At 69.8% G+C, this 911,278-nt stretch carries 865 protein-coding genes, 15 tRNA genes, 1 other RNA gene, 4 pseudogenes and 3 riboswitches (2 of these 888 running past the window's edge); of the genes and pseudogenes, 422 read left to right on the top strand and 463 right to left on the bottom strand.

What is annotated here, in order from left to right; translation table 11 throughout:
• Positions 1-162: the 5' end (the start) of a hypothetical protein gene (locus tag QRN40_RS17790; RefSeq protein WP_285117272.1), read on the bottom strand. Its footprint begins 969 nt before the window's first position; 162 of the gene's 1,131 nt are visible here — the first part of the coding sequence; the start codon lies at positions 160-162; its stop codon lies off the left edge, out of view.
• Between the two features lie 186 nt (positions 163-348).
• Between QRN40_RS17790 and QRN40_RS17785 the strand changes: the two genes are divergently transcribed.
• Both QRN40_RS17785 and QRN40_RS17780 read left to right on the top strand, forming a co-directional pair.
• Positions 349-951, top strand: a complete 603-nt coding sequence (locus tag QRN40_RS17785; protein WP_285117271.1) for a hypothetical protein — start codon at positions 349-351, stop codon at positions 949-951.
• Between the two features lie 243 nt (positions 952-1,194).
• Positions 1,195-3,030: a competence protein CoiA family protein gene (locus QRN40_RS17780; protein ID WP_285117270.1), complete on the top strand. Its 1,836-nt coding sequence runs from the start codon at positions 1,195-1,197 to the stop codon at positions 3,028-3,030.
• 377 nt (positions 3,031-3,407) lie between these two features.
• Here QRN40_RS17780 and QRN40_RS17775 read toward each other — a convergent pair whose 3' ends face one another.
• The 3 genes from QRN40_RS17775 to QRN40_RS17765 form a co-directional block, all read right to left on the bottom strand.
• On the bottom strand, positions 3,408-4,127 hold the full coding sequence (locus QRN40_RS17775) for a hypothetical protein (protein ID WP_285117269.1): 720 nt from the start codon (positions 4,125-4,127) through the stop codon (positions 3,408-3,410).
• A gap of 244 nt (positions 4,128-4,371) precedes the next feature.
• Positions 4,372-5,226 carry a PHP domain-containing protein gene (locus tag QRN40_RS17770; protein WP_285117268.1) on the bottom strand — a complete coding sequence of 285 codons (855 nt, stop codon included), beginning with the start codon at positions 5,224-5,226 and terminating at the stop codon, positions 4,372-4,374.
• Positions 5,227-5,269: 43 nt separating this feature from the next.
• Positions 5,270-5,644 carry a hypothetical protein gene (locus QRN40_RS17765; protein WP_285117267.1) on the bottom strand — a complete coding sequence of 125 codons (375 nt, stop codon included), beginning with the start codon at positions 5,642-5,644 and terminating at the stop codon, positions 5,270-5,272.
• Positions 5,645-7,003: 1,359 nt separating this feature from the next.
• On the opposite strand from QRN40_RS17765, the gene QRN40_RS17760 reads away from it, so the two are divergent.
• Together QRN40_RS17760 and QRN40_RS17755 are read left to right on the top strand one after the other, a co-directional pair.
• A complete protein-coding gene (locus QRN40_RS17760; protein WP_285117266.1) occupies positions 7,004-7,318 on the top strand; it encodes a putative quinol monooxygenase in 315 nt (104 codons plus the stop codon).
• Between the two features lie 33 nt (positions 7,319-7,351).
• A complete protein-coding gene (locus QRN40_RS17755; RefSeq protein ID WP_285117265.1) occupies positions 7,352-8,227 on the top strand; it encodes a LysM domain-containing protein in 876 nt (291 codons plus the stop codon).
• Positions 8,228-8,240: 13 nt separating this feature from the next.
• On the opposite strand, the gene QRN40_RS17750 is transcribed toward QRN40_RS17755, so the two are convergent.
• The 3 genes from QRN40_RS17750 to QRN40_RS17740 all read right to left on the bottom strand — a co-directional run bounded on the left by QRN40_RS17750 (position 8,241) and on the right by QRN40_RS17740 (position 11,361).
• Positions 8,241-8,882 carry a DUF1345 domain-containing protein gene (locus QRN40_RS17750; protein WP_285117264.1) on the bottom strand — a complete coding sequence of 214 codons (642 nt, stop codon included), beginning with the start codon at positions 8,880-8,882 and terminating at the stop codon, positions 8,241-8,243.
• Between the two features lie 89 nt (positions 8,883-8,971).
• Complete coding sequence (locus tag QRN40_RS17745; RefSeq protein ID WP_285117263.1) at positions 8,972-10,126, bottom strand: glutathione-independent formaldehyde dehydrogenase; 1,155 nt, start codon at positions 10,124-10,126, stop codon at positions 8,972-8,974.
• 158 nt (positions 10,127-10,284) lie between these two features.
• On the bottom strand, positions 10,285-11,361 hold the full coding sequence (locus QRN40_RS17740; RefSeq protein WP_285117262.1) for an ABC-2 transporter permease: 1,077 nt from the start codon (positions 11,359-11,361) through the stop codon (positions 10,285-10,287).
• Positions 11,362-11,452: 91 nt separating this feature from the next.
• Here QRN40_RS17740 and QRN40_RS17735 point away from each other — a divergent pair, with 91 nt between their 5' ends.
• From QRN40_RS17735 to QRN40_RS17725, 3 genes are all read left to right on the top strand, one after another.
• Positions 11,453-11,893, top strand: a complete 441-nt coding sequence (locus tag QRN40_RS17735; protein WP_285117261.1) for a MarR family winged helix-turn-helix transcriptional regulator — start codon at positions 11,453-11,455, stop codon at positions 11,891-11,893.
• A 72-nt stretch (positions 11,894-11,965) separates the two neighbouring features.
• On the top strand, positions 11,966-12,355 hold the full coding sequence (locus QRN40_RS17730) for a VOC family protein (RefSeq protein ID WP_285117260.1): 390 nt from the start codon (positions 11,966-11,968) through the stop codon (positions 12,353-12,355).
• Between the two features lie 69 nt (positions 12,356-12,424).
• The gene (locus QRN40_RS17725) at positions 12,425-12,751 is read left to right on the top strand and encodes a hypothetical protein (protein ID WP_285117259.1); all 327 of its coding nucleotides are present in this window, start codon (positions 12,425-12,427) and stop codon (positions 12,749-12,751) included.
• Between the two features lie 31 nt (positions 12,752-12,782).
• On the opposite strand, the gene QRN40_RS17720 is transcribed toward QRN40_RS17725, so the two are convergent.
• From QRN40_RS17720 to QRN40_RS17675, 10 genes are all read right to left on the bottom strand, one after another.
• Positions 12,783-13,610, bottom strand: a complete 828-nt coding sequence (locus QRN40_RS17720) for a hypothetical protein (RefSeq protein ID WP_285117258.1) — start codon at positions 13,608-13,610, stop codon at positions 12,783-12,785.
• Between the two features lie 46 nt (positions 13,611-13,656).
• Positions 13,657-14,796 carry a 3,4-dihydroxyphenylacetate 2,3-dioxygenase gene (hpaD, locus tag QRN40_RS17715; RefSeq protein WP_285117257.1) on the bottom strand — a complete coding sequence of 380 codons (1,140 nt, stop codon included), beginning with the start codon at positions 14,794-14,796 and terminating at the stop codon, positions 13,657-13,659.
• A 48-nt stretch (positions 14,797-14,844) separates the two neighbouring features.
• Positions 14,845-16,407, bottom strand: coding sequence for a 5-carboxymethyl-2-hydroxymuconate semialdehyde dehydrogenase (gene hpaE, locus QRN40_RS17710; RefSeq protein WP_285117256.1), 1,563 nt, complete (start codon positions 16,405-16,407; stop codon positions 14,845-14,847).
• Positions 16,408-16,433: 26 nt separating this feature from the next.
• Positions 16,434-17,111, bottom strand: a complete 678-nt coding sequence (locus QRN40_RS17705) for a GntR family transcriptional regulator (RefSeq protein WP_285117255.1) — start codon at positions 17,109-17,111, stop codon at positions 16,434-16,436.
• Positions 17,093-18,526 carry a fumarylacetoacetate hydrolase family protein gene (locus tag QRN40_RS17700; RefSeq protein ID WP_285117254.1) on the bottom strand — a complete coding sequence of 478 codons (1,434 nt, stop codon included), beginning with the start codon at positions 18,524-18,526 and terminating at the stop codon, positions 17,093-17,095. Before QRN40_RS17700 ends, QRN40_RS17705 begins: the two co-directional genes overlap by 19 nt.
• Before the next feature lie 85 nt (positions 18,527-18,611).
• Positions 18,612-19,424 carry an HpcH/HpaI aldolase family protein gene (locus QRN40_RS17695; protein ID WP_285117253.1) on the bottom strand — a complete coding sequence of 271 codons (813 nt, stop codon included), beginning with the start codon at positions 19,422-19,424 and terminating at the stop codon, positions 18,612-18,614.
• Positions 19,409-20,194 carry a 2-oxo-hept-4-ene-1,7-dioate hydratase gene (hpaH, locus tag QRN40_RS17690; protein ID WP_285117524.1) on the bottom strand — a complete coding sequence of 262 codons (786 nt, stop codon included), beginning with the start codon at positions 20,192-20,194 and terminating at the stop codon, positions 19,409-19,411. The genes QRN40_RS17695 and hpaH overlap by 16 nt, the downstream gene beginning before the upstream one ends.
• A gap of 114 nt (positions 20,195-20,308) precedes the next feature.
• Positions 20,309-21,133 (bottom strand): hypothetical protein, encoded by an 825-nt coding sequence (locus QRN40_RS17685; RefSeq protein ID WP_285117252.1) that lies wholly within the window; start codon positions 21,131-21,133, stop codon positions 20,309-20,311.
• On the bottom strand, positions 21,130-23,709 hold the full coding sequence (locus QRN40_RS17680; protein WP_285117251.1) for a DUF4062 domain-containing protein: 2,580 nt from the start codon (positions 23,707-23,709) through the stop codon (positions 21,130-21,132). The genes QRN40_RS17685 and QRN40_RS17680 overlap by 4 nt, the downstream gene beginning before the upstream one ends.
• A gap of 86 nt (positions 23,710-23,795) precedes the next feature.
• On the bottom strand, positions 23,796-24,662 hold the full coding sequence (locus QRN40_RS17675; protein ID WP_285117250.1) for a helix-turn-helix domain-containing protein: 867 nt from the start codon (positions 24,660-24,662) through the stop codon (positions 23,796-23,798).
• Between the two features lie 102 nt (positions 24,663-24,764).
• On the opposite strand from QRN40_RS17675, the gene QRN40_RS17670 reads away from it, so the two are divergent.
• The gene (locus tag QRN40_RS17670) at positions 24,765-25,646 is read left to right on the top strand and encodes an oxidoreductase (protein ID WP_285117249.1); all 882 of its coding nucleotides are present in this window, start codon (positions 24,765-24,767) and stop codon (positions 25,644-25,646) included.
• Positions 25,647-25,756: 110 nt separating this feature from the next.
• A complete protein-coding gene (locus QRN40_RS17665; protein WP_285117248.1) occupies positions 25,757-27,157 on the top strand; it encodes an MFS transporter in 1,401 nt (466 codons plus the stop codon).
• A gap of 97 nt (positions 27,158-27,254) precedes the next feature.
• Here QRN40_RS17665 and QRN40_RS17660 read toward each other — a convergent pair whose 3' ends face one another.
• The 3 genes from QRN40_RS17660 to QRN40_RS17650 are packed head-to-tail and all read right to left on the bottom strand — an operon-like array spanning position 27,255 to position 29,978.
• A complete protein-coding gene (locus QRN40_RS17660) occupies positions 27,255-28,058 on the bottom strand; it encodes an alpha/beta fold hydrolase (RefSeq protein ID WP_285117247.1) in 804 nt (267 codons plus the stop codon).
• A 26-nt stretch (positions 28,059-28,084) separates the two neighbouring features.
• Positions 28,085-28,282, bottom strand: a complete 198-nt coding sequence (locus tag QRN40_RS17655) for a hypothetical protein (RefSeq protein ID WP_285117246.1) — start codon at positions 28,280-28,282, stop codon at positions 28,085-28,087.
• A 40-nt stretch (positions 28,283-28,322) separates the two neighbouring features.
• Positions 28,323-29,978: an HAD family acid phosphatase gene (locus QRN40_RS17650; RefSeq protein ID WP_285117245.1), complete on the bottom strand. Its 1,656-nt coding sequence runs from the start codon at positions 29,976-29,978 to the stop codon at positions 28,323-28,325.
• A gap of 146 nt (positions 29,979-30,124) precedes the next feature.
• On the opposite strand from QRN40_RS17650, the gene QRN40_RS17645 reads away from it, so the two are divergent.
• On the top strand, positions 30,125-31,414 hold the full coding sequence (locus QRN40_RS17645) for a SufS family cysteine desulfurase (RefSeq protein ID WP_285117244.1): 1,290 nt from the start codon (positions 30,125-30,127) through the stop codon (positions 31,412-31,414).
• Positions 31,411-31,848: a Fe-S cluster assembly sulfur transfer protein SufU gene (gene sufU, locus QRN40_RS17640; RefSeq protein WP_285117243.1), complete on the top strand. Its 438-nt coding sequence runs from the start codon at positions 31,411-31,413 to the stop codon at positions 31,846-31,848. The genes QRN40_RS17645 and sufU overlap by 4 nt, the downstream gene beginning before the upstream one ends.
• A gap of 455 nt (positions 31,849-32,303) precedes the next feature.
• Here the strand turns inward: sufU and QRN40_RS17635 are convergent, their stop codons facing one another.
• The 5 genes from QRN40_RS17635 to QRN40_RS17615 all read right to left on the bottom strand — a co-directional run bounded on the left by QRN40_RS17635 (position 32,304) and on the right by QRN40_RS17615 (position 35,727).
• Positions 32,304-32,585 (bottom strand): hypothetical protein, encoded by a 282-nt coding sequence (locus tag QRN40_RS17635; RefSeq protein WP_285117242.1) that lies wholly within the window; start codon positions 32,583-32,585, stop codon positions 32,304-32,306.
• 75 nt (positions 32,586-32,660) lie between these two features.
• On the bottom strand, positions 32,661-33,407 hold the full coding sequence (locus QRN40_RS17630) for an amino acid ABC transporter ATP-binding protein (protein ID WP_285117241.1): 747 nt from the start codon (positions 33,405-33,407) through the stop codon (positions 32,661-32,663).
• Positions 33,404-34,279 (bottom strand): amino acid ABC transporter permease, encoded by an 876-nt coding sequence (locus QRN40_RS17625; RefSeq protein WP_285117240.1) that lies wholly within the window; start codon positions 34,277-34,279, stop codon positions 33,404-33,406. Before QRN40_RS17625 ends, QRN40_RS17630 begins: the two co-directional genes overlap by 4 nt.
• A gap of 9 nt (positions 34,280-34,288) precedes the next feature.
• The gene (locus tag QRN40_RS17620; protein WP_285117239.1) at positions 34,289-35,131 is read right to left on the bottom strand and encodes an ABC transporter substrate-binding protein; all 843 of its coding nucleotides are present in this window, start codon (positions 35,129-35,131) and stop codon (positions 34,289-34,291) included.
• 98 nt (positions 35,132-35,229) lie between these two features.
• Complete coding sequence (locus QRN40_RS17615; protein WP_285117238.1) at positions 35,230-35,727, bottom strand: MarR family winged helix-turn-helix transcriptional regulator; 498 nt, start codon at positions 35,725-35,727, stop codon at positions 35,230-35,232.
• Positions 35,728-35,802: 75 nt separating this feature from the next.
• Here QRN40_RS17615 and QRN40_RS17610 point away from each other — a divergent pair, with 75 nt between their 5' ends.
• On the top strand, positions 35,803-36,720 hold the full coding sequence (locus QRN40_RS17610) for a DMT family transporter (RefSeq protein WP_285117523.1): 918 nt from the start codon (positions 35,803-35,805) through the stop codon (positions 36,718-36,720).
• Here QRN40_RS17610 and QRN40_RS17605 read toward each other — a convergent pair.
• Positions 36,630-37,595, bottom strand: a complete 966-nt coding sequence (locus tag QRN40_RS17605; RefSeq protein ID WP_285117237.1) for a Dyp-type peroxidase — start codon at positions 37,593-37,595, stop codon at positions 36,630-36,632. The genes QRN40_RS17610 and QRN40_RS17605 overlap by 91 nt on opposite strands.
• Before the next feature lie 96 nt (positions 37,596-37,691).
• Here QRN40_RS17605 and QRN40_RS17600 point away from each other — a divergent pair, with 96 nt between their 5' ends.
• Positions 37,692-38,570 (top strand): alanyl-tRNA editing protein, encoded by an 879-nt coding sequence (locus tag QRN40_RS17600; RefSeq protein ID WP_285117236.1) that lies wholly within the window; start codon positions 37,692-37,694, stop codon positions 38,568-38,570.
• Between the two features lie 30 nt (positions 38,571-38,600).
• Here QRN40_RS17600 and QRN40_RS17595 read toward each other — a convergent pair whose 3' ends face one another.
• Both QRN40_RS17595 and QRN40_RS17590 read right to left on the bottom strand, forming a co-directional pair.
• Positions 38,601-39,347, bottom strand: coding sequence for a nuclease-related domain-containing protein (locus QRN40_RS17595; RefSeq protein WP_285117235.1), 747 nt, complete (start codon positions 39,345-39,347; stop codon positions 38,601-38,603).
• Positions 39,348-39,425: 78 nt separating this feature from the next.
• Positions 39,426-39,614 carry a hypothetical protein gene (locus tag QRN40_RS17590; protein ID WP_285117234.1) on the bottom strand — a complete coding sequence of 63 codons (189 nt, stop codon included), beginning with the start codon at positions 39,612-39,614 and terminating at the stop codon, positions 39,426-39,428.
• A gap of 67 nt (positions 39,615-39,681) precedes the next feature.
• On the opposite strand from QRN40_RS17590, the gene QRN40_RS17585 reads away from it, so the two are divergent.
• Positions 39,682-39,945: a hypothetical protein gene (locus QRN40_RS17585; RefSeq protein WP_285117233.1), complete on the top strand. Its 264-nt coding sequence runs from the start codon at positions 39,682-39,684 to the stop codon at positions 39,943-39,945.
• Between the two features lie 31 nt (positions 39,946-39,976).
• On the opposite strand, the gene QRN40_RS17580 is transcribed toward QRN40_RS17585, so the two are convergent.
• A complete protein-coding gene (locus QRN40_RS17580) occupies positions 39,977-41,407 on the bottom strand; it encodes a cryptochrome/photolyase family protein (protein WP_285117232.1) in 1,431 nt (476 codons plus the stop codon).
• 10 nt (positions 41,408-41,417) lie between these two features.
• Positions 41,418-42,056, bottom strand: a complete 639-nt coding sequence (locus QRN40_RS17575; protein ID WP_285117231.1) for an MBL fold metallo-hydrolase — start codon at positions 42,054-42,056, stop codon at positions 41,418-41,420.
• Between the two features lie 86 nt (positions 42,057-42,142).
• On the opposite strand from QRN40_RS17575, the gene QRN40_RS17570 reads away from it, so the two are divergent.
• The 3 genes from QRN40_RS17570 (at position 42,143) to QRN40_RS17560 (ending at position 45,400) form a co-directional block, all read left to right on the top strand.
• Positions 42,143-44,308 carry a copper-translocating P-type ATPase gene (locus QRN40_RS17570; RefSeq protein WP_285117230.1) on the top strand — a complete coding sequence of 722 codons (2,166 nt, stop codon included), beginning with the start codon at positions 42,143-42,145 and terminating at the stop codon, positions 44,306-44,308.
• 38 nt (positions 44,309-44,346) lie between these two features.
• Positions 44,347-45,249, top strand: a complete 903-nt coding sequence (locus QRN40_RS17565) for a diacylglycerol kinase family protein (protein ID WP_285117229.1) — start codon at positions 44,347-44,349, stop codon at positions 45,247-45,249.
• Positions 45,250-45,324: 75 nt separating this feature from the next.
• Positions 45,325-45,400: transfer RNA gene (locus QRN40_RS17560), tRNA-Glu, on the top strand.
• An 86-nt stretch (positions 45,401-45,486) separates the two neighbouring features.
• Here the strand turns inward: QRN40_RS17560 and QRN40_RS17555 are convergent.
• The 4 genes from QRN40_RS17555 to QRN40_RS17540 all read right to left on the bottom strand — a co-directional run bounded on the left by QRN40_RS17555 (position 45,487) and on the right by QRN40_RS17540 (position 48,759).
• Positions 45,487-46,056, bottom strand: coding sequence for a hypothetical protein (locus QRN40_RS17555; RefSeq protein ID WP_285117228.1), 570 nt, complete (start codon positions 46,054-46,056; stop codon positions 45,487-45,489).
• Positions 46,057-46,242: 186 nt separating this feature from the next.
• Positions 46,243-47,637, bottom strand: a complete 1,395-nt coding sequence (locus QRN40_RS17550; protein WP_285117227.1) for a sensor domain-containing protein — start codon at positions 47,635-47,637, stop codon at positions 46,243-46,245.
• Complete coding sequence (locus tag QRN40_RS17545) at positions 47,634-48,464, bottom strand: alpha/beta fold hydrolase (RefSeq protein WP_285117226.1); 831 nt, start codon at positions 48,462-48,464, stop codon at positions 47,634-47,636. The genes QRN40_RS17550 and QRN40_RS17545 overlap by 4 nt, the downstream gene beginning before the upstream one ends.
• 61 nt (positions 48,465-48,525) lie before the next feature.
• On the bottom strand, positions 48,526-48,759 hold the full coding sequence (locus QRN40_RS17540) for a KTSC domain-containing protein (protein WP_285117225.1): 234 nt from the start codon (positions 48,757-48,759) through the stop codon (positions 48,526-48,528).
• A 208-nt stretch (positions 48,760-48,967) separates the two neighbouring features.
• Between QRN40_RS17540 and QRN40_RS17535 the strand changes: the two genes are divergently transcribed.
• The 8 genes from QRN40_RS17535 to QRN40_RS17500 all read left to right on the top strand — a co-directional run bounded on the left by QRN40_RS17535 (position 48,968) and on the right by QRN40_RS17500 (position 57,460).
• Positions 48,968-50,035, top strand: coding sequence for a TerC family protein (locus tag QRN40_RS17535; protein ID WP_285117224.1), 1,068 nt, complete (start codon positions 48,968-48,970; stop codon positions 50,033-50,035).
• The gene (locus tag QRN40_RS17530; RefSeq protein WP_285117223.1) at positions 50,032-50,787 is read left to right on the top strand and encodes a PP2C family protein-serine/threonine phosphatase; all 756 of its coding nucleotides are present in this window, start codon (positions 50,032-50,034) and stop codon (positions 50,785-50,787) included. The genes QRN40_RS17535 and QRN40_RS17530 overlap by 4 nt, the downstream gene beginning before the upstream one ends.
• A 175-nt stretch (positions 50,788-50,962) precedes the next feature.
• Positions 50,963-52,447, top strand: coding sequence for a 3-isopropylmalate dehydratase large subunit (gene leuC, locus QRN40_RS17525; RefSeq protein WP_285117222.1), 1,485 nt, complete (start codon positions 50,963-50,965; stop codon positions 52,445-52,447).
• Positions 52,447-53,046, top strand: a complete 600-nt coding sequence (gene leuD, locus QRN40_RS17520; protein WP_285117221.1) for a 3-isopropylmalate dehydratase small subunit — start codon at positions 52,447-52,449, stop codon at positions 53,044-53,046. Before leuC ends, leuD begins: the two co-directional genes overlap by 1 nt.
• 38 nt (positions 53,047-53,084) lie before the next feature.
• Positions 53,085-54,413, top strand: a complete 1,329-nt coding sequence (murA, locus tag QRN40_RS17515; protein ID WP_285117220.1) for a UDP-N-acetylglucosamine 1-carboxyvinyltransferase — start codon at positions 53,085-53,087, stop codon at positions 54,411-54,413.
• A 120-nt stretch (positions 54,414-54,533) separates the two neighbouring features.
• Positions 54,534-55,328 (top strand): lysophospholipid acyltransferase family protein, encoded by a 795-nt coding sequence (locus QRN40_RS17510; protein ID WP_502878927.1) that lies wholly within the window; start codon positions 54,534-54,536, stop codon positions 55,326-55,328.
• Entirely contained in the window at positions 55,321-56,451 is a 1,131-nt protein-coding gene (locus QRN40_RS17505; RefSeq protein ID WP_285117218.1) for an NAD(P)H-dependent glycerol-3-phosphate dehydrogenase, read from the top strand. The genes QRN40_RS17510 and QRN40_RS17505 overlap by 8 nt, the downstream gene beginning before the upstream one ends.
• Positions 56,363-57,460, top strand: coding sequence for a D-alanine--D-alanine ligase family protein (locus QRN40_RS17500; RefSeq protein WP_285117217.1), 1,098 nt, complete (start codon positions 56,363-56,365; stop codon positions 57,458-57,460). The genes QRN40_RS17505 and QRN40_RS17500 overlap by 89 nt, the downstream gene beginning before the upstream one ends.
• 268 nt (positions 57,461-57,728) lie before the next feature.
• Here the strand turns inward: QRN40_RS17500 and QRN40_RS17495 are convergent, their stop codons facing one another.
• Complete coding sequence (locus QRN40_RS17495) at positions 57,729-58,226, bottom strand: DUF3515 family protein (RefSeq protein ID WP_285117216.1); 498 nt, start codon at positions 58,224-58,226, stop codon at positions 57,729-57,731.
• Positions 58,227-58,251: 25 nt separating this feature from the next.
• Here QRN40_RS17495 and thiL point away from each other — a divergent pair, with 25 nt between their 5' ends.
• Positions 58,252-59,253 carry a thiamine-phosphate kinase gene (thiL, locus tag QRN40_RS17490; protein WP_285117214.1) on the top strand — a complete coding sequence of 334 codons (1,002 nt, stop codon included), beginning with the start codon at positions 58,252-58,254 and terminating at the stop codon, positions 59,251-59,253.
• Between the two features lie 23 nt (positions 59,254-59,276).
• On the opposite strand, the gene rsmD is transcribed toward thiL, so the two are convergent.
• The gene (gene rsmD / locus QRN40_RS17485) at positions 59,277-59,855 is read right to left on the bottom strand and encodes a 16S rRNA (guanine(966)-N(2))-methyltransferase RsmD (protein WP_285117211.1); all 579 of its coding nucleotides are present in this window, start codon (positions 59,853-59,855) and stop codon (positions 59,277-59,279) included.
• A 49-nt stretch (positions 59,856-59,904) separates the two neighbouring features.
• On the opposite strand from rsmD, the gene QRN40_RS17480 reads away from it, so the two are divergent.
• Both QRN40_RS17480 and QRN40_RS17475 read left to right on the top strand, forming a co-directional pair.
• The gene (locus QRN40_RS17480) at positions 59,905-60,654 is read left to right on the top strand and encodes a tetratricopeptide repeat protein (protein ID WP_285117208.1); all 750 of its coding nucleotides are present in this window, start codon (positions 59,905-59,907) and stop codon (positions 60,652-60,654) included.
• The gene (locus tag QRN40_RS17475; protein ID WP_285117205.1) at positions 60,651-62,882 is read left to right on the top strand and encodes an ATP-dependent DNA helicase RecG; all 2,232 of its coding nucleotides are present in this window, start codon (positions 60,651-60,653) and stop codon (positions 62,880-62,882) included. The genes QRN40_RS17480 and QRN40_RS17475 overlap by 4 nt, the downstream gene beginning before the upstream one ends.
• A gap of 24 nt (positions 62,883-62,906) precedes the next feature.
• On the opposite strand, the gene proS is transcribed toward QRN40_RS17475, so the two are convergent.
• Positions 62,907-64,325 carry a proline--tRNA ligase gene (gene proS, locus QRN40_RS17470; RefSeq protein WP_285117204.1) on the bottom strand — a complete coding sequence of 473 codons (1,419 nt, stop codon included), beginning with the start codon at positions 64,323-64,325 and terminating at the stop codon, positions 62,907-62,909.
• Between the two features lie 144 nt (positions 64,326-64,469).
• Here proS and coaD point away from each other — a divergent pair, with 144 nt between their 5' ends.
• From coaD to mutM, 8 genes are read left to right on the top strand one after another with little or no spacing between them, the layout of a single operon-like run.
• A complete protein-coding gene (gene coaD, locus QRN40_RS17465) occupies positions 64,470-64,952 on the top strand; it encodes a pantetheine-phosphate adenylyltransferase (RefSeq protein ID WP_285117200.1) in 483 nt (160 codons plus the stop codon).
• A 10-nt stretch (positions 64,953-64,962) separates the two neighbouring features.
• The gene (locus QRN40_RS17460; protein WP_285117198.1) at positions 64,963-66,054 is read left to right on the top strand and encodes an AAA family ATPase; all 1,092 of its coding nucleotides are present in this window, start codon (positions 64,963-64,965) and stop codon (positions 66,052-66,054) included.
• Position 66,055: 1 nt separating this feature from the next.
• Positions 66,056-67,387 carry a DUF58 domain-containing protein gene (locus tag QRN40_RS17455; RefSeq protein WP_285117195.1) on the top strand — a complete coding sequence of 444 codons (1,332 nt, stop codon included), beginning with the start codon at positions 66,056-66,058 and terminating at the stop codon, positions 67,385-67,387.
• Positions 67,377-69,644, top strand: a complete 2,268-nt coding sequence (locus QRN40_RS17450) for a transglutaminase TgpA family protein (protein WP_285117194.1) — start codon at positions 67,377-67,379, stop codon at positions 69,642-69,644. Before QRN40_RS17455 ends, QRN40_RS17450 begins: the two co-directional genes overlap by 11 nt.
• Positions 69,645-69,655: 11 nt before the next feature.
• A complete protein-coding gene (locus QRN40_RS17445) occupies positions 69,656-70,252 on the top strand; it encodes a YceD family protein (RefSeq protein ID WP_285117193.1) in 597 nt (198 codons plus the stop codon).
• A 2-nt stretch (positions 70,253-70,254) separates the two neighbouring features.
• A complete protein-coding gene (gene rpmF, locus QRN40_RS17440; protein WP_018190667.1) occupies positions 70,255-70,458 on the top strand; it encodes a 50S ribosomal protein L32 in 204 nt (67 codons plus the stop codon).
• 19 nt (positions 70,459-70,477) lie between these two features.
• Positions 70,478-71,191, top strand: coding sequence for a ribonuclease III (gene rnc / locus QRN40_RS17435; RefSeq protein WP_285117522.1), 714 nt, complete (start codon positions 70,478-70,480; stop codon positions 71,189-71,191).
• Positions 71,169-72,098, top strand: coding sequence for a bifunctional DNA-formamidopyrimidine glycosylase/DNA-(apurinic or apyrimidinic site) lyase (mutM, locus tag QRN40_RS17430; RefSeq protein WP_285117192.1), 930 nt, complete (start codon positions 71,169-71,171; stop codon positions 72,096-72,098). The genes rnc and mutM overlap by 23 nt, the downstream gene beginning before the upstream one ends.
• A gap of 131 nt (positions 72,099-72,229) precedes the next feature.
• Here mutM and QRN40_RS17425 read toward each other — a convergent pair whose 3' ends face one another.
• Entirely contained in the window at positions 72,230-73,291 is a 1,062-nt protein-coding gene (locus tag QRN40_RS17425; RefSeq protein ID WP_285117190.1) for a GNAT family N-acetyltransferase, read from the bottom strand.
• A 333-nt stretch (positions 73,292-73,624) separates the two neighbouring features.
• Between QRN40_RS17425 and QRN40_RS17420 the strand changes: the two genes are divergently transcribed.
• From QRN40_RS17420 to smc, 6 genes are all read left to right on the top strand, one after another.
• The gene (locus QRN40_RS17420; RefSeq protein ID WP_285117188.1) at positions 73,625-74,731 is read left to right on the top strand and encodes a branched-chain amino acid ABC transporter substrate-binding protein; all 1,107 of its coding nucleotides are present in this window, start codon (positions 73,625-73,627) and stop codon (positions 74,729-74,731) included.
• A 116-nt stretch (positions 74,732-74,847) separates the two neighbouring features.
• Positions 74,848-75,855: a branched-chain amino acid ABC transporter permease gene (locus QRN40_RS17415; RefSeq protein ID WP_285117187.1), complete on the top strand. Its 1,008-nt coding sequence runs from the start codon at positions 74,848-74,850 to the stop codon at positions 75,853-75,855.
• A complete protein-coding gene (locus tag QRN40_RS17410) occupies positions 75,852-77,084 on the top strand; it encodes a branched-chain amino acid ABC transporter permease (protein WP_285117186.1) in 1,233 nt (410 codons plus the stop codon). The genes QRN40_RS17415 and QRN40_RS17410 overlap by 4 nt, the downstream gene beginning before the upstream one ends.
• Complete coding sequence (locus QRN40_RS17405) at positions 77,081-77,992, top strand: ABC transporter ATP-binding protein (RefSeq protein ID WP_285117185.1); 912 nt, start codon at positions 77,081-77,083, stop codon at positions 77,990-77,992. Before QRN40_RS17410 ends, QRN40_RS17405 begins: the two co-directional genes overlap by 4 nt.
• Positions 77,979-78,692 carry an ABC transporter ATP-binding protein gene (locus tag QRN40_RS17400; RefSeq protein WP_285117184.1) on the top strand — a complete coding sequence of 238 codons (714 nt, stop codon included), beginning with the start codon at positions 77,979-77,981 and terminating at the stop codon, positions 78,690-78,692. The genes QRN40_RS17405 and QRN40_RS17400 overlap by 14 nt, the downstream gene beginning before the upstream one ends.
• 175 nt (positions 78,693-78,867) lie before the next feature.
• Positions 78,868-82,464 (top strand): chromosome segregation protein SMC, encoded by a 3,597-nt coding sequence (smc, locus tag QRN40_RS17395; protein ID WP_285117183.1) that lies wholly within the window; start codon positions 78,868-78,870, stop codon positions 82,462-82,464.
• A 52-nt stretch (positions 82,465-82,516) separates the two neighbouring features.
• Here smc and QRN40_RS17390 read toward each other — a convergent pair whose 3' ends face one another.
• Positions 82,517-83,323 carry a CHAD domain-containing protein gene (locus tag QRN40_RS17390; protein ID WP_285117182.1) on the bottom strand — a complete coding sequence of 269 codons (807 nt, stop codon included), beginning with the start codon at positions 83,321-83,323 and terminating at the stop codon, positions 82,517-82,519.
• 35 nt (positions 83,324-83,358) lie between these two features.
• Between QRN40_RS17390 and ftsY the strand changes: the two genes are divergently transcribed.
• The 3 genes from ftsY to ffh are packed head-to-tail and all read left to right on the top strand — an operon-like array spanning position 83,359 to position 86,377.
• Positions 83,359-84,234: a signal recognition particle-docking protein FtsY gene (ftsY, locus tag QRN40_RS17385; RefSeq protein WP_018190678.1), complete on the top strand. Its 876-nt coding sequence runs from the start codon at positions 83,359-83,361 to the stop codon at positions 84,232-84,234.
• Between the two features lie 9 nt (positions 84,235-84,243).
• Entirely contained in the window at positions 84,244-84,747 is a 504-nt protein-coding gene (locus tag QRN40_RS17380) for a DUF2004 domain-containing protein (RefSeq protein ID WP_285117178.1), read from the top strand.
• 49 nt (positions 84,748-84,796) lie between these two features.
• Positions 84,797-86,377, top strand: coding sequence for a signal recognition particle protein (gene ffh / locus QRN40_RS17375; protein ID WP_285117177.1), 1,581 nt, complete (start codon positions 84,797-84,799; stop codon positions 86,375-86,377).
• A 14-nt stretch (positions 86,378-86,391) separates the two neighbouring features.
• Here ffh and QRN40_RS17370 read toward each other — a convergent pair whose 3' ends face one another.
• From QRN40_RS17370 to QRN40_RS17355, 4 genes are all read right to left on the bottom strand, one after another.
• The gene (locus tag QRN40_RS17370) at positions 86,392-87,138 is read right to left on the bottom strand and encodes an SGNH/GDSL hydrolase family protein (protein ID WP_285117176.1); all 747 of its coding nucleotides are present in this window, start codon (positions 87,136-87,138) and stop codon (positions 86,392-86,394) included.
• Between the two features lie 82 nt (positions 87,139-87,220).
• Entirely contained in the window at positions 87,221-87,913 is a 693-nt protein-coding gene (locus tag QRN40_RS17365; RefSeq protein WP_285117175.1) for an SGNH/GDSL hydrolase family protein, read from the bottom strand.
• A gap of 35 nt (positions 87,914-87,948) precedes the next feature.
• Complete coding sequence (locus tag QRN40_RS17360; RefSeq protein ID WP_285117174.1) at positions 87,949-88,629, bottom strand: SGNH/GDSL hydrolase family protein; 681 nt, start codon at positions 88,627-88,629, stop codon at positions 87,949-87,951.
• Between the two features lie 72 nt (positions 88,630-88,701).
• Positions 88,702-89,838, bottom strand: a complete 1,137-nt coding sequence (locus QRN40_RS17355) for a glutamate--cysteine ligase (protein WP_285117173.1) — start codon at positions 89,836-89,838, stop codon at positions 88,702-88,704.
• A 181-nt stretch (positions 89,839-90,019) separates the two neighbouring features.
• On the opposite strand from QRN40_RS17355, the gene rpsP reads away from it, so the two are divergent.
• The 3 genes from rpsP to rimM are packed head-to-tail and all read left to right on the top strand — an operon-like array spanning position 90,020 to position 91,368.
• The gene (gene rpsP, locus QRN40_RS17350) at positions 90,020-90,502 is read left to right on the top strand and encodes a 30S ribosomal protein S16 (RefSeq protein WP_285117172.1); all 483 of its coding nucleotides are present in this window, start codon (positions 90,020-90,022) and stop codon (positions 90,500-90,502) included.
• A 4-nt stretch (positions 90,503-90,506) separates the two neighbouring features.
• Complete coding sequence (locus tag QRN40_RS17345; protein ID WP_090042196.1) at positions 90,507-90,737, top strand: RNA-binding protein; 231 nt, start codon at positions 90,507-90,509, stop codon at positions 90,735-90,737.
• A 1-nt stretch (position 90,738) separates the two neighbouring features.
• Positions 90,739-91,368, top strand: coding sequence for a ribosome maturation factor RimM (rimM, locus tag QRN40_RS17340; RefSeq protein ID WP_285117169.1), 630 nt, complete (start codon positions 90,739-90,741; stop codon positions 91,366-91,368).
• A 73-nt stretch (positions 91,369-91,441) separates the two neighbouring features.
• Here the strand turns inward: rimM and QRN40_RS17335 are convergent, their stop codons facing one another.
• The gene (locus QRN40_RS17335) at positions 91,442-92,110 is read right to left on the bottom strand and encodes a GntR family transcriptional regulator (protein ID WP_285117168.1); all 669 of its coding nucleotides are present in this window, start codon (positions 92,108-92,110) and stop codon (positions 91,442-91,444) included.
• A gap of 46 nt (positions 92,111-92,156) precedes the next feature.
• Between QRN40_RS17335 and QRN40_RS17330 the strand changes: the two genes are divergently transcribed.
• Together QRN40_RS17330 and trmD are read left to right on the top strand one after the other, a co-directional pair.
• Positions 92,157-93,368 (top strand): MFS transporter, encoded by a 1,212-nt coding sequence (locus tag QRN40_RS17330; protein WP_285117167.1) that lies wholly within the window; start codon positions 92,157-92,159, stop codon positions 93,366-93,368.
• A gap of 20 nt (positions 93,369-93,388) precedes the next feature.
• Positions 93,389-94,072, top strand: a complete 684-nt coding sequence (gene trmD / locus QRN40_RS17325) for a tRNA (guanosine(37)-N1)-methyltransferase TrmD (RefSeq protein WP_285117165.1) — start codon at positions 93,389-93,391, stop codon at positions 94,070-94,072.
• Between the two features lie 19 nt (positions 94,073-94,091).
• On the opposite strand, the gene map (QRN40_RS17320) is transcribed toward trmD, so the two are convergent.
• Positions 94,092-94,856: a type I methionyl aminopeptidase gene (gene map, locus QRN40_RS17320; protein ID WP_285117163.1), complete on the bottom strand. Its 765-nt coding sequence runs from the start codon at positions 94,854-94,856 to the stop codon at positions 94,092-94,094.
• A 96-nt stretch (positions 94,857-94,952) separates the two neighbouring features.
• Between map (QRN40_RS17320) and QRN40_RS17315 the strand changes: the two genes are divergently transcribed.
• The 4 genes from QRN40_RS17315 to QRN40_RS17300 all read left to right on the top strand — a co-directional run bounded on the left by QRN40_RS17315 (position 94,953) and on the right by QRN40_RS17300 (position 97,218).
• Positions 94,953-95,453: a hypothetical protein gene (locus tag QRN40_RS17315; RefSeq protein WP_285117160.1), complete on the top strand. Its 501-nt coding sequence runs from the start codon at positions 94,953-94,955 to the stop codon at positions 95,451-95,453.
• A 203-nt stretch (positions 95,454-95,656) separates the two neighbouring features.
• Positions 95,657-96,004 (top strand): 50S ribosomal protein L19, encoded by a 348-nt coding sequence (gene rplS / locus QRN40_RS17310; RefSeq protein WP_285117159.1) that lies wholly within the window; start codon positions 95,657-95,659, stop codon positions 96,002-96,004.
• Between the two features lie 142 nt (positions 96,005-96,146).
• Positions 96,147-96,809: a ribonuclease HII gene (rnhB, locus tag QRN40_RS17305; protein WP_285117156.1), complete on the top strand. Its 663-nt coding sequence runs from the start codon at positions 96,147-96,149 to the stop codon at positions 96,807-96,809.
• Positions 96,810-96,894: 85 nt separating this feature from the next.
• Positions 96,895-97,218, top strand: coding sequence for a DUF2469 family protein (locus QRN40_RS17300; RefSeq protein ID WP_018190696.1), 324 nt, complete (start codon positions 96,895-96,897; stop codon positions 97,216-97,218).
• Positions 97,219-97,258: 40 nt separating this feature from the next.
• On the opposite strand, the gene QRN40_RS17295 is transcribed toward QRN40_RS17300, so the two are convergent.
• Complete coding sequence (locus tag QRN40_RS17295; protein ID WP_285117153.1) at positions 97,259-97,804, bottom strand: YbhB/YbcL family Raf kinase inhibitor-like protein; 546 nt, start codon at positions 97,802-97,804, stop codon at positions 97,259-97,261.
• A gap of 148 nt (positions 97,805-97,952) precedes the next feature.
• Between QRN40_RS17295 and QRN40_RS17290 the strand changes: the two genes are divergently transcribed.
• The 4 genes from QRN40_RS17290 to QRN40_RS17275 all read left to right on the top strand — a co-directional run bounded on the left by QRN40_RS17290 (position 97,953) and on the right by QRN40_RS17275 (position 102,317).
• The gene (locus QRN40_RS17290; RefSeq protein WP_285117152.1) at positions 97,953-98,309 is read left to right on the top strand and encodes a YraN family protein; all 357 of its coding nucleotides are present in this window, start codon (positions 97,953-97,955) and stop codon (positions 98,307-98,309) included.
• Positions 98,309-99,856, top strand: a complete 1,548-nt coding sequence (locus tag QRN40_RS17285; protein ID WP_285117151.1) for a YifB family Mg chelatase-like AAA ATPase — start codon at positions 98,309-98,311, stop codon at positions 99,854-99,856. Before QRN40_RS17290 ends, QRN40_RS17285 begins: the two co-directional genes overlap by 1 nt.
• Positions 99,853-101,250 (top strand): DNA-processing protein DprA, encoded by a 1,398-nt coding sequence (gene dprA / locus QRN40_RS17280; protein WP_285117150.1) that lies wholly within the window; start codon positions 99,853-99,855, stop codon positions 101,248-101,250. Before QRN40_RS17285 ends, dprA begins: the two co-directional genes overlap by 4 nt.
• Before the next feature lie 137 nt (positions 101,251-101,387).
• Positions 101,388-102,317 (top strand): tyrosine recombinase XerC, encoded by a 930-nt coding sequence (locus QRN40_RS17275; protein ID WP_285117521.1) that lies wholly within the window; start codon positions 101,388-101,390, stop codon positions 102,315-102,317.
• Between the two features lie 42 nt (positions 102,318-102,359).
• Here QRN40_RS17275 and QRN40_RS17270 read toward each other — a convergent pair whose 3' ends face one another.
• Positions 102,360-102,905 carry a murein hydrolase activator EnvC family protein gene (locus QRN40_RS17270; RefSeq protein ID WP_285117149.1) on the bottom strand — a complete coding sequence of 182 codons (546 nt, stop codon included), beginning with the start codon at positions 102,903-102,905 and terminating at the stop codon, positions 102,360-102,362.
• 326 nt (positions 102,906-103,231) lie between these two features.
• Between QRN40_RS17270 and QRN40_RS17265 the strand changes: the two genes are divergently transcribed.
• The 10 genes from QRN40_RS17265 (at position 103,232) to QRN40_RS17220 (ending at position 111,547) form a co-directional block, all read left to right on the top strand.
• Positions 103,232-104,668, top strand: a complete 1,437-nt coding sequence (locus QRN40_RS17265) for a sugar porter family MFS transporter (RefSeq protein ID WP_502878942.1) — start codon at positions 103,232-103,234, stop codon at positions 104,666-104,668.
• A 221-nt stretch (positions 104,669-104,889) separates the two neighbouring features.
• Positions 104,890-105,834: a 30S ribosomal protein S2 gene (rpsB, locus tag QRN40_RS17260; protein ID WP_285117147.1), complete on the top strand. Its 945-nt coding sequence runs from the start codon at positions 104,890-104,892 to the stop codon at positions 105,832-105,834.
• A 45-nt stretch (positions 105,835-105,879) separates the two neighbouring features.
• The gene (gene tsf, locus QRN40_RS17255) at positions 105,880-106,710 is read left to right on the top strand and encodes a translation elongation factor Ts (RefSeq protein WP_285117146.1); all 831 of its coding nucleotides are present in this window, start codon (positions 105,880-105,882) and stop codon (positions 106,708-106,710) included.
• Between the two features lie 128 nt (positions 106,711-106,838).
• Positions 106,839-107,552: a UMP kinase gene (gene pyrH / locus QRN40_RS17250; RefSeq protein WP_285117145.1), complete on the top strand. Its 714-nt coding sequence runs from the start codon at positions 106,839-106,841 to the stop codon at positions 107,550-107,552.
• Between the two features lie 56 nt (positions 107,553-107,608).
• A complete protein-coding gene (frr, locus tag QRN40_RS17245) occupies positions 107,609-108,163 on the top strand; it encodes a ribosome recycling factor (RefSeq protein ID WP_285117144.1) in 555 nt (184 codons plus the stop codon).
• 3 nt (positions 108,164-108,166) lie between these two features.
• A complete protein-coding gene (locus QRN40_RS17240) occupies positions 108,167-109,159 on the top strand; it encodes a phosphatidate cytidylyltransferase (protein ID WP_285117143.1) in 993 nt (330 codons plus the stop codon).
• Between the two features lie 12 nt (positions 109,160-109,171).
• On the top strand, positions 109,172-109,717 hold the full coding sequence (locus QRN40_RS17235; protein ID WP_285117142.1) for a DivIVA domain-containing protein: 546 nt from the start codon (positions 109,172-109,174) through the stop codon (positions 109,715-109,717).
• 54 nt (positions 109,718-109,771) lie between these two features.
• On the top strand, positions 109,772-110,479 hold the full coding sequence (locus tag QRN40_RS17230) for an aggregation-promoting factor C-terminal-like domain-containing protein (RefSeq protein WP_285117141.1): 708 nt from the start codon (positions 109,772-109,774) through the stop codon (positions 110,477-110,479).
• Positions 110,480-110,513: 34 nt separating this feature from the next.
• The gene (locus tag QRN40_RS17225; RefSeq protein ID WP_285117140.1) at positions 110,514-110,813 is read left to right on the top strand and encodes an Rv1322 family protein; all 300 of its coding nucleotides are present in this window, start codon (positions 110,514-110,516) and stop codon (positions 110,811-110,813) included.
• Positions 110,810-111,547, top strand: a complete 738-nt coding sequence (locus QRN40_RS17220; protein ID WP_285117139.1) for an alpha/beta hydrolase — start codon at positions 110,810-110,812, stop codon at positions 111,545-111,547. The genes QRN40_RS17225 and QRN40_RS17220 overlap by 4 nt, the downstream gene beginning before the upstream one ends.
• Before the next feature lie 27 nt (positions 111,548-111,574).
• Here QRN40_RS17220 and QRN40_RS17215 read toward each other — a convergent pair whose 3' ends face one another.
• Positions 111,575-112,612, bottom strand: coding sequence for an AI-2E family transporter (locus tag QRN40_RS17215; RefSeq protein WP_285117138.1), 1,038 nt, complete (start codon positions 112,610-112,612; stop codon positions 111,575-111,577).
• Between the two features lie 29 nt (positions 112,613-112,641).
• Positions 112,642-115,476: a DivIVA domain-containing protein gene (locus tag QRN40_RS17210; RefSeq protein ID WP_285117137.1), complete on the bottom strand. Its 2,835-nt coding sequence runs from the start codon at positions 115,474-115,476 to the stop codon at positions 112,642-112,644.
• Between the two features lie 190 nt (positions 115,477-115,666).
• Here QRN40_RS17210 and QRN40_RS17205 point away from each other — a divergent pair, with 190 nt between their 5' ends.
• The 3 genes from QRN40_RS17205 to QRN40_RS17195 all read left to right on the top strand — a co-directional run bounded on the left by QRN40_RS17205 (position 115,667) and on the right by QRN40_RS17195 (position 119,492).
• Positions 115,667-117,568 (top strand): hypothetical protein, encoded by a 1,902-nt coding sequence (locus QRN40_RS17205; protein WP_285117134.1) that lies wholly within the window; start codon positions 115,667-115,669, stop codon positions 117,566-117,568.
• 90 nt (positions 117,569-117,658) lie between these two features.
• Positions 117,659-118,621, top strand: coding sequence for a tetratricopeptide repeat protein (locus QRN40_RS17200; protein ID WP_285117133.1), 963 nt, complete (start codon positions 117,659-117,661; stop codon positions 118,619-118,621).
• 85 nt (positions 118,622-118,706) lie between these two features.
• Positions 118,707-119,492: an SDR family oxidoreductase gene (locus QRN40_RS17195; protein WP_285117132.1), complete on the top strand. Its 786-nt coding sequence runs from the start codon at positions 118,707-118,709 to the stop codon at positions 119,490-119,492.
• Between the two features lie 50 nt (positions 119,493-119,542).
• Here QRN40_RS17195 and glgB read toward each other — a convergent pair whose 3' ends face one another.
• On the bottom strand, positions 119,543-121,750 hold the full coding sequence (gene glgB / locus QRN40_RS17190; protein WP_285117131.1) for a 1,4-alpha-glucan branching protein GlgB: 2,208 nt from the start codon (positions 121,748-121,750) through the stop codon (positions 119,543-119,545).
• A 30-nt stretch (positions 121,751-121,780) separates the two neighbouring features.
• Positions 121,781-123,808, bottom strand: a complete 2,028-nt coding sequence (locus QRN40_RS17185; RefSeq protein WP_285117129.1) for an alpha-1,4-glucan--maltose-1-phosphate maltosyltransferase — start codon at positions 123,806-123,808, stop codon at positions 121,781-121,783.
• A gap of 163 nt (positions 123,809-123,971) precedes the next feature.
• Between QRN40_RS17185 and glgP the strand changes: the two genes are divergently transcribed.
• Entirely contained in the window at positions 123,972-126,542 is a 2,571-nt protein-coding gene (gene glgP, locus QRN40_RS17180; protein WP_285117128.1) for an alpha-glucan family phosphorylase, read from the top strand.
• A gap of 22 nt (positions 126,543-126,564) precedes the next feature.
• Here glgP and QRN40_RS17175 read toward each other — a convergent pair whose 3' ends face one another.
• Genes QRN40_RS17175 through glgX form a run of 3 tightly spaced genes read right to left on the bottom strand, consistent with a single transcriptional unit; the run spans position 126,565 to position 129,657 of the window.
• Positions 126,565-127,050, bottom strand: coding sequence for a GNAT family N-acetyltransferase (locus tag QRN40_RS17175; RefSeq protein ID WP_285117127.1), 486 nt, complete (start codon positions 127,048-127,050; stop codon positions 126,565-126,567).
• Between the two features lie 7 nt (positions 127,051-127,057).
• Positions 127,058-127,546, bottom strand: coding sequence for a Cys-tRNA(Pro) deacylase (gene ybaK / locus QRN40_RS17170; RefSeq protein ID WP_285117125.1), 489 nt, complete (start codon positions 127,544-127,546; stop codon positions 127,058-127,060).
• Positions 127,546-129,657, bottom strand: a complete 2,112-nt coding sequence (gene glgX / locus QRN40_RS17165; RefSeq protein ID WP_285117123.1) for a glycogen debranching protein GlgX — start codon at positions 129,655-129,657, stop codon at positions 127,546-127,548. The genes ybaK and glgX overlap by 1 nt, the downstream gene beginning before the upstream one ends.
• Before the next feature lie 48 nt (positions 129,658-129,705).
• Between glgX and QRN40_RS17160 the strand changes: the two genes are divergently transcribed.
• From QRN40_RS17160 to QRN40_RS17105, 12 genes are all read left to right on the top strand, one after another.
• On the top strand, positions 129,706-130,896 hold the full coding sequence (locus QRN40_RS17160) for a cysteine desulfurase family protein (protein ID WP_285117122.1): 1,191 nt from the start codon (positions 129,706-129,708) through the stop codon (positions 130,894-130,896).
• Between the two features lie 45 nt (positions 130,897-130,941).
• Positions 130,942-132,042 carry a tRNA 2-thiouridine(34) synthase MnmA gene (mnmA, locus tag QRN40_RS17155; protein WP_285117121.1) on the top strand — a complete coding sequence of 367 codons (1,101 nt, stop codon included), beginning with the start codon at positions 130,942-130,944 and terminating at the stop codon, positions 132,040-132,042.
• Positions 132,043-132,085: 43 nt separating this feature from the next.
• Entirely contained in the window at positions 132,086-132,775 is a 690-nt protein-coding gene (locus QRN40_RS17150; RefSeq protein ID WP_285117120.1) for a YrhK family protein, read from the top strand.
• Between the two features lie 9 nt (positions 132,776-132,784).
• Positions 132,785-135,043 carry an NAD-dependent DNA ligase LigA gene (gene ligA / locus QRN40_RS17145; protein WP_285117119.1) on the top strand — a complete coding sequence of 753 codons (2,259 nt, stop codon included), beginning with the start codon at positions 132,785-132,787 and terminating at the stop codon, positions 135,041-135,043.
• Positions 135,044-135,288: 245 nt separating this feature from the next.
• Positions 135,289-136,644, top strand: coding sequence for an alpha/beta hydrolase (locus QRN40_RS17140; RefSeq protein WP_285117117.1), 1,356 nt, complete (start codon positions 135,289-135,291; stop codon positions 136,642-136,644).
• 57 nt (positions 136,645-136,701) lie between these two features.
• Entirely contained in the window at positions 136,702-138,531 is a 1,830-nt protein-coding gene (locus QRN40_RS17135) for an alkaline phosphatase family protein (RefSeq protein WP_285117116.1), read from the top strand.
• A gap of 69 nt (positions 138,532-138,600) precedes the next feature.
• Positions 138,601-138,912, top strand: a complete 312-nt coding sequence (gene gatC, locus QRN40_RS17130) for an Asp-tRNA(Asn)/Glu-tRNA(Gln) amidotransferase subunit GatC (RefSeq protein ID WP_285117115.1) — start codon at positions 138,601-138,603, stop codon at positions 138,910-138,912.
• 4 nt (positions 138,913-138,916) lie between these two features.
• Complete coding sequence (gene gatA, locus QRN40_RS17125) at positions 138,917-140,464, top strand: Asp-tRNA(Asn)/Glu-tRNA(Gln) amidotransferase subunit GatA (RefSeq protein ID WP_285117114.1); 1,548 nt, start codon at positions 138,917-138,919, stop codon at positions 140,462-140,464.
• Complete coding sequence (gene gatB, locus QRN40_RS17120; protein ID WP_285117113.1) at positions 140,464-141,978, top strand: Asp-tRNA(Asn)/Glu-tRNA(Gln) amidotransferase subunit GatB; 1,515 nt, start codon at positions 140,464-140,466, stop codon at positions 141,976-141,978. The genes gatA and gatB overlap by 1 nt, the downstream gene beginning before the upstream one ends.
• Before the next feature lie 95 nt (positions 141,979-142,073).
• Complete coding sequence (locus QRN40_RS17115; protein WP_285117112.1) at positions 142,074-142,631, top strand: YbaK/EbsC family protein; 558 nt, start codon at positions 142,074-142,076, stop codon at positions 142,629-142,631.
• Between the two features lie 10 nt (positions 142,632-142,641).
• On the top strand, positions 142,642-143,562 hold the full coding sequence (locus tag QRN40_RS17110) for an oxygenase MpaB family protein (RefSeq protein ID WP_285117111.1): 921 nt from the start codon (positions 142,642-142,644) through the stop codon (positions 143,560-143,562).
• 27 nt (positions 143,563-143,589) lie between these two features.
• Positions 143,590-144,108: a PaaI family thioesterase gene (locus QRN40_RS17105; RefSeq protein WP_285117110.1), complete on the top strand. Its 519-nt coding sequence runs from the start codon at positions 143,590-143,592 to the stop codon at positions 144,106-144,108.
• A gap of 14 nt (positions 144,109-144,122) precedes the next feature.
• On the opposite strand, the gene QRN40_RS17100 is transcribed toward QRN40_RS17105, so the two are convergent.
• Entirely contained in the window at positions 144,123-145,868 is a 1,746-nt protein-coding gene (locus QRN40_RS17100; RefSeq protein ID WP_285117108.1) for a long-chain-fatty-acid--CoA ligase, read from the bottom strand.
• Between the two features lie 10 nt (positions 145,869-145,878).
• Positions 145,879-146,541: an SDR family oxidoreductase gene (locus tag QRN40_RS17095; protein WP_285117107.1), complete on the bottom strand. Its 663-nt coding sequence runs from the start codon at positions 146,539-146,541 to the stop codon at positions 145,879-145,881.
• 98 nt (positions 146,542-146,639) lie between these two features.
• On the opposite strand from QRN40_RS17095, the gene QRN40_RS17090 reads away from it, so the two are divergent.
• The 4 genes from QRN40_RS17090 to QRN40_RS17075 all read left to right on the top strand — a co-directional run bounded on the left by QRN40_RS17090 (position 146,640) and on the right by QRN40_RS17075 (position 148,923).
• Positions 146,640-146,954 carry a DUF6412 domain-containing protein gene (locus tag QRN40_RS17090; RefSeq protein ID WP_285117105.1) on the top strand — a complete coding sequence of 105 codons (315 nt, stop codon included), beginning with the start codon at positions 146,640-146,642 and terminating at the stop codon, positions 146,952-146,954.
• 81 nt (positions 146,955-147,035) lie between these two features.
• On the top strand, positions 147,036-147,809 hold the full coding sequence (locus QRN40_RS17085) for a YidC/Oxa1 family membrane protein insertase (protein WP_285117104.1): 774 nt from the start codon (positions 147,036-147,038) through the stop codon (positions 147,807-147,809).
• 35 nt (positions 147,810-147,844) lie between these two features.
• A complete protein-coding gene (locus QRN40_RS17080; protein ID WP_285117103.1) occupies positions 147,845-148,159 on the top strand; it encodes a hypothetical protein in 315 nt (104 codons plus the stop codon).
• Positions 148,160-148,227: 68 nt separating this feature from the next.
• A complete protein-coding gene (locus QRN40_RS17075) occupies positions 148,228-148,923 on the top strand; it encodes a hypothetical protein (protein ID WP_285117102.1) in 696 nt (231 codons plus the stop codon).
• Between the two features lie 131 nt (positions 148,924-149,054).
• Here the strand turns inward: QRN40_RS17075 and QRN40_RS17070 are convergent, their stop codons facing one another.
• The gene (locus QRN40_RS17070) at positions 149,055-150,059 is read right to left on the bottom strand and encodes an aldo/keto reductase family protein (protein ID WP_285117101.1); all 1,005 of its coding nucleotides are present in this window, start codon (positions 150,057-150,059) and stop codon (positions 149,055-149,057) included.
• Between the two features lie 57 nt (positions 150,060-150,116).
• On the opposite strand from QRN40_RS17070, the gene QRN40_RS17065 reads away from it, so the two are divergent.
• Positions 150,117-151,391 carry a DNA polymerase IV gene (locus QRN40_RS17065; RefSeq protein ID WP_285117100.1) on the top strand — a complete coding sequence of 425 codons (1,275 nt, stop codon included), beginning with the start codon at positions 150,117-150,119 and terminating at the stop codon, positions 151,389-151,391.
• A 12-nt stretch (positions 151,392-151,403) separates the two neighbouring features.
• On the opposite strand, the gene QRN40_RS17060 is transcribed toward QRN40_RS17065, so the two are convergent.
• Positions 151,404-152,318 (bottom strand): endonuclease/exonuclease/phosphatase family protein, encoded by a 915-nt coding sequence (locus tag QRN40_RS17060; protein ID WP_285117099.1) that lies wholly within the window; start codon positions 152,316-152,318, stop codon positions 151,404-151,406.
• A 115-nt stretch (positions 152,319-152,433) separates the two neighbouring features.
• On the opposite strand from QRN40_RS17060, the gene QRN40_RS17055 reads away from it, so the two are divergent.
• From QRN40_RS17055 to QRN40_RS17030, 6 genes are all read left to right on the top strand, one after another.
• Positions 152,434-152,766, top strand: coding sequence for a spore germination protein GerW family protein (locus QRN40_RS17055; protein ID WP_285117098.1), 333 nt, complete (start codon positions 152,434-152,436; stop codon positions 152,764-152,766).
• Positions 152,767-152,791: 25 nt separating this feature from the next.
• Positions 152,792-152,902, top strand: a riboswitch (TPP riboswitch).
• Between the two features lie 33 nt (positions 152,903-152,935).
• Positions 152,936-153,571: an ECF transporter S component gene (locus QRN40_RS17050; protein ID WP_285117097.1), complete on the top strand. Its 636-nt coding sequence runs from the start codon at positions 152,936-152,938 to the stop codon at positions 153,569-153,571.
• 5 nt (positions 153,572-153,576) lie between these two features.
• Entirely contained in the window at positions 153,577-155,088 is a 1,512-nt protein-coding gene (locus QRN40_RS17045; RefSeq protein ID WP_285117096.1) for an ABC transporter ATP-binding protein, read from the top strand.
• Complete coding sequence (locus QRN40_RS17040) at positions 155,085-155,864, top strand: energy-coupling factor transporter transmembrane component T family protein (RefSeq protein ID WP_285117095.1); 780 nt, start codon at positions 155,085-155,087, stop codon at positions 155,862-155,864. Before QRN40_RS17045 ends, QRN40_RS17040 begins: the two co-directional genes overlap by 4 nt.
• Positions 155,848-156,501, top strand: coding sequence for a nucleoside/nucleotide kinase family protein (locus QRN40_RS17035; protein ID WP_285117094.1), 654 nt, complete (start codon positions 155,848-155,850; stop codon positions 156,499-156,501). The genes QRN40_RS17040 and QRN40_RS17035 overlap by 17 nt, the downstream gene beginning before the upstream one ends.
• Positions 156,498-156,776, top strand: a complete 279-nt coding sequence (locus QRN40_RS17030; RefSeq protein ID WP_285117093.1) for a hypothetical protein — start codon at positions 156,498-156,500, stop codon at positions 156,774-156,776. The genes QRN40_RS17035 and QRN40_RS17030 overlap by 4 nt, the downstream gene beginning before the upstream one ends.
• Before the next feature lie 48 nt (positions 156,777-156,824).
• Here the strand turns inward: QRN40_RS17030 and QRN40_RS17025 are convergent, their stop codons facing one another.
• The 4 genes from QRN40_RS17025 to QRN40_RS17010 all read right to left on the bottom strand — a co-directional run bounded on the left by QRN40_RS17025 (position 156,825) and on the right by QRN40_RS17010 (position 160,682).
• On the bottom strand, positions 156,825-157,106 hold the full coding sequence (locus QRN40_RS17025) for a metallopeptidase family protein (protein ID WP_285117520.1): 282 nt from the start codon (positions 157,104-157,106) through the stop codon (positions 156,825-156,827).
• A 79-nt stretch (positions 157,107-157,185) separates the two neighbouring features.
• Positions 157,186-158,244: a hypothetical protein gene (locus tag QRN40_RS17020; RefSeq protein ID WP_285117519.1), complete on the bottom strand. Its 1,059-nt coding sequence runs from the start codon at positions 158,242-158,244 to the stop codon at positions 157,186-157,188.
• A gap of 48 nt (positions 158,245-158,292) precedes the next feature.
• Positions 158,293-159,096, bottom strand: a complete 804-nt coding sequence (locus QRN40_RS17015; protein ID WP_285117092.1) for an aggregation-promoting factor C-terminal-like domain-containing protein — start codon at positions 159,094-159,096, stop codon at positions 158,293-158,295.
• Between the two features lie 338 nt (positions 159,097-159,434).
• Entirely contained in the window at positions 159,435-160,682 is a 1,248-nt protein-coding gene (locus QRN40_RS17010) for an MFS transporter (protein WP_285117091.1), read from the bottom strand.
• 73 nt (positions 160,683-160,755) lie between these two features.
• On the opposite strand from QRN40_RS17010, the gene QRN40_RS17005 reads away from it, so the two are divergent.
• Complete coding sequence (locus QRN40_RS17005; RefSeq protein WP_285117090.1) at positions 160,756-161,361, top strand: ArsR/SmtB family transcription factor; 606 nt, start codon at positions 160,756-160,758, stop codon at positions 161,359-161,361.
• A gap of 18 nt (positions 161,362-161,379) precedes the next feature.
• On the opposite strand, the gene QRN40_RS17000 is transcribed toward QRN40_RS17005, so the two are convergent.
• Positions 161,380-161,682 carry a thioredoxin domain-containing protein gene (locus QRN40_RS17000; RefSeq protein WP_285117089.1) on the bottom strand — a complete coding sequence of 101 codons (303 nt, stop codon included), beginning with the start codon at positions 161,680-161,682 and terminating at the stop codon, positions 161,380-161,382.
• A 95-nt stretch (positions 161,683-161,777) separates the two neighbouring features.
• Between QRN40_RS17000 and QRN40_RS16995 the strand changes: the two genes are divergently transcribed.
• The 3 genes from QRN40_RS16995 (at position 161,778) to QRN40_RS16985 (ending at position 163,357) form a co-directional block, all read left to right on the top strand.
• Positions 161,778-162,602: an SGNH/GDSL hydrolase family protein gene (locus QRN40_RS16995; protein ID WP_285117088.1), complete on the top strand. Its 825-nt coding sequence runs from the start codon at positions 161,778-161,780 to the stop codon at positions 162,600-162,602.
• A gap of 9 nt (positions 162,603-162,611) precedes the next feature.
• Positions 162,612-163,235 carry an oligoribonuclease gene (orn, locus tag QRN40_RS16990; RefSeq protein ID WP_285117087.1) on the top strand — a complete coding sequence of 208 codons (624 nt, stop codon included), beginning with the start codon at positions 162,612-162,614 and terminating at the stop codon, positions 163,233-163,235.
• 46 nt (positions 163,236-163,281) lie between these two features.
• A tRNA-His gene (locus QRN40_RS16985) sits at positions 163,282-163,357 on the top strand.
• A gap of 132 nt (positions 163,358-163,489) precedes the next feature.
• Here QRN40_RS16985 and QRN40_RS16980 read toward each other — a convergent pair.
• Together QRN40_RS16980 and QRN40_RS16975 are read right to left on the bottom strand one after the other, a co-directional pair.
• Positions 163,490-163,565 (bottom strand) — tRNA-Arg (locus tag QRN40_RS16980).
• 38 nt (positions 163,566-163,603) lie between these two features.
• Positions 163,604-164,908, bottom strand: a complete 1,305-nt coding sequence (locus QRN40_RS16975; protein WP_350224772.1) for an MFS transporter — start codon at positions 164,906-164,908, stop codon at positions 163,604-163,606.
• Positions 164,909-165,073: 165 nt separating this feature from the next.
• On the opposite strand from QRN40_RS16975, the gene QRN40_RS16970 reads away from it, so the two are divergent.
• A complete protein-coding gene (locus tag QRN40_RS16970) occupies positions 165,074-165,928 on the top strand; it encodes a LysR substrate-binding domain-containing protein (protein WP_285117085.1) in 855 nt (284 codons plus the stop codon).
• Between the two features lie 15 nt (positions 165,929-165,943).
• On the opposite strand, the gene QRN40_RS16965 is transcribed toward QRN40_RS16970, so the two are convergent.
• Positions 165,944-167,164, bottom strand: coding sequence for a cation:proton antiporter (locus QRN40_RS16965; protein WP_285117084.1), 1,221 nt, complete (start codon positions 167,162-167,164; stop codon positions 165,944-165,946).
• 94 nt (positions 167,165-167,258) lie between these two features.
• On the opposite strand from QRN40_RS16965, the gene nadE reads away from it, so the two are divergent.
• On the top strand, positions 167,259-168,098 hold the full coding sequence (gene nadE, locus QRN40_RS16960) for an NAD(+) synthase (RefSeq protein ID WP_285117083.1): 840 nt from the start codon (positions 167,259-167,261) through the stop codon (positions 168,096-168,098).
• 117 nt (positions 168,099-168,215) lie between these two features.
• Here the strand turns inward: nadE and QRN40_RS16955 are convergent, their stop codons facing one another.
• Positions 168,216-168,962, bottom strand: coding sequence for a hypothetical protein (locus tag QRN40_RS16955; RefSeq protein ID WP_285117082.1), 747 nt, complete (start codon positions 168,960-168,962; stop codon positions 168,216-168,218).
• Positions 168,963-169,089: 127 nt separating this feature from the next.
• On the opposite strand from QRN40_RS16955, the gene msrA reads away from it, so the two are divergent.
• Positions 169,090-169,614 (top strand): peptide-methionine (S)-S-oxide reductase MsrA, encoded by a 525-nt coding sequence (gene msrA, locus QRN40_RS16950; protein WP_285117080.1) that lies wholly within the window; start codon positions 169,090-169,092, stop codon positions 169,612-169,614.
• 15 nt (positions 169,615-169,629) lie between these two features.
• Here msrA and QRN40_RS16945 read toward each other — a convergent pair whose 3' ends face one another.
• Positions 169,630-171,429 (bottom strand): cell wall-binding repeat-containing protein, encoded by a 1,800-nt coding sequence (locus QRN40_RS16945; RefSeq protein WP_285117079.1) that lies wholly within the window; start codon positions 171,427-171,429, stop codon positions 169,630-169,632.
• Between the two features lie 194 nt (positions 171,430-171,623).
• On the opposite strand from QRN40_RS16945, the gene QRN40_RS16940 reads away from it, so the two are divergent.
• From QRN40_RS16940 to QRN40_RS16925, 4 genes are all read left to right on the top strand, one after another.
• On the top strand, positions 171,624-172,046 hold the full coding sequence (locus QRN40_RS16940) for a single-stranded DNA-binding protein (RefSeq protein ID WP_285117078.1): 423 nt from the start codon (positions 171,624-171,626) through the stop codon (positions 172,044-172,046).
• Positions 172,047-172,056: 10 nt separating this feature from the next.
• Positions 172,057-172,575 carry a DUF6993 domain-containing protein gene (locus QRN40_RS16935; protein WP_350224764.1) on the top strand — a complete coding sequence of 173 codons (519 nt, stop codon included), beginning with the start codon at positions 172,057-172,059 and terminating at the stop codon, positions 172,573-172,575.
• Between the two features lie 81 nt (positions 172,576-172,656).
• Positions 172,657-174,339, top strand: a complete 1,683-nt coding sequence (gene ettA, locus QRN40_RS16930; RefSeq protein ID WP_285117076.1) for an energy-dependent translational throttle protein EttA — start codon at positions 172,657-172,659, stop codon at positions 174,337-174,339.
• A gap of 11 nt (positions 174,340-174,350) precedes the next feature.
• Positions 174,351-174,839: an acyl-CoA thioesterase gene (locus QRN40_RS16925; protein ID WP_285117074.1), complete on the top strand. Its 489-nt coding sequence runs from the start codon at positions 174,351-174,353 to the stop codon at positions 174,837-174,839.
• 3 nt (positions 174,840-174,842) lie between these two features.
• Here QRN40_RS16925 and QRN40_RS16920 read toward each other — a convergent pair whose 3' ends face one another.
• A complete protein-coding gene (locus tag QRN40_RS16920) occupies positions 174,843-175,364 on the bottom strand; it encodes a hypothetical protein (protein WP_285117073.1) in 522 nt (173 codons plus the stop codon).
• Positions 175,365-175,372: 8 nt separating this feature from the next.
• A complete protein-coding gene (locus QRN40_RS16915; protein ID WP_285117071.1) occupies positions 175,373-175,825 on the bottom strand; it encodes a QcrA and Rieske domain-containing protein in 453 nt (150 codons plus the stop codon).
• A 78-nt stretch (positions 175,826-175,903) separates the two neighbouring features.
• Here QRN40_RS16915 and QRN40_RS16910 point away from each other — a divergent pair, with 78 nt between their 5' ends.
• Positions 175,904-176,461: a sigma-70 family RNA polymerase sigma factor gene (locus QRN40_RS16910; protein WP_285117070.1), complete on the top strand. Its 558-nt coding sequence runs from the start codon at positions 175,904-175,906 to the stop codon at positions 176,459-176,461.
• Positions 176,458-177,180: a zf-HC2 domain-containing protein gene (locus QRN40_RS16905; RefSeq protein ID WP_285117069.1), complete on the top strand. Its 723-nt coding sequence runs from the start codon at positions 176,458-176,460 to the stop codon at positions 177,178-177,180. Before QRN40_RS16910 ends, QRN40_RS16905 begins: the two co-directional genes overlap by 4 nt.
• A gap of 13 nt (positions 177,181-177,193) precedes the next feature.
• Here the strand turns inward: QRN40_RS16905 and QRN40_RS16900 are convergent, their stop codons facing one another.
• The gene (locus QRN40_RS16900; RefSeq protein ID WP_285117068.1) at positions 177,194-178,069 is read right to left on the bottom strand and encodes an acyl-CoA thioesterase; all 876 of its coding nucleotides are present in this window, start codon (positions 178,067-178,069) and stop codon (positions 177,194-177,196) included.
• Positions 178,070-178,111: 42 nt separating this feature from the next.
• Here QRN40_RS16900 and QRN40_RS16895 point away from each other — a divergent pair, with 42 nt between their 5' ends.
• Positions 178,112-178,798: a DUF8185 domain-containing protein gene (locus QRN40_RS16895; RefSeq protein ID WP_285117067.1), complete on the top strand. Its 687-nt coding sequence runs from the start codon at positions 178,112-178,114 to the stop codon at positions 178,796-178,798.
• Between the two features lie 45 nt (positions 178,799-178,843).
• Here the strand turns inward: QRN40_RS16895 and QRN40_RS16890 are convergent, their stop codons facing one another.
• The 8 genes from QRN40_RS16890 to pepN form a co-directional block, all read right to left on the bottom strand.
• Positions 178,844-180,490 (bottom strand): FAD-binding dehydrogenase, encoded by a 1,647-nt coding sequence (locus QRN40_RS16890; RefSeq protein WP_285117065.1) that lies wholly within the window; start codon positions 180,488-180,490, stop codon positions 178,844-178,846.
• Positions 180,491-180,524: 34 nt separating this feature from the next.
• Positions 180,525-180,932, bottom strand: coding sequence for a globin (locus QRN40_RS16885; protein ID WP_285117064.1), 408 nt, complete (start codon positions 180,930-180,932; stop codon positions 180,525-180,527).
• Positions 180,929-182,074 carry a mechanosensitive ion channel family protein gene (locus QRN40_RS16880; protein WP_285117063.1) on the bottom strand — a complete coding sequence of 382 codons (1,146 nt, stop codon included), beginning with the start codon at positions 182,072-182,074 and terminating at the stop codon, positions 180,929-180,931. The genes QRN40_RS16885 and QRN40_RS16880 overlap by 4 nt, the downstream gene beginning before the upstream one ends.
• A gap of 55 nt (positions 182,075-182,129) precedes the next feature.
• A complete protein-coding gene (locus QRN40_RS16875; RefSeq protein ID WP_285117062.1) occupies positions 182,130-182,804 on the bottom strand; it encodes a response regulator in 675 nt (224 codons plus the stop codon).
• Complete coding sequence (locus QRN40_RS16870) at positions 182,801-184,141, bottom strand: sensor histidine kinase (protein ID WP_285117061.1); 1,341 nt, start codon at positions 184,139-184,141, stop codon at positions 182,801-182,803. Before QRN40_RS16870 ends, QRN40_RS16875 begins: the two co-directional genes overlap by 4 nt.
• Positions 184,142-184,148: 7 nt before the next feature.
• Positions 184,149-185,015, bottom strand: a complete 867-nt coding sequence (locus tag QRN40_RS16865) for an ABC-2 transporter permease (protein WP_285117060.1) — start codon at positions 185,013-185,015, stop codon at positions 184,149-184,151.
• On the bottom strand, positions 185,012-185,923 hold the full coding sequence (locus tag QRN40_RS16860) for an ATP-binding cassette domain-containing protein (RefSeq protein WP_285117059.1): 912 nt from the start codon (positions 185,921-185,923) through the stop codon (positions 185,012-185,014). Before QRN40_RS16860 ends, QRN40_RS16865 begins: the two co-directional genes overlap by 4 nt.
• A gap of 126 nt (positions 185,924-186,049) precedes the next feature.
• Positions 186,050-188,596 (bottom strand): aminopeptidase N, encoded by a 2,547-nt coding sequence (pepN, locus tag QRN40_RS16855; RefSeq protein WP_285117058.1) that lies wholly within the window; start codon positions 188,594-188,596, stop codon positions 186,050-186,052.
• Between the two features lie 100 nt (positions 188,597-188,696).
• Here pepN and QRN40_RS16850 point away from each other — a divergent pair, with 100 nt between their 5' ends.
• From QRN40_RS16850 to QRN40_RS16835, 4 genes are read left to right on the top strand one after another with little or no spacing between them, the layout of a single operon-like run.
• Positions 188,697-189,185, top strand: coding sequence for a ribose-5-phosphate isomerase (locus QRN40_RS16850; RefSeq protein ID WP_285117057.1), 489 nt, complete (start codon positions 188,697-188,699; stop codon positions 189,183-189,185).
• The gene (locus QRN40_RS16845; protein ID WP_285117056.1) at positions 189,185-190,165 is read left to right on the top strand and encodes an Fpg/Nei family DNA glycosylase; all 981 of its coding nucleotides are present in this window, start codon (positions 189,185-189,187) and stop codon (positions 190,163-190,165) included. Before QRN40_RS16850 ends, QRN40_RS16845 begins: the two co-directional genes overlap by 1 nt.
• 8 nt (positions 190,166-190,173) lie before the next feature.
• Positions 190,174-190,812, top strand: coding sequence for an FMN-binding negative transcriptional regulator (locus QRN40_RS16840; RefSeq protein ID WP_285117055.1), 639 nt, complete (start codon positions 190,174-190,176; stop codon positions 190,810-190,812).
• On the top strand, positions 190,809-192,263 hold the full coding sequence (locus tag QRN40_RS16835; protein ID WP_285117054.1) for an amidohydrolase: 1,455 nt from the start codon (positions 190,809-190,811) through the stop codon (positions 192,261-192,263). The genes QRN40_RS16840 and QRN40_RS16835 overlap by 4 nt, the downstream gene beginning before the upstream one ends.
• A 202-nt stretch (positions 192,264-192,465) precedes the next feature.
• Here QRN40_RS16835 and QRN40_RS16830 read toward each other — a convergent pair whose 3' ends face one another.
• Together QRN40_RS16830 and QRN40_RS16825 are read right to left on the bottom strand one after the other, a co-directional pair.
• Positions 192,466-193,743: an alpha/beta hydrolase gene (locus QRN40_RS16830; protein WP_285117053.1), complete on the bottom strand. Its 1,278-nt coding sequence runs from the start codon at positions 193,741-193,743 to the stop codon at positions 192,466-192,468.
• A 154-nt stretch (positions 193,744-193,897) separates the two neighbouring features.
• A complete protein-coding gene (locus QRN40_RS16825; RefSeq protein ID WP_285117052.1) occupies positions 193,898-194,380 on the bottom strand; it encodes a Dps family protein in 483 nt (160 codons plus the stop codon).
• Positions 194,381-194,537: 157 nt separating this feature from the next.
• On the opposite strand from QRN40_RS16825, the gene QRN40_RS16820 reads away from it, so the two are divergent.
• The 3 genes from QRN40_RS16820 (at position 194,538) to QRN40_RS16810 (ending at position 196,945) form a co-directional block, all read left to right on the top strand.
• Positions 194,538-195,959: a sensor histidine kinase gene (locus QRN40_RS16820; RefSeq protein ID WP_285117051.1), complete on the top strand. Its 1,422-nt coding sequence runs from the start codon at positions 194,538-194,540 to the stop codon at positions 195,957-195,959.
• 92 nt (positions 195,960-196,051) lie between these two features.
• Complete coding sequence (locus QRN40_RS16815; RefSeq protein WP_285117050.1) at positions 196,052-196,717, top strand: response regulator transcription factor; 666 nt, start codon at positions 196,052-196,054, stop codon at positions 196,715-196,717.
• Positions 196,718-196,732: 15 nt separating this feature from the next.
• Positions 196,733-196,945 (top strand): Rv0909 family putative TA system antitoxin, encoded by a 213-nt coding sequence (locus QRN40_RS16810; protein WP_285117049.1) that lies wholly within the window; start codon positions 196,733-196,735, stop codon positions 196,943-196,945.
• Here the strand turns inward: QRN40_RS16810 and QRN40_RS16805 are convergent.
• On the bottom strand, positions 196,942-197,613 hold the full coding sequence (locus QRN40_RS16805) for a hypothetical protein (RefSeq protein WP_285117048.1): 672 nt from the start codon (positions 197,611-197,613) through the stop codon (positions 196,942-196,944). The two genes, QRN40_RS16810 and QRN40_RS16805, sit on opposite strands and share 4 nt — an antisense overlap.
• Before the next feature lie 324 nt (positions 197,614-197,937).
• Positions 197,938-198,756, bottom strand: coding sequence for a hypothetical protein (locus tag QRN40_RS16800; protein WP_285117047.1), 819 nt, complete (start codon positions 198,754-198,756; stop codon positions 197,938-197,940).
• 179 nt (positions 198,757-198,935) lie between these two features.
• Here QRN40_RS16800 and QRN40_RS16795 point away from each other — a divergent pair, with 179 nt between their 5' ends.
• The 4 genes from QRN40_RS16795 (at position 198,936) to QRN40_RS16780 (ending at position 201,744) form a co-directional block, all read left to right on the top strand.
• The gene (locus tag QRN40_RS16795) at positions 198,936-199,337 is read left to right on the top strand and encodes a hypothetical protein (protein ID WP_285117046.1); all 402 of its coding nucleotides are present in this window, start codon (positions 198,936-198,938) and stop codon (positions 199,335-199,337) included.
• A 193-nt stretch (positions 199,338-199,530) separates the two neighbouring features.
• Complete coding sequence (locus tag QRN40_RS16790; protein ID WP_285117045.1) at positions 199,531-200,175, top strand: recombinase family protein; 645 nt, start codon at positions 199,531-199,533, stop codon at positions 200,173-200,175.
• A gap of 144 nt (positions 200,176-200,319) precedes the next feature.
• The gene (locus QRN40_RS16785; RefSeq protein ID WP_285117044.1) at positions 200,320-200,532 is read left to right on the top strand and encodes a hypothetical protein; all 213 of its coding nucleotides are present in this window, start codon (positions 200,320-200,322) and stop codon (positions 200,530-200,532) included.
• Positions 200,533-200,979: 447 nt separating this feature from the next.
• Positions 200,980-201,744: a tyrosine-type recombinase/integrase gene (locus QRN40_RS16780; RefSeq protein ID WP_285117043.1), complete on the top strand. Its 765-nt coding sequence runs from the start codon at positions 200,980-200,982 to the stop codon at positions 201,742-201,744.
• A gap of 64 nt (positions 201,745-201,808) precedes the next feature.
• On the opposite strand, the gene QRN40_RS16775 is transcribed toward QRN40_RS16780, so the two are convergent.
• Positions 201,809-202,090: a DUF3892 domain-containing protein gene (locus tag QRN40_RS16775; protein ID WP_285117041.1), complete on the bottom strand. Its 282-nt coding sequence runs from the start codon at positions 202,088-202,090 to the stop codon at positions 201,809-201,811.
• A gap of 194 nt (positions 202,091-202,284) precedes the next feature.
• Here QRN40_RS16775 and QRN40_RS16770 point away from each other — a divergent pair, with 194 nt between their 5' ends.
• Complete coding sequence (locus QRN40_RS16770) at positions 202,285-203,196, top strand: AbiTii domain-containing protein (protein ID WP_285117040.1); 912 nt, start codon at positions 202,285-202,287, stop codon at positions 203,194-203,196.
• A 27-nt stretch (positions 203,197-203,223) separates the two neighbouring features.
• Here QRN40_RS16770 and QRN40_RS16765 read toward each other — a convergent pair whose 3' ends face one another.
• Together QRN40_RS16765 and QRN40_RS16760 are read right to left on the bottom strand one after the other, a co-directional pair.
• Entirely contained in the window at positions 203,224-204,354 is a 1,131-nt protein-coding gene (locus tag QRN40_RS16765; RefSeq protein ID WP_285117039.1) for a hypothetical protein, read from the bottom strand.
• Between the two features lie 156 nt (positions 204,355-204,510).
• A tRNA-Gly gene (locus QRN40_RS16760) sits at positions 204,511-204,581 on the bottom strand.
• Between the two features lie 119 nt (positions 204,582-204,700).
• Here QRN40_RS16760 and QRN40_RS16755 point away from each other — a divergent pair.
• The 8 genes from QRN40_RS16755 (at position 204,701) to clpX (ending at position 211,422) form a co-directional block, all read left to right on the top strand.
• Positions 204,701-204,775 (top strand) — tRNA-Pro (locus QRN40_RS16755).
• A 62-nt stretch (positions 204,776-204,837) separates the two neighbouring features.
• Positions 204,838-206,250: a trigger factor gene (gene tig, locus QRN40_RS16750; protein ID WP_285117037.1), complete on the top strand. Its 1,413-nt coding sequence runs from the start codon at positions 204,838-204,840 to the stop codon at positions 206,248-206,250.
• Between the two features lie 132 nt (positions 206,251-206,382).
• Entirely contained in the window at positions 206,383-206,868 is a 486-nt protein-coding gene (locus QRN40_RS16745) for a tetratricopeptide repeat protein (protein ID WP_285117036.1), read from the top strand.
• 155 nt (positions 206,869-207,023) lie between these two features.
• On the top strand, positions 207,024-207,896 hold the full coding sequence (locus QRN40_RS16740; protein WP_285117035.1) for an EamA family transporter: 873 nt from the start codon (positions 207,024-207,026) through the stop codon (positions 207,894-207,896).
• A 101-nt stretch (positions 207,897-207,997) separates the two neighbouring features.
• On the top strand, positions 207,998-208,591 hold the full coding sequence (locus QRN40_RS16735) for an ATP-dependent Clp protease proteolytic subunit (protein ID WP_285117034.1): 594 nt from the start codon (positions 207,998-208,000) through the stop codon (positions 208,589-208,591).
• A 29-nt stretch (positions 208,592-208,620) separates the two neighbouring features.
• Positions 208,621-209,289, top strand: coding sequence for an ATP-dependent Clp protease proteolytic subunit (locus QRN40_RS16730; RefSeq protein WP_285117033.1), 669 nt, complete (start codon positions 208,621-208,623; stop codon positions 209,287-209,289).
• 13 nt (positions 209,290-209,302) lie between these two features.
• A complete protein-coding gene (locus QRN40_RS16725; protein ID WP_285117032.1) occupies positions 209,303-210,046 on the top strand; it encodes an AAA family ATPase in 744 nt (247 codons plus the stop codon).
• 101 nt (positions 210,047-210,147) lie between these two features.
• Positions 210,148-211,422, top strand: coding sequence for an ATP-dependent Clp protease ATP-binding subunit ClpX (gene clpX, locus QRN40_RS16720; RefSeq protein WP_285117031.1), 1,275 nt, complete (start codon positions 210,148-210,150; stop codon positions 211,420-211,422).
• On the opposite strand, the gene QRN40_RS16715 is transcribed toward clpX, so the two are convergent.
• Together QRN40_RS16715 and QRN40_RS16710 are read right to left on the bottom strand one after the other, a co-directional pair.
• Positions 211,379-212,680 (bottom strand): ion channel protein, encoded by a 1,302-nt coding sequence (locus QRN40_RS16715; protein ID WP_285117030.1) that lies wholly within the window; start codon positions 212,678-212,680, stop codon positions 211,379-211,381. The two genes, clpX and QRN40_RS16715, sit on opposite strands and share 44 nt — an antisense overlap.
• A 106-nt stretch (positions 212,681-212,786) precedes the next feature.
• Positions 212,787-214,826: a M3 family metallopeptidase gene (locus tag QRN40_RS16710; protein ID WP_285117029.1), complete on the bottom strand. Its 2,040-nt coding sequence runs from the start codon at positions 214,824-214,826 to the stop codon at positions 212,787-212,789.
• Positions 214,827-214,932: 106 nt separating this feature from the next.
• Between QRN40_RS16710 and QRN40_RS16705 the strand changes: the two genes are divergently transcribed.
• The 3 genes from QRN40_RS16705 to QRN40_RS16695 are packed head-to-tail and all read left to right on the top strand — an operon-like array spanning position 214,933 to position 217,024.
• Positions 214,933-215,586 carry an ArsR/SmtB family transcription factor gene (locus QRN40_RS16705; RefSeq protein WP_285117028.1) on the top strand — a complete coding sequence of 218 codons (654 nt, stop codon included), beginning with the start codon at positions 214,933-214,935 and terminating at the stop codon, positions 215,584-215,586.
• The gene (locus QRN40_RS16700) at positions 215,586-216,842 is read left to right on the top strand and encodes an MFS transporter (RefSeq protein WP_285117026.1); all 1,257 of its coding nucleotides are present in this window, start codon (positions 215,586-215,588) and stop codon (positions 216,840-216,842) included. The genes QRN40_RS16705 and QRN40_RS16700 overlap by 1 nt, the downstream gene beginning before the upstream one ends.
• Positions 216,839-217,024: a hypothetical protein gene (locus tag QRN40_RS16695; protein ID WP_285117025.1), complete on the top strand. Its 186-nt coding sequence runs from the start codon at positions 216,839-216,841 to the stop codon at positions 217,022-217,024. The genes QRN40_RS16700 and QRN40_RS16695 overlap by 4 nt, the downstream gene beginning before the upstream one ends.
• A 161-nt stretch (positions 217,025-217,185) precedes the next feature.
• Here QRN40_RS16695 and QRN40_RS16690 read toward each other — a convergent pair whose 3' ends face one another.
• The 5 genes from QRN40_RS16690 to QRN40_RS16670 all read right to left on the bottom strand — a co-directional run bounded on the left by QRN40_RS16690 (position 217,186) and on the right by QRN40_RS16670 (position 222,480).
• Positions 217,186-217,458: a hypothetical protein gene (locus QRN40_RS16690; RefSeq protein ID WP_285117024.1), complete on the bottom strand. Its 273-nt coding sequence runs from the start codon at positions 217,456-217,458 to the stop codon at positions 217,186-217,188.
• Positions 217,458-217,931 carry a GNAT family N-acetyltransferase gene (locus QRN40_RS16685; protein WP_285117023.1) on the bottom strand — a complete coding sequence of 158 codons (474 nt, stop codon included), beginning with the start codon at positions 217,929-217,931 and terminating at the stop codon, positions 217,458-217,460. The genes QRN40_RS16690 and QRN40_RS16685 overlap by 1 nt, the downstream gene beginning before the upstream one ends.
• A 70-nt stretch (positions 217,932-218,001) precedes the next feature.
• A complete protein-coding gene (locus QRN40_RS16680) occupies positions 218,002-218,448 on the bottom strand; it encodes a GNAT family N-acetyltransferase (protein ID WP_285117022.1) in 447 nt (148 codons plus the stop codon).
• A complete protein-coding gene (valS, locus tag QRN40_RS16675; protein WP_285117021.1) occupies positions 218,445-221,057 on the bottom strand; it encodes a valine--tRNA ligase in 2,613 nt (870 codons plus the stop codon). Before valS ends, QRN40_RS16680 begins: the two co-directional genes overlap by 4 nt.
• Positions 221,058-221,157: 100 nt before the next feature.
• A complete protein-coding gene (locus QRN40_RS16670) occupies positions 221,158-222,480 on the bottom strand; it encodes an MFS transporter (protein WP_285117020.1) in 1,323 nt (440 codons plus the stop codon).
• Between the two features lie 64 nt (positions 222,481-222,544).
• Here QRN40_RS16670 and QRN40_RS16665 point away from each other — a divergent pair, with 64 nt between their 5' ends.
• From QRN40_RS16665 to ndk, 5 genes are all read left to right on the top strand, one after another.
• Positions 222,545-223,183: a TetR/AcrR family transcriptional regulator gene (locus QRN40_RS16665; protein WP_285117019.1), complete on the top strand. Its 639-nt coding sequence runs from the start codon at positions 222,545-222,547 to the stop codon at positions 223,181-223,183.
• Positions 223,184-223,406: 223 nt separating this feature from the next.
• Positions 223,407-226,811 (top strand): isoleucine--tRNA ligase, encoded by a 3,405-nt coding sequence (ileS, locus tag QRN40_RS16660; RefSeq protein WP_285117018.1) that lies wholly within the window; start codon positions 223,407-223,409, stop codon positions 226,809-226,811.
• The gene (locus QRN40_RS16655; protein WP_285117017.1) at positions 226,808-228,175 is read left to right on the top strand and encodes a bifunctional folylpolyglutamate synthase/dihydrofolate synthase; all 1,368 of its coding nucleotides are present in this window, start codon (positions 226,808-226,810) and stop codon (positions 228,173-228,175) included. Before ileS ends, QRN40_RS16655 begins: the two co-directional genes overlap by 4 nt.
• Positions 228,172-228,570, top strand: coding sequence for a DUF4233 domain-containing protein (locus QRN40_RS16650; RefSeq protein ID WP_285117016.1), 399 nt, complete (start codon positions 228,172-228,174; stop codon positions 228,568-228,570). Before QRN40_RS16655 ends, QRN40_RS16650 begins: the two co-directional genes overlap by 4 nt.
• Entirely contained in the window at positions 228,567-228,989 is a 423-nt protein-coding gene (gene ndk / locus QRN40_RS16645; RefSeq protein WP_285117015.1) for a nucleoside-diphosphate kinase, read from the top strand. The genes QRN40_RS16650 and ndk overlap by 4 nt, the downstream gene beginning before the upstream one ends.
• A 300-nt stretch (positions 228,990-229,289) precedes the next feature.
• On the opposite strand, the gene QRN40_RS16640 is transcribed toward ndk, so the two are convergent.
• Positions 229,290-229,907 (bottom strand): vitamin K epoxide reductase family protein, encoded by a 618-nt coding sequence (locus QRN40_RS16640; protein ID WP_285117014.1) that lies wholly within the window; start codon positions 229,905-229,907, stop codon positions 229,290-229,292.
• A gap of 306 nt (positions 229,908-230,213) precedes the next feature.
• On the opposite strand from QRN40_RS16640, the gene QRN40_RS16635 reads away from it, so the two are divergent.
• Entirely contained in the window at positions 230,214-232,808 is a 2,595-nt protein-coding gene (locus QRN40_RS16635) for an Rne/Rng family ribonuclease (protein ID WP_285117009.1), read from the top strand.
• A gap of 75 nt (positions 232,809-232,883) precedes the next feature.
• On the opposite strand, the gene QRN40_RS16630 is transcribed toward QRN40_RS16635, so the two are convergent.
• A complete protein-coding gene (locus tag QRN40_RS16630; protein WP_285117007.1) occupies positions 232,884-233,159 on the bottom strand; it encodes a DUF4031 domain-containing protein in 276 nt (91 codons plus the stop codon).
• 302 nt (positions 233,160-233,461) lie between these two features.
• Here QRN40_RS16630 and rplU point away from each other — a divergent pair, with 302 nt between their 5' ends.
• From rplU to QRN40_RS16575, 11 genes are all read left to right on the top strand, one after another.
• Complete coding sequence (rplU, locus tag QRN40_RS16625; protein ID WP_285117005.1) at positions 233,462-233,770, top strand: 50S ribosomal protein L21; 309 nt, start codon at positions 233,462-233,464, stop codon at positions 233,768-233,770.
• 19 nt (positions 233,771-233,789) lie between these two features.
• Complete coding sequence (gene rpmA / locus QRN40_RS16620) at positions 233,790-234,047, top strand: 50S ribosomal protein L27 (RefSeq protein WP_285117004.1); 258 nt, start codon at positions 233,790-233,792, stop codon at positions 234,045-234,047.
• Positions 234,048-234,144: 97 nt separating this feature from the next.
• Positions 234,145-235,713, top strand: coding sequence for a GTPase ObgE (gene obgE, locus QRN40_RS16615; protein ID WP_285117003.1), 1,569 nt, complete (start codon positions 234,145-234,147; stop codon positions 235,711-235,713).
• Positions 235,710-236,573: a glutamate 5-kinase gene (gene proB / locus QRN40_RS16610; protein ID WP_285117000.1), complete on the top strand. Its 864-nt coding sequence runs from the start codon at positions 235,710-235,712 to the stop codon at positions 236,571-236,573. Before obgE ends, proB begins: the two co-directional genes overlap by 4 nt.
• A 9-nt stretch (positions 236,574-236,582) precedes the next feature.
• Complete coding sequence (locus tag QRN40_RS16605; protein WP_285116999.1) at positions 236,583-237,881, top strand: glutamate-5-semialdehyde dehydrogenase; 1,299 nt, start codon at positions 236,583-236,585, stop codon at positions 237,879-237,881.
• Positions 237,882-237,934: 53 nt separating this feature from the next.
• A complete protein-coding gene (locus tag QRN40_RS16600; protein ID WP_285116998.1) occupies positions 237,935-238,171 on the top strand; it encodes a hypothetical protein in 237 nt (78 codons plus the stop codon).
• A gap of 12 nt (positions 238,172-238,183) precedes the next feature.
• Positions 238,184-238,786: a nicotinate-nucleotide adenylyltransferase gene (nadD, locus tag QRN40_RS16595; protein WP_285116997.1), complete on the top strand. Its 603-nt coding sequence runs from the start codon at positions 238,184-238,186 to the stop codon at positions 238,784-238,786.
• 125 nt (positions 238,787-238,911) lie between these two features.
• The gene (locus QRN40_RS16590) at positions 238,912-240,213 is read left to right on the top strand and encodes a hypothetical protein (protein WP_285116995.1); all 1,302 of its coding nucleotides are present in this window, start codon (positions 238,912-238,914) and stop codon (positions 240,211-240,213) included.
• Positions 240,214-240,277: 64 nt separating this feature from the next.
• Positions 240,278-240,655, top strand: coding sequence for a ribosome silencing factor (gene rsfS / locus QRN40_RS16585; RefSeq protein ID WP_285116993.1), 378 nt, complete (start codon positions 240,278-240,280; stop codon positions 240,653-240,655).
• A 64-nt stretch (positions 240,656-240,719) separates the two neighbouring features.
• Complete coding sequence (locus tag QRN40_RS16580; protein ID WP_285116991.1) at positions 240,720-240,983, top strand: TFIIB-type zinc ribbon-containing protein; 264 nt, start codon at positions 240,720-240,722, stop codon at positions 240,981-240,983.
• 95 nt (positions 240,984-241,078) lie between these two features.
• Positions 241,079-241,151 (top strand) — tRNA-Ala (locus QRN40_RS16575).
• A 61-nt stretch (positions 241,152-241,212) separates the two neighbouring features.
• Here QRN40_RS16575 and QRN40_RS16570 read toward each other — a convergent pair.
• A complete protein-coding gene (locus tag QRN40_RS16570; RefSeq protein WP_285116990.1) occupies positions 241,213-242,067 on the bottom strand; it encodes a PHP domain-containing protein in 855 nt (284 codons plus the stop codon).
• A gap of 56 nt (positions 242,068-242,123) precedes the next feature.
• Between QRN40_RS16570 and QRN40_RS16565 the strand changes: the two genes are divergently transcribed.
• From QRN40_RS16565 to QRN40_RS16555, 3 genes are all read left to right on the top strand, one after another.
• Entirely contained in the window at positions 242,124-242,738 is a 615-nt protein-coding gene (locus QRN40_RS16565; RefSeq protein ID WP_285116989.1) for a GNAT family N-acetyltransferase, read from the top strand.
• A 109-nt stretch (positions 242,739-242,847) separates the two neighbouring features.
• The gene (locus QRN40_RS16560) at positions 242,848-243,480 is read left to right on the top strand and encodes an MEDS domain-containing protein (RefSeq protein WP_285116987.1); all 633 of its coding nucleotides are present in this window, start codon (positions 242,848-242,850) and stop codon (positions 243,478-243,480) included.
• Between the two features lie 12 nt (positions 243,481-243,492).
• On the top strand, positions 243,493-244,443 hold the full coding sequence (locus QRN40_RS16555; RefSeq protein WP_285116985.1) for a helix-turn-helix transcriptional regulator: 951 nt from the start codon (positions 243,493-243,495) through the stop codon (positions 244,441-244,443).
• 6 nt (positions 244,444-244,449) lie between these two features.
• On the opposite strand, the gene QRN40_RS16550 is transcribed toward QRN40_RS16555, so the two are convergent.
• The 3 genes from QRN40_RS16550 to QRN40_RS16540 are packed head-to-tail and all read right to left on the bottom strand — an operon-like array spanning position 244,450 to position 247,651.
• Positions 244,450-245,487 (bottom strand): thioredoxin family protein, encoded by a 1,038-nt coding sequence (locus QRN40_RS16550; RefSeq protein WP_285116983.1) that lies wholly within the window; start codon positions 245,485-245,487, stop codon positions 244,450-244,452.
• Positions 245,477-246,418, bottom strand: a complete 942-nt coding sequence (locus QRN40_RS16545; RefSeq protein WP_285116981.1) for an alpha/beta hydrolase — start codon at positions 246,416-246,418, stop codon at positions 245,477-245,479. The genes QRN40_RS16550 and QRN40_RS16545 overlap by 11 nt, the downstream gene beginning before the upstream one ends.
• 12 nt (positions 246,419-246,430) lie before the next feature.
• Entirely contained in the window at positions 246,431-247,651 is a 1,221-nt protein-coding gene (locus QRN40_RS16540; RefSeq protein WP_285116979.1) for an epoxide hydrolase family protein, read from the bottom strand.
• A gap of 241 nt (positions 247,652-247,892) precedes the next feature.
• On the opposite strand from QRN40_RS16540, the gene QRN40_RS16535 reads away from it, so the two are divergent.
• Together QRN40_RS16535 and QRN40_RS16530 are read left to right on the top strand one after the other, a co-directional pair.
• A complete protein-coding gene (locus QRN40_RS16535) occupies positions 247,893-249,233 on the top strand; it encodes an LCP family protein (RefSeq protein WP_285116978.1) in 1,341 nt (446 codons plus the stop codon).
• Positions 249,234-249,278: 45 nt separating this feature from the next.
• A complete protein-coding gene (locus QRN40_RS16530; protein ID WP_285116976.1) occupies positions 249,279-250,676 on the top strand; it encodes an MFS transporter in 1,398 nt (465 codons plus the stop codon).
• Here QRN40_RS16530 and QRN40_RS16525 read toward each other — a convergent pair.
• Complete coding sequence (locus tag QRN40_RS16525) at positions 250,658-251,491, bottom strand: UbiA family prenyltransferase (RefSeq protein WP_285116975.1); 834 nt, start codon at positions 251,489-251,491, stop codon at positions 250,658-250,660. The genes QRN40_RS16530 and QRN40_RS16525 overlap by 19 nt on opposite strands.
• Before the next feature lie 73 nt (positions 251,492-251,564).
• Here QRN40_RS16525 and QRN40_RS16520 point away from each other — a divergent pair, with 73 nt between their 5' ends.
• From QRN40_RS16520 to QRN40_RS16490, 7 genes are all read left to right on the top strand, one after another.
• Positions 251,565-252,578, top strand: a complete 1,014-nt coding sequence (locus QRN40_RS16520) for a LacI family DNA-binding transcriptional regulator (protein WP_285116973.1) — start codon at positions 251,565-251,567, stop codon at positions 252,576-252,578.
• Positions 252,579-252,735: 157 nt separating this feature from the next.
• A complete protein-coding gene (locus QRN40_RS16515; RefSeq protein WP_285117518.1) occupies positions 252,736-254,466 on the top strand; it encodes a glycoside hydrolase family 13 protein in 1,731 nt (576 codons plus the stop codon).
• A 44-nt stretch (positions 254,467-254,510) separates the two neighbouring features.
• Positions 254,511-255,884, top strand: a complete 1,374-nt coding sequence (locus QRN40_RS16510; RefSeq protein WP_285116972.1) for an ABC transporter substrate-binding protein — start codon at positions 254,511-254,513, stop codon at positions 255,882-255,884.
• Entirely contained in the window at positions 255,881-256,810 is a 930-nt protein-coding gene (locus QRN40_RS16505; RefSeq protein WP_285116971.1) for a carbohydrate ABC transporter permease, read from the top strand. Before QRN40_RS16510 ends, QRN40_RS16505 begins: the two co-directional genes overlap by 4 nt.
• Positions 256,807-257,802: a carbohydrate ABC transporter permease gene (locus tag QRN40_RS16500; RefSeq protein WP_502878926.1), complete on the top strand. Its 996-nt coding sequence runs from the start codon at positions 256,807-256,809 to the stop codon at positions 257,800-257,802. The genes QRN40_RS16505 and QRN40_RS16500 overlap by 4 nt, the downstream gene beginning before the upstream one ends.
• Positions 257,803-257,825: 23 nt before the next feature.
• Positions 257,826-259,028: a glycoside hydrolase family 3 N-terminal domain-containing protein gene (locus QRN40_RS16495; protein WP_285116969.1), complete on the top strand. Its 1,203-nt coding sequence runs from the start codon at positions 257,826-257,828 to the stop codon at positions 259,026-259,028.
• A 110-nt stretch (positions 259,029-259,138) separates the two neighbouring features.
• The gene (locus tag QRN40_RS16490; RefSeq protein ID WP_502878925.1) at positions 259,139-259,690 is read left to right on the top strand and encodes a YceI family protein; all 552 of its coding nucleotides are present in this window, start codon (positions 259,139-259,141) and stop codon (positions 259,688-259,690) included.
• A 228-nt stretch (positions 259,691-259,918) separates the two neighbouring features.
• Here QRN40_RS16490 and QRN40_RS16485 read toward each other — a convergent pair whose 3' ends face one another.
• From QRN40_RS16485 to QRN40_RS16475, 3 genes are all read right to left on the bottom strand, one after another.
• Positions 259,919-261,307: an NAD(P)/FAD-dependent oxidoreductase gene (locus QRN40_RS16485; protein WP_285116966.1), complete on the bottom strand. Its 1,389-nt coding sequence runs from the start codon at positions 261,305-261,307 to the stop codon at positions 259,919-259,921.
• Positions 261,308-261,386: 79 nt separating this feature from the next.
• Positions 261,387-262,802, bottom strand: a complete 1,416-nt coding sequence (locus QRN40_RS16480; RefSeq protein ID WP_285116964.1) for an aspartate aminotransferase family protein — start codon at positions 262,800-262,802, stop codon at positions 261,387-261,389.
• Between the two features lie 2 nt (positions 262,803-262,804).
• Complete coding sequence (locus tag QRN40_RS16475) at positions 262,805-263,287, bottom strand: Lrp/AsnC family transcriptional regulator (RefSeq protein WP_285116963.1); 483 nt, start codon at positions 263,285-263,287, stop codon at positions 262,805-262,807.
• A gap of 212 nt (positions 263,288-263,499) precedes the next feature.
• On the opposite strand from QRN40_RS16475, the gene QRN40_RS16470 reads away from it, so the two are divergent.
• Complete coding sequence (locus tag QRN40_RS16470; RefSeq protein ID WP_285116960.1) at positions 263,500-265,041, top strand: APC family permease; 1,542 nt, start codon at positions 263,500-263,502, stop codon at positions 265,039-265,041.
• A gap of 193 nt (positions 265,042-265,234) precedes the next feature.
• Here QRN40_RS16470 and QRN40_RS16465 read toward each other — a convergent pair whose 3' ends face one another.
• From QRN40_RS16465 to QRN40_RS16455, 3 genes are read right to left on the bottom strand one after another with little or no spacing between them, the layout of a single operon-like run.
• The gene (locus QRN40_RS16465) at positions 265,235-266,623 is read right to left on the bottom strand and encodes an aldehyde dehydrogenase family protein (protein WP_285116958.1); all 1,389 of its coding nucleotides are present in this window, start codon (positions 266,621-266,623) and stop codon (positions 265,235-265,237) included.
• Positions 266,620-267,783, bottom strand: a complete 1,164-nt coding sequence (locus QRN40_RS16460; protein ID WP_285116956.1) for an acyl-CoA dehydrogenase family protein — start codon at positions 267,781-267,783, stop codon at positions 266,620-266,622. The genes QRN40_RS16465 and QRN40_RS16460 overlap by 4 nt, the downstream gene beginning before the upstream one ends.
• Positions 267,780-269,000, bottom strand: coding sequence for a CaiB/BaiF CoA transferase family protein (locus tag QRN40_RS16455; protein ID WP_285116954.1), 1,221 nt, complete (start codon positions 268,998-269,000; stop codon positions 267,780-267,782). The genes QRN40_RS16460 and QRN40_RS16455 overlap by 4 nt, the downstream gene beginning before the upstream one ends.
• 67 nt (positions 269,001-269,067) lie before the next feature.
• Between QRN40_RS16455 and QRN40_RS16450 the strand changes: the two genes are divergently transcribed.
• The 10 genes from QRN40_RS16450 (at position 269,068) to QRN40_RS16405 (ending at position 285,501) form a co-directional block, all read left to right on the top strand.
• The gene (locus QRN40_RS16450) at positions 269,068-269,853 is read left to right on the top strand and encodes a FadR/GntR family transcriptional regulator (protein ID WP_285116953.1); all 786 of its coding nucleotides are present in this window, start codon (positions 269,068-269,070) and stop codon (positions 269,851-269,853) included.
• Positions 269,846-270,577 carry a cache domain-containing protein gene (locus QRN40_RS16445; RefSeq protein WP_285116951.1) on the top strand — a complete coding sequence of 244 codons (732 nt, stop codon included), beginning with the start codon at positions 269,846-269,848 and terminating at the stop codon, positions 270,575-270,577. The genes QRN40_RS16450 and QRN40_RS16445 overlap by 8 nt, the downstream gene beginning before the upstream one ends.
• 94 nt (positions 270,578-270,671) lie before the next feature.
• A complete protein-coding gene (locus tag QRN40_RS16440) occupies positions 270,672-271,874 on the top strand; it encodes an FHA domain-containing protein (protein ID WP_285116948.1) in 1,203 nt (400 codons plus the stop codon).
• Positions 271,871-272,707: a PP2C family protein-serine/threonine phosphatase gene (locus tag QRN40_RS16435; RefSeq protein WP_285116946.1), complete on the top strand. Its 837-nt coding sequence runs from the start codon at positions 271,871-271,873 to the stop codon at positions 272,705-272,707. Before QRN40_RS16440 ends, QRN40_RS16435 begins: the two co-directional genes overlap by 4 nt.
• A gap of 137 nt (positions 272,708-272,844) precedes the next feature.
• Positions 272,845-274,272 (top strand): serine/threonine-protein kinase, encoded by a 1,428-nt coding sequence (locus QRN40_RS16430; RefSeq protein ID WP_285116945.1) that lies wholly within the window; start codon positions 272,845-272,847, stop codon positions 274,270-274,272.
• Complete coding sequence (locus QRN40_RS16425) at positions 274,269-280,181, top strand: Ig-like domain-containing protein (protein ID WP_285116944.1); 5,913 nt, start codon at positions 274,269-274,271, stop codon at positions 280,179-280,181. The genes QRN40_RS16430 and QRN40_RS16425 overlap by 4 nt, the downstream gene beginning before the upstream one ends.
• Before the next feature lie 97 nt (positions 280,182-280,278).
• A complete protein-coding gene (locus QRN40_RS16420; RefSeq protein WP_285116942.1) occupies positions 280,279-281,250 on the top strand; it encodes an AAA family ATPase in 972 nt (323 codons plus the stop codon).
• Positions 281,247-282,590: a DUF58 domain-containing protein gene (locus QRN40_RS16415; RefSeq protein ID WP_285116940.1), complete on the top strand. Its 1,344-nt coding sequence runs from the start codon at positions 281,247-281,249 to the stop codon at positions 282,588-282,590. Before QRN40_RS16420 ends, QRN40_RS16415 begins: the two co-directional genes overlap by 4 nt.
• Positions 282,590-284,896 carry a transglutaminase TgpA family protein gene (locus QRN40_RS16410; protein ID WP_285116938.1) on the top strand — a complete coding sequence of 769 codons (2,307 nt, stop codon included), beginning with the start codon at positions 282,590-282,592 and terminating at the stop codon, positions 284,894-284,896. Before QRN40_RS16415 ends, QRN40_RS16410 begins: the two co-directional genes overlap by 1 nt.
• A complete protein-coding gene (locus QRN40_RS16405; RefSeq protein ID WP_285116936.1) occupies positions 284,893-285,501 on the top strand; it encodes a zinc-ribbon domain-containing protein in 609 nt (202 codons plus the stop codon). Before QRN40_RS16410 ends, QRN40_RS16405 begins: the two co-directional genes overlap by 4 nt.
• Positions 285,502-285,615: 114 nt before the next feature.
• Here QRN40_RS16405 and ald read toward each other — a convergent pair whose 3' ends face one another.
• Positions 285,616-286,731: an alanine dehydrogenase gene (ald, locus tag QRN40_RS16400; RefSeq protein ID WP_285116935.1), complete on the bottom strand. Its 1,116-nt coding sequence runs from the start codon at positions 286,729-286,731 to the stop codon at positions 285,616-285,618.
• Between the two features lie 382 nt (positions 286,732-287,113).
• On the opposite strand from ald, the gene QRN40_RS16395 reads away from it, so the two are divergent.
• The 4 genes from QRN40_RS16395 (at position 287,114) to QRN40_RS16380 (ending at position 291,323) form a co-directional block, all read left to right on the top strand.
• Positions 287,114-288,328 carry an ABC transporter substrate-binding protein gene (locus tag QRN40_RS16395; protein WP_285116933.1) on the top strand — a complete coding sequence of 405 codons (1,215 nt, stop codon included), beginning with the start codon at positions 287,114-287,116 and terminating at the stop codon, positions 288,326-288,328.
• Complete coding sequence (locus tag QRN40_RS16390) at positions 288,328-289,527, top strand: ABC transporter ATP-binding protein (RefSeq protein ID WP_285116932.1); 1,200 nt, start codon at positions 288,328-288,330, stop codon at positions 289,525-289,527. The genes QRN40_RS16395 and QRN40_RS16390 overlap by 1 nt, the downstream gene beginning before the upstream one ends.
• A complete protein-coding gene (locus QRN40_RS16385; protein WP_285116931.1) occupies positions 289,528-290,448 on the top strand; it encodes an ABC transporter permease in 921 nt (306 codons plus the stop codon).
• Positions 290,449-290,516: 68 nt separating this feature from the next.
• Entirely contained in the window at positions 290,517-291,323 is an 807-nt protein-coding gene (locus tag QRN40_RS16380; protein ID WP_285117516.1) for an ABC transporter permease, read from the top strand.
• Positions 291,324-291,395: 72 nt separating this feature from the next.
• On the opposite strand, the gene QRN40_RS16375 is transcribed toward QRN40_RS16380, so the two are convergent.
• Both QRN40_RS16375 and gabT read right to left on the bottom strand, forming a co-directional pair.
• Positions 291,396-292,406 carry an asparaginase gene (locus QRN40_RS16375; RefSeq protein WP_285116928.1) on the bottom strand — a complete coding sequence of 337 codons (1,011 nt, stop codon included), beginning with the start codon at positions 292,404-292,406 and terminating at the stop codon, positions 291,396-291,398.
• Positions 292,403-293,764: a 4-aminobutyrate--2-oxoglutarate transaminase gene (gene gabT / locus QRN40_RS16370; RefSeq protein WP_285116927.1), complete on the bottom strand. Its 1,362-nt coding sequence runs from the start codon at positions 293,762-293,764 to the stop codon at positions 292,403-292,405. Before gabT ends, QRN40_RS16375 begins: the two co-directional genes overlap by 4 nt.
• 37 nt (positions 293,765-293,801) lie before the next feature.
• Between gabT and QRN40_RS16365 the strand changes: the two genes are divergently transcribed.
• Positions 293,802-294,275, top strand: coding sequence for an OsmC family protein (locus tag QRN40_RS16365; RefSeq protein WP_285116925.1), 474 nt, complete (start codon positions 293,802-293,804; stop codon positions 294,273-294,275).
• A 43-nt stretch (positions 294,276-294,318) separates the two neighbouring features.
• On the opposite strand, the gene QRN40_RS16360 is transcribed toward QRN40_RS16365, so the two are convergent.
• Positions 294,319-294,546 carry a hypothetical protein gene (locus QRN40_RS16360; protein ID WP_285116923.1) on the bottom strand — a complete coding sequence of 76 codons (228 nt, stop codon included), beginning with the start codon at positions 294,544-294,546 and terminating at the stop codon, positions 294,319-294,321.
• Positions 294,547-294,613: 67 nt separating this feature from the next.
• Here QRN40_RS16360 and QRN40_RS16355 point away from each other — a divergent pair, with 67 nt between their 5' ends.
• On the top strand, positions 294,614-295,084 hold the full coding sequence (locus tag QRN40_RS16355; protein ID WP_285116921.1) for a CGNR zinc finger domain-containing protein: 471 nt from the start codon (positions 294,614-294,616) through the stop codon (positions 295,082-295,084).
• 18 nt (positions 295,085-295,102) lie between these two features.
• Here QRN40_RS16355 and QRN40_RS16350 read toward each other — a convergent pair whose 3' ends face one another.
• From QRN40_RS16350 to QRN40_RS16340, 3 genes are all read right to left on the bottom strand, one after another.
• On the bottom strand, positions 295,103-295,864 hold the full coding sequence (locus QRN40_RS16350; RefSeq protein WP_285116920.1) for a lysophospholipid acyltransferase family protein: 762 nt from the start codon (positions 295,862-295,864) through the stop codon (positions 295,103-295,105).
• A 65-nt stretch (positions 295,865-295,929) separates the two neighbouring features.
• On the bottom strand, positions 295,930-296,784 hold the full coding sequence (locus tag QRN40_RS16345; RefSeq protein WP_285116919.1) for a LasA N-terminal domain-containing protein: 855 nt from the start codon (positions 296,782-296,784) through the stop codon (positions 295,930-295,932).
• A gap of 7 nt (positions 296,785-296,791) precedes the next feature.
• Positions 296,792-297,772: an FKBP-type peptidyl-prolyl cis-trans isomerase gene (locus QRN40_RS16340; protein ID WP_285116918.1), complete on the bottom strand. Its 981-nt coding sequence runs from the start codon at positions 297,770-297,772 to the stop codon at positions 296,792-296,794.
• 75 nt (positions 297,773-297,847) lie between these two features.
• Here QRN40_RS16340 and QRN40_RS16335 point away from each other — a divergent pair, with 75 nt between their 5' ends.
• The 4 genes from QRN40_RS16335 (at position 297,848) to ispG (ending at position 303,078) form a co-directional block, all read left to right on the top strand.
• On the top strand, positions 297,848-299,194 hold the full coding sequence (locus QRN40_RS16335; protein WP_285116917.1) for an aminotransferase class III-fold pyridoxal phosphate-dependent enzyme: 1,347 nt from the start codon (positions 297,848-297,850) through the stop codon (positions 299,192-299,194).
• Between the two features lie 175 nt (positions 299,195-299,369).
• Positions 299,370-300,449 (top strand): 1-deoxy-D-xylulose-5-phosphate reductoisomerase, encoded by a 1,080-nt coding sequence (locus QRN40_RS16330; protein ID WP_285116916.1) that lies wholly within the window; start codon positions 299,370-299,372, stop codon positions 300,447-300,449.
• Between the two features lie 76 nt (positions 300,450-300,525).
• Positions 300,526-301,857 (top strand): M50 family metallopeptidase, encoded by a 1,332-nt coding sequence (locus QRN40_RS16325; protein ID WP_502878924.1) that lies wholly within the window; start codon positions 300,526-300,528, stop codon positions 301,855-301,857.
• Positions 301,858-301,944: 87 nt separating this feature from the next.
• Positions 301,945-303,078: a flavodoxin-dependent (E)-4-hydroxy-3-methylbut-2-enyl-diphosphate synthase gene (gene ispG / locus QRN40_RS16320; protein ID WP_285117514.1), complete on the top strand. Its 1,134-nt coding sequence runs from the start codon at positions 301,945-301,947 to the stop codon at positions 303,076-303,078.
• 49 nt (positions 303,079-303,127) lie between these two features.
• Here ispG and QRN40_RS16315 read toward each other — a convergent pair whose 3' ends face one another.
• Positions 303,128-304,561: an RNB domain-containing ribonuclease gene (locus QRN40_RS16315; RefSeq protein ID WP_285116914.1), complete on the bottom strand. Its 1,434-nt coding sequence runs from the start codon at positions 304,559-304,561 to the stop codon at positions 303,128-303,130.
• 71 nt (positions 304,562-304,632) lie between these two features.
• Between QRN40_RS16315 and QRN40_RS16310 the strand changes: the two genes are divergently transcribed.
• A complete protein-coding gene (locus QRN40_RS16310; protein ID WP_285116912.1) occupies positions 304,633-306,399 on the top strand; it encodes a proline--tRNA ligase in 1,767 nt (588 codons plus the stop codon).
• A 3-nt stretch (positions 306,400-306,402) separates the two neighbouring features.
• Here QRN40_RS16310 and QRN40_RS16305 read toward each other — a convergent pair whose 3' ends face one another.
• From QRN40_RS16305 to QRN40_RS16295, 3 genes are all read right to left on the bottom strand, one after another.
• Positions 306,403-307,494, bottom strand: a complete 1,092-nt coding sequence (locus tag QRN40_RS16305) for an FUSC family protein (RefSeq protein WP_285116911.1) — start codon at positions 307,492-307,494, stop codon at positions 306,403-306,405.
• A 66-nt stretch (positions 307,495-307,560) separates the two neighbouring features.
• Positions 307,561-308,673 (bottom strand): winged helix DNA-binding domain-containing protein, encoded by a 1,113-nt coding sequence (locus tag QRN40_RS16300; RefSeq protein WP_285116910.1) that lies wholly within the window; start codon positions 308,671-308,673, stop codon positions 307,561-307,563.
• Between the two features lie 56 nt (positions 308,674-308,729).
• Positions 308,730-309,830 (bottom strand): App1 family protein phosphatidate phosphatase, encoded by a 1,101-nt coding sequence (locus QRN40_RS16295; protein WP_285116909.1) that lies wholly within the window; start codon positions 309,828-309,830, stop codon positions 308,730-308,732.
• 201 nt (positions 309,831-310,031) lie between these two features.
• Between QRN40_RS16295 and QRN40_RS16290 the strand changes: the two genes are divergently transcribed.
• The 5 genes from QRN40_RS16290 (at position 310,032) to QRN40_RS16270 (ending at position 314,250) form a co-directional block, all read left to right on the top strand.
• Entirely contained in the window at positions 310,032-310,688 is a 657-nt protein-coding gene (locus QRN40_RS16290; RefSeq protein WP_285116907.1) for a TetR/AcrR family transcriptional regulator, read from the top strand.
• A 259-nt stretch (positions 310,689-310,947) separates the two neighbouring features.
• Positions 310,948-311,847 (top strand): ABC transporter ATP-binding protein, encoded by a 900-nt coding sequence (locus tag QRN40_RS16285; protein WP_285116905.1) that lies wholly within the window; start codon positions 310,948-310,950, stop codon positions 311,845-311,847.
• Positions 311,844-312,533, top strand: a complete 690-nt coding sequence (locus QRN40_RS16280) for an ABC transporter permease (protein ID WP_285116904.1) — start codon at positions 311,844-311,846, stop codon at positions 312,531-312,533. Before QRN40_RS16285 ends, QRN40_RS16280 begins: the two co-directional genes overlap by 4 nt.
• Positions 312,530-313,273, top strand: a complete 744-nt coding sequence (locus QRN40_RS16275; RefSeq protein ID WP_285116903.1) for an ABC transporter permease — start codon at positions 312,530-312,532, stop codon at positions 313,271-313,273. Before QRN40_RS16280 ends, QRN40_RS16275 begins: the two co-directional genes overlap by 4 nt.
• 50 nt (positions 313,274-313,323) lie before the next feature.
• Positions 313,324-314,250 carry an ABC transporter substrate-binding protein gene (locus QRN40_RS16270; protein WP_285116902.1) on the top strand — a complete coding sequence of 309 codons (927 nt, stop codon included), beginning with the start codon at positions 313,324-313,326 and terminating at the stop codon, positions 314,248-314,250.
• Between the two features lie 3 nt (positions 314,251-314,253).
• Here QRN40_RS16270 and QRN40_RS16265 read toward each other — a convergent pair whose 3' ends face one another.
• The 3 genes from QRN40_RS16265 to QRN40_RS16255 form a co-directional block, all read right to left on the bottom strand.
• Entirely contained in the window at positions 314,254-314,931 is a 678-nt protein-coding gene (locus QRN40_RS16265; RefSeq protein WP_285116901.1) for a DedA family protein, read from the bottom strand.
• A 155-nt stretch (positions 314,932-315,086) separates the two neighbouring features.
• A complete protein-coding gene (locus tag QRN40_RS16260) occupies positions 315,087-316,043 on the bottom strand; it encodes a M56 family metallopeptidase (protein WP_285116900.1) in 957 nt (318 codons plus the stop codon).
• Positions 316,040-316,408 (bottom strand): BlaI/MecI/CopY family transcriptional regulator, encoded by a 369-nt coding sequence (locus QRN40_RS16255; protein WP_285116899.1) that lies wholly within the window; start codon positions 316,406-316,408, stop codon positions 316,040-316,042. The genes QRN40_RS16260 and QRN40_RS16255 overlap by 4 nt, the downstream gene beginning before the upstream one ends.
• Before the next feature lie 90 nt (positions 316,409-316,498).
• Here QRN40_RS16255 and QRN40_RS16250 point away from each other — a divergent pair, with 90 nt between their 5' ends.
• The 4 genes from QRN40_RS16250 to cydC are packed head-to-tail and all read left to right on the top strand — an operon-like array spanning position 316,499 to position 322,355.
• Complete coding sequence (locus QRN40_RS16250; protein ID WP_285116898.1) at positions 316,499-317,908, top strand: cytochrome ubiquinol oxidase subunit I; 1,410 nt, start codon at positions 316,499-316,501, stop codon at positions 317,906-317,908.
• Between the two features lie 11 nt (positions 317,909-317,919).
• Positions 317,920-318,969, top strand: coding sequence for a cytochrome d ubiquinol oxidase subunit II (cydB, locus tag QRN40_RS16245; RefSeq protein ID WP_285116896.1), 1,050 nt, complete (start codon positions 317,920-317,922; stop codon positions 318,967-318,969).
• Between the two features lies 1 nt (position 318,970).
• On the top strand, positions 318,971-320,647 hold the full coding sequence (cydD, locus tag QRN40_RS16240) for a thiol reductant ABC exporter subunit CydD (RefSeq protein WP_285116895.1): 1,677 nt from the start codon (positions 318,971-318,973) through the stop codon (positions 320,645-320,647).
• Between the two features lie 4 nt (positions 320,648-320,651).
• Positions 320,652-322,355, top strand: a complete 1,704-nt coding sequence (gene cydC / locus QRN40_RS16235; RefSeq protein ID WP_285116894.1) for a thiol reductant ABC exporter subunit CydC — start codon at positions 320,652-320,654, stop codon at positions 322,353-322,355.
• A 37-nt stretch (positions 322,356-322,392) separates the two neighbouring features.
• On the opposite strand, the gene QRN40_RS16230 is transcribed toward cydC, so the two are convergent.
• Positions 322,393-323,193: an aminotransferase class IV gene (locus QRN40_RS16230; RefSeq protein WP_285116893.1), complete on the bottom strand. Its 801-nt coding sequence runs from the start codon at positions 323,191-323,193 to the stop codon at positions 322,393-322,395.
• 17 nt (positions 323,194-323,210) lie between these two features.
• Here QRN40_RS16230 and pabB point away from each other — a divergent pair, with 17 nt between their 5' ends.
• Complete coding sequence (gene pabB, locus QRN40_RS16225) at positions 323,211-324,581, top strand: aminodeoxychorismate synthase component I (RefSeq protein WP_285116891.1); 1,371 nt, start codon at positions 323,211-323,213, stop codon at positions 324,579-324,581.
• Positions 324,582-324,775: 194 nt separating this feature from the next.
• A complete protein-coding gene (gene leuS / locus QRN40_RS16220; RefSeq protein WP_285116890.1) occupies positions 324,776-327,397 on the top strand; it encodes a leucine--tRNA ligase in 2,622 nt (873 codons plus the stop codon).
• 97 nt (positions 327,398-327,494) lie between these two features.
• Here the strand turns inward: leuS and QRN40_RS16215 are convergent, their stop codons facing one another.
• On the bottom strand, positions 327,495-327,896 hold the full coding sequence (locus QRN40_RS16215; RefSeq protein WP_285116889.1) for a hypothetical protein: 402 nt from the start codon (positions 327,894-327,896) through the stop codon (positions 327,495-327,497).
• A gap of 93 nt (positions 327,897-327,989) precedes the next feature.
• Here QRN40_RS16215 and QRN40_RS16210 point away from each other — a divergent pair, with 93 nt between their 5' ends.
• On the top strand, positions 327,990-328,433 hold the full coding sequence (locus tag QRN40_RS16210) for an NUDIX hydrolase (RefSeq protein ID WP_285116888.1): 444 nt from the start codon (positions 327,990-327,992) through the stop codon (positions 328,431-328,433).
• Between the two features lie 248 nt (positions 328,434-328,681).
• Here the strand turns inward: QRN40_RS16210 and QRN40_RS16205 are convergent, their stop codons facing one another.
• The 4 genes and pseudogenes from QRN40_RS16205 to QRN40_RS16190 form a co-directional block, all read right to left on the bottom strand.
• Positions 328,682-329,458 (bottom strand): hypothetical protein, encoded by a 777-nt coding sequence (locus QRN40_RS16205; protein WP_285116887.1) that lies wholly within the window; start codon positions 329,456-329,458, stop codon positions 328,682-328,684.
• Positions 329,459-329,615: 157 nt separating this feature from the next.
• Positions 329,616-330,224, bottom strand: a complete 609-nt coding sequence (locus QRN40_RS16200; RefSeq protein ID WP_285116885.1) for a hypothetical protein — start codon at positions 330,222-330,224, stop codon at positions 329,616-329,618.
• A complete protein-coding gene (locus tag QRN40_RS16195) occupies positions 330,221-330,811 on the bottom strand; it encodes an RNA polymerase sigma factor (RefSeq protein WP_285116884.1) in 591 nt (196 codons plus the stop codon). The genes QRN40_RS16200 and QRN40_RS16195 overlap by 4 nt, the downstream gene beginning before the upstream one ends.
• A gap of 149 nt (positions 330,812-330,960) precedes the next feature.
• Positions 330,961-331,149: pseudogene (locus tag QRN40_RS16190) on the bottom strand (N-acetyltransferase); the annotation flags it as partial.
• Positions 331,150-331,170: 21 nt separating this feature from the next.
• Between QRN40_RS16190 and QRN40_RS16185 the strand changes: the two are divergent.
• Positions 331,171-331,866, top strand: a complete 696-nt coding sequence (locus QRN40_RS16185) for an alpha/beta fold hydrolase (RefSeq protein ID WP_285116883.1) — start codon at positions 331,171-331,173, stop codon at positions 331,864-331,866.
• 122 nt (positions 331,867-331,988) lie between these two features.
• On the opposite strand, the gene QRN40_RS16180 is transcribed toward QRN40_RS16185, so the two are convergent.
• Positions 331,989-332,345, bottom strand: a complete 357-nt coding sequence (locus QRN40_RS16180) for an iron chaperone (protein WP_285116882.1) — start codon at positions 332,343-332,345, stop codon at positions 331,989-331,991.
• Between the two features lie 411 nt (positions 332,346-332,756).
• Between QRN40_RS16180 and QRN40_RS16175 the strand changes: the two are divergent.
• The 6 genes and pseudogenes from QRN40_RS16175 to holA form a co-directional block, all read left to right on the top strand.
• A pseudogene (locus QRN40_RS16175) lies at positions 332,757-332,918 on the top strand (recombinase family protein); the annotation flags it as partial.
• 44 nt (positions 332,919-332,962) lie between these two features.
• Positions 332,963-333,706 carry a DUF2071 domain-containing protein gene (locus tag QRN40_RS16170; RefSeq protein ID WP_285116881.1) on the top strand — a complete coding sequence of 248 codons (744 nt, stop codon included), beginning with the start codon at positions 332,963-332,965 and terminating at the stop codon, positions 333,704-333,706.
• A 117-nt stretch (positions 333,707-333,823) separates the two neighbouring features.
• Positions 333,824-333,976, top strand: a complete 153-nt coding sequence (locus QRN40_RS16165; RefSeq protein WP_285116880.1) for a hypothetical protein — start codon at positions 333,824-333,826, stop codon at positions 333,974-333,976.
• A gap of 110 nt (positions 333,977-334,086) precedes the next feature.
• On the top strand, positions 334,087-334,830 hold the full coding sequence (locus QRN40_RS16160; protein WP_285116879.1) for a ComEA family DNA-binding protein: 744 nt from the start codon (positions 334,087-334,089) through the stop codon (positions 334,828-334,830).
• Positions 334,830-336,638: pseudogene (locus QRN40_RS16155) on the top strand (ComEC/Rec2 family competence protein); the annotation flags it as partial. The gene QRN40_RS16160 and the pseudogene QRN40_RS16155, both read left to right, overlap by 1 nt.
• A gap of 662 nt (positions 336,639-337,300) precedes the next feature.
• Complete coding sequence (holA, locus tag QRN40_RS16150) at positions 337,301-338,341, top strand: DNA polymerase III subunit delta (RefSeq protein WP_285116878.1); 1,041 nt, start codon at positions 337,301-337,303, stop codon at positions 338,339-338,341.
• 105 nt (positions 338,342-338,446) lie between these two features.
• Here holA and rpsT read toward each other — a convergent pair whose 3' ends face one another.
• Both rpsT and QRN40_RS16140 read right to left on the bottom strand, forming a co-directional pair.
• Positions 338,447-338,707 carry a 30S ribosomal protein S20 gene (gene rpsT / locus QRN40_RS16145; RefSeq protein WP_285116877.1) on the bottom strand — a complete coding sequence of 87 codons (261 nt, stop codon included), beginning with the start codon at positions 338,705-338,707 and terminating at the stop codon, positions 338,447-338,449.
• Between the two features lie 166 nt (positions 338,708-338,873).
• Entirely contained in the window at positions 338,874-339,755 is an 882-nt protein-coding gene (locus QRN40_RS16140; RefSeq protein ID WP_285116876.1) for an NAD-dependent epimerase/dehydratase family protein, read from the bottom strand.
• Between the two features lie 86 nt (positions 339,756-339,841).
• Between QRN40_RS16140 and QRN40_RS16135 the strand changes: the two genes are divergently transcribed.
• The 3 genes from QRN40_RS16135 (at position 339,842) to QRN40_RS16125 (ending at position 343,374) form a co-directional block, all read left to right on the top strand.
• Positions 339,842-341,062 (top strand): amidohydrolase, encoded by a 1,221-nt coding sequence (locus QRN40_RS16135; RefSeq protein WP_285116875.1) that lies wholly within the window; start codon positions 339,842-339,844, stop codon positions 341,060-341,062.
• Positions 341,063-341,127: 65 nt separating this feature from the next.
• On the top strand, positions 341,128-342,978 hold the full coding sequence (gene lepA, locus QRN40_RS16130; RefSeq protein WP_285116873.1) for a translation elongation factor 4: 1,851 nt from the start codon (positions 341,128-341,130) through the stop codon (positions 342,976-342,978).
• Positions 342,979-343,014: 36 nt separating this feature from the next.
• Complete coding sequence (locus QRN40_RS16125) at positions 343,015-343,374, top strand: hypothetical protein (RefSeq protein ID WP_285116872.1); 360 nt, start codon at positions 343,015-343,017, stop codon at positions 343,372-343,374.
• Position 343,375: 1 nt separating this feature from the next.
• Here QRN40_RS16125 and QRN40_RS16120 read toward each other — a convergent pair whose 3' ends face one another.
• Complete coding sequence (locus QRN40_RS16120) at positions 343,376-343,990, bottom strand: dihydrofolate reductase family protein (RefSeq protein ID WP_285116871.1); 615 nt, start codon at positions 343,988-343,990, stop codon at positions 343,376-343,378.
• A 79-nt stretch (positions 343,991-344,069) separates the two neighbouring features.
• Between QRN40_RS16120 and QRN40_RS16115 the strand changes: the two genes are divergently transcribed.
• Together QRN40_RS16115 and hemW are read left to right on the top strand one after the other, a co-directional pair.
• Complete coding sequence (locus tag QRN40_RS16115) at positions 344,070-344,735, top strand: DUF1990 domain-containing protein (RefSeq protein ID WP_285116870.1); 666 nt, start codon at positions 344,070-344,072, stop codon at positions 344,733-344,735.
• Positions 344,735-345,970 (top strand): radical SAM family heme chaperone HemW, encoded by a 1,236-nt coding sequence (gene hemW / locus QRN40_RS16110; RefSeq protein WP_285116869.1) that lies wholly within the window; start codon positions 344,735-344,737, stop codon positions 345,968-345,970. The genes QRN40_RS16115 and hemW overlap by 1 nt, the downstream gene beginning before the upstream one ends.
• 33 nt (positions 345,971-346,003) lie before the next feature.
• Here hemW and QRN40_RS16105 read toward each other — a convergent pair whose 3' ends face one another.
• A complete protein-coding gene (locus QRN40_RS16105) occupies positions 346,004-346,390 on the bottom strand; it encodes a DUF4870 domain-containing protein (protein WP_285116868.1) in 387 nt (128 codons plus the stop codon).
• 124 nt (positions 346,391-346,514) lie between these two features.
• Positions 346,515-347,057, bottom strand: coding sequence for a DUF4870 domain-containing protein (locus QRN40_RS16100; RefSeq protein ID WP_285116867.1), 543 nt, complete (start codon positions 347,055-347,057; stop codon positions 346,515-346,517).
• Positions 347,058-347,215: 158 nt separating this feature from the next.
• Here QRN40_RS16100 and hrcA point away from each other — a divergent pair, with 158 nt between their 5' ends.
• The 15 genes from hrcA (at position 347,216) to leuA (ending at position 365,448) form a co-directional block, all read left to right on the top strand.
• A complete protein-coding gene (gene hrcA, locus QRN40_RS16095; protein WP_285116865.1) occupies positions 347,216-348,238 on the top strand; it encodes a heat-inducible transcriptional repressor HrcA in 1,023 nt (340 codons plus the stop codon).
• Between the two features lie 61 nt (positions 348,239-348,299).
• Positions 348,300-349,415, top strand: a complete 1,116-nt coding sequence (gene dnaJ, locus QRN40_RS16090) for a molecular chaperone DnaJ (protein ID WP_285116863.1) — start codon at positions 348,300-348,302, stop codon at positions 349,413-349,415.
• A gap of 5 nt (positions 349,416-349,420) precedes the next feature.
• A complete protein-coding gene (locus QRN40_RS16085; RefSeq protein ID WP_285116862.1) occupies positions 349,421-350,149 on the top strand; it encodes a 16S rRNA (uracil(1498)-N(3))-methyltransferase in 729 nt (242 codons plus the stop codon).
• A 53-nt stretch (positions 350,150-350,202) separates the two neighbouring features.
• A complete protein-coding gene (locus tag QRN40_RS16080; protein ID WP_285116861.1) occupies positions 350,203-350,571 on the top strand; it encodes a histidine triad nucleotide-binding protein in 369 nt (122 codons plus the stop codon).
• Positions 350,561-351,643 carry a PhoH family protein gene (locus QRN40_RS16075; protein WP_285116860.1) on the top strand — a complete coding sequence of 361 codons (1,083 nt, stop codon included), beginning with the start codon at positions 350,561-350,563 and terminating at the stop codon, positions 351,641-351,643. The genes QRN40_RS16080 and QRN40_RS16075 overlap by 11 nt, the downstream gene beginning before the upstream one ends.
• Before the next feature lie 18 nt (positions 351,644-351,661).
• Entirely contained in the window at positions 351,662-352,123 is a 462-nt protein-coding gene (ybeY, locus tag QRN40_RS16070; RefSeq protein WP_285116858.1) for an rRNA maturation RNase YbeY, read from the top strand.
• Positions 352,124-352,131: 8 nt separating this feature from the next.
• Complete coding sequence (locus tag QRN40_RS16065; protein WP_285116856.1) at positions 352,132-353,505, top strand: hemolysin family protein; 1,374 nt, start codon at positions 352,132-352,134, stop codon at positions 353,503-353,505.
• Positions 353,502-354,395 (top strand): GTPase Era, encoded by an 894-nt coding sequence (gene era / locus QRN40_RS16060; RefSeq protein ID WP_285116855.1) that lies wholly within the window; start codon positions 353,502-353,504, stop codon positions 354,393-354,395. Before QRN40_RS16065 ends, era begins: the two co-directional genes overlap by 4 nt.
• Before the next feature lie 117 nt (positions 354,396-354,512).
• Complete coding sequence (locus QRN40_RS16055; RefSeq protein WP_285116854.1) at positions 354,513-356,384, top strand: sensor histidine kinase; 1,872 nt, start codon at positions 354,513-354,515, stop codon at positions 356,382-356,384.
• Positions 356,381-357,097: a response regulator gene (locus tag QRN40_RS16050; RefSeq protein ID WP_285116852.1), complete on the top strand. Its 717-nt coding sequence runs from the start codon at positions 356,381-356,383 to the stop codon at positions 357,095-357,097. Before QRN40_RS16055 ends, QRN40_RS16050 begins: the two co-directional genes overlap by 4 nt.
• 245 nt (positions 357,098-357,342) lie before the next feature.
• On the top strand, positions 357,343-358,098 hold the full coding sequence (locus QRN40_RS16045; protein WP_285116850.1) for an ABC transporter ATP-binding protein: 756 nt from the start codon (positions 357,343-357,345) through the stop codon (positions 358,096-358,098).
• Positions 358,095-359,540, top strand: a complete 1,446-nt coding sequence (locus tag QRN40_RS16040; RefSeq protein WP_285116847.1) for an ABC transporter permease — start codon at positions 358,095-358,097, stop codon at positions 359,538-359,540. The genes QRN40_RS16045 and QRN40_RS16040 overlap by 4 nt, the downstream gene beginning before the upstream one ends.
• A 28-nt stretch (positions 359,541-359,568) precedes the next feature.
• Positions 359,569-360,981, top strand: a complete 1,413-nt coding sequence (locus QRN40_RS16035; RefSeq protein WP_285116846.1) for an alpha/beta hydrolase — start codon at positions 359,569-359,571, stop codon at positions 360,979-360,981.
• Positions 360,978-363,461: a bifunctional lysylphosphatidylglycerol flippase/synthetase MprF gene (locus tag QRN40_RS16030; RefSeq protein WP_285116845.1), complete on the top strand. Its 2,484-nt coding sequence runs from the start codon at positions 360,978-360,980 to the stop codon at positions 363,459-363,461. The genes QRN40_RS16035 and QRN40_RS16030 overlap by 4 nt, the downstream gene beginning before the upstream one ends.
• A 214-nt stretch (positions 363,462-363,675) precedes the next feature.
• Entirely contained in the window at positions 363,676-365,448 is a 1,773-nt protein-coding gene (leuA, locus tag QRN40_RS16025; protein WP_285116844.1) for a 2-isopropylmalate synthase, read from the top strand.
• 69 nt (positions 365,449-365,517) lie between these two features.
• Here leuA and QRN40_RS16020 read toward each other — a convergent pair whose 3' ends face one another.
• Positions 365,518-366,282: a trimeric intracellular cation channel family protein gene (locus QRN40_RS16020; protein ID WP_285116843.1), complete on the bottom strand. Its 765-nt coding sequence runs from the start codon at positions 366,280-366,282 to the stop codon at positions 365,518-365,520.
• 89 nt (positions 366,283-366,371) lie between these two features.
• On the opposite strand from QRN40_RS16020, the gene recO reads away from it, so the two are divergent.
• Genes recO through QRN40_RS16005 form a run of 3 tightly spaced genes read left to right on the top strand, consistent with a single transcriptional unit; the run spans position 366,372 to position 368,659 of the window.
• Positions 366,372-367,130: a DNA repair protein RecO gene (gene recO / locus QRN40_RS16015; protein ID WP_285116841.1), complete on the top strand. Its 759-nt coding sequence runs from the start codon at positions 366,372-366,374 to the stop codon at positions 367,128-367,130.
• Positions 367,127-367,960: an isoprenyl transferase gene (locus QRN40_RS16010; protein WP_285116839.1), complete on the top strand. Its 834-nt coding sequence runs from the start codon at positions 367,127-367,129 to the stop codon at positions 367,958-367,960. Before recO ends, QRN40_RS16010 begins: the two co-directional genes overlap by 4 nt.
• A gap of 27 nt (positions 367,961-367,987) precedes the next feature.
• Positions 367,988-368,659 carry a DsbA family oxidoreductase gene (locus tag QRN40_RS16005; RefSeq protein ID WP_285116838.1) on the top strand — a complete coding sequence of 224 codons (672 nt, stop codon included), beginning with the start codon at positions 367,988-367,990 and terminating at the stop codon, positions 368,657-368,659.
• 148 nt (positions 368,660-368,807) lie between these two features.
• Here the strand turns inward: QRN40_RS16005 and QRN40_RS16000 are convergent, their stop codons facing one another.
• A complete protein-coding gene (locus QRN40_RS16000) occupies positions 368,808-369,767 on the bottom strand; it encodes an endonuclease domain-containing protein (protein ID WP_285116836.1) in 960 nt (319 codons plus the stop codon).
• 75 nt (positions 369,768-369,842) lie between these two features.
• Positions 369,843-370,361 carry an aminoacyl-tRNA deacylase gene (locus QRN40_RS15995; RefSeq protein WP_285116835.1) on the bottom strand — a complete coding sequence of 173 codons (519 nt, stop codon included), beginning with the start codon at positions 370,359-370,361 and terminating at the stop codon, positions 369,843-369,845.
• Positions 370,362-370,394: 33 nt separating this feature from the next.
• Here QRN40_RS15995 and dusB point away from each other — a divergent pair, with 33 nt between their 5' ends.
• The 11 genes from dusB to QRN40_RS15940 all read left to right on the top strand — a co-directional run bounded on the left by dusB (position 370,395) and on the right by QRN40_RS15940 (position 384,107).
• Complete coding sequence (dusB, locus tag QRN40_RS15990) at positions 370,395-371,585, top strand: tRNA dihydrouridine synthase DusB (protein WP_285116833.1); 1,191 nt, start codon at positions 370,395-370,397, stop codon at positions 371,583-371,585.
• Positions 371,575-372,867 (top strand): deoxyguanosinetriphosphate triphosphohydrolase, encoded by a 1,293-nt coding sequence (locus QRN40_RS15985; RefSeq protein WP_285116830.1) that lies wholly within the window; start codon positions 371,575-371,577, stop codon positions 372,865-372,867. The genes dusB and QRN40_RS15985 overlap by 11 nt, the downstream gene beginning before the upstream one ends.
• A 91-nt stretch (positions 372,868-372,958) precedes the next feature.
• Complete coding sequence (locus QRN40_RS15980; RefSeq protein WP_285116827.1) at positions 372,959-374,257, top strand: DUF4282 domain-containing protein; 1,299 nt, start codon at positions 372,959-372,961, stop codon at positions 374,255-374,257.
• An 85-nt stretch (positions 374,258-374,342) separates the two neighbouring features.
• Complete coding sequence (dnaG, locus tag QRN40_RS15975; protein ID WP_285116825.1) at positions 374,343-376,214, top strand: DNA primase; 1,872 nt, start codon at positions 374,343-374,345, stop codon at positions 376,212-376,214.
• Positions 376,215-376,420: 206 nt separating this feature from the next.
• Positions 376,421-378,049: an ABC transporter substrate-binding protein gene (locus QRN40_RS15970; RefSeq protein WP_285116823.1), complete on the top strand. Its 1,629-nt coding sequence runs from the start codon at positions 376,421-376,423 to the stop codon at positions 378,047-378,049.
• Between the two features lie 94 nt (positions 378,050-378,143).
• Positions 378,144-379,241 carry an ABC transporter permease gene (locus tag QRN40_RS15965; RefSeq protein WP_285116822.1) on the top strand — a complete coding sequence of 366 codons (1,098 nt, stop codon included), beginning with the start codon at positions 378,144-378,146 and terminating at the stop codon, positions 379,239-379,241.
• A gap of 1 nt (position 379,242) precedes the next feature.
• On the top strand, positions 379,243-380,313 hold the full coding sequence (locus tag QRN40_RS15960) for an ABC transporter permease (RefSeq protein WP_285116820.1): 1,071 nt from the start codon (positions 379,243-379,245) through the stop codon (positions 380,311-380,313).
• Entirely contained in the window at positions 380,310-381,998 is a 1,689-nt protein-coding gene (locus QRN40_RS15955; protein WP_285116818.1) for an ABC transporter ATP-binding protein, read from the top strand. The genes QRN40_RS15960 and QRN40_RS15955 overlap by 4 nt, the downstream gene beginning before the upstream one ends.
• Positions 381,999-382,008: 10 nt before the next feature.
• Positions 382,009-382,881: an ATP-binding cassette domain-containing protein gene (locus QRN40_RS15950; RefSeq protein WP_285116815.1), complete on the top strand. Its 873-nt coding sequence runs from the start codon at positions 382,009-382,011 to the stop codon at positions 382,879-382,881.
• Positions 382,878-383,900, top strand: coding sequence for a D-isomer specific 2-hydroxyacid dehydrogenase family protein (locus tag QRN40_RS15945; protein ID WP_285116814.1), 1,023 nt, complete (start codon positions 382,878-382,880; stop codon positions 383,898-383,900). The genes QRN40_RS15950 and QRN40_RS15945 overlap by 4 nt, the downstream gene beginning before the upstream one ends.
• A 134-nt stretch (positions 383,901-384,034) precedes the next feature.
• A tRNA-Asn gene (locus QRN40_RS15940) sits at positions 384,035-384,107 on the top strand.
• A gap of 65 nt (positions 384,108-384,172) precedes the next feature.
• Here QRN40_RS15940 and QRN40_RS15935 read toward each other — a convergent pair.
• The 3 genes from QRN40_RS15935 to QRN40_RS15925 form a co-directional block, all read right to left on the bottom strand.
• Positions 384,173-384,835, bottom strand: coding sequence for a response regulator (locus QRN40_RS15935; RefSeq protein ID WP_285116813.1), 663 nt, complete (start codon positions 384,833-384,835; stop codon positions 384,173-384,175).
• Positions 384,832-386,115 carry a sensor histidine kinase gene (locus QRN40_RS15930; protein ID WP_285116812.1) on the bottom strand — a complete coding sequence of 428 codons (1,284 nt, stop codon included), beginning with the start codon at positions 386,113-386,115 and terminating at the stop codon, positions 384,832-384,834. Before QRN40_RS15930 ends, QRN40_RS15935 begins: the two co-directional genes overlap by 4 nt.
• Positions 386,116-386,224: 109 nt before the next feature.
• Positions 386,225-386,437 carry a hypothetical protein gene (locus QRN40_RS15925; protein ID WP_285116811.1) on the bottom strand — a complete coding sequence of 71 codons (213 nt, stop codon included), beginning with the start codon at positions 386,435-386,437 and terminating at the stop codon, positions 386,225-386,227.
• Between the two features lie 246 nt (positions 386,438-386,683).
• Between QRN40_RS15925 and QRN40_RS15920 the strand changes: the two genes are divergently transcribed.
• Both QRN40_RS15920 and QRN40_RS15915 read left to right on the top strand, forming a co-directional pair.
• Positions 386,684-386,995 carry an SHOCT domain-containing protein gene (locus QRN40_RS15920; protein ID WP_285116808.1) on the top strand — a complete coding sequence of 104 codons (312 nt, stop codon included), beginning with the start codon at positions 386,684-386,686 and terminating at the stop codon, positions 386,993-386,995.
• 120 nt (positions 386,996-387,115) lie between these two features.
• On the top strand, positions 387,116-387,991 hold the full coding sequence (locus tag QRN40_RS15915; RefSeq protein WP_285116807.1) for a sensor histidine kinase: 876 nt from the start codon (positions 387,116-387,118) through the stop codon (positions 387,989-387,991).
• Positions 387,992-388,027: 36 nt separating this feature from the next.
• Here QRN40_RS15915 and def (QRN40_RS15910) read toward each other — a convergent pair whose 3' ends face one another.
• Complete coding sequence (gene def / locus QRN40_RS15910; protein WP_285116805.1) at positions 388,028-388,594, bottom strand: peptide deformylase; 567 nt, start codon at positions 388,592-388,594, stop codon at positions 388,028-388,030.
• A gap of 40 nt (positions 388,595-388,634) precedes the next feature.
• On the opposite strand from def (QRN40_RS15910), the gene QRN40_RS15905 reads away from it, so the two are divergent.
• The 3 genes from QRN40_RS15905 to QRN40_RS15895 all read left to right on the top strand — a co-directional run bounded on the left by QRN40_RS15905 (position 388,635) and on the right by QRN40_RS15895 (position 391,044).
• Positions 388,635-389,600: a DMT family protein gene (locus tag QRN40_RS15905; protein WP_285116803.1), complete on the top strand. Its 966-nt coding sequence runs from the start codon at positions 388,635-388,637 to the stop codon at positions 389,598-389,600.
• A gap of 97 nt (positions 389,601-389,697) precedes the next feature.
• The gene (locus QRN40_RS15900) at positions 389,698-390,951 is read left to right on the top strand and encodes a glycosyltransferase (RefSeq protein ID WP_285116801.1); all 1,254 of its coding nucleotides are present in this window, start codon (positions 389,698-389,700) and stop codon (positions 390,949-390,951) included.
• Positions 390,952-390,970: 19 nt separating this feature from the next.
• Positions 390,971-391,044 (top strand) — tRNA-Ile (locus tag QRN40_RS15895).
• A 116-nt stretch (positions 391,045-391,160) separates the two neighbouring features.
• Here QRN40_RS15895 and QRN40_RS15890 read toward each other — a convergent pair.
• On the bottom strand, positions 391,161-391,658 hold the full coding sequence (locus QRN40_RS15890) for a DUF427 domain-containing protein (RefSeq protein WP_285116799.1): 498 nt from the start codon (positions 391,656-391,658) through the stop codon (positions 391,161-391,163).
• A 35-nt stretch (positions 391,659-391,693) separates the two neighbouring features.
• Here QRN40_RS15890 and QRN40_RS15885 point away from each other — a divergent pair, with 35 nt between their 5' ends.
• The 3 genes from QRN40_RS15885 to QRN40_RS15875 all read left to right on the top strand — a co-directional run bounded on the left by QRN40_RS15885 (position 391,694) and on the right by QRN40_RS15875 (position 393,635).
• Positions 391,694-392,305: an LON peptidase substrate-binding domain-containing protein gene (locus tag QRN40_RS15885; protein WP_285116796.1), complete on the top strand. Its 612-nt coding sequence runs from the start codon at positions 391,694-391,696 to the stop codon at positions 392,303-392,305.
• A 64-nt stretch (positions 392,306-392,369) separates the two neighbouring features.
• Positions 392,370-392,891 (top strand): hypothetical protein, encoded by a 522-nt coding sequence (locus tag QRN40_RS15880; RefSeq protein ID WP_285116795.1) that lies wholly within the window; start codon positions 392,370-392,372, stop codon positions 392,889-392,891.
• A gap of 138 nt (positions 392,892-393,029) precedes the next feature.
• Entirely contained in the window at positions 393,030-393,635 is a 606-nt protein-coding gene (locus tag QRN40_RS15875) for a 4'-phosphopantetheinyl transferase family protein (RefSeq protein WP_285116794.1), read from the top strand.
• Here the strand turns inward: QRN40_RS15875 and QRN40_RS15870 are convergent.
• From QRN40_RS15870 to QRN40_RS15850, 5 genes are all read right to left on the bottom strand, one after another.
• Positions 393,605-394,909, bottom strand: a complete 1,305-nt coding sequence (locus QRN40_RS15870; protein WP_285116791.1) for a M1 family metallopeptidase — start codon at positions 394,907-394,909, stop codon at positions 393,605-393,607. The genes QRN40_RS15875 and QRN40_RS15870 overlap by 31 nt on opposite strands.
• Entirely contained in the window at positions 394,906-398,853 is a 3,948-nt protein-coding gene (locus QRN40_RS15865) for a Pls/PosA family non-ribosomal peptide synthetase (RefSeq protein WP_285116788.1), read from the bottom strand. The genes QRN40_RS15870 and QRN40_RS15865 overlap by 4 nt, the downstream gene beginning before the upstream one ends.
• 59 nt (positions 398,854-398,912) lie before the next feature.
• A complete protein-coding gene (locus QRN40_RS15860) occupies positions 398,913-399,302 on the bottom strand; it encodes a hypothetical protein (RefSeq protein ID WP_285116785.1) in 390 nt (129 codons plus the stop codon).
• A 62-nt stretch (positions 399,303-399,364) separates the two neighbouring features.
• On the bottom strand, positions 399,365-399,844 hold the full coding sequence (locus QRN40_RS15855; protein WP_285116783.1) for an NUDIX hydrolase: 480 nt from the start codon (positions 399,842-399,844) through the stop codon (positions 399,365-399,367).
• A complete protein-coding gene (locus tag QRN40_RS15850; protein WP_285116782.1) occupies positions 399,841-400,554 on the bottom strand; it encodes a potassium channel family protein in 714 nt (237 codons plus the stop codon). Before QRN40_RS15850 ends, QRN40_RS15855 begins: the two co-directional genes overlap by 4 nt.
• A 79-nt stretch (positions 400,555-400,633) precedes the next feature.
• Between QRN40_RS15850 and QRN40_RS15845 the strand changes: the two genes are divergently transcribed.
• Positions 400,634-401,092 (top strand): NUDIX domain-containing protein, encoded by a 459-nt coding sequence (locus tag QRN40_RS15845; protein ID WP_285116781.1) that lies wholly within the window; start codon positions 400,634-400,636, stop codon positions 401,090-401,092.
• A 29-nt stretch (positions 401,093-401,121) separates the two neighbouring features.
• Here the strand turns inward: QRN40_RS15845 and QRN40_RS15840 are convergent, their stop codons facing one another.
• Entirely contained in the window at positions 401,122-401,457 is a 336-nt protein-coding gene (locus tag QRN40_RS15840) for a hypothetical protein (protein ID WP_285116779.1), read from the bottom strand.
• A gap of 108 nt (positions 401,458-401,565) precedes the next feature.
• Between QRN40_RS15840 and QRN40_RS15835 the strand changes: the two genes are divergently transcribed.
• Both QRN40_RS15835 and QRN40_RS15830 read left to right on the top strand, forming a co-directional pair.
• Complete coding sequence (locus tag QRN40_RS15835) at positions 401,566-403,245, top strand: bifunctional 3'-5' exonuclease/DNA polymerase (RefSeq protein WP_285116777.1); 1,680 nt, start codon at positions 401,566-401,568, stop codon at positions 403,243-403,245.
• A 67-nt stretch (positions 403,246-403,312) separates the two neighbouring features.
• Positions 403,313-404,188 carry a DUF1684 domain-containing protein gene (locus tag QRN40_RS15830; RefSeq protein ID WP_285116776.1) on the top strand — a complete coding sequence of 292 codons (876 nt, stop codon included), beginning with the start codon at positions 403,313-403,315 and terminating at the stop codon, positions 404,186-404,188.
• Here the strand turns inward: QRN40_RS15830 and QRN40_RS15825 are convergent.
• On the bottom strand, positions 404,185-404,781 hold the full coding sequence (locus QRN40_RS15825) for a PadR family transcriptional regulator (RefSeq protein ID WP_285116773.1): 597 nt from the start codon (positions 404,779-404,781) through the stop codon (positions 404,185-404,187). The two genes, QRN40_RS15830 and QRN40_RS15825, sit on opposite strands and share 4 nt — an antisense overlap.
• Before the next feature lie 185 nt (positions 404,782-404,966).
• Here QRN40_RS15825 and QRN40_RS15820 point away from each other — a divergent pair, with 185 nt between their 5' ends.
• Positions 404,967-405,470, top strand: coding sequence for a DUF3145 domain-containing protein (locus QRN40_RS15820; protein ID WP_285116772.1), 504 nt, complete (start codon positions 404,967-404,969; stop codon positions 405,468-405,470).
• 122 nt (positions 405,471-405,592) lie between these two features.
• Here the strand turns inward: QRN40_RS15820 and QRN40_RS15815 are convergent, their stop codons facing one another.
• The 6 genes from QRN40_RS15815 to aceE all read right to left on the bottom strand — a co-directional run bounded on the left by QRN40_RS15815 (position 405,593) and on the right by aceE (position 413,195).
• Complete coding sequence (locus tag QRN40_RS15815) at positions 405,593-406,828, bottom strand: beta-ketoacyl-[acyl-carrier-protein] synthase family protein (protein ID WP_285116770.1); 1,236 nt, start codon at positions 406,826-406,828, stop codon at positions 405,593-405,595.
• 110 nt (positions 406,829-406,938) lie between these two features.
• Positions 406,939-407,190: an acyl carrier protein gene (locus QRN40_RS15810; RefSeq protein ID WP_021765217.1), complete on the bottom strand. Its 252-nt coding sequence runs from the start codon at positions 407,188-407,190 to the stop codon at positions 406,939-406,941.
• A 46-nt stretch (positions 407,191-407,236) separates the two neighbouring features.
• Positions 407,237-408,241 carry a beta-ketoacyl-ACP synthase III gene (locus tag QRN40_RS15805; RefSeq protein ID WP_285116762.1) on the bottom strand — a complete coding sequence of 335 codons (1,005 nt, stop codon included), beginning with the start codon at positions 408,239-408,241 and terminating at the stop codon, positions 407,237-407,239.
• On the bottom strand, positions 408,241-409,161 hold the full coding sequence (locus QRN40_RS15800) for an ACP S-malonyltransferase (protein WP_285116760.1): 921 nt from the start codon (positions 409,159-409,161) through the stop codon (positions 408,241-408,243). Before QRN40_RS15800 ends, QRN40_RS15805 begins: the two co-directional genes overlap by 1 nt.
• An 84-nt stretch (positions 409,162-409,245) precedes the next feature.
• The gene (locus QRN40_RS15795) at positions 409,246-410,460 is read right to left on the bottom strand and encodes a PucR family transcriptional regulator (RefSeq protein WP_285116759.1); all 1,215 of its coding nucleotides are present in this window, start codon (positions 410,458-410,460) and stop codon (positions 409,246-409,248) included.
• A gap of 8 nt (positions 410,461-410,468) precedes the next feature.
• Positions 410,469-413,195 (bottom strand): pyruvate dehydrogenase (acetyl-transferring), homodimeric type, encoded by a 2,727-nt coding sequence (gene aceE, locus QRN40_RS15790; RefSeq protein ID WP_285116758.1) that lies wholly within the window; start codon positions 413,193-413,195, stop codon positions 410,469-410,471.
• A 201-nt stretch (positions 413,196-413,396) separates the two neighbouring features.
• Between aceE and QRN40_RS15785 the strand changes: the two genes are divergently transcribed.
• Positions 413,397-413,867 carry a peroxiredoxin gene (locus QRN40_RS15785; RefSeq protein ID WP_285116756.1) on the top strand — a complete coding sequence of 157 codons (471 nt, stop codon included), beginning with the start codon at positions 413,397-413,399 and terminating at the stop codon, positions 413,865-413,867.
• Between the two features lie 127 nt (positions 413,868-413,994).
• Positions 413,995-414,067: transfer RNA gene (locus QRN40_RS15780), tRNA-Val, on the top strand.
• On the opposite strand, the gene QRN40_RS15775 is transcribed toward QRN40_RS15780, so the two are convergent.
• Positions 414,027-414,662, bottom strand: coding sequence for a TetR/AcrR family transcriptional regulator (locus QRN40_RS15775; RefSeq protein ID WP_285117513.1), 636 nt, complete (start codon positions 414,660-414,662; stop codon positions 414,027-414,029). The two genes, QRN40_RS15780 and QRN40_RS15775, sit on opposite strands and share 41 nt — an antisense overlap.
• A gap of 99 nt (positions 414,663-414,761) precedes the next feature.
• On the opposite strand from QRN40_RS15775, the gene QRN40_RS15770 reads away from it, so the two are divergent.
• From QRN40_RS15770 to QRN40_RS15745, 6 genes are all read left to right on the top strand, one after another.
• Entirely contained in the window at positions 414,762-416,081 is a 1,320-nt protein-coding gene (locus tag QRN40_RS15770) for an MFS transporter (protein WP_285116755.1), read from the top strand.
• A 37-nt stretch (positions 416,082-416,118) separates the two neighbouring features.
• Positions 416,119-418,401: a glycoside hydrolase family 3 C-terminal domain-containing protein gene (locus QRN40_RS15765; protein ID WP_285116754.1), complete on the top strand. Its 2,283-nt coding sequence runs from the start codon at positions 416,119-416,121 to the stop codon at positions 418,399-418,401.
• An 82-nt stretch (positions 418,402-418,483) separates the two neighbouring features.
• Entirely contained in the window at positions 418,484-419,236 is a 753-nt protein-coding gene (locus QRN40_RS15760) for a methyltransferase (RefSeq protein ID WP_285116752.1), read from the top strand.
• Positions 419,237-419,302: 66 nt separating this feature from the next.
• Positions 419,303-420,370 (top strand): zinc-ribbon domain-containing protein, encoded by a 1,068-nt coding sequence (locus QRN40_RS15755; protein WP_285116751.1) that lies wholly within the window; start codon positions 419,303-419,305, stop codon positions 420,368-420,370.
• 104 nt (positions 420,371-420,474) lie between these two features.
• On the top strand, positions 420,475-420,903 hold the full coding sequence (locus QRN40_RS15750) for a VOC family protein (RefSeq protein ID WP_285116750.1): 429 nt from the start codon (positions 420,475-420,477) through the stop codon (positions 420,901-420,903).
• Positions 420,904-420,919: 16 nt separating this feature from the next.
• Positions 420,920-421,474 carry a universal stress protein gene (locus QRN40_RS15745; RefSeq protein ID WP_285116749.1) on the top strand — a complete coding sequence of 185 codons (555 nt, stop codon included), beginning with the start codon at positions 420,920-420,922 and terminating at the stop codon, positions 421,472-421,474.
• 47 nt (positions 421,475-421,521) lie between these two features.
• On the opposite strand, the gene QRN40_RS15740 is transcribed toward QRN40_RS15745, so the two are convergent.
• Positions 421,522-421,746: a hypothetical protein gene (locus QRN40_RS15740; protein ID WP_285116748.1), complete on the bottom strand. Its 225-nt coding sequence runs from the start codon at positions 421,744-421,746 to the stop codon at positions 421,522-421,524.
• A 158-nt stretch (positions 421,747-421,904) separates the two neighbouring features.
• On the opposite strand from QRN40_RS15740, the gene QRN40_RS15735 reads away from it, so the two are divergent.
• Positions 421,905-422,747, top strand: a complete 843-nt coding sequence (locus tag QRN40_RS15735; protein WP_285116747.1) for a class II glutamine amidotransferase — start codon at positions 421,905-421,907, stop codon at positions 422,745-422,747.
• Between the two features lie 46 nt (positions 422,748-422,793).
• Here the strand turns inward: QRN40_RS15735 and QRN40_RS15730 are convergent, their stop codons facing one another.
• Positions 422,794-423,282, bottom strand: a complete 489-nt coding sequence (locus QRN40_RS15730) for an FBP domain-containing protein (RefSeq protein ID WP_285116746.1) — start codon at positions 423,280-423,282, stop codon at positions 422,794-422,796.
• A 318-nt stretch (positions 423,283-423,600) separates the two neighbouring features.
• Between QRN40_RS15730 and QRN40_RS15725 the strand changes: the two genes are divergently transcribed.
• Entirely contained in the window at positions 423,601-423,990 is a 390-nt protein-coding gene (locus QRN40_RS15725; RefSeq protein ID WP_285116745.1) for a RidA family protein, read from the top strand.
• A 26-nt stretch (positions 423,991-424,016) separates the two neighbouring features.
• Here the strand turns inward: QRN40_RS15725 and QRN40_RS15720 are convergent, their stop codons facing one another.
• Positions 424,017-424,247, bottom strand: coding sequence for a hypothetical protein (locus QRN40_RS15720; protein WP_285116744.1), 231 nt, complete (start codon positions 424,245-424,247; stop codon positions 424,017-424,019).
• A gap of 141 nt (positions 424,248-424,388) precedes the next feature.
• Between QRN40_RS15720 and QRN40_RS15715 the strand changes: the two genes are divergently transcribed.
• The 7 genes from QRN40_RS15715 to QRN40_RS15685 all read left to right on the top strand — a co-directional run bounded on the left by QRN40_RS15715 (position 424,389) and on the right by QRN40_RS15685 (position 429,710).
• Entirely contained in the window at positions 424,389-426,314 is a 1,926-nt protein-coding gene (locus QRN40_RS15715; RefSeq protein ID WP_350224763.1) for a bifunctional diguanylate cyclase/phosphodiesterase, read from the top strand.
• A 21-nt stretch (positions 426,315-426,335) separates the two neighbouring features.
• Positions 426,336-427,079 carry a class I SAM-dependent methyltransferase gene (locus tag QRN40_RS15710; protein WP_285116740.1) on the top strand — a complete coding sequence of 248 codons (744 nt, stop codon included), beginning with the start codon at positions 426,336-426,338 and terminating at the stop codon, positions 427,077-427,079.
• Positions 427,080-427,173: 94 nt separating this feature from the next.
• Positions 427,174-427,536, top strand: a complete 363-nt coding sequence (locus tag QRN40_RS15705; protein WP_285116739.1) for a YciI family protein — start codon at positions 427,174-427,176, stop codon at positions 427,534-427,536.
• 293 nt (positions 427,537-427,829) lie between these two features.
• Positions 427,830-428,177, top strand: a complete 348-nt coding sequence (locus QRN40_RS15700) for a VOC family protein (protein WP_285116738.1) — start codon at positions 427,830-427,832, stop codon at positions 428,175-428,177.
• A 62-nt stretch (positions 428,178-428,239) separates the two neighbouring features.
• Positions 428,240-428,623, top strand: coding sequence for an ArsR/SmtB family transcription factor (locus QRN40_RS15695; protein ID WP_285116737.1), 384 nt, complete (start codon positions 428,240-428,242; stop codon positions 428,621-428,623).
• The gene (locus QRN40_RS15690) at positions 428,620-429,102 is read left to right on the top strand and encodes an SRPBCC family protein (protein WP_285116736.1); all 483 of its coding nucleotides are present in this window, start codon (positions 428,620-428,622) and stop codon (positions 429,100-429,102) included. Before QRN40_RS15695 ends, QRN40_RS15690 begins: the two co-directional genes overlap by 4 nt.
• Positions 429,099-429,710, top strand: coding sequence for a dihydrofolate reductase family protein (locus QRN40_RS15685; protein WP_285116734.1), 612 nt, complete (start codon positions 429,099-429,101; stop codon positions 429,708-429,710). Before QRN40_RS15690 ends, QRN40_RS15685 begins: the two co-directional genes overlap by 4 nt.
• Here the strand turns inward: QRN40_RS15685 and QRN40_RS15680 are convergent.
• Entirely contained in the window at positions 429,698-430,159 is a 462-nt protein-coding gene (locus QRN40_RS15680) for an ester cyclase (RefSeq protein ID WP_285116733.1), read from the bottom strand. The two genes, QRN40_RS15685 and QRN40_RS15680, sit on opposite strands and share 13 nt — an antisense overlap.
• Before the next feature lie 76 nt (positions 430,160-430,235).
• On the opposite strand from QRN40_RS15680, the gene QRN40_RS15675 reads away from it, so the two are divergent.
• Complete coding sequence (locus QRN40_RS15675; RefSeq protein WP_285116732.1) at positions 430,236-430,844, top strand: TetR/AcrR family transcriptional regulator; 609 nt, start codon at positions 430,236-430,238, stop codon at positions 430,842-430,844.
• Positions 430,845-430,854: 10 nt separating this feature from the next.
• On the opposite strand, the gene QRN40_RS15670 is transcribed toward QRN40_RS15675, so the two are convergent.
• Together QRN40_RS15670 and QRN40_RS15665 are read right to left on the bottom strand one after the other, a co-directional pair.
• Complete coding sequence (locus QRN40_RS15670; protein ID WP_285116730.1) at positions 430,855-431,451, bottom strand: hypothetical protein; 597 nt, start codon at positions 431,449-431,451, stop codon at positions 430,855-430,857.
• Positions 431,452-431,503: 52 nt separating this feature from the next.
• Positions 431,504-431,680: a hypothetical protein gene (locus tag QRN40_RS15665; RefSeq protein ID WP_285116728.1), complete on the bottom strand. Its 177-nt coding sequence runs from the start codon at positions 431,678-431,680 to the stop codon at positions 431,504-431,506.
• A gap of 216 nt (positions 431,681-431,896) precedes the next feature.
• On the opposite strand from QRN40_RS15665, the gene QRN40_RS15660 reads away from it, so the two are divergent.
• Together QRN40_RS15660 and QRN40_RS15655 are read left to right on the top strand one after the other, a co-directional pair.
• Positions 431,897-432,493, top strand: a complete 597-nt coding sequence (locus tag QRN40_RS15660) for a hypothetical protein (protein ID WP_285116727.1) — start codon at positions 431,897-431,899, stop codon at positions 432,491-432,493.
• 49 nt (positions 432,494-432,542) lie between these two features.
• A complete protein-coding gene (locus tag QRN40_RS15655) occupies positions 432,543-433,079 on the top strand; it encodes an MOSC domain-containing protein (protein WP_285116726.1) in 537 nt (178 codons plus the stop codon).
• A 27-nt stretch (positions 433,080-433,106) separates the two neighbouring features.
• Here QRN40_RS15655 and cls read toward each other — a convergent pair whose 3' ends face one another.
• The 4 genes from cls to QRN40_RS15635 all read right to left on the bottom strand — a co-directional run bounded on the left by cls (position 433,107) and on the right by QRN40_RS15635 (position 436,480).
• Positions 433,107-434,579 carry a cardiolipin synthase gene (gene cls, locus QRN40_RS15650; protein WP_285116724.1) on the bottom strand — a complete coding sequence of 491 codons (1,473 nt, stop codon included), beginning with the start codon at positions 434,577-434,579 and terminating at the stop codon, positions 433,107-433,109.
• A gap of 166 nt (positions 434,580-434,745) precedes the next feature.
• Positions 434,746-434,868: a type B 50S ribosomal protein L36 gene (ykgO, locus tag QRN40_RS15645; protein WP_089907341.1), complete on the bottom strand. Its 123-nt coding sequence runs from the start codon at positions 434,866-434,868 to the stop codon at positions 434,746-434,748.
• Positions 434,869-434,972: 104 nt separating this feature from the next.
• Positions 434,973-435,740: an ABC transporter permease gene (locus tag QRN40_RS15640; protein WP_285116722.1), complete on the bottom strand. Its 768-nt coding sequence runs from the start codon at positions 435,738-435,740 to the stop codon at positions 434,973-434,975.
• Positions 435,737-436,480 (bottom strand): ABC transporter ATP-binding protein, encoded by a 744-nt coding sequence (locus QRN40_RS15635; protein WP_285116721.1) that lies wholly within the window; start codon positions 436,478-436,480, stop codon positions 435,737-435,739. Before QRN40_RS15635 ends, QRN40_RS15640 begins: the two co-directional genes overlap by 4 nt.
• Positions 436,481-436,684: 204 nt before the next feature.
• Here QRN40_RS15635 and QRN40_RS15630 point away from each other — a divergent pair, with 204 nt between their 5' ends.
• Positions 436,685-437,881: a Na+/H+ antiporter NhaA gene (locus tag QRN40_RS15630; RefSeq protein WP_285116720.1), complete on the top strand. Its 1,197-nt coding sequence runs from the start codon at positions 436,685-436,687 to the stop codon at positions 437,879-437,881.
• 130 nt (positions 437,882-438,011) lie between these two features.
• Here the strand turns inward: QRN40_RS15630 and QRN40_RS15625 are convergent, their stop codons facing one another.
• Positions 438,012-439,940 (bottom strand): acyltransferase family protein, encoded by a 1,929-nt coding sequence (locus QRN40_RS15625; protein WP_285116719.1) that lies wholly within the window; start codon positions 439,938-439,940, stop codon positions 438,012-438,014.
• Positions 439,941-440,212: 272 nt separating this feature from the next.
• Between QRN40_RS15625 and QRN40_RS15620 the strand changes: the two genes are divergently transcribed.
• Entirely contained in the window at positions 440,213-440,554 is a 342-nt protein-coding gene (locus QRN40_RS15620; protein ID WP_285116718.1) for a hypothetical protein, read from the top strand.
• A 75-nt stretch (positions 440,555-440,629) separates the two neighbouring features.
• Here the strand turns inward: QRN40_RS15620 and QRN40_RS15615 are convergent, their stop codons facing one another.
• Complete coding sequence (locus tag QRN40_RS15615) at positions 440,630-440,872, bottom strand: hypothetical protein (RefSeq protein ID WP_285116717.1); 243 nt, start codon at positions 440,870-440,872, stop codon at positions 440,630-440,632.
• A gap of 395 nt (positions 440,873-441,267) precedes the next feature.
• On the opposite strand from QRN40_RS15615, the gene QRN40_RS15610 reads away from it, so the two are divergent.
• Positions 441,268-441,909, top strand: coding sequence for an HdeD family acid-resistance protein (locus QRN40_RS15610; RefSeq protein ID WP_285116716.1), 642 nt, complete (start codon positions 441,268-441,270; stop codon positions 441,907-441,909).
• A gap of 62 nt (positions 441,910-441,971) precedes the next feature.
• Here QRN40_RS15610 and QRN40_RS15605 read toward each other — a convergent pair whose 3' ends face one another.
• Together QRN40_RS15605 and QRN40_RS15600 are read right to left on the bottom strand one after the other, a co-directional pair.
• Positions 441,972-443,966, bottom strand: coding sequence for a S9 family peptidase (locus QRN40_RS15605; protein WP_285116714.1), 1,995 nt, complete (start codon positions 443,964-443,966; stop codon positions 441,972-441,974).
• Entirely contained in the window at positions 443,963-444,733 is a 771-nt protein-coding gene (locus QRN40_RS15600) for an SDR family oxidoreductase (protein ID WP_285116712.1), read from the bottom strand. The genes QRN40_RS15605 and QRN40_RS15600 overlap by 4 nt, the downstream gene beginning before the upstream one ends.
• Before the next feature lie 108 nt (positions 444,734-444,841).
• Between QRN40_RS15600 and QRN40_RS15595 the strand changes: the two genes are divergently transcribed.
• From QRN40_RS15595 to QRN40_RS15580, 4 genes are all read left to right on the top strand, one after another.
• Entirely contained in the window at positions 444,842-445,342 is a 501-nt protein-coding gene (locus QRN40_RS15595; RefSeq protein ID WP_285116710.1) for an NfeD family protein, read from the top strand.
• Entirely contained in the window at positions 445,339-446,364 is a 1,026-nt protein-coding gene (locus tag QRN40_RS15590; protein WP_285116709.1) for an SPFH domain-containing protein, read from the top strand. Before QRN40_RS15595 ends, QRN40_RS15590 begins: the two co-directional genes overlap by 4 nt.
• Entirely contained in the window at positions 446,361-447,110 is a 750-nt protein-coding gene (locus tag QRN40_RS15585; RefSeq protein WP_285116708.1) for a glycerophosphodiester phosphodiesterase family protein, read from the top strand. Before QRN40_RS15590 ends, QRN40_RS15585 begins: the two co-directional genes overlap by 4 nt.
• 110 nt (positions 447,111-447,220) lie before the next feature.
• On the top strand, positions 447,221-447,592 hold the full coding sequence (locus QRN40_RS15580; protein ID WP_285116707.1) for an RNA polymerase-binding protein RbpA: 372 nt from the start codon (positions 447,221-447,223) through the stop codon (positions 447,590-447,592).
• 26 nt (positions 447,593-447,618) lie between these two features.
• Here the strand turns inward: QRN40_RS15580 and lnt are convergent, their stop codons facing one another.
• From lnt to QRN40_RS15530, 10 genes are all read right to left on the bottom strand, one after another.
• Complete coding sequence (gene lnt, locus QRN40_RS15575) at positions 447,619-449,199, bottom strand: apolipoprotein N-acyltransferase (protein ID WP_285116706.1); 1,581 nt, start codon at positions 449,197-449,199, stop codon at positions 447,619-447,621.
• 37 nt (positions 449,200-449,236) lie between these two features.
• On the bottom strand, positions 449,237-451,669 hold the full coding sequence (locus tag QRN40_RS15570) for a DEAD/DEAH box helicase (RefSeq protein ID WP_285116696.1): 2,433 nt from the start codon (positions 451,667-451,669) through the stop codon (positions 449,237-449,239).
• Positions 451,670-451,703: 34 nt separating this feature from the next.
• The gene (gene tatC / locus QRN40_RS15565; RefSeq protein WP_285117512.1) at positions 451,704-452,456 is read right to left on the bottom strand and encodes a twin-arginine translocase subunit TatC; all 753 of its coding nucleotides are present in this window, start codon (positions 452,454-452,456) and stop codon (positions 451,704-451,706) included.
• Positions 452,457-452,499: 43 nt separating this feature from the next.
• Positions 452,500-452,787, bottom strand: a complete 288-nt coding sequence (tatA, locus tag QRN40_RS15560) for a Sec-independent protein translocase subunit TatA (protein ID WP_285116695.1) — start codon at positions 452,785-452,787, stop codon at positions 452,500-452,502.
• A gap of 4 nt (positions 452,788-452,791) precedes the next feature.
• Positions 452,792-453,151, bottom strand: a complete 360-nt coding sequence (locus QRN40_RS15555; RefSeq protein WP_285116694.1) for a hypothetical protein — start codon at positions 453,149-453,151, stop codon at positions 452,792-452,794.
• A 41-nt stretch (positions 453,152-453,192) separates the two neighbouring features.
• Complete coding sequence (locus QRN40_RS15550) at positions 453,193-454,167, bottom strand: helix-turn-helix transcriptional regulator (protein ID WP_285116693.1); 975 nt, start codon at positions 454,165-454,167, stop codon at positions 453,193-453,195.
• Complete coding sequence (locus tag QRN40_RS15545; protein ID WP_285116691.1) at positions 454,160-455,218, bottom strand: helix-turn-helix transcriptional regulator; 1,059 nt, start codon at positions 455,216-455,218, stop codon at positions 454,160-454,162. The genes QRN40_RS15550 and QRN40_RS15545 overlap by 8 nt, the downstream gene beginning before the upstream one ends.
• A 21-nt stretch (positions 455,219-455,239) precedes the next feature.
• On the bottom strand, positions 455,240-456,175 hold the full coding sequence (locus QRN40_RS15540; RefSeq protein ID WP_285116689.1) for an FKBP-type peptidyl-prolyl cis-trans isomerase: 936 nt from the start codon (positions 456,173-456,175) through the stop codon (positions 455,240-455,242).
• A gap of 72 nt (positions 456,176-456,247) precedes the next feature.
• Complete coding sequence (locus QRN40_RS15535; RefSeq protein ID WP_285116688.1) at positions 456,248-457,291, bottom strand: tRNA (adenine-N1)-methyltransferase; 1,044 nt, start codon at positions 457,289-457,291, stop codon at positions 456,248-456,250.
• Entirely contained in the window at positions 457,288-458,013 is a 726-nt protein-coding gene (locus tag QRN40_RS15530) for an HAD family hydrolase (protein WP_285116686.1), read from the bottom strand. The genes QRN40_RS15535 and QRN40_RS15530 overlap by 4 nt, the downstream gene beginning before the upstream one ends.
• 88 nt (positions 458,014-458,101) lie before the next feature.
• Between QRN40_RS15530 and QRN40_RS15525 the strand changes: the two genes are divergently transcribed.
• Positions 458,102-459,037 carry a proteasome assembly chaperone family protein gene (locus QRN40_RS15525; RefSeq protein WP_285116685.1) on the top strand — a complete coding sequence of 312 codons (936 nt, stop codon included), beginning with the start codon at positions 458,102-458,104 and terminating at the stop codon, positions 459,035-459,037.
• Between the two features lie 23 nt (positions 459,038-459,060).
• Here the strand turns inward: QRN40_RS15525 and QRN40_RS15520 are convergent, their stop codons facing one another.
• Complete coding sequence (locus QRN40_RS15520; RefSeq protein WP_285116684.1) at positions 459,061-459,924, bottom strand: undecaprenyl-diphosphate phosphatase; 864 nt, start codon at positions 459,922-459,924, stop codon at positions 459,061-459,063.
• Between the two features lie 37 nt (positions 459,925-459,961).
• A complete protein-coding gene (locus QRN40_RS15515) occupies positions 459,962-461,281 on the bottom strand; it encodes a M20/M25/M40 family metallo-hydrolase (RefSeq protein ID WP_285116683.1) in 1,320 nt (439 codons plus the stop codon).
• 132 nt (positions 461,282-461,413) lie between these two features.
• Here QRN40_RS15515 and QRN40_RS15510 point away from each other — a divergent pair.
• The 7 genes from QRN40_RS15510 (at position 461,414) to QRN40_RS15480 (ending at position 469,154) form a co-directional block, all read left to right on the top strand.
• Positions 461,414-461,498, top strand: a tRNA-Leu gene (locus QRN40_RS15510).
• Between the two features lie 99 nt (positions 461,499-461,597).
• Positions 461,598-462,554 carry a cation diffusion facilitator family transporter gene (locus QRN40_RS15505; protein ID WP_285116682.1) on the top strand — a complete coding sequence of 319 codons (957 nt, stop codon included), beginning with the start codon at positions 461,598-461,600 and terminating at the stop codon, positions 462,552-462,554.
• Positions 462,555-462,605: 51 nt separating this feature from the next.
• Positions 462,606-463,607: a helix-turn-helix transcriptional regulator gene (locus QRN40_RS15500; protein WP_285116680.1), complete on the top strand. Its 1,002-nt coding sequence runs from the start codon at positions 462,606-462,608 to the stop codon at positions 463,605-463,607.
• A gap of 10 nt (positions 463,608-463,617) precedes the next feature.
• Positions 463,618-464,706, top strand: coding sequence for a VIT1/CCC1 transporter family protein (locus QRN40_RS15495; RefSeq protein ID WP_285116679.1), 1,089 nt, complete (start codon positions 463,618-463,620; stop codon positions 464,704-464,706).
• A 150-nt stretch (positions 464,707-464,856) separates the two neighbouring features.
• Entirely contained in the window at positions 464,857-467,847 is a 2,991-nt protein-coding gene (locus tag QRN40_RS15490) for a DUF7927 domain-containing protein (protein WP_285116677.1), read from the top strand.
• 107 nt (positions 467,848-467,954) lie between these two features.
• Positions 467,955-468,245: a DUF6504 family protein gene (locus tag QRN40_RS15485; protein ID WP_285116676.1), complete on the top strand. Its 291-nt coding sequence runs from the start codon at positions 467,955-467,957 to the stop codon at positions 468,243-468,245.
• 66 nt (positions 468,246-468,311) lie between these two features.
• A complete protein-coding gene (locus QRN40_RS15480) occupies positions 468,312-469,154 on the top strand; it encodes a DUF3097 domain-containing protein (protein WP_285117511.1) in 843 nt (280 codons plus the stop codon).
• A 34-nt stretch (positions 469,155-469,188) separates the two neighbouring features.
• Here QRN40_RS15480 and QRN40_RS15475 read toward each other — a convergent pair whose 3' ends face one another.
• Positions 469,189-469,620, bottom strand: a complete 432-nt coding sequence (locus QRN40_RS15475) for an NUDIX hydrolase (RefSeq protein WP_285116674.1) — start codon at positions 469,618-469,620, stop codon at positions 469,189-469,191.
• 145 nt (positions 469,621-469,765) lie between these two features.
• Between QRN40_RS15475 and imuA' the strand changes: the two genes are divergently transcribed.
• The 3 genes from imuA' to QRN40_RS15460 are packed head-to-tail and all read left to right on the top strand — an operon-like array spanning position 469,766 to position 475,413.
• Positions 469,766-470,458 carry a DnaE2-dependent mutagenesis accessory factor ImuA' gene (gene imuA', locus QRN40_RS15470; RefSeq protein ID WP_285116672.1) on the top strand — a complete coding sequence of 231 codons (693 nt, stop codon included), beginning with the start codon at positions 469,766-469,768 and terminating at the stop codon, positions 470,456-470,458.
• Complete coding sequence (locus QRN40_RS15465; protein WP_285116670.1) at positions 470,459-472,027, top strand: DNA polymerase Y family protein; 1,569 nt, start codon at positions 470,459-470,461, stop codon at positions 472,025-472,027.
• Entirely contained in the window at positions 472,027-475,413 is a 3,387-nt protein-coding gene (locus QRN40_RS15460; protein WP_285116669.1) for an error-prone DNA polymerase, read from the top strand. The genes QRN40_RS15465 and QRN40_RS15460 overlap by 1 nt, the downstream gene beginning before the upstream one ends.
• A gap of 13 nt (positions 475,414-475,426) precedes the next feature.
• Here the strand turns inward: QRN40_RS15460 and QRN40_RS15455 are convergent, their stop codons facing one another.
• The 3 genes from QRN40_RS15455 to QRN40_RS15445 form a co-directional block, all read right to left on the bottom strand.
• Entirely contained in the window at positions 475,427-476,263 is an 837-nt protein-coding gene (locus QRN40_RS15455; protein ID WP_285116668.1) for an AMP nucleosidase, read from the bottom strand.
• A 28-nt stretch (positions 476,264-476,291) separates the two neighbouring features.
• On the bottom strand, positions 476,292-477,032 hold the full coding sequence (locus QRN40_RS15450; protein WP_502878923.1) for a VIT1/CCC1 transporter family protein: 741 nt from the start codon (positions 477,030-477,032) through the stop codon (positions 476,292-476,294).
• Between the two features lie 69 nt (positions 477,033-477,101).
• Entirely contained in the window at positions 477,102-478,877 is a 1,776-nt protein-coding gene (locus tag QRN40_RS15445) for a DEAD/DEAH box helicase (RefSeq protein ID WP_285117509.1), read from the bottom strand.
• Positions 478,878-478,992: 115 nt separating this feature from the next.
• Here QRN40_RS15445 and QRN40_RS15440 point away from each other — a divergent pair, with 115 nt between their 5' ends.
• Positions 478,993-479,781, top strand: coding sequence for an SGNH/GDSL hydrolase family protein (locus QRN40_RS15440; protein WP_285116667.1), 789 nt, complete (start codon positions 478,993-478,995; stop codon positions 479,779-479,781).
• Between the two features lie 22 nt (positions 479,782-479,803).
• On the opposite strand, the gene QRN40_RS15435 is transcribed toward QRN40_RS15440, so the two are convergent.
• Positions 479,804-480,403 (bottom strand): histidine phosphatase family protein, encoded by a 600-nt coding sequence (locus QRN40_RS15435; protein ID WP_285116666.1) that lies wholly within the window; start codon positions 480,401-480,403, stop codon positions 479,804-479,806.
• A gap of 40 nt (positions 480,404-480,443) precedes the next feature.
• Complete coding sequence (locus QRN40_RS15430) at positions 480,444-481,280, bottom strand: Sir2 family NAD-dependent protein deacetylase (protein WP_502878941.1); 837 nt, start codon at positions 481,278-481,280, stop codon at positions 480,444-480,446.
• A gap of 85 nt (positions 481,281-481,365) precedes the next feature.
• Between QRN40_RS15430 and QRN40_RS15425 the strand changes: the two genes are divergently transcribed.
• A complete protein-coding gene (locus QRN40_RS15425; protein ID WP_285116664.1) occupies positions 481,366-482,190 on the top strand; it encodes a TrmH family RNA methyltransferase in 825 nt (274 codons plus the stop codon).
• Between the two features lie 20 nt (positions 482,191-482,210).
• Entirely contained in the window at positions 482,211-483,467 is a 1,257-nt protein-coding gene (locus QRN40_RS15420; RefSeq protein ID WP_285116662.1) for a D-alanyl-D-alanine carboxypeptidase family protein, read from the top strand.
• 66 nt (positions 483,468-483,533) lie between these two features.
• On the opposite strand, the gene QRN40_RS15415 is transcribed toward QRN40_RS15420, so the two are convergent.
• Together QRN40_RS15415 and QRN40_RS15410 are read right to left on the bottom strand one after the other, a co-directional pair.
• Positions 483,534-484,616, bottom strand: coding sequence for a glycosyltransferase family 4 protein (locus QRN40_RS15415; protein ID WP_285116661.1), 1,083 nt, complete (start codon positions 484,614-484,616; stop codon positions 483,534-483,536).
• On the bottom strand, positions 484,613-485,515 hold the full coding sequence (locus tag QRN40_RS15410; protein ID WP_285116660.1) for an alpha/beta fold hydrolase: 903 nt from the start codon (positions 485,513-485,515) through the stop codon (positions 484,613-484,615). The genes QRN40_RS15415 and QRN40_RS15410 overlap by 4 nt, the downstream gene beginning before the upstream one ends.
• Before the next feature lie 99 nt (positions 485,516-485,614).
• On the opposite strand from QRN40_RS15410, the gene treS reads away from it, so the two are divergent.
• The 3 genes from treS to QRN40_RS15395 all read left to right on the top strand — a co-directional run bounded on the left by treS (position 485,615) and on the right by QRN40_RS15395 (position 488,511).
• Positions 485,615-487,324, top strand: a complete 1,710-nt coding sequence (gene treS, locus QRN40_RS15405) for a maltose alpha-D-glucosyltransferase (protein ID WP_285116659.1) — start codon at positions 485,615-485,617, stop codon at positions 487,322-487,324.
• Positions 487,325-487,444: 120 nt separating this feature from the next.
• Entirely contained in the window at positions 487,445-488,131 is a 687-nt protein-coding gene (locus QRN40_RS15400) for an exonuclease domain-containing protein (protein ID WP_285116658.1), read from the top strand.
• A 62-nt stretch (positions 488,132-488,193) separates the two neighbouring features.
• Positions 488,194-488,511: a DUF4190 domain-containing protein gene (locus tag QRN40_RS15395; RefSeq protein WP_285116656.1), complete on the top strand. Its 318-nt coding sequence runs from the start codon at positions 488,194-488,196 to the stop codon at positions 488,509-488,511.
• 122 nt (positions 488,512-488,633) lie between these two features.
• Here the strand turns inward: QRN40_RS15395 and QRN40_RS15390 are convergent, their stop codons facing one another.
• From QRN40_RS15390 to glgA, 3 genes are all read right to left on the bottom strand, one after another.
• A complete protein-coding gene (locus tag QRN40_RS15390; protein ID WP_018191113.1) occupies positions 488,634-488,885 on the bottom strand; it encodes a type B 50S ribosomal protein L31 in 252 nt (83 codons plus the stop codon).
• Between the two features lie 152 nt (positions 488,886-489,037).
• Entirely contained in the window at positions 489,038-489,838 is an 801-nt protein-coding gene (locus tag QRN40_RS15385; RefSeq protein WP_285116655.1) for an ABC transporter ATP-binding protein, read from the bottom strand.
• A 10-nt stretch (positions 489,839-489,848) separates the two neighbouring features.
• On the bottom strand, positions 489,849-491,051 hold the full coding sequence (gene glgA, locus QRN40_RS15380) for a glycogen synthase (RefSeq protein WP_285116654.1): 1,203 nt from the start codon (positions 491,049-491,051) through the stop codon (positions 489,849-489,851).
• 47 nt (positions 491,052-491,098) lie between these two features.
• Between glgA and QRN40_RS15375 the strand changes: the two genes are divergently transcribed.
• Both QRN40_RS15375 and serB read left to right on the top strand, forming a co-directional pair.
• Positions 491,099-492,343, top strand: coding sequence for a glucose-1-phosphate adenylyltransferase (locus QRN40_RS15375; RefSeq protein WP_285116653.1), 1,245 nt, complete (start codon positions 491,099-491,101; stop codon positions 492,341-492,343).
• Positions 492,340-492,999: a phosphoserine phosphatase SerB gene (gene serB / locus QRN40_RS15370; RefSeq protein WP_285116652.1), complete on the top strand. Its 660-nt coding sequence runs from the start codon at positions 492,340-492,342 to the stop codon at positions 492,997-492,999. Before QRN40_RS15375 ends, serB begins: the two co-directional genes overlap by 4 nt.
• Positions 493,000-493,028: 29 nt before the next feature.
• On the opposite strand, the gene fabG is transcribed toward serB, so the two are convergent.
• The gene (gene fabG / locus QRN40_RS15365) at positions 493,029-493,739 is read right to left on the bottom strand and encodes a 3-oxoacyl-ACP reductase FabG (RefSeq protein ID WP_285116651.1); all 711 of its coding nucleotides are present in this window, start codon (positions 493,737-493,739) and stop codon (positions 493,029-493,031) included.
• 73 nt (positions 493,740-493,812) lie between these two features.
• Between fabG and QRN40_RS15360 the strand changes: the two genes are divergently transcribed.
• From QRN40_RS15360 to QRN40_RS15350, 3 genes are read left to right on the top strand one after another with little or no spacing between them, the layout of a single operon-like run.
• Entirely contained in the window at positions 493,813-494,121 is a 309-nt protein-coding gene (locus tag QRN40_RS15360; protein ID WP_285116650.1) for a DUF3099 domain-containing protein, read from the top strand.
• Positions 494,118-494,378 carry a hypothetical protein gene (locus QRN40_RS15355; protein ID WP_285116649.1) on the top strand — a complete coding sequence of 87 codons (261 nt, stop codon included), beginning with the start codon at positions 494,118-494,120 and terminating at the stop codon, positions 494,376-494,378. The genes QRN40_RS15360 and QRN40_RS15355 overlap by 4 nt, the downstream gene beginning before the upstream one ends.
• Positions 494,375-495,238 (top strand): SURF1 family cytochrome oxidase biogenesis protein, encoded by an 864-nt coding sequence (locus QRN40_RS15350; protein WP_285116648.1) that lies wholly within the window; start codon positions 494,375-494,377, stop codon positions 495,236-495,238. The genes QRN40_RS15355 and QRN40_RS15350 overlap by 4 nt, the downstream gene beginning before the upstream one ends.
• 31 nt (positions 495,239-495,269) lie before the next feature.
• On the opposite strand, the gene QRN40_RS15345 is transcribed toward QRN40_RS15350, so the two are convergent.
• The 6 genes from QRN40_RS15345 to sufB form a co-directional block, all read right to left on the bottom strand.
• On the bottom strand, positions 495,270-496,868 hold the full coding sequence (locus QRN40_RS15345) for an ABC-F family ATP-binding cassette domain-containing protein (protein ID WP_285116647.1): 1,599 nt from the start codon (positions 496,866-496,868) through the stop codon (positions 495,270-495,272).
• A 103-nt stretch (positions 496,869-496,971) separates the two neighbouring features.
• The gene (locus QRN40_RS15340; protein WP_285116646.1) at positions 496,972-497,301 is read right to left on the bottom strand and encodes a metal-sulfur cluster assembly factor; all 330 of its coding nucleotides are present in this window, start codon (positions 497,299-497,301) and stop codon (positions 496,972-496,974) included.
• Positions 497,302-497,340: 39 nt separating this feature from the next.
• The gene (gene sufC / locus QRN40_RS15335; RefSeq protein WP_285116645.1) at positions 497,341-498,135 is read right to left on the bottom strand and encodes a Fe-S cluster assembly ATPase SufC; all 795 of its coding nucleotides are present in this window, start codon (positions 498,133-498,135) and stop codon (positions 497,341-497,343) included.
• A gap of 2 nt (positions 498,136-498,137) precedes the next feature.
• Positions 498,138-498,467, bottom strand: a complete 330-nt coding sequence (locus QRN40_RS15330) for a non-heme iron oxygenase ferredoxin subunit (RefSeq protein WP_285116643.1) — start codon at positions 498,465-498,467, stop codon at positions 498,138-498,140.
• The gene (gene sufD / locus QRN40_RS15325; protein WP_285116641.1) at positions 498,467-499,672 is read right to left on the bottom strand and encodes a Fe-S cluster assembly protein SufD; all 1,206 of its coding nucleotides are present in this window, start codon (positions 499,670-499,672) and stop codon (positions 498,467-498,469) included. The genes QRN40_RS15330 and sufD overlap by 1 nt, the downstream gene beginning before the upstream one ends.
• Positions 499,669-501,087 carry a Fe-S cluster assembly protein SufB gene (gene sufB, locus QRN40_RS15320; RefSeq protein WP_285116640.1) on the bottom strand — a complete coding sequence of 473 codons (1,419 nt, stop codon included), beginning with the start codon at positions 501,085-501,087 and terminating at the stop codon, positions 499,669-499,671. The genes sufD and sufB overlap by 4 nt, the downstream gene beginning before the upstream one ends.
• Before the next feature lie 319 nt (positions 501,088-501,406).
• Here sufB and QRN40_RS15315 point away from each other — a divergent pair, with 319 nt between their 5' ends.
• A complete protein-coding gene (locus QRN40_RS15315) occupies positions 501,407-502,348 on the top strand; it encodes a COX15/CtaA family protein (protein ID WP_285116638.1) in 942 nt (313 codons plus the stop codon).
• On the opposite strand, the gene QRN40_RS15310 is transcribed toward QRN40_RS15315, so the two are convergent.
• Together QRN40_RS15310 and QRN40_RS15305 are read right to left on the bottom strand one after the other, a co-directional pair.
• Positions 502,322-502,882, bottom strand: coding sequence for a GNAT family N-acetyltransferase (locus QRN40_RS15310; RefSeq protein WP_285116636.1), 561 nt, complete (start codon positions 502,880-502,882; stop codon positions 502,322-502,324). The genes QRN40_RS15315 and QRN40_RS15310 overlap by 27 nt on opposite strands.
• Positions 502,883-502,934: 52 nt before the next feature.
• Positions 502,935-503,855 (bottom strand): heme o synthase, encoded by a 921-nt coding sequence (locus tag QRN40_RS15305; RefSeq protein WP_285116635.1) that lies wholly within the window; start codon positions 503,853-503,855, stop codon positions 502,935-502,937.
• Between the two features lie 272 nt (positions 503,856-504,127).
• Here QRN40_RS15305 and tkt point away from each other — a divergent pair, with 272 nt between their 5' ends.
• The 6 genes from tkt to pgl are packed head-to-tail and all read left to right on the top strand — an operon-like array spanning position 504,128 to position 512,281.
• A complete protein-coding gene (gene tkt / locus QRN40_RS15300) occupies positions 504,128-506,218 on the top strand; it encodes a transketolase (RefSeq protein WP_285116633.1) in 2,091 nt (696 codons plus the stop codon).
• Positions 506,219-506,246: 28 nt separating this feature from the next.
• Positions 506,247-507,377 carry a transaldolase gene (tal, locus tag QRN40_RS15295; RefSeq protein WP_285116632.1) on the top strand — a complete coding sequence of 377 codons (1,131 nt, stop codon included), beginning with the start codon at positions 506,247-506,249 and terminating at the stop codon, positions 507,375-507,377.
• Positions 507,374-508,984, top strand: a complete 1,611-nt coding sequence (locus QRN40_RS15290) for a phosphoglucose isomerase-related protein (protein WP_285116631.1) — start codon at positions 507,374-507,376, stop codon at positions 508,982-508,984. The genes tal and QRN40_RS15290 overlap by 4 nt, the downstream gene beginning before the upstream one ends.
• A 26-nt stretch (positions 508,985-509,010) precedes the next feature.
• The gene (gene zwf, locus QRN40_RS15285; protein ID WP_285116629.1) at positions 509,011-510,552 is read left to right on the top strand and encodes a glucose-6-phosphate dehydrogenase; all 1,542 of its coding nucleotides are present in this window, start codon (positions 509,011-509,013) and stop codon (positions 510,550-510,552) included.
• On the top strand, positions 510,549-511,514 hold the full coding sequence (locus QRN40_RS15280; protein WP_285116627.1) for a glucose-6-phosphate dehydrogenase assembly protein OpcA: 966 nt from the start codon (positions 510,549-510,551) through the stop codon (positions 511,512-511,514). The genes zwf and QRN40_RS15280 overlap by 4 nt, the downstream gene beginning before the upstream one ends.
• On the top strand, positions 511,511-512,281 hold the full coding sequence (gene pgl, locus QRN40_RS15275) for a 6-phosphogluconolactonase (RefSeq protein ID WP_285116626.1): 771 nt from the start codon (positions 511,511-511,513) through the stop codon (positions 512,279-512,281). The genes QRN40_RS15280 and pgl overlap by 4 nt, the downstream gene beginning before the upstream one ends.
• 64 nt (positions 512,282-512,345) lie before the next feature.
• On the opposite strand, the gene QRN40_RS15270 is transcribed toward pgl, so the two are convergent.
• The 24 genes from QRN40_RS15270 to polA form a co-directional block, all read right to left on the bottom strand.
• Complete coding sequence (locus QRN40_RS15270; protein ID WP_285116625.1) at positions 512,346-512,777, bottom strand: hypothetical protein; 432 nt, start codon at positions 512,775-512,777, stop codon at positions 512,346-512,348.
• Between the two features lie 174 nt (positions 512,778-512,951).
• Entirely contained in the window at positions 512,952-513,317 is a 366-nt protein-coding gene (locus tag QRN40_RS15265) for an RNA polymerase-binding protein RbpA (RefSeq protein ID WP_285116624.1), read from the bottom strand.
• Between the two features lie 26 nt (positions 513,318-513,343).
• Positions 513,344-513,589: a preprotein translocase subunit SecG gene (gene secG, locus QRN40_RS15260; protein ID WP_018191139.1), complete on the bottom strand. Its 246-nt coding sequence runs from the start codon at positions 513,587-513,589 to the stop codon at positions 513,344-513,346.
• Positions 513,590-513,663: 74 nt separating this feature from the next.
• Positions 513,664-514,467: a triose-phosphate isomerase gene (gene tpiA / locus QRN40_RS15255; RefSeq protein ID WP_285116619.1), complete on the bottom strand. Its 804-nt coding sequence runs from the start codon at positions 514,465-514,467 to the stop codon at positions 513,664-513,666.
• On the bottom strand, positions 514,455-515,672 hold the full coding sequence (locus QRN40_RS15250; RefSeq protein WP_285116617.1) for a phosphoglycerate kinase: 1,218 nt from the start codon (positions 515,670-515,672) through the stop codon (positions 514,455-514,457). Before QRN40_RS15250 ends, tpiA begins: the two co-directional genes overlap by 13 nt.
• 14 nt (positions 515,673-515,686) lie before the next feature.
• Positions 515,687-516,691, bottom strand: a complete 1,005-nt coding sequence (gene gap / locus QRN40_RS15245) for a type I glyceraldehyde-3-phosphate dehydrogenase (protein WP_285116615.1) — start codon at positions 516,689-516,691, stop codon at positions 515,687-515,689.
• Positions 516,692-516,795: 104 nt separating this feature from the next.
• Positions 516,796-517,422: a superoxide dismutase gene (locus QRN40_RS15240; protein ID WP_285116613.1), complete on the bottom strand. Its 627-nt coding sequence runs from the start codon at positions 517,420-517,422 to the stop codon at positions 516,796-516,798.
• Between the two features lie 120 nt (positions 517,423-517,542).
• Positions 517,543-518,523: a DNA-binding protein WhiA gene (gene whiA / locus QRN40_RS15235; protein ID WP_285116611.1), complete on the bottom strand. Its 981-nt coding sequence runs from the start codon at positions 518,521-518,523 to the stop codon at positions 517,543-517,545.
• Between the two features lie 59 nt (positions 518,524-518,582).
• Entirely contained in the window at positions 518,583-519,476 is an 894-nt protein-coding gene (gene rapZ, locus QRN40_RS15230) for an RNase adapter RapZ (protein ID WP_285116608.1), read from the bottom strand.
• Positions 519,477-519,510: 34 nt separating this feature from the next.
• A complete protein-coding gene (uvrC, locus tag QRN40_RS15225; RefSeq protein WP_285116606.1) occupies positions 519,511-521,547 on the bottom strand; it encodes an excinuclease ABC subunit UvrC in 2,037 nt (678 codons plus the stop codon).
• An 8-nt stretch (positions 521,548-521,555) separates the two neighbouring features.
• Entirely contained in the window at positions 521,556-524,525 is a 2,970-nt protein-coding gene (uvrA, locus tag QRN40_RS15220; protein ID WP_502878922.1) for an excinuclease ABC subunit UvrA, read from the bottom strand.
• A gap of 113 nt (positions 524,526-524,638) precedes the next feature.
• Positions 524,639-525,166: a hypothetical protein gene (locus tag QRN40_RS15215; protein WP_285116603.1), complete on the bottom strand. Its 528-nt coding sequence runs from the start codon at positions 525,164-525,166 to the stop codon at positions 524,639-524,641.
• Positions 525,163-526,497 (bottom strand): DUF58 domain-containing protein, encoded by a 1,335-nt coding sequence (locus QRN40_RS15210; protein WP_285116602.1) that lies wholly within the window; start codon positions 526,495-526,497, stop codon positions 525,163-525,165. The genes QRN40_RS15215 and QRN40_RS15210 overlap by 4 nt, the downstream gene beginning before the upstream one ends.
• 46 nt (positions 526,498-526,543) lie before the next feature.
• Positions 526,544-527,578 (bottom strand): AAA family ATPase, encoded by a 1,035-nt coding sequence (locus QRN40_RS15205; protein WP_285116600.1) that lies wholly within the window; start codon positions 527,576-527,578, stop codon positions 526,544-526,546.
• Positions 527,568-528,152, bottom strand: coding sequence for a hypothetical protein (locus tag QRN40_RS15200; RefSeq protein ID WP_285116599.1), 585 nt, complete (start codon positions 528,150-528,152; stop codon positions 527,568-527,570). Before QRN40_RS15200 ends, QRN40_RS15205 begins: the two co-directional genes overlap by 11 nt.
• The gene (locus tag QRN40_RS15195; protein ID WP_285116597.1) at positions 528,149-528,901 is read right to left on the bottom strand and encodes a DUF4129 domain-containing protein; all 753 of its coding nucleotides are present in this window, start codon (positions 528,899-528,901) and stop codon (positions 528,149-528,151) included. Before QRN40_RS15195 ends, QRN40_RS15200 begins: the two co-directional genes overlap by 4 nt.
• A 79-nt stretch (positions 528,902-528,980) precedes the next feature.
• The gene (uvrB, locus tag QRN40_RS15190; protein ID WP_285116596.1) at positions 528,981-531,047 is read right to left on the bottom strand and encodes an excinuclease ABC subunit UvrB; all 2,067 of its coding nucleotides are present in this window, start codon (positions 531,045-531,047) and stop codon (positions 528,981-528,983) included.
• Between the two features lie 99 nt (positions 531,048-531,146).
• Positions 531,147-531,749, bottom strand: coding sequence for a dephospho-CoA kinase (gene coaE, locus QRN40_RS15185; protein WP_285116595.1), 603 nt, complete (start codon positions 531,747-531,749; stop codon positions 531,147-531,149).
• 97 nt (positions 531,750-531,846) lie between these two features.
• Complete coding sequence (rpsA, locus tag QRN40_RS15180; RefSeq protein ID WP_285116593.1) at positions 531,847-533,289, bottom strand: 30S ribosomal protein S1; 1,443 nt, start codon at positions 533,287-533,289, stop codon at positions 531,847-531,849.
• Positions 533,290-533,397: 108 nt separating this feature from the next.
• Entirely contained in the window at positions 533,398-534,381 is a 984-nt protein-coding gene (locus QRN40_RS15175) for an epimerase (protein ID WP_285116592.1), read from the bottom strand.
• The gene (locus QRN40_RS15170; protein WP_285116591.1) at positions 534,378-535,007 is read right to left on the bottom strand and encodes a DUF4166 domain-containing protein; all 630 of its coding nucleotides are present in this window, start codon (positions 535,005-535,007) and stop codon (positions 534,378-534,380) included. Before QRN40_RS15170 ends, QRN40_RS15175 begins: the two co-directional genes overlap by 4 nt.
• Positions 535,008-535,029: 22 nt before the next feature.
• A complete protein-coding gene (locus QRN40_RS15165) occupies positions 535,030-536,703 on the bottom strand; it encodes a DUF885 domain-containing protein (RefSeq protein ID WP_285116589.1) in 1,674 nt (557 codons plus the stop codon).
• A gap of 87 nt (positions 536,704-536,790) precedes the next feature.
• On the bottom strand, positions 536,791-537,135 hold the full coding sequence (locus QRN40_RS15160) for a hypothetical protein (RefSeq protein ID WP_285116587.1): 345 nt from the start codon (positions 537,133-537,135) through the stop codon (positions 536,791-536,793).
• Positions 537,136-537,160: 25 nt separating this feature from the next.
• Positions 537,161-539,833: a DNA polymerase I gene (gene polA, locus QRN40_RS15155; protein WP_285116586.1), complete on the bottom strand. Its 2,673-nt coding sequence runs from the start codon at positions 539,831-539,833 to the stop codon at positions 537,161-537,163.
• A 57-nt stretch (positions 539,834-539,890) separates the two neighbouring features.
• On the opposite strand from polA, the gene QRN40_RS15150 reads away from it, so the two are divergent.
• The gene (locus QRN40_RS15150) at positions 539,891-540,295 is read left to right on the top strand and encodes a hotdog fold thioesterase (protein WP_285116584.1); all 405 of its coding nucleotides are present in this window, start codon (positions 539,891-539,893) and stop codon (positions 540,293-540,295) included.
• A gap of 81 nt (positions 540,296-540,376) precedes the next feature.
• Here the strand turns inward: QRN40_RS15150 and QRN40_RS15145 are convergent, their stop codons facing one another.
• The gene (locus tag QRN40_RS15145) at positions 540,377-540,985 is read right to left on the bottom strand and encodes an ANTAR domain-containing response regulator (protein ID WP_285116583.1); all 609 of its coding nucleotides are present in this window, start codon (positions 540,983-540,985) and stop codon (positions 540,377-540,379) included.
• A 38-nt stretch (positions 540,986-541,023) separates the two neighbouring features.
• Between QRN40_RS15145 and QRN40_RS15140 the strand changes: the two genes are divergently transcribed.
• Both QRN40_RS15140 and QRN40_RS15135 read left to right on the top strand, forming a co-directional pair.
• Positions 541,024-541,106: transfer RNA gene (locus QRN40_RS15140), tRNA-Leu, on the top strand.
• 107 nt (positions 541,107-541,213) lie between these two features.
• Positions 541,214-543,085, top strand: a complete 1,872-nt coding sequence (locus QRN40_RS15135) for a cell wall-binding repeat-containing protein (protein ID WP_285116582.1) — start codon at positions 541,214-541,216, stop codon at positions 543,083-543,085.
• 29 nt (positions 543,086-543,114) lie between these two features.
• Here QRN40_RS15135 and QRN40_RS15130 read toward each other — a convergent pair whose 3' ends face one another.
• Positions 543,115-543,615 carry an FBP domain-containing protein gene (locus QRN40_RS15130; protein ID WP_285116581.1) on the bottom strand — a complete coding sequence of 167 codons (501 nt, stop codon included), beginning with the start codon at positions 543,613-543,615 and terminating at the stop codon, positions 543,115-543,117.
• Positions 543,616-543,699: 84 nt separating this feature from the next.
• On the opposite strand from QRN40_RS15130, the gene QRN40_RS15125 reads away from it, so the two are divergent.
• Positions 543,700-544,023 carry a thioredoxin family protein gene (locus tag QRN40_RS15125; RefSeq protein WP_285116580.1) on the top strand — a complete coding sequence of 108 codons (324 nt, stop codon included), beginning with the start codon at positions 543,700-543,702 and terminating at the stop codon, positions 544,021-544,023.
• Positions 544,024-544,053: 30 nt separating this feature from the next.
• On the opposite strand, the gene QRN40_RS15120 is transcribed toward QRN40_RS15125, so the two are convergent.
• Positions 544,054-544,863, bottom strand: coding sequence for an MBL fold metallo-hydrolase (locus tag QRN40_RS15120; protein WP_285116579.1), 810 nt, complete (start codon positions 544,861-544,863; stop codon positions 544,054-544,056).
• Between the two features lie 48 nt (positions 544,864-544,911).
• Here QRN40_RS15120 and QRN40_RS15115 point away from each other — a divergent pair, with 48 nt between their 5' ends.
• Entirely contained in the window at positions 544,912-545,943 is a 1,032-nt protein-coding gene (locus QRN40_RS15115) for an LLM class flavin-dependent oxidoreductase (RefSeq protein ID WP_285116578.1), read from the top strand.
• Positions 545,944-546,066: 123 nt separating this feature from the next.
• Complete coding sequence (locus QRN40_RS15110; RefSeq protein WP_285116577.1) at positions 546,067-547,008, top strand: hypothetical protein; 942 nt, start codon at positions 546,067-546,069, stop codon at positions 547,006-547,008.
• 93 nt (positions 547,009-547,101) lie between these two features.
• Here the strand turns inward: QRN40_RS15110 and QRN40_RS15105 are convergent, their stop codons facing one another.
• The gene (locus QRN40_RS15105; protein WP_285116574.1) at positions 547,102-547,569 is read right to left on the bottom strand and encodes a VOC family protein; all 468 of its coding nucleotides are present in this window, start codon (positions 547,567-547,569) and stop codon (positions 547,102-547,104) included.
• A gap of 68 nt (positions 547,570-547,637) precedes the next feature.
• Here QRN40_RS15105 and QRN40_RS15100 point away from each other — a divergent pair, with 68 nt between their 5' ends.
• Positions 547,638-548,426, top strand: a complete 789-nt coding sequence (locus QRN40_RS15100; protein WP_285116573.1) for an SGNH/GDSL hydrolase family protein — start codon at positions 547,638-547,640, stop codon at positions 548,424-548,426.
• Between the two features lie 7 nt (positions 548,427-548,433).
• Here QRN40_RS15100 and QRN40_RS15095 read toward each other — a convergent pair whose 3' ends face one another.
• Positions 548,434-550,878, bottom strand: coding sequence for a phosphoketolase family protein (locus QRN40_RS15095; RefSeq protein ID WP_285116571.1), 2,445 nt, complete (start codon positions 550,876-550,878; stop codon positions 548,434-548,436).
• A gap of 101 nt (positions 550,879-550,979) precedes the next feature.
• Between QRN40_RS15095 and QRN40_RS15090 the strand changes: the two genes are divergently transcribed.
• Genes QRN40_RS15090 through QRN40_RS15080 form a run of 3 tightly spaced genes read left to right on the top strand, consistent with a single transcriptional unit; the run spans position 550,980 to position 553,351 of the window.
• A complete protein-coding gene (locus tag QRN40_RS15090) occupies positions 550,980-551,873 on the top strand; it encodes an alpha/beta fold hydrolase (protein WP_285116569.1) in 894 nt (297 codons plus the stop codon).
• Positions 551,870-552,439 (top strand): GNAT family N-acetyltransferase, encoded by a 570-nt coding sequence (locus QRN40_RS15085; protein WP_285116567.1) that lies wholly within the window; start codon positions 551,870-551,872, stop codon positions 552,437-552,439. The genes QRN40_RS15090 and QRN40_RS15085 overlap by 4 nt, the downstream gene beginning before the upstream one ends.
• Before the next feature lie 24 nt (positions 552,440-552,463).
• Entirely contained in the window at positions 552,464-553,351 is an 888-nt protein-coding gene (locus QRN40_RS15080) for an EamA family transporter (RefSeq protein WP_285116566.1), read from the top strand.
• 30 nt (positions 553,352-553,381) lie between these two features.
• On the opposite strand, the gene QRN40_RS15075 is transcribed toward QRN40_RS15080, so the two are convergent.
• The 48 genes from QRN40_RS15075 to QRN40_RS14840 all read right to left on the bottom strand — a co-directional run bounded on the left by QRN40_RS15075 (position 553,382) and on the right by QRN40_RS14840 (position 605,657).
• Entirely contained in the window at positions 553,382-554,269 is an 888-nt protein-coding gene (locus QRN40_RS15075) for an ABC transporter permease (RefSeq protein ID WP_285116565.1), read from the bottom strand.
• Complete coding sequence (locus QRN40_RS15070; protein WP_285116564.1) at positions 554,256-555,191, bottom strand: ABC transporter ATP-binding protein; 936 nt, start codon at positions 555,189-555,191, stop codon at positions 554,256-554,258. Before QRN40_RS15070 ends, QRN40_RS15075 begins: the two co-directional genes overlap by 14 nt.
• Positions 555,188-556,249: a LolA family protein gene (locus QRN40_RS15065; protein ID WP_285116562.1), complete on the bottom strand. Its 1,062-nt coding sequence runs from the start codon at positions 556,247-556,249 to the stop codon at positions 555,188-555,190. The genes QRN40_RS15070 and QRN40_RS15065 overlap by 4 nt, the downstream gene beginning before the upstream one ends.
• Positions 556,250-556,591: 342 nt before the next feature.
• The gene (gene pyk / locus QRN40_RS15060; RefSeq protein WP_285116559.1) at positions 556,592-558,007 is read right to left on the bottom strand and encodes a pyruvate kinase; all 1,416 of its coding nucleotides are present in this window, start codon (positions 558,005-558,007) and stop codon (positions 556,592-556,594) included.
• 82 nt (positions 558,008-558,089) lie between these two features.
• Positions 558,090-559,547, bottom strand: a complete 1,458-nt coding sequence (locus tag QRN40_RS15055) for a glutamate synthase subunit beta (RefSeq protein ID WP_285116557.1) — start codon at positions 559,545-559,547, stop codon at positions 558,090-558,092.
• Positions 559,540-564,117: a glutamate synthase large subunit gene (gene gltB, locus QRN40_RS15050; RefSeq protein WP_285116555.1), complete on the bottom strand. Its 4,578-nt coding sequence runs from the start codon at positions 564,115-564,117 to the stop codon at positions 559,540-559,542. The genes QRN40_RS15055 and gltB overlap by 8 nt, the downstream gene beginning before the upstream one ends.
• 196 nt (positions 564,118-564,313) lie before the next feature.
• A complete protein-coding gene (gene lgt / locus QRN40_RS15045) occupies positions 564,314-565,303 on the bottom strand; it encodes a prolipoprotein diacylglyceryl transferase (RefSeq protein WP_285116553.1) in 990 nt (329 codons plus the stop codon).
• A gap of 68 nt (positions 565,304-565,371) precedes the next feature.
• Positions 565,372-566,172: a tryptophan synthase subunit alpha gene (gene trpA / locus QRN40_RS15040; RefSeq protein ID WP_285116552.1), complete on the bottom strand. Its 801-nt coding sequence runs from the start codon at positions 566,170-566,172 to the stop codon at positions 565,372-565,374.
• Positions 566,169-567,380 carry a tryptophan synthase subunit beta gene (gene trpB, locus QRN40_RS15035; RefSeq protein ID WP_285116550.1) on the bottom strand — a complete coding sequence of 404 codons (1,212 nt, stop codon included), beginning with the start codon at positions 567,378-567,380 and terminating at the stop codon, positions 566,169-566,171. The genes trpA and trpB overlap by 4 nt, the downstream gene beginning before the upstream one ends.
• Positions 567,380-568,150: an indole-3-glycerol phosphate synthase TrpC gene (trpC, locus tag QRN40_RS15030; RefSeq protein ID WP_285116548.1), complete on the bottom strand. Its 771-nt coding sequence runs from the start codon at positions 568,148-568,150 to the stop codon at positions 567,380-567,382. The genes trpB and trpC overlap by 1 nt, the downstream gene beginning before the upstream one ends.
• A 3-nt stretch (positions 568,151-568,153) precedes the next feature.
• The gene (locus tag QRN40_RS15025) at positions 568,154-568,384 is read right to left on the bottom strand and encodes a DUF6704 family protein (protein WP_285116547.1); all 231 of its coding nucleotides are present in this window, start codon (positions 568,382-568,384) and stop codon (positions 568,154-568,156) included.
• Positions 568,385-568,513: 129 nt separating this feature from the next.
• The gene (locus QRN40_RS15020; protein ID WP_285116546.1) at positions 568,514-569,236 is read right to left on the bottom strand and encodes a Trp biosynthesis-associated membrane protein; all 723 of its coding nucleotides are present in this window, start codon (positions 569,234-569,236) and stop codon (positions 568,514-568,516) included.
• On the bottom strand, positions 569,233-570,765 hold the full coding sequence (locus QRN40_RS15015) for an anthranilate synthase component I (RefSeq protein ID WP_285116545.1): 1,533 nt from the start codon (positions 570,763-570,765) through the stop codon (positions 569,233-569,235). The genes QRN40_RS15020 and QRN40_RS15015 overlap by 4 nt, the downstream gene beginning before the upstream one ends.
• A complete protein-coding gene (hisI, locus tag QRN40_RS15010) occupies positions 570,762-571,145 on the bottom strand; it encodes a phosphoribosyl-AMP cyclohydrolase (RefSeq protein ID WP_285116544.1) in 384 nt (127 codons plus the stop codon). Before hisI ends, QRN40_RS15015 begins: the two co-directional genes overlap by 4 nt.
• Positions 571,142-571,906: an imidazole glycerol phosphate synthase subunit HisF gene (gene hisF / locus QRN40_RS15005; protein ID WP_285116542.1), complete on the bottom strand. Its 765-nt coding sequence runs from the start codon at positions 571,904-571,906 to the stop codon at positions 571,142-571,144. The genes hisI and hisF overlap by 4 nt, the downstream gene beginning before the upstream one ends.
• A complete protein-coding gene (hisG, locus tag QRN40_RS15000; protein WP_285116541.1) occupies positions 571,906-572,745 on the bottom strand; it encodes an ATP phosphoribosyltransferase in 840 nt (279 codons plus the stop codon). Before hisG ends, hisF begins: the two co-directional genes overlap by 1 nt.
• Before the next feature lie 58 nt (positions 572,746-572,803).
• Complete coding sequence (locus QRN40_RS14995; RefSeq protein WP_285116538.1) at positions 572,804-573,067, bottom strand: phosphoribosyl-ATP diphosphatase; 264 nt, start codon at positions 573,065-573,067, stop codon at positions 572,804-572,806.
• A 20-nt stretch (positions 573,068-573,087) separates the two neighbouring features.
• Entirely contained in the window at positions 573,088-573,783 is a 696-nt protein-coding gene (gene rpe / locus QRN40_RS14990; RefSeq protein ID WP_285116537.1) for a ribulose-phosphate 3-epimerase, read from the bottom strand.
• A gap of 9 nt (positions 573,784-573,792) precedes the next feature.
• The gene (locus QRN40_RS14985; protein WP_285116536.1) at positions 573,793-575,214 is read right to left on the bottom strand and encodes an RsmB/NOP family class I SAM-dependent RNA methyltransferase; all 1,422 of its coding nucleotides are present in this window, start codon (positions 575,212-575,214) and stop codon (positions 573,793-573,795) included.
• Positions 575,211-576,131, bottom strand: a complete 921-nt coding sequence (gene fmt / locus QRN40_RS14980) for a methionyl-tRNA formyltransferase (RefSeq protein WP_285116534.1) — start codon at positions 576,129-576,131, stop codon at positions 575,211-575,213. The genes QRN40_RS14985 and fmt overlap by 4 nt, the downstream gene beginning before the upstream one ends.
• Positions 576,132-576,298: 167 nt before the next feature.
• Positions 576,299-578,410 carry a primosomal protein N' family DNA-binding protein gene (locus tag QRN40_RS14975; protein WP_285116533.1) on the bottom strand — a complete coding sequence of 704 codons (2,112 nt, stop codon included), beginning with the start codon at positions 578,408-578,410 and terminating at the stop codon, positions 576,299-576,301.
• 2 nt (positions 578,411-578,412) lie between these two features.
• Positions 578,413-579,606, bottom strand: a complete 1,194-nt coding sequence (metK, locus tag QRN40_RS14970) for a methionine adenosyltransferase (RefSeq protein WP_285116532.1) — start codon at positions 579,604-579,606, stop codon at positions 578,413-578,415.
• A 56-nt stretch (positions 579,607-579,662) separates the two neighbouring features.
• Positions 579,663-580,964, bottom strand: coding sequence for a bifunctional phosphopantothenoylcysteine decarboxylase/phosphopantothenate synthase (locus QRN40_RS14965; RefSeq protein WP_285117508.1), 1,302 nt, complete (start codon positions 580,962-580,964; stop codon positions 579,663-579,665).
• Positions 580,965-581,054: 90 nt separating this feature from the next.
• Positions 581,055-581,318: a DNA-directed RNA polymerase subunit omega gene (gene rpoZ / locus QRN40_RS14960; protein ID WP_285116531.1), complete on the bottom strand. Its 264-nt coding sequence runs from the start codon at positions 581,316-581,318 to the stop codon at positions 581,055-581,057.
• A 106-nt stretch (positions 581,319-581,424) separates the two neighbouring features.
• Entirely contained in the window at positions 581,425-582,360 is a 936-nt protein-coding gene (gene gmk, locus QRN40_RS14955) for a guanylate kinase (protein ID WP_285116530.1), read from the bottom strand.
• On the bottom strand, positions 582,353-583,249 hold the full coding sequence (pyrF, locus tag QRN40_RS14950; RefSeq protein WP_285116529.1) for an orotidine-5'-phosphate decarboxylase: 897 nt from the start codon (positions 583,247-583,249) through the stop codon (positions 582,353-582,355). The genes gmk and pyrF overlap by 8 nt, the downstream gene beginning before the upstream one ends.
• Positions 583,246-586,533 (bottom strand): carbamoyl-phosphate synthase large subunit, encoded by a 3,288-nt coding sequence (carB, locus tag QRN40_RS14945; protein ID WP_285116527.1) that lies wholly within the window; start codon positions 586,531-586,533, stop codon positions 583,246-583,248. Before carB ends, pyrF begins: the two co-directional genes overlap by 4 nt.
• A complete protein-coding gene (gene carA, locus QRN40_RS14940) occupies positions 586,533-587,690 on the bottom strand; it encodes a glutamine-hydrolyzing carbamoyl-phosphate synthase small subunit (RefSeq protein WP_285116525.1) in 1,158 nt (385 codons plus the stop codon). Before carA ends, carB begins: the two co-directional genes overlap by 1 nt.
• A gap of 1 nt (position 587,691) precedes the next feature.
• Complete coding sequence (locus QRN40_RS14935; protein ID WP_285116524.1) at positions 587,692-588,234, bottom strand: PH-like domain-containing protein; 543 nt, start codon at positions 588,232-588,234, stop codon at positions 587,692-587,694.
• Positions 588,227-589,549 (bottom strand): dihydroorotase, encoded by a 1,323-nt coding sequence (locus QRN40_RS14930; RefSeq protein WP_285117507.1) that lies wholly within the window; start codon positions 589,547-589,549, stop codon positions 588,227-588,229. The genes QRN40_RS14935 and QRN40_RS14930 overlap by 8 nt, the downstream gene beginning before the upstream one ends.
• A 7-nt stretch (positions 589,550-589,556) precedes the next feature.
• A complete protein-coding gene (locus QRN40_RS14925) occupies positions 589,557-590,510 on the bottom strand; it encodes an aspartate carbamoyltransferase catalytic subunit (RefSeq protein WP_285116523.1) in 954 nt (317 codons plus the stop codon).
• Positions 590,507-591,076, bottom strand: coding sequence for a bifunctional pyr operon transcriptional regulator/uracil phosphoribosyltransferase PyrR (gene pyrR / locus QRN40_RS14920; RefSeq protein WP_285116522.1), 570 nt, complete (start codon positions 591,074-591,076; stop codon positions 590,507-590,509). The genes QRN40_RS14925 and pyrR overlap by 4 nt, the downstream gene beginning before the upstream one ends.
• A 222-nt stretch (positions 591,077-591,298) precedes the next feature.
• Positions 591,299-592,012, bottom strand: coding sequence for a DsbA family protein (locus QRN40_RS14915; protein ID WP_285116521.1), 714 nt, complete (start codon positions 592,010-592,012; stop codon positions 591,299-591,301).
• Positions 592,009-592,425 carry a transcription antitermination factor NusB gene (nusB, locus tag QRN40_RS14910; RefSeq protein ID WP_285116519.1) on the bottom strand — a complete coding sequence of 139 codons (417 nt, stop codon included), beginning with the start codon at positions 592,423-592,425 and terminating at the stop codon, positions 592,009-592,011. The genes QRN40_RS14915 and nusB overlap by 4 nt, the downstream gene beginning before the upstream one ends.
• Entirely contained in the window at positions 592,426-592,989 is a 564-nt protein-coding gene (efp, locus tag QRN40_RS14905) for an elongation factor P (RefSeq protein WP_285116518.1), read from the bottom strand.
• Positions 592,990-593,091: 102 nt separating this feature from the next.
• Entirely contained in the window at positions 593,092-593,529 is a 438-nt protein-coding gene (locus QRN40_RS14900) for a type II 3-dehydroquinate dehydratase (RefSeq protein ID WP_285116516.1), read from the bottom strand.
• A gap of 1 nt (position 593,530) precedes the next feature.
• Positions 593,531-593,914, bottom strand: a complete 384-nt coding sequence (locus tag QRN40_RS14895; RefSeq protein WP_285116514.1) for a hypothetical protein — start codon at positions 593,912-593,914, stop codon at positions 593,531-593,533.
• Complete coding sequence (gene aroB / locus QRN40_RS14890) at positions 593,911-594,990, bottom strand: 3-dehydroquinate synthase (protein ID WP_285116512.1); 1,080 nt, start codon at positions 594,988-594,990, stop codon at positions 593,911-593,913. The genes QRN40_RS14895 and aroB overlap by 4 nt, the downstream gene beginning before the upstream one ends.
• Positions 594,987-595,511 carry a shikimate kinase gene (locus tag QRN40_RS14885; protein ID WP_285116511.1) on the bottom strand — a complete coding sequence of 175 codons (525 nt, stop codon included), beginning with the start codon at positions 595,509-595,511 and terminating at the stop codon, positions 594,987-594,989. The genes aroB and QRN40_RS14885 overlap by 4 nt, the downstream gene beginning before the upstream one ends.
• 4 nt (positions 595,512-595,515) lie before the next feature.
• On the bottom strand, positions 595,516-596,724 hold the full coding sequence (aroC, locus tag QRN40_RS14880) for a chorismate synthase (protein WP_285116509.1): 1,209 nt from the start codon (positions 596,722-596,724) through the stop codon (positions 595,516-595,518).
• Positions 596,725-596,763: 39 nt separating this feature from the next.
• Entirely contained in the window at positions 596,764-597,990 is a 1,227-nt protein-coding gene (locus QRN40_RS14875; RefSeq protein ID WP_285116508.1) for a shikimate dehydrogenase, read from the bottom strand.
• Entirely contained in the window at positions 597,983-599,425 is a 1,443-nt protein-coding gene (gene mltG / locus QRN40_RS14870; RefSeq protein ID WP_285116507.1) for an endolytic transglycosylase MltG, read from the bottom strand. Before mltG ends, QRN40_RS14875 begins: the two co-directional genes overlap by 8 nt.
• 118 nt (positions 599,426-599,543) lie before the next feature.
• Positions 599,544-600,011, bottom strand: a complete 468-nt coding sequence (ruvX, locus tag QRN40_RS14865) for a Holliday junction resolvase RuvX (protein WP_285116506.1) — start codon at positions 600,009-600,011, stop codon at positions 599,544-599,546.
• Positions 600,012-600,017: 6 nt separating this feature from the next.
• Entirely contained in the window at positions 600,018-602,675 is a 2,658-nt protein-coding gene (alaS, locus tag QRN40_RS14860; protein ID WP_285116505.1) for an alanine--tRNA ligase, read from the bottom strand.
• Positions 602,676-602,717: 42 nt separating this feature from the next.
• The gene (locus QRN40_RS14855; protein ID WP_285116503.1) at positions 602,718-602,909 is read right to left on the bottom strand and encodes a YtxH domain-containing protein; all 192 of its coding nucleotides are present in this window, start codon (positions 602,907-602,909) and stop codon (positions 602,718-602,720) included.
• A 79-nt stretch (positions 602,910-602,988) separates the two neighbouring features.
• Positions 602,989-603,381: a DUF948 domain-containing protein gene (locus QRN40_RS14850; RefSeq protein WP_285116502.1), complete on the bottom strand. Its 393-nt coding sequence runs from the start codon at positions 603,379-603,381 to the stop codon at positions 602,989-602,991.
• Positions 603,382-603,504: 123 nt separating this feature from the next.
• Positions 603,505-604,128, bottom strand: coding sequence for a 30S ribosomal protein S4 (gene rpsD / locus QRN40_RS14845; RefSeq protein ID WP_285116500.1), 624 nt, complete (start codon positions 604,126-604,128; stop codon positions 603,505-603,507).
• 188 nt (positions 604,129-604,316) lie between these two features.
• Complete coding sequence (locus QRN40_RS14840; RefSeq protein WP_285116498.1) at positions 604,317-605,657, bottom strand: replication-associated recombination protein A; 1,341 nt, start codon at positions 605,655-605,657, stop codon at positions 604,317-604,319.
• A 142-nt stretch (positions 605,658-605,799) separates the two neighbouring features.
• On the opposite strand from QRN40_RS14840, the gene QRN40_RS14835 reads away from it, so the two are divergent.
• The 3 genes from QRN40_RS14835 (at position 605,800) to QRN40_RS14825 (ending at position 608,565) form a co-directional block, all read left to right on the top strand.
• Positions 605,800-606,573: a peptidylprolyl isomerase gene (locus QRN40_RS14835; RefSeq protein ID WP_285116497.1), complete on the top strand. Its 774-nt coding sequence runs from the start codon at positions 605,800-605,802 to the stop codon at positions 606,571-606,573.
• A 78-nt stretch (positions 606,574-606,651) separates the two neighbouring features.
• The gene (locus QRN40_RS14830; protein WP_285116496.1) at positions 606,652-607,881 is read left to right on the top strand and encodes a DUF349 domain-containing protein; all 1,230 of its coding nucleotides are present in this window, start codon (positions 606,652-606,654) and stop codon (positions 607,879-607,881) included.
• 96 nt (positions 607,882-607,977) lie between these two features.
• Positions 607,978-608,565: a type IV toxin-antitoxin system AbiEi family antitoxin gene (locus tag QRN40_RS14825; RefSeq protein ID WP_285116494.1), complete on the top strand. Its 588-nt coding sequence runs from the start codon at positions 607,978-607,980 to the stop codon at positions 608,563-608,565.
• Here QRN40_RS14825 and QRN40_RS14820 read toward each other — a convergent pair.
• From QRN40_RS14820 to pdxS, 12 genes are all read right to left on the bottom strand, one after another.
• Complete coding sequence (locus tag QRN40_RS14820) at positions 608,552-610,798, bottom strand: RelA/SpoT family protein (RefSeq protein WP_285116492.1); 2,247 nt, start codon at positions 610,796-610,798, stop codon at positions 608,552-608,554. The two genes, QRN40_RS14825 and QRN40_RS14820, sit on opposite strands and share 14 nt — an antisense overlap.
• A gap of 69 nt (positions 610,799-610,867) precedes the next feature.
• Positions 610,868-611,236, bottom strand: coding sequence for a rhodanese-like domain-containing protein (locus QRN40_RS14815; protein WP_285116490.1), 369 nt, complete (start codon positions 611,234-611,236; stop codon positions 610,868-610,870).
• 9 nt (positions 611,237-611,245) lie between these two features.
• Positions 611,246-612,265 carry a protein translocase subunit SecF gene (gene secF / locus QRN40_RS14810; protein ID WP_285116489.1) on the bottom strand — a complete coding sequence of 340 codons (1,020 nt, stop codon included), beginning with the start codon at positions 612,263-612,265 and terminating at the stop codon, positions 611,246-611,248.
• Entirely contained in the window at positions 612,265-613,995 is a 1,731-nt protein-coding gene (gene secD, locus QRN40_RS14805; protein WP_285116488.1) for a protein translocase subunit SecD, read from the bottom strand. Before secD ends, secF begins: the two co-directional genes overlap by 1 nt.
• Positions 613,996-614,057: 62 nt before the next feature.
• Positions 614,058-614,489 carry a preprotein translocase subunit YajC gene (gene yajC / locus QRN40_RS14800; protein WP_285116487.1) on the bottom strand — a complete coding sequence of 144 codons (432 nt, stop codon included), beginning with the start codon at positions 614,487-614,489 and terminating at the stop codon, positions 614,058-614,060.
• 57 nt (positions 614,490-614,546) lie between these two features.
• Positions 614,547-615,587 carry a Holliday junction branch migration DNA helicase RuvB gene (gene ruvB, locus QRN40_RS14795; RefSeq protein ID WP_285116486.1) on the bottom strand — a complete coding sequence of 347 codons (1,041 nt, stop codon included), beginning with the start codon at positions 615,585-615,587 and terminating at the stop codon, positions 614,547-614,549.
• Positions 615,584-616,204, bottom strand: a complete 621-nt coding sequence (gene ruvA, locus QRN40_RS14790) for a Holliday junction branch migration protein RuvA (RefSeq protein ID WP_285116485.1) — start codon at positions 616,202-616,204, stop codon at positions 615,584-615,586. The genes ruvB and ruvA overlap by 4 nt, the downstream gene beginning before the upstream one ends.
• On the bottom strand, positions 616,201-616,788 hold the full coding sequence (gene ruvC, locus QRN40_RS14785) for a crossover junction endodeoxyribonuclease RuvC (protein WP_285117506.1): 588 nt from the start codon (positions 616,786-616,788) through the stop codon (positions 616,201-616,203). The genes ruvA and ruvC overlap by 4 nt, the downstream gene beginning before the upstream one ends.
• Positions 616,789-616,815: 27 nt before the next feature.
• Complete coding sequence (locus tag QRN40_RS14780; protein ID WP_285116484.1) at positions 616,816-617,580, bottom strand: YebC/PmpR family DNA-binding transcriptional regulator; 765 nt, start codon at positions 617,578-617,580, stop codon at positions 616,816-616,818.
• A 105-nt stretch (positions 617,581-617,685) separates the two neighbouring features.
• Positions 617,686-619,335, bottom strand: coding sequence for an FAD-dependent oxidoreductase (locus QRN40_RS14775; protein ID WP_285116483.1), 1,650 nt, complete (start codon positions 619,333-619,335; stop codon positions 617,686-617,688).
• A gap of 83 nt (positions 619,336-619,418) precedes the next feature.
• Positions 619,419-620,018: a pyridoxal 5'-phosphate synthase glutaminase subunit PdxT gene (gene pdxT / locus QRN40_RS14770; protein WP_285117505.1), complete on the bottom strand. Its 600-nt coding sequence runs from the start codon at positions 620,016-620,018 to the stop codon at positions 619,419-619,421.
• 3 nt (positions 620,019-620,021) lie between these two features.
• Entirely contained in the window at positions 620,022-620,924 is a 903-nt protein-coding gene (gene pdxS, locus QRN40_RS14765) for a pyridoxal 5'-phosphate synthase lyase subunit PdxS (protein WP_285116481.1), read from the bottom strand.
• Positions 620,925-621,026: 102 nt separating this feature from the next.
• Between pdxS and QRN40_RS14760 the strand changes: the two genes are divergently transcribed.
• Both QRN40_RS14760 and pdxY read left to right on the top strand, forming a co-directional pair.
• Positions 621,027-622,337 (top strand): aminotransferase class I/II-fold pyridoxal phosphate-dependent enzyme, encoded by a 1,311-nt coding sequence (locus QRN40_RS14760; protein ID WP_285116480.1) that lies wholly within the window; start codon positions 621,027-621,029, stop codon positions 622,335-622,337.
• A 29-nt stretch (positions 622,338-622,366) separates the two neighbouring features.
• On the top strand, positions 622,367-623,218 hold the full coding sequence (pdxY, locus tag QRN40_RS14755; RefSeq protein WP_285116479.1) for a pyridoxal kinase PdxY: 852 nt from the start codon (positions 622,367-622,369) through the stop codon (positions 623,216-623,218).
• A 27-nt stretch (positions 623,219-623,245) separates the two neighbouring features.
• Here the strand turns inward: pdxY and QRN40_RS14750 are convergent, their stop codons facing one another.
• Both QRN40_RS14750 and thrS read right to left on the bottom strand, forming a co-directional pair.
• Positions 623,246-623,836: an HIT family protein gene (locus QRN40_RS14750; protein ID WP_285116477.1), complete on the bottom strand. Its 591-nt coding sequence runs from the start codon at positions 623,834-623,836 to the stop codon at positions 623,246-623,248.
• A complete protein-coding gene (gene thrS, locus QRN40_RS14745; RefSeq protein ID WP_285116476.1) occupies positions 623,824-625,806 on the bottom strand; it encodes a threonine--tRNA ligase in 1,983 nt (660 codons plus the stop codon). Before thrS ends, QRN40_RS14750 begins: the two co-directional genes overlap by 13 nt.
• Positions 625,807-625,999: 193 nt before the next feature.
• Between thrS and QRN40_RS14740 the strand changes: the two genes are divergently transcribed.
• Positions 626,000-628,279 carry a cell wall-binding repeat-containing protein gene (locus QRN40_RS14740; protein WP_285116475.1) on the top strand — a complete coding sequence of 760 codons (2,280 nt, stop codon included), beginning with the start codon at positions 626,000-626,002 and terminating at the stop codon, positions 628,277-628,279.
• Positions 628,280-628,322: 43 nt separating this feature from the next.
• On the top strand, positions 628,323-628,826 hold the full coding sequence (locus QRN40_RS14735) for a DUF2127 domain-containing protein (RefSeq protein WP_285116474.1): 504 nt from the start codon (positions 628,323-628,325) through the stop codon (positions 628,824-628,826).
• Positions 628,827-628,856: 30 nt separating this feature from the next.
• Here the strand turns inward: QRN40_RS14735 and QRN40_RS14730 are convergent, their stop codons facing one another.
• The 4 genes and pseudogenes from QRN40_RS14730 to QRN40_RS14715 all read right to left on the bottom strand — a co-directional run bounded on the left by QRN40_RS14730 (position 628,857) and on the right by QRN40_RS14715 (position 630,946).
• Positions 628,857-629,411: a DUF6036 family nucleotidyltransferase gene (locus tag QRN40_RS14730; protein ID WP_350224762.1), complete on the bottom strand. Its 555-nt coding sequence runs from the start codon at positions 629,409-629,411 to the stop codon at positions 628,857-628,859.
• Complete coding sequence (locus QRN40_RS14725; protein WP_285116472.1) at positions 629,408-629,983, bottom strand: helix-turn-helix domain-containing protein; 576 nt, start codon at positions 629,981-629,983, stop codon at positions 629,408-629,410. Before QRN40_RS14725 ends, QRN40_RS14730 begins: the two co-directional genes overlap by 4 nt.
• A 74-nt stretch (positions 629,984-630,057) precedes the next feature.
• Positions 630,058-630,588: pseudogene (locus QRN40_RS14720) on the bottom strand (alpha/beta fold hydrolase); the annotation flags it as partial.
• Positions 630,589-630,808: 220 nt separating this feature from the next.
• A complete protein-coding gene (locus tag QRN40_RS14715; protein ID WP_285116470.1) occupies positions 630,809-630,946 on the bottom strand; it encodes a hypothetical protein in 138 nt (45 codons plus the stop codon).
• 195 nt (positions 630,947-631,141) lie between these two features.
• Between QRN40_RS14715 and QRN40_RS14710 the strand changes: the two genes are divergently transcribed.
• Entirely contained in the window at positions 631,142-631,588 is a 447-nt protein-coding gene (locus tag QRN40_RS14710; protein ID WP_285116468.1) for a GNAT family N-acetyltransferase, read from the top strand.
• Positions 631,589-631,675: 87 nt separating this feature from the next.
• Here QRN40_RS14710 and QRN40_RS14705 read toward each other — a convergent pair whose 3' ends face one another.
• Complete coding sequence (locus tag QRN40_RS14705) at positions 631,676-632,125, bottom strand: DUF1931 family protein (RefSeq protein ID WP_285116467.1); 450 nt, start codon at positions 632,123-632,125, stop codon at positions 631,676-631,678.
• Positions 632,126-632,324: 199 nt separating this feature from the next.
• Between QRN40_RS14705 and QRN40_RS14700 the strand changes: the two genes are divergently transcribed.
• Complete coding sequence (locus QRN40_RS14700; protein WP_285116466.1) at positions 632,325-632,810, top strand: GyrI-like domain-containing protein; 486 nt, start codon at positions 632,325-632,327, stop codon at positions 632,808-632,810.
• Between the two features lie 83 nt (positions 632,811-632,893).
• Here the strand turns inward: QRN40_RS14700 and QRN40_RS14695 are convergent.
• From QRN40_RS14695 to QRN40_RS14685, 3 genes are all read right to left on the bottom strand, one after another.
• A tRNA-Val gene (locus tag QRN40_RS14695) sits at positions 632,894-632,965 on the bottom strand.
• A gap of 26 nt (positions 632,966-632,991) precedes the next feature.
• Positions 632,992-633,062, bottom strand: a tRNA-Cys gene (locus QRN40_RS14690).
• A gap of 68 nt (positions 633,063-633,130) precedes the next feature.
• Positions 633,131-633,203, bottom strand: a tRNA-Gly gene (locus QRN40_RS14685).
• Positions 633,204-633,372: 169 nt separating this feature from the next.
• Here QRN40_RS14685 and QRN40_RS14680 point away from each other — a divergent pair.
• A tRNA-Val gene (locus QRN40_RS14680) sits at positions 633,373-633,448 on the top strand.
• 50 nt (positions 633,449-633,498) lie between these two features.
• On the opposite strand, the gene QRN40_RS14675 is transcribed toward QRN40_RS14680, so the two are convergent.
• Positions 633,499-633,834 (bottom strand): hypothetical protein, encoded by a 336-nt coding sequence (locus tag QRN40_RS14675; protein WP_285116465.1) that lies wholly within the window; start codon positions 633,832-633,834, stop codon positions 633,499-633,501.
• Here QRN40_RS14675 and QRN40_RS18555 point away from each other — a divergent pair.
• A complete protein-coding gene (locus QRN40_RS18555) occupies positions 633,781-633,912 on the top strand; it encodes a LuxR C-terminal-related transcriptional regulator (RefSeq protein WP_350224771.1) in 132 nt (43 codons plus the stop codon). The genes QRN40_RS14675 and QRN40_RS18555 overlap by 54 nt on opposite strands.
• A 216-nt stretch (positions 633,913-634,128) precedes the next feature.
• The gene (locus QRN40_RS14670; RefSeq protein WP_285116463.1) at positions 634,129-634,356 is read left to right on the top strand and encodes a hypothetical protein; all 228 of its coding nucleotides are present in this window, start codon (positions 634,129-634,131) and stop codon (positions 634,354-634,356) included.
• 77 nt (positions 634,357-634,433) lie between these two features.
• Here QRN40_RS14670 and QRN40_RS14665 read toward each other — a convergent pair whose 3' ends face one another.
• From QRN40_RS14665 to QRN40_RS14640, 6 genes are all read right to left on the bottom strand, one after another.
• Positions 634,434-634,781 (bottom strand): hypothetical protein, encoded by a 348-nt coding sequence (locus QRN40_RS14665; RefSeq protein ID WP_285116462.1) that lies wholly within the window; start codon positions 634,779-634,781, stop codon positions 634,434-634,436.
• A gap of 113 nt (positions 634,782-634,894) precedes the next feature.
• Positions 634,895-635,392, bottom strand: a complete 498-nt coding sequence (locus QRN40_RS14660; RefSeq protein WP_285117504.1) for a type II toxin-antitoxin system PemK/MazF family toxin — start codon at positions 635,390-635,392, stop codon at positions 634,895-634,897.
• Positions 635,316-636,560, bottom strand: a complete 1,245-nt coding sequence (locus QRN40_RS14655; protein WP_285116459.1) for an ammonium transporter — start codon at positions 636,558-636,560, stop codon at positions 635,316-635,318. The genes QRN40_RS14660 and QRN40_RS14655 overlap by 77 nt, the downstream gene beginning before the upstream one ends.
• Positions 636,561-636,672: 112 nt before the next feature.
• Complete coding sequence (locus QRN40_RS14650; RefSeq protein WP_285116458.1) at positions 636,673-637,956, bottom strand: ammonium transporter; 1,284 nt, start codon at positions 637,954-637,956, stop codon at positions 636,673-636,675.
• Positions 637,957-638,200: 244 nt separating this feature from the next.
• Positions 638,201-638,635, bottom strand: coding sequence for a SufE family protein (locus tag QRN40_RS14645; RefSeq protein ID WP_285116457.1), 435 nt, complete (start codon positions 638,633-638,635; stop codon positions 638,201-638,203).
• Between the two features lie 34 nt (positions 638,636-638,669).
• Positions 638,670-639,569, bottom strand: a complete 900-nt coding sequence (locus tag QRN40_RS14640; RefSeq protein WP_285116456.1) for a sulfurtransferase — start codon at positions 639,567-639,569, stop codon at positions 638,670-638,672.
• 137 nt (positions 639,570-639,706) lie between these two features.
• Between QRN40_RS14640 and zapE the strand changes: the two genes are divergently transcribed.
• Positions 639,707-640,762, top strand: coding sequence for a cell division protein ZapE (zapE, locus tag QRN40_RS14635; protein ID WP_285116455.1), 1,056 nt, complete (start codon positions 639,707-639,709; stop codon positions 640,760-640,762).
• Positions 640,763-640,839: 77 nt separating this feature from the next.
• Here the strand turns inward: zapE and QRN40_RS14630 are convergent, their stop codons facing one another.
• Positions 640,840-642,108 carry an alpha/beta hydrolase family protein gene (locus tag QRN40_RS14630; RefSeq protein WP_285116454.1) on the bottom strand — a complete coding sequence of 423 codons (1,269 nt, stop codon included), beginning with the start codon at positions 642,106-642,108 and terminating at the stop codon, positions 640,840-640,842.
• A gap of 101 nt (positions 642,109-642,209) precedes the next feature.
• On the opposite strand from QRN40_RS14630, the gene QRN40_RS14625 reads away from it, so the two are divergent.
• The 4 genes from QRN40_RS14625 to QRN40_RS14610 all read left to right on the top strand — a co-directional run bounded on the left by QRN40_RS14625 (position 642,210) and on the right by QRN40_RS14610 (position 647,437).
• Positions 642,210-642,821 (top strand): DUF3000 domain-containing protein, encoded by a 612-nt coding sequence (locus QRN40_RS14625; RefSeq protein ID WP_285116453.1) that lies wholly within the window; start codon positions 642,210-642,212, stop codon positions 642,819-642,821.
• Positions 642,814-644,010 carry an HRDC domain-containing protein gene (locus QRN40_RS14620; protein WP_285116452.1) on the top strand — a complete coding sequence of 399 codons (1,197 nt, stop codon included), beginning with the start codon at positions 642,814-642,816 and terminating at the stop codon, positions 644,008-644,010. Before QRN40_RS14625 ends, QRN40_RS14620 begins: the two co-directional genes overlap by 8 nt.
• 73 nt (positions 644,011-644,083) lie before the next feature.
• Positions 644,084-645,292 (top strand): thiolase family protein, encoded by a 1,209-nt coding sequence (locus QRN40_RS14615; protein WP_285116451.1) that lies wholly within the window; start codon positions 644,084-644,086, stop codon positions 645,290-645,292.
• Between the two features lie 6 nt (positions 645,293-645,298).
• Positions 645,299-647,437, top strand: a complete 2,139-nt coding sequence (locus QRN40_RS14610; protein ID WP_285116450.1) for a 3-hydroxyacyl-CoA dehydrogenase NAD-binding domain-containing protein — start codon at positions 645,299-645,301, stop codon at positions 647,435-647,437.
• A gap of 71 nt (positions 647,438-647,508) precedes the next feature.
• Here QRN40_RS14610 and QRN40_RS14605 read toward each other — a convergent pair whose 3' ends face one another.
• The 8 genes from QRN40_RS14605 to dut all read right to left on the bottom strand — a co-directional run bounded on the left by QRN40_RS14605 (position 647,509) and on the right by dut (position 658,355).
• Positions 647,509-648,489 (bottom strand): aldo/keto reductase, encoded by a 981-nt coding sequence (locus QRN40_RS14605; protein ID WP_285116449.1) that lies wholly within the window; start codon positions 648,487-648,489, stop codon positions 647,509-647,511.
• 179 nt (positions 648,490-648,668) lie between these two features.
• The gene (locus tag QRN40_RS14600; protein ID WP_285116448.1) at positions 648,669-648,887 is read right to left on the bottom strand and encodes a MerR family transcriptional regulator; all 219 of its coding nucleotides are present in this window, start codon (positions 648,885-648,887) and stop codon (positions 648,669-648,671) included.
• Positions 648,888-649,025: 138 nt separating this feature from the next.
• Positions 649,026-650,978 carry a 1-deoxy-D-xylulose-5-phosphate synthase gene (gene dxs / locus QRN40_RS14595; RefSeq protein WP_285116447.1) on the bottom strand — a complete coding sequence of 651 codons (1,953 nt, stop codon included), beginning with the start codon at positions 650,976-650,978 and terminating at the stop codon, positions 649,026-649,028.
• 78 nt (positions 650,979-651,056) lie between these two features.
• Positions 651,057-653,870 (bottom strand): aconitate hydratase AcnA, encoded by a 2,814-nt coding sequence (acnA, locus tag QRN40_RS14590; RefSeq protein WP_285116446.1) that lies wholly within the window; start codon positions 653,868-653,870, stop codon positions 651,057-651,059.
• Between the two features lie 163 nt (positions 653,871-654,033).
• On the bottom strand, positions 654,034-656,403 hold the full coding sequence (locus QRN40_RS14585; RefSeq protein WP_285116445.1) for an HAD-IC family P-type ATPase: 2,370 nt from the start codon (positions 656,401-656,403) through the stop codon (positions 654,034-654,036).
• 21 nt (positions 656,404-656,424) lie between these two features.
• Positions 656,425-657,216 carry a DUF3159 domain-containing protein gene (locus tag QRN40_RS14580; RefSeq protein ID WP_285116444.1) on the bottom strand — a complete coding sequence of 264 codons (792 nt, stop codon included), beginning with the start codon at positions 657,214-657,216 and terminating at the stop codon, positions 656,425-656,427.
• 9 nt (positions 657,217-657,225) lie between these two features.
• Positions 657,226-657,900, bottom strand: a complete 675-nt coding sequence (locus QRN40_RS14575) for a DUF3710 domain-containing protein (RefSeq protein ID WP_285116443.1) — start codon at positions 657,898-657,900, stop codon at positions 657,226-657,228.
• The gene (gene dut / locus QRN40_RS14570; protein WP_285116442.1) at positions 657,897-658,355 is read right to left on the bottom strand and encodes a dUTP diphosphatase; all 459 of its coding nucleotides are present in this window, start codon (positions 658,353-658,355) and stop codon (positions 657,897-657,899) included. Before dut ends, QRN40_RS14575 begins: the two co-directional genes overlap by 4 nt.
• A gap of 40 nt (positions 658,356-658,395) precedes the next feature.
• Here dut and QRN40_RS14565 point away from each other — a divergent pair, with 40 nt between their 5' ends.
• A complete protein-coding gene (locus QRN40_RS14565) occupies positions 658,396-658,842 on the top strand; it encodes a DUF3093 domain-containing protein (protein ID WP_285116441.1) in 447 nt (148 codons plus the stop codon).
• 8 nt (positions 658,843-658,850) lie between these two features.
• Here QRN40_RS14565 and QRN40_RS14560 read toward each other — a convergent pair whose 3' ends face one another.
• Complete coding sequence (locus tag QRN40_RS14560) at positions 658,851-659,144, bottom strand: DUF4193 domain-containing protein (RefSeq protein ID WP_285116440.1); 294 nt, start codon at positions 659,142-659,144, stop codon at positions 658,851-658,853.
• Positions 659,145-659,348: 204 nt separating this feature from the next.
• Between QRN40_RS14560 and sepH the strand changes: the two genes are divergently transcribed.
• Positions 659,349-660,521: a septation protein SepH gene (sepH, locus tag QRN40_RS14555; RefSeq protein ID WP_285116439.1), complete on the top strand. Its 1,173-nt coding sequence runs from the start codon at positions 659,349-659,351 to the stop codon at positions 660,519-660,521.
• Positions 660,522-660,608: 87 nt separating this feature from the next.
• On the top strand, positions 660,609-661,928 hold the full coding sequence (locus tag QRN40_RS14550) for an acyltransferase family protein (protein ID WP_285116438.1): 1,320 nt from the start codon (positions 660,609-660,611) through the stop codon (positions 661,926-661,928).
• Here QRN40_RS14550 and QRN40_RS14545 read toward each other — a convergent pair.
• Positions 661,876-663,000: an alkaline phosphatase family protein gene (locus QRN40_RS14545; RefSeq protein ID WP_285117503.1), complete on the bottom strand. Its 1,125-nt coding sequence runs from the start codon at positions 662,998-663,000 to the stop codon at positions 661,876-661,878. The genes QRN40_RS14550 and QRN40_RS14545 overlap by 53 nt on opposite strands.
• 87 nt (positions 663,001-663,087) lie before the next feature.
• Between QRN40_RS14545 and QRN40_RS14540 the strand changes: the two genes are divergently transcribed.
• Entirely contained in the window at positions 663,088-665,583 is a 2,496-nt protein-coding gene (locus QRN40_RS14540; RefSeq protein ID WP_285116437.1) for a DNA gyrase/topoisomerase IV subunit A, read from the top strand.
• Between the two features lie 278 nt (positions 665,584-665,861).
• Here QRN40_RS14540 and QRN40_RS14535 read toward each other — a convergent pair whose 3' ends face one another.
• A complete protein-coding gene (locus QRN40_RS14535) occupies positions 665,862-667,961 on the bottom strand; it encodes a DNA gyrase/topoisomerase IV subunit B (protein ID WP_285116436.1) in 2,100 nt (699 codons plus the stop codon).
• A 214-nt stretch (positions 667,962-668,175) separates the two neighbouring features.
• Between QRN40_RS14535 and QRN40_RS14530 the strand changes: the two genes are divergently transcribed.
• Genes QRN40_RS14530 through alr form a run of 3 tightly spaced genes read left to right on the top strand, consistent with a single transcriptional unit; the run spans position 668,176 to position 670,235 of the window.
• Positions 668,176-668,412 (top strand): DUF7455 domain-containing protein, encoded by a 237-nt coding sequence (locus QRN40_RS14530; protein WP_018191296.1) that lies wholly within the window; start codon positions 668,176-668,178, stop codon positions 668,410-668,412.
• A 36-nt stretch (positions 668,413-668,448) separates the two neighbouring features.
• Positions 668,449-669,162: an alanine racemase gene (locus QRN40_RS14525; RefSeq protein WP_285116435.1), complete on the top strand. Its 714-nt coding sequence runs from the start codon at positions 668,449-668,451 to the stop codon at positions 669,160-669,162.
• Positions 669,159-670,235 (top strand): alanine racemase, encoded by a 1,077-nt coding sequence (gene alr / locus QRN40_RS14520; RefSeq protein WP_285116434.1) that lies wholly within the window; start codon positions 669,159-669,161, stop codon positions 670,233-670,235. Before QRN40_RS14525 ends, alr begins: the two co-directional genes overlap by 4 nt.
• An 83-nt stretch (positions 670,236-670,318) precedes the next feature.
• On the opposite strand, the gene QRN40_RS14515 is transcribed toward alr, so the two are convergent.
• The 5 genes from QRN40_RS14515 to QRN40_RS14495 all read right to left on the bottom strand — a co-directional run bounded on the left by QRN40_RS14515 (position 670,319) and on the right by QRN40_RS14495 (position 676,237).
• Positions 670,319-671,035, bottom strand: a complete 717-nt coding sequence (locus QRN40_RS14515) for a type 1 glutamine amidotransferase (RefSeq protein ID WP_285116433.1) — start codon at positions 671,033-671,035, stop codon at positions 670,319-670,321.
• Positions 671,032-672,306: a MurT ligase domain-containing protein gene (locus QRN40_RS14510; protein WP_285116432.1), complete on the bottom strand. Its 1,275-nt coding sequence runs from the start codon at positions 672,304-672,306 to the stop codon at positions 671,032-671,034. The genes QRN40_RS14515 and QRN40_RS14510 overlap by 4 nt, the downstream gene beginning before the upstream one ends.
• A 4-nt stretch (positions 672,307-672,310) precedes the next feature.
• On the bottom strand, positions 672,311-673,666 hold the full coding sequence (locus QRN40_RS14505) for an RNA polymerase sigma factor (RefSeq protein WP_285116431.1): 1,356 nt from the start codon (positions 673,664-673,666) through the stop codon (positions 672,311-672,313).
• 239 nt (positions 673,667-673,905) lie between these two features.
• Positions 673,906-675,237: an MFS transporter gene (locus QRN40_RS14500; protein ID WP_285116430.1), complete on the bottom strand. Its 1,332-nt coding sequence runs from the start codon at positions 675,235-675,237 to the stop codon at positions 673,906-673,908.
• A gap of 70 nt (positions 675,238-675,307) precedes the next feature.
• Positions 675,308-676,237 (bottom strand): proteasome assembly chaperone family protein, encoded by a 930-nt coding sequence (locus QRN40_RS14495; RefSeq protein WP_285116428.1) that lies wholly within the window; start codon positions 676,235-676,237, stop codon positions 675,308-675,310.
• A 129-nt stretch (positions 676,238-676,366) separates the two neighbouring features.
• Between QRN40_RS14495 and QRN40_RS14490 the strand changes: the two genes are divergently transcribed.
• The 3 genes from QRN40_RS14490 to sucB all read left to right on the top strand — a co-directional run bounded on the left by QRN40_RS14490 (position 676,367) and on the right by sucB (position 680,949).
• Entirely contained in the window at positions 676,367-677,854 is a 1,488-nt protein-coding gene (locus QRN40_RS14490) for a leucyl aminopeptidase (protein WP_285116427.1), read from the top strand.
• 106 nt (positions 677,855-677,960) lie between these two features.
• Positions 677,961-679,334, top strand: a complete 1,374-nt coding sequence (lpdA, locus tag QRN40_RS14485) for a dihydrolipoyl dehydrogenase (protein ID WP_285116426.1) — start codon at positions 677,961-677,963, stop codon at positions 679,332-679,334.
• Between the two features lie 79 nt (positions 679,335-679,413).
• The gene (gene sucB, locus QRN40_RS14480) at positions 679,414-680,949 is read left to right on the top strand and encodes a 2-oxoglutarate dehydrogenase, E2 component, dihydrolipoamide succinyltransferase (RefSeq protein WP_285116424.1); all 1,536 of its coding nucleotides are present in this window, start codon (positions 679,414-679,416) and stop codon (positions 680,947-680,949) included.
• Positions 680,950-680,954: 5 nt separating this feature from the next.
• On the opposite strand, the gene QRN40_RS14475 is transcribed toward sucB, so the two are convergent.
• Positions 680,955-682,463, bottom strand: coding sequence for a serine/threonine-protein kinase (locus tag QRN40_RS14475; RefSeq protein ID WP_285116423.1), 1,509 nt, complete (start codon positions 682,461-682,463; stop codon positions 680,955-680,957).
• A gap of 131 nt (positions 682,464-682,594) precedes the next feature.
• On the opposite strand from QRN40_RS14475, the gene lipB reads away from it, so the two are divergent.
• The 3 genes from lipB to QRN40_RS14460 all read left to right on the top strand — a co-directional run bounded on the left by lipB (position 682,595) and on the right by QRN40_RS14460 (position 684,998).
• Positions 682,595-683,254, top strand: a complete 660-nt coding sequence (lipB, locus tag QRN40_RS14470) for a lipoyl(octanoyl) transferase LipB (RefSeq protein ID WP_285116422.1) — start codon at positions 682,595-682,597, stop codon at positions 683,252-683,254.
• Positions 683,251-684,240: a lipoyl synthase gene (gene lipA, locus QRN40_RS14465; protein WP_285116421.1), complete on the top strand. Its 990-nt coding sequence runs from the start codon at positions 683,251-683,253 to the stop codon at positions 684,238-684,240. The genes lipB and lipA overlap by 4 nt, the downstream gene beginning before the upstream one ends.
• 62 nt (positions 684,241-684,302) lie before the next feature.
• Entirely contained in the window at positions 684,303-684,998 is a 696-nt protein-coding gene (locus QRN40_RS14460) for a DUF4191 domain-containing protein (protein ID WP_285116418.1), read from the top strand.
• 18 nt (positions 684,999-685,016) lie between these two features.
• Here the strand turns inward: QRN40_RS14460 and QRN40_RS14455 are convergent, their stop codons facing one another.
• Positions 685,017-685,439, bottom strand: a complete 423-nt coding sequence (locus QRN40_RS14455; RefSeq protein WP_285116417.1) for an RDD family protein — start codon at positions 685,437-685,439, stop codon at positions 685,017-685,019.
• A gap of 156 nt (positions 685,440-685,595) precedes the next feature.
• Between QRN40_RS14455 and glnA (QRN40_RS14450) the strand changes: the two genes are divergently transcribed.
• From glnA (QRN40_RS14450) to QRN40_RS14440, 3 genes are all read left to right on the top strand, one after another.
• Positions 685,596-687,020 carry a type I glutamate--ammonia ligase gene (gene glnA / locus QRN40_RS14450; protein ID WP_285116416.1) on the top strand — a complete coding sequence of 475 codons (1,425 nt, stop codon included), beginning with the start codon at positions 685,596-685,598 and terminating at the stop codon, positions 687,018-687,020.
• Positions 687,021-687,193: 173 nt separating this feature from the next.
• Positions 687,194-687,622, top strand: a complete 429-nt coding sequence (locus QRN40_RS14445; protein ID WP_285116415.1) for a YciI family protein — start codon at positions 687,194-687,196, stop codon at positions 687,620-687,622.
• A 23-nt stretch (positions 687,623-687,645) separates the two neighbouring features.
• Positions 687,646-688,887 carry an RNA polymerase sigma factor gene (locus tag QRN40_RS14440; RefSeq protein WP_285116414.1) on the top strand — a complete coding sequence of 414 codons (1,242 nt, stop codon included), beginning with the start codon at positions 687,646-687,648 and terminating at the stop codon, positions 688,885-688,887.
• A gap of 3 nt (positions 688,888-688,890) precedes the next feature.
• Here the strand turns inward: QRN40_RS14440 and QRN40_RS14435 are convergent, their stop codons facing one another.
• The 3 genes from QRN40_RS14435 to glnA (QRN40_RS14425) form a co-directional block, all read right to left on the bottom strand.
• On the bottom strand, positions 688,891-690,099 hold the full coding sequence (locus QRN40_RS14435; RefSeq protein ID WP_285116413.1) for an acyltransferase family protein: 1,209 nt from the start codon (positions 690,097-690,099) through the stop codon (positions 688,891-688,893).
• Between the two features lie 65 nt (positions 690,100-690,164).
• Complete coding sequence (locus tag QRN40_RS14430) at positions 690,165-693,188, bottom strand: bifunctional [glutamine synthetase] adenylyltransferase/[glutamine synthetase]-adenylyl-L-tyrosine phosphorylase (protein WP_285116412.1); 3,024 nt, start codon at positions 693,186-693,188, stop codon at positions 690,165-690,167.
• A 10-nt stretch (positions 693,189-693,198) separates the two neighbouring features.
• The gene (glnA, locus tag QRN40_RS14425; RefSeq protein ID WP_285116411.1) at positions 693,199-694,536 is read right to left on the bottom strand and encodes a type I glutamate--ammonia ligase; all 1,338 of its coding nucleotides are present in this window, start codon (positions 694,534-694,536) and stop codon (positions 693,199-693,201) included.
• 100 nt (positions 694,537-694,636) lie between these two features.
• Between glnA (QRN40_RS14425) and QRN40_RS14420 the strand changes: the two genes are divergently transcribed.
• From QRN40_RS14420 to panB, 3 genes are read left to right on the top strand one after another with little or no spacing between them, the layout of a single operon-like run.
• Entirely contained in the window at positions 694,637-694,897 is a 261-nt protein-coding gene (locus tag QRN40_RS14420; protein WP_285116409.1) for a hypothetical protein, read from the top strand.
• On the top strand, positions 694,894-695,280 hold the full coding sequence (locus QRN40_RS14415) for a type II toxin-antitoxin system VapC family toxin (RefSeq protein WP_285116408.1): 387 nt from the start codon (positions 694,894-694,896) through the stop codon (positions 695,278-695,280). The genes QRN40_RS14420 and QRN40_RS14415 overlap by 4 nt, the downstream gene beginning before the upstream one ends.
• 34 nt (positions 695,281-695,314) lie before the next feature.
• The gene (gene panB / locus QRN40_RS14410; protein WP_285116407.1) at positions 695,315-696,166 is read left to right on the top strand and encodes a 3-methyl-2-oxobutanoate hydroxymethyltransferase; all 852 of its coding nucleotides are present in this window, start codon (positions 695,315-695,317) and stop codon (positions 696,164-696,166) included.
• 66 nt (positions 696,167-696,232) lie between these two features.
• On the opposite strand, the gene QRN40_RS14405 is transcribed toward panB, so the two are convergent.
• Positions 696,233-696,442, bottom strand: coding sequence for an SPOR domain-containing protein (locus QRN40_RS14405; protein WP_285116406.1), 210 nt, complete (start codon positions 696,440-696,442; stop codon positions 696,233-696,235).
• Between the two features lie 12 nt (positions 696,443-696,454).
• On the opposite strand from QRN40_RS14405, the gene map (QRN40_RS14400) reads away from it, so the two are divergent.
• From map (QRN40_RS14400) to QRN40_RS14360, 9 genes are all read left to right on the top strand, one after another.
• Positions 696,455-697,321 (top strand): type I methionyl aminopeptidase, encoded by an 867-nt coding sequence (map, locus tag QRN40_RS14400; protein WP_285116405.1) that lies wholly within the window; start codon positions 696,455-696,457, stop codon positions 697,319-697,321.
• Between the two features lie 72 nt (positions 697,322-697,393).
• Positions 697,394-698,227, top strand: coding sequence for a polyphosphate--glucose phosphotransferase (gene ppgK / locus QRN40_RS14395; RefSeq protein ID WP_285116404.1), 834 nt, complete (start codon positions 697,394-697,396; stop codon positions 698,225-698,227).
• A 74-nt stretch (positions 698,228-698,301) separates the two neighbouring features.
• Positions 698,302-698,445, top strand: coding sequence for a hypothetical protein (locus QRN40_RS14390; protein WP_285116403.1), 144 nt, complete (start codon positions 698,302-698,304; stop codon positions 698,443-698,445).
• Positions 698,442-698,531 carry a potassium-transporting ATPase subunit F gene (locus tag QRN40_RS14385; protein ID WP_285116402.1) on the top strand — a complete coding sequence of 30 codons (90 nt, stop codon included), beginning with the start codon at positions 698,442-698,444 and terminating at the stop codon, positions 698,529-698,531. The genes QRN40_RS14390 and QRN40_RS14385 overlap by 4 nt, the downstream gene beginning before the upstream one ends.
• Positions 698,532-700,211 (top strand): potassium-transporting ATPase subunit KdpA, encoded by a 1,680-nt coding sequence (kdpA, locus tag QRN40_RS14380; protein WP_285116401.1) that lies wholly within the window; start codon positions 698,532-698,534, stop codon positions 700,209-700,211. It begins immediately after the preceding gene.
• 1 nt (position 700,212) lies between these two features.
• The gene (gene kdpB / locus QRN40_RS14375) at positions 700,213-702,363 is read left to right on the top strand and encodes a potassium-transporting ATPase subunit KdpB (RefSeq protein WP_285116400.1); all 2,151 of its coding nucleotides are present in this window, start codon (positions 700,213-700,215) and stop codon (positions 702,361-702,363) included.
• A 25-nt stretch (positions 702,364-702,388) separates the two neighbouring features.
• Complete coding sequence (gene kdpC / locus QRN40_RS14370; protein WP_285116398.1) at positions 702,389-703,009, top strand: potassium-transporting ATPase subunit KdpC; 621 nt, start codon at positions 702,389-702,391, stop codon at positions 703,007-703,009.
• 18 nt (positions 703,010-703,027) lie between these two features.
• Complete coding sequence (locus QRN40_RS14365) at positions 703,028-705,577, top strand: DUF4118 domain-containing protein (RefSeq protein WP_285116396.1); 2,550 nt, start codon at positions 703,028-703,030, stop codon at positions 705,575-705,577.
• Complete coding sequence (locus QRN40_RS14360) at positions 705,574-706,266, top strand: response regulator (protein ID WP_285116394.1); 693 nt, start codon at positions 705,574-705,576, stop codon at positions 706,264-706,266. Before QRN40_RS14365 ends, QRN40_RS14360 begins: the two co-directional genes overlap by 4 nt.
• A gap of 66 nt (positions 706,267-706,332) precedes the next feature.
• Here the strand turns inward: QRN40_RS14360 and QRN40_RS14355 are convergent, their stop codons facing one another.
• From QRN40_RS14355 to QRN40_RS14335, 5 genes are all read right to left on the bottom strand, one after another.
• Entirely contained in the window at positions 706,333-707,508 is a 1,176-nt protein-coding gene (locus QRN40_RS14355; protein WP_285116392.1) for an MFS transporter, read from the bottom strand.
• 245 nt (positions 707,509-707,753) lie between these two features.
• An RNA gene (rnpB, locus tag QRN40_RS14350) (RNase P RNA component class A) lies at positions 707,754-708,121 on the bottom strand.
• Positions 708,122-708,169: 48 nt separating this feature from the next.
• On the bottom strand, positions 708,170-708,904 hold the full coding sequence (locus tag QRN40_RS14345; protein ID WP_285116391.1) for a zinc ribbon domain-containing protein: 735 nt from the start codon (positions 708,902-708,904) through the stop codon (positions 708,170-708,172).
• Between the two features lie 49 nt (positions 708,905-708,953).
• The gene (locus QRN40_RS14340) at positions 708,954-709,772 is read right to left on the bottom strand and encodes a Nif3-like dinuclear metal center hexameric protein (RefSeq protein ID WP_285116389.1); all 819 of its coding nucleotides are present in this window, start codon (positions 709,770-709,772) and stop codon (positions 708,954-708,956) included.
• 39 nt (positions 709,773-709,811) lie between these two features.
• A complete protein-coding gene (locus QRN40_RS14335) occupies positions 709,812-711,875 on the bottom strand; it encodes a cytosine permease (protein ID WP_285116388.1) in 2,064 nt (687 codons plus the stop codon).
• Between the two features lie 80 nt (positions 711,876-711,955).
• On the opposite strand from QRN40_RS14335, the gene QRN40_RS14330 reads away from it, so the two are divergent.
• Positions 711,956-712,762 (top strand): thymidylate synthase, encoded by an 807-nt coding sequence (locus QRN40_RS14330; RefSeq protein ID WP_285116387.1) that lies wholly within the window; start codon positions 711,956-711,958, stop codon positions 712,760-712,762.
• The gene (locus QRN40_RS14325) at positions 712,759-713,241 is read left to right on the top strand and encodes a dihydrofolate reductase (protein ID WP_285116386.1); all 483 of its coding nucleotides are present in this window, start codon (positions 712,759-712,761) and stop codon (positions 713,239-713,241) included. Before QRN40_RS14330 ends, QRN40_RS14325 begins: the two co-directional genes overlap by 4 nt.
• A gap of 10 nt (positions 713,242-713,251) precedes the next feature.
• Here QRN40_RS14325 and QRN40_RS14320 read toward each other — a convergent pair whose 3' ends face one another.
• Complete coding sequence (locus QRN40_RS14320) at positions 713,252-713,896, bottom strand: DUF1345 domain-containing protein (RefSeq protein ID WP_285116385.1); 645 nt, start codon at positions 713,894-713,896, stop codon at positions 713,252-713,254.
• Positions 713,897-713,959: 63 nt separating this feature from the next.
• Here QRN40_RS14320 and QRN40_RS14315 point away from each other — a divergent pair, with 63 nt between their 5' ends.
• Both QRN40_RS14315 and QRN40_RS14310 read left to right on the top strand, forming a co-directional pair.
• Positions 713,960-715,258 carry an aspartate aminotransferase type Ic gene (locus QRN40_RS14315; protein ID WP_285116383.1) on the top strand — a complete coding sequence of 433 codons (1,299 nt, stop codon included), beginning with the start codon at positions 713,960-713,962 and terminating at the stop codon, positions 715,256-715,258.
• Positions 715,259-715,262: 4 nt separating this feature from the next.
• Positions 715,263-715,781 (top strand): GNAT family N-acetyltransferase, encoded by a 519-nt coding sequence (locus QRN40_RS14310; protein ID WP_285116382.1) that lies wholly within the window; start codon positions 715,263-715,265, stop codon positions 715,779-715,781.
• Between the two features lie 67 nt (positions 715,782-715,848).
• Here QRN40_RS14310 and dhaM read toward each other — a convergent pair whose 3' ends face one another.
• Genes dhaM through trpD form a run of 4 tightly spaced genes read right to left on the bottom strand, consistent with a single transcriptional unit; the run spans position 715,849 to position 719,282 of the window.
• Positions 715,849-716,550, bottom strand: a complete 702-nt coding sequence (dhaM, locus tag QRN40_RS14305) for a dihydroxyacetone kinase phosphoryl donor subunit DhaM (RefSeq protein ID WP_285116380.1) — start codon at positions 716,548-716,550, stop codon at positions 715,849-715,851.
• Positions 716,547-717,179, bottom strand: a complete 633-nt coding sequence (gene dhaL, locus QRN40_RS14300; RefSeq protein WP_285116379.1) for a dihydroxyacetone kinase subunit DhaL — start codon at positions 717,177-717,179, stop codon at positions 716,547-716,549. Before dhaL ends, dhaM begins: the two co-directional genes overlap by 4 nt.
• Positions 717,180-717,210: 31 nt before the next feature.
• A complete protein-coding gene (dhaK, locus tag QRN40_RS14295; protein WP_285116378.1) occupies positions 717,211-718,209 on the bottom strand; it encodes a dihydroxyacetone kinase subunit DhaK in 999 nt (332 codons plus the stop codon).
• Between the two features lie 23 nt (positions 718,210-718,232).
• A complete protein-coding gene (trpD, locus tag QRN40_RS14290) occupies positions 718,233-719,282 on the bottom strand; it encodes an anthranilate phosphoribosyltransferase (RefSeq protein WP_285116375.1) in 1,050 nt (349 codons plus the stop codon).
• A 132-nt stretch (positions 719,283-719,414) separates the two neighbouring features.
• Between trpD and ctaE the strand changes: the two genes are divergently transcribed.
• The 5 genes from ctaE (at position 719,415) to QRN40_RS14265 (ending at position 724,582) form a co-directional block, all read left to right on the top strand.
• On the top strand, positions 719,415-720,053 hold the full coding sequence (gene ctaE, locus QRN40_RS14285; RefSeq protein WP_285116373.1) for an aa3-type cytochrome oxidase subunit III: 639 nt from the start codon (positions 719,415-719,417) through the stop codon (positions 720,051-720,053).
• 23 nt (positions 720,054-720,076) lie between these two features.
• Positions 720,077-720,913, top strand: coding sequence for a cytochrome bc1 complex diheme cytochrome c subunit (gene qcrC, locus QRN40_RS14280; protein WP_285116371.1), 837 nt, complete (start codon positions 720,077-720,079; stop codon positions 720,911-720,913).
• Positions 720,914-720,955: 42 nt separating this feature from the next.
• The gene (qcrA, locus tag QRN40_RS14275) at positions 720,956-722,023 is read left to right on the top strand and encodes a cytochrome bc1 complex Rieske iron-sulfur subunit (protein WP_285116370.1); all 1,068 of its coding nucleotides are present in this window, start codon (positions 720,956-720,958) and stop codon (positions 722,021-722,023) included.
• Positions 722,020-723,639 carry a cytochrome bc1 complex cytochrome b subunit gene (qcrB, locus tag QRN40_RS14270; protein WP_285116369.1) on the top strand — a complete coding sequence of 540 codons (1,620 nt, stop codon included), beginning with the start codon at positions 722,020-722,022 and terminating at the stop codon, positions 723,637-723,639. The genes qcrA and qcrB overlap by 4 nt, the downstream gene beginning before the upstream one ends.
• 115 nt (positions 723,640-723,754) lie before the next feature.
• Positions 723,755-724,582: a methyltransferase domain-containing protein gene (locus QRN40_RS14265; RefSeq protein ID WP_285116368.1), complete on the top strand. Its 828-nt coding sequence runs from the start codon at positions 723,755-723,757 to the stop codon at positions 724,580-724,582.
• Between the two features lie 480 nt (positions 724,583-725,062).
• Here the strand turns inward: QRN40_RS14265 and QRN40_RS14260 are convergent, their stop codons facing one another.
• The 5 genes from QRN40_RS14260 to QRN40_RS14240 all read right to left on the bottom strand — a co-directional run bounded on the left by QRN40_RS14260 (position 725,063) and on the right by QRN40_RS14240 (position 730,237).
• A complete protein-coding gene (locus tag QRN40_RS14260; protein ID WP_285116367.1) occupies positions 725,063-725,485 on the bottom strand; it encodes a cytochrome c oxidase subunit 4 in 423 nt (140 codons plus the stop codon).
• A gap of 2 nt (positions 725,486-725,487) precedes the next feature.
• Entirely contained in the window at positions 725,488-727,239 is a 1,752-nt protein-coding gene (ctaD, locus tag QRN40_RS14255) for an aa3-type cytochrome oxidase subunit I (protein ID WP_285116366.1), read from the bottom strand.
• Positions 727,240-727,247: 8 nt separating this feature from the next.
• Positions 727,248-728,144, bottom strand: a complete 897-nt coding sequence (gene ctaC / locus QRN40_RS14250; protein WP_285116365.1) for an aa3-type cytochrome oxidase subunit II — start codon at positions 728,142-728,144, stop codon at positions 727,248-727,250.
• Between the two features lie 142 nt (positions 728,145-728,286).
• A complete protein-coding gene (gene erpA / locus QRN40_RS14245) occupies positions 728,287-728,643 on the bottom strand; it encodes an iron-sulfur cluster insertion protein ErpA (RefSeq protein ID WP_285116364.1) in 357 nt (118 codons plus the stop codon).
• Between the two features lie 94 nt (positions 728,644-728,737).
• Positions 728,738-730,237, bottom strand: coding sequence for a dipeptidase (locus tag QRN40_RS14240; RefSeq protein WP_285116363.1), 1,500 nt, complete (start codon positions 730,235-730,237; stop codon positions 728,738-728,740).
• Between the two features lie 41 nt (positions 730,238-730,278).
• On the opposite strand from QRN40_RS14240, the gene QRN40_RS14235 reads away from it, so the two are divergent.
• Entirely contained in the window at positions 730,279-730,875 is a 597-nt protein-coding gene (locus tag QRN40_RS14235) for a DUF3043 domain-containing protein (RefSeq protein WP_285116362.1), read from the top strand.
• 1 nt (position 730,876) lies between these two features.
• Positions 730,877-731,824 carry a ribonuclease HI family protein gene (locus QRN40_RS14230; protein WP_285116361.1) on the top strand — a complete coding sequence of 316 codons (948 nt, stop codon included), beginning with the start codon at positions 730,877-730,879 and terminating at the stop codon, positions 731,822-731,824.
• On the opposite strand, the gene QRN40_RS14225 is transcribed toward QRN40_RS14230, so the two are convergent.
• The 3 genes from QRN40_RS14225 to hisD are packed head-to-tail and all read right to left on the bottom strand — an operon-like array spanning position 731,792 to position 734,686.
• A complete protein-coding gene (locus tag QRN40_RS14225) occupies positions 731,792-732,835 on the bottom strand; it encodes a quinone-dependent dihydroorotate dehydrogenase (RefSeq protein WP_285116359.1) in 1,044 nt (347 codons plus the stop codon). The two genes, QRN40_RS14230 and QRN40_RS14225, sit on opposite strands and share 33 nt — an antisense overlap.
• A gap of 53 nt (positions 732,836-732,888) precedes the next feature.
• Complete coding sequence (nrdR, locus tag QRN40_RS14220; RefSeq protein ID WP_285116358.1) at positions 732,889-733,359, bottom strand: transcriptional regulator NrdR; 471 nt, start codon at positions 733,357-733,359, stop codon at positions 732,889-732,891.
• 16 nt (positions 733,360-733,375) lie between these two features.
• Entirely contained in the window at positions 733,376-734,686 is a 1,311-nt protein-coding gene (gene hisD / locus QRN40_RS14215) for a histidinol dehydrogenase (RefSeq protein ID WP_285116357.1), read from the bottom strand.
• Positions 734,687-734,799: 113 nt separating this feature from the next.
• On the opposite strand from hisD, the gene QRN40_RS14210 reads away from it, so the two are divergent.
• The gene (locus tag QRN40_RS14210) at positions 734,800-735,330 is read left to right on the top strand and encodes a flavin reductase family protein (protein WP_285116356.1); all 531 of its coding nucleotides are present in this window, start codon (positions 734,800-734,802) and stop codon (positions 735,328-735,330) included.
• 7 nt (positions 735,331-735,337) lie between these two features.
• Here the strand turns inward: QRN40_RS14210 and dnaE are convergent, their stop codons facing one another.
• From dnaE to QRN40_RS14105, 21 genes are all read right to left on the bottom strand, one after another.
• Entirely contained in the window at positions 735,338-738,853 is a 3,516-nt protein-coding gene (gene dnaE, locus QRN40_RS14205; RefSeq protein ID WP_285116355.1) for a DNA polymerase III subunit alpha, read from the bottom strand.
• Between the two features lie 169 nt (positions 738,854-739,022).
• Positions 739,023-739,943 carry an RluA family pseudouridine synthase gene (locus tag QRN40_RS14200; protein WP_285116354.1) on the bottom strand — a complete coding sequence of 307 codons (921 nt, stop codon included), beginning with the start codon at positions 739,941-739,943 and terminating at the stop codon, positions 739,023-739,025.
• A complete protein-coding gene (gene lspA / locus QRN40_RS14195; RefSeq protein ID WP_285116353.1) occupies positions 739,943-740,536 on the bottom strand; it encodes a signal peptidase II in 594 nt (197 codons plus the stop codon). The genes QRN40_RS14200 and lspA overlap by 1 nt, the downstream gene beginning before the upstream one ends.
• Before the next feature lie 31 nt (positions 740,537-740,567).
• Positions 740,568-741,404, bottom strand: coding sequence for a DivIVA domain-containing protein (locus QRN40_RS14190; protein ID WP_285116352.1), 837 nt, complete (start codon positions 741,402-741,404; stop codon positions 740,568-740,570).
• A gap of 144 nt (positions 741,405-741,548) precedes the next feature.
• Positions 741,549-741,845 (bottom strand): YggT family protein, encoded by a 297-nt coding sequence (locus tag QRN40_RS14185; RefSeq protein WP_285116351.1) that lies wholly within the window; start codon positions 741,843-741,845, stop codon positions 741,549-741,551.
• Between the two features lie 74 nt (positions 741,846-741,919).
• Complete coding sequence (locus tag QRN40_RS14180; protein ID WP_285116350.1) at positions 741,920-742,450, bottom strand: cell division protein SepF; 531 nt, start codon at positions 742,448-742,450, stop codon at positions 741,920-741,922.
• A gap of 65 nt (positions 742,451-742,515) precedes the next feature.
• A complete protein-coding gene (locus tag QRN40_RS14175; RefSeq protein ID WP_285116349.1) occupies positions 742,516-743,229 on the bottom strand; it encodes a YggS family pyridoxal phosphate-dependent enzyme in 714 nt (237 codons plus the stop codon).
• Entirely contained in the window at positions 743,195-744,376 is a 1,182-nt protein-coding gene (ftsZ, locus tag QRN40_RS14170) for a cell division protein FtsZ (protein WP_285116347.1), read from the bottom strand. Before ftsZ ends, QRN40_RS14175 begins: the two co-directional genes overlap by 35 nt.
• Positions 744,377-744,521: 145 nt before the next feature.
• Entirely contained in the window at positions 744,522-745,535 is a 1,014-nt protein-coding gene (locus QRN40_RS14165) for an FtsQ-type POTRA domain-containing protein (protein WP_285116346.1), read from the bottom strand.
• Between the two features lie 12 nt (positions 745,536-745,547).
• Positions 745,548-746,978 carry a UDP-N-acetylmuramate--L-alanine ligase gene (gene murC, locus QRN40_RS14160; RefSeq protein ID WP_285116344.1) on the bottom strand — a complete coding sequence of 477 codons (1,431 nt, stop codon included), beginning with the start codon at positions 746,976-746,978 and terminating at the stop codon, positions 745,548-745,550.
• Between the two features lie 91 nt (positions 746,979-747,069).
• Positions 747,070-748,146: a UDP-N-acetylglucosamine--N-acetylmuramyl-(pentapeptide) pyrophosphoryl-undecaprenol N-acetylglucosamine transferase gene (locus QRN40_RS14155; protein WP_285116343.1), complete on the bottom strand. Its 1,077-nt coding sequence runs from the start codon at positions 748,144-748,146 to the stop codon at positions 747,070-747,072.
• Positions 748,143-749,465, bottom strand: coding sequence for a putative lipid II flippase FtsW (gene ftsW / locus QRN40_RS14150; protein ID WP_285116342.1), 1,323 nt, complete (start codon positions 749,463-749,465; stop codon positions 748,143-748,145). Before ftsW ends, QRN40_RS14155 begins: the two co-directional genes overlap by 4 nt.
• A complete protein-coding gene (murD, locus tag QRN40_RS14145) occupies positions 749,425-750,978 on the bottom strand; it encodes a UDP-N-acetylmuramoyl-L-alanine--D-glutamate ligase (protein WP_285116341.1) in 1,554 nt (517 codons plus the stop codon). The genes ftsW and murD overlap by 41 nt, the downstream gene beginning before the upstream one ends.
• The gene (mraY, locus tag QRN40_RS14140; protein WP_285116340.1) at positions 750,975-752,090 is read right to left on the bottom strand and encodes a phospho-N-acetylmuramoyl-pentapeptide-transferase; all 1,116 of its coding nucleotides are present in this window, start codon (positions 752,088-752,090) and stop codon (positions 750,975-750,977) included. The genes murD and mraY overlap by 4 nt, the downstream gene beginning before the upstream one ends.
• A complete protein-coding gene (locus tag QRN40_RS14135; RefSeq protein WP_285116339.1) occupies positions 752,087-753,511 on the bottom strand; it encodes a UDP-N-acetylmuramoyl-tripeptide--D-alanyl-D-alanine ligase in 1,425 nt (474 codons plus the stop codon). The genes mraY and QRN40_RS14135 overlap by 4 nt, the downstream gene beginning before the upstream one ends.
• Positions 753,512-755,056: a Mur ligase family protein gene (locus QRN40_RS14130; RefSeq protein WP_285116338.1), complete on the bottom strand. Its 1,545-nt coding sequence runs from the start codon at positions 755,054-755,056 to the stop codon at positions 753,512-753,514.
• 11 nt (positions 755,057-755,067) lie between these two features.
• On the bottom strand, positions 755,068-756,810 hold the full coding sequence (locus QRN40_RS14125; protein WP_285116337.1) for a peptidoglycan D,D-transpeptidase FtsI family protein: 1,743 nt from the start codon (positions 756,808-756,810) through the stop codon (positions 755,068-755,070).
• Positions 756,811-756,829: 19 nt separating this feature from the next.
• Complete coding sequence (ftsL, locus tag QRN40_RS14120; protein ID WP_285116336.1) at positions 756,830-757,486, bottom strand: cell division protein FtsL; 657 nt, start codon at positions 757,484-757,486, stop codon at positions 756,830-756,832.
• Positions 757,483-758,472, bottom strand: coding sequence for a 16S rRNA (cytosine(1402)-N(4))-methyltransferase RsmH (gene rsmH / locus QRN40_RS14115; RefSeq protein ID WP_285116335.1), 990 nt, complete (start codon positions 758,470-758,472; stop codon positions 757,483-757,485). The genes ftsL and rsmH overlap by 4 nt, the downstream gene beginning before the upstream one ends.
• A gap of 115 nt (positions 758,473-758,587) precedes the next feature.
• Complete coding sequence (gene mraZ, locus QRN40_RS14110; protein ID WP_115697105.1) at positions 758,588-759,019, bottom strand: division/cell wall cluster transcriptional repressor MraZ; 432 nt, start codon at positions 759,017-759,019, stop codon at positions 758,588-758,590.
• A gap of 242 nt (positions 759,020-759,261) precedes the next feature.
• Positions 759,262-759,642 (bottom strand): SCO2097 family morphological protein, encoded by a 381-nt coding sequence (locus tag QRN40_RS14105; RefSeq protein ID WP_285116334.1) that lies wholly within the window; start codon positions 759,640-759,642, stop codon positions 759,262-759,264.
• 81 nt (positions 759,643-759,723) lie between these two features.
• On the opposite strand from QRN40_RS14105, the gene QRN40_RS14100 reads away from it, so the two are divergent.
• Positions 759,724-760,854: a polyprenyl synthetase family protein gene (locus tag QRN40_RS14100; protein WP_285116333.1), complete on the top strand. Its 1,131-nt coding sequence runs from the start codon at positions 759,724-759,726 to the stop codon at positions 760,852-760,854.
• Positions 760,855-760,902: 48 nt separating this feature from the next.
• Here the strand turns inward: QRN40_RS14100 and QRN40_RS14095 are convergent, their stop codons facing one another.
• A complete protein-coding gene (locus QRN40_RS14095) occupies positions 760,903-761,244 on the bottom strand; it encodes an Rv2175c family DNA-binding protein (protein ID WP_285116332.1) in 342 nt (113 codons plus the stop codon).
• Between the two features lie 151 nt (positions 761,245-761,395).
• Here QRN40_RS14095 and QRN40_RS14090 point away from each other — a divergent pair, with 151 nt between their 5' ends.
• Together QRN40_RS14090 and pknB are read left to right on the top strand one after the other, a co-directional pair.
• Positions 761,396-762,517 (top strand): LysM peptidoglycan-binding domain-containing protein, encoded by a 1,122-nt coding sequence (locus QRN40_RS14090; RefSeq protein WP_285116331.1) that lies wholly within the window; start codon positions 761,396-761,398, stop codon positions 762,515-762,517.
• An 86-nt stretch (positions 762,518-762,603) separates the two neighbouring features.
• Positions 762,604-764,511 carry a Stk1 family PASTA domain-containing Ser/Thr kinase gene (gene pknB, locus QRN40_RS14085; RefSeq protein WP_285116329.1) on the top strand — a complete coding sequence of 636 codons (1,908 nt, stop codon included), beginning with the start codon at positions 762,604-762,606 and terminating at the stop codon, positions 764,509-764,511.
• 105 nt (positions 764,512-764,616) lie between these two features.
• On the opposite strand, the gene QRN40_RS14080 is transcribed toward pknB, so the two are convergent.
• The 4 genes from QRN40_RS14080 to QRN40_RS14065 form a co-directional block, all read right to left on the bottom strand.
• Positions 764,617-765,030 carry a hypothetical protein gene (locus QRN40_RS14080; RefSeq protein WP_285116328.1) on the bottom strand — a complete coding sequence of 138 codons (414 nt, stop codon included), beginning with the start codon at positions 765,028-765,030 and terminating at the stop codon, positions 764,617-764,619.
• Positions 765,031-765,203: 173 nt separating this feature from the next.
• Positions 765,204-766,532 carry a class II 3-deoxy-7-phosphoheptulonate synthase gene (locus tag QRN40_RS14075; protein ID WP_285117502.1) on the bottom strand — a complete coding sequence of 443 codons (1,329 nt, stop codon included), beginning with the start codon at positions 766,530-766,532 and terminating at the stop codon, positions 765,204-765,206.
• A 127-nt stretch (positions 766,533-766,659) separates the two neighbouring features.
• Positions 766,660-767,349 carry a lysophospholipid acyltransferase family protein gene (locus QRN40_RS14070; protein ID WP_285116327.1) on the bottom strand — a complete coding sequence of 230 codons (690 nt, stop codon included), beginning with the start codon at positions 767,347-767,349 and terminating at the stop codon, positions 766,660-766,662.
• 28 nt (positions 767,350-767,377) lie between these two features.
• Complete coding sequence (locus tag QRN40_RS14065) at positions 767,378-768,328, bottom strand: ROK family glucokinase (protein WP_285116326.1); 951 nt, start codon at positions 768,326-768,328, stop codon at positions 767,378-767,380.
• A 147-nt stretch (positions 768,329-768,475) separates the two neighbouring features.
• Between QRN40_RS14065 and QRN40_RS14060 the strand changes: the two genes are divergently transcribed.
• Positions 768,476-770,305, top strand: a complete 1,830-nt coding sequence (locus QRN40_RS14060; RefSeq protein WP_285116325.1) for an AMP-dependent synthetase/ligase — start codon at positions 768,476-768,478, stop codon at positions 770,303-770,305.
• Here QRN40_RS14060 and QRN40_RS14055 read toward each other — a convergent pair.
• From QRN40_RS14055 to QRN40_RS14035, 5 genes are all read right to left on the bottom strand, one after another.
• Entirely contained in the window at positions 770,260-771,147 is an 888-nt protein-coding gene (locus tag QRN40_RS14055; RefSeq protein ID WP_285116324.1) for an endonuclease domain-containing protein, read from the bottom strand. The genes QRN40_RS14060 and QRN40_RS14055 overlap by 46 nt on opposite strands.
• Positions 771,148-771,414: 267 nt before the next feature.
• Entirely contained in the window at positions 771,415-772,260 is an 846-nt protein-coding gene (locus QRN40_RS14050) for an NAD-dependent epimerase/dehydratase family protein (RefSeq protein WP_285116323.1), read from the bottom strand.
• Between the two features lie 35 nt (positions 772,261-772,295).
• On the bottom strand, positions 772,296-772,787 hold the full coding sequence (gene def / locus QRN40_RS14045) for a peptide deformylase (RefSeq protein ID WP_285116322.1): 492 nt from the start codon (positions 772,785-772,787) through the stop codon (positions 772,296-772,298).
• Positions 772,788-772,822: 35 nt separating this feature from the next.
• Positions 772,823-774,181, bottom strand: a complete 1,359-nt coding sequence (locus QRN40_RS14040; RefSeq protein WP_285116321.1) for a MinD/ParA family ATP-binding protein — start codon at positions 774,179-774,181, stop codon at positions 772,823-772,825.
• Between the two features lie 85 nt (positions 774,182-774,266).
• A complete protein-coding gene (locus tag QRN40_RS14035; RefSeq protein ID WP_285116320.1) occupies positions 774,267-777,671 on the bottom strand; it encodes a pyruvate carboxylase in 3,405 nt (1,134 codons plus the stop codon).
• 79 nt (positions 777,672-777,750) lie between these two features.
• Between QRN40_RS14035 and QRN40_RS14030 the strand changes: the two genes are divergently transcribed.
• Positions 777,751-778,560 carry a ParA family protein gene (locus QRN40_RS14030; protein WP_285117501.1) on the top strand — a complete coding sequence of 270 codons (810 nt, stop codon included), beginning with the start codon at positions 777,751-777,753 and terminating at the stop codon, positions 778,558-778,560.
• Positions 778,561-778,731: 171 nt separating this feature from the next.
• Here QRN40_RS14030 and QRN40_RS14025 read toward each other — a convergent pair whose 3' ends face one another.
• The 7 genes from QRN40_RS14025 to QRN40_RS13995 all read right to left on the bottom strand — a co-directional run bounded on the left by QRN40_RS14025 (position 778,732) and on the right by QRN40_RS13995 (position 782,945).
• Positions 778,732-779,280, bottom strand: coding sequence for a MerR family transcriptional regulator (locus QRN40_RS14025; protein WP_285116319.1), 549 nt, complete (start codon positions 779,278-779,280; stop codon positions 778,732-778,734).
• A 133-nt stretch (positions 779,281-779,413) separates the two neighbouring features.
• A complete protein-coding gene (ftsR, locus tag QRN40_RS14020) occupies positions 779,414-780,106 on the bottom strand; it encodes a transcriptional regulator FtsR (protein ID WP_285116317.1) in 693 nt (230 codons plus the stop codon).
• Positions 780,106-780,612, bottom strand: coding sequence for an FHA domain-containing protein (locus QRN40_RS14015; protein WP_285116315.1), 507 nt, complete (start codon positions 780,610-780,612; stop codon positions 780,106-780,108). Before QRN40_RS14015 ends, ftsR begins: the two co-directional genes overlap by 1 nt.
• Positions 780,605-781,237: a cardiolipin synthase ClsA gene (clsA, locus tag QRN40_RS14010; protein ID WP_285116314.1), complete on the bottom strand. Its 633-nt coding sequence runs from the start codon at positions 781,235-781,237 to the stop codon at positions 780,605-780,607. The genes QRN40_RS14015 and clsA overlap by 8 nt, the downstream gene beginning before the upstream one ends.
• 10 nt (positions 781,238-781,247) lie before the next feature.
• The gene (locus QRN40_RS14005) at positions 781,248-782,078 is read right to left on the bottom strand and encodes a DUF72 domain-containing protein (RefSeq protein WP_285116313.1); all 831 of its coding nucleotides are present in this window, start codon (positions 782,076-782,078) and stop codon (positions 781,248-781,250) included.
• Complete coding sequence (locus QRN40_RS14000; protein ID WP_285116312.1) at positions 782,078-782,479, bottom strand: RNA-binding S4 domain-containing protein; 402 nt, start codon at positions 782,477-782,479, stop codon at positions 782,078-782,080. Before QRN40_RS14000 ends, QRN40_RS14005 begins: the two co-directional genes overlap by 1 nt.
• A gap of 1 nt (position 782,480) precedes the next feature.
• On the bottom strand, positions 782,481-782,945 hold the full coding sequence (locus tag QRN40_RS13995) for a hypothetical protein (RefSeq protein ID WP_285116311.1): 465 nt from the start codon (positions 782,943-782,945) through the stop codon (positions 782,481-782,483).
• A gap of 32 nt (positions 782,946-782,977) precedes the next feature.
• On the opposite strand from QRN40_RS13995, the gene QRN40_RS13990 reads away from it, so the two are divergent.
• Positions 782,978-783,484, top strand: a complete 507-nt coding sequence (locus QRN40_RS13990) for a hypothetical protein (RefSeq protein WP_285116310.1) — start codon at positions 782,978-782,980, stop codon at positions 783,482-783,484.
• Here QRN40_RS13990 and QRN40_RS13985 read toward each other — a convergent pair.
• Entirely contained in the window at positions 783,406-784,239 is an 834-nt protein-coding gene (locus QRN40_RS13985) for a DUF1295 domain-containing protein (RefSeq protein WP_285116309.1), read from the bottom strand. The genes QRN40_RS13990 and QRN40_RS13985 overlap by 79 nt on opposite strands.
• A 173-nt stretch (positions 784,240-784,412) precedes the next feature.
• On the opposite strand from QRN40_RS13985, the gene QRN40_RS13980 reads away from it, so the two are divergent.
• Positions 784,413-784,640: a hypothetical protein gene (locus QRN40_RS13980; RefSeq protein WP_285116308.1), complete on the top strand. Its 228-nt coding sequence runs from the start codon at positions 784,413-784,415 to the stop codon at positions 784,638-784,640.
• Between the two features lie 7 nt (positions 784,641-784,647).
• On the opposite strand, the gene QRN40_RS13975 is transcribed toward QRN40_RS13980, so the two are convergent.
• Positions 784,648-785,037, bottom strand: coding sequence for a VOC family protein (locus tag QRN40_RS13975; protein ID WP_285116306.1), 390 nt, complete (start codon positions 785,035-785,037; stop codon positions 784,648-784,650).
• 69 nt (positions 785,038-785,106) lie between these two features.
• On the bottom strand, positions 785,107-786,054 hold the full coding sequence (locus QRN40_RS13970; protein ID WP_285116304.1) for a DnaJ domain-containing protein: 948 nt from the start codon (positions 786,052-786,054) through the stop codon (positions 785,107-785,109).
• Positions 786,055-786,200: 146 nt separating this feature from the next.
• Here QRN40_RS13970 and QRN40_RS13965 point away from each other — a divergent pair, with 146 nt between their 5' ends.
• Positions 786,201-786,581, top strand: a complete 381-nt coding sequence (locus QRN40_RS13965; RefSeq protein WP_285116302.1) for a glyoxalase superfamily protein — start codon at positions 786,201-786,203, stop codon at positions 786,579-786,581.
• Between the two features lie 13 nt (positions 786,582-786,594).
• Here the strand turns inward: QRN40_RS13965 and QRN40_RS13960 are convergent, their stop codons facing one another.
• Genes QRN40_RS13960 through QRN40_RS13935 form a run of 6 tightly spaced genes read right to left on the bottom strand, consistent with a single transcriptional unit; the run spans position 786,595 to position 791,755 of the window.
• Positions 786,595-787,506 (bottom strand): prenyltransferase, encoded by a 912-nt coding sequence (locus QRN40_RS13960; RefSeq protein ID WP_285116301.1) that lies wholly within the window; start codon positions 787,504-787,506, stop codon positions 786,595-786,597.
• Positions 787,470-787,793, bottom strand: a complete 324-nt coding sequence (locus QRN40_RS13955) for a lycopene cyclase domain-containing protein (protein WP_285116300.1) — start codon at positions 787,791-787,793, stop codon at positions 787,470-787,472. The genes QRN40_RS13960 and QRN40_RS13955 overlap by 37 nt, the downstream gene beginning before the upstream one ends.
• Entirely contained in the window at positions 787,790-788,131 is a 342-nt protein-coding gene (locus tag QRN40_RS13950) for a lycopene cyclase domain-containing protein (RefSeq protein WP_285116299.1), read from the bottom strand. Before QRN40_RS13950 ends, QRN40_RS13955 begins: the two co-directional genes overlap by 4 nt.
• Positions 788,128-789,720, bottom strand: a complete 1,593-nt coding sequence (gene crtI, locus QRN40_RS13945; protein WP_285116298.1) for a phytoene desaturase family protein — start codon at positions 789,718-789,720, stop codon at positions 788,128-788,130. The genes QRN40_RS13950 and crtI overlap by 4 nt, the downstream gene beginning before the upstream one ends.
• Positions 789,720-790,655 (bottom strand): phytoene/squalene synthase family protein, encoded by a 936-nt coding sequence (locus tag QRN40_RS13940; protein ID WP_285116297.1) that lies wholly within the window; start codon positions 790,653-790,655, stop codon positions 789,720-789,722. The genes crtI and QRN40_RS13940 overlap by 1 nt, the downstream gene beginning before the upstream one ends.
• Complete coding sequence (locus QRN40_RS13935) at positions 790,652-791,755, bottom strand: polyprenyl synthetase family protein (protein ID WP_285116296.1); 1,104 nt, start codon at positions 791,753-791,755, stop codon at positions 790,652-790,654. Before QRN40_RS13935 ends, QRN40_RS13940 begins: the two co-directional genes overlap by 4 nt.
• Before the next feature lie 75 nt (positions 791,756-791,830).
• Here QRN40_RS13935 and QRN40_RS13930 point away from each other — a divergent pair, with 75 nt between their 5' ends.
• Entirely contained in the window at positions 791,831-792,466 is a 636-nt protein-coding gene (locus tag QRN40_RS13930; protein ID WP_285116295.1) for a MarR family winged helix-turn-helix transcriptional regulator, read from the top strand.
• Here the strand turns inward: QRN40_RS13930 and QRN40_RS13925 are convergent.
• Positions 792,366-793,934: an SDR family oxidoreductase gene (locus tag QRN40_RS13925; RefSeq protein ID WP_285116294.1), complete on the bottom strand. Its 1,569-nt coding sequence runs from the start codon at positions 793,932-793,934 to the stop codon at positions 792,366-792,368. The two genes, QRN40_RS13930 and QRN40_RS13925, sit on opposite strands and share 101 nt — an antisense overlap.
• Before the next feature lie 92 nt (positions 793,935-794,026).
• On the opposite strand from QRN40_RS13925, the gene QRN40_RS13920 reads away from it, so the two are divergent.
• On the top strand, positions 794,027-794,368 hold the full coding sequence (locus QRN40_RS13920; protein ID WP_285116293.1) for a DUF7882 family protein: 342 nt from the start codon (positions 794,027-794,029) through the stop codon (positions 794,366-794,368).
• A 103-nt stretch (positions 794,369-794,471) separates the two neighbouring features.
• Here the strand turns inward: QRN40_RS13920 and QRN40_RS13915 are convergent, their stop codons facing one another.
• Positions 794,472-795,383 carry a sigma-70 family RNA polymerase sigma factor gene (locus QRN40_RS13915; RefSeq protein ID WP_285116291.1) on the bottom strand — a complete coding sequence of 304 codons (912 nt, stop codon included), beginning with the start codon at positions 795,381-795,383 and terminating at the stop codon, positions 794,472-794,474.
• A gap of 301 nt (positions 795,384-795,684) precedes the next feature.
• Between QRN40_RS13915 and QRN40_RS13910 the strand changes: the two genes are divergently transcribed.
• Entirely contained in the window at positions 795,685-797,103 is a 1,419-nt protein-coding gene (locus tag QRN40_RS13910) for an MFS transporter (protein ID WP_285117500.1), read from the top strand.
• A gap of 83 nt (positions 797,104-797,186) precedes the next feature.
• Here QRN40_RS13910 and QRN40_RS13905 read toward each other — a convergent pair whose 3' ends face one another.
• Complete coding sequence (locus tag QRN40_RS13905; protein WP_285116290.1) at positions 797,187-798,152, bottom strand: DNA topoisomerase IB; 966 nt, start codon at positions 798,150-798,152, stop codon at positions 797,187-797,189.
• Positions 798,149-799,084: a non-homologous end joining protein Ku gene (ku, locus tag QRN40_RS13900; protein ID WP_285116289.1), complete on the bottom strand. Its 936-nt coding sequence runs from the start codon at positions 799,082-799,084 to the stop codon at positions 798,149-798,151. Before ku ends, QRN40_RS13905 begins: the two co-directional genes overlap by 4 nt.
• 142 nt (positions 799,085-799,226) lie before the next feature.
• On the opposite strand from ku, the gene QRN40_RS13895 reads away from it, so the two are divergent.
• Both QRN40_RS13895 and QRN40_RS13890 read left to right on the top strand, forming a co-directional pair.
• Positions 799,227-799,715, top strand: coding sequence for a DUF3060 domain-containing protein (locus tag QRN40_RS13895; RefSeq protein ID WP_285116288.1), 489 nt, complete (start codon positions 799,227-799,229; stop codon positions 799,713-799,715).
• Between the two features lie 64 nt (positions 799,716-799,779).
• Entirely contained in the window at positions 799,780-802,260 is a 2,481-nt protein-coding gene (locus QRN40_RS13890; RefSeq protein WP_285116287.1) for an ATP-dependent DNA ligase, read from the top strand.
• Between the two features lie 22 nt (positions 802,261-802,282).
• On the opposite strand, the gene QRN40_RS13885 is transcribed toward QRN40_RS13890, so the two are convergent.
• On the bottom strand, positions 802,283-803,602 hold the full coding sequence (locus QRN40_RS13885; RefSeq protein ID WP_285117499.1) for an MFS transporter: 1,320 nt from the start codon (positions 803,600-803,602) through the stop codon (positions 802,283-802,285).
• Positions 803,603-803,715: 113 nt separating this feature from the next.
• Positions 803,716-804,159, bottom strand: coding sequence for a hypothetical protein (locus QRN40_RS13880; protein ID WP_285116286.1), 444 nt, complete (start codon positions 804,157-804,159; stop codon positions 803,716-803,718).
• A gap of 157 nt (positions 804,160-804,316) precedes the next feature.
• On the opposite strand from QRN40_RS13880, the gene QRN40_RS13875 reads away from it, so the two are divergent.
• Positions 804,317-805,867, top strand: a complete 1,551-nt coding sequence (locus QRN40_RS13875) for a bifunctional phosphatase PAP2/diacylglycerol kinase family protein (protein WP_285116285.1) — start codon at positions 804,317-804,319, stop codon at positions 805,865-805,867.
• A 261-nt stretch (positions 805,868-806,128) separates the two neighbouring features.
• Here QRN40_RS13875 and QRN40_RS13870 read toward each other — a convergent pair whose 3' ends face one another.
• The gene (locus tag QRN40_RS13870; RefSeq protein ID WP_285116284.1) at positions 806,129-807,301 is read right to left on the bottom strand and encodes a citrate synthase; all 1,173 of its coding nucleotides are present in this window, start codon (positions 807,299-807,301) and stop codon (positions 806,129-806,131) included.
• 51 nt (positions 807,302-807,352) lie between these two features.
• On the opposite strand from QRN40_RS13870, the gene QRN40_RS13865 reads away from it, so the two are divergent.
• A complete protein-coding gene (locus QRN40_RS13865) occupies positions 807,353-808,564 on the top strand; it encodes a citrate synthase (RefSeq protein WP_285116283.1) in 1,212 nt (403 codons plus the stop codon).
• 81 nt (positions 808,565-808,645) lie between these two features.
• On the opposite strand, the gene QRN40_RS13860 is transcribed toward QRN40_RS13865, so the two are convergent.
• From QRN40_RS13860 to QRN40_RS13850, 3 genes are read right to left on the bottom strand one after another with little or no spacing between them, the layout of a single operon-like run.
• The gene (locus QRN40_RS13860; protein WP_285116282.1) at positions 808,646-809,305 is read right to left on the bottom strand and encodes a methionine ABC transporter permease; all 660 of its coding nucleotides are present in this window, start codon (positions 809,303-809,305) and stop codon (positions 808,646-808,648) included.
• The gene (locus tag QRN40_RS13855) at positions 809,302-810,345 is read right to left on the bottom strand and encodes a methionine ABC transporter ATP-binding protein (protein ID WP_285116281.1); all 1,044 of its coding nucleotides are present in this window, start codon (positions 810,343-810,345) and stop codon (positions 809,302-809,304) included. Before QRN40_RS13855 ends, QRN40_RS13860 begins: the two co-directional genes overlap by 4 nt.
• Positions 810,345-811,292, bottom strand: a complete 948-nt coding sequence (locus tag QRN40_RS13850) for a MetQ/NlpA family ABC transporter substrate-binding protein (RefSeq protein ID WP_285116279.1) — start codon at positions 811,290-811,292, stop codon at positions 810,345-810,347. The genes QRN40_RS13855 and QRN40_RS13850 overlap by 1 nt, the downstream gene beginning before the upstream one ends.
• A gap of 199 nt (positions 811,293-811,491) precedes the next feature.
• On the opposite strand from QRN40_RS13850, the gene QRN40_RS13845 reads away from it, so the two are divergent.
• The 3 genes from QRN40_RS13845 to QRN40_RS13835 all read left to right on the top strand — a co-directional run bounded on the left by QRN40_RS13845 (position 811,492) and on the right by QRN40_RS13835 (position 814,114).
• Positions 811,492-811,743 carry a BatC protein gene (locus QRN40_RS13845; protein ID WP_285116277.1) on the top strand — a complete coding sequence of 84 codons (252 nt, stop codon included), beginning with the start codon at positions 811,492-811,494 and terminating at the stop codon, positions 811,741-811,743.
• Positions 811,743-813,098, top strand: a complete 1,356-nt coding sequence (locus tag QRN40_RS13840; protein WP_285116276.1) for a cupin domain-containing protein — start codon at positions 811,743-811,745, stop codon at positions 813,096-813,098. The genes QRN40_RS13845 and QRN40_RS13840 overlap by 1 nt, the downstream gene beginning before the upstream one ends.
• 77 nt (positions 813,099-813,175) lie before the next feature.
• Positions 813,176-814,114, top strand: a complete 939-nt coding sequence (locus QRN40_RS13835) for a ferredoxin family protein (RefSeq protein ID WP_285116274.1) — start codon at positions 813,176-813,178, stop codon at positions 814,112-814,114.
• A gap of 89 nt (positions 814,115-814,203) precedes the next feature.
• Here QRN40_RS13835 and QRN40_RS13830 read toward each other — a convergent pair whose 3' ends face one another.
• From QRN40_RS13830 to QRN40_RS13785, 10 genes are all read right to left on the bottom strand, one after another.
• The gene (locus tag QRN40_RS13830) at positions 814,204-814,626 is read right to left on the bottom strand and encodes a VOC family protein (RefSeq protein WP_285116273.1); all 423 of its coding nucleotides are present in this window, start codon (positions 814,624-814,626) and stop codon (positions 814,204-814,206) included.
• 64 nt (positions 814,627-814,690) lie between these two features.
• Positions 814,691-815,098, bottom strand: coding sequence for a helix-turn-helix transcriptional regulator (locus QRN40_RS13825; RefSeq protein ID WP_285116272.1), 408 nt, complete (start codon positions 815,096-815,098; stop codon positions 814,691-814,693).
• 46 nt (positions 815,099-815,144) lie between these two features.
• Positions 815,145-818,684 (bottom strand): TM0106 family RecB-like putative nuclease, encoded by a 3,540-nt coding sequence (locus tag QRN40_RS13820; RefSeq protein ID WP_285116271.1) that lies wholly within the window; start codon positions 818,682-818,684, stop codon positions 815,145-815,147.
• Between the two features lie 125 nt (positions 818,685-818,809).
• Positions 818,810-819,376 (bottom strand): HhH-GPD-type base excision DNA repair protein, encoded by a 567-nt coding sequence (locus QRN40_RS13815; protein WP_285116269.1) that lies wholly within the window; start codon positions 819,374-819,376, stop codon positions 818,810-818,812.
• Between the two features lie 5 nt (positions 819,377-819,381).
• Positions 819,382-819,600 (bottom strand): SCO4848 family membrane protein, encoded by a 219-nt coding sequence (locus tag QRN40_RS13810; protein ID WP_285116268.1) that lies wholly within the window; start codon positions 819,598-819,600, stop codon positions 819,382-819,384.
• Positions 819,601-819,636: 36 nt separating this feature from the next.
• The gene (locus QRN40_RS13805; protein ID WP_285116267.1) at positions 819,637-820,485 is read right to left on the bottom strand and encodes an SseB family protein; all 849 of its coding nucleotides are present in this window, start codon (positions 820,483-820,485) and stop codon (positions 819,637-819,639) included.
• The gene (gene priA / locus QRN40_RS13800) at positions 820,469-821,215 is read right to left on the bottom strand and encodes a bifunctional 1-(5-phosphoribosyl)-5-((5-phosphoribosylamino)methylideneamino)imidazole-4-carboxamide isomerase/phosphoribosylanthranilate isomerase PriA (RefSeq protein WP_285116266.1); all 747 of its coding nucleotides are present in this window, start codon (positions 821,213-821,215) and stop codon (positions 820,469-820,471) included. The genes QRN40_RS13805 and priA overlap by 17 nt, the downstream gene beginning before the upstream one ends.
• A 49-nt stretch (positions 821,216-821,264) precedes the next feature.
• Complete coding sequence (gene hisH / locus QRN40_RS13795) at positions 821,265-821,906, bottom strand: imidazole glycerol phosphate synthase subunit HisH (RefSeq protein WP_502878921.1); 642 nt, start codon at positions 821,904-821,906, stop codon at positions 821,265-821,267.
• Positions 821,903-822,505, bottom strand: a complete 603-nt coding sequence (hisB, locus tag QRN40_RS13790; RefSeq protein WP_285116265.1) for an imidazoleglycerol-phosphate dehydratase HisB — start codon at positions 822,503-822,505, stop codon at positions 821,903-821,905. The genes hisH and hisB overlap by 4 nt, the downstream gene beginning before the upstream one ends.
• Positions 822,502-823,647, bottom strand: coding sequence for a histidinol-phosphate transaminase (locus QRN40_RS13785; protein WP_285116264.1), 1,146 nt, complete (start codon positions 823,645-823,647; stop codon positions 822,502-822,504). Before QRN40_RS13785 ends, hisB begins: the two co-directional genes overlap by 4 nt.
• A gap of 338 nt (positions 823,648-823,985) precedes the next feature.
• On the opposite strand from QRN40_RS13785, the gene QRN40_RS13780 reads away from it, so the two are divergent.
• The 6 genes from QRN40_RS13780 to rsgA are packed head-to-tail and all read left to right on the top strand — an operon-like array spanning position 823,986 to position 829,978.
• Positions 823,986-825,242: a hypothetical protein gene (locus tag QRN40_RS13780; RefSeq protein WP_285116263.1), complete on the top strand. Its 1,257-nt coding sequence runs from the start codon at positions 823,986-823,988 to the stop codon at positions 825,240-825,242.
• Entirely contained in the window at positions 825,232-826,203 is a 972-nt protein-coding gene (locus tag QRN40_RS13775; protein WP_285116262.1) for an ABC transporter ATP-binding protein, read from the top strand. Before QRN40_RS13780 ends, QRN40_RS13775 begins: the two co-directional genes overlap by 11 nt.
• On the top strand, positions 826,200-826,952 hold the full coding sequence (locus QRN40_RS13770; RefSeq protein ID WP_285116260.1) for an ABC transporter permease: 753 nt from the start codon (positions 826,200-826,202) through the stop codon (positions 826,950-826,952). Before QRN40_RS13775 ends, QRN40_RS13770 begins: the two co-directional genes overlap by 4 nt.
• A 4-nt stretch (positions 826,953-826,956) precedes the next feature.
• Positions 826,957-827,739, top strand: coding sequence for an ABC transporter permease (locus QRN40_RS13765; protein ID WP_285116259.1), 783 nt, complete (start codon positions 826,957-826,959; stop codon positions 827,737-827,739).
• The gene (locus QRN40_RS13760) at positions 827,736-828,971 is read left to right on the top strand and encodes a M16 family metallopeptidase (RefSeq protein WP_285116257.1); all 1,236 of its coding nucleotides are present in this window, start codon (positions 827,736-827,738) and stop codon (positions 828,969-828,971) included. Before QRN40_RS13765 ends, QRN40_RS13760 begins: the two co-directional genes overlap by 4 nt.
• Positions 828,956-829,978 (top strand): ribosome small subunit-dependent GTPase A, encoded by a 1,023-nt coding sequence (rsgA, locus tag QRN40_RS13755; RefSeq protein WP_285116255.1) that lies wholly within the window; start codon positions 828,956-828,958, stop codon positions 829,976-829,978. The genes QRN40_RS13760 and rsgA overlap by 16 nt, the downstream gene beginning before the upstream one ends.
• A gap of 31 nt (positions 829,979-830,009) precedes the next feature.
• Here rsgA and QRN40_RS13750 read toward each other — a convergent pair whose 3' ends face one another.
• Complete coding sequence (locus QRN40_RS13750; protein WP_502878920.1) at positions 830,010-830,390, bottom strand: LysM peptidoglycan-binding domain-containing protein; 381 nt, start codon at positions 830,388-830,390, stop codon at positions 830,010-830,012.
• 248 nt (positions 830,391-830,638) lie between these two features.
• Here QRN40_RS13750 and lexA point away from each other — a divergent pair, with 248 nt between their 5' ends.
• Positions 830,639-831,319: a transcriptional repressor LexA gene (gene lexA, locus QRN40_RS13745; RefSeq protein ID WP_285116254.1), complete on the top strand. Its 681-nt coding sequence runs from the start codon at positions 830,639-830,641 to the stop codon at positions 831,317-831,319.
• 40 nt (positions 831,320-831,359) lie between these two features.
• On the opposite strand, the gene QRN40_RS13740 is transcribed toward lexA, so the two are convergent.
• The 4 genes from QRN40_RS13740 to hflX form a co-directional block, all read right to left on the bottom strand.
• Positions 831,360-831,710: a metallopeptidase family protein gene (locus QRN40_RS13740; RefSeq protein WP_285116253.1), complete on the bottom strand. Its 351-nt coding sequence runs from the start codon at positions 831,708-831,710 to the stop codon at positions 831,360-831,362.
• An 85-nt stretch (positions 831,711-831,795) separates the two neighbouring features.
• Positions 831,796-834,156 (bottom strand): 5-methyltetrahydropteroyltriglutamate--homocysteine S-methyltransferase, encoded by a 2,361-nt coding sequence (metE, locus tag QRN40_RS13735; RefSeq protein ID WP_285116251.1) that lies wholly within the window; start codon positions 834,154-834,156, stop codon positions 831,796-831,798.
• Positions 834,153-835,130: a methylenetetrahydrofolate reductase gene (locus QRN40_RS13730; RefSeq protein WP_285116250.1), complete on the bottom strand. Its 978-nt coding sequence runs from the start codon at positions 835,128-835,130 to the stop codon at positions 834,153-834,155. Before QRN40_RS13730 ends, metE begins: the two co-directional genes overlap by 4 nt.
• A gap of 219 nt (positions 835,131-835,349) precedes the next feature.
• The gene (gene hflX / locus QRN40_RS13725; RefSeq protein ID WP_285116249.1) at positions 835,350-836,885 is read right to left on the bottom strand and encodes a GTPase HflX; all 1,536 of its coding nucleotides are present in this window, start codon (positions 836,883-836,885) and stop codon (positions 835,350-835,352) included.
• A 55-nt stretch (positions 836,886-836,940) separates the two neighbouring features.
• Between hflX and QRN40_RS13720 the strand changes: the two genes are divergently transcribed.
• On the top strand, positions 836,941-837,552 hold the full coding sequence (locus tag QRN40_RS13720) for a class I SAM-dependent methyltransferase (RefSeq protein ID WP_285116248.1): 612 nt from the start codon (positions 836,941-836,943) through the stop codon (positions 837,550-837,552).
• Positions 837,553-837,591: 39 nt separating this feature from the next.
• On the opposite strand, the gene dapF is transcribed toward QRN40_RS13720, so the two are convergent.
• The 13 genes from dapF to dapA all read right to left on the bottom strand — a co-directional run bounded on the left by dapF (position 837,592) and on the right by dapA (position 851,330).
• Complete coding sequence (dapF, locus tag QRN40_RS13715) at positions 837,592-838,470, bottom strand: diaminopimelate epimerase (protein WP_285116246.1); 879 nt, start codon at positions 838,468-838,470, stop codon at positions 837,592-837,594.
• A gap of 10 nt (positions 838,471-838,480) precedes the next feature.
• On the bottom strand, positions 838,481-839,440 hold the full coding sequence (gene miaA / locus QRN40_RS13710) for a tRNA (adenosine(37)-N6)-dimethylallyltransferase MiaA (RefSeq protein ID WP_285117496.1): 960 nt from the start codon (positions 839,438-839,440) through the stop codon (positions 838,481-838,483).
• Complete coding sequence (gene miaB / locus QRN40_RS13705; protein WP_285116245.1) at positions 839,437-841,077, bottom strand: tRNA (N6-isopentenyl adenosine(37)-C2)-methylthiotransferase MiaB; 1,641 nt, start codon at positions 841,075-841,077, stop codon at positions 839,437-839,439. Before miaB ends, miaA begins: the two co-directional genes overlap by 4 nt.
• A 61-nt stretch (positions 841,078-841,138) precedes the next feature.
• Complete coding sequence (locus QRN40_RS13700; protein WP_285116244.1) at positions 841,139-841,945, bottom strand: regulatory protein RecX; 807 nt, start codon at positions 841,943-841,945, stop codon at positions 841,139-841,141.
• 31 nt (positions 841,946-841,976) lie between these two features.
• Entirely contained in the window at positions 841,977-843,053 is a 1,077-nt protein-coding gene (gene recA, locus QRN40_RS13695; protein ID WP_285116243.1) for a recombinase RecA, read from the bottom strand.
• Between the two features lie 172 nt (positions 843,054-843,225).
• Positions 843,226-843,450: a DUF3046 domain-containing protein gene (locus QRN40_RS13690; RefSeq protein ID WP_285116242.1), complete on the bottom strand. Its 225-nt coding sequence runs from the start codon at positions 843,448-843,450 to the stop codon at positions 843,226-843,228.
• A gap of 80 nt (positions 843,451-843,530) precedes the next feature.
• Positions 843,531-843,842: a helix-turn-helix domain-containing protein gene (locus QRN40_RS13685; protein ID WP_018191455.1), complete on the bottom strand. Its 312-nt coding sequence runs from the start codon at positions 843,840-843,842 to the stop codon at positions 843,531-843,533.
• Positions 843,843-844,000: 158 nt separating this feature from the next.
• Entirely contained in the window at positions 844,001-844,507 is a 507-nt protein-coding gene (locus QRN40_RS13680; protein WP_285116239.1) for a CinA family protein, read from the bottom strand.
• Positions 844,494-845,117: a CDP-diacylglycerol--glycerol-3-phosphate 3-phosphatidyltransferase gene (gene pgsA / locus QRN40_RS13675; RefSeq protein ID WP_285116238.1), complete on the bottom strand. Its 624-nt coding sequence runs from the start codon at positions 845,115-845,117 to the stop codon at positions 844,494-844,496. Before pgsA ends, QRN40_RS13680 begins: the two co-directional genes overlap by 14 nt.
• Before the next feature lie 9 nt (positions 845,118-845,126).
• Complete coding sequence (locus tag QRN40_RS13670; RefSeq protein WP_285116236.1) at positions 845,127-847,970, bottom strand: FtsK/SpoIIIE family DNA translocase; 2,844 nt, start codon at positions 847,968-847,970, stop codon at positions 845,127-845,129.
• A 70-nt stretch (positions 847,971-848,040) separates the two neighbouring features.
• A complete protein-coding gene (locus tag QRN40_RS13665; RefSeq protein WP_285116235.1) occupies positions 848,041-848,532 on the bottom strand; it encodes a GNAT family N-acetyltransferase in 492 nt (163 codons plus the stop codon).
• Between the two features lie 70 nt (positions 848,533-848,602).
• Positions 848,603-850,279 (bottom strand): ribonuclease J, encoded by a 1,677-nt coding sequence (locus QRN40_RS13660; RefSeq protein WP_285116234.1) that lies wholly within the window; start codon positions 850,277-850,279, stop codon positions 848,603-848,605.
• A gap of 73 nt (positions 850,280-850,352) precedes the next feature.
• A complete protein-coding gene (gene dapA, locus QRN40_RS13655; protein WP_285116233.1) occupies positions 850,353-851,330 on the bottom strand; it encodes a 4-hydroxy-tetrahydrodipicolinate synthase in 978 nt (325 codons plus the stop codon).
• 78 nt (positions 851,331-851,408) lie between these two features.
• On the opposite strand from dapA, the gene QRN40_RS13650 reads away from it, so the two are divergent.
• The 4 genes from QRN40_RS13650 to QRN40_RS13635 all read left to right on the top strand — a co-directional run bounded on the left by QRN40_RS13650 (position 851,409) and on the right by QRN40_RS13635 (position 853,763).
• Positions 851,409-851,849 (top strand): TlpA family protein disulfide reductase, encoded by a 441-nt coding sequence (locus tag QRN40_RS13650; RefSeq protein WP_285116232.1) that lies wholly within the window; start codon positions 851,409-851,411, stop codon positions 851,847-851,849.
• Positions 851,836-852,312, top strand: a complete 477-nt coding sequence (locus QRN40_RS13645; protein WP_285116231.1) for a DUF4395 domain-containing protein — start codon at positions 851,836-851,838, stop codon at positions 852,310-852,312. Before QRN40_RS13650 ends, QRN40_RS13645 begins: the two co-directional genes overlap by 14 nt.
• A gap of 111 nt (positions 852,313-852,423) precedes the next feature.
• A complete protein-coding gene (locus QRN40_RS13640; protein WP_285116230.1) occupies positions 852,424-852,849 on the top strand; it encodes an OsmC family peroxiredoxin in 426 nt (141 codons plus the stop codon).
• 17 nt (positions 852,850-852,866) lie between these two features.
• Positions 852,867-853,763 carry a TIGR01777 family oxidoreductase gene (locus tag QRN40_RS13635; RefSeq protein ID WP_285116227.1) on the top strand — a complete coding sequence of 299 codons (897 nt, stop codon included), beginning with the start codon at positions 852,867-852,869 and terminating at the stop codon, positions 853,761-853,763.
• Here QRN40_RS13635 and QRN40_RS13630 read toward each other — a convergent pair.
• Together QRN40_RS13630 and dapB are read right to left on the bottom strand one after the other, a co-directional pair.
• Positions 853,760-854,239 (bottom strand): tetratricopeptide repeat protein, encoded by a 480-nt coding sequence (locus QRN40_RS13630; protein ID WP_285116224.1) that lies wholly within the window; start codon positions 854,237-854,239, stop codon positions 853,760-853,762. The genes QRN40_RS13635 and QRN40_RS13630 overlap by 4 nt on opposite strands.
• 16 nt (positions 854,240-854,255) lie before the next feature.
• Positions 854,256-855,062, bottom strand: a complete 807-nt coding sequence (gene dapB / locus QRN40_RS13625; RefSeq protein WP_285116223.1) for a 4-hydroxy-tetrahydrodipicolinate reductase — start codon at positions 855,060-855,062, stop codon at positions 854,256-854,258.
• A gap of 53 nt (positions 855,063-855,115) precedes the next feature.
• On the opposite strand from dapB, the gene QRN40_RS13620 reads away from it, so the two are divergent.
• Positions 855,116-855,610 carry a GNAT family N-acetyltransferase gene (locus QRN40_RS13620; RefSeq protein ID WP_285116222.1) on the top strand — a complete coding sequence of 165 codons (495 nt, stop codon included), beginning with the start codon at positions 855,116-855,118 and terminating at the stop codon, positions 855,608-855,610.
• A gap of 27 nt (positions 855,611-855,637) precedes the next feature.
• Here QRN40_RS13620 and QRN40_RS13615 read toward each other — a convergent pair whose 3' ends face one another.
• On the bottom strand, positions 855,638-856,240 hold the full coding sequence (locus QRN40_RS13615) for a histidine phosphatase family protein (RefSeq protein WP_285116221.1): 603 nt from the start codon (positions 856,238-856,240) through the stop codon (positions 855,638-855,640).
• A gap of 35 nt (positions 856,241-856,275) precedes the next feature.
• Positions 856,276-857,634 carry a M16 family metallopeptidase gene (locus QRN40_RS13610; RefSeq protein ID WP_285116220.1) on the bottom strand — a complete coding sequence of 453 codons (1,359 nt, stop codon included), beginning with the start codon at positions 857,632-857,634 and terminating at the stop codon, positions 856,276-856,278.
• A gap of 183 nt (positions 857,635-857,817) precedes the next feature.
• Here QRN40_RS13610 and QRN40_RS13605 point away from each other — a divergent pair, with 183 nt between their 5' ends.
• A complete protein-coding gene (locus QRN40_RS13605; protein WP_285116219.1) occupies positions 857,818-858,402 on the top strand; it encodes a TetR/AcrR family transcriptional regulator in 585 nt (194 codons plus the stop codon).
• A gap of 103 nt (positions 858,403-858,505) precedes the next feature.
• Here the strand turns inward: QRN40_RS13605 and QRN40_RS13600 are convergent, their stop codons facing one another.
• The 8 genes from QRN40_RS13600 to QRN40_RS13565 form a co-directional block, all read right to left on the bottom strand.
• Positions 858,506-859,624, bottom strand: coding sequence for an aldo/keto reductase (locus tag QRN40_RS13600; protein WP_285116218.1), 1,119 nt, complete (start codon positions 859,622-859,624; stop codon positions 858,506-858,508).
• 162 nt (positions 859,625-859,786) lie between these two features.
• The gene (locus QRN40_RS13595; protein ID WP_285116216.1) at positions 859,787-860,608 is read right to left on the bottom strand and encodes an HpcH/HpaI aldolase/citrate lyase family protein; all 822 of its coding nucleotides are present in this window, start codon (positions 860,606-860,608) and stop codon (positions 859,787-859,789) included.
• A complete protein-coding gene (locus QRN40_RS13590; protein WP_285116215.1) occupies positions 860,605-861,153 on the bottom strand; it encodes a MaoC family dehydratase in 549 nt (182 codons plus the stop codon). Before QRN40_RS13590 ends, QRN40_RS13595 begins: the two co-directional genes overlap by 4 nt.
• Positions 861,150-861,797 carry a CoA transferase subunit B gene (locus QRN40_RS13585; protein ID WP_285116214.1) on the bottom strand — a complete coding sequence of 216 codons (648 nt, stop codon included), beginning with the start codon at positions 861,795-861,797 and terminating at the stop codon, positions 861,150-861,152. Before QRN40_RS13585 ends, QRN40_RS13590 begins: the two co-directional genes overlap by 4 nt.
• Positions 861,794-862,561, bottom strand: coding sequence for a CoA transferase subunit A (locus QRN40_RS13580; RefSeq protein ID WP_285116212.1), 768 nt, complete (start codon positions 862,559-862,561; stop codon positions 861,794-861,796). Before QRN40_RS13580 ends, QRN40_RS13585 begins: the two co-directional genes overlap by 4 nt.
• Positions 862,562-862,597: 36 nt before the next feature.
• The gene (locus QRN40_RS13575; protein ID WP_285116210.1) at positions 862,598-863,830 is read right to left on the bottom strand and encodes an acyl-CoA dehydrogenase family protein; all 1,233 of its coding nucleotides are present in this window, start codon (positions 863,828-863,830) and stop codon (positions 862,598-862,600) included.
• A complete protein-coding gene (locus QRN40_RS13570) occupies positions 863,827-865,980 on the bottom strand; it encodes an ATP-binding protein (protein WP_285116209.1) in 2,154 nt (717 codons plus the stop codon). Before QRN40_RS13570 ends, QRN40_RS13575 begins: the two co-directional genes overlap by 4 nt.
• Positions 865,981-865,985: 5 nt before the next feature.
• Entirely contained in the window at positions 865,986-867,593 is a 1,608-nt protein-coding gene (locus QRN40_RS13565; protein WP_285116208.1) for a carboxyl transferase domain-containing protein, read from the bottom strand.
• 116 nt (positions 867,594-867,709) lie between these two features.
• Here QRN40_RS13565 and QRN40_RS13560 point away from each other — a divergent pair, with 116 nt between their 5' ends.
• Together QRN40_RS13560 and QRN40_RS13555 are read left to right on the top strand one after the other, a co-directional pair.
• The gene (locus QRN40_RS13560; protein ID WP_285116207.1) at positions 867,710-868,333 is read left to right on the top strand and encodes an SACE_7040 family transcriptional regulator; all 624 of its coding nucleotides are present in this window, start codon (positions 867,710-867,712) and stop codon (positions 868,331-868,333) included.
• Positions 868,334-868,409: 76 nt separating this feature from the next.
• A complete protein-coding gene (locus QRN40_RS13555; RefSeq protein WP_285116206.1) occupies positions 868,410-871,016 on the top strand; it encodes a penicillin acylase family protein in 2,607 nt (868 codons plus the stop codon).
• Between the two features lie 14 nt (positions 871,017-871,030).
• Here the strand turns inward: QRN40_RS13555 and QRN40_RS13550 are convergent, their stop codons facing one another.
• From QRN40_RS13550 to QRN40_RS13535, 4 genes are all read right to left on the bottom strand, one after another.
• Positions 871,031-872,287 (bottom strand): citrate synthase, encoded by a 1,257-nt coding sequence (locus tag QRN40_RS13550; protein ID WP_502878940.1) that lies wholly within the window; start codon positions 872,285-872,287, stop codon positions 871,031-871,033.
• Positions 872,288-872,519: 232 nt separating this feature from the next.
• Positions 872,520-873,638, bottom strand: a complete 1,119-nt coding sequence (gene dapC, locus QRN40_RS13545; protein ID WP_285116204.1) for a succinyldiaminopimelate transaminase — start codon at positions 873,636-873,638, stop codon at positions 872,520-872,522.
• 13 nt (positions 873,639-873,651) lie between these two features.
• A complete protein-coding gene (fdxA, locus tag QRN40_RS13540; RefSeq protein WP_121261659.1) occupies positions 873,652-873,972 on the bottom strand; it encodes a ferredoxin in 321 nt (106 codons plus the stop codon).
• A 34-nt stretch (positions 873,973-874,006) separates the two neighbouring features.
• Positions 874,007-874,387 carry a hypothetical protein gene (locus tag QRN40_RS13535; RefSeq protein ID WP_285116203.1) on the bottom strand — a complete coding sequence of 127 codons (381 nt, stop codon included), beginning with the start codon at positions 874,385-874,387 and terminating at the stop codon, positions 874,007-874,009.
• Between the two features lie 100 nt (positions 874,388-874,487).
• Here QRN40_RS13535 and efeU point away from each other — a divergent pair, with 100 nt between their 5' ends.
• The 3 genes from efeU (at position 874,488) to efeB (ending at position 878,017) form a co-directional block, all read left to right on the top strand.
• Complete coding sequence (gene efeU / locus QRN40_RS13530; protein WP_285116202.1) at positions 874,488-875,351, top strand: iron uptake transporter permease EfeU; 864 nt, start codon at positions 874,488-874,490, stop codon at positions 875,349-875,351.
• Positions 875,352-875,417: 66 nt separating this feature from the next.
• Positions 875,418-876,617 carry an iron uptake system protein EfeO gene (gene efeO, locus QRN40_RS13525; protein WP_285116201.1) on the top strand — a complete coding sequence of 400 codons (1,200 nt, stop codon included), beginning with the start codon at positions 875,418-875,420 and terminating at the stop codon, positions 876,615-876,617.
• 161 nt (positions 876,618-876,778) lie between these two features.
• Positions 876,779-878,017, top strand: coding sequence for an iron uptake transporter deferrochelatase/peroxidase subunit (efeB, locus tag QRN40_RS13520; RefSeq protein WP_285117495.1), 1,239 nt, complete (start codon positions 876,779-876,781; stop codon positions 878,015-878,017).
• Between the two features lie 12 nt (positions 878,018-878,029).
• Here efeB and QRN40_RS13515 read toward each other — a convergent pair whose 3' ends face one another.
• From QRN40_RS13515 to QRN40_RS13505, 3 genes are all read right to left on the bottom strand, one after another.
• Positions 878,030-878,500, bottom strand: coding sequence for a hypothetical protein (locus tag QRN40_RS13515; RefSeq protein ID WP_285116200.1), 471 nt, complete (start codon positions 878,498-878,500; stop codon positions 878,030-878,032).
• A 263-nt stretch (positions 878,501-878,763) separates the two neighbouring features.
• Positions 878,764-880,692: a translational GTPase TypA gene (typA, locus tag QRN40_RS13510; RefSeq protein ID WP_285116199.1), complete on the bottom strand. Its 1,929-nt coding sequence runs from the start codon at positions 880,690-880,692 to the stop codon at positions 878,764-878,766.
• 95 nt (positions 880,693-880,787) lie between these two features.
• Complete coding sequence (locus tag QRN40_RS13505; RefSeq protein WP_285116198.1) at positions 880,788-882,650, bottom strand: ABC transporter ATP-binding protein; 1,863 nt, start codon at positions 882,648-882,650, stop codon at positions 880,788-880,790.
• Between the two features lie 50 nt (positions 882,651-882,700).
• On the opposite strand from QRN40_RS13505, the gene QRN40_RS13500 reads away from it, so the two are divergent.
• Positions 882,701-883,327, top strand: a complete 627-nt coding sequence (locus QRN40_RS13500) for a PH domain-containing protein (protein WP_285116197.1) — start codon at positions 882,701-882,703, stop codon at positions 883,325-883,327.
• Between the two features lie 32 nt (positions 883,328-883,359).
• Here QRN40_RS13500 and QRN40_RS13495 read toward each other — a convergent pair whose 3' ends face one another.
• The 3 genes from QRN40_RS13495 to QRN40_RS13485 form a co-directional block, all read right to left on the bottom strand.
• Positions 883,360-884,373 carry an ABC transporter permease gene (locus QRN40_RS13495; RefSeq protein WP_285116195.1) on the bottom strand — a complete coding sequence of 338 codons (1,014 nt, stop codon included), beginning with the start codon at positions 884,371-884,373 and terminating at the stop codon, positions 883,360-883,362.
• A complete protein-coding gene (locus QRN40_RS13490) occupies positions 884,373-885,905 on the bottom strand; it encodes an ABC transporter permease (protein ID WP_285116194.1) in 1,533 nt (510 codons plus the stop codon). Before QRN40_RS13490 ends, QRN40_RS13495 begins: the two co-directional genes overlap by 1 nt.
• Positions 885,906-886,096: 191 nt before the next feature.
• Positions 886,097-887,884 (bottom strand): ABC transporter family substrate-binding protein, encoded by a 1,788-nt coding sequence (locus QRN40_RS13485; protein WP_285116193.1) that lies wholly within the window; start codon positions 887,882-887,884, stop codon positions 886,097-886,099.
• 231 nt (positions 887,885-888,115) lie between these two features.
• Here QRN40_RS13485 and QRN40_RS13480 point away from each other — a divergent pair, with 231 nt between their 5' ends.
• The gene (locus QRN40_RS13480) at positions 888,116-888,925 is read left to right on the top strand and encodes a CPBP family intramembrane glutamic endopeptidase (protein ID WP_285116192.1); all 810 of its coding nucleotides are present in this window, start codon (positions 888,116-888,118) and stop codon (positions 888,923-888,925) included.
• A gap of 97 nt (positions 888,926-889,022) precedes the next feature.
• Here QRN40_RS13480 and gcvP read toward each other — a convergent pair whose 3' ends face one another.
• Genes gcvP through gcvT form a run of 3 tightly spaced genes read right to left on the bottom strand, consistent with a single transcriptional unit; the run spans position 889,023 to position 893,524 of the window.
• Positions 889,023-891,938 carry an aminomethyl-transferring glycine dehydrogenase gene (gene gcvP / locus QRN40_RS13475; protein ID WP_285116191.1) on the bottom strand — a complete coding sequence of 972 codons (2,916 nt, stop codon included), beginning with the start codon at positions 891,936-891,938 and terminating at the stop codon, positions 889,023-889,025.
• Positions 891,939-891,953: 15 nt separating this feature from the next.
• Positions 891,954-892,328 (bottom strand): glycine cleavage system protein GcvH, encoded by a 375-nt coding sequence (gene gcvH, locus QRN40_RS13470; RefSeq protein WP_285116190.1) that lies wholly within the window; start codon positions 892,326-892,328, stop codon positions 891,954-891,956.
• A 2-nt stretch (positions 892,329-892,330) separates the two neighbouring features.
• On the bottom strand, positions 892,331-893,524 hold the full coding sequence (gene gcvT, locus QRN40_RS13465) for a glycine cleavage system aminomethyltransferase GcvT (RefSeq protein ID WP_285116189.1): 1,194 nt from the start codon (positions 893,522-893,524) through the stop codon (positions 892,331-892,333).
• 65 nt (positions 893,525-893,589) lie between these two features.
• A riboswitch (glycine riboswitch) is annotated at positions 893,590-893,690 on the bottom strand.
• 1 nt (position 893,691) lies between these two features.
• Positions 893,692-893,789: riboswitch (glycine riboswitch) on the bottom strand.
• 224 nt (positions 893,790-894,013) lie between these two features.
• Here gcvT and QRN40_RS13460 point away from each other — a divergent pair.
• The 7 genes from QRN40_RS13460 to QRN40_RS13430 all read left to right on the top strand — a co-directional run bounded on the left by QRN40_RS13460 (position 894,014) and on the right by QRN40_RS13430 (position 901,317).
• Positions 894,014-894,751, top strand: a complete 738-nt coding sequence (locus tag QRN40_RS13460; protein WP_285116188.1) for an NUDIX hydrolase — start codon at positions 894,014-894,016, stop codon at positions 894,749-894,751.
• Positions 894,748-896,058 carry a quinolinate synthase NadA gene (gene nadA / locus QRN40_RS13455; protein ID WP_285116187.1) on the top strand — a complete coding sequence of 437 codons (1,311 nt, stop codon included), beginning with the start codon at positions 894,748-894,750 and terminating at the stop codon, positions 896,056-896,058. The genes QRN40_RS13460 and nadA overlap by 4 nt, the downstream gene beginning before the upstream one ends.
• Position 896,059: 1 nt before the next feature.
• A complete protein-coding gene (gene nadB / locus QRN40_RS13450; protein ID WP_285116186.1) occupies positions 896,060-897,622 on the top strand; it encodes an L-aspartate oxidase in 1,563 nt (520 codons plus the stop codon).
• Positions 897,616-898,470 (top strand): carboxylating nicotinate-nucleotide diphosphorylase, encoded by an 855-nt coding sequence (nadC, locus tag QRN40_RS13445; protein WP_285116185.1) that lies wholly within the window; start codon positions 897,616-897,618, stop codon positions 898,468-898,470. The genes nadB and nadC overlap by 7 nt, the downstream gene beginning before the upstream one ends.
• The gene (locus QRN40_RS13440; RefSeq protein ID WP_285116184.1) at positions 898,467-899,609 is read left to right on the top strand and encodes a cysteine desulfurase family protein; all 1,143 of its coding nucleotides are present in this window, start codon (positions 898,467-898,469) and stop codon (positions 899,607-899,609) included. The genes nadC and QRN40_RS13440 overlap by 4 nt, the downstream gene beginning before the upstream one ends.
• A 141-nt stretch (positions 899,610-899,750) precedes the next feature.
• Complete coding sequence (locus QRN40_RS13435) at positions 899,751-900,419, top strand: hypothetical protein (RefSeq protein ID WP_285116183.1); 669 nt, start codon at positions 899,751-899,753, stop codon at positions 900,417-900,419.
• An 82-nt stretch (positions 900,420-900,501) separates the two neighbouring features.
• Positions 900,502-901,317: a DUF2382 domain-containing protein gene (locus QRN40_RS13430; RefSeq protein WP_285116182.1), complete on the top strand. Its 816-nt coding sequence runs from the start codon at positions 900,502-900,504 to the stop codon at positions 901,315-901,317.
• 69 nt (positions 901,318-901,386) lie between these two features.
• Here QRN40_RS13430 and QRN40_RS13425 read toward each other — a convergent pair whose 3' ends face one another.
• Positions 901,387-901,704: an ArsR/SmtB family transcription factor gene (locus QRN40_RS13425; protein ID WP_285116181.1), complete on the bottom strand. Its 318-nt coding sequence runs from the start codon at positions 901,702-901,704 to the stop codon at positions 901,387-901,389.
• On the bottom strand, positions 901,701-902,159 hold the full coding sequence (locus QRN40_RS13420; protein WP_285116179.1) for an SRPBCC domain-containing protein: 459 nt from the start codon (positions 902,157-902,159) through the stop codon (positions 901,701-901,703). The genes QRN40_RS13425 and QRN40_RS13420 overlap by 4 nt, the downstream gene beginning before the upstream one ends.
• A gap of 232 nt (positions 902,160-902,391) precedes the next feature.
• Between QRN40_RS13420 and QRN40_RS13415 the strand changes: the two genes are divergently transcribed.
• The 5 genes from QRN40_RS13415 (at position 902,392) to QRN40_RS13395 (ending at position 906,836) form a co-directional block, all read left to right on the top strand.
• Positions 902,392-903,873 (top strand): MDR family MFS transporter, encoded by a 1,482-nt coding sequence (locus QRN40_RS13415; protein ID WP_285117494.1) that lies wholly within the window; start codon positions 902,392-902,394, stop codon positions 903,871-903,873.
• A 92-nt stretch (positions 903,874-903,965) separates the two neighbouring features.
• Positions 903,966-904,325, top strand: coding sequence for a YkvA family protein (locus QRN40_RS13410; protein ID WP_285116178.1), 360 nt, complete (start codon positions 903,966-903,968; stop codon positions 904,323-904,325).
• A 114-nt stretch (positions 904,326-904,439) separates the two neighbouring features.
• Complete coding sequence (locus QRN40_RS13405; protein WP_285116177.1) at positions 904,440-905,519, top strand: ADP-ribosylglycohydrolase family protein; 1,080 nt, start codon at positions 904,440-904,442, stop codon at positions 905,517-905,519.
• The gene (locus QRN40_RS13400; protein ID WP_285116176.1) at positions 905,512-906,441 is read left to right on the top strand and encodes a PfkB family carbohydrate kinase; all 930 of its coding nucleotides are present in this window, start codon (positions 905,512-905,514) and stop codon (positions 906,439-906,441) included. The genes QRN40_RS13405 and QRN40_RS13400 overlap by 8 nt, the downstream gene beginning before the upstream one ends.
• 35 nt (positions 906,442-906,476) lie before the next feature.
• Positions 906,477-906,836, top strand: a complete 360-nt coding sequence (locus QRN40_RS13395; protein WP_285116175.1) for a DUF488 domain-containing protein — start codon at positions 906,477-906,479, stop codon at positions 906,834-906,836.
• Positions 906,837-906,911: 75 nt separating this feature from the next.
• On the opposite strand, the gene QRN40_RS13390 is transcribed toward QRN40_RS13395, so the two are convergent.
• From QRN40_RS13390 to QRN40_RS13375, 4 genes are all read right to left on the bottom strand, one after another.
• Entirely contained in the window at positions 906,912-908,840 is a 1,929-nt protein-coding gene (locus QRN40_RS13390; protein ID WP_285116174.1) for a cellulase family glycosylhydrolase, read from the bottom strand.
• Between the two features lie 49 nt (positions 908,841-908,889).
• Positions 908,890-909,729 carry a carbohydrate ABC transporter permease gene (locus tag QRN40_RS13385; RefSeq protein ID WP_285116173.1) on the bottom strand — a complete coding sequence of 280 codons (840 nt, stop codon included), beginning with the start codon at positions 909,727-909,729 and terminating at the stop codon, positions 908,890-908,892.
• Complete coding sequence (locus QRN40_RS13380) at positions 909,722-910,705, bottom strand: carbohydrate ABC transporter permease (protein ID WP_285116172.1); 984 nt, start codon at positions 910,703-910,705, stop codon at positions 909,722-909,724. The genes QRN40_RS13385 and QRN40_RS13380 overlap by 8 nt, the downstream gene beginning before the upstream one ends.
• A gap of 89 nt (positions 910,706-910,794) precedes the next feature.
• On the bottom strand, positions 910,795-911,278 hold the end of the coding sequence (locus QRN40_RS13375; protein WP_285116171.1) for an ABC transporter substrate-binding protein. 821 nt of this gene lie beyond the right edge of the window; the window shows 484 of its 1,305 coding nt (coding positions 822-1,305); its start codon lies beyond the right edge, outside the window — the gene reads right to left on this strand; the stop codon is at positions 910,795-910,797.

Raw genomic sequence — 911,278 nt, 5'->3', positions numbered from 1 at the left:
CTCGTTGGTCAACTCCAGCGGGCCGTCCTTCAAATAGGCGAACAGCATGTCGCCGACCTTGTCGATATGGTCGTCGACTTGCCCGAGCGTGAAGACCGCGTGGCGCTGGTGCGGAGGGAGCCACTCGAGAGGGGGTCCGTTGCTGCCATCGTGCTGGGCCATGTACGCAGAGTAACTGGCGCCGCAATCGCTACTCAGACGCCTGCGGCTTGCGCCAGTGTTGAGCGGAGGGCTCAGATGGGCGGCGCGGCGCATGGCCGCTCTCATAGCCAGGCCCCAAGAAGATGCCGGCTGCAGGAGGGTTCGGGGTTCGCGCGCGATAACATCCGCTGAGATAAGGAGAGGCGCGTGGCGGCTAGAGGTAAGCAAAATGCATGGTTCTCGCTTCTGCGCACAGTGCTACCAGCCGAGAATGTTCTCGAAGAAGAGCTGGCGCCGAGCTGGCTCGTCCGCCCCGGGCGCAGCGAGGCCCGCAACGCCTGGCCTCTTCTCACCGAGGCGTACCAACAGCTCACCGGACGTCAGCTGCCGGACACGATGCCACCACGAGAAACCCGTCGGCTCGACGTCCTGATGACTTACCCCGATGGCCGCCAACGCGCCATCGAGTTCGACGAGAGGCAGCACTTCACCGCCGCCCGGCTGATCACCCTCGACCTCAGCCAAACCGTCCGCGTGGGCTTCGATGTCGACGACTGGCGTGCACAGAGCATCGCCCGCATTGGCCGCGAGCCGGGCGGTGGCTTCGCCCGGCCCTGCCCGCCGCTGTTCGATGAACCCGGTGGACGCCACAAGCAGCGGGCGTTCCGAGACTTGATCGCCGACACGCTCCCCGCCCAGTACGGGTGGCTACCAACCGTCCGATTCCACGAGTATGAAACCCGGGAAGTGCGCCACGCATCGGAGCCGGCGGAAGCGATGGCCAAGCTGTGGGCCGACAAAACGCGCTGATCGGTGCACACACGGGACATAGGGCATCGCCGCGGGTGGTTCGGCCTGACAATCGGCAGTTGCCATCATTGCTGGTAACGCCGTCATTGCTGGCAACGCCGTCATTGCTGGCAACGCCGTCATTGCTGGCAACGCCGCCATTGCTGGCAACGCCATCATTGCTGGCAACGCCATCATTGCTGGCAACGCCACCATTGGTGGCATCCGACGATTGTGTCGGTGCCGCCCGATACGCTGCGGCTCATGCCTGTGGTGGCGGTCGTCGGCGGAGAACGCGTGGAAGCGTGGACCTTCGACGCGACCAGCTGGGAGACTCTGAAGCGCGGATACCGCTCTACCGGGCTTGTGATGTCATGCGGTCAACCCGGGATCCCCGTCACCTCACCGCGCGGCCTGCGATTCTTCCGTCACGAAGCCGGAGCCGAATGCCAGCTCCACGACGGTGGGGACGAGACCGCCGAGCATTTCTCCGCGAAGGCGACGGTCGCCGAGACTGCCCGATCGCTTGGATGGGCCGCCACCGTCGAACGGCGAAGCGACGACGGCTCATGGATCGCTGACGTGCTTCTCGAGCACCCCGCGGTTCCGCGCCCGGTCGCCGTCGAGATCCAGTGGTCGCGACAGTCGAACGCAGACTTCCACCGCCGCCAGGACCGGTACACCGCCGCTGGCGTCGACTGCTTCTGGATAGTGGGACCGACGAACAAGCGCAATGTCGTTGGTGTGCCGTCCTACGCGATGGCGGGGGAGCCCGGCGCCCTCACCCTCACGACCACGCAAGACCTCGGCGGGCGGCCGCAGAGTAACCCGCTCGCAGACGCCATTGCCCTGCTACTGCGCAGCAGCGACCATCAACCCGGCGACCGGATTCTCCCGTACGCGGAGCTGACTTCGACGAGCCTCGCGGTAGACGTCATTCGGGTCAACTGCTGGAACGAGAAATGCGGCCGACCGATGTCCCGATGGCGTCTCTCCCACGTCGCCACCGAGTCACGGTGCGGGCAGCACCCGTCCGTCGCCCGCGGACTCAACCTCCCAACACCCGATCCGGCGATCGCAGACGTCGTCACCGCCGCCCTCGCCGCAAGCGATCTCGCCACGCCCGCAGGACACGACCCGGCCCGGCCGGCAATGCAGCTCTGCCCGTACTGCAAGATCGCGCAAGGCAACGGGCTCCTTGGCTACGGAGACTGGCACACCTACACCATCCCCTTCATCGCACGGCCCCGATTCCGCATCGAGCTGCTCACCGCGCAGCATCGATGCACCGACATCGGCCGCGGCTACTGCCGCCCTCCCGAACCCGGCGGATCCTTTCCCGCTTCATCGGACTACGTCCTCGGTCCGGCCAAAGAGCCGGGATCGCCGCTACCTCCGAAGAAGCCGCGCCGCGGCCCGGAACCGCCGTGGAAAACCCCGGCGCAGCGCAAGCGAGAAGCCGCCGCCCAGCAGGCGATTCGCGAGAAGCGAGAGGCGGAGAAACGTGCCGCCCGCGCTTTGAAAGTCCAAGAGGCCGTGGTTGCGCGACTGGCTAGTCTCGAGCGGGCCTGGCCCGACCACCCGCTGCGTGCCTACGCGCTGGAGAAACACGGCGGAACCTGGCCGAGGCACCTTGACTACGAACCGAAGTCAGGCTTCGAGGTACCGCACCAGATGTGGCAGACCGAGCTCTACTACGAGTTCATCCACGACCAGCGGCACGACACAGCGGTCGACCCACGCGAGCTCGGCTACCACCTGCAGCAGATCTTCCCCGACATCAAGGACCCGAACGGAGCCATCGTCGAGTGGCTGTACCGGCTCGCCGAGGCTCGGATTGTTTCAGCCACACCGCGATCGGAGTTCGCCCCACGATTCTTCCACGTGATCAACCTCGAAGAGCTCCGCGCCCAGGCCGAGCGGAACGCAGCCGAGCAGGCCCGACGGAAGGCGGAAGAGGCTGCGCGACCGCCCGCACCGCCACCGCCGGTAAACCTCCGATGCAAGTTCTGCGGGCACAAACTCGACCCGGTGTACGCCGACCAGGGATACCACACCGTCTGCGCACCGGGGTGGCGGTACGGTTCTACCCGCCACTGAAGGCCGGCTTGGAATCGTAGGAACGCTTGGAATCGTAGGAACGCTTGGAATCCTAGGAACGCTTGGAATCCTAGGAACGCAGGGGATCTCAGACGCGCAAGCAAAGGGTCCTAGTTGCCGCGTAGCACGACCTCCTGGGAAGGAGCCCCGACTGTAGGGGGAACGCGGGTCTGACTGGCAGGAGCGGGTGCCGCTGAGGAGGGAGTTGTTCCGTCCCTTTGAGACCTTTGGCCGGGGGCGTTATCTTCCACCGTAAGAAGACCCGCTTCGCGTTCGGCCTGTTCCTCGTCGTCGCCTGGTTGCTGACCGTGGCGCTCAGACCGTGGGTAGCTAGTCAGGGCCGCTGATCGACCCCTTCTGAGCCGTGGCCGGACCGGCTAGTTTTCCACCCACCAGCCGAAGGTCTGCCCGTTGTACTGGACGTCATGGTAAAAGCACCGTGTGGTGGTCGGTTGTCCGTTGGTACCCTTCAACGTGATGTCCCGGTACACCTGCGTCACTCCTGGGAGGGTCGCAGGGTCGGTTGCGCTGATGAGGTCGGCGTTGGTGACGATGCTCTGGTAGGCGACGGATCCACCGGTCATGCCCTCGGGGTCAGCCTTCAGCGCGGCATCGAGGACGTCCCACCTGTTGGATCCGCGGGAATGTTCGAGTATCGCCATCGCGGCCTTCTGCCGGTCCGTGCCGGAGAGTGCGAAGGGGAGCCGCTCACCGACCGCCGTGACGGTGAGGATCTCCTGCGGCGAGCTGTTCACGGTGATCGTCGCGGGTAGCTTGTCGCGCGGGTCTTGGGAGACCCGGTATGCGTCGTCGGCGAAGTCGCGGATGTTGTCCATGCCGCCGAAGAGCGCCGCCCAGTAGGCGAGACGTGTCGGCTCGTCCTCGGAGGCGAAGTCGTCGAGGCTTTCGGCCTGGTATTTCTTCATCGCGTCGGGAAGCACGCCGAGCTTCGGTGTGGTGTCGGCGGCGGTGTCCTCCGTCGACGGCGCGGATGGGGCGGTCGGAGTCGCCGTGGCGGTGTGGTGGGTCGCGAGCGGGGTCGGCTTCGGCTCTGACTGCGATGCGCATCCCGCGACGGTGAGCCCAAGCAGGACCAAAACCATCACTGTCGTGAACCGGCGCATGTGCTCCCCTCCGCGTTTGTCCTTGGCCAGACGCTACCAGACGTGAGATTTCGTCGGCTTCGTCTGCGCGCCCCCACTCCGGGTGAGGAGTGGTCACTATCGCCCTCATCGCACTGCGCTCCCGCCTGGCCGGTCAGTCGGTCGGCGCCTCCGCGTCCGGTGCGGCATCCGCCTGAGGACATTCCGGCGTGCACGCGACGCCGCACTTGTTACTCGTTCAGCGGGTCCAGAAATCTTCGGGTCGTGGGCTTGGACGGAACCCGAAATGCTCGACCATCGCCATCGCCTCGGGAAAGTTGGCAGCAATCGGGTCGGGCCCGTGCGCGTCACTGCCAAACGACACCGCACCTCCACCCTCCTCGGCCCACCACTGCGGGATCCACGGCCACAGGCGCCTGGTGTTCATCTCCAGCACACGACCCGAGGCTGCGATCGCGCGCATTGCCGTCCGGAAACCGTCCTCGAACCGGCGGGGATCAAACGGGCCAACATCTCCTACTGGCCACGAGCGCACGGCGTAGTCGATGTGGGTGAACACCTCGAACGAGTCCGACCCGGCAACCATCCGAGGAATCTCCTCCAGATACGCCCACATGACCTCATCCGCCGCCCTGTGACGGTATAACGTGGTCGGCTCGGAGCGGTCACCGTCGTCGAATGGCAGCATATGCAGCGAGCCGTTGACGCGGTCGATGGCACCGCTCGACAGCAACCCAGCTGCCCGCGCATCCCAGAGGTGCGGTTGCCCGAACTCCACACCGGTGAGGATGCGAAGCTCCGGAAACTCGTGCCGGCGACGATCGATCGCTGCAAGATAGCCGTCGGCGTCAAAGAGCGGAAGCCGCACATGGCCGGTCCCGTCGACGTACTTCTGCGCGTTGTTGCCGATGTCGCCGTCTTCGACACGCCAGGCATCCTCGAAATCGAGGTGCTCGGTGAACACTATGGCCGGTAGCCCGATCTGAACTGCCCGTTCACAGATGCGGACCATCGAGTCCGACGACGCAGGATCCGACCCGCTATCCCACGACCACTCGCTATGCACGTGCGCATCGGCTGGCAAGCTCGTCATCTCGCGAGGATACTCGCAGACCGGTATCCGCGAGCCGATCCCTCTATGAGAACGGGACTACGACGATTTGGACATCGTCCTCGTACAAGATTCGGCCTGGATCGTCTTCCCGACGTTCGATCCATCCGACCCCATAGCGATCGAGTAGATCGAGGTACTCGTGCACTCGCGTCACAAGGTGCTCGGCGATGATCCTGAACCAGCATTCGGTGCGGGGAATGAGCGAGCGATCGAAAAGAGTGTCGTCGATCTGACTGGGATCGGCGTAGGTCGCATTCATCCAGTCGTTGTTCTCGCGCCACAGGGCATAGTCGTCGAGGCTGAGTTTCCCCGAATGAGCAAGACCATTTGCCAGCGCAAATACGCCGGGCCTCGCACCTCGCGAGTTCACGGTCGTTCCCTCGAAGCGCACATACACACCGACAGCATGACAGCGGCGCCGCTCTGCGGGGAAGCTGCACGTCACTCCGCCATCTCGTGGAACCTGCATCAGATGCAGGAAACCAGACGGTCAGCGGCATCTCTGCGTACGAGCCCTAAGGCACTCGAGGGAAGGAGGGTCGCCGGAAGCGTACACGATCAGGGGAAACGCTCTCACGTCCACTGCGCGGGAGTTTCTGCATCTAATGCAGCTCCCGTGAGTTCAACTTTGATAATGGCCTTTGTCACAGGTGGCTCAGCAGCGAGGCGAAGCCAGATGAGGTGAGCCTGGAAGTGGGCACCAAGCCCGATAACCTCGCGACATTGCGGACACGAAAACGACCAAGACGATCGGCGAGGATCACGTCGCTGCCGAACTTGCCCGACGAGGATGGGCGCTGCGCTGACGCGCGATGGGCTTGAGCGGACGGACATTCTTGCGGTGATGGCGCAAGGGGAGGACCGCCGGCTTGTCGAGATCCAAGTCAAAGGTGCCCGCGGACGCAACATGAAGGGAATCAGCTGGCCGCTGGGGGCAAAGTCGCAGCCGAGGTCCATGCACGAACGCGAGTTTTTCGTTATGGTTGCCATCCCCACTGACACCGAACTCCTGCCCCGCAGCTACGTCGTTCCCAGGTCGCACGTAGCAGCCGCAGCCTGGATCGCGCACATGCACTGGCTCACGGAACCAGGGATTCCGCCGGGCCAGCGCAATGCTGCGGTTGACAGGGCTCGCGTCTCACTCGCTGTCTTCGAGCGTTGCGAGAACCGGTGGGACTTTCTCCTGCATGACCAAGGAGACCTGCCCGTTCTCCTGCCGGCCCATTACCGTGAACTCGCCATGTCAGAGCGCGTTGGACTGCCATTGGGGCACGAGTGGGCGGTAGCGATCCCCGACTGGGCATAGGGCATCGTTGCAGCTGCTGTAAGCGTCTTGCATGCGTCTTTCCGTGGCGAAAGGTCCGACGGCCGCTGGGCAGCGAGCGACAGGCGGAGAGATTAATAGCCGTGATGAGCAGTGACGACCGGTGACTAGCGAGTAGTCGTCATGCGTTTTTGACGACTTTTCTCCAACTTACGCGGATCGCCGTGCCTTCATTCGGGCTCGAAGTGCTGATCAAGGATGAAATCGGAGACGGCGAGACCCAGACTCAGTTGTTCTTGGTTCGAGTCCAGGTACCCCAGCGGTAAAATCCACGAAGAACCCCGGTGATCACCGGGGTTTTCTGCGTTTCAGGGTAAACGTCGTTCGGTGGCCCCGAACGGGCCTGCCTCTGCTCCGGGTAGGAGGCGTACCGTCGTGTCTGACGCCTCCGAACCCGGATCACCGGCGTCCACATCCCCGAGGGAGAACCCCATGGAACTGAAGCTCGGCGTACTTGCTCTGCTCGAAGCGAAGCCCGACAAGGCGGGTGACGTGAAAGAGTTCCTGATCGGCGGCAAAGCCGTCGTCGACAGCGAACCGGGCACGCGCACGTGGTACGCGTTCCAGATCGACGACACGCACTTCGGCATCTTCGACACTTTCGCCGATGAGGATGCACGACAGGCACACCTGAACGGCGACATTCCCCGGGCGCTCGGTCAGGTCGGACCGGGCCTGCTGGCAACGGACCCCGACCTGAGGACCGTCGACCTGCTCGCCGTCAAGCACGAGCGAACCGAGGGCTGACCACAGAAGATACTTTTTGGTATTCTGCATCGTGTGAAGCGCCTCCCTGCCGTCGTCGCCATGGCGGCGGTGGTCGTGGGCGTCCTCGCCGGTTGCGCACCGACCGTAACCGCGGCGAAGGGTCACCCGCACACTCCGTCGAGAACGGCCGCCGCGCGCGCAACGCCGACGACGTCGTCAACTGCGCCGTCCAGCGTTCCGAGCCCGTCACCGTCGACGACTCCGGCCGCCCCTCCGCCGCCCGCACCGGTCATCACACCTGTGCCGGCGGGGACCGTCGTCGCGCAGGGGGACGTCGCCTCACCGAAGGGCAGCATCCACTACCACTACCGGGTGGTCTCGAACGGCGACAACACCTACTCGGCGCAGTACTCGGACTTCACGAACACCGCCCCGATCCCCGTCTCGGCCACGCTGATCGACATCCCTCCGCGGGTCGGGGACGGCCTCACGGACCACGGAATGGGCGACCACCTGCTCGGCGGCCCGACGCCCACGCCCGCTCCTCCTTCGTCGGCGAACGTGGGGACCGCCCCTTCCTACCTGGTCGCGCTCGTCACCTACTCGTCCGTCGGCAGTGCGGACGGTGTGCCGGTCGAGCTCGGCCCCGGCAAGGTCCTGGCCGTGGACACCGTCCGATGGTCGGTTCCCGCCCGGCAGACGAACGTCCATCCGGCAGACAGCGGCCCACGGCGCCTCGCCGGCGGCATGGTCACCGCGAACACGCCGTCAGGCGCTCCGGCCAGCTACCGGGTGGGACACGGCGACCTGCCGGAGAACGTCGCCGAGCGATTCGGCATCACCCTGCAGGACCTGAAGTGGTTGAACCCGAGCGGTCGAGCGTTCGGCTCCGACGGATATCTCTACGAGAGCACGATCCTGAACCTGGATCCCGAGGCGCTCCCGTAGGAGGCCGCCTGCGTCACCCGTGGCCCAGGCTCGTGACGAGGTTGATCGCCACGGCGATCAGGACCGTCCCGAAGAAGTACGACAAGAGGGCGTGCAGCAGGGCCTTCCGGCGGGTCCCCGTGGTGTTCGGCTCCACTTCCGAGACGCCGTACGACATCCCGATCGTGAACGCGAGGTAGGCGAAGTCGCTGTAGGTGGGCTCAGTGCCCTGGTTGAAGTCGAAGCCTCCCTCCTGGTGGTCGACGAAGTACATCCGCGCGTACTTGAACGCGTAGACGGTGTTCACCAGCGCCCACGCCACCATGGTCCCCAGTACTCCGAGGATGATCAGCGCGATGGAGATCGCGTCGCCGCTGCGATTGCTGGACTGGACGACGGACACGACGACGGCGGCGATGCTGGCGAGACAGGCGAGGATGATCGCGTCGTCGGTGACGTGGGTGGATGACTCCTCGCGCGCGAGGCGCTCGGTGCCCGCTGAGTCCTTCGGCCAGCAGATGCGCCACACCCACACCAGGGCGACGATCCCGGCCGTGCACCAGCCCACGAGCGGGCCCACTCGGGGTGCGATGAGAAGCGCGGCGGCGGTGCCGGCGACGGCGCCGACCGCGACGCAGACGAGGGCACGGCGGGCTGACAGGATCCGGCTGGACACGGATGCTCCTGGCGGCGACGGCGACGGAGAGTGCGACGGTGCCGGTGACGCCGACCACGAATCGTGGACGCCGTCACCGGCACCGGTCGTCACGCCGACGCGCCCGCCGGGTGCAGCACGACCTTCGTCCAGCCGTCGTCGCGCTTGTCGAAGTGCTCGTACGCGTCCGGCGCCTCATCCAGGGACAGCTCGTGGCTGACGATCCAGGACGGCTTCGCCTTGCCGCCCGCGATGAGGTCGCGCAGCCGCCGGTTGTACTTCTTCACCGGCGCCTGCCCGCTGCCCAGCTTCTGACCGCGGAACCAGAACTCGCCGAAGTCGAACGCGACCTCGCCCTGCTTGGCCAGCTCGTCCGATGCGCCCGGGTCCTGCGGGATGTAGACGCCGACCACTCCGATGTCGCCCGTGAACCGGACCGACTTGACGAGCCGGTTCAGCGTGATGTTGGGATGCTCGTGACCCTCCACGTCGTGCGCCTGGTAGCCGACGCACTCGCAGCCGTTGTCCGCGCCGAGACCCATCGTCATCTCGTTGACCGCCTCGACCGGATCGACCGCGGAGTCGTCGATGGCGATCGCGCCGATCTCCTCGATCAGCCGGAGCCGGTCGGGGTGCCGGTCGACGACCATGACCTTGCTCGCACCCTTGATGATCGCCGAGTAGGCGGCCATGCAGCCGACGGGCCCGGCGCCGTAGATGACCGTCTGATCTCCCGGCTTGACGTTCGCCATCTCCGTGGCGTGATAGCCGGTCGGGAAGATGTCGGCCAGCATCACGTAGTCGGTCTGCCGCTCCTGGGCGTCCTCCCCGAGGCGCAGACAGTTGAAGTCGCCCCACGGCACCCGGAGCAGGTCGGCCTGTCCACCGGCCCACGGCCCCATGTCGGCGAAGCCGTAGGCGGCGCCTGCCCACTCCGGCTGGGGTTGCGCGGTCAGACAGTAGTTGGTGAGCCCGCGCTCGCAGTTCTTGCAGTGCCCGCACGCCACGTTGAAGGGGAGGACGACATAGTCGCCGACCTGGACCTTGTCGACGCCGTCACCGACTTCGACGACCCGGCCCATGTTCTCGTGCCCGAACCACCGCCCGGTCTCGAAGTCGGTTCTGCCCTCGTACATGTGCAGGTCGGACCCGCAGATGTTCGTCGTCGTGATCTGCACCAGGACGTCGGTCGGCCGTTCGATCCGTGCATCGGGGACGTCGTTGACGCTCACACTGCGCGGGCCTTCGTACACTACAGCTTTCATTTCTCTGCCCTCCATCGGTCATTTTCGACAGATGCCGGCGCTCGCTCATCCCTATCCCTCTTCGGGCGTCGCTCTATAACGGCGCACAATACGCGGCTTCGAAATCGGTGCCAGGGGTTCCCAAAGCGAATTCCGGGCCGATTCGGGAACGGCGCGGATCAGGCGGCGACGACCGCGGCCTCCTCGGCGGCGGTCGCGGCGACCGTGTCGTCAGCGGCGCGGCGGCGGCGCACGGTGAGGAGGTGCCCGAGACCGATGAGGCCGAGGCCTGCCGTCGCCCACAGGGCGAGGCGCAACCCGTCGAAGCCGAACTCCTGGCCGGGGAAATAGGTCAGCGCGCGCACCGCGTCCAGCCAGGCTGCGCCGTTCCAGAACGTGTTGAGGCCGGCGAAGAACGCGGGTTGCAGATCCTGTGGGAAGATCCCGCCGCAACTGGTGACGTTGAGCATGACGAACAGGAGAGTGAGCGCCGGGGTGGTCCAGCGTCCGAGGAACGGGTGCAGGCCGACGCCGATGGTGATGATGCCGAAGGTGTAGAGCGAGGCGAGCAGCCAGATGCTCCACTCGTTGCCGTTCAGCACGTGGAAGACCGGTCCGGCCACGACGGAGCCGATGCCGGCGACGACCAGAGCAGTGACCGCGGAGACGGCGATCCGCCATCCGACGGCCAGCCGTGCCGTCACCGCGGCGAGGGCGATCGCGCTGGAGTACCCGCCGACGCTGAGGGCCACCATGAGGAAGAACAGTCCCTGGCCGGTGCCGTCGTCCGCCGGGACGGGCCGGACGTCGTCGATCGTGACGGGGAGGTGCTGCTGGTAGGCGATCGGCAGGAACAGCTTCTCGGCCGCGGAGGACTCCGTCTCCGAGCTCGCGGTGGAGACGTAGATCGTCGCGTGCGTCGGCTGCACCTCGTATGCGGCGGCGAGCTTCTGGTCGGAGAGCAGCTGCTTCGCGGCCGCCGCCGTCTTCACCGTGGTCACGTCGAGCTCGCTCGGAGCCTTGTCGTTGAGCGTCTGCGCGAACACCTGCGCGGCCGGGCCTTCGCCGACGATGGCGACCGGGATGTCGTGCGGCGCCGGGGCATGGAACGCGCCCAGGTAGGCGAGCGCCATCCCTGCGGCCAGGAACAGCGGGATGAGGATGTGCGAGCCGAGGGACTTCCAGAAGCCGAGGGCGGGCCAGAAGCGTGGCCGGTCGAGGGCGGGGGGAACGGGGGCGATGCGGTGCGTCGACATGCGGGGGTGAGGGTCCTCTCTGGAAGTTGCCTTGTGCAACATACGGGACTATGTTGCGTCATGCAACTCCGTGGGCGATAGACTTCGCCGGATGAGCAGGAACAGACGCGATGCCGCCATCGACCGGGTGCAGCGGGAGCTGACCACCGTCGGCCGACGGGGAACCGCGCGGATCCGGCGCGAGAACGAGGCGCTCTCGGCCGTCGACCGTTCGCTCCTCGCCTACATCCAGGCGCACCCCGGCTGCCGGGCCGTGGAGATCGCGGCGCACTTCCAGCTGAACCGCTCCACGGTCTCCCGTCAGCTCGCCGGGCTGCTCGACCACGGGCTCGTGACGGCTGCGGGTCCGGATGCTCCTGCCGGCGGCCGCGGTGTCGCGCTGCAGCTGACACCCCAGGGCGAAGAACTGCTGACGTCGGCGGCAGAGCTGCTCCACCGCGACATGACCTCGCGGCTCGCGGACTGGACGGAAGAGGAGATCGACGTCTTCGCGCGGCTGCTCGAGCGGTACAACGGCGGCGCGGAGGGCTGAGCCGGCCATCCATCCAGCGCATCCCTGGCCGAGGGTCTTCCCGGCGGCCGCGCAGAGCGCAAGGATGCGTGCATGACGGACAACGACGGAGCCGGCATCGTCGGCGTGAACACCATCGGCATCCCGGTCGTGGACCAGGATCGCGCGCTCGCTTTCTACCGCGACATCCTCGGGCTCGAGGTGCGCGTCGATGCGCCCATGCCCCAGGTCGGTGGTCGCTGGATCATGCTCGGCGCGACCGGGTCGCCGGTGACGGTGTCGCTGGTGCCAGCCAAGGACGAGACGCCCGCGGGTGTGGAGACGGGCATCCGATTCGAAGCGTCGGATGCCGACCGGGCGCACGCTGCGCTGGTGCGCGGCGGCGGCGAGGTGGGGGAGGTGCTGCGCTGGCCCGGCGTGCCGGTGATGTTCGCCGCACACGACCCGGACGGCAACCGTTTCGAAGTGGTGCAAACCGGGTGAGACACCGCTGGGCCGCCGGACCAGGGTGGCGCTAAGGTGAGCGCAGGGGGTGCTCGCACGAGTGAACTGATGAAGCAGTACGAGCAGGTCGAGAAGCGTCGGCGGCGGAGGATCCTCTACGTCGTCCTCGCGTGCGTGGCCGGTACCGGGATGTGGCTCACGGGCCCGCTGGGTGTGGTGCTCCTGACGCGGGGGATGCCCGCAGGCTGGGCCCTCGTCGCCGGCGGCGCGATTCTGCTGGCGGCGACCGTGGTCGCCATCATGGCCGCGGTGCGCAGCCGGGTGGTACCCGAGAGCCAGCCAGGACGGGCGAACCCGCACTTCGACGAGCCGCGGCCGTCTCAGAACCCGCGCGGCGGCTACTCCGCGGCGGGCACGCAGCTCGGTTCCCACTAGGCGCGACTGCGCCGGGCTGTCGGCCCGCGGGTCAGCGGCGGGCCGGGTCGAGGTTGACGCCGATGCCGCTCTTCAGTTCGGGCTCGGGGGAGCCGATGAGGAGTTCCGGGTTCAGCCAGACCAGCTGTGCCTCGGTGATGCCGAAGCGGCGGGACACCATGAAGATCGTGTCGAGCGGATTCGGGATGTAGTAGGCGAGCGTCCCGCCGTCCATGATCGCCCGGCCGTTGGCGTACGACACCGTGCCGCTGTCCCTGGGCTTCAGACCGGGGTATGCGGAGGGCAGAGTCCAGTCGATCGTCGCCGCCGCCATCACGCGCGCGTCTCCGGCGGGGGACTCCTCGATCGAATGCAGGAACGTCGGGTCGCCGAAGGAGGGGAGGTCGACGTCGAGCGGGAGCACGAGCTCGCCGTCCGGTTCGACACTGTTCTCGCCTGAGATGAGCGAGAAGTAGGACTGATCTTGGATGTTCTCGGGAAGGCCGTCGTGCCGCTTGCCGGTCATCAACAGGTCGATCCCGGCCAGGCTCCCGCCGGCGGGGTCATCCGGCCGGATGCGCACCACGATGCCGCGGTCCGGCCCCACCGTGATGCGGACGGCCCCGGTCAGCGGGTGATCGGCGACGGGCTTGTCGATCGGCTCGTGGTCGATCACGCGCAGCTGTCCGGTGGCGATCGTCTGGCCGGCGACCAGCAGGTTCGGCAGTTGCTGCGCGATCGGCACGGGGTCCGGAGCGGTCGCCTCCGCCGTCGGGGTGGGATGGACCGGGGGAGCGAGCAGCGCGCATCCCGACACGAGTCCCACGACAACGGCCAGCACCCCGGCCGCGGCGACGCGACCAACCCCCCGACGGATCATGCCTCGACCCTACCAACCAGCGGCCCATCGGCCGCAGGACTTCGGGTCAGACCTGTGCGCCCAGCTTGAAGCCGCGTGGCTCGTCGTCCTTGCGGGTGTAGGAGAAGCCGTCGGCGCCGATCGTGACCTCCATCTCGGAGTCGTCGGTGCGCGAGGTGAGCGGCTGCGGGTTGCCGTCGAGGTCGAGGACGAGCGACGCCTCGGTGTACCAGGACGGCACGACCGGGTTGCCCCACCAGTCGCGGCGCTGATTGTCGTGCACATCCCAGGTGACGACCGGGTTGTCGGGGTCGCCGGTGTAGTAGTCCTGCGTGTAGATCTCGACGCGGTGGCCGTCCGGGTCGCGCAGGTACAGGTAGAACGCGTTCGAGACGCCGTGGCGGCCGGGGCCGCGCTCGATGCAGTCGCTGCGGCGGAGGGCGCCCAGCTTGTCGCAGATGGCGATGATGTTGTGCTTCTCGTGGGTGGCGAAGGCGACGTGGTGCATCCGCGGCCCGTCGCCGCCGGTCATCGCGGTGTCGTGCACGGTCGGCTTGCGGCGCATCCAGGCGGCGTAGGTGGTGCCGGCTTCGTCCTGGATGTCCTCGGTCACACGGAAGCCGAGGTCCTCCATGTAGGCCACCGCGCGCGGGACGTCCGGAGTCACCTGGTTGAAGTGGTCGATGCGCACCAGCGCGCCCGGTGTGTACAGGTCGTAGCGCCAGGCGAGCCGCTCGACGTGCTCGACCTCGTAGAAGAATTCGTAGGGGAAGCCGAGCGGGTCCTCCACCCGGACGGAGTCGCCGACGCCCTGAGTGAATCCCTCGGCGCGACGCTCGACGCGGCAGCCGAGCTCGGTGTAGAACGCGACCGCGCGGTCCAGGTCCTCGGGGGTGCGCACCCGGTAGGCGAAGGCGGCGACCGCGGCCACCGGGCCCTTCCGGAGCACCAGGTTGTGGTGGATGAACTCCTCGAACGACCGCAGGTACACGGTGTTCTCGTCCTCCTCGGTGACGACCAGGTCGAGCACGTCGACGTAGAACTCGCGGCTGGCGGCGAGGTCGGTGACGACGAGCTCCATGTAGGCGCAGCGCACGACATCCGGCGGGGTCGCCGAGGGCGTCGGGATGCGGTCGGTCGGCGCGGGGATGGGGTCGCGGTCGGTGACGACGGGCTCCGGGGCGTCCGGGGTGATGGGTGAGGTCATGTCAGAGCTTCCTTGCTGTGCTGAGCTGGGCTGCGGTGGGGGATCGGGTCAGGCGTCGCCGGCGTCTTCGGCCGCTTCCGCGGCCTCCTCCGGCTGGTGCACCGTGGCGCCGAACCGGGCGGTGTGGACCGGCCCCAGGGTGATGTGGACGGCCTGCTGGTCGGTGTAGAAGTCGATGGAGCGGTAGCCGCCCTCATGGCCGAGTCCCGATGCCTTCACGCCCCCGAACGGCGTGCGCAGGTCGCGGACGTTGTGCGAGTTGAGCCACACCATCCCGGCCTCGACGTTCTGGGCGAAGGTGTGCGCGCGCTCCAGGTCGCTGGTCCAGAGGTACGCGGCGAGGCCGTAGCGGACCCCGTTGGCGAGCTCCAGCGCCTCCTCGTCGGTGTCGAACGGGGTGATGGCGACGACCGGGCCGAAGATCTCCTCCTGGAAGATCCGGGCATCCGGAGCCACATCGGCGAACACGGTCGGGGCGACGTAGTTGCCGTGGTCGAGCCCCTCCGGGCGCCCGCCGCCGGCGAGCAGCCGTCCCTCCTGCTTGCCCAGCTCGACGTAGCTCATCACCTTGTCGAAGTGCTCGGGGTGCACGAGCGCGCCGACCTCGGTCTTGGGGTCGTGCGGGTCGCCGACGACGATGTTCTTCGCCCGCTCGGCGTACCGGGAGAGGAACTCCTCGTAGATCGGACGTTCGACGAGGATGCGCGACCCGGCCGTGCAGCGCTCGCCGTTCAGCGAGAACACGCCGAACAGCGTGGAGTCGATGGCCGCCTCGAGGTCCGCGTCGGCGAACACGACCGCCGGCGACTTGCCGCCGAGCTCCATCGAGAGGCCTTTGAGGAACGGCGCGGCGTTCGCGAAGATGATCTGCCCGGTGCGGCTCTCGCCGGTGAACGAGATCAGCGGCACGTCGGGGTGCTTCACCAGCGCATCTCCGGCCTCCTCGCCCAGGCCGTTGACCAGGTTGAACACGCCGTCGGGCACGCCGGCGTCGCGGAAGATCTCGGCCCACAGACTCGCCGACAGCGGCGTGAACTCGGCGGGCTTCAGGACGACCGTGTTGCCGGTGGCGAGCGCGGGTGCGAGCTTCCAGCTCTCCAGCATGAACGGCGTGTTCCACGGAGTGATGAGGCCGGCCACGCCGATCGGCTTGCGGTTGACGTAGTTGAGCTGGCTGCCCGGCACCTTGTAGGCGTCGTCCGCCTGCGCGACGATCAGGTCGGCGAAGAACCGGAAGTTCTCGGCCGCGCGCTGCGCCTGGCCGAGCGCCTGGGTGATCGGCAGGCCGGTGTCGAACGTCTCCAGCTCGGCGAGCCGTGCATCCTGCGCCTCGACGGCGTCGGCGATGCGGTTCAGCACGCGGGCGCGCTCGCGGGGCTTCATCCGCGGCCACGGGCCGTGCGTGAAGGCGCGCGTGGCGGCGGCGACAGCGAGGTCGATGTCCTCCTTCTGGCCGGCGGCGGCCTGCACGTAGGTCTCGTTCGACACCGGGTCGAGCACGTCGAAGGTTCTGCCCGAGACACTGTCGACGAACGCGCCGTCGATGAAGTGCTGGATCTTCGCCGGGAGGTTCTCCGGGATGTGGTGGGCGGGTGCTGGGTGCTGCGCCATGCGCGGCCTCCTGTCGGTGGGAACGGTCAGTGCTGCTTGTGCTCGTTCTGGTACGCGTGGAGCGAATCCAGAGTGGCCAGTCGGTGCCGGCGAGCGGCGAGTTCGATCTCGAGCGCATCCGCGCCCGACTCGATGAGGCCGAGGATGTGCTCGTGCTCGTCGACGGACTCGCGGGCGCGGCCGGGGACGAAGCTGAACGTCGAGTCGCGCAGCACGGTCAGGCGGTTCCAGCCGCGGTGCACGAGGTCGAGGATGTGCGGGTTCGGGCACTCCTCGAAGAGGACCGCATGGAACTCCTGGTTGAGCTGGGTGAAGCGGTGGGGGATGAAGTCGTCGAGGCACGCGATCATCTCGCGGTTGATCGAGCGCGCGCGCTGGATGTGGTCGGCGGTCAGCAGCGGAGCCGACAGCTGCGTCGCCGCGCCTTCGACCAGCGCCAGCGTCTCCATCGTGTACGTGTACTCGGCCTCCTGCAGCAGGGCCACCTGGGCGCCGACGTTCTTCTCGAACGTCACCAGCCCTTCGGCCTCCAGCCGGCGGATGGCCTCCCGCACGGGGACCACGCTGATGTCGAGCTCCCCGGCGATCTGCCCGAGCACGAGCCGGAAGCCCGAGACATACCGTCCGTCGTCGATGCGGGCCCGGATGAAGTCGTACGCCAGCTGCGACTTGCTCGGAGCGGACTTCAGCGCTGCGTCAGCCATGCGCGGTACCTCTCTTTCCATGCGGTGTTCATCGGGAACAGGCCGTCGACCGGGTTGCCCTGCGACACCTGCTCGGCGATGAACTCCTCTTCGCGCTCCTGCTCGATCGCATCGGTCACGACCTCCTCGACGAGGGCGGGCGGGATGACGAGAAGTCCGTCCGCATCGCCCACGATCACATCGCCGGGCAGAATCGCCGCCCCGCCGCAGGCGATCGCGATGTCGGTGTCCCACGGCACATGCTTGCGGCCGAGCACCGCCGGGTGCGGGCCGTTGTGGTAGGTCGGGATGTCGAGGGCGGCGACCACCGCGAGGTCGCGGACGCCGCCGTCGGTGACGATCCCGGCTGCGCCGTTGACCTGCGCGCGCAGCGCCAGGACGTCGCCGACGGTTCCGCTGCCGCGCTCGCCGCGGGCCTCGATCACGAGCACCTCGCCCGGGCCGACGGCGTCGAACGCGCGCTTCTGCGCGTTGTAGCCGCCGCCGTGCGACGCGAAGAGGTCCTCGCGATTGGGGAGATAGCGGAGCGTCCGTGCGGTACCGATGACCTTCGCGCCGGGGCGCGTGGAGGTCAGTCCGTCGATGGAGACGTTGTCCAGGCCGCGCTTGCGGAGCTGGGAGCTGAGGGTCGCGGTCGAGACGCAGGCGAGCTTCGCGCGCAATTCGTGCGTCAGGACGAAGCCGGGCTCGGGCGGCGTGGCCCACGCTTCGGCTCGCTGCAGGTCGTCGACGCTCGGCTTCGTGCCGAAATCGCCGAACGGGATGTCGCCCTCGGTGATGCGGGTGACCAGGCGGCCGGTGCTCGGCGCGCCCGGCGCGGTCGGCGCATCCACTTCGACCTCGACGGTGTCGCCGGGCTGGGTGACGGACGATCCGGCGGGGGTCCCGGTGAGGATGACGTCGCCGGGTTCCAGGGTCATCAGCTGCGAGAGGTCGGCGATGAGGCGACCGAACGGGAAGAGCAGGTCGTCGGTCGTCCCCTCCTGCACCAGCTCGCCGTTGAGCCAGGTGCGGACGCGGAGGGCGGCCGGGTCGAGACCGTCGGCGGCCAGGACGGCCGGGCCGAGCGGAGTGAAGCCGTCGCCCCCCTTGGAGCGGACGTTCGACCCCTTGTCGGCGGCACGCAGGTCGTACAACCCGAAGTCATTGGCCGCGGTCACGCCGGAGACGGCGGCCCAGCCGTCCTCGGGGGAGACCCGCCGGGTGGGCCGGCCGATGATGAGGGCGATCTCACCTTCGAAAGCGAGGAGCTCGGTGCCGGCCGGCCGCTCCAGTTCGCCACCGCTATCGGCGACCGAGGACGCCGGCTTGAAGAAGTAGGACGGCTGAGCGGGGGTGCGGCCGCGCTGGGCGGCGCGCGAGCGATAGTTCAGGTGCACCGCGATGATCTTGCCGGGAGGGCTGATGGCACTCACGTGTGATGGCTCCTCATCGTCGGGGAAGGGTCCAGTCGGGCCGTATTCGGAATCATATACGATCTACTCCTGTTGCGACAGCGCGTCAGTACGCTGTCGGCTCAACCGTGTCGGAAGAGCCTCCGATGAAGCGTTCCGCCAGGCCTTCGGAGGCGCGCGCGAGCAGGGTCACGTCCGACCCGACCAGCACGTATGCCGCGCCCGCTGCCGCATACCGTTCGGCTGTCGCGGGATCGAAGGCGTTGACGCCGACCGGAGTACCGGAGGCGCGGCCGGCCGCGATCACGCGCTCGACGGCGGAGATCACGTCGGGGTGGTTCTGCTGCCCGAGCAACCCCATCGAGGCGGCGAGGTCCGCGGGTCCGACGAGGAGCGCATCCACGCCGTCCACCGCGGCGATCGCTCCAGCGGCATCGAGCGCGTCGACCGTCTCGATCTGGACCGTCAGCGACACCAGCTCGTTCGCGCGGGCCAGGTAGTCCGGGATGCGGCTCCACCGGGACGAGCGCGCCAGGGCGCTGCCCACTCCGCGGACGCCGTGCGGGGGATACCGGACCGCCCGGACCATCTCCTCGGCGTGAGCGACGCTGTCGACCATCGGAACCAGGACGTTCTGCGCGCCCAGGTCGAGCAGCTGCTTGAGGATCACCGGCTCGCCGATGGGCGCCCGCACGACGGGCACCGCCGGATACGGGGCGATGGCCTGCAGCTGGGCGAGGATCGACTCCAGACCCACGGGCGAGTGCTCGCCGTCGATCAGGACGATGTCGAGCCCGCTTCCTGCGCAGATCTCCGCCACGAGCGGGCTGCCGGCGCACGACCACATCCCGTACAGCGGGCGGTCCGCGGCGCGGAGGCGGTCGGCGAAGGTGGGCGCTGGCTCTAGACGAATCGGCACGTGATGGCTCCCAGGGTTCCGTAGTCGGCGTGGACGGTGTCGCCGCGCTCGACCCACATCGGACGGGTGAACGAGCCGGCGAGAACGATGTCGCCCGCTTCCAGGCGGGAGCCGTGCTGGGCGAGCTTGTTCGCCAGCCAGGCGACGCCGGTGGCGGGATGGTCGAGCACCGCGGCGGCCACTCCCGACTCCTCGATGGTCTCGTTGCGGTAGAGGAGGGCGCTCACCCAGCGCAGGTCGACCGCATCCACTGCGACGGGCCGCCCCCCGAGCACCATGCCGCCCATGGCCGCATTGTCGGAGATCGTGTCGACGATGGTGCGACCCTGCATCTCGATGCGGGAGGAGAGGATCTCGAGCGCGGGGACGACGTAACGGGAGGCGGTGAGCACGTCGAACAGGGTGACGTCCGGGCCCTCCAGCGGCTCCGCGAGCACGAAGGCGAGTTCGACCTCGATGCGTACGTTCGAAAACTGGTCGAACGGGATGACGGAGCCCGTCTCGTAGACCATGTCGTCGAAGATCGCACCGTAATCCGGTTCGGTGATGCCGGTCGCCTGCTGCATCACCTTCGAGGTGAGGCCGATCTTGCGTCCGACCAGCCGGCGACCCGCGGCCAGCCCGCGCTCCACCCACACCTTCTGCACCGCGTACGAGTCCTCGACGGTCATCCCGGGGTGGCGGGCCGTCAGCAGCGGCACCGTGGTGCGCTCGCGCTCGGCTGTCGCGAGTTCGTCGGCGATGGCCTGGATTGTCGGGCTGTCGAGCACCGGTGGGCTCCCTTCGACGTTGGAGGAGGGCACGTCGGCCCCACGTTGGATCGTATATCTTCCGGTACACCTCGGCCACCGTGTCAGACTTCGAGCACTTCGGCGTTCCGCTGTTCAACCCGTGGGCGAGCGGGAACTGAGGCGACGCTCAGCCCAGACGTAGAGGGCGAGGTAGGCGACCAGGGCGACGCCGAGCCCGGCGGTGAACACCCACGCCGACGGGCGGGCCCACAGCAGTTCGCCGGAGCGCAGTGCGATCGCGAGCAGCATCAGCACGAGGCTCAGCAGCTGCGCCTGGAAGATCTGACGGAAGGCGCTCCACCGGGCGTCGCCGAGCATCCACACGTTCACCATGCCGGGGAGCGTCAGGATCGCGCCGCAGACGCGCGCCGTGAGCGGAGTCAGCGGCCACGCCCAGCCCGAGATCGCGAGCTGAGGCGCGGCGAACAGCACCAGCCCGACGACCAGCGAGCACACCCCGATCAGGGCGAGCACGATGCGCACCCAGCCCGGCAGCACCGTATCCCGGTCGGCGGGCCTGCCGGGGTCCTCACCGCGGTTCAGGATCATCGCGACGAGGATGAGGAACGGCGTCGTCACGTAGAGCGTGACCCAGACGTTGAACGACAGGAAGCCGAAATGGAAGCGGTCCCAGTGCAGGAACGTCGCGGCCGCCAAAAGTGTCGCGAAGAGCAGGACCGCGGGGAAGCCGTGACGCACGGCGCTCCAGCGGTTCGGTCGGACAACGTGCACGAAGAACACGATCCCGCCCGCATAGGCGCTGCCCAGCAGCATCGCCGTGAGCGACGGCTTGATGGTCCACGCGAAGAGGCGGTCGGTGGTGTCGGCCAGCGGGTAGAGAAGGATGAACGCCGCCACCAGGAACGGGATGATGATCGCGCCGACGACGCGCGTGTACGGATGCACGCGGTCGGTCATGCGGCCCGCCTTTCGGCGACCTCGACGGCGGCGTCCGCCGAGAGCGCCCGGCCTTCGGCCACTGCGGCGTCGAACGCCCCGCGATCGGCGCCCGCATCGAGCATCCGGTCGACGAACAGCTGGTGGAACGAGAACGCCGGAGCATTGTGCAGCCCGGTGCGCTCGCGCAGCGACCGGGATGCGCCCAGCAGCAGGCCGGACCGGGTGACGTCGCCACCGAGAGCGGCCACGGCGACCATCCCCTCCAATCCGTAGGCGATGCCCTCCACGTGGCCCAGCCGGTGGGAGAGGGAGAGGCAGGCGGCGAAGTCCGCCGCCGCACCGGCCGCGTCCCCCAGCAGCAGGCGCGCCCAGCCGCGGTGGTGCTGGGCGATCGTGACCCCGAGCTCGTCCCCGTTCGCGCGGGCGAGCGTCAGGCTCTCCTCGAAGCGGGCGAGCGCCGCATCCACCTGTTGTCGCAGCAGTGCCACGCGGCCGAGCATCACCAGCGCCATCGCCTCGCCCCAGCGGTCGCCGCGGCTGCGGAACAGGCCGAGGCTCGTGTCCATCGCGCCGTCGGCGGTGCCGGTGTCAGGAGCGGGGGAGGCGAGCACCGCCAGCGCGAACGAGATCAGCGCCAGCGCCTCGCCGTCGGAGTCGCCGGACCGGTGGAACAGGTCGGCGCTCTCGGTCAGGGCCGGCACGACGGTGCCCTCCGGGTCCTGCCAGAAGGCGATCGCCTGCGTGAAATAGAGCGCGATGGCGCGCGTGCGGTCGTCCAGGGGGTCGCCGGATGCCAACGCATCCTCCATCCAGCCGCGGACCTCTCCCAGCAGTCCCGCCACCCACCAGTAGACGTAGAGACTCCAGGCGAGCTGCGCGACGCGCGCCCAGTCGCGCCGGTCGAGCAGGTAGCGCGCGGCTGCACGGAGGTTGCCGCTGTCGGCCCCCAGCCGCATCACCCATTCGTGCTGTCCGCTGCCCTCCAGCGCTGCGTCGGCCCGGTCGCCGAGAGCGAGGAAGTACGCGGCGTGGGCGTCCTGCGCAGGCGGGAGCCCGCCGCTCTTCTCGAGCCGTTCGTTCGCGTACTCACGGACCGTCGCCAGGAGGGAGAACCGGGCCTGATCCGCATCCTCATGCTGCCGCACCAGACTGTTGTCGACGAGGGCGGCGAGCGCCGACAGCACGTCGGGCACCGCGTCGGTGGCCCCTTCCGAGGACATCGACGCCTCCACGGCTTCGGCCGCCTCCAGGGTGAACCCGCCCTCGAAGACACCGAGGAGAGCGAGCAGGGTCCGCTCCGGACCGTCGAGCAGCTGCGCGCTCCACTCGATCGTGGCCCGCAGGGTGCGCTGGCGTTCCGGCAGGTCGCGGGCGCCGCCCACCAGCAGCGGGAGCCGCCGGTCGAGGCGGCGAGCCAGCTCGGCGGGCGGGAGGACGCGGATGCGCGCAGCGGCCAGCTCGATCGCCAGGGGCAGACCGTCGAGCGCGGTGCAGATGCGCCCGACATCGTCCGCGTTCCCCGGCGTGATCTCGAAGTCCGGTCGAACGGCGTGCGCGCGCTCCACGAACAGCGTCAGCGCCTCCGCCGGCGGGAGCGGGTCGAGTTCGTAACGACGCTCACCGCCGACCCTCAGCAGCGAACGGCTGGTGACGACGGCGCTGACCCCGGGCGCTGCGGCGAGCAGTTCCGTCACGAACGGGGCGGCGGCGAGCGCCTGCTCGAAGTTGTCGAGCACGAGCAGGATGCGGCGGTCGCGCAGAGCGGTCGCGACCTTGTCGGGGAGGGGCGCGTCACCCGTGTCGCGCACGCCCAGCGACTGGGCGAGCGCTCCGACGACTCCGGCGCGATCGTGTGCGGCGGCGAGGTCGACGAAGACGGCCCCGTCGGGGAACCGTTCGGCGAGGCCTCCGGCGGCGGCGATCGCCAGCCGGCTCTTCCCGATCCCGCCGGGACCGGTGATGGTGACGAGCCGCACGCCGTCGGCGAGCATCCCGCGCACGGCCGCGATGTCGCCTTCGCGACCGATGAGTCCGGTCAGGGGAGAGGGGAGAGAGGAGTCGGGGGCGGGCGCCGGCTCCTCTGTGATGCGCTCCGCCTCTGAAGGGACACGGCTCAGCTCGAACCGCTCGGCGAGCAGCGTGGCGAGGTCGGCCTCGAGGAGCACCTCGAGCTCCTCCGCCGACTCGAAGTACTTGAACGAGGCGCGGTCGTCGGAGCGGATCCGGTCGAGCAGCTCGGTCAACCGGGGTTCACGGCCGGGTGACGGATCCTTGATATAGATCAGACGGGGAAGTGCGGGCGGGCACAGGTTGTATTCGTCCTCGAGTCCGGACACCTGCTCGTCGGGGGCGACCCAGCCGTACCGCTCCCAGTACAGGCCGACGAAGACGTCGCTCTGGTCGAGGTACGCGCGGTACAGCTCGCGCGGTGGATGCGGCCGGGCGCCGAGCTCGAACATGACCGGTGCGAGATGCAGGCGCTCGATCGCAGCCCGCGCCGCCCGGCGTTCGGGGGCGAGCTCCTTGAGTGTCGAACTGACGAAGATCCGCAGTCGCTGGTCCGGCGTACGGATCACGCGTGACGCCGCCTTCATGCACGCATTCTGTTGCACCGGGGTCACGCTGCACCAGGGGTCGTGCGGCCATCGAGTGGACGCAACACGCCGTCAGAGCGCTGCGCTCAACGGCGTGTTGCGTCGACTCGCTGCGCAGAGGTCGAGGCCGGGAGCGGATCGGCGGGTGCCAGGTCGCGGAGGGCCGCGGCGGAGGCCGAGCCGGGCTCGGCGTGATAGATCACGAGCAACTGTCCCCCCGAATCGCCGATGGGCAGCTTCTCGCGGCTGAGGTGCAGCATCCCGAGCCGAGGGTGGTCGAGGCGGGCGGCGCCTCCACCCAGGCCTCGCACGTCGTGGCGCGCCCACAGCCGCCGGAAATGCTCGCTGCCGAGCGACAGCTCGCCGACCAGCTGGGCGATGCGCGGGTCGTCCACCTCGCTGCCGATGGAGGCCCGGAATGACGCGATCAGTCCGGCGGTGGCCTGCTCCCACTCCGGGTACAGGGCGCGCTCCTCCTCGTCGAGGAAGAGCGAGCGGAGGCGGTTGCGACCGGGACGCAAGGAGGGCGACAGCGCCTCGGCGAGAGCGTTGGCGGCCAGGACGTCGAACATCCTGTCCTCGACGAATGCGGGGAGCTCCAGCACCTCCAGCAGCTGCAGAATGCCCTTCGGAACGGGCCGCCGCGCCGGGCGCCGGGCGGCCGTCGGCCGCGGCTCGGAGAGGCTGAGGAGGTAGTCGGTCGCCGCCGCGTCGAGTCCGAAGACCCGGGCGAGCGCGGCGAGCACCTGTGCGGAGGGGTGGCGGTCGCGGCCCTGCTCGAGCCGCAGGTAGTAGTCGGCGCTGATGCCGGCGAGGGTGGCGACTTCCTCGCGGCGGAGACCGGGAGTGCGCCGGACACCGGTCACACGGAGGCCCACCGACGCCGGGTCGACCTGCTCGCGTCGGGCGCGCAGGTACTCGCCGAGCGCGTTGGGATCGGGGCGGGAAGACACAGCGCGAGTCTAGAAGCGCTCACAACCCGCAGCCAGGTCCTCCCATCCCCAGGATCGCCGCGGCACTGCCTACGCGGTGCGCGACGGCGCAGAGTGGATGTCATGACAGACCGCGAGACCACCACCCGTTCCTCCCTCCCCGGCGGCACCTTCCGCACCGGGGACCTCGAACTCACCCGCGTCGGATACGGCGCCATGCAACTCGCCGGCCCGGGTGTCTTCGGGCCGCCGGCCGATCGCGACGAGGCGCTCGCCGTGCTGCGGGCCGCCGTGGAGGCGGGGATCACGCACATCGACACCGCCGAGTTCTACGGTCCCCACGTCACGAACGAACTGATCCGGGAGGCGCTCGCGCCGTATCCCGACGACCTGCACATCGTCACGAAGGTCGGCGCCGAGCGCGACGCCGACGGAAACTGGCCGCATGCCCGTTCGCCGCAGCAGCTGCGCGACCAGGTGCACCAGAACCTCCGTTCTCTCGGTGTCGAGGTGCTCGACATCGTCAACCTGCGGGTGGGCGGGTTCGACCGCCCGGAGCCGGGTTCGCTCGCCGAGCAGTTCGGCACGCTCGCCGACCTGCAGTGCGAAGGACTCATCCGTCACCTGGGCGTGAGCACCGTGGACGCAGAGCAGCTGGCCGAGGCCCAGACGATCGCTCCCGTCGTCACCGTGCAGAACTTCTACAACATCGCCAACCGTCACGACGACGCGCTCATCGAGCAGACCGCGCGCGACGGGATCGCCTACGTGCCGTACTTCCCGCTCGGCGGCTTCACGCCGCTGCAGTCCGGTGTCCTCGCGTCGGTCGCCGCCCGGCTGGAGGCGACACCCCTGGCCGTGGCACTCGCGTGGCTGTTGCAGCGCTCGCCGAACATCCTGCTGATCCCGGGTACCTCCTCGGTGGCACACCTGCGCGCGAACATCGCAGGAGCGGCCCTCGTCCTGCCCGCCGACGCGGTGCGCGAACTCGACGCGGTGGGATAGCGAAGGTGTTGCGGTCATCGCCCGTTGCGTCGGATGCGAAATCGTATATCATTGCCGGATCGGAGCGCCGCTCCGTGACAATGATGTCGCAGCACTGGGAGAACACAACGATGAGCGCATCCCCCTTCACCCCTACCGGCAGCATCCGATCGCAGGGCGATCGCCGGCGGGTCGTCTTCGCAACCGTGATCGGCACCACCGTGGAGTGGTACGACTTCTTCATCTACGCCTCGGCCGCTGGACTCGTCTTCGGCGAGTTGTTCTTCGCGCCCGCCGGCCCGCAGTTCGCGACCGTCCTGTCGTTTCTGACGGTGGGCGTGAGCTTCCTGTTCCGTCCGCTCGGCGCCTTCCTGGCCGGGCACATCGGCGACCGCTACGGCCGCCGGGTCGTCCTCGTATCGACGCTGATCCTGATGGGGGTCTCCACCGCCCTCGTCGGGCTGCTGCCCACCTACCAGGCGATCGGGATCGCCGCGCCGATCCTGCTCGTGCTGTTGCGGGTGCTGCAGGGCATCTCGGCCGGCGGCGAGTGGGGCGGCGCGGTGCTGATGGCGGTCGAGCACGCGCCGACGGCCAAGCGCGGCCTCTTCGGCGCCTCTCCGCAGATCGGCGTGCCGCTCGGTCTGCTGCTGGCGTCGGGGACCATGGCCGTCATGACCGTGATCGCCCCCGGGGATGCCTTCCTCGCGTGGGGATGGCGCGTGCCGTTCCTGCTGTCCGTCGTGCTCATCGTCATCGGCTACTGGGTGCGGCGCAGCGTCGAGGAGAGCCCGGTCTTCACCGAGATCGCCGAGCGACGTGAGCGCACCCGGATGCCGATCGTTCAGGTGTTCCGCAAGCACGCCCTGCTGGTGATCGTGGCGGCCTTCGTCTTCGCGGGAAACAACGCCGTCGGCTACATGACCACCGGCGGTTACATCCAGAACTACGCGACGAACCCCGAAGGGCCGCTGAAGCTCGATCGCGGACCGGTGCTCTGGGCGGTCGCCGCCTCGGCGGTCACCTGGCTGCTCGCGACCTGGTTCGCCGGATGGCTGAGCGACCGCATCGGTCGCCGGACCACCTACATCGTGGGATGGATCCTGCAGCTCGTGGGCGTGTTCGCTCTGTTCCCGCTCGTCAACTCGGGGAGCGCAGGGATGCTGTTCCTCGGTCTGGCGATCCTCACGATCGGGCTGGGCTTCACGTACGGCCCGCAGGCGGCGCTGTATTCGGAGCTGTTCCCGGCATCCATCCGCTTCTCCGGGGTGTCGATCTCGTACGCGATCGGCGCGATCCTCGGCGGCGCCTTCGCACCGACGATCGCGACGGCGCTGGTGCAGGCCACCGGAACCACGCTGTCCGTGACGTGGTACCTCGCCGGCATGACCGTGCTCGGGCTCCTCGCGACGCTCGTGCTGCGCGACCGGACCGGCATCCCGCTCGGCCCCGATCACGAGGCGGAGCAGGCGGAGAGCCCGATCCGTGGAATCTCCGGGCGGCCGCGGGAGGCGGAGGCCGTCCGCGGCTGACCGCGCGACGCTGAGTCGGCCCGCGCTTCGTGCGGGTCGACTCAGCGCGGGCCGCTCAGAGCGGTCGGCCAAGCGCGGGTCGGCTCGGCGAGTCGGCTCAGCCGGTGACGAAGCGGATGAGGTGGGGCGCCACCGCTTCGCCCGAGACGTCGTGCGTCTGACCGGCGACCACCTCGAAGTCGCCGTCCTGCGCCCCGGAAGCGACGCCCTCGGCGCCGACCCGCAGGAACCCCGGGGTCTGCTCGCCCGCGAGCGCCAACACGGGGACAGAGACCGCCTGCAGCAGGTCGTCCGGCACGCGGCTGTCGCCCATCGCGGCGTCGTCGTACGCGAGGGTCGGCGCCAGCGCGAGGGTCGACTCCCACCCGGGCGAGTTGCGCATCCCTTCGATGCCCGCCTCGGGGACGCCCACCCGCCGCAGGAACAATTCGACCGCGGCCGCCCGGTCATCGGCGGCCAACGCCCCCGCGAGCTCTCGCGTGTAGGCCTCGGCGGAGGGCAGCATCGAGTCCGGCAGGTACGGCGGCTCGTACACCGCGACGCGCGGCACGCGCTCGGCCCCCAGCGCTGCGGTCGCGGCCAGCGCCAGAGCGCCGCCCGACGACATTCCGAAGAGCGTCGCGGAGCCGCCGACGGCATCCACCAGGGCCGCAAGGTCTTCGATCTCGCGCGCGACGGCATCCGCCCGCGCGGACGGGTCCGCCAGCCGATCGCTGCTCTCGCCGCGCCCGCGCCGGTCGTACAGGACCACCGTGAGGCGCTCCCGCAGCGCCGCCGCGATCGGGCGCATCGGTCCGGCGTCGCGGAAACAGGTGGCTCCGTCGACCAGCACGATGGCCGGCCCTGAGCCGTCGATCTCGTACGCGATCGTGCTGCCGTCGGAAGAGGTGAGGGTGCTCATGGGATGCAGCGTAGTCGCCGCCACCGTCAGCGCCCCTGGCGCCGACGCACCCCGAAGCCGATGAGCACGCCGCCGCCGACGGCGACCAGCACTCCGAGACCGCGGACGAGCCAGTTCACGTCGCTGGTCACGGCGTCGAACAGCAGCGGGCCGGCCAGACCCACCACGACCAGCGCGACGCCGAGAATGAAGAACCAGGGGGAACCGTTCGTCCGCTCGACCATGCCCCGAGCCTACCGGCGGCACAGCCGAGCGGACGGGCCGCTACGGAAGGTAGTAGGTCGGGTTCGGCAGCTTCACGGTCCGGTCGGCGTGCCCGCCGATCAGGTCGCTGTACTGGTCGCCGAAGTTGGCGACGATGTCGTACTTCCCGCCGGCCGCCGACTCGATGTGCGCGCGCGTCTGCGACTTGTACTCGATGGTCGTGCACTTGGCCGTGGCGCAGCTGATGTACGCCGGTTGCTGGGAGGCGCCGACACCCGTCCACTTCGTGTAGAAGTTCTGCGGAGTGAACCCGGTGTAGCCGACCTTCGCCAGGTTGCCGAGGGTCGCCGCCTTCTGGTCGTCGTTCCGGCCCGTGAGGCCCACCAGCGTGCAGCCCGCCTTCTGGGCGACCGCGGCGAGCGTCGTCATGTGCGGCGTCGCCGGGAAGCGCTCGTCCTGCACCCAGACGTCCTGCTCGGCCGGGTTGAAGGTGAAGTGCATGTCCGCCACCTCCATGTCGTACGTCCAGAGGGTCGTGTCGTCCGTGTCGAGCACGATCGCCGGGTTCTTGTGCAGCTTCTTCTCTACGAAGCACTGAGCTGCGACCACCGGCGCCTGCCGCTGCACGATCGAGTGCAGTTCACGGATGTACGGCGAATCGGTCTTGTTCGCGATGCCGGTCCCCGGGTCGCCGTAGTACGTCGCGATCGTCTTCTTGACCGAGTCGATGTTCGGGATGCCTTCGCCGCCCTGCGTGGCGCCGCTCGAACCGTCGGGCGCCATCCGGAAGTGCGTGCGCGGAGCGAGACGCGGCTCGCTGACGCCGGGCAGGTCGGCCGAGGGCAGGTAGTAGGTGGGGTTGGGGAGCTTCAGCGCCTGCTCGGCGTAGCCGCCCTGCAGGTCGGACCACTGGTCGCCCACGTTGAGCGTGATGGTGTAGCCGAGGTCCTGGATGTGCTTGCGGGTCAGCGCCTTGTACTCGACGGTGGTGCAGCTGGCTGCGGCGCAGGTGACGTACGGCGGCTGCTGGGATGCGCCCGTTCCCGTCCACTTCGTGTAGAAGCGGTCGGCGGAGAAAGCGGTGAAACCGACCTTCGACAGGTTGCCCAGCGTGGCGGCCTTCTGGTTGTCGTTGCGGCCGGTCAGGCCGAAGACGGTGTAGCCCATGGCCGCCGCCTGGTTGACGAAGTCGACCATGCCGGGCGTCGCCGGGAAGCGCTGTCCCTGCACCCACACATCCTGTTCGGCGGGGTTGAAGGTGAAGTGCATGTCCGCGACTTCCATGTCGTACGTCCACAGCGTGGTGTCGTCGGTGTCGAAGACGATCGCGGGCTTCTGGCCGTGGCGCACAGCGCGGTCGTAGCCCGCCTTCAACTCCGCCTTCTCCCGGCCCAGGATGCCGCCGAGTTCGCTGATGTAGGGGGAGCTCGTCTTGTTCGCGATCCCGGTGCCGGGGTCGCCGTAGTAGGTCGCGATCGTCTTCTTCACGGAGTCGATGTTCGGGATGCCCTCGCCGCCCTGCGTGGCGCCGCTGGAGCCGTCGGGCGCCATCGTGAAGGCGGTGCGGGGCGCGAGCGCCGCGTCGCCGTGACCGGGGTCCCAGGCGGTCGCGGCCGGTGCATCGGCCAGGCCGACGCCGAGGGCGAGGGCGAGGACTCCGGCTGCGCTGACGAGCGTTCGACGGAGGCGGGAAGAGGTCGGGAGAGTGTCGGACATGACGCACCTTTGCGATCAGAGCGTGGGAGTCTGCCCCCATCCGGGGGCCGGGAGCAGCCTAGCGAACCGGCCGTCCGGAGGGGAAGCGCCACGGCGCCGACATACTCAGCGGGATTGAAGTGGGGCCCGGTAACGTTGTGGCCGGTATGCGCACCACAACCCTCGACCCGACCGCCCTGCGTGCGGACTTCCCGATCCTCTCCCGAGAGGTGAACGGCCACCCCTTCGTCTATCTCGACTCGGGGGCCACGTCGCAGAAGCCGCGACAGGTGCTCGACGCCGAACGCGCCTTCGCCGAGCGGTACACCTCGGCCGTGCATCGCGGTGCCCACACCGTCGCGGGCGAGGCGACCGAGCTGTTCGAGGATGCGCGCGCACGTGTCGCGGCCTTCGTCGGCGCCCAGCCGGACGAACTGGTGTGGACCTCGAACGCCACCGAGGGCATCAACCTCCTCGCGTACGGGATGTCGAACGCGTCGCTGGGTCGCGGCGGCTCGGCCGCCGAGCGCTTCCGTCTCGGCCCGGGCGACGAGCTCGTCGTCACGGAGGCCGAGCACCATGCAAATCTCATCCCGTGGCAGGAGCTCGCGGCCCGCACGGGCGCGACGCTGCGCGTGATCGGCCTCACCGACGACGGGATGCTGCGCCTCGACCAGGCGGCGGAGCTGATCGGTCCGCGCACCAAGGTCGTCGCGTTCGCCCACGTCTCCAACGTGCTCGGCGGCATCAATCCTGTGGCCGAGCTGGTCGCGCTGGCCCATGAGCACGGCGCCCTCGTCGTGCTCGACGCCTGCCAGTCCGTCCCGCACCTCGGGGTCGACTTCCCGGCGCTCGACGTCGACTTCGCAGTGTTCTCGGGTCACAAGATGCTCGGCCCGACCGGGGTCGGAGCGCTGTACGGCCGCAGCGAGTTGCTGAACGCGCTGCCTCCCTTCCTCACCGGCGGCTCGATGATCACGCAGGTGACCCTAGAGGGCGCCGAGTACCTGCCGGCGCCGCAGCGATTCGAGGCCGGCACGCAGCGCGTGTCGCAGGCGGTCGCGTTGGCGGCGGCGGTCGACTACCTGGAGGCGGTCGGCATGCCGGAGATCGAGGCCCACGAGGAGGCGCTCGGGGAGCGTCTGCTCGCCGGGCTCGGCGAGCTCGAGGTTGTCCGCATTCTGGGCCCTGGACCGGGCGTGCCGCGCGTCGGCCTGGCGAGCGTCGTGGTGGAGGGGATCCACGCGCACGATGTCGGCCAGTTCCTCGACGACAGGGGCATCGCCGTCCGGGTCGGCCACCACTGCGCCCAGCCGGTGCACCGCCGCTTCGGTGCGACGGCGAGCACGCGCATCAGCACGTACCTCTACAACACAGCGGACGAGGTGGATGCGGCGATCGAGGCGATCGCGGACTCCCGAGCCTTCTTCGGCGTCACGGGCGGGGGTGCGCGATGAGCGACCTGCAGAACCTGTACCAGCAGGTCATCCTCGACCACGCCCGCGAGAAGCACGGTTACGGCATCGCGGGGGACGAAGCGGCCAGCTCCCACCAGTTCAATCCAACCTGCGGCGACGAGGTGACGGTCGGCGTGCGCACGGCGGCCGACGGGCGCGTCGTCTCCATCGGCTGGGAGGGGCACGGCTGCTCCATCTCGACCGCGTCCGCGTCGCTGCTCAGCGACCTGGTGGAGGATGTGGACCGCGAGCGGCTGGCCGCATCCATCGCCGCCTTCCGTGAGCTGATGCAGTCGAAGGGCACGCTCGACGGCGACGAGGAGCTGCTCGGCGACGCGGTCGCCCTCGCCGGCGTCTCGAAGTACGTCACCCGCGTCAAGTGCGCGATGCTGCCCTGGGTCGCCCTCGAGGACGCGCTGCTCAAGTCCTCCTGACGCCCCGCGCTAGCTGCCACCGGAGGAGATTCGGCCGAAATCGCGCCGATTCTCCTGCCGCACCGCGGTCCGAAGGAGATTTCGCGCCCGTTCTCCTCCGATAGCCGCCGGATCTCCGTCGCTCGACCCCTGCCGACCCGCGCCACCGCTCCCGCTAGCGGAGGAGATTCGGCCGAAATCGCGCCGATTCTCCTGTCGCACCGCGGTCCGGAGGAGATTTCGCGCCCTTTCTCCTCCGATAGCCGCCGGATCTCCGTCGCTGGGCCCCTGCCGACCCGCGCCGCCGCTCCCGCCAGCGGAGGAGAATCGGCCGAAATCGCGCCGATTCTCCTGCTGCACCGCGGTCCGGAGGAGGTTGGGCGCCCTTTCTCCTCCGATAGCCGCCGGATCTCCGTCGCTGCGCCCACGGGATCTCCTCCCATTGACGTAAGAGCCCCCACTCCGGCCCGCACCCGTCACGGCACCGGCGCGAGGTCGACCTCGTCCGCGATCGCCTCCAGCGCGGAGGGGAGCGTGGGGAACGTCGTCCCGTAGACGAGCCCGGACGGGCCTGCCGCCGTCCAGGCCGCCGAGCCCTTGGTGACGCGTCCCACGAGGTAGCGCCGGTGACCGCCGAGCACCTGACGCTGCGCGATCGGCAGCGTGAGCGGGAACGCGTAGACGTCGCCCTGCGGGGTGACGACCAGCTCCCAGCGGGCCCGCCCCGGGTTGAACTTGCTCGTGAAGATGCGCGACATGATCGACCGTTTGTACCGCGCGGCCGCACCCGCTCGCCACGAAGATGACGACCTGTTGCGAAAGCCTTCGCCGCGTTACGTCGTCCACTCCGAGAACCGGGCGAGGAACTCCCGGGTGCGGTCCTCCGTCGGCGCACCGAAGAGCTGCGCGGGCGGCCCCTGCTCCGCGATCACCCCACGGTCGAGGAACACCACACGGTCCGCGACATCGCGTGCGAACGCCATCTCGTGGGTCGCCATCACGATCGTCGTCCCCGACGCCTTGAGCGTGCGGACCAGTTCCAGCACCTCGCCCACGAGCTCCGGGTCCAGCGCGCTGGTCACCTCGTCGAGAAGCAGCAGCTCCGGATCCGTGGCGATGGCGCGCACAATGGCCGCCCGCTGCTGCTGGCCGCCCGAGAGGCGATCCGGGAACTCTTTGGCCTTGTCGCCCAGCCCGATGCCGTCCAGCAGTGCGAGCGCCTTCTCTTCGGCCGCAGCACGGGGGATGCGGTGCACACGACGGGAGGCGAGGGTCACGTTGTCGAGCACGCTGAGGTGCGGGAAGAGGTTGTAGTGCTGGAAGACGACCCCGATGCGTCCGCGCACGGCGTCGGCCGCGATCCGCGGGTCGCTGATGTCCGTCCCGCGCAGGAGGATCTGGCCGTCGTCCAGCTGCTCCAGGAGGTTGATCGTGCGCAACAGTGTCGACTTGCCCGAGCCGCTGGCGCCGATCAGCGCGACGACCTCGTGCTCCTGGACGTCGAGGTCGATGCCGCGCAGCACCTCGGTCTCACCGAACCGTTTCCGGATCCCGGTCAGCCGCAGGACCGGCTCGCTCATACGATGCTCCCGACCTGCTCGCGGCTGCGGACGCGCGCCGCGTACCAATCGGTGAGCCGGATGGTCGGCCACGCCAAGAGCACGAACAGCAGCCCGGCCAGCACGTAGGGCGTGAAGTTGTAGGTGGCCGCCGTCTCGATCTGGGCCGCGCGCACCGCATCCACCGCGCCGAGCACCGAGATCAGCCCGACGTCCTTCTGCATCGCGACGAAGTCGTTCATCAGTGCCGGTGTCACCTTGCGTACCGCTTGCGGCAGGATCACGAGCCGCAGCGTCTGGTAGTGCGACAGCCCGAGGCCGCGCGCCGCCAGCCGCTGGGACGGGTGCACCGCTTCGATGCCGGCGCGGAACACCTCCGAGACGTAGGCGGAGTACACGAGGATGAGCGCGAGCGTGCCCCAGAACTCCGGTGGCATGCGCGGGAACACCCCGAGGCCGGGCAGCCCGAAGCCGACGAGGTACAGGACGATGATCAGCGGCATGCCGCGGAACAGATCGGTGTAGCCCGCCGCCAGCGCGCGCAACGGGAAGAAGATCGGTCCGCGGAGCGTGCGCACGGTGGCGAGCAGGATGCTCACCACGAGCACGCCGAGAGCCGCGACGATGAGCACGCGGATGTTCAGCAGCAGCCCGTCGAACACCCGCGGCCAAGCCTGCACCGCGACGGCCGGGTCGAAGAAGGTCTGCTGGACGCGCGCCCATCCCGGCGTGTTGATCACGAACACCCAGGCGAGAACGGCCACGACCAGCGTGCTGCCCAGGCTGATCAGCACCGAGCGCGTGGTCTGCCGTTTGCGGTACAGCCGCCGGTCCCGTTCGACGGCGCTCGGCTGTGGAGCGTCGACGGTCGGCGGCGTCGAGGTGTCGGTCACCGTCGAAGGCTACTTGAGCACGGGCGCGTCACCGTCCGCGGCGAGCCACTGCTCGGCCAGTTTGTCGAGCGTGCCGTCCTTCCGCAGCGCATCCACCGCGGCCGTCACCTTCGTGGTGAGGGGGCTGTCCTTGGCGAGGACCAGTCCGAACCGGTCGCCCTCCTGGCCGGAGACCTTGGGGAGCTGACCTACGATGCTGCCGTCCTTCAGCTCGGCGTCGCGGAGGTAGAAGGCGGTCGGCAGGTCGACGACGATCGCGTCGACCTGCTTGTTCTCGAGTGCCAGCTTGGCGTCGTCGTTGGAGTTGAACGCCTGCACGCCGCCCTGCGGTGCGATCTGCTTCTCCGCGGCGTTGAAGCTGGTCGTCGCGGACTGCGCGCCGATGGACAGCTTCTTCAGGTCGGTCAGGGATTTCGCTTTCGCGGCGGGGGAGGATGCGACCGTCACCACCGCCTGTGTCGTCTCGTAGTACGGCGACGAGAAGTCGACCGCCTTCTTGCGCTCGTCGGTGATGGAGAACTGCTGCAGGTTGAAGTCGAAGGTCTTCGGGCCCGGAGCGATGGCCTGGTCGAAGGTCGTGCGCACCCAGGTGACGTCGCCCTTGGCGAACCCGAGCTGCTTGGCCACGGCGTACGCGACGGCGGCTTCGAAGCCCTTCCCGGACTGCGGCTTGTCGTCCTGGACCCACGGCGAGTACGCCGGCTCGGCGGTGCCGATGGTCAGCTTGCCGGGGGTGGTGTAGTCGTCGCCCGCGGACGACCCTCCGCTCGAACCCGCGGCGCACCCGGCGAGGGTGAGCGCTGCGGCGGTGAATGCTGCTGCGGCGGCGAGGATGCGGCGCGAACGGGACATGGATCCTCCGGGTGGATTCACGGTGCTGTGGGGTCTTTCAGACTCCCGCACGTCGGCGCGGGCCCGCAACTTCCTTGCGCCGTGTTACGACCAACGCCTCACGATTCCAGGCGGGCCAGCCACTCGGTGAGGATGCGCTCGAGCTCGGCCGCATCCCTGCTGTTCAGCCGGTCGACGAGCCGGCGCTCGTTGGCCATGTGGTCGGTGAACGCCGCGTCGATGGTCTCCCGTCCGCGACGGGTGAGAGCGACGACGCGTCCGCGGCCATCGGTCTCGGATGCGCGCCGCGCCACCATTCCCGCGCGTTCGAGGCGGTCGATGCGCTTCGACATCCCGCCCGTGGTGATCATGGTGTGCTCGGCGAGCTCGCCGGGCGTGCGCTCGTACGGGGAGCCGGCGCGACGGAGCGTCGCGAGCACGTCGAAGTCGCCCTCGGCGAGTCCGTGCGCGTCGTAGACGGTGTCGAGCTCGTCGGTGAGGCGCGCGGCCACCCGGTGCAGTCGCCCGATGACGCCCTGCGGGGCGACGTCCACGTCGGGCCGCTCGCGCCTCCACTCGGCCTGGATGCGGTCGACGGCGTCGGTCGGTTCGTCCATGCCTTCACAATACCTTCCACGGAAGCTAAAGTAGCTTCCATGGAAGCTACCACGAGAACCAACGCCTGGCGCTGGATGCTGCTCACCGCCATCGCACCCGTCGCGTGGGGCTCGACGTACGTCGTCACGCGCGCCGTGCTGCCGGCCGAGCCGCTGTGGGGCGCGGTCATCCGCGCGCTGCCCGCGGGCGTCATCCTGCTTCTGCTGAGCAGGCAGCGACCGCACGGCGCCTGGTGGTGGCGCTCCGCGCTGCTCGGGATGCTCAACACCGGAGGCTTCTTCGCGCTCGTGTACGCGGTGGCCCAGCGGCTTCCCTCGGGAGTGGCGGCGACCGTGATGGCCGCCTCGCCGCTGGTCATGATGGCGGCCGCGCGGGTCCTTCTCGGGCAGCGCCCGCGCATCCTGGCTCTCGCCGGGGGAGTGGCCGGGATCGCGGGGGTCGCCCTGATGCTGTTCGGCGGCGACCGTCCCGTGGACCCCATCGGGATCGCGCTGGCGGTGCTGGCGCTCGCCTCCTCCGCCGTCGGCTACGCACTGGCGACGCGCTGGGGAACCGTGGACCTGGTCGCGTCGACGGCATGGCAGCTGCTCGCGGGCGGGCTCCTCGTGCTTCCCGTCGCGCTGGTGGTCGAAGGTGCGCCGCCCGCTCTCGACGGACCGGCCATCGCCGGCTTCGCCTACGTGACCATCGTCGCGACCGCGGTGGCGTTCGTCGCCTGGTTCGCGGGCCTGCGGCACTTGCCCGCCGGGACCGTCGGCCTCATCGGCCTGCTCAATCCCGTCACCGGTGTCGTCATCGGCGCGCTGGTCGCCGGCGAGGCGCTGTCCGGACGACAGCTGGCCGGCCTCGTGATCGTGCTCGCGGGCATCGCGCTCGGCCAGGTCCGGAGGCGGCGGAAGGATCAGCTCTCCAGCGACTCCAGGAAGCTGCGGGTCGGCGCGAAGAAGGTCGAGCCGGTCGCAGCCGTCGAGAAGTCGAGGATGCGGTCGTAGCTGCCCTCCGGATCGCCGACGAACATCCGCTCCAGCATCCGCTCGATGACCCAGAGCGCACGGGAGTAGCCGATGAAGTACGTGCCGTATTCACCGTGACCGGGGCGCCCGAAGGGCATGTTGTCACGCAGAATGTCGTGCTCCACGCCTGCCTCGTCGACGATCGTCGCCAGCGTCTTGTGCGACTTCTGGCCGTGCTCCGCGTCGTCCAGCTCGATGTTCTCCACCTTGGTCCGGCCGATCACACCCTCCTGCGACGGCACCGGGAGCCGGTTCCACGAGAAGAGGTCGTGCAGGTACTTCTGCACGACCACGTAGCTCCCGCCGGCGTGATCGGGATCCTCGTCCCCGACGGTGGTGGCGTCCGCCATGTCGCCGCCCGCCGGGTTGGCGGTCCCGTCGACGAAGCCGAGCAGATCGCGGGCGTCGAAGTACCGGAAGCCGGTGACCTCATCCACCACCTGGACCGCGTCGCCCAGCGCGTCGAGCAGCTGACGCTCCAGCTCGAACGTGAAGTCGCCGCGCTCCGCCCGAATGTGGAAGAGCAGGTCGCCGGGCGTGGACACGGCCGTGTGCACGGGCCCCGCGATCTCGCGGAACGGATGCAGCTCGCGCGGCGGAGGCGCATCGGTGATGCGGCGCCACAGGTCCGCACCGATCCCCACATTGCAGGAAAGGCGGGCGCCGAGGTCGCGGAAGCCGACCGTCTTGACGTGGTCGGTGATCCCGCCGAGCACGTCCTTGACGGTGGCGAGCGCCTCCGGTGTGTCGGCGACGGTGACGACCAGGAAGACCGCGGCGCGCGACAGGGGTGCGTCGACGCTCTGCGGATCGATGGGGACGCGCTGCCAGTTCTGGTCGCCGGGATTCGCCATGCCGCCATGCTGCCGTACCGCGGGTCCCTTCCGCCAGCGCGGGCTGCAGACCTGCGCTCTGCGTCCCGAGGCACGGCCCGCGAATAGTCTGGAGGCATGAGCCTCCCCAGCATCGACACAGCCGTCACGTATCCCGACGGCGACCTCACCTCGACCGGTGCCGTCCTTCACGTCGAGCCGCTCGCCGACGGTCGAGCCGCGGTCATCCTCGACCGCACGGCCTTCCACCCGGTGGACCCGGTGTGGCCGGATCAGCCGGCCGACGCCGGCGTCCTGTCCGCAGGTGGTCGCACGTACGACATCGTGGATGCGGTCGTCGGCGCCACGGACGGGACCGTGCTGCACGTCGGGGATGCGCCCGTGCGGACCGGAACAGAGGGGTGGGCGTTCGTCGTCTGCCATCTCGTCGACGACCCGGCCGGACTCGCGGAGGGCGACGCCGTGACGATCAGCGTGGATGCCGCCCGACGCCACGCGCTGTCCGCCGGTCATACCGCCTGTCACCTGGCGTCGCTCGCACTCAACGAGGCGCTGTCAGGACTGTGGACGAAAGAGGTCACGGTCGATGGGCGCGGTCGCCCCAACTTCGACCAGCTCGCGATCAGCAGCTCGCGCATCCTGGAGGGCGGTTCGATCGACGAGTACCGGATCGGCAAGAGCCTGCGCAAGAAGGGCTTTGCCGCTGCCGATCTCGCCGCACAGCTCGACGAGGTCGAGGCGGCCGCGAACCGGGCGCTCGCCGGCTGGCTCGCGACCGGCGCTCCGGTGTCGATAGCGCGCGAGGGCGGACGGCTCGGTCTGGGCGACCGTCGGTACTGGCGCGCCGAACTGCCGGAGGGCGTGGTGGAGATCCCGTGCGGCGGCACGCACCTGCGGTCACTGGGGGAGCTGACCGAGGCCCGGGTGCAGCTGGAGCTGTCGGAGGCGGAGGGTGCGCTCGCGCTCACGATGCGGACCACGGCCCGCATCGCCTGAGACCGCCAGGTCTCGCCTGAGACCGCTGGACTAGTGCGGGAGGAACGGCAGCGCGACGGCGAACAGCCCGAGCCCGAACGCCACGCCCCAGCCGGCGCGTACGAGCTGCGCGCAGCGGACCTGCCGCGCGATGGCATCGAACCGTTCCGTCGTGTCGGCCGAGGACGCCACCGGTCGCCAGGTCGCCGGGTCGTCGAAGAGGTGCGCAGCGCGCGCGACCGTCGCCGCATCCAGCACCGCAGGGCGACGGCTCAGCCAGCGCACCAGAGACTCGGCCCGCAGCAGCGTCGCCCGCGACGGCTGCTGGCGGAAACGCACCTCCTTCGCGCCCACCACGGCGATCACCGGCTGCACCCGCGCCTCGATGCCGGCGCGCAGCAGCAGGCCGCGCACCCGGGAGGCCTCGAAGTCGGAGTTGCGGAGGTACGGCTGCTTTGCGCCGTTCACGAGCACGGCCCGCTGATATACGGTCACGCTCCCGCCGCGGTGGTGCTTGGTGTTGATCACGAAGACCCCGCCGGGGCCCACGACCAGATGGTCGACGTCCGCCTCGCCGGACCCGACGGGGACCGCATGGAAGGCGCTCCATCCGGCCGGAAGACGGTCGAGCGCTGCTCCGACCTCGCGTTCGCCGAGCGCGCCGGAGAACCAGGGATGCGCGTCCTCCGGCAGCGGGTGCACGCCGAACGCGCGGGCCAGCGGTGAGCGCGGAGGCGACGCCTGCTGGAGGCGCACCACCTGCTCCATCACCGCCGCACCGGGGGCTCGGTCACGCATCCGTTGTCCGCTCACCTGACGAACGTACAGAGCCGGCTCAGCCCATCCCAGTCCCCACCCGGGGACAGATCGTGGCGGCTACCCCTGACCGGGGGAACCGTGCGTGCGGGGCAGCTCGTCAGGGGACGGAAGGCGCTCCTCGAGCGATTCGTTGCGCTCCTGCACGGTCTCGAGACGGTCGGTGTCGCTCTCGCCGAGCTCGCTGACGGCGTCGTTCAACTCGTCGGCGTCACGGGGCACGGCGGTGTCATCCGGTCGATCGGTCATGCGGCGCACTGTACGCGCGTCCGTGGAGGTTGACGGCCGTTACCCGGGACGGGCTACGATTCGGCACATGAGCCGCATCGAAACCGGGATCGTGTCGTACACCGTGTCCGGCGACTACTTCGCGCAGGTCGGGGCCGACTTCGACACGGAAGCCGTCGACGACGCGATCCTTGCCGAACTCAACCGGATGCTGCCCCCGGGCATCGTGGTCGAGCGCAGCGGCAAGGTGTTCGCCGAGGAAGAGGTCGCGGATCAGGCGCGATCGATCGACTGGGAGGAGTTGCTCCGGCGGATCGACGTCGACCAGATCCTCGCCGAGCACGGTCGCTGAGCAGGGTCGCTGAGCCGGTTCCCGCGCCCGCTCAGCGGGAGCGCTTGACCGCGTCGTAGGCGGCCAGGGCGGCGCGGCGGGTCTCCTTGAGGTCGACGATCGGCTCGGGGTACTCCTCGGTGTCCCATTCGGGCACCCAGCGCCGCACGTAGTCGCCGTGCGCGTCGAACTTCTCGCGCTGCAGCTCGGGGTTGAACACGCGGAAGTAGGGCGCCGCGTCGGCGCCGCTGCCGGCGATCCACTGCCAGTTGAAGGCGTTGTTCGCCGGGTCGGCGTCCACCAGGGTGTCCCAGAACCACTGCTCGCCGAGACGCCAGTCGATCAGCAGGTTCTTGATCAGGAAGGACGCCGTGACCATGCGCACACGGTTGTGCATGACACCGGTTGTCCACAGTTCCCGCATCCCGGCGTCCACCAGCGGGATGCCGGTGCGACCCTGATGCCAGGCCCGGAGCGCTGAATCGTCCAGCGGGGGCCACGGGAAGGAGTCGTACTCGCGATGGATGTTCACGGTCGCAAGGTCCGGGTGCTCGAAGAGCGTGTGGTAGGCGAACTCGCGCCAGCCCACCTCGGAGAGGAAGGTCGAGGCGCCCTGCGCGGTCGAGCGGTCGCGCCGCTCCGCCGTGGCGTGCCACACCTGGTGCGGGCTCAACTCTCCCCAGCGGAGGCGCGGGGAAAGCCGCGACGTCGCATCCACGCCGGGCACGTCGCGCTGCTCGCGGTAGTCGCCCACATCCTCCGCGAGGAAGCGCTCCAGCTGCTCGTGCGCCGCCTCCTCGCCGGGCACCCACGCCTCCCGGAGTCCGGCCGCCCAGTCGGGATGGGTCGGCAGGAGACCGAGATCGTCGAGAGTCACCGTCTGCAACGTCGACGGCGCCTGCGCCCCGCGGAGCGAGTCGGGTGCGGGCCCGGGCTTGCGCGGCTCAGGAGCCGACAAGCATGCCCGCCAGAACGGCGTGTAGACCGAGAAGGCGGTGCCCTGTCCCGTGCGGATCGTCCACGGCTCGAACAGCAGGTTCGCCGCGAAGCTCGTCGCCTCACGGCCGGCATCGCGGGCAGCCGACTTGATCGCCTCGTCGATGTGTCGCTCGACGCCTCCGTAGCGGCGATTCCAGAAGACCGCGGCCGCGCCCGCGGTCTCCAGGAGGTCGGTCATGACCCGTTCGCTCGGCCCGCGGAGGATCGTCAGGCCAGCGCCGAGGCGTTCGAGCGATTCGGTGAGCGCGGCGAGGCTGTGGTGCAGCCACCAGCGGCTCGCGGCGCCCGGAACGCGGAGGTCGGGCGTCTCGTCGTCCCAGACGAAGACGCACAGCACCGGGCGACCCGATCGGGCGGCGGCGGAGAGCGCCGGGTTGTCGGCAACCCGGAGATCGTCGCGGAACCAGACGACGGCCGGGCCGTCGTCGCGGGAGTCGGTGCTCGCCGTGGTGCTGCTCGTCGTCGTGCTGCGCTCGCCGCTCACGGGTCGGCGCTCAGAGGTCGAGCGAGTCGCCGGGCTCCAGCGGCGAGAAGGTGCCGCCGTTCTGCTCGGTGGCCCAGCTCAGGCGAGCGTTCGACATGTCCTTGCCGGCGCGCGAGAGCACCATCTCATGGATGGGGAAGCTCCGCTTGGGCTTGACGGCGAGGACGTACTCCATGCTCTCCGCGATCTTCATCCAGGGCGCGCCCGCCGGGGCCGCCAGCACATCCACCTCGACGCCCTCGGGGATCGAGAAGGAGTCGCCGGCGTAGTAGAGGGTGTCGTTCACCAGCACCCCGACGTTGTCGACGACCGGGATGCTCTCGTGGATGACGGCGTGCCTGCCCCCGAAGAAGCGGAGCGTGAAGGCACCGACCTCGACAGTATCGCCCGGGTTCACCACCGTGACGTCGAAGTCCGTCGCCGCTGCGGCGACGCCGGCCGGCCCGTAGATCGTCGCGTCGGGGGAGAGGTCGAGCACGCGCTTCAGCTGCTCCGGCGTCCAGTGGTCGGGGTGCTCGTGGGTGATGACCACCGCGACGGCGTTCGCAGTGTCGGTCAGGGGGGAGGTGAAGCTTCCGGGGTCGACGAACAGCTTCTGCCCGTCCTGCTCGAGCAGGAGTCCGGAGTGTTCGAACTTGGTGAGTCTCATGCTTCCCAGGAAATACCGGATGGGATGCCCACGCAAGCAGAGGGCCATTGAGGAATATACCCCTAGGGGGTACTGTTTGGAGGGATATGGACGAGAACCAGGAGCAGCTGGCCGCCGCGCACGAGGCGGATCACGCGCATGAGCACGAGCATCCCCACGCCCAGGAGCACCCCGGTCACGGGGGAGTGGGTCACGCAGGGCATGACCATTCCGGTCACGCGGGGCACGACCATTCCGGTCATGCCGGTCACGGCCACCCTGGTCACGCCGGGCACGACCATTCCGGTCACGCCGGCCACGACCCGGCGATCTTCCGGCGCAAGTTCTGGCTGACGCTCCTCTTCACCATCCCGACGCTCGTCTTCTCGCCCGGGTTGCAGGAGATCCTCGGGCTGGGCGGACCGCGCTTCCCGGGCAGTCAGTACATCCCGGCCGTCTTCGGTGTCGTCATCTTCTTCTACGGCGGTCTCGTCTTCCTCCGGGGTGCCGTCGACGAGCTGAGGGCCAAGCAGCCCGGCATGATGACGCTGATCTCGCTCGCGATCGTGGTCGCCTTCGGCTACAGCGTCGCCGTCACGCTGGGCCTTCCCGGGATGGACTTCTGGTGGGAGCTCGCGACCCTCATCCTGATCATGCTGCTCGGGCACTGGATCGAGATGTCCGCCGTGATGGGGGCGCAGGATGCCCTGGGCGAGCTGGCGAAGCTGCTGCCCGACACCGCCGAGCGTCTGGCCGACGTGCACGCCGAGCCGGAGAGCGTCCCTGTGGCCGATCTGCGCGTGGGCGACCTCGTGCGGGTGCGGCCCGGCTCCGCGGTCCCGGCCGACGGCGAGATCGTCGACGGCAGAAGCGACCTCGACGAGTCGCTGCTCACCGGCGAATCCAAGCCGGTGACACGCGCAGCGGGGCAGCAGGTCGTCGCGGGGAGCATCTCCGGCAGCGGCTCCCTGGTCGTGCGCGTCACCAAGACCGGCGGCGACACCGCGCTCGCCGGGATCATGAAGCTGGTCTCCGACGCGCAGGCCAGCAAGTCGGGAACCCAGATCCTGGCGGACCGTGCCGCCGCCTGGCTGTTCTACGTCGCGCTCGCCGTCGCGACCGTCACCCTGATCGTCTGGACGCTCCTGCGCCCGGGCGACCCGGCGTTCGTCCTTGAGCGCGTGGTCACGGTGCTGATCATCGCCTGCCCGCACGCGCTGGGGCTGGCCATCCCGCTCGTCGCACAGATCTCCACCGCGCTCGGTGCCCGCAACGGTCTGCTGATCCGTGACCGTCACGCTATGGAGGACGCCCGCCGCATCGACGTCGTCCTGTTCGACAAGACGGGCACCCTCACGGAGGGCCGCCAGGGAGTCGCCGCCATTGCGGCCGACAACGCCGACGACGACGCCGTGCTGGCGCTCGCCGCGGCGGTGGAAGCCCCTGCCGAGCACCCGATCGGGGCCGCGATCGTCCGCGAAGCGCGTCGCCGCGGTCTCCCGGTCGTGCCCGTCACAGGTTTCGAGGCACTGGGTGGTCGAGGCGCCTCGGCCGTCGTGGACGGCGAGACGGTCGTGGTCGGCGCACCGCGCCTGCTGACGGAGCGCGGCGTCCAGGTCGGACCGGCCGTTCAGCTGGCCGCCGAGCGGGCGGCCGCCGAGGGGCAGACGGTCGTCTACGTCCTCCGAGGCGACCGCGTGGCGGGCATGATCGCGCTGGCCGACGTCGTTCGTCCTGAGTCCCGCGAAGCCGTCCGCGCGCTCCGCGACCGCGGCATCCGCGTCGCAATTCTCACCGGCGACTCGCGCGCCGTGGCCGACGCCGTCGCCGCGGAGCTCGGCATCGACGAGGTCTTCGCCGAGGTGCTGCCGGGCGACAAGTCCGGAACGGTGGCGAAGCTGCAGTCCGACGGCTCCCGGGTCGCGATGGTCGGCGACGGCGTCAACGACGCACCGGCCCTGGCGCAGGCCGACGTCGGTATCGCGATCGGCGCGGGAACCGACGTCGCCATCGAGTCGGCGGGGGTCGTCCTCGCCTCCAGCGACCCGCGCGGCGTCGCGAAGGTGATCACCCTCTCCCGGGCCACCTACCGCAAGATGCTGCAGAACCTCGCCTGGGCGACCGGGTACAACGTGATCGCCCTGCCGCTGGCGGCTGGTGTCGCGATCGGGCTGGGTGTCGTCGTGTCGCCTGCCTTCGGTGCTGTGCTGATGTCGCTGTCGACGATCGTCGTCGCGATCAACGCCCAACTGCTGCGACGCGTCCGCCTGTGAGGGGGTAGACGGCTGCCGGTGTGTCATCATCGTGCACTGTGACTGCAACTTCGCGGGCCGTCGTCGTCGCGGTCAACCCCATGGCGTCCTTCGGGCACCGCCGTGACGTCGGGCCCCGTGTGGTCGACCGCCTCCGGGAGGCCGGCCATCGGGTCGTGGCGATGGACGAGGCCAACATCGAGCTGCTGCGCCGAGAGACCGCGCGGGCCCTGGAGGGGCCGGCCGATGCGCTCGTCGTGGTCGGTGGGGACGGGATGGCGAACCTCGGCATCGACCTCGTCGCCGAGAGCGGCATCCCGCTCGGCATCGTCCCGAGCGGGACCGGAAACGACCTCGCCGACGGCCTCGGCATCCCGGTGAACGACACCGAGGCGGCGATCGACCGTCTGCTCGAGGCCCTGCAGCGCGAACCGCGGACGATCGACGCGGGCACCATCCGCCACGGCGAGCTCACGACGTGGTTTGGCTGCGTCGTCTCCGCCGGGTTCGACGCCACCGTCAACGAGCGCGCCAACCTCATGACCCGTCCCCGCGGCCGGAGCCGCTACATCTTCGCGCTGCTGCGCGAGTTGGCCACGCTCCATCCGCGCCCGTACCGCATCCACGCCGACGGCCGCCTCCTCGAGGTGGATGCGATGCTCGTCTCCATCGCCAACAACCGTTCCCTGGGTGGCGGGATGCGGATCGTCCCGGACGCCGACCTCGCCGACGGCCGGCTCGAGCTCTTCATCGTCGCGCGCATGTCCCGGATCCGCTTCCTCCGCATGTTCCCGAAGGTGTTCCGCGGCGAGCACACGGGCCTGCCCGAGGTGACGATCCTGCCGGTGACCAGCGTGCGTGTCGAGGCCGACGACATCGTCGCCTATGCCGACGGCGAGCGCATCGGCCCCCTCCCGATCGAGGTCACCGTCGCGCCCGGCGCACTCCGTGTCCTCGCCTGAGGCGACGCGCCCGGGACGCCCGTCCCGTTTTGGCACCCGAACCCCATCTGTGGCATGATTTTCTAGTTGCCAGACGGCCCCATCGTCTAGCGGCCTAGGACGTCGCCCTCTCACGGCGGTAACGCGGGTTCAAATCCCGCTGGGGTCACCAACAGCCCGCTTCCCTTTATTTGCAAGGGAAGCGGGCTTTTTTCTTGCTCGGCTGGTGACGCCGATCGGGTTCGCGACGAGTCCGGTCTAGGCGCCGGGAGGCTGCGGCGCGTCGAGCGGGGCGGTTCCCGTCGATCCGAGACTCTGGGCACGACGCTGCGCTTCCGCGAGACGGATCGCCCGGGCGGCGCGGAACCACCTATTGGTGGGTGCCGACCAGAGGAGGACGGTGCCCGCGGCTCCTGCTGCCGCGAGGGCGAGAGCGAGGGGGCTGCGCCATCCGAAGGCGGCGATGACAAACGAGACGGCGCCCAGGACGGTCAGCACGACCCGCGCCCATCCCGCGCCGCGCCGGATGCGGAACGCTGCCAGCAGGCAGAGGCCGAACAGGGCGACGACGATGAGGTCGCCGAAGATGGTGATGGCATGCAGCGTCCCCGCTGCAGCGTCGCTCACGCGCGCACCGTCTTTCGCGCTGGTATGCGCGATGACGCGATCGGTGACAGACCATTGCTGGATGGCGGTGGCTGGAAGCAGGACGAGCCTGATCGCGACAAGCCCGAGGAACACCCAGAAGGCGACGGTGACCTGCATCGGTCGGGGACCCAGCGTCGCGGAGCCCTCGGTGACTGCCGTGGTGCCCATCATGTCCGTCATCGCATGTCCTCCCGGTCGGTCGAGGGTGAGCCTATCCGGATTCGCCCGCGGCTCCGCGACGCCGCAGGACCCGGCTTTCCACGTCTCCGCGCCGGTCGTTCCGCGCGCATATGGTGTTGCCGCAAGGGACGCCGGATGCCGGATGCCGGATGCCGGTGTTGCGACCGCATAGCGGATTCGCGATGGCTACAGCGCGATGACGCTGACCTGGTCCTTGCCCTGGGCCTTCGAGCGGTACATCGCCCGGTCGGCCACCCGGAAGAGGTCGCTCCCGACGAGGGGCCGGGCGGACCCCGCGGGACGGACCGTCACGCCGACGCTGGCGGTGATGGTGCGCTGCCAGCCGTCCGCGGCGAGCGGCTGGCGGATGGCGAGTCGCACGCGTTCGGCCACCACTGAGGCCCGTTCGAAGTCGGTGTTCCGGCAGACGATGATGAACTCGTCGCCACCGAAGCGACCGACCAGGTCGTCGCCCCTGACCGCTCCCGCGAGGCGCGCGGCGATCAGCTTCAGCACGGTGTCGCCCGCCGTGTGGTCGAGGTCGTCGTTGATCGACTTGAAGTCGTCGAGGTCGACGAAGATCAACGATAGCGGTTCGTTGCGCTCGAGCGCCGCCTCGATGCTTTTGGCGAGGTGCTCGCGCAGGAGATTCCGGTTGGCGAGTCCGGTCAGCGGGTCGTACAGCGCCAGCACCGCCAGCTGCGCCTGCAACTGGAGGCGCGCGAACGTCTGCACAGCCTGTCGGCTGAGCGAGCGCACCAGGTCCGTGGTGCTCTCGTCGAGGTCCGGTCGCCGGGCGAAGTAGCAGGCGAGGGTCCCGACGGTGGTGCCGCCGCTGACGAGCGGCGCGAGCAGGACGGTGTCGAGGCGTGCCGCGCGCAGTGCGGCGGGCGTTCCCGCCGTGTCAGCGGCGTCGCGTGCCGAGACCAGCAGAACGGTCTCGTCGTCCGGGGACCGATCCCGCATCCTGTCCGCGAGGACCTCCGGGAGCAGCGCGTCGTCCAGCGACGCACCGACGACCTGCGCAGCATGCCCGCCGAGCTCGACGGCCGCCGCCGTGGCTCCGAGCCCTGTGTGCACGCTGGTGGCCAGCGCCTGCGCCAGCCCATCGATCGTCTCGCTGGCGCCGAACGCTGTAGTGGCGTTCTGCAGTACCCGGGTGCGCGCCTCCGAGCTCTCCGCTATCCGGCGGGCGGCGAGCAGTTGCCGTTCGTAGTCCTGGCGCAGGCTGGCGTCGAACACCGCGATGTGCGTGAGCGGCTCGTCGCCGGCCGCATCCACGACCGCGTTGACCAGCACGGGGAGGCCCGCATCCTGCGACGTCCGGATGGACAGCGCGACCTCGCGCACCTCGCCTTTCAGCTGCAGGATCGGCAGGAACCGGGTCTCGTGGAAGATGCGTGCACCGGGCTCGAGCAGGTCGGTCAGCGGCATCCCGAGCAGGCGATCCCCACCGAGACCGGTCCAGGCTCGGAACGTCTCGTTCGCGCGGATGATCCGCCCGTTCGCGGTGACGGTGACGAGCCCGCAGGGCACGCGGTCGTACAGGTCGGCCGGCGAGATCGCGTCGGCTCGGGTCACCGCGGCGTCGGTCCCATCAGACGTGCCGTGATGGCGTCCGCGAGTTCGTCAGGACCGGACAGATTCGGGCAGTGCCCGCTCGCGCTCAACTGCACGAAGGCGCTGTCGCGGATGTGCTCGTGCACGAACCAGCCGACCTCGCGGGGCGCGATGCTGTCCTCCGAGCACTGCATCACGACGGTGGGAACCGTCACGTCTTCCAGATCCGCCCGGTTGTCGGAGAGGAAGGTGACGCGGGCGAAGTGTGCGGCGATCGCCGGATCGGTGCGGCAGAAGCTCTCGGTGAGCTCGGCGCCGACCTCGGGATGCGCGGGGTCGCCGGCGATCATCGGCGCGACGGCCTGCGACCACCCCAGGTAGTTCGCGTCGAGCGCGTCCAGGAGGCCGTCGATGTCCGGTCGGGTGAAGCCGCCGACGTATGCGCCGTCGTCGATGTAGCGGGCGGAGGGGCCCACCAGGACGAGCTGGCCGAAACGTCCGGGGGAGCGGTTGGCCGCCAGGACGCCGATCATCGCGCTGACGGAGTGCCCGACGAAGACCACGTCGTCCACATCCAGTGCGTCGAGGATCTCGAGGACGTCGTCCGCGTAGCCGTGGAGGGAGTCGTACTTGCTCCGGTCGTAGGCCGACAGATCCGAGTCGCCCGCCCCGACGTGATCGAACACGATCACGCGGAAGTCGGCCTCGAAGTGCGGGACGACGCGGCGCCACATCTCCTGGCTGCACCCGAAACCGTGCGCGAACACGATCGGGCGTCCGGCGGGATTCCCGTACTCGCGAACGCTGTTGCGCCGAAGCACGCCGACGGCTTCTGCCGACCGAACCATGCGGGATCCCATCTTCTCCGAGGGTTTCCCCTCCCGCCTCATTATGAGGCCTCCCAGCGCATCAGGACGCCGGAGTCGCGCCATGCGGCATCCACTCCTCCGGGTACCGGTCGCGGACGACCGCGTTGAAGTACGCGCCGGCCGAGTCGGCGTCTCGCAGCTCGCGCCAGACGCGGCGAGGGACGAGGCGGTACCGGTAGATCTCGCCCGACGCGAACTCGACTTCCAGCGTCTGGACCGCAGCGTCGTATCCCGCCGATGCGATCACCGAGCTGTCGAAGGCCTCCCGCTCCACGCCAGCACGATACCCCCGTGCTCCACTACGCTGTCCGTAGCGAAGGGGAGTATCCCGGACGGCTCGAGGCGCAGGCGGCACGGCGGCTCGGAGAGCCGGCGCTGTGCACGTCATCACGGTCTGCGACGCAGGGGGCCCGGGCACAGCGGCACCATCAGGTGCGGGAGAGACTTTCGGTCGATGTCCGACGCCTTCGAAAGGTTGCCCCGTGCAAGTCGCCCTGCCCCTCTGGTTCGAAATCACTTCTTTCGTCGTCCTGCTGGCGATCCTCGCGTTCGACCTGATCCTCAGCTACAAGCGGCCGCACATCCCGAGCCCGAAAGAGTCGACGCTGTGGGTGTCGTTCTACATCGCGCTGGCGTTGATCTTCGCGCTGCTCATGCTCCTCATCGGCGACGCCGAGCACGCCGGGCAGTTCCTGGCGGGGTGGCTGACCGAGTACAGCCTGAGCATCGACAACCTCTTCGTCTTCGTGATCATCATGGGCCGCTTCGCCGTGCCCAGGAAGTATCAGCAGGAGGTGCTGATGGTCGGCGTCATCCTGGCGCTGGTCTTCCGCGGTATCTTCATCCTGCTCGGCGCAAGCCTCATCGCGAGCTTCAGCTGGATCTTCTACCTCTTCGGCGCCTTCCTGCTCTGGACGGCGTTCAACCAGGCGTTCGGCAGCCACGACGACGAGGGCGAGAACGACACCTGGTTCATCCGCTTCGCGCGCCGCCACCTTAAGGTCTCGACCCAGTACGAGGGCAACAAGCTGCGCACGACCGTCTCCGGCCGGCGCATGTTCACTCCGCTGATCCTGGTGTTCCTGGCCCTCGGAACCACCGATCTGCTGTTCGCGCTCGACTCCATCCCGGCGATCTTCGGCATCACCCAGAGCCCGTTCATCGTGTTCACCGCGAACGTGTTCGCGCTGATGGGGCTGCGGCAGCTCTACTTCCTGCTCGGGCACCTGCTCGACAAGCTCGTCTACCTCAAGTACGGGATCGCGTTCATCCTCGCGTTCATCGGCGTGAAACTGGTCTTCCACGCGATGCACGAGAACGAGCTGCCGTTCATCAACGGCGGCGAGCACATCGAATGGGCGCCCGACATCAGCACCTGGACCTCCCTCATCGTGATCGTCGGCTCGATGGTTGTCGCTACGATTGCAAGTCTGGTGAAGCTGAGGATGAGCGGCACCAGCGTCGCCGCGGCCATCCACGGCGACGATTCGGAGGACGACGGAGCCCAGAACCAGGCCGTCGACGGCACGCAGGAGGACCCCCGCACATGAGCTCTCTCGTCGGCGTGACCCTCCGCAGCGACACCGGTGCGGTCCGGCACGTCAACGAGGACAGCGCTCTCGCGGAGGACCCGGTCTTCGTCGTCGCGGACGGCATGGGCGGGCACGCGCGCGGCGACCTGGCGAGCCGGACGGCCGTCGAGAGCCTCGCGCGGACGCTGCAGCCGGGGACGCGGCCGACGCCGGACGAGGTCATGATCGCGATCGACGAGGCCAACGCCGCCGTCCGCTCCCTGTCCGGTGCCGACGAGTCCGGTGCCGCCGTCGCCGGGACGACGCTGACGGGGATCGTCCGCGTCCGCGTGCCCGAGCTCGCGGCCGAGCAGTGGATGGTCGTCAACGTCGGCGACTCGCGGGTGTACCTCTGGAACGGCCACGACCTCCGCCAGCTCACCGTCGACCATTCCGCGGTGCAGGAGCTGGTGGATGCGGGGCTCATCACCGACGAGCAGGCTGCCGTGCATCCCGAGCGCAACGTGATCACGCGGGCCCTCGGCGCGGAGGACTTCGTCGAGACCGACAGCGAGCTCATCCCGGAGGAGGGCCGTCAGGTCTTCCTGATCTGCTCCGACGGACTCACCCGTGAGCTGAGCGACCGGCGTATCGCGGAGATCCTCGCCCAGGGGCACCCGGATCCGGCCGCAGCGCTGGTGGATGCCGCCAACCAGGCGGGCGGGCACGACAACATCACGGTCATCGTCGTCGAGACGGTGACGGGGGATGACGCTGCGTCGACCGCCTGAGGCGGCAGGTCCAGCGGTCCTGACCGGGGTCGCGCGCGGCCGGTGATACCCTGTGTCTCGTGTACGCGGGTCTTCTCCTTCTTAGCTGCCGCGGCGAGTCCTAGCATCAGGCCACCCTCGCCGCGGAGTCCGTCGACGGCTGATCCGTTCACACGCTAAGGAGTTCGTAAGAGACATGAGCACCCCCATCGGGCCACTGACATTGGCCGAGAAGGTCTGGAACGACCATCTGGTCGCCAAGGGCGAGGAGGGTTCGCCCGACCTCATCTACATCGACCTGCACCTGGTGCACGAGGTGACCAGCCCGCAGGCCTTCGACGGCCTCCGGATGGCCGGCCGGCCGGTTCGCCGCCCCGACCTCACCATCGCCACCGAGGACCACAACACGCCGACGATCGGCATCGACAAGCCGATCGCCGACCTCACCAGCCGCACGCAGATCGAGACCCTGCGCCGCAATGCCGAGGAGTTCGGCATCCGCCTGCATTCGCTCGGGGACGTCGAGCAGGGCATCGTCCACGTCGTCGGTCCCCAGCTGGGACTGACCATGCCCGGCATCACGGTCGTCTGCGGCGACTCGCACACCTCGACGCACGGCGCGTTCGGCGCCATGGCCTTCGGGATCGGCACCAGCGAGGTGGAGCACGTGCTCGCCACGCAGACCCTCCCGCTGAAGCAGTTCAAGACCATGGCGATCACCGTCGAGGGCGAACTGCGTCCGGGCGTCACGGCGAAGGACATCATCCTCGCCGTCATCGCCAAGATCGGCACAGGCGGCGGCCAGGGCTATGTGCTCGAGTACCGCGGCAGCGCCATTCGCTCGCTCTCCATGGAGGGCCGGATGACGATCTGCAACATGTCGATCGAGGCCGGCGCCCGCGCCGGAATGGTCGCGCCCGACGAGACCACCTTCGCCTACCTGAAGGGGCGCCCGCACGCGCCCGAAGGAGCCGACTGGGATGAGGCCGTCGCGTACTGGAAGACCCTCCAGACCGACGACGACGCCGTGTTCGACGCCGAGGTCTACCTCGACGCGAACGAGATCGAGCCGTTCGTCACCTGGGGCACCAACCCGGGCCAGGGCGTCTCGCTGAGTCAGTCGATCCCGGACCCCGCGGCGATCGCCGACCCCAACGCCCGCGCCGCCGCCGAGCGCGCGCTCGAGTACATGGACCTGCAGCCCGGAACGCCGATGAAGAGTATCCCCGTGGATGCGGTGTTCATGGGGTCGTGCACCAACAGCCGGATCGAGGACCTGCGGGCGTTCGCCTCCATCATCAAGGGGCACAAGAAGGCCGATGGCGTGCGCGTCATGGTGGTCCCCGGCTCGGCGCGCGTGCGCATCGAGGCCGAGGCCGAAGGCATCGACAAGATCGTCGAGGAGTTCGGCGCCGAGTGGCGTTTCGCGGGCTGTTCGATGTGCCTCGGCATGAACCCCGACCAGCTCGCACCGGGGGAGCGCTGCGCCTCCACGTCGAACCGCAACTTCGAGGGTCGGCAGGGCAAGGGCGGCCGCACGCACCTGGTCTCGCCGCTGGTGGCGGCCGCGACCGCAATCCGCGGAACGCTGTCGAGCCCCTGGGACCTGGAGGCCGAAGGCGGCGACACGCCGGGCGATGGCGGCTCGGACGCCCGCATCGGAGAGAAGGTGGGCGCCTGATGGACAAGTTCGAGACCGTCACCGGAACGGCCGTCCCCTTCCGTCGTTCCGACGTCGACACCGACCAGATCATCCCGGCGGTGTTCCTCAAGCGCGTCACCAAGACCGGCTTCGAGGACGCCCTCTTCCACGAGTGGAGGAAGGACCCCGAGTTCATCCTCAATCGCCCCGAATACCAGGGTGCGACCGTGCTCGTCGCCGGCCCCGACTTCGGGACGGGTTCGTCACGCGAACATGCCGTCTGGGCGCTCCGCGACTTCGGTTTCCGCGTTGTCCTGAGCCCCCGCTTCGCGGACATCTTCCGCGGGAACGCGGGCAAGCAGGGGCTGCTGACGGGCATCGTGACCGAAGAGGACGCCGAGCGCCTCTGGGCGGCGATCGAAGCCCAGCCGGGAATACCGGCGACGGTCGATCTGGTTGCCAAGACTGCGACCGTCGGTGAGGTCCAGGTGTCTTTCGACATCGACGACTACACTCGCTGGCGTTTGCTCGAAGGGCTGGACGACATCGCCCTGACCCTGCGCGACGAGGCGCGAATCTCCGAATACGAATCGGGCCGCGCCAGTTGGCGGCCCACGACCCTCCCGGTGAAACTTTGACATCACTTCTTCAGGACGCACAGGCAGCAGGAGCGCGCGTGGGCCTCAAGGGCGACCGCATCACGATCAACGGCGGCCGCCCCCTTCAGGGCCGCATCGAGGTCCGCGGCGCCAAGAACTTCGTCACGAAGGCCATGGTCGCGGCCATCCTCGGCGAGAGCCCGAGCGTTCTGCGGAACGTGCCCGACATCTCCGACGTCCGCGTGGTGCGCGGACTGCTCGAGGTGCACGGCGTCAAGGTGACGGACGGTGCCGAGGAGGGCGAGCTGTTGCTCGACCCGAGCGCGGTCGAGTCGGCGCACATGGCCGACATCGACGCGCACGCGGGCTCCAGCCGCATCCCGATCCTGTTCTGCGGCCCGCTGCTGCACCGTCTCGGCGAAGCGTTCATCCCCGACCTCGGCGGCTGCCGCATCGGCGACCGCCCGATCGACTACCACCTCGAGGTCCTGCGGAAGTTCGGCGCGGTCGTTGACAAGCTCCCCAGCGGCATCCGGATGACGGCCCCGAACGGCCTGCACGGCGCGAAGCTCGAGCTTCCGTACCCGAGCGTCGGCGCCACCGAGCAGGTGCTGCTGACCGCGGTCCGTGCCGACGGCATCACCGAGCTCAAGGGCGCGGCGATCGAGCCCGAGATCATGGACCTCATCAACGTCCTGCAGAAGATGGGCGCGATCATCTCGGTCGACACCGACCGCGTGATCCGCATCGAGGGCGTCGACAAGCTGACCGGTTACACGCACACCGCGCTGTTCGACCGCAACGAGGCCGCCAGCTGGGCGGCCGCAGCGCTCGCGACCGGCGGCGACATCTACGTCGGCGGTGCGCGACAGCCCGAGATGCTCACGTTCCTCAACGTCTTCCGCAAGGTCGGCGGCGCGTTCGAGATCCACGACGACGGCATCCGCTTCTTCCACCCCGGTGGCCCGCTGAAGCCGGTCGTGATCGAGACCGACGTCCACCCCGGCTTCATGACCGACTGGCAGCAGCCGCTGGTGGTCGCGCTCGCGAAGGCGGAGGGCGTGTCGATCGTGCACGAGACCGTCTACGAGCAGCGCTTCGGCTTCGTGGATGCCCTCAACGACATGGGCGCGAAGATCCAGGTGCACAAGGAGTGCCTCGGTGGGCACCCGTGCCGCTTCGGTCAGCGCAACTTCAACCACTCCGCGGTCATCATGGGCCCGGTCCAGCTGACCGGCGCCGACATCGAGGTCCCGGACCTCCGCGGCGGTTTCAGCCACCTGATCGCCGCTCTGACGGCCGAGGGCCGCTCGACCGTCAGCAACGTGGGCATCATCAGCCGCGGCTACGAGAACTTCATCACCAAGCTGCAGCTGCTCGGTGCCGACTTCGTCCTCGAGGGCTGAACAGCCCCACCGCTCTGAACCGCCACCGCTCTGAACCGCTCGACGGCCCGCACCTGACGGTGCGGGCCGTCTCGGTTGTCGCCGGAACTCCGCCGACCCGCGGCACATGCGCCCAGCGCCATGCGGGTCGCGGATAATGGGACGGTGCCAGAAACCGATTCGCCCGTGAAGAAGCAGCGTTCCGAGAAGAGCCGCCCCTCCGTGTTCTGGGTGCTCGCCGGAATCATCGTGCCCATCGGCAGCCTGCTCGCGCGGTTCCGGATCGTGGATGGGGACAAGCTCCCGCGTACGGGCGCGTACATCCTCACGCCCAACCACTACAGCGAGATCGACCCCGTGATGGTGGGCATGGTCGCCTGGAAGCTGGGCCGGCTGCCGCGGTTCCTCGCCAAGGAGAGCCTGTTCAAGATCCCCGTGTTCGGGTGGTTCCTGCGGCGATCGGGGCAGGTGCCGGTGTCGCGCGGCGGAAGCGCACGCGGTGCGGCCCCGCTGGAGGCGGCCCGCGAGATCGTCGAGCAGGACCGCATCGTGGTCATCTACCCGGAGGGATCGCTCACGCGCGACCCGGAGATGTGGCCGATGCGCGGCAAGACGGGCGCCGCTCGCATGGCGCTCGAGCTCGGCATCCCCGTCATCCCGCTCGCGCACTGGGGCACCCAGCAGGTGATGGCGCGCTACGCGAAGAAGATCAGCTGGTTCCCGCGCAAGACCATCGACGTGAAGATCGGCGATCCCGTCGACCTCTCCGCCTTCGCGGGTCGTCCGCTCGACAACGCGACGCTGACCGAGGCGACGGCGGTCATCATGGATGCGATCACCGACCTCCTCGAAGACCTCCGCGGCGAGAAGGCCCCGGCCGTCCGTTGGGATCCGTCGCAGCACAACCAGAAGGAGACCGGCCGCTTCGATGGCTAAAGCAGTGAAGGCTCCCGTCGCCCGCCCCCGCCGGATCGCCGTCCTCGGCGCCGGCAGCTGGGGGACCACATTCGCGAAGATCCTCGCCGACGGCGGCTCCGATGTCGTGCTGTGGGCGCGGCGCCCGGAACTCGCGCGCGAGATCAACGAGGTGAAGCGCAACAGCGACTATCTCGAGGGCATCAACCTTCCGCGGAACCTCCGCGCGACCTCCCGGCTCGGCGACGCGATGCGCGACGCCGAGCAGGTGTTCGTGTCGATCCCGAGCCAGACCCTCCGCTCCAATCTCGAGGCGATGATCCCGTTCCTCGGGCCGGAGACGATCGTCGTCAGCCTGATGAAGGGCGTCGAGAAGGGGACCGGTCTGCGGATGAGCGAGGTGATCGCACAGGGCCTGCCCGTCGAGCCGGAGCGCATCGCCGTCGCGTCCGGACCGAACCTCGCGCTGGAGATCGCGCGCGAGCAGCCCACCGCCGCGGTCGTCTCGTCCGAGAGCCTGGAGACGGCGCAGGCGGTCGCTATCTCGGCGACGAACCGCTACTTCCGCAGCTTCGTGAACACCGACGTGATCGGCACCGAGTTCGGCGGCGTGCTCAAGAACCTCATCGCGGTGGCGATCGGCATCGTCGACGGTGTCGGCTATGGCGAGAACACGAAGGCCTCGATCATCACGCGCGGCCTGGTCGAGATGACCGACTTCGCTGTGGCCTACGGCGCCAAGCCGGAGACGCTGTCCGGGCTCGCCGGCCTCGGCGACCTCATCGCGACGTGCGAGTCGTCGCTGAGCCGCAATAACACCGCCGGCCGTCTCCTCGGCCAGGGCTACGGCTTCCACGACGTCGTGAAGCAGATGAACCAGACCGCGGAGGGCCTCGCGTCCGTCGCGCCCATCCTGAGCCTCGCGGAGGCGCGCGGGGTCGAGATGCCGATCGTCCGTCAGGTGAGCCAAGTGCTCGCCGGTACGCTCGATCCGAAGGACATCGCACCGCATCTCACGACGGATTCGGGCGAGCCGCAAGGCGAAAGGACACTAGATGACGGACAAGGTCGCGGTCGCGCTTCTCTTTGGGGGTCGTTCAAGCGAGCATTCGATCAGCTGCGCGACGGCGGCGGGCGTTCTTGAGGCCATCGACCGCGGCCGTTACGACGTCATCCCGATCGGGATCACGCACGACGGCGCCTTCACCCTGCAGCCGGACGACGCGTCCCGCTTCGCGCTGAACGCCGAGCATCTTCCGGAGGTCGAGGACAACGGCACGCGCATCCTGTGGCCGGACAGCGTCGCCACTCGCGAGCTGACCGTCGTCGGTGAGGACGGCACCCGTTCGTCACTGGGTGAGGTCGACATCGTCTTCCCGATCCTGCACGGCCCGTGGGGAGAGGACGGCACCCTGCAGGGGATGCTGGAGCTCGTCGGACTGCCGTACGTCGGTAGCGGTGTGCTCGCGAGCGCGCTCGGGATGGACAAGCACTTCACCAAGACCGTGCTGCAGCAGGCGGGCATCCCGGTCGCACCGTGGCGGACGGTCACGGCCTACGAGTGGGCCACCGATTCCGACGCCGTCCGCGAGGCGGTGCGCGGCCTCGGGCTGCCCGCGTTCGTGAAGCCGGCCCGTGCTGGATCCAGCGTCGGCGTGACCAAGGTGAAGGACTGGTCGGAGCTCGATGGCGCGATGGAGACGGCGCTGGCCGAGGACGACCGCGTGCTGATCGAGTCGATGGTCACCGGCCGCGAGGTCGAGATCGCCGTCCTCGGCGGCCGTCCGGGGAAGCCGGCGCGTGCGTCGGTCGCGGGCGAGATCGTCATCAGCGGGCGCGACTTCTACGATTTCGCGGCGAAGTACCTCGACGCGCCGGGCATCGACCTGGTCTGCCCGGCCGCCCTGACGGATGCGCAGCTCGCCGAGATGCGAGACCTGGCCGTGCGCGGTTTCGACGCGATCGGCGGCGAGGGCCTGGCCCGCGTCGACTTCTTCCTGACGGCGGACGGTTTCGTGATCAACGAGATCAACACGATGCCGGGCTTCACGCCGATCTCGATGTTCCCGCGCTGCTGGCAGGAGTCCGGGCTGAGCTATCCGGCGCTGATCGACGAGCTCATCCAGGTCGCGCTGGCCCGCGCCGCCGCCTGACGTCGACCCACCCCTCCTGCCCCGCGTCACGTCCCGAACGGAGGACTCTGCGCATCCCATACGTCGTCCCGTCCTCCCTTCCGCGTCTGACCCCGGCGTGTCGAACGCAACCTCCTCCCTTCTGAACGCCGTCGAGGAGGGAGGAATGCGCGGGCGACACGCCGGGCGGAGGCCCGGAACGGAGGAGGTAAGCGGAGGCGCGACCGCCGGGTTCCTCCGCTCATGACGGCCGGAGTACCGCAACGGGGGAGCGCAGCCGGGAGAGGCGTCAGGGCGCCGGCGTCGACGTCGGGTCGGTGTCGAGGGTGGAGAGACACTTCTGCGTCTGCTTGACGGTCGAGATCGCGCTCGCGAACTCCGGCAGCACCGACGAGTCGGACACGCCCGAGACGTGGTCGATGATGACTTCGGTCGCGGGCGTGCGGCCGAACGTCTGGTAGACGATCGTCTTGGCGGCCGGGTCCGTCATGAGCACCCAGTCGACGCCGTTGACGGCGATGCACGGCTTCGTCGTCGCGCCGATCGGCGGGACGCCGCAGCGCAGGATGACCGCTGCCGGGTCGCCCCAGGCGCCCGTTGCCTGCGCATCCGTCTCCCGCTTCGGCTTGTCCGCCACGCTGTCGGGTAGCCGGACGCTGATCTCGGCGCAGCCGGGGGCGTTGCTGTTCGCCGCGGGGTCGAGCGAGACGGTGGGCGCGCATCCTGCAAGGAGCAGGGCGGCGCCGGCGAGGAGGACGGCCGGGAGGGCACGGCGACGGGACTTCATCGGTTTCAGGCTACCGTTTCAGATCATGGGAATCTCTGGGAGCGACGCAGCCGGCATCACGATCGGGGAGGCGTCCGAGCGGGAGGCGCTGCGGCGGATCTTCCCGCGGCTCCCGGAGTCCCGGGCGACCGTGGTCGGTCCGGGGGACGACGCCGCCGTGCTCGCTGCGCCCGACGGGCGTTTCGTCGTGACCACCGACATGATGATCCACGGCCCGGACTTCCGGCTGGCGTGGTCGGGCCCGGAGGACCTGGGCTGGAAGGCCGCGGCGACCAACCTGTCCGACGTCGCAGCGATGGGTGCCGTTGCTACCGCCCTCGTGGTCGCGATCGCGGCTCCGCCGGAGACACCGGTCGCCTGGCTGGAAGGCGTCGCGGACGGCTTCCGGCTGGCGTGCGATGAGCTTCAGCCGGGGTGCGGCGTCGTCGGGGGAGACCTGTCGGTTTCGGCGACCCTGACCATCGCGGTCACCGCGTTCGGGGACCTGCAGGGTCGCGCCCCGGTGCTCCGCAGCGGTGCCCGGCCGGGGGATGTCGTGGCCGTGTCCGGCGCGCTGGGCGAGGCCGCGACGGGCCTGCGCCTGCTCTTCGCCGAGGCGGTGGATGCCACAGGAGAGCCGGATCCGGAACGCTTCGCGGCCGTCGCCGCTGCGCATCCCGACGCCGTCCGGGCGCAGCTGCGGCCCCATCCGCCGCTCTCGGACGGCCCTCTCGCCGCGGACGCCGGCGCCACCGCCATGCTGGACCTCAGCGACGGCCTCGCCCTCGACGCGCGGCGCGTGGCCGAGGCCAGCGGCGTCGCCATCGACCTCGACTCCTCCGCACTCGGTACGGATGTGCGGACCGCTCTCACCGGGGGAGAGGACCACGGCCTGCTCGCGGCGTTCCCTGCGGGGACACCGCTGCCCGGCGGCTTCCGCCCGGTCGGCGTCGTCCGCGCGGGCGCCGGGCTCCTGGTCGACGGCCGTCCGTTCGACGAACGCGGCGGCTGGGACCCGTATCTCGAGTGGGACGGCGGGCGCGGCTAGCGCGGCCTACCCGATCGAGCGGCCTACGCCCGGTCCGGAGCGAGCCAGTAGATAGCCGTCTCTCCGTAGTCCTTCCGTCGCTCCACGGCGAGTCCGTCCGGGATCGTCGGCTCGGGATCGCGTGCGCTGCGTTCGACGCAGACCACGGCGTCGTCGGCGAGCAGCGGCACCAGAGAAGCGAGCACGCCCGACAACTCCTCGTCCCCCGTCAGATACGGCGGGTCGATGAACACGACGTCGAACGGTCCGGCCGCTCCGGCGAGGTAGCTCTGCACCGACGCGGCCCGCACGTCGATCGTCGGCTGCGTCCCGCCGGCGGCCCGCGCGGCGGACGTCACCGCGGCGGCGTTCCGCTGGCACACCTGCGCGGCGGCGGGGGAGCGCTCGACGAGCACCACGGAGACCGCACCGCGGCTGGCCGCCTCGAGTCCCAGGGCTCCCGACCCCGCATAGAGGTCGAGCACCCGCGCCCCGCGGACGGCATCCCGCGCATCCAGCGCTGAGAAGAGCGCCTCGCGCACCCGGTCGCTGGTGGGGCGGGTCCCGCTCTTGGGCACCTGGAGGGCGAGCGAGCCGGCGAAGCCGGAGACGATTCGGGTCATGGCCCCCCGAGCCTAGCGTCGGCACCGCGGGTGCCGCCAAAATAAGAGGATGGAGGAACGCCTGGAGCAGGCAGAGCTCGACGCGCTGTGGCTCCCCGGTGACCCGATCGCCTCCGAAGAACGGCTGGCTGCCGCCGCCGCGCAACCGGACCGGTCGGAGGTCGTCCGGGCGGAGCTGGAGACGCAGCGCGCGCGTGCGCTGGGGCTGCAGGGTCGCTTCGAGGAGGGCGAGGCGCTGCTCGAGTCGCTGGAGCCCGCCGCTTCCGTGCTCGAGGTGCGAGTGCTGCTGGAGCGCGGCCGCCTGCGCATCGCGACCGGCCGCGCCGGGGAGGCCGTCCCCATCCTGGAGGCCGCTCTGAACGCGGCGCGCCGCGAGAGCGACGTCTCGCTCGCCGCCGAGTCCGCGCTGGTCCTCGCCGACGCCGACCGGCCGCATGCCCAGCAGTGGATCGACGAGGGCCTCGCCGAGCTCGACGGCACGGAGGATCCGCGCATCCTGCGGTGGGGCGCCGTGCTGCACGGCCTCCGCGGCTGGGTGCTCCTCGGAGACGGGGACCCCCGAGCCGCGCTGGACTCGTTCGAGGATGCGCTCGAGTACGCCGACGATTACGGCACGGCCGATCAGCGGTTCGCAGCCCGCTGGGCGCTCGGCCGGGTCCTGCGCGAACTGGGCCGCACCTCCGAGGCGCTGGTGATCCAGCGCGGACTCGCCGCCCAGCGCCCGGAGGAGCCGGCGGTGGCCGCCGAACTGGCAGCCCTCACGCGGGTGCCGGAGGAGAGTCATACGATCGACTCATGACCTCCGCTTCCGCTCCGGCCGGCCCGGGCACCGCCGACGGCGGGACCGTGGGCCTCGACTCGCGGCTGAGCGGCGTGCTCGGCGGTCGCACGGCGTCCGCGTTCGAGAAGGCGTTCGGGATGCGCACGGTCGCTGACCTGCTGCACCACTACCCGCGCCGTTACGCCAAGCGCGGCGAGCTGACGGCGCTGGCGAACCTCCCACTCGACGAGAACGTCACCATCATCGCCGAGGTGCTGCGCGTGCAGGACCGCCCGATGCGCGCGCGCCGGGGCAGCATCCTCGAGGTGAAGATCTCGGACGGCGAGGGCATCCTCACCCTCACCTTCTTCAACCAGGCGTGGCGCTCGCGCGAGCTGGTCCCCGGCGTCCGCGGGATCTTCGCCGGGAAGGTGTCGGCGTACCGCGGAGCGCTGCAGCTGGCGCACCCCGACTACGAACTGTTCGAGCCGGACGCCGAGAACGCCGTCACCCCGGGCAGCGCGGCCGCGAAGGACTGGGCGCAGACGCCGATCCCCATCTACCCGGCGACCGGCACGGTGGCCAGCTGGCAGGTGCAGAAGGCGGTGGAGCTGGCGCTCGACGCGCTCGGCCCGGTGGCCGACCCGGTTCCGGACACGGTCGTGCAGGAGCGCGGACTGCTGTCGTACCGCGACGCGCTGGAGGGCATCCACCGTCCGCAGAAGGACTCCCAGTGGCAGCGGGCGCGGGATGCGCTGCGGTTCCAGGAGGCGTTCGTGCTGCAGGCGGCCCTGCTGCAGCAGCGCGCGGCAACGCGGGAGGTCGCCGCCACACCGCGCGAAGCGATTCCCGGGGGCTTGCTGGAGCGGTTCGACGCGGCCCTGCCGTTCGAGCTGACCGGCGATCAGGATGTCGTGGGCCGCGAGATCGCGCAGGACCTCGGCGGGACCGCCGCCATGCATCGTCTGGTGCAGGGCGAGGTCGGCTCCGGCAAGACGCTCGTGGCCCTCCGTGCGATGCTCGCGGTCGCCGACTCCGGCGGTCAATCGGCGCTGCTGGCGCCGACGGAGGTGCTCGCCGCGCAGCACCTGCGGTCGATCGCGGCGATGCTCGGGCCCGACATGTCCGCCCAGCTCATGCCCACCCTCCTGACGGGCCAGCTCTCGACGGCCGAGCGCAAGCGGGCGCTGCTGCGGACCGTGTCGGGCCAGGCGCGCATCGTGGTGGGGACGCACGCCCTGCTGGGCGACGCGGTGACCTTCTTCGATCTCGGTCTCGTCGTCGTCGACGAGCAGCACCGGTTCGGCGTCGAGCAGCGGGAGGCGCTGCGCGCGAAGGGGGGAACGCCCCCGCATGTGCTGGTGCTCACCGCGACGCCGATCCCGCGCACCGTGGCGATGACCGTCTTCGGCGACCTGGATGTGTCGACCATCGCGCAGCTCCCGGCAGGACGGCAGGGCATCGAGAGCTTCGTCGTCCCGCTGGCCGACCGTCCCGGCTGGGAGCGCCGGATCTGGGAGCGTGCGTCGGAGGAGATCGCGAAGGGCCGGCAGGTGTTCGTCGTCTGCCCGGCGATCTCCGGCAAGGACCTCGAGGACGACGGCGAGGAGCCGGAGCCGGAGGAGACCGGCCCGGACGGCGCGCCCCCGCGTCCGATCGCGAACGTGGAGGCGGTCGCCGCGCAAGTGCGCGCCGACCCGCTGTTCGCCGACGCGCGCATCGGCGTGCTGCACGGCCGCCTGGGGTCGGACGCGAAGGACGAGGTCATGCGCTCCTTCGCCGCCGGCGACATCGATCTGCTGATCGCCACGACCGTGATCGAGGTCGGCGTCAACGTGCCGAACGCATCCGCCATGGTGGTGCTGGATGCCGACCGCTTCGGCGTCTCTCAGCTGCACCAGCTGCGCGGCCGCGTCGGCCGTGGCGGCATCCCCGGGCTGTGCCTGCTGGTCACCGCCGCGGAGCAGGGGAGTCTCGCGCGGGAGCGTGTGGAGGCTGTGGCCGCGACCCTGGACGGCTTCGAGCTGGCGAACATCGACCTGGAACTGCGTCGCGAGGGGGATGTGCTCGGAAGCCGTCAGTCGGGCGGGCGCTCGTCGCTGCGGCTGCTCCGCGTCGTCAGCGACGGCGAACTGATCGCGGAAGCGCGGGTCGCCGCCGAGGAGACCCTGCAGAGCGATCCGGAACTCGCTCAGCATCCGGCGCTGCTGGCGGCCCTGACCCGTCGGCTGGACGAGAGCGAGCGCGCCTTCCTGGGCAAGTCGTAGAGAACAGGCTCAGCGTCCGGACAGCTAGTAGCTTCGACCGACGATCGCCACGAGGTCATCGCTCGCCGTCGACGCGGTCGGAACTGAACCATCGGCTGTCTGCAGGCACCGGACACTCACGGCTCTGCGGTTGAGCTCGGTCTCGCCCTCCTCGCGCAGCACCTTCCACGGGATCCGCGCGAATCCGCTCTGCGCCGCTTCCAGTGCTTCCGCGAGGGAAGTGGCGTCCGTTGTCCGGGCGGCGAGGCGTCGCCGGCCGGCCTCGATCATCTCCGTGTGCATCGTCTCGAGGAGGAGCGGGACACGGTCCGGGATCGCGTTGAGCGCTACTGCCGACTTGTCGCCGCTGTCGCGGCGGACGATCGTCGCCTGCTCGGCTTCGAGGTCGCGCGGGCCTATCTCGATGCGGAGAGGAACGCCCTTCAGCTCCCACTCCGTGGCGCGTCGGCCGAAGCCCTGTGTGGTCCGAGCATCGAGCCGCGTGCGGACCCCGGCCGTGGTGAGGGCTTGGACGATCTGCGCGGCTGCCGCGGTCGTCGCGTCGTCATCCTTCACAGCGATGACCACGGCCTGCACGGGCGCGACCCGCGGGGGGACCCGGATGCCCCGGTCGTCACCATGCGCCATGATCAAGCCGCCCACCATCCGCGTGCTCGATCCCCACGACGTCGTCCAGCACGTCTCGACCTGTCCGCTCGGCCCGGTGAAGGTGATGTCGAAGGCGGTGGCGAAGTTCTGGCCCAGCTCGTGGCTGGTCGCCATCTGCAGGGCCTTCCCGTCACCCATCATCGCTTCGCAGGTCATCGTGTTGATCGCGCCCGCGAAACGCTCGCGCCGCGACTTCACTCCGACCAGGACGGGGATCGCGAGCACGTTCTGCAAGAAGTCCCGGTAGACGTCGAGGTGGACGCGCAGAGCGTAGGCGGCTGCATCCTCGCGACTCGCGTGCGCGGTATGCCCTTCCTGCCACAGGAACTCCGACGTGCGCAAGAAAAGCCGGGGACGCATCTCCCAACGCACCACGTTCGCCCACTGGTTGAGCAGCATCGGCAGATCGCGGTGCGACTGTATCCACTTCGACATCAGCTCACCGAACATCGTCTCGCTCGTCGGACGGACCACGACGGGCTCCGTCAGCTCCTTGCCGCCGGCATGAGTGACGACCGCGAGCTCCGGGCTGAAGCCCTCGACATGTTCTGCTTCCCGCTCCAGATACGACTGAGGGATGAACAAGGGCAGGTACACATTCTCGGCCCCGGTCGCCTTGATGCGACCGTCGACCTCGGCCTGCATCCGCTCCCACAGGCTGTACGCATACGGTCGGATCACCATCGTGCCGCGGACCGGGCCGTTGTCGGCCAGCTCCGCCTTCTCCAGGACGTCCTGGTACCACCGCGGGAAATCGTCCTGCTGAGACGCGAGCACACTCGACCGGTTCGCCATTCGGCTACGCTACCGGCCGCCTCGCCTGGTGAGAGCAGGCAATTTCGACCCCCGCGGAGCGCTGGCCCTGCGCCGCGCCGACGAAACGCGATGGTAACGGATTCACAACGAAATGCCGGGAATCGCGGGATAGTCTGGGGGTCTATGAACAGGATCGCCGTTGTCCCTGGATCGTTCGACCCGGTTACCCTCGGGCACCTCGACGTCATCGAGCGTGCCGCCGGTCTCTGGGACGAGGTCCACGTCGTGGTGGTCCACAACCCCGACAAGTCGGCGCTCCTGCCGATCGCGCAGCGGGTCGCCCTGCTGGAGCGGTCGATCGAGGATGCGGGCATCGTCGGCAACATCGTCATCGCCTCGTGGTCGGTCGGGCTGCTCGTCGACTACTGCACCGACGTCGGCGCCCACGTGCTCGTGAAGGGCATCCGCTCGTCCGTCGACGTCACCTACGAGACGCCCATGGCGATCGTCAACCGGCACCTCGCCGACGTCGAGACCGTCTTCCTGCTGCCCAACCCGGCCAATGCGCACGTGTCCAGCTCCCTGGTCCGCCAGGTGTCCGCCCTCGGCGGCGACGTGAGTCCGTACGTCCCGGCGGCCGTTCACGAGTACCTCCAAGACACCTAGCCGGGGAGCCATGAACAGTTACGCGACGCGCCAGCCCACCGAGTCCTCCGTCGCGCCCGAAGAGCAGACGACGGCGGCCGTTCCCCGCATGGACCTGAGCGAACTGCGGCGCGCTGCGGAGCAGATCACCGACAACGTCGAGTCCGTCATCGACGGCAAGCACGAGGCGGTGCAGACCGCGCTCGTGGTCCTGCTCGCCGAGGGGCACCTGCTGATCGAGGATGTTCCGGGCGTCGGCAAGACGATGCTCGCCAAGTCGCTGGCGAAGTCGGTCGACTGCACCGTCAGCCGCATCCAGTTCACCCCCGACCTGCTGCCCAGCGACGTGACCGGTGTCTCCGTCTACAACCAGGCGGAGCGGCGCTTCGAGTTCAAGCCCGGCGCGATCTTCGCGAACATCGTGATCGGAGACGAGATCAACCGCGCCAGCCCGAAGACGCAGTCCGCGCTGCTGGAGTGCATGGAGGAGCGCCAGGTCACCGTCGACGGCTCGACCTATCCGCTTGCCGCTCCGTTCATCGTGGTCGCGACGCAGAACCCGGTCGAGATGGAGGGGACCTACGCGCTGCCCGAGGCGCAGCGCGACCGCTTCATGGCACGGATCGCGATGGGCTACCCGGACGAGGGCTCCGAGTTGGCCATGCTGACCACGCGCGACACCTCGAGCCCGCTCTCGCGCATCCGTCCGGTGGTCTCCTCCGACGACCTGCGGGCGATGATGGTGACCGCGCGGAACGTGTTCGCCTCCACCCCGGTGAAGCAGTACGCCGTCGATCTCGTCCGCGCGACGCGGGAGGACCGCGACCTGCGGCTCGGCGCCAGCCCGCGCGCGACTCTCCAGCTGATCCGCGCGGCGAAGGCCATGGCCGCCCTCGCCGGACGCGACTTCGTGCTCCCGGACGACGTGGATGCGCTCGCGGTCCCGGTGCTCGGCCACCGCCTCCTCCCGACCAGCCGCGCCCTCGGCCACCACCATGAGAGCGCCCCGGTGATCGCCGACATCGTGCGACGGATCGTCGCCTCGACGCCCGTCCCGGTCGGATCCGGAGCCGCGCCGGCCGGAGCTCCCGCGTCCGGCCTGTCGGCCGCAACAGGTCGCTAGCGTGCCCGCCCGCGGCCGCGCCTCGTCCCCGCTGAAGCGGCCGCGCCCGACCGCGCGCGGCTGGACTCTCGGCGGGATCGGCGTGGTCGCCCTGGTCGCATCGGCTCTGCTCGGGCGCACCGACGTGCTGTTCGTCGGCGTCTTCCTGACCGTGCTCCCGCTCGCGGCGATGATCTCGGTGACCGTGGACCGCCCGCGGCTGACGGTGACCCGCAGCTTCCACCCGGACGTGGTGGCGGCACGAGAGCAGGCCACCATCGTTACCACCGTGCGGAACGAGTCGTCGCGTCCCAGCCCGGCGGCCCGCTGGCGCGAGTCGGCCCCGGCCTCCGTGGGCGTGCAGGGCTCCGCTCCGTTCCCGCGGCTGGGCGCGCACCAGGGGGATGGCGCGTTCGGGCGCGACACGGTCGTCCTGCGGCAGGATGTCGTCCCCGAGCGGCGCGGCGCGCATCCGGTCGGCCCGCTGATCGTGAGCCGCGCCGATCCCTTCGGCATCGCGTACGCCGAGTACGCCGTCGGCCAGCCGCGCCAGCTCCTGGTGACCCCGCGCGTCGTGACCCTGTCGCGCGGCGAGTTGGATGTGGCGCACAGCGAGGGCACGGAGCACGAGCTGCTGCGGCACAGCATCCCGAGCGCGGACGAGCTGATCGCGCGCGAGTACCGGCCCGGCGATCCGCTGCGGCGGGTGCACTGGCGCGCGACCGCCCGTCACGACCAGCTCATGGTGCGGCAGGAGGAGCAGCGCAGCAACCCCGAGGCGTGGATGCTGATGGACACGCGCCCGCTCCCGGCGCACACCGAGGAGGCGGACGACGAGTTCGAGACGCTCATCGACCTGGTCGCCTCCATCGGCGTCCACCTGCTCGACGAGGGCTTCGCTGTGAGCGTCGTGGAGACCGGCGACCGCCAGCTGTCGGGCCGGAGCGGCGCCGGACGCACCGGGACCATGGGCGCGACGACGGCGACGTACGACGTGGGCAGCGCCGATCGGATGCTGCTCGCCGACCTCGCAGCGGTGGAGACATCCGCCACCGTCCGCGACGACGCCGTGGCGGAACTCGGAGCGGGGCTCCGCCGGGCCGGCCGCGCCGTACCGGTGTTCGCCGTGCTGACGGGTGCGCCTCCCGCCGAGCTCGGCGCCCTGGCCGCCCTGCGGTCGATGGGCGATCCCGCCGTCGCGTTCGTCGGCGCCTCCCTCCCGGCCGACACGGTCGAGGTGCTGGCCGATGCGGGCTGGCTATGCGTGTCCTTCGCCGCAGGGGACGACCCGGCGGAGTGCTGGCAGCGTGCGCTGCGCCGCCAGCGGGCGGGGGTGGTCTCCCGTGGCGACTGAGTCCCTCGCCTTCGCGCTGCCGCGCGTCGCCTCCCGTCGCCGGACCGGCTACTGGCGGCTGACCGGCGCGATGCTGCTGCAGGTGCTCGCGGTGAGCTACGCGCTGTCCGGTCTCATCCAGGGCTTCGGGTGGTGGTTCGCCCTGGTGGCCACGTCGGCCGCCGTGCTGGTGACCGGCGCAGGGCTGCGCAGCCTCGGCATCCCGCGCGGCGTGGTCTCGCTCCTCCTGCTGCTGGAGTCGGTCGCGATCATGACCGCCGGCTACGGCCGCGGGAGCGGACTGCTCGGGATCATCCCGACGCCCGCCACCATCGCCAGCTGGAGCCAGTACCTCCAGCAGGCCATGCTGTCGATCTACCAGCAGGGCACGCCGGCCGATCCGCTGCCCGAGTTCCTGTTCCTGGTCGTCGGCGGAGGGTGTCTCCTCGCGCTGATCCTCGACACGCTCGCCGTTGCCATCCGTTTGCCCGCCTTCACGGCCATCGGCGTCGCGGCCGTGCTCGTCGTCCCCGCCGCCCTGCTCGGCGACGGACTCGACCCGATCGCCCTGGCCGCGTCCGCTGCCGCCTACCTGTGGCTGCTGCGGAGCGACGTCCGCACCCGGCGCCCGGGAACGCCGCGTCCCGGCGCCGCACTGTCGGTCGGCGCCTCGGCCATCACGATCGCGGTCGTCCTGGCGGGCACGGCCCCCGGCTTCGACCATGGCGGTGCGACCTCCTTCACGGCCGGCGGCATCTCCATCGGCGGCACCGTCACGCCGCTGGTCGACCTCGGCAAGGACCTGCGCCGCCCCGCTGCCGTGCGCGCGCTCACGTACACGACGTCGGCGGCCAGCGGGCAGTATCTCAAGCTGGCCTCGCTCGACCAGTTCACCGGCTCGGTGTGGAAGCACCGGGAGCGGGACACCAAGCGACTCGGCGACGGCACCAAGATCGGGCCGGTCGCGGGCCTCTCGACCGGTGTCAAGACGACGAAGATCACGACGTCCGTCTCGATCGACAACATGACCAGCCGCTGGCTGCCCGCACCGGCCCCGGTCCAGTCGGTCTCGGGGTTGAACGGCACCTGGTCGTGGGATCCGGACGATCTCACCATCGGCGGGATCAACTCCACGACGCAGGGCCAGAAGTACACCGCGACGAGCCTGATGCTGCAGCCGACGGCCGACCAGCTGAAGGCCGCGGGCGGCTTCGTGCCGGTGGATGTGCAGCGCGACCTGTTCCTGCCGCCCAACATGCCGACCATCATCGAGGACACCGCGCTGACGGCCACGAAGGATGCGCTGACCGAGTACGACAAGGCCGTCGCGCTGCAGGATTACTTCCGCGACAACAGCTTCGTGTACTCGACGCAGACCCCGCTGAAGCAAGGCTTCGATGGCGACGGCACCCGCGTGATCGCCCGGTTCCTGGAGGTCAAGAGCGGGTACTGCGTGCACTTCGCCTCGGCGATGGCCCTCATGGCCCGGACGCTCGGCATCCCGTCCCGCGTGGCGGAGGGCTACCTGCCCGGCGCGACCAGCGGCGGCACGGCGAGCAACCCGGGGGAGTACACGGTCACCAGCGACGACTTGCACGCGTGGCCCGAGCTGTACTTCGCGGGCGTCGGCTGGGTGTCGTTCGAGCCGACGGTCGGCCGCGGTACGGTGCCGGACTACACGCGCCCGCAGACCGACGCGGCGGCCCCTCCGCCCACCTCCGCCTCCACCTCGGGTGCCGCGCCGCGCGCTCTCGTCCCGACCGATCCGGCCAACCCGGCCGGCTCCGCGACTCCGACCTCCGGGTCGAGCGCGCAGCCGCTCGCGACCGGCATCGGTGTGGGGCTCCTGGTGGTGGCGGTGCTGCTGCTCCCGGCGGTCTGGCGCAGGATGCGGCGCCGACGACGGCTCCGAGAGCTGAGCGACGAATGGGGCGGCGCGACCCTCGTCTGGGACGAGTTGCGCGACACAGTGCGGGACCTCGGATGGACGGCACCGACCACGGAGACCCCGCGCGTCTTCGCCGGCAGGATCGCCGCCGCCGTTGCCGGCACCCCGGCGGAGCAGTCCGTGATGCGCCTGCTCGGCGAGCTGGAACGCGACGCGTACGGGCCGCCGACACGAAGATGGGCGGGCGGTCTCGCGGACGATCTCGAGGCCGTCGTCTCCGCGCTCGAAGCCCAGGCCGGGCCGGTCCTGCGCGTCAAGGCGTGGCTCATTCCTGTGTCCTTGCTGCCAGCGGGCTGGCCCTCCGCCGCACGACCCCGGACAGCCGCGTAAAATAGTCGCTCGTGACCACCAAGAACTCCCCGTACGCCGTGAACGTGTACGACCTCATCCGCCATCCCGGCGCCATGCGCGAGCAGCGCATCAGCCTGCCCGTGACGGAGAAGCTGGGCGAAGGTCTGATCAGCGTCCCCGAGGGCGAGACCATCGATCTCGACCTCCGGCTCGAGTCGATGCACGAGGGAATCCTCGTCACCGCCGAGGCCGACACGAGCGCCGTCGGCGTCTGCGGACGCTGCCTGATCGACATCGAGCAGCCTGTCCAAGTCGATTTCCAAGAACTTTTCGCGTATCCTTCTGAGGAAGCTTTCGATCATGAGGTTCACGACGACCACGTGGATCTTGAACCTCTGATCAGGGATGCGGTGGTGCTGTCACTGCCGTTCCAGCCGGTGTGCCGGCCGGACTGCCCGGGTCTCGACACCGAGACCGGGGAGAGGCTGGCGGATGTACCGGACCGTGAGCCTGCGCAGATCGTCGATCCGCGCTGGTCTGCGCTCGCGGCTTTCCAGGCTTCCGACACCACCGAATCCGAGAACACTTCGACCGAGGCCGAGCCCACCGGCTCAGCAGCGCCCCGACCGAGCAGAGAAGAGAGATAGTCATGGCCGTTCCGAAGCGGAAGCAGTCGCGAGCCAACACCCACGCACGTCGTTCGCAGTGGAAGGCCGAGGTCCCCACGCTCGTCAAGACCATCGAGAACGGCAAGGTCACCTACAGCCTGCCGCACCGTGCGAAGGTCGTCGAAGACAGCGCGGGCACCGCCCTCTTCCTCGAGTACAAGGGCCGCAAGGTCGCCGACGTCTGATCACCACACGGTGAAGACAGTGGTCGGAGAGAATCCTGACCGCACTGCACTTCTCGAGAAGCTCGGGGTCGTCATCGACCCCGAGCTTCTCGAGCTTGCGCTGACGCATCGCTCGTACGCGTACGAACACGGCGGCATCCCCAACAACGAGCGCCTCGAGTTCCTCGGCGACTCCATCCTGGGGCAGGCGGTGACGGTCAAACTGTTCCGCGAGAATCCGAACCTCGACGAGGGCGAGCTCGCCAAGCGACGCGCCAGCCTGGTCAGTTCGGTCGCGCTTGCCGAGGTCGCGCGCGGCATCGGCCTGGGGGAGTACCTCCTGCTGGGCCGCGGCGAGAACCAGAGCGGCGGGCGCGAGAAGGCGTCCATCCTGGCCGACACGGTCGAAGCGCTGATCGGCGCCACCTATCTCGATCAGGGCGGCGACGCCGCGACCGCGCTCGTCCTGCGGCTGATCGATCCGCTGCTCGACGACCCGGAGCGCTTCGGGGCCGCGATGGATCCGAAGACGAGCCTGCAGGAGGCCGCCGCGCACCGCGGCGCCGGTCTGCCGGTCTACACGGTGACCAACACGGGCCCGGACCACTCCAAGACCTTCCACGCCACCGTCGAGGTCGGCGGCCTCGTCACCGCCTCCGGCGAAGGGACGAGCAAGAAGCAGGCCGAGATGGCCGCGGCGCTCAGCGCCTGGACGGAACTGACGAGACGACGTGCCCGAGCTTCCCGAGGTTGAGGTCGTCCGCGCCGGTCTCGCCCCCGCGGTGACCGGAGCGACCATCCTCGGCGTCGAAGTCTTCGAGCCGCGCTCGCTCAAACGGCACGACCCGCTCGCCGGCGCCTTCGAGACGCTGCTGACCGGCCGGGTCATGGAGGGGCCGGTCCGGCGCGGCAAGTTCCTGTGGATCCCGCTCGCGGGCTCGCCCCGGCGGGCGATCGTCGCGCACCTCGGGATGAGCGGCCAGATCCTGCTGCGCGAGCCGGGGACGGTGGAGGCGGGGCTGCTCCGTATCCGGCTGCACATCGAGCATCCCGAACACGGCGAGCTGTGGGTCCACTTCGTCGATCAGCGCATCTTCGGCTCGATGGCGGTGGATGCGCTGGTGCCGACGGCCGACGGCGCGCACGGCGGACTCGGAACCGACGAGCCGCTCATCCCGACCCAGGTCGGTCATATCGCACGCGACCCGCTCGACCCGGCGTTCGACGACGCCGGCTTCGCCGCGGCTCTCGCCCGCAAGAACACCGGCATCAAGCGCGCTCTGCTCGACCAGACGCTGATCAGCGGGATCGGCAACATCTACGCCGACGAGGCGCTGTGGGCTGCGCGCATCCACTACGCCCAGCCGGCGAACTCGCTCAGCCGAGCGAAGGTCCGCACGCTGCTGTCGGAGGTGCGCCACGTGCTGGAGAAGGCACTGGCCGAGGGCGGCACGAGCTTCGACGCGCAGTACGTCAACGTGAACGGCGCCTCCGGCTACTTCTCGCACAGCCTCAACGCCTACGGCCGCCAGGGCGAACCGTGCCCGCGCTGCGGCACCCCGATCGTGCGCGAGCAGTTCATGAACCGCGGCTCCCACCTCTGCCCGCACTGCCAGCGCCTTCGCGCGCCTGCCGCCAGGCCGCTTCCTCCCCAGGCGTAGCGAAACGGAGGACATTCCTCTCAGATCCGGGGCCGTCTCCTCCGTTTCCCCTCGCCACGCCGTGCTGGGCGCGTCGATTCCTCCGTTTCCGCCGCGTGTCAGGGCCGGGGTGCCGGGGGAGGGCGTCGGACTCAGTCCAGCGTCTTCTGCCAGTGCCCGGTCAGCGCGTGCGGACGGAAGCCGAATGCGCGGTTGATCGCCAGCATCGGGTCGTTCTCGTCCGCGTTCCAGGTCAGGATGCGGCGGATGTGCGGCGCGCGCCGCCCCAGCTCCTGGATGTTGCGCAGCTTGACCGCCGTACCGAGCCGGTGCCCGCGATGGGCGCGCGCCACCAGCGTGTCGTACTGCTCCGCCTTGGTGCCGTCCGCGGGAACGGCGAGCTCCGTGTACGCCGCGATCTCGCCGGTCTGTTCGTGCACCGCCGCCGTCACCAGCAGCGGCTCGCCGCGTGCGACGAGCGTGCGCTCCTGCGAGCGGACCCGCTCGCCGTCCCAGTCCTCGGGGTCGACCGCGATGCCGCTCTGCGGGATGTCGGTCGCCATCCGCGCTTTCATCGACGCGAACTTCTCGAGCAGGTCGTCCGGGGCGGCGCCCCACCACGACACCAGGCGGAAGTGGCTGAGCGGCATCGTCAGGCCCGCTTCGCGCTCCGGCGGGAGCGGGAGGTGCAGCTCGCTCGACCGCTCGATCTGCCCGAGCGTGTAGTCGTGGCGCAGCGCGAACCGGACCTCGCGAGCGTCCGCCGGCAGCCCCGCCGAGCCGGCCGACGCGCGCACCAGCCGGTCGGCGCCCTCCAGCGTCCGTACCGGATGCTCGGTGTACGTCGAGATCACCCGGCGCCCGCCCTCCGCCGCGAGCTCCTCGCCCTTCTGCAGCAGCGCGGAGCCGATGCCGCGACCGCGCAGCGCGGGCACGACATCCACCAGCAGGGACACGGTCTCGGAGTCCTCCTCGAGCGGGAAGATCGCCTCGACACGCCCGACGATCGCGCCCTCCTCGACGGCGACGAACACCACCCGCTCCGTGTACTCCTGATCACGGTAGGAGGCGAGCGCCTGCTCTGCCGTTTCGACGAAGTCGTCGTCGCCCCAGAGGTCGACCACGATGCCGTTCAGCACCCCGACGAGCTCCTCGAAGGCAGCTGACTCGCGGGTGCCGAGCGCATCCGGGACGGGCAGTCGCATCACATGCATCCCAGCACCTCCTCGAGCCGGTCGGGCGGAGGTTCAGCCTATCCAGCGGCGCGCAGCGGTGTGAAGCCGCCGACACGGTTTCGTTTCAATCGTGTAAATCTGCGTTTGGATCGTGGTTGCAAAACGTTGCGAGCCCTGTATTCTCAGCACACATATTCGTGGCACGAACCGGCGAAAATGGCGAGTTCGTGACGGATTAACGTCGAGAGGCAGAAGATGCTACGAAAGAAAGTCACTATCGGTGCGGCTGTTGCAGCGTCAGTCGCACTGCTCCTGGCTGGATGTGCTAACCAGCCGTCCACAGGAGGTTCCACCAACGGGAACTCGTCCAAGGTGGACATCCCGGCGATCACGTCGGTCGATGTCCCCAAGAGCGCGGTGCTCCCCGCAGGCGATGGGAAGGCGACCTGTCCTGCAGGCCTGACCATCGGCTACGTCGGCGCGGAGACCGGCCCGAACGCACAGCTCGGTATCAACATCTACAACGGCATCCAGCTGGCCATCGACCAGCACAACCAGTCCAACAAGGGCTGCCAGGTCGCCTTCAAGAAGTTCGACACCGAGGGTGACCCGAACAAGGCCACCGGCCCGGTCACGCAGGCCGTCAACGAGACCGACATCGTCGGCGTCGTCGGCCTCCCGTTCTCGGGTGAGTCGAAGGCCACCGGCAACATCTTCGAGCAGCAGGGCCTCGTGCACATCACCCCGTCGGCCACCAACCCGGGCCTGACGCAGAACGGCTGGAAGACCTTCTTCCGCGGTCTCGGCAACGACGCCGTGCAGGGTCCGGCCGCTGCCAAGTTCCTCACGGGCAAGCTGGAGGCCAAGAAGGTCTACCTGGTCCAGGACGACTCCGACTACGGCATCGGCCTCGGCACCCAGACCTCGAAGGCGCTCGGCGACGCGCTCGTCGGCACCGACAAGGTGACCACCGGCCAGAAGGACTTCTCCGCGGTGATCTCCAAGATCATCAACAAGAAGCCGGACGCGGTCTACTACGCGGGCTACTACGCCGAGGGCGCTCCGTTCGACCAGCAGCTGGTCAACAAGGGCTACAAGGGCACGTTCGTCGCTCCTGACGGCGTGAAGGACGACCAGTTCATCAAGCTGGCCGGCGACGCGTCCAGCAACGCGTACTTCACCTGCCCCTGCATCCCGGGTGAGCTCATCCCCGACTTCGAGTCGGCCTACAAGAAGCTCGCAAGCGCCGAGCCGGGCACGTACTCGATCGAGGGCTACGACGCCGCCACGGTCCTCCTCGCCGGAATCGACAAGGGCAAGACGTCCCGCGCCGACCTCCTCGCCTGGGTCAAGGACTACGACGCGGACGGCCTGAGCAAGCACTACAAGTGGGACTCCACGGGTGAGCTCCAGGCCCCCGCCGTCTACGGCTACAAGGTCGACAACGGCAAGATCGTGCCGATCGGCACCATCGGCTGAGGCGACACCTGAAGGGTGCCGCGGGCCCCGTCGGCCCGCGGCACCCTCTCATTTCGGCTACGCTCGCTTTGCCTGCCGGATCGACGGTGATCCGGCACTGAACCCTGGATGCTCGAATGCTCGAAACCCTCGTCCTCCATCCCGCCCTCGACAGTTCCTGGATCAACTTCGACGTCAACTCGCTGGTCCAGAACTTCTGGAGCGCCACCTTTGACGGACTCACCTTCGGCGCCGTCTACGGTCTGATCGCCGTCGGTTACACGCTCGTCTACGGCGTTCTGAACCTGATCAACTTCGCCCACTCCGAGGTCTTCATCGTCGGCGCCTATGGCGTCGTCGTCACCCTCACCACACTCGGCTTCGGACCGAGCGCCCCCAACCTCAGCCCCGCCGCGATCATCGGCGACCTCTTATTGGCGCTCATCGTCGGCATGCTGGCCTCGGCCGTCACCGCGTGGATCCTGGAGCGCGTCGCGTACCGCCCGCTGCGGAAACGCAACGCACCACGCCTCGTGTTCCTCATCACGGCGATCGGTGCCTCGTTCACCATCCAGTACCTGATCTTCCTGATCCGGGGCGCGAACGCGGAGCCGGCGGTGACCATGTTCATCCCGCAGCCGATCTTCGACGTCTTCGGGACGATCGTGAACAGCCAGCAGCTGATCATCGTGATCGCCTCCGTCCTTCTCATGGTCGGAACCGACTGGTTCATCCGCCGCACGCGCACCGGCCGCGGGATCCGCGCGGTCGCGCAGGACCCGGACACCGCGACCCTCATGGGTGTGAACAAGGAGCGGATCATCCAGATCACGTTCATCACCGGCGGTATCCTCGCCGGCGCCGCCGCCCTCTTCTACGTGATGCTCGTCCCCTCGGGCGTCATCTACAACGGCGGCTTCATCCTCGGCGTCAAGGCGTTCGCCGCGGCGGTCCTCGGCGGCATCGGCAACGTGCGCGGCGCCCTCCTCGGAGGTCTGCTGCTCGGCGTGATCGGCAACTACGGCCAGATCCTGCTCGGTGACTCGCAGTGGACCGACGTCGTCGCCTTCGTCGTCCTCGTCCTGGTGCTGCTCATCAAGCCGAGCGGCATTCTCGGCACCTCGCTCGGAAGGAGCCGCGCATGAGCATGACCGAAGGTCCCCGGGTCCTCCCCGACGGCCGCGAGGAGCAGGCGGTCGACGCCCTGGAGGCGTCGCGCGGCAAGCGCTCCAACGGCCCGTTCCAGCAGCTTCGCGACCGCTGGAACAACCTGCCCCGCCAGGTGCAGTGGGCGTGGCTGCTCATCGTGGTAGTCATCGCGTACGCCCTGCCGTACCTGAACTTCTTCCCGCTCAGCACCGCGCCGGGCAACGACTGGGCGCTGGCCTGCTTCTCGATGGCGGTCTACGCGCTCATCGCGGTCGGCCTGAACGTCGTGGTCGGCTACGCCGGCCTCCTCGACCTCGGCTACGTCGCGTTCTTCGCGGTCGGGTCGTACACCGCGGCCATGCTCACGAGCCCCGACTCGCCGTTCGTCAAGATCCCGTACCTGTGGACGATCCCGGTCGCCATCGCGGTGACCATGACGTTCGGCATCATCCTGGGCGTGCCGACGCTCCGCCTCCGCGGCGACTACCTGGCGATCGTGACCCTCGGCTTCGGAGAGATCGTGCGCATCCTCGCCACGATCATCCCCGCGATGAAGGGTCAGGTCGGCTTCCAGAACGTCGGCCACCCGCCGGGCACGAACGCCGACGGCATCCCGATCTTCTCCAATTCCAACGGTGTGCCCTGGTACTGGCTGACCGTGACGGTGATCATCGTCATCCTGCTGCTCGTCGGCAACCTGGAGCGCAGCCGCGTGGGCCGCGCCTGGGTCGCGATCCGCGAGGACGAGGACGCCGCCGAGATCATGGGCGTTCCCACCTTCAAGTACAAGGTGTGGGCGTTCGCGATCGGCGCCGGCGTCGGCGGCCTCTCCGGGGCGCTGTTCGCCGGCCAGGTGGGCTTCGTCAACAACCAGAAGTTCGACGTGCAGACCTCGATCCTGTTCCTCGCCGCCGTCGTGCTCGGCGGCGCGGGCAACAAGGTCGGTGCGATGCTCGGCGGTGCGATCGTGGCGTACATCCCGCTGCGCTTCACCGTGATCGCCGACTACAAGTACCTGATCTTCGGCATCGCCCTCGTGCTCATCATGATCTTCCGCTCGCAGGGCCTGTTCCCGGCGCGGCAGAAGCTGCTCGCGTACGGCAGGCACGCCTACCGGATGGTCGCCGATGCGGCCAAGGGACGGCCCAGGACACAGACCGGAGCGACGCCCGTCGTCGACTCCGGATCGCTCGACGGAGACGGCTCGAAGGGAGGCGCACGATGACGGATTCACGATTCACGGTTCCTGAGGAGGAGCCGGTCCTCGGCGCGAACGAGGACGAGCTGGAGGCCGCGGGCGTCGACCTGACGGTCGCCGAGGCGGCAGCGCCCGACCGCGAGATCGCGGTCGAGGTCGGCCAGAACATCGTCGAGGTGCGCAACCTGACGGTGAAGTTCGGCGGCCTCACGGCCCTCGACGACGTCACCTTCGACATCAAGCGGGGAGAGATCCTCGGCCTGATCGGTCCGAACGGCGCAGGTAAGACCACCTGCTTCAACGCCATGACCGGCGTCTACAAGCCGACCAGCGGCGATGTCCAGCTGGAGGGCCAGACGATCAAGGGCCGCAAGCAGCACCAGATCACGCGGATGGGCCTGTCGCGCACGTTCCAGAACATCCGCCTGTTCGGCGAGATGACCGCCCTGGAGAACGTGGTGGTCGGCCTGGATGCACGGCACCGAACCTCCGTGCCCGGAGCGCTGCTGCGCCTCCCGCGGCACACGCGTGAGGAGAAGTCGTCGATCGAGCGCGGCATGGCCCTGCTCGAGTTCGTCGGCATCGCCGATCACGCGGGATCGCTGTCGCGGTCGCTGCCGTACGGTTACCAGCGCCGCCTGGAGATCGCGCGCGCACTGGCGACCGACCCGAAGGTGCTCTGCCTGGATGAGCCGGCCGCCGGCTTCAACCCGGCGGAGAAGGAGGAGCTCATGGAGCTCATCCGCACCATCCGGGCCGACGGGTACACCGTGCTGCTGATCGAACACGACATGAAGCTGGTCATGGGTGTGACCGACCGGATCGTCGTGCTGGAATTCGGGCGCAAGATCGCCGACGCCACCCCGGAAGAGATCCGGAACGACCCGCGCGTGATCGCCGCCTACCTCGGGGAGCCCGAAGATGACGTTGCTTGAGCTCAAGAACATCAGTGTGTCCTACGGCCGCATCGAGGCCATCCACGACATGTCGTTCTCCGTGGAGGAGGGCGAGATCGTCAGCCTCATCGGGGCGAACGGCGCCGGCAAGTCCACGACCATGAAGACGATCTCGGGCATCCTCAACCCGTCGAAGGGGTCCATCCTCTTCGACGGCGAGGACATCACCAAGATGAAGGCGCACATCCGTGTCATCCGAGGCATCTCGCAGGCGCCGGAAGGCCGGGGGATCTTCCCCGGGATGACGGTGCTGGAGAACCTCGACATGGGGGCGTTCGGCCGCAAGGACCGCTCGAAGATGGGCGAGGACTTCGAGCGCGTGTTCGCGCTGTTCCCGCGTCTCGCCGAGCGCAAGACGCAGGTCGGCGGCACGATGTCCGGCGGCGAGCAGCAGATGCTCGCCATCGGCCGCGCGCTCATGTCGAGCCCGCGACTGCTGCTGCTGGACGAGCCGTCGATGGGTCTCGCGCCCCAGTTCATCCGCCAGATCTTCAGCATCGTCACGGAGATCAACAAGCAGGGCACCACCGTCCTGCTGGTGGAGCAGAACGCCAACCAGGCGCTGGCCCGCGCACATCGGGCCTTCGTGTTGGAGACCGGGAGCATCACACACGCCGGCACCGGCCGTGAACTGCTGGCCGACCCCGCCATCAAGGAGGCGTACCTCGGCGTCGCCTGACGCCTCCTCCACCACCACCTCCGGAAGGGAGGGGTCTCGGGGCATTCCAGCCCCAGACTCCTCCCTTTCCTGCGTCCCGGCGGAGTGTCGTCACGACACTCCTCCCGTTCCGACAACCAGGCGAGTGCGGCGCTCCGGCGCGGCCACGGCCTGATCGTCGGGTAAATTCGCCTGCGTGTACTTGAAGAGTCTGACGCTGAAGGGCTTCAAGTCGTTCGCTCAGCCGACGACTTTCGCCTTCGAGCCGGGCGTCACCTGCGTCGTCGGGCCCAACGGGTCCGGCAAGTCGAACGTGGTCGACGCGCTCGCGTGGGTGATGGGCGAGCAGGGCGCCAAGACGCTCCGCGGCGGCAAGATGGAGGACGTCATCTTCGCCGGCACCGCGACCCGGGGTCCTCTGGGGCGCGCCGAGGTGCTGCTGACCATCGACAACTCCGACGGCGCGCTGCCGATCGAGTACTCCGAGGTGACCATCTCGCGCACGCTGTTCCGCAACGGCGGAAGCGAGTACGCGATCAACGGCCAGTCCTGCCGGCTGCTGGATGTGCAGGAGCTGCTGAGCGACTCCGGCCTCGGCCGCGAGATGCACGTCATCGTCGGTCAGGGCCAGCTCGACGCGGTGCTCCATGCCAGTCCGGAGGATCGCCGCGGCTTCATCGAGGAGGCCGCGGGCATCCTGAAGCATCGCCGCCGCAAGGAGAAGACCCTCCGCAAGCTGGAGGCGATGCAGACCAACCTGACCCGGCTCAGCGACCTGGCAGGCGAGGTACGGCGCCAGCTGAAGCCGCTCGGCCACCAGGCCGAGATCGCCCGCGAAGCGCAGACGATCGCGGCTGTCGTGCGGGATGCGCGGGCGCGCCTGCTCGCCGGCGAGGTCGTTACCCTGCGCCGGACTCTCGACCACCATGGGCGAACGGAGTCGGAGCGCCATAGCGAGCAGATCGTGCTGCAGGAGCAGCTCGAGCAGAAGCAGCTGCGCCGCACCCGCCTGGAGCAGGCGCAGAGCGGCGACGCCGTGGACTCCGCCCGCAGCACCGCCTTCGCGCTCGAGTCGGTGCAGGAGCGGCTCCGCAGCCTCTACACGCTGGCGAACCAGCGTGTCGCCCTGCTCGGCGCCCAAGGCGACGCGCCCGACACGGGCCCCAGCGTGACCCCGCAGAACGTGCGGGACGCTCACGACGAGGTCGAGCGGCTTCGCGCTGTGGTCTCCGAGGCGGAGGCCACATGGATGGCGGCGCAGGCAGCCACCCGCAGCGCGCGCGGCCGGCTGGATGCGGTGGACGAGGAGATCGCGGCGCAGAGCGCGCTCGTCTCGCGCCACGACCTCGAGATCTCCAAGCTCAACGGCCAGGCGGAGGCGGCGGCGCAGCGGCTGGCCGCGGTCCGCGGAGAAGTCCTGCGCCAGCAGAACGCGCTCGACGCCGCGACGGAACGCCGCGAACGTGCGCGCGCCGACTTCGCAGCGCGAGAGGCCGAGGCAGCCACGGCAGACGTCGGCGAAGGCGACCTCGACGAGGCGTACGAGGTCGCACAGGCGACCGTGTTCGAGGCGGAGGGCGAGATCGAGCGGCTCCGAGAGGAGTTGCACACGCTCGAGCGGGAGCGGGACGCCCTCGCAGCGCGCACCAGCGCCCTCTCGCGCGCGCTCGACCAGAAGGACGGCTCCGCCGCGCTCGTGGCCGCACGCCTCGACGGCGTCCGCGGCCTGGTCGCCGAGCACATCCGCGTGCATCCCGGCTTCGAGGCGGCGATCGCCGCCGCTCTCGGTACGCTCGCCGACGCCGTGCTCGCCGACGACCGCGACTCGGCCGTCGCCGCCGTGACGCACGCCGCCGCCGACGACCTGGGTCGTGTCGAGGTCGTGATCGGAGACGCGCCCGCCGCATCCGTCGACCTCACCGGTGTCGCGGGCGTCGTGCCCGCCGACACGGTCGTGGAGGCGCCGGACGGTGTGCGCGGAATCCTCGCCTTCACCGCGGTCGCGGACGACCTGGAGGCCGCCCAGCGCGCCTTCGACGCCTTCGCCGCTCGTCGGCTCGGCGCCCCGGTGACCATCATCACGCGCGGGGGAGACGTGCTCAGCGAGCACGTCCTCCGGGGCGGATCGGGAGCCAAGCAGAGCCGGATCGAACTGATCGCCGACCGGGACGCCGCGCAGGAGCGGCTCACCGAGGTCACGTCTCTGATCGACCGCGCGAAGTTCGCCCTCGCGGAGCAGCGCGGCGTGCTGCAGGTCGCCAAGGAGCAGTCGCAGGCCGCACTGGCCACGCTGCGCGAATTCGACGCCAAACTCGCCGCCCAGACCGAGCAGGTCAATCGTCTGAAGGTGCAGCTTGAGGCCTCGCAGGCGGAGTTCGACCGCCTCAGCCGATCCCTCGAGCAGGCCGCCGAACGCGTCGCAGAGGCGGAGCAGGCGGCGGATCGGGCGAAGGCGGAGCTGGAGGCGGCGCGCTCGCGTCCCCGTCCCATCCTGGATGTCAGCGCCCGCGACACCCTGTCGGCGGAGCTGGATGCGGCGCGTGAGGCAGAGGTCGAGGCCCGGCTGGCCGTGGAGACCGCCAAGGAGCGGGTGCGTGCCGAGCAGGCGCGCGGCGAGGCGCTCGCGCGGCGGCTGGAGGCGGAACGAGCCGCCGCCGAGGAGGCCGCCCGGCGCGCGGTGATCCGGCGCCGTCAGCTCGACTCCGCCGAGAGCGTCATCAGCGCCCTGCCCGCCGTGCTCGATTCCGTGGACCGCTCCGTCGCGCAGGCGCGGCTGGAGCTGGCGACCGCCGAAGCCCAGCGCGCCAGCCAGAACGAAGAGCTCGCCACGCTGCGCCGCGACGAGAACGCTGTGCGCGAGCGGCTCCAGGCGATCACCGAATCGGTGCACGGCCTCGAGCTGCAGATCTACGAGAAGAAGCTGCACCTCTCCAGCCTGCTGGAGCGGGCGGGCAGCGAGCTGGGTCTGGTCGAGGACGTCCTGGTCGCCGAGTACGGGCCGGAGGTGCCGGTGCCGGTGGATATGGCGCGCGGCGACACCTCAGAGGAGGCGACGGCAGACGACGAAACCACCGAACCCGAGACCGTCCCGTTCTCCCGTGAGCAGCAGCAGAAGCGGCTCGCGTCAGCCGAACGCAAGCTCGCGCAGCTCGGCCGGGTGAACCCGCTGGCGCTTGAGGAGTTCGCCGCGCTGGAGCAGCGGCACAAGTTCCTCACCGAGCAGCTGACGGACCTGACCAACACGCGCAAAGACCTGCTCACCATCATCGAGGACATCGACGAGCGGATGCAGACCATCTTCGAGTCGGCGTTCGCCGACACCGAGGCGGCTTTCACGCGCGTGTTCCCGATCCTCTTCCCCGGCGGCCAGGGGAGCATCAGCCTGACGAATCCGGACGACCTGCTGACCACGGGGATCGAGGTGTCCGTCAAGCCGGCCGGCAAGAAGATCGAGCGCCTGTCGCTGCTCTCCGGCGGGGAGCGGTCGCTCGCTGCGGTCGCGCTGCTGATCGCGATCTTCAAGGCGCGCCCCAGCCCGTTCTACATCATGGACGAGGTGGAGGCGGCCCTGGACGACGCCAACCTCGGACGGCTCCTGACGATCTTCGAGGACCTCCGCGAGAGCAGCCAGCTCATCGTCATCACGCACCAGAAGCGCACCATGGAGATCGCGGACGCGCTCTACGGTGTCTCGATGCGCCAGGACGGCGTGTCCGCGGTCGTCGGCCAGCGCGTCGCGCAGGAGCGCGAGCGGGAGCCCGAGCCGGTGCACGAGCAGGAGCGGGCGAGCTGATCCGCCGAGTGGTGACATCCTGTCGCCACTCGATCCGGATACGAGCATCGGCTCACGGCTCGATGGCGGCGATCTTGTCCTCGAGACCGGCGAGCCGCTCCTGCGCGCGGGATTCGCACTCGGTGGCGAGCAGCGCGATCCCGGTCACGGCAGCCGGGCTGAGGTCCCGTCCGGCCGTCCTCTCGCGCAGGTAGCGCGCCAGCAGGACGAGGTCGCGGTGATCGCCGAGCGCATCCTGGATCGCTTCCGCCGCCGCGGCGCTCCGTACTGCGTCGCGCCCGAGGTCGTCCACCACCGCCTCGGCCGCGTAGCGCAGCCGTCGTGCGGCTTTGCGGGCCTCGTGCCGTTCCTCCAGGCTGTACCCCGCCGCGCCGCGCACCCGGTCCGCCGCCTTCGCGAGTCCCTTCCGTGCGACGCGCCGCGGATGGGTTCGCCCGGCCTTCGCCAGCGGCGGGTCGGCCGCGAAGCGCTGCAGGTCGGCCATCAGCTCCCTGTGGGCCCGTCCGCTCAGGTGCCGCAGCAGAGCGGCGTGCGCCTTCTCGTAGTCCTGTCGCGCCTCCGCCACGAGCGCCTCGACCGCATCGATCACGTCGGGCGGGGAGTCCGCTTCCAGCAGGTCGTCCAGATCCCGCGCGCGCACCTCCAGGTCGCGCACGGCTCCGAGCCGGCCGCCGAGGCGCTTCAGCCGGTCCCGCATGCTGCGCCGCGCATCCCGCTCGAACGCCGTGCGGTACACGCTCAGGATGCTGCGCAGCCGCCGCACCCGCGTCCGTGCCTGGTGCACCGCGTCGTCCCCGCCCATCTCGATCGCGACGAGCTGTTCGGCGAGCTCCGCCGAGACGCCCACGAGTGCGTACATGAGCACACCGTACAACCGCCACTAGTCTGAATGTCATGGCTGACCGCACCCCCTGGTCTCTGTCGGGCGCCCTCCGCGGGCTGTTCGCGAAGAAGACCATCGACGACGACACCTGGGACGACCTCGAGACGGCGCTCATCACGGCCGACTTCGGCCCGGACGTCACCGAGGCGGTGATCGACGACCTCCGCGCGAAGGTCGAGCGCTACCACACCACCGACCCGGCCGACCTGCAGCGGATGCTGCGCGAGACGATGGAGGAGCGGCTCTCCAAGCTCGACACCACGCTCAAGCTGAGCGACCGTCCGGCGATCGTGCTGGTCGTCGGAGTGAACGGCGTCGGAAAGACGACCACGATCGGCAAGTTCGCGAAGTTCCTGCGCACCTACGACCGCTCCGTCGTCGTCGGTGCTGCGGACACCTTCCGCGCCGCGGCCGTCGAGCAGCTGGCCACCTGGGCGGAGCGCGCGGGAGCCGAGATCGTGCGTCCGCAGCAGCAGGGCCAGGACCCGGCCTCCGTCGCGTTCCAGACCGTCGAGAAGGCCAAGCGCGACGGCACCGAGATCGTCATCATCGACACCGCCGGCCGCCTGCAGACCAAGGGTGGCTTGATGGACGAGCTGTCGAAGATCAAGCGCGTGGTCGAGAAGCAGGCGCCGATCGCGGAGGTCCTGCTCGTGCTCGACGCCACGACGGGGCAGAACGGGCTGGCGCAGGCCGAGGCGTTCCTGGAGCACGCCGGGGTCACGGGTCTCGTGCTGACCAAGCTCGACGGCTCGGCCAAGGGCGGTTTCGTGCTGGCGGTGCAGGAGCGGACGGGCATCCCGATCAAGCTCGTCGGCCAGGGCGAGGGGATCAACGACCTCACCGGTTTCACTCCGCACGTCTTCGCGCAGCAGCTGGTGGGATAAGGTCACGCCATGGCGATCGAGCACGACTTCTTCGGCCTCGTCGACGAGACGGCGAGCGGCGGACTGGCCTGGGACGACACGGTCGAGCTGGGGGAGCAGACCGTGGACGTCGAACTGCTGGCGGACGACGAGAGCCGGGTTCCGGAGTTCGCTCTGGATTCCGCCGCGGCGCTCATCCAGGCGCTCGAGGGTTTCGACGCCCGCGCCCGTGACGCTCTGATCGCCGAGCTGAGTTCCCGCCAGTCGGCGACCACCAGCTACATCGACGAGCACGTCGAGAAGCTCGGCGACAGCCTGGTCGATCTGCTCGTCTACAACTCGGGCGATATCGCGATCGACGTGCTTCGGTCGCTGCAGCTGCTGAGCGTCGTCATCCAGGCGGACCACTCCGACGAGGACGAGGTCTTCGCGACGTTCGACTACTCGATCGCCCCGGACGAGACGGATGCGCTGCTGACGGTCGCGTTCGATGTGCGCGGCGACGTGGTCTCGGTCGAGACCTCGGCTGACTGATCGACGCTCGCGGCGTTCAGCCAACGTCGCCCGGTAAGATATATAGATCATGGCTACTTTCGGCACCCTGTCCGACCGTCTTGCGGACACCTTCAAGAATCTGCGCACCAAGGGCAAGCTGTCGCCGGCCGACGTCGACGGTACTGTCCGTGAGATCCGCCGCGCGCTGCTCGATGCCGACGTGGCGCTCCCCGTGGTCAAGGACTTCACGGCGAAGGTGCGCGAGCGCGCGCTGAGCGACGAGGTCAACAAGGCCCTCAACCCGGCGCAGCAGGTCGTGCAGATCGTCAACGAGGAGCTCGTGGGCATCCTGGGCGGCCAGCAGCGCCGTCTGCAGTTCGCGAAGCGCCCGCCGACGGTCATCATGCTCGCCGGCCTCCAGGGCGCCGGCAAGACGACCCTCGCGGGCAAGCTCGGCAAGTGGCTGGTGAAGGACGGGCACACTCCGCTCCTCGTCGCCGCCGACCTCCAGCGCCCGAACGCCGTGCAGCAGCTCCAGATCGTCGGCGACCAGGCCGGCGTCCCCGTCTATGCGCCCGAGCCCGGCAACGGCGTCGGCAACCCGGTGCGTGTCGCGAAGGATGCGCTGAAGTTCGCCGAGACCAAGCAGTACGACACCGTGGTCATCGACACCGCGGGCCGTCTCGGTGTCGACGCCGAGCTCATGAAGCAGGCCGCCGACATCCGGAAGGCGACCGATCCCGACGAGGTTCTTTTCGTCATCGACGCGATGATCGGTCAGGACGCTGTGGCGACCGCCAAGGCGTTCCAGGACGGCGTCGACTTCACCGGCGTCGTGCTCTCCAAGCTCGACGGCGACGCCCGCGGTGGCGCAGCGCTCTCGGTGGCCTCGGTCACCGGCCGACCCATCATCTTCGCGTCCACCGGCGAGAACCTGGACGACTTCGAGCCGTTCCACCCCGACCGCATGGCGTCCCGCATCCTCGACCTGGGTGACATCCTCACCCTCATCGAGCAGGCGCAGCAGGCCTTCGACGAGGAGGAGGCGCGTGCGGTCGCCGAGAAGTTCGCGACCGACAGCTTCACGCTCGACGACTTCCTGAAGCAGATGCAGCAGCTGCGCAACATGGGCTCCATCAAGAAGATGATGGGGATGCTGCCCGGCGCCGGGCAGATGAAGCAGCAGCTCGACAACTTCGACGAGCGCGAGATCGTGCGCACCGAAGCCATCATCCAGTCGATGACGAAGGCCGAGCGGACGAATCCCAAGCTCCTCAACGGTTCCCGCCGGCTCCGCATCGCGAAGGGCTCCGGCTCGACCGTGACCGAGGTGAACCAGCTCGTGAATCGCTTCGAGCAGGCCGCCAAGATGATGAAGACCGTCGCGAAGGGCGGAGTGCCGAACGTTCCCGGCATGGGCCCGATCCCCGGCGCTTCGTATGCCGGCCGCGGCAAGCAGCAGAAGAACAAGAAGAAGGGCTCGCGCTCGGGCAACCCGGCGCGTCGTGCAGCGGAGAACGCCGCGCTGGCGGCGGGCGTCACGCCCGGTGGCGGCTCGACGCCGAGCGGCAGCGGCTTCGGCCTCGGCGGCGCAGCCCCGCAGGGCGCACAGGCGGGAGGCCCCTCCGAGGAGGAGCTGGCCTCTCTGCAGAAGTTCCTGGGCCGCTAAGCCTCAAGCGAGAGCTAAAGCGCCAGGTTCAGCGGCCGGAGCTTCGACTCGATCGTCCGCGCCACGAGCCTCTGCCCGGCGGCGTTCGGGTGGATGCCGTCCGGCTGCAGCAGCTCCTGGTGTCCGACGAGCGGGAAGCCGATGTCGAGCCACGTCCCGTCGACGTCGCGCACGGCGTCTCCGACGATCTCGTCCACGTGCGTCATCGTCGCGGGCGGCTGATCGGAGCCCCAGATGCCGGTGACGCCGACGATCGTGGCGTCCGGGAACTTCTCCCGCAGTTCGCGGAGCATCCGGTCGGCGTTGGCGGTGACCGCGGCAGGCTCCTGGTCGCGGTCGTTCCGCGTCGCCGCGAGGAGGATGACCTCGGGGTGGAGGCGGAGTGCCGCATCCACCTGCTGCCGGTAGGTCGAGCCGTTCCAGCCCGGCTTGACGAAGCCGGAGCCGGACACAGCCAGGTCGGTGAGGTGCCAGCCGTGCGCGGCGGAGACGAGGGCGGGCCAAGCCTCTGCCGGCGTCACGCCCTTGCCGAAGGCGATGGAGTCGCCGATCGCGACCGCGTCCAGGGTGCCGGTGCTGCCTTGCCGGATCGCGCCCGCTGCGGGGGCGGCGATGGTCGTCGACTGCGCGGCGACGGGCCGAGCCGTCGGCGTCGCGGAGCAGCCGGCCAGGGCGAGGAGGGCGACCGTCACGGCCGCAGGCGCGAGCAGGGGGAGTCGGGTGCTCAGTGGGCGCGAGCGGCGTCGGGTGAGGGTGCGCACGGGAGTGACGTTAGAGGGTCGAACCTGCGAGAAAGCTGTGTTCGACTCCCGGGCGTGTCGATGGAGTGGTACGCCCCGCCCGTCAGGCCTTGGCGAGGTCCGCGGCGATGACCCGGGAGATCCTGTCCGCCAGGAGCTTCTGCCCCTGCACGGTCGGGTGCACGTGGTCCGCCAGCACGAGTTCCGGGTGGCCCGTGAACGGCTGGCCGAGCTCGACCCACGACCCGCCGACCGAGAGCACGGCGGCCTTCACGGTCTGCGAGATGACGGGGATCTGCGCGGGAGTCGCATCCGACCCCCAGAGGGCGCTGACGCCGATGATCTTCGCTTTCGGGAGCGCCGCACGGAGCCGCTGGAGGGCGGCCGTCGCCGCCTGCTTCAGGGTCGCGGTCGGGGCGAAGACGTCGTTGCGGGTGGCGCCGACGATCACGACGTCCGGATGCACGCGGATGACCGCGCTCACCTGGTCGTCGAAGATGTGGGTGTTGAGTCCCTTCGCCGTGAAGCCGGCGGCGCTCTCGCCGAAGTCGCTCAGCGTCCAGCCGAAGCGCTGGGCCACCAGGAGCGGCCAGGCGTCCTCCGCCGGCACGCCGTTGCCGATGGCGATGGAGTCGCCGATGGCCGCGGCCGTCACGGAATGCTGCGAACTGGTCGGCGTCGGTACCGGGGTCGAGGTCGTCGAGAACGGGTTCCCGGCTGCGGCTGTGCAGCCGACCAGCGATACGGAGACCAGGGCAGCGATCAGAAGGGCAAGGGGCGAGCGTCGGGCCGTCACTGCATCAACTGTAGTCGTCGCTCGGGGATGCCCTGTCACAGGCCGAGCTTCGCCTCGGCGACGGCCGCGATCGCTTGCTGGCCGGGAAGGGTGGGGTGCTCGTCGTCGTCCTGCACCAGTCCGGCGCGACCGCGATACGGCTGCCCCAGGTCGAGCCAGGTCCCGCCGACGTCCAGCACCGCCTGCCGGAGGCTCGCGTCGACCGCGGCCAGATCGTCGTCGCTCGCCTGACCGGAGAGCGCGTTGAACCCGACGATCTGCGCATCCGGGAGTTCGCTGCTCAGCCGGACGATGGACTTCTGCATCGCCGCGGTCACCTCGTCCGCATCGTCTCCCAGGTCGTTGTCGGACGCGCCGATCAGAACCAGCTGAGCCTTGCCGGCGATCGCCGTGTCCACCTGGGCGGAGAAATCGTTCCCGTCGGAGCCCTGGGCGACGAACCCGGCGCCGGGCACGCTGAGGTTGCTCAGGCGCCAGCCCTGCTTCGCCGCGACCAAGGCAGGCCACGCCTCGGACGGCTCGAGCCCGAGACCGGACTCGATCGAGTCACCGATCACGGCCACCCGCTCGCCGGACGCGGACGACGACCCGACGGCAGCGGGACTGCCCGCATCGGATGCGGCGTTCGCAGTCGCGCACCCCGACAGTGCCGCGAGGGCCAGCAGAGCGGCCGTCATCGCGGTCGCCGCAGCGGCGAGGGGGCGTCGTGCGAGCATGCCCACACGGTACGCGCGGTCCCTATGGATCGGCTCAGCGCGTATCCGGTGCGCAGTGGGAGTCAGCGCGCGTCAGCGGGCGAGACCGCTGCGCAGCTCGTGCGTCAGCGAGCTCACGACGGCCTGCAGGCTGCCGCCGTTCGCCTCCGCCACTGCCAGCTGGCGCTGGTAGCTGGCGCCCGTCTCCAGGATGGTCAGGACCGTCGCGAGCTCGTCGACGCATCCCAGCCGCTCCGCCTCGGGCTGCAGGTCGTCCACCAGCTCGCGGAGCGAGTCGGAGACGAGCCGCTCGCTCCCGTCCGGCGCGACGATGATCTCCGCATCCAGGCCATAGCGGGCGGCGCGCCACTTGTTCTCGCGCACGAACCACGGTTGCAGGGTGACGGGCTCGACGCCCTCGTCCAGCCGACCGGACATCCGGTCGGTCAGGCAGTGGATGAGCGCCGCGACCGCGCCGACCTCGTCCGGCGTGGAGAGGCCGTCGCAGGCGCGCATCTCGACCGTGCCCCATTTCGGCGAGGGGCGGATGTCCCAGCGCACCTCGGAGTGGTCCTCGACGACGCCCGTGGTGACGAGATCCTGCACGTACTCCTCGTAGTTCGCCCAGGTGCCGAACTGCCACGGCAGCCCCGCGGTCGGCAGCTGCTGGAACATGAGGGCACGATTCGACGCGTAGCCCGTGCGCGCACCCGCCCAGAACGGGCTGGATGCGCTCAGCGCCTGCAGGTGCGGGTAGTAGGACAGCAGTCCGTTGACGATCGGGAGGGCCTTGTCGACCGAGTCGATCCCCACGTGCACGTGGACGCCCCAGATCATCATCTGCCGGCCCCACCACTGCGTGCGGTCGAGCAGCCGGTCGTAGCGCTCATTCGGCGTGACCTTCTGGTCGAACCACTGGGCGAAGGGATGCGTCCCCGCGCACATGAGCTCGACGCCCAGCGGGTCGGTGACACCGCGGACGAGCCCGATCAGCTCCTGCAGGTCGGTGATGGCGGCAGGGACCGTCTTGTGGACCCGGCTGACCAGCTCCACCGTGTTCAGCAGCAGCTCGTGGGTGATCTGCGGATGCTCTTCGCCGTCGGCCGTGCCGAGCTCGCGGAGCACCTCATCGGCGATCTGCACCAGATCTCCGGTGGAGCCGTCGACCAGGGCGATCTCCCACTCGATGCCGACGGTGGAGCGCTCGGACTCCGAGAATTCGATCTGCATGCGGTCGTCCCGTCCATCCGATTGTTCAAAGCGGCGCAATGTCTGACAGAATAGCTAGTTGAGTTCACCGTGCCCGACCCTCTATCCGGCACGTGGGACGAACATTAGACCTCCTGCCGAGTGTGCCCCCACGCCCACGGCAGTCAGTTCGACACATCTCATCCACTCAAACAGGAGAATCGTGGCTGTCAAAATCCGTCTGAAGCGCCTGGGCAAGATCCGCGCTCCGTACTACCGCATCGTCGTCGCCGACTCGCGCACCAAGCGCGATGGTCGCGTGATCGAGGAGATCGGTCTGTACCACCCGACCGAGGAGCCCTCGCGCATCGAGGTCGACTCCGACCGCGCGCAGTACTGGCTCAGCGTCGGCGCCCAGCCGACCGAGCAGGTCACCGCGCTGCTGAAGCTCACGGGCGACTGGGGCCGCTTCAAAGGCGACAAGAACGCTGTCAGCACCGTCAAGGTCGCCGAGGGCAAGGCGGAGTTCGTCGCCGACGAGAAGAAGAAGCCGGTCCTCAAGCCGAAGGCCGACAAGACTGCTGCCGTCTCCGCTGAGGCGGAGGCCGTCGTCGAGGCCGAGGTCGAGCGCGAGGAGGCCGCCGAGGCCAACGTCGTCGCCGAGGCCGAGGCCATCGCGGATGACGCTTCGGACGAGAAGGCCTGACGTCTTGCTCGCACCCGCGCTCACGCACCTGGTCAAGGGGATCGTCGATCACCCTGACGACGTCCACGTCGTGGCCAAGAGCTCCCCGCGTGGCGAGGTCCTCGAGATTCGCGTGAATCCCGAGGACCTCGGCCGGGTGATCGGCCGTTCCGGCCGCACGGCCAAGGCTCTCCGCACGCTGGTGGCCGCACTGGCCGACGGCCGGCGCGTCCGCGTCGACGTCGTCGACGACTGAGGTGGCCGACCACAAACTGCCTCGCAAGGAGGTCGCCCCCCGGCCCGATCAGACCGAGCTGCGGGTGGGGCGCCTTACGAAGGCGCATGGCCTCAAGGGCGCGCTGAAGATCGAGCTGTACACGGACGAGCCGGAGAAGCGGTTCGTCCCGGGTGCGGTCTTCACCCTTCAGGTGCCGACGTCATCCAAGTGGCACGGCAAGACACTCGAGCTCAACGAGCTGCGCTGGTACAACGGTCACGCCGTCGGCTTCTTCGCCGGCGTCGATGACCGCACCGAGGCCGAGACGCTCGTCAAGGCCATCCTCTGGGTCAGCCAGGACGTCAAAGAGCTGCCCGACGAGGACGACGCCTGGTACGACCACCAGTTGGTGGGTCTGGATGCGCTCCGCGACGGCGTGTCCGTCGGGCGCGTTGCGCGCGTCGATCACCTGCCCGCGCAGGATCTGCTCGCGATCGCGACCCCGGCCGGCGAAGTGCTCGTCCCCTTCGTCAAGGCCATCGTCCCGGAGGTCGACGTGACGGCCGGAACGGTGACGCTGACGCCGCCCGCGGGCCTCTTCGAGGAGCTTCCGGACGACGATCCAGAGTCGGCTGACGACAGCGGCTCCGAAGACGAGACAACCGAATAACTAGAAGAGGGCGACCCACAGGGTCGCCCTCTTCCTTTTCGGTGCCACTGCTTGGTGGCGGGATCCATGGCGCTCAGGAGACGATGGCCAGCCCGCGGCCGCGGAGCATTCGTGCGTCGGCATCCAACGCCGACAGCAGGCGCTCGTGTGTACCCACGATGTGCTCGTGGATGCGCGCAGCGGCCTCGTCCGACTCACGGGCCGCGACCAGCTCGAGGATCTCGCGGTGCTCGTCCCACGCCTCCTCGCTGCGGACGACGAGCCAGCGCGATCGCGCCAGTCGCACCATGGCGGAGTCGACGGCGTCCGCGAGGAAGTGGTTGCCGGAGAGTGCAGCGAGCCGGACGTGGAAATCCGTCCCTGCGCGGACGGCCTCGTCGTTCGTGCGCCGGTCGTCGAAGCCGTGGAGGTGCGTTGCGAGCGCGGCGATGTCGGCGTCCGAGGCGCGGGCGCACGTTAGCCGTGCGGCGGCCGTCTCGACCGCATCCCGCAGCTCGCTGAGCCGCGCGATCTCGCCGAGGTCGATGGGGGAGACCTGCCAGTTGCGGCCGTCCCTCGAGACGAGACCTTCGGATTCGAGCCGCATCAGAGCGGCGCGCAGGGGAGTCCGGGATGCGCCGAGCTCCGTCTCCAGCCCGCGCTCCGTGAGGCGGGCCCCGGGGACCCGGTCGAGGTCGAGGATCTGGGTGCGGAGGCGTTCGTAGGCTCGGGCGGGCTCGGCGACGAGGGCGGGGTCGACCATGATCCTCCTTTGGTATACCGGTTCGGTATACCGCTAGGGTATACCCGTGAGCAGCCGAATCGTGCGACGACCCCGACCGTGGCTGATGCTGGCGTTCGGCGTCCTGGCGCAGTCCAGTTCGACGGTCTTCGTCTCGACGCCCGCCTTCCTCATCCCGCTCCTGCACACCGAACGCGGGCTGAGCCTCGCGCAGGCCGGGCTCCTCGCCTCTGCGCCGACGCTGGGGCTGGTCCTGACGCTGATCGCCTGGGGAGCGCTGAGCGACCGGATCGGCGAGCGCTGGGTGATCGCCTCCGGCCTCGCGGTCACCTCCCTCGCGGCGTTCGCCGCGATGTTCGTCGATTCCTACATCGCCCTGGGGGCGCTGTTCCTGGTGGGCGGGATGGCGTCGGCCAGCCCCAACGCCGCCAGCGGTCGCGTCGTGATCGGCTGGTTCCCGAAGGAGCGCCGGGGTCTCGCGATGGGCATCCGTCAGATGTGCCAGCCGCTCGGCGTCGCGATCGCCGCGGTGACCGTCCCGGTGCTCGCCTCGGCCGGAGGGATCGCCGCCGCTCTGATCGTCCCGGCGGTGCTGTGCGCCGTGTCCGCCGTGCTGTGCGCGATCGGCATCGTCGACCCGCCGCGGCCGGCGCGCCGCACGGAGGACGGGACGGAGGCGCATCCCCAGGCCGTGTGGCGGCCGTACCGGGAGACCTCGCTGCTGTGGCGCATCCACGCGGTGTCCATGCTGCTCGTGGTGCCGCAGTTCACGGTGTCGACCTTCGGACTGGTCTGGCTGGTCTCTCAGCTGCACTTCCCACCGCTTCTGGCGGGCATCGTCATCGGCATCAGCCAGTTCGCCGGAGCGATCGGCCGCATCGGGATCGGCGTGCTGAGCGACCGCGTCGGCAGCCATCTCCGACCGCTGCGCTGGGTGTCGCTGTGCGCCGTCGCCGCGATGCTGCTCCTGGCGGCGGCCTCCGCGCTCGGTTCGGTGGCGGCGGCCGTCATCCTGATCGTCGCCGCCATCGTGACGGTCGCCGACAACGGCCTCGCCTACACCTCGGTCGCCGAGATCGCCGGCCCGTTCTGGTCGGGGCGGGCGCTGGGCGCGCAGAACACGGGCCAGTTCCTGGCCGCCTCCGTGGTCGGACCGCTGGTCGGCGCGCTCATCGGCTGGGTCGGCTATCCGATCGCCTTCGCCCTGGTCGCCGTGTGCCCCGCCGTGGCGACGCCCCTGGTGCCGCGCGACCGGGACCTCGAGGTCGTGCCCGCCTAGCCGCCCCGTAGAATTCAGGGATGCGCATCGACATCGTCACGATCTTCCCGACCTTCTTCGATGTGCTCGACATCTCCCTGCTCGGCAAGGCCCGGCAGTCCGGTCTCATCGAACTCGGCGTGCACGACCTCCGCGACCACGCCCACGACCGCCACCGGACCGTCGACGACACTCCCTACGGCGGGGGAGCCGGGATGGTCATGAAGCCGGAGCCGTGGGGCGAGGCGCTCGACGGCATCCTGGGCGACGACACCGACCCGGTCGTCATCTTCCCGTCGCCGGCCGGCGAGGTGTTCACCCAGGCGACCGCCCGGGAGCTCGCGCAGGAGCGTCACCTGGTGTTCGGGTGCGGTCGGTACGAGGGCATCGACCAGCGCGTCTTCGACGAGACGGCGTCTCGCGCACGCGTGCGTCTGATCAGCATCGGCGACTACGTGCTCAACGGCGGCGAAGTCGCGACCATGGCGATGATCGAGGCCATCGGCCGGCTCATCCCGGGCGTGGTCGGCAATCCGGAGAGCCTGGTGGAGGAGTCGCACGAGGACGGCCTGCTCGAGTACCCCAGCTACACCAAGCCGGCCGTGTGGCGCGGGCGCGAGGTCCCGCCGGTGCTGCTCTCCGGCAACCACGGCGCGGTCGACGCGTGGAGGCGCGAGCAGCAGCTCGAGCGCACTCGCGCGGTGCGTCCCGACCTGCTGGACTGAGCGGGCCGGCTCGGCGCCGCTACGGCGCGGTCAGGACCAGCGGACCGTCATCGGTGATGGCGATGGTGTGCTCCGAGTGCGCTCCGCGGGAGCCGTCGGCGCTGCGCAGGGTCCAGCCGTCGCGGTCGGTGTAGATCTCATCCGTCGACTCCAGGAACCACGGCTCGATCGCGATGACGAGCCCGGGCCGCAGCGGGTATCCGCGCCCGGCCCGGCCGTCGTTGGAGATGTGCGGGTCGCCGTGCATGGTGCGGCCGACACCGTGGCCGCCGAACTGCGTGTTGATCGAGTAGCCCTCGGCGTGCGCGACCGCAGCGATGGCGGCCGAGATGTCGCCGACCCGGCCACCCGGTTGCGCGGCCTGGATGCCGGCCGCGAGCGCGCGCCGCGTCGTGTCGATGAGGCGGAGGTCCTCGTCGCGGGGCGTGCCGACCACGATGCTGACCGCGGAGTCGGCGACCCAGCCGTCCACACTCGCGGCGAAGTCGAGGGTGAGGAGGTCGCCGTCCTGCAGCCGGTAGTCGTGGGGGAGCCCGTGCAGCACGGCGTCGTTCACCGACGTGCAGATCACCTTGCCGAACGGGCTTGCGCCGAACGAGGGGTGGTAGTCGATGTAGCAGGACTCCGCACCGCGTCGCCGGATCAGGTCGTGGGCGAGCGCATCCAGCTCGAGGAGGTTCACGCCGACATGTGCGGCTGCGGCGGTCTGCGCCAGCACGTCCGCCACGAAGCGCCCGGCCGGCCGCATCTGCTCGATCTCGGCGGGCGTCCTCAGCTCGATCACACGTGCTCCTCTCGGTGTCCTACGCCTCCAGTCTCTCAGGTGCGCGTGCGGGAAACCCGCAGCCGCAGCACAGGCATCCGCTACTACGCTGGGGCCGTGATCATCCGCAAGGCGTTCTACTGGTGGCTCTTCCCGTCCGCCATAGTGCTCCCGGCGTGGCTTCTGGTCGGCTGGGCCGCCTTCAATCAGGGAAGTGGATGGTCGTTCCTCGGCCTCCTGCTGCTGTGCCCCATCCTGTTCGTCGCGATGCTCGTGGTCGGCGGCATCGTGATGGCGCGACGGAGCGTCCGCTCGACCCGCGCCGTCTCCTGGTACGACGTCGGTCTCTTCGCCGCCTGGCACCTGTCGATCATCGCGTTCGGCTTCTTCGTGCCCGGACTCACCGGGTGGTTCGCCGTCCTCGGCATCCTGCTCTTCGTCGCGATCTTCTGGGTGGTGGTGTGGGAGCTGCTGAGGGAGACCCGCACGCGCGTCCAGGCGACCTTCGACGCCTACCAGCGCGCCGCCCAGCCGCGGCAGGTGCCCCAGCCGGAGGAGTCCGCGATGGACGCCGGCGAATACATCGTGATCGAGGAGCGCCAGGACCGCCGCTCCTGATCCGCGCAGCGCATCCGGCCCGCTTTGGCAAAGAGGGGCGCGGCATGGCAGAATTGAACCTTGTGCCGCGGCCAGGCTCTGCCACAGGGGAGCCAGCACTCATCGCGGACACCCATAAACCGAACCCAGACGGTCGTCGCTCCTGAACGGAGCCGGCCCCAAGTCCGTTCCCGACCTGCGGCGGGCACAGAGAGCGAACAGCCATGCACATCCTCGACCAGCTTGACTCCGCGTCCCTCAAGCAGGACATCCCGGAGTTCCGCGCCGGCGACACCGTCAAGGTGCACGTGAACATCATCGAGGGCACCCGCTCTCGTGTCCAGGTCTTCCAGGGCGTCGTCATCGGTCGCTCGGGCGAGAGCGTCCGCGAGACCTTCACGGTCCGCAAGATCAGCTTCCAGGTCGGCGTGGAGCGTACCTTCCCGGTTCACTCCCCGGTCATCGACAAGATCGAGGTCGTCACCCGCGGTGACGTGCGTCGCGCGAAGCTGTACTACCTGCGCGAGCTGCGCGGCAAGAAGGCGAAGATCAAGGAGAAGCGCGAGAACTGAGCGTCTCGCCTCCCGAGCATCCCGAGCCCCCGGTCCGAATTCGGACCGGGGGCTCGCTCCATTCGGTGTCGGGATGCGGCCGTGGGAGCGTTTATCCTGAAACGGTCAGCTGGTTCGACGGTGGAGGTGTGACGAGCGGATGATGACCCCGGTGTCGCCGTCGCTGCGGTTCGAGAAGGCCCTCTACCGCGAGGGAGTGACCTCGATCGTGGCCGTGGACGAGGTGGGCCGCGGCGCCCTCGCCGGGCCGGTCGCGGTCGGCATGGTGGTCATCGACACGGCCGTGAAGCGCATCCCGCCGGGACTCCGCGATTCCAAGCTGCTGCCGGAACCGGTACGCGAGACGCTCGACCCGCTGTGCCGCAAGTGGGCCATGCACCACGCTGTGGGCCTCGCGTCCGCAGCGGAGGTCGACTCGCTCGGGATCATGCGCTGCCTGGGACTCGCCGGCGCCCGCGCCCTCGCCCAGCTGGAGGAGCAGGGCGCCCTGGTGCACGAGAGCACGCTCATCCTCGACGGGAACTACGACTACCTCAACCCCGCGCTGATGCGTCCGGCGAAGGTCGTCACGCGCATCAAGGCCGACCGTGATTGCGCGTCGGTCGCAGCGGCCTCGGTCATCGCGAAGGTCCACCGTGACCGCATGATGATCGGTCACGACCGCGACTACCCGGGCTACGGATGGGCGAGCAACAAGGGCTACTCGTCGCCCGAGCACTTCGCCGCGATCTCCGAGCTGGGGCCGAGCGCGCTGCACCGGCTCACCTGGCTGAAGCAGCCCGCGCTGATCGACGTCGTCGACTGACGCCGTCCCGCCCACACCTCGCGGTTGTCCACAGTTCGCCGCTGCCGGAGCGCGGGCGGCACATCCGGCATAGACTTGACGGACGATGGATGAAGACGAGTTCGACGATTACGACCGCGAGGTCGAGTTGGCACTGTATCGCGAGTACCGGGACGTCGTCTCGCAGTTCAAGTATGTGATCGAGACGGAACGTCGTTTCTATCTGGCGAATGAGGTGGAATTCGTGCGCCGCGACACGGAGCACGACTTCTACTTCGAGCTGACGATGAACGACGTGTGGGTGTGGGATGTGTACCGCGCCGACCGGTTCGTGAAGTCGGTGCGGGTGCTGACGTTCAAGGACGTCAACATCGAGGAGCTCTCGTCCAAGGAGTTCGAGCTGCCCAAGGAACTCGCGCTCGACGAGTGAGCGCGTGAGCGCCTCGGTGCGCTTCGCGTTGCGCGCTGGGTCAGCGCTCGTACGTTCCGGTCAGCCGACCGCGTGCGAGGACGTGCCCGGACATCGCCGCCATGATGGTGCGCGGTCGGAGGGTGGAGTCGCCCGGGATGGGTCGGTCCAGCGCGAACAGCTGGAATACATAGTGGTGCGGGCCGTGACCGGGGATGGGCCGCGGCCCGTGATAGCCGGGCCGGTCGAATGAACCGCGCCCTTCGCCGTGCGCACCACCGGCCTCGAGGTCTCCCTCGGCGAGTCCGGTGAGATCCGGAGCGAGTCGCGCGATGGCGTGAACGATCGGCCGGGAGAACGGCACATCGGCGTCCTCGACGATGAGGACGAGTTCCTGAGCGGTCGGCGGGACGCCCGACCACTGCAGGGCGGAGGAGACGTTCTCTCCGATGGGGCGACCGGCGTTGCGCTTCGGGATCGGGGTGTCGTCACGGAAATCCGGGCTCGTCACGCCGATCGCCGGAGCAGCGTCCAGGCCCGATCGGTGCCAGGCGAGCGACTCCTCCCCGGCTCGGCGGCTGCGGAGGAGTCGACCGATCCAGTCCATGAGGTTCCCTTCGTCGTCGGCCTGTCCACGGTAGCCGCCACGGGAGCTTCTCGCTCACACCCGCCGGCTTTTGGCAGCTCTCCACAGATCCGGTGACCGCGCTCCTGCGGGAGCGCCCGGCCGCAAGGCTGGTCGCGGAGGCAAGAACATGGCTGAGAAAGACGAGTTGGGCAGGCGCGGCGAGCAGGTCGCGGCGGAGTGGTTGCAGGAGCAGGGGTACACCCTGGTCGACCGCAATTGGAGGTGTCCTTCGGGGGAGCTCGACCTGATCCTGCGACAGGGCACGACGATGGTGTTCGCGGAGGTGAAGACGCGGTCGTCCTTGACGTTCGGGCATCCGTTCGAGGCGATCACCTCACGAAAGGCCGCGAGGCTCCGTCGCCTGGCCGCGGCGTGGTGCCGGGAGCGGGAACCGGGTGCGGTGTCGGTGCGCATCGACGCGGTCGCGGTGACCAATGCGTGGAGCGAGCGCCCTAACGTCGAGCACCTGGCCGGGATCGTCTGATGTCGCTCTCTCGTACCTTCGCCATCGCTCTCGACGGCGTGCGGGGTCACGTCGTCGAGGTAGAGGCCGACATCTCGGCAGGTTTGCCTGCCTTCGTGCTGATCGGCCTGCCGGACACCGCGCTCGGAGAGTCCCGGAAGCGCGTCGGCGCGGCCGCCGTGAACGCGGGCTGTCCGCTGACGCAGAAGAAGCTGACCATCAACCTCTCGCCGGCGGCCCTGCCCAAGCAGGGCTCCGGCTTCGATCTCGCGATCGCTGTCGCGGCGCTGTCGGCGGCGGGGGCGGTGCCGGCGGAGTCGGCCGCGCGTGCTGTGCACCTGGGCGAACTCGGGCTCGACGGTCGCCTGCGGCCGGTGCCCGGGGTGCTGCCCGCGGTGCTGGCCGCGCGGGAGGCGGGCTTCCCTCGGGTCCTCGTTCCCGCGGGGAACGCCGATGAGGCCCGGCTCGTCGACGGGATCGACGTCGTCGCGGTGACCGGGCTCCGAGCAGCCGCGATCTTCCACGGCGCCGAGCTCGACGCTCCGGAGGGCGACGAGGAGCCGGTGCTGCCTCCTGCCGCGGAGCGCCGCGTCCAGCCCGAGCCGGACATGGCCGAGGTGACGGGCAACGATGAAGCCGTAGAGGCACTGGTCGCGGCGGCGGCGGGCGGTCATCACCTGGCGATGGTCGGACCGCCCGGAGCAGGAAAGACGATGCTCGCGCGTCGGCTCCCGACGCTGCTGCCCGACCTGGCCGGAGGCGACGCGTTGGAGGCGACGTGCATCCGCTCCCTGGTCGGACTGGGGGTCGGCGCCGAGCTGGTTCGACGGCCGCCGTTCGAGGCTCCGCATCACACCGCATCCGCCGTCTCCCTCGTGGGCGGCGGCAGCGGGCGCATCACGCCGGGGGCGATCGTCCGCGCGACCCACGGGGTGCTGTTCCTCGACGAAGCCGCGGAGTTCCCACCGTCGGTTCTCGACGCCCTGAGACAACCGCTGGAGAACGGGAGCATCACCATCCACCGGGCGAGCGGAGCTGCGACGTTCCCCGCACGGTTCCAGCTCGTGCTCGCGTCGAACCCCTGTCCGTGCGGTCACTACGGTTCGGCGGATGCGGAATGCACGTGCTCGCCGATGGCGCGACGGCGTTACCTCACCCGCATGTCCGGGCCGCTGCTCGACCGGGTTGACATCCGGTTGACGGTGCGGAGACTCGGGCTGGCGGCGTTGCGTTCCGCGGCCGAGCCGCGTCCCGTAGGCCGGACCAGTCAGGAGCTCCGCGCTCGGGTGGAAGCCGCACGAGCGCGCGCGGCGGAACGGCTCGCCGGGACGGGCTGGATGCGCAACGCGGACGCGGCGGGCAGCTGGCTGCGTGCGGGGGAGCGGCGGCTCGGGCCGACCGCGATCTCGCCGCTCGACCGTGCCCTCGAGCGCGGCGCCATCACCATGAGGGGCTACGACCGCACGTTGCGGCTGGCTTGGACGCTCGCCGATCTCGACGACGCGTCCTCACCGGATGTCGATCACGTGGGCCGCGCGCTCTTCCTCCGACGGGGGATCGCCGCATGACCGGCCAGGGGAGCGTTCCGGGGATCCCGCAACACGAGATCATGCGCCTGCTGACTCCTGTGACGCCGGGCGAAGGGGCAGTGGATCCGGCGGCAATCGCGGACCGCTTCGCCCGCGCGGCCTTGAGTACGGCGATCGAACCGGGGGACCTGGATGCGGGACGGCTGCTCGACCTCCTGGGCCCGACCTGTCTGCTGGGCGCGATCGTCGACGGATGGGAGGTCCGACGTATCCGGGAGGCGGCCGCCTCGTCCGCCAGCGGGCCTGGCGGATCCGCCGCCGGTGTGTTGGGTGGGCCTGTGACCGATCTGGCTTCCGAGCACCCGCCGTCGGCCGAGGTGCAGGCGGAGGGCGTGCCGTCGGAGCGGCGTCTCACAGAATGCCTGGCTCGGTGGCGGCCTCGGCTGTCGCTCGCCGAGGCGTCCCGGGCGCTGGAGCGGGCCGCAACGCTGGGTGCCCGACTGCTCACCCCGGAGAGCGAGGCATGGCCTGACGGCCTGGCGTCGCTCGAGAACGGGTCGCCGATCGCGTTGTGGGTGCGCGGCGACGCGGATGGGCTGCTGAGGCTCGAACGGTCGATCGCCCTGGTGGGCGCGCGTGCGTCGACGGAGTACGGGGAACATGTCGCGATGGAGAGTGCAGCGGGTCTTGCCGACCGCGGTTTCGCCGTCGTGTCCGGAGGTGCCTACGGGATCGACGCCGCCGCGCACCGGGCTGCGCTCGTGAGCGGCGGTCTCACGGTGGCTTTCCTCGCGGGAGGGGTGGATCGTCTCTACCCAGCGGGAAATAACGAGCTGCTCCGTCGCATCGCGGCCGAAGGCGTGCTGGCCGCGGAACTCCCGCCGGGCAACGCGCCCACGCGCTGGCGGTTCCTGATGCGGAACAGGCTCATCGCCGCAGCCGCGTCCGCCACGGTGGTGGTCGAAGCCGGCCGGCGGTCCGGGTCCCTGAACACCGCCGGTCACGCGTCCCAGCTCGGGCGTCCGCTGGGCGCTGTGCCCGGCAGCGTGCTCTCACCTGCGTCTGCGGGGTGTCACCGTCTGATCCGCGAGTACGACGCCGTCTGCGTGACGACGACGGAGGAGATGGCTGAGCTCGCGGACCCGTACGGGACCGGCCCACGCGTCAGAGGGGCGGACAGTACAGAGCCCGTAACGTCGGCCGTAACCGTCTCGCACGGCGATGAGAAGGCCGCAACGGGCCCGGGCCCGGACGTCGAGCGCAGGATCCTCTCGGCGATGTCCGCCTCCGGTGGCTCGAGCGCCGACGAGATCGCGGTGCGAGCGGCGTTGCCGTTCACCACGGTGGCCGCGATCCTCGGGCGACTCGATCTGGCAGGACGAGCGCGGGAGCGTGCTGGCGGCTGGACGCGCACCGAGAGCACGCGCCGATGATCGGAGGGCGAGCCCGCGGATGAGGTGGGGGCCGCTCATCCCGTGGTCCGTGCATGGCAAGGGTCGCCGCGATCGTGGGCGACCCGGATCGCGCGTCGCTGCCGGGAGCGGCCGGTCTCGGGGGCGAAGCTGAGGGGGTGAACCTTCCAGCGGCCATCGAGCAGTACGCGCTCCACCTGACGGTGGAGCGCGGGTACTCGCCGCAGACGGTGCGCGCGTACCGGGCCGACCTCTCGGCGCTCGCCGCGTTCGCGGGGGAGCGCGGGGTCGGGTCGGCCTCCGAGCTGACGCTGGACCTGTACCGTGACTGGCTGTGGGAGGGGTCCCAGCGAGGACTCGCGAAGTCCACCCTGGCGCGCCGGTCCGCGTCCGCCCGCGGGTTCAGCGCCTGGCTGACACGGACGAGAGACAGCAGCGGCGATACGGGGGCCGCGGATGCCGTCGACGCCGCGGCGCGGTTGCGGGCGCCGAAAGCCGACAAGACGCTGCCGAGGGTGATCACCCGAGAGCAGATCGACGGCATCCTGGCCGGGCTGGCCGCACGCGCTGAGGAGGGCGATCCGGGCGCCGTCCGGGACGTCGCCGTGATCGAGCTGCTGTACGCGGCGGGGATCCGCGTGTCAGAGCTGACCGGGCTCGACGTGGACGATGTGGAGCTCGACCGGCTGACCGTGCGGGTCGTCGGCAAGGGCTCCAAAGAACGCGTGGTCCCCTTCGGCGTGCCGGCTCTGCACGCGCTCCGCGCATGGCTCCGCATGGGGAGGCCGCGATTGGTCGCCGCGGCATCCGGACCTGCGCTGTTCCTCGGGTCGCGTGGCGCACGACTGGGCACCCGTGCGGTCTACGAACTGGTCGCGGGGCTCCTGGCGGACGTCCCGGGCGGCGGTCCGTCGGGCCCGCACGCCCTCCGGCACACGGCAGCGACCCACCTCCTCGACGGGGGTGCGGACCTTCGCGCGGTGCAGGAACTCCTCGGCCACGCGAGCCTCGGCACGACCCAGATCTACACTCACGTCTCCACCGAACGGCTCAAGGAGGCGTACCGGATCGCGCACCCCCGCGCCTGACGGCGTCGCGAGTATGGGGAACCAGCACCCCGGGCGCTCAACTCACCCAGCACCCAACGGCAGCAGCACCGCCGGAGGGACGCGGCCGAAGAACCGCATGGGCGACACGTACTCGCCGTTCACGCGGACTCCGACGTGGATGCACGATCCATCGCAGTGACCACCGGATGCCACCGTGCCCACGACCGCTCCGCGCGCCACCACGGCGCCCACCGGCAGGTCCGACCGCACCGGCTCGTAACTCGACAGCACGCCGTCGCCGTGGTCGAGGGTCAGCACCGGCCGGTCGACCACCACCGCCGAGAACCGCACCACCCCGGCGGCAGGAGCCCCGACCATCGAGCCGGCAACAGCCGCGAGGTCGATCCCCCGGTGTCCGGCGGCGTACCGCGTCGCAGGGGCCGCGTAGGCGGCCGTCAGCCGGTGCTCGGCGAGCGGCCACTCCCACGTCCCTTCGGCCCGCGATGCCGCCGCGTTCGCCGTCGATCCTGGCACCAACCCGACGACTGCGGCTGCTGGCGCGGGGATGGCCTCCGGCACCACGACCCACCCCGCAACGCATGCGACGACCAGCGCCCAAGCGACCACCCGCGATGGTCCCCACGCCAAACACAACATCCCGACCCCTTCCCTCGCCGATCCGTCCACCACTCATCCACTCTGCGTCCGCTCGCCAACCGCACCGCCCCAGCCCGCGAACCGGTGCATAACGCGCACATCCGGCCTCCTGTGAGCAGGACCTATACCGGTGGTTCTCCCCGGCGTGATCCGGGCGTAGCGTGTGGTTCGCCCGCGCGGCACCCTCCCCGGGTACGCGAAAGCGGGGCGCACAACCGAAGAGGGATGACATGTCTGAAGAGAGCAGGACCTCAGCCGCGACGAGCGACGACAACGCACCGCAGCCCACGGCGAAGATGCGTCGAAGGGTCACGGGACTGGCGATCGCCGCGGCCGTCGGCGGCTTCCTGTTCGGTTTCGACTCGTCCGTCATCAACGGCGCCGTCGACTCTATCCAGCACAACTTCGCGCTCAACGCCGTCGTCACCGGGTTCATCGTCGCCGTCGCGCTGCTCGGCTGCGCCGTCGGTGCGTTCGTCGCCGGACGCCTCGCCGACCGCTGGGGGCGCCTGCGGGTCATGCTGATCGGTGCGATCCTGTTCCTCGCCAGCTCCATCGGCGCCGGCCTCGCGTTCTCCGCCTGGGACCTGGGCTTCTGGCGCATCGTCGGCGGCCTCGGCATCGGTATCGCGTCAGTCGTCGCGCCGGCGTACATCGCCGAGATCTCGCCGCGCCAATCCCGCGGCCGCCTGGCCTCGCTGCAGCAGCTCGCCATCACCATCGGTATCTTCGTCGCCCTGCTCTCCGACGCGCTGCTCGCAGGCATCGCCGGGTCCGCCACCCAGCAGCTCTGGTTCGGGCTGGAGGCCTGGCGGTGGATGTTCCTCGTCGGCGTGATCCCGTCCGTCGTCTACGGCATCCTCGCCCTGACCCTGCCGGAGTCGCCGCGGTTCCTCCTGGCGAACGGCCGCCGCGACGAGGCGCGCAGCATCTTCCAGACGCTGGTCCCGGAGCACGACATCGACCGTCAGATCGGCGACATCGAGAACGCCATCAAGGAGGACCAGGAGGGGGCGAAGGCGAAGCTCACCGGCAACCGCCTCGGCCTCAAACCGATCGTCTGGATCGGCATCATCCTGTCCGTGTTCCAGCAGTTCGTCGGCATCAACGTGATCTTCTACTACTCGACGACCCTGTGGAAGGCCGTCGGGTTCACGGAGCAGAACTCCCTCCTCATCACCGTGATCACGTCGGTGACCAACGTCGTCGTGACGATCGTCGCCATCCTGCTCGTGGACCGGGTGGGCCGCCGCCCGATCCTCCTCACCGGCTCGGTGGGGATGGCGCTGTCGCTCGGCGTCATGGCGCTCTCGTTCGCGTTCGCCGTGACGAAGAACGGTGCCGTGAGCCTTCCCGCGCCGTGGGGACCGATCGCCCTGATCGCGGCGAACATCTTCGTCATCTGCTTCGGTGCCTCGTGGGGTCCGCTGGTGTGGGTGCTGCTCGGCGAGATCTTCCCGAGCCGCATCCGCGGCAAGGCGCTCGGTGTGGCGGCTGCGGCTCAGTGGATCGCGAACTTCCTCGTGACCGTCTCGTTCCCGGCTTTGGCGGCATTCTCCCTGCCGTTCACGTACGGTATGTACGCGGTGTTCGCGGCGCTGTCGTTCTTCTTCGTGTACTTCAAGATCCCGGAGACCAACGGCATGGCGCTGGAGCAGGCGGAGACGTTGTTCGCCAACGCGGGAGGGCGCGGACGCGGGCCGCAGGTGCGCTCCAGCGGCGACTCGGCCTGACGCCCTTTCCTGCTAGGATGTCTGAAGCACTCCGCTTGTCGGAGTGACTACGCGTGCCCGAACGTCCTGCGGTGAGATCCGCGGGGTCGGGGCGCACATCCACCGGTCTCCTTCCTCCGAGCGGCTCAGCCGTGCGGGCAGAAGGATGCGGATGCGCGCGGGGCACCAGGAGTGACGGCCGCCGGCCGTCGCAGACAACCGCAACCCAAAGGAGAACGGCAATGGCCGTCGTCACCATGCGCCAGCTGCTCGACAGCGGCGTCCACTTCGGACACCAGACCCGCCGCTGGAACCCGAAGATGAAGCGCTTCATCCTCACCGAGCGCTCGGGCAGCTACATCATCGACCTTCAGCAGTCGCTCGCGTACATCGACAAGACGTACGACTTCGTCCGCGAGACCGTCGCCCACGGCGGCACTATCCTCTTCGTCGGCACCAAGAAGCAGGCCCAGCAGGCGATCGCCGAGCAGGCGACCCGCGTCGGCCAGCCCTACGTCAACCAGCGCTGGCTGGGTGGTCTGCTGACCAACTTCCAGACCGTGTCCAAGCGCCTCGCGCGCATGAAGGAGCTCGAGGAGCTCGACTTCGAGGGCACCACGAGCGGCTTCACCAAGAAGGAGCTGCTCATCAAGAAGCGCGAGCTGGACAAGCTCCACAAGTCGCTGGGCGGCATCCGCAACCTCGGCAAGACCCCGAGCGCGCTCTGGGTGGTCGACACCAAGAAGGAGCACCTCGCGATCGACGAGGCCAAGAAGCTGGGCATCCCGGTCATCGGCATCCTCGACACGAACTGCGACCCGGACGAGGTCCAGTACCCCATCCCGGGTAACGACGACGCGATCCGCTCCGTCACGCTGCTCACGCGCATCGTCGCCGACGCGGCGGCCGAGGGCCTCATCCAGCGTCACCAGAAGCCCGAAGAGGGCGCCGAGCCGGCCGAGCCGCTCGCCGAGTGGGAGCAGGAGCTCCTGCAGCAGTCGACCGAGGAGGTCCAGTCGAGCGCTGAGACCACCAAGGCCGCTGACGCCGACCTGGCCGAGGCCAAGGCCGACTCCGCCGAGGTCATCGCCGAGGGCGAGGCCGACGCTGAGGCTGCGGACGTCGTCGCCGAGGTCGAGGCGGACGCCGCGGCCACCGAGGCGACCACGGACACCGAGTCCAAGTAATCGTCCTTCCAGAAGTCTTCGAGTAAAGAAGGTTCCAGTCAGAACATGACAAACATCAGCATCGCCGACATCAAGGCGCTCCGCGAGCAGCTCGGCACCGGCATGGTCGACACCAAGAAGGCGCTCGAGGAGGCCGGTGGCGACATCGAGAAGGCCACCGAGATCCTGCGCCTGAAGGGTGCGAAGGGCAACGCGAAGCGTGCCGACCGCTCCACCAGCGAGGGCCTCGTCGCCGCCAAGGACAACGACAACGGCACGGCCACCATGATCGAGCTCGCCTGCGAGACCGACTTCGTGGCCAAGGGCGACAAGTTCATCGCCCTCTCCGAGAAGGTGCTCGACGCGGCCGCGGCCGCCGGCGCCACCACCGTCGAGGAGGCCCTCGCGGCCCCCGCCGGCAGCCAGACCGTCGCCGAGCTCATCGGTGACGAGGCCGCCATCCTCGGCGAGAAGGTGGAACTCCGCCGCATCGCAACTGTCGAGGGCGCAAGGTTCGCGATCTACCTGCACAAGACCTCCAAGGACCTGCCCCCGCAGGTCGGTGTCGTCCTCGGCTACGCCGGCGACGACGCGGAGACCGCCCGCAGCATCGCGCAGCACATCTCGTTCGCGAACCCGACCTACCTCACCCGTGAGGACGTCCCGGCCAGCGAGGTCGAGAACGAGCGTCGCATCGTCGAGGAGATCTCGCGCAACGAGGGCAAGCCCGAGGCCGCGCTCCCGAAGATCATCGAGGGCCGCCTCGGCGCCTACTTCAAGCAGGTCGCCCTGCTCGAGCAGGAGTACGCCCGCGACAACAAGCAGACCATCAGCCAGGTTCTGAAGGACGCGGGACTCACCGTCTCCGGCTTCGCCCGGTTCAAGGTCGGCGCGTAACAGTCGATGAAGGAGTCCGGATCGTGAACACGATCCGGACTCCTTTTCTGTGTGCGGGATGCTGTCCCGCGCAGAGAAGCACCCACTAGCTTTAACCAGAACCACGCACGGAAGGACGCTAATAACGCATGTCGGCAGCCAACAAAAGACGCAGGGTTCTTCTGAAACTGAGTGGTGAGGCGTTCGGCGGTGGTCAGCTGGGGGTGAACCCGGACATCGTCAGCAGCATCTCCCGCGAGATCGCGCAGGCGGCCGAGGACGTCGAGATCGCGATCGTGGTCGGCGGAGGCAACTTCTTCCGCGGCGCCGAGCTCTCGCAGCGCGGAATGGATCGCGGACGGGCCGACTACATGGGGATGCTGGGCACCGTGATGAACGCGCTCGCGCTGCAGGACTTCCTCGAGCAGGCGGGCGCGGAGACGCGCGTGCAGTCGGCCATCGCGATGACGCAGGTCGCCGAGCCGTACATCCCGCGCCGGGCCGAGCGGCACCTCGAGAAGGGCCGTGTCGTCATCTTCGGCGCCGGCGCCGGCCTGCCGTACTTCTCCACCGACACGGTCGCCGCCCAGCGCGCGCTGGAGATCAGCGCCGACGTGGTGCTGGTCGCCAAGAACGGCGTCGACGGCATGTACGACGACGACCCGCGCACCAACCCGGATGCGCGCAAGATCGACCAGATCACCCACCAGGAAGCGCTCCAGCAGAACCTGAAGGCGGTCGACTCGACGGCACTCAGCCTGTGCATGGACAACGGCATGCCGATGCGCATCTTCGGCATCGAACCCGCGGGCAACGTCACCGCTGCGCTGCTCGGTGCGGAGATCGGGACGCTGCTCGGCTGAGCCCGGGCACCCCGCGCATAGACTAGACAGCGACCCACCGATCTGAAGGAGAAACCGTGATCGCGGATGTTATTTCCGATGCCCGCCAGCGCATGAGCAAGACCGTGGACGCGGCGAGGGACGACTTCGGCACCGTGAGCGCGGGCCGGGCCAACCCGGCGCTGTTCCAGAAGGTGCTGGTCGACTACTACGGCTCTCCGACTCCGCTCGCCCAGCTCGCCGGTCTCCAGAACCCGGAGGCGCGCGTCCTCATCGTCACGCCGTACGACAAGTCGGCGCTGAAGGACATCGAGCGCGCGATCGTCACGATGCCGAACCTGTCGGCGAACGTGGGCAACGACGGCGAGATCATCCGCGTCACCCTGCCCGAACTGACCGAGGACCGCCGCAAGGAGTTCGTCAAGATCGTGCGTGGCAAGGGCGAGGACGCCAAGGTCGCCCTGCGCAACATCCGCCGCCGCTCGAAGGACGAGCTGGATGCACTCAAGGGCGAAGTCGGCGACGACGAGGTGGCTCGCGCCGAGAAGGAGCTCGAGGCGATCACCCGCACCAACGTCGACGCCGTCGACGAGGCGCTGAAGCGCAAGGAAGCCGAACTCCTCGAGGTCTAGCGCATGAGCGAGGACAGCAGCCCCGGATCACGTCCGCCCGCCGTACGGCGCGGGAAGGGCAAGTCGCGCGACGAGTTCCGCGCGCAGGTGCAGGTCACCCGCGCCGATTTCGAGCGACAGGTCCAGGCGCGCAAGGCGCAGCTGGATGCGACCAACGAGCGCATCGCGGAGCGCACGGGCCGCAACCTGATCCTCGCGATCGTCATCGGGCTCGCCGTCGGCGCCGTGGTGGTGCTCACGCTCATCTTCATCAAGGAGCTGTTCCTGCCGTTCGGAATGGTGATGGCGGGCTTCGCGAGCTTCGAGCTGGCTCAGGCCTTCCGGGTCACCGGGCGACGCGTGCCCCGCGTCCCGACCGTCATCGCCGCGGTGAGCATCGTGCCCGCGACGTTCTTCTTCCACGCGGGCGGCCAGCTGGTGTCGCTCTCGGCGGGCATCCTGCTCGTCATCGTCTGGCGTTTCGTCGACGAGATCGTCTCCCGGTCGCAACGGCGGGGAGCCGGCGCGCTCGGACGTGACCTCTTGTGGGGCGTGTTCGTGCAGCTCTACGTGACGCTGCTGGCGAGCTTCGTGATCCTGCTGCTCGCCGAGCCCGGTGGCGAGTGGTGGGTACTCGCGTTCCTCATCCTGGTGGTCTCCGTCGATACCGGCGCCTACGTCAGCGGGCTGTCGTGGGGCAAGCATCCGATGGCGCCCACCATCAGCCCCAAGAAGACCTGGGAGGGCTTCGCCGGTGCCGCGGCGGCCGCGATCATCGCCGGGATCCTGCTCTCCGTGTTCATGATCGGCGAGCCCTGGTGGTTCGGGGTCGTCTTCGGCGTGGTCGTCCTGCTGACCGCGACGGCCGGCGACCTCGCCGAGTCGCTCGTCAAACGCGACCTCGGCATCAAGGACATGAGCTCGTGGCTGCCCGGTCACGGCGGATTCCTCGACCGGCTCGACTCGATCCTCCCGTCCGCCGCGGCCACCTACGTCCTGTTCCTCATCTTCCGATGACAGAATGGGGGAGTGAGCACGTTCCCCCGCAGCCCCAAGTCGAAGCCGGGCTATGACGCCGAACAGGTGGATGAGTTCCTTCAGACCGCGCGTCGCGCCTACGACGGCGACGAGGACGCGCCGGAGATGACGGCGGCGGACATCCGCCACGTGGCCTTCTCGATGGCGAAGGGCGGCTACTCCACGTCGCATGTGGATGCGGCCCTGGAGCGCCTCGAGGATGCCTTCGCCGCCCGCGAGCGCGAGTCCGTCCGTTCCCGCCGCGGCGACGCCACCTGGTTCGAGGAGGCGCGCACGACCGCGCAGGTCGTCCTGAACCGTCTCGACCGTCCGCTGGGGCAGCGATTCGACCGCGTCAACTTCCTGACGCTCGGCTACAACCGCAACGATGTCGACCGTTTCGCCAACCGTCTGGTGCGGTACTTCCAGGACGGCCGGCCGATGAGTGTCGACGAGGTCCGGACCGTGACGTTCCGCGAGCAGCGCGGCGGTTACCGCGAAGTTCAGGTCGATCTGCTGCTCGACAGCGTGACCGATGTCATGCTGGCGGTTCGCTGAGTGCGGGCGCCGATTCTTGGGTTTCGGGCCGATCTCCGTTATCGTTCTGTGATCGTGGGTAGACGAGCAGCAGACATCGAGCCGCTGACTCCGGCCAACCCGGTCGGCGTCGCATTCAAGCGATCCCGGCGACCGCACATCCGGTCGCGGGCGGCGCTGTTGGGTTTCGCGTTCACCGCGGCCGTGGGCTTCGCCCTGGTCAACGTCGTGGACCCGTTCTCGGGCACGACCACCACACCCGCCTATGCGGAGTCGTTGCAGGAGATCCCGACCACGCAGCGGTACGACGGTGCGCCCGCGCAGCAGTTGACCGCTCCAGACTCCGCAGGCCTGACGATCACGCGCGACGCGGTCACCGTCAAGGAGAAGCCGAAGCCCACGCCGACGCCGACTCCCACCCCGGTCGCCAAGAAGTCGTCGAGCAGCGACAGCGGCAGCAGCTACAGCGCACCGTCCGCTCCGATCCCGAGTCCCGGCACCGCCAAGGACATCGCCTACCAGATGATGCAGCAGCGCGGCTGGGGCGACGACCAGTGGGGCTGCCTCGACCAGCTGTGGAGCCGCGAATCCGGCTGGCGCGTGAACGCGTCCAACCCGAGCGGCGCCTACGGCATCCCGCAGGCTCTTCCCGGCAGCAAGATGGGCCCCGGTTGGCAGACCGATGCGTCCGTGCAGATCAGCTGGGGTCTGGGGTACATCGGCGGCCGCTACGGCAACCCCTGCGGCGCCTGGGCGCATTCGGAGTCCTCCGGCTGGTACTGACCGGGCGTTCCGGAGGCCCGTTTAGACTGGAGCCATGCCGCGCAGCAACCGACCCCGTGGCCGCCAGGGCGGCCGGAGGGATGAGGAGCCGGACGGCCTGGAACGGCTGATGTCCGGCTGGCGGCGCATCGAAGCGCGTCGCGGCGTGGAATGGAACGTACAGCCCGTGTCGGCCGCGCAAGCGCAGAAGACCTACGTCTGCCCGGGCTGCGGACGAGACATCACCCCGGGTGTCGCACACCTGGTGGCGTGGCGCGCCGATGGCGTGCTCGGCGACGCCGCCGACCTGGCCGCCCGCCGACACTGGCACGAGTCCTGCTGGAGGATCGCATGAGCACCGAGGGTACGACCATCGAGATCCGCGGCGGAGTGGAGCTCCCTGCGCAGCGCGAGGACGTCGAGCTGCACACGCGGGACGGACTCACTCTGGTGGGGGAGCTCGCGCGTCCGCTGGACCGGGAGCCTGTTGCCACCCTGGTCACGCTGCACCCGCTTCCCACGCACGGCGGCTTCATGGATTCGCACATCCTCCGGAAGGCGGCCGGCCGCCTTCCCGCTCTGGCCGACATCGCGGTGCTGCGCTTCAACACCCGGGGGACCTCTTCGCCTCGCGGCCGGAGCCAGGGCGCCTTCGACCACGGGATCGCTGAACGGTTCGACGTGGAGGCGGCGATGGCGTTCGTCACCGAACGCGGCCTCCCGCATCCCTGGCTCCTCGGCTGGTCGTTCGGCACGGAGCTCGCGCTGATGTACGGCAGGGAGTTCCCCGTCGACGGCGTCATCTTGCTGTCTCCGCCGCTGCACCGGGCGAAGCCGGAGCACTTGGCCGCATGGGCGGGCGATGAGCGCCCGATCGTCGCGCTCATCCCGGAGCTCGACGACTACCTCCGTCCGGCCGAGGCCGAGCAGCGCTTCGCACCATTGCCGCAGATCGAACTGGTGGACGTCGAGGGCGGCAAGCACCTGTGGGTGGGGGAGAACCAGACCCGTCGCGTCCTGTCGGAGATCGTGGAGCGCCTCAACCCGTCGGCGCTGCCCCTGCCAACGGAGTGGCCGGCGGCCGAATAGCCGCCTGCCGCTGAGGCCGGTCTCGCGTCAGAGCTCGTTCTGCCGCGGGATGACGACCTGCTTGACGATGAGCAGGATGGCCGCGGCGAATGGGATGGCGACCAGCGCACCCAGGATGCCGAGCAGCGTGCCGCCGGCGAGGGCTGCCACGACGACGAGGGCGCCCGGGACGGAGACCGCGCGGTTCATGATGCGCGGGCTCAGCACGTACGCCTCGACCTGCATGTAGATCAGGTAGTAGATCGCGGCGGCGATCGCCGTCGGCGTCCCGGACAGGAAGCACGCCGCCACGATGACGACCGAACCCGTGATGGTTCCCACGAGCGGGATGAGAGAGAAGAAGAACGCGATCGACGCGAGCAGGATGGGGAACTTCGCACCGATCGCGGTCAGGAAGATCGCGCTGAGCACGCCGTTGACGAGTGCCAGCAGCACCTGACCCATGACGTACTTGCCGACCGAGTCGGTGATCTGGTCGCCGAGGTCCGCGAACCGCGCACGCCGCGAGGCCGGGACGAGCTGGTAGGCCGAGCGCTTGATGCTCGGCAGCGAGGCCGTGAAGTAGATGGTCAGGATGACGACGATGATCACGCCGAACACGCCCTGGATGATCCCGACACCGGTCTGCAGCACCTTGGACGTGATGTCCGGCAGGTTCTGCTGCAGCCACTTGGTGACGGCGTCGATGTTCTGCTGGTTGACGACGCCCGGGAACTGATGCTGGAGGCTGAGGAACCACTTCTCAGCGTCCCCGTTGTTGACCCACTCGACGATGTTGTTGACCAACTGCGTCGCCTGGCTGACCGCGACGGGCACGATCGCCCAGATCAGGCCGACGAAGGCGCCGATGATGACGACGAGTGCCACGACGAGCGCCAGCCAGCGCGGGAACTTGCGCCGTTCCAGGAAGGAGATGAGCGGTTCGATGCCGAGGGCCAGGAACAGCGCCGCGCCGATGTAGGTGATGATGGTCGCCAGGCTGGTGACCGCACTGAGGATCAGGATCCCGAGTCCGACGCCGAGCGTCCCGATCAAGCCGACGCGGAACGGGTTCTGGATCTTCACGTGTCCCCCTGGGTTCGGCGCGGGTGCGCTCAGTCGCGGTCGGCGGTCACCTTCTCGGCCTGCCCGAGCATGCCCCGGAGGTTCTCGAAGTAACCCGCCACCGCCTCGCGCTCAATCCTAATCTGGGCGAGGCGCTCTTCCGCGTCGGCCACGAGGCGTTCCGTTCGCTCCTCCGTCTCCGCGAGCAGGGCAGCGGCGCGCTCCTCGGCGTCGCGTACGACCTGGGCGGCTGTCTTCTCGGCCTTCTTGCGGGCCTCCGTGACCGTCCGCCGGGCTTCGCTCTCGAAGGCTTCCGCCTCCGAGCGCGCCTGCGCCGTCCGCTTGACCGCGTCGGCGAGCTGGAGATTGGCCTCGTCGAGGTACTTCTGGGTCTGAGCGACGGCCTCCTGGTGGCGCGCGAGGTACTCCTTCTCGGCCTCGTCGCGGCGCGCGCGGAGTTCGACGTCGAGGTCGATGCGTGCCTGCTCGATCTCGCGGCTGCGCGCATCCACTTCTTCGAGGGTGGTCGTGCGCAGGGTCGCGAGCTCCTTCTCGAGCGCCGCACGCGCGGTGGACTCCTCCTGCTCGAAGGCCGCCTTCCGCTCCGCGAGCTCCGCCTCGAGCGCGGTCCGGGCCTCCGCGAGTTCCCGTGCCGTCGCGGCGCGGCTCTCGGCGGCCTCCTTCTCGAGGGCGACGCGCGTCTGCTGGGCCTCGTCCGCGAGGGTCACCCGCGTGCGCTCGGCGTCGCGGTCGAGTTCGAGCCGCTGCTGCTCGCGCTGGTCGGCCAGCTCGTTGGCGGTGCTCTCCCGGCGGTTGGCGAGCTCCACGGTGGTGCTGCGGACGTCCTCCGCCAGGCGGCTCCGCGTCTGCTCGGACTCGGTGGCGAGGGCCGACTTCGTCTGCTCGACCTCGGCCGCGAGGGCCGTCTTGGTCTGCTCGACCTCGGCCGCGAGAGCGGACTTGGTCGTGGCGACCTCCGTCTCGAGCGCCGACTTCGTCTGCTCGACCTCGGCCGCCAGCTCGCTCGTGGTCTGCTCGACCTCGGCCGCGAGCGCCGCACGCGTACGCTCCACCTCATCGGCGAGGGCTGCCGTCGTCGTGGTCACCTCGGCTTCGAGCGCCGACTTCGTCTGCTCCACCTCGGCGGCGAGAGCCGCCTTGGTCGTGGTCGCCTCGGTCTCTAGAGCGGACTTCGTCTGCTCGACCTCGGCGGCGAGCGCGGAGGTGGTCGACTCGACGTCGGCCGCGAGTCGTGCGCGCTCGGCGGTGATCTCCGCCTGTGCGGCGCTCCGCTCGCGGGCGATCTCGTCGGCGAGTGCCGTGCGGGCGCTGTCGACCTCCGACGCGAGCTCCGCGCGCAGGTCAGCGGCCTCGGCGTCGAGCTCGCGGCGCTGCCGGTCGGCATCGGCCGCGAGCCGGGCCCGGGTCTGCTCGACCTCGGCCGCGAGCTCACTGGAGGTCTGCTCGCGGTCCGCGGCGAGCTGAGCCGCCGTGGATGCGCGATCCGCTTCCAGACGGGCTCGCGTCTCCGTCGACTCCTTCTCCAGGGTCGTCCGGGTCTGCAGCGTCTCGTCGGCGAGGCGCTTGGTGGTCCGCTCGACCTCTTCGGCCAGTGCCGACTTCGTGGTCGTGACCTCGTTCTCGAGCGCGGCCCGGGTGGAGGTCACCTCGTTCTCGAGCGCCGAACGCGTCGTCGTGACCTCGGTCTCGAGCTCCGACTTCGTGCGCGTGACCTCCTCCGTCACGGCGGAGCGCGTGCGCGTCACCTCGTCGGCGAGCTCGGCCTTCGTGCGCTCGACCTCGTCGGCGAGCGCGCTGCGGGTGGCCGTCACGTCGGCATCCAGCGCCGAACGCGTCTTCGCGACCTCCGCCGCAAGGGCGGCCTTCGTCTGCTCCACCTCCGCCGCGAGAGCGCGCTTGGTCTGCTCCACCTCGGTGGCGAGTGCGAGCCGCGTGGTCTTGTCCTCGTTCTGCAGGTCGGCGCGCGTCTGGGCGACCTCGGCGGCCAGCGTGGAGCGCTGCTCCTCCACGTCCGCTGCGAGGTCGGCCCGGGTCTGGGCCGCCTCGGCGGCGAGGGCGTTGCGGGTGTCGGATTCCTCGGCGGCGAGGCGATCGGCGGTCTCGGAGACGCGTCGGTCGAGCTCCAGGCGGGTCTGCGCGACCTCCCGCTCGAAGGCGGCTCGGTCCTCCGCGAGGGCGTTCTCGAGTTCGGCGCGCCGGGAGGCGATCGTGCGGTCGAGTTCCGCAGCCTCGGCGCGTGCGGCCTCGGCCTCGCGGGAGGCGACCGCCTTCAATTCCGCGGCCTCGCGGTCCGCCTCGGCACGCACGGCGGCGGCCTCGCGCTTGCTGGTGGCGCGCAGTTCTGCGGCCTCGGTGGCGACCGCTCCGCGGATGGCGGCTGCCTCGCGCATCGCGTCGTTGAGCAGCGTCTCCTTGTCGGACCGCGTCTTGGCGAGCAGTTCGCCGGATTCGATCTGCGTGTCCTCCAGGAGGGTGGTCGCGCGGGCCTGTGCGTCGGCGAGCACACGCTCGGCCTGAGCGGCGGCGGCCTTCTTGACCTTCTCGATCTCGGCGGCGACGCCGGCGCGCAGCTTCTCGGCGTCGATGTCGGCCTGGGCGATGAGGCGGGTGGACTGCTCCTCGGCGACACGGAGGGTGTTCTCGAGCTTGGTGCCGAGCCCGGAGTACGTGGGGCTGCCGACTTCTTCGATCTCGGCATTGAGGTCGTCGATGCGGGCCTGGAGCCGCTTGAGCTCCTTCGCGGACTCGGCGGCCTGCGTGTTCGACTTGATCAGTTCGCGACGCAGTTCCTGCAGCGCCTTGTCGACCTCGTCCTTGTCGTAACCGCGGAAGACCTGCGTGAAGTTCGATTCGTCGGTGGCCACTGTGTTGCTCCTGGGGGATTTTCGGGTCGACTCGCCGCGCGCGCGCCGGGATGATCCTACAATTTGCTGTCTGCGCCCGCACTGGGGGGCTGTGCTGGCGTCCAGACAAGGGTTAGCTGCCTTTCAGGCACGTCCGGTATCGTCGTGTGACTGTGCCCGCCCCCGAACTTCGGCACACGAGGAGTCCTGTTTGCGTTTCGTACTCGCCATTGTCGCGTTCGTCGTCGCCGCGGTCATGATCGTGGCCGGAATCGCGCAGCGTACCGTCTTCGCTCCACCGACCCGTATCGAAGCCGCGACCTCCGTCTCCGGCGACCCCCGGTACCTCGTGGTCGACGGCTCCGTCCTGAACGCGCATCCCGGCCAGCAGACGCTCACCGTGACGGGTGCTCCCGACAGCGCGAAGCAGGTCGTGGCCTATGGCCGCACTGCGGACGTCAAGGCGTGGCTCGAGGGGCAGAAGTACGTCGCGGTCGGCTTCCAGACGGCGACGGGGAAGCTGACGACGAAGAGCGTGACGGGCAAGCCCGCGGCCGGCCACAGCGAGGGCGACAGCGGTTCGGGCTCCGGCGCGACCGCGACCCCCGCTCCGACCCCGTCGGCGGCGGCCACGACGGATCCGTCGGCCGCGGCGTCGCCCTCGACGACGGCGGACACCGCTCAGGTCAGCGGGCCGAACCCGGCCGGCTCCGACCTCTGGCTGGAGGAGTTCGACGGTCAGGCCGCGCAGGTCACCCGGATGAACATCCCCGACGACGTCAGTGTCATCGTGGCCTCGGACGGCCAGAAGGCCGCCCCCTCGAAGGTCGCCGTGACCTGGCCGGTCGACTCGAGCACGCCGTGGGCGTTCCCGCTGATCATCGGCGGCCTCATCCTGCTCGTCATCGGCATCGCCCTCTACCTGTGGGGTCTGTACACCCACCGCCGCTCGCGCGGCCCGCGCCGCAAGAGCGGCCCGAAGATGCCCAAGCTGCCGAAGGCCCCGAAGTACAAGCCCACCGCCATGATCGAAACCACCCCGAAGGGCCGCCGCTCGACCCGACGTGCCCGCGTGATGCTCCCGGCCGCCCTGGTCGGAGCACTCGCGCTGACCGGCTGCACGGCCGGGACGGATGCGGCGACCACGCCGTCGAAGACCTCCACGCCGCTGACCACGGAGGCTCCGAGCGGGAAGGGCCAGCTGCCCCCGGCGGTCACCGTCCCGCAGCTGGAGCGCATCGTCAAGCGCATCTCGGAGTCCGCCGCTCAGGCCGACGCCCAGGCGAGCGCCGACCTCGCGAAGGTCCGCTTCGTCGGCCCGGCGCTGCAGCTGCGCGAGGCGAACTACGCCATTCGCGCGAAGAAGGCGGACGAGCCGGCGCTGCCGGCCATCCCCGCCAGCCCCATCGTCCTGTCGCTGCCGCAGGCCACCGACGCGTGGCCGCGGACGGTCGCAGCCGTGATCCAGTCGCCGAAGGACGCCAAGGGCACCGCCCAGGCGCCCATCGCGCTGACGCTGGTCCAGGCCACGCCGCGCGACAACTACCAGGTCGAGTACGCGGTCTCGCTCGAGCCCAAGGCCAAGGTGCCGAACCTCGCTCCGGCGAGCATCGGCTCCGCCGTCGTGCCGCCGGACTCGAAGCTCCTCGCTCTTCCCCCGTCGAAGGTCGCCGCGGCCTACGGCGACATCCTGATGAACGGTGACGCCAGCACCTTCGCCAAGCAGTTCAACGCCGAGGGCGACACCCTGCGCACGCAGGTGGGTGCCGAATGGAAGGCCAAGCAGAAGGCGGCGGTGCCGGCCACGGCGTCCCTCGCCTTCGCGACCGCTCCCGGCACCGGGACCGACGTCGCCATGGCGACCAACGACTCCGGCGCGATCGTCTGGACGGACCTGCAGGAGACGCAGACGCTCAAGGTCGTGGAGGCGGGCGCCGAGGTGAGCGCGGGCGTGACGGCCGCAGCCCTGACCGGTGCCGCGTCGTCCAAGACCGGCATCGAGTCCACGTTCGGGTATCAGCTGGCGTTCTATGTGCCACCCGCGGGGTCGGACGCGAAGATCACGCTGCTCGGTTTCGCGCAGGGCATGATCGCCGCCAAGCAGATCCCTTAGCGACCACCCCGGGCCGCACGTGAGGACGGCGACGCGAGTATTCTGTTCTCTCGTGCCGCACCGTCCGAGACGCGCACAGCTGGAGGAACAATGAGCAACGTCCCGCCCCCGCCGACCAACCTGCGCGGAGCCGTCGACCTCAGCTCTCTGGTCAACCGGCCCCCTGCGGCGGCCGGAGGAGAAGCCGGACAGCCCGCGGGCGGCGCGCTGACGCTGCCCAGCCTGTACTTCGAGGGTACGGACGCGAACTTCAACGACTTCATCGACCTGTCCATGCGCGTCCCGGTGGTCGTCGACCTGGGGACCGAGCGGTCCGAGCAGTGGAAGCAGTTCACGCCGGTGCTCGACCGCGTGGTCGGCGGTTTCGGTGGCCGTCTGGTGCTCGTCAATGTCGACGTGGATGCGAACCCCCAGCTCGCCCAGGCGTTCCAGGCGCAGTCGGTGCCCGCGGTCGCAGCGCTGGTGGGCGGTCGGCCCGTCCAGTTGTTCGTCGGCGCCCTGCCGGAGGACCAGATCCAGGATGTCTTCGAGCAGCTCTTGCAGCTGGCCGCGCAGAACGGCGTGACCGACACCGTGACCGTCGAGGGCGGGGACGCTCCGGAGGGCGAGGCGCCCGCTGCCGAGCCCGTCCCCGAGCCGCTGCCGCCCCTGCACGCGGAGGCGTACGAGGCCATCGATCGCGGCGACTACGAGGGCGCGATCCGCGCCTACCGCACCGCCATCGCTCAGGACCCCCGCGACACCATGGCCGTCGCCGGCCTCGCGCAGGTGAGCCTGCTCGCGCGCCTGAGCGGGCACACCGCGGACGAGCTCCGTGCGGCCGCCGCCGAGGCTCCGCAGGACCCCGCAGCCCAGCTGGGCGTCGCCGATCTGGACATCTCGGGCGGACACGTCGAGGACGCGTTCGACCGGCTGCTCACCCTCTTCCCGAAGCTCGACGCGAGCGGCAAGGAGGAGGTGCGCTCGCGCATCCTCGAGTATTTCGAGATCGTGGGCGTCGACGACCCCCGGGTGGGCAAGGCGCGGGCTAGGCTGGCCTCGCTGCTGTACTGAGCCCGCTCTCCCGGGCGGCGGCCCACGGCCCAGCGGCCGCCCGCCTCACCATCGCGCAGCCCTCATCCCCAGGGAGTGATCGCGCATGTCCCGTGTGCTCGTCGTCGGAGGCACAGGCCTCGCCGGTCGTGCCGTGGCCGCCGAAGCGATCGAACGAGGCCACGATGTGGTGGTGGCCGCGCGCCGCGTCCCGGACGACGACTCCGCGCAGTATGTGACCGGAGCGACGTACGTGACGGCGGATCTGGTCACAGGTGACGGGCTGGAGGAGGCCGTCGACGGCGCCGAGGTCGTCATCGACACCAGCAACGCCATGGGGAAGCAGGCCTCCCACGTCTTCACGACCGGGGCCCGGAATCTGGTGCACACGGCGGCCCGTTTCGGCGTCAGCCGGGCGGTACTGCTGTCGATCGTCGGGGCCGATCGGTCCGCCTACCCGTACTATCGCGCCAAGGCGGCGCAGGAGCGCGTCTACCTCGACTCCGCGCTGGACACGCGGGTGGTCCGCGCGACGCAGTTCCACGACTTCGTGACCGCCATCTTCGACCGGGGGCGGCCGTTCGGCGCGCTCCTGTCGCCCACCGGGACGCGGTTCCAGCCGATCGCCATCGCCGACGTGGCGGCGGTGCTGATGGATGCGGCCGAGGGAGCGGGGGAGCCGGACGGCATCATCCAGGTCGGGGGACCTCGCGTGGAGTCCGCCCGTGCGCTCGCGGAGCAGCGCAAGAAGGCGACCGGAAGCCGCAGGTACATCCTGCCCATCCGCCTGGGCGGCGCGCTGGGGTCGACGTGGCGCGCAGGCCGCAACCTGGTGCCCGAGCACGCCGTCGACGGAGTCGGCTACGGCGCCTGGCTCGACTCAGGAGCCTGACGCCGCAGCCGGCGGTTCAGCGCATCCGACAGCTCAGCGCAGCCGGCGGTTCAGCGCTTCGGCTTGAGCCACAGCGCGCCGAGCGGCGGCAGGGTCAGCACGGCGGACGCCGGGCGCCCCATCCACGGCTCGTCGACAGCGGTGACCGAACCGAGGTTGCCCACGCCCGAGCCGCCGTACGCCTCGGCGTCGGTGTTGAGGAGTTCCTCCCACTCGCCCGCGAACGGCAGGCCGACGCGGTAGTCGTTGTGGGGCGCCCCGGAGAAGTTGAACACGACGGCGATCGGGTCGCCCTGGCCGTCCTTCCGCAGGAAGGCGAGGACGTTGCCCTGCGCATCCGATCCGTCGATCCACTCGAAGCCGGCCGGGTCGTTGTCGTGGGCCCACAGCTGGGGATGCTCGCGGTAGACCGCGTTCAGCTGCGCCACCAGGTTCCAGAGGCCCTGGTGCGCCGGCTGGTCGAGGATCCACCAGTCGAGGCCGCGCTCCTCGCTCCACTCCGACGGCTGCCCGAACTCCTGGCCCATGAACAGCAGCTGCTTGCCGGGATGCGCCCACATGAATGCCAGGAAGGCGCGCACGTTCGCGAGCTGCTGCCAGTGGTCGCCGGGCATCTTCGTGAGCAGGGAGCCCTTGCCGTGCACGACCTCGTCGTGGCTGATCGGCAGGAGGAAGTTCTCGCTCCACGCATACACGAACGAGAACGTGATCTCGCTGTGGTGGTAGCTGCGGTACATCGGGTCCTCGTGAATGTACTGGAGGGCGTCGTGCATCCACCCCATGTTCCACTTCAGGCCGAAGCCGAGGCCGCCCGAGGAGGTCGGTGCGGTGACGCCGGGGTAGCTGGTCGACTCCTCGGCGATCATCACCGTGCCCGGGTTGCGCTTGTACGCGGTCGCGGTGACCTCCTGCAGGAAGCCCATCGCCTCCAGGTTCTCTCGGCCACCGTGGATGTTGGGCTCCCACTCGCCGTCCTTGCGCGAGTAGTCGAGGTACAGCATCGAGGCGACGGCGTCGACGCGCAGGCCGTCGACGTGGAACTCCTCGAGCCAGTACAGCGCGTTGGCGACCAGGAAGTTCCGGACCTGCGAGTTGCCGTAGTCGAAGATGTACGTTCCCCAGTCCTTGTGCTCGCCGCGGCGCGGGTCCGCGTGCTCGTACAGAGGCTGGCCGTCGAAGCGGGCGAGCGCCCAGTCGTCCTTCGGGAAGTGCCCGGGCACCCAGTCGAGGATGACGCCGATGCCCGCCTGGTGCAGCCGGTCGATCAGGTACTTGAGGTCGTCGGGGTTGCCGAAGCGGCTGGTCGGCGCGTAGTAGCCGGTCACCTGATAGCCCCACGAACCGCCGAAGGGGTGCTCGGCCAGCGGCAGGAACTCGACGTGCGTGTACCCGAGGGCGCCGATGTAGTCGATCAGCTCGTCGGCGGCCTCGCGGTAACCGAGTCCCGGGCGCCAAGAGGCGAAGTGCAGCTCGTAGACGCTCATCGGACCCGCGTGCGGGTCCGTCTCGGCGCGGCCGCGCATCCACTCGTCGTCCGCCCAGTCGTGGCGGCTGACGGTGATGCGGGAGGCGGTCGCCGGCGGCGTCTCGGCCAGCTGCGCGAGCGGGTCGATCTTGCGCACCCACCGGCCGTCCTGCGCCAGCAGGTCGTACTTGTAGATCTCGCCCTCGCCGAGGCCGGGCACGAACAGCTCCCAGACGCCCGACGCACCCATGTTGCGCATGGAGTGGAGGGTGCCGTCCCACCCGTTGAAGTCGCCGACCACGCGCACGGCGCGCGCGTGCGGCGCCCACACGGTGAAGGCGGTGCCGGTGACGCCGCCGAGGTCGCGGACGTGCGCGCCGAGCGCGGTCCAGAGCGTCTCATGGCGGCCCTCCGCGATCAGGTGCAGGTCGAGCTGCCCGATCGTGGGGAGGAAGCGGTACGGGTCGTCGGAGGTCCAGACGCTGCCGTCCTCGTAGCGCGCCTCGATCAGGTAGGCGCCGGGACCGACGATGTCGATGCCCTGCCAGACGCCGTGGCCGGCGTGGGCGAGCTCGACGTGCGCGCCGTTCGACAGGACCGCGAAGACCTGCGTCGCGAGAGGGCGCAGCGCACGGATGACCGTGACGGGGTCTGCGACACCGGGCGCGGACACCTGGTGCTGTCCGAGGATCGCGTGCGGGTCGTGGTAGCTGCCGGTCGCGATGGTCGCGAGCACGGTGTCGTCCAGTGCGGGCAGGTCGACGGCGGCGGCACCTTCGGGGATCGGGGACATGGTTCTACTCCTCGGGTTGTCGGTCGGCGGTCAGAGCGGGCGGACGGACAGGATGTGGACGGGCTCGGTGAACGCATCCAGGCGGACGTAGTCGTCGGCGCCCCAGGTCCAGCGCTGTCCGGTCACGCGGTCCTTCACTTCGAACAGCGCGCCGTACGGGATGCCGAACGCCGCCACATCCAGGTGCACGGTCGTCTCGCGCACGGAGTGCGGGTCGACATTGGCGACCACGATGACGGCGTCGGCCTTGCCGCTGCGGGTGAAGCGCCCGTCCAGGTACTTGGAATAGACGAGCGTGCTGTCGTCGTCGCTGCTGTGGATGTGCAGGTTGCGCAGCTGCCGCAGAGCGGGGTGCTCGCTGCGCGCGCTGTTGAGCATCGTCAGGTAGCCGGCGAGCGAGCGTCCCTGCGACTGCGCGCGGGCGTAGTCGCGGGGGCGGTACTCGAACTTCTCGTTGTCGATGTACTCCTCGGCGCCCGGGCGCGCGACGTTCTCGAACAGCTCGTAGCCCGAGTAGACGCCCCAGGTGGGAGCCGCGGTCGCGGCGATGGCGGCGCGGACCTTGAAGGCCGCGGGGCCCCCGAACTGCAGGTACTCGGTGAGGATGTCCGGCGTGTTCACGAACAGGTTCGGCCGCAGGTAGTCGGCCGTCTCGTGCGAGAGCGAGTACAGGAACTCCTCCAGCTCCTCCTTCGTGTTCCGCCACGTGAAGTACGTGTACGACTGCTGGAAGCCGGCCTTGGCGAGCGTCCGCAGCACGGCCGGGCGGGTGAACGCCTCGGCCAGGAACACCACGTCGGGATCGGTCTGGTTGACCGTGTGGATGAGCCACTCCCAGAAGTGCAGCGGCTTGGTGTGCGGGTTGTCGACGCGGAAGATGCGGACGCCCAGCGACATCCAGTGCCGGACGATGCGCAGCACCTCCTGGCGGAGGCCCTCGTAGTCGTTGTCGAAGTTGATCGGATAGATGTCCTGGTACTTCTTCGGCGGGTTCTCGGCGTACGCGATGGTGCCGTCGGGGAGCGTGGTGAACCATTCCGGGTGCTGCGTCACCCACGGGTGATCGGGGGAGGCCTGCAGCGCGAGGTCGAGAGCGACCTCGAGCCCGGCCTGCTTCGCCTTGCCCAGGAAGAACGTGAAGTCCTTCTCGGTGCCGAGGTCGGGGTGGATGGCGTCGTGACCGCCCTCGGCGCTGCCGATGGCCCACGGCGAGCCGGGGTCGTTCTCGCCGGCCTCGAGGGTGTTGTTCGGTCCCTTGCGGAAGGTGCGGCCGATCGGGTGGATCGGCGGCAGGTACACGACGTCGAAGCCCATCGCCGCGATCTCCGGCAGCCGCTTGGCCGCCGTGCGGAAGGTGCCGGACTGCCACGAACCGTCTGCACGCTTCTTGGCGCCCTCCGATCGCGGGAAGAACTCGTACCAGCTGCCGACACCGGCGCGGGTCCGCTCGACCTGGATGGAGCGCGTGGCGGACAGCGACGGCAGGCTGACGACCGGCCGCTCGGTGAGCACCTGCTGGATGCGGCCGTCGATCGCGGCCTGGAAACGCTCCTCCACCGGCCGCTTCGTGTCCGCGACGACCTTCGCCGCCTCGGAGAGGTGGCGGCGCTCCGCGGTGCTGCGGCGCTTGTCCTTGGATGCGCGCACGAGCAGGTCGTGGCCCATCGTGAGCATGAGCTCGACGTCGATGCCCGCGGGCACCTTCACCTCGGCGTTGTGCAGCCAGGTCGCGTACTCGTCGGCGTACGCCTGGACCCGGTAGCGCCAGAGGCCGGTCTGCTCGAGCTGCACCTCCACCTCCCACCGGTCGGTGCCGGGGGCTCCCGGGTGCATGTGGTGCTCGGTCTGCTGCCCGGCGGGGTCGAGCAGGACGAGGTCGACGCCGATCTTGTCGTGCCCCTCGCGGAACGCGGTCGCCCCGAAGGGGATGACCTCGCCGCTGTACGCGATCGCCGGCCAGAGGCCTTCGTCTACCTGGGGGGAGAGCTGGAGGATCGGGATGCGCGTGAGCAGGGGCTCGTACGCACCCGTCTCGGACGGCGCCGTTTCCAGCGGCATCGTCCCGCTCTTCGTTCCTCCCGCTGTGCCGCTCCTGGCGGGCGGCTTCACCGTGGCCGCCTCTGTCGCGGCGGCTGCTGACCTGGTCGCTGCGTTCTTCACCACGCCCCCGACCGTACACTCATTAACCCGCGCGTCATGAGGCTGCTTTAGTGTTGACCGGGTGAAGGCCATCCGTAGATTCACCGTCCGAGCCGTCCTCCCCGAGAACCTCTCCGCATTGGAGGAGATCGCCGGCAACCTCCGCTGGTCCTGGCATGAGCCCACCAAGGAGTTGTTCGCCCGAATCTCGCCCGAATTGTGGCAGCAGGTCAGACACGACCCCATAGCGCTCCTCGGCGCCGTCGCCCCGTCCCGACTGGCCGAGCTGGCCGCCGACCAGGGGTATGTCGACTGGGCGAACCACATCCGTGACGACCTCCGCTCGTACCTCAGCGAGCCGCGCTGGTACCAGTCCCTCGACGGGGAGGCGCCCAAGACGATCGCGTACTTCTCCCCGGAGTTCGGTATCGCGGCGACGCTCCCGCAGTACTCGGGCGGCCTCGGAATCCTCGCCGGAGACCACCTGAAGGCGGCGAGCGACCTCGGGGTGCCGCTGATCGCCGCCGGGCTGTTCTACCGGTCCGGCTACTTCTCGCAGGCGATCACCCCGGACGGCTGGCAGCTCGAGAGCTACCCGTCCCTCGACCCGGACGGGCTGCCGCTGAGCGTGCTGCGCAATCCGGACGGCACGCCGGTGCAGATCTCGCTGGCCCTGCCGGATGGCGTGCTGCACGCCCGCGTCTGGCAGGCCGCCGTCGGCCGCGTCACGCTCCTGCTGCTCGACACCGACATCCCCGACAACGAGGAGCGCCTGCGCTCGGTCACCGACCGTCTGTACGGCGGCGGGGGAGAGCACCGACTGCTGCAGGAGCTGCTGCTCGGCATCGGCGGCGTCCGCGCGGTCAAGGCGTGGACCGAGCTGACGGGCGCACCCGAGGCGGAGGTGTTCCACACCAACGAGGGCCACGCCGGCTTCCTCGGGCTGGAGCGCATCTCGGACCTGATCGGCGAGGGGCTGACCTTCGACCAGGCACGGCAGGTCGTGCGCGCCGGCACCGTGTTCACGACGCACACCCCTGTGCCCGCGGGCATCGACCGGTTCGACCGACCGCTGGTCCAGCGGTACTTCTCCACCTCGCTGCTCCCAGGCGTCACCGCCGACCAGGTGCTCCCGCTCGGCGCCGAGGACTCGGCCGGGTCGCCCGACGTCTTCAACATGGCCGTGATGGGCCTGCGGCTGGGTCAGCACGCGAACGGCGTGTCCCAGCTGCACGGCGACGTCTCCCGCCACATGTTCAACGGCCTGTTCCCGGGCTTCGACCCGCAGGAGGTGCCGATCGACTCGGTCACCAACGGCGTCCACGCGCCGACCTGGACCGACCCGATGCTGCGCGCGCTCGCGCTGGAGCGACTGGGCACGGAGGACACCACCCACGCCGACTGGGGCAACGCCTCCGCGGTCAGCGACCTCGACCTGTGGGGCGTCCGCAACCGGATGCGCGAGCAACTCGTGCAGGACGCCCGCCGCCGCCTGGAGACCGCGTGGGAGGACCAGAACCCGGGCGGGATCGCCCCCGCGTGGATGGACGGGCTGCTCGACCCGAACGTGCTCACCATCGGCTTCGCCCGCCGCGTGCCGACCTACAAGCGCCTCACGCTGATGCTCCACGACCCGGACCGGCTGCGCCGCATCCTGACCGACCCGAAGCGGCCGGTGCAGTTCGTGATCGCGGGCAAGTCGCACCCGGCCGACGACGAGGGAAAGCGGCTCATCCAGAAGCTGGTGCAGTTCGCATCCGAGGCCGACATCCGGCAGCGGATGGTGTTCCTGCCCGACTACGACATCGGGATGGCGCAGCTGCTCTACCCCGGGACGGACGTCTGGCTGAACAACCCGCTCCGCCCGCTCGAGGCGTGCGGCACCTCGGGCATGAAGGCGGCGCTCAACGGCGCGCTCAACCTGTCCATCCTCGACGGCTGGTGGAACGAGTTCTACGACGGCGAGAACGGCTGGGCGATTCCGTCCGCCGACGCCGCCGGAGACGGCGCCGAGCGCGACGCGCTCGAGGCGGAGGCGATGTACGACCTGATCGAGCACCAGATCGCACCGCGCTTCTACGAGCGCGACGTCGACGACGTGCCGACCGCCTGGGTCTCCCGCATCCGGCACACGCTGGCGACGCTCTCGTCCCCGCTGTCGGCGGAGCGGATGGTGCGCGAGTACGTCGAGCGTCTCTACGTGCCCGCAGCGACCTACGAGAACCGCCTGAGCGCGGACGACTACGCCGCCGCGCGGGCACTGGCCGACTGGAAGGCCCGCGTCGCGGCCGCATGGCCCGGCGTGGCCGTCACGCACGTCGACGCCGGAGGCATCGACGACTCGCCGCAGGTCGGCGACGAGCTGCACGTGCGGGCGCTGGTCCAGCTCAACGGGCTCTCACCTCAGGATGTGGCGGTGCAGGTCGTCTACGGCCGCAGTCAGGAGGGGGACGACCTGACGGACATCCACCGACAGTCGCTCGCCGTCGACTCCGGCATCCCCGGTTCGCACGACGCGTCGGTCGCGCACGAGTTCGTCGGCACGATCCGCCTCGACTGGGCGGGGTCGTTCGGCTACACGGTGCGCGTGGTGCCGGTCAACGACCTGCTGCTCACGCCCGCGGAACTGGGGCTGGTGACCGTCGCGTCCTGACCGGCGTGGGCGGGTCAGGACGTCAGCGCGTCATGCGCACGATCGGGATGAGCGTCGTCCCGATCGTGTGCGCCGACGTCTCCCCGTCGCGGGTGAAGCCGTTGCGGCGGTAGAAGGCCTCGGCGCGCGGGTTGCCGTCCATGACCCAGAGATAGGCGGGGGAGTCGGCGATGGCCGCGTCGAGGAGCCGCTGGCCCGCTCCGGAGCCGTACGCGCTCGCGAGCAGGTAGATGCCCTCGAGCTCACGCGGCCGCGGGGCGTGCTCGTCGCGGCCGGCGCCGGCGGTCGCCCACCCGACGACGTCGCCGTCCGACTCCGCCACGAAGGCGTCGGTCTCTCCGCGTTCGAGGATGGTCGTCCACCCCTGGGCGCGTGTGTCCTCGTCGAGCCCGGCCAGGAACTCGTCGGGCATCCGTCCGGCGTAGGCCTCCCGCCAGGCGGCGACGTGCACACGGGCGATCGCGGCCGCATCCGCCACGGTGGCTCTGCGCACGGTCAGCTCGGCCATCCGCTGCTCACTTCGCGATCGGGGCGAAACTTCCGCCCGTGGTGGTGACGAGGTCGTCGGGCGACAGCTCGATGTCGAAGCCGCGCTTGCCGCCGGAGACGAACACCGTGGCGAACAGTTGCGCCGTCTCGTCGACGACGGTCACGTGCTGCGTCTTCTGGCCGATCGGGCTGATGCCGCCGACGACGTAGCCGGTGCGCCGCTCGGCGACGGCGGGGTCGGCCATCGTGGCGCGCTTCGCACCGACGGCGGCCGCCAGGGCCTTCAGGTCGAGCATCCCGGTGACGGGGACGACGCCGACCACCAGACCGAGGTCGGTGTCGGCGAGCAGGGTCTTGAACACCCGGTCGGGCTCGACGCCGAGGGCTTCCGCCGCCTCCAGCCCGAACGACGGGGCGGCCGGGTCGTGCTCGTACGGGTGCGCCGTGAACGAGATGCCCGCTGCGCTCAGAGCGACCGTCGCCGGAGTCCCTGCCGCGGCCTTCTGGCGCGCCATCAGGCGGTCGCCTCCTCGGGGGCCGCCGCAGCCTCCACCCGTGGTCCGTTCGCGCGGTACAGCTGCATGGACGTGCCGCCGATCAGCCGGGTCGACCCCGGGGCGAACTCCGTCGCATCCTCGGGGATGGGCACCTCGGTCGCCGAGTCCCAGAGCAGCTGGTAGGAAGTGACTCCCGGTGCCGCGGGAAGGGACACCTCCACGTCGTCCTCCACACCGTGCACGATGAGGAGCACACGATTGAACTGCTCCTGCACCGGAGTCGAGGCCGCCAGGTACTGCAGCGTGCGGTTCTCGGGGGAGTTCCAGTCCTCGTCGTCCATCCGCTGGCCGGTCGCGTCGTACCAGTCCATGTGGCTGGCGTTCGGCGTGGTCTGGCCGTCGACGGCGTAGCGGCTCGGCCGCAGGGCGGGATTCTCGCGGCGCAACTGCAGCAGGCGCTTGGTGGTGTCGTACAGCTCCCGCTGCTCACGGGTGCGCAGCCAGCTCAGCCAGGTGAGCTCGCTGTCCTGGCAGTAGGCGTTGTTGTTGCCGCGCTGACTGCGGCCGTACTCGTCGCCCGCCGTGATCATCGGGACGCCTGCCGAGAGCAGCAGCGTGCCCATCAGGTTGCGGAGCGCCTTCGCCCGGGTCAGCAGGATCGCCTCATCCACCGTCGGTCCTTCGACGCCGTGGTTGAACGACCGGTTGTTGTCGGTTCCGTCGTGGTTGTTCTCGCCGTTGCCGAGATTGTGCTTGACGTCGTACGCCGTCAGGTCGGCCATCGTGAAGCCGTCGTGCGCGGTGACGAAGTTGACCGAGGCCAGAGGTCCGCGCTCGGGCGAGAAGGTGTTGGACGAGCCGGCGAGCCGGGTGGCGAAGCCGCCGATCCCGACCGGAGCCTGGCCGTTGCGGCGGGCGTCGGCGATGTCGGCCAACCAGAAGTTGCGCACCCGGTCGCGGTAGCGGTCGTTCCACTCGGACCAGCCGGCCGCATCCGCCGTCGGGCCGGGGAAGTTGCCGGTCTGCCAGCCGCCGAGCCCCACATCCCACGGCTCGGCGATCAGCTTGACCCCCTGCAGCGCAGGGTCGGACTGCGCGGCGATCAGGAGCGGATGGTCGCGATGGAACGAAGCGTCCGTCCCGCGCCCGAGCGTGGCCGCCAGGTCGAAACGGAAACCGTCGATCTGCATCTCGTTCGCCCAGTAGCGGAGCGAGTCGAGCACGAGCCGCTGCGGGACGGGATTGCCGAAGTCAACCGTGTTGCCGCATCCGGTCACGTCGACATAGGCGCCGGTCTCGTCGTGCCGGTAGTAGGTGGCGTTGTCGATCCCGCGGAAGCTCGTGCGCGGGCCGCCGATGCCCTCCTCGGCCGTGTGGTTGTAGACGACGTCGAGGATGACCTCGATGCCGGCCAGGTGCAGCAGCTTCACCATGCCCTTGAACTCGGCGAGGATCGCCTCCGGCCCGGCAGCCTGCGCCGCGCGCGACGCGTACGGACCGTGCGGGGTGAAGAAGTTGAGGGTGTTGTAGCCCCAGTAGTTCGTCAGGCCCTCCTGCAGCAGACGCTGCTCGGAGACGAAGGCATGGACGGGCAGCAGCTCGACGGCGGTCACGCCGAGGTCCTTCAGGTAGCCGATCGTCGACTCGTGCGCGAGTCCCGCATAGCTGCCGCGCAACTCCTCCGGAACGGACGGGTTCTGCCGGCTGATGCCCTTGACGTGCGCTTCGTAGATCACGGTGTGGTCCAGCGGCGTGTTCGGCTTCCGTGCCTCGCCCCAGTCGAAGCCGTCGGCGACCACCACCGAGCGCCAGCCGTCGGTACCGACCCGCGCGAGTCCGCGGGCGTAGGGGTCGAGCAGCAGCGCCTCGGGATCGAACATGTTGCCCGGAGCGGTCGGGCCGGAGGCGCGCACGGCGTAGCTGGTGCCCACGGTGAGCGAGCGCGTGCGGCCCACCCAGACGTTGTTGACGTCCCGTGTCATCGGGACCGTCTTCACGAGCCAGTTCGGGTCGTGCTGGTCGAACAGGCACAGCTCCATGGCGTCGGCGCTCGCCGAGAACACCCTCAGCTCTCCTCCCTGCGGCCCGACGTGAATGCCCAGGTTGCGCAAGGGATCGGTCGAGGTCATGCGATCTAGAGTAGTGACACACGCTGGACACGAGTTGCGGAGGGCACCGTGCCGGTCTACCTGGACCACGCCGCCACCACGCCGATGCGCCCGGAGGCGATCGCCGCCTACACCGAGGCCATGGGCGTCGTCGGCAACCCCTCCAGCATCCACAGCCAGGGCCAGCAGGCGAAACGGATGCTCGAGGAGGCGCGCGAGACCGTCGCCCAGACGCTCGGAGCCGACCCGATCGAGGTCGTGTTCACCTCCGGCGGGACCGAGGCGATCAACCTGGCCATCAAGGGGATGTACTGGGCGCGCAACGCCCGCACCCCGCGGCCGCGCATCCTCGTTCCCGGAGGCGAGCACCATGCGACGGTCGACACGGTCGAGTGGCTGGTGCGCGCAGAAGGGGCGGAGGCGTCCTGGCTCGCGCTCGACCGCGAGGGGCGCATCGTCGTGCCGCCTTCGCTCACCGGAGACGACATCGCGCTGCTCACCTTCCTCGCGGTCAACAACGAGGTCGGGACCATGCAGCCGGTGGGTGCGCTCGCCGCAGCAGCGCGCGATGCCGGGGTGCCGGTCCATGTCGACGCGGTCGCCGCGTACGGGCATCTGCCGCTCGACTTCCGGACCCTCGGCGTGGACGCGCTCAGCGTCTCGGCCCACAAGATCGGTGGCCCGGTCGGCATCGGGGCGCTTGTGCTGAGCCGCGCATCCACCGTCGTGCCGCTGATCCACGGCGGAGGGCAGCAGCGGCAGGTGCGCAGCGGGACGCAGGATGTGGCGGCCGCGGTCTCGTTCGCGGTCGCGGCCCGGCTCGCCGAGGCGGAGCGGGAGGCCGAAGCGGCGCGGCTGTCCGCGCTGCGCGATCGGCTCATCCGCGGGGTGCGGGAGGCCGTTCCGGCCGCCGTCCTGAGCGGGCCGGAGCCATCGCCCGCGTCTCGGCCCGAGGAGAGGGTCGCCTCCAACGCGCACTTCACCTTTCCCGGAGCGCAGGGGGATTCGCTGCTCTTCCTGCTCGACATGGCCGGCGTGTCCGTCTCGACCGGGTCCGCCTGCCAGGCGGGCATCCCGGAGCCGTCGCACGTGCTGCTGGCCATGGGCCGCAGCGAGCAGGACGCGCGCGGGGCGCTCCGGTTCACGCTCGGCCGCACCTCCACCGAGGCCGACGTGGATGCGCTGCTCGCGGCGCTCCCGGCGGCGTACGAGCAGGCGGCTCGCGCGGGCCTCGCGGAGCGGGCGACGCGCCTGGGCTGACGGCGACCCGGCGGAGCCCGTCGCGGTCCCGGGTAGAATCGGCGGGTGAAGGTTCTGGCGGCGATGAGCGGTGGTGTCGACTCCGCAGTGGCGGCGGCGCGTGCCGTCGAGGCGGGGCACGACGTGGTCGGGGTGCACCTGGCGCTCTCGCGCATGCCCGGCACGCTGCGCACCGGCAGCCGCGGCTGCTGCACGATCGAGGACTCGATGGATGCGCAGCGCGCGGCCAACATCATCGGCATCCCCTACTACGTGTGGGACTTCTCCGAGCGCTTCAAGCTGGATGTGGTGGACGACTTCATCGCCGAGTACAGCGCCGGACGCACCCCCAACCCGTGCATGCGCTGCAACGAGCGCATCAAGTTCGCGGCGCTGCTCGAGAAGGCGCTCGACCTGGGCTTCGACGCCGTCTGCACGGGTCACTATGCGGCCATCGTCACGGACGACCAGGGCAACCGCGAGCTGCACCGCGCGAGCGCGTGGGCGAAGGACCAGTCCTACGTGCTGGGCGTGCTCACCGCCGAGCAGCTGGCCCACGCGATGTTCCCGCTCGGTGCGACACCGTCGAAGGCGGAGGTCCGGGCAGAGGCGGCCGCACGCGGGCTGAGCGTCGCGAACAAGCCGGACTCGCACGACATCTGCTTCATCCCGGACGGCGACACCCGCGGCTGGCTGGCCGAGCGCGTCGGGACCGCGACGGGCGACATCGTCGACCGTGAGGGCAACCGTCTCGGCTCGCACGAAGGCGCTCACGCCTACACGGTCGGGCAGCGCAAGGGCCTCAACGTCGGCTATCCGTCGCCGGACGGCCGCCCGCGCTTCGTGCTGGAGGTGCGACCGAAGGAGAACGAGGTCGTCGTGGGACCGCGCGAAGCGCTCGACATCGCCGAGATCGCGGGGTCGCGGTTCACCTGGGCCGGGCTCGCGCCGGTCGACCCGGCGACGCCTTTCGCCTGCGAGGTTCAGATCCGCGCCCACGCCGATCCCGTCCCGGCCATCGCCTCCGTCACCGGCGGCGAGCTCGTGATCCGGCCGGACGTGCCCCTCAACGGAGTCGCCCCGGGGCAGACGGCCGTCGTGTACGTCGGCACGCGCGTGCTCGGCCAGACCACGATCGACCGCACGGTCTCCGCCGTCCCGGTCTGATCGGGGAGTGCCGAGCGGGCCTCCGGAGCTCTAGGCTCCCGACATGACCGCAGAGCGTGCCGTCCGACTCCGGCGTGAGGCCTGGGGTTTCGCCATCGGCTCGCTCTTCTTCGTGGTGGGAGCCGTCCCTGCCTACCAGGTCGCGGTCGGCGACGTCATCACCAACCTCACGTTCTTCGTCGGCGCGATCTTCTTCACGGCGGCGGCGCTCATCCAGCTCCTTCTGAGCGGACGACGGCCGCCCCGCGGCGGGGCCGAGCGGGCGGATCTGTACGACTGGTGGGCGGCCGCCGTGCAGTTCGCGGGCACCCTGTTCTTCAACGTCAGCACGACGGAGGCGCTCATCGTGGCGGCGAACAGCAGCGCGCGGGTGGGGAACGGCTGGCGCCCCGACGCCCTCGGCTCGATCTGCTTCCTCGTGGCGAGCGCCCTCGCCGTGCGCGCGACGGTGGACCGGGAGCGGCTCTGGGATCCGCGTGCGCGGACCTGGCACGGCACATGGCTGAACCTGATCGGCTCGGTCCTGTTCGGCCTGTCCGCGGTGGGCGCGTACACGATCCCCGCGACGGGCGACCTGGTGAACCTGTTCTGGGCGAACGCCGGGACGTTCCTCGGGGCCGCGTGCTTCTTCGTCGCGGCGGTGCTCAGCCGGAGGTCGGTGCCGGTGCGCGTCCGCGGACGGCGACGGTCGGACCCCACGGCGTCAGCCGGGAGCGTCGGAGGTCGCGATTAAGCTGGGGGAGTGGCGATCGAGACGACGACGGACGACCAGCTCGCGGATGAACGAGCCGAGGCGCAGCAGCTGACGACGCGCATCCTCGAGCTGCGCGACGCCTACTACGAGCGCGACACGGTGCTCGTGAGCGACGAGGAGTACGACCGCATGATGCGGCGGCTCGAAGAACTCGAGCGGCTGCATCCCGAACTCCAGTCGCAGGACAGCCCGACGCAGACGGTCGGCGGCCGGGCGCAGACCACGCTGTTCGCGCCGGTGGAGCACGCCGAGCGGATGCTCAGCCTCGACAACGTGTTCTCGATCGAGGAGTTCGAAGCCTGGGCCGCGCGCGTCGAGCGCGATGCCGGGCGTCGCGTCGACTACCTCTGCGAGCTCAAGATCGACGGGCTCGCGATCAATCTCCGTTACGAGAACGGCGTGCTCGCCTCGGCCGCGACCCGCGGCGACGGCGTGGTGGGGGAGGACGTGACGGAGAACATCCGCTCGATCCCCGCCATCCCGGGACGGCTCGCCACCGACCGGCCGCCGGCGCTGGTGGAGGTCCGCGGCGAAGTGTTCTTCCCGGTCGCCGAGTTCGAAGAGCTGAATGCGCACCAGCAGGAAGCGGGCGAGCGCGTGTTCGCCAACGCCCGGAACGCCGCCAGCGGCTCGCTTCGGCAGAAGGCCGAGGGCAAGAACGCGGCGCAGCTCGAACTGATGCGCGACCGGCTGCGACGCCTCCACATGCTGGTTCACGGCATCGGCGCCTGGCACAACCCGCCCGTCGACGCGCAGTCGAAAATGTACGACCTGCTGAAGGAGTGGGGGCTGCCGACCTCCACGCACTACCGCGTCGTCGACGACGTGAAGAAGGTCGACGAGTTCATCGAGTACTACGGCGCGCACCGCGGTGCGGTCGAGCACGAGATCGACGGCATCGTGATCAAGGTGGACGAGCTCGCCCTCCACGACGAACTCGGTGCGACGAGCCGCGCGCCCCGCTGGGCCATCGCGTACAAGTACCCGCCGGAGCAGGTGAACACCAAGCTGCTCGATATCGTCGTGAGCGTCGGCCGCACCGGCCGGGCCACTCCGTTCGCCGTCATGGAGAAGGTCCGCGTCGCCGGCTCGGAGGTGCGCCAGGCCACGCTGCACAACCAGGAGGTGGTGAAGGCGAAGGGCGTTCTCATCGGCGACACCGTGGTGCTGCGCAAGGCGGGGGATGTCATCCCCGAGGTCCTCGGCCCGGTCGTGGAGCTGCGCGACGGCACCGAACGCGAGTTCGTCATGCCGGAGAACTGCCCCGAGTGCGGCACGAAGCTGGCGCCCGCGAAGGAGGGCGACATCGACCTGCGCTGCCCCAACGCCGAGTTCTGCCCGGCGCAGGTGCGCGGCCGCGTCGAGCACATCGGTTCCCGTGGAGCGCTCGACATCGAAGCGCTCGGTGAGGTCGCAGCCGCGGCGCTCACCCAGCCGCGCTTCCCCGAGCGCCCGCCGCTCCCCACGGAGGCGGGCCTCTTCGGGCTGACGCTGCGCGATCTGTTCCCGATCGAGGTCGTGGTCCGCGATTCCGAGACCGGACTGCCGAAATTGACGGATGCCGGGACCGAAAAGGTAGACACCCCGTTCCGCCGCCGGCGCCTGAAGAAGGACGGCCCGCACGACCCGAACGCGGAGCAGTTCGACGGCGACGAACAGTACGTGCCGTCGAAGAACGCGACCGAGCTGCTGAGCAACCTGCTGGCCGCTCGCGACAAGCCGCTGTGGCGCATCCTCGTCGCGTTGAACATCCGGCACGTCGGCCCGGTCGCGGCGCGTGCCCTCGCCAACCACTTCGGCTCGCTCGACGCGATCCGCTCGGCCTCCCGCGACGAGTTGGCGGGGGTGGACGGCGTTGGCGGCATCATCGCGGACGCGGTGCTCGCGTGGTTCGAGGTCGACTGGCACCGCGAGATCATCGAGCGGTGGGCGGCCGACGGCGTCCAGTTCTCCACCCCGGGGCATCAGGGTCCGGGCCAGGCCGACGAAGCCGGGGGAGTCCTCGCCGGACTCACGGTCGTCGCCACGGGGTCGCTCGAGGGATACACGCGCGAGGGGGCGCAGGAGGCGATCATCGCCGCGGGCGGCAAGGCGGCATCCAGCGTCTCGAAGAAGACGGACTTCGTGGCCGCAGGCCCGGGTGCCGGCTCGAAGCTGGCCAAGGCCGAAGAGCTCGGCCTCCGCATCCTCGACGCGGCTCAGTTCAAGATTCTGGTCGAAGAGGGGCCGGCCGCCCTCGAAACGTGATTTTCCGGTCCCCCTTCGCACGGACAGTATGCGAATTCTCCCCCTGAATCGGGGGTAGAACGACTTGCCGTCCACCACCCATTCATGGGTAGAGTCGAGGAGTGCGCTCGCTCGAGCGCACTGCAAGGGCTTAGCTCGCTCGCTCTCGGAGGGACCCGGACGGAGTGCTGGTCGGCTTTGCAGCTGTACTCACTGTTACCTCGGTAGTCTCCGGACTGACCGGGGCTTTTGTGCTGCCTGCCGACGTGCAGCACAACGCGGTCTCGTCGGTCTCCGCGGTCACGTCTGCGGTGTCGGCCTCGCCGGCGTCCGTGTCGGTCGGATCCGTCTCGCCGTCGTCCGTGTCCCCGGCCTCCGTGTCGCTCGCATCCGTCGCCGGTCCGGTGTCGGATCTTCCCGCCGGGCCTGCGGGTCGCTCGACCTCCGCCGCTCTCCTGGGCGCGGTCGCCGGACTCAACTCGGCAGCGCTTCCGTCCTTCCTCGACGCGAACCGGGCCAAGCTCGACGCGCTGCTCGTGAACCCGCCGACGGCCGTCGATGTCAGCCGCCTCTGGAACCTGATCGACCCGGACAAGCAGCAGATGCTCATCCAGGCCGCGCCGCACGTCGTCGGCAACCTGGAGGGTGTGCCCTACGACGTCCGTGGTCGCGCCAACTCCCTCGACCTGAAGCAGACCATCGCGTCCGTCACGAAGACCGTCAAGTCGGCGCACGGACGGGCCCAGCGTGTCGCTCTGCAGCGCCAGCTGCAGACCCTCAACAACGTTGGCAAGGCCCTGTCGAAGCACGACGGGGTCACCCGCACCCTCGTGGCGCTCGACCCGAGCGCGGACGCCAAGGCCTCGATCGTGGTCGGCGACCTCCGCACGGCGTCGTACGTGAGCGTGCTCGTGCCGGGGATGTACATGTCGGTCGGCGAGCAGATCGAGTCGTGGGCGAAGGTGGCGCAGGAACAGTACGACCTGCAGACCGGGACCCTGCGCCGGATCCTCGGACCGCGCGGACACGGCGGCGCCCCCGGCGTGGCCGTGGTGGCGTGGATCGGCTACCAGACGCCCGTCCTGACGAACATCGGCGGCACGACCCTCGCCACGCAGGGCGCGGACGGGCTGGAGCGCACGCTCGAGGGCATCCGCGCCCTCCGCAACGCCGACCAGCCCTACCTGAGCGTCTTCGCCCACTCCTACGGCTCGACGGCGGCGCTGATGGCGCTCGAGCGTCACACGGTGACGGTGGACGCGCTCGCGCTGATGGGGTCGCCGGGAAGCGACGCGCAGTCGGTGGCCGGGCTCGCGGTGACCGGCGGCAACGTCTTCGTTGGGGAGGCGCCGATGGACCCGATCGTGAACAGCGCCTTCTTCGGCAGCGACCCGGGGTCACCCGGCTACGGCGCGAAGCCGATGGGCGTCGGCGGCGCGGTCGACCCGATCACGCATGTGTCCCTGGGCGGCTCCTCCGGGCACAACGAGTACTTCTCGCCCGGCACGGAGTCCATGCGCAACCTGGCTATGATCGGCATCGACCGCGGCGAGCTGGTCATCGGCGACAGCGCGGGCAGCGGCGGCTCGGCAGGGGAGACGACGCAGGCGTCCGCTCGCTGAGCGTCCCGCCGCAGACCACTGGACGGGTTGTCGGTGGCGGCGACCATAATGGGTGGGATGCGACCGGACGACGAGCTTCCCGACCAGCCAGGCGCTGCGCCTGAGCGGGGTTCGGCGGCTGAGCGGGGTTCGGCGCCCGAACCGGGTTCCGCTCCTGCTCCGCGCGGGGCGAGCCGCCGCGCGTTCCTCACCGGCGCGGGCCTCGTTGCTGCCGGTGCGGTGGCCGGCGGCACAGCGGGTGGCGCGGCGGGTGCGGCCCTCGGGGCGGCCGCCGCGCACAGCTCGCCCACCTCGGACGAAGTGGGCGAGGAGTATCCGCCCCTCCCGCCGCGCGGTGGAGGTCCGGGGTTCGACCACCTCGTCGTGCTGATGTACGAGAACCGCTCGTTCGACAACCTGCTGGGCCACCTCTACGACGAGCGGAACCTCCCGAAGGGCAAGCGGTTCGAGGGTCTCGCGTTCGGCGAGTACAGCAACCCGGATCCGGCGGGCGGTCCGGACATCCCGGCGCACGCCTACGAGGGCACCACCGATTTCGTCATGCGGCAGCCGTCGCCCGACCCCGGCGAGGTGTACCCGCACGTCAACACCCAGCTGTACGAGGTCATCGATCCGCCCTCCAACGCCGACGCCCGGCTCCCGGAAATCCTGCCGCCGTACAACGCGCCGCACCCCGGTGCGAAACCAACGATGCGCGGCTTCGTGCGCGACTACATCGGCGTGCTGCGCAAGGACACCGGCCGCGAGCCCGCACTCGACGACTACCGCCGCGTCATGGGCGGCTTCACGCCCGAGATGCTGCCGGTCTTCACCACGCTCGCGCGTCAGTTCGCCGTGTACGACGACTGGCACAGTGCCGTGCCGTCCCAGACGTTCTGCAACCGGTCGTTCTTCAACGCCTCGACGTCGCACGGGTACGTCGACAACGGGGGTGCCGAGGGGCTGCGCAAGTGGTTCGACCCGAAGAACGACTCGCCGACGATCTTCAACCGGCTGGAGGAGGCGGGCCGCAGCTGGCGCGTCTACTTCGACGACCGGCAGCTGATCTCGCTCACCGGCTTCATCCACGCTCCGGTCCTCGAGCAGTTCTGGAAGACGCACTTCCGCACGATGTCTCAGTTCTACGTCGATGTCGCGGAGGGCACTTTGCCCGACTACGCCTTCGTCGAGCCGCGCCTGCTGTACGACCACAACGACATGCATCCGCCGGGCGGTCCGATGACAGAGGAGGAGATCGCGGGCGGGGTCGTCGTCGGCGGTGCGATCTCCGACGTCCGTGCCGGCGACCTGCTGCTGCACCGCATCTACTCCGCCATCCGCTCCTCCCGGAGCGCCCGCGGCTCCAACGCGCTGAACACCATGCTGCTGGTGACCTTCGACGAGCACGGCGGCACCTACGATCACGTCGCACCCGGCCCCGCGACGCCGCCGGACGACAGCGGACCGGGGGAGAACGGCTTCGGGTTCGACCGGCTCGGCGTGCGCGTCCCCGCCATCGCGATCTCGGCCTACACCGAGCGCAACACGATCATCCACGAGGAGATGCACCACGGCGCGGTCATCGCCACCCTCAGCAAGAAGTTCCGGATGAAACATCTGACGGAGCGCGACCGCGGCGCGCGCACGATCGACAACGCGATCAACCGCACCACGCCGCGCCAGCCGGGGACGTGGCCCGACACGCATCCCCAGTACCTCCCCGCGAACCCGGAGGCGGACGCGCCCGCACCCCAGGATGAGGACCGTCCGCTCAGCCCGCCGGGGGTCGGACTGGTCGGCCTTCTCATGGCGCGCTACGGCGCCCCCGGGGCGCAGGTCCCGCGCACCTACAAGGAGGCCTACCAAGCGGTCAACGGGCTGGGGCGCGGGCTGTTCGGCTCGCCCTAGAATCGAAGTGGCGCTGCTCGCCGTTCGAGCGCGGTCCACCCCACCACCGAATCCCACGGAGACGCACCCTTGTCTGAATCAAGCGCAGGCGACATCAGCGCAGAACAGGTCGCGCACCTGGCGAACCTCGCCCGGATCGACCTCAGCCCGGAAGAGCTCGAGAGCCTCACGAAGGAGCTCGGCCAGATCGTCGAGTCCGTCGCGAAGGTCCAGGAGGTCGCCGGACCGGACGTCCCCGCGACGAGCCACCCGCTGCCGCTCACGAACGTGTTCCGCAGTGATGAGGTGCGGCCGTCGCTGACCGTCGAGCAGGCACTGTCCGGTGCTCCGGCGCGCGAGGGCGACCGCTTCAAGGTGGCCACCATCCTGGACGAGGAGTAAGCGCATGACCGACCTGACCAGGCTCTCCGCCTCCGTCCTCGCCGAGAAGCTCGCCGCAGGCGAGGTCTCCTCCGTCGACGCCGTGCGCGCCCACCTCGACCGCATCGAGGCGGTGGATGCGGACGTCCACGCGTTCCTCCACGTCGCCGCCGAGAAGGCCGTGCGCACCGCAGCCGAGATCGACGGCCGCCGAGCCGCCGGCGAGCGGCTCGGCCCGCTCGCGGGCGTCCCGATCGCGATCAAGGACGTGCTGGCGACCGAGGACATGCCCTCGACGTCCGGCTCCAAGATCCTCGAGGGCTGGATTCCGCCGTACGACGCGACGGTCGTCCGCAAGCTGCGCGAGGCAGACCTCGTGCCGCTCGGCAAGACCAACATGGACGAGTTCGCCATGGGCTCCTCCACCGAGCACTCGGCCTACGGTCCGACCCGCAACCCGTGGGACCTCGAGCGCATCCCGGGTGGATCCGGCGGCGGCTCGGCTGCGGCCGTCTCCGCTTTCGAGGCTCCGCTCGCACTCGGCTCCGACACCGGCGGGTCGATCCGCCAGCCGGCCGCGGTGACGGGGTCCGTCGGCGTGAAGCCCACCTACGGCGGCGTCAGCCGGTACGGCGCCATCGCGCTCGCGAGCTCGCTCGACCAGGTGGGGCCGGTGTCCCGCTCCGTCCTCGACGCGGGCCTGCTGCACGACGTGATCGGCGGGCACGACAAATTCGACTCGACGTCGCTGACCGACACGTGGCCGTCGATGGCCGACGCGGCACGCGCCGGGTTCCGTGAGGGCGCGCTGAAGGGCGTGCGCGTCGGCGTCATCCGCGAGATCGCGGGCGACGGCTTCCAGTCGGGTGTCAAGCAGCGATTCGACGAGTCGCTCGCCCTGCTGGAGTCCGCGGGCGCCGAGATCGTCGAGGTCAGCGCGCCCAGCTTCGAGTACGCCGTCTCCGCCTACTACCTGATCCTCCCGGCCGAGGCGTCGAGCAATCTCGCGCGCTTCGACTCGGTGCGCTTCGGCCTGCGGGTCGACCCGTCAGAGGGCCCGGTGACCGTCGAGCGCGTCATGGCCGCCACCCGCGACGCGGGCTTCGGCCCCGAGGTGAAGCGCCGCATCATCCTCGGAACGTACGCACTGAGCGCGGGCTACTACGACGCCTACTACGGCAGCGCGCAGAAGGTCCGCACGCTCATCCAGCGCGACTTTTCCGCCGCCTTCGAGAAGGTGGATGTGCTGGTCAGCCCGAGCGCGCCGACCACCGCCTTCAAGTTGGGCGAGAAGATCGACGACCCGATGGCCATGTACCTGAACGACATCACCACCATCCCGGCGAACCTCGCCGGGGTACCGGGCATGGGACTCCCGATCGGCCTCGCGCCGGAGGACGGTCTGCCCGTCGGGATGCAGTTGATGGCGCCGGCCCGCGCGGACGCCCGTCTGTACACGTACGGAGCGGCGCTCGAGCAGCTGCTCGAGGAGAAGTGGGGCGGCCCGTTGCTCGCCCAGGCGCCGGATCTGAGCGCCACCGAGATGTTCGCGAGCGAAGAGGGAGCCGTCTGATGGCGAACACTGCCCAGAAGGTCCAGCTGATGGACTACGACAAGGCCCTGGAGCTGTTCGAGCCGGTGCTCGGCTTCGAGGTGCACGTCGAGCTCAACACCAAGACCAAGATGTTCTGCGGCTGCGCCAACGAGTTCGGCTCCGGCGCCAACACGAACACCTGCCCGACCTGCCTGGGGCTCCCGGGCGGCATGCCGCAGGTGAACGAGAAGGCCATCGAGTCGAGCATCCGCCTGGGTCTCGCGCTCGGCTGCGAGATCGCGGAGTCGAGCCGTTTCGCCCGGAAGAACTACTTCTACCCGGACCTCGCCAAGGACTTCCAGACGTCCCAGTACGACGAGCCGATCGCGCACGACGGCACGATCACCATCGAGCTCGAGAACGGGCGCGAGCTCACCATCGAGATCGAGCGCGCCCACATGGAGGAGGACGCCGGCAAGCTGACGCACGTCGGCGGCGCGACGGGTCGCATCCAGGGCGCGGACTACTCGCTCGTCGACTTCAACCGCGGCGGTGTGCCGCTGGTCGAGATCGTGACGAAGATCATCGAGGGCGCCGAGGCCGACGCTCCCGAGGTCGGCCGCGTCTACGTCCGGGCCATCCGCGACATCGTCAAGGGTCTCGGCGTGTCCAACGCGCGCATGGAGGAGGGAAACGTCCGCTGCGACGCGAACATCTCCCTCCGCCGCCGCGGCAGCACCGAGCTAGGTACCCGGACCGAGACGAAGAACGTCAACTCGCTGCGGTCGATCGAGCGCGCGGTACGCTACGAGATCCAGCGTCAGGCGGCCATCCTCGACGCCGGCGGCACCATCGTGCAGGAGACGCGCCACTGGCACGAGGACTCGGGCACGACGAGCGCGGGCCGTCCGAAGTCGGACGCCGACGACTACCGCTACTTCCCGGAGCCCGACCTCGTGCCGGTCGCCCCGAGCCGCGAGTGGGTCGAGGAGCTGCGCGGCACTCTGCCGGAGCAGCCCGCCGCGCGCCGCAAGCGTCTCACCGCCGAGTGGGGCTTCACCGCCCTCGAGTTCCAGGACGTCGCCAACGCCGACCTGCTCGACGAGGTCGAGGCCACGATCGCAGCGGGCGCGACCCCCGCGGCCGCCCGCAAGTGGTGGACCGGAGAGATCGCCCGTCTCGCCAACGCGCAGAACGTGCCTGCGGGCACGCTGGTCAGCCCGCAGCACGTCGCGGAGCTCGCCGGTCTGATCGACGCGGGCACCCTGACCGACCGTCTCGCACGTCAGGTGCTCGAAGGCGTCATCGCCGGCGAGGGACGTCCGCAGGAGGTCGTCGACGCCCGCGGGCTCGCGGTCGTCTCGGACGACGGCGCGCTGATCGCCGCGATCGACGAGGCCCTGGCCGCTCAGCCGGACGTGCTGGCGAAGATCCGCGACGGCAAGGTGCAGGCGGCGGGTGCGGTGATCGGTGCCGTGATGAAGGCGATGCGCGGCCAGGCCGATGCCGCCCGCGTGCGCGAGCTGGTGCTCGAGCGCGCGAGCGCCGAGTAGCGTTCCCTGACGATTTGCGCCAAATCGCGGTTCTGCCCTCGTCGGAACCGAGATTTGGCGCAAATCTCGTCGGTGGAGCGCGCTAGCGTGGGGCTATGGGCGTCTTCACTCTCGGCGGGCTCACCACGGCTCCTGCATCAACCCGCACCGATCTCGTCGCCCCGGCGACGCTGACGACGCTGGAGGCGCTCGGCTGGCTCGACCAGGTCGGCGTCGTCGAGATCGACCCGGACATCTCCGACACCGCCGCGACGCGCCACGAGTTCGGGCTGGATGCGTCGAACCTCGCCAACTGCGTGGTCGTCGGAGGCAAGCGGGAGGGCGTCGAACGCATCGCCGCCTGTGTCGTCCTCTCGACCACCCGGGCCGACGTCAACAACACAGTGAAGCGGCTGCTCGACGTTCGCAAGGCCTCCTTCCTGCCGATGGACCGTGCGGTCGAGCTGACCGGCATGGAGTACGGCGGCATCACCCCGATCGGGCTTCCGGACGGCTGGCCCGTGCTGGTCGACTCCGGCGTGCTGGAGGCCGACGTCGTCATCATCGGGTCCGGCGTCCGCCGCTCGAAGATCCTGCTGCCGGGCCGCCTGCTCGGCGAGCTGCCGAACGCCCAGGCGATCGACGGGCTCGGCCTCGAGGTGTCTGCCGGATGAGCCGCCCGTCATGACCGGAACCGCCGTCGACCGCGTTCTCGGACCGGTCCGCTCCCGCCTGATCGAGACCCTCGCCGGGCGGTCCGACGAGGTGCCGGCGTGGATCCTCCGCCTGGAGTCGGGCGAGGACGAGGGCTTCTTCTCGCCGGACAGCGCGGCGTGGGCCGTGCACGGCGGCATGCCGACCCTCGTGGCCGGCGTTCGAGCGCTGCTGCTGCAGGCGCTGCATCCCGGAGCGCTCGCGGGGGTTCGCGACCACTCCCGCTACCGCGAAGACCCGCTGGGCCGCCTCGCGGGGACCATCCAGTGGATCCACACGGTCACCTTCGGCAGCCGCGGCCAGGCGATCGCCGGCTCCGAGATGGTGCAGGCGCTGCACCGGCGCGTGACGGGCACCTACGTGGACGGGCACGGCGTCGAGCGCCCGTACACGGCCAACGATCCGGACCTCGCCCGCTGGGTGCATCTCGCGTTCACGGATGCCTTCCTGACGGCGCATGAGCACTGGGGCGCGCCCATCCCGGGAGGGGCGGACGGCTACGTCGCGGAATGGGCGACCGCGGCCGAGCTCATGGGCGTCCAGGATCCGCCGCGCACCGCCGCCGCCCTGAGGGCCGAGATCGACGCGGTCACCGACGCGGGGGAGTTGCGTGGCGGGGACGACGTCGAGGAGATCGTCCGGTTCATCCGGCGGGCACCGCTGCGCCGGATGCTGCGCCCGTCGTACCGGGTCGTCTTCCGCGCAGCGGTCTCGACGCTCGAGCCGCGCCACCGGGCACTGCTCGGGATGCCGCCCACGCGCACCGAGCGACTGCTGCCGCTGCACACCGCGACGGCGGCCGTGCTCGGCGGAGCCGGCGTGCTGCTGGGGCCGCAGCCGCAGGCGGAACTGGCGGCACGACGACGGCTGGAACGTCTCGCCGCTGCATGATCCCGCCGCGTGCGAGAGGATGACGGAATGGACGACGCCCGCACCGAACAGGCCCCGATCGAACGCACCCGCACCGTCACCTGGGAGGACCCGGCCCCCGGCGTCGCCCAGATGCCGACGATGACCGGCCTCGAATATCTGCGGTCGATGCTGCGCGGGGAACTGCCGCCGCCTCCGATCACGGCGCTGATGCGGATGACGCTGGTCGCCGCCGACCCCGGAACGGCGACGTTCGTCTGCGAGCCCGACGAGTCGCACTACAACCCGATCGGCACGGTGCACGGCGGCTACGTGTGCACCGCGCTGGACTCGGCACTGGGATGCGCGGTGCAGACGACGCTCCCGCAGGGGCAGGGCTACACCTCGATCGAGATCAAGGTGAACTACCTGCGCCCGGTGTTCGCGCACACGGGCGCGCTCACCTGCACGGCGACCGTCACGAAGCCCGGGAACCGGGTGGCGTTCGCCGACGGGGTGATCACCGACTCCACGGGCAAAGCGGTCGCCACGGCCACCGGGTCGCTGCTGGTGTTCCCGATCGCCTGACGAGGGGGCGGCGACTACTTCGACTGGTCGGCGAGGAGCTTGTCCCGCACCTTCCGGCGGATGACCTTGCCGACGATGGAGCGCGGCAGCTCGTCCACGGCGTAGACGTGCTTCGGCACCTTGTACGGCGTCAGGCAGTCGCGGCCGTAGGCGCGGATGGCGTCCTCGTCGAACGACGCACCCGGCTCCATCACGACGGCGGCGACGACGACCTCGCCACCCCGGCGGTCCGGGAGCCCGACGACCGCGACGTCGGTGACGCCCGGGAACGAGCGCAGCGCGTCCTCGACCTCGGTCGGGGAGACGTTGAAGCCGCCGGTGACGATGAGCTCCTTGATGCGGTCGACGATGCGGACGAAGCCGTCCTCATCCATCGTCACGATGTCGCCGGTGCGGAACCAGCCGTCGCCGGTGAAGACCTTCGCCGACTCGTCGGGCTTGCGCCAGTATCCCGAGAACACCTGCGGGCCACGGGCGAGCAGCTCGCCCTCCTCGCCGAACGGCCGGTCGCTGGACGGGTCCTCCGGGTCGGCCACGCGCAGCTCGGTGCTCGGGAGCGCCAGGCCGACCGTCCCCGGCTTGCGGGTCGCGCCGACCGGGTTCGCCATCAGCACCGGCGAGCATTCCGAGAGGCCGTAGCCCTCGACGAGGTAGCCGCCGGTCTTGTCCTCCCACAGGTCGACGATGGCCTGCGGCAGGCTCATGGCTCCCGAGATGGCGATCTCGATGCCCGAGAGCGACACCGTGCGCTTCTCCGCCGCCTGCACCAGCCGCTCGTAGATCGGGGGGACCGCGGGGAGGAACGTCGGGGGATGCTTCTTCACCACATCCAGCACCAGGTCAGGGTCGAACTTGGGGAAGAGCACCAGCCGCGCGCCCATGCTCATCGCGAAGGTCAGGCACAGCGTGAGCCCGTAGGCGTGGAAGAGCGGCAGCACGGCGTAGACGACCGACGAGCCGCGCTCGATCGTCGGCACCCAGGCGCGCGCCTGCGCGGCGTTGACGTTCAGGTTGCCGTGGCTGAGCATGGCGCCTTTGGGCAAGCCGGTCGTGCCGGAGGTGTACTGGATGAGCGCGAGATCGTCGCGCTCCGGTCGCGGGTACGACGTCTTCAGGCGGCGGGAGGCGACGAGCGAGTCCCAGGAGACGGTCCCGGAGGTCTTCGCGGTCAGCTGCTCGCGCGCCGTGCGGGCCGCGCGGACGGGAAGCCGCAGCGCGAAGCGCTTCGAAGCGGGCATGGCGCGGGTCAGGTCCACCGAGATGACGGTGGTGACGCCGAGGTCGGCGGGAAGCGCCTGCACGGTCGCGGCGACCTTGTCCCAGACGATGGCGACGGTGGCGCCGTGGTCCTCGAACTGGTGCCGCAGTTCGCGCGGCGTGTAGAGCGGGTTGTGCTCCACCACGACCGCCCCGAGGCGAAGCACCGCATAGAAGGCGGCGACATGCTGCGGGCAGTTCGGCAGCACGAGAGCGACGCGGTCGCCCTTGGAGACGCCGAGCTTGCGCAGCCCCTCCGCCGCACGCGCGATCTGGTCGCCCAGCTCGGCATAGGTCGTGGTCGCGCCGAAGAACTCGAGCGCGACGTGCCGGCCGTACGTCTCGACGGAGGCGTCGATGAGGTGGGAGAGCGAGCCGTCCGGGACCTCGACCGTTGCGGGAACGCCGTCCGCGTAGCTGGCCACCCAGGGTTTCGCATCGTAGGGGGAGTGCTCGGCGGGGGAGTGGTCGCCGCCGTGGCCGGTCACGCTGTCCGTTGTCACGCGCGCAAGCCTACGCGGAGGCGACCAGCGCCCGCACGGCGTCTTCGATGGGGGTGTCCCCGCCGATGACCTCCCACTGCTTGCCGATGGCTCCCGGCTCGTGCAGCACGACGGCGATGAGCGTGGCGACGTCCTCGCGGGCGATGCTGCCGCGCGGGACGCTGTCGCCGAGCGTCACGCGCCCGGTGCCCTCATCGGTGGTGAGGCCGCCCGGGCGGATGATCGTCCAGTCGAGTGCGGATTCCCGCAGCGCCGCGTCGGCGTCGCGCTTCGCCTCGACGTAGGCTTTCCACACCGGGTCCGAGTCGTCGACCGGGTTGTCGACGCCCCAGGCGGAGACCTGCACGAACCGGCGCACGCCGGCCTGGGCTGCCGCCTCCTGCGACTTCACCGAGCCGCCGTAGTCGACCGTGCGCTTGCGCTCGATGCCGGAGCCAGCGCCGGCGCCTGCGGTGAAGACGACGGCGTCGCAGCCTTCGATGGCCTTCGCGAGCTCGCCGGCTTCCGCCTTCTCGATGTCGACGAGGGCGCCCTCGCCGCCGAGGCGGTAGACGTCGTCGGCGTGCTCCTCGTTGCGGACGACGCCCACGAACTCGTCACCGCGGTCGTAGAGCACCCGCATGAGCTGCTGGGCGACTTTTCCGTGGGCACCGATGATCGCGACTCGAGACATGCTTCCATCCTTCCACCGACCGCCCCGCTGAGGCGACACGCTTCCGCCGGGCGCGAACGCTCTGGGCAGCCGCCGCGCGCTCTGTTACGGTCGTGACCATGACCGCCCTGCTCGAGCTCCTCGGACGCGCACTCGCGTCGGCGCTCGGCATGCCCGGGCTCGGGATGCACGGAGGCAGCCCCGCTGGAGTCGTGGCCCTCGCCGGTGTGGCCGGCGCGCTGGGTCTCGTCGCCGTGGTGGCGGCCGCCGCGCTGCGCTCGGTGGCGGCGCTCGCCGCATCCCTGCGGGTCCGCTCGGCGTGGGCCCGGCCGGTCGAACCGGTCGCCGGGTGGCTCGCCCAGAGCCAGTCCGCCCCGGATGCCGATGGGCGACCGCGCCCCAGGGCGCCGGGCCTCTCCCTGCCGGTCGCGTAGCGTTCGATCCGCTGTCAGGCGGACCCGCTGCCCGCGACCAGACGCGTCCTCACTCGTCCGAATCGCAGGGATCACTCACTCATGGACTTCTTCTCCTGGCCGCCCATCGCGGCCGTCCTCGACGGGGCGTACGGCCTCGTCACCGGCCTGTCCGCCGCCGTCGAACCGTTCGCGGGAACGGCCGCGGGCCTCGTCGCCGTCGTCGCGTTGACGATGCTCGTCCGCATCCTGCTCATCCCTGTCGGCATCAGCCAGGTGCGGGCCGAGTACAGCCGCCGCCGGCTCGCGCCGCACCTCGCCGAGCTGCAACGGCGCCACGCGGGGGACCGCGAGACGCTCGCCCGCAAGACCATGGAGCTGTACCGGGCGGAGCAGGTGTCGCCGTTCGCGGGGATGCTGCCGCTGCTGGCGCAGATCCCGGTCGTCACCCTCCTCTACGCGGTCTTCACCCATGCGACCATCGCCGGGCACGCCAACGGCCTGCTGGGCGAGCACGCCTTCGGCGCGCCGCTCGGAACGAGCTTCGTCGGGCTGACGGGGGCCGGAGCGGGCGTCTGGCCCGCGATGCTCGTGTACCTCGGCGTCCTGGCGCTGATCGCGATCGTGACGACGGTGTCCCGCCGCGTGCTCACGCTGCCGCAGCCGGAAGGTTCGCCGGCGCCGGTCGGGATGCTGCGCGCGCTGTCGTTCCTGCCGTACGTGACCGTGGTCTTCGCGGCGTTCGTCCCGCTGGCGGCTGCGGTGTACATCCTGACCTCGACCGCCTGGACGGTCGCGGAGAGGTGGACGCTCCGGCGGCTGCTCGACCCCGCACGCCGCGCCGGCGGCACTGCCTCACCGACGACCTCGCACTGAGCGGGCCCACATCCCGGGATGGAACGATGAGAGCCATGTGGAGACGCGCCCCGAAGGAACCCGCTGCGACCGACACCGCCGTGAGCGCGCCCGGCTTCGGCGTCGGCGTGCAGGTGTACGTGCGTGAGCACCTCCCGCCGTCGAGCGACGACTGGGTCGGTGAGCCGACGGGCGTGATCATCGCGCCAGGAGACCGCAGCCTGCGCAACGTCTACGGCCCCGCAGACGGCCTCACCACCTGGACGATCGCCTTCTCGGAGCCGCAGTATCGCCGCGACGGCCGGGGCCCGTACGAGACGGCCGTCGTCCCCTCGGCCCTCCTGGTCGCCGAGGAGCCCGTCCCCGACTGAGGCGGCGTGCCACTGAACCGGTTCGCCACCCTCTACCTCCCCGCAGCCCCCGAACCTACAATGACGGCATGTTCGTCGAGGGGACCCTTCGATGGCAGGTCACGGAGGACTGCCCGTGGGACCTGCTGATGGCGCTCGCCGTCCGCGACCTCACCGGGCTCTCCGAGCGCGTCCAACCGACCCTTCCGCCACTCCATCCGGCCGTGTCGCCGGTACTCCAGCCCCACCATCCGGGACCGGTCGGAGGGCGGATGAGGACGCGTCCGCTGCCGCTCGGCGACCCCCGGCGCGGCCGCCCGCCGGGCACGGGCGAGGGGACGGATCCGGCCGCGCCCGATGCGCTGGCGCAGCAGTGGCAGGCCTGGTTCGACCTCGCGGCCGACCGTCACCGCCGGGCGACGGCTCCGCTGTTGCGGCCGCCGCACTTCGAGGCGTTCGACCGCGCGATCGAGCTGCAGGATGCCGTGATCGCGCACTACGAGCTCGCTGACCGCTGGGCGACGGCCCGGCATGCGGAGTACCTCGGCGCCAGCGCCGACTACCATGCGCGCCGCGCGGCGGACATCGTCGACGTGGTGCGCGAGCGGGAGCACGAGCTCCGGCGGCAGGCAGGGTACTTCCGGCTCGACATCGACGTGCTGCCGCTCGCGGAGAAGGGCGCGTGGATCGTCGGCCCGCACACGGTGGCGATCAGCTCCACCCTGCGCGACGACTCCGACGCGTTCCGCGGCTGGCTGCGCCCCCTCGTCGCCGCGCTGGTCTGACCGGGGCACCCCCGCGCGCATCCCCTCCGCCTCCCCGCCGAGTTGCGACCTCATGTCACCACTCGACGGGGATTCGGACATCTGCTCACCACTCGACGCGGCGGGCGCGGCAGTGGGGGAGCAGGCGCCGGTTACGCGGGGCGCTTGGACGGGGAGGTGGTGAGCTCCGGGTCGGTCTGCGCCACGTCGCCGACGGCCTCGTCGATCCGCCCCATGATGTCGCCGGTGAGCCGGATGCCCGCGGCCTCCGCGTTCGAGCGCACCTGCTCGGGGCGCGACGCCCCGACGATCGCTCCGGACACGTTCTGGTTCTGCAGCACCCACGCGACGGCGAGCTGCGCCATCGTGATGCCGAGCTCGTCGGCGATCGGCTGCAGCCCCTGCACCGCGGTCAGCACGTCCTCGCGCATGAAGCTGCGAATAGCGTCGGCTCCGCCCTTGTCGTCGGCGGCGCGGCTGCCCTCCGGCGCCTGCTGGCCCGGCTTGTACTTGCCGGTGAGCACGCCCTGGGCGACCGGCGACCAGACGATCTGCGAGATGCCGAGCTCGCCCGAGGTCGGGATCACCTGCTTCTCGATGACGCGCCACAGCATCGAGTACTGCGGCTGGTTCGAGATGAGCTGGATGCCGAGCTCCTTCGCGAGCGCGTGTCCCGCGCGCAGCTGGTCGGCCGTCCACTCGCTGACACCGATGTAGAGCGCCTTCCCCGAGCGGACGACGTCGGCGAACGCCTGCATCGTCTCTTCGAGCGGCGTCTCGCTGTCGTAGCGGTGCGCCTGGTAGAGGTCGACGTAGTCGGTTCCGAGCCGCTGCAGCGAGCCGTCGATCGACTCGAGGATGTGCTTGCGGGAGAGCCCGACGTCGTTGTGGCCCTTCGGCCCAGTGGGCCAGTAGACCTTGGTGAAGATCTCGAGGGAGGCGCGGCGCTGGTTCTTCAGGGCGTCGCCGAGCACCTGCTCCGCGACCGTGTTCGCATACGCGTCCGCCGTGTCGAAGGTGGTGATGCCCGCGTCGAGGGCGGCGTGCACGCACTGCGTCGCGATGTCGTTCTCGACCTGCGAGCCGTGGGTGAGCCAGTTGCCGTAGATGATCTCGGAGATCTTGAGTCCGCTGTTGCCGAGGTACCTGAATTCCATGGTTCAAACGTATCCCCGTTCGGCGCCGGTGTCGGCGGCAGGTGAGAAGCTGGAGGGGTGGGACGAGCGGATGGAAGCCAGCGGCAGGTCAGCGCGGCCGACGTCGACGACTCCGAGGCCGGCATCCTGCACGTCGACATGGATGCGTTCTTCGCCTCGGTCGAGCTGCTCGAACGCCCGGACGCCCGCGGCAAGCCGGCGATCGTCGGCCATGCGGGCGGCCGCGGGGTCGTCACGAGTGCGACCTACGAGGCCCGGCGCTACGGCGTGCGCAGCGCCATGCCGATGTCGCAGGCGCTCCGGCTCTGCCCGAACGCGATCATCCTGCCGCCGCACTACGAGCGGTACACCGAGTACTCCGCCAAGGTGATGGACATCTTCCGCGACGTGACGCCGCTGGTGGAGCCGCTGAGTATCGACGAGGCGTTCCTGGATGTGACCGGCGCTCGACGGCTGCTGGGCTCGCCGCGGCGGATCGCCGAGCTCATCCGGTCGCGCGTGCAGGCGGAGACCGGCCTGACCTGCTCGGTGGGGGTCGCCGCGACGAAGTTCATGGCCAAGCTGGCGTCCGGCCGGGCCAAGCCCGACGGTCTCCTGGTCGTCCCGCGCTCGGAGACGCTGGCGTTCCTCCGCCCGCTGCCCGTCGGCGCTCTGTGGGGTGTGGGCGCGAGCACGCAGGCCTCCCTCGAGCGGATGGGCCTGGTCACCGTCGCCGACCTCGCGGACGCCCCGCTGCACGTGCTGCAGAAGGCCGTCGGCGACGCGACCGGGCGCAAGCTGCACGAGCTCGCGCACGGGCGCGATGCGCGCAGCATCGTCACCGAGTCGCGTGAGAAGAGCATCGGGCACGAGAACACCTTCGGCACCGACGTGGGAGACCTCGACACCCTGCGCCGCGAGTTCCTCCGGCTCTCCGGGATGGTCGGCGAGCGCCTGCGGAAGCACGCGATGGTCGCCCGCACCGTCTCGATCAAGGTGCGCTTCGCCGATTTCCGGACGATCACGCGCTCCCGCACGCTGGCCGAACCGACCAACGTCGGGCGGCGCCTCTTCGAAGAGGCCTGGGATGTGTTCGGCGCCCTCGACCTCGATGTCCGGCAGACCCCGCTCCGACTGATCGGTGTGCGGGCCGAGCAGCTGCTCGACGCCGGCGGCGACGCCCTCGCGCTGTGGGATCCCGACGAGGAGTGGCGGGAGACGGAGCGGACCCTCGACGCCGTGAGCGCGCGGTTCGGGCGCGGGATGATCGGACCGGCGTCGCTGGTCCGGCGATCCCGCGACGCCGACGAGGAGGAGCGCGACGGGCGCAACCCGAAGTACGTCAGCGACTGAGGGCAGCGGCCGTCAGCGCAGGCCGACCTCGATCGGCCGGTGGTCGCTCCCGTTGGCAGGGAGCACTTCGCTGTGCACGGTGGTCAGCCCGCGGGTGAGCACGTGGTCGAGTCGGGCGACGGGGAACTGCGCCGGCCAGGTGAAGCCGAGCCCGAGCGCGTCATCGGAGCGTTCGGTCAGCGTCGACAGCAGGGGAGCGAACCGTCGGTCGGTGCTCGCGGCGTTGAGGTCGCCGACGACGACGAGTCGCGGCGTCTCGTCGTCGCGGACGGTCGTCGCGAGCTGGTCCAGCATCCGGTCGCGTTGCCGGTACTCGCCGATCCGCACGGAGGCGAGGTGGGCGACGTACACGCGGGTCGGCGTCCCGGGGGTCTGCACGTCGACGCGCAGGGCGCGGTCCCAGCCGAGCCCGAGGTCGAGGCGCTGTTCGGCGCTGAGCTCGTAGCGGCTCCACAGTCCGACCGTCCCAACGATCACGTGGTGCGGGTAGGCCGCGTCGAGCACGGTCTCCACCTCGGGCCGTGTTGAGGCGTCGAGCTCCTGCAGGGCGATGAGTTCCGGTCCGCGTGCGGCGAGCCCCTGAGCGATCGTCGCGGCGGACGCGTTGCCGGCCTCGATGTTCTCGCTGACCACCCGGAACGCGGGAGCGCCGGCCGGCATCGCGGGCAGCAAGGCGGCGCCGAAGAGCGACCACCAGGCGGCGGCGGCCAGCGCGACCGCAACACCGGCGAAGAGCGACAGCCGCAGCAGCGCGACGACCCCGAGCACCAGGAGGGCCGCCCCGGCCCACGGCAGCAGCGTCTCGATCAGCGAAGCGGCCCCGCCCGTGTCCGGCAGCATCCCGTGTCCCGCCAGCAGCGCGCCGACCGCGAGCGCCCCGAACCCGGTCAGGATGCCGCGGGGCCGGCGCGAGGTGAGAAGGGACACCCGAGCGATTATGCGGGCCGGGTCCCTGAGAACCCGCCGAAGGCCCTGTGAGGGCCGTGGATGCGCGCTGCGAAGGAGCCTGGTCAGGTCGCCGGGTGCGCGCTACGGTGGCGGCATGACGAACATCTCGCTCCGACTCGCGGAGACACTCAGCGCATCCGGCATCAAGTCGGTCTACGGCGAACCGGTCGTCGTGGACGGCACCACCATCGTCCCGGTCGCCGCCGTCCAGTTCGGCTTCGGCGCCGGTGTCGTCGGCGAAGGCGGAGAGGACGCACCCGGCGGCGGTGGGGGAGGCGGATGGGCGGTGCCCTTCGGCGCCTACATCTCCGACGAGACCGGGGTGCGGTTCCGGCCGAACCTGATCACGCTGCTCGCCGTGGGCATCCCGTTCGTCTGGGTGGCCGGCCACGCGTGGGCGCGGGTCATCCGCGCGTTGAAGAAGTAGCGCCCGGCCCGCGCCGGTCTACACTGGAGGCGAACACGGGAGTCCGGTGAGCCGGGCTGAGAGGAGACTTCTCCAAGTCTCGACCGTCGAACCTGATCTGGGTAATGCCAGCGCAGGGAGGCCATCTCACATCCCGTGCCCTGTTTCGCAGACTGAAAGGGCACGTCCAGTGCATGCAACCATCACCTCCACGGGCGCGCGTCCGCGCGTCCTCCGCTGGCGGGTCGTCGACATCGTCGTCGCCAGTGTCGTCGCCGTCGCGTCCGGCGTCGTCTTCTGGGTCTGGGGAGTCCTCCAGAACCCGATCTCGGGCCCGGTCGGCGCCGTGCTGCCGGGCTTCCAGGGCATCCTGAACGGTCCCTGGCTGTTCGCAGGGGTGCTCGTCGCCCTCATCGTCCGGAAGCCGGGAGCCGCGCTGTACGGCGAACTGGTCGCCGCGATCGTCTCGGCGCTGATCGGGACGCAGTGGGGCTTCGCCACGCTGCTCTCCGGCGTCGTGCAGGGGCTCGGTGCGGAGATCGTCTTCGCGCTGTTCCTGTACGCGAACTGGCGGCTCGTTCCCGCACTGCTCGCGGGCGCGGGCGCCGGCCTCGCGGAGTCGATCCTCGATCTCCTCTACTGGTACCCGGGGTCGAAGCCGGAGTTCGCGATCACGTACACGATCACCACCACTATCTCGGGACTGGTCGTCGCGGGCCTCGGCTCGTGGCTGCTGGTGCGCGCTCTCGCGCGGACGGGAGCGCTGAGCCGCTTCGCCGCGGGGCGCGAGGTGGGCGGCGAAGCGCAGAGGGTTTCGCGGGCCTGACCGCCGTGCCGACGGGATCATCCACATCCGCCGCCCCGGCCGCCGTCCACGTCGACGGCTGGGGCTGGCGGTACGCCGGGCGCAGCGGATGGGCGGCGCGCGGCGTCGATCTACGCATCCAGCCCGGCGAACGCGTTCTGCTTCTCGGCGCGTCCGGTGCTGGGAAGAGCACGCTGCTGGCCGGCTTGGCCGGCGTGCTCGGCGGGGACGACGACGGCGAGGTGGAGGGAACGCTGACCGTCGCGGGGCGTCCCCCAGCGGAGAGCCGTGGCACCGCCGGGCTGCTCCTGCAGGATCCCGACGCGCAGGTCATCCTGGCGCGCGTCGGCGACGATGTCGCCTTCGGATGCGAGAACCTGGGCGTGCCGCGGGACGAACTGTGGAGCCGCGTGCGAGCGGCGCTCGGCGCGGTGGGGCTCGACGTCCCGCTCGACCGGGCGACCGCGCAGCTCTCCGGCGGGCAGAAGCAGCGGCTCGCCCTCGCCGGGCTGCTCGCGATGCGTCCGGGCGTCCTGCTGCTCGACGAGCCGACCGCGAATCTCGATCCGGACGGCGTCCTGGAGGTGCGGGATGCGGTGCGCGCCGCGCTCGACGCGACCGGTGCCACGCTGGTCGTGGTGGAGCACCGGGTCGCCGTATGGCGCGACCTGGTCACGCGCGTCGTCGTGCTGGGCGCGGACGGCGGCATACTGGCCGACGGCGAGCCGGATGCGGTGCTCGCGGACCGCGCCGGAGAGCTGGCTCGCGCCGGCGTCTGGCTGCCAGGCGCGCCCCTCCCCGACGCGCCGCTGGTTTCCGAGGGCGCGGCCCTGCTGACGACCCGGTCGCTGGTGTTCGGAAGGGGCGCCGCGGTCACGCGCCGCCGCCGACGCGGACGCCCGGTGGTCGGCGAGCCGGTCGGGCATCCCGTCGACCTGGAGGTGCGCGAGGGATCAGCGCTGGCCCTGACCGGGAGGAACGGCGCCGGGAAATCGACGCTGGCGCTGACCCTCGGCGGGCTGCTCCCTCCGCTGGGCGGGATGCTCGTGGCCGAACCGCCGCTGGCCGGCGCCGCATCGCCCGACCCGGCCGGCTGGCGGTCGCGTGAACTGCTCACCCGGATCGGCAGCGTCTTCCAGAATCCCGAGCACCAGTTCATCGCCTCCACCGTCCGGGAGGAGCTCGCCGCGGGACCGCGTGCCCTGCGCCTGGCGGAGACGGAGGTCGCGGAGCGCGTCGATGGCCTGCTCGAACGCCTCGCCCTGACCGGCGTCGCGGACGCCAACCCGTTCACGCTGTCCGGCGGTCAGAAGCGCCGCCTCTCCGTCGGGACCGCGCTCGCGACGCGCCCTCGTCTGCTGGTGCTCGACGAGCCGACGTTCGGGCAGGACGCCCGCACCTGGGATGAACTGGTGCGGATGATCGCCGGGCTCCGCCACGAGGGACACGCCGTCATCGCGGCCACCCACGACGCCGAGTTCGTGCAGGCCGTCGGCGCCGCGCGGCTTCGGCTCGACGCAGCGGAGGTCGTCGCGTGACGCTCATCCAGCCCCTCCGCAGCGGACCGCTGGCGACGCTGAACCCTGTCGCGAAGCTCGGTGCCGCGATGATCGTGACGGTCGCTCTGCTGCTCTCCATCGATCCGGTCTCGGCCGGCGTCGCGCTGGTGCTGGAACTCGTCCTGCTGTCGTTCGCCCGCTTGCCGCTGCGCACCGTCATCGCGCGCACGGCGCCGGTGTGGGTCGCGGCCCCGCTCGCCGGACTCACGACCCTTCTCTACGGGCAGACCTCCGGCACCGTGTATGTGCAGTGGTGGGCGGTCGAGATCAGCGACGGCTCGATCGCGCTCGCGCTGGCGACCGCACTGCGGGTGCTCGCGATCGGCTTGCCTGCGGTGCTCCTGTTCGTGACGATCGACCCGACCGACCTGGCGGACGGCCTGGCGCAGTTGCTCAAGTTGCCCGCGCGCTTCGTGATCGGCGGCCTCGCCGGACTGCGCCTGGTGGGGCTGTTCGCCGAGGACTGGCGCGCCCTCACCCTCGCCCGCCGGGCGCGAGGTGTCGCGGAGGCCGGCGCGCTCCGCCGCTTCCTCGGGCAGTCGTTCGCGCTGTTCGTGCTGTCGCTCCGGCGGGGAACGAAGCTGGCGACGGCGATGGAGGCGCGCGGCTTCGGCGCGCCGGGCGTGCGCACCTGGGCGCGGCCGTCCGTCTTCCGGCCCCGCGACTGGGTCACCCTCGTGGTCGCCCTGCTGGTGGCGGCCGCCGCCGTCGGAGCCGCCGTGGCGGTAGGGAGCTGGAATGCCCCGCTCTCCTGAACTCTCGGCGCTGTCGGCGCTGTCGGCGCTGTCGGGGCTGGAGGCCGCCGTGGTCGCCGCGGTGCGCCGCGCGCAGGCGGCCGGACGCACCCCGGTGGTTCTGATCGACGGCCCGAGCGGTGCGGGCAAGAGCTCGCTCGCCGATCTGCTCGTCGCCGGGTGGCCCGCGGCCGGCCGACCTCGGCTGGTGCGGATGGACGACCTCTATCCGGGATGGGACGGGCTCGACGCCGGGAGCGAAGCGGTCGGCCGCGACCTCCTCGAGCCGCTGCGCGCCTCCGGAGCAGGAACCTGGCAGCGCTGGGACTGGGCGCGCGAGCGACCGGCCGGCCGCGAGACCGTCACCGGCCCGGATCCCGTCGTGGTCGAGGGATGCGGCACCCTCTCGCGGCGCAACGCCGCCCTCGCGGATCTCACGGTCTGGCTCGAGGCGGACGACACCCTGCGCAAGCAGCGCGCCCTCGCCCGCGATGGCGAGACCTTCGCCGTCGAGTGGGATCGCTGGCAGGCGGAGTTCGACGCTTTCGCCGAGCGCGAGCATCCTCGGGAGAACGCGATGCTCACCCTCGACGTCACGGGCGCCGATCTGAGCGGTGGCGCGACCGCCGCGCGATCGGGGACTACGGTGGAGTCATGACCGAAGCACGACAGGACCCCGAGTACATCGTCGAATACGTCGACGGCCCGCTGGTCGGCCAGACCGACCGCCGTTTCCTGGTAGGCGGCGAGGTGGACGAGCGCATCGGCGTGATCGCCGCCGTCGAGGGCCTCGAGTCGACGTTCTGGTACGTCGCCGGTGAGAAGCGCGACGTCGAGGGCCAGCTGCAGGTGTCGTACCACTTCGACGAGCCGGACTCCGACCCGGTCGCGGCCGACAAGGAAGACGAGTCGATCTTCGGCTTCGGCGCCTGACCGACCCCTTTCGCCTGACGGCGTCGCGACGCCGCCCCGCGGCGGCGCCTACGCCCAGCCCAGTTCGTGGAGCCGGTCGTCGTCGATCCCGTAGTAGTGCGCGATCTCGTGCACGAGCGTGATGTGCACTTCGTCGCGTAGTTCGTCCTCGTCCGCACAGAGCGCGAGCAGCGGCTCGCGGTAGAGGATGATGCGGTCCGGCATCTCGCCGAAGCCGTAGCTGTCGCGCTCGGTGAGCGCGACGCCTTCGTACAACCCGAGCAGGTCGAGGGAGCCGTCCTCCGGGCGGTCCTCGACCACGAACACGACGTTGTCGAGCCCGTCGACCATGTCGTCCGGCAGCCGGTCGAGCTCGTCGGTGACGAGCGCCTCGAACGCCTCCAGGCCGAGCTGCACCGTCACGGTCGCGTCACCAGGCTTCGGCGACGGCGGCGTGCAGGTCGAGCAGCCCGGGGGTCCGCTCGCTCGGTCCGCGGCCGAAGCCGCATTCGGTGCCGACGCCGAACCGCTGCAGTGCCGTGGCAGCGGCCTCCGCACGGCGACGCGCCCCCTCCACGCCGTCTTCGTGGTGGATGAGGCCGAGGAAGAGTTCCGTCTCCTCGGGCACGTCCACCGCGGCCAGCGGAGCGAAGTACTCGGCGTCGTCCCGCTCGATCGGCACCGGCAGGTGCACCCAGGTGACGGGCCGGGGAGCGCTCGTCAGGATGCCCTGAAGCACGTCGGCAAGGTGTCCGGCATCGGCGGGCTGCACGAAGTGCTGCTCCTCCACGTCGCCGTAGCAGAGGTGGTAGCCCACCTGAACGTCCGCCGGAACGGCGGCCGCCTGCCGCGTCGCGCGCTCCACCACGCCCGCAAGCACGTCGTCGCCGAACCACGAGGGCATCCGCCCCTCGAGCAGCGCGAACTCCACGGCCGTGTCCCACTGGATCGCGAGGTCTTCGTGCGGGATGCCATCGAGGATGCGCTGCAACTCGCCGAACAGGGCGCGCTCGTAGGCGGGCTCGAACGCGGCCCGGTCCTCCGCCACGATGAACGGTCCGACCACGCCGGCGGGCGTGGGCAGCGACACCTGGAACCGCGTCCCGGGCGCGATCACGCCCTCCTCGCGCAGCTCGCGGAACACGGCGTACGAGTCGAGCGCGGACTCCGCGTAGCCGAGGTCCGGGAACACGAGGTCGTCGGCGGAGACGCCGTCGTCGAGACGGAAGGGCCGTCCGTCGAAGACCTCGCGCAGGAAGAACGGCTCGACCGGGATGCGCGAGATCCCCGCCATCCGGTCCAGCCGATTGGTCTGGAACTGCACCCAGTAAAAGCGTTCGCCCACCTCGCCGTCCGGGATGCGGTGCATCCGGTCGCCGAGGTGGGCGCTCACGGTGCGGAACACGCTCTCGGCGTCCGGCAGGTTGACGCTGCCGACGAGATGGGCTCCACGGATGTCGGGGGAGGGTGCGGCCTTGCCGGTGCTCATGCTCACTCGCGCGAGTCTACCGGCGGGGTGCGACGCTCCCGCGGCCGATCAATACCAGTTGTAGGACTCCGAGTGACCCCAGGCGCCGCACGGCGTGCCGTATCCGCGGGCGATGTAGTCGAGGCCCCACTTGATCTGCGTGGTGGCGTTGGTCGCCCAGTCGGTGCCGAACGACGCCATCTTGCTTCCGGGGAGCGCCTGGGGGATGCCCGTCGCGCCGCTGCCGGAGTTCGACGCCTGGTAGTTCCAGCCGGACTCGCGCTGCCACAGGTTGTCGAGGCACTGGAACTGGTCCGAGCCCCAGCCGTACTGGCTGGCGGCGATGCTCGCGGCGACGCTCTTGGCGCCGCTCGGGGTGTTCGCGGCGGCCAGGGCGGCGGCTGCGTCGGCGGCGGCCTTCGCGGCGGCCTCGGCCGCACGGCGGTCGGCGTCCGCACCCGCCGCGGCGAGAGCATCCGACGCGGCCTTGGTGTTGTCGATGCTGTCCCGCAGCTTGGTGGCGGGCAGCTTCGTGAAGTCGCTGAGACCGGCGATCGCAGTCTTGGCGGCGGAGGCGTCGGCCTTCGCCTGGTTGGCGGCGACGGTGGCCAGCGCGCCGCTCAGCGTGGCCTTCGCCTCGCGCTCGAGGCGGTCGCGCACGATCGAGTCGTAGACCGAGAGCTGGTCGTGCTGCATTCCGGTGGCCTCGGAGAGCTCGCGCGTCTGGCGCTCGCTGTCCTGCTGCTGCGCGATCGCGGGGGCGATCAGGCTCGTGCTCATCAGCACGGTGGCCGCGCCGGCGACGATGCGGCCGAAGGAGATGGGGCTGTTCTTGGCGGTGGATCGGAGGGAGTTACGAAGGGAGCTCAGCATTGCTTTCCTGGATCGGGCTTCCCCGCCTGACGCGTGGCGGCACCGTGGGTGCGAACGCGACCGGGCCCTGTTTCGGGAGGGCCCTGCGGGCTGACAACCGCGCGGAACGCACACAGGCACCTCGTGGACCCGTGGTCCTGAAGAGGCGCGGCGCGAAGCGCGGGTGTGCCGGGCGACGATGGCGGACATCCAGGGGCGAACTCGCGGGGGACGGTTCGGGGGTTGGGGGCTGGATGCGCGCCTGCGCGGCACGGACGGCTGTCGATGCCGTCAGAGAATGACCCTAGGCGCTGTTTCTGGACGGTTCAGGCGTAGACCCTGGCAAAGTCGTGTACGCGTCAACGATCGACGGACGTCGCCTCGACCTCCACGGCCGCCTCGGCTTCGTCCATCCGTCGGTCCGTGATCCACAGCATGGGGATGAGCTGGAGCACCACGAGCGCGCCCATCACGACGAACACCCACTGCACGCCGAAGAGCTGGCCGATGACGCCGCCGGCCGCCGCGCCGAGCGGCATGGTGCCCCAGGCGAGCAGGCGGTAGGCGCTGTTCAGCCGGCCGAGCAGACGGGTAGGCGTGACGCGCTGCCGCAGCGAGACGGTGATGACGTTCCAGATGGAGACGGTGATACCGCCCAGCAGCATCCCGGCGCCGATGATGAACGGATTCGCCGTGAAGGCGGGCGTCGCGACCGTGAACAGCGAACCCACGATCGTCAGCACGAGGGCGCGGGAACGGCCGAGCAGTCGCTCGGCGGGTTCGGCCAGGAAGGTGCCGAGGACGCTTCCGATCGCCGACGCGGTGAGGAGGAGCCCGTACGCCGGGTCCGTGAGCTTCATGGCGGACTGCGGTCCGACGGCATAGAGCACGAAGACGGTGAAGACCGCCGAACTGGCGAAGTTGAAGATCCCGACCATGATCGCGAGGGTGCGGAGCAGCGTGCTGTGCCGGAGGAAGCGCAGTCCCTCGGCGATGTCGGCGCGGATGGTGGTGCCGCCGGTCCGCTCGGCGACGTACCGCCCGCGTACCAGGAGCAGCACGCCGATCGCGGCCACCCAGAGCAGCACGGGAGCACCGAACGCGACTGCGACGCCGCTGGCGACGAGGAAGCCGCCGAGCGGCGGCCCGACGAACTCGTTCGCGGTGATCTCGGCGGCGTAGAGCCGGCCGTTGGCACGCGAGAGCCGCTCCCGCGGGACGAGCTGCGGCAGGATCGACTGCGCCGACGTGTCGTAGACGGTCTCGGCCACGCCGATGCAGACGGCCGCGGCGTACAGCAGCCAGAGCGACCCGGCGCCCGCGATGGAGGCGACCGTCAGACAGGCGAGGAAGAGGGCGCGGGCGCCGTTCGCCACGAGCATCAGCCGTCGGCGGTCGAGGCGGTCGGCCAGAGCGCCGGCGGTGAGGGCGAAGAGCAGCCAGGGGAGGGTGAACGCGAACGCGAGCCCGGCGATGAGGGCGGGCGAGTCGGTGTAGCGGACGGCGACGAGCGGCAGCGCGACCTTCATCACGCCGTCGGCAAGGTTGGAGAGCCCGGCGGAGGTCCAGAGCTTCCAGTAGCGGGCGCCGAGTCCAGTCGCGGTCATCACCCCAGCTTCGCACACTGATTGAGAATCCTCAATCACCTGGAGAAATCCAAATCCGCGCTAGATTGGTCGCATGACCGACGACCGGCGGAGCGATCCCGATGCCAAGCGGCGGCCCGCGACGCCGCAGGAGCTGAAGGCGCTCTCGCATCCGCTGCGGGTGCGGATCCTGCGGCTGTGCGGCGACAGCGAGCTCACCAACAAGCAGCTCGCGGATCGCCTGGGGGTCGACCCCGGAACGGTGTACTACCACGTGCGTCAGCTGGTCGCCGCAGGCTTCCTCGAGCCGGGCGAGGTGCGGACGGGTCAGGCGGGCGCGCTGGAGAAGCCCTACCGCTCGACGGGAATCAGCTGGTGGCTCTCGGCGCCCCTCGAACAGAGCGACCTGAGCCACGGCCTGGCCCCGGTCGACGCCTTCCAGCAGGAACTCGCCGAAGCCGGGCCCGCATCCATCGCCACCTATGCCCGGTTCTCGCTGCACCTCTCACCGGAGGACGTCGCGGAGCTCGATCGTCGCATCGTCGCCGTCATCGACGAGTACGTCGAGACCGATCGCGAGCGGTCGCACCTTCCCGCCCACGGCGGCATGTTCCTGCTGCACCGCGCGCCGAGCGGCGCAGCGAGCGGGCCGGCGGAAGGGCCGGCCGGAGGCGCTGCAGGGGAGAGCGACCGCGACTGACGGTCGAGTCTGGCCCGGTCAGAGCGCCTTGGCGGCCGCTGTCAGCACCTGCGCGAGGGTCGGCACGCCTTCGGCCCGGAACACTTCGCTGCCGTCGGCGCCCGTGACGATGACGGTCGGCGTCACGCGGATGCGGTCCCGCTCCGCGCGCTCGATGTTACGTGCCACATCCAGCTCGGTCACCGCGATCCGCGGAGCGAGACGCGCCGCCTCGCTCAGTACCGCGCGGGTCTGCATGCAGGGCTCGCAGAACGCGGAGGTGTACAGCGTGAGTCGCGCGTCCCCGGTGTCCTCCGGGTCAACGGCTGGTGTCGAATCCACCTCGCCAGTGTACGTCCGGCGAACTCGCGGCGACGATCCTGCGGCGATGGCCGTCGCGAGTGCCGCTGCGCCGCCGGTGCGAACAGAATCGGACCGTGAGCCGATCGACCTTCACGCGCTACGTCGCCCTCGGAGACTCGCTCACCGAGGGGCTGTGCGACCACGCGCCCGGGCAACCGGACGCCTTCCTGGGCTGGGCCGACCGCCTGGCCGGGATCCTCGACGGCGACGCCCGGCTGGCGGGAGTCTCCGTGGAGTTCGCGAACCTGGCCGTCCGCGGCCGCCGCATCGCGGACGTGGTGGATGCGCAGATCCCGCACGCACTCGAACTGAGGCCCGACCTGGTCTCGGTGATGATCGGCGGCAACGACCTCATGAGCCCGGCCGCCGACCCGGATGCGCTCGCCTCGCGCCTGGAGACGGGCATCCGGTCGCTGCGTGCGACCGGCGCCACCGTGCTGCTCGCCAACATCTTCGACCCCCAGTTCGCGTTCTTCCTCAAGCCCTTCCGCGGCCGGGCGGCCGTGTTCAACGCCAACATCTGGAGCATCGCGCGCGACCAGCGCGCCGTCGTGCTCGACGTCTGGGGAGTCCGCGAGTTCCGCGACCCGGCGATGTGGGCGTCCGACCGCGTCCACCTGAGCACGAGGGGGCACCGGCTGCTGGCGTCGCACGCCGCCCATGCCCTCGGCGTTCCCTACGCCGAGATCGGCGGCCCGGAGACCGCCGCACCGCAGGGGCCGACGACCCCACCGGACTCGGTGCCGCTGCGCACCTGGCTGCGCGTCTACGCCATCCCGTGGATCAGCCGGCGGCTCCGCCACGTCTCCGCCGGAGACGGCCTGGGGCCCAAGCTCCCCGTACCGCAGCGTCTGTCCGGAGCAGCGGGCGCGACCGGCCCTGTCGGAGGCCCCTACTAGACTCGCGGTATGGCTACTTCCTCGGATCGACTGGTCTGGATCGACTGCGAGATGACCGGCCTCGACCTCGAGGTCGACGAGCTCGTCGAGATCGCGGTCGTGATCACGGACTTCGAGCTGAACGTCCTCGACCCCGGTCTCAGCATCGTCATCAAGCCCGACGACTCCGCTCTGCAGAACATGGGCGACTTCGTGCGCCAGATGCACACGACGTCCGGTCTCATCGAAGAGATCCCGAACGGCAAGAGCCTCGCCGAGGCCGAGTACGAGGTGCTCGAGTACGTGCTGAAGTTCGCGCCGACCGCGCGCACTGCTCCGCTCGCCGGCAACACCATCGGCACCGACCGCATGTTCCTCGCCAAGTACATGCCGCGCCTCGACACGCACCTGCACTACCGCAACGTCGACGTGTCCTCGATCAAGGAGCTCGCCCGGCGCTGGTTCCCGCGCATCTACTTCAACGCTCCCGAGAAGAACGGCGGGCACCGTGCGCTCGCCGACATCCTCGAGTCCATCCGCGAGCTCGACTACTACCGCGCCGCCGCCTTCGTCACGCCTCCCGGGCCGACGACCGAAGACACGCAGGCTCTGGCCGCGGGCGTGGTGGAAAAATGGGCTCCCCGCATGGGCTAGAATCGATGAGTTGCTTCGCCGCCCCCGGGCCGGATGAAGCGCCGTGGTGGGTATAGCTCAGTTGGTAGAGCGCCTGGTTGTGGTCCAGGAGGTCGCGGGTTCAAGCCCCGTTACTCACCCCAAGCGAAAAGGGCCGGACTCCTCGAGTCCGGCCCTTTGTCTGTCGCTCTGTTCGGACCCTGAATTCGTGCCGAATGTGGGCTATTCGTGACGAATGGCACACATTCGGCACGAATCTGCGAGGGTGAAAAGCGTGGTGCCCCCGGCAGGAATCGAACCTGCGACCAAGAGATTAGAAGGCTCCTGCTCTATCCGCTGAGCTACGGGGGCGACACTTCCACGATACCGGAGGCGCGCCGAGGCCCCTCTCAGAGGCGCGCGCCCGCCTTGCCGGCGCGGTTGACGATCGCGATGACCGGCCGGCGTCCACGGAGGCCGAACCGCAGCCGCAGGCTCGCCTGGCGAGCGATGAGCACGGCGAGCACCGCCGCCGCAGCGGCCGGCACCAGCCCCGAGATCGCCATGGCGATATGCGGACCGACCTGCTCGACGATCCAGCCCATGAGCGGTCCGCCGAGCGCCTGCCCGCCGAGCAGCACGAGGATGTAGAGCGAGATCACGCGTCCGCGGATCTGCACGTTCGACGACAGCTGCACGAGCGAGTTCGCCGCCGTGATGAACAGCAGGTTCCCGATCCCGACGCAGACGAGCAGCAGCCCGAACGCGAGCTCGCCCGGCGCGAATCCGGCCAGCGCCTGCACGACGCCGAGCGCGGCCGCCGTCCCGACCACCATCGAGAGGCGCACGCTGGTGCGCCGGGTGGAGGCGAGGGCACCGGTGAGTGCACCGGCGGCGACGAGCGCGTTGAACATCCCGTAGCCCTGCGCGCCCACGTGGTAGACGTCGTTGGCGTACGCCGCGAGGAAGACCGGCATGTTGAAGGCGAAGACGGCGATGACCGCGACCATGACGACGGTCCAGAAGATCACCGGCTTGCGGCGCACGTAGCGCATCCCCTCCATCAGCTGGCCTTTGCCGCGTGGGGCCGCCGGCGACGCGTGCAGCTCGGAGCGCTTGAGGGTGGCGACGGCGAAGACCACCGCGAGGCAGGCCACCGCGTTGATCGCGAACGACCAGCCGCCGCCGATCGCGGTGATCAGGATGCCGCCGAGCGCCGGACCGATCAGGCCGCCGAGCTGGAAGATCGACGAGTTGAGGCTGATCGCGTTGCGCAGGTAGCGCGGTCCGACGAGCTCGCTGACGAAGACCTGCCGGGCCGGGTTGTCGACCACCGTCACGAGGCCGAGGGCGAAAGAGATCGCGTACACGCCCCACACCTCGATCGCTCCGGTGAGGGTCAGAACGGCGAGGAGCGCAGCGAGCCCCGCCGCGCACGACTGGGTGATCACCAGCAGTCGCTGCTTCGAGTACCGGTCGGCGATGACGCCGCCCCAGAGGCCGAAGAACAGCATCGGGGTGAACTGCATGAATACGGTCACTCCGACGGCGGCGACGCTGCCCGAGAGCTGCAGGACCAGCCAGTCCATCGCGATCCGCTGCATCCACACGGCCGTGTTGGCGACGAGGTTGCTCGCGGCGAAGCGGCGGTAGTTGGCCACCTGGAGGGAGGAGAAGGTCTCGCGCCACGGCGGCCGGGCGGAGAGGACCGGCATGGGTCCGGTGGGCGGGGCCGCTGCGGGGGAGTGCGCCACGTGCGTGTTACCTCGATGTCGTCGCTGGTTACGTATGAAGTGTCACCTTCGACCCTACGCACTCCGCGCTATTCTAGGAGCCGATCGAGACTATAAGTCCCATTGGCTTTTCGAATGGATGCGTGGATGTTCGACCCTGTGCTGCTCCAGACCTTCCTCGCCGTCGCCGACACCCGGAGCTTCACCAAGGCCGCCGTCCGGCTGGGGATCAGCCAGCCGACGGTGAGCCAGCACATCCGCAAGCTCGAGCAGTCGGCCAAACGGCAGCTGATCGCGCGCGACACCCGCGAGGTGCGCCTGACGGACAACGGGGATGCGATGGCCGGCTTCGCGCGCGCGATCCTGGCCGCGCACGCCGAGGCGGACAGCTACTTCAGCGGATCCGCGATGCGCGGCCGGCTGCGGTTCGGCGCCGCCGACGACCTGGCGATCACGACGCTGCCGCGCATCCTTCGTCACTTCCGTCAGCAGAACCCGCAGATCAACCTGGAGCTGACGGTGGACCAGTCGGCCCCGCTGCACCGCAAGCTGAAGGCCGGTCAGCTCGACCTGATCTTCATCAAGCAGACGCCCGGCACGACCGAGGGCACCGTCGTGGCGACCGACGAGCTGGTGTGGATGGGCCAGGAGAAGACCGTTCTCGATGCCGACGGCCCGGTCCCGCTGATCTCGTACCAGGGCCCCAGTCTCAGCCGCCAGGTGGCCATCGACGCCTTGGAGGCATCCGGGCGCACCTGGCGGATCACGTGCAACACCCGCGAGGTGAACGGGGTGCTGGCGGCGGTCCGGGCGGGGATCGGCGTCGCCGTGTTCCCGCGGTCCCTCATCCCCACCGACCTCATCAAGGTCACGAACCGCTTCGGACTGCCGGACCTCGGCCACGTCGACTTCACCCTGCTCTCGAACCCTTCGGCTGCACGGGAGCCGGTGGATGCGCTGACCACGGCGATCCTGGCCCGCGCGGTCAGCCGCGTCGCCTGAGCCGACGTGCGCCGCTCATCCCTCGATGGGCACCGCATCCGGGTCGGCTTGGCGCAGGCCGCCGTCCGACGACTTCCGTCGGAGCGTGAGCGCGATCAGCGGGAACAGCAGCACCGACAGCATCCCGGCGCCGACCAGTGCGGTCGCCGTTCCGGTCGTGAGGTCGTGCTCACGGACGCCGATGGCCGTCACGGCCACGATGATCGGCAGACCGGTGGCGCTGAACAGGGTCACGGCGGCGCGGTCGCGGAAGGTCGACCCCGGCGGTGAGGAGAGGGCCGACGCCGGCACACCGCGGATGATGACGAGCAGCACGAGGAAGATCGGCAGCAGGATGAGGGCGCGGGGGTCGGCCAGCAGAGCCCGCAGGTCGAACCCGATGCCGGTGTTGATGAAGAAGACCGGCACGAGGACGCCGAAGGCGACGGCCTCCAGCTTGCTCTCGATCTGGTGCGCATCCGCCGGCGCAGCGCCGCTGAGAAGGATGCGGCAGAGCACGCCGGCCGCGAACGCTCCGAGCAGCATGTCGAGCCCCAGCGCGATGCTGAGCCCGACGAGCCCGGAGATGACCAGCACGACGAAGCGGACCGCGAACTGACCGCTCGTGTGGAGGGTCGCCCGCACCAGGCTGTGGAAGCGCTCGTGCCCGCCGCGGGAGGCGAACCAGATCCCGGCCCCGGCGATGACCGCGAAACCGATCAGGACGAGGGCGGCGGCGAGGGGCTTCCGCCCGCTGAGGAAGAGCGAGATCGCGAGCAGCGGCCCGAACTCCCCGATGGCGCCTACTGCGGTGACCGCCCTCCCGAACGGCGTGCGCATCTCGCCCGCGTCCCGCAGGACGGGCATGAGCGTTCCCAGGGCGGTGGAGGTGAGCGCGATCCCCACGTAGACGCCGGTGATGACCGAGCCGGCGATGAGGGTCGCGACGGCGACGGCGATCACGAGGGAGAGCAGCCAGCCCAGCGACGCCCGCCGCACCGGGCGTCCGGCGATGGCGGCGAAGTCGATCTCGTTGCCCGCCATGAAGAAGAGGAAGGCGAGTCCGAAGTTGGCGACCGCATCCAGTGCGTCGGTCTTCGGCACCCAGCCGAGCACGCTCGGTCCGACGATGAGGCCCAGGACGATCTCGAAGACCACCAGCGGGATCTTCGCGACGCGGCCGACCGCCGTGGTCAGCAGCGCGGCCACGACCGCGAGCAGCGGAACGAGCACGATGGTCGCGACGTGGGGGTCCATGCGCGGAATGCTAGCGATCGGATGGTGCGAGCGGCAGACCGCGCTCGGAGGAGGTGTTCACACGACCGAAATCCGACGGGGATAATCTGACGTCATGCGTGAACTCCAGGCAAGGATCATCGAAGACCTGAACGTCCGTCCGGAGGTCGATCCGGCGGAGGAAGTCGAGCGGCGCGTCGGCTTCCTGGTCGACTACCTCAAGACCACCGGTGCCGCCGGTTTCGTGCTCGGCATCAGCGGCGGCCAGGACTCGTCGCTCGCCGGGCGTCTCGCCCAGCTGGCCGTCGAACGGCTCGCGGCGGAGGGCACCGACGCCGACTTCGTGGCGGTCCGTCTCCCGTACGCGGTGCAGCGCGACGAGGAGGACGCGCAGCTGGCGCTGTCGTTCATCCAGCCGAAGAGCTCGGTGGTCTTCAACATCCAGCGCGGCACCGACGGCGTCGAGGACGAATACGCGGATGCGCTCGGCGAGCCGATGTCCGACTTCGTCAAGGGCAATGTGAAGGCGCGCATCCGCATGGTCGCCCAGTACGGGATCGCGGGCCAGCGCGGGCTGCTCGTGATCGGGACCGACCACGCGGCAGAGGCGGTGACCGGGTTCTTCACCAAGTACGGCGATGGCGGCACCGACATCCTCCCGCTGAGCGGCCTGACCAAGCGACAGGGGAAGCAGCTGCTGCGTTTCCTCGACGCGCCGGCGCGACTGTACGAGAAGGCCCCGACCGCCGACCTGCTCGACCTCAACCCCGGCCAGACCGACGAGGACAACCTGGGCGTGACGTACGAGGAGATCGACGACTTCCTCGAAGGCAAGGATGTGCCCGCCGATGTGGCCGAGGCGCTGGAGGCGCGCTATCTCGCGACCGAGCACAAGCGTCAGCCTCCGGCGAGCATGTTCGACGCCTGGTGGCGGTCGAGCAGCTACAGCCGCTGAGCATTGCGCGTTTCGCGGCACGGCTCGCCGCGGCTCGCACAGGGAACGACGAAGGGCGCCGGCGAGATGCCGGCGCCCTTCGCTTCGGGTGGAGTGCTGTGCCGCTCGGGCGTCGTGTCAGACGGGCTGGCCGAGGCGCGCGGTCGGCGCGGTGTCGTTCTGCGGGTCGGCCGACCCGGCTGCCGCGGTCGCGACGAAGGGATTGCCCTCGCGCTGCTCCTCGCGCTCGGCGGGTGCTGCGGCTGCGGCCGGCTGAGCGGTCGCCGCGGTCGGCGCCGGGGTCGCGGCGGTCGCCGGGGCGTACTGCTCGTGATGCTGCTGGGCGACCCACGCATCCTGCTGTTCGACCACGGAGCGGTCGGTGTCGGTGCTCTCGAAGCGCCAGCGCTCGAGGTCGCTCTGGAAGATCTTGCGGGCGCGACGCGGGTTGTTCTGCCACTCGAGCAGACGGTCGCGGAACTCCGCGATCGCCGGGTCGAGCTGGTAGCCGAACGTCGCGGAGGCCCGCTTCATCTCGGCCAGCTGGTGTCCGGCCCAGTTCGCGGCGAGACCCGAGCCCTTGATCGGAAGCAGGCGGACCATGATGTCGGCCTGCCCGACGGCACGGTCGGAGAGCACCTGCTCGCCCGGGGTGAGCGAGTTCCAGACGGATGCCTCGGTCGCAGCATCGACGAGCGCGGCGATCGCGGACGCCTTCTGCTGACGGTCGGTACGGGAGAGGAGGCCCTTCAGGGCTCCCCGGGCGATCCACGCGGCGATGAGGCCGGAGAGGATCACGGCGACCGCGAGGACCACCGCATAGAAGATCGCCGGGCGCGCGGCCGGCGAAGAGAACCAATCGACGAAGTCATTCCACCACTGCATGCCGCGATGGTAACGGCGATCCCGTGGTCGAGCGCGGACCCCGGGCGTCGTGTCGCCAAGCCCGCCCTCGCTGCGGATGCATGCGGGCACGCGGCACAATGGAGAGAACGGACCGAGAGGACGACTCATGCAGACCTTCGTGGTGGCCGGCGGATGCTTCTGGTGCCTGGATGCGGTGTACCGCGTGCTGCGCGGAGTGCAGGACGTGGTGTCCGGCTACACGGGCGGCATCACGGTGGAGCCGAGCTATGAGGACGTCTGCACGGGCCGGACCGGGCACGCGGAGGCCGTCGCCGTTACCTTCGACCCGGAGGTGATCCCGGCGAGCGTCATCCTCGACGTCTTCTTCACGCTGCACGACCCGCGCCAGCTGAACCGGCAGGGCAACGACGTCGGCACCCAGTACCGCTCGGCGATGTTCTACGACGGTGAGCAGCAGCGGGAGCTCTTCGAAGCGGCTCGTGACCGCGCCGCCGAGTACTGGGACGGCGGAATCGTCACGACCATCGAGCCGCTCGGCCCGTTCTACCGCGCCGAGGAGTACCACCAGGACTTCTTCGCGAAGAACCCGGGCCAGGGCTACTGCCTCGCCGTCGCCCTCCCCAAGGTCAACAAGATCCGCGCGTCGTACGCGGACTACGTCGCCGCCTGAGGTCGTCCCCAGTTCTCAGCCGGGAAGGGATTCGCACGCCTTCCCGTCGTGGTCTGCGTCCAGCCGTGCAACGTCGCCGTAGTACGGGAAGTAGTAGTTGAACCATGCCTGGGCCGCCGACTGCGTCGGGAAGTCGGAGCAGTTCTTGGAGTCGCCGGGGTTAGCCGGAGGTCCGGGAGGTGCCGGGGGAACGGGCGGTGCCGGAGGTGCGGGCGGGGGCGGTGGACAGACGGAGAGGCTTCCGACCGCGTTAGCCAGGACGCTCGTTCCGCCGAGCAGCACACGATGGGTCGTCTGCAGAGCCGACAAGTCCGCGGGGACGTAGTCCGGGACGCAACCCGCAGGCACCACGTACAGGGCGGATCCGGTGCGGCCGGCGAGCGCGGCGCCTGAGAGGGCGTCGGGGAAGTTGGTGCCGGTGGCGAAGTAGACGGTCGGCGATGTCGAGAACACTCCGCGGTTGATGGCGTGCGATGTCTCATAGCGGTCGCCGCCGGCCAGCCGCGAGACGGCCATCCCGCTGCGCGCTCGGAGCTGATTCTCGATGGTCGGCGAAACGACGGCGGTGCCGCCGGCGATGATGGCCTGCGTCACCCCGAGGTCGTCGAGGAGCGCGTTAGGGATGGCACCGCCGGCGCCGTTGACGAGAAGGACCATGCTTCCGTCGCTCCCCGCCGCAGCAGAGGCGCTGAGGGCGTCCGGGAAGTTCGCACCGGTCGCGACGAACGCCGTGGTCGCACCGGTCGCGAATGCGAAGCGGTTGACCTTCACCGACGTGTCGTAGCGGTCGTATCCGGAGAGTCGTTGGACATTCCCGACGATGGAGCGCAGTGAGGATTCCACCCCGACGCCGACCGCGCTCGATCCGCCGACGATGACGGCGGTCGTCGGTTGCAGCCGCGCCACCTCGGCTTTGACGACAGCGGGGAGGGTGCCCGGCGCGGTGAGCAGGAGCGGACCTCCGAGATGCACCGCGGCCGGTGCCGCCGAGAGGGCGTCGGGGAAGTTCGTACCCGACGCGACGAACACGATGGGAGCCGTGCCGGGGAAGGCCGCTTGGGACGCCCTGACGCTGGTCTCGTAGCGATCGGAGCCGGCGATCCGATCGACGCCCGCGGCCGGAGTCACCGCGACCCTGGCGGGAACCGTCACCGCAGTCGACCCGCATGCTCCGCCGAGCAGCGAGTTCAGCGCATTGGACTCCATCGGGTCCATGGTCAGGCTCCAGCGGTACTTCACGACGACCCAGTCCACGGCGTAGGTGCAGCGCGCCGATGTCAGCGGGGGCAGCCAGTGCGCGATGTCGGAATCGCTCTTGGACTGATTGACGTTGTCCGTGACCGCAACCAGGGTGAGCGGGTCGCTCAGGTCGTTGGCATAGTCGGTGCGTTGCTGGAGCGACCATCCGCTTGCACCCGATCGCCAGACCTCGGCAAGCGGGACGAAGTGATCGATGTCGACATCGGATGCCGCCGTCCAGGTCGCGCCGTCGTACCAGGAGCTCCACGATCCGGTAGCGACCGTGCATCCTGAGCCGAAGGTCACCGGCACGGCGGATTCCTGCTGGAGGACTTCCGACCGCGTGTTGCACCCGTCATGGTCGGCATCGATCCACGTCGGGAAATCACTGCGGTTGTAGGGCTGCGTGCTGTCGTCTGCGATCGAGAGCTGCGTGGCGAGCTGTGCGACGGGGACGGTGGCGCCCGCAGAGAGGGCACTCTTGGCGACCGGAGAGCTTGCGGCGGCCGGGACGGCGAAGCCGACTCCGCAGAGGGTGAGCGCAGCGGTGATCGCCGCGACGGCGCGGAGCTTCATTGGCGTCCTTCGGGTGAATCGCGTGGTGCTCGGGTGACCGAACGCTAACAGCAGTGCGAGCTCGCCCACTTCCTCCACAAGTGGGGTCTTGCCACGGCTTGTCCACAGATGCTCCGAGGTCCGATCACCTGGGCCCGGGATGCCGCGAGAGTGGTCTCGAGCCCGCCACCGCGGCGGGCCCGAAAGGGGAGATCATGTCCGATATCGTCGCCGTCCGCGGCTTCGTCGCCACCGAGCCGCGCCACCTGGTCACCGAAGGGGGACTGCCGATCACGAGCTTCCGGCTCGTCACGACCCATCGACGCTACAACCGTCATGCGTCCTCCTGGGAGGACGGCGGCAGCAACTGGTACACGGTGAGCGCTTTCCGGCGTCTGGCCGTCAGCGCCGCCGACTGCATCGCGAAGGGCGATCCCGTCCTGGTCGCCGGGCGGCTGTGCCAGCGGGAATGGACGGGGGACAAACCGGGGATGACGGTCGAGATCGAAGCGGAGTCCATCGGCCACGACCTGAGCTGGGGGCGATCGGAGTTCACACGGGCGGCCGCTCCTGCCGATGGCGGTGCCGCCGAGGATGCGGCCACGCCTGCGGAGGGAATCCCAGCGGCCGCCACGTAGGATGCGAGATATGCCGTATTCCGCGCCCCGACGAGCCAGGGTCTTCGCCGCGACGGCCCCGGTGCTCGGGCTCGCGCTCGCCCTGACCCTCGCGCTGAGCGGGTGCACCGCGGGAGCGGCACCGACCGCGTCGCCCGTTCCAACGTCGACGACGGCGGCCCCCTCCGCCACGCCGACCCCCACCGCGCCCGCTGCCATCGCGCTGGTGCCCGGCGGGACGGCCGAGCAGAACCTGCCGTACTTCGACCAGGTCAACCGCGCAACACTGGCGGCGAACCCGAACGCCCAGGGGCGCGACTTCATCGACGCCCTGGTCGCCGCCGGGTTCACGAGGGCCGACATGCAGCTCACGGTCGACACCACGACCATCGGGCTCAAGGCGAACTCCATCCAGTTCTCCGTCCGGATGGGAGACACGTGCCTGATCGGCCAGAGCGGCGCCGACGCGGGCGGCTACAACAGCATCGTCACGCCCGTGCTGTCGACCGGAACGTGCCTCATCGGGCAGACCCGGGCGATCGACTGGTAGCCCGAGCCGCCCTGATGCGCGCGCAGGGCCGGTATCCTCGAATACGGCAGTAAGCCGACGACAGGGAGTTTGAGAAGAAGAGTGGCCGAATACATTTACTCGATGGTGCGCGCCCGCAAGGCGGTCGGCGACAAGGTGATCCTCGACGACGTCACGATGGCGTTCCTGCCCGGAGCGAAGATCGGTGTCGTGGGCCCCAACGGCGCCGGTAAGTCCACCATCCTGAAGATCATGGCCGGTCTGGACACGCCCTCGAACGGCGATGCCAAGCTGAGCCCCGGATACACCGTCGGCATCCTCATGCAGGAGCCGCAGCTGAACGAGGACAAGACGGTCCTGGAGAACGTGCAGGAGGGTGTCGGCGAGATCAAGGAGAAGGTCGACCGCTTCAACGAGATCTCGGGCCTCCTCGCCGACCCGGATGCCGACTTCGACACGCTGCTCGCCGAGATGGGCACCCTGCAGGAGCAGATCGACGCAGCCGACGCCTGGGACCTCGACTCGCAGCTCGAACAGGCGATGGATGCGCTGCGCTGCCCGCCGGGGGACTGGCCGGTCAACACGCTCTCCGGTGGTGAGAAGCGCCGCGTCGCGCTCTGCCGGCTGCTGCTGCAGAAGCCCGACCTGCTGCTCCTCGACGAGCCCACCAACCACCTCGACGCCGAGAGTGTGCTCTGGCTCGAGCAGCACCTGGCCAAGTACCACGGTGCCGTGCTCGCCGTGACGCACGACCGGTACTTCCTCGACCACGTGGCCGAGTGGATCGCCGAGGTCGACCGTGGTCACCTCTACCCGTACGAAGGCAACTACTCGACCTACCTCGAGAAGAAGCGCGAGCGTCTCGAAGTCCAGGGCAAGAAGGACGCGAAGCTCGCCAAGCGCCTCACCGAGGAGCTCGACTGGGTCCGCAGCAACGCCAAGGGCCGGCAGGCCAAGTCGAAGGCGCGTCTGGCGCGATACGAGGAGATGGCGGCGGAGGCGGAGCGCACCAGGAAGCTCGACTTCGAAGAGATCCAGATCCCGCCGGGCCCGCGCCTCGGACAGGTCGTGATCGACGCGAAGCACCTCGAGAAGGGCTTCGGCGACCGCAAGCTCATCGACGGCCTCACCTTCACGCTGCCGCGCAACGGCATCGTCGGCGTCATCGGCCCGAACGGTGTCGGAAAGACGACGCTCTTCAAGACGATCGTCGGACTGGAGCCGCTCGACGGCGGCGACCTGAAGGTCGGCGAGACCGTGAAGATCTCCTACGTCGACCAGACCCGCGGCGGCATCGACCCCAACAAGAACGTGTGGGAGGTCGTGTCCGACGGGCTCGACTACATCCAGGTCGGCAAGACCGAGGTGCCGTCGCGCGCCTACGTCTCCACCTTCGGCTTCAAGGGCCCCGACCAGCAGAAGAAGTCGGGCGTGCTCTCCGGTGGAGAGCGCAACCGCCTCAACCTGGCGCTGACCCTGAAGCAGGGCGGCAACCTGCTGCTCCTCGACGAGCCGACGAACGACCTCGACGTCGAGACGCTCTCCAGCCTGGAGAACGCCCTCCTCGAGTTCCCCGGATGCGCCGTGGTCATCACCCACGACCGGTGGTTCCTCGACCGGATCGCCACGCACATCCTGGCCTACGAGGGCACCGACGAGAACCCGGCCGACTGGTACTGGTTCGAGGGCAACTTCGAGGCGTACGAGGAGAACAAGGTCGCCCGCCTGGGTCCGGACGCCGCCAAGCCCAACCGCTCGGCGTACCGCAAGCTCACCCGCGACTGAGCGCACGCGACATGCGACTCCACGTACCGATCAAGCTCCGCTGGAGCGACCTCGACGCGTACGGTCACGTCAACAACGCCGAGATGCTGCGCCTCCTCGAGGAGGCGCGCATCGAGGCGTTCTGGGCGACCGACGACGCCCCCGAGGGCAGCGGTGAAGCCGTGGGCGGTTCCACCGCGGTCCTCGACGGGCGGCCGGGCGCCGACACGCTGACCCTGATCGCCCGGCAGGAGATCGAGTACCTGGCGCCCATCCCGTACCTGCGCCAGCCGCTCGACGTGCAGCTCTGGCTCGGGCGGCTCGGGGGAGCCAGCCTCGAAGTCTGCTACGAAGTGTGGTCGCCCGAGAGCACCGAACCGAGGACGCTGTACTCGCGCGCCGCGACCACCATCGTGCTCGTCGACGCGGCCAGCCAGCGCCCGCGCCGCATCAACGACCGCGAGCGCGACGCCTGGACGCCCTACCTCGACGAGCCGGTCGCCTTCGCCAAGCGCTCCTGAGCCTCAGGGCGAGGGCGTCGGCGACGGCGTGGTCGGCAACGGCGTCGGGCTGAACGAGTTCTGCCAGATCGCCCGCGAGCCCGCCTCGCCGATCAGGACGACATCCACGATGGTCCCGACGGCGATCACCAGCCCGACCACGGTCAGCACCACGACCACCACACGCCGCACGGTGGCTCCGGGCCGGCGCGGCGAGTCGGGCCGATCGAACAAGAAGAACCACCCCCACTGCAGGACGCTGTACACGAACAGGGCGATGACCCACGGAAGCAGCGTCATCCCGAGGGCCGCATGCGCCAGGATCAGCGGCGTCGACGGGACGCGCGCCTGCAACCACTGGCCCGCCTCCATCACGACGGGCACCAGGATGAGATCGGCCAGCGCGAGCAGCGGCACGACGATGCCCAGACGCCGCCGGGCGGCGGGCCACACAGGCACCAGCACGGCCGCGATCGCGGTCAGCGGTACCAGCACGACCACGAAGTGGACGAGGAGGACGTGAATCGGGAGCCCGTTGACCTCCATGTCGACGGCTACTCCGTGACCGTGACGGAGTCGCCCGAGACCTTCGCCGACAGCTTCGGCAGGGGATCGCGGGCGGGACCATTGAGCACATCGCCGGTCGTCCCGTCGAAGCGCGAACCGTGGCACGGGCAGTCGAACTCCTTGCCCTGCGGTGCCACCGTGCATCCCTGATGGGTGCAGACGGCACTGAACGCCACCACCTGACCCGCCGTCGGCTGCGAGACGACGATCGGCTTCCCTGCCAGGGTGGCCGACACGGCCCCACCGACGGGGATGGACGCCAGCGACACCTCGGCGGAGCCGCCGCCTCCGCCCGAGGACGAACCGCCGTCCGAGCCACCACCGGAACCGTTGGCACTGTCCGCGCCCCCGGGGGTGCAAGCGGCCAGCAGCAGAGCGCCGGCGGACGCACCACCGATCGACATGAGGGTGCGGCGGGTGAGCGGTGCGTGGTCGTTCATACGATTTCCTCCCGTTCGACGGATGCGTCTTCTACGGTATTCACGAGACAGTCCTGCGGTCGGTTCAAACGATGGTGTGTGAACCTTTCCGTCCGCTGCATCGTGTACGAGGTGGAGGTGGACATGCCGGAGGAGGACGCCCGCCTGCTGCGCGAGCTGCACGACCAGCACGCGCAGGCCGTGTGGCGGTACGTCGTGCACCTCACCGGCGACACGGCCATGGCCGACGACGTCGTGCAGGAGACGCTGCTGCGCGCGTGGCGCAAGCCGTCCGTCCTCGACCAGTCTCAGCAGTCGGCGCGCACCTGGCTCTTCACCGTCGCACGCAATCTGGTCATCGACGGCCGGCGCAGCGCCCACTACCGCCATGAGTTCGGCACGGACGACCTCCCGGAGCGGCCGGCACCCGACAGCGAGGCGGACGCCGTCCTCGACTCGTGGCTGGTCTCCGATGCCCTGGCCGAGCTCTCCGTGGAGCACCGGGCGGTCATCGTCCACGCGTACTACGGCGGACGGTCGGTCGCCGAGATCGCCCGCGAGCTCGACATCCCGGAAGGCACCGTCAAGTCGCGGCTGCACTACGGTCTGCGGGCCCTCCGGCTCGCGCTCCAGGAAAGAGGGGTGACGGAACGATGACCACGCACGACGAGTTCGCCACCTGGGATGCCGCCTACGTGCTCGGTGCGCTCTCGCCGGTCGAGAGGCGCGAGTTCGAGGCGCACCTGCGCGAGTGCGAGCGCTGCGCCGAAGCTGTCGGCGAACTGGCCGGGATGCCGGGCATCCTGAGCCGCGTGCCGCGCGAGCAGGCGAACGCGCTCCTGGACGACGAACCGCCCGTGGCCGAGCCGGGAGAGGGCGCGGCGACTCCCGGTCCTGGCCCGGAGCTGCTCCCGTCCCTGCTCCACCAGGTCCGTCGGCGTCGCGTCCGGTCGCGGTGGCTGGTGGCCGGTCTGTCCGCTGCGGCCGCTGCCGTCGTCGTGGGCATCGCGGCATTCCTGCTTCCTGCCGCACTGCAGCCGGGAACGGCCCCCGCAGCGAGCGTCGTCATGCAGCAGGTCGAGCCGAGCGCGCTCACCGCAGACCTGCGCCTGACTTCCGAGCCGTGGGGCACCCGCATCGACTCCCGCTGCCGCTACGCGCACGTCGGCGCTCAGGGCGGCGGTCACGAGTGGACGTACGCGATGGTCATCACCGACCGTGCCGGAGCGCAGCACCAGATCTCGACCTGGACCGCGGACGAAGGAACCGTGGCCGATCCGGTCGCGACCACGAGCATCCCGCTCTCCGACATCGCGACCGTCGACATCCGCTCGGCCGGCGACGGCACGGTGCTGCTCCGGAGCACCTTCGGCTGAGGTCGGCCGCTGCTCAGTCGTCGCCGTGCGGCAGGCGGATGGTCGCCTCCTGCGCCACGCTCGCCACCAGCACGCCGTCACGGGTGAAGATGCGCCCCTGAGAAAGCCCGCGACCGCCGCCCGCGGTGGGCGACTCCTGCACGTACAGCAGCCACTCGTCCACCCGCGCGGGGCGGTGCCACCACATCGCGTGGTCGAGGCTCGCAGCCTTGAGGCCGGGCGTCGCCCAGGCGATGCCGTGGCGGCGCATCACCGACTCCATGATCGTGTAGTCGCTCGCGTAGGCGAGGGCGGCGCGGTGCAGAGCCGGGTCGTCCGGCATCTCGCCGATGGTGCGGAACCACACGGCCTGCTGGGCGACGTGCTCGCCCTCGACGGAGAGGTAGATCGGCGAGGTCACATGCCGCATGTCGAATGGCCGCTGGCTGGCCCAATACTGGGCGACCGGATGCCGCACATCCTCCAGCGAGGTGGCCGTCGACGGCAGGCTCTCCGGCTCCGGAAGTCCCTCGGGCATCGCATCCTGGTGCTCGATGCCCTCGTCCTCCGTCTGGTACGAGGCGATCATCGACAGGATCGGCAGACCGTTCTGGTAGGCCTGTGTGCGCCGGGTGGAGAACGAACGGCCGTCGTGGATGCGGTCCACCGAGAACGTGATGGGGAAGTTCACGTCGCCCGGGCGCAGGAAGTATCCGTGCATCGAGTGGATGCTGCGGTCATCCTCCACGGTCCGCGTCGCGGCCACGATGGACTGGGCGAGCACCTGGCCGCCGAACACCCGGCCCAACGGCATCCACTGCGAAGGGCCGGTGAAGATGTCCTCGCTCGTGCGCGCGCCGGTGTCGGTCAGATCGAGCGCGGTGAGAAGAGAAGCCAGGGGCTCGGTCACGGTGCCTCCAAGTCGGTGGTCTGTTGGTAGTTTAGACACCCGATGGATCAGTCGTTTTCTCTTGTGGATACCCTCGCCGTCGCCGATCTTCAGACCTATCTGTCGAGGGCGGCCCGTGTCGAGGAGGGCTCCGTGCGCCTGATCGCCGGATCGGGCGTTCTCGCCGTGTACACGGCGATCCTGTACCCGCGCGGGTTGCTCGACGAGACGCCGACGGTGCTGGGCCTGCGGACCTTCGCGACCGGCGGCGGCGTCGAGTTCGACGCAGTCGTGCCGATCCGCTCGCTGCTCGACCGCGTGGCGCGTGCCCGCGAGGGCGCCGAGGCCGCTGCCGATGAGGCCGGTCCGGTCGAGATCCGCCTGCCGCTCGAGGTCTCCACGGTCACCTGGGCCGGGATCTCGCCGCCGCGCGGCGGTTGGCAGAAGGTCGGCGAGACCTCTTCGTCCCTGCTGCAGTCGACGGCGAAGTCCGGCGTCGCGGAGGTGGCCGAAGCCGTGCCGACGGGGACGGGCGAGCAGCTGGTCCAGCGGGTCCGCGCCGAGGTCTGGGGTCGCCCGATCGACGGTCTGGAGTACATCCCGGCCGGTGCGGCCTTCGCCGCCGACAGTCTCGGCTTCGCCGGAGACGACGACGTCGTCACCATCCACGAGACGGGCCCGTGGACGCGCCTCACCACCCGCCGCGGCCACACGCTGGTCCGCCGCGTCTCCTGGTCCCTCCGCCGCTGACGCGGCGGGGGGGGAGCGCGCGACGAGGGTAGGCGCCCGCCGGGTTCAGGCGCGGGCGGCGGCGCGCCCCGCCTGGCGGCCCGAGAAGAGGCAGCCGCCGAGGAACGTGCCCTCGAGCGCGCGGTAGCCGTGCATCCCGCCGCCGCCGAAGCCGGCCGCCTCGCCGACGGCGTACAGCCCGGGCACGACCGCGCCATCAGCGCCGAGGACCCTCCCGTCGAGGTCCGTCTCGATCCCGCCGAGGCTCTTGCGCGTCAGGATGTGCAGCTTCACCGCGATCAGCGGCCCGGCCGACGGGTCGAGCAGCTTGTGCGGCGACGCGACCCGGATCAGGCGGTCGCCGCGGTACTTCCGCGCGGAGCGGATCGCGGCGAGCTGCAGGTCCTTGCCGAACTCGTTGTCCAGCTGCCGGTCGTGCTCGTGCACGTGCCGCGCGACCAGCTCGGTGTCGAGCGGTTCGTCGGCGATCCGCTGCATCCCGGCGAGGAGCTCGTCGAGCGTGTCGGCGACCACGAAGTCGGCGCCCTTCTCCTTGAACGCCTCCACCGGGCCGGGCGCGCCGGGCGCGACGCGCTTGGCGAGCAGTCGCACATCCTTGCCGGTCAGGTCGGGATTCTGCTCGCTGCCGGAGAGCGCGAACTCCTTCTCGATGATCTTCTGCGTCAGCACGAACCAGCTGTAGTCCGAGCCGGTCCGGCGCAGGTGCTCGAGCGTCCCGAGCGTGTCGAACCCCGGGAACAGGGGAGACGGGAGTCTGTCGCCCCGCGCATCCAGCCACAGCGATGACGGGCCGGGGAGAATGCGGATGCCATGGCGTTCCCACACCGGATCCCAGTTCTGGATGCCCTCGGTGTAGTGCCACATCCGGTCGCCGTTGATGAGGTGGGCGCCTGCGGACTCGGCGATGCCGAGCATCCGTCCGTCGACGTGCGCAGGAACCCCGGAGAGCATCGAGGCGGGAGGTGTGCCCAGCCGCGACGGCCAGGCCGCGCGAACCAAGTCGTGGTTGCCTCCGATGCCGCCTGAGGCGACGATCACCACGGGCGCGCGCAGTTCGAAGTCGCCGACCGCATCCCGGTTGCTGGGCGCGCCACGACCGGCCGTGTCCGGCGCCAGCACCGCGCCACGCACACCGACGACGCGCCCCTCCTCGACGATCAGCTCGTCGACGCGGTGGCGGTTGCGGATGGCCGCGCGCCCGTTGGCCGCAGCCGACTGGACGCGCCGCGCGAACGGTTCGACGACGCCGGGACCGGTTCCCCAGGTGATGTGGAACCGCGGCACCGAGTTCCCGTGGCCGCCGGCCATCCCGCTTCCGCGCTCCGCCCATCCCACGACGGGGAAGAAGCGGACGCCCTTCTCGTGCAGCCAGGCGCGCTTCTCGCCCGCCGCGAACTGGAGGTACGCCTCGGCCCACTGCCGCGGCCAATGGTCCTCGTCGCGGTCGAATCCCGCCGTGCCGAACCAGTCGTCGCGCGCGAGCGCGAGGGAGTCGTTCACGCCCATCCGCCGCTGCTCGGGCGAGTCGATGAGGAACAGGCCGCCGAACGACCACCAGGCCTGGCCGCCGAACGACGCGGACGGCTCCTGCTCGACGATGGTCACGCGTCGTCCCGCGTCCAGCAGTTCGGAGGCGGCGACGAGGCCTGCGAGGCCCGCGCCGACGACGATCGCGTCGGGTTCGTAGGTCATCCGTGTCTCCTTCGGCACTGGGATGGCGGGAGGGCTACTCCTCGAATGTGTTGACCATAGCGAACGCCGCCCGCTCCAGGTAATTCCAGAGCGTCTCGTCCTGCAGCGGGGGGAGACCGAGCTCATCGACCGCCGAGCGCATGTGCGCGAGCCACCGGTCGCGGGCGTCCGGGTTCACCGTGAACGGGTTGTGCCGCATCCGGAGCCGGGGGTGGCCGCGCTGCTCGCTGTACGTCGTCGGGCCGCCCCAGTACTGCTCCAGGAACAGCGTGAGCCGCTCCTTCGCGGGGCCTAGGTCCTCCTCCGGGTACATCGGCCGCAGCACGGAGTCGTCGGCGACGCCACGGTAGAACGTGTCCACGAGGCGCACGAAGGTCTCGTGACCGCCGATCTGGTCGAAGAAGTTCGGCTGAGGCCCGGTCGGGATGATCGGGATGCTCATTCGGGGCCGCCTTCCGGTCGGGTCGTGGGAGGCTTCGGCGTGCGCGGCTGTGCGGGCGCGCGCGGTGCTTTCGGTTGCGGCGGGTCCACCGGCGTGATTCGCACGGCGCCCGGGTCGGCCGGCTGCCGCTTAGCGGCGGCGCGGGCCTTGCGACCCTTCAGTGGCGTCTCAGGAGCGACGACCGTGCTGGGCCGCGTCTTCGGCGGCTTCGCACCGGACACGCTGCCCGCGCTGTCGAAGCCCGAGAGCACGACCGCCGAGAGCGACGGCAGCTTGACGCCCATCTCGTCCAGCGACTCCTTGAGTCGCCTGCGCAGCTCCCGCGAGACGTCGTCCTTCGCGGTGGTGCGGGTCTTGAGCACCACCCGGAGGATGATGGCATCGGCCGAGATCGACTCGATGCCCCACACTTCGGGCTTCTCGAGGATGCGGGAGCGCCACTTCGTGCTCGTCGCCAGCGCAGTCGCGGTCTCCATCATCTTCTCCTGCACCGCCTGCACGTCGGCGTCGTAGGGGACGGCCAGATCGATGATGACGCGCGCCCAGCCCATCGACATGTTGCCCACGCGCAGGATCTCGCCGTTACGGACGAACCAGAGCGTGCCGTTCACGTCGCGCACCAGCGTGACGCGGATGCCGACCGCTTCCACGACACCGGTCGCAGGGCCGAGGTCGACGACGTCGCCGACGCCCAGCTGGTCCTCCATGACCATGAACAGGCCGTTGAGCACGTCTTTGACGATGTTCTGCGCACCGAAACCGAGACCGGCGCCGAGTGCTGCCGTGAGGAGGGCGAACGAGCCGAGCACGTTCGGGGCGAACGTCTGCACGATGAGGAGGATGGCGATGATGCCGATCGTCACGTGCACGATGTTGGTGAGGACCGAGCCGAGAGTGCGGGTGCGCTGCACCAGGCGGACCGCGGCGAGCGGGGAGTTCACCAGCGCCTGGGTGTCGCTGACGTTCTGCCCCTTCTTCACACCGGAGACGATCCGCGCCACCACCTTGCGGATCACCACCCGCAGGATCCACGCGAGGAGGAAAGCGCCGCCGACGATGCAGGCTGCGGTCACGAGGTTCCAGCCGGCGGCGGCAGCCCACGAACCGAGCTCTTCCCAGAAGGTAGTTTTGAGGATTCCCATACCCGCTCGAGCCTACCGATCTGCGCCTTGGCAGTCGCTGGAATCGCCGCGCAGATCAGCGCTCGAGCAGTCCGTTCTCGTAGGCGAAGATGACGGCGTGCACCCGGTCGCGCAGCTGCAGCTTCGACAGCACCCGGCCGACATGCGTTTTGACCGTGGACTCCGTCAGGTAGTACCGCGCCCCGATCTCGCCGTTGCTGAGGCCTTCGCCCATCGCGACGAGGATCTCCCGTTCCCGCGGCGTCAGCGCGGCGGCGGCATCGTCGTCGGCCGGGCCTATCGCCCTGCCTGCGGGGAGGCGGTCGGCGAAGAGGTCGAGCATCGCCCGCGTCACGCGTGCCGAGACGGCGGCGTCGCCGGCGGCCACTGCCCGGACCGCGCCGATCAGTTCATCGGGACGCGCATCCTTGAGCAGGAATCCGCTGGCCCCCGCACGGAGGCCGCCGAACGCGTACTCGTCGAGGTCGAACGTCGTCAGGATGATGATGCGGGCCTCAGGGTTCGCCTCGACGATGCGCCGAGTCGCCTCGATTCCGTCGAGGGCCGGCATGCGGACATCCATCAGCACCACATCCGGCCGCACCCCGGCGGCGAGCCGCACAGCCTCAGCGCCGTCGGCGGCCTCTCCGACCACGACCAGGTCGGGCTCGGCCTCGAGCACCATGCGGAAGCCGAGACGGACCAGCTGCTGGTCATCGACGAGCAGGATGCGGATGACGGGGTCGGTCACGGGGTCTCCTCGATGGTGTCCGGGATGGTGGGGCTAGGGGATGCGGGCGGTGGCTGCGGGGCCGCCGTTGCCGGCGTGCCCGGACTCCGCACCGCCTCGAACACGGCGCGCACCCGCCACCCCCCACCCGGACGCGGTCCTGCTTCCAGCGCCCCGCCGTACAGCCCCACGCGCTCGCGCAACCCGATCAGCCCGCGCCCGGACCCCGGCGCGGGCGCCGCGTGCAGCGCCGCATCGTCGTCGATGGTGATGATCACCGTGCCCGGCTGGAACACGATGACCACGCGCACAGCGGTCGACGATGCGGCGTACCGCAGCGCGTTGGTCAGTCCCTCCTGCACCACCCGGAACACCGTCAGCTGCTGCCCGACGTCCTCCGGTGGGATGCCCGAGACGGTGATCCGCACCGGCAGGCCCGCGGCGCGAAAGGTCTCGACGAGGTCGGCCAGGTCGCCGACGCCCGGCTGCGGCGCGCGTGCGGCCGTGTCGCCGTCGCCGTCGTGCAGCACGCCCAGCAGGCGCCGCATGTCCGCGAGGGCGCCGCGCCCGGTCTCCGCCACGAGCCGCATCGCCTGAACCGATCGCGCCGGCGCCGGCTCCGGCTCCGCTTCCGCGACGCGCGCCGATCCGTCCGCGAGCGTGATCATCACGGTGAGGCTGTGGGAGACGATGTCGTGCATCTCGCGTGCGATCCGGCTCCGCTCCGCGGCCGCGGCGATCTCCGCCTGCTGGTCCCGCTCGCGCGCCAGCTGGCGGGCGCGGTCGATGAGCGCATCCAGATACCGCCTCCGGTTGCCGGTGTTGCTGCCGATGAGCACCGCGACCACCGAGAACGACAGCACGAGGATGCCCGAGGGCAGCGCCGCGGTCTGCAGCGGCGTGAACACCTTCGCCTGGGCGAGCAGCACCTCCACCGTCAGGGTCACGATTGTGACCGCCGAGGTGACACCGAAGGCGATCCAGGCGGAGCGGATGCTGCGGTAGACCGCGAGCGCGTAGAGCGCGAGGAGAGTAGGGAGCACATCCATGTCGCGCCCGAGGAAGACACTGGCGCCGAGCAGCACCGTGGCGGCGGCGAAGACCAGCGCCGGCCGCTGCCGTCTCGCGAGCAGGGCGACACCGGCGACGACGGAGAGCACCAGGTGGATGGTCTCCTGGATGCTCGGATGCCACGACGCGATCACGAGGCCGCCGATCAGCGTCGGCACCAGGTACACCGCGGCGACGAACACGTCGACGGCGACGGGATGCGCCGTCAGGAAGCGACGGATCGCCCCGGGGGGTCTCGGCAGTTCGAGACCGCCCGGGGCGTCCGCGGGTGTCGCTTCCGGAGTCACGCGCGGGTCAGGCGTCCCGGCGCTGGAGCAGCACGGATCCGATGATGAACGCGACCGCAGCCCAGACGAGGACAGTCACGACGTTCGCCCACGGCTCGACTCCGCCGTTGGCGACGCCGGCCATGCCCTGCCCGGCGTTGCTGAGCAGGTAGCGCTGCGCGTCGGCCAGCCACTCGGTGCGGGTCAGGCTGCTCACCAGGCTCGCGATGATCGGTAGCACCAGGATGACGCCGAGGGCAGCGGCGATTCCACCGGCAGTCGACTTGAGGATGGCGCCGACGCCGAGTGCGAACACAGCGACGAGGCCGAGGTAGGCACCGGCGCCGAGGATGTTCCACAGTGTGTCCGCCGCGAAGAGGTCACCGGTGTAGCCCTTGCCGGTGAGCACCGGAACGGCGACCGCCCACGACAGCGCCGACGAGATCAGGCCGACGACGAACGCTACGACGAACAGCACGAGCGTCTTCGCCGCGAACACGGGGAACCGGCGGGGGACCGCCGTGAACGACGACCGGATCATCCCGGTGCTGAATTCGCCGCTGATCACCAGCACGCCGAGCACGGCGATGACGAGCGACGCGAACGTGAGCCCCGCGGTGGCGGCGGTGGTCGCAAAGCCCGCAGCCTGAGCTTCGATCGCGACCCGTTGGGCCGGAGCGACCCGGTCGACCAGCGTGGTCTTGTCGGGGATAGCGAAAGCGACCAGCGTGGCGATGCCGACGACCAGTACGACAGCGCTGATCAACGTCCAGAACGTCGACCGCAGAGTGCGGAGCTTGATCCACTCCGACCGGATGACCCGCGCGAAGCTGAGCCGCCCGAGGGAGGTGTGCGGGTGGCCAGGGACCTGGGTGGATACGGTTGCGGTGCTCATCGGCTGACCTCCGTGCGGTACTCGACGTCGTCCTGGGTGAGCTCGAGGTAGGCCTCCTCGAGCGAGGCGCTGATCGGCGTCAGTTCGTGCAGCACGATTCCGTCGCGCGCGGCGGTCTCGCCGATCTGCGCGGCCGTCAGGCCGGTGATCTCGAGCAGCTGCGCCTCGACACCGGTGACGGCGACATCCGAGCCGGCGACGGCGCGGGCGAGCTGCTCCGGCTGCGGGGTGCGCACGCGGACAGCGCGGCGGGTCGCACCGGCGAGGATGCGGTCGACCGGCGCATCCGCGAGCACACGGCCGCGGCCCAGCACGACGATGTGGTCGGCGGTCTGCGCCATCTCGCTCATCAGGTGCGACGAGAGGAAGATCGTCCGGCCCTGCCCGGCGAGGTGCCGGGCGAACTGGCGCACCCACAGCACGCCCTCCGGGTCGAGCCCGTTCACCGGCTCGTCGAGGATGAGCGTGGCCGGGTCGCCGAGCATCGCAGCGGCGATGCCGAGGCGCTGACCCATCCCGAGCGAGAACCCGCCGACGCGCTTGCTGGCGACGGACTCGAGACCGGTCATCCCGATCACCTCGTGGACGCGCGACTTCGGGATGCCGTGCGTAGCGGCCAGCGCCAGCAGGTGCGCGTACGCGGTGCGGCCGGTGTGGATGGCCTTCGCGTCGAGCAGGGCGCCGACTTCGGTGAGGGGCGAACGGAACTCGGCGTACCGCTTGCCGTTGATGAGAGCGGTTCCCTTGGTGGGACGGTCGAGGCCCATGATCATGCGCATGGTGGTCGACTTCCCGGCTCCGTTCGGGCCGAGGAAGCCGGTGACTTTGCCGGGCTGGATGGTGACGGTGATGTCGTCGACGGCGGTCTTCGGGCCGAAACGTTTGGTCAGGTGATCGAGCTGGATCATGCTCCGAGACTAGGGGCCACCGGGTGCCGCCGTCATCGTCCTCGGGTACGACGAGCGGGAGCCCGGAATGGGACGAGGGACCCCGCCGTTCGGCGGAGCCCCTCGTGGTGTCACCCGGTGGGTCGATCAGGCGGACGCGTCGCGCTTCTGCGCGGCCAGTGCCCGCTCGACGCCGGCGAGGTTCTCGACCACCATGCGGCGCAGGGCGGCCGGCTCGGAGTTGGCGTCGAGCCAGGCACGCGTGGCGTCGCGCAGCTGCTCGTTCGCCAGCGGAGCCGGGTACATGCCCTCGACCAGGTACTCGGCGATCTTGTAGGTCCGCGACGTCCAGATGTCCTGCAGGGAGGCGAAGTACGGCTCGATGAACGCGGCCAGCACCGTCTTGTGCTTCGCCCGCTGGAACCCGATGCCCGTGTAGCGGACGATCGTGTTCGGCAGCGTGTCCGCGCCGAACACCGAATCCCACGCCGCCTGCTTGCCTTCGAGCGTCGGGATGCTGGCGCGCGCCTGCGCAGCGAACTGGCCGCCGTTCGCGGTGTTGTCCGCAGCCAGGGCCTCGTCGATCTCGGCATTGCCCGCCGCGCCGCCCGCGACGAGCGCGATCAGCAGTTCCCACGCGAGGTCGGTGTCGATCGTCAGCCCGTCGAGCTTCACCGAGCCGTCGCGCAGGGCGGCGACCGTCGCGAGCTGCTCGTCGGTGGAAGCCAGCGCGGCGAAGAACTTCACGAACTGGAACTGTGCGTCGCTTCCCGCCTCCGCGCCCTTCGCGAGCTCCCAGAGCGCCGAAGCGGCGTTCTGCGCGGTCTCGGCCTGCCGCTCGGGAGCGACGTACGCCGTGGCCGCCAGCACCAGCTGGTTGAGCGTCGTGCGGATCGTCGTCGACTCGGTCTCGGACGCGATGTTGCCCAGCACCAGGCGCACGTAGTCGCTCGCACCCGTCTCGGCGTCGCGGGTCGCATCCCAGACCGCACCCCAGACCAGGGATCGGGCGAGCGGGCTCTCGATGGCGGAGAGGTGCTCGATCGCGACCTTCAGCGACTCCTCGTCGAGACGGATCTTGGCGTAGGCCAGGTCGTCGTCGTTGATGAGGACGAGATCCGGGCGGCGGGTGCCGACCAGCTCGGCGACGTCGGTGCGCTCGCCGTCCACATCCAGCTCGATGCGGTTCTCGCGCACCAACTTGCCGTCGCGGAGGTTGTAGAGGCCGATGGCAAGGCGGTGCGGGCGGATGGTCGGGTAGTCGGTGGCCGCCGTCTGAAGCACGGCGAACGAGGTGATCGTGCCGTCCGCATCGACCTCGAGCTCCGGCCGGAGCGTGTTCACGCCGGCGGTCTCCAGCCACTTCTTCGACCAGTCGGTCAGGTCGCGGCCGCTGGTGGCCTCGAGCTCGACCAGCAGGTCCTTCAGCTCGGTGTTGCCGTGCGCGTGCTTCTTGAAGTACTGCGCGACTCCGGCGAGGAAGTCGTCCTGACCGACCCACGCGACGAGCTGCTTGAGCACCGAGGCGCCCTTGGCGTAGGTGATGCCGTCGAAGTTGACCTGGACGTCCTCCAGGTCGTTGATCGTCGCGACGATCGGGTGCGTCGAGGGGAGCTGGTCCTGGCGGTACGCCCAGCTCTTCTCCATCGCGGCGAACGTCGTCCAGGCCTCGGTCCATTCGGTCGCCTCAGCGGTGGCGAGGGTGGAGGCGTACTCGGCGAACGACTCGTTCAGCCAGAGGTCGTTCCACCACTTCATGGTCACGAGGTCGCCGAACCACATGTGGGCGAGCTCGTGCAGGATCGTGACGACCCGGCGCTCCTTGATCGCGTCGGTCACCTTGGAGCGGAACACGTAGGTCTCGGTGAAGGTCACCGCGCCGGCGTTCTCCATCGCGCCCGCGTTGAACTCCGGGACGAACAGCTGGTCGTACTTCTCGAAGGGGTACGCGTAGTCGAAGCGCTCCTCGTAGAAGGTGAAGCCCTCGCGGGTCTTGTCGAAGATGTAGTCGGCGTCGAGGTACTCGGAGAGGCTCTTGCGCGTGTAGACGCCGAGCGGGATGGTGCGGCCGTCGCGGCTGGTCAGCTCGCTGTGCACCGACTCGTACGGACCGGCGATGAGTGCCGTGATGTAGGAGGAGATGACCGGGGTCGGCGGGAACGCCCAGACCTTCTTGTCGTCACCCGCGTCCTGCGGCTCGGGTGTGGGGGAGTTGCTCACGACCGCCCAGTGCGCGGGCGAGGTGACCGTGAAGGTGAACTCGGCCTTGAGGTCGGGCTGCTCGAACACGGCGAACATGCGGCGCGAGTCCGGCACCTCGAACTGGCTGTAGAGGTACACCTCGCCGTCGACCGGGTCGACGAAGCGGTGCAGGCCCTCGCCGGTGTTGGTGTAGATCGCGTCGGAGACGACGGTCAGCTCGTTCTCGTCCTGGAGGTCGTCGAGCTGGATGCGCACGCCGTCGCTCACCGACGCCGGGTCGAGCTCCGCACCGTTCAGCGTGACCGAGTGCACCGTCCGCGTGATGGCGTCGATGAAGGTCGACGCACCCGCCTTCGCCGAGAAGCGCACGGTCGTCGCGCTGAGGAAGGTCTCCGGCCCGGTGGTCAGGTCGAGGCTGACGTCGTAGCTGTGGGTGCGGACGAGCGCGGCGCGCTCCTGTGCTTCGGTGCGGGTGAGGTTTTCTCCGGGCAACGCTGACTCCTTGGACGATGGGATGGCGTGGATCGTGTCCACCGCAACCACCTTAGCCACCGGCGCCGACGCCGTCGGTGGCCATCTCTAGACTGTGGATATGCGCATCCACATCGCCACCGATCACGCCGGTCTCGACTTCAGCAAGCACCTGCAGGAGCACTTGACGGCGGCCGGCCACGAGGTGATCGACCATGGTCCGGTCGAGTACGACCCGATCGACGACTATCCGGCGTTCTGCATCAACGCCGCGGCGGCCGTCGTCCGCGACCAGCAGGCCGGGGTGGATGCACTCGGCATCGTCTTCGGCGGCTCCGGCAACGGCGAGCAGATTGCGGCCAACAAAGTCCGCGGTGCGCGCGCCGCCCTGGTCTGGAGCGAGTCGACCGCGCTGCTCGCGCGTCAGCACAACGACGCCAACGTGATCGCGATCGGTGCCCGCCAGCACACCGTCGAAGAGGCCACGAGCTTCATCGACACCTTCATCGCCGAGCCCTTCTCGTTCGAAGAGCGGCACGTCCGCCGGATCGCTCAGCTGGCCGAGTACGAGGCCACCGGCGACATCGCGGGCAAGCACGTGGACCACTGATGCCCGAGGGTCACTCCGTCCACCGCATCGCGAAGCAGTTCGCGGTCAACTTCGTCGGGCATCGCGTCGCGGTGTCCTCGCCGCAGGGGCGGTTCGCCGCGGACGCGACGCGGATCGACGGCCACGTCATGACCGACGCCAAAGCGGTCGGCAAGCAGATGTTCCTGCAGTTCGACAACGACCTCTGGCTGCGCGTCCACCTGGGGCTCTACGGCGCCTGGGACTTCGCGGGCGACATCAGCATCGACCCGACGATCGCCAGCGCCAACGGCCGGATGGGCCAGACCAACCAGCGGGGAACGGACGTGATCCTCGACAGCGCCGGCGAGAACTCCCTGCACTCGATCGGCGCACCGCGCCGCACCCGGCTGCGCATGGCCGAGTCCGAGAAGGTCGAGGCCGAGATCACGAGCTTCCCGCCCGAGCCGATCGGCCAGGTCCGCGTCCGGCTGCTCACCGACACCGCGGTCGCCGACCTGCGCGGTCCGACGGCGTGCGAGGTGCTCGATCCGGCCCAGGTGGATGCCGTGATCGCAAAGCTCGGACCCGATCCGCAGGTCGACGACGGCCCGGAGGCGGAGGAGCGCTTCGTCTCGATCGTCCGACGCAAGCCGACGTCCATCGCCCTACTGCTCATGGACCAGAGCGTCGTCAGCGGCATCGGGAACGTCTACCGCGCCGAGCTCCTGTTCCGGGCGCGACAGAACCCGCACACGCCGGGCAAGAAGGTGCCGGAGGACACGGTCCGCGCGCTCTGGCGCGACTGGGTGCACCTGCTGCGCATCGGCGTCGAGACCGGTCAGATGATGACGATGGACGACCTGGACGAGGATTCCTACCGGCGCGCGATGGCGAGCCGCGAGGACCGGCACTGGGTCTACAAGCGCGAGGGCCTGCCGTGCCGGGTGTGCGGCACGCACATCGTGATGGAGGAGCTGGCCAGCCGCAAGCTGTACTGGTGCCCGGTGGACCAGGCGTAGGAGGAGCAGTGCGACAGAATCCCAGCTTCACCCTGGGCGACCCGGTCGAGTTGAAGCGGCTCGTCCGCGAGAACCCGTGGGCGACCTTCGTGAGCAGCACATCGAACGGGCTGGTGGCGTCGCACTACCCCGTCATCCTCGACGAGACGCGGGAGGAGCTGACCCTTCTCACCCACGTCGGGCGCCCCGACGAGCAGCTGCACGAACTGGGCGACCATGAGCTTCTCGTGATCGTGCAGGGTCCGCACGGCTACATCTCGTCCGGGTGGTACGACGAGAACCCCGCCGTGCCGACCTGGAACTTCATCTCGGCGCACTTCTCCGGCATTCCCGAGATCCTGAGCCCGGAAGAGAACCTCGACGTCCTGGCCCGGTTGGTCGACCACTTCGAGGACGAGCTGCCGACGCCGCGCCGCATGCGCGGCACGCTGGAGGATGCTGCGTACGCCGAGCGCATCTCCTCCGGCACGGTCGGGCTGCGCCTGACGCCGACACGCGTGGTCGCCAAGCAGAAGATGAGCCAGAACCGTCCGGACCACATCGTCGACGCGATCATGACCGAGCTCGGCGGCGACGGTCCCTACGCGAGCGACGCCCTGCTGCGCGAGATGCAGCTCGTGCACGACCGGAGGCGCGCGGCACGATGACGCTGGTGCTGGCCGGGGCGCGGATCCCCGGGCGGGACGGCGCTGTGGACGTGGTGGTCGGGAATGGGCGGATCACCGAGATCGCGCCTTCGGGCTCGGCGACCGTGTCAGCCGGATCCGTCGAACGGGTCGCCCTCGACGGGCGATGGCTGGAACCGGGACTGTGGGACCAGCACGTCCACTTCACTCAGTGGGCACAGACCGCTCGTCGGCTGGATGTGTCCCGCGCCGACTCCGCCGCGGCGGCCGCGGCGCTGGTGCGGGACCGCGCCACGGCCGACCCTGGGGACGATCCGATCGTGGGTTTCGGCTTCCACGACGCGCTGTGGCCAGACCTTCCGACCCGCGACCTCCTGGATGCGGCCGCCGGCGACCGCGCGGTCGTCCTGATCGCGGGCGATCTGCACTGCTCGTGGCTGAACACGGTCGCCGCGCGGCGCTTCGCTCCCGGCTCGTCCGACGCCGTGCTCCGCGAGGACGCCAGCTTCGCCGTCACGAGCCTGCTGTCGGCAGCGGACGAGTCGACCCTCGACCGATGGGCCGTGGATGCGGCGCGCGCAGCATCCGCCCGGGGTGTGGTCGGCATCGTCGACCTGGAGTACGGCTGGAACCTCGACGTCTGGAGACGCCGCATCGCTGCGGGGGCCGACGGACTGCGGGTCGAGTTCGGGATCTACGGCGAGCACCTCGAGCGTGCAGCCGGAATGCGCCTCCGCACCGGCGAGCCCGTGCCCGAGACCGGGGGACTGCTGTCGGTCGGTCCCTTCAAGGTGATCTCGGACGGCTCCCTCAACACGCGGACGGCCCTCTGCGCTCACGCCTACCCCGACGGCGGCCACGGCGTGGCGAACCTGTCCCCGGCCGAACTGGTCGACCGGATGCGCTTCGCCGTCGGGCACGGCCTGGAGCCCGCTGTCCACGCGATCGGCGACGAGGCCAACCGCCGGGCACTGGATGCGTTCGAGGCCGTCGACGCGGGTGGTCGCATCGAGCACGCGCAGCTGATCGACGCATCCGACATCCCGCGATTCGCCCGGCTCGGCGTGACCGCGAGCGTGCAGCCCGAGCACGCGATGGACGACCGGGACGTGGCCGAGCGGCTGTGGGCAGGACGCACCGACCGCGCCTTCCCGCTCGCCGAACTGCACCGGGTTGGCGCGCGCCTCGCTTTCGGCTCGGACGCGCCGGTCGCGCCGCTCGACCCGTGGGACGCCATCGCGTCGGCGGTTGGCCGCTCGCGGGACGGGCGCCAGCCGTGGCATCCCGAGCAGCGCATCCCCGCGGACGTCGCGCTGCGCGCATCCGTCCGCTCGGCGGTCGCCGTCGGCCAGCCTGCCGACCTCGCTGTGCTCGACCGCGACCCGCGCGCGTCGGAGCCGGACGCGCTGCGCACGATGCCGGTCGCGGCGACCCTGCTCGCCGGCCGCTTCACCCACGACGCGCTGCGCTGACCGCCCGCGCGTCCCTCGACCGTTTCTCCTTCGGTACCCGCTTCCGTCGGAGATCCGGCGGCCAGCGGCGGAGATTCGGTCCGATCCCGCCCGAATCTCCTTCGCCACCGCGGTGCGAAGGAGATGTGACGCCGTTTCTCCTTCGGTACCAGCTTCCCCTTCTCCTTCACTAGCAGCCGACACCAACCCCCACCCCGCGCCCTCAACGCCCCCGCAGCAGCATCCGATCCCGCCCCGGCACCGTCGCGACCGCGGTGTTCCGCAGCGACTCCGTGTACGCATCCAGATACCCGTAATGCGCCAGGTGCTCGGCGAACTTCTTCTCGAACAGCACGGTGTCGGTGATCCCCGACCACGCCGTCGAGAGCGGATCGTCGTTCCAGGCCGAGTGCAGCACCGGTGCGTGGCCGGTCACCGGCAGGAGGTCCGCCGCCGTGTCGCCGTCGACGCTGATGACCGTCGCGCCGAACGACGGCCCGCGCGGATCGCGGCGCGTGAACCGGCCGAACTGCGCCTCCCCGTCGGCGGCCGCCTCCCCGGCGTAGGCGTGCTGCACTCCCAGCGCGCCGACGTTCGGGATGCGGTTCTCGATCCCCGCGGATCCGAGCATGACGAACGCGTAAACGCCGAGGTCGCGCGCCCCGGCGAGCGCGTTCGCCGCCGTCGTGGTCCCGTACGAGTGCGCCACGACGTTGAGGGCGCGCGGGGGCGAGTCCACTCGCGCCGCATTCACCCCGCGCAGGTCCGCGGTGAGCAGGGGAGCGCCACGCGAAGCGTAGTCACCGAGCGCCGCATCGATCCCGGGAGGCGGCGTGGCGTACCCGATCCACGACACGACAGCCCGGCGCGTCGGCGCGCCCACCTCGCCCTGCTCGTCGTAGAGGTTCTGCGCCGATTGCGTCCACAACTGCATGTCGTCGGTGTACGTGCCCATCCCCGGGACCACGAACGTGATGTCGGAGGCGGTGTCCAGGTCGCCGATCGCGATGGCGGCGAGCGGGGGACGGTCGAGGCTCAGCCCGACAAGGTGCCGAGCGGGCGTCCGCTTGCCTTTCAGCGTCTTCTGGATGGCGGTGAGCGACCCGAGCACCCGTTTCGTCAGCTCGTCCTCGGGATGCTTCTGGAGGCGACTCTTGCCGGCCGCGAGCGCCTGCTTCAGAGCGCGGCGATTGGCGACCTCCCGATCGCCGTAGTCGATGCCGTCGAGGTTGCCCACGATCTCGGGCAACGTCTCGATGGCCTCTTTGCGAGTCTCCGGATCGAGCGCCGCCCATTCGTCGTGCACCGCATCCGGGTCGGTGTTGGCCAGCTGGACGTTCAGCTCGGGATGCGCCTCCAGGTAGGCGTTCTGCTGCTCGTCGTTCATCCCCTTCAGGACGTCGAAGGTCGTGATCGGCGCCGCGCCCGCCGCGGGGGCGCTCAGCAGTCCGACGATCGCGACGACGCTCAGAGCGCACACGGCGATCACCCGGCGGGTCATGGCCGAAGCGTAGTGCCGGCCTCGGCGGCGTGTCCACGCTCTGCGCGCTTCCCACACGATGCGTCCGCGCGCCGCGCCCGGCCCCAAACGAATGGGGGCCGCCCGCTTCCGCGGACGGCCCTCCATACTGTCTCGGCCGATGGCCGCCAGCTACTTACGCGCTGATGTGGGCGAACAGGAACCAACGGTCCTTGTCGAGCCCGCGGGCGATCTCGATGGCGACGTCCTGGCTGGTCTGGTCGAGCTCGGCGAGCTCGCGAACCGCCGTGTTGACGCCCGCGAGCGCCGCGTCGAGCTGCGCGATGACTTCGGCGATGGTCTCGGCGGAGGGCCGGAAGCCCGCGGTGAGCTCGGCGGTCGTGGTCTTGGCCGCGACCGTCCCGAGCCGCGCGTCGACCGGCAGGCCGAGGGCGACGATGCGCTCCGCGGCCAGGTCGGCCCACTCCTGCGCGTGGTCGACGATCGTGTCGAGCAGCTCGTGGACGCCGATGAAGTTCGCGCCGCGCACGTGCCAGTGCGCCTGCTTGCCGTTGACCACGATCGCGGTCAGGTCGATCACCACCGGGGTGAGGAACTGGGCGACCCCGGCGGCGACGTCGGGGTTGGAGACACTCTGGGTTGCAGCGATGTCCGTCATGGGTGGGCGTCCTTTCTTCTGCCTGGCTCAACGCTACTCAGACGCCCCAATTCCGCAACGAAGCGAAGGCTGCGCTTAGTCAGGTCGGGTTAACCCCCGAACGGTTCGGGAGGGACGCGGGATGGGCTGGATGCGCGCCGCTCGCGACTCTTGTTGTATGACCTCAGAGCCCGCACTCAGTTCTCCACAGCCCTCCGATCCGCGGCCGTCCACCGGTGCTTCTTCTGGCACGCTGGATGCCGTGCCTCCTCCTGCGACCTCCGCCTCCCGAGCGACCTACGCGTCGCTCTGGCGCGGCGTGCCCCGGGAGCTCGGATTCCTCCTGCTCACCATGCCGATCGCGATCATCGGCCTGTCCGTGCTCATGTCGCTGTTCTGGACGGGCGTGGGCACGATCGTGATCTACGTCGGCGTCTTCATCATCGTCGCCGCCTTCTACACGGCCCGCGGGTTCGGCATCGTCGAGCTCACCCGCCTCGACTGGGCGGGCAGGCCGCCCATCCCGCGTCCGGTCTGGGAGCGCCCGGGGACGCCGCGCACATTCTGGCGGTCGGTCTTCGGTCCGTTCGCCAACGGCCACTACTGGCTGTACCTGCTCCACGGCATCGTGATCAACCCGATCATCAGCGTCGTGTCGTGGACGCTCACGATCGTCTGGGCGTCCGTGGCGGTCGGCGGGCTGACCGGCTGGATCTGGGAGCCGTTCATCCCGCAGGGCGACCGCAGCTTCTTCCTGTCGCAGACCGTCGTCGATGCGGTGTTCCGCACCCAGTCCTCGTTCGACCCGGTGGTCGGCGACCGCATCCTCTACGTGATCGCGGGCGTGCTGTTCGCCGCGACGCTGCCGTTCGTGACCCGAGGGCTGACACTGCTGCACGACGTCGTCGCGCGCGGCGTGCTCGGCGGCTGGCCGTCGGAGGCGCTGCAGCGCGAGGTGGCCGATCTGTCCGCCTCACGCGGCGCGGCGGTCGCCGCGGAGGACCAGGCGCTTCGCCGCCTGGAGCGCGACCTGCACGACGGTCCGCAGCAGCGGCTCATCCGCCTGCAGATGGACATCGCGGCCGCCGAGCGCAAGCTCTCCGACGATCCGGTGGCCGCCGCCGCTCTCCTCGCGGAGGCGCGCCAGCAGGCGGGCGACACCCTGGAGGAGTTGCGGGCCCTGTCGCGCGGCTTCGCCCCGCCCATCCTGCAAGACCGGGGGCTCGTCGCCGCCGCCGAGTCGCTCGCCGCGCGCAGCCCCATCCCGATCACGGTGGAGTCGAGCCTGCAGCCGGGGGAGCGGTTCAGCCCCGAGATCGAACGCAACGCGTACTACGTGCTGGCCGAGCTCGCCGCGAACCTCGCCAAGCACTCCGAGGCGCACGCCGGTCGGCTGTTCCTCGAGCAGGGTGTGGATGCGGTCGGCACGCCGTCCCTGAGCGTGTGGCTGACCGACAACGGCCGCGGTGGCGCGTCCCTGGTCGACGGCCACGGGCTGCGCGGCCTGGACGAGCGCGTGCGGGGCCTCCGCGGCGAACTGATCGTGGAGAGCCCCGTCGGCGGTCCCACCCGCATCGGCGCCCGCATCCCGCTCACGTAGGCGGCCCGCGCACCTGCTTGACACGACACGCCGTCCGGCTCGCCGCCGCGACGGCGTGTCGCGTCAATTGGATGCGGCCCTAGGCTGGGTTCGTGCCGAGCGACCCGAGCCCCGTCCCGTTGCGTGTTGTCGTCGCCGACGACTCCGTCCTCCTGAGGGAGGGCCTCATCCGCCTGTTCGACGAGGCGGGCTTCGACACTGTCGGTGCTTTCGGCGACGCGGACACCCTGCTCGAGTCGGTCCCGGATCTCATGCCCGACGTCGCCGTGCTCGACGTTCGGATGCCGCCGACCTTTCGCGATGAGGGAGTCCGCGCGGCGCTCCGCATCCGGCGCGAGCACCCGTCCATCGCCGTGCTGCTGCTGTCGCAGTACGTCGAGGGCACCTACGCTCAGGAGCTGCTCGCCGGGGGCGAGGGCGGCACCGGCTACCTGCTGAAGGACCGGATAGCCTCCCTGGACGAGCTGCGCGACGCCGTCACCCGCGTCGCGGCGGGCGGCACCGTCCTCGACCCGCAGGTGGTCCGCGAGCTGCTGACCCGGCGCACCGACCCGCTGGCGAGGCTCACGCCGCGCGAGCGCGAGGTGCTCGAGCTGATGGCCGAGGGTCGCACCAATGCGGCCATCGCCTCCCGCATGGTGGTCGGCGTCGGCGCTGTGGAGAAGAACGTGACCTCGATCTTCCAGAAGCTCGGCCTCGAAGACTCGGGCGACGATCACCGCAGGGTGCTCGCGGTACTGGCCTTCCTGCAGCACTGAGAGTTGGATGGCCGCATGGCAGGTTTCGACGACATCACCAAGAAGGCGCAGGAGTTCCTGAACGACCCGAAGGTCAAGGACGCGCTGAGTTCCGAGCAGGCCGAGGACATCAGCGACAAGCTCCTCGACGGCGTCGCCGGCGCGGCGAAGAACGTGACCGGCGGCAAATTCGACGACAAGATCGAGGGCGCGCGCGACGAGGCCGACAAGCACGTCGGCAACGACTAGCGGCTGGGCCGTATCGGCCTGAGCGACGCGATCGCGCGGCGGTAAATCCTCCGGCCCCACAGGATCGCGAGAACCACCACGATGACGGCCACAGCCGCACCCAGGACGATGGCCGCAATAGGGCTCGCCCCGAGTGCCGCGGCGGTCGAGCCTGCGAGAAGGCCGACCACGATCGCCTCCACGACGGTGATGATCATCATGGAGCTGCCGAAGACGGCGCTCGCGCCGCGCTCGTAGAAGAAGTGGTAGGTCGTCCGGACCCCGGTCTCGTCGTCATTGGCGGACGCATAGAGGTATCGCTCCAGCCCGGGGTCGAGGTCGAGATATGCGGCACGTAGGCGATTCATCGCGACCACGTACATGAGGTCTTCGTCGGCCGTGTTGAACGCCCGCACCATCGTGATCAGCCCCAGCAGCGCCAGCGCGAGCAGCACGCCCAGGGCCGCGACCCCGAACCACCCCCGGAACCCGCTCGCCTGCCCGATGAACCCGAGCGTCACCAGCCCCGCCGACACGAGCGTCAGAAAGATCGCGATCCGCGTCAGCACCTCGCTCTGCGTGGTCGACCGCGACGCGAGCAGACTCCAGTGCTCGGTCGCGAGCAACTGGGCCCGCAGGCTGCGCTGCGCGTCCGTGAGCCCGTCCGCCGACGACGATTCCCCCGTCATGCGGGCATTCTGCCGCGCAGGATGCGGTCGGCACCACCCAGATGGATGCGCGACCCGCGCGACATGGAGGGGATGACGGGAATCGAACCCGCGTAATCAGTTTGGGAGACCCTACAGAGGCTTGAACCGGACTCGCCCGAGGTGACCAATCGCAGATGGAACCGGCGCGCCCCGAACCGAGCCGTAATGCCCCGCTCTCACCAGTGTTTTCCTGGGAGAGTGGCCGGTTCAAGCCCCGTTACTCAGCGCACGTAGGCGCGACTCGGTTCGCGTCGGCGGGGCGCAGTGACGGGGTTTTTCGCCTGTCTGACGGGGATCGCCTTATCAGCTTCCAGACGGGGCTTCTGCAACTTCGGGTAGCACGTAGGAGTTGAGTCCGTCAGCCAGATTGTCGTAGCGGTCGCGCATCCACGAGACAGCGATGTGTTGGCGCTTGGGCCTTGGGAGGTAGCCGAGCCCTCCGGCGCGCAGTTCGCCCTGGCTGTTCGGCTTCGCCCAGACCAGCTTCGCCAAGTTAGGGAACATTTCCCGAGCTACTGGCTCGCGCCCCCTACCTGATGCGGTGTTCGCGCAATAGCGAAATGCGCCGAGGCAGATGTCGGCGGCGCTGCTCAGGTGTGAGGCGTTATCGCTGGTCATCCCGAACAGTCGAATCCGATCGTCCACCCGCACATGGTTGCCCGTGAATATCCGGAGACCGTGCTGATGGAGGTACTCAAGATGGTCATAGCGGTCGTTGTCACGGTCCATCAGCATGATGCCTGTTTCGCCTTCGTCAAGCAGCAACTTGCGATATCCGCCAGCCAACGTGTTTAGTGCCCACTCCATGCGCTCGTCGTAGGTCTGGTTTCTGCACAGATCGTGCAGCACGACCGAAACAATCATTCGGACCCCAAGGTCGCTCAGATCACTGATTAGTTCACGCTTCGCTTCACGATGTTGCTCGATCGTCACGTGCGCCGGTCGGGAATTCGTCTCAAACTTGAAGCTCTCGCCGGGTCGATACCCGGCCAGACGACGCTGCCGGGCTACGGCAGCATGAACATCTGAGACTTGGTCTTCGCGAAAGACGAGGCCGCCAACGATGAAGAACTCGCCTTGCCCAGCATCCTTGTTCGTCTCGTCGACCAGGAATGTGTACATACTCCCGCCCTCCCTGGCCTGAAATTACCGGCCTCACCTGTGCCAATCGACTCGCGGCGATGGCGTGTCGCTCGGTTCGGGCGTTGACAAGCAAGGAGGTGCGAGTCCGAGTTAGGGGCGAATCTGAGTACCCGTTGCCACGTCCTGGGGCGGTGCTTCGTCGCGCAGGTGCCAACGTCGTGGGCACCCAGCAAGTGCATGTGGGGTTGGAGGTGTCCGCGTTCGACCGCAACACCGAAGACTTGATCGTCGTCATGGACTACATCAGCGAGAAGGACGATGTGGTCGATGCCGAGGTGGTCGAAGACGAGGTTGACCCGTACGCGATCCAGCTGTCCCTCGTCGCCGAGACAGCAGCGCCGGGGGAGAGGCCTGAGCGGAACGTGAGGCCGCCGCTGCGTCCGCGTCGACCGGTCGTTCGCAGGGCAGCACCAGCAGAGCCGGCCACGGACGACGACTCTTCGCCGCTGGGCCAGCCTTCGGCGTTCGCCAGCGACGCCGAGTGGCGGCGGGCAGGCCGCGAGCGCGCCAAGCGTCCGGCCGCGAAGGGCAAGCTGCAACCCCGGAAGCGCCGAGCATGAGCGCGCGTGGCTGTGCTGGCCATACATGGGCGAAGCCCTCGGAGCCGGTAGCCCGGGTCGGACGCTTTTATGGCCGCAGGCTCGGATTTCGGAGGTCGAGTAGCGGGACTCGGAGTCGCTGGCGTTCGATTCGATCCCAGGCGCAAGTCGCAGACGGACGTTTACGCCTCGGATTAGGAGAGAGGACGACGGCATGCACGTCATCGGATATGTGCGAGTGAGCACCGAGGAACAAGCCAACTCTGGACTCGGCGTCGGGGCGCAGACGGAGGCGATCACGACCGCCTGCGCCAAGCGAGGCTGGACTGTTGAGGTGGTCGCAGACCTCGGGCGGTCTGGCAAGCAAGTGAACCTGGAGCTGCGGCGAGCGCTCGACCTTCTCAGTAGCGGACAGGCGGACGGCTTGGTGGTGGCGAAGCTCGACCGGCTCGCACGCTCGGTACGGCACGCCTCGGCGATCATCGACGATGCGCAGCGGCTGGGCTGGGACCTCGTCGTGCTCGACAACGCGATAGACCTCACTACGCCGGGCGGCAGGGCCATGACGAACATGCTCGCCACGTTCGCTGAGCTGGAACGCGAGCTCATCTCGACCCGGACCAAGGATGCGCTCGCCGCACGGCGCGCACGCGGGGAGGACAACGGCCGCAAGAGCGCGATCCCGGCTGGGCAGCTGCGCCGCATTGTGCTCTCCCGAGACGCAGGCGCCAGCCTCACCCGCATCGCCCGCGAGCTCACGACCGAGAGCTACCTCTCGCCGACTGGGCTGCCGGTCTGGCACGAGTCCACCGTGCGCCGCGCGTACGCCACTGCGAAGCGGAAGGAGCTCGCCGCATGAACGCCGAGGAACGAGAGCGAGCCGCACTATACATTTGGCTGCTCGGGTTCAGCGCGAGCCAGATAGTCCGCGCCTTCTACATCGCCGGGATGCCGTTGCCAGACCCGCGACGCTTCAGCGACACCACAACACAGAGGTAACACCATGTCCAGTCACGTTCCCGTCAGCACCCTCACCGTAGGCGACGTCATCCTCCGCAATGGGGGAGCGCCGCTGACCGTCACCCGCCCTGAGTCGCTGCCACACAGCGGGCGCACCCGCATCTGGGTGAAGGGCAATGGCCAGCGTTGGTCGCAGGTGTCGGAGAGCAACTTCGGCCAGTTCAGGCAGACTGACACCGTCGAGGTGCCAGAGTGAACCTGACCCGCGCGTGCGGCCAACACCTGCCTCCGAGCTGCGAGAGGGGGACGTCGTATTGGAGAGCCCCCGAGCATCCCGCGCGCATCTACCGATTCACCGTCCGTCCACAACGGACGCGTCGCCACCCGGTGCCGGTACATCTGGCAGCCGAAGAGCGATCCCGAGTGGCAGCTCGGAAGCTTTCGCCCGGACACGCGCATGGCGAAGGCGGTGCGATGACATGGCGCACATACGCGAAGTGCCGCGCAAGAGCTCTCCGACCGGTATCGCGTACGAGGTCCGCTGGGTAGACGGCGGGCGAGAGCGACAGAAGACCTTCTCCGTCAAGCGTGAGGCGCAACGGCACGCGGCCTCTGCCAAGAACGCGAAGGACAGTGGCGCTCCTACCGCAGACCTGGCCGGCCGATCCGAGAAGTTCGAGGACACTTCGTCGCACTGAACAAGGTGTTCCGCTACGCCACCAAGCACCGGCTTATCTCGCATAACCCTTGCGAGGCGGTCGAGCTGCCGAAGAACGTCCACACCAAGGACTTCGCTTCGGTATTCCTCTCCAATGGGCAGGTGGACGCGCTCGGCGCAGCGATGGACGCGACGGAGCCGTACGGACTGCTGGTGCGGTTCTGCGCGCTCACCGGTCTGCGCGCAGCCGAGGTGCAAGGCCTACGCATCCGCGACGTCGTTCTGTCAGCGACCGGTGCACACGTTGAGGTGCGGCAGACCGTCCGCCGGATCAACTACAAGTGGACAGTCGGCACGCCGAAGTCAGCGCGGAGTCGGCGCGACGTGCCGCTGCTGGACCGGTCGCTCATCGCGGACCTCAAGCTCTGCGTTCTGCAGCACCCGCACTCTGGCGATCCCGACGCGCTGTTCTGGCCGGCTCGGAGCAACGGCTCCCGTCGACTCGACTTTTCGCGCAACATCGACTGCGGGTCTGTCCTGCAGTACTACATGCGGCCGCTGCTACCGGAACTCGGATTGCCACCTAAGATGCGATGGCACGACCTCCGCCACACCTACGCAAGCCTCGTGCTCGCCGCGGGTATCCCGCCCTACAAGCTCAGCCGGTGGATGGGCCACGTGTCCCTCGTGACGACGGACACCGTCCACTCGCACCTCTACCCGAGCGACTACAGTGCGGAGATTGCCCAATTCGAGGCGTTCACCAGCGGCGCGGTGGCGGTCAGCGACCGGCTTGCAGTCGAGCGTTGACACGGGGGGGCCCCGACGAACATGTCGATTCGGGTGACAGGTTCGCCGGGGCTCTCACCGTTTGTCAGAACGTCGGCAGGGACAGCAAGTTGTTGTTCCACTTGCCGTCGGCGTGGGTGCGGAGGTAGGGGCGACCAGTGTCCGGGTGAACTGTCCCGACGTTCACGCGGCTTGTGCCGCTGCCGACGTAGGCGTCGCCATTCTTGTTGTCGATCCAGTCGACCATCGTCGGCTTGTCGCTGCTCCCCGTCTCGGCGCTGACGGTGTTCTTCCACTTGTAGTTGACGATGGCCTCGTGCGTCTTCGAAAGCCCCTCGTAACGCACGTGCGTGATTTCAACTGCCATTGGCTCTGACTCCTTCGGTAAGCGAGTCGCGGGTTGCGGCTGTCACATACCAGTCTGTCTGTCCCCACCGACACTGGTGAGCGACGCGCCAGCTTCAAGACTCATCTATACCTAAGCGACTACAGCGCCGAGATCGCCCACTGCGAGGCCTTTGCTAGCGGGGAGGGACGAGCCCACTCTGCCAGGATCAGTGTGTGAACTTTCTCGATGGAATCATTGCTGGGGCGACAGACGACTCGGTTTCGACCAGCAACCTCCTACGCAAAGTCCAGGTCGTCGCCCACTACCTGAAGGCAGAGGACGTCACGGCATGGGTTAAGCACGAGTTGAGCGGTTACACGGATGCGGAGTCCCTGCCGAAGTATCGCGCCCACCTCATTACCCCTGTGATGGGGACTTGGGCTGGAATGATGGGCTCTTCCGCCAAACAGCTTCTTAGCTCCTTTGGGATTCCGAAGGAGGCGGAAGAGGTCCTGTTCTATACGAACCTCTTCCAACCGGTCGCGGAGCTTGAGGACCTCGCGCAACTACCGGAAGATCCATCGCATTCGTGGGATCCGTGGCAAGTAAAGCAGTACAGCGAGTGGAATGCCGAGGGCAAAGGCGTCTGGATGGTTGGAATGAACCTCATAAATGCACACCGCGTGGTGACTCGCGCCTCCTTGCGTGGCGTCGTCGATACAGTTCGGACCACAGCGCTGGAGCTGGCCTTGAGCCTTCAAACTACGGACGCAAATGCGGGCACACTCAATGGCCCCACGGTCGCGGACGCGCCCATAGCGAGCACGATCAGCACATTCACGATGCACGTCTGGGGAGATGGCGCGAACGTGGCGATTGGAGACCACGCGCGGCAGACGTCTGAGGTAATGGTGAACGACGTGGAGGCGCTACTTGCCGCTGCTCGCCAGATCGGTCTGGACGATGAGGCGCTTAGCGAACTACGTGCCGCGGCTGAGGCTCCAGAAACAGAGCGGCCGGGAAAGCTGAAGGCGTACTTGAGCCGCGTTGGGTCCGGTGCATTTGCATTAGGGACAGCAATCTCTACGGAAGTCGCTGCTAGTCAGATAGACCAATTGATTCAGCAGTTTCTTGGACAGGCGTGAGACGGGCGTAACGCTGCTTTGCTGCCTCTACGGTTGAGGTGCGCCTTTCAAGATCTTCATGTAAGTCTGAGTGCTTTCGCGGTTGTCCCACGCGGCCTTGATGTGCGCCGCTAGCGTCTCAATGTCCCGGTCTACGGTCGTCTTCCAGAGGTTCGGGTTGTACTCCTCGACACGGAGCATGTGATCGACATCGAAGATAGGACCGGTGCCCTTGGCCCGTACGAGGGCGACGGGGCGGTCTGCATTCATTCTCATACCAAGCTCGAACAGCACGTTCGGATTGTGCTCGGTCAGGTCGGCAAGGACAAGGTCGGCATCCAGAAGGTCGTTGATGATCGTCGATTGGATCACATCCGAACCCTGGCGCTTAGCGGTGCGAACCTCAAATCCCGCGGCGACGATTGCGGGCGTGAACAGCGAAGCGAGTACCTCGTCAAAGAATCCGATCGAGTGCGCTTCATCTCTTTCTGTAAAGGGCATCGCGACGAAGCAGACAGGGGCGTTCGTGCTGCCGCCTCTTGGGGTCTTGGGAGTCGCGATAGTAGTCGTCTCCGCGCCGCTCGACGCTGGAACGATTGGCGCAGGCCCGGCAGTTCCGTAGTCAGTACCTATGCCCAGAAATCGACAGTTCCTCTCGAAGATGTCGACGAACTCCGGGACCAGAGACTCATCGAGATTGAACGTCTTGGTTAGGGCGTTCGTTCGGAATGGTTCTTCAGGTAGTTTGCTGCCGCCATAGTGATTGACGACTTGAGCAAAGATTTCGATGCCGAAGAACGCCTCTCGAAGCGCCCTCTCCTGTTCCCCCGGAGTGCTGGGATATACAGCTGCTCGGCCTCTTGCGGTGAGACTGATGGTTGCGGTGTCGCGTCCGCCCTCCGTGAACCCGTAGGAGCGCGACGATGCGGCGAGATAGAAGAACTTTGTGTTGGTCTTCGCCATACCAAGAGCTGCTGCAGTCTCCTCCGTTTCCCAGGGGTTACCCCCGTTCTTGTCCTTAAGCGCGGTAGGGATTGCAAGTGACTCTTCAATAGTCTTACGCGGGTACGGCCTCGGCGCCGATGCAGCCCGGGAACGGCCGTTTGGCGCGGCAGGGGTTGATGGCGTCACCCCTTTGGTCGGCTCTGAGGGCTGCTCTTCGTTGGTCGACGCGGACACGTTCGCTCCTAAGCTCTAGTCACGCGAGAACGTACCAGGGGTCAAAGCGGAGCTGGGGATCTGATCTGTAACCCATTCGGGGCACGCGGGGTTTTGACGGGGATCGCAATCCGGAGCGTTTGACTCGACGGGCCGCTCACCCAGTGTTTCCAACGGAGGGGATGACGGGAATCGAACCCGCGTAATCAGTTTGGAAGACTGAGGCTCTACCATTGAGCTACATCCCCGTGGCCGCCTCGGCGGCACCGGTGGCCGTCGCTGTGCGGCGGCCGACGACCATCGTAGTACACGCGCGCGTCACCCGCCGTGCAGTAGACTTGCCCACGGTCTTTCGCACCGTTGAAGCCGGGGCGTAGCTCAGCTTGGCTAGAGCGCCCGCTTTGGGAGCGGGAGGTCGCAGGTTCGAATCCTGTCGCCCCGACGAGGACCTCGTTCCTTTTGCGAGAAGACCATCGTTCGAACATTCAGGAGAACCCAGACATCGTGAAGACCACGGTCGAGAAGCTCAGCCCCACCCGCACCAAGCTCACCATCTCGGTGACGCCGGAGGAGCTGGAGCCTTCCATCAAGCACGCGTACGAGCACATCGCCGAGCAGGTGACCATCCCCGGTTTCCGCAAGGGCAAGGTGCCGCCGCCCATCATCGACCAGCGGGTCGGCAAGGCCGCCGTCCTGGAGCACGCGGTCAACGAAGGCCTCGACGGCTTCTACCGCCAGGCGATCGAGGAGAACGACGTCCGTCCCCTCGGCCGTCCGGAGGCCGACATCACCGAGTGGCCGAACGAGAGCGACTTCTCGGGCGACCTGCTCCTCACCATCGAGGTGGATGTGCGCCCCGAGGTGAAGCTGCCGGCGTTCGACGACATCACCGTCACGGTGGATGCGGCCGAGGTCGGCGTCGACGACGTCGAGGAGGAGCTGGACCGGCTCCGCAGCCGTTTCGGCACCCTCGTCACGGTCGACCGTCCCGCCAAGTCCGGTGACTTCGCCCAGATCGACCTGGTCGCCGTCATCGGCGACGAGGAGGTCGACACCGCCGCGAACATCTCGTACGAGATCGGCTCGGGCGAGCTCATCGAGGGCATCGACGAGGCGCTCGACACGCTGACCGCCGGCGAGACCACCACCTTCGAGGCGCCGCTCATGGGTGGCGACCACGAGGGTGAGAACGCCCAGATCACCGTCACGCTGAACGCCGTCAAGGAGCGCGAGCTCCCCGAGGCCGACGACGACTTCGCCCAGATCGCGAGCGAGTTCGACACGATCGGCGAGCTGCGCCAGAGCCTGCGCACGCAGGTCGAGCGCGCCAAGGTCTTCGGCCAGGGCACCGCGGCTCGCGACCAGCTGGTCGACCAGCTGCTCGAGCTCGTCGAGATCCCCGTCCCGGAGCAGCTCGTCGAGGACGAAGTGCACCGTCACCTCGAGCAGGAGAACCGCCTCGAGGACGACGTGCACCGCGCCGAGGTCAAGGAGTCCAGCGAGAAGACCTTCCGCACGCAGATCCTCCTCGACGAGGTCGCGCAGGAGAACGACGTCAAGGTCAGCCAGGACGAGCTCACCCAGTACCTGGTACAGGGTGCGGCGCAGTACGGCATGGACCCGAACGAGTTCGTGAAGATCCTCAGCGAGAACGGCCAGATCCCGTCGATGGTCGGCGAGGTCGCCCGCAACAAGGCGCTCGCGATCGTCCTCGGCAAGGTGAAGGTCGTCGACAGCAACGGCAAGCCGGTCGACCTGGCCGAGTTCACCGCGATCGCCGACGACGCGTCGGACGCCGATGACACCACCGAGGCGGCCGACGGCGCCGAGGCGGCCGAGGCCCCCGCCGAGGAGGCCCCCGCCGCCGAGGAGAAGCCGAAGAAGCGCTCCACCAAGAAGAAGGCCGACGACAAGTAACCGTCGCACCGACCTCACGAAGCCGGGCCCGCGCCAGTCGCGCGGCCCGGCTTCGTGCATCTATGGGACGCGACACGCCGTCTGGCACGATGAGCAGACGGCGTGTTGCGACCGATGGATGAAGGAGCGCGGATGGACGACTGGCGGCAGCGGGTGGATGCGGTGTGGGCGGCCGCCGACGACGCAGGGGAGCAGGCGACCCTCGACGCCATCGACGTGCTCGTCGCTGAGCGTCCGGCGAACGACCCGGAGGCGCTCTTCGAGGCGGCCGGCGCACGCGACTTCGCCGGCCTCGAGGCCGACGCCGAGCCGTTCTACCGGGCGGCCCTCGCGCACGGCCTGGCCGAGCCGTACCGAGGCCAGGCGATCGTCCAGCTCGCGAGCACGCTCCGGAACCTCGACCGCCCCGCAGAGGCTCTGAGCCTGCTCCGCGACTTCCTCGGCGCCGAGCCCGAGCATCCCCTCTCCGACGCGGCGCGCGCCTTCGCCGCCCTGGCCCTGTTCGACGACGGGATGCGCGCCGACGCGCTCCGGGAAGCGCTGTACGCGCTCGCTCCGCACCTGACACGCTACGGCAGAGCCGTCAGCGCCTATGCCGCCGCCCTCGACGACGACTAGGCTGAGCCACGACAGTGCCTAGGGTTCCGTTCCCGCTGTGCGGGAGGTCTGGTCCGAGCGGCACCACGGCAGCGCACCGCGCAGCCGTCATCTGACAGGACAAAAGCCCGGAGGATCCGCCTCGCCATGCCTTGTGGCGGGGGAGAGGATCCCCTGTGTCGCCCGTCGCCCTGCTGCTCGTGATCGCCGCCGCGTTCTGCCACGCCGCCTGGAATCTCGCCTCGAAACGCGCGAGCGCCTCCGGCATCCCGTTCATCTTCCTCGGTGCGGTCGCATCCACCCTGCTGTGGCTCCCCGCGGCCGGGGTCGACATCGCCGTCGGCGGAGCGGCGAGGGATGTGCGTGCGCTGCTCCTCGGAGCGGGCGTCTCAGCGATCATCCACGTCGGCTACATGTGGGTGCTGCAACGCGGCTACCGGCACGGCGACATCTCCGTCGTCTACCCGATGGCGCGTGGAACGGGACCGCTGCTGTCGGTCGTCTTCGCCATCCTGCTGTTCGGCGAGCACCCGACGGCCCTCGCGCTGGCCGGCGCGGCGGTCGTCGTGGCCGGAATCGTCGGCATCGGCCTGTCCACCGGACGCCCGGCGCCCGGCTCACGGCTGATCGGCCCCGGCATCCTGTACGGGCTGCTCACCGGTGTCACGATCGCGACGTACACCCTCTGGGATGCGTTCACGGTCAACGACCTGGGCGTGACCCCGGTGTCGTTCATGGTGGGATGCTCGCTCGGCGAGGTCCTGATGCTCGCGCCCGTCGCGTATGCGCGCCGCGCCGAGGTCGCCGCCGTGTGGAGGGCGCACAGCCGCCAGGTGTGGGTGGTCGGGGTGCTGTCGCCGCTGTCGTACATCCTCGTGCTGACCGCGATCACCATGGCGCCGGTCTCGCTGGTCGCCCCCGCCCGCGAGCTCAGTGTCGTGCTGGTGAGCCTCGCCGGCTGGCTGATCCTGCGCGAGCCGCGACCCGCGCAGCGGCTGGCGGGCGCCGTCGTCGTGCTCGGCGGCGTGGCCATGCTCGCGCTCAGCTGACCAGGCGGACGACACCGCTCTCTGCCGAGGGCGAACAGCACCGAAATGCGCGCGGGGCTCCGATAGATTCAATGCCAAGCGACAAAGGAAACGGAGCGAACATGGCCGACATGGGTATCCAGCCCAATGTTTTCGACAGACTGCTGAAGGACCGAATCATCTGGCTCGGTTCCGAGGTCCGGGACGAGAACGCGAACGAGATCGCCGCGAAGCTCTTGCTCCTGGCCGCGGAGGACCCCAAGCGGGACATCTACCTGTACATCAACTCCCCGGGCGGTTCCATCACCGCCGGCATGGCCATCTACGACACGATGCAGTTCGTCCCGAACGACATCGTCACGGTCGGCATCGGAATGGCCGCCTCGATGGGGCAGCTGCTCCTCACGGCCGGCACCAAGGGGAAGCGCTACATCACCCCCAATGCCCGCGTACTGCTCCACCAGCCCCACGGTGGATTCGGCGGCACGGCGAGCGACATCCAGACGCAGGCGCAGCTCATCATCGACATGAAGAACCGCCTCGCGGAGATCACCGCAGCGGCGACCGGCAAGTCGGTCGAGCAGGTCAACGCCGACGGTGACCGCGACCGCTGGTTCACGGCGCAGCAGGCGCTCGAGTACGGCTTCGTCGACCACATCCGCGAGTCGGCGCTCGACGTCGCCGGCGGCGGCGGCACCGAGCCGGACGCCCAGTAGCCCACCGCCGGAAGGATAAGGACATCACAATGAACACCCCCATGCTCGGCGGTCAGGCCTTCGGAGGCATCCAGGCGCCCGGCTCCCGGTACATCCTGCCCAGCTTCGAGGAGCGCACGGCCTACGGCTACAAGCGCCAGGACCCGTACGCGAAGCTCTTCGAGGACCGCATCATCTTCCTCGGCGTGCAGGTCGACGACGCCTCGGCGGACGACATCATGGCCCAGCTCCTCGTGCTCGAGAGCCAGGACCCGGACCGCGACATCGTCATGTACATCAACTCGCCCGGTGGCTCGTTCACCGCGATGACGGCGATCTACGACACGATGCAGTACATCCGTCCGCAGATCCAGACGGTCGTGCTCGGCCAGGCGGCCTCCGCCGCCGCCGTGCTCACCGCAGCGGGCACCCCCGGCAAGCGCCTGGCGCTGCCGAACGCCCGCATCCTGATCCACCAGCCCGCCGTCGGCGAGGCCGGCCAGGGTCAGGCGTCGGACATCGAGATCCAGGCCAACGAGATCCTGCGCATGCGCGGCTGGCTGGAGGAGACGCTCGCGAAGCACTCCAACCGCTCGATCGAGCAGGTCAACAAGGACATCGACCGCGACAAGATCCTGTCGGCCGAGGACGCCCTCGAGTACGGCCTGATCGACCAGGTGCTCACCAGCCGCAAGACGCTGCCGGCACTGGTCAAGTAGTACCCTTCGCTGCATGGCGGAACGGGGCGGTCTCTTCGATGACCGCCCCGTTCGTCGTATCCGGGCCGATCCGGACGCCGCGGTCGACCCGGCGGTCTGGCCCGCATCCATCCCCGCTGTCGCGCAACTGCTGCGCGACGGGCTGGAGCTGCCGCACGGCGTGACCTTCCTCGTCGGCGAGAACGGCAGCGGCAAGTCGACCATCATCGAGGCCATCGCCACGGCGTACGGGATGCCGCCGGAGGGCGGCAGCACCAACGGACGGCACGTGACCCGGCCCAGCGAGTCGCCGCTCGGCGGCTGGCTGCAGGTGGAGCGGAGCCTCGGGGTTCCGCGCTGGGGCTTCTTCCTCCGCGCCGAGACGATGCACGGCTACTACACCTACCTCGAGTCGCTCGGCGGCCCGGACGGTCACCTGCACTCACTGAGCCACGGGGAGTCGTTCAACGATCTGCTCGAGAACAAGCTGAACCATCCCCTGCACGTCACGGGCTTCGCGTGCCTGGACGAGCCGGAGGCCGCGCTCTCCTTCGGGTCCACCCTGAAGTGGCTGGCCGAGTTGAACGACATGGTGCAGCGCGGCACGCAGGTGCTCTGCGCCACCCACTCGCCCGTCCTCGCCGCGCTGCCCGGGGCGCACATCCTGGAGCTCGGCGACTGGGGGATGCGCGAGACGACGTGGGAGGAGCTCGAGATCGTGACGCAGTGGCGCTCGTTCCTCGACGCTCCCGAGCGCTACTTCCGCCATCTGCTCTGAGCAGAACCGCCGCGCGACGCAAAACGACGTCAGGTGCGCGCCATTGTCGGTCGCACGGGTTAGGCTCGATGGAAGAGACCCGGACAAGGTGGGGAGAGGGCATGGCACGCATCGGGGAAAGCGCCGATCTGCTCAAGTGTTCCTTCTGTGGCAAAAGCCAGAAGCAGGTACAGCAGCTCATCGCCGGTCCTGGCGTGTACATCTGCGACGAGTGCGTCGAGCTCTGCAACGAGATCATCGAGGAGCGGCTCGCCGAGGCAGGCGAAGAGGCGTCGAGCGAGTTCGACCTGCCCAAGCCGAAGGAGATCTTCGGTTTCCTCGAGGAGTACGTCATCGGCCAGGAGCAGGCCAAGCGCGCCCTCGCCGTGGCGGTGTACAACCACTACAAGCGCGTCCGGGCCAAGCAGACCATCACGGCTGCCGACTCGATGGATGACGTCGAGATCGCCAAGTCCAACATCCTGCTCATCGGCCCGACCGGCTGCGGCAAGACGTACCTCGCGCAGACGCTGGCCCGCCGGCTGAACGTGCCGTTCGCCGTGGCCGACGCCACCGCGCTGACGGAGGCCGGCTACGTCGGCGAAGACGTCGAGAACATCCTTCTGAAGCTCATCCAGGCCGCCGACTACGACGTCAAGCGGGCAGAGACGGGCATCATCTACATCGACGAGGTCGACAAGATCGCCCGCAAGGCCGAGAACCCGTCGATCACGCGCGACGTATCGGGTGAGGGCGTGCAGCAGGCGCTGCTCAAGATCCTCGAGGGCACGGTCGCCTCGGTCCCGCCGCAGGGCGGGCGCAAGCACCCGCACCAGGAGTTCATCCAGATCGACACGACGAACGTGCTGTTCATCGTGGCCGGCGCCTTCGCGGGGCTCGAGGAGATCATCTCGTCTCGCGCGGGCAAGAAGGGCATCGGCTTCGGCGCCCCGCTGCACTCCAAGGGCGACGACATCAACCTCTTCAGCGAGGTGCTCCCGGAAGACCTGCACAAGTTCGGCCTCATCCCCGAGTTCATCGGCCGCCTGCCGGTCGTGACCACGGTGACGCCGCTCGACCAGGATGCACTCATGCAGATCCTGACCGAGCCGAAGAACGCGCTGGTCCGCCAGTATCAGCGGATGTTCGAGCTCGACGGCGTGCAACTCGAGTTCGATCCCGCTGCGCTCGAGGCGATCGCCGACCTCGCGGTGCTCCGCAAGACCGGTGCCCGTGGTCTCCGCGCCATCATGGAGGAGGTGCTCGGGCCGATCATGTTCGAGGTGCCGTCGAGCTCCGAGGTGGCACGCGTGGTCGTGACGAAGGAGGCGGTGCTCGAGAACGCAGCGCCGACTATCGTCCCTCACCGTCCGCGACGCGAGGAGAAGTCGGCGTAAGCGCCGGCGCCGGAATCAGGAGTTCCGGGGCCTTCGTCACCATCAGCCACGCCGGCAGGATGGCCAGGGCGAGCAGCGGCAGGATCAGCATGTTCTGCGTCACGGCCACGCCGATGAAGATGGCGATCCAGCCGTCGCGCGCCGCGGCCAGCGTCATGCCCATGACGCCCGCGCCCACGGCGACCTGGAGGGGCACCCCGGGCACCAGCGACGCCGCCAGGGTGCCAATGGCCGCTCCGATGAACACGGCGGGGAACACGCGCCCACCGCGGAACCCCGCGCTGGCAGCCACGAGCAGCGCGGCCAGCTTCACCAGCACGATCAGGGTGAGCTGGCCCGGGCTGTAGTCCGCCCGGTTCTGCACGAGTTCGCCCATCTGGGCGAGACCCTTGAAGAGCGTGATCGGTCCGCCGAGCGCTCCCAGCGCACCGAGCACCACGGCGCCCGCCACGGTCATCAGCACGGGGTGCCGCAGGGCGTGGAAGAACCGGTGGATGACCGGGAACGCAAACGCCCCCACGAGTCCGAGCGCGGTCGCGATCGCACCGATCACCAGAGCTGCGAGCACGTCCCAGCCGGTGATCGTGGTGTACGCGGGCATCGGGATGGCGAAACTGGGATGCGCGAGCAGCGTCATGGTGATCGACCCGGCCGCGGCGGCCACCAGCGGCAGGAAGAGCTTGTCCCACAGAGCGCCGCCGCCCTTGATGGAGGCGACGATGCCGGTGAAAGCCAGCGCTGCGGCGACGGGGGTCCCGAACAGGGCGCCGAGGGTCGCCGACGCCGCCATCATCACGACCAGTTGCGGCGGCACCGCCTTCCACAACCGTCCGACCAGCGCCACGAGAAGGCTGATGTTGATGGCGATGATCGGGTTCTCCGGGCCGAGACTGACGCCGCCGCCGAGCCCGAGGATCGCGGCCAGCGCCAAGGACGGCACGACGAGCGGCCGGAGCGGGGGAGAGATCAGCTCGGTGGTGGCGGAGTCGGGACCGGCGTGGCCCGGGATCAGCCACACCGTGAGCCCGACGAGAAGACCGGTGAACGTCAGGACGGCGAAGATCCACCATCCCGACGACGGGTCGATCCCCAGAGCGTTCGGCAGTAAGGTCCAGTAACCCTTCGCGAGCAGGTCGCCCAGCTCATCCACGACCCACAGTGCGAGCCCGCTGAGCACGCCCACCACGACGGCCGGGATGCTGAGCAGCAGCAACTGCCGCACGCTCGGCGCCGCGAGCTCCGGCTGGCTGACCGTCATACCCCACTCCCTCCGCGTTTGCGCTCAGAGTAGGGGGGTGCCCGTCCCCTCGGCTAGCGAGCGGGCGTGCCCGGCCGGATTCGGCGGGCCCGGGACGCCCGACGGGTCAGCTGTCGAGGCCGCGGCGCTTCAGCAGCGGCTCGATGCGCGCATCCCGGCCACGGAAGTCGCGGTAGGCCTCCAGCGGATCCTTCGATCCGCCGACCCCGAGCAGCCGGGAGCGGAACCGGTCGCCGTTGGCGCGGGTGAGCCCGCCGTTCTCGCGGAACCATTCCACGGTGTCCGCGTCGAGCACCTCGCTCCAGATGTAGGAGTAGTACCCGGCGTCGTAGCCGCCCGAGAAGGTGTGCGCGAAGTAGGTGCTCGCGTAGCGCGGAGGAACGGCGGGGTTGTCCAGCCCGACCTCCCGGAGCGCGTCCGCCTCGAAGGCGGCGACGTCGGCGACGGCGTCGTCCGCGGTGATGCGGTGCCACGCCTGGTCGAGCAGGGCCGCGGCCAGGTACTCGCTGGTCGCGAAGCCTTCGTTGAACGACTCGGCGGCGTGCAGCTTGTCGACCAGCTCCTGCGGCATCCGCTCGCCCGTCGTGTGGTGGACGGCGTAGTTCTCCAGCACCTCCGGCCACAGCATCCACATTTCGTTGACCTGGCTGGGGAACTCGACGAAGTCACGGAAGACGTTCGTGCCGGCGAAGCGGGGGTAGGTGACGCGCGCGAACAGGCCGTGCAGAGCATGGCCGAATTCGTGGAACAGCGTGTTCGTCTCGTCGTAGGTGAGCAGGGTCGGCTCACCGGCCGCCGGCTTGGGCACGTTCAGGTTGTTCACGACGACCGTCGGTGTTCCCAGCAGAGCGGACTGCGAGACGAGGGGATTCATCCACGCGCCGCCGCGCTTGGAGTCGCGGGTGTAGAGGTCGAGGATGTACAGCCCGAGCTCGGAGCCGTCCTCGTTGTGCGCCTCGAAGACGCGCGCCTCCGGGTGGTAGGCGACGAGATCCGGACGCTCGGTGAAGGAGATGCCGTAGAGCTGCTCCGCCGCGAAGAACACGCCGTCGTGCAGAACGCGCTCCGCCTCGAAGTACGGGCGCATTGCAGCGAAGTCGACGTCGAACTTCTCGGCACGCACCTTGCCGGTGAGGTGCGCCCAATCCCAGGCCTCCACCGTCGCGCCGTCGCCGAGGAGGCGCTGCAGGTCCGCCTGCTCGGCACGGGCGTTGCGGGCGGCTGCCGGGGCCAGGCGGTCGAGCATGTCCGCGACCGCTTCGGGGGTGCGCGCCGTCTCATCGGCGGTGACGTACGCGGCGTGCGTGTCGAAGCCCAGCAGGCGCGCCCGCTCGGCGCGCAGGCGCGTGATCTCGAGCACGAGGTCGCGGTTGTCGTTCTCGCCCCCGTGGATGCCGCGGGAGCGGGAGGCGCTCATGATGCGTTCGCGCGACTCGCGCCGCGTCAGGTCGGCCAGCCACGGGTGCCCGGTGGGGAGCACGAGGGTCACGACGTACTTGCCGTCGAGGCCCCGCTCGCCGGCCGCCTGGGCGGCGGCGGACAGCTCGCCCTCGCCCAGTCCCTCCAGCTCGTCGGCGCTGTCGAAGACGACGGCCAGTTCGTTGGTGTCGGCGAGCAGGTTCTTCTCGAACCGGGTCGTCAGGGTGGAGAGACGCTGGTTGTAATCGCGCAGGAGCTCCTTGTCTGCGTCGTCCAGCCCGGCCCCCGCGAGGGTGAACTCGGTGTAGTAGCGCTCGACGAGGTAGCGCGATTCGGCATCCAGCCCCAGCTCGTCGAGACGGTCGTGCACGGCGGCGATGCGCGCGTACAGGGCCGGATTCAGCCGGATGGCGTCCTGATGCGCGGCGAGCCGGGGGGCAATCTCCTCTTCCAGCGCGTTCGTGAAGTCGGTGCTGTCGGAGGAGCTCTTGTTGAAGAACACCTCGGCCACGCGGAGGAGCGTCTGGCCTGAGCGCTCCAGGGGGATCATCGTGTTCTCGAAGTCCGCCGGTTCGTCACTCGCCAGGATCGCTTCCACCTCGCGGAGCTGCTCCTCGAAGCCCAGCTCGAACGCCGGACGGTAGTGCTCGTCGCGGATCTCCGCGAACGGGGGGAGCTGGTACGGGAGCGTGCTCGGGGAGAGGAAGGGATTCGCGGTATCGGACATTGCCCCAGCCTAGACAACATGGGGCGGTAGGCAAAGGATCCGTTGCAAAAGACAGATTGCAAAGAAACTGTTGCAAAGAACCGTTTGCATTGCTACTCTCGCAGTCATGTCGAACGAAGATCAGCCCGTCAAGCCCGGTGGAGTCGTCGGTGGGGCGCGCTCGCCTCACGAGGAGGCGCTCGGCATGGCGGCACTGCGGGCGCTCGCGCACCCGCTGCGGGTCGAGATCATGAACGAGCTGTCCGACTTCGGTCCTGCGACCGCCAGCATGCTGGCCGAGCGACTGGGGGAGTCGAGCGGGTCCACCAGCTACCACCTCCGCCAACTCGCCAAGCACGACATCATCGTCGAGGACGCGGAGCGCGGCTCCGGGCGGGAGCGCTGGTGGCGGATGGCCCCCGGCGGCGTGACCATCGGTGGCGAGGAGACGTTGCGTACTCCCGCCGGCCGCGAGGCGAGCGAGCTGATCTCCCTCGGCTGGCAGCAGAACAACGAGCGGCGTCTCGCCAGCTTCCTGCGGCGCGGCCTCGACACCTTCGGCTTCGACTGGATGGAGGCGAGCACGCTCTCCACGTCGCACCAGGAGCTCACCCTCGAACAGCTCGCCGAGTTCGGCCGCGAGTACTACGCGCTGCAGGAACGGCTCAAGGAGAAGTGGAAGAGCGCGGAGGGCGACGGCGACGTTGAGCTGCCCGCCACCCGCAAGCGTGTCCAGATCCAGTTCAACGCGTTCCCGCTCGTGGAGCAGGAGGACCGCTGATGTCGACCGTGGTGCGTGCGCCGCTCGGAGCGGGCTTCGGCCGGCTCTGGACGTCGGCGATCGCCAGCAACCTGGCCGACGGCCTCGGCCGCACGGCGGTCCCGCTCATCGCGACGACCCTCACCCGCGACCCGGCGCTGATCGCCGGGCTCACGGCGGTGACGTTCCTGCCCTGGTTGCTGTTCGGCATCCCGGCGGGGATGCTTCTCGATCGCGTCGACCGCCGCGTCGCCATGGCTGTGGCGAACTCGCTGCGCTTCGCCGTCGCCGCCGTGCTCGCCGTGCTTGTCAGCACCGACTCGCTGACCATCTGGCTGCTCTACGTATGCGTGCTCGCGTTCGGGCTGGGGGAGACCGTCTTCGATAACGCGACCACCACGGTCGTGCCGAGCCTGGTCACCCGCGACCAGCTCGACCGCGCGAACGGGCGGATGCAGTCGGCCGAGATCACCATCCAGAACTTCATCGCGACCCCGATCGCGGGCTTCCTGTTCGCCGTCGCCATCGCGTTGCCGATCTGGCTGACCGGTGCCGGATTCCTCGTCGCCGGACTGCTGGCCCTCAGCATCCCGGCGGCCGCCGCCCACGCGCACCGGTCCGCCGAACCCGGTGCCGCAGCGGCGGTGCTTCCGCCCCTGTCGGCGGTCGTGCGGTTCCTCTGGGAGCACCGCTTCCTGCGCTGGATGATCCTGCTCACCTCGACCACGGCGTCCGCTCTCGCGTTCGCGCAGGGGAGCGTCGTGCTGCTCCTGCTGCAGACCTTCGGCGTCCCCGCGGCGCTGATCGGGGTCGCGGAAGCCGGAGTCGGGATCGGCGCGCTGGCCGGGGCTCTCATCTCCAGCCGGTTCGTCGAGCGCTGGGGCCGCGGCCGGGTCATGTTCTGGGCGATCCTGCTCAGCGGCTTCGGTCTCGCCGGAGTCGGCCTGACCAGCAACGTCGTCATCGGGGTCGTCGCGTACGCGATCGGTGCCTTCGGGGTGGCCGTCTGGAACGTGCCGTGGGGTGCGATCCGTCAGGCCATCATCCCGAACGCGATGCTGGGCCGCGCCCTCGGCATCGTCCGCACCATCGGCTGGGGTCTCACCCCCATCGCCACCGTCCTGGGCGGCTTCGTCGCCCGCATCGACCTCCGGCTGCCGTTCGTCATCGGCGGCGGCGTGGTGGTCGTCGTGACGCTCATCGCGTCCCGTCTGATTCTGTCGGCCTCCGTGCAGGAGCCGGCCGCCGAACCCATCCCGGAAGGACAACCGTCATGACTGCCGTCCTCATCTCCGTCTACCGCCCGCTCACCCACCGCGTCGCGCTCCGGCTCGGCCACGCCCTCACCGCGTGGGGCGCCCGCCCGCTCGCGCGCGAGCCGTACGACCACGATCGGGTCGCGCGCATCGAGCGCACCCGCGACGCCGCTGCCCGCACGCTCCCGCAGCTGCCCCGCTGACGCACAACCGCGCCCGCGCGGCCTGTGGCCCGCCCAGCGTCGGAGATCCGCCGCCTACTGTCGGAGGGACGCGCGATCCGGCGTCGAAGCTCCATCCGCACCGCGGTGCGTCGGAGATTCGGGGCCGATCCTCCGACGCAGGCAACCCGCCCTACGGGCGCCTACGCCTCGTCCTCGTCGTAGTCCGACGCATCCACCTCGACCGGCTGCGTGATCGTGGCCGAGTCCTCGCCGGGGTTGTAGCGGATCTCGGTGCCGTCGTCGAGCGTGACGACCGGCTTGGATTCGAGCCAGGTGAGCGTCCAGTTCCAGCCCGTGGTCTCGACGTCGGTGGCGACCAGTTCTTCCTCGACCGTCTGCACGGCGTACGCGACGACCTCCGGCAGGGATGCGGGCGGCTGCTCGCCGACGGCCCAGCGGGTCCCGAGCTGCATCAGGCGTTCCCGGCGTCGACGCGGGCGCCGGCGAGGGCGATCTCGTATGTGACCCACGCGGTGCGCTCGGCGACCTGGTCGTAGAGCTGCTGCGCCGACGTGTTGTCCTGCGCCGTGATCCACTGCACGACTCCGAGCCCGCGCTCCTCGGCGAGGGAGCGGACGTGCTGGATGAGCGCAGCGCCGACACCCTTGCTCCGCTCCTCCTCGACCACGAACAGGTCGTCCAGGAATAGTCCGCGGTCGCCTTCGAGCGGGCGGGCGAACTCGCGCACATTCGCGAGACCGACGATACGGTCGCCGTCGACGGCGACCAAGCCGTTCTCCTCGTGCTCAGGATCGGTGAGCCACGACCATAGGACGAGCGCCTTCTGGTCGGTCAGCTCGGTGTCGTAGAACTCCGCGTACTTCGCGTACACGTCGAGCCAGGCGAAGAAATCGCCGTCCTTGACCGGTCGAACCTCGATCGACATGGATTCCTCCGTTCGCGTTTCGCGCCCGGTTGCGACACCGGTGCGTGCTCCGACCATATCGCGGTCGGGTTCAGGGGACGAGGTCGTACGTGACCCACTTGGTCTTCTCAGCGAACCTGTCGTAGAGGCGACGGGCGGTCTCGTTGTCCTTCGCGGTGATCCAGCGCACGACCGAGAGCCCGCGCTCCTTGGCGCTCTCGCGCAGCGAATCCAGCAGCGCCGAGCCCGCTCCGGCACCCCGCGCATCGGGGGAGACGAACAGGTCGTCGAGGTAGAGGCCCTTGCTGCCGTCGAGGGGGCGGACGAACTCGCGCACGTGCGCCAGCCCGATCGGGGTGCCCTCCTCGTCGACGGCGAAGTACGCCTCCAGCTCGTTGTCCGGGTCGGAGATCCAGCTCCACACCAGCAGTGCCTTCTCGTCGGTCACGGGACTCTCGTAGAAGTCGCCGTAGCCGGCGTACAGGTCGAGCCAGGTGAAGAACTCGTTGTCCTGGACCGGTCTCACGGTCGCGGTCATCGTGCCTCCTCGTTCGGGTTCGGGGCGAGCAGGATATCGCTGACCGTCAGCTCATCGGCGGAGGCGAACCGCAGGTCGGCGATCTTGCCCACCGAGCGCAGGTCGCCCGCCGCGGACTCCACGGCGGCGATCTCGGCCGCGGGCCCGGCGATGACGGCCGAGTCGACCGCCGTGCGCTGGGACGCCTTCGCGGCGGTCTTGGCGCCGCGGATGCCCGTAAGCGCCCGTCCGACGATCGCGAGGACTTCGCGGTCCGCGCTCCAGTCGAGGGCCACCTCGGTGGCCTCCGGCCACGCGGCGACGTGCACCGACCCGTCCTGGAACCAGCTCCACGCCTCCTCCGCCGCGAACGGCAGCACCGGGGCGAGGAGCCGGAGGAACGTGGACAGCGCGACCTGCAGCGCGACGATGGCCGAGGTCTTCTCCGGGCTGTCCTCGCCGTATGCGCGCTCCTTGACGAGCTCCAGGTAGTCGTCGCAGAACGTCCAGAAGAACGACTCCGTGATCTCCAGCGCGCGTGCGTGCTCGTAGTTCTCGAGGGCAGCCGTCGCATCCGCCACGACACCCGCCAGGGCGAAGAGCATGCTGCGGTCGAGCGGGCTGGTCACCTGGTCGAGGTCGAGGTCGAGCGAGGCCGGGGCGTCGAAGCCCAGGATGAACTTGGCTGCGTTGAGCAGCTTGATCGCCAGTCGGCGGCCGATCTTGATCTGCGTCGGGTTCTGCGGGTCGAAGGCCGCGTCCGTGCCCAGTCGGCTGGAGGCCGCCCAGTAGCGCACGGCGTCGGAGCCGTGACGTTCCAGGATGTCGGCGGGCGTCACCACGTTGCCCTTCGACTTGGACATCTTCTTGCGGTCGGGGTCGACGATGAAGCCGGACAGCGCCGCGTGCCGCCACGGCGCGACATCCGCTTCGAGCTTCGCGCGCAGCAGCGTCGAGAACAGCCAAGTGCGGATGATGTCCTGCCCCTGCGGCCGCAGGTCGAACGGGAAGACGGCGTTGAAGAGCTCGTCGTCGCGCATCCAGCCGCCCGCGAGCTGCGGGGTGAGCGAGGAGGTCATCCACGTGTCCATCACGTCGTGCTCGCCGACGAAGCCGCCGGCCTGGCCGCGCTGCGACTCGTCGTAGCCGGGGGCGGCGTCGGACGACGGGTCGACGGGCAGCATCTCCTCGGTCGGAAGGATCGGCTGGTCGAAGACCGGGTTGCCGTCGGCGTCGAGCGGATACCACACCGGGATCGGCACGCCGAAGAAGCGCTGGCGCGAGATCAGCCAGTCGCCGGTCAGGCCGTTGACCCAGTTCTCGTAGCGCACGCGCATGAAGTCGGGGTGCCAGTCGATCTCGCGTCCCAGCTCGATGAGCCGCTGACGCAGCTCCTCGTCGCGGGCTCCGTTCTTCACGTACCACTGGCGGGTGGAGACGATCTCGAGCGGCTTGTCGCCCTTCTCGAAGAACTTCACCGGGTGCTGGATGGGCTTGGGCTCGCCCTCGAGGTCGCCGGCCGCGCGCAGCAGCTCCACGACGGCCTGCTTCGCCGAGAACACGGTCTTGCCGGCGAGCTCGGCGTACGCCGCGCGTCCTGCGTCCGAGGTGATAACCTCGGGCGGCTCGGGGAGGATGCGGCCGTCGAAGCCGATGATCGCCCGGTTCGGCAGGTCGAGCTCGCGCCACCAGGTGACGTCGGTGATGTCGCCGAAGGTGCAGATCATGGCGATGCCCGATCCCTTGTCCGGCTGGGCGAGGTGGTGGGCGACCACCGGCACCTCGACGTCGAACAGGGGAGTGCGGACGGTCGTGCCGAACAGCGGCTGGTAGCGCTCGTCGTCGGGATGCGCGACCAGCGCGACGCACGCGGGCAGCAGCTCCGGGCGGGTCGTCTCGATCCAGATCGGGCCGTCGGCGCCGTGGAAGGCGACGCGGTGGTACGCGCTGGGCTGCTCGCGGTCTTCGAGCTCGGCCTGGGCGACGGCCGTGCGGAAGGTGATGTCCCACAGCGTCGGGGCCTGCGCCTGGTACGCCTCGCCGCGCTGGATGTTGCGCAGGAACGCCAGCTGGGAGGTCTGGATCGCCTCGCGGCCGATGGTGCGGTAGGTCTGCGACCAGTCCACCGACAGGCCGAGGGTTCGCCAGAGCGCCTCGAACTGCTTCTCGTCCTCCTCCGTCAGCCGCTCGCACAGCTCGATGAAGTTGCGGCGCGAGATCGGCTTCTGGTCGGCGGCCTTGGTGCTCTTGTTGTCGCCGCCCTCGAACGGAGGCTGGAAGTCGGCGTCGTAGGGGAGGGACGGGTCGCAGCGCACGCCGTAGTAGTTCTGGACGCGGCGCTCGGTGGGCAGGCCGTTGTCGTCCCAGCCCATCGGGTAGAACACCTTCTGGCCGCGCATGCGGTGGAACCGGGCGATGACGTCCGTGTGCGTGTAGCTGAAGACGTGTCCGATGTGCAGCGAGCCGGAGGCCGTGGGCGGCGGGGTGTCGATCGAGTAGACGCCGTCGCGGTCGGCCGCGAGCGCGCCCTCCCTGTCGAATCGGAAGGTGCCGTCGGCCTGCCAACGGTCACCCCACTTGGACTCCAGGCCTTCGAGTGCCGGCTTGTCCGGAACGTTCTGCGCGCTCATGGGCGTTCTCCGATTCGATATATGCGGCACCGTGTCGTCGAGGTGCCTGAGTGTGAGATCCCTTCCAGACTACCGAATCCCACACCCGTACCGAAAAGCCTCAGAGCTCGTCGATGATCGGCTTCCTGCGCGCGGCGAACACCGCGGCGACCAGGGTGATCGCCGACATGACGATGAGCACGATGCCCGGGTGCCACCACGCGTTGCCGGTCGCCTGGCCGAAGACGAGGGTCAGCGCGGGGACGAACGAGGTGACCAGCGCGGCGATGCTGTACGCGACCGAGAGCCCGCTGTAGCGCACCTCGCTCGGGAACAGGTCCGACATGAGCCCGCCGAGGCCGGCCCACGACAGGGTGGGGAGGATGCCGCCGATGATCATGCTGGCGACCAGGATGCCGAACGTCGCGGACTGCAGCAGGAAGTACATCGGCAGGGCGACGAGCAGCGTCCCGATCGCGCCGATGGCGACCACCTTCGCCGAGCCGATCCGGGTCGCCCACAGGCCGAACAGCGGGATGGTGACCAGCTGGAGCAGGCCGCCGATGGTCGTCGCGACCAGCAGGTCCTGGTACTTGAAGCCGAGGACCGCGGTGCCGTAGTCGACCATGTAGGTGTTCATGAGCGAGTACGAGCCGATGCCGAGGACCGCCGCGCCGACGCCGATGATGAAGCCGGAGGGGGCCTTGCGGAAGACGTCGAGCACCGGGAAGCGGTCGCGCGTGCCGGTCTCGAGCAGCTTGCGGAACACCGGGGTCTCGTCGATCGACCAGCGGAGGTAGAGCGAGACGAGCAGCAGCGGGAACGCCGTCAGGAAGGGGATGCGCCATCCCCAGGCCGCGATGTCTGCGGTCGACATGCTGAGTGTGAGCACGATGAAGACGACGGCGCTCAGGATGGAGCCGACCGGCGAGCCGAGCTGGGGGAGCGCGGCGTAGAAGCCGCGACGCTTCGGGTTCGCGTACTCGGTCGCGAGCAGGATCGATCCGCCCCACTCGCCGCCGACGGAGAAGCCCTGCACGAGACGCAGCAGCACGATGGCGACCGCGCCGAACCAGCCGGCGGCCGCGTAGGTCGGCAGCACGCCGACGAGGCCGGTGCTGAGTCCCATCAGCAGGATGGTGATGAGCAGCGTCGGGCGGCGCCCGATCCTGTCTCCGAGGTTGCCGAAGACGATGGCGCCGATCGGGCGGATCACGAATCCGGCGGCGATGGCGAGGAATCCGGCGAGCGTGCCGCCGAAGGCGCCGAGCGGCGCGAAGAACAGCGGGCCCACGAAGAACGCGGCGAAGTACGCGTAGAGGTAGAAGTCGTACGACTCGAGCGCCGTGCCGACGAACGACGCGATGGTGACGCGGCGTGCCGTCCCCGGCGTGATGCCGGGGCGATCGGTCTCGCTGCGGACGGGGGCGGTGGTGGTAGTCACAGGTGTCCTTCGAAACGATTAATATGTGGACCGGGTCCAATAATGGCACGAGGAGGAACGCAGGATGGCGCTCGCGCATTCCCCGCGGCAGTCCGGCTCCGGACGCCCGCGCTCGTCGTCCCGCGGAATGCTGGCCGAGGCGGCGGCCGAGCTCTTCCTCGAGCAGACCTACGCGGGCACCACGGTGGACGACATCGCCCGGCGTGCCGGTGTCAGCCGCGCCACCTTCTTCAACTACTTCTCCGCCAAGAGCGATCTGCTGTGGTTGGAGGTGAATGAGGCGCTCGAGGTGTTCGACGCGACCGCCGCCTCCGTGCCTCCCGAGCTGGCGCCGATGGATGCGGTGCTCGAGGCGGTCACGCGCCTCGCCGACGCGTTCGGCCCCGGCCGCCTCCCGCTCGCCGTCACGCAGGTCGACCTGATGGGGACGGACGCGGAGCTGCAGGCGTCCGCGCTGCCGCGCTTCCTCGCGTTGGTGCGGCGGCTGGAGGCATTCCTCGCGGCGCGCGCCCGCCTGCCGGGAGACGCGCTGCTGCCGCGCGCCGCGGCCACGGCCGTCGTCGGCGCGGCCGTCTCGGCCGCCGCCGCGTGGGCGCGCGGTGGAGTCCGCCGGGGCCCGCTGACGCCGCTCGTCCGCACTGCCGTCGAGCCGGTCTGCGCGGGATTCGCCGAGGTCCTCCCGGCGACCTCCACGACCCGATAGAATGGATCCACAGACGTCGACCCGGTCATCACCGGCGAGTCTTCGGAAGAACGGCGACCGCGCGAGCGGCGCTCACTAGAACCGAACGGGTCCGGCCCGTCACAGCCGAAGAATGAGAGGCTCCGTCCGGCACCGGCGGCGGGTGGGGCAAGCGGGGTGGTACCGCGGCGGGCGTGCGAGCGTCCGGCGTCCTCGTGCAGCACGAGAACCTGCCAGGAGTGAGATGCCGTACCCCAAGTCCACGCCGGACGCCGATGCCGCTGGGCACGCCCGCGAGCCGCAGCGTCCCGACGAGCAGCGCCCCGACGCACAGCGTCCCGAGGTGACCCCCAGCCCGGTCTTCCCGGAGATCGAGACCGAGGTCCTGAAGTTCTGGGACCAGGACGGGACCTTCCGCGCCTCCATCGCCAACCGCGACGACGCCGAGGAGTGGGTCTTCTACGACGGTCCGCCGTTCGCGAACGGCCTCCCGCACTACGGCCACCTGCTGACCGGGTACGCGAAGGACGTCTTCCCGCGTTTCCAGACGATGCGCGGCAAGAAGGTGGAGCGCCGCTTCGGCTGGGACACCCACGGACTCCCCGCCGAGCTGGAGGCGGAGCGGCAGCTCGGCATCACCGACAAGAGCCAGATCGAGGAGATGGGCCTCGCCGCCTTCAACCAGGCGGCGAAGGACTCGGTGCTCCGCTACACCCGCGAGTGGCGCGAGTACGTCACCCGCCAGGCGCGCTGGGTCGACTTCGACAACGACTACAAGACGCTCGACACCACCTACATGGAGTCGGTGATCTGGGCGTTCAAGCAGCTGCATGGGAAGGGCCTCGCCTACGAGGGCTACCGCGTGCTCCCGTACTGCTGGCGCGACCAGACCCCGCTGTCCAACCACGAACTGCGGATGGACGACGACGTGTACAAGATGCGTCAGGACCAGACCGTCACCGTGACCTTCCCGCTCGTCGGCGAGAAGGCGGAGGTGCTCGGTCTGACCGGTGTGCGTGCTCTCGCCTGGACGACGACGCCGTGGACGCTTCCCACGAACCTCGCCCTCGCGGTCGGCCCCGACATCGAGTACGCCGTGCTGCCCTCTGGCCCTCTCGGCGCAGCCGACTCCGCCGGCGACCCCGACCAGGAGGTGCTGAGCGGCCGGTACCTGCTCGCGAAGAGCCTCGTCGGCAACTACGCCAAAGACCTCGGCTACGAGTCGCCCGCCGACGCGCTGGCCGCTGTCACCGGCACCGTCCGCGGTGCCGAGCTCGAGTCCGTCGAGTACGACCGCCTCTGGGACTTCTACGCCGACACCGAGAAGTGGGGCACGCAGAACGCGTGGCGCATCCTGGTCGACGACTACGTCACCGTCGAGGACGGCACCGGCATCGTCCACCAGGCTCCGGCCTACGGCGAGGACGACCAGCGCGTCACCGAGAAGGCCGGCATCCCGGTCATCATCTCGGTGGACGACGGCGGCCGCTTCCTGCCGGACGTGCCGGAGGTGGCAGGGCTGCAGGTCTTCGACGCGAACAAGCCGTTGACCCGCATGCTGAAGGAGGAGGGACGGCTGCTCCGCCAGGCGAGTTACGAGCACTCGTACCCGCACTGCTGGCGCTGCCGCAATCCACTGATCTACAAGGCCGTCTCCAGCTGGTTCGTGCGGGTCACCGACTTCCGCGACCGGATGGGCGAGCTCAATCAGCAGATCACCTGGGTGCCCGAGAACGTCAAGGACGGCCAGTTCGGCAAGTGGCTGGCCGGTGCGCGCGACTGGTCCGTCTCGCGCAACCGCTACTTCGGCTCGCCCATCCCGGTGTGGAAGAGCGACGACCCGGCCTACCCGCGGGTGGATGTGTACGGCTCGCTCGAGGAGCTGCAGCGCGACTTCGGCCGCCTTCCGCTGAACGCCGCGGGGGAGCCGGACCTGCACCGTCCGTTCATCGACGACCTCACGCGCCCGAACCCCGACGACCCGACGGGCCGTTCGACGATGCGCCGCATCCCGGACGTGCTCGACGTGTGGTTCGACTCCGGCTCCATGCCGTTCGCGCAGGTGCACTACCCGTTCGAGAACCACGACTGGTTCGACAGCCACAACCCGGCCGACTTCATCGTCGAGTACATCGGGCAGACCCGCGGCTGGTTCTACCTGCTGCACACGCTGGCGACAGCACTGTTCGACCGGCCGGCGTTCAAGAATGTCATCAGCCACGGCATCGTGCTGGGCAGCGACGGGCAGAAGATGTCGAAGTCGCTGCGCAACTATCCCGACGTCAACGAGGTGTTCGACCGCGACGGTTCGGATGCGATGCGCTGGTTCCTCATGTCGAGCCCCGTGCTGCGCGGCGGGAACCTGGTCGTCACCGAGGAGGGCATCCGCGAGGGCGTCCGCCAGGTGCTGCTGCCGCTGTGGAACACCTGGTACTTCTTCTCGCTGTACGCCAACGCGACCGGGTACGAGGCGAAGCGCTCCACGACGTCCACCGACGTGCTCGACCGCTACCTGCTGGCGAAGCTGCGCGACCTGGTCGAGGACGTGACCGCCGACCTGGAGGGGCTGGATTCGACGCTCGCCGCCGCCAAGCTGCGCGACTTCGCCGACGTGCTCACCAACTGGTACGTGCGCCGCTCGCGCGACCGGTTCTGGCAGGGCGTGGAGGCGGACGGCTCGGGCTCGGAGGCGTTCGACACCCTCTACACCGTGCTCGAGACGCTGACGCGTGTCGCCGCGCCCCTCCTGCCGCTCGTCACCGAGCGGATCTGGAAGGACCTGACCGGCGGCCGCAGCATCCACCTGACCGACTGGCCGGAGGCGGACGAGTTCCCGGCCGACGAGGCCCTGGTGGATGCGATGGACCGCATCCGTGCCATCAGCTCCACCGCGCTGTCGCTGCGCAAGCAGGCGGGGCGCCGCGTGCGGCTGCCCCTCGCGTCGCTGACGGTCGTCGCCCACAACGCGGAGGCGCTGCGCCCGTTCGAGGGCATCCTGCGCGACGAGCTCAACGTGAAGACGGTCGAGCTCGTCGAGCTGCAGGACGACAGCGCGGCGCGGTACGGCATCACGAGCAAGCTGACCGTCAACGCCCGTGCGGCGGGCCCGCGTCTCGGCAAGCAGGTGCAGCAGGTCATCCAGGCCGCGCGCGCCGGCGACTGGTCCGAGACGGACGGCGTCGTCACGGTCGGCGGCGTCGACCTGGTCGAGGGGGAGTACGACCTCGTCCTCGAGACCGCGTCGAGCGGGGACGACGCGTCCGCACTCGCGCTGCTGGCGGGCGGGGGCTTCGTGCTGCTCGACACCGCCACCACGGCAGAGCTGGAGGCCGAGGGCCTGGCCCGGGACATCATCCGTGCCGTCCAGGACACCCGCAAGGCGGCCGGACTGGATGTGAGCGACCGCATCCGCCTCGACCTCTCGTTCGAGCACGAGGACGACGCGCGCGCCCTCGACCTCGCCGCGGACGTGGACATCGCGGCCGAGACATTGGCTCTAGCCGTACAGCTCTCGGGCGCGGGAGCATCGTCGGCGGGAAGCGAGACCGCGGACGAGACAGCGGCGTTCGAGCAGGAGTTCGGTGCAGGGCAGTTCGCCAACGCGGGCGCATTCACCGTGGGCGTGACCAGGATCGAGGAGGGATCGTGACCGACGACGACGAGTTCCGCGATCGCGCGGACGAGGTCTACCAGGCCCTGCTCGCGCGGGTCGGCGAGGGGGCGCCGGAGCGCCGTCTCGACGCCACCCGCCGGGCGGTGGAACTGCTGGGCGATCCGCAGCGGGCGTACCCGATCATCCATGTGACCGGCACGAACGGGAAGACGTCCACGAGCCGGATCGCGGAGAGCCTGCTGCGCGCCTACGGGCTGCGCACGGGCCTGCTGACGAGCCCGCACCTGGTGCGGTTCAACGAGCGCATCGTCATCGACGGGCAGCCGATCGATGACGAGTCGCTGGTGCGCAACTGGGAGGACATCAGCCCCTACCTGGAGATCGTGGATGCGGAGCTCACCGAGGCGGGCAAGGCGCCGCTGACGTTCTTCGAGGCGCTGACCGCGTTGGCCTTCGCCGCGTTCGCGGACGCGCCGGTCGACGTGGCCGTCATCGAGGTCGGCATGGGCGGCGAGTGGGATTCGACCAACGTGGGAGACGGCCAGGTCGCCGTGTTCACGCCCATCGCGCTCGATCACACCAAGGCGCTCGGCGACACCGTCGAAGAGATCGCACGCACCAAGTCCGGCATCGTGAAGCCGTCCGCGGACGTCGTCTCGTCGGCGCAGAGCCCCGAGGCCGACCGCGTGCTGCGTGAGGCGGCGGAGCTCACGGAGTCCACCATCGCCGAGCAGCCGCGCGACTTCGACGTGGCGTCGACCAAGGTCGCCGTCGGCGGTCAGCTCGTGACCGTGCGCGGCCGGGCCGCGACCTACGAGGACGTCTTCCTCCCGCTCTACGGCGACCACCAGGCGCAGAACGCCGCGGTCGCGGTCGCGGCGGTCGAGACGTTCCTCGGCCGCGGCGGTCAGCCGCTGAAAGCCGACCTCGTCGAGGAGGGGTTTGCCACGGCGACCTCGCCCGGACGCCTGCAGCTGATCGGCATCGAGCCGAGCATCCTCGTCGACGCCGCGCACAACCCGGCCGGCGCCGAGACGCTCACGGAGGCCCTGCGGCGCTACTTCGACTTCGACGAGATCACGTTCGTCGTCGGCATCCTGGGCGACAAGGATGCGCGCGGCGTCATCCGCGCGCTCGCCCCGGTGGCGACGCAGTTCTTCGTCACCCGCCCCGACTCGGAGCGCGCCCGCGACGCCGACGACTTCGGCGAGCTGGTCCGCGAGGAGGTCGGCGACGAGGCGACCATCGTCTACTCGGACGCCATCGACGCGCTCGAAGCGGCCCGCGACTGGGCGGGCGAGGAGGCGCGCCGGGCGGTCGTGGTCGCCGGCAGCATCGTCCTGGTCGGCCAGGCGATGGCGTACGCCGAGGAGCAGGAGTGGAAGAAGGCGGCCACGTGACGGACGCCCCCGCTCGCCGTCCGCGGCGTCAGCGCTCGCTCCGCGAGCTGCTCGGCTCCATCGTCCTCGGCTTCGAGCTGCTCGTCGTCTTCCTCGGCGCGCTCGTGCTGTTCGGGCTCCACGCCCTCCCGGCGTGGGTGGCCCTGGGCGGGGGAGCGGCGCTCATCGTGCTGACGATCGTCGCCATCGGCCTGCTCCGGAACACCGTCGGCGTGGTCCTCGGATGGATCGTGCAGCTCGTCGTCGTGGCAGCCGGCTTCCTCGTGCCCGCCTTCTTCATCGTCGGCGCGATCTTCACCGCCATGTGGGCGTACTGCATGATCGCCGCCGCACGCATCGACCGAAACAATCAGGCGGCCGCCCGTGCGGCCGACAACGGAACGGAGAACCCATGACCAGCGCCGTCGAAGAGACCCTCGTCCTCATCAAGCCCGACGGGGTCGCCCGCAACCTCACGGGCGAGATCCTGCGCCGGATCGAGGCGAAGGGCTACTCGCTCGTCGACCTCCGGATGCTGCAGGCCGACCGCGAGCTCCTCGCGCAGCACTACGCCGAGCACGAGGGCAAGCCGTTCTACGAGCCGTTGGTGGAGTTCATGGAGTCCGGCCCCATCGTGGCCATCCGCCTGGCGGGCAACCGCGTCATCGAGGGCTTCCGCTCGCTCGCGGGCGCGACCGACCCGACGACGGCGCTCCCCGGGACCATCCGCGGCGACCTCGCCCGCGACTGGGGCCTGAAGGTGCAGCAGAACCTCGTGCACGGCTCGGACTCGCCCGAGTCCGCCGCCCGCGAACTGGCCCTCTGGTTCGACTGAGCCGCACCGTCCACCGCTTGAAAGGGAGGTGTTCCCGGCCATCCCGGCCGGGAACGCCTCCCTTTTCGCCATATTCGGGTCCTGTCGGCCCCGAACGCCTCCCTTTTCCCGCATTCCCGCCGTCTCGGGAGCTGACACGTTTCCCTGCGGACCGCCGTCACGCCTGACGAAAGGGGAGGAGAACGGGTTGCGACACGCCGTGGGTGTGGGAAGACGGAGGAGGGCACGGCCTGGTGGCTGCGGGATGTCCTCCGTTTTGGCGGCGGAGACGCGCGAGCGACCGGATGTGATTGGGAGGGATCAGATGAACGCGCGGTGGATCCAGTCGAGCTGGATCTGCGCCAGGATCGCGACGATCGCGTAGCAGACGATCGTGATGAGGGGCACCCAGCCGTAGAGCGTGCGGAAGAACGCCCGTGCCCGCTCCGGCAGCGGGATGTTGCCCTCCTTGAGGTTGTAGAGGGTCACCGCCCAGAACGTCGGGATCGTGACCAGCCAGGTGACCATGCACCAGGGGCACAGCACGTTCAGTACGGTGATCGACTGGGTGATCAGGAAGATCACCAGCACGAGGGCGAGCAGCACGCCGACGTTGAAGGCGATCCAGTACCAGCGGGCGAACCGGCCGCGCGTGGCGAGCAGCCCGGCGCCGACGGCGATGGTCGCCGTCCAGCCGCCGATCCCGAGGAGCGGGTTCGGGAAGCCGAGGAGCGACCCCTGCCACGAGTTCAGGTTCTTGGCGCATCCGACGAGCACCGAGAAGTTGCAGGACAGCTGCGCGTTGGGGTCCTCCAGCAGATGGAACTTGTCGATCGTCAGCATGAAGGCGGCCCACAGGCCGATCAGTCCGGCGACGATGAGGAAGACGGCGAGAGCGGTCGGGCGGCGGTAAGGGGCCTCGGCAGGACTGGCTGACACCCTCGGATTATGGCATGGCACCTGCGTGTCGCCCTGACAGAGGACCCCGTCGACCCGCACGCGTGCGATAATCGTTGCAGCAGTCGTCCCGGCCGAGGCCGGGAGCACCGACAGAAGGCTTGAGGGCGCCCAGAGCGCCCGCTGAAATGCCGGCCGTGAGGGTCGGCGAATGACAGAGCCGGATGCAGGCCGCGCCACGAGCCCGGAGGCATCCGCACAGGATTGAGGGAGGCGCCGCGCGCGCCGCCTCCCGACGGAGAGTACCCGGGGAGCGGGGAACCGCACCGGTCGAGGAGTGCACCAGCGATGGTGGATAACGAGAATATCGACAACACGGACAACAACGAGACGGAGACGGGAGGACGGAAGCGCAAGGGGCTCTTCGGCACGCGACGCGTGGTGAGGAAGGCTCCGCAGGCGGGATATGCCGACGCATCCGATCCGCAGATCCCGGTCGCCGAGTCGCCCGAGGGCGAGGGCACGCCCGAGGACGACGGCACGCCCGAGGCGGACGTCGCGCCTGAGGCCGGCGTCACACCCGCGGCCGAAGCGGAGCCCGCGCAGGCTGCGCCCGCCACTCTCGAGGCGCAGGCGGTCGCGGCGCACGAGCCTCCGGCTCTGCCCGATCAGCACGGCGAGGTCGAGCCTCCGCTCGTGGCCGCCGCCGCGCCCGGCCTCCCGCCGACCACACTGCTCTTCCAGGCACCCGACCCGCTGCCGCTGCCTCCGCTCGCCGAGAGCGACGAGGAGGAGCCCGCCGCCGGTGTCCGCCGCCGTTCGCGCCGCCGCGCCGGCGAGACCGGCCGCGAGGGCGCCAACGACCCCGCGAACACGGTCGTCAAGGTCCGCGCTCCGCGCGAGCCGGAGCTGATCACCGAGCCGCAGAAGGTCAAGGGCTCCACCCGGCTGGAGGCGAAGAAGCAGCGCCGCCGCGACGGCCGCGACGCCGGCCGCCGCCGTCCCGTCATCACCGAGGCCGAGTTCCTGGCCCGCCGTGAGTCGGTGGACCGCCAGATGGTCGTCCGCGAGAAGGCCGGGCGCATCCAGATCGGTGTGCTCGAGGACAAGGTGCTCGTCGAGCACTACGTCGCCCGCTCGCAGGAGGCGTCCCTCATCGGCAACGTCTACCTCGGCCGTGTGCAGAACGTCCTGCCCAGCATGGAGGCGGCATTCGTCGACATCGGCCGCGGCCGCAACGCCGTCCTGTACTCCGGCGAGGTCGACTGGGATGCCGTCGAGACCGGCAACCAGCCGCGCCGCATCGAGCTGGCGCTGAAGGCCGGCGACCGCGTCCTGGTGCAGGTCACCAAGGACCCGGTCGGCCACAAGGGCGCCCGCCTCACCAGCCAGATCTCGCTGCCCGGCCGCTACCTCGTGTACGTGCCCGGCGGATCCATGAACGGCATCAGCCGCAAGCTCCCGGACACGGAGCGCTCGCGCCTCAAGAAGATCCTCAAGGAGGTGCTGCCCGAGAACGCCGGCGTGATCGTGCGAACCGCCGCCGAGGGCGCCACCGAGGAGCAGCTGACGCTCGACGTCAACCGACTCACCGCGCAGTGGGCCGACATCAGCACGCGCGTCGAGAGCCAGCAGGCGCCTGCCCTGCTGCACAGCGAGCCGGACCTGCTGATCAAGATCATCCGCGACGTCTTCAACGAGGACTTCCAGAAGCTCGTGATCGCCGGCGACGAGGCGCGCCAGACCATCGAGAACTACCTGCGCCAGGTCGCCCCCGACCTGCTCGACCGCGTCGAGCCGTACACGGGGGAGCGCGACGCGTTCGACGAGTTCCGCATCACCGAGCAGATCGAGAAGGCGCTGGAGCGCAAGGTGTGGCTCCCGTCCGGCGGGTCGCTCGTCATCGACCGCACCGAGGCCATGACGGTCGTCGACGTCAACACCGGCAAGTTCGTCGGTTCCGGCGGAAACCTCGAGGAGACGGTCACCAAGAACAACCTGGAGGCCGCGGAGGAGATCGTCCGCCAGCTCCGGTTGCGTGACATCGGCGGCATCATCGTCGTCGACTTCATCGACATGGTGCTCGAGACCAACCGCGACCTCGTGCTGCGCCGGCTCGTGGAGTGCCTGAGCCGCGACCGCACGAAGCACCAGGTCGCCGAGGTCACCTCGCTCGGTCTCGTCCAGATGACCCGAAAGAAGCTCGGCCTCGGTCTGCTGGAGACCTTCAGCGAGGCCTGCGAGGTCTGCGCCGGCCGCGGCGTCGTCGTACACCACGACCCCGTCGTGAAGCACCGTCAGCCGCAGCAGCAGCCCCAGAGCGATCGCCGTCGCGGTCGCGGCGGGAACGGCTCGAACAGCGGCAACGCCGGTCCGAGCACGAACGCCAGCGGCAACGGCGCGGCTCACACCGGCACCCACGCCATCACCGACGACGCCAAGAACGCTCTGGCCAAGATCGCCGCATCGACCATCCACCACGAGGAGGAGGCGAAGGCGGCCGAGGCGAACCTGCAGGGCGCCGGCACCGAGATCAGCGTCACCGAGGTGACCGTGACCGAGGTGACCGCGACGAAGAAGCGCCGCCGCAAGGGCAGGGGCGGAGCCGACCGGCAGCAGCCCGAGGCGACGACAGCCGAGCAGGCGACTGACGGGCAGGCGACCCCGGCGCAGGATGCGGCCCCCGAGGCTGCGGAGGCGACCGAGGCCGCCGAGGCGCCGTCCGACGCGTCGAACGAGTCGCTGCTCCCGATCCTCGACCTCCCCGAGCCCGCCGTCGTCGCGCCTGCGTCGCGCTCGCTCGACCACGAGACCGAACTCCTGCTCGACTCCGTGCTCGACGCTCTCCCGGCGCCGAAGGAGCCCGGCCAGGGCCGTGGCCGCAGCCGTCGCGCCAGCACGACCGTCATCGCCGGCGGTGAGCTGGCCCCGAAGGGCGAGTAGTCCTCCACAGAAGCCGGCACGCCGTATCGCATCCTGTCGATACGGTGTGCCGGCTTCTGTCGTCGGCGAGGCCGGTCAGTGCTTGCGGACGCGGTCGCGGGCCCGTACCCGCAGACCGCTGGCGATGAGCCGCGAGACGAGCTCCTTGCCGGGGACGGGATGCGCTCCCGCCGCCACGAGCTCGTCGTACCGGCGGTCGGGCACGTCGTAGTGGTCGAGGTCGAACGCCCGGCGCTGTATCCCGTTGGCGGCGGCGAAGGCGTGCAGTTCCTCGAGGGAGGCGTCGCTGACCAGGTGCGACCACAACATGCCGTGTGCCGGCCATGCCGGGGGATCGATCAGGACCGTCATACAATGATTCTAGGAAGCGGTTCCGTCGTCGGAGCCGGACGGTCCTGACGCCCCCTGGTTCGGTACACGCTGATGAGCGTGGGCTGAATTGACCAGGGAAGGGCTGTCGGGTAAAGTTGACCGTTGGTGTGTGCCGGGCGTCGCCCGCGCAGCCATGAGGTTTTCTGAGAGCCGTCGGTCGCATGTGTTGCCGGCAGGACTCGCCAGTGACATCCAGACAGTGACATCCAGAAACAGTTGAAGAGAAGGATCGGTTCCGCGGAGACGCCGGGAACTGCTCCCCGACGAAAAGGTACTGACAAGTGGTTTACGCAGTTGTGCGCGCCGGTGGCCGGCAGGAGAAGGTCGAGGTCGGCACCATCGTGACGATGGACCGTATCAAGGCCCGCAAGGACGGCAAGGTCGAGCTCGCACCGGTGCTGCTCGTCGACGGTGACAAGATCACCTCCGACGCTGCGTCGCTCGCGAAGGTCACCGTCACCGCAGAGATCCTCGACGACCTTCGCGGCCCGAAGATCCACATCCAGAAGTTCAAGAACAAGACCGGCTACAAGAAGCGTCAGGGCCACCGCCAGGAGCTCACGCGCGTCAAGATCACCGGCATCAAGTAGCCGACGAGGAGAACAGACCATGGCACACAAAAAGGGAGCGAGCTCCACTCGCAACGGCCGCGACTCCAACGCGCAGCGCCTCGGCGTGAAGCGCTTCGGCGGCCAGACCGTCAACGCGGGTGAGATCCTGGTCCGCCAGCGCGGCACCCACTTCCACCCCGGCGTCAACGTCGGCCGTGGTGGCGACGACACGCTGTTCGCCCTCGCCGCCGGTGCGGTCGAGTTCGGCAACAAGGGCGGCCGCAAGGTCGTCAACATCGTGGCCGCCGAGGCCTGAGCCTCGACCACGAGCACCATTTTGCGGATGGGCGGGCTTCGGCCCGCCCATCCGGCATTTCAGCCCTGAATGAAGCAACAACTGTAGGAGAAGCACCATGGCGACGTTCGTTGATCGCGTGACGTTGCATCTGCGCGCCGGCAACGGCGGCAACGGGTGCGTCTCGGTCCGCCGCGAGAAGTTCAAGCCGCTGGCCGGCCCGGACGGCGGCAACGGCGGGAACGGCGGAGACATCGTGCTCGTCGCCGACCCCCAGGTGACCACCCTTCTCGGCTACCACCGTCACCCGCACCGCTCGAGCGACAACGGCGGCTTCGGGATGGGCGACCACCGCAGCGGTCACACCGGCGAGGTCCTCGAACTCCCGGTCCCGATCGGCACCGTGGTGAAGGACGCGGACGGCAACGAGCTGGCCGATCTCTCCGAGCCCGGGATGCGCTTCATCGCCGCCCCCGGCGGGCTCGGCGGACTGGGCAATGCGGCCCTGGCGAACCCGAAGCGCAAGGCTCCCGGTTTCGCGCTCCTCGGCACCCCCGGCTGGGAGGGCGACGTCCGCCTCGAGCTCAAGACGGTCGCCGACATCGCCTTCGTCGGGTACCCGTCGGCGGGCAAGTCCAGCCTCATCGCCGCGCTCTCCGCCGCGAAGCCGAAGATCGCGGACTACCCGTTCACGACGCTGCACCCGAACCTCGGCGTCGTGCAGGCCGGCGACGTGCGCTACACCGTCGCAGATGTTCCCGGTCTCATCGAGGGCGCCAGCGAGGGCCGCGGCCTCGGGCTGGAGTTCCTCCGCCACGTCGAGCGCTGCTCGGCCCTGCTGCACGTCCTCGACTGCGCCACCCTCGAGCCGGGCCGTGACCCGCTCAGCGACCTGGATGTCATCCTCGCCGAGCTCGCCGCGTATCCCGTCCCCGAGGGGCAGACGCCGCTGCTGGACCGGCCGCAGCTGATCGCGCTGAACAAGATCGACGTGCCGGATGCGCGCGAGCTGGCCGACTTCGTCCGCCCGGAGCTCGAGCAGCGCGGCTACCGCGTCTTCGAGATCTCGACGGTCAGCCACGAGGGCCTCCGTCCGCTGTCGTTCGCCCTCGGCGAGGTCGTCGAGCGCTCGCGCGCCGAGCGGGCGGCCGAAGAAGAGGCGCGCCCGCGCATCGTCATCCGCCCGAAGGCGGTGGACGACTCCGGTTTCGTCGTCAAGGTCGAGGGCGGCACCGACGGACCGGTGTACCGCATCCTCGGTGCGAAGCCGGAGCGCTGGGTCGCCCAGACCGACTTCGCGAACGACGAGGCCGTCGGCTACCTCGCCGACCGCCTGGCCAAGCTCGGCGTTGAGGACCAGCTGGTCCGCGCGGGCGCGATCGCGGGCTCCACCGTGGTCATCGGCCGCGACAACGGCGTGGTCTTCGACTGGGAGCCGACCCTGACCTCCACCGCGGAGCTCATCACCGCTCCGCGCGGCACCGACACCCGACTCGACCTGAATCAGCGGCCCACCCGCGGGCAGCGCCGCGAGAACTACTTCGAGCGGATGGACGCCAAGGCGGAGGCCCGCGAGGAGCTCCGGCGCGAGCGCGAGGCCGGCCTCTGGCAGGACGACAGCTACGACGACAACGTCGTGCACAGCACGGACGGTCGCGGCGGGGACGAGGAGAGCACCGAGGAATGACGATCGACGACCGCAGCCAGCTGCCCTCCGCCCGACGCATCGTCGTCAAGGTGGGCTCGTCGTCCATCAGCGGCGAGAACGCGGGGCAGATCGCCCCGCTGGTCGACGCCCTCGCCGAGGCTCACGGGCGCGGGACCCAGGTCATCCTCGTCTCCTCCGGCGCGATCGCCACCGGCATCCCGTATCTGTCGCTCTCCGAGCGCCCCACCGACCTCGCGACCCAGCAAGCGGCGGCCGCCGTCGGCCAGAACGTGCTCATCTACCGCTACCAGGACAGCTTCGACCGGTACGACATCGTCGCGGCCCAGGTGCTCCTGACCGCGGGCGACATGGAGAACCCGACCCACCGCAGCAACGCCAAGCGGGCGATGGAGCGGCTGCTCGACCTGCGCATCCTTCCCATCGTGAACGAGAACGACACCGTCGCGACCCACGAGATCCGGTTCGGCGACAACGACCGGCTCGCGGCGCTGGTGGCGCTCCTGGTGCAGGCCGACGTGCTGGTGCTGCTCTCCGACGTTGACGCGCTGTACACGCGCCCCCCGCACGAGCCGGGCGCCGCGCGCATCGAGCACGTCGGCTGGGACGACGAGCTGGAGGGTGTCGAGATCGGCTCCACCGGCCTCTCGGGCGTGGGCAGCGGGGGAGCTGTGACCAAGGTCTCCGCCGCCCGCCAGGCCGCCGAGCGCGGAACCGCGGTCGTGCTCACCGCGACCTCGCTGGTATCGCAGGCGCTGCGCGGCGAGAGCGTCGGCACGTGGTTCGCCCCGGCGCCGGTCGATTCCGTCCCCGACGCCCAGGCCGGGCGGCTTTCCACAGGTTCCGTCGCAGCCGTCCCCGCGGACTCTGCCGCGTCTTAGAATCGACGCATGTCCTCGATCACGGATGCGTCTGCCACGGCTGCGTCGACCACTGCTGCGGCGCTCTCCCTTCACGAGCGGCTCGCCGCCGCCAAGACGGCCTCACGCGCGCTGGCGACGGCGACCACCGAGCAGAAGAACCGTGCGCTGCGCGCCATCGCCGACGGCGTGATCGCGTCCGGTGCGGAGATCCTCTCCGCCAACGAGCTCGACCTCGCCAACGGGCGAGAGAACGGGCTGACGACTGGGCTGCTCGACCGACTGACGCTCAGCACTGCGCGACTGCAGGGGCTGGCCGAGGCCGTGCTCGAGGTGGTCGGCATCACCGATCCCGTGGGGCAGGCCGTGCGCGGAAGCGCCTTGCCGAACGGCGTCAAGATCACGCAGGTGCGGGTGCCGTTCGGCGTCGTCGGCGCGATCTACGAGGCGCGGCCCAACGTGACGATCGACATCGCGGCGCTGGCAATCAAGAGCGGGAACGCGGCGGTCCTCCGCGGCGGAAGCGCTGCGATCGAGACCAATCGCGTGCTCGTGCGGGTGCTGCAGGATGCGCTGGCCAGCGCAGGGCTACCGTCCGACGCCGTCCAGACGATCGACGATTTCGGGCGCGAGGGCGCGGCCGAGCTCATGACGGCTCGCGGTTTCGTGGACGTGCTGATCCCGCGCGGGAGCGCCGAGCTCATCCAGGCGGTCGTGACGCAGTCCACGGTGCCCGTGATCGAGACCGGGGCCGGCGTGGTCCACATCCTGCTCGACGAATCCGCGCGGGAGGACTGGGCCGTCGACATCGTGCGCAACGCCAAGGTCCAGCGGCCGAGCGTGTGCAACGCGGTCGAGACGCTGCTGGTGCACAGTGCCGCCGCTGAGCGGCTGCTGCCGCCGGTGCTCGACGCGCTGCGCGCCGAGGGCGTCACCATCCACGCCGACGAGCGCGCCCTGCCGTTCGCCGAGGGAGGCGTCCCGGTGACCGACGAGGACTACGCCACCGAGCACATGAGCCTCGACATCTCGGTGAAGGTGGTCGACGACCTCGACGAGGCCATCGAGCACATCCGCCGGTACTCGACGCAGCACACCGAGTCCATCGTGACGAACGACCTCGAGAACGCCGACCGCTTCCTCGCCGAGGTCGACTCGGCCGTGGTGATGGTGAACGCGTCCACCCGGTTCACCGACGGCGGCGAGTTCGGGTTCGGCGCCGAGGTGGGCATCTCGACCCAGAAGCTCCACGCCCGCGGTCCGATGGGGTTGCCCGAACTGACGAGCACCAAGTGGATCGTCCGCGGGTCCGGCCAGATCCGGGCGTAGCCGCCCACTAGACTTGACGGTGGGCCATCGGCCCGGAGAAAGGATTACGCACGATGTCACTTCTGACGACCGTCCTCGCCGAGGCGGAGACCCACGTCGAGCTCCCCATGCCCACCTGGGCGTTCGGTGCCATCGCCATCGTGATCTTCATCTCCCTCGCCTTCGTCGTGTGGAGCTTCCGAGACGTCGCGAACCGGCACAGCCACCGCTCCGCACCGGACGCCGCGGCCCACGCCGGCGCCCCGGGTGCCACGCACCACGGCTCCGGCCACCCCAACCAGGGGCACTGACCCACTTCGGGCATGGAGCTGACGGAGACGGGCCGGCCGAGGATCGGCGTGATGGGCGGCACTTTCGACCCGATCCACCACGGCCACCTGGTCGCCGCCAGCGAAGTGGCGCAGTCGTTCGACCTCGATGAGGTCGTGTTCGTGCCGACCGGTGAGCCCTGGCAGAAGGGTCCGGTCACCCCGGCAGAGCACCGGTACCTGATGACGGTGATCGCCACCGCGTCCAACCCGCGCTTCACCGTCAGCCGCGTCGACGTCGACCGCGACGGTCCGACCTACACGATCGACACGCTGCGCGACCTGCACCGCGAACGGCCCGATGCCGAGCTGTTCTTCATCACCGGCGCCGATGCCATCGCGCAGATCCTCAGCTGGCGCGACGTCGCCGAGCTCTGGGAGCTCGCCCACTTCGTGGCTGTGAGTCGCCCGGGACACGACTTGAGTATTTCTGGATTACCGGAGCAAGACGTAAGCTTGTTGGAAGTTCCGGCCCTGGCGATCTCGTCGACCGATTGCCGGAGCCGGGTGAGCAGGGGATTCCCGGTCTGGTACCTCGTGCCCGATGGGGTCGTTCAATACATCTCCAAACACCATCTGTATCGGAGCGTGGCATGACATCGTGGCCTGAACAGCCGCCGACGGGCCAGCCGCAGACGCGGCGACAGGCGAGAGAGTTCGAGCGCTCCGCTTCGCGCCGCGCGGGCACGGCTGAACCGACTCCCGCAGGACAGATCCCCGAGATGACCACCACGGTGCCCCCGCGCGACAACTCCGAGGGCGAGCACCCTGAGGCCGTAGCATCCGAGGCCGCACCAGCCGAGGCCGCAGCAGCTGAGGCGGCCGCACCCGAGGTGCGCGAGGGCCTCGAAGACGTCCAGGTCGAAGAACCTCGTCCCTCCCAGCCCGAGCGCCCGGCCATCCCCGCCAGCGCCTTCGCCGAGCCGGGAGTCACCTCCCCGTCGCGCGACTCGTTCGATCTGTTCCGCCAGGGCCCCGATTCTTCGCGCCCGGAGCCGGTGACGCAGCCCATGTCGATCCTCCGACAAGAGGGTGCGTCGTCCTCGACGCCGGCCACCGCATCCACTTCTGCGTCGGCGGACGCCCACGAGCGCACGCTCACCCGCCGCGAGCTGCGTGCGATGCTGCAGGCGCAGGAGGCCAACGCCCAGGCCAACCTTCCGGCGGCGTCCGGAGATCCGGTCTTCCCCGTCACCTTCACTTCCGGCCCCGAGGCGGAAGCGGCCGCGAACGATTCTGCGAAGGCCGCGAACGAGGCGCCGTCGGCGAGCGCCGCTGAGACGGATGCGAACGCGGCCGCTGGTGCGCCCGCATCGGCAACCGAGAAGTCCGCGTGGCCGCTCGCGCCGCTCACGCCCTCGTCGGCGCCGGCCGCTTCGCGCTCCGGCCAGAGCGAGACCACCGTCACGCAGAGCGCAACGTCGCCGTTCGCCGCTTTCGGCTCCTCAGCGGCGAAGGCGGCCGCCGACGAGACGTCGTCCGACGCCGCGGCGGTTCCGGCCGCGAAGAAGGACTCGGAGGACACCGCGGCCCAGGAGCGACGGCCGTTCACTCCGCCGACCGGACACTGGTCGACGGCGGCCGAGCTCGAGGACCAGAGCCAGCCCATCACCTCGCGGAACGTCGCCCAGTCGACCGCCGCGACGACGACGAGCGCCCTGATCCTTCCCGTGATCCCTCAGCCGAGCACGAACGCCCCGCTGACCAGCACGGGTGAGATCCTCGTGACCGGATCGATCGACCTGCCCCGCGGGATGGGCGCCACCGGCGCGCACCCCGACCGGATCGACTCGTCGGACCTCGACCGCCTGCTCGACGGCGAGGAGAACGAGTTCAACACGTCCGAGGTCCAGCCGGTGCGGGCATCCCGCGCCATCAGCACGCACACCTCGACCCGCGGCGTGATCGCGCCGCCCAAGAAGCGCGGCAACACGCTGCCGGTGGTGCTCATGGTCACCGCCGGAGTGCTCGCCGTCGGCGTCATCGGCCTGCTCGTGGCCGCCTACGTACTGAAGGTGTTCTGATCATCACCCCGTTCGCACCTGCTTCCGCACCGACCCTGCACCGACCGCGACCGGAGGACCGTCCGTGACCGCATCCCAGCACGCCCGCGACATCCTGCAGCTCGCGGCGGCCGCCGCCGACTCCAAGGGCGGAGAGGACCTCGTCGCACTCGACGTGTCCGGGCCGCTGCCGCTCACCGATGCCTTCCTGCTGGTCAGCGGGCGCGTCGAGCGCAACGTGATCGCGATCGCGTCGGAGGTCGAGGACCGGCTGAACGACGCGGGCGTCAAGACGCTCCGCCGCGAGGGCAAGTCCGAGGGCCGCTGGGTGCTGCTCGACTTCGGCGACCTGGTCGTGCACGTCTTCCACGAAGAGGACCGCATGTACTACGCGCTCGAGCGCTTGTGGAAGGACTGCCCGACGATTCCGATCGAGCTGCCCGTCCACGAGAACGCGGAGTAACGCTCCCAGGCTCTTCCCCGGTTCGCCTGAGAACCCTCTCATGGTCGCCCGCTTGGATGGGTGCATGAAGTGTCCCACCGACAACGCGACTCTCGTCATGAGCGAGCGCAATGGCATCGAGATCGACTACTGCCCGGAGTGCCGCGGCGTCTGGCTCGACCGCGGCGAACTCGACAAGATCATCGACCGCGCAGGGAGCCCCGCTGCTGCTGTGCCCGCGCCGCAGTACCGCGAGCCGCAGTACCGCGAGTCCTACTCGACCAACCCTTCCGAGCAGCGGCCGTACAAGAAGAGGCGCGAGAACTGGCTGAGCGAGCTGTTCGACTGACGCGAGCGCGCCTCAGTTTTTTCTCCTGGGCGCGATGTAGTACGCTGAATGAGTTGTTCCGGGAGGTCCGAAAGGGCCGGAACGGTTCACACTCTGGGTCTGTGGCGCAGCTGGTAGCGCACCTGCATGGCATGCAGGGGGTCAGGGGTTCGAGTCCCCTCAGATCCACTGAAAGTCCTGGTCAAGTCCTCTTGACCGGGGCTTTTCGTGTTTCTGGCGGTCCACAGGATCAGCCGCGCCGCCACAGGTCGGCAGGTGCGGCGCCGGGACGGAAGCCGAAGTGCTCGGCCAGGATCACGGCTTCCGGGAAGTGGCGCGCGAGCGCATCGGGAGTATGGGCGTCGCTGGCGAAACTGACCGCCTGGCCGCCCTCTTCGGCCCACCACTGCGGTACCCATGACCACAACCGCCGCGTGTTGAGCTCGAGCGCGCGGCCGCTCTCGGCGATGGCGCGCATCGCGGTGCGGATGCGGTGCTCGAACGCGCGCGGGTCGAACGGGCCGACCGCGTCGGCGGGCCAGTGACGGAGGGCGTAATCGATGTGCGTGAACACGTCGAAGGCGTCGGAGCCGGCGACCATGACCGGGATCTCGTCCAGGTAGGCGTTCATGACCTCGTCGGCGGGATGCTCGTGCATGAGCCGGCTCGGTTCGGCCCGTCCGCCTCCGAGGTCGAGAGTGTGCAACGAGCCGTTCACCCGGTCGAACCTGTTCAGGTCGACCAGGGCACGCGCCTGCTCCTCGAAGAGATGCGGCTGGCCGAACTCGATGCCGGTCAGGATGCGCAGCTCCGGGAACTCGTGCCGCATCCGGTCGATGCTGTCGAAGTACCCGTCGACGTCGAGTGGGGCGAACTCCACCCGGCCGTCCGGCTGCACATAGTGGCGCTGGTGCGGCAGCAGGTCCTGCGGCTGCGCACGCCAGGTGCCCGGGATGTCGAGGTGCTCGGTGAAGAACAGCGCAGGGAGGCCGATCCGCACCGCCTGCGCGCAGGTCTTCCGCATCCGTCCGGCCGCCTCCGAATGCGGGCCGCCCGTGTCCCACGACCATTCGCTGTGCACGTGACTGTCGGCCGGCAAGGTCATGCACCGAATGCTACCCGCGCGGCACTTCCGGACCGGGGCGTCGGTACAGTTCCGGTATGGAGACACGAGTCGCTGAGCCGTCGGACGCGGCGGCGATCACCACGACGATCGCGCTGGCGTTCCGCGACGACCCGGTTTGGGGCCCCGCGCTCGCGTCCGCGGACGGTGGGACCGCGCACCTGGAGCCGTTCTGGCGCTTCTTCGTGGACGGCGCGATCCCGCACGGCGCGGTGCACCTGCAGGACGGCCCTGCCGGCGAAGCGGCGACCGTCGCGGTGTGGCTGCCGCCGGGCGTGGACGAGCTCACCGAGGACCAGGAGGCTGCGGTGGATGCGCTTGTGGCGCGTTCCGTCACGCCCGAACGCTTCGCGGACTATCAGCGGCTCTGGGAACTGTTCGAGCGGACGCATCCGCACGAGACCCCCCACATGTACCTCAGCCTGCTGGCGACGCATCCCGACCACCGCGGGCGGGGAGTGGGCCAGCGGCTGCTCGCCGAGACGCTCCGGACGTTCGACGCCGAGGGGCTGCCGGCGTACCTCGAGTCGACGAATCCGGCGAACGACCACCGGTATGAGCGCGCCGGTTTCCGCGCGGTCGGCGGGTTCCGCTCGGTCATCGACGGCGCGGCCGTCACCACGATGTGGCGAGACCGGGGCGGCTCGGCGTAGGCCTTCCTCCTCCTCGCGCTCGAGACGCTCCTTCTCGGAACAGATCGACTGTGTTGTGCGGGGCGCATTCCCGGCGGTACTCTCCAACCTTCGGAGCGGGAAGTCGACCATGGCAGCTGACAACGCACGCGCGGCGGACTCCGTCACCTTCGCGGGCGGGGTGCTCGATCGCTATCGGCACGTCTGCGCGTTCGTCAGCGGACGCGCGGAAGCGGATGCCGTGCTCGACCCGTTCGTGCGCGACGGCATCGATGCCGGCGACCGTCTGCTCTATCTGGTCGACACGATGACACCGGCCTCACCCCTGCGCAGATTGCGGCGGCTCGGCTACGATCCGGGCACGCTCCTCGAGGAGCGGCGGTGCGAGGTGCACACGTGGGCGGACACCTACCTGCGCACGGGAGGATTCGACCAGTCCGACATGCTGGAGCAGATCGACGGGATGCTCGGCGGGGCGCCTTCCCCCCGCATCCGGCTGGTCGCGGACATGGGGTGGGCGGCGGAACGCGAGGGCGTCAGCGACGACCTGATCGAGTTCGAAGCGCGCGCCAACTTCCTGCATGCGCGGCATCGGCACGTGGTGATCTGCGCGTACGACACGTCCCGGTTCGACGGGGCGTTCATCATCGACATCCTGCGCACCCATCCGATGGTCCTGATCGGCGGGATCCTGCAGGAGAACCCCTTCTTCGTGCCCCCGGCCGAGTTCCTGGAGGAGCGGGCCGTTCGGGGCCGAGGTTGAGCGGACACCGGAATGGAGGCGGACGACCGGAACTGGATGCGCGACCTGGGCGCCCTGCTCGCGCTGCCCTCCCTCTGGGTCGACCATTCGCCGGGGGAGATCGCCGACGGGCTGCTCAGCGTACTGGTCGGTGTGCTGAGGTTGGATGCGGCGTACGCGCGGTTCCAGGTTCCGGAGGGGGGAGAGCTGATCGAGGTGTGGCGGCCCTCCGGCGTGAGAGCACCGGCGCCCTTCGCCGACGTGCTTCGGTCCGGCGTCGCGGCGGAGGACGGCGAGCCGTCGATCGCCTTCCCTGAGGCGGCAGCCGGCTTCACCACCGCAGCGGTCCGCACGACGGACGTCCCCTCCGCCGCCGCCGGCGCGATCACCCGGGTCGCCAGCCTGGCCTTGGCGCTGCCATGGGAGTCGGCCCGGGTCCTCGTCGCCGCATCCCGCCCGGATTTCCCGACTGACCGGGAGACCCACCTGCTGCGCGTCGCCGTCGGTCAGGCGGCCATCGCCCTGCACACGGCCCGCCGGTTGGCCTCCGAGCAGCGTGCCCGTCGAGAGGCGGAGGCTGCGCTGGAGCGGCAGGCCGGCCTGCTCCGCTCGCTGCTGGAGGAGGTCGGGCCCGCCCTGACGGTCGTCGCCCGCCGGGTTCGTCAGGTCTCGCGCGAGGCCACTGAGACGGTCGGCCCGCCGCTGCCGGTGGTCGGCCCGGTGCCCGTGGAGCTGCCCGTCGCCGCCGCGGGCGCCGGCCTTTCCCCCGAGAGTCCTGCGCAGCCGCTGGCGGCGAAGCTCACCGGCCGCGAGCTGGAGGTGCTGGGGCTGCTCGCGCAGGGCCTGAGCAACAAGGAGATCGCGGGCGTGATGTGGCTCAGCGACCGCACGGTCGAGCGGCACATCACCAGCCTGTACCGCAAGATCGGCGTCGGGCGGCGCAGCGAGGCCACCGCTTTCGCACTCCGCCACGGCGTGGTGTGACCGGCCTCATCCGAACGTGAAGCAGTAGGCCTCCAGCTCTGGCCGGTCGAAGACCAGCTGGACCACCGCATCCCGGATGCCGCCGCTCTGCCGGATGAGCTGGAGGGTGTCCTGCCGATCGACCACGCCGCGCCCGTCCGCATCCACATCGGTGCCGTGCGCCTCGCCGGGAGGGCGGCCGTCGAGCAGCACCCGGAACGGGATGGACGCCCCGGGCGGCGTCGGGCCCATCACCAGGTTCACGTCGCGGGCGTGAAAAGCGAACGCGATGCTGCCGCCGGCCTCGTCCAGGACGGCTGAGTGACGGGCCTGGGTCCAGCGGCCGGTCAGATCCCAGCCGTTCAGCGGGAGGGCCCGCCCGTCCTCATACTCCACCGAGCGGTCGTAGCGGTCGGACGACTCGGAGACGAAGCCGCTGCTCTGGCCGTACCCGAGATAGGTCTCGGGCGAGCGGAGACTGCTCCAGTCGGCGGCCACTTCCAGCCCATGCGGCTCCACCATGACGAGGTCGAGGTCGAGATCTCGGGCGCCCGCGTCGGTCAGCAGGCGCTGGATCATCATCTCGGTGCGTGCGTACTCGCCCTCGCCGAAGTGGTGGTAGCGGAGGCGACCCTCCGCGTCGGCGAGGTACAGCGCCGGCCAGTAGTGGTTGGCGAAGTCCTCCCACACGCCGTAGTCGTCGTCCACCGCGACCGGGTACGCGACGCCGAGCGCGGCCGTACGCGCTATGACGTTCGCCCGATCGTGCTCGAAGCCGAACTCGGGAGTGTGGACGCCGACCACCGTGAGGCCCGCGTCCACGTACTTCTCGTGCCAGGCCCGGAGGTAGGGAAGCGTGCGCAGCCAGTTCACGCAGGTGTACGTCCAGAAGTCGACCAGCACGACCCGGCCGCGGAGCCCTTCCGGGGTCAGTGGTTCGGTGTTGAGCCAGCCGGTCGCCCGGGAGAACGCCGGAAGGCGGCCTTCGTCCGGCAGCCCCTCGACGTCGCCGGCCAGGCGGTGGGCGAGGGTACGGAACGGCCCCCGGTCACGGTCAGCGGACATCGGCCGCCCCTCCCGTCACAGCGCCCTCGCCCGTGTCCGCCATCCGCGCCACATCGATGACCGCCTCCGCGAACGCGCGCGGGGCCTCCTGCGCCAGGTTGTGCCCGATGCCTCCCGTCACCTGACGGTGCTCGTACGGCCCGGTGAAGCGGTCGCGGTAGGCGGAGGGATCGAGGTGGAAGGCGCCGTTCTCGTCCCCTTCGAGCGAGATCGCCGCCACCGGGATGGTGGGCCTCCCCGCGATCCGCTCCTCCAGCTCGTCGAGCGCCGGGTCGCCGGCTGCGAGCCCGAGTCGCCAGCGGTAGTTGTGGATGACGATGTCGACGTGATCGGGGTTGCCGAACGACGGCCGGGACCGTTCGAACGTGGCGTCGTCGAACTCCCAGCCCGGCGATGCCGTGTGCCAGATCAGCCGGGCGAACTCGTCCCGATAGCGGTCGTAGCCTGCGCGGCCGCGCTCCGTGGCGAAGTAGAACTGGTACCACCAGGTCAGCTCGTCGATCGGGTGCAGCGGATTGGCGTTGGCCGCCTGGCCGGCGACCAGGTAGCCGCTGGCGGTCACCTGTCCGCGGACCCGCTCCGGCCACAGGGCCGCCACGATGTTGGTCGTCCGCGCACCCCAGTCGCTTCCGCCGAGAACCGCCGAAGCGACGCCGAGCGCATCCAGCAGGGCGATCGCGTCACGGGCCAGCGCAGCGGGCTGGCCCGTGCGCAGCGCGCCCGGGTCGCGGAACGTGGTCGTGCCGTACCCGCGGAGGTACGGCACGATCGCCCGGAAGCCGGCGTCGACCAGCTGCGGCACGACCTCGTCGTAGGTGTGGATGTCGTACGGCCAGCCGTGCAGGAGCAGCACGACGGGCGCGTCCGGCGATCCGGTGTCCGTGTAGCCGACGTTCAGGTCGCCGGCGTCGACCTGCAGAAGACTCGCCATCGTCCGGCCCGCTCAGCGCAGCGACCGGAAGGTCGCGCGGACCTCCTGAGAGAACAGCTCCGGCTGCTCCCACGCGGCGAAGTGCCCTCCGCGGTCCAGGCGGTTGAAGTGGATGAGGTTGGGGTACGCCTCGGTCGCCCAGCTGCGCGGGGCGGCGTAGATCTCGTCCGGGAACACGCTGACACCCGTCGGCAGGGTGACGCCCTTCGGGGCGAAGAAGGGCAGCTTGCTCTCCCAGTACAGGCGGGCGGACGAGACGGCGGTGTTCGTCAGCCAGTACAGCGTGACGTTGTCGAGGATGTCGTCGCGCGTCAGTCCTTCGCTCCCGCCGGCGAAGACGCGGGCGATGAGGTCGTAGCTGCGCGCGTCGTGGTCGAGCATCCACGCCGCTAGTCCGACGGGGGAGTCGGCCAGCCCGTACAGCGTCTGCGGGCGGCCTGCCATCTCCTGTGCGTAGCCGAGGCCGTGCGCGTAGAAGTAGGCGAGCTGGTCCCAGGCGTTACGCTCCTCCTCGTCGAGGTCCGCCGGCGGGTCCTGGTGGGCGTCGAGCGCGCTCTGGATCGCGGGCGGCACGGTGGCGGGCATGTTGGTGTGGATGCCGACCAGGCCGGGCGGGGTCTGCAGCGCCAGCTGTTCCGTGACCGCATTGCCCCAGTCGCCGCCCTGCGCGACGTACCGGTCGTAGCCGAGCCGCCTCATGAGCTCCGCCCACGCCGTGGCGATGCGGATGGGGTCCCATCCGGTCGTTCGGGGCTTGCCGGAGAAGCCGTGACCGGGGAGCGACGGGATGACCAGGTGGAACGCGTCGGAGGCGTCGGCGCCGTGCGCGGTGGGGTCGGTGAGCGGACCGACGATCTTGAGCTGCTCCAGGAAGGATCCCGGCCAGCCGTGCGTGACGATCATCGGCAGCGCATCCTCGTGCTTCGACCGGACGTGGACGAAGTGGATGTCGACGCCGTCGATCGTCGTGACGAACTGGGGGAGGTCCGCGAGCCGCGCCTCCACGGCACGCCAGTCGTGCTCGTCGGCCCAGTAGTCGGCGAGCGCCCGCATCACGTCGAGGCGCACCCCCTGGGAGGTGTCGTCGACGGTCTCGCGGTCCGGCCAGCGGGTGGCGCGGACGCGGCGACGGAGGTCGTCGAGCTCCTCGTCGTCGGCGCGGTACGAGAACGGCCGGATCCCGGTGTCGTCGCCGGACGTCGTGGCGTCGGCACGCTTGTCTGCGATGGTCATGGTGCCCCCTTCTGAGTCGTCGATGGCCGGAACGGCCACGGGTGCGACGATGCCCGGGGCGTGGTCGGTGCGTCATCAGGGAACTCCGCCAAACGCCGTCGGCGCTCTCTCCGGTATTGGGGGGAAGCCCCCATACGCGACCTCGGTGAGAGCGTCCTCAGGGCTCGGAGCGCGCCTCGCAGCCCGTCGAAAGGCAGGATCGCTAGGATCGCAGCATCGTCCGATGAGCCGAAGGATGCCGATGACCGACCTGCCGCGACGTCACCAGCGCGCCCGCGGGCCGGAAGCGGTGCGCCATGGCCGGCTGCCTCGGCGGCGTGGCGGCGTCGCAGCGATGAAGCTGCTGGCGGCCCTCGTGGCGGTCGTGTTCGTGAGCGTCGGGTCGGTGGCGGCGTACGCGGTGTGGGATGTGGCCCACTCGATCAAGACGGGCGTCCACCTGGAGGCGCTTCCCGGGCATTCTGCGATCCCGCAGGACATTCCCAACGTCGCCGCGATTCCGGGAGGCGTGAACCTGCTGCTCGCGGGCACGGACAGCCGCAGCGATCTGGGCGGGATCTACAACAGTGCCGACGAGCAGGATGCGAGCAGCGGCGCCGGCAACAACGACGTCACGATGCTGCTGCACATCGCGCAGGACCACAAGAGCATGATGGTCGTCAGCTTCCCGCGCGACCTGATGGTCGCCATCCCGGACTGCCCCGACCCCAACGGCGGGACCATCGACGGCAGTTCGTACGCGCAGTTCAACACCGCGCTGTCGCGCGGCGGGCTGAACTGCGTGGTCGCCACCGTGTCGAAGATGACCGGGCTCAGCATCCCGTTCGCCGCGGTGATCAACTTCAACGGCGTGAGCGCCATGTCGAGCGCGGTCGGCGGAGTCACGGTCTGCCTGGCCTCGCCGGTCACGGACGATTACACGAACCCGCCGCTCGACCTGCCCGCGGGCGAGAACACCATCGTCGGGGATGTCGCGCTGTCGTTCCTCCGCAGCAGGCACGGCGTGGGGGACGGCAGCGACCTGGGCCGCATCTCCAACCAGCAGGTCTTCCTCTCCGCCCTTGCACGGAAGATCGTCAGCGGCGGCGTGCTGTCCAACCCAGTCCAGCTGTATGCGCTGGCCAAGGCGGCGGTGAACAACATCACGCCCTCCGAGACGCTGACCAACCCGACCACACTGGTGCAGATCGCGCTGGCGCTGCGGGACACCGGGCTCGACAACATGGTGTTCGTGCAATATCCGGCGGTGACCGACCCGGACGACCCGAACCGCGTCGTGCCCCAGGAGTCGGCCGCGGATGCGCTCAACCAGGCCCTGGTGAACGACCAGCCGGTGAAGCTCACCGGCTCGACGGGCCGGGCGGCGGAGGATCCGACCGCGACGACGTCCCCGGCGCCCGTGCCCGGGGCCGAGCCGTCGCCCGTGACGCCCGCCGCTCCCGCGACTCCGGCCGCGCCGACGACGCCCGCTGCAGGCGCGACACCAGACCCGACGGGGACGGGCGGCGGCTCGGTGGAACTGCCCTCGACCATCACGGGTCAGACGGCGGCGCAGCAGACCTGCACCAAGGGCAACGACTGACCGGCCGCGGTTGCCACCGCGGTGGCGAGGCCCTTGAATGAGAGCATGACCAACGTGCGGATCGAGCGGATGACGTCGCTGCAGTTCAAAGTGCTCGTCATCGCGATCCTGTCGAGCTTCGTCGCCTTCCTCGACGGCGCCGTCATCAACGTCGCCCTGCCCGCGATCTCGCGCGAGCTCGGCGGCGGACTCCCGCTGCAGCAGTGGGTGGTGGACGGCTACCTGGTGACGCTCGGGTCCCTCATCCTCATCGCGGGCTCCCTGTCCGATGTGTTCGGCCGGAAGCGGGTGCTCTACGCCGGGCTGATCGGCTTCGGCGTCACGTCGCTGCTGTGCGCCTTCGCGCCGACCGGCGTGTTCCTGGTGGTCGCGCGCGCCCTGCAGGGGGTGGCGGGCGCGCTGCTGGTGCCCAGCTCGCTCGCGATCATCATCTCCCGGTTCGAGGGGCCGGCCCAGGCGAAGGCGATCGGCCGGTGGACCGCGTTCACCGGTGTCGCCATGATCGCCGGACCGGTCGTCGGCGGCATCTTCGTCGACACGCTCTCGTGGCGGTGGGTGTTCGTCATCAACGTCATCCCGATCGCCATCACCCTGCTGCTCATGGCGACCCTGCACGACACCGACAAGGGGATGGGCGGCCGGGTCGACTACCTGGGGGCCGTCCTCGGATCGGTCGGTCTGGCGGGGACCGTGTTCGCGCTGATCGAGCAGGGCACCTACGGCTGGACGGATCCGCGCGTCTGGATCCCGCTCGTCGTCGGACTGCTTAGCCTCGCGGCCTTCTTCTTCGCGGAGACGCGCGTGAAGCAGCCGATGCTGCCGCTCGGACTGTTCCGGGTGCACAACTTCTGGGTCGGCAACATCGCGACGTTCTTCGTCTACGCGGCGCTCTCGTTCGGGCCGCTGATCGTCACGCTGTACCTGCAGCAGGTCGCCGGGTTCTCCGCGATCGCCGCCGGGTTCGTCTTCATCCCGTCGACGCTCTGCATGCTGCTGCTGTCCGGGTTCTTCGGGGGGCTCGCCGGGAGGTACGGTCCGCGGCTGTTCATGGCGATCGGTCCGATGATCGCCGGGGCGGGCTTCGTCTGGCTGCTGATGATGGGAACGAACGTCGACTACTGGACGACGCTGCTCCCGGCGGTGCTGCTGTTCGGCGTCGGCCTGTCCATCACGGTCGCCCCGCTGACCAGCGCCATCCTCGGGGCGATCCATCCCGAGCAGGCCGGTATCGCGTCGGCCGTCAACAACGCCGTCTCCCGTATCGCGGGGCTGCTGGCGATCGCCGCCGCCGGCATGATCATCGGAGGGACGCTGGACACGGCCGGCCTCCACCGCGCGATGCTCACCGCTGCGGCCCTGCTGCTGGTCGGCGGCGTCGTCTCGGCCATCGGCATCCAGAACCACGCGCCAGTGGCGGAGAAGGTTCAGACCGTCACGGACTGACCCGCAAGGGCGAGCATCGCGACGTCCACGATCGCGCAGGTCATGATGAGCTGCATGAGCAGCCGGGTGGGGCTGCGTCGCAGGAGCAGCACGACGCCGGTTACGGCGGCCGCCAGGCCGATCACCAGTCCGGCGATCAGCAGCGGACGGACTGGGAGGCCCGGGCCGAAGGTGATGAGCAGTGTCGCGACGGCCAGTCCGGCGAACGCCAGCAGCCCGCTGCGTCGTGCGCCGAGCCGGTGCGGCATGCCGCGGATGCCCGTCCGCGCATCGTCCTCGAGGTCGGGGAGGACGTTGGTGATGTGGGCGGCGAGGCCGAGGAGCGCGCCGGCGGCGTAGACCCACCACTGCGGCAGGGCGGGCTGCTCCTGGCCGAGCGTCGCGACCGCGGGCAGGGCCCCGAAGCTGACCAGGAAAGGGACGAAGGAGTACGCCGTCGCCTTGAGGCCGAGGTTGTACGCCCAGCCGCCGGCGATGACGATGAGGTGCGCGGCCAGCGCACCGAGCCCCAGGGGAAGCGTGAGGAGGATCGCCGCCGCCAGGGCGACGAAGGCCGCGATCCGGACGGTGGCCACCGAGACGTCCCCCCGCGCGGCGGGTTTGTCGGTGCGTTCGACCGCGCGGTCGCGAGCCGCATCCAGCCAGTCGTTGCACCAGCCGATCGAGAGCTGGCCGAAGAGGACGGCGAGCGCCAGGACGCCGAGCCGGCCGGGCGGGTAGCCGAGGCCGACGCCGAGCAGGGTTGTGATGACCGTGACCACCACGGTGGGGCCGGGGTGGCTGGCGAGGAGCAGGGAGACCGCCTTCTTCGCCATGCCGTCATCGTATCCCGCGGCGCGACTGCAAGATACTTGCGCTGATCTGCAAGGAATTGCGTACACTATCGCCATGTCGAAGCGTCTTCTCGAGGTCGCCCGCAAGGTCGGGGTCAGCGAAGCCACCGTGAGCCGCGTGCTCAACGACAAGCCGGGGGTGTCGGATGCGACCCGTCAGGCTGTGCTGACTGCGCTCGATGTGCTGGGCTACGAGCGCCCGACCAAGCTGCGCGGCGAGCGCGCGCGGCTCGTCGGCCTGGTGCTGCCCGAACTGCAGAACCCGATCTTCCCCGCCTTCGCGGAGATCATCGGGGGAGCGCTGGCGCAGAACGGCTACACGCCGGTGCTGTGCATGCAGACGGCGGGCGGCATCTCCGAGTCGGACTACGTCGACCTCCTCCTGCAGCAGCAGGTCTCCGGCGTGATCTTCGTCGGCGGCGCGTACGCCCAAGAGGGGGCGGACCACGCCCACTACAGCCGGCTGACCGAGCTCAACCTCCCGACCGTGCTGGTCAACGCACCGGTCGACGCGCTCCACTTCGCGACCGTCTCCTGCGACGACTCGGTCGCGACGGCGCAGGCGCTCACCCATCTGCGCTCCCTCGGTCACGAGCGGATCGGACTCCTGCTCGGCCCTCGGGACCACGTCCCGTCCCAGCGCAAGCTGGAGGCGGCCAGGCGCATCGCCGAGGGATGGGGCACGCCGCTCGACGAGTCGCTGGTCGTTCACTCGCTGTACTCGCTCGAGGCCGGGCAGGCCGCCGCGACCCGACTGCTCGGCTCCGGTGTGACGGCGATCCTGTGCGCGAGCGATCCGATGGCGCTCGGCGCCGTGCGTGCCGCCCGCCGCGCCGGGCTGTCGGTCCCGCGCGACGTGTCGATCGTGGGTTTCGACGACTCGGCGCTGATGAACTGCACGGAGCCCCCGCTGACCACGATCCGCCAGCCGATCGAGCCGATGGGGCGGACGGTCATCGAGCTGCTGCTGCGCCAGATCTCGAGCGACTCGGCCATTCGCGACGAGCTCTTCTTCGAGCCGGAGCTGGTCGTGCGGGGGTCGACGGGACCGGTCCCGCACGCCGCGTGAACATGTAAGTGCACGCAAAAGTACGCAAACCAATTACGTGTTGTTGAGTTCTTGCGTCATTCTGTCGGCTTAGCTACATTTCGGTCAAACGACGACGGCGCCGAGGCGTTCGTCGCGACGACAGTCGACCGAAGGGCTCAGCGTGGACCTCTCCGTGATGGATGGCGGCAGCGCCGCACCCGTCGCCGCACCGGGTGCAGCGACGGACGGTGCCACCGCGATCGCCGCGCCCCCGAGCGACGATCCGCAGTGGTGGCGCAGTGCCGTGATCTACCAGATCTACCCGCGCAGCTTCGCCGACGGGAACGGCGACGGCGTCGGCGACCTCGCCGGCGTGCGCGAGCACCTGCCCTACCTCGCCGATCTCGGCGTCGACGCGATCTGGTTCACGCCCTGGTACGAGTCGCCGCTCGCGGACGGCGGGTACGACGTGGCGGACTACCGGCGCATCCACCCGGCATTCGGCGACCTGCACGAAGCGGAAGCGCTCATCCGGGAGGCGCTCGCGCTCGGCATCCGCACCATCATCGACATCGTCCCGAATCACGTCTCCGACCGCCATCGCTGGTTCCAGGAGGCCCTCGACGCCGGTCCCGGAGCTCCGGAGCGCGAGCGGTTCTGGTTCCGGCCCGGGCGCGGCGAGAACGGCGACGTCATGCCGACCGCGTGGCCGTCGAACTTCTCCGGCGAGACCTGGACGCGCACGACCGACCCCGACGGGACCCCCGGCGAGTGGTACCTGCACCTGTTCAGCCCGCAGCAGCCCGACCTCAACTGGAACCACCCCGACGTCCGCCGGGAGCATGAGGACATCCTGCGCTTCTGGTTCGACCGCGGCGTCGCCGGCGTCCGGATCGACTCCGCGGCCCTTCTCGTCAAGGATCCGGCGCTCCCGGAGGTTCCCGAGCATCCCGGAGCGGGGGAGCACCCCAACCAGGACCGGGACGAGCTGCACGACATCTACCGCAGTTGGCGGAACCTCGCCGACGGCTACCCGGGCACCCGTGTACTGGTGGGCGAGCTGTGGCTCCCCGACATCGAGCGGTTCGCGATGTACCTCCGGCCGGACGAGCTGCACACCGCCTTCAACTTCGACTTCCTGGCCCGGCCGTGGGATGCGGACGAGTTGCGAGCCTCCATCGACGAGACCCTCGCCGCGCACGCCCCCGTGCAGGCGCCGAGCACCTGGGTGCTCTCCAACCACGACGTCACCCGGGCGGTGACCCGCTACGGCCGCGAGGACTCCTCCTTCGCGTTCGCGAAGAAGCGCAAAGGGACGCCCACCGACCTCGCACTCGGTCGCCGCCGCGCGCGGGCGGCGGCGCTGCTCACGGCCGCCCTCCCGGGCTCGCTGTACATCTACCAGGGCGACGAGCTCGGGCTGCCCGAAGTCGAAGACCTCCCCGACGAACTGCGCGAGGATCCGATGCACGCGCGGTCCGGCGGCGTCGACCCCGGGCGGGACGGCTGCCGCGTGCCGCTGCCGTGGCGGGGGACCGTCGCTCCCTTCGGCTTCAGCCCGGAGGGAGCATCGGCGCCACCCTGGCTGCCGCAACCCGCAGACTGGGCCGAGCTCACCGTCCACGCGCAGCAGAGCGACCCGTCCTCGATGCTCTGGCTGTACCGCCAGGCCCTCCGCATCCGCCGCGCCGAGCCGGCATTGGGTGACGGGCCGCTCGCCTGGCTCGACGCCCAGCCGGGAGTCCTCGCGTTCGCCCGCGGGCGCGCCTTCGTCAGCGTGACCAACCTGTCCGCCGTCCCGGTCGCTCTTCCCGAGCACCAGGCGATCCTGCTCAGCACCAGTCCGCTCGTCGGCGGACTGCTGCCTCCCGACTCGACGGCGTGGCTGCGCACCCAGCAGCGCGCCGCGGGGCACCTCACCACCTGAACGCACCATCCACGCAACGCATCACACTCGAAAGGGTCCAGACAATGAAGTCACCACGCACGATCGCGGCGGTCGCCGCGGTCACGATCGCCGGAGCCGGGCTGCTGGCCGGATGCTCGTCATCCGGCGGTGAATCCGACGGCAAGGTCCACATCACCGTCGCCAGCCTCATCCCTGGCAGCGACAAGGCCGCTTTCAAGGCCTTCGACGACCGGGTCAAGGAGTTCGAGAAGGCCAACCCGAACGTCGTCGTCAAGTCCGAGGAGTACCAGTGGACGGGGCCCACGTTCGCGACGCAGCTCGCGGGCGGAACCCTCCCGGACGTCTTCAACGTGCCGTTCACCGACTCCCAGTCGCTGCTGCAGGCCGGTCAGCTGGCCGACATCACAGCGGAGGTGAAGAAGCTGCCGTACGCGGACAAGTTCAACGAGAACGTGCTCGCCGTGGCGAAGTCGGGCGACAAGATCTACGGGATCCCGTACGGTCCGTACGCGATGGGTCTCTCGTACAACCGCGAGATCTTCCAGAAGGCCGGCCTCGACCCCGACAAGCCGCCGACGACCTGGGACGAGGTCCGCAAGGACGCCAAGACCATCTCCGAGAAGGTTCCGGGCGTCGCCGGCTACATGCAGATGACGCAGGGCAACACCGGCGGCTGGGAACTCACCACCACGGTGTACTCGCGCGGAGGCCGGATGGAGACCACGGACGGCGGGAAGACGAAGGTCACCACCAACAATCCGGTCACCAAGGAGGCTCTGCAGTGGCTGCACGACCTCCGGTTCCAGGACAACTCGGTCGGAAGCAACTTCCTGCTCGACTGGAGCGGAATCAACCAGGCGTTCGGCGCCGGGCAGATCGCCATGTACCCGTCCGGCTCGGACGTGCTCACCTCGCTGGTCCAGCAGAACAGCGTGGACCCGAAGAACTACGGGCTGACAATGCTGCCGGTCGATGCGGGCAACAGCGACGCGGGCGTCCTCGTCGGCGGCAACGTGGCGGCGGTCAGCCCCAAGTCGTCGCAGGCGGAGAAGGAGGCCGCGGTCAAGTGGATCGACTTCTACTACATGCAGAAGCTGCTCAACAAGGACCAGGCCATCGCCGACGCCAAGGTGCTCGTGAAGTCGAACCAGCCGGTCGGTGTGCCCACGCTGCCGGTGTTCGACAAGGCCACCTACGACCAGAACATGGAGTGGATCAAGGATGAGGTGAACGTCCCGCAGGAGAACGTCGCGCCGTTCACCGACAAGATCTTCGACGCCACCCTCGTGCCCGAGCCGAACAAGCACACGCAGGAGCTCTACGGTGCGCTCGACTCGGTGGTCCAGGCGGTGCTGACGGATAAGAACGCCGACATCGACGCCCTGCTCACCAAGGTCGACGGCGACATCCAGAAGCTCGTCGACGCCGACAAATGACGACTCACGACCGTCCGCTGAGCCGCCCCCGCCGCACACCCCTCACCTGGGTGCGCGGCGGGGGCGCCAGCACCTTGCTCTTCCTGCTGCCGATGCTGGTCATCTTCGGCGTCTTCTCGTGGTGGCCGATCGTGCGCAGCGTGGTGATGAGCTTCCAGCACACCAACCTGGTCAGCGCGCCCACCTGGGTCGGCTGGGACAACTTCGTCCAGGTGGTGAACGATCCGCTGTTCTGGACGGCGGTCGGCAACACCGCCTGGTTCGCCCTCCTCGCGCTGATCCTCGGGTACCCGGTGCCGCTGATCGCCGCCGTGCTGATGAGCGAGGTGAAGCGGGCGAAGGGGCTGTACAGCGCGCTCGCCTACCTGCCGGTCGTCGTGCCGCCGGTGGTCGCGGTGCTGCTGTGGAAGTTCTTCTACGATGCCCGGCCGGACGGCGTGTTCAACACGATCCTCGGCTGGGTGGGGATCCCGCCGCAGCCGTGGATCCAGTCGGCCGCCCAGGCGATGCCGTCACTGGTCGTCGAGGCGACCTGGGCGGCGGCGGGCGGGACGATCATCATCTACCTGGCCGCCATCACCGGCGTCGCGCCGGAGCTGTACGACGCGGCGGAGGTGGATGGCGCCAGCATCTGGCAGAAGGTGTGGCACGTGACCATGCCGCAGCTGCGCAGCATCCTGCTCATCACGCTCATCCTCCAGATCATCGGGACCGCGCAGGTGTTCCTCGAGCCGTTCCTCTTCACCGGGGGCGGACCGGTCGACTCGACAGTGACCATCCTGCTGCTCATCTACCGGTACGCGTTCCAGAACTCGCTCGGCGGCGACTACGGCGCGGCGACCGCCCTCAGCCTGATCCTCGCCGCGTTCCTCGCCGTGCTGTCGCTCGTGTACTTCCGCCTCACCAAGTCCTGGAGCCAGAATTGACCACCACGACCTCGCTGCCGCCCGAAGTCAGGAACGTCCTCACCGACGTGATCGAAGAGGGCGGCGCACCCGAGCCGCCTCGCCGGCGGCGCAGACGCCGCGCGTCCGAGAATGCGGGCGATCGCGGCATCCTCTCGGTGTTCGACGGGCGCCGGCCCGGGGTGAAGTGGAGCACCCGCGTCATACACGCAGTGCTGCTCGTGGTGCTCATCGTCGTCGGCCTCGGCCCGCTGCTATGGCTGGCCAAGTCGGCGATCACGCCGACGGTCGACACGCTCCGCACGCCCATGGCGCTGTTCCCGCACGGCGTGGACTGGGCCAACCTGTCCACAGCGTGGTCGACCGTCCACATCGATGTGCAGTTCGTCAATACGATCTGGGTCGCCGCCGGGTCGTGGGCCGCGCAGATCATCGTCGCGACGACCGCCGGGTACGCGCTGAGCGTGCTGCGACCCGCGTACGGGAAGGTGCTGTACGGCCTCATCCTCACGACGCTGTTCGTACCCTCGGTGGTGCTGCTCGTGCCGCTATACCTGACCATCCTCAACCCGCCGCTGCTCGGGCAGTCGCTGATCAACACGTTCTGGGCGGTGTGGCTGCCGGCCGGCGCCAGCGCCTTCAACGTGGTGCTGGTGAAGCGGTTCTTCGACAACCTGCCGCGCGAGGTGTTCGAGGCGGCGCGGACCGACGGCGCCGGACCCTTCCGGCTGTTCTGGTCGATCGTCCTGCCGATGTCGAAGCCGATCCTCGGCGTCGTCTCGGTGTTCGCGATCATCGCCGCCTGGAAGGACTACCTGTGGCCGCTGCTGGTGCTGCGCGACCCTGCGCTGCAGCCGCTGTCGGTCCGGCTCCCGACGCTGCAGGCGGCCATCCAACTGGATGTGTACCTGGCCGCGCTGGCGATCTCGACGCTCATCCCGATCGCGCTGTTCCTGGTGTTCCAGGGACTGTTCCTGCGCAGTGCGGGCCTCGGCGGAGCCGTGAAGGGATGAGCCGGCTGGGTTAGCATCGAAGGATGCGCGCAGCCCGACGCTGGACCGCCGCGGCGGTCGCCGTGGCGCTCTCGGCGACCCTGGCCGGCTGTGTCGGAGCGGCGCCCGCGCATCCGCTCGGCGGTGATGCGGGGACGCGGCCCGGGACCCCTGCGGCCCGGTCGGCGACGCAGAAGCCGACTGCGACGCCGACGCCGACCGTCGACCCGGTCGTCGCGTACGCGAAGCAGCGGCTCGCCAATCAGACGTTGCGGCAGAAGGTCGCCGGGCTGTTCATGTTCCATCTGCCCGGCACCGACCCGGCAGCGCTGCGCGGCTACGTCGACCGGTACGGGCTGGGCGGGATGATCCTGATGGGCGACAACATCCCCGGCACCCCCGCCGCCCTCGCGGCGCAGACCGCGACGATGAAGGCGTCCGACCCGGGGCTTCCTCCGCTGATCGGAGTCGACGAGGAGGGTGGAGACGTCACCCGGCTCGGCTGGGACGACCAGCCCGGCGCCGACACGCTGCGCTCCCAGCAGCCCGCCGCGACGCAGGCGGCGTTCGCCCGGCGTGCGCAGCTGCTGCAGGACGCGGGCATCTCGGTGAACTTCGGCACCGTCGCCGACGTCACCGCCGATCCGTCCTCGTTCATCGCCGACCGTGTGCTCGGGACCGAGCCCGGCGGCGCGTCGGCCCGGGTGGCCGCCTCGGTGACCGGCGAACGCGGCACCGTCTTCAGCACGCTCAAGCACTTCCCAGGTCACGGCGAGACCGAGGCCGACTCGCACCACGCGGTCCCGGCCACCCCGGTCAGCAAGGCCGACTGGGGGACCCGCGACGCGCCGTCCTTCCAGGCCGGCATCTCCGCCGGCGCAGAGCTGGTCATGTTCGGACACCTCGCCTACACGCAGGTGGATGCGGCGCCCGCGTCGCTCTCGCCCGCCTGGCACCGCATCCTGACCGACGAACTCGGCTTCCACGGCGTCAGCATCACCGACGACCTGCGGATGCTGCAGGACACCGGGCTGCCGCAGTACCAGGACCCGGGGGAGAACGCGGTGCAGGCGATCGCCGCCGGCAACACCATGGTGCTCGACGTGCTGCCCGCGGGCGGCGACCCGGATGCGCTCATCGACGCCATCGTCGCGGCGGTGCAGCAGGGGCGCATCCCGGCTTCTCAGATCGACGCGGATGCGCTGAAACTCCTGGAACTGCGGCGCTCGCTCGCACCGAAAGAGTGACGCGTCAACTTTTTTTGCGGAGTGCGGAATAGATCGACGGTCAATGCGCTTGCATGTACTCGAACGCGGGTGGACAGGCCGCCCGGCGTCAAGACTTACAAGGAGACACCGTGACCATCGAGATCCCCGGTTACAAGGCAGGCACGTGGACGATCGACCCCAGCCACAGCGAGGTCGGCTTCAGCATCCGCCACCTGATGATTAGCAAGGTGAAGGGCGTGTTCGAGAACTTCGACGCCACCTTCGTCACCGCTGAGAACCCGCTCGACTCCAAGGTCACCGCCAAGGCCGACGTCGCCTCCATCAACACCAAGGACGCGAACCGCGACGCGCACCTCCGCACCGGCGACTTCTTCCTCGCCGACGAGCACCCGACCATCGACTTCGTGTCGACCGGTGTGCGCCACGAGGACGGCGAGTTCCTCGTCGACGGCGACCTGACGATCAAGGGCGTCACCAAGCCGGTCACCTTCGAGTTCGACTTCGGCGGCTTCGGCCAGGACCCGTACGGCAACTACAAGGCCGGCGCGACCGCGAAGACCAAGATCAAGCGCGAGGACTTCGGCCTCACCTACAACGCGGCGCTCGAGACCGGCGGCATGCTGCTCGGCGACGACGTCACCATCACCCTGGAGCTGCAGGCCGTCCTCGCCCAGGACTGACGGGTTCCTTCTGAAGGGAGGATGTCCCGGCCGTTTCGGCTGGGGCATCCTCCCTTTTCTGCGTTCTCTGGGTTCTTCGCGTCGGCGAGATCGTTTCGGATCTCCGACGTACCGCGGCGCGGATGGAGTTGCGCCCGGATCGGGGACGAATCTCCTACGTTGGCGCCCAAATGTCCGACGGTGCTCGGCGGCCGCGGCCGCGGCCACGGCCAGGCGCCGCGGGCGTCGTCAGTGGCCGATCAGCGGGCCGAGGGCCCGGGCGACGACGGAGGCGCGGCGCGTGACGGACTCCTCCAGGTCGGCCGACTCCATCGCGAGGAGACCCGCGTTCGCGCCCGCGAAGCGCAGCGGCTCCGGCTCCCACTGCCGCGAGCGGTGGCCGACCCACGGAAGCGCGGTCAGGTCGGTCGCGGTGTCGGTCAGCAGGTCGGCGAGCGTGCGGCCGGCCAGGTTCGTCGTGCTCAGGCCGTCGCCGACGTAGCCGCCCGCCCACGCCTCGCGCGCATCCCGGTCGTAGCCGACGCTGGCGTGCCAGTCGCGCGGAACGCCGAGCGGGCCGCCCCAGTGGTGGGTGATGCGCGCGCCGGCCGCATCCGGGAACAGGTCGAACAGGGTGTGGACGAGGTGGTCGCGCACCCGCGGCGACCGGTCGTACTCGGGGCGGATGGCGCTGCCCGCGTGGTACCGCGCACCGCGGCCGCCGAACGCGAACCGGTTGTCGGCGGTCCGCTGGCCGTAGACGATGAGGTTGCGGAAGTCGGTGAAGGTCTGGCCGTGCTCGATGCCGATACGGTCCCAGGTCGCGTCGGGCAGCGGCTCGGTCGCGATCATCAGCGAGTACAGCGGAAGGATGCGCCGCCCGACCTGGGGCAGCTGCGAGCCGTACCCTTCGGTGGCGTTCACCACGATCCCCGCCCGGACCAGCCGGTCGGAACCGCCGGAGCGGGCGCGCACCGTCCCGCTCTCCCACGAGAGCACCTCGGTGCCCTCCGCGATGGTGGCGCCTCGACGCTCCACGACGCGGGCGAGGCCGCGCACCAGTTTGGCCGGGTGGATGCGCGCGCAGGCCGGCGTGAACGTCGCGGCCACCGCATGCGGAACGTTGAAGCGACCGAACACCGTCTCGGTGCCCCACAGCGCCACCTCGTCGACACCGTAGCGCTCCGACTCCTCGAACTCGGCGCGGGCGGCATCCATCTGGGGGCGCGACCGGGCGAACGTGACGGTTCCGCCGCGCACGTAGTCGATGTCCAGGCCCTCCGCCTCGGCGACCCGGCCGACCTCGTCCACGGTGTCGACCATCGCGCGGCGGGTCGCCACGGCGGCGTCGAAGCCGTAGCGCTTCTCCAGCTTGGCGGCCGACCAGGGGAACAGCGACGAGCACCAGCCGCCGTTGCGGCCGGAGGCGCCGAAGCCGGCGACCTCCTTCTCCAGCAGCAGGATGCGGAGGGACGGGTCGCGCTCCTGGAGGTAGTACGCCGTCCACAGGCCGGTCAGCCCGGCGCCGACGATGACGACATCCGCCTCCGCGTCGGAGGCGAGGCCGGGACGCGGCCGGAAGCCGTCCTCCTGCTCGGCGATCGAATCGAACCAGAACCCGACGTTGCGGTAGTCCACGCTTTGCTCCAGACCGGTTAAGGCACGAGTCCGGGGCCGCGGTGTGCGGCCCCGGACTGGCTCTTTGGGGGCTTTTGGCTTACAGGTGGTTCGACGCCTCGGTCAGCACCGACTCCAGGATCTGCCGGATCTCGACGAACTCGTTCGGACCGATCGTGAGCGGCGGCGCGAGCTGCACCACGGGGTCTCCCCGGTCGTCGGCCCGACAGTACAGGCCGGCGTCGAACAGGGCCTTGGAGAGGAACCCGCGGAGCAGGCGCTCCGACTCGTCGTCGTCGAAGGTCTCCTTCGTGTTCTTGTCCTTGACCAGCTCGATCCCGAAGAAGTAGCCGGCGCCGCGGACGTCGCCGACGATCGGCAGGTCGAGCAGCTTCTCGAGCTCGGCGCGGAACAGCGGTGAGTTCTCGCGGACGCGCTCGTTGAGCCGCTCCTCCTCGAAGATGTCGAGGTTCTCCAGCGCCACCGCGGCGGAGACCGGGTGACCGCCGAAGGTGTAGCCGTGGTAGAACGACGTGTCCCCGTGCTTGAAGGGCTCATAGATGCGGTCGCTGACGATCGTCGCGCCGATGGGGGAGTAGCCGGAGGTCATGCCCTTCGCGCAGGTGATCATGTCCGGGACGTAGCCGTACTCGTCGCAGGCGAACATGTGGCCGATGCGGCCGAAGGCGCAGATGACCTCGTCGCTGACCATGAGCACGTCGTACTTGTCGCAGATCTCGCGCACCCGCTGGAAGTAGCCGGGGGGAGGCGGGAAGCAGCCACCGGAGTTCTGCACCGGCTCGAGGAAGATCGCCGCGACGGTCTCCGGACCCTCGAACTGGATCATCTCCTCGATGCGGTTCGCCGCCCAGACGCCGAAGGCCTCGATGTCGTCGGTCGGCGCGCCCATCTCGTCGGCGCGGTAGAAGTTCGTGTTCGGGACGCGGAACCCGCCGGGGGTGACCGGCTCGAACATCTCCTTCATGGCAGGGATGCCGGTGATCGCCAGCGCGCCCTGCGGGGTGCCGTGGTAGGCGACGGCACGGGACAGCACCTTGTGCTTGGTGGGACGGCCCTGCAGCTTCCAGTAGTACTTGGCGAGCTTGAAGGCGGTCTCGACCGCCTCACCGCCGCCGGTGGAGAAGAAGACGCGGTTCAGGTCGCCCGGAGCGTAGGAGGCGAGCCGGTCGGCGAGTTCGATGGCGTTGGGATGCGCGTACGACCAGATCGGGAAGAACGCCAGCTGCTCGGCCTGCTTGGCCGCGACCTCGGCGAGACGCTTGCGGCCGTGGCCCGCGTTCACGACGAAGAGCCCGGAGAGGCCGTCGATGTACTGCTTGCCGTGCGAGTCCCAGATGTGGTGGCCCTCGCCGCGCGTGATGATCGGGACGCCCTGGCCGTCCTCCATCACCGACTGGCGTGCGAAGTGCATCCACAGGTGATCGCGCGCCTTCGCCTGCAGCGCCGCCTCCTCTGCCGCGATCGGTTCGCCGAACGTTTCTACGGTTGTCGTCATGGTTATCGCGTTCCCCAGTTGTAGAACTGTTTGTGGAGTTTCAGATACACGAACGTCTCGGTGGAGAGCACGCCCTCCAGCGTCCGGATCTCGGAGTTGAGCATCGTGATGAGGTCGAGGTCGTTCTCGCACACCACCTCGGCGAGGATGTCGAAGGTGCCGGCTGTCAGCACCACGTAGTCCACGTCGGGCATGGCGGCCAGCTTGTCGGCCACCGCACGCGTGTCGCCCGTGCAGCGCACGCCGATCATCGCCTGCCGGTAGAACCCGAGCTGCATGGGATCGGTCACGGCCACGATCTGCATCACACCCGACTCGGTCAGCTTCTGCACGCGCTGGCGCACAGCCGCCTCGCTGAGACCGACGGCCTTGCCGATCTCCGCATAGGACTTGCGGCCATCCACCTGCAGTTGCTCGATGATCGCCTTGGAGACGTCGTCGATGACCGCAGCCTTGTGGCCGTTCGCCGCCCGAGGGGTACTCATGGAGCGATTCTGTCAGCGGATGTGGCACCTGGCAAGCGATTCCGCACCCATTCGGGCGTTTCTATGTCGAAATCAGTAGGGAGTGTCGATGCGTGCGTATGGCGACACGCCGTCGCGCGTCAATCATCCTGTCCTATAGGTATCCGCTTCCGGTCTCCGCTACGCTTCCTCCACACACACCGACGTGTGCAGTCGATCCCGGAAGGCATCCGATGTCTGCAGAACCCTCGTCCACGCACCTGGAGGACGGCGATCACCTCGCCGTGCTCGGGTACGAGGACTCCTTCAACCGGTCCATGACCCTGTGGGCGAACTTCGCCCTGGGCTTCACCTACCTCTCGCCCCTGGTCGGCGTGTACTCGCTGTTCGCGGTCGCCGTGGCGACGGGCGGGCCGCCGTCGATCTGGTGGATCGTCATCGTGGGCGCCGGCCAGCTGCTGGTCTCCCTGGTGTTCGGCGAGGTGGTGTCGCAGTACCCCATCCACGGCGGCATCTACCCGTGGACGCGGCGGCTCTGGGGCCGGCGGTACGCGTGGATGGCGGCCTGGATCTACATCTGGGCGATGATCGTCACGATCACCGCGGTCGCCGGCTACGGCAGCGGCTTCTTCGCCAGCCTGTTCGGGCTGCCCGCGACCAAGGAGGTCACGTTCGGGCTGACCGTGCTGCTCCTCCTCGTCGCTCTGGCCCTGAACTTCACCGGGACCAAGACGCTCGCCACCGTCGCGCGCATCGGCCTCGCCGCCGAGCTGATCGGCGTCATCGCGGTCGGCCTGTACCTGCTGATCTTCCAGCGGAAGCACCCGTTCTCGGTGTTCTTCGACTCGATGGGCGTTGAGGGGCACGGGTCGTACATCGCCGCGTTCCTGAGCGCTGCGCTGGCAGGACTGTTCCTCTTCTACGGGTTCGAGGCGTGCGGGGATGTGGCCGAAGAGGTCGCGAACCCGGCCCGCCGCATCCCGACGGCGATGGTGATGACCATCCTCGTCGGCGGTGTGTCCGCACTGTTCGCCTTCGGCGGCTACGTGCTCGCAGCGCCGGACCTCGAGCGGATCGTGTCGGGCAAGGATGTGGACCCGATCCCCGAGATCCTGCAGTCGACGCTCGGGACGGTCGGCGCGAAGATCTTCCTCGTGGTCGCGGTCACCGCATTCCTGTCGTGCGTGCTCAGCCTGCAGGCGGCGGCATCCCGGCTGCTGTTCTCGTTCGCCCGCGACGGCATGATCCCCGCGCACCGGTGGCTGTCGAAGGTGTCGCCGCGCACGAAGGTGCCGGTCAACGCGCTCATCGTCGCGTGCAGCATCCCGCTGCTGATCAGCCTGATCGTCTACCTCGGCCCCGACGGTCTGATCACGCAGGTCACCGCGTTCGCGGTGCTCGGGATCTACGTGGCCTTCCAGTCCGTCGTACTCGCGTCGCTGCGGCAGCGGATGAAGGGCTGGCGCCCGGCCGGGCCGTTCAGCCTGGGCCGCGCGGGCCTGATCGTCAACATCGTGGCGCTCGTCTACGGGATCTTCGCGATGGTCCTGCTGGCGTGGCCGACCTCGACCGGGAACGTGTTCAACGACTGGATCGTGCTGATCGGTCTCGGGATCGTCGCGGGAGCGGGGCTGCTGTACCTGCTGCTGGCCCGGCCGGACCGTGCGTCCGACGCGCCCGAGGGCGACGCGATCCGTGTCGCGGAGCTGCTCCGCGCGCGCCGCGCGCAGCCCGAGGCCGCGGCGACGCCCGCCGCGGACCCCGATCGCGTCTGATCCCTCCGCGGTAGCCCCGCACGATTTGTGCCAAATGTCGGGATACGGCCTCCGTATCCCGACATTTGCGCCAAATCGCAACTCCTGCTGGGCGTCCTCGAGCCGCTCGGTGCGAGCCCTCCCGGTGAAGATTTGCGCCGAATCGCGGTTCTGAGAGCGTCAGAACCGCGAATTGGCGCAAATCGTGAGGGGGTCAGGACTCGCGGCGGGGGATGCCGAGCGGGTTGGCGTCGCGGAGCTCGGGCGGGAGCACGTGCTCGGGAGCGTCCTGGTACGCGATCGGCGCGAGCCAGCGGCGGATCGCCGTGGCGCCGACCGACGTGTGGACGCTGGCCGTGGTCGACGGCCACGAACCGCCGTGGTGCTGCGCCCAGCCGATGGCGACGCCCGTCGGCCAACCGTCGAACAGGAGGCGGCCCGCTACGGCGGACAGCGTGCCGGCGAGCGCGGTCACGTCCTCGTCGGCACCGCGGTGGATGGTCGCGGTGAGCGACGGCTCGAGACGCGAAAGGATGCCGGGCAGCTCCTCGTCGCGGTAGCGCACGACCACGGTCACCGGCCCGAAGCACTCCTCGAGGAACGTCTCCGGGTCCGCCGAGAACGTCTTCGCATCGACCAGCACGACGGTCGGCGCCGAGGCGTCAGCGTCAGCGTCCGCCCGCAGCACCTCCGCACCGGGATGCGCCTCGAAGGCGGCAACGCCGTCCGCGAAGGCCCGCGACATCCCGTCGGTCAGCTGCCGGCTCGACGGCGCGTCCGCGAGTCCGCTGCGCACGCCCTCCTCGACCCCTCCGCCCTCGGGCACGAAGACGAGCCCGGGCTTTGTGCAGTACTGCCCGGCGTCGCGGGTGAACGAGCCGACGAGGCCGGAGGCGATGGATGCGGCGCGCTCTGCAGCCGCCGCCCGCGTCACGACGACGGGGTTGATGCTGCCCAGCTCGCCGTAGAACGGGATGGGGTCGGGTCGCGAGACCGCCAGGTCGAACAGCGCGCGCCCGCCGCGCACCGACCCGGTGAAGCCCGCCGCGCGGACGAGGGGATGCCGGACCAGCTCGGTCCCCGCGTCCATCCCTTCGACGAGGGAGAACCATTCCTCGGGCACGACCGCCTCAGCGAGCTCGGCGGTCCGCCGGGACAGCCGTGGATGCCCGGGGTGCGCCTTGACGACGACCGGGCACCCGGCCGCGAGGGCCGACGCAGTGTCGTTGCCGAGCACCGAGAACGCGAACGGGAAGTTGGAGGCGGTGTACACCGCGACCGGCCCGAGCGGACGCAGCATGCGGCGCAGGTCCGGGCGCGGGGGGATCAGCGACGGGTCGGGGGACTCGACGACCGCCTCGAGGTAGCCGCCCTCGCGGATGACATTGGAGAAGAAGCGGAGCTGCGCGGCCGTGCGGGTCACCTCGCCGTCGAGCCGTGCGGAGGAGAGATGCGTCTCCTCGTGCGCGATCCCGACGAGCTCCTCGCGGTGGGCCTCGAGGGCGGCGGCCAGCGCCTCCAGCCAGCCGGCCCGCTCGTCGCGCGTGGTCGGCGTCGTCGCCGCACGCGCTGCCGCCGCAGCAGCCGCTTCGACCGCGCTCACGCGAACGCCGCCAGCCCGGTCAGCGCGCGCCCCAGCACCAGGGTGTGGATCTCGTCCGTCCCCTCATACGTGCGCACGGATTCGAGGTTCGCCATGTGCCGCATCACCGGGAACGCGTTCGTGATGCCGTCGCCGCCGAGAATGGTGCGCGCCTCGCGGGCGATCGCCAGCGCCTCGCGCACGCTGTTGAGCTTGCCGACGCTGATCTGCGTCGGGGTGAGCGTGCCCGCCTCCTTCAACCGTCCGAGATGCAGGGCGAGCAGCATCCCCTTCTCGTACTCGACCAGCATGTTCGCGAGCTTCTCCTGGATGAGCTGGGTCGCGCCGATCGGACGCCCGAACACCTCCCGTGTGGTCGCCCGCTCGATCGACACCTCGAGGCAGTCGCGTGCGGCGCCCATCGCGCCCCAGACGATTCCGTACCGCGCCTCGTTCAGGCACGAGAAGGGACCGGAGAGCCCACGGGCGCCCGGCAGCTGCGCCGACGCCGGCAGGCGGACCTCGTCGAGGACGATGTCGCACTGCACGGACGCGCGCATCGACAGCTTCCCGTCGATGGCCGTCGCCGTGAAGCCGCGGGTCGCGGTCGGCACGACGAAGCCGCGAACGCCGTCCTCGGTCGCCGCCCAGACGACCGCGACGTCCGCCAGAGCCGCCAGGCCGATCCAGCGCTTCGTCCCGGTGATCACCCAGTCGTCGCCGTCGCGTCGGGCGCGGGTGCTCATCGCCGCGGGGTCGCTGCCGCCCTCGGGCTCCGTGAGCGCGAAGCAGCCGATGCGCTCGCCTCGTGCCATCGGTGGCAGCCATTCGGCCTTCTGCTCGTCCGAGCCGAACTTGGAGATCGCGCTCATCGCCAGCGAGCCCTGTACGGAGACGAAGGTGCGCCAGCCGCTGTCCGCGGCCTCCAGCTCGTGGCAGACCAGGCCGTAGCTCACGGCGCCCGCTCCGGCGCATCCCTCGTCCTTCAGGTGCATCCCGAGGAAACCGAGTGCGCCGAGCTCGGCCACGAACTCGGTGCGGAAGTGCTTGTCCTCGAAGTCCTGCTCGATGACCGGGCGGATGCGGTCGGTCGCGAACGCGCGCGCCCGGTCCCGCCAGCCGCGCTCCTCGTCGGTGAGCAGAGGGTCGATGCTGAACGCCTCGTCGAGCGTCGTCGTCACGGTCGGGTCCTTTCGCCGGGGGCGGTGTGATCGGGGGCGGTGTCGTCGTGGTCAGGGGTCTCGTCCGCCCAGCGCGCTCCGTGCGCGCCGAGCAGCGGTGGCGGCGTGCGGTGCACGGCCGGGGCGGTGTCCAGATGGATGGGCGTGGCCGGCTGGCGCGACGTCCGCCCGGTGACCGGGTCGGTCGTCGTCGCCACCGGGTCGAGGCCGAGGGCCGCGGCGAACGCGAACGCCTCGGCCACGTCGTTGACCAGCCCGGCCGGAACGCGCGCCGCGGCGAAGGCGGCGACCCACTCGGCCGCGGGACGAGCGGCCAGCACGGGCTCGAGGGCCTCCCGGAGCGCCGCGCGGTTTCCGACGCGGAACTCATTGGTGACGAAGCGTGCGTCGAGGGCGAGCTCCGGCCGGCCGAGCACCGCCGCGAACGCAGCGAACTGCCGGTAGTTACCCACGGCCACGACCAGCTCGCGGTCGGCGGCACGGAAGAGCTCGTACGGGGCGATGCTGGGATGCGCGTTGCCGAGCCGCCCGGGGGAGCGGCCGGTGGCGAGCGCGCCGGACGCCTGGTTGGTGAGCGCAGCGAGCAGCGAGCCGAGGAGGTCGACGTCGACGCGCGAGCCGCGGCCCGTCGCATCCCGCTGCCGGAGGGCGAGCAGGATGCCGGAGAACGCGTTGAGGCCGGTCAGCACATCCACCAGGGCCACACCGACCTTGCTCGGTTCGCCGTTCGGAGCGCCGGTGATGCTCATCAGGCCGCCGACCGCCTGCACGAGCAGGTCGTAGCCGGGGAGGGATGCGCCCTCGCCGCGGCCGAACCCGGTGATCGAGCAGTAGACCAGCCGGGGGTTGGCGTCGCGGAGGGACGCCTCGTCGAGTCCGAACCGCTCCATCACGCCGGGCCGGAAGTTCTCGACGACGACGTCGGCGGTCTCGGCGAGCCGCCGGGCTTCGGCCAGGCCTTCGGATGTCGTCAGGTCGCACACGACCGAACGCTTGTTGCGGTTCACGGCGCCGAAGTAGGTGGACTCGCCCGCGTCGTCCACGGGCGGACGCCAGGCGCGCGTGTCGTCCCCGGACGGGCTCTCGATCTTGACGACGTCGGCACCGAAATCGGCCAGCATCATGGTGGCGTAGGGTCCGGCCAGCACCCGGGAGAAGTCGGCGACGCGCAGTCCGTCCAGGACACCGGTCCCGGAGGTGGTGACGCCGTCGGCCATGCTCGCTCCTTCGCTCGATGCGAATTCATCCTATAGCGAATGATTGCGGCGGGTTATCGTGGGATCCGTGACAACGCCCACGCGCGCCGCCCCGACGCCCACCCGCGCCACGCCGGGCGCGCGCGACGCCGTCTTCGCGCAGCTCGCGGATGCGGGACGGGCCGAACAGGTCAGCCGCCGGCTCGCCGACGCCATCGTGCTGGGTGTGCTCGGCGCCGGGGAGCGCCTTCCGAGCGAGGCCGAGCTCGCGCGCCGGTTCGGCGTCGCCCTGGTCACGGCCCGAGAGGCGCTCGGGATGCTGCGCGAGGCGGGTCTCGTGGAGACGCGGCGCGGCCGCGACGGCGGCAGCTTCGTGGTGCATCCCGGCGACGCCGACGACACCCTCCTCGCCGCTCGGCTCCGCGGGCTGGCGCAGGTCGAGCTGAGCGACCTCGCGGTCTACGTCACCGCGATCGCGGCGGGCTGCGCCGACCGGGCGGCCGAGCGGTCCACGCCCGCCGACGACGAACGGCTTCGCGCGTGGGTCGTCGCGGCCGACTTCAGCGGGGCGGCCTCGGCGCGCCGCAACGCCGGCGGCTTCCTGCTCGAGCTCGCGGTGCTCAGCCAGTCGACGCGGCTCGTCCGTGAGCAGCTGCGGCTTCAGGCGGAGTTCGGCCCGCTGCTCTGGCTCGGGATGCGCGACGCGGCCCTGCGCGACACCGCGGCTGCCGCCGTGCGCGCGATCGCCGACGGCGTGGCCGCTCGGGATGCCGCCACTGCGCGTGCCGAGGTGAGCACCCTTCTCGCGGGGGTCGCCCGCTGGCTGCTCGCCGCCAAGGCGCGGATCGAGACCGGAGGGACGATCGATGGCTGAGCGGGTGCTCGCGAGCGACGTCGAGGCGGCGGCCGAGCGGGTGTCCGCCCTGTTCGCCCGCATCTACGAGACCCTCGACACGTGGCGCGACGCCATTCTGAGCGGTCCGGACGCCGCGGAGACGGGTGTCTCCGCCGCCGCGCTCGACGACCGGGTCGCCGCGCTCGTGCTGCCGCCACTGCAGGAGGACGACCCGCTGCTCATCGGCGCCGGCTTCATCGCCGCGCCCGACTTCGCCGGGGGTGACGACCTCCACTTCGCCTGGTGGCTGGGTCCGCTCGACGACAACCCGGTCTTCGGCGCGACGTCCTCGCCGTCGAAGCTCGACCTGGGATCGCGCTCGTACTCCGACTACCTGCGCGACTTCCGCTCCCTCGAGTGGTACAGCGTCCCTCAGTCGACCCACCGCACGCACATCACCGGGCCCTATGTCGACCACCTGTGCGCCTGCGACTACATCGTCACGGTGACGTCCCCGGTCGAACGCCGGGACAGCATGATCGGCGTCGTCGGTGTGGATGTGTACGTGAAGCGCCTGGAGCGCGAGCTGCTCCCCGCGATGCTCGCCGCGGGCGTTCCGCTCGCGCTCGTCAACGAGCAGGGCCGAGTGACGGTCTCGACCGACCCGGCCGTGTCCGTCGGAACGGTGATCGCCGTGCCGCGGGATGCCGAGGCCTGCGCAGGGACCCCGTTCCGGCTGGTGCGCACGACCGCGCACGGGTGAGCGGCGGCGGGACGCACGCGGTCGGGCTACACTCGCATCGACCACTGACCTGCGCGCGGGAGCGACCCCGGCCGACGACCACGAGGAGCCGACGATGACTGGCGGCTTCATCCGTTACGCGCCCACCGCCGGCCCCTCGCGCTGGCTGCTGATCGCCGGGCGCCGCTTCGTCGCCGCCGTCGAGAGCACGGCCTCGGACGAGATCGTCGACTCGGTCTATTGGCTGGCCGACTCGGACCTCGCGACGATCGAGTCCGTCGTCGGAGCGTTCCCGCTCGCTGGACCGGACAGCGTGCGCTCCTTCGCCGTGGCGGAACTGGCCGAGCCGACCGCCGAGGGCGAGGTGACCGTGACCGCCGTCGTGCGGGGATCCGCCGCGATCGACGTGTTCTCGGTGGGTGGCGCGCGCCGCTTCTCCGCGGGCGGCGTACAGCCGTGGGTGCTGGCGGAGTTCCGGAACGTGACCGGACTCGTCCTGCAGGGCGACGACGCGCCGACCGGTCCGGTGGCGCGGCTGGCCATCGGCTCCCTGCCGCTTCGCGTGGGAGTGACCGACGGCGAGCTCCTCACGTGGACGCTGAAGCCGATCGAGCGCGCGGAGCGTTCCGTGCAGCCGCCCACCGGGGCCGAGGCATTGCAGACCGGCCCGGCCGCGGAGGAGACGATCATCCGGGACCGCGGCCGGAGCTCGAGCCTGTTCGGACACGGAGAGGCCGCGGCCGACGGGACGGAGCAGGTGCCGCCGGCGGCGCATCCCGTCCTCCACGAACTGCCCGGCGCGGTGGACATCGATGAGCCGTCCGCGACGTCGGGAGCCCCGTCCATCGCGGGCCCCGCGCCCCACGACACGCCGAGCGCGGTCCTGGTGCCCGCTGGGCCGCTGGTGTCCGAAGCGGCGATCGAGCCCCCGTCGACCGAGCCGGTCGATGTCCCGCCGCCTCCGGCGACCTTCGCCGTCCGTCTCCCGTCGGGGGACACGCTCCTTCTCGACGCCCCCGTCCTGATCGGCCGCAGGCCGTCCCCTCAGCGGGTCAGCGGGGCCGACGATCCGCGACTCGTCGCGGTTCCGTCGCCGACGCAGGAGGTGTCGTCCACCCATGTCCGGATCGAGCAATCGGGGGACGCGGTGGTCGTCACCGACCTTCGCTCCACGAACGGCACCAGGGTGACCGGCCCAGCGGGAACGCGTCGTCTGCGCCCCGGCGAATCCGCAGTGGTGCTCGCAGGAGCGAGGGTCGAGATCGGCGACGGTAATATCATCGAGATCACCGAAGCCCGAGAAGAAGGACGCGAGTGACCCAGATCGGTCGCAGCAGCAGACGCCACACGGTGGCCGTCCCCGGCGATCCCGACGCACGCATCAGCCTGTCCTGGGCAGCGCTCAGCGACACGGGATACCGGCGCAGCGTCAACGAGGACAGCCTCCTCGCGCGTTCGCCGATCTTCGCGGTCGCCGACGGGATGGGCGGTCACACCGCAGGCGACTTCGCGAGCACGGCGGTCGTCACCCGGCTGGCCGAGAAGGTGAAGGCCGATTTCGTCGGAGAGGTCGCGCTCACCGAGGCGCTGCGCTCGGCAGTGGACGACATGGGCCGCGGCGTCGGCCACACCGACCTCGGGACCGGTACGACGGTCACCGGCATCGCCCTGAGCCTGGTCGACGGGTCGCCGTACTGGCTGGTGTTCAACATCGGCGACTCGCGCGTGTACAGCTACCGCGACGGAACCCTCGAGCAGCTGACGGTCGATCACTCGATCGTCCAGGAGCTGCTGGATGCGGGCGCTATCACCCCCGCGGAGGCCGAGGTGCATCCGCACAGCAACGTGATCACCCGCGCCGTGGGTTTCAACGAGGACCCGGTCCCGGACTACTTCTTCCTCCCGATCGTCGCGGGGTCGCGGCTGCTGGTCTGCTCGGACGGCCTCACGAAGGAGCTGACCGAGCACGGCATCCGGTACTTCCTCGCCGAGGGGTCGTCACCGCTCGACGCCGCCCAGCAGCTGATGGATGCGGCCCTCGGCAACGGCGGACGGGACAACGTGACCGTCGTCGTGGTCGACGTGCTGGCGACGCCGGAGTCCGGCTCGCATCGCGAAGGAGTGTCGCGCAGAGCGGCCCGCAGGCACTGATTCTGCCCCCCGACTTGGGGGTGATCGACTTGTCCCCAGTGCGGGTCCGACCCCGCTGAGGGCACTCCGAGGCTGCCTACAATTGTCAGACGCTTTGCACCCGCGAACGCGTTTCACCGACGAACGGGAGGGAGCCGATGGCCCGGCGTTTGCCGTCCCAGCCGCCGAACCTTCCCGGTTTCTCGTACGTCCGGGTCCTGGGTTCCGGCGGCTTCGCCGACGTCTTCCTGTACGAGCAGAATATGCCGCGCCGCCAGGTCGCGGTCAAGGTCATGCTCGCGGAGGTCGTGACCAGCCAGGTCAAGCAGATGTTCCAGGCCGAGGCCAACCTGATGGCCCAGCTGAGCACGCATCCGTCGATCCTCACCGTCTACCAGGCGAGCGTGTCGTCCGACGGCCGCCCGTACCTGGTCATGGAGCTCTGCTCTGCGGCGATCGGCCAGCGGTACCGGAGCGAGCCGCTCTCCGTGCCGGAGGTGCTGAGCACGGGCGTCCGGATCGCGAGCGCCGTCGAGACCGCCCACCGCGCGGGGGTGCTGCACCGTGACATCAAGCCGTCCAACATCCTGAGCACCGCGTACGGTCATCCGGTGCTGAGCGACTTCGGCATCGCCGCGACGCTGAGCGAAGCCGACGTGACCGAGGCGATCGGCCTGTCCATCCCGTGGTCGGCGCCCGAGGTGCTGCTCGACGAGACCAGCGGCACGATCGCCAGCGAGGTGTGGTCGCTCGGGGCGACGATGTACTCGCTGCTCGCCGGCCGGTCCCCGTTCGAGGTGCCTGGCAAGGAGAACACCTCCGCCGAGCTCATCCAGCGCATCTCCAAGGGGCGTCCGCTGCCGATCGGCCGCCCGGACGTGCCCCCGCGGCTCGAGCAGGTGCTCATGCGCTCCATGTCGCGTCGCCCGTCGCAGCGCCAGCGCAGCGCGCTCGAGTTCATCCGCGAGCTGCAGGCGGTCGAGGCGGAGCTCGACCTGCCGCAGACGCCCATCGAGGTCGCCATGGACGACTGGGCGCTCGCGACCGCCGGCGATCCCGAGGACCGCACCCGGGTCAAGGGCGTCGTCGCCGTCGACCCCAATGTGCGCCGGCGCCGGCGGCGTTCCGCACCCGCCTCGGCGACGGTCACCCGCGCGCCGACCCGCACGGTGGTGCGCGAGAGCGGCAGCGGGCAGTCGCCGCTGCAGGCTGCTCCGACCAAGACCTCGCGCGCCCTGGTGCTGTCGCTGGTGGCCTGCGCCGTGCTCGTCGTCGTGCTCGCCGTCACCGCCTCCTTCGTGCTCGTCCGCGCGGGAGCGAGCGACGACATCCCCACCGTCCGCGATCTCAGCGGCCGGGTGGCCGGCAGCACGATCGTGTTCAGCTGGAGCGACCCCGGGCTGCAGACCGGCGACACCTACCAGGTGACCGTCGACGATCAGCCGCCGAGCAGCCAGCACGCCACCGAGTTCCGGGTGGACGCCAAGCCCGGCGACACGGTCTGCGTGACCGTGACGGTCAACCGCGACGGCAAGACCGGGACGCCGAGCGGCCAGAAGTGCGTCGAGAGGGCGGCCGGGACGTGAGCCGGCTCGGCGCCGTCGGGCAGTGGCTCGCCGCACACAAGTCCATCGCGGCCACGGCCGTGAGCGGGACGGCGGTGGCCGCGCTGGTGACGACGCTCGCGGTGGTCTCGGGCGGATACAGCGCCCAGCACCTGCAGCTGAACGATGCCGCGGTATGGGTCGCCAGCGACGCCAAGAAGGCGCTCGGCCGCGCGAACACCGAGATCGACAAGCTGAACTCGGTCGTCCCGGGCACCGGGGATGCGCTCGACGTCGTCCAGGATGGCACGGACGTGCTGCTCGTGGACCGCGAGGCGAACACGGTCGCGGTCGTCGACCCGGCGAAGGCGGAGGCCGGCAAGTCGGTCGCCCTGCCGCCGCGGTCGCCGCAGGTGTCCGTGGCCGACGGCCACGTCGCGCTGCTGTCGCAGGCGACGGGCCAGCTCTGGCTCACGACGGTCGACCAGCTGGACCAGTTCAACTCGGGATCCGCCGCGACGATCGACCTCGGCGGACGCGCGGTGTCGGCGCTCGACCCCTCCGGCGTGCTGTTCGCCTATCAGCCGTCCACCCGCGCCCTGGTGCGGGTCGACCTCGGCTCGGCGGAGCCGGCGACCACGACGCAGACCCTCGCGACGCGGGGGGACGGGGCCGACGTCGCCCTCACCAGTGTCGGCGGCCACTCGGCGCTGCTCGATCCGGGCGAGCGGACCATCTGGGTCGACGGACGCGCCGTCGGCCTGTCCTCCGTCCTCCCCGAGGGCGCGGCCCCGGTCCTGCAGCAGCCGTCGGCGGGCGGAGACGCGGTCTTCGTGGCGACGTCGGACAGCCTCATCCGCGTCCCGCTCGACGGCGGGAAGCCGACGCGCGCGGTCACCCAGGCGAACGGAGCCCCCGCGGCTCCGGTCACCGTCGCCGGGTGCAGCTACGCGGCCTGGAACGACGGCACGGCGTGGCGGTCGTGCTCCGGCTCCGGCGCGGGGGAGCGCTCGACGCTGCAGAAGGTTCCTGCGGCCGCGGTGCTCGGCTTCCGGGTGAACGGCGACCGGGTCGTGCTGAACGACGGCCGCTCCGGCGTGTCCTGGGCGGTCCAGAGCGGCAACAGCCGGATCGACAACTGGGACGAGCTCGTCTCCAAGAAGACCACCCAGGAGCTCGTCGACCAGACGAAGCAGGACACGGCTCCGCAGTACGAGAAGCAGGAGCAGCCTCCCGTCGCGGTCGCGGACTCGTTCGGCGCCCGTCCGGGGCGCGTCACCCCGCTTCCGGTGCTCCTCAACGACTACGACCCGAACGGCGATGTCCTCACGATCGACTCGTTCACGGCCGTCGCCGCGGACCAGGGCACCATCGAGCTCACCAACGCCGATCAGCAGCTGCAGATCTCGCTGCCCGACACCGCGACCGGCAGCATCGCCTTCGACTACACGATCTCCGACGGCCGGGGAGGCACGGCCAGCGCACACGTCACCGTGGCCGTCCGGACCGAGCTCGAGAACTCCCCGCCGGTGTGCGTCAGGAACGCGAAGGCGGTCGTGCAGTCCGGCGGGCGCGTCTCCGCCCCCGTCCTGGGCGACTGCTACGACCCCGACGGCGACTCCTTCTATCTCGCCGGTGCGTCCATCCCCGCTCCCGACACCGTGACGTTCACTCCGCAGGGCCAGGTCGCCTACTCGGACCACGGCGACGGCGCCGGGGTGAAGGATGTGGGGCTCACCCTCTCCGACGGCCGCACCGAGTCGGCCGGACTGCTGGCGGTGACCGTCCGCCCGCCCGGGCAGGTCCCGATCATCGCCGATCCCTTCGCCGTGCTCGCCTACCAGGGCCAGGAGGTGACCGTCACGCCGCTCGACCACGTGCGCGGCGGCAACGGGACCGTCCGGCTCAGCACGGTGCCGACCAAGGCCGACGCCACGATCACCCCCGACTACCAGGGCGGCACGTTCCGCTTCGAGTCGGACCAGGCGGGCACCCACAACATCGAGTACTCCGTCACCGACGGCATCGTGACCGCCACCGGCGTCGTCCGGGTCGAGGTCAAGGCGCCTCCCGGCGCGAAGACCGCGCCGATCGCCGTGCCGCACACGGCCTTCATCCGTGAGCAGTCGACCCAGGACGTGGACGTGCTCTCCACCGACCTCGACCCGTCGGGCGGCGTCCTGCTGGTCACGGGAGTGACCGACCCCGCTGCGGAGACCGGCGTGCGCGTCCAGGTGCTCCAGCAGCGCACCCTCCGGGTCACGCTGAGCCGGCCGCTCGAGGGTCCGGTCGACTTCCACTACCGGCTGAGCAACGGCCTCTCGGACACCGTCGGAACGGTCACCGTCGTGCAGCTGCCCCCGCTGACCGCGCACCAGCCGCCGATCGCGGCTCCCGATGCGGTCTCGGTGCGCGTGGGCGACGTCGTCGACATCCCCGTGCTCGCCAACGACGTGCAGCCGGACGGGGACAAGCTGACCCTCGACCCCGCCCTGGCGACCCCGCTGCCCAGCGGCGCCGGCCTGCTCTTCGCGAGCGGCGACCACCTGAGGTACCTCGCTCCGTCGAAGCCGGGCAACTACACCGCCGCGTACAAGGTCTACGGAGCGGACGGCCAGTGGGCGACGGCCGAGGTGACCATCGCCGTGCGCGAGCGGGACGCCGCCACCAACAACCCGCCGGTGCCCAAGACCGTCACGGCCCGGGTGCTCGCGGGCGACACGGTGCGCATCACCATCCCCCTGTCGGGCATCGACCCCGACGGCGACTCGGTCCAATTCATCGGACAGGAGACGAACCCGCAGAAGGGCGCGGTCGTCGCGTCCGGGCCCGACTGGATGGACTTCCAGGCCGGCGACTACTCCGCGGGCACCGACACGTTCACGTACGCGGTGGTGGATGCGCTCGGCGCGCGGGCGACCGGCACGGTCCGGGTCGGCATCGCCGCGCGGGTCGAGGGCGCCAGGAACCCGGTCGCGGTGGAGGACGACGTCACGGCCCGCCCGGGCCGGACCCTCGCCGTGCAGGTGCTCGCCAACGACAGCGATCCGGACGGCAGCCCGCTCAGCGTCACCTCGGTCACGTCCCTCGACGGCAAGGCGAAGGCGAAGGTGAGCAATCAGCTCGTCACCGTCACAGCCCCGCAGACGCAGGGTTCGTACGGGTTCCTGTACACGATCCAGAACGAACGCGGAGGCACGAGCCAGGCGTTCCTGCGGCTGACGGTCGACGAGAAGGCGCCGCCGGCGCGCCCCGTCGTCTCCGACACGACGCTCGGCCTCTCCGACATCCTCGGCAAGGACCGCGTCGACGTGAACGTGCTCGCCAACGTCTTCTTCGCGGACGGCCCGGTCTCGACCCTGAAGCTCTCGCTGGTGCCCGGCTACACGAACGACGCCCAGATCACCGCCGCCAAGCGCCTCCGGGTGACGATCGGAGCGAAGAGCCAGATCGTGCCGTTCCGGGTGGCGAACCCCGAGGACGAGTCGGTCGTGGCGTACGGATTCGTCCGGGTGCCCGGCTACAACGACGCCCTCCCGCAGCTCAAGCGGGACGCGCCCAAGCTCACGGTGGTCAGCGAGAAGACGCTGACCATCCACCTCAACGACTACATCGTCGCCGTCGGGGGCCGGAAGGTGCGGCTCACCGACGCGGCGACCGTCCGCGCCACGCACGCGAACGGGGACGACCTGGTGTCGGGCAGCGACACGCTGCAGTTCACCTCGTCGCCCCGCTACTTCGGGCCCGCCTCCATCTCGTTCCAGGTGACCGACGGATCCAGCGCCACCGATCCGGCGGGCAATGTCGCGACGATCGTCCTGCCCATCGACGTGACCGCACGGCAGAACCAGCCGCCGGTGTTCACCGGCGCCCTCATCGACTTCGAGCCCGGCCAGACCAAGACCGTCGACCTCACCAAGATCACGACGTATCCGTACGCCAAGGATCAGGACGAGCTGGTGTACTCCATCCAGGAGCCGCGTCCAGCCGGGGTCACCGCCTCCCTCGACGGGCGCAAGCTCACGATCACGGTCGCGACCGGCACGCCGAAGGGAGCGACCCCGTCGCTCTCCATCGGCGTGAAGGATGCGGTCAACGCGGGTCAGGCGGGACGGATCGACATCTCCGTCGTGCCGTCGACACGGCCGCTGGCGAGCCCGCAGCCCGACCGCGTGATCGCGCCGCGCGGGCAGACCACCACGGTGGATGTGCTCGCGAACGACGGCGCGACGAACCCGTTCCCGGGCAAGCCGCTCCGTGTCGTCGCCGTCCGGGGACTCGGGAGCGGGCTGCCGGACGGTGTCAGCATCACGCCGAGCGCCGACAACTCCGAACTGCAGGTCGCCGTGTCGCCGACGGCGGCGCCCGCGGACGCGACGCTGCAGTACGAGGTGGCGGACGCCACCGACGACCCCGACCGCTACACCTGGGGCACCGTCACGGTCTCGGTGCAGGACCGCCCCGCGCCGGTCAGCAACGTGCAGATCAGCGCGATCGCCGACCGCAGTCTCACCCTCAGCTGGATCCCCGGCGCGTTCAACAACTCGCCGATCACCGGCTTCGAGGTCGTCATGACCTCCGCGGTGACCGGCGCCGTGCTGTCCACGACGCCGTGCGCCACCACGACCTGCGCGATCACCACGCCGGGGAACGGCCCCGCCAACGCCGTCGACTTCAGCGTGCGCGCGCAGAACGCCCTGGGGTTCTCCGACCCGACCGCGTACGCGGAAGCCGTATGGTCCGATGTGGTGCCGAACGCGCCGGCGGCCCTCTCCTCGGCTCCGCTCGACCACGGGCTCCGGATCAGCTGGGACAAGCCGGCCGACGCGCCCAACGCGAGCCCGATCACCTCCTACCTGATCACCATGGGAGGCGTGACCAATGTCGTCCAGGTCCCGGGCTCGGATCCCGTCGGCACCGGGTACGCGCTGAACGTCACCGACCCGGGCATCGCGAACGGCGCAGCGATCGGCTTCACCGTCGCGGCGCGCAACGACTTCTACCAGAGCCGGACGACCTGGAACCAGACGCAGGGGAGCGGCGTGCCGGCGGGCGCACCGACCACCACAGGGGTCGCTCCGGTCGCCACCCCGGACACGACCGACGGCACCAGCGCGACGCTGAGCTGGTCGAACGTGTTCGGCGACAACGGCAAGGCGATCTCCGACTACTACGCAGGCGTCTTCCAGGGCGGCAACGCGCCCGGCTGCTCGGTGACGGGCGTCAACAGCGGGCGGCCGGTGCTCGACACCGACCCCGGCCTGAAGCGCGTGCAGGCCGGCAGCACCGTCTTCAGCGGACTGCGGCCGAACCAGAGCTACAACTTCATCGTCTACGCCTACAACGGCCAGGGATGCACGGCCTCCGCCGTGGTCAGCGCCACGCCGCGCCAGTCGCCCGGCCAAGTCACGGGTATCGCCGTCGGTCAGCGCGTCCAGGACGGCACGACCGTCGATTTCCCGATCACGATCGACTACCGCGCGGGCGGCGGGGGCACCCCGGTCTTCGACTACCAGCTGCTCAGCGGGGGCGCGGTCGTCGACTCCGGACAACTGAAGGGCACGAGCGGCGTCCTCACCGGCAACGGCAACCACTACGGGATGCCGTTGAGTGTGCAGATCACGAAGGTGTGCGAGGGCTACCCGGACGGCTCGTCCCTCTGCACGGCGCAGACGGCGACGCAGGCACTCGGTGTGGCGGTGGACCTCAGCATCGGCGGCCAGCGGTACGACCCCGAAAGCCACATCTTCACCTGGACCAGCTGGCCGACCGGCGCCTACGACGCCGTGACGTACAGCTGCGACGGGGCGACGCAGCTGCCGATGCCCGCGGCCGGCGAGACCGCCACGTGCACGGCACCGGCCAACGACCTGGCCCCGACACTGACCGTCACGGTCGTCTCCGGCGCCGACACGTATTCACAGGCGTATCCCGGTTCGGGCATGCCATGATCCGCGAACGCCATACTGAGGTGTGCCGCATCCCGCGGCCCACCATCCCTTCCCTGCGGCCCATCGGGCCGCGCCCCGAACCGAAAGAGGCCGGAGCATGACGATGACCCCCGAACAGGCCGGTTGGTTCTCCGGAGTGTTCGAGCGCCTCGTCGGGAACATCGACCGTGTGCTGCTCGGCAAGTCCGCTGTGATCCGCCTCGCGCTGACCGCGTTGTTCAGCGAGGGCCACCTGCTGCTCGAAGACTTCCCGGGAACAGGCAAGACGTCGCTCGCGCGCGCCATCGCCGAGAGCGTGCGCGGCACGAGCAACCGCCTGCAGTTCACCCCGGACCTCCTCCCGGGCGACATCACGGGCGTGAACATCTACGACCAGCGGTCCGGCGCCTTCGAGTTCCACCGCGGCCCGATCTTCGCGAACATCGTCCTGGCCGACGAGATCAACCGCGCCAGCCCGAAGACGCAGTCCGCCCTGCTCGAGGTGATGGAGGAGCAGCAGGTCACCGTCGACGGTGTCCGCCACTCCGTCGGCGCCCCGTTCATGGTGATCGCCACGCAGAACCCCATCGAGCAGGCGGGAACGTACCGGCTTCCGGAGGCGCAGCTCGACCGCTTCCTCATGAAGGCGTCCATCGGATACCCGGACCACGAGGCGACCCTGCGCATCCTCGAGGGGTCGGAGCGCAAAGCCCACGAGATCGTCGTCCCGGAGGTCATCTCCGCCAGCACCGTCGTCGAGATGGGCACGATGGCGCGCGGCGTCCACGTCGACCCGACGATCAACGACTACGTCTCACGACTGGTCGAGGCCAGCCGCACGGCCGACGAGATCCGCCTCGGCGTGAGCGTCCGCGGCGCGCTGGCGCTGCTGCGGGCGGCGAAGACCATGGCCGCCGCCTCCGGCCGCTACTACGTGACGCCCGACGATGTGAAGGCCCTCGCGGAGCCCGTGCTCGCCCACCGCCTCGTGCTCGACCCGGAGGCCGAGTTCGAGGGCGTCAGCGCGTCGAGCGTCATCGGCCAGCTGCTGATCGAGACCCCGCCGCCCAGCGATCGGGCCGCCGTGTGACCACCACCGTCACCCGTTCGCAGACCGAGCTGACCAACGCGCGCGCCCGTATCGTCGGCGAGCGCGAAGGGTTGCTCGCGGACGCGATCGTCTGGGTGGTCCGCACCTCCGGCACCGCTGGGCGCGCCATAGCCGCGGTCGCCGGCCGGGTGGGCGCGGTCGTCACCGCGCTGGGCTGGTCGATGCTGGTCCTCGCCGTGCTCGCGCTGACCGCCGGGTACGTCTGGAACTGGGTGGAGGCGGTGGTCGCCGGATGGACGGCGCTCGCGCTGCTCATCGTCGCGTCGGGGTATCTGATCGGCCGCACCGCCTACGACGTCGGTCTCTCCCTGCCGGCGAACCGTGTGGTGGTCGGAGACCGCGCGCCCGGCGAGGTCGCCATCCGCAATCCGCTGCGGCGCCGCCTCCCCGGCGTCCGGGTCGAGGTCCCGGTCGGACACGGCCTGGCCGAGTTCGCCGCGCCGTCCCTGTCCGCGGGCGAGGAGCATTCCGACGTCTTCGTCGTGCCGACGACCCGTCGCGGCATCGTGCCGATCGGCCCCGTGCGCATGGTCCGGGCCGACCCCATCGGCCTGCTGCGCCGCGAGGTGGTCTGGGCCGACTCGCTCGACCTGTTCGTGCACCCGCGCACCATCGCCATCCCGAGCATGAGCACCGGATTCGTCCGCGACCTGGAGGGGTCCCCGACGCGCGACCTGACCTCCAGCGACATCGCCTTCCACGCGCTGCGCGAGTACGTCCCCGGTGACGAGCGCCGCTACATCCACTGGAAGTCGACGGCGAAGACCGGCAGCTACATGGTGCGGCAGTTCGAGGAGACGCGGCGCAGCCACCTCCTGGTCGCGCTCAGCCTGTCGGCCGCCGACTACGCGACGGAGGAGGAGTTCGAGCTCGCCGTCAGCGTGACCGGTTCGCTCGGGGTGCGCGCGATGCTCGACTCGCGCACCGTGTCGGTCGTCGCGAGTGCGGAGACACCGGAGTTCGCCAAGCGGATGCTGTTCAGCGCCCGGCGGCTGAGCACCGTGAACCGCGGCCGGCTGCTCGACGACCTCGCCGGCGTGGAGACCGCCGAGTCGGCGCTCCGCCTGCCGGAACTGGCGCAGGTCGCCGCCGACGATTCCGCCGGGATCTCGATCGCGTTCCTGATCTGCGGCTCGACGCCGACCGCCTCGCAGCTGCGCGCCGCGGCAGCGCACTTCCCGCTGGGGGTGGATGTCGTGTCCATCGTCTGCGACGAGGGCGCGGTGCCCTCGCTGCGCCGGGTGGCCGACCTGAGCGTCCTCACCATCGGCTACCTGGAGGACCTCCAGCGCAGCCTCGCGAAACGGCTGGCCACCTGATGCCCGCCCGTCGCCCCGTCCGCGCCCTCATCGACGTCGCCTTCGCCCTGGCGGCCGTCGCCCTGGGCGCCTGGTCGTTCTGGCCGATCTACCAGTCGTCCGCGTTCCTCCTGATGCTCGTGGTGACGCTGGTGGCCGGCACCCTGGTGGGCGTCCTCGGGTGGGCGTTCCGGCTCCCGAGCATCGCCGTGGCCGGGCTCATCGTGCTCGTCTACCTCGGACTCGGCGTCCAGCTCGCCGTGCCCTCGGAGGCGGGCGCCGGAGGCCTGCTGCCCACCGGCGCGGGGTTCATCGACCTCGTCCAGGGGACCTGGCTCAGCTGGAAGCAGCTGGTGACCATCAGCCTCCCGGTGGGGTCGTACCAAGCGCTCCTCGTACCCGCGTTCCTCCTGACGCTATTGACGACAGTGCTGACCGTCACGATCGCGCTGCGGTCGTCCCGGCCGGAGCTGGCGGCGATCCCGCCCGTTCTCCTGCTGGTCGCGGGCATCCTGCTCGGCTCGTCCGTCGCCTCCCTTCCTCTCGCACTGCTCTTCGCCCTGTTCATCGTGCTGCTGGCGTGGCTCATCCGGTTCCGCCTGCAGCGGCGGGCCGCATCCATCCGGTCCCTGCGCGAGCAGAGCGGCCTGCTCGTCGAGTCCCGCAGCGAGCGCCGATCGACCGCCCTGCTGACGACCGCGGGGGCGACGGTCATGCTCGTCGCGGCAGCCGGGGCCGGTATCGCCGCCGCCGCGCTCATCCCGCCGCAGGGCGAGCGGGATGTGGTGCGCACGGCCGTCGAGCAGCCGTTCGACCCGCGTCAGTATCCCAGCCCGCTGAGCGGGTTCCGCTCCTATCTAGAGCCCGACAGATCCGAGGAGCCTATGCTGTCGGTCGCCGGGCTTCCGGCCGACCGGCGCCTCCGCATCGCCACCCTCGACACCTACGACGGCGTGACCTACGCCGTGGGCAGCGGCGACGTGACCAGCGCCTCAGGCTCGTTCACGCGCGTCCCGTACCGGATCGACCAGAGCGCGACGACCGGCAGGAAGGCGTCGACGACCGTGGTCGTGCGCGCCTACCGCGGACCATGGCTGCCCGGAGCGGGCCAGCTGGAGCAGGTCGACTTCGCCGGACCCGACGCCGGCCGCCTCTCCGGCGCGTTCTTCTACAACGACGTCACCGGGACCGGTGCGGTGACCACGTCGCTCCGCAGCGGCGATATGTACACCGAGGAGACGGTCGTGAAGCCGCTGCTCTCGGCCGCGCAACTCGAGAAGGTGCAGCCGGGCAGCGACTCGGTCCCGCGGCCGAGCGTGATCCCGGACGAGCTGCAGTCCGCGCTGCAGAAGTACACGGCGGGGGTGTCCGGCGCGGGAGAGAAGCTCGCGGCGGCGCTGCGCGGTCTCGCGCAGGACGGCTACATCAGCCACGGGATCGGGCCCGGCGAGCCCGCGAGCCGGTCCGGCCACGGAGCGGACCGCATCACCGAGCTGCTCACCGCAGTGCCGATGCTCGGGGACCAGGAGCAGTACGCGGTCACCGCCGCGCTCATGGCGCGGCAGCTGGGGTTCCCGGCCCGTGTGGTCGTCGGGTTCGTCGCGCCGCGCGACGCGGGCTCCAACGTCACGTTCGTCGGCTCGGACATCTCCGCGTGGATCGAGGTGCAGACCACCTCCGGCTGGGTCACCGTCGACCCGAACCCGCCGATCCGTCCGGTCCCGCCGAAGCAGCCGGATCAGCCGACGCAGATCTCGCGTCCGCAGACCAACGTGCAGCCGCCGGTCGACGACAACCCGCAGCGGAACGACGAGCCGCCGCAGGCGCAGGTCGACCCGGCGAACCAGCCGCACCCCGACCCCGCGCTGGAGGGACTGCTCGCGGTGCTGACGATCGTCGGCTGGACCCTGCTCGTCCTGGCGCTCGTCGCATCACCGTTCCTCGCCGTGCTGGCCGCCAAGTGGCGCCGCCGCACCCTCCGGCGGCGCGCGCCGACCGCACGGGAGCGGATCGTGGGCGGCTGGCGCGAGTTCGCGGACTCCGCCGTCGACCACGGCTACGACGCGCCGCCCGCCGCGACGCGCGTCGAGTTCGCCGAGACCATCGGCGGATCCCGCGCGAACGCGCTCGCCAAGGTCGCCGACCGCGCCACGTTCAGCGGTGTCGCACCGACGCCCGCCGAGGCGGAATCGGTGTGGAAGGCGGTCGACGACCTGCGCGCGCAGCTCGCCAAGCGCGACACGCGCTGGAAGCGGCTCCTAGCGGCGGTCTCGCTGCGTTCCCTCGGCTACCGTGGGAGACGGAACGGAAGGGGATCGGACCGATGAACTGTCGCGTGTGCGGTGCAGAGCTGGCGCAGGGCACCCTGTTCTGCCCGATGTGCGGCAGTTCGGTGACGTCGTCGCGCGTCCGCGCGCCGGAACTCGCCGATTCGCGCCCCTCCGACACGTCCATCCTCTCGGACCGGCTCGCCGAGCGTCCGCCCGCACCGGCGATGGCCGGGCGGTTCCCGGATGCCCTGGAACTCGACGAGGACGGGCTGCCTCCCACCCAGGCGATGACGATCATCCCGGTCGAGACGGCGCCGCCCGCGCGTCCGGCCGCCCACCGCTCGTTCACGCTCAGCTTCTCCACCGGCGACATCGTGGAGGTGTCGGGTTCCGGCCTCGTCGGCCGGCGGCCGATCACGCAGCCGGGGGAGCACGTAGACCAGCTCGTGATCGTGTCCGACCCCGGACGAAGCGTGTCCAAGACGCACCTCGAGTTCGGCCTGGAGGGCGACGAGCTGTGGATCTGCGACCGGTACTCCGGCAACGGCACGGTCGCGCATCCCCTCGGCGGCGTCGCCCGCCAGTGCGAGGCCGGCCGCCGCTACCGCGTCACCCGGGGCACCCGCGTGGAGATCGGCGACCACTGGTTCGACGTCTCCTGACCCTCGCCCACCCGTCCCGCAGCCCGTAGCCCGCGAGCACAGGAAAAGCGCCGCCGATCAGGTCCGATCGGCGGCGCTTTTCCTGTGCTGGGCGGCTCGGCGGCCCGGAGGGACTCAGGCCAGGGCGTCCTCGAGGGAGGCGGCCTCGAGGCCGTGCGCGGAGGCGACGCCCTCGTTGGTGACCGTGCCCGCGTGCACGTTGAGGCCGAGGGCGAGCGACGCGTCCGCGCGAAGCGCCGCCTGCCAGCCCCGGTTGGCGATGGCGCGCGCGTACGGCAGCGTGGCGTTGGTCAGCGCGTACGTGGAGGTGTGGGGGACCGCGCCGGGCATGTTGGCGACGCAGTAGAACACCGACTGGTGGACCGTGAACGTCGGGTCGGCGTGGGTGGTGGGGTGCGAGTCCTCGAAGCAGCCGCCCTGATCGACGGCGATGTCGACGAGCACGCTGCCCGGCTTCATCCGGGAGACCATCTCGTTGGTGACGAGCTTCGGCGCCTTCGCCCCGGGCACGAGCACCGAGCCGATGACGAGGTCGGACGCGACGACCGCCTTGTCGATCTCGAAGCTGTTCGACGCGATCGTCTTGATCCGGCCCGCGTAGAGCGCGTCCAGCTCGCGGAGGCGCTGGATGTTGGTGTCGAGCACGGTGACCTCGGCGCCGAGGCCGACCGCGACCGAGATCGCGTTGGTTCCGGCGACCCCGCCGCCCAGCACGGTGACGACAGCGGGATGCGTGCCGGGGACGCCGGGGACGAGCAGTCCGGGGCCGCCATTCGGCTTGAGCATCGTGTTGGCTCCGACGATCGGCGCGAGGCGCCCGGCGACCTCGCTCATCGGGGCGAGGAGCGGCAGCGCGCGCGACGGCAGCTGCACCGTCTCGTAGGCGATCGCCGTGACGCCGCCGTCGATGAGCGCGCGCGTGAGCGCCTCATCCGCCGCGAGGTGGAGGTAGGTGAAGAGCACCAGACCGCGACGGAAGTATCCGTACTCGCTCTCGATCGGCTCCTTCACCTTGAGGATGAGGTCGCCGGCCGCCCACGTCGCAGCCGCGTCGGGCAGGATGGTCGCGCCCGCCCCGGCGTAGAGCTCGTCGGGGATGGAGGAGCCGACGCCCGCGCCGGACTCGACGAAGACCTCGTGACCCGCACCGACCAGGTCGTGCACTCCGGCCGGCGTGATCGCCACCCGGAACTCGTTGTTCTTGATCTCGCGGGGGATCGCGACCTTCATGGGGCTCCTTCGACACTCGACATGGTGGTTCGGTCTCACCCTAGCGAGGTTCACCGACGATTTCGACTGTCATTTTCGTCGAGGTGTGCTGATTTCGCGGGCGAACCCGCATCCAGCAGACGATTTCCGTAGCGGCGGGTGGCCCTCGACTGGCGGACGAACCGGCCGCGGCGGCAGAACGACCCGTCTGCGGTTTCCCGGGCGTTTCGACCGATCGGGAACGGATTTCGTAAAGATTGTGTTTCCGAATGGACGATTCGGCCCCCTTTTGCTGCGGATCGCCACGCTGTGTGTCAGGATCGGGTCCACCGCGACGGCACGACGGAGTGCCCCGCAAGCGCCGTCGCCCGTGGTCCGTGTTCGATCCCCAAGGAGCACCACAGTGAAACCGAGCAACCTCCCGCAAGACCCGATGATCCGACAGCTCGTGCAGTCCGCTCGGGCGTCGCACGTGACGCGACGTGGGCTCCTCGCCGGAGCAGGAGCGGGAGCCGCCGCGCTCGCCCTCGCCGCCTGCTCCACCGGAGGCGCCTCGGGCAAGCCGACCGCCGCGAAGGATCAGTCCGCGAGCGACAAGGCCCTCACCTGGGCCAACTGGCAGGCCTACCTCGACCAGGACGACGCGGGCAAGTACCCGACGCTCGAGGCGTTCGAGAAGCAGAGCGGCCTGAAGGTGAAGTACGACGTCGCTGTGGACGACAACAACACCTACTACGCCAAGGTGAAGGACCAGCTCGCCCTGGGCAAAGACATCGGAGCGGACACCGTCTGCCTCACCGACTGGATGATCGCACGGTGGATCCGGCTCGGTTACGTCCAGCCGTTCGACGAAGCCAAGATCCCGAACAAGAAGAACCTGGTCAAGAACCTCCAGGACGTCGACTTCGACCCGGGCCGCAAGAAGTCGCTGCCGTGGCAGAGCGGGTTCGCCGGCATCTGCTGGAACAAGGAGAAGCTGCCGAACGGCCTCAAGTCGGTCGACGACCTGTGGAAGCCGGAGCTGAAGGGCAAGGTCGGCGTGCTCAGCGAGATGCGCGACACCATGGGCCTGATCATGCTGCAGCAGGGTGTCGACATCTCGCAGAAGTTCAGCCAGGCCGACTTCGACAAGGCCATCGAGACCCTCACCAAAGAGGTGAACGACGGCCAGGTCCGCAACATCAAGGGCAACTCGTACCTCAACGACCTGAAGTCCGGCGACACCCTGGCGGCCATCTGCTGGTCGGGAGACATCACCCAGCTCAACGCCGAAGCGGGCGACAACTGGGAGTTCGCCATCCCGGAGGCCGGCGGCACCCTGTGGAGCGACAACTTCGTCATCCCGATCGGGTCGTCGCGGAAGGCGAACGCCGAGAAGCTCATCGACTACTACTACGAGCCGGAGGTGGCCGCCGAGGTCGCCGCCTGGGTCAACTACATCACCCCGGTCGAGGGCGCGAAGGAAGCGGCGACGAAGATCGACCCGAAGCTCGCCGAGAACCAGTTGATCTTCCCCGACGAGGAGACCCTCGCCAAGGTGAAGATCTTCCACTCGCTCACGCCGGCCGAAGAGCAGCGGTATCAGGCGGACTTCCAGAAGGTGATCCTGGGGGCCTGATGGCAAAGGGAGTATTCGCCGAGTCCGGCGCGGATCTGCGCCTGGACGGCATCAAGAAGAGGTTCCCCGGCTTCACGGCCATCGAAGAAATGGACCTGACCATCCCGGCGGGCTCGTTCTTCGCCCTGCTCGGCCCGAGCGGGTGCGGCAAGACGACGACCCTGCGCCTGGTCGCCGGACTGGAGGAGCCGACCGAGGGCCGCATCCTGATCGGCGGTGAGGATGTGACGCGCACGAAGCCGTTCCAGCGTCCCGTCAACACGGTGTTCCAGAGCTATGCGCTGTTCCCGCACATGACGGTCCTCGAGAACGTCGCGTTCGGCCTCCGTCGCCGGCGCATCGGCGACCCGGTCGCCAAGGCGCACGAGGCGCTCCGGCTGGTCGAGCTCGACCACCTGGCGTCCCGTCGCCCCGCGCAACTGTCGGGCGGTCAGCAGCAGCGCGTCGCCCTCGCCCGCGCAGTGGTGAACCGGCCGGCGCTGCTGCTGCTGGACGAGCCGCTCGGAGCGCTCGACCTCAAGCTGCGTCGGCAGATGCAGCTGGAGCTGAAGTCCATCCAGACCGAGGTCGGCCTCACCTTCGTGCACGTCACGCACGACCAGGAGGAGGCCATGACCATGGCCGACACCGTCGCCGTCATGAACAAGGGCCGCATCGAGCAGATGGGGTCGCCCGAGATCCTGTACGAACTGCCGGCGACGGTCTTCGTGGCGAACTTCCTCGGCCAGTCCAACCTCTTCGCGGGACCGGTGCAGGAGTCCGGCGACCAGACCATCGGCGTGGATGTGGGCGGGTCGCGCATCCAGGTGCCGCGGGCGCGCGCGCAGCGGACGAGCGGCTTCGTCACGGTCGGAGTGCGGCCCGAGAAGCTGACCCTGCACGACAGCCCGGAGACGATCCCGTCCGGCGCCAACAGCCTCGGACCCGGCCGCGTGACCGACGTGTCCTTCAGCGGTGTGAGCACGCAGTACCTCGTGGATGTGCCGGGCGTCGGAACGATCGTGGTGTTCGCGCAGAACATGGCGAGCGGACCGATCGCCGCGCTCGGCGGCGAGGTCTGGGTGGCCTGGGATGCCGGGCACACGTTCGTGCTCGCCGACGAGCCGCCGGCAGACGGCCGGTTCGCGGACGACGCCGACACCCAGGCCATCGCTGCGCAGGCACGCGAGCGGATGCTCACGGAGCTGGAGGAAGCGTAGATGGCCCTCGCCGCATTCACGGGGGCACCGCCGACCCAGGACCAGGAGCCTGCTGTCCGCCGCAAGAGCGGCATCGCGCTCGTGCTGCTCCTGCCCGGCGTGCTCTACCTCGTCCTGTTCTTCCTCACCCCGCTGGTCTCGCTGATCATCACGTCGTTCCAGGCTCCGGTGGTGGATGGAGACATCGGGCAGTACCAGACCGCGTTCCAGTGGAGCACCTACACCGACTCGCTCGCCGAGTACTGGCCGCAGATCCTCCGCTCGTTCGCCTACGCCCTCATCGCGACCGCGGCGGCGCTGGTGATCAGCTACCCGCTGGCCTACTTCATCGGTGTGAAGATGCGGGGACGGCCGCTCGCCCAGAACCTGCTGATGACCCTCGTCATCGCTCCGTTCTTCATCAGCTTCCTGCTGCGGACGCTGGCGTGGAAGGCCATCCTGAGCGACGACGGCTGGATCGCCAGCTCGCTCAAGGCGGTGTCCATCCTGCCGCCCGACGCCCACATCACCGGCACGCCGTTCTCGGTGATCTTCGGCCTCACGTACAACTTCATCCCGTTCATGTGCCTCCCGCTGTACTCCACGCTGGAGCGGCTGGACACGCGGCTGCTGGAGGCGGGACAGGACCTCTACGCGAGCCCGTGGACCACCTTCCGCAAGGTGACCATCCCGCTGTCGATGCCGGGCATCGTGTCCGGGACACTGCTGACCTTCATCCCGGCGGCGGGCGACTACATCAACGCGTCGCAGGACTTCCTCGGCGCCGCCGACACCTCGATGATCGGAAACGTCATCGAGAGCAACTTCCTGGTGCTGCAGAACTATCCGACGGCCGCCGCCATGTCGGTCGTGCTGATGGCGGTCATCCTGGTGATCGTCGGCGCCTACGTGCGCCGGAGCGGAACGGAGGAGCTGCTGTGACGTCCTCGACCACCTCCCCGACGTCCGCGACGGTCCCGACGAGTCCGGCGAACCCGTCGCCGCGCTCGGTGCGTTCCGGACGACCGCGCTTCAAGGGCCTCGGGCTCGGCGTCTACGCGTTCCTCGCGCTGGCGTTCCTGCTCATCCCGATCGTCTACACGTTCGTGTTCTCGTTCAACGACGCGATCAAGAACAACATCGCGTGGCGCGGATTCACCCTCCGCAACTGGACGAACGTGTGCGACGCGGCGGGCATCTGCGACGCGTTCATGGCGAGCATCATCATCGGACTCATCTCCACCGTGATCGCGACGGTGCTCGGCACGATGATCGCCATCGCGCTGATGCGCTACCGGTTCCGCTTCCGGTCGCAGACCAGCCTCCTGCTGTTCCTGCCGATGGCGAGCCCGGAGGTCGTGCTCGGCGCGGGACTCGCGGCACAGTTCCTGAGCCTCGGCGTGAACAAGGGCTTCGGGACGATCATCATCGCCCATGTCATGTTCTGCATCAGCTTCGTCGTGGTGACGGTGAAGGCGCGCGTCGCGTCGCTCGACCCGGCCCTCGAGGAGGCGGGGCGCGACCTGTACGGCTCGCCGAATGCCGTCTTCTGGCGCATCACGTTCCCGCTCCTGCTGCCGGGCATCCTGTCGGCGGCGCTGCTGTCGTTCTCACTGAGCTTCGACGACTTCATCATCACGAACTTCAACGCAGGAGCCGTGACGACGTTCCCGATGTACATCTACATCGCGGCCTCCCGCGGCATCCCGGCGCAGGCCAATGTGATCGCCTCGGCCGTCTTCATCCTGACGATCCTCGTGGTACTGATCTCGCAGCTGACCGCCGCCGCCCGCGCGAAGCGTCTCGCCCGGCAGTAGGGCCGCCGATCACAGGAAAAACGCTCCGGATCCGGGTGGATCCGGAGCGTTTTTCCTGTGCTCGCGGGCCGGTCAGTAGGAGGCGCGGATGGCTCCCACGGGCGCGCCGCGGCCGAGGACGGCCAGGTCGAGCAGCGGAGCGACGCGGTCGACGTCGTCGTGCGCGAGCGCACCGGCGTCGGCCAGCAGGCGCAGGGCGACGATCGAGGCCGCGCGGAGGCTGCCGTCGAGCACCTTGAGGGTGACGGTGGTGCCGTCCGGCGCCGACATGACCATGGCGCCTTCGGCGCCGCCCTTGGCGAAGACGCCCAGCTCGTCGATGACGACCGTGTTCGCGCGGCCGGGGCCGTCGATCGCCCAGCCGTCGGCGAGCACCGCGTTCTTCAGCAGCGCCGCGTTGCGGAACAGCGCGAACGGCGAGCCGTCCGAGGCGGTCGTGATCCGCTGGATGCCGCGGGCGAGGGCCAGCAGGGACATGGCGTGGACGGGCGCGCCGCATCCGTCGACTCCGGTCGCGACGACCTTCTCGCCCGTGAGCCGCTCGACCGTGTCGCGGATGTGCTGCTGCACCGGATGCGTCGGGTCGAGGTAGCTGTCGATCGGCCAGCCGTTCACGCGGCACGCCAGCAGCATGGCGGCGTGCTTGCCCGAGCAGTTCATGTACACGGGATGCTTGTGCTCGCCCGCGCGGACGAGGTCGTCGCGTGCGGCCGTGTCGAGCGGCCAGTCGGGCGGGCAGTGCAGCGCGTCCTCGGTCACCTGCGCCTGCGCCAGCAGCTTGCGCACCACCGAGAGGTGCGCCGGCGTGCCGGCGTGGCTGGCGGTGGCGAGCACGGCGCTCGCCCCCGCGAGCGGCACACCCGCACCCATCACGGCGACCGCCTGGAACGGCTTCATGCTGGATCGCGGGAAAATCGGCTTGTCCGGCGCGCCGAGGCTGCGCACGACGGTGCCGTCGGCACCGAGGACGATGGCCGAGCCGGCGTGCCGCGACTCGATGAAGCCGCTGCGCTCGACGACGGCGAGCTCGACGGAGTCGTCGACCGAGAAGACCTCAGCGGTCACGTCGTTCTGCGGGGTCACAGTGCGGCGATGGCGTCGTCGATCACCGACACGGCGTCCGCGATGAGCTCGTCGGACACGGCGAGGCTCGGCAGGAAGCGGAGCACGTTGCCCCAGGTGCCGGCGTTCAGGAAGAGGATGCCCTGCTGGGCGGCCGCGGCGACGATCGCGTTGACCGCCTCCGGGTTGGGCTCCTTCGTGTTCTGCGCGGTACCCGGCTTCACGAGCTCGACGGCGATCATCGCGCCGATGCCCCGCACGTCGCCGATGATGTCGTACTTCTCCTGCAGCTTCTCGAGCGCAGGCTTCAGGGCGTTCTCGATGCGGCGCGCCTGCGCGAGCAGGTCGTTGCGCTCGATGGTCTCGAACACGGCGATCGCGGCCGCCGCGGCGACCGGGTTGCCGCCGAACGTTCCGCCGAGGCCGCCGGGCTGAGCGGAGTCCATGATCTCGGCGCGGCCGGTGACCGCGGCGAGGGGGAGACCGCCCGCGATGCCCTTGGCGCTGAGCACCAGGTCGGGGACGACCCCGAAGTGCTCGCTCGCGTAGAGGGCGCCGGTGCGCGCCATCCCGCTCTGGATCTCGTCGGCGATGAACACGACCCCGTTGGCCGTGCACCACTCCTGCAGCGCGGCGAGGTAGCCCTCGGCCGGGACGATGAAGCCGCCCTCGCCCTGGATCGGCTCGGCGACGAGGCACGCCAGGTCGGACGCGCCGACGACCTTCTCGAGGTACGCGATGGTGCGCGCGGCCGCCTCGGCGCCGGTCAGCCCGTCGCGGTACGGGTACGAGTTGGGCGCGTGGTAGACGTCGCCGGCGAACGGGCCGAAGCCGGTCGCGTACGGCATGGCCTTGTAGTTCATGGCCATCGTGAGGTTCGTGCGGCCGTGGTACGCGTGGTCGAGCACGGCGACGGCGCGGCGACCCGTGTACTTGCGGGCGATCTTGACGCCGTTCTCGACCGCCTCTGCACCCGAGTTGACGAGCACAGTCTTCTTGGCGTGGTCGCCCGGCGTGTGCTGGCCGAGCAGCTCGGCGACCCGGACGTACTCCTCGTACGGCGTGATCGTGAACAGCGTGTGGATGACGTCCTGCAGCTGGCCCGCAGCGGCCTCGACGACCGCGGCCTCGGTGTGGCCGACCGTGGTCACGCCGATGCCGGCGCCGAAGTCGACGAACTGGTTGCCGTCCACGTCCACGAGGATCGCGCCGTTGGCGCGCGCGATGTAGACGGGCAGCGCCGACGAGACGCCGGTCGGCACGACGGCCAGGCGCCGCTCGTGCAGCTCCTGCGACTTGGGGCCGGGGATGGCCGTGACGATACGGCGTTCTTGTGGAACGGAGTAGACGGGCGCGGGGGTGCTCACGGTGTCAGTCATGGTCATTTGAGTCTAGCGGCGGTGCGAGAATCGGAGCATGAAGCTCGAGCACGCGTACGCGATCGACCTGCAGTGGACCGGCAACCGTGGGACGGGCACCAGCGGCTACAAGGACTACGGGCGCGACCTCGTGATCAGCGCTCCCGACAAGCAGCCCATCGAGGGCTCGGCCGACCGGCCGTTCTTCGGCGACCGCGACCGCTGGAACCCGGAGGAGCTGCTGCTCGCGGCCCTCGCGGAGTGCCACATGCTCAGCTACCTGGCCGAGGCCGCGCACGCCGGCGTCGTGGTCGTCGGCTACACGGATGCGGCCACCGGGACGATGGTCCAGACCCGCGACGGGGGCGGACACTTCACCGAGGTGACGCTCCACCCGCGCGTGACGATCGCCGATCCCGGTCAGCGCGAGCTCGCCGCATCCCTCCACAAGCCGGCCTCCGAGAAGTGCTTCATCGCCTCGAGCGTGAACTTCCCGGTCCACCACGCACCGGAGCTGCTCACCCTCGCCTGACCGTCGTTCGGCGGGGGAGCCGCGGCGCCAGGCGCAAGCGAGGTCAGGCGCAGCCGAGGCGAGGGGCCGTGGATGCGGTGGGCGCGGGCGCAGCGGTCTGCTGCGGCTCGGCAGCAGCCCAGCGCTGGATGGCGGCGCGCCACCGCTCATCCCGCGTCAGCGGCGGGGGCTGCTCGACGCCGGAGTCGCGCTGCGCCCGCAGGACGGCCGCCTCCCGTTCGCGCTCGAGCGCGTCGCTGACCGAGATGGACCAGAAGAAGAGCGGATGCATGATAACCACCTATCTGCTTTGACTGGTTAGACGCTACCGTAACTTGCTATCGGGTTACAATGGTTACATGCGTACGAATGAGCCCGAGCTCGGAGCCGACCTGCTGGTCGACTTCCTGAACACGCTCGACGTCGAGGACGACGTCGACCAGCTCGCCGACGACGAAGGCCACCGCCGCTGGGCGGGTGAGCACGGTGTCGAGCCGGGTGACCGAGCCACGACCGTCCAGGCGCGCGACGCCCTGCGCGCGATCGTCGACGGCGAGGTGCGGCCGCTCCCTCCCGTAGAGCTACCGGTCACGGCCGGCCCCGGAAGCGTCGGGCTCGGCGCCCGCACGGCCGCCGACGCCGCCGTCGCGAGCGCTGTAGTCCTCAGCCTTCAGGGCAAGCTCGGCCGCGTGAAACTGTGCGGGGGAGAAGATTGCCGCTGGGCGTTCTACGACGCCTCCCGCAACGGCTCACGCCAGTGGTGCAGCATGGAGGTCTGCGGGAACCGCCAGAAGGCCCGCACCTTCCGCGCCAAGCCGCGTGAAGCCTGAGCTCCGCGCCGCCTGAACTCAGAGCCGCTCGGGGCGGAAGGCCCGCTTCACGCGCTCCACGGCGTTCGCCGGCGGGGTCTCGTTGTAGACGCCTGCGAGCTCCTGACCGGTGAGGTCGTGGATGGCCGCCATGATCGCATCCGTCGCCTGACGCCGGGCGCGCCCCGACTCGGGCGGTCCGAAGTGCGACAGGTCGAGCGGCTCGCCGAAGGTCACCGTGATGCGGTGCGGCTTCGGGAAGCGCGCGCCGACCGGCTGCATCTGGTCGGTGCCGACCAGTCCGACCGGGACGACGACGGCGCCGGTCGTCAGCGCGAGCCAGCCGATCCCGGTCCGTCCCTTGTAGAGACGGCCGTCGAGCGACCGCGTCCCCTCCGGGTACAGGGCGAAGGCCGCGCCGGAGTCGACGATCTTGCGCGACTGGTCCAGCGCCTCCTGGGCTGCGGCACCGGCCCCACGCTTCACACCCACCGCGCCGATGGCGGTGAAGAACCCCCGGGAGACTGCTCCCTTGAGCCCGGTGCCCTCGAAGTAGCTGGACTTCGCCAGGAACTGGACGCGCCGCGGCGCGGTCATCGGGATGACGATGGAGTCGATGAACGACAGGTGATTGCTGGCGAGGATCACCTTGCCGTGCTTCGGCACGTTACGCCTGCCGATCACATGGGGGCGGTAGACCAGCTTCAGCAGCGGCGCCATGAGGACGCGGCCGAGGAAGTACAGTGCGCCGGGCCTCTTCGCCTCGGCGGCACCATCGTCGGGCTCGTCGATGCTCACCATACGAGGGTAGGCGGAAACGCATGCCGGTATCGGCATGGACACGGCGGGATGCCGCGCCGTGGACCTCAGGGCTTCAGCGGCGTCGGCTCCGGGCACCCGAAGCCCGACTGGTAGACCATGCACCCGTCGACGAACCCGGTGTACCGGACCGCGAGCGGCGTCCCGAACCAGGCGGTGTAGAGCCGAGAGAAGTTGAGATTGCCGTACGCGGAGCACGATCCGCCCGGACCCTTGGGTGCTCTCAGGGTGTCGTCGTTCGGCTGGTACGGCGTGTAGTTGTACAGGTTCGCCGTCGCCTGGTTGAGGATCGTCACCGTGCTCGCGCCGCAGGTCGCATCCGGGTGGTACTGGATGCGGTTCGCGCCGACCTTGTACCGCCAGTCGCCGGGGTGCACCGTGTACTCGCGGAACTGCCACGCGGCCCGGTAGACCTGGTTGAAGAAGCCGAAGTACCGTGCGTCGCAGGCGGCCGTGTCGGGGCACGCGTAGCCGGTGGCCCGCTGGTAACCGGATGCGCTGGGCGCGGTCAGCAGCGACTGCTCCTTCTGCAGCAGCACCAGCAGGACGCGCGGGCTGATCGTGCAGGCCTTCGCCACGCGGGCGATGATGCTGCTCGCGCGCTCGTGCTTCCGGGACGGCATCGCCGCGCAGCGCTCTTTCGACACGGGCTGCGCGGGCGAGTCCATCCGGAAGTCCGCAAGGCAGGGCGAGTCGTCCTTCGGGCGGCAGGTGCGATCGTCCAGGAAGTCCTGGATCTGCGCGGCCGTCATGGCGTCCGGGTTGAAGAAGCTGTCGTCGCTGATGATGTACCCCGGATAGAACGGGGTCGGCGGCTCGGCGACGGCGGCCGCAGGGACCAGCGCGAGCGCCGCCGCAGCGGCGGTCGCCGCGGCGATCAGACGCAGGCGGGGGAGCCGCATGCCCGTCCTAGCGCGAGGTCTTCAGGATGTCGACGACGAAGACCATGGTGTCGGTCGCCGTGATCTCGCCCGAGCCGGCCGTGCCGTACCCATCCGCAGGCGGGACGATCGCGATGACCTGCGACCCGACCTTCTGGCCTTCGAGGGCCTTCTGGAAGCCCTTCACGACACCTGTGGTCTGGAACGAGGCGGGGGCGCCGCGGCTCCAGCTGGAGTCGAACATCTTGCCGTTCTTCCAGAGCACGCCCTTGTACTGGACGGTGACGGTGTCGCCCGCCTGGACGGTCTCGCCGTCGCCCTGCTTGAGCACGCCGACCTTGGTCTCGGTGGGCGGGTCCGTCTTCGGGACGGTGATCGACGGCTCGCCCGTCTTCGCGTTCAGCTTGACGGTGGGGAAGCCCGCGGGCGGGGTGACGGCCTTGCCGTTCGCGCGCGTCGGCGGCATGTCGACCACGTCGGCGACGAACACGACGCTGTCCTTCGCGGTGAGGCTGAGCTGCGAGAGGTCCTGGTTGCCGAAGGCGTCCTTCGCCGGGGCCGTCAGCACGACGCGCGAACCGACCGAGAGGCACTCGACGGCACGGACCAGGCCCGGCACGAATGCCTTGTCGTTGACCTGGACGGTGGCCGGAGCGGAGCCGTCGAAGCCCTGAGCGGCCGTCAGCTCCTTGCCGGTGGTGCCGTTGTAGGCGGCCAGCGCGATGTCGACGCTCGACCCGCCCTTCGCCTCCGCGCCGTGACCAGTGATGACGACGGTGCGCTCCACATCCTTCGCCTTCAGCGGGGCGTCGAAGCTGACCTTCGGTGCCGCGCGGTAGTCGCCAGTCACCTTCACGGACTTCGAGGTGTCGCCCGACTTCACGTTCTGGCAGGCGTTCGCCGCAGGAGTGGAGGTCGAGCTCGGCTGGCCGGAGCTGCACGCCGCGAGCCCGGTCACGAGGAGGGCCGCAGCAGCGGTGGCGGTCAGAGCCTTGAGAGAGGTACGCACGGTCGTCCATCCTGCCCTATCCGCCTCTGCTCAAGCTGACAGGGAGTCAGGGGAACGCTGGAAGCGCCGCATACGATGGATTCCATGACCCGCGAATTCTCCGTGCCCCAGTCCCGCCACCTCGTCACCGAGCTGCCCGGTCCGCGCTCGGTCGAACTGCAGGAACGCCGTGTCGCCTCGGTCAGCCGCGGCGCCGGCACGCTCGCCAATATCTACATGGAGTCCGGGTCCGGCGCGATCCTGGTGGATGTGGACGGCAACCGTCTCATCGACCTCGGCTGCGGGATCGGTGTGACGACCATCGGCCACGCGCATCCCGCCGTCGCCGCCGCCGCGGCCGAGCAGGCGGCCAAGCTCACGCACACCCTCTTCACCGTCACGCCGTACGAGAACTACGTCGCGGTGGCCGAGAAGCTCGCCGAGATCACCCCCGGCGACTTCGAGAAGCACAGCATCCTCGTGAACTCGGGTGCGGAGGCGGTCGAGAACGCCGTCAAGATCGCTCGCAAGTACACCGGCCGCCGCGCCATCGCGACGCTCGACCACGCCTTCCACGGCCGCACCAACCTCACCATGGCGATGACGTACCGCCCCTGGCCCGAGCGCGCGGGCATGGGCCCGTTCCCCGGCGAGATCTACAGCCTCCCGATCAGCTACCCGTTCCGCGACCCCGAGGGGATGACCGGCGAGGAGGCCGCCGAGCGGACCATCGACTACATCCGCACGCACATCGGCGCCATCGAGCTGGCCGCGCTGTTCGTCGAGCCGATCCAGGGCGACGGCGGCATCATCATCCCTGCCCCCGGCTACTTCCAGCGGCTGTCCGAGTTCTGCACGGAGAACGGGATCGTCTTCGTCGCGGACGAGATCCAGGCGGGCATCGGCCGCACCGGCACGTGGTACTCGATCGAGCACCACGGCGTCGTCCCCGACCTCGTCACGAGCGCGAAGGGCATCGCGGGCGGCTTCCCGCTGGCGGCGGTGACCGGCCGCGCCGAGATCATGGATGCGGTCCAGCCGGGCGGCATCGGCGGCACCTTCGGCGGCAACCCCGTCTCGACCGCGGCCGCCCTCGCGGTCTTCCAGGCGTTCGAGGACGAGGACCTGCTGGCCGAGGCGCGCCGCGTGGAGAAGGCGCTCTGGGCTCGGATCGGCGACTGGGCCGAGCGCTTCCCCGTCGTCGGCGAGGTGCGCGGCAAGGGCGCCATGTTCGGCATCGAGCTCGTGGTCCCCGGTACCAAGAAGCCGAACCCCGAGGCGTTGAAGGCCGTGCTCGGGCACGCGACCCGCAACGGCGTCATCCCGCTCGACGCGGGCAGCTGGGACAGCGTGCTGCGCCTCCTGCCGTCCGTCGTCATCAGCGAGGAGCTCATCGACGACGCCGCCACCGTGCTCGAGGAGGCGCTCGGCCGCCTGAGCTGAGCCTGCTTCTCCCGTCCGTCCCCGGGAACGGAGGCGATCAGCCCCCGATCCGACGTCCGAGTCCTCCGTTTCCGCACATCCATCGGCGTGTCCGGCGTGAACTCCTCCCTTCCCCACCTCCGACGAGGTCGGCCGCGGGGCGGACCACGCCGAGGTGCGTGCGTACGATGGCCTCGTGCGCAGAGTCATCATCCTCGGGTCCACCGGCTCCATCGGCACGCAGGCGCTCGACGTCATCGCGGCGAATCCGGACCGCTTCCGCGTCGTCGGCCTGAGCGCCGGCCGCAATGCGGACGAGCTCGCGGCCCAGGCCGAGCGGTTCGGCGTGGTCGACACGGCGCTGGGAGCCGACGACTCCGAGCTCCTGGTCCGCTCCGTCGAGGCGGATGTCGTGCTCAACGGCATCACCGGTTCCGTCGGTCTCGGGCCGACGCTCGCCGCCCTCGAGGTCGGTGCGATGCTGGCGCTCGCCAACAAGGAGTCGCTGATCGTCGGCGGCGGCCTGGTGAAGCGGGCGGCCGCTCCCGGCCAGATCGTCCCGGTCGACTCCGAGCACTCTGCCATCGCGCAAGCGCTCCGCTCCGGGGCTCCGGACGAGGTGCGGCGGCTCGTCCTGACGGCGTCGGGCGGCCCGTTCCGCGGCCGCAGCCGGGAGTCGCTGCGGGATGTGACGCCGCAGCAGGCGCTCGCGCATCCCACCTGGGACATGGGCCTCGTGGTGACGACCAACTCCTCCACGCTGGTCAACAAGGGCCTGGAGGTGATCGAGGCGCACCTGCTGTTCGACGTGCCGTACGACCGGATCGACGTCACGGTGCACCCGCAGTCGGTCATCCACTCGATGGTGGAGTTCGTGGACGGCTCGACCATCGCGCAGGCCTCCCCGCCGGACATGCGGCTCCCGATCTCGCTCGGGCTCGGCTGGCCGGACCGCGTCGCCGGCGTCGGAGCCCCGCTCGACTGGACGGCCGCGCACACGTGGACATTCGAGCCGCTGGACGACGCGGCGTTCCCCGCCGTCTCGCTCGCCAAGCGGGTCGGCCTCGCGAGCGGGACCTTCCCCGCCGTCTTCAATGCGGCCAACGAACAGGCCGTCGCCGCCTTCCATGCGGGCGCGATCGGTTACCTCGACATCGTCGGGACCGTCGAGCGGGTCGTCGACGCGCACGTCCCCTCCGGCGAACTGACCCGGGAGTCGCTGGCGGAGGCGGAACGCTGGGCGCGCGCCAAAGCGGATGCGCTGATCGCGCGCTGAGACGTTCGGCAGGCGCATAGGGCTCATGGAGCCGCTTCGCGGCCTCCTCCAAGCCGCCCACCGCTAGCCTGAAGCCGTGGAATCCGTGCTCCTCTTCGTCCTCGGCGTCGTCATCATCCTGATCGGCGTCGCGGTGTCGATCGCGCTGCACGAGGTGGGACACCTGGTTCCGGCCAAGCTGTTCGGCGTCAAGGTGACGCAGTACATGATCGGCTTCGGCAAGACCCTGTTCTCGTTCCGCCGCGGCGAGACGGAGTACGGCGTGAAGGCCATCCCGCTTGGCGGCTACATCTCGATGATCGGGATGTTCCCTCCGGGCAAGGAGGGCGGCCGCGGCCGCAATGCGACCACCGGCTTCATGCAGCAGATGGTCCAGGATGCGCGCACCGCGAGCACGGAGACGGTAGCCGTCGGCGAGGAGGAGCGCACCTTCTACCGGCTTCCGGTGTGGAAGCGGATCGTCATCATGTTCGGCGGCCCGTTCATGAACCTCGTGATCGGCGTCGTGCTCTTCGGCGTGCTCCTGATGGGCTTCGGCGCCCCCCAGAGCTCGACCACCGTGGCGACCGTGAGCCAGTGCGTCCTGCCGGCCGGCAGCACGACCAAGACCTGCCCCGCCGACGCGACCCAGGGCCCGGCCGCCGCCGCCGGCCTGAAGCCCGGCGACACCATCGTCAGCATCGACGGCACGAAGATCCGCACCTGGGACCAGTCGACCGCCATCATCCGCGCGTCGGCGGGTCGCAGCCTCACGATGGTCCTCTCGCGCGACGGCGAGCAGCGCACGGTGCAGCTCACCCCGGTCGTCAACAAGGTCGCGAAGACCGACGCGAACGGCGCCGTCGTGAAGAACGCCGCGGGCGGCATCGAGACGCTCACCGTCGGCTTCGTCGGTATCGGTCCGGTGACCAAGCTCGTCCCGCAGCCGCCGCCTGCCGTCCTCCCGGCCGTCGGCGCGCAGACCGGCGCGGTCGTCAACGTGTTCGCGCACCTGCCGCAGCGCATGGTCGACGTGTGGAACGCGGCCTTCGGGTCCGCCGAGCGCGATCCCAACGGTCCCATCAGCGTCGTCGGCATCGGCCGGGCGGCGGGGGAGCTCACGGCGCTGGACGGTGTCCCGGCGGTCGACAAGATCTACACGATGATCGGGATGCTCGCCTCACTGAACATCGCGCTGTTCGTGTTCAACCTCGTCCCGCTGCTGCCGCTCGACGGCGGTCACATCGCGGGCGCCCTGTGGGAGGGCCTGCGGCGCACCTTCGCGAAGATCTTCCGACGCCGCGACCCGGGCCCGGTGGACATGGCCAAGCTCATGCCGCTCACCTTCGCCGTGGTCATCGTGCTCGGTGGGATGAGCGTGCTCCTCATGTACGCGGACATCGTCAAGCCGGTGAACCTGTTCGGTTGATGCACATGCGGGCGGCCTTCGGCCCGCACCCAGCCGCCTCCCACAGAGCCGCGTAGGATTGAGCCCGTGGCAGCAATCAATCTGGGGATGCCCAAAGTCCCCGAGACCCTCGCACCCCGTCGCAAGTCCCGCCAGATCCGTGTGGGCAAAGTCCTGGTCGGCGGTGACGCGCCCGTCAGTGTCCAGTCGATGACCACGACGCCGACCACCAACATCAACGCCACCCTGCAGCAGATCGCCGAGCTGACGGCCTCCGGCTGCGACATCGTCCGCGTCGCGGTTCCGAGCCGCGACGATGCCGAGGCGCTTCCGATCATCGCGAAGAAGAGCCAGATCCCGGTCATCGCGGACATCCACTTCCAGCCGAACTACGTCTACGCGGCGATCGACGCCGGCTGCGCGGCGGTCCGGGTGAACCCGGGCAACATCCGCAAGTTCGACGACCAGGTGGCCGAGATCGCCCGCCGGGCGAAGGCCGCGGACGTCTCGCTGCGCATCGGCGTGAACGCCGGGTCGCTCGACCGGCGTCTGCTCGAGAAGTACGGCAAGGCCACCCCGGAGGCGCTCGTCGAGTCGGCCGTCTGGGAGGCGAGCCTGTTTGAGGAGCACGACTTCCACGACTTCAAGATCTCGGTCAAGCACAACGACCCGGTCGTCATGGTGAAGGCGTACCGGATGCTCGCCGAGCGGGGCGACTGGCCCCTCCACCTCGGCGTGACCGAGGCCGGACCGGCGTTCCAGGGCACCATCAAGTCGGCGACGGCGTTCGGCATCCTTCTCGGCGAGGGGATCGGCGACACCATCCGCGTCTCGCTCTCCGCCCCTCCCGCCGAAGAGGTCAAGGTGGGCCTGCAGATCCTGCAGTCGCTCAACCTGCGCGAGCGCAAGCTCGAGATCGTCTCGTGCCCGTCGTGCGGTCGCGCCCAGGTGGACGTGTACTCGCTTGCCGACAGCGTCACGGAGGGGCTGCAGGGCATGAGCGTTCCGCTGCGCGTCGCGGTCATGGGCTGCGTCGTCAACGGTCCCGGTGAGGCCCGCGAGGCCGACCTGGGTGTCGCGAGCGGCAATGGCAAGGGCCAGATCTTCGTCAAGGGCGAGGTCATCAAGACGGTTCCGGAGTCCGAGATCGTCGCGACCCTCATCGCCGAGGCCAACCGCCTCGCCGACGAGATGGGCGACACGACCTCGGGCGAGCCGACGGTGAGCGTCGGAGCGCACTGACCCGCATCTCCTCACGTTCTCCGGGCTGACCGCCCGGCGCCGCGGGCTGCTACGCCGCGACCGGCTCGAACGCGACCCGCCCGGAGGCGATGTCCGCCGCCGTCACCCGCAGCCGCACGCGGTCGCCCGGGCCGACGTCGTCCGGGCGCGGGGCGGATGCCGCCACGATGGGGTCGTCCAGCTGCACCAGGATGCTGCCGTTGCGCACCCCGAGCACCGTCGCCTCCAGCTCGCTCCCGATCCGGGAGGACAGCAGCGCCGCCTCCACCCTGTCGACCGCCCCGGCATCGAGCTGCGAGGCGAGCCGCGACGAGTTGCCCATGATCGAGGGCAGGTCGGCCAGCGATTCCCGTGCCCAATCCGGCACCGGCCGACCGGCGCAGAGCGCCTCGCAGATGACGAGACCCCAGCGGTCGACGAGCCGACGCAGCGGGGCCGTGACGTGTGCGTACGGCGCCGCGATCGCGGACTGCTGCGGGTCAGCCGGAGCGGTCCCGTCCATGACCACGTAGCCGGCGCCCCGGAACAGGCTCGTGGCCGCCTGAAGCACAGCGGCCGCGTGCGGCTGGGCGTGGTCGAGGGTCCGCAGGTACTCGCCGTACGGGACATCGTCGGTCCAGGGCAGGCCCAGTGCCACCGTCTGCGTGCGGAACGCGGCGAACGCCTCGGGTGTCGGCGCGGGCATGGTGCGCAGGATGCCGATCCGCGCGTCCAGCATGAGCCGCGCCGCCGCCATGCCGGTGAGGAGGGAGAGCTGGGCGTTCCATTCCTCGACGGGGAGGTGCACGCGGCGCTCGAGCACGTAGGCGCCATCGCGGAACACGATCTCCTCGTCGGGTGTGTTCAGGCTGGCGCCGCCGCGCTCCCGCTCGCAGGCGATGCGGGCGAGTCCGACGTCGCGCAGCAGGGCGAGTTCCGCGGGCGCGGTGCCGTCGTCCAGCGCGGCCTGCGCCTCGTCGTAGCTCCACTGGCGACGCGACCGGATGCGGGCGCGCGACACGTGCACGGACGTCTCGTGGCCGGAACCGTCCAGCACGATGTCCCAGACGAAGGCGCCCCGCACCCGATCCGGGAGCAGCGAGCCGGCGTCCTCCCCGATCGCGGCCGGATGCAGGGGCACGCGTCCGTCGGGCGCGTACAGCGTCTGGCCGCGGCGGCGCGCCTCCGCATCCACCTCGCCGCCCGGAACGACCAGCGTCGGCACGTCGGCGATCGCGTACCGGACGCGGAACCCGTCGCCGCTGCGCGAGAGGTGCAGAGCCTGATCGAGGTCGGTGGAGCCCGCGGGATCGATCGTGAGGAAGGGGACGTCGGTCAGGTCATCGTCGGGCAGGGGATGGTGCGCGGCGACCGCGTCGGCCTCCCTCGCGACCGCCTCGGGGAAGGCGTCGGGGAGACCGAGCTCGCGGCGGAGGGCTGCGAGGGAGGCGGCCAGGGGAGCAGCGGAGGCGGAGGGGGCGACGCGAGTCCGGCGGTCGGGCATGCCGCCCACCATAGCCTCCGGCCGTCGCGCGGTCGGCGTCCCCGCCGATGCACGCCCTCTAACATGGAATGGTGCCTACACGCCTGAGCAACTATTTCCTCCGCACCCTTCGTGAAGACCCGTCCGACGCCGAAGTGACCAGCCACCGGCTGCTCGTCCGCGCCGGGTACATCCGGCGCCAGGCGCCGGGCATCTTCGCGTGGCTGCCGCTGGGGTTGCGCGTGAAGGAGAAGATCGAGCGCATCATCCGCGAGGAGATGGCGGCGGCGGGAGCGCACGAGGTGCACTTCCCCGCGCTGCTGCCGCGCGAGCCCTACGAGGCGACCGGGCGCTGGGAGGAGTACGGCGACGGTCTCTTCCGGCTGCAGGACCGCAAGGGCGCCGATTACCTGCTCGCGCCGACGCACGAAGAGGTCTTCACCCTGCTGGTGAAGGACCTCTACTCGTCGTACAAGGACCTGCCCCTCACGATCTTCCAGATCCAGGACAAGTACCGCGACGAGGCACGTCCGCGCGCCGGCCTCCTGCGCGGCCGCGAGTTCACGATGAAGGACGCGTACTCGTTCGACTACACCGACGCGGGGCTCGACACGAGCTACATGGCGCAGCGCGACGCATACGAGCGCATCTTCACGCGCCTCGGTCTCTCCTACGTCATCGTGCAGGCGGACGCCGGCGCGATGGGCGGCTCGCGTTCCGAGGAGTTCCTGCACCCGACGGTCGTCGGCGAAGACACCTTCGTGCGATCGCCCGGCGGGTACGCGGCGAACGTCGAGGCGTTCACCACGACGGCACCGCCCAGCCGCTCCTACGAGAAGCTGACCCCCCAGGAGGTGCTCGACACCCCGGGCACCCCGACGATCGAATCGCTGGTCGCTCTCGCCAACGAGAAGCACCCCCGTCCCGACGGCCGCGCCTGGACGGCGGCGGACACGCTGAAGAACGTCGTGCTGGCGCTCACGCACCTCGACGGCACCCGCGAGCTCGTCATCGTGGGGCTCCCCGGCGACCGCGGCGTCGACCTGAAGCGGGCCGAGGTGGCGTTCGCGCCGGCCGAGGTCGAGGCCGCCACCGACGCGGACTTCGCGAAGCACCCCGGGCTGGTCAAGGGCTACATCGGTCCCTGGTCGCCGGAAGGGCCCGTGCTCGGCGAGAAGTCGTCGACCGGCATCCGCTACGTCGTCGACCCGCGCGTCGTGGACGGTTCGGGATGGATCACCGGCGCGAACGTCGAGGGCAAGCACGTCTTCGGGCTGGTCGCCGGCCGCGACTTCGGGTGGGACGGCGTCGTCGAGTCCGCCGAGGTCAAGCCGGGCGACCCTGCGCCGGACGGGTCCGGCCCGGTGGAGCTCGCCCGCGGCATGGAGATCGGCCACGTCTTCCAGCTCGGCCGCAAGTACGCCGAAGCGCTGGGGCTCAAGGTGCTCGACGAGAACGGGAAGCTCGTCACCGTGACGATGGGCTCCTACGGGATCGGCGTGACCCGCATCCTCGCCATCATCGCGGAGGAGAACAACGACGACCGCGGCCTGGTCTGGCCCGAGTCGGTCTCGCCCTTCGACGTCCACGTGGTCGCCGCCGGGCGTGAGCAGGCCGCCTACGATCTGGCCGAGGAGGTCGTCTCCCAGCTGGAGGACGCACGCCTCGACGTGCTCTACGACGACCGTCCGAAGGTGTCGCCGGGCGTGAAGTTCGGCGACGCCGAGCTGATCGGCGTTCCGCGCGTGCTCGTCATCGGTCGCGGCGCGGCCGACGGCGAGGTCGAGCTGTGGAACCGCCGCACGGGCGACCGGCGCACCCTTCCGGTGGCGGAGGCGATCGCCGAGCTCACCGCGTAAGCGTCAGCCCGCCTCGTCGTCTCCCGCGATCTCCACGTGGATGCGCCGGAGGTCCTCCACCAGCGATCCGATGAGGACCCAATGGCGCGGGTCGGGGGTGGCGATCGTCAGCGGAGCCGTGAGCACCGGGACGCCCGCGGTCTCGGTGCCCGGTTCGACGATCGGCTCATCCGGATCGCGCACCAGCAGTCGCAGGTCGTGGGCGGCCCGGTTCAGCTCGTCGGCGATGGCGTGGATGGTCGGCTCGGCCGCCAGGCTGTCGTCGTAGTGGTCGTGGTAGGCCCGGGTCATGCCGAGCGTCCGGTTGATCAGAGGACGTAAGCGGTCGAACAGCTGCTGATCGTGCTCCAGGATGACGCGGTGCTTCCGTTGGCGCGGGTTCAGCGACAGGCTCTCGTCGGCCGCCGTCAGCGCGCTCTGCGCTTTGGTCTCCATCGGGCGGAGCAGGCGCGCCTCGATGAGGAGCGCATCCAGCTCGGCCCGGGTGTGCCCGGTCGTCAAGGCGTTCGCCAGGCGGGTGAGCGTGGCGGCGAGCTCGTTTCCGAGCGCGGCCACGGCCTGGCGTGCGGGCGCGGTCAGCACCGGCGGGACGATCGCCACGTTGACGACGACGCCGATCGCCGCACCGATCACCGTCTCGACGATGCGCGCGAGCGCGTACTCCGGGTCGGAGGCGCCGATCGCGAGCACCAGCATGGCCGTGATCGGCACCTGGTTGGCCGTGCCGGGCGTCAGCTTGAGCGCCCACGCCAGCAGCACGGAGACGACGACAGCCAGCAGCACGATCCAGCTGTTCGTTCCGAAGGCCAGCCCGATCAGGTAGGCGATGACGACGCCGCCGATGACACCCAGCGACCGTTCGATGGCGCGTCCCACGGACTGGTTCACGCTGGGCTGGACGACCAGCAGCGCCGCGATGGTCGCGAAGATCGGCAGCTCTCCCCGCACGAACAGACTGGCGACGCCCCACGCGGCGACCATGGCGACGGCCGTCTTCACCACCTGCAGGAACGGCGCCCGGGTCGACGTGCGGATCGTGGCGGGTAGCGCGATGCCCGCCGGGAGACGGCGTCCGGTCGACCTAGTGCGAGCCACCACTCCACGCTACCGGGCCGCGGACGCATGGATGCACGCGTGGATGCGCGCCGCGGCCAGTCCTGCTCACCCGGCGTACGCGGCGTACGCGCGGGCGGAACGTTCCAGCCGCGCCTCCCGCGCGGGAGTGAGCGGCGCGAACGGCTGCGGCAGGACGCGGCCGCCGTCACGACGCCAGGTGCCGACGATGCGCCCGCCGGCGACGATGATGGGCTGGAAGATGCCGTTGCCGCCGGGGACGATGAGTTCCGCGTGCTCGTCGTCGAGGATCGGGGAGCGGTCCTGGTAGCCGAGCAGGTACTCGTCGAAGCCGGGGAGGAGGTGCACCGCCTCCTTCTCGGCGCGGGAGGCCGGCGTGGCCGCCGCCCGCTCCAGGAGTTCCGCGGTGACGAGGTATTCGACCCCGTCCACCTCGAGCGTGGTCAGCGCATCCCCGAGGACGGCGCGTGCGGTCTTGGCGCCCGCCACGGTTCCCTTGGTCCACCAGACGAAATCGCGGACCGTCGCCGGTCCGTGGCCGTGCAGGTATCGGAGCAGGAACTGCGCGAGCGCCTCGTCCGCCGAGAGCGGCGGGGGAGCAGGTGCCCACTCGTCCAGCAGGACGAGCGCCTGCGTCGGGTTCCCGTTTCCGACCCGCACGACCGGTCCCCAGCACAGGAGTCCGGTCTGGGCGAGGTAGTAGATGAGGTGGTAGCCCCGCTGGCCCGTCGTGGCGATGCCCGCGTCCTCCCACAGCTGCATGAGCTCCGCGCGGCCGATGCTGTTGCCGCCGGTGAGGGCGGCGGTCACCACGTCGGCGGCGTGGGCGAAGTCGGCGGCCTCCAGTCCGAGCTGCTGCTGACGGCGGCCGAGCCCCGCCACCATGCGGTCAGCGGTCACGGACAGCATCCAGCGCAGGTCCTCCGGCGGGACGAAGTGGAGGGTGCCCCGCATGGGCCACGAGCGGATGATCCGGCCGGCGTCGAGCTCTGCCAGCACATCCGCCTGCGTCGCACCCGTGGTCCGCAGTGCGAGCGCCCAGCATCCGGCGGCGAAGTCCTGCCCTTGCAGCGCCAGCAACCGCCGCGCGGCGGCAGCGGGGTCGGGCTCGCGCGGGCCGTCGATCGCCTGGGCGAGTCGCCGCAGGCGGAGCAGCTCGCCACGGCTGGCGCGGCCGGGAGCGGGAGGGCTGAACGTCATGGCCTCAGCCTGCCAGGAACGGCCGACACCGCCCAGCAGCCGACACAGCCCCGCGGCTAGTGGATCAGCCCCAGGTCTCCGAGCTGCTCGCTCAGGCCCGCCCCGTCGGGCGCGTAGACCCACGGGGTCCCCGACACCTCGCTGTGCTTGTCCGCCTTGGAGCGGCCGCCGGCCAGGACCGCCTCACCGCTGGAGAGCTGCCGGATGGCGACCGCAGCGACGTTGTCGGGGTGCGCGGTGGTGAACTCGCCGTACAGGTCTTCGTCGTGCTGTCCGTCGTCGCCGATCAGCAGCCACTTCAGCCCGGGGAACTCCTGCGAGAGCCGCTCGAGGCTCGTCCGCTTGTGCTCGCGGCCGCTGCGGAACCACCGATCGTGGGTCGGGCCCCAGTCGGTCAGGAGCATGGGGCCGGTGGGGAAGAGGTTGCGCGAGAGGAATCGGCTGAGCGTCGGAGCGACGTTCCAGGCGCCTGTCGAGAGGTAGATGATGGGCGCTCCGGGATGCGCGGCCGAGAGACGTTCGAGCAGCACGGCCATCCCGGGCGTTGCGACCCGCGCATGCTCGTCGAGCACGAACGTGTTCCAGGCGGCGAGCAGCGGCCGGGGGAGCGCCGTCACCATCACCGTGTCGTCGATGTCGGAGATGATGCCGAACGTCGCCTTCGGGTCGACCACGAAGACCGGCGCCTCGAAGACTCGAGTCGACTCAGCGGTCGACAGGCGGACGGTGTGCCGGCCCGGGGTCAGATTGACGGGGATGACGGTGTCGATCACCCCGCCGCGGTCGGTCACGACCTCGTGGCGCTCGCCCTCGATCTCGACCGTGACGGTGGTCATCGCGAGCGGGACGCTCACGAACGAGCGCCAGCCGCGGACGGACTCCTCGCGCTTGCGGTGCAGGCGCTCGGCGCGGCTGCCGGGGCGCGGATCCTTCGCCAGCACGACGCGGCCCAGGATGCGCACCCAGCTGGGCGCGCCGTATCCCGTGTACGGGACGATCGTCGCGAGGAAGCCGCGCTTGCGGGCCCGCCGGGCGCGGAAGTCGTGGAAGGCGTCCTCGATGCGGGCGGCACGGTGCATGATGGGCTCGACCGCGCTGCCGCGACGGACAGCGGGGGCGCCGGAGGCTCGCTCGGGGCGCGATTCGGGGGAGGACATCTGGTCCACTTTCTCATGGAGTGAACGTGCACACGAATGCATCCCCCAGATCTGGGGGACATTTCTGCGGCGCGTCACAGAGTAATCCTCAGCAGAAGTGAGGTTTCCACGAATATGATCGCGGTAGCGCGACGGGATACCCGTCGCCGGGCTGGGGACCCGCAATACCGCCTTATTCGAGAGATAGAAGGAGCCGCCCTCGTGCCCATCAACGATCTGGTCGCCGGTCAGAGCACCGTCGGAGCACCGCTCGTTCGCACAGAGCCGATTCAGGAGCGCAGCGCCGCGCGAATCGACGCCCTGCTGGATGCCGCAGCCGAAGTCGTGGACGAGATCGGCTTCGATCGCCTGACGACCGCCATGGTCGCCGAGCGCGCCGGCGCATCCATCGGCACCGTGTACCGCTACTTCCCGGACCGCATCGTCCTGCTGCAGGCGCTGCGCGACCGGGCGCTGCTGCGCTACCGCCGCTCGGTGGTCGAGGCCATCGACGCGCAGGCGCCGCAGCACTGGTGGAACGCCGTGGAGTGCGCGATCGACGCCTTTGTGCACATGTTCCGCACCGAGCGCGGATTCCGCATCATCCGCTTCGCCGACGCCGAGCGTTCCGGCACCGCGGAGGAAGAGGCACAGGCAGACAGCGGGTTCGCCAACCTGTTCGCCCAGATCCTGTCCGATGAGTACGGCCTCCCGGCGGGCGATGACCTGTCGTTCCGGCTGCAGGTCGTCGTCGAGATGATGGACTCGCTGATCAGCCGGGCCTTCGTCGAGGACCCGAACGGCGACGAGCGGTACATCTCCGAGGCGCGCACGGTCGCCCGTGAGTACCTCGAGCGCCGTTTCGGCTCGAAGGACTGAGACCGCAGGGTTTCGCATTTCCGGGAATGTCGGTGGTCGGTGGCAGGTTGCCATCCACACGGGCTAGTGCTCCGAACAGCATGTGCTCGCCACCGACAGGAAAGGGGGCCGGAATGCGACCGACCCTGAATGCCACAATTCGTCGTATTCCATTGCGGAATCGGCCGGACGCTGTTTGGCTTGGTCCGATGGTTGTCACCGCCCCCGCACCCACGAGCGTTCCCGAGCGCGCCGCGACCCCGAAGACGGGGGAGCCGACGTGATCGAGTTCCGCAACGTGACGAAGCGCTTCCCCGATGGGACGCTGGCTGTCGACGACTTCTCGCTGGTGATCCCGTCGCGGCGCATCACAGTGCTGGTCGGTTCCTCGGGAAGCGGCAAGACGACCATCCTGCGCATGATCAACCGCATGGTCGACCCGACCTCCGGCCAGATCGAGATCGACGGGGAGGACGTCCTCTCCCTCAAGCCCGTCCCGCTCCGCCGCTCCATCGGCTATGTCATGCAGAATTCCGGGCTGCTCCCGCACCGCAAGGTGGTCGACAACATCGCCACCGTCCCGCTCCTCACGGGTGCGAAGAAGAAGGATGCGCGCGAGCACGCGCTCGCGCTCATGGACACGGTCGGCCTGGAGCGTTCGCTCGCCGACCGGTACCCGAGCCAGCTGTCCGGCGGGCAGCAGCAGCGGGTCGGTGTGGCGCGCGGCCTGGCCGTCGACCCCAACATCCTGCTGATGGACGAGCCGTTCGGCGCCGTCGACCCGATCGTCCGCGACGACCTGCAGAACGAGCTGCTGCACCTGCAGCGCGATCTCGACAAGACGGTCGTCTTCGTCACCCACGACATCGACGAGGCGTTCAAGCTGGGCGACCAGGTCGTCATCTTCCGGAAGGGCGGCATCGTCGCCCAGAAGGGCACCCCGGCCGAGATCCTCGCCGATCCCGCCGACGACTTCGTGGCGTCCTTCATCGGCGCCGACCGCGGTCGCCGGGCACTCCACGTCGAGGAGACGCCGACCGGTTCGGTTCTCGTCGACAGCGACGGCCGCGCTGCGGGCGTCCTCACCGGCGCGCCGAACGGCGCCGCCGCTCCCTCCGAGGCAAAGGCCGCGACCGTTCCGGTCGCGGGTGCTCCGGCGCAGGGTGAGGACGCGTCGTGAGTTTCTTGTGGTCGAATCTCGGCCAGGTCTGGAATCTCACGGTCTCCCACGTGTGGCTGAGTGCACTGCCGATCGTCATCGGCTTCGTGTTCTCGCTGCCGATCGGCTGGGTGGCGAACCGCTACCGCTGGAGTCGCGGCGTCCTGCTCACGGTCGGCGGCATCCTGTACGCGATCCCCTCGCTCCCGCTGTTCTTCGCGATGCCCGCCCTGATCGGCACACAGATCCTGTCGCCGATCAACGTCGTGATCGCCTTGAGCATCTACGCGGTCGCGCTCATGGTCCGCACCACTGCCGATGCGCTGGCCTCCGTGCCCGGTGACGTCCTGCAGTCGGCGACGGCGATCGGATTCTCCGGCTGGCGCCGGTTCTGGTCCGTCGAGCTCCCGCTCGCCGGCCCGGTGCTGCTCGCGGGCCTTCGCGTGGTCTCGGTCAGCACGGTCAGCCTCGTCAGCGTCGGCGCCCTGCTGGGCGTCCCCAACCTGGGCTACCTGTTCACCGACGGCCTCAACCGGTCGTACACCGAGGAGGTCTTGGTGGGCATCGTCCTGATCATGATCCTGGCGCTGGTGTTCGACCTGATCCTGGTCGGCATCGGGCGGCTGGTGCTGCCCTGGACGCGCGCGGACCGCCGCGCGAAGGGCCTCAGCCGCCGCCAGGCGATGAGGGCGGTGACCGGAGCATGACCGATATCGTCGCCGCCTTCGGGTGGATCTTCGACCCGGTGAACTGGTCCGGGGCCAGCGGCATCCCCGCCCGGCTCGGAGAGCACATCGTCTACTCGCTGCTCACGCTGCTGCTCGCCGCGATCATCGCGCTTCCGATCGGTTTCGCGATCGGTCACAGCGGACGGTTCCGGGGGCTGGCCGTCGGGGTCTCGGGCGCGCTGCGTGCGCTGCCGACCCTGGGTCTCGTCATCTACCTCGCGCTGATCACGACCAATCTGACGATCGTCCCGCCGCTGATCGCCTTGACGATCCTGGCGATCCCGCCGATCCTGGCCGGCGCCTACTCGGGCCTCGAGTCGGTCGACCGGGCTCCCATCGATGCCGCCCGCGCCATCGGCATGACCGGCTGGCAGGTCTTCACGAAGGTCGAGCTGCCGCTCGCCCTCCCGCTCGTCATCGGCGGCATCCGCTCCGGAGCGCTGCAGGTGATCGCGACCTGGACCGTCGCGGCGATCCTTCCGGTGGGCGGCCTCGGACGCTTCCTGTTCGACGGGATCGCGGTACAGAACTACCCCGAGATGCTCGGCGGCTCGATCATCGTCGTCGCTCTCGCGCTCGTCTCCGACGGCGTCTTCGCGATCGTCCAGCGGCTCGTCGTCCCGCGCGGCGTGGCGGCCGGCCGGGTCCGCGACTCCGCCGAGGGCGACTCCCGGCACGCCGGGCGCGCGGCAGCGCGGGCGAGCGCCCCCACCACCTGACTTTCCATCCCCACGCACACACAGAGATACACACCGAGAGAAGAGAGATCATGTTCGCATCGAAGAAGAGTCGCGTCGCGGCCGGCGTGCTCGCCGCCGGGGCGCTGCTCGCCCTCAGCGCCTGCTCGTCCGGAGGTGGCGCCTTCAGCAGCGACAAGGCGTCGTCGTCCAGCGACACCGTCACGGTCGGCTCCGCCGCATTCGGCGAGTCCGAGATCCTCATGCAGATCTACGGCCAGGCACTCGCGGCCAACGGCGTGAAGGTCGCCTACAAGCCGAGCATCGGACAGCGCGACGTCTACCTGAAGGCGCTGCAGGACGGCTCCATCGACCTCATCCCCGAGTACAGCGGCAACCTGCTCCAGTTCTACGACAAGAACAGCACCGCGACCTCGAGCAGCGACGTCTACGCCGCCCTCAACGACGCGCTGCCCAAGGGCTACGAGGTGCTCGACCAGTCGGAGGCGCAGGACGCCGACTCCTACAACGTCACCAAGGAATTCTCGGAGAAGTGGAAGGTCACCAGCCTCGATGACCTCAAGAACGTCACCGACCCGCTGACGGTGGGCGCCAACCCCGAGTTCCAGACCCGCCCCTACGGCATCCCGGGCCTCAAGTCGGACTACGGCGTCACCGCGACGCTGAAGCCGATCAGTGACTCGGGCGGTCCGCTGACCGTCGCCGCGCTGAAGAACGGCGACGTGCAGCTGGCCGACATCTACACGACGACCCCGGCCATCAAGGACAACGGCTTCGTCACCCTGAAGGACCCGAAGAGCCTGATCGCCGCGCAGAACATCGTGCCGCTGATCAACAGCAAAAAGGCCTCGGACAAGGTGAAGGAGGTCCTGAACAAGGTCTCCAAGGAGCTCACCACGTCCGACCTGATCGACCTGAACGGCGAGAACCAGGGCGCGAGCAAGACCCAGCCCGACGCGCTCGCCAAGAAGTGGCTCCAGGAGCACCCGATCAAGTAAACGCTATTCGGCACCACTCGGCGGCGGCTCGGATTCCCGGGCCGCCGCCTCCATGTGCCGGGCCTCCCGCTTTCCGAGCACCTTCTTCACGACGAACACGCCGACCAGGAAGATCGCGATCACGGCAACGAACACGTAGCCCGCTCCATGCAGCTCCCGCGAGAGCTCGCGGTAGCCGCCGGCCGCCGCCGACCCCACGCTGACGTACGCGAACGCCCAGAGCACGCTGGCCGGCACCGTCCAGGCCATGAACGTCTTGTAGCGCATGGGACTCATGCCGACGGTCAGCGGGATGATCGAGTGCAGCACGGGCAGGAACCGGGACAGGAACACGGCGATGCCGCCGCGGCGCGCGAGGTAGGCCTCCGCGCGGTCGAAGTTGCGGGTGCCGATGCGCGCGCCGAGCCGGCTGTCGCGGATGCGGGGGCCGAACCACCGTCCGAGTGCGAAGCCGATCGACTCGCCGCAGAGCGCGCCGAGGATCACTACGACGACGAGGGCGATGTACTCGACGGGGCCGGCGACAGCGGTGCTGGCGACCAGCACGATCGTGTCGCCGGGGACGATCAGGCCGACCAGGATGGACGTCTCCAGCAGGATGCCGACGCCGGCGAGCAGCGTCCGGACGACCGGGTCGACGCTCTGCACGAGGTCGAGCACCCAGGTGAGCGCTTCGTTCATGTCGTCGGCATCCGTCGCGGCATGACCGCAGCCTAGCCACGCGCCCTGACGAGCCGCTGAGTCACCCGCACGATTTGCGCCAAATCTCGGTTCTGGCGCGGCCGTGGCCGCGATTTGGCGCAAATCTCAGCAGGCGGTGTCGGGGAGGGGACGCCTCAGCTGACGAGGACGACGACCGGCGGCACGACGACCAGCAGGACCGTCGCGACGACGACGGCGGCCCGGAGTGCGGGCCCGACCGTGCGGCGCCCGTCCGTCAGCCGCTCCTCCCGCGCCACCAGGGCCGCGCGGCGCTGCTCCGGCGTGCGGCGGTCCTTGGGTGCGCCGAGCACGGCTCCCGCCTGGCCGGTCTCGTCGACGAGACGGATCGCGCCGGCGAGCACGGCATCCCCGGAGGTCCGGCGTGCGGTGTCGTCGGCCAGCTGCTCCAGGAGCAGGGCCACCGCATCCTGAGCCCGGGTGGCGATCGGGAACCAGGGGAGCGCGCGCTTCCAGGAGCGGAACGCGTCGAGCAGCAGGTGGTGCTTCTGCCGCAGGTGGGCTCGCTCGTGCGCGACCACCGCATCCAGCTCGGCGGGGGAGAGCAGCTCGATCATGCCCTCGGAGAGGACCGTCACGCTGCGTGCGCCGGGAAGGCAGTAGGCCGCCGGTGCGGGGTGCTCGATCACGCGGGTGCTCGGGGCGTCGGGCAGGGGCGAGGAGAGCAGGCGCAGCAGCTCCATGTGCCGGTGCCGCTGGTTGCGGCTGCGCACCGAGGTCAGGGCGAGATTCAGGAGCAGGTGCGCGGTCAGCAGGATGGCGGCGCTGAGCAGGAAGGCGTTGAGCAGCGTTGCCTCAGCCGGCAGGGGGCCGTGGAACAGCGAGGCCCAGGCGCCGGAGATCCGGCTCCAGAGGTCGTCACCGAACGGCTGCAGGCCCGCGAGGAGCAGCGACCCGATCATCGAGATGCCGCCGGCCAGTGCGATCGACTGCCACAGGGCGACGGCGATGACGGGTGCGGCCGATGGCCACTTGGCCCGCGAGAGCAGCAGCGGGACCGGCCAGGCCAGCGCGACGGCGAGCGCGCCGAGGAAGATGGCCCCGGTGAGACCGGCCGCGGGGTCGTTGCTCACACGCTGCGTGCGTCGAGCAGGCGGCGCAGCATCTCGGCCTCGGACTCGTCGACGGATCCCACGAAGTAGGCGAGCGCCTCGGTGCGGTCGGAGGAGGACTCCAGCACTTCGCGCATCAGGTCGGCGACGTGCCCGGCGCGGCTGAGGGCCGCGAAGTAGAGGTGCGGACGTGCGTCGCGGTCGCGGCCGACGAAGCCCTTGGCCTCCAGCCGGGAGAGCACGGTCAGGATCGTGGTGAGCGCCGGTGCCTTTCCGGCGTCCCGCGCGGCCGCTAGCTTCTCTCGTAGTTCGCCCGCCGTGATGGGGGCATCGCCGTCCCACAGGGCGTCCATGACCGCCCGCTCGAGTTCTCCGAGATTAGCCACGGATCCAGGGTAGCGCGAACGGGCTGTGAATGTTCTACACTTCGTAGAAGTTGTGTTCTACACTGTGTAGAAGAGGCGAAGGGAACACATGTGAACGAGCTGCTGGACCCGCTCCTGCTGTCGCGCTGGCAGTTCGGGCTCACGACGATCTACCACTTCCTGTTCGTTCCCCTGACCATCGGGCTGGTCACCTGCACCGCGATCTTCCAGACCGCCTGGTACCGCACGGGGAAAGTCCACTACCTGCAGCTGACCCACTTCTTCGGGAAGATCTTCCTGATCAACTTCGCGATGGGCGTGGTGACCGGGATCGTGCAGGAGTTCCAGTTCGGTATGAACTGGTCCGACTACTCGCGGTTCGTGGGCGACATCTTCGGAGCCCCGCTCGCCCTCGAAGGGCTTCTCGCCTTCTTCCTGGAGGCCACCTTCATCGGACTCTGGATCTTCGGCTGGGATCGGCTGCCGAGAGGCCTGCACCTCGCCACCATCTGGGTCGTGTCGGTTGGCAGCATCCTCTCCGCGTACTTCATCCTCGCGGCGAACGCGTTCATGCAGAACCCGGTCGGCTACCACCTCAACGCCGCGAAGGGCCGTGCCGAGCTCACCGACCTCTGGGCGGTGCTGACCAACAAGGTCGCGCTGGCGGCGTTCCCGCACACGATCTTCGGCTGCTTCATGGTGTCCGCCGGCCTCATCATCGCGGTGGCCGCCTGGCACCTGTCCCGCAACCGCCACCTCGACACCATGCGGCCCGCGCTCAAGTTCGGCCTGTGGCTCATGGTCGGCGCCGGGATCGGCACCGTGCTCAGCGGCGACCAGCTGGGACTCGCGATGGTCGAGACCCAGCCGATGAAGATGGCCGCCGCGGAGGCGCTCTACAAGACGTCGACCGGCGCGGACGCGTCGTTCTCGATCTTCACGCTCGGCACCCCTGACGGCGTGCACGAGCTGTTCTCCATCCGCATCCCGTACCTGCTGTCGTTCCTGTCGACGCACACGCTGAACGGCACGGTCGAGGGGATCAACGACCTGCAGGCGCAGTACACGCAGCTGTACGGCCCGGGCGACTACACGCCGGTCATCTGGGTCACCTACTGGGCCTTCCGCTGGATGATGGGGCTGGGCATGCTGCACGTGCTGATCGCTGTCGCCGGACTGTGGTTCACCCGCAAGGGCCGGACGCCCCGAACCTGGATGTGGAAGGTCGCGATCTGGGCCATGCCGCTGTCGCTCCTGGCGATGGTCGTCGGCTGGATCTTCACCGAGATGGGCCGCCAGCCGTGGATCGTGTTCAGCCTGATGAAGACGGCCGACGGCGTCTCTCCCGGGACCACCGGGCTCGAGGTGCTGATCTCCCTGGTCGCCTTCACCGCGATCTACGGCACGCTCGCGGTGGTCGAGTTCTCGCTCATCAAACGCGCGGCGCAGAAGGGCCCAGAGCCGGTCGATAAGCATCTCGACGAGGCGGGCGAGCCCATCCCGGTCGCGACGGTCTACTAGGAGGCAGGGCAATGGATCTGGCAGTTCTGTGGTTCGGCATCGTCGCCTTCTTCTTCGTCGGCTACTTCGTGCTCGACGGGTTCGACTTCGGGGTCGGGATGGCGCTGCCGTTCCTCGGCCGCGACGATGTCGACCGGCGCGTGATGATCAACACCATCGGGCCGGTGTGGGACCTCAACGAGACCTGGGTGATCGTCGCCGGGGCGGCGCTCTTCGCGGCGTTCCCCGAGTGGTACGCGACGTTGTTCAGCGGCTTCTACCTGGCGCTCCTGCTGATCCTGCTCGCGCTGATCGTCCGCGGGGTGTCGTTCGAGTACCGCCACCAGCGCGCCGGCGCCCGGTGGAGGAAGTGGTTCGACCGGATGATCATCGTCGGCTCCGCGGTCCCCGCGTTCCTCTGGGGTGTGGCGTTCGCCAACATCGTCCAGGGTGTGGCGCTGAACGCGCACCACGACTACACCGGCACCCTGTTCGACCTGCTCAACGGCTACGCGATCGTGGGCGGTCTCACGACGCTGCTGCTCTTCTTCACGCACGGGGTGGTCTTCGTGTCGCTGAAGACCGACGGGGAGCTGCGGCTGCGGGCTCGCCGGCTGGCGACGCGCTCCGGTCTGCTCGCCATCGTGGTGGCCGTGCTGTTCCTGGGTTGGACGGCGGTCTCGCACTTCTCGCCGGTGTTCCTCGCGCTCGCGATCTTCGCCGCGGTGGCGCTCGTCGCATCGTGGATCGCGAACCTCCGGGGCGCGGAGGGCTGGTCGTTCGGATTCATGGCCGCCACGATCGCGCTGGCCGTCGTCTCGCTGTTCGCGGCGCTGTTCCCGGACGTGATGCCCTCGTCGCCGAACCCGGAGAACAGCCTCACCATCGCCAACGCGTCGAGCTCGACCACGACCCTCACGATCATGACGTGGGTGGCGGCGTTCTCCCTCCCGCTGATCCTGGTGTACCAGGGCTGGACCTACTGGGTCTTCCGCAAGCGCGTGACCCGGGACCACATCCCTCAGGACGCCGCGCCCGCTCCCACCGGGGACGACGACCCGCGGCGTCCCGTGACGGCCTGACATGCGGCCGCTCGATCCCCGCCTCCTCCGCTATGCGTCGGCGACCCGCGGCACGCTCGCCGCGGGCGCCGTGCTGGCGGTGCTGCAGACCGCGTCGACCATCGCCTTCGCGTGGCTGGTCACCGACCTCATCGTGCGCGCGATCGCGGGGGAGGCGCCCGCCTCTCTCGGCGGCACGCTTGCGCTGCTCACGGTCGTCGTGGGATGCCGGGCGGCGCTGCTGTGGGCCACGGACGTCGTCTCGGCCCGCGGCGGCGCGCGGGCGGTCGGCCAGCTGCGCGAGCGGCTGGTCTCGGCGATCGGACGGCTCGGCCCGGCATGGGTGTCCCGTCGCAGTTCGGCGGACGTCACGCTCGTCGCCGGCCGCGGGATGGAGGCGCTCGACGGCTATTTCGCGAAGTACCTGCCCCAGTTGATCGCGACCGCGGTGGCGACCCCGCTCCTGGTGCTCACGATCGCATGGCGCGACCTGACCAGCGGGATCATCCTGATCGTGACGCTGCCGCTCATCCCGGTGTTCATGATCCTCGTCGGGTGGGCGACCCAGGCGGCGCAGCAGCGGCAGTGGCGGGCGCTCTCCACCCTGTCGACCGCCTTCCTGGATGTCGTCGCCGGGCTGGCCACCCTCAAGCTGTTCGGCCGTCAGCACCGGCAGGAGGCGCGCATCCGGGAGGTGAGCGAGCAGTACCGCGTGCACACGATGCGCGTGCTGCGGATGTCGTTCCTCTCCGGTTTCGTGCTCGAACTGGCCGCGAGCCTGTCGGTCGCGGTGATCGCGGTGACGATCGGTCTGCGGCTGCTCGGCGGATCGCTGGACCTGTCGGCCGGGCTCTTCGTGCTGCTGCTCGCGCCGGAGGCGTTCCTGCCGCTGCGCAACGTCGGTGCGAGCTACCATGCGGCGGCGGAGGGCATCGAGGCGGCGTCGAATGCGTTCGAGGTCATCGAGGCGGCGGAACAGGTGCCGTCGAATGTGGGGCCTTCTTCCGACGCGTCGGCGGTTGCCGCGTCCGGAGGCGACGGGCTGGTCTTCGACGATGTCCGGATCGCCTACGACGGGCGGACCGTGGTCGAGGGCTTCAGCGCGACCGTGCGCCCCGGTGAGCTCGCGGTGCTCCGGGCTCCGAGCGGGGCCGGGAAGTCGAGCCTGGTGGGCGCGGTGCTGGGGTTCGTGGAGTCGCAGGGTCGCGTCCTGGTATCCGGCCGGTCCGCTGTCGCCGAGCGCCGGGAGGCGGTGGCCTGGTCGGGCCAGCGGCCCGGGTTGATCGCGGGGACGATCGCCGAGAACGTCGCGCTGGGCGATGTCGTGGACCCTGCCCGAGTCGCTTCGGCGCTGCGGGATGCGGCTGCCGGCGAACTCGATCCGCAGCTGCCGCTCGGAGTGGGCGGCGCCGGGCTGTCCGGCGGGCAGGCGCAGCGCGTCGCGGTGGCGCGCGCGCTCTACCGGCTGCGGTCCCGCGAGTGCCCGGTCCTCATTCTGGACGAGCCGACGTCGGCCCTCGACGCGGCCACGGAGGGACGCCTCATGGAGGGGCTGCGCCGGGCGGCCGCCGAAGGTGCGGCCGTGCTGGTGGTCAGCCACCGGGATGCCGTCACCGCGGCGGCGGACACCGTGCTGACGCTGGAGCCGGGTGTCCCGGTCTCGTCGTCCGTCGTCGCGGAGGTGTCCGTTGTCCAGTGATGCTGTGCAGGAAGGCGTGGCTCAGGTCGATCGGGCGGAGGTCCGCCGCATCCTGCGTCTCGCCGTCCCCTCGGCCGGGCGTCTGTGGACCGCGATCGGTTTCGGTGTGCTGAGCGGCGGCAGTGCTGTCGCCCTGCTCGGGGTATCGGCCTGGCTGATCACCCGCGCCTCCGAGCAGCCGGCGCTCATGTATCTCTCGATGGCCGTGGTCGGTGTGCGGGCCTTCGCGCTGGGCCGCGCGTTCTTCCGCTATCTGGAGCGGCTGGCGGGTCACGACGCGGCCTTCCGTCAGCTGGGCACGGTGCGTTCGCGGCTGTACGCGCGGCTGGAGCCGCTCGCTCCCGACGGTCTGCACGGCATCCGCTCGGGCGACCTGCTGACGCGCCTGGCGGACGACGTCGACGAGCTGCAGAACCTCTCTCTGCGCGTAATCCAGCCGCTGGTCGGCGCGGTGATCGTCGCGGCGGGGAGTGTCGTCGTGGCGTACCTGCTGCTGCCGGCCGCAGGAGCGGCGCTGCTGGTCACGCTCGCGGTGGCCCTGCTCGCCGGTCTGGCGATCAGTCGCTGGTCGGCGGCAGCGGCCGAACGGCGGGTCGCACCGCTGCGGGCCGACCTGAACGACGCCCTGCACGACCTCGCGAGCAACCTCGACGTGCTCGCTGCGTACGGCGCGCTGCCGTCCGCCCAAGACCGCGTCCGACGGGCGAGCGCACGGCTCACGACGGCCGTGCGGACGCGGGCCGTCGGGCTCGGGCTCACCGCCGCGGTCGTGTCCCTGCTCGCCGGAGCGGCCACCGCGGTCGGGCTCGCTGCGGGCATCCCTGCCCTCGGTGGCGGGGCGATCGACGCGCCGGGCCTCGCCGTGATCGCGTTGCTGCCCCTGGCGGTGTTCGAGGTGTTCGGCACCGTGCCGCTCGCGTTCGGGGCGTGGAGCCGGGTGCGTTCGAGCGCCGAGCGGATCGCATCCGTGGCGCCGGTCATCGTGCCCGACGGGATCCCGGTGGACGGGGTGGAGGCGCGGCCGCTGAAGGTGCGTCCCGGACGGGTCCCGGAAGTCCGTCTCGATGGCGTGTCCGCGCACTGGCCCGGGTCGTCGTCTCCCGTCCTCGACGACGTCTCGCTGACGATCCGACCGGGGGAGCGCGTGGGGCTCAGCGGGCCGACCGGCGCAGGCAAGACCGCGCTCGCGCACGTGCTGACACGCCTGCTGGACCACACCGGCCACTACCGGATCGACGGCATCCCCACGCGCGAACTGCGCCAGGACGACGTGCGCCGGATGGTCGGGCTGGTCGAGCAGCGGCCGTACCTGTTCGATTCGGACCTGCGCCAGAACCTCCTCTTCGCGCGCGACACCGCGACGGACGACGAGCTGCTCGCCGTCCTGGACCGCGTCGGCCTGCGGGAGTGGGCGCTCTCGCGCGGTGGCCTCTCGGCTCGGGTCGGCGAGCGCGGCGCGCTGGTCTCCGGCGGTCAGGCGCAGCGTATCGCCCTCGCGCGCGCCCTCTTGGCGGGGTTCCCGGTGCTGATCGTCGACGAGCCGACGGCGAACGTGGATGCGGCGGTCGCGGACGCGATCGTGCGCGACGTGCTCGCGACCGCGGCAGAGGATGGCCGTACCGTGCTGCTGATCTCGCACACGGAGGTGCCGGGCGAGCTGGTCGACCGCGAGCTGCGGCTGGAGACCGGGCGGATCGTCCCGGCCTGAGGCTCGCGTCCTGTTCTTCCGAGGACGGGGTCGCCGGCTACGGAAGCGGCCGCGCCAGCGCCGCGAACCGCGCGCGCCACGCATCCGTCCGCGCCGCGTCCTGCGCCACCGCGGGGCCGTCCACCCACGCCGTCACCGCCCGGATCCCGTGCAGCGCGTTCACCGCCCACACGACCGCGCCGTCCAACTCCGACGGACGCACCGCCTCCTCCTCGACCGGCACGCCGAGTGCGGCGGCGATCCCGCGCACCGTCCGCGCCGCCACGCTGTCCACCCGTGGAAGCGAGAACGGCGGAGCGAACAGCGCGTCGCCGCGCCACCAGAGCAGCGCGGTGGTCGCTCCGTCCGTCACCGAGCCGCCATCGAGGATGACCGCCTCCTGCGCGCCGCGCCGCTGCGCCCGCTGACGCAGTGCGCTGAGCCGGTCGATGTCCGGTCCCTTCAGGCTCGGGGTCCGGCGCGGGTCCGTCTCCGCCGTCGCGACGACGAGCGCCGAGGTCAGCGGGGGAGCCGTGCGCAGCCGGAACCGCAGCCGCAACGCATCCCGTGCCCGCACCAGCTCGAACCGCGGGAACCACGGACCCGACCGCGGGAGGGCGGCGACGCCGGCGGTCCAGAACGCGTCCAGCTCGTCCGTCCCGGCGAATCCCTGCTCGCGGGCCGTCTCCATGAAGCGGGCGCGGTGCAGCCCGAGCGCCAGCGCCCTGCCCGACTCGACGAGGAAGGAGTCCGCCGCCAGCAGTTCGGTCTCGACCAGCTCGCAGTCGTCGCGGACGCGGAGCCCGCCGTCCGCCCAGTCGGCGATCGTGCTGACAGGTCCGGTGCCGTGCGTGTCCACTCGCCTAGGCTAGTCCGGTGGTCCTCCCGCTCCGCGTGCTGCCGCTCGACACCTGGGTCGACCCGGCCGATGCGTTCGTGGCCCTCTTCGGCGGCGATCCCGCGGACGTCGTCTGGCTCGACAGCGGGCCCGAGGCGGACACCGGCCACTCCTACTTCGGCACCGGGCGCACGACGATGACCTCGTCGGTCGCCGCCGGGACGGTCACGGTGGACGGGGTGACCGGGCAGGGCGGGGTCCTGGATGCGCTGCGCGCGGAGCTCGCCCGGGCGACGCATCCCGGGCCGTCCGGCTACCCGCTCGGCTGGTGGGGCAGGCTCGGCTACGAAGCCGGAGCATCCGCCGCGGGCGCGCCGGTGTCCCTCGACGACGGACCGGTCGACGCCGCCCTGCTGTTGGTCGACCGGCTGGTGGCCTTCGACCACGGCGCTCGGAGCGTCACGGTCGTGGCGCCCGACGACGCGGATGGGCACCTGTGGGCTAGGCGGACGGCGGAGGCCCTCGCCGACGCCGACGGGGCCGCCCGCGCCTACGCGGCCGCGCATCCCGTGCCGGCCGCGTCGGCGCACTGGCGGCACGACGATGCGGCCTACCTCGCGGCCATCCACGCCTGCCAGGTGGCGATCCGCGACGGGGATGCGTACCAGCTGTGCCTGACCAACCGTGCTGCCGCCCGCACCGACGCCGACCCGCTCGCCGTGCACCTCCGCCTCCGGCGTGCGAGTCCCGCGCCCCACGCGGGATTCCTGCGGATCGCGGAGGAGACGCTGGTGAGCTCGTCGCCCGAGCAGTTCCTCCGCGTCGACGGTGACGGCCGGGTCCGAACCCGTCCGATCAAGGGCACCCGGAAGCGCGGCGCGACGGTCGCCGCGGACGTCGAGCTGCGCGCCGAACTGGAGGCCAGTGAGAAGGAACGCGCCGAGAACGTCATGATCGTCGACCTGATGCGCAACGACCTCGGGCGGGTCAGCGAGGTCGGCTCCGTCGCGGTCTCGCACCTCCTGGCGGTGGAGAGCTACGCGCAGGTCCATCAGCTGGTCTCGACCGTGGAGGGCCGCCTGCGCCCCGGCCTCGGCGCGGTGGATGCGGTCGCCGCCTGCTTCCCGGCCGGTTCGATGACGGGTGCGCCGAAGCTCAGCGCTATGCGCATCCTGGTTCGGCTGGAGGACGGCCCGCGCGGCGCCTTCGCGGGATGCTTCGGCTACTTCGCGCTCGACGGCACGGCCGACCTCGCGATGGTGATCCGCAGCATCCACTTCTCCTCCGGCGGGGCTGTGATCGGTGCGGGCGGCGGCATCACGGCGCTCTCGGTCCCGGAGGAGGAGCTCGAGGAGGTGCAGGTCAAGGCGGCTGCGCTGTTCGAGGCGGCGGGGCTGACGCCGGAGTGAGCGTGCGCCCGGACGTCGTGGGGCGGTCCGTCCGGCGGCGCGCGTCACGCCTGCGGCGAACTGGGCCCCTGCTGGGAACGGTCTGAACGCGTCTGACGTTTAGTACGCTGGAGACCCGGGCGCTCTGTCGTCCGGCCCTCTTCCGTGCCGTCCATCATCATCGGGGGCACGACGGATCCGAGATTGAGAGTCACGTGGCACACGAGCACGACGCAGCCGGCACCACGGCAGCGAGCACCCCGCAGGACGGTCGCGCGCACGACGAGCGCGCGCAGTACGATTTCGCGGCCATCCAGGACAAGTGGCTCCCGGTCTGGGAGCAGCTGCGCCCCTTCGCGACCGACGACCCCTCCGACACGCGTCCGCGCAAGTACATCCTCGACATGTTCCCGTACCCCTCAGGCGACCTGCACATGGGTCACGCCGAGGCGTACGCCCTGGGCGACGTGGTGGCACGGTACTGGCGTCAGCAGGGCTTCAACGTGCTGCACCCGATCGGCTGGGACTCCTTCGGCCTGCCCGCCGAGAACGCTGCGATCAAGCGCGGCCTCGACCCGGACGGCTGGACCAACGACAACATCGCGCAGCAGAAGGCGAGCATGCGCCGCTACGCGCCCAGCTTCGACTGGGACCGCGTGCTGCAGACCTCCGACCCGGCCTACTACCGCTGGAACCAGTGGCTGTTCCTGAAGCTCTACGAGAAGGGCCTGGCGTACCGCAAGGCCAGCCAGGTCAACTGGTGCCCGTTCGACCAGACCGTTCTGGCGAACGAGCAGGTCGTCAACGGGCGCTGCGAGCGCTGCGACAACCTGGTCACCAAGAAGAAGCTGACCCAGTGGTACTTCCGGATCACCGACTACGGCGACCGCCTGCTGGACAACCTGAACCAGCTGGAGGGCGCCTGGCCGTCCAAGGTCATCTCGATGCAGCGCAACTGGATCGGGCGCTCGACCGGTGCGGATGTGACGTTCCAGATCGAGGGACGCGACGAGCCGGTCACCGTCTACACGACCCGTCCGGACACGCTGTACGGCGTGACCTTCATGGTCGTCGCGCCGGACTCCGACCTGGCCGCCGAGCTGGTCGAGGGTGCGCGTCCCGAGGTCCGCAAGCGCTTCGACGACTACCTGGATGTGGTGCGCGGCACCACCGAGATGGACCGCCTGAGCACCGAACGGGAGAAGACCGGCGTCTTCCTGGAGCGGCACGCCATCAACCCGCTGACCGGTGAGCGCCTGCCGATCTGGGCGGCCGACTACGTGCTGAGCGACTACGGTCACGGCGCGATCATGGCCGTGCCCGCGCACGACCAGCGCGACCTCGACTTCGCGCGCGCCTTCGACCTGCCCGTGCGGGTGGTCGTGGACACGACGCAGCCGGTCACCGGCGCCATCCCGGTCATCCACACGGACCCGGAGACGGGCGAGCCGATCCTGCCTGAGGAGGCGGCGCTCGAGAACCCGTCCGAGACCGGTGTCGCACTGACCGGCGAGGGTCGCCTGATCAACTCGGGACCCTTCGACGGGCTGAGCAAGTCGAACGCGATCCGCCGCGTCACCGAGGCGCTGCAGGCCTCCAAGCTGGGCGCCCCGGCGAAGAACTTCCGCCTGCGCGACTGGCTGATCTCGCGTCAGCGCTACTGGGGCACGCCCATCCCGATCATCCACTGCGAGCAGTGCGGAGAGGTGCCGGTCCCGGAGTCCGACCTGCCCGTGCTGCTGCCGCCGGCGGAGGGTCTCGACCTGCAGCCCAAGGGCACCAGCCCGCTGGGCGCGGCGACCGACTGGGTGAACGTCGCCTGCCCGAACTGCGGCGGTCCCGCGAAGCGCGACACGGACACGATGGACACCTTCGTGGACAGCTCCTGGTACTTCCTGCGCTTCCTGTCCCCGAAGGACGACACGCAGGCATTCGACCCGCGCGAGGCGGAGAAGTGGGCGCCGGTCGACCAGTACATCGGCGGCGTGTCTCACGCGATCCTGCACCTGCTGTACTCGCGGTTCATCACCAAGGTGCTGTTCGACCTCGGCTACGTCAGCTTCACCGAGCCCTTCACCGCCCTGCTGAATCAGGGTCTGGTGCTGATGGACGGCTCGGCGATGTCGAAGTCCCGCGGGAACCTGGTGAAGCTGTCCGAGCAGCTCGACGAGCACGGTGTGGATGCGGTGCGCCTGACCATGGCGTTCGCCGGGCCGCCCGAGGACGACATCGACTGGGCGGACGTGTCGCCGTCGGGCAGCGCCAAGTTCCTGGCACGGGCCTGGCGGGTCGCGGACGACGTGACCAGCGCTCCGGACGTCGTCTGGAAGACCGGCGACGCATCCCTGCGGCGCGTGACGCACCGGTTCCTGGCCGACGCCCCCGGCCTGGTGGAGTCGTTCAAGTTCAACGTGGTCGTCGCCCGCCTGATGGAACTGGTGAACGCGACCCGCAAGGCGATCGACACCGGCGCCGGCCCGGCCGACGCCGCCGTGCGTGAGGCCGCCGAGGTCGTCGCCATGGCGCTGAACCTGTTCGCGCCGTACACGGCCGAGGAGATGTGGAGCAAGCTCGGTTACGAGCCGTCCGTCGCGCTGGCGCAGTGGCGCAAGCCCGACCCGACCCTGCTGATCGAGGAGTCGGTGACCGCGGTCGTGCAGGTGGACGGCAAGGTCCGCGACCGGCTGGAGGTGTCGCCCAAGATCGCCTCCGACGAGCTGGAGGCGCTCGCTCGCGGCTCGGAGGCTGTGGCGCGCTCGGTGGGCGATCGCGAAATCGTGAACGTCATCGTCCGCGCACCCCGCCTGGTGAACATCGCGACCAAGCCGCGCGGCTGAGGTCGTCTTCCGCGCGAGAGCGCCGGGTTGTCGTGCACAACCCGGCGCTCTTGTCGTTTCTCCACCGGACCTCGACTGGCCACCGGGCGGTCTATCGCTACGGTGTCACGAAAGGGAATTCGGCTGATGTCGCCGAGTCGATGGCTCGCAGTTCGGGTGGCATCGGGAACGAGAGTCGGTACTCGACAAGAGGCACGTTGATCGCGCCCCAGTCATCGCGTTTGACCCGGATGCCATCGGGTGACACCTCGGTGATGCGCACCCGTAGCCAACGCCCGTCGTCGAGCAACAGCTCGTAGGGGTCGGCGAGATATCCCATACCCAAGGCGTCCAGCGTCTCTTCGGCCTTCAACCAGTCGACGACGCCGGTCACTTCGCGGCCGAGCAGGTCGATCACGACGAAGCCGGCACCCTCGACGGGTGTGCTGGGGCGTACCCAGCCGAGCCGCTCGCGGTCGTGGCCGCGGCGGTGCTCGATCCAGTCGGCGGGAATGGTCATGACTCGACCCTAGACGGCTCCGACAGCACTTCTCCGACCGTGCGCTCAACGAGCGTTCCAGAACAGAGCTGCTGGTCCCGGTAGCCTCACCATGTGCAACGATCAGCAGCCCGCGTGATCGTGGTGAACGAAGAGGGGCAAGCCCTCCTCTTCCGCGGCGGGGACCCGGCGCGCCCCGAGGAGGGGACCTGGTGGTTCACGCCCGGGGGCGGCGTCGAGGTCGGCGAGACTGCGATCGAAGCAGCGCGCAGAGAACTCCGCGAGGAAACTGGCCTAGAGGTCAGGCACCCGCGTGGGCCTATCTATCGTCGCGAAACCCGGTTCGAGTTCGCCGGCGAGACCTTCGAGCAGCTCGAGGTCTACTTCTACGTTGTCGCGCCAACCTTCGAAGTCGACACACGCGGATGGACCGTCCTCGAACGGGCCGTCATGCGGGAGTCCCGTTGGTGGTCGCTGCGAGAGATCCAGGCGACCGACGAGACCGTGTACCCGGACAATCTGGCCGCTCTGTTGATAGAGATCCTCGAGACCCGCTAAGGATCCCTCACCGGGCTCGACGCATCGGACGAAGGCCGTTCGACATCTTCCCAATGCCGATTCAGCCGACAGAATCCGGCGTGCCTGAGCAAGCGAGGGCAGCGCACCACCCCCGTCGATGACGCGTCACGTAGTGTGTCGCGGCATCCCAGTGTTCTCCATGCCCGTTTGCGTACATCGACGCCCACGGTTCCATCCCGGCACGGTGTGCTGTCGGAGTTCCGGCACCCAAACAAGGACCGATCTGTCTACCGGAGAGGATCTTCATTTTGCGTCTCGAGCGAGGTTCGCGCGTCCGTAAGCCGATCCCGGATTGCGTCCCACCGCGGGTCGGTCCCATCAGCTCGAAGGCCGTGCACCTCGGTGAAGTATTGCCAGCACACGCCCGCAAGAGCAGGCGCATCCAGCATCGGAGCCACCGCCGCGATCGCCTCGGTCAACGCTCGCCGGGTCCGATCCAGTTCGACGGTGAAATCGCTCAGTCGCGGCTCCCACCCTTTCTTCGCAACTGGTTTAGCCGCCCCGAGAGCCATGTACGCGTACCCGCGGTCGTTGATCGCGAAGTAGACGGTTTCCGAGGAGAGCTCGCCGAAGTCGAGCGCCCACAGAACGGGGATCCGTTCCGCGTTCCATTCGGGGATCATCGCCTCCACGAGGTAATTGGTTGCGTGTCTGACTGGCTCGACTAGGCCGCAAAAGAAGCCCTCCGCGTCGTCGCCCACCCAGAAGTCCCATCCGGGGTCGTCCACGGAAAGGGAGTAGGTGCAGCCGTGCTCGTTGCGGAACCTCGACATCGGCTGCTCTAAGAACTCTTTCGAACTGATGACGGAGAGGGCGGCCCGCAAGCCATCCTTCCTACCGACGAGCTTCGCCGGCTTGTCCTCGTCGAGGACGGAGACGAGTTCCATCCCGATGTGCGCATTCGAACGGGCGAGCACTCGCACCGCGTCCACGTAGTTGGTCCTTGCTTCGAACTGCGACCGCTTCACCGCTTCCAGCATCCGCTCGCGATCCCTGATCTTCATCGTGCGCCTCCCGTGACTAACCAGGTCTACGCCCCGGGATTCGCTTGCGCCATAGCGGGAAGACGACGGGCGCCTAGCCGACCAGCGCCCGTCGCTTCCCGCACTGAGCGAACCGCGTTTCGCACTGTCCACCAGGGGATCGTTCACCGGGCGGCGACTATCCCTGCATCAGTTTGACTGAGACGCCGAGCGCGGAACAGGTGGTGCCTGCTTGCGCTGCTGCGGATTCGAGAAGATGGACTCCCTCTGGGGTGTTGTTATCGAGGTATGCGATGAGTGCCCCCTGGGCAGTAATCAGCGTCTGGGAGGTACCACTCCACTGAACGTCAGCCGCCTGTGCCCTCTCGGCCGCTTCTACAACCTGTGCGCCTAGCATCGCAGCGGTGGACTTCGTATCCGCTTCGGACGTCCCACTCACTGTGAACATTTCTTGCAGCGCGGTGCACGCCTCAATAGCGTTTTGGCGCCCAACGTCATCGGTAGGAACCGAGGTTAGTGGAGGGGTCGGCGCGGGGGTCGTGCTTGGGGTCTCCCGCTGAATCGGTGTTGGGCTGGCTGTCGCTATGGGCGCCGACTCGAGCAGATTGGCGTTGAGAGCGTATGCGACTCCTCCACCCGACACAACGAGGGCGGCGACCACCAAGCCGACCACGAGGCCCACCCGATTGCGACCACCAGCCCGAGTCTGGTCTTTGCGTGCTGTCTCGACGACAGCCTGACGCCACGCAGCGCTGCGTCCCTCGTCGAAACGCTCGTTGTCGTTCATCGGAGGCCTCCCTCGGTCGATGCGAAGTCGGTGGATTCAGCGAGCAAAGCTGCTAGACGCACCTTCGCCCGAGAAAGACGAGACTTCACCGTCCCCGGCGCTATGTCCAACGCAGCGGCAGCCTCTGCCGTGCTGAGCTCCTCGATGACGCACAGCGAGAGAATGTCCTGGTCCCGGCGCGGCAAACGAGAAAGAGCACCTTGCAGGGCGACACGCCGACGATCAGAATCGAGCCGAACATCAACAAGGTGGCTGTGGTCGGGCATTTGCTCAGGCGATGGGAGACCGGCAAGTACATGCCGATAGCGGCGGCTCGCGCGAGCGAAGTTCCGGCTGACGTTGTTCGCCGTAACCAGCAGCCACCCGATCACCGAACCATCAACCTCCCGCAACGAGTCGCGCCGCCGCCAGGCCTCGAGGAAGACCATGCCGGTTACGTCCTCCGCGTCGCGCGTCGAGTCAACCATTCTCCGCGCCTGCCGAAACACGCGATCGCGGTGCAGATCGAACAACTCCCCGAAGGCGTCGGGATCGCCTGCACGCACGCGCGCCAGCAATGCCGCCTCGCCGGTGTCTTCTGTCCTCACACTTAGATAATGTCCGACGGCGCGAAACGGTTCCCACCATCCGCGAGCTACGAACGCGACAACAAAGAAGCAACCGGTCAATCTGAGATGCGCCTCCGTCCGCAAGCCGGTCGGCAGCGGGCGCCCGTAATCCGATGCCGTTAAGGGCGTCAGGACGCGGAGGAGCGCACTATACGGAGTTCGCGAATTCCATCGTCCATCTGCGCGGTGCCGTCGAAGTCGAACCCGTGCTTGAAGTAGAAGGCCTGTGCTCGCGCGTTCGGGTCTGCGACCCACAGCTGCGCTGGGTTCTCGTTCAGCACGGCCTCCAGCAAGGTGTCGCCGGAGCCTTGTCGGTGCCATGCCGGAGACTGTCTCCCATGGAGACGATTCTTGTTCCGCCGTTGTTGTGCTCATCACGGGTGTACGAGTCGGTTTTGGACACAGTGTGGTCGCACGGCTCGGTCACGATTGCCGACACCCTTCACGACAACACCATTGCGGGTATGGCGGCTCGTCTTCTGCGGAACGCCCCGGATCGGTTTGCTCTCCTCGGAACGAGTATGGGCGGTTACGTTGCCCTTGAAGTGATGCGCCAGGCGCCGGAACGGGTCACCGGGCTGGCATTGGTGAGTACCTCAGCCGAAGCGGACTCAGATGAACAGCTCGCTGCCCGGACACGGCAATCCCAACTCGTCGAGCAGGGCCACGTCGACGAACTGGTGGATGCTGCGTTTCCGGGAGTGGTTGCCGAACGAAATGAGTCCGACCCGGATCTGCTGACAGCCTGGCGAGGAATGACAGCGACGGTGGGTCCCCGGGGATTCCTACAACAGCAGTCTGCAGTGATGGGCCGAACAGACTCACGCGCTCTTCTTGCTGGGATCGCCTGCCTCACCTTCGTGATCCACGGTGCGGAGGACCGGCTCATTCCAGTTCAGGCGGGTCAGAGGATCGCGGCAGCTGTTCCCGGCGCCACTTTACGTCTCGTTGCGAAGGCTGGTCACTTCGTCTTCCTTGAGCGACCAGATGAGGCAGCCGCTGTTGTCGACGAATTCGTTCGCGCTCTCCAGTGAGCCGGACTCAGACCGCTGGTGGACTCCTCGCCCGCTGACCGATCCTTCACCGGTTCCTCTGCGGACACCTGGCCGACCTGCCCGTGAAGAGTTCGGTTCGTGGCCGAGAGTCCGAAGCGGTTCTATCGCACTCTTTCGTCGATCTCGGCTCGTCGTGCCATCACGATGCGGCGCAAGACGGGATCCGGTAGTTGATTTTCTGCCGAGAAGTGGATGCTTCCACTTGTCGTCTCGAATTGGGCAAGCAGGTCGAGGTTTCCGGCGACGACCCGGCCGCTGAACGGGTAGAGCGACAGGAACTTCTTCGCCTGTACTGCTGCGATGAGGCCCTTGCCACGGTAGAGCAGGGCAGCCATGCCGTAGCTGGTGCCCTCCTCCGCCTCAGGCACGACTTCAAGCGCGATCGCGTAGACGCGCTGCAACGCGGCACGATCGGCACCCTCGATCGCGCTCAGATACACGCTCACTGCGGTGCTCATGGCGCGATCGTATGCCTCGTCTCCTGGCTGCGGTGAGTCTGTGAGCACAGCACCCGCCGAGCGTCCCTGCACGAATACAGATCCTCAACTGGAGCGGCATACTCTGCTGACTGATTGATCGAAGGAGCATTTGTGGATTGGCAGTCGACATGAGTTGGCGGGCCCTGGTCTTCGCGTGAGAGCAAGAGATTCCGCCTCACACCTGCCCGACGTTCTGGGTGGCGCGGGGTTTGCCTAGGGTGAATCGTCTTGGGGTTGCTGATTGTCGTTGCGGGAGCGCCTTTTCTGCCGACCACAGACGCGATCTTGATCAGTGGTGGCCCGGTAGCAGGTGCACTTGTTGTTTTCGGACTAGTCATGTTGCTGACGATTTGACGGTATGGCAGCGCCGTAAGGTGACTTCGCGTCTGCATCGACACCGATCACGGGCTTACGGGTACAAACCGAGAGCGGCCCGGTCTCCGGGAAGTTCTCGCCGCCTGCCGCGACGGCGACACCCTGGTCGTGGCCAAGCTCGACCGGCTGGCACGTTCCCCGCGAGACGGTAGCGACATCGTCGAGACGGGGACACGCTCTGGCTGTTGACTTCGCCGGTCTGGCAGGCGACGATCCAAAGCGTGACCATCCCCATTCCCCGTATGGCTGCGACAATCGAGCGCCGCCTCCTCGTGAATTTTCGCGTCGACCCCGATGCCGCGGCAGCGATGCTCCCCGACGGCGTTCGCCCCCAGGTCGTCGACGGAAGTGCGGTGGCAGGGGTATGCCTGATCAGGCTGGGCAATTTTCGGCCGGCGGGGTTTCCACCACGATTTGGTCACCGAAGCGAGAACGCGGCCCACCGCATCGCCGTCGAGTGGGACGGACCCGACGGGCCGCGCACCGGCGTCTACATCCCCCGCAGGCACAGCGCATCGCTTCTTGCGCGAGTCGCCGGTGGCAGGATCTTTCCCGGCGTGCATGAGCGCGCGCGCGTCGAATCCGTCGAATCACGATCGAATGTGAGCGTGCGAATCGACGCGGCGGATCTTCACGTCCACATCGATGTCGACATCGTGGAGCCCGAGGAGTTTCACAGCACGCTCTTCTCCGACCTAACCGCCGCGTCGGAGTTCTTCCGGAAGGATGCCGTGGGCTGGTCACCGACGCGTTCCGGGCAGCTAGAAACGTTGCGACTGGACACCAATGCGTGGCGAGTCGAACCGGGGCACGCCATACGCGTTGAGTCCAGTTTCTTCGACACACTTCCCGCCGGAACTGCACGGTTCGATCATGTGCTCGTCATGCGAAATGTCCCCGTCTTTTGGAGCGGGCCGGCAGAGAAGCCACCGACACTGCTCCACGGCATGACCACCGCTGCCTGAGCGAAGCAAGGCCAAATAATCTTCGTCAGGATCCCTAATTAACTGCGGGTTCGCTCGCTGAAAGAGTCCCGCTCGAAGACGCTAGGCGCGCCGGCGCCCCTTATCGGGGCCGTCGGCGTGATCTTTCGTGTGATCGGCGGGGTTGTCTCCCTCTTCGGACTCACCGACGAAATCGCGGCGGGGTGGCGGTTTGCCGTCGCAGGCTCGATCATCTCCGTGGCTGCGGTGTGCATCGGCATCTTCACGTTCTGGTGGGCGTGGACGTCCTGATCGGCCCCGCGAGCACTGGATTGTCGTGCACAACCCGGCACTCTTGCCGGTTCTCCACCGGTTCGGGGTGCGTACGGTCGCGGAGGGGCGGTCGTTTCTAGCGTGAGGGGATGCGACACCGTGCCGATCCTCCCGCTGTAGACGGAGCCCTCTCTGGCGCCGTGCCGGGCGACGGCGACGCGGGTGCCGGGCAGGTGGACGCTGCTGCCGGGCCGCGTCGGCTGCGTGTCGGTGTCGGCGCTGCTGTGGTGCTCCTGATCGCCGCGGCGGTGGTCGCGGTGCTCGTGTCGGCGACCGCTCAGCAGGGGAGTTCGGTAGCGGTGCCCACGGGCACCTTCGGTGCGTTATCCGGTGGTGGGTCCGCTGTCCCGACGGACGGCGTGGGCGGTTCGGGAAGCTCGGGCGAGGTAGTCGTGCACGTCACCGGTGCGGTGCGCACGCCGGGACTCGTCGTCCTCGCGGCCGGGGCGCGTGTCGTGGATGCTGTGGCCGCCGCCGGCGGGTTCGCGGACGGCGCCGACCCCGCCGCGCTCAACCTGGCGCGCCCGGTCAGCGACGGTGAGCAGCTCGTCGTTCTCCGCGTGGGCGAGGCTCCGGCCGCCGGGGCGGCGTCGGCCGGTGCCCCCGCGGCCGGCGGCGGTTCCGGCACGGGCGGGGGTGCCGCCGCCGTCAACCTGAATACGGCGACGCAGGCCGAGCTCGAGACCCTTCCGCGCATCGGTCCCGCGCTCGCCCAGCGCATCCTCGACTGGCGGCAGGCCAACGGCCGGTTCGTGAAGCCAGCGGACCTACTGAAGGTCTCCGGGATCGGGCAGAAGCTGTTTGACGGACTCAAAGACCGCGTGGTGGTCTGATGCCCGACCTGCGCCTGGCCATCCCCGCGGTGGCGCTATGGATCACCTGCGCGGTCGTGGTCGGGGTGCCGAGCGCGGGCTGGGCGGTCGCTGCGACTGCGGCTATTGCGGCCGCCAGCATGGCGGGTCTTGCGGTGTGGGCCGTGGCACGGCCCCACGCATCGCGCGCCTCGCTGCCTCGAGAGCCGTCGCGCATGTCCCCGGAACGCCTCGCTCCGATCGTGGCGCTCGTGGCGGCGGCCACGGCCCTCGGTTCCGCCGCCATCGCAACCCAAGCGCCCGGGCGCGCCTCCGACGCTCTGGATGCGGCGGCCGAGCAGTCGGCGACCACCGAGGAGCTGGTGCGTGTCGAACGCGCACCGCAGCGCGTGGCCTCCGGCTTCGGCGGCGAAGCCCGGTGGAGTGTGCGCGGGCACGCCGACACGCAATCCGCGTCCGTCCCCGTGGCGGTGCTCTTCCCGGCGAGCGAGGAGGACGCGCGGTCCGTCGCGCTCGGCGTGGTCCTGCGCGTCCACGGCCGGGTACTCCGGAACGAGGCGGGAGAAGCGACCACGTACACGGTGAGCGCGCGAGGCGACCCGGGCGTCGAGATCATCGAGCAGCCGCCGGCCTGGCTCGCCTGGACCGCGTCACTCCGAGGCACGTTCGCCCTGGCCGCACAGAAGACCCCCGGCGACGGTGGCGCACTCCTGCCCGGTCTCGCCATCGGCGACGAGACCGCCGTCGGTCCCCAGCTCGACCAAGCGATGAAAGCATCATCGCTGAGCCACCTCACGGCGGTGTCCGGAGCGAACTGCGCGCTGGTGATCGGTCTGGTCTTTGCTCTCGCGCGACTCGCGGGCGCTGGTCGCCGACTCCGCGTCGTCGCCGCCTTCCTCGCGCTCGGGGCGTTCGTCGCACTGGTCGGGCCGGGCGCGAGCGTCCTGCGCGCGGCGGCGATGGCAGCCGTCCTGTTAATCGGCCTGGCCCGTGGACGCCCGGCGGACGGGGTGCCCGCGCTGTCCCTGGCCGCGATCGTCCTGCTCGTGCACGACCCGTGGCTCGCGCGCGACTACGGCTTCGCCCTCTCCGTGCTGGCCACCTCGGGGCTGCTGGTTCTGGCCGGACCGCTCAGCCGCCTCCTCTCGCGCTGGATGCCGCGTGCGGTGGCCATCGCACTGGCGGTCCCGACCGCGGCGCAGCTGGCCTGCCAGCCGGTGCTCGTGCTGTTGACGCCGACCCTCTCGCTCTTCGGTATCCCGGCCAACCTCCTCGCCGAGCCGGCGGCGCCGGTCGCGACTGTGCTCGGGTGCATCGCATGTCTCCTGCTGCCGTGGGTCCCGGCGCTGGGCGCCATCGTCGTGTGGCTGGCGTGGCTGCCCTCCGCCTGGATCGCCCAGGTCGCCGCGTTCACCTCAGGACTTCCAGGGGTGGCGCTTCCGTGGGCCGCGGGAGCGGTCGGGGTCGCGCTGAGCGCCGTCGTCCTGGTGGCAGTGAGCGTGATCGTGCTGGGCCGGACGGCCCCCCGGGTCGTGTCGGTCACCGCGGTGGTGACGCTGTGCATCGGCGCGGCGGTCTATGCGGGGGCGCTCGGCGGGAACGTCATCGGCCGGGCTCTCGCCCTCCCGGGCGATTGGCAGATCGCGGCCTGCGACGTCGGGCAAGGAGATGGGGTGTTGCTGCGCGACGGCGACGCGGTCGCCATGATCGACGTCGGCCGGGAGCCGGGCCCGGCTGCCGCCTGCCTCGATCGTCTCGGCATCCACCGACTGGACTTCCTGCTTCTCACGCACTTCGACGCCGATCACGTCGGCGGCGTCGCCGGAGTCGCGGACCGCGCTGCGCGTGCGATCGTCCAGCGACCCGTTCGAGAGGCCGACACGCGCACCCTCGCCGTGCTCGAAGCGGCCGGGGTACCGATCGAGCGCGGGCACGCCGGAATGGCGGGAACGCTGGGCACCCTGTCCTGGCGGCTGCTTTGGCCGCCCGCTCCGGTGACCGCCGGCGCAGCGGCGACGGCATCGGATGTCGATACCGGAAACGCCGGAAGCTTGACCCTGGAGGCCGAGGGGAGGGGCCTCCGCTCCGTCTTCCTCGGCGATCTGGGCGCGGAGGCACAGGATGCGCTGCTCGCCACGCGTGTGATCCGGCCGGTCGACGTGGTGAAGGTCGCGCACCACGGCTCGGCCGATCAAAGCCCCGCGCTCTACCGTGCGCTCCACGCACGGCTCGGTCTGGTCTCCGTCGGAGCGCACAACGGGTACGGTCACCCCACCAGCAGCGCCCTGCGGATGCTCGCGGATTCCGGCACGGCCGTCGCCCGCACGGACGAACAGGGGCTGCTGCTCGTCTCGCCCGGTCCCTCCGGGGTGCAGCTCTGGAGCGAGCGGGCGGCGACGACCAGTGCCGGTGGTCGCCCCTATCCTGGATACGGAGCCGCTTCCGATGCCCTGGCCGTGCGGCGGCGGCCCCCGGACGAACGAGGAGACACGTGGCAACCCGAGGCAGCAGCCGAGCCGGCGCAGGCAAGACGCGCGCCGTCGCCAGCGCGATCCCGCAGGTGCCCTGGAGCCAGGTACGCGCGGCTCCGGTGGTGCTGGTCTCCGGGTCGGAGGGCTTCCTCGCCGATCGCGCGATCCGCACGCTGCGCGACGCTCTCAAGGCCGACGATCCCAGTCTCGAGATCAGCGACCTGCACGCGGGCGATTACGCCCCGGGGGAGTTGCTCACCCTCGCGAGCCCCTCCCTGTTCGGTGAGCCCCGGCTCATCCGGGTCGAGGCCGTCGAGAAGTGCAACGACGCGTTCCTCACCGACATGCTCGCCTACCTCGAATCCCCGGCCGACGGCACCGTGGTGACCCTCCGTCACGGCGGAGGCGTCCGGGGCAAGAAGCTGCTCGACGCGATCCGGTCCGGCACCGGCGGCGGCATCGAAGTGGTCTGCGCGGAGCTCAAGAAGGACGCCGAGAAGTACGAGTTCACCCAGGCGGAGTTCGCGGCAGCCGGCCGCAAGGTGACGCCCGGAGCGCTCCGCGCCATCACCTCGGCGTTCTCCGACGACCTCGCCGAGCTGGCGGCAGCGTGCCAGCAGCTACTGTCCGACTCGTCCGAGCAGATCACCGAAGCGACCGTCGACAAGTACTACGGAGGGCGCGTCGAGACCAACGCGTTCCAGGTCGCCGACGCGGCGATCGCGGGCCGCCACGGAGAAGCGCTCGTCACCATGCGCCACGCCCTCGCGTCGGGCGCCGATCCCGTGCCCATGGTCGCCGCCTTCGCGAGCAAGATCCGCACCATGGCGAAGATCTCCGGCGCGCGCGGAGGTTCCGGCCAGCTCGCGCAACAGTTCGGCCTCGCACCCTGGCAGGTCGACCGGGCCCGGCGCGACCTCAGCGGTTGGACGGAGGACGGCCTCGGCCGGTGCATCGAGCTGCTCGCCGAGACCGACGCCAACGTCAAAGGCGGCGGCCGCGACCCGGTGTTCGCGCTGGAGCGGATGATCCGTGTCATCAGCGCGCGCGGGCGCGACTGATCCGACCGCACGAGTCGCCGCACATGCAGCGAGCCCCCGCACGGACCTGGGTCCTGAGCGGGGGCTCGCTAGCGGCGCGGGGCAGGGCCCGCGGTCGGTCGTCGCTTAGAGCGCGGCGACCTGCTTGGCGATTGCCGACTTGCGGTTCGCCGCCTGGTTCTTGTGGATGACGCCCTTGCTGGCAGCCTTGTCGATCTTCTTCGCGGCGAAGCTCAGCGCCGCGGTCGCCTTGACCTTGTCACCAGCGGCGACGGCCTCGCGGGTGGCGCGGATGGCGGTCTTGAGCTCGCTCTTGACGGCCTTGTTGCGCTCCTGCGACTTCTTGTTGGTGCGGTTGCGCTTGATCTGCGACTTGATGTTTGCCACGAATGGTCACTTTCGTTATTGAGTGAGTTATGGATGTGCCGCTCAGCGGAGAGGGCGCCTTGCGGCGTTTCGTGCGGACACATCCACACGCAAGCCAACAAACCACATTACCAGCGTGGGCGGCCTCCCACCAAAACGGTCTGCCGCAGAACCGAGGGCCTCGAACTCAGACGCGGGCCGGGGCGTACGACCCGACCAGCAGCTCCTCGAGCAATGCCGGTGCGTTCGGCTCCCAGCCGAGATCGATCCGCGGCTTCAGTCCCGACGCCTGCTGGTCGAGCAGCAGCGCTTCGGCAAGCCCCTCGCCGAAGCGGGATGCGGTCTCCTCGACCGACTCCGCAACCACTCCACCCGTGACGCCCGCCGCCTGGGCCGCGACCTCGGTCAGCTCCCGCACGGTCGGGTTCTGCCCACTCGCAGCGATGTACGTCGAGCCGGCGTCGCCGCGCTCCAGCGCCAGGACGTAGAGGGCCGCGAGGTCGTCGACATGCACGGTCGCCCAGTGCTGGGAACCGTCGCCGATCAGCCGGAGGGCCGGCACGGACCCGGAACCGACGGGCGCATCCACGATGACGTTCGCGAGTCCCTTGCCGTGGCCGTACACGATCGACGGAACGACGACGGTTCCGCGGACGCCCGAGGCAGCGAGCACGAGGCCCTCGCCGATCGTTCGCCACGCGGTGATCGCGGGCGGAGCCGCGGGGGAGTCCTCGGTGATGTCGTCGTTGGACCCGTACGTCCAGATGCCGCCGGTGTGCACGAAGGGCTTGCCCGAACCGGCGAGGCCGGAGAGCACAGCGGGGACGAGCACCGCGTCCACCTCGCGGGACGATGCCAGGTGGATGACGCCGTCGCTCTGGCGCGCGGTCGCCTCGACCAGCTCCGCGTCGCCCGCGTCGCCGACGAGCGCGGTGGCGCCGGCCGCCTCCACGGCGGCCGCCTTCTCGGTGTCGCGGACGAGCGCGGTGACGCGATGTCCTTCCTCGAGCAGACGGGGGAGGACGTAGGAGCCGATGAAGCCGGTGGCGCCGGTCAGAAGGATGTTCATATCGTGCACAACGCGGGTCCGGCGTGAACATTCCCCAAGTTATCCCCGCCCGCGATTCAGAGATGCAGCGCGCGTAGGCTCGAACCATGACCAGCACAAGCATCGCCATCGTCAACGGCTACGTCGTCCCCGTCTCGCAGGAGCCGATCGAGAACGGGGTCGTCCTCGTCCGCGACGGCGTGATCGAAGCCGTCGGTGCGGCCTCCGACATCGATGTGCCCGAGGGCTTCACGGTGGTCGATGCGGAGGGCAAGTGGGTCCTCCCCGGGTTCATCGAGTCGCACGGTCACGTGGGTATCCATGAAGAGGCGAACGGTCCGGCAGGCGACGACACGAACGAGATGACGACGCCCAACACGGCTGCCGTGCGCGCGATCGACGCGATCAACATCGACGACGAAGGATTCCGCGACGCGCTCTCGGGCGGAGTCACCTCGGTCGTCGTCAAGCCCGGGTCCGGCAACCCGATCGGCGGTCAGACCGTCGCCATCAAGACCTGGGGCGGCCGCATCATCGACGAGCAGGTCATCCGCGAGGCCGTCAGCGTGAAGTCGGCCCTCGGCGAGAACCCCAAGCGCGTCTACGGCGGAAAGAACCAGACGCCGAGCACGCGCCTGGGTGTGGCGATGGTCATCCGCGAGGCGTTCGTCGCCGCGCAGAACTACCGTGCCCAGCGCGACACCGCCGAACTCGAGGGCAAGCCGTTCGACCGCGATCTCTCTAAAGAGACCCTGGTGCGCGTCCTCGACGGCGACCTCGCCTGGGACCAGCACACGCACCGCCACGACGACATAGCGACCGCCCTGCGTCTCGCCGACGAGTTCGGGTACCGCCTGGTCGTGAACCACGGCACCGAAGCGCACAAGATCGCCGACGTGCTCGCCGAGCGCGACATCCCGGTGATCTTCGGGCCGATGTTCACCTCGCGCTCGAAGGTCGAGCTTCGCGACCGTGCGATCGCGAACCTGGCGACGCTGGCTGCGGCCGGAGTGCGGGTCGCCATCACGACCGACCACCCCGTCGTCCCCATCAACTTCCTCGTGTACCAGGCGGCGCTGGCCGTGAAGGACGGGCTGCCGCGCCAGACCGCATTCGAGGCCCTCACGATGAACCCCGCCGCGTTCCTCCGGCTGGACGACCGCGTCGGCTCGCTCTCCGTCGGGCTCGACGGCGACGTGGTGGTCTGGTCGGGCGACCCGCTCGACGTCAACTCCCGCGCCGAGCGCGTCTACATCGGAGGGGCAGAGGTCTACCGCTGGGAGGACGGCCGCGGCCACGTCGTCGAGCGTTCGGAGCGTTTCGCCTGACCGGAGCCCCTGACCCCTGACCCCGGACGACGACCGGCGGGCGTTCATGGGAGAATGGCCGGACGATGTCACCACGAGCTCTTCAGGCCCTCGAGCCCGCCGCGACCGACCCGGCCTTCCTCCGCAATTTCTGCATCATCGCGCACATCGACCACGGCAAATCGACCCTGGCCGACCGCATGCTGCAGATCACCGGCGTGGTCTCCGACCGGGACATGCGCGCTCAGTACCTCGACCGCATGGACATCGAGCGTGAGCGCGGCATCACGATCAAGAGCCAGGCCGTCCGGATGCCGTGGGCGTCCGACGGGCAGACCTTCGCGCTCAACATGATCGACACGCCCGGCCACGTCGACTTCACCTATGAAGTCTCGCGCTCCCTCGCGGCGTGCGAGGGGGCCATCCTGCTGGTGGATGCGGCCCAGGGCATCGAGGCGCAGACGCTTGCGAACCTGTACCTCGCGCTGGAGAACGACCTCACCATCATCCCGGTGCTGAACAAGATCGACCTTCCCGCGGCCGACCCGGAGAAGTATGCGGAAGAGCTCGCGAGCCTCATCGGCGGCCGACCGGAGGACGTACTCCGTGTCTCCGGCAAGACGGGCATGGGCGTCGAGGCGCTCCTCGACCGCGTCGTGGCCGAGATTCCCGCTCCGGTGGGCGACGCCGCCGCCCCAGCGCGCGCGATGATCTTCGATTCGGTCTACGACAGCTACCGTGGCGTTGTCACCTACGTCCGTATGGTCGACGGCAAGCTGCGTCCGCGCGAGCGCGTCCAGATGATGTCCACGAAGGCGACGCACGAGATCCTCGAGATCGGCGTGTCCTCGCCCGAGCCCACCCCGTCCAAAGGGCTCGGCGTCGGCGAGGTCGGCTACCTGATCACCGGCGTGAAGGACGTCCGCCAGTCGAAGGTCGGTGACACCATCACGTCGGCGGCCAAGCCGGCCACCGTCGCACTCCCCGGGTACACCGAGCCCAAGCCCATGGTCTTCTCGGGCCTGTACCCGATCGACGGCAGCGACTACCCAGAACTTCGTGAGGCGCTCGACAAGCTCAAGCTGTCGGATGCCGCGCTCGTCTACGAGCCGGAGACCTCGGTCGCCCTCGGCTTCGGCTTCCGATGCGGCTTCCTCGGACTGCTGCACCTCGAGATCATCACGGAGCGCCTCGCCCGCGAGTTCGACCTCGACCTGATCACGACGGCACCGAGCGTCATCTACGAGGTCACCACCGAGGACAAGAAGACGGTCACGGTCACCAACCCGAGCGAGTTCCCGGGCGGCAAGATCGAGAAGGTCGAGGAGCCGGTCGTAAAGGCGGCGATCCTCGCCCCCAAGGACTACGTCGGCGTCATCATGGAGCTCTGCCAGAGCCGCCGCGGCTCCCTTCTCGGTATGGAGTACCTCGGCGAGGACCGCGTGGAGATCCGCTACACCATGCCGCTCGGCGAGATCGTGTTCGACTTCTTCGACCAGCTCAAGTCGAAGACCGCCGGCTACGCCTCCCTCGACTACGAGCCGTTCGGCGAGCAGGAGTCCGACCTGGTGAAGGTCGACATCCTCCTCCAGGGCGAGACGGTGGATGCGTTCAGCGCGATCGTTCACCGCGATAAGGCGTACGCGTACGGCACCATGATGGCGTCGCGTCTGCGCGAGCTGATCCCGCGCCAGCAGTTCGAGGTGCCCATCCAGGCGGCCATCGGCGCCCGGATCATCGCGCGAGAGAACATCCGCGCGATGCGCAAGGACGTCCTCGCGAAGTGCTACGGCGGCGACATCACCCGGAAGCGCAAGCTCCTCGAGAAGCAGAAGGAGGGCAAGAAGCGCATGAAGATGGTCGGCCGCGTCGAGGTCCCCCAGGAAGCCTTCATCGCGGCGCTCTCCGGCGACACTGAGAAGAAGGAAAAGAAGTAGTCCGGCCGGTCAGCTCCCTCGGAAGCGGGTGACTGGGTGAGCTGGCGGATCGGCATTCGGATCCTGCTCTGGGAGACGGCGATAGCGATCCTGATCCTTGCGGTCTTCTGGTGGATGCCGATGACAGTGTCGTCCGATGGGAAATACTCCCGGGGAGCACTAGCGCCGTTCCTGTTCGCCGCTCTCTTCTTTCTCTTGGGAGCTGCAACCTTCGTGCCGCCGACGAAGAAGTCCCGAAGCGACGCGATCATGGAGCGCGCGCGAGAGCTTCACGCCCTGCGCGCAGGGAAGCAGGCAAGGCCGCCGAGGTGGCCGGCCACTCTCGTGCTGCTACTGGCCTCGACCGTGCTGATCGGATGCGTGACCGCGCTCCTGGTCGCCGGGCCCCCGTCGTAGCTCAGCCGGCCGCGCGGCGGTAGGTGTTGACCAGCACCCCGGAGCGCAGGGGTCGCGTCTCCGCGAGCGTCATCCGAACGTAAGGGAAGCCCTCGGGGAACAGCTTCTTGCCCGTGCCGAGCACCAGCGGGTACACGAAGAGCCGGTACTCGTCGATGAGGTCGTGCGCAGCGAGCGTGCGCACGAGTCCGGTGCTGCCCCAGATCCGGATCTCGCCGTCGATCTCATCGCGCAGCCGCGTCACCGCGGCCGGGACCTCCGGACCCAGCAGGAACGAGTTCTTCCAGCCCAACTCGCTCAGCGTCCGCGACGCCACGTACTTCGGGACGCGGTTGTATCGCCGGGTCAGCTCGCCCGTCAGGCCGGGCTCGTCCTCCGACCACACGCCCCAGGCCTGCGCCCAGATGTCGTAGGTCTTGCGTCCGAGCAGGAGCGCCTCGGTCCGGCTCTCCCATTCCGCCACGATGCGCTCGTCGTCGGCTGAACCGTACTGCTCGTCGAAGGCGGTGGCCCATCCGCCGAGTTCGAAACCGCCCTCCGGATCCTCGTCTGGTCCGCCGCCGCCCTGCACCACGCCGTCGAGCGTGATGAACGCCTGCAACACGATGGTGCCCACGATTCGACCGCCTTCCGTCCCAACGAGTAGACCACGGCGTTTCACACCGGGGGAGACCCATTTCGCGAACCCATAGGACATGACGGAAGATGAATACATGCGGCGCTCGACGTTCACCGATCAACCCGTCACGTACGGGGCGGTCGGCGGCACCCAGGCGGCCGATCTGCTCTACTACCCGCCGAAGGGCTACAAGCCGCTCGAACGCAGCATCCGGCTGGGCAGCGGCGACGAGCGGTTCGAGACGGCGGCGACCGCGCTGATGGCGTGGGGTGTGCAGAAGGGCAGCGGCATCCAGGTCACCGACGTCCAGGAGGGCACCGGTGTGCAGTACGAGGGCGTCGAGTTCGGCCCCGACGGTACCCCGATGCGGATGCGCACCAACCGTCCGGAGGAGGACGTCTTCTCCGACGACGGCACGCCGTTCGTCAGGAACGGGATGACCGCCGTGCTCAAGATCCCGTTCGGCCCCTTCCGCGTCTCAGCGCCGATCCGTGTCGTGTACGTCGTCGACGAGCCGCACCGCCGGGGCTTCGCGTACGGCACACTGCGCGGGCACCCGCAGAGCGGCGAGGAGCTCTTCCTCGTCGAGCAGCGCGACGACGGCACGGTCTGGTTCCTGCTCCGCGCGTTCGCGCGCCCCTCGAACGCCTTCTACCGCGTGGTCTCCCCGGTGCTGACGCTGGTGCAGCGTCGCTACACCGCGAAGTACCTGCGCGCGCTCCACCCCGCCAGGTCCGCCTGATGCCGAGCATCCTCCCCATCGGCGACCCGGCGCCCGCGGACGGACTTCTGCCCGCTACCGTCGCGGAGGGCGCGCACGATCGCGACTTCGGCGTGTACCTGCACGTCCCGTTCTGCCGCGTCCGCTGCGGCTACTGCGACTTCAACACCTACACGGCGACCGAACTGCGCGGCGTCTCCCAGTCGGACTACGCCGGGCACGCGGTGCGTGAAGTGGAGTTCGCCGCCCGCGCCCTCGACGCGAGCGGTGTGCCTCCGCGGCAGGTCTCGACCGTGTTCTTCGGCGGCGGGACGCCGACCCTTCTGCCGCCCGGGGACCTGTCCGCGATGCTGAGCGCGGTCCGCGACGCCTGGGGACTCGCCGACGGCGCCGAGGTCACGACGGAGGCGAACCCCGACTCCGTCGACGCCGACGACCTGCAGCGGCTCGCGGAGGCAGGGTTCACCCGCGTCTCGTTCGGGATGCAGTCCGCCGTCCCGCACGTCCTCGAGACCCTCGAGCGCACCCACGATCCCGCCCGCGTCCCGCTCGTCGTCGGCTGGGCGCGCGAAGCCGGACTGCAGGTGAGCCTCGACCTCATCTACGGAACGCCGGGGGAGTCGCTCGACGACTGGTCGCGCAGCCTCGATACGGCACTCGCCTGCGAGCCCGACCACCTCTCCGCGTACGCCCTGATCGTGGAGGCCGGGACCAAGCTGGCGCGGCAGATCCGCTCCGGTCAGGTGCCCGAGCCGGACGACGACCTCGAAGCGGACATGTACGAGCTCGCCGACCAGCGCCTGTCGGACGCCGGCTACGACTGGTACGAGGTGAGCAACTGGGCCACGGATGACGCCCACCGATCCCGGCACAACCTCGCCTACTGGCTCGGCCACGACTGGTGGGGGATCGGACCGGGCGCCCACAGTCACGTCGGCGGGGTCCGCTGGTGGAACGTCAAGCATCCCGCCGCGTACGCGCAACGCGTGCTCGCGGGGGAGTCGCCCGCGGCCGGTCGCGAGACCCTCGACACCGAGACCCGCCGTGTGGAGCGCGTACTGCTGCTGTCGCGCATCCGCGACGGCCTGCGGACCGCCGAACTCGGCGACGCCGGCCGGCGCGAGGTGCCGGGCCTGATCGCGGACGGGCTCGTCGACGGACGAGCCGCCCTCCGCGGGTCGATCGTGCTCACCCTGCGGGGGCGGCTCCTGGCCGATGCCGTCGTGCGGAGGCTGCTGGCCGACGAAGCCGCCTGACCGCGACCTCCTGCCCCAACCTCCGAGCGCGCGTTAGCTGAAGAAGCGGATGGCGAGCGGATACGTGTAGTACTCGCCCTGGTTGGCCTTCACCGCGGCGATGATGCTGAAGACGATATTGATCACCCAGGCGGCGATGATGATGAAGAAGCCGATGAACACGATCGACAGGATGCCGCCCACGATGTAGGCGATGAAGATCGTGATCTGGAAGTTGAGGGCCGTGGCCGTGTGGGCGCGGACGAACGGACCGCGATCCTTCAGCACCAGGTAGCCGATCAGCGCAGGGATCCAGTTGAAGAGGATGCCGCCCACCTGGACGAGCGTCGCCCAGAGTTTCTCGTCGGCAGGGCTCAGCTGCGGCGCCGAGCCTCCGTAGGGCTGCTGCGGCGGCGGGGGCGGCGGGGGTGTTGCGGACATGGTGCGGGGCTCCTCTGGGTGCGGCAGAAGTGGACGTGGTGGTGCTCAGCCTAGGGCGCGGGGCCCGAGGCTGAGAAGAGCCTGAACGCACTATCTCCGCGGGGAGCCCCGCCGGGCGCGGCCGCTACTTGATGAACCGGAAGTTCAGCGGGTACCGATAGGTGCCGCCGCTGTTCACCCGGACGAAGCCGAGGATCGAGAAGATCAGGTTCACGATGTACAGCGCCCACGGGATGAGCAGACCGAAGAGCAGGTAGCCGATGCCGTAGGTGAAGCTGCCGATGATGATCCCGATGATCTGCGACGCCACCCAGCAGATGATCCAGGTGATCTGCCAGTTGAGGGCCTCTTTGGCCTCCTGATCAGTGAGACGGCCGCGGTCCTTGAAGACCAGCCAGATGATGAGGGAGGGGAGGATCCAGAGGATGCCGCCGAGGTGCGCGAAGGACGCCCACTGCTTGTCCTGGGCCGGGTCGAGCGGAGCCGCCTGCGCCGCGTAGGGCTGCTGGGGTGCGCCGGCCGGCTGCCCGTACGGCTGCTGCGGGGGCACATTGGAATACGGCTGCTGCGGCGGGACGTTCGAGTACGGCTGCTGCGGGGGAACGCCGCCCGGCTGCTGCGGGGGGACGTCGCCGGCAGGGTCGGAGGGCTGGTTCGGGTCTGACATCTGCGGAACCCTTTCGTGATCGGTTACGAGCCACGTCGAACCGGTGCCCATACGGTACTGCGGCCGTGTCACAGGCAGCAATCATCCTGGGGGTGTTTCGTGGCGGTAGGATTGGCACTCAGAGAACGCGAGTGCTAATCGTCGATGGGAGGGCGGAGATGGTCTCGGAACGCAGTCTGGAAGTGTTGCGCGTCATCGTCCAGGACTACGTGGCGTCGCGGGAGCCCGTCGGCTCCAAGAGCATCGTCGAACGGCACTCCTTCGGGGTGTCGGCGGCGACCATCCGCAACGACATGGCGCTGCTCGAAGAAGAGGAGCTGATCGCGGCTCCGCACACCTCGTCCGGCCGTGTGCCGACCGACAAGGGCTATCGGCTGTTCGTCGACCACCTGGCCGACGTGCGCCCGCTCACACCCGCGCAGCGCACGGCGATCGAGACCTTCCTCGGGCAGTCCGTCGACTTCGACGACGTGCTCTCCCGCACGGTGCGCCTGCTCTCGCAGCTGACCAACCAGGTCGCCCTGGTGCAGTATCCGTCGGTGGCGCGTTCGCGCATCCGGCACATCGAACTCGTCGCCCTCGCGCCGCGCCGGCTGCTCAGCGTCCTCATCACCGACTCCGGTGCGGTGGAGCAGCGTGTCATCGAGCTGACCACCGAGCTGGACGACGAGGCCGTGGCCGAGATCCGCGGCGCGATCAACGGCGCCGCCGCCGGCCTGACCCTCGCGGAAGCGACCGCCCGGCTGCGCGAACTCCCGCAGGCGCTGACCGAGCGCACCCGGGCGATGGTCGAGCCGGTCGCGAGCGCGCTGCTCGACCAGATCGCCGCAAACCGGCAGGAGAAGCTGGTCATGGCCGGCGCCGCCAACCTGGTCCGCACCGAGCTCGACTTCCCGGGCAGCATCACGCCCGTGCTGGAGGCGATCGAGGAGCAGGTGGTTCTGCTCCGCCTGTTCGACGAGATGGCGACCGATCAGCACGGCGTCGCCGTCAGCATCGGCCGCGAGAACGCCGTCTTCGGGCTGACGGAAGCATCCGTCGTCTCCAGCGGTTACAGTGCGGCGGGATCGGATGTGGCCCGCGTGGGCCTGCTCGGTCCGCTCCGCATGGACTACTCCGGCAACATGGCGGCCGTTCGCGCGGTCGCCCGGTACCTCTCCCGGCTGCTCGGCGACCAGTAGGCCGCCGGCTTCCGAGACCACAACACGCATCACGCGATCGAAAGAAGAAGGAACAGCCCACGTGGCCGACCACTACGAAGTCCTCGGTGTCGAACGCGACGCCAGCCCTGACGAGATCAAGAAGGCGTACCGCCGGCTCGCGCGCGAGCTGCACCCGGACGTGAACCCCAGTTCGGAGGCGCAGGAGCGGTTCAAGCTGGTCACGCACGCCTACGACGTGCTGAGCGACCCGCAGCAGAGGCAGCAGTACGACCTGGGCGGTTCCGGCGGATTCGGCGGCGGTGGGGGCAGTGCCGACTTCGCCGGCTTCAGCGACATCTTCGAGACGTTCTTCGGTGGCGGGGGCGGCTCGACGCGCGGTCCCCGGTCGCGGCGTGAGCGGGGTCAGGATGCGCTCCTCCGCGTCGAGGTCGACCTCGACGAGGTCATCTTCGGCACCCACCGCGACCTGGAGGTCGACACGGCGGTCGTCTGCGAGACCTGCAACGGCTCGTGCTGCCAGCCGGGCACCCAGCCCGTGACGTGCGACATCTGCCACGGCACCGGTAGCATCCAGCGCTCCGTGCGCTCCCTGCTCGGCAACGTGATGACCTCGAGCCCCTGCGGCACCTGCCGCGGCTACGGCACCGTCATCGCGACGCCGTGCGTGACCTGCCAGGGCCAGGGGCGGGTCCGCGCCCGCCGTAGCGTCCCGGTCGACATCCCCGCGGGCGTGGACACCGGGCTCCGCCTCCAGATGCCGGGCAGCGGCGAGGCCGGCCCCGCCGGCGGCCCGAACGGCGACCTCTACCTCGAGATCAAGGTCAAGCACCACGAGGTGTTCAGCCGCGACGGCGACGACCTGCTGTGCACCCTCGAGCTGTCGATGACGGATGCGATCCTCGGCACGACGGCCACGGTCAAGGCGCTCGACGGCGACATCCGGCTCGAGCTCAAGCCGGGCACGCAGTCGGCCGACATCATCACCGTGAAGGATCGCGGCATCACGCACCTGCGCGGCGCCGGGCGCGGAGACCTGCGGGTCGGCATCCAGGTGGTCACTCCGACCAAGCTGGACCACAAGGAGAAGGACCTGATCAAGAAGTTCGCGGCCACCCACAAGGCGGCCGAGCCGTCGCTGGCGCACTTCCAGCAGGGCCTGTTCGCCAAGCTCCGCGACCGGTTCCTCAACCTGTAGCAGCTGTGGCGTCCCTCTACCTGCGCGAGGACCTCGACGACGTCGAGGTGGGCGCCCGGCTGTCGCTGACCGGTGCCGAGGCGAAGCACGCCGCGACGGTGAACCGCACCCGGACGGGCGAGTCGGTGCTGATCGGCAACGGGCGCGGGCTGGTCGCCTCCGGCGAGGTGCTGGTCTCGACGAACGCCGAGCTGACGATCGACGTCGAGTCGGTGTCGCGCGTCGAGCGGCCGTCTCCCGCGGTCACGCTCGTGCAGGCGCTGGCGAAGGGCGACCGCGACGAGCTCGCGATCCAGGCGGCGACCGAGCTCGGAGTGGATGCGGTGGTCCCGTGGGCGGCATCCCGCTCGGTCTCCCGCTGGGAGGGGGCGAAGGTCGCGAAGGGCCGTGAGCGCTGGGCGACGATCGTTCGGGAGGCGGCGAAGCAGTCCATCCGGGCGTGGACGCCAGAGGTGGGCGCGCTCGCGACGACGAAGCAGGTGGCTGCTCTGACAGCGGGCGCGCGCGTCCTGGTACTCGAACCGGATGCGTCGGCTCCGCTCACCGCGGTGGTCCCGGACGGCCGCGACCTCGTGCTCGTGGTGGGCCCGGAGGGCGGGATCGCGCCGCAGGAGCTCGCGCTGTTCCGCGAGGCGGGCGCGGAGCTCGTCCGGCTCGGCTCGACGGTGCTGCGCACCTCCACAGCCGGCCCCGCCGCCCTCGCCGTGCTCAATGCCGCGCTCGGGCGCTGGTGACGCCCTGGGCGGACACCCCCGCCGTTGTCGGCGCGCGCGAATAGGATAGAGGCATGGCAGAAACGGAGCGTTCGATCTTCTCGCGCATCATCGCGGGAGAGATCCCGGCCGACGTCGTCTACGACTCGGAGCGCCTCATCGCGTTCCGCGACATCGCGCCGAAAGCTCCGCTGCACCTCCTCGTCGTGCCCAAGACGGAGGAGTACCGCGACGTCGCGGAGCTCGCCGCAGGCGACCCCGAATTGCTCGCAGAACTCGTCGCGACCGCCAAGCGGCTCGCCGACGAGCACGGAGACGGCGACTTCCGCCTGGTCTTCAACACGGGCGAGGGCGCGGGTCAGACCGTGTTCCACGTCCACGCACACGTACTGAGCGCCGCCGGCGAGGGCCGCGGCCTCGAGGAAGGAAGCCTTGCCCTCTAGCGATTCGACCGCAACGCCCGGCGAGGGCGCGGAGGCACGTCTGAGTGTCGACGGGGTTCAGATGGTCCGGCTGCTCGGGCCGCAGGATCGCCTGCTGACGACGCTGGAGCGTCAGTACCCCCTGGTCAACGTGCACGTCCGTGGCAACGAGATCACCCTCAGCGGTGATGCGACGCAGGTCGACGCAGCGCGCCGGCTCGTCGAAGAGCTGCTGCAGATGGTCCGCAACGGCCAGGAGCTGTCGCCCGCCGAGGTCACGAGCTCGGCCAAGATGCTCGGCACCGACCTCAACCTCAGCCCGTCCGACGTGCTCGGCCAGGCGATCCTGACCGCGCGCGGCAAGAGCATCCGACCCAAGACTCTGGGGCAGAGCCAGTACGTCGACGCGATCGACCACAACACCATCGTGTTCGGCATCGGCCCCGCCGGAACCGGGAAGACCTACCTCGCCATGGCCAAGGCCGTGCAGGCGCTCCAGCGCAAGGAGGTCACCCGCATCATCCTGACGCGTCCCGCCGTGGAGGCGGGCGAGCGACTGGGTTACCTGCCCGGCACTCTGACCGACAAGATCGACCCCTACCTCCGGCCGCTGTACGACGCGCTCAACGAGATGATGGATCCCGACCTCGTCCCGAAGCTGCTCGCCGCCGGCACGATCGAGGTCGCCCCGCTCGCGTACATGCGCGGCCGGACGCTGAACGACTCGTTCATCGTGCTCGACGAGGCGCAGAACACGACGCCCGAGCAGATGAAGATGTTCCTCACGCGTCTCGGGTTCAACTCGAAGATGGTCGTCACCGGCGACATCACCCAGGTCGACCTGCCCAATGCGGCGAGTGGACTGCGGCTGGTCACGCGCGTGCTCAACGACATCGACGACATCCACTTCGCGCGCCTGACGAGCGAAGACGTCGTGCGCCACAGCCTGGTCGGCCGGATCGTCGATGCCTACACCGAGTACGACGCGCGCCAGCAGGCCCGCCACTACGAGCGCGAGCAGGCGGCCGAGTTCGCGAACCGTGCCGAGCGGCGCGGCGGATCTCCGCGCGACCACCTCCCCAAACGCCGGTAGCCAGACGAGAGGGCCGCAGTGAGCATCGAGATCAACAACGAGTCGACCATCGAGGTGGATGAGTCCGCCCTTCAGCGGCTCGCCACCTACGCGTTCGACATCCTCCACGTGCACCCCGACGCCGAGCTCGCGATCGTGCTCGTCGACGAGGCCGCGATGGAGCAGCTGCACGTCCAGTGGATGGACGAGCCGGGCCCGACCGACGTGCTCAGCTTCCCGATGGACGAACTCCGTCCGGGCACGGAGGAGGAGCCCTCACCCGCCGGCCTCCTCGGCGATGTGGTGCTCTGCCCGCAGGTCGCGCAGGTCCAGGCCGAGACGGCCGGGCACTCGCTGATGGACGAGCTGCTGCTGCTCACGACGCACGGCATCCTGCACCTGCTCGGCTTCGATCACGCCGAGCCGGCCGAGGAGCGCGAGATGTTCGCCATCCAGCGCGACATCCTCGTCGGCTTCGCGCGCTACGACCGACAGCGGTAGGGGGCGGGATGCTGCAGGCGCTGTTCTTCATCGTCGCGTTCCTGCTGGTGGCATTCGGCGGTCTGATGGCCGCCGTCGACGCGGCACTGGCGGTGCAGTCGCGCGCCGACATCGCCGATCTCGCCGAGACCTCGCGCGCGAAGAACTCGCTGCGGTCGATCTCCGAGGACCCGGGCGCGTACCTCAACGCGATCAGCTTCACCCGGCTCCTCGCCGAGACCACGGCGGCGGTGCTGGTCACCCTGGCCTTCGAGCAGATCTTCGAGCAGTGGTGGATCTCGCTCATCCTCGCCGCCCTGATCATGACTGCCGTCTCGTTCGTGCTCGTCGGCGTGAGCCCGCGGAGCGTCGGTCGTGCGAACTCGACGGTGCTGCTGCGCCTCACGGCACCGGTCGTCCACTTCGTCCGCATCGTGCTCGGCCCGATCCCGGGCGGACTGGTGGCGCTCGGCAACCGCGTCACCCCCTCGCGTGCGCGGTCGGCGCCGGTCACGAGCGAGGAGCAGCTGCTCTCGATCGTCGACGAGGCGACCGAGTTCGACGTGCTGGAGGAGGACGACCGGGAGCTCATCCACTCGATCTTCGAGTTCAACGCGACGGTCGTGCGCGAGGTGATGATCCCGCGCACCGACATGATCACCGTGGACTCGACCGCCGGCCTCGGCACGGCGATGGGCCTGTTCTTCAGCACCGGCGTCTCGCGGATGCCGGTGATCGACGGAGGAGATCCGGACGAGGTGGCCGGCATCCTCTACCTGCGGGATGCGGCCAAGCTCAGCTTCGAGCGCCCGCTCGGCGCCGACGAGCTGACCGTCCGCGAGCTGGCGCGCCCCGCGCTGTTCGTGCCCGAGTCGCAGAAGGCGGACGCGCTGCTCGCCCAGATGCAGCGCGAGTCGAACCATCTCGCCATGGTCGTGGACGAGTACGGCGGCATCGCCGGGCTCGTCACGCTGGAGGACCTGATCGAGGAGCTCGTCGGCGACATCTCGGACGAGTACGACCACGAGCTCGCGCTCATCCAGGCCCTCGGGGATGGCCGCTACCGCATCGCGACGCGGCTGCCGATCGACGACCTGGCCGAACTCTTCGACATCGAGATCGAGGAGGAGGACGTCGACAGCGTCGGCGGACTCGTCACCAAGGCGCTCGGCCGGCTGCCGGAGGTGGGCTCAACGGTGGTCGTGCACGGGCTCAAGTTCACGGTCGACCGGATCGAGGGCCGGCACAAGCACGTCGCCACGGTCCTGGTCGAGCGGGATGCGGTGCTGCCCGAACCGGAGCCGGACCGGCACGACCGGACCGAACGGGCCGACCGCAATGACCGGCACAGCGAGTCGCGACACGGCGACTCCCGACACACCACCCAGGAGACCAGATCGTGACCGAGTACCACGCCGGATTCGTCTCGTTCGTCGGCCGCCCCAACGTGGGCAAGTCGACGCTGACCAACGCCCTCGTCGGCGAGAAGGTCGCCATCACGAGCTCCAAGCCGCAGACCACCCGCCGGGCCATCCGCGGCATCGTGCATCAGAAGGACGGCCAGCTCATCCTGGTCGACACCCCAGGCATCCACCGCCCGCGCACCCTGCTCGGCGAACGCCTCAACACCCTGGTTCAGTCGACGCTCGGCGATGTGGACGTCATCGGCTTCTGCGTCCCCGCTGACGAGAAGATCGGCCCCGGCGACCGCTTCATCAACGAACAGCTGGACGACTACCCGCGCGCCAAGAAGGTGGCCATCGTCACCAAGGTGGATGCGACGGGCAAGGCGCAGGTCGCCGAGCAACTGCTCGCCGTCTCGGCGCTGCGCGAGTGGGAGGCGATCGTCCCGGTGTCCGCCACCAGCAACATCCAGCTGGAGACGCTGACCTCCGAGCTCATGAAACTGCTGCCGGCATCGCCCGCCCCGCTCTACCCGGACGAGGCGATCACCGACGAAGGACTCGAGGACCGCATCTCGGAGTACATCCGCGAGGCGGTGCTGGAGGGCGTCGAAGACGAGCTGCCGCACTCGCTCGCGGTCACCATCGACGACATCATCGAGCGCGACGACAAAGACCTGGTCGAGGTCTACGCCAACCTCTTCGTCGAGCGCGACAGCCAGAAGGCGATCGTCATCGGGAAGGGCGGGAGCCGCATCCGCGAAGTCGGCGCTGCTGCGCGGGTGCCGATCGAGAAGCTGATCGGGCGGCACGTCTTCCTGTCCATCCGCGTGAAGGTGGCGAAGGACTGGCAGCGCGACCCCAAGCAGCTCGGGCGACTGGGGTTCTGAGCGGTCGGGATTCTGCGCGGTCGGGGTTCTGCGCGGCCTGGGTCGCCCCGTACATCCCGAGGATGATTCCGGCGGCCGGATGCGCGTCCCCGCGGAGCCGGACCGTACGGTAGAAGCATGCCCGACCGCCGCCGACTGCTGAGCGCGCTGGCACCGCACCGCTGGGTGCTGGAGCCCGCGCTTGCGGTCGTGCTCTTCGCGGCGTGGTTCGTGACCGGCCTGCCGTACGACATGAGCGGCGCGCTGGCCCTCGTGTTCTACTGCGCCGCTGTGGCACTGTCGCGCATCCTGCCCGCGGTGGCGCTCGGCCTGGTCTGGGTCGCGGTGCTGCTCGAACTGACCGAGCAGGCGTCCCTGCCCGGCGCCTTCCGGGTGATCGCGGCCATCGCGGTCGTCACGACGCTGGTCGGCGTCGCGGCACACGGCGGGCGCGTGCTGCGGTGGGTCGACTTCTCGTCGGCCATCCTGCTCGCGCCGGCGGTCGCGTACCTGTTCACGGTCCGCGGCGACCTCAAGTTCCCGCAGTTCGGACCGGTGATCGGGGGCTACTACACCAGTCAGGGCGTCGGCTTCCTGCTCATGAGCCTGCTGCTGGCGGTGATCTTCGTCGCTGGTTGGCTCCTGGGGTTCCTCGTGGCGCGGCAGCGCGCGGCCCAGGTCGCCACCGGCGGTGCGCGCGGCCCGTCGGTGCTGGTGTGGCTCGCCTCGAACGGCGGCATCGAGGCCGCCGAGGACGACCCGTCGCGACCGGAGCTGGTGCGCCGGCTCACGCGCACGCAGCTGACCGCCGACATCGTCGGAGCGGTCGCCTTCGCGGCCTTGTGCCTGCTGAGCGGCGGAACCGCCGACCGGTCGTCGTTCCTGGTGATGATCGCGTTCGCCGTCGCCGTCGCGCTCCGGCGGATCTCGCCCGCGGTCGCCCTCTCGATCGCCTGGCTGGCCGCCGTGCTGCAGATGACGACCGGGCACAGCATCCTGGTCAGCGATGTGGCGGTCCTGATCGTGCTCTACGCCACGGGCGCCTACGGCGACCGGATCGTGCGCGGCGCCGGACTGATCTCTGCGGGCATCGGCGCCCTCGTCGCGGCGCTCTACCTGACGGTCACCTCCGCCGTGGCGCAGGGGTACTACGACCTGCTCTCCAGCGCCATCGCGAACGTGGCGCTGCAGTTCGCGTTCCTCTTCGTGGTGAGCGTCACCGTCCTGGGGCTGTCCTGGGTGCTCGGCCTGCTCGTGCGCACCTGGCGCAACGCGCGCGTTGCGCGGCGTGCCCGGGCGGAAGCCGAACTCGATCGGAATCGCGCGGTCGAGGATGTCGTAGTCGAGCAGGAGCGCACCCGCATCGCGCGCGACATGCACGACGTGGTGGCGCACTCGCTCGCCGTCGTCATCGCGCAGGCCGACGGCGCCCGCTATGCGCGCCACTCCGACCCCGACGCGGTGGATGAGGCGCTCGCGACCATCGCATCCACCGCCCGCTCCGCGCTCGGCGACGTGCGCGTGCTGCTCGCGGAGCTGCGGCAGTCGCATCCCGCCGACGCAAGCCGTTCGCCGGGGGAGCACGACGGCCCGCAGCCGTCGCTCGCCGACCTCGACCTGACCGTGGAGCACATCCGCTCTGCCGGTCTGCCGGTCACCCTGGAGCGGCAGGGCGACGTGGCGGGCCTCGGCTCCGCACAGCAACTCGCCGCCTTCCGCATCGTGCAGGAGGCGCTCACCAACGCGCTGCGGCACGGCGACACCGGCAGCCCGGCCAGCGTCGTGCTCGCCGAGGCGCCCGCCGACCGCGGCCCCGGACTCGTCATCACCGTGAGGAACACCATGAGAGACACCACCCTCGAACCGAGCGCCACCGGCGCGCTGCCCCGCATCGGACACGGTCTGCCCGGGATGCGCGAGCGCGCATCCCTCGCCGGCGGTTCGCTTACTGCGGGGCCGCACGACGGCGAGTTCGTGGTCACCGCCTTCCTGCCGGGGGCAGCGGCATGAGCGGCGGAACGGACGCAGGTGTGGCCGGAGCGGTCACCGAGGTGGGCCGGATCCGGGTGCTGCTGGTCGACGACCAGCCGCTGTTCCGCGCGGGAGTCCGGATGCTGCTGAGCTCGCAGGACGACCTCGAGTTCGCGGGCGAGGCGGGCAACGGCCAGGAGGGCGTGCGGCTGGCCGCAGAGACCCGGCCGGACGTGGTGCTGATGGACATCCGGATGCCCGTGATGGACGGCATCGCCGCCACGAGCGCGATCATCGCCGACGCCGAGCGCGCCGGCCGGACCGCGCCGCGCATCGTCGTGCTGACCACATTCGATCTCGATGAAGCGGCAGCGCGCGCGATCCGCGGCGGGGCCAGCGGGTTCGTGCTGAAGGATGCGGAGCCCGAGTTCCTGCTGGCGGCGATCCGTACGGTCCATGCGGGCAGCGCGGTGATCGCTGCGGGCGCGACCCGGGAGCTCTTCGAGTACTTCTCGTCGGCTCAGCCGCCCCGTCCCGAGCCGCCCGAGTTCGCCTCCCTCACCTCGCGCGAGCGGGAGATCTTCGTCCTCGCCGCGCGCGGCCTGAGCAACGCGGAGATCGCCGGGTCGGAGTTCCTGAGCGAGGCGACCGTGAAGACGCACATCTCGCGCATCCTCGCCAAGCTGGGCCTGCGCGACCGCGTGCAGATGGTGGTCTACGCCTTCGAGCACGGCCTGACGGCCGCGGAGTAGCGGCGCGATCCGTCGGAGTTGGGCGCGCTTCCGTCGGACGAAGGGCTCCGGATCTCCGACGTACCGCGGTGCGGATGGAGATGCGGGCCGTGCGCGGCCGGATCTCCGACGCTGGCAGCCAGGTGAGGAGGGTGGTGGGCCGCATCCCACCCGAGCAGCCCCGCGCCCACGTCATCCTCAGGGAGGACACAGGATCGGTCCGTCGCCCGATCCGGCCGCGACATCGCGTCCCTAGCGTGGAGGGCATGGAGCTGACTCTCACCGATACGGTGGCCCGCGTCGAAACGGCCACGAAGACCTACGGCACCGGCGCGGGGCGGGTGAACGCCCTGGACGGCGTGACGCTCGGCATCCCCGCCGGTCGCTTCACCGCGATCATGGGGCCGAGCGGGTCCGGCAAGTCGACGCTGATGCACGTGATGGCGGGCCTCGACTCGGTGACCGCCGGTCGCGTGTTCCTGGGCGACACGGAGATCACGCACCTCGGGGATGCCGAGCTCACCCTGCTGCGTCGCCGACGGGTCGGGTTCGTGTTCCAGTCGTTCAACCTGGTGCCGACGCTGGATGTGCGGGGCAACATCCTGCTTCCCTTCGAGTTGGATGGGCGCCGCCCGACGCGCGAGCAGAACGAGTGGATCGACCACCTCGTCGACACCCTCGGCCTGCGCGACCGGCTGACCCATCGACCGCACGAGCTGTCCGGAGGCCAGCAGCAGCGCGCCGCCATCGTCCGCGCCCTGGCCACCCGCCCGGACCTCGTGTTCGCCGACGAGCCGACCGGCAACCTCGACTCGCGCACCGGTCGCGAGGTGCTCGCCGTCCTGCAGGAGGCGTCGCGCGCGTTCGGGCAGAGCATCGCCATGGTCACTCACGACCCGGTCGCGGCGAGCTACGCCGACCACATCGTTTTCCTCGCCGACGGACGCGTCGCGGCCGAGCGGGGGAGCTCCACCGCCGAGGAGATCTCCGCCTTCATGCTCGGGATGGAGGCGCGCGCGTGAGCCGGCCGTTCTCGGCCTTCCGCGCGAACGCCCGCGACCATCGGGCGGGCATCCTCGTCGCGGGGCTGAGCTCCGCTTTCGGTGTGGCGCTGGTCGGCGGAGTGAACGTCCTGGGCGCCTACATCGGCGCATCGTCGATGGGGGAGCACGGCAGCGTGCAGATCGCCCTGACCGTCGTGGCCGGCATCTTCTTCGTCGTCGCGGTCTACGTCGGCGCGATCGTCACCACGAACACCTTCGCGACGGTCATCGCCGGACGCACGCGCACGATCGCCCTGCTCCGCCTCATCGGGTCCAGCGCCCGGACCCAGCGGCGTTCCGTGGCGAGCGAAGGACTCGCCGTCGGACTGATCGGCGCGGCAGTGGGCGGTGCGATCGCCGCCGTGCTCGCGCTGGTGGCCGTGCGGCTGCTGGTCGCGACAGGTGTCCTGCCCGAGGCGTCGTATCCGGTTCTCAGCGTCGAGATGGTCCCGCCCGCGGTCGCCGTCGTGCTCACCACGTGGCTCGCATCCTGGGTGGGCAGTCGCCGGGTGCTCTCGGTGACGCCGATGCAGGCGCTCGGTGCGGCGGAGGAACGCCCGGCCCGCGCGGTGCGGAGCCGTGGCCGTCTGGTCGTCTCGCTGCTCCTCCTGATCGCAGGGACTGCGCTGCTCATCCTCGGCCTCCTCCTCGGGCTCGGCGCGTTCGCCGCGCTGAGCGCCACCCTCGCCACCCTCTCGCCGTACGGCGTGCTGATAGCGCTGCCCGGCGGCATCCTCTCGTTCACGGGGATCATCCTCGCTGCACCGTTCTTCCTGCCCGCCGTCCTCCGCGCGGTCGGTCTGCTCCTCGGCCGCGGCGCCGCAGGCCGGCTCGCCGCCGCCAACGCTGTGCGCAACCCGGAGCGCAGCTCGCGGACGGCGATCGGTCTGGTCATCGGCGTGACGCTGATCACGATGTTCGTGGTCGCGGCGTCGACCTGGCAGCAGCTGATCCGGGATGCGGCTGCGCGCGAACCGGGGATGTACGAAGGCGCCGACGGGGTGATCGGCGGCACGCTCGCCGTGTTCACCGTGCTGGTCGGGTTCTCCGCCGTCATCGCCGCGTGCGGCGTGGTCAACACCCTCTCGCTGAGTGTTCTGCAGCGCGGACGCGAGCTCGGGCTGCTCCGCGCGCTCGGCTTCAGCGCCGCCCAGGTGCGCCGGATGGTTCTCGCCGAGAGCGTTCAGCTGACCGTGGCCTCGGTGCTGACTGGGCTCATCCTGGGAACCGCCTACGGGTGGATCGGGGCCCAGGCGCTGCTCGGCTCCATCCCCGGCGGCGGCCTGCTGGTGCCCGCGCTTCCGTGGCCCTTCCTGGTGTGCATCCTGGTCGGAGCCGCCACCCTCGCAGTGCTCGCCGCGGTTGCGCCGACCCGCCGGGCCACCCGTGTGTCGCCTGTGGCAGCGCTGTCGGTCGAGTAGCGCTTCCTGTTGCTTAGCTGAACTCTCAGTGAGCCTCAGGGATCGACGAACTGAACCCGGAATAATCAACTGTCCGCTCCTACAGCGCGACGCCCCGACCGCGAGAGGACCACCCCTGAACTGGCTGCTGACGCTGAGGATCGACAAGCCGCCGTTCCTCATCACACTGGACGTCCTGGCCGGGGCTCTCGTGCTGTACCTCCTGATCCGTCCCACGTGGCGGCGGACGCTCGCCGGGCTGACGGCTGCGGTGGCCGGAGGACTGCTCGGCTGGTTCGTCGTGTGGCTCTGCACCGATGTCCTCGATCTCTTCGGTGTCGCCCTGACACCGGTGACGACGCTGTGGACGGCGCTCGGCTTCGGGAGTGTGAGCCTGGCTATCGCAAATCTGTTCCGCTCCCGCTGGTGGCGGAAGGTGATCGCGGCTTTCAGCATCCCGGTGTTCCTGGCAGCGGCCTTCTGCGGGATCAACGCGGACTTCGGCGCGTACCGCAACGGAAACGACGTGCTCGGCGTCGTGCCGTACGGGGCGCTCCAGCTGCACTCCGAGCGTGGCGAGGTCGTCGCGGGGACCGACTGGCGCGCGACGGCCGACCCGGCACCCGCCGACCCGGCACCCGCCGACCCGCCCGCGACCCTCCCCGCGAAGGGCGAGGTAGGCACTGTCCGCATCCCGGCCACCGAGTCCCGGTTCCCCGCGCGCAAGGCGGTCGTCTACCTGCCTCCGGTCGCGCTGACCGCGAATCCACCGGCCCTGCCGGTGCTCTACGCGCTGTCCGGACAGCCGGGAGCTCCCGCGGACATGTTCACCGCGGGCCGTGTGGCCGCCGTGATGGATGCGTTCGCCGCGAAGCACGACGGCTACGCGCCGATCGTGGTCGCTCCGGATCAACTCGGCGGACCGGGCCGCAACCCGATGTGCGTCGATTCCCGCGATTACGGCGATTCGGCGACCTACCTGCTGACCGATGTGCGGAACTGGGTGCGCTCGAACCTGCGCGTGAGCAGCGACCCGGCGGGATGGGGCGTCTTCGGATACTCGCAGGGAGCGACCTGCGCGGTGCAGTTCGCCACCGGGCGCCCCGACCTGTTCGGCTCGGCGCTGGCGTCCTCCAGCGAGCTCGGACCGACGCTGGGGAATGAGGCCCTGACCATCAGTACGGGATTCGGCGGCTCGAAGCAGGCGTACGAGCAGGCGCAGCCGTCCGCGCTCCTGAAGGCCCACGCGCCCTACCGCGATTCGGTCATGGTGTTCGGCGCCGGAGCGAACGACGCCAAGTACAGCGGGTTCGCGCGGACGCTGTACCGGGAGGCGGAGCAGGCGCGCGTGCACGCCTACCTGTTGAGCTCGCCCGGCACCGCCCACGATTGGAAGACCGTGCGGTACGTGCTGGCGCACGGGTTCCCGCTCATCGCGCCGCAGCTGGGGCTGGGCTCGTGAAGCCGGTCGCTGTCCTCCGCCGCGCCGGACGGCTCGTCGCGCAGCATCCCTTCACCACCGCGGTGACCCTGCTCATCCTGGTGCTGGCGCTCGCGACCGGCCCGATCCGCGGCCCGCACCGTCCCCTCCGCGGCTGGCTGGGCGCCGGCGCCGTACAGCTGCTGGACGGGCACTGGTGGTCGCCGTTCACCGCGGTCCTGTTCACCGACGACCTCCTCGAGCTGATCGTCGTGCTGGTGCTCAGCGTGGTGCTCGTCGGCGCGTCGGAACGGCTCATGGGCACGTGGCGCACGATGCTGGCCTTCTTCGGGACCGCCGCGGTCGGCATCGTCGTGGGCGTGCTCGTGCAGGTGGTCGCGAACAACGTCGGCGAGCTCTGGGCGCGCAACGTCCACGGCCTGCTGGTGCTGGATGCGTTCACCGCGATCGGCGGAACGATCATGACCGCTAGTGCGTTCGCCGGAACGCTGTGGCGGCGGCGCATCCGGGTCATCACGCTGCTGGTCGCCATCATGTACCTGCTCTACTCGGGGCTGCCGTCCGACCTGTACCGGCTGATCGCGGTGCTGACCGGCCTCGCGCTCGGCCCGCTGCTGCGGCAGGGACGCGTCGCCGGCGGATGGCTGCGCAGCTCCCACCACGAGGTCCGGGTGCTGCTCGCCTCCGCGCTCACCATCACGGCGCTGGGACCGGTCATCGGTCTGCTCGGCTCCACCCGGTACGGGATGCTGTCACCGATCGGCCTGCTGTTCAGCAATGAGGCGCCGAGCGCCACGTCGGTGGTGGAGCGCTGCCAGGCTTTCGCGGTCACGCGGGCGTGCTTCCGCGACCTCACGCTCGAACGGATCAACGGACTCGGACCGGTGCTCCTGTCGGTGCTGCCGCTGCTCCTCCTGCTCGTCGCGGCTTACGGCCTGCTGCGCGGCCGGCGCTTCGCGGTGTGGCTGGCGGTGTCGGTGAACGGCCTTCTGGCGCTGCTCTCGGCGCTCTACTACGGCATCCTGCCGATCGCCTCCGCCCGTCCGGCCGTCTCGCCGCGGTATTGGGAGGTGACGGTCATCCTGGCCCTCTCGACGCTGGTGCCGCTGGCGATGGCGGTGCTGCTCGTCGTGTTCCGCAGGCACTTCAGCGTCATGCCGACGGCCCGCGCGGTGCGTCGCTACGTGCTCCTCGTCCTGGGAACCGGTGTGGGTCTCGTCGGGCTGTACATCCTGGTGGGCTGGCTGCAGAAGGACACCGGCTTCACCCGGCCGATCGAGGTCGGGGACCTGCTCAACGACGTCCTCGAGCGGTTCGTCCCGGTGAGCTTCCTGCGACGCGAGCCGGCGGAGTACTTGCCGACGACGCCCCTCGCCACGATCGTCTACCACAACATCGGAACCGTGTTCTGGATCGTCGCGATCGTGGGCGCCATCCCCGCCATGCTCGGCCGCGGACTCCGTCGCCGCGGCACCGGCGAGCCCGCTCACGTTCGCGAGCTGCTGCATCGCGGTGGCGGAGACGCCATCTCGTTCATGGCGACCTGGCCGGGCAACTCCTTCTGGTTCGACCCGGTGGGAGGCGGCGCGATCGCGTACCGGGTGGAGGGCCGGGTGGCGCTGACCACCGGCGGACCGTTCGGCGCGCCGGGGCCGCACGACGGCGCCATCCAGGGCTTCGCCCGGTTCTGCGACGACAACGGCTGGATCCCGGTGTTCTACAGCGTGGATGCGCACTTCGGCCCGCTCTTCGAACGGCTCGGCTGGTCGACCATGACCGTCGCCGAGGAGACGCTGATCCGCCCGCAGCTGTGGGCGACGACGGGCAAGAAGTGGCAGGACGTGCGCTCGTCGATCAACCGCGCGCAGCGCGCGGGCATCCGCTCGGAGTGGACGAGCTTCGCCGCCCTTCCGCTGACCGCTGCGGTGCAGCTGTCGGACATCTCGGAGCAGTGGGTGGCGGAGAAGGACCTGCCCGAGATGGGCTTCACCCTCGGCGGGCTCGACGAGCTGCGCGATCCCGAAGTGCGGCTCATGCTGGCAGTCGACGAGGACGGGCGCATCGAGGCGGTCACCAGTTGGCTCCCCAGCTACCGCAACGGCATCGTCGTCGGCTGGACGCTCGACTTCATGCGGCGCCGTCCCGACTCGATCAACGGGGTGATGGAGTTTCTGATCGCCGAAGCGGCGACGCGGATGAAGGACGACGGGATCGAATTCATGTCGCTCTCCGCTGCGCCGCTCGCGCACACCGCGGCGACTCCGGACGGCGAGAAGGACACGATGGACCGGCTGCTGGGCTACCTGAGCTCGTCGCTGGAGCCGGTGTACGGCTTCCGTTCGCTGCTCAAGTTCAAGCAGAAGTTCCAGCCCGAGCTGCACCCGCTGATCATGGCCTACCCGGACCCGGTCGCCCTGCCTGCGATCGGCATCGCGCTGGTGCGTGCGTACCTGCCGGAGCTGTCGGTGCGGCAGGCGGCGACGTTCGTGCGGGGGCGGTAATAGGCGTTGCTCCGTTACCTCGGTCGCAGGCTCCCTCGGCGCTGGGGTCGCGGCATCGCTCCGCGCTGCTTACAGCTCCACCGCGCGTGGTATTCTCACACGTGTGTACGGTCTGCTCCTCCTTAGCTGCCGCGACGAGTCCTAACTTCGGGCCTCACTCGTCGCGGAGTTCGTCGTCGGCTCTCCACACCACACCGCGAAGAGGATGCAGACCATGAAGAACACGCAGGCGCCGAGCGCCATGCCGATCCACAAGTACCGACCGTTCCACGAGCAGATCCGTGTCGACCTGCCGGACCGCACGTGGCCGTCGAACCGCATCACGCAGGCGCCGCGCTGGTGCGCCGTAGACCTGCGTGACGGAAACCAGGCCCTCATCGACCCGATGAGCCCCGAGCGCAAGCGCATCATGTTCGATCTGCTGGTCCGGATGGGCTACAAGGAGATCGAGGTCGGGTTCCCGTCGGCCAGCCAGACCGACTTCGACTTCGTCCGCAGCCTCATCGAAGAGGACGCCATCCCGGACGACGTGACCATCCAGGTCCTGACCCAGTCGCGCGAGCACCTGATCAAGCGCACGTACGAGTCGCTGGTCGGCGCGAAGCAGGCCATCGTCCACCTGTACAACTCGACGAGCATCCTGCAGCGCGAGGTGGTCTTCCGCACCGACCAGCAGGGCATCATCGACATCGCTCTGAGCGGCGCGCGGCTGTGCCGCCAGTTCGAGTCGCTGGTGCCGGGCACCGCGATCTACTACGAGTACTCGCCCGAGAGCTACACCGGCACCGAGCTCGAGTTCGCCGCCGACATCTGCAACCAGGTGCTCGACATCTTCGAGCCGACCCCGGAGCGCAAGGTCATCATCAACCTGCCGGCCACGGTCGAGATGGCCACGCCCAACGTCTACGCCGACTCGATCGAGTGGATGTCGCGCCACCTGAACCACCGCGAGAACGTCCTCCTGTCGCTGCACCCGCACAACGACCGCGGCACCGCCGTCGCCGCCGCCGAGCTCGGCTACATGGCCGGCGCCGACCGCATCGAGGGCTGCCTGTTCGGCAACGGCGAGCGCACCGGCAACGTTGACCTGGTCACGCTGGGCATCAACCTGTTCACCCAGGGCATCGACCCGCAGATCGACTTCAGCGACATCGACCAGATCAAGCGCACGGTCGAGCACTGCAACCAGCTGCCCGTCGGGGAGCGCAGCCCGTGGGGCGGCGACCTGGTCTTCACCGCGTTCAGCGGCTCCCACCAGGACGCCATCAAGAAGGGCTTCGAGGCGATGGAGGCGCGCGCCGAGCGCGAGGGCGTCTCCGTGGACGACCTGGAGTGGGCCGTTCCCTACCTGCCGGTCGACCCGAAGGATCTGGGCCGCAGCTACGAGGCGGTCATTCGCGTCAACTCGCAGTCGGGCAAGGGCGGCGTCGCGTACCTGCTGAAGTCGGACCACTCGCTCGACCTGCCGCGCAAGCTGCAGATCGAGTTCTCGGGGGTTGTGCAGGCGAAGACGGATGCCGAGGGCGGCGAGGTCACCAGCGACCAGATCTGGTCCGTTTTCCAGGACGAGTACCTGCCGGCGCCGTCGGACGACCCGGACGCCAAGTGGGGCCGCTTCGAGCTGGGCAGCACCACGACCTCGAACGAGACCGGCGAGCACGTCGTACTCACGGTGACCCTGCGCGACGGCGACACCGTCGCGAAGGCCACGGGGGAGGGCAACGGCCCGATCGCGGCGTTCTTCGACATCCTGCACCAGCACGGTGTGGACGCACACCTCTACGACTACTCGCAGCACACGCTCTCGGCCAGCGAGTCGGCTCTGGCGGCGGCGTACGTCGAGGTGGATGTGGACGGCCAGCGTCGGTGGGGCGTCGGCATCGACGCGGACACGACCACCGCATCCTTCAAGGCCGTCGTCTCGGCGGTGAACCGCGCGGTGCGCTCGGGCGCCGGTCGTTCGGCCGAGGAGCTCGTCAGCGCCTGACCCGTATCGAGTTGACGCAACACGCCGTCTCGCGCTCGTCGCGGACGGCGTGTTGCGTCAACCAGGCGGTCAGTCGCCCGGCTTGTCGATGCGGTAGCGGGGGATCGCGCCCGTGTCGGTGCGCTCGACGGTGCGCGCGTCGCTCGGCGCGCGGGTGAACCGGGGCCAGCGTGGACGCGGGATCCGGCCGAGCTCCCGCTGCTCCGGCAGGCTCCAGCCGAAGCGGACCGCGAGCAACCGGATGGTGAGCGTCACGATCACGCAGACGATCGCCGCGATCGTCAGCGGAACGCCGAGGTCGATCATCACGACGAGCACGATGGTGCCCGCGCCCGCCGCGACCGCGTAGAGCGAGCCGACGTGCATGAGCGCGATCGGGAGGTTCAGCAGGACGTCCCGCAGGATCGAACCGCCCACCGCGGCGACGACTCCCACGAAGACGGCGGGAACCTCCGGGAGCCCGAGGGCGAGCGCCTTGCTGGCACCGATCGCGCCGAACAGGCCGATCGTGAGCGCATCCAGGAAGGTGATCACCGGGTCGAGCCGCCGGAACAGCCGGATCAGCAGCATCCCGAGCAGCGCCGCGACGACGGTGGCCGGGAGATACCAGTTCGACTGCAGGGCGACCGGGGTGACGTTCAGCAGCAGGTCGCGCAGCAGGCCGCCGCCGACCCCGGTCGCGACGCCGATGATGGCGACGCCGAGCAGGTCGAGGCGGCGGTCGCGGAAGCCGGAGGCGAACATCGCTCCCTGCAGGCTGCCGATGCCGACGGCGATCAGGTCGCCCCACAGCGGGATCGACAGGGCGCCGATGTTCAGGGCGGTCGTGCTCACCTGTCACTTGTATCACGCGCGGTGGAGCCTCCCGGGCGTGGCGAGCTCCGCATCCGCCCTACTGTCAGTCGGGCGCGGGATACTGGAGTGTGCCTGTCTACCGTGATGAAGCCGTCGTGCTCCGCACCCACAAGCTGGGGGAAGCCGACCGCATCGTCACCATGCTCAGCCGGCAGCACGGCAAGATCCGCGCGGTGGCCAAGGGCGTGCGGCGCACGGCATCCCGGTTCGGATCCCGTCTCGAGCCGTTCATGGTCGCGGACGTACAGCTGTACGAGGGCCGCAGCCTCGACGTCGTCACCCAGGCCGAGTCGATCGGCGCGTACGGCGCCCTCATCGCCGACGACTACGCGAGCTACACCGCCGCGAACGCGATGGTCGAGGCCGCCGACCGGCTGACCGACGCCGAAGCATCGCTGCAGCAGTACCTCCTGTTGGTGGGAGGCTTGCGGTCGCTCTCGCGGCGGGAGCACGGCGCCGGACTGACGCTCGACTCGTACCTGCTGCGCGCGCTGTCGCTGGCGGGATGGGCGCCGAGCTTCCAGGACTGCTCGCGCTGCGGCACACCCGGCCCGCACACCGCCGTGGTCGTCCAGCTCGGCGGTGTCGTCTGCGAGAACTGCGCGCCGCAGGGCGCCCCGCGGGTCGACTCCGACACGATCGCCCTGCTCGGTGCGCTGCTGTCGGGCGACTGGGAGACGGTTGAGGCGTCGTCCGAGCAGACCCGCAGCCGCGCGAACGGCGTGGTCGCGGCGTACACCCAGTGGCACCTGGAGCGTGGGCTGCGCTCCCTGCAGCACGTCCAGCACGAACCGAAGCCGCACCACGACCAGAAGGCGAGTGGATGAGTCCCAAGCCCTACACGCACAAGGATGCGGTCGAGTACCGCCCGCTCGACTGGACCGGGGTCTACCCGCCCGCGTTCCCGGCGGGGAGCGTGCCGTCGCACGTGGCGATCGTCATGGACGGCAACGGCCGGTGGGCGAACCGCCAGGGGCTCACGCGCATCGAGGGACACCGCGCCGGGGAGGCGGCCCTGCTGGATGTGGTGGCCGGCGCCATCCAGGCCGGAGTGAAGCACCTGAGCGTGTACGCGTTCTCGACGGAGAACTGGAAGCGGTCGCCCGACGAGGTGCGCTTTCTGATGGGCTTCAACCGCGAGGTGCTGCACCGACGGCGGGACCAGCTCAACGAGTGGGGCGTCCGTGTGCGCTGGGCCGGTCGCAAGCCGCGGCTGTGGTCGTCGGTCATCAAGGAGCTGCAGTACGCCGAACAGCTGACCGCGGGCAACGACGTCCTGACGTTGACCATGTGCGTCAACTACGGCGGCCGGACGGAGATCGCCGATGCGGTGCGGTCCATCGCCGACGAGGTGGCGGCGGGCAGGATGCGGCCGTCGGCGGTGAGCGAGAAGACCATCCAGCGTCACCTCTACCTCCCGGACATGCCCGACGTCGACCTCTTCGTGCGCAGTTCGGGGGAGCAGCGGACCAGCAACTTCCTCCTCTGGCAGAGCGCGTACGCCGAGATGGTGTTCCTCGACACGCTGTGGCCGGACTTCAGCCGGACCGACCTGTGGGATGCGGTGGACCTGTACCTTCGGCGCAACCGCCGGTTCGGGGGCGCGATCGACACGCCCACGCCATCCAGTGCGTCGGCGGCATCCCCTTCGGAATAGTTGCAGTCCTGCACCGTTGTCTTTGAGGTGAGCGAACCCATCAAGATCGACATCTGGTCCGACATCGCATGCCCGTGGTGCTACATCGGCAAGCGCAAGTTCGAGGCCGGCAGCGGCCTCTTCGCCGACGCCGGCGACGGCCGCGGGGTCGAGGTCGAGTACCACTCGTTCGAGTTGTCGCCGGACACCCCCGTCGACTTCGAGGGCAGCGAGATCGACTTCCTCGCCGGCCACAAGGGAATGCAGGCCTCGCAGGTCGAGCAGATGCTGGAGCGCGTGACCGGGATCGCCTCCTCCGTCGGGCTCGAATACGACTTCGACACCCTGAAGCACACGAACACCGTGAAGGCGCACGAGCTGCTGCACTTCGCCAAGGCGCAGGGCAAGCAGCTGGAACTGGCCGAGCGACTCTTCCGCGCCTACTTCGTCGAGGGACGCCACGTCGGCCGGATCTCGGACCTGGCCGACCTGGCCGCCGAGGTCGGTCTCGACCGCGACGCCGCCGTGGCAGCGCTGGAGTCGTCGCAGTACGTCGACGAGGTGCGCGCCGACCAGGCCACCGCCGCCGAGTACGGGATCAACGGCGTCCCCTTCTTCGTCATCGACGGCAAGTACGGCGTCTCCGGAGCCCAGGACGCGGCGACCTTCGCCCAGGTCCTGGAGCAGGTGTGGTCCGAGCGCGCCGAGGTGACCGCGTGAGCACGGCGCCTGCCGGCGCCGAGGCGGCTCCTGCGGCTACGCCGCCGCGCCCGACCCTTGTCCCGCTCGGCGCCCCGGCCGCCGTCTGCGACGGTGACACCTGCGCCCTCCCGTGACCTAGTGGTCCCAACACGCCGTTACGAGTTCGTCAAAACGGCATGTTCGGACCACCAGTTCCAAGAGCAGTCCGTATGCGGCGGAGCGCTTCCCGCGCATTGTCCCGCATGTGCTCTTTACTGATGCGCAGAACCCGCCAGCCGAGCGTCTCGACGACATAGATGCGGTCGATGTCCGTCTGGTACTGCTTCGCGTCAGTGCGGTGGTGATCGCCGTCGTACTCGACGACGAGCCGCTCGTTGGGGAAGACGAGATCGCCGGAAGCAAGGATCCGACCGGAGGAATCGACGATCGGTGCGTTGACGCCGGGCTCTGGCAGACCCGCTCGAACGATTGCCAACCGCAGGACGGACTCCATGGGTGAGTCCGTCCGCGGCCTCACGAGCGCGGCCGCGGCTCGCAGCGTGCGCACACCCGGGCGTCCGATCGCGTTCGCAGCTGCATCCATCAGCGTCACGTGCTCGCACAGGGGATGCTTGCGGCGAAGGAGCGCGTCTCCTGCCATCACCAGCTCTTCGACGGTGAGAAGTGCGGCCAGCTCGCACCACACCTCCTGCGGCTCAGGTACCTTCAGGCCGCAGACCGTGCGGAGCGGCGGAGGGTGCCCGAGGGCGTGTCCGATGACTCCGCGGCCCTTCGGCGCGCGGACGGGGAGAACGGACGACACGTGGATGTCCCGCCCCCGGAACCTCATGGGCAGCGGCAGCCCGTAGAGTGCCGCGGCAGTGACATGGCTGAAGAACGTCCCCTCCCGCATAGCCGCTCGATATGCGGCGCACCGCTCCACCAGCTCGTCGTCGGCGCCTGGGAGAGAGCGCACGCCATGGAACGGCGCCGTCAGGTCCGCGCGACGGAGCCGCTGCGCCGGCACACCGGCCTGCCTCGCGGCCTCGACAGAAAAGCTCGGCGATCTCAGCGTCGGTGGGAGGGGTCGGGGAGTTCGCATCCCGCCACTCTGCCGCAGTGTGCACCGCGCCTCCGGCCTATCCACAGGCCGCCTATCCAGTGGTCCCAACGCGCCGTAATGGTGCTGCCGTAACAGCGTGTTGGGACCACTCGATAGGGGCTACTCGGGGTCGGTGATGTCGGCGACGGTGGCGCCGTACGCGGCGATGAGGTCATCGGCGTCGACGAAGAGCGAGTAGCCGGCCTCGCCAGCGCCCATCGACACGGTGCGCCCGACGATCGTCGCGTCGGCGACGACGGGCCACGCGGTCGTGCTGCCGAACGGGGTGATGGTGCCGCGGGCGTAGCCGGTGGCGGCCAGGGCGACGGACGCGTCCGGCAGCTGCAGCTTGTTCACCTGGAGCACCGAACGGAGCTTGGGCCACGCGATCTTCCGGCCGCCGGGCACGAGCGCGAAGACGAAGGTGTCGTCGCTGCGCTTCACGACCAGCGTCTTGACAATGTCCGACGGCTGGATGCCCAGCACCTCCGCGGCCTCCTCCAGGCTGCGGGCCGCGACCCGCTCCACGATGCGGATGTCCACCCCGCGCGCTTCCGCGTCGGCGATGACGCGCTCGCGACCGCTGCTCACGGTTTCGCCAGCAGGGGAGTTGTCCACGGATTCCGAGCTCTCGGCCATAGCACAGCACGCTTTCTGGGAGAATCGAGTGAGATGTCTACCACTGCCACCATAAGCCACGCCCCCCAGCTGACCATCGGTCCGCTGGCGCTCGACGTGCCCGTGGTCCTCGCGCCGATGGCCGGGATCACCAACACCGCGTTCCGGCGGCTGTGCCGCGAGTTCGGTGCCGGGCTGTACGTCAGCGAGATGATCACCTCGCGCGCGCTCGTCGAGCGCACGCCGGAGTCCCTCCGCCTGATCACGCACCACGAGTCGGAGACGCCGCGCTCCATCCAGCTCTACGGCGTCGACCCGCACACGGTCCGCGAGGCGGTCACCATGCTCGTCGCGGAGGACCGCGCCGACCACATCGACCTCAACTTCGGCTGCCCCGTTCCCAAGGTGACCCGCAAGGGCGGTGGGGCCGCCCTGCCCTGGAAGCTGGGGCACTTCCGCGACATCGTCGAGGGCGCGGTGAAGGCGGCCGGCGACATCCCGCTGACGATCAAGATGCGCAAGGGAATCGACGACGAGCACCTGACCTTCCTCGAGGCGGGGCGGATCGCCGAGGGCGCCGGTGTGGCCTCGATGGCGCTGCACGCCCGCACCGCCGCCGAGTTCTACTCCGGCCAGGCGGACTGGTCGGCGATCGCGAAGCTCAAAGAGACCGTGAGCTCCACCCCTGTCTTGGGCAACGGCGACATCTGGTCCGCGGCCGACGCCATCCGGATGGTCGAGGAGACCGGCTGCGACGGCGTCGTGGTGGGCCGCGGCTGCCTGGGCCGCCCGTGGCTGTTCGGCGACCTCGCGGCGGCGTTCCGCGCTCGCGCCGGCGAGATCAGCCCGGAGGAGGCCGCTGCCGCCCAGGCGCATCCCACCCTCGGTCAGGTCGCGCAGACCTTCCGCCGGCACGCCGAGCTGCTCGTCGAGTTCTTCGACAGCGAGGAGCGCGGCTGCCGCGACATCCGCAAGCACGTCGCCTGGTACTTCAAGGGCTACCCGGTCGGGGGAGACCTTCGCGCGAGCCTCGCCACCGTCGACACGCTCGAGCACCTCGATGAACTGCTCGCCACCCTGGACTGGGACCAGGAGTATCCCGGCGAGGCCGCAGAGGGCCAGCGCGGACGCGCCGGTTCGCCGAAGCGACCCGCCCTCCCTGACGGCTGGCTGCTCAGCCGCGAGCTCGACGGCGCACAGCGCGCCGAGGTCGCCGACGCGGAGGTGCACAACAGTGGTGGATGAGGTGGCCTCGATCCCGCAGACGCCCGGCGCCGTCGAGACGGCCGACGCGTACTCCGAGCACGACCGCGAGCGGTGGCTGCCGGAGCATCACTCCAACCGGCGCAGCGACTTCGCGCGCGACCGCGCCCGGCTCCTCCACTCGAGCGCACTCCGCCGGCTCGCCGCGAAGACGCAGGTGCTCAGCCCGACCGCGGGGCTCGATTTCGCCCGCAACCGGCTCACCCACTCGCTCGAGGTCGCCCAGGTCGGCCGCGAGCTCGCCAACAGCCTCGGGCTCGATCCGGACATCGTCGACACCGCGTGCCTCGCCCACGACATCGGACACCCTCCGTTCGGTCACAACGGCGAGCGCGCGCTCAACGCGTGGGCGGAGGACATCGGCGGCTTCGAGGGCAACGCTCAGACGCTTCGGCTGCTGACGCGCCTCGAGCCCAAGGTTTTCGGCCGCGACGGCCGGCCCTACGGGCTGAACCTGACACGCGCGAGTCTCGACGCGAGCTGCAAGTATCCGTGGCCTGCGTCCAACTCGGTCGCCGACCCGAGCGGACGCGCCAAGTTCGGCTTCTACGCCGACGACCACGCGGTGTTTGAGTGGATGCGCGCCGGCGCACCCGAGCGTCAGCGCTGCATCGAGGCGCAGGTGATGGACCTCTCCGACGACATCGCCTACTCCGTGCACGACTTCGAGGATGCGGTCGTGAACGGCTACATCGACGTCGCCGCGCTCGGCAGCCGGGTCGACCACGAAGACCTGGTCGAGTCGATGCACGAATGGATCGGCGGCGAGGTGAGTCACCAGGACCTCATCGAGGCGTTCGACCGGCTCGACAGCATGGACATCTGGCTCGACGGCTGGGACGGTTCGCGCCGCTCGCAGGCCCGGCTGAAGAACCTGACCAGCCAGCTCATCGGGCGCTTCGCCCACGCGGCGGTGCACGCGACGAAGGAATCTGCCGGACGGACCGACCTGATCCGTTTCGGCGCCGACGTCGTGGTCCCCGCGGGCATCCGCGCCGAGATCGCCGTGCTCAAGGGCATCGTCGCGACCTTCGTGATGTCGCGGAACACCCGACAGCCGATCTACGCGCAGCAGCGGCAGATCCTCACCACCCTCGCCGACCTGCTGTACCAGCGCGGGCCGGCGGAACTCGACCCGGGATTCGCGGAGGACTGGCGGGCGGCATCTACCGATACGGAGCGCCGGCGTGCGGTCGTCGACCAGGTCGCCAGTCTCACGGACCAGTCCGCGCTGAGCTGGTACGAGCGGCTCGTGCAGCACTGATCCTGCACGAAGCGCGGATGGGCGCACAGCCGGGCTTGAATACCGTGCCACTGTGCAGAATGCTGGAGGTCAGGCCTTCGGGAGGAGACGAATGAGCACCGCACTACCACCGTCGGACGGCGACCGCCCCGCAGCGGGCGCGTCGGCGGACGAGTCGGCAGCGGGCGAAACGGCGCAGGCGGTCCCCGCCGCGCCGGAGGCCCCCCGCCGCGCGCCGCGCACGTCCGCCGGAAGCGGCGCACCTCGGGCGACCCGCGCAGGCACCTCCAAAACGGCCGGAGCAGCGGGAACCGCGAAGCCCGCGGGAACCGGCAAGGCCGCCGGCGCAGCGAAGACGACCGGCACCGCGAAGCCGGCCGACGATGCGAAGGCGCCGGCCGCCGCCAAGCCCGCGCGCGCGGCATCCACGGCCAAGAAGACGCCGACGCCGCGCACGCGCCGCACCACCACCAAGCCCGCGGCGATCGCGCCGGAAGGGGAGGCGCCCGGCATCATGGATGCCACCCTCGGCGCCCGTGAGCCCCTCGCTCCCGAGGCGGCGGCCCCGGAAGCAGCGGCCGCGGTCGCTGCGCAGCCTGCCCCGAGCGACACGTCCTCGTCGCCCGCCGAGCCGATCGCGGACACCGACGCCGACGTCGATGCCGCCACGACGAAGCGCCTTCCCACTGCGGAGGAGCTCTACGCCCGCCCGACGGCGCCAACCGCGGCAAGCGCCTCGACGACCACAACAGCCGCGGCGACCACGGCGGCCGCCGCTGTCCCGGCGGAAACCCGTGCGCAAACGGCGCCGCCCGCAACGACTCGCCCCTCGGGCGAGCGGGACGCATCCGTCGACACCGCCGCGGCCCCCGCACCGGCCGCCGTCCCGGCGGATTCCCTGCCCGACGCGCTGCCGACCGAGCGGATCGACGCCGGTGACGCAGTACCAACCGACGCGACGACCGCCGCCGACGCCCCGCCGGTGGGAGCACCGGACGCGACGCACGCGACCGCATCCACCGACCCGAACGCCCACCCCGCTCCGCACGCCCACGCGCCCTACGGCCGCACGGTCAACGACCTCGCCGACCGCCTCGACGACTCGCGCTTCTTCTCCTCGCTGTTCGACTTCACCTTCACCAACTACGTCACGCGCAAGCTGGCCGGCCCCGTCTACGTGGTGGGGCTCGTGCTCATCGGTCTCGGCATCGTTGTCGGGTTCGCGAACTCGCTCACGTCGGCCATCGCGACGCACGCTCCCATCGGCGCGTTCGTCTTCCTGTTCGGCGTGCTCATCACGCTGGTGGGCGCCATGCTGAGCGTGCTGCTGCTGCGCGTCGGCATCGAGGTGTTCTGCGCCATCATCGAGATCGCCCAGAACACGCGACGGAGGCGGCCGCCGGGGGAGTGACCCTGCGCCACGGAAGCGGCGGCGCGTCATCCACAGATTCCCGCCGCCCGGACGAAGCGTCGGCCCGGCTCACTAGAATCGAACTATGGCCGGCCGAATTCGACAAAGCGACATCGAAGAGGTCAAGGCTCGCACCAACATCGGCGACATCGTCGGCGACTACGTCAGCCTGAAGACCGGCGGCGTCGGAGCGCTCAAGGGCCTGTGCCCGTTCCACGACGAGAAGAGCCCGAGCTTCTACGTCCGTCCGGGGGTCGGCCGGTACCACTGCTTCGGCTGCGGCGAGGGCGGCGACGTCTACGAGTTCCTCCTCAAGATGGACCACGTGTCCTTCACCGACGCGGTCGAGCGCCTCGCCGCCCGCATCGGCTACCAGCTGCACTACGAGGAGGGCGGCGGCGGACCGTCGGAAGGTTCCGGCAACCGGGCCCGCCTGCTCGCCGCCAACGCCGCTGCCGAGGAGTTCTTCCGCGACCGGCTCTCAGCCCCCGACGCGGACCCGGGCCGTCGCTTCCTCGGCGAGCGCGGCTTCGACGCGGCCGCCGCAGCACACTTCGGAGTGGGTTACGCGCCCAAGAGCTGGGATGAACTCACCAAGCACCTCCGCGGCAAGGGCTTCACGCAGGAGGAGCTCCTCACGGCCGGGCTCGTGTCGCAGGGCGACCGCGGTGTCTACGACCGCTTCCGCGGCCGGCTGATCTGGCCGATCCGCGACGTCACCGGCCAGACCATCGGCTTCGGCGCGCGCCGGCTGCTCGACGACGACAAGGGCCCCAAGTACCTGAACACGCCGGAGACCCCGGTCTACAAGAAGGCGCAGGTGCTCTACGGCCTCGACCTCGCGAAGCGCGACATCTCGCGGCAGGACCAGGTCGTCGTGGTCGAGGGCTACACCGACGTCATGGCCTGCCACCTCGCGGGGATCACCACCGCCGTCGCGACCTGCGGCACGTCGTTCGGCGTCGACCACATCAAGGTGATCCGACGCGTGATGGGCGACGACAACAGTCAGGGCTCGGTCATCTTCACCTTCGACCCGGATGCCGCGGGCCAGAAGGCCGCGACGCGCGCGTTCGGCGAGGAGCAGCGCTTCTCGGCGCAGACGTACGTCGCCGTCGGCCCCGACGGGCTCGACCCGTGCGACCTCCGGCTGACCAAGGGCGACGACGCGGTCCGGCGCATGATCGACGCCCGCAAGCCGATGTTCGAGTTCATGATCCGCCAGGTCGTCGAGCGTTTCGACCTCGATTCGGTCGAGGGCCGCGCCGCGGCCCTGCGCGCCGGCGCGCCCATCGTGGCGACGATCCGCGATCCCGCCTCTCAGAACGGCTACACCCGAGAGCTCGCGCGCCTCTCCGGTGCGGACCTGCAGGATGCGATCCGCGCCGTGCGCGCGGCCCAGCGCTCGGGCTCGCACGGCTCATCCCGTGACGACTCCCGCGGTCCATCCCAGGGCGGCGCCGACGGCCGCTCCGGTCCGGGTGGCGACAGCCTGCCGCAGCCGTCCCGCGCTGAGCTGGCCGACCCCACGCAGCGGACGGAGCGCGAGAGCCTGATGGTGCTCCTCCAACTCCCGGGCGAGGTCGGGACCGAGCGCGCCGCCCGCGCCATGCAGGTGCCGTTCGCGAACCCGACCCACGCCGTGGTGCGGGATGCGATCGCCAGCCAGCTCTCGACGATGACGCAGCCGGGATGGGTCGAGCGCGTCCTCGCGGAGGTCCCGCAGGCCTACGCGCCGATGGTGAACGGCCTGGCCGTCGCCGAACTGCCTCAGGGCGGAGACGCCGGTCGCTACGCCCGCTCCATCGTCGACGGCCTGATCGACCGCGACCTGCTGCGCGAGAAGGCCGAGTTGACCGCTCGGCTGGGGCGCACCGACGACCCCGAGACGCGCCGGCAGATCTCGCTCGCCATGGTGGCGATCGAATCCGAACGCCGCCGCCTGCGCGGCGAATAATCGGCGGACGACCCCTCTGCGGAATCCTTCACCGGCTCGGCCGAGAACCGCTCTTTTGTTGCGTCCGTGTAAAGATCGCGCCCGCAATCGCATCCTGATGCGGGATTGACGACCATTCCGTGCTAGGAAAGTTCTCACGCGATGGGCGATCCCGCATGCCTGCGACGACGCCGCCGCGATCCCACACCAGGAAGAGGTATTCGGATATGACATCCGCACAGAACGGTGGACGGCGCCTGCTCGCCGTCTCCGCCGCGTTCGCGGCCGCGGCACTGGTGCTCGCCGGCTGCTCGGGGAGCAACAACAACTCCGGCGGTGGCGGCGGCGCCATCACCGTCGGCACGACCGACAAGATCACCTCGATCGACCCCGCCGGCTCGTACGACAACGGCTCCTTCGCCGTGATGAACCAGGTGTACCCGTTCCTTCTGAACACCCCGTACGGCAGCCCGGACGTCAAGCCGGACATCGCCGAGAGCGCCGACTTCACCTCGCCGACCGAGTACACGGTCAAGCTCAAGCCGGGTCTGAAGTTCGCGAACGGTCACGACCTCACCTCATCCGACGTGAAGTTCACCTTCGACCGTCAGAGCAAGATCAACGACCCGAACGGTCCCGCGTCGCTGCTGGCGAACCTCGACAGCGTCTCGACCCCGGACAAGACCACCGTCGTGTTCAAGCTCAAGGTCCCGAACGACCAGACGTTCCCGCAGGTGCTCTCGAGCCCCGCCGGCCCGATCGTGGATGAGCAGGTCTTCTCGGCCGACAAGGTCACGCCGGACAACACCATCGTCAAGGGTCACCCCTTCGCCGGTCAGTACGACATCACGAGCTACGACTTCAACAACCTGATCGCGTACAAGGCGAACCCTGACTACAAGGGCATCCTCGGAAAGCCGGCGACCGACAAGGTCAACGTCAAGTACTACGCCGAGTCGTCGAACCTGAAGCTCGACATCCAGAAGAACGCGATCGACGTCGCGTACCGCAGCCTCTCGGCGACGGACATCTCGAGCCTCGAGGGCAACAACAAGGTCAAGGTCGTCAAGGGCCCGGGTGGCGAGTCCCGTTACATCGTGTTCAACTTCAACACCCAGCCGTACGGCGCGACCACGCAGAACGCCGACCCCAAGAAGGCTCTCGCGGTGCGTCAGGCCGCGGCCGACCTCGTCGACCGCTCGGCGATCGCCGACCAGGTCTACAAGGGCACGTACACCCCGCTCTACTCGTACGTTCCGGACGGCCTCACCGGCGCCACCACGGTCCTGAAGGACCTCTACGGCGACGGCAACGGCGGACCGAGCCTCGACAAGGCGAAGCAGGCACTGCAGTCGGCCGGCGTGACCACCCCGGTCTCGCTGAACCTCCAGTACAACCCGGACCACTACGGCCCGTCCTCGGGTGACGAGTACGCGCTGGTCAAGGAGCAGCTGGAGAACGGCGGCCTGTTCAAGGTCAACCTGCAGTCGACCGAGTGGGTGCAGTACTCCAAGGACCGCACCGCCGACGTCTACCCGGCCTACCAGCTCGGCTGGTTCCCGGACTACTCCGACGCCGACAACTACCTGTCGCCGTTCTTCATCAAGGACAACTTCCTGGCGAACCACTACGACAACCCCGAGGTCCAGGACCTCATCGCGAAGCAGGCGGGCACGACCGACAAGGGCGAGCGCACCAAGCTGATCGAGGAGATCCAGGCCAAGGTGGGCGCCGACCTGAGCACCCTGCCGCTGCTGCAGGGCTCGCAGATCGCCGTCGTCGCCAAGGGCGTGTCGGGCGCGGACAAGACGCTCGACGCCTCCTTCAAGTTCCGCTACGCGGCCCTTTCGAAGTAATCCGGCACCGAGCCACCAGCTCTGAGCCGAACCGGGGGGTGGCTCGCTCACGCAGCGAGCCACCCCCTTCCACGAACCACCACGATTGGCTTCCATGACAGCGACTGTCAGCGCCCCGGCGGCCGGGACCGCCCCCGGGCCAGAACGGACGAACGCGAAGCGACGATCGGGAGGCGGCCTCGGCCGCTACATCCTGGTCCGCGCCGTCCTCATCATCCCCACCATCTTCATCCTCGTCACCGTCGTATTCTTCCTGATGCGGTCGACGGGTGACCCCATCACGGCCGCGCTCGGCGGCAAGCTGCCTCCGGCGCAGCTCGCGCAGCGCGTGCACGAGGCCGGCTACGACCGGCCGATCATCGTCCAGTACCTCGAGTATCTGGGCCAGCTGCTCCGCGGCGACTTCGGTACGACGTTCACCGACAATCAGCCGGTCACGCAGGTGCTGCTCACGTACGGCGCCGCGACCCTCGAGCTGGCGTTCTACGCCCTGATCGTCGCGTTCATCGTCGGCATCCCGCTGGGCCTGGTGGCCGCGTACTTCCGCGACAAGGCCCAGGATGCGACCCTCCGCGTCATGGCGATCCTCTTCTACGCGACGCCCGTGTTCTTCGTCGGCCTCGTGCTGAAGCTGATCTTCTCCATCTGGCTGGGCTGGCTCCCGGTGTCCGGGCGCGCTTCCACGAGCTCAGAGTTGGAGATGCAGACGCTCGACGGCAAGACCGGCATCTACCTGATCGACGCGTTCCAGACCGGTGACCCGGCCGTCGTCGCCGACGTGCTGACCCACGCCATCCTGCCCGCCGTCGCGCTCGGCCTGCTGACCGCCGGCATCTTCCTGCGCCTGGTGCGCACCAACGTGATCGGGACCCTGTCCACCGACTACGTCGACGCTGCGCGTTCCCGCGGGGTCAAGGAGACGCGGCTGCTGCGCAAGCACGCGTACCGTCCCGCTCTCATCCCGATCATCACGGTCATCGGCCTCCAGATCGCCCTGCTGCTGGGTGGCGCGGTGCTGACCGAGTCGACCTTCGAGTGGAAGGGCCTGGGCTTCCAGCTCGTCCACTACCTGCAGGCGCGCGACTTCGTCGCCGTGCAAGGCATGGTCGTGCTGCTGGCGGTCATCGTCACCCTCACCAACTTCGTGGTCGACGTCATCGCGGCCCTCATCGACCCGAGAGTGAGGTACTGAGATGTCGACCGCATCCATCACCTCCCGTAAGCGCTCGCTCTGGGAGCGCGTGCCCGTCGTCCACCAGCTGCGCCAGAGCGTCGGCCTGCAGCGCGGGATGCTCGTCGCCGGCCTCGTGCTGACGACGCTGTTCGTGCTCGTGTCGATCTTCGCGCCCCTGATCGCGCCCTACGGGTTCGCCCAGTCGAAGGCGGACGGGAAGTCGTTCGGCGCGCAGCAGCCGCCGAGCGCCGCGCACATCTGGGGCACCACCTCCGGCGGCTACGACGTCTACTCGCGCGTGATCTGGGGAACGCAGACCGCGATCCTGGTGATCATCGTCGCGGTCATCCTGTCGATTTTCCTCGGAGTGCTGCTCGGCCTCCTCTCGGGATACTTCGGCGGCTGGCTGGACCGTGTGCTCGTCGTCATCCTCGACGCGATCTACGCGTTCCCGTCTCTGCTCCTCGCCATCGTGATGGCCATCGCGATCAGCGGCGGCCAGTCGAGCCTGTGGGGCGGCATCCTGGCGGCGGCGATCTCGATCACCGTGGTCTACATCCCGCAGTACTTCCGGGTGATCCGTTCCGAGGTCGTCCGGATCAAGGCGGAGGCCTACGTCGAGTCGGCCCGGGTCGTCGGCGCGAGCAACACGCGGATCATGTTCCGTCACGTGCTGCGGAACTCGACCCGTACGCTGCCGCTGATCTTCACGCTCAACTCGTCGGAGGCCATCCTGACCCTCGCGGGCCTGGGCTTCCTCGGGTTCGGCATCGAGCCGACGGCCGCAGCCGAGTGGGGCTACGACCTCAACAAGGCCGTGGACGACGTGACGAGCGGGATCTGGTGGACCTCCATCTACCCGGGCCTCGCGATCGTGCTCGTCGTGCTCGGCATCACGCTCGTCGGCGAGAGCCTCAACGACCTGGCCGACCCGCGTCTGCGCGGGCGCCGACGTGCGGCCGCCGCTTCCGGCCAGGTGGCCGAGACGTCGGTGGTCCCCGGTGGGACCCTCACCGCCGGTCCCGGCGGGGTGGACGGCCTCGAGGGCGGCGAATCCTTCGACGAGCATGGAATCGAGGTGCGTCCATGAGCGACGTCGTCCAGATCAAGGACCTGTCGGTCACCTTCTCGACCGACGCCGGTGCCGTCAAGGCGGTCGACGGCGTGAGCCTGACGGTGGCGCCGGGGGAGGTGCTCGCGATCGTCGGCGAGTCCGGTTCGGGCAAGACGGTGACGGCGAAGACCATCCTCGGCCTGCTCCCGGAGACGGCGACCGCGTCCGGCGCGGTCATCCTGCGCAGCCGGGACGGCGAGACCGAGGCGGATGTCGTCTCGATCAGCAAGTCGAAGCTGCGCGAGGTGCGCGGCACCGACGTCGCGATGGTGTTCCAGGAGCCGTCCACCGCGCTCAACCCCGTCTATCCGGTCGGCTGGCAGATCGCGGAGGGCCTGCGCGCCCACGCCAAGCTGTCGAAGAAGGAGGCGCAGGCGCGCGCCATCGAGATCCTGGACCGGGTGGGCATCCCGGAGCCGGAGAAGCGGGTCAAGTACTACCCGCACCAGTTCTCGGGCGGCCAGAAGCAGCGCATCGTCATCGCGATGGCGCTCGTGCTCAACCCCGGGCTGATCGTCGCCGACGAGCCGACTACCGCACTGGATGTGACGGTTCAGGCCGAGATCCTCGACCTGCTGCGCCGGTGCCGCGACGAGTTCGGTGCGGCGATCGTGCTGATCACCCACAACATGGGCGTGGTCGCCGACCTCGCCGACCGCGTGGCGGTCATGTACCAGGGCAAGCTCGTGGAGCAGGCGGATGTGCGGACGCTGTTCGCCGACCCGCAGGCCGACTACACGCGGCAGCTGCTGGCCGCGGTGCCGAAGATCGGTCAGGGGCTGACGGCGACGCAGGATCGCGCGATCGCGCGGGCCGAGCGCCCGATCCTCGCGCCGGTCGTGCAGGCGCGCGACCTGCGCATCCAGTACCCGGGTCGTCTGGGGCGTCCCGGCTTCGTCGCCGTCGACGGGGTGTCGTTCGACATCCGGCCGGGCGAGGTGCTGGGTCTGGTGGGCGAGTCCGGCTCGGGCAAGACGACCATCGGTCGTGCGATCGCAGGCCTGAACCGGGTCACCGGCGGTTCGCTGCAGGTGCTCGGGCAGGAGATGAACGGCGTCCGCGAGCGGCACTTCCGCAAGGTGCGCAGCGACATCGGGTTCGTGTTCCAGGACCCGGCGTCCAGCTTCAACCCGCTGCTCACGATCGCCGAGTGCGTGGCGGAGCCGCTGGTGGTGCACGGACGGGCGTCGTCCGCCGCCGAAGCGCGTCGCCGCGTGGACGAGCTGCTGGAGGCGGTGCAGCTGCCCCGCGCCTACGGCGACCGCTACCCGCACGAGCTGTCCGGCGGTCAGCGCCAGCGCGCCAGCCTGGCGCGGGCGCTCGCCCTGGAACCGTCGCTGCTGATCGCCGACGAGCCGACCTCGGCCCTGGATGTGTCGGTGCAGGCGCGCGTGCTGGAGCTGTTCGCGGATCTGCAGCGGGAGTTCGGTTTCGCCTCCCTGTTCATCAGTCACGACCTGGCTGTGGTCGACTTGCTGGCCGACCGCATCGCGGTGCTGCACCGCGGCAAGCTGGTCGAGGAGGGCACCGGCGCCGAGGTGCTCGGCAACCCGCGAGAGGCGTACACGCAGCGCCTCCTGGCCTCCCTCCCGGTCCCGGACCCGGTCGAACAGGCCGACCGGCGGGAGGCCCTGCGCCAGTTGCGTGCGGAGAGCGCCTAGGGTCGAAGATGTGAGTTCCGAGCCCGCCATCGTCGTCAGCGACCTGTCCGTCGAATACCCCGCGCGGGGCCCGAGCGCATCATGCGTGGCCCTGCGCGGGATCGATTTCCGCCTCGAGAAGGGGCAGGTGCTGGGCGTTCTCGGCGAGACGGGATCGGGCAAGAGCACCCTCGCCCAGGTGCTCGCAGGGCGCGTGCTTCCGGCTCGCGCCTCCGAGCCGGGACCCCGGATCAGTGGCGGCGAGGCCTCGGTGCTCGGGCATCCACTGCGCAAGGCGAAGAAGCGCGATCTCGCGGAGGTGACCTTCCACGTCGGCTACCTGCCGCAGGAGGCGGCCGCCACTCTGGAGCCGTCCCTCAGCGTGCAGGACAACGTCGCGCTGCCGATCTTCGAACGCGACGAGCACTACCCGCGGCGTGCGGCCGGCGAGCGCGCGGCCACGATGCTCGACACCGTCCACCTCCCGCTGAGCGTGTTGAACAAGTACCCGTACCAGCTGAGCTCCGGCCAGCGGCAGCGCGTCGCTCTGGCGCGCGCCCTCGTGCTCGGCCCGAGCATCCTGATCGCCGACGAACCGACCGCCGGCATCGACGCGACGGTGCGCGACGCGGTCATCGACCTGCTCGCGCAGCTGCGCACCCACGAAGGCTTCTCGGCGGTCGTCGTCAGTCACGACCTCGCCGTGCTGCGCCGGGCGACCGACACCTCGCTGGTGCTGCAGGCGGGGCGGCCGGTGGGCTTCGGGCCGATCGAGGAGGTGCTGGCCGACCCGACGCATCCTTTCGTCGCGGGCCTCGCCCGGGCGCTGAAGCCTCCGGCCGCGCGGACCGAGCGCCGCCCGCAGCGCGCCACCACCCGCCGGGCAGCGAAGGGGAACTCATGAGCGACGATCAACCCGTGAACGGCGACCGCGGACCGCGGCACCGCGCGGTGCTCGCGGCGGAGGCCGCCCCGCTTGCCGCCGACGAGCGGCCGGAACCGGGACCGATCGCGGTGCTCCCGGAGCCCGAGCAGCAGTTCGTGGACGCGGTGGAGGCGGCGGGCGGCACTGTCGAGCCGCTGTCGGACCGCACCCGCGGGGTCGTGTGGCTGTCGAACAAGGACGCGGCGGCGTTCCCGGCCGTTCTGGAGGCGCACCCCGGCATCGGCTGGGTGCAGCTGCCGTTCGCCGGCGTCGACGCGTTCGCCGACATCATCGCAGCGGAGGACCGTCCAGGGCTGGTGTGGACGAGCGCCAAGGGCGCGTACGCCCAGCCGGTGGCCGAGCACGCGCTGGTGCTCAGCCTGGCGCTGCTGCGCGTGCTGCCGAAGCGGATCCGTGCGCGTTCGTGGGCCACCGAGCCCGAGGGCCGATCGCTGTACGGGCTCGACGTCGTCATCGTCGGTGCCGGCGGCATCGCGCTCGAGCTGATGCGGCTGCTGGAGCCGTTCGGGGCGCGGGTCACCATCGTGCGACGCTCCGAGGCGCCGGTTCGCGGAGCGGTGCGGACGGTGACCGCCGACCGCCTCGCGTCCGTGCTTCCGTCTGCCGACCTGGTCGTGGTCGCGGCGGCGCTGACGGGCGGGACGCGGCACCTGTTCGGCGCGGACGAGTTCGCGGCGATGAAGTCGACCGCGTACCTGGTCAACATCGCGCGCGGCGGCCTCGTCGACACGGACGCGTTGCTCTCCGCGCTGCGCTCGGGTGCGATCGCGGGTGCAGGCATCGACGTCACCGACCCGGAGCCGCTGCCCGACGGGCATCCGCTCTGGGACGAACCCGGCGTGATCATCACGCCGCATCAGGCGGACACGCCCGAGATGACCGCGCCGCTGCTCGCGGAACGCATCCGGCTGAACGTGCGTGCGTTCCTCGACGACGGGCGGTTCGTGGGCGTCGTCGACCCGGCGGCGGGGTACTGAGCGGGTGTCAGCCGCGTCTCAGCGGCGTGTCTGCAGGGCGCTGGGCCGGTGCCGGGCGTTGACGCGCGCGGGATGCGGCCTCGATTTCTCGACGGGCCGCGAAGCTTGCTAGAGTAGCTTCGCTGATCAAGCATTCCTCGATAGCTCAATTGGCAGAGCAGCCGGCTGTTAACCGGCAGGTTCTTGGTTCGAGTCCAAGTCGGGGAGCAAGCGAAACCCCCGGCCTTCCACGGAAGGCCGGGGGTTTCTTGTTTCGCTGAAGTCCCTTTTCGCTACTGCCAGCCCGGCTGCACAAGGCCGGTCTCATAGGCGAGCACGACGAGGTGCACGCGATCGCGCGCATCCAGCTTCGTCATGATGCGCGAGACGTGCGTCTTCGCCGTCAGCGGGCTGAGGTAGAGGCGCTCACCGATCTCCGTGTTCGTCAGGCCGTGAGCGACCAGACCGAGGACTTCGCGCTCCCGTTCGGTCAGTTGCTCGAGCTGCGCGGTGTCGGGGGCGGGGCGCAGGCCGCCTGAGACGCGCTCGATGAGCCGCCGGGTGACCCCGGGGGAGAGCAGCGCATCCCCGGCCGCGACCACGCGCACGGCGCGGATCAGCTCGACGGGTTCCGTGTCCTTCACCAGGAAGCCACTTGCACCGGCGACGATCGCCTGTGCGACGTACTCGTCCAGTTCGAACGTGGTCACGATGACGATCCGCGTCCCGGCGAGGGAGGGGTCGGCGACGATCTCGCCGGTCGCCCACAACCCGTCGCCGTCGGGCATGCGGATGTCCATGAGCACGACGTCGGGACGCGTCTCCCGTGCCAGGGCGACCGCCGCTTGCCCGGTTCCGGCCTCGCCGACGATCTCCACGTCGTCCTCGGACTCGAGGAGGGCCCGGAATCCGGCCCGAACCAGCAGCTGGTCGTCGGCCAGCAGCACCCGGATCATGCCGCACCGCCCGCGCGGCGGACCGGGGGCGACGCGATGATCGTCGGGATGCGCGCCTCGACGACGACACCGCCGGTGGCTTCGCCGACGACGCCGGCATCGCCTCCGGCGCTCCTGATGTCGAAGCGACCGCCGAGCAGTTCGGCGCGCTCTTGCATCCCCAGCATCCCCTTGCCCTCCGACCCATCGAGGTCGGCGCCGCCGTCCGGCAGACCACGGCCGTCGTCCTGGACCGTGAGGACGAACCAGCCATCCTCCTCGACCAGCCGGATGGAGACGCTGCGCGCCTGGGCGTGGCGGCCGACGTTGGTGAGCGACTCCTGCACGATCCGGTACAGCGCCAGTTGCGTGGCGGCCGAGGGCGTCGATGTCAGTTCATTCTCGTACGTCATCTGGAGGCCCGCCTTCCGGTAGGTCTCGACCAGCACTTGGATGCGCGCGAGATCCGGCTCGGGGGAGCGCGCCGCATACTGCTCGGTTCCGCGGAGGAAGCCGAGCACGCCGCGCACCTCCTCCAGCGCCTGACCGCTCGTCGCCTTGATCGCCTCCAGGCTCTCGCGGGCCTTCTCGGGGCGCGTGTCGAACAGGTGCAGTCCCACGCCGGCCTGGACGCTGATCTGCGAGAGGGAGTGGGCGAGCACGTCGTGCAGTTCGCGCGCGATCCGCAGTCGTTCGGCTTCGGCGGCCGACTCGCGCCGGGCGGCGACCGTCCGAGCCACCTCGCGGTAGCGCTCGCGCCGGTTACGCAGCGCCTCGCCGACTCCGAGGAGCAGCACCAGGATCAGCGCGATGATCAGGGGCCGCAGCATCGCGGCCGGCTGACCGCGCAGCAGGTAGGCGGCCGCGGGAGCGAGGACGGCGAAGCCGGCGAGGGTCCACCACGCCCACACGCGCGCACCGCGCACGACCGCGCCGACGACGGCGATCGCGAGCGGGACCGCGGAGAACGGCGGGCCGCTCGTCACGGCGATCGCCGGTGCGCAGAATACGGCCACAGCGATGACCGTGGGGCCGGGGTACCGTCGTCCGCCCAGAAGGAGGAAGGAGGCGGCGAAGGCCAGCAGCGCGAAGCCGAGCGCGATCGGGTCGGTGGACGCGTCCCGCGCGGCGATGAAGAGGCCGGGGACCTGTACGAGCGCGGCGACGACGACGGCGAACCACCGGACTCCCGGAGGGCGTGGACGCTCTGTCCAGGGTGCGCGCGACCAACCGTGGGAAAGATCGGAGCCTGCGTCGGAGCGCGCGGTCGAGCCCGGGTCGGAGGGTGCGTTCCAGGGCATTCCCTCATGCTAGCCAGGGCGCATCCGGGCGGCGTCCCACCCGGGGCGTCTCGCGGCTACTCCCCGGGGAGTACGCGGGCGCTGCCCGGGCGGCTCACGGGTTGGCGGCTCACGGGTTGTGCTCGGCGTCGAACCCGCCGTCATCCGGCTGCTGGTCGAACAGGTGGCCGAAGGACGGGCCGCCGAAGGCCGACAGCCCGGCCTCGCGCTCGAGGGACTCCCGGTTCTCCGCCTGGTCGTTCTCGTAGTCGGTGACCGGGTCGTCCGGGTCTTCCCCGCGCGTGCGGTCGTCCGCGTCGTGCCTGCCGTCGTCGTGTGCCATGGCCGCATCGTACGTCCGTGGTCCGACATCGCGACAGACGGAGGCGGGTGCGTTCACCCGCGTTGCGTCGGAGAAGGTCGCCGGTTTCTCCGACGGTGCGCCGGGATGTTGCTGTGCCGCGCCGCGTGCTCCCGGGGGAGTAGGCGGGAACGGTCCGGCGGGCGGATTCGCCGGGCGCGGCGCGTGGCGAGGCTGTGAGTGAGGGTCCGCGGATGGCGCGGGCCACCCACAGATTGGACAGGCATCATGTTGAGCTCACTGGCCACCGCCGCCGCCTCCGCGCCGTGCGTCGTCGCGTACGGCCCGCACTTCTTCGGCTGGTGGTGGATCTTCATCCCGATCTTCTGGATCCTCGTCTTCGTGCTGATCTTCGGGTTCGCCGGGCGCCGTTGGCGTCGCGCTGCCGTGGCCCGCGGCGGGTACGGCGGCTGGGGACCGAACGGCGGCACCCGCTCGGCCGAGCAGACGCTGGCGCAGCGGTACGCGAACGGCGACATCGACGAGCAGGAGTACCGGGCCCGGCTGGAGGTGCTGCGCGCGAACCGCGACGGCTCCTGAGCCCGGACGGCCGGCGGCGGGCGGACTTATCCACACCCCTGACCGCCGGCGCCCGCCCGCGCTGCGCGGCCCGGTAGTATCGACCGGGCCGCGCAGCCGCGTGGCAGGAAGGGAGCCGGGATGGACGTCATCGCCCTGGTGGCCGTCGTGCTCGGCGCTGCCACGCTCGCCTTCCTCGCGCTCTGGCTGTGGGAGCGCAGCCGTCGTGTCCGCCTGCGCGACACCCGCCAGGAGTCCGAGTGGGATCGCATCGACCGCGAGCTCGATCTGGCCGAGCAGGCCGGGAGGTTCCGCATCGTCGGCGACCTGGGGGATGTGGCGATCCAGTCGGTCTCACGTCTCGTCACGCAGGCGGAAGGTGTCCGTTACGCCGCCGACGCCGACCCGGCGACCGCTGTGCGCTCGGTCGGTGCGCTCGAGGCTTCGGCCCGTGATGCCCTCGCCGATCTGCGCCGCCTGCAGGCTGTGGCCCGGGAGGCGCAGGACGCCGCCGGCCCCCGGCCGAGCCTGCACTCCGCCCGCGACCTGTTCCGGGTGATGCGGGATGCCGGTCTGGCGGTCACGTTCTCCGAGACCGGTGACCGGTTCGAACTCCGGCAGGGTGCCGAGCTCGCCGTGTTCCGCATCCTGCAGACGAGCCTGGAGAACGCCCTCAAGCACGGCGGTCCCGGCACGAATGCGGCCGTCGCGTTCGCGTGGACGACCGACGGCCTGCAGGTGAGCGTGGAGGATGACGGCATCCGCGCCGCCGCGCGCCGGCTCGGCCTCGACCGCGAGGGCGTCGACCAGGCGACGGCGTACTCGATCGCCGACGACGTGCGCGCACTCACCGAGCACTACGAGGGAGCGGGCATCATCGAGATGCGGGAGCGCGCAGCGCTCTTCGGCGGGACCCTCACCGCGCAGACCGTCGCGGGGGTCGGCTTCACGCTGTCGGCGGTGTTCCCCGCGCTGCGCCACCACAACGGCGTGCACGGCGTCGACCTGCGGCGCTGAAACGCGCCTCTCGGAAGGAAGCGCGCGCCCGCGAGCTCAGTCCTCCAGGTGATCGCGCCCCGGCAACCAGCTCAGCCCGGGGACGCCCCAACTGTTCTTGCGCTGCGTCTTCAGTGCCGCCTTGCCGTACGGGTGCACCAGCCGGTCGACGTACAGCACGCCGTCGAGGTGGTCGTACTCGTGCTGGAAGATGCGGGCCAGCCAGCCGTCCGCGCGCACCTCGTACTCGGAGCCGTCGAGGTCGGTCGCCTGCAGGATGACGCGTTCCGCCCGGCGCAGTGGGAACCGCTCTCCCGGGAACGACAGGCAGCCCTCCGACTCCGAGTCCTCGTCCGGGTCCCCGACGGCCAGCGGGATGAGCCACAGCGTGGGGTTGATCGCGACACCGCGGTGCATCACGTCGTCGTCGTCCGTCCAGCCGTACACGAAGAGTCGGAGCGGGACGCCCACTTGCGGAGCGGCGAGGCCGACACCGGGCGCCTCGTCCATCGTCTCGAACATGTCCGCGACCAGGGCGCGCACTTCGTCGTCGATCTCGGCGACGGGACGGGCGGGGGAGTGGAGTACAGAGTCACCGGTGATCCGGATCGGAAGGACGGCCATTCGGCAAGACTATCCGGATCATTCCCGGTAGGGTCGTGGGGTGGGTACGGAACTGTTGGATGCTTTCGACCTCTCCTATCAGCCCAGCCAGCTCCTGGGCATCCCGGTCGCGCTCGTCGGGGCTGTCTTCCTGTCGGTGGGCGCCCAGCTCCAGCACCACGGGGTCGCCAAGGTGGAGGCGACCGCCGGTCACGCGAAGAGCGGTCTGAGCGTCCGCCAGCTGGGACTGCTGCTCGCACGGCCGTCCTGGGTGATCGGGACGCTGCTGCTCGGCCTCGCCATCGTCTTCCAGCTCGTCAGCCTGAAACTGTCGCCGCTCATCCTGGTGCAGCCGCTCGGCGTCGTCGGTCTGGTGATCACGAGCATCCTGAACGCCAAGGTCAGCGGCGTGAAGCTCAACCATCAGTCCGTGGTCGCCGTGACGTTGTGCGTCAGCGGAGTCGGTGCGTTCGTCCTCCTGGCGGCCGTGTTCGCGCGCGATCTGCCGGTGACGACGCAGGCGCTTATCGTCATCCTCATCATCCTCGGGGTCGTGCTCATCGCCTTCGGCGTGCTGTTCGCGTTCCTGCGTCACCGGTTCAAGGCGATCATCTACATCGTCGGGGCCGGTGTCCTGTACGGCTTCGTCGCAACGCTCGCCAAGGTCGCGATCGACCGCATCTCCAATCAGGAGTGGGACTGGCTGCTCGTCGCCTGCATCGTCGCGCTGCTGCTGGCGGCCGTGCTGGGCGCCTACTTCGTGCAGAACGCCTACTCGTCCGGTCCGCCGGACCTCGTCATCGCAGGCCTCACCGTGATCGACCCGATGGTCGCCGTGACCATCGGCATCGTGGTGCTGAACGAGGCCGCCGGCGCCCCGTGGTGGGCGATGGTCGGCTTCGCCGTCACGGGTGCGGTCGCCGTGTTCGGCGTGTTCCGACTGGCGAAGTACCACCCGCAGAGCGCATCGGACGCGCCGGTGGCCGACCGCATTGCGGACGCCACTGCGGAAAGCCGCTTAGACTAGGCCGTTGAATCGACCGGGCGCACGCCCACCCGCCCGGACCGCGAACGCCGTCGCCGGATTCGCCTTCCGAAGCCCACGACCGTAGGGAACGAACAACGTGCCTGATACGAGCGGACCGCATCCCACCCCGCCCGCCCCGGCAGCCCAGAAGCCGTTGACCATCGTCATGGGGTGCGACACCTTCGCGCCGGACGTCAACGGCGCCGCCCGTTTCGCCGAGCGCCTCGCTGCGGGCCTCGTCGACCGGGGCCACGACGTCCACATCGTCGCTCCCGCCGCGAGCCGAAGGCACGGCACGTGGGTGGAGGAGCACGAGGGTCGCAGGATGACGGCGCACCGGCTCACCAGCTGGCGTTGGTACCCGCACGACTGGCTCCGTTTCGCGCTTCCGTGGACGAGCAAGGCGAACGCGCGCCGCGTGCTCGACGAGGTGAAGCCGGATGTGGTGCACTTCCAGTCGCACATCGTGGTGGGCAGGGGTCTGGCCGCGGAGGCGCAGAAGCGCGGCGTCCGCATCGTCGCCACCAACCACGTCATGGCGGAGAACATCGTCGAGTTCACGCTTCTCCCGAAGTTCCTCCAGCGGACGTTCGTGAAGCTGGCGTGGGCGGATGCGCGCAAGAGCTTCGACCGCGCCGAAGCGGTCACGACTCCGACACGGAAGGCCGCCGAGTTCCTCGAGCGCTCGACCGGCCTGCGCGGCGTCCACGCGGTCTCGTGCGGCATCGACGCCCACAACTACATCCCCGACTTCACGCCGCGGACCGGCAACCACATCCTCTTCGTGGGCCGGGTGACCGGCGAGAAGCAGATCGATGTGCTGCTGAACGCGATCAAGCTGCTCCCCGAGAGCCTGGATGCGCGCCTCCAGATCGTCGGCGGCGGCGACCAGCTGAAGAACCTGCAGGCCATGGCCGAGACGCTCGGCATCGCCGACCGCGTCGACTTCCTCGGCTACGTGAGCGACGAGGAGCTCCGCCAGGCGTACACGCGGGCCACGGTGTTCGCGATGCCGTCGATCGCGGAGCTGCAGTCGATCGCGACCATGGAGGCGATGGCCTCCGCCCTGCCCGTGGTGGCCGCGGACGCGATGGCGCTGCCGCACCTCGTCCACGACGGCGAGAATGGGCACCTGTTCCGCCCGGGCGACGCGCAGGACCTGGCGGACAAGCTGGAGAGCGTGCTCACCCTCCCGCAGGAGGAGCTGGATGTGCTCAAGCGCGGTTCGCTCCGTATCGTCGCCTCGCACGACATCCAGACCACGATCAGCACATTCGAAAGCCTGTATCGTGGTGAGCCGGTGGCCGACCCGGAGACGGATACGGCCCGCAGCGTGCCCGCACCGGAGTGACCGGGACGGACGCACGATCGGGGCGGTAGCTCAGCTGGTCAGAGCAGGGAACTCATAATTCCTCGGTCACGGGTTCAAGTCCCGTCCGCCCTACTGACGTCGCAACCGGAGGAGATCAGTGCCGGGCGGCGGGCAATCGTCCTCCGTTTGCTGCCTTCGGGACGTGTCTCCGAACGATTTCCTCCGATAATCCCGGCACCGAGCGGCGTTCACCAGCGTTGCGACCCGGGAGACCCCTTGAAGGGACCGACGACGGCACCCGTGATCCAGCCGCCGTAGAAGCCTCCGGGCTGCGGCGTGACGACCTCGCCGTCGACGGTGCACTCGTCCATCTGCTGCGCGTAGACGGCGACACGGTCTCGGAGCGCCTCGAACCCGGGCGACGGATGAGGATAGTTCCACGCGCCGGCGGGCCGCACCTGGCCTCCGCCGCGCACGTCGAGGTACCGTGCGGTGCCCTTGAACTCGCAGAACGACGTACCGTCGGCGTCGACCAGCGCGCCTGGTGCGAAGTCCCCTATCGGGAGGTAGTAGACCGGCGGATGGCTCGTCTCGAGCACCCGGACGACGTCTCGGGTGTCCACGATGAGCTGCCCGCCCAGACGGATCGTGACTGGCGCCGCGACGCGCTCGATACGCGGCGGCCGGGGGTAGTCCCACACGGACTCCTGTCCTGGTCCTGGGGTCTCGGGGCGCGGTCGGGGCACCTGTTCACTCTACGTCCGCGGTGCTTGACTGGAGTATGGCCGCCTCACCGATGTTCCCCCTCGGATCAGTGCTGTTCCCCGCTGTGCCGATCCCGCTTCGGGTGTTCGAGCCGCGGTATCTCACGCTGGTCGGGCGATTGCTCGACGAGGACGAACCGGAGTTCGAGTTCGGCGTCGTCCTCATCGAGCGCGGATCCGAAGCCGGGGGCGGCGACCAGCGCGCCGCGGTCGGCACGATGGCGCGTCTCGTGGGCGCCACCGCGGGCGCCGACGACCTGCTCATCGTCGGCGTGGGGACCCGGCGGTTCACGGTCGAGCGCTGGCTCGACGACGACCCGTATCCCCGGGCCGAGCTCTCGATGCTGCCGGAGCTGGAGTGGTCCGAAGCGCTCGAACCCCTGCGGGCCGAGGCCGAAGCGGTCGTCCGCCGCGTGATCGCCCGCGTCGCGGAGCCGGAGTCGGATGCGGACATCGAGCTGTCGGACGATCCCGTCGCAGCCGCGTGGCAACTGGCGGCGATCGCCCCTCTGGGCGAGTACGACAGGTACACCCTGCTGAAGTCGACATCGATGGGTGGTCTCCTGCGTCAGTTGATCGACCTCACCCTCGAGGCCGAGGAGCTCTGGACCGCCGAGGAAGGAATCTGACCAGAGCCGCTGCAATACTTCAATCCCCTAGCGATTCGCGTACTCCGGGGTACCGTGATGCAGCATGAACACAACTGGATGGATCGTTCTGATCGTCGTCGTCGTCGTGGTGATCGCCGTGATCGCGATCATCGTCGCGACCGTCGGCCGCAACCGGAAGCGCGAGGCGGACCGCCGCCGCGCCGAGGAGATGCGGCAGTCGGCAGCACAGACCGAGTTGGAGGCGCGGGAGCGTGAGGCGAAGGCCGCTCGCGCTGCCGCGGACGCCAAGCAGGCGGAGGTCGACGCCGAGCGGTTGCGCCGCGAGGCCGAGGAGCGGCAGTCGGCCGCGGCAGACGCGCGCACCGAGTCGGAGGAGGCTCTGCGCCGGGCCGACCACGTCGACCCCGACGTGCGCACCGACAAGAACGGCAACCGCATCGACGACGCATCGCGCGCTGACGCGGCGACCGCGACGCGCGCCGATGCTCCCGCTGAGCCGGTCCGCGCTCAGGATGCGGTCGCCGAGGATGTGGACTCCCCGCGCCGGGCGGCACGCCACGAAGCACCTCGTTTCGACGACGGGACCAGCGGCACCGCCCGCTGACCCTCGCCCCCAAGCCACAGGCCCACAAGCCGACAAGCCCACGGACGCGCGGGCCGCTGGGAGCCCGACCGGCTACCCGGCGGCTCGCGCTTCGGCGCGCTAGCATCGGTCGTCTGAACGCGAACGGACGGAGACCGGATGCAGACCTTCGTCGTCGTGCCGTACGGGTCCGTGGATGCCGGGACCGCCTCGCGGATCGCCCGCGTGCTCGATGAAGGCGACCAGGCGCGGCTGACGTCCCTCACAGGCGATGATGAACGCATCCAGAGCTTCCTCGCCGGCCGTCTCGCCCTGCGTACCGCGGCGGCGCGCCTCGGACACCCCGAACTCCTGATCAGCGCTCCCTGCCCGGACTGCGGTCTGTCCCACGGACGCCCCGTCGCGGTGGGCGCATCCCAGCCGGTGCACCTCGCTCTGGCCCACGCCGACGGGCGTGCGTTCGCGGTCGCCTCCCGCGCGCCGGTCGGCATCGACGCCGAGCCCGCCGCCACCGAGCAGAGTCGGCGGGAGGCGATCGACGACCTGGTTCCGGGCCGCGGCGATCCGCTGCGCCGCTGGACCGCCGTCGAGGCTGTTCTCAAAGCCGACGGCCGCGGCCTGCGCCGTGCGCCGGACGCGGTGCGCATCCGGATGTTCTCGGCTCGCCTCGACGGTCGCCGCTACCGCCTGCGGACGACGCGGGTGGACGGGTGCGTCGCGACGGTCGCCCGCCTTCAGCGGGACAGCGAGGGCAGCCGGGGCTGACGCAGCCAGGCGTCGAAGAAGCCGGCCAGCGGCTCCGCCGAGTACCGCTGAGCGTGCGCCTCGAAGTCGGCCGTGGTGACGGTCCGGAAGCGGTGCTCCGCCGTCCAGGCGCGCAGAAGATCGAAGAACGTCCCATCGCCCAGCCGGTTCCGCAGCGCGTGCAGCACGCAGGCGCCGCGCTTGTAGACGCGGTCGTCGAACATCGCGTCCGGCCCCGGATCGCCGATGAGGAGATCCGACGGTGCCAGGCGGAGCCCGGCGTGGTGGGCGCGGGCGAGCGCCGCCGCCGACAGGCCGCCCGACGCTTCCGACCACAGCCATTCGGCGTAGCAGGCGAATCCTTCGTTGAGCCAGATGTCGCGCCACGACGCCAGCCCGACACTGTTGCCGAACCACTGGTGGGCGAGCTCATGCGCGATCAGCCGCTCCGAGCCGCTGCGCCCGTCGGCGTGCGACGCCCCGAAGGTCGCCATCGCCTGCGCCTCCAGCGGGATCTCGAGCGGATCCTCGGTCACGACGACCGTGTACGACGGGAACGGATAGGGGCCGAACAGCTCCTGGAAGCGCTCCAGCATCCGGCCGACGGGCTCGAAGTCGTGCAGGACCCGGCGGGCGAGGGCCGGCGGGTAGGCGACCAGCCACTCCACTCCGGCGGTGCGCCGCGGCTCGAGGGTGTAGCGGCCGATCTGCACGGCTGCGAGGTAGGTGGCAGTGGGCTCCGCGCGCTCGAACGTCCACGTGCCGCGGCCTCCGCTCACGCTGTGGCCGGTCGGCTCGCCCGTCGCGAGCACCGTGTACGCCTGCTCTGTCGTCACCCGGATGCCGTACGCCGCCCGGTCGGAGGGCCGGTCGTTGCATGGGAACCAGGTCGGCGCTCCCGACGGCTGCGCGGCGACGATGACGCCGTCCGTGAGCTCCTCCCAGCCGAGCGTGCCCCAGCGGGTGCGGCGCGGCACGGGAGCCCCGTCGTAGGCGACCTCCACCGTGAACTCGGTACCGGCCGGGATGGGCGCGGCCGGCGCGATCCGCAGGTGCGTGGGCGACTGCGTGAAGCGGGCGCGCTTCTGACCGTCGACGCGGACACGACGCGCCCGCAGGTGCACCAGGTCGAGCACGACGGCGGACAGGGTGACCTCGGCACGGGCGCGGATCACCGCCGTCGCATCCAGCCGGTTCGTGGCCACTCGGTAGTTCAGATCGAGGTCGTACCGGAGGACGGAGTAGTCGGCGGTGCCGGAGCGCGGAAGGTAGACGTGCGGTGCGAGGTCGGTCATCCCTCTGCCCGCGCCCGGTACTCGCGGACCACGACCTCGCGCCAGGGGCCGATGGGGTTGCCGCTCCAGCGGCTCCCGGCGGGCACCGTCTCCCCGCGCATCACGAGCGACGCCGGTCCGACGGTCGCATTGGAGCCGATGTCGGCGGCGGGCAGGATGACGCTGTGCGGGCCGAGCGTACCGCCGGGCTCGATCGTGACCTGGTCCATACTCATGATTCGATCATGGAACAGGTGCGTCTGCACGACACAGCCCCGATTCACCGTGGATGCGTCGCCGAGCGTGACCAGGTCGGCCTCCGGGAGCCAGTAGCTGTCGATCCACACGCCCGACCCGATCCGGGCGCCGAGACTCCGCAGCCACCACACCAGCGCCGGGGTCCCTGTCGCGGCCCACGCGAACCAGGGCGCCGCGACCATCTCGGTGAAGGTGTCGGACACCTCGCTGCGCCAGATGAACGACGACCACAGGGGATGCTCGCCCGGCTTCAGCCGGCCGAGGAGCGCCCACTTGGCCGCCGTGCTGATCCCCGCGGCGAACCCCCCGGCGAGCAGCAGCACCGGGCCGCTCAGCACGATCGCCCACGCCGGGCCCCACGCGCCGTAGATCGCGGCGAGCGCGATCACCACGGCGAACCCGATCCCTGTGGTCACAATGACCGGCACGAAGCGCAGCAGCTCCCACGCGGTGCGGGCGACGCGGAGCGCGGTCGGGGGCTCGAAGGTGCGGGACAGGTCCGCATCCTGCGCCTGACGGCGGAGGCGGACCGGGGGAGACCCCAGCCACGACGAGCCCGCCTTCGCCTTCCGGGGCGCGAACGACAGCACCGCGACGAGGCCGTCGCGGGGTACGCGGTTGCCTGCGCCGGCCATCCCGGAGTTCCCGAGGAACGCGCGCGCGCCGATGTCCACGGCCGCGATGCGGACGTAGCCGCCGCCGAGTTCGTACGACGCGACGAGCGTGTCGTCGGCGAGGAAGGCGCCGTCGCGGATCCGCGTCATGCGGGGGAGCAGCAGCACGGTGGAGGCCTCCACGTCCCTGCCGACGCGCGCGCCGAGCATCCGCAGCCAGACCGGTGTGAACAGGCTCGAGTAGAGCGGGAAGAGCACCGTCCGCGCCTGGTCGAGCAGCCGCTCCGTCGTCCACGCCTGCCAGCCCGTGCGGCTGCGCACCGGGTAGACGCCCTCGCGCATCCCGATGCCGAGCAGCCGGACCAGGACGACGACCAGCGCGGCGAGGACGACGCCGGCTGCGAGCGTGCCGGGGACGAGTCCTGCCGCGGCACGAGCGATCACGTCGCCCCAGCCGGAGGCGCCGCGGACGAACGCGGCCACGACGGCGCCGGCCGCGGCGAGCGCGATGACGGGCACGAGCGAGACGACGACCGAGGCCAGTCCGTACGCGGCCACCCAGCGGGTGCGCCGCGGAGGCCGCTCCAGCGGCCACCAGTCGCGCGCCCGGCCGACCCGCACGGCGGGGGAGCCGGACCAGTTCTGCCCGGCCGGGATGCGGCCGAACACCGCCGAGCCGGGGGCGACGGTCGCGTTTCGGCCGATCTTCGTCCCGGGCATGAGCGAGCTGCGTGCTCCGACGGCGCTCCCGGCGCCGATCCGGATCTCGCCGATCCGGACGACGTCGCCGTCGATCCAGTACCCGGCCAGATCGACCTCGGGTTCGATGGATGCGCCGGCGCCGATGCGCAGCATCCCGGTCACCGGAGGGAGCGTGTGCAGGTCGACGCCGCGGTCGATCGTCGCGCCGAGCGCACGGGCGTAGTAGAGGATCCACGGCGCTCCGGCGAGGCTGGCGGCGCCGATCTGGTGGGCGACCTGCTCGGCCAGCCACAGCCGGAGGTGCACGCCGCCGCCGCGGGGATGGTCGCCCGCCTTCACCCCCGCGAGCAGCAGCCGCGCAGCGACGACCGAGATGGCCATGCGGCCCCACGGCGTGACGAAGACGATCAGGCCGATCACCAGCCACACGACGTCGACCGCGGGCAGCACATCGAAACCGCCCAACGGCCGCAGCAGGGCGCAGGCGGTGAGCACGTACAGCAGCCAGCGGATGCCGCCGAGGATGAACAGCGGGATGCCGAGCAGCGTCTGCAGCGCGCGCATCCGGAACGGGGTGGGCGGCACGACGTGAGTGGAGGCGGCGGACGACGACGGGGAGCTCTCCGCCAGCGTCTGCACCATGGCGCCGAACCGAGGCGTCGCGTACACGTCCGCGACGGTGATGTCGGGGTGCCGGCGCCGGATCAGGGAGACCAGCTGGGCAGCCGCGAGCGAGCCGCCGCCGAGGTCGAAGAAGTTGTCGTCCGGCCCGGAGACGGGGAGCCCCAGCACGCTGCGCCAATCGGCGGCGAGCGCCTCCGCAACCGGGTCGTCGCTGACGGCGCCGTCGCCTGCGGAGTCCTCGAGCGGCCACGGGAGCGCCGCCTTGTCCACCTTGCCGGAGGTGCGCACGGGGAGTTCGTCGACCACCGCCAGCAGCGGCACGAGCGCCGCGGGGAGCGTCTCGCGCAGGTGGTCGATCGACGCGCGCCGGTCGAACGCGTCGGGCTCGGGGACGGCCAGGTAGCCGACCAGCACGTCGTTGCCGGCGGCCGACCTCCGCACAGCCGCCGCAGCGCCGGACACTCCCGGCAGCTGCTGCAGTGCGGCCTCCACCTCGCCCAGTTCGATCCGGCGGCCGCCGAGCTTCACCTGGTCGTCCGCGCGGCCCAGGTAGAAGAGTCCTTCCGGGTCGAAGCGAACGAGGTCGCCGCTGCGGTAGGCGCGCTCCCAGCCGAGCGTCGGCATGGGCGCATACTTCTCCGCATCCTTCGCCGGGTCGAGATAGCGCGCGAGGCCGACGCCGCCGATGACCAGCTCCCCGCTGTCGCCGTCATGGACGGGAAGGCCGTGCGCATCCACCACGGCCAGGTCCCAGCCGTCGAGCGGAAGCCCGATCCGCACCGGGTCGCCCGCGACCAGCGGGGCGGCGCACGCGACCACGGTCGCTTCGGTCGGGCCGTACGTGTTCCAGACCTCGCGGCCGGGCACGGCGAGCCGGCTCACCAGCTCGGGCGGGCAGGCCTCGCCGCCGAAGATCAGCAGGCGCACGTTGTCGAGCGCATCCACCGGCCACAGCGCCGCCAGCGTCGGGACGGTGGACACCACGGTGATGCGGCGCGCGGACAGCCAGGGGCCGAGATCCATCCCGGTCCGCACCAGCGAGCGCGGAGCGGGAACCAGGCAGGCGCCGTGCGCCCACGCCAGCCACATCTCCTCACACGACGCGTCGAACGCGACCGACAGACCGGCGAGCACGCGGTCCTGCGGCCCGATCGGCTCCTCCTGGAGGAACAGCCGCGACTCGGCGTCGACGAAGGCGGCGGCGGAACGGTGGCGGACCGCGACGCCCTTCGGCGTGCCCGTCGAGCCGGAGGTGAAGATGATCCACGCGTCGTCGTCCGGGTCCGGGGGAGAGGCGACCGGCAGAGCGGCGGTGCTGGGATGCGGCGATGCGCCGTCGAAGACGGGTGTCGGCGCGTCCTCTCCCGCGAGGACGAGCCCGGCGTCGGTCATCACCGCGCGCACGGCCGCCTCGCCGAATACGAGCTCAGCGCGCTCCTCCGGATCGTCGACATCCACGGGCACGTAGGCGGCTCCCGCCGCGAGGACGCTGAGGATGGCGAGGTAGAGCTCCCGCGTGCCCGAGCTCATCCGGACCCCGACGCGGTCGCCGCGGCGCACACCCGCACCGCGCAGCCGCGCGGCTCCCGCGGCGACGCGCGCCAGCAGCTCCCGGTAGCTGAGGGCGCCGGCCGCGTCCTCCAGTGCGGAGGCGTCCGGGAACCGGCGCGCGGTCTCGCTCAGGATGTCGATCAGCGTCCGGGCGGCCGGCGCGGCATCCGCGCGCAGCAGGAGGCCTGGAGCCTCGGTCAGGGGAGCATCGGCCACGGCCGCACGCTACGGGTGGCGGGTTAAGCGCCGGTGAACGGGCGCCCGGCCCGGTCCGTTCATCCCTCGCCGAGAGCGTGGAGGAGCTGGGCCTTGTTCATGCGCGAATAGCCCTGGATCCCGCGGGACTTCGCGCGGTCTCGAAGGTCGCGGAAGGTCGGGATACCGCTGTCGGACGTGGATGCGGGGGCGGATGCTGTCGAGCGGGATGCCGGCGCGGTCGCACGCGCCGTGCTCCGCTTGGCGGGGGCGGCGGCGGACGTCTTCTTCGAGCGCCGCGCTGCCTTCTTCTCGTCCTTCGCGGCCGCCTCGAGCCGGGCGGCCAGCGCCTGGGCCTCGTGCCGTGTCTTCTTATCGAGCTTCTTGACGGCCCGTTCCGCTTCACTGACCGCGTCGCGCGCAGTCTTCAACGCGGTCTCAGCGGCCTTCTCGGCCTTGCTCTTCGCCACAACGCCTCCTTGGGTTCGGGCCCCGGTTGGGCTAACCATACGGCCCTGAGCGTCCGTGCGCGCTAGTGGATTTCCGCGTCCTGCTCCAGGCGCGCGAGCAGCGCGTCCAGAATGGGCCGCTGCGCCTTCGTGAGTTTCACCCGCGCGTCGTCGATCGTGAACCAGCCCGCGTCATCCACCTCGGGGAACGCCTGCTTCCGCCCGGAGCGCGGCGGCCATTCCAGCTCGAACGTGTTGCTGTGGATCGACCCCGGGTCGAACTCGCTCTCCGCGGCGAAGACGACGATGGTCTTGCCCGAACCGCGGAAGTCGCCGAGCGGAACGTAGTCGGCGTCGGGCGCGGCGGTGCCGATCTCCTCCTCGAACTCCCGCCGGGCGGCCGCGAACTCGTCTCCGAGGTCGTCGGACTCGACGATGCCCTTCGGGAACGACCACGCGGCCTCGTCCTTGCGCGCCCAGAACGGCCCGCCCATGTGGGCGATCCAGACCTCCACCCCGGCGCGGCGGCGGTACAGGAGGAGGGCGGCGCTGCGGACGGTCATGAGGCGGCTTTCCGTTGGAGGAGCTCTTTGAGTTCTGCGATCTGTTCAGAAAGGAGAATGATCTCGCCGTGGGTGGCGGCACGCTCGTCAGCTTCTGTTTCAGCGACTCGCTCGACGATCCACGAAGCCAAGGTGGCGGTGACGATTCCTAGAGTCGCGACACCGCCGATCATCAAGCCGACGGCGACCAACCGGCCTATTTCGGTAACCGGCGTGAAGTCGCCGTAGCCGACGGTGGAGATCGTCTCGAATGCCCACCAGACGGCCTGAGGGAAGGTATGGATCGGTGACGCCGTCGACGCTCGTTCCGCATCCAGAACGGCGAGAGCGGCCGTGAATACCAAGAGACCGACGGCTCCCGCCACGTACAGGATGACTCGACCACGGAATGCTCGCCCGGCCGTGCGCTGAAGAACGGCCAGAACGGTCACCAGGCGGAGCAGTCGCAGAGGACGCAGGGCCGGCAGAACGACGATGGCAAGGTCCAGAAGGTGAGTGTAGAACCAGCGCCACCGATTCGGCGCGAGCATGAGACACACGATGTAGTCGAGGACGAAGGCACCCCAGGTGAGCGCTATGACCAGGTCTGTCACGGCCGCCCACTGTCCTGTGAGATCGCCGATCACCTCCCAGGCATACGCGACGAGAAAGAGGAAGGCCGCGGCCGTCAGGGGCCAGTCGGAGATGGATCGCCAGCGCTCCAGAGTCATGGGATCACATTAGGACGCCGTATGTCGCCGCGGGTCCAGAACAGGGCGATGTTTTTCGCACGGCGACTAACGTGGAGGCGTGGACTCGGGAGACGCGTGGGTGGAAGGGCCGGACGGCCAGCGGTTCTGGGGCCGGTTCGGCGCCGCCGGGCTCCTCGTGCACGACCTGCGGCGAGGCGTGCTACTGCAGCACCGGGCCGACTGGAGTCATTTCGGCGGGACGTGGGGGCTCCCCGGGGGCGCGCGTCACGCCGGTGAGAGTGCCGTCGAGGGCGCGCTCCGGGAGGCGGCCGAGGAGGCTGCGGTGCCGCCCGACGCGCTGCACGTGCTGTTCGAGAGCGTCCTCGACCTCGGTTTCTGGTCGTACACCACCGTCGTCGCGCAGGCCGTCCGCTCCTTCGAGCCGCACATGGCCGACGTCGAGAGCATCGAACTGCGCTGGGTGCCCGTCCACGAGGTCACCGCACTCCCGCTGCACCCCGGCTTCGCGGCGTCCTGGCCGCAGCTCCGCGCACGGCTGGCGGCCCTTGCGGATTGACGCCCTCGCGGCCTGATGCCCGCGCGGGGTCAGGAGGCGAGGTGCGGCCAGAGGAACGAACTCGGCACGTCGTCGCAGTCGTCCGGCAGCCCGGTGTAAGAGGCGGCACCGGGATACGGAGCCGTTCCGGGATACGAGGGCGCGCCCGGATAGCCGGGATTACCCCGGTAACGGTGCGAACTCTGTGCGAAGAGCCGGTCGCCCCGGATCGTGCCCAGGTAGTCCCCACCGGGCGTGACGGCGTCGTCGTCGCCCCAGGGGAACCAGCCGATCCAGTCGCCATCGGGATTGAACAGGTCTCGGGCCCTCGGTTCGGTCCGGAACGCTATCCACACACCCTGGCTGTCATGCAGGTATACGGTCATCGTCGATCATGCCTTTCGGGTCGGCATCGTCGTTCGTTGAATTATCCTCATGCGACGATCCGCGTGCAAGCGAACCGCCGTGTCGGCGGCCGCACAGAGAATGGGAGGGTGCACATCCTCCTCGAGCGCGCCGAACCCGGCGTCGTCCACGCCACGCGGCTGGGCGAGACGGAGAGCGCTGAGGCCGTTGCCGCCGAAGACGTCGCGGCGTTCGTCCGCCGTGAGGAGAGGGCGACCGACCGTCCGCGCTGGGTCTGGGACGACACCCGTGCCTGGTATCCGGCCCTCTTGGCCGCGGGCGTCCGCGTCGAGCGCTGCGTCGACCTCCGGCTCTGCCACGCCATCCTCCGCAACTCGACGCTCAGCGCGGGCAGCGCTCTCGCCGCCGCCGAACCCGGTCACTGGGATGCGGTGGCCGAACCGGAAGCGGAAGCACCGGTGGTGCACACCACGCTCTTCGAGCTCGACGAGGCGACGCCTGCCGGCGCCGTCGAGCGGCCGTCCTCCCGCGCCGAGTTCGCCGCTCAGGAGGACGCCGTCGCCACGAGCAGCGACCCGCGACGGCTGCGGCTGCTGCTCGCCGCCGAGTCGGCGGGCGCCCTCATCGCCGCCGAGCTGCAGTACGCGGGGCTCCCGTACCGCGCCGACCGCCACGACGAACTGCTCACCGGCCTGCTCGGCCCCCGCCCGTCGTACGGGCGTCCTGCGATGCTGGATGCGCTCGCCCACGAAATCCGCGGCCACCTGGATGCGCCCGAGCTGAACCCCGACAGCCCGCCCGATCTCCTCAAAGCGCTGCAGCGGGCGGGCATCATGGCCACCTCCACGCGTTCCTGGGAGCTGCGGCGTGTCGAGCATCCGGTCATCGACCCGTTGCTGCGGTACAAGAAGCTGTCGCGCCTCCTCACCGCGAACGGATGGACGTGGCTCGACGCGTGGGTGCACGAGGGCCGCTTCCGCCCCGACTACCTGCCCGGAGGCGTCGTCACGGGCCGCTGGGCCACCCGTGGCGGCGGCGCCCTGCAGCTGCCGAAGCAGGTGCGCGGGGCCGTAGTCGCCGACCCCGGGTGGAAGCTCGTGGTCGCCGACGCCGCCCAGCTCGAGCCGCGCATCCTCACCGGGCTGTCCGGCGACCAGGCGATGGCGGCCGCCGGTCGCGGCAAAGACCTCTACGAGGGGATCGTCGCCTCGGGAGCCGTCGAGGAGCGCGCCCAGGCGAAGGTCGCCATGCTCGGGGCCATGTACGGCGCGACGACCGGCGAGAGCGGACGGCTGATGCCGCGGCTGACCCGGGCGTTCCCGCACGCCGTCCGGCTGGTCGAGGAGGCGGCCCGCGCGGGGGAGCGCGGCGAGAAGGTCACCTCGCGCCTCGGCCGCAGTTCGCCGGTTCCCGGCCGTTCCTGGATGGCCGCGCAATCCGCCGCCTCCGCTCCCGACTCGACGGAGGCCGACGAGCGCCGCGCCCGCAGCCAGGCGCGCGACTGGGGCCGGTTCACCCGCAACTTCGTCGTGCAGGCGAGCGCCGCGGAATGGGCGCTGTGCTGGATGGCGGAGCTCCGCAACAGGCTCACCGCTCTGACACCGGAGGCGACCCTCACCGAGTCCCCGCACCTGGTGTACTTCCTCCACGACGAGGTCATCGTGCACACTCCGGAGGCGCTGGCGGAGCCCGTCGCCGTCGCCGTCCGGGAATCCGCGGAGCAGGCCGGCCGGTTGCTCTTCGGGGCGTTCCCGGTGGAGTTCCCGGTCACCGCAGCGATCGTCGACACCTACGCGGAGGCGAAATGAGGCGGCGTCCGGAATGCCCGAGTGTCGGAGTTGGTTGTCACCACAGACCTGGCTGAGGATGGAGACCATGACCGACACCGCCACCGCACGCGACAACGCCGACAGCAACGACACGCCCCGGACCGACCCCGATTCGGTCCTCGCGCGCTACCGGGCGCGTCGCGAACAGGCGGTCACCGCGCCGCAGGGCAACCTGGCGCTGGTCAACACCCAGTGGATCACCGGCGACCCCGACTCCGAGCAGCCGGTGTGGGGCGTTCCCGGCCTGTGGTCGCCGCTGCCGAAGGGCGAGTCCGGCCTCAAGCTGACCGCCGCCGCCACCGACAACATCTTCGTGGACGACGTGCTGGTCGACGGATCCGCGATCGTCCGCGGCAAGGACGACCCGAACCCGGGCGCGATCCGCTTCGGCGACACCCAGACCGGCTTCGTGATCGCCAGCGAAGAGGGCGACTACGCCCTGCGCGTCTGGGATGCGAACTCCGAGGCCATCCAGGAGTTCGGCTCGATCGACGCCTTCCCATTCAACCCCGAGTGGATCATCAAGGCCGACTTCGCCCCGATCGAGGGCGGCAAGACGATCGGGTTCGAGCACCTGAAGGACGACGGGGCGACCCGCGACATGGTGATCCCCGGCGAGATCACGTTCACCAAGGACGGCGTCGACTACAACCTGGCCGCCTTCAAGGCCGGCCGTGCCCTCCAGCTCGTGTTCGCCGACACCACGAACGGCGACAGCACCTACTCGGTCGGCCGCTTCCTGTTCGTCGTCCCGAACGAGGACGGCACCGTCACGCTCGACTTCAACCTCGCGGTGCTCCCGCCGTGCGCATTCAGCTACAACTTCAACTGCCCGCTCCCGCCGGCGCAGAACCGGTTCGCCGTGCCGATCGAGGCCGGCGAGAAGAACGTCCTGAACAAGCAGGGCGAGCTGCTCCACTAGGTCGCCGCCGGCTGCCCTTCGGCGCTCGGCGTCGTCTCCGCTGCGGGGCGGCGCCCACGCCGCGGTCGGTCGGGGGAGCGGTGCTGGATGAGCGCTCCGGGATGCGCGCGGAGCGCCGCTGCCACTTCGTCCAGCCACTCGATGGCCGCTTTCGCGCCCAATTCGCCCGCGCGATTCGCGGCGAGGAGGGCGCGCGAGTCGGCCTCATGCGACAGGTAGCGGATCCTCTCGGCGAACGCCGCTCGATAGTCGTCGACGATCGCGACGGCGTCCACGCCCTCCAGCGACGCGGCGATGAGCACCTGGTCCTGCATCTCGTCCCAGTCCGGGCGGGTGTCCGCCGGACCTCCGCTGAGCCACGCCGTGGCCGCTTCGCGTCCTGCGGGCGTCAGTTCGTAGAGCGGCAGCCCGTCGTCCGTGGCGCCCGCCGACGCCACGAGCCCCTGGTCGGTCATCCGATCGAGGGTGGAGTACACCTGACCGGGATTCAACTGCCGCCGGTGCGCAGCCCGGCACAGGAACTCGCTCTGCAGCTGCGAGCCGTACGCGGGGCCCTGCGTGAGCAGCGCCAGGAAACCGTTCTGGACCGACATACTCGGTATGGTATTCGGGTCGGCGTTCGCAGGGCGAGCGAATCGCCGAATCACAATCTTGTAACTACCCGCGGTTCTCAGGCATAATCGTGGCAACGCGCGCGAGCGCAACCAATTTCATACGCCGAAGCAACTCATCCGGTCCTGGTCGTAGGGGAAGACGCACCAACGAACGGAGGAGAACCATGTCGGCACAAACAGCTCGAGGGGTGCTCTACGTGCACTCCTCTCCCGGCGCGCTCTGCCCACACATCGAGTGGGCGGCGGGACGCGCTCTCGGTCGCGCCGTCAACTTCACGTGGGAGACGCAGCCGGTACTCAAGGGCTCGCAGCGCACCGAGTTCTTCTGGGACGGCCCGCAGGGCACGGGCGCACGTCTGGCGTCCGCTCTGCGCGGGTGGGAGCACCTGCGCTACGAAGTCACCGAGGACGCCGGCCACGGCACCGACGGCGGCCGGTGGATGCACACCCCCGATCTCGGCATCTTCTTCGCGCAGGTCGACACCGCCGGCAACATGGTGGTGCCGGAGGACCGCATCCGCTACGCCATGGAGATCGCCGGGTCGAACACGCTCGAGTTGCACCGCGAGCTGCGCCTCGCCCTCGGCCAGGCGTGGGACGACGAGCTGGAACCGTTCCGTCACGCCCACGACGACACCTCGGTCATCTGGCTGCACAACGTCGGCTGATCCGAACGACTCCCGCGGCGGGCCCGGCACTCCCGCCCGCCTGCGGTGAACAGAGAAGGCCCCGGTCCGAGGACCGGGGCCTTCCTGCTGTCCGGGTCAGCCGCGTCCGCGGCTGCCGACGCTCAGTAGCTGCGGAACGCCGCGACGGCGTTGTGGCCGCCGAAGCCGAACGAGTTGCTGATGACCAGCTGCGGGCCGTCCCCGAGCGGCTGGGGAGTGCTCTTCACCTGCAGCGGGATGGCCGGATCCATCTCGGTGATGTTGATGGTCGGCGGCGCCTGGCGGTCGCGGATCGCGAGGATCGAGAACACCGCCTCCAGTGCGCCGGTCCCACCGAGCAAGTGACCGGTGGATGCCTTGGTCGCCGACACCGGGATGCCGTGCACGCGCTCACCGAAGACCTCGCGCAGCGCCACGTACTCGGACGGGTCGCCGACCGGCGTGCTGGTCGCGTGCGCGTTGATGTGGGTGACGTCGTCCGGTGACGCCCCTGCCGCCTTCAGCGCCAGGTTGACGGCACGGCTGGCGCCGCGGCCCTCGGGGTCGTTCGCGGTGATGTGGTACGAGTCGGCGGTGACGCCACCGCCGGCGAGCTCCGCGTAGATGCGAGCGCCGCGGGCGAGCGCGTGCTCCTCGGTCTCGAGCACGAGACTGGCCGCACCCTCGCCCATCACGAAGCCGTCGCGGTCGACGCTGTACGGGCGCGACGCGGTCGCGGGGGAGTCGTTGCGGCGCGAGAGCGCCTGCATCGACGAGAAGGAGGCGACCGTGATCGGGTGGATGGCAGACTCGGTCCCACCGGCGATGATGACGTCGGCGAGCCCGGCCTGCAGGTGCTCGTAGGCGTTGACGATGGACTCGGTGCTCGATGCGCACGCGGAGGCGACGGTGCGCGCGAAGGCGCGGGCCTCGAAGTGCATCGACACGGCGGCGGAGGCCGCGTTCGGCATGAGCATCGGAACGGTCATGGGAAGCACGCGGCGCGGTCCGCGCTCGCGCAGGGTGTCCCACGCATCCAGCAGGGTCCACACGCCGCCGATGCCGGTGGCGTAGTCGACGCCGAGGCGCTCGGGGGCGACGTCGGGACGTCCCGCGTCCTCCCAGGCCTCCATGGCGGAGATGAGGGCGAACTGGCTGGACGGGTCGAGGCGCTTGGCGACGGGGCGCTCGAGCACCTCCTCCGGGCGCACCTTCGCCTCGGCGGCGAACGTGACCGGCAGTTCGTACTTGGCCACCCAGTCGTGCTCCAGCGAGCGGGCGCCGGACGTGCCGGCGAGCAGCTCGGCCCAGCTCTCGGGGGCGGTGCCACCGAGGGGCGAGGACGCACCCATACCGGTGACGACGATCTTCTTGGTCATAACGGCAACTCTCCGTGAGAAAGAAACAGGAGCGCGCTCAGCAGAGCGCGTTCGCACGCGCGGGCGGCGACGGAACCGGCGCCGCCCGCGCGGAAGTTTCTTGGCGGCGCTTAGGCGTCCTGCGCCTTGACGATGAACTCGACCGCGTCTCCGACGGTCTTGAGGTTCTTCACCTCTTCGTCCGGGATCTTGACGTCGAACTTGTCCTCGGCGTTGACCACGATGGTCATCATCGAGATGGAGTCGATGTCGAGGTCGTCGGTGAACGACTTGTCCAGCTCAACCGTGTCGGTCGCGATACCGGTCTCGTCGTTGATGAGCTCGGCCAGGCCGGCAAGAACTTCTTCGGTGGACAATGCCATGGTTTTTCTCTCCTTGGGGGGGGTGTCGTTTTGACCGTGGAACAGTCTAGGGCAGCACGACGACCTGCGCGCCGAACACCAGCCCGGCGCCGAAGCCGATCTGGAGGGCGAGGCCGCCGCTCAACTCCGGGCGTTCCTGGAGCAGTCGGTGGGTGGCGAGAGGGATCGACGCGGCGGACGTGTTGCCCGTGGTCTCGATGTCGCGGGCGATCGCGACGGTCTCCGGCAGCTTCAGCTGCTTGGCGAACTCGTCCACGATCCGCATGTTCGCCTGGTGCGGGATGAACGCGGCGAGCTGGTCGGCGGAGACGCCGGCCTCGTCGAGCGCCTGCTTGGCGACCTTGGCCATCTCCCAGACGGCCCAGCGGAAGACCGTCTGGCCCTCCTGGCGCAGGGTCGGCCACGGCTTGCCGCCGTCGCGGTACTCGATGAGCGTGTTGCCCATCCCGACCGCGTCGGCCTTCGAGCCGTCGGAGCCCCACACCGTCTTCGCGATACCGGGGTAGTCGCTCGGGCCGATCACGACCGCTCCTGCTCCGTCTCCGAGGAGGAACGAGATGGTCCGGTCGGTCGGGTCGACGATGTCGGACAGCTTCTCGGCGCCGACGACGAGCGCGTAGTGCGCGGCGCCGGTGCGGATCAGTGCATCGGCCTGGGCAATGCCGTAGGCATATCCGGCGCACGCGGCGTTCATGTCGTAGGCCGCTGCGGGGTTCGCGCCCACCCGGTCGGCGAGCACGGCGGCGATGGACGGGGTCTGCTGCACGTTGGACACCGTGGCGACGATGACGGCGTCGATCAGCTTCGGGTCGACGCCCGACTTCTCGATCGCCTCCTTGGAGGCCTCGGTCGCGAGGTCGACGGCGAGAACGTCGGCGCTGGCGCGGGTGCGCGTGATGATGCCGGTGCGCTGGCGGATCCACTCGTCGGACGAGTTGATCGGGCCGACCAGATCGTCGTTCGGCACGACCACGTCGCCGCGGGCGGCGCCGATCGAGAGGATGCGCGTGTACTGCGGGCCGTGCGACTGCTGCAGGGTGGGGTGAGTCATCAGGCCTCCTGGTCGATGAGGTCGAAGGCGGCGGGCAGGTCGTCCGGCGTCTTGATGGCGACGGTCGGGACGCCCTTCAGTCCGCGCTTGGCGAGACCGACGAGGGCGCCCGCGGGTGCGACCTCGATGAGTCCGGTGACACCGGCTGTCTGGAACGCCTGCATGTCGAGGTCCCAGCGGACGGGCGACGACACCTGGCCGACCAGCAGGCGGAGGAACTCGGCGCCGTCGGTCACCTCCGAGCCGTCCTTGTTCGTCCAGAGCCGGAGGGTCGGGTCGTTCGTCGTCAGGGTGGAGGCGAACTGCTCCAACGCGGGGACGGCCGGGGCCATGTAGCGGGTGTGGAAGGCGCCGGCGACTTGCAGCGGGATGACGCGTGCGCGGGCCGGCGGGTTCTCGGACAGCTGGGCCAGCGCATCCAGGGCGCCCGCGACGACGATCTGGCCGCCGCCGTTGTGATTGGCGGGGGAGAGGCCGAGCTCGTCCAGCCGGGCGAGCAGCTCCGTCTCGTCGGCGCCGATCACGGCGCTCATGCCGGTCTGCGCCTCGGCGGCGGCACGAGCCATGGCGGCGCCGCGCTCGCGCACGAAGGCGACCGCATCCGTCTCGCTGAGCACGCCCGCTCCCGCGGCGGCGGTGAGCTCGCCGACCGAGTGGCCGGCGATGCCGCCGACGCGCTCACGGCGTCCGTCAGCGAACAGCGCTGAGAGGGTGAGGAGCCCGGCGGCGACGATGAGCGGCTGGGCCACTGCGGTGTCGCGGATGGTGTCGGCGTCGCTCACGGTCCCGTGCGCGACCAGGTCGATGCCGACGGCGTCGGAGATGCCGGTGAGCTGATCGCGGAACGAGGACTCTGCGAGCCAGGGGTCCAGGAAGCCCGGGGTCTGGGATCCCTGCCCGGGGCACACGATGACGATCACGGTTTCCAGTCTGCCAATCTTCCGCCGAGCGGATGTGTCGAAGGGATACGAAGTATCCGTGGATGCTTTGTGGTTGTCTACAACTCAGGCGCCGCGGCGGGTCGAATCCGGCTCGTTGATGGAACCGACGATGAGCGCCGCCTGCAAGATCAGCGCCTCCCGGGCGCCGGTCGCATCCCACCCGATCACCTCGGAGACGCGCTTGAGGCGGTACCGAACGGTGTTGGGGTGGACGAACAACTCGCGGGCCGTCGCCTCCAGCGACCGCCCGTTGTCGAGGTAGCACCAGAGGGTCGTGAGCAGTTCCGTGGAGTAGCCCTGCAGCGGGCGGTAGATGCGGCTGATCAGGGTCGCGCGGGCCAGGCCGTCGCCCGCCAGGGCGCGCTCGGGCAGCAGGTCGTCGGCATGCACCGGACGCGGGCAGTTGCGCCACGCCTTGGCGACCGCGAAGCCGGCGAGAGCGGCCTTCGCGCTCTTGGACGCATCCACGAGGCTCGGGACCTCGTGACCGAGCACCAGGTGCCCGGCGCCGAAGCCCGGCTCCAGCTGCTGGGCGATCTCCATGAAGGACACGATCGGCGCGGGGCCGATCTGGTCCTCCGGCGTGCTGTTGCTCGGCCAGGCGCGACCGATGACCAGCACCAGCCGACTGCCCTGCACCCCGATGAGCACATCCGCCGACATGTGCCGCGCAGTGCGCCGCAACTGGTCGACGTCGAGCATCTTGGGCGCGGTGCCGACCAGGACGCTGACCTCGCCGTGGCCGTGCCAGCCGAGCGCCGCGATGCGGCTGGGCAGTTCGTCGTCGTACTCCCCGGTAAGGATGCTGTCGACGACGAGCGCCTCCAGGCGTGCGTCCCAGAGTCCACGGGCCTCGGCGGCGCGCGCGTAGACGTCGGCCGCCGCGAAGGCGATCTCGCGGGAGTACAGCAGGATGGACTCCCGCAGGTCCTCGCCGCCGCCCGACTTCACGCGCTCCTCGACCACCTCGACGGTGATCTTGATGAGCTGCAGCGTCTGCTGCAGGCTCACGCTGCGGAGCAGCTCGCGCGGAGCGGCCCCGAACACGTCCGCGGCGATCCACGGGGTCGACCGCGGGTCGTCGTACCAGGAGATGAACGAGGAGATGCCCGCCTGGGCCACCAGGCCGACGGCGCTGCGTCGGCCCGGTGGCATGTCGCGGTACCAGGGAAGGGTGTCCTCGAGTCTCTTGAGCGTGGTCGTGGCCAGCTCACCCGAGATCTTGCGCAGCCACGCGAGCGTCTCGGGCTTCGTCCTCTCCACCGGCGTGCCGGGCACGGGGGCCGTTACGCCTCGCCGCCCGCCGAGCCGGTGGTGCCGGCGTTCACGTCGTGCAGCAGGTACTTCTCGATCGCCCACGCGGGGGCGTTCGGGTCGACCTGGCCGCGGGCCGCGAGCATTTCGAGCGTCCGGACAACCATCGACGGGCCGTCGATCTTGAAGAACCGGCGTGCGGCGGGGCGGGTGTCCGAGAAGCCGAAGCCGTCGGCGCCGAGCGTGGCGTACTCACCGGGCACGAACTGCCGGATCTGGTCCGGGACGGCGTGCTCGTAGTCGGTGACGGCCACGAACGGGCCTTCCGCCTCCTGCAGCTTGCGGGTGACGTAGGGCACCTGCTTCTCCTGCTGCGGGTAGAGGAAGTTGTGCTCCTCCGCCTGCAGGCCGTCGCGGCGCAGCTCGCTCCACGAGGTGACGCTCCAGACATCGGCGGACACGCCCCAGTCCTGGGCCAGCAGCTGCTGGGCTTCGAGGGCCCACGGCACCGAAACGCCCGACGCGAGCAGCTGGGCCTTGGGGCCCTGGTTGTCGGCGGGGCGGAGGCGGTGGATGCCGCGGACGATGCCGTCCACATCCACGCCCTCGGGCTCGGCCGGCTGCACGATCGGCTCGTTGTACACCGTGAGGTAGTACATGACGTTCGGGTCCGGGTGGTTGCCGCCGTACATCCGCTCGAGGCCGGCGCGCACGATGTGCCCGATCTCGTAGCCGTACGCCGGGTCGTACGCGACGACCGCGGGGTTCGTGGAGGCGAGCAGCGGGGAGTGGCCGTCGGCGTGCTGCAGGCCCTCGCCGGTGAGCGTGGTGCGGCCGGCGGTGGCGCCGATGAGGAAGCCGCGCGCCATCTGGTCGCCCGCGGCCCACAGGGCGTCGCCTGTGCGCTGGAACCCGAACATCGAGTAGAAGACGTAGACCGGGATGAGCGGCTCGCCCTGCGTCGAGTACGACGTGCCGACGTTGGTGAATGCGGCGACCGCACCCGCCTCGTTGATGCCGACGTGGATGATCTGGCCCTGCGGGCTCTCCTTGTAGGCCAGGAGGAGCTCGCGGTCGACCGACGTGTAGTGCTGGCCGTTCGGGTTGTAGATCTTCGCGTTCGGGAAGAACGCATCCATGCCGAAGGTGCGGGCCTCGTCCGGGATGATCGGGACGATGCGGTGACCGAAGTCCTTCGACCGCAGCAGGTCCTTCAGCAGACGGACGAACGCCATGGTGGTCGCGATCTCCTGCGTGCCGGACCCCTTCTTGGAGATGGCGTACGCCGAGTCGTCCGGGAGGTTCAGCTGCGTGTACTTGGCGCGGCGCTCCGGGACGTAGCCGCCCAGGTCGCGGCGGCGCTCGTGCAGGTAGCGGATCGTCTCGTCCTCGGCGCCCGGGTTGAAGTACGGCGGGAGGTACGGGTTCTCCTCGAGCTGCGCGTCCGACACGGGGATGCGCATGGCGTCGCGGAACGCCTTGAGGTTGTCGAGCGTCATCTTCTTCATCTGGTGGGTCGCGTTGCGGCCCTCGAACGACGGACCGAGGCCGTAGCCCTTGATGGTCTTCGCGATGATGACGGTCGGCTGGCCGGTGTGCTCCACGGCCGCCTTGAAGGCCGCGTACACCTTGCGGTAGTCGTGGCCGCCGCGCTTGAGGTTCCAGACCTGGTCGTCGCTGTAGTCCTTGACGAGCTCCAGCGTCCGCGGGTCGCGTCCGAAGAAGTTCTCGCGGACGTACGCGCCGTTCTCGGTCTTGTAGGTCTGGTAGTCGCCGTCCGGCGTCTGGTTCATGAGGTTGACCAGCGCGCCGTCCGAGTCGCGGGAGAGCAGGTCGTCCCACTCGCGGCCCCAGATGACCTTGATGACGTTCCAGCCGGCGCCACGGAAGTAGCTCTCCAGCTCCTGGATGATCTTGCCGTTGCCGCGGACCGGGCCGTCGAGGCGCTGCAGGTTCGCGTTGATCACGAAGGTCAGGTTGTCGAGCTTCTCGTTGGCCGCGACCTGGAGCTGACCGCGCGACTCGACCTCATCCATCTCGCCGTCGCCGAGGAACGCCCAGACGTGCTGGTCGGACGCGTCCTTGATACCGCGGTTGGTGAGGTACTTGTTGAGCTGCGCCTGGTAGATCGCATTGATCGGGCCGAGACCCATCGACACGGTCGGGAACTGCCAGAACTCGGGCATGAGCCGCGGGTGCGGGTAGCTCGAGAGGCCGCCGCCGGCGTGCGACTTCTCCTGGCGGAAGCCGTCGAGCTGGTCGGCGCTCAGCCGGCCCTCGAGGAACGCACGGGCGTAGACGCCGGGGGAGGCGTGGCCCTGGAAGAAGACCTGGTCTCCGCCGCCCGGGTGGTCCTGGCCGCGGAAGAAGTGGTTGAAGCCGACCTCGAACAGCGTCGCGCTGGAGGCGTAGCTGGAGAGGTGGCCGCCGACGGCGATGCCGGGGCGCTGGGCGCGGTGCACCATGACGGCGGCGTTCCACCGGATCCAGGCGCGGTAGCGGCGCTCGATCTCCTCGTCGCCGGGGAACTCGGCCTCGTTCTCGGGGGAGATGGTGTTGATGTAGTCCGTCGTCGGAACCATCGGCACGCCGACGTGCAGATCCTTGGAGCGCTTCAGCAGGCTGAGCATGATCTCGCGAGCACGCTCATGGCCATGGGCCGCAACCAGTTGGTCGAGGGATTCCTGCCATTCGGCGGTCTCCTCCGGGTCCGAATCGATGTTATTCACCGAGTACGGGTCCTGGTCGTTTACAGTCACCCTCGACCTCTTTCTTGTGTCGGATGGATCGTGGACAGGCCACAACGCTGTCGGGTCTCGACAAGCGTGGGCACCATCGTTCAGCCTAGCCTCACTCGACGGGTGCTCGTGACCGTCGCTTGGCACTCCCACACGCGGGGTCTATGCTCGGTTCTCGTGCCTGCGCGCGAGCCACGCCGCGCCGGCGTGAAAGGACAACCGATGGCACTCGAGAACGACACCCTGGCTCCCGACTTCGAGCTCCTCAACCAGTACGGGGAGACCGTGCGGCTGAGCGACTTCCGTGGACGCAAGGCGGTGGCGCTGGTCTTCTTCCCTCTCGCCTTCTCCGGCACCTGCACGGGCGAGCTGTGCGAACTGCGCGACAACATCGGCCTGTTCGAGGACCACCGCGTGGAACTGCTGGGCATCTCCGTCGACTCCAAGTACACGCTGCGCGCGTGGGCCGAGCAGGAGGGCTACACGTTCTCCCTGCTGGCCGATTTCTGGCCGCATGGTGAGATCGCCAAGGAGTACGGGGTGTTCCTGGGCGAGAAGGGCATCGCCAACCGGGCGACCTTCCTGATCGACGAGCGCGGCATCATCCGCGCCTCCTTCATCACCGCCCCCGGCGAGGCCCGCTCGATCGCCGCGTACCGCGCCGCGCTGGACCGGCTGCCCGCGCACGTCTGACCGCGGTCGGCGAAAAGGGAGGACTTTCCGCTGAGCGGTCGCCGATCCGTCCTCCGTTTCCCTCCCCGCCCCGGCGAGTCGGGCTGAAACTCCTCCGTTCTTCACCCGCTAGGCTGGTCGGCATCCCGGGCCTTTAGCTCAGCTGGTAGAGCGCCACGTTTACACCGTGGATGTCGTCGGTTCGATCCCGGCAGGGCCCACCGTTTGCGACACCCCCAGCAGCGCGAACAGCGCATCCACTGCCGCCGGCATGTCGACGGTCGGGTCCTGGAGCCACTGCAGCTGCATCCCGTCCGAGACCGCTTGGATCAGGCGGGCCAGCGTGGCGGCGTCGACGGCGGACGTCATACGGCCGGCCTCCTGCTCGTCGGCCACCGCGCGAGTGAACAGCTCCCGCAGAGTGCCGCTCCGCTCCACGAAGTAGTCGTGCGCGGGATGCGACGCGTCGCCGGCCTCCACCGCCAGGCGTGAGAACAGCTGGACGAGGCCGGGCACCTCGGCGTTGTGCCGGACGACGCCGACGAAGCCCTCGCGGATGCGCTGCAGCGACGGTGCACCGTCGACCTCGCCGAACCGCCGCGAGTCCACCTCGTCACGCTTGCGCAGGATCGCCGTGAACAGCTCATCCTTGCTGTCGAAGTAGTGCAGCAGCCCGGCCTGGCTGAGTCCGACCGCCTCAGCCAATTCCTTCACCGAGGCGCCGTGCCAGCCTTCGCGCGCGATCACCTCGAGCGCGGCCTCCAGGATCTCCTCGCGCTTCGCCACACCCTTCGCATACGCGCCTCGTCGTGCCATGCTCCGAGCATAAACCCGAGCGACGCTTGCTTTTTGAAAACCGAGTGACGTAAGGTTTTGCCACCATCCACGGTGGATGGTGAGAGGAACCCTTCGACAATGACGTCAGACACCTCCGCCCCGGTCGGCGATCCCGCCGCCGAACCGGTCGCACCCGTCACCACGAATACCTTCGTCGGCACCGCCTCCGGCAACGACGACCCGCCCACGCCGATCAAGGGCCTCCGCCGCCTGATGGTGTGGATCATCCCGGCCAACCTCGGCATCTACATGATCTGGGGAGCGCTGCCCGGCATCCTGCTTCCGCAGCAGATCACTCAGCTCTTCGGTCAGAAGGACCAGGTCGCCAACCTGGCGATCGTAGCGACCATCGGGGCGTTCGCGGCCATGGTGGCGCAGCCGATCGCCGGGCAGATCTCGGACCGGACGCGTTCGCGGTTCGGCCGCCGCGCGCCGTGGATCCTCATCGGCGCCCTCGCCGGTGGCCTGTCGCTGGTCGGTCTCGCCTTCGCGAACAGCCTGGTCGGCGTCATCATCGCCTGGACGCTGGTGCAGGTCTCGTACAACTTCGCCCAGGGCCCGCTGACCGCCGTCATGCCGGACCGCGTACCGATCAAGCGCCGCGGCACGTTCGCCGCGCTCTCCGGCATCGGGCTGATGGTGGGCGCGCTGGGCGGCTCGATCATCGGGGCCCTCTTCTTCAACAGCATCGCCGTCGGCTACGTCTTCTTCGCGGTGTTCTCGCTCGTCATCCTGAGCCTGTTCGTGCTCGCCAACCCGGACTACTCCAGCGAGCGTCTCGCACGGGAGCCGTTCACCCTCGTCGAGTTCCTCAAGACGTTCTGGGTGAATCCGGTGGCGCATCCGGACTTCTTCTGGGCGTTCACGGGGCGACTGCTGCTGTACACCGGGTACTTCTCCGTCACCGGGTTCCAGCTGTTCCTGCTCTCCAACTACTTCCACGTCCCGCACCCGGAGCAGGTGATCCCGCTGCTCGGGCTGCTGAGCCTCGTCGGCATCATCATCTCGACGGTCGTCGCGGGCCCGCTCTCCGACCGGATCGGTCGCCGCAAGCCGTTCGTGTTCGCCTCCGCGGCCGTCGTCAGCCTCGCCTTCCTCCTGCCGTGGCTGTGGCCCGACCTGACGGCGTGGGTCATCATGACGATCATCGCCGGATTCGGGTTCGGGATGTTCCAGGCCGTCGACACCGCGCTGATGAGCGAGGTGCTGCCGTCGGCGAAATCGTTCGCCAAGGACTTGGGCGTCGTCAACATCGCGGCCACCCTGCCCCAGACGCTGGCACCGGGCGTCGCCGGCGCGATCATCCTCGTCTTCGGCTACAGCGCGCTCTTCCCTGTCGCCATCGTGCTCGGCATCCTGGGTGCCGTAGCCGTCTGGCCGATCAAGGCGACCCGCTGAGCCGCATACGTTCGACTCTCCCATCGAAAGGAAACCCATGACCGACACCACCACCTCCGGGCCGGCGGCCGACCTGTCCGCTCTCACCGTCGAGCAGAAGGCCGCACTCACCAGCGGCGAGAGCTTCTGGCGCACCAAAGCGGTCGGCGACATCCCGTCCGTCATGCTGACCGATGGCCCGCACGGCCTGCGCAAGCAGCGCGAGGGCGGCGACCACCTGGGCATCGGCGACAGTGTGCCGGCGACCTGCTTCCCACCTGCCGTGGCTCTCGGGTCCTCCTGGGATCCGGAGCTGGCCGAACGCGTCGGCACGGCCCTGGGGGTGGAGTCGTCCATCGAGGATGTGGCGGTGATCCTGGGCCCGGGCATCAACATCAAGCGCTCCCCGCTGTGCGGCCGCAACTTCGAGTACCTCAGCGAGGACCCGATCGTGTCAGGCGTGCTCGGCACCGGGATCGTGCGCGGCATCCAGTCGCAGGGCGTCGGCGCTTCGCTGAAGCACTTCGCGGCGAACAACCAGGAGGACGACCGGATGCGCTCCTCGTCCGATGTGGACCCGCGCCCGCTGCGCGAGATCTACCTGCGCGGGTTCCAGCGCGTCGTCGAGGAGGCGCAGCCGCACACGGTCATGTGCTCGTACAACCGGATCAACGGCGTCTTTGCCTCCGAGAACCGGTGGCTCCTGACGGACGTGCTGCGCAGCGAGTGGGGCTTCGACGGCCTCGTCGTGTCCGACTGGGGAGCGGTCAGCGATCGGGTGGCCGCGCTGAGCGCCGGGCTCGACCTCGAGATGCCGGGCAACGGCGGCCAGTCGGATGCACGGATCGTCGCAGCGGTCGCCGACGGCAGCCTGGACGAGGCCGCGCTGGATGCGTCCGCTCAGCGCAATGCCGACCTCGCCGTGCGCTGGGCGGCCACTCCGCGGGTCGATGGTCCGCTCGACGTGGAGGCGCACCACGCGCTGGCGCGGGAGGCTGCGGCCCGCTCGATCGTGCTGCTCAAGAACGACGAGGTGGAGGGCGCTCCGCTTCTCCCGCTCCGCGACGACCGGTCCATCGCCGTCATCGGCGCGTTCGCCGAGAAGCCGCGCTATCAGGGCGCCGGCTCGTCGATGATCCACCCGACGCGACTGGATGACGCGCTCACGTCCATCCGCGCTGTCGCTCCGCAGGCGGCGTACGCGCCGGGCTTCTCGCTCGCACCGGACGCGCCGGTGGAGGAGACGCAGCGCCTGCGCGAGGAGGCCGTCGCGGCCGCGGCCGCGGCCGACGTCGCGGTGGTGTTCGCCGGACTGCCCGCGCGGCTGGAGTCGGAAGGCTACGACCGCGACGACATCGACCTCCCCGCGGACCAGCTGGCCGTGATCGAGGCCGTCGCCGCGGCGAACCCGCGGACCGTGGTCGTGCTGTCGAACGGCGGCGTGGTCGCCCTGCCGTTCGCCACGAGTGTTCCGGCCATCGTCGAGGCGTGGTTGCTGGGACAGGCGGGGGGATCGGCCACCGCCGACGTGCTGTTCGGGGACGTGAGCCCCTCCGGCAAGCTGACCGAGACCATCCCGCTGCGGCTGGAGGACACCCCCGCCTTCCTCAACTTCCCCGGCGAGGAGGGACACGTCCGCTACGGCGAGGGCATCTTCGTGGGGTACCGCTGGTACGACGCGCGCAAGCTGGAGGTGGCATACCCGTTCGGCCACGGCCTCTCGTACACGACGTTCGGCTACGGCGACGCGACGGTGTCGGAAGGTGCCGGCGGCGATCTCGACGTGCGCGTCACGATCACCAACGCCGGCGAGCGGACCGGACGCGAGATCGTGCAGGTCTACACGTCGCTTCCCGAGTCGCGAGTGCAGCGCGCGCCGCGCGAGTTGAAGGGGTTCGTCTCGGTCGAACTGGCGGCGGGGGAGTCGCGTGAGGTCGTCATCCCGGTGCGGCGCGACGACCTCGCGTACTGGGATGTGCGCGCCGAGCGCTGGATCGTCGAGGGCGGCGAGTACGTGGTCGAGGTGGCTGCCTCGAGCCGTGACGTCCGCGCGACGGCGACGGTCGCGGTCTCCGGCGACGAGGTGCGGTTGCCGCTGACGCGCGAGTCGTCCCTCGGCGAGGTGATGGCGCATCCCGTCGCAGGGCCCCTGGTGCAGTCGGCCCTCGCCGGTATGGCGCAGATGCTCGAAGGGGCGTCCGCGATCATGCCGGAGGGTGTGTCGATGGACCGCATGATGGCCTCGTTCCCGATCGGCCGGATCGGCATGATGGCGGGCGGACAGGTCACCCCCGAGATGATCGACGGACTGCTGGCCGCGGCGAACGCGCCGCTGCAGTAGCGCATCCACTGGTCCCGACACGCCGTCGCGGCGCTCTCCGTGACGGCGTGTCGGGACCACTCGTTTTCGGTACCCTGTCGGCATGCCCGAGGGAGCGTACCGCTGGTTCGTCTACGCCGAGCTCGCCCTCGCGGCGGTGACCTTCGTCGCGCTGCAGTTCGTGGTCGCGCCCTACGGCGGGCGGCACGGGCGTGGCGGGTGGGGACCGACGGTTCCCGCGCGCGTCGGCTGGCTCGTGATGGAGGCGCCGGCGTCCGTCCTCTTCGTCGTCTTCTACCTGCTCGGGTCGCACCGGTGGGAGCCGGTCCCGCTGCTGTTCCTGCTGCTCTGGCAGGTGCACTACGTGTACCGGGCGTTCGTCTATCCGTTCCTGATGCGGTCGGGTTCGCGGATGCCGGTCCTTGTGATGGGTCTCGCCATCCTCTTCAACGTGCTGAACGCCTGGGTCAACGCACGATGGATCTCGGAGTACGGGACCTACCCGGTCGCCTGGCTCGCCGATCCCCGGTTCTGGATCGGCGCGGCGCTGTTCGCCGGCGGACTGACGCTGAACGTGCGGTCCGACCGCACCCTGCGCCGGCTGCGACGGACCGGGGACGGGTACCGCATCCCGGCCGGCGGAGGATTCCGGTACGTGTCGAGTCCCAACTACCTCGGCGAGATGATCGAGTGGACGGGATGGGCCGTCGCAACGTGGTCGCTCGCGGGCACGGCGTTCGCGCTGTACACGATCGCCAACCTGGCGCCGCGCGCGTTCGCGAACCAGCGCTGGTACCGCGAGACGTTCCCCGACTACCCGCCCGAGCGGCGCGCGCTCCTCCCGTTCCTGCTGTGACGCGGGCGTCGCACGCCCGATGACGGTGGTCGTGCTTACGCTGGCAGGCGAGGGAAGGGACGGGCAGTGCCGGAGAGCGTCGAGCAGTGGTGGGCGCGCCGCCAATGGTCGAAGGGCGTCGCCGTGCCCTACCCGATCGGCAGCTACCGCACCGACTGGGAGCGCTACCCGGTGCTCATCCGCCAGTACCATCCGGACCTCAACCACGGGATCACGCTGACCCAGGTGCCGCCCGCTGCCGACGTCTTCCTCGTCTGGGAGTGCGACTCCGGGCATAGGTTCGTCGCGACGCCGGAGGAGCAGCGGTCGCGGCCCGGCGGGACCCGGCGCCGCTCCGCATGGTGTCCGCAGTGCGCAGAGGCGGCCGCTCCGAGGCCGGTGCGCATGCCGGAACCGGATGCGGGCGTCCACAGCTGCGGCCACGCACGCGATCTGCGGAGGATCGAGAACGACCCGCACGACGATCGCTGCTACCTCTGCCGGCGGCTCGATCGGGAGTCGCTCACCCGCGAGCAGCTGGTCACGATGGCCGCGCCCGGGTCGCGGGTCGCCGTCTCGGCCGACAACGGCACGGCGACGAAGCATTCGTGGCAGTGCGACGCCGGTCATCCGTCCTACCAGGCCAGCATCGAGCGGATCCTCGGGGGGAAGCGCTGCCCGATCTGCCGCCACGCGCGCGGCGGCGCGGACGCGGTGGCGGTCGGCGATGCGTTCGTCAGCCGCTGGGCCCCGGTGCCCGCGTCGGCCGCAGAACCGGAGTTGAAGCGCCGGCTGGCCGAGCGACTCGACCTCGACCTCGGGATGAACGCGGTGCGCGTCGCCAAACCGTTCCACTCCCACCTGGAGGTCTGGCCCGACATCCTGCTGCGGGAGCTGAAGGTCGCCATCGAGTACGACACCACCGGGCGGCACGGGCTCGAACACGTCGGGCCGCGGGAGGCGTCGGACCGTCGCAAAGACCGCCTGCTGCGGTCGGCGGGCTGGGAGGTCGTGCGGGTGCGGTGCGGCAAACTGCAGCCGATCGGGCCGTACGACGTGTCGGCAGGGGCCGTCAACGACGGGCTGGTGGACCGCATCCTGTCGCGGCTGGGGGAGATCCGCGGCGATCTCTTCGTCGCCGCCTATCTGCGCTGAGCCGTGCCCGCATTTCCGCGCATCCGGGCTCTGGCAGACCGCTCCGAAGCCTCGCTACGCTGGGCGGCGAACCGGCATCCGCAAGCTCTCACGAGGAGGACATCATGCCGTCCACACTGAACCCGTACCTCAATTTCCGCGCGTCCGCGCGCGAAGCCATGGACTTCTACCAGTCCGTCTTCGGTGGGGAGGTGCAGCGCAGTACCTTCGCCGAGTTCCAGATGGCCCAAGACCCGGCTGACAACGACCTGATCATGCACTCGCAGCTGACCTCGCCGTCGGGCTTCACCCTGATGGCGGCCGACGTCCCCGAGCACATGGAGCTCAACCAGGGCAACAACATCAGCATCTCGCTGAGCGGAGACGACGAAGCCGAGCTCACCGGCTACTGGGAGAAGCTGGTCGACGGCGGCACCGTGATCGAGCAGCTCGCCAAGGCGCCCTGGGGCGACAGCTTCGGGATGGCCATCGACCGCTTCGGCATCCAGTGGCTGGTGAACATCGCAGGAACCCCTCAGGGGGCCGCCGGGTAGGCGCGCGGTCGCGACGATGGGCGACGTGCACCGCGAGGCGCAGGACCAGGGCGACGCTGCGCCGTCGATGGAGGGAGCGGTCGTCGTCGGCGTTCACCGCGGCCAGTCCACGACGGTGGTCGCGGAGGCCGCGCGACTCGCCGACGAACTCGGCCGGCCGCTGCTCTGCGGATACGTGGGCGAGGACACCTATCTGGCCGAGTGGGACAAGCCGGATGCGGTGGCTGAGGAGTCACTGCATCCCACTGCCGTCGGCGCAGGCGACGGGGAGGCCGCGCTCGCGCTCTCGACAGCGATCGGCGAAGCGCTCGACGAGGTGCGCGACGACAGACCGCCACCCAGCTGGGCGCTGCGGCTGCTCGCGGGCGACCCGGCGAAAGCTCTCGGACGGCTGGCGTCGGAGGTGGATGCGCGCCTGATCGTCGTGGGCACGCGCCGGAGGGGCATGGCGAGCGCGCTCGAAGACCGGCTCGCCGGATCCGTCGCCGCGCGCCTCGCGCACGATCAGCTCATCCCGGTGGTCGTCGTCCCCGTGGACACGAAGGACCGCGGGCAGGAGTCCTTGGCGTAGGACCCCAGACCCACGCGTGGGCGCTCGGGTCGCTCACGCGTGGGTGGTCAGGAGTGCAGTTCGCCTAACGCGGCGTCGAAGGAACGGAAGTAGGTGCGCCGGCCCGGACGGCCGATCTGCGTCACCTCGAACATCCCGTCGAGCTGCAGGATGAAGCCGACCAGCGGCGGCGCGCCCTCGGCCGCGGACCGGGTGTCGCTGACCCGCCACTCCCGGTCCGAGATCTCCGACACCTCCAGCCCCTGCCGGAGAAACCGCACGTGCGTCTTCATGACTCCAGCAAAGTCGAACGAGCAGTCCGGGGCCAGACCTTGACACGCCCGGGACGACGTGTGTGGTCGTGCGCTGGCTCGGAGAGTGCTGTATTCCCGAGCAACCGCCCCGGGGGTTACTGTTCAGCCGTTCATCACCGATCGCCGAGGAGGTCGTCATGTGTCGTTGGCTCGCGTACTCGGGGGAACCGCTGAAACCCGCGGAGCTGATCCTGGATGCGCAGCATTCGCTGGTCGCTCAGTCGCTCAACTCACCCCTCGGCACGGAGACCGTGAACGGTGACGGGTTCGGGTTCGGCTGGTATCCCGAGGATCCCAGCCGCGGGAACATCCCCGCGCTGTTCCACAGCATCGAGCCGGCCTGGCACGACGAGAACCTCCGCGAGCTGACCAACGCGATCGCGAGTCCGCTGTTCTTCGGCCACGTCCGCGCCGCGGCCGGACCCCCGATCCAGCAGACCAACTGCCACCCGTTCCGTTACGAGAACTGGCTGTTCATGCACAACGGCTTTTTCGACGGCTTCTCCGTGATGAAGCGCGACCTCGTACTCGCCGTCGACGAGTCGCTCTTCCCGCTCATCCACGGCACCACGGACTCCGAGACGCTCTTCTACGTGGCGCTGACGATGGGTCTGCGCGACGACCCGATCGCCGGACTCGGGAAGGCGCTCCGCTTCGTCGAGGCGACCGGTCAGCGACGGGGGATCCGGTTCCCGGTGCAAGGCACCTTCGCCGTCTCGGATGGACGCACCCTCTGGGCGTTCCGGTACTCGACGGAGCATCGCAGCCGCTCGCTCTTCCATTCGGAGACCATCCCCGAACTGCGCGAGATGTATCCGGACGCCGCCCGGCTGGAACTCTTCGGCGACCACGCCAAAGTGGTCGTCTCGGAACCGCTGAACAACATGCCTGGCGCGTTCATCGAAGTCCCGGAGAGCACCGTGGCCATCCTCGACGACGACGGCTACCGCCACGAGCCCTTCCTGGAGGAGGCCGCCTGAGCGGTCCGCCTCCTCCAGCCGGGGTCACGGTCCGGAGGGGGTGGGGTCAGTCCTCGGCCCGCACCCGGCGGACGAAGGCGTCGACGTGCTCGCGCAGCGCCTCGATCCGGTGCAGGCGCGCGGCGTCGACGTCGAACCCGACGTAGGCCGTGGCCGGGCGCCGTCGCACGTTCGCGGAGCACTCGAATGCGTCGCAGACGAGCGTGCCGAGGGTGTTGCCGTTGCGTCCGGCCTTCCCCGCACGTTTCGCGATGAAGAACACGACGTCGTTCGGGAGGGTGACGTCCTCGCACCAGGAGCATTGGGGGCGCGACCGCACCCGTCCGTCCGCCTGCTTGAGGAGGACGCCGACGGGCTCGCCGTCGATGACGGAGACGACGTAGCCGAGGCCGGGCTGCTTGCGGTCGCGCCAGCCGAGGAAGTCGAGGTCGTCCCAGCGCAGCTGCGCCAAGTCCGGGAGGGTCAGTTCCTTGCGCTCGCGCTGGGACGCGTTGACGAAGGAGGAACGGAGCTGTTGCTCGGTCAGGGGAAGCATGGATGAACGCCTGTCTGTCGGGAAGTGTCATCGGCCGGCGCACGGGCAGGCCGATGGTCGGAGAGGGCCGTCCGCGGGCATGCCGCAGCGGCCTGTTCGCGCCGGTGGCGCGGGGAATCACCGAAAGGGGACAGCGCTATCTCGCGCCGGCGCTGAGCGCGCCGACGACCTCCAGACGCCCGGCGACCGCGAAGGGCGCAGCAGGCTGAGAGACCAGCGGGTTCACGACTCCAGTCTATCCGGCGTCTTCGGGGAGGATGCCGAGTGGATGTCGGTGGTCGGCGTCAGACTCATGCCGTCACCGATGAAGGGATGCACATGTCCGAGTCGCTTGTCGCCATCGACCCGCCGGAGCTCTTTCGCAGCCCGGCCTTCGCGCAGGGGATGATCCTGCCCGAGGGACCGATCCTGATCGTCGGGGGCCAGAACGGCGTGGATGCGGAGGGCGCGCTCCTCGACGGGCTCCAGGCGCAGACGGAACAGGCCCTGCGCAACCTCCTCGCCGTGCTCGCCGAGGCCGGCAGCGGGCCGGAGCGGGTCGGCAAGCTGACCATCCACCTGGCGCCCGGCATCGACCCGACCGACGCCTACGGTGCGACCCGGACGGTGTGGGGAGACCACCGCACCGCGGTGACGGTGCTCACGGTGGCTCCGGCCCGGCCGGGAGCGCTGGTGGAGATCGACGCGATCGCATCGGTCCCGCGCTGAGAGCGCGGGGACTCGTCCGGGAGGCGCTACTCGTCCCGGGCGTCCGGTGCGTCGAACTCCGACACTTCCTCGACGATCTCCTCGCCCTGCTGGCCGGTGTCGTCGCGTCCGCCGTCGTCGGCCGCCTCGTCGCCGGTCGGACCGGTGCGGAACGCGCCCGTGCCTTCGTCGAGCGTGCCCTCGCCGTCGGGGTATCCCGCGTCGTCGGGGTATTCCTCGCCGCCCGGGGCGCTTCCGGTGTTCGTAGCGTCGTTCATGCGCATCCCTCCTCGTCGTGCCGTCATCATCCTCCCGGCAGTGGTCGCGGCACACCCCTCGGCCGCCCGCCCCATGCCCTCAGGAGGTTCGGGGCGACGTACTTCGCGGTCGGCCGTGTCAGACCCGTGCACTAGGGTCGAGTGGTGGTGGATGGTGGTGCCGTGCCCGACGCGTCGGAGCGTCAGCGGCTCGAAGAATGTGTCAAAGAGCCGATTCGGACCCCGGGGCGTATCCAGTCGTTCGGGATGCTGTTCGTGGTGAACGTGCCGACCTACGAGATCGTCACCGCCAGCGAGAACGCGGCGCAGTGGCTGGGCCGTTCGGTGTCGGAGCTCGGCAGCCCGACCCTCGAGTGGAGCGTGGCGGCCGCGACGCACGGCGACCCGATCCGGGTCGACCTGCATGGCGAGCCGTACGACGCGATCACCAATCGCGTCGGCGAGCAGGTGCTCATCGAGCTGGAGCCGGCGAACGGCACGCCCGACCTGCCCACTGCGTCGGTGGTCGGCGCCATCCGGTCGCTCGGCCTGCTGGCCGGAGCGGATGAGCTCCGCCAGGCCGCGGCCGAGGAGGTCAAGCGGATCAGCGGCTTCGACCGCGTCATGGTCTACCGCTTCTTCGAAGACGGTCACGGCGAGGTCGCGGGCGAGGCATCGGAGCCGGACATGGAGTCGTACCGGGGGCTGCACTTCCCGGCGTCCGACATCCCGCAGCAGGCCCGCGCGCTCTACCTCACGAAGCTGTCGCGGCAGATCGTCAGCACCGAGGATCAGGGGACCCCGTTGGTGTCCGTCGACGAGGGCGTTCCGCCGCTCGACCTGAGCGGCGCCGAATTGCGCGCCGTCTCGCCGCACCACCTGCAGTTCATGCGCAACATGGGTCAGGCGTCGACCGTCTCCTTCTCGCTGATCCACGACGACCGGCTGGTCGGGATGATCACCTGCGCGCACCGCACCGAGCGGCGCATGCCCGTCCTGCTACGTCGCGCGCTGGAGGTGTTGGCGACCCAGCTGACCCTGCAGCTCGCCGCTCTCGAGTCCATCGCGCAGCTCCGTCGCGACCTCACCATTCGGGAGCAGCGGACGGCCGTGCTCTCCGGGATCCCCGCATCCGACGATCCGCTGCTCGCGCTCGTGGAGGGCGGGGACGAACTGTGCCGGCTCGTCGGGGCGGACGGCGCCATCCTCGTGATCGACGGGGTCAGCCGCAGTGTCGGCGAGGTGCCGCTCACCGACCGGAGACTGCTGCTCTCCGCGGTGGGCATCGAGCCACTCCAGACGCACGAACTTGAGCGGACGCATCCGGCCCTCGCGACTCTCGTGCCCGGCTTCGCCGGTCTCCTGGTGGTCCCGGTCGGCACGCGCGGAGTGCTCCTGTTCTTCCGGCACGAGGTCACCCGGGTGATCCGCTGGCTCGGCGACCAGACGCTCGCGAACCGCGACACGCCGCTGTCGCCCCGGCGCTCGTTCTCCTCGTGGAGCCAGAGCGTCGAGGGGACGTCCGCACCGTGGGGCACGATCGCCGAGGAGGCGCGTGAACTGGGCCGCGACCTGGCGCGCGCGCTCGACCGGCGGCAGGAGGCGCGGCTGGCTCAACTCGCCCTCATCGACCACCTGACCGGGCTGCATAACCGGCGCTCGTTGGAGCGCCGCCTGGAGTCCGCGGTCGCGGAGGGGCAGGGCGGCGTGCTGCTGTTCCTCGACCTCGACGGCTTCAAGTCGATCAACGACCGGCACGGCCACGAGACCGGGGATGCGGTGCTGCGCGCGATCGCCGAGCGCTTGACCGAGGGCAGCCGGGCGACCGACGTGATCTCCCGTCTCGCCGGCGACGAGTTCGTCGTCCTCAGCGGGGGAGTCGGGCAGGAGGTCGGGGAGCGCTTCGCGTCGCGCCTGATCGAGGAGATCGCGCGACCCATCCAGACGGCGCGCGGGGAGATGACCGTGACCGCGTCCTGCGGTGTCATCGTCATCGAGCCGGAGCTGACGGCGAAGCAGCTGCTCGACGCGGCGGATGCGGCGATGTACCGCGCCAAGAAGATGGGTCGCAACCGCACCTCGCTCTGATGCGCGAGTAGAGTCGCGCCCGTGCCCGACCCGATGCACTTCGACCGGCATGCCGACCTCTACGACCGCGCGCGGCCGCCGTATCCCGACGCGCTCTGGCAGCGGCTGACGTCGCTCGGCCTGCTCGCCGCGGAGCACCGCGCCCTCGATCTGGGCGCGGGCACCGGGCAGGCGACCGAGCGGCTGGTCGAGGCCGGAATGCGGGTGACCGCGGTCGAGCCTGGTGCGGCTCTTGCGGTGCGACTCCGGGAGCGCGTGCCCTCGGCGCGTGTGCTGCAGACGTCGGCGGAGGAGGCCGAGCTAGCCCCAGGATCGTTCGACCTCGTCACGGTCGCGACCGCGATCCACTGGTTCGATCTGGATGCGGTGCTGCCAAAGCTGCACGCAGCGCTCGCGCCGGGCGGCCGCTTGGCCGTCTGGCGGAACGTCTACGGGGACACATCCGTGCCGCCGACACCGTTCCGCCGCCGGCTGGAGGCCATCGTCGCCCAGCGCGACGCGCCACCGCGTCCGGGCCCGGGTGAGCTGGAGACCGCCCGCTGGGCGAGGCTCCTGGAAGCCGACGGTCTATTCGCGACCACGGAGGTCGCCGAGTTCCACTGGCGCATCGACCTCGATGCGGATGCCGTCCGCGGGCTGTTCACGACCTTCAGCGACTGGTCGGCGGACGAGGCGGAGGAAGCCGCCCGAGCCGTGCGAGACCTCGGCGGGACGGTGACCGAGCACTACCTCACGCCCCTGATCGTGCTGGCCCGCGTCGGTTGACCGCGGATCTCGCGCCTGCGGCCTGTCGAATCGGCGCCCTTCCATTCGACGTCAAGGCAGGAGATCATCCACGACAAGGGAAGGCACTGACACCATGAGCGAATTCGTGATCCTCATCTACGGCGACGAGCAGCGGTGGAACAGCATGTCCGCGGCGGAACGGGCCGAGATCGACGCGGCCCACGGCGAGTTCCGGCAGAAGGCCGGCGACGCGATCCGCGCCGCGGGGGAGCTGCAGGGCTCCGCGACGTCCACCACCGTCCGGCGGGGCGACGACGGCGAACCGGCCGCGGTCGACGGGCCGTTCACCGAGGCGAAGGAAGTCGTCGGCGGGTTCTACGTGATCGACGTGCCCGATCAGGCGACGGCGGTCGCGCTCGCGTCGGGGCTGGCCGAGGCCCGGCATGACCACAGCGGGGTGCAGGTGCAGCCCCTGGTCGACCACAGCGCCGGGTGAGCAGCGCCGGCTGAGCAGCGCCGTGCGGGCGCGTCGTCGAGGCCTGCTTGGGGGAGGGGGATTCCCGGGATGCCGTTCCGTCTACGTCGGGTTGAGACGTTCCGCAAGGAATCCGCCTCCGCTTGAGCCCGGCATCCCCGGGCATCCCCAACGCTATCGGCGCGGCCCGCGTGTCCTCAATTCGGAGGACCGAAACCGTCAACTGTTGACGGGGAGCCGCACGCCGCTCACTAGGATCGGCCCATGGCGGCGTTCGGCGGAAGCCTGAGCGCCAGCGAGCAGGGGAGGGCGACGTGGGAGTCACGGGAATCGGCGGGCTGTTCATCCGGAGCCGGGATCCGGAGGCGCGGGCGGCCTGGTATCGCGAGCACCTGGGGATCGACGCGGGATCGGACGCGATCTGGCGGCAGGACGCCGGGATGACGGTGTTCGCGCCGTTCCCGGCCGATTCGGACTACTTCGCGGCCGATCAGCCGGTGATGCTGAATCTGCGTGTGACGGAGCTGGACCAGTTGGTCGTCGCGCTGGAGTCGGCCGGGATCGCCGTCGAGCGCCGGCCGGAATGGGACGGCGAATACGGGCGCTTCGCCCGCATCCACGATCCGGAGGGTTTGCCGATCGAGTTGTGGGAGACGCCTTGACGCTGCCTCTCGCCGCGCTGTATCGTAATCAACGTATTGGTTGATAAAACGAACGGTTGATCATGGTGGACGACGGCGATCTGGACAGGGCGTTCGCAGCGCTCGCTGATCCGGTGCGGCGCGCAATGATCGCCCGGCTCAGCCGCGGCCCGGCGACGGTGAACGAGCTGGCCGAGCCGTTCGCGATCAGCCTGCAGGCGGTGTCCAAGCACATCGGCGTCCTGGAGGCCGCAGGCCTGGTGTCCCGCAGTCGCGATGCCCAGCGTCGTCCCGTTCACCTGGACGCGGCGGCGCTCGAGCGGCTCACCGCCTGGATCGACCGGTACCGCCTCGACGCGGAAGCCCGCTACCGGCAGCTCGACGACCTCCTGGTCGCCGCGCAGCCGGGTCGCCCGACCGGCGACGCCTCCGACTCATCACTGCACACGAAAGCTGAACGATCATGAGCAATCCCGTCATCATCGACGCCGTGCCCGGCACGTCGTACGCCGACCTCACCCGCGAGTTCGACGTCCCCGTCGAGGCGCTGTTCCACGCCCACGCCGACCCGGAGCTCTACGCCGAGTGGATCGGACCCCGGCGCCTGGAGACGACCATCACCGAGTGGGACTTCCGGACCGGCGGCGCCTACGGTTTCGAGCAGCGCGACCCGGCGGGCGGCGTCTACGCCTTCCGCGGCGTGATCCACACCGTCGTCGAGAACGAGCTGATCATCCAGACGTTCGAGTTCCTGGGCGCGCCGGGCGAGGTGAGCCTGGATCGGATGCGCTTCGAATCCCTCGGGGAGGGGCGCTCGCGCCTCGTCGGCCGCTCGGTCTTCACCTCGACGGAGGCGCTGGAGGAGATGATCGCCTCCGGTATGGAGCACGGCGTCGTCGAGGGCTACGAGAAGCTCGACGAACTCCTCGCACGGAGCGCGCGATGACCCGCGTGGTGGCCGACATCACGGTCTCGCTCGACGGTTTCGTCACCGGCCCCAACCCCGGTCCCGGCAACGGCCTGGGTGACGGAGGGATGGACCTGCACCGCTGGGTCTTCTCCGACGACCCGGAGGAGCAGCGGCTGCTGCACGACGGCTCGGCGCGGTCGGGGGCTGTCCTGCTCGGCCGTTCCCTGTTCGACATCGTCGATGGTCCGCAGGGCTGGAGCGACGAGATCGGCTACGGCGCCGCGGAGGTCGGCAGGCCGCCGTTCTTCGTGCTGACGAGCGCGCCGCCGTCGTCCGTCCGGCTCTCCGAACTCGACTGGACGTTCGTCACGACCGGGCTCACCGACGCCGTACGCGCCGTACGCGAGCGCGCGCAAGAGGTCTCGGCGGAGCGGGGCCACGACGTCGATGCCGTCCTCATGGGCGGCGGCGAGCTGATCGGCTCGGCCGTGAACGCCGGCCTGGTGGACGAGTTGATCCTCCACCTCGCACCCGTCCTGCTCGGGTCCGGCACACCGCTGTTCCGCGGTGCGCCGCGGCGGTCGCTCGTCCAGCGCGACGTCCTCGTGACGCGCAACGCGACCCACCTCACCTACGAGTTCTGAGGCCGAGAACCTGGCGACACGCCGGGGAGGCGACCGAGGCGGATGAGGATCTCGAACCGGTCGGGCACGCCCCAGTGCTCGACGATCCGGCCGTCGGCGATCCGGGCCACGTCGATGACGGTGAATCGGACGGGCAGGCCTGTCGGCGGCCCGATGAAGGGTCCGGTGTTGGTTGCCGAGCCTTCGGCTCTCACCCAGATGATGCCGTCGCGTTCGGCCCAGTCGCCGACGGTGAATCGGAGGTCCGGGAAGGCAGCGTGGACGTCGGTCATGCCCTTCTTGACCTTGGCGATGGCCTCCGCGCCTGTTCCGGCGAGACCGAACTGGTGCTCGACGAGGTCGGGGGAGCAGAGCTCGTCCACGACCTCGGTGCGCCCGGAGGCGAAGCCTTCGTCGAGCATGCGCTCCATGATGCGGAGAGCCGTCGGATGTGTGTCTGTGGTGATCATGAGAACTCCTTCGTCTGCATACCCACTGCCGTCACTGCAGTAGTACTGCAGTGAATGCACCACTAGTATCGATCGTGTGAACGCCGACGTCAAGACCGGGTCGTCCTACCGCCAGGAGCAGGCACTCCAGACGCGCCTCCGCATCGCGGATGCCGCCCAGGCGCTCTTCGCCCGCGACGGCTACTCGGTGACCAGCATCGACGCCATCGCACGGGAGGCGGGGGTCGGCACCCGGACGGTCTATGCCGCGTACGGCGCGAAGCGCGAGATCCTCAACGTCATCTGCGAGCGCTGGCTGGAGCGCGCGCGGGCCCGCGAGCTGGCCCGCGAGATCCTGGAGGAGCCGGATGCGCGCGCCCGCGTCGCCGGCGCAGCGCACTGGCTCACGGTCCTGTATTCGACCGATTTCGACGTGGTCCGCATTCTCGACGGCGCGATGGATGAGGATGCGGAGACTCAGGCACTGCTGCGGTCGAAGCTCCGCGGACGCAATCGGGTGATGGACAGCCTGATCGCGTCCGTCGAGTCGACCCTGTCGGTGCCGCTGGCCGAGGCTCAAGCGGTCTACCGCGCCTTCGCAGCGACCGGCGTCTACCAGGAACTCGTCGTGAACTCAGGGTGGACGTCGGCGCGCTTCGAGGAGTGGCTGGCCGCCACCTTGGAGACGCAGCTGCTCGGCAGCTAGCGCCGGCTGCTCACTCCCAGACGCGGTGAGCCTGTGTGGCGACCGACCGCAACGCGCCCCCGTCGAGGACGACCCGCGACTCGGGGATGCCCTGCTCGGGCCACTGCGCGACCACCTCGAGCGGACCCTCCGGCGGAAGCGGCCACAGCCAGATCACGTCTTCGTACCGGGCGAACCGGTTCGACCCGCCACCCCCTCCGCCTGTGGCGAAGATCGAGTGCCCGGTGGACGCGTCGTCGTCCGGAGACGGCAACACCGGGCGGCCGAGCACGAGGTGCTGGCCGTCCCCGAGCGCCAGTCCGTAGCGGAGACGCCCGGGCTCGAACTGTTCCAGGTGTCCGCTGGCACCGAAGTGCGCTCGTTGCCACTCGCGCTGGGTGAGAGAGCCGCGCCGCAGACGGCGGTCGATCACGAACTCCACGCCATTGCTGTAGACCCGCGCTCCCGCGACGATGAGCGCCGTCCGGTCTGTGATCGCGAGCATCTCGCCGATCGGGAAGAAGGCCGGCACCTCGTCCTCCGGCGCCCCCCAGCGGGGATCCCGTTCCATCTCCGGCTCGGGAACGTCGCTGTCGTCGTCGGGCGCGTCAGGAGGAAAGAACGTCACGGACTCAGACGACCATGCCCGGACCGTTCCGCGCAAGGCCGTCGGCCCGGCCTCAGGCCTTCGGGTTCGACCGCTTCGACAGGGCGGAGCGCCGCACGAATGCGATGACCAGGGTCCCCAGCACGAGGACGATGCCGATGACTCCCAGCCAGATGAGTCCCTTGATGGCGAATCCCACGATGGCAAGAATCACCCAGAGGACGACGAGGACGATGACCAGGATGAGCATCCTTCGACGCTACGCCGAGGTGAACCGGTCATCTACCCTGAGCGGCCACACGAGCAGGCTGCGAGTCGTTTGCGCGACACGCTAGGACCGCGCCGGGTGCTGCGGCTGGACAGCGCGTCGGCGGGATTCCGTACGCTTGTGCGGAGGGAGGGGGTCCTCGTGTCACGTCGATCGCGAACACACGACGCGGAGCCGGCCGGTGGAACACCGGCGGGCATGTCGCGTCGGGGATGGCTGGTGCTCGTGGCCGCCACCGCAGTGGTGGCGATCGTCTGCGCGGCCGTCGCCGCTTCGGCGATCGGGTTCCCTGCTGCGCCCTCTCGCGCGGATCCCTCGCCGCAGCCGCGCTTGGACTCGCTGGAGCATCCGCGGGACGACCCGCTACCCGTGCCGCTGCGAGTGCCACCGAGACCGACCCCGACCCAGGTAGCCACGGTTCCCGCTCAGCCGGTGGACACACTCCGGATCGGCGATTGCCTGCAGCTCTATCCGTCGAAAAGCGCCGCCGAGTATCCGGTGGTGGACTGCAGTCAACCGCACATCGCACAACTTCTGTACAAGGGCACGCTGCCTCAAGCAGCGGACGCACCCTTTCCGGGGACCGAAACGCTGGACGCGCAGGTGCTCGACCTCTGCGGCGCCCCCGGACGGCTGGACTGGAACTGGGTGGCCGTCTGGAACGAGGACGTGCAGATCGATCTGCGGTACCCCGAGACCGCTGCGCAGTGGACCGGGGGAGCCCGCACGTACTACTGCTTCATCTACACGTTCTCCCGTCACGAGCTGACGGGAAGCGCCGTACCCGCGGGGTGACGGGCGAGCGGCGCTGGACGCCCTCGCCGTCATCCAGCACGATGGTCGTATGACGAGCGCGCGCGTGACCGGAGTGAGCCGAGACGATCGGCACCGTTTCTCGAAGCAGCCGGAGGACTCCATCACGCTCGTGGCGGGCCTCGGTGTCGAGGGCGACGCGCACTTCGGGGCCACCGTCCAGCACCTGTCCCGGGTGCGGCGCGATCCGACGCAACCGAACCTCCGCCAGGTCCACCTCATCCACAGTGAGCTGTTCGACGAGGTCACCGCCGACGTCGAGCCGGGGCAGCTGGGGGAGAATCTCACGATCGCGGGTGTCGACCTTCTGGGCCTGCCGCGCGGGACTCGGCTGCGCGTGGGGGAGGATGCGGTGATCGAGCTGACGGGACTGCGCAACCCCTGCGTGCAGATCGATCGCTTCCGGCCGGGGTTGCTCAAGGAGGTCGTCGGGACGGATGAGCACGGTGACGTCGTTCGCAAGGCGGGCGTCATGGGAGTCGTCGTCGCCGGAGGCGTCGTCAAACCCGGCGACCGCATCGAGGTGAGCCTCCCGACCGGTCCGTTCGAGGTCCTCGCACCCGTGTGAGCCGGCCAGGCGTCGCTGGCCGGCCGCCTACTGCAGCGCCGATGTGAGCCGGGCGACGCCGTCCAGGAAGGTAGCCGACCTGGGCTCCCGCAGCCACTCCTCGAGCGTCAACTGCCTGCCTGCGTCGCGGTAGCCCTGCTCGACGATGCGCATCTGGTCGACGAAGGTGCGGCCGTACACGAGCAGGGTCACTTCGGAGTTCAGCGCGAACGAGCGGATGTCCATGTTGCTCGATCCGATCACGGCGACGTCGTCGTCGATGGACAGGTGCTTCGAGTGCAGGATGAACGGGGCCGGGTACAACCAGATCGCGACGCCCGCACGCAGCAACGGCTCGTAGTACGAGCGTTGCGCGTGCCACACGGCCCCCTGGTCGCCGACCTCGGAGACGAAGAGCTGCACATCCAGCCCCCGCTGACAGGCCGACGTGATCGCGTACATCATCGCCTCGTCCGGAACGAAGTACGGGCTCGTGATGATCACCTTGCGCTGCGCCGACGTGACGAGCGTCAGGAACTGGCGGAGGTTGTTCTCCCCTTCATAGCCCGGGCCGCTCGGGACCACCTGGCAGTCCAGCGCATCCGGGGACGGGTCCGCCGGCACATCCACGGGCCGGACACGCGCGTCGTCGCCGAGCAGTTCGCCGGTCTCCAGGTACCAGTCGGACAGGAACACGGCGTTCGTCTCGGCGACGACCGGGCCGGTGATCCGCGCCATCAGCTCCTGCCACTGCAGCCCGCGCTTCAGGTTCTTAGGCGTGTTGTAGCTGCGGTCGATCAGATTCTGCGACCCCATGTGCGCGACGACTCCGTCAACGACCACCAGCTTGCGGTGATTGCGCAGATCCGGCCGCTGGTATTCGCCCGAGAACGGCCGGACCGGCAGCATCCAACTCCACTTCACCCCGATGCGGTCGAGCTCGGCGAACGTCTTGTCGCTGTCGACCGCCCGCCGGGAGGCGACGTAGTCGGCGAGGAGCCGAACGGTCACACCGCGCTTGACCGCTTGTTCCATCGCCGCGAAGAACGGTGTGGTGGTCGCATCCCACGACACGATGAAGAACTCGACGTGCACGAACGAGACCGCGGCCTCGATGTCGGCGGTCATCGCGTCGATGGAGGCGCGGTAGTCACCGATCAGGGTGGCGGTGTTCCGGCCGACCGCAGGCAGCGCACCGAGTTCGCGGTTCTGGCGCACGAGCGACGCGAACCAGTCGGGCCATTCCTGGTGCTCGTCGACGAGCCGGATGCCTTCTGCGCGGTCCGCGATGAGGCGATTCAACTCCTTCTGCTTCTCGCGCCGCTTCTTGGGCAGCCGGTAGTTGCCGATGACCAGGAACAGCAGGATGCCGACGAAGGGGATGAGGAAGATCGCGAGCAGCCAGGCCATGGCGGCGGTCGGTTTGCGGTCGCGGGGCACGATGATCAGGGCCGCGATGCGGATCGCGAGATCGGCGAGGATCAGGATGCCGCCGATCAGAGTGAGTTGGTCCCCGTGCATGTGGCCGCCCTCCTGGTCCGGCGCCGGCGCGGGGGACCCGGCCGGACGGATGGTCGTCAGAGTATGGCAGGGGAGCGGCCCGTCGGGAAGGCAGCGGTTGAGCGGAGTCACGCGGACGACGAAGGGCGCAGGGTCGATGACCCTGCGCCCTTCGCGTGCGTTCTGCTCAGCCCTGGCGAGCCTTCATCCGCGGGTTCTTCTTGTTGATGATGAACGTGCGGCCCCGGCGGCGGACCACCTGGGCGCCGGGCATCGCCTTGAGCGAGCTCAATGAGTTGCGTACCTTCATGACGGACCTCCCTTGTTGAAACCTATTCTCAATAACAAGGAAGGCCCGCGTTTTATTCACCGAATGCGGCTACACCCCGAAGGTCGTCGTGCCCAGGGTCGGCGTCATCGATCGAGTTGGAGTCGCCGCCATGCGGAGAGGCTGAGTGCGGCGAACACGACCGGCACCCACATCCCGACGGCGACGGACATGCCCGCGAGGGGAGTAGGGTCGAGCGCCCAGAGGGCCGGAGCGGCCGGCGGGTACCACTGCCCGGCGCCGGTGAAGACGAGCACCTGCGCGCTCGCGACGAGCAGGATCGCTGTGGCGATCCCGCCGAGCAGGCCGCGGCTCAGCGTTGCGACCCACGCGACGGGGAGGACCATGCAGGCGGTGAGCACCAGCAGAACAGGGATGCGGAGGGCCGTCTCGAGGATGCCGGGCGGCGGCGGCCCAAGGCCCGTGACGGCGCCCGCGGCGACCAGAACGACGGTGAGTGCGATCGCGACGACGATCGACCAGACGAAGTAGGCGATGAGCTTGGCGGCGACGATGGTCGCACGCGTGAGCGGAAGGGCGAACAGCCCGGCGATCGTGCCGTCGGAGAATTCTCGTCCAACGCTCCAGCTCAGCAGGATTCCACAAGCGCCCGCGCTTCCGGCGGCCGTCACCTGCAGCGCCGCGGCGAGGAAGCCGTCCCAGCCTCCTGCCGCGACCGTCGGCCCGAGTTTGGCGACGATGTCGGGGTCACCGGAGGTGGCGGCGGCTCGTGTGGAGAGGCAGATCGCGGCCACGCCGACGATGAGCAGGACGGCCGTGACCACGGGAACGCGTGCGCTGACGGTCTTATGGGCCTCCACCGCCACGGCGGCGGCGAGCCCTCGCGGCGTCATCTGGTGCGCCCATTGGCCGGATGATGTGCCTCATCGTCGCGCAGAACGAAGGCGAAGAACTCGTGCTCGAGGTCTCGGCCACCGGGGTCCAGCTGTCCGATCAGGCGTCCCGCATTCATGACCGTGATGCGGTCCGCGACCCGGGCGACCTCGTCGAGGTGGTGGCTCGAGATCAGGATCGCGGCTCCCTGCTGGGCGCACCGTCTGATCCGGTCGCGGAGCAGGATCGTCCCGGCCGGGTCGAGTGCGGTGGTCGGCTCGTCGAGCACGATGAAGCGCGGGTGGTGCTGGAGAGCGGCCGCCAGGCCGACGCGCTGGCGGTTTCCCGAGGAGAGAGTGCGGGCGCGATTGCGTTCGAAACCCTCGAGGTGGAAGTCCGTGATGGCCGCGGAGACGGTCGCCGGGCGGTCCGCTTTCGCGATGCCGCGCAGCCGGGCGTTGATCATCAGGTTCTCTCTGACAGTGAATTCGGCGTACGCCAGCGGCGACTCGACCACATGACCGACGCGCGCCCACACGGATTGCCCGGCGGTCCGGATGTCCACCCCGGCGATGGTCACCGTGCCCGCGTCCGGGCGCAGCATCCCGAGCAGCACCTTCATCAGCGTCGATTTGCCCGCACCGTTCAGGCCGACGAGCGCGTGGACCTCGCCCGCGCGGATACCGAGGTCGATCCCGGTGATGCCCGCTCCGCCGCGGTACGAGCGCTGAATGCGGTGCAGCGCCATTCCGGCGTTCATGATCCGGCCACGGGTGCTTCCTCTCGGGAGATCAGAGAGACCGGTCCGGCCCCTCGCCGACCAGACTTCCCGGCGCACCTGCCGCCCAGCCTAGCCATCCGTCGGCCGATCGGGCCTGCACAGTTCGCTAGGGTGGATACCGGTGTGCCGGGAAGTCTGGTCGGCGGGCGGTGGTGGACCGCTCCGACCGACAGGGGAGCCCGGATGAGTGTTGTTCGCTCGGAACGCGTCGCCGCGTTGCTTCTGCTCGTGGCCGCCGTGATCGGCCTGGTCGTGGCGAATTCGCCGATCTCCGCGCAGGTGCTGGCCGTCGAACACGCCGAGTTCGGCCCGGCGGGCACGCCGCTCCAGCTGTCGCTGGGGGAGTGGGTGAGCGAAGGGCTCCTGGCCGTCTTCTTCTTCGTCGCCGCCGTTGAGTTGCGGAACGAGTTCACCAACGGTCAGCTCACCTCGGTGAAGAAGGCGCTCCGCCCCGCGGTCGCCGCGGCGGGCGGTGTACTCGTGCCCGTGATCCTCTACCTGGCGATCACCGCGGGGTCGGGGTATTCGCGGGGATGGCCGGTCCCGACGGCGACCGACATCGCGTTCGCGCTCGGCGTCCTGGCCGTGTTCGGACGCTCGATCCCGTCACGGCTGCGGATCTTCATGCTGGCGCTCGCCATCCTGGACGACGTGGTCGGGATCGTGATCATCGCCGTGTTCTTCGCTCACGACGTCGACCTCGCCTGGTTGGGCGCTGCCGCGGTGACGGTCACCGCGTTCGGATTCCTCAGTCACCTGCTGAAGGGTCGCGCACGCATCCCGGTGGCCGCCGTCTTGGTGGTGCTCGCCGTCCTGTCCTGGGCCTTCGTCGTGCTGTCCGGTGTGCATCCGACGATCGCCGGAGTCGCCCTCGGACTGGCGATGGCGCACACGCCAGGCCTTCGGGCGCGGCACCTGCTGGAGCCGTTCACGAACGGGGTCGTGCTCCCACTGTTCGCGTTCACGGCGGCACTGGTGCCCATCCCGCAGGTGGGGATCGGGGAGCTCTCCCGGCCGTTCTGGGGCATCCTGATCGCGCTGCCCGTAGGGAAGCTGATCGGAATCGCGCTGGCGACGTGGCTGTACACGGTGATCAGCCGCGACAACCGGCCCTCGATCACCTTCCACGGGCTGATGACCGCCGGCGCCCTCGGCGGCATCGGCTTCACGGTCTCGCTGCTGATGAACGAGCTCGCCTTCGCATCCCACCCTGAGATCGCCGACCAGGGGACCCTCGCCGTGCTGCTGGGGTCGGGCGTGTCGATCGTCGCCGCATCCATCCTCGTGAGCACCTTGAACCGGTACTACCTGCAGCTTCGACGACTCCGCGAACGAGCGGTCGCCGCCGTCAAGACCCGGGATGCTCCGGACGTCGGGTGATCGAAGGGCGTGCGTATAGGCACGCCTTCCGACGGTCTGTACCGAGCGATCCAACATCTCCCTCCATGTCCAGGAGCGTCTGAGCGGCGGACCGCAGGGATGGTCGCATCCTGCGGGGGGCCATGGCCGTTCAGCCGCCGGTCGCGATGCGCGCGATCCGGTCCTCCAGCCAAGGCGCGAGGATTCTCAGTCCGTCGGGATTGAAGTGCGCGCCGTCGCGGTAGATCGCCCGGCCCGAACTGTCGGTGAGGATGACCTCGCCGTTGCGGGTCGCCTCGCCCTCGAAGTCCAGGAGATGCACGTTGTCGTGCCTGGCGGCGATGGCCGCGGAGACCCGGTTGACGCAGTCCATCCGGGTGCGCGACAGGTTGCTGGTCGGGTCGTTCGCAGCGGGGCTGTTGGAGAGGATGATCTGCGGGAGGTGACCGTTTTCGGCTCCGATCGCGACGATCAGTTCGAGCTGCTCCGCGTAGCGCTGCTGCCAGGCGGGCGTGCAGGGGCTGACCCAGGTGCCTCCGAGCAGCTGGTCGTTGACGTCCCACCGATTGCGCAGGAGGTACGCGTCCGGCTGTTGGGCGTTTGCGGCGCGGAGTCTTTCCTTCCAGTCCCAGCAGTACTTCTTGGTGTCCATGACGTTGCCGCTGTCGCCGCGTGCCAGGTCCGCGTCGAAGATCCCGCAGCTGCCCCGGGTCACGTCGAGCGGTTTGATGGCGGGGGAGCCGTATTCGGAGAGCGCCTCATACATGTTGACCGCGACCGAGTCTCCGATCACGGCGACCGTGTAGGGGCCTCCAGCATGTCCCGCAGGGAGTGGCTTCGGGGACGGCACGGCGAAGGGGTCGCCCTGCTTGGTCGACAGGGGAGTGGATGCGCCGGCGCGAGGGTGGGATTCGCGGTCTACGGGGAGCAGAACAGCGCCGGCGGCGACGAGCGAGAACGCCACGACGATGCTGATGGTGGCGGTGACGGGCTTCCATGACCGCCGACGGAGCGGCTCGGTGACGAGATGGTGGAGGATCAGCGAAAGGAGCAGGGTGAGCACGCCTCCGACGACGAACACCGCCAACGGGTGCCATGTTCCGTGCACCTCCTGCGCGATCAGCCAGTACACGGGCATGTGGAGGAGGAACATCGAGTAGGACACGCGTCCGATGATCTGGAAGGGCGCGAAGGAGAAGAACCTGTTGAGGTGGTTCGAGGGCAGGCAGAGCGTGGCGATGAACAATCCCGTCGTCGCCGCGACCCCGGCCAAGCCGCCCTGGTAGAGCCAGGCCGCCTGGTACGTATCCGTGGCGATGCTGGCGATCACGACCACGCCCAGGGCGGCAAGGCTGATCGAGGTGACGGCGGTGTGGACGAGTGGATTGGCGTGATCTCCCGCCCAGACCAGCTTCTTTGATCGAATCCAGACGATCAAGGCGGCGAAGAACCCGCCGGCGACGAACGCGACAGCGCGGGAATCGGCCCCCAGGTACAGCCGGTCGTAGTTGGTCCCGTCGAACATGAGCGGCGCCACACAGGACGCGGCGATCAGGAGCACCAGCAGAGCCGAGACGAAGGCGCCCAGCCGTCGACGAGTCAGCAGCGACACCCCCAGCGCGAGCAGCGGCCACACGATGTAGAACTGCTCGGTGACCGACAGCGACCACATCTGCCCGAAGGGCACCACCGCGCCGGATTCCTGCGCATAGGCGATATTCGCATCCACCTGCTGCCAATTGGCCACCTGCAGTAGCGACGCCAGTGCGGTCGCGGACGCGTCCCGCAATTCGCTGGGTGTGCCGAACCACCAGACAGCCAGCAGCACAAGCGCCAGCGTCAGTAACAGGCCGGGGAGAAGGCGCTTGGCGCGTCGCGCGTAGAACCGGCGCAGGCTGACACGCCCGGTGAGCGCGACCTCCTTCATCAGCAGAATCGTGATCAGGAACCCGGAGATGACGAAGAACACATCCACTCCGAACAGCCCGCGCGTCGACCATCCCGAGTGGTAGAGCAACACCGACAGAATGGCGACGCCGCGCGCGCCGTCCACTGCGGGGAAGTGTCGGATTGAATCCACCCATGCAGGCACGACACGGCGATCCGTGTGCGCACGTCGTACGGGCGTTCCGGTGGCGTCGGTCGTCAGGCGTGACATCGCGGGTGGCCTTTCTGGCACGATTCTCGGGAGAGTGGGCGGCCCCCTAATCGACTAGACCTCAGGCGGCCGGGATCATGACGGATGGATGGGGCTGCAACGGCAGAACGGCGTATTGCTTTCGGTCAAGGCCCGGACGTCAAGTAGTCGAAGGCAGTGGTCGCGGGCGACGGACGCGCGTACGGTCTTCTGCCATGACGAACCTCATCGAGAGATTGACGGACTCCGTGCCTTCGTGGGGCGCGCGGCTCGCGTACGGCGAGAAGACCACACTCGACGGACACGACATCCTCCCTGTCGCGATCGCCGTCTTCGGCTTCGGGGGCGGTGAAGGGTCCGGCGAGGATCCGGATGGCGGCGGGCGCGGCGAGGGGAGTGGCGGGGGTGGAGGCGGCTACGCGATACCGATCGGCGCCTACATCGGCGGGCCCCACGGTCCGGTGTTCCGTCCGAATCCGGTCGCGCTGATCATCGCCGCGACTCCGCTGGTCGCCGCGACCGGATTCGCGTTGGCCCGGCTGGTGCGGTCGAGCTGATCCGTGCGGCGCCAGTCAGGCGAAGAGAGGGAAGCCAGTTGGCTTCCCTCTCTCCGTGGTCACGCGCAGACGGAACTAGTCATTCGCGTATTCCACGCCGACAGTGCTCGTGGTCTGGCCATCATTTCCCTGGCCTGATGCCCCCGCGACGCCGTGCGAGCCTGACGTCGATGAATCGACCACCGAGCTCGAGCCGGGGTCGGTCACCGGGGACTCGCTGGTCGCAGCCTGCGCCGGCGCCAGACCAGCGACGGTCAGACCGACCGCGAGTGCCGTACCGCTTGCAACGCCGAAGATCCCTGCGTGTTTGATTGCCATGTGAACTTTCCCTTCATCGAAAACGAGGTGAGGCAACCCAAACAACGGGAACTGTTCGAATCCCTTCAGCAACGGCAAAGCGCGCCGTCAAAGCCCGGCCAGTTCGGTGTGCGCCGAGAATTTTGATATTTCAGACGGATGGCGTAGCTGCAGGCCAAGGTAGCTGACCCCGTTGTAGGGGAGGGTAGTGCGGCTTCTGCCAGGTGGCCGCGGCGTCAGATTCCGCGATCTGATCGGCAAACTGATCAGAGCAATCTGACATAATGTGCATTATCAGCGATACGCCAAGTGCAGGATCGGCCGCGCCGATCGGCTCCTGACATGGGAACGTCGCCCGCGCTAATGTCAGCAGCAACCGCCGCGTTTGGCGGCGCTGCTGCGAAGGGGATGACGCAATGAGCGCAACCGATCCTATTGACCCGCTGACGAACGAGTTGTCCATGGATGCTCGTCACATGACCCGCACCGCGATCAACGCCGTCCGGACGGCTCTCGGCGTCAGCGGCGCCGTCGCGCTGATCCTCGGCGTCGTGCTGCTGTTCTGGCCCGAAAAGACACTGTCTGTGCTCGCCATCTTCTTGGGCATCTACTTCCTGGTCGCCGGCGTCATGCGGCTCGCAATCGGAATCTTCAGCCGTGGAATCCGCGGCGGCTCGCGAGCGCTCAACATCGTTTTGGGAGCTTTGCTCATCTTCGCCGGAATCGTCGCACTGAAGAACGTTTCAGCTGCCGCCGTGACGCTGGTGATCTTCGCGATCGCCTTCATCGGCGTCGGCTGGATCATCGACGGAGTGATGGCGCTGGCCGAAGCCGGACGTGCGCCATCCTCAGGCTGGGCCATCGCCTTCGGCATCCTGAGCATCCTCGCCGGGATCGTCGTCCTGGTGCTTCCGGCGTCGTCGGCGGTGTTCCTGCTCTGGTTCGCAGCCTTTGCGCTGATCATCCTCGGGATCATCGGAATCGTGCGGGCGTTCACGTTCGGCCGCGAGGTGCTCCGGGCGACGGACTCCCCCACGGCTGCGCCTCGCGTCGCCTGATCGTATACGATCCACGACCACGAAAACGGCCCCGTTCACAGCGAACGGGGCCGTTCTCGTCGTCAGCGGCGGTTGTTGCGGCTCGGGAGGTGCTGCGCCCACCAGTCCAGGATGACGTCGAAGCGCTGCTGGCGGTGGCGCGGGCGTCCGCTGCGGCTCAACTCGTGGTCCTCCCCCGGGAAGATGACGAGCTCCGCGTCCACTCCCCTGCGCTTCAGAGCGGTGTAATACCGCTCCGCCTGTCCCAGCGGGCAGCGGAGGTCGTTCGCCGAGTGCAGCACGAGCGTCGGCGTGCGCACCTGGTCCACGACGGCCTGAGGGCTCTGCGAACGCATCAGGTCCGGGTCGGTGCCGGTGTACTCGTCGCCGAAGAAGCTGCCGATGTCGCTGGTGCCGACGAAGTAATCCGGATCGAGGAACCCACGCTCGACGATGGCGCCGGCGAAGCGGTGGTCGTGCGCGATCGTCCAGGCCGTCAGGTAGCCGCCGTACGATCCGCCCATGATGCCGACGCGTTCTCCGTCGAGCCCCGGCACCTCGGCGACGGCGCCGTCGAGGAAGTCGAGGACGTCGTAGAGGTCGACCGTTCCCATCTTCTGACGGATGACGCGGCCGTGCTCCTGCCCGTAGCCGGCAGCCCCGCGCGGGTTCGACATCACGACGGCGTAGCCGGCAGCGGCGTACACCTGCGCCTCATCGAACAGTGCGTGGGTGTACGCGGCGTACGGCCCGCCGTGGATGTTGAGCAGCACAGGATGCGGCCCCTCGCCTTCCGGGACGAGCACCCAGCCGTGGATCGGGTAGCCGTCGCGGCCGGTCACGGCGAGCTCACGCGGCGCGACGACGCCGCGGGCACGCAATGGCGCCGACAGGTCGGTCAGCCGGTTGAGCCCGTCGCTCGTGACGAGGCCGACATCCCCGGCGGTCCGGGCATCCGCGAACGATACGACGATGGTGTCGCCGGCGGAGTCGGCCCCGCTCACGACCGTGCGCTCGTCCGTCAGTCGCCGGCTGACGCCGGCTGCGTCCACTTCGGTGAGCACGAGAGCACCGCGGCTGCGGTCCAGCACCAGTACGGAGTCGTCGCCGTTCACGGAGATCTCCGACTCGGTGAAGTCGATGTTCTCCGGATCGGTCAGACGCGTGGGCTCCGAACCACCGGAGTGGACCACGTAGAGGGCGGTGTTGCGGGCGACGAAGTCGCGGCCGCTCTCCCCCACGTCCTGCGCGGTGAAGAACAGGGCGCCGCTGCGGGCGAACTCCGCATCCACCACGCTGAACGATCCGTGGCGGCCGGTCAGGTCGGCGGCCTCTCCCCCTTCGACCGGGACGACGAAGACGTTCGAGCGCAGGTCGATGTCGCGGCTGGCGTGGCGCGCCGACACGAAGGCGATGCTCCGGCCGTCCGGCGAGAACGAGATCGCGCCGTCGTCCCACGGTCCGTCGGTCAGCTGCCGCGGGTCGGCCACCTCCGGCGCGGGCGGCGTCGAGCCGTCCGGCCACGACACGGGCGCCGGGATGGGCTCGGCCCAGACATCGGGAACGGCCACGACGAAGACGTGCGCTCGGCGATCGATCGTGTAGCCGAGTCCGTTCGCCTGATATTTCAGCGTGTCGATGTGGCGCGCGGGCTCCGAGTTCGGGTCGATGCCTTCGACCGTGCCGTACCGTCCCTGCTCGGGCTCCCGGCTGACGAAGGCGAATGTCCGCCCGTCGGGCGACCAGGCGAACTCCGAGACGCCCAGCTTGCGGTCGGTGACCGCGACGGGCTCTCCCCCTGCCGCATCGACGACGAACAGCTGGGGCGCTCTCTTGGGCTCGGCGCGGAGGAAGGCGAGGAGCCGGCCGTCCGGCGAGAAGCGGGGCGCGGTGTCGCGGAACCCGCGCGTCAGCAGCTTCGGAGCCGCGTGGCCGGTGAGCGGGATGCTCCACAGCTGGCCGACGGTGGCGTCGGCGTCGAGCGACGGATGCGTCACCGAGACGACGGCACGGCCGCCGCCCGGGTGGACGGTGGGGGTCGAGACGCCGGTCAGCAGTCCCAGGTCGGCCGGCCTCATTCGGCGACCGGCGTGAAGCTCGAGACGTCCCCGACGAGACGCGTGTGATCGGCGGGGATCGGATCGACGGCCGCTGCGGCGACCTCGGCCGCGAACTCGCTCACGTTGTAGAGGCGTCCGGCGGCCTCCTTGCGGGCGTCGATGGCGCCGGGGTTCAGGCGGTTCAGCAGCGTCGCGGTGATGGTGCCCTCGATCATGTCCCCGGAGACGACCACGAACTCGACGCCCTTCTCCTCGAGCTGCGGGAGCAGGGCGCGCAGTGCGTCCTCCCCGGCCCGCTTGCTCAGCGCGACGGCCTCGTACTCGGGCATCGTCGGCGTGGTCGCGATGAAGTGCGCCTGGTGGCTCGTCACGAAGACGACGCGGGACCCCGCGCCCAGCAGCGGCAGCGCTGCCGTCAGGGTGTTGACCTGCGCGTCGCGGTTGAGTTTCATGGCGTAGTCCTCGGCCATGCCCGACTCCATGCCGCCCGACGCATTCAGGACCAGGATGTCGAGACCGCCCCACGCGTCCTCGACTGTCCGGAACATGGCCGCGACGGACTCGGCGTCCGTCAGGTCGGCCCCCACTGCGAGTGCGGTTCCGCCGTCGGCCGCGATGGAGTCGACGAGCTTCTGCGCCCGCGCCTCCTTGTTGCGGTAGTTGATGACGACACTCGCGCCCGCCTCGGCGAGATACTGCGCGGTGTCCGCGCCGATCCCGCGCGACGAGCCGGTGACGAGGGCGCGCTTGCCCGTCAGCGAACCAGGTGAAAGGGGGTTGGCCACGAATACTCCTCGGCGTCGATGTCTGCATCCTGAGACTACCAAGTGGGTCCGATCCGGCGTCGGCCGATGCTGCTACGGTCATAGCAAAAGCAGTGAAAGGGGGACGTCATGGACATCACGTCCTTCGCCTGGATCGCCTGGCTCGTCCTCATCCTGATCTTCGTGATCATCGAGATGCTGACGCTCGACTTCGTCTTCCTGATGATGGCGATCGGCAGTGTCGGCGGCCTCCTGTCCGGCCTCTTCGGAGCCCCGTGGTGGCTCCAGCTGGTCATCGCAGCGGTGCTCTCCATCGTCCTGATCTTCTTCATCCGGCCACCGCTCCTCCACGCGCTGAAGCGCGGAGGCGACCCGGCGAAGAGCAACGTCGACCGGCTGATCGGGATGGGCGGCGTCGTCGTCTCCACGGTCACCCGCACGACGGGGCTCGTGAAGCTGCAGGTCGGCGAGACGTGGACATCCCGTCTGGCCGACCCCCACGCGATGCCCGCCGAGCTGGTGCCCGGTGAGCACGTCGTCGTCGTCTCGATCGAGGGGGCCACCGCCGTCGTGGCTCCCGCTCCGGTCTCCGCTGGAACCGACGGCCTCACCGAGAGGATCGCCCCGTGAACGATGCCAGTCAATTGATCGTGACGATCGTGGTCAGCATCATCGTCCTCATCCTGGCGATCTTCGTGCTGGTCACGCTGTTCCGGTCGATCCGCATCATCCCGCAGGCACGCGCCGGGGTCGTGGAGCGGCTGGGCCGGTATCACAAGACCCTGCTGCCGGGCCTGAACGTCGTCGTGCCCTTCGTCGACAAGGTGCGGCCGCTGATCGACATGCGCGAGCAGGTCGTCTCCTTCCCGCCCCAGCCCGTCATCACGGAGGACAACCTCGTCGTGTCGATCGACACGGTCGTCTACTTCCAGGTGACGGATGCGCGCGCGGCGACCTACGAGATCGCCAACTACCTCGGCGCAGTCGAGCAGCTGACCACCACGACCCTTCGTAACGTCGTCGGCGGCCTCAACCTCGAAGAGGCTCTGACCAGCCGCGACAACATCAACGGCCAGCTCCGGCTGGTCCTCGATGAAGCGACCGGCAAGTGGGGCATCCGAGTATCCCGCGTCGAGCTGAAGGCGATCGACCCGCCCCTCTCCATCCAAGACTCCATGGAGAAGCAGATGCGCGCCGAGCGCGACCGCCGCGCGGTCATCCTGACGGCGGAGGGCACGAAGCAGTCCGAGATCCTCAACGCGGAAGGCCTCCGGCAGTCGGCCATCCTGCGGGCAGAGGGCGAGGCGAAGGCGGCCGTGCTCCGCGCCGAAGGTGAGGCGCAGGCCATCACCACGGTGTTCGGCGCGATCCACAAGGGGAACCCGGACAACCTCCTGCTCGCCTACCAGTACCTGCAAACCCTTCCGAAGCTGGCCGAGGGCCCGGCGAACAAGCTCTGGATCATCCCGAGCGAGCTCACCGAGGCGCTCAAGGGCATCGGAACGGCGTTCGGCTCAGCAGGTGGCGCACCCGGCTCCCCCGGCGCCGTCGCCGCTGACGGCGCGGCCGCCGCAGGTCCCGCCGTCGGCGCCGAGGCCACCGTCGGCTCCGAAGCGACCGACGCGGGGACTCCGCCGCCCACCACGCCGTGAGCTTCCTCGACGGGACCGCGCCGCGGATCATCGCGCACCGCGGTCTCGCCGCCGACGCGCCGGAGAACACGCTCCTGGCCTTCCTTCGCGCCCTCTCGGCGGGGGCGACGCACCTCGAGACCGACATCCACGTCTCGGCGGACGGCACAGCGGTCATCGCGCACGACCCTGACCTGTCGCGCATCGCCGGCCGGCGGGTCGAGGTCGCGCAGCTCACCATGCGCGAACTCCGCCGCATCGACCTCGGACACGGTCAGGCCTTCTGCTCGCTCGCCGAGGCGCTCGACGCGTTCCCGCAGGCCCGGTTCAACATCGACGTCAAGGATGCGCGCGCCGCGCCCCCGGCGGTCACCGCCATCCGGGAGGCCAAGGCGGCGGACCGGGTTCTCATCACCAGCTTCGCGACGGACCGGCGCAAAGCCGTCGCCGACCACTTCCCGCGCATCGCCTCGTCGCCGTCCGTGCCGGAGTTCCTGCCCATCCTCGCGGGCGCGAAGCTCGGCATCGCGCCCCTCGTGCGGCGCGGCCTCCGCGGTTTCGTCGCGGTGCAGGTCCCGGAACGACGCGGCCCGATGCGCATCGTCACCGAGCGCACCGTCGAGCGGATCCACGCGGCCGGGGCCGAAGTCCACGTGTGGACGGTCAACGCACCTGCCGACATGGTGCGCCTGCTCAACCTGGGGGTCGACGGGATCGTCACGGACCGGTGCGACATCCTCAGAACGCTGGTCGACGGGCGCCGGTGAACCGCAGCGACTCTGAGAGGGCACTGGGAGAAAGGCTCCCCCGGAAAGAGAATCCCCAGCTTGACGGTTTATAACTGTGAGGATTCGCGCGCACAGAGGAGAACCACACAATGGCAGATCGCAGCTTGCGCGGCATGAGACTCGGCGCCCAAAGCCTACAGAGCGAAGAAGGCGTCGTCTACTCTCCGCGTTCCCGTTACACCTATCTTTGCCCCGCATGCGGCAAGGAGACCGACGTCGTGTTCTCGGCAGAGGCCGACGCCCCGCAGGGCTGGGAGTGCAAGCACTGCGGCCAGGAGGCCCACCTGCTCGTCGGTGACATCCCGGTCGAGATCGACCACTCCGACGTCAAGACTCCGCGCAGCCACTGGGACATGCTGCTCGAGCGTCGCACCCGTGCCGAACTGGAGGAGCTCCTGGAGGAGCGCCTGCAGTACCTGCGGGCCCGTCGCGGAACGAGCGAGCGCCGGCACAGCGCCTGACGTCCGCTGAACAACCAAGGCCGTTCTCACCCTCGTGGTGAGAGCGGCCTTCTCGTTTCCGGCCCGACCTCGGACTCCACGGACTGACGCCCGATGGATGCCGCCAGCAGCCCGAACAGGCCGAGGCCTGCGACGAGGAACTCGATTCCCCGGCTGAGCAGCGTCGCCGGGGTCGTGGTGGTGCCGAGCGGGACATCCGCCACCATGTGACCGGGCCGGAAGGGCGGGATGGAACTGATCGTGCGGCCGTCCGGTCCCACGATCTGGCTGCTGCCCACCGTGGAGATGTTCACGAGCGAGCGCCCGGACTCGATGGCGCGCAGCCGGGCGATCGCCAGCTGCTGCTGGTTCTCGTCCGTCTGACCGAAGTCGGCGTTGTTGGTCTGCGCGAGGATGACCTGCGCTCCCCCGCGCATCATGTCGGTCAGCAACTGGTCGTCGACGATGTCGAAGCAGATCGAGATCCCGGCGCGAACACCGCCGACGTCGAACACGTTGTCGCGTGTGCCCGGCGTGTAGTCGCGGCCGATGAGATCGATCAGGTCGGGCGCGAACGGGCGCCAGAAGGCCCGGTCCGGGACGTACTCCCCGAACGGCACCGGATGCTTCTTGTCGTAATAGTCGACCGCGCCCTTCCCTGCCTCCCACTGCAGTGAGGTGTTGTACAGACGATCGTCGCGCGAGGTGATCGTGCCGACGACGAACGGTGCCCCGAACTTGCGGCTCAGCGCGTCGAGAATGGCCGCGTTGTCCGGGTCGCGGGTCGGGTCCGGCAGCGCCGATCCTTCGGGCCAGACGACCATGTCGACCTTCTGAGAGCCCGTGACCTGCGACGAAGGGATGCGGAGCGTCTCGGCGACCTGCGAGTCGAACACCGCGCCGACCGGCGCGTTATCGAAGTACCCCGCCGGTCCGTTGCCCTGGACCGCGGCGATCCGCGTCGTGCCGTCGGTGGTGGCCGGCCACGCCGGGATCGCAAAGACCAGCGCGATAGCCGCGCCCGCGACGAGTGCGCGCGCGCTCCTGCGCACCGCGACTTCCCGCGGCACCTCCAGCAGCAGGGCGACGACCCAGACCATGACGAAACTGAGACCTGAGATACCCAGCCAGGCGACCAGCGGTGCGAGTGGACTCGTCGACTGCGACTCCGCGACGCGCCCCCACGAGAAGCCGCCGTACGGCCAGGTACCGGTCACGAACTCCCGCAGCACCCACAGCCCGCCGATGATGACGGGCAGCAGTCCCAGCCGGCCGAGCAGCGTCGGGAAGGTGCGCGGCACCCAGCGGTAGGCCAGCGTGATCAGGATGCCGCCCGCACCCCAGAACAGCGCCTCGAGGGTCGAGAGGGCCACCCAGGGAAGCGGACCGAGGTAGAGCGCCGTCCACGCGACGTGGACGAGGTAGAACGACTCCCCCGCCACCCAGCCGACCAGGAAGGCCGAACCGGCGCGGCGGCCGCGCTGCGCGAGCAGCACCATGGCGATGCCGACGAACGTCAGCGGCCACACATCCTTGTCCGGGAACCCGGCGTCGAGGACAGGTCCGGCGCCGGCGGCGACCAGTAGCGCGAACCAGAGCGGAAGCGGGGCTCGCGGGACGATGTGCACGAAGGGAGAGCCTAAAGCATCCGCGTGTGGACGCTGTTCAGGCGACGGACGAGTAGGCGACGATTCCGCGGCGGATGGACTCCAGCGCCTGGCGGGCGACCCTGCCGACGTTGCCCTGGGCGACCAGGGACAGCTGATCGAGCAGGTCGATCGTCTGCTTGGTCCAGCGCACGAAGTCACCGGCGGCCATGTCGGCCTCGCTGAGCACCGCATCCAACCCGGAGCCGCGCGACCACATCCACATGGCGAGCGAGATCGCGGTCGAGGGCGGTTCGCTGCCCGGGAGGCGGTTCTCCTGCTCCAGGTCGTCCAGCCGGCTCCACAGCGTGGTCGTCTTCTCGAGCGATGGGCGGAAGGCTCCGCGCGGGAGGGTCCGTTCGTGCGCCAAGCCCTCCTCGCGGCGCGGCTCGAAGACGAGCGCGCACGCCATCGCGGCGAGCCCGGCCGCGTCGAGGTCCTTCCAGGCGTTCCGGCGCAGGCACTCCGCGACCAGCAGGTCGCGCTCCCCGTAGATGCGCTTCAGCGTGCGTCCGTGCACGGTCAGCGCCGTCTCGCCGTCCTCCTTGGTGAGGTAGCCGAGTTCGAGGAGCACATCCGACACCCGGTCGAACACCTTCGCCACCGCCCCGGTGCGCGACTGGATCTGCGACCGGAGCCGTTCGGTGTCGCGCTTCAGCTTCCACCAGCGCTCCGCCCACCGCGCGTGCTGCTCCCGCTCGGCGCAGCGGTGGCAGGGGTGATCCTTCATCCGCTTGCGCAGAGCCGCGAGCTGGCGCTGGCGCTTCTCGCGGTCGCTGTTCGACGCGGTCTCGATGCGGGAGCCCTTCCGCTCCAGATCGGTGAGCTCGCGCCGGATCGAGAAATACTCCGTGAAGTCGCCGAGGTGGCAGGTCATCGCCTCCTCGTAGCCCGCGAGCGACTGCTCCTGCTGCAGCGCCTTGCGGGCCAGGTCGACGACGGCGCGGTCGGCCTGGAACTGCGCGAACGACGACTCCAGGATCTCGCGGGTGCGGCCACGGCCGAACTGGTCGATCAGGTTCACGGCCATGTTGTAGGTGGGCCGGAAGCTCGAGTTCAGCGGATAGCTGCGCCGGGACGCGAGGGAGGCGACGGACTGCGGGTCGAGCCCGTCCTCCCACTGGATGACCGAGTGGCCCTCGACGTCGATCCCGCGGCGGCCGGCGCGGCCGGTCAGCTGCGTGTACTCCCCCGGCGTGATCGGCACGCGGGCCTCGCCGTTGAACTTCTCCAGCTTCTCCAGCACGACCGTCCTGGCCGGCATGTTGATCCCGAGCGCGAGCGTCTCCGTGGCGAAGACGACCTTGACCAGCTTCCGCCGGAACAGCTCCTCCACGACCTCTTTGAAGGCCGGCAGCAGTCCGGCGTGGTGGGCGGCGACTCCGCGTTCGAGGCCCTCCAGCCACTCCCAGTAGCCGAGGACCGCGAGGTCTTCGTCGAGCAGCGTCCGGCACCGCTCCTCCACGATCTCCCGGATCTCGTCGCGCTCGTGCTTCTGCGTCAGCCGGACCCCGGCCCGCAGCACCTGCTTGACCGCCGCGTCGCAGCCGTTGCGGCTGAAGATGAAGAAGATCGCCGGAAGCAGGTTCCGGTCGTCGAGCAGAGCGACCAGGTCGGCGCGGTTCATCCGGAACGTGTCCGGGCGGCCGCCCTTCGAGTGGTAGCGGCCGACATCCTTCATCTGCCGGCTGCTGAGCACCCGGCCGCCGTAGCGGGCCATCTGTACGAGCTCGGGATTCACGCGGTTCGTCGCGGCCAGCCCCGACGAGTCGAACAGGTCGATGAGCTTGGAGCGCATCAGGATGTGCTGCTCCAACGGAACAGGACGATCCTCCGAAACGACCACGTCGGTGTCCCCGCGTACGGCCTGCAGCCAGTCGCCGAACTCCTCCGCATTCGACACGGTCGCGCTGAGCGAGACCATCCGCACCTCGGAGGGGAGGTGGATGATGACCTCCTCCCACACCGCGCCGCGGAACCGGTCGGCCAGGTAGTGCACCTCGTCCATCACCACGTATGCGAGGTCGGTGAGCAGGTCGGAATCGGCGTAGAGCATGTTGCGCAGCACCTCGGTCGTCATGACGACGATGCGTGCGTGCGAGTTGATGTTGGTGTCGCCGGTGAGGAGCCCGACGGACTCGGGCCCGTACGCGTCCTGGAACTCCTGGAACTTCTGGTTGCTGAGCGCCTTCATCGGCGTCGTGTAGAAGACCTTCGCGTTCGCCTCGCGCATCGCCAGGAAGACGGCGAACTCGGCGACGATGGTCTTGCCCGCACCGGTCGGGGCGGCGACGAGGACGCTGCGGCCGCGTTCGAGAGCGCCGCACGCCTCCCGCTGGAACGGGTCGAGGTCGAACCGGAGCCCGGCCCGGAAGGTCTCGAGCAGGGGCTGGCGGGCCCGGTCGCGCGAGGCGGCGAACCGCTCCGCCGGCGAGAGCGTCTGGTCGGTCACTCCCCCAGCCTATGCCTGCCCGGCGCCCACCCGGTCAGGCGGCGAGTTCGGCCTCCAGGCGCACCTGGTTCTTGGCGGCGCGGCGGTCGTGCAGCCAGGCGACGCCGTAGGCGAGGAAGTACAGCGCGACCATGGGGATCGCCAGCAGGAACATGGACAGCACGTCGGCGGCCGGCGTCGCGATCGCCGTGAACAGCGCGATCAGGATGAGCGCCCAGCGCCACGAGGCGATGATCGACTTCGCGCTCAGGACGCCCACGAAGTTGAGGAGCACCAGGAAGACCGGGAGGACGAACGCGATTCCCACCGCGATGACGAGCTTCATGATGAAGTCGAAGTAGGTCTTCGCCTGGATGATCGCCGAATCGGGCTCCGGAGCGAAGCTGGTCAGCAGACTCACGATGTGCGGGACCAGCAGCCAGCCGGTCACGCCGCCCGCGATGAACAAAGGCACGGCGGTGAAGAAGAAGCCGAAGCCGTACTTCAGCTCCTTGCGGGTCATCGCGGGGACGAAGAACGCCCAGATCTGGTAGAGCCAGACCGGGCTCGAGATGACGGCACCGATGGTGATGGCGACCTGCATCTTCAGGTCGAAGGCGCCGGTGATGCTGTCGTAGTTCAGCATCGCCTCGCGGCCTTGCTGCTTGGCGATGTCGGTGATCGGACCGCGCAGCGCATCCATCACGTACCCGCTGAGGAACCACCCGACGACGGCACCCACGAGGAGTGCCAGGCCGGAGCGGAAGAGGCGTTTGCGAAGCTCGATGAAGTGCTCGGCGAGCGTCATCCGTCCTTCGCGGTTCTTGCCTCGCTTCGTGGAGGCCACCGGACTAGGGCTTCGGGTGCGACTCGGTCGAGGGGTCGACGGGAGCGGGAGTCGCCGCCGGCGCCTGGGTCGGCGCGGGAGCCTGAACGGTCGGTGCGGGCGCAGCGGTGACAGTACCGTCGGCGGCCTTGTCGGCCTTGCCGTCCTTCTTCATCTCGTCGACCTCGCCCTTGAAGATCCGCATCGACTGGCCGATGCTCTTCGCGAGGCCCGGAAGCTTCGACGCACCGAAGAGCACCAGGATCAGGGCGAGGATGATGAGCAGATGCCATCCGGTCAGTCCTGCGAACATGGGATCAGATCCTTTTCAAAAGGTGGGCGAAGCGATCGGGAACCGTCTCCGGGTCCACATCGACCAGTAGTCTACCGCGCCTGACCCGCGCGTCCCTGCGAGCTTGCCGCGCGATAGCGCGTCCGGCGAGCTGCTCGTCGCGCTCGGCGCGCAACTCGGCGGCGTCGGCGAGCACGGCCGGTTCGAAGGTCTCATGGAGCTCTTCGGCGCGGCGCGAGAGCACGTCCGCCTTCTCCATCAGCGCGGCCGCCTCACGGCCCGCCGCGACGACTTTGCGGAACAGCCACCAGGCGAAGAAGACGAGCATGCCGAGAAGACCGAGCACGAGCACGGTCCAGATCACCAGCCACGACCACCAGGGCATGCGCTCAGCCTACCGGTCGGGCCAGAAGCCGACGCGGCGGCTCAGCGGTACCGCTCGACGCCCGCGCGCGCCCAGCCCGCGACGACCTGGCGCGCCTCGGGCGGATCGAGGACGGTCAGCACACCCGAGAGTCCGGCGACCAGGCGCTTGAGACCGTGGAAGTGAGCGACCCGGAGGCTGGTCCGGATCACGTCGCCGCGCTCCTCGCGGGTCGCGCCCTCGGGGATGTAGTCCTCGATCAGCGGGATCGCAGAGGCCGAGATCTCGACCGTCACCAGCTGGTCCTCGGGCGTGCCGGTGAAGAGGGTCTCCGGCAGCTTGACGTCGCCCGGGCGGTAGGTGATCGCCTCGTGGGTGGTGACGAGGTTGTCGATGCGGTCGAGCCGGAAGGTGCGGATCGCCGTGCGCAGGTGATCCCAGCCACGCAGGTACCAGTCCTGGTCCACCGACTCGATGCGCAGCGGATCGACCCGGCGCCGTTCCCGCTCGCCGCGCGAGCTCAGGTAGTCGAACTCCACCTGGACGCCGCCGAGGACGGCGTCGCGGATGATCGCGAGCGCCTCGTCCGTCTCCGAGCGGGCGACGGCCAGCTGGCTGGGCGCCGCGGACGCGCCCCGCGCGAGCTTGGCCATCAGCGAACCGATCGCGTTGCGGTCCGCGTTCTCGGGCAGCGCCGTCAGGTACTGCAGGCCTGCGATGAGAGCTGCCGCCTCACGGGCGGAGAAGCGCGGCGAGTCGTCGATGGCGACCTGGTGCGTCAGCACGATCTGGTCGTTGTCCTCGAAGTCGTCCCAGGCGATGTCGAACAGATCGCCGGGCTGGTACGCGTTCGTCTCGCCCGGGATGCCGGAGACGGCGATCAGGCGGACCGCGTCTCGCAGCTGCTCCTGGTCGACTCCGAAATGCTCAGCGGCCTCCGCGACGCTCACGCGGTCGCGGTCCATCAGGTACGGGACGAGGGCGAGCAGGAACGCCAGCTTGTCCTGCGCCTGCATCGGCTTTCGGCGCTCAGCCATCGTGCCGCTCCCCCGCGATCGGGCCGGTGTGCGCATCCACCGTCGTCTGGAGGCGCTGAAGCACCAGGTCGCGCAGCTCGGGAGGCGACAGCACCAGCACCTCGGGCCCGAAGGACGCCAGCTGGTCGGCGAGGATGTTGCTGTCGGAGAAGTTGACCGTGAGCCGCACCGGTACGCCGTCGAGGCCCACCGGGACGGCGTCACCGTACCGCTTGCCGAGGCGCGTGGCGGCGTCCGTGCCGGCCGTCACCTCGATCTCGGCGACGTTGGACTCCCAGATCCGCTCCAGTTCGAGCAGAGCCCGCTCGGCGAACGCCCCGCCGTCGACGCGGTACTGCTCCTGGTCGAAGGTGCGGGCGGTCAATTTGACCGCGCCGACGATGCGCGAGAGCAGGAAGGTGCGCGAGCCCTGCGCCTCCTGATCGATGCCCTGCAGGTGCCAGCGCCCCTGGTGCTGGACGAGCGACAGCGGAGCGACCGTGCGGAGCCGGGAGGTGCTCTCGCCCGGCTTCAGGTACGGGAACTGGACCATGACGTGACGCTCGAGCGCCTGGCTGAGCGGCTCGAACGCCGACTCGCGCACACGCAGCCGGGGCGCGTAACCCACCACCGGGTCGTCGGCCTCGACGCCGAGCGAACGCAGCTTCATCAGGGCGCGACGAGACTCCCCCGACAGCGAGCCCTCGCGCCAGACCGCCGCCGCGAGCCCGAGCAGGGTGAGTTCCTCCGGCGAGAAGCTGACATCGGCCGGGAGGTCGTATGCCCCCTTCGGAATGCGGTACCGGAGCAGCTGATTGTTGCCGGACGCCTCCGGCGCTTCGACCGTCTCGAGCGGCACGCCGAGGTCGCGGATGTCGTCCTTGTCCCGCTCGAACTGGCGCTCCAGGCTGCTGTTGTCGCCGTGCGCGTCATAGCGCTGGCGATAGCCCTGGACGGTCGACAGGATCTCGCTCTTGGTCAGGCCGTTCTCGGTCGCGAGCAACGCCAGCACGAGGCTGAACAGGCGCTCCTCGACCGGGACGCGCGAGGGCGATGACGAGGAACGGGACACCCGTCCATCCTAGTGCGCGAGCTAGCGGATCCCGAGGATGTCCACCACCCAGGCCGCGGCCGGAACCTGGCCCTCGGCGGGTGCTTCGATGACGACCTGCGAGCCGACCTTCTTGCCGACGAGCTGCTTCAGCACGCTCTGCGGGAGCGCCTGGTTGAGCTGGCTCTGACCGGTGCCGATCGAGACGACGTCGGGCGAACCGGACTGCCAGCTCGAGAACACGACGTTCTTGTTGTCCCAGCCGACCGCCGTGTACTGCAGGATCGCGATCGAGTCCTTCTTCACCGTCGCGCCGTCGCCGACCTTCAGCTGCTCGCTGCGGATCGTCTTCGGCGCGGAGCCGGACGACGGGATGGTGATGCCGGGCTGGCCCGTCGGTGCGAGCACGACGGTCGGGAACCCGGAGACGGAGGGACGCACGGCGCCGTCCGCCTTCGGCAGGTAGGCCTTCATGATGTCCGCGACGATCACGCCGGAGCTCGTGGCACCGGTGCCGCCGGAGTCCTTGGGCGAGATGACGACGGCGACGCGCGAGCCGACGGGCGCGCACTGGAGGCCCTTGCTGAGCGCCGCGTTGCCGGCGCCGAGGGCGAGCGGGTACGTGTCCCCGCTGCCGTAGGACGTCTGCTGCACCTGACCGGTCGCGCCGTCCAGGATCGTGTACTGGATCTCGACGACCTGGCCCTTGTGGACCTGCTCGCCGGTGCCCTCGGTGATGATGGTGCGCTGGGACTTCGTCGTGTCCAACGGCGTGGGGACGGTGATCTTGGGCTTCGAGCCGATCTTGCCGGTCGCCTCCACCAGCTGCGAGGCGCTGCCCGACGGGAGCGCCGTGCTGCAGTCGTTGTTCGGATCGGTCGTGCAACCGGTCAGGGATACGGCCACCAGGCCGGCGGCTCCGATGACGGCGGCGACTCTGCCGAGGGCGGTGGCGCGGCGACCGGTTGCGTGGGGCACGGGTCCTCTTTCGATCCGAACGGTGGGGGTGTCAGGACGGCCGCGCGCGGCGTGGCGTCCCGGGTATTCATGCTAGCCGACGCCCGGAGCGTCCTCGTCCGCGTCCGGCAGTGCGGCGTCGCGGATGCCGTCGCCGTCGCGACCGGCGGCCAGCTCGGCGCTGGCGGCGGCCTCGCGCATCCGCTTGCGCAGGCTCTTCGGGCTGGACTGCCGCTCGCCGAGTGCGCCCGGCGTCCACGCCTCGACGTCCTCGTCCGAGTAGTCGGACTTGGACGGACGCCGCTTCAGCTCGGGGAGCACGGTGCCCGGCGCGAGCCGTCGGGCCGTGATCAGGAAGCCGGTGTGGGCGATCATGCGGTGGTCGGGCCGGACGGCGAGCCCCTCCACGTGCCAGCCGCGCACCATCGTCTCGTTCGACTGCGGGTGCGTGTAGTCACCGGAGGCGCGGATCGCCTCGGCCACGCGCGACAGCTGGGTGACGGTCGCGACGTAGCAGATGACCACGCCGCCGGGCTTCAGCGCCTCGGAAACCGCATCCAGGGTCTCCCACGGCGCGAGCATGTCGAGCACGACCCGGTCGACCGTTCCCGGCTCCACCGCGCTCGGCAGCGTGTCCTGCAGGTCGCCGACGGTCAGCGTCCAGTTGCCGGGAACGCCGCCGGCAAAGGTGGCGGCGTTGTCGCGCGCGACGTCGGCGAATTCCTCGCGGCGCTCGAAGGAGAGGAGACGACCCTCCGGCCCGATGGCGCGCAACAGCCAGAGGGAGAGCGCGCCGGAGCCGACGCCCGCCTCGACGACGGTGGCGCCCGGGAAGATGTCCGCCAGTGCCAGGATCTGCGCCGCATCCTTTGGGTAGACGATCGCCGCTCCGCGCGGCATCGACATGACGAAGTCGGTGAGGAGGGGACGCAGAGCCAGGTGCTCGACACCGGCGTTGTTCGTCACGACCGAGCCGTCCGGGAGGCCGATGATCGCGTCGTGCTCCAGCACGCCGCGGTGGCTGTGGAACAACTTGCCCGGCTCGAGGGTGATGGTGTTCATCCGGCCCTTCGGACCGGTGAGCTGCACGCGGTCCCCCGGACGGAACGGACCGGAACTCCGACGGATCTCGTTCATCGTGCGGCCGCCTCTCGGCGATCGCGCGCGACGGCGACGACATCGTCGGCGGTGCGTCCCTCCAGCGACTCCCACAGCGTGTGCTCGTCCGATTCCGGGAGCGGGACGATGTGCGGAACGCCGATGGTCGCCGCGCCGGAGGCGACGGCCGAGGCCAGGCCGACCAGCGAGTCCTCGATCGCCACGGTGTCCGTGGGCTCGACACCGAGAAGCTCGGCCGCCCGGAGGTACGGCTGCGGCGCGGGCTTCGGCTCGTCCACCTCGTCGCCGCTCACGATCACGTCGAACGCGTCGAACGGGATGTGCGCCACGATCTGCTCCGCCATCCGGCGCACCGACATGGTGACGAGGGCGGTGCGGATGCCGCGCTCGCGGAGGCCCGCGAGGAGCTCGCGTGCACCAGGTCGCCACGGGACGCCCTCGGAGTCCAGCTTCTGCTGCACCCGGTCGGTCAGCCAGTGCACGATTTCGTTCGCGTCCATCTCGACCCCGCGCGAACGGAGGATCTCGGCGGAGTTCCACAGGCCGAGGCCGACCAGCAGCAGACCGTCGTCGTGGGTCCAGGTGCCGCCGAACGAACCGACGAGCTCCTGCTCGGAGGCCATCCAGTACGGCTCGGTGTCGACGAGGGTGCCATCCATGTCCCAGAGGACGGCGGCAGGCAACTCGCCCGCGCTGGTGTCGCTACGGGAATGTTCGCTGCGGGGGGAAGACGCGGTCACAACGGGCAAGTCTATCGGGAGACCCACAGGCCTATCCTTGAGGGATGGCGCGCCGACCGGTCGCCAGGGAAGGACGAGGGACAGCTTCGTGACTGACGGACAGAACATCCTCGGCGGCCGCATCCTCGTGGTGGCTTTCGAAGGCTGGAACGACGCGGGCGAGGCAGCCAGCGGCGCGGTGAAGACCCTCAAGGAACAGCTCGAGGTGGTGCCCGTCGCCGAGGTCGACCCGGAGCTCTACTTCGACTTCCAGTTCAACCGGCCGGTGGTGACCGACGACGACGGCCGTCGCAGACTGATCTGGCCGTCCGCGGTCGTCTACGGACCTTCGCTGCCCGGGCGGATCGGCGAAGACCTCGCCGGGGATGCCGAGCTCACGGTGACCGGCGACAATGCGGGCAACATCTTCCTGCTGCTCGGCACGGAGCCGTCACGCAGCTGGCGCAGCTTCACCGCCGAGATCATGGATGTGGCGCTCGCCGCCGACATCGGCGCGATCGTCTTCCTCGGCGCGATGCTGGCCGACGTCCCGCACACGCGCCCGATCTCGGTGTTCGCCTCCAGCGACAACGCGGCGGTGCGAGCGGAGCTCGGCGTCGAGCGGTCCAACTACGAAGGCCCCGTCGGAATCCTCAGCGCCCTCGCCGAGGGTGCGGAGGACGTCGGCATCCCGACCATCATGATCTGGGCGAGCGTGCCGCACTACGTGCACAACGCTCCCAGCCCCAAGGCCGTGCTCGCCCTCATCGATAAGCTCGAAGAACTGGTCGACGTGACCATCCCCCGCGGGATGCTCGTGGACGAAGCCGCCGCGTGGGAGGCGGGGATCGACGCCCTCGCCGCGGACGACGAAGAGATGGCGTCGTACATCCAGCAGCTGGAGCAGGCCCGCGACACCGTCGACTCGCCCGAGGCGAGCGGCGAGGCGATCGCCCAGGAGTTCGAGCGCTACCTGCGCCGCCGTGGCGACGGCCGCGACGGCGGAACCGCCGGCCGCGCGCCCGACGACCCGCGCCGCGGCTGAGTCTCTCGGCTGAGCCTCTCGGCTCACGCCTGCAGCACGCCGGTGGCGAGCAGGATCATCAGCAGGACGCCGAGGACGATCCGGTAGATGACGAACGGCAGGAAGCTGCGGCGCGAGATGTAGCTCATGAAGAACGCGATCACGAGGAGCCCGACGACGAAGGCGACCACCGTCGCGGCGGCCGTCTCGACCGGTCCGAACACCTCGGGAGTGCACGTCCCCGCGCTGGCGAGAGCCTGCGTGCAGGGTTCCTTGACCGCCTTGTAGAGCTGGTAGAGCCCGCTGCCGAAGACCGCAGGGAGCGCCAGCAGGAACGAGTAGCGGGCGGCCGCGCGGCGCTGGTAGCCCATGAAGAGACCGGCCGTGATGGTGCCGCCGGAGCGGGAGACGCCCGGGATCAGCGCGAGCGACTGCGCGAGGCCGTAGATGATGCCGTCACCCCAGGTCAGGTCGCGCAGGCGCTTCCGCTTCGCACCGACGCGGTCGGCGATCCCGAGCAGGATGCCGAACACGATGAGGGTGGTGGCGACGATCCAGAGCGAGCGGAAGGTCGTCTCGATCTGGTTCTGGAAGAGCAGGCCGAGGACCACGATCGGGATGCTGCCGATGATGACCAGCCACCCCATCCGCGCGTCGGGGTCGTTGCGCGGGATGCGCCCGAAGAGCGCCCGGAACCACTGGGCGATGATCCGCGTGATGTCGCGCCAGAAGTACAGCAGGACCGCCGCCTCGGTGCCGAGCTGGATGATCGCGGTGAACCGCGCCCCCGGGTCGGCTCCCGTTCCGAGCAGTTCACCGACGATGCGGATGTGCGCGGAGGACGAGATGGGGAGGAACTCGGTGAGCCCCTGCACGAGGCCGAGGATCAGGGCGTTGATGAAGTTCATTCGTGTCGTGAAGTCCTGGGGTCGGAGGGGCGCGCGTTCAGTAGGCGCGCAGCAGGTCGCGGAGCACGGTCCTACCGAACACTAGCGCGTCGAGCGGCACCCGCTCGTCAACGCCGTGGAACATGCCCGGGAAGTCGAGATCGGCCGGCAGCCGGAGCGGTGCGAAGCCGTAGCCCGTGATCCCCAGCAGGCTGAGCGCCTTGTTGTCGGTACCGCCCGACAGCAGGTACGGGAGGACCGGTGCACCCGGGTCGTGCTGCTGCAGCGTGCCCGTGATGGCGCCCACCAGACCTCCGCCGAATTCCGCCTCCAGCCCGATGTCGCGGTGCATGATCTGGATCTCGACGTCGTCGCCGATCAGCTCGCGGACGCGCTCGAGCACCGCATCCTCTTCGCCCGGAAGGGTGCGGATGTCGATGAGGGCCTCCGCGGTGTCCGGGATGACGTTGTGCTTGTAGCCCGCTTCGAGCAGCGTCGGGTTGGTCGTGGTCCGCAGCGTCGCCAGGATGAAACCGGCCGCAGTTCCGGTGCGGATGACGACCTCGTCCGGTCCGATGCGCTGCGGGTCGACCTCGAGCAGGCGGCCGAGCTCGCCGATCAGGCGGGTCGTCGTGGCGGTCAGCTGGATGGGCCAGTCCTCGCGCCCCAGCGCGACGACGGCCTCCGCCAGCCGGGTGATCGCGTTCTCGCGGATCAGGCGCGAGCCGTGCGCGGCGCGGCCGCGCGCGACCAGCTTGATCCAGACCAGCGACTTCTCGCCGGTCTGCAGGAGGTAGGCGCGCCGGCCGGCCAGGTCGATGGAGTAGCCGCCGACTTCGCTGATTGCCTCGGTCGCACCGGCGAACAGCTCGGGATGCGTGTCGACGAGGTGATGGGAACCGCGCCGGCCGCCGTCCTCCTCGTCGGCGAAGAACGCGACGACCAGGTCGCGGCCGGGCCGCTCCCCCGCCTCGAGGATGTCGCCGACCGCGGTCAGGATCATTGCATCCATGTTCTTCATGTCGACGGCGCCGCGTCCCCAGAGCAGTCCGTCCTTGATCTCGCCGCCGAAGGGGTCGACCGACCAATTGCGCGGATCCGCCGGCACCACGTCGAGGTGCCCGTGCACCACCAGCGTGGGCTTGCCGGGGTCGCTGCCTTCGACCCGCGCGACGACGCTGGCGCGCCCGGGATCGGACTCGAACACCTGGGGCTTGAGGCCGAGCGCGGCGAGCTTCGCCTCCACGTACTCGGCCGCGTCGGCCTCGCCGTTCGACCGGCCCTCCCCATAGTTCGTGGTGTCGAACCGGATGAGGTCGCGCGCGATGATCGCGGTCTCGTCGAGGTCGTGCTCGGTGGCGCGGAGTTCGTCGGTCATGTCCCCACGCTACCTGCCGCGTCCGACGCCGCCCCGCCACGCCCGGGGTGTCGGCCCGAGTGATCCGGGGCGATCAATCCGTGCTATCGTCTTTCTTCGGCAGCCGGAGAAGTCCGGCCGCCGTCTCACCTCGTCCGGGTGGCGGAAATGGCAGACGCGCTAGCTTGAGGTGCTAGTGCCCGTATAGGGCGTGGGGGTTCAAGTCCCCCCTCGGACACACAGACAGAAGGCCCCGGTCACAGCGACCGGGGCCTTCTGCATTCCGGCCGCGCATTAGGCTCCCGGTGACGTCACCGGGCGGGACTAGGGTGGCGCCATGGCCGGCAAGAAACGCTCATCCAGCTTCTTCACGGTGCTGCTCGCCTTCGGCGCGAACATCCTCGTGGCCATCGCCAAGACCTTCGCTGCCATCCTGACCGGTTCGGCGTCGCTCGTCGCCGAGTCCGCGCACTCGTGGGCGGATGCGGGGAACGAGATCTTCCTGATCCAGGCGGAACGCTCCGCCAGGAAGCCCCGCGACGCCGCGCATCCCGGAGGGTACGGACGCGACGCGTACGTATGGAGCCTGTTCGCCGCGGTCGGATTGTTCACTGCCGGTGCCGTCGTCTCGATCATGCACGGAGTCTCCGCCCTCGGCTCCCGCGAAGAGGACACGGACTACCTGATCGCCTATCTGGTGCTGGCGGCTGCATTCGTATTCGAGGGGATCTCGTTCATGCAGTCGTACCGGCAGGCGCACGCCAAGGCGGAGGATTCGGGCACGGGCACCTTCGAGCACGTGCTCCGCACGTCGAACCCGACACTGCGCGCGGTGTTCGCCGAGGACTCGGCGGCCCTCGTCGGGCTGCTGATCGCGTTCCTCGGGGTGCTGCTGCACGAGCTGACGGGCAACCCGTTCTGGGATGCGCTGGGCTCCATCCTGGTCGGCGTGCTGCTGGCGATCGTCGCCGTCGTGCTGATCGAGCGGAACCGGAAGTTCCTGCTGGGGCAGCCAGGATCGGACCGCGCTTGGCAGGCTGCCCTCTCGGCGCTGCTGCAGCATCCCGAGGTCGAACGTGTCACGTACCTTCATCTCGAGTACGTCGGGCCCGAACGCTTCTACCTGGTGGCCGCGGTCGACCTCGTCGGCGACGACCGCGAATCGGATGTGGCGGTCGACCTCCAGTCGGTCGAGGAGGCGCTCGAGCAGACGGAATGGGTCACCGAGGCGGTGATCACGCTGTCCCGGCCGGGCTCGGAGGCACTGCTACCCGCCACGGTCGAGCAGGGCTGATAGCGGTCATAGCGGACAGTTTCCGTCCGCATCCGTGCGCACAATGGAGTCATGGCCAGCACCGGATCCCGAGCCCTCCAACTCCTCTCCCTGCTCCAGACCCACCGCTATTGGCCCGGTCAGGAGCTCGCGGACCGCCTCGGCGTGTCCCCGCGCACGCTCCGCCGCGACGTGGAACGGCTCCGCGACCTCGGCTACCCGGTCGACGCGACACGCGGCGTCTCGGGCGGGTACCAGCTGGCCGCCGGCGCGTCCCTCCCGCCGCTCGTCGTGGACGACGACGAAGCCGTGGCTCTCGCGGTCGGGCTCCGGACGGCGGCGCAGAGCGGGATCGCCGGAGTCGACGAAGCGTCCGTCCGCGCGCTCGCCAAGGTCGTGCAGGTCATGCCCCCTCGCCTGAGGCGTCGAGTGGATGCGCTGCGCACGACGACGCTCTCCACGACCCTCGGGCCGGGTCCTTCGGCCGACGCCGGCGTCCTGACCGCGCTCGCTCAGGCCTGCCGCGACGAGGAGCGCATCGAGTTCGCCTACGTCGCGCGCGACGGGCAGGCCTCGACCCGGACCGTCGAACCGCACCGCCTGGTCTCCATCGAGCGCCGCTGGTACCTCGTCGCCTACGACCTGACCCGGTTCGACTGGCGCAGCTTCCGGCTCGACCGCATCGCCGAGCCGCGCCCGACCGGCACCCGCTTCCGCCCCCGGGCGCTGCCTGCTGAGGATGCCGCCGAATACGTCCGCGAGTCCCTGCACAGCGCGGTGGAGCCGATGGTCGTCGAGGCGATCGTCGAGGCGCCTCACGACCGCGTCGTGGAACGGCTCGGACGCTGGGCGACCGTCGACGATCTGGGCGACGGCTCGAGCGCCGTCCGGATCACAGCGGACAGCGCGGAGTGGGCCCTGTTCGGGCTCGCAGCGGTGGACGCGCCCTTCCGGATCGTCGGTCCGGAGGAGGCCGTGGTCGCCGCGGCCGACTGGGGTGAGCGATTCACCCGTTCTGCGATGGCGCTGGGGATCGAGCGCTCGGTCCCGGGTGGGTCGGACCTCTCGCTTTAGAATTGAGGGGATGACGACGACAGCCCCGACCCCCACCCCCGCCGACATCAGGCGGTGGCGCCGTTACCTCGCCGACGAGCGCGCCGAAGCAGCGGTCTACCGCGACCTCGCCGGCCGCCGGGAGGGCGAGGAGCGGGAGATCCTGCTCGCGCTCGCCGACGCCGAGCGACGCCACGAACAGCACTGGATCGACCTGCTCGGCGACCGCGTCGGCAAGCCCCTGCGCGGGGATGTGCGGACCCGCCTGCTCGGATGGCTGGCACGGCGGTTCGGTTCCGTCTTCGTGCTCGCGCTGGCCCAGCGGGCCGAGGCGCGTTCCCCCTACGCCGACGACCGGGACGCCACCCCGCAGATGGCGGCCGATGAGCAGGTGCACGAGGAGGTCGTGCGGGCACTCGCCGCGCGCGGGCGTCAGCGGTTGTCGGGGACGTTCCGCGCGGCCGTCTTCGGCGCCAACGACGGACTGGTGAGCAACCTGGCACTCGTGCTCGGTGTGAGTGCGAGCGGCGTCGCCACCCACGTCGTCCTCCTCACGGGCATCTCGGGGCTCCTCGCCGGTGCGCTCTCGATGGGCGCGGGCGAATACGTGTCCGTCCGGTCGCAGCGGGAACTGCTGGAAGCATCCACCCCCAATCCCGCCACCGGATCGGCGCTCCCGCACCTCGACGTGGATGCGAACGAGCTCACCCTGGTCTACCGGGCCCGCGGGATGTCGCCCGATGAGGCCGCCGAGCACGCACGCGAAGTGCTCTCCGGCCTCCAGGCCGTGACGTCGCCCATCGCGATCGCGCCCGTGGCCGTCGAAGACGAGCACGAGGCGGTCGGCAACGGCTGGAGCGCCGCCATCTCGAGCTTCTGCTTCTTTGCCTCCGGCGCCTTCATCCCGATCATCCCGTTCCTGTTCGGGCTCACCGGAACGCTCGCGATCGTGGTCTCCGCGATCCTCGTCGGGATCACCCTCCTGGGTACCGGCGCAGTGGTCGGCCTGCTCTCCGGGGCGTCGCCGCTGAAGCGCGCCGTCCGGCAGCTGCTCATCGGGTACGGCGCCGCGGCCGCGACCTACCTGCTGGGGCTGTTGTTCGGCGCGACGGTCGGCTGAGCCCGACGCGTTCGATGCGCGGTATCCCTTTCATTGGATACGGCGCCGCATAACGAAAGAACCGCCTCCCTGTCTTCTCCAATAGGGGCCTGATCGACGGCTCCCGAGCCGTCGAGCGCACCGTCGCTCCCCCGTGCACCTGGAGGAGAAGTGCTGATCCTGTCGAGACGTCCTGCGCGCCACCGTCGGCGCATCCGCCGCCGCAGCTCGGCGGTGCTCCTCGTCGGCTGCGCCGCGCTGGGCGCCGTCGCGGCGACGCTGCTGCTGCCGCGGTATTCGTCGCATGCCGCGGTGGAAACGCTGTCGACGACGTACATGACGGGCACCAACCTCACCGGCGGCTCGACCGCCTCCTCCGCGGACGCTCCCGGCGGCGCGAAGACGGGCACGGCGAAGCCGGGCGACACGCTCAGGTGGGTCGTCGACTACCAGAACAACGCCGGAGGAAGCGCGCAGGTCGACCTGAAGGACGATCTGAGCACGGCGGGAGCGTACGTCCCCGGCTCGCTGCAGCTGCCACCGGACCAGAACGCCGCCGGCACGGTGACGCCGCAGTACCTCACGCCGACGGCGGGATGGACCGCTGGAGCTCCCAGCGCCGACGCGACCGGTGTCGGCTTCACCGGAACGCTGGTTCCGCAGGGTACGCAGCAGCTGTCTCCGCCGCTCGTCGCAGGAGCGCCCCCGAAGATCACGGCCGTCGGCGCGGGCGACGGATACAACATCGTCGTCCGGAACGGACTGGCGTACACGGTCTTCCACCACCGCACCGCCCCGATCGTCTACTGTGCGAGGCTCGACGGCACGACCTGTCCCGGCTGGCCCACCGGCTCGAACGCTCAATCCTGGTCCGCGACTCCGGGGACCCCGATCGGAACGGGCACGGCGTTCGGCGGTAAGACCCCGCAGCAGACCGGGGCGTGGCTGTCGGGGAGCAGGCTGCTCTGGTACGCCGGGCTGCCCGACAATTCGAGTACCGGCATCGCCTGCCTCGACCTGGCGCCGGGCACGCCGACGAGCTGTGGCTACTGGGCGCGCGGAGGGATCACGGTCGACAACAACACGTACGGGGCGCAGATCAACGGCTCCGGGGTGGCTGCCGGCAACGGCAACACCTACAGCACCGCGATCAGCAACGGGACGGCGATCCTCGTGTGCACCACCCCTGCCATGACGGCGTGCCCCGGAGCGACGCTGTACCCGAGCGGCGTCACCAGTTCCGGTGCGAACCCGACCGAGACCTTCGGGGACTACGTGTTCTCGAGCGTCCAGAAGACGCCCACGAGTGCCTGGCAGACCTTCTGCTTCACCGCTTCGACGTCGGCATTCTGTCCCGGCACGTGGCCCACGACCACCTCGATCGCCACGGCTGCGAACGGCACTCCCTTCGCGCCGATCCTTTCCACCGGAGGAGCCGTCACGGGCGTGTGCACCATCACGAACGGCGCCGGGACGGCGTCGAGCTGCTGGAACCTGAGCGGCGCGACCGTGGCTGATCCCTACGCGGGAACCGGCGCGAACTACAGCGGCGGCGGCAACGGATCGGGCGACGCGTACGCCCGCGGTACGAAGGTCTACCTCTCCAACGGGAACCAGGTGATGTGCCGCGATTTCGCCGCGTACACGGGGACGGGGACGGTTCCGCCTTGTGAGGGGTTCGTCAACGTCGACAACGGGGTCAACTACACGGTGCGTGACGCCTCCGACATCTCGTCATCCTGCCTCGTCGCCACGGGTGATGCCGGCGTCATGTCGTTCTTCGACCCGAGAACCGGCGGAACGTGCCCCGGGCCGAGCTCTCCGCAGTCGCTGACGGTCTCGCCTCCGAGCTACTACTGCGGCACCGGCGCCGCCTCGTTCACGAAGTGGCGAGCGCTCACCCTGCCGGGCGTCGTCCCCACCGCGTTCGCCGATGCGACCGTGACCCTGCGCGATCAGAACGCGAACGCCGTGCCCGGCTTCTCCGCCGTCACCCTCGCGCCAACGGGGTCGCTCAACCTCCAGTCCATCCCGACCACCGTGACGTCGCTCACGGCGGACGTCAGGATCAACGGAGTCACCAACGCGACGGGGGTCGTCAGCGGCCAGATCTCGATCAGCTGGGTGGGCGATCCCCCGCAGCTGTGTTTCGACACCATCGCTCCCCCCGTGGCCTGCGATGCCCCCGTACCGCTGATGCTGTCGAACAGCGCGGTCGGCGTGACCACCTTCGGGTCGACGACGGATGCCCCGGCGGGCAACCCCACCGGCACAGCGCAGTTCGCCGTTCGGGCGGACGTGGCGCACTGCTCCCTCGCGGTTCGGAAGACCTCGTCCGTCCCGTCGGTTCGACCAGGCGACACCGTCGAGTACACCGTCACCATCACGAACACGGGTAGCCAGGCCTACGTCGCCGCGAACATCTCCGACGACCTGACCGATGTGCTGAAAGACGCCACCTACAAAGGCGACCAGACGGCGACAGCGGGGACGGTTTCGTATGCGGCGCCGAACCTGTCGTGGACGGGCCCGCTGGCCGTCGGCGCGCACGTCAGCGTGACGTACTCGGTGACGGTGAAGAACCTTGATCCCGGCGACTTGCAGCTCGTCAACACCGTCGTGTCACCGAGCGAGGGCAGCAACTGCGCCGCCGGGTCGACCGACGCGTCGTGCACAGCCGTCGTGGACGTGGTGGCCTCCGCGGTTTCGTGGCACAAGGTCGACGGGACGGCCGCAGCGAATGTCCTGGAGGGGGCGATCTGGACGCTCACGCCGATCGACGCCACACGGAAGCCGACGGGGTCGTCGATCGTCGTCACCGACTGCGTGGCCCCCTCCGCTTCGGCGTGCACCGGGCGGGACGCCGACCCGCTCGGCGGGGTGTTCGCCGTGACCGGCCTCGGCCCCGGCGCGTACGAGCTGGTCGAGACGCGGGCGCCCGTCGGATTCCGGCTGGATCCGACGCCGATCCCCGTCACGGTGGGTGCGTCCGCCACGACGGTGGCGCTGCCGGATGTGGTGAACCGGCAACTGCCCGTGCCGGCGATCCCCTTCACCGGCGGCCTGGGGACCGACACCCTGTCTCTCGCCGGCGGCGGCCTGCTCTCCGCCGTGCTGCTGCTCGGGGTGTGGCAATTCGTGCGACGCACCCGGAGTGCGTGAGTGCGCGAGCTCAGGCCGCCGCGCGCGTGCGGTTTCCGAGGTGCGCTGTCGGAAGCCCGCGGCTACACTCGGACTCGAACATATGTTCGATAGGCGAGGTGAGAAGCATGACCGAGATCGACGAGGCGGTCGCCGTATGGACGACCGATGACGGAGTCCCGACACGGCTGGTCTGGAGATCCACGCGCTACCGGGTCTCGGACACCCCGACCGTGTGGGCCGAGGTGTGCGGCTGGTGGCGACCCTTCGGCGACCATCGGTACTCGATCGGCAGCCTGCCGCGGGAGATCGGCGGCTGGCGCTTCCAGGGCACCAGCGAGAAGGGCGACGCGCACGTCTTCGATGTGCGTCACGACGCCGTCGACCGCAGCTGGCGGCTGGTCCGCGTTTTCGACTGAACGTTGCGCCGGGCGCAGCGTGGCATCGGCCGGCGTCGCATCCCATCGCATAGCCTCCATCGGGTGATGGACGACCGCTACGGATCCGATGTGCTGGCCTCCGATTGGAAGAACGCCGGCCGCAAGCCCGTCCCGACAGTCGAGGCGGTGCGCGACCTCGTCGTCGAGGAGGCGGCATCCGGGTTCTGCGGTGCGGTCACCCGGCTCGAAGGCCAGACGATCGAGCTGGAGGACTACTTCGGGAAGAAGCGCGTCTTCCCGCTGACCGGGTCGTTCCTCATCGACGGCGAGCCGGTCCGCCTGATCGTCCCCTCGCGCGCCCCTGCGGGGCGGTCGCGAACGGCGTCCGGCTCCTTCGCCGTCGGCGAGCAGAAGGCGCGCATCGCCCGCGCCAGCCGGATCTTCGTCGAGGGGCGCCACGACGCGGAGCTCGTGGAGCGGGTCTGGGGCGATGACCTGCGCGTCGAAGGCGTCGTCGTCGAATACCTGGAGGGCGTGGACGACCTGGACGCGATCGTCAAGGATTTCCGCCCCGACCGTGGGCGCCGCATCGGGGTGCTGGTCGACCACCTGGTCACCGGGTCCAAGGAGAGCAGGATCGCCGAGCAGGTGGCGCGGGGGCCGTTCGGTGCGCATGTCCTCGTCGTCGGCCACCCGTTCGTCGACATCTGGCAGGCGGTGAAGCCGGCGCGGGTCGGGCTTACGGCGTGGCCGCAGATCCCCCGTTCGGTCCCCTGGAAGCACGGGATCTGCGAGGCGCTCGGCCTGCCGCACGAGACCCAGGCGGACATCGCGCGGGCCTGGAAGCGCATCCTCGGCCAGGTGCGGTCGTTCTCGGACCTCGAGCCGGAACTGCTCGGCCGGGTCGAGCAGCTGATCGACTTCGTGACCGAGCCGCAGGGCCGGTAGCGGTCGGTTGGACGAGCGGTTGGACGAGCGGCCCTCACCAGCCGTACTCGGTGTACGTCTCCCCGCGCACGAGGGCCTCGATGCCGTGGCGGATGACCGGGATGACGTCGGCCGGAAGTGCGTCCGCCGGCGCCCACAGCAGCTCCGACGCCTTATCCGGCTCTCCGATCGCGGGCGTGGCACCTTCGGGTAGCTCCGCCGCGAAGAAGAAGTCGATGTAGGTGTCGCCGTCGGCGCGCCCGTGCTGCACCAGGGCGAGGCGGACCTGGTCCGCGGCGAGCGCGAGTGTCGTCTCCTCCCGCGCCTCCCGCAGCAGGGCGGCGGTGGCCGACTCCCCCGGTTCGATGTGTCCGGCGGGGAGGGACAGCTCGCCGTCGCGGTAGCCGGTCCCTCGGCGTCGCTGCAGCAGGATGCGGTCGCCGTCGAAGATGCAGAGGTACACGGCTGCGGGGTAGGTGGGGCGCACGCGTCCATTGTGCGCCGCGTCCGGTGAGTGCCCCTGAAGGGCCGATGTCGGTGCCGTCGCGTACAGTGTTCGGACACGCCGGGCGGTTGTCCACACCCGCGAAATTCCATTTGCTTCATTCGAACATGTGTTCGAAAATAGGAGCATGTCACTCGCCGCTCCTCACCTCAGCGAACCGGTCTCCGACCGGGCGCAGGTGCACGAGCTGCAGACCCGCATCCGGCAGATGCAGGCCACCAAACTCGAGAGCCGTACGCTGCAGACGCATCCCGCGCTCTCGCCGCTGCTGCCCGGCGGCGCGCTCAAGGCGGGCGCCGCCTACTCGGTGCGCGGGTCGACCACGCTGCTGATGGCCATGCTCGCCGGCCCGAGCGCGGCCGGCGCCTGGTGCGGGGTGGTCGGCATGCCCGACTTCGGTGCGGAGGCGGCCGGGCGGTTCGGCATCGACCTGGAGCGGCTGGTGCTGGTGCCGCATCCCGGCACCGACTGGCTGACCGTGACCGCGGCCGTCGTCGATGTGCTCAGCGTGGTCGTCGTCGCCCCTCCCTCCCGTGCGAAGGACGGCGATGTCGCCCGGCTCAGCGCCCGGCTGCGGCAGCGGGAGGCCACCCTCATCGTCGCCGGCGACTGGCCCCAGGTCGAGGCGACGCTCACCGTCGCACGCAGCGGGTGGGACGGCCTCGGCACCGGCAACGGCTACCTCTCGTCCCGCCGGGTGACCGTGGAGTCGGCGCCGCGCGGCGGGTCCGGTCCGCGCCGTACCGCCGAACTGTGGCTGCCGGCGGTCGATGAGAGTTTCCGCGCCTCCGCCCCGACCCGGCTCGAAGCGGTGAGCTAGATGGCGCGCAGTGCACACGAGCCGGCCGTCACCCGCGCGATCGTGCTGTGGTACCCCGACTGGCCGGTCATCGCGGCGCAGCAGGCGCTCGAGCTGGCCGACGACCTTCCGGTGGCCCTGGTCGAGAAGGGGCTGGTGTTCGCCTGCTCACCGGCGGCGCGGGCCGACGGTGTGAAGCGCGGACTCCGGATGCGCGAAGCGCAGGCCCGCTGCCCCCAGCTGGAAGTGGTGCCGTACGACCCCATCCTCGACGCGCGCACGTTCGAGCCGGTGATCACCGCGATCGAGGAGATCGCACCCGGCGTCCAGCCGATCCGTCCCGGCACGTGCGTGATCCGGGCGCGCGGTCCGGCGCGGTACTACGGCGGCGAGGCGGAGGCCGCGACGGAGTTGCTGCGCTGCATGGAGGCGCTGGGCCTGCCGGACGCCCGGGTCGGCATCGCCGACGGGCCCTTCGCGGCGGAGCAGGCGGCCCGGTCGACGGGGCGCGCGCGCGTGCGCGTCATCCCCTCGGGCGACTCCCCCGCGTTCCTGGCGCCGCTGCCGGTCAGCCAGCTGGGTCTCCTCGAGCTGACACCGCTGCTGCGCCGACTCGGGCTGCACACCCTCGGAGACATCGCCGCACTGTCCCGCGTCGACATGCGGGAGCGGTTCGGCGAGCGGGGTGAGCACGCGCACACCCTCGCCAGCGGGCTGGACAGCACTGCGGTGGTGCCGCGGACGCCGCCCAAGCAGCTCGACCGCGCCGTCGAGTTCGAGCCTCCGCTCGACCGCGTCGACCAGGTGACCTTCGCCGTGCGCGGCACCGCCGAGCAGTTCGTCGCCGGGCTCACGAAGGCGGGCCTGGTGTGCACATCGCTGCGGGTCGAGGTCACCGACGAGTCCGGCCGTGTCAGCGAGCGCACGTGGCTGCATCCCCGGCTGTTCTCGGCGCCCGACGTCGTCGACCGGGTGCGCTGGCAGCTGCAGGGGGCCGGCGCGATCGACTCCGGGCTGGCGTCCCCGATCTCCCGCGTGGTGCTCGAGCCCGAGGCCGTCGACGACATCGGCCACCATGAAGACGGACTGTGGGGCGGCGGGGCCGACGAGCGCATCCACCACGGCCTCACCCGCGTGCAGAGCATGCTCGGTCATGAGGCGGTGGTCACGGCGACGATCGGCGGTGGCCGCGCGCCCGCCGAGCGGCAGGTGCTGGTGCCGTGGGGCGACCGGCCGGTCGGCGTCGCCCGCGCCGACCAGCCCTGGCCCGGTTCCCTCCCCGCACCGGCACCCTCGACCGTGTTCGAGGTGCCGCGCCCGGTGGCCGTACTGACCGAAGAGGGCGCCGCCGTCGACGTGACCGACCGCGGAGATGTGACCGCATCGATCGCGCTCTTCTCCCCCACCGGGAACCTCCGCGATGCCCGGCCGGTCGAGTCGTGGGCGGGTCCGTGGCCGGTGCGCGAGCGGTGGTGGGATGCCTCCCTCTCCCGCGCGATGCACCGGTTCCAGCTCGTCGACGCCGACGGCACCGCGTGGCTGCTGGCCCTCGCGGGGGCCGGCTGGTTCGCAGAGGCGCGGTACGACTGATGGGATGGAACAACCCGCCGATCCCGTGGGCCGAGTTCGAGCGCAGGCTCTCCGGGCGCCGCACCGGGCAGCAGCCCGTCGAGCGGCCGTCGTCACGCAAACGGCAGAAGTACGTGCCGCAGTCCATCCCGGAGTCGCCCGAGAGTGCTGTCCCCTACGCCGAGCTGCATGCGCACAGCAACTTCAGCTTCCTCGACGGCTCCTCCTCACCCGAAGAACTGCTGGAGGAGGCCACACGCCTGAATCTGCACGCGCTCGCCCTCACCGACCATGACGGCCTGTACGGCGTCGTGCACCTGGCCGAGGCGGCCGAAGCGTACGACCGGGTGAAGACGGTGTTCGGCGCCGAGCTGTCCCTCTCGCTCACCAAGCCGCAGAACGGCGAGCCCGATCCGGAGGGCAGCCACCTGGTCGTGCTCGCCCGCCGGCAGGAGGGCTACCACCGGCTCGCCGCGGCGATCACCGCCGGGCAGCTGGCCGGCGAAGAGAAGGGACGCCCGGTGTACCGCCTCGACGAGCTGGGCGAGCAGTCCGGCGGCGAGTGGATGGTGCTGACGGGGTGCCGCAAGGGTGAGGTCCGGCTGGCTCTCGCCGAACACGGCGAGCGGGCCGCAGAGCGTGAGGTCGCCCGGCTCGCCGAGCTGTTCGGCCACGACAACGTGCTCGTGGAGCTGATCGACCAGGGCGCCCCGCGCGACTCGACCGACAACGACATCCTCACCCGCATCGCCACCCGGCTCGACCTGCCGACGGTCGCGACCAACAACGTCCACTACGCGAGCCCGGAGCAGTACCCGCTCGCCACGGCCGTCGCCGCCGTCCGCGCCCGCCGCAGTCTCGACGAGCTCGACGGCTGGCTGCCGGCCGCCGGCGCCGCGCACTTGCGCAGCGGCGCGGAGATGGCCCGGCGGTTCGCGCGCTACCCCGGTGCGGTCGAACGGACGGTCGAGGTCGCCGACGATCTGTCCTTCCGCCTCCGCAGTGCGCGGCCGCGACTGCCGAAGCAGGAGGTACCGGAGGGCCACACCCCGATGAGCTGGCTGCGCGAGCTCACCTGGCGCGGCGCCGCCGAGCGCTACCCCGACCTCGACCGCAACCCGGCGAAACGGGAGCGCATCGAGCGGGAGCTCGACGTGATCGAGGCGAAGGACTTCCCCGGCTACTTCCTCATCGTCTACGACATCGTCCGGTTCGCCCGCAGCCAGGGCATCCTGTGCCAGGGCCGGGGGTCCGCCGCGAACTCGGCGGTCGTCTACCTGCTCGGGATCACCGCGGTCGATTCGATCAAGTACGACCTGCCGTTCGAACGGTTCCTCTCCAGCATGCGCGAGGAGGAGCCCGACATCGACGTCGACTTCGACTCGGACCGCCGCGAGGAGGTCATCCAGTACGTCTACCGCAAGTACGGCCGCCACAATGCGGCGCAGGTCGCCAACGTGATCACCTACCGCCCCAAGAACGCGGTGCGCGACATGGCCAAGGCGCTCGGCTACTCCACCGGCCAGCAGGACGCCTGGAGCAAGCAGATCGATTCGTGGGGCTCGGTGCAGACCAGTGATGACCACGACATCCCGGACGACGTGGTGGGGCTCGCGCAGCAGGTGCTCAAGTTCCCGCGACACCTCGGCATCCACTCCGGCGGCATGGTGCTCACCGACCGGCCCGTCGGCGAGGTCTGCCCGATCGAGCACGCACGCATGGAGAACCGGACGGTGCTGCAGTGGGACAAAGACGACTGCGCCTGGATGGGCCTGGTCAAGTTCGATCTGCTGGGGCTCGGGATGCTGTCCGCGCTCGACTACTCGATGCGCACCATCGAGGCGGCACTCGGCGAGGCGTGGACGCTCGACAGCATCCCGAAAGAAGAGCAGGGCGTCTACGACATGCTCTGCCGGGCCGACTCGATCGGGGTGTTCCAGGTCGAGAGTCGCGCCCAGATCGGGACGCTGCCGCGCCTGCAGCCGCGCAGCTTCTACGACCTCGTGATCGAGATCGCCCTCATCCGCCCCGGGCCGATCCAGGGCGGTGCGGTGCACCCGTACATCCGCCGCAAGCTCGGGAAGGAGCCGGTCACCTACCTGCACCCGTCCCTCGTGCCCGTGCTGGAGCGGACGATGGGCGTCCCGCTGTTCCAGGAGCAGCTGATGCAGATGGCCGTCGCGGTCGGCGACTGCACGGCGGAGGACGCCGACCTGCTGCGCCGCGCCATGGGCTCCAAGCGCGGGGTGGAGAAGATCGAAGCGCTCAAAACCAAGCTGTACGACGGGATGGCGCACAACGGGATCACCGGAGACGACGCCGACGCCATCTACGCGAAGATCGAGGCGTTCGCGAACTTCGGCTTCGCCGAGAGCCACGCCATCAGCTTCGCCCTGCTGGTGTACGTGAGCTCGTGGATGAAGCTGCACTACCCCGGCGCGTTCCTCGCCGCCCTGCTGCGCGCCCAGCCCATGGGCTTCTACTCGCCGCGCACGCTGACCGCCGACGCCCGGCGGCACGGCGTCGTGGTCCACCGGCCCGACATCCAGCGGTCCGGGGTGTTCCCGCTGCTGGAGCCGCTCGACGACGACCGGCCGGGGCCGACGGGCACCGACCCGTGCCTGGAGTCGGAGCAGCCGCCGATCGACCCGTACGACCCGTCCCTTCCGCTCGACTTCGCCGCGCACCGTCGCGACGCCGGCCACGCCGTCCGGCTCGGCCTCGCGGGCGTCACCTCCATCGGCGAGAAGCTCGCCGAGCGCATCGTCGCCGAGCGCGAGGCGTACGGACCGTACCGCGACCTGGGCGACCTCGCCCGGCGGACGGGCCTCAACACGGGACAGCTGGAGGCGCTCGCCGCGGCCGGCGCGTTCGAGGGCTTCGACCTGAGCCGGCGCCAGGCGATCTGGGAGGCGGGCAACGCCGCTCAGGAGCGGCCCGAGTTCCTGGCGGGCACGGCGATCACGGTGCAACCCCCGCTGCTGCCGATGCTCTCCCCCGCCGAGCAGCTCGCCAGCGACCTGTGGTCGACCGGGATCTCGACTGACGACCATCCCATCCGGTTCCTCCGCCCCGCCCTCGCCGCGCGCGGCGTGTACCCGGCCGACACGCTCGCCACCGGCGAGTCCGGTCGCCGCATCGAGGTGGGCGGAGTGGTCACGCATCGGCAGCGTCCCGCGACGGCGGCCGGGGTGACGTTCCTCAACATCGAGGACGAGACCGGCATGATCAACGTCGTGTGCCCGGTCGGGGTCTGGAACCGCTACCGCCGGGTGGCGCGGCAGGCGCCGGCCATGATCGTCCGTGGCATCCTGGAACGCAGCGAGGAGGGCGTCGTCAACATCGTCGCCGACAAGCTTGAGGCGCTCGACACGGGCATCCGCACCGTCTCACGCGACTTCCGCTGAGCCGCAGCCGGCGTCAGTCGTCTTCGAACCGCAGGTGGCGGACGCTGCGGCCGTTGCGGCGCACCAGGCGCAGCGCCTCCACGCCGATCCGGATGTGCCGCTCGACGAAATCGCGCGTCACGCCACGGTCGCTCTCCTCCGTCTTCACGCCCTCCGGCGTCATCGGCTGGTCCGACACCAGCAGCAGCGCGCCACTCGGGATGCGGTTCGCGAAGCCGGCGGCGAAGACCGTCGCGGTCTCCATGTCCACCGCCATGCAGCGGGTCCGCTTCAGGTACTCCTTGAACGTGTTGTCGTGCTCCCACACCCGCCGGTTGGTCGTGTAAACGGTGCCGGTCCAGTAGTCCTGGCTGAAGTCGCGGATGGTCGACGACACCGCCCGCTGCAGCTGGAACGCCGGCAGCGCCGGGACCTCGGGCAGAAGGTAGTCGTTCGACGTGCCCTCGCCGCGGATGGCCGCGATCGGCAGCACCAGGTCGCCGAGCCGGCTCTTGCTCTTCACCCCGCCGCACTTGCCCAGGAACAGCGCGGCCTTCGGGCAGACGGCCGAGAGCAGATCCATGATCGTCGCGGCGTTCGGGCTGCCCATCCCGAAGTCGACCATGGTGATGCCGTCGGCGGTCGCATTCGGCATCGACCGGTCGAGTCCGCGCACCTCGGCGCCGTACCACTCGGCGAACCGCTGAACGTAGTCGCCGAAGTTGGTCAGCAGGATGTACTCGCCGAACTCCTCGAGCGGGGTGCCCGTGTACCGCGGCAGCCAGTCGCGGACGATGGTCGTCTTGTCCTTCATCGACGACTCGGGAGGGACGGCCAGCGACGAGTCGATCGTGTTCTCCGCGTCCACCATGTTCCGTGTCCTTCCCGTCGGCCGGGGGCTACCCGGCCACACCCGTCCCGAGCAGCGTGCCCACGATGAACGTGGCCACCAGCGCGAGGGCACCGCCCACCACCACTCGTACCATGGCACGGCCGCGCGAGCTGCCCCCGATATAGGCCGCGATGTACCCCGTGATCGCCAGCGCGATCAGCACGGCGACGAACGTGACCGGGATGCGCAACCCGACCGGCAGCAGGATGGTCAGCATCGGCAGCACGGCGCCGCAGGTGAAGGCGACGGCCGAGGCGAGGGCGGCGTGCCACGGGCTGACCACGTCGTCCTGGTCGATCCCGAGCTCCGCCGACAGGTGGGCGGCGAGGGCGTCGTGCGCGGTGAGCTCCACCGCGACCTGTCGCGCCGTCGCCGGAGACAGCCCGCGCTGCTCGTACAGACCGGTGAGCTCGTCCAGCTCCTCCTCCGGCATCTCCTCCAGCTCGCGACGCTCCTTCGCGATGAGCGACCGCTCGCTGTCGCGCTGGCTGCTCACCGATACGTACTCGCCCAGTGCCATCGAGATCGCACCACCGACGAGCGCGGCGAGTCCCGCCGTGACGATCGCCGGGACGGACGAGGTCGCACCTGCGACACCGACCACCACCGCTGCCACCGACACGATGCCGTCGTTCGCCCCCAGGACTCCGGCCCGCAGCCAGTTCAGCCGCTGCGCCAGGCCTGCGCGGTGCGGTTCGTCCGGATGCGCCTCCGGAGCGGTGCCGCCGCTCCCCGTCATCTCGCTCATGCGCCCAGCCTAGGAAGTGACCGCCCTGGCCGCCAGGAAGGTTCGGCGAGCCTAACGCGGTCCGGCGTCTTAGTGGCTCCCGAGCCGCTTCCGTAGGAAGTCGATCCTCGACTGCAACTGGGTCACGCTCGCCTGGGCGACGGCCGGTCCGCCGCACGCCCGCCGCAGCTCCGCGTGCACGAGACCGTGCGGCTCCCCCGACTTCTTCGCGTACAACCCGACGAGGCTGTTGAGCAGCTGGCGCTGCTCCTTCAGGGTGCGGTGCAACGGCGCAGGCGGGTGCCCGTCGGCCGTGGCAGGCCGCGAGGTGTGGCGCCGCGCCTGCCGCTGCTGGCGTTGCTGCAGGAGCTCGTGCACCTGCTCAGGCTCGAGGATGCCGGGCAGCCCGATGAAGTCGAGCTCCTCCTCGGTGCCGGGCACCGCGAAACCGCCGAACTCCTTGCCGTCGTAGAGCACCCGGTCGAAGTTCGCCTCCGACCCGAGCGCCTCGAACGCGAACTCCTCCGTCAGCGCCTCCGACGCCCGTTCCTCCCGGTTCGCGTCGGCCACCATCGCGTCCTCGGGGTTCCACAGGTCGCCCTCGGCGTTCTCGTCCGTCACGCGATCGAGCGCGTGATCGCGCTCGAGTTCCAGCGCGTTGGCCAACGCCATGAGCATCGGGACGTTCGGCAGGAACACCGAGGCCGTCTCACCGCGCCGCCTGGCTCGCACGAATCGGCCGATCGCCTGGGCGAAGAACAGCGGCGTGGATGCGCTGGTCGCGTACACGCCCACCGCCAGCCGGGGCACATCCACGCCCTCCGACACCATGCGCACCGCGACCATCCACCGCGAGTCGCCCTTCGAGAACGCCTCGATCCGGTCGCTCGCCTCCTTCTCGTCGGAGAGGACGACGGTGACCGGCTCTCCGCTGATCTGGTGCAGCAGGTCGGCGTACGCCCGCGCGGTGTAGCGGTCGGTCGCGATGACGAGGCCGCCCGCATCCGGGATGGAGTTGCGCACCTCGGTCAGTCGGCGGTCGGCCGCCGACAGGACCGCCGGGATCCATTCGCCGCGCGGATCGAGCGCGGTGCGCCACGCCTGCGCAGTGATGTCCTTCGTGTTGCCCTCGCCGAGCCGCGCCTCCATCTCGTCGCCGGTCTTGGTCCGCCAGCGCATGTGGCCCGCATAGACCATGAAGATCACGGGCCGGACGACGCCGTCGGCGAGGGCTCGGCCGTAGCCGTAGTTGTAGTCGGTCAGCGAGGTCCGGATGCCCTGCTTGTCGGGCAGGTAGGTGACGAACGGGATGGGCGCCGTGTCCGACCGGAACGGCGTCCCCGTGAGGGAGAGTCGCCGGGTGGCACGTTCGAACGCATCCCGGATGCCGTCGCCCCAGCTGAGCGCGTCGCCGCCGTGGTGCACCTCGTCGAGGATGACGAGCGTCTTATACGACTCGGTGATGTCTTTGTGCAGGCTCGGTCGCATCGCCACCTGCGCGTAGGTGACCGCCGCACCGCGGTAGTGCCGTGCGTAGCGTCCGTCCGAGTTCTTGAAGTCGGGATCGAGGTGCAGCCCCACGCGCGCGGCCGCCTCCGCCCACTGACGCTTCAGGTGCTCGGTCGGCGCGACCACCGTGACCCGCTCGACGACCCGGCGGGACAGGAGCTCGGTCGCGAGCCGCAGCGCGAACGTCGTCTTACCGGCGCCGGGGGTCGCCGCCGCGAGGAAATCCCGCGGCTCGTGCACGAAGTACGCGTCGAGGGCCTCGGCCTGCCAGGCACGGAGCTTGTTCGCCGTTCCCCAGGCCGCGCGCTCCGGGAACGACGGCGACAGATGCTCCGCCGCGAAGCTTCCCGCGTGCACGCCAGGCCGATCGGAGTCCTCGAAGGACTCATCGGGCTCGGGTAATGCTGACGTCTCCACTTGGATCAAATCTACCCGAGCCCGCCGACACCGCCGTCCGATGCAGAATGGAGCAATGGCCCACGCTCTGCATCCCTGGTCCCGCTACGTCGCCCTGGGCGACTCGTTCACCGAAGGCATCGGCGACCCGGAGCCGGGGAGCCCGGGCGGGCATCGCGGCTGGGCGGACCGCGTCGCCGAGGTCCTGAGCAGGCAGACCGACGACTTCGCGTACGCGAACCTGGCCGTGCGCGGCAAGCTGATCAAGCAGATCCTCGACGAGCAGGTGGATGCCGCGGTCGCCCTCCGTCCGGACCTCATCACCATCTCGGCGGGCGGCAATGACGTCATCCGCCCGGGCACCGACCCCGATCAGATCGCGGCACTGTTCGACGAAGCCGTCTCCCGACTGAGCGCCGACGGTGCGACGGTCGTCGTCTTCACCGGGGTCGACGTCGGCTTCTCGCCCGTGTTCCGCGGCATCCGCGGCAAGGTGGCGATCTACAACGAGAACGTGCGCGCGATCGCGGCGCGCTACGACTGCATCGTGGCCGACCAGTGGGCCCTGACCGAGATCCAGGACCAGCGGATGTGGGCCCCCGACCGCCTCCACCTCGCGCCCCTGGGCCACCACACCGTGGCGCGGATGGTGCTCGCCGCCCTCAACGTCGAGAACGACCTGCAGCCGCTCCAGCCCGAGCCGCTGCCGGTGCGCACGTGGCGCCAGGCCCGCTCCGAGGATCTCTCCTGGGCGCGCGCCTACCTCGTGCCGTGGGTGCTGCGCCGCATCCGGCACCAGTCGTCCGGCGACCATGTGCTGCCGAAGCGGCCTGAGGCCGGCCCGTTCCTCACCTCGGGCGAGTGAGCGCGTTACACGCAGCCGCGCGTCACATCACCGACGCGGTGTAGAGGTCGCGGTCCTCCGGGCCCAGGTTGAACCGGTCGAGGGTGATGACGCCGTCGTCGTACAGGAAACGGTGCACCGAGCCGTTGGGGATGAGCTCCCCCGGCCCCGGCAGCGCATGGTCGGTGACGTGCCGGACCAGCGACGAGATGACGCCGCCGTGGCTGACCACGATGACGTTCTCGCCGGGATGCTGCTCCCCCAGCTCACGGAGGGCGGGTAGCGCACGGGCGACGACCTGATCGCGCGACTCGCGGCCCGGAACCGGCTGCCCCTCCGGCCAGCGCTCGAGGATCTGCTCGCCGGTGAGTCCCTCCGCCTCGCCGTACTGCCGCTCAGCGACAGCGGGCAGCCGGGCGGGTTCGCCCAGACCGACATGCCCGGCGATGATCCGTGCGGTGTCGAGCGCACGCGAGAGCGGGCTCGCGTAGATCGCGTCGAACCGTCCGCCGGCGAGAGCCAGACCCGTCGTCTCGGCCTGCGCACGTCCCGTCGCGTTCAGCGGGATGTCGCTGGAGCCCTGGATGCGCTTGGCGAGGTTCCAGTCGGTCTGTCCGTGCCGCACCAGCGAGATGAAGGTCACGCGCGTCCTTTCGTCCGGGACGCGGGTGAGTCGGTCGGTGTCAGCCCAGCCGCTTGGCGAGCTCGACCAGTGTCTCGGTCGTCCCACCATCCAGCTTAATGGTCGCCCGCCCGTCGCCCTTGGTCTGGCCGCGGTTGACGATCACGATCGGCAGGCGGCGACGCCGTGCCTCCTCGAGCAGGCGGATGCCCGAATTGACGGCCAGCGACGACCCGGCGATCACCAGTGCGTCGGCCGAGCGGACCAGCGCACTCGCCTCGCGGTACTTCTCGGCGGGGACGAACTCGCCGAAGAAGACGACATCCGGCTTCAGGTGGCCGCCGCAGACGGTGCAGTCCGGGACGGTGAAGGCGTCGATGTCCGTGACGATCGCGTCGCCGTCCGGTGCGATCTCGACGGCTCCGTCGGTGTCGAGCCACGGGTTGGCCGCGTCGATGCGCGCGGTGATCGCTTCCCGGGCGAAGATCTGGCCGCAGACCAGGCAGAGCACGCGGTCCATCGCTCCGTGGAGGTCGACGACTTTGCGCGACCCCGCCTGCTTGTGCAGGCCATCCACGTTCTGTGTGATGACGCCGTTGGCCGCACCCGACTCTTCGAGTCGCACGAGCGCGCGATGGCCGTCGTTGGGGTGCGCGGCAGCGAACCGGCGGTAGCCGAGGTGACTTCCGGCCCAATAGCGCTTGCGGAAGCCGTCGTCGGCGAGGAACTGCTGGAACGTCATCGGCGTGCGCTTCGGCGCACCCTCGCCGCGGTAGTCCGGGATCCCCGAGTCGGTGGACACGCCGGCCCCGGTCAGAACCGCGAACCTCCGGCCGGAGAGCAGCTCGACGGTCTGGTCGATGCCGCGGGCGAGCTCGGGCGAGAGCGCGGTCGTCAGCGTGGTCACATCAACCTCCAAGTCCTTCTGAAGTCTAAACACCCCAGTTTTCGGTTTTGTTTCGTGCGCCTGGCAATGTTGAGGCATGCTCCTGCACCGCATCGCCGACCTGGAGGCCGACGGCCTCGCCGACTACTCGCGTCTCACCGACGTCGCGCTGCGACGCGTCAGCGAGCCGGCCGGCGGGTTGTACATCGCGGAGTCGACGAAGGTCATCACCCGGGCGCTCGCTGCGGGCCACCGGCCGCGGTCGGTCCTGCTGCAGGAGCAGTGGCTCCCCGACATGGAGCCGCTGCTGGCGCCGTTCCCCGACGTCCCCGTGTTCGTCGGCGACGCGGCCGTGCTGGAGCGCCTGACCGGCTACCACCTCCACCGCGGCGCGCTGGCGGCGATGCACCGGCCCGCGCTCCCCGAACCCGCCGGCCTGCTGCGGGATGCGCGGCGCGTCGTCGTGCTGGAGGACATCGTCGACCACACCAACGTCGGGGCGATCTTCCGTGCGGTGGCGGGTCTCGGGGCGGACGCCGTCCTGGTCACCCCGCGCTGCGCGGACCCGCTCTACCGCCGTAGCGTCCGCGTCAGCATGGGGACCGTGCTGCAGGTGCCGTGGACCCGGCTGCCCGAGTGGGATGCGGCGGTGCCGCTGCTCCACGACGCCGGCTTCGAGATCGCCGCCCTCGCGCTCGCCGACGACGCGGTCGGCCTCGATGCGTATGCCGCCGATCCGCCCGAACGGGTCGCGATGGTGTTCGGCGCGGAGGGCGACGGCCTCAGCCGCCGGGCACTCGCGGCCGCCGACACCGTGGTCACCATCCCGATGCTGCACGGGGTCGATTCGCTCAATGTCGCCTCCGCGTCGGCGGTGGCACTCTGGGCGTTGCGCGCGCGTTCTCAGCCGTCGCATCACTAGCCCCGGCTAAAATCGACGCGATGCCCCAGCAAGCCCTCGCCGATCCGCCGCGCCGAGTTCCGCGCAATGTCTACCGCCGACGCCGCATCGTGGTCTTCGGCATCCTGATCGCGGTGCTGGTGGCGTTCGTCTACGTCGTCGGGTCGCTGGTGGCCCCGGTCCCCGCCACGGCAGCGGCCGTCGCGCACGAGAAGTCGCTGGTGCAGCCCGCCGCCCAGCTGGCGTGGCCGTCCTACGGCTCGTCGGCGATCGTCGCGCCCGACTATCCCGGTGCGTCCGCCACGCACGGAAGCGACGCGAGCGTTCCCATCGCCAGCATCACCAAGACCATCACGGCCCTGGTCGTGCTGGAGAAGAAGCCCCTGAAGGGCGACGAGCAAGGGCCGGAGATCGCGTTCACGCAGCGCGACGTCGACATCTGGAACGAGGTCGTGGGCGCCGGAGGATCGTGGGCCCCCGTCGTCGCGGGTACTTCCTTGACCGAGAAGCAGGCCTTGGAGGCGATGCTGCTCCCGTCAGCGAACAACTACGCGATCTCGCTGACGAACTGGGCGTTCGGGTCGACGAGCGCCTACGTGAAGGCCGCCAACGACTGGCTCGCGCAGAAGGGCTTCACGGGCACGAAGATCGTCACGCCGGACGGACTCGACCCCGGCAACGTGAGCACGACGAAAGACCTGATCGGGATCGGAAAGCTGGTTCTGCAGTCTCCGGCGCTGACCTCCATCGTCTCCCAGAAGAGCGCGACCCTGCCGGGCGCGGGACCTCAGGACAACACGAACACCCTGCTCGGCTTCGAGGGTGTGGACGGCATCAAGACCGGGAACACCGACCAGGCCGGCAACTGCCTGCTGTTCTCGGCCGAGATCCCGATCGGCACCACCAAGGTCCGCGTCATCGGCGCCGTGCTGGGAGCCCCCACCCACGACGATCTCTGGGCGGGCGTCCGGGCTCTGCTGACCAGCATGAAGGCCGGGTTCCATCCCGTCACGGCGGTCGAGAAGGGGCAGGTGTTCGGGACTTACACGACCGCCTGGGGAGTCACCTCCAAGCTGATCGCGACCGAGACCAAGTCGTTCGTGGTCTGGTCCGACACGCCCATCACCGTCGACCTGCAGACCCGGCCGCTCTCGTCGGGATTCAAGGGCGACATCCTCGGCCAGGGGACGTTCACGCTCAACGGGTCCACGGCGACCGTCCCGCTCGCGCTCGCGCGCGACGTCCCGGATCCGGGCTTCGGCTGGCGCCTCGCCCATCCCGGCGGTCTGGGCACGTAACGCGCCTGCTTGACGCGACACGCCGCGCGTGCGTCCCCTCCGACGGCGTGTCGTGTCAACCAGACGTCAGTGGCGGCGTCGGGGGCCGACCGTTGTCAGCACGTTCAGCAGCCGCTCGGCCGATCCGTCCCAGGTGTACCGCTGCGCCTGCGCATGGCCGGCGGCCGAGCGGGCCGCCCAGACACCGTCCTCCTCGAGGTGCCGCACCCGCGCCGCGACCTGCTCGGGCGAGTCCGCCTCGAAGAACAGCGCGGCCTCCCCGCCGATCTCGCGGAAGATCGGGATGTCGCTGACGACCACCGGCGTGCCGACCGTCATCGCCTCCACCAGCGGGATGCCGAACCCCTCGTCGTGCGAGGCGGACACCAGCGCCGTCGCGGCGGCCAGCGTCTCCGCGTACTCCTCGTCGCTGGCGCCGTTGTGGAAGACCAGCCGCGCGTCCGGCGTGAGCGCGCTCAGGCGCTCCCGTTCCGCATCGGGCACCCGGCTCATCAGATGGAGGGTGTACTCCGGCAGCAGCGCCACCGCCCGCACCAGCGTGTCCACGTTCTTGTACGGCATGAACGAGCCCATATAGACCAGGCTCTTGCTCTCGGGCGCCGTGCGCTCAGCGCGGCCGGGCGCCAGCTCGGGCATGTCGGCCGCGTTCGGGACGACGTGCACCGGCCGCTTCGTCAGGTGGTGCTCGGCGATGAGGTCCTTCGTCGTCCCCGAGACGGTGACGACGGCATCGGAGCGGTTCAGCAGCAGCCTCTGCGGCCACCACGCCAGGTGGTACAGCCGCCAGAGTCCGCGCACGAAGGCCGGCAGATCGCGCGGCGGCGTCGGGTGCCGGTAGTAGATGAGGTCGTGCACGGTGAGCACGAGGCGGTACTTCCGGCCGAAGGCGCCCATGGTCTGCATCGGCGTGAAGACGATGTCGGGCTTCAGCCGGTTGACGGTCCGCGCCACCCACGGCTCCCCCATCGACGTGGGCGACTGGATGAGCTCCCACGGCAGGTCCGGAAGCAACTCCAGCTGCCGGTGGTCGCTGATCAGCATGGTGACCGGATGCAGCTTCGAGAGCGCGGTGACGAGCCCGGCCGTGTAGCGGCTGATGCCGTCGTGCCGGCCGATGCGTGTGTAGCGGCAGTCGAACAGGATCCTCATGCGCGCGCCTTCAGGAAGTCCTGAATGGCGCGGGCCGCCGCCTCCGGGGTCTCGTAGTGGATGAGGTGGCCGACCTCCGGGATCGCCACCAGCTTCGCCTGCGGGAAGAGCTTCTGCAGCCGGTACTCGGCCGCGATCGGGGTGATGTCGTCTTTCTCCGCCGCGACGAGCAGGGTCGGCTCCGGGATGCGCGCCGCGTACTCGCTGACGTCGTGCGACACCGAGGCGCGGAACGCCTCCAGAACCACCCGGCGGTCGCTGAACGCCGAGAAGTAGCGGTCGTGCTGGTCGTGGATCCAGCGACGCAACGCCGGCTCCTTGGTCTTCGCCATCGCGACGCTCATCACACGGACGATCACGCGGTTGCGCAGCAGCGCGAACCCGAGCCTCTCGGGAAGCACGGCGGCGAGCCAGTAATAGAAGATCGCCAGGCGCGTGAGCACGCCGCGCGGCCCCTGCAGGGCCGGCTGGCCGATCGGGTTCACTAGCACCACCGCGTCCGGACGGGCGCTGTCGGATGCCGCGGCCAGCGACCCGGCGACGACGATCGACCCGAACGAGTGCCCGAGCAGCACCACCCGGCCGGTCAGTCCCAAGCCGGACACGAAGGCGCGGAGCCAGCTCCCGTATCCTTCGACGTCGTGCGCCGCTCCTGTCATCGGCGTCGAGTCGCCGAAACCGGGAAGGTCGGGCGAGACCATCCGTACGCCGTCCAGCTGAGCCACCACCGGCTCCAGTCCGTGGTGGTCTCCGCGGAAGCCGTGGACGAGCACCAGCGTGGTCGCTGCATCCGGGTCGCCGTAGTCCCAGAACCGGGTGGTCGAGCCGAGGACATCGGCCGTCCCCTCCCGCACGGGCACCCGCCCGAGGGCGGCGGCATAGGGCGAGCTGACAGTCATCGCTAACAGTCTAGGCAGGGACTGGACAGCGCACCGTCCGCAGGTCCTAGACTTCTACGGTTGCAATCGCTTGCAGCGTCACCGCTCTGAAGGAGAACCGTGAGCTTCACCGCGCCCATCACGCTGCCCGGACTCGCCCTGGACCCCCAGTGGTACCGCCGGTCGGTCTTCTACGAGGTCATGGTGCGGTCGTTCGTCGACAGCAACGGCGACGGCTCGGGAGACATCAGCGGGCTCACCTCGAAGCTCGACTACCTGCAGTGGCTCGGGATCGACGCGCTGTGGCTTCCCCCGTTCTTCCAGTCGCCCCTGCGCGACGGCGGGTACGACGTCGCCGACTTCAAGTCGATCCTCCCCGAGTTCGGGACGATCGACGAGTTCCGCGAGCTGGTCACCAAGGCGCACGAGCGCAACATGCGCATCATCATCGACCTGCCGATCAACCACACGTCCGACCAGCACGAGTGGTTCCAGCAGTCCCGCTCCGACCCGGAGGGGCCGTACGGCGACTTCTACGTCTGGAACGACACGGACGACAAGTGGCCGGACATCCGCATCATCTTCGTCGACACCGAGGACTCCAACTGGGCCTTCGACGAGGCGCGGCGCCAGTTCTACTTCCACCGCTTCTTCTCGCACCAGCCCGACCTCAACTTCGAGAACCCGGCGGTGCACGAGGCGATGTACGACATCGTCCGGTTCTGGCTCGACCTGGGCGTCGACGGCTTCCGGCTCGACGCCATCCCGTACCTCTACGAGTCCGACGAGGGCAACGGCGAGGGCGAGCCGAAGACGCACGAGTTCATCATCAAGCTGCGCGAGTGGGTCGACCGCGAGTACCCGGGCCGCATCATGATCGCCGAGGCCAACCAGTGGCCCCGCGAGGTCGCAGCGTTCTTCGGCAGCGAGGACGAGCCGGAGTGCCACATGGCCTTCGACTTCCCCGTCATGCCCCGCATCTTCTACGCGCTGCGGTCGCAGCAGGCCGGCGAACTCGTCCGGGTGCTGTCCGAGACCACGGACGTCCCCGACGGCGCGGCCTGGGGCGTCTTCCTCCGCAACCACGACGAGCTCACCCTCGAGATGGTGAGCGAGGAGTACCGCCAGGCGATGTACGGCTGGTACGCCTACGACCCGCGGATGCGCGCCAACATCGGTATCCGCCGACGGCTCGCGCCGCTGCTGGACAACTCCCGGGCCGAGCTGGAACTCGCCCATGCGCTGCTGTTCTCGCTGCCGGGAAGCCCGTTCCTCTACTACGGCGACGAGATCGGGATGGGCGACAACATCTGGCTGCCGGACCGCGACAGCTCCCGCACCCCGATGCAGTGGACGCCGGACCGGAACGCGGGCTTCTCCAGCGCGGACCCGGGCAAGCTATTCCTCCCGGTCGTCCAGTCGCTGGTCTTCCACTACAACCAGGTGAACGTTGAGGCGCAGCTCGCCCAGTCCCGCTCGCTGCTGCACTGGATCCGCAACGTCATCCACGTGCGCAAGGCGCATCCCGTCTTCGGGCTCGGCGACATCCGCGTGCTGCCGACCGATCACGAGTCCGTGCTGGCGTTCGTGCGGTCGTACGCCGGAAGCGGGTCGCACTTCGGCGACCAGCCGGAGGACGTGCTGTGCGTGTTCTCGTTCGCGCACAATCCCGTCTCCGTCACGCTGGAGGCGCCGGAGTTCGCCGGCAGCACGCTCTACGACCTGTTCGGCGGGGCCGAGTTCCCGACCGTCGCCGACGACGGCCGCTTCACGCTGACCCTCGGCACGCAGAACTTCTACTGGCTGCACATGGAGCCGCGCCGCGACTGAGCGCCGCCCCGTTCGCTGAGGTGCTCGAACCTGCGCCCGACACGCCGTCGGTACGTGCAACTACGAGCACCTCGGCGTGCCTGCCGACGGCATGACGGTGGTGGTGCTTAGCGTTGGGTCATGAGCACCTGGCACCAGCGACTCGGCGTCTTCGACCTCGAGACCACCGGCATCGACGTCGAATCGGCCAGGATCGTGACCGCGCACGTCGGCCTGCTCGACGAGACCGGTGAGGTGCTCCACCGGCGCGACTGGCTCGTCGACCCGGGCGTCGAGATCCCGTCCGAGGCCACGGCCATCCACGGCATCACGACCGAGCGTGCCCGCACCGACGGGATGGATGCGGCACGCGCCGTCGCCGCGATCGTCGCGCAGCTGCGCAGCCTGTTCGACCGCGGCATCCCCGTGGTCGCCTACAACGCGCCCTACGATTTCACGCTGCTGGACCGGGAGGCGCGCCGCTACGACGTCGCGCCGCTGGTCGCTCCCGGTCCGATCGTGGACCCGTTGGTGATCGACAAGGCGGTGGACAAGTTCCGCCGTGGCAAGCGCACCCTGACCGTCACGGCGACGCACTACGGCGTCGATCTTCTGGCCGCGCACGACGCGGGGGCGGACGCGATCGCAGCGGGCCGCGTGGCGCAGGCGCTGGCGCGCATCCACGCCGAAGCTCTCGCGTTGGAGGCCGCAGAGCTGCACCAGCGTCAGGTCGACTGGTGCCGCGAGCAGGCGGCCGACTTCCAGGAGTACATGCGTCGCGAGCGCGACCCGCAGTTCACGACGTCCGGAGCCTGGCCGCTGCGCTGATCCACTCTCCCCTCTAGCTGGGGGCTACTGGTGGATCCGCCGGTCCCGCTATTCTCGGCGGCATGAGCGACTCGAATCTCAACCCGCAGCCCCTCCCGCCCCAGCAGCAGCCGCAGTACTCGCAACCCTACGGCGGAGCACAGCCCGGCTGGAACACCATGGCCATCGTCGCGTTCGTCGCGACGTTCTTCATCAGCATCCTCGGCATCATCCTCGGCTTCATCGCCCTGTCGCAGATCAAGCGCACGGGCGAGCAGGGCCGCGGACTCGCCCTCGCCGCCATCATCATCGGCTTCATCGCGCTGGCCCTCGGCATCATCGTCACGATCATCGTCATCGTGGCCGCCGCCAACTCGGCCGTCTACTACCAGGGCAACTGACCCGCGCCCGCCGCATCCCGCCTTCCGCTATCGAAGGAGAATGGACTCCAAATCTCCGACGCCGTCCCCCGGAAACGACGAAGGCCCCCGTCCTGCTGGACGGGGGCCTTCGTACGTGCGGCTTACTTGCCGAAGCTCTTGTAGCGGGAGTTGAACTTCTCCACGCGGCCGGCGGAGTCCATGATGCGCTGCTTGCCGGTGTAGAACGGGTGCGACTCGGACGAGATCTCGACGTCGATCACCGGGTAGGTGTTGCCGTCCTCCCACTCGATCGTCTTGTCGCTCGAGACAGTGGAGCGGGTGAGGAACGTCGCACCCGAGGCCAGGTCGCGGAAAACCACCGGGGCGTAGTCGGGGTGGATGCCAGTCTTCATCAGGACTTCCTTGTTGCAGCTAGTTGTCGGTTCGGTCGTGTCCGCGCAGACCGCGTGGACGGGAAGCTTCAGACCCGTGAAGCGAACGGAGCCATGACAGCACGATCGGTTCGGGGACCAGCTATCGAGTCTAGCAGATCAGGGGCGCGTGCTCAGCCTTCGACGCCCTGGCGAGACCGCGCCGCGTAGCGGCCGTCGGACTCGCTGATCTCGATGTCGATGCCGAAGGTCGCGCTCAGATTCTCGCTGGTGAGCACCTCGTCGATCGGGCCCTGGGCCATGATCTCGCCGTCCTTCAGCAGCAGCGCGCGGTTGAACGCCTGCGGGATCTCCTCGACGTGGTGCGTGACCATCACGATCGCGGGCGACTTCGGGTCGCTGGCGTAACCGCCGAGCAGCTGCAAGAGCTCCTCGCGGCCGCCGAGGTCGAGGCTCGCGGCGGGCTCGTCGAGCAGCAGGATCTCCGGGTCGGTCATCACCGAACGGGCGATCTGCACACGCTTCTGCTCGCCGTCGGAGAGGCTGCCGAAGGTGCGCTCGGCCAGGTGGTCGAGGTGCCACTCCGAGAGGACGCGGTGCGCCCGGCGCTCGTCGATCTCCTCGTAGAGCTCGTTCCAGCGACCGGTGACGGCGTACGCGGCGGTCATCACGACATCCAGCACCCGTTCGTTGCGCGGGATGCGGCGGGCGAGAGCGCTGGAGGCGAAGCCGAGCAGCGGGCGCAGCTCCGCGAGATCCGTGTGGCCCACTGACTCCCCGAGCACCACGGCCTCGCCGGAGGTCGGGTAGAGGGCGGCGGCGGCGACCTGCAGCAGGGTCGTCTTGCCTGCGCCGTTGCGGCCCAGGATCACCCACCGCTCGTCCGGCGCGACCGCCCAGTCGATTCCCTGGAGGACGGGGTTGCCGTCCCGTACAACGGACACGTCGGAGAGCAGGAGAACGCTGTCGGCCATGCCCTCCAGCCTACCCGTCGCGCGACCCGCGTCCCGCCAGCGACCGGTACACGTCGCGGGTCTGCTCCGCGATCGCGGTCCAGCTGAACGACGTCTCCGCGCGCTCGCGCCCGGCGCGTCCCATCTCCGCCGCGCGGGCCGGGTCGCTGACGACCTCCGTGAGCGCGGCGGCGAGATCGGCGACGAACTTTTCGGGATGCGTCGGCGTCCCCGTTCCGTCCTGCGCCTGCTCGATCGGGACCAGCCGCCCCGTCACGCCGTCGACGATCACCTCGGGGATGCCGCCGGTCGCCGTGCCCACGACGGGCAGGCCGCAGGCCATCGCCTCGAGGTTGACGATCCCGAGCGGCTCGTAGATCGACGGGCAGACGAAGACGGTGGATGCAGTGAGCGCGATCCGCAGCTCGTCGTTCGGAAGCAGGCGGTCGATCCAGACGACGCCGTCCCGCTCGTGCTGCAGCTCTTCGACCAGTCCGCTCACCTCGGCCAGGATCTCCGGCGTGTCGGGCGCGCCGGCGCAGAGGATCACCTGCACCTCCGGGGGAAGCAGGCGCACGGCACGCAGCAGGTACGGCAGCCCCTTCTGGCGCGTGATGCGGCCGACGAAGATGACGGCGGGACGGTCGGGGTCGATCCCGAGGGCCCGCGCGCGGTCGTCGTCGCGCAGCGGCTGCCAGCGCTCCAGGTCGATGCCGTTGTAGATCGTGACGACCTTGGTCGGGTCGAGGGCGGGGTAGGCCGCGAGGATGTCGCGCCGCATACCGTCGCTCACCGCGATGACGGTGTCGGCGGCCTCGAAGGCCGTCTTCTCGATCCAGCTCGACACGCGGTAGCCGCCGCCGAGCTGCTCGGCCTTCCAGGGCCGCAGCGGCTCGAGACTGTGGGCGGTGACGACGTGCGGGACGCCGTGCAGCAGCTTGGCCAGGTGGCCCGCGCCATTCGCATACCAGGTGTGCGAATGGACGACGTCCGCTCCCCCGCAGTCCTGCGCCATCTGCAGGTCGACACCGAGAGTGGCGATGGCGCCATTGGCATCCGCGAGCTCTGCGGGCACGCGGTACGACGCGGTATCCGGCTCCTCCCGACGCTCTCCGAAGGCCCGCACGATCACCTCGGTGTCGACCCGCAGGGCCTTCACCAGCTCGGTGACGTGCACCCCGGCACCGCCGTAGATGTCCGGCGGGTACTCACGGGTGAGAAGATCGACGCGCATGACCAAAACGCTAGTACAGCGAACACTTCGCCTCTACTGTTAGGGGCATGGCACCAGGCAAGAAGATTTTCGGCATCGTCCTCGCGGGCGGAGAGGGAAAGCGGCTGATGCCGTTGACGGCGGACCGGGCGAAGCCCGCCGTGCCGTTCGGCGGGCAGTACCGTCTCATCGATTTCGCCCTGTCGAACCTGATCAACTCGCAACTGCGCCAGATCGTCGTGCTCACCCAGTACAAGTCGCACAGCCTCGACCGCCACGTGTCTCAGACCTGGCGGCTGGACGGCATCACCAGCTCCTACATCGCCTCGGTCCCGGCGCAGCAGCGTCTCGGGAAGCGCTGGTTCAGCGGATCGGCGGACGCCATCCTGCAGAGCCTCAACCTGCTGCGCGACGAGAAGCCGGACATCGTGGTCGTCGTCGGCGCGGACCACGTGTACCGGATGGACTTCGCCCAGATGATCGAGGCCCACATCGCGTCGGGTGCGCCCGCCAGCGTCGCCGCCATCCGTCAGCCCATCGGGCTGGCCGACCAGTTCGGCGTCATCGAGGTCGAGCCGGAGCGCCCCGACCGCATCGGCGCGTTCCGCGAGAAACCGCGCGACCCGATCGGCCTGCCGGACTCGCCGAACGAGGTGCTCGCGTCGATGGGCAACTACGTCTTCGACGCCGACGCGCTCATCGACGCGGTGGTCCGCGACGGCGACCGGCCCGACTCCAACCACGACATGGGTGGCGACATCATCCCCGACTTCGTGGCGCGCGGCGAGGCGGCCGTCTACGACTTCAACAACAACGACGTTCCGGGCTCGACCGACCGCGACCGCTACTACTGGCGGGATGTGGGAACCATCGACTCGTTCTTCGAGGCCCACCAGGACCTCATCTCGGCGCTGCCGATCTTCAACCTGTACAACAACAGCTGGCCGATCTTCAGCCAGGTGCTCAACTCCCCGCCGGCGAAGATCGTGCGCGACGGCCGCGGCGCGCTGGGCACGACCATCGACTCCATCGTGTCGCTCGGGTCCGTGATCTCCGGCGCCCACCTCGAGCGCAGCGTGCTGGGCCCGTGGGCGAAGGTCGACTCCGGCGCGAAGGTCATCGACTCGGTGGTCTTCGAGCGCGCGATCATCGAGCCGAACGCGTTCGTGGGCCGCGCCATCCTCGACAAGGATGTGGTGGTCGCCGAGGGCGCGCAGATCGGCGTGGACCCGGATCGCGACCGGGCACGCGGCTTCACTGTCACCGACTCCGGCATCACCGTGGTCGGCAAGGGCGTGCACGTCGTTCCATGACGAACGAAACGCACAGAATCGCGTCGGTCCTGGTCGTCCTCGATGCCGACTCCACCCTCCTTCAGGACGAGGTCATCGAACTGCTGGCGGAGGAGGCGGGCTCCCGCACAGAGGTCGCGGAGATCACCGAGCGCGCCATGCGCGGTGAGCTCGACTTCGAGGAGAGCCTGCGCGAGCGCGTCCGCACCCTCGCGGGCCTTCCGGCGGAGGTGTTCCAGCACGTCGGTGAGCGCATCCGCGTCACGGAGGGCGTCCCCGAGCTGATCGCCGGGGTGCACGCGGCCGGCGGAGTCGTCGGTGTGGTCTCCGGCGGCTTCCACGAGCTGCTCGACCCGATCGGCGAGCGTCTCGGTCTCGACCACTGGCGAGCGAACCGGCTGGTCGTCGCCGACGGCGTGCTGACCGGCGAGGTCGACGGACCCGTGGTGGATGCCGCCGCGAAAGCGCAGGCCCTGCTGTTCTGGGCTGCTGCGGCCGGCGTGCACCTCAGCCAGACCGTCGCGATCGGCGACGGCGCCAACGACCTCCGGATGATGGCCGAGGCCGGCCTCGCCGTCGCTTTCAACGCCAAGCCGAAGGTGCGCGCGGAGGCCGACGTCGTGGTCGACCGCGCCGACCTGTCGCAGGTGCTCCCGCTCCTGGGCCTGCGCGGCTGACCGCCGGCGGCGCCGCGCGCCTCAGTGCGTCAGTGACCCATCCCGAGTCCGCCGTCGACGGGGATGACCGCGCCGGAGATGTAACCGGCGTCGTCGCCCGCGATCCACGTGACGACCTTGGCGACCTCCGTCGGCGAGGCGAAGCGTCCGGCCGGGATGCTCTTCTTGTACTCGGCCTGCTGCGCCTCGGGGAGGGCTGCCGTCATGTCCGTCTCGATGAAGCCGGGGGCGACCACGTTCGCGGTGATGCCGCGCGCGCCGAGCTCGCGGGTGATCGAGCGCGCCATGCCGACGAGACCGGCCTTCGAGGAGGCGTAATTGACCTGACCGGCACCGCCGAACAGCCCCACAACGCTGGAGATCAGCACGATGCGGCCGAAGCGCGCCTTGAGCATCCCCTTGTTCGCACGCTTGACGACGCGGAACGCCCCGCCGAGGTTCGTCTCGATCACCGAGTCGAACTCCTCATCGGTCATCCGCATGAGCAGCGTGTCCTTGGTGATTCCCGCGTTGGCGACCACGACCTCCACCGGGCCGAGCTTCTCCTCCACCTCGGTGAAGGCGGCATCGACGGACGCGGCGTCGGTCACGTCGGCCCGCACGGTCAGCGCACCCTCCGGACCCTCGCCCGACCGCGCGGTGACCGCGACGCGGTGCCCCTGGGCGACGAACTCCTCGGCGATGGCGTAGCCGATCCCCCGGTTTCCTCCGGTGACGAGGACGGTGCGTGGCGTGGTCATGCGGTTCCTTTCTGCAAGATGTCCGTGAACGGACCGCCACCCAGTTTATGGACGTACTCTGGTGTCTACGCACATGAAGAAGCCCTCAGCTCCGTCGATCACGAGCCTGCCCCTCTCCCCCGACGAGGAACGTCGGCACCGGATGATCAAGTATTCGGTCGCCATGAGCATCCGCGTCGTGTGCCTGATCGTCGCCGTGATCGTTCCCGGGTGGTGGGCCGCCGTCCCGCTGATCGGCGCGATCTTCCTGCCGTACTTCGCCGTGGTCATCGCGAACGTCTCGGTCGACCCCCGTCGAGAAGAAGTCCAGCGTCCGGGCAATATCCTGCCAATGGCGCCCCCGCCACCGGGGCCGCGCTACGACCAGCAGGAGGACCAGTGATCGGGCTCGGATCGGATGAGCCGGAGCCGTTGACGTGCTCCCGCGCCGGCTGCCGCGCGACGGCGTCGTGGCGGATCGAGTGGCGCAACCCGCGAATCCACGCCGAAGACCGGGTGAAGGTCTGGCTGGCGTGCGATGAGCATGTGGAGTTCCTGCGCGATTTCCTCGCGGCGCGCGACTTCCCGCTGCGCGTCGTGTCCGTGGACGAGGCCGAAGTCGCCGGAGCCGAGGTCGAACCCGAACGGCCGAGGGCGTGAGCGGCCGCGCGCCCGAGGGCTGGCGCTTCGCCATCTCGCGCCGCTGGTTCGGGTACCTCGCGTTCGCGATCGTGTTCGCGATCGCGTGCGGATTCCTCTCCAACTGGCAGCTCGCCCGGAGCAAGGAGGCGGCGGCCGCGAACGCGCTGGTCACCGAGAACTACGACTCGAAGCCGGCTCCGCTCACCGACGAGCTGAGCAGCCTCACCGCCTACTCGCCCAAGCAGGAGTGGCGGCGGGTCACGGTCACCGGCACCTATGAGCGCGACAAGCAGCTGCTGGTCCGGAACCGCCCCTTCAACGGCAGCCCCGGTTTCGAAGTGCTCACCCCGCTGCGCACGGCGGACGGCTCGCTGTTCGTGGTGGACCGGGGATGGGTCCCCACCGGCAACACGACCGACTCCCCCGACCACGTGCCCGCGGCACCCGCCGGGACGGTCACGGTGGTCGCGCGGCTCAAGGCGAGCGAGCCGGCGATCTCGGGACGGACGGCGACCGGCGACCAGGTGGGCACCATCCAGCTGTCGGTCGTCAAGCAGAAGTTGGGCGACGCAGCGGTCTACACCGGGGCGTACGGCCTGCTCGACAGCGAGGATCCGGCCCCCGCGACGGCCCCGACACCGACCGTGACGTCTCCCCCGACCCAGGACGAGGGTCTCCACTGGTCGTACATGATCCAGTGGATCATCTTCGCGCTGATCGGGTTCTTCGGTCTCGGCTACGCGCTGGTGACCGAGTACCGCAAGCGCAACTCCGACGACCCGGCCGAGAAGGCGCGGGCGGCGGAGCGCGAGCGCCGGCGCCGGGCCCGGCGCACCGACGCGGACGTCGAGGACGAGCTTCTCGACGCCGCGCGCTGACCCCGGCCTCCTCGGCGCAAATCGTGCAGGGCTAGGCCAGCGAGATCAGGTCGAGGTAGTCGCGGTTCCAGTGGTCCTCGACGCCGTCGGGCAGGATGAGCACCCGCTCGGGATTCAGGGCCTCGACAGCACCCTCGTCGTGGCTGACCAGGACGACGGCGCCCTCGTAGTGCGCCAGCGCATCCAGGATCTCCTCGCGGCTCGCCGGGTCGAGGTTGTTCGTCGGCTCGTCGAGCAGCAGGACGTTCGCACCGGACACGACGATCATCGCGAGCGCGAGACGGGTCTTCTCGCCGCCCGAGAGCACGCCCGCGGGCTTGTGGGCGTCATCCCCGGTGAAGAGGAAGGAGCCGAGCACCTTGCGCGCCTCCGTCTCGGTGAGCGACGGCGACGACGACACCATGTTCTGCAGCACGCTGCGCTCGACGTCGATCGTCTCGTGCTCCTGCGCGTAGTAGCCGATGCGGAGTCCGTGACCGGGCTCCACCTGGCCGGTGTCCGGGCGATCCACGCCCGCGAGCATCCGGAGCAGCGTCGTCTTGCCCGCACCGTTGAGCCCCAGAACGACGACCTTCGAGCCGCGGTCGATCGCGAGGTCCACGGCCGTGAAGATCTCCAGCGAGCCGTAGCTCTTCGACAGGTCGCTGGCCTGCAGCGGGGTGCGGCCGCAGGGCGCCGGCGTCGGGAAGCGCAGCTTCGCCACGCGGTCGGCCTGACGCACGTCCTCGAGACCGGCCAGCAGCTTCTCGGCGCGGGCGACCATCTGGTGGGCGGCGGCGGCCTTCGTGGCCTTCGCGCCGAACCGAGCGGCTTGGAGCTGCAGCGCCCCCGCCTTCTTCTCGGCGTTGGCGCGCTCCTTCTTCCGGCGCTCCTCATCGGCGGCGCGCTGACGCTGGTAGTTCTTCCACCCCATGTTGTAGATGTCGATGACCTGGCGGTTCGCATCCAGATAGAAGACGCGGTTGACTGTCTCGCCGACGAGCTCGACGTCGTGCGAGATCACGATGAAGCCGCCGGTGTAGTTCTTCAGGAACTCGCGCAGCCAGATCACGGAGTCCGCATCCAGGTGGTTGGTCGGCTCGTCGAGGATCATCGTACGGGCGTCCGAGAACAGGATGCGCGCCAGCTCGATACGGCGGCGCTGGCCGCCGGACAGGGTCTTCAACGGCTGGTCCAGGATGCGGTCGGGCAGGTTCAGGTTCGACGCGATGGATGCGGCCTCGGCCTCGGCCGCGTACCCGCCGTGCAGGTGGAACTGCTCCTCCAGCCGGCCGTACTTCTTCATGGCGGCTTCGGAGACGGCCGAGTCGGTGCTCGCCATGTCGAGCGTCGCCTCCCGCATCCCCAGCACGATCGAACCGAGGCCGCGGGCGTCCAGGATGCGCGTGCGCGCGAGGTCGTCGAGGTTGCCGGAGCGCGGGTCCTGCGGCAGGTAGCCGAGGTCGCCCGAACGGTCGACCTTGCCCGCAGTCGGCAGCAGGTCGCCGGCGAGCACCTTCGTCAGCGTCGTCTTCCCGGCGCCGTTGCGCCCGACGAGCCCGATCTTGTCGCCATCGGCGACGCGGAAGCTCACGTCCTCCATGAGGAGGCGCGCGCCTACGCGCAGTTCAAGACCCTGCACGGCAAGCACGTGGTTTCTCTTTCTTCTCAGTTCTCAGCAAACAGTTCCGGACTCTTTCGAGGACGCGCGGCAGCGCGCTCGAAAAAGTCCGGAACTGTGGAAGAGGGGAATGCTAAATGGCGAAGCCGAGGGCGCGCATCATGTCGCGACCGTCATCGGTGATCCGCTCGGGACCCCACGGCGGCATCCACACCCAATTGATGCGGAAGGCCTCGACGATGCCGTCCAGGCTCTCGGCGGTCTGCTCCTCGAGCACGTCGGTGAGCGGGCAGCCGGCACTGGTGAGCGTCATCGAGATGATGAGCGCGTTGTTCTCCTCGTCGAAGGCGAGGTCGTAGATGAGACCGAGGTCGACGACGTTGATCCCGAGCTCGGGATCCATGACGTTCTTCAGCGCCTCCTCGACCTGGTCGAAGAGCGCCGGGCTCAGCGTGGCGGGCATGATCGGATTCTACCTCTCTGCGGTGTGGAGCGGCCGGGCTCAGGCCTCGGCGAGCTCGGCGGCGGAGGCGGATGCGGCCTCGGGGGCGTCGACGTAGCGGTCGTAGCCCTCCTCCTCGAGGCGGTCGGCGAGCTCGGGGCCGCCCTGCTCCGCGACCTTGCCGGCGACGAAGACGTGCACGAAGTCCGGCTTGATGTAGCGGAGGATGCGTGTGTAGTGCGTGATGAGCAGGATGCCGAGGCCGGTGTTGGCCTTGGCGCGGTTGACGCCCTCCGACACGATCTTCAGCGCGTCGACGTCGAGGCCGGAGTCGGTCTCGTCGAGCACGGCGAACTTCGGCTTGAGCAGCTCGAGCTGCAGGATCTCGTTGCGCTTCTTCTCGCCGCCCGAGAAGCCCTCGTTGACGTTGCGCTCGGCGAACGAGGAGTCCATGCGCAGCGCGTTCATCGACTCGCGGACATCCTTCACCCAGGTGCGGATGGACGGCGCCTGGCCCTCGATCGCGGTCTTGGCAGTGCGGAGGAAGTTGGTGTTGGTGACGCCGGGGATCTCGACCGGGTACTGCATGGCGAGGAACATCCCGGCGCGGGCGCGCTCGTCGACGGTCATCGCGAGGACGTCCTGGCCGTCGAGCGTGATCGTGCCCCGGGTGACCGTGTACTTGGGGTGACCGGCGATCGTGTACGCGAGGGTCGACTTGCCGGAGCCGTTCGGGCCCATGATCGCGTGGATCTCACCCTCGTTGATGGTGAGGTCGACGCCGTTCAGGATGGGCTTGGTGCCCTGGTCCGTCTCGACGGTGACGTGGAGGTCGCGGATCTCGAGGACTGACATGGTTACTTGGTCTCTTTCAGAACGCTGGGGTCGATGTAGACGTCTCCGTCGATGATCTCGACGCTGTAGACGGGGACCGGCTCGTAGGCCGGGAGGTTGAGGGGCTTGCCGGTGACGAGCGAGAACTGGGAGCCGTGCGCCCAGCACTCGAGCGTCTCGTCCTCGACGAAGCCTTCGGACAGCGAGATCTCGCCGTGCGTGCAGGTGTCGCCGATGGCGTGGATGCTGCCGGCGGAGTCTTTGACGACCGCGATCGGGACGCCCTCGACCACGACACGCGTGGCCTGGTTCTCCACCAGCTCCGCGACCCCTGCGACGCGCTGCGCCGCCATCAGTGCTCAGCCCCGGCGGCCGTGACCGTCGACGACTGGAGCTCGTCCTCGATCTTCGCCTGCAGGCGCTCCTGCAGCGCCGGCGAACCGATCTGCTGCACGATCTCGGCGAGGAATCCGCGCACGACCAGGCGGCGCGCCTCCTCCTCCGGGATGCCGCGCGACTGCAGGTAGAAGAGCTGCTCGTCGTCGAACCGGCCGGTCGCGCTGGCGTGGCCGGCGCCGACGATGTCGCCGGTCTCGATCTCGAGGTTCGGCACCGAGTCGGCGCGGGCGCCGTCGGTGAGCACGAGGTTGCGGTTCTGCTCGTAGGTGTCGGTTGCGACGGCCTTCGGGCCGATCAGCACGTCGCCGATCCAGACCGTCCGAGCGCCCTGCCCCTGCAACGCGCCCTTGTAGGTCACCCGGCTGCGGGTCTCCGGGCCGTCGTGGTGCACGTAGACCTGCTGCTCGAGGTGCTGCGACGCGTCGGCGAAGTAGGCTCCGAGCAGTTCGGCGTCCGAGCGCGCACCGGCGAGGTGGGCGGACGGGTTCAGCCGCACGACCCCGCCGCCGAGGGTGACGGCGACGTGCTTGATGCGCGCCCCGTCGCCGAGCTCGGCGAAGTGGGCGGCGACATGGAGGGCGTCGTCATCCCACTCCTGGAGCGAGACCACCGTGAGGTCGGAGTCGGCACCGAGGAGGAACTCGACGTTCTCGGCCAGGTGCGCCGAGCCGAGGTTCTGCAGGATGAGCGTCGCGGCGGCCCCCGGGGCCACCTCGACCACGGTGTGCGCCGCTCGCGCCGCGCCACCGAGGGCGGAGCGGGTGAGGGTCACCTCGCGGTGGTCCCCGCTCAGGTCGGCAGCGATGCTGACGACCAGCGCCTGCTCGAACGCGGTCCACGCGTTGGCGGAGGCGCGGTCCTCCGGCGTGCCGGCGACGCCGATGCGGGCGTCCTCGCGGCCGACCCACGCCGTGGTCACGCCGGGAGCCGTCGTCACGTCGTACACGTACGGCGCGCCGTCGAGCTCACCGCTGATGAGCTCCTCGATGCGTGCGACGGGGGTGTACTTCCACATCACCTCGCGGCCGGTCACCGCCGGGAAGTCGGAGACCTCCGTTGAGGTGAACCGCTCGGCACGGCTCTGGACGGGGACGGGCGCGCGGAGGTGCTTCGGGGCGGGGGCGGCCGGGTCGGTCGTCGTCGTCTCGATCTGCGTCATCCGACAGAGCCTTCCATGCCCATCTCGATGAGCTTGTTGAGTTCGAGTGCGTATTCCATGGGCAGCTCGCGGGCGATCGGCTCGATGAAGCCGCGGACGATCATAGCCATGGCCTCGTCCTCCGGGAGCCCACGGGACATCAGATAGAACAGCTGCTCCTCGCTCACCCGCGAGACGGTCGCCTCGTGGCCGAGCTGGACATCGTCGACGCGGATGTCGATGGCCGGATAGGTGTCCGACCGCGAGATCGTGTCGACCAGCAGCGCGTCGCACCGCACGGTGTTGGCGGAGTGGTGCGCAGCAGCATCCACGCGGACCTCGCCGCGGTAGCCGGCCCGGCCGCCGCCGCGGGCGATCGACTTGGAGACGATCGACGACTGCGTGTACGGAGCCATGTGGATCATCTTGGCGCCGGCGTCCTGGTGCTGACCGGGACCGGCGAAGGCGACGGACAGGGTCTCGCCCTTGGCGTGCTCCCCCATCAGGTAGATCGACGGGTACTTCATCGTCACCTTGGAGCCGATGTTGCCGTCGATCCACTCCATGGTCGCGCCCTCGGCCGCGGTCGCCCGCTTGGTGACCAGGTTGTAGACGTTGTTCGACCAGTTCTGGATGGTCGTGTAGCGAACGCGGGCGTTCTTCTTCACGATGATCTCGACGACCGCGGAGTGCAGCGAGTCGGACTTGTAGATCGGAGCCGTGCAGCCCTCGATGTAGTGGACGTAGCTGCCCTCGTCGGCGATGATCAGCGTCCGCTCGAACTGGCCCATGTTCTCGGTGTTGATCCGGAAGTAGGCCTGCAGCGGGATCTCGACGTGAACGCCCTTCGGCACGTAGACGAACGAGCCGCCGGACCACACCGCGGTGTTGAGCGCCGCGAACTTGTTGTCGCCGGAGGGGATGACGGTGCCGAAGTACTCTTCGAAGATCTCGGGGTGCTCGCGCAGCGCGGTGTCGGTGTCGAGGAAGATCACGCCCTGCTGCTCCAGGTCCTCGCGGATCTGGTGGTAGACGACCTCCGACTCGTACTGCGCGGCGACGCCGGCGACGAGACGCTGACGCTCCGCCTCCGGGATGCCCAGCTTCTCGTACGTGTTGCGGATGTCCTCGGGGAGGTCTTCCCAGCTCTGCGCCTGCTTCTCAGTGGAGCGGACGAAGTACTTGATGTTGTCGAAATCGATCTCCGACAGATCGGCGCCCCAGGTCGGCATCGGCTTGCGCTCGAACAACTGCAGGGCCTTGAGGCGGCGCTGCAGCATCCACTCGGGCTCGTTCTTCAGTGCGGAGATGTCTTTCACCACCTGGGGTGAGAGACCACGACGTGCGGAAGCGCCCGCAGCGTCGGAATCCGCCCAGCCGAACTCGTACTGCCCCAATGAGGCGAGCTCAGGCCGATCGATCAGGATGTCTGACATATCTACCTCGTTTCCTTCCACTCGTAACCGGATATCAGTCCGGCTCATTCCCCTCGGAACACACGGCACGAGGCCGGTGGCGTTCAGAGGGTCGTGATTGTGCGGGTGGCGGTGGCTGCGTACCAACACATGCGTACCTAAACTGTCCAGGGAGACGGGCCACGATGCCCCGGCCACGGACGGAGAATCCGACCGCGCGCACGCGCACCATGGGCGCGTTCCTCGAACCCACCAATTCTACAGGTGCGGCGCGGTATTAGTAGAGGCGCGCCTGCGCATTGCCCGAGTATCCGCATCCGACCAGGAGCAACACAGACCCATGAAGCGCTTTATCGACTGGCTCCCCGACCGTGTGGATGCGCGCACCCGGGTCGTCGCCTGGATCTACCTCGCAGCGCAGATCCTGCTCGTCGCGACCGGAGGCGCGGTGCGTCTCACCTCCAGCGGGCTCGGCTGCCCGACCTGGCCCAAGTGCACGGCCGACTCCCTCGTCAACACGCCCGAGATGGGCATCCACGGCGTCATCGAGTTCGGCAACCGGCTGCTGGGCGGCGTGCTCGCCGTCGTCGCGATCGTCGCCTTCCTCGCCGTGGTGAAGCTCTACCGCACGCGGCGCGACCTGTTCCTGCTCACCCTCATCGCCGGCCTCGGCGTCCCGTTCCAGGCGATCCTGGGCGGGATCACCGTGCTGACCGGCCTCACCTGGTGGGTCGTCGGGATGCACTTCGTCACCTCCATCGTGCTGGTGGTGCTCACCGCCGCCTTCCTCGTCCGCGTGTACGCCGTTCCCGGACCGCGCATGCGCGCCGTTCCGCGGTGGTACGCCGCAGCGGCATGGATCACGGCCGTCTTCGTCGCGGTCACGATCCTCGTCGGGATCGTCACGACCGGCTCCGGCCCGCACGCGGGCGACGCGAAGACGCCGCGAAGCGGGTTCGACCCGGGCATCCTGCAGCACGTCCACGCCATCCCGGCCTACGTCACGTTCGGGCTGACGCTCCTGCTCGTGATCGGCTCCTTCCGGTACGGCGGGCCGGCGGTCCGTCGGTTCACCCAGTACCTGCTCGCCGTCGAGGTGGCGCAGATCGCGGTGGGCCTCATCCAGGCGAACACGGGTCTCCCCGGCATCCTGGTCGGCATCCACATGACCCTGGCGGCGCTGCTCGCCGCGGCGATGACCGCGGTGATCCTGTCGCTGACGTCGCCCGTGTCGGCGATCGACGCCGACGCCGACTCAGCCGCGCACGTCGTCGCGGCGTAGCGTCCCGACCCGCGCCTCGCGGGTCTGACCGTGCAGGGTGACGGTGGTGCGCGCCCCAGCCGCGAAGTCGAACCCCACCGCCTCCGCCAGCCGCCTGCTGGCGTCGTTGCCCGGGACGTACTCCCAGTTGAGCTGCTCGAACCCGAGCCCATCGCTGTCCAGCGCGTGCTGCGTCACGGCGGCCAGCGCCTCGCGCATGTACCCGTGGCCGCGCGCCCAGGGCCCGGACCAGCAGCCGAGCGAGGCCGACCCGGCGCGCTCGTCGCGCCGCACCTCCAGTGCGCCGAGCATCCGCCCGCCCTCCACGCGATGGAGCGCCCACACCGTGTACCGCCGGCTGGCGATCCCGTGCGGGCAGTAGCTGCGCACGAAGAACTCCGCGCTCTCGCGGGTGTAGGGAGACGGGAGGGGCACCCAGCGCTGGGTCTCGGCGTCCTGGCACGCTTGCGCGACGTCGGGGATGTCCGCGTCCGTGGGAGCGTCGAGCACCAGGCGCTCCGTGGTGAGCCGGGCTGTCAGCAACTGCGCTGTCATGGCCACATCGTAGAGGTGCGCGGGGTTCCGCGGCACACGGATCGCTCTGGGATCAGAACGGGAGCAGCGGGTCGATCGCCACGGCGAGGAAGATCAGCGTCAGGTACGCGATCGAGCCGTGGAAGACGCGCATCGGGGACACCGACTCGTGACGGATCGCCAGGTTGTACAGACGGTGCGATTCGTAGATGAACCAACCGCCGGCGACGAGCGAGACCGCCGTGTAGAGCAGCCCCATGTGCCCGACCGGGATGAGCAGCAGCGAGCAGGCGACCATGGCCCACGCGTACAGGATCACCTGCAGGCCGACGACCGCGCGGCCGCGAACGACCGCCAGCATCGGGACACCCGCCTCCTGGTAGTCGGAGCGGTATTTCATCGACAGCGGCCAGTAGTGCGGCGGCGTCCAGAGGAAGATGATCCCGAACAGGATGAACGGCGCCCAGGCGAGCGACCCGGTGACCGCCGCCCAGCCGATGAGCACGGGCATGCAGCCGGCGACGCCGCCCCAGACGATGTTCTGCGGGGTCCGGCGCTTGAGGATCAGCGTGTAGAAGACGACGTAGAGCAGGATGGCCGCGACCGAGAGGGCCGCCGCGAGCCAGTTCGTGAAGAAGCCGAGCACCAGGACGGACGCGATCCCGAGCGCCCAGGCGAACACGAGCGCCTCGCGGTCGGAGAGCTCCCCGGTCACCAGGGGACGGTTCTTCGTCCGTCGCATGACCCGGTCGATGTCGCGGTCGATGTAGCAGTTGAACGCGCCGGCGGAACCCGCGCTCATGTAGCCGCCGATGACGGTGGCGAACACCAGCCAGAGGTTCGGGATGCCGTTCGCCGCGAGGATCATCGTCGGGACCGTGGTGACCAGCAGCAGCTCGACCACGCGCGGCTTGGTGAGTGCGAAATACGCCTTCACCTTGCGAGCGACGCCGATGCGGCCCGGTTCGACACGGCTCTCTACAGCGACGTCCATTGCTCCTCGTGTGATGTCGGCGGATGGGTTCGTGACCCCGGGCAAGTCTACGACACGTAGAGGCGCGGCCGGGCGGCTACCCGCTGTACGCCTCTGGCACAACCGTCTGGGGGAACACCCCACGTTTCGTGCGTGTTACCTATACTTGGGAGTGCTCGCCAGCCGAAGCCCTGTCGGGGCCCGGCGCCGATGACGTCCACGGCGCGCACTACCTCAACCGGTGCGGGTTCCACGACGACCCTCACCTATTTCTACGAAGGGTCAGTTTTCACGTGGCAGCACTGCAGTGGGATCCCATTGACAACAAGGCAGTAGACACGGCTCGCGTTCTCGCAGCCGATGCGGTGGAGAAGGTGGGCAACGGTCATCCCGGCACCGCCATGAGCCTCGCCCCTGCCGCTTACCTGCTCTTCCAGAAGGTGATGCGCCGCGATCCGCACGACCAGCACTGGCTCGGTCGCGACCGGTTCATCCTGTCGGCCGGCCACTCGTCGCTGACGCAGTACATCCAGCTGTATCTGGGCGGCTACGGTCTCGAGCTCGACGACCTCAAGGCGCTCCGCACCTGGGGCTCCCTCACCCCCGGCCACCCGGAGTACGGACACACCGACGGCGTGGAGATCACCACCGGACCTCTCGGTCAGGGCATCTCCTCCGCCGTCGGTTTCGCTTATGCCCAGCGTTTCGAGCGCGGCCTCTTCGACCCGGACGCTGCTCCCGGCCAGAGCCCGTTCGACCACCACGTCTACGTGATCGCCTCCGACGGCGACCTGGAGGAGGGCGTCAGCTCCGAGGCGTCGTCGCTCGCCGGCCACCAGGAGCTCGGCAACCTGATCGCGATCTACGACAGCAACCAGATCTCGATCGAGGACGACACCGACATCGCCTTCACCGAGGACGTCAAGGCGCGCTACGAGGCGTACCACTGGCACGTCCAGGTCGTCGACTGGAAGAAGACCGGCGTCTACGAAGAGGACGTGCAGGAGCTGCACCAGGCGATCGTCAACGCGCAGGAGGTGACCGACAAGCCGTCGCTCATCATCCTCAAGACGATCATCGGCTGGCCCGCGCCCAAGAAGCAGAACACCGGAAAGATCCACGGATCGGCGCTCGGCGCCGACGAGCTGCGTGCCGTCAAGCAGGTGCTCGGCTTCGACCCCGAGCAGACCTTCGAGGTCGCCGACGAGGTCATCGAGCACACGCGCAAGGCCGTCGAGCGCGGCGCCGAGGAGCGCGCCGAGTGGCAGAAGGGCTTCGACGCCTGGGCCGAGGCGAACCCCGAGCGCAAGCAGCTGCTCGACCGCCTGCTCAGCGGCGAGGCACCCGACCTCGAGAGCGCCCTGCCGGTCTTCGAGCCGGGCAAGGACGTCTCCACCCGCGCCGCGAGCGGCAAGGTGATCAACGCGATCGCCCAGGTCATGCCCGAGCTGTGGGGCGGCTCCGCCGACCTCGCCGAGTCCAACAACACCACCATCGAGGGCGCTCCGTCCTTCGTGCCGACCGAGCGGTCGACGCACGAGTGGACCGGTAACCCGTACGGCCGCGTGCTGCACTTCGGCATCCGCGAGCACGCGATGGCCGCGATCATCAACGGCATCGTGCTGCACGGCCCGACCCGCCCGTTCGGCGGCACGTTCCTGATCTTCAGCGACTACCAGCGGCCGTCCCTCCGCCTGTCGGCGCTGATGAACATCCCGTCGATCTTCGTCTGGACGCACGACTCCGTCGCCCTCGGCGAGGACGGCCCGACGCACCAGCCGATCGAGCAGCTCTCGACGCTCCGCGCCATCCCGAACTTCACCGTCGTCCGCCCGGGTGACGCCAATGAGGTCGCGTGGGCCTGGAAGACGATCCTCGAGCGTCGTAACGGCCCGGCCGGCATCGCGCTGACCCGTCAGAACATCCCGGTGTTCGAGCGCGGAGAGGGAGACGCCGAGGGCGACACCCTCGCGTCGGCCGAGAACGTCGCGAAGGGCGCGTACATCCTGGCCGAGGCGCCGGGCGGCACGCCGGACGTGATCTTCATCGCCACCGGCTCCGAGGTGCAGATCGCCCTCGAGGCCCGCGAGGAGCTGCGCGGCGAGGGCATCAACGCCCGCGTCGTCTCCGCTCCGAGCCTGGAGTGGTTCGCCGAGCAGCCCGCCGAGTACCGCGAGAATGTACTTCCCGCCGAGATCAAGGCCCGCGTCTCCATCGAGGCCGGCCTGGCGCTCGCCTGGGACAAGATCGTCGGCGACCACGGCCGCAGCGTGTCGATCGAGCACTTCGGTGCATCGGCCGACTACAAGACCCTGTTCCGCGAGTTCGGCATGACCACCGAGCACGCCGTGTCCGCCGCGAAGGAATCGCTCGCGTCGCTTTGAGCGCGGGCACAAGAGGAGATAAGAGAAAATGACCGACACCACCTCCACCACCGAGACCCCCACCGCCGCCCTGTCGGCTGCGGGCGTCAGCATCTGGCTGGACGACCTCTCGCGTGAGCGCATCAACTCCGGGAGCCTGCAGAAGCTCATCGCCGAGAAGAACGTCGTCGGCGTGACCACAAACCCGACGATCTTCGCCGCCGCGCTCTCCAAGGGCGAGGCGTATGACGAGCAGGTCCGCCAGCTCGCCGCCGCCGGCGTCTCCGTCGACGACGCGATCTTCGAGATCACCACCGACGACGTCGCCAACGCGAGCGACATCTTCCACGAGACCTTCGAGCGCACGAACGGCGTCGACGGCCGCGTCTCCATCGAGGTCGCCCCGGGCCTGGCCCGCGACACCCAGGCCACGATCGAGGCCGCCCAGAAGCTGTCGGCCAAGATCCAGAAGCCGAACGTGATGATCAAGATCCCCGCCACGGTCGAGGGCCTCGAGGCCATCACCGAGACGATCGGCGCCGGCATCAGCGTCAACGTGACCCTGATCTTCAGCCTGGAGCGCTACCGCCAGGTCATCGACGCCTACCTCAGCGGCCTCGAGAAGGCCAAGGCGGCGGGCATCGACCTCTCGGGCATCCACTCGGTCGCCTCGTTCTTCGTCTCCCGCGTCGACACCGAGGTGGACAAGCGCCTCAGCGCGATCGGCACCGACGAGGCCGAGTCGCTGAAGAGCAAGGCCGGCATCGCCAACGCCCGTCTCGCCTACGAGGTGTACGAGCAGCAGTTCGCCACCGAGCGCGCCAAGGCGCTCGTCGCGGCCGGTGCGAACGAGCAGCGTCCGCTGTGGGCCTCCACCGGCGTCAAGGACCCGAGCCTCCCCGACACCCTGTACGTCGAGCAGCTCGTCGCCCCGAACACCGTCAACACGATGCCGGAGAAGACGCTCGACGCGACCTTCGACCACGGCAACATCACGGGCGACACCGTCACCAAGACGTACGCCGAGTCGAACGACGTGCTGAACAAGCTTGCCGACCTCGGCATCTCCTTCGACGACGTCACCGAGACGCTCGAGCGCGAGGGCGTCGAGAAGTTCAACGTGTCTTGGGGCGAGCTCGTCGAGACCGTGAAGAACGCGCTCGAGGGAGCCGCCAAGTGACGTTCCGCATCCACGTCACGGGGCCGGCGGCCGAGGCCGTCCGCACCGTCGTCCCGCAGCTCGTCGCCGACAAGGTGGCGTCGGGCATCGCGGCGCAGGATCCCGCCCTCTGGGGCCCGGAAGCGGAGGCCGAGGCGAGCAAGCGCCTCGGCTGGACCGAGGCCGTCGCGATCTCGCGCCCCCTGGTTCCCGAGATCGTCGCCCTGCGCGAGGAGCTCCACGCCAAGGGCATCAACCACATCGTCCTGGGCGGCATGGGCGGCTCGTCGCTCGCGCCGGAGGTCATCACCCGCACGGCCGAGGCCGAGCTGACGGTGCTCGACTCGACCGACCCGGGCCAGGTGCTCGCGGCGCTGCGCGACCGGCTGGAGGCCACCGCGGTGGTCATCTCGTCGAAGTCGGGCTCGACGCTCGAGACCGACAGCCAGCGTCGCGTGTACGAGAAGTGGTTCCGGGATGCGGGCATCGACCCGCGCGAGCGGACCGTCGTCGTCACCGACCCCGGTTCGCCGCTCGACCAGTCGGCCCGCGAGGCCGGCTACCGCGTCTTCAACGCCGACCCCAACGTCGGCGGCCGCTACTCGGCGCTGACCGCGTTCGGCCTGGTCCCCTCGGGCCTCGCCGGCGTCGACATCTCCGAGCTGCTCGACGAGGCCGACGCCACGCAGATCGAGCTCGCGGTCGACAACGACACGAACCCGGGCCTGGTGCTCGGTGCGGCGATCGCCGGCACGAGCCCGCTGAAGGACAAGCTGGGCATCGTCGCCGACGGGACGCACATCGTCGGATTCGCCGACTGGGCCGAGCAGCTGATCGCCGAGTCCACCGGGAAGAACGGCACCGGCCTCCTCCCCGTCGTGCTCGACAAGCTGGCTCCCGAGCTCGAGTCGAAGCCGGCCGACCTGCAGGTCGTGCGACTCGTCGCCAACGCGGAGGCGCACCACCTGTTCCCCGCCGACCGCCACGAGGGCGAGATCCTCGTCTCCGGCAGCCTCGGCGCCCAGCTGATCGTCTGGGAGTACGCCGTCGCGGTCGCGGGACGCCTGCTCGGCATCAACCCGTTCGACCAGCCCGACGTGGAGGCCGCAAAGGTCGCCGCCCGCTCGCTGCTGGACAACCGGCCGGAGCCCGTCACCCCCGCGTTCACCGCGGGCGGCATCGAGGTCCGCACCACCGGTTCGTTCCTCGGCCAGGCGAACACGCTCGACGCCGCGGTGGACGCGCTGCTCGCGCAGCTCGGCCCGGACGGCTACGTGGCGGTCCAGGCCTACGTCAACCGGCTCGCCCTCCCGCAGCTCGCGGGGATCCGCGACCTGCTGGCGGCCAAGGCGAACCGTCCGGTCACCTTCGGCTGGGGACCGCGCTTCCTGCACTCCACGGGTCAGTTCCACAAGGGTGGCCCGGCGGTCGGCGTGTTCCTGCAGATCACGGCGACTCCCTCCGAGGACCTCGAGATCCCGGGCCGCCCCTTCACCTTCGGGCAGCTCATCCAGGCCCAGGCCGCCGGCGACGCCAGCGTCCTCGGCGAGCACGGCCGCCCGGTGCTGACGCTGACCCTCACGAACGCCGAGGCGGATGTCGTCTCGCTGTTCGAGGCCGTCAACTGAGGCCCCCGACAAAGGAGATCAGACACTTGTCACCGGTGGAAATCACGCCGGAGTTCAACCCTCTGCGGTTGCCCTCCGACCGCCGCCTCAATCGCATCGCGGGGCCCAGCAGCCTCATCATCTTCGGTGTGACGGGCGACCTGTCGCGCAAGAAGTTGATGCCGGCGGTGTACGACCTCGCGAACCGCGGCCTCCTGCCGCCCGGGTTCTCCCTCGTCGGGTTCGCCCGGCGGGACTGGGAGGACCAGGACTTCGAGAAGGTCGTGTACGACGCGGTCAAGCAGTACGCACGCACCCCGTTCGACGACGATGTGTGGCAGCAGCTGGCACAGGGCATCCGCTTCGTGCCGGGCGAGTTCGATGACGACGACGCCTTCCGGCGTCTGAAGCAGACGGTCGAAGAGCTGGATGTCGAGCGCGGGACCATGGGGAACCACGCGTTCTACCTGTCCATCCCGCCGAAGGCGTTCCCGATCGTCACCGAGCAGCTCAAGCGGTCCGGTCTCGCCGACCAGTCCGGCGAGGGCTGGCGGCGTGTCGTCATCGAGAAGCCGTTCGGTCACGACCTGCAGTCCGCGCGGGAGCTCAACGCCGTCGTCGAGACGGTGTTCCCGCCGGACTCGGTGTTCCGCATCGACCACTACCTCGGCAAGGAGACGGTCCAGAACATCCTGGCGCTGCGCTTCGCCAACGAGCTGTACGAGCCGATCTGGAACGCCAACTACGTCGACCACGTGCAGATCACCATGGCGGAGGACATCGGAGTGGGCGGCCGTGCCGGCTATTACGACGGCATCGGCGCTGCGCGCGACGTCATCCAGAACCACCTGCTCCAGCTGCTCGCGCTCACCGCGATGGAGGAGCCCATCTCGTTCAACGCCGCAGACCTGCGCGCCGAGAAGGAGAAGGTGCTCGCCGCCGTGCGGCTGCCGAAGGACCTCGCGACGTCCACCGCCCGCGGCCAGTACGGCAGCGGCTGGCAGGGCGGCGAGAAGGTCGTCGGATTCCTGGAGGAGGACGGGATGAATCCCCACTCCACCACGGAGACCTACGCGGCCATCAAGCTGGAGATCGGCACCCGCCGCTGGGCGGGCGTCCCGTTCTACCTGCGCGCGGGCAAGCGCCTCGGTCGTCGCGTCACCGAGATCGCCGTCGTGTTCAAGCGCGCGCCGCAGCAGCTCTTCGCGGAGTCGCAGACCAGCGCGCTCGGGCAGAACGCGCTCGTCATCCGCGTGCAGCCCGACGAGGGCGTGACCATCCGCTTCGGCTCGAAGGTCCCCGGCGCCGGCATGCAGGTGCGCGACGTGAGCATGGACTTCGGCTACGGCCACGCCTTCACCGAGGCGAGCCCGGAGGCGTACGAGCGACTCATCCTGGATGTGCTCCTCGGCGACCCGCCGCTGTTCCCCCGCCACGAGGAGGTCGAGCTCTCCTGGAAGATCCTCGACCCGATCGAGGACTTCTGGGCCACGCAGGGCCAGCCCGAGCAGTACCGCCCCGGAACCTGGGGCCCGAAGTCGGCCGACGAGCTCCTGCAGCGCGACGGCCGCGTTTGGAGGCGTCCATGATCGTCGATCTTCCCGCGACCACCGTCAGCAACATCTCGAAGGCGCTGGTCAAGATCCGCGAGGAGGGCGGCGCCGTCGCCCTCGGCCGCGTGCTGACCCTCATCATCGCCACCCATCTCGGGCAGGAGGAGGAGGCCATCGAGGCCGCCAACGACGCCTCCCGCGAGCACCCGATGCGCGTCATCGTGGTCTCGACCGAGGAGGAGCGCGACCACTCGAGCGGCGACGCCCGCCTGGATGCGCAGATCCGTGTCGGCGGCGACGCCGGCGCGAGCGAGGTCATCGTCCTCCGCGCCTACGGCGAGACGGCGAGCGACGAGGAAGGGCTGGTCACCGGCCTGCTGCTCCCCGACGCCCCCGTGGTGGTCTGGTGGCCGGGAATCGCCCCGGAGAAGGCGTCCGCGTCTCCCCTGGGCCGCATCGCCACCCGGCGGATCACTGACGCCTCGGCTCAGCCCAACCCGCAGGAGTTCCTGTTCCACCTGGGCAAGACGTACGCCCCGGGCGACACGGACTTCGCATGGACGCGCCTCACCCTGTGGCGCGCGCAGCTCGCTGCGGTGCTCGACCAGCCGCCGTACGAACCGATCACGTCCGTCGACGTGGCCGGCGCGGCCGACTCCCCCTCCACCCTCCTCCTCGCCGCGTGGCTGCGCCTGCAGCTGCAGGTGCCGGTGCAGTACGACCTCGCCTCGCGCGCGATCGGCTCCGGCGGCATCCACGGCGTGAAGATGGAGCGTGCTTCGGGCGTCATCGAGCTGGAGCGCGAGATCCCGAACGTCGCCCGGCTGTCGCAGCCGGGTCAGCCGTCGCACGACCTCTCCCTGCCACGCCGCAGCCTCCGAGACTGCCTGGCGGAGGAACTGCGTAGGCTGGACCCGGACGACCTCTACGGAGAGGTGATCACGAAGGGTCTCGCACTGCTGGAGACCACTGACGAAGGAGCAGGCGCCAGGGCATGACGAACGAACGGCGGGTGCTCGTCCACCCGGACAAGGAAGCGCTGGCGGCATCGGTCGCCGCGCGTTTCCTCACCAAGACGATCGACATCCTCGACGACCTCGGCCACGCGAACATCGCGCTGACCGGCGGCACGATGGGCATCGCGGTCCTGGAGGCGGTCAACTCCTCCCCCGCCCGCGACACCATCGACTGGTCGAAGGTGCACTTCTGGTGGGGCGACGAGCGCTTCGTGCCGCGGGACAGCCCCGACCGCAATGAGCGTCAGGCCCGTGAGGCCCTGCTCGACCACATCGCGGTCCCCCCGGAGAACGTGCACCCGTTCCCGTCCTCGGACGACTTCTCGGACATCGACGAGGCGGCCAGCGTGTACGCGGCCGAACTCGAGGCGTTCGGGACGAACGGCTGGCCGTGCCCGAAGTTCGACATCACGTTCCTCGGCGTCGGGCCGGACGGGCACATCGCCTCGCTGTTCCCCGACCGTCCGGGCATCCGTGAGACGGAGAAGACGGTGATCGCCGAGCGCGAGTCGCCCAAGCCGCCGCCGGAGCGTCTGAGCCTCACCCGGCCGGTGATCAACTCGTCCGACCGGATCTGGCTGGTGCTGTCCGGCAGCGACAAGGCGAGCGCCCTGGGCCTCGCCCTGGCGGGCGCGAGCTACACCGAGGTGCCGGTCGCCGGTGCCAAGGGTCGCAAGCGGACCGTGTTCTTCGTGGACAAGGAAGCCGCAGTGGACGTGCCCGAGAACCTCATCGCGCCGAGTTACTGAGCAACGCGTGCGAAGGCCCCGCCGACTTCGGTCGGCGGGGCCTTCGTCATCTCCACTGGCGGGGTCAGGCGGCGGCGCGGATGCGCTCGCGCAACGTGGCGAGACGGGTGGCCGGAGCGCCGGTCATGGGCCCGCGGCTGCGGATGGCGAGCCGGTCGCGTCCGGCAGGGCCGATGTCGCGCTCGAAGGCGTGCGTCAGCAGGTGCAGGTAGAAGGCGAGAAGCCGCGACGTCTCATCCCGGATGTCCGCCTCGGCGCCTCCGAGGTCGAGCTCGTCGACCCAGCGCTGCAGCTCCGCGAACGCCACCCGGAGCCGCAGACACCGCCTTGCCTCGCCGCTCCCCAACGGTTCGCCGTCCTCATGACAGGTGAGCAGGGCCTCGGCCTGCTCGGCACGATCGACGGCCTCGTCCAGGAGGGCCGCGAGGCTGAGCCGTCCGACCACGTCCCCGAGGGCACGAGGGGCGGGAACCCGACCGTCCGCGGATCCGCGCATGCGCCACCTCCTGCTGTGACACGCAGTCTAGCCCCAGACGATTCGTGACGAATCCCGCCGATTCGTCACGAATGGCACGGATTCGTCACGAATGCCCGCGCCCGGGCGTGCGTTGCAGGCGGCCAGATACGACGAAGGCCGCCCACCGGACGGTGGACGGCCTTCGCAGGAAAGCTAGTTGCTGGTCGGGCGACCCCGGCGGGCGCGCAGCTGGTTGAGGGCGTCTTCGAGCAGCTGCTCCGCCTCCTCCTCGCTGCGGCGCTCCTTCACGTAGGCGAGGTGCGTCTTGTACGGCTCGGTCTTCGCCACCGACGGCGGGTTCTCCTTGTCGCGGCCGGCCGGGAGACCGGACGACGGCGAGTCGATGACGTCGGGGATCTCCTCCTCCGGGAGGTTCGCCGCGAAGTACCGGACGGTCTCGTTGCCGAGCGCGTCCCAGTACGAGACCGCGACACGATCCGCGTGGAAGCCGCGGTCCTGCTCACCCATGGGACCCGCGCCGACGCGCGAGCCACGAATTGCACTGCCTCCGGAAGCCACGGAGTCTCTCCTTCTTCAGTGAGCGCTTACGCGCTGAATTTGGTGATCAGGCCGAGGACCACGATGCAGGTGATCCAGATCAGGCCGAGGATCACCGTGATGCGGTTGAGGTTGCGCTCGGCCACACCGGACGCACCGAGGTTCGAGGTCACGCCGCCGCCGAACATGTCGGACAGACCGCCACCGCGACCCTTGTGCAGCAGGATGAGCAGCGTCAGCAGCAGGCTGGTGATGCCCAGCAGCACCTGCAGGACGACCTGGAGAATCAGCACGGGGAACCTTTCGGGAAGCATCCGGGTAGAAATACCCGGGTAAGACCAACGACCAGTATAACTTGCGGCGACGGTCAGAGACCGACGTGCTTCTGATACCGGACGATGGCGGCGAACTCGTTCACGTCGAGGCTCGCCCCTCCGACCAGGGCGCCATCCACATTGGGCTCGCGCATGAAGCCGGCGATGTTGCCCGACTTCACCGATCCGCCGTACAGGATGCGCGTCTTGGCGGCCACGTCGTCTCCGAGCGCCTCGGCGATCACCGCACGCAGCGCCGCCGCGACCTGCTCCGCCTGCTCCGGCGTCGCCGCCTGGCCGGAGCCGATCGCCCAGACCGGCTCGTAGGCCACGACGAAGTCGGCAGCCGAGTCGACCCGGGACAGCGCCGCACGCAGCTGCGCGACCGGGACGGCGCTCGCACCGTGCGTCTCGAGGTCTTCCGCCGTCTCGCCGACGCAGATGATCGGCGCGATGTTGTGCGTGAGCGAAGCGGCCACCTTGCCGGCCACCTGCTCGTCGGTCTCGTTGTGGAGCGTGCGCCGCTCCGAGTGCCCGATGATCACGTAGCGCGACTCGAGCGCCGCGAGGAACGCTGCCGAGATCTCACCGGTGTAGGCGCCGGACTCGTGCTCGGAGACGTCCTGGCCGCCGAAGGCGAGCGGGAGCTTGTCGGCCGAGATCAGCGTCTGCACGCTCCGCAGGTCGGTGAACGGCGGGAAGACCGCCACCTCGACCGCGGAGTAGTCGTGACCCGCATCCTTCAGCGTCCACGCCAGCTTCTGCACGAAGGCGATCGCCTGGAGGTGGTCCAGGTTCATCTTCCAGTTGCCGGCGATGAGCGGCACGCGCCGCACCGAGGGGTTCACTGCTGCCATCCGAGGACCTCCAGACCGGGAAGACGCTTGCCTTCGAGGAACTCGAGGCTTGCGCCTCCGCCCGTCGAGATGTGACCGAACTGATCGTCGGTGAAGCCGAGGGCACGCACGGCCGCTGCGGAGTCGCCGCCGCCGACGACGCTCAGGCCGTCGACCTCGGTCAGCGCCTGCGCGACGGCCTTCGTGCCGGCCGCGAACGGCGCCAGCTCGAAGACGCCCATCGGACCGTTCCAGAAGACCGTGTGCCCGCCGCGGACGTACTCGGAGAACAGCTCGGCCGTCTCCGGTCCGATGTCGAGCCCGAGGCCCTTGTCGGCCCAGTCGGTGTTCTCGATGCCGTCGATCGGACGCACCACGTGCTCCGCGTCGGCACCGAACTTCGAGGCCACCACGACGTCACGCGGGAGCACCAGCTCGACCCCGAGCTCCTCGGCCTTCGCCAGGTAGCCCTTCACGGTGTCGATCTGGTCGGCCTCGAGCAGGCTGGAGCCGACCTTCAGGCCCTTGGCGGCCAGGAAGGTGAACAGCATCCCGCCGCCGATGAGCAGCGCGTTCACCTTGGGCAGCAGATGCCCGATGACGCCCAGCTTGTCGGAGACCTTCGAACCGCCGAGCACGACCACGTAGGGGCGCTCCGGGTTCTCGGTCAGCCGGTCGAGCACCTCGAGCTCCGCCTGGATCAGCGTGCCCGCGGCGCTCGGGAGCAGCTGGGCGAGCTCGTACACGCTCGCCTGCTTGCGGTGCACGACGCCGAAGCCGTCGGAGACGAACGCGTCGCCGAAGGCCGCCAGCTTCTCGGCGAACGCCTTCCGCTCCGCTTCGTCCTTGGAGGTCTCCCCCGCGTTGAACCGGAGGTTCTCCAGCAGGGCGACGTCGCCGTCGTCCAGACCGTCGACCGCCTCCTTCGCGGCGCCGCCGACGGTGTCGCTTGCGAACGTGACGGGCTTGGCGAGGAGCTGCGACAGCCGCTGGGCGACCGGCGCCAGGCTGTACTTGGCATCCGGTGCGCCGTCGGGGCGACCGAGGTGGGAGATGACGACCACCTTGGCGCCCTGCTGGATGAGGGCGTTCAGGGTGGGGATCGACGCCCGCACGCGGCCGTCGTCCGTGATCGTCGAGCCCTCGAGGGGCACGTTCAGATCACAGCGGACGACGACGCGCTTGCCGGCGAGCGAACCGAGTGAGTCGAGAGTGCGGAGCGTCACGTCGGTTCCGGGGCTTAGAGGCGCTCGGCGACGTACTCGGTCAGGTCGACGAGACGGTTGGAGTAACCCCACTCGTTGTCGTACCAGCTCGAGAGCTTCACCTGGTCGCCGAGGACGCGCAGCAGGCCGGAGTCGAAGATCGACGAGTGCGGGTCGGAGACGATGTCGCTGGAGACGATCTCGTCCTCGGTGTACTTGAGGATGCCCTTGAGGGGACCCTCCGCCGCCTTCTTGTAGGCCGCCTTCACCTCGTCGATCGTGACCGGGCGCGAAGCGGTGACCGTGAGGTCGGTGATCGAGCCGGTGGGAACCGGCACGCGGAGCGCGAAGCCGTCGAGCTTGCCCTTCAGCTCCGGGAGCACCAGGCCGATGGCCTTCGCAGCACCGGTCGAGGTCGGCACGATGTTGATCGCGGCGGCGCGGGCACGGCGGAGGTCGGAGTGCGGGCCGTCCTGCAGGTTCTGGTCGGCGGTGTAGGCGTGGACCGTGGTCATGAGGCCACGCTCGATGCCGAACTCGTCGTTGAACACCTTGGCCAGCGGCGCGAGGCAGTTGGTGGTGCACGAGGCGTTCGAGATGATGTTGTGCGTCGCCGGGTCGTACAGGTGCTCGTTCACGCCCATGACGAACGTGGCGTCCTCGCCGGTGGCGGGAGCGGAGATGATGACCTTCTTGGCGCCGGCCTCGATGTGCTTGCGCGCGTCGTCGGCCTTGGTGAAGCGGCCGGTCGACTCGATGACGATGTCGACGCCGAGGTCGCCCCAGCCGAGGTTGGCGGGGTCGCGCTCCGCGAGCACCTTGATCGGCTTGCCGTTGACGACGATGTTGTCGCCGTCCAGCTCGACGGTGGCGTCCAGGCGGCCCGTGATCGAGTCGTACTTGAGCAGGTGTGCGAGCGTCTTGTTGTCGGTGAGGTCGTTGACTGCGACGACCTCGAGGTCGCTGCCCTTCGCCAGGGCGGCGCGCAGGTAGTTACGACCAATGCGACCGAACCCGTTGATTCCGATCTTTACGGACACAGATGTCTCCAGTTACTCGATGGGCGCCGGACGGCGCGCTTTGTACAGGTGTTGTGTGCGGACGGCGGCGTCCCGGGAGGCTCCCTCCCGGGACGCCCACCCGCCTACGACAGTAGCAGCAGACCAGCGGTCTTCTCGCGCGCCCGGAGGAAGCGGTCGTTGACGTCGGACCAGTTCGTGATGTTCCAGAACGCCTTGACGTAGTCGGCCTTCACGTTGACGTAGTCGAGGTAGAAGGCGTGCTCCCACATGTCGAGCATGAGCAGCGGGACGGTCGCCGCGGCGAGGTTGCCCTGGTGGTCGTAGAGCTGCTCGATGATGAGCTTCTGGCCGAGCGAGTCCCACGCGAGGATCGACCAGCCGGAGCCCTGGATGCCGAGCGCCGACGCCGTGAAGTGGGCGCGGAACTTGTCGTACGAGCCGAAGAACTCGTCGATGGCCGCGGCCAGCTCGCCGACCGGCTTGTCGCCGCCGTCCGGGGAGAGGTTGTTCCAGAACACCGTGTGGTTCACGTGACCGGCGAGGTTGAACGCCAGGTCCTTCTGGAGCTTGTTGACGTTCGCGAGGTCGTCCGCGTCGCGGGCCTCGGCCAGCTTCGCGAGAGCGGTGTTGGCACCGTCCACGTAGGTCTTGTGGTGCTTGTCGTGGTGCAGTTCCATGATCCGGCCGCTGATGTTCGGCTCCAGGGCCGAGTAGTCGTACGGAAGGTCCGGCAGCGTGTAGTCAGCCATTACTCATCTCCACTGTTTGTTGTGATTCGAGCGACTTCTCGAGTCACTGAGAGCAACCCGAGCGGCCGCCGGATGCTTCCTGGCGGCCACAAGTCCCCAACGAAACGTACACCGCGAAAGCTACACCTCGTCGAGATCGGCGGGGAGGCTCGCCTCGGTGCCGGGGATGCCCAGATCGCTCGCCCGCTTGTCGGCCATCGCGAGCAGGCGGCGGATGCGCCCGGCCACGGCATCCTTGGTCATCGGCGGGTCGGCGTGGTGGCCGAGCTCGTCGAGACTGGAGTCGCGGTGCGCGAGCCGCAGCTCGCCCGCGTAGCGCAGGTGCTTCGGGACGTCGGGGCCGAGGATCTCGAGGGCCCGCTCGACGCGGGCGCACGCGGCGACGGCGGCCTGCGCGGACCGGCGCAGGTTCGCGTCGTCGAAGTTGACCAGGCGGTTGGCGTTGGCGCGCACCTCGCGGCGCTGGCGGAGCTCCTCCCAGTTCGCGACGGTCTGCGCGGCGCCCATGGCGACGAGCATGGCGCTGATCGCATCCCCGTCGCGGATGACGACGCGGTGCACGCCGCGGACCTCGCGCGCCTTGGCGGAGATGCCGATGCGACCTGCTGCGCCGACCAGCGCCATCGCGGCCTCGTTGCCGGGGCAGGTGACTTCGAGGGCGGCCGAGCGGCCGGGGTCGGTGAGCGAGCCCTGCGCCAGGAAGGCTCCCCGCCAGACGGCGGCGAGCTCGTCGCGGGAGCCCGTGGTCAGGCGGTTCGGGAGGCCGCGGATCGGCCGGCGGCGCGCATCCAACAGGCCGGTCTGCCGCGCGAGGGTCTCGCCGCCGTCGAGCACGCGCACGAGGTACTGGCTGCTGCGCCGGACGCCCGACGCTGAGATGACGGAGACCTCGCTGCGGACGCCGTACAGCTCCGCGAGGTCTTTGCGGACGCGCCGCGCGAGCTCCGGGGTGTCGAGCTCGCTCTCCACCGCGATCCGGCCGCCGATGAGGTGCAGACCGCCGGAGAACCGGAGGATCGTGGCCAGTTCAGCCGCCCGAACCGTGGTCTTGCTGACCTCGACCTTCGTGAGCTCGTCCTTGACGTCGGAGGTGAGAGCCAATCGGATTCCTTACTGTCTCAAGGCGGGGGTGGTGCCGTGGATGTGACGGCCGGAATCATTCATTCTCGGCCGAGGTCTCGGTGCTTGGTGTTGACCGACAGACCGGGGAAACTGCGCAACCGCGCCGCGAGCTCTTCCGCAATCGCGACGGACCGGTGCTTTCCGCCAGTGCAGCCTATCGCGATCAGCGCGTGACGTTTGTTCTCGCGCCCGTAGCCCGCCATGATCGGGCGGAGCGCAGCGACGTAAGCCTGGATGAACTCGGTGGCGCCGTCCTGCTCCAGAACGAAGTCGCGCACGACCTCCTCGAGGCCGGTGTGCGGCCGAAGTTCCGGGTTCCAGAACGGGTTCGGCAGGAACCGTGCGTCGGCGACCAGGTCGGCGTCGGCGGGCAGGCCGTACTTGAAGCCGAAGCTCATCACGGTGACCTGCACGTCCGCCGCGTCCTCGGCGGCGAAGGTGTCGGTGATGTTCGTCGCCAGCTGGTGGATGTTGAGGTCGGTGGTGTCGACGATGATGTCGCTCGCCTCGCGGATCTCGCGCAGTCGCGCCCGCTCGGCGGAGATGCCGTCGAGGATCGTCCCGTCCCCCTGCAGCGGGTGCGGCCGGCGCACCTGCTCGAATCGGCGCACGAGCACCGCATCCGACGCCTCCAGGAAGAGCACGCGGACCTTGGTGCCCTCGCGCAGGCTCTGGATCATCTCGCGCAGATCGACGAAGAAGTTCCGCCCGCGGACGTCGACGACCGCAGCGATGCGCGGGAGCCCCGACTCCGCCCGGTTGGCGAGCTCGATCAGCGGGCGCAGCATCTGCGGCGGGAGGTTGTCGACGACGTACCAGTCGAGATCCTCCAGCGCGTTGGCGACCGTGGAACGGCCTGCGCCCGACATCCCGGTGACGATGAGGACTTCCTGTTGCTGCCCGCTTGCGACAGTGTCGTCGTCGGTGGCCATCGTCCGGTCTCCTCCGTGTCGGTGTCCCTCCAGCCTAGCGACTGACCCCGGACGCCCGCCCGCTCTCCTCGGCCGCACTGTCGCTCCTGCCGCTGTCGGCGAGCCGCTCGAAGATCGCGGTCGCGAGCGTCGGTCCGACACCCCGCACCTCCGCGATCTGCTCGGGCGTGGCCTTGCGCAGCTGGGTGACCGAGCCGAAGTGCTTCAGCAGCTCTTTGACGCGCGATGGGCCGAGGCCGGGGATCTCCCCCAGCACCGTGCCGATGTCGCGCTTGCGGCGTGCGCGCTGGTAGGTGATCGCGAACCGGTGCGCCTCGTCGCGGAGGCGCTGGATCAGGAACAGTGCGTCGCTGTTGCGCGGCAGGATGACGGGGAAGTCGGAGTCCGGCAGCCAGATCTCCTCCAGGCGCTTCGCGATGCCGGCGAGCTGGATGCCCGTGACGCCCGACTCGTCCAGCGCACGCTTGGCCGCGGCCACCTGGGGCTGACCGCCGTCGACGAGCAGCAGGTTCGGCGGGTACGAGAACTTGCGACGGCGGCGCTCGGCGGCCTCCTCGACCACCTCGTCGGCCCCCTCGGCGCCCTCCGCGTCGAGCGCGGTCTCCTCGGCGGCCCGGTCGTCGTCGGAGAGGTCTGCGGTGGCGGCCGGCGCATCCTTCAGGTAGGCCAGCCGACGCGAGATCACTTGGTAGATCGACTCGGTGTCGTCGGTGGACTCCGGGATGCTGAACCGGCGGTACTGGTCCTTGCGGGGCAGGCCGTCCTCGAACACCACCATCGAGGCGACGATGTTCGTGCCGCTCAGGTGCGACACGTCGTAGCACTCCATCCGCAGCGGGGCGTCGTTCATCCCCAGGGCGTCCTGGATGTCGTTGAGCGCCTGGGAGCGCGCCACGAAGTCGGAGCTGCGCCGGGTCTTGTAGAGAATGAGCGCGTTCTTGGCGTTCATCGAGACCGTCTGCGCGAGGGCCGCCTTCTCGCCGCGCTGAGCGGTCCGCAGCTCGACCCGGCCGGTGTGCCGCCCGCGCGGGGCGGACGGGTCCGGGGTCTCCCGGCGGCGTTGCGTGAGCCACTGCTCCAGCTCGGCGGTGTCCTCCGGCAGCTCGGGGACGAGGATCTCGCGCGGCGGCGCGTCGGGGCCGTCATAGGCGTTCTGGACGACGGTCTCGACCAGCTCGCCGAGCTCCATGTCGAGCTCCTTGTCGACCACCCAACTGCGCACACCGCGCACCCGGCCGCCGCGGACGATGAACTGCTGCACGGCCGCGGCGAGCTCGTCGTGGGCGATGCCGAAGACGTCGGCGTCGATGTTCTCGGTCAGCACGACCGCGCTCTTGCCGAGCGCGCCCTCCAGCGCCTGGATGGCATCGCGGTGGCGAGCGGCCGCTTCGTAGTCCATCGTGCTCGCGGCCTGACGCATCTTCTCGTTCAGGTCGCGCAGGTAGCCGGTGTCGTTGCCGGCCATGAACGACGCGAAGTCGATCGCGAGCGACTTGTGGTCCTCGGGAGTGATCCGGCCGACGCAGGGGGCGGCGCACTTGCCGATGTCGCCGAGCAGGCACGGGCGGCCGGTGAGCTCCGCGCGGCGGTAGACGCCGTCGGAGCAGCTCCGCATCGGGAACGCCTTCAGCATGAGGTCGACCGTCTCGCGGATGGCCCAGACCTTCGTGTACGGCCCGAAGTACCGCGCGTCCTTCATGTTGCGGTTGCGCGTGATCATGACCCGCGGGATGCGGTCGCCGAGTGTCACCGCCAGGTACGGGTAGGTCTTGTCGTCGCGGAACTTGACGTTGAACGGCGGGTTGAACTCCTTGATCCACGTGTACTCGAGCTGAAGCGCCTCGTACTCGGTGCCCACGACCGTCCACTCCACGCTGGAGGCGGTGGTGACCATCCGGCGGGTGCGCTCGTGCAGACTCCGCAGCGGCTGGAAGTAGTTGCTCAGCCGGGCGCGCAGGTTCTTCGCCTTGCCCACGTAGAGCACGCGCCGGTTCTTGTCGCGGAACCGGTACACGCCCGGCTGCGTCGGGATCTCGCCGGCCTTGGGCCGGTAGCTGACGGTGTCGGCCACGGCGCGCCTTACGCGGCGCCCCGGGCCGACTCGCCCTGCAGGATCTCCTTGAGGAAGAAGCCGGTGTGGCTGCCGGGTGCCTCGGCGACCTGCTCCGGGGTTCCCGTCGCGATGACCTCGCCGCCGCCGGCGCCGCCCTCCGGACCCATGTCGACGATCCAGTCGGCCGACTTGATGACGTCGAGGTTGTGCTCGATGACGATCACGGTGTTGCCCTTCTCGAGCAGACCGTTCAGCACCAGCAGGAGCTTGCGAACGTCCTCGAAGTGCAGACCGGTGGTCGGCTCGTCGAGCACGTAGACGCTGCGCCCGTTGGAGCGGCGCTGCAGCTCGGTGGCCAGCTTGACGCGCTGCGCCTCGCCGCCGGAGAGCGTGGTCGCGCTCTGTCCGAGCCGCACGTAGCCGAGACCCACGTCGACCAGCGTCTGCAGGAACCGGTGGATGGCCGAGATCGGACGGAAGAACTCCGCCGCCTCGCTGATCGGCATGTCGAGCACCTCGGCGATGTTCTTGCCCTTGTAGTGCACGGACAGCGTGTCGCGGTTGTACCGGGCTCCCCCGCACACCTCGCACGCGACGTACACGTCGGGCAGGAAGTTCATCTCGATCTTGATCGTGCCGTCACCCGAGCACGCCTCGCAGCGGCCGCCCTTGACGTTGAAGCTGAACCGGCCGGGCAGGTAGCCGCGGGCCTTCGCCTCCGGCGTCTCGGCGAACAGGTTGCGGATGCGGTCGAACACGCCGGTGTAGGTGGCCGGGTTCGAGCGCGGCGTGCGTCCGATCGGCGCCTGGTCGACGTGCACGACCTTGTCGAGGTTCTCGAGACCGGTGACGGTGCGGTGCTTGCCCGGGACCTTGCGGGCGCCGTTGAGCTTGTTCGCCATCACCCGGTACAGGATGTCGTTGACCAGCGACGACTTGCCGGAACCGGACACGCCGGTGACCGCCACGAACGTCCCGAGCGGGAAGTCGACCGTCACCTTCTTCAGGTTGTTGGCTTCCGCATCCACGACTCGGATCATCCGCTTCTTGTCGATCTTGCGGCGCTTCGAGGGGATGACGATCTCGCGACGGCCGGCCAGGTAGTCGCCGGTGAGCGATTCGGTGTTCTTCAGCAGCTCGTCGTACGAGCCGGAGTGCACGACGTGACCGCCGTTGACTCCCGCCCCCGGACCGATGTCCACGATCCAGTCGGCGGTGCGGATGGTGTCCTCGTCGTGCTCGACCACGATGAGCGTGTTGCCGAGGTCGCGCAGCGCGACGAGGGTGTCGATGAGGCGCCGGTTGTCGCGCTGGTGCAGACCGATGCTGGGCTCGTCGAGCACGTAGAGCACGCCGGTGAGCCCGGAGCCGATCTGGGTCGCCAGGCGGATGCGCTGCGCCTCGCCGCCGGACAGCGTGCCCGCCGCCCGCGCCAGGTCGAGGTAGCTCAGCCCGACCTGGATGAGGAAGTCGAGGCGGATCTTGATCTCGCGCAGCACCTGCGCGCCGATCTTCTGCTCGCGCTCGGTCAGGTGCAGCTTCTCCATGAAGCTGCGGGCGTCGCTCAGGCTCAGCAGGGAGGCATCCGCGATGCTCTTGCCGTGCACGAGCACCGCGAGGACCTCGGGCTTCAGACGCTTGCCGCCGCAGACCGGGCACGGCACTTCGCGCAGGTACTCGGCCCAGCGGGCCCGCTGCGTGTCGGTCTCGGCCTGGAGGTACTGGCGCTCGATGTAGGGCACCACGCCCTCGAAGCCGGAGGTGTAGGACATCTCGCGGCCGTAGCGGTTCTTCCACCGCACCTTGACCTCGAAGTTGTCGCCGTGGAGGACCGCGTCCTTGACGTTGTCGGGGAGCTTCTTCCACGGGGTCTTCAGCGAGAACTTCAGGTCGCGTGCGAGGCCGTCGAGCAGCTTCTCGTAGTAGTTGAAGAGTCCCTTGCCCTGGGTGGTCCAGGGCACGATCACGCCTTCGGCGATGCTCAGCTCGTCGTCGCCGAGCAGCAGCTCGTCGTCCACCGACATGCGTGTGCCGAGGCCGGAGCACTCGGGGCAGGCGCCGAAAGGCGCGTTGAACGAGAACGTCCGCGGCTCGATCTCGGTCAGCTGGATCGGGTGGCCCTTCGGGCACGACAGCTTCTCGCTGAAGTTCTGCCACGCGGCCGCGCCCTCGCGGTCGACGTAGTTGATCTGAACGAGTCCGTCGGTCAGCCGCAGCGCCGTCTCGAGGGAGTCGGTGAGGCGGCCCAGGATGTCCGGACCCGCGACCAGGCGGTCGACGACGACGGAGATGTCGTGCTTGACCTGCTTCTTCAGCGTCGGCGGGTCGGCCAGCTGGATCTGCTCGCCATCGACCAGTGCACGCGAGTAGCCGCTCGCCGCCAGCTCTTTGAAGAGGTCGACGAACTCACCCTTCTTCTGCGAGACCACCGGGCTGACGACCATGTACCGGGTGCCGGTCTCCAGCTCCATCAGCTGGTCGGCGATCTGCTGGACCGTCTGGCGCTGGATGCGCTCACCGCAGATCGGGCAGTGCGGCACGCCGATGCGGGCCCACAGCAGTCGCATGTAGTCGTAGATCTCGGTGATCGTGCCCACGGTCGACCGCGGGTTGCGGTTGGTCGACTTCTGGTCGATCGAAACGGCCGGGCTCAGACCTTCGATGAAGTCGACGTCCGGACGGTCGACCTGACCGAGGAACTGGCGCGCGTAGGCGGACAGCGACTCGACGTAGCGGCGCTGCCCCTCGGCGAAGATCGTGTCGAACGCCAGAGACGACTTGCCCGAGCCGGAGAGACCCGTGAAGACGACCATCGAGTCACGCGGGATCTCGAGGTCGACGTTGTGGAGGTTGTGCACGCGTGCTCCGCGCACGCTGAGGTGCGACCCCGTCACTCTGCTGATGTTTCCCGTCTCGCTATTCACTCGCCCGCTGCTCACTCGCTCTATTCTCCGCCATCCGTGCTGTGAAATCGGGGCTGTTCGCCCACCGCGCATCCCGCCCGAGGGATCGAACGTGTGTTCGATTCTACCGGATGCGGCACGGCTCACCCATGCAGGCGCGAGTCTAAGCGCGACCACCGACATTGCTACCCGTCGAGTGGACGGAGTCAGCGCGGCGGGCGACGCAGGAGCGCGGGGAAGAGCATCCCGACGACCGCCGCGAGGGCCAGCCCGGCGGGGATCGCCAGCACGGGAGCGCCTGCTCCGGCACGGACCAGGAGGAGCACGGCAGCGGCGGCCTGCACGGGGAGCTGGATCAGGACGAAGCGGCGCAAGGACGACAGCAGCACAGCGGGCTGCACCCGCGCGGTCACGGGCACGACCAGCATCCAGGCGGCGACGACGTGGAGGGCGTGCACTCCGGCGATCAGCGCGATCAGCCGCACCGTCAGGACGCCCGGCTCGATCAGCGACGAGAGCACGAGCACGCCCAGGAGCACCCACGCGGTGAGCCAGCGGGGACGCCAGAGGGCGACGCCGACGAGGATGGCCGCGATCCCGGTCCATGCGCCGGTCGGGACGCCGACCAGGACGAGCGGGAGGGCGATCGCCGCGAACAGCGCGCGCAGCGACCATCCAGGGACCGTGACCACGGCGAGGGCCGGCGGGCCTCCGAGCTCCGGACGGGCGCTCATCGCCGGGCCGCCCTGGTCGTCAGTGCGAGGAACGCCGCCTCGCGGACCGCCGGATCCTCCCAGGTCAGCAGCTCGACTCCCCCGGCCTGCAACTGCTGCAGCCGGACACGACGCTCCAGCTCGATGGTCCGCAACGCCAGGCGATCGCGCACGGGAAGGTCGCGCCCCTCGCGGGCCGGCAGCACGTCGACGGCGATCACCCGGTGACCCGCCGCGCGCCACGTCAGCGCGAGGGTGAGCGGCTGATCGTCGAGGAAGACCGAGAGGACGAACGCCAGAGACCCGGGCGACAGCCGCGGGGCGCGGACGCGCTGATAGGGCACGCCGTTGGGCACGGTCAGCTCGATGGCCCGCAGCACCCGCTCACGGTGCCGCGCCCCGGCGCGCGGCGGGAGGACGCGCCGCGACTCCCCGAGATCATCGAAGCCGACGCGGTCGCCCACCGCGGAATAGGCGGCGGCGAGGGAGGACGCCGCCTCGCGCGCCACATCCAGCGAGGAGACGGCCGGGCGGGGGTAGGGGCGCGGCCAGTCGGCGACCGCAGCGCCGAGCTCGTCCCGTGCGTCGAGGACGAGGTGGACCGCAGCGTCGGAGGTCGCGGTGGTGCGGCGGACATACAGCTCCCCCGCACGTCCCGCACGCGCGGTGGCGCGCCAGTCGATGCGGCGCAGCCGGTCGCCGGGATGGAACAGGTCGATGTCCCGGAACTCGCCGCCGTCACCCGGGCGCGAGGAGGTGTGCTGGCCGGTCAGTCCGAGCAGCCGAGCCGGAAGCGGGAGGCTGCGGACGGGCAGCTGGCGCGGGCGCACCACGCGGTCCACGGCGGCCTCCTCCCCCGGTTCGCCGACCCACGCGGCGTCGGCCCCGACCGCGCGTGCCTGCACCCCGGCAACCTGCTGGCGACCCGAGTGGACCACCGGCACCTCGCCGCGGAGCGCGACCGCGGCACGCGGCGTGACGACCGCGTCGACGGGCGCGGCACCGCCCAGCGCGAGGCGCAGCTGCAGGGCGTCCGGCCGTTGCGTGGCCGAAGCGCCCAGTTCGACGGAGAGGACCGGGACTCCCCCGTCGTCGTGGACGCCGGCGGCGGATGCGACCGAGGCGGTGACGGTGACCAGGTCGGAGGGCGCGTCGGCGGACGCCGTCGACGAGGGGCGCCGGTCCCATCCCATCGCCGCGGCGAGCAGAAGCGGCGCGCCGACGAGGGCGGGTTCCGGCCGCGACATCACGAAGGCGACGACGACGCCGATCACGCCCAGGATGACGGCCGCGGCGAGGGAGGGGCTCAGCATCCACCGCGTCCGTGTCGACGTGCTCGTGCGATCCGTCATCGGCGGACCCGCGGGCGCATCCCGCTCGGCCGTGACCGTGACGTGGTCACAGCGCCGGCGCCTCGTCGCCCGCGCGTCGGGCCGCCCCGACTGCGGGCGGTCCGGCGACGGTGTTGACGACCTCGGTGACCACCTGTTCCGCGGTCACTCCGCTGGTCCAGCCCTGCACGGTGAGGGTGAGACGGTGCGCCAGTACCGGGACGGCCACCGCTTTCACATCATCGGGGATGACGAAATCGCGGCCGGCGAGGACGGCGAGGGCGCGGGCGACCAGCAGGAGTCCCTGCGACCCGCGTGGGGAGGCGCCGACCTCCACCGAGCGATGCCTCCGCGTCGCCGCCGCGAGGCGCACGCAGTACTCCGCGATGTCGGGGTCGACGTCGACCGCCTCGACCCCCGCCTGCATGGCCGCCAGGGTGTCGGCGTCGATCACCGGGTCGACCGTCGCCACCTCGTGCCGCCGGGCGACGCGCGCCAGCAGCACCCGCGCCTCGCCCGCCTCATCCGGATAGCCGACGCTGAGTCGGACCATGAAGCGGTCGAGCTGCGCTTCGGGCAGCGCGTACGTGCCCTCCGACTCGATCGGGTTCGCCGTCGCCACGACGTGGAACGGCGACGGCAGCGGGAAGCTGCGTCCCTCCACCGATACCTGCCCCTCCGCCATCGCCTCCAGCAGCGCCGACTGCGTCTTCGGCGACGTGCGGTTGATCTCGTCCGCCAGGAAGAGCCCCGTGAAGACGGGGCCGGGGCGGAACTCGAAGTCGGACGTGCTCGGCACGTACACGAACGAGCCCGTGATGTCCGACGGCAGGAGGTCGGGCGTGCATTGCAGCCGGCGGAAATCGAGGCCGACGGCTGCGGCGATGCTGCGTGCGGCGAGGGTCTTGCCGAGTCCCGGGACGTCCTCGAACAGCACGTGACCGCCGGCCAGGATGGTCGCGAACGCGACGCGGAGCGGCTCGCGCATCCCGACGACGACGCTCCCGACCCGGTCGAGGACGTCGGCGCCCAGGCGCGCGACCTCCGCGATCGGGAGGGCGACGGGCGGCGCAGCGGATGCGGTGCGGGGGTCAGCGGGCACGGGGCGTCTCCTCAGAGGTCGGGGCGGACGTGCGGGCCCGCGGCCCGCCGTTCGGTTGGGACGGCGCGGCGTCGTCGTGACGGGCGATCGCCTCCAGGCGGTCGAGCATGGCGCCGAGTTGGGCGGTGCGCGGGGGCGCGACGGCGGAACCGCGTCGCAGGAGCGCAAGCAGCTCGGGACCGAGAAGCAGGTCGAGCTGCGGATCGGCGGCACGGTCCTCGAGGTCGAGACCGCGCAGCCGCAGCGTGCGCTCGGCGACCGAGCGGAGCGCGCGCAGGCCCTCCGGCGAGACGCGGCCGCCGCGAGAACTGTACGACCATCCCAGCTGCACGACATCCCTCCGGGACCCCGGTCGCGGCGGCGCGGCGGGAACGGCCCAGATGACGTCGGGCGCCTCCCCCAGCGCCGAGAGACAGGCGGTCAGTGCGAGGACCGCGGCCCCGAGACCGATCGCGTGGGGCGCATCCATCCCGAGGTACCAGGCGGCGACAGCGAGGGCGATGCCGAGGAGGGCGGACAAGATGAGTCGCCGCAGCATGCGCGGTGGGAGGCGACGGCGCTGGGTCGTCGTCATCGGCGTCCCTGGCCGGAGTCGGCGGGATGGGCGCGGCCCGCGGCTCGTCCGCTGTTCCAGGAGGAGCGGAGCGCGTCCACCGCCTCGCGAGCAGCTGCGACGTCGCCCGGAGTGACGGGGGCGCTGCTGAAGCGGGCCCGCAGGTAGAGCGAGAGGAGGCGACCCGCAGCATCCCGATCGGCGGCGACCCGCGCGACGACCCGCGCCGCGAATTCGGCCGGGGTCTCGGCGGGGAGGCGTCGGACGCCGGAGTCGGCCGCGCCTTCTTCGAGACCCAGCCACGCGCGTTCGACCGCATCACGCGGCTCGCGCTCTTTGGCGAGCACCTCGGCGGCTCGGTCCAGCCCTCTCCTGACGTGCTCGGGCTCGGGCTCGGGTTCCGGCGACGCCTGCGGGCTGGACGTGTCAGCGCCGCTCACGTCGCCCAGCGACGGGAGTTCCGGTGGGGCGCCGCGACGTCGGCGGAGCCGCCAGATGAGGGCGAGCGCGATGATGACCGCGAGGATGATCAGGCCGATCAGCACCCAGGAGAGGTCGAGCCGGGTCTCGTGGTACGCCTGACCGGGCTCTGGCGTTCCGGTGGCGCGCTGCTCGACCGGGTCGGTGCGGATGGGCGCCGGCGGCAGGAACATCCGCGGCCCGGTGAACTGCGGTGCACCCTGGAACGCGACGGCAGCCAGCGCGACGGCCACGAGCGCGACGCAGGCCGCGAGTGTCCACCGCCGCCGCCCCGCCGCCTTCGTCGCCACCCTGCCACCGTAGCCCGACATCCGTCGCTGCGGTGCTCGAGTGACTGCGAAGCCCTTGCTGCTGCGGAGGCCGCGCGGCTCAGCCCAGGTGGCCGGCCTTCTCCATCTGCCGGAGGTCGCGCTTGAGGTCGGACAGTTCGTCACGCAACCGCGCGGCCAACTCGAACTTCAGCTCACCTGCCGCCGCCAGCATCTGCTGGTTGAGGTCGGAGATGATGCTCTCGAGCTCAGCCGCCCCCTGCGCAGCGATGCCGCCGTTGCGGAGGTTGGGCGTGGGGCTCTTGCGCTTCTGCTCCCGCCCGGCGAGCATCCGAGCCGTGTCGGCCTCTTCGCGCGCCAGGATGTCGGTGATGTCGGCGATGCGCTTGCGAAGCGGCTGCGGGTCGATGCCGTTGACGCGGTTGTACTCGATCTGCTTCTCGCGCCGCCGGTCGGTCTCCTCGATCGCGCTCTTCATCGAATCGGTCAGGACGTCGGCGTACATGTGTACCGCCCCGGACACGTTTCGCGCCGCACGCCCGATGGTCTGGATGAGCGACGTCGACGAGCGCAGGAAGCCTTCCTTGTCGGCATCGAGGATCGCGACCAGCGACACCTCCGGGAGGTCGAGTCCTTCTCGCAGCAGGTTGATGCCGACGAGCACGTCGTAGACGCCGGCACGCAGCTCGGTGAGGAGCTCGACGCGGCGGAGGGTGTCGACATCCGAGTGCAGGTAGCGGACCTTCACCCCGGCCTCCGCCAGGAAGTCGGTGAGCTCCTCCGCCATCTTCTTGGTGAGCGTCGTGACCAGGATGCGCTCGTCGCGCTCGACCCGCACGCGGATCTCCTCGAGCAGGTCGTCGATCTGCCCCTTCGTCGGCTTGACGACGATCTCCGGGTCGATCAGGCCGGTCGGGCGGATGATCTGCTCGACCACGCCGTCGGCGATGCCCATCTCGTACTTGCCCGGCGTCGCGGACAGGTAGACGGTCTGGCCGACGCGGTCTTTGAATTCGTTCCATTTGAGCGGCCGGTTATCGAGCGCGCTCGGCAAGCGGAAGCCGTGCTCCACCAGGGTGCGCTTGCGCGACGCGTCGCCCTCGTACATCGCGCCGATCTGCGGCACGGTCACGTGGGACTCGTCGATGACCACCAGGAAGTCGTCCGGGAAGTAGTCGAGCAGGCAGTGCGGCGCCTCGCCCGGCAGCCGGCCGTCGATGTGCCGCGAGTAGTTCTCGATGCCAGAGCAGAAGCCGATCTGCTCCATCATCTCGAGGTCGAATTGGGTGCGCATGCGCAGACGCTGGGCCTCGAGCAGCTTGCCCTCGCGCTCCAGCTCCTGCAGCCGCTCGCGCAGCTCGTCTTGGATCGTGACGATGGCGCGCTGCATCGTGGCGGGGCTCGCGGCGTAGTGCGTCGCCGGGAACACCGACACCGCATCCATCTTCTGCAGCACCTCGCCGGTCAGCGGGTGCAGCGAGTACAGCGCCTCGATCTCGTCACCGAACAGCTCGATGCGGACGGCGTGCTCCTCGTACATCGGGATGATCTCGATCGTGTCGCCGCGCACCCGGAACTTGCCGCGCGAGAAGTCGACGTCGTTGCGCTCGTACTGCATCCCGACGAAGCGGCGGATGAGCGCGTCGCGACCGACGTTCTGGCCGACCTGCAGGGCGACCATCGCCTCCAGGTACTCCTCGGCCGCACCGAGGCCGTAGATGCACGACACCGTGGAGACCACGACGACGTCGCGGCGGCTCAGCAGGGAGTTCGTGGTCGAGTGCCGCAGTCGCTCGACCTCGGAGTTAATCGACGAGTCCTTCTCGATGAAGGTGTCGGTCTGCGGGACGTACGCCTCGGGCTGGTAGTAGTCGTAGTAGGACACGAAGTACTCGACGGCGTTGTTCGGCAGCAGCTCGCGGAACTCGTTCGCCAGCTGAGCGGCCAGGGTCTTGTTGTGGGCCAGCACCAGGGTGGGACGCTGCACCTGCTCGATCAGCCAGGCCGTGGTCGCCGACTTACCGGTACCGGTCGCGCCCAGCAGGACCACGTCGGTCTCGCCGGCGTTGATGCGGCCGGCGAGCTCGGCGATCGCCTGAGGCTGGTCACCGCTCGGGCTGTACTCGCTGACGACCTCGAAGGGACGGACGGAGCGCGTGGGAAGCATGCCTCCAGTCTAGGAAGGACCACCGACACTCGGTCCGGCTCTCGCTCACAGCGGAACGGCCTGCACTCCGAGTCGTCGCGCGCACAAGGGAGGCGTGGCTCAGGATGCGGCGCGCAGTCGCTCCCACAGAGAGTCGACCTGGTCCAGCGTCTGCTGAAGCGTGCCGCCGGTGTCGATGACGTCGTCGGCGACGGCGAGCCGCTGCTCGTCGGTGGCCTGCGAGCGGATGCGGCGCTCGGCCTCGGCCGCGTCCATCCCGCGCAGGGTCACCAGGCGATGGATGCGCGTCTCGGCGGGCGCGTGCGCGACGACGACGCGATCGAAGGGGTACTCGTTGGCCGACTCCACGAGCAGCGGGACGTCGTAGACGACGATCGCCTCGGGGTCGGCCTCTGCGGCGGCGCGGAAGCGCTCGGTCGACGCGGCGAGCACGGCAGGATGCGTGATGCCGTTCAGCGCCTGCAGCGCCTCCGGGTCGCCGAAGACGATCGCGCCGAGGGCCGGACGGTCGAGGCTGCCGTCGGCGGCGATCACCCCATCGCCGAAGCGTTCGGCGATCTGCGCGAGGGCCGGGGTGCCCGGCTCGACGACCTCGCGCGCGATGCGGTCGGCGTCGACGACGACGGCGCCGTGGGAGGCGAGTCGGGAGGCGATGGTCGATTTGCCGGAGGCGATCCCGCCGGTGAGTCCGATCAGCTGCACTCGCTCAGCCTAGCCTCGCCTCCGCTCTGGCCGTCGAGTGGCCCGGAACGCCGAAACGGCCGGTCCCGAAGGACCGGCCGTCTCTAGGAGCGGGTGCTCAGTTGTTGGAGCTGAGCTTCTCGCGCAGAGCCGCGAGCGACTCGTCGTCGGCGAGGGTGCCGCTGTTGCCCGACTCGGACGTGTAGGAGGACGTACCGCTGTCGGCGGCAGCCTCTTCGAGGCCCTTCGCGACCTGGCGCTTGTGCGCCTCCCAGCGCGCCTGGGCGGCAGCGTACTGCTGCTCCCACTCGTCGCGCTGCGTCTCGAAGCCTTCCTTCCACTCGTTGGTCTCCGGGTCGAAGCCCTCGGGGTACTTGTAGTTCCCCTGGTCGTCGTACTCGGTGACCATGCCGTAGAGGGCCGGGTCGAACTCGGTGCCCTCGGGGTCGACGCCCTCGTTGGCCTGCTTGAGGCTCAGCGAGATGCGGCGGCGCTCCAGGTCGATGTCGATGACCTTGACGAACACCTCGTCGCCCACCGAGACGACCTGCTCGGCCAGCTCGACGTGCTTGCCCGACAGCTCGGAGATGTGGACGAGGCCCTCGATGCCGTCTGCGACGCGGACGAACGCACCGAACGGGACGAGCTTCGTGACCTTGCCCGGTGCGACCTGACCGATCGCGTGGGTGCGGGCGAAGACCTGCCACGGGTCCTCCTGCGTCGCCTTGAGCGACAGCGAGACGCGCTCGCGGTCGAGGTCGACCTCGAGGATCTCGACGGTGACCTCCTGGCCCACCTCGACGACCTCGGAGGCGTGCTCGATGTGCTTCCAGGAGAGCTCCGACACGTGGACGAGACCGTCGACGCCGCCGAGGTCGACGAACGCACCGAAGTTGACGATCGACGAGACGACGCCCTTGCGGACCTGGCCCTTGTGCAGGTTGTTGAGGAACGTGGTGCGAGACTCCGACTGGGTCTGCTCCAGCAGCGCGCGGCGCGAGAGCACCACGTTGTTGCGGTTCTTGTCGAGCTCGAGGATCTTCGCCTCGATCTCCTGACCCAGGTAGGGGGTGAGGTCGCGGACGCGGCGCAGCTCGATGAGCGAGGCCGGCAGGAAGCCGCGGAGGCCGATGTCGACGATCAGGCCGCCCTTGACGACCTCGATCACCGTACCGGTGACCACGCCGTCGGCTTCCTTGATCTTCTCCACATCGCCCCACGCGCGCTCGTACTGCGCACGCTTCTTGGACAGGATGAGGCGGCCTTCCTTGTCCTCCTTCTGGAGAACGAGGGCCTCGACGGTGTCGCCGACCTCGACGACCTCGGTGGGGTCGACGTCGTGCTTGATGGAAAGCTCGCGGGAGGGGATGACGCCCTCCGTCTTGTAACCGACGTCGAGGAGGACCTCGTCGCGGTCGATCTTGACGACGGTGCCTTCGATGAGGTCTCCGTCGTTGAAGAACTTCAGCGTCTTTTCGACCGCGGCAAGAAAGTCCTCAGCAGATCCGATGTCGTTGACGGCGACCTGCTTGGGTGCCTTGTCGGTCGTTGCGGTTGTCATGTAGTGGGTGCTCCGTAATGGACAGGAATCAGGCCGGTCGCGATGGTTCTGTTTTTGTGTTCCGCGAACGGCAGGCGGATAGAGGTGTCAGACAAGTGACGTTCCAGTCTACCGGGCTGCGGACGCGTGCAGCAAGCCGCGGTCGGCGAGGATGTCGCTGAGCGCCGGCTCCAGGTCCGGGTAGGCGAATTCGTACCCGGCGTCGAGCAGGCGCTCGGGCACCACCCAGCGGCTTTTCAACACGAGTTCGGTCTCGGTGCGGATGGCGACGGAGCCCAGTTCGAGCATCCACCGGGAGGCCGGGAGGCCGATGCGCGCGCCGAGGAGGCGCCGCAGCGTCGCCATCATGGTGCGGTTGTCGGTGGGGTTCGGCGAGGACACGTTGACCGGGCCGTCCAACTCGGCGTGGTCGCGCACGAACTCGATCGCGCCGAGCACATCGGCGATGTGGACCCAGCTGAAGCGCTGACGCCCTCCCCGCGCCCGGAACTCGTGGAAGGTCCCGGCGTTCCGCCTCGCGGCCGTCGCTAACCATGGTCCGTCGACCTGGGGTCCGCCGAGGCCGAAGCGCACGAGGTTGACCAGCGGCGTCAGGGCGCTGCCGTCTCCGAGCACGATCGCCATGCGGAGGGCGACCCGCCGGGTTCCGGGCAGCGCGCCCGCGAACAGCTCCCGCTCCCACGCCTTCGCCACCTCCACCGAGAAGCCCGTACCGAGCTCGCCCGTGGACTCGGTCATCGGCCGGTCCTCCGCGTGACGGTAGATCGTCGCAGTGCTGGCGTTGAACCAGACAGGCGGCGGGGAGTCGCTCGCGGCGATCGCTTCCCGGACGGCCGCGGTCGTTGCGAGGCGCGACCGGAAGATCTCGGCACGGTTGGCGTCGCTGTAGCGGCAGTCGACGCTCTTCCCGGCGAGGTTGATGACCGCGGAAGCTCCGGTGACGGCTGCGCGCAGCCCGGCGGCGTCGTCCCAGCGGACGTCGGGCCCGCTCCGGCCGACCAGGACGACCTCCGCCCCAGCGTCGCGGTAGTGCCGCTCCAGGTAGCGCCCGAGGAATCCGGACGCCCCGGCGATGACGATTCGTTCGCTCACTCCGACCGCTGCTCCTGTTCTGCGATCCCGTACTGGAACCGCCCTCGATACTGATAGATCCTGCCGACGACCGGCAGTGCCACGGTGATCGACACCAGCTGTCGCTCGGTGGCGTCGTCCCAGCGCTCCGTGAGCACGACCACCGGGGCGAGGAGGTTCGGGATGCGCACCCGGCGGCCGCCGACGACCAGCCACACGGCGGTCGACCGCAGGCGCAGACCGCCGTCTCGCACGGTCGCCGCAAACCGTGCCTCGGTGCGGACGGGGTCGCCCAGCCGGTCGGTCAGCGCCCCGCCCCCCACGCCGATCTCATCGACCATGATGGCCGGCCGCCCGTGAAGCTCGAAGCGCCGGACAGCGGCGACGGCGGGCGATCCGTCCGCCGCCGCCACCGCCCGGTTCACGACGGTGAACGGGACGTCGCGCTGCCAGACGGGGAACATGACATGCGCCCGGGCGAACAGCGCAAGCACCGGCCACATCCACCGCCGCGGGGTGCCCACGGTCTCGAACACGCCGCTCCCCTGCCCCACCGCGCCGTCCGGAAGAGCGTCGAAGTACACCCGCAGCCGCGGATGCAGGTCGTCGAACGCCGCGCCCAGCACGGCGCGGTACGGAGAGGTCACCGGTTGCGGAGGATGCGCTGCGTCAGTCGAGCAGCGCCGACTTCAGGGTGTCGAGGCCCACGCCGCCGATGTCGAGCGCCTTCTTGTGGAAGGCCTTGATGTCGAAGGATGCGCCCTCCCGGCGGGCGTACTCGTCGCGGAGCTGCTCCCAGATGCGCTGACCGATCTTGTACGACGGCGCCTGCCCCGGCCAGCCGAGGTAACGGTTCACCTCGAAGCGGACGAAGCCGTCGTTCATGTTGACGTTCTCGCGCAGGAACGGGAAGGCGTCCTCGCCCGTCCACGCACGCGATCCGTCCGGCAGCGGCTTCTCGAGGTGCACGCCGATGTCGAGCACGACGCGCGCGGCGCGCATGCGCTGGCCGTCGAGCATGCCCAGCCGGTCGGCCGGGTCGTCGAGGTATCCCAGCTGCTCCATCAGACGCTCGGCGTACAGGGCCCAGCCCTCGGCGTGCCCGGAGGTGCCGGCGATGCGCCGCCACGAGTTGAGTTGCGCCTTGTTGTAGGTCGCCTGCGCGATCTGCAGGTGGTGGCCCGGGACGCCCTCGTGGTAGACGGTCGTCAGCTCTCGCCAGGTGTCGAACTCGGTGACACCCACGGGAACGCTCCACCACATGCGGCCGGCACGCGCGAAGTCGTCGCTCGGGCCCGTGTAGTAGATGCCGCCCTCCTGCGTGGGGGCGATCATGCACTCGAGCCGTCGGATCTCGGCCGGGATGTCGAAATGCGACTTGCCCAGCTCTTCGATCGCCCGGTCACTGGTCTCCTGCATCCAGCGCTGCAGCGCGTCGGTGCCGTGCAGCTTGCGGCTGGGGTCGCCGTCGAGGAACTCGATGGCCTCACGGACGCTTGCGCCCGGCTTGATCTCGCGGGCGATCGACTCCTGCTCGGCGCGCATGCGTGCGAGCTCCTCGATGCCCCATTCGTACGTCTCGTCGAGGTCGACCGTGGCGCCGACGAAACTGCGGGACGCCAGAGCGTACAGCTCGCGGCCGACCGCATCCTTCTCGGGTGCGTGCGGCGCCAGCTCGTTCTCGAGGAAGTCGGCCAGCGCCGCGTACGCCTGGGCGGACTCCTGCGCGCCGGCGGTGAGGTCGTTCTTGAGCGACTCCGGCAGCACTCCGTTGAGCGGCCGGGCGTCGCCGGTGAAGTCGAAGAAGAAGCCGGTGTCGGCGACCTGCTTGCGCGCCTGCGCCAGCACCTCGCGCACCTGGCGGACGGCCGGGACGTTGCCCGCCGCGATGCCGCTCCGCAGCGTCTCGATGTAGCCGTCCATCGCCGCCGGCAGGTTGTGGAGGCGCTTGGCGACGTTGGACCAGTCGTCTTCGGTGTCGGTCGGGACCAGGTCGAAGATCTCGCGCAGCCCCTGTGCCGGCGAGGCGATGACGTTGAGGTCGCGCTGGGCGAAGCCGGCCTCGTGCTTCTCGACGTCGAGCTGGAGCTCGCGGGCGAGGTCCATCTTGGTGATGCGGTCGATGTCGTCGACCGGCTCGGCTGCTTCGATGCGGGCGAGCGCCTCCTTCACCTTCGCGATGGCGGTCTCTGCGCCGGCCGGCGAGTAGTCGGCGTACTCGCCTTCGCGACCGGGTCGGCCGAGCCACACGTGGTACTCGGGGAAGAGCTCGAGCTGGGTGTCCACCCACTCCTCGGCGATCGTGTCGACCGGGGTGGGTTCGCGCTTCTGATCGTTGGTCATGCGTCGACCCTATCGATCACACCCGGCGGAAGGCACGGGGAACCTCTGCCTGTGGAGAAGTCGACTGGACGACCGTGCGTGCACAGGTCACGCGAGTCCGCGGCGATCCAGTTCGTCATGCAGTGCGACGAAGAATCGGTCGATTTCGCCGAGACGCCGCGTGTACAGCAGCACGTTGGCGCCGGGCACCGTCTCGACCGCGTCGAACTCGATCCGCGTGTGCGTCGCATCCACGGGGATGCACCGCACCCGCTGCTCGAAGACGAACTGAGCCGAGAGGAGCTGCGCGAACGGATCTCGCAGGCTGGTCCCCTTCAGCGCGTCGCGCACGAAGTCGCGCGCCTCCTCCGGGGCGACCGGCACGATCTCGCTCGGGATGCGTCGCGGAACGACCGCCTTCTTCCGGCGCTTGCGCGGCTCGAGCTCGCTCACAATCGCAGCGTAACCGTCGGGAGGATCAGTGCGCGGCGGCGTCCCAGTTGGAGCCGCGACCCACCTGGACGTCGAGGGGCACGCGGAGATCGGCCGCGCCGGCCATGCGGGCGCGCACGATCGACTCCAGCGCATCCCACTCTCCCGTGGCGACCTCGAAGATGAGCTCGTCGTGCACCTGCAGCAGCATGCGCGACTCGAGCCGCTGGTCGATGATGTCACCGGCGATCCCGAGCATGGCCACCTTCATGATGTCGGCCGCCGAGCCCTGGATCGGCGCATTGAGCGCCTGGCGCTCGGCGTTCTCCCGCAGCACGCGGTTGGTCGACGTGAGGTCGGCGAACGGGCGCCGCCGCCCGAAGATCGTCTCGGTGAACCCGTCGACGCGTGCCTGCTCCACCACGTTGCGCAGGTAGTCGCGCACCGCGCCGAAGCGCTCGAAGTAGTCCGTCATCAGCTGACGCGCCTCCGACGTCTCGATGCGCAGCTGCTTCGAGAGCCCGAACGCGCTCAGGCCATAGGCCAGCCCGTAGGACATCGCCTTCACCTTGGTGCGCATCGCGGACGACACCTCGGCGGGCTCGACACCGAAGACGCGGGAGCCGACGAACCGGTGGAGGTCCTCCCCCGCGTTGAACGCTTCGATCAGCCCCGGGTCCTCCGACAGGTGCGCCATGATGCGCATCTCGATCTGCGAGTAGTCGGCCGTGAGCAGCGTCTCGAAGCCCTCGCCGTGGCGGAACGCCGAACGGATCTCGCGCCCCTCCTCCGTGCGGATCGGGATGTTCTGCAGGTTCGGGTCGTTCGAGGAGATGCGGCCCGTGCTGGTGCCGGTCTGGTCGTAGGTGGTGTGGATGCGCCCATCCGACTCGACCGAACGCTCCAGTGTCTCGATGATCTGCTTGAGCTTGGTGGCATCCCGATGCTGGAGCAGCAGCCCGAGGAAGGGGTGCGGGTTCTTCTCTTGCAGGTCGGCGAGCGAACCGGCGTCGGTCGAGTAGCCGGTCTTGGTCGCGCGGGTCTTCGGCATGCCGAGCTCTTCGAAGAGCACCTGCTGCAGCTGCTTGGGCGAGCCGAGGTTGAGCTCGTGCCCGACCTGGGCGTACGCCTGCGCCGCGTAGTCGTTGGCCTTGTCGGTGAGTTGCCCCCGCAGCCGCGCGAGAACCTCGGAGTCCATCGAGACGCCGCTCAGTTCCATCTCGGCGAGCACCGCGACGAGCGGCAGTTCGATGTCGTCGAGCACGGCGCGGGTGCCCTCGTCGAGGGCGATCATCTGCCCCTCGGCGACGCGTCGGATGTACCAGGCCTCGGTCGCGGGGCTGACCGCGTCGTTGATCGGGACCAGCTGGTTCGGGTCGGACACGGGAAGCGTCTCTCCGAGCACCTCGTAGACCTGCTCCGCCAGCGACTGCGGAGCGGCGCCGGGCTTCACCAGCCACGACGCGATCCGGGTGTCGAAGGCGAGCCCGTCGACCACGAATCCCGCCCGGCTCATCGACTTGAACTGAGGCTTGGCGTGGAAGAAGTACTTCGGCGCGCTGCTGGCGAGCCACTCCTCCAGCGCTGCATAGTCTTTGCGGCCGGGGACCCACGGCACATAAACGGTGTCGTCGGCGGCGGCGAGCCCGAACCCGGTGATCCCCGCCGGCCCGACCTCCAGCTGCACGGCAACGGCGGCGCCATCGGCGGAGGCCTTCGACAGCCAGTTCGCGAGCTCCTCGTCGACCATCGTGCGGACGGCCGGAGCGCTCACCGCACCCGCATCGCCCACCTCGGTGACGCTGACGACGCCGTCGAGCATCCCCTCTTCGGCGGCCGTCTTCATCAGGCGATCGAGCAGGGTCTTGAACTGCAGGCGCGCGAAGATGTCGCGCACGGCGTTCTCGTTGAGCGGCTTGCGCTCGAGGTCGTCGAGCGCGATGGGCAGTTCGACGTCGTCGAGCAGCTGGTTGAGCCGGCGGTTGCGGAGGGCGTTCTCCTTCTGGTCGCGCAGGTTCTGACCGACGACGCCCTTGATCTCGTCGGCGTGGGCGACGATGTTCTCGACCGTGCCGTACTGCTGCACCCACTTGACGGCCGTCTTCTCGCCGACCTTGTCGATGCCGATGAGGTTGTCGCTCGTCTCGCCGACGAGTGCGGCGATCTCGGGATACTGGTGCGGGTCGATCCCGTACTTCTCGCGGACCGCCGCCGGGTCGTAGATCTTCAGCTCGGAGACGCCGCGGACGTTCGGGTAGAGCAGGGTGACGTCGTCGTTGACCAGCTGGATGGTGTCACGGTCGCCGGAGACCAGGAGGACCTTGTAACCCTCCTCCACCCCGCGGCGGGCGAGGGTGGCGAGGATGTCGTCGGCCTCGTAGTCCTCCTTCGCGATGGTCGTAACGTTCATGGCGTGCAGCGCCTCTTCGAGCAGCGGGACCTGGCCGGCGAACTCGGACGGCGTCTCGCCGCGCGTGCCCTTGTACTCCGGGTACTCGCGCGTGCGGAAGGAGTAGCGGGAGATGTCGAACGCGACCGCGATGTGGGTCGGCTTCTGCTGCTGGAGCAGGTTGATGAACATCGCGATGAAGCCGTGGATCGCGTTGGTGTGCTGGCCCTCGCGGTTGACGAAACTGTCGACCGGAAGAGCGTAGAAGGCCCGGAAAGCGAGCGAATGACCGTCGATCACGAGGAGGGTAGGCTTTTCGGAGTCTGACACCAGGCAAGCCTACAAGGGGCCGGTGACACCGCAGACGACCGTCAGGAGAGGCCGAGGATGACCGAAGACGCGCTCACGTACGTGCAGCAGAGGGGGCTCGGCCGCCTGGCCGAGAAGATGGGCATCGAGATGCTCGAATTCACCGTGGAGCGGGCCGTGGCGCGCATGCCGGTGGAGGGGAACACGCAGCCCGCCGACCTCCTGCACGGGGGCGCGTACGTCGTGCTGGGCGAGTCGCTCGGCTCGATGTCGGCGAACCTGTACGCGGGCGAAGGGCGCCTCGCCGTCGGGATCGAGATCAACGCCTCCCATACCCGCGCAGCGACGAGCGGCTATGTGACCGGCGTGTGCACGCCCATCCACCTCGGCCGCACGCTGACGACGCACGAGATCGCGGTCACCGACGATCAGGGTCGCCGCTGCAGCACCATCCGCATCACGAACCTCATCAAAGAGGTCTAGGGCGAGAGCGGCCCTGATTCGTCACGAATCGTGCGCATTCGTGACGAATGACGAGCATTCGTGACGAATCCCGGGGGCTGGCTACTTCTTGGGCGGCGCGAGCTGGTCGATGATCGCCTGGGCCACATCGTGCATGGTGAGGCGGCGGTCCATCGACGCCTTCTGGATCCAGCGGAATGCCTCCGGCTCGGAGAGGCCCATCTTCTCGTTGAGGAGGCCCTTCGCGCGGTCGACGAGCTTGCGCGTCTCGAAGCGCTGCACCATGTCGGAGACCTCGGCCTCCAGCGCGATGATCTGCTGGTACCGCGCGAGAGCGATCTCGATCGCGGGCAGCAGGTCGTTCGGCGTGAACGGCTTGACGACGTAGGCCAAGGCACCGGCCTCGGTGGCGCGCTCGACGAGCTCCTTCTGGCTGAAGGCCGTCAGCAGCACGACGGGAGCGATGTGGTCCTTCGACAGACGCTCGGCCGCGGAGATGCCGTCGAGCTGGGGCATCTTGACGTCCATGATGACCAGATCCGGTCGCAGCTCGGTCGCGAGGGCGACCGCCGTCTCGCCGTCTCCGGCCTCCCCGACGACCTCGAAACCGTTGTCGCGCAGGATCTCGACGATGTCGAGGCGGATGAGCGATTCGTCCTCCGCCACGACGACGCGGCGGGGTGCGGTTGAAGAGGTCTCCTGGTCAGTCACGGTCAAAAGCCTACGGTATTCTTCAGGGGTTGTTGTGCGCCGCTGTGGCGGAATGGCAGACGCGGAGCACTCAAAATGCTTTGTCCGAAAGGGCGTGTGGGTTCGAGTCCCACCAGCGGCACGACTCCTCCGGGATCGGCGGACACCCGCCCGTAATCCTGGACACCTCCCCGATCCGGCCTACCCTGGCAGCGAGCCGCCGTGCTCGTTCACAGGGGAGCAATCGCAATGCACACACGACTCCGGCGCGCTGCCGCGTCCATCGCAGGGACGGCGGCCGCCTCCGCCCTCATCCTGACGGGGCTGGTCGCACCCGCCGCGGGAGCGGAGCCGACGGCGCCGCCAGCACCCACGACGACAAGCGGTCCGGTCGCGGCCGGCGACCCGTCGCTGGAGCAGCAGAACGCGGCCCGTAACCACGCGATGGGCTCCACCTTCGACCTGGATGCGTCAGCCAAGTCCGCCGCGCCCGTCGGCCCGAGCGTCCAGCCGGGCGAGGACTCCCCCGTGGCCGGGACGCAGTCGCTCGCTCCGATGGTGGCCGGGTTCCCGCCCGGCGTGCCGGGCCTGGATGTCAGCGGCTGGCAGGAGAACGTGAACTGGGCGTCCGTGGCTGCCAACGGCGCCAAGTTCGCCTATGTGAAGGCCACGGAGGACACCGACTACCGCAGCAGCCAGTTCAGCCAGCAGTACAACGGCTCGTACGCTGCCGGCCTCATCCGCGGCGCCTACCACTTCGCCACCCCGAGCACCTCGAGCGGCGCCGCCCAGGCGCGCTGGTTCGTTCAGAACGGCGGCGGCTGGGTCGCCGACGGCCGCACCCTCCCGCCGTTGCTCGACATCGAGTTCAACCCGTACAACAACGGGCTCGACACGTGCTGGGGGCTCAGCCCGGCGCAGATGGTGGGCTGGATCTCCGACTTCGTGAACACGACGCTCGCCCTGACCGGCCGTCCGCCCGCGATCTACACCAACACGAATTGGTGGAACCGGTGCACGGGTGGCAACGGCGGCTTCGGCAACCACCCGCTCTTCATCGCCAACTACCCCAACGATCCGGCCACCGGAGCGGGCACGATGCCGGCGGGATGGGGCTCGTTCACCTTCTGGCAGTTCCGCGCGGCGGGCTTCTTCCCGGGCGATCAGGATGTGTTCAACGGCGCCCTGAGCGACCTCCAGGCGTTCGCGCTCGGCAACCGCGTCTCCGGCGCCGACCGGTTCGGGACGAGCGCCGCGCTGTCGGCGACCTTCTCGGCGGGCGTTCCCGTCGCGTACGTGGCGTCCGGGTACGGCTTCGCGGATGCGCTGTCGGGTGCAGCGGCGGCGGGCGCTGGGAAGGGTCCGGTGCTTCTCGTGCAGCCGTACTCGGTCCCGGCCGTCGTGGCGAACGAACTGAAGCGGCTGAAGCCGCAGCGGATCGTGGTGCTCGGCGGGGCGAACGCGGTCACCGCCTCCGTCTTCTCCTCCTTGGGTGCGTACACCTCGGGCGGCGTCAGCCGCGTCGCCGGCTCCGACCGCTTCGAGACCAGCGCAGCGGTTTCGGCGAAGGCGTTCGCTCCGAGTCCCGGAGTGGGCTACATCGCGACCGGTCAGGACTTCCCGGATGCGCTCTCCGGCGCCGCCGTCGCGGCGGGCGCGAAGCCCGGCCCGGTGCTGCTGGTGAGGCCGGCGCACATCCCGCCCTCGGTGGCGACCGAACTGCGTCGCCTGAAGCCGCAGCGCATCGTGGTGCTCGGCGGCCGGACGGCGGTGTCGGATGCGGTGCTCGCCTCCCTGCGCGAATTCACCGCGGGCACTGTGTCCCGCATCGCCGGGAGCAACCGTCTGGAGACGAGCGCGGCGATCTCGGCCGCGAACTTCGCGCCGGGCGTGGCCACGCTCTACGTCGCGGTGGGCGACCAGTTCCCCGACTCGCTGTCGGGCGCGCCGGTCGCAGGAGCGGCGCGGGCGCCGGTGCTGCTGACCTGGCCGACCTGGCTCCAGCCCTCGACCATCAAGGAGCTGCAGCGGCTGAAGCCGAAGAAGATCGTCATCCTCGGCGGTCCGTCGGCCGTGACCTCGAGCGTGGCGGCGCAGCTCCAGAAGTACGTCGTGCGCTGAGCACGGACCCAGGTGTCGTCGGCGCCCGGTCAGATCCGGGCGCCGACCACCGTCGCCGCGAACCGGCGGGCGCGCTCGGCGAGCCCAGCGATCCGCTCCGCAACGACGATGTCGGCGTCGAAGCCGACGTAGGAGGGCGGCGGGGTGCGGCGCACGTTCGCGCTGCACTCGAACGCACCGCAGACGAGCGTGCCGACGGTGTCGCCGTTGCGGCCGGCCTGTCCCGCCCTCCGCGCGGACCAGAACCAGACGTCATTCGTGAGGTGCACATCCTGGCACCAGCCGCACATCGACGGCACGTGCGACCGCATGGACGCTTCGGAGGCGCGCAGCGCGATACCCACGGGACCGTCCGCCGTCGGGATGACGACGTAGCCGCGCTGCGGCAGCCGCGGGTCGCGCCAGCCCAGGTACTCGCGCCGGGTCCAGTCCACCTCGTGCAGACCCGGTGGCAGCGGAAGCTCCTCGGCTTCGCTGCGGGAGCAGTTGACGAACGACTCGCGGATCTGCTGCGGGCTCAGGATCTCCATGCGCACCTCCTCCTTCCATGCTCGCACAGGATCGGCGCGTCACCGCTTGACCCTGCCCCCGAGGTCAGGGCTTAGCGTGCTGCCATGACCACGATCGAGAGCGTCACCGACGCCACGTTCCAGGAGGATGTGCTCGCCGCCCCGGGCACCACCGTCGTCGAGTTCTGGGCGGAGTGGTGCGGTCCGTGCCGGGCGCTCGGGCCCATCCTGGAGCAGCTGCAGACCGAGCACGCCGACCGCATCCGCATCGTGAAGATCAATGCGGACGACAACATGGAGAGCACCGTCGCCTACAAGGCGCTGGCGCTGCCCGTGATGAAGGTGTTCCAGAACGGCGAGGTGGTCAAGACGATCATCGGCGCCAAGCCGAAGCCGGCCATGGAGCTGGAGCTCGCGCCGTTCCTCTGAACGGCGGCCGCTGAACCGCGACCTGCCGCGTCAGGTCAGGTGGTCGAACGCTCCGCTGACCCAGCCGATGTAGCGGTCCGCCGAACGGAGCACCGCGCCGCGCGCATCCCGGGGGATGACGTTCCCGAGGTTGCCGTACATCCGGTCGAAGGGCCGGTCGCACACCGCGTCGGCCACCCGCCGGACGACCGCCGCCGAGAGCGGGATGTCGTTCGGGAAGCTGCGCTGGAACGTCACCCACCGCTGCGACGGCCCCGGGAACACGGTGTCGCCGCTCAGCACGACCCCGCGGTCCCAGTGGACGACCGCGCTGCCCGGGAAGTGGCCGCCGACCGTCCGCAGGGTCACGCCGGGTAGGACCTCCACCTCGCCGCTCCACGACCGGATGGCCGCATCCTCGCGCTGCACCCACTGCCGGTCTGCGGCGTTGACGAGCACGGGCGGGTCCCCAAGCATCCGCGACCACGTCACCTGGGCGCCGAACATGTGCGGGTGGCTCGTCGCGACGACGGCCGCGCCGCCGAGGTCCTGCACCGCCGCAGCCGCGGCCTCGTCGACGTACCCGGTCGGATCCCAGAGCAGGTTGCCCTCCGGGGTCCGCAGCAGCATGCTCTGCTGGCCGATGCCGACCCGCGGCTCACTGCGCAAGCCGTACAGGTCGGATTCGAGCTCGGTGACGACGACGCGCTCGCCCTCGCGCTGCAGCCGCTGCAGCGTGGTCCACTCCTGACCGGTCGGCGGCACGTACTGCCGCTCGTCCTCGCAGATCGGACACGTCGCCGGCGGATGCTCGCCGCTCGAGTACTCCACCGCACACGTCGCGCACAGCCACTCCGCCATATCCCGACCCTAGCGCGGCGGAATAGTCTGCGAGGAGGACCGATTGGAGTGGATGTGAAACGCATCGGGTTCCTCAGCTTCGGGCACTACCAACCCATCCCCGGCTCCGTGTCGCGCACCGCGGCCGACGCCCTCACCCAGACCATCGAGCTCGCCGTGGCCGCCGAGGAGCTCGGCGCGGACGGCGCTTTCGTCCGGGTCCACCACTTCGCCCCGCAGCTGGCGTCGCCGTTCCCGCTGCTGGCCGCGATCGGAGCCCGCACGAAGCGCATCGACATCGGCACGGCGGTGATCGACATGCGGTACGAGAACCCCCTGTACATGGCGGAGGATGCGGCGGCCGCCGACCTGATCAGCGGCGGGAGGCTGCAGCTCGGCGTCAGCCGCGGGTCACCCGAGACCGCGCTGCGCGGGTCGGAGTCGTTCGGGTACGTCCCGGCCGAGGACGAGACGGACGCGGACATGGCACGCCGTCACACGGAACTGTTCCGCGCGGCGATCGCCGGAGCGGGCGTCGCCGAGGCGAATCCGGCCATGACCGGCGGCCAGCTCGGCGCCCTCGCGATCGAGCCGCAGTCCCCCGGCCTGTCCGACCGCATCTGGTGGGGCGCCGGCACACGCGCGACAGCGGTGTGGACGGCCGAGCAGGGCATGAACCTGATGAGCTCGACCCTGCTCACGGAGGACACGGGGGTCCCGTTCTCCGACCTCCAGTTCGAGCAGTTGCAGCAGTACCGCGAGGCATGGAAGGCGGCCGGCTGGGAGCGTGAGCCGCGCGTGTCGGTGAGCCGCAGCATCCTGCCGATCACCACCGACCTCGACCGCCGGTACTTCGGCGCCTCGGCGCTCGCCGAGCGGCACGACCAGGTCGGGCACCTCGACGGCGGTCTCGCCCGGTTCGGCAAGAGCTACGTCGGCGAGCCCGAGCGGATCGTCGAGGAGCTGCGCGAGGATGCGGCGGTCGCGGACGCGGACACCCTCCTCGTCACCGTGCCCAACCAGCTCGGCGTCGACTACAACGCACACCTGCTCGAGACGATCGTCACCCAGATCGCCCCGGCGCTCGGCTGGCGGGACTGATCAGCCCTCGAATTTGTACCCCGAACGCGGCATAGACGACTCGCGAGATCTTGGGATGATGGAGGAGCTGCACACCCGGATTTTTGCAGCACCCCGAACGTTTTCGCGTCTGAAGGGTGTGCCATGGATGGCCTCCGTCTCCGCTCCACCGTCGTCGTCTCGGCGCTCGCCCTCGGGCTGGCCGCGTCGTCGCTCGCTGCCGCAGCGCCCGCATCGGCCGTGACGCAACGCGTCGACGCAACGACCCCCAGCTCGGCGATCACCGGGATGTGGGCGTGGGGCAACCCCATCGATCCGGCAACGGATGCGCGCGGCGAGGGCATGCCGCAGTTCGAGCCGCAGGCGCTCGCCGGGTTCGCGGCGGCGCACCAGCTGCACACCGTCTTCCTGTCCGTGCCGTGGGCGGCCGACGAGGGTCCGTTCTCCGCCTGGTTGTCGGAGTCGGTGGCGGCGCTCCACGCGGCCGGGGTGACCAAGGTGGCCGCGCTGGGCGGCGATCCGGCGTGGGCCGACGATCCGTCGCTCGCAGCGACGTGGACGTCGGCCGCCCTGCGGGCCGCGCCGTTCGACGCGGTCCAGTTCGACGTCGAGCCGTGGGTCGTCTCCTCGGACAGCGAGCTGCCCGCCGTCGTCGCCAAGCTGAACACGATGTACGACGCGGCTAAGGCGGCCGCCGGCCCGGTGCCGATCGGCGCCGATCTGCCATGGTGGCTCGCGGCCAAGCCGCAGCCGGGCGGCGGCACGGCGTTCGACGCGCTGCTCCCGCACCTGAAGTCCGTCGCGATCGTCGCGTTCAGCGACCACGCCGCAGGGACGGACGGCATCATCGCGTACGCGAAGCCGGCCGCCACAGCGGCGGCGGCGAAGCGCATCCCGTTCACCATCGGGGTCGAGACGGACACCCCCGAGGTCGCGGGCGGTCCGGCTGCGACGTTCGGCGACGACACCGCGGCCCTGCTGGAGTCGGAGACGGCGAAGGTCCGCGCGGCCCTCTCGTCGCTGCGCGGCTACGGCGGGGTCACCGTCGAGCACCTGAACAGCTGGCAGGACCTGCTGGCCCGCTGACCCGCGGCTGCGGCAGCGCCGAGGTGCTCGTTGTCGCGCTCAACACGCCGAGTGGATGCGCAACGGCGAGCACTTCGGCGGAGCCGACGCCGCTCACCGGCCGTCGGCGGCCGCTTCCAGCGCGGCGATGTCGAGCTTCCGCATCCGGAGCATCGCCCGGTTGGCGCGGTCGGCGCGGTCGCGGTCCGGGTCGGCCTGCAGTTCGAGCAGGCGCCGGGGCACGATCTGCCAGTTGACACCCCAGGGGTCCTTCAGCCACCCGCACATGCTCTCCTCGCCGCCGTCGGCGGTGAGCGCGTCCCAGATCCGGTCGACCTCGGCCTGGTCGTCGCACACCACGGACAGTGAGATCGCCTCGGTGAAGCCGCCCGCGGGCCCCGTGTTCATCGCCTGGTACTCGACTCCATCGAGCGTGAAGCGGAGCACCACGAGCCCGTTCGGCATGCCCTCCCCGAACCGTTTCACCTCCAGGATGCTCGAATTCGGGATGAGCGACGTGTACAGCGTCGCGGCCTCCTCCACACCGCTCTCGAACCACAGGAACGTGCTGACCTTCTGCATGGGAGCCCCCTCATCCGGCCTCGGCGCCGATGCCGCCCATGGTAGCCGGGCGCGGTAGCGTTGCACCCGTGCCGACCACCGCATTCACCAGCTACATCGCCATCGGGGACAGCTTCACGGAGGGCGTGGGCGACGATCTGCCCGACGGACGCGTTCGCGGCTGGGCCGACTTCGTGGCGCTCGGAATGGCCGCGGCATCCACGACGCCGTTCCGCTACGCGAACCTCGCCGTGCGCGGCCGCAAGCTCGGCCCGATCGTGGCCGAGCAGGTGGAGCCGGCGATCGCGCAGCATCCCGACCTGGTCAGCCTGAACGGCGGCGGCAACGACATCATGCGCCCGCGCGTCTCCATCGAGGGTGTGGCGCAGACCCTGATGGATGCGGCGGATCGCGTCGTCGCGTCCGGCAGCCACATGCTGCTCCTGAGCGGCGCGAACCCCAGCGCGCACCTCCCCCTCGGCGGCCTCATCCGCCGTCGCGGAGAGGAACTCGCGATCGCCGTGCGCGCGATGCTCCCCCGGGACGGCATCACCTTCGTGGACAACTGGGCCGACGAAGGCCTGGAGGACAGCCGCTACTGGTCGGAGGACCGGCTCCACCTGGGTCCGCTGGGCCACGCCCGCGTCGCGAGCAACGTGCTCACCGCTCTCGGCGTCCCGGTGCCGGCGGAGTGGGGCGTCGAGGAGGTCGCTGCCGCGCCTCCCGGCGAGAAGACGCGGCGCACTGCCGACTACTACCGCCGCTACGTGCTGCCGTGGGTGGGCCGCCGGCTCACCGGCCGGTCGTCGGGCGACAACCGCGCGGCGAAGATCGCCGAGCTGACCGTGGTCGACCCGGAGTCCGCGCACCCGCTGTAGACCGGGCTCAGTCGTTGTCCCCGCCGGTGGTGTCGAAGCGGGTCGTGCGTTCGCCGCCGCCCCACGTCCACTCCGCGACCTCGGGGATGTCCTCGCCGCGTTCGCGCGTGTACTCGCGGGCGCGCAGCCGCGCATCCTGCATCTCCTGGCGCAGCTCGGCGTGACGGGACGCCAGCCCCGGCACCCTGTCGATGACGTCGATGACCAGGTGGTAGCGGTCGAGGTCGTTGAGCATCACCATGTCGAATGGCGTCGTCGTGGTGCCCTCCTCCTTGTAGCCGCGCACGTGCAGGTTGTCGTGGCCGTTGCGCCGGTAGGTCAGGCGGTGGATGAGCCACGGGTACCCGTGGTAGGCGAAGATCACGGGCTTGTCGACCGTGAACAGCGCGTCGTACTCGCGGTCGTTGAGACCGTGCGGATGCTCGCCCTCGGTCTGCAGGCGCATCAGGTCGACGACGTTGACGACGCGCACCTTGAGGTCCGGCAGGCGCCGGCGCAGGATGTCCGCGGCGGCCAGGGTCTCCAGGGTCGGGATGTCGCCCGCGCAGCCGAGCACCACATCCGGCTCTTCGCCTTCGACCTCGGTGCCCGCCCACGGGAAGATGCCGATGCCGCGGGTGCAGTGCGCGATCGCCTGGTCCATGGTCAGCCAGTTGGGCGCTGGCTGCTTGCCCGCGACGACCACGTTCACGTAGTCGACCGAGCGCAGGCAGTGGTCATAGGTGGACAGCAGCGTGTTCGCATCGAAGGGCAGGTACACGCGCACCACGTCCGCCTTCTTATTCACGACGTGGTCGATGAAGCCGGGATCCTGGTGGGAGGCGCCGTTGTGGTCCTGCCGCCAGACGTGCGAGCTGAGCAGATAGTTGAGGGATGCCACCGGTCGCCGCCAGGCCACCTCACCCGCCGACTTCAGCCACTTGGCATGCTGGTTGAACATGGAGTCGACGATGTGGATGAACGCCTCGTACGACGTGAAGACGCCGTGCCGTCCCGTCAGCAGGTACCCCTCGAGCCAGCCCTGGCACTGGTGCTCGCTGAGCACCTCCATCGCGCGCCCGGTCGGCGCGAGGTGGTTGTCGTCGTCGATCGGCAGGTATTCGGCATTCCACTGCTTGCTGGTGTCCTCGAACACGGCCTGCAGGCGGTTGGAAGCGATCTCGTCCGGCCCGAACAGGCGGAAGTCGTGCGGATTGGCGATCATCACATCCCGGATCCACTCTCCGAGAACCTTCGTCGCCTCCGCCAACGTCTCACCCGGGGCCGGTACGTCGACCGCGTAGTCGCGGAAGTCGGGCAGCCGCAGGTCGCGGCGGAGCAGCCCGCCGTTGCTGACCGGGTTGGCGCTCATCCGCCGCTCGCCCTCCGGTGCGAGGCCGCTGACGAGCTCCACCGGGCGTCCGGCCTCGTCGAACAGCTCCTCTGGGCGGTACGACAAGAGCCAGTTCTCCAGCAGCCGGGTGTGCGCCTCCGTGTCGCGGGCGTTCGCCAGCGGCACCTGGTGCGACCGCCAGTTGTTCTCGGTCGGGTGGCCGTCGATCTCGGCCGGGCACGTCCAGCCCTTGGGTGTGCGGAGGATGAGCATCGGCCAGGACGGGCGCCCGGTCAGCGTCCCCTCCTCGGCCTGCGTCTTGATCTCTGCGATGCGGTCGAGGATCTCGTCGAGCGTCGCGGCCATCCGCTTGTGCACCTCGCGCGGGTCCTCGCCGTCGAAGCCGCCGGAGACGATGAACGGCTCGTAGCCGTAGCCACGCATCAGGCTGAGCAGTTCCGACTCCGGGATGCGCGCCAGCACCGTCGGGTTGGCGATCTTGTACCCGTTGAGGTGCAGGATGGGCAGCACCACGCCGTCCTGACGCGGGTTGAGGAACTTGTTGGAGTGCCACGCCGTCGCAAGCGGACCGGTCTCCGCTTCGCCGTCGCCGACCACCGCGGCGACTAGCAGGCCGGGGTTGTCGAAGGCCGCGCCGTAGGCGTGCGACAGTGCGTACCCGAGCTCGCCGCCCTCGTGGATGGAGCCTGGCGTCTGCGGCGCGGCGTGGCTCGGGATGCCGCCGGGGAACGAGAACTGGCGGAACAGCCGGCGCAGGCCGTCCTCGCTCTGGTCGATCGCACTGTAGAGCTCGCTGTAGGTGCCGTCGAGGTAGGCGCTCGCGACCACCCCGGGGCCGCCGTGTCCGGGACCGGCCACGAACAGGGTGTCGAGGTCGCGCTCGCGAATGGCGCGGTTGAGGTGCGCGTAGATGAAGTTCAGCCCGGGCGTCGTGCCCCAGTGGCCGAGCAGCCGCGGCTTGATGTCGTCGCGCGAGAGCGGGCGCCGCAGCAACGGGTTGTCGAGCAGGTAGATCTGACCGACCGACAGATAGTTTGCCGCACGCCACCAGGCGTCCAGTCGGTCGAGCATCTCCTCGGTCAGTTCGTGAGCGGCGGACGCCGTGGTCGTGTCGGTCATTCAGGACTCCCTGCTGGCTGGCGTGTCCCCGCGCACGGAGCGACTTCGGCGCAGGTGGGCTTGCCGCGCATCCTACGGCCGCTCCGCTCCGAACAACAGGCGTGCAGAAGACGATCGTCGAGACGGATGCCGGGCCGATGGCCGTGCGGTGTACACCGCGTGAATCGGACGTGGCGACCATCCTGCTCCACGGCGCAGCGGGCTCGTGGACCACGTGGGCGCCACTGATCGCCGCCGCGGAAGCAGAGCGCGGCGTGCCGGTCCCCGACCTCGTCGTGCCGGACCTGCCGGGCTGGGGCGACTCCCCCGCCGACCTCTCCGGGCTGGATGTCGAGGTGCTCGCCGCCGCCGCGGCGACCGCCGCGCGGGCGCTCGGGTACGAGCGGTGGCGCATGGTCGGCCACTCGCTGGGCGGCTTCGTGGGACTGGAGGTGGCGGTGCGGGAGCAGGAGGCGACGCAGTCCGTCGTCCTCATCTCGGCGACGACGTTCGCCGGCCGGGCGGACGTCCTCAGCACCGGCGCGCTGTTCCGCGGGTACGCGCCGCTGATGCTCCTGCTGCAGGGGATGCGCGTGCTCGCCGCTCTCGGCGCACCCAGCGTCCGGCTGGTGCGCGCGCTCGACCGGGCCGGGATCCTCGCGCTCCTCGCCTCGCCGCTCTTCGCCCGCCGCGTCCCGGGCGTCGCGCACGAACTCGCGCGCGATCTGCGTCCGGCCGCTTTCGTCCGCGCGGTGGCCTGCGCCCGCCGGTATCCCGCTTCGGCGCGCTGGGGTCGCATCCGCTGCCCGGTCATGGCCCTGCGCGGCGACCGGGACGTGTTCGTACCCGGCCCCGACGACGCGCGGCTCGCCGCGGTCGTGCCCGGCCTCCGCACCGTCGTCCTGCCGGCGACCGGGCACTTCGCGCACGTCGAGCACCCCACCCTGGTGGCGCGACTGTGCCTGGACGATGCCTCCTGGCCGACGACCGATGCGGCCGCTAGCGTCGAGGCATGAGCGACACAGTGGTCCGCCCGGTCGAGGAGGCCGTCTGGCACGACCTGGAGACGGTGTTCAGCACGCGCGGCGACGCGTCGGGATGCTGGTGCCAGTGGTTCAAGATCCCCCGCGCGCAGAGTGACCAGCTGTCGCGTGACGATTTCCACGACCGGCTGCACGACCAGGTGCGCACCGGAACCCCCGGCGTGATCGCCTGGGTGGACGGGGAGCCCGCGGGCTGGTCGGCGGTCGAGCCGTTCTCGGCATATCCGAACCTCGCCCGCTCCCCCATCACGAAGCGCCTTGCCGACGATCCGCAGGACCCGTGGGCGGTGACCTGCTTCGTGGTCCGCATCGAATTCCGGAAGCAGGGGCTGGCCCGGGCGCTGCTCGCGGGGGCGGTGGAGCACGCCAGGGCGCAGGGCGCGGAGGTGCTGGAGGGCTATCCGGTCGACCCGGAGGTCCGCCCCTCGCTCTCGGCGGCGGAACGGTACCACGGCACCGTCTCACTGTTCCGGGACGGCGGCTTCGACGTCGTACGACGACCGAGCGCCACGCGGGCGGTCATGCGCCGCACGGTGTGATCGCTCGCCGGTAAGCTCGATCGGGTGAGCTCCACCCGTCGCGACCGCCTCGTCGGTGCGGGCACCCAGGTGGCGACGGAGATCAGCATAAACTACGGCTCGTCGCTGGCCGGTCTCCTCATCCCCGTGGTCGGCTCAATCGTCGTCGTCGCGGCCCGGCAGGTCGTCACCGCAGTCGCGGTGCTGCCGTTCTACCGGCCCCGACGTGCGGAGCTGACCTGGCGCCGGCTCTGGCCTGCTCTCGCGCTGGGAGTCGTGCTCGCCGCGATGAACCTCAGCTTCTATGAGGCCGTCGGACGGCTCGGCCTCGGCATGGCCGCGACCATCGAGTTCCTCGGACCCTTCGCTCTGGCGCTCGTCGGCTCCCGGCGGCTGCTCGACGCGGGATGCGCGGTGGCGGCAGCCGCAGGAGTCCTGCTGCTGACGGCGACCGAAGGCAGCGTGGACCCGATCGGGGTGGTCCTGGCCCTGACCGCCGCAGCGGCCTGGGCCGCGTACATCCTGCTCACCCGCCGGGTGGCGATGCGGCTGCCCGGGCTGGAGGGGCTCAGCGTGGCCAGCGTCGTCTCGACGGTGCTGACGGTTCCGCTCGCACTCATCGTCGTCGATTACAGCAAGCTGGATGCGCGCGTGCTGCTCCTGCTGCTCGCGCTCGGCGTGCTGTCGTCCGCTGTCCCGTACAGCCTCGACACGTTCATCCTGCGCCGCATCACGCCGCGCCTGTACGCGGTGATCACCAGCTTCGGACCGGTCGTCGCGACCGTCTTCGGGGTGATCGTGCTCGGCGAGCGGTTCAGTCTTATCCAGCTGGTCGGCATCCTCGTGGTGTGCGCCGCCGCCGCGGTCACGATCGCGACGCAGCGCGAGCACCCGCGTTCCGAGCTGGAGCAGGCGGCCGAGACCGTCCCCTGAGCAGCGCGCCGGGTCAGGACAGGCGCCGGGTCAGGACAAGATGTCCTTCGACGTGAACCGGCCGATCGCGAGCGCACCGAACACCGCGATGTAGCCCAGCTGCAGCAGCGCGTTCTGGCCGAACGAATCCCACGAGATCGGGTCGCGCAGGAAGTCGCCGAAGCCCAGCCAGTAGTGGCTGAACAGCCACGGGTGCAGTCCCTCCAGCTGAGGCAGCTGGTCGAGGACCTGCGAGACGACGGCTAGGACGGCGGTGGCCGCCATCGCGCCGACCGGCACGTCGGTCAGGGTCGAGAGGAACAGCCCGATCGCGCACAGCCCGAGCAGCGACACCACGATGTACAGGGCGATCAGCAGCAACCGCAGGTACGCCTCCCCGGGGCTCACCTGCACGCCCGAGAGCAGCGTGACCGGTCCGATCGGGAACAGCAGCGCGCCGATCAGCGTGCCGGCGAGGCCGACGACCAGCGCCGCGGCGATGCAGAAGACCGCGCATCCCGCGTACTTCACGCCCAGGAGGCGGAGGCGGCCCGCCGGAGCGATGACCAGGTAGCGGAGCGTGCCGTGGCTGGCCTCCCCGGCGATCGTGTCGCCGGCGACGACCCCGATCGTCAGCGGCAGGAACAACGGCACGCAGACCACGAGCGCGGTGAACGCGACGAACAGTCCGTTCGAGGTGATCTCGCTGAGGAACGCCGGTCCGCGCGAGCTTCCGCCCGTGAGCCGGACGGCGACGGCGATCAGGAGCGGGATGGCGGCCAGCGCACCGAGCATCGCCCAGGTGCGCCAGCGCCGGAACATGACGGAGATCTCCGATCCCAGCAGAGCCCAGCCGCCGGACGGACGCTCGCGGCGCGCCGCGAGCGACACCACGGCCGTCGTCGTCTCGGGTGCCGCCGTCAGTTCACTGCTCGACATCGAAGCCCTCCCCGGTGAGCTCCACGAAGCGCTCCTCGAGGCTGGACGCGCGCACGACGAACCCGCGCAGCCGCACGTCGTCGCGGACGAGCGCCGCCGCCAGCTCCTCCGCGGGTGGTCCGACCTCGCCGAGCGCCGCCTCCACTCCGGAGCCGGTCAGCACGGCGTCCAGACCGAAGCGGGACAGGACGGAGGCCGCGCGCGACGCGTCCGGTGTCTCCACCGCCAGCCGCGGTCCCGACCCCCGACGCAGCTCGTCGAGCGAGCCCTGTGCGACCAGGCGTCCGGTCCGCATGATGGCCGCATGGGTGCAGACCTGCTCGATCTCCGCCAGCAGGTGGCTCGACACGAACACCGTCGTGCCCTCGTCTGCCAGCGACCGCACCAGCGACCGGACCTCGCGCGTCCCCTGCGGGTCCAGTCCGTTCGTCGGCTCGTCGAGCACCAGGAGGTCGCGGTCGGTGAGAAGCGCGCCGGCGATGCCGAGGCGCTGCTTCATCCCGAGCGAGTACGCGCGGACGTGCTTGCCAGCCGCATGGGAGAGGCCCACCCGCTCCAGCGCCGCCTCCACCCGGGCGCGGCGCGTCGACCCGGGCGCGTACCGATCGGCGGTGTCGCGGCGCATCAGGTTCGCGGTGCCGGACAGGTAGGGCGCGAACGCCGGCCCCTCCACCAGGGCACCGACCCGCGGGAGCACCCGCGCCCCGCGATCCGGCATCGCCTCACCGAGCACCTGGATCGACCCGGCAGACGGCGAGACCAGGCCCAGCAGCATCCGGATGGTCGTGGTCTTCCCCGAGCCGTTCGGGCCGAGGAAACCGAAGACCGATCCGCGCGGAACGTTCAGGTCGAGGCCGTCGACGACCGCTCGCGACCGGAAGCGCTTGGTGAGCCCGCTGGTCGCGATCGCCGCGTCGGTCACTTGGCGGACGCCTGCGCCGCTGCCTGCAGAGCCGACACCGGCACCGAGCCGGCGAGCACACGGCCGTCGGCGGTGACGAGCACCGAGAGGATGGACGAGCTCAGGGCACGTCCGCCGTCCACCGGCTGCGTCAGCTGCGAGAACAGCGGATCATCCGACACCGCGCTCGGAGCAGAACCTGCGGGAAGGGCGACGACGGTCGCCCAGCCGGTGCCGGAGACGGACGGCATCGGGTGCGAACCGGCCGGCTCGTGCATCCGCCCCGCGTCCGGCAGCTTCTGCTCGGAGACGCTCGCACCCTTCGGCGGGGCGAACGCGAACACGTCGGCGTCCGGCTTCTGGTCGCTGAACGAGGTGAACCCGGCCTCGAACGCCGGCGCACTCGCACCTCGCGCGGTCACGGCGACCTTCAGCGGGATGCCGGTCTTGCCGTCGACGGCGATGGACACGGTGCCGATGAGCGTGGTGTCGGCCTTCGGCGTCAGGACGAGGTCGTACGCGTCGCGGCCGGCCACCTGGGTGGGATCGCCGAGAGACACCTTCGTGGAGGGGTCGACGGCGTCGAGGAAGCGCTGCGCCAGCTGCGACGGAGTGAGCGACGTCGCATGCGGAGTCGCGTCCTTCTGAGCGTGCGCGGGAAGCGTCGCGTGCGTGACCTTCTCACCCGAGGACTGGTACAGCCACAGGTCGGAGCCATTGCGGATCGCATCCCGCTCGGCCAGCTGATCGAGGACCTGGACGCGGACGCGAGCCGGCCCATCCACCCACACCTTCGCGGTGTGGTCGGCCAGGGCGAGCTCCAGCAGGTCGGCGGCGCTGTTGTCGTCCGTCCCCTTCGACGTGGCCGTGGGAAGGCTCGGCAGGCCGAGGTCGGAGTTCTGCTCGACGGTGCCCGAGAAGGAGCGCGTGTTGCTCGCAGCCACGAGGTGCAGCACATCCGCCGGCGTGCTCACCGGCAAGTCGCTGGCACCCGCGGCCAGCGGGGTGATGACCACAGCGGCCGCGATGACGGCCGGGACGACGACAGCGGGCGCCCAGCGCAACCAACGGTGTTCCATAGCCTGAGGATACGCGCGGGCGGCCGCGCGCGACCCTCCGGATTGCCTGGTAAAACGCGACTTCATCCCGCGGTCGGACGTCCCGTCATACCTGAGGAGGACACGCCCGACGCGCGGCGGGATGATCCTCCCTTCCCGACACGGAATCCTGCGGCGGGGCTGTGTGGAAAACGGAGGTGTCTGCATTCGACACGCCGGTCGGGGGCGCGAAACGGAGGATGCGGTGGCCGAACCGGGTTGGAAGTCCTCCGTTTTTGGCAGTTGCGGCGCGGGCGGAGCGGCCGGAGGGCGCAGGGCGGACATGCAGAAGGCCCCGCCGGAGCGGGGCCTTCTCAACCGGTACTACAGGACGTCGCCGACCCGGTGCACGCGGATGTCGTTCGTGGTTCCGGGGATCCCGGGAGGGGAACCGGAGATGATGATGACCTTGTCGCCGTCGACCGCGCGGCCGGTCGACTTCAGCGCCTCATCCACCTGGGCGACCATCTGGTCGGTGTGGGTGACGCGTCCGACGACGAACGACTCGACGCCCCAGAACAGCGACATGCGACGGCGGACCGACTCCTCCGGCGTGAACGCCAGGATCGGGATGCGGCTGCGCAGGCGCGACATGCGGCGCGCCGACTCGCCCGACTCGGTGAAGACGCAGAGGAACTTCGCCTCGACGAAGTCGGCGACCTCTACGGCGGCCAGCGTGATCGCACCGGACTGGGTGCGGGGGCGCGTGCCGAGCGGCTGGATGCGCTCCAGACCGTGCTCCTCGGTCGAGGTCACGATCTTGGCCATGGTCTGCACCGTGACCACCGGGTACTCGCCGACGCTGGTCTCGCCCGAGAGCATGACCGCGTCCGCGCCGTCGAGGACGGCGTTCGCGACATCGGAGGTCTCGGCGCGGGTCGGAACCGGGCTGGAGATCATGGACTCGAGCATCTGCGTCGCCACGATGACCGGCTTCGCCGCGCGACGGGCCAGCTCGACCGCGCGCTTCTGCACGATCGGGACCGCCTCGAGCGGCAGCTCGACACCGAGGTCGCCGCGGGCGACCATGATGGCGTCGAACGCCTCGATGATCTCCTCGAGCGCCTCCACGGCCTGCGGCTTCTCGATCTTAGCGACGACGGGGATCTTGCGACCCTCCTCGGCCATGATCTCGTGCACGCGCTCGATGTCGGCGGCGTTCCGCACGAACGACAGCGCGATCAGGTCGGCGCCGAGCTTGAGGCCCCAGCGCAGGTCGGCCTCGTCCTTGTCGGAGAGCGCCGGCACGTTGACCGCGACACCAGGCAGGTTGATGCCCTTGTTGTTGGAGACGGGACCCGCGACGATCACCTCGGTGGTGACGACCGGGCCGTCCACCGACACGACGCGCACGCGCACCTTGCCGTCGTCGATCAGCAGGAAGTCACCCGGCTTGACGTCGTTCGGGAGGCCCTTGAACGTCGTCGAGGAGATCTCCTTGGTACCGATGATGTCCTCGGTGGTGATCTTGAAGATGTCGCCCTCGGCGAGCTCGTAGGGACCGGCCTCGAACTTGCCGAGACGGATCTTCGGGCCCTGCAGGTCGACGAGCACGGCGACCGGCTTGCCGGCGTCGTCGGCGGCCTTGCGCACGTTGGCGTAGACCCCCTCGTGCACCTCGTAGCTGCCGTGGCTCAGATTCATCCGGGCCACGTCCACACCCGCGTCGATGATCGCGCGGATGTTGTCATAGCTTGAGGTCGCGGGCCCGAGGGTCGCGACGATTTTCGCCCTTCTCATGCTTTTCTGTTCGCTCCGTTGTTCTGCGCCGACGGCGCGTGGTTCGGTGGGGTGGCGCCCGGTCGTGCGGGCATCGCCTCGCTCAGACGAGGATGCCGCGGTCAGTGGGACGGATCGGAGACGGCAACTGCGTCTCCCCTTCAAGATACCGGTCAACGGCCGCCGCCGCTGCCCGGCCCTCTGCGATGGCCCACACGATCAGCGACTGACCGCGTCCGGCGTCGCCGGCGACGAAGACACCCTCCTGCGAGGTCTGGTAGTCGCCGTCGCGCGCGACGTTGCCGCGCTCGTCGAACGGGAGCCCCAGCTGAGCGGAGATGTCCTCCTGCTCCGGACCGGTGAAGCCCAGGGCGAGCAGCACCAGGTCGGCGGGAATCTCGCGCTCGGTGCCGGCCTTCGGCACGCGGCGCCCGTCCAGGTACTCGGTCTCGGCCACGCGAAGCGCGCGGACCTCGCCGAACTCGTTGGCGAGGAACTCGACGGTCGACGCGAGGTACTCGCGCTTCCCGCCCTCCTCGTGCGCCGACGAGACCTCGAACAGGGTCGGGGTCATCGGCCACGGCTGGTGGCCCGGACGCTCCGCCGGAGGCTGCTTGCCGATGGCGAGGTTCGTGACGCTCGCGGCACCCTGGCGGTGCGCGGTGCCGATGCAGTCCGCACCGGTGTCGCCGCCGCCGAGGACGATGACGTGCTTGCCGTCCGCGGTGATCTGGTCGGCGATGCCGTCGCCGGCGCCCACCTTGTTCTGCTGCACCAGGTACTCCATGGCGAAGTGCACGCCGGAGAGGTCGCGGCCAGGGATGGGCAGGTCACGCGGGACCAGCGCACCGGTCGCGACCACGACCGCGTCGTACCGGGCGCGCAGGTCGTCCCAGCTGATGTCGACGCCGATGTTGACGCCCGCACGGAAGCGGGTGCCCTCGGCCATCATCTGGTTGAGCCGCGCCTCCAGGTGCTTCTTCTCCATCTTGAAGTCCGGGATGCCGTAGCGCAGCAGGCCGCCGATGCGGTCGTCCCGCTCGTACACGGCGACGGTGTGGCCGGCGCGCGTGAGCTGCTGCGCGGCGGCGAGACCCGCCGGGCCGCTGCCCACGACGGCGACCGTCTTGCCGGTGAGGCGCTCCGGCGGGTGCGGCTGCACCCAGCCGTTCTGCCACGCCTGGTCGATGATCGAGACCTCGACCTGCTTGATCGTGACGGCCGGCTGGTTGATGCCGAGCACGCACGACGACTCGCACGGAGCCGGGCAGAGGCGGCCGGTGAACTCGGGGAAGTTGTTGGTCGCGTGCAGGCGGTCGATCGCCTGGCGGCCCTCCCCGCGCCACATCAGGTCGTTCCACTCCGGGATGAGGTTGCCGAGCGGGCAGCCGGAGTGGCAGAACGGCACGCCGCAGTCCATGCAGCGGCCGGCCTGCCGGCGCAGCTGCGCCGGGTCCTGCGCCTCGTAGACCTCTTTCCAGTCCATCAGGCGGACGGAGACCGGGCGCCGCTTGGGCAGCTCCCGCTCGGTCGTCTTCAGAAAACCCTTCGGGTCAGCCACCGGTCACCTCCAAGATTCGGTTCCACACGATGTCGCCGTCCGGGTCGAGACCCTCGTCGGCGGCTTCCTGGCGCATCTGCATCACCGCGGCGTAGTCGCGCGGCAGCACCTTGACGAACTTCGCGACGGTGCCGTCGAAGTCCTCGAGCATCCGCGTGGCGAGCGTCGATCCGGTCTCGGCCGCGTGCTGCTCGAGCAGGTCGCGGACGATCTCGATGTCGGCGCTGCCGAGCGGCAGCAGTTCCAGCTCTCCACTGGCGAGTGCCTCGCGGTTCACCCGCTCGCGCTGCAGGTCGTACACGTACGCCGTGCCGCCCGACATGCCCGCGCCCAGGTTCCGCCCGGTCCCGCCGAGGATCACGGCGAGGCCGCCGGTCATGTACTCGAGCGCGTGGTCGCCCACGCCCTCGACGACCGCGGTCGCGCCGGAGTTGCGGACCAGGAAGCGCTCGCCCACGATGCCGCGGATGAACATGCTCCCCTGCGTCGCGCCGTAGCCGATCACGTTGCCGGCGATGACGTTGTCCTCGGCGGCGAAGGCGCTGCCCGGCTCCGGCCGGACGACGATCTGGCCGCCGGAGAGCCCCTTGCCGACGTAGTCGTTGGAGTCGCCCACCAGCCGCAGCGTGATGCCGGCCGGCAGGAACGCACCGAACGACTGACCCGCCGAACCGGTGAGCGTGATGTCGATCGACCCCGCCGGGAGGCCGTTCTCGCCGTGGCGGACCGTCACCTCGTGACCCAGCATCGTCCCGACCGCGCGCTCGGTGTTGCGGATGGGGAGGTCGAGCTCGATGCGTCCGCCGTGCTCCAGGACGTCGCGCGCGGCGTCGATCAGGTGCACGTCGAAGTGCTTCTCGAGCTCGTGGTCCTGCTGGCGGCCGTTGCGCCGCGGCGCCTCCGGGCCGAACGCCGGACCGTGCAGGATGGGCGCCAGGTCGAGACCGGACGCCTTCCAGTGGTCGATCGCGCGGTCCACGTCCAGGAGCTCGGCGTGGCCGATCGCCTCCTCGATGCTGCGGAAGCCGAGTGCGGCGAGGTAGTCGCGCACCTCCTCCGCGATGAACTCGAAGAAGTTGACCACGAACTCCGGCTTGCCGGCGAAGCGCGCCCGCAGCTCGGGGTTCTGGGTCGCGACTCCCACCGGGCACGTGTCGAGGTGGCAGACGCGCATCATGACGCAGCCGGAGACGACCAGCGGTGCGGTGGCGAAGCCGAACTCCTCTGCGCCCAGCAGCGCACCCACGATGACGTCGCGGCCGGTCTTCAGCTGCCCGTCGACCTGCACTACGACGCGCTCGCGCATCCCGTTCAGCATCAGCGTCTGCTGCGTCTCGGCCAGGCCCAGCTCCCACGGGGTTCCCGCGTGCTTCAGCGAGTTCACCGGGGACGCGCCCGTACCACCGTCATGGCCGGAGACCAGGATGACGTCGGCCAGCGCCTTCGCCGTGCCCGCTGCGACCGCGCCGATGCCCGACTCGGAGACGAGCTTGACGTGGATGCGAGCGCCCGGGTTCGCGCGCTTCAGATCGAAGATCAGCTGCTTGAGGTCTTCGATCGAGTAGATGTCGTGGTGCGGCGGCGGCGAGATGAGGCCGACGCCGGCCGTCGCATGACGCGTGCGCGCGACCCACGGGTACACCTTGGTCGGGGGCAGCTGACCGCCCTCGCCCGGCTTGGCACCCTGGGCCAGCTTGATCTGGATGTCGTCGGCGTGCGTCAGGTACATCGACGTCACACCGAACCGGCCGGAGGCGACCTGCTTGATCGCACTGCGGCGCTCCGGGTCCAGCAGACGGTCCAGGTCCTCGCCGCCCTCGCCGGTGTTCGACTTGGCGCCGAGCCGGTTCATGGCGATCGCGAGGGTCTCGTGCGCCTCCTGGGAGATGGAGCCGTAGCTCATCGCGCCGGTGGAGAAGCGCTTGACGATGGAGGCGACGGACTCGACCTCCTCGAGCGGAACGGGCGGCCGCTCCCCCGTCTTGAGCGAGAACATCCCGCGCAGGGTCATCAGCGACTCGGACTGGTCGTCCACGAGCTTCGTGTACTCGCGGAAGACGTCGTACCGCCTGGTGCGCGTCGAGTGCTGCAGCCGGAACACCGTCTCGGGGTTGAAGAGGTGCGGCGAGCCGTCGCGGCGCCACTGGTACTCGCCACCGGTCGCGAGCCGCTCGTGGGCGAGGGCCGCGCCCTCCGACGGGTAGGCGCTCTCGTGCCGCGCGAGGTTCTCGGCCGCGATCACGTCGATCCCGACGCCGCCCAGCTTGCTTGTAGTGCCGGTGAAGTACTGGTCGACGAACCGCTGGCTGAGGCCGACGGCCTCGAAGGCCTGGGCGCCCGCGTACGACGAGACCGTCGAGATGCCCATCTTGGACATGATCTTCAGCACGCCCTTGCCGAGCGCCTTGATGACGTTCTTGACCGCCTTCTCAGGGCTGACGCCGGTGATCATCCCGCTGCGGACGAGCTCCTCGCAGGTCTCCATCGCCAGGTATGGGTTGATCGCCGAGGCGCCGTACCCGATGAGCAGCGCGACGTGGTGCACCTCGCGGACATCGCCGGCCTCGACGATCAGGCCCGCCTTCATGCGGGTCTCCGAGCGGATGAGGTGGTGGTGCACCGCCGCGAGCATCAGCAGCGACGGGATGGGCGCGAGGTCCTTGGTGGAGTCGCGGTCGCTGAGCACGATGAACTGGGCGCCCTGCGCGATGGCCTCATCGACCTCGTCGCACATCTCCGCCAGGCGGCGCTCGAGCGCATCCGGCCCGGCGTCGGAGCGGTACAGGCCGCGGACGGTGGTCGTCAGCGTGCTGCCCGGCCGGGGGTCGATGTGCTGGATCTTCGCCAGCTCGTCGTTGTCGATCACGGGGAAGTCGAGCACGACCTGCTTGGCGTGCTCCGGACCGGCGTCGAGGAGGTTGCGCTCCGGGCCGAGGCCGAGCTTCAGGGAGGTGACGACCTCCTCGCGGATGGAGTCGAGCGGCGGGTTCGTGACCTGCGCGAACTGCTGGGTGAAGTAGTCGAACAGCAGGCGCGGACGCTGGGAGAGGACCGCAACCGGCGTGTCCGAGCCCATCGCACCCAGCGGCTCGGCGCCGGTCGTCGCCATCGGCTTCAGGAGGACGCGGACCTCCTCCTCGGTGTAGCCGAATGTCCGCTGCCGGCGGACGATCGACGCCGGGGTGTGGACGATGTGCTCGCGCTCCGGGAGGTCCTTCAGGTTGATCCGGCCCTCGTCGAGCCACTCGCCGTAGGGCGCGCCGGCGGCGAGGTCGGACTTGATCTCCTCGTCCTCGATGAGGCGGCCGGCCTCGGTGTCGACCAGGAACATCCGGCCCGGGCGCAGCCGGCCCTTGCGGACGACGCGGCTCGGCTCGATGTCGAGCACGCCGATCTCCGAGGCGAGCACCACGAGGCCGTCGTTGGTGACGACGTACCGGCCGGGGCGCAGCCCGTTGCGGTCGAGGGTGGCGCCGACGAGCGTGCCGTCGGTGAAGACGATCGCCGCCGGGCCGTCCCACGGCTCCATGAGCATCGAGTGGTACTCGTAGAACGCGCGGCGGACCGGGTCGATCTCGGTCTGGTTCTCCCAGGCCTCCGGCACCATCATCATCACGGCGTGCGGGAGCGGACGCCCGCTCAGCGAGATGAGCTCGACGACCTCGTCGAACGAGGCGGAGTCGCTCGCGCCGGGCGTGACGATCGGGAAGATCGGGCGCAGGTCGCCCAGCAGCTCGCTCTCCAGCTGCGACTGGCGGGCGCGCATCCAGTTGCGGTTGCCCTGCACCGTGTTGATCTCGCCGTTGTGCGCGATCATCCGGAACGGCTGCGCGAGGGGCCACGACGGGAACGTGTTCGTGGAGTACCGGGAGTGCACCAGCGCGAGCTTCGAGGCGAAGCGCTCGTCCGAGAGGTCCGGGTAGAACGGCTCCAGCTGGAGCGTGGTCACCATGCCCTTGTAGACGAGGGTCCGGCTCGACAGCGACGAGAAGTACAGGTCAAGCTCGCGCTCGGCACGCTTGCGCAGGAAGAACGTCTGACGGTCGAGCGCGATGCCGGAGACGAGGTCGCCGTCGTCATCGTGGCGCGTCGAGGCGACATACAGCTGCTCGATCACCGGCATGGCCTGGCGCGCGAGGGTTCCGAGCTCGTCGGGACGGACCGGCACCTCGCGCCAGCCCAGCACGGTCAGCTCGTGCTCGGCCGCGATGGCCTCCAGCGCCGACTTGACCTCGGCGCGCTCGTTCTCGGCGGTCGGCAGGAAGGCGTTGCCGACGGCGTACCGGCCGGCCTCCGGGAGCTCGAAGCCGGTGACGGCACGGAGGAACGCATCCGGCACCTGGGTGATGATGCCCGCGCCGTCGCCGGTGCCGGCGTCGGAGCCGACCGCGCCGCGGTGCTCCAGGTGACGCAGCGCTTCGAGCGCGGCGTCGATGATGTCGTGCCCGGCGGTGCCGCGGAGGGTCGCGACCATGGCGAGGCCGCAGGCGTCCTTCTCATGGGCAGGGTCGTACAGGCCTTGCGGGCCTGGCACGGTCCCGAAACGGGAATGGGGTGGCGTGAGCGCCATCTGTCGACCGTCCTCACAGTGTCGTGGATGTGGGGATGTTGGGTGCGGGGACGCCATCGGCCCGATGCTGGGAAGTGCTGCCGCCGTATCCTGCGGGCTGTGTGCGGCCCGGTCTCTCGATGCGGTCGGTCAGGTGCGTGGGATGCTCGCCACGACGGTCTGTCTACCGCCGTTCAGGGCTTCGGACCGTCGGGAGTCATCCGTTCGTGGGGCTTGTGGCCTTGGCCGAAGCGGACCCGGCAGGCACACCGTCGTCGTCGGCGGTGCCCTCATGATCCAGGTCCGTGTCGTCAGAGTCTACCTCAGCATCCGGACGCACCCATTCACGGCCCGGACGGTAGGGGCTGGGCTCGAGACCGGGGTGCCGGCTGGTCTGCACGTAGAAGATGACGAGACCGAGCACGACCGAGACGAATGCTGCCCAGACGTTGGTCGGGATGCCGAGGAAGCTGTACTCGCTCGGGTCGATGCGGATCGACTCGAGGTACGAGCGGCCGACGCCGTACCAGATGAGGTACAGCGCGAAGAGCCGGCCCCACTGGAGGCGGAACTTGCGCTCGAGCAGGACGAGCAGCACCACGCCGATGACGTTCCAGATGATCTCGTAGAGGAACAGCGGCTGGAACAGGGTGCCGTCGGGCAGCCCGACCGGGATCGCCTTATTGCCCGAGTCGATCTGCAGTCCCCACGGAAGGTCGGTGGGCAGGCCGAAGAGCTCCTGGTTGAACCAGTTGCCGAGGCGGCCGATCGCCTGCGCGAGCAGCAGCGCCGGGGCGAGCGCGTCGGCGAAGGTCCAGAACCGCAGTCCCGTCCAGCGGCAGCCGAGCCACGCTCCGACCGCGCCTCCGATCAGCGAGCCGAAGATGGCGTTCCCGCCCTCCCAGATCGCGAACACCTTCCACAGCGGTGCGCCGTCGTAGAAGTAGTCTCCGGGGTGCGTGACCACGTGGTAGAGCCGCGCGCCGACGATCCCGAGGATGATGACCGGGATGAGGACATCGAGCACGACGCCCGGCTCGGCTCCACGCTTCGTCAGGCGGCGCGAAGTCCAGATGGCGGCGACGACGATGCCGATGAGGATCATGATCGCGTAGGTCTGGATGCGCCAGTGCAGACCGAAGATGTCGATCGGGATCTGCTGCCACTCGGGCCCGGGGCTGGGGATGCTGGTCAACCAGCTGCTCATGGTGAGGGCCACCCGATGACTACCTTTCGATCACGTGCAAAACACTGACACATTAGTTTACGACGGGGTCAGGAGCGGTTCGCGCCGCGGGCGAGCTCCGCCGCCAGGCGGCCGGCCTCCGCCACCCCGCCATCGCCCAGCGCCTTCACCAGGGCCGAACCGACGATGGCGCCGTCGGCGTACTCCAGCACCTCGGCGACCTGGGCGGCCGTGGAGATGCCCACGCCGACGCAGGTGCTCGTCGCGCCCGCCTCGCGCAGACGGCCGACGAGCGTGCGCGCCGCGGCATCCACATCCGCACGGGCACCCGTGATGCCCATGGTGGACACGGCGTAGACGAAGCCGCGGCTCGCCTCGACGGTCCGCTTCAGACGCGCGTCGGTCGAGCTCGGGGCGGCGAGGAAGACGCGGTCGAGACCGGCCCGGTCGGACGCGGCGAGCCAGTCGGCGCCCTCGTCCGGGATGAGGTCCGGTGTGATGAGCCCCGCTCCCCCTGCTTCGGCCAGGTCGTCCGCGAACCGTTCGACGCCGTACTGCAGCACGGGGTTCCAGTACGTCATCACCAGGATGGGGATGTCGACCTGTTTGGTGATCTCGCGCACCGCGGTGAAGCCGTCGCGCAGCCGGAACCCGGCGCCCAGCGCCTGCTGGGTCGCCGCCTGGATGACGGTGCCGTCCATGACGGGGTCGGAGTACGGGAGGCCCAGCTCGATGATGTCCACACCGTTCTGGGCGAGCGCCACGGCGGCATCCACACTCGTGCGGAGGTCGGGGAAGCCGGCGGGCAGGTAGCCGACGAACGCGCCGGCGGCCTCGTCGTTGCGCCGGGCGATGGTCGCCGCGACGCGGCTCGTGACCGCCGCGCTCACGACTGCACCGCGCCCGCGTCGATCAGGTCGAAGTAGCGGGCCGCCGTCTCCATGTCCTTGTCGCCGCGGCCGCTCAGGTTCACCAGGATGAGCCCCTCCGGTCCGAGCTCGCGGCCGAGCGTCAGCGCGCCGGCGAGGGCGTGCGACGACTCGATGGCGGGGATGATGCCCTCGGTTCGGGTCAGCAGGCGCAGCGCATCCATCGCCTCGGCGTCGGAGATCGGACGGTACTCGGCCCGGCCGATCTTCGCGAGCCACGCGTGCTCCGGACCGACGCCCGGGTAGTCGAGGCCCGCGGAGATGGAGTGGGACTCGATGGTCTGGCCGTCTTCGTCCTGCAGCATCATCGAGCGGGCGCCGTGCAGCACGCCCGGCCGGCCCTTGGTGATCGTGGCCGCGTGGCGCGGGGTGTCCGCGCCCTCGCCTCCGGCCTCGAAGCCGATCAGCCGCACGTCTTCGTCGTCGAGGAACGCGTGGAAGATGCCCATCGCGTTCGAGCCGCCGCCGACACAGGCGACCACGGCGTCCGGAAGGCGGTCGGTGAGCTCGAGCACCTGCTCGCGCGCCTCCTCGCCGATGATCTTCTGGAGGTCGCGGACCATCGCCGGGAAGGGATGCGGTCCTGCGACCGTGCCGAAGATGTAGTTGGTGTGCTCGACGTTGGTCACCCAGTCGCGCATGGCGTCGTTGATGGCGTCCTTGAGGGTGCGCGAGCCGGTCTTGACGGCCACGACCTCGGCGCCGAGCAGGCGCATCCGGGCGACGTTGAGGGCCTGCCGCTCGGTGTCGACCTCGCCCATGTAGATCGTGCACTCGAGACCGAACAGCGCCGCGGCGGTCGCCGTCGCGACGCCGTGCTGGCCGGCGCCGGTCTCGGCGATCACGCGGGTCTTGCCGATCCGCTTCGTCAGGATCGCCTGGCCGAGCACGTTGTTGATCTTGTGCGAGCCGGTGTGATTGAGGTCCTCGCGCTTGAGGATGATGCGCGCACCGCCCGCGTGCTCGGCGAAACGCGGCACCTCGGTGATGATCGACGGACGGCCGGTGTAGCTGCGGTGCAGCTCGTCCAGCTCGGCGTGGAACGCGGGGTCGGCCTTCGCCTCCTCCCAGGCCGCCGACAGCTCGTCGAGCGCTGCGACCAGCGACTCGGGGACGAACCGCCCGCCGAAGTCGCCGAAATACGGACCCTGCTCAGTGCGGAGGGACATCAGACTCCCAGGAACTCTCCGAGCGTGGCGACGGGGTCGCTGGTGACGAGCGCCTCGCCGACGAGCACGACATCCGCACCCGCCGCCCGGTAGTGCGCGACGTCGTCGGCCGATTTCACGGCCGACTCCGCCACGCGGATGACGCCGGACGGGATGCGGTCGGCCAAGCGGCCGAACAGATCCCGATCCAGCTCGAACGTGGAAAGGTCGCGGGCGTTCACGCCCACGAGCCCTGCGCCGGTGTCGAGGGCGCGGTCGAGCTCGTCGGCCGAGTGCGCCTCCACCAGCGAGGTCATGCCGAGCTGCGTGATCAGCTCGTGCAGCTCGACGAGCCGCTTCTGGTCGAGCGCGGCCACGATCAGCAGCACCAGGTCGGCGCCCGCCGCACGGGCCTCGAACACCTGGTACGGGTCGGAGACGAATTCCTTGCGCAGCACCGGGATGGAGACGGCGTCGCGGACGGCCTCGAGGTCGGCCAGCGAACCGTGGAACCGGCGCTCCTCCGTCAGCACGCTGATGGCGCTGGCGCCGCCGGTCTCGTACGAGACGGCGAGTGCGGCCGGATCCGGGATGGCGGCGAGCGACCCGCGGGACGGGCTCGCGCGCTTCACCTCGGCGATGATCTTGACGCGCTCCGCCGGGGCGAGAGCCGCGAGGGCGTCGAGTGCGGCGGGACGGGCCAGCGCAGCGGCCTCCACCTGCGGGAGCGGTCGCTCCTCACGCCTCCGGTCAGCGTCTTCGAGCGCGCCGGCGACGAGGTCGGCGAGCACGGATCAGTGACCCTTCGGGGTGTACTTGGAGCCGCCCACTCCGTAACCTGCGCGCTTCATGACGCCGCCCACGATGAGGCCGATGATCGCGAGACCCGCTGCCGCCCAGACGATGATCGGGGCGTCGAAGAAGAAGGCGATCGCGCCGATGGTGAAGGCGACCAGCATGATGATCACGGCCGTCCACGCCGCCGGCGAGTGACCGTGACCTGGCTCGACTGACTCGCTGCTCATGGAACTCCTGCACGTCGGGTGCGCGCCTTGCCTGCGCGCACGGGAATTGGAACGCAACCAGTCTAGTGGTTACCCCCTCCGGCTCGCGGAGGGGTGCCGTCACGGGACGGCGCGCGGTCCGCGGGGTGGTCAGCGCGTGGGGTCGTCCCCGCGGGAGAGCTCGTCCCAGCTGTCGATCGCCGTGTCGCGATCGAGGGTGCCCGAGTGGTCGGGCGTGTCGTCGGCGGAGTCCTCCGCGTCCTCCTCCGCCGCTGCGCGCGCCTCGGCGTCGTCAGAGGGCTCCGGGCCGTCCTCCGTCGCGTCGGCGAAGACCTCGTCGACCGGACGGCCGTCCTCCCCGGCGAAGCGCGTCTGGTACTTGCGCGACGGACCGGGCCACGACCGCGAGAACACCACGACCGCCGCACTCGCGAGAAGGATGAGGACAGCGGCCACGATCGCCAGCCACGGCCAGAACTCGATGGTGACCGAGTGCACGAGCCGGCGGACCGACGCGTCCCCCGCCACGCCGGTCGCGGTCGTGATCGCCGCCGACGACGCGCCCACTGCATCCGACACCGCGGTGATGGCCGAGACCAGCACGGAGACGCCGAGCAGGACGCCGAGCAGCGCGAGCACGATGCGGAAGACCGGCCCGGCGATCGCCAGGGCGGCAGTCAGGGCGAGCCCGGCCAGCGCGAGCGCCGTCAACGCCGGCGCCGCCACCGACCCCGCGACGGTGATGGTGCTCGCGTGATTGGCCGTGTCGGTCAGCTGGATGGCGAACCACGGCTGCGTCGCCGCGAGCAGCGCCAGCGCGCTCCCCACGAGCAGGAGCAGCATCGTCGAATACTTGACCCGTCGTCCGTTCACAGCACTCGCTTCATGGCGTTCGCCACCGCGACCGCGCGCAGCGGCGCCGCGGCCTTGTTCTGCGACTCCTGGAACTCGCTCTCCGGCACCGAGTCGGCGACCAGTCCCCCGCCGGCCTGGACGCGCGCCACGCCGTCCATGATCGTGGCGGTACGGATGGCGATGGCGAGGTCCGCGTCCCCGGCGAAATCGAAGTATCCGATCACGCCGCCGTAGACGCCGCGCTGCGCCGGCTCCAGCTCGTCGATGATCCGCAGCGCCATCGGCTTCGGCGCGCCCGAGAGCGTCCCGGCCGGGAACGTCGCGCGGAACACATCGATCGCCGTCGCCTCCGGAAGCAGGTCGCCCTCGACCGACGACACGATGTGCATGATGTGGCTGAACCGCTCGATGCGCATGAACTCGGTGACCTCGACGCTTCCGGCCGCGCACACCTTGAGCAGGTCGTTGCGGGCCAGGTCGACGAGCATGAGGTGCTCGGCGCGCTCCTTGTCGTCGGCGAGCAGGGACGCCTCCAGGTCGAGGTCCTGCTCCGGGGTCGCACCGCGCGGACGGGAGCCGGCGATGGGATGCGTGAACGCGCGTCCCTCCTGCACCTTCACCAGCGCTTCCGGCGACGACCCGACGATCTCGTACCGCTCGCCGTCCGGCTTCTCCAGCGACAGCAGGTACATGTACGGGCTCGGGTTCAGGGCGCGCAGGACGCGGTACACATCGAGCGCAGGGGCGGTGCACTCCAGCTCGAACCGCTGCGAGATGACGACCTGGAAGATGTCGCCGTCGACGATGCGCTCCTTCGCCGTGACGACCGCCGCCAGGAAGTCGTCGCGGCGCGTGCGCGACACCGGGTCGGCGGGCGTCCCGAGGTCCACATCCGCCAGCCACGCCTCCGAGGGCTGCGCCAGTTCGGCCTGCATCCGGTCGAGGCGCTGCTGCGCGCCGGACCACAGCGCATCCGGATCGTCGGTGCCGTCGGCCAGCGCGTTGGCGATGAGCTTGACCGTGCCCGACCGGTGGTCGATGACCACGAGGTCGGCGGCGAAGGCGAGAGCCTGACCGGGGACGTCCACGTCGGCGGGCGGTGCGTCGGGCAGCCGCTCGATCTGGCGGATCGCCTCCCAGCCGATGAACCCGACGAGGCCGCCGGTCAGCGGTGGGAGACCCGGGATGCGCGCGGTCTGCCAACGCGCGTGCAGCGCGGCCAGCGCATCCAGAGGCCGGAGGGAGGCCGCGGTGCCCAGCGCGCGCTCCGCCGGAAGCCCGTAGTCGAGCCAGCGCACCTCGTCGCCCTGCTGGGTCAGCACGCCGAACGACGCCGCGCCGACGAACGAGAAGCGCGACCAGATGCCGCCCTGCTCCGCCGATTCGAGCAGGAACGTCCCCGGCCGGCCTGCGGCCAGCTTGCGGTAGATGCCGACCGGCGTCTCCCCGTCGGCGAACAGCTCGCGGATCACCGGGACGACGCGGTGGTCGACGACGAGCGCGTCGAAGTCCTGGCGCGTCGTCGTCCCCCCGGCCGTGTCGATCACAGGTCGCCCGCCTCGATCTCCGGGCTGAAACCGACGGCCGGCTCCAGAACATCCGCGTCGAAGCAGGTGCGGGTCCCGGTGTGGCAGGCCGCGCCGATCTGCTCGACGGTGATCAGCAGCGTGTCGCCGTCGCAGTCGAGCGCCGCGCCCTTCACGTACTGCACGTGGCCGGAGGTGTCGCCCTTCCGCCAGTACTCCTTGCGGGAGCGGGACCAGAACGTCACGCGCCCCTCCGTCATGGTGCGGCGGAACGCCTCCGCGTCCATCCAGCCCATCATGAGGACCTCGCGGGTGTCCCACTGCTGGATGATGGCCGGAACCAGTCCGGTATCGGTGAAGTGGATGCGCTCCAGCACCGCATCGGTCGCTGTCGTGCTCATCGGCGGACCTCCATCCCGGCCGCAGCCAGCTCGTCCTTGACCTGCTCGATCGTCAACTCGCCTTGGTGGAACACGCTCGCGGCGAGGACCGCGTCGGCGCCTGCCTCGATTGCAGGCACGAAGTGCTCCAGGCGGCCTGCGCCGCCCGAGGCGATCACCGGCACGCTGCTGAGCGCGCGCATCTCGCGGATGAGCTCCAGGTCGAAGCCCTCTTTGGTGCCGTCGGCGTCGATGGAGTTGACCAGCAGCTCCCCCGCGCCCAGCTCGATCGCGCGCGTCGCCCACTCCAGCGCGTCGAGGTCCGTCTCGGCACGACCGCCGTGCGTCGTGACCACGAAGCCGGACGGCGTCGCCGCCGACCGCTTCACATCCAGCGACAGCACCAGCACCTGCGCGCCGAAGCGGGAGGCGATCTCGGCGATGAGCTCCGGGCGGGCGATGGCGGCCGAGTTGACGCCCACCTTGTCCGCTCCGTGGCCCAGCAGCTTCGCCACATCCTCGGGGCTGCGGACACCGCCGCCCACCGTCAGCGGGATGAACACCTGCTCGGCCGTCGCACGCACCACGTCGTAGGTCGTGGCGCGGTCGTCGACGGTGGCCGTCACATCCAGGAAGGTCAGCTCGTCGGCGCCCTGCTCGAAATACCGGCGCGCCAGTTCGACGGGGTCGCCCTGGTCGCGCAGGTTCTGGAAGTTCACGCCCTTCACCACGCGGCCGGCGGCCACGTCCAGACAGGGGATGACCCGGACCGCGACGCTCATCAGATCCGCGCAGCGTGGATGGAGGTGACCAGGATGGCGCGCGCGCCGAGTTCGTAGAGGTCGTCCATGATGTGGTTGGTCTGCTCGCGCTTGATCATCACGCGCACGGCCACCCAGTCCGGCTCGCCGAGGGGCGAGACGGTCGGCGACTCGACGCCCGGGGTGAGGGCGACGGCCTTCTCGAGCAGCGCGACCGGCAGGTTGTAGTCGATCAGCACGTACTGGCGGGCGACCATGACGCCCTGCAGGCGGCGCACCAGGGTGTCCACTCCTGCGGCGGGCGACGGCGACGAGATGAGCACGGCCTCCGACTCGAGGATGACCGGACCGAAGATCTCCAGGCCCTGCTTGCGCAGCGTGGAGCCCGTCTCGACCACGTCGGCGACCGCATCCGCGACCCCCAGCCGCACCGCGGACTCCACCGCACCGTCGAGCTTGATGAGCGAGGTGCTCACGCCCTTCTCGGCGAGGAATGCTCCGACCAGCCCGGGGTAGCTCGTCGCGACGCGCTTGCCCTCCAGCTCGGCCAGGTCGGTGAAGACACCGGCAGGCCCGGCGAACCGGAAGGTCGACGCGGCGAAGTCGAGGGCCGTGATCTCGCCGGCCGTCGAGCCGGAGTCGAGCAGCAGGTCGCGGCCGGTGATGCCGACATCGAGCGCTCCGGAGCCGACGTAGGTCGCGATGTCGCGCGGGCGCAGGTAGAAGAACTCGACGCCGTTGCGCTGATCGGTGACGATGAGCTCTTTGGGATCGCGGCGGCCGACGTAGCCGGCCTCGTGGAGCATCTGCGCCGCGGTCTCGGAGAGGGAACCCTTGTTGGGGACGGCGATCTTCAGCATGGATGAGTCTTTCGTGACGTGATCGATCGATCGAGTGGATGGCTGAGCTACGGGGCCATCACAGATGTCGGTACACGTCGGCCAGGGTGAGACCCTTCGCAAGCAGCAGCACCTGCAGGTGGTAGAGCAGCTGCGAGACCTCTTCGGCCATGGCTTCGTCGGACTCGTACTCGGCAGCCATCCACACCTCGGCGGCCTCCTCGACGATCTTCTTGCCGATGGCGTGCACGCCGGCGTCGAGCTCGCGGACCGTCCCGGAACCCTCCGGCCGGGACTGGGCCTTCTGCTCGAGCTCGGCGAAGAGGTCGTCGAAGGTTTTCACCGTTCTAGCGTAGCGGTCGGCTAGTGGGCGTGCGCGCGGGCGGCGTCCCGCAGGGACGCGATGCTCTCGGCGGGGTCGCCGCGGAAGACGGCGGAGCCGGCCACGAACGTGTCGGCGCCGGCGGAGGCGGCAGTGACGATGGTCTCCTCGGTCACGCCGCCGTCGACCTGCAGCCAGACGTCCAGCCCGCGCGCCTCGACGGCTTCACGCAGAGCGCGGAGCTTGGGCATCATCTCCGGCATGAACGACTGCCCGCCGAAGCCGGGCTCGACGGTCATCACCAGCACCTGGTCGAACTCCTCCAGGAGGTCGAGGTACGGCTCCACGGCGGTGCCCGGCTTCAGCGCGATGCCCGCCCGGGCGCCGATCGCGCGCAGCCGGCGCGCCAGCGAGATCGGGTCGTGCGCCGCCTCCGCGTGGAACGTCACCGAGTACGCCCCCAGCTCCGCGTATCCCAGCCCCCAGTGGTCCGGGTCGTCGATCATGAGGTGCACGTCGAGCGGGACGGGGCTCACATCCTGGATGCGGCCCACCATCTGCGGGCCGAAGGTCAGGTTCGGGACGAAGTGGTTGTCCATCACGTCCACATGCACCAGGTCGGCCGTCGCGATGCGCTCCAGCTCGGACTGCATGTTGACGAAGTCGGCGGCCAGGATGCTCGGATTGATGCGGACGCGCGGGTCGATCCGGTCGGCGGAAGGAGTCGTCGGTGCCATGCCTCCAGCCTAGGCGGAGCGCTTGCGCAGCAGCGCGATGAACATGGCGTCGGTGAGGTGGCGGTGAGGCCAGAGCTGGACCGTCTCCGAGTCGTCGGCGAGGTCGAGCCGCTCGACAGCGAACGACTGCACGATCTCGGAGGTCGCCTCCGCCTCCAGCACGTCCCCGTGGCGCTCCAGCGCATCCGCCACGATTCCGCGGGTCTCGGCGATGTGCGGCGAGCAGGTCACGTAGGCGAGCAGACCGCCCGGCTTCAGTGCGGCGACGGCGGAATCGAGCAGCGCGGTCTGCAGGCGGGTCAGCTCGGCCACATCGCGCGGCGTCTTGCGCCAGCGTGCCTCCGGACGGCGCCGGAGCGCGCCCAGACCGGTGCACGGCGCGTCGAGGAGGATGCGGTCGAAGGCTTCGGGATGCTCCTCGCCGAGCACCGTGCCGTCCAGCTCCCAGACCGGCACCTCGAGCGGCACGGGCGCCAGGGCGCGCCGGACGAGCTCGGCGCGGGCGGGCACCAGTTCGTTCGCGACCAGCGACGCGCCGCCCTCGAGGGCCTCGGCCGCGAGGAGAGCCGCCTTGCCGCCGGGGCCGGCGCACAGGTCGAGCCAGCGCTCCCCCGGAATGATCGGTTGGGCACGGCTGAGGGCGAGCGCCGCGAGCTGCGAGCCCTCGTCCTGGACGCGGATGCGCCCGTCCGCCGACTCCACGAGCCCCTGCGGGTCGCCGCCACCGGCCGTGAAGCCGGGAGGCGAGTAGCGGTCGGGGCGGGCGTCGTCCGGAGGCGTCGCGAGGCCCGGGAGCGCGACCAGGTTGACGCGCGGGGCGGTGTTGTCCGCCTCCAGGAGCGCCTCCAGCTCGTCCACGCGCCCTTCCGCGTCGAGCGACCGGCGGAACGCCCGCACGATCCAGACCGGGTGCGAGTACAGGGCGGAGAGGCGGTCGTCCTCGTTCTTCGCCCGCCCGGCCACCTCATCCCGCCACTCCTCGGGGGTGTGACGGCCGATCTCCCGCAGCACGCCGTTGACGAAACCGGTGCCGGAGCGGCTGCCGACGGTGCGGGCCAGCCCGACCGACTCGTTCACGGCGGCATGGGCGGCCACGCGGGTCGACAGCAGCTGGTGGGCGCCGAGCCGCAGCACGTCGAGCAGCGGAGGATCGATCTTGTCGACCGGGCGCCCCGCCGCGATGGCGATCACACGGTCGTAGTAGCCCTGGAGCCGCAGCGTGCCGTACGTGAGCTCGGTCGCGAGCGCCGCATCGGCCGGCGAGAGGCCGGCGCGCGAGATGCGGGTGGGGAGCAGGAGGTTGGCGTACGCATCCGACTCGCGCACCGCGAGCAGCACGTCGAGGGCGACCTGCCGGGCGGGCTGGACGCGCACCTGCGGCTGGCGGGAGCCGCGGTCCTGGTTGCGGTTCCTGCTTCGGTTATCGCTCATGACAGCACCACCTTCGCGTCGCCGGACGCGACCCCGCGGAGCCAGTCCGCGGCGGCCATTGCGCGTTTCCCGGCCGGCTGGACCGTGAGCAGCTCCAGCGGGTCGGTGCCCGTGCCCACGAGGACGCGCCGGTCACGCGTCTCGACGGCGCCCGGGGCGAGGGGCTCCTCACCGCGGGCCGGTCGTGCCGCGTGGATCTTGAACCGCTCCTCCCCCAGCAGGACGAACGCGCCGGGCTCGGGAGTGACCCCGCGCAGGCGGCCGTACACCGTGTCCGCGGGCTCGGTGAGGTCGAGGCGCGCATCGTCGAGGCCGAGTTTCGGGGCCAGGGTGACGTCGCCGCTCTGCGGGACGGCGACCGCGGTGCCGGCCTCGAGCGCATCCGCGGTGTCGGCGAGCAGTGCCGCGCCGTCGACCGCGAGGGCGGCGAGCAGCTCGCCCGCCGTATCGTCCACGCCGATGGGATGCCGCAGCTCGGCGTACACATCGCCCGCGTCGAGCTCGGGGACGAGGTGGAAGACCGCCGCCCCGGTCTCGGCGTCGCCCGCGATCAGCGCGTGCTGGACGGGGGCCGCCCCGCGCCAGCGCGGGAGCAGGGAGAAGTGGAGGTTGACCCAGCCGAGTCGCGGAAGAGACAGCAGCGGCTCGCGGACGAGCCCGCCGTAGGCGACGACCGCGCCGAGGTCGGGCCGCAGGTCGCGGATGCGCTCGGTCACGTCGTCACCGAGCCGGTTCGCCTTGATCACGGCCAGCCCGAGCCGCTCGGCCGCCTCCGCTACCGGCGACGGCGTGAGCACGCGCTTGCGGCCGAGGGGCGCATCCTCACGGGTGACGACGGCGACCACCTCGTGGCGCGCGGCGACCGCCTCGAGCGACGGGATGGCGACGGCAGGAGTGCCGGCGAAGACGATGCGCATGGATGAAGGTTCTTTCGGTGGGGACGGCCAACAAGCCTACTCCGCCCCGCTGCCGCACGGCCCGGCGGAGCGGCGACGCCGCCCGGCGTGCCGGCCGCGGTGAACCTAGTTGTCACAACACGCCGTTGCGACCGGTGCGACGACGGCGTGTTGCGTCAACCAGGTGCTCAGAGGATCTCGGGGTCGTCGAAGCGGACGCGGAGCGTCGGCGCCGGGCGGTATCCGGCTTTGCCCGCGGGCGCGCGGCGGCGGCGGGTCGCGTTCTTGACGACGGCGGCGCGGACGGCCGCGGCGACTTCGGCGCCGTGGGCGTATTCGAAGCGGAGGACGGCGCGCACGAGGTCCGGCGCGGGACGCACCGCCCGCGCGGGACCTGCATCCTGCTCGACCGGCGCGGGGCCGAGCACGTCGATCAGCAGGCCGCTGTCGACCGCGGCCAGCACCTCGGCCACCGTCGCCTCGGCGCCGGTCACGGAGGCCAGGCGGACGGCCGGCGGGAACCGCAGTTCCCGGCGGTCGACCAGCTCTTCGTGCGCGAAGTCGACCAGGCGGCCGGTCGCGAAGTCGCGGGCGAGCGGACCGCCGACGCCGACCAGCACGGTGGGAGCGCCCGCCGCAGCAAGACCCGCAGCGCTCTGCCACCAGCGCAGGCAGTCCTCGGCGACGTGGAGGCTCTCGCGTGCAAGCATCCGCTCGCCGTCGAGCAGCAGCACCGCCTGGTACCCGCCCTCCGCGATCGGCTCGGCGCCGCGGGTCGCGACAACCAGGGCCGGCGCCGCGCCGACGCGCTGCACCGGATGGTCGCCGTCGGCGAGGATGACGCGGATGCCCGGGAAGGCACGCCCGAGCTCCTCAGCGGTCCGGCCCGAGCCCACCGTGACCAACCGGAACCGGCGATGCTCGCAGTGCTCGCACTGCCAGTCTGTGGCGAGCCGTCCGCACACCGTGCAGGACGGCGGGGCGCCGGCGCGCGTCTGGTGGAGGGGTCCCTTGCAGTAGGTGCAGCGGGCGGCCTGCCCGCACTTCGCGCACGCGATGACCGGCGCGTAGCCGGGCCGGGCGACCTGCACCAGCACCGGTCCGCGCGGTCGCCCGCTGGTGCCGTCGAGCGCCTCGCGCGCGGTCCGCCACGCGGTCGACGGGATGCGCGCCGCGCGCGCCATCGGCTCGGGAGCCTGCTGGTTCGCGGTCAGCACCACCTTGGGTGTGAGCACCCGCTCGGGACCGATGTCTCGCAGCCAGCCCAACTCCACGAGGCGCTGCGCCTCCACGCTCCGGATGTTGCCGCTCAGCAGGAGCGCGCAGCCCTCCAGCTCCTGACGCACGAGCGCCGCATCCCGCGTGTGCACGTACGGGCTCAGCGGCTCGGCGTGCAGCGGGTCGCTGTCCTCCCACACCGCCAGCAGGCCGAGCCGTTCGGCCGGCGCGTAGACCACGGACCGGTTGCCGATGACGATGCGGGGCCCGGAGAGCGCCTGCAGGAAGCCGCGGTACCGGTCGGGATTGGTCTGCCCGGCGTCGGCGCGCACGACAGCCTCGGGCGGAGCGACCGCGGCGAGTGCCGCCGCCAGCTGCTCCAGGTCGCGATGGTCCGGGACCGCGACGATGGCCGTGCGGCCGCCGCGCCAGCAGTCCGCCGCCAGGGTCGCCAGGGTGACGGCCCACTCCCCGACCCAGGTGCCGTCCGGCAGAGCGACCAGGCGCGGGATGGCGCGCAGCGCGATCCGCTCGTCGCGTGCGACCGCGTCCTCCAGCGCGCGCTGCCCGTACCCGCGGACGGGCACTGGGCCGCCCGCCGCGCCGACGCCCACACCCCCCTCGCCGAGTTGCGACATCTGGTCACCACTCGACGCGGATTCGGACATCGACTCACCACTCGACGTGGCAGCGGCCGCCGCCGCGGCCCGCGACGCCATCCACGCCTTCTCGACGCGCACCATCCGCCCCGGGACCGCCAGTCGCAGGATGTCGCTCGCCGTGCCCGCGCTGCGGTCCGCAAGCCGCCGCGCGAGCCGCCACACACCGGGGGTCAGCACGCGCGCGGGCGACACTACCGCCTCGAGCGGACTCAGCGTCCCTTCGTAGCCGTCATCCGGGTCGCCCACCTCGACCAGGTAGCCGTCGGCCACCCGGCCCGCCGAGCGCAACGGGACCCGGACGCGCACGCCGGGCACCGCCTCCTCGGCCAGGTGCTCCGGGATGCTGTAGTCGAAGAGATGGTCGAGCTGCGGGAGCGGCGAGTCGAGGACTACCCGGGCGACCCGTCCGGCCGCCGCCACCGTCAGATTCCCGCGGCCGAGCGCAGGTCGTCGACGCGGTCGAGCCGCTCCCAGGTGAACTCGGGGAGCTCGCGGCCGAAGTGGCCGTACGTCGCGGTGCGGGCGTAGATCGGGCGCAGCAGGTCGAGGTCGCGGATGATCGCGGCCGGCCGCAGGTCGAAGACGTCGCGGATGGCGCTGATGATGCGCTCCTCCGGGACATTCGCGGTCCCGAACGTCTCGACGTAGAGCCCGACAGGTGCGGCCTTGCCGATCGCGTACGCGATCTGCACCTCGAGGCGGTCGGCGAAGCCCGCGGCGACGGCGTTCTTGGCGACCCAGCGCATGGCGTAGGCGGCCGAGCGGTCGACCTTCGACGGGTCCTTCCCCGAGAAGGCGCCACCGCCGTGACGGGATGCTCCGCCGTACGTGTCGACGATGATCTTGCGGCCGGTCAGTCCGGCGTCGCCCTTCGGGCCGCCGATCTCGAAGCGCCCGGTCGGGTTGATGAGCGTGCGGATGTGCGAGGTCTCGAGCCCGGCCGTGTGCAGCACGGGGTTGATGACCTCCTCGATGATCTCGGCCTGCAGCTGCTCGTTCGACACCTGCGGGGCGTGCTGCGTGGACAGCACCACCGTCTGGACCGACTTCGGCACAGCGCCCTCGTAGCCGATGGTGACCTGGGTCTTGCCGTCCGGGCGGAGGTAGTCGAGCGTGTCGTTCTTGCGGACCTCGGCGAGGCGCTCGGCGAGCCGGTGCGCCAGCCAGATCGGCAGCGGCATGTACTGCGGGGTCTCGGTGGTGGCGTAGCCGAACATGATGCCCTGGTCGCCCGCGCCCTGGCGGTCGAGGTCGTCGTGGCTCTGCTCGGCACGTGTCTCGAGGGCGTTGTCGACCCCCTGGGCGATGTCGGGCGACTGCGCGCCGATCGACACGGAGACGCCGCACTGGGTGCCGTCGAAACTGACGTCGGACGAGTCGTACCCGATGTCGACGAGCTTGTTGCGCACCAGGGCCGGGATCTCGACGTAGCCGCTGGAGGTGACCTCGCCGGCGACGTGGACGAGGCCGGTGGTGACGAGCGTCTCCACGGCGGCGCGGCTGTGCGGGTCGACGGTGAGCAGCGCATCCAGGATGCTGTCGGAGATCTGGTCGCAGATCTTGTCCGGGTGGCCTTCGGTGACGGACTCGGACGTGAAGAGACGCAGATCTGCCATTGTTCTCCCTGGTCGACGGTGGAGCGTGCAGCCGGATACCGACGACGCGTGCGCGTTTAAGCGATGACGTCGAGGATACGGTCGGCCACCGACAGCTTGCTGCCCGAGGCCTCCATCACTATATCGCCGCCCTTTCGGAGCACGACGACCTCGTTGCTCTCCGTTGCGAAGCCCTGCGACCAGCCCACCTGGTTGAGCACGAGGAAGTCGCTGCCTTTCGCGGCGAGCTTGGTGCGGCCCAGTTCGATGAGGCCGTGCGGGTCGGGTTCGGTCTCGGCCGCGAAGCCGACGATGACCTGGCCGTCGCGCCTCTCGGACACCAGGCCGGCGAGGATGTCCGGGTTGACCACGAGCTCGAGCGTGAGGGTGTCGCCGTGCTCGGACTTCTTGATCTTGGCGTCGCGGGTCTCGGCCGGGCGGTAGTCGGCCACGGCGGCCGTCATCACGATGATGTCCGCAGCGCGTGCGGCCTCGCGCACCGCCTCCTGCAGCTCGAGAGCGGTCTGCACCTCGATGAGTTCGACGCCCTCCGGCGGCTCCACCTCGAGGTGGGCGGCGATGAGGATGACGTCGGCCCCGCGTGCCTGGGCGGCACTGGCGAGGGCGACTCCCTGCCGGCCGCTGGAGCGGTTTCCGAGGAACCGGACGGGGTCGAGCGGTTCGCGCGTCCCTCCCGCGGTCACGACGACGCGTTTGCCCGCCAGGTCGACTCCCCCGCGCGGGCGGCGCGCCGCCTCGTTGGCACGGCGGCGCTCGGAGAGCACGACCACGTCGTTGCCCGGTGCGGATGCCGTCACCGCAAGCGGCGCCGGCGCTTCGACCGCTCGCGGGGTCGCCCCGGCCGCACGGAGGGCCGCGCGGACGATGACCTCCGGCTCCTCCATCCGCCCGGGTCCCGAGTCCGCTCCGGTCAGCTGACCGCTGGCGGGCCCGATCACCGTGACACCGCGGCTGCGCAGGGTCGCGATGTTGGCGACCGTCGCGGCGTTGCGCCACATCTCGGTGTGCATCGCCGGGGCGATGACCAGCGGCGCCGTGGAGGCGAGGACGGTGTTGCCGAGCAGGTCGTCGGCCAGGCCGGCCGCGAGCTTGGCGATGGTGTTCGCCGTGGCGGGCGCGATGACGATGAGGTCGGCGGACTGGCCGATCGCCACGTGCCGCACCTCGGCGACGCCTTCGTAGAGGTCGGTCGCGACCGGATTGCGGCTGATCGCCTCGAGCGTCGGACGGCCGACGAACCGGAGGGCGTTCTCGGTCGCGACCACGTGCACCGAGTGACCCTCGAGGACGAGTGCGCGGATGACACCGACGGCCTTATACGCGGCGATGCCGCCGGTCACTCCGACGACGATGGTCAATCGTGGGCTCAACGGCGGCACCTCTCCTCGGCCGGGTGCTCCCCGGCTGCGGTCGTCCTGCGGGTGTACTGCGGCTGTGGCTCGCGGGTCCTACTCGGTCGCGGCGATCGGCTTGACGACCAGCTTGTCCTCGTTGATCTCGTGGAGCGCCACCGAGAGCGGCTTGTCGTCGACGGACGAGTCGACGAGCGGTCCGACGTTGTCGAACAGGCTGCCCTCGTGAAGGTCGGCGTAGTAGTCGTTGATCTGGCGGGCGCGCTTGGATGCGAAGATCACGAGCGCGTACTTCGACTCGACGCGGGACAGCAGGTCGTCGATGGGCGGGTCGATGATGCCGTTGTTGCTGGTGGCCATGCGAGGTGCTCCTTGCTCTGGGCGATCGGGCGCGGAGGCCGGATCGGACGGCCGCGTCGCGCGGCCGAGGACGGTGGGCGCGCCGTGAAGGGCGCGGAGAGAGGTCTTACGGACGCGTCGGCGCCGCGCGGACCTTCATCAAGTCTACGACCTCGCGGGCCGCCTCTGCGACGTCGTGGTTGACGACCTTGTAGTCGAACTCGTCCTGCGCCGCCAACTCGACCTTCGCGGTCTCCAAGCGGCGCTGCTGCTCGGCCGCCTGCTCGGTGCCCCGTCCGATCAGGCGCCGGACCAGCTCCTCCCACGTCGGCGGGAGCAGGAAGATCAGGCGCGCCTCCGGCATCGACTCGCGCACCTGGCGCGCCCCCTGCAGGTCGATCTCGAGCAGGACGCTGCGGCCGTCGGCCAGCGCCTTCTCGATCGGCGCGCGCGGCGTGCCGTAGCGGTAGGCGTTGTGCACCGTGGCGTGCTCGAGCAGTTCGCCTGCCTCGATCATCCGGTCGAACTCCGCGTCGTCGACGAAGTAGTAGTTGACGCCGTCCACTTCCCCGGGACGCGGTGCACGCGTCGTCGCGGACACCGAGAGCAGCACGTCCGGGTAGTGCTCGCGGATGTACGTGGAGACGGTGCCCTTCCCGACCGCGGTCGGCCCCGCGAGCACGACGAGGCGGTTGCGCTGCCGCGCGCTGCGGCTCTCCCGTTCGATCAGAAACTGACGAAGGCGCAGTCGCTGGTGGCGGCCCAGGCCCCCGAGGCGCTTCGCCGGCGAGATGGACAGCCGGTCCAGCGCGTCCTGCATCTTGGTGGTCCCGATCGCGGGAACACTGAGCAGGAACTCCGTCACCCGCAGGCGTCCCTCGACACCGTCCGGGTCGGCCGTCGCGTGGTCGAGCACGGCGAGCGGTGACACCTCGCGGGAGGCGATGGACGCCTTCACCGCGGCGCGCGCGCGGCGTGCCGCGACGGCCGCCTGCGAAGCGGCCTGGCGGTCGACCTCGGGAGGGGCCGGACGAGCGGATGCGGAGGCGACCGGCTCAGACATGCGCCGCCCGCAGCTCGTCGGAGCGGCGCGCGACCGCGTCGGCCAGTCCGTGCGGGCCGGCGGAGAGGAGGCCGCGGGACTCGCTGACGATCACGCCGCCGACCAGGGTGCCGAACAGTCGCGCGGCGTCCTCGACCCGGGCGCCCTGGTGGCCGAATCCGGGGGCGAGCACGGGGAGGGCCGGAGTGCGGTCCCCCGCCGTCGCGACGTCGATCCCGTAGTCGGCGAGGTCGACGGTCGCGCCGAGCACGAGCCCGACCGAGCCGAACGGCGCACCCGAACGCTGCTCCTGATTGAATGCATGCACGTCTTCGATGATCGCACGCGCGACGGACCGCCCGGTCCGCGGACCGGTCTGGACGATCGCCTGCTGAACAGCCGCCGCCTCGGGATTCGAGGTCGCGGCCAGCACGAAGACTCCCTTGCCGGACTGCTCGGCGAGGGTCATCGCCTCCGTCAGCGATCCGACGCCCTGGTACGCCGCCGCGGTCATCGCATCGGCCTCCAGGGGCGAACCGGGCGTCAGCCACGCCTCGGCGTACGCCGTGACGCTGGTGCCGATATCGCCGCGCTTGGCGTCCGCGATCACGAGCAGTCCGGCGGCGCGGGCTGCAGCGAGCACCTCCTCGAGAGCCGCGTATCCGGCAGCGCCGAACCGCTCGAAGAACGCGACCTGCGGCTTGACGATCCCCGCCCGGCCGGCGACCGCCTCCACCACGGTGAGCCCGAAGGAGCGGAGGCCGTCGGCGGATGCCGGCAGCCCCCACGTCTCGAGCAGGTGCGCGTGCGGGTCGATGCCGACGCACAGCCGCCCCCGGTCGGCGAACACCCGTGCGAGCCGAGCCCCGAAGGACTCCCCCGCCGGCTGCTGCGCGTACGGGAACGTCATGCTCGCGCGAGCCTCTCCTCGGCGTACTGCTGGAGCGACTTCACGTCGAAGCCCTCGCGGATGGCGTCCAGCGACGCGACCGCGGCGCTCAGCTCGGCGATGGTGGTGAACAGCGGCTTGTCCGCGGCGACGGCCGCCGCGCGGATCTCGTAGCCGTCCGCACGGGCCGAACGCCCGCTCGGGGTGTTGATCACCACATCCACCTCGGAGCGGTTGATGATGTCGACGATCGAGTCGCCGCCGCTCTCCTGCGCCTCACTGTGCTTGCGGACGATGCGCGCCTCAATGCCGTTGCGGTTCAGCACCTCGGCGGTGCCCTCCGTCGCGACGATCTCGAACCCGAGCTGACGCAGCCGGAGCACCGGCAGCACCACCGCGCGCTTGTCGCGGTCGGACACCGAGACGAAGACGGTCCCCTCCAGCGGCATCCCGCCGTACGCGGCCGACTGGCTCTTCGCGAACGCGGTCGGGAAGTCCTTGTCGATGCCCATGACCTCGCCGGTCGAGCGCATCTCCGGCCCGAGGACCGAGTCCACCACGGTGCCCTCGGCGGTGCGGAAGCGCTTGAACGGGAGCACGGCCTCCTTCACGGCGACCGGGGAGTCCATCGGGATGCGCGAGCCGTCCTCCGCGGGCAGCAGCCCCTCGGCGATGAGCCCCTCGATCGTCTCGCCGACCATGATCCGCGACGCGGCCTTGGCCAGCGGGATGCCGAGCGCCTTGGAGACGAACGGCACGGTCCGCGACGCGCGCGGGTTGGCCTCCAGCACGTAGAGCACGCCGGCGCCGATCGCGAACTGCACGTTCAGCAGGCCGCGTACGCCGATCCCCTCGGCGATCTTGAGCGTCGCCTCGCGCACGCGGTCGATCTCGCGGCGACCCAGCGTGATCGGGGGCAGGGTGCAGGACGAGTCGCCCGAGTGGACCCCGGCCTCCTCGATGTGCTCCATCACGCCGCCGATGTAGAGCCGCTCGCCGTCGTAGAGCGCGTCCACGTCGATCTCGATCGCGTCGTCGAGGAAGCGGTCCACCAGCAGCGGATGCGACGGGCCGACGATCCCCTGGCCGGCGACCCGCTCGAAGTAGTCGGCGAGGGAGGCATTGTCGTAGACGATCTCCATGCCGCGCCCGCCGAGCACGAAGCTCGGACGCACCAGCACCGGGTAGCCGATCTGCTCGGCCGCGTGGGCGGCGGTCGGGTAGTCGACCGCCGTGCCGTTGCGCGGGGCGACGAGCCCGGCCGCATCCAGGATGCCCGAGAAGAGCCCGCGCTCCTCCGCCAGGTCGATCGCCTCGGGCGTGGTGCCGAGGATGGGGACCCCGGCCGCCTCCAGGCCCTTGGCGAGCCCGAGCGCCGTCTGGCCGCCCAGCTGCACGACCACGCCGACCAGCTCGCCGGACTGCGACTCCGCGTGGATGACCTCCAGTACGTCCTCCAGCGTCAGCGGCTCGAAGTAGAGCCGGTCGCTGGTGTCGTAGTCGGTCGAGACCGTCTCCGGGTTGCAGTTGATCATGATCGTCTCGAACCCGGCGTCGTGCAGTGCGAACGACGCGTGCACGCACGAGTAGTCGAACTCGACGCCCTGACCGATGCGGTTCGGGCCGGAGCCCAGGATGACGACCTTGCGCTTGTCGCTCGGCTCCACCTCGGTCTCCAGGTCGTAGCTGGAGTAGTGGTACGGAGTAAGCGCCGGGAACTCGCCCGCGCAGGTGTCCACCGTCTTGTAGACCGGGCGGACGCCGAGGATGTGGCGGACCTCGCGCACATCGGCCTCGCCGAAGCCGCGCAGCTCGCCGATCTGGGCGTCCGAGAAGCCGTGGTCCTTGGCGTACCGGAGCGTGTCCGTGTCGAGGGTCGGAGCGTCGCGGAGCTGCTCGGCGACCTCGTTGATGAGGACGATCTGGTCGATGAACCAGGGGTCGATCTTGGTCGCCTCGAAGACCTGCTCCGGCGTCGCGCCGAGGCGGAGCGCCTGCTGCACGTCGACGATGCGACCATCGGTCGGCGTCGCGATCGAGGCGAGCAGCTCATCCACGCTTCGGCTCTCGGCACCCCAGTGGAACGACGACCCGCGCTTCTCGAGCGAGCGCAGCGCCTTCTGCAGAGCACTGGTGAACGACCGGCCGATCGCCATCGCCTCGCCGACCGACTTCATGGTCGTCGTCAGCGTGGGATCGGCGGCCGGGAACTTCTCGAACGCGAACCGGGGCACCTTCACGACGATGTAGTCGAGCGTCGGCTCGAAGCTCGCCGGGGTGACCTTGGTGATGTCGTTCGGGATCTCGTCCAGCCGGTACCCGATGGCGAGCTTCGCCGCGATCTTCGCGATCGGGAAGCCGGTCGCCTTGGATGCGAGCGCCGAGGAACGGGACACGCGCGGGTTCATCTCGATGACGATGATGCGGCCGTTCTCGGGGTTCACCGCGAACTGGATGTTGCAGCCGCCGGTATCCACGCCGACGGCGCGGATGATGTCGATGCCGATGTCGCGCAGCTTCTGGTACTCGCGGTCGGTGAGCGTCAGCGCCGGTGCGACCGTGATCGAGTCGCCGGTGTGCACGCCGACCGGGTCGACGTTCTCGATCGAGCAGACGACGACCGTGTTGTCGGCCGTGTCGCGCATCAGCTCGAGCTCGTACTCCTTCCAGCCGAGGATGGACTCCTCCAGGAGCACCTCGCTGGTCGGGCTCTGGTGGATGCCGTCACCGGCGATCCGGCGCAACTGCTCCGGGTTGTAGGCGAAGCCGGAGCCGAGCCCACCCATCGTGAACGACGGGCGCACCACGAGCGGGTAGCCGAGGTCCTCGGCGAACTCGAGCGCCTCATCCACCGTGTGGGCGATGTGGGAGCGCGCGACCTCCGCTCCGGCCTCGACGACCAGCTCCTTGAAGATCTGGCGGTCCTCGCCCTTCTGGATGGCCTCGAACTTGGCGCCGATCAGCTCGACGCCGTACTTCTCGAGGATGCCGTGCTCGTGCAGCTGCATGGCGGCGTTGAGCGCGGTCTGGCCGCCCAGGGTCGGCAGGATGGCGTCCGGCTTCTCCTTGGCGATGATCGTCTCGATGACCTGCCAGGTGATCGGCTCGACGTAGGTCGCGTCGGCGAAGTCCGGGTCGGTCATGATCGTCGCCGGGTTGGAGTTGACGAGGATGACGCGGACGCCCTCCGCCTTCAGCACGCGGCAGGCCTGCGTTCCGGAGTAGTCGAACTCGACCGCCTGGCCTATCACGATCGGCCCGGAGCCGATGACGAGGACGGAGTTGATGTCGTCGCGCTTGGGCATCAGTTGTTCTCCTGCGTGGTGTCGGCGGCGTGCTGTTCGCGGATCATGTCCAGGAACCGGTCGAAGAGGTAGTTGGCGTCGTGCGGGCCTGCGGCCGCCTCCGGGTGGTACTGCACGCTGAACGCGTTCAGGTCGAGGCAGTTGAGACCCTCGACGACGTCGTCGTTGAGGGAGAAGTGGCTCACCTCGACGCGGCCGAACCCGGCGGGCGAGTCGAAGGTCGCGTCGATGGGCGCCTTCACCGCGAAGCCGTGGTTCTGCGCCGTGATCTCGACCCGGCCGGTCCGCTTGTCGAGCACCGGCTGATTGATCCCGCGGTGGCCGAAGGGCAGCTTGTAGGTGTCGAGGCCGAGCGCGCGACCGAGCAGCTGGTTGCCGAAGCAGATCCCGAAGTACGGCAGCCCTGCGCGCAGCGTCTCCTGCAGCAGCGCGACGTGCTTGTCGGAGGCCTGCGGGTCGCCGGGGCCGTTCGAGAAGAACAGGGCGGAGACGCCCAGACCGAGCACATCCTGAGCGGACACCTGCTGCGGGAGCACGTGCACGTCGAGTCCGCGGCCGGCCAGGTTCTCGAGCGTCGACTTCTTGACGCCCAGGTCGAGCACGGCGACCGAGCCGACCTTCTCGCCGACGGCGGGAACGGTGTACGGCTCGACGGTGGAGACCTCCGCCGACAGGTTGCGGCCCTTCATCTTGGCGCCGGCGAGCACCAGTTCCAGCTGCTCGCTGTCGCTGAGGTCGAAGTCGTCGCCCGAGAAGATGCCGGAGCGCATGGCCCCGGCCGAGCGGATGTGACGGGTCACGGCACGCGTGTCGATCCCGCTGATCCCGACAACCCCCTCGGCGACCAGGTCGTCGTCGAGGCTCCGCTGGGCGCGGAAGTTGGAGACGACGCGGCTGGGCTCGCGGACCACGTAGCCGGCCACCCAGATCCGGCGCGACTCCATGTCCTCGTCGTTGGTGCCCGTGTTGCCGATGTGCGGCGCGGTCTGCAGCACGATCTGCCCGGCGTACGACGGGTCGGTGAGCGTCTCCTGGTAGCCGGTCATGCCGGTGGCGAACACGGCCTCGCCGAGGGTGCGTCCGCGGGCGCCGTAGGCCCGGCCGACATACCGTGTTCCGTCTTCGAGGACGAGCACCGCGGGTTCTGCAGCGAGCACGTCACACCTCCTTGTCGTTCGGGTGCTCCGCACCCGTGATGTCCGGGGCCGGAGCCCCGGGGACGATCTGTTCGATGGCCGCGGCGAGCTGCGCACGGCCGGCCGGGTCGACGACCCGGAAGTAGCTGTCGGCGGCGGTCCCGCCGCTCGTGGTCCATCCCATCCGGAGCAGGCCGTCGCGCTCGACCGCACGGTCGATCGCGACGCTGGCGAGACCGACGCCGGTGACGACGGTCGCCGGGATGAAAACGTCGGGCTCCCCGGTCACGGCGAGGGCGACGCCCTCCGGCCGGACGGTGACCGTCGCCGCGCCGCGGAACGCGAGCCCCGGCAGCGCGAGGCGCTCCAGGTGCTGGCCCGACTTCGTGGTGGCGACGTACAACACGTCGGCGGCCGCGATCGGTGCGCTCAGCGTTCCCGGCTGCGAGTAGCCGCCACCCGAGGCGGAGTCGCGTCGCACCCGCCGGCGCCAGCCGACGACGGCCAGTGCCACCACGAGGACGAGGACCGCGACGATCGCGAGAGTCGGGAGCACCCTATCCACGGGCCACCCCCTCAGCGACGAGTCCCGCCTCGACGACCGCACCGTCGAGCACGGTCGGGCGGCCCTGGTGGAAGGTCGCGACGACGCGGCCCGGGAGCGTCAGCCCCAGGTACGGCGAATTCACGCCCTTCCCCGCCAGATCCGCGGTCGAGAACGTGCGCGAGACCGTCGGGTCGTACAGGAACAGGTTCGCGGGCGCCCCGGCCTCCAGCGGTCCGCCGTGGCCGTCCAGGCGGCCGATGCGGGCTGGGGTGGCGGAGAGCACACGTGCGACGTCGGCCCAGCCGAGCATCCCGTTGTCGATGACGCTCGCCTGAACGACCGAGAGGGCCGACTCGAGGCCGACCATCCCGAACGCCGCGGCGTCCCACTCGCAGTCCTTCGACTCGACGGGATGCGGCGCGTGGTCGGTGGCGACGATGTCGATCGTGCCGTCCGCGAGGCCGGCGCGCAGCGCCTCCACGTCGTCGCGGCTGCGCAGCGGCGGGTTGACCTTGTAGCGGGCGTCGTAGCCGGTCGCGAGCTCCTCCGTCAGTGCCAGGTGGTGCGGCGTCACCTCCGCCGTCACATCGATCCCCCGCGCCTTGGCCCAGCGGATCACGTCGACGCTGCCGGCGGTGGAGACGTGGCAGACGTGGAGGCGCGAGCCGACGTGCTCGGCGAGCAGCACATCCCGGGCGATGATCGACTCCTCGGCGACGGCGGGCCAGCCGGCCAGCCCGAGCTCTCCGGAGAGCGCGCCCTCGTTCATCTGGGCGCCCTGCGTCAGGCGCGGCTCCTGGGCGTGCTGGGCGATCACGCCGTCGAACGCCTTCACGTACTCCAGCGCGCGGCGCATGAGCAGCGGATCGGAGACGCACTTGCCGTCGTCGGAGAACACCCGGACCCGGGCTCGTGACTGCGCCATCGCGCCGAGTTCGGCGAGCCGCTCCCCCTCCAGGCCGACGGTCACGGCGCCGATCGGGCGGACCGTCGCGTACCCGGCGGCCTCTCCCAGGCTCAGCACCTGCTCCACCACACCGGCGGTGTCGGCCACCGGAGACGTGTTCGCCATGGCGAACACCGCGGTGAAACCACCGGCCGCTGCGGCACGCGTCCCGGTCAGGACAGTCTCGCTCTGCTCGTACCCGGGCTCTCGGAGGTGGGTGTGGAGGTCGACCAGTCCGGGCAGCGCGAGCAGCCCGTCCGCGTCGATCCTGGTGGCACCCGCGGCGCTCAGGCCGGAGCCGGTCTCGACGATCCGGCCGTCCTCGACCAGCAGGTCGCTGCGGGTCCCGTCGGCCAGCGTCGCGCCGTCGATCACGAACTTCTGCATGCTCACCTCACACCTGCTCTCGAACGCCACCGGACAGAAGCAGGTACAGCGCAGCCATCCGCACGGACACACCGTTCGCGACCTGCTCCCGGACTGTCGAACGCGGGGAGTCCGCGGCCGCGGCCGAGATCTCCAGCCCGCGGTTCATCGGTCCCGGGTGCATCACAATGCTATCGGCCTTCAGACGCGCCAGCCGCTCCTCGTCGAGCCCCCAGCGCCGCGCGTATTCGCGCGTGGTCGGGAAGAACGCCGCGTTCATCCGCTCGGCCTGGATGCGCAGCATCATGACGACGTCGGGCCCGGCCGCGAGGGCGGCGTCGAGGTCGTAGTCGACGGAGGCCGGCCAGCCGGACAGGTCGACGGGCAGCAGGGTCGGCGGCGCGACCAGCGTCACGTGGGCCCCGAGCGTGCGGAGCAGCCACACGTTGGAGCGCGCGACGCGGGAGTGCAGGATGTCGCCGACGATCGCGACGGACACTCCGTCGAGGTCCTTCCCTCGGGACGCGGTGCCGTGCAGGCGCCGGCGCATGGTGAACGCGTCCAGCAGTGCCTGGGTGGGATGCTCGTGCGTGCCGTCGCCCGCGTTCACGATCCCTGCGTCGATCCAGCCACTGGTGGCGAGGGTCTGCGGCGCGCCGGACGAACCGTGGCGGATGACCACCGCATCCGCCCCCATGGCCTGCAGGGTCTGGGCCGTGTCCTTGAGGCTCTCGCCCTTGGAGACGCTCGACCCCTTCGCCGAGAAGTTGATGACGTCTGCCGAGAGCCGCTTCGCCGCAGCCTCGAACGAGATCCGCGTGCGCGTGGAGTCCTCGAAGAACAGGTTCACGACGGTCTTGCCGCGCAGCGTCGGGAGCTTCTTGACCTCGCGCTCCTGCACGTCCGCCATGTCCTCGGCGACGTCGAGCAGCTGGATGGCGTCCTCGCGCGGGAGGTCGCGGGTCGACAGCAGGTGCCTCATGCGTCGGCCCCCTGCGGGTTGCCCGGCTCCTCGATGGTGACCGACTCGTCGCCGTCCACCTCGTCCAGCCGCACGAAAATGCGCTCGGCGGCGGCCGACGGCAAGTTCTTGCCGACGAAGTCCGCGCGGATGGGGAGCTCGCGGTGGCCGCGGTCGACCAGCACGGCGAGGCGGACAGCCCGCGGGCGGCCCAGGTCGCTCACCGCATCTAGCGCCGCCCGGATGGTCCGGCCGGAGAAGAGCACGTCATCCACCAGCACGACGGTCTTGCCGTCGATCGGGCCCGGCAGCGATGTCGGCTGCGGGGTGCGGGTGGGATGGTGCGACAGGTCGTCGCGGTACATGGTCACGTCGAGCGCGCCCACGATGTCGGCGGGCGATGCGACCGCCGACGGTTCGATCCGCTGGATGTTCTCGGCGATCCGCCGCGCGAGCACGACGCCGCGGGTCGGGATCCCGAGGATCACCAGATCGTCCGTTCCCCGGTTGGACTCCAGGATCTCGTGGGAGATCCGAGTCAACGCCCGGGCTATGTCAGCCTGCTGCAGCACGGTACGCGCTGTCATGCCGACCTCCTTCCCCGCCTCACAGGACGGCTGTTAAAGGATGTCTACCTCCGCCACCATACCAGGCCGCTCGTCGCCGCTGCGTCGGCGATCCGGCCGCTTGCGTCGGAGATCCGGCGACTTGCGTCGGAGATCCGACCCGCCAGCGGCCAGGACTCCATCCGCACCGCGTTGCGTCGGAGATTCAGCGCCGTCTCTCCGACGGACGTCCGTGCGAGCGACTCAGTGATCCGCGAGGAACGCCGTGAACGCCTTGCCGTCCGTCACGCCGCCGGGATACTGCTTGCCGTTCACGAGCACGGTCGGGGTGCCCTTGATCGTGTCGAGGGCCTTCTTGCCGTCGACCTCGATCGGGCCCTTCTGCGAGTTGGCGGTGTTCGCCTGCGCCCATGCCTTGTACGGGCCGCTGTCGGCCACGCACGACGAGATGTCGCCCGCACCCGCGTCGCTCGCCCGCTTCACCAGTTCCTTGTCGGTGAGGCCGTCGGAGTTCTCCTCCGGCTGGTCGGTGAACAGCGCCTGGTAGAAGGGCAGCGTGGCGTTCTGGTCCGTGACCGCGACGCAGGTCAGAGCGGCGGCGGCACGGGTCGAGTAGCCGGTCCCGTTCGAGACCGCGTCGAGGAAGGTGAGCGGGTGCAACCGCAGCGTGATCGAGCCGTCGTCGACCGCCTTAGCGAGCGTCTCGCCGTTGGTCTTCTCGAACGCGCCGCACACCGGGCACATCGCGTCGAACCAGATGTCGACCTTCTTGTCGCCGTTCCCGACGGTGATGAAGCCGCCGTCGAAATCGACCGCGCCGTCGGTCCCCGAGGGCGGCTTGTCGGTCGCGACCGGGACGTTGGATGCGCCACCCAGCAGCGAGCAGCTCGCCACGCTCACGATCACGCCGACCGCGAGGACGAGGGCGGCCGCGGCGCGGCGTATCCGGCTGTTCACGCGGTCCGGCTCTGCGCGATCTTCGCCAGCAGCCCGTTCACGAAACCGGCCGAGTCGTCGGTGGACAGCACGGTGGCCGCCTCGACGGCCTCCGAGATCGCGACGCCCTCGGGCACCTCGTCGTTGTAGAGCACCTCCCAGACGCCGATGCGCAGGATGGCGCGATCGACGGCGGGCATGCGCGCGAGCGTCCACCCCTGGGCGTACGTCTCGATCTGCTCGTCGATCTCGTCCTGGTGCTCGATCACGCCGTCGAGGATCTCGCGGGCGTACAGCCACGACGCCTCACGCGCCGGCTGGCCGGCCGCGCGCTCCGCCTCGGTGGCGAGCGCCTGGCGCAGCGGCGTCTGCCGCAGGTCGGCGCTGTACAGCACGTCGAGTGCGCGCTTGCGTGCCTTGGTCCGAGCGCTCATCTAGTCGTTGACGCGGCCGAGGTAGTCGCCCGTGCGGGTGTCGACCTTGACCTTGGTGCCGGTCTCGAGGAACAGCGGGACCTGGATCTGGTAGCCGGTCTCCACGGTCGCGGGCTTGGTGCCGCCGGTGGAGCGGTCGCCCTGCAGGCCCGGCTCGGTGTACGTGATCTCGAGCACGACGGAGGCCGGGAGCTCGACGTAGAGCGGCGATCCCTCGTGCAGCGCGACGGTCACGTTCTGGTTCTCGAGCATGAAGTTGGCGGAGTCGCCGACGACCGGGCCCGGGATGGTGATCTGGTCGTAGTCCGAGGTGTCCATGAACACGAAGTCGGCGCCGTCCTGGTACAGGTACTGGTAGTCGCGGCGGTCGACGTTGGTGATGTCGATCTTCGCGCCGGCGTTGTAGGTGCGGTCGACGGTCTTGCCCGTCGTGACGTTCTTCAGCTTGGTGCGGACGAACGCGCCGCCCTTGCCCGGCTTGACGTGCTGGAACTCGATCACGGTCCAGAGCTGCCCGTCGATGCTGAGGACGACACCGTTCTTGATGTCAGCGGTAGAGGCCAAGGGGATGTTCCGTTCGTTCGGTGAGAAGTATCGGGTGGACGCCGCGCTCGAGGAGGCGGCCCACAGCGGACCGCGCACGGCGGTCCCAGAAGATTCTAGACGTCAGCGCCCGTTTCGGCGAATGAACGCGAGCGCCAGCCGGTACGACTCGAACCCGAATCCGGCGATCACCCCGGTCGCCACCGCGGTGATCACGCTGGTGTGGCGGAACTCCTCGCGGGCGTGCGGATTCGACAGGTGCACCTCGATCACGGTGCCTCCGGCCGATGTGACGAGCGACACCGCGTCGCGCAGCGCGAGCGAGTAGTGCGTCCAGGCGCCGGCGTTGAGGATGACGGGCGCGCCGGAGTCCGCCGCCTCGTGCAGCCACCGCAGCAGTTGTCCTTCGTCGTCGGTCTGCCGCAGGTCGACGGTGTCCTCCCCCGCATCGCCGTCGAGCACGGCCCGCAGGTCGTCGAGCGTGCCCGAACCGTAGATGTCGGGCTCTCGCGTGCCGAGGCGGCCGAGGTTCGGGCCGTTCAGAACCAGGATGCTCGTCATGTCACTCCTCGCCGTCCTTCAGCGGGCGCACGCGCACCGCCGACCAGGTGTCGTCCACCGAGATGTTGCTCACGCCCCGCCATCCGTGGGTGCGCGCCTCACCGGCGACGATGTCGCGGTTCACGTCGGCGCGTCCGCCCTTCGGGTAGACGACCCAGACGGCACGCGCCCCGGAGGCGACCGGCAGCTGTTCGGCGTAGCGCGCGACCAGCTCGTCGCGGGTGCGGACGACGGTCGCGATGACGGCGGCCTCGGCGACCGGGGCTTCCGTCGCGCCGTCGGGCAGCGGCCCGAGCAGGGCACGGTCGTCGTCGCTCGCGGTCACCAGAGCGATCCCGTCGCCGGGTTTCGCCTGGAACCGCTGCAGCACGGTCTTCTCGCTCACGAGCCCACCTCCTGATATGCGGCGAACAGCAGGCTCTGGTCGGGGCCGGCCAGCACGGTCGGCCGGGCCACGTCGTCGAGCACGATGAAGCGCAGCATACTGCCCCTCGCCTTCTTGTCGCGCTGCATCGTCGCCAGCAGCGTCTGCCAGCGGCCGAGCGGATACGACACCGGGAGCGTGAGCGACTCGAGGATGCGGCGGTGCCGGTCGACGACCTCGTCGCTCAGGCGGCCGCTCAGCCGGGCGAGCTCCGCCGCGAACACCATGCCGACCGAGACGGCCGCGCCGTGCCGCCACTGGTAGCGCTCGGCGTGCTCGATCGCGTGCCCCAGCGTGTGCCCGTAGTTGAGGATCTCCCGCAGCCCCTGCTCGGTGAAGTCCTCCCCCACGACCCGCGCCTTGATGCCGATGGACAGCTCCACCAGCCGCCGGAACTCGGGCGTCTCCGGGTCGGTAGCGCGGTCGACGTCCGTCTCGATGATGTCCAGGATCTCCGGCTCCGCGATGAAGCCGTACTTCACGACCTCGGCGAAGCCGGCGAGGATCTCGTTGCGCGGCAGCGAGATGAGCGTGTCGAGGTCGCAGAGGACCGCTGCGGGCGCGTAGAAGGCGCCGACGAGGTTCTTCCCCTCTGCGGTGTTGATGCCGGTCTTGCCGCCGACCGCCGCATCCACCATCCCGAGCAGGGTCGTGGGTGCCTGGATCAGCTTCACTCCACGGAGCCAGGTTGCCGCGACGAAGCCGGCGACGTCGGTCACCGCCCCGCCGCCGAAGCCGATGACGGCGTCCGACCGCGTGAAGTCCGCCTGGCCCATGATCTGCCAGAGGAAGGACGCGACCTCGATCCGCTTGGCCGCCTCCGCATCCGGGATCTCCGCGAGGAGGACCTCGTAACGGCCGACGAGCGACTCCCGCAGTTCGGCCGCAGCAGCGCCGAGGGTCGGTGGATGCACGATCAGCACCTTGTTCACGCCGGTGCCCAGATGCGTGGCGAGGTCGTACCGCAGCCCGCGGCCGACCAGCACCGGGTACGGCTGCGTTCCGGAGACGACGATCTCGGTGGGGGCGTCGGTCATGCGTGTCCTTCTTTCTGGGTGCCCTCGACCCATGCCGCGATCTCCTGCACGATCGTGTCGATCGGCCGGGTCGAGGTGTCCGCCGTGTAGTCGGCGAGCGAGTTGTAGAGGTCGCTGCGGGCGTCGACGAGGCGTTTCCACGACTCGAGGTCCGTGATCAGGGGGCGTTTGCCGTTCGTGATGCGCCGGGCGATCGCCTCGGCGCGCACGGTGAGCAGGACGACCCGCGTTGCGGCCAGATCGGCCTGCGTCTCCGGGTCGAGGACGGCGCCGCCGCCGAGCGACACCACGCCCGGACGGCGCAGCGCCGCAGCGACGGCGATGCGCTCCCGCTCGCGGAAGTACGGCTCCCCGTGCTCCGCGAAGATGTCGGCGATCGGCCCGTGCTCGGACACCACGACGGCGTCGGTGTCGATGAACGGCACATGGAGCAGCTTGGCGAGGCGCTTGCCGACCCGGGACTTGCCCGCGGCCGGCGGCCCGATCAGCGCGATGGTCTGCGCGATGCTCTCCTGCGGCACGGCGTCAGGCGTACGGAGCGCTGAGGCGCTCCGTGGTGAGGTTCTGCGGGATGCTGTCGAGGTACGCGTGCAGGTTGCGCGCGGTCTCGGCCACCGAGTCGCCGCCGAACTTCTCGAGCACCGCGTTCGCGAGCACCAGGGCGACCATCGCCTCGGCGACCACACCGGCCGCGGGCACAGCACAGACGTCGGAGCGCTGGTGGTGCGCCGGGGCCGCCTCGCTGGTCGCCACATCGATCGTGCGCAGCGCGCGCGGGACCGTTGCGATCGGCTTCATGCCGGCGCGGACGCGCAAGACGCCGCCCGTGCTCATGCCGCCCTCGGTGCCACCGGCCTTGTCGCTGGTGCGCACGATGGTGCCGTCCTCGGCGAGCAGCTCGTCGTGCGCCTCCGAACCGCGGCGGGTGGTCGTCAGGAAGCCGTCACCGATCTCGACGCCCTTGATCGCCTGGATGCCCATCAGCGCGGCCGCGAGCTGCGCATCCAGCTTGCGGTCCCAGTGCACGTGGGAGCCGAGTCCCGGCGGGAGGCCGTACGCCAGCACCTCGACGACGCCGCCGAGCGTGTCGCCGTCCTTGTGCGCGGCATCCACCTCGGCGACCATCCGCTCGGACGTCGCGGGGTCGAAGCAGCGCAGCGGATCGGCGTCGAGGGTGTCGACATCGGACGGGAGCGGGAGCGGCGCATCCTCGGGCACGCGGACAGGGCCGATGGAGAGCGTGTGGCTCACGAGCGTGATACCCAGCTCGTTCAGGAACGATCGGGCGACGGCCCCCAGGGAGACGCGGGCCGCGGTCTCACGGGCGCTCGCGCGCTCCAGGATGGGTCGCGCCTCGTCGAAGCCGTACTTCTGCATCCCGACGAGGTCGGCGTGGCCCGGGCGGGGACGCGTGAGTGCGGCGCCGCGACCGGAGCTCAGCACCTCCGGGTCGACCGGCTCGGCGCTCATCACATCGACCCATTTGGGCCACTCGGTGTTGCCGATGCGCAGCGCGATCGGGCTGCCGAGGCTGAAGCCGTGGCGCACGCCGCCGGAGACGTCCAGCGCATCCTGCTCGAACTTCATGCGCGCTCCGCGGCCGTAGCCGAGCTTGCGGCGCGCCAGATCGGCGCGGATCGCGTCGAGCGACACCGGGACTCCGGCGGGAAGACCCTCCAGGACGGCGATGAGTTCGGGGCCGTGGGATTCCCCGGCCGTGAGCCAACGAAGCATTCTTCGATTCTGGCACAGCGCGGTGGAGCGCCTCGCCGGTCAGTCCTCGAGCGCCGCGCCCTGGTCGTCGATGCCGACCGCCTCCTGCATGGCGGCGAGCACCTCGGACTCGTCCTGCAGCGGCTGGAGCGGATCACCCGAGACGAACACCCGCACCTGCAGCAACGCCTGGTGCACCAGCATCGCGAGGCCGGAGACGACGCTGCCGCCGACGGCCTCCCACTGACGGGCGAGCGGCGTCGGCCACGGCTCGTACGCGACGTCGAACAGCACCGAGCGGCGCCGCGTCGAGTCGGTGTAGACCGCCTCCGTGATCGTGCCGCCCGGGAGCGTGCTCATAACCAGCTCGGGAACGTCGAGCGAGCGGTCGGCCTGTGAGAACGGGCGGATCCGGACGCGCAGCCCGAGGTCGTTCGCCAGCGGTTCGATCCAGGCGCTGCGCGACAGGTCGCGCACGTGGACGTCGACGCGTTCGGCCCCCAACTCGGCGGCGGCGACGAGCGCGGACGCCGCGGTCGCTCCCCCGCCCAGGATGTGCGCATAGCGGACCTGCTCGAGGCCGGCCGCCTCGAGTGCGCGGACGATGCCCGCCACATCCGTGTTGAAACCGCGCAAGTTCTCGCCGTCCAGCAGCACGGTGTTGGCGCCGCCCGTCTGCTGCGCGATCCGGTCGGTCTCCGCGAGCAGCGGGAGCACGGCCTTCTTCAGCGGCATCGTCAGCGACAGCCCGCGCCATTCGGGGCCGAGCCCGGCCACGAAGTCCGGCAGGGCTTCTTCGGTGACGTCGACGGCCTCGTACGACCAGTCCAGCCCGAGCGCGTCGTACGCCGCCCGGTGGAGCTCCGGCGACCGCGAGTGCTCGATCGGCGACCCGAGCACGGCGAGCCGACGGCTGGGTGTCTTGGGCGTGCGCGGGGTGGATGCGGCCTTGGCCGGTGCGCGCTTGGATGCGGGCTTCGCGGCCGGTTGGGTGTCGGTTGCGGGGGCAGGCGCGGCTTCTGCGTCTACGTCTGCGTCATCGAACGGCTCTTCCCGCTCGACGGCGGCCTCGGCCTCCTCGACCGCGGCCTCTTCGGCCTCTCGCTCGCGCTCCGCATCCACGAGCGCGGCGATGGATGCCTCCGCCGACGCCTCCGAGACGCCGTCCTCGATCGCCGGCTCGTCGTCCGCGTCATCCACGGCGTCGGTCAGCGTCTCGGCGTCCTCCTCGAGCACGGCCGGCTCCGCGATGTCCTCATCCGGTCGGGGGTCGCTGATCTCAGCCATAGCTCGGGTTGTCCTTCATCCACTGCTGCCACTTCTCGACCGCCGCGTCGTGCTCGGCCTGCGTCGTCGAGAAGATGGTCTCTCCGGTCTGCAGGTTCCAGGTCACGAAGTACATCCACGTGCCGTCGGCAGGGTGCTGCACCGCATTGATCGCCAGATCGCCGGGGTTCGAGATCGGGCCGACGGGGAGCCCGGGGTGCGCGTACGTGTTGTACGGGTTACCCGCGTCCGCGCGCTCGGCGTCGGTGGTCGTCACGCGATCGGTGTGACCCGTGCCGTAGGCGACCGTTGCATCGGACTGCAGGTCCCAGCCCTGGGCGAGACGGTTGAGGAAGACGCGGGCGACCTTCGGATAGTCGTCCTTCAGCCCGGCCTCGCGCTGAACGATCGAGGCGAGGATGACCTTGTTCCAGCGGTCCGCGGGGGCGACGCCCGCCTCGTCCAGCGACTGGAACATCCGGTCGACCATCGTCTTGATCGCCTGCTGTGCCGTCGTGCCCGGCGCGAAGGTGTACGTCGCCGGGAAGAGGAAGCCCTCGAGCGACTTCGCCTGCGCCGGGAGGCCGTAGGCCGCGGGGTTGGCCGCGGCCGCCTGCAGGTCGGCCAGGGGGATCTTCGCGGCGTCGGACACCGTCTGCAGGATGTCCTTCTCGGGCGTCCCCTCGGGGATGACCGCGGTGTTCTCGACGCGGGAGGCCGGATCCTTCAGCGCAGCCAGTGCAGCGGCCGCACTCATCTGCTTGGCGAGCTTGAAGACACCGGGCTGGAACTCCACCTCAGGCTTCTGCCGGAGCAGCAGCGAGTAGAAGGCGTCGGACGTCTTCACCACGCCGGCCTTCGCCAGCGCTTCGGAGATCGACGAGCCGTCGTCGCCCGACTTGATGGTGAACATGACCTCGCCGGTGCCGTTGCCCTTGTAGTCGTTCTCCGGAGGGAACAGGGCGTTCTGCACCTTGGCGATCTGGGGCTGGAAGATCGCGTACGCGCCTCCGGCCATCCCGCCGAGGAGGCCGAGGATGACGATGGTGACGATCAGCCGCTTGACCCAGCGCCGCTTCTTGGGGGGCGCCTCGTGCGACAGATAGTTCTGCTGCCGCCAGATGAGCGGGCTCTCATCCTGAGCGGCCTGGGCTTCGGTGTCCTCGAGCACGCTGAAGACACTACGCGCAGGTTGGTCATGGTGCGAGGACACCCGCTCGTCCACCCCGCGCCGGGATGCTGCGCCCACGTGTTCCGGCTCCGCCACCTGGGCGACCGGGCCGGTGAGGACGGCGTCGAAGTCCAGCCCCGCCAGAGCATCGCGATCAGCCGGTGACTCCTGCGTCGGCGTCGGCGACGAGATGGGGCCACGGGACTCCGGCGTGGATGCGTCCGCGGGCAGCTGACCCGCCTGCTCCTGCGCCTCGCGCGCCGCACGGGCCTCGCGACGCGTCATCGGCGGACGGCCCTCAGCCGGCGTCGAAAGCGACGGCGGCGGGCTCTGCGGAGCCTGCGGCCGGTGGACGGCCGGGAAGGCGGGCGGCTCTGGCCGCTCTTCGGGGTTCTGAGACAAGCTAGTGTCCAATGCTCGATTCGACGGAGTCACCCGGCGGACGGCCAGTGGCGCGTTCCGCATCGAGGGCGTGCTGCAAAATGATCGTGGCCGCGACCTGATCCACGACCGGCCGCGCTTTCTTGCTGTTCCTGCCGGATGCCCGCAGAGCCTGCGTCGCGGACACGGTGGACAAGCGTTCATCCACCAGCCGTACCGGGACGCCGACCTCGGCGGCCAACGTCTCGGCGAAACCGATCGCGTCCGCCGTGGAGGCCGTCTGCGCGCCCGAAAGGGCCAACGGCAGTCCGACGATAACCTCGAAGGCTCCGAGTTCACCGACGATCTCGGCGATGCGCCGCCGATCCGCAGCGTCTTCGGAGCGAGCCACCGTCTCGACCGGGGTCGCCAGCATCCCGTGCAGGTCGGAGCGGCTCACGCCGATCCGCACCTTTCCGACATCGATGCCGAGCCGCACCCCGCTGCGCACGCCGGGCTATCCGATCGCCGTCACGACCGCGCTGAGCGCCGCCGGGATGGCGTCCGCATCCGTACCGCCGCCCTGTGCCAGATCGGCCTTGCCGCCGCCTCCGCCGCCGAGCACGCCGGCCGCCGTCTTCGCGAGGGCGCCCGCGTTGACGCCGGCGTCGCGCGCCGCCTGGTTCGTGGCGACGATGACGACCGGCTTGCCGCCCGCGCGCGCCGCCAGGGCGACGGTCGCCGGGTCGGATCCGAGGCGCTCGCGCACCGTGGTCGCCAGCAGCCGCAGGTCGTCCGCGGTGTTTAGCGTGCCCGCGTCCTCCGCCACGACGGTGACGGCGCCGCGACGCGTCGCCGCGTCGAGCAGACCCGGCACCTTGTCGAGCACCGCACGGGCCTCGAACGCCTGGATGCGCTTCTCGGCCGCTTTGAGGCTGGCCATGAGATCGGCGATCTTCTCGGGCAGCTGCTCACGCGGCGTCTTGAGCGAGCCGGAGAGCTGGGACACGATGGTGCGCTCGACCGCGAGGTCCTTGAACGCCTCGAGGCCGACCAGCGACTCCACGCGGCGGTTCGTGGAACCGACGGAGGACTCGCTGACGAGGTTGATCATCCCGATCTCGGCGCTCGACGAAACGTGCGTGCCCGCGCAGAGCTCACGCGACCACGGTCCGCCGATGTCGACGACGCGCACGACGTCGCCGTACTTCTCGCCGAACAGGGCCATGGCGCCCAGCGACTTCGCCTCCGCGAGCGGGAGCTCGCGGGTGGTGACCTCGACGTTCTGACGGATCGCGTTGTTCGAGATCTCCTCGATCTCGCTGCGCGTCTCAGCCGACAGCGCCTGGTTCCAGGAGAAGTCGAGGCGCAGATAGCCCGCCTTGTTGTACGAACCCGACTGGTGCGCGTTCGACCCGAGCACCTGCCGCAGGGCCGCGTGGATGATGTGCGTGCCGGAGTGCGCCTGACGCGCGCCGCGGCGGTAGTCGGCATCCACGAGGCTGGTCGCCGGTGCGCCGACGCCCACCTCGCCGCTGCGGACCAGCACCTTGTGGCTGATCAGGCCCTTGACGGGCTTCTGCACGTCGAGGACGTCGAGCTCGTAACCCGGGCCGACGATCGAGCCCGCGTCCGCATCCTGACCGCCGGACTCCGCGTAGAGCGCCGTCGCGCCGAGGATGATCTCGGCCACCTGGCCCTCGCGGGCACGGTCGACCGACTTCCCGTCGACGATGAGCCCGAGCACGCTCGACTCGGTCTCCAGCTCGGTGTAGCCCGTGAAGACCGTCTCGCCGAGCGAGCGGAAGGAGCTGTATACGGAGAGGTCGGCCAGCGCCGTCTTCTTCGCCTTGGCGTCGGCCTTCGCGCGAGCGCGCTGGTCCGCCATCAGCTTGTCGAACGCTGTGCGGTCGACGCTGAGGCCCGCCTCGTCCGCCATCTCCAGCGTGAGGTCGATCGGGAAGCCGTAGGTGTCGTGCAGCAGGAAGGCGGTGTCGCCCGCGAGCTGCTTGCGGCCGTCCTTCTGCGTGTTCGCGACGGCCGTGTCCAGGATGCTGGTGCCCGCCGCGAGAGTGCGCAGGAACGTCTCCTCCTCCGCATACGCGAGCTGGGAGATCCGGTCGAACTCGGTGCCGACCTCCGGGTAGGCCGCCTTCATCGCGTCGCGCGACGCCGGGAACAGCTCCGGGAAGGTCGCGGTCTCGACTCCGAGCAGGCGCATGGCGCGCACGGTGCGGCGGAGCAGGCGGCGCAGCACGTAGCCGCGGCCCTCGTTCGACGGCGTCACGCCGTCGGCCATCAGCATCAGCGCGCTGCGGACGTGGTCCGCGACGACGCGCAGACGGACGTCGTCCTCGTGCGCCTCATTGCCGTACGGCTTGCCCGCCAGCGCGGCCGCGCGGTCGAGGACCGGGCGCACCTGGTCGATCTCGTACATGTTGTCGACGCCCTGCTTGATGAACGCGACGCGCTCGAGCCCGAGACCCGTGTCGATGTTCTTCTTCGGCAGGTCGCCGAGGATGTCGAAGTCCTTCTTTCCGTCGCCCTCGCCACGCAGGTACTGCATGAAGACGAGGTTCCAGATCTCGACGTAGCGGTCGTCGTCGGTCGCGGGGCCGCCGTCGATGCCGTAGGCCGGACCGCGGTCGAAGAAGATCTCCGAGCAGGGGCCGGCTGGTCCCGGCTGACCGGTCGACCAGTAGTTCGTGTCCTTGCCGAGGTCCTGGATGCGCTCGCGCGGCAGTGTGGAGACGCGCTCCCAGATCTCCCGGGCCTCGTCGTCCTCCTCGTACACGGTGACCCAGAGGTCCTTCGGGTCGAAGCCGAGGCCGCCCTCGTCCTCCGATGTGGTCAGCAGCTCCCAGGCGAACGTGATCGCCTGCTCCTTGAAGTAGTCGCCGAAGGAGAAGTTGCCCGCCATCTGGAAGAAAGTGCCGTGGCGCGGCGTCTTGCCGACCTCGTCGATGTCGAGCGTCCGGATGCACTTCTGCACGCTCGTCGCGCGCGGGAACGGCGCGGGGACGACTCCGGTCAGATACGGGACGAAGGGCACCATCCCGGCCACCGTGAACAGCAGCGACGGGTCGTCGCTGACCAGGGAGGCGGACGGGACGACGGTGTGGCCGCGCTGCGCGAAGAAGTCGAGCCAGCGGCGGTGGATTTCAGCGGTCTGCATGGGTTCCGGTCGATCGAGGTCTGACGGGTGAGGAGGAGGGCGTCAGTCGCCCTGGATGGCCGAGCGGATCTCGGCCTCGCGCTGGCGGTAGCCGTCGCTCACGGCATCCCCGAAGTCGCGCGCCCTCTTGTCGATGTTGCTGAAGAATTCGCGACCCTTGGGGGTCTCGTTGACCTTGTGGGCCACGGCGAAGCCGATGGCGACGCCGACGAGCAGCCACAGGAAACTCTTCATGCTGATCCTCCCTCTCTGGATGACGCCGAGCGCGAGCGCCGGCGCACGAGAGACAAGTCTAGTGCGAGCTGCCGACCCCTTACCGGGATGCGGGCTTGCGTCCCGAACCTGCGCGCGAACCGAAGCCGCCGGCGGCCCGGAACGCGGCCCGCGCCGCGGCGCTGAACCCGGCCAGCTTGATCAGCGGGCCTCCGACTGTCGCCGCGAACAGCGCAACCAGGGAGGACACGTTGCCGGTCACATCCGCGACGTTCCGGGTGATGACGTCGACGCGGGCGAGCTGCTTGTTGGTCTCCTGCAGCGTGGTCGCCGTCTCGTCGAGGATCGGCGTGATGCCGTCGCTCGCCTCCTTGATGGAGGCGCGGGTCTGATCGAGCACGCGGCCCAGTTTGATCAGCGGGATGGCGATGAAGCCGACGAGGACCGCGAACACGACGGCCGCGATCAACCCTGCGATGTCTCCACCGGACATGTCGGCTCCTTCCATTCCGCGACGGGCATACCGGTCAAGCGTAGCCGTATGCGGGTCCCACGGGAACGAGAAACGGGGCCGCGGCACGAAGCCGCGACCCCGTCCGGGTCGTACTGGAGGGCCTTAGCGGGCCGCGTAGTACTCGACGACCAGCTGGACCTCACAGGTCACGGGGACCTCGGCGCGCTTGGGGCGACGCACCAGGCGAGCCTGCAGCTTGTCGATCTCGACGTCGAGGTAGCCCGGGGTCTTCGGCAGAACGTCGAGGTGACCGCCGGCGGCCGCCACCTGGAAGGGCTCGGTGCCCTCGGAGCGGGTCTTGACGTGGATGAGCTGACCCGGCTTCACGCGGAAGGACGGGCGGTCGACGAGCTGGCCGTCGACCATGATGTGACGGTGCACGACGAACTGGCGGGCCTGCGTGATCGTGCGGGCGAAGCCGGCGCGGAGCACGAGCGCGTCGAGACGCATCTCGAGGAGCTCGACCAGGTTCTCACCGGTCAGACCCTGGGTGCGACGGGCCTCCTCGAACGCGATGCGGAGCTGCTTCTCGCGAATGCCGTACTGGGCGCGCAGACGCTGCTTCTCGCGCAGACGAACGGCGTAGTCCGAGTCGGCCTTGCGCTTGGTGCGGCCGTGCTCACCGGGAGCGTAGGGGCGCTTCTCCATGTAGCGCGCCGCCTTCGGGGTGAGCGGGATGCCCAGGGCCCGCGACTCGCGGGTCTTGCTGCGGGAACGTGAAGACACGGTTTCCTTTCGAAGTTTCTCTCTGAAGTAGTGGATGCGGGCATGCGTGCTTGTATCGGCGTTGCCGCCCGCAGAGAGAGGGATTGTCGCCAGGGACGCCCGGCTACAGGGCAGTTCCCGTCGAACCGTGGACGCGGCAGCCGCACCCCGAACACGCTTCTAGGCCCGGAAAGTCTAACAGATCGCCGTCACCGTCCGCGCACGATGCGACGCAGCTTCGCTAGCCGCGCGGACACGTCCCGTTCATTGCCGTGCTCGGTCGGCGAGTAGTAGGTCGTGCCGGTCAGCTCGTCCGGCAGGTACTGCTGTTCGAGCACGCCGAGCGCGTCGTCGTGCGGGTACTTGTAGCCCTTGCCGTGACCGAGCCGCTTGGCCCCGGAGTAGTGGGCGTCGCGGAGGTGCTTGGGCACGCGCCCGATCTTGCCGGCGCGGACGTCGGCGATCGCCGCATCCAGCGCCATGTAAGAGGCGTTCGATTTCGGCGCGGTCGCGAGGTGCACTACGGCCTGGGCGAGCGGGATGCGCCCCTCCGGCATCCCGATGTACTGCACGGCGTCGGCAGCCGCGATCGCGACGCCCAGCGCCTGCGGGTCGGCCATCCCGATGTCCTCCGACGCGAGCACGATGATGCGGCGCGCGATGAAGCGCGGGTCCTCCCCCGCTTCGATCATCCGGGCGAGGTAGTGGAGCGACGCGTCGACGTCGGAGCCCCTCACCGACTTGATGAACGCGCTGATCACGTCGTAGTGCTCATCGCCGTTGCGGTCGTAGCGCAGCAGGGCGCGATCCACGGCCTGGGCGACCAGCTCGGCCGTGATCACCGGCTTCTTCTTGGAGGTCGCCGGAGTCGCGGACGCGGCCGTGACCGAGGCCGCCTCCAGCGCGGTCAAGGCGCGCCGCGCATCCCCCGAGGCGAGGCGGATGAGGACGGCGCGGGCCTCCGGCTCCACCGTGTACTGACCGCCGAGCCCGCGGTCGTCAGTCACCGCGCGGTCGATCACGACGCCGAGGTCGTCGTCGCTCAGCGTCTCGAGGGTGAGCAGCAGACTGCGCGAGAGCAGTGGCGAGATGACCGAGAAGGACGGGTTCTCCGTCGTCGCCGCCACCAGGATCACCCAGCCGTTCTCGACGCCCGGGAGCAGCGCATCCTGCTGCGCCTTGGTGAAGCGGTGGATCTCGTCGAGGAAGAGGACGGTCGAGACGCCGTACAGATCGCGCGTCGAGAGGGCCTCATCCATCACCAGACGGACGTCCTTGACGCCCGCGGTCACGGCGGACAGCTCGACGAAGCGCCGGCCGGACGAATGCGCGATCGCCTGCGCGAGTGTCGTCTTGCCCGTGCCCGGAGGACCCCACAGGATCACCGAGACGGAGCCCGTCTGGCCGTCTTTATCGGAGGCCAGCGCCACCAGCGGAGAGCCCGGCTTGAGCAGATGCCGCTGCCCCGCCACCTCGTCGAGCGACTTCGGGCGCATTCGCACCGCGAGCGGAGTCGCTCCGGTGCGGAGCCCAGGTTGCACGTCGACCACCTATCAAGGCTAGTCGCCACCACCGACAGTCGAGCTGGGAGCGGCGGGTTTGTCGTCCATAGGGGCTGCGGATAGGGTTCTCCATGATCCAGCGGGCCAGGCCTCGCGGACTCCCCCCCGTACGTATCGCCGGAGGACACACGTGGCACCGAAGCAGAACGACCGCGAAGCGCGACAGGCGCGCGAGCGCCTCCGGGCGTACCAGGCGCGGCAGACCGTGCACGAGCACAAGGTCAAGCGCCGCAGGCGTGACAACTGGGTGGCCGGAATCGCCGCCCTGGTCATCGTCGCTCTGGCGGTCGGCACGCAGCTCCTCTACTTCTCCGCGGGCCCGGGCGCCGCCAAAGCCTCCGCCTCCGCCTCCGCCTCGCCCTCCGCAGCCGCCGGCGCCGTCCCGCCGAAGACGCTCGCCGAGGACCGCACCTGGACCGGGACGATGACGATCAACGGCATCCCGCTCGGGGTCTCGCTCGATGGCGCAGCCGCCCCGCAGGCGGTGTCGTCCACCGTTTCGCTGGTGCAGAAGAAGTTCTACGACGGACTGACCTGTCACCGTCTGACCAACGGCGGCTTCTACGTCCTGCAGTGCGGCGATCCCGAAGGCAATGGCCAGGGCGGTCCTGGCTACGAGTACGGACCGATCGAGAACGCACCGAAGGACAACGTCTACAAGGCGGGGACGATCGCCATGGCGCGCCAGAGCGACAAGGCCTCGAGCCAGGGCAGCCAGTTCTTCATCGTCTACAAGGACACCCCTATCCCGGCGGACTCGGCTGGCGGCTACACCGTCATCGGGCAGGTGACCTCGGGTCTCGATCAGCTGGAGACGCAGGTCACGGACAAGGGCGTCGAAGGCGGAAAGACCGACGGCGCGCCCGCCGTGAAGACCACCATCGACAGCTTCAGCCTGCAGTGATCGCGGCGCGTGCAATAGGCTGATTCCCGAACGTGGGGCGGCATCCCGCCCGGATCGCGCAGCAGCAAGGTGAGGCTCTTGGCTACTTCTGAACAGCACCCCTGGGGACGTGTCGATGACACCGGAACCGTCTATGTCCGCGAGGGCGACGGCGAACGTGTCGTGGGCGAGTACCCCGACGGCTCTGCCGAGGAGGCGCTCGCGTACTTCGAGCGCAAGTACACGGATCTCGCCGGTCAGGTCAGCCTGCTGGAACAGCGTGCCCGACGCGGCGCACCCGCCAACGACATCGCGAAGTCGGTCGCCAATCTGCGCTCCGCCGTCGAGGGGGCCAACGCCGTCGGCGACCTGGCCTCGCTCCTGACCCGCCTGGATGCGCTGGGCGGCACCGTCGAAGAACTGACCGAGCAGCAGAGCGCCGAGGCCAAGGCCGCGCTCGATGCGGCCGTCGCCGAGCGCACGTCGATCGTCGAGCAGGCGGAGGCTCTCGCCGCTCAGGACCCGGCACGCACGCAGTGGAAGACAACGAGCGCCGAGCTCGACGCCCTCTTCGCGCGTTGGCAGGCGCACCAGCACGACGGGCCACGCCTTCCGAAGAACGAGGCCAACGAGCTCTGGAAGCGGTTCCGCGCCGCGCGTTCGACGATCGAGCACAACCGCAAGGCGTTCTTCGCCGAGCTCGACACGCAGCACCGCGATGTCCGCAACCGCAAGACCGCTCTGATCGAGGAGGCCGAGCGCCTCATCCCCCAGGGCGCCGACGGTGTGCCGGAGTACCGGCGCCTGCTCGACCAGTGGAAGGCCGCTGGGCGCGCCGGCAAGAAGAACGACGATGCCCTCTGGGCCCGCTTCAAGGCCGCCGGCGACGCGATCTACTCCGCGAAAGCCGAAGTGGATGCTCGCGACAGCGCCGAGTACGAGGGCAACCTGCAGCAGAAGCTCGCGCTGCTCGATGAGGCCGAGCCGCTGCTCAAGGCGACCGACCGCGAGACGGCCCGCGCTCAGCTGCTCTCGATCCAGGAGCGCTGGGACCAGATCGGCCGCGTGCCGCGCGAGCAGGTGCGCCCGATCGAGGACCGGCTGCGGCGTATCGAGGCGGCCGTTCGTCGCCTCGACGAGGAGCACTGGGAGAAGAACAACCCCGAGAAGAAGGCTCGCTCGGAGGGTCTCGCGAGCCAGCTCAACGCGGCGATCGCCAAGCTCGAGCAGGAGTTGGCGGATGCGCAGGCCACCGGTGACGCGGCCAAGGTGAAGGCAGCGCAGGAAGCGCTCGACGCGCGCAAGATCTGGCTCGACGCGCTGGGCTGAGCACCGCGTCCCGTCCACAGGCGGGCATCCTCTCGGGTTCTCCACCGTTTCGACGATGATCGAGCGCTGCGGAGGTCGGCGCACGAGGCTGGGTCCATGACCTCGATCTCACCGCCTCTCCTCGACGCCGGCATCCTGCCGGTCGTCGAACTGCTCGCTCTCTGTCTCGACGGCCACCTGTTCCGGGTGGGCGACGCGTTCGCCACGGTCGACACCCCTGACGGTCCCGCACTGCGGGCGCAGGGGTTCGCGCGTTCCGCGCCGGGCTGGGCGGTCGCCGATCGCGGCTCCGCCGCCTGGATCCACGGCACGCGCTCGGTGCCGCCGCCGGTCCCGCAGGTGTGCGTCCCTCCGAACCGGCGGGGCGGCGTGCGCTCCCCGTCCGTCGACACCAGTCATCGGGCGCTCGCGGCCGGCGACACGATGGCGTTCGGGGGCGTCATCGTCACCACGCCCGTCCGCACGGCGGTCGATCTGCTGAGCACTTCGCCGACGTTCGACGAAGCGGAGGCGCTGGAGGTGCGCCACCTGCTCGCGCTGGCGGCGGTGACACCGGCCGAACTCGACGAGCTCCTTCGCGCGAGCAGGCGGAAGGGATGCGGCGTAGCGCGCAGCCGCATGCCCGCGGTCGCCCGCGCGACCCTCCCCGGGCTGAAGGCGGAGTCGCCGGTCAGCCGCCGCTGACGCGATAGACGTCGTAGACGGCGTCGATGCGCCGGACCGCGTTGAGAACCCGATCCAGGTGGGTGGTGTCACCCATCTCGAAGACGAAACGGCTGATGGCCAAGCGGTCGCTCGACGTGGTGACCGTCGCGGAAAGGATGTTCACATGATGCTCGGACAGCACGCGCGTAACGTCGCTCAACAGGCCGGAGCGGTCGAGCGCCTCCACCTGGATCTGCACCAGGAAGACGCTCTTCGAGCTCGGCGCCCACTCGACGTCGATCATGCGCTCGGGCTCATGCAGCAGCGACTGGACGTTATGGCAGTTCGACTGGTGCACCGAGACACCCTGGCCGCGGGTGATGAAACCGACGATCGGGTCGCCCGGCACCGGGGTGCAGCATTTCGCAAGCTTCACCAGGATGTCCGGGGCACCCCGGACGAGCACGCCGGAATCGCTGTTGCGCAGCTGGCGACGACCCTTGGCCGGGATCTCCAGCTCGCTGTCCGACTCGACCTCGGTCTGGAGGGAGGCGACGATCTTCTCGATCACCGACTGGGTCGAGATGTGACCCTCGCCGACGGCCGCATACAACGCGGAGACGTCGGGATGCTTGAGCGACGATGCGACCTCGACGAGCGCATCCTGCGTCATCAGCTTCTGAAGCGGGAGGTTCTGCTTGCGCATCGCTCGCGCGATCGCATCCTTGCCCTGCTCGATCGCCTCGTCGCGGCGCTCCTTGGTGAACCACTGGCGGATCTTGTTGCGGGCTCGCGGGCTCTTGACGAAGTTGAGCCAGTCCTGGCTGGGGCCGGAATCGGGGTTCTTCGAGGTGAAGATCTCGACGACGTCGCCGGTGTTGAGACTGCTCTCCAGCGGCACGAGCCGGCCGTTGACCTTGGCGCCCATGGTGCGGTGCCCGACCTCGGTGTGCACGGCGTACGCGAAGTCGACCGGCGTCGCCCCGGCCGGGAGGCCGATGACGCGCCCCTTCGGCGTGAAGACGTAGACCTCTTTCGCGCCGATCTCGAAGCGCAGGGAGTCCAGGAACTCGCTGGGGTCGGCGGTCTCCGCCTGCCAGTCGGAGATGTGGGCGAGCCAGGCGAGATCGTTGTCGACCTTCGCCGGACCGCCGCTGCTCTTGCCGGTGGTCTGCTCCTTGTACTTCCAGTGCGCCGCGACACCGAACTCCGCACGCTGGTGCATCTCCTCGGTGCGGATCTGGATCTCGACCGGCCGACCCTGGGGGCCGATCACGGTCGTGTGGAGCGACTGGTACAGGTTGAACTTCGGTGTCGCGATGTAGTCCTTGAAGCGGCCGGGCATCGGCGTCCAGCGCGCATGGATCTGACCGAGGACGGCGTAACAGTCGCGCACGGTGTTCACCAGGACGCGGATGCCGACCAGGTCGTAGATGTCGTCGAACTCGCGGCCGCGCACGACCATCTTCTGGTAGATCGAGTAGTACTGCTTCGGCCGGCCCACGACCTTGCCGCGGATCTTCGCCGACTTGAGGTCGTCGTTGATCGCGTCGATGACCTGCTGCACCAGCCGCTCGCGCTCGGGGGTGCGCTGCTTCACGAGACTCTCGATCTCGGCGTACAGCTTCGGGTAGAGCACTGCGAACGACAGGTCCTCGAGCTCCCACTTGATCGCCTGGATGCCGAGCCGGTGAGCGAGCGGAGCGTAGATCTCGAGGGTCTCCGTGGCCTTGCGCGTGGCGGAGGCGGCGGGGACGAAGCCCCAGGTGCGCGCGTTGTGCAGACGGTCGGCCAGCTTGATGATGAGCACGCGGATGTCCTTCGACATCGCGACGATCATCTTCCGGACGGTCTCCGCCTGCGCACTGTCGCCGTACTTGACCTTGTCGAGCTTGGTGACGCCGTCCACCAGCATCGCGATCTCGTCGCCGAACTGGTCGCGGAGCTCATCGAGCGTGTATTCGGTGTCCTCGACCGTGTCGTGCAGCAGCGCCGCGGCGATGGTCTTGGCGCCGATACCGAGGTCGGCGATGATCTGGGCGACGGCGACCGGGTGCGTGATGTACGGCTCGCCCGAGCGCCGCTTCTGGCCCTGGTGGGCACGCTCCGCAACGGAGTACGCGCGCTCGATGAGCGAGAGGTCGGCCTTCGGGTGGTGCATCCGCACGGTGCGGATCAACGTGTCGACGGCGCCGGAGGGCTGGGCCCGGGAGAAGATGCGGGGCACCAGGCGGCGCAGGGAAGCGCTCTGCGATGTCGTCGTATCAACCATTCGCGCGCCTCCTGTCGTCCATTATGGTCGCTTTCGCCGACCGTTCTGTCACGGTCGACGTCAGCGGACTCAGGCGATCGCTCCTGGCGTACCGTCGTCGCGCAGCACGGGGGCGCCCGCCGCCTGCCAGGCGCCCATTCCGCCCTCGACGTTCGCGGCCGGGTAGTTGGCCTCGTTCAGGGCATCGGTCACCATGCGGGACCGCGCACCGCTCCGGCAGATCACCAGCAGTTGGCGGTCTTCCGGGAGCTCGTGCTGGCGTGCTCCGAGTTCACCCATCGGGATGTGGTGCGCGCCGGGCGCGTGGCCCGCCTCCCACTCGTAGTCCTCGCGGACGTCGAGCAGCCAGGCTTCGCCGGCATCGGTCAGGTCGCGCGCACGCGAGGCGGAGACCTCGTCTTCGGCGAGGAACCCGGGGTTCGCGGCGGCGTCCGTCATCCGGTTCGACTACTTCCCGGCCGTTGCGACGGCATCGGCCGTGACCGTTGCCTTCGGACGGATGGAGAGCACCTTCTGGTCGTGCTTGCGGATCGCCGGCTCCTTCTCGCGGAACTGCGAGTACATCGGCGCCGCCAGGAAGATGGTCGAGTAGGTGCCCACGATGATGCCGATCAGCAGGGCGAGCGAGATGTCGCGCAGCGTCGCCGCTCCCAGCGCGTATGCGCCGATGAAGAGGATGGACGCCACCGGCAGAACAGCCACCACGGCGGTGTTGATCGATCGCACCAGGGTCTGGTTGACGGCGAGGTTGACCGATTCGGCGAAGGTCCGCCGGGTGAGCTCCAGCTCTTCCTTGGTGTTCTCGCGGATCTTGTCGAACACCACGACGGTGTCGTACAGCGAGTAGCCGAGGATGGTCAGGAAGCCGATCATCGTCGCCGGCGAGACCTCGAAGCCGACCAGCGCGTAGATGCCCGCGGTGATGATGAGGTCGTGGAAGAGCGAGATGATCGCCGCGGCCGACATCTTCCAGGTGCGGAAGTACAAGGCCATCGCGATGAACGCGAGGAGCAGGAAGACGACGAGACCCTGGATGGACTGCTGCGTCACATCCGCGCCCCACGAGGGACCGATGAACGTGGCCGAGACCTCCGACGGGTCGACGTTGTACGCCTTCGCCAGCGCGTCGGACACGTCGTGCGTCTGCGCCTCCGAGAGCTGATCCGTCTGCACACGCACCGCGTTGTTGCCGACGACGCTCACGTGAGACACGGCGTTCGGCACCACGCTGGTGACCGCGGCCTGGGCCTTGCTCGTGTCGGTGGTCGAGACGTTGGTGATCTGGAACTGCGATCCGCCACGGAACTCGATGGAGAAGTTGAAACCGCCCTTGACCACGGGGATCAGGATGGCGAGCACGACCATGACGGCCGCGATGGCGTACCAGACCTTGCGTCGGCCGACGAAGTCGATCGAACGCGCCCCGGTGTAGAGGTCGTTACCGAATTTCACGAGCCGGCTGGCCATCAGGAGTCCTTCCCCTCGGTCGAACGATCCGAGGACGTCGAGGCGCCGGCGAGCTCTGCCGCCTTGCGCTCCGCGATCGTCTGGCGGCGAGCCGCCTCCTTGCCGCTGCGGACGGCGGTACCGGCCTTGACGGTGGCGGTGGGAGCGCGGAACTGCGCCGCCCCCCGGTACACCGCGCCCAGAGCCTGCGGGTCGAGACCGGACAGCGGATGACCGGAGCTGAAGAACCGCGTGCGGGCCAGCAGCTGCAGCGTCGGGTGGGTGAAGAGCAGCACGACGATGACGTCGATGATCGTCGTCAAGCCGAGAGTGAATGCGAAGCCACGGACGTTGGCGGCGGCAAGGATGTAGAGCACGACCGCCGCGAGCAGGTTGGTGGCCTTCGACGCGTAGATCGTGCGCCGGGCGCGCGCCCAGCCCGCCTCGACCGCGGACTCCAGCCCACGGCCGTCGCGCAACTCGTCTCGGATGCGTTCGAAGTACACGATGAACGAGTCGGCTGTGAAGCCGATCGCGACGATCAGACCCGCCACGCCGGCGAGCGACAGGCGGTAGTCGTAGTGCCACGACAGCAGCGAGATCGTCAACCAGGTGAGCACACCGGCGACCACCAGCGAGGTGATCGTGACCAGGCCCAGAAGGCGGTACTGGAAGAACGTGTAGATCGCGACGAGGATCAGGCCGATCAGGCCGGCGATGAGGCCGGCGAGGAGCTGAGCCGTTCCCAGCGTCGCCGAGATGGTGTCCTGGCTCTGCACCTTGAAGCTGAACGGCAGCGCGCCGAACTTCAGCTGGTCGGCGAGTGCCTTGGCCGTGGTCTCGGTGAAGTTACCGGTGATCTGCGGCTTGCCGTCGGTGATGGCCGCCTGAGTCGTGGGCGCCGAGATGACCTTGCCGTCGAGCACGATCGCGAACTGGTTCTGCGCGTTCTGCAGCCCCACGAGGCGGGTGGTGACGTCGGCGAAGGCCTTCGTTCCCGCGTCGTTGAACACGATGTTGACGGCCCACTGACCGGTCGTGACGCCCTGCGAGCTCTGCACGAGGCCCGCGCTGGCGTCCTTGATGTCCTGACCCTTGACCTCGACCGGGCCGAGCAGGTACTTGACCGTGTTCTGGTCGTCGCAGGTGATCAGTGGCTGGTCCGTCGGCGCCGAACTGGACGTCTTGTTCGCGTTCGCCTTGCAGTCGTACGCGTCGAACTCCGCCTGCAGCTTGGGGGTCACCCAGGCCAGGTCGCTGCCGTTCGTCGGCTTGGTCGACGGCGTCGACTGCAGGCCGGGCGCCGGCGACGGAGCCGGGGTCGACTTGCCGTCGGCGCCCACCACCTCGTTCGTCGGACCGCCGGCGATCAGCACCGGGCGGAAGTCGAGGCGCGCGCTCGACTTGACGCGATCGAGCGTCGCCTGGTCGGGCTTGCCCGGCAGCGACACGACGATGTTGCGCGAGCCCTCGGTCGAGATCTGCGCCTCGGAGACACCCGACGCGTCGATGCGCTGACGGATGATCGAGACCGCCTGGTCCAGCTGCTCCTGCTGCACCGACTGACCGTTCTCGACCTGCGGCGCGAGGATGATCTGCGTGCCGCCCTCGAGGTCGAGGGCGAGCTTAGGCAGCCAGGTGGCATTGCTGAACAGGACGCCGGCCGTGAGGGTGCCCAGGAGCACCACCACGATGACGCCGAGCCACGTCAGCGAACGCCAGGCTTTCTTGACCGGGGTCGACTTTGCCACCAGGAACTCAGCTTTCTACGAGCGCTCCGACCCCGTCGTGGGGGCCGGAGCACAGGGAATGTTTAGTCGTCGCTCTTCGCGCCGGGCTTCTTGGCCTCGTCGACACGCTCGCCGTACTCGGGAGCAGTCGCGTCGGCCGCGTCGGCGGTGATCGCGTGGTCCTGGTTGAGCTCGACGCCGGGAGCGGCCGCGGCCGTGGCAGCGTCATCGCCGGCGGGCTCCGCGACGGTCGGCTCGACGACGCGGGCGAGCACCTGACGGTGCACCTTCACGACGTGGCCGGGGCTCGTCTCGATCATGGCGGTGTTGTCGCTCTCGTCGACCGACACCAGCGTGCCGTAGAGGCCGAAGTTGGTCATGACCTCGGCGCCGGGCACCATCTTCGAGCGCGTGTCCTCCTGCTCGCGGCGCCGCTTGCGGCTGTTCCGGAACATGAAGAAGACGAGGGCCGCCAGGATGACGACCATCAGGATGGTCAACGGGTCAAAGACCATGGAGCTGCCGAACCTTTCAATAGGGGGCAAGGGGATTGGCCGAACGGCCAGCTTGGATTATATGTCATCGATCAGCGTCGGTGGCTGGGAAGAGCCAGGCTGTCGACTGGGGATGCCCAAGTGCCGCCACGCCGCCGCCGTCGCCATGCGTCCGCGCGGCGTGCGGGAGAGTAGCCCGATGCGGACGAGGAACGGCTCGACCACCGATTCGATGGTCTCCGCCTCCTCGCCGACCGAGACCGCGAGGGTGTTGAGTCCGACGGGGCCGCCGTCGAAGCGCTCGAGGAGGATGTGCAGCACCGCACGGTCGAGCCGGTCGAGGCCGAGCGGATCGACGTCGTACAGTTCGAGGGCCGCGCGCACCGCATCCACGTCGGCTCGTCCCCCGTGCACCAGCGCGTAGTCGCGCACGCGGCGCAGCAGGCGGTTGGCGATACGCGGGGTGCCGCGGCAGCGGCCGGCGATCTCCGCCAGCGCCTCCCGGTCGATGTCGAACTCGAGCATCGTGGCCGCTCGCGAGAGCACCTGCGCCAGTTCTGCCTCGTCGTAGAACTCGAGATGGGCGGTGAAGCCGAAGCGGTCGCGCAGCGGGTTGGGCAGGAGCCCGGACCGCGTGGTCGCGCCGACCAGGGTGAAGGGCGCCAGATCGAGCGGGATGGACGTCGCTCCCGCACCCTTGCCGACCATGATGTCGATCCGGAAGTCCTCCATCGCGAGGTACAGCATCTCCTCCGCCGAGCGCGCCATGCGGTGGATCTCGTCGATGAAGAGCACCTCGCCGGGCGTGAGCGACGACAGCAGCGCCGCCAGGTCGCCGGCATGCTGGATGGCGGGACCGCTGGAGAGACGAAGCGGCCGGCCGCTCTCGTGCGCCACGATCATCGCGAGCGTCGTCTTGCCGAGGCCGGGCGGACCGGCGAGCAGGATGTGGTCGGCGGTCCGCTCCTGCATCCGGGCTGCGGTGAGGAGTAGCTGCAGCTGACCGCGCACCTTCGCCTGCCCGACGAACTCCGCCAGGCTCCGCGGGCGCAGAGCGCCCTCGAAGGCGAGCTCCGATTCCGATTCGAGTTCGGGAGCCGTCAGATCGTCGTCGGTCATCGTGCGGCCTGCTTCGCCGGGCCGAGCCGCGCGAGAGTGAGTCGCAGCAGGGTCTGGACGCTGTCGCGCTGCTTCTCATCGGTGTCGGAGACGACCTCGACGACGGCCTCCGCCGCCACCTTCTCCGGCCAGCCGAGGCCGACGAGCGCAACCAGGACGCTGTCGGCGACCGAGGACGGCGCGCCAGCCACCTTGACGGCCCGCGCAGGGCGACGTGAGGCGACGATCTTGCCGGTCAGGGAGACCACGATGAGCTTGGCCGTCTTGGGTCCGATTCCGGACACCTTGCGGAAGGGAGCGTCGTCGTCAGCCGCCACCGCGGCGGCGATGTCGTCGGGGCTCAGCACGGACAGCACGCCGATGGCCGACTTTGGGCCGACACCGGAGACGCCGTTGAGCAGTTCGAACACCTCCAGCTGCTCGCGGTCGGCGAAGCCGAACAGCTGCAGCGCATCCTCACGCACGATGAGAGACGTGTAGAGGAACGCCTCCTCGCCGACACGCAGCGACAGCACATGGTCGGGCGTGAGCTGCAGTGCGAAGCCGACCCCGCCCACCTCGATGACGGCGGTGCCGCCCCGAGCGTCGAGGACGGTACCGCGGAGGGAGGAGATCACCGTGCAAGCTTACGGGGGGCCGCCGACGTCCGACCGGAGCGCTCCGCGGCGCGCCACGCCTGCTGCGCCGGGGTCAGCGCAGCCGTCGCTCCCCCGGCATCCGGTGCTACCGGTCCGCCGCGCCAGGCATGGCAGATCGCGATGGCCAGCGCATCCGCCGCGTCCGCCGGCTTCGGCGCCTCGGCCAGGCCCAGGATGCGCGCCACCATTGCCTGCACCTGCTTCTTGTCGGCGGAACCGTATCCGGTGATGGCCGCCTTCACCTCGCTCGGGGTGTGCAGCCCGACCGCGAGTCCGCGCTTGGCGGCGGCGTGGAGGGCGACGCCGCTGACCTGCGCGGTCCCCATCACGGTCCGCAGGTTGTGCTGGGCGAAGACGCGCTCGATCGCGACCACGGCGGGTCCGTGCTCGTCGAGCAGCGCTTCGATGCCGGTGCCCACGGCCAGGAGGCGTTCCTCCAGAGCCATCGTGGGCGGTGTCCGGATGACGGTCACGTGGACGAGCGTCGCGCGGCGGTCCGCCCGCACGTCGACGATGCCGACGCCGCAGCGCGTGAGGCCGGGGTCGATGCCGAGCACCCTGATGGTCATGGTCTCGGCCCGCTCGCGCCGCTACTCGTCGTCTTCGTCGAGCTGCGCCTGAACCTCGGGGGTGATGTCGAGGTTCGTGTAGACGTTCTGGACGTCGTCGGAGTCCTCGAGCGCGTCGATCAGCCGGAAGACCTTCCGGGCGACCTCGGCGTCGGCGTCGACGTTCACGGTCGCGACGAACTCCGCGTCGGCGGAGTCGTAGTCGATCCCGGCCTCCTGCAGCGCGGTACGCGCGGCGACCAGGTCGGAGGCCTCCGTCACCACTTCGAAGCTCTCCCCGCGGTCGGTGACCTCTTCGGCCCCAGCGTCGAGCACGGCGGTGAGGACCGTGTCCTCATCCACGCCGTCGGCGTGGGGGACCACGATGACGCCCTTGCGGTGGAAGTTGTACGCGACGCTGCCCGGGTCGGCCATGGTGCCGCCGTTGCGCGTCATCGCCGTGCGGACCTCAGCGGCCGCGCGGTTCCGGTTCTCGGTGAGGCACTCGATCAAAAGCGCGACGCCGCCGGGACCGTAGCCCTCGTACATGATCGTCGTGTAGTCGATCGACTCACCGGTGAGCCCGGCGCCGCGCTTGATCGCGCGGTCGATGTTGTCGTTCGGGACCGAGGTCTTCTTGGCCTTCTGCACCGCGTCGACGAGCGTCGGGTTGCCGGACATGTCGGCGCCGCCGGTCTTCGCCGCCACCTCGATGTTCTTGATCAGCTTGGCGAAGGACTTCGCGCGGCGGGCGTCGATCACCGCCTTCTTGTGCTTGGTCGTTGCCCACTTGGAATGCCCGGACACTGGTGCTCCCTCGGATTACGTTCTGAACCCGTCCATAATAATGCCTCGGCCGCTCCCGCCCGGGAGGACGCGGCTGACCGGACCGTGCCGGCCGGACGCGGCGGCTCAGCGCACGGCGAGCGCCCGGTGCACCGACGCGACCGCGCTGGCGCCTTCGCCGACCGCCGCTGCGATCCGCTTCATCGACCCGTGGCGGACGTCGCCCGCCGCGAACACCCGCGGCAGGCTCGTCTCGAACGGCAGCGGACCGCGGCTCCCGTCATCCGGTGCCGGAAGATCGACGTCGGTGAGCAGGAACCCGCTGCCATCCGCGGCTGCCCCCGCGAGCCACGAGGCTCCGGGCTGGGCGCCCACGAAGCAGAACAGGGCGGCCGCAGGGATGCGCGCCGATTCGCCCGTATCGGACGAGGTGACGGTGACCTCTTCCAGCTGGTCCTCGCCGTGGAGCCCCGTGACATCCGAGGACACGTGAACGTGGATGCGCTCATGCGCGACGACGCGGTCGACGAGATAAGTGGACATCTTCGCCTCGATGGACGGCCCGCGCACGACCAGGGCGACGTCACCGCCGAGTCCGGCGAGGTACAGCGCCGCCTGGCCTGCGGAGTTGGCGCCGCCGACGACGACCGACGGGCGCCGGTCGACGGTCCGCGCCTCCAGCTCCGTCGTGGCGAAGAAGATGCTGCCGCCCTCGAACTGCGCCCAGTTGTCCAGGGGCAGCCGGCGATACCGCGCTCCGGTCGCGACGACGACGGAGCGCGCACGGATGCTGTCGCCGTCGCCGAGCTCGAGCACGATGCCGTCCGCGTCGTGCCGGAGCTGGGTCACCTCGGCGGGTGCGGAGAGCCGCACGCCGAACTTCAGCGCCTGCACGAGTCCGAGCTCGGTCAGTTCCGCGCCCGAGAGCCCGGACGGGAATCCCAGGTAGTTCTCGATCCGCGAGCTGGCCGCGGCCTGCCCGCCCGGGGCCAGGGCGTCGAGCACGAGGGTGCTCAGGCCCTCGGAGGCGCCGTAGATCCCGGCAGCCAGCCCCGCCGGGCCGGCACCGACCACGACGAGGTCGAACGAGTCGCCGTCCCGGTAGCGGAAGGCGAGTCCGACCGTCTCGGCGAGCTGGCGCGGCGTGGCGTTGGGAAGCACGGTCTCCCGCGCCAGAACGAGCGGCAGCTCGGCCTCGGTGTGCCCGACCGCCTCCAGCGCCTCGCGCCCAGCCTCGGTTCCGACGTCGATCCAGCGGTGCGGGAGCTCCATGCGGGCGGCGTACCGACGCAGCGCCAGCGCGCCGGCGTTCCCCTCCCTGCCGAAGAGCTGGACGGTCCTGTCAGCCGCGGCCATCAGAAGCCTGCGCCGCGCACGGAACGCGCCGAGCAGCGTCTCCGAGAGTCTCGCATCCGTCGCCATGATCTGCTTGAACACGGCGTTCGGGATGCGGAGCACGCGTCCCGGCTCCACGACCAGGGCGGTGAGGATGGACGCCTGCCCGGTCAGCATGCTCAGTTCGCCGAGGAATTCGCCGGCCTGCCACTCTGCCACCACGCGGGCGCGGGATCCGGTGGTCGCCTCGCGGACGATGTCGACCCGCCCGGCCTCCACCACGAAGAAGTCCAGGTTCTCGTCGCCGGCACGGAAGAGGGTGTCGCCCTCCGCCACCTCCTCCACCGTGCCGAACGACTCCAGCCGGTGCAGGGACTCCCGGTCGAGCACCGGATTGGCGGCACTCCCGACGGGGACGCGGAAGGGGGCGCGCTCGGTCATGGCGGTCCTTGCAAGCTCGGGTGACGGGGTGCTCGTCGCGATCCTAGGGCGACGACGCGCCGGTGCACCATGCCCGGCTGCGCCTACCGCGCGTCCTGGACCTTCCGCAGGAAGTAGTCGTGGAACCGCGTATCCCCTGTGATCTCCGGGTGGAACGAGGTGCCGAGAAGGTTGCCCTGCTCGACCGCGACGACCCGGCCGTCCTCGACCTGGGCGAGCGGGGTCGCCCTCGCTCCGACGCTCTCGACGATCGGCGCGCGGATGAAGACCGCGTGCATGGGCTCCTCCCCCACGGCCGGGATGTCCAGGTCGGTCTCGAAGGAGTCCACCTGGGAGCCGAACGCGTTCCGGCGCACCGCCACATCCAGGCCGCCGAGGCTCTGCTGACCGGCGATGCCGTCGAGCACGCGGTCGGCGAGCATGATGAGTCCGGCGCACGTGCCGTACACCGGCAGACCGCCGCCGATCGCGTCGCGAAGCGGCTCGGCGAGCCCGAAGGCACGCGACAGCTTGTCCATCACGCTCGACTCGCCACCCGGGATGACCAGGCCGTCGATCTCCTCCAGCTCGGCCGGACGCCGCACCGGCACAGCGTCGGCGCCCAGGCCGCGCAGGACCGCGATGTGCTCGCGGAAGTCACCCTGCAGGGCGAGGACGCCGACCTTCGCCGTCGTTCCCGTCAGCACTTACCAGCCACGCTCGGCGAGACGGTGCGGCGCGGCCAGGTCGGACACGTTGATGCCGACCATCGCCTCGCCGAGGCCGCGGGAGACCTCCGCGATCACCTTCGCGTCGTCGTAGAAGGTCGTCGCCTTCACGATCGCCGCCGCGCGCTGCTCCGGGTTGCCCGACTTGAAGATGCCGGAGCCCACGAAGACGCCGTCGGCGCCGAGCTGCATCATCATCGCGGCATCCGCCGGGGTGGCCACGCCGCCCGCGGTGAACAGCACGACGGGGAGCTTGCCGGTCTCGGCGATCTCCGCCACCAGCTCGTACGGCGCCTGAAGCTCCTTCGCCGCGACGTACAGCTCGTCCTTGGTCATGGACTTCAGTGCGTTGATCTCGGACGTGATCTTGCGGATGTGCTTGGTCGCCTCGGAGACGTCGCCGGTTCCGGCCTCGCCCTTGGAGCGGATCATCGCCGCACCCTCGTTGATGCGCCGCAGCGCCTCACCGAGGTTGGTCGCGCCGCAGACGAAGGGGACGGTGAACTTCCACTTGTCGATGTGGTTCACGTAGTCGGCGGGCGAGAGCACCTCCGACTCGTCGATGTAGTCGACATCGAGCGCCTCCAGCACCTGGGCCTCGACGAAGTGGCCGATACGGGCCTTCGCCATGACGGGGATGGACACCTCGGCGATGATGGCCTCGATCAGGTCCGGGTCGCTCATCCGGGCGACGCCGCCCTGGGCGCGGATGTCCGCGGGGACGCGCTCCAGCGCCATGACGGCGACTGCGCCGGCGTCCTCGGCGATGCGGGCCTGCTCGGGCGTGACGACGTCCATGATGACGCCGCCCTTCAGCATCTCGGCGAGCCCGCGCTTCACGCGGCTCGAGCCCGTGGCTGCGCCCTGGTTGTTGTCTGTCATCGTCGCCCTCTCGTGCGGAACAAAGAAACTTTTGGCCTATGCCGAACGATACCATCCCGCTCCGCCTCGCTAGACTCGGCTCCGGGACACGCGGGGAGAGACATGGACGAGCACGGCATCACCGGGACGACGGCGTCCGAGATCGCCGCGAGCGTCCGCGCCCTCCACGAGCGCGGCGCCCTCCGGCGCGGCGACGCGCTCCCTCCCGTCCGGGAGCTCGCCGCCCGGCTGAGCGTGAACCGGAACACCGCGGTCGCCGCCTACCGCCTGCTCGCCCAGGCCGGAGTGGTCACCGCTCGCGGCCGAGCCGGGACCGTCATCGCGGGCGTCGAGGCGGTCGCACAGGAGGGATACGCGCAGGACAGCGTGCTGCGCGACATCGGCACCGGAAACCCGGACCCCGCACTCATCCCCGACCTGTCCCCCGCTCTCGCCGGCGCCATCGGCCGGCCCGTGCTGTACGGCGAGCCCGTGATCGACCCGGCCCTCGAGCGGCGCGCGCTCGCTTGGGTGCGCGAGGACCTGCCCGACCAGCCGGTACGGATCACGGTCACGAACGGCGCCGTGGATGCGGTCGAGCGCCTCCTGGCCCAGGCGCTGCTGCGCGACGACGCGGTCGCGCTGGAGGATCCCTGCTTCCTGGCCAGCATCCACACCGTGCGGCACGGCGGATACCGGGCCGTGCCCGTCCCCGTAGATGCCGAAGGGATGACGGTGGACGGGCTCCGCGCGGCCCTCGACGCGGGCGTCCGCGCGATCATCTGCACCCCTCGCGCGCAGAACCCGACGGGCGCGACCCTCTCTCCCGGCCGGGCCGCTGCCTTGCGGGAACTGCTGGCCGAGCATCCCTACGTGCTCGTCATCGAGGACGACCACTTCTCCATGCTGTCGCAGGCACCGTACGAGTCGCTGATCGGGCCGGACCACCGGCGGTTCGCACTGGTCCGCTCCGTCTCCAAGTTCCTCGGCCCCGACATGTGCCTCGCCGTCGCCGCCACCGACCCCGAGACAGCCGAGCGGCTGGCCTTCCGTCTGAGCCCGGGGACGACCTGGGTCAGCCACATCCTCCAGCGCCTCGTGCTCGCACAGCTCTCCGACGAAGCGGTCCTCGAGCAGATCGCCGCGGCCGGGCGCCACTACGCCGAGCGCAACGCCGCCTTCGCCCACCGTCTCACCGAGCGCGGACTCCCCACGGAGGCGCTCGACGGTCTCAGCCTCTGGGTCCCGCTGCCGGTCGAGGCGCGCGTCGTCGCGGAGCGCCTGATGCGACGCGGGTGGCTGGCACGCACCGGCGACGAGTTCCAGCTCTCCGAGCATCCCGCACCCTCGCACCATCTGCGGCTGACGGTCCACGACCTGAGCGCGGACGAGAGCGAACGCCTGCTCGAGGATCTGGTCGACGTCGCGAAGTGACCCCGACTCCGGGGTGAGAGGATCGAGGGATGAAGATCCTCTCGATCCAGTCCGCGGTCGCCTACGGTCACGTCGGCAACTCCGCCGCCGTCTTCCCGCTGCAGCGCATCGGCGTCGAGGTGCTGCCGGTGTACACGGTCACCTTCTCGAACCACACCGGCTACGGCGCCTGGCGCGGGCCGCTGATCTCCCCCGACGACGTCCGGGAGGTCATCACCGGCATCGAGGAGCGCGGCGTGCTCGGGCAGGTGGATGCGGTCCTCTCCGGCTACCAGGGCAGTGAGGGCATCGGCGACGTGATCGTCGACGCCGTGGCGCGCGTGAAGGCCGCCAACCCGGACGCCGTGTACGCCTGCGACCCGGTGATGGGCAACGCGAAGTCGGGCTGCTTCGTCGCCCCGGCCATCCCGGTGCTGCTGCGCGAGCGCGTGGTGCCGGTCGCCGACATCATCACGCCGAACCAGTTCGAGCTCGGGTTCCTCACCGAGACGTCGCCCGACACGCTCGAATCCACGCTGGAGTCGGTGGATGCGGCGCGCGCGATGGGCCCGCGCACGGTCCTCGTGACCAGTGTCGAGCGTCCGGATGCCCCCGCCGACACGATCGAGATGCTCGCGGTCGACGATGCCGGCGCGTGGATCGTGCAGACCCCGCGGCTGCCGATGAAGGCGAACGGCTCGGGCGATGTGACCGCCGCGCTGTTCACCGCGCACTACGTCCGGACCGGCGACGCCGAGCTCGCCCTGCGGAAGACCGTCTCGAGCGTGTTCGACCTGCTCACCCGCACTCACGAGTCGGGAGAGCGCGAGCTGCAGTTGGTCGAGTCGCAGGAGTCCTACGCGCACCCGCGCGAGCAGTTCGCGGTCACGCGCGTGCGCTGACCGCGCTGACCTCACCGACCGCTCCCGCTACTGCTGCGGCCAGGCGTTCGCGATGGCCTCCCGCACCTCGCCCAGGAGCTGCGGGAGCGCCTTCGTTTTGGCGATGATGGGCAGGAAGTTCGCATCCTGGGCCCACCGCGGCACGATGTGCTGGTGCAGGTGCGACGCGATCCCGGCGCCGGCGATCGCGCCCTGATTCATCCCGATGTTGAAGCCGTCGTTCTTGGACACCTCGCGGATGACGCGCATCGCGGTCTGCGTGATGCTGCCGATCTCGGCGACCTCCTCCGGCGTCGCCTGGTCGTACAGCGGGATGTGACGGTACGGGCAGACCAGCAGGTGGCCGCTGTTGTACGGGAACAGGTTGAGAAGCGCGTACGCGTGCTCGCCGCGCGCGACGATCAGCGCATCCTCGTCGCTCAGGGTCGGAGCGACGCAGAACGGGCAGTCGTCGTGACCCGGGTCGCCCTGCTGGATGTAGACCATCCGGTGCGGAGTCCACAGCCGCTGGAACTCGTCCGGGACCCCGACCAGGTACGACGGGTCGTCGATGCGGACGGGACCATCGGCCCCGTCCGCGCCGGCGCCGTCGTAGGAACCGAGGTTCAGTCGTGCCATGCCGTGTCGACCAGTTCGTGCGTGCGGATGCTCTCCACGATGCGCTCGATGGCGTCGTCGACGGTCACGCCGTTGCGCTGGGTGCCGTCGCGGAAGCGGAAGCTGACGGTGCCCGCCGACGCATCCTCTTCGCCGACGATCAGCTGGAAGGGCACCTTCGCCTTGGTGTGGGTGCGGATCTTCTTCTGCATCCGGTCGTCGGAGTGGTCCACCTCCGCGCGGACGCCCCGGGCGCGCAGCCGCGAGATCACGTCGTCGAGGAAGGGCGCGTACTGGTCCGCGACCGGGATGCCCACCACCTGCACCGGCGACAGCCACACCGGGAAGGCCCCGGCGTAGTGCTCCAGCAGGATGGCGAAGAACCGCTCGATGGAGCCGAGCAGCGCCCGGTGGATCATCGCCGGCTGCTTCCGGGTGCCGTCGGCCGCGTTGTACTCGAGCTCGAACAGCTCCGGCTGGTTGAAGTCCAGCTGGACGGTCGAGAGCTGCCAGGTGCGGCCGATCGCGTCCCGGGCCTGCACCGAGATCTTCGGGCCGTAGAAGGCCGCGCCGCCCGGATCGTCCACGAGCTCCAGCCCGGAGTCGATCGCGACCTCGCGCAGGGTCTCGGTCGCGGTCTCCCAGCTCTCGTCGCTGCCGACGTACTTGTCCGGGTCCTTGGTGGAGAGCTCCAGGTAGAAGTCGGTGAGACCGTAGCCGCGCAGGGTCTCGAGAACGAACTGCAGCTGGCGCGCCACCTCGTCCTTGATCTGGTCCTCGGCGACGTAGATGTGCGCGTCGTCCTGGGTCAGCCCGCGGACGCGGGTGAGTCCGGAGAGCGTTCCCGACTTCTCGTAGCGGTACACCGTCCCGAACTCGGACAGCCGCAGCGGCAGCTCGCGGTAGCTGCGACCGCGCGCCCGGTAGATCAGGTTGTGCATCGGGCAGTTCATGGGCTTCAAGTAGTAGTCCTGGCCCTGCCGGGTGATGTTGCCGTCCGCGTCGCGCTCCTCATCGAGGTGCATGGGAGGGAACATGCCCTCCTTGTACCAGTTGAGGTGCTGACTGGTCTCGAAGAGGTGCGCCTTGGTGATGTGCGGGGTGTTCACCATCTCGTAGCCGTTGGCGATCAGCCGATCCCGCATGTAGTCCTCGATCTCCTTGCGGATGATCCCGCCCTTGGGGTGGAAGACCGCGAGGCCCGAGCCGATCTCGTCGGGGAAGCTGAACAGGTCCATCTCGGCGCCGAGCTTGCGGTGGTCGCGCTTGGCGGTCTCCTCCATGCGGGTCTGGTAGGCCCGCAGCTCGTCCTTGCTCGGCCAGGCGGTGCCGTAGATGCGCTGCAGCTGCTTGTTCTTCTCGTTGCCGCGCCAGTAGGCGGCCGCGACGCGGGTGAGCGCCCAGCCGTTGCCGATCATGCGGGTGTTCGGGAGGTGCGGGCCGCGGCAGAGGTCCTTCCAGACCGTCTCCCCCGTCTTCGGGTCGACGTTGTCGTAGATGGTCAGCTCGCCGGAGCCCACCTCGACGCTCTCGCTCTCGTCGAACGCGGCGGTGTCGCCGTGCTGCACGCCGCCCTTCAGCCCGATGAGCTCGAGCTTGTACGGCTCGCCGGCGAGCTCGGCGCGGGCCTCGTCGTCGGTGACGACCCGGCGGACGAACCGCTGGCCCGCCCGCTGGATGCGCGACATCTCCTTCTCGAGGGCCTTCAGGTCCTCCGGGGTGAACGCCTCGGCGACATCGAAGTCGTAGTAGAAGCCGTCGGTGATCGGCGGGCCGATCCCGAGCTTCGCCTCCGGGTTCACGGCCTGCACAGCCTGTGCGAGCACATGCGCGGTGGAGTGACGCAGGATGCTGAGGCCGTCGGGCGAGTCGATGGTGACCGGTTCGACGGTGTCGGTCGTCGTGACGGTGGTCGCGAGGTCCTTCAGCTCACCGTTGACGCGCATCGCGACAACGGAACGGTCGGTGAAGAGCTCGAAGCCGTCGGCCACCTGTCCACTCCTTAGTCGTTGGTTGGGGAACTCCTCAACTCTAGCGGGAGCCCACTCACCCCCACATCGCGTGGCAGCGCGGAACGACCTGTACACCGTAGACTTCGAGCGTCATCGCACCAGGAGCGAACCCGAAGCGCATCCGAACCCCCCACCCCCGACCAGGTGCCTGCGTTTGAAGGAGCAACTGTCGATGTCCGCAATCACGCGACTCATCCTGCCTGCCGTCGTCGCGACGGCGGCTCTCACCGCGTTCACGGTGCTTCCGGCATCGGCCGCGCCCGCCGATCCTGCGCCCACCGCGGCCGCGACGGCCCAGCCTGCCGCGACGGCCGATCCGACGCCGTCGGGCAGCGCGACACCGGCGCCGGTGAGCACGCAGGCTCCGACGCCGTCCGCGACGCCGACGCCGTCCGCCCTCCCGGCACCGTCCGCCGCCGCGACGCCCGCGACCGACGGCGAGCCGACGCTCGCGGAGATGAACACGGCGCGCGACCATGCGATGGGCTCGACCGTCCCGCAAGAGGATCGGGGAACCCAGCCGGGGCTCAGCGCCCGCGCCGCCGTCTCGGGCGTGCTCGGGATGGACGTGAGCGGCTGGCAGCCGAACGTCAACTGGCCGCAGCAGTACGCCAACGGCGCGCGCTTCGTCTACATCAAGGCCACCGAGGGCACGGACTACCGCAGCAGCCAGTTCCCCAGCCAGTACAACGGCTCTGCCGCCGCCGGACTCATCCGCGGCGCCTATCACTTCGCCTCGCCGAACACGAGCGACGGCGCCACCCAGGCCCGCTACTTCGTCGCCAACGGAGGCGGCTGGTCCCCTGACGGCCGCACCCTCCCGCCGCTGCTCGACATCGAGTACAACCCCTACACGGCGACCGACCACACGAACTCCTGCTGGGGCCTCAGCGCCGGGCAGATGCAGTCGTGGATCTCGGCCTTCGTCTCCACCGTCCGCAGCCTGACCGGCGTCAACCCGGCCATCTACTCCACCACCAACTGGTGGAACACCTGCACCGGCTCCGCGAGCACCTTCGGCGCGTATCCGCTGTTCGTCGCCTGCTACTGCTCGGGGGTCAACTCCATCCCGGCCAGCTGGCTGAACTGGACGATGTGGCAGTACGCCGACGCCGGGACGTTCCCGGGCGACCAGGACGTCTTCAACGGGAGCTACGCCCAGCTGCAGCAGTTCGCCTTCGGCGGAAGCAACCGGCCCCCGCTCGGCGCCTACGACACGGCGAGCGTGTCCTCCGGGCAGCCGTTCACCGTCACCGGATGGTCCTTCGATCAGACGAACCTCAAGGTGGCCGTGCAGGTGCGCATCGACTGGAGCACGCCCGCGGGCAACAGCACGACGACCGTCAGCGCCGGACTGTCGCGCCCCGACGTCGGTGCCGCCTACCCCGCAGCCGGCGGCTCGCACGGCTTCACCACGTCGGTCCCGTGGAGCGGACCGGGACAGTACGGCGCGTGCGTGACCGCGCTCGCGCTCCCCGGCGGCACGGCCGGCAACGCCTCGCTCGGCTGCCGGACCGCGTTCACCTCGCCGGCGACCGCCGTCGCCCCGGCCTCGCAGCGCCTGGCCGGATCCGACCGCTTCGAGACCGCCGTGTCGATCTCGCGCGACCGCTACCCCTCGGCCGGCGTCCCGGTCGCCTACGTCGCCTCCGGCCTCGACTACCCGGACGCGCTGGCCGCAGCCCCGGCCGCCGCGGCACAGCACGGTCCCGTGCTGCTGACGACCGGCTCCAGCGTCCCGCCGTCGACGCTCGCCGAGCTGCAGCGCCTGAAGCCGCAGAAGATCGTCGTGGTCGGCGGCACCAGCGCGGTCGGACCGAACGCGACCGCCCAGCTGTCCGCGGTCGCCCCCGTGACGCGCGTCGGCGGCAGCGACCGCTACGAGACGGCGCAGGCCATCGCGGCGTACGCGTTCCCCGGTGCGACGAAGGCATACGTGGCGACCGGCTTCGGCTTCGCCGACGCCCTCTCCGCCGGTCCCGTCGCGGCCAAGCTGGGCGCCCCGCTGCTGCTCGTCGGCACGCCCACCCTCGACGCCGGCACCGCCCGCTTCTTCGCCACTCACTCCATCCGCCAGGTGACGATCGTCGGCGGCACCGGCGTGGTCGCCGCATCCTGGGCTCAGGGCGCGCAGGCGGCCGGACTCGCGGTCACCCGCGTCGGCGGCTCGAGCCGCTTCGAGACCTCCACGCAGATCACCGCGACGGCCTTCGGCAGCAACAGCAGCACGAACGTCTACATCGCCTCGGGAGTGAACTGGCCGGATGCCCTGGTTGCGGCGGCCGCGGCCGGCTCGGTCCCCAAGCCGCTTCTGCTCAGCAACACCGGCTGCGTGCCGCGCACGGTCGGCGACCAGCTCGTCCGCCTCGGCACGAGCTCGCTGAAGGTCGTCGGAGGCACGAGCGCGCTCACCTCAGACGTCAACGGCCTGGCCGTCTGCTTCGTCGGCTGAGAACGGTGCGCGCCGCTCAGCGGCGGCGCGTACCGTGCTCGTCGTGAGCACGAAGTCCCATAGCCTCCTCGATCGCACCTTCTTCGTCAGCCTGGTGCTGAAGGGGCTCGACGGCGTCCTGGAGCTGCTGGCCGGCGTCGCGCTGCTCTTCATCAGTCCGGACAAGATCGCCGCGGTGACGCGTGCGCTGACGCTCCACGAACTCCACGAGGACCCGCACGACCCCATCGCGAACGCGCTGGTCCGCTACACGAGCAGCCTCAGCGTCTCGGCGACGCTGTTCGGGGCGATCTACCTCCTGGCGCACGGAGTGGTGAAGGTGATCCTGGTCCTCGCCGTGCTGCGCGGAAAGCTGTGGGCGTACCCGTGGCTGATCGGCTTCCTGGTCGCGTTCATCGGCTACCAGGCGTACGAACTGGTGGTGCACTTTTCGTGGGGCCTCGCGGCGCTCACCGCGTTCGACATCTTCATCGTGGTGCTGACGGTGCGCGAGTACCGGCTGCACCGGCGCGCGGCGGCGGAGGTGGCGCAAGCGCGGGAGGCGTAGGGGCGCGTCGAGCGACGGGACGCGGGGTAGCTAGGACGTTGTGCCGGGCATGCCCAGGACCGCCTCTGCCAGCCACAGGTACGACTGCCGAGAGTCAGGCAACTCGATCGAGTCCTCTCCGTAGACCTCGAACGCGATGTCCACGAGCTGTTCAGGGTCCCTGATGCCCGCATGCCGGGCGAGGATGCGTAGGTCGTGGAGGTCTTGGTCTCGCGCGGCCGCAAGCTTCATCGCGATCAGCTGCTCAGTGGACGCGAGAATCACCTGGAAACCGTCAGCGTCCGGAGACGGCGGGTCGACCCGGAGCCACGGTGCGCCGTGCGCATTGATCCAATCGACCTCGAGCCCGTGCTCCACTGCCAGCTGCGCGATCACTTCGTCTACTTGGGGTCTCGGCTCGTACACAGCGTCGATATCGGAGGTCACACGGATCGACGGGTCATCGGGGAAGCGCAACGCCATGGCCGCGCCGCCGACGATGCGGATGTGCCCGCTCACTCCCCCACGACGCAGGCGACGGACCAGCTCGTCGAGAAGCTCGCGGAGCGCTTGCGGGTCGAGTTGCGACCGTGGAACCCTACTCACGCGCGCGACAGCGATCGCTCGTCGATGAAGATATTCAATCGTCTGAGTTCCAGAGGAGTCGTCACCTTCGCGCGCTCGCGCAGCGGCTCGAACTGCGAGACGAACCACGGCCGGGACAGCCGTTGCGGGCTGGCCCATGCAGGTTTGTCCTTTTCCGGGATGGCCTGTCCATACAGCGCGCCAAACAGTGTCTCCCATTTGCGATCCTTGATCACGGAAACTCTGGCCGCATCCGCTGTCCCGAACTCATTCCGGCGCGTGGTGACGGCTTGGACTGCGCGCGTGAGAAGGCGCAGAGCCAGGTCTTCGCGTCCCGAGTCGAGGGCCGCATTGATGTCGTCGGTGACCGCCTCCGCCCCGTACCGCTGAAGCGGTCGGTCATCGGTCGCGGAATAGCCGACATTGAGGCCCATGGCCCCCAGGGCTCGCTCGAGCGACTCCAGGCGGATGGTCCCCTCCCGCTCCGACCGCTCCAGCTGAGAGATCGCCGCCGGCGTCACACCGAGCCGAGCCGCCAGCTCGGCACCAGTGACTCCGAGGCGAAGCCGGGTGGCCTGAATAAGGTTTGCCATGTGCATGAGTTTAGCTATACCTAAACTTGCGCACAACACAGAGGTGGCGCAAGCGACGGCGGCGCAGAGCGGCGTCAGCTCTGCGGCGGCCTGAGCGCCGCCCAGAACGCTTCGAAGTGCGTTCGCCAGACGGCGTGCTTCGCACCTGCGATGCTGACGACCTCGACGCCACGACCACTCAGCTCGTCAGCGACATCCGGTGTGACGTAGTCGCTTGGTTCTGCGCAGATCACGAGCGATCGAGCCGGAGGCCACCACTCACCGCCAGGTCCGGCTGCGATGGCAGCCGCGGTGGCCGCATCGAACTGCTCGGCCGCACGCGCTTCGACCTCTACATCCTGTACCGTGAACTCCGGCCGCGACGCCAGTCGATCCGCGGTACGGGCTGACGCTTCAGCCTCGTACTCGCGACGCGTCTGCTCGAAGTCATGGCCACCTCGAGACGAGAACGGCGCATCGACGAACACGAACCGTTTCGCTTCGATTCGCTGCGAGGCGGCCGCGAGAACCAGACCGCCGAACGAGTGGCCGATCGCGACGTCGAAGCCATCGCTGCCGTCGAGGGCGGCCGCGGCGACGTCCCGCGCGACGGATTCAACAGTGGCGGTGTGGTCCGGCTCCGAGTGCCTTCAGCGGCCTGGCGCTGACCGTTGTCCTCGCCGCGGTCGGTCTCTATTCGCTCTACTGGGTGATCCGACGCGCGGTCGCCGCAGGTATCCGGGATGCCGCCGGGGCCGGTCCGGCGGACGAAGAGACCCCCTCATGACCACGGCGCTGTTGTCGGAGTGAGCGAATCGCAGCTAGGGCGGCAGCAATCGGTGGGAGCTACGCGCCGCGTTTGGCCATCCAGCGGAAAAGAAAGAACGCCCCGCCTCCCACAACGACCAGCGCGATACCCATCACCAGGTAAAGGGCGCCACTCCGAGGGTTGAAGGCAATCCCCAGCGCGCCGCTGATCGCCATGAAGACCCCGACCGCTAGCGCAACCCACGGCAGCGTTTCCCGCAGTGGGTTGAAGCGCAGCCTTCTGAAGCGCTTGGGAGTGGTCGACTTATCTCGGAGGAACGTAATGCAGCCTTTTCGTCAGTGACCACCCGAACATAGTCCTCTCCCGCGGCTCGCGAACCTTCCACAAGGAACCGCCGATACGCTGCAGCCATGACCGACGAGATCCGCATCCACGTCGCTGACTCGCTCACGGACGACGACCTCGCCGCCATCGAGCGGCTCCTCCCCCAGCTGTCCTCGACGGCGACCTTCGACCGCAGCCGCCTCGAGTCGATGCTCGAGCACGACGGCACAGACCTCGTCGTCGCGCGCGAGGGCCGCCGCATCGTCGGCATGGCGACCCTCGCGTCGTTCCCCCTGCCGACCGGCGTCCGCGGCCACCTCGATGACGTCGTCGTCGACTCGGCGCTCCGCGGGCGCGGGATCGCCAGACTGTTGCTCGAGGCCGTCATCGAATTCGCGCGCGAGCGAAGGGTGAGGACGCTGGACCTGACCTCACGGCCGAGCCGTCAGTCGGCGATCCGGCTGTACGAATCCCTCGGCTTCGAACGCCGCGACTCGATGCTGATGCGGTACACCGGCGAACTGGCGCGATAACCTGCATCAACCACGAGGCGCGCGTCCATCCGGAGATGGTCCATCCACGCCACCCGACCGGCTGTGACCCCGGCACGTTCAACTGAGCTAGAGGAGCACGTCGAAGACGCGCTCGGCCTTCTCCCAGTGCTCGGTCTGCGGGTTCTTCACCTTCTCGTCGAGGATCCGGATCGTCCGGGCCACCGCCACACCGAGGCCGCCGGCTATCTGCGGGAGCCTCTCCGCCGTCTCATCGCTGTAGGAGATGTCGAGGGGAGGGCGTCGAGTCAGCTGTTCGAGGATCGCATCCATCGACACGTCCTCGTCGATCTCCTCGAACGCGTGGATCGACTCCTGCAGACCCTTCGTGATTGGGAGGTCCTGGGGCTCGAGGATGTCGCGGCCGTTGGCCTTCGCGTTCGCCACGCCCCGCAGCAGCAGGTCGTAGATCCTGTCGTTGACGAAATCGTCGAAACGTCTGAGATCGTCTTTGTCGACGTCGAGGCTGGCCGCCTGGCGGAAGAAGCGTTCGAAGTTGGCGATACCGAAGAGTTGCATGATGTCATCGCTCCCGCTGCGCCCCTCATGGGAAGCACAACAGATTCACAGTACCCCCGGCCCTGCCGCGCGGAACAGCCTCGCGCGCATCTCGGAACGCCAGAAACGACGAAGCCGCGGCGAACCGGCGGCAATGAGCCGCGGGAGATGCTCTGTCTGCCACGCTGGCCGTGAGGCGGAAGGCTCGAAGGGAGCACACATGGAGGTGGTGGACGGCCCGCGCGTCGAGTATCGAGATTCGCATCCAACGCTCGGCATCAGAGCTCGCACACCGTTTCGCGGCATGCTCGCGGAACGCGACCGCCTGCTCGCCGCTCTCATCGCCTGGTTGCAGGCCAACGGGGTCGAGCCAGAAGGCCCGTTCTTCATGAGGCTTCACACCGTCGACATGGCCGGCGACATGGACATAGAAGTCGGCGCGTTCGCGAACGCAACTGGCGACAGTACGGTCACCGAGGGCGTCATGCCCGCCGGCACCTACGTCGTCCTCCGCTATATCAACCACTCGTTGCGCGCCCACGGGCTCCTCTTCGAATGGGCGGACAATCGGGACATCCGGTTCGACTCCGCTGAAACGGACGCGGGAGCCAGCTGGGCTGCGCGATTCGAGATCTGGGTCACAGATCCGCGCACGGAGCCGCGCAAGACCCGGTGGGAGACCGAACTCGCGTTCCTCACCCGTTAGCTGTGCGGACGGACCGCGCTTGAGGTGCGCTCAACGCAGACGAGAAACGACGAAACCCCCGGTTTCCCGAGGGTTTCTCTCTGTGGGCGATACTGGGATCGAACCAGTGACCTCTTCCGTGTCAGGGAAGCGCGCTACCGCTGCGCCAATCGCCCGAGCCTGAACGCGAAGCTCAGGATCGAGGTGGATACGGGATTCGAACCCGTGTATACGGCTTTGCAGGCCGCTGCCTCGCCTCTCGGCCAATCCACCGAACGCCACAACACGGATAAAACCCGTACCGTACTTGAGAGGCCCGATCCGTGGACCGGGCCGACTCGAGCGGATGACGAGACTCGAACTCGCGACCCTCACCTTGGCAAGGTGATGCGCTACCAACTGCGCTACATCCGCATTTCGCCCCGCAGTTCCCTGCGGCACTTGAAAGACTCTATCCGATCCGCCGCCTCAAGACAAAACCGGTTACGCCGTCCGGGTGTGTCGTTCGGAGGCCCTGCGCCGATGTGCATCCGGCCCCTGGAGTCGGCTAGTATCGAATCTCGCAGCCGCTCGACGGGTGCACGGGCGATTGGCGCAGTTGGTAGCGCGCTTCCTTCACACGGAAGAGGTCATCAGTTCGAGTCTGGTATCGCCCACCACAACGAAACCCCCGGTCACGCCGGGGGTTTCGTGCGTCCGGGCCGGCGACTCACCGCCAGCCGTAGCGCGCGGCCAGCGCCCGGCGCACCGTGTCGAAGCGGCGCACGTCGAGCGCAGCGCCCTCGCGGCGCATACCCGACTGCTGCACGCGGAAGACCCGGTCGAGCCGGACGAAGCTGGGGCGGTGCCGCCCATCCCAGTTCCCCGCGCCGATGGCGAGGTAACAGGAGAACTGCTTCTCGCGTGCGCCAGGATCTCCGACCGTCTCGGCCTGACAAGCCGCGAGGTCGAGATCCTCGACGCGTTGAGCACCGGCGCCACCGCGGCCGCAATCGCGTACCGGCTCGGGGTGAGCGCCTCGACAGTGAACAAGCACCTGGAGCACGCCTACACCAAACTTGGAGCGCACGACCGAGTGACTGCACTGAGCGCCGCACGGGAGCACGGCATCATCAGTCGATGACCATTCGGTGTGTCTCCGACATAGCCAAACCTGCCTGTTCAACCGGCACCGCTGGCATACAGAGACCACGCCGGACGGCACCCGCTATCAACGCTGCATCAGGTGCGGCAAGGACAAGGACAAGGACGAGGACGAGGACGAGGACCTGAACATCTCCGTCGACATTTTCTAGAGCACGAGCTCGCGCAACGGTGTCACGGAGTACAGTCGCGTCTCGTGATCGACCCGACGACGCGCCGTCCCGAGTATTGGCGGAACTTCGCGTTCCTGTTCGCCGCGGTGATGGTGCTCAATCTGGTCGGCGGCATCATCTTGGTCCTCCTCGGGAGCATGAGCGGGTGGATCAACGTCGCGCTTGGTCTGCTTTTCACCGCCCAGACGGTGATGTACTTCCGGTACTGGCGGAGGGCCAAACGCGAAGACGTAGAGTCGCGGCAATCATGAGCGCGACGATCCTCGCCAGGCAGTAGGCGGGCATCGGATGCCTTGGCGACGGTTCGCTTCTCGGACACAGCCGCGTCCTAGAGAAGTCCTCGATCGATGCTGCGGGTGGTGTGACCGAGGTCATCCTCCAGAACTCGTTCCGCTTCGGAGAGTTGGTGCAAAGCTGCCGACCCCGCGAAGGTGATGGCGGCGACGCAGGCAGACGCTGCCACCAGAACGAGCAGCCAGTACAGCGCATGCGCGACCGTCGCCTCGAGCCAGGGGTGCTCCGCGGACCTTAAAACGCCTAGCAAGCGGTCAGGTTCAGCTACGAGCGCCGGGGAGACTGCCACGCCAGCAAGACAGGCCACATACCCGGCGGCGACGAGCACGATGACCAGAGCCGGTAAAGCGCGGCCGACCGCTCCGGCACCCCGTTGCATCATTCAACCTCCTCGCTGGCCGGAGCGTAGCAAAGGCATCTCGGTGGTGCCCGATGCTCGCCCACCACGACAAAACCGCCGTCAAACCGGGGGTTTCGTGCATTCCGGCGGGCGACTCACCGCCAGCCGTAGCGGGCGGCCAGCGCCCGGCGCACCGTGTCGAAGCGGCGCACGTCGAGCGCAGCGCCTTCCCGACGCATGCCCGACTGCTGAACGCGGAACACCCGGTCGAGCCGCACGAAGCTGGGCCGGTGCCGCCCATCCCAGTCCCCCGCGCCGATGGCGAGGTACTCGGGCCTGCCGGGGTGCTCCTGGCTGGTCAGCGCGACGGCCAGCACCGCGCCGGACGGCTCGGAGGCGACGACGAGCACCGGGCGGTCCTTCCCGCGACCGTCCGCCTCCTCGTAGGGCACCCACGTCCAGACGATCTCACCGGGATCGGCGGTCCCGTCGAGGCTCGGGTTGTACGACGTGCGGATGCGGCCCAGCCTCAGCGGGTCGGCTTGAACCGTCGCTCCCCCACCGGCGCGGCCCGGCTCAGCCGGCGGACTCGCGGTTCGGTTCGGCCGGGACGGACGGAACAGCCCGGTCAGTGCCGTCAGGACGCTTCTCATCGATGCCACGGACGGCACGATAGCGGACTCGCGTCAGACCGACCGTGTAGCGCAGCGCGAGGGCGAGCAGCAACGAGACGGTCGCCGAGTACAGCAGCACCGCCATCCCGGCGATGCCCTGGGCGATGAACAGGTCGAAGTTGCCGCTGTCCACCATTCCGCTCCCGGTCGCGAACAGCCCGGGGAACAGCAGCCCGACCAGCCCGCCGACGATGGTGACCACGCACAGGGTCAACGCGGGACCGAACCGGGCGCGGGCGACCAGGTCGACCATCGTCGCGCAGGCCAGCGACGACAGCGCGCCCACGAGCATCGACCAGCCGAGAGTGAGGGCTCCGGAGGCCGCGGTCGCCGCGACGAGGCCGGCGAAGGCACCGCACAGGGCGCTGACGAGCGTCGGACGACGCAGCAGCACCGCATCAACCAGCATCCACATCAGCACGCCGGTCGCCGAGGAGAGGAACGCGCCCATCGCCATCAGCGGGGCGTAGGCGTCGAGAGAGCCCTCCGAGCCCACGATCAGGCCGAGCCAGCCGACCCACAGGAAGGCGCCGCCGATCGCCACGAGCGCCGGGCGACTGGGATGCGGCGGCAGGTGCTCGCTCCGCCCGCACGCCATGAGGACACCGACCGAGCTTCCGCCGGCCGCGACGACCACCAGCGCACCGCCGAAATCGACGACTCCGAGGCCACCGACCGCCCAGCCGTCGTCGAGGGAGAACACGCCGTACGCGACCGGCAGCACCACCAGCGGGAGCCACAGGACGGAGAACAGGATCCAGGCGCGGAGCGTCACCCGGGACGCGATGGCGACACCCACGATCCCGGTGCACAGCACGAGGACGGCGATGAGGTACCCGGCGCGCGCGGCCGGGTACGGCGACGACGCCGCAGGGTCGACGCCCGCGACCGACGCGAGCCCGACATCCGGTCGGCCGACCAGGTGCGGGATGAGGGGCGGCCCGGCGATCAGTCCGTACCCGCCGAACACGGCCAGCACGACGACGACCGCGGCGCCGACGAGGACGAAGCGGAACGAGCGCGCCGCGCGGGCACGGCCCGCCATGCCGCCGGCGAAGAAGGCGAGGCCGAGCGCCGCCAGCATCACCAGCGCGCCGCAGAAGAACAGGAGCAGCGCATCCACCTGGTCGGGTGTCGCCTGTGCCAATGTGCTCCCTCGCTCCCACATCCCCACCTCACCCTAGCGACGGCGGACACCGGAACGGGGCGCCGCCTGCTGGCGACGCCCCGTCCCGGTGCGAGATGGTCCGATGATCGGATCAGACCGTCTCGAGCGAGTAACCCTCCTCGCCGTGCACCACGGTGTCGACGCCGGCCAGCTCGTCCTCGTTCTTGATGCGGAAGCCCATCGTCTTCTGGATGACCCAGCCGATGGCGTACGCCAGCACGAACGAGTAGATCAGGACAGAGAAGGCGCCGACGGCCTGCACGCCCAGCTGGTACCAGCTGCCGCCGTACAGGAGGCTGGAGAACTCGCTCGTCGCCTCGCCCTTGCTGTTGTAGATGTGGGTGAAGCCGAAGATGCCGATCCAGAGGGTACCGATCAGACCGCCGACGAGGTGGATGCCGACCACGTCGAGCGAGTCGTCAAACCCGAGCCGGAACTTGAGGTCGACCGCCACGGCGCAGACCGCACCGGCGACCAGGCCGAGCAGGATCGCGAAGCCGGGCGTCAGGATGTTACAGGCCGGGGTGATCGCCACCAGGCCGGCGACGGCTCCGGACGCGGCACCGATCGAGGTCGGCTTGCCGTCCCGGATCTTCTCCACGATCAGCCAGCCGATGGTGGCGGCGGCGGGAGCGGCGAGGGTGTTGACCCAGGCGATGGCGGCGACACCATCGACCGCGGCCTCCGAGCCGGCGTTGAAGCCGAACCAGCCGAACCACAGGAGGGCTGCACCGAGCAGTGTCAGCGGCACGTTGTGCGGCTTGCTCATGCCCTTCTGGAAGCCGACGCGCTTGCCGAGCACCAGGGCCAGGGCCAGGCCGGCTGCACCGGCGTTGATGTGCACCGCGGTGCCACCGGCGAAGTCGTTCACGTGGAGGACGGCGGGCGCCCATCCGTCAGCCAGGTTGAACACCCAGTAGGCGACCGGGAAGTAGACGACGGTCACCCAGATGCCGGCGAACACCATCCACGAGCCGAACTTGGCGCGGTCCGCGATCGCACCCGAGATCAGGGCGACGGTGATGATCGCGAAGGTGGCCTGGAACCCGGCGAAGGCGAGGCCGCCCAGGTCGGGGGTGATGCCGTCCTTGCCCATCAGGCTGGACAGGAACCAGTCGGGCGTGCCGAGGAAGTGAGGGATGGAGGGCGGGCCGAACGCGAGGCCGTAGCCGTAGACGACCCAGAGGACACCGACGAGCGCCATCGCGCCGAAGCTCATCATCATCATGCTGATGACGCTCTTGGCGCGCACCATGCCGCCGTAGAAGAAGGCGACACCGGGGGTCATCAGCAGTACGAGGGCTGCGGCGACCAGGAGCCAGAGGGCGTTGACCGTCCCTGCCTCTGCGTAGTCCGCTGCTGTGTGGAGCACCATGCGAATTGTCTACCTCTCTGTGCTTCATCCCCGTGGGGTGAACGCGGTCCCGATCCGGGTGGGGGGCGCTTTCGGGGTGTGGCCAGTCTCGACGCGAGAGGTTTCGTCAGAGGGATGCGCGTGTTTCGCGGTTGTTACGCATGAGGGCGGCGTGTAAACACTGTGTTTCGGGATGCTGCCGATGTCCTCGGCGGTGCATCGCGGGATGCTGCGGGCCGCGATCCGGCTCCGGCGGCGCCCCGGGTCAGGCTGCGAGCTTGGTCCGCACCTGCCGCTTGGCGCGGCCGAGGAGCGCGGACATCCCGCGGAGACGCAGGGGCGAAACGGCCTGGGCGAGCCCGAGGGTCTGCGGGAAGTCGTCGGGCACGGCGAGCACCTCGTCGGTGGTCAGGCCGGCGAGGCCCTGGACGAGGATGGACGCGAAGCCGCGGGTCGTCGGAGCCTCCTCCGGCGCCGTCGCGAACAGGTGCACGATGTCGTGGTCGTCGACCTCGACGAAGATGAACACCGGCGCCTGGCACTCTTCCACCCGCTCCAGCAGGTCGGGGTGGTCGCGGTAGCGTTCGGGCAGCTCGGGCAGCTCGTCGGAGAACTCCAGCAGCAGCTGCAGGCGGTCGTTCTGCTCCAGCGCCTGGAAGTCGTCGCGGATCTCGGCGAGCGCGCCCGTCAGTTCGGTCATCCCTTAAGGCTACGTCGGATTCGACCCGGTGCGGTCAGCGGGCGGGAACGTCGCCGGGCTCTGCGCCGGTGGCGATCGGGACGCGGACGGCCGAGCCCCACTCCGTCCAGGAGCCGTCGTAGTTCTTGACGTTCTCGAAGCCGAGGAGGTGGGTCAGCACGAACCAGGTGTGGCTGGAGCGCTCCCCGATGCGGCAGTACGCGATCACATCGTCGCCAGGCCGGAGGCCGGCGCCGTCGAGGTAGACCGCTTCGAGGTCGGCTCGGCGCTTGAACGTGGCGTCCGGCGCGGCGGCGCGGGCCCACGGGACGGACTGCGCCGAGGGGATGTGACCGGCGCGGAGGGCGCCCTCGGTCGGGTAGCCGGGGATCTCCGTCCGCTCGCCGCTGTACTCCTCCGGCGAGCGCACATCGATGAGCGGCTTTCCGAAGTGGGCGAGCACGTCCTCCTTGAAGGCGCGCACCACCGAGTCGTCGCGTTGGACCACGGGGTAGTCGGCGGACGCCGGCTGCGGCACGTCGCGCGTCAGCTCGCGTCCCTCGGCGATCCACTTGTCGCGGCCGCCGTCGAGCAGGCGGACGTCTTCGTGTCCGAACAGGGTGAAGACCCACAGTGCGTAGGCGGCCCACCAGTTGTTCTTGTCGCCGTAGATCACGACGGTGGTGTCGCGCGCGATGCCCTTCGACCCCAGCAGCTCGGCGAACCGCTCGGAGCTGACGTAGTCGCGGATCACCGGGTCGTTGAGGTCGGTGTGCCAGTCGATCTTGACCGAACCGGGGATGTGCCCGGTGTCGTACAGGAGCACGTCCTCGTCCGACTCCACCACCACCAGGCCGGGTTCGCCCAGGTGCGCGGCGAGCCAGTCGGTGCTCACCAACCGCTCCGGGTGCGCGTAACCGGTGAACTCGGGCGACGGGTCGGTCTCGATGGTCATGCTGCGGTGTCCTCCAGGGGGTCGTTGCACATCGCGGGACTAGGCTGGGAGGCCTGCGACTGCTGGGAATCTACGTCCAGCGTAGGCGGCTGGGAACGGCCGCGGTAAGACTTCGACACAAAGGTGCACAACCCGCCATGACCCTGGAACAGACCGGTGCCCTGCCCCGTCTCGCCGACCGCTCGCCCGCCATCACCGGCGCGGAGATCGCCGCCAGTCTGGTGCCCCCGTCGCAGTTCGAGCGAGCGACGTTCGAGTCGTACCGGCCGGACCACGACTATCCCTCCCAGGCCGATGCCGTCTCGACCCTAAAGACGTTCGCGAAGACGTGGGAGCCGCAGCGGCCCGCCGGCCTCTTCAGCCGCAGCCGCAAAAAAGTGGACGCCATGAAGCCGGGCGTCTACCTCGACGGCGGCTTCGGCGTGGGCAAGACGCACCTCCTGGCCGCGCTGTGGCATGAGGCGCCGGGCCCGAAGTACTTCGGCACGTTCATCGAGTACACCGCGCTGGTGGGTGCGCTGGGCTATGCGGGCGCGGTCGACCTGCTGCGCGGCTCCACCCTCATCTGCATCGACGAGTTCGAGCTCGACGATCCGGGAGACACGATGATGATGACCCGGATGCTCGGTGAGCTCGTCGCATCCGGGACGCGGATCGCGGCGACCAGCAACACCCCGCCGAACGCGCTCGGTGAGGGCCGGTTCGCGGCGAGCGACTTCCTCCGCGAGATCCAGTCCCTGTCTGCGAACTTCGAGACGATCCGCATCGACGGCCTCGACTACCGTCGCCGCGACACGACCGGCGCCGCCGTGACGGTCGAACCCGCCGAGTACGAGCGCGTGGTGACGGCGATGGCCGGGCGCGGCGAGACGGTCACCAGCGACGGGTTCCAGGACCTCATCGCGCACCTGGCCACCGTGCATCCCTCCCGGTACATCAAGATGATCGACGGGGTCGATGTGATCGGGCTCGCCGGCGTGGAGGTGCTGCACGACCAGATGGCCGCGCTGCGGCTGGTGGCGTTCATCGACCGCGTCTACGACGCCGAGATCCCCATCGTGCAGACCGGTGTCGCCCTCAGCGAGGTCTTCGACGACGAGATGCTGGGCGGCGGATACCGCAAGAAGTACCTGCGTTCGATGTCGCGCATGATCGCGCTGACCGCCGGAGAGCTGCCGCCGCACGACGAGTGACGCGCCGGGCGGCGGCTCTCGTCGGAGAAAGCGGCCGGGATCTCCGACGCACCGCGGTGCGGAAGGAGATTCGGCGCTCAGGCGGCCGGATCCCCTTCGATGGGATCGGGATCTCCGACGGCAGCGACCGCAGGGGCAGCAACCGCAGCGGCGGAGGCCGCGGCCGGCACATGCTCGGCCAGCCACCCGGCGATCGCGCCCGTCCACTTGGCCTCGTCGTAGTTCCACAGCTTCGTGTGGAGCGCCGTGTCGAACGGCACCAGGGTGACGATGTCGCTGCGGGCCTCGGCGAGCGCCCGCGAGCCGGTGGAGGGGACGAAGCCGTCGTCGTCGCTGTGCAGGATCAGCATGGGCAGGCTCAACTCGGAGGCGCGCGCGACGAAGTCCATGCTGCGCAGGTCGATCGGGGCGCCCTGGCCCGTGATCGGGCCGCTCCATTCCGCCTCGATGAGTCGCATCGCGGCGCGGGTCATGACGTCCGGCAGGCGCAGCAGGTTGCCCTGGTACTCGAGGGTGTCGACCCAGTCGATGACGGGCGACTCGAGCACGATGCCGGTCACGTGCTCCAGCGACCGTGAGCGGGTGATCGTCTGCAGCACGACCGCGCCGCCCATCGACCAGCCCATGAGCACCACCGAGCGGGCGCCGTGTTCCACTGCGTAGTCGACGGCGGCCTCGATGTCGCGCCACTCCGTGCCGCCGAGGCCGTAGCGGCGATCGGCGCTCTCCGGCGCATCCCCGTCGTTGCGGTACGACGCTAGCAGCGACGTGAACCCGGCGTCATGGAAGACGCGCACGGAACGCAGCCCCTCCTGACGGGAGGCGCCCCACCCGTGCACCTGGATGGCCCACCGGCCCGAGTCCGCGTCGTCCGGCGCGGGGAACACCCAGGCGGGCGCTTGACCGAGGTCGGTGGCGATCTCCACGCTGGTGACCGGGAGCCCGAGCTCCTCCGGCTGCAGGTAGTAGTAGCCGCTGATCCGCGCCCGGCCCGCTCGCAGCTCCCCGAACTCGACGCGCTCCAGTTCGCGCGTGACGCTGCCGTCACCGAGCTCGATGAGCCCGCCGACCTTGGCGAATGACGTCTCCCCACCCCACCACAGCCCGAACCGGCCGGGCATCGCCGAATCCGCCGTGTTCCGCAGGGTGACGGTACCGAGCCCCTCGTCGAAGGAGCGGATGGTCTGGTTCTGCGGCCGACGCCGTACGGGGGTGATGACGGTGCGGGCGACCCGCGTGGTCGCCCACGCGGCCAGGCCCGCGGTCGCGAGGACCAGTCCCCCGGCGACGACCGCCGCCGTGCCGAGTGCCTTCCCGAACGCCGATCCCGTGCCGCCTGAAGCCATAGTGTGCAGCGTACCGGCGGGCGCCCGCGCGTGCCCTCAGGACTTCCTCAGGCGGCGTGCCGTACTGACAGGAGCCCGCAAAGGCTTCTAGTGTTCGAAGCGTGCCGACACCGACATCCCCACCGCAGCATCCGGCGGAGTTCGCCACGGCGCTGCAGTCCATCCGAGCCGCAGTGTCGCGTCCGGAACTCGTGATCGAAGAGATCCCCGCGCCCGCGCAGCTGGCCCCGTACTCCGTCGCGCTCGCGGCGGACGTGCGCCCGGCCCGGCACGGCAGCGACTCGGACCTCGGCACCGGACGTTTCATCCTGCTCTACGACCCGGACGAGCCGGAGGCGTGGGGCGGCCCGTTCCGCGTCGTGTGCTTCGCGCAGGCACCGCTGGAGACCGATATCGGGCTGGACCCGTTCCTCGCGGACGTCGCCTGGTCCTGGCTGGTGGATGCGCTCGATGCCCGCCACGCGCACTACACGGCCGCCAGCGGCACCGCCACCAAGATCATCTCCACCGGGTTCGGCGAGCTCGCCGCGCAGGGCGACGGTTCGCAGATCGAGCTGCGCGCCTCCTGGAGCCCTCTCGAGTCGGACGTCTCCGCGCATGTCGAGGGATGGGGCGAGCTGCTGTGCATGCTCGCGGGCCTTCCTCCGACCGGCGAGGGGGTGAGCCTGCTCAGTTCCCGGGCGGCGACGCCCAGGAAGGCACCGCGTGCCTGAATACACGGTCATCGATTCGCGCAGCAGCTACCTCTCGGCGGTCGAACGCATCGCCGCCGGAACCGGTCCCGTCGCCGTCGACGCGGAACGTGCGAGCGGCTTCCGCTACTCGCAGCGGGCGTACCTCATCCAGGTCTTCCGGCGCGGAGCCGGCACCTTCCTGTTCGACCCGCCGGCGGTCGGCCGCTTCGACGAGCTGGACGACGCCATCCACGACGAGGAGTGGGTGCTGCACGCAGCAACGCAGGACCTCACCTGCCTGCGCGAGGTCGGCCTCGACCCGTCGAGGGTCTTCGACACCGAATTGGCGGCACGACTCCTCGGGATGCCGCGCGTCGGCCTCGGGACGGTCGTGGAGGAGCTGCTCGGCATCCACCTGGCGAAGGAGCACAGCGCAGCCGACTGGTCGACGCGTCCGCTCCCCCAGCCCTGGCTCGACTACGCCGCCCTGGACGTCGAGCTGCTTCCCGATCTGCGCGACGCCATCGCCGCGCTGCTCGACGAGTCCGGGAAGATGGACATCGCGCGCCAGGAGTTCGCCGACGAGCTCGTGCGCGAGCTGGTGCCCGTGCGCAGCGAGCCCTGGCGGCGGCTGTCGGGCATCCACTCCATCCGCGGCCTGCGCAACCTCGCGGTCGCCCGCGAGCTGTGGCTGACCCGGGATGCGCTCGCACGCGAGCTGGACACCGCACCCGGCCGCCTTGTCCCGGATGCCTCCCTCACCGCTGCAGCGAAGGCGATGCCGGACAGCAAGCGGGCGCTCGCGGCGATGCGCGACTTCACCGGCCGGGCGAGCCGCTCCGAGCTCGACCGCTGGTGGAACGCGATCGAGGCGGGCCGCACCACCGACGACCTCCCCGTGCTCCGCGGGAGCGGCGACACGCTTCCCCCGCCGCGCGCGTGGTCGGACCGCAACCCCGAGGCGGATGCGCGCCTGAAGGCGGCACGGACGGCGCTCGCGACCGTCTCGGCGGAGCGCGCGATCCCGCTCGAGAACCTGCTCACTCCCGACACCCTGCGTCGCGTCGCCTGGACGCCGCCGGCCGAGATCACGCCGGAGTCCGTCGGCGAAGCGCTCGCGGCGCATGGAGCGCGGCCCTGGCAGGTTGCCGCAACCTCACAGGTGATCGCCCAGGCTTTTGTGGAAAGCACCCAAACGGCCGACGAGGGGTCCGAACCCGCTTCGTAGGAAGGATCAAACGATTCTTTTCGTGCACAGCGGTGTACCTAGGATCGTTTCCGACCTTGATTTGGGAGGCACTGTGGCCGAGAAGAACGATGTCGTGTTCGTCGACGGAGTCCGCACTCCGTTCGGACGAGCCGGCGAAAAAGGGCAGTACTGGAACACCCGCGCTGACGACCTCGTCGTGAAGGCGATGATCGACCTGATGGAGCGCAACCCGCAGGTGCCCAAGGACCGGATCGACGACGTGGCGATCGCCGCGACCACCCAGCAGGGCGACCAGGGCCTGACCCTCGGCCGCACGGCTGCGCTCCTCGCGGGCCTGCCGAAGTCGGTACCGGGATTCGCCATCGACCGGATGTGCGCGGGCGCCATGACGAGCGTCACCACGCTCGGCTCCGGCATCGCGTTCGGCGCCTACGACCTGGCGATCGCCGGCGGCGTCGAGCACATGGGCCGCCACCCGATGGGATTCGGCGCCGACCCCAACCCGCGGTTCCTCTCCGAGAAGATGGTCGCCGAGGACGCCCTCAACATGGGCATGACCGCCGAGCGCATCCACGACCGGTTCCCGGCCCTCACCAAGGAGCGCTCCGACCGCTTCGCGATGCGCAGCCAGCACAAGCTCGCCGCCGCGTACGACGCGGGCAAGATCCAGCCCGACCTGGTGACCGTCGCCATCCGTTCGGAGTCCGGCTGGGGGCTCGCCACGGAGGACGAGGGGATGCGCCCGCAGACCACCATGGAGGGTCTCGCCACGCTGAAGACCCCATTCCGGCCGCACGGCCGCGTCACCGCGGGCAACTCGTCCCCGCTGACCGACGGCGCCACCGCCAGCCTGCTCGCGTCCTCCGACGCGGTGAAGGAGTTCGGGCTGACCCCGAAGATGCGGATGGTCAGCTTCGCGTTCGCCGGCGTCGAGCCGGAGATCATGGGGATCGGTCCCGTCCCGTCGACCGAGAAGGCGCTCCACAAGGCCGGCCTCAGCATCGACGACATCGGGCTGTTCGAGCTCAACGAGGCCTTCGCCATCCAGGTGCTGTCGTTTCTCGACCACTTCGGCATCGACGACGAGGACCCCCGCGTCAACCGCTGGGGCGGCGCGATCGCGATCGGCCACCCGCTCGCGGCGAGCGGCGTGCGCCTCATGATCCAGCTGGCGGCCCAGTTCGCCGAGCACCCGGAGGTCCGCTACGGGATCACGGCGATGTGCGTCGGCCTCGGCCAGGGCGGCACCGTCATCTGGGAGAACCCGAACTACGACAAGCGCGCTGCGCGGAAGGGCTGAGCCTCAGTGACGGACTACAGCAAGATCGACTTCAGCCCGCTCGCGGACCTCACCGACGACGAGGTCGTCACCCACTCCTTCGTGAAGGATGTGCGGCTCCGCAGCGGTAAGACCCTCGCCCTGGTGACCCTCGACAACGGACGCGACCACACGCGCCCCAACACGATGGGCCCGGCGACGCTCCTGGAGCTGGGGAAGACCTTCGACGAGCTGGCCGGCCGGGCGAAGAAGGGCGAGATCGATGCGGTCGCCGTCACCGGCAAGCCGTTCATCCTCGCGGCGGGAGCCGACCTGAGCCGCGTGGGCGATATCCCGAGCGTCGAGGTCGCCAAGCTCCTCCCCCAGCTCGGCCACTACGTGCTCGGCAAGCAGGCGACCCTCGGCGTCCCGTCCTTCGTGTTCACCAACGGGCTGGCGCTCGGCGGCGGCGTGGAGATCGGCCTGAACGCCGACTACCGCACCATCGACCGCAACGCGGCGGCCTTCGCCCTCCCGGAGGTCTTCCTCGGACTCATCCCGGGCTGGGGAGGCGCGACCATCCTGCCGAACCTGATCGGCATCGAGAACGCCCTCAAGGTCGTCATCGAGAACCCGCTCAAGCAGAACCGGATGCTCAAGCCGCAGGAGGTCTTCGACCTCGGCATCGCGGACGCGATCTTCGACTCGGCGAACTTCCTGGAGGACTCGCTGAAGTGGGCCGACAAGGTGCTCACCGGCGAGGTCGTCGTGAAGCGTCCGAACGAGCCGGGCAAGATCGAGCGCATGGTGAAGTGGGATGCCGCCATCGGCATCGCGCGCAAGATGCTCGAGTCGCGCATCGGCACCGTTCCGAAGTCGCCGTACCGGGCTCTCGACCTGCTGAAGGCGGCCAAGTCGAACGACCGCGAGGCCGGATTCGCTCTGGAGGACGACGCGCTCGCCGAGCTCATCTCGGGCGACCAGTTCCAGGCGAGCATCTACGCGTTCAACCTGGTGCAGAAGCGGGCGAAGCGCCCGGCCGGCGCTCCGGACCGGAAGGTCGCGAAGAAGGTCACCAAGATCGGCGTCATCGGCGCCGGGTACATGGCCAGCCAGTTCGCGCTGCTGTTCGTCCGCCGGCTGCGGGTGCCCGTGGTGATCACCGACCTCGATCAGGCGCACGTCGACAAGGGCGTGGCGTACATCCACGACGAGATCGGCAAGCTGCAGGAGAAGGGCCGCATCTCGCCCGACGAGGCCAACCGCCTGCGCGCACTGGTCACCGGGACGACGAACAAGGCCGACTTCGCCGACTGCGACTGGGTCATCGAGGCCGTCTTCGAGGAGCTCGGCGTCAAGCAGGACGTCTTCGAGCAGGTGGAGCAGTTCATCTCCGACGACGCCGTGCTGGCGACCAACACGTCCTCGCTGTCGGTGGAGCAGATCGGCGCGAAGCTGAAGCACCCGGAGCGGCTGGTCGGCTTCCACTTCTTCACCCCGGTCGCGGTCATGCCGCTGATCGAGGTCGTGAAGACGCCGCACACCGACGAGGCGACGCTGTCCACCGCGATGGTGACGGCCGCTGCGCTCAAGAAGAATGCGGTCATCACGGCGGACACCCCCGGCTTCGTGGTCAACCGCATCCTGGCCAAGATCCTCGGGGATGCGATGCACGCGGTCGACGACGGCACGCCGTTCGAGGTGGTCGACGAGGCCATCGCGCCGCTGGGCCTGCCGATGGCGCCGTCCGCTCTGCTCGACCTCGTCGGGCTGAAGGTCGGAGCGCACGTCCTCGACACCCACCACGCGGCCTTCCCGGACCGGTTCTACCGGTCGGAGAACCTCCACAAGCTGGCCGAGTACGGCACGCTCCTGGAGAAGGACGCCAAGGGCAAGGTGAAGGGCCTCGACAAGGGCGCGGCCAAGATCGTCTCGGGCGGCAAGACCCCGTGGACGAAGGAGCAGATCCTCCGCACCCTCGAGGACGGCCTGGCCGACGAGATCCACCGGATGCTGGTCGACGACCACGTGGTCGAGGCTCCGGAGGACATCGACCTGTGCATGATCCTCGGCGCCGGCTTCCCGTTCCAGATGGGCGGCATCACGCCGTACCTCGACCGGGTCGGAGCGTCGGAGCGTGTGTTCGGCGACACGTTCCACCACCCGCCGATCAAGGGCGTCGCGTAACGCCCGGCTAGTTGACGCAACACGCCGTCCACCCTTCGGGGTGGACGGCGTGTTGCGTCAGGCAGGTGTCGTCAGCGGTTGACGCCGGACATGTCCGGGTAGCGGTCGCCGACGGGCGCGGCCACCGCGTCCAGGCGGGCGAGCTGCTCGTCGTTCAGGTGCAGCTCGGTCGCAGCGACGTTCTGCTCCAGGTTGGCCACCTTGGTGGTGCCGGGAATCGGCGCGATGTCGTCGCCCTTGGACAGCAGCCACGCGAGCGCGACCTGGCCGGGCGTCGCCCCGATCTCGCGGGCGACCCCATCCACCTGCTCCACGATCCGGATGTTCGCCTCCAGGTTGTCGCCCTCGAAGCGCGGGTTGAAGCGCCGGAAGTCGTCCTCGGACAGCTCGTCGAGCGACCGGATGGTACCGGTCAGGAAGCCGCGGCCCAGCGGCGAATACGGGACGAAGCCGATCCCGAGCTCACGCACGGTCGGCAGCACCTCCGCCTCCGGATCGCGCGTCCACAGCGAGTACTCGGTCTGGATGGCCGTCACCGGGTGGACCGCATTGGCGCGACGGATGGTCGCGGGCGCCGCCTCGGACAGGCCGTAGTGGCGGATCTTGCCCTCCTCGATCAGCTCCTTCAGCGCGCCCACGGTGTCCTCGATCGGCGTGTCCGGGTCCATCCGGTGCTGGTAGTAGAGGTCGATGTGGTCGGTCTGGAGCCGCCGCAGCGACCCTTCGACCGAGAGCCGCACGTTCTCCGGGGAGCCGTCCAGGCCGCGCTCGTCGTTCTCACGGTGCTTGAGGGTGCCGAACTTGGTCGCGATGACCACCCGGTCGCGGCGGCCGTCGGCGAACGCCTTGGCCAGCAGCTCCTCGTTCGCGTATGGCCCGTACATCTCAGCGGTGTCGAAGAAGGTGACGCCCAGCTCCATGGCCCGGTGGATGGTGCGGATCGATCCCGCCTCGTCGGCCCCCGCGCCCGTGTAGAACGCGGACATGCCCATGCAGCCGAGGCCCAGCTGCGAGACCTCCAGCTTCTCGGTTCCCAGTGCGATCGTCTTCATGCGTCGTTCCCTTCCATGACCTGACCGGTGTTGCGCTGGTACAGGTCGATCTTGTAATCGATGGCCGCCAGACTCGCCGTCATCTCCTCCACCTGCCGCACCACGGCCATCCGGTGGCGGAGCAGCAGCTCCAGCCGTTCCGGCTCCGTGACATCGCCCCGGCGGGCCAGTACGACGTACTAACGCATGGTGGCGATGGACATCGCGGTCGAGCGCAGCCGGGTGAGGAATGTCACCCAGGTGACGTCCGCCTCGGTGTAGCGCCGATGTGTGGAGGATGCGCGCTCGACGGGCGTGAGCATGAGGCCCTCACGCTCGTAGTAGCGCAGCGTGTGGGTGGTGAGTCCGGTCCTTTCGGCGACGTCGGAGATCGACATCGCCGTCCGTGTATCGGTCATACCGTCACGTTACGACTTCGAGTGCACTCCAAGTCAACCTGCCCGCACTCTCTCAGATTTGCGCCAAATCTCGGTTCTGGCGGCGCCACAACGATCATTTGGCGCAAATCTCGCGCGCGTCGGCCGGCGCACGAAGGGTCAGGCGCGGCGCTTCTTGGCCGGGACGCCCTCGTCGGAGGTGTCGTCGTCCGGGAGGGGACGCGCGATCGGGACGCGGCTGCCGAGCACCTGCGCGACGAGGTCGCGCGCGATCTTCTGCGGCGTGAGGCCCGCGTCCTCGAGGATCTGGTCGCGCGAGGCGTGGTCGATGAACGCGTCCGGGAGTCCAAGCTCGTCTACCGCCGTGTCGATGCCGGCGCCGCGGAGGTCCTGACGCACGCGCGTGCCGATGCCCCCGACCCGGATACCGTCCTCGATGGTCACGACGATGCGGTGCTCGGCGGCCAGAGTCAGGATGCTCTTCGGCACCGGAACCACCCAGCGCGGGTCGACCACGGTCGCGCCGATGCCCTGCGCGGCCAGGCGGTCGGCGACCTTCAGTCCCAGGTCTGCCATCGGGCCGACGGTGACGAGGAGCACATCCTTGCGGTCGCCCTCGCGCAGCACATCCACGCCGTCGTCGAGGCGGCGTACCGCTTCGATGTCCGGCAGCACCGCGCCCTTGGGGAAGCGCAGCACCGTGGGCGCGTCATCCACCGCGACGGCCTCAGCGAGCTCCTCGCGGAAACGGGTTCCGTCGCGCGGAGCGGCCAGCCGGATGTTCGGGACGACCTGCAGGACGGCGAGGTCCCAGATGCCGTGGTGGCTCGGCCCGTCCGGACCCGTCACCCCGGCCCGGTCGAGGACGAAGGTCACGCCCGCCTTGTGGAGCCCCACATCCATCAGCACCTGATCGAACGCGCGGTTCATGAAGGTGGCGTAGATGGCGACGACGGGATGCAACCCGCCGTAGGCGAGCCCGGCGGCGCTGGTGACCGCGTGCTGCTCGGCGATACCGACGTCGTGCACGCGCTCGGGGAAACGCTCGGCGAATTTGTGCAGGCCGGTCGGGCGCAGCATCGCGGCGGTGATGCCGACGATCTTCGGGTCCTTCTCGGCGAGGCGGACGATCTCGTCGGCGAAGACGTCCGTCCACAGCTGCTTGCTCGAGCCGTCCATCGGCTCGCCGGTCTCCGGGTCGATCTGGCCGACCGAGTGGAACTGGTCGGCGGCGTCGCGCAGGGCCGGCTCGTAGCCGCGTCCCTTCTGGGTGATCGCGTGGACGATGACGGGCGCGCCGTAGTTCTTGGCCTGGCGGAGTGCCTCCTGCATCGCCTCGATGTCGTGGCCGTGGATCGGGCCGATGTACTTGATGTCGAGGTTCGAGTAGAGCGCCTCGGTGTTGGAGAACCGGCTGAGGAAGCCGTGCAGTCCGCCGCGGACGCCGCGGTAGAACGAGCGCCCCGGGGTGCCCAGCTTGTCGAACGCGCGCTGCGAGGTGAGGTAGAGGCTGCGGTAGCTCTTGCGCGTGCGGACCGTGTTCAGGAAGCGCGCCATGCCGCCGATGGTCGGCGCGTACGAGCGGCCGTTGTCGTTGACGACGATGATCAGCTTGCGGTTGTTGTCGTCGGAGATGTTGTTAAGCGCCTCCCACGTCATGCCACCGGTGAGGGCGCCGTCACCCACGACGGCGACGACGTGGCGGTCGCTCTGGCCGGTCAGCTCGAAGGCGCGCGAGATGCCGTCGGCCCACGACAGGGACGACGACGCGTGCGAGCTCTCGACGATGTCGTGCTCCGACTCCGAGCGCTGCGGGTAGCCGGCCATGCCGCCGCGCTGTCGCAGCTGCGAGAAGTCCTGGCGGCCGGTGAGCAGCTTGTGCACGTACGACTGGTGCCCGGTGTCGAACACGACCGCGTCGCGCGGCGAGTCGAACACCCGGTGGATGGCGATGGTCGTCTCCACTACGCCCAGGTTGGGGCCCAGGTGCCCGCCGGTCTTCGACACGTTGGCGACCAGGAAGGCCCGCACCTCGGCGGCAAGCTGAACGAGCTCCCGATCCGTCAAGCGATCGAGGTCGCGGGGACCGTGGATGGTCTCGAGGATGCCCATGCTTTCGAGTCTAGGCGCGCGGATATCAAGAGAGGCTCGGAACATCCCGTTCCGAGCCTCCCCTTGACACCTACGACCTCAGACGAGGCTCCGGAGCACGTACTGCAGGATGCCGCCGTTGCGGTAGTAGTCGGCCTCACCGGGGGTGTCGATGCGGACGACCGCGTCGAACTCGACGGTCTGCTTGCCGGCGGGCGAGTGCTCGCTCGGCTCGGCGACGACGTGCACGGTCTTGGGCGTAGTGCCCTCGTTGAGTTCCGTCAGGCCCGTGATCGAGAAGACCTCGGTGCCGTCGAGGCCCAGCGAGTCGGCCGACTCGCCCGCCGGGAACTGCAGCGGGACGACGCCCATGCCGATCAGGTTCGAGCGGTGGATGCGCTCGAAGCTCTCGGTGATCACCGCGCGGACGCCGAGGAGGCTGGTGCCCTTCGCCGCCCAGTCGCGCGACGAGCCGGAGCCGTACTCCTTGCCGCCGAGGATGACGAGCGGGATGCCCTGCTCCTGGTAGTTCTGCGACGCGTCGTAGATGAACGACTGCGGGGCGCCGGCCTGCGTGAAGTCACGGGTGTAGCCGCCCTCCACGCCGTCCAGCAGCTGGTTCCGCAGGCGGATGTTCGCGAACGTGCCGCGGATCATCACCTCGTGGTTGCCTCGGCGCGAGCCGTACGAGTTGAAGTCCTTGCGGTCGATGCCGTGCTCGGTGAGGTACTGACCGGCCGGGCTGTCGCCCTTGATCGAGCCTGCAGGCGAGATGTGGTCGGTGGTGACCGAGTCGCCGAGCTTGGCGAGGGCGCGCGCACCCGAGATGTCCGTGATCGGGGTCGTCTCGAGCGTCATGCCGTCGAAGTACGGGGGCTTCCGCACGTAGGTCGACTTCTCGTCCCACTCGAACACCGAGCCGGTCGGGGTGGGCAGCGACTTCCAGCGCTCGTCGCCCTCGAAGACGGACGCGTACTGGTGGACGAACATCCCCTCGTTGATGGACGAGTCGATGGTCTGCTGCACCTCGGCGGCGTCGGGCCAGATGTCCTTGAGGAAGACGTCGTTGCCCTCGCTGTCGGTGCCCAGCGGGTCGACTTCGAAGTCGAAGTTCATCGAACCGGCGAGCGCGTAGGCGATGACCAGCGGCGGGCTCGCCAGGTAGTTCATCTTCACGTCGGGGTTGATGCGGCCCTCGAAGTTGCGGTTGCCCGAGAGCACCGCGGTGACGGCCAGGTCGTTCTGGTTGACCGCCTCGGAGATCTCGTCGAGCAGCGGACCGGAGTTGCCGATGCAGGTCGTGCAGCCGTAGCCGACTGTGTAGAAGCCGAGCGCCTCCAGGTCCTTCGTCAGGCCCGCCTTCTCGTAGTAGTCGGTGACGACCTTGGAGCCCGGGGCCAGCGTTGTCTTGACCCACGGCTTGGCCTTGAGGCCCTTCTGCGCCGCGTTGCGGGCCAGGAGGCCGGCGGCGAGCATGACCGACGGGTTCGACGTGTTGGTGCACGACGTGATCGCCGCGATCGCGACGGCGCCGTGGTCGAGGACAAAGTCCTCGCCGCTCTCCTTGAGGGTCACCGGCGTGGGGCTGGAGGCCGTCTTGGGCGAGTGGCTGTGGTGGGTGTGCACGTGGATGCTGCGGTCGTCCTCCGGCGACAGCTCCCCCGGGTCGGACGCAGGGAACGACTCGGAGATGGTGAGGTCGACGAGGTCGTGCGAGACGTCGGCGTAGTCGACGAGGTCCTTCTCGAACTGGTCCTTCGCCTGCGTCAGCTCGATGCGGTCCTGCGGCCGCTTCGGACCGGCGATGGACGGGACGACCGTCGAGAGGTCGAGCTCGAGGTACTCGCTGTAGACCGGCTCGACCGACGGGTCGTGCCACAGGCTCTGGGCCTTGGAGTACTCCTCGACGAGCTGGACCTGCTCCTCGCTCCGGCCGGTGAGGCGCAGGTAGTCGAGGGTCACGGCATCGATCGGGAACATGGCGGCGGTGGAGCCGAACTCGGGGCTCATGTTGCCGATGGTGGCGCGGTTCGCGAGGGGCACCTCGGCGACGCCGGCTCCGTAGAACTCGACGAACTTGCCGACCACGCCGTGCTTGCGCAGCATCTGCGTGATGGTGAGCACGACGTCCGTCGCGGTCACGCCGGTCGGGATGGCGCCGGTCAGCTTGAACCCGACGACCTTGGGGATGAGCATCGAGACCGGCTGGCCCAGCATGGCCGCCTCGGCCTCGATGCCGCCGACGCCCCAGCCGAGCACACCCAGGCCGTTCACCATGGTGGTGTGGGAGTCGGTGCCGACGCAGGTGTCCGGGTAGGCGAGCAGCTCTCCCTCGATCTCGCGGGTCATGGTGACGCGCGCCAGGTACTCGATGTTGACCTGGTGGACGATGCCGGTGCCCGGCGGGACGACCTTGAAGTCGTCGAACGCGGTCTGGCCCCAGCGGAGGAACTGGTATCGCTCGCCGTTGCGCTCGTACTCGAGGTCGGTGTTCCGCTCCAGCGCATTCTCCGTGCCGAACAGGTCGGCGATGACCGAGTGGTCGATGACCATCTCGGCCGGCGCGAGCGGGTTGATCTTCTTCGGGTCGCCACCGAGGGCGGAGACCGCCTCACGCATGGTCGCGAGGTCGACGATGCAGGGGACGCCGGTGAAGTCCTGCATGATCACGCGGGCCGGCGTGTACTGGATCTCGGTGTTCGGCTCGGCCGCAGGGTCCCAGCTTCCGAGCGCGCGGATGTGGTCGGCGGTGATGTTCGCGCCGTCCTCCGTGCGGAGCAGGTTCTCGAGCAGGACCTTGAGGCTGAACGGCAGCCGCTGGTACCCGTCCACCTGGTCGATCGCGAAGATCGTGTAGTCCCGCGACCCGACGGTCAGCGTCTTCTTTGCGCCGAAACTGTTCGTAGCAGCCACAATGCCCTCTCCTTCATCGGCAGGCGATGTTCACGCACGCCTCGTTCATCTTCGTCGTCCGTCGAAGCGCCTTTCCAGCAAGGTAAGCCTAAGTGTTTTCCGGGGGGCGAGCCCTGGCCACCGAGCGCGAAAGTATCTTGACGTCGAGATAAAACTACCACGGTCAGAGGCGGTCGAACACCAGGCCGCGCCGCTTGGCGAAGCGGTAGAAGAGCTCGACGCCCGCCGCTCCCACCGCCCCGACCGCGACCCCCCACGCCAGCGCCCCGTCCAGGCTGACGTGCATCTCGAAGAACGACGCCGTGAACGGGATGACGCACACCAGCACAAAGGCCGCCGCGACCGCCGCGAGCAGCAGCCAGCGCACCCCGGTGAGCGGACGGGTCAGCACGCAGAGGATCCAGAGCGACACGCAGAACAGCGCCACCGTGGTGACACTGCGCGCTTCGTGCAGCGGGATGCTCGCGTACAACGGCGCGTACGCCGCGATCGCGGTCACGCCCGCGATGAGTCCCGTCGGCACCGAATACCGCAGCACCCGGCCCAGCACGCCCGGCGTGTAGATCCGCTTGTTCGGCGCCAGCGCCAGGAAGAACGACGGGATGCCGATGGCGAGCGTCGACACGAGCGTCAGCTGGCGCGGGAGGAACGGGAACGGCCACAGCACCACGGCGCTCACCAGCGCGAGCAGGATGCCGTAGGTCGTCTTGGCCAGGAAGATGTTCGAGACGCGCTCGACGTTGGCGATCACGCGGCGCCCGAAGGCGAGCACGTCGGGCAGCCGGTCGAACCGGTCGTCGAGCAGCACCACGCGGGACACCGCCTTGGTCGCGGCGGTGCCCGTGCCCATCGCGATGCCGAGGTCCGCATCCTTGACCGCCATCGCGTCGTTGACGCCGTCTCCTGTCATGGCGACCGTCCGTCCCCGTTCCTGCAGCAGCCGCACGGCGGCGCGCTTCTGGTCGGGGCTGACACGGCCGAGCACGCTCGCGGTCTCCAGCGCATCCGCCAGGGCCTCGTCGGTGGTCAGGGTGGAGGCATCGACAGTGTCCCCCTCCAACCGCAGGTCGCGCGCGATGGCGGCCACGGTGACCGGGCTGTCGCCGGACATCACGACCACGCGCACGGCCTGCTCCCGGAAGTACCGGAGCGTGTCGCGCGCCTCCGGCCGCACGGTCTCGGCCAGGAGGACGAGCAGGCACGGTTCCACCCTCGTCCCGGTGAGGGGCACGTGGACGTCCGTCGGCAGCGGGTCCACCGCGCGGGCGAGTGCGAGTGTCCGCAACCCCGTCGCGGCGAGTTCGGTGGCGCGCGCGAGGGCCTTGGGATGCCTTTCCAGCACGCGCTCCGGCGCTCCCAGCACCCACGAGCTCTCCTCGCCGTCGACCACCATCGCGAGGGCGCTGTACTTCGTCGCCGAGCTGAACGGGATGCGGCGCGACACGCGGAACCGGTCGCTGCGGAAATGGGACCCCAGGATGCCTGAGGTCGCGTTCCCCGCCTCGTCGGAGCCGAACGCGGCGAGCGCCGTCTCGGCCAGGTCGTGCCCGTCGCCGGCGACCTCGGTGCCGTGCAGCGCCAGCTCGCCGGTGGTCAGCGTCCCCGTCTTGTCGAGGCACAGCACGTCGACGCGGGCGAGCACCTCGACGGCCGCGAGCTCCTGCACCAGCACCTTACGCGTGGCGAGCTGGATGGCGGCCACCCCGAACGCGAGGCTCGTCAGCAGCACAAGGCCCTCGGGGATCATGCCCACCACGGCGGCCACCGCATCCAGCAGCGCCCTGCGCCAGCGGTCGTCGACGAACACCTCGGAGAAGCCGCCGTAGGTCAGCACGCGCCCGACCAGCGTGATCAGGATGAGAGGGCCGAGCACCCAGGACAGGTAGACCAGGATGCGGTTGGTCGCCTCCCGCAGCTCGGAGCGCACCAGCGAGTGCTTGCGGATCTCGCTGGTCAGCTTGCTCGCGTAGGAGTCCGAGCCGACGGCGGTCACGATCGCGAGCCCGGTGCCGGTCACCACGTGCGATCCCGACAGCAGCGGCGCGTCCGCGTCCTTGAACGTGGGATCGGATTCGCCGGTCAGCATCGACTCGTCGAGCGAGAGACCGGTGCTCTCCAGCACCACGGCATCCGCCGGCACCTGGTCGCCGGGACGCAGCACCAGCAGGTCGTCGATGACGACGTCCTCCAGCGCGACGGTCACGACCTCTCCGTCGCGTCGCACCCGGCTGTGCGGCGCGGCCAGCAGCGCCGCCCGGTCGAGCACGCGCTTGGCGCGATACTCCTGCACGATCCCGATCAGGGCGTTGACGACGACGATCCCGAAGAAGAACCCGTCACGCAGATCGCCGAGCAGGACCACGGCGACGAAGCACGCGGTCAGGATGCCGTTGAACAGCGTGAAGATGTTCTCCCGCAGGATGTCGCCGACCGACCGTGAGCTCGGCTGCGTCTGGATGTTCGCCCGGCCCGCGGCGACGCGCTCCGCCACCTGGGCGGTCGTGAGCCCGTCCCGCGTCCCCGTCTGCGGCATCCGTCCCCCTGCGCTTCGCCGCTACCGACCGGAGGCGCGCGGTTCGCCCGCGGCGGGCTTCTGCGGGAACTGCCCCTTCACGACGAACCACGTCACCAGGAGCAGCGGCGCATACAGCGGCACGCCCATCAGCAGCTTGGTGAGCGCGAGCGCGCTGGTCGCGGCGTCGGTGTGCGCCAGATAGAGGGGAACCTGCACCACGAGCCGGGCCGCGAAGAGCAGGAACCAGAGGAGCGTGAGCGCCTGCATGACGCGGTACTTGCGCTTGTCGTTGCGCCAGGCGACACCGTCGCCCATGAGGTACCCGGCCGCCAGCCCGATGATCGGCCAGCGCACCAGCATCGAGATCAGGATGCCCGCGGCATACGCGGCGTTCGTCCAGATGCCGAGGAGGAAGTTGTCCTCGCCGCGTCCGGTGATGAGGGCGAGGATCGCGGAGATGCCGACGCCAATGAGGCCGGCGAGCGCCTGGGTGACCGGCGTCTTGCCGACGATCCGCACCACGGTGAAGACGACCGCGACCGCGACCGAGCAGCCGATCGACAGCGGCACGTTCTGCGTGAAGGTGAACAGGATGAGGAAGACCAGGCCGGGAAGGATGGTCTCCAGCAGGCCGCGCACGCCGCCGAGGGCTCCCAGCAGCGCGGTTCCCGTCGATGCGTCCGTGTCGGCGAGCTGGCCCAGCCCGGAACGGCGTGCGGCAGCCGCGATGCTGTCGCCGAGGGCGGGCGCCGGAGCGTCCCTCCCGGTCTCGCCCGCTCCCGGCGCGGCCGCGCCGTCGGACTCGGGGTCAGGACGGTCCTGGTCGGTCATGCTCATGCCTTAGAGAGAGGAGTAGTCGTTCTCGCCGCCGGTGGCGGGGGCGGCGGGCATGCGCAGCGGGATGAGGTCGCGCGGCGGCATCGGGACGGACCCGCGCACGACGACGATGCTGCGGAAGAGGTCCTCGACGAGCGCTGCGGCCTCCGGCTGCACCGCCGCATCCCCGGCGATCACGCCGCGGAGGAACCAGCGGGGACCATCCACGCCGACGAAGCGCGCGACACGCGTCTCCACGGGCCCGCCGTCGGGCGCGGCGACGGGGATCTCGGCCACGAGCTCGGGCCCGAAGGCGCCGTCGCGCTCGGTGACCCGGCCGCCCTGCCGCTGCACCTGGTCGGTGATCTGGTCGCGGATCTCGTGCCACAGCCCGGACGAGCGCGGTGCTGCGAACGGCTGGACCTGAAGGGTCGAGCCCGCGTAGTCGAGGCCGACGGCGACGACGCGCTGCGTCTCCTCCTCGACCTCCAGCCGCAGGTGCAGGCCTTCGCGCGGGAGGATCTTCACGCCGCCGAGATCGACGTACGGGCGGACCGGGTTGGCCTCGCTCTCGTCGAGCGGCCCCTCCGTCGCGCGGTCCTCGGGTGCCGACTTCTCGAACTCGACGGCGGCGCCGTCCTGCTGCTCGAGCTCGGCGCCCTCCTCGGACCCGCGAGGGGTGTCGCTGATGTCGCTCACGCGTGTTCTCCTGACTCGGTCACCGTGTACCCGGACGAGCCGAAGCCCGCGGTGCCGCGGTGGCTGTCCGGGAGGGAGTCGACGGGGATGAACCTGGCCCGCGTGACCGGCATGACGATCAGCTGGGCGATCCTGTCGCCGACGGCGATATCGTACGGCATCGATCTGTCCGTGTTGAGGAGGGTGACCCGGATCTCGCCGCGGTAGCCCGCATCCACGGTGCCCGGCGAGTTGACGATGGTGAGACCGTGCCGCATCGCCAGTCCGCTGCGCGGCACCACGAACGCGGCGTAGCCCTCCGGAAGGGCGATGGACACCCCGGTCGGCATCGTGAAGCGCTCGCCCGGCCCGAGGGTGATCGACTCGGCGGCGCACAGGTCGGCACCGGCGTCCCCCTCGTGCGCGTACGCGGGAGGGAAGGGGGCGATGACGGGGACGTCGACGGTATCGGTCACGTGTCAGAGGCTAGTGCAGAAGTCTGATCGAATAGAGGTCATGGACCTGTACCGAGAACGACTGTGGGCGACCCCCTGGCTGTTCATCTCGACCCTGCTCGTCATCCCCGCGGTCATGCTGGTGTTCGCGCCCATCAACTTCGCGATCGGCGTCGTCCTGGCCATCGGGATCTACGTCGCCTGGGCGATCTTCCTGGTCACGACCGCTCCGGTGATCCGCGTCACGAAGGACGAGCTGGTCGCCGGAAACGCGCGCATCCCGCTCTCCCTCGTCGGGCAGCCGTCCGCTTACGACGGCGACGCCGCGACGCAGGAGCGGGGCCGTCTGCTCGACGCCCGCGCGTGGCTGCTCATCCGCGGCTGGATCAAGCCCGTCGTCAAGGTGCCGGTGCTCGACCAGGACGACCCGGCGCCCTACTGGCTCCTCTCAACAAGAAACCCGGACCAGCTGGTCCGGGTTCTCGGTGAGGCTCGCCTCGTCTCGTAGCTCTGTCGTCAGGCTGCGCACTCCACGCAGATCGGCCCGAGCTTGGTGTCGTGGTCGATCTGGGAGCGGTGCTTCACCAGGAAGCAGTTCACGCAGGTGAACTCGTCCGCCTGGGGAGGCAGCACCACGACGTCGAGATCGAGGTCGGAGAGGTCGGCACCGGGGAGCTCGTAGCCGCCGGGGTTATCGGCGTCTTCGACATCCACGACACCCGACATCTTGTCCGGGACACGCTCCTTGAGGGCCTCGATCGACTCGGAGTCGTCCTCGGTCTTCCGCGGTGCGTCGTAATCGGTTGCCATGCCCATCCACTTCTCGTCGTAACGGCCGATTCTCGCAATCGGCGGCCATAGTTTGCATCAATCGCACCTGAATAGCAAAACCATGCAGGACCCTTTCAGCGATTGCTCGGTGTGCAACTTCCGGCACGCCCGCGCTATTCCCGGAAATGGCTTCTTCGCCGTGTCATCCTGAGGCGGTACGAACGAGCTCGGAAGGCAATCCACATGCAGGATTTGAAGGTCATCGGGGTCGAGAACGGCGCACTCGTCGCCGTCGGCGACGACGGTGAGCGTTTCCGCATCGCCGTGGACGAGGCGTTGCAGTCGAAGGTCCGTCAGGTGCGTCAGGAGACGCCCGCCGACGCGCCGAAGCTCTCACCGCGCGAAGTGCAGGCGCACATCCGCTCCGGCATGTCCGCCGAGGATGTCGCCGCCGTCACCGGCGCACCCCTGGAGTACGTGCAGCGGTTCGAAGGACCGATCATCGCGGAGCGCGAGCACATCGTCGCGAGCGCCCTCAGCGTGCCGGTCCACACCTCCGACGCCGTCGATCCGCTCGGCGAGCCGGAGACGTTCGGCACGGTCATCCGGGAGCGGCTCGCGTCGCTCGGCGTGGCCGGCGAGCGCTGGGCGAGCTGGAAGGACAGCGAGACCGGCTGGATCGTGAAGCTGGAGTTCACGGCCGACACGATCGACCACGACGCCCGCTGGACGTACGACGCCCGCAAGCATGCGCTCGCCCCTCTGAACTCGGAGGCGACCACCCTCTCCCAGGCTGGTGAGCTGCGCGGCGGTGCCCTCATCCCGCGCCTGCGCGCCGTGCTGCCGAACGAGGGCGAGCCGGACAGCTCCCGCTTCGACAGCGGCGCCTTCAGTTTCCCCGCGCCGCCCGCCGACCTTCTCGGTCCGGAGGTCACCGCGCCGATCGAGCCTCTGCCGCAGGGCCGCACGCCCGGCGCCAACAACTCCATCGCCGTCTCCGCGATCAAGCGCGCGGACGACGCTCCGCGCGACCTGCACCAGACGGCCGACCTGCTGGAGGCGCTGCGCCGCCGCCGCGGTGAGCGCGAGGCCGCCAGCTACGACGACCGGAGGACCCCGGCCGAGCCGAAGCCGACTCCCCCGCTGCCCTCGCTCTCGACCGACGCGCACGTGGAAGCGCCACAGGAGTCCTCTCCGAACCGGACCCTGCCGCTCGACCCGTCCCCGTTCCGCGTGATCGAGGAGCGTCAGCCCGTCGCGGAGCAGACCCCGCTCCCCCTCGACGTCCCGGCACCGCCGAGCGCGCCCTCGACCGATTCCGGCCCTCAGCCGTCGTCGCGGAAGAAGGGGCGGGCGTCGATGCCGAGCTGGGACGAGATCGTGTTCGGCGCCCGCACGGACGACGATCTGGCGTAGCACTCCTCTTATCGGCGGTGGCCCGCTGGGCACGCACCGCCGACCGTTGTTACCGGATTCGCGGACATCGTCCCGTATCCTGTGGGAATGCGCTCAACCGACCCTGCACGGACGATCAGTTCCGGCCTGCGCGGCCACGACAACGCGCTCGGTCTGATCCGTCTCGTCCTGGCGCTGGCGGTTCTGGTGTCGCACACCTTCCCGCTGGGCGGCTTCGGGCACGACCCGGGGTCGGGCATCACGCGCGGCCAGGCGAACCTCGGCACCCTCGCCGTCGCCGGGTTCTTCGCGATCAGCGGCTACCTCATCACCAAGAGCGGGATGTCCGCCGACGTCATGCAGTTCGCCTGGCGTCGCGTGCTGCGCATCTTCCCGGCGTTCCTCCTCGTCCTGCTGCTGTCGGCCCTCGTGCTCGGACCGATCATCTGGTCGCTCGACGGTCACTCCCTCGCCGCGTACTTCGCGCGCTCCGGGGCCAGCCCCTGGCACTACCTCGCCTCCAACTGGAACCTGCACGGGACCACCTGGGGCATCCTCGACGTCTTCCAGAACTCGACTCCCTACGGCCAGGAGACGCACGCCAGCGTGATCAACGGCTCCATGTGGACGCTCGGCTACGAGTGGGACTGCTACGTCATGATCGGCCTGCTGCTGATTGCGGGCGTCCTGACCAAGGCCCGTCCCGTGGTGGTCGTCGTCGCGGCCGTGTTCTTCGTCGCGCAGATCATCAACCTGGTCAGCCCGGGCACGATGGGGACGGTCTTCCCCCCGCTCGGCAGCGTGCAGTTCTGCTACCTGGCGTATCCCTTCGCCGTGGGCGCCGCCTTCGCGGTGTACTCACGGTCGATCCCGCTGAACCCGCGCTTCGGCATCGCCGCCGGCGTCGTCCTCGTCTGGACGCTGCTGAACGGCGGCTACGGCGTCATCGGCGTGCCTGCGGGCGTTTACTTCATCCTGTGGCTCGGCTCGGCGGTCCCCGGCCGTCTGCGCAAGATCGGGCAGCAGAACGACATCTCGTACGGTGTGTACCTCTACGCGTTCCCGGTGCAGCAGACGCTGGCCTATTTCGGCCTCTACAAGCTGGGCGCCGTTCCGATGATCCTCGGGGCGGCGATCATCGTCCTCACACTCTCCTGGCTCAGCTGGCGGTTCGTCGAGAGCCCGGCCATGTCGCTGAAGAACTGGGGACCGGGACGCGGCTTCGCCTACTGGGTGCAGCGGTTCCGCCCCGGAAAGCCCGCGCCGGTGGATGCCGCAGTGCCGACTGCGACGGCCGTCGCCCCGGCGGCTCAGGCGACTCCGGCGACTCCCACGACCCGGACGGCGCACGCGTCGCTCCCGGTCACGGCCGAGATCAGCCTGCCGCGCCGAACCGCAGCAGCGGAACCCGCGTCTCCTCCGGCGTGAGCGAACCGTGCTGGCCGACCATGTTGCGGCCGGTGCGCTGGGGGTCGCGGCCGTCGTAGTAGGCGACCCGTTTGCGCGGTGCGACGAGCACGTCCCCGATGCGCGGCGCGACCTCGGGGTCGACTGTTGGGCCGAACCAGCCCGCGTCGATCGCCTCGGAGCGGGTCGCGATCCAGGAGCGGTCTCCCTCGGCGTCGCGCCAGGCCTCGGCGACCGCGGTCTCTGAGGCACCCTCCTCCAGGTAGAGGTGCAGCAGGCGCGGCTCGCCCGCGACCTCCGCGACCCCGGCCAGGAGTTCCGGAGCGGTGTCGTAGAGGATGTGGCCGCTCTCGGGCACATCCACCGCGCCGTGGTCGGCGGTCAGCAGGGCGCCGCGGCCGGGGCCGAGACGCCGGGCGAAGTCGGAGACGAGCGCGTCGAGGGTTTCGAGGGAGGACGTCCACTCCGGTGACTCCCAGCCGCGCGCGTGCGACAGCTGGTCGAGTTCGGCGACGTACAGGTAGGTCAGCCCCGGACCGGCGGCGCTGACCGCATCCATCGCCGCCTCGAACCGGCCGGCCATCGACTGGACACCGACGAACTCGGCGCCGCGCAGCACCGCCGCGGTGAACCCGGTGCCCTCGAACTTCGGAAGGCCGATCGCGCGCGTCTTCACGCCCTCCTCGGCGGCTCGCTCGAAGATGGTGCGCGAGCGCTGCCAGGTCGCAGGGTCCATGCGCTCGTCCCAGCCGGTGAGCTGGTTGGTGAGACGGCCTGCGCCGTCCCGCACCCGGTAGCCGACGAGTCCGTGCCGGCCCGGCGTGGTCCCGGTGGTCAGGGTGGCGAGCGCGGCCGCCGTCGTGGTCGGGAAGCCGGCGTCGATCGTGGTCGCCTTGCCCAGCAGCGGCGCCAGGGTGCGGGCGTGGCCCGCGCGAGCGCGCAGCGAGGCCGCGCCCAGGCCGTCGACGACGATCACCACGATGTGATCCAGTCTCGGCAGCCCCAGGTCGTTCTGCTCCCCGGAGAGCGCGGCCAGCGAACTCGGCATAACCGTGGCGAGGCTCGCTCGGGTGGTGAACGCGGCCGGTAGCATGGGGGGCATCCGGCCCAGTCTGGCACAGCCATCGCAGCCGGCCGAGCCGCCCTACGCGACTCCCCCGCCCCTCCCGAGATTGCACCGATGACACCAGCAGACGACAAGCCCGCCGCCGGAACGACGGAACGCATCGAAGACGTCGACGTCACGACCGAGATGCAGGGCTCGTTCCTCGAATACGCCTACTCGGTCATCTACTCCCGGGCACTTCCGGACGCGCGCGACGGCCTCAAGCCCGTCCAGCGCCGCATCCTCTACATGATGACCGAGATGGGCCTCCGACCCGACCGCGGCCACGTGAAGTCGGCGCGCGTCACCGGCGAGGTGATGGGAAAGCTGCACCCGCACGGCGACAGCGCGATCTACGACGCCCTGGTGCGCATGGCGCAGGACTTCACCCTGCGCGTGCCGCTGGTCGACGGCCACGGCAACTTCGGCTCGCTCGACGACGGTCCCGCGGCCGCGCGATACACCGAGGCACGCCTCGCCGCGGCCGCCCTCGCCATGACCGAGGACCTCGACGAGGATGTCGTCGACTTCGTCCCCAACTACGACAACCAGCTGATGCAGCCGGATGTGCTGCCCGCCGCCTTCCCGAACCTGCTCGTCAACGGTGCAAGCGGCATCGCGGTCGGCATGGCGACCAACATGGCGCCCCACAACCTGATCGAGGTCGTCGGCGCGGCCCGTCACCTGCTCGAGAACCCCGACGCGACCCTCGACGACCTGATGGCCTACGTGCCCGGTCCCGACCTCCCCGGCGGAGGGACCATCGCCGGGCTGGCCGGCGTTCGCGATGCCTACGCCACCGGACGCGGCAGCTTCCGGATGCGCGCGAAGGTGACGGTGGAGTCGATCACCGCGCGCAAGAGCGGGCTCGTCGTCACCGAGCTGCCCTACGGCGTCGGCCCCGAGAAGGTCATCGAGAAGATCAAGGACGGCGTCAACGGCAAGAAGCTCAACGGCATCTCCGACGTCACCGACCTGTCCGACCGTCAGCACGGCCTCCGGCTCGTCATCGGCATCAAGACCGGTTTCAGCGCGGATGCGGTGCTCGAGCAGCTCTACCGGCACACCCCGCTCGAAGAGGGCTTCGCGATCAACAACGTCGCGCTAGTCGCCGGCGGCCCGCAGACGCTCGGACTCCGCGAGCTGCTGCGGGTGTACCTCGATCACCGCATCAGCGTGGTCACGCGCCGTTCGCGCTTCCGCCTGGCTCGGCGCAAGGAACGCCTGCACCTCGTCGAAGGCCTGCTGATCGCGATCCTCGACATCGACGAGGTCATCCAGGTCATCCGCACCTCCGACGACACCGAGCAGGCGCGCGGACGGCTCATGCAGGTGTTCGACCTCAGCACGCTGCAGGCCGACTACATCCTCGAACTGCGCCTCCGCCGGCTCACCAAGTTCAGCCGCATCGAGCTCGAGACCGAGCGCGACCAGCTGCGCGCCGAGATCGAGGAGCTGGAGAGCCTCCTCGCCTCCCAGCAGCGGATCAACGACCTGGTGTCCGACGAGCTCGAGCGGGTTGCGGCCACCTTCGGGACACCGCGGCGCACCCTCCTGACCGAGGCGAAGCCGTCGATCGCCGGGGCGTCGCGCAGCAAGGCCGCGACCGTGCAGCTCGAAGTGGCGGACGTCCCGACGCGCGTCTACCTGTCCACGACCGGGCGGATCCTGCGGGTGGATGCGTCGACCGTCGCGGAGGCCGCCGACGGCGCAGAGGGCGGCCTGGACCGCATCCAGCCGCCGGCCCGGCGCAGCAAGCACGACGCGATCCTCTCCCAGCTCGACACCACGAGCCGCAGCGAGATCGGCGCGGTGACGAACACCGGCCGGCTCATCCGCTTCTCCCCCGTCGACCTGCCGGGGGTGCCGGCCAACTCCATCCAGCTCGGTGCCGGTGTCAAGGTCGGCGACTATCTGGCGCTGGCGGACAAGAAGGAGCGCATCCTCGCACTCGCCTCGCTCGACTCCGAGCGGACGATCGCGCTCGGCACGAAGCAGGGCGTCGTGAAGCGCGTGGCCGCCGGCGACTGGGCGAACAAGCCGGAGTTCGAGATCATCGCACTGAAGCCCGGCGACGAGGTCGTCGGAGCCACCACGGTCGCGGACGAGGACGAGCTGGTGTTCGTCGCCAGCGACGCGCAGCTGCTGCGCTTCGCCGCGTCGAGCGTGCGTCCGCAGGGCCGAGCGGCCGGCGGTATGGCCGGCATCAACCTCGGTTCCGGTGCCCGGGTCATCTTCTTCGGCGCGGTCGCGCCCGGCGAGGCGGAGGAGGCCGTGGTGGCGACCATCGCCGCGAGCGACGCCACCCTGCCCGGCGCCGACCCCGGCACCGCCAAGGTCAGCGACTTCGCCGAGTACCCGGCCAAGGGCCGGGCCACCGGCGGCGTGCGTGCCCAGCGGTTCCTCAAGGGCGAGAGCGAGCTCGTGCTCGCTTGGGCCGGTCGCGGCCCTGCCTACGCGGTCGCCCCGGACGGCGTCGCGCGCACCCTCCCCGAGGGCGGCGCCCGCCGCGACGGCTCCGGAACCCCCCTGGACACCGTCGTAGGCTCGATCGGCCGCCGCATCGGCTGACGCGGTCTCGTCCAGCCGGCCATTTCGCGCGTCCATAGCTCTGGCACGCCCGTGCGAAAACGGAGGAGTCTGCGGTTCCAACGCCGCTGATGTCCTCCGTTTCCAGGGACACGCCGCACGCCGACAGCCATCCTCCTCCGTATCCGACCAAGGCCGCCCGCCTGCCGCGCAGCGGGAACGGAGGAAAACGGTTCCGACCTGCCGAGGCACGGCGGCCGGCGGAGGAGATCAGCCCGAACAGGGACCGAAGTTCCTCCGATTTGTACGCGGCTCGGCGGCTAGGCGTCGATGCGGGCGCGGCTGAGGTCGTCGGCGCCGGCGATGATGAACTCCTTGCGCGGGGCCACGTCGTTGCCCATCAGGAGCTCGAAGACGCGGTTGGCCGACTCGGCGTCGGGGACGCGCACCCGGCGCAGGGTGCGGTGGGCGCGGTCCATCGTGGTGGTCGCCAGCTGGTCCGCATCCATCTCGCCGAGGCCCTTGTAGCGCTGGATCGGCTCCTGGTACCGCTTGCCGCGCTTCTTCAGGTCGGCGAGGACCGCCTGCAGCTCGGCCTCCGAGTACGTGTAGATCGTCTCGTTCGGCTTCGAGCCGGGGTTCACGACCACCACCCGGTGCAGCGGAGGCACGGCGGCGAAGACGCGGCCCTCTTCGATCATCGGCCGCATGTAACGGAAGAACAGCGTCAGCAGCAGCGTCCGGATGTGCGCGCCGTCGACGTCGGCGTCCGACATGATGATGACCTTGCCGTAGCGCGCGACCGACAGGTCGAAGCTGCGGCCGGAGCCGGCGCCGATCACCTGGATGATCGCGGCGCACTCGGCGTTCGACAGCATGTCCGAGATGGACGCCTTCTGCACGTTCAGGATCTTGCCGCGGATGGGCAGCAGCGCCTGGTACTCGCTGTCGCGGGCCCGGCGTGCGGTCCCGAGCGCCGAGTCGCCCTCGACGATGAACAGCTCGCTGTTGGCCACGTCGTTCGAGCGGCAGTCGACCAGCTTGGCCGGGAGGGATGACGTCTCGAGCGCGTTCTTGCGGCGCTGCGTCTCCTTGTGAGCGCGGGCCGAGATGCGCGACTTCATCTCGGCGACGACCTTGTCGAGCACGAGCGCCGACTGCGCCTTGTCGTCGCGCTTGGACGACCCGAACCGTTCGGCCATCGCTTTCTGGACGACATTGGCGACGATCGCGCGCACGGCCGGCGTCCCGAGGATCTCCTTCGTCTGGCCCTCGAACTGCGGCTCCGGAAGGCGCACCGTCAGCACGGCCGTGAGGCCCGCCATCACGTCGTCCTTCTCGAGCTTGTCCGTCCCCGCCTTGAGCCGGCGCGCGTTCTGCTCGACCTGCTGGCGGAGGAACTTGAGCATCCCCTGGTCGAAGCCGGCCTGGTGGCTCCCGCCCTTGGGCGTGGCGATGATGTTGACGAAACTGCGCATGACCGTGTCGTAGCCGGTCCCCCAACGCAGCGCGATGTCGACCTGGCACTCGCGCGTGAGCTCGGTGGGCAGCATGGCCCCCGAGTCGGAGAGCACGGGAACGGTCTCGGTGAAGTGGCCCTCGCCGGTGAGGCGCCAGGTCTCGGTGATCGGGCTGTCCGGTGCGAGGAAGTCGACGAACTCCGAGATGCCGCCCTCGTAACGGAAGGTGGTGCGGCCCGCGGCAGCGGCGCCGTCCGATCCCGGACGCTTGTCGTCGATGGAGATCGCGAGGCCGGGCACGAGGAACGCCGTCTGGCGGGCGCGGCCCACCAGGTCGTCGGTCGAGAACTCCGCGCCCTTCGTGAAGATCTGGCGGTCGGCCCAATAGCGGATGCGGGTGCCCGTCTTGCCCTTGGCGACCTTGCCGACGACCCGCAGCTCGCTGCCGCTGACGAAGGGGGTGAAGGGGCTGTCCGGGCTCGGCTCGCCCTTCCCATCGTCGAAGATGCCGGGCTCGCCGCGGTGGAACGACATCGCCCACACCTTGCCGTCCCGGTCGACCTCGACGTCGAGGCGCTCGGATAGCGCGTTGACGACCGAGGCTCCCACGCCGTGCAGGCCGCCGGAGGCCGCGTACGACCCGCTCCCGAACTTTCCGCCGGCGTGCAGCTTGGTGAAGACGACCTCGACGCCCGACAGGCCGGTCTTGGGCTCGATGTCCACGGGGATGCCGCGAGCGGTGTCGCGCACCTCCACGCTGTCGTCCGCGTGCAGGATGACCTCGATGTCGGTGCCGTGACCGGCGAGGGCCTCGTCGACGGAGTTGTCGATGATCTCCCACAGGCAGTGCATCAGTCCACGCGAGTCGGTGGAGCCGATGTACATGCCCGGGCGCTTGCGGACGGCCTCCAGCCCCTCGAGCACCGAGAGGTGCCTGGCCGAATAGTCCGAACTCGCCACGGGCGCTCCTTGTGGATCGTGGCGCCCATCCCGGGTGCGGGCGCACGTGCTCTTCCAGAGTAAGCGCCGGGCGGCGGAGCCTACGCCACGACACCCTGGGGGCCGGTGAGGCTACGCGTTGAGCGAAATAGCAGCCAATGCGCGCCTGGTTGCCGGACATCCGTGGTTCTATAGACGTACCGAGTTCAGCGGTAGCGACGGAAAGGAGCACCAAATGTCGACACTCACCTCGGAGAACGGGGCGGTTGACGAGCTCGCATCGGGGCCGCAGTTGACGGCTGCCGACCGTTGCGACAGCTGCGGCGCGCAGGCTTACATCCGCGTCGTCGTCAACAACGGAGAACTCCTGTTCTGCGCCCACCACGGCAAGAAGCACCAGGAGAAGCTCTCGCAGATCGCCCACAGCTGGCACGACGAGACCGCTCGCCTGTTCGAAGAGCAGCGCGCGTAACGCGGCCGCGTCGCGAAACGCGAGGCTGACCGGACGATGGCGAAAGTCACCGGCGTGCGCAGGCGCGCCCACATCGACCTCTCCGTCATCCGTTCGGCCGTAGCGTCTTCGCTCCCCGACTGCACCGCCGATCTCCGCGCCGACGCGTACGGACACGGGCTCATCCCCGTGGCTCGTGCGCTGACGGATGCGGGGGTCGGCGGTTTTCTCGTCTCCCGGTTCGAGGATGCCGCGGCGATCGCTGACGAAGGCCTCCCCGTCGACGTCTCGGTCGCATCCGACCCCGACCTCGACCTCGAGGGCGCGACGCTGGTCGGACCCGAGCTCTTCGGACTCGATCCTGAACGTCCGTCGGCGCCCGCCATGCGGGTTGCCGGCGAGATCATCGCCGTGAAACGCGTCCCGGCGGATCGCGGCGTCTCTTACGGCTACACCTACCGCACCTCCCGGCCGAGCACCCTCGTGCTGGTGGCCCTGGGCTATGCCGACGGCATTCTGCGCGTCGCCTCGAACAAGGCGCCCGTGAAAGTCGGCAGCACCGTCGGCCGGATCACCGGCCGCATCGCCATGGATCAGTTCGTCGTCGACATCGGCGACGACGAGGCCCGGGTCGGCGAACCGGTGGTGCTGTTCGGCGACCCGGAGCTGGGCGAGCCCACGGCGCTCGACTGGGCCGATGCGATCGGCATCGCCGCTCCCGTCATCACCAGCCGTCTCGGCCGGCGCATCGAGAGGACGTACAGCGAGTGACCATCGTGGATGCCGTCGCCGAGCCTCTCCCCCGTGCCGTGGTCGACCTGGCTGCCGTGCGGCACAACGTCGCCCACCTGACCGAGCTGATCGCTCCCTCCCAGACGATGCTCGCGGTGAAGGCCGACGCTTATGGTCACGGGCTCCTTCCGATCGCCGAGGCCGGACTCGACGCCGGTGCCACCTCCCTCGCGGTCCTCGAGATCCCCGCGGGCCTGGTGCTCAGGCAGGCCGGCTTCGAGGTCCCACTGCTGGCGTGGCTGCACGGTCAGGAGACCGACTGGCGGGCGGGCATCGAGGCCGACATCGAGCTCGGCATCTCCGCCCTGTGGCAGCTCGAGGCGATCGCTGAAGCCGGCGCCGACCGCCCGGCCGTGGTGCACCTGAAGGTGGACACCGGCCTCAGCCGCAACGGCGCGACGCGGGAGGAGTGGCCCCACCTCATCCGGGCGGCCCTCGCGCTTCAGGAGGCCGGAGTGCTGCGTATCCGCGCCGCCTGGTCCCACCTGGCGGACGCGTCCATCGCCGACGACGAGGCCGCGCTGGCCGAGTTCCGGGATGCGGTCGCCGAGGCCGAGGCGCTCGGCGCGCACTTCGAGGTGCTGCACCTGGCGGCGAGCTCGGCGGGCATCCGGATGCCGGAGGCGCGCTTCGACTTCGTACGGTTCGGCATCGCCGCGTACGGCTTCTCCCCGTTCGACGACACGACGGGGGCCGAGCTCGGCCTCATCCCGGCGATGCGTCTGGAAGCCCCGGTGACCGAGGTCCACGTCGGCGGCACCACGCACGCCCGCCTGGGCATCGGCTACGCCGACGGCGTCCCGACGCTCGGCATCGCGAAGACCTCCGTGCTGCTCGGTGGACGCCGCTGCCCGGTCATCGATGTGCTCGCGGACAGCATGCTTGTGGATGCGGGGCCGCACCGGGTCGAGGTCGGCGACACCGCCGTCCTGTTCGGGTCCGGAGCCGACGGCGAGCCCACCGCGGAGAAGTACGCCGACTGGGCGGAGACCATCGCCGACGAGATGATCACCGGCGTCGCCGCGCGCGTCCCCCGCGTCTACATCAACTGATCCCGCGAGGTGCTCGAACGTGCGGGCACCACGCCGTGCGCGGGTGCCTCTGCGAGCACCTCAGCAGAAAGACGCGTGAGGCGCTAGAGCGAGACGCCGAGGCGGTCGGCGATCGCGCGCCGCGCGTTGGTGGCGTAGCGGTCGACGCGCTCGGTCTGCGGGACCGGCGGGAGCTCGGCGCGGAGCGCCGTCGCCAGCAGGCGATCCGCGAGGACCGGATTCATCGGGAGGAGCGGACCGTGGAGGTGCGTCCCGATCGACGCGCCGACCACCACGCCCTCCAGCGAGCCGTCGTTGCCGGTCCCGCTGACGATGCGGCCGAGCGGCTCGGCGCCGTCCAGGACGGTGTGTGCCGAGTGGTTCTCGAAGCCCGCGACGGTCGTGCCGTCGGCCAGGCGCACGACGATCTCGCCGACGTGGCGCTTGCGCCCGAGGGCCGCGCGCGTCGGGAACACCGCGGCTCCGCCGAGCACCGCGCCCTCGCCGGTCTCGAGCTCGGTTCCGAGCAGCTGCCACCCGCCCGCGATCGCCAGGATCGGGACGCCGGCATCGCGCCATTCGCGCAGACGCGGCGCGATCTCCAGGACGTCCTCGTGGACGGCGCGCTGCGCCGAGAGCGGCCCGGAGCCGATGTGGACGATGTCCGCGCTGTGCGGCAGCTCGCCGCCGACGGCGTGGGTCACCACATCCACGTCGAGGCCGCGCCAGCGCGCGCGCTCGGTGAGGGCGAGCACGTTGCCCGCGTCGCCGTTGATACCGAGCTCGGCCGGATACAGGTGCAGGATGCGCAGCACGCTCATCGCTCGCCGCCCTCCAGGTCGAGGAACCCCAGGTGCTTGCGGATCAGCATCATCTGCTCGTAGTTGACGATCATGGTCTTGTTGCCGTGCGCCGGCTTCGGCAGGGCGAGGAAGGCCTGCAACGCGGGCTTCAACTCTGGAAGCACCTGGTCGACCTCGATGCCCGCATAGGCGAAGCGCGTGGCGAACTGCCAGGCCTTCGTGCCCGACGCCACATCCACGTGGCTGAGCTTCGACAGGTCGATGTCGTACACCCAGGACGGGTCGGGAGTGCCCTCGTCGACCGCGACGAAGACCTGCTCGGGCGACTCGCTGAGGTAGTCCAGATTGAGCTGGAGGCTCGGCGGGTTCTTCATCATGATGATCTCGACGTCCTCGTCGCCGACGCGCAGCGTCTCGCCGCGCCCGTAGACGGTGCGGAGAGCGGCCATGGCGGCGACCACGTTGTTCGCGTGGAAGCGGTCGCCCAGCAGGCGTCGAGCCATCGCGGTCGCGCCCGCCGCATCCACGGCGTAGTGCAGTCCGCGCGCGGGAAGCCCGATGCGGACGATGTCGCCGCCGATGGTGAGTTGCGCGCTCTGCGTCTCGAGCTTGCTGACGAACACTGCCGGGGCCGGCAGCGCGCCGGCTGTTGCGCCCGTCAGGTCCTTGACGTTCGCCAGGCCGTTCGGGGATGCCTCGATGATCGACGGCGCGACGGCGAACGAAGTCACGTCGCGCCCCTGGCCGGCGAGGTCGGCGCCGATGCGGGCGAGACTGTCGTCGTCCGCGTTGACCACGACGAACTCGGAGGAGCCGTCGGCGATCGAGCGCAGCATCCCGATCACCCGGGTGGGCTCGAAGAAGCGGTTCAGCTGGTCGATCTGCACGTTGAGCAGCAGCGACCCCCGCGGCTTCAGGACGCGCGCGAGATCGACGCCGTAGGCCTCATCGACCTCGATGACGCCGACATCGCCGCGCACGTACCCGTCGAGCGGGACGTCGGCGAGCAGCGCCGACGCGATCCCCTGCGGGAGGTTGCCGCCGGACGGATTGGTGAACACGTCGAGACCGTGCTCGCGCAGGATCGCCGTGAGCATGTTCGTCGTCGTGGACTTGCCGTTGGAGCCGGAGACGAATACGACGCCCAAAGGAAGCCGGCTGACGGCACGCTCGAGGAACTTCGGGGCGATCGCGAGCGCGACACGGCCCGGCACCGCGGAGCCGCCTCCCCGCAGGCGCAGAAGCCAGCGGGCGAGGCGGCCGGCGATGACCGCCAGTCGGTACCGCAACGGTTTACTCGAGGTAGTCGCGCAGCGACTGCGAACGCGACGGGTGACGCAGCTTCGCCATGGTCTTCGACTCGATCTGGCGGATGCGCTCGCGCGTCACGCCGAAGGTGTCGCCGATCTGGTCGAGCGTCTTCGGCATGCCGTCGCCGAGGCCGAAGCGCATGCGGATCACGCCCGCCTCGCGCTCGGACAGCGAGTCGAGCAAGCTCTCCAGCTGCTTCTGCAGCATGGTGAAGCCGACCGCGTCCGCGGGGACGACCGCCTCGGTGTCCTCGATCAGGTCGCCGAACTCACTGTCGCCGTCCTCACCCAGCGGGGTGTGGAGCGAGATGGGCTCGCGACCGTACTTCTGGACCTCGATGACCTTCTCCGGAGTCATGTCGAGTTCCTTCGACAGCTCTTCCGGGGTGGGCTCGCGGCCGAGGTCCTGCAGCATCTGGCGCTGCACGCGCGCCAGCTTGTTGATGACCTCCACCATGTGGACCGGGATGCGGATGGTGCGCGCCTGGTCGGCCATCGCACGCGTGATCGCCTGACGGATCCACCAGGTGGCGTAGGTGGAGAACTTGAAGCCCTTCGTGTAGTCGAACTTCTCGACGGCACGGATGAGGCCCAGGTTGCCCTCCTGGATGAGGTCGAGGAACTGCATCCCACGGCCGGTGTAGCGCTTGGCGAGGCTGACCACGAGGCGCAGGTTGGCGCCCAGCAGGTGGCTCTTGGCGCGCTGGCCGTCGCGGGCGACCCACTTCAGCTCGCGCTCGAGCTCCTTGGTCAGGGAGGGGGTGTTCGCCAGCTTGTCCTCGGCGAACAGACCCGCCTCGATGCGCATGGCGAGCTCGACCTCTTCGGCCGCGTTCAGCAGAGGGACCTTGCCGATCTGCTTCAGGTAGTCCTTGACGGGGTCGGCGGTGGCGCCGGTGATCGTCGTCGAGTAGACGGGGATGTCGTCCTCTTCGTCGACCGCGCGCAGCACGAGCGCGTCGCTCGGCAGGGGCTCGTCCTCGGCGGGGGCGGCGGCCACGGGGGCCTTGCCCTCGGTGTCGTCAGATTCGGAGTCGGCGTCCGCGTCGGCTTCGGCCGCTTCCGGCTCGTCGGCCGTGTCGTCGTCGACCACGGCCTCCTCGTCGATCTCGACCTCGGCGTCGTCGTCGATCTCGTCGTCGTCCGCAGCCTTGACCTTGCCCTTGACCGGTGCGGTCTGCTTCTTCGCGGCACCTGCCTTCGCCGGCGCCTTCTTGGGCGCGGCCTTCGCCGCCGCCTTCTTGGGCGCGGCCTTCGTCGTCTCGTCCGCGGCGGCGGTCACGGTCTCCTCGACCTCGACCTCCGCATCGCGGGTCTTCGTTGCTGCACGGGTTGCCATGTGAACACCTTTCATACCAAGCAGAGGGGCCGGGATCCTGACGGCCGAGCCTGGCTCAGGGTTGCGTGCGGACACTACTAAGACCCATGTCAAGTCTCGGTCGGTTCCGCCGGGCATCGTCGAATGCTCCGGCCCGAAGACATGAACGGGTCCAGACGCCAATTATTGCACGTTCCACGCGAGCCCCCGACCAGTACGGCCAAACTCGGATCGAATCGGGACGCCGTCCGCCGCGCCCTCTACAGCGCTTCGCGTCCTCCGCGCCGCCTCCACGTTCCAACCAATGCAACCCAGAGAGGGGCCACATCTATTCCCTCGTCCTCCTTCAGAGCACGGCGCGTGCGCCGGCGTGCGCGCACCAGGAAGCCGACGCCGATCCCCACGATGACGTACTGGATGGCGAACGCCCAGCGGAAGTGGTCGAGTTGATAGAGCTGCGCGTCGCCGTCGGCGCCGTGCGCCTGCACATCGAGGGAGACGCCGATCAGGAACATCATCACGAAGCTCGCCAGGAACCCGCCGACGTTGACGATCCCGTTGGCCGAGCCCAGGCTGTGCAGCGGGTTGAAGGTGCGCGCGAAGTCGAATCCGATCAGCGACCCCGGGCCACCGATCCCGATCGCCGCGATCAGCACGATCACCGTCCAGAGCGGCGGCTTCCCCGGCCAGAGCAGGACGAGCGTCCACGCCGCCGCCATCAGGGCGACGATCCCGAGCACGAGGTTGCTCCGCCGCATCGGGAAGCGCGCGGTGAGGATGCCGAGGATCGGCCCCGAGATCAGTCCCGCGCCGACCAGCACCGTGAGCAGCGCCGACGCCTCCGCGGGCTGGATGCCGAGGGCGAAGACGAGGAACGGGATCCCCCACATCAGGCTGAAGACCGTGCCGGAGGACTGGGTCACGAAGTGCGACCAGAAGCCCAGTTGCGTGCCCGGCCGCGCCAGGCTGACCCGCAGCTGCCGCATCGAGTCCGACCACGTCGCCGGCCGCGGCCCCTCGCTCGCGCCGACAGGCCGGTCTGTGACCGCCACCAGGATGCCGATGAGCGCCACGACGGACAGCGACGCCGCCGTGAGGAAGGCGACCGTCCATCCCGACAGGTGCAGCAGCAGCGCGAACGGGATGGCCGACAGCACCTGCCCGAGCTGACCGACGTTGCCGATCCACTGCGAGAGCTGCGGGACGATCCGCCCGCGGAACCAGGAGTTCGTCAGCCGCATGAGAGAGGTGAAGACCGTCGCATCACCGGCCCCGACCAGGATGCGGCCCACGATCGCCACGGCGATGCTCGGCGCGAGCGCGACGGCCACCTGGCCGACCACCATCAGCGCCGTACCGGCCAGCATCAGGACGCGCGAGCCGATCCGGTCGATCAGCACGCCCACGGGGACCTGCATCCCGGCGTAGACGATCAGCTGCACGACCGCCAGGGTGGAGAGGACCGCCGCGGAGACGTGGAACCGATCCGTGGCCGCCACCCCCGCGACACCGATCGTGGTGCGCTGCATGACGGCGATCAGGTAAGCGAAGACTCCGATCCCGTAGACGACCCAGGAGCGACGCGAATTCACCGAACGATCCTATGCCCGCCGCCGACAGCCTCCCGTCGAGCGGACGATGCGGGAGCGATGCGGTGTGCGCTCAGCGGTCGCCGCGCGGGTTCTCCTCGTCGCCGTGACGGCGGAAGGCCAGGAAGTTCTCGAGTTCGGCGGCGATCTCGTCGGCGCTCGGCAGCTCGCCGTCGCTGTCGGTCAGCGGCGAGCGCAGCTGCGTGTCCTCCATGTAGGAGTCGTGCCGCTCCTCGAGCGTGCCCACCAGTCGGCCCAGCTCGGCGTTGCCGGCGACCTGCTCGTCGATGTTCGCGATGAAGTCGCGGTCCTCCTGGCGCAGGCGGTCGGTGGGGAAGATGAGCGCAGTCGCCGCACTGATCGAGTCGAGGGCCGCGACGGCGGCCGCCGGGTACTCGGTGTCGGCGAGGTAGTGCGGGATGAGCAGGATGAACCCGGCGATCGGGTACGAGAGCTGCTGGAGGCGGAACTCCAGCAGGTGCAGGGCGTTCGCGGGCACCTGGGTGTGCGGCTTCCAGATCGACATCGACTCGATCAGCTCGGAGCGGTTGCCGCTCACCGTCACGCCGATCGGCCGTGTGTGCGGGACGGGCATCGGGATGGAGTGCACCCAGGTGATGCTCTTGACCTTGAAGCGCTCGATCAGCCCGAGCACGGCATCCGTGAACGCCTCCCAGCGGAAGTCGGGCTCGAAGCCCGACAGCAGAAGGAACGGCTGGCGCAGCTCGTCGTACGCGAGGTAGAGCTTCAGCGTCGCCGGCTGGTAGTCGGTCAGGTGGTCCTGATCGAAGTAGATGATGGGGCGGCGCGCCCGGTAGTCGAGCAGGATGTCGGCGTCGAAGGTGGCGACGACCTCGCTGTCGAGCGTGCCGAGCAGATAGGTGCCGAGTTGACTCACGCCGGAGCCCGCGTCGGCGAAGCCGGTCAGGCCCGCGACGAGCGGCAACCCTTCCGGCACCTCGAGTGCCGGATTGAGCTCGAACAGTTCGCCGGGGTCTCGCATGCTTCAACTCTAGAGCGGACCCCGGAAGCGGAACCCGGGTCAGCGCCGCCTGGCTGCACGCCCACAGCGAACACGCGGTAAGGCCGCTACGCCGGGGGATGCGGCACGGCCCCGCGTTAGGGTCGAAGCATGACCGCACCAGCGCTGACCCTGACCGACGCATCCACCCCCGCCACCGCAGCCGACGTGCTCGTGACCGCCGCACGGGTCGGCCGTGACGGCGTGACCGTGCTCTCCGGCTCTCGTCGGGACGAACTGGCGCAGCAGCTGCGCGACGTGGGCTTCAGCGGCGGGAAGGATGAGCTCGTGCGGCTCCCCGGCTTGGGGTCCGGCCCCTCGCTCGCCGTGATCGGACTGCCCGAGGGCGGCGAGGACGCCGTCCGCTACGCCGCCGGGAGCGCCATCCGCCAGCTGGCGGGGACGGCGGCCGTCGCGCTCGACCTTCCTGCGGAGAGCGACGCCGAGCTGGGTGCGGTGCTCGAGGGAGCAGCGCTCGGCGCCTACGCATTCACCGAGTACCGCGAGAAGAGCAGGGCTGCTGCGAAGGATCCGGTCGCGTCGATCGAGGTGCTCGGAGCCGCCACCGCCGACGCGGACGCACTCGTCTCTCGCGCGTCGGCGGTCGCCGAGGCCGCCTCGCTGGTCAAGGATCTGGTCAACATCCCGCCGCTCGACCTCTACCCCGCGACCTTCGCCGACCGCGCCGAGGCCGCAGCGGCGGACCTCCCCGTCAACGTCACCGTGTGGGACGAGGAGCAGCTCGCCGCGGACGGGTTCGGCGGCATCCTGGGCGTCGGGCAGGGTTCGACGCGTCCGCCGCGCCTGGTCAAGGTCTCCTACTCCCCCGACGGCGCAACCCGTCACCTCGCCCTCGTGGGCAAGGGCATCACGTTCGACTCGGGCGGCCTCTCGCTGAAGCCTCCGACGGGCATGGTCGGGATGAAGTACGACATGACGGGCGCGGCGACCGTGCTCGCCGTCGCGCTCGCGGCCGCCCGCCTCGCGCTGCCGGTGCGCGTCACGGCGTGGCTGTGCCTGGCGGAGAACATGCCGTCCGGGTCCGCCATCCGGCCCAACGACGTGCTGCGCATCCGCGGAGGCCGGACGGTCGAGGTGCTCAACACCGACGCGGAGGGACGCCTCGTCCTCGCCGACGGGCTGGTCGCCGCGAGCGAGGAGCAGCCCGACGCGATCGTCGACGTGGCGACCCTGACGGGCGCCGCCATGGTCGCGCTCGGCACCCGCTACGCCGCCCTGATGGGCTCCGACGACCTCGTCGACGAGGTGCTGACCGCTGCGAAGGAGACCGGCGAGCTGCTCTGGCCGATGCCGCTTCCCGGCGAACTGCGCGCCACGATCAACTCCGACGTCGCCGACATCGCCAACGCGAACCCGGGCAACACCGCGGGCGGCGCGCTGCTCGCCGGGGTGTTCCTGCAGGAGTTCGTCGGACGCACCGGAGAAGAGGACGACGCGCCGCGCATCCCCTGGGCGCACCTGGACATCGCGGGCCCCGCGAAGAGCCCGGCGGCGCCGTACGGATTCACCGGAAAGGGCCCGTCCGCGGTGAGCGTAAGGGCGCTCATCCGCCTGGCCGAGAGCTTTTCCGGGAAGTAGTAGGGTCGTATGGGCGGGAAATCCCGCCCATCAACACGTCTCCCGGGGCCACCCCTCTGGGCGGCAAATCGTGTCACATGATCCTGATGCGCGAGGGAGTAGCTGGGTGTCTGAGCAGAACTTTGACATTGTGGTGCTCGGCGGTGGGAGTGGAGGCTACGCAGCAGCGCTGCGTGCGGCCGAGCTCGGATTCACCGTCGGCATGATCGAGAAGGACAAGGTCGGTGGCACCTGCCTCCACCGTGGCTGTGTCCCGACGAAGGCGCTGCTCCACGCGGCCGAGATCGCGGACTATTCGCGGGAGTCGTCGAAGTACGGCATCGTGACGCAGCTCCAGGGCGTCGACATCAACGGTGTCACCGAGTACCGCCGCGGCATCGTCGCGAAGAAGTACAAGGGCCTGCAGGGTCTGGTGAAGGCCCGCGGCATCACGGTGATCGAGGGCGAGGGCCGTCTGGTCTCCCCCACCACCGTGCAGGTCGGCGACGACATGATCGTCGGCAAGAACGTCATCCTGGCCACCGGCTCCTACTCGCGCTCGCTTCCGGGCCTCGAGACCGGCGGCCGCGTCATCACCAGCGAGCAGGCGCTCGAGCTCGACTTCGTCCCGAAGAAGGTCGCGGTCCTCGGCGGCGGCGTCATCGGCGTCGAGTTCGCCAGCGTCTGGAAGTCGTTCGGCTCGGACGTCACCATCATCGAGGCGCTCCCGCACCTCGTCCCCAACGAGGACGAGTCCATCAGCAAGTCGCTGGAGCGCGCCTTCCGTCGTCGTGGCATCGACTACAGCCTCGGTGTCCGCTTCCAGGGCGTGACTCAGAACGAGCAGGGCGTCGTCGTCACCCTCGAGAACGGCAACACGATCGAGGCCGACCTGCTGCTCGTCGCCGTCGGCCGTGGACCACTGACCCAGGGCCTCGGGTTCGACGAGGTCGGCGTCACCATGGACCGCGGCTTCGTCATCACCGACGAGCGCCTCGCGACCAACATCCCCGGCGTGTATGCCGTCGGCGACATCGTCCCGGGCCTGCAGCTCGCGCACCGCGGCTTCCAGCAGGGCATCTTCGTCGCGGAGGAGATCGCGGGTCTCAACCCGATCGTCGTCCCCGACGTCAACATCCCGAAGGTCACCTACTGCGACCCCGAGGTCGCATCCGTCGGCCTGACCGAGGCGAAGGCCGTCGAGCAGTACGGTGCCGACGCCGTCAGCAGCTACGACTACAGCCTGGCCGGCAACGCCCGCAGCGAGATCATCGGCACCAACGGCAGCGTCAAGGTCGTGCGCGTGAACGACGGCCCGGTCGTCGGCATGCACATGATCGGCGCCCGCGTCGGCGAGCTCATCGGCGAGGCGCAGCTGGTCGTGAACTGGGAGGCGTACCCGGAGGACATCGCTCCTCTCGTGCACGCGCACCCGACGCAGAACGAGTCGCTCGGCGAGGCGTTCCTGTACCTCGCGGGCAAGCCGCTGCACACCCTCTAGGACGACCAGGCGGGTCCGTCTCGTGCGGACCCGCCTGCAATAAGCTACTGAACGATCAGGTTTTGAAGGAGAAAAGCTCATGAGCGAATCCGTCAGCCTCCCGGCGCTCGGCGAGAGCGTCACGGAAGGCACGGTCACACGCTGGCTGAAGAACGTTGGCGACCGTGTCGAGGTGGACGAGCCCCTGCTCGAAGTCTCGACCGACAAGGTCGACACCGAGATCCCGTCGCCGGTCGCCGGCGTCATCGAGGCGATCCTGGTGCAGGAGGACGAGACCGTCGAGGTGGGGACCGCGCTCGTGACGATCGGCGACGGCTCCGGCGCGGCCGCTGAGGCGCCGGCCGCTCCGGCTGCTGAGGCTGCACCGGCTGAGGCCGCGCCCGCTGAGGCGGCGCCCGCCGAGCAGGCAGCGCCTGCCGAGGCCGCGCCGGCTGAGGCCGCGCCCGCCGAGCAGGCTGCGCCGCAGGAGGCGCCCGCCGCACCCGCCCAGGAAGCTCCCGCCCAGGAGGCGCCTGCCCAGGAGGCGCCTGCTCAGGCTGCCCCCGCCCAGGAGGCCCCCACCCCGCAGGCGGCTCCCGCGCAGGCCGCTCCGGCTCCGCAGGCAGCACCGGCTCAGGCGGCTCCGGCTCAGGCGGCGCCCGCCCAGGCCGCTCCGGCTGCGCAGGCTGCTCCTGCTCCGGCCGCTGCGCCCGCTTCATCGGGCGGCGCCCACGCCGGCAACGCCGGCTACGTGACGCCCATCGTCCGCAAGCTGGCGAACGAACAGGGTGTCGACCTCTCCAGCGTCACCGGCACCGGCGTCGGCGGTCGCATCCGCAAGGAGGACATCCTCGCGGCTGCCGCTCCGGCCGCCTCCGGCTCTGCTGCGGCCACCGCGGCTCCGGCCCCCGAGGTGTCGCCGCTGCGTGGCACCACGCAGCCGATGTCGCGTCTGCGCAAGGTCGTGGCCGAGCGCGCCGTCGTCTCGATGCAGTCGACCGCGCAGCTCACGAGCGTGGTCGAGGTCGACGTCACCAAGGTCGCCGCACTGCGCGACCGCGTGAAGGGCGACTTCCTGGCCAAGACCGGCGTGAAGCTCTCCTTCCTGCCGTTCTTCGCTCTGGCCGCAGCCGAGGCGCTGAAGACGTACCCTGTCATCAACGCGACGGTCGACGGCGACAATATCGTGTACCCGGACCACGAGAACATCTCGATCGCCGTGGACACCGAGCGCGGCCTGCTCACCCCGGTGGTGCGCAACGCGTCCGACCTGGACATCGCGAACCTCGCCAAGGAGATCGCCGACCTCGCCGAGCGCACCCGCGACAACCGGCTGAAGCCGGACGAGCTCGCGGGCGGCACGTTCACGCTGACCAACACCGGTTCGCGCGGCGCCCTGTTCGACACCCCGCTCGTGTTCCTCCCGCAGGTCGCGATCCTGGGCACGGGCATCGTCGCGAAGAAGCCGGTCGTGATCTCGGCCGACGGCAGCGACTCCATCGCCATCCGTTCGACGGTCTACCTGGCTCTGTCCTACGATCACCGCATCGTTGACGGCGCCGACGCGGCCCGCTTCCTCGTCGCGGTGAAGAACCGCCTCGAAGGCGGCAACTTCGAGGCCAACCTCGGTCTCTGACCCGTTCACGGGAACACCGCCCGCAAGCGCCAACCGGCCTCGCTCCTCACCAGCAGGAGCGAGGCCGGTTCGCTTTTCGGCGTCCGGGCCGCGTCCGGGGCGACACTGACCAGCGCCGCGCCGCCCCATCGCTCCACCAGGCTCAGCTGCGCACCGGTGTAATCACGGGAGGCCGCCGCCCCGTCGGTCCCCACAGCGGCCGTCTCCGACGCCGCAAGGGCCGCGGTGCCGTCCAGCACCGCGTCCAGACAGCCGCGACGTGCAACAGCTCCCCGGAAGCACGCCTCCCGCTCGTCGAGCAGCCTTCGGGCGGCGTCCACCGGATCGTCGTCAGCAGCAGCGCCGCGACCGTCTGAACCGCTCGGCGCGGGGACCGACGGCGACCCGCCCTGCGACGGCCACGCAGCGGCCGACGGCGAGGCGCTCCTCGCGGACGCCGAGGCGCTCCCCGCCGACGGCGATGCGACCGCCGATGTAGGCGGCGCGCTCCTCACCGACGTCTGCAACGCTCGCGCCTCGCCGGCCGCTGATGCACTGCCGCCGCCGGCGGGAGGCAGGACGACGACCAGCACCCCTGCGAGCACGATCGGCACAAGACCCGCGGCCACGAGCGCCGGCCGCCGTTGCATCCACTCCCGCAATCGTCGGGTGAGCGCCCGCGTCGGGTTCCCGTCCAGCGCATCCATGGCGCGTCCAAGCAGAGCGACGGCTCTGTGGCCGGTGGATCGACCGTTCGTGCGCGCGCTCCGAAAACCTCCCGGAGACCCAACGACCTCCGGACCGTCCTCTGCTGTGACCAGCCGAACCGCCGACGGTGAGACCGCCGCCAGCACCGACTCCTCGACCCCCGTCCACCGACCTCGGCGCAGGCCCGCCTCGACCGCCGCGAGCAACCGCATCCCGGAGCCGTCCGCAACCCTCAGGCACACCGTCCGCGCCAGACCGTGGAAGGCGTCGGCATCCGCGACCGCAGCGGTCGGCGTCCACACCGTCAGCGCGTCGAGCCCGTCCAGCGCCGGGCAGCCGTCCCGAACGAAGGCGATGTCGGTAGGCGAAAGCTCCGGCCCGCTCCAACCGGCCAGGTGCAGAGCGGCGATCCCCGCAGCAACGCCGAGGAGGATGGTCGCGGCCTCGCCACCATCGAGCCCGCCGCGTTCCCTCAGCAGCCGCTCGAGATCCGCCTCCGGAGCGGGACCCAGGACCACCGCCTCCGCCTCGGTGGCGCGCAGTGACAGCGTCCACGGCTCGCAGACGACTCCGACCAGATGCTCGCTCCTGGCGGCCTGACGACCCGGGACGTTCGGTGGCGAGGCCCCGGCCGCCGGCCGCACCCTCAGACGCAGCACGCTCGGGCCCGGAAGCCCCTCACCGGCCACCAGAAGCCGCACCTCCTCCCCCGGGTCACCGCGCGCCTCCCGAGCCGTCCCTCCCACCTGCCAACCCCGAGACGCAGCGATGGAGTTGGCCGCACGCAGCAGCTCGGCGGCCGTGGCGGGACGAGGACGGGAGGACAAGCGGGAAAGCATCACCCGCCCATCCCAGCCGAATGCACGAACCCACATCGACGCATCCCGAACAACCGTGGAGAACGGTCGACACCACCCGCCTGTGAGCAGACGGCCGTCGGCGCACCTAGACTGTGCGGGTGACCACGTATGACGTCACGGGGCTAAGCGCCAACTCCGTGCCGTATCTCGAGGCCCTTCAGCAGCAGCGTGCCCTGCACGCCGCTGTCGTCGCAGGCCGGGCGCCCGATACCGTCATCCTCCTCGAGCACTCGCCCGTGTACACCGCGGGCAAGCGCACCGACCCGAGCGAGCGTCCGACCGACGGGACTCCCGTCGTCGACGTCGACCGGGGCGGCAAGATCACCTGGCACGGGCCGGGGCAGCTCGTCGGGTACCCGATCCTCCGCCTCCACGACCCCATCGATGTCGTCGGATACGTGCGCGCTCTCGAACGGGTCCTCATCGACGTCCTCGCACGGCTCGACGTCCACGGCGAGCAGATCGAGGGCCGATCCGGCGTGTGGATGCGCCCAGCCAACAACCCCGGCGCCACCCGCGACGAGAAGATCGCCGCCATCGGCATCCGGGTCGCGGAGGGCGTCACCATGCACGGCTTCGCGCTGAACTGCTCCAACAGTCTCGACGCCTACGAGCGCATCGTCGCCTGCGGCATCCGCGACGCCGGCGTCACCACGATCTCGCGGGTGCTCGGCCGCACCGTCACGCCGCAGGACGTCGCCCCGCTCGTCATGGAGGCCTTCGACCTGGAGTTCACCTCCGCCGAGGCCGTCGCGTGAGCGCCGTGCCCGAGGGACGCCGGATGCTGCGTCTCGAGATCCGCAACGCCCAGACGCCGATCGAACGCAAGCCGGAGTGGATCAAGACCAAGGCGAAGATGGGCCCGGAATACCGGCAGCTGCAGAGCCTGGTGAAGTCGGAGGACCTGCACACGGTCTGCCAGGAGGCCGGGTGCCCGAACATCTATGAGTGCTGGGAGGACCGCGAGGCCACGTTCCTCATCGGCGGTTCGCAGTGCACCCGCCGGTGCGACTTCTGCCAGATCGACACGGGCAAGCCCGCCGACTTCGACCGCGACGAGCCGCGACGGGTCGGCGAGTCCGTCGAGCGGATGGGGCTCCGCTACGCCACCGTGACGGGCGTCGCCCGCGACGACCTGGAGGACGAGGGGTCGTGGTTGTACGCCGAGACGATCCGCGAGATCCACCGCCAGTCGCCGGGAACCGGCGTCGAGATCCTCGTGCCCGACTTCTCCGGCAACCCGGCTCACCTCGCCGAGGTGTTCTCGGCGCGGCCGGAGGTGTTCGCGCACAACGTCGAGACGGTCCCGCGGATCTTCAAGCGCATCCGCCCGGCGTTCCGCTACGAGCGGTCGCTGGATGTGCTCACGCAGGGACGCGCGGCGGGGCTGATCACGAAGTCCAACCTCATCCTCGGGATGGGAGAGGAGCGCCACGAAGTGAGCGCGGCTCTCCGCGACCTCCACGACGCCGGGACGGACATCATCACGATCACCCAGTACCTGCGGCCGAGCCCGCGCCACCTGCCCGTCGCACGCTGGGTGCATCCGGACGAGTTCGTGGAGCTGAAGGAGGAGGCGGAGGAGATCGGATTCCTCGGCGTTCTCGCCGGCCCGCTGGTGCGTTCGTCGTACCGCGCGGGGCGCCTGTGGGCGCAGTCGATGCAGGCGAAGGGACGGCCGGTGCCGGACGAGCTGAAGCACCTCGCCGACGCGACGCTCGGCTTCGCGCAGGCGGTCTCCTGAGAGCGCTCATCCGGTAGCGAACCGGTGTCTGGGAACGTCCCCGAGCCGGTATCCTTGGAGCTATGGCAAAGGACAAGTCCACCAAGGAGCCCGGCCGTCTGAAGCAGATGTGGCAGGTCTTCCAGATGACCCGTCGCTACGACGACCGCGCGGTGCTGTACATCGTGCTCGGGGCTGTCCTCCCGATCCTTATCGGCGTGCTTCTGGCGGTGTTCCTGTCCGGCGGGAACATCTTCACGATGGTGCTGTGGATCGTCGCGGGAGTGCTCGCGGGCGTCCTGCTCGCGCTGATCATCCTCGGCCGGCGCGCCGAGCGTGCCGCCTACTCGCAGATCGAGGGCCAGCCGGGTGCCGTCGGCGCCGTGCTGCGCTCGTCCCTGAAGCGCAGCTGGCGCGGCTCCGAGATGCCGGTGGCCGTCAACGGCAAGACGCAGGATGCGGTGTACCGGGCGACCGGCCGCGGCGGCGTCGTGCTGATCAGCGAGGGTCCGGCCACCCGCACCAAGCGGATGGTGGACGAGGAACGCCGCAAGGTCAACCGCGTGCTGCCGAACGTCCCCGTCACGATCATCACCGTCGGGCCGGATGCGAACTCGGTTCCGCTCCACAAGGTCCCGCGCACTCTGGCGAAGATCAAGCCGACCCTCACCAAGGCCGAGGTCCTGGCGATCAGCAACCGTCTCCAGTCGATGGAGAACCAGATGCCGATCCCGAAGGGCATCGACCCGATGAAGGTCCGCGCACAGCGCGCTCGCTAAGCGGACTTTCGCCCCGCCTCAGGCGCGGATGAGGACGGTTCCGGCGATCTTGTCGTGGAAGCCCCGCTGGTCGGAGTCCCAGACGAGCGCCGGGATGACGACGCACAGCAGCAGCGTGCGGACGATCGGACGCCACACCCCGACCCAGCCGCCGCGCACCGCGACCACGCGCATCCCCACTGCCCGGTGGCCGAGGCTGCCACCGATGGTCGGGATGAAGACGATCTGCAGCACGGCGAAAATGAGGATGGTCGCCCACGAGTCGTAGCGGAAGAAGGCGAACGACAGCAGGGATGCGAGGGCCCAGTCGATCGCGATCGCGGCGATGCGGCGACCGACGCGCCCGACCGAGCGCGGGCCGGCCTCGGGGAGCCCGAGACGCTCGCCCGGGTAGCGGCTGGGGGCGAGGTCGCCGGGGCGGTTCGTGGGGTTCTGCGGCACCCGCCGATTCTAGCGAGCGGTCCTTGGCGCATCCCCGGTCCGGGTACGCGTAACATGCCGGAAACATTCGCGTGACCGCGGGGAAACCCCCTCCCCTTAGCTTTGACGTGGGCTGCACGCGCAGTCCGGTCACCAAAGCCATTGGGAGTCGTCCGTATGTTCCGTGATTCTTCCGAGGTGCTCAAGTTCATCAAGGACACCGACGTCAAGTTCCTTGATATCCGCTTCACCGACCTTCCCGGTGTGCAGCAGCACTTCAACATCCCCGCCTCGACCGTCGACGAGGAGTTCTTCTCCGTCGGTCAGCTGTTCGACGGTTCGTCGATCCGCGGCTTCGCGTCGATCCACGAGTCGGACATGCAGCTCATCCCGGATGTGTCGACCGCGTACATCGACCCGTTCCGCGCCGAGCGCACGCTGATCATGGTGTTCGACATCTACAACCCGCGCAACGGCGAGATCTACTCGAAGGACCCGCGCCAGGTCGCCAAGAAGGCGGAGAAGTACCTGGCCTCCACCGGCATCGCGGACACGGCGTTCTTCGCCCCCGAGGCGGAGTTCTACATCTTCGACGACGTGCGCTACGAGGTGAAGCAGAATTCGAGCTTCTACTCCGTGGACTCCGAAGAGGGAGCCTGGAACTCGGGCCGCGTCGAAGAGGGCGGCAACCTGGCGAACAAGACCCCGTACAAGGGCGGCTACTTCCCGGTGAGCCCGGTCGACAAGCAGGCCGACCTGCGCGACGACATCTCGCTCAAGCTGATCGACGCCGGCCTCATCCTGGAGCGCGCACACCACGAGGTGGGCACCGGCGGCCAGGCGGAGATCAACTACCGCTTCGACACGATGGTCCACGCGGCGGACGACATCCTCAAGTTCAAGTACATCGTGAAGAACACGGCGAACGAGTGGGGCAAGACGGCCACGTTCATGCCGAAGCCGCTCTTCGGCGACAACGGCTCGGGCATGCACACCCACCAGTCGCTGTGGAACGACGGCAAGCCGCTGTTCTACGACGAGGCCGGCTACGGCGGCCTGTCCGACATCGCGCGCTGGTACATCGGCGGCCTGCTCAAGCACGCGCCGGCCGTCCTGGCCTTCACGAACCCGACGGTGAACTCGTTCCACCGCCTGGTCCCCGGCTTCGAGGCCCCGGTCAACCTGGTCTACTCGGCCGGAAACCGCTCGGCGTCCATCCGCATCCCGATCACGGGCTCCAACCCGAAGGCGAAGCGCATCGAGTTCCGCGCGCCTGACGCCTCCGGCAACCCGTACCTCGCGTTCGCTGCGCAGCTCATGGCGGGCCTCGACGGCATCAAGAACCGCATCGAGCCGCACGAGCCGGTCGACAAGGACCTCTACGAGCTGCCGCCCGAGGAGGCCAAGAACATCCCCCAGGTGCCGGCGTCGCTCGGCGAGGCGCTCGACGCGCTCGAGGCCGACCACGACTTCCTCACCGCAGGCGGCGTGTTCACCCCGGAGCTCATCGAGACCTGGATCGAGTACAAGCGCGAGAAGGAGATCAAGCCGCTCGCGCAGCGTCCGCACCCCTTCGAGTACGAGCTGTACTACGGGGTCTGATCGACGCAGACCGTCAGAGAGGGGCCGCTTCCCGGTGGGAGGCGGCCCCTCTTCGCGTGCCCGGGATCGCTCCAGAAGTTTTTTCGTCCACCCTGTCGACCTTCGCGAGTGCGGTTCGACACGATGATAGGAGGGTGCGAGAGAAGCACCCCGGACTCTGAGGGAGACACCCCATGAAGTACATGCTGATCATGCGCTCGAACGACGCGGCCAAGGAGGCCTATGAGGAGATGGACTTCAACGAAGTCATCACCAAGATGGGCCAGTACAACGAGCAGTTGATCAACGCCGGCGTCCTGCTGTCGGGTGACGGCCTCGCGGACGACGTCGCGACCACGGGTTTCGTCGTGGACTTCTCGACCACTCCCCCCGCCATCACCGACGGCCCCTACGGGGAGACGCACGAACTCTTCAACGGCTTCTGGATCCTGGAGGTCAGCTCCAAGGAGGAAGCGGCCGAGTGGGCCAGCCGCTGCCCCCTCGGCCCGGGCTCGAAGCTCGAGGTCCGCCGGGTGACCGACGAGAGCGACTTCGCCGCGTTCGCCGACAACGAGTACATCCAGAAGGAAGCCGAGTGGCGGGCCGCGGCTGAGAAGGCCTGACGCGCCCCCGACGGGTGAGTGCGATGAACGGGATCCCGGCGCGGGTCGACGCCGTCTGGCGCATCGACGGGGCGCGTGTCGTGGCGACGCTCGCCAAGCTGACCGGCGACGTCGGCCTCGCCGAGGATCTCGCTCAGGAGGCGCTGGTCGAGGCGCTGCGCCAGTGGCCGCGGGATGGAGTGCCCAACAACCCGGGCGGCTGGCTGACCGCGGTGGCCAAGCGGCGCGCGATCGACCACTGGCGTCGGCGTGAACGTCTCGACGATCGCTACCGTGCCATCGCCACGACGCTGAACGAGTCGGCCGAGGACGCGTGGGAGCCGATCGACGACGACGTGCTGCGGCTGGTCTTCACCGCGTGCCACCCCGCCCTGTCCCGGGAAGGTCAGGTCGCCCTGACGCTGCGCGTCGTCGCCGGGCTCAGCACCGCCGAGATCGCCCGGCTGTACTTCGTCCCGGTGGCCACCGTGCAGCAGCGCATCGTCCGGGCCAAGAAGACGATCGCCGAGGCGCGCATCCCCTTCGCCACTCCGGAGCCGTCCGAGTGGAAGCCGCGCCTCGCCGGTGTGCTCAGCGTGGTGTACCTGGTCTTCACCGAGGGCTACACGGCGACCAGCGGACCCGAGTGGATGCGCACCGAGCTCGCGAACGAAGCCCTGCGGCTGGGTCGCATGGTCGCCGCGCTGCTCCCGCGCGAGCCGGAGGCGCACGGACTGGTCGCCCTGATGGAGCTGCAGGCGGCCCGCTTCGCGGCGCGAACGGCTCCGGATGGGACGCCGGTGCTCCTGTCGGACCAGGACCGGACGCGCTGGGACCATTCGCAGATCATGCGGGGGCGCGCCTCCCTGGCCCGGGCGGACGAGCTCGGACGGGGACGCGGCCCCTACGCACTGCAAGCCGCGATCGCCGAATGCCACGCGGTCGCCCCGAGCACTGAGGAGACGGACTGGGATCGCATCGTCGTCCTGTACGAGGCGCTCGGCCGGATCGCACCCAACCCGGTCGTCGAACTGAACCGCGCGGCCGCCGTGTCGATGGCGACCGGACCCGCCAGCGCCCTGCGGATCGTCGACGCCCTCGCGGCCGACGGACCGTTGCGCGGGTCGCACCTGCTTCCGAGCGTCCGCGGCGAACTGCTCGCGCAGCTGGGCCGCACCGACGAGGCGGTGTCCGAGCTCACCACCGCCGCCCGGCTCGCCGGCAACGAGCGGGAGCGGGAGGTGCTGCTCGCGAAGGCGGCCCGCCTGCGCGCGCCGCGAGCGTGAGCGTCAGGGACCGGCGCTCACGGAACCGCCGTTCTGGACCGCGGCGGGAACCGGCGCCGTCGCGCGCCTGCCTTCGATCGCCCGGCCGACGGCACGGGACAGCGTGATCGACGGCCGCTCGACGAAGCGGTGGAACACCTCCGCGGTGAGCAGGATGATCGGGATCACGGCCGCGGCGGTCAGCAGCCACCACCATCCGTTCGCGCCGACGAGCAGTGCGGTCGCCACCAGGATCGGCTCGTGGACGAGGTAGATGCTGAAGGAGCGCGTTCCCGCCCACTGCACCGGTCGCGCCTCGAGCGGCCGACGGACCGGAGAGGCGAACGCCAGGACCACGATGCCGGCGACGCCCGTGAGGCTGAGCAGGTAGGCGAACGCCTGCCCCACGCCGTAGCCGTTCGGGGCGATCAGGGTGGGGCTGATGGTGAGCAGCAGCGCGCCGGCGACGATCGGCCACCAGGTGCGGATCCGGCCGGCCGCCGCCGCGAGCCGGTTGCGGTTGACGGCGAGCAGCATCCCGATCCCGAAGACGGGAAGGTACTGCAGCAGGTCGGCGGTGAGCCCCGCGTCCGGAAGGGCGCGGCGGATCACGTCGAACCGCGCCGCCGCCGACACCAGCATGAGCAACGGGATGGCGGCCCACCACCAGCGCGCCGCTCGCGTGAACCGGATCAGAAGGAACATGACCGGCATCAGAAGCGAGAACCACACTTCCCAGGTGAGGGACCACAGGGGGCTGTTCAGGTTCGAGGTGCCGAAGAGCAGCACCGGATCGTGCCAGGTACTGGACACGGTCGGCGCGTGGTGGGTGCCCATCCACCCGCCCATGGCCGGGTTGCGCGGAACCGCCAGCGCCAGTGCGAGAGCGAGGACGAGGGATGCCCATACAGGCACGTACAGACGAACGATGCGGCGCCCGTAGTAGGCGAGCGTGCTCCGGCGCGTCGGCGGTCGGCTCAGGAAGGGCAGGGTCAGGACGAAGCCGGACAGCACGAAGAACACGAGAACCGCCTCATGCCCGGCGAACAGCAGACGGAATGGCGTCTTGAAGAGCCACCATTCGGGACTGAAGGCGCTCGGGTCCACTTTGTCGATGTAGAGGGCGGAGATCGCGGGAACCACCAGCAGTGCGTGGTACCCGAGGACGACCAGGGAGGCGACGCCGCGGAGGCCGTCCAGTGAGGCGTAACGAGTAGATTGAGGATTGCTCACATCCGCACGGTAGACCCAGAGGTGGACCGAGCAGTACACCCCAAATGGGGTGCAATACAGAGGCGTCAGCCCGTCGGCGCCGGGCGCTGCTGGACGCCGTAGAAGGAGCGCTCGAAGACCTGACGGGCGCGGCGGGTCACCGCGAGGTAGTCCTCCTCGAGGCGACTCGCGGAGCCGGGCGGGTACTCCATCAGGCGCGCCACACCGTCGAGCGCGACGCGGTCGGACGGGAGCACGTCGGCCGTCTTGTCCGACCAGAGCGTCATCGCGGAACGGGTGCGGGAGGCGAAGACCCACGCGTCCCGGAGGCGCGCGGCGTCCTCGTCGGAGACGAAGCCGTTGCCGGCGGCCGCGGCCAGCGCATCCAGGGTGGAGGGTGTCCGCAGGTCGGGGACGGCGGCCGCATGCTCCAGCTGGATGAGCTGGACGAACCACTCCACGTCGCTCAGGGAGCCGCGGCCCAGCTTCAGGTGGCGAGACGGATCGGCGCCCTGCGGGAGACGCTCGTTCTCGACGCGCGCCTTGATGCGCTTCACCTCGCGGATCTCCTGCTCGCCGATGCTCTCCGGGTAGCGCACCTCGTCGGCGAGCTCGGCGAAATCGGAGAGGAGGGATTCGTCGCCGGCGACACCGCGAGCGCGCAGCAGGGCCTGCGCCTCCCAGGTCAGCGACCAGCGCCGGTAATAGGCGCGGTACGACTCGAGCGACCGGACGGGCGGCCCGTTCTTGCCCTCGGGCCGCAGTCCGATGTCCAGGTCGAGCGGGAGGCGGTTGTCCTCCGTCAGCCGGTTCAGTTCGGAGACGATCGCGAGAGCCGCGCGGTTCGCGGTCTCCTGGTCGGCCGTCAGCGGACGGAACACGTACATCACGTCGGCGTCCGATCCGAACCCGAGCTCCCGTCCGCCGAACCGGCCCATCCCGATCACCGCGAACTCGAACTGCTCGCTGTCGCCGCGGGCGGTGCGGATCGCCTGCAGCACGCCCGCGATGATGTTCTCGGTGACATCCGTGAGGCCGCGGGCGAGCTCCTCGATCGTCGCGAAGCCCAGGATGCCGGACAGCGCCAGCCGCAGGACCTCCCGCCGGCGCATGGCGCGGAGGGCCGCGGCGGCGGTGTCCACCGAGGCGTGACGAGCCAGGATCGCTGCGGTCTCCTCACGCAGCAGGGCGGCGGCGCGCGGGCGCAGCTCGTCCTCCGCCTCCAGCCACGCCGCCGACTCGGGGATGCGCCCGAGCAGCTCCCCCGCGAAACGTGAGCCCGACAGCACCCGGGTCAGCCGCTCGGCGGCTCCGGTGGAGTCGCGCAGCATCCTCAGGTACCAGTGCGTCGAGCCGAGCTCTTCGCTGAGGCGGCGGAAGGTCAGCAGGCCGTAGTCCGGGTCCGGGCCTCCGGCGAACCACTGCAGCATCACGGGAAGCAGGTGCCGCTGGATGGCGGCCCGGCGGGACACGCCCGAGGTGAGCGCCCCGATGTGCGCGAGCGCGCCGCGCGGGTCGCGGAAGCCGATCGCGGCCAGGCGCGCCTCGGCCTGTCCGCTGGTGAGGCCCGCTCCGCCGGCCAGCCGCGCGTCGTCCGCGGAGGTCGCAGCGACGGCGCTCAACAGCGGACGGTAGAACAGGCGCTCGTGGAGACCGCGCACCCGGTGCTTGATCGCGTTCCACTGCACCATCAGCTGATCCGCGCTGGGGGCGAGGCCGGTGGCGCGGGCGAGGATGCGCACGTCGGCTTCATCACGCGGCATCAGGTGGGTGCGGGTCAGCCGGCGCAGCTGGAGGCGGTGCTCCATCAGCCGCAGCGACCGGTAGTCGTGCGAGAACGTCGCCGACTCCTCCCGCCCGATGTAGCCCTGGGCGGCCAGCGCCTCCAGGGCCGAGAGCGTGTCGCGCTGGCGCACCCGGTCATCGGTCTGGCCGTGGACCAGCTGCAGAAGCTGGACGGTGAACTCGACATCGCGCAGACCGCCCGGGCCGAGCTTCACCTGGTAGTGCACTTCGTCGTCGGGGATGTTGTCGGTGACGCGCTGGCGCATCCGCTGCACCGACTCGACGAAGTTCTCGCGGGACGCGCTGCTCCACACCTTCGGTGCAAGCGCGGCGACGTACCGCTCGCCGAGGTCCAGATCGCCCGCGAGCGGACGCGCCTTGAGCTGCGCCTGGAACTCCCACCCCTTCGCCCAGCGGTCGTAGTAGGCGAGGTGCGATTCCAGCGTCCGGACGAGCGCGCCGTCCTTGCCCTCGGGGCGCAGGTTCGGGTCGACCTCCCAGAGGCCCGGCTCGATGGCGGGCTCGTGGATGCCGCGCATCGTCAGCATCGCGAGCCGCGTCGCGATGTCGACCGCGCGACCGGGCTCGAGTCCCGCCTCCGGGTCGCCCTCGGTGACGAAGATCACGTCGACGTCGCTGACGTAATTGAGCTCTCGTGCGCCGGCCTTGCCCATCCCAATCACGGCGAACCGCGTCGCGCGGACGAGCTCCTCCGGGAAGCGGCCCGGACCGGTTCCGATGGTCATTCGGCGCGCGACGGCGAGGGAGGCCTCCAGCGCTGCGGCGGCGAGGTCGGACAGGGTGGCCGCGACGGCATCGAAGCCGGCGACCGGGTCGGCCTGCTCCAGGTCGAAGCTCGCCAGCTGCACCAGGCGGCGGCGGTAGTGGATCCGCAGCGCGGTCCAAGCGCTCTCGTCGCCGTCGCCGACGACGCCGTCGCTCGCCCCGACCGCAGCGAGCAGGTCGGCGCGCAGCTCAGCGGCGGAGGGAAGGGACGTGACAGGATCCACGAGGGCGTCGAGCTGTGCCGGCTGCCGGAGGAAGAACTCCGCGATGCCCTCCGACGCACCGATCACCCGGAAGAGGCGCCGGGCGTGCTCTTCCGGACGGAAGGCCTCCGACGCCTGTTCGGGCGCCTGGCGCAGCAGCCGCAGGGCGAACGCGAGCGCCGTATCCGGATCGGCGGCGGCCGACAGCGCGGTGAGGAGGGTGTCGAGGGGCAACCCGGTCAGGTCGGCCACTTCATCCAGCTCGGCGCGGACAGAGCTCAGCCCCACGAACCCGGCGCGCGCCAGGGCGGTGAGGGAGAGCTGCTGTCGCGTCACGACGAACGGGTCAGAGGATCTCGAGGTTGTTGCGCAGCTCGTACGGGGTGACCTGCGCGCGATACTCGGCCCACTCCTTGCGCTTGTTGAGCAGGACGTAGTTGAAGACCTGCTCGCCCAGCGTCTCGGCGACGAGCTCCGAGTCCTCCATCAGCGAGATGGCGTGATCGAGGCTGGCCGGCAGCTGACTGTAGCCGAGCGCCCGGCGCTCGCCATCGGACAGGGCCCACACGTTGTCCTCCGCCTCTGGCGGGAGGTCGTACTGGCCCTCGATGCCCTTGAGGCCGGCGGCCAGCAGCAGCGAGAACGCGAGGTACGGGTTCGCCGCCGAGTCGATGGCGCGGTACTCGACGCGCGAGCTCTGGCCCTTGCTCGGCTTGTACAGCGGGACGCGAACGAGCGCCGAACGGTTGTTGTGGCCCCAGCTGACGAAGCTGGGCGCCTCGTCGCCGCCCCACAGGCGCTTGTACGAGTTGACGAACTGATTCGTGACGGCCGTGATCTCCGGCGCGTGACGGAGCAGCCCGGCGATGAAATGCCGGCCGATCTTGGAGAGCTGGTACTGCGCACCGGGCTCGAAGAAGGCGTTGGTGTCGCCCTCGAACAGCGACATGTGGGTGTGCATGCCGGAACCCGGGTGGCCGGAGAGCGGCTTGGGCATGAAGGTCGCGTACACGCCCTGCTCGATGGCCACCTCCTTGATGACCGTGCGGAACGTCATGATGTTGTCGGCGGTGGTGAGCGCGTCCGCGTAGCGCAGGTCGATCTCGTTCTGGCCGGGACCGGCCTCGTGGTGGCTGAACTCGACCGAGATTCCGAGGTCTTCGAGCATTCGCACAGAGCGGCGCCGGAAGTCGTGCGCGGTGCCGCCGGGGACGTTGTCGAAGTAGCCGGCCGAGTCGACGGGTTCGGGGCCCTCCTCACCGAACTGCGACGACTTCAGCAGGTAGAACTCGATCTCGGGATGCGTGTAGAAGGTGAATCCGCGGTCGGCGGCCTTCTCGAGCGTCCGCTTGAGGACGTTGCGGGGGTCCGAGACGGCCGGCTGCCCGTCGGGCGTCGTGATGTCGCAGAACATGCGGGCGGTCGGGTCGACCTCGCCGCGCCACGGCAGGATCTGGAAGGTCGTCGCATCCGGCAGCGCCAGCAGGTCGGACTCGTACGCGCGGGTGAGGCCCTCGATGGCGGAGCCGTCAAAGCCGAGGCCTTCGCTGAACGCGCCTTCGACCTCGGCCGGGGCGATCGCGACGGACTTCAGGGTGCCGACGACGTCGGTGAACCACAGCCTCACGAACTTGACGCCACGCTCCTCGATCGTGCGAAGAACGAAGTCGCGCTGCTTGTCCATCCTGCCCCTTTCCTCGGCCCTCCCAGACTAGTGGTTGCGGGCGCCTGAACCCCGTGAAGAGTCGGTGCAACACTTCCGCTGGCGGTGCTACACTCGGCTCATGCCGACTCAACTCCTGCGCACTCAGGTGACGCACACCCCCTCCGTGACCCGGGCTCTGGAGGCTGCACGCGAGACGTGGTCGGACGAGACCGACGGCAAGCTGCTCGTGCACCTGATCGAAGCCGGTGAGCGCGCACTCCGCGAGCAGCGCCAGCAGCAGCGGATCGACCGGCTGGCTGAGATCGATCGAATGAGCGTGCGCTATGCCGGCATTGAGTTCGAGAGCCTCGAGTCCATCCGCGAGGGCTGGCCCGAGTGACCGTCGCACTCGATGCGGGGGTGCTCATCGGGCTCCTCGATCCTTCCGATGCGCACCATGAGACCGCGCGACGAGTGTTCGCCACGGGAAGCACGTTCTGGGTTCATCCCGTGAACCTCGCGGAGGCCCTCGTCACACCCGAGCGGGTGGGCCTCAGCCTGGAGGCCTTCGAAGACCTCCAACGCCTCGGCGTCACGCTCACGACGCTCGGACCCAACGAGCCATTGCTTCTCGCGCGCATGCGTGAGAAGCACCGCCTCCGCATGCCGGACGCGTGCGCCCTTGCCCTTGCCGTCTACAACGACATCCCCCTCGTGACGTTCGACAAGAAGCTCGCGTCAGCGGCCTCCGAGCGGGGACTCCTCGAACCCTTCCCCGTCTGAGTCGCGCCCACCGCGCCGTCACTAGACTGGCGGCATGAGTGAGCAGTCACCGGTGCCCTCCGTCCATCCCACGACGTCGTCCATGCAGGCGTTGAAGCGGGTGCGCACGCGCCACTTCCAGGCGGCGAAGGAGGAGGGGTCGCCGTTCACCGGCCTGACCAGCTACGACATGCTCACGGCGCAGATCTTCGACGAGGCGGGCATCGACTTCCTGCTCGTCGGCGACTCGGCCGGCAACAACGTCCTGGGCTACGACACGACGCTCCCGGTCACCGTGGACGACCTCATCCCGCTGACCAGGGCCGTCGCGAAGGCGGTCAAGCGCGCCTTCGTCGTCGCCGACATGCCCTTCGGCTCGTACGAGACCGGCCCGCTGGAGGCGCTCCACACGGCGGTGCGCTTCATGAAGGAGACCGGGGCGCACGCGGTCAAGCTGGAGGGCGGCCGGCGCAGCGCCGAGCAGATCCGGCGCATCGTGGATGCGGGCATCCCGGTGATGGCGCACATCGGCTTCACGCCGCAGAGCGAGCACGGCCTCGGAGGCCACCTGGTGCAGGGTCGCGGCGACTCGGCGGAGGAGCTGCTGGCCGACGCCCATGCGGTCGAGGAGGCCGGCGCGTTCGCCGTCGTGCTGGAGATGGTTCCCGCCGAGGTGGCCAAGCGCGTCACGGCCGAGCTGCGCATCCCCACGGTCGGCGTCGGCGCGGGTCCGCACGTGGACGGGCAGTTGCTGGTGTGGACGGACTGGGCCGGCTTCACGACGGGACGCGTCCCGCGCTTCGTGAAGCAGTACGCCGACCTCAAGACGGTCCTGTCGGACGCCGCCCGCGCCTACAAGGCCGACGTCCAGGGCGGCTCCTTCCCCACGGAGGAGCACAGCTTCTGACACCTGGTTGACGCAACACGCCGTTCGCCGCACCGGCGGGACGGCGTGTCGTGTCAACTCGACGCGTCAGCGGTTGTCGGCGGCGTCCTCCTCGGCCCACTTGGCCGAGTTCTCGCGCAGCTTCTCGAGCGCGTGCTCGGCCTCCTCGCGGGTGTCGAACGGGCCGACGCGGTTCGGCGCGGGAGACAGGAAACCCTGCTCCACCTCGCCGGTCTTCATGTTGTACCAGTACTTGTGCTCGGCGTCCTGCTTGATGCCGTACTCGTCGCTCGTCATAAGGTTGATGGTATGCCCAAGGATTCCGCCGGTCACCTGGTCCCCGGCCGTGTCAGCGCGATGCGCCCCGTGCCGAGCCGGATCGCGCGGCCCGAGTACGTCGGGCGCCCCGGCCCCGCGCCGTACACGCGCGGCGACGTCTACACGCCCGACGAGGTCCAGCGGATCCGCGAGGCCGGACGCATCGCCGCCCAGGCGATCGAGCGGGTCGGCGAGGCCGTCCGCCCCGGTGTCACCACAGAAGAGCTGGATGCGATCGGGCACGAGTTCCTGCTCGCGAACGACGCGTATCCCTCCACCCTCGGCTACCGCGGCTACCCGAAGTCGATCTGCAGCTCGGTCAACGAGGTGATCTGCCACGGCATCCCCGACGACACCGTGCTGCAGGACGGCGACATCGTCAACATCGACATCACCGCCTACAAGGACGGCTTCCACGGCGACAGCAACCAGACCTTCATCGCCGGCACCGCGTCCGACGAGGTCGTCCAGCTGGTCGACCGGACCAGGGAAGCGCTCAACCGCGGCATCAAGGCGGTCGCGCCGGGCCGGCAGGTCAACGTCATCGGCCGCGCGATCGAGTCGTACGCGAAGCGCTTCGGCTACGGCGTGGTGCGCGATTTCACCGGGCACGGGGTGGGCGCGGCCTTCCACACCGGCCTGATCATCCCGCACTACGACTCGGCCCCCGCCTACGACGACGTCATGGAGCCCGGGATGGTCTTCACGATCGAGCCGATGCTCACCCTGGGGACGCACGAGTGGGAGATGTGGGCCGACGACTGGACGGTCGTCACACGGGACCGCAGCATTACCGCCCAGTTCGAGCACACCCTGGTCGTGACGGAGCGCGGCGCCGAGGTGCTCACCGTCGCCTGATCGTCGCGGTCGGCGCACCCCCTCCGGCCGGCCGGGCCTTCACCAGGGACCCGGGCGCGGTAGATTCGAGGCATGACTTCGCAGAAGCACGCGATCGGCATCGATATCGGCGGCACGGGCATCAAGGGAGGCCTGGTCGATCTGTCGACCGGCGAGCTCATCAGCGACAGGGTGAAGCTGCCGACTCCTGCGGGCGGCAAGCCCGACGACATCGTCGAGACCACCAAGGAGATCGTCGCCCAGCTGGCGGCCGAAGAGCCGGATGCCCCCGTCGGCGTGTGCTTCCCGGCCATCGTCAGCCATGGCGTCACGCTCTCGGCGGCGAACGTCGCCAAGGACTGGATCGGGCTCCACGCCGAGGACCTGTTCGAGAAGGCGCTCGGCCGCGACATCCACTTCGTCAACGACGCTGACGCCGCCGGCTACGCCGAGACCCGGTTCGGGGCGGCGAAGGGCAAGGACGGCCTGGTCATCATGACCACGCTGGGGACGGGCATCGGCTCGGCCCTCATCTACGACGGCGTCCTCATCCCGAACGCCGAGCTCGGCCACCTGGAGATCGACGGCCACGACGCCGAGTCTCGTGCCGCCTACTCCGCTAAGGAGCGCGAGGACCTCAGCTGGGAGAAGTGGGCCAAGCGCCTGCAGAAGTACTACTCGACGGTCGAGTTCCTCTTCACTCCCGACCTCTTCATCGTCGGCGGAGGCGTCTCGAAGCACTACCAGGACTTCCTCCCGCTGCTGCAGCTGAAGACGCCCATCGTCCCCGCCGTGCACCGAAACAACGCGGGCATCCTGGGTGCAGCCGCCCTCGCGGTCCGCGGCGAGCGCCGCGACGCCGGGCACCGCGGACGCACTGCCGAGGTGGGCACTCCGGACGAGGCGGAGAAGGCAGCCGCCCGCTAGCGTCAGCATCCCGCATGGATTCCGCGGGAGCGCGTTAGGGAGCCGTTAGGACCGGCCTCCCGCGCCTCCCGCAGGTGTGGACTCTCTCCTGCCGTGATCGTCCGGTCACGGCGTCCTCTGGATGGAGAGAAGTCATGCTCGACGTCGTCTACCTCCTCGTCGTGGCCGTGCTCGCGCTCAGCGTGGGCCTGGTCGCCCGGGGGGTCGAGAAGCTGTGATCGCGCTGACCGTGATCGCCGCTCTGCTGGCCGTGGCCGCGATCGCCTACCTGCTGGTCGCCCTGGTGAAGCCGGAGCGGTTCTAGATGGGCGGCTGGAATGGCGCCGGCTGGGATGCCGGCGATGCATGGTTCGCCGTCGCGCAGGTCGCGACGCTCGTGCTGCTGCTCGCCGTGGCCTATCGGCCGTTGGGCGACTACATGGCCCGGGTGTTCACGTCCGACCGCGACCTGCGCGTCGAACGCGGGGTGTACCGCCTGATCGGAGTCGACCCGCGCTCCGGCCAGTCGTGGCCTGCCTACCTCCGGGGCGTGCTCGCCTTCTCCGTCGTGGGCATCGTCGTCGTCTACGGACTACAGCGGCTGCAGCAGTTCCTGCCTTATGCGCTGGGCCTCCCCGCGGTTCCTGAAGGAACGGCCTTCAACACGGCGGTGTCGTTCGTCACCAACACGAACTGGCAGTCGTACTCGCCCGAGCTCACGATGGGCTACGCCGTGCAGGCGCTGGGCCTGGTGGTGCAGAACTTCGTCTCGGCCGCCGTCGGCATCGCGATCGCCGTCGCCCTGGTGCGCGGGTTCGCTTCGCGCTCGACCGGGACGATCGGCAACTTCTGGGTGGACCTGCTGCGCGCCATCGTGCGCATCCTCCTCCCGCTGTCGCTCGTCGTCGCGGTCGTCCTCATCGCCGGCGGCGTCATCCAGAACTTCAACGGCTTCCAGGACGCGCACACGCTGGCCGGTGCGACGCAGAGCCTTCCCGGCGGACCTGTCGCCTCGCAGGAGGCGATCAAGCTGCTGGGCACGAACGGCGGCGGGTTCTTCAACGTCAACTCGGCGCATCCGTTCGAGAATCCGACGGCGTGGACGAGCTTCGTCGAGGTGCTGCTGATGCTCCTCATCCCGTTCTCGCTGCCGCGCACGTTCGGCACGATGGTCGGCGACCGTCGGCAGGGCTATGCGATCCTCGGCACGATGGCGCTGCTGTTCACGGTGTCGCTCGTCGCGATGACGCTGTTCGAGGCATCCGCCGGGACGATGGAGGGCAAGGAGACCGCGTTCGGCCTGTTCGGCTCGACGCTGTTCGACACGACCAGCACCACGACCTCCACCGGTGCCGTGAACTCGATGCTCGACAGCTACAGCCCGCTCGGCGGGATGATGGCGCTGATCAACATGATGCTGGGCGAACTCGTTCCCGGCGGGGTCGGGTCGGGTCTCTACGGGATCCTCGTCATCGCGGTCATCGCGGTCTTCATCGCGGGGCTCATGGTCGGGCGGACACCGGAGTACCTGGGCAAGAAGCTCGGGACCCGCGAGATCAAGCTCGCCAGCCTGTACATCCTGACCACCCCGGCCCTCGTTCTCCTGGGCACCGGCCTGACCTTCGCGATCCCGGCGATCCGGGCGGACGTCGAGAAGACCTCGATCCTCAACCCGGGTCTGCACGGCTTCACCGAGGTGCTGTACGCGTTCACGTCGGCCGTCAACAACAACGGGTCGGCGTTCGCCGGACTGACCGCATCCACCCCGTGGTTGAACACGGCGCTCGGCGTCACGATGTTCCTCGGGCGGTTCCTGCCGATCGTGTTCGTGCTCGCGCTGGCCGGCTCTCTCGCCGCGCAGGGGCGCATCCCCGCCACCGCAGGGACGCTGCCGACGCACCGCCCGCAGTTCGTCGGGCTGCTCGCCGGGACGATCGTCCTCGTCTCCGCTCTCACCTACTTCCCCGTTCTCGCGCTGGGTCCCCTCGCAGAAGGACTGAACTGACATGACCACCACCGCACTCCCCTCCAAACCGCACCCGTCGGCCTCCCCCACGGGCGCGTTCTCCCCCGCACAGCTCGTCGCCGCTCTGCCCGGCGCGCTGCGCAAACTCGACCCGCGCTCCATGTGGCGCAACCCCGTGATGTTCATCGTCGAGGTCGGAGCCGCGCTCACCACGGTCATCGCAATCGCGCAGCCCTTCACCGGCACGGGGTCGGGCGGCGGCGGTTCGGCCGGCGCCGGCACCGCAACGCTCGCCTTCACCTGGAGCATCGCCGCCTGGCTCTGGCTGACCGTCGTCTTCGCCAACCTCGCCGAGTCGGTGGCCGAGGGCCGGGGGAAGGCGCAGGCGGCCAGCCTGCGGCGCACCCGCTCCACCACGATGGCGAGCCGGGTGGCCGGCTACGCGGACGCCGACCCGGATGCGCTGCGCACGCCGGTCGAGCAGGTCGCGTCGAGCGACCTCCGGCTGGGCGACGTCGTCGTGGTGGCCGCCGGCGAACTCATCCCGGGAGACGGGGATGTCGTGCACGGCATCGCGACGGTCGACGAGTCGGCGATCACCGGCGAGTCCGCTCCCGTCGTCCGTGAATCTGGCGGCGACCGCAGCGCCGTGACCGGAGGCACCCGCGTGCTCTCCGACCGCATCGTCGTGCGGATCACGAGCAAGCCGGGCGAGACCTTCGTGGACCGGATGATCGCCCTCGTCGAAGGCGCGTCACGGCAGAAGACGCCGAACGAGATCGCGCTGAACATCCTGCTCGCCAGCCTGTCCATCGTGTTCACCATCGTGGTGCTGGTGCTGCCGCCGGTCGCCGGCTACTCGGACGCCTCCCCCGCCGTCCCCGTGCTCGTCGCCCTGCTGGTGTGCCTCATCCCCACCACCATCGGCGCGCTCATCTCGGCCATCGGGATCGCGGGAATGGATCGGCTGGTCCAGTACAACGTGCTCGCCATGTCCGGTCGTGCGGTGGAGGCGGCGGGCGACGTCACGACCCTGCTGCTCGACAAGACCGGCACGATCACGTACGGCAACCGCCGGGCCACCGAGTTCCTCGCGGTCGGCACCACGACCGACGACGCGCTGGTCCGCGCCGCCGCGCTCTCCTCCCTCAGCGACCCCACGCCCGAGGGCGTCTCCGTGGTCGAGCTCGCGTCGAGCCTCGGCTTCACCGCCCCCGAGCACGCCGACGGCGTCATCGTCCCGTTCACCGCGCAGACCCGCATGAGCGGGCTCGACCTGCCGGACGGGTCGCAGCTGCGCAAGGGCGCGGCGAGCGCCGTGGCGACGTGGGTGCGCGAGTCATCCGTGCCATCGGCGGCCGATGCGGCCGAGTTGGATGCGGCGGTCGATCGGATCGCCCGCTCCGGCGGCACCCCGCTCGCGGTCGCCCGGCGCACTCCGGACGGCCAGGCGTCGCTGCTGGGCGTCATCCACCTGAGGGATGTCGTCAAGACCGGCCTGGCCGAGCGCTTCGCCGACCTGCGGCGGATGGGCATCCGCACGGTGATGGTCACCGGCGACAACCCGCTCACCGCGCAGGCCATCGCGACCGAGGCCGGGGTCGACGACTTCCTGGCGGAGGCCAAGCCCGAGGACAAGCTGGCGCTGATCCGGCGCGAGCAGGAGGGCGGACGGCTGGTCGCGATGACCGGCGACGGCACGAACGACGCGCCCGCGCTCGCCCAGGCGGATGTCGGCGTGGCGATGAACACCGGGACCTCGGCGGCCAAGGAGGCCGGCAACATGGTCGACCTCGACTCCGACCCCACGAAGCTCATCGACATCGTGCGCATCGGCAAGCAGCTGCTCATCACCCGCGGCGCGCTCACCACCTTCTCGATCGCCAACGACGTGGCCAAGTACTTCGCGATCATCCCCGCCATGTTCGTGGCGGCCTTCCCCGGCCTCGGCGCGCTCAACGTGATGGGGCTGCACTCCCCCGCCTCCGCCATCCTGTCGGCCGTGATCTTCAATGCGATCGTGATCGTGCTGCTGATCCCGCTGGCCCTGCGCGGCGTGCGGTACCGCGCGGTCTCGGCCTCGTCGCTGCTGAGCCGCAACCTGCTGATCTACGGGATCGGCGGGATCATCGCGCCCTTCATCGGCATCAAGCTGATCGACCTCGTCGTCTCGCTCATCCCGGGCTTCTGAGCCCACGCATCCGAAAGGCAACAGCATGAACTCCCTCCGCGGCGCCTGGCGCCAATACTGGGTGGCCCTCCGCGCAATGATCGTCCTGACGGTCGCGCTCGGCGTCGGCTACACGCTCGTCGTCACCGGCATCGGGCAGCTCACCCTGAACGCACCGGCAAACGGATCGACGATCTCGCAGGACGGGAAGGTCGTCGGCTCGGCCCTGATCGGCCAGTCCTTCACCGACGCCAAGGGGAAACCGCTTCCGCAGTGGTTCCAGTCCCGTCCGTCGGCAGCGACGGCGAACGCGCCGGCCGGATACGACGCCGGCGCCTCGTCCGGCAGCAACCTCGCCGCCTCCAACCGGGAGCAGCGGAAGGCCGTCGCCGACCGGACGAAGGCGATCGAGGCGTCCGACGGCGTGACCGCCGCGCAGATCCCCGGCGACGCCGTGACGGCCTCCGGCTCGGGACTCGACGCGCACATCTCGCCCGCGTACGCGCTGCTCCAGGTTCAGCGGGTGGCCGACGCGCGCGGCCTCTCCGAGGGCGCCGTCCGTGCGCTCGTCGCGTCTAGGATTCAGGGACGGGACCTCGGCTACCTCGGGGAACCGACCGTGAACGTGCTCCAGCTCAACCTCGCCCTCGCGCGGTTGCAGCACTGACAGCAGAGGGGCCGATAGATGCCTCGTGGTCACCTGCGGGTGATGCTCGGCGCCGCCCCGGGCGTCGGGAAGACCTACGCGATGCTCGAGGAGGGCAAGCGCCTCCGGTCCCTCGGCAAGGACGTCGTGGTCGCTGTGGCCGAGACGCACGGCCGTGCCGCCACCGCCGCGATGCTCGAGGGACTCGAGGTCGTCCCCCGCCGCGAGGTCGAGCACCGTGGAGTGACCCTGACCGAGCTCGACCTGGATGCGGTTCTGCGGCGCGCGCCGCAGGTCGCGCTGGTCGACGAGCTCGCTCACACGAACGCTCCCGGCACGGAGCACGCCAAGCGGTGGGAGGACGTCGAGTCGATGCTCGACGCGGGCATCGACGTGATGTCGACCGTCAACATCCAGCACATCGAGTCGCTCAACGACGTCGTGCAGCAGATCACCGGCGTGCACCAGCGGGAGACCATCCCGGATGCGGTGCTGCGGCGGGCGGACCAGATCGAGGTCGTCGACCTGGCACCGCAGGCGCTGCGCGACCGGCTCGCGGAGGGCGTGGTCTACCCGGAGGCGCGCATCGATGCGGCGCTCTCCAACTACTTCCGGCTCGGCAACCTGACCGCGCTGCGCGAGCTCGCGCTTCTCTGGCTTGCGGACGAGGTGGACAGCGCCCTGCAGCGGTACCGGGCGGAGCACGGGATCGCCGGAGCCTGGGAGGCGCGCGAGCGCGTCGTCGTCGCGCTCACCGGCGGTCCGGAAGGCGAGACGCTGCTGCGCCGTGGCGCGCGGATCGCGGCCCGCAGCTCTGGCGGAGAACTGCTCGCGGTCCACGTCACCAGCGAGGACGGCCTGCGCGAGACCGCGCCCGGTGCGCTGGCGGCGCAGCGCGCGCTGGTGGAGCAGCTGGGCGGCAGCTACCACCAGGTCGTCGGCAGCGACATCCCGAAGGCCCTCGTCGAGTTCGCCCGTGGCACGAATGCGACGCAGCTGGTGATCGGCGTCTCCCGGCGCAGCCGGCTCGCCGCACTGCTGACCGGTCCCGGGATCGGCGCGACCGTGATCCGCGAATCCGGTCCCATCGACGTGCACATCGTGTCGCACGACCGGGCCGGAGGACGGTTCTCGCTGCCGCGGCCGAGGGGCGGACTCACCGTGCGACGGCGCGTGTACGGTTTCGTGCTCGCGCTGCTCGGCGGTCCGCTGCTCACGCTGCTGCTCACTCGTTTCCGCTCACCGGAGTCGATGACGGCGGACGTGCTGTTCTACCAGCTGCTCGTCGTGGTCGTCGCGCTCGTCGGCGGCATCTGGCCTGCACTGTTCGCGGCCCTGCTCTCCGGGCTGACCCTCGACTACTTCTTCGTCGAGCCCCTCTACACGATCACGGTCGGCGAGCCGCTGCACCTGATCGCGCTCGTCCTCTACGTCGTCATCGCCGTGCTGGTGAGCCTCGTCGTCGACCAGGCCGCGCGCCGCAGCCGGGCGGCCCAGCGAGCGGGAGCCGAGGCGGAACTGCTCGCGACCGTGGCCGGCGGGGTGATCCGCGGTGAGGATGCGCTGCAGGCGCTGGTCACGCGCACGCGGGAGGCGTTCGGGTTGAGCGGGGTCCGGCTGCTGGTGGCGCGAGGGGGCGCGGGCGGCGGCGACGCGGGCAGTGGCGCGGGCGGCGGCGACAGCGCCGACAGCGCCGAAGTGGTCGCCGAGTCGGGCGAACCGGCGGTGCCGCCGCGCATCCAGAACCTCCCCGTGGGCGCGCGCGGCACCCTCGAGCTGTCCGGCCGGGATCTCGAGGCGAGCGACCGGCGCCTGCTCGCCGCCATCGTCGCCCAGCTGGATGCGGCGCTCGAGCACCGCGACCTCGCCGCCACCGCGTCCGAGCTCGGCCCGCTGGCCGAGGCCGACCGCGTCCGGAGCGCCCTGCTGGCCGCCGTCGGACACGACCTCCGCCGTCCGCTCGCCGCTGCGACGGCCGCGGTCACCACCCTCCGCCAGGCCGACCTGCGCCTCAGCGAGGACGACCGCGAGGCGTTGCTGGAGACGGCGGAGGACAGCCTCGGCAACCTCGCGACCCTCGTCACGAACCTGCTCGACGTGAGCCGTGTGGAGGCCGGAGTGCTCGGCGTCTCGCTGGCCCCGACCGAGGTGGACGACGTCGTGCTCCCCGCACTGGACGAGCTGGCCGTCGGACCGTCCGACGTGGAGCTGGACCTGCCGCCGGATGTGCCTCCGCTGCTCGCCGACGGGGTGCTGCTCCAACGGGTGCTCGTGAACCTGCTCGGCAACGCCCTCCGTTTCAGCCCGCACGGCAGGCCGCCCGTCGTCGCGGCCAGCGAGTTCGCCGGTACGGTGCAGCTGCGCGTGATCGATCACGGCCCGGGCATCCCCACCGAACGGCGTGGGGCCGTGTTCGTCCCGTTCCAGCGGCTCGGGGACACGGACAACGACACCGGCATCGGTCTCGGACTCGCCCTGTCGAAGGGCTTCGTCGAGGGGATGGGCGGGACGCTCGACGCCGAGGACACCCCCGGCGGCGGATTGACGATGGTGGTCTCGCTTCCGGCCGCCGGTGAGGAGACGGCGTGAGGGTGCTCATCGCGGACGACGACCAGCAGATCCTGCGCGCACTGCGCATCCTGCTGACCGCCCGCGGCTACGAGGTGCTGACGGCGCGCACCGGCGCAGAGGCGCTGTCCCAGGCGGTGGAGCACCATCCCGACCTGGTCATGCTCGACCTGGGGATGCCCGAACTGAACGGCATCGAGGTGATCGAGGGCCTCCGCGGCTGGTCGAGCGTGCCCATCCTGGTCGTGTCCGGTCGCACGGGATCCGCCGACAAGGTGGATGCGCTCGACGCGGGAGCCGACGACTACGTCACCAAGCCGTTCGCCGCGGACGAGCTGCTGGCCCGCATCCGCGCGCTGACCCGCCGTCAGGCGCCCACCACGGACGAGCCGGTCGTGACCTTCGGCGACGTCTCCGTTGACCTCGCCGCCCGCCAGGTGACGCGCCGGACCGGCGATACGACCGAGACCGTGCGGCTGACCCCCACTGAGTGGGCGATCCTCGAAGTGCTGCTCCGCAATCCGCGGCGGCTGGTCACCCGCCAGGCGCTGCTCACGCAGGTGTGGGGTCCGCAGTACACCAGCGACACCGGCTACCTGCGCCTGTACCTGGCGCAGCTGCGCAAGAAGCTGGAGCCGGTCCCGTCTCACCCGCGGTTCCTGCTGACCGAACCCGGGATGGGCTACCGCTTCGTGCCGGATCCGGACTGATCGGGCTGCGAACCCGCCGAGTCTCGTCGTCCTCTTGAGTGCGCGGACCACCTCGTCAGGCTAATGTCATGCACCAGCTAGCTCGGTTCGCGGAGCGGAGCGTGGGGTCCGAAACAAGGCGGGTAATGCGACGGCGTTGATCAACGTGGCGGCGCCTGCGATGACGGCCAGAGGCACGGGTCCGAGCGAGTTCCAAAGCGGCCCGCCGAGCGCCCCGCCCAGGGCGTCACCGACGAGGAACGCTGTCTGGGAGATGCCGAACACGAATCCAGCAGCATTTCCGGGGATGACGGCGTACTGGATCGTCTCCTCCGACATCGCGGCGACCGCCACCAAAGCCGCCCGCGCCATAAAGAAGACGATGGTGAGTATCGGTGGGAGCGCCAAAACGACAGCGATCCCGAAGGTCGCGACAGCAGCCGCAGCCTCCGCGAAGAAGAACAGTTTGATCGGCCGGGTGCCTGTGCCGCGGCGAGCAAGAATGCCGGTCACACAAATTTGTATGAAGCTCATGCCTGCGACGACAAGAGCGGCACCGGCGTCTGTGAGCCCCGTCCGCGTCAGGTAGAGCGGGAGATAGGGGGTGATGAGGCTGACATAGAACCCCGACAGCAGACCGACTGCAGCCAGCTTCACGGCGATAGAACGCATCCCGGCGCCGGCGTCGTACTCGGACATGCCCGGTCGGACGGCAAGCGGCTTCCTGCCACCCCGAATGCCGCACACCCAGAGGAAGCCACCGAGCGCCACCAGAGCGGCAATGCCGAGAGCCAGAGTCGTCCCCGATCCCCTATCGCCGGCGGCCAGGAAGAGGCCCGCAGCACCGAACGTGCCGACGAGCACGCCGATCTGGCTGCCGACACCTCGCGCGGCCACCATACGCGGGATCTCTTCATCGGAAACAGAGGACTTTATCCACGGCCGCAGGCCGACGAGCGCCAAGGAGGCTCCCGCCCCTGCGACCGCCGAAGAAGCGATCGCCGGCGCGAGATCGGTGAAGACACGGCCGCCGATCCCCAGAGCGTAGAGCAGCACTCCGAGTCTGACGGCGTTCAACCCGCCTATGCGGTCGGCCACCGCACCCCAGGCAAAGGAGAGGCCGCCCACGCAGGCCATCACCGCATAGCCGACACCGAATGCGGTCAAAGCACCGGCGTTCTCGAAGTGGAGAGGCTGGGCCACCTTCGACATCCACATCGCCGTGCTGAAGAGCACAGAGAAGACCACGAGCTGCGTGCGCATCGTTAGTGGCCGCATGAGAAATGCCGGTCCGTCTCAGCAGCGGGGAATGCGTCGACGCCGACGGCTCGCAAGAGTGCTCAGCTCGTCCACCAGTCTCTTCCCTTCGCGCCGACTATCCGAGACGAAGGTATCCGCTGAAATGCTGGAATGCAACACTTTAACGTCTGTATTGGATTCACCGAGCCGAGAAGCCCGCACAGTAAGCGCGTGATCGCAGCATCCGCGACGCCGAAGGAAGAAGGGAGGGAATGGGCCGGCTGATACGCCGGGTTCTGTCACGGTGCGAGCACCGCGGACGGCCATCTATCTCGGGACGACGTTACCGCCGCCCTCCAGCGGTCTACCCGGGGACGAGACGAGCAGCCTCATGGTCCCCTGTCCGACCTTGCTCCGGGCGAGGTTTACCCAGCCGGCCGGGTCACCCCGGCCGCTGGTGGTCTCTTACACCACCGTTTCACCCTTACCGAGGGCGTGAGCCCCCGGCGGTCTACTTTCTGTTGCACTTTCTCGCGGGTTGCCCCGGGTGGGTGTTACCCACCGCCCTGCTCTGCGGAGCCCGGACGTTCCTCGGCGGCCCGCTGACGCGGACCGACGCGACCGTCTTGCCGACCCATTCCGCGATCCACGATAGCGCAGCGCGCTGTGACGGCAGCCGCCGGTGTCAGAGCCCCGAGTCTTCGCCGCGGACGAGGATGGCCCCGCTGTCCGGGCACATCACCACGTCGTCCGGAGCCGCACGGCGGATGTCGGAGAGGTCCGACTCGGTCAGCTTCACGTTCGACCCCATCGACACCCCGCGGATCAGCGCGGCGGCGCCGATGCCGTAGCGCGCCCGCTGGCGCTCGTACAGCTCGATCAGGTCGGCCGGGAGAGCCTCGGCGATCGTGGCCCGGTCGGCGGCGAGCGCCGAGCGCTGCACCTCCAGCTTTCCGGCCTCCTCGCCGCGCTGCGCCTCGAGCGTCTGCACGCGGCCGTCCAGCTCGGCGCGCTCGGCCTCGACACGCGCGAGCGCCTGCTCGAGACCCTCCACGCGCTCCATCACGGTCAGTTCGATCTCTTCGAGGTCGTCCTTGCGCTTAGCGAGCGAGGCGAGCTCGGCCTCCAGCGCCTGGACGTCCTTGACGGACGAGGTGTGCTGCACCCGCTCGGTGTCGCGCTTGGCGCGGGCGTCGACGATCTGGACGTCCGACTCGATGCGCTTCAGCTCGGTGCGGGCATCCTCGAGTTCGCCGGTGGCGGCGATCCAGCGGGCGCGCAGCGCCTCGATCTCCGGCTGCAGCTTCGCCAGCTCGGCGGCCTGCGGAAGGTTCTTGGTGGCGTGACCGAGCTGCGCCAGGCGGGTGTCGGCGGCCTGGAGGCGGAGCAGCTCGTTCTGGTCGGCGGGGCTGGCTTTCACGGTGCGGTGCTTCCTTACGTTGCGGGTCGGGTGGTGCCGGTGTCGCCGGTCACTGCAGGATGGCGAAGTCCCACGGGTCGGTACGCAGTTCGCTGACCACGACCTCGACTCCGGGAAGGGCGGCGCGCAGCTGGTCGGCGGCGGTGTCGAGCCAGAGCCATTCGCTCGCCCAGTGGGAGACGTCGAGCAGGGCGGGTCCTCCGCCGAGCGCCGCCTGCTCCCGCGCCTCGGAGGCGGGGTGGTGACGGAGGTCGGCGGTGATGTACACGTCGGCGCCGCGGACGGCGTCGGTGCTGAGCAGGGAGTCGCCCGCGCCGCCGCACAGCGCAACGCGGGTGACCGGCTGGTGGTAGTCGCCCGCGGCGCGCACGCCGCCCGCGGTCGGCGGGAGCAGGTCGGCGAGCGCGCGGGCGAGCTGCCCGAGGGTCGTCGCCTGCGGGAGGTCGCCGACCCGGCCGATGCCGGTCGTGCCGTCGGAGGCGGGCGAGATCGGGGAGGTGTCGCGCAGCCCGAGCCGGCCGGCGAGCACGTCGCTGGTGCCGTCGGCGACGACGTCCGCCGTGGTGTGGGCGGCGTACAGCGCGACGCCGCCGCGGATCAGCCGCGCCAGCAGGGCGCCCTTGTAGCGGTCCTCGGCGACGCTGGTCACTCCGCGCAGCAGCAGCGGGTGGTGGGCGATGAGCAGGTCGGCGTCGAGCGCGACCGCCTCGTCGACGGTCGCCGCGACGGCATCCACGGCGAGCAGGATGCGATCGACGGTCGCCTCCGGATCCCCCGACACCAGACCCGGCGCATCCCAGCTCTCGGCACCCGCGAGCGGCCAGAGCTGCTCGATGGTGTCACGGACGGAGGCGAGGGTGTGCGGCACGTCGTTCAGCCTACGGGATGGGGTCCCGGCGGTACCCGTTCATCCGGCCGCCAACTCCTGCCGGCGCACCGCCGGAGCCCCGCTGACGAGAGCCCCGATCAGCCCGACACCCAGGGCGACGAGCACACCGATGTTGCTCGCCCCGATCCCCGCATGCGGGTCGATCCCGACCAGCCGGAACAGGTACCCCTCCCAGGCGAGCCACGGCAGCGGCGAGCTGATCAGGCCGAGCCCGACAACGGTGCCTCCGATCAGCAGACCGAGATTGGTCCACCGCCAGTCGGGGTACTCCCCGCCGCGCGCGAGCAGGGACGCCTGGTGGAATCGCCGGGTGCGCAGCATCATCTCGCCCGAGAAGACGCCCACCCAGGCGGCGACCGGCACCGACAGTGCGGTCGGGACGCCCCGGATCACCGCCGAGAGGTCGGTCACGGTCGCCGCGAGCAGCACCCCGACGACGGTGATCCCCACGCCGGCCGCCAGAGTGCTCCACCGACGTCCGAGGCGCACGCCCAGCGCATCCAGCGTGAAGCCGGCCGAGTAGACGGTGAGGACGAGCGCCGAGATGAGGGAGAGTCCCACAGCGAGCAGCAGCGGCACCGGATACCAGCCGGGCAGCCCGAGCCGCACGAGCCCGGCGACCGGGTCGCGGGCCAGCTCCGCAGCGGCAGTCGGGTCGGACGCCGCCAGCAGACCGCCGTAGGACACCAGCACGAACGGAGGCACGCCCGCGCCGAAGGTCGCCCACAGCATCGCCGCTCCCCCGGACGACAGCGGCCGCTGGTAGCGCGCGACCTCCGCGCTGCTCATCGCCCACGCCAGGCCGACATAGCTGAACACGATCACCGCGCCGGTCAGCACGTGGGTCCACAGGGCGTCCGGGACGGCGAGTGCCCGTGTGACGTCGACGTGATTCCACGTCGCCGCCACCATGAGCGCGATCAGCGCGGCCGAGGCGATGGTCAGCACCAGCTGGATGCGCGCCACCAGGGCGTATCCGAAATACGCCACCGCCACGGCCACGAAGGCCGTCACGGCGAGCGCCACCGCCGTCGCGGCGAGCGCGCTGCCCGGCCAGTGCTCCGCCGTCGTCAGCGATCCGGCAGCCGAGCCGGCCAGCCACAGCAGCACAGCGCCCCAGAACAGCTTGACCATCAGCGCGAGGACGGTCGGCACGAGGTTGCCCCGCAGGCCGAAGGACGCGCGCGAGACCACCAGGGTCGGCTGCCCGCTCCACTTGCCCGCGAGCGTGCCGAGGCCGAGCGGGAGGAACGACAGCGCTACCCCGACCAGCGTCGCGACCAGCAGCTGACGCAGGCTCAGCCCGAGCACGAACAGGGTGGCGCCGACGCCGACGCTGATCAGCGACGACGTCCCCGCGAACCAGAGCCAGAACATCCGGGATGCGTGCCCCAGCCGCTGCTCGACCGGCGTGGGCTCGAGGTCTGTGGTCTCGGGCACGAAGAGCGCCGCGCGGCCGGCCTTCTTGTCCCGCGGGCGGAACTCCCCGGTGGTCTCAGCGCTCGCCTGCGGCTCGGCTGCGACGTCCGCCTCGGCGTCGTCCAGCACGTCGTTGTCGCTGTCTGCGGGTACCGGAACTTCGCCAGTCTCGGGACCGGCAACGACCGCGCCCGCCACGATCGCGTCCGACAGGACGGGGACGGGCTCGGAGTCGCGCGGCGCCAGCTCCGGCGGGACGAGTCCCAGCGGTTCCGCGCGGGCGACCGGCAGGAACGTGGGCGGGCTCAGCGGCGGTTCCTCCGCCCGCTCCGATGCATCGGACCGTCCGGTCCCGTCGGCACGGGGTTCCGGTTCGCTGGCAGGTCGGGCCCGCTGGATGGGGACGGCCGCCGTGGCCACCCACGGGCTGAAGGTCGGCTCCGGTCCGGTCGGTTCGCGTCTCTCGGGCAGGTCGTCGAAGCTGATGAGCTCCGTCGGCGGACCCACCTCGTCGTCACCCCCGCCGTCGTCGTCTTGCGAGGGCTCGGGCGACGCCCGCGGAACGATGATCGGGATGGCCGACGTGATCCGCGCGACCTCCTCCTCCAGGGCGCTGGCGAGCTCGTCGTCGCTGTGACGGTCTCCGCTCGCTCGCCGTTCCATGACGTCAGACTACGACGCGCCGGTCACCCGGTAGGAGAGGCATCCGGACACTTGTGGGCTGCGCGAAGTAGCATCGGGGTGTGAGCGAGATTGCGACCCCGTACGAGGACCTGCTGCGCGACGTCTTGGCTGACGGCACCCACAAATCGGACCGGACGGGGACCGGAACACGCAGCGTCTTCGGGCGCCAGCTCCGGTTCGATCTGGCCGACGGCTTCCCGCTCATCACGACCAAGCGCGTCCACTTCAAGTCCATCGCCTACGAGCTGCTGTGGTTCCTCCGCGGCGAGAGCAACGTCGGCTGGCTGCGCGAGAACGGCGTCACCATCTGGGACGAGTGGGCGGATGAGGACGGCGAGCTCGGCCCGGTCTACGGCGTGCAGTGGCGGTCGTGGCCGACCCCCGACGGGCAGCACATCGACCAGATCCAGCAGGTGATCGACACCCTCCGCAGTGACCCGGATTCGCGCCGCATCATCATCTCGGCGTGGAACGTCGCCGACATCCCGAACATGGCGCTCGCCCCCTGTCACGCCTTCTTCCAGTTCTACGTCGCCGACGGCAAGCTGTCCTGCCAGCTGTACCAGCGCAGCGCGGACATGTTCCTCGGCGTTCCGTTCAACATCGCCAGCTACGCCCTCCTCACCCTGATGGTCGCTCAGCAGGTCGGCCTCGAGCCGGGAGAGTTCGTGTGGACCGGCGGTGACGTCCATATCTACGACAACCACGTGGAGCAGGTCACCGAGCAGCTGACGCGCGACCCGTATCCGGCCCCGCGCCTGCGCTTCGCCCGGAAGCCCGACAGCATCTTCGACTACCGCTTCGAGGACTTCGTCGTGGAGGACTACCAGCACCATCCGGCCATCCGCGCGGCCGTCGCGGTATGACGCTCGCGCTGATCTGGGCGCAGGCCCACGACCGCGTGATCGGCGCCGGCGGTGTCATGCCCTGGCACCTGACCGAAGACCTGAAGCACTTCCGCACGCTGACCGGCTCCGATCCGGTGATCATGGGCCGCCGCACCTGGGAGTCGCTGCCCGAGCGGTACCGCCCGCTCCCCGGTCGCACTAACATCGTCGTCACCCGGCAGCCCGCCTGGGATGCGCCCGGCGCGACGGTGGCGCACACGCTCGACGACGCGCTGGCGGCAGCGGACGGCGCGGCCACGGTCTGGGTGATCGGCGGCGCAGAGCTGTACCGCCAGACCCTCCCGATCGCCGACCGGCTGGAGATCACCGAGATTGACCTCGAGGTCACCGGCGACACGCAAGCGCCCGACCCGGGTGCGGGATGGACGACGGACGCGGGCGACTGGCAGACCGCGGGCAACGGGATGCGCTACCGCTTCGTCACCTGCACCCGCTGACGCCGCCGCCTCAGCCCAGCCCCGCCACCAGGTTGACGGTCGCCGCGACGATGACGGTCCCGAACAGGTACGACAGCAGCACGTGGTGCAGGATCGACCGGCGGATGTACGTACTCGAGATATCCGTGTCCGACACCTGGAAGGTCATCCCGAGGGTGAAGGACAGATAGGCGAAGTCGCTGTACTGCGGGTCCTCCTTCTGGTTGAAGTCGATCCCGCCGCCCGAGCGGTAGTACATCCGGGCGTAGCGCAGCGCGTAGAGGGTATGGACGAGCGTCCACGACAGAGCCACCGAGACGATCGCGAGCAGGGCGACGCCGAGCTGTGCACCGCCCTTGAGAGCTTTCGCATCGACGAGGATGTAGACCACCGCGACCACGCTCGCCGCCGCCGCGAGGATCAGCACCAGGTCGGCGGTACGGCGCCCCGGGTCCTCGAGGGTCGCGTGGTCCTTCGTGGCCGCGCCGTCCAGCCGCCACACGCTCACCCACACCCAGGTCACGTACACCAGGCAGGCCGCAGCCCAGCCGGCGATGATGGCGTAGTGCCAGGCACCGACCAGGCCGACGACCACACCGACGACCACGCCGGCTCCGATGGCGACCGTCATCTTGAGACGGGTGAGTCCACGGTGATGCTTCAGTTCGTCGGTCACACTCCGGATGTTGGCACACGTCGGCCGAGCGGCCCCTGAGGCTCGGCCGCTACGATCGATCACGTGACCTCCGCACCGATCTCGCCCTCCGCCCTGGCCGACCTCGACACCGCGTCGCTGCGCGATGCACACGCCGCCTTCGCGCGGGACTACGACGAGCTGAAGGCCGCAGGCCTGAAACTCGACCTGACGCGTGGCAAGCCGTCCGCCGAGCAGCTCGACCTCTCCGACGACCTCCTCCACCTGCCCGACGGCCGGTACCGCGACGCGGCGGGCACCGACCTGCGGAACTACGGCGGACCGACCGGCCTGCCCGAGCTGCGCGCGATCTTCTCCGACGCACTGCGCGTCCCCGTCGAGCAGCTCCTCGCGCTCGGCAACTCGAGTCTCACGCTGATGCACGACACCATCGCCTTCGCGCTGCTGCACGGCGTGCCCGGCGGCGAACTCCCCTGGAGCGGCCGCCCGATCAGCTTCCTGGCGCCGGTGCCAGGCTACGACCGGCACTTCACCATCGCCGAGCGCTTCGGTATCCGTCTCATCCCGGTGCCCTCCGACGACAACGGGCCGGACATCGCAGCGGTCGCGTCGCTGCTCGAGACGGACGACAGCATCCGCGGGATGTTCTGCGTCCCGGTCTACTCGAACCCGACCGGCGCCGTGTACACGGAGGAGGTCGTGCGCGCCCTCGTCTCGCTGCCGGCGGCCCCCGACTTCCGGCTCATCTGGGACAACGCGTACGCGGTCCACCACCTCACCGACGCGCGCCCCGAGCCGATCGACGTGCTCGCCCTCGCTGCCGAGGCGGGCAACCCCGACCGTCCGCTCGTGTTCGCCTCCACCTCCAAGGTCACCTACCCGGGCGCGGGCGTGTCGTTCTTCGGGGCCTCCCCCGCGAACGTCGAGTGGATGCTGCACAACCTCTCCGCGCAGAGCATCGGCCCGGACAAGCTCAACCAGCTGCGCCACGCCGAACTGCTCAAGGACCAGGCGGGCCTGGCCGCGCACATGGAGAAGCACCGCGCCATCCTCGCGCCCAAGTTCGCGGCCGTCGACGCCGCCTTCCGCGACCGTCTGGCCCCCTGGGGCGGCGGCTCGTGGACCGCGCCGGCGGGCGGGTACTTCGTCAGCCTCGACGTCCTCGACGGCTCGGCGAAGCGTGCGGTGCAGCTGGCCAAGGAGGCGGGCATCGCCGTGACCCCGGCCGGCGCGACCTTCCCGTACGGCGACGACCCGCGCGACGCGAACATCCGCATCGCGCCGTCCTTCCCGCCGCTCGGCGAGCTGACCACCGCTCTCGACGGTCTCTGCACGGCGATCCTGCTCGCCGAGGCCGAGACCCTGCTGTCCGCCCGGGACTGAGCCGATGACCGGCTGGGTGGTCCGCGCCAGCACCGAGGACGACTGGCAGCAGTACCGCGCGCTCCGGTTCGAGATGCTCGAGGACACGCCGATGGCGTTCCTGGAGACGCTCGACCAGGCGCGCGCGCATCCCGACGAGCATTGGAAGCGCCGAGCGGCGAACGCCTCACCGACCAGCCGGCTGTTCGCCGCCGTCGCCGAGGACGGCCGCTGGCTGGGCAGTATGGGCGGCTACCAGCCGCAGTCCACGCACGACCCCTACCTGGTGGGCGTCTACGTGTCGCCGCGGTGGCGCGGACGCCGTCGCGGCATGACCGACGCCCTGCTGGATGCGGTGATCGAGTGGGCGCGCGGCCGCGGCCGGCGCCTCCTGCTCGATGTGCACGAGGACAACGAGGCCGCCATCCGTTCCTACCTGCGACGCGGGTTCGTCTTCACCGGGCACACGCAGCCGTACCCGCTCGACCGCACCGCCGAGGAGCGCGAGATGATGCTCCCGCTGGAGCCGCCCGTCCGCGGCTGACCGCGTCGAGTGGTGACTCGTTGCCGCAATCCGATCCGGATTGCGACAACGAGTCACCACTCGACGGTCAGATCTCGCCGAAGCCGGTGTCGACCAGGTCGGCGAGGGCGTCCACAGCGGCTCGGCCGTCGGCGTCCTCGGAGGCGATTCGGGCCGTCGAACCCGCGGTGAGGCCCAGGGACATGATCCCGAGCAGGCTCTTCGCGTCCTTGCCGTTGACGGTCACCTTCACGGGGAACGTGTTCGCGAGCTTGACGAACTCCGCCGCCGGACGCGCGTGCAGGCCCTCCGGGTTCCGGACGAGCACCTCGCGTTCGTACGGACCGGCGGACTCGGCGGGAGCCGCAGCGGGGGCCGCGTCCTCCGGGGCCTTCCCGGCCCACGCATCCACGGCGCCCTCGGCTGCAGCGACGACCTCGTCGAGTCCGCCGCCCGACTCGGCCGCGACCGCAGCAGCGACCCCGCCCTCCACGAACGGCACGTCGACCACCCGGACGCGGGAGCGCTGCTCCTCGTCCAGCATGTCCAACACGGTCTCCGCGGTCAGCAGCGCCGATCCGAGGTCGCTGATCACGACGACCCCGTCACCGGCGTCCGCCTCCGAAACGCCCGACATCACCTTGGTGAAACTGGTGCCGATCCCGTCGTCGTCCGTACCGCCCGCGGCGACGAGCCGCACGGAGCCGGCCATCTGACCGGCGAGCTGCACCATCCCCGCGGCGATCTGCGAGCTGTGGGAGACGAAGACGATGCCGACCGTCGCGGTCATCCGGCTGCTCCCGCTGCCGCACGCAGCAGCAGCGCGGTCGACTGGGCGCCCGGATCGCGGTGCCCGGCGGAGCGCTCGCCCAGGTAGCTCGCGCGCCCCTTCCGGGCGACGAGCGGCTCGGTGGCCACGGCGCCCTTCTCGGCCGCGTCCGCCGCAGCGGCCAGGATGTCCGCGGCCGAGGCCCCGGACTCCTGCGCCGCGGCGGCGGCGTCGACCGCCGGCGTCCAGGCGTCGATCATCGTCTTGTCGCCGACCTCCGCCTTTCCGCGGGACACGATCCCGTCGCGAGCGGCCGCGAGGGCCGCCACGATCGCCGCCTCGTCGATCGAGCCGCCGTCACCGACGGGGTCCGCCGCCTTCAGGAACGCCGTGCCGTAGAGGGGGCCGGAGGCGCCGCCGACCGTCGAGATCAGCGTCATGGCCACCGAGCGGAACGCCGCGTTCGGCGTCGCGTCGTCGGGGAGCTTGTCCAGCGCCTCGACGGAGGCGCGCATCCCGCGGTCCATGTTCTCGCCGTGGTCGCCGTCGCCGATCTCCCGGTCGAGCGTGTTCAGCTCCTGCTTGTGCTCGCCGATGGATGCGGCGGCCGCGGAGATCCACGACTTCACCCAGTTCGTGTCCAGCGTCATCGACGCCTCCTTCTCGTTGTCGGTCCGGTTGTCAGAGGCCCCAGCGGAGCGCGGCCGTGTGGACCGGCGCGTCCCAGAGCTCGGTGAACTCGTCGTCCAGCTTCAGCAGGGTGATGGATGCGCCCTGCATCTCCAGGGAGGTGACGTAGTTGCCCACCAGCGACCGGCTCAGCGTGATGCCGCGCTCGTCGAGGATCTCGGCCGCGCGGCGGAACAGGATGTAGAGCTCGGACAGCGGAGTGCCGCCCATCCCGTTCACGAACAGCAGCACCGGGGAGCCCTCGAACGACAGGTCGGTGAGGATCGCATCCATCATCCGGTCGACCAGGCGGTCCGCCGGCTCCAGCTTGATGCGCTCGCGACCCGGTTCGCCGTGGATGCCCACACCGAACTCGATCTCGTCCTCGGGCAGCACGAAGCCCGGCTCGCCGGCGTGCGGCACGGTGCCGTCGGTCAGCGCGAGGCCGATCGAGCGGACGTTCGCGTTCACGCGCTCCGCGACGGCGGTCACCGTGTCGAGGTCGTCGCCGCGATCGGCCGAGGCCCCCGCGATCTTCTCGACCAGCACCGTGCCCGCGACGCCACGACGCCCGGCCGTGTAGAGCGAGTCCTGCACCGCGACGTCGTCGTTGATCACGACCGAGCGGACGGTGATGCCCTCGGCGCCGACCAGGTCGGCCGCGGTCTCGAAGTTCAGCACGTCGCCCGTGTAGTTCTTGACGATGTGCAGCACGCCCGCCCCGCCGTCCGCGGCCTTGGTGGCCTCGACGATCGGCATCGGCGTCGGAGAGGTGAAGACCTCGCCCGGCACCGCGGCGTCGAGCATGCCCTTCCCGACGAAGCCGGCGTGGAGCGGCTCATGGCCGCTGCCACCGCCGCTGACCAGGCCGACCTTGCCCTGGACCGGGCCGTCGGCCCGGGAGACGAACTTCGGATCCTGCGACACCCGCACGATGTCGGCGTGAGCCCGGCCGAAACCCGCGAGGGACTCGGTCACGACGTCGGGTACGTCGTTGATCAGTTTCTTCATCGAAACCCTTCCTTCCACTGCTGTCAGTGCGTTGCAGCCACCCAGTCGTCGAGCTTCGCGGCCGCAGCCCCGGAGTCGATCGCCTGTGCTGCGACCGCCATTTGCGAACGGAACCGATCCAGGATGGACTCCTGGACCCTCGACGGGTCGGACGCGAGCTCGTACGACACGAGTCCGGCCGCCGCGTTGAGCAGGACGATGTCGCGCACGGGGCCCTCTTCGCCCGCCAGCACGGCACGCACGACAGCCGCGTTGTACGCGGCGTCCTTCCCGAGCAGGTCGTCGATCCGCGCGCGCGGGATGCCCAGATCGCGCGGATCGATGTCGTGCTCGGTGACGAGGCCTCGCGAGACCTCCCAGACGTGGCTGTGACCCGTGGTCGACAGCTCGTCGAGCCCGTCGTCGCCGCGGAAGACCAGCGCGGTCGCGCCGCGGGTCTGGAACACGCCGACGATGAGCGGGATGCGGTCGAGCGTCGCGACGCCGACCGCGGACGCCTCGGGCCGGGCCGGGTTGCACAGCGGTCCGAGGTAGTTGAAGACCGTGGGGACGCCCAGCTGCGCACGCACCGGACCGGCATGCGCGAATCCGGGGTGGAACGCGCTCGCGAAGGCGAAGGTGATGCCCACCTTTCGCAGTACTTCGGCGACGCGGTCCGCGGAGAGCGTGAGGTCGATGCCGAGTGCCGCGAGAACGTCCGACGAGCCGGAGGACGAGCTGGCCGCCCGGTTGCCGTGCTTGATGACCGGCACGCCGGCGGCGGCCGCCACGATCGACGCCGTCGTCGACACGTTCACCGTGCCGAACCGGTCGCCTCCCGTGCCGACGATGTCGAGCGCCATCGGATCCACCTCGAGGGGCACGGCGTGGTCGAGGATGGCGTCGCGGAAGCCGACGATCTCGTCCACCGTCTCGCCCTTGGCGCGCAGTGCGATGAGGAAGGCGGCCAGTTGCGCGTCGGTCGCCTCGCCCGTCATCACCTGGTCCATGGCCCACGCCGCGTCCGCCACGCTCAGGTGCTCCCCTGCCAGGAGAGACGTCAGCACGGACGACCAGGACTGCGTGTGGGTCATGTTGTGATCCTATCGGCGGGCGACACGCCACGGCGATACCGGGCCATCGGCACCGTCTGAGGCTGTCCTAACCGGAAATCGGGGCGATTCAAGCCCCACAGGTGGGAAAACCAAGGGTTCTTTTCAGCCATAATGGGTTACGTGACGAGCACCTCCATTTCTCCTGCCACGAGTGCCCCGGCGATCAACCGGCCCAACGTCGTTGCCGTCGGCACGATCGTCTGGCTCGGCTCCGAGGTGATGTTCTTCGCGGGACTCTTCGCGATCTACTTCACCCTCAAGTCGACTTCACCGGACCTGTGGGCCGCAGAGACGCAGCACCTCAACGTCCCGTACGCGCTGACGAACACGATCATCCTGGTCGCGAGCTCGTTCACGTGCCAGTTCGGCGTGTTCGCCGCGGAGCGCCTGCAGCCGCGCCGCACGGGCTGGAGCCCCGCCAAGTGGGGAATGGTGGAGTGGTTCACCCTCTCCTACCTCCTGGGCGCGATCTTCGTCTCCGGGCAGGTGCTCGAGTACGCCACGCTCGTCTCCGAAGGCATCTCGCTCAGCGCCAACGCCTACGGTTCCGCGTTCTACCTGACCACCGGCTTCCACGCCCTGCACGTGACGGGCGGCCTCATCGCCTTCCTCCTCGTCATCGGCCGCGCGTTCGCCGTCAAGACCTTCGGCCACAAGGAGGCGACCAGCGCCATCGTCGTCTCCTACTACTGGCACTTCGTCGACGTCGTGTGGATCGGGCTGTTCGCGGTCATCTACATCATCCGATAGGAAACAGGAGCGTTCTTCACCCCATGCGTCCGAAAAACCCCGGCACCGGCAAGCAGGTCTCCACGGCGAAGCCCGCCCGCAAGGCCGGCCGACGTCACCCGCTGGCCACTGTCGCGCTGCTCGCGATCGGTCTGGGACTGACCGGCGGCGCCTACGCCGCGTTCACCACCACCACGGCATCGGCCGACGAGCCGGTCGCCGCGGCGAGCCAGAGCACGGTCGACGAGGGCAAGAAGCTCTTCCAGGCGAACTGCGCCACCTGCCACGGGCTCAACGCCCAGGGCAGTTCCGTTGCCCCGAGCCTCATCGGCGTCGGCGCAGCCGCCGTCGACTTCCAGGTCGGGACCGGCCGCATGCCCATGCAGATGCAGGGTCCGCAGGCGCAGGAGAAGCCGGTGCAGTTCACCGACGACCAGGTGAAGGCGCTGGCCGACTACGTCGCCTCCCTCGCTCCCGGGCCCTCTATCCCCGAGCAGAAGTACCTCGACGGCAAGGGCGACGCCGCCCATGGCGCCGAGCTGTTCCGCATCAACTGCGCGATGTGCCACAACGTCGCCGGTGCCGGTGGTGCGCTGACGGAGGGCAAGTACGCCCCGCCGCTGACCGGTGTCAGCGCCCAGCACATCTACGAGGCCATGGTCACCGGCCCGCAGAACATGCCGGTGTTCAACGACCTGAACATCACGCCCCAGGGCAAGGCCGACATCATCACCTACCTGAAGTACATCCAGAACAACCCGTCCCCGGGCGGACTGGAGCTCGGTTCGCTGGGCCCGGTGGCCGAGGGCCTGTTCCTCTGGATCTTCGGTCTCGGCGCGATCGTCGCCCTCACCGTGTGGATCACGGCCAAGTCGAACTAGCCGGCACACAGGCACACAGAGTTAGTCGTAAGAAGGAGAGCAATGGCACAGGACGAGAACGGCGGTCGCGAGCTTACGCCCGCCAGTTCGTCTGAGGCGCACCGGACCGGCGACCCCGGAACGGCGCTGATCATCCGCGACGCCGTCGAGAACCCCGGCTTCCCGCCGCACCGTCCGCGCGTCACCGACCTCGACCCGCGCAAGGAGCGCCGGGCCGAGCGCACGGTCTACACGCTGTTCTACCTGTCGATCGCGGGCTCGGTGTGGGCGGTCGCCGCCTACCTCGCCTTCCCGATCGTCGACAGCGACCCCGGATCGGTCCGCTTGAACAACCTGTTCATCGGCATCGGCGGTGCTCTCGCCCTCCTCGCGATTGGAATCGGCGCCGTCCACTGGGGCAAGGCGCTCATGCACGAGAAGGAGGGCGTCGACCTCCGCCACCCCGTCCGGGGCAGCGAGGCGACGACCGAGCGTGCGGCTGAGATCTTCCGCCAGGCCGACGAGGAGTCCGGCTTCAGCCGCCGCATCCTGGTTCGCAACAGCCTGATCGGTGCACTGATCGCCTTCCCGCTTCCCGCCGTGATGCTGTTCCGCGGGCTCGCGCCGATGAACGAAGACCCGGTGGAGCTGCTCGCGAACACCATGTGGGCCAAGGGCGTCCGCCTCACCCGCGACCCAACCGGAACCCCGATCAAGGCGTCCGATGTGACCCTCGGCAGCGCGTTCCACGTCATCCCCGAAGGCCTCAACGAGGCCGAGAACATGCTGGAGCAGAAGGCCAAGGCCGCAGTACTGCTCATGCGTCTGAAGCCCGAGGACCTGCACGTGTCCAAGGGCCGCGAGTCCTGGAACTACGACGGCATCGTCGCCTACTCCAAGATCTGCACGCACGTCGGGTGCCCTGTGGCGCTCTACGAGCAGCAGACCCACCACCTGCTCTGCCCGTGCCACCAGTCGCAGTTCGACATCACGCACGAAGCGCAGGTCATCTTCGGACCGGCCAAGCGGCCTCTGCCGCAGCTGCCGATCACCGTTGACGCCGATGGCTACCTGGTCGCCCGGAGCGACTTCCACGAGCCCGTCGGCCCAAGCTTCTGGGAGCGCCATTGAGCACCACGACCGCCGCACGGCCTGCGGCACAGACGACGTCCTCGACGGGCGGGTTCACGGCGGCAGCCGCGAACTACCTCGAGGACCGCACCAGCATCTCGGGCGCCGTCAAGGAGTTCGGTCGCAAGATCTTCCCCGACCACTGGTCGTTCCTGCTCGGTGAGGTCGCGCTCTACAGCTTCATCGTGATCCTGCTGTCGGGCACCTTCCTGACGTTCTTCTTCCAGGCCTCCATGGCGGAAGTCGTCTACAACGGCTCGTACGTGCCCCTCAAGGGCATCTCGATGTCCTCCGCGATGCAGAGCACGCTCAACATCTCGTTCGAGGTGCGCGGCGGGCTGCTCGTCCGGCAGATCCACCACTGGGCGGCCCTGCTGTTCGTGGCCTCCATCGGTCTGCACATGCTCCGCATCTTCTTCACGGGCGCCTTCCGCAAGCCGCGTGAGCTGAACTGGGTCATCGGCTTCGTGCTGTTCATCCTCGCGATGGGTGAGGGCTTCACCGGCTACTCGCTCCCCGACGACCTGCTCTCGGGCAACGGCCTCCGCATCATCGACGGCCTCATCAAGGGCCTGCCGGTCGTCGGCACCTGGATCTCGTTCCTTCTCTTCGGCGGCGAGTTCCCGGGGACGGCGATCGTGGGGCGTCTGTACACGCTGCACATCCTGCTGCTCCCCGCGGTCGTGGTGGCGTTCATCGCACTGCACCTGATGTTCGTGGTCATCCACAAGCACACCCAGTACGCGGCGCCCGGACGAACGCAGGGCAACGTGGTCGGCTACCCGGTTCTCCCGGTGTACGCGGCCAAGGCCGGCGGCTTCTTCTTCATCGTGTTCGGTGTCGTGGTGCTGATGGCGTCGTTCTTCACGATCAACCCGATCTGGAACTACGGCCCGTACGACCCCTCCCCGGTGTCCGCGGGTACGCAGCCGGACTGGTACATCGGCTTCGCGGACGGCGCGCTGCGTCTCGTCCCGCCGGGCTGGGAGTTCGTGTGGCTCGACCGCACCTGGTCGTTCAACATCATCGTCCCGGTGGCGATCCTCGGCCTGTTCATCGTGACCGTCATGATCTACCCGTTCCTCGAGGGATGGGTCACGGGCGACAAGCGCGAGCACCACATCCTGGACCGTCCGCGCAACGCGGCCTCCCGCACCGCGATCGGTGCCGCGGGCGTCACGTTCTACGCGGTGTTCTGGGCGGCGGCGAGCTCGGACATCATCGCCACGCACTTCAAGCTGACGATGGAGGGCGTGATCCACGCGCTCCAGGCTCTGCTCTTCATCGGCCCGCTGATCGCGTACGTCGTGACCAAGCGCGTCTGCCTGGCGCTGCAGAAGAAGGACCGCTCGATCGCCCTCCACGGCTACGAGTCGGGCCGCATCGTGAAGCTCCCCGGTGGCGAGTTCATCGAGGTGCACGAGCAGTTGAGCGACTACGAGCGCTGGCGTCTCGTCTCGTTCGAGTCGTACGAGCCGCTGATGCTCCGTCCGAACCGTCGAGGCAAGATCACCGCCGCGAACCGCGTGCGCGCGGGTCTCTCCCGCTGGTTCTTCGAGGACCGCATCCTGCCGCCGTCGCGGGGTGAGCTCGAGTCGGGCCACGAACTCCACTGACGGTCCCCCGTCGACAGAAGCGCCGGTGCGTTCATTCGCGCCGGCGCTTCCGCGTTTCCGCCGTCCGTCTCCGCCGTCCGTTCTGCCGTCCGCTTCTGCCGGGAGGGTCCCCTCGATGTCTGCTGACCTGAGTCGTCTCTCCTCGTGGCTGCGCTGTCCGGTGTGCGCGGCGGACCTGGAGCCTGCCGGACCGCTGACCCTGGGCTGCGCGAACGGTCACCGCCACGACGTCAACAAGCGCGGCTACGTCTCCCTGCTCGGCGGTGGAACCAAGCACCTCGGCGACACCGCCGACATGCTGGATGCGCGCGACGCGGTGCTCGAAGGCGGCGCCTACTCCCCCATCGCGGACGCCGTGGCATCGGCGGCCGCGACGGTCCTGCCGGAACGGATCCTCGACGCCGGTGCCGGCACGGGACACTACCTCCGCGCGGCCCTGGCGGCTGCGCCGGACGCGCGCGGACTGGCGATGGACCTGTCGCCGCAGGCCGTCGCCCGCGCGGTGCGCTCCTCCGACCGTATCGACGGGCTGGTGGCCGACACGTGGCGGCCCCTCCCGGTGCGATCGGGGACCGCCGACGCCATCCTGGATGTCTTCGCGCCACGGAACCTGCCCGAGTTCCACCGGGTGCTGCGGCCGGGTGGAACTCTCGTCGTGGTGGTCCCCCGGGCGGACCACCTCGGCTCTCTCCGCGCGGGCGGGACGATGCTCGACATCCCCGCCGACAAGGCAGAGGACGTCATCACCGCCTCTGAGCCCCTGTACGCGCTGCAGGCGCGCGAAACCGTCGCCTACGACTTGCCGCTCACCGACGCCCTCCGCGACGCCCTGGCGGGCATGGGACCGTCGGCCCGGCACGCCGCCTCCGGCGGCACGCCCGCGTCCACGTCCGCGGACGTCACGCGGGTCTCCGTCGACGTCCTCCGCTTAGCCCGCCGCTGACCCCGAGAACCAGAGCCTCCTACTAGACGCAACACGCCATCGCGCGACGCCGGCCGGCGGCGTGTCCCGTCAACCAGGTGCGGCCGGTCGGCCACCCGCGGTCGCATGCGTCATCGAGTTGACGCAACACGCCGTCCCGCGACGGCGGCCGGCGGCGTGTCTCGTCAACCAGATGCGGCCGGTCGGCCAGGCGCGGCCGGTCCACCTCGCGCGGTCGCACGCTTCGCCCACTTGACGCAACACGCCGCCGCGAGACGGATGCGGACGGCGTGTCTCGTCAACCAGGTGCTCGCGGTCTGCCCGGCGCGGTCGCGTTCGTCATCGAGTTGACACAACACGCCATCCGACGCGGCGGCGGGCGGCGTGTTGCGTCAACTAGGTGCGGTCGGGTGCCGGCGAGCCCACGGTCGCACACCCCGCCCCACACGCAAAGAGGGCCGCCTCCCGAAGGAGACGGCCCTCTTGTGCGCGCGGTATAGGTCAGCGGGCGAAGTAGCCGCGGTAGTACTCGTAGACCCAGCCCACGATGCAGATGAGGCTGAAGGCGACACCGATGTAGCAGATCCAGAAACCGACGGCGAGGCCGAGGATGACCAGGCCCGCGCCGAAGGCGAGGGCCACGGGCCACCAGCTCCACGGGCTGAAGTGCCCGAGCTCCGGGTCGCCGTCGTCGATGTTCGCGTCGAGGCGGTCCTCCGGGAGTTCGCCGCCCTGGGCCGCGTGCGAGCGGCCGACATAGAAGGCGATGAACGCGGACAGAATCGCGGCGAGGAGCATGCCGACGGTGCCGACCCACTCCACGTTGCGGTGGGCCTGATCGATCAGGTTCCAGAGCGTGTAGGCGATCGATGACAGCAGGAAGAAGGCCGACAGGATCCAGAACAGATTGGCATTAGCGCGCATGGTTACTTCACCTCGTCGTTCGCGACGTCGTGCACGGGAGCGTCGGGGGCGTCCTTCGCCGGGCCCACACCGATCGGGATGCCCGCCTCGGGGTGGTTCAGGTCGAACGCCGGCGACTCCGAACGGATGCGCGGGATCGACGTGAAGTTGTGGCGCGGCGGCGGGCAGCTCGTCGCCCACTCGAGCGAACGTCCGTAGCCCCACGGGTCGTTCACGGTGACCTTCGGCGCGTTTCGCGCGGTCAGGTAGACGTTCACGAAGAACGGGATCATCGAGATCGCGAGGATGCCCGCACCGATCGACGACACCTGGTTCATCCAGGTGAAGCCGTCCGACGGCAGGTAGGTCGCGTACCGTCGCGGCATGCCGACGACGCCCAGCCAGTGCTGGATGAGGAACGTCGTGTGGAAGCCGATGAACAGCAGCCAGAAGTGCCACTTGCCCAGCCGGTCGTTGAGCATCTTGCCCGTCCACTTCGGCCACCAGAAGTAGAAGCCGGCGAACATCGCGAAGACGACGGTTCCGAAGACCACGTAGTGGAAGTGGGCGACCACGAAGTACGTGTCGGACACGTGGAAGTCGAGCGGCGGCGAAGCCAGGATGACGCCCGTCAGACCACCGAAGGTGAACGTGATCAGGAACCCGATCGACCAGAGCATCGGCGACTCGAAGGTGAGCGAACCGCGCCACATGGTGCCGACCCAGTTGAAGATCTTCACGCCGGTCGGGACCGCGATGAGCATCGTCATCAGGGAGAACCAGGGCAGCAGCACCGATCCGGTGACGTACATGTGGTGCGCCCACACCGTCACCGACAGCGCGGCGATGGAGATGGTCGCGTACACCAGGGTCTTGTACCCGAAGATCGGCTTCCGGCTGAACACCGGGAAGATCTCGGACACGATGCCGAAGAACGGCAGCGCGATGATGTAGACCTCCGGATGCCCGAAGAACCAGAACAGGTGCTGCCAGAGCAGAGCTCCGCCGTTCGCCGCGTCGTAGATGTGCGCGTCGAACACGCGGTCGGCCGCGAGGGCGAACAGCGCCGCCGCCAGCACCGGGAAGGCCATCAGCACGAGGATGGACGTCACCAGGGTGTTCCAGGTGAAGATCGGCATCCGGAACATGGTCATGCCCGGTGCGCGCATCGTGATGATCGTGGTGATGAAGTTCACGGCACCGAGGATCGTGCCGAAGCCGGAGAGGCCGAGGCCGAGCACCCAGAGATTGCCGCCGATGCCTGGCGAGAAGGTCGTGCTCGAGAGTGGCGCGTATGCGAACCAGCCGAAGGACGCCGCACCCTGCGGGGTGAGGAAGCCGGCGACCGCGATCAGCGAGCCGAAGGAGTAGAACCAGTAGGCCAGAGCGTTCAGACGCGGGAACGCGACGTCGGGCGCACCGATCTGCAGCGGCATGAGCACGTTGGCGAAGCCCGCGAACAGCGGCGTCGCGAACATGAGCAGCATGATCGTGCCGTGCATCGTGAAGAGCTGGTTGTACTGCTCTTTGGTGGCGACCACGTTCAGGCCCGGCTCGAACAGCTGGGCGCGGATGATGAGGGCCATCACGCCGCCGACGAGGAAGTAGATGAACGAGGAGATCAGGTACATGTACCCGATCGTCTTGTGGTCGGTCGACGTGATGTAGTTCACGAGGATGTTGCCCTTACGAGCCGCACCGTTGGGAGTGAGGATCGTCGAGGTCGGCCTCGGAGGAGCGGCGGTGGCGCCGGGCGCCGGTGCAGTCGTCGTCATCTTGCGTCCTACTCGTTGCCCTGGCCGCCCGAGGGGGCGCCCGTTCCTGGCAGGTTCTGGTTGCGGTCGTACTCGGAGCCCAGCTGACCCTCGTAGCCCTGGTCACGGAGCTTCTGGATGTGGGCGTCGTACTCGGACTGCGACACGATCTTCACGTTGAAGAGCATCGCCGAGTGGTACTCGCCGCAGAGCTCGGCACACTTTCCGACGAAGGTGCCGGTGCGGTTCGTCGTCTCGAAGTACATGTAGTTCGTCTTGCCCGGGATGACGTCCTTCTTGTACAGCATCGCGGGGACCCAGAAGGAGTGGATCACGTCGCGCGAGTCGAGCTGGATCGTGATCTTCTTGTTCTCGGGCAGGTAGAGGACCGGGACCTCGCCCTCCTGGACCGAGCCGGGGGTGGCGCTGTTGTCATCCGGCTGGACCTGGATGCCCGGGTCGTAGACGTTGTCGGTGACGTAGTTGAAGTCCCACGCCCACTGCTTCGCGTAGACCTGGATCTTGAGGTCGGGGTTCGCATACGGCTTCTCGATGGCGTTCTGGTCGCGAGCGGTGAAGGCGAAGAAACCCAGGACGAGGATCAGGGGCACGACCGTGTAGAAGATCTCGATCGGCATGTTGTAGCGCAGCTGCACCGGGAGGCCGGTCTGGCCCTTCCGGCGGCGGTAGACGATCACGGCCCAGAGGGTGAGGCCCCAGACGACGATGCCCACGATGAGCAGGACGATCCAGCTGGTCACCCAGAGGCCGCTGATGCGGTCGGTGTGATTCGTGACGGGCGGCTCGCCTGCGACGAAGCCCGGGAGGAATCCGTGCAGCTGAGCCTGCGTGCAGCCCGCGAGGGCCACGACGAGCGTCGCAGCGATCGGGATGGCAGCCCATCGGAGACGGCGATTGTGACGCACCGGTGACCTTTCGAGTGACTACTGGACAGTTCACATGAAACTGTATGTGGCTGTCTCTACCCTACTCCGACCGACACCCGGATCAGAACAAAAGGGCCGCCCTGTGGAGGGCGGCCCAGTGTGTTCTCGTGTGCTATGCGACCTAGTGGAACGAGTCTCCACAGGCGCACGAACCGGTCGCGTTCGGGTTGTCGATCGTGAAGCCCTGCTTCTGGATCGTGTCCTCGAAGTCGATGGTCGCGCCGTCGAGATACGGCACGCTCATCTTGTCGACGATGACCTCCACCCCGTCGAAATCGACGGTCGCGTCTCCGTCGAGCATCCGCTCGTCGAAGTACAGCTGGTAGATCAGACCCGAGCATCCACCGGGCTGGACGGCGACGCGCAGACGCAGGTCGTCGCGGCCCTCCTGCTCGAGCAGGCTCTTGACCTTGAATGCCGCGGTGTCGGTGAGGCCGACTCCGTGGGCCTTGGTCGCGGTCAGCGTTGTGTCGGTCATAGGACTCCTCACAAGGGATGGTTCAGGCTTCGGAACGAAATCTGCGTCGATTCTACGTCGCTCTCCTGCGAATTCGGGAGAGCGGGCGAACTGCTCAGGATGCGGTGCGCTCGTTGAGCCGCGCCAGCAGCAGCGCCTCGGTGAGGATCGCCCGCTTGAAAACGCCCAGGTGGAGCGACTCGTTCGGGCTGTGCGCACGCGTGTCCGGGTCCTCCACGCCGGTCACCAGGATCTGCGCGTCCGGGAACTCGCGCACCAGGTCCGCGATGAACGGGATGGACCCGCCGATACCGGTCTCGACCGCCTCGGCGCCCCAGGCGTCCGTCATCGCGCGCTTCGCCTCGGTCGCAGCCCAGCCGGCGGTGTCGACGAGGAACGGGTCACCGAGGTCGACGTCGTCGATCGCGATGTGCGCCCCGAACGGAGCGTGCTCCCGGAGGTGCTTCTCGAGCGCCGCGTAGGCCTCGCGGGCCGGCTGTCCGGGCGCGACGCGGGAGCTGATCCGCACCGCGACGCTGGGCAGCAGCGTGTTGGATGCGTTGGCGACGCTGGGCGCGTCGATGCCCGTGACCGTGATGGTCGGCTGGGACCACATCCGGGACAGGATGGGTCCCCGTCCGACGCTCGTCACGCCGGGGAGGAAGGCGGCGTCCTCCGCCAGCTGCTCCTCGGAGAACGCCGGCGGCTCGGGCGCATCGGTGTACGAGGAGAGGCCGTCGACCGCGACGGCGCCGTCCGCGTCGTGCAGGGTGGCGACGACCTTGAACAGGGCGAGCATGGCATCCGGCGCGGCGCCTCCGTACATTCCCGAGTGCGAGGCGTGCTCGAGGGTGGAGACGGTCAACCGGAAGGTGACGTTGCCGCGCAGCGAGACCGTGAGCGCGGGCGTGTCGACGTCGACGTTGTCGGAGTCGGCCACGACGATGACGTCGGCGGCGAGGGCCTCCTTGTTCTGCTCCAGGAAGTTCGCGAACGACCGCGAGCCGAACTCCTCCTCCCCTTCGATGAAGACGGCGAGGCCGACCTCGAGGTCGTCCCCGAACACCTCGCGCAGGGTGCGGACCGTCGCGACGTGGGTCATCACTCCCGCCTTGTCGTCCGCAGCGCCGCGCCCGTAGAGGCGGTCGCCGCGCACGGTCGGCTCGAACGGGGAGGTGTCCCAGTTCGCCTCGTCGCCCTGCGGCTGCACGTCGTGGTGCGCGTAGAGCAGGACGGTCGGACGGCCGTTGCGGGCGGCCCGCGTCGCGAGCACGGCCGGCTGTCCGAGCGTCTCGCCCTCCCCGATCGGCGCCTGCTTGACCTCGACCCGATCGAACATGCCGGTGTCGGTGAGGAGCCCGGCCACCGCGTCGGCGCTCCGGCGCACGTTCTCCGGGTCGAACGCGGACCACGACACCGACGGGATGCGGACGAGCTGCGAGAGATCGGCGATCGCCGACGGCAGTCCCGCCTGGACCGCGGTGCGGACGCGGTCCTCGGCGCCGCCTCCCGTCGTGCCGCCTCCCGTCGCGCCCTCCCCCGCAGCGCCCTCCGGCGCGTTCTGGGCGGCGGAACCGGTGGCGGACGGAACTGGGGTCTGCTGGCTGTCTGTCATGCGGGTAATCTTAAACGGACCCCACAACCGAAGGCTCGAAGTTGGCGAAACGACAGAACGCGGCGAGCGAGGCGGACACGCCCGCGCCGGAGACCCCCGAAGAGACGGCAGAACGGCTGCGGCAGGGCAAGGGCGCCCCGACGCCGAGCCGCCGCCAGCAGGAGGCCGCACGCAAGCGACCGCTGGTCCCGACCGACCGCAAGGAGGCGGCCCGCGTCGCCCGGCAGAAGCAGTCGGAGGCGCGCGAGAAGGCCCGCATCGGCATGGCCGCCGGCGATGACCGCTACCTGACCGCGCGAGACCGCGGACCCCAGCGCCGGTACGTGCGCGACTACGTGGACGCCCGCTTCTCGATCGGCGAGTTCCTTATCCCGGTGATGCTCATCGTCATCGTCCTCACCTTCCTGCCCTGGCCCGCGATGCAGGTGTACGGCCTGTTCGCGCTGTGGGGCTTCTTCCTCATCGCCGTCATCGACTGCATCGTGCTGGGCTTCCTGATCCAGCGGCGCATCGGCGACAAGTTCGGCAAGTCGAAGATCGAGCGCGGCCTGCGCTGGTACGGCGCCATGCGCGCGCTGCAGCTGCGGGTCATGCGCCTGCCGAAGCCGCAGGTCAAGCGCGGCCAGTTCCCCAGCTGACGTGGCGATCGTCGCGGCGGCGGACGGCTCCGCCCTCGGTAACCCCGGCCCGGCCGGCTGGGCCTGGTATGCGGACGACGCGCACTGGTCCGCCGGCGGCTGGCCGCACGGCACCAACAACCAGGGCGAGCTCATGGCCGTCATCGACCTCCTGGAGGCGACCGCCCACCTGGACGACGACCTCCACATCATCTGCGACAGCCAGTACGTCATCAACGCGGTCACCAAGTGGATGCCGGGCTGGAAGCGGAAGGGCTGGCGCAAGGCCGACGGCGCGCCGGTGCTCAACCGCGAGCTGCTCGAACGCCTCGACCGCGCCCTCCAGGGCCGCCGCTACGCATTCGAGTGGGTCAAGGGCCACGCCGGCCACGACCTGAACGAAGCCGCCGACGAGCGCGCCCGAGCGGTGGCGACCGCGTACCAGAAGGGCGATCCGATCCCGATCGGCCCAGGATGGGGTGGACGCGCACCCGAGCTCGCACCGGCGAGCGAGCCGTCGCCGGCGGCCGCCGCGCCGTCCCTCGCCGCCGCCGCACCCGCCACCGACGCACCCGCCACCGACGATGCGGCTCTCGAGTTCGATCTCTTCGACGCACTGCCGCCCGAGGAGACCGACGAGGAGGCCGTCGCGCGGCTGGAACGCGAACTGCTCGAGCCCGCGGTGCGTTCCGACGCCTCCCGGCTGGCCGAGCTGCTGCATCCGTCCTTCGAGGAGATCGGTCGTTCCGGCCGGCTCTGGGGCCGGGATGCGCTGGTCTCCGAACTCGGCGACGAGAACTCGTCGGCCGCCGACCTCGAAGTGCTCGCCGTCGACCGCGTCGCTCCCGAGACCCTGCTGCTCACCGCTCGGACGATGGACGCGCGGGGCGCGACCCTGCGCAGCTCGCTCTGGGTGCGCAGCTCCGGGCGCTGGCGCCTACGCTTCCACCAGGGCACGCCGGAGGCGTAGCAGCCCCCGGTTGATCTGCCGGGCCCACAGCGGACCGCGGTAGAGGAACGCCGTGTAGCCCTGGACGAGCGTCGCGCCCGCATCCAGACGCTCCTGCACGTCCTCGGCCGTCTCGACGCCGCCGACGGAGATGACGCACAGTTCGGCGGGGACGACGGCGCGGATCAGCCGCAGCACCTCGAGCGAGCGCGCGGCGAGCGGCGCGCCGCTCAGTCCGCCCGCACCGGCCGCCTCGACGACGGCCGGATCGGTGCGCAGACCGTCGCGCGCGATGGTGGTGTTCGTGGCGATGATGCCCGCCAGCCCCAGTTCGACCGCGAGCCGCGCGATGCGCTCCACCTGGTCGTCGGTGAGGTCCGGCGCGATCTTGACCAGCAGAGGCGTCTCCCCCGCGACCTCTTTGACCGCGGTCAGGAGCGGAGCCAGCAGTTCGAGCTCCTGCAGTCCACGCAGGCCCGGCGTGTTGGGCGAGCTGACGTTGACGACCAGGTAGTCGGCGACCGGGGCCAGGGCGCGGGCGCTCGTCAGGTAGTCGGCCGTGGCATCCTCGACCGCGACGACGCGGGACTTGCCGATGTTGACACCGAGCACGGGACGCGTGCGGGCACGCCGGACGCGCAGCAGCCGGTCGGCGGCGGGACCCGCACCGTGGTTGTTGAAGCCCATCCGATTGATGACGGCACGGTCGGGGATGAGCCGGAACAGGCGCGGCTTCTCGTTGCCCGGCTGCGGACGGGCGGTGAGGGTGCCCACCTCGACGTGGCCGAAGCCGAGCGCACCCAGACCGAGCACTCCCTCGCCGTCCTTGTCGAAGCCGGCGGCGACACCGAACGGCGAGTCGAACCGCAGCCCCAGCGCCTCCACGGCCAACGACGGATCGGGCGCGGTGAAGCGCCGCGCGACACCGCCGAGGCCGACGGCCGGGAGGGCGCGGATCACCACGAACGCGAGGTGATGCGCCCGCTCGGGGTCGAGGCGGGACAGGACGAGGTCGAAGAGTGCGCGATACATGCCGCTATGAGAATACCGCGCGCTGGAGCCGGGAGCCGCCGCGACCGGGTCGGCTATTTGGCCTCGACCGGCTCCGGCTGGTGCGCCAGCCGCAGCGACCGGATGGCCGCCTCGAAGTCGTCGAGCGAGTCGAAGCCCTGGTACACGCTCGCGAAGCGCAGGTACGCCACCTCGTCGAGCTCGCGCAGCTCGGGCAGGATCGCGAGCCCGATGTCGTTCGCCTCGATCTGCGACGCGCCAGTGGAGCGGATGGTCTCCTCGACCTTCTGCGCCAGGACGGCGAGGTCGGAGTCGGTCACCGGTCGGCCCTGGCACGCCTTGCGGACGCCGAGCACGATCTTCTCGCGACTGAACGGTTCGGCCACGCCGCTGCGCTTGATCACGCTGAGGCTGGCCGTCTCGGTCGTGGAGAAGCGCCGGCCGCACTGCGGGCACTGCCGGCGACGGCGGATGGAGAGTCCGTCGTCGCTCGTCCGCGAGTCGATGACACGGGAGTCCGGGTGGCGGCAGAAGGGGCAGAACATGAAGGGATTCTATCGCTCAGCTGGTGCGGAACCGCTGGGTGACCGCCTCGCCGTGCGCCGGCAGGTCTTCCGCTGTCGAGAGCGCGACGATGCGGTCGGCTACCTCGCGCAGTGCGTCGCGGTCGTAGGTCACGACCTGCTGCGGGCGCAGGAACGAGTAGGCGCCCAGGCCCGGGGAGAACCGCGCCTGGCCGCCGGTCGGAAGCACGTGATTCGACCCGGCTAGGTAATCGCCCAGGCTGACCGGGGAGGTCGGCCCGAGGAAGATCGCGCCGGCGTTGCGGATGGAGGCGAGAAGCGCCTGCGGGTCGGCCGTCTGGAGTTCGAGGTGCTCGGGCCCGTACGCGTTGCTGAACGCGGCCGCCGCCTCCAGGTCGTCGACCAGGACGACGGCGGACTGCGGCCCGCCGAGGGCCGTCCGCACGCGTTCCGCGTGCTTGGTGGCTGAGGCGAGCCGGTCCAGTTCCGTGACGACGCGCTCGGCGAAGGCGGGGCTGTCGGTGACGAGCAGGGAAGCCGCGGCCTCGTCGTGCTCCGCCTGGCTGACCAGGTCGGCGGCGACGTAGCCGGCGTCGGCCGAATCGTCGGCGATCACCAGGATCTCCGTCGTCCCGGCCTCCGAGTCGATTCCGGTCTGCCCGCGCACCACCCGCTTCGCCGCGGCGACGTAGATGTTGCCCGGTCCGGTGATGACCTGCACCGGGTCGAGCCCGATCTCCTCGACGCCGTACGCCAGAGCGCCGATCGCGCCGGCGCCGCCCATCGCGTAGACCTCGTCGATGCCCAGCAGGCCCGCAGCGCCGAGGATCGCCGGATCGACGGCTCCCCCGAACTGGCGCTGGGGCGGGCTGACGAGCGCGACCGACGCGACCCCGGCGACCTGCGCGGGAACCGCGTTCATCACGACGCTCGACGGGTACACCGCCTTGCCGCCCGGCACGTACAGACCGGCGCGCTCGACCGGCTCCCAGCGCTGCACGATGGTCGCGCCGGGGCGGATCACGGTCTCTGCGGCCGGCGGCACCTGCGCGGCGGTCGCTTCGCGGACGCGCGCGATGGCCTCCTCGAGTGCCTCGCGGACGTCAGCCGGGAGGGCGGTGACGGCGGCAGCGATCTCGGCCTGCGGCACCCGGACGGATGCCGGCGCACCACCGTCGAAACGCTCGGCCTGCTCCGCCAGCGCCGCGACACCGCGATGGCGCACGTCGTCGATGAGTTCGGCGGCGACCGACATCGCCGCCTGCACGTCGACGACTGGTCGGGGCACGAGGCGCTGGAAGGCGGCGCGAGTAGGCTGGATTCCGCGGAGATCGATGGTCTGGATCATGACCCGACCAGCCTATCCCGCCCGCAATCCCCGGCAGCGCGGCCGTCCCTCCCTGTGAAAACCAAGGGGACCTGTGGAATGGTCGCCGCCGATCGGAGCTTGTAACAGACAGTATGAACAGCGCATCCCCCGACCCCACCGACGGCGCCCTCGCGCACGCGACACCTGACCTCGCGGCCTTCCGGCAGACGTTCCGCCGTCACGCGGCGGGCGTCGCGATCATCACGGCGCAGCGTGAGGACGGCACACCGGTCGGATTCACGGCGACCTCACTCGCGTCGCTCGCCGCCGTGCCCCCGCTCGCGACCTTCAACATGGCGCTGTCCGCGTCGAGCTGGCCGGCGATCGCCGAGACGGATCGCGTGGTCATCCACACGCTCGGCGTGCGCAATCGCGAGGTCGCCCAGGTGCTGTCGGGCGACAACCAGCAGCGCTTCCTCGGCGACCACTGGTATCGCGGACCGCACGGCCTCCCGGTCATCAAGGACACGACCGCTTGGATCGTCGGCCGCATCATCGAGCGGGTGCAGGTGCACAACAGCGCGGTCGTGATCGTGCAGATCGAGGAGGGCGCCCTCGGCGAGGACGACGCTCCGCTCGTCTACCACGAGCGCACCTACTGGCGCCCCGGCACCGCCGTCTGACGCGCGCTCAGACCAGGCAGTTCGGGCCGAGCAGCCCCTTGAGCTCCCCGTAGAGGTCGGCACTCACCTTCACCGGCTTCGGCACCTCGAACACGCGCGCGACCTGCCCCTTCACGAGCCGTAGACGCACCTCGCTCTCGCCGGGATGACGGGCCAGCACCTCGCTCAGCGAGAGCACCGTGTCGGTCGTCGCGCGCTGGTCCGGCATCGTGATCATCAGCGGACCCGCGTCGTTCGCCTGGCCGAGGTCGGGCGTCATCAACGAGAACGCGTGCAGGTTCATCCCGTCGTCACGCATGCTCACGCGGCCGCGGACGACCACGATCGCATCGCCCTGGAGCTGCGACGAGTACTCCTGGTACGCCTTGCCCATGAACATCACGGTGAGCTCGCCGCCGAAGTCCTCGACCTGGATCATGCCGTACTGGTTTCCCGAGGCCTTGGCCACGCGGTGCTGGACGCTCGTCACCAGCCCCGCGATCGTGACCGTCTCGCCGTCCTGGATGCTCTCCGAGCCGACGAGTTCCGCGATCCCGGTGCTCGCCAGCTTCGCCAGAGGCAGCTCCAGGCCGGCGAGCGGGTGGTCGGACACGTAGAGCCCGAGCATCTCGCGCTCGAACGCCAGCTTGTCGCGCTTCCCCCACTCCGGCCGCTGCGGGATGTGGTGCTGCGTCTGCGCCGCCTCGTCCTCACCCCAGAGACTGTCGAAGTCGAAACCGACGTCGCCGTTCGCCTCGTTGCGCTTGATCTTGACGGCCGACTCGACGGCATCCTCGTGCACCTCGACGAGGGCGCGCCGGGTGTGCCCCAGCGTGTCGAAGGCGCCCGCCTTGATCAGCGACTCGACCGTCCGCTTGTTCGCGGCGTGGATGGGCACCTTGTTCAGGAAGTCGTGAAACGACTCGAACCGGCCCTTCGTCTCGCGCGCCTCGCGCACGCCCTCGACGACGTTGGCACCGACGTTGCGCACCGCGCCCATCCCGAAGCGGATGTCCTCGCCGACCGCGGCGAAGTAGAGGTTGGACTCGTTGACGTCGGGCGGGAGCACCTTGATGCCCATGCGGCGGCACTCGTTGAGGTAGAGCGCCATCTTGTCTTTGGAGTCGCCGACACTGGTGAGCAGCGCGGCCATGTACTCCGCCGGGTAGTGCGCCTTGAGGTAGGCCGTCCAGTAGGAGATGACGCCGTACGCCGCCGAGTGCGCTTTGTTGAACGCGTAGTCGGAGAACGGGAGCAGGATCTCCCACAGTTTGTTGACGGCCTCCATCGAGTAGCCGTTGCCGACCATGCCCTGCGAGAAGCCCTCGAACTGCTTGTCCAGCTCGGACTTCTTCTTCTTGCCCATCGCACGGCGCAGGATGTCTGCTTGTCCGAGCGAGAATCCGGCGACCTTCTGCGCGATCGCCATCACCTGCTCCTGGTAGATGATGAGGCCGTAGCTGGTGGACAGGATCTCGGCAAGCGGCTCGGCGAGCTCGGGATGGATGGGCGTGATCGGCTGCAGGCCGTTCTTCCGCAGCGCGTAGTTGGTGTGCGAGTTCGCGCCCATGGGGCCCGGGCGGTACAGCGCGATGAGCGCCGAGATGTCCTCGAAGTTGTCCGGTTTCATCAGCCGCAGCAGCGACCGCATCGGGCCGCCGTCCAGCTGGAACACGCCCAGTGTGTCGCCGCGCGAGAGCAGTTCGTACGCGGGCCGGTCGTCGAGCTCCAGCTCTTCCAGCACGAGCTCTTCGCCGCGGTTGTCGCGGATGTTGTCGAGCGCGTCGTTGATGATCGTGAGGTTGCGGAGCCCGAGGAAGTCCATCTTGATCAGACCGAGCGACTCGCAGGCCGGATAGTCGAACTGCGTGACGATCTGGCCGTCCTGCTCCCGCTTCATGATCGGGATGATGTCGATCAGCGGGTCGGACGACATGATCACGCCGGCCGCGTGCACGCCCCACTGGCGCTTCAGGTTCTCGAGCCCGAGCGCCGTGTCGAAGACGGTCTTCGCCTCGGGGTCGGTCTCGACGACCGCGCGGATGTCGACGGCCTCCTTGTAGCGCGGGTGGTCCTTGTCGAAGATGCCCGTCAGCGGGATGTCCTTGCCCATGACGGGCGGCGGCATCGCCTTCGTGAGCTTCTCACCCATGGAGAACGGGAACCCGAGCACGCGCCCGGAGTCCTTCAGCGCCTGCTTGGCCTTGATGGTGCCGTACGTGACGATCTGGGCGACGCGCTCGGAGCCGTACTTCTCTGTCACGTACTTGATGACCTCGCCGCGGCGGCGGTCGTCGAAGTCGACGTCGAAGTCGGGCATGGAGACGCGGTCGGGGTTGAGGAAGCGCTCGAAGATCAGGCCGTGCTGCAGCGGGTCCAGGTCGGTGATGCGCATCGCGTACGCGGCCATCGAACCTGCACCGGAACCACGGCCGGGGCCGACGCGGATGCCGTTGCGCTTCGACCAGTTGATGAAGTCGGCGACGACGAGGAAGTATCCCGGGAAGCCCATCTGCGAGATCACGCCGATCTCGTAGTCGGCCTGCTTGCGCACCTCGGGGGTGATGCCGCCCGGGTAGCGCTGCTCGAGACCCTTCTCGACCTCCTTGACGAACCAGGTCTGCTCCGTCTCGCCCGCGGGAACCGGGAAGCGCGGCATGTAGTTGGCGGCCGTGTCGAACTGCACGTCGCAGCGCTCGGCGATGGCGAGCGTGTTGTCGCACGCCTCCGGGTAGTCGCGGAACAGCTGCCGCATCTGCTCCGGCGTCTTCAGGTAGAACTCGTCCGCGTCGAACTTGAACCGGTTCGGGTCGTCGAGGGTCGAACCCGACTGCACGCACAGCAGGGCGGCGTGGCTCTTCGCGTCCTCCGCGTGCGTGTAGTGGAGGTCGTTGGTCGCCACCAGCGGAAGGCCGAGATCTTTGGCCAGCCGGATGAGGTCGGTCATGATCCGGCGCTCGATGCCGAGACCGTGGTCCATGATCTCGGCGAAGAAGTTCTCTTTTCCGAAGATGTCGCGGTAGTCGGCCGCCGCCGCCCGCGCCGCCTCGTACTGGCCGAGCCGCAGGCGGGTCTGCACCTCGCCCGACGGGCAGCCGGTGGTCGCGATGATGCCCTTCGAGTAGCGGGTCAGCAGGTCGCGGTCCATGCGCGGCTTGAAGTAGTAGCCCTCCATGGAGGCGTACGACGACAGCCGGAAGAGGTTGTGCATCCCCTCGGTGGTCGCGGCCAGCAGCGTCATGTGCGTGTAGGCGCCCGAGCCGGACACGTCGTCTCCGCCGCCGTCGCCCCAGCGGATGCGGGTCTTGTCGCTGCGATGGGTGCCAGGCGTGAGGTACGCCTCCGTGCCGATGATCGGCTTGATCCCCGCATCGGTCGCCGTGCGCCAGAAGTCGAAGGCGCCGAACATGTTGCCGTGGTCGGTGATCGCGACCCCGGGCATCCCCTGCGCGGCGGCCGATTCGATCAGCGGTTTGACGCGCGCCGCCCCGTCGAGCATCGAGTACTCGCTGTGGACGTGGAGGTGTACGAAGGAGTCGCTCATGACCCCTTCAGCCTAAACGCCTCTGGCGACATTTTCGGGCCGACGCCCGGCGGCCGTGCGAGGAACGGAGGAGATCGAATCCGACACGCCGTTCGTCGTCGCGGAAGGGAGGAATTCGGGTCGCCGACGCGGCGAGGAGTCCTCCGTTTTTTGCGCGTGAGGGGCGGGGTCAGGAATCCCGGAGCACGTCGAGTGCGTGTTGCAGGTCGTCCGGGTAGGTGGTCGTGAAGGTGACCCACTCCCCCGTCGCCGGGTGGTCGAAGGCGAGCTGGACGGCGTGCAGCCACTGGCGGGTGAGGCCGAGCTTCGCGCTCAGGACGGGGTCGGCGCCGTACATCGCATCGCCGACGCACGGGTGCCGCTGCGCCGCCATGTGCACGCGGATCTGGTGCGTGCGGCCGGTCTCCAGGTGCACCTCGAGCAGGCTGGCGGAGGGGAACGCCTCGATCGTCTCGTAGTGGGTGACCGACGGCTTCCCGCCGGCGACGACCGCGAACTTCCAGTCCGACCGGGGATGCCGCCCGATCGGCGCATCGATCGTGCCCGTCAGCGGGTCGGGGTGCCCCTGAACCACCGCGTGGTAGATCTTCTCGACCGTGCGGTCGTGGAAGGCGCGCTTGAGGGCCGTGTACGCCCGTTCGGACTTCGCCACGACCATCAGGCCGCTCGTACCGGCGTCCAGGCGGTGCACGATCCCCGCGCGCTCGGCGGCGCCGGAGGTCGAGATGCGGAAGCCCGCGGCGGCCAGTGCGCCCAGGACCGTCGGTCCCTCCCACCCGACCGACGGATGCGCGGCCACGCCGACCGGCTTGTCGATCACGACGATGTCGTCGTCATCGTGCACGATCGTCAGCTCGGGAACCGCGATGGGGACGATCTCGACGTCGGACTTGGGCTGCCACGAGACCTCGAGCCAGGAGCCCGCGGTCAGGCGGTCGGACTTGCCCGTCTCGCGGCCGTCCAGCGTCACGCCGCCGGACTCGGCGATCTCCGCGGCGAAGCTGCGCGAGAAGCCGAGGAGCTTCGCCAGGCCCGCGTCGACGCGCGAGCCGTCGAGCCCGTCGGGGATCGGGAAGCTGCGCGACTCCACTAGCTCGTCGGCTTGTCGTGCGGGTCGGCAGGCGCCTGGTCGGCGACGGGATGCTGCTCGGCGACCGGAGCCGCTGCATCCGCCTCGGAGTCGTCCGCCGGCTCGGCGTCCGCGTCCTCGTCGTGCGCGCGCTTCCCGTCGAGTCCCACACCGCGGAGGGTGAGGATGAGGAACAGCGCCATGCTCGACACGATCGCGACGTCGGCGAGGTTGAAGATCGCCGGCAGGAGCGGGATCTGCAGGAAGTCGACGACGTGGCCGACACCGAAGCCCGGCTCGCGGAACAGGCGGTCGGTCAGGTTGCCGAGCAGTCCGCCGAGCAGCAGCCCGAACAGCACCGCCCAGGCCGTCGACCGGATGCGGGGGGCGTACCAGATCACGAACCCGAGCACGCCGATCCCGACGATGGAGAAGATCCACGTCGAGTTGCTTCCGATGGAGAACGCGGCGCCGGCGTTCTTCACGAAATGGAGCTGGAGCAACTGCCCCAGGACCGCGATCTGCTGGCCCTCGTACAGGTTTGCAACGACCAGGACCTTGGCGATCTGATCGACGAGGTACACGCAGAGCGCGACCACTGCCAGGACCGCCAAGGCCCTGATGCTGACCTTGGACCGGGAGGGGCTAGCCTCCAAAACCGGGGAAGACCGGCGGCTGCTGGCCCTGGTTGCTGGACTCGTCGGAGCCGCCCGCGGGGACCGGTGCCGGGACGCCGTTGCCGGCGCTCACCGGAGCAGCCGAGCGGGAGCCGCCCGAGCCGCCCTGAACCGGAGCGTCGAGGTCGCGGAGCTGACCCTCGATGTAGCTCTTGAGGCCCTTGCGGTAGTCGCGCTCGAACGTGCGGAGCTCGTCGATGCGGCGCTCGAGACCTGTGCGCTCCTGGTCGAGGGCGCTGATCTGGGCGCGCTGCTTGGACTCGGCCTCGGCCACGATGCGTGCGGCGGTGGCGTGACCCTCGGCGATGAGCTGGTCGCGCTTCTCGACGCCCTCGCGCACGTGCTCCTCGTGGAGACGGCGCGCCAGCTGGAGGAGGTTGTTGGTCGCGTTCGGGTCGTTCGCGTCGTCGGCGGGCGCCTGGTAGGCGGCGGCGGGGGCAGCCTGCGCCTGCTGCGACTGCTGCTCGGCCTGCTGCTTGGCCGCAGCGGCCTCCTGCTGAGCCTGGGCGAGGCGCTGCTTGAGCTCCTCGTTCTCGCGCTGGAGGCGCTCGGCCTCACCGTTGTCGGCCTGCGCTGCTGCCGCGACGGGGGCGGCACCGCCCTGGCCGCCGCTGCGCTGCAGCTCGGCGATGCGGGAATCGGCCGCCACGAGACGCTGCTTGAGCTCCTCGTTCTCCTGGTTGAGGCGACGCAGCTCGACGACGACCTCGTCGAGGAAGTCGTCGACCTCGTCCTGGTCGTAGCCCTCGCGGAACTTCGTCGGCTGGAACCGCTTGTTGACTACATCTTCCGGAGTCAGCGCCATGGTGAGCCACCTTCGTGAAATTGGAACAGAAACGCGTTCAGCCAACGCTAGCAAAGCGGGCGGGAGTCGCGCACTCCACCGCACGCTCAGCGCGTCGGCTCGTCAACGATACAACGCGACCCGGGCGCGACACGGGAGCGACGCTCAGCGGAATCCCAGCGTGACGTACAAGCCGATGATGACCACCAGCATGGTCAGGCTCCAGCCGAAGTCGATCGCGACCGGACCCATCGAGACGCGCGGGATCACGCGCCGGAAGAAACGGATGGGCGGATCGGTCACCACGTAGGTCGACTCCGCCAGGAGGAGGCCGAACCCCCGGGGCCGCCACTGCCGCGCGAAGACGCGGACCAGATCCAGCACGAACCGGGCCCACAGCACGAAGAAGTAGATCAGGAGCGCGTAATAGAGGACGGTCGCGAGGATCGAGACGACAAACACTCTCCCAGTATGGACGAAAGCGCACCGCCTCCCCTGGAGACGGTGCGCTTTCGGTGCGTCTGTTGAGCGGTGTATCAGGCCTGGGCGAAGAAGGAGGCGTCGACCTCTGCGTCCTGGCCGCCGTGCTCGCCGGAGACGACGACGTGGCTCGGCGACAGGAGGAACACCTTGGGGGTGACCCGCTCGATCTTGCCGTAGAGGCCCTGCGACAGGCCGCTGGCGAAGTCGATGAGGCGGCGGGCGTCGCCCTCGCTCATCTGCGACAGGTTGATGATGACCGGGATGCCCTCCCGGAACGACTCGGCGATCGCCTGCGCGTCGCGGTACTGGCGGGGGTGGACCGTGAGGATCTCGTTCATTTCCTGTACCGATGCATTCCGTGCGGTGGACGACGACTTGCGCAGCGGGGTGACCGGAGCGCGGCCGGCCGCGGGTGCGACCGGAGCGGGATGGGGGACGGCCTGCACCGGCGACGCGGCCGGGGTGTGGACCGGGGTTTCGCGGCGGGGCTGGTGCTGAGCCTGCTCCTGCGGCTGCTCCTCGAACTCCAGTTCCTCGTCGGCGAGGCCCAGGTAGACCATCGTCTTCTTCAGCGGGTTGGCCATGGGTTCCTCCGTACAGACCTGCGCGTCGACGCCTCGCCACGCACTTCGAACTCTTCTTTTCGAGATTAACGAAGCTCCGGCCGATTCCCGGTAATGGCGGTCCCGATCCGAAGGTGTGTCGCGCCGGCGGCGATCGCCTCGCGGTAGTCCTGCGACATCCCGGCGGAGATTTTCCACGCGTCGGGAGCGAGGGCGCGGACGCGATCGGACGCCGCACGGACGCGCTCGAACGCGCGCGCGGGCTCCTCGTCGAGCGGGGCCACGGCCATGACGCCGAGCAGCCGGAGGCCGGGGGTGGCGAGCACGTGCTCCACCAGCGGCTCGAGGTCGCGATCGGCGACGCCGCCGCGTCCTGGGTCGTCGGTGAGATTGAGCTGGACGAACGCATCCACGTCGCCGTCGGCGTCTCCATCGCGGTTCGCGAGCGCATCCACGAGCGAGAAGCGGTCGATCGAGTGGATGACGGAGGCGTAGCGGCGCGCCTGCCGCGCCTTCTTGCTCTGCAGCTGGCCCACGAAGTGCCAGGTCAGGTCGAGGTCGGCGAGCTCTGCCGCCTTCTCCTGCGCCTCCTGGTGACGGTTCTCCCCCACGTCGCGCACGCCGAGCTCCGCGAGCTCGCGCACCAGCGACGCCGGGTGGAACTTCGTGACCACGATGGTGGTCAATTCCTCCGGCGAACGGCCCGCGGCCCGGGCGGCGTCGGTGACACCCTCCCGGACCGCGGCGAGCCGTTCGGCCAGCCCGTTACTTGAGGAAATCGGGGATGTCGAGGTCGTCATTCTCGTCGTCGAACGCCGGGTCCTTCTGGGGGGCCGCCTCGGTGACCGGGCTCTCGCCGGTCTGCCAGGCGTCGGTGGTCGTCGGAGCCGGGATCTCGCCCGCCTCGACCTCGGCGGAGGAGGCCACCTGCGACTGCTCGGAGCCCGCCTCCACGTAGCTCGCGCGGCGGCTGTCCGCCGTGACGGGACGCGAGTTCGGCTCGCCTCCGTCGAAGCCGGCGGCGATGACGGTCACGCGGACCTCGTCGCCGAGCGTGTCGTCGATGACCGCACCGAAGATGATGTTCGCCTCCGGGTGCACGGCCTCCTGGACCAGCCGGGCGGCGTCGTTGATCTCGAAGATGCCGAGGTTCGATCCACCCTGGATGGACAGGAGCACGCCGTGCGCACCGTCGATGGATGCTTCCAGCAGCGGCGACGCGACCGCCAGCTCGGCGGCCTTGATGGCCCGGTCGGCTCCCCGCGAGGAGCCGATGCCCATCAGGGCGGAGCCCGCGCCCTGCATGACCGACTTCACGTCGGCGAAGTCGAGGTTGATCAGACCCGGCGTGGTGATCAGGTCGGTGATGCCCTGGACACCGGCGAGGAGGACCTGGTCGGCGGTGGAGAACGCCTCCAGCATGCTGATGCCGCGGTCGCTGATCTCCAGCAGCCGGTCGTTCGGCACCACGATGAGGGTGTCGACCTCTTCCTTCAGGCGCTGGACGCCGGCCTCGGCCTGCTGCTGGCGGCGCTTGCCCTCGAACGAGAACGGCTTGGTGACGACACCGATGGTGAGCGCGCCGATCGACTTCGCGATGCGCGCGACGACCGGAGCACCGCCCGTGCCGGTCCCGCCGCCCTCACCCGCGGTGACGAAGACCATGTCGGCGCCGGCGAGCGCCTCCTCGATCTCCTCCGCGTGGTCCTCGGCGGCGCGACGGCCGACCTCCGGGTCCGCTCCGGCGCCGAGGCCGCGGGTGATCTCACGGCCGACATCGAGCTTGACGTCGGCGTCGCTCATGAGCAGCGCCTGCGCGTCCGTGTTGATGGCGATGAACTCGACGCCGCGGAGGCCGAGCTCGATCATGCGGTTGACGGCGTTGACGCCGCCTCCGCCGATGCCGACGACCTTGATCACGGCGAGGTAGTTCTGTTGTGCTGTCACGTCCGGCCTCCACGGGAACCTTCAACCTCTAGCTGAGGCTTAAAGTCTTGCTGAGTATGCAATTCTTGATTCGACGTTAGGTGCGCGCGCCCTCCGCCTCCGTAACCCGGTAGGCGTGTCGGAAAAGTCTCGTTCATGAGCGCGCTCAACCCGTCGTCACGCTGTGCGGGGACGACACGTCGTAGCGCGACGCGTCGCCCGCGCTCTTCAGCAGCGCGGCGAGATCCGCCGCCTTCAGCGACGAGTCCTCCGCGCTCCCCCAGACGACCGTCGCATGGCGGCCCCGAAGGGTGAAGCTCACGTCGTCCTTCGTCTTCGCGGCGATGGTGTCGACCTGCGCCAGCACGTCGGCGGGCAGTGCGCTCAGCACGCTGGCCGCCGCCGCGAACCCGGAGTCGGCATCCACATCGGCGGCGCCGCCGCTGGCGGCGATCATCGGGTACCCGTCCGGTCGCTTCTCGCTGCTCGAGATCGGGATCTTGGCCGCATCCACAAGTGTGTACGCAGTCCCCTGCTGGATGACGCCCACGGGCTGCCGCTCCACCACGCGGACCACGATCGAGTCGGGGGGATGGCTCTCCACCGCGTAGCTGCGGATGAGCGGGAACGCGGCGAGGTCGCTCGAGATGCTCGCCTGATCGAGCAGGGGCAGCGGGGTGCCGAGCTGGTCCGTCAGCTTCTTCTCGACGGCGCTCGCATCCAGCCGGGAGGTCCCCGTGACCTGGATGTGCTTCAGCGCCAGCAGCGGCGAGTACGCCACGAGACCCACGGCCACGACGAGGAGCACGACGACTCCCGCGACGGCGAGCCAGGCCAGGCGGCGCCGCCGCGACCGCTTGGTGAAACGACGGACCTCGCCGCGCTCCAGCCGCTTCCGCTCCCGGCGGGCGGCGCGGAGCGCCTTGTCGATCTCCCGGTTGCTCGGGAGGCGCGAGTACGGCGACGAGTCCGTCTCCCGGCTGGGCGCGGGGGCGCTCAGCGGGGACGCCTGTGTCGTCGCGCGCTCGGGCCGGACCACCGGGATCGGCTCGGTCACGGTCCCGACGGAGCGCGACGGACCGCTCGAAGTCCGGACGTCGCGCCCGGCCGGGTCGGACGGCCGGGATGCGGGCGCGGAGGCCGGCACCTCCTGCCGGTCGTGACCCTGGGGACGCTTCACAGAGGGGTCCCGCTACTCCGCCGCGGCGGCGTCCGGGTGCTCCCGGCGCAGCGAGTCGAGCAGCTGGGGCACGATCCGGTACACGTCGCCGCAGCCGAGCGTGATGACGAAGTCGCCCTCGCGCGCGATCTGCGCCGTGTGGTCGGCGGCCTGCTGCCAGTCGGCGATGAACGCCACCTTGTCGGGATGCTCGAAGCGGTCGGCGACGAGCGCTCCCGTCACGCCGGGCTCCGGGTCCTCCCGGGCGCCGTAGACGTCGAGCACCACGGTCTCGTCGGCGTACTGCTCGAGGGTCTCGGCGAACTCCTTCGCGAACAGGCGCGTGCGGCTGTACAGGTGCGGCTGGTGGACGGCGATGATCCGTCCCTCCCCGACGACCGTGCGGGCGGCGGACAGGGCCGCCGCGACCTCGGTCGGGTGGTGGGCGTAGTCGTCGTACACGCTGACGCCCGCGACGGTGCCGTGCAGCTCGAAGCGGCGCTCGGTGCCGCCGAACTCCGCGATGGCGGCCAGGGAGGCTGCAGGGTCGAAGCCGAGGCCGGTGAGGACGGCGAAGGCGCCGGCCGCGTTGATCGCGTTGTGCCGGCCCGGGACGCGGAGCTGGGCGGCGAAGTCGTCGCCGCGGTACCGGAGGGCGAACGACACCGGACCGTCGGTCACGATGCTGTGGACGCGGACCTCCGCATCCTCCGCCTCGCCGAAGGTGACGATGCGCTTGTCCGGCGCCTGCTCGCGCAGCCGTCCGGTCACGTGCACGGCGCCGGGGTCGTCGGACGACACCACCACGAACTCGTCCGCCTCGCGGGCGAACGTCACGAACGCCTCCTCGAAGGCCTCCAGCGAGCCGTAGTGGTCGAGGTGGTCGGGGTCGACGTTGGTGATCAGGGCGACGGCGGTGTCGTACAGCAGGAACGAACCGTCCGACTCGTCCGCCTCGACGACGAACAGCTCGCCGGTGCCCGTCTGCGAGCTCTTGCCGAGGGAGGCGATCACACCGCCGTTGACGAAGCTCGGGTCTTCGCCCAGACCGAGAAGGCCGGTGATGATCATGCCGGTCGACGTGGTCTTGCCGTGCGCTCCCGCGACGGCGACCAGGCGCGAGCGGTTGATCAGCCAGGCGAGGGCCTGCGAGCGGTGCAGCACCGGCAGCCCCTTCGAGAGGGCCAGCTGGTACTCGGGGTTGTCCTGCCAGAGCGCGCCGGTGACGACGAGCGTGTCGGCGTCGCCGACGTTGGCCGCGTCGTGGCCGATGGCGACCGTCGCCCCCAGGGCGCGCAGGGCGTCGATGTTCGCGGAGTGCCGCACATCCGATCCCGTCACCGTGTGGCCGGCCTCGAGGAACAGGCGGGCGATGCCGCTCATCCCGGAGCCGCCGATGCCGACGAAGTGCAGCTTCCCGAGGTCGTCGGGCAGGGTGAGGGTCGGGTCGGGCTTGATCGTCACAGGTACAGCTTTCGGTTACGCGAGAAGGACTCCATCAAGTATGAGGCTACGCGGCGAAGGTGCGGATCGGCCCCAGGCTCACCGTTCGCTCTCAGCCGACCAGGAGCGCGCCGCGGATGAGCGCGACCATGCGGTCGGACCCGTCGCGGACCCCCGCCGAGGCGGCCCGCCGGCCCATCTCGGCCACGCGGTCGCGGTCGGCGAGAAGCGGCAGCAGCTGCGCATCCACCCAGGCCGGCTGGAACTCGGCGTCGTCGACCAGCACGCCTCCCCCGGCCCGGAGGACGCCGGCGGCGTTGTAGCGCTGCTCGCCGTTCCCGATCGGGAAAGGGACGTACACGGCAGGGATGCCGAGAGCCGCGAACTCGCAGACGGTCGCGGCCCCCGCGCGGGCGACCGCGAGGTCGGCGATGGCGAGGGCGAGGTCCATCCGGTCGCAGTAGTCGAGCAGGCGGTAGTGCTCGACGCCGGGATCGGTCAGCTCGCCGCGGCCGCCCTGGATGTGCAGCACCTGCCAGCCGGCCGCGGTCAGCTCCTGTGCCCGCGCGGCGATGGTCTGGTTGATGCGACGGGCGCCCAGAGAGCCGCCGGTCACCAGCAGCGTCGGACGCTCCGGGTCCAGCTCGAACTCGGCGGCCGCCTCGGGGCGTGCGGCGGCGCGGTCGAGCTGCTCGATCTCGACCCGGAGAGGCATGCCCACGAAGGTGGGATGCGGCAGCGGCGTGCCCTCGAAGGCCACCCCGACCCAGGGCGTGTAACGCGCGCCCAGGCGGTTCGCCAGTCCGGGCCGGGCGTTCGCCTCGTGGAGCACGAGGGGCACGCCCTCCTTGCGGGCGGCGGAATAGGCCGGAGCGGCGGCGTAGCCGCCGAAGCCCACGACGGCGTCGATCCCTCGGGAGCGGATGAGGTCGCGCACGCTCGCGATCGACCGCCGGTACTCGCCGGGGAAACGCAGCGCGGCGGCGTTCGGGCGGCGCGGGAACGGCAGTTTCGGGATGGTCGCCAGCTCGTATCCGCGCTGAGGGACGAGGCGCGCCTCCAACCCCTCCTTCGTGCCGAGGACCAGCACCTCTGCGGCGGGGTCGTCTCGGCGCAGACGGTCGGCCACGGCGAGCAGGGGGTTCACGTGGCCGGCGGTGCCCCCGCCGGCAAGAAGGTAGCGCGTCATGCCCGCGGGCCCGCCGCACCGGCGTCGTGGGCGGCCAGGGAGTCACGGTGGGACTGCCGCGCGAACGACAGCACGATTCCGATGGCGATCATGGAACTGATCATCGCAGTTCCACCCGCAGAGATCAGTGGGAGCGGCACGCCCAGGACCGGGATGACGCCCAGCACGACCGCGATGTTCACGAACGCCTGCCCGATCAGCCACACCATGATGGCGGCCGTCGTGACGCGTGCGAACGGGTCGGTCGACGCGTGGATGATGCGGAGGAACACGACCGCGAGCATGACGAACAGCAGCAGGACGACGATCGCGCCGATCAGTCCGAGCTCCTCGCCGATGATCGCGAAGATGAAGTCGGTGTCGGCGGCCGGAAGCCACGACCACTTCGAGTGCGAGTTGCCGAGACCGACGCCGAAGACACCGCCCGACGCGAGCGCGTAGAAGCCGTTGTTGATCTGCCAATTGACGTCGGGGTTGGCCGCGCTCGACCCGCCGAACATGGCGGCGATGCGGCCGAGCCGGCTGGCGCTCGAGATGGCGACGAAGAACGCCACGACCGCCACTCCGACGACGCCGGCCGCCAGGTAGCGCATCCGCACACCCGCGAAGAACAGTGCGCCGAGGATCAGGGCGGCCATGATCATGGTCGTCCCCAGGTCGCCGCCGAGGGTCACCAGCGCAACGGCGCCGCCCGCGACCGGGACCACCGGGATCGCGACGTGCTTCCACTGCGTGAGGACGTCCCGCTTGCGGGCGAGCACGACGCCCAGCCAGACGACGAGGGCCAGCTTGATCGCCTCGGACGGCTGCACCGTCAGCGAACCGATCTTCAGCCAGTTGCGGTTGCCGCCGATCTCCATGCCCAGCGGGGTGAAGAGCACGAGCAGTTGCAGGAAGCAGGCGGCGGCGAGGAAGAACCAGATCGTCCGGCGCCAGAACGCCCGCGGGATGCGCGACACCACGAACATCAGCGGCAGGCCAACGAGCGTGTACGCGCCCTGCGACCAGAACCGTGAGAAGAAGTTGTCGCTGTCGTTGTGCGACTCGACCGACGAGGACGACAGCACCATGACGAGGCCGAACACGACCATGAACAGCGTGATGCCGAGCAGCATGAAGTAGTTGGCCGACTCGGAGGTCATGGAGCGACCGAGTTGGATGCGCGTGGTCAGCGCGCCGAGGCGCGTGGTGGCCTGCTCGGCCGGCGGCTCCTGCGGCGCGTGCGGCTGTGGCCGCTGAGCGTGCTGACGCTGGGCGTGCTGCTGCTGCGCGGCTCGGTCAGCCCTGCTGCGGGTCGGGACGCGGGGCGGACTCGTCATCCGCCTCACCTCCCAAATACTCGTTGACCGCTGCCTGGAACAGGCGGCCGCGTTCTGCGTAGTCGGCGAACTGGTCCATCGATGCCGCCGCCGGAGCGAGCAGCACGGTGTCGCCCTCACGGGCGAGACCGCCGGCCAGCCGCACCGCCGTCGGCATGACCTCTTCAGTCTCGCGGGCGTCGACCTCCAGCACGGGAAGCTCGGGCGCGTGTCGCTCGAATGCGGCCCGCAGGGCGTCGCGGTCGACGCCGATCAGTACCGCACCGCGCAGGCGCCCGACGTGCCGGCCGACCAGCGCATCCACGTCGACGCCCTTGAGCAGGCCCCCGACCAGCCAGACCACCGAGGGATAGGCGCGCAGCGACGCGTCGGCCGCATGCGGGTTCGTGGCCTTCGAGTCGTCGACCCAGTTCACGCCCGCCTCGGCCCGGACCAGCTCGATCCGGTGGGCGTCGAGGCGGAAGGCGGTCAGCACGTCACGGATGACCTGCGGGTCGACGCCGTACGAGCGGGCGAGCGCACTGGCCGCGAGGATGTTCGCCACGACGTGCGGGGCGGCGAGTCCGGCCTCCTGCAGCTCGTCCAGCGTGGTGAGCTCGATCGCGGCGTGCGCCCGGTCCTCCAGGAACGCGCGGTCGCAGAGGATGCCGTCCACGATCCCGAAATCGCTCGGGCCGGGAACGCCCAGCCCGAAGCCGATCGCGCGGGCGCCCTCGACGACCTCGGCCTCCTCGACCATGCGCAGCGTGTTCTGATCGGCCTTGTTGTAGACGCAGGCGACCTGCGTGTTGTCGTAGACCTTCGCCTTAGCGGCGATGTACGCCTCCAGAGAGCCATGCCAGTCGAGGTGGTCGTCGGCGATGTTGAGGCAGGCGGAGGAGTACGGCGAGAGTTCGCCGCCCGCGTTCCGGTTCACCCAGTGCAGCTGATAGCTGGAGAGCTCGACGACGAGCGCGTCGAAGCCCTGAGGATCGCGGATCGCGTCGAGCACGGGGACGCCGATGTTGCCGCACGGGGCGACGCGGCGACCGGCGGCGAGGATCATCGTCGCGGTGAGCTGCACCGTCGTGGTCTTGCCGTTCGTGCCGGTCACGCAGATCCAGTCCGCCGGACCCTCGGCGCCATCGGGACGCGCGACCTTGTCGCGCAGCCGCCACGCCAGCTCGATGTCGCCCCAGACGGCCGTGCCGCGCTGCTGCGCCCAGACGAGGAGCGGGTGGTCCCAGTGGAAACCGGGCGACGCGATGACGAGTTCCGGATCGAACGCGGTCAACCGCTCCGGCGGCGCCTCGAGGTCGGCCTGCTCGACGAGGTCGGCGCCGATCACCTCGAGCAGCATGCGCCGCTCGTCGTCGGCCTTCGCCGCGACCACCAGGACGTCCGCGCCGAGTTCGGCGAGGGTGTCGGCGACGGAGAAGCCGGTGACGCCCAGGCCGTAAACGGCGACGCGCAGGCCGCTCCAGTCGGAGTGCCAGCTGGTGAGCGACGCGAGCCGCTCGTCGAGCTCGCTCATGTGGCGAGCCATTCGAGGTAGAAGGAGCCGACGCCGGCCGCGACCAGCAGGCCGCCGATGATCCAGAACCGGACGACGACGGTCACCTCCGCCCATCCCTTCAATTCGAAGTGATGGTGGATGGGACTCATCAGGAAGATGCGTCTGCCGTGCGTGAGCTTGAAGTACGCCCGTTGCACGATCACCGACCCGGCCTCGATGACGAAGATGCCGCCGATGAGCACGAGCAGCAGTTCGGTACGGCTCAGGATCGCGAGGGCCGCGACCGCGCCGCCGAGCGCGAGCGAGCCGGTGTCGCCGAGGAAGATCTGAGCGGGCGAGGTGTTCCACCACAGGAAGCCGACCACCGCACCGACGATCGCCGTCGCCACGATGGCGAGGTCGAACGGGTCGCGGACGTCGTAGCACTTCGGGATGTTCTCGGGGTTCAGGTTGACGCTCGCGCATGACTGGATCGACTGCCAGAACCCGATGATGATGTAGGCGCCGATCGCCAGGATCGACGCGCCCGAGGCGAGCCCGTCGAGCCCGTCGGTGACGTTCACCCCGTTGGACGCGGCGGCGACCAGGAAGTTGATCCAGATCAGGTAGAGCCCGTAGCCGACGAGCACGCCGATCACGCCGAACTTGGTGATCGAGCCGAAGTCGATCGCCGGGAGGTCGCGGATGAACGAGACGCTCATCGACGCCGGTGTGTAGTCGTTGCCGTTGGGGAACCGGATGGCGAGGAACGCCCAGACCGTCGCCACGACCACCTGCCCGGCGACCTTGGCCCACCCGGTCAGGCCGAGACTGCGTTCCCGTCGGGTCTTGAGGAAGTCGTCGATGAAGCCGACGACGCCCAAGCCGACCATCAGGAACAGGACGAGCAGGGCTGAGACGCTGGTCTCGTCCCCGGTCAGCAGGAGCGCCGTGAAGTAGCCGAACAGCGTGCCGAGGATGACGACGATCCCGCCCATCGTGGCGGTGCCGCGCTTGGCGTGGTGGCTCTGCGGGCCGTCGTCGCGGATGAACTGCCCCCACTGGAGGCGGCGGAAGAGCCGGATGAACAGCGGCGTCAGGAACAGCGTGAACGCCATCGACAGCGCACCGGAGGTCAGCAGGGCTCTCACGAGAAGGATTCTCCCAGTCGGTCGCCGAGGAAGCGCAGCCCGGCCGAGTTGGAGGACTTCACGAGCACCGTGTCGCCGGGGCGCAATGCACCCTGGAGGTGGTCGAGCGCGGCGTCCTGCGTGTCGAAGTACAGCGATTCGCCGTCCCACGACCCCTCGTTGATCGCGGTGATGTGCATGCGACGCGCGGCCGGTCCGACGATCACCAGCTGGTCGATCCCGAGGCGGACCGCGAGCAGCCCGATGCGGTCGTGCTCCTCGCCGGAGAACTCGCCGAGCTCGCTCATCTCGCCGAGGACGGCGATCGTGCGCCCGCCGGGCTCGGCGATTTGCGCGAGCGTCTTCAGCGCGGCCGCCATCGAGTCGGGGCTCGCGTTGTAGGCGTCGTTGATGACGGTCACCTCGCTGCTGCCCATGACCTCCATGCGCCAGCGCTCCGCGGTCTCCACCGTCTGCAGGGCGGCGACGATCGTGTCGATGTCGACGTCCAGCGTGTGGGCCGAGGCAGCCGCGGCCAGCGCGTTCATCACGTGGTGCTCGCCGAGCACCTGGAAACGCACGGGACGGGACGGGCCCTCTCCCCCGTCGGGCGACGGCAGGTGGAGCGTGAACGAGGTGCCCCGGCGATCGGAGACGATGTCGGTGGCCCGCACGTCGGCGCGCTCGTCCAGCCCGAACCACAGCACCCGGGCGACGGTCTTGTCCGCCATGGAGGCGACGCGCGGGTCGTCCATGTTCAGGATGGCGACGTCGGACTCCAGCAGATCGGTGACCATCTCGGTCTTCGCCTGCAGGGTCTTCTCGATCCCGCCGAACTCGCCCGCGTGGGCGAGGCCCACCTTGAGCACCACGCCGACGTCCGGACGGGCCATCCGCACAAGGCGGGCGATCTCTCCGATGCCGCTGGCGCCCATCTCGGCGACGAGGAACTGCGTCTCCTCTGTCACCTGCAGCATCGTCACCGGCGCGCCCACCTCGTTGTTGAACGAGGCGCGCGGGGCGATCGTGGGGCCGACCTGCTCGAGCACGGCCCGAAGCAGGTTCTTGGTGGTGGTCTTGCCGTTGGAGCCGGTGATCCCGACGATCTTGAGCAGGCCCAGGGCACGAACGCGGGCGATGACCTCGGTGGCGAGGTCTCCGAGGGCGACCACGGTGTCCTCGACCAGCAGCTGCGGGACGGGCAGCTCGAGCGGGTGATCGACGACGACCAGTGCCGCTCCGGCCTCGACGGCCTGGGGCGCGAAGAGGTGACCATCGGTCACCTCGCCGGGCTTGGCGAAGAAGATGGTCCCGGGGACGACCTCGCGGGAGTCGGTGGTCGACGGCCCGGAGAGCTCGGTCTCCGGGGAGACGTGGGTGCCGTCGAGCAGCAGGGTGCCGCGGGTGGCCTCCGCGATCTCGGCCAGGGTGAGGGCGATCATCTACAGCCACCCGGCCTCTCGCAGCGCGAGACGCACATCCTCGCGGGCGGAGTACGGCAGCCGCTGGCCGGCCACCTCCTGGTAGTCCTCGTGGCCCGGTCCGGCGTACAGGACGACATCGCCCTCGCCCGCGAGCGAAAGAGCCGTGCGGAACGCCGTGCGGGGGTCGGGCACCTCGTACAGCTCGAGGTCGGGCACGGCGCCGCGCGCCCCCTCCAGCAGGGCCGCCCGGATGCCCGCCGGGTCCTCCCATCGCGGGTGGAAGTCGGTGATCACCACGGCGTCCGAACCGCGCGCGGCGATGGCGCCCATGTCGGTGCGCTTCGTGGTGTCGCGGTCGCCGTCGGCGCCGAACACCATGACGATGCGTCCGTCGGTGACCTTGCGCAGGGCGCTCAGCGTGGAGAGGAAGGCGTCGGGGCTGTGGCCGTAGTCGATGAAGACGACCGGGCCGCGGTCTCCCGAAAGGCGCTCGGCGCGGCCGGGGATGTACGCGTCGATCCCGCCGTCGCGCTCCAGCGCCGCTCCGATGGCGTCGAGGTCGTAGCCGGACTCGACCAGCATGACGATCGCGAGCGCCGCGTTCGAGGCGTTGTACGCACCGAGCAGCGGAACGCGCGTCTCGAGCCGGCGGCCGTCCGGGCCCTCCAGCGCGAAGGACGTGTGCGTGAGGGACTCCTCGAGCACCGTGAGCCTCCACTCGGCGTCCGTGCCGGGCGAGCTGGTCAGCGTCGCGACGGGGATGCGCGACTGCTCGACCACGCCGCGGCCCCAGTCGGAGTCGACCGTGACGACACCGCGTCGCGCGCGGTCGGGCTGGAACAGCTCGAGCTTCGCGGCGAAGTACTCGTCCATGTGGGCGTAGTCGTCGAGGTGGTCGTGGCTGAGGTTGGTGAATCCGACCACGTCGAAGACGATGCCGTCGACGCGGCGGCGCGTGAGCGCCTGCGCGGAGACCTCGATGGCGACGGCGCGCACACCCTCCTCGCGCATCCGGGCCAGCAGGGCGTGCAGCTCGCTCGCCTCCGGCGTCGTGAGCTTGCTCGTGATGGCGGTGTCGCCGATCCGGCGCTCGGCCGTCGAACTGAGGCCGGACACGACTCCCAGCTGGCCGAGGATCGCGTTCAGCAGGTAGACGACGCTGGTCTTGCCGTTGGTCCCCGTGACGCCGAACAGCGTCGCCGAGTTCTCGTCGGTGCGGTAGATCCAGGCCGAGACGGCGCCGAGGGCGCCGCGCGGGTCGGGCGTGACGATGACCGGCAGTCCGGAGGCGGCCGCGAGAGCCGCGCCGTCCTCGTCGGTGAGCACGGCGATCGCCCCCGCCTCGGCGGCAGCGGTCGCATAGCTCGCGCCGTGCGCGTTGCGGCCGGGCACGCCGACGTAGAGATCGCCGGGTTCCACGGCGGAGCTCGCCAGGGCTGCGCCCGTGACCTCGACGCCGTCGAGGTCGCCGCGGCTGTCCAGCCCGAACTCCGCTACCAGCTGGGCGAGCGGGCGGGCGACGGGATGCTCGGGGCGCAGAGAGATGGGCGCCGGTCCTGTCACGGGGCTCACTTTCAGTAGTACGGAGGGTAGTCGGCCGGGCTCGACGTCGAGGGCTTCACCCGGTAGGTCTTCAGCACCTGACTCATGATCGTGTGGAACAGCGGAGCGGCGGCTGCCGACGAAGTAATGGTAGTCGGGTATCCGAGGTTGACCGAAACGACGTACTGCGGATCGTCCACCGGAGCGACGCCCATCACGGACACGTAGTACGACGGCAGGTACCCGCCCTTGCCGTCCGGTTGCTGGGCCGTTCCGGTCTTGGCGGCGATGCGGTAGCCCGGGATCTGCAGCTGCTTCTTGAGCTCGCCCGAGGTGACGATGGACTCCATCATCCCGAGCGTCGTCGCGGCCGCCTGCGGGGACACGACGGAAGTCGGCTTGCTGTTCGGGACGTCGGTGACCGACCCGTCCGGGTGCTCGCATCCCTCCACCATCGACAGGGGGATGCGGGTGCCCCCGTTCGCGAGCGCCTGGTACGCATCCACCATCTGCAGCTGGGTGGCCGAGACGCCCTGCCCGAACATGGTCGCGTACTTGGTCTGGTCGTCCCAGTCCTTGACGGGGTTCAGGATGCCGTCCGACTGGTTCGGGTACGGGAGGCCTGTGGAGTCGCCGATGCCGAACTTCTTGAGGTAGTCGTAGCGGGTCTGGTCCGTCAGCGCCCTGCCCAGCTGCGACATGCCCGTGTTCGACGACATCATCAGCACACCGGTGAGGGTGAGCCGCAGCGGATCGTGGTAGCCGGAGTCGTGCAGGTCGGCCCCGTTGCCCGACTTCCACGAATAGGGGGCGAGCACCGGAGTCGTCGGCGTCGCCTTCCCCTGGTCGATCAGCATGGAGGCGGTCAGCGCCTTGAAGGTGGAACCGGGCTCGTACGGGTCGGTGAACGGCAGCAGCCGCCAGTAGGACGGGTCCGTCGCGTCGATGTTGTTCGGATCGAGGGCCGGCCACTGCGCGATCGCCTTGACCTTCCCGGTCTTGGCCTCCGCCACGGTCACGAAACCGAACTTCGATCCGGTCGCGCCCACCTGCTGAGCCAGCGTCTGCTCGGCGAACCACTGCAGGTCGCCGTCGATCGTGAGCTTCAGGGTTCCGCCGTCCTTGGCCTGCTTCTGCACCACCGTGCTGCCGGGGATGGCGACGCCGTCGGCCCCGCGCTGGTAGGTCTCGTCGCCGTTCTCCCCCGCGAGGCAGCCGTTCTCGCTCTTCTCGAGTCCGGCGTCGCCGCCGGCGGACAGGTACCCGAGCAGGTTGCCCGCGACCGCCCCGTTCGGGTAGCTGCGTGCCTGCTTCTTGGTGAAGGTCAGCCACGGGTACGGCAGCTTGTCGAGCTTGTCGAAGGCGGCGACGTCCATCCCGGACTTGATAAGGACGTATTGCGACTTCGGGTTGTTCTTCAGCGCCGCGTCGATGAGAGCCACAACGGCGTCCCCGCCCTGGCCGGTGATCCCGCCGATCTTCGCGGCGGCCTGCACCATCTTCTCGCGGCCTCCGGCGATGGCATCCTTCGGTGAGGCGGCCGCCGTGTACGTGTAGATCGTGGTCGCGAGCACGGTGCCGTCGGTGTCGACGATGTCGCCGCGATTGCCGAGGAGGGGCGTCGACACCTCCTTGGCCTGCACCGACTGCCGCTGCAGCGCATCCGCGCGGACCACCTGGATGTCGACGAGCTTGGCGCCGAGGATGCCGACGGTCGCCGCGACGGCGAGCACCGTCACCGCGGTTCTCCGCCGCAGCATCTTCCTGTCGACCATGCCAGCGCCCGTCCCGTCGTCAGTGCGTCACCGGGGTCGGCAACGCTCCCTGCAACGGTACGGTCGGGGCGGTCCCGGCTGCGGTAGCCGCTCCCGGAGTTGTGGAATTCACAGCAGGCGACGTCGTCTGTGCAGAGTTCGCCGCGCCCTGCGGCTGGGTCACCAGCGGGACGCCCGCGAGCAGCGAGTTCGGGACGAGGTTTCCCAGGTTGCCCGTCACCGTCCCGGCCGCACCGTTGGCAGGCTGCGGCGCACCGAGGACGGCGCCGTCGGAGAGCCGCAGGTAGGCGGGACTGCTGTTGCTGACCATCCCGAGCGCGTTCGCGTTCGCGGCCAGGTTCTGCGGAGACGACACCCGGTTCAGGTCTTCGGAGACCGACTGGTAGGAGCGCTGGAGCTGCGTCTGCTTCGACTCGAGGGTCTGCAGCTGGTATGCACCCTGCGAGATGCCGATGCTCAGGAGCAGCTGCGCGACCACGACGGCCAGCAGCGTGGCGACGGCGACGCCCGCGTAGAGGGCGCGCGGCCGGGCCCGGCGCTGCGACCGGGTGGGGACGACCTCGAGGTGGGTGCGCGTCGGCTCCTCGACGGGAGCCGGCATCGCACCTCCGCGCCACAGTGCCGCCGGGCGCTTGCGCGCCGGAGCCGGGATCGCCTCTGCCAGGTTGGTGCTCACGGGCGCCTCCTCGTGTCGTCTCGTCCGGTCGCGGGACGCACCCGCTCCGCCGCCCGCAGGCGCACCGGAGTGGCCCTCGGGTTCGCGGCCTTCTCGTCCTCATCCGCCAGCTCGGCGCCGCGGATCAGCAGCTTGAGCTCGGGCCGGTGCTCGGGCAGCTCTACCGGAAGCCCGGCGGGAGCGCTCGACACCGAGCGGGCCTGCAGCTCGCGCTTCACGATGCGGTCCTCGAGCGACTGGTACGCCTCCACGACGATGCGGCCGCCGACCGCCAGCGCATCCACCGCCGCGGGGATGGCCCGTTGCAGCACCGAGAGCTCCTGGTTCACCTCGATGCGGAGCGCCTGGAACACACGCTTCGCAGGGTGGCCCTGACGCTGGACCGCGACGGGCGTCGCCTTGGTGATCAGGTCGACCAGCTGGCCCGAGCGCACGAGCGGCGCGTGCTCGCGCGCCTCGACGATCCGGGCGGCATAGCGTCCGGCGAGCTTCTCCTCGCCGTAGTCGCGGAAGATACGGCGCAGGTCCGCTTCCGAGTACTCGGCCAGCACGGTCTCGGCGGTCAGCTCGCTGGTGGAGTCCATCCGCATGTCGAGCGGTGCGTCCTTGGAGTACGAGAAGCCGCGCTCGACCCGGTCGAGCTGCAGGGATGAGACGCCGAGGTCGAACAGCACCCCGTCGATCTCGTGGAAGCCCAGGCCCTCGATCGCCTCGCGGATGCCGTCGTACACCGTGTGGACGAGGTGGACGCGGTCGCCGAAGCGCTCCAGGCGCTGCCCCGCGATCCCCAGGGCCTCGGGGTCGCGGTCGAGACCGACCAGGATCGCCTCAGGGAAGCGCTCCAGGATCCCGGCCGAGTGGCCGCCCATCCCGAGCGTCGCGTCGACGAAGACGGCGCCCGGCTTCGTCAGCGCAGGGGCGAGCAGCTCGATCACGCGCTCGAGGAGGACCGGGGTGTGGATGCGGGAGTTGTCGGAGTCGCTCATGGTCGATCGGGACGGTCCGCCGCCCCTGGTTCCGGATCCCCATCCATCCCGACCTGACACCGGGGAAGTGGTGTCAGGGCGTATGGCTGGGAGTCCGGCGTCAGGGACGCACGGCTCAGAAGAGTCCCGGGATCACCTCCTCCTCCGTGTTCGCGAACGCTGCTTCCTGCTCGGCCAGGTAGGTCTCCCACGCCTGGGCGTCCCAGATCTCGGCGCGGCTGCCCGCACCGATCACGACGAGGTCGCGATCCAGTCCCGCGTACGTCCGGAGCGAGGCCGGGATGGTCACCCGGTTCTGCTTGTCCGGCACCTCTGCGCTCGCCCCCGAGAGGAAGACGCGGAGGTAGTCGCGGGCCTGCTTGCTGGTCACCGGCGCCTGGCGGATCTTCTCGTGGAGCGATTCGAACTCCGCCTTGGAGAAGACGTAGACGCAGTGCTCCTGGCCGCGGGTCAGGACGAGGCCCGACTCGAGCTCGTCCCGGAACTTGGCCGGGAGGATGATGCGCCCCTTCTCGTCGAGCTTCGGGGCATGCGTACCGAGGAACATCGGCTGCCACCCCCACTCTCCGGCCCAGGTTGCGGTGTGCCTCCACTTTACTCCACTTTCATCCACAAATCAGGATACGGAACGCAAATTGCCCCGAAATGGGTACGCAAAGACCCGGGATTCCGCGGGAGAACCCAGTGGAGGGAAGTGGAGTGGATGTGACCGCGATCGGACACGAAAAAGGGCCGATCCGTATGGATCGGCCCTTTTTCGAAGAACTCGGTGGAGCGTTGTGGAGGGGTCTACCCCTCGTTGCCGTCGTTTCGCTTGTCCCAGCGGTCGTTCATGCGGTCCATGAACCCGGTCTGGCCTCCACGTGCCTTTGCACGCTTCGGCTCGGCTGCGCCGGGCTCGACGGCGATGCGCTTGCCGGGTGCGATGGCGACCAGCACCCCGGCGAACATGATCACGAAGCCCAGGATCCCGATGATCGGCTGCTGGTAGTAGACGCCGGCGATGAGCACGCCCACGCCGACGACGGCGAGCAGAATGCCCAGAACGATCGAACGGTACGCGGGTCTGGCCCGCTTGCCTCCGACCTTCGCGACGAAGTCTGCATCGTTCTGATAGAGACTGCGTTCCATCTCTTCGAGGAGGCGCTGCTCGTGTTCCGAAAGCGGCATCCGATTCCCCCTCTTTCTCGCGGGTTCGAGAGCTTCAGTGAGGCTGATTCTAGACCTCACGTGTCTGGCTAGGCTAGGCGTGTGTCTGAAAGCATCCGATTCGTCGACCTCATCCAGTCAAGAATCGATGGATTCTTCGATGCGCGTGCCTCCATTCTCGTCTCCATCGCCGACGAGCTCTCTCCGGTGGCAGCGTTCTCAAGGGATTTTCTCAGCGGCGGCAAGCGGTTCCGTGCGCTGTTCTGCTTCTGGGGATGGCAGGCGGTCCGGACCGCGGGGGACGACGACGCCGACGCCTCCGATGTGAGCGCGATCCCCGCGGGCGGAGCGCTCGACGCGGTGGTCTCGGTGTCGAGCGCGCTCGAGCTGTTCCACGCCGCCGCCCTCGTGCATGACGACCTGATCGACAACTCCGACACCCGCCGCGGTGCGCCCGCCGCGCACAAGCGGTTCGAGCGCCTCCACGACGCCGAAGGCTGGGGCGGTTCCGGCGCGACGTTCGGGACCGGCGCCGCGACCCTCCTGGGCGACCTGCTCCTCATCCTCAGCGACGAGCTCTTCGATGAGGGGCTCACCCAGCTGGTCAGCGCACCGGCGCGACGGGCGGCGCGGGCCGAGTTCAACCGGATGCGGATCGACGTGACCGCCGGACAGTATCTCGACATCTTCGAGGAGATCGGCTGGGCCGGCCGGCCCGACGCGGACCAGTTGGCCCGCGCCGAGCGCGTCATCGTCTACAAGTCGGCCAAGTACTCCATCGAGTCGCCCCTGCTGATCGGCGCGAGTCTCGCGGGCGCGACCGTCGGCCAGCTGGATGCGCTGCGCTCGTTCGGGCTCCCCCTCGGGATCGCGTACCAGCTGCGCGACGACCTGCTGGGTGTCTTCGGCGACGCGGATGTGACCGGGAAGCCGAGCGGGGACGACCTCCGCGAAGGCAAGCGGACCGTCCTCATCGCGCTCACGCGCCAGGCGGTCCCCTCCGGGGCGCGGGCGACGCTGGACGAATTGCTCGGCGACCCCGACCTGACGCCGGAGCAGGTGCGGACGCTGCAGCTCACCATCCGGGAATCGGGTGCGGTGGACACCGTGGAGCGCATGATCGCCGAGAACGTCGCGCGGGCGATCTCGGCGCTCGACGCGGCGCCGCTCGGAGCGGGCGCGAAAGCTCAGCTGCGCGATCTCGCGATCACGGTCACACGCCGCAGCGCGTGAGTCGCGCGTCCTGAATCCAGGCCACGCGCGGAGGCCGGGCGTCCCGGATCAGGCGAGCGCCTGGGCCACGCGGCGCACCTCGGCCTTGCGGCCGGCGCGCAGGGCCTCGATCGGCGAGGTCCCGAGGCTCTCCTCCTCGGACAGCAGCCAGTCCACCGCCTCGTCGTCGCTGAAGCCGTCGTCGGCGAGGACGATGAGCGTGCCGTGCAATTCGCTCAGCGGCTCGCCGTCCTTCAGGAACGACGCGGGCACCTTGAGGACGCCGTCGATCCGCTTGGCGCCCAGGTGGCGGTCCTCGATCAATCGGCGAACCCGGCTCACGCTCAGGCCCAGCGTCTCGACGAGGTCGGGTACGGTCAACCACTCGGTGGTCTGCACGTGCTCGGTCACCCTTCCAGCGTGCCATGGATTGCAGCCGGGTGAGAGCCGGGGTAATTGTTACGATCATGTAAACTGCTTTCACATCTGTCACTCCTGTTGACTCCTCTTATCTCTTGTGTCAGCGTGGGGTGTCGACGTGTCACTCGAAGAGGGGGGTCCTATGGCTCTGGCAGACACCGGCAAGGTTCGCAGCGTCCTGGGCACGGTCCCGATCGCTGTCGCGAGCTCCATCGCCGTCACGCTGAACCTGGTCACTCCGGCGCAGGCCGCACCGCGCGAAGAGCACTCGACCGACCACTCCGGCGACACCGGAGAAGTCACGCCGCTGGAGCGGGCGACGCTCGTCAGCACCATCGGCTCCTCCGCCGAGACCTCGGCGGCACGCACCGCCGTCGCCGCTGCACCCGCCTCCTACCGGGTGCAGTCCGGGGACACCGTGTCGGGGATCGCAGCACGCTTCGGGCTGTCGACCGCCGCCGTCCTCGCCATGAACGGGCTGAGCTGGAAGAGCCTCATCTTCCCCGGTCAGGTCCTCGCCCTCGCGGGGCCCGCCGCCGCAGCTCCCGCCCCGGCCGCTCACGCCGCACCAGCGCCTGCCCCCGCCGCACCCGCGGCACCCGCCCCCGCATCCGCGACGACATACGTGGTGGCGAAGGGCGACACGGTCAGCGGGATCGCCGGCCGCTTCGGCGTCTCCACCCGGGCCGTCCTCGCGGCCAACGGTCTGAGCGGCTCGAGTCTCATCTTCCCGGGCCAGAAGATCCGCATCCCGGGCATGACCACCGCCGCACTCAACACCCCGACGGCCGCCCCTGCACCCGCTCCGGTCGCCGCCCCCGCTCCCCTGCCCGCGGTCGCCGCCGGCCAGGTCTTCGCTCTCACCGACGAGATGCGCGCGAACGCCCAGCTCATCATCCGGATCGGCCGGCAGCAGGGCGTCCCGAACCAGGGGATCGTCGTGGCCCTCGCTGCCGCTGCCCAGGAATCCGGCCTCCGGAATGTCCGTTATGGTGACCGCGACTCGCTCGGCCTCTTCCAGCAGCGGCCGAGCACCGGATGGGGCACGCCGGAGCAGGTGCTCGACCCGGCCCGGGCGACGCTCGCGTTCTACGGGGGTGCGGGCAACCCCAACAAGGGCCGGACCCGCGGACTGCTCGACATCCCCGGATGGACCGCGATGAGCGTCACGCAGGCCGCGCAATCCGTGCAGATCTCGGCCTACCCCGTCGCCTACGCGAAGTGGGAGACCTCGGCCCGCGCCTGGCTCGCCCAGCTCGGCTGAGTCCGAATGTCACAGCCCGGTCACAGCCACCGCGTCCACCGGTGTTTTGCAGGGTTCCCGGACGGGTCGTTCCCTAGACTCGAATCGTGACCACGAGCCAGACCGACCCGATGATCGGCCGTCTCATCGACGGCCGGTATCAGGTGCGCTCGCGGATCGCCCGAGGCGGCATGGCGACCGTCTATCTGGCCACCGATCTGCGGCTCGAACGCCGCGTCGCCATCAAGATCATGCACGGTCATCTGGCCGACGACTCCACGTTCAAGAGCCGGTTCGTCCAGGAGGCCCGCTCGGCGGCGCGCCTGGCGCATCCCAATGTCGTCAACGTCTTCGACCAGGGGCAGGACTCGGACATGGCGTACCTCGTCATGGAGTACCTGCCCGGAATCACACTGCGCGACCTGCTCAAGGACTACGGGAAGCTCACCCCCGAGCAGACGATCGACATCATGGAGGCGGTCCTCTCCGGGCTCGCCGCCGCGCACAAGGCGGGCATCGTCCACCGCGACCTGAAACCCGAGAACGTCCTGCTCGCCGACGACGGCCGCATCAAGATCGGCGACTTCGGACTCGCGCGCGCGGCCAGCGCGAACACCGCGACCGGCCAGGCGCTGCTCGGGACGATCGCGTACCTCTCCCCCGAACTCGTCACCCGCGGCGTGGCGGATGCCCGCAGCGACATCTACGCGCTCGGCATCATGATGTACGAGATGCTCACCGGGCAGCAGCCGTTCCAGGGCGAGCAGCCGATGCAGATCGCGTACCAGCACGCCAACGACGCGGTCCCCTCCCCGAGCAGCAAGAACCCGGCGGTCCCCGCCGAGCTCGACGAGCTGGTGCTGTGGGCGACGGAGAAGGACCCGGACCGCCGTCCGCGCGACGCGCGGGAGATGCTCGATCGGCTGCTCGAAGCCGAGAAGGCGCTGCGCGGTGAGGCCGTGCTGCAGCCGACGATGGTGCTCCCTCCTGCTTTCGACGTGGATGCGGGCGACACCCAGATCATCAACCCGGCCATCCGCCAGCAGGTCGCCTCGGCGATTCCGGCCGCCACGGCGACGCTCACGAAGGCGGCCGCCAAGCGCCGCTCGAAGGGCTGGTGGCTGTTCGCGCTGGTCCTCGTGCTCGCGGGCGTGGCGGGAGGCACCGGCTGGTACTTCGGCTCGGGCCCCGGCTCACTGGTCGACGTGCCCAACCTGGTCAACGCGACACCGGATGCGGCGACCGCTCAGCTCGTGAAGCTCGGCTTCACGGCGGCACAGGCCCCTGAGTACAGCACGACCGTGGCCAAGGGGATGGTGTCGAGCACCGACCCCAAGGCCGGCTTCCCCGCCGCGCGGGGCAGCACAGTGACGCTTCGCGTCTCGCAGGGCCCGAAGCCGATCACCATCCCTGCTCTCGCCGGTCAGAGCATCGACGCCGCGAAGAGCGCCATCACCGGCGCGGGCGCGAAGGTCGGCGACGTGGCGACCCAGTTCGACGCGAAGGTCCCGGCGAACACCGTTCTCTCCGCCACGCGCGCCGACAACGGCGCCGACATCTCCGGCGGCGGTCCGTACTTCGAGGCCGCGGCGGTCAACATGGTGGTCTCGGCCGGCGCCATCCCCGACGTGTCCGGCAAGTCGGTGGCGGACGCCTCCGCCGCCCTCAGCAAGGTCGGACTGCTCACCTCGGCCGGTCCGCAGAGCTACAGCGACACGATCGCAGAGGGCGACGTCATCTCGGCCCAGCCCCAGCACGACCCGGTCAAGCCCGGCGACACGCTTCTGCTGGAGACGTCGAAGGGCCCCGAGCCCGTGACGGTGCCGGACGTGGTCGGAAAGACCTGGGACGTCGCGAAGAAGGCGCTCACGGATGCGGGCTTCAAGCTGAAGTACAGCGGCCTGGCCGATCTGCCCGGCGTTTCGAACTCGGTGCAGGTCTCCAAGATCTCCCCCGGAGCCGGGACGCAGCAGCCGAAAGGCTCCACGATCACGGTCAACTTCGCCGGCTTCTGACCCGGCGGGTCGCCGCACAGGCTTAGGCAGGGTGCCCTGCGCTCGCGCGAGGACGAAGAAGGGCCGCTACTCACTTCTGAGGAAGCGGCCCTAGTTGTTTCGCTGCTAAAGACCCGTCACGCTCCACACCACGTTGCGATTCCTCAACTCGTTCAGGTTGAAGCACTGCCCGGCACTTCGATAGGTCGCGTAGGTGGCAGACGACGGGAAGATGTTGACCGTCGCGCTGGAGACCCAGATGGAGGCGGCGTTGTTTCGGATCAACTGCCCGTATCCCGCCGCTCCCCACTGCTTGCTGTTGAAGGTGTCGCTGATCCAATGCTCGCCCGAGTTGAGTCCCGTGTAGACCCGAGACGCTGAGACGCCGGCGTTGCAGTTCGGAGAGTAGAAGATTTCGAAGGCCGGCGTCGACGCCGCCTCGGCCGGCGCTGCGCCGACGATCGCCGTCGCGACGGAGATAAGCGCGACGCAGGCGGTGGAAATGATGCGAGCTCGTCGCTGCTGGAACGTGAGGGGCATAGGCATGACGGTCCTTTCGATAGCCATAAAATATCGTATCGCTATTTACATGAGACATCCTAGCTCCGCCCGGAATGTGTCCCGGAAGTCGCGACGCCTGGTTGACGCAACACGCCGCCCCGGCCGAGGCCGGGGCGGCGTGTTGCGTCAGGTAGGTGCAGCGCGCGAGCGGGTCAGGCCTGCGAGAGCTCCTCGGCGACCAGGAAGGCCAGCTCGAGCGACTGCATGTGGTTGAGGCGCGGGTCGCACAGCGACTCGTAGCGCGTCGCGAGGGTCTCCTCGTCGATGTGCTCGGAACCGCCCAGGCACTCGGTCACGTCGTCGCCGGTGAGCTCGACGTGGATGCCGCCCGGGTTGGTCCCGGCGGCGCGGTGCGCCTCGAAGAAGCCCTTGACCTCGTCCACGACGTCGTCGAAGCGGCGCGTCTTGTAGCCGTTCGGCGTGGTCAGGCCGTTGCCGTGCATCGGGTCGGTGACCCAGAGCGGCTTGGCGTCGGACCGCTTGATCGCCTCGAGCAGCGGCGGGAGCGCATCCCGCACCTTGCCGGCGCCCATCCGCGTGATGAACGTCAAGCGGCCGGGCTCGCGCTCCGGATCGAGCTTGTCGATCAGGCGCAGCATGTCGTCGCGGGAGGTCGTCGGGCCGAGCTTGACACCGATCGGGTTGCGCACGCGCGACAGGAAGTCGACGTGCGCGCCGTCGAGCTCGCGGGTCCGCTCGCCGATCCAGACGAAGTGGGCCGACGTGTTGTACGGCGTGCCGGTGCGGGAGTCGATCCGCGTCATCGGCCGCTCGTAGTCCATCAGCAGAGCCTCGTGGCTGGAGTAGAACTCCACACGCGTCAGCTCGTCGAAGTCGGCGCCCGCCGCCTCCATGAACTTGATGGCGCGGTCGATCTCGCGGGCCAGGCCCTCGTAGCGCTGGTTCGCCGGGTTCGCCGCGAAGCCGCGGTTCCAGCTGTGCACCTGGCGCAGGTCGGCGAAACCACCCTGAGTGAAGGCGCGGATCAGATTCAGCGTGGATGCGGCGGTGTGGTACCCCTGCACCAGCCGGCGCGGGTCGGCCTGACGCGACTCGGGGGTGAAGTCGTAACCGTTGACGATGTCGCCGCGGTACGCCGGAAGCGTCACGCCGTTGCGCGTCTCGGTGTCGCTGGAGCGCGGCTTGGCGAACTGACCGGCCATCCGGCCCATCTTGATGACGGGAACCGAGGCGCCGTACGTCAGGACCACCGCCATCTGGAGGACGGTCTTGACCCGGTTGCGAATCTGGTCGGCAGTTGCCCCGGCGAAGGTCTCGGCGCAGTCGCCGCCCTGCAGCAGGAACGCGTTCCCCTCGGCGGCGCGGGCCAGACGCGTGCGCAGCTGGTCCACCTCACCGGCGAACACCAGCGGCGGCAGCGTCGCGATCTCCGCGGATGCGGCCGCGGCCGCCTCCGGGTCCGGCCACGCCGGCTGCTGCTTGATCGGGAGGGTGCGCCAATACTCCAGGCCCTCGATCACGGACTCGTCTGGTCGCACGACGGGCTCTGTGGTCTGCAGCACTGGTCTTCCGCTCACTCTGATCATTCGGTGGATGGGTGGATAACCGAGCCTATCGCGCCGGACGCCAGGTACAGCGCCGAAGGACTTAACGTGACAGCGTCGCCCGCTTCTCCTTGACGGTCGTCGCGTACACGTCCATGTACTCCTGCGCGCCCAGGCGCTGCAGCTCGTACATGATCTCGTCCGTGACCGAGCGCAGGATGAAGCGGTCGCCCTCCATGCCGTCGAAGCGGGAGAAGTCCAGCGGCTCCCCCACGATGATGCCGATGCGGCCGATCTTGGGGAGTCGCTTGCCGATCGGCATGATCTTCGCGGTGTCGACCATGGCGACCGGAACGACGGGCACGCCCGCCTCCAAGATCATCCGTGCGACGCCCGTACGGCCCCGGTACAGCTTGCCGTCGGGGCTGCGCGTGCCCTCGGGGTAGATCCCGAGGATCTCGCCGCGGGCGAGGACCGCGAGGCCGGTGTTCAGCGACGCCTCCGACGCCTTGCCGCCGGAGCGGTCGATCGGCAGCTGGCCGGTGGCGTTCATGAACGCTTTGGTCGCCCATCCCTTCAAGCCCCTGCGCGTGAAGTAGTCGCTCTTGGCGAGGAAGGACACGTGCCGTTCGACTTCCAGCGGCAGGAAGATCGAGTCGATGAAGGACAGGTGGTTGCTGGCGAGGATCACGGCGCCGTCGGAGGGGATGTTGTCGAGCCCGACGACCCACGGCCGGAAGATCCCGCGCAGGATCGGCCCCACGACCACGTACTTCATCAGCCAATAGAACATCGAACCGAAGCCTATCCCCGCGTTGTGCCTAGAGCGAGGAGGCGTGCAGTCGAGCCAGGTCGGCGGCGCCGACCACTCCGGCGTCGTTCACGAGCTCGGCGATCGTGAACTCCGGCTCGGGGTGGAAGCCGCGCGCGGGGAGGTTTTCCAGATACGCGAGACGGATGGGCTCGAGCAGCAGTTCGCCGGCCTGCGCGACCCCGCCGCCGAAGACGAAGAGCTGCGGGTCGAGGATGGCGCCGAGGCTCGCGCAGGCCTGGCCCAGCCAGTCGCCGAGCTGCCGGAGGGCGGCGAGCGCGCCGGGGTCGCCCGCGCTGATCAGCGCGCTGATGTCGACGCCCGTGAGGGTCCCGGCGCGCGAACGCGCATCCGCGAGCGCCTGACCGATGCCGCCGGCGTCGGCCAGCTCGTTCGCCATCCGCTGCAGGGCGCGTCCCGAGCCGTACTGCTCGATGCAGCCGTGCGCTCCGCATCCACACGGCAGACCGCCGGGGACGACGCGCATGTGCCCGATCTCTGCGCCGGCCCCGAAGCCGCCGCGGAACAGCCGGTCGTTGCTCACGATCGCGCCGCCGACACCCGTGCCGATGGTGAGGACCACCATGTCCGACACCAGCCGCCCGGCGCCGTAGCGGAACTCGGCCCAGCCGGCCGCGTTCGCGTCGTTCTCGATGATGACGGGGATGTCGAGGCGCGCCTCGAGCTTCTCCCGGAAGGGTTCGTGGCGCCAGTTGATGTTCGGCGCGTAGTAGACGGTCGACTGCGCGGCATCGATGAAGCCGGCCGCCGCGACTCCGGCTCCCGCGATCTCCTCCGGGCCGTCCGACAGCCGCTCGATCATCGCGACGACGGCGTTCTCGATCTCGACCGGCCGGGTCGCGTCGGTCGGCACCCTGTCCTCGCGGACGATCACGCCGAGCTCGTCGACGACGGCTCCCGCGATCTTGGTGCCTCCGATGTCGATGCCGATGGCGTGCACGTGTGGCCTTCCCGCGGGATGAAGGAGTGAGGAGTGGCCCACAGGGCGCGTCAGGAGACCCGCAGCAGGACCATCTAGAGTGTAATCAACCGGATCGGCGTAAGCCATTCGGTCGAACGCCCGCCCGCCGGTATCGAGGGAGCTACCGTGAATGTGATCGAAACCCCCGTCGTCGTCCCGCTCGACCCGGAGGCCAACACCACCGACCTGCTGGTCGACCGAGTGACTCAGACGCCCGATCTGCCCCTGTTCAGCCTGCCGGACGGCGGCGGTTGGAAAGACGTCACGGCAGCGGAGTTCCACCGCCAGGTCATCGCGCTCGCCAAGGGCCTCGTGGCCGCAGGCATCGAGCCCGGCGACAAGATCGGCCTCATGTCGAAGACCCGCTACGAGTGGACCCTCATCGATTTCGCCGTGTGGTTCGCCGGCGCCGTGCTGGTGCCGATCTACGAGACCTCCTCCCCCTCGCAGGTGCAGTGGAACATGTCCGACTCCGGGGCCATCGCGGTCTTCCTGGAGACGGCCGAGATGCACGCCCGCTTCGACGAGGTGCACCCGGAGCTCCCCCTCATCCGCACTGTCTGGCAGCTGCACCTGGGCGACCTCGACAAGCTCGTCGCCGCGGGCGTGGACGTTCCCGACGGCGAGATCGAGCGCCGGCGGAAGCTGGCCAAGGGCTCCGACATCGGAACCCTCATCTACACCTCCGGCTCGACTGGGCGGCCGAAGGGATGCGTCCTCACGCACGCGAACTTCGTCGAGCTGTCGCGCAACTCCGCCGAGGCGCTGAAAGAGGTCGTGCAGCAGCCGGGAGGCGCATCCACGCTGCTCTTCATCACCGCCGCGCACGTGTTCGCGCGCTTCATCTCCGTCCTGAGCGTCACGGGCGGCGTGAAGGTCGGGCACCAGGCCGACACGAAGCAGCTGCTGCCCGCGCTGGCGAGCTTCAAGCCGACGTTCCTCCTGGCCGTGCCGCGCGTGTTCGAGAAGGTCTACAACTCGGCCGAGCAGAAGGCGGAGTCGGGCGGCCGCGGCAAGATCTTCCGCGCCGCCGCCGAGGTCGCGGTCGCGCACTCGAAGGCCCTCGAGACCGGTGCGGTGCCGTTCGCGCTGAAGCTGAAGTTCGCGCTGTACGACCGGCTGGTCTTCTCGAAGCTCCGCGCCGCCATGGGTGGCCGCGTGAAGTTCGCCGTCTCGGGTTCCGCTCCGCTCGGCTCGCACCTCGGACACTTCTTCCACAGCCTCGGCATCAAGGTGCTGGAGGGCTACGGCCTCACCGAGACGACAGCACCGGCCACGGTCAGCCGACCCGACCGGTTCAAGATCGGCACCGTCGGCCCCGCCCTCCCCGGTGTGGACCTGCGCCTCGCGGCGGACGGCGAGATCCAGGTGCGCGGCATCAACGTCTTCAAGGAGTACTGGAAGAACCCGGAGGCGACCGCTGCGGCGTTCGACGACGGCTGGTTCCGCACGGGCGATCTCGGGTCGTTCGACGAGGACGGGTTCCTCACCATCACCGGCCGGAAGAAGGAGATCATCGTCACGGCGGGCGGCAAGAATGTCTCCCCTGCTGCGCTCGAGGACCCCATCCGCTCCAACCCGCTGGTCGGCCAGGTGATCGTGGTCGGCGACCAGAAGCCGTTCATCTCGGCGCTGGTCACCCTCGACACCGAGATGCTGCCGACCTGGCTCGCGAACAACGGCGAGGACAAGGACATGACCCTCGCCGAGGCGTCCGTGAACCCGGCGGTGCACGCCGAGATCCAGCGTGCGATCGACCACGCGAACGCGGGAGTCTCGCGCGCCGAGAGCGTCCGCAAGTTCGTCGTTCTCGCGACGGAGCTGAGCGAGGCGAGCGGGCACCTCACGCCGAAGCTCAGCATCAAGCGCAACGTCATCCTCGCCGACTTCGCCGACGTGATCGACGGCCTCTACAGCGACAACCCGAGCACGCAGGGCTTCTCGCTCGCCCACTGAGCGGCTGACCATTCGTCACGAATCCTGAGCATTCGTGACGAATCGGCGACGTTCGTCACGAATCCGTCGAGGCGGCTGACGAACGCGTCCCGATTGTGGAAGAGATCGTCCGCGGTCACTCGGACGACTCGCCAACCTCGGGCCTCGAGCAGTTCACGGCGCCGGATGTCGGCACTCCACTGCCGACGGTCCACACGATGACCGTCACCCTCGTACTCGAACGCGAGCTGCGCCTCACGGATGATCAGGTCGGGGTGCAGCGTCAATCGACCGCCGTCGACGACCACGGGTCGATTGACTTCGATGTCGTCGAAGCCCAACTCTTCCAGAAGCAATCGGAGAAGCGTCTCGGGTCGCGAGTCCGCACCGAACCGGATGCGCGACAGCGCCCAGGTGCGAGCCATCGCGCCTTTCGTGCGACGCATATGCCCGGCAGCGTCCGCAAGCCGCGCGAGTTCGACGAGCGGGGGACGGGATCGCGACCCTACGAGGTGATCCCCCGCCGCAACGAGGTCCGCCGGTGCGAATACGCCGGACAGCTGGCACCAGACCTGCTCCGGCGTGCAGACCGGCAGGCCGTTGAACGCTCCGCCGAGTACCGTTCCGAGGCTGTGTCCGACCACACCGCGACCTCGCGGAGGAGTACGCGGAAAGGCGACCGATACGTGCAGGGCAGCGTGAGCGACGTCCGCGGGCAGTGGGATGCCGAGCAATGCCGCCGCCGTCTGATGGCTGAAAAACGCGTCCTCCGGCATCAGAGGCAGATACGCGCGGCAGAGCGCGCCGACAGTGCCCGGGGCGGTCAGGAGGTGGACACCGTGGAACGGACGCAGCGGATCCACGGCAGGCACGCGGGGAGCCCCGCGCCCACTTGCGGATTCGCCGGTCGGCGGAGGCGCAAAAGAGGTAGGCGCTGTAACGATTCGAGAGCTTCGCATGCTTCAGGCTCCCGTGGCGGCAGTCTCCCGAGGAGGAGCCCGGCGCTTCTGTGAATAACTCCCCCATGCACAGATCCACCACGCACCTCTCCCCGCGCGAATTCGTGACGAATCTCGCACATTCGTGACGAATCTTGCACATTCGTGACGAATCACCCCAGGGAGGGCGGCTCAGACCTCGTCGCGCCAGGAGTGGGTGGGGGCGTAGCCGAGGATGCGGCGAGCCTTGTCGATCGACAGCAGCGTGTCGTTGACGCCGAGGTCGCGCTTGAGCGGCACGCCGGGGAAGACCTCGGCCACGAGCTCGTCGTTGGGGCGGCTCATCACCGTGTCGGCGGCGGCGATGATGAAGCGGTCGAAGCCGGTCGTATCCCACTCCAGCGCGCGGCGGATGGCCTGCGCGCCGTCGCGGGCGTCGATGTAGCCCCACAGGTTCCACTTGCGCGCCCACGGGTCGTCGTCGAAGGCGGGGAACGCGGCGTAGTCCTCCGGGTCCATCACGTTCGAGAACCGGAGTGCGACGATCTTGAGCGCCGGGTCCCAGCGGACCAGCTCGATCGCCATCTGCTCCTCGAGGTGCTTCACCAGCGAGTACGTGCTCTCGGGACGCGCCGGGTAGTCCTCGTCTACGGGGATGTACGGCGGAGGCACGTCGAACGGCAGGCCCAGCACGGTCTCGCTGGACGCGTAGACGATGTTCCGGATGCCCGCTCGGCGAGCAGCCTGGAAAACGTTGTAGGTGACGCGGATGTTGTTGTGGAAGGTGGCGACATCGGGGAGGATGCCCGGCGCCGGGATCGCGGCCAGATGCACGATCGCGTCGAAGCCGTCGTGCTGGTCGTTGACGCCGAAGATCGCATCCACCGTCTGGCCGTAGTCGGTCAGGTCCACGCGGACGAAGCCCGGACCACGCTCCCCCACTGCGTCGAGGGAGACGACGACGTCCCCCGATTTCCGCAGCTCGCGCACGACCGTGCGCCCGAGCTTGCCCGACCCTCCAGTGACCGCGATTCGCATGCGGTCCAGTCTAGGCGGGGCCGTTCAGAACCCGTTCAGAACCAGTTCGACTCGCGAACCTGCTTCATCGCCTCGCGGCGGGACTCCTTGTCGAGACGGTCGAGGTAGAGCTTCCCGTCGAGGTGGTCCGTCTCGTGCTGCAGCGCCTGCGCCAGCACGCCCGTTCCGGAGACCTCGATCTCGTTGCCGTCCAGGTCGATACCCGTCACCCGCGCGAACGGGTAGCGCAACGTCTTGAACCAGAGGCCGGGGACCGAGAGGCAGCCCTCGTCCATGAGCTCCGGCTCCCCCGACACCTCGACCAGCACGGGGTTGATGACATAGCCGACCTGGCCGTCGACGTTGTAGCTGAACGCGCGCTCGTTGACGCCGATCTGCGGCGCGGCTACACCGGCCCGGCCGGGCGGGAGGACGCTGTCCACCAGGTCCTCGACGAGCCCGCGCACGCCCTCGTCGATCTCACCGATCGGGTCGGACGGCGTCTTCAGCACGGGGTCGCCGAACAGGCGGATCTGACGTTCGGTCACAGGTACTCCTCGAGGAACGGGGTCGGTCGGGCGCCTCAGTCGCGCTCGGCCGGGAGGCCCTCGACGACGAGGGCGGCCAGGGTGCGCGCCGAGAGGCGGGTCAGCGGCTTGAGGTCCTTCCACGACACCACCGAGCCGGCGGCCAGCTGCGGGTCGTACGGGACGCGGACGATCTCGCGCACGCGCGAGCGGAAGTGCGCCTCGATCTCGTCCAGCTTGACCAGGTTGGTGGCGTGGGTGGCGGTGTTGAGCGCCACGACCGCGTTGCGGACGAGCTCGCCGTAGCCGTTCGCCTCCAGCCAGGTGAGCGTCTCCGAGGCGAGACGCGCCTCATCCACGCTGCCGCCGGACACGATCACGAGGGAGTCGGCGCGCTGCAAGGTCGCCCGCATCACCGAGTGGACGATGCCGGTGCCGCAGTCGGTCAGCACGATCGAGTAGTACCGGGCGGAGAGGTCGGCGACGACGTTGTAGTCGTTCTCGTCGAACGCCTCCGAGAGCATGGGGTCGGTGTCCGACGCGAGGATGTCGAGGCGCGTCTCGTCGCGCGAAACGAGAGTCGAGAAGTCGGTGAAGCCGCCGATGCTCGCGGCCTTGTGCACGACATCCCGGACCGTCGAGCGGGTCTGCCGAGGCACCCGCTCGGACAGCGTGCCACGGTCCGGGTTGGCGTCGATGGCGATGATGCGGTCCTCGCGCGCGGAGGCCAGCGCCATCCCGAGCAGGGTCGTGACGGTGGTCTTGCCGACGCCGCCCTTGCGGGTGAGCACCGGCACGAAGCGCGCGCCGCCCTCCAACTGCTTCTGGATGCGGTGGTCGAGCTCCTTGCGGGCGCGCACCTTCGCGGAGTCGCCCAGGTTGACGGTGCGGAACGTGACGTTGTACACGAACCGCTGCCAGGGCCCCTCCGGGCCCGGACGCGTCTTGCGGTTGACCTCGAGCAGGCGGTCGGCGGTGAGCATGGCGGCCGGCTCCGGCTGCGTTGAGTGCTCTCCGCGGAGGCGGTCGCGGCGCGAGCCGGCGTACGCATCCGCCGGCGGCAACGGGGTGGCCGCGTCCGCGGACTCCCCGGCGGCTGCGGCGGCCGTGGCCGTCTCCGTCGGGCCGGTTGCGAGCCGGGAGGCGACGATCGCCACCGACACCGTGGTCGGCTCGGCGGGAGAAGCGACGAAACCGGGGTCGACCGGGACGTCGTCGATCGCCACCGCTTCCTCGTCCTCCGGCACCTGGGGCGCGGGCGCGGGCGGGAGGTCGACGGCGATGCTCAGCGTCGAGTCCACATCCAGCGATGATGCCGGCTCGAACGAACGCGCAGGCGTCAGCTCGTCGTCGGCCGGCACGAGGTCGCGCGGTTCGCGCCCCTCGGGCGTTTCGGCGTCGGGCCTGTCTGCCACGTCGTGCGTTCTCCTTCTTCCGCAGGAACCTCCCGCGACTCGTCATTGTAGGCGCCCCGCCGGCGGGGCGCCCGTTCGGCTCCGGTCAGGAGGGCTGGATGACCACCAGCAGATCGCCCGCGTCGACCTGCTGGGTCTTCGGGATGGCGAGCCGCTCGATGGTTCCGCCGACGGGGGCGGTGATCGCCGCCTCCATCTTCATGGCCTCGATCGACGCGACCGCCTGCCCGGGCGCGACGACGTCTCCGACGGCGACCTGGAGGGTCACGACGCCCGAGAACGGGGCGGCCACCTGGCCCGGCCGGGCCGTGTCGGCCTTCTCGGCCGCCTTCGACTCGACGACGATGCTACGGTCGCGTACGAACACCGGCCGCAACTGGCCGTTGAGCGTGGTCATGACCGTGCGCATGCCCTTCTCGTCGGCCTCGCCGATCGCCTCGAGCCCGACGTACAGGCGGACGCCGCGGCTGAACTCCACCACGTGCTCCGAGCCCTGCTTGAGGCCGTACAGGTAGTCGAGCGAGTCGACCACCGAGAGGTCGCCGAACAGTTCTTTCATCTGCTCGTAGATGCGGGTCGGCGCCGGGAAGAGCAGCCGGTTGAGGGTCGCGCGGCGCTCCTCGCTGGAGCCCTCGAGCGCGGACGCGTCGTCGGACGAGAGGTCCTCCACGCCGACCTTGACCGTCTTGCCGGCCAGCACCTTCGTGCGGAACGGCTCCGGCCATCCACCCGGCAGCTCCCCGAGCTCGCCAGCCATGAAGCCGACCACGGAGTCCGGGATGTCGTAGTTCTGCGGGTTCTCGGCGAAGTCGTCCGGGTCGGCCTTCACGGCTGCGAGGTGCAGCGCGAGATCGCCGACGACCTTCGAGGACGGCGTCACCTTGGGGATGCGGCCGAGGATGCGGTTCGCGGCGGCGTACATGTCCTCCACGAGCTCGAAGTCCTCGGCGAGGCCGAGCGCCTTCGCCTGCTGACGCAGGTTGGACAGCTGGCCGCCCGGGATCTCGTGCTTGTACACGCGGCCGGTGGGGCCCGGAAGTCCGGACTCGAAGGGGCGGTAGACCTGACGGACGGCCTCCCAGTACGGCTCGAGGTCTTCGACGGCGCTCAGCGAGATGCCGGTGTCGCGCTCGGTGTGCGCGAGCGCGGCGACGAGGGCGGAGGCGCTCGGCTGGCTGGTGGTGCCGGCCATGGGCGCGCTCGCCACATCCACCGCGTCCGCTCCGGCACGGGATGCCGCGAGCAGCGTGGCCAGCTGGCCACCCGGGGTGTCGTGCGTGTGCACGTGGACGGGCAGGTCGAACCGCTCGCGGAACGCGGCCACCAGCTTCTCGGCGGCCGACGGACGAAGGAGACCGGCCATGTCCTTGATGGCGAGGATGTGCGCACCCGACTCGACGATCTGCTCGGCGAGACGCAGGTAGTAATCGAGGGTGTAGAGGTCCTCCGCCGGGTCGAGCAGGTCGCCGGTGTAGCAGACGGCGACCTCGGCGATCGCCGAACCGGTCGCGAGGACCGACTCGATCGCCGGACGCATCTGCGAAACGTCGTTGAGCGCGTCGAAGATGCGGAAGATGTCGACACCGGTAGCTGCCGCCTCCCGCACGAAGGCGTCGGTGACCTGCGTCGGGTACGGCGTGTAGCCCACGGTGTTGCGGCCGCGCAGCAGCATCTGGATGTTGATGTTCGGCAGTGCCTCGCGGAGGGTGGCCAGGCGCTCCCACGGGTCCTCGCCGAGGAAGCGGAGCGCCACGTCGTAGGTCGCCCCTCCCCACGCCTCGACCGACAGCAGCTCGGGCGTCATGCGTGCGACGTACGGAGCGACGGCGAGCAGGTCGCGGGTGCGCACGCGGGTCGCGAGCAGCGACTGGTGCGCGTCACGGAACGTCGTCTCGGTGACCGCCAGCGCCTTCTGCGCGCGGAGCGCCTCGGCGAAGCCCGCCGGGCCGAGCTCGAGCAGCCGCTGGCGCGAGCCCGCCGGTGCCGGCGCGTTGAGGTCGATCTTCGGGAGCTTGTCCGCCGGCTCGATGCTCAGCGGACGGGGGCCATTCGGCTGGTTGACCGTGACGTCGGCCAGCCAGTTGAGCACCTTCGTGCCGCGGTCCTTCGACTCGCGGCCCTTGAACAGCTCCGGGCGCTCCTCGATGAACGAGGTGGACACGTTCCCGGCGATGAAGTCGGGGTCTTCGAGGACCGCCTGCAGGAACGGGATGTTCGTGGAGACACCGCGCACGCGGAATTCGGCGAGGGCGCGGCGGGCGCGCAGGACGGCGGCCGGGAAGTCGCGGCCGCGCGTGATGAGCTTCGCCAGCATGGAGTCGAAGTGCGGGCTGATCTGGGCGCCCGGGTTGATCGTGCCGCCGTCGAGACGGATGCCCGCGCCGCCCGGGGAGCGGTAGGTGGTGATCTTGCCGGTGTCGGGACGGAAGCCCGCGGTCGGGTCCTCCGTTGTGATGCGGCACTGCAGCGCCGCGCCCCGGATCTGCACGGTGTCCTGGCTGAGGCCGAGGTCGGCGAGGGTCTCGCCCGCGGCGATCCGGATCTGCGACTGCACGAGGTCGACGTCGGTGATCTCCTCGGTGACCGTGTGCTCGACCTGGATGCGCGGGTTCATCTCGATGAAGACGTGCTGACCGGCGCGCTCCCCCGCGGTGTCGAGCAGGAACTCCACGGTGCCCGCGTTCTCGTAGCCGATCGAGCGGGCGAAGGCGACCGCGTCGCGGTACAGCGACTGGCGGATGTCGTCCGACAGGTTGGGCGCCGGCGCGATCTCGACCACCTTCTGGTGGCGGCGCTGCACGGAGCAGTCGCGCTCGAACAGGTGCATCGTGTCGCCGGTCGCGTCGGCGAGGATCTGCACCTCGATGTGACGCGGACGCAGCACGGCCTGCTCGAGGAACATGGTGGCGTCGCCGAAGGCGCTGTCCGCCTCCCGCATCGCCTCCTCCAGAGCCGGACGCAGGTCCTCCTTCGCGTTGACGCGGCGCATGCCGCGCCCGCCGCCCCCCGCGACCGCCTTGGCGAAGATCGGGAACCCGATCTCGTCCGCGGCGGCGAGGAGCTCGTCGAGGTCCTTCGACGGCTTCGACGACTTCAGAACGGGGACGCCCGCGGCGATCGCGTGCTCCTTGGCCGTGACCTTGTTGCCGGCCATCTCGAGCACTTCGGCGCGCGGACCGATGAAGGTGATGCCGGCGGCGCGAGCGGCCTCGGCCAGCTCGGGGTTCTCGGAGAGGAAGCCGTAGCCCGGGTAGATCGCGTCGGCGCCGGACTCCTTCGCGACGCGGATGATCTCCTGCACGTCGAGGTAGGCGCGCACGGGGTGACCGGGCTCGCCGATCTGATACGCCTCGTCGGCCTTCAGCCGGTGCATGGAGTTGCGGTCCTCGTACGGGAAAACGGCGACGGTCTCGGCGCCCAGCTCGTAAGCGGCGCGGAAGGCTCGGATGGCGATTTCACCGCGGTTGGCAACGAGGATCTTTCGGAACATGGGGACCTTTCGAGCAGGGGTCGACACCACACAGCAAACGGTTAGGTTCTCTAACACTAGTAAAGGTAACGTGGCTGTCGTGCACGTACTCAGCGTTAGCTCCCTCAAGGGCGGTGTCGGAAAGACCACGGTGACGCTCGGACTGGCGTCGGCGGCGTTCGCGAAGGGACTTCGCACGCTGGTCGTGGACCTCGACCCGCAGTCGGACGTGTCCACCGGGATGGACATCCAGGTCGCCGGGCACCTCAATGTGGCCGACGTGCTCGCCTCCCCCAAGGAGAAGATCGTGCGCGCGGCGATCGCGCCGTCCGGCTGGACCAAGGGCCGCTCCGGCACGATCGATGTGATGATCGGAAGCCCGTCGGCGATCAACTTCGACGGTCCGCACCCGAGCATCCGCGACATCTGGAAGCTCGAGGAGGCGCTCGCGAACGTCGAGCACGACTACGAGCTCGTGCTGATCGACTGCGCTCCGTCGCTGAACGCACTCACCCGCACGGCGTGGGCCGCGAGCGACCGCGTCGCCGTGGTGACCGAGCCGGGCCTGTTCTCGGTGGCCGCCGCGGACCGTGCACTGCGCGCGATCGAGGAGATCCGCCGCGGACTCTCGCCGCGCCTCCAGCCGCTCGGCATCATCGTCAACCGCGCGCGCGTCCAGTCGCTCGAGCACCAGTTCCGGATCAAGGAGCTGCGCGACATGTTCGGGCCGCTCGTGCTCTCCCCTCAGCTTCCGGAGCGCACCTCGCTGCAGCAGGCGCAGGGCGCGGCCAAGCCCCTCCACGTCTGGCCGGGCGAGAGCGCGCAGGAGATGGCGCACAACTTCGACATGCTGCTGGAGCGCGTGCTGCGCACCGCCCGCATCGGCGAGTACGCGACCGCCCAGTCCTGAGCCGCCGACATGGCCGTCATTCGTCACGAATGGCGGCCTTTCGTGACGAATGGCGCTCATTCGTGACGAATGGGTACGAGGCTCGCGCTGGGATTCGTGACGAATGGCGGCCATTCGTGACGAACGGCGCGCATTCGTCACGAATGCGCGGAAGGGGCGGCGCGTGGGGGCCTAGGAGGCGCGGGTGCGGGCGGCGCGGCGAGCGGCGAGCTCGTCCATGGCCTCGGCCTGCGTGTCGAGCTCGACGAGGCTCGACTCCACCTCGCGGAGGACCTTGCCGACCGCGATGCCGAAGACGCCCTGGCCGCGGCTGACCAGGTCGATGACCTCGTCGTTCGAGGTGCAGAGGTAGACGCTCGCGCCGTCGCTCATCAGCGTCGTCTGGGCCAGGTCGCTGACCCCCGACTCACGGAGCTGGTTGACGGCGGTGCGGATCTGCTGGAGCGAGATGCCGGTGTCGAGCAGGCGCTTCACGAGCTTGAGGACGAGGATGTCGCGGAAGCCGTACAGGCGCTGCGAGCCGGAACCGGCGGCGCCGCGGACGGTCGGCTCGACCAGTCCCGTGCGCGCCCAGTAGTCCAGCTGACGGTAGGAGATGCCGGCTGCGCGGGCGGCGACCGCACCGCGGTAGCCGTTCACGTCGTCCATCTCGGGGAGACCGTCGGTGAACAGGAGTCCGAGGTCGTACCGAGCGCCGTCTTCACGACTCAGTTCGCTCATGGTGTTCGCCTCTCGCCCGGGTTGCGGATCTCGCGTCGCATCCGCGTCGCTTCATCCACGGTACTCATGCGGGGGTCGCCGGGCAACGACATCCGCTGTTTCGGCTCCGGCGTGTCGAGTGGGCGCGACCGTTTCATGGCCGCAGACGCGCGATGGACGAGCGGATGATGCTGCCTCGGACCACGTCGAGCTGCGCCGCGATCTCGCGCGCCAGCTCGGCCGTCCGGGCTTTGCTGCTGACGTCGTTGCGGCGGGCGATGGGCACCAGCGCCGTCTCGATCAGGCCGATCTCGCGCTCGGCGGCCGCACGGAAACCGCGCAGGTGCCGCGGCTCGATGCCGCTGCGACGCAGCTCGGCCAGTGCCCGCAGCACCGTGAGAGCCTCGTCGCCGTAGACGTCCGAAGCGGCGATGAGCGACGTGCTGATCGCCTCCTGCAGGAGCTCGGCGTCAGCGCCGGCCTCGCGCAGCAGTTCGTCGCGGCGGTACCGGCGGGAGCCGGCGAGGATGGAGCCCGCGGGAGCGGTGCCGGGGAATGCGGGGTCGAGCCCCGCATCCACGTCGGCGAAGTACTTCTTGATGACCTTCAGCGGCAGGTAGTGGTCGCGCTGCATGGCGAGCACCGCCCGCAGCCGCTCCACATCGTCGGGCGAGAACTTGCGGTAGCCGGAGGCGGTACGGGACGGCGAGACCAGCCCGCGTTCCTCCAGGAAGCGCAGCTTCGACGACGACAGGTCGGGGAACTCGGGTGTGAGCCGAGCGAGGACCTGGCCGATGCTGAGCAGGGCCGGAGCACCATCGGCGGCCCTGGTGGCCGGCCGGGCCACTAGCCGTTCGCCGCTGCGGCGAGGTCGTGACGCGACGCGTAGAACGTGAGGCGGAACTTCCCGATCTGGACCTCGGCGGAGTCGGCGAGCAGCGCGCTCTCGATGCGGACGCCGTCGTAGTACGTGCCGTTGAGCGAGCCCAGGTCGCGGACCTCGAACGAGGTGCCGCGGCGCGTGAACTCCGCGTGGCGACGCGACACGGTCACATCGTCGAGGAAGATGTCGGCGTTCGGGTGGCGGCCCGCCGTGGTGACGTCGGCGTCGAGGAGGAAGCGGGCGCCCGCATTCGGCCCTCGCCGCACGATCAGCAGCGCGGAGCCGGACGGCAGGGCCGCGATCGCCTCCTGCTCCTCCGGCGAAACCTCACCTGAGGGGTACATCTTCGAGATGAACTCCTCGCCGAAACGCGCGGTCGTGTCCTCATTGCCCGCCGCGTCCCGGAGGGGGCCCCGGGCGGCGTCGTCGGCTCCGCCGGCTGGGCCGTTCGGGTTAATGTCTTCAGGCACCGTCTACCTCCTTGCGGTCCAGCGTATCCGATCGCGCGCCGGTGTCATCGGCCGGAAGGCGGATTACCCGGGCCGTCTCCCTGATGTACACGATTCCGGCCCACCAGTACAGGAACGCGCCCCACAGCGCGAAGGCCCAGCCGAGCGGCAGGGAGAAGGGTGCGAGCGGTGCGAACGCCTCCCCCAGCATGAGCAGCGGGAGCGCGCAGAACAGGCAGAACGTGGCCGCTTTTCCGAGGTGGTGCACCGGGAGCGGGCCGAATCCGTGGTTGGCGAGGATGACGCCGAGGATCGCGAGCATCACATCCCGCGCGATGATCACCCCGAACAGCCACCAAGGGATGACCTCGCGCCAGCACAGCCCGATGAGCGCGGCGAAGATGTACAGCCGGTCGGCGGCGGGGTCGAGCAGCTGGCCCAGCCGGGAGATCTGGTTCAGGCGCCTGGCCAGGTAGCCGTCGAGGAAGTCGGTGATGCTGGAGAAGACGAGCACCAGCAGGGCGAGGCCGTCCTGGCCGGTGATGACCAGCCAGAGGAAGACGGGCACGAAAGCGAGCCGGAGAAAGCTCAGCACGTTCGGGACCGTCCAGACCCGTGAACTCACGGCGGTGCTGTCACCCTCCACGTCTTCGAGTCTAGTGATGGCGCGGCGTCCACTCGGCGAGCCGGTCGCGCAGCCCCATCGCGTCGTAGGGCGCGCGCACCTTCACGTCGTTGTCGAAGTAGGCGTACACGTCCATGCCGCGCTGCAGCCATCCGCCGAGTTCGGCCGCCCAGCGGTCGAGCGACTCATCGGTGTAGCCGCTCGTGTACAGCTCCTCGTCGCCGTGGAGGCGCACGTAGGCGAAATCGGCGGTGAGGTCGCGGATGACCGGGTACCGGCCTGCGGTGTCGGCCAGCACGATCGCGACCCCGTGCGCCCGTGCCAGCTCGGTGAAGGCGGGCACGTCGAAGGAGGCGTGCCGCACCTCGACCGCGTGCCGCAGCGGGCGATCCTCGCTCACCGCGGTGTGCGTCCTGTCCTCGTCGAGGGTCGTCTCGCCCGCGAGCGCCGCAGCCTGGGCGGTGGTCCTGGGCAGCAGCGCGAGGAACGCATCCACCTCGTCCGGCTCGAACTGCAGCGTCGGCGGGAGCTGCCACAGCAGCGGGCCGAGCTTGTGGCCGAGCGCGAGGACGCCGGATGCGAAGAAGTTGGCGACCGCCGTGCGCGCGTTCTTGAGCCTCAGGATGTGCGTGATGTAGCGGCCGCCTTTGACCGAGAAGACGAACTGGTCGGGGGTGTGCTCGGCCCAGGTCCGGTAGCTCGTCGGCCGCTGCAGCGAGTAGAAGCTGCCGTTGATCTCGATCGAGTCCAGGCGCTCCGACGCGTACTCCAGCTCGAGGCGGTGCGGCATCTTGGGCGGGTAGAAGACCCCGCGCCAGGGCGCGTAGGTCCACCCGGAGATGCCGATGCGCGCCAGCGCCATCAACGGCCCCGGAGCTGTTCCAGCAGGCGGCGCTCCCTCTTGGTCGGCCGGCCGGCGCCGCGCTCCCGCAGCACGGCCGCGGGCGTCTCGGTGCGCGGAGGGGACGGCGGGGTGCGGTCCTCGAAGCAGTCGGCCGCCATCGCAGCGCTGACGCGCTTGGTGATCAGGCGCCGGGCGATGTAGATGCGCTCGGTGTCGCCGACGAAGGCGCGCACCTCATCCCCCACCTTGACCGGCTGCGCCGGCTTCGCCCGGTCGCCGTTCACCTTGAGGTGCCCGGCCTTGCAGGCGTCCGATGCGGCGGAGCGGGTCTTGAACAGACGGACGGCCCACGCCCACGAGTCGACGCGGACGCTGGACGGGCCACCCGTCGAGCCGGTGTGCGGGGAGGTGCCGGGCATGTCACACCGCGGCGGGCTGCGGGCTCTCGTCCGCCAGCGACGCCTTCCACTTCACCAGGCCGCGGACGGTGCGGCTGCGATCTGCGGCGAGCTTCTCCATCACGTCGGCGGGGACGAAGTAGTTGACGGCGACCCAGCCGCGCACGGTCTCGGACCGGTCGTCCGCGAGCTCCCGCAGGAGGTCGCAGGGGGTCGCCTCGTTCTTCGCTACACAGCCGCGGACGCCGGCGTCCGGATCCTTCGCGAGGGCTTCGATGACGTCGGCTGGGGCGTGGTAGCTGCTGGCGACCGCCTCCCGGATCTTCGGGTTCGGGTCCGTCGCGAGCAGGCGCAGCCGACGGATCTTGCTCTCGGTCACCTCCGGCGCGGGATGCAGTGCTGCCGCCTGTTCGGCGGTGAGCATCGCCGGCCGGTGGTCACGCATGGCCGCACGCTGTGCGGGGGTGTTGAACCGGATGCACGACATGCTCCCACCGTAGCCCGGGTTACCGTGTTCTCATGGAAACTCTGCTCGCGCGGCTCGACCGGATCGCCGGCGGGCGCCACGCCGGCTACACGGTCCCCGAGAGCGGCCGCGAGCATCCCCGGACCCGCCGGGCGTTCACCGTGGTCGGCTGGCTGCTCGCCGCGGAGCTGGTGATCGGCCTGACCGCCGTGGTCGTCGCGCTGGTGCTGACGCTGCACGGCGTCCGCATCGCCTTCCCGGTGTGGATGCGCTCGGTCATCGTCCTCGGGATGACGGTCACACTGTTCTACTTCGCCTGGCGGGCGCGCAAGGGCTACTACTGGGCGTACTCGCGCCTCCGGCTGTTCGCGAAGATCTTCCCGGTGATCACGCTGGTGATCGCGGCGATCCCGGGGCTCTACCCGCTCTGGATGGTGACCGAGCAGATCGTGTTCAGCCTCATCCTCATCGGAGTCGCGGACTACCTGGACTCCGACCACATGCGCGCCGTGTTCCCGCGCCCCGGGAACCAGGGCACCACCGGCGACGTCCGCGCCTGATACGCGGCGTACTCCGGGTAGCGGGAGCGCGTGATGCTCTCAGTGAACACGGTCGAGCCGATGAAGAGGCCGGTCAGCAGGAGCGGTCCGATCACCGTCCACTGCAGGATCGAGCCGGCGGCGACGCACCCGAACAGGAACACGACCCACCACTGCGCCTGCTCGAAGAAGAAGTTGGGGTGGCGGGAGAAGCGGAACAGCCCTGTCTGCAGGAAGCGCGGCGACGGCTGACGCCCCGCATCCGTCTCCCACTTCTTCCACTGGTGGAACCGCCACTGCTGCTGGTCGGCGATCGTCTCACCGGTCAGGAAGGCGACGAAGAGCGCGGCCAGGATGACGTCGAGCGGGCTGAGCGGGGTCTGGTGCTGGTAGGCCGTCCACGCGGGCAGCGCGATGAGCAGCAGCAGGATGTTCTGGTAGATCACGATGAAGAACAGGTTGAACAGAGCGAATGCCGCGGGGCGCATGCGCCCGCGCAGGACCTCCCAGCGGTAGTCCTCGCCGCCCGGCCGGTAGCCGCCTTTGCGCGCGAAGTTGAAGGTCAGCCGCGCACCCCACAGGGTGACGAGCACCGCCATCAGGTCGAGGCGCGGGTCGGCGAGGCCCGCGGCGCCGGCGAAGACCCAGACGTAGACCACCGGCACGAGGGACCAGATGCGGTCGACCCAGGAGTGCTCCTTGGTGACCAGCGAGAGCACCCAGGTCGCAGCGCACGCGACGACCAGGATCCAGAGACAGACGACGATGGGCTCCACGAGCACATCCTAGGACCCGGGGGCGCCGGCGGGTTCGTCGGCATGCGGTGCATCCACCGTTGGGGGGGTCGCGCTCTCCGCGATGCGCGCCTAACCTTTCCGGCGTGCCGTTTTCAACGCCGAGGACCTTTCGGGCGGTCCTTCTCCGCGATGACGGGGAGATCCCCGAGACGTTGACCCTGCCCACCGACGTGGATGTGCCGCCGAGTCGCATCCGGGTGCCGTCCGAATTCGCCGGCGCGTCGGCCTTCGACGTCTTCGAACTGGTGGATGACCGCGGCTGGCCGGAGGAGGCCACCTTCCAGTTGACGTCGACCGTGCCGCGCTCCACCGACGATCTGCCGTCGGACCGGGACCGCCACGAGGCGGACGATCTCGACAGCGACGACGAGCCGGTCTGACCCGCCGTCAGTTCTGCAGGACGGAGACCACGTTCCCGGCCGGGTCGCGGAACCAGGCGATGTCCGGCCCGCGGTCCGCCGCTCGGCCGCGCAGCACGCCCTTCTCGTCGGTCGGCAGCTCCGGGTCGTCGTAGATCGCCGTGGCGACGCCCTTCGCGTTGAGCTCGTCGACGGCCGCATCGATGTCGTCCACGACGAGGTTCAGGACGGTGAACGTCGCGGGCGTGTGATCGGCCTTCGGGTAGATGAAGACGTGACCGCCGGAGGGCAGCTCGAGGTCGAGGTTGCCCATGGCGCCGTCGGAGACCGCGAGCCCGAGCGTCTCGCCGTAGAAGGCCTTCGCCGCGGGGATGTCGTTCACGCTGAAGCCGCTGAAGATTTCGAGAGGGGTGACCATGGCGTCCACTCTGCTCGCGTCGGGCGCCCGGTGTCTATAGGGCGTCCCTCGCCCGAGCGACCGCGGCGCTCAGACGAAGCGCACGGCCTCCTGCAGCCGGGTCCGCAGCTCGAACGCCCGGTCGACGCTCTCGCGTCCGGCGGCGTTCGCGCCGTCGCGCAGAACGCGCGGGAGCAGCGACCGGCGGACCAGCATCGAGCCGGTCAGCCGTCCGCGGCGCACCACGTCGAACGGCACGTCGAGGTCGGCATCGGGCACCACGATGATGTATCCGGTGAACCGGACGCCGGCCTGCCGGCCGAAGCTCTTAGCGGCGTGGTACAGGTCGTGGAACGGCTCTTCGTCCGGGTCGATCGACGCGCCGACGACCTCGCCCTTGGCGAGTTTCACCGGGCCGCCCCAGTCGGCGGACCGGATGGCGAACAGGCCGGCGGGGCCGAGCACGATGTGGTCGATCTTGGCGTCGGTCGACGGATGGACGGCCACGTCGTTCCAGATGGTGAAGCCGATCCCGAGGCCGGTGACCGCGCGGGCCGTCGCCTCCTCGGCGAGCGCCACCGCGAGCAGCTGGCGGATCTCGCGCGGCGCCGAACGGACCAGCGCAGGGTCGTAGGGGTCGCGGTCGTCGGTGCCCCGGCCCATCCACTCGCGCATCAGACCGAGGAAGCGCTCGCGGGACCGCCCGCCGGGATGGCCGTAGCTGCGGGCCCGGACGGTGGCGCCGCGGGACGAGCCGTGGGTCGCGTGGAAGGTTGCGCTGAAGCCGCCGCCCGCCGACTCGCCCAGCACGTCATCCACTCCCGCGCTCTCCCCGCGGTCGTAGCGCGCGCGGTCCTCGGGGTCTCCGACGAGCTCCCACGCCTGCTGCACCGCCTGGAACGCGGCCGCGGTGCCGCCCGTGTCGGGGTGCGTCTCGCGGAGCAGCCGGCGGTACGCCCGGCGCAGCTCATCGTGACTCGCGTCCCGGCGCACGCCCAGCACTTCGTACGGGCTCGGGGCGGCCGGTGAGTCGCTCATCGCTCAGTGTTCGCTTTCGGTTCTCGCGTGCGTGGGACTCCGACGATATCGCGCGGATCCGCGAAATCGCCGAATCCTAATTGCGGCCGGAAAGTGACCGCATGCGGTCCTACCCTGGAGGAAAACCAACCGGAAGGGCAGTCATCATGACCATCAGCGACTGGCGCATCGAGCTCATCATCGTTCCCGTCACCGACGTCGACCGGGCCAAGGCCTTCTACGTGGATGCGCTCGGCTGGAACGCGGACCACGACCAGCGCGTCTCCCCCGAACTGCGGTTCGTGCAGGTGACGCCTCCCGGATCCGCGTGCTCGATCGCGTTCGGCCAGGGCCTCACCGACATGGCGCCCGGCACGATGAAAGGCCTGCAGATCGTCGTGCCCGACGCCGATGCGGCGCTCGCGCACCTCACCGAGCAGGGCGTCGACGCCCGCGGGGTGAACGACCTCGCCTGGGGCCGTTTCGTGGACTTCACCGACCCGGACGGCAACGCGTGGACGCTGCAGGAGCTGCCGCCCCGTCCCTAACGGCCGGCGGCGGCTAGCGCACCTGCGCCCAGAGGATGAGCAGCATCGTCAGCAGGAATCCGCAGGCGTAGTTGATCCAGAGGAAGCGGCGCCAGCCCCGGTTGGCGCCGCTCGTCTGTTCGTCGGCGACCGACCAGAACGGCGCGGCGGCCGCGATGTAGGGCAGGGCGAGGACAGCGGCGAGCGGTCCGGGCCACGGTGTGAACAGCATGGCGACGCCCGCGAGCGCCCAGGCGCCGATCGCCAGACGGACGGTCGCGGCCGCCCCGATCGCGGTGGCGATCGACGAGATGCCGCCTTCGCGGTCGGGCACCACATCCTGAACCGCTCCGAACGCGTGGCTGCCGACGCCCCACAGGAAGAACGCCAGCAGGACCAGCCAGAGCCCCGGCGTGAACGCCGCTCCCGCCAGCACCAGACCGTAGACGGCGGGGCTCACGAAGTGGACGCTCGACGTCACCGAATCGAGGAACGGGATCTCCTTGAACCGCAGACCCTTCGCCGAGTAGGCCACCACGGCGAACAGGGAGATCGCCAGCACCAGCCACGACAGCGGCGACCCCACGATCACCAGGTACACGATGAACGGGACGGTGGTCACCACCGCGGCGATCAGCGTCCGCCGGTGGGCGGAGCGGTCGAGCAGAGCGCCCTCGGCGCCGCCCTTCCGCGGATTGCGGAGATCGGACTCGTAGTCGAAGACGTCGTTGATGCCGTACATGGCGAGGTTGTACGGGATGAGGAAGAACAGCGTCCCGATGACGAACGTCGCATCGATGCGACCGGTGGTGAGCAGGTACGCGGCCGCGAACGGGAACGCGGTGTTGATCCAGCTGAGCGGGCGCGAGACCAGCACGAGCTGGCGGAACGGAGCGGGCGCCACGGTGGTCACAGCCTCCTCCCCCTCCGTCTGGTCAGCATCCATAGTGCAGGCAGGAGCAGCAGTCCCGCGAGCGGATACGCGAAGTCCTCCAGGGGGACGAGCCCCAATCGGACTCCGCTGATCCGGGCCGAGTCGTACGTCATGAACCCGACGCCGATCATCAGATTGTCGAACACCGCGGTCAGGACGAGCACCACCACGCCGGCGATCAGGACCGGAGCCCACCACCGCCGCAGCAGACGCGAGCGGTCGGGAGCGGTCGCCAGCGCCACGGCGAGCACCAGTGCGGCGATCGCGAGGAAGACGACGCTCAGCAGTGCGTACGTCATCCCTCCCCCTCCCGGCGACCCCGCTCGCGCCGATCCAGCAGCGCACGCGCGCCGAAGACGAGCACCAGGATCAGGTAGCAGAGGAAGAGGAGGAAGAAGGCCTCTTCCAGGGGCAGCTCCGGCGCGAGTTCGATGCCGGTCATGTACCGGGACTCCCCGCGTGCGAACACTCCGAGCGCGATGCCCGCAGCATCCCAGGCGAGGAAGAACGCCAGGCCGAGCGCGAGCACGATCGCCGCGCGCCGCGCGTCCCGCCAGAAGACCAGCCGGAACCGGGCATCCAGCAGCACCATCGCCCCGAGCGAGAGCAGCAGGCAGGCCAGGTAGACGAACGTCACGTCACCCGCTCCGCCTGCGGGGCGGGCAGCGGTTCGGGGAGGGGTCCGGCGCCGCCGTCGCCGCGGAGGCGCTTCAGTACGAGCTCGGCGCTGATCAGGCACATCGGCAGGCCGATCCCGGGGATCGTGGACGAGCCGGCGTAGAGGAGTCCGTCGACCTTCTTCGACGCGTTGCCCGGACGGAAGAACGCGCTCTGACGCAGCGTGTGCGCCGGTCCGAGCGCGCCGCCGCTCCACGCGTTCAGATCGGTGGCGAAGTCCTCGGGGCCGACCGTGCGACGCACGACGATCCGGTCTGCGAGGTCCGGGATGCCCGCCCACGACGAGATCTGCGCGATGGCGGCGTCGGCCGCCCGTTCGATGGCCCGGTCGCCCGCGCCGTCGATCCCGCCGGCGCCGAGGGAGGTGTCGGCGGGCACGGGAATGAGGACGAACAGGTTCTCGTAGCCCTCGGGCGCCACGTCCGGATCGGTGGCGCTCGGCATGCACACGTACAGAGACGCAGGGTCCGGGATGCCAGGGTTCGGTCCGTAGATGGTCTGGAAGTTGGCATCCCAGTCGGTCGTGAAGAAGAGGTTGTGGTGGGTCAGCTGCGGCAGCCGGCCGCGCACCCCGAGCATCGCGAGCACGACGCCGGGACCCGGGTCGCGGTGCTCCCACTTCTTCTCGGGATGCGTGCGCAGCCGCTCGGGCAGCAAGGCCGTCTCGGTGTGGTGCAGGTCCGCACCGGAGACGACGATGTCCGCGTCGAGCGTATGGGGGCGGCCCGCCGCATCCCGGTAGTCGACGCCGGTGGCACGATCGCGAGGGGAGCCGTCGGCGGTCCGGATACCCGTCACGCGCGCGCCGGTGATCAGTCGTGCTCCTGCGCCCGCGGCGAGCGCGGCGACACGGTCGATGAGCACGGAGAAGCCGCCGAGCGGATACCGCACGCCGTCATCGAGGTCGAGGTGGCTCATCAGGTGGTACATGCTCGGTGCGCGATCCGGCGAGGTGCCGAGGAACACGGCGGGATAGCCGAGCACCTGGCGCAGGCGCACATCCCGCACGAAACCGGCGGCGTAGCGGTCGAGCGGCTCCAGCAGGAGGCGCGCGAGCCGGGGAAGCCGTCGCAGCAGGTCCGCCGCCAGCATCGGTCGCAGATCAGCGAACGTGCTGTAGAGGAAACGGTCGACGGCCATGCGGTAGGTCTCCGCCGATCCCTTCAGGTACCGGTCGAGCGCGGCGCCGGCGCCCGGCTCCTCCCGCTCGAATGCCGCGCGGTTCAGCGCACCGTCGGCGCGGATGTCCAGCGGCGGCCGGCGGTCCTCCGAGAACACCCGGTACCCCGGATCTAGTGTCACCAGGTCGAGCTGCTCGGCGGTGGAGGTGCCCATCAGCCGGAAGAAGTGGTCGAAGACCTCGGGCATCAGGTACCACGACGGACCGGTGTCGAAGCGGAACCCGTCGTGCTCCCACGACCCGGCGCGTCCGCCGAGGGTCGGCCGCTGCTCGAGCAGCGTGACCGCGTACCCCTCCCGGGCCAGCAGCGCCGCGGTCGCCAGGCCCGCGATGCCGCCGCCGATCACGGCCACGCGACGGCCGGTCATCACCGGGCTCCGGTGGTCGCGAGCGCGCCCGCGGACCGCGGCAGCGCGGCCGAGACGGTCGCCCGCGCGAGGATGCCGACCTTGACGCGCGTCGGCACGCTGATCCGCCGGCTCAGCAGCTCGCTCGCGGGGGTGGCGCGGATGCGGTCGCTGAGCTCGGCGAACAGCCCGTGCGCCGCGATGATCGCGCGGCGGCAGTTGTCGGGCAGGTCCGGGATGACGTCGGCCGCCGCTCCCAGGTCGCAGTCGATGTCGACGACGAGGGCGAGCTTCTGCCTCTCCGTGAGCCGTGCCGGGTCGATCCCCGGGAAATAGCTGCGATGAAGCTCGGTCCAGTCGACGGCGAGGTCGCGGAGGAAGTTGATCTTCTGGAACGCCGCTCCGAGCCGGCGGGCGCCCGCCTCCAGCCGCAGCCGCACCTCGTCCGGTGCCGGACGGTCGGCCAAGAAGACGCGGAGGCACATCAAGCCGATGACCTCCGCAGACCCGTAGACGTAGTCGCGGAGCTCGTCCGCGGTGAAGTCGACCGGGCTCAGGTCCCTGCGCATGGAGGCGAAGAACGGGCGGGTCAGCTCGGTGCCGATCCCGGTGGCGCGGGCGGTGACCGCGAAGGAGTGGACGACCACGTTGGCACTGTACCCGGTGCGCATGGCGCGTTCGGTGTCGGCTTCGAGGGCATCGAGCAGCTCGCGCTGGTCGTCGATGTCGAGTCCGGCCTCGGCCGCGGCCCCGTCCACGATCTCGTCGGCGACGCGGACGAGGGCGTAGACGTCCTCGACCCGCGGCCGGATCTGCGGCGCGAGGAGCCGGGTGGCCATGCCGAACGAGGTCGAGTACGCGTGGATGATCGTGGCGGCGCCGGCATGCGCCGCGTCGGTGTAGGTGGCGAGGTCGGTCGGAACGGTTCCGGCCGGGGCCTCGGCTGCGCGGGTCATGAGATCCTCCCGATGCACGAGCGTGCCACGTCGGCCAGGGGTGCGGCTAGGGCCGGCGGGATGGACGGGGTGTCGAGCAGCGCGATGGCGCGGTCGACGTGGTCGGCGAGCAGGCGCTCGACGAATCGACGCGCGCCGCACTCCTCCAGCACGGCCGCGAGGCGGCCGGCTTCGGCTGCGACGAGGTCGCTGCGTCCGAGCGACGGAGCCACCTCCTCCCAGCGGGCGGTGCTGCGCGCGTAGGCGATCAGCGACGTCTCCTTGCCCTGCCGGAGGTCGCTGACGATGCTCTTCCCGGTGATGTCCTCGGATCCGAAGATGCCGAGCAGGTCGTCGCCGAGCTGGAACGCGATGCCGACCAGCCGGCCGTACTCGGCCAGCGGCGCCAGCACATCCTCTCCGCCCCCGGCGAGGAGCGCGCCGGTCATGAGCGGGCCGGAGACGGAGTAGGCCGCCGTCTTGTGCTCGGTCATCGCGAGCACGTGCTCGAGCGCCGGCCGGTCGGCGCCGAGGCCCTCGGCGAGCGCGACGTCGGCGAGTTCGCCCGCCGCGGTGACGAAGACGCCGTGGTCGAGGATGTCGAGAAGCCGCTCGCGCGTCCACTCGTCGGTGTCGATGCGGGCCAGTGCCGTGGATGCGGCGAGCAGCAGGAGGTCGCCGGCGAGGATGGCCCCCGCCTCGCCCCAGCGCCGGGCGCGGGCCGAGTCGGCGCCGCGGGCGACGGCGTCAGCGGCGAACCCGCCCGCGACGTTGGGACGGCCCCGGCGCACAGTGTCGCCGTCGAGGACGTCGTCGTGCAGCAGGAAGGCGGTGTGCAGGAGTTCGTAGGCGACCGAGGCGGTCACGGCGACGCCCGGCTCGGTGCCGCCGAGCCCGCGGTAGGCGGTGAGGATGAAGCGCGGACGGATGCGCTTGCCGCCCTCCGCGGCGTCGCGTGCGCTCTCCCAGAGCCGGCGGTAGGAGTCATCGAAGGCCGAGGATGCGGCGATCCGGTCGGAGAAGAACTGCGCGAGGCGCTCCTCCACCTCGGCGAGGTCGCGCGCCGTGTCGTCGGTGCGCTGCTCGACAGGAGTCCGTGTCTCGGGGTGCAGCTGTGTCATGCCCGGCGCTCCCTTGTCTAGCTTGGTTAGCAAATAACTTAGCACGCTTCTTACATATGGGAATAGGATGGTCGCATGACACCGGGACGGGACGACGCGCGACGCGACGCTCACCGCATTTCGGCATCGCTCACGGACCCTCGGATCATCGATCCGCGCCAGGAACTGGTCCGGCACGACGACCTGTCCGAAGAGGAACTGGCTCAGATCGTGCGGCTGCTGGCGGCCATGCGCGAGTGGCGGGACGCCGACCAGCGGCTCAGCTTCGAGTCCCGCACGCACATGAAGCTCAACGAGACGGACATGCGCGCCCTGCGGTACATCATCGCGTCGATGAACGCGCAGGTACCGGTCACCGCGGGTGCGCTCTCGGACCATCTGCGCATCTCCACCGCATCCACCACCAAGCTCCTCGACCGGCTGGAGCGCGCGGGACACGTCGTGCGCCGCCCGCATCCCACCGACCGCCGCGCGGTCACGGTCGAGATCACGCCCGAGACGCACCGCGAGGTGCGCCGCACCATGGGCCTCCAGCACGCGCGCCGGTTCGAGGTGGCGCGGGCGCTGAGTACCGCGGACCGCGACACGGTCACGCGGTTCCTGCAGGACCTCAGCGCGACGACGCTCGCCGCGGTTCCTGCTGCCCCGGCCGATCCCGATGCTGCTCCCGAGACGGATCCGGCTCCGCGAGCGGACGCGCCACGCGGCTAGCCGCCTTCGGGTGCTCCGCCTCGTAGACGATCCGGTTCGCCATCCCGTTGAAGATCACGCCGTGGAACGGCAGGATCGCGAACCAGTAGAGCCGGCCGCTGAGCCCGAGCGGGAAGAACACCGCGCGCTGGTAGTACTGCGAACCGCCGCCGTCCCGTGGGCGGACGGAAAGCTCCAGCCACGCCCTGCCGGGCACCAGCATCTCGGCGCGCAGCCGCAGGCTCCGGCCCCGCTCGATCCGCTCCACCCGCCACCAGTCGAGGGCGTCGCCGGTGTTGAGGTGGTCGGCATCCCGGCGCCCCCGGCGGAGGCCCACTCCCCCGACGAGCTTGTCGGCCCAGCCGCGCAGCGCCCACGCGAGCGGGAACGAGTACCAGCCGCGCTCCCCGCCGATGCCCTCCACGACGCGCCACAGCAGCTCCGGGTCGGCGGTCGACTCGCGCTCGCGGACATCCGTGTAGACGGTGTGCCCGGACCACTCGGGGTCGCTGGGCAGCGGATCGCTCGGAGCACCCGCGACCGACGCATCCTGCCAGCTCGTCTCGACCTCGCCGGCCCGCTCCCGCGCCAGCGCCAGCCGCACCGAGCGGCGATACCCCGTCAAGCCCTCGGGAGGCGGCGGGATGACCGCGTCGATGTCGTGCTCGCGCATCACGCAGTCGTACTGCAGCGACTCGATGATCGGGACGGCGAGGCTGCGCGGGATCGGCGTCACCAGGTTCACCCACTGCGACGCGAGCCACGGCGTGAACACCGGGAGGGACGCGATGGGACGCTGCCGCAGCCCCGCCTCGAGGGCGTAGGCGTTCATCATCTGCCCGTAGCGGAGGATGTCCGGGCCGCCGATGTCGAAGGCGCGCGAGACCTCCGGCGGCAACTCCGCCGCGGCCAGCAGGTAGTGCAGCACATCCCGGATGGCGATCGGCTGGATGCGGTTGCGCACCCAGCGCGGCGCCGGCATGTACGGGAGCACCTCGGTCAGGTGGCGGATCATCTCGAACGACGCCGAACCCGACCCGATCACCACCCCGGCCTGCAGCACAACGGTCGGCACCCCGGAGTCGAGCAGGATGCGTCCGACCGCGACCCGCGAGCGCAGGTGACGGGAGAGCTCGCCGTCCGGGTGGAGCGCGCCGAGGTACACGATGCGGCCGACGTCTGCCGCTTCAGCCGCCTCGGCGACGGTGCGCGCCGCCGACGACTCCTCCTCGTCGAAATCGCCTCGGGCGCGCATCGAGTGCACGAGGTAGTAGACGACATCCACATCCTGAACCGCCCGAGCGACCGCCTCCGGGTCGTGGAGGTCGCCCTGGACGACCTCCACATCACCGGCCCAGGGGACGTCGGTGAGCTTCTGCGGCGAGCGCGCCAGCACGCGGACGGTGTAGCCGCGGGCCAGCAGCCGCGGGACGAGGCGTCCGCCGATGTAGCCGGTGGCGCCGGTGACCAGGACTCGGGAGGCAGTCATGGGCCGAAGGGTACGCCCCGCAGCGAAGATCCGCCTGCGAGCGGGCGCCGGACGATTCCGGGAAACAACGTAACGTCCTGTACGTTTTTTCCATGGGCAAGCTCATCTATGGCGGGACGACCGAGATCGGTTTCGACGACCGGGTCCTGGCGCACCTGCAGATCGTGATCGGGCTGAAACTGCGACGCAAAGAGGGCTTCTTCTTCTCCTGGCGCGACGAGCAGAGCGTCGGCGACGGCCGCAGCGCCATCTGGGTCGACCCGGCCATCCCGCTGCTGTTCCGTTACAGCGGCGGACGCCACCCGCGCATCAACAAGAGCTGGCTCGAACAGCTCACCCTCTCCTCCAACAGCGCGCAGGGCCTGCAGCTGACCGAGGAGATCGGCGCCCTCGGCGCCGACGAGGTCGACGCCGACTCTTCGCCCGGCCGCTGAGCCCCGCCTGGCCGTCTGGCCGTCTGGCCGTCTTGGCCGCCGAGCACAGCAAAAAGGTCGCCGATCCTTCCGGATCAGCGACCTTTTTCCTGTGGCCGGGGGCTCAGCGGAGGTACTCGAGGAGCTCGGGGCTGCGGAGGCGCTTGAGGCTGCGGGTCTCGAGCTGGCGGACGCGCTCGCGCGTGATGCCGTAGACCTCGCCGACCTCGTCGAGGGTCATCGGCTTCTGGCCGTCCAGGCCGAAGCGCATGCGCACCACCTTGGCGTCACGGGGCGGCAGCTCGCGGAGGCGCTCCTCGAGGTCGCGGTGGCGGAACTCCACCTCGACGGCCTCGGGCGGTCCGGCGAAGTCGCCGTCCTCGATCAGGTCGCCGAGTTCGGCGCCCTCGTTCTCGCCGACCGGAACGGCCAGGGAGACGGTCTCGGAGTCGCTCATCTGCAGCTTGTGCACCTCGGCCGGGTCGAGGTTCGACGCCTCGGCCATCTCCTCGAGGGTGGGCGTGCGGCCGAGCTCTCCGCCCAGGTCGCGGCGGATGCGGTCGAGCTTGTCGATCTTTTCCACGGTGTGCACCGGGATGCGGATCAGGCGGGCCGTGTCCGCGATGCCGCGGAGGATGGACTGGCGGATCCACCAGGTGGCGTAGGTCGAGAACTTGTTGCCGGTGCGGTAGTCGAACTTCTCCACCGCCCGGACGAGACCGAGGTTGCCCTCCTGGATGAGGTCCATGACGGGCAGGCCACGGCCGGCGTACCGCTTCGCGATGCTGACCACCAGGCGGAGATTCGCCTCGATGAAACGCTCGAACGCACGCTTGCCGTCGTCGGCCAGGTACTGCAGTTCGCGCTTCTCTCGCGGGGTCAGGTTCGGGCGGATCGCCAGCCGCTCTCCGGCCAGCACTCCCACCTCGATCCGCTTCGCGAGAGCGACTTCCTCGTCGGCGGTCAGGAGGCGGGTGCGGCCGATGGAGTTGAGGTAATCCCGTACCGGATCGCTGGTAACTTCGAGCGTGGTCATCGTGTCATCCCATTCAGCCCGTGTACGCACGGGCACTGCCGTTGGTGCTCTCAGTTCGGGTGTCCCACCGCGTCTTGTGGACGAGTGGTTCGTTAGCCACGATAAGCAATGCACCCCATCCCACAACAAGGGGTTGACATCGCAGCCACGGGTACGCTAGCCGGTCGGAAACCCTGCTCAGGGGCGTTTGTCAAGGCGCTGCCGGGAGACTTTCAGGCGTCGTAGATTCACGCCTGTGACTGCTCACACAACGGACAAGGCGGCGTCGCTGAAGACGATCCGCACCACGATTCCCGCGCGCATGGACCGGCTTCCCTGGTCCCGCTTCCATTGGCTGGTCGTCGTCGGCCTCGGCACCGTGTGGATCCTCGACGGTCTCGAGGTGACCATCGTCGGCGCCATCGGCAGCCGGCTCACCGAGCCCAGCAGCGGCCTCGGCCTCACCACCGCGCAGGTCGGACTCGCCGCCGCGATCTACGTCGCCGGAGCCTGTGTCGGAGCGCTCGTGTTCGGCTATCTGACCGACCGGTTCGGCCGGAAGAAGCTGTTCATCCTCACGCTCGGCCTCTACCTGGTCGCGACCGTGCTGACCGCCTTCTCGTTCACGCCGTGGATGTTCTTCCTGTTCCGGTTCTTCACCGGTGCGGGAATCGGCGGCGAGTACGCGGCGATCAACTCCGCGATCGACGAGCTCATCCCGGCCCGCCGCCGCGGACTGGTCGATCTGGCGATCAACGGGTCGTACTGGCTCGGCACCGCGTTCGGCGCCGTGCTCACCGTCTTCCTGCTGAACACCTCGCTCTTCCCGGCGAACATCGGCTGGCGCATCGCGTTCGGCCTCGGTGCCGTGCTCGGCCTCGTCATCCTGCTGGTCCGCCGGAACGTGCCGGAGTCGCCGCGGTGGATGTTCATCCACGGCCAGGACGAAGAAGCCGAGAAGCTGGTCGGCGAGATCGAGGAGGGCGTCGAGGAGAACACCCACCAGAAGTTGGAGAAGGTGCCCGACGATCGCGCGATCGAGATCCACCAGCGGCGCTCGACCGGGTTCGGGGAGATCGTCCGGGTCGCGCTGGGGCAGTATCCCAAGCGGTTCGTGCTCGGGCTGTCGCTGTTCATCGGGCAGGCATTCCTGTACAACGCCGTGTTCTTCACCTACTCGCTGGTGCTGACCAAGCTGCTCCACGTGCCCGACGACGTGGCGCCGTGGGCGCTCGTGCCCATCGCCATCGGCAACTTCCTGGGGCCGTTCCTGCTCGGGCATCTGTTCGACACCGTCGGACGGCGGTTCATGATCACGCTGTCGTACATCGGCAGCGGCGTCCTGCTGGTCGGCACGGGCATCCTGTTCGACGCAGGCGTGCTCGACGCCTTCTGGCTCACCGCCTGCTGGATGGTCGTGTTCTTCTTCGCGTCGGCCGGCGCGAGCGCCGCCTACCTGACCGTCAGCGAGATCTTCCCGATGGAGACCCGGGCCATGGCGATCGCGTTCTTCTACGCGGTCGGCACCGGCATCGGCGGCATCATCGGGCCGATCCTGTTCGGGCACCTGATCGAGGGCGGCATCCACGACGTCGTGATCGGGTACTACATCGGCGCGGGCCTCATGATCGGGGCCGGGCTCGTCGAGCTGTTCCTCGGCGTGGATGCCGAGGGCAAGTCGCTCGAGGAGATCGCTGCGCCGCTCTCCGCGTCCACCAAGGCGCAAGTCCCCACCCGCTGACCCGGCGGCCGCTTGGCCGCCGAGCACAGGAAGAACGTCGCGCATCCACTCAGGATCGCGACGTTCTTCCTGTGCTCGGCGGCTCAGCTGAGGAGGTCGAGGAGGGCTGGCTCGGGGGTGCGACCGCCGGAGGTGTCGATGACCTCTCCGCTGCGGTAGCGGTCGAAGATGCGCGGGTCGATGTAGCTGTTGCGCGCGATCGCGGGCGTGTTGCCGAGTGCGGCGGCAGCCTCGTTGACCGCGGCGCTGATCCGCTTCTTCCGCTGCGAGTCCGAACCGGAGACGCCGAGGGCGGCGAGCGCCTCCGCCGCCACGATGGTGCCGTGCAGCGTCCGGAAGTCCTTCGCGGTGAACTCCCCCCGCGTCTGCCGGCGGATGTACTCGTTCAGCGACGCCGGGCGGATCGTGTGCCAGGTGCGGTCCTTCCACGACAGCAGCCGCGACCGCTGGCCGCGCAGGGCCTGGATCTGCCGGAGCAACTCCGCGAGGTCGGCGTCCGTGATGGTGCTCGTCCACTTCTGCGCCGACTTCGCCGGGAAGGTCAGCGTGATGTCGTCGTCCTCGATCCGCGCATGGCGGCACAGCAGCGTCGTGAGCCCGCGGCTGCCGTTGGCGTGCAGGTACTCCTCGCTGCCGATCCGCACGCTGCCCAGGTCGATGATCCGGAACGCGGCCGCGAGGATGCGGTCGCGCTCGAAGCCCTCCTGCCGCAGGTCCATCGTCACCTTGCGCCGGGCGGACGGCAGGGTCTCCGCCAGGAGCGCCGCGCGCTCGAACTTCACGCGGTCCTGGTTGAGCCTCCACGCGTCGTGGTAGCGGTACTGACGACGCCCGGCCTGGTCGGTGCCGACCGCCTGGATGTGCCCGCGGGCGTCCGGCGAGATCCAGACGTCCTGCCAGGCGGGCGGGAGGACGAGCGAGCGGATGCGCTCCAGCTCGCGCTCATCCACGATCCTGTTGCCTGCTTCGTCTTCATACACCGGGCCCTTGTCGGTCATCGTCCGGTGGTAGCCGGGGCCGGACGGGTTGCTGCGCTTGAGGCGCGTCACGCGGGCTTCTTCGCAGACTTCTTGGGCGCGGTCTTCCGTGTGGAAGTGGATGCGGTGGACTTCGACGCCGTGGACTTGGCGGCCGGCTTCTTCTCCGCCGAGGACGACGACTTCGAGGACGACGCCTTCGAGGACGACTTGGTCGACCGGCTGCGCTCCACACTGCGCTGCAGCGCCTCCATCAGGTCGATGACCTCGCCGCCGCCCTTCTTCGTCTCCTCCTCCTCGCCGAAGGTCGCAGCGGTGTCGACGCTCTCGCCCTGCTCGAGCTTGGCGTCGATGAGCTTGCGGAGCTCCTCCTGATAGTCGTCGCTGAACTTCTCCGGCTCGAAGTCGCCCGCGAAGCTCTCCATCAGCGCGCTCGACAGCTGCAGCTCGCGGTCGGTGATGCGCGGTGTCTGGTCGAGCGCCGGGAAGTCCGCCTCGCGGATCTCGTCGTGCCAGAGCAGGGTCTGCAGAACGAGCAGGTTGCCGCGCACGCGGAGCGCGCCGAGCCGGGTCTTCTGCCGCAGGGCGAACTCTACGATGGCCGTGCGCTCCTCGTCCTCCAGGGTCTTGCGCAGCAGGGCGTACGCCTTCAGCGACTTCGAGTCGGGTTCGAGGTAGTAGCTGCGGTCGAACATCAGCGGGTCCAGCTGGTCGTTCGGGACGAACTCCACGACGTCGATCTCGCGGCTGCGTTCCGCCGGCAGCGACGCCAGGTCCTCCGCGGTCAGGATGACCGTGCGCTCACCGTCGTCGTAGGCCTTCACGATGTGCTCGTACGGGATCACCTTGCCGTCGATCTCGCAGCGGCGCTGATAGCGGATGCGGCCGCCGTCCGCGTCGTGCACCTGGTGCAGCGGGACGTCGTGATCCTCGGTTGCGCTGTAGACCTTCACCGGCACATTGACCAGTCCGAAGGTGATGGCGCCCGTCCAAATGGCCCTCATGTGCCCATGTTGACCAGAAACACCGCGCTCCTCAACCCTCGGGGGCGAGTTCCCACCGATCGCGTCACGATCGCGCTCGTGTTTTCGTCTGCATTCTGGGGCGATCGGCCCCTCCCTCCCACAGCAAAGGAAGCACCTCCCCATGCGCACCAGCATCATCCGCCGCGGCTTCGCGGTCGCCGCTCTCGCCGTCGCCGCCACCGCCGTCCTCTCCGCGTGCAGCGTCGACACGGTCGCCGCGGGCACCGTCCAGGTGCGGATCGGCAGCGGTGCGGTGACGGTCGAGAGCAGCGGCTACACCGTCACGGGAACCGGCAAGCCGATCGAGGTCCAGGTGAACAGGGCGAAGGTCACCGTCTCCTGCAGCGGCGGGGAGGACGTCACTGTCGTCGGAGCCCACGGGACGGTCGACCTCGTCGGGTCCTGCGGCGACGTCTCGGTGACCAGTGCCGACCAGACCATCACGACCGGGTCGCTCCAGGCCCTCTCCGTGACCGGCGCGGGCAACACCATCACCACCGGCGACGTCCAGTCGATGAAGCTCGTCGGCGCCGACAACACCGTCACCTATACGTCGACGGCGAGTGCGCCCGAGCTGCTCGGCGCAGCCAACACCGTCACGGAGAAGTGAGTCCGATCGCGCGGCCGGCCCCGGGGCGTGGTGACGGGCGCCGCGCCGGGCGTACGGTGTGCCTATGGCCGCCCAGGACACCGAGGTCGTCGACATCGACGGCCACCGCCTCAAGCTGACCAACCTCGACAAGGTGATGTATCCCGAGACCGGGACCACCAAGGCCGACATCTTCGGCTACTACAACGCCGTGGCCGAGGTCATGATCCCGCACGTGCGCGACCGCATCGCGACCCGCAAGCGCTGGGTGCACGGCGTCGGGACGCCGGACCACCCGGCCGAGGTGTTCTTCCAGAAGAACCTGGACCCCGCATCCACACCGGACTGGGTGAAGCAGGCCTCGATCACCCACAAGACCAGCACGAACACCTACCCGCTGGTCAACGACCGGGCCACGCTGATCTGGCTGGCCCAGATCGCCTCCCTCGAGATCCACGTGCCGCAGTGGCGGGTGGGACGCGGCGGCGAGCGGCAGAATCCCGACCGACTGGTGCTCGACCTCGACCCGGGCGACGGCGTGACCCTCGCCGACTGCGCCGAGGTCGCCCGCCTGGCGCGCGCGATCCTCCAGGACATGGGACTGGACCCGATGCCGGTCACCTCGGGCTCCAAGGGCATCCACCTCTACGCGGCGCTCGACGGCTCGCAGACCAGCGAGCAGATCTCGGCGGTCGCGCACGAGCTGGCACGGGTGCTGGAGGCGGACCATCCGGACCTGGTGGTCAGCGACATGAAGAAGTCGCTGCGTGATGGCAAGGTGCTCGTCGACTGGAGCCAGAACAACGGCGCGAAGACCACGATCGCGCCGTACTCGCTGCGCGGGCGCTTCCACCCCACCGTCGCCGCACCGCGGACCTGGCGCGAACTGGCCTCCAAGGGCCTCCAGCACCTCGACTACCGGGAGGTGATGCAGCGGCTGAAGCGGCGCGGCGACCCGCTCGCCGAGCTCTCCACTGCGGGCGACGGGACGGGCGGCCATCCGTCCGAGCCGGACCGGCTGTCCACGTACCGCTCGATGCGTGATGCGGACAAGACGCCCGAACCGGTGCCCGTCGATCGGCCGGAGGCGCGGGAGGGGCGATCGTTCGTCATCCAGGAGCATCATGCGCGGCGGCTCCACTGGGACTTCCGTCTCGAGAACGACGGCGTGCTGGTCAGCTGGGCGCTCCCGAAGGGCACGCCGACCGACGCCAAGCAGAACCACCTGGCGGTGCACACCGAGGACCATCCGCTCGAGTACGGCGGCTTCGCCGGCGACATCCCGCACGGCGAGTACGGCGCTGGGCACGTCGACATCTGGGACCATGGCGACTACGAGCTCGAGAAGTGGCGCGACGACGAGGTGATCGCCACCCTGCACGGCCAGCCGGACGGCGGACTCGGGGGCGAGCCGCGGAAGTACGCGCTGATCCGCACGGCGCAGGGCGGGGACGAGAAGAACTGGCTGATCCACCTGATGAAGACGGACGCATCGGACGGCGAGCACGAGGCGGCTCCGTCCCGTCGTGGGAAGGCTGCGAAGCCGACCAAGACGACTGCGGCGGCCGCTGCGCCACGCACGGCCGGCGCGCCGATCACCGGCGACCCGGTCTCCCCCATGCTCGCGACGCTCGGCTCGGCGGCCGACATCAGCGACGAGGACGAGTGGGCGTTCGAGATGAAGTGGGACGGCATCCGCGCCGTGGCGGAGATCCGCGACGGGCGCCTGCGGCTGACCACCCGCAACGGCAACGACGTCACGGTCACGTACCCGGATCTCGCCGGACTCGTCGACCTGGCCGGCGACCACGAACTGGTGCTCGACGGCGAGATCGTGACGCTCAACCCGCAGGGGCGCCCGGACTTCGGGTTGCTGCAGACGCGCATGGGGCTCACGCGCCCCGGCGATGTCCAATCGGCCCTGAAGCGCGCCCCCGCGCACTACATGGTGTTCGACGTGCTGGCGGTGGACGGCACGAAGCACACCCGGGACACCTACGACGATCGCCGCGAGCTGCTCGGCGAGGTCCTGCGACCGAAGCCGAACGATCCGGTGCAGGTGCCGCCCGCCTTCGATGGGGACCTGGCGCATGCCATCGCCTCAAGCAAGGAGCTCGGACTCGAGGGCGTGATGGCGAAGCGGCGCGACAGCACCTACTCCGCCGGGCGCCGCTCCCGCTCGTGGATCAAGATCAAGCACCACCTGACCCAGGAGGTCGTGATCGGCGGATGGACGCCCGGCAACGGGCGCCGTGCCGACACCATCGGCGCTCTCCTGCTCGGCATCCCCGACGGTGACACCCTCCGCTACGTCGGAAAGGTCGGCACCGGTTTCAGCGACCGCGCGCTCGACGACCTGACGGAGAAACTGAGCGCGCACGAACGCAAGACGAGCCCGATCGAGGGGGTGCCGACGGCCGACGCGCGCGGAGCTCACTGGGTGCGTCCCGAGCTCGTCGGCGAGGTGGAGTTCGCCGAATGGACGGGACCGGGCCGGCTGCGGCAGCCGTCGTGGCGGGGGCTCCGGCCGGACAAGCGTCCGGATCAGGTGGTCCGCGAGAGCTGAGCCGCGTCCCTGCGGACCGCAGTCAGGGTGTGGGCGCGAGCGCGTCGTACCGGAGGAACGAGCGCTGGATGCGCACGACGACCGCGACGAGCACCACGATCAGCAGTCCGCCGAGCAACGGCGGGAACCAGAGCGCTCCGGTGAGCGCCAGGACACCGATGTAGAGGTCGCCCAGGCGCGGGCCGCCGGTGACAACGACGGTGAAGACGCCCTGCAACCGACCGCGCATCGCATCCGGAGCGGACGCCTGCAGGATCGTCATGCGGAAGATGGAGCTCACGTTGTCCGCGGCGCCGGACGCCGCGAGCAGGATGGTCGCCAGGACCAGCGCCGGCATGTTCGCCTGCAGCAGGGAGGCGCCCCCGCCGTTCGTCCCGGTGACGGCGACGACAGCCAGCACGATGCCGAAGCCCAGGATGCTGGCGCCGTAGACGATGATCGCGCGCTCGACCGCACGCCCCTGCCACCGCACGCTGCCGAGGCGTCCCGAGAACACGCTCGACACCAGCGTTCCCACCGCGCCCGCGGCGGTGAGGATGCCGACGGTGATCGGTCCGCCGCCGATGAGCAGGGCACCGACCGCGGGGAACAGCGCGCGCGGCTGGCCGAAGGTCATGGCGATGACGTCGAGCACGAACGTCATGCTGAGGTTGGGTGCGGTGCGGAGGAACCGCAGCCCCTCCAGGACCGATGCGAGTCCCGCGCCCTGCCGCTCCCCCTCCGGGACGATCGACGGAAGGGTGAAGATGCCGAGGAATGCGGCGGTGAAGAGCACCGCATCCACCGTGTAGGTCCACGGGACGCCGACGGTCGCGACCAGCAGGCCGGCGAGCGCGGGACCGACGGTCACCATGACGCCCATGCTGATCCCGCCCAGCGCGCTGGCTGCGGGAAGCAGCCGCACCGGGAGGAGCCGCGGCGTGATCGCCTGCCGCGTTGCACCGATCATCACGCTCGCCACCGCGTTGATGGTCGTGATCACGTAGAGGGGCCAGACGACCGGGATGTGCATCCACGCGAGGAGGGCCAGCGCAGCCGTGGAGGTCCACGCGACGATCGCCGTCACCAGGGCGACCTTGCGGCGGTCGAAGGCGTCGGCGAGCACACCGCCGTAGAGCCCGAAGACGATCATCGGCACCAGCGCGAACAGCGCCACCAGGGAGACGGCGAGAGTCGAATGCGTCAGGTCGAAGATGTGCAGTCCGACGGCGACGATGGTCATCTGCGAGCCGATGCCGGAGATCGCGCCGCCCAGCCAGAGGCGCGCGAACGCCGGCGACTCGCGCAGCGGCGAGAGGTCGACGAAGTGCCGACGGCGGGACAGGGTCTCGTCGCCGGGCAGGCGGCCGTGCGGGAGCTCGTCGGGAGCGAGTTCTCCGGGCGGGATCGACGGATCCGCCGGAGCGGTCGGATCTCCCGCTGGTGCGGAGCCGGGCCGGGGCGTCGGCTCCCCGCTCAGAAGCGGGGCTGCTTGCTGAGGCGGACAGCCGCCGTCGAGAGCACCACGCCGGCGAGCATGATCACCACGGTGACCGCCTGCAGCAGCACCTGGAAGAACGGCGAGAACGGCGTGACCGACACCCAGAGCCAGAGGATGGCGCCGATGAGCGTGATCACGTAGCTGAAGGTACGGCGCGCATACAGGGCGTTGAGCGACACGACGGTCGCCGCGACGGTCACCTGGAAGAACGGGAGGAAGTCATCGGCGTTGCCGGTCCAGGTCGCTACGAGGCTCCAGATGCCGATGACCACCGAGACCAGCACCACGAGAGTGGCGAGGAGGTTGCCGAGGGCGCTGGGCAGCGTCGTGCTGAGGCTGCGGACGAGCGTGCCCTGCTCGTCGCTGCCGACGACCTCGCGCTGGTGTTCGTTGGGCTGGGAGATGACGTGCGTGCTCACGTCGTCGATCCTACCGCCCGGCCGGAGCCGCGCGCGGCGTTCTGCACAGGGTTCTGCGCGGGGGTTCTGGACGGGGGCGATTCTCCACAACCCGGGTTGGCGCACAGACCCGGCGACGATCCGCGACCCGCCGTCTGCGCCGCGTACATTGGCGGGCATGGCAGCATCCCGTCGTCGCCCGCATCGGCGCATCCCCCTCCCCGCTCGCGTCAAGCGCGCCGACGCGCGGGTCGCCGAGCGCATCAACGCGCGCACGACCGGAGCGCTGTCCGACGGCTTCTGGGTCGGGCTCACCCGGGCCGCCAACCACGGGAAGCTGTGGTTCGCGGCCGCGGCCGTGCTGCTGGCCTTGGGCCGGCCGCGCGCGGCGGCCCGCGGCCTCGCCTCGCTGGGGCTGGCCAGCCTCGTGGCCAACCTGGTCGGCAAACGCCTGGTCGGCGGCGAGCGCCCGGCCCTCACATCCATCCCGCTCGCACGTCGCCTCGAACGGTCGCCGACGTCTCCGTCGTTCCCCTCGGGGCACACGGCGAGCGCCGCCGCGTTCGCCACCGGCGCCGCCCTGGAGTGGCCGGCGGCCGGCGCCGCGCTGGCGCCCGTGGCGGCGGGCGTCGGGTACTCGCGGCTGCACACCGGGGCGCACTGGCTCTCCGATGTGGCGGGCGGCGCTGCGATCGGGGTCGCTGCCGCCGTGGCGCTCAAGGTGGTCGTGCCCGCGGTGAAGCCCGTGGTGCGCCGCGACCCGCCGACCGCGCGCATGATCGAGCTGCCCGCGACCGAGACCGGCGAGGGCGTGTTCGTCATCGTCAATCCGGGTTCCGGCCGCGGGCTGGGGCGCCCGTCGCCGATTCCGCTGCTGCGGGAACGGCTGCCGAAGGCGCACGTCCACGAACTGGCCGACGGCGACGACATCGGCGACCTGATCGAGCAGGCGCTGCGGTCGGATGCCCCGCCGCGCGTCCTCGGCGCGTACGGCGGCGACGGCACGGTCGCGGCGGTCGCCCAGCGGGCGCGCGCGGCGGACCTCCCGCTGGTCGTCTTCCCCGGCGGGACGTTCAACCACTTCGCCAAGGCGGCGCTGCTCGACTCCGTCGACGCGACCCTCGGCGCGCTCGCGTCGGGCAGCGGCCGGGAGGTCGACGTGGCCGAGCTGTCCTTCGCCGACGGCGAGACCATCACGGTGCTCAATACGGCGTCAGTCGGGATCTATCCCGCCTTCGTCGAAGAGCGCGAGAAGCACGAGAAGCGGCTGGGCAAGCCGATCGCCGCGCTCATCGCGGCGATCCGGGTGGTTCGGCGCGGCAACCCGCTCGAGGTCGAGATCGACGGGAAGCGGCGCCAGGTGTGGTCGGTGTTCGTCGGCGTCGACCGGTACTACCCCGTCAGCGTCGCGCCGATCGAGCGCCGACGGCTGGACGACCACCTGCTCGACGTGCGCATCCTCTTCGCCGGCGGGCGCCCGCGCACCCGCGGTGCCGTCGCGCTCGCCTTCGGCGGCCGCACGGACGCCTTCGCGGCGCGCATGCCGTTCCTCCAGGGGCCGCCCGCTTTGGACGCGCGCGTGGTCGAGGAGATCAGCGTCGAGGCGGTCGGCGACGATCCGGGATACGCGCACGACGGGGAGGCGTCCGCGGAGACGCCGGGGAACCCGAAGCGGATCGCGATCGCCATCAGGCCGGGTGCGCTGCGGGTGTACTCGCCGGAGGCGTGAGGGGGCGGGGCGGCGCTGCGCTGCGCTTGGCGCGGCGACCGCCTGAGTCGAGCCGGTAACTCGGCCGGCTGGGTGGATGGCTTTGACTCGGTCGGGATCTGGTCGCCCTCGGCGGAGATTCGGGTGGATCGGCCGCCAATCTCCTGCTGCACCACGTTACGTCGGAGATTTGCCGTCCGTTCTCCGACGCAAGTATTCGGGGCGCGCTCGGCGAGTGGTCACCGCGACCCCGATGCATCCGTCACACGAAATGCGCCCCGCTCAGGACGACGCGGGTACCCGCGCCGGCAGCGGCACGGGCGCGGCCGGGCCGACGTAGCGCGACGACGGCCGGACGATCTTGCCGTCCGCGGCCTGCTCGAGGATGTGGGCCGTCCAGCCGACCACGCGGGCGGCGGCGAACGTCGGCGTGAACATCGACCGCGGGATGCCGCAGAGTTCCATCACGATCCCCGCGTAGAACTCGACGTTCGTGTGCAGCTCGCGTCCGGGCTTCAGCTCGGCGAGCAGCTCCTGCACCCGTCGCTCCACCTGCACGGCGAAATCGACCCGCGGACCGCCGAAGCCCTCGGCGAACTCGCGCAGCATCCGGGAGCGCGGGTCCTCGGTCCGGTACACCGCGTGGCCGAAGCCCATCACCCGGCCGCCCTCCTCCAGGGTGCGGCGCACCCATTCGTCGGTGCGGTCGGGTGTCCCGATCTCGTCCAGGGTGTCGAGAGCGCGGCTCGGTGCGCCGCCGTGCAGCGGTCCCGAGAGCGCGCCCAGCGCGCCCCCGACGGCCGACGGCAGATCCGCGCCCGTCGAGGCGATCACCCGTGCGGTGAAGGTAGAGGCATTGAAACCGTGGTCGATCGCTGCCGTCATGTAGGCGCTCAGCGCTCGCTCCTGCTGCTCCGTCGGGATCCTCCCGGTGACGAGGCAGAGGTAGCCGGCCACGTGACCGACATCGTCGCGCGGCTCGAGCGGTTCCCGGCCTTCGGCGAGTGCGTGCAGCGCAGCGAGGAGGACAGGCGTGACGGCGGCGGTGCGGATGGCGTCCTCGACGCGCGCGTCGGCGTCCTCGTCGTAAAGCGGCCGAGTGCCGTCGGCGGCGGCGATCGCGGCGAGCGCCATCCGCAATCCGGCCAGCGCATCCCCGCCCGTGGTGAGTCGCGCGATCGCGGGAAGGATCTCGCGCACCTCGTCCGGAAGCGCTCGAGACGCTGCGATGCGGGCGCGGAAAGCCTCCAGCTCTGCCGTCGTCGGCAACGAACCGAAGAGGAGAAGATGCCACGCCTCCTCGAACGTCCGATCGCGCGCCAGGTCCACCGCCGAGTACTGCCGATAGTGGTAGAAGCCTTCGTGCCCGCGCACGTCCCCCAGCTCCGTGCGGGCCGCGACCACATTGGTCAGGCCGCGGGGAACGTCGATGAGGGTGTCGTCCATCCTGTCCATACCGGTAGTGTGAACTGGATGCAAGTAGCAGTCAACGTTGATCGGATCAATATGGACTCCCTCCCGCGCCTCACGGCCGAACAGACCGCCGAGCGGCTCGGCGTGAAGCTCGAGACGCTGTACGCCTATGTGGCGCGCGGGCGGCTCGGTCGGGTGCGGACAGCCGACGGATCCAGCTTCGACCCGCTCGAGGTCGAGCGGTTCGCCGCGAGCAGGCGCCGCCAGTCCACTGCTGCGCCCGGGCACTCGGACGGCCGACCGCTCATGGTCATCGAGACGCGGTTCGCGCTGATCGACGACGGCGAACTGACCTATCGGGGACGGCCGGTCGACGAGCTGGCCCGCGAACCGTTCGAGACCGTCGCCCGCTGGGCGCTCACCGGCGAGTGGGATGCGGCGGCGCGCTTCCGGTCCGGCGCCGGTCTCGACGCGGCGCGGGATGTGAGCCAGGTGCTTCCCGCTTCGGCCGGTGACCGCGACCGGCAATTGGCCGCGGTCACCGCATTCGCCGCGGCGGACCCGTTGCGCGCGTCCCTCGATCCGGCCGTCGTCGCCACGGCAGCGGAGCGGCTGGTCGCCGGGATGGTGGAGGTGCTGCCCGAGCTCGGCGGCGGGGCGTCCGGAGCCGATCCCGACCTCGCGGAGCGCCTGTTCCGGCGCCTCTCCCACGGAACACCCTCCCCCGCGGACGTCGCGCTCCTCAACGCGGCCCTCGTGCTGCTCCTCGACCACGACATCGCCATCTCGACCCTCGCCGCGCGCGCAGCAGCATCCGCTCGCGCGACCCCGTACGGCGTCGTCGTCGCCGGGCTCGGTGCGCTGGACTCGCCGCTGCACGGCAACGCCAGCCGCGCCGCGTACCGGCTGCTCGACCGGGTCGTCTCGGGCGAGGATCCGGCGCGCGCGGTGGCGGATGCGGTGGTGGCCACACACGGCCCGGTCCCCGGTTTCGGCCAGCCGCTCTATCCCGACGGCGACCCGCGGGCGCGCATCCTGTTCGGGATGCTCCGAGCCGACGAGCGGCACTCCGCCGTCGCGGCGGCCGCGAAAGCCGTGTCGGAGGTCATTCGCGACCGCACGGGCGCCCATCCCAACGTCGACCTCGCCCTCGGCGCGCTGGCGCTCGCGGCCGGGATGCGCGACGACGCCGGAGAGGTCGTCTTCGCGACGGCACGCACTGTCGGCTGGATCGTGCACGCCCTCGACGAGTACGCGCAGCCCCCGCTCCGCCTGCGCCCCGTGGGGCGCTACGTCGGCCCGTGACCCCGCCGGCCCATCGAGTTGACGCGACACGCCGTCGGACCGGTGGCGGAGCGGCGTGTTGCGTCAACTCGATGCCCGGCGTCAGCGCCGCAGCGCCTTGCGGGCCAGCCAGTTGCCCAGGAACTGCGCGGCCTGCACCAGAATCACGATCGTGATCACGGCGATCCAGGTGACCGCCCAGTTGTAGCGCTGGTAGCCGTAGGAGATCGCGAAGTCGCCGAGTCCGCCGCCGCCGATGCTCCCGGCGATCGCCGACAGGTCCACGATGGCCACGAAGATGAACGTGTAGCCGAGGATGAGGGGACCGAGCGCCTCCGGGATGAGCAGCGTCGTGATGATCCTCCACGGGCTCGACCCCATCGCCCGCGCCGCCTCGATCACGCCCGGCTCGATGGTGACGAGGTTCTGCTCCACGATCCGGGAGATGCCGAACGTCGCGGCGATCGTCATCGGGAAGATCGCGGCGGGCGTGCCGAGGAACGTCCCCAGCACCAGCTGCGTCAGCGGCGCGATCGCGGTCATGAAGATGATGAACGGGATGGGCCGGATGAAGTTCACGACGACGTTCAGCACGGTGAACAGGGCCCGGTTCTCGAGCAGGCCGCCGCGCCGCGTCGTGTACAGCAGCACGCCGAGCGCGAGGCCCAGGATGCCGCCGAGCACCAGGGTCGCGACGACCATCCACAGCGTCTGACCGATGGACTGCAGGTACACGGGCCACAGGGTCGACCAGTCGGTCATGCGGCCACCTCCTCGACCTCGGTGACCGTGCGGAGGTCGGCGATGAGCGCATCCACATCGGCCGGCTCGCCCAGCAGCTCCAGCGTGAGGCTGCCGAACGAACGGCCCTGCAGAGCGGAGATGCCGCCGTAGACGATCTCGAACCGGACGTTGTACCGCCCGACCGCGTCGGACAGCACGGAGCCGAGCCGGCCGTCATCGTGGATGCGCGCCGACACGATCCGGCCGGAGTGCTTGCCACGGAGACGCTCGATGTCCGCCTCCCCCGGCTGGTTGCGCAGCACGGTTCCGACGAAGCGCTGGGCCGTAGTGGTCTGCGGGTTTGAGAACACATCGAAGATGCTCCCCGACTCGATCACCCGTCCCGCGTCGAGCACGGCGACGCGGTCGGCGATCGACCGCACCACCTCCATCTCGTGCGTGATGACGACGATGGTGACGCCGAGCTCGCGGTTCACCCGCTTGAGCAAGGCCAGGACGTCGGAGGTCGTCTCCGGGTCCAGCGCACTGGTCGCCTCGTCGGCGAGCAGGATGTCCGGATTCGTCGCCAGTGCCCGGGCGATGCCGACGCGCTGCTTCTGGCCGCCGGAGAGCTGGTCGGGGTAGCTCCACGCCTTCTCGGTGAGTCCGACGAAGGCGAGCAACTCGGTCACGCGCTCCTTGCGCTTGTCCGCGGGCCAGCCGGCGACCTTCAACGGGTAGGCGATGTTGCCGAAGACCGTCCGCGAGCGGAACAGGTTGAACTGCTGGAAGATCATCCCGATCCCCGCGCGCACCCGACGCAGCTCGCGCTCCTTCATCGTCGTCAGGTCGCGCCCGTCGACGATCACGGCACCGGCGGTGGGATGCTCCAGAGCGTTGATGAGGCGCACCAGCGTGCTCTTGCCCGCACCCGAGTAGCCGATGATCCCGAAGATCTCGCCGCGCGCGATCGACAGGTCGAGCCGGTCGACGGCGGGAACCGCGGCGTCGCCCGAGCCGAAGCTCTTGGTGACGCCGCGGAACTCGATGATAGGGCCCGCGGTGTCGCGTTCGGGCACTACTGCGCCGCCTTGATGGTCTTCTTCAGGCCGTCGAGGATGCCGATGAGGTCGGACTGGTCGCGCTTCACGATGACGGCCGTGTTCTTCGACTCGGCGAGCACCGCATCCGTCACCGCCTTGGTGTGGTACAGCTCCGCGACCTTCAGGTACGTCGCGTTGTTCTTGTCCTTGTCGCGGGCGACGAAGGCGTTGATGTACGGCTCGGCGGTCGACGACTTCGGGTCGTCCTGGAACAGGGCCGACTTGGGGTCGATCCCGGCGGTGAGCGCGTAGTTGTTGTTGACAATGGCGCCGTCGGCCGAACTGAGCGCCGGCGCGGTCTGGGCCGCATCCACCGGGATGACGGTGACCTTGGAGGCCGAGGCGTCGATGTCGGCCGGCGTCGCCAGGGTGCTGCCGCCGTTCTTCAGCTTCAGCAGACCCGCCTTCTGCAGCACGAGCAGCGCGCGCGCCTGGTTCGTCGGGTCGTTCGGGATGGCGATCTTGCCGCCCTGGGGGATGTCGTCGATGTTCTTGTACTTCGTCGAGTACAGCGGCAGCGGGACGACCAGGGTCGCGCCGATCGGGACCAGGTCCTGCTTCGCCTGCACGTCGTAGTTGGCGAGGAACTGCAGGTGCTGGAAGAGGTTCAGATCGAGCTGACCGTCGGCGAGCGCCGGGTTCGCCTGCGTGTAGTCGCGGAAGTTGACGGTCTGGATATCGATGCCCTCTTTCGCCGCCTCCTTCTTCAGAACGGCCCAGTACGGGGAGGACGCCTCAGTCGTTCCGATCTTGACGGTGACCGACTTCGCGGTCGCCGCACCGGATCCGCCGATGTTCACGACGACCAGCACGACCGCCACGATGACGGCGACCACGGCGATGCCGATGCCGACGAACAGGCCGGTGCGGGAGCGCTTGGGCTTCTCCGGCAGGGCGGGGGTGGGCGGGGTGGCGTCGGACATGGCTGTGCCTCTCTTGTGAAGGGGGGGATGTGCCGACGGACGGTTGGCGGCTGGTACGAGCCTCCCCCGAGCCTCCGACACTGGTCAAAACGTCTTGCGAAATGTGACGCCGGACGTTCATCCGGCGGCTCTTACGACGGCCGCGGCCCGCGCGTAGTGTGACGGACGTAAGCGTGCGAGACGACGGAGTGGAGACGGAATGAGCGACATCAACGACGACGACATCAGCACCGACGCAGTCGGCAGCGGCGAGGGGCCCGCCGACGGCGGCGCCAACCCCGGCGGCCACGACGGCGGAGCCGACGGCGGCGCCTCGGGCGAAGGTCCGGCGGACGGCGGCGCCAACGCGGGCGGCCACGACGGCGGAGCCGACGGCTCGGCTGGTGAGGGCACGGCCGACGGCGGCGCCAACGCCGGCGGCCACGACGGCGGAGCCGACGGGTCCGCTTGATGACGACGGACGAGCGCGGGCCGGGAGACCGGCCCGCGCTTTCGCGTTGCGTGCCGATCGGGCGCGCGGAGTTCGCGTCCGGGTTCTGGGGGAAGCGACCGCTCTTCACCCGCGCATCCGGGCTCCGGGAGGACTTCTCGGACCTGTTCAGCGTGGAGGCGGTGGATGAGCTGGTGGCCTCGCGCGCGCTCCGCACGCCGTTCGTGCGGATGGCGAAGGAGGGTTCGGTGCTCCCGGCCTCGCGGTTCACCGGGCCCGGCGGTTTCGGTGCCGAGGTCGGCGACCAGGTCGACTCGGCCAAGGTTCTGGCGGAATTCGCCGCCGGCGCGACCCTGGTCCTCCAGGGGCTCCACAAGACCTGGCCGCCCATCGCGGAGTTCACGCGGCGGCTGACGGCCGAGCTCGGGCATCCCGCCCAGGTCAATGCCTACGTCACGCCGGCGTCCTCGCGGGGGTTCGACCCTCACTACGACGTGCACGACGTGTTCGTGCTGCAGATCGCGGGCGAGAAGCACTGGCGCATCCACGAACCCGTGCATGTCGATCCGCTGCGCGACCAGCCGTGGAGCGACCACCGGGAGGCGGTCGCCGCGCGTGCGCGCGAGACGCCCGCCATCGATGAGACGTTCCGCCCCGGCGACGCGCTGTATCTTCCGCGGGGCTGGATCCACTCGGCGGAGGCTCTCGGCGGCGTCTCCGTGCACCTGACGATCGGGGTGGCTGCATACACGCGCGACGATGTGGTTCGGGAGGCGATCGCGCGGGCGGCCGACTCGGCGGACCTGCGCGCGTCGCTGCCGCTCGGGTTCGACGCGTCGGACCCCGATGCCGTGGCTCCCGTGGTCACGCAGACGGTGGAGGCGCTGATCGCGGCCCTCAGCGATCCGTCGGGCCGTTCGGCGGTCGCCGAGGCTGTGGCCGCGAGCCTGCTGCGCCGTCAGCGGTCGGACTCTCCGCCGGCGCCGGTGCGACCGCTGGCCACGATTGCGGTGGCGGACGAGCTGGTCCCCTCGACGCGCGTGCAGGCACGGGCGGGCATCCGTGCGAACGTGACGGTGGAAGTGGAGACGGTGACCGTGCGGCTGCCAGCCAAGACGATCGCTCTGCCGATCGCCGCGCGGGATGCGGTCGAGCGGTTGCTCGACGGACGGCACGTCGCGGTGGGCGAGCTGCCGCTCGACGAACGGTCGGCGGTGGTCGTCGTGCGGCGGCTGCTGCGCGAGGGGGTCGTCGTTGTCGCGGCTGCCGCATCCGAGTCGGACTTCCCCGACGTGGACCCCGCGGACGATGCCGGGGTCTCCCCCGACGGCGAGCGCAGCGCAACCGCGGACTTCGGGACCGCGACGGCGACGTGACCGCCGCCGTGCGTCCTCCCGCAGACGGCGGCGCAGGTGCCGCTGCGTCCACGGGTCGTCCGAGGGGCGAGCGCCCGGTGCCGGAGTCGGCGCCCGGACACGGGTCTCGGTCGATCACCGCGTCGGGAGGCATCGACTGGCTGCCGTGCAGCGATCGCGCGTTGGAGCGCGGCGATCCGCTGGCCGGGACGGCGGGACTCGGCGAGCGCTGGTTGCTCGTCGAGATCGAGAGTGGATGGGGTCGCCACGCGTTCTTCGACTCCGCGCTGGACCCGGCTCTGGGCGCGGCCCTCGTCGCGCGCGCCGAAGCCGCCGGAATCCGGCCGCTGACGATCCGCCGCACGCGCTTGCGCGCACCGCTGCGCCGAGAGCAGTCGTCGTGGCGATGGGCGCTGGTGGATGCGCGACCCGGCCGGGAGAGCATCCACTGGGGCACGGTCGACGACCCGGCCGACCTGCTGACGCTGCCGCTCGACGGCAGCGCCGGTGAGCCAAGCGCCGCTCCGCTCTACGCCGTCTGCACGCACGCCCGGCACGACCAGTGCTGCGCTGTGCGCGGGCGGCCCGTCGTGGAGACTCTGGCCGCCGTCCACCCCGAGCTCACCTGGGAGTGCTCGCACCTGGGCGGCGACCGGTTCGCCGCCACGATGATCGTCTTCCCCGAGGGTCTGCTCTACGGTCGCGTCCGCGCGGAGGATGCGGCCACCGTCGTCGAGCGACACTCCGCCGGGCGGGTGGTGCCGGAACTCCTGCGCGGTCGCACCTCGCTGACGACCGTCGCGCAGGCGGCCGAGGCCTTCGCCCGGGAGGCGACCGGCGACGACCGGATCGACGCTTTCCAGGTCGTGAGCGAGCACGCGCATCCACACGGCTGGACGGTCGAGTTGGCGCACGGCGACGACCGCCTCCGGGTGGAAGTCGGCGAGGAGCTCTCGCAACCGCTGCTCAGCACCTGCGCCGCGACGATCGCGCAGCCGGTGCGCGAGTTCGTGCCCGTGTCGGTCGTGCGCGCCTGACGCGCGCCCCGGCCGAGATTTGTGCCAAATGTGTGGAATCAGTGCGCCATAACGGACAATTGGCGCAAATCTCGGCTCCGCCCCGGGCGTCAGGCGTTCTGCGTGGCGGGGGCGGACTGGAGGATGCGGACCATGTTGCCGGACGGGTCGCGGAAGGCGCAGTCGCGGGGACCCCACGGCTGGTCGATCGGTTCCTGGAGCACTTCGGCGCCCGCAGCTCGCACCCGCTCGAAGGCAGTGTCGAGGTCGTCCGTGCGGAAGACGATCGGGCTCATCGAACCTTTGACGACGAGCTCCTGGAGGGCGTCGCCGTCGGCCCGCGAGCGGCCGGCGTGCGGGTCGCTGAGGACGACGGCGGCGTTGTCGTCGCCGGCCACCCCGAGGGTGATCCAGCGGTGGTCGCCGGAGGTGACGTCCTGGATGACGTCGAGGCCGAGGGCGTCCCGGTAGAACGCGAGCGACTCCTCCGGGTCGAGGACGGTGATCTGCGAGTACTGGAGTGAAACGGTCATGGGTCGACTCTAGGAAGGGCGCCGTCCCGCTGCTTCTTCAAAACTGCTCGGTTGGATGCGCGGCTCAGCGGGCGCGCGAGCGGACCGGCCGCGTCCTCTCCCGGGCGACGCAGTCGGGCATGGCCTGGACGGCCGCGTGCTCGCGCGATCGGTACTCCGTCGGGGTGATGCCGACGACGTCGCTGAATTTCGAGCTGAACGAACCGAGCGACGTACAGCCGACCGCCATGCAGGCGTCGGTGACGCTCATCCCGCCGCGCAGCAGCGCCATGGCCCGTTCGATGCGTCGCGTCATGAGGTAGCTGTAGGGGGTCTCACCGTAGGCGGCCCGGAATTGGCGGGAGAAGTGCGCGGGCGACATGTAGGCGCGGGCGGCCATCGTCGGGACGTCGAGCGGCTTCGCGTAGTCGCGGTCGATCAGGTCCCGGGCCCGGCGCAGGTGCGCCAGCGTCTGCAGCTCCTCCGGTGACACGCACAGAGCGTAACACCGTGCGGATGCCGCGCAGCAGGGTCTCCGGTCAGCCGACGGCCACGGCGGCCGTCCGCGACGCGTCTTCGACCAGGCGGATGAACGCGCTCAGCTCGGTGACTCCGGCCGGGGTGGTCGGCAGGAACTCGGTCAACTCGGGTGAGTGGACGAGGTACGCGGCCCACTTCGCACGCGAGATGGCGACGTTGAGCCGGTTCTTCATCAGCAGGAAGGACATCCCGCGGGGAACGTCGACCGCTGAGGACGCCGCGAGGCTGACGATGGCGATCGCCGCCTCCTGTCCCTGGAACTTGTCTACCGTCCCCACCCGCACGCCCCGGAGACCGTCGGCGTCGAGGAGCGCGCGGACCTCCGCCAGCTGGGCGTTGTACGGAGTGACCACGATGATGTCGTCCTCACCCAGCGGCTCGTCGTCGCGGCCCGCATCGGGATCGCTCCAGGAGCGGCCGAGGAGGTCTCGCACCAGCGTCACCACGGCCTCGGCTTCTTCGGGCGACGCGGTCGAGTTGCCGACATGCAACACGGGCACGGGATGCACTCCCGGCGCGACGCCTCCCAGCTCCCGCTCCGAGGCACCCTCGTGCGCCCGCAGCTTGCCCTCGTACGAGAGGGTCGACACGGCCGCGGCGAGCGCGGGATGCATGCGCCGGGTCTCCGCGAGGAAGTACCCGTATTCGCGAGGCAGGACGTCGTGGCCGTCGCTCACCCAGCCGAGAGCCGACCCGTCGACGGGCTCGGGATGGCGCCCTTGGCTGACCTGAGGAAGCTGCTGCGGGTCGCCCAGCAGCAGCAGGTTCTTCGCCGCGACGCCGACCGCGATGGTCGACGCCAGCGAGAACTGCCCCGCCTCATCGACGACGAGCAGATCGAGACTTCCGCGCGGTACGCGGGCTGGGTTCGCGAAGTCCCACGCCGTACCGCCCAGCACGAAGCCGCGGCCCTCGTTGATGCCGGCGAACTCGAGGTGACCGTTCGCGGGCAGCGGTGTGAATCGGTGCGGAGCGTCGCCACCCTCGACGGCCTCGGCCTCTTCGGTTCGCGCACCCCCGCTCGGGACCTTCCCGACCATCGCCGCATCGAGCCCCGCGACGACGACACGATCGAGCAGGTTCTCGACGACGGCATGCGACTGCGCGACCACGCCGACCTTCCAGCCGTGCTCCGCGACGAGGCGCGCGATGACGTGGGCGCCGAGGTAGGACTTGCCCGTCCCGGGAGGCCCCTGGACGGCGAGGTAGGACCGGTCGAGATCGAGCAGGCTCGCCACCACGGCGTCGATCCGTCCATCACCGTCATCCGAGGATGAGGATGAGGATGCCGACCCTTCCGGCACCAGCCCGCCGCGACGCGTCCGCGGTGGAGTCCGCCGCAGCAGGTCGATCGTTGCGTCCACCGGCCAGGTCTCGTGGTGCCGGGCGATCAACAGCGCCGTCCCCCACTCGCGGATCGCCTCTCCCAGTCGGCGGGAGTCCGGCGGTGCCGCAGGCGTGAGCGCGCTCGGCAGGTCGCGGTAGGGCGGCACGTCCGGCGGAAGCGTCTCCCGCACGACGATCGACCCGTCGGGCAGCGCCTCGATCACGGCGACTGTGCGTGCCGCCCGCGCGCCGGGCTGCGCCCGCGGCTGACGGAAGGGCCCGGGGTACTCGTACAGCAGGTAGGGGCCGGTGCGCTCGCTCACCCGAACTGCGCTGCCCGCGCCCCAGGGCCCGGACAGCAGCAGCTCGCGACGCTCCACGCGCTGGCCTTCGTCGAGATACCAGTCGCGGAGCACGACCGCGCGCTCGACCACCAGGACGTCGCGGGTCTCGGCCCACTCCTCGATCGGCTGGATGAGCCGCGCGAAGTGCGACTGCCAGAAGCTCTTCTGTTCACGCCGGTGGAAGTCGATGGCGGCGGCCGCCAGCGCCATGGCCCGACGGTCGGCGGTGCGGTGCGGGTCGAGCGGATCGCCGGCGAAGGCGAGCAGCCCCGCGCGGAGCGGCGACTCCTCGGTGCCGCCCTCGATCTCCTCCATCGGTGCGGACCCGACCGGGATGCCGTTCTCGGCCGCGCGAGCGAGCAGCCAGTCGCGCAACCGCAGTGTCGACACGCAGTCGTAGCGGTTGTACTCACCGATGTCGTCGAGGAGCGGCTGGGCTTCGTCGAGCCGGCCGAGTGCGAGCAGGTCGCGGGCGTTCGCGTACTCGGTGATGGAGTCGGCGCCGTTCGTGACGTCGCTTTCGCGGAGTTCGTCGCCCATGTAGAGCGGCTCGAGCTTCTTGATCGAGTACGACCGCGATCCGACCCGGACCGCCTTGCGCACCAGCGGGTAGAGATCGACCATTACGTTCTCGCGCAGCAAGGCGTCGACTTCTTCTTCGCCGACTCCGTGCCGAGCGGCCAGGGCGAGCAGGTGCGTCTGCTCGTAAGCGGCGTAGTGGTAGATGTGCATGCCGGGATACTGCGCGCGACGATCGCGCACAAACGCGAGGAACGCCTCCAGAGCCACCCGCTCGGCGGCGAAGTCGTGGGCCCAGAACGCGGTGAAACGCTCCTCCTGGTCGACCAGCCCGAAGAGGTAGTCGAGGTTCCAGCGCTCCCCGGCCCCTTCGGTGTAGAGCGGGTCGCCTTCGAAGTCGAAGAAGATGTCCCCCGGGTTCGGGTGCGGCAGCACGGCGAGCACGGGAGCGTTGAAGACGCGGACCGGCGGCGGGCTCCCCGGCTCCGCCTGCAGCTGGAGTCGCGCCTGCTCGCGCAGCCCCTCAAGGGTGCCGTCGGGAATGCCGTCGATCGGCCCCGTCGATGCGGCGAGCGCGTCGATAGTGGCGACTCCCGACGCGAGGAGATGCTCGCGCTGGGTCACCCGCATCCCGGCGACGAGCAGCACGTCGCGCGTGGCCTGCACCTCTGCGTCGCAGGTGTCGCAGCGTCCGTCCACAGTGAAGCGGGGATCGCCCCAGGCCACCGGCCCCGGGTCGGACACGTGCTCGGCGATGACCGACAGCAGACGTGCGCGGCGCTTGCGGTACACGGGCTCGATGTCGCTGAGCGCGTGCTCGCTCACGGAGCCGTCGCCCAGCAGCAGTTCGACGGTGTCGTCGACGTCGACCCCCATCGCGCGGAGCTGCTCCGCGTATGCCGCCAGCTGGAGCAGCGCCGTCACGCGCGCGCTTCGGGCGAGCTTGGAGTCTTGTACCCGGTAGCGGCCGTCGGGCAGCCGGACGACGAAGTCGGCGAAACCGACGAACGACCCGTCGAAGAAGGTCGCCTGGAACACCACCTCGGCCCCGCGGGCGAACGCTTCGGAGGTCTGCCGCACCGCCTCGGCGAGCGAGTCGGCGGTGAGCGGGGTCGGCCGCTCGATCTCGACCACTCCGCTGCCGAACTGCTCGCGGTACCGCTCGAGGATGCGGTGCTCGTGCTCGTCGCCCATGCGCGAAGAGCGCACGTACATCGGGTCTTCGATCTCTTCCGTCTTCTCGAGACGGCCGAGCTTCACATCGACCGTGCGGAGGAAGGCGAACTCGCACTTCGACGCTTCGGTGAGATCGCTCGCGCTGGTGACGATCATCCCGTCGAGCAGGAACATGGCGACCTCCCTTCGTTCGAGGCGGCCCAGCGGCCACCCGCACTGCGAGACTATCGGCGACCACCGACAGCCCCGGCGTCATCCACAGGACGAGCGGGGAGCGTCAAAGACGGCCGGACCTGTGGTCACTTTCCTTTCGCGGCGGCCTTCATCGCTCGCTTGTGCTCGCGCACGCGGGTCAGCGAGTCCGCATCGACGATGTCGGCCACCGAGCGGTAGCCCTCCGTGCCGTAGTCGCCCGCGGCCTGCTGCCATCCCGCGGCCGTGAGTCCCTTCTGCTTGCCGAGCAGCGCCAGGAAGATCTTGGCCTTCTGCTCGCCGAACCCCGGCAGGCCCTTGAGCCGGCGGAGCACCTCGGCGCCGTCCGGGTCGCCCTGTGTCCAGATCGCGGCGGTGTCGCCTCCCCAGTCGGACACGATGGCCGCAGCGAGCGCCTGCACCCGCCCGGCCATCGAGCCCGGGTACCGGTGAACGGCAGGGGTCTGCTTCATCACCTCGACGAGCTTCTCCGGGTCGACCGCAGCGACGGTCGCGGGGTCGAGCGCGCCGAGCCGGTCGCGCAGCTTGGCCGGACCCGCGAAGGCGGTCTCCATCGGCACCTGCTGGTCGAGCAGCATCCCGGTCAGGAGAGCGAACGCGGACTGGTCGAGCAGGGCGTCCGCCTCGGGATCGCCGGTGATGTTCAGAGCCATGACCCTCAGCCTGCCACCAGGAGCAGCACGCCCGCCACAGCGGACAGCGCGGCGAGCAGCAGGGCCACTCCGAGCAGCACAGCGTGCACGACGAGGAAAGGGGTCGCGCGACCCGCCGCATCCCGGGCCCGTTCGTCCTTCCGCACCCGGGTGAAGAACCGGGGCCAGGCGAACACGTTGAAGACGGCGTTGAGGAAGAGCACGATGGCGGCGAAGACGGTCATTGTGCCTTCAGCCTACGGTGCCGCGGCGCGACCGATTCAGTCGTCGGAGGCGACGAGCTGCACCCGCAGGGAGTCGACGCGAGTGGCGATCAGGTCGTCGTTCGCCCAGCGCTGCGCCAGGCGCGCGAGGATCGCATCGAGCTCCTCCCTGGTGAGCCCGGAGGCCAGGGAGAGCCGGACGACCAGCTCCTCCCCCGCCAGCCGGCTGCCCGGGTCGCCCGCGACCAGTGCGACGTCGTGCACGCCGAGCTCCGAACCGATGGATGCGCGGAACGCCTCGACCACCTCCGGGTCGCGGTCACTCGGCACCCACGTCGTGCCCTGCGCGATCGCCCACACGGCCGGACGGCGCAGCACGAACTCGGTCTCCGAAGTCGGGTCGAGCACGATCAGCTCGGTCCCCTCCGCGGCTGCGGCGAGCGCGGCGCGGCGTCCCTGTGCAGGAACCGGCCGAGCAGCCGGGTTCCACGCCTGCAACGCGGTGACCGAGGAGAACACCGGCTGGACCGTACGACCGTCCGGACCCGCCACGCGCACGATCGACAGCTCCTGGGTCTTATCGACGAGCATCCCCGCGTCGTTCTCGCCCTCCTCGCCGAGTTCGGCGACCAGCGGGATCAGCAGGCGCGCATCCCGCAGAGCATCCACGACCGCTTCGGCGCCGACCTCGCCCGCCCGGAAGGCCGCAAGCGCGCCGAGCAGAGCGGGCGGAGCGGTCCCGTCGTCCTCGCCGAAGGGATTGTCGTCGAACTGACGCCCCTCCCACGGCTGCCCGGCGGAGTCGGCGAGGGATGCGGCGAAGCCGGCCAGCCGGGCGGCCCCCTCCTCGCTGGGTGCGGGCCGGGACGGGCCGTCGTGGCGGGTGTCGTCAGCGTCCGGCGACATCCAGCGCCTCGGGCAGGGTGAACGCGCCCGCATAGAGCGCCTTGCCGACGATCGCGCCTTCCAGCCCCAGCGGGACCAGCTCGCGCAGGGCGGCGATGTCATCCAGGTTCGAGATGCCGCCGGAGGCCACGACGGGTCGCTCGGTCCGCTCGATCACCTGGCGCAGCAGGTCGAGGTTCGGGCCCCGCAGAGTGCCGTCCTTGGTCACGTCGGTGACGACGTAGCGCGCGCAGCCGGCATCCTCGAGGCGATCGAGCACCTCCCACAGGTCGCCGCCCTCGCGGGTCCAGCCACGCGCGGCGAGCGTGGTGCCGCGCACGTCGAGGCCGACGGCCACCGCTTCGCCGAACCGGCTGATCGCGCTAGCCGCCCACTCGGGGTTCTCCAGTGCCGCGGTGCCCAGGTTCACCCGAGTCGCCCCGGCGTCGAGTGCCTGCTGCAGGGACTCGTCGTCGCGGATGCCGCCCGAGAGCTCGACGCTCACCCCGTGCACCTCGCGGATGACCCTGCGCAGCAGCGAACGGTTCTCTCCGCGGCCGAACGCGGCGTCGAGGTCGACGAGGTGGATCCATTCCGCGCCCGCGTCCGCCCACTCCGCGGCCGCATCCACCGGGTCGCCGTAGCTGGTCTCGCTGCCGGCTTCGCCCTGGGTGAGACGCACGGCCTTGCCGTCGGCGACATCCACCGCGGGAAGAAGGACGAGCCGGGGCGTGGAGATGAAGTCGGTCATGTGTTTCCTCGTATCGGTCCGCGGGCGCGGACGGGTGGCCGGGGTGCGGCTAGAGCGAGCGGACCCAGTTCTGGAGCAGCTGGATGCCCGCGCGGCCGGACTTCTCGGGGTGGAACTGCGTCGCGCTGAGCGGGCCGTTCTCGACCGCTGCGACGAACGGGGAGCCGTGGTTCGCCCAGGTGACCTTCGGCTTGGGGAACGGTCCCGTCGGCTCCAGCGTCCAGTCCTGGGCGGCGTAGGAGTGGACGAAGTAGAAGCGCTCGTCGTGGAGGCCGGCGAACAGCGCGGAGTCCTCCGGCGCCTGGATCGTGTTCCAGCCCATGTGCGGCACGACGTCGGCCTGGAGCAGGTCCACCGTCCCCGGCCACTCGCCCAGACCCTCGGTCGCGAGGCCGTTCTCCACGCCGCGGTCGAACATGACCTGCATCCCTACGCAGATCCCGAGCACGGGACGGCCGCCGGCGAGCCGCCGGTCGACGACCTCGTCGCCGTGGGAGGCGCGCAACGCTTCGGCCACGGCGGTGAACGCCCCGACACCCGGGACGAGCAAGCCGTCGGCCTCTTGTGCGCGGCGACGGTTGCCGGTCAGCTCCACTTCGGCGCCCGCGGCCTCCAGCGCCTTGACGGCCGAGTGGACGTTGCCCGTCCCGTAGTCGAAGACGACGACATCCGGCTTGCGCCCGTCGATCACAGCGCCCCCTTGGTGGAGGGGATGCCGCTGATCAGCGGATCGAGCGCCTTGGCCTCGCGGAACGCGCGGGCGAACGCCTTGAACTCGGCCTCCGCGATGTGGTGCGGGTCGCGGCCGCCGACGACGGTGATGTGGGTGGTGATGCGCGCGTTGAACGAGATCGCCTCGAACACGTGACGCACCATCGAGCCGGTGAAGTGGCCGCCGATGAGGTGCAGTTCGAACCCCGCGGGCTCACCCGCGTGCACCAGGTAGGGACGGCCCGAGATGTCGACGACTGCCTGCACGAGCGCCTCGTCGAGCGGCACCAGGGCGTCGCCGTACCGTGAGATCCCGGCCTTGTCTCCGAGGGCCTCGAGGATCGCCTGACCGAGGACGATCCCGATGTCTTCGACGGTGTGGTGCACGTCGATGTCGGTGTCACCCGTGGCGCGGATGCGCAGATCGGTCAGCGAGTGCTTGGCGAACGCGGTCAGCAAGTGGTCGTAGAAGGGGACGCTCGTCTGGATGTCGGACGTGCCGGTGCCGTCGAGGTCGAGGGTCAGCTCGATGCTCGACTCGCTCGTCTCCCGCGTGACCGTGGCGGTGCGATTCGTCATGCGTCCGAGTCTACCGGGGCGTCCTGCGCCCGCTCCGGGGCCTCGTCCGCCGCGGCGGCAGCGCCGGGGCGGCCCAGCGCGGCGAGCGCCTCGAGGAAGGCGGTCGTCTCCGTCTCCGTGCCGGCGGTCACCCGCAGGTGGTGCGGGATCCCGACGTCACGGATGAGGATGCCGCGCTCGGCGAGCGCCTCGAACGTCGCGTGCGGGTCGTCCACGCCACCGAACAGCACGAAGTTGCTTCCGCTCCGGTGAGGTGTGTAGCCGAGCCGTGCGAGCTCGGCGACCAGCCGGTCGCGCTGTCCGCGGATCTCGTCGACCGTCGCCAGCATCTCGCCGGAGTGGGCCAGCGCCCCGAGTGCGGCGGCCTGCGTGATGGCCGACAGGTGATACGGCAGCCGGACGAGTCGGAGGGCGTCGTTCACGGCGGGGTCGGCGGCGAGGTAGCCGACGCGCGCGCCGGCGAAGGCGAAGGCCTTGCTCATGGTGCGGGAGACCAGCAGCCGCGGGCGGCCCGGCAGCAGCGACAGAGCGGACGGCGCTCCCTCCGGCATGAACTCCGCGTAGGCCTCGTCGACGACGACGATCCCCCGGGAGGCGTCGTAGGCGGCCTCGATGGTGTCGAGTCCGAGAGGTGTGCCCGTCGGGTTGTTCGGCGAGCAGAGGATGACGATGTCCGGGTCGAGCCGGCGGATCTCGGCGACCGCGGTCTCGGGCGAGAGCTCGTAGTCGGCATCCCGCGCACCGGCGAGGTAAGCGGTGCCGGTGCCGGACGCGAGCAGCGGGTACATCGAGTAGGTGGGCGCGAAGCCGAGCAGTGTGCGTCCCGGGCCCCCGAACGCCTGCAGGATGTGCTGCAGCACCTCGTTCGACCCGTTCGCCGCCCAGATGTTCTCCGGGGTGAGGTCGTGTCCGAGGTACCGCGCGAACGCGGCGCGCAGCTCGGAGAACTCGCGATCGGGGTAGCGGTTGACGCCCCCGACCGCTGCGGCGACCCGCGCGACGATGTCGGCCGCGACGTCCTCCGGCACCGGATGCGTGTTCTCGTTCACGTTCAGCGCGACGGGCACGGGACGCTGCGGAGCGCCGTACGGGGAACGGCCACGGAGGTCGTCCCGGATCGGGAGCTCGGAGAGAGAAGTCACTCTTCAATCGTAGTCAGAGGCGCAGGAGCTGGTCGGCTGCATGACAGCGGCCAACGCAACAGAATGCGTGCGTTAGGGATAACACCCGCGTCATCACCTCGGTCGATGCTTCGTCCTCAGAGGTAGAACGGAAAGTCTCCGTTGACCTGCTGAGGCAGGTTCCTTCTAGGGAGCAAGCGAATGAACTACGACGAGATCACGGTGGAGATGTCCAATGAGCAGGGCTACATCGCCACCCTCTTCGCCGGCTGGAACCACGGCGCAGCAATGTACTGATCGGGTTCGCAGGGGCCGGCCCATGCTGTGCCGGCCCCTGGAAGGAAGGAAGGAAGGACGACATGAAGGCAAGTCAGCTCGTCGCAGAGTACGTAACCGACCACCACGCGGAAGCCCGCGCGGCCCTCCACCCACGCTTCGTTACGACGATGAAGAACGCCCGGCTGTCCGGCAACGAGTTCGTCCGCGCTTCGCGGGGTGACCACGCTCCCCTCACCGACCTCCGGCTGCGCCGGGATGAGAGCTCCCGGCAGATGTTCCTCCTCAACATCCGAGCATGGGACGAAGCATCGCCCGGCGTTCTCAGAGCACTCCAAAACACGGCGCGAAGCGCGGAGATCGTCGACGGTCCGGGCTGGGATGTTCTCACGGCCGGCCGGTCGGCGTCGTCCGGGTCAGCCGCCTTCGCGCCTCGTGAACTCGCCAGAGCCCCAAGGGAGGACGTGTACGAATCGCTACTCAAATACGTCAACGCGTTCGGAAACTGGGACGAGGCAGAAGCAACGGCCTACGCCTACGCGAGCGATCCCGCCTTTCCCGACGGACGGCTGCGCGGACTGACCTCAGGGCTAGCAGGAGTGGTCGTCGGCCTTGCCGGTGACACGGACACGTGCGATCGGCTCTTCGAAGATTCTGTCAAGAACCTCGTGGGCACCCCCGAGCAGTTCTTCGTCTATCTGCGCTGGGCGAGTCTGACGGCGAAACGACGAGGAGACCTCGACCGCGCAGACGGCATCGTCGACCGCGCGGAGCACTGTATCGAGAATTCATCAGAAGCAGATCGCGATGTGGCCCTCGGTCTCTCCTCGAACTTGCGCGCTCTTTTCGCATTGCGGCGAGGCGACATCGCCGGCAGTAGCCGCCTCGTCTGCGATGCCATCAGCCGCTTGGCCGCGGCTCACGACACCGGCGCGGCGCGGAGCATCGGAAGCCCCGAGGCTGCGCGCTACCTCTGGATGGCCGAACTCAACGCGGCCCAACTCGATTTGTCGCAGCAGAGACATGACCTCGCCATCGAGCGACTGCAGCGATTGCGCGAGTTCGCGCAACGACACGACCCCGGGGCGATTCACACCACTCTCTCCCTGTTGGCTTACATCCATCTCGTCCGCGGAGATGCCGCCACCGCGGCCCCGCTCCTGAGGGACGCCCTCGGTCTTCTCCGCGACGAGTACGACCCCAGCGTCGTCCTTCAGGTCCGCAAGATGCTCTATCGCGCCTACGTCGAACTGGGCGACCGTGCGCGCGCACGACGCGTATCCACGATGACGCCGTACTTCTGGCTGACATCAGATGAGGAACAGGGCCATGACCATTGAAATCTCGGGACTCTCGCGGGTCTACCACGCCAAGCGGGGCCAACGAGCGATTCCAGCGCTGACAGACATCGACCTCTCGATCGGCGAGGGCGAATTGTTCGGCATCCTGGGGCCCAACGGGGCGGGAAAGACCACACTCGTGCGCATCCTCACCACATTGCTCACCCCATCGAGCGGCGCTGCCGAGGTGTGCGGCCACGACGTGGTTCGAGAGATGAAGACCGTACGACGAATGATCGGTGTGGCCTTCGGCGGTGAGCGAGGACTGTACGACCGCCTCTCGGCTCGCGACAACCTCCTCTTCGCCGCGCAGCTGTACGACGTTCCCCGCCGCGACGTCGCCCGTCGCGTGAATGAGGTCTTAGACCTGGTCGATCTTCACGAGCGCGCAGACTCGAGGGTTGAGACATTCTCGCGTGGGATGAAGCAGCGTCTGCATATCGCCCGGGCCTTGATCCATGACCCGGCAGTCGTCTTCCTGGACGAACCCAGTTCCGGCCTGGACCCGGTGGCAGCTCGATCGCTCCGGGACCTCACGAAAGAGCTGCAGGGTCGCGGCAAGACCATCCTCATCACAACACACGAGATGTTCGAGGCGGACATCCTCTGTGATCGAGTCGCCGTATTGGTGGGCGGACGAGTTCGCCAGGTGGGCTCACCGGATGACATCAAGTCGTCCGTGACTCTCGAACGCGTCATCGAGGTCGAAGTGCGCGACGAACTCGGACGCTCGGAGGCTGACGTGCGGGCGCTCGACGGTGTGTCAGGCCTCGACATCGAGAGCCGAGGACCAGTCAATCTCCTGTCCGTTCGCGTTGGCAACGGCAGCTCCACCCGCCTTGTCGACGTATTGCGAGCCATTCCTCACCTGTCGGTGGGGTCGTCGTTGGAGCGCACGCCGACGCTTGAGGACGCCTACGTGGCGATCGTCGAGGAGCAGAAGGACGAGGTGGTGACGTGAGACTGCTGGTAGCTGCCTGGTGGCTGCAGTTCAGGCTCCTTTCACGCTCGCCGTTCTTCTTGGGGATGTCTCTCATGACGCCGCTGGCGTACGGAGGAGTCACGCTGTTGATGTCCGGCGGGGAGGCCTCGCTGCGGGCCATCTTGGGCGCGGGACTTCTCGGAGCCTGGTCCGCCACGATGTTCGGCGCAGCGGAGGCGCTGTTCATGCAGCGCTTCGCCGGCACGTTGGAATTCTTGATCGGCGCACCGCGCTCACTCGTGGCCCCCGTGTTCGGCTTCACGGCCGCCACCGTCACCCTGGGTGTCTATTCGCTTGCCGCTGTCTCCGTCATGGCGATCGCGTTCGCGCGCCTGGGGCCGATCGCCATCTCTGATCCGTGGGGACTCATTGCCGCACTCATTGCGGTCCTGGTCTCCCTCGTCTCGATGGGCACGCTTCTCGCGGGCCTCTACGTTCTGACCCGCCACGCCATAGAAATCACGAACGTCATGGAATATCCGATCTGGCTGGCGTGCGGTCTCGTCGTGCCGTCTGCGGCACTGTGGCCGCCGCTTTCGGCCGCCGGTCACCTCTTTCCCCTCGGATGGGGGATGGATGCCCTGGACGGGGCGATATCGGGCTCCGGCGCGTGGGGGGCCGCGGCCGCGGCAGTCGCGTTGGCAGCGATGTACGGAGTCGCCGGGATTCTGTTCTTGTACCGCGTGGACGTTCTGGCGCGTCGACGCGGAACCTTGAGATTGAGGTGACGACGTGACCTTCTTCAATACGGCCCTGATCTCCGGCCGCCTCGGTTACCGGGCGCTCTTCGCTTGGAACACACCTGCCCTCTTCGTGGCATCGCTCCTCATCACCCCTGCGTTGCAGACGATCTTCTTCGTCACGCTCGGCAACGCGAATGGTTATGGAAGCCAGCAATTCTTCATCACCGGAAACGCCGTCCAAGCGACGGCCGCGGCCGGAGTGGGGGGAATGGTGAGCGTGATCGCCGACGAACGACGGTTCGGCACCCTGTCGGCTCTGCTCGCCTCGCCTGCGCCCCGGACGGCCGTCTTCGTCGGCCGGCTGATCCCCGGCGTGGTGTGCGGCATCGCCGTTTCCGTCGTCATCTCCGTATTCGGGTTCCTCGTGGCGGGCCTGCCCTTTCCGCCGGAGGACATCGGTCTCTACGCAGTCGCAGTGGTGCTTGCGGCTTTCTCCTGCTCGACTCTCGGCCTCGCCCTCAGCGCCTTCGGCTTGATCTACCGCGATATCTACCAACTCGCCACCGGGACCTACCTGGTGATGCTCGTCACCTCCGGAGCAAATATCGCATCGTCGGACCTTCCGGCACCTCTGGCCTGGATCGGTGCGGTGCTGCCCAGCAGCCACGCCATCGAAGGCATCAGGTCTCTGAGCGGAGCCGGCACAGGCGACTATTGGGTCCAGTGCGGTGTGGAGACCTGCGTCGCCGTGATCTGGCTGGTGATGAGCTTGGTGCTCCTTCGCCACTTCGAGCAACAAGCGCGAGCAACGGCCCGCGTCGATCTCTCGTGAGGGACGGGCTATCGATCGGCATCCTTGCGGACGGCATCCTGGTTATCAGCGAGCGTCTTCGCGGGCGCCGCATCCAGTGCTTCGAAGTCCGCGTGGGCACCGGATACGGCAGCGATCCGGAAAGCGCGTGCGGCCTCGCGCATCTCGTCGAGCACCTCGTCCTGCGTCGTGCCGACGGCACGCCGCTGAGCACCCGCACTCGATCGCTGGAGGAGCTCGGCGCGCGACCGACGGCAGCCACCGCTCGCGATTTCACATCGTTCGGGGTGACCGTTCCCAATGACCAGGCGGCGATCGCGCTCGACGAACTCCATCGCATGATCCTCCAGCCAGAACTCTCTGTCAGCGCGGTGGAAGCGGAACAGCGAATCATCGCTGCAGAACGGGCGATTCAGCAAGGTGACCCCCTGCGTGCGCTGTCGCGTGTCGCAGAGAAGCACCTGTTCAGCCAGAGATCGATGGCCCCGGGCACAAGCGAGTGGTTGGCGGGAGCACACCGGTTCTGGTCAGACCACTATCGACCCGGAAACATCACCATCTTCACGAGCGGCCCCGCGAACACTGACGCCCTCGGCCTCGCGACAGGTGCTCGGCAACATGGCTCCGCGCCGCCCAAGACATCGGGTGCTACCTCGGCATCGCCGGCGAAACTGCGCGTGCTCCATATTCGCAAAGCCGACACGCAGCGCGGTCACACGCATCTGCTCTCGTGTTACACGGTTCCCAACCGCAGCGGCGAACACCGTGCGGTTGCGAATGTCCTCGTCGCGCTTCTCGGTGGAGGCTTCTCGTCGCTGCTCGTCCGACAGCTCCGAACCGATCGGCAACTGTCCTACTCCCCGCGTACGTTCTATACCGACTACGGCACGATCGGGCTGATCAGCGCATTCGCCACCGTGGCTACATCAGACGAGGATGCGGCAGCGCGAGCAATGGCGGACGCTATGCACGACCTCGCCTCAGATCCGCTGCTCGCAGAACGAGTCGACGTGGCGAAAGCACATCTGAGGACGGGGACCTTGATCGCCTATGACGATCTTCCGAGGCGGGTGAGCGCACTGGCGAGTTCCTGGGAGCGGCGGCGCCGGTTCTCGCCTGCGGAAGTCATCCGGGCTATCGATCGCATTCGCCCAGCGTCGGTCGCGGCGCTGGCGGGAGTCCTCTCGTCATCGCCTGTCGAGTTCATCGGCCACGAGGACGAAAGCGGAGGAATCAGATGGCACTGGGACTGACATCCACAGCGAGACGGTTGGCTGAAAGCGTCGCCCGCCCTCCGGATGCATGGCTCGGTCGGGTCTCACGCGTTGATCGACGCTCGATCAGCGCCTTGGACCCGTCCGGCGCAGAACATGCCGCCACGCTGCCCGGCGATCGGGATGTCTTGGTGGGCGATTGGGCATGGATTTCGCCGGGAGACGAGGGAGAGGCGTCCGTGCGGTTTGCACCGCGCTACCACGTCCTCACCAGGGCGAAGTCATCTGGCGAGGTCCAGCCCCTCGTGTCCAATGTCGATCTCGTCCTCCTGACGTTGACGGCCAGGGAGGCTATGCGACCGGGACTCGTCGAGAGGCTGGCGGTCACCGGATGGGAGTCGGGTGCCACTCCCCACTTCCTCGTGACGAAGGTCGAGGAGCTTTCTGACCGCGAACGTGGATACGCCCTCGAGGTCATCGCGGCGTCAGCACCCGGCATCGATACGACCGTCACCTCGGCGGTCACAGACGAGGGGATCCAGACGCTGGGAGATCTCCTCAGCGAACCGATGTCGGCAGTGCTTCTCGGTCACTCCGGGGTCGGGAAATCCACCCTGGTGAACAGGCTGTCCTCCACCGACGTCCAGGCGACGCAGGCCGTGCGGGAGCGCGATGGAAAAGGCCGGCACACCACGACCGCCCGGACCATCACTCCCCTGCCCGGCGGAGTGAGCGTCATCATCGACACGCCGGGCATACGACAACTCGGAGTGTCGACACGTGCGCCGCTCGAGGAAGTCTTCACCGACATCGAAGCCTTCGCCGAATCCTGCCGGTTCACGGATTGCTCCCACACCCAGGATGCGGGCTGCGCCGTCCGCCGCGCCGCCGAAAGCGGCGCGATCTCGAGAGAACGTTACCGACGCTACCTCGCGCTCGTGCGAGAACGAGAGTTCATGCAACGTCGTGAGAATCCCCAGCGCCGAAACAAGGGAACCGAATACTCGCGGTTCGCCCGAGAGTACCGCCGAGCCCGAGGGCACTGACGAGCCCGACGGTCGCCGGAGTGCGACCGGACTAGTGCGCGTACTTCGAGGGGATGGCGAGCTGCTGCCCCGGGGACACGACGGCGGAGTCGAGGCCGTTGAGCGAGACGATGTCGGAGATCACGTCGCGGGGGTCGGCGTTCGGGGCCACGCGCTGCGCCACCGACCAGAGGGAGTCGCCCGACTCGACGCTGACGTACTGGAAGCTGACGTGGGCCTGCTCGCCGTTCGCGACGGCGCCTCCGCCGTTCAGTGCGAAGACGAGGGCTCCGATCACCAGCGGGAGTGCGACGAGGGCCGAGAGCACTGCACGGCCGCGGCGCGTGAGGCGCAGGCGCACACGCGCTCCTTCGGGGAGCGGCGGGACCGCACGAAGGGTAGGAACCGACTCGCTCATCAGTACTGCACTCATGCTCGTGACCTCCTCAGGCTCGCGGGTGCGAAGCTGTGTTCCGAATGTATCTTCGAATGTCTGAATCCGCAAGGCGCGCTCATTTGGCCTATTTGCCGGAAAAGTTGGCGACACGCTCGAACACATGTTTGTCTTCCCTTCCCGACGCGGATACAGTTTCGACTGTCTGAGGACATCAGATCAGGTACCACCGACATTCCTGCCGGGACCCATCCCGGCGGACGCCCGAAGGCCAGGAGAGGACGCCCGTGTCGAACGACAACCAGGCCCGCGGAGGCACACGCCGCCGCAAGAACCTGAGCGACAAGCAGCTGGCGATCCTCGATGTGATCCAGCGCTCCGTGAGCCAGCGCGGCTATCCGCCGAGCATGCGCGAGATCGGCGACGCCGTCGGCCTCTCGTCGCTCTCCTCGGTGACGCACCAGCTGAACCAGCTCGAGCTGAGCGGCTACCTGCGGCGCGACCCCAACCGCCCGCGCGCGCTCGAGATCCTCATCGACCTGCCATCGTCCTCCGGCGCGACTCCGGACTACGAGAACCAGACGCCGGTCGGCGACGCCGCCATGGTCCCCCTGGTCGGCCGCATCGCCGCGGGCATCCCGATCACGGCCGAGCAGCAGGTGGACGAGGTCTTCCCGCTCCCCCGCCAGCTCGTGGGCAACGGCGAACTGTTCATGCTGAAGGTCGTCGGAGAGTCGATGATCGACGCGGCCATCTGCGACGGGGACTGGGTGGTCATCCGCGCGCAGAACACGGCCGAGAACGGGGACATCGTCGCGGCGATGCTCGACGAGGAGGCGACCGTCAAGGTCTTCCGGCAGCGCGACGGCCACACGTGGCTGCTGCCCCGGAACTCCAACTTCGAGCCGATCCTCGGCGACTTCGCGACAGTGCTCGGCAAGGTCGTCGCGGTCCTCCGGGCCGTCTGAGCGACCTCAGCCGAGTGGATGGGCTCCCGCCCAGCCGGGCTCACGCCCAGCCGAGCTCCCGCAACCGCTCGTCCGACAGCCCGAAGTAGTGCCCGATCTCGTGCACGAGCGTGACCCGCACCCGGGCCCGTAGCTCGTCCTCGGTCCGTGCCGATGCCTCGAGGTTGTTGCGGAACAACGTGATGCGGTCGGGCAGCTCGCCGAACCCGTAGACGGAGCGGCGGGTCAGCGGACGGCCGCTGTACAGCCCGAACAGCCGCGGCCGCGCTCCGGGCGGCTGATCCTCGATGAGGATCGCTACGTTCTCCAGCGGCCCCACCATGTCGTCGGGGAGCCCGTCGAAGATGTCGCCGACCATCCGCTCGAAGTCGTCGTCCGGGATGTGCACCACACGGTCATCCTCACACGGCGCCCGCATAGGCACCGGCCCCGGTTCGCTGTGCGCGTACCGGGGCCGGCTCCGTCGTAGGGACGTGTCAGGCCGAGACCGACGCCCGCTCCCGGACCCCGCGCGTGGCCTCGATGATGTTCCGCAGCGAGGCGACCGTCTCGTCGTAGCCACGGGTCTTCAGACCGCAGTCCGGGTTCACCCACAGCTGGCGGCCCGGGATCGCGCCCAGCGCCGTCTCCAGCAGCTCGGTGACCTCCTCGACCGACGGCACCCGCGGTGAGTGGATGTCGTAGACGCCCGGGCCGATGCCGTGCTCGAAGCCGGAGCGCTGGATGTCGTGCACGACCTCCATCCGGCTGCGCGCGGCCTCGATGCTGGTCACGTCCGCGTCGAGGTTGCGGATCGCGTCGATCACCACGCCGAACTCCGAGTAGCAGAGGTGCGTGTGGATCTGCGTCCGGTCGGCGACGCCCGAGGTCGCGAGCCGGAACGATCCGACCGACCACTCCAGGTACTCGTCCTGCGCCGCCTTCTTGAGCGGCAGCAGCTCACGGAGCGCCGGCTCGTCCACCTGGACGACGCGGATGCCCGCCTCCTCCAGGTCGGCGATCTCGTCCCGGAGCGCGAGCGCCACCTGACGGGCCGTCTCGCCGAGCGGCTGGTCGTCGCGAACGAACGACCAGGCGAGGATGGTGACCGGGCCGGTCAGCATCCCCTTCACCGGCTTGGCGGTGAGGCTCTGCGTGTAGGTCGACCAGTCGACGGTGATCGGGGCAGTGCGGGAGACATCGCCCCAGAGGATGGACGGGCGCGTACAGCGCGAGCCGTACGACTGCACCCAGCCGTTCTGGGTGACCGCGAAGCCCTCCAGGTTCTCGGCGAAGTACTGGACCATGTCGTTGCGCTCCGGCTCGCCGTGAACGATGACGTCGATCCCGATCTCCTCCTGGAGGTCGACGACGCGCTTGATCTCGTCGCGCATCCGGCCGAGGTACTCGGCTTCGCTGATGAGGCCCTTGGCGAGCTGCGCGCGCGACCGGCGGATGTCGGCCGTCTGGGGGAAGGATCCGATGGTCGTCGTGGGGAGGAACGGCAGCCCGAGCGCCTCCTCCTGGGCCGTCAGGCGGTCCGTGTACTCGCCGCGGCGGAAGTCGGCGTCGGTGAGCGCCGCCTCCCGCTCGCGGACGGCGGGAACCCGCACGCCGGGGGCTCCCGCGCGGTCGGCCAGCGCCGCCGTCGCCGCCGTCAGCTCGTCCTGGATCGCTTCGTGCCCGTCGACGATGCCGCGGGCCAGCACTGCCACCTGGGCGACCTTCTGGTCGGCGAAGGCGAGCCACGACTTCAGCCGCGCATCCAGCTCCGGCTCGTCCTCGACATCGTGCGGGACGTGCAGCAGCGAGGTGGACGTCGACACCGCGACGTCGGGACTGAGCGACAGAAGCTCGGTGAGCGTTCCGAATGCGGCCTCCAGGTCGCCGCGCCAGATGTTGTGGCCGTCGATCACGCCACCGACCAGCGTCTTCTCTGCGAGTGCAGACGCCGTTGCCGTGTCCAGCCCGGTCGGGAGCGACCCGCGCACGAGGTCGAGCGAAATCGCCTCGACCGGCGTGGCCGCCAGCGCCGGGAGGGCGTCGTCCAGGCTGCCGTACGGAGCGGCGACGAAGATCGCCGGCCGGTCGGAAGTCGCGCCGAGTTCGTCGTAGGCCGTGCGTACCGCGGCGAGCACCGCATCCCGGCCCTCGTCGATGCTCTCGCTGACGAGGGCCGGCTCGTCGAGCTGCACCCAGGGTGCGCCCGCGGCGGCCAGCCGCGCGAGCAGCTCGCGGTACACCGGGAGCAGGTCGCCGAGGCGCGACAGCGGGCGGAAGCCCTCGGGCGCGTCGTCACTCGCCTTGCTCAGCAGGAGGAACGTCACGGGCCCCACGATCACCGGGCGGGTGACGAAGCCCGCGGCCGCGGCCTCCTCGAATTCACGCACGATGCGGTCCGACGCCAGCCGGAAGTCGGTCTCCGGACCGATCTCCGGTACGAGGTAGTGGTAGTTCGAGTCGAACCACTTCGTCATCTCCAGCGGCGGGTTCTCCCCTTCGCCGCGGGCGATCGTGAAATACCCGGCCAGGTCGACGGAGCCGACTGCACCGGCGAGCCCCGCGAACCGCGCGGGCAGCGCACCGACCGCGACGGCCGCATCCAGCACCTGGTCGTAGAAGCTGAAGCTCTCCGGGATGGAGGCGTCGGTGCGTCCCAGCCCCAACGACGCGAGCCGCTCGCGGGTGACCGACCGCAGGTCGGCCGCTGTCGCCTCCAGCTCGTCGGCCGTGATGCTGCCGGCCCAGAACGCCTCCACCGCCTTCTTGAGCTCGCGGCGGCGGCCGATGCGCGGGTAGCCGATGATCGTGCCCGCCGGGAAGGCGGGACGCTGGGCTGCGCGGGTGGTGTCGGTCATGCTGGTTCCCTTTCGGTGGCCGATTCCTCGGAGGTGGTGCGGGGGCTCTCCACTGCCGGGAGCACCCCGATACGGTCGAGCACGGACAGGACGGCCTCGTGCTGGTTGAAGGTGTACAGGTGCAGGCCCGGGGCGCCGCCGTCGAGCAGCCGTTCGCCGAGCCGTGCCGCCCAGGCGATGCCGATCTCCCGGCGACCCTCGTCGGTCGGCTCGACCTCGAGCTCGATGGCGAGGTCGCTCGGCAGGTCCTCGCCGCTCAGCTCCAGCATCCGCTTCAGGCGGGCGGGACTGGTGACGGGCATGATGCCGGGAAGGATGGGGAAGTCGACCCCCGCGTCCGCCGCCCGCTGGGTGAAGTGGAAGTAGTCCTCCGCGTGGAAGAACAGCTGGGTGATGCCGAGGTTGGCGCCCGCGGCCTGCTTCGCCAGCAGCGCGTCGATGTCCTGGGAGACGGAGCGGGACGAGGGATGCCCGTTCGGGAAGGCCGCGACGGCGATCTGCACGTGCTCGCGATGGTCGAGCACGGCGTGGGCGTGCAGCTCCGGCACGTCCAGCTCACCGTAGGGGGCGCGCTCGGCCTGCACCCGGTGGATGAGCTGCACCAGCTCGGCCGTCGTCCGGATGTCTCCGATGCCGTCCTCCCCCGCCGTCAAGCCCTCGGGCGGGTCGCCGCGCACGGCGAGGAACCGCCGGACGCCGGCGTCCAGGAAGTCGCGGATCAGCCGGTGCGCCTCTTCGTGCGACGAGCTGACACAGGTCAGGTGGGCCATCGGGCTCACGTCGGTGTGCTCGAGGATGTAGCGGAGCACCTCCAGGGAGGCGGTCCGCGACGAGCCGCCTGCGCCGTACGTCACCGAGATGAAGTCGGGCCGGACGGCCGCGAGGCGGTCGATCGTGGCCGGGAGCGCCTCGGCGGCGCGCTCGTTGCGCGGTGGGTACAACTCGAAGGAGTACCGGGCCTCGGTACAGCTCATGGGCTCCTCGACTGGTCGGACAGCGGCACGGGACGCCCCGCCACCGGTGTCCGGTGGCGGGAATTCACGGGCGGGTGCCGGGCTCGGCTGTCGCACCACGTCAGCGGTCGCCCGCTTCGGTTGTCACGCAATCTAGCAACGCAGAAGGCCGGACGGAATCGCCTGCGTCATCCTGTGACACATGCGATCCGGTCCGGCCCTGTGGACGGAAGACGCCGACTACTCCGCGGCAGCGACCTCGAACGGCTCGAACGCCGCGTGGTATTCGGGCATGATCCGCGCGGTGACGCGGGTTCCCTCCTCCACGTAGTCGGTCGAGATGACCCGGCCGCGCTCGTGCAGAGCGGAGATCAGGTCGCCCCGGTCGTACGGCACCACGAGCTCCACCTCGAGGGAGGGGTCGGGCAGCAGCCGCGCGATGGCGGCGAGCACCTCATCCACGCCCTCGCCGGTGCGGGCCGACGCGAAGATCGCGCCCGGCTCCAGGCCGCGCAGCACCAGACGGTCGTCCGGGGAGATCAGGTCGGCCTTGTTGAAGACCACGATCTCCGGGATGTCGCGCGCACCGACCTCGCCGATCACGTCGCGCACCGTCGCCAGCTGCGCCGCGGGGTCCGGATGCGAGCCGTCGACGACGTGAACGATGACGTCGGAATCGGCGACCTCCTCCAAGGTCGAGCGGAACGCCTCCACCAGCTGATGCGGGAGGTTGCGCACGAAGCCGACGGTGTCGGCCAGCGTGTACAGCCGGCCGTCAGCGGTCACACTGCGGCGCACGGTCGCGTCGAGGGTCGCGAACAGCGCGTTCTCGACCAGCACGCCGGCCTTCGTCACGCGGTTCAGCAGGCTCGACTTGCCCGCGTTGGTGTAGCCGGCGATCGCCACGGACGGCACCGAGTTGCGGTTGCGGTTCGCGCGCTTGGCCTCGCGCGCCGGCTTGAAGCCGGCGATCTGCTTGCGCAGACGGGCCATGCGCGTGTGGATGCGACGACGGTCCAGCTCGATCTTGGTCTCACCGGGACCACGCGATCCCATACCGGCGCCGGCGCCACCCACCTGGCCACCGGCCTGGCGGGACATCGACTCACCCCAGCCTCGAAGGCGCGGGAGCAGGTACTCGAGCTGTGCGAGCTCGACCTGCGCCTTGCCCTCGCGGCTCTTGGCGTGCTGGCTGAAGATGTCGAGGATCACCGCCGTGCGGTCGATCACCTTCACCTTCACCACGTCCTCCAGCGCACGTCGCTGGCTGGGGGCCAGCTCGGTGTCGGCGATCACGGTGTCGGCGCCGAGCGCTGCCACGAGCCCGGCGAGCTCCTCCGCCTTTCCGCGGCCGAGGTAGGTGCTCGCGTCGGGATGCGGTCGGCGCTGCAGCAGGCCGTCGAGGACGGCCGCTCCGGCGGTCTCGGCCAGTGCGGCGAGTTCGCGCATGGAGTTCTCAGCGTCCTGCAGGGAGCCCTGCGAGTAGACGCCGATGAGCACCACGTTCTCCAGCCGCAGCTGCCGGTACTCGACCTCGGTGACGTCCTGGAGCTCGGTCGAAAGACCCGAGACGCGGCGCAACGCCGCGCGCTCCTCGCGGTCGAACTGGTCGCCGTCGTGGGAGCCGCCGTCGGCTCCGTCGCTCTGCAGAGCCTGCGCCCGGGAGGAGGTCGCGCCGCCGAACAGCGTTACGCTGGCGCGGTTCCCCTCGGTCGCGAGCACGCGTGCGACGACGTCGTCTGCATCGTGTTCGCGGATGTCGGTGTTATCAGTCATTCAGTTCCCCGATCCGGGTTAACCCTAGTTTGTTCGTGTCCTGTACGGTCTGCTTATGGCCAGCGGAGATCACTACTTTTCCCCGGCGCCCGAGAGCGAGATGAACCTGCGGCCGTTCACCGCACGCCTCGCCGGTCACACCTACGAGTTGGTGACGGCCAACGGCATCTTCAGCCCGGAGCGCGTCGATATGGGTACGCGAGTGCTGCTGGACCATGTCCCCGCGCCTCCGCCCGGAGGTCAGTTGCTCGACCTCGGCTGCGGCTGGGGCCCGGTGGCTCTCACACTTGCTCTCGAATCCCCTCATGCGACGGTGTGGGCCGTCGACGTCAATACCCGAGCGCTGGATCTGGTGCGCAGGAATGCGCAGAAGCTCGGTCTCACCAATGTAAACCCGGTGACGCCCGAAAATCTTCCCGATGACGTGCGATTTACGACCATCTGGTCGAATCCGCCGATCCGCGTCGGCAAGAACGAACTGCACAACATCCTGGAGAAGTGGCTGCCGCGGCTGGAGCCGGGATCGGACGCGTGGCTGGTCGTGCAGCGCAACCTCGGCAGCGACTCTCTGCACCGCTGGATGCAGACCACGTTCCCGGAGCTGACGACGACGCGCGCTGCGACCTCCAAGGGCTACCGCGTTCTACGGGCTCGCGCGCACGCCTGAGACGGGGAGCTCGTCGAACGCGGGTGCCTCGGGGATGCGTCAGGCGAGCTCGAGGGTGCCGGTGAAGACGAGGGCGGCCGGGCCGGAGAGTCCGACGTGCTCGCCGTCCTCCGTGGGGAACATGCGCACCCCGACCGTGCCGCCGGGCACATCCACGCGCCACTGGTTGGGCGCACCCTCACCGGCCCAATAGCGGACAGCGAGCGCGGCGGCAGCCGCACCCGTGCCGCACGACAGCGTCTCGCCGCTGCCCCGCTCGTGCACGCGCATCCGGATGCGGCCGACGCCGTCCGTGATCAGCGGCTCGTGCGGGACGACGAACTCGACGTTCGCGCCGTGCTCCGGGGTCGGCTCGAGGTGCGGGATGTACGAGAGGTCGGCCGCATCCAGCTCGTCGTCGTCGGCCACCGCCACGACCACGTGCGGATTGCCCATGTCGATGCCCAGCCCCGGGCGGGCGACCGGCAGCTCCTTGGCGCGGACCAGCGGCTCGCCTCCGGCGAGATCCCAGCGCCCGAGGTCGACCTGGAAGCCGTTGGTGCTGCGCTGGACGTCGCGCACGCCGGACCGGGTTCCGATCGCGATCGTCCCCCCGGCGGGCAGTTCGGCGAGCCCGGTCTCCAGCAGATAGCGGACGTAGACGCGGATACCGTTTCCGCACATCTCCGCGGGCGACCCGTCGGCGTTGTAGTAGTCCATGAACCAGGTCGCGGCCTCGTCCTCCGCCAGTGCCGCCTCACCCTCCGGCAGGTGCTCGGAGCGGACGGCGCGGATCACGCCGTCGGCGCCGACGCCGAAGTGCCGGTCGCAGACCTCCGCGATCTGGGAGGCGGTGAGCGGCAGGCGCCCCTCCGGGTCGGAGTACAGCACGAAGTCGTTGCCCGTGCCCTGACCCTTGGTGAAGTGGATGGTCGCCATGCGTTCCAGCCTAGCGACCGTCGCCGAGTAGTTCGGCGGCCTCGACGAGCGCGAGCGCCGCATCCACCAGGTCCGGCGCGTCGAAGTCGAGCCAATGGATGTCCGGGTAGCGCTTGAACCAGCTGACCTGGCGGCGGGCGTACCGCCGGGTGAGCTGCTGGGTCTGGGTGACGGCTTCGTCGCGGGTGAGCTCGCCGCGCAGCTCGGAGAGCGCCTGCGCGTAGCCGATCGCACGCCGTGCGGTGACGCCGCGATCGATCCCGGCGGGGACGAGCCCGGCGACCTCGGCGGGCAGGCCGTCGGCCCACATCCTCTCGACCCGGGCGTCCAGCCGTTCGACCAGTTGCTCGCGCGGCGCGGAGAGCCCGATGACGACGGTCGGCTCGTGCCACAGCTGCGGTTCGTCGGGGAGCGTGCCGGAGACGGAGGTGCCGGTCAGTTCGGCGACCTCGAGGGCTCGGACGATGCGGCGGCCGTTGCTGGATCCGATCCGGCGCGCGGCCTCCGGGTCGCGTTCGGCGAGGCGCTGGTAGAGCATCCCGGGTCCGTGCTCGGTGAGGTCGGCCTCCAGTCGGGCGCGGAGTTCGGGGTCGGTGCCCGGGAAGCGGAGGTCGAAGAGGACGCTCGACACGTAGAGCCCCGACCCGCCGACCAGGATAGGGACCGCTCCCCGCGCCAGGATCTGCCGGATGGCCTCCCGGGCGTCCAGCTGGTACCGGGCGACGGTCGCCTCATCGGTCACGTCGAGCACGTCGAAGAGGTGATGCGGGATGCCGCGCCACTCGCTCGACGGCAGCTTGGCCGTGCCGATGTCCATGCCGCGGTAGAGCTGCATGGCGTCGGCGTTGACCACCTCGGCGGATCGACCCCGGGCGCTGAGCGCGCCTGCGAGAGCGAGGGAGAGGTCGGTCTTGCCCGTTCCGGTCGGCCCGACGATGGCGACGAGCGGCGGGACGGGTCCGGCGCTCAGCGCTGGCCGTCCGTCGGGTCGTAGATGGGCATGGTGCCGACGCCGGGCGACGTGAGCGGCTCGCGGGTGAGCGGGCGGAGGGCCGGGAGCCCGACGCGTAGCTCGGGCAGGCCGAGCGAGACGCGGCCCGGTTCGGCGGAGCCGCTCCCGGCGCTGCCGTGGGCGGGTACTGCGCAGGATTCGGCCTCAGCGCGGTCCCAGGCGTCGCCGGCGCGCGTCCGGCGGATGCGGAGGGGGGCGCCGTCGACGGAGTCGGCGATGAGATGGTGCGGAGCGGACTGCGTCACGCGAACCATGACGACGTCTCCCGGACGCGGCAGCTCGGAGCCGGCCGGGACCTCGAAGTGGACGAGCCGGCTGTCGCGGGCGCGCCCGCTGAGGCGGCGGGTGTCCGCGTCCTTGCGGCCCTCGCCGTTCGCGACGAGGAGCTCGACCTCCCGGCCGATCAGCTTCTGATTCTCCTCCTGCGAGATGCGCTCCTGGAGGGCGATGAGGCGCTCATAGCGCTCCTGGACGATCTCCTTGGGCACCTGGTCGGCCATGGTGGCCGCCGGCGTTCCGGGGCGGATCGAGTACTGGAACGTGAACGCGGAGGCGAATCGTGCCGCCTCGACGACGCGGAGGGTCTCCTGGAAGTCCTCCTCCGTCTCCCCCGGGAAGCCGACGATGATGTCGGTGCTGATCGCCGCCTCCGGAAGCTTCGCCCGAACGCGGTCGAGGATGCCGAGGAACTTCTCCGACCGGTACGAGCGCCTCATCGAACGGAGGATGCGGTCGGAGCCGGACTGCAGCGGCATGTGCAGCTGCGGCATGACGTTGGGCGTCTCGGCCATGGCGTCGATCACGTCGTCCGTGAACGCGGCCGGGTGCGGGCTGGTGAAGCGGATGCGCTCCAGCCCGTCGATCTGGCCCGCCGCCCGGAGCAGCTTGCTGAACGCCTGTCGGTCGCCGAACTCGACGCCGTAGGAGTTCACGTTCTGACCGAGGAGGGTGACCTCGATGGCGCCGTCGTCGACGAGTGCCTGGATCTCGGCGAGGATGTCGCCCGGACGGCGGTCCTTCTCCTTGCCGCGCAGCGACGGGACGATGCAGAACGTGCAGGTGTTGTTGCAGCCGACCGAGATGGAGACCCAGCCGGAGTAGGAGGAGTCCCGCTTCGTGGGCAGCGTCGACGGGAAGGTCTCGAGCGACTCGAGGATCTCGATCTCCGCCGCGTCGTTGTGGCGGGCCCGCTCGAGCAGGCTCGGGAGCGCGCCCATGTTGTGGGTGCCGAAGACCACGTCGACCCACGGGGCCTTCTCGAGGATGACGTTCTTGTCCTTCTGCGCGAGGCAGCCGCCTACGGCGATCTGCATCCCCTCGTGGCGGCGCTTCACCCCGGCGAGATGCCCGAGGTTGCCGTAGAGCTTGTTGTCCGCGTTCTCGCGCACGGCGCAGGTGTTGATGACGACGATGTCGGCTTCTTCACCGTTCGCCGGAACGTACCCGGCCGCTTCGAGCGACCCACTGAGCCGCTCGGAGTCGTGGACGTTCATCTGGCAGCCGAACGTGCGTACCTCGTACGTTCGCGCCCGGCCGTCGGCGCGGACCGCCGCCTCGGAGGGCTCGATGACGCTGCGCTGTTCCAGGATGCTCATAATGGCGACAAGTCTACGTTTCCGACGGGCCGCGCGACGACCCGCTGTCCCCAGCCTTCCGTCACTGGAAGCGGACGCCGGAGCCGCCGCGCGAACGCCGTCCGGCGAAGGCCGCATCCATCGCCTGCCGCACCACGTCGGAGGCGTAGCCCTTGCGGGCGAGGAACCCGTGCAGCCGCCGGCGTGCGGTCTCGTCGTCGTAGGACGAGAGCTGCCCCATGCGCTTGACCGCGAGCTCGGTGGCACGCTCGAGCTCGTCGTCTTCGCCGATGTCGGCGAGTGCCGCCTCGATGAATTCGGGAGCGATGTGCCGGCTCTTGAGCTCTTGCGCGATCGCGGAGCGCCCCAGCCCCTTCCGGCTGTGCTGCGTGAAGGCGAGCGTCACCGCGAGGGAGGCGTCATCGATCACGCCGAGTGCTTCGAGGCGGTCGAGTTCGGGGCCATAGACCTCGGGCTCGATCTCGCGCTTGTTCAGAACCTGTTCGAGTTCCCACCGCGACATGCCTCGACGCGCCAGTTGCCGGATGGCGAGACCGCTCGTCTTGCGTGTCTGCCGAATCGTCTCCTCATCGGGCTCTTCGGCGGCCGCCGCCACCGACGCCGGCGCCTCTGTGCCCCACGTGTTGTTCCACCCGCCGGTGTTGTTCCGCGCGGCGGTGTTGTTCCGGCCGCCGGCAGAGCTGTTCAACCCGACCACGGGCCGCGCGGTGCCACGGCGAGAGGGATGATCGTCACTGCCCTCCGGGCGGGCGGCCGCCGCACGACGCAGCGGAGTGACAGGAGCGAGACGCTCCTGCTCCCCCACTTCGTCACGCGGCGTGCCGTCGCCCGCGTCGTCCTCCGGCGAGGACGGGAACTTCACCACCACGAGGATTCCCTTCGGGAGGCGGAGGACGCGATCACGCGCCCTTGCGAGCCTTCAGCTTGTCTTCGATCGAACCGACGTTGGACGGCTCCTCGCCGGCCACGGCGTTCGGGTCGGCGACGATCCCGAGCTTGATCTTGATCTTCTGCTCGATCTCGGCTGCGATGTCCGGGTTGGCGATGAGGAAGTTGCGCGAGTTCTCTTTGCCCTGACCGAGCTGGTCGCCCTCGTAGGTGTACCAGGCGCCCGACTTCTTGACGAGGCCGTGCTCCACACCGAAGTCGATGAGGCTGCCCTCGCGCGAGATGCCCACACCGTAGAGGATGTCGAACTCGGCCTGCTTGAACGGCGGCGCCATCTTGTTCTTGACGACCTTGACGCGCGTGCGGTTACCCACCGCGTCGGTGCCGTCCTTCAGGGTCTCGATACGACGGATGTCGAGTCGGACCGAGGCGTAGAACTTGAGCGCCTTACCACCGGCGGTGGTCTCCGGGCTTCCGAAGAACACGCCGATCTTCTCGCGCAGCTGGTTGATGAAGATCATCGTGGTGTTGGTCTGGTTCAGCCCACCGGTCAGCTTCCGGAGCGCCTGCGACATGAGGCGAGCCTGCAGACCGACGTGGGAATCACCCATCTCGCCCTCGATCTCAGCGCGCGGGACGAGCGCTGCGACGGAGTCGATGACGATGAGGTCGATGGAGCCGGACCGCACCAGCATGTCGGCGATCTCGAGCGCCTGCTCACCGGTGTCGGGCTGGGAGACGAGCAGTGCGTCGATGTCGACGCCGAGCTTGCGCGCGTACTCCGGGTCGAGCGCGTGCTCCGCGTCGACGAAGGCCGCGATGCCACCGGCCCGCTGGGCATTGGCGATGGCGTGAAGGGTCAGGGTCGTCTTACCCGACGACTCCGGACCGTAGATCTCGACGATGCGGCCACGCGGTAGGCCGCCGATGCCGAGCGCAACATCGAGTGCGATCGAACCGGTGGGAACGACCTCGACGGGAGCGCGCTCATCGCTGCCCAGTCGCATGACGGAGCCCTTGCCGAACTGACGGTCGATCTGCGCGAGGGCAGTCTCCAGGGCTTTCTCGCGGTCTGCGGGTGATGGCATTGCGGTTCTCCTTCGTGGGCTTCGCTTCGGTTCGACTCTAGGAGGGACGTCCGACACTCGAAGCGAGGGACGCGCATCTGTGGACAACCGGTTTTCGACTGCCGTTGTGAAGAAGTGTAGCCAGTTCCGAACATATCTTCGAGAGTTCCGAACCGGCGTGTCGCAGCCTCGTTCAGGCCTTCGGCGCGGGCTTCCCGGCGCCGTACCAGTGCGACGGCGGAACGCCGGTCTCTTTGCAGAGCGCGAGCCAGACCTCGCGCGGCGGAATGCCGGCGGTGATCGCCTCCTGCGGCGTTCGGCCGCCGAGTTCGCCCAGCACGAGGTCGGCCATTAGCGCCTGACCGTAGGAACTGCCGAACTCGTCCGAGACGGCTCGCTGGAACTCGCTGAGCTTCATGGGTCCTTACTTCAGAGAACAGGGGTGTGGAAAACGAAGGACGCCCCGCGACTGCGGGGCGTCCTCGAGAGCTTTCGGGATCAGCGGGCGACCAGGTCCGAGTCCATCGCCGAGACGAACTCGTCCGGAACGGTGTCCGGAATCACGGGCTCGAGACCCTCGAGCACGGCGATGCGGTCGCCGACCTCGCGCATGATGACCGAGACCGGGGTCTCGAGCGCATCTGCGACGGAAGCGAGGATCTCACTCGACGCCTCCTTCTGTCCGCGCTCGACCTCGCTGAGGTACCCGAGCGCGACGCTCGCCTTGCTGGCGACCTGGCGGAGCGTACGACCCTTTTGCAGGCGGAAGTCCCTGAGCACGTCGCCGATTTCCTGACGTACAAGAATCATTCGGAGCCTCCCTCTCTTACCCTGCCGACGTATCGATGGGATACGAATGTACCGCATCCCTGTACTCCACGATATCGAGGGCCACTGGGCTTTTCTTGTGAATGCAGCAGGTGTAACCAGACCGAAACCTCGCGTATTCCCGCGGTAATACGGGAACTTTACACAGCTGTGATGCGAAGCTCGGCGGCCAGCGCCCGCACCGCCTCCGCGACCGTCGCGCGGCGGATCGCGTCGCGATCGCCCGACAGTTCGAGCGCGATCGCGCGCGACCCTTCGGAGGAGGCCACACCGAGGTACACGGTCCCGACCGGCCGGCCGCCTTGCGGGTCGGGCCCGGCGACACCCGTGGTCGCCACGCCGAGGTCTGCCGGTCGCCCGTCCACTGCGAGCCGCTCACGCACCCCCGCGGCGAGCTGGCGCGCGACCTCCGGGTGCACCGGGCCCTCCGCGGCGAGCAGCGCGTCATCGACGCCGAGCAGCGTGTGCTTCAGCTCGGTGGCATAGACCACCGCTCCGCCGAGCACGACGGCGGAGGCGCCCGGCACGCTGGTGAGCTCGGCCGTGAGCAGTCCGCCGGTGAGGGACTCCGCCGCAGCGATGGTGAGGCGCCGTTCGATCAGGGTGCGGACGAGCGCGACGGTGTCCGCCGCCTCAGGCGACGGCACGCTTGGCCCTCCGGCCCTTCCAGGCCTGCCAGAGGTAGTCGATCCCCGTCCACACGGTGAGGATCACGGCTGCCGTCATGAGGATGCCGTTCACCCAGAAGATCCAGTCGCCGAAGACCGTCCACAGCGGCACGAGTGCGAACGAGATGGCGACGGACTGCACGATCGTCTTGATCTTGCCGCCACGCGACGCCGCGATCACCCCCTGCCGGATGACCACGAAGCGGTAGATGGTGATGCCCACTTCGCGCACCAGGATGACGACGGTGACCCACCACGGGAGCTCGCCGAGGATCGATAGCGCGATCAGCGCGCCGCCGGTGAGCACCTTGTCGGCGATCGGGTCGAGCAGCTTGCCGAGATCGGTGACGAGGCCGTTGCGCCGCGCCAGTGCGCCGTCCACCCCGTCGGTCGCGATCGCGATGATGAACAGCGCGGCCGCGGCCCACCGCAGCCAGCCGTCCTCGCCCCCATCGGCGAGCAGCATCCACACGAACAGCGGGGCCAGCAGGATGCGCACCACGGTGATCGCGTTGGGCAGGTTCCAGTTGCTCACGCGGTCTGTTCCGCCGTCCGCCGCGGTGGGCGGAGGCGTTTCGGGCACCGACATCGCGGTCTTCTACTCCCTGCCGGTCAGCTGCCAGGCGTCCTCGTTCGAGTCGCCCTCGACCTCAGGATAGCCCGCTGTCATCTCGGCGACGGGGTCGGCTCCGTAGCGGTCCTCGTCGTCTCCGGCCGGGACGGCCGCGGTCGATGTGGCAGCGGATGCCGCTGTCGTCGCCGGCGCGCCGCTCGCGGGCGCTCCGGCCGGGGGCTCCTCGCCTCGCAGGCGAGCGATCACCTGCGGCAGCTGTTCGGCCGTGACCAGCACATCCCGGGCTTTGGACCCTTCCGACGGACCGACGATCTCGCGCGACTCCAGCAGGTCCATCAGTCGGCCGGCCTTGGCGAAGCCCACGCGGAGCTTGCGCTGCAGCATCGAGGTGGACCCGAACTGCGAGGACACCACCAGCTCCGCGGCCGCGAGCAACAGCTCGAGGTCGTCGCCGATGTCCGAGTCGATCTGCTTCTTCTCGGCGCCCACCGCGACATCCTGACGGTACTCCGGACGAGCCTGGCGCGTGACGTGGTCGACGACCTTCTGGATCTCGGCCTCGTTGACCCAGGCGCCCTGCACGCGAATGGCCTTCGAGGCGCCCATGGGGAGGAAGAGACCGTCGCCCTGGCCGATGAGCTTGTCGGCTCCCGGCTGGTCGAGGATGACGCGGGAGTCCGTGACGCTGGTCACCGCGAAGGCGAGCCGCGAGGGCACGTTGGCCTTGATGAGGCCCGTGACGACATCGACCGACGGACGCTGCGTGGCCAGCACCAGGTGGATGCCGGAGGCCCGCGCGAGCTGCGTGATGCGGACGATCGAGTCCTCGACGTCGCGCGGGGCGACCATCATGAGGTCGGCGAGCTCGTCGACGACCACCAGGAGGTACGGATACGGCTTGAGCTTGCGCTCGCTCCCGGCGGGAAGGACGATCTCGTCGTTGATCACCGCGCGGTTGAAGTCGTCGATGTGCCGGAATCCGAAGCTGGCGAGGTCGTCGTACCGCATGTCCATCTCCTTCACGACCCACTGCAACGCTTCCGCGGCCTTCTTCGGGTTCGTGATGATGGGCGTGATGAGGTGCGGGACGCCGCCGTAGATCGTCAGCTCGACGCGCTTGGGGTCGATGAGGACCATCCGCACCTCGGACGGCTTGGCGCGCATCAGCAGGCTGGTGATCATCGAGTTGACGAAGCTCGACTTTCCGGAGCCGGTGGAACCGGCGACCAGGAGGTGCGGCATCTTCGCGAGGTTGGCGACGACGAAGCCGCCGCCGACGTCTTTGCCCACGCCGATCGTCATCGGGTGGGTGCTCTTGGCGGCCGCGGGCGAACGCAGGATGTCGCCGAGCGAGACGATCTCGCGGTCGCTGTTGGGGATCTCGACGCCGATGGCGCTCTTCCCGGGGATCGGCGAGAGGATGCGGACCTCGTTGCTCGCGACCGCGTACGACAGGTTCTTGCTGAGCGCCGTGACGCGCTCCACCTTCACGCCGGGGCCGAGCTCGATCTCGTACTGGGTGACCGTCGGGCCGCGCGAGTAGCCGGTGACCTTCGCGTCCACGCCGAACTGGGTGAGCACGGACGTGATCGCGGCGACGATCTCGTCGTTCGCGCCCGACCGCGTCTTCGCGGGCGTTCCCGCGGAGAGCATCGAGGCGGACGGCAGGTCGTACGGGGTGGAGGGTTCCGGCAGCGCCGGCGCGCCGGCCTCCTCCTCGTCGAAGTCGTCGGCCGCGGCGCCCGGCTGGAACCCGGGTAGCACGGCAGCCCCGCCGGGTGTTCCGGTCATCGGGGGCAGCGGCGCGACCGCGGTGGCCGGCTGCTCGCCGGTGAACCGCTGGAGTGCGTCCTCCGCGTGCGCCAGCTGGCTGAGCACCTCGGTGTTGTAGTGGTCGCTCGCCGGGTCGGGCTCGAGCGGCGTCGCGAATTCGCCCTTGCCGCGCTGGCCTGCTCCGAAGACGCTGGTGAGGTCGTCTGCCGGGCTGGCGTCGTAGTCCGGGTCTTCTTCGCGCTGCGACTTGTTGCGCCGCCACCAGGGCAGGTTGCCCTCCGGCTCCTGCTCCTCGTCGTCGATGCCGTCGAACTCGACCTGCTTCGACTTCGCGCCGCGGGCCGACTCCTTGGCCTCCTGGCGCTCGTCCTCCGTCGGGAGCTGGGCGCCGAAGAGGTAGGCGTAGAGCTCGCGGATGCGTGCGGGCAGCTTGTTCGGCGGTGTCTTGGTGATGATGAAGAGACTCAGGATGAGCAGCAGGATGATCACGGCTCCGGCGCCGTACGGCGTGATCACCAGCGAGAGCGGGGCGGCGATGAGCCAGCCGAGCACTCCCCCGGCCTGCGCGAGAGCGGCCATGCCGTCGCTCGGCGAGGGATGCGGGCTGAACAGGTGGCACAGCCCGGACACCATGAGCAGCAGGAGGCTGAGGCCGATGCCGATCCGGGTGTTGTCGTGCACGGAGCTCGGATGACGGAACAGCCAGGCGGCGAAGAGCACCATCACGACCGGGAGCGCGAAGGCGACGCGGCCGAACAGGCCGCCGAAGGTCCAGGCGTCGAGAGTGCGGGCGACCTGGTCGTTGATCAGGAACCACTCCACCACCGCACCCGCGATCGCGAGCAGCACGAGGAAGAAGGGGAAGCCGTCGCGGCGCTCCTCTTTGCTCAGCTTCTCGGGGCCGAGGGCGCGGAAGGCCGCGCCGGTGAGGTGCGCCAGACCCATCCAGGCGCGGATGAGCGGACTGGGGCCTGCGTCGGCCGCCGGGTAGGCGACCGTCTTCTGCTGGGCGGTCTTCGACGCCGGCTTGCGCGCGGTCGACCCGCCGCGGCCGGAGTTCCGGGCGCCGGAATTCGACTTGGTGCTCGTGGCCATGGGCACAACGCTACGTCGTGCCCCCGTCATCACGCGGTTCCCGCGCCTGGTTTGTGGAAAATCGGCCCGGTCAGCGAACGGTGCGCACCATCGTGTCGGAGCCGTCACCGGACGCGACCGTCACGTATCCCTCGCTCACGTACAGGCGCTGGGCGAAGTTGGCGCGCTGCACGCTCAGGCTGAGCCGGGCGTGGCCGCGGGCGGCCGCCGTGCGCGCCAGCTCGCGCAGCAGCGCCCGGCCGGCGCCCTGCGCGCGCCACTGCGGGTACACGCCGAGAGTGAGTTCCGGCACCCCCGCGGCCACGAACCCGTAGCCCGGGTCGTCCGCGGAGAACAGCCGCGCCCAGCACGCGCCGACGACCACGCCTTTGGCATCTTCGGCCACACAGCCGAAATCCCCGGGGCGCTGCCAGCCCGCGACGTAGTGCCGCACGGCCGGATCCTCGAGGACCGTCACGCGCGAGCGGGCGCGCACCGGGTTCCAGTTCGCCGCCTCGACCAGCATGTCCGCGAGCACGCGCGCATCCTGGCCGGTGGCCGGTCGGATGCGGAACGCCTGCATGCAGGAACGCTACCCGCCCGCGTGTTTCCGGCGGGTTACGTTCCGCTCTCCCGGAAGAGCGACGCCCGGGCTACGCCTCGATGACGAGCGGCACGATCATCGGACGGCGCCGGTAGCTCGTGTTCACCCAGCGGCCGACCGTGCGGCGGACCACCTGGGACATCGCGTGCGAGTCGCGGACACCGTTCTGAGCAGCCTCCGCGAGGGCGGCTGCGATCTTCGGCTTCACGTCGTCGAACACGGCGTCGTCCTCCGCGAACCCGCGGGCGTGGACCTCGGGGCCGGTGACGATGCGCCCGGTCGAGGCCTCGACCACGACGATGATGGAGATGAAGCCCTCCTCGCCGAGGATGCGCCGGTCCTTCAGATCGGCGTCGGTGATCTCGCCGACACTCGACCCGTCGACGTAGACGAAGCCGAGGTCGAGCTGGCCGACCACGCGCGCCACGCCGTCGCGCAGGTCGACGACCGTGCCGTCCTCCGCGAGGATCGTGTTCTTTTCCGGCACGCCCGTGTCCATCGCCAGACGTGCGTTGGCGACCAGGTGGCGGTACTCGCCGTGGACCGGCATGACGTTCTTGGGCTTCAGGATGTTGTAGCAGTACAGCAGCTCGCCCGCGGCGGCGTGGCCGGAGACGTGGACCTTCGCGTTGCCCTTGTGGACGACGTTGGCGCCGAGCTTGGTGAGCCCGTCGATGACGCGGTAGACCGCGTTCTCGTTGCCCGGGATGAGGCTGGACGCGAGGATGACGGTGTCGCCGTGGCCGACCTCGATCTGGTGATCGAGGTTCGCCATGCGCGCCAGCACGGCCATCGGCTCGCCCTGCGAGCCGGTCGACATGTAGACGATCTCGTCGTCGGGCAGGTCGGCGGCCTTCTTGTAGTCGATCAGCACGCCCTGGGGGACCTTGAGGTAGCCGAGCTCGGCGGCGATGGTCATGTTGCGGACCATCGAGCGGCCGAGCAGGGCGACGCGGCGCCCGTTGGATGCTGCCGCGTCGAGCACCTGCTGCACGCGGTGCACGTGGCTGGAGAAGCTGGCGACGATGACGCGCCGCGGCGCGCGGGCGATCACAGTGTCGAGGACGGGGCCGATGGACCGCTCGAGCGGCGTGAAGCCGGGGACGTCGGCGTTGGTCGAGTCGGCGAGGAAGAGGTCGACCCCCTTCTCGCCAAGCCGCGCGAAGGCGCGCAGGTCGGTGATGCGGTCGTCGAGCGGCAACTGGTCCATCTTGAAGTCGCCGGTGTGGAGAACGACGCCCGCGGGGGTCGTGATGGCGACGGCCAGCGCATCCGGGATGGAGTGGTTGACCGCGACGAACTCGAGCGAGAACGGGCCGAGCTGCTCGACCTGTCCCTCCTTCACCGTGAGGCTGTACGGCTGGATGCGGTGCTCCTTGAGCTTCGCCTCCACGAGCGCCAGCGTGAGGCCGGAGCCGATCAGCGGGATGTCCCTGCGCAGCTTGAGCAGGTACGGCACGGCGCCGATGTGGTCTTCGTGGCCGTGGGTGAGGACGACGCCCACGACATCGTCGAGCCGGTCGCGCACGGGCGCGAAGTCGGGGAGGATCAGGTCGACTCCCGGCTGGTCCTGCTCGGGGAACAGCACGCCGCAGTCGACGATGAGGAGTTTGCCTTCGTACTCGAAGACGGTCATGTTCCGCCCGATCTCGCCCAGACCGCCGGTCGGGATGATTCGGAGCGTTCCAGGCTCGAGCGCGGGAGGCTCGGAGACGAGGTTGGGCATCTGCCCTCCTATTTCTGTGTTCTGTCAGCGGGGCTTCGCGCACCCGCCCGGTGGTCGGCCGCTCGTGCGGCCGTCAGCGTGTGGTCCCGGCGATCTTCGGGAGCGCTCCGCCTGCGGCCGCGTTGCGGTCTGGGCGGAAGTTGGAGAAGTCGACGCCGGGGATGTCGGTGACGAGGTCGAGCTCGTCTTCGATCTGTGCGGCCTCCCACTCCTCGGGCCCGACGAGCGGCAGACGCACGCGGGGGCTCGAGATGCGGCCGAGGCCGTGGAGGATGTACTTCGCGGCCACTGTACCCGGCACGTGCGTCATGACGGCGCGCACCAGCGGCTCGAGCTTCATGTGGGCGGCCGTCGCGGTGGCGAGGTCGCCCGCGTTGACCGCATCGACGATCTGGCGGTACGGCGTCGGCGCGATGTTCGCCGTCACACCGATCAGCCCACTCGCCCCGATCGAGAGGTGCGGGAGCACGTTGGCGTCGTCGCCCGAGAAGTAGAGGAGGTCGGTCTGGTTGAGCACGCGGCTCACCTCGCTGAAGTCGCCCTTCGCGTCTTTGATCGCGAGCACGTTGGGGTGCTTGGCGATGCGGAGGATCGTCTCGTACTTGATCGGGACGCCCGTGCGGCCCGGGATGTCGTAGAGGATGACCGGCAGGTCGGTGGAGTCGGCGATCATCCGGAAGTGCGTGAGGATGCCGGCCTGCGTCGGCTTGTTGTAGTACGGCGTGACGACCATGACGCCGTCGGCGCCGGCCTTCTCGCTGTGCTGGTACAGCTGGATGGCGTGCGCGGTCTCGTTCGAGCCGCCGCCGGTGATGATCTTGGCGCGGCCCGCCGCGACCGACTTGCCCACCTCGACCAGGCGCAGCTTCTCCGGGTCGGTGAGGGTCGAGGTCTCCCCCGTCGTGCCGGTGACCACGATGCCGTCGGCACCGGCCTGGATCACGTCGTCGATGTGCTTCTCGACCGCCGCCCAGTCCACTTCGCCGTCGGCGGTGAACGGGGTGACCAGGGCGACGAGGACCTGGCCGAACGGATTCTGGTGAGCAGCCATGGCTCCAGGCTATCGGGTCGCTGTCACGGGGAGACACATTCGTGTCGCTCGGGAAAAGTGCCGCGTAACGTGCCGCCTGTGAACGGATTCGCTGCGCTCGGCATCGTGCTCGGACTCGTCGCCGTCGTCGCGGCAGGCGGCCTCGTCTGGCGCGCGACGACCGGGCGGGCGCGCACCCTCCGGGCGCGGGAGGCGGTCCGGCCCGGCGACGTCGGCGCAGACGCATTCGGGGCGCAGGCGACCCTCCTGCAGTTCTCGACCGAGCTCTGCTCGCCCTGCCGTTCGACCGCGCGCGTGCTCGCTGCCGCGGCTGTCGGTTCCGACGGCGTACGCCACGTGGAGATCGACGTCACTCGCCGCCCCGAACTCGCCGACCGCTTCCATCTCCTCCAAACCCCGACCACGCTGATCCTCGACGCGTCGGGCACCGTCCGCGCCCGGATCGGTGGCACTGCGCGCCCGGACGCCGTCCATTCGGCCCTCCGCACCATCCTCAGGAGCAACCATGTCTCAGCCTGATCCCCTTGCCGACCGCGGCGTCGACCCCCGATCCCCGCGCTTCGGCGCCGGGATCACCTCCCTTCTCCTGCTGGTCGATCTCTTCCTCTCGCTCGTCGGGGCGACCACGGCGGCTTTCGTGCTGCTGCTCGCCATCGCGCTGCTCTTCGCGTGGGGCGCGTTCGCCGGCGTGCAACGCCACCCGTACGGCTTCCTCTACCGGCGCCTGCTCCGGCCACGCCTCGGACCGCCCCGTGAGCTGGAGGATCCAGCACCGCCGACCTTCGCCCAGGCGGTCGGTCTGCTGGTCACCGGACTCGGGCTGGCGCTGGGGCTCGCCGGTGTCCCGTTCGCCGTTCCCGTCGCGGCGACGCTGGCCTTCATCGCTGCATTCCTCAACTCGGTCTTCGGATACTGCCTGGGCTGCCAGCTGTACCTGCTCCTGGTGCGAGCACGAGTGATCCGGCGCCGTGTCGAGGCGTGACCGCACCCCAGCAGGGAATCCGCCGAACGCCCGGTGACGCTGTCGGACCTCGTCAGTAGTGTGGGTCGGGCCCGGCCGCGCACGGCGGCCGCACGTCCCGAGGAGGCCTCAATGGCAGTCACCAGCGCATCCACCACCGTCTGGAACGGCGATCTCACGAGCGGCTCCGGCACGGTGACCCTCGACTCGTCGCGTGCAGCTGAGCTCTCCGTCAACTGGAAGGCCCGCTCGGAAGGCGGTGCGGAGGTCACGACCCCCGAAGAGCTGCTGGGTGCGGCGCACGCCGCCTGCTTCTCCATGGCGTTCTCGAACGTCCTCGCTCAGTTCGGCAACGCGCCGGAGAGCATCCGGACCACCGCCGCCGTGACCTTCGACCCCGCCCAGGGCATCACCGGAAGCCACCTGACGGTCACCGCCACCGTGCCGGGCCTCTCGGAGGAGGACTTCAAGCGCCTCGCCGACGAGGCGAAGCGCACCTGCCCTGTCTCGCGAGCGCTGGTCGGCATCCCGATCACGCTCGAGGCGTCCCTCGCCTGAGCGTCGGCGGCGCTGAGATGAGAGTGCTGCTCGCCGGCTCCTCCGGCATGATCGGCCGCGAACTGCGCGCGCAGCTCTCGGCCGCCGGTCACGACGTGCGTCGGCTCGTCCGTCGCGAGCCGACCTCGCCCGACGAGTCGCGGTGGGCACCGGAGGAACGCTCCGTCGACGTCGACGTCTTCGAATGGGCGGATGCGGTCATCGGCCTGTCCGGGAGCTCGTTGCAACGCCTGCCATGGACGCGGGCGACCAAGCGGCGCATCCTCTCCTCGCGCCTGCAGGCGACCGGCACGCTCGCCGACGGGATGCGCCGGGCCGACGACCCGCCGAAGGTCTTCGTCAGCGGGTCGGCGGTCGGGTTCTACGGCGACCGTCCCGGTCAGCAGCTGACCGAAGCCGCGAGCAAGGGACGCGGGTTCCTCGCCGACGTCGTGGACGCGTGGGAGGCCGCGGCACGCCTGGCGCCGGCGGCCACCCGGGTCGCCCTGGCGCGGACCGGGGTCGTCATCGGCCGCGGTGGCGCCCTCACACCCCTGTTGCCGATCGCCAAGGCGGGTCTCGCCGGGCCGCTCGGCAGCGGGCGTCAGCACTGGCCGTGGGTCAGCCTCCACGACGAGGCGGCGGCGCTCGTCCACCTGCTCACGTCGACACTCGACGGGCCGGTGAACATCGCGGGGCCGACGCCCGCAACCGCCGGCGAGGTCGTCCGGGCACTCGCGCAGGCGGTACGCAGGCCGTACTTCGTCCCGGTCCCGAAGTTCGCCATCGAGCTGGCGCTGCAGGACGCCGGCCGGGAGCTGCTGCTCGCGGATCAGCTGGTGGTCCCCGAGAAGCTGCTCGCCGACGGCTTCGTGTTCCGCGACCCGACGGTCGAGGACGCGATGGATCGGCTCGTGGAGGTCCGCGCGGCCTAGCGCGCCGACTGCCCGCCGGACTTGGCGGCGCTCTTCGCGTCCGCGCGCTCCAGTCGGATCGCCTGACGCAGCGCTCCGCGTGCCCGGCGCCGGTCACCGGACGCGTCGTACGCGAGACCGAGACGGAACCACGCGCGCCAGCTGTCCGGGGCGGCCTCCACCTCGGCGCGGTACTGCGGGAACTGCTCGTCCGCCGCATCGCGCAACGGACGACCGCTCGCACGGGTGGGGAGGTCTTCGACCGGCAAGCCGCCCTCCGCATCCAGCTGCCGGACGAGCCGCTCGGTGCGGACGCCGAACAGCAGCTCGCGGGCGAGCGCCCACGCGCCGACGATCGGGAGCACGAGCAGCGCGACGCCCATGGCGACGCCGATCGCCTCACCGGTCGCGATGAGCATGACCGCACGCTGGCCGGCCAGGACCAGATAGACGAGCAGGATGATCGCCATCAGAATGGCGGCCAGTCGGTTCCTCATGAGCTCTGCCGGCTCCTCATCGGGTCGGGTCGGTGCCGTCGTCGCCCGCGTCGCGCACGGTCGGGCGGGGCGGTTCGCCGTTCGGCTCCGCGATGCCGAGGTCGATCAGCTTGTCGAGCCCCACGGTCACACCGGTCATCGTCGCGGCCGCGCGAAGGGCGAGCAGGATGCCCGCCTCGTACGCCTCCGAACCGACCGTGTCGTGCCGGATGGTCAGCTGCTCCCCGGCACCGCCGAAGATCACCTGCTGCTGTGCGACGACGCCGCGCATGCGGAGGCTGTGGATGGGGACGCTCGCCACCTGCTGACCGCGGGCGCGCTGGTCGGAGTGCGGCGCCTCCACGGGCCCCTTCGCCGCGCGCGCGGCACCGATCAGCTCGGCCGTGCGCACGGCCGTCCCGGACGGCGAGTCGGTCTTGCCCGCGCCGTGCGCCTCCAGGATCTCGATCGAGTCGAAGAACCGTGCGGCGACCGTGGCGAACGCGGTGCCGAGCGCGGACCCGAGGGAGAAGTTCGGGATGACGACCGCGCCGCGACCCTCGTGCAGCGCGACCCTCCGCTCGAGGTCGAGGATGCGGTCGGCGGACCAGCCCGAGGTCCCGACGAGCACATTGAGTCCGTTGTCGATCGCGAAGGCGACGATCCCCGGGCTCACCTGCGGCAGCGTCATGTCGACGAGCACGTCGGCGCCGAGCATGTCCTCCAGCGGTGATCGCGAGTCGAGCCGTGCAACGAGTTCGAGGTCGTCGGCCTGCTCGATGAGGCGGACCGCCACGCTTCCCAGTTTTCCGGTCGCTCCGGCGACGGCCACGCGAATGCTCACCCGCCCAGCCTACCTGCGGCATCCCGGGAGTCCGTCGGGGATACGCTGGGCCGATGGTGTCTTTCGCAGACGTCGCCGTCACCGACGCGACCGCCCATCGCATGCTCTCCGACTACTTCGCCGAACGCGCCGAGACCTTCCCCACCGCGCAGGGCGCCTACCGCACGTCGTTCCCCGACCCCGGCCAGTTCGTGGCGCCGAACGGCGTCTTCCTGCTGGCGTACGACGACGGCGTCGAGGTGGGATGCGGCGGCATCCGGGAACTCCCCGTGCCGCTGACCGAGCAGGAGGACGGCATCCCGGTCGTCCGCTACGAGATCAAGCACCTGTGGGTGCCGAAGGCCCGGCGCGGCAACGGCTTCGGCCGGGCGATCCTCTCCGAGCTCGAGCACCGCGCCCGCGGCTTCGGTGCGACCGAGCTCGTGCTGGACACGAATGCCAGTCTCGAAGCAGCCGGCGCGCTGTACCGCTCCCACGGCTACGAGCCCATCCAGCCCTACAACGACAACCCGAACGCGACCGACTGGTTCCGCAAGACGCTGAGCTGACCGCGCCCACCCTCCCGGCGCCGGACCTCAGACGGGTTGCAGCTCGGGGAGGCCGGTCCGGAGCTCGACCGGCAGGTGGCCCAGGTCGTTGTGCACCACGAGCACGGGCGGCTTCGCCGAGCGCACCCGGATGATGGTGAGACCGCAGTTCGCCTGGTTCAGGCCGAGCCAGCGCCAGGCCGGCGCGTCGAACACGTGGCGCACGAACCAGCCGATGACGAAGTTGTGCGTCACCAGCAGGTCGTGACGATCCCCCATCGCCGGCGTCAGGAACTCGTGGACCGCGTCCTCCATCTGCGCCCGCCCGGCCTCGATCTCCGCCTCGGTCACGGGGCCGAAGAACGATTCGAAGGCCCTCGGCATGTCCGGCGTCGGGCCCGACGGGATGCAGTCGAACAGCAGGCTCGACGGCTGCGGCTCCAGCGCCGGCATCCGCTCGGCCATGATGGCCGCCGTCTCCGTCGCGCGATTGAGCGGCGAGTGGTACATCGAGGTGAACGGGATGCCGCTGAGTCGCTCGGCGATGAGCTGGGCCTGTCGCTTGCCCCGCGGGGAGAGCGGGCCGTCCGGCAGACCGTGCTCGGCATCCTGCTGCTCGCCGTGGCGCACGAGGTAGAGGTAGTGGGGCACGAGGGGACCTTTCGGTGGAACGGACGGGAGGCGGATCAGGGGACGAGACCGGCGAACGCGTCGTCGGTCAGGCTCCCCACCGCGGCGATGGAGATCGGCCGGCCGGCCAGGTCGGCGGCCAGTTCCCGCACGTCGTCGGCGGTGACGAGGTGCAGGCGGCGGAGACTCTCATCGAGGTCGGCGAACTCGCCGAGGGTGATCTCGGCGCGGCCGAGCCGGGACATGCGGGTGTCGGAGTCCTCCAGGGCGAGGGCCGCCCCGCCGGACAGCTGACCGACCGCGCGCCGGAGCTCGTCGGGGGTGACCCCGTCGGCGGCCAGCCGGCGCAGCTCCTCGAGCATGAGCTCGGTGACCTGGCGCGCCTTCGCGGGCGCGCATCCCGCATAGAGGCCGAAGACGCCGGCGTCCGAGTACGAGCCGGAGAAGGAGTACACGGCGTAGGCGAGGCCGCGACGCTCGCGGACCTCCTGGAACAGCCGGCTGGACATCCCTCCGCCGAGGACCGAGTTGAGCACGCTCATGGTGGTGCGGCGCGGGTCGGTGGCGAGGATGCCGGGCATCCCGACGAACAGGTTCGCCTGCTCGGTGGGGCGCTGCACCGTGATGAGCGGGGTGCCGCGCTGGATGACCGCGGGCACGGCTCCTCGGCGCGAGACGGGCGTGGCGGCCAGGTCGAGGTCCCAGCCGGCCGAGGTCAGAGCGTTCTCGACACCGGCGACGAGGAGGTCGTGGTCGACGGCGCCCGCGGCCGTCACCACCAGGTCCTGCGGGCGGTAGTTGGCGCGGTAGTGCTCCCAGACGCCATCGCGGGTGGCCGCGTGGATGGTGTCCGGGCGGCCGCCGATGGGCCGGCCGAGAGGATGGTCGCCCAGCACGGCCTGGAACATCCGCTCGTTCGCGACGTCGCCCGGGTCGTCCTCCGCCATCGACAGCTCTTCGAGGATGACCCCGCGCTCGTTCTCGAACTCGGCGGGGTCGAGCAGTGAGGAGGTCAGCATGTCGCCGATGACCTCGACCGCCATCGCGAGATCGCGATCCTGCACCTTGGCGTAGTAGCAGGTGTACTCCTTGGCGGTCATCGCGTTGTGCTCGCCGCCGACCGAGTCGAAGCTCACGGCGATGTCGAGTGCGGTCCGTGTCCGCGTGCCCTTGAAGAGCAGGTGCTCGAGGAAGTGGGTGGATCCGAGCGTTCCGGGATGTCCGGCGCCGCCCTCGCTCTCGTCGCGGGAGCCGACCGCCACCCAGTAGCCGAGCGTGGCGCTCCGCGACCCGGGGACGTGCTCGCTGAGGATGCGCACGCCGCTCGGGAGGACGGTCCGGCGGACCAGCGCCTCGCCGGACGCGGCGAAGGTGAGGTCGGCCATACCGAGCGGAAGGTCGACTGCGCTGTTCATCCCCACCAGCCTACGCCAGACGGTGCGCCATTCCCTCGCTGAGAAAACGGGGACAAACAGACTCTTCTGTCTACGGCTATACTGTGAGAACCATCGGGTTCGGCGTCCCCTGCGCCGGAACCCGGTGGCCCCTGAACCGCAAGCCGGAGGCCACCAGGCCTCCTCACAGAAGGAGTCGTCCGGATGGTCGTAAGTGCCCGAGCGACCATCCGGCCGCCAGCGCCGTCGAAGGTCAAGATCCTCGCAACGGCGGACCAGCTCTTCTACCAGGAGGGCATCCACACGGTCGGCGTCGACCGGATCATCGCCGGAGCCCGCGTCACCAAGGCGACGTTCTACAAGCACTACCGGTCCAAGGACCTTCTGATCATCGCCTACGTCGAGGGCCGCGACCGCCAGGTGCGCGAGTGGTTCGCCGAGCAGGAGACGAAGTTCGACGACCCGCGCGACATCGCGCGGGCCCTCGTCGACGCGATCAACCAGGATGCGGTCGACCCCGGATTCCACGGCGACCCGTTCATCAACGCGGCGGCCCAGTTCGCGGACGAGACCGACCCCGTGCGCCTCGCCGTCACCGCCCACCGCGACTGGTACGCCGACCGCATCGAGGAGCTGTTCCGGCAGATCGGCCACCCGCGCCCGGGCGACGCAGCCGACGACCTCATCCTCGCGCGCGACGGCGCGCTCGCCGGCGGCTACGTCGGCGACCCCATCGCGGCGGGTGCCGCCCTGCACCGCGCGCTCGACCGCATCCTCGCCGAGGCGTAAGCCCACTCGCGCGTCACGCGGGCCAGCGCACGCAACCTGGTTGTCACGACACGTCGTCGTCGCGCGCACGCCCGACGGCGTGTTGCGTCAAGCAGGTGGGTGGCTACTCGGAGACGCGGTCGAGGTCGAGCATCTGCGCACGCGTGAGCCGGATGCCCGCCGCCGCCATCAGCGCGTCGACCTGGTCCGGGCGGCTCGCGCTCGCCACCGGTGCGACGATCGTGCGCTTGGCCAGCAGCCAGGCGAGAGCGATGCTCGCCGGAGCGACCCTGTGCTCCGCCGCGATGCGGTCGAGCACCGCGAGCACGCGCAGGCCGCGGCGGTTCAGGTACGCCGACGCACGGACGCTGCGCGCCCCGCCGGTGAGATCGTTCTTGCTGCGGTACTTGCCGGTGAGGAAGCCGTTCGCCAGCGCGTAGTACGGCATCACCGCGAGGCCCTGGGCCGCCGCCACGATCCGCGGCGCGCTCTCGAACTCGGTGCGGTGCATCAGGTTGTACTGCGTCTGGATCGCCACGAACTTGGGCAGCCCGGACGACGAGAGGATGCGCGCCTCGATCAGCCGGTCGGCGGTGAAGTTCGATGCTGCGAGGTAGCGAACCTTGCCGCTCTCGATCAGCCATTCCGCTGTCGCAAGGCTGTCCTCCAGCGGAGTCTCCGGGTCGTCCTCGTGGAAGTAGAGCAGGTCGATGTAGTCGGTCTGCAGCCGCTCGAGCGACGCCTCCACCGCGCGCACGACGCTGACGGCGCCGAGACCGGGGTTCTCCTGGTGGCGGCCGACCTTCGTCGCGACCACCATGCGGTCGCGGTTGCCGCGCTCGCGCATCCACTTGCCGATGAGCAGCTCGCTGCGACCGCCGACATAGCTGTCGGCGGTGTCGATGAAGTTGCCGCCGAGTTCTGCGAACCGGTCGAGGATCGCGAGCGACGTGTCTCCGTCGGCCGTCCAGCCGAAGACGCTCGCGCCGAGCGACAGCGGGTACACCGCGAGGTCGCTCTCGCCGATTCGGCGCGGAGCGATGATCGAGAGGGGACCGGTGGTCGCGATAGCAGGGTCGACGTCGATCACGCCGGTCGGAGGCTCGGCCGTTCCAGCCCGGGCGAGGTCGCGGGCGCCGGCCTCGGCGCTCGGCCGGTCCGTCGTGCGGGCGGCACGGGAGGCGTCGGAACTGCTGCGGAGACCGACGGTCTCGAGCAGGCGCAGGGGTAGAAGCTGTGGCATCTCTCCCCCTCCCCGTGACGACTGGTTCTGCCGGAACTCCGCGGACTCGAATCGATTCGAGAACCTTGGACTTCTGATTGAACACTTGCAGCGTACGTCATGCCTCCGACGCCGGAAGGACGAAACGGGTGAACCGCCGGGTAAAGCTAGGTCACAGTTTCATCACGAACGTCGGAGCACTGCTCTGGCGTGCGCAAGCACCGGTCCGTCCACCATCCGACCGGCGTGTCGGAACACTCCCCCGCCGGCGTCTCGGGCCGCTGCGAGCAGCTCCCGGGCGGCCTCCACCTCGGCCGCAGACGGCCGGTAGGCCGCCCGGATCGTCTCCACCTGACCGGGGTGGATGCACGCGGTCGCCGCGAATCCGACGGCGACCGCATCCTCCGCCTCCGCGGCCAGACCGTCCAGGTCGGCGATGTCGAGATGCACCGTGTCGATCGCGAACGCGCCGGCCGCGCCGGCGGCCAGCAGCACCGACGATCGGGCGTGGCGGTCCACATCCCGGTACCGCCCGTCGGCGTGCCGGCTGGAGGTTCCTCCGAGGGACGCGACGAGGTCCTCCGCGCCCCACATCAGGGCGAGCACCGTAGGCGCCTGCGCGAGCGCCGGGGCGGCGAGCACGCCGGCGGCGCTCTCGCAGAGGGCGATGACGTCGTACCCGCCGAGTCCGTCGAGGTCCGAGGGACGCTCGGCCTTGGGCAGCATCGCGGCCCGGTACGGGGTCGCGGCGAGCGCGGACAGGTCGGCGTCGTGGTCCGCCGTCCCCGCCGGGTTCACCCGGACGATCACGCGCGAGGGATCGAGGTCGGAGGCGACGAGCGCTTCCCGGGCGGCCGGGCGCCGCGACGGGTCCACCGCGTCCTCCAGGTCGAGGATGACCGCATCCGCCCGGTCCAGCGCCTTCGCGTAGCGCTCGGGGCGGTCGGCCGGGCAGAACAGCAGCGCCGGCCCCCAGGGGAACACCGGCGTCGCGTCAGCCGTCACAGGATGCCGTCCGGCTCGGACGCTCCCGGGTCGAGCGCACTCGCATCCGCCGCGACATCGTCGACGGCCGACGCGGGCGACGCATCCTTGCACCAGACCATGACCTGCCTGGTGGCCGTGGCGACGACCACGCCGTCCTGATTGCGGCCGGTGTGCTCGAGGGTGACGATGCCCTGACCGGGGCGGGATGCGGACAGCCGTTTCGTGACCACCACCGTCTCCGAGTAGAGCGTGTCGCCGTGGTGCAGCGGGTGCGGGAACGCGACCTCGCTGAAGCCGAGATTGGCAACGATGGTGCCCTGCGTGAGCTGGGCGACCGACGCACCGACGATGGTGGCCAGCGTGAACATGGAGTTCACCAGCCGCTCGCCGAACGGCTGCCGCGCCGACCAGGCGGCGTCGAGATGCAGCGCCTGCGTGTTCATGGTGAGCGTCGTGAAGAAGACGTTGTCGGCCTCCGTCACCGTGCGTCCGGGCCGGTGGAGGTAGCGGGTCTCCGGCTCGAACTCCTCGTAGTACAGCCCGCGCTGCTCGATCTCTCTCATGCCGCCTGCTCCACTTCTATCCGCAGCGGTGCGCCCGTCGCCGCCACCACCTCGTCGACGGTCACGCCGGGCGCGACCTCCCGCAGGACGAGGCCGTCGTCGGTCACGTCGATCACCGCGAGGTCCGTGATGATCCGGTCGACGCATCCCGTGCCGGTCAGCGGGAGGGTGCATTCGCGCAGGATCTTCGGGCGGCCCTCCTTGTCGACGTGCTCCATCATGACGATGAGGCGTTTGGCGCCGAACACGAGATCCATCGCGCCGCCCATCCCCTTCACCATCTTGCCGGGGATCATCCAGTTCGCGAGGTCGCCAGTCTCCGAGACCTCCATGGCACCGAGGACAGCCAGGTCGACGTGGCCGCCGCGCACCATCCCGAACGAGAGCGACGAGTCGAAGAAGGCCGCGCCGCGGTTCACGGTCACGGTCTCCTTGCCCGCATTGATGAGGTCGGGGTCGACGGCGTCGTCGGCCGGGTAGGGGCCGACGCCGAGCACGCCGTTCTCCGAGTGGAGGATGACCTCGACGCCCTCCGGGATGTAGTTCGGGATGAGCGTGGGCATCCCGATGCCGAGGTTGACGTACTGACCGTTCTCCAGCTCGCGTGCGACCCGGGCGGCGAGTTCGGTGCGCGACAGGCTCATCGTGCGGTCCCTTCCGCGGCGGCGACCGTGCGTCGCTCGATCCGCTTCTCCACTCCGGGCGCATGGACGACGCGCTGGACGAAGATGCCCGGGCAGTGCACCGCCCCCGGGTCGAGTTCGCCGGGCTCGACCAGCTCCTCCACCTCGGCGATCGTGACCCGCCCGGCCATGGCGGCGAGCGGGTTGAAGTTCATCGCCGCGGCGTGGAACACCAGGTTGCCGTGGCGGTCGCCCTTCGCCGCGTGGACGAGCGCGAAGTCGGGGCGGAGCGACCGCTCCAGCACGTACTCCGCGTCCTCGAACGTGCGAACCTCCTTCGGCTCGCTGGCCACGGCGACGGAGCCGTCCGGTGCGTAGCGGCGCGGCAGGCCGCCGGTCGCGATCTGGGTGCCGACCCCGGCCGGGGTGAAGAAGGCAGGGATGCCGGCGCCGCCCGCGCGCAGCTTCTCGGCGAGCGTGCCCTGCGGCGTGAGTTCGACCTCCAGTTCGCCGGAGAGGAACTGGCGGGCGAACTCCTTGTTCTCACCGACGTACGAGCTGACCATCTTTCGGATGCGACGCTCGGCGAGCAAGAGACCGAGCCCCCAGTCGTCGACGCCGCAGTTGTTGCTGACCATCTCGAGGTCGGTGGTGCCCGCCTCCAGCATCGCCTGGATGAGCGCGCTCGGGATGCCGCACAGCCCGAACCCGCCCACGGCGAGGGTGCTGCCGTCCGCGATGTCGGCGACCGCCTCCGCGGCGCTCGCGACCGTCTTGTCGATCATCCGTCCTCCTCCTCGAGGTCCGTAGCCGCCTTCAGGCTAGGCGGAGAAGCCCAGCTGGCGCGAGATGACCATGAGCTGGACCTCGCTGGTGCCCTCGCCGATCTCCAGGATCTTCGAGTCGCGGTAGTGCCGCGCGACCGGGTTCTCGTTGAGGAAGCCGTAGCCGCCGAAGATCTGCGTGGCGTCGCGGGCGTTGTCCATCGCCGCCTCACTCGCGGTCAGCTTGGCGATCGACGCCTCCAGCTTGAACGGCTTGCCGGCCATCAGCTTGAAGCATGCGTCGTAGTAGGCGAGGCGTGCGGCATGCACCCGCGCCTGCATCCGCGCGATCTTGAAGGCGATGTACTGGTTGGAGCCGATCGGGCGGCCGAACACATTGCGGCTCTTGGAGTAGCGGATGGCCTCCTCCAGGCAGCCCTGGGCGGCGCCGGTGCAGAGCGCGGCGAAGGCCACGCGGCCTTCGTCGAGCGTCTCCACGAAGTTGGCGTAGCCGCGGCCGCGCTCCCCCAGCAGGTTCGCCTCGGGCACGTGCACGTCGGTCAGGGTGAGCGGGTGGGTGTCGGAGGTGTGCCAGCCGACCTTGTCGTACACCGGCTCGGCGACGAAGCCGGGGGTGCCGGTGGGGACGATGATCGCCGAGAGCTCCTTCTTGATGGAGCCGTCGGGCCGCGTCGACTCGCCGGTCACCGCGGTGATGGTGACGAGGCGCGTGATGTCGGAGCCCGAGTTGGTGATGAACTGCTTGGTCCCGTTGATCACCCACTCGCCGTCGCGCAGTTCGGCGGTCGTCTTCGTGCCCGACGCGTCGGAGCCCGCCTCCGCCTCGGTCAGCCCGAACCCGGCGAGCGCCTCGCCGCGCGCGAGCATCGGCATCCACTCCTGCTTCTGCTCTTCGGTGCCGCTCCGGAAGATCGGCATGACGCCGAGGCCGACGCCTGCCTCGAGGGTGACGCCGATGGACTGGTCCACGCGTCCCAGCTGCTCGACCGCGATGCAGAGCGACAGGTAGTCCTTGCCCTGGCCGCCGTACTCGACGGGGAAGGGCAGGCCGAACAGGCCCATCCGGCCCATCTCGGCGATGATGTCGTACGGCAGGCTGCGCTTGGTGTCGTACTCGTAGGCGGCGGGCGCGACGACGGTGTCTGCGAAGTCGCGGACCTCGTCGCGCAGCCGGCGCTGCTCGTCGGTGAGCTGGAAGCCGGCGATGTCGGTCTCGGCCGCGGCGTCGGTGCCGCCGGTGGCGCCGGTGCGGGTCATCTGCATGGTCATGCGGGTCCTGTCTCTCGTGGTGACTTTTCTCGTGCGGCGGCCGGTCGTGTCGGCGCCGCGTCCGCCTCGTGAGGCGGCACATCGGGGGTGGGGGTGGATGCGGCGGGCACGTCGTCCGCGTCGGGCACGTCGTCCGCATCCACGCGGGCGACGAGCTGGTCGAGCCGGACGAGGTCGCCGGGTGCGGCGTGCACCGTGACGGTCCCGGCCACGGGAGCCACCAGCCGGTGCTCCATCTTCATCGCCTCGACGACGACGACGGTGTCGCCGACCTCCACGCGTGCGCCCGCGTCGACGGGGACGGCGACGACCGTTCCCGGCATCGGCGAGCGGAGTTCGGGATGCGCCGCGAGCGTCCCGCGGTCGACGGCCGCGAGGCGGTCTGCGAGAACGGTCGCACGGTCGCGCAGGCGCAGCGGCCGCACGCGGCCCTCGCGGCCCAGCCAGACGGTCGTCCCGTCGCGCGCGACGTCGAACCGCACGGTCTCGCCGTCGAGCTCGAGCAGCGCGACGCCGGGCTCGCCGGCCGCCGCGGGTCCGCTCACGCGCAGCGCGGCGCGACGCGGCGCGGCAGCATCCAGGCCGACCGACACCCTCGCGTCCTCGGTCCCGCCGGCGACGGTCACGGTGACGCCCTCGACGTCGTACCGCACCGGCCGCGCCCGTCCGAGCCGCCATCCCGTCGGTGCGGCCCACAGCGGCCCGACCTCCGGCGGCGCCTCCCAGCGGTCCCGGTGCGCCATAAGCGCGGCCGCGATCAGCTCGGGCTCGGTCACGGGCGCCGGCTGGCGCTCGGAGAACCGGCGGTCGATGAGCGTGGTGTCCATGCGCCCCGCAAGCACATCGTCGTCGGAGACGAGGTCGACGAGCCACGCGACGTTCGACACGGCGCCGAGGATGCTCGTCCCGGCGAGCGCTCCGCGCAGGCGGGCGAACGCCTCGTCCCGGTCCTCGCCCCAGGCGATCACCTTCGAGAGCATCGGGTCGTAGTCGGTGACGATCGGGATGCCCGCGGCCAGCCCGCTGTCGACGCGCACGCCCTCCCCGCGCGGCTCCCGCAGCGCGAGCACGTGACCAGCGGCCGGGAGGAAGCCGCGCTCCGGGTCCTCCGCGTACACGCGGGCCTCGACGGCGTGGCCGTTCAGTCGGACCTCCGCCTGCCCGAAGGCGAGCGGCTCGCCGGCGGCGATGCGCAGCTGCTGCTCCACCAGGTCGAGGCCCGTCACCAGCTCGGTGACAGGATGCTCGACCTGCAGCCGGGTGTTCATCTCCATGAAGAAGAACTCGTCCGGCGAGTCCGCCGAGACCAGGAACTCGACCGTCCCCGCACCGACGTAGTCGACGCTCGCGGCGACCCGGCACGCGGCCTCGCCGATCCGCTCCCGGGTGGCGCTGTCGAGCAGCGGCGACGGCGCCTCCTCGACAACTTTCTGGTGGCGCCGCTGCAGCGAGCACTCGCGCTCGCCGAGGTGCACGATCCCGCCATGGCGGTCGGCCAGGACCTGCACCTCGATGTGCCGGGGGGAGGCGACCAGCCGCTCCAGGAACAGCGTGTCGTCGCCGAAGGCCGCGGCCGCGACGCGCCGTGCGGCACGAAGGGCCTCGGGGAGCTCGGCGGGCGTGTGCACCGCCTGCATCCCCTTGCCGCCGCCGCCCGCGGACGGCTTGACCAGCACGGGGAACCCGATCCGCTCGGCGGCTGCGATGAGGTCGTCGTCGCTGAGCTCCGGCTCGGCGATGCCCGGGATGGTGGGCACGTCGTACTCGGCCACGGCGTGCTTCGCGGTGATCTTGTCGCCCATGACCTCGAGCGCGCGGACGTCCGGTCCCACGAACACGATGCCCGCCCGCGCGCACGCCTCCGCGAGCGTGGGGTTCTCGGACAGGAAGCCGTATCCGGGGTGGACGGCCTCTGCGCCGGTGCGGCGAGCCGCTTCCAGGATCGCGTCGACGTTGAGGTAACTCTCGCGGGCGGCGGGCGGACCCAGGCGGACGGCGACATCGGCGAGCGCGACGTGGGGCGCGTCGCGGTCGGCGTCGCTGTAGACGGCGACCGAGCGGATGCCCAGGCGCTGCAGCGTGCGGATCACCCGGCAGGCGATCTCTCCCCGGTTGGCGACGAGGACGGTGCGGAAAGGCGTAGAGGTCACGGCGGTCACATCCGGAAGAGCCCGAAGGCGGTGTCGGGCAGCGGAGAACGGGAGACCACGTCGAGGGCGAGCCCCAGCACCGTCCGGGTCTCGGCGGGGTCGATCACGCCGTCGTCCCAGAGCCGGGCGGTCGAGTAGTACGGGTTGCCCTGCTCCTCGTACTGCTCGGTGATCGGCGCGCGGAACGCGGCCTCGTCCTCGGAGCTCCACTCCTCGCCGCGCGCCTCCAGCTGGTCGCGCTTGACGGTCGCGAGGACGCTGGACGCCTGCTGGCCGCCCATCACCGAGATGCGTGCGGCAGGCCACATCCACAGGAAGCGCGGCGAGTAGGCGCGGCCGCACATGGAGTAGTTGCCCGCACCGAAGGATCCGCCGATCACGACGGTGAGCTTCGGCACGCGGGTCGTGGCGACTGCCGTGACCATCTTGGCGCCGTTCTTGGCGATGCCGCCGGCCTCGTAGTCGCGGCCCACCATGAAGCCGGAGATGTTCTGCAGGAACAGCAGCGGGATACCGCGCTGGTCGCACAGCTCGATGAAGTGCGCGCCCTTCAGGGCGGACTCGCTGAACAGCACGCCGTTGTTGGCGACGATGCCGACGGGATGCCCGTGGATGTGCGCGAAGCCGGTCACCAGCGTCGTCCCGTACTCGGGCTTGAACTCGTGGAAGCCGCTGCCGTCGACGATGCGCGCGATGACCTCGTGCACGTCGTAGGGGGCCTGCACGTCGACCGGGACGACGCCGTACAGCTCGGCCGGATCGGCCGCCGGCTCGACCGTCTCGGTGACGGACCAGGCGGGGGCGGCGGGTGCGGGCAGCGTCGCGACGATGTCGCGCACGATCGCGAGCGCGTGCTCGTCGTCCTCCGCCAGGTGGTCGACGACGCCCGACGTGCGGGCGTGCAGGTCGCCTCCGCCGAGCTCCTCGGCGCTGACGATCTCGCCGATCGCCGCCTTCACGAGCGGCGGTCCGCCGAGGAAGATCGTGCCCTGGTTGCGCACGATCACCGTCTCGTCGCTCATCGCCGGGACGTATGCTCCGCCCGCGGTGCAGGAGCCGAGCACTGCGGCGATCTGCGGGATCTTCGCCGCCGAGAGCCGGGCCTGGTTGTAGAAGATGCGGCCGAAGTGGTCGCGGTCGGGGAAGACGTCGTCCTGCATCGGGAGGAACGCGCCTCCGGAGTCGACCAGGTAGATGCACGGGAGGCGGTTCTCCAGCGCCACTTCCTGCGCCCGGAGGTGCTTCTTGACCGTCATCGGGTAGTACGTTCCGCCCTTGACCGTCGCGTCGTTGCAGACCACCATCACGTGGCGGCCGGCGACGAGGCCGATGCCGGCGATCACGCCCGCTGCCGGGCTCTCGTCGTCGTACATCCCTGTCGCGGCCAGTGGTGCGAGCTCGAGGAAGGGACTCCCCTCGTCGAGGAGCGCGTCGATGCGGTCACGCGGCAGCAGCTTTCCGCGCGCGACGTGACGTTCGCGCGCCCGCTCGGGACCGCCGGCCGCCGCCACGGCGAGCCGTCGCCGGAGGTCGGCCACGAGCTCGCGCTGGGCCGCGTCGTTCTGCTCGAACCGGGCGTCCGTGGCGGACGCCTCACTGATCAGGGTCGGCATGCTGCTCCGTGTGTCGTCGTCGACATTCGGTTAGTGGTCACTAACTCGGTTTTAGGTTAGTGTTCATTAACCGAAATGTCCAGCGCCGCAGCTGCGGCCGAACCCCATCGAGGACGATGACCCAGCTCGACCCCGCCGCGCCGCTCGAGCGCCCGACGCAGCGCAGCCAGGCCAAGGCCGATCGCCGCGCGGCGCTGCTGGAGGCCGCCGCCGGGCTGTTCGCCGAGCGCGGCTTCAACGGGGTCTCCATCGAAGACCTCGGTGCAGCGGTCGGTGTCAGTGGACCGGCGGTCTACCGGCACTTCGCCTCCAAGCAGGCCGTGCTCGAAGCGCTCCTCGTCGGCGTCAGCGAACGGCTCCTCGCGGGAGGCCAGGCGGTCGAGGAGACCGCCGAGGACGCCGACGCCGCCCTGCGCTCCCTGATCGGCTTCCACATCGACTTCGCGCTCGGCGAGCCCGACACCATCCGCGTGCAGGACCGCGACCTCGACTCCCTCACCGAGACCGCCCGGCGCCAGGTGCGCCGCCTGCAGCGTCGCTACGTCGAGGTGTGGATGCGCGTGCTCGGCGCACTGCATCCCCGGCTCGACGACGACGAGCTCCGCGTGCGCGTGCAGGGCACCTTCGGCCTCCTCAACTCCACCCCGCACACCGCACGGGTCGGCACCCACCAGGTGGCCTCCGACGCCGTGCGCCCCGTGCTCGAACGGATGGCCTGGTCGGCGCTCACCTCGCCCTGACCGCCCGCCGGGCCGTCACGGGCATGGGATACAGTCCACAGTGACGGCGCTGCGCTACCCGACCCGAAGGAGTGACGTGGGCGAGGACACCCCCCGGCTCAGACGGCATCATCGGGTGCTGCGGGTCGTCGGCGGGGTGGTCGTCCTCCTGCTCGCACTCGTGGTCATCGCGGGCGGCGTCGGCGTCTGGACGGTGACCAGGTCCTTCCCGCAGACCTCCGGCTCGGTGGATGTGCCGGGACTCACCGCTCCGGTCACGGTGTACCGCGACGGAGCAGGCGTGCCGCAGCTGTACGCCTCCACCGCCGACGACCTCTTCCGGGCGCAGGGGTTCGTGCACGCGCAGGACCGCTTCTGGGAGATGGACTTCCGGCGGCACGTCACCTCGGGCCGGCTGTCGGAGCTCTTCGGCGCGAGCCAGGTGCCGACCGACACGTTCATCCGCACCCTCGGCTGGCGGCGCGTCGCCGAGCAGGAGGTGAAGCTGCTCGACCCGACCTCGCTGCGCTACTACCAGGACTACGCGGACGGGGTGAACGCGTACCTCGCACAGCATTCCGGTGCCGAGCTGTCGCTCGAGTACGCCGTGCTCGGGCTGCAGAATCCGTCTTACAAGCCCGAACCATGGACACCCGCCGACTCGGTCGCGTGGCTCAAGGCGATGGCCTGGGACCTCCGTTCCAACCTCGAGGACGAGGTGGACCGGGCGCTGCTCGCGACGAAACTGAAGCCCGAGCAGGTCGCCGAGCTGCATCCCGGCTACTCGTACACGAGCCATCCGACGATCACCGACCTCGGAGGCGGGAACCCGCGGGTCACGACGCCGGACGTGCGTCCCGGCGCCATCGCATCCTCAGCGGACGACGGCTCGGCAAGCGCCGCAGCAGTGAACCCGTCGGATTACGCCTCGCAACTGCAGCAGATCGCCGCCAGCGTGGACCGCCTGCCGCAGCTGATGGGACCGGCGGGAGACGACATCGGCTCGAACTCGTGGGTCGTCGGCGGCGCGCACACCGCGAGCGGCAAGCCGTTGCTCGCCAACGACCCGCACCTGGGCGCAGCCCTCCCCTCCGTCTGGTACCAGATGGGCCTCCACTGCACGAAGCCGGGCCCCGCCTGCCCGTTCGAGGTATCCGGGTTCAGCTTCTCCGGCTTCCCGGGCATCATCATCGGGCACAACGACCGCATCTCCTGGGGCTTCACGAATCTCGGCCCGGATGTCGCCGACCTGTTCGTCGAGAAGGTCACCGGCAGCACGTACGAGTACGACGGCAAGCAGGTGCCGCTGCAGAAGCGCACCGAGCGCATCCACGTCGCCGGCGGCGCGGACGTGACGATCACCGTCCGCTCGACCCTCCACGGCCCGATCGTGACCGACATCGGCGATGCCTACGCCGCCATCGCGAAAGACCAGGCGGGCAAGCTCGGGGTCCCCGCGCAGCAGTTCCAGCTCTCGCTCGCCTGGACCGCGCTGACGCCGGGCACGACCGCGAACGCGATCTTCGCCTTCGACACTGCGCGGGACTGGGCCGGATTCCGTGCCGCCGCGCAGTCCTTCCAGGTCCCGTCGCAGAACCTCGTCTACGCCGACGTGGACGGGCACATCGGCTACCAGGCGCCCGGGCTCATCCCCACACGCCGTGGGGGCGACGGAACGCTGCCGGTCCCGGGATGGACCAGCCAGTACGCCTGGACCGGCACCATCCCATTCGATCAGCTCCCCTCCGTGCTCGACCCGCCGGCCGGCTACCTCGTGACGGCCAACAACGCCGCCGTCGGCCCCGCCTATCCGCAGCTCATCACCGCGGACTGGGACCTCGGCTACCGCGCGAACCAGATCGAGGTGCGGCTGGCGACGCTGTTCGGCGCGGGGAAGAAGGTCACCTCGGCGGACATGTCGGCGATCCAGTCGGACACGTACGACGCGAACGCGGCGAACCTCGTGCCGGTGCTGCGCGCCGTGGCCGAGAAGCCGGATGCGCCCGCCGACGTACAGCGGGCGGCCCAGCTGCTCGACGGGTGGGACTACCGCGACGACGCGGACAGCGCTCCCGCCGCCTTCTTCGCCGTGTTCTGGAAGGAGCTGCTGCACGACATGTTCGCCCGGCGGCTGCCCGCGGCGACCGCGCCGACCGGCGGTGACCGCTGGTTCGCGGTGGTGGGCTCGCTGCTCGACGAGCCCGAATCGACCTGGTGGGTGGACTCCGACCTCGGCACGACCGACCGCGATGGGATGCTGACCCTCGCGGCCGGGCGCGCCTGGCGCGAGACCGGGCACCTGCTCGGCGGCGATCCGTCGTCGTGGCGCTGGGACCGCCTCCACACCCTGACGCTGGAGAACGCCAGCCTCGGGGAGTCCGGCGTCGCACCGATCGAGTGGCTGTTCAACCGCGGACCGTGGCACGTCGGGGGCGGCTCGTCGGTCGTGGATGCGACCGGCTGGGACGCATCCGTCGGTTACGGCGTCTCGCGCGTCCCCTCGATGCGGATGGTCGTGGACCTCGCCGACCTCGACAAGAGCACCTGGATCAACCTGACCGGAGCCTCCGGGCACGCCTTCGACGCGCACTACACCGACCAGACGGATCTCTGGGCGGTCGGGAAGACGCGTCCGTGGCCGTTCACCGCCGCCGCGGTCCGCGCGGCCGCGACGCAGACCCTCACCCTGCGACCGCCGCACTGACGACCGGCTGTGGCTCAGCGGCCGAGGTCGCGCTCCGGGGAGCCGACGTACAGCTGCTGCGGGCGGCCGATCTTCGTCTGCGGGTCGAGGTTCATCTCGCGCCAGTGGGCCACCCATCCGGGGAGCCGGCCGATCGCGAACAGCACCGTGAACATCCGCGTCGGGAAGCCCATGGCCTTATAGATCACGCCCGTGTAGAAGTCGACGTTCGGGTACAGCTTCCGGTCGACGAAGTACTGGTCGGCCAGAGCGACCTCCTCCAGCTCCTTCGCGATGTCGAGCAGCGGGTCGTGCACGCCGAGCGCTTCGAGCACCTCGTCCGCCGACTGCTTCACGAGCTTGGCGCGCGGGTCGAAGTTCTTGTAGACGCGGTGACCGAAGCCCATCAGCTTGACGCCGGACTCCTTGTTCTTCACCCGCTCCACGAACTTCTGGACGCTCTCGCCGGAGTCGCGGATGCCCGCGAGCATCTGAAGCACGGCCTCGTTCGCGCCGCCGTGCAGCGGGCCGTAGAGGGCGTTGATCCCGGCGGAGACCGAGGCGAACAGGTTCGCCTGCGTCGAGCCGACCAGACGGACGGTCGAGGTGGAGGCGTTCTGCTCGTGGTCCTCGTGGAGGATCAGCAGACGCTCCAGCGCGCGCGACAGCACAGGGTTCACCTCGTACGGCTCGGCCAGCGTGCCGAAGTTGAGGCGCAGGAAATTGTCGACGAAGCTCAGCGAATTGTCCGGGTACAGGAACGCCTGGCCCAGGCTCTTCTTGTGCGCGTACGCGGCGATCACCGGGAGTTTCGCGAGAAGACGGATGGTCGACAGCTCGATCTGCTCGGGATCGTGCACGCTCAGCGAGTCCTGGTAGAAGGTCGACAGCGCGGAGACCGCGCTCGACAGCACCGACATCGGGTGCGCGTCGTGCGGGAGCGCGTCGAAGAAGCGGCGCAGGTCCTCGTGCAGGAGGGTGTGACGGCGGATGCGCTCGTCGAACTCCGCCAGCTCGGCCGGCGTCGGGAGCTCACCGTGGATGAGCAGCCAGGCGACCTCGAGGAACGTGGAGTTCTCGGCGAGCTGCTCGATCGGGTAGCCGCGGTAGCGCAGGATGCCCTGCTCGCCGTCGATGTAGGTGATCGAGGAGCGCGTGGCCGCCGTGTTGACGAAGCCGTAGTCGAGGCTGGTGAGCCCGGTCTGCTTGGTCAGGGTGGAGAAGTCGATGCTCGAGGCACCGTCGACGCTGGGACGGATCGGGAACTCCGCGACGCCCCCCGGGTAGCTCAGCGAGGCCGTCGCGAGCTCGGTCTCCGGCGCGAGGTCGGCCTCGGTGGGGGCCTTCTCGGTGCCAGTGCTCTCGGTGCCGAGTCCGCTCACAACGCCTCCTGGTGGGGATAGTCGGGGTCTTGCGCGCCGGTTGTGGCAGCGCTGCACAGTGCCGCGCGCTAGCGGCCCTGCCGGTACAGCCTAACGAACCTCGGCGACAACTGCGGCATCGGGCAAAGCCTGCGCGGATCGGTTAGAGGGAGTCTCCAAAGGCGCGCAGCCGCTCCGCCGCCGCGGCCACCCGCTCATCCGTCGCGGTGAGCGACAGCCGCACGTGCTGCGGGAAGAACTCGCCGTAGAAGTGGCCCGGACCGGCGAGGATGCCGAGGTCGGCGAGACGACCGATGCTGTCCCAGGCGTCACGCCCCTCCGTGGCCCAGAGGTACAGGCCGCCCTCGCTGCGATCGACGCGGAAGCCCGCCGCCTCGAGTGCCGGCTTCAGCAGCTCGCGGCGTGCGCGGTAGCGCTCCTTCTGCGCCTCCACGTGCTCCTCGTCTCCGAGTGCGGCCACCATGGCGGCCTGCAGCGGGGCGGGGAGCATCAGGCCGGCGTGCTTCCGCACGTTGACCAGCCGCGACACGACCGTGCGGCAGCCGGCGACGAACGCGGCACGGTATCCGGCGAGGTTCGACTGCTTGCTGAGCGAGTAGACGGCGAGCACGTTCTCGCGGTTCTGCCCGATCACGCGGGGGTCGAGGATGCTGGGGACGCGCTCCGCATCCCACGGCGCCTCCCAGCCCAGCTCCGCGTAGCACTCGTCGCTGGCGATGTAGGCGCCGAGCTCGCGCGCGCGGGCGACGGCCGCGCGCAGCTCGTCCACCGAGAGGATGCGCCCGTCCGGGTTGCCCGGCGAGTTCAGCCAGACCAGGCGCGTGCCCTCCGGCCACTCGGCCGGTTCGTCGCTCGCGACGGCGGTCGCGCCGGCGATGGTCGCCCCGACGGCGTACGTCGGGTAGGCGGCACGCGGGTGCACGACGATGTCGCCCTCCCCGAGCCCCAGCATGAACGGCAGCAGCGCCACGAGCTCTTTGGAGCCGATGGTCGGCAGGACGTTGTCGACGGTGAGCCCGCGCACCCCGCGGCGGCGCTCGAACCAGTCCACGATCGCTTCGCGCAGGGCGGGCGTGCCCACCGTCTGCGGGTATGCGTGCGCGTCGGTCGCCTCGGCGAGCGCGCGGCGGATGAGGTCGGGCGTCGGATCGACGGGCGAACCGATCGACAGATCCACGATGCCGTCGGCGTGCGCACGCGCACGCTCGGCGTACGGGACCATCAGGTCCCAAGGGTAGTCCGGGAGCTCCTGCAGAGCCACAGCGCGCGGCCGCTCAGTGGGCCTGCGGAGGCAGCGCGGCGATCACGGGGTGGTCCTTCTGGATCACGCCCACCTTCGAGGCGCCCCCGGGCGAGCCGATGTCGTCGAAGAACTCCACGTTCGCGCGGTAGTAGTCCTTCCACTCCTCGGGCAGGTCGTCCTCGTAGTAGATCGCCTCGACGGGGCAGACCGGCTCGCAGGCGCCGCAGTCGACGCACTCGTCGGGGTGGATGTAGAGCGACCGTTCGCCCTCGTAGATGCAGTCGACGGGGCACTCGTCGATACAGGCCCTGTCCTTCACATCGACGCACGGGAGAGCGATGACATAGGTCACAGTGGTTCGGATCCCTTCACGAGGAGCGGTTCTTCTAGCTTATGCCGTCGCCGACGCGTCGGCGGCCCTGCACGTCCGGCCAGGCGACGACGACCGCCGCGATGAGGATGGGCGCGACGAGCCAGACCTGCCCGGCGAGGTTGTTCGGGATGAGCACCGACCCTCCCCCGCTCTGCTGCGTGAAGAGCAGGATGACCGCGATCGCGCCGAGCGCCGCGAGCAGCGCCGGGAGGCGGCTGTGCCCGAGCAGGCGGAGGCCGACCAGCAGCGACGTGTAGGCGAGCAGAGACAGGATCAGGCCGAGCGGGATCGGGATGCCCCACGCCACCGTGAGTTGGTGGGCGATGGTTCCGATCGCACCGATCGCGGCCCCGGCCAGCACGAGGAGGATGGCGCTGACGATCCGGCTGAGCATCCTCGAATCCTACCTGGACACTCTCGGAGACGTGATCTACAGTCGAATGGGTAAGGTTAGCCTTACCAACCTCAGCCCCCGATCCTGGACAAGGTCCCCTGTGCTCGCGAACTACCTGATCGGCCTCCGTGAAGGCCTCGAGATGGCGCTCATCGTCACCATCCTGGTCGCCTACGTCGTCAAGCTCGGTCGCACCGAGGTGCTCTCGAAGCTCTGGATCGGCGTCGGTATCGCGCTCATCATCCCGCTCGCAATCGGCGCCGCGCTGACCTGGGGGCCCTACGGCATGAGCTTCGAGGCTCAGGAGATCCTCGGCGGCTCGCTCTCGTTGGTCGCAGTCGGGTTCGTCACATGGATGGTGTTCTGGATGGGCAAGACGGCCCGCTCCATGAAGTCCACCCTCCACAACCGTCTCGACTCGGCACTCGTCGGTGCCGGCTGGGGCGTCGTGCTCCTGGCCATGCTCAGCGTCGGCCGCGAAGGCATCGAGACCTCGCTGTTCGTCTGGGCGACGGTCGCGAGCACCGGCGGCAGCTGGGAACCCGCGGTCGGCGCGCTCCTCGGGCTCGCCACGGCGGCAGTGCTCGGCTTCCTGCTCTACCGCGGCATGGTCAAGATCAACCTCGGCACGTTCTTCACCTGGACCGGCGTGTTCCTCATCGTCGTCGCGGCCGGCGTCTTCGCGTACGGCCTGGGCGACCTCCAGGAGGCGGGCCTCATCCCCGGCGGCGGCGTCCACGCCTACGACGTCAGCGGCGCCATCCCCTCCTCCAGCTGGTACGGCACCCTCGCCGCCGGCATCCTGAACTTCAACCCGTCGCCGACCTGGCTGCAGGTGGTCGCGTGGGTCGCGTACCTCGCGGTCGTCGGGTTCTTCTACGTGCGGCAGCACCGCGCCTCGGCGCGCCCTGCGGCCCGGAAGCCGGCTGCCGCCACCGCGTCGCACGCGCCCATCGCCTCCTGACCCCCTCCCCTCACCTTCCCGACGCCCCAGAGAAAGCGCAGCACACCCATGCCCCGACTCCGCCCGGTGACCACCCGCACGGCCCGCCCGGTCCGCCGCCGCCTCGTCGCCACCGCCGGATCCCTCGCCGGAGCCGCCGCCCTCGCCGCCGCACTGACCGGCTGCGTGCCCAATCAGGCGACCGCGTCCGACGAGGCCATCGCCGTCACGCTGACCGACTCGAAGTGCACCGTCTCGACCAGCACGGCGAAGGCGGGACCGATCACCTTCCAGGTGACCAACAACGGCGCCGACGTCAACGAGTTCGAGCTGCTCGCGACGGACAAGCTGCGCATCGTCGGCGAGAAGGAGAACATCGGCCCGGGCACCACCGTCAACTACGTGGTGCAGCTGCCCGAAGGCGACTACTTCTCGGCGTGCCGCAAGGGGATGGTAGGCCAGCCGGCGCACGTCGCCGCGTTCACGGTCACACCCGGATCGGGGAAGGCCGTCTCGCAGAGCGAGAGCAAGCAGGTCGGCCAGGCGGTCACGAACTACATCGGATACGTCAAGGACCAGTCGGGAGCGCTCCTGACCGCCACGAAGTCGTTCGCGGCGGCGTACGCCGGCGGCGACGCGGCCGCTGCGCGGGCGCAGTACGCCGCGACCCGGGCCTTCTACGAGCGGATCGAGCCCACCGCCGAGCAGTTCGGCGACCTCGACCCCGCGCTCGACCTCCGCGAGGCCGACCTGGCCGAGGGCCAGGACTGGACCGGCTGGCACCGCATCGAGAAGGACCTCTGGGCACCCGCGGGCTACACCCCGGCCGACGGCGCGACGCGTATCCAGCTCGCGGACAAACTGGTCGCCGACACCCAGCGCCTCTACGACCTCGTGCACGCGAAGTCCTTCACGCTGACCATCGACCAGATCTCCAACGGGGCCATCGGCCTGATGGAGGAGGTCGCGGGATCGAAGATCACCGGCGAGGAGGAGGCCTTCTCGCACACCGACCTGCAGGACTTCCAGGCGAACCTCGAAGGAGCCCAGGTGGCGTACGGGGTCGTCCGCGACATCGCGGAGTCGAAGGGCAGCAGCGGGAAGGACGTCGTCACGAAGCTCGACTCCGAGTTCACGACGATCGCCACGACCCTGGCCCAGTACAAGAGCGGCGACGGTTTCGTCAGCTACACCGCGCTCAGCACCGACCAGGTGAAGCAGCTCTCCGACCAGGTCAACGCGCTCAGCGAGCCGCTCAGCCGACTGACCTCGATCATCGTCAAGTAGGGCGCGTGTCGCAGCAGAACCACGAGAGCGCCGAGCGGCCGGAATCCGCGCACGCGGCCATCGAGCAGGACGCCGGGCAGCAGGATGCCGGGCGGCAGGACGCCGGGCGGCAGGACGCCGGGCGGCAGGACGCCGGGCGCCCGGGGCTGTCGCGGCGCGGGATGCTCGGGCTCGCCGGCGCGACCGTCGGCGCCGGGCTCGTGGGCGCTGCTGCGGGCGTGGGCGTGGACCGCGCGGTGGCCGCGGCAACGGCCGGGTCCGCATCCACTTACCCGTTCTACGGCGCGCACCAGGCCGGCATCACCACGCCCGCTCAGGACCGGCTGCACTTCGCCGCGTTCGACGTCGCCCCCGGGCTCGACCGGGACGGCCTGATCGAGCTGCTGCACGACTGGACCACGGCCGCCGCGCGGATGACGCAGGGCCGACCGGCCGGCAAGTACGGACCGACGTCGGGCCCGTCCGACGCTCCCCCGGACGACACCGGCGAGGCCCTCGACCTGCCGCCCGGCGGGCTCACGCTGACGTTCGGGTTCGGCGCCACCCTGTTCCGCACCGCCGCCGGCGTCGACCGCTTCGGCATCGCCTCCCGGCGCCCGGCGGCACTGGTCGACCTGCCGCGCTTCCCCGGCGACGCCCTGCTCGACGCGATCACCGGCGGCGACCTGTGCGTACAGGCGTGCAGCGACGACCCGCAGGTCGCCGTCCATGCCATCCGCAACCTGTCGCGCATCGCGTTCGGGCGTGCGGCGATCCGCTGGTCGCAGCTCGGCTTCGGCCGCACCTCCTCCACATCGCGCGCCCAGGCGACTCCGCGCAACCTGTTCGGCTTCAAGGACGGCACCGCGAACATCAAGTCCGAGGACCAGTCCGTGGTCGAAGACCAGGTGTGGGCCGCGGGCGACGACGGCGCCGCTTGGATGCACGGCGGCTCGTACCTCGTCGCGCGGAAGATCCGCATGGTGATCGAGACCTGGGACCGGCAGCAGCTCGGCGAGCAGGAGCGGATCATCGGACGCGACAAGGGCGAGGGCGCCCCGCTCTCCGGCGGCACCGAGTTCACCCCGCCCAACTTCCTCGCGCTGGCGAAGGACGGCGGCACGAAGATCGACCCCGACTCGCACGTGAAGCTCGCGCATCCCACCTCCAATGGGGGCGCGCAGCTGCTGCGCCGCGGCTACAACTTCGTCGACGGCAACGACGAGCTCGGACGGCTCAACGCCGGCCTGTTCTTCATCGCGTTCCAGCGCGACCCGCGCACGCAGTTCATCCCGATCCAGCAGCGCCTCGCGTCGAACGACCTGATGAACGAATACGTGCGCCACGTCGGCTCGGGTGTTTTCGCCGTGCCCCCCGGCGCGAAGGAAGGGTCGTATGTGGGGGCCGGGCTGTTCGCCTGACGGCCCCGGCTGTCACGACCCCGCGGTCGGTGTCGGGCTCGGCGCCTTGCCCTTGGACACGGAGTAGTTGGCCACCCAGCCGTTGCTGCCCGCGTCCGTGACGACCACGAGCACCCCGTACGTGCCGTTGCTGAACGTGCCCGTGCCGCCGCCGTTCGGCCCGCGTGCGCCGAACTCGCCGCTGAAGCCCGCATCGGTCAGCTGCTTCTCGATGGCGGTGTACGCGTCTCCCCCGTCGACCTTGACCGTAACGTTCCACACCTTGTCGTCGCCGGAGCCGAGGCCCGCACCGAAGACCACGTCGCCGCTGGCCAGGGGCACGTCCTTCGGGAAGTCGGACGGCACGGAGGTGCCGCCGATGTCGACGTTGCCGCCGGAGAGGTCCTTCACGGCGCCCTGGAAGCTGCACCCGCTGAGCGCGGGCGCCGACCCGAGCAGCAGCGCGGCGACGAGCGGGACGACGAGGAGGCGACGGCGGTTCATGCCTCCATTGTCCCCGACGCATCCGCGCAGCAGGCTGCATGATCCGCCTGCGCGTCCTCCCGTCGGATCCGTGGCAACGGAGGAGTCCGGGTCCCAAATCTCCGACGTACCGCGGTGCGGGAGGAGATTCGGGGCCGAATTGGCCGCATCTCCTTCCGTAGCGCCGGGATCTCCGACGCAACCCGGTTCCGCCCCGGCCCCGACACGAAGGAGGCCCGCCTGCGCAGTGCGCGGGCGGGCCTCCGGAGGAACAGCAGCGGCCGTCAGACCGCGGCGGCGGCGTCCTGGCGCTTCAGGCGGGCGGCGGCGCGGCCGCGCGCGGTCGCATCCAGCTCGACCTTGCGGATGCGGACGGCCTCCGGGGTCACCTCGACGCATTCGTCGTCGCGGGCGAACTCCAGGCACTCCTCGAGCGTCAGCTGGCGCGACGGCGTCATCGACTCGAAGTTGTCGGCGGTCGACTGACGCATGTTGGTCAGCTTCTTCTCCTTGGTGATGTTCACGTCCATGTCGTCGGCGCGCGAGTTCTCGCCGATGACCATGCCCTCGTAGACCTCTTCGGTCGGGTTGACGAAGAACGTCATGCGCTCCTGCAGGGCGATGATCGCGAACGGGGTGACCACGCCGGAGCGGTCGGCCACGATGGAGCCGTTGCTGCGGGTCACAATGTGGCCGGCCCAGTCGTCGTATCCGTGGGCGATCGCGTTCGCGATGCCCGTACCGCGGGTGGTGGTCAGGAACTCGGTGCGGAAGCCGATCAGGCCGCGCGACGGGACGATGAACTCCATGCGGACCCAGCCGGTGCCGTGGTTCGCCATGTTCTCCATGCGGCCCTTGCGGGCGGCGAGCAGCTGCGTGATCGCGCCGAGGTACTCCTCGGGGGCGTCGATCGTCAGGTGCTCGAACGGCTCCTGCAGCTTGCCGTCGACGCGCTTGGTGACGACCTGCGGCTTGCCGACGGTGAGCTCGTAGCCTTCGCGTCGCATCTGCTCGACGAGGATGGCGAGCGCCAGCTCGCCGCGGCCCTGCACCTCCCACGCGTCGGGACGGCCGATGTCGAGCACGCGCAGCGACACGTTGCCGATGAGCTCGCGGTCGAGGCGGTCCTTGACCATGCGCGCGGTGAGCTTGTGGCCCTTCACCTTTCCGACCAGCGGGGAGGTGTTGGTGCCGATGGTCATCGAGATCGCGGGCTCGTCGACGTGGATCGCGGGCAGCGGGCGCACGTCGTCCGGGTCGGCCAGCGTGTCGCCGATCATGATGTCGGCGAAGCCTGCCACGGCGACGATGTCGCCGGGGCCGCCGGACTCGGCCGGATAGCGGTCGAGCGCCTTCGTCATCAGCAGCTCGGTGACGCGCACGTTGTGCACGTCGCCGTCGTGGCGAACCCACGCGACGGTCTGGCCCTTCTTGAGGGTGCCGTTGAAGATGCGGAGCAGGGCGAGACGGCCGAGGAACGGCGAGGCGTCGAGGTTCGTCACGTGCGCCTGCAGGGGCGCCTCGGGGTCGTAGCTGGGGGCCGGGATGTGCTCGAGGATGGCCTCGAACAGCGGCTCGAGGTCGTCGTTGTCGGGCAGCTCGCCGTTCGCGGGCTGGTTGCGGCTCGCGGCGCCGGCGCGGCCGGACGCGTAGACGACCGGCACGTCGAGGATGGCGTCGAGGTCGAGGTCGGGCACGTCGTCCGCGAGGTCGCTGGCGAGGCCGAGCAGCAGGTCCTGGCTCTCGCTCACGACCTCCTCGATGCGCGCGTCGCCGCGGTCGGTCTTGTTGACCGCGAGGATGACGGGGAGCTTCGCCTCGAGCGCCTTGCGCAGCACGAAGCGCGTCTGCGGCAGCGGGCCCTCGGACGCGTCCACCAGGAGCACGACACCGTCGACCATGGACAGGCCGCGCTCGACCTCGCCACCGAAGTCGGCGTGGCCGGGGGTGTCGATCACGTTGATGGTGATCGGGCCGTTCGCGGCGTGCTTGCCGTTGTACGAGATCGCCGTGTTCTTGGCGAGGATCGTGATGCCCTTCTCACGCTCGAGCTCGTTGGAGTCCATCGCGCGGTCTTCCACGTGAGCGTGCGCATCGAACGAGTTCGTCTGCTTGAGCATGGCGTCGACCAGCGTGGTCTTGCCGTGGTCGACGTGTGCGACGATCGCGACATTGCGCAGATCGTCGCGGCGGGCGACGGCGTTCTCGGACATGCGTGAAGACTCGACTCTCGTCAGAAGGAAGAAGGGGAACGGTCCATTCTATCCTGGATCCGCTCCCCTTCTCCTGTGTCCGCTGTCAGCGAGCGCTACAGCCCCTGCGCGACGGGCGGCTCGGGCGTCTGCGGCTCCTGCGGGATGGGCCCGGTCTGGGCCTCGTCCGAGCCGGCGGCGAGCAGCTCCAGCCGCAGCGCACGGCGGGCGCGCTGCTGGTCCGGGTCCGGGAGGGGCACCGCGGCGAGCAGTCGCTGCGTGTACGCCTCCTTGGGGTAGCGGAGGATCTCGTCGCGGGTTCCGACCTCCACCAGGCGCCCGTGGTGCATCACCGCGATGCGGTCGGCGAGGACGTCGATGACGGCGAGGTCGTGGGTGATGAACAGGCAGGCGAAGTTCATCTCCTTCTGCAGCGACTGCATGAGCTCCAGCACGCGGGCCTGGACCGACACGTCGAGCGCGCTCGTCGGCTCGTCCGCGATGAGCACCTGCGGCTTGAGCGACAGCGCGCGGGCGATGCCGACACGCTGCTTCTGGCCGCCGGAGAGCTCGTGCGGGAACCGGCTGCGGTAGGCGCGCGGCAGCTCGACGCTGTCGAGCAGGCGGTCGACCTCGCGCGCGAGCTCCGGTCCCTTCAGCTTCTTCGCCAGGCGCAAAGGCTCGGCGATGGAGTCGGAGATCTGGAGGCGCGGATTCAGCGACGACGACGGGTCCTGGAACACGATGCCGACGTTGCGGTGCAGCGCCCGGATCTCATCCCGGCTGGGCTTGCTGATGTCCTGACCGGCGACGACCAGCTTGCCCGAGTGGATGGGCAGCAGCGCGATCGCCGCACGGCCGAGCGTGGTCTTGCCGGAGCCCGACTCGCCCACGAGGCCGACGACCTCGCCCTCGTGGATCTTGAGGTCGATGTCGCTCGCCGCGCGGAAGGCCGGAACGCGGCCGTGCTTCGGGTACTCGATCGCGACGTTCGAGAAGTCGACGACGATCTTGCGCTTGTCCATCTCGGACTTCTCGTGCTCGGCCTGCGCCGCGCGCTCGTTGGCGCGGATCCGCTCGGTGAACGAGGCGTCCGGGTTCTCGGTGCCCGCCGCGAGGGCGGCCGTCGTGTCGATCTCCTCGTCTTCGCGCTGGCCCAGGTGCGGGACGGCGTTCAGCAGCGCGATCGTGTACGGGTGCTGCGGGTTGGCGAAGACCTCCTTCACCGTGCCGGACTCGACGATGTCGCCCTTGCGCATGACGACGATGTTGTCGGCCAGGTCGGCGACGACGCCCATGTCGTGGGTGATCAGCAGGATCGCGCTGTCCAGGCGGTCGCGGAGGCTGCGCAGCAGCTCCAGGATCTCGGCCTGCACCGTCACGTCGAGCGCGGTGGTCGGCTCGTCGGCGATCAGCAGCTTCGGGTCGCACGAGATCGACTGGGCGATCATGGCGCGCTGACGCTGTCCGCCGGAGAGCTGGTGCGGGTACGAGTCGAACGCCTTCTTCGGGTCCGGCAGCTCGACCATCGCGAGCAGCTCGAGCGCGCGCTCCTTGGCCTCGTGCGGCGACATCCCGAAGTGGATGCGCAGGGTCTCGATGATCTGCGAACCGACCGTGTACACGGGGTTCAGAGCCGTCATCGGCTCCTGGAAGATCACGGACACCTGACGGCCGCGCACGCGGCGCATCTGCTGCGGGCCCAGGCCGGTGAGCTCGCGCCCGTCCAGCTTGATCGAACCGCGGATGCGGGAGTTCTTCGGCAGCAGGTCGAGGATCGCCATCGAGCTGGCGCTCTTGCCCGAGCCGGACTCACCCACGATGGCGAGCACCTCGCCGGCCTTGATCTGGTAGTCCAGGTTCTTCGCGGCGGGCACCCATGCGCCGTCCACCCCGAAGTCGACGGACAGGCCGTTCACCTCGAGGACGGGGCCGCCCGGGGTGGCGGTGCCGACCGGAGCCGTTGTGGTCTCGGTCATGATTCGTGGTTCCTTTCGGGGGCGTCCGGACGGGATGAGAGCATGGAGCCATGCCCTACGTCTCCTCCGCCGAACGCGAGGTTTTCGTGTCCCGGTTCAACCGGGTCCTTGCCATCCTGGTCTGGGCGGCCGCCGCTGCGCTGGCCGTCGGCCTGCTGCTCAGCGTGCAGGACGCCCGGCTGCTGTACATCGTGCCGTGCGCGCTGTTCGCCTTCGTGGCCTGGGCCATGCTGTGGCGCCCGAGCTTCACCGTCGCGGACGACGGGCTCACCGCCGTCAACGTCACGCGCACCGTGCACGTTCCGTGGGAGGCGCTCATCCACGTTGACACCAAGTACGCGCTGACCCTGTACACGCCCGGGCACAAGTACCCGGTGTGGGCCGCTCCCGCGCCCGGTACCGCGCGCACCCTGCGCGCGACCCGCAACGAGACGAAGGGCCGCATCGGCCGGCCGAGCGTCGAGGACACCGTGCGGCGCCCCGGCGATCTGCTGTCCACCGAGTCCGGCGCGGCCGCCGAGGTGGTCCGCCGCCGCTGGACCCAGCTGCAGGACGCGGGCGTCCTCGAAGCGGGTCGCGCCGACTCCACGCCGGTGACCGTGCGCTGGCACATCGCGTCGCTGGTCGTGCTGGTGCTGCTCGCGGCGGGCGCCGTCGCCGCGCTGCTGCTGGCCTGATCGGGCCTGCGGCAGCGCGACGGGCGCGGTGATCACAGCACGTCCTCCGCGAGGGCTGCTCCGGTCCGCGGAGCGCGGTCGTCGCCCTCGCCCTCCTCCGGCTCCTGCTCGCGCATCTTGCGGAGGTTGAACCGGCGGTGCCGCGGGTCGAAGGCGTCGCGCAGTCCGTCGCCGACGAAGTTGACCAGCAGCGCGAGCGTCACGATGAACGCACCCGGCCACCAGAACAGCCACGGACGGGTCTGGAACGCCGACTCGTTCGAGCTGATCAGCAAGCCGAGCGAGACGTCCGGCGGACGGATCCCGAAGCCGAGGAACGACAGCGCCGTCTCCAGCAGGATTGCGGAGGCCATGATCAGCGTCGACGAGACGATGACCACGCCGATGGCGTTGGGGAGGATGTGCTTGAAGATGATGCGCGCATCCGAGGCGCCGGCGACCCGGGCAGCCTCGACGAACTCCCGCTCGCGCAGCGACAGGAACTCGCCGCGGACCAGACGAGCGATGCCCATCCACGAGAAGAAGCCGAGCATCAGGGCCAGGAAGAACGCCCCGAGTCCGCCGAACATGTGACCGACGACCGAGCCGATCACCAGAGCGGGGATCACGATGAAGACGTCGGTGATACGCATCAGGATGGCGTCGACGACACCGCGGAAGTAGCCCGCGATGGCTCCGACGACCACGCCGACGACGCTCGCGATCACACCGAGCACCACCATGACGAGCACCGAGTTCTGGATGCCGCGCATGGTGAGGGCGAAGTAGTCCTTGCCGATGCGGTCCTGGCCGAACGGGTGCTCCCACGTCGGGGTGCCCTGCTTGACCTGGTCGTTCAGCTCGGTGAAGTTGTACTTCCACCAGCCGGGGATCGGTCCGAGACCGATCGCCGAGATGGAGAACAGCACGATGACGATGAACAGGATCGCGCTCGCGACGGCCACCTTGTTCGAGAGGAAGCGCTTCCAGATGAGCTTGCCCTGGCTGACAGGCGGAGCACTCGGCTCCTGCAGCTCGTCGGCGATCATGGGTTCTGAGGTGGACATCAACGGACCCTCACTCTCGGGTCGAGCGCCGCGTAACTCAGGTCGGCCAGGAAGTTGAACAGGATGGCCATGGTCGCGATCACGACGAAGTACGCCATGACCGGGTTCAGGTCACCGCGGAACAGGCCCGCGTAGAACAGCGAACCCATGCCCGGGATGGCGAACACCTTCTCGGTGATGATCGCACCACCGAGCAGGGCGCCCACGTCGAACGCGACGAGCGTCGTGATCGGGATGAGCATGTTGCGGAACGCGTGCCGCACCACCACGGTGCGCTCGGGGAGGCCCTTCGCACGCGCGGTGCGGATGAAGTCCTGGTTGAGGACCTCGAGCATCCCGGCCCGGGAGTACCGGGTGTACGAGGCGAACGAGATCAGCAGCAGGGCGATCGTGGGCAGCAGCAGGTGCGTGAAGGTGTCGAGACCCGTCACCCACATGTCGCCGTCGAGCCCCGGCGTCGAGGAGCCGACGGTCGCGATGGGGCGGCCGTTGGTGTCCTGGAAGTACGTCGGCCAGGCCTGCATGAAGCGGTCGACGATGATGAAGAAGCCGGACACGATGGCGACGATGACCGCGACGCGCATGTTCAGGCCGCGGTCGTATCCGCCCACGAACCAGCCGATCGCCAGGCTGACCACGATGGAGACGATGGCCAGGATGACGATCGTCGCGACGGTCGACACATTGAACAGCGGCTGCAGCACGAAGTAGCAGACGAGCGACACCGCGCCGGTGATCGCAGCCGCGATCAGAGCGCGCCGGTTCTGCAGACCCGCGATCAGCGCGGTCGCGCCGACGACGGCGGCCGCGATGAGCAGGATCATCACCACCGGGCCGAGACCCGGGAAGAGGAACCAGTTCGTCACCGACATCAGGAGCAGCACTCCAGCGGTGGCGACGCCCGAGATGACGAACGTCAGCAGGCGGCGCCTGCGGTCGCCGCCGATGAGGGACTGCCAGATCAGACCGGCGACCACCCCGATGATCAGGGCCAGCCACCACGGGATGACCGGATGCACCAGGAAGTCGTTGAAGCCGATGGCGACGAACTCCTTGAGCAGCACCGCGACGAGGAAGGCCGGGAGCGAGTACAGGAAGAAGCTGAGGAACGTGACGACGTTGTCGAGTCCGCTGTACTGGCGCAGGGCCGTGACGATACCGATGGTGACACCGAGGAGGATCGCGAGGATCAGGGCGACCGTGACCAGCTGGACCGTCGAGCCGAGGGCCTGCGGGAGGATGTCGGTCACCTTCGCGTTCGAGATGGTCGACCCCAGGTCGCAGGCGTTGGCGAACGGGATGAGGCACTTGGCCGCACCGCCCAGCCACAACAGCCAGCGCAGCGGCGGCACGACATCCAGCTGCAGGAGCTGGATACGCGCGTTGATCAGCTGCGTTTTGTTGGGGGAATTGCTGCTTCGGAGGTCCTGGAGCGGGTCGGCACTGTAGGCCACCAGCATGTACATCAGGAACGAAGCGGCGATGATGATGAGCACTGAGACTAGAAGTCGCCTCAGGATGAAACTCGCCATAGGTTCAAAACCTTCACTGACAGGACGCGCCATGCGGGTCAGCGGCGGTAGGGGGTACGCCGCCAGGCGCGTTATCTAAGGGGCGGACGGATCACGTCCACCGACTACATGATACGGGGCGCCGGCCGGAACCGACGCCCCGCGCAGGAGAGTGCCCGGGGTTCTCCCGGGCACTCTCACTTACGGAGCTGTTACTTCGTGGAGGACTTGACCGACCACTCCCAGAAGTTCCAGAACGGGCCGGACTGCCCGCCGTTGTACTTGACGCCGTCAACCCGCGCGGTGGTCGCGAAGACACCCGGGAGCTGGAACAGCGGCAGGCCGTAGCCGTCGGCGAAGGTCTGCTTGTCGATCTGGTACTCGATCTTCGTCAGCTCATCCTTGTCCAGGGTGGTCTGCGACTTGAGGGCCAGGTCGTTGGTGCCCGTGTAGCGGTTGTAGTTACCGCCACCCTGCGAGGCGAACACCTGCGGCAGCTGCGTGGTGCCTGCACCCGGGCTGATCCAGCCGAAGAGCGAGGCGTCGTAGTTGCCACCCGGGAGGAGCTTGCTCCAGTCGGGCGAACCGGCGTCCACAACCTTGATGCCGGCCTTGGCGGCCGACGCCTGGATCGACTGGAACTCGTCGACACGGTTGGGGTTGTTCGTGTTGTACAGGATGCGGATCGACGGGGTGGCGCCGGCGAGCAGCTGCTTGGCGCCGTCGATGTCGACCTTGTCGTACTTGTCAGAGCCGTTCTGCTTGACGCTGCCCTCGTACTGCTCCTGGTTCGGCAGGAAGATCTGCGAGTTCAGGACCTTGGCCTTCGAGTCGACCGGGGTGACGATCGAGTCGAGGATCTGCTGACGCGGGATCGTCTTGAGGAACGCCTCGCGAACCTTGGCGTCGGCGAAGACCGGCGAGCCGAAGTTCAGGTCGAGGTGGTCGTACGACGCCTGCGCACCCGTCAGGATCTTCGCGCTGGTCTGCTTGAGCGCGGTGATCGTGTCGGCGGACGCCTGCGGGTTGATGATGTCGACCTCACCGTTCTGGAGAGCGGTGACCTGGGCGTTCGCGTCCGGGATGATGCGGAAGACGATCTTGTCCACGTTCGGCTTGAGACCGCCGGCGTAGTACTTGTTCGGCGACATCGTCAGCGACTGACCGGGGGTCCACGACGAGACGACGAACGGGCCGGAGGAGACCAGCAGGTCCTTGTCGGTCGGGAACGCGGTGACGTCGTAGCCGGTGTTGACGAAGTCAGCAGCCTTCTTCAGCGTCGGGTCGGCCGGCTGCGGGTTCGCCGGGTCGCCCTTGGGCAGGCCCTTCAGCAGCTTGGTCAGGTCGGCGGCCGAGGAGAGGCCCGCCTTCTTGGCGACGATGTGCGCGGGCTGCGCGATCGGGTTGACGAGCTCCCAGTCGACGTACGGCGTCGCGTACTTGAGGGTGATCGTGCGGTTGTCGTTGCTGACGGCCGGGAAGTCGGTCGCGTCGACACCCGCGGTCGAACCCGCGATCTGGAAGTACTGCGTACCGCTGGAGACGTTGCCCTGGTCGTCGAACTTCGCGGAGTCGTAGTGACCGGAGGCGATGGCCCACGCAAGGATCATGTCATCGGCGGTGACGGGCTGGCCGTCGCTCCACTTGTCGTCCTTGTTCAGCGTGTACTTGACCGTCAGCGGGTCGTCCGAGGTCTTCTCGAACGTGCCGAACTTGTCGTCGTGGACGATCTTGTAGTTGTTGTCGATGTACTGGAATCCGGTTCCGTACGATCCGTTCAGGTACCCGACCTGGCCGTTGGTGTCCAGGTTGCCCTGCGGCGTCTGCGAGTTGAACGAGGTGAAGTCGTTGACAACAGCGACCGTCACGGTGCCGCCCTTGGCAGCGGACGAGGTGCTGGTGCTACCGGACGTGGTGCAGGCGGACAGGGCGAGTGCGGCGACGCCTGCGACGGCGACAGCACTGAGCCCGAGCCTGACCTTTCTTCCGTTGGTGTGCAATGTTCCTCCTGTGCGAAGTGTGCGACGGTGCAAGCATGCGAGAACGCCTGTCCCGCGCGGGATAAGAATGACCCTAGGTATCGCCGCCAGCGATTGCAAAACAGGGCGGGAAAACGTTACAGAGTGGTAACTCAGTCGGTGGATTCCTGCACGAAGCGCACAAAAACGGAGGAATACTTCGCGCTATGCAACGATCTGATGGTTTCCCGCGTGGCCTGGCAGGATGCCCCTATGACCATCTCGCCGACCTGGACCGCTGAGACACCGGTGCAGCGCACATCCCGCCCGCGGCTGTGGTGGGAGGTCGCGATCGTGCTGGGCCTGTCGCTCGGCCAGTCCGCCGTGTACTCGATCGTCACGATCATCGACCGGTCGACGCAGAGCACGCCCCTGGCGCAGCAGAAGGCCGAGGTGAACCCCGCCCAGTCGAGCCGGGAGGTCTTCGACTTCCTGTACCAGGTGCTCGGCAACCTGTTCCCCCTCTTCGCCGTCGCGCTGGTGATCTACCTGCTCTGGCAGCCGCAGAGAAGCGGGTTCCGGCGGATCGGGCTCGACCTCACGCGACCCGGGCGCGACCTCGCTGGGGGCGGGCTGCTGTTCCTCGTGATCGGCGTGCCGGGCATCCTTTTCTACGCGGTCACCCGACTGCTCGGGATCACCGTCACGGTCGAGGCGTCGACTCTGAACGCCCACTGGTGGACGGTGCCGGTCCTTATCCTCGCGGCACTGCGGGCGGCGCTGCAGGAGGAGGTGATCGTCGTCGGCTACCTGTTCACGCGCCTGCGCCAGCTCGGTTGGGGACAGGGTCCTCTGGGGAAGTGGACGATCATCCTGTCGGCGGCGGTGCTGCGCGGCAGCTACCACCTCTACCAGGGCTTCGGGCCGTTCGTCGGCAACGCCGTGATGGGCGTCGTCTTCGGCTGGTGCTACACCCGCTGGGGCCGTGTGATGCCGCTCGTGATCGCGCACACGATCATCGACATCGTCTCCTTCGTCGGCTACCCCCTGGCCGTCGCATGGTGGCCCCACATCTTCGCCTGACCGCCCTCCCGTCGAGCTGCCAGGCCGCCGAGCACAGGAAAAACGCCGCCGAATCGCGTGGATCGGCGGCGTTTTTCCTGTGCTCGGCGGCTACGGGCTAGGCGAAGGCCTCGGGCGGGGGGCAGGCGCAGAAGAGGTTGCGGTCGCCGTAGGCCTGGTCGATGCGGCGGACGGGCGGCCAGTACTTCGTGCGCACCAGGGCCGGGACGGGGTACACGGCCTGCTCTCGCGAGTAGGGGTGCGTCCAGTCCGAGGCGACGGCCGACTCCGCGGTGTGTGGAGCGTTGCGCAGCGGGTTGTCGTCGGTCGGCCAGTCCCCCGCGGCGACGGCGTCGGCCTCCGCGCGGATCGCGATCATCGCGGCCACAAAGCGGTCGAGCTCCGCGAGGTCCTCGCTCTCGGTCGGCTCCACCATGAGGGTGCCGGCGACCGGGAACGACATGGTCGGCGCGTGGAAGCCGTAGTCGATGAGCCGCTTCGCGACATCGTCGACGGTCACGCCGGTGCGCTCGGTGAGCGGGCGCACGTCCAGGATGCACTCGTGCGCGACCAGGCCGTCCTCCCCCGCGTAGAGCACCGGGAAGTGCTCGCGCAGACGGGCGGCGACGTAGTTGGCGGCGAGCACGGCCGCGCCGGTCGCATCCTTGAGGCCCTCCGCCCCCATCATCCGGACGTACGCCCAGCTGATCGGGAGGATGCTCGGGCTGCCGTACGGCGCCGCCGAGACCGGGGCGCCGCCGTGCTCGACCCGGCCTCCGCCGGCGAGCGGGTGCGTCGCATCCTGGGCGAGCGGATGCCCGGGCAGGAACGGCGCGAGGTGCGCCTTGGCCGCGACCGGACCGACGCCCGGCCCGCCTCCGCCGTGCGGGATGCAGAAGGTCTTGTGCAGGTTGAGGTGGCTGACGTCGCCGCCGAAGTCGCCGAACCGGGCGTATCCGAGCAGGGCGTTCAGGTTGGCGCCGTCGACGTACACCTGGCCGCCCGCGTCGTGCACGGCCTGGGTGATCGCCACGACCTCGTGCTCGTAGACGCCGTGCGTCGACGGGTACGTGATCATCAGGGCGGCGAGCGTGTCGGCGTGCTCCGCGATCTTGGCGCGGAGGTCGTCCAGGTCGACGTTGCCCAAGTCGTCGGTGGCGACCACGACGACGCTCATCCCGGCGAGCACTGCGGAGGCGGCGTTCGTGCCGTGCGCCGACTGCGGGATGAGGCAGACCGTGCGCGCCAGGTCGCCGCGCGAGCGGTGGTATCCCCGGATCGCCAGCAGGCCGGCGAGCTCGCCCTGGCTGCCCGCGTTGGGCTGCAGGGAGACGGTGTCGTAGCCGGTGACGTCGGCGAGCCAGCGCTCCAGCTGGTCGATCAGCTCGAGCGAGCCGGCGACGTCCGCGGCGGGGGCGAAGGGATGGAGGGCCGCGAACTCGGGCCAGGTCACCGCCTCCATCTCGGTCGCCGCGTTGAGCTTCATCGTGCACGAGCCGAGCGGGATCATGCCCCGGTCGAGCGCGTAGTCGCGGTCCTGCAGCAGGCGCAGGTAGCGCATCATCGCGGTCTCGGAGTGGTGCGTGTTGAAGACCGGGTGGGTGAGGAAGTCCGACTCGCGCACCAGGGCGGAGTCGAACGACGTCTCGGCCGCCAGCTGCAGCTCGATGCCGTCGTCGACCGTGCCGCCGAGGACCTCGATGAGGTCGGCGAGCGGGAACGTGCCGTCGCGCAGGTCGGCGGCAGACTCCTCGTCGAGGCTGAGCGCGACGAGTCCGGCGTCGGTGGCATGCAGCAGCAGGCCGCGGTCGTGGGCCCGGGCGACGACCGTGGCGGCGTCGTCCACCTCGACCTGGAGGGTGTCGAAGAACGAGTGCGAGACGACCTCGACCCCCGCGGCGCGCAGCGCCTCGGCGACGGCGGCGGTCGACAGGTGCACCTGACGTCCGATCGCCCGCAGGCCGGCGGGGCCGTGGTACACCGCGTACATCGCGGCCATGACCGCGAGGAGCACCTGGGCGGTGCAGATGTTGGAGGTCGCCTTCTCACGGCGGATGTGCTGCTCGCGTGTCTGCAGGGTCAGGCGGTAGGCGGGCTTGCCGACCGCATCCTGCGAGACGCCGACGAGCCGGCCCGGGAGCTGCCGCTCGAGGCCCTTGCGCACGGCCATGTAGCCGGCGTGCGGGCCGCCGAAGCCCATCGGCACGCCGAAGCGCTGGCTGGTGCCGACGGCGACGTCGGCACCCAGTTCGCCGGGGGCACGCAGCTGGGTGAGCGCGAGCAGGTCGGCGGCGGCGACGATGACCGCGCCGGCGTCCTTCGCCGTGCGGATGACGGCGCTCGGGTCCCAGACCCGGCCCGAGGCCCCCGGGTACTGCACGAACAGCCCGAAGGCGTCGCTCAATTCCGGGGCGTCGGCCGGGAGGCTCGCGAGGTCGAGCACGATGAGGTCGATCCCGACGGCCTCGGCGCGGTTGCGCAGCAGCGCAAGGGTCTGCGGGAACGTGTCGGCGTCGACCACGAACGACGAGGACTTCGCCTTGGATGCGCGGCGCGCTAGCAGCATCCCCTCGACCACCGCGGTGCCCTCGTCGAGCATGGAGGCGTTCGCGGTGTCGAGCCCGGTGAGGTCGGACACCATGGTCTGGAAGTTGATCAGCGCCTCCAGCCGGCCCTGCGAGATCTCCGGCTGGTACGGCGTGTAGGCCGTGTACCAGCCCGGGTTCTCGAGCACGTTGCGCTTGATCACCGCCGGCGTGATGGTGCCGTAGTAGCCGAGGCCGATCAGGCTGCGGTTGACGGTGTTGCGGGACGCGATGGCGCGCAGCTCGCGGATCGCGGCGCGCTCGCCGATCGGCTCGGGCAGGAGCGACGTGCGGTCGCCGTCCACCCGGATGGAGTCGGGGACGGCGGCGGCGACGAGCGCCTCGACGGAGTCCCGCTCGCGGGAGGACGCGGCGCCGATCGCGGACAGCATGGTGCTCTGCGCGTCGCCATCGGTGCCGATGTGACGCATCGGGAAGAGGTCGGTCATGAAGAGTGAAGAACCTTACTCGCCGGTCAGTGCGGCGTACTCGTCGTAGCTCAGCAGGTTGTCGGGGAGTTGCGTGAAGGTCACCTTGACCAGCCAGCCCTCGCCGAAGGGGTCGGTGTTCACCAGCTCGGGCGCATCCACCACGGCCGAGTTGGCCTCGGCGACGATGCCGTCGACCGGGGCGAAGAGCTCGCCGACCGACTTGGTCGACTCAATCTCGCCCACGACGCGGCCCGCGGTGACGTCGCTGCCCGCCTCGGGCAGCTCGACGAAGACGACGTCGCCCAGCTTCTCGGCGGCGTACGACGTGATGCCGACGGTCGCCACATCGCCCTCGACGAGCAGCCACTCGTGCTCGGCGGTGTACTTCAGGTCTCGTTCTGCGGCCATGGCTAGCGCTTCTTTCTGCTGTAGAAGGGGAGGGCGGTGACGGTGAACTTCAGGCGGGTGCCGCGCACATCCACATCGAGCACGGTGTTCTCGCGGGCGAAGCGCGGCGCGACGTACGCCATGGCGATCGGGCGGCCCAGGGTCGGCGAGAGCGCACCGGACGTGACGACGCCCACCTCGGCGTCCTCCTCCGTGGTCTCGTCGGGGGCGAAGACGGGGTAGCCGGCACGGGCGGCGCGCTTGCCCTCGCCGGTGAGACCGACCAGGACGCGGGCGTCCGGGTGCGGGCCCTCCTCGCTGGCGAACCGGCCGACGAAGTCGGTGTCCTTCGCGAGGTTGACGACGCGACCGAGGCCGGCCTGCGCGGGCATGGTGTCGAGGCCGAGCTCGTGGCCGTACAGCGGCATCCCCGCCTCGAGGCGCAGGGTGTCGCGGCTGGCGAGGCCGGCCGGGACCAGGCCCTGCTCGGTGCCCGCCTCGGTGAGCGCATCCCAGAGGGCCCGGGCGTTGTCGGGTGCGAGGTAGAGCTCGAAGCCGTCCTCGCCGGTGTAGCCGGTGCGGGCGATCAGCACAGGGTGCGTCTCGAACTCGGCCGGGAGCGACCAGTAGTACTTGAGTGCGGAGAGGCGCTCGCCGAAGTCGGCGCCGCCCACCGCACCCGCGTCGGCCGAGAGACCGGGAGTGGCGAGGAGGATGGAGAGGGCCGCCGGACCCTGCACCGCGATCAGCGCGATGTCGTCCGACTCGTCGAACACCTCCACGTCGAACGGGGCGGTGCGGTCGCGCAGCTCTTCGGCGACCGCGTCGCGGTTGGAGGCGTTGGCGACCACCATGTAGCGGTCGTCGCCCGTGCGGTAGACGACGAGGTCGTCGATGATCCCGCCGGTGCGCGAGAGCAGGAGGCTGTACTTCGCCTGGTCGATGGCGAGCGCCGACAGCTTGCCCGCGAGCGCGTAGTCGAGCGCCTGGCCGGCCTCCGGCCCGATGAGCACGATCTCGCCCATGTGGGAGAGGTCGAACAGGCCCGCGGCGGTGCGCACGGCGTGGTGCTCGGCCAGGTCGGACGAGTACCGGACCGGCATCTGCCAGCCGGCGAAGTCGGTGAAGGAGGCGCCGGCGGCGGTGTGGGCGTCGTGGAGCGGGGAGTGGCGTTCGCCGGGCGTCGATCCGCTCTGCGTGCTCTGCTGCGAGGTCATGAGTTCTCCGATTCGCCGGCCGTCCGGCCGGGGGCTGCGGGGGCGTGACCGCTCCCGGGAAGAACTCCCCCTCTGTCATCCGGCCTGAGAGTTTCACCGCATCCGAGGGGATGGCGGCTTTCACCGTGGGCGAGGACGGCGGGCGCCGTCCTGCTTTTCAGAGTGGCCAGTCCGATGCGGTACGCGTACCTGAGAGATTGTCGGGGAGGATTGCTCCTTCGGTGCCGGCCCGCTTGCGCGTGCACGGCTCTCCCGCATCGACCTCGTTGGCCCTGTATTCGTTTGTGTGCCGCCAGCATATCCGCTCCCGCCCTCCCCCGCGCGCGTCCTCCCCCGCGAGATTCGTGACGAATGGTCGCCATTCGTGACGAATGACGACCATTCGTCACGAATCAGGAGAGGAAGAGGGAGGGCTTGGTGTTTTGGTCGGGGTGACACTAAGATGAAGTGGAGTTAGTGTCAGGTTGACCATTAGGTCGGGAGGCGAGCATGACCGCACGGCACGAGCGCGCGAGCGCGATCCTCGCGGTGTCGACCGTCATCTTCGCGCTGCGCAACGACGACGAGACGATGGGGGTGCCGCAGGTGTGGCTGCCGCTCGTCCGCCGCATCCGGGAGCCGTTCGAAGGGCGCTGGGCGCTGCCCGGCGGTCCGCTCCGCGTCGGCGAGGACCTCGCGTACGCCGCCGCCCGCACCCTCAGCGACACCACCGGCCTGACCCCCAGCTACCTGGAGCAGCTGTACGCGTTCGGCGACGCCGACCGCTCCCCCGGCGCCGACCGCGTCGTCTCCGTCGTGTACTGGGCCCTCGTCCGCAGCGAGGAGGCCGAACGGGCCAGCGTCGGCGAGAACGTCCGCTGGTTCCCCGCCGACGACCTGCCCGAACTGGCCTTCGACCACAACGTCATCGTCGAGTACGCCCTCTGGCGGCTCCGCACGAAGATGGAGTACTCGCGCATCGCCCACGCCTTCCTCGGCGAGCGCTTCACGCTGGCCCAGCTGCGCGCCGTCCACGAAGCCGTGCTCGGCAAGGCGCTCGACCCGGCCAACTTCCGCCGCACCATCGAGGGCTCCGGCGCGGTCGTCGCCACCGACGAATACCTCACCGGCACGCCGCACCGCCCCCCGCGCCTGTACCGCTACAACGACTCGATCGACCTCGCCGACGCGGGGCCGCTCCCCCGCCAGCAGCATCCGTTCGAAGCAAGAGGAAGAAGCGAATCATGACCATCGCCTCGGGATCGATCGCCTCAGTCGACACGACCATCCAGCTCATCGCTGCCGGCCAGGTCGACGGCGAGACCTGTACGCCCGAGCTCGCCGAAGCTCCGTGGGAGTTCGACAGCCTGCTCCCCTCCTACGGTCCGGGCGCGTCGCTCGGCGACCCCATCCCGGCGAATGCGCCCCGGCAGGGCGAGCTTCCGGAGGAGTACCGCACGGCCTCGGCGGTCGAGCTGGGCGACCGCATCCGTGCCGCCAAGGCCACGCTCGGCGACCGCGTCGCCGTCATGGGCCACTTCTACCAGCGCGATGAGGTGGTGCAGTACGCCGACTTCGTGGGCGATTCCTTCCAGCTGGCGAACGCGGCGAAGGCCCGGCCGGAGGCTGAGGCGATCGTGTTCTGCGGCGTCCACTTCATGGCCGAGACCGCGGACATCGTCTCGCGCCCCGACCAGAGCGTCATCCTCCCGAACCTCGCCGCGGGCTGCTCGATGGCCGACATGGCCGACCTCGACTCGGTGCAGGAGTGCTGGGAGCAGCTGGAGGAGCTGTACGGGACCGAGCCGGACGCGGACGGCCGCGTGCCGGTCATCCCCGTCACCTACATGAACTCGTCGGCGGCGCTGAAGGCGTTCTGCGGCGAGCGCGGCGGCATCGTGTGCACGTCGTCCAACGCATCCACCGTCCTGCAGTGGGCGTTCGAGCGCGGGCAGCGCGTCCTCTTCTTCCCCGACCAGCACCTCGGCCGCAACACCGCCAAGGCGATGGGCGTGCCGCTCGAGCGGATGCCGCTGTGGAACCCGCGCAAGGCGTGGGGCGGGACGGACGCCCAGACGCTGCAGGACGCCGAGGTGATCCTGTGGCACGGCTTCTGCTCCGTGCACAAGCGCTTCACCGTCGGCCAGATCGAGCACGCGCGTGCCGAGTTCCCGGGCGTCCGGGTGATCGTGCACCCCGAGTGCCCGATGGATGTGGTGGATGCGGCTGACGAGTACGGCTCGACCGACTACATCGTGAAGGCGATCCAGGCCGCACCGGCCGGGTCGACCTTCGCGATCGGCACCGAGATCAACCTGGTGCAGAGGCTCGCGGCGCAGTTCCCGCAGCACACGATCTTCTGCCTCGACGCGGTGGTGTGCCCCTGCTCGACGATGTACCGCATCCACCCCGGCTACCTGGCCTGGGTGCTGGAGGGTCTGGTGCGCGGCGAGGTGCTCAACCAGGTGACCGTGCCGGCGTCGGTCGCCGAGCCCGCGCGGGTGGCGCTCGAGCGGATGCTCGCCGCGCGGCCCGATACGACGATGGCGGCGTGACATGAGCCGCGTCGTCGTCGTCGGAAGCGGGATCGCGGGGCTCGCGGCCGCTCTGCGCGCGGACGCCCTCGGACACGACGTGACGGTCGTGACCAAGGCGGCGCTCAGCGACGGAAGCACCCGGTACGCGCAGGGCGGCATCGCCGCCGCGCTGTCCCCGGACGACAGCATCCACGCGCACGTCGCGGACACGCTGCGCGCGGGCGCCGGGCTCACCGTCCGGGAGGCGGTGGAGGTGCTGTGCACGGACGGACCCGACCGCGTCCGCGAGCTGATCGCGCTCGGCGCCGTGTTCGACCGCGACGGCGACACGCTCGCCCGCGGTCTGGAGGCGGCGCACTCGGCCGCGCGGGTGCTGCACGCCGGAGGGGATGCGACCGGCGCCGAGTTGGAGCGTGCACTGGTGACGGCGCTGCGGGCGGCGCGCATCCCGACGATCGAGAATGCGTTCCTCAGCGACGTGCTCGTCCGCACCGGCCGCGCGGCCGGTGCCGTGTTGCGGCTCGCGGACGGATCCACCCTGACGCTCGACGCCGACGCGGTCGTCCTGGCGACCGGCGGCTGGGGGCAGCTCTACGCCCACACCACCAACCCGGCCGTGGCGACCGGCGACGGCGTCGCCGCCGCGTGGCGCGCGGGGGCCGTACTCGCCGACCTCGAGTTCACGCAGTTCCACCCCACGGCGCTGTCCGCGCCGGGCCGTGGCGCCGCCTTCCTGGTGTCGGAGGCGGTCCGGGGCGAGGGCGCTGTCCTGCGCAACGCCGCGGGCGACCGGTTCATGCTCGACGTGCACCCGGATGCCGAACTCGCGCCGCGAGACGTGGTCGCACGCGGCATCGCGGTCGAGATGGCGGCGCAGAACGGACGGCCCGTCTTCCTCGATGCGACCGTGCTCGGCGGCGCGTTCCTCGCCCGGCGCTTCCCGACCATCGATGCGGCCGCGCGCGCGGCCGGGTACGACTGGGGGCAGCACCCCATCCCGGTCACGCCCGCGGCGCACTATGCGATGGGCGGCGTCGCCACCGACACGTCCGGCCGCACCTCCGTCCCCGGGCTCTTCGCCGTCGGCGAGGTCGCGTGCACGGGGGCCCACGGGGGCAACCGGCTGGCGTCGAACTCGCTGCTGGAGGGGCTGGTCTTCGGCACCCGCGCGGCTGAGGCGCTCGACGAGCCGTGGACGGACGGACCGGAGTGGACCCGGGATGCGGCCGTCGCCGAGCCGGCCGATGCCGCGCCCACCGCATCCCGGCCCTTCGATCGAGCCCGCCTGCGCGCGCTGATGTGGGACGCCGCCGGCGTGCACCGCGACGGCGCACGGCTGGCCGCGGCCGCTTCCGAGCTGGCCGCGACCGTCGACCCGGCGCCCGGGGAGGACGCGAACCTCCTCACCCTCGGCCGACTCGTCATCGCCGCGGCGCTCTCGCGCGAGGAGTCCCGTGGGGCGCACTTCCGCTCCGACTTCCCGCTGACGGCGCCCGGCGAGCCGGCGCACACCGTCCTGCTCCCCGCCTCCGCCTCCCTTCTCGCCCACCGAACCGCTCTCGAGGTGCCCGCCGCATGCTGACCCGCCAGCTCATCCACACCGCCGTCCAGGCCGCACTCGTCGAGGACGCGCCCTGGGGCGACGTGACCAGCCAGCTCCTCATCCCGGAGGCGGCGAGCGCGACCGCGCGCCTGGTCGCGCGCGAACCGGGGACCTTCGCCGGCGGTGAGGTGTTCGCCGCGGCGATGACCCTGACCGACCCGGCGATCGAGGTGACCATCCATGTGCCGGACGGCGCCGCGTTCGAGGCCGGAGACGCCCTCGCCACGGTCAGCGGCCCGGCCCGCTCGGTGCTGCAGGGTGAGCGCGTCGCCCTCAACTTCGTGCAGCGGATGAGCGGCATCGCCACCCTCACCGCCGCCTTCGTCGCCGAGGTGGCCCACACCTCCGCCCGCATCGTCGACACCCGCAAGACGACGCCGGGGCTCCGCGCCTTCGAGCGCCACGCGGTCCGTGCGGGCGGCGGCCACAACCACCGCTACTCGCTGTCGGATGCGGTCATGGCGAAGGACAACCACCTCGCGGTCCTCACCGCGCAGACCGGGCTCTCGGTCACGGATGCGCTGCTGCGGGTGCGGGAGCAGTTGTCGCACACGACGCACCTCGAGGTCGAGGTCGACCGGATGGACCAGATCGAGCCGGTGCTGGCGGCCGGCGTCGACACGATCATGCTCGACAACTTCACCCTCGACGAGCTGCGCGAGGGGGTCGCCTTGGTCGCCGGCCGGGCGATCGTGGAAGCCAGCGGCAACGTCGGCCTGGCGACCGTCCGGAGCATCGCCGAGACCGGCGTCGACGTCATCTCCTCCGGAGCCCTCACCCACAGCGTCCGCTCCCTCGACCTCGGACTGGATGTGGTGGTCGAGTGATCTACCTGGACGCCGCCGCCACCTCCCCGGTCCGCCGGGAGGTGCTGGAGGCGATGTGGCCGTACCTGACGGGCGACTTCGGGAACCCGTCGAGCCACCACACCGTCGGCGAGTCCGCGGCGCGCGCCCTCGCGGACGCGCGGTCGGAGGTCGCAGCGTGGCTCGGCTGCCGGGCGTCCGAGATCACGTTCACCTCCGGCGGGACGGAGGCCGACAACCTCGCCATCAAGGGCATCGCGCTGGCGAATCCGCGCGGCCGGCACCTCGTGACGACCCGCATCGAGCACGAGGCGGTGCTGGAGTCGGTCGACTACCTCGTGCGGCTGCACGGCTTCGAGGCCACGTTCGTCCCCGTCGGCAGGGACGGCCTGGTCTCCCCCGACGACTTCGCCGCCGCGCTCCGGCCGGACACCACGCTCGCGAGCGTGATGCTCGCCAACAACGAGGTGGGGACCGTGCAGCCGATCGCCGCACTCGCCGCACTCGCGCACGAGCACGCGGTTCCCTTCCACACGGACGCCGTGCAGGCCGCCGGCTGGCTGCCGCTCGACGTCGGCGCACTGGGGGTGGATGCGCTCAGCGTGTCCGGCCACAAGATCGGGGCGCCGAAGGGCGTCGGCGCGCTGTTCGTGCGCGGGCGAATCCCGCTCGAGCCGCTCATTCACGGCGGCGGTCAGGAGCGCGGACGGCGGTCGGGTACGGAGAACGTCGCCGGAGCCGTCGCGCTGGCGACGGCGGCGCGACTCACCGCGCGCGGCCTGGAGGAGCGTGCGGAGGCCGCGACCGCCGCACGCGACGCCTTCGTGGCGGCGGTGCGTGCGGCGGCGCCCGGCGCATCCCTCACCGGGCACCCGACATCGCGGCTGCCGGGGACGGCGTCGTTCGTCTTCCCGGGGACGAACGGGGAAGCGGTCCTGCTGGAACTCGAACGGCGAGGCGTCGTGTCGTCGAGCGGATCGGCGTGTGCGGCAGGGAGCGAGGACGCGTCCCACGTGCTGCTGGCGCTGGGGTATCCGGAGGATCTCGCCCGCACCGCAGTTCGGTTCTCCTGGGGACCGGAGGTGACGGCCGAGCAGCTCGCGGCGGTGGCACCGGCGGTGGGCGACGCGGTGCGAACGGTCGCCGGCCTCGGCGGCTGACGTCCTCTGGTCACGAAGGTTACCCACAGGCTCCTCTAGCCGGACTAGGAAATCAACCTCCTGTGCCCGCCTCTCCCTGCCGCTTACCGTCCTCGGCAACCGACAGGGACCGCGTCAGCGGAGATCCGGGAAGAGGACGCCATGACAGATTCAACGCCACCGCCGGAGTACCGACAGCCGGGCGATGCCGTCTACGACCGCGACGCGACCGGCGCAGCCGTCCCCGTCGACCGCACCCACACGCTGCGCAATGATGTGCTGGAGCGTGAGAAGAGCGAATTCGGCGGGATGAAGTTCGGCTCCGCCTTCTTCGGCTGGCTGACCGCCACCGGCACCGCCGTCCTGCTGACCGCGCTCGTCGCCGCGGCGGGAGCAGCGGTCGGACTCGGCGCAGCGGGCGGAAGCGCCGACAAGGCCGCGAACCAGGCCAACCAGAACGCCTCGACCGTCGGCGTCATCGGTGCGATCGCGCTCGCCGTCATCCTGTTCGTCGCCTACTACTGCGGCGGCTACGTCGCCGGGCGCATGGCGCGCTTCGACGGCGCCAAGCAGGGCATCGCCGTCTGGCTCTGGGCCGTCGTCATCGCGGTGGTCGTCGCCGTGCTGAGCCTGATCCTGGGCAGCCAGTACAACATCCTGGGCAACCTCAACAGTTTCCCGCGCATCCCGCTCAACGAGGGATCCGTCACCGTCACAGGCATCATCACGGCGATCATCGTCGCGATCGTGAGCCTGGGCGGCGCCGTCCTGGGCGGGATCGCCGGGATGCGCTATCACCGTCGTGTCGACCGGGTGGGACTCGGTCGCTAGACACGGCGAGTCCCGGCGACGGGACCGCCCGAGCGGGGCACCTGCTCGCCGCGGCGAGCGCAACCACACGAGGGAGAACGACATGATCAGCGAGAACAACATTGCAGCACTGATCGGAGCGAAGGTCATCGATCGCGACGGCGACAAGATCGGCAGCGTCGGCCAGATCTATGTGGACCCGTCCACCGGACGCCCGAACTGGGCTTCGGTGCGCACCGGCCTGTTCGGAACATCGGAGAGCTTCGTCCCGCTCGAGGATGCGGTGGAGGACGGAGACGGCCTGCGCGTCCCGTACGAGAAGTCGACGGTCAAGGACGCGCCGCGCATCGATGACGACGCCGAGCTGAGCCCGCAGGAGGAGGACCAGCTGTACGCGTACTACCACGGCAGCGGAGCATCCGGATCGGCCACGGCCGGTGCGGGCGTGACCGATGCGGGCGTGGCCGATGCGGGCGTGGCCGGCGCGGGCACGACGGACACCGGGCGCAGCGACGGGTACGATACGTCCGGCCCGACGACCGACGACGCCATGACCCGATCCGAGGAGCGACTCGACGTCGGCACCGAGCGTGTCGAGACCGGCCGCGCCCGGCTGCGCAAGTACGTCGTCACCGAGAACCAGCAGGTCGAGGTCCCCGTCACCCGCGAGGAGGTCCGGGTCGAGCGTGAGCCGATCACCGACGCGAATGTCGGGGACGCCCTGGACGGCCCCGCGATCAGCGAGGAGGAGCACGAGGTCGTCCTTCACGAGGAGCGCCCGGTGGTCGAGAAGGAGACCGTGCCGGTGGAGCGGGTGCGGCTCGACGCGCAGGAGGTCACGGGCACCGAGACGGTGAACGAGGATGTCCGCAAGGAGCGCATCGACGTCGAGAGCGACGCACGCGGATCGGGCGTCTGAGCTTCGAGCCGAAAGGGGAGGGCGTCCGTGCGGACGTCCTCCCCTTTCCGTCGGTGTTCCAGCGGCCCGTCAGAGGGTCTCGGCGATCTCCTTGATCGCGGCCAGGCGGCGGTCCCACTCGGCGCCGATCCGCTCCAGGCGCTGTGCCGTCGCGCTGAGCTGGGAGCCGAGCACCCGGTACCGCACCTCGCGACCGACCCGGACCGGCTCCACCAGCCCGACGGCTTCCAGAACCGCGAGGTGCTTCGCGATCGCCTGCCTGCTCACCGGGAGGCGATCGGCGAGCGCGGATGCCGACGCGTCGCCCTGTCCGAGCGCCTCCAGGACGCTCCAGCGGGTCTCGTCGCCGAGCGCCGCGAACACGGGGACCAGCGTCCCGCTGGTCATGCGCCGCGCTCGACGGCGGTGTCGGCCGTCTCGAACAGCGCGACGAGCTTGTCGAGCTCCGACACCCAGCCGATGGCGTGGTCCGCCAGGTTCTCGGAGGGCGCGTCCGTGCGCTCGAAGCCGGTCTCGACGACCGTGAGCCGTGTCCCGTCGGCGTCGGGGTCGAGCGTGAAGGTGAAGACGGTGGAGGTCGCCGGCTCGCCCCAGCGGTAGGACACGCTGCGCGGCTCGTCCAGCTCTTCGACCACGATCGCGATGTCGGGGTACCCGTCGAAGGACATGGTTCCGCGAGCGCCAGGGCCCGAGCCGTCGAGGACCGTCTGCCCGAACCACCGGGAGATGTGCTCGGGTTCGGTGACGGCCGACCACACCTTGTGCACGGGCGCGGCGATGTGGATGGTGCGGCTGACGGTGAACGCCTCTTCGTCGATGACGGAGGCCGGGTTGTCTGACATTGCGGTTGTCCTTCCGGGATGCGGTTCGTGCCGTTCCTGCGGCTTGTGCAACCTCAGAGTTGCACAGTGTGGATGCTTAGCGCAACCCTTCGGTTGCAAATCTTCGGAACTGCCCAGGCCGGAAATGTTCGCTCTTCTGCGGAGAGCGAACTTCTCCACAGTTCACACGATCGACACCCACGATGTCGGTGGCCCTCGATAGGTTGTACCGGTGACTGAGAAGACCTCACCTGTGCCGTCGATCGACGCCGGGGAAGCCCTGCGGCAAGCCGCGCCCCCCGCGCGCATCGCGCCGCGCGATCAGCGCGTCATCTGGCTGCTCCTCGCAGCTACCTTCGTCGTGATCCTCAACGAGACGATCATGGCCGTCGCCATCCCGAAGCTGATGGACGACCTCCACGTCGACGCCCTCGCGGCGCAGTGGCTGTCGACGGCGTTCATGCTGACGATGGCGGTCGTCATCCCGATCACGGGCATCCTGCTGCAGCGCTTCACGACACGGCAGATGTTCATCGCCGCGATGTCGCTGTTCTCGCTCGGCACCCTCTCCGCTGCGCTCGCCCCGGGCTTCCTGGTGCTCGTCGCCGCTCGGGTGATCCAGGCGTCGGGCACGGCGATCATGATCCCGCTGCTCATGACCACGCTGATGACCCTGGTGCCGCCGGCGATGCGCGGGCGCACGATGGGCAACGTCTCGATCGTCATCTCGGTGGCGCCGGCCATCGGGCCGACGATCGGCGGACTCATCCTGAACTTCCTCGCGTGGCGCTGGATCTTCCTCATCGTCCTGCCGATCGCGCTCGTGATGCTGCTGATCGGCATGAAGTTCGTCGAGAACGTCACCGAGACGAAGAAGGTCCGCATCGACGTGCTGTCGGTCATCCTCTCCGCCTTCGGGTTCGGCGGACTGGTGTACGGGCTCACGCTCTCCGGCGAGTCCGGGGCCGCGTCCGCCAGCCCGCTCATGCTGTGGGGGTCCCTGACCGTCGGCGTCCTGGCGCTGGCCGCCTTCATCATCCGTCAGCTGCTGCTGCAGCGCCGGGATCGTGCTCTGCTCGATCTGCGGACCTTCACATTCCCGATCTTCACGATCTCGATCGTTCTCATGGCGATCACGACCGCCTCCATGTTCGGCGTGATCATCGTCCTGCCGCTCTACCTGCAGCACGTGCTACACCTCGACACGCTCTCGACGGGCCTCATCCTGCTCCCCGGCGGGCTGATCATGGGTCTCGCGGCGCCGTTCGTCGGGCGGCTCTACGATCGGTTCGGGCCGCGCCTCCTGGTGGCGCCCGGCTCCATCCTGGTCAGCCTGGTGCTGTGGTCGCTGAGCATGGTCACCGAGAACACGCCGGTGGGCCTGATCATCGCCGCGCACGTCGTGATGAGCCTCGGGCTCGCCATGATGTTCACGCCGCTCTTCACTGCAGGGCTCGGGGCGGTTCCTCCGCGCCTGTACTCGCACGGCAGCGCCATCCTCGGCACCGTCCAGCAGGTCGGCGGCGCGGCAGGGACCGCCCTCCTGATCGCCGTCCTCACGCTCCAGTCGACCGCACTCGCGGCGGGCGGCGCGAGCGTCGACGCTGCGCAGGCCGGCGGAATCCGGGCGGCGTTCATGGCGGGCGCGGTCATCTCGCTGTTCGCGGTCGTCGGCTCGTTCTTCATGCGGAAGCCGGCCGACTCCCCCGCGGGCGAAGCGGCGTTCGCCCACTAGTCGTCGAGGGAGAGCCGGAGTTGCCCGGGTGGCTGCAGGTCGTCCTCGGGGTCGTCGGAGGCCTGATCCTGCTGTAGCTGATCCTGGTCATCGTGCTCTGGGTCCAGCAGCGCAAGGCGGGCCGGGACACGGACTGGCGCGCGATCGCGCGGCTGGGGCCGGACGTCGTGCGACTCATCCGGCGTCTGGCCGTCGACCCCGCCGTGCCGCGGGCGACCCGCTGGTGGCTGGTGGCGCTCCTCGTGTATCTGCTGCTGCCGATCGACCTCATCCCCGACTTCCTCCCCGTCATCGGGTACGCCGACGACGCGATCATCACGGCGATCGCCCTACGGTTCGCGATCAAGCACGCCGGATTCGGTGCGCTCGAACGCAACTGGCCGGGAACCGCGGACGGGCTCGCCAGCGTGCTCTCGCTCGCGCGGATCCGGCCCCCCGATACGGCGAGCTGAGGCTCTGGCGCGGCGGTGCGACGACCCACCCCTAGCTCCGGCTGCGCTCTCGCAGCAGAATGGGACGACTGGTCCCAAGGAGTCGAACGTGCCCTACCTTCCCGCCCCGGAACCGTGCCGCAGATCGGAGTCGCTCCGCGGAGCACTCCCGGCGGCGCCGTGAGGGACACCGCACGCGCGCGGGCCCTCGCCGCGTTCCAGGGCCTGGCGCTCGGGGACGCCCTCGGCATGCCCACCCAGTCGATGTCGCGCGAGCGCATCGCCGCCGATCATGGGCGCATCCGCGGGCTCGTCGCGGCCGGACCCCACCAGCAGATCGCGGCGGGCATGCCGGCCGGGTCGATCACCGACGACACCGAGCAGGCGATCCTGCTCGCGCGCCTCCTGATCGACGGAGGCGGCACCGTGAGTCCCGCCGTGTTCGCGGCGGAACTCCTCGCCTGGGAGCGGGCGATGGAGGCGCGCGGCTCGCTCGATCTGCTCGGCCCCAGCACCCGTGCGGCGCTGCAGCGGCTGCAGGACGGCATGCCGCCAGAAGAGGCCGGCCGTTTCGGCGCGACGAACGGCGCGGCCATGCGCATCACGCCCGTCGGCATCGCGGAACCCGTCGAACCCCTCCGCGCCTTCGTGGACGCCGTCGCGGCGGTGAGCGCCCTCACCCACAACACCGCCATCGGCATCGCGAGCGCGGCCGCCGTCGGCGCCGCCGTAAGCGCGGGCATCGACGGCGCGGACACCCCCGAGGCTCTGGATGTGGCGGTCGCGGCCGCACGGGAGGGCGCGCGTCGTGGCCACTGGGTCGCGGGTGGCGACATCGCCGCACGGCTGGAGTGGTCCATCCCCTACCTCCTCGACCGAGCGCCCCGCGAGCAGGACGACGCCCTGGCCGAGGTGATCGGCACGTCCGTCGCCGCCCAGGAGTCGGTCGTCGCGGCCCTCGCGCTCGTCGCCGCGACCATCGCCGGCAGCGAGCCCGCGCATCCCGACCCCGACGCCGCCTGGGACACCCTCTGCCGCGCCGCCTCCCTCGGCGGGGACACCGACACGATCGCGGCGATGGCTGGCGCCGTGCTGGGGGCGACCGGTGCGGCCGACTGGCCGCGCTCAGCCGTCGAGACGGTCCGCCGCGTCAACGGGATCGAGTTGGAGCGCCTCGTCGACGGACTGCTGCAGCTGAGGAGGCGACATGGCTGACGGACGCCTGATCTTCACCGGAACGGTCGTCGTCGACCTGCTGCTGCGGGTGGATGCGCTCCCCGAGCACGGCGGCGACGTGCTCGCGGCATCGTCCGGGATGGCGGCGGGCGGCGGCTTCAACGTCATGGCCGCTGCCGCGCGCGACGGCGCCGAGGTGGTGTTCGCCGGCCGCTCCGGCACCGGCCCGTTCGGCGAAGTGGTCGCGGAAGCGCTCTGGCGCGAGGGCATCTCGGTGGCGAATCCTCCCCTGGAGACGGTGGACAACGGATACTGCGTCGTCCTGGTCGACGCGGGCGCCGAGCGCACGTTCGTCACGGCGCCCGGCGCCGAGGGGATGCTCAGCCGCGCCGACCTCGACGCCGTACGGCCGCTCGCCGGAGACATCGTGTACGCCACCGGCTACAGCCTCGCCCATCCCGGGTCCGGTCCGGCGGTCGCCGGGTGGCTCACCGCGCTCGACCCTGATACCCGGGTGGTCTTCGACCCCTCTCCGCTCGTCGGAGCCCTCGACCCCGAGCTGCTCGAGTCGGTGCTCCGCCGAACCGACCTGCTCAGTGCGAACGCCCGCGAGGCCCGCGTCCTCCGCGCCCACGCGCATCCCGCACCGGCGGCCGGAGCTCTGCGCGGCATGCTGCGGGACGGCGGGGTGGCGGTCGTCCGCGACGGCGCCTCCGGCTGCTGGGTCGCGACCGGCGACCCTGCGCCGGCGCACATCCCCGCTTTCCCGGTGACGGCGGTCGACACGACCGGCGCCGGCGACGCCTTCGGTGGCGTGCTGGCCGCCGCCCTCGCGAGGGGCGCGGGCGTCATGGAGGCGGCACGCCGCGCTTCGGCCGCAGCAGCCATCGCCGTCACGCGGGAGGGACCGGCGACAGCTCCGACATCCGCCGAGATCGACGCACTGCTGGCCGCGCACTGACGGCCGGGTCCACACTGTCGCCGAGGAGGCATCCCGTGTTCACCGTGAAGCGCATCTACGAACCCGCCTCGCCCGACGACGGCTACCGCGTGCTCGTCGACCGGCTGTGGCCGCGCGGCATCAGCAAAGAGCGTGCCGCCCTCGACCTGTGGCTGAAGGAGGTCGCGCCCTCGACGGAGCTCCGCCGGTGGTTCCATCACGACGCGGCCGCCGAGGGGGAGGTCTTCGACGAGTTCCGCACCCGCTACGAGAAGGAGCTCGACGGCAACCCGGCCGTGGCCGAGCTCCGCCGGATCGGCGACGAGCATCCGACCGTCACCCTCCTGGTCGGCGCCCGGGACCCCGAGCTCGACCACGGCGTCGTGCTCAAGCAGTACCTCGAGCAGCACGCGTGAAGGAAGGGGTGCAGACCGCGTCCGCACCCCTTCGTTTCGACTCCCGACCGTGACGCCGCCGGCGCCGGCGCCGCGTCAGTCCTCCACGAGTACCAGCACCGCGACGCCGTACGGGTCGAGCGTGATCGACGGGGACGGCTCGCCCTCCAGCGTCCGGAGCTCGCCCGCGACCGACGGGGTCAGCGTCACCGCGGTCTCGTGCTGCGAGACGAAGACGACGAAGCGGCGGCCGTCCTCGTGCACGAGCGCGTCGGCGAAGACGAGCGGGTCGTCGAGGCGTACGTCGCGTTCGACGTCCGCCACGGTCGCCAGCGCGTCGTACAGCCGCCAGGTCTGCTCCGGGTTCACCCGGGCCTGCGCCGACGCGAAGTACTCGAGCGGATACGTGCTCAGCACCGCGCGCCCCGCACCGTGGTCGTTGACGACGATCGCCGGGCGGCCGTGCGCATCCACCGCGACGACGCGCCCGGAGGTCGCTCGCACCGGGAGATACGTGCGTCCGTTCTCGTTTCCCGCCGCCGCGAACGACAGCTCGGTCCCGGGCTCGAAGGGCCCGAACGACTCCGTGAACCGCAGCACCACGGTGTCGTCGGCGACCGGCTCGGCGAGGCCGTAGGCGCTCTCCATCCGCACGCCGAAGAGTTCCTCGGTGTGCGCCCACCACGGCCCCCGCTGCACGCCGCTCGGGCCGTGCGCGTACGACGCGTAGACGGTCGCGCCGTCCCGGGCGAGCGACACCAGCTGCTCCCACGAGGTCGCGCACAACTGCTTGACCGACGGCAGCAGGTACAGGCCGTACCCGGTCGGCAGGCCGCCGTCCTCCCTCTCACGCACCACGGCGACGGGGATGTGCGCCTCATGCGCCGCCACATACGCCTGCTCGCCGGTCGCTACGATGTGCGCCCGCTCGTCCTCGTTGGTGAACGGATAGTCCTCGGCGAGGTGCGAGGGGACGACGAGCGCCGCATCCACCGGCGCCCGCTTCACCGACGGCAGGTCGATCGCCGCGAGGTCGGCGGCGAAGCGCGCCAGTTCGAGCAGCGGCGGCTTGGGGTCGCCGTGCCGGTCGGTGATCCCGAAGTGCATTTCGAAGGGATGGTGCGAGTACGGCCGCTGGTCCGCGAGATCGTCGTAGTCGGTGTTGTTCCAGGCGATCCAGCCGGTCGCTCCGGCCAGCAGCGTCGAGTAGAGCAGCTGGCGGTAGTAGGAGGCGGCGCCCTCGTCCGAGACGAAGTCGCTGGTCAGACCGAACTCCTCCATCACGACCGGGAGGCCGTCGGTCGCCGACAGCTCGGCGATGAACGCGGCCTTCAGATGCTGGCGGACCTGGTCGGTCTCCATCCGGTAGACGTGCGGCCCGATGAAGTCGGTGAACTTCGCCAGGTCGCGCACCGAGAACCCGTTGTCGTGCCCGGTCGTCTCGATCCCCCATGCGCCGTCACCGACCGCGACCGGCTGCGTTCCGCCGCCCGCGCGCACCGCATCCACCAGCAGCGACGCCCACGCGTCCACGATGGGACGCGGCGCCTCGCCGCCGTAGATCGGCACCTCGTTGGTCAGCAGCCAGCCGGCGACCGCGGGATGCGCGGCGAACCGCGCCGTCAGCTCCCGGACGTACCAGGCCTGACGCCCCACGAACCACACGTCGCGATACAGATCGCGGCCGTCGCGCCAGGCCGGGTCCCAGTTCTCCCCCGACATGTGCCCGACCAGGAACGTCGGCACCGTCGTCATCCCGACCTCGGTGTGGGCGTCGAGGAAGTCGGCGAAGTTCGCCACGCACTGCTCGTCGAGCGAGTCGGGGGTCGGGTGGAAGTCCGGCCAGTAGAAGAAGGAGCGCGTCATGTTCAGGCCGTGCTCGGCCAGCACGCGCAGCTCTTCGCGCACGATGGCCGCGTCGTAGCGCGTCCACATGAGCGGGCCGCCGGTGCGGGACCAGAAGTTGGCGCCGAGCCACACCACAGGGGCGTCGTCGACCTGCAAGACCGGGGAGGGGCGATCCATGATGCCTTTCAGAAGGAAGTGCTGAAGAAGAAGCGGTGCGGGCCGCGCGTCACTTCACCGCGCCGGCGGTCAGCCCGGCGACGAAGTTGCGCTGCAGCAGCAGGAAGGCGACCACGATCGGGACCGATACCACCAGCGAAGCCGCCATGATCTGGTTCCAGTACACGTTCGTCTGCGTGGAGTAGAGCTGAAGGCCGACCGCGAGCGTCCGGTTCTCGTCCGTCGTCATCACGGAGGCGAACAGCACCTCTCCCCAACTCGTCATGAACGAGTAGATCGCGACCGCGATCAGGCCCGGGCGGGCCGCCGGGAGGACGACGTGCCAGAGCGCGCCCATCGGGCCCGACCCATCCACCTTGGCGGCCTCGTCGAGCTCGTGCGGGATGTTGTCGAAGTAGCCGGCGAGCATCCAGATCGAGAACGGCAACACGAACGTGAAGTAGGTGATGATGAGTCCCCAGCGGGTGCCAACCAGCTGGATCCCGGTCGCCTGGTTGATGTTCACGAAGATGAGGAACAGCGGCAGCAGGAACAGCACGCCGGGGAACATCTGCGTCGACAGCACCGTCGTGGTGAACACGTTGCGGCCCTTGAACCGGTAGCGCGACACCGCATAGGCGGCGAAGACGGCGATCACCAGCGAGATCAGCGTCGCAGCGCTCGACACGATGAGGCTGTTGACGAAGTACGAGGCGAGCGGGACGGTCGTCCACATATCGATGAACGGCTGGATGGTGAAGGTCTGCGGCCACCAGGTGAACGCGGACTGCACCTCCGACAGCGGCTTCACCGACGAGGTGACCATGACGTACAGCGGCACCACCGTGAAGACGGTCAGGAAGGCGATGGTGACCCAGCGGAAGACGTGGGAAGAGCGGGTCTCACGCATTGCGGTTCCTCCGGTTCACGACGAGCAGGTAGGCGCCGGTGACGACCAGCAGGAACAGCAGCAGCAGGACGCTCATCGCGGCGCCCGAGCCGAAGTTCCAGGTCAGGAACGACGCGTTGTAGATGTGGAACGAGATCAGGTCGCCGCCCGGCGGTTGGGCGGTGCTCCCGAACAGGACGAACGGCGTATTGAAGTCGTTGAACGTCCACAGGAACATCACGAGCAGCAGCACCGCGTTCACCGGCCGCACCATCGGCAGCGTGATCGAACGCCATTGCCGGAACGGCTTGGCGCCGTCGACCGCGGAGGCCTCGTAGACCTCGGCGGGGACGGACTGAAGTCCCGCCATCAGCATCAGGAACGCGAACGGCCAGAGCCGCCAGATCGCGACGATGACGATCGACCAGAAGGCGTTGCCGCCGATCAGCCAGAACGGCTTGTCGCCGGGAAGCCCCAGGTTGTCGAACAGGAAGTGGTTGATCGCGCCGGTGTCCTTCTGGAACATGAACTTCCAGGTGATGATGCCCGCGTAGAGCGGCAGCGCGTAGGGCACCAGGAACAGCGTGCGGAAGAACGCCCGCCCGCGGAAGCGCTCCTGCAGCGCGACGGCCGCGGCCATCCCGAGCGCCCAGGAGAGGCCGACGACCAGGATGGTGAAGCCGACGGTCACGAAGAAGGACTTGAGCAGTCCCTGGCCGACCGAGCCGCTGAAGTCGAGGGCGACGGCGTAGTTCTTCAGCCCGACGAACGGGGCCTCGCCCCAGTTCGCGATGTAGAACTTGGTGAGCTGCAGGAAGCTGATCCAGATGCCGGTGAGCATCGGGACGACGTGGATGAGGAGCTCGAACACGATCGCGGGCGCGAGCAGGATGAACGGCAGCCACCATCCCTTCGGGCGGCGGCGCTTCGGCTTGGGCGGTGCGGCCGCAGCCGGCACGGTGACGGCGGGGCCTCGGACGTCTGTCGTCGTCGACATGGGTCTCCTTACAGGGTGTGGCTGTCACCGGGCGGGACGCGGAGCCGCGGATGCGGTCGCGCCCCGCCCGGCAGAGCAGGTCTCCGGGATCAGCCGCCCAGCGACTGCTTGACCTGGTCCTGCGCGTTCTTCAGCGCGGTCTTGATGTCGGAGTCGGAGACCGTGCTGCCGGTGGCGATCTTGGCGAACATGTCGTTCATCGCCTTGCCGACGGTGTTCTCGAACTGGTCCTCTGCGGGAACCAGCGGGAGCGGCTTCGACATGGTGTTGTAGATCTTCTGGAACGTCGCGGCCTCTTCGGCGTTGTCCGTGAAGACGGCCTTGGCGTCGTTGAGCACCGGCAGGCTGGCGTACGGCTTGCCCAGAGTGGTCTGGACGTCCTTGCTCGTCATGTACTTGACGAACTTGAGGGCCGCATCCTTCTGCTTCGTGTTCTTGAAGATCGACAGGTTGATGCCGGCGATGAAGGTGGCGATCGGCTTGCCGCCGTCCGGGGCCGGGAACGGCACGACGCCGTACTGGTCGTTCTTCATGCCGTTGGCGACGATGGAGGCGTCGGCGTTGTTCTGGCTG

It is taken from the genome of Leifsonia sp. fls2-241-R2A-40a (assembly GCF_030209575.1).
Classification (GTDB): Bacteria; Actinomycetota; Actinomycetes; order Actinomycetales; family Microbacteriaceae; genus Leifsonia.
Note: the sequence above shows the minus strand (reverse complement) of the source record. Positions and strands in the feature narration are given on the sequence as shown.

Coding starts and splice junctions, on each gene's coding strand:
- QRN40_RS17780 (WP_285117270.1), top strand. CDS start 1,195: ATGCCTGTGGTGGCGGTCGTCGGCGGAGAACGCGTGGAAGCGTGGACC.
- QRN40_RS17770 (WP_285117268.1), bottom strand. CDS start 5,226: ATGACGAGCTTGCCAGCCGATGCGCACGTGCATAGCGAGTGGTCGTGG.
- QRN40_RS17760 (WP_285117266.1), top strand. CDS start 7,004: ATGGAACTGAAGCTCGGCGTACTTGCTCTGCTCGAAGCGAAGCCCGAC.
- QRN40_RS17745 (WP_285117263.1), bottom strand. CDS start 10,126: ATGAAAGCTGTAGTGTACGAAGGCCCGCGCAGTGTGAGCGTCAACGAC.
- QRN40_RS17740 (WP_285117262.1), bottom strand. CDS start 11,361: ATGTCGACGCACCGCATCGCCCCCGTTCCCCCCGCCCTCGACCGGCCA.
- QRN40_RS17735 (WP_285117261.1), top strand. CDS start 11,453: ATGAGCAGGAACAGACGCGATGCCGCCATCGACCGGGTGCAGCGGGAG.
- QRN40_RS17730 (WP_285117260.1), top strand. CDS start 11,966: ATGACGGACAACGACGGAGCCGGCATCGTCGGCGTGAACACCATCGGC.
- QRN40_RS17725 (WP_285117259.1), top strand. CDS start 12,425: ATGAAGCAGTACGAGCAGGTCGAGAAGCGTCGGCGGCGGAGGATCCTC.
- QRN40_RS17720 (WP_285117258.1), bottom strand. CDS start 13,610: ATGATCCGTCGGGGGGTTGGTCGCGTCGCCGCGGCCGGGGTGCTGGCC.
- hpaD (WP_285117257.1), bottom strand. CDS start 14,796: ATGACCTCACCCATCACCCCGGACGCCCCGGAGCCCGTCGTCACCGAC.
- hpaE (WP_285117256.1), bottom strand. CDS start 16,407: ATGGCGCAGCACCCAGCACCCGCCCACCACATCCCGGAGAACCTCCCG.
- QRN40_RS17705 (WP_285117255.1), bottom strand. CDS start 17,111: ATGGCTGACGCAGCGCTGAAGTCCGCTCCGAGCAAGTCGCAGCTGGCG.
- QRN40_RS17685 (WP_285117252.1), bottom strand. CDS start 21,133: ATGACCGACCGCGTGCATCCGTACACGCGCGTCGTCGGCGCGATCATC.
- QRN40_RS17680 (WP_285117251.1), bottom strand. CDS start 23,709: ATGAAGGCGGCGTCACGCGTGATCCGTACGCCGGACCAGCGACTGCGG.
- QRN40_RS17670 (WP_285117249.1), top strand. CDS start 24,765: ATGACAGACCGCGAGACCACCACCCGTTCCTCCCTCCCCGGCGGCACC.
- QRN40_RS17665 (WP_285117248.1), top strand. CDS start 25,757: ATGAGCGCATCCCCCTTCACCCCTACCGGCAGCATCCGATCGCAGGGC.
- QRN40_RS17660 (WP_285117247.1), bottom strand. CDS start 28,058: ATGAGCACCCTCACCTCTTCCGACGGCAGCACGATCGCGTACGAGATC.
- QRN40_RS17655 (WP_285117246.1), bottom strand. CDS start 28,282: ATGGTCGAGCGGACGAACGGTTCCCCCTGGTTCTTCATTCTCGGCGTC.
- QRN40_RS17650 (WP_285117245.1), bottom strand. CDS start 29,978: ATGTCCGACACTCTCCCGACCTCTTCCCGCCTCCGTCGAACGCTCGTC.
- QRN40_RS17645 (WP_285117244.1), top strand. CDS start 30,125: ATGCGCACCACAACCCTCGACCCGACCGCCCTGCGTGCGGACTTCCCG.
- sufU (WP_285117243.1), top strand. CDS start 31,411: ATGAGCGACCTGCAGAACCTGTACCAGCAGGTCATCCTCGACCACGCC.
- QRN40_RS17635 (WP_285117242.1), bottom strand. CDS start 32,585: ATGTCGCGCATCTTCACGAGCAAGTTCAACCCGGGGCGGGCCCGCTGG.
- QRN40_RS17630 (WP_285117241.1), bottom strand. CDS start 33,407: ATGAGCGAGCCGGTCCTGCGGCTGACCGGGATCCGGAAACGGTTCGGT.
- QRN40_RS17620 (WP_285117239.1), bottom strand. CDS start 35,131: ATGTCCCGTTCGCGCCGCATCCTCGCCGCCGCAGCAGCATTCACCGCC.
- QRN40_RS17615 (WP_285117238.1), bottom strand. CDS start 35,727: ATGGACGAACCGACCGACGCCGTCGACCGCATCCAGGCCGAGTGGAGG.
- QRN40_RS17610 (WP_285117523.1), top strand. CDS start 35,803: ATGCTGCTCACCGCCATCGCACCCGTCGCGTGGGGCTCGACGTACGTC.
- QRN40_RS17605 (WP_285117237.1), bottom strand. CDS start 37,595: ATGGCGAATCCCGGCGACCAGAACTGGCAGCGCGTCCCCATCGATCCG.
- QRN40_RS17600 (WP_285117236.1), top strand. CDS start 37,692: ATGAGCCTCCCCAGCATCGACACAGCCGTCACGTATCCCGACGGCGAC.
- QRN40_RS17595 (WP_285117235.1), bottom strand. CDS start 39,347: ATGCGTGACCGAGCCCCCGGTGCGGCGGTGATGGAGCAGGTGGTGCGC.
- QRN40_RS17590 (WP_285117234.1), bottom strand. CDS start 39,614: ATGACCGATCGACCGGATGACACCGCCGTGCCCCGTGACGCCGACGAG.
- QRN40_RS17585 (WP_285117233.1), top strand. CDS start 39,682: ATGAGCCGCATCGAAACCGGGATCGTGTCGTACACCGTGTCCGGCGAC.
- QRN40_RS17575 (WP_285117231.1), bottom strand. CDS start 42,056: ATGAGACTCACCAAGTTCGAACACTCCGGACTCCTGCTCGAGCAGGAC.
- QRN40_RS17570 (WP_285117230.1), top strand. CDS start 42,143: ATGGACGAGAACCAGGAGCAGCTGGCCGCCGCGCACGAGGCGGATCAC.
- QRN40_RS17555 (WP_285117228.1), bottom strand. CDS start 46,056: ATGACGGACATGATGGGCACCACGGCAGTCACCGAGGGCTCCGCGACG.
- QRN40_RS17545 (WP_285117226.1), bottom strand. CDS start 48,464: ATGGTTCGGTCGGCAGAAGCCGTCGGCGTGCTTCGGCGCAACAGCGTT.
- QRN40_RS17530 (WP_285117223.1), top strand. CDS start 50,032: ATGAGCTCTCTCGTCGGCGTGACCCTCCGCAGCGACACCGGTGCGGTC.
- leuC (WP_285117222.1), top strand. CDS start 50,963: ATGAGCACCCCCATCGGGCCACTGACATTGGCCGAGAAGGTCTGGAAC.
- leuD (WP_285117221.1), top strand. CDS start 52,447: ATGGACAAGTTCGAGACCGTCACCGGAACGGCCGTCCCCTTCCGTCGT.
- QRN40_RS17510 (WP_502878927.1), top strand. CDS start 54,534: ATGCGGGTCGCGGATAATGGGACGGTGCCAGAAACCGATTCGCCCGTG.
- QRN40_RS17505 (WP_285117218.1), top strand. CDS start 55,321: ATGGCTAAAGCAGTGAAGGCTCCCGTCGCCCGCCCCCGCCGGATCGCC.
- QRN40_RS17500 (WP_285117217.1), top strand. CDS start 56,363: ATGACGGACAAGGTCGCGGTCGCGCTTCTCTTTGGGGGTCGTTCAAGC.
- QRN40_RS17495 (WP_285117216.1), bottom strand. CDS start 58,226: ATGAAGTCCCGTCGCCGTGCCCTCCCGGCCGTCCTCCTCGCCGGCGCC.
- thiL (WP_285117214.1), top strand. CDS start 58,252: ATGGGAATCTCTGGGAGCGACGCAGCCGGCATCACGATCGGGGAGGCG.
- rsmD (WP_285117211.1), bottom strand. CDS start 59,855: ATGACCCGAATCGTCTCCGGCTTCGCCGGCTCGCTCGCCCTCCAGGTG.
- QRN40_RS17480 (WP_285117208.1), top strand. CDS start 59,905: ATGGAGGAACGCCTGGAGCAGGCAGAGCTCGACGCGCTGTGGCTCCCC.
- QRN40_RS17475 (WP_285117205.1), top strand. CDS start 60,651: ATGACCTCCGCTTCCGCTCCGGCCGGCCCGGGCACCGCCGACGGCGGG.
- proS (WP_285117204.1), bottom strand. CDS start 64,325: ATGGCGAACCGGTCGAGTGTGCTCGCGTCTCAGCAGGACGATTTCCCG.
- coaD (WP_285117200.1), top strand. CDS start 64,470: ATGAACAGGATCGCCGTTGTCCCTGGATCGTTCGACCCGGTTACCCTC.
- QRN40_RS17460 (WP_285117198.1), top strand. CDS start 64,963: ATGAACAGTTACGCGACGCGCCAGCCCACCGAGTCCTCCGTCGCGCCC.
- rpmF (WP_018190667.1), top strand. CDS start 70,255: ATGGCCGTTCCGAAGCGGAAGCAGTCGCGAGCCAACACCCACGCACGT.
- QRN40_RS17425 (WP_285117190.1), bottom strand. CDS start 73,291: ATGCATGTGATGCGACTGCCCGTCCCGGATGCGCTCGGCACCCGCGAG.
- QRN40_RS17415 (WP_285117187.1), top strand. CDS start 74,848: ATGCTCGAAACCCTCGTCCTCCATCCCGCCCTCGACAGTTCCTGGATC.
- QRN40_RS17410 (WP_285117186.1), top strand. CDS start 75,852: ATGAGCATGACCGAAGGTCCCCGGGTCCTCCCCGACGGCCGCGAGGAG.
- QRN40_RS17405 (WP_285117185.1), top strand. CDS start 77,081: ATGACGGATTCACGATTCACGGTTCCTGAGGAGGAGCCGGTCCTCGGC.
- QRN40_RS17400 (WP_285117184.1), top strand. CDS start 77,979: ATGACGTTGCTTGAGCTCAAGAACATCAGTGTGTCCTACGGCCGCATC.
- QRN40_RS17390 (WP_285117182.1), bottom strand. CDS start 83,323: ATGTACGCACTCGTGGGCGTCTCGGCGGAGCTCGCCGAACAGCTCGTC.
- ftsY (WP_018190678.1), top strand. CDS start 83,359: ATGGCTGACCGCACCCCCTGGTCTCTGTCGGGCGCCCTCCGCGGGCTG.
- QRN40_RS17380 (WP_285117178.1), top strand. CDS start 84,244: ATGGCGATCGAGCACGACTTCTTCGGCCTCGTCGACGAGACGGCGAGC.
- ffh (WP_285117177.1), top strand. CDS start 84,797: ATGGCTACTTTCGGCACCCTGTCCGACCGTCTTGCGGACACCTTCAAG.
- QRN40_RS17360 (WP_285117174.1), bottom strand. CDS start 88,629: ATGCTCGCACGACGCCCCCTCGCCGCTGCGGCGACCGCGATGACGGCC.
- QRN40_RS17355 (WP_285117173.1), bottom strand. CDS start 89,838: ATGCAGATCGAATTCTCGGAGTCCGAGCGCTCCACCGTCGGCATCGAG.
- QRN40_RS17335 (WP_285117168.1), bottom strand. CDS start 92,110: ATGGTCGACCCCGCCCTCGTCGCCGAGCCCGCCCGAGCCTACGAACGC.
- trmD (WP_285117165.1), top strand. CDS start 93,389: ATGCGCATCGACATCGTCACGATCTTCCCGACCTTCTTCGATGTGCTC.
- rplS (WP_285117159.1), top strand. CDS start 95,657: ATGCACATCCTCGACCAGCTTGACTCCGCGTCCCTCAAGCAGGACATC.
- rnhB (WP_285117156.1), top strand. CDS start 96,147: ATGACCCCGGTGTCGCCGTCGCTGCGGTTCGAGAAGGCCCTCTACCGC.
- QRN40_RS17300 (WP_018190696.1), top strand. CDS start 96,895: ATGGATGAAGACGAGTTCGACGATTACGACCGCGAGGTCGAGTTGGCA.
- QRN40_RS17295 (WP_285117153.1), bottom strand. CDS start 97,804: ATGGACTGGATCGGTCGACTCCTCCGCAGCCGCCGAGCCGGGGAGGAG.
- QRN40_RS17290 (WP_285117152.1), top strand. CDS start 97,953: ATGGCTGAGAAAGACGAGTTGGGCAGGCGCGGCGAGCAGGTCGCGGCG.
- QRN40_RS17285 (WP_285117151.1), top strand. CDS start 98,309: ATGTCGCTCTCTCGTACCTTCGCCATCGCTCTCGACGGCGTGCGGGGT.
- dprA (WP_285117150.1), top strand. CDS start 99,853: ATGACCGGCCAGGGGAGCGTTCCGGGGATCCCGCAACACGAGATCATG.
- QRN40_RS17265 (WP_502878942.1), top strand. CDS start 103,232: ATGCGTCGAAGGGTCACGGGACTGGCGATCGCCGCGGCCGTCGGCGGC.
- rpsB (WP_285117147.1), top strand. CDS start 104,890: ATGGCCGTCGTCACCATGCGCCAGCTGCTCGACAGCGGCGTCCACTTC.
- tsf (WP_285117146.1), top strand. CDS start 105,880: ATGACAAACATCAGCATCGCCGACATCAAGGCGCTCCGCGAGCAGCTC.
- pyrH (WP_285117145.1), top strand. CDS start 106,839: ATGTCGGCAGCCAACAAAAGACGCAGGGTTCTTCTGAAACTGAGTGGT.
- QRN40_RS17240 (WP_285117143.1), top strand. CDS start 108,167: ATGAGCGAGGACAGCAGCCCCGGATCACGTCCGCCCGCCGTACGGCGC.
- QRN40_RS17225 (WP_285117140.1), top strand. CDS start 110,514: ATGCCGCGCAGCAACCGACCCCGTGGCCGCCAGGGCGGCCGGAGGGAT.
- QRN40_RS17220 (WP_285117139.1), top strand. CDS start 110,810: ATGAGCACCGAGGGTACGACCATCGAGATCCGCGGCGGAGTGGAGCTC.
- QRN40_RS17200 (WP_285117133.1), top strand. CDS start 117,659: ATGAGCAACGTCCCGCCCCCGCCGACCAACCTGCGCGGAGCCGTCGAC.
- QRN40_RS17195 (WP_285117132.1), top strand. CDS start 118,707: ATGTCCCGTGTGCTCGTCGTCGGAGGCACAGGCCTCGCCGGTCGTGCC.
- glgB (WP_285117131.1), bottom strand. CDS start 121,750: ATGTCCCCGATCCCCGAAGGTGCCGCCGCCGTCGACCTGCCCGCACTG.
- QRN40_RS17185 (WP_285117129.1), bottom strand. CDS start 123,808: ATGCCGCTGGAAACGGCGCCGTCCGAGACGGGTGCGTACGAGCCCCTG.
- QRN40_RS17175 (WP_285117127.1), bottom strand. CDS start 127,050: ATGGCCGAGCTGACCGTGCGCAGAGCCACCGTGGCGGATGCGGCCGCG.
- ybaK (WP_285117125.1), bottom strand. CDS start 127,546: ATGGCGCGCCAGAAGGCCGCGGCAGGGACTCCGGCGACGGTCGCTCTG.
- glgX (WP_285117123.1), bottom strand. CDS start 129,657: ATGACCTCGACCGATCCCTTGCGCAACCTGGGCATTCACGTCGGGCCG.
- QRN40_RS17150 (WP_285117120.1), top strand. CDS start 132,086: ATGACCGCAGAGCGTGCCGTCCGACTCCGGCGTGAGGCCTGGGGTTTC.
- QRN40_RS17135 (WP_285117116.1), top strand. CDS start 136,702: ATGCGACCGGACGACGAGCTTCCCGACCAGCCAGGCGCTGCGCCTGAG.
- gatA (WP_285117114.1), top strand. CDS start 138,917: ATGACCGACCTGACCAGGCTCTCCGCCTCCGTCCTCGCCGAGAAGCTC.
- gatB (WP_285117113.1), top strand. CDS start 140,464: ATGGCGAACACTGCCCAGAAGGTCCAGCTGATGGACTACGACAAGGCC.
- QRN40_RS17115 (WP_285117112.1), top strand. CDS start 142,074: ATGGGCGTCTTCACTCTCGGCGGGCTCACCACGGCTCCTGCATCAACC.
- QRN40_RS17110 (WP_285117111.1), top strand. CDS start 142,642: ATGACCGGAACCGCCGTCGACCGCGTTCTCGGACCGGTCCGCTCCCGC.
- QRN40_RS17105 (WP_285117110.1), top strand. CDS start 143,590: ATGGACGACGCCCGCACCGAACAGGCCCCGATCGAACGCACCCGCACC.
- QRN40_RS17095 (WP_285117107.1), bottom strand. CDS start 146,541: ATGTCTCGAGTCGCGATCATCGGTGCCCACGGAAAAGTCGCCCAGCAG.
- QRN40_RS17090 (WP_285117105.1), top strand. CDS start 146,640: ATGACCGCCCTGCTCGAGCTCCTCGGACGCGCACTCGCGTCGGCGCTC.
- QRN40_RS17085 (WP_285117104.1), top strand. CDS start 147,036: ATGGACTTCTTCTCCTGGCCGCCCATCGCGGCCGTCCTCGACGGGGCG.
- QRN40_RS17080 (WP_285117103.1), top strand. CDS start 147,845: ATGTGGAGACGCGCCCCGAAGGAACCCGCTGCGACCGACACCGCCGTG.
- QRN40_RS17075 (WP_285117102.1), top strand. CDS start 148,228: ATGTTCGTCGAGGGGACCCTTCGATGGCAGGTCACGGAGGACTGCCCG.
- QRN40_RS17070 (WP_285117101.1), bottom strand. CDS start 150,059: ATGGAATTCAGGTACCTCGGCAACAGCGGACTCAAGATCTCCGAGATC.
- QRN40_RS17055 (WP_285117098.1), top strand. CDS start 152,434: ATGACGAACATCTCGCTCCGACTCGCGGAGACACTCAGCGCATCCGGC.
- QRN40_RS17035 (WP_285117094.1), top strand. CDS start 155,848: ATGCCCCGCTCTCCTGAACTCTCGGCGCTGTCGGCGCTGTCGGCGCTG.
- QRN40_RS17030 (WP_285117093.1), top strand. CDS start 156,498: ATGACCGAAGCACGACAGGACCCCGAGTACATCGTCGAATACGTCGAC.
- QRN40_RS17025 (WP_285117520.1), bottom strand. CDS start 157,106: ATGGTCGACGGGCTCGACAACGTCGTGTTCGTGGTCGAGGACCGCCCG.
- QRN40_RS17020 (WP_285117519.1), bottom strand. CDS start 158,244: ATGAGCACCGGCAAGGCCGCACCCTCCCCCGACATCCGTGGAGCCCAT.
- QRN40_RS17015 (WP_285117092.1), bottom strand. CDS start 159,096: ATGCTGAGCTCCCTTCGTAACTCCCTCCGATCCACCGCCAAGAACAGC.
- QRN40_RS17010 (WP_285117091.1), bottom strand. CDS start 160,682: ATGACCGCGACTGGACTCGGCGCCCGCTACTGGAAGCTCTGGACCTCC.
- QRN40_RS17005 (WP_285117090.1), top strand. CDS start 160,756: ATGACCGACGACCGGCGGAGCGATCCCGATGCCAAGCGGCGGCCCGCG.
- orn (WP_285117087.1), top strand. CDS start 162,612: ATGGCTACTTCCTCGGATCGACTGGTCTGGATCGACTGCGAGATGACC.
- QRN40_RS16975 (WP_350224772.1), bottom strand. CDS start 164,908: ATGCCGGTCCTCTCCGCCCGGCCGCCGTGGCGCGAGACCTTCTCCTCC.
- QRN40_RS16970 (WP_285117085.1), top strand. CDS start 165,074: ATGTTCGACCCTGTGCTGCTCCAGACCTTCCTCGCCGTCGCCGACACC.
- QRN40_RS16965 (WP_285117084.1), bottom strand. CDS start 167,164: ATGGACCCCCACGTCGCGACCATCGTGCTCGTTCCGCTGCTCGCGGTC.
- nadE (WP_285117083.1), top strand. CDS start 167,259: ATGCGTGAACTCCAGGCAAGGATCATCGAAGACCTGAACGTCCGTCCG.
- QRN40_RS16955 (WP_285117082.1), bottom strand. CDS start 168,962: ATGCAGTGGTGGAATGACTTCGTCGATTGGTTCTCTTCGCCGGCCGCG.
- msrA (WP_285117080.1), top strand. CDS start 169,090: ATGCAGACCTTCGTGGTGGCCGGCGGATGCTTCTGGTGCCTGGATGCG.
- QRN40_RS16945 (WP_285117079.1), bottom strand. CDS start 171,429: ATGAAGCTCCGCGCCGTCGCGGCGATCACCGCTGCGCTCACCCTCTGC.
- QRN40_RS16940 (WP_285117078.1), top strand. CDS start 171,624: ATGTCCGATATCGTCGCCGTCCGCGGCTTCGTCGCCACCGAGCCGCGC.
- QRN40_RS16935 (WP_350224764.1), top strand. CDS start 172,057: ATGCCGTATTCCGCGCCCCGACGAGCCAGGGTCTTCGCCGCGACGGCC.
- QRN40_RS16925 (WP_285117074.1), top strand. CDS start 174,351: ATGCGACTCCACGTACCGATCAAGCTCCGCTGGAGCGACCTCGACGCG.
- QRN40_RS16920 (WP_285117073.1), bottom strand. CDS start 175,364: ATGGAGGTCAACGGGCTCCCGATTCACGTCCTCCTCGTCCACTTCGTG.
- QRN40_RS16915 (WP_285117071.1), bottom strand. CDS start 175,825: ATGAACGACCACGCACCGCTCACCCGCCGCACCCTCATGTCGATCGGT.
- QRN40_RS16905 (WP_285117069.1), top strand. CDS start 176,458: ATGACCACGCACGACGAGTTCGCCACCTGGGATGCCGCCTACGTGCTC.
- QRN40_RS16895 (WP_285117067.1), top strand. CDS start 178,112: ATGGATCAGTCGTTTTCTCTTGTGGATACCCTCGCCGTCGCCGATCTT.
- QRN40_RS16890 (WP_285117065.1), bottom strand. CDS start 180,490: ATGACCTACGAACCCGACGCGATCGTCGTCGGCGCGGGCCTCGCAGGC.
- QRN40_RS16885 (WP_285117064.1), bottom strand. CDS start 180,932: ATGAGCATCCCGATCATCCCGACCGGGCCTCAGCCGAACTTCTTCGAC.
- QRN40_RS16880 (WP_285117063.1), bottom strand. CDS start 182,074: ATGGGAATCCTCAAAACTACCTTCTGGGAAGAGCTCGGTTCGTGGGCT.
- QRN40_RS16865 (WP_285117060.1), bottom strand. CDS start 185,015: ATGAGCACCGCAACCGTATCCACCCAGGTCCCTGGCCACCCGCACACC.
- QRN40_RS16860 (WP_285117059.1), bottom strand. CDS start 185,923: ATGATCCAGCTCGATCACCTGACCAAACGTTTCGGCCCGAAGACCGCC.
- QRN40_RS16850 (WP_285117057.1), top strand. CDS start 188,697: ATGCGCATCCACATCGCCACCGATCACGCCGGTCTCGACTTCAGCAAG.
- QRN40_RS16845 (WP_285117056.1), top strand. CDS start 189,185: ATGCCCGAGGGTCACTCCGTCCACCGCATCGCGAAGCAGTTCGCGGTC.
- QRN40_RS16835 (WP_285117054.1), top strand. CDS start 190,809: ATGACGCTGGTGCTGGCCGGGGCGCGGATCCCCGGGCGGGACGGCGCT.
- QRN40_RS16830 (WP_285117053.1), bottom strand. CDS start 193,743: ATGACCCGCCGGGTGATCGCCGTGTGCGCTCTGAGCGTCGTCGCGATC.
- QRN40_RS16825 (WP_285117052.1), bottom strand. CDS start 194,380: ATGACGGACATCGCTGCAACCCAGAGTGTCTCCAACCCCGACGTCGCC.
- QRN40_RS16820 (WP_285117051.1), top strand. CDS start 194,538: ATGACCTCAGAGCCCGCACTCAGTTCTCCACAGCCCTCCGATCCGCGG.
- QRN40_RS16810 (WP_285117049.1), top strand. CDS start 196,733: ATGGCAGGTTTCGACGACATCACCAAGAAGGCGCAGGAGTTCCTGAAC.
- QRN40_RS16805 (WP_285117048.1), bottom strand. CDS start 197,613: ATGACGGGGGAATCGTCGTCGGCGGACGGGCTCACGGACGCGCAGCGC.
- QRN40_RS16800 (WP_285117047.1), bottom strand. CDS start 198,756: ATGTACACATTCCTGGTCGACGAGACGAACAAGGATGCTGGGCAAGGC.
- QRN40_RS16790 (WP_285117045.1), top strand. CDS start 199,531: ATGCACGTCATCGGATATGTGCGAGTGAGCACCGAGGAACAAGCCAAC.
- QRN40_RS16785 (WP_285117044.1), top strand. CDS start 200,320: ATGTCCAGTCACGTTCCCGTCAGCACCCTCACCGTAGGCGACGTCATC.
- QRN40_RS16775 (WP_285117041.1), bottom strand. CDS start 202,090: ATGGCAGTTGAAATCACGCACGTGCGTTACGAGGGGCTTTCGAAGACG.
- QRN40_RS16745 (WP_285117036.1), top strand. CDS start 206,383: ATGGACGACTGGCGGCAGCGGGTGGATGCGGTGTGGGCGGCCGCCGAC.
- QRN40_RS16735 (WP_285117034.1), top strand. CDS start 207,998: ATGGCCGACATGGGTATCCAGCCCAATGTTTTCGACAGACTGCTGAAG.
- QRN40_RS16730 (WP_285117033.1), top strand. CDS start 208,621: ATGAACACCCCCATGCTCGGCGGTCAGGCCTTCGGAGGCATCCAGGCG.
- QRN40_RS16725 (WP_285117032.1), top strand. CDS start 209,303: ATGGCGGAACGGGGCGGTCTCTTCGATGACCGCCCCGTTCGTCGTATC.
- clpX (WP_285117031.1), top strand. CDS start 210,148: ATGGCACGCATCGGGGAAAGCGCCGATCTGCTCAAGTGTTCCTTCTGT.
- QRN40_RS16715 (WP_285117030.1), bottom strand. CDS start 212,680: ATGACGGTCAGCCAGCCGGAGCTCGCGGCGCCGAGCGTGCGGCAGTTG.
- QRN40_RS16710 (WP_285117029.1), bottom strand. CDS start 214,826: ATGTCCGATACCGCGAATCCCTTCCTCTCCCCGAGCACGCTCCCGTAC.
- QRN40_RS16705 (WP_285117028.1), top strand. CDS start 214,933: ATGTCGAACGAAGATCAGCCCGTCAAGCCCGGTGGAGTCGTCGGTGGG.
- QRN40_RS16700 (WP_285117026.1), top strand. CDS start 215,586: ATGTCGACCGTGGTGCGTGCGCCGCTCGGAGCGGGCTTCGGCCGGCTC.
- QRN40_RS16695 (WP_285117025.1), top strand. CDS start 216,839: ATGACTGCCGTCCTCATCTCCGTCTACCGCCCGCTCACCCACCGCGTC.
- QRN40_RS16690 (WP_285117024.1), bottom strand. CDS start 217,458: ATGCAGCTCGGGACCCGCTGGGCCGTCGGCGAGCAGCCGCCCGCATCC.
- QRN40_RS16685 (WP_285117023.1), bottom strand. CDS start 217,931: ATGTCGATCGAGGTTCGACCGGTCAAGGACGGCGATTTCTTCGCCTGG.
- QRN40_RS16680 (WP_285117022.1), bottom strand. CDS start 218,448: ATGACCGCGACCGTGAGACCGGTCCAGGACAACGAGTTCTTCACCTGG.
- valS (WP_285117021.1), bottom strand. CDS start 221,057: ATGAGCGCGCAGAACGTTCCGGACAAGCCGGCACTCGAAGGCCTGGAG.
- QRN40_RS16665 (WP_285117019.1), top strand. CDS start 222,545: ATGGCGCTCGCGCATTCCCCGCGGCAGTCCGGCTCCGGACGCCCGCGC.
- ileS (WP_285117018.1), top strand. CDS start 223,407: ATGCCGTACCCCAAGTCCACGCCGGACGCCGATGCCGCTGGGCACGCC.
- ndk (WP_285117015.1), top strand. CDS start 228,567: ATGACCAGCGCCGTCGAAGAGACCCTCGTCCTCATCAAGCCCGACGGG.
- QRN40_RS16635 (WP_285117009.1), top strand. CDS start 230,214: ATGGTGGATAACGAGAATATCGACAACACGGACAACAACGAGACGGAG.
- QRN40_RS16630 (WP_285117007.1), bottom strand. CDS start 233,159: ATGACGGTCCTGATCGATCCCCCGGCATGGCCGGCACACGGCATGTTG.
- rpmA (WP_285117004.1), top strand. CDS start 233,790: ATGGCACACAAAAAGGGAGCGAGCTCCACTCGCAACGGCCGCGACTCC.
- obgE (WP_285117003.1), top strand. CDS start 234,145: ATGGCGACGTTCGTTGATCGCGTGACGTTGCATCTGCGCGCCGGCAAC.
- proB (WP_285117000.1), top strand. CDS start 235,710: ATGACGATCGACGACCGCAGCCAGCTGCCCTCCGCCCGACGCATCGTC.
- QRN40_RS16605 (WP_285116999.1), top strand. CDS start 236,583: ATGTCCTCGATCACGGATGCGTCTGCCACGGCTGCGTCGACCACTGCT.
- QRN40_RS16600 (WP_285116998.1), top strand. CDS start 237,935: ATGTCACTTCTGACGACCGTCCTCGCCGAGGCGGAGACCCACGTCGAG.
- nadD (WP_285116997.1), top strand. CDS start 238,184: ATGGAGCTGACGGAGACGGGCCGGCCGAGGATCGGCGTGATGGGCGGC.
- QRN40_RS16590 (WP_285116995.1), top strand. CDS start 238,912: ATGACCACCACGGTGCCCCCGCGCGACAACTCCGAGGGCGAGCACCCT.
- QRN40_RS16580 (WP_285116991.1), top strand. CDS start 240,720: ATGAAGTGTCCCACCGACAACGCGACTCTCGTCATGAGCGAGCGCAAT.
- QRN40_RS16570 (WP_285116990.1), bottom strand. CDS start 242,067: ATGACCTTGCCGGCCGACAGTCACGTGCACAGCGAATGGTCGTGGGAC.
- QRN40_RS16565 (WP_285116989.1), top strand. CDS start 242,124: ATGGAGACACGAGTCGCTGAGCCGTCGGACGCGGCGGCGATCACCACG.
- QRN40_RS16560 (WP_285116987.1), top strand. CDS start 242,848: ATGGCAGCTGACAACGCACGCGCGGCGGACTCCGTCACCTTCGCGGGC.
- QRN40_RS16555 (WP_285116985.1), top strand. CDS start 243,493: ATGGAGGCGGACGACCGGAACTGGATGCGCGACCTGGGCGCCCTGCTC.
- QRN40_RS16550 (WP_285116983.1), bottom strand. CDS start 245,487: ATGTCCGCTGACCGTGACCGGGGGCCGTTCCGTACCCTCGCCCACCGC.
- QRN40_RS16545 (WP_285116981.1), bottom strand. CDS start 246,418: ATGGCGAGTCTTCTGCAGGTCGACGCCGGCGACCTGAACGTCGGCTAC.
- QRN40_RS16540 (WP_285116979.1), bottom strand. CDS start 247,651: ATGACCATCGCAGACAAGCGTGCCGACGCCACGACGTCCGGCGACGAC.
- QRN40_RS16535 (WP_285116978.1), top strand. CDS start 247,893: ATGACCGACCTGCCGCGACGTCACCAGCGCGCCCGCGGGCCGGAAGCG.
- QRN40_RS16530 (WP_285116976.1), top strand. CDS start 249,279: ATGACCAACGTGCGGATCGAGCGGATGACGTCGCTGCAGTTCAAAGTG.
- QRN40_RS16525 (WP_285116975.1), bottom strand. CDS start 251,491: ATGGCGAAGAAGGCGGTCTCCCTGCTCCTCGCCAGCCACCCCGGCCCC.
- QRN40_RS16520 (WP_285116973.1), top strand. CDS start 251,565: ATGTCGAAGCGTCTTCTCGAGGTCGCCCGCAAGGTCGGGGTCAGCGAA.
- QRN40_RS16515 (WP_285117518.1), top strand. CDS start 252,736: ATGGATGGCGGCAGCGCCGCACCCGTCGCCGCACCGGGTGCAGCGACG.
- QRN40_RS16510 (WP_285116972.1), top strand. CDS start 254,511: ATGAAGTCACCACGCACGATCGCGGCGGTCGCCGCGGTCACGATCGCC.
- QRN40_RS16505 (WP_285116971.1), top strand. CDS start 255,881: ATGACGACTCACGACCGTCCGCTGAGCCGCCCCCGCCGCACACCCCTC.
- QRN40_RS16495 (WP_285116969.1), top strand. CDS start 257,826: ATGCGCGCAGCCCGACGCTGGACCGCCGCGGCGGTCGCCGTGGCGCTC.
- QRN40_RS16480 (WP_285116964.1), bottom strand. CDS start 262,802: ATGACGACAACCGTAGAAACGTTCGGCGAACCGATCGCGGCAGAGGAG.
- QRN40_RS16475 (WP_285116963.1), bottom strand. CDS start 263,287: ATGAGTACCCCTCGGGCGGCGAACGGCCACAAGGCTGCGGTCATCGAC.
- QRN40_RS16470 (WP_285116960.1), top strand. CDS start 263,500: ATGTCTGCAGAACCCTCGTCCACGCACCTGGAGGACGGCGATCACCTC.
- QRN40_RS16455 (WP_285116954.1), bottom strand. CDS start 269,000: ATGGCCGACGGCGTCACCACCTCCGGGACCGGTGTCCTGGACGGACTG.
- QRN40_RS16445 (WP_285116951.1), top strand. CDS start 269,846: ATGGCTGAGCGGGTGCTCGCGAGCGACGTCGAGGCGGCGGCCGAGCGG.
- QRN40_RS16440 (WP_285116948.1), top strand. CDS start 270,672: ATGACTGGCGGCTTCATCCGTTACGCGCCCACCGCCGGCCCCTCGCGC.
- QRN40_RS16430 (WP_285116945.1), top strand. CDS start 272,845: ATGGCCCGGCGTTTGCCGTCCCAGCCGCCGAACCTTCCCGGTTTCTCG.
- QRN40_RS16420 (WP_285116942.1), top strand. CDS start 280,279: ATGACGATGACCCCCGAACAGGCCGGTTGGTTCTCCGGAGTGTTCGAG.
- QRN40_RS16410 (WP_285116938.1), top strand. CDS start 282,590: ATGCCCGCCCGTCGCCCCGTCCGCGCCCTCATCGACGTCGCCTTCGCC.
- QRN40_RS16405 (WP_285116936.1), top strand. CDS start 284,893: ATGAACTGTCGCGTGTGCGGTGCAGAGCTGGCGCAGGGCACCCTGTTC.
- ald (WP_285116935.1), bottom strand. CDS start 286,731: ATGAAGGTCGCGATCCCCCGCGAGATCAAGAACAACGAGTTCCGGGTG.
- QRN40_RS16390 (WP_285116932.1), top strand. CDS start 288,328: ATGGCAAAGGGAGTATTCGCCGAGTCCGGCGCGGATCTGCGCCTGGAC.
- QRN40_RS16385 (WP_285116931.1), top strand. CDS start 289,528: ATGGCCCTCGCCGCATTCACGGGGGCACCGCCGACCCAGGACCAGGAG.
- gabT (WP_285116927.1), bottom strand. CDS start 293,764: ATGACTGACACCGTGAGCACCCCCGCGCCCGTCTACTCCGTTCCACAA.
- QRN40_RS16365 (WP_285116925.1), top strand. CDS start 293,802: ATGAAGCTCGAGCACGCGTACGCGATCGACCTGCAGTGGACCGGCAAC.
- QRN40_RS16360 (WP_285116923.1), bottom strand. CDS start 294,546: ATGCATCCGCTCTTCTTCTGGTCCATCTCGGTCAGCGACGCGCTCGAG.
- QRN40_RS16355 (WP_285116921.1), top strand. CDS start 294,614: ATGCGTACGAATGAGCCCGAGCTCGGAGCCGACCTGCTGGTCGACTTC.
- QRN40_RS16350 (WP_285116920.1), bottom strand. CDS start 295,864: ATGGTGAGCATCGACGAGCCCGACGATGGTGCCGCCGAGGCGAAGAGG.
- QRN40_RS16345 (WP_285116919.1), bottom strand. CDS start 296,784: ATGCGGCTCCCCCGCCTGCGTCTGATCGCCGCGGCGACCGCCGCTGCG.
- QRN40_RS16335 (WP_285116917.1), top strand. CDS start 297,848: ATGGATTCCATGACCCGCGAATTCTCCGTGCCCCAGTCCCGCCACCTC.
- ispG (WP_285117514.1), top strand. CDS start 301,945: ATGCCCAAAGTCCCCGAGACCCTCGCACCCCGTCGCAAGTCCCGCCAG.
- QRN40_RS16315 (WP_285116914.1), bottom strand. CDS start 304,561: ATGCCCGACCGCCGGACTCGCGTCGCCCCCTCCGCCTCCGCTGCTCCC.
- QRN40_RS16300 (WP_285116910.1), bottom strand. CDS start 308,673: ATGACGTTCAGCCCTCCCGCTCCCGGCCGCGCCAGCCGTGGCGAGCTG.
- QRN40_RS16295 (WP_285116909.1), bottom strand. CDS start 309,830: ATGTCCTCCCCCGAATCGCGCCCCGAGCGAGCCTCCGGCGCCCCCGCT.
- QRN40_RS16275 (WP_285116903.1), top strand. CDS start 312,530: ATGACCGATATCGTCGCCGCCTTCGGGTGGATCTTCGACCCGGTGAAC.
- QRN40_RS16270 (WP_285116902.1), top strand. CDS start 313,324: ATGTTCGCATCGAAGAAGAGTCGCGTCGCGGCCGGCGTGCTCGCCGCC.
- QRN40_RS16265 (WP_285116901.1), bottom strand. CDS start 314,931: ATGAACGAAGCGCTCACCTGGGTGCTCGACCTCGTGCAGAGCGTCGAC.
- cydB (WP_285116896.1), top strand. CDS start 317,920: ATGGATCTGGCAGTTCTGTGGTTCGGCATCGTCGCCTTCTTCTTCGTC.
- cydD (WP_285116895.1), top strand. CDS start 318,971: ATGCGGCCGCTCGATCCCCGCCTCCTCCGCTATGCGTCGGCGACCCGC.
- QRN40_RS16215 (WP_285116889.1), bottom strand. CDS start 327,896: ATGACCATTCCCGCCGACTGGATCGAGCACCGCCGCGGCCACGACCGC.
- QRN40_RS16205 (WP_285116887.1), bottom strand. CDS start 329,458: ATGAAGATCAGGGATCGCGAGCGGATGCTGGAAGCGGTGAAGCGGTCG.
- QRN40_RS16200 (WP_285116885.1), bottom strand. CDS start 330,224: ATGAACGACAACGAGCGTTTCGACGAGGGACGCAGCGCTGCGTGGCGT.
- QRN40_RS16185 (WP_285116883.1), top strand. CDS start 331,171: ATGGAGACGATTCTTGTTCCGCCGTTGTTGTGCTCATCACGGGTGTAC.
- QRN40_RS16180 (WP_285116882.1), bottom strand. CDS start 332,345: ATGAGCACCGCAGTGAGCGTGTATCTGAGCGCGATCGAGGGTGCCGAT.
- QRN40_RS16160 (WP_285116879.1), top strand. CDS start 334,087: ATGCGACACCGTGCCGATCCTCCCGCTGTAGACGGAGCCCTCTCTGGC.
- QRN40_RS16140 (WP_285116876.1), bottom strand. CDS start 339,755: ATGAACATCCTTCTGACCGGCGCCACCGGCTTCATCGGCTCCTACGTC.
- QRN40_RS16135 (WP_285116875.1), top strand. CDS start 339,842: ATGACCAGCACAAGCATCGCCATCGTCAACGGCTACGTCGTCCCCGTC.
- lepA (WP_285116873.1), top strand. CDS start 341,128: ATGTCACCACGAGCTCTTCAGGCCCTCGAGCCCGCCGCGACCGACCCG.
- QRN40_RS16115 (WP_285116870.1), top strand. CDS start 344,070: ATGACGGAAGATGAATACATGCGGCGCTCGACGTTCACCGATCAACCC.
- hemW (WP_285116869.1), top strand. CDS start 344,735: ATGCCGAGCATCCTCCCCATCGGCGACCCGGCGCCCGCGGACGGACTT.
- QRN40_RS16105 (WP_285116868.1), bottom strand. CDS start 346,390: ATGTCCGCAACACCCCCGCCGCCCCCGCCGCCGCAGCAGCCCTACGGA.
- QRN40_RS16100 (WP_285116867.1), bottom strand. CDS start 347,057: ATGTCAGACCCGAACCAGCCCTCCGACCCTGCCGGCGACGTCCCCCCG.
- hrcA (WP_285116865.1), top strand. CDS start 347,216: ATGGTCTCGGAACGCAGTCTGGAAGTGTTGCGCGTCATCGTCCAGGAC.
- QRN40_RS16080 (WP_285116861.1), top strand. CDS start 350,203: ATGGCAGAAACGGAGCGTTCGATCTTCTCGCGCATCATCGCGGGAGAG.
- QRN40_RS16065 (WP_285116856.1), top strand. CDS start 352,132: ATGCTGCAGGCGCTGTTCTTCATCGTCGCGTTCCTGCTGGTGGCATTC.
- QRN40_RS16055 (WP_285116854.1), top strand. CDS start 354,513: ATGCCCGACCGCCGCCGACTGCTGAGCGCGCTGGCACCGCACCGCTGG.
- QRN40_RS16050 (WP_285116852.1), top strand. CDS start 356,381: ATGAGCGGCGGAACGGACGCAGGTGTGGCCGGAGCGGTCACCGAGGTG.
- QRN40_RS16045 (WP_285116850.1), top strand. CDS start 357,343: ATGGAGCTGACTCTCACCGATACGGTGGCCCGCGTCGAAACGGCCACG.
- leuA (WP_285116844.1), top strand. CDS start 363,676: ATGAAGAACACGCAGGCGCCGAGCGCCATGCCGATCCACAAGTACCGA.
- QRN40_RS16010 (WP_285116839.1), top strand. CDS start 367,127: ATGAGTCCCAAGCCCTACACGCACAAGGATGCGGTCGAGTACCGCCCG.
- QRN40_RS15995 (WP_285116835.1), bottom strand. CDS start 370,361: ATGGCCGAGAGCTCGGAATCCGTGGACAACTCCCCTGCTGGCGAAACC.
- dusB (WP_285116833.1), top strand. CDS start 370,395: ATGTCTACCACTGCCACCATAAGCCACGCCCCCCAGCTGACCATCGGT.
- QRN40_RS15980 (WP_285116827.1), top strand. CDS start 372,959: ATGAGCACCGCACTACCACCGTCGGACGGCGACCGCCCCGCAGCGGGC.
- dnaG (WP_285116825.1), top strand. CDS start 374,343: ATGGCCGGCCGAATTCGACAAAGCGACATCGAAGAGGTCAAGGCTCGC.
- QRN40_RS15970 (WP_285116823.1), top strand. CDS start 376,421: ATGACATCCGCACAGAACGGTGGACGGCGCCTGCTCGCCGTCTCCGCC.
- QRN40_RS15965 (WP_285116822.1), top strand. CDS start 378,144: ATGACAGCGACTGTCAGCGCCCCGGCGGCCGGGACCGCCCCCGGGCCA.
- QRN40_RS15960 (WP_285116820.1), top strand. CDS start 379,243: ATGTCGACCGCATCCATCACCTCCCGTAAGCGCTCGCTCTGGGAGCGC.
- QRN40_RS15955 (WP_285116818.1), top strand. CDS start 380,310: ATGAGCGACGTCGTCCAGATCAAGGACCTGTCGGTCACCTTCTCGACC.
- QRN40_RS15945 (WP_285116814.1), top strand. CDS start 382,878: ATGAGCGACGATCAACCCGTGAACGGCGACCGCGGACCGCGGCACCGC.
- QRN40_RS15935 (WP_285116813.1), bottom strand. CDS start 384,835: ATGATCCGGGTGCTGCTGGCCGACGACCAGCTGCTGGTTCGGGCCGGA.
- QRN40_RS15930 (WP_285116812.1), bottom strand. CDS start 386,115: ATGCCCTGGAACGCACCCTCCGACCCGGGCTCGACCGCGCGCTCCGAC.
- QRN40_RS15925 (WP_285116811.1), bottom strand. CDS start 386,437: ATGGCACACGACGACGGCAGGCACGACGCGGACGACCGCACGCGCGGG.
- QRN40_RS15920 (WP_285116808.1), top strand. CDS start 386,684: ATGTTGAGCTCACTGGCCACCGCCGCCGCCTCCGCGCCGTGCGTCGTC.
- QRN40_RS15915 (WP_285116807.1), top strand. CDS start 387,116: ATGGACGTCATCGCCCTGGTGGCCGTCGTGCTCGGCGCTGCCACGCTC.
- def (WP_285116805.1), bottom strand. CDS start 388,594: ATGGCCGTCCTTCCGATCCGGATCACCGGTGACTCTGTACTCCACTCC.
- QRN40_RS15885 (WP_285116796.1), top strand. CDS start 391,694: ATGGCCGCCTCACCGATGTTCCCCCTCGGATCAGTGCTGTTCCCCGCT.
- QRN40_RS15880 (WP_285116795.1), top strand. CDS start 392,370: ATGAACACAACTGGATGGATCGTTCTGATCGTCGTCGTCGTCGTGGTG.
- QRN40_RS15875 (WP_285116794.1), top strand. CDS start 393,030: ATGCAGACCTTCGTCGTCGTGCCGTACGGGTCCGTGGATGCCGGGACC.
- QRN40_RS15870 (WP_285116791.1), bottom strand. CDS start 394,909: ATGACCGACCTCGCACCGCACGTCTACCTTCCGCGCTCCGGCACCGCC.
- QRN40_RS15855 (WP_285116783.1), bottom strand. CDS start 399,844: ATGACCGTCCGCAGCGCCGCCCTCCTCCTGTACCGCCGCCGCGCCGGG.
- QRN40_RS15850 (WP_285116782.1), bottom strand. CDS start 400,554: ATGACTCTGGAGCGCTGGCGATCCATCTCCGACTGGCCCCTGACGGCC.
- QRN40_RS15840 (WP_285116779.1), bottom strand. CDS start 401,457: ATGACCGTATACCTGCATGACAGCCAGGGTGTGTGGATAGCGTTCCGG.
- QRN40_RS15830 (WP_285116776.1), top strand. CDS start 403,313: ATGACCGACACCGCCACCGCACGCGACAACGCCGACAGCAACGACACG.
- QRN40_RS15825 (WP_285116773.1), bottom strand. CDS start 404,781: ATGTCGGTCCAGAACGGTTTCCTGGCGCTGCTCACGCAGGGCCCCGCG.
- QRN40_RS15820 (WP_285116772.1), top strand. CDS start 404,967: ATGTCGGCACAAACAGCTCGAGGGGTGCTCTACGTGCACTCCTCTCCC.
- QRN40_RS15815 (WP_285116770.1), bottom strand. CDS start 406,828: ATGACCAAGAAGATCGTCGTCACCGGTATGGGTGCGTCCTCGCCCCTC.
- QRN40_RS15810 (WP_021765217.1), bottom strand. CDS start 407,190: ATGGCATTGTCCACCGAAGAAGTTCTTGCCGGCCTGGCCGAGCTCATC.
- QRN40_RS15805 (WP_285116762.1), bottom strand. CDS start 408,241: ATGACTCACCCCACCCTGCAGCAGTCGCACGGCCCGCAGTACACGCGC.
- QRN40_RS15785 (WP_285116756.1), top strand. CDS start 413,397: ATGGCACTCGAGAACGACACCCTGGCTCCCGACTTCGAGCTCCTCAAC.
- QRN40_RS15775 (WP_285117513.1), bottom strand. CDS start 414,662: ATGGCACGACGAGGCGCGTATGCGAAGGGTGTGGCGAAGCGCGAGGAG.
- QRN40_RS15770 (WP_285116755.1), top strand. CDS start 414,762: ATGACGTCAGACACCTCCGCCCCGGTCGGCGATCCCGCCGCCGAACCG.
- QRN40_RS15765 (WP_285116754.1), top strand. CDS start 416,119: ATGACCGACACCACCACCTCCGGGCCGGCGGCCGACCTGTCCGCTCTC.
- QRN40_RS15760 (WP_285116752.1), top strand. CDS start 418,484: ATGCCCGAGGGAGCGTACCGCTGGTTCGTCTACGCCGAGCTCGCCCTC.
- QRN40_RS15750 (WP_285116750.1), top strand. CDS start 420,475: ATGCCGTCCACACTGAACCCGTACCTCAATTTCCGCGCGTCCGCGCGC.
- QRN40_RS15745 (WP_285116749.1), top strand. CDS start 420,920: ATGGGCGACGTGCACCGCGAGGCGCAGGACCAGGGCGACGCTGCGCCG.
- QRN40_RS15740 (WP_285116748.1), bottom strand. CDS start 421,746: ATGAAGACGCACGTGCGGTTTCTCCGGCAGGGGCTGGAGGTGTCGGAG.
- QRN40_RS15735 (WP_285116747.1), top strand. CDS start 421,905: ATGTGTCGTTGGCTCGCGTACTCGGGGGAACCGCTGAAACCCGCGGAG.
- QRN40_RS15730 (WP_285116746.1), bottom strand. CDS start 423,282: ATGCTTCCCCTGACCGAGCAACAGCTCCGTTCCTCCTTCGTCAACGCG.
- QRN40_RS15725 (WP_285116745.1), top strand. CDS start 423,601: ATGTCCGAGTCGCTTGTCGCCATCGACCCGCCGGAGCTCTTTCGCAGC.
- QRN40_RS15720 (WP_285116744.1), bottom strand. CDS start 424,247: ATGAACGACGCTACGAACACCGGAAGCGCCCCGGGCGGCGAGGAATAC.
- QRN40_RS15705 (WP_285116739.1), top strand. CDS start 427,174: ATGAGCGAATTCGTGATCCTCATCTACGGCGACGAGCAGCGGTGGAAC.
- QRN40_RS15695 (WP_285116737.1), top strand. CDS start 428,240: ATGGTGGACGACGGCGATCTGGACAGGGCGTTCGCAGCGCTCGCTGAT.
- QRN40_RS15690 (WP_285116736.1), top strand. CDS start 428,620: ATGAGCAATCCCGTCATCATCGACGCCGTGCCCGGCACGTCGTACGCC.
- QRN40_RS15685 (WP_285116734.1), top strand. CDS start 429,099: ATGACCCGCGTGGTGGCCGACATCACGGTCTCGCTCGACGGTTTCGTC.
- QRN40_RS15680 (WP_285116733.1), bottom strand. CDS start 430,159: ATGATCACCACAGACACACATCCGACGGCTCTCCGCATCATGGAGCGC.
- QRN40_RS15665 (WP_285116728.1), bottom strand. CDS start 431,680: ATGCTCATCCTGGTCATCGTCCTCGTCGTCCTCTGGGTGATTCTTGCC.
- QRN40_RS15660 (WP_285116727.1), top strand. CDS start 431,897: ATGTCGCGTCGGGGATGGCTGGTGCTCGTGGCCGCCACCGCAGTGGTG.
- QRN40_RS15655 (WP_285116726.1), top strand. CDS start 432,543: ATGACGAGCGCGCGCGTGACCGGAGTGAGCCGAGACGATCGGCACCGT.
- cls (WP_285116724.1), bottom strand. CDS start 434,579: ATGCACGGGGACCAACTCACTCTGATCGGCGGCATCCTGATCCTCGCC.
- ykgO (WP_089907341.1), bottom strand. CDS start 434,868: ATGAAGGTACGCAACTCATTGAGCTCGCTCAAGGCGATGCCCGGCGCC.
- QRN40_RS15640 (WP_285116722.1), bottom strand. CDS start 435,740: ATGACGCCGCGAGGGCTCGCCGCCGCCGTGGCGGTGGAGGCCCATAAG.
- QRN40_RS15635 (WP_285116721.1), bottom strand. CDS start 436,480: ATGAACGCCGGAATGGCGCTGCACCGCATTCAGCGCTCGTACCGCGGC.
- QRN40_RS15630 (WP_285116720.1), top strand. CDS start 436,685: ATGAGTGTTGTTCGCTCGGAACGCGTCGCCGCGTTGCTTCTGCTCGTG.
- QRN40_RS15620 (WP_285116718.1), top strand. CDS start 440,213: ATGACGAACCTCATCGAGAGATTGACGGACTCCGTGCCTTCGTGGGGC.
- QRN40_RS15615 (WP_285116717.1), bottom strand. CDS start 440,872: ATGGCAATCAAACACGCAGGGATCTTCGGCGTTGCAAGCGGTACGGCA.
- QRN40_RS15610 (WP_285116716.1), top strand. CDS start 441,268: ATGAGCGCAACCGATCCTATTGACCCGCTGACGAACGAGTTGTCCATG.
- QRN40_RS15605 (WP_285116714.1), bottom strand. CDS start 443,966: ATGAGGCCGGCCGACCTGGGACTGCTGACCGGCGTCTCGACCCCCACC.
- QRN40_RS15595 (WP_285116710.1), top strand. CDS start 444,842: ATGGACATCACGTCCTTCGCCTGGATCGCCTGGCTCGTCCTCATCCTG.
- QRN40_RS15580 (WP_285116707.1), top strand. CDS start 447,221: ATGGCAGATCGCAGCTTGCGCGGCATGAGACTCGGCGCCCAAAGCCTA.
- tatC (WP_285117512.1), bottom strand. CDS start 452,456: ATGACGCTCGCCGAGCACTTCATCGAGCTTCGCAAACGCCTCTTCCGC.
- tatA (WP_285116695.1), bottom strand. CDS start 452,787: ATGTTCGCAGGACTGACCGGATGGCATCTGCTCATCATCCTCGCCCTG.
- QRN40_RS15555 (WP_285116694.1), bottom strand. CDS start 453,151: ATGCCCTGGTGGTCGTGGCTGGTGATCTGGACCGTGCTCGTGCTCGGT.
- QRN40_RS15550 (WP_285116693.1), bottom strand. CDS start 454,167: ATGGCTGAGCGCCGAAAGCCGATGCAGGCGCAGGACAAGCTGGCGTTC.
- QRN40_RS15535 (WP_285116688.1), bottom strand. CDS start 457,291: ATGAACGAGATCCGTCGGAGTTCCGGTCCGTTCCGTCCGGGGGACCGC.
- QRN40_RS15520 (WP_285116684.1), bottom strand. CDS start 459,924: ATGAACTTCATCAACGCCCTGATCCTCGGCCTCGTGCAGGGGCTCACC.
- QRN40_RS15515 (WP_285116683.1), bottom strand. CDS start 461,281: ATGACCGACGAACTCCGCGCCACCGAGCACGACCTCGACGAGACCGCG.
- QRN40_RS15505 (WP_285116682.1), top strand. CDS start 461,598: ATGGCCGGCAAGAAACGCTCATCCAGCTTCTTCACGGTGCTGCTCGCC.
- QRN40_RS15500 (WP_285116680.1), top strand. CDS start 462,606: ATGGCCAGCACCGGATCCCGAGCCCTCCAACTCCTCTCCCTGCTCCAG.
- QRN40_RS15495 (WP_285116679.1), top strand. CDS start 463,618: ATGACGACGACAGCCCCGACCCCCACCCCCGCCGACATCAGGCGGTGG.
- QRN40_RS15485 (WP_285116676.1), top strand. CDS start 467,955: ATGACCGAGATCGACGAGGCGGTCGCCGTATGGACGACCGATGACGGA.
- QRN40_RS15480 (WP_285117511.1), top strand. CDS start 468,312: ATGGACGACCGCTACGGATCCGATGTGCTGGCCTCCGATTGGAAGAAC.
- imuA' (WP_285116672.1), top strand. CDS start 469,766: ATGTCACTCGCCGCTCCTCACCTCAGCGAACCGGTCTCCGACCGGGCG.
- QRN40_RS15465 (WP_285116670.1), top strand. CDS start 470,459: ATGGCGCGCAGTGCACACGAGCCGGCCGTCACCCGCGCGATCGTGCTG.
- QRN40_RS15460 (WP_285116669.1), top strand. CDS start 472,027: ATGGGATGGAACAACCCGCCGATCCCGTGGGCCGAGTTCGAGCGCAGG.
- QRN40_RS15455 (WP_285116668.1), bottom strand. CDS start 476,263: ATGGTGGACGCGGAGAACACGATCGACTCGTCGCTGGCCGTCCCTCCC.
- QRN40_RS15450 (WP_502878923.1), bottom strand. CDS start 477,032: ATGAGCGAGATGACGGGGAGCGGCGGCACCGCTCCGGAGGCGCATCCG.
- QRN40_RS15440 (WP_285116667.1), top strand. CDS start 478,993: ATGGCCCACGCTCTGCATCCCTGGTCCCGCTACGTCGCCCTGGGCGAC.
- QRN40_RS15425 (WP_285116664.1), top strand. CDS start 481,366: ATGCTCCTGCACCGCATCGCCGACCTGGAGGCCGACGGCCTCGCCGAC.
- QRN40_RS15420 (WP_285116662.1), top strand. CDS start 482,211: ATGCCCCAGCAAGCCCTCGCCGATCCGCCGCGCCGAGTTCCGCGCAAT.
- QRN40_RS15415 (WP_285116661.1), bottom strand. CDS start 484,616: ATGAGGATCCTGTTCGACTGCCGCTACACACGCATCGGCCGGCACGAC.
- QRN40_RS15410 (WP_285116660.1), bottom strand. CDS start 485,515: ATGACTGTCAGCTCGCCCTATGCCGCCGCCCTCGGGCGGGTGCCCGTG.
- QRN40_RS15400 (WP_285116658.1), top strand. CDS start 487,445: ATGAGCACCTGGCACCAGCGACTCGGCGTCTTCGACCTCGAGACCACC.
- QRN40_RS15395 (WP_285116656.1), top strand. CDS start 488,194: ATGAGCGACTCGAATCTCAACCCGCAGCCCCTCCCGCCCCAGCAGCAG.
- QRN40_RS15390 (WP_018191113.1), bottom strand. CDS start 488,885: ATGAAGACTGGCATCCACCCCGACTACGCCCCGGTGGTTTTCCGCGAC.
- QRN40_RS15385 (WP_285116655.1), bottom strand. CDS start 489,838: ATGGCCGACAGCGTTCTCCTGCTCTCCGACGTGTCCGTTGTACGGGAC.
- glgA (WP_285116654.1), bottom strand. CDS start 491,051: ATGCGCGTCGATCTTCTCACCCGTGAGTACCCGCCGGACATCTACGGC.
- QRN40_RS15375 (WP_285116653.1), top strand. CDS start 491,099: ATGGCACCAGGCAAGAAGATTTTCGGCATCGTCCTCGCGGGCGGAGAG.
- serB (WP_285116652.1), top strand. CDS start 492,340: ATGACGAACGAAACGCACAGAATCGCGTCGGTCCTGGTCGTCCTCGAT.
- fabG (WP_285116651.1), bottom strand. CDS start 493,739: ATGACCACGCCACGCACCGTCCTCGTCACCGGAGGAAACCGGGGGATC.
- QRN40_RS15360 (WP_285116650.1), top strand. CDS start 493,813: ATGAAGAAGCCCTCAGCTCCGTCGATCACGAGCCTGCCCCTCTCCCCC.
- QRN40_RS15340 (WP_285116646.1), bottom strand. CDS start 497,301: ATGCCCGCCACGCTGAGCCCGGCGCTCTTCGACCAGGTCGAGGAGGCG.
- sufC (WP_285116645.1), bottom strand. CDS start 498,135: ATGTCAGTCCTCGAGATCCGCGACCTCCACGTCACCGTCGAGACGGAC.
- QRN40_RS15330 (WP_285116643.1), bottom strand. CDS start 498,467: ATGGCGGCGCAGCGCGTCGCAGGGGTCGCGGAGCTGGTGGAGAACCAG.
- sufD (WP_285116641.1), bottom strand. CDS start 499,672: ATGACGCAGATCGAGACGACGACGACCGACCCGGCCGCCCCCGCCCCG.
- sufB (WP_285116640.1), bottom strand. CDS start 501,087: ATGTCAGACATCCTGATCGATCGGCCTGAGCTCGCCTCATTGGGGCAG.
- QRN40_RS15315 (WP_285116638.1), top strand. CDS start 501,407: ATGAAGCGCTTTATCGACTGGCTCCCCGACCGTGTGGATGCGCGCACC.
- QRN40_RS15310 (WP_285116636.1), bottom strand. CDS start 502,882: ATGACAGCGCAGTTGCTGACAGCCCGGCTCACCACGGAGCGCCTGGTG.
- QRN40_RS15305 (WP_285116635.1), bottom strand. CDS start 503,855: ATGGACGTCGCTGTAGAGAGCCGTGTCGAACCGGGCCGCATCGGCGTC.
- tal (WP_285116632.1), top strand. CDS start 506,247: ATGACCGACACCACCTCCACCACCGAGACCCCCACCGCCGCCCTGTCG.
- QRN40_RS15280 (WP_285116627.1), top strand. CDS start 510,549: ATGATCGTCGATCTTCCCGCGACCACCGTCAGCAACATCTCGAAGGCG.
- pgl (WP_285116626.1), top strand. CDS start 511,511: ATGACGAACGAACGGCGGGTGCTCGTCCACCCGGACAAGGAAGCGCTG.
- QRN40_RS15270 (WP_285116625.1), bottom strand. CDS start 512,777: ATGCGCGGATCCGCGGACGGTCGGGTTCCCGCCCCTCGTGCCCTCGGG.
- tpiA (WP_285116619.1), bottom strand. CDS start 514,467: ATGGCAGCAGTGAACCCCTCGGTGCGGCGCGTGCCGCTCATCGCCGGC.
- QRN40_RS15240 (WP_285116613.1), bottom strand. CDS start 517,422: ATGGCTGACTACACGCTGCCGGACCTTCCGTACGACTACTCGGCCCTG.
- rapZ (WP_285116608.1), bottom strand. CDS start 519,476: ATGGCCACCGACGACGACACTGTCGCAAGCGGGCAGCAACAGGAAGTC.
- uvrA (WP_502878922.1), bottom strand. CDS start 524,525: ATGCGCGGTGGGCGAACAGCCCCGATTTCACAGCACGGATGGCGGAGA.
- QRN40_RS15215 (WP_285116603.1), bottom strand. CDS start 525,166: ATGAGCGCCCGTCCGGAGCTCGGAGGCCCGCCGGCCCTCGCCGTGGTC.
- QRN40_RS15210 (WP_285116602.1), bottom strand. CDS start 526,497: ATGACGGATCGCACGAGCACGTCGACACGGACGCGGTGGATGCTGAGC.
- QRN40_RS15200 (WP_285116599.1), bottom strand. CDS start 528,152: ATGACGACGACCCAGCGCCGTCGCCTCCCACCGCGCATGCTGCGGCGA.
- uvrB (WP_285116596.1), bottom strand. CDS start 531,047: ATGCTTCCCACGCGCTCCGTCCGTCCCTTCGAGGTCGTCAGCGAGTAC.
- rpsA (WP_285116593.1), bottom strand. CDS start 533,289: ATGACAACCGCAACGACCGACAAGGCACCCAAGCAGGTCGCCGTCAAC.
- QRN40_RS15165 (WP_285116589.1), bottom strand. CDS start 536,703: ATGACCAACGATCAGAAGCGCGAACCCACCCCGGTCGACACGATCGCC.
- QRN40_RS15150 (WP_285116584.1), top strand. CDS start 539,891: ATGACCGAAGACGCGCTCACGTACGTGCAGCAGAGGGGGCTCGGCCGC.
- QRN40_RS15135 (WP_285116582.1), top strand. CDS start 541,214: ATGCACACACGACTCCGGCGCGCTGCCGCGTCCATCGCAGGGACGGCG.
- QRN40_RS15130 (WP_285116581.1), bottom strand. CDS start 543,615: ATGGAGATCCTGAGCCCGCAGCAGATCCGCGAGTCGTTCGTCAACTGC.
- QRN40_RS15125 (WP_285116580.1), top strand. CDS start 543,700: ATGACCACGATCGAGAGCGTCACCGACGCCACGTTCCAGGAGGATGTG.
- QRN40_RS15120 (WP_285116579.1), bottom strand. CDS start 544,863: ATGGCGGAGTGGCTGTGCGCGACGTGTGCGGTGGAGTACTCGAGCGGC.
- QRN40_RS15110 (WP_285116577.1), top strand. CDS start 546,067: ATGGATGGCCTCCGTCTCCGCTCCACCGTCGTCGTCTCGGCGCTCGCC.
- QRN40_RS15105 (WP_285116574.1), bottom strand. CDS start 547,569: ATGCAGAAGGTCAGCACGTTCCTGTGGTTCGAGAGCGGTGTGGAGGAG.
- QRN40_RS15095 (WP_285116571.1), bottom strand. CDS start 550,878: ATGACCGACACGACCACGGCGTCCGCCGCTCACGAACTGACCGAGGAG.
- QRN40_RS15085 (WP_285116567.1), top strand. CDS start 551,870: ATGAGCGACACAGTGGTCCGCCCGGTCGAGGAGGCCGTCTGGCACGAC.
- QRN40_RS15075 (WP_285116565.1), bottom strand. CDS start 554,269: ATGTCGAGCAGTGAACTGACGGCGGCACCCGAGACGACGACGGCCGTG.
- QRN40_RS15065 (WP_285116562.1), bottom strand. CDS start 556,249: ATGGAACACCGTTGGTTGCGCTGGGCGCCCGCTGTCGTCGTCCCGGCC.
- pyk (WP_285116559.1), bottom strand. CDS start 558,007: ATGAGAAGGGCGAAAATCGTCGCGACCCTCGGGCCCGCGACCTCAAGC.
- gltB (WP_285116555.1), bottom strand. CDS start 564,117: ATGGCGCTCACGCCACCCCATTCCCGTTTCGGGACCGTGCCAGGCCCG.
- lgt (WP_285116553.1), bottom strand. CDS start 565,303: ATGAGCAGCTGGTTGACCAGCATCCCCAGCCCCGGGCCCGAGTGGCAG.
- trpB (WP_285116550.1), bottom strand. CDS start 567,380: ATGTCCCTCCGCACTGAGCAGGGTCCGTATTTCGGCGACTTCGGCGGG.
- QRN40_RS15025 (WP_285116547.1), bottom strand. CDS start 568,384: ATGAGCAGCGAGTCAGTCGAGCCAGGTCACGGTCACTCGCCGGCGGCG.
- hisI (WP_285116544.1), bottom strand. CDS start 571,145: ATGAGCACGACAGCGACCGATGCGGTGCTGGAGCGCATCCACTTCACC.
- hisF (WP_285116542.1), bottom strand. CDS start 571,906: ATGAGCGTCGCGGTCCGGGTCATCCCCTGTCTGGACGTGGCCGCCGGC.
- hisG (WP_285116541.1), bottom strand. CDS start 572,745: ATGCTGAAGATCGCCGTCCCCAACAAGGGTTCCCTCTCCGAGACCGCG.
- rpe (WP_285116537.1), bottom strand. CDS start 573,783: ATGGCACCGACGACTCCTTCCGCCGACCGGATCGACCCGCGCGTCCGC.
- QRN40_RS14985 (WP_285116536.1), bottom strand. CDS start 575,214: ATGAGCGATAACCGAAGCAGGAACCGCAACCAGGACCGCGGCTCCCGC.
- fmt (WP_285116534.1), bottom strand. CDS start 576,131: ATGCGCATCGTCTTCGCCGGCACTCCTGCCGTCGCCATCCCGTCGCTC.
- metK (WP_285116532.1), bottom strand. CDS start 579,606: ATGGCAGATCTGCGTCTCTTCACGTCCGAGTCCGTCACCGAAGGCCAC.
- rpoZ (WP_285116531.1), bottom strand. CDS start 581,318: ATGGCCACCAGCAACAACGGCATCATCGACCCGCCCATCGACGACCTG.
- gmk (WP_285116530.1), bottom strand. CDS start 582,360: ATGTCTGAGCCGGTCGCCTCCGCATCCGCTCGTCCGGCCCCTCCCGAG.
- pyrF (WP_285116529.1), bottom strand. CDS start 583,249: ATGACGTTCCCGTACGCGCAGCAGCCGGCGGGGGAGTCCTTCGGGGCT.
- carB (WP_285116527.1), bottom strand. CDS start 586,533: ATGCCCAAGCGCGACGACATCAACTCCGTCCTCGTCATCGGCTCCGGG.
- QRN40_RS14930 (WP_285117507.1), bottom strand. CDS start 589,549: ATGCAGAAGTTCGTGATCGACGGCGCGACGCTGGCCGACGGGACCCGC.
- QRN40_RS14925 (WP_285116523.1), bottom strand. CDS start 590,510: ATGAGGCACCTGCTGTCGACCCGCGACCTCCCGCGCGAGGACGCCATC.
- pyrR (WP_285116522.1), bottom strand. CDS start 591,076: ATGACAGCGCGTACCGTGCTGCAGCAGGCTGACATAGCCCGGGCGTTG.
- nusB (WP_285116519.1), bottom strand. CDS start 592,425: ATGAGCGCTCGGACCAAGGCACGCAAGCGCGCACTCGACGTGCTGTAC.
- QRN40_RS14900 (WP_285116516.1), bottom strand. CDS start 593,529: ATGACGAGCATCCTGGTTCTGAACGGCCCGAACCTCGGCCGCCTCGGC.
- aroB (WP_285116512.1), bottom strand. CDS start 594,990: ATGACCGACGCCCCCACCGAGATCGTCGTCTCCGGAACGCAGCCGTAC.
- aroC (WP_285116509.1), bottom strand. CDS start 596,724: ATGCTTCGTTGGCTCACGGCCGGGGAATCCCACGGCCCCGAACTCATC.
- QRN40_RS14875 (WP_285116508.1), bottom strand. CDS start 597,990: ATGGCTGAGATCAGCGACCCCCGACCGGATGAGGACATCGCGGAGCCG.
- mltG (WP_285116507.1), bottom strand. CDS start 599,425: ATGACGCGTCGCGAGGCCCGTGCGGCGCGCGAGGCGCAGGAGCAGGCG.
- alaS (WP_285116505.1), bottom strand. CDS start 602,675: ATGCAGACCGCTGAAATCCACCGCCGCTGGCTCGACTTCTTCGCGCAG.
- QRN40_RS14855 (WP_285116503.1), bottom strand. CDS start 602,909: ATGAAGAGTTTCCTGTGGCTGCTCGTCGGCGTCGCCATCGGCTTCGCC.
- QRN40_RS14850 (WP_285116502.1), bottom strand. CDS start 603,381: ATGTCCGGTGGAGACATCGCAGGGTTGATCGCGGCCGTCGTGTTCGCG.
- QRN40_RS14825 (WP_285116494.1), top strand. CDS start 607,978: ATGACCTCGATCTCACCGCCTCTCCTCGACGCCGGCATCCTGCCGGTC.
- QRN40_RS14820 (WP_285116492.1), bottom strand. CDS start 610,798: ATGGTTGATACGACGACATCGCAGAGCGCTTCCCTGCGCCGCCTGGTG.
- QRN40_RS14815 (WP_285116490.1), bottom strand. CDS start 611,236: ATGACGGACGCCGCCGCGAACCCCGGGTTCCTCGCCGAAGACGAGGTC.
- secF (WP_285116489.1), bottom strand. CDS start 612,265: ATGGCCAGCCGGCTCGTGAAATTCGGTAACGACCTCTACACCGGGGCG.
- yajC (WP_285116487.1), bottom strand. CDS start 614,489: ATGGTCTTTGACCCGTTGACCATCCTGATGGTCGTCATCCTGGCGGCC.
- ruvB (WP_285116486.1), bottom strand. CDS start 615,587: ATGACCGACGACGATCTGACGGCTCCCGAACTCGAATCGGAATCGGAG.
- QRN40_RS14775 (WP_285116483.1), bottom strand. CDS start 619,335: ATGACCGAGCGCGCCCCCTTCCGCGTCCCCGTCGGGAGTGCCGCCAAT.
- pdxS (WP_285116481.1), bottom strand. CDS start 620,924: ATGACAGACAACAACCAGGGCGCAGCCACGGGCTCGAGCCGCGTGAAG.
- QRN40_RS14760 (WP_285116480.1), top strand. CDS start 621,027: ATGGACGAGCACGGCATCACCGGGACGACGGCGTCCGAGATCGCCGCG.
- pdxY (WP_285116479.1), top strand. CDS start 622,367: ATGAAGATCCTCTCGATCCAGTCCGCGGTCGCCTACGGTCACGTCGGC.
- QRN40_RS14750 (WP_285116477.1), bottom strand. CDS start 623,836: ATGGCACGACTGAACCTCGGTTCCTACGACGGCGCCGGCGCGGACGGG.
- QRN40_RS14740 (WP_285116475.1), top strand. CDS start 626,000: ATGTCCGCAATCACGCGACTCATCCTGCCTGCCGTCGTCGCGACGGCG.
- QRN40_RS14725 (WP_285116472.1), bottom strand. CDS start 629,983: ATGGCAAACCTTATTCAGGCCACCCGGCTTCGCCTCGGAGTCACTGGT.
- QRN40_RS14715 (WP_285116470.1), bottom strand. CDS start 630,946: ATGGCGATCAGCGGCGCGCTGGGGATTGCCTTCAACCCTCGGAGTGGC.
- QRN40_RS14710 (WP_285116468.1), top strand. CDS start 631,142: ATGACCGACGAGATCCGCATCCACGTCGCTGACTCGCTCACGGACGAC.
- QRN40_RS14705 (WP_285116467.1), bottom strand. CDS start 632,125: ATGCAACTCTTCGGTATCGCCAACTTCGAACGCTTCTTCCGCCAGGCG.
- QRN40_RS14700 (WP_285116466.1), top strand. CDS start 632,325: ATGGAGGTGGTGGACGGCCCGCGCGTCGAGTATCGAGATTCGCATCCA.
- QRN40_RS14665 (WP_285116462.1), bottom strand. CDS start 634,781: ATGATGCAACGGGGTGCCGGAGCGGTCGGCCGCGCTTTACCGGCTCTG.
- QRN40_RS14660 (WP_285117504.1), bottom strand. CDS start 635,392: ATGAGAAGCGTCCTGACGGCACTGACCGGGCTGTTCCGTCCGTCCCGG.
- QRN40_RS14650 (WP_285116458.1), bottom strand. CDS start 637,956: ATGGTGCTCCACACAGCAGCGGACTACGCAGAGGCAGGGACGGTCAAC.
- QRN40_RS14645 (WP_285116457.1), bottom strand. CDS start 638,635: ATGACCGAACTGACGGGCGCGCTCGCCGAGATCCGCGACGACTTCCAG.
- QRN40_RS14640 (WP_285116456.1), bottom strand. CDS start 639,569: ATGACCATCGAGACCGACCCGTCGCCCGAGTTCACCGGTTACGCGCAC.
- zapE (WP_285116455.1), top strand. CDS start 639,707: ATGACCCTGGAACAGACCGGTGCCCTGCCCCGTCTCGCCGACCGCTCG.
- QRN40_RS14630 (WP_285116454.1), bottom strand. CDS start 642,108: ATGGCTTCAGGCGGCACGGGATCGGCGTTCGGGAAGGCACTCGGCACG.
- QRN40_RS14605 (WP_285116449.1), bottom strand. CDS start 648,489: ATGAAGACGATCGCACTGGGAACCGAGAAGCTGGAGGTCTCGCAGCTG.
- QRN40_RS14600 (WP_285116448.1), bottom strand. CDS start 648,887: ATGACCGATACACGGACGGCGATGTCGATCTCCGACGTCGCCGAAAGG.
- dxs (WP_285116447.1), bottom strand. CDS start 650,978: ATGGGCATCCTCGAGACCATCCACGGTCCCCGCGACCTCGATCGCTTG.
- QRN40_RS14585 (WP_285116445.1), bottom strand. CDS start 656,403: ATGCCGCAGACGGGGACGCGGGACGGGCTCACGACCGCCCAGGTGGCG.
- QRN40_RS14580 (WP_285116444.1), bottom strand. CDS start 657,216: ATGACCGACCAGGACCGTCCTGACCCCGAGTCCGACGGCGCGGCCGCG.
- QRN40_RS14565 (WP_285116441.1), top strand. CDS start 658,396: ATGGACCTGTACCGAGAACGACTGTGGGCGACCCCCTGGCTGTTCATC.
- QRN40_RS14560 (WP_285116440.1), bottom strand. CDS start 659,144: ATGGCAACCGATTACGACGCACCGCGGAAGACCGAGGACGACTCCGAG.
- sepH (WP_285116439.1), top strand. CDS start 659,349: ATGCAGGATTTGAAGGTCATCGGGGTCGAGAACGGCGCACTCGTCGCC.
- QRN40_RS14550 (WP_285116438.1), top strand. CDS start 660,609: ATGCGCTCAACCGACCCTGCACGGACGATCAGTTCCGGCCTGCGCGGC.
- QRN40_RS14545 (WP_285117503.1), bottom strand. CDS start 663,000: ATGCTACCGGCCGCGTTCACCACCCGAGCGAGCCTCGCCACGGTTATG.
- QRN40_RS14540 (WP_285116437.1), top strand. CDS start 663,088: ATGACACCAGCAGACGACAAGCCCGCCGCCGGAACGACGGAACGCATC.
- QRN40_RS14530 (WP_018191296.1), top strand. CDS start 668,176: ATGTCGACACTCACCTCGGAGAACGGGGCGGTTGACGAGCTCGCATCG.
- QRN40_RS14525 (WP_285116435.1), top strand. CDS start 668,449: ATGGCGAAAGTCACCGGCGTGCGCAGGCGCGCCCACATCGACCTCTCC.
- QRN40_RS14515 (WP_285116433.1), bottom strand. CDS start 671,035: ATGAGCGTGCTGCGCATCCTGCACCTGTATCCGGCCGAGCTCGGTATC.
- QRN40_RS14505 (WP_285116431.1), bottom strand. CDS start 673,666: ATGGCAACCCGTGCAGCAACGAAGACCCGCGATGCGGAGGTCGAGGTC.
- QRN40_RS14495 (WP_285116428.1), bottom strand. CDS start 676,237: ATGCGAGACCCCGGCGAACTGTTCGAGCTCAATCCGGCACTCGAGGTG.
- QRN40_RS14490 (WP_285116427.1), top strand. CDS start 676,367: ATGACCGCACCAGCGCTGACCCTGACCGACGCATCCACCCCCGCCACC.
- sucB (WP_285116424.1), top strand. CDS start 679,414: ATGAGCGAATCCGTCAGCCTCCCGGCGCTCGGCGAGAGCGTCACGGAA.
- QRN40_RS14460 (WP_285116418.1), top strand. CDS start 684,303: ATGGCAAAGGACAAGTCCACCAAGGAGCCCGGCCGTCTGAAGCAGATG.
- glnA (WP_285116416.1), top strand. CDS start 685,596: ATGTTCCGTGATTCTTCCGAGGTGCTCAAGTTCATCAAGGACACCGAC.
- QRN40_RS14445 (WP_285116415.1), top strand. CDS start 687,194: ATGAAGTACATGCTGATCATGCGCTCGAACGACGCGGCCAAGGAGGCC.
- QRN40_RS14440 (WP_285116414.1), top strand. CDS start 687,646: ATGAACGGGATCCCGGCGCGGGTCGACGCCGTCTGGCGCATCGACGGG.
- glnA (WP_285116411.1), bottom strand. CDS start 694,536: ATGGACAAGCAGCGCGACTTCGTTCTTCGCACGATCGAGGAGCGTGGC.
- QRN40_RS14420 (WP_285116409.1), top strand. CDS start 694,637: ATGCCGACTCAACTCCTGCGCACTCAGGTGACGCACACCCCCTCCGTG.
- panB (WP_285116407.1), top strand. CDS start 695,315: ATGAGTGAGCAGTCACCGGTGCCCTCCGTCCATCCCACGACGTCGTCC.
- QRN40_RS14405 (WP_285116406.1), bottom strand. CDS start 696,442: ATGACGAGCGACGAGTACGGCATCAAGCAGGACGCCGAGCACAAGTAC.
- map (WP_285116405.1), top strand. CDS start 696,455: ATGCCCAAGGATTCCGCCGGTCACCTGGTCCCCGGCCGTGTCAGCGCG.
- ppgK (WP_285116404.1), top strand. CDS start 697,394: ATGACTTCGCAGAAGCACGCGATCGGCATCGATATCGGCGGCACGGGC.
- kdpA (WP_285116401.1), top strand. CDS start 698,532: ATGGGCGGCTGGAATGGCGCCGGCTGGGATGCCGGCGATGCATGGTTC.
- kdpB (WP_285116400.1), top strand. CDS start 700,213: ATGACCACCACCGCACTCCCCTCCAAACCGCACCCGTCGGCCTCCCCC.
- kdpC (WP_285116398.1), top strand. CDS start 702,389: ATGAACTCCCTCCGCGGCGCCTGGCGCCAATACTGGGTGGCCCTCCGC.
- QRN40_RS14365 (WP_285116396.1), top strand. CDS start 703,028: ATGCCTCGTGGTCACCTGCGGGTGATGCTCGGCGCCGCCCCGGGCGTC.
- QRN40_RS14355 (WP_285116392.1), bottom strand. CDS start 707,508: ATGCGCACGCAGCTCGTGGTCTTCTCTGTGCTCTTCAGCACGGCGATG.
- QRN40_RS14335 (WP_285116388.1), bottom strand. CDS start 711,875: ATGGAACGGCGAGCGAGCGGAGACCGTCACAGCGACGACGAGCTCGCC.
- QRN40_RS14325 (WP_285116386.1), top strand. CDS start 712,759: ATGACGCTCGCGCTGATCTGGGCGCAGGCCCACGACCGCGTGATCGGC.
- QRN40_RS14310 (WP_285116382.1), top strand. CDS start 715,263: ATGACCGGCTGGGTGGTCCGCGCCAGCACCGAGGACGACTGGCAGCAG.
- dhaM (WP_285116380.1), bottom strand. CDS start 716,550: ATGACCGCGACGGTCGGCATCGTCTTCGTCTCCCACAGCTCGCAGATC.
- dhaL (WP_285116379.1), bottom strand. CDS start 717,179: ATGACGCTGGACACGAACTGGGTGAAGTCGTGGATCTCCGCGGCCGCC.
- dhaK (WP_285116378.1), bottom strand. CDS start 718,209: ATGAAGAAACTGATCAACGACGTACCCGACGTCGTGACCGAGTCCCTC.
- trpD (WP_285116375.1), bottom strand. CDS start 719,282: ATGACCCACACGCAGTCCTGGTCGTCCGTGCTGACGTCTCTCCTGGCA.
- ctaE (WP_285116373.1), top strand. CDS start 719,415: ATGGGTTACGTGACGAGCACCTCCATTTCTCCTGCCACGAGTGCCCCG.
- qcrC (WP_285116371.1), top strand. CDS start 720,077: ATGCGTCCGAAAAACCCCGGCACCGGCAAGCAGGTCTCCACGGCGAAG.
- qcrA (WP_285116370.1), top strand. CDS start 720,956: ATGGCACAGGACGAGAACGGCGGTCGCGAGCTTACGCCCGCCAGTTCG.
- QRN40_RS14265 (WP_285116368.1), top strand. CDS start 723,755: ATGTCTGCTGACCTGAGTCGTCTCTCCTCGTGGCTGCGCTGTCCGGTG.
- QRN40_RS14260 (WP_285116367.1), bottom strand. CDS start 725,485: ATGCGCGCTAATGCCAATCTGTTCTGGATCCTGTCGGCCTTCTTCCTG.
- ctaD (WP_285116366.1), bottom strand. CDS start 727,239: ATGACGACGACTGCACCGGCGCCCGGCGCCACCGCCGCTCCTCCGAGG.
- erpA (WP_285116364.1), bottom strand. CDS start 728,643: ATGACCGACACAACGCTGACCGCGACCAAGGCCCACGGAGTCGGCCTC.
- QRN40_RS14240 (WP_285116363.1), bottom strand. CDS start 730,237: ATGACAGACAGCCAGCAGACCCCAGTTCCGTCCGCCACCGGTTCCGCC.
- QRN40_RS14225 (WP_285116359.1), bottom strand. CDS start 732,835: ATGTATCGCGCACTCTTCGACCTCGTCCTGTCCCGCCTCGACCCCGAG.
- nrdR (WP_285116358.1), bottom strand. CDS start 733,359: ATGTTCTGCCCCTTCTGCCGCCACCCGGACTCCCGTGTCATCGACTCG.
- hisD (WP_285116357.1), bottom strand. CDS start 734,686: ATGATCCAGACCATCGATCTCCGCGGAATCCAGCCTACTCGCGCCGCC.
- QRN40_RS14210 (WP_285116356.1), top strand. CDS start 734,800: ATGAACAGCGCATCCCCCGACCCCACCGACGGCGCCCTCGCGCACGCG.
- dnaE (WP_285116355.1), bottom strand. CDS start 738,853: ATGAGCGACTCCTTCGTACACCTCCACGTCCACAGCGAGTACTCGATG.
- QRN40_RS14190 (WP_285116352.1), bottom strand. CDS start 741,404: ATGGCGCTGACTCCGGAAGATGTAGTCAACAAGCGGTTCCAGCCGACG.
- QRN40_RS14180 (WP_285116350.1), bottom strand. CDS start 742,450: ATGGCCAACCCGCTGAAGAAGACGATGGTCTACCTGGGCCTCGCCGAC.
- QRN40_RS14175 (WP_285116349.1), bottom strand. CDS start 743,229: ATGACGACCTCGACATCCCCGATTTCCTCAAGTAACGGGCTGGCCGAA.
- QRN40_RS14155 (WP_285116343.1), bottom strand. CDS start 748,146: ATGACGCGCTACCTTCTTGCCGGCGGGGGCACCGCCGGCCACGTGAAC.
- ftsW (WP_285116342.1), bottom strand. CDS start 749,465: ATGACGAGTCCGCCCCGCGTCCCGACCCGCAGCAGGGCTGACCGAGCC.
- murD (WP_285116341.1), bottom strand. CDS start 750,978: ATGAGCGAGCTCGACGAGCGGCTCGCGTCGCTCACCAGCTGGCACTCC.
- QRN40_RS14135 (WP_285116339.1), bottom strand. CDS start 753,511: ATGATCGCCCTCACCCTGGCCGAGATCGCGGAGGCCACCCGCGGCACC.
- QRN40_RS14125 (WP_285116337.1), bottom strand. CDS start 756,810: ATGGTCGACAGGAAGATGCTGCGGCGGAGAACCGCGGTGACGGTGCTC.
- rsmH (WP_285116335.1), bottom strand. CDS start 758,472: ATGAGCGACTCCGACAACTCCCGCATCCACACCCCGGTCCTCCTCGAG.
- mraZ (WP_115697105.1), bottom strand. CDS start 759,019: ATGTTCCTCGGTACGCATGCCCCGAAGCTCGACGAGAAGGGGCGCATC.
- QRN40_RS14105 (WP_285116334.1), bottom strand. CDS start 759,642: ATGCCGCTTTCGGAACACGAGCAGCGCCTCCTCGAAGAGATGGAACGC.
- QRN40_RS14090 (WP_285116331.1), top strand. CDS start 761,396: ATGGCTCTGGCAGACACCGGCAAGGTTCGCAGCGTCCTGGGCACGGTC.
- QRN40_RS14080 (WP_285116328.1), bottom strand. CDS start 765,030: ATGCCCCTCACGTTCCAGCAGCGACGAGCTCGCATCATTTCCACCGCC.
- QRN40_RS14070 (WP_285116327.1), bottom strand. CDS start 767,349: ATGTTCTATTGGCTGATGAAGTACGTGGTCGTGGGGCCGATCCTGCGC.
- QRN40_RS14050 (WP_285116323.1), bottom strand. CDS start 772,260: ATGCGAATCGCGGTCACTGGAGGGTCGGGCAAGCTCGGGCGCACGGTC.
- QRN40_RS14035 (WP_285116320.1), bottom strand. CDS start 777,671: ATGTTCCGAAAGATCCTCGTTGCCAACCGCGGTGAAATCGCCATCCGA.
- QRN40_RS14025 (WP_285116319.1), bottom strand. CDS start 779,280: ATGAGCGAACTGAGTCGTGAAGACGGCGCTCGGTACGACCTCGGACTC.
- QRN40_RS14005 (WP_285116313.1), bottom strand. CDS start 782,078: ATGGCGCTGGCGCGCATCGGCATCTCCGGGTGGACCTACGCGCCCTGG.
- QRN40_RS14000 (WP_285116312.1), bottom strand. CDS start 782,479: ATGCCCGGCACCTCCCCGCACACCGGCTCGACGGGTGGCCCGTCCAGC.
- QRN40_RS13995 (WP_285116311.1), bottom strand. CDS start 782,945: ATGTCGTGCATCCGGTTCAACACCCCCGCACAGCGTGCGGCCATGCGT.
- QRN40_RS13990 (WP_285116310.1), top strand. CDS start 782,978: ATGGAAACTCTGCTCGCGCGGCTCGACCGGATCGCCGGCGGGCGCCAC.
- QRN40_RS13975 (WP_285116306.1), bottom strand. CDS start 785,037: ATGGTCACCCCTCTCGAAATCTTCAGCGGCTTCAGCGTGAACGACATC.
- QRN40_RS13970 (WP_285116304.1), bottom strand. CDS start 786,054: ATGAGCGACTCACCGGCCGCCCCGAGCCCGTACGAAGTGCTGGGCGTG.
- QRN40_RS13965 (WP_285116302.1), top strand. CDS start 786,201: ATGACCATCAGCGACTGGCGCATCGAGCTCATCATCGTTCCCGTCACC.
- QRN40_RS13960 (WP_285116301.1), bottom strand. CDS start 787,506: ATGGATGCTGACCAGACGGAGGGGGAGGAGGCTGTGACCACCGTGGCG.
- QRN40_RS13955 (WP_285116300.1), bottom strand. CDS start 787,793: ATGACGTACGCACTGCTGAGCGTCGTCTTCCTCGCGATCGCCGCACTG.
- crtI (WP_285116298.1), bottom strand. CDS start 789,720: ATGACCGGCCGTCGCGTGGCCGTGATCGGCGGCGGCATCGCGGGCCTG.
- QRN40_RS13940 (WP_285116297.1), bottom strand. CDS start 790,655: ATGACCCGCGCAGCCGAGGCCCCGGCCGGAACCGTTCCGACCGACCTC.
- QRN40_RS13935 (WP_285116296.1), bottom strand. CDS start 791,755: ATGACACAGCTGCACCCCGAGACACGGACTCCTGTCGAGCAGCGCACC.
- QRN40_RS13930 (WP_285116295.1), top strand. CDS start 791,831: ATGACACCGGGACGGGACGACGCGCGACGCGACGCTCACCGCATTTCG.
- QRN40_RS13925 (WP_285116294.1), bottom strand. CDS start 793,934: ATGACTGCCTCCCGAGTCCTGGTCACCGGCGCCACCGGCTACATCGGC.
- QRN40_RS13920 (WP_285116293.1), top strand. CDS start 794,027: ATGGGCAAGCTCATCTATGGCGGGACGACCGAGATCGGTTTCGACGAC.
- QRN40_RS13915 (WP_285116291.1), bottom strand. CDS start 795,383: ATGACCACGCTCGAAGTTACCAGCGATCCGGTACGGGATTACCTCAAC.
- QRN40_RS13910 (WP_285117500.1), top strand. CDS start 795,685: ATGGACCGGCTTCCCTGGTCCCGCTTCCATTGGCTGGTCGTCGTCGGC.
- ku (WP_285116289.1), bottom strand. CDS start 799,084: ATGAGGGCCATTTGGACGGGCGCCATCACCTTCGGACTGGTCAATGTG.
- QRN40_RS13895 (WP_285116288.1), top strand. CDS start 799,227: ATGCGCACCAGCATCATCCGCCGCGGCTTCGCGGTCGCCGCTCTCGCC.
- QRN40_RS13890 (WP_285116287.1), top strand. CDS start 799,780: ATGGCCGCCCAGGACACCGAGGTCGTCGACATCGACGGCCACCGCCTC.
- QRN40_RS13875 (WP_285116285.1), top strand. CDS start 804,317: ATGGCAGCATCCCGTCGTCGCCCGCATCGGCGCATCCCCCTCCCCGCT.
- QRN40_RS13870 (WP_285116284.1), bottom strand. CDS start 807,301: ATGGACAGGATGGACGACACCCTCATCGACGTTCCCCGCGGCCTGACC.
- QRN40_RS13865 (WP_285116283.1), top strand. CDS start 807,353: ATGGACTCCCTCCCGCGCCTCACGGCCGAACAGACCGCCGAGCGGCTC.
- QRN40_RS13860 (WP_285116282.1), bottom strand. CDS start 809,305: ATGACCGACTGGTCGACCCTGTGGCCCGTGTACCTGCAGTCCATCGGT.
- QRN40_RS13850 (WP_285116279.1), bottom strand. CDS start 811,292: ATGTCCGACGCCACCCCGCCCACCCCCGCCCTGCCGGAGAAGCCCAAG.
- QRN40_RS13845 (WP_285116277.1), top strand. CDS start 811,492: ATGAGCGACATCAACGACGACGACATCAGCACCGACGCAGTCGGCAGC.
- QRN40_RS13840 (WP_285116276.1), top strand. CDS start 811,743: ATGACGACGGACGAGCGCGGGCCGGGAGACCGGCCCGCGCTTTCGCGT.
- QRN40_RS13830 (WP_285116273.1), bottom strand. CDS start 814,626: ATGACCGTTTCACTCCAGTACTCGCAGATCACCGTCCTCGACCCGGAG.
- QRN40_RS13820 (WP_285116271.1), bottom strand. CDS start 818,684: ATGTTCCTGCTCGACGGGATGATCGTCACCAGCGCGAGCGATCTCACC.
- QRN40_RS13815 (WP_285116269.1), bottom strand. CDS start 819,376: ATGGCTCTGAACATCACCGGCGATCCCGAGGCGGACGCCCTGCTCGAC.
- QRN40_RS13810 (WP_285116268.1), bottom strand. CDS start 819,600: ATGACCGTCTTCGCCGCCATCGTGCTCTTCCTCAACGCCGTCTTCAAC.
- QRN40_RS13805 (WP_285116267.1), bottom strand. CDS start 820,485: ATGTCGCCGGACGCTGACGACACCCGCCACGACGGCCCGTCCCGGCCC.
- priA (WP_285116266.1), bottom strand. CDS start 821,215: ATGACCGACTTCATCTCCACGCCCCGGCTCGTCCTTCTTCCCGCGGTG.
- hisB (WP_285116265.1), bottom strand. CDS start 822,505: ATGACGAATCGCACCGCCACGGTCACGCGGGAGACGAGCGAGTCGAGC.
- QRN40_RS13780 (WP_285116263.1), top strand. CDS start 823,986: ATGAAGGCAAGTCAGCTCGTCGCAGAGTACGTAACCGACCACCACGCG.
- QRN40_RS13775 (WP_285116262.1), top strand. CDS start 825,232: ATGACCATTGAAATCTCGGGACTCTCGCGGGTCTACCACGCCAAGCGG.
- rsgA (WP_285116255.1), top strand. CDS start 828,956: ATGGCACTGGGACTGACATCCACAGCGAGACGGTTGGCTGAAAGCGTC.
- QRN40_RS13750 (WP_502878920.1), bottom strand. CDS start 830,390: ATGAGTGCAGTACTGATGAGCGAGTCGGTTCCTACCCTTCGTGCGGTC.
- metE (WP_285116251.1), bottom strand. CDS start 834,156: ATGACCGACACCACCCGCGCAGCCCAGCGTCCCGCCTTCCCGGCGGGC.
- QRN40_RS13730 (WP_285116250.1), bottom strand. CDS start 835,130: ATGAGCTGTACCGAGGCCCGGTACTCCTTCGAGTTGTACCCACCGCGC.
- hflX (WP_285116249.1), bottom strand. CDS start 836,885: ATGACTGATAACACCGACATCCGCGAACACGATGCAGACGACGTCGTC.
- QRN40_RS13720 (WP_285116248.1), top strand. CDS start 836,941: ATGGCCAGCGGAGATCACTACTTTTCCCCGGCGCCCGAGAGCGAGATG.
- dapF (WP_285116246.1), bottom strand. CDS start 838,470: ATGGCGACCATCCACTTCACCAAGGGTCAGGGCACGGGCAACGACTTC.
- miaB (WP_285116245.1), bottom strand. CDS start 841,077: ATGAGCATCCTGGAACAGCGCAGCGTCATCGAGCCCTCCGAGGCGGCG.
- recA (WP_285116243.1), bottom strand. CDS start 843,053: ATGCCATCACCCGCAGACCGCGAGAAAGCCCTGGAGACTGCCCTCGCG.
- QRN40_RS13690 (WP_285116242.1), bottom strand. CDS start 843,450: ATGAAGCTCAGCGAGTTCCAGCGAGCCGTCTCGGACGAGTTCGGCAGT.
- QRN40_RS13685 (WP_018191455.1), bottom strand. CDS start 843,842: ATGATTCTTGTACGTCAGGAAATCGGCGACGTGCTCAGGGACTTCCGC.
- pgsA (WP_285116238.1), bottom strand. CDS start 845,117: ATGTCGGTGCCCGAAACGCCTCCGCCCACCGCGGCGGACGGCGGAACA.
- QRN40_RS13670 (WP_285116236.1), bottom strand. CDS start 847,970: ATGGCCACGAGCACCAAGTCGAATTCCGGCGCCCGGAACTCCGGCCGC.
- QRN40_RS13665 (WP_285116235.1), bottom strand. CDS start 848,532: ATGCAGGCGTTCCGCATCCGACCGGCCACCGGCCAGGATGCGCGCGTG.
- QRN40_RS13660 (WP_285116234.1), bottom strand. CDS start 850,279: ATGCCCAACCTCGTCTCCGAGCCTCCCGCGCTCGAGCCTGGAACGCTC.
- dapA (WP_285116233.1), bottom strand. CDS start 851,330: ATGGCTGCTCACCAGAATCCGTTCGGCCAGGTCCTCGTCGCCCTGGTC.
- QRN40_RS13645 (WP_285116231.1), top strand. CDS start 851,836: ATGTCTCAGCCTGATCCCCTTGCCGACCGCGGCGTCGACCCCCGATCC.
- QRN40_RS13640 (WP_285116230.1), top strand. CDS start 852,424: ATGGCAGTCACCAGCGCATCCACCACCGTCTGGAACGGCGATCTCACG.
- QRN40_RS13635 (WP_285116227.1), top strand. CDS start 852,867: ATGAGAGTGCTGCTCGCCGGCTCCTCCGGCATGATCGGCCGCGAACTG.
- QRN40_RS13630 (WP_285116224.1), bottom strand. CDS start 854,239: ATGAGGAACCGACTGGCCGCCATTCTGATGGCGATCATCCTGCTCGTC.
- QRN40_RS13620 (WP_285116222.1), top strand. CDS start 855,116: ATGGTGTCTTTCGCAGACGTCGCCGTCACCGACGCGACCGCCCATCGC.
- QRN40_RS13610 (WP_285116220.1), bottom strand. CDS start 857,634: ATGAACAGCGCAGTCGACCTTCCGCTCGGTATGGCCGACCTCACCTTC.
- QRN40_RS13605 (WP_285116219.1), top strand. CDS start 857,818: ATGGTCGTAAGTGCCCGAGCGACCATCCGGCCGCCAGCGCCGTCGAAG.
- QRN40_RS13600 (WP_285116218.1), bottom strand. CDS start 859,624: ATGCCACAGCTTCTACCCCTGCGCCTGCTCGAGACCGTCGGTCTCCGC.
- QRN40_RS13590 (WP_285116215.1), bottom strand. CDS start 861,153: ATGAGAGAGATCGAGCAGCGCGGGCTGTACTACGAGGAGTTCGAGCCG.
- QRN40_RS13585 (WP_285116214.1), bottom strand. CDS start 861,797: ATGAGCCTGTCGCGCACCGAACTCGCCGCCCGGGTCGCACGCGAGCTG.
- QRN40_RS13580 (WP_285116212.1), bottom strand. CDS start 862,561: ATGATCGACAAGACGGTCGCGAGCGCCGCGGAGGCGGTCGCCGACATC.
- QRN40_RS13575 (WP_285116210.1), bottom strand. CDS start 863,830: ATGACCATGCAGATGACCCGCACCGGCGCCACCGGCGGCACCGACGCC.
- QRN40_RS13565 (WP_285116208.1), bottom strand. CDS start 867,593: ATGCCGACCCTGATCAGTGAGGCGTCCGCCACGGACGCCCGGTTCGAG.
- QRN40_RS13560 (WP_285116207.1), top strand. CDS start 867,710: ATGACCCAGCTCGACCCCGCCGCGCCGCTCGAGCGCCCGACGCAGCGC.
- QRN40_RS13535 (WP_285116203.1), bottom strand. CDS start 874,387: ATGCTCAGCCGGATCGTCAGCGCCATCCTCCTCGTGCTGGCCGGGGCC.
- efeB (WP_285117495.1), top strand. CDS start 876,779: ATGCTCGGGCTCGCCGGCGCGACCGTCGGCGCCGGGCTCGTGGGCGCT.
- QRN40_RS13515 (WP_285116200.1), bottom strand. CDS start 878,500: ATGAACCGCCGTCGCCTCCTCGTCGTCCCGCTCGTCGCCGCGCTGCTG.
- typA (WP_285116199.1), bottom strand. CDS start 880,692: ATGTCCGAGAACGCCGTCGCCCGCCGCGACGATCTGCGCAATGTCGCG.
- QRN40_RS13505 (WP_285116198.1), bottom strand. CDS start 882,650: ATGACCGAGACCACAACGGCTCCGGTCGGCACCGCCACCCCGGGCGGC.
- QRN40_RS13500 (WP_285116197.1), top strand. CDS start 882,701: ATGCCCTACGTCTCCTCCGCCGAACGCGAGGTTTTCGTGTCCCGGTTC.
- QRN40_RS13495 (WP_285116195.1), bottom strand. CDS start 884,373: ATGTCCACCTCAGAACCCATGATCGCCGACGAGCTGCAGGAGCCGAGT.
- QRN40_RS13490 (WP_285116194.1), bottom strand. CDS start 885,905: ATGGCGAGTTTCATCCTGAGGCGACTTCTAGTCTCAGTGCTCATCATC.
- QRN40_RS13480 (WP_285116192.1), top strand. CDS start 888,116: ATGACCATCTCGCCGACCTGGACCGCTGAGACACCGGTGCAGCGCACA.
- gcvP (WP_285116191.1), bottom strand. CDS start 891,938: ATGACCGACCTCTTCCCGATGCGTCACATCGGCACCGATGGCGACGCG.
- gcvH (WP_285116190.1), bottom strand. CDS start 892,328: ATGGCCGCAGAACGAGACCTGAAGTACACCGCCGAGCACGAGTGGCTG.
- gcvT (WP_285116189.1), bottom strand. CDS start 893,524: ATGACCTCGCAGCAGAGCACGCAGAGCGGATCGACGCCCGGCGAACGC.
- QRN40_RS13460 (WP_285116188.1), top strand. CDS start 894,014: ATGACCGCACGGCACGAGCGCGCGAGCGCGATCCTCGCGGTGTCGACC.
- nadA (WP_285116187.1), top strand. CDS start 894,748: ATGACCATCGCCTCGGGATCGATCGCCTCAGTCGACACGACCATCCAG.
- nadB (WP_285116186.1), top strand. CDS start 896,060: ATGAGCCGCGTCGTCGTCGTCGGAAGCGGGATCGCGGGGCTCGCGGCC.
- nadC (WP_285116185.1), top strand. CDS start 897,616: ATGCTGACCCGCCAGCTCATCCACACCGCCGTCCAGGCCGCACTCGTC.
- QRN40_RS13435 (WP_285116183.1), top strand. CDS start 899,751: ATGACAGATTCAACGCCACCGCCGGAGTACCGACAGCCGGGCGATGCC.
- QRN40_RS13430 (WP_285116182.1), top strand. CDS start 900,502: ATGATCAGCGAGAACAACATTGCAGCACTGATCGGAGCGAAGGTCATC.
- QRN40_RS13425 (WP_285116181.1), bottom strand. CDS start 901,704: ATGACCAGCGGGACGCTGGTCCCCGTGTTCGCGGCGCTCGGCGACGAG.
- QRN40_RS13420 (WP_285116179.1), bottom strand. CDS start 902,159: ATGTCAGACAACCCGGCCTCCGTCATCGACGAAGAGGCGTTCACCGTC.
- QRN40_RS13400 (WP_285116176.1), top strand. CDS start 905,512: ATGGCTGACGGACGCCTGATCTTCACCGGAACGGTCGTCGTCGACCTG.
- QRN40_RS13390 (WP_285116174.1), bottom strand. CDS start 908,840: ATGGATCGCCCCTCCCCGGTCTTGCAGGTCGACGACGCCCCTGTGGTG.
- QRN40_RS13385 (WP_285116173.1), bottom strand. CDS start 909,729: ATGCGTGAGACCCGCTCTTCCCACGTCTTCCGCTGGGTCACCATCGCC.
- QRN40_RS13380 (WP_285116172.1), bottom strand. CDS start 910,705: ATGTCGACGACGACAGACGTCCGAGGCCCCGCCGTCACCGTGCCGGCT.